General features: G+C 69.0%; 904 protein-coding genes, 14 tRNA genes, 1 pseudogene and 4 riboswitches (1 of these 923 running past the window's edge). Of the genes and pseudogenes, 485 read left to right on the top strand and 434 right to left on the bottom strand.

Annotated features, from left to right (window positions below; genetic code table 11):
• From ESP70_RS17635 to ESP70_RS17620, 4 genes are all read right to left on the bottom strand, one after another.
• On the bottom strand, positions 1-596 hold the beginning of the coding sequence (locus ESP70_RS17635; RefSeq protein WP_188110681.1) for an LCP family protein. The gene continues 790 nt to the left of window position 1, outside the view; 596 of the gene's 1,386 nt are visible here — the first part of the coding sequence; it begins with the start codon at positions 594-596; its stop codon lies off the left edge, out of view.
• A 110-nt stretch (positions 597-706) separates the two neighbouring features.
• The gene (locus ESP70_RS17630; RefSeq protein WP_149690596.1) at positions 707-1,177 is read right to left on the bottom strand and encodes a nitroreductase family deazaflavin-dependent oxidoreductase; all 471 of its coding nucleotides are present in this window, start codon (positions 1,175-1,177) and stop codon (positions 707-709) included.
• A gap of 9 nt (positions 1,178-1,186) precedes the next feature.
• On the bottom strand, positions 1,187-2,071 hold the full coding sequence (locus ESP70_RS17625; RefSeq protein ID WP_149690595.1) for an SDR family oxidoreductase: 885 nt from the start codon (positions 2,069-2,071) through the stop codon (positions 1,187-1,189).
• Positions 2,068-2,835, bottom strand: a complete 768-nt coding sequence (locus ESP70_RS17620; protein ID WP_149690594.1) for an SDR family oxidoreductase — start codon at positions 2,833-2,835, stop codon at positions 2,068-2,070. Before ESP70_RS17620 ends, ESP70_RS17625 begins: the two co-directional genes overlap by 4 nt.
• A gap of 37 nt (positions 2,836-2,872) precedes the next feature.
• Between ESP70_RS17620 and ESP70_RS17615 the strand changes: the two genes are divergently transcribed.
• The 4 genes from ESP70_RS17615 to ESP70_RS17600 are packed head-to-tail and all read left to right on the top strand — an operon-like array spanning position 2,873 to position 6,325.
• On the top strand, positions 2,873-3,634 hold the full coding sequence (locus ESP70_RS17615) for an enoyl-CoA hydratase family protein (protein ID WP_149690593.1): 762 nt from the start codon (positions 2,873-2,875) through the stop codon (positions 3,632-3,634).
• Entirely contained in the window at positions 3,631-4,503 is an 873-nt protein-coding gene (locus tag ESP70_RS17610) for a CoA transferase subunit A (RefSeq protein ID WP_149690592.1), read from the top strand. Before ESP70_RS17615 ends, ESP70_RS17610 begins: the two co-directional genes overlap by 4 nt.
• Positions 4,500-5,261, top strand: coding sequence for a CoA-transferase subunit beta (locus ESP70_RS17605; RefSeq protein WP_149690591.1), 762 nt, complete (start codon positions 4,500-4,502; stop codon positions 5,259-5,261). Before ESP70_RS17610 ends, ESP70_RS17605 begins: the two co-directional genes overlap by 4 nt.
• Entirely contained in the window at positions 5,258-6,325 is a 1,068-nt protein-coding gene (locus ESP70_RS17600) for an NAD(P)H-dependent flavin oxidoreductase (protein WP_149690590.1), read from the top strand. Before ESP70_RS17605 ends, ESP70_RS17600 begins: the two co-directional genes overlap by 4 nt.
• Positions 6,326-6,349: 24 nt before the next feature.
• Here ESP70_RS17600 and ESP70_RS17595 read toward each other — a convergent pair whose 3' ends face one another.
• From ESP70_RS17595 to cysD, 3 genes are read right to left on the bottom strand one after another with little or no spacing between them, the layout of a single operon-like run.
• Positions 6,350-7,102 (bottom strand): 3'(2'),5'-bisphosphate nucleotidase CysQ, encoded by a 753-nt coding sequence (locus tag ESP70_RS17595; protein WP_149690589.1) that lies wholly within the window; start codon positions 7,100-7,102, stop codon positions 6,350-6,352.
• On the bottom strand, positions 7,099-8,937 hold the full coding sequence (gene cysC, locus ESP70_RS17590) for an adenylyl-sulfate kinase (RefSeq protein WP_149690588.1): 1,839 nt from the start codon (positions 8,935-8,937) through the stop codon (positions 7,099-7,101). The genes ESP70_RS17595 and cysC overlap by 4 nt, the downstream gene beginning before the upstream one ends.
• Positions 8,937-9,848 (bottom strand): sulfate adenylyltransferase subunit CysD, encoded by a 912-nt coding sequence (cysD, locus tag ESP70_RS17585; RefSeq protein ID WP_149690587.1) that lies wholly within the window; start codon positions 9,846-9,848, stop codon positions 8,937-8,939. The genes cysC and cysD overlap by 1 nt, the downstream gene beginning before the upstream one ends.
• Positions 9,849-9,965: 117 nt before the next feature.
• Here cysD and ESP70_RS17580 point away from each other — a divergent pair, with 117 nt between their 5' ends.
• Positions 9,966-10,736 carry an SDR family oxidoreductase gene (locus ESP70_RS17580; protein ID WP_149690586.1) on the top strand — a complete coding sequence of 257 codons (771 nt, stop codon included), beginning with the start codon at positions 9,966-9,968 and terminating at the stop codon, positions 10,734-10,736.
• On the opposite strand, the gene ESP70_RS17575 is transcribed toward ESP70_RS17580, so the two are convergent.
• The gene (locus ESP70_RS17575; protein ID WP_149690585.1) at positions 10,737-11,504 is read right to left on the bottom strand and encodes a hypothetical protein; all 768 of its coding nucleotides are present in this window, start codon (positions 11,502-11,504) and stop codon (positions 10,737-10,739) included.
• The gene (locus ESP70_RS17570; RefSeq protein WP_149690584.1) at positions 11,501-12,034 is read right to left on the bottom strand and encodes an RNA polymerase sigma factor; all 534 of its coding nucleotides are present in this window, start codon (positions 12,032-12,034) and stop codon (positions 11,501-11,503) included. Before ESP70_RS17570 ends, ESP70_RS17575 begins: the two co-directional genes overlap by 4 nt.
• A gap of 95 nt (positions 12,035-12,129) precedes the next feature.
• Between ESP70_RS17570 and ESP70_RS17565 the strand changes: the two genes are divergently transcribed.
• Positions 12,130-12,516: an SHOCT domain-containing protein gene (locus ESP70_RS17565; protein WP_223148766.1), complete on the top strand. Its 387-nt coding sequence runs from the start codon at positions 12,130-12,132 to the stop codon at positions 12,514-12,516.
• Here ESP70_RS17565 and ESP70_RS17560 read toward each other — a convergent pair.
• Positions 12,513-12,947, bottom strand: a complete 435-nt coding sequence (locus ESP70_RS17560) for an SRPBCC family protein (protein ID WP_149690583.1) — start codon at positions 12,945-12,947, stop codon at positions 12,513-12,515. The genes ESP70_RS17565 and ESP70_RS17560 overlap by 4 nt on opposite strands.
• A gap of 153 nt (positions 12,948-13,100) precedes the next feature.
• Between ESP70_RS17560 and ESP70_RS17555 the strand changes: the two genes are divergently transcribed.
• The 3 genes from ESP70_RS17555 (at position 13,101) to ESP70_RS17545 (ending at position 14,109) form a co-directional block, all read left to right on the top strand.
• The gene (locus ESP70_RS17555) at positions 13,101-13,433 is read left to right on the top strand and encodes a type II toxin-antitoxin system Phd/YefM family antitoxin (RefSeq protein ID WP_342780194.1); all 333 of its coding nucleotides are present in this window, start codon (positions 13,101-13,103) and stop codon (positions 13,431-13,433) included.
• On the top strand, positions 13,430-13,690 hold the full coding sequence (locus tag ESP70_RS17550) for a Txe/YoeB family addiction module toxin (RefSeq protein ID WP_149690581.1): 261 nt from the start codon (positions 13,430-13,432) through the stop codon (positions 13,688-13,690). The genes ESP70_RS17555 and ESP70_RS17550 overlap by 4 nt, the downstream gene beginning before the upstream one ends.
• Before the next feature lie 80 nt (positions 13,691-13,770).
• Positions 13,771-14,109 (top strand): YciI family protein, encoded by a 339-nt coding sequence (locus ESP70_RS17545; RefSeq protein WP_149690580.1) that lies wholly within the window; start codon positions 13,771-13,773, stop codon positions 14,107-14,109.
• Here the strand turns inward: ESP70_RS17545 and ESP70_RS17540 are convergent.
• The 4 genes from ESP70_RS17540 to ESP70_RS17525 are packed head-to-tail and all read right to left on the bottom strand — an operon-like array spanning position 14,106 to position 17,785.
• Positions 14,106-15,257, bottom strand: coding sequence for an acetyl-CoA C-acetyltransferase (locus ESP70_RS17540; protein ID WP_149690579.1), 1,152 nt, complete (start codon positions 15,255-15,257; stop codon positions 14,106-14,108). The genes ESP70_RS17545 and ESP70_RS17540 overlap by 4 nt on opposite strands.
• Positions 15,254-15,832, bottom strand: coding sequence for a TetR/AcrR family transcriptional regulator (locus ESP70_RS17535; RefSeq protein ID WP_149690578.1), 579 nt, complete (start codon positions 15,830-15,832; stop codon positions 15,254-15,256). The genes ESP70_RS17540 and ESP70_RS17535 overlap by 4 nt, the downstream gene beginning before the upstream one ends.
• Before the next feature lies 1 nt (position 15,833).
• A complete protein-coding gene (locus ESP70_RS17530; protein ID WP_149690577.1) occupies positions 15,834-16,637 on the bottom strand; it encodes an SDR family oxidoreductase in 804 nt (267 codons plus the stop codon).
• A complete protein-coding gene (locus ESP70_RS17525; protein WP_149690576.1) occupies positions 16,634-17,785 on the bottom strand; it encodes an acyl-CoA dehydrogenase family protein in 1,152 nt (383 codons plus the stop codon). The genes ESP70_RS17530 and ESP70_RS17525 overlap by 4 nt, the downstream gene beginning before the upstream one ends.
• 49 nt (positions 17,786-17,834) lie before the next feature.
• Between ESP70_RS17525 and ESP70_RS17520 the strand changes: the two genes are divergently transcribed.
• The 6 genes from ESP70_RS17520 to ESP70_RS17495 all read left to right on the top strand — a co-directional run bounded on the left by ESP70_RS17520 (position 17,835) and on the right by ESP70_RS17495 (position 24,208).
• Positions 17,835-19,349, top strand: coding sequence for a FadD3 family acyl-CoA ligase (locus tag ESP70_RS17520; RefSeq protein WP_149690575.1), 1,515 nt, complete (start codon positions 17,835-17,837; stop codon positions 19,347-19,349).
• Positions 19,346-20,212, top strand: a complete 867-nt coding sequence (locus ESP70_RS17515) for an enoyl-CoA hydratase (protein ID WP_149690574.1) — start codon at positions 19,346-19,348, stop codon at positions 20,210-20,212. Before ESP70_RS17520 ends, ESP70_RS17515 begins: the two co-directional genes overlap by 4 nt.
• Entirely contained in the window at positions 20,209-21,354 is a 1,146-nt protein-coding gene (locus ESP70_RS17510; RefSeq protein WP_149690573.1) for an acyl-CoA dehydrogenase family protein, read from the top strand. The genes ESP70_RS17515 and ESP70_RS17510 overlap by 4 nt, the downstream gene beginning before the upstream one ends.
• Positions 21,355-21,680: 326 nt before the next feature.
• Positions 21,681-22,373 carry an acyl-CoA dehydrogenase family protein gene (locus ESP70_RS17505; RefSeq protein WP_246162077.1) on the top strand — a complete coding sequence of 231 codons (693 nt, stop codon included), beginning with the start codon at positions 21,681-21,683 and terminating at the stop codon, positions 22,371-22,373.
• Positions 22,370-23,431: an acyl-CoA dehydrogenase family protein gene (locus tag ESP70_RS17500; protein ID WP_149690571.1), complete on the top strand. Its 1,062-nt coding sequence runs from the start codon at positions 22,370-22,372 to the stop codon at positions 23,429-23,431. The genes ESP70_RS17505 and ESP70_RS17500 overlap by 4 nt, the downstream gene beginning before the upstream one ends.
• Before the next feature lie 339 nt (positions 23,432-23,770).
• Entirely contained in the window at positions 23,771-24,208 is a 438-nt protein-coding gene (locus ESP70_RS17495) for a VOC family protein (RefSeq protein WP_149690570.1), read from the top strand.
• Between the two features lie 10 nt (positions 24,209-24,218).
• Here the strand turns inward: ESP70_RS17495 and ESP70_RS17490 are convergent, their stop codons facing one another.
• From ESP70_RS17490 to ESP70_RS17480, 3 genes are read right to left on the bottom strand one after another with little or no spacing between them, the layout of a single operon-like run.
• The gene (locus tag ESP70_RS17490; RefSeq protein WP_149690569.1) at positions 24,219-24,956 is read right to left on the bottom strand and encodes an NADP-dependent oxidoreductase; all 738 of its coding nucleotides are present in this window, start codon (positions 24,954-24,956) and stop codon (positions 24,219-24,221) included.
• Positions 24,953-25,597 carry an alpha/beta hydrolase family protein gene (locus ESP70_RS17485; protein WP_149690568.1) on the bottom strand — a complete coding sequence of 215 codons (645 nt, stop codon included), beginning with the start codon at positions 25,595-25,597 and terminating at the stop codon, positions 24,953-24,955. Before ESP70_RS17485 ends, ESP70_RS17490 begins: the two co-directional genes overlap by 4 nt.
• Before the next feature lie 27 nt (positions 25,598-25,624).
• Positions 25,625-26,875 (bottom strand): cytochrome P450, encoded by a 1,251-nt coding sequence (locus ESP70_RS17480; RefSeq protein WP_149690567.1) that lies wholly within the window; start codon positions 26,873-26,875, stop codon positions 25,625-25,627.
• A gap of 89 nt (positions 26,876-26,964) precedes the next feature.
• Between ESP70_RS17480 and ESP70_RS17475 the strand changes: the two genes are divergently transcribed.
• Both ESP70_RS17475 and ESP70_RS17470 read left to right on the top strand, forming a co-directional pair.
• A complete protein-coding gene (locus tag ESP70_RS17475; RefSeq protein WP_149690566.1) occupies positions 26,965-27,576 on the top strand; it encodes a TetR/AcrR family transcriptional regulator in 612 nt (203 codons plus the stop codon).
• The gene (locus ESP70_RS17470; RefSeq protein WP_223148765.1) at positions 27,573-28,052 is read left to right on the top strand and encodes a nuclear transport factor 2 family protein; all 480 of its coding nucleotides are present in this window, start codon (positions 27,573-27,575) and stop codon (positions 28,050-28,052) included. Before ESP70_RS17475 ends, ESP70_RS17470 begins: the two co-directional genes overlap by 4 nt.
• Before the next feature lies 1 nt (position 28,053).
• Here ESP70_RS17470 and ESP70_RS17465 read toward each other — a convergent pair whose 3' ends face one another.
• Complete coding sequence (locus ESP70_RS17465; RefSeq protein WP_223148764.1) at positions 28,054-28,719, bottom strand: PaaI family thioesterase; 666 nt, start codon at positions 28,717-28,719, stop codon at positions 28,054-28,056.
• Complete coding sequence (locus tag ESP70_RS17460; protein WP_149690564.1) at positions 28,716-29,564, bottom strand: LLM class F420-dependent oxidoreductase; 849 nt, start codon at positions 29,562-29,564, stop codon at positions 28,716-28,718. The genes ESP70_RS17465 and ESP70_RS17460 overlap by 4 nt, the downstream gene beginning before the upstream one ends.
• 57 nt (positions 29,565-29,621) lie before the next feature.
• Here ESP70_RS17460 and ESP70_RS17455 point away from each other — a divergent pair, with 57 nt between their 5' ends.
• Both ESP70_RS17455 and ESP70_RS17450 read left to right on the top strand, forming a co-directional pair.
• Positions 29,622-29,807 (top strand): hypothetical protein, encoded by a 186-nt coding sequence (locus ESP70_RS17455; protein ID WP_149690563.1) that lies wholly within the window; start codon positions 29,622-29,624, stop codon positions 29,805-29,807.
• Positions 29,807-30,988, top strand: coding sequence for an oxidoreductase (locus ESP70_RS17450; protein WP_149690562.1), 1,182 nt, complete (start codon positions 29,807-29,809; stop codon positions 30,986-30,988). Before ESP70_RS17455 ends, ESP70_RS17450 begins: the two co-directional genes overlap by 1 nt.
• A gap of 10 nt (positions 30,989-30,998) precedes the next feature.
• Here ESP70_RS17450 and ESP70_RS20595 read toward each other — a convergent pair whose 3' ends face one another.
• Positions 30,999-31,643 carry a hypothetical protein gene (locus ESP70_RS20595; RefSeq protein ID WP_188110680.1) on the bottom strand — a complete coding sequence of 215 codons (645 nt, stop codon included), beginning with the start codon at positions 31,641-31,643 and terminating at the stop codon, positions 30,999-31,001.
• Between the two features lie 117 nt (positions 31,644-31,760).
• Between ESP70_RS20595 and ESP70_RS20705 the strand changes: the two genes are divergently transcribed.
• The 3 genes from ESP70_RS20705 (at position 31,761) to ESP70_RS17435 (ending at position 33,488) form a co-directional block, all read left to right on the top strand.
• Entirely contained in the window at positions 31,761-31,856 is a 96-nt protein-coding gene (locus tag ESP70_RS20705; RefSeq protein ID WP_425458399.1) for a helix-turn-helix domain-containing protein, read from the top strand.
• 65 nt (positions 31,857-31,921) lie between these two features.
• Complete coding sequence (locus ESP70_RS17440) at positions 31,922-32,380, top strand: MerR family transcriptional regulator (RefSeq protein ID WP_149690561.1); 459 nt, start codon at positions 31,922-31,924, stop codon at positions 32,378-32,380.
• Between the two features lie 67 nt (positions 32,381-32,447).
• A complete protein-coding gene (locus ESP70_RS17435; protein ID WP_149690560.1) occupies positions 32,448-33,488 on the top strand; it encodes an NAD(P)-dependent alcohol dehydrogenase in 1,041 nt (346 codons plus the stop codon).
• Positions 33,489-33,592: 104 nt separating this feature from the next.
• Here the strand turns inward: ESP70_RS17435 and ESP70_RS17430 are convergent, their stop codons facing one another.
• The 8 genes from ESP70_RS17430 to hsaA form a co-directional block, all read right to left on the bottom strand.
• Positions 33,593-33,856, bottom strand: a complete 264-nt coding sequence (locus ESP70_RS17430; RefSeq protein ID WP_149690559.1) for a hypothetical protein — start codon at positions 33,854-33,856, stop codon at positions 33,593-33,595.
• The gene (locus tag ESP70_RS17425; RefSeq protein ID WP_149690558.1) at positions 33,829-34,032 is read right to left on the bottom strand and encodes a hypothetical protein; all 204 of its coding nucleotides are present in this window, start codon (positions 34,030-34,032) and stop codon (positions 33,829-33,831) included. Before ESP70_RS17425 ends, ESP70_RS17430 begins: the two co-directional genes overlap by 28 nt.
• Before the next feature lie 71 nt (positions 34,033-34,103).
• Positions 34,104-35,210 (bottom strand): heme-copper oxidase family protein, encoded by a 1,107-nt coding sequence (locus ESP70_RS17420; protein ID WP_149690557.1) that lies wholly within the window; start codon positions 35,208-35,210, stop codon positions 34,104-34,106.
• Positions 35,207-36,682 carry an FAD-dependent oxidoreductase gene (locus ESP70_RS17415; protein WP_149690556.1) on the bottom strand — a complete coding sequence of 492 codons (1,476 nt, stop codon included), beginning with the start codon at positions 36,680-36,682 and terminating at the stop codon, positions 35,207-35,209. The genes ESP70_RS17420 and ESP70_RS17415 overlap by 4 nt, the downstream gene beginning before the upstream one ends.
• Before the next feature lie 33 nt (positions 36,683-36,715).
• Entirely contained in the window at positions 36,716-37,348 is a 633-nt protein-coding gene (locus ESP70_RS17410; protein ID WP_246162076.1) for a flavin reductase family protein, read from the bottom strand.
• 20 nt (positions 37,349-37,368) lie between these two features.
• Positions 37,369-38,265 (bottom strand): iron-dependent extradiol dioxygenase HsaC, encoded by an 897-nt coding sequence (gene hsaC, locus ESP70_RS17405; RefSeq protein ID WP_149690555.1) that lies wholly within the window; start codon positions 38,263-38,265, stop codon positions 37,369-37,371.
• Entirely contained in the window at positions 38,262-39,149 is an 888-nt protein-coding gene (hsaD, locus tag ESP70_RS17400) for a 4,5:9,10-diseco-3-hydroxy-5,9,17-trioxoandrosta-1(10),2-diene-4-oate hydrolase (protein WP_149690554.1), read from the bottom strand. Before hsaD ends, hsaC begins: the two co-directional genes overlap by 4 nt.
• On the bottom strand, positions 39,149-40,315 hold the full coding sequence (gene hsaA / locus ESP70_RS17395) for a 3-hydroxy-9,10-secoandrosta-1,3,5(10)-triene-9,17-dione monooxygenase oxygenase subunit (protein WP_149690553.1): 1,167 nt from the start codon (positions 40,313-40,315) through the stop codon (positions 39,149-39,151). Before hsaA ends, hsaD begins: the two co-directional genes overlap by 1 nt.
• Positions 40,316-40,446: 131 nt before the next feature.
• Between hsaA and ESP70_RS17390 the strand changes: the two genes are divergently transcribed.
• The 3 genes from ESP70_RS17390 (at position 40,447) to ESP70_RS17380 (ending at position 43,413) form a co-directional block, all read left to right on the top strand.
• Entirely contained in the window at positions 40,447-41,343 is an 897-nt protein-coding gene (locus ESP70_RS17390) for a DUF1295 domain-containing protein (RefSeq protein WP_149690552.1), read from the top strand.
• Positions 41,340-42,449 carry an NAD(P)/FAD-dependent oxidoreductase gene (locus ESP70_RS17385; protein ID WP_149690551.1) on the top strand — a complete coding sequence of 370 codons (1,110 nt, stop codon included), beginning with the start codon at positions 41,340-41,342 and terminating at the stop codon, positions 42,447-42,449. Before ESP70_RS17390 ends, ESP70_RS17385 begins: the two co-directional genes overlap by 4 nt.
• Positions 42,450-42,609: 160 nt before the next feature.
• A complete protein-coding gene (locus ESP70_RS17380) occupies positions 42,610-43,413 on the top strand; it encodes an isocitrate lyase/PEP mutase family protein (RefSeq protein ID WP_149690550.1) in 804 nt (267 codons plus the stop codon).
• A gap of 7 nt (positions 43,414-43,420) precedes the next feature.
• On the opposite strand, the gene ESP70_RS17375 is transcribed toward ESP70_RS17380, so the two are convergent.
• From ESP70_RS17375 to ESP70_RS17345, 7 genes are all read right to left on the bottom strand, one after another.
• The gene (locus ESP70_RS17375; RefSeq protein WP_149690549.1) at positions 43,421-44,185 is read right to left on the bottom strand and encodes a MerR family transcriptional regulator; all 765 of its coding nucleotides are present in this window, start codon (positions 44,183-44,185) and stop codon (positions 43,421-43,423) included.
• A gap of 31 nt (positions 44,186-44,216) precedes the next feature.
• Positions 44,217-44,981, bottom strand: a complete 765-nt coding sequence (locus ESP70_RS17370; RefSeq protein ID WP_149690548.1) for an ABC transporter permease — start codon at positions 44,979-44,981, stop codon at positions 44,217-44,219.
• Between the two features lie 8 nt (positions 44,982-44,989).
• Positions 44,990-45,778 carry an ABC transporter ATP-binding protein gene (locus ESP70_RS17365; protein WP_149690547.1) on the bottom strand — a complete coding sequence of 263 codons (789 nt, stop codon included), beginning with the start codon at positions 45,776-45,778 and terminating at the stop codon, positions 44,990-44,992.
• Between the two features lie 4 nt (positions 45,779-45,782).
• Complete coding sequence (locus tag ESP70_RS17360; protein ID WP_149690546.1) at positions 45,783-46,121, bottom strand: DUF1048 domain-containing protein; 339 nt, start codon at positions 46,119-46,121, stop codon at positions 45,783-45,785.
• Between the two features lie 118 nt (positions 46,122-46,239).
• The gene (dmpG, locus tag ESP70_RS17355) at positions 46,240-47,340 is read right to left on the bottom strand and encodes a 4-hydroxy-2-oxovalerate aldolase (protein WP_149690545.1); all 1,101 of its coding nucleotides are present in this window, start codon (positions 47,338-47,340) and stop codon (positions 46,240-46,242) included.
• Positions 47,337-48,233 carry an acetaldehyde dehydrogenase (acetylating) gene (locus tag ESP70_RS17350; protein WP_149690544.1) on the bottom strand — a complete coding sequence of 299 codons (897 nt, stop codon included), beginning with the start codon at positions 48,231-48,233 and terminating at the stop codon, positions 47,337-47,339. Before ESP70_RS17350 ends, dmpG begins: the two co-directional genes overlap by 4 nt.
• Before the next feature lie 4 nt (positions 48,234-48,237).
• Positions 48,238-49,053, bottom strand: a complete 816-nt coding sequence (locus tag ESP70_RS17345; RefSeq protein ID WP_149690543.1) for a 2-keto-4-pentenoate hydratase — start codon at positions 49,051-49,053, stop codon at positions 48,238-48,240.
• A 56-nt stretch (positions 49,054-49,109) separates the two neighbouring features.
• On the opposite strand from ESP70_RS17345, the gene kstD reads away from it, so the two are divergent.
• The 4 genes from kstD to ESP70_RS17325 all read left to right on the top strand — a co-directional run bounded on the left by kstD (position 49,110) and on the right by ESP70_RS17325 (position 52,622).
• Positions 49,110-50,777: a 3-oxosteroid 1-dehydrogenase gene (gene kstD / locus ESP70_RS17340; RefSeq protein ID WP_149690542.1), complete on the top strand. Its 1,668-nt coding sequence runs from the start codon at positions 49,110-49,112 to the stop codon at positions 50,775-50,777.
• Positions 50,777-51,643 (top strand): MaoC/PaaZ C-terminal domain-containing protein, encoded by an 867-nt coding sequence (locus ESP70_RS17335; protein WP_149690541.1) that lies wholly within the window; start codon positions 50,777-50,779, stop codon positions 51,641-51,643. Before kstD ends, ESP70_RS17335 begins: the two co-directional genes overlap by 1 nt.
• A 104-nt stretch (positions 51,644-51,747) precedes the next feature.
• Entirely contained in the window at positions 51,748-52,035 is a 288-nt protein-coding gene (locus ESP70_RS17330; protein ID WP_149690540.1) for an EthD family reductase, read from the top strand.
• Between the two features lie 158 nt (positions 52,036-52,193).
• Positions 52,194-52,622, top strand: coding sequence for a hypothetical protein (locus tag ESP70_RS17325; RefSeq protein WP_149690539.1), 429 nt, complete (start codon positions 52,194-52,196; stop codon positions 52,620-52,622).
• Positions 52,623-52,649: 27 nt separating this feature from the next.
• Here the strand turns inward: ESP70_RS17325 and ESP70_RS17320 are convergent, their stop codons facing one another.
• The 3 genes from ESP70_RS17320 to ESP70_RS17310 all read right to left on the bottom strand — a co-directional run bounded on the left by ESP70_RS17320 (position 52,650) and on the right by ESP70_RS17310 (position 57,359).
• The gene (locus tag ESP70_RS17320) at positions 52,650-53,813 is read right to left on the bottom strand and encodes a lipid-transfer protein (RefSeq protein ID WP_149690538.1); all 1,164 of its coding nucleotides are present in this window, start codon (positions 53,811-53,813) and stop codon (positions 52,650-52,652) included.
• Positions 53,810-55,096 (bottom strand): OB-fold domain-containing protein, encoded by a 1,287-nt coding sequence (locus ESP70_RS20590; RefSeq protein ID WP_149690537.1) that lies wholly within the window; start codon positions 55,094-55,096, stop codon positions 53,810-53,812. The genes ESP70_RS17320 and ESP70_RS20590 overlap by 4 nt, the downstream gene beginning before the upstream one ends.
• 79 nt (positions 55,097-55,175) lie before the next feature.
• Complete coding sequence (locus ESP70_RS17310; RefSeq protein WP_246162075.1) at positions 55,176-57,359, bottom strand: acyl-CoA dehydrogenase family protein; 2,184 nt, start codon at positions 57,357-57,359, stop codon at positions 55,176-55,178.
• Positions 57,360-57,444: 85 nt separating this feature from the next.
• On the opposite strand from ESP70_RS17310, the gene ESP70_RS17305 reads away from it, so the two are divergent.
• Positions 57,445-58,389: an alpha/beta fold hydrolase gene (locus ESP70_RS17305; protein ID WP_246162074.1), complete on the top strand. Its 945-nt coding sequence runs from the start codon at positions 57,445-57,447 to the stop codon at positions 58,387-58,389.
• Positions 58,390-58,423: 34 nt separating this feature from the next.
• On the opposite strand, the gene ESP70_RS17300 is transcribed toward ESP70_RS17305, so the two are convergent.
• Positions 58,424-59,815, bottom strand: coding sequence for a WS/DGAT/MGAT family O-acyltransferase (locus tag ESP70_RS17300; RefSeq protein ID WP_149690535.1), 1,392 nt, complete (start codon positions 59,813-59,815; stop codon positions 58,424-58,426).
• Positions 59,816-59,872: 57 nt separating this feature from the next.
• Between ESP70_RS17300 and ESP70_RS17295 the strand changes: the two genes are divergently transcribed.
• Positions 59,873-61,108 carry an alpha/beta hydrolase gene (locus tag ESP70_RS17295; RefSeq protein ID WP_149690534.1) on the top strand — a complete coding sequence of 412 codons (1,236 nt, stop codon included), beginning with the start codon at positions 59,873-59,875 and terminating at the stop codon, positions 61,106-61,108.
• A gap of 1 nt (position 61,109) precedes the next feature.
• Here ESP70_RS17295 and ESP70_RS17290 read toward each other — a convergent pair whose 3' ends face one another.
• Complete coding sequence (locus tag ESP70_RS17290; protein ID WP_246162073.1) at positions 61,110-63,221, bottom strand: acyl-CoA dehydrogenase family protein; 2,112 nt, start codon at positions 63,219-63,221, stop codon at positions 61,110-61,112.
• 104 nt (positions 63,222-63,325) lie between these two features.
• Here ESP70_RS17290 and ESP70_RS17285 point away from each other — a divergent pair, with 104 nt between their 5' ends.
• The gene (locus ESP70_RS17285; protein ID WP_056210456.1) at positions 63,326-63,919 is read left to right on the top strand and encodes a TetR family transcriptional regulator; all 594 of its coding nucleotides are present in this window, start codon (positions 63,326-63,328) and stop codon (positions 63,917-63,919) included.
• Positions 63,920-63,924: 5 nt separating this feature from the next.
• Here ESP70_RS17285 and ESP70_RS17280 read toward each other — a convergent pair whose 3' ends face one another.
• The 4 genes from ESP70_RS17280 to ESP70_RS17265 are packed head-to-tail and all read right to left on the bottom strand — an operon-like array spanning position 63,925 to position 66,969.
• Positions 63,925-64,647: a nuclear transport factor 2 family protein gene (locus ESP70_RS17280; protein ID WP_149690532.1), complete on the bottom strand. Its 723-nt coding sequence runs from the start codon at positions 64,645-64,647 to the stop codon at positions 63,925-63,927.
• Positions 64,644-65,111: a DUF8021 domain-containing protein gene (locus tag ESP70_RS17275; protein ID WP_149690531.1), complete on the bottom strand. Its 468-nt coding sequence runs from the start codon at positions 65,109-65,111 to the stop codon at positions 64,644-64,646. Before ESP70_RS17275 ends, ESP70_RS17280 begins: the two co-directional genes overlap by 4 nt.
• Positions 65,108-66,172, bottom strand: a complete 1,065-nt coding sequence (locus tag ESP70_RS17270; RefSeq protein WP_149690530.1) for an NAD(P)H-dependent amine dehydrogenase family protein — start codon at positions 66,170-66,172, stop codon at positions 65,108-65,110. Before ESP70_RS17270 ends, ESP70_RS17275 begins: the two co-directional genes overlap by 4 nt.
• On the bottom strand, positions 66,169-66,969 hold the full coding sequence (locus ESP70_RS17265; protein ID WP_149690529.1) for an SDR family oxidoreductase: 801 nt from the start codon (positions 66,967-66,969) through the stop codon (positions 66,169-66,171). The genes ESP70_RS17270 and ESP70_RS17265 overlap by 4 nt, the downstream gene beginning before the upstream one ends.
• An 89-nt stretch (positions 66,970-67,058) precedes the next feature.
• Here ESP70_RS17265 and ESP70_RS17260 point away from each other — a divergent pair, with 89 nt between their 5' ends.
• Positions 67,059-67,898 (top strand): thioesterase family protein, encoded by an 840-nt coding sequence (locus ESP70_RS17260; protein ID WP_149690528.1) that lies wholly within the window; start codon positions 67,059-67,061, stop codon positions 67,896-67,898.
• Positions 67,899-67,954: 56 nt separating this feature from the next.
• Positions 67,955-68,743, top strand: coding sequence for a COG4705 family protein (locus ESP70_RS17255; RefSeq protein WP_149690527.1), 789 nt, complete (start codon positions 67,955-67,957; stop codon positions 68,741-68,743).
• A 123-nt stretch (positions 68,744-68,866) separates the two neighbouring features.
• Here ESP70_RS17255 and ESP70_RS20500 read toward each other — a convergent pair whose 3' ends face one another.
• Positions 68,867-69,586: a hypothetical protein gene (locus ESP70_RS20500; RefSeq protein WP_246162072.1), complete on the bottom strand. Its 720-nt coding sequence runs from the start codon at positions 69,584-69,586 to the stop codon at positions 68,867-68,869.
• On the opposite strand from ESP70_RS20500, the gene ESP70_RS20700 reads away from it, so the two are divergent.
• Positions 69,519-69,683 (top strand): hypothetical protein, encoded by a 165-nt coding sequence (locus ESP70_RS20700; RefSeq protein ID WP_425458398.1) that lies wholly within the window; start codon positions 69,519-69,521, stop codon positions 69,681-69,683. The genes ESP70_RS20500 and ESP70_RS20700 overlap by 68 nt on opposite strands.
• A gap of 40 nt (positions 69,684-69,723) precedes the next feature.
• On the opposite strand, the gene ESP70_RS17245 is transcribed toward ESP70_RS20700, so the two are convergent.
• From ESP70_RS17245 to ESP70_RS17220, 6 genes are all read right to left on the bottom strand, one after another.
• Positions 69,724-70,812, bottom strand: a complete 1,089-nt coding sequence (locus ESP70_RS17245) for a DUF3644 domain-containing protein (RefSeq protein ID WP_425458397.1) — start codon at positions 70,810-70,812, stop codon at positions 69,724-69,726.
• 147 nt (positions 70,813-70,959) lie between these two features.
• On the bottom strand, positions 70,960-72,126 hold the full coding sequence (locus ESP70_RS17240) for a hypothetical protein (protein WP_149690524.1): 1,167 nt from the start codon (positions 72,124-72,126) through the stop codon (positions 70,960-70,962).
• Complete coding sequence (locus ESP70_RS17235; protein ID WP_149690523.1) at positions 72,123-73,067, bottom strand: AbiTii domain-containing protein; 945 nt, start codon at positions 73,065-73,067, stop codon at positions 72,123-72,125. Before ESP70_RS17235 ends, ESP70_RS17240 begins: the two co-directional genes overlap by 4 nt.
• 284 nt (positions 73,068-73,351) lie before the next feature.
• Positions 73,352-73,438 (bottom strand) — tRNA-Ser (locus ESP70_RS17230).
• Positions 73,439-73,483: 45 nt separating this feature from the next.
• The gene (locus ESP70_RS17225) at positions 73,484-74,290 is read right to left on the bottom strand and encodes a serine hydrolase (RefSeq protein WP_149690522.1); all 807 of its coding nucleotides are present in this window, start codon (positions 74,288-74,290) and stop codon (positions 73,484-73,486) included.
• Positions 74,291-74,293: 3 nt separating this feature from the next.
• Positions 74,294-75,616 (bottom strand): M20/M25/M40 family metallo-hydrolase, encoded by a 1,323-nt coding sequence (locus ESP70_RS17220; RefSeq protein WP_149690521.1) that lies wholly within the window; start codon positions 75,614-75,616, stop codon positions 74,294-74,296.
• Positions 75,617-75,842: 226 nt separating this feature from the next.
• Between ESP70_RS17220 and ESP70_RS17215 the strand changes: the two genes are divergently transcribed.
• From ESP70_RS17215 to ESP70_RS17175, 9 genes are read left to right on the top strand one after another with little or no spacing between them, the layout of a single operon-like run.
• On the top strand, positions 75,843-77,657 hold the full coding sequence (locus ESP70_RS17215; protein ID WP_149690520.1) for an ABC transporter substrate-binding protein: 1,815 nt from the start codon (positions 75,843-75,845) through the stop codon (positions 77,655-77,657).
• A 3-nt stretch (positions 77,658-77,660) separates the two neighbouring features.
• Positions 77,661-78,680: an ABC transporter permease gene (locus ESP70_RS17210; RefSeq protein ID WP_149690519.1), complete on the top strand. Its 1,020-nt coding sequence runs from the start codon at positions 77,661-77,663 to the stop codon at positions 78,678-78,680.
• Entirely contained in the window at positions 78,677-79,570 is an 894-nt protein-coding gene (locus tag ESP70_RS17205) for an ABC transporter permease (RefSeq protein WP_149690518.1), read from the top strand. Before ESP70_RS17210 ends, ESP70_RS17205 begins: the two co-directional genes overlap by 4 nt.
• Positions 79,570-81,204 (top strand): ABC transporter ATP-binding protein, encoded by a 1,635-nt coding sequence (locus ESP70_RS17200; protein ID WP_149690517.1) that lies wholly within the window; start codon positions 79,570-79,572, stop codon positions 81,202-81,204. Before ESP70_RS17205 ends, ESP70_RS17200 begins: the two co-directional genes overlap by 1 nt.
• Entirely contained in the window at positions 81,201-82,148 is a 948-nt protein-coding gene (locus ESP70_RS17195; protein WP_149690516.1) for a S66 peptidase family protein, read from the top strand. The genes ESP70_RS17200 and ESP70_RS17195 overlap by 4 nt, the downstream gene beginning before the upstream one ends.
• Complete coding sequence (locus ESP70_RS20495; RefSeq protein WP_149690515.1) at positions 82,145-82,798, top strand: MurR/RpiR family transcriptional regulator; 654 nt, start codon at positions 82,145-82,147, stop codon at positions 82,796-82,798. The genes ESP70_RS17195 and ESP70_RS20495 overlap by 4 nt, the downstream gene beginning before the upstream one ends.
• Positions 82,791-83,858 carry a dipeptidase gene (locus ESP70_RS17185; RefSeq protein ID WP_246162071.1) on the top strand — a complete coding sequence of 356 codons (1,068 nt, stop codon included), beginning with the start codon at positions 82,791-82,793 and terminating at the stop codon, positions 83,856-83,858. The genes ESP70_RS20495 and ESP70_RS17185 overlap by 8 nt, the downstream gene beginning before the upstream one ends.
• The gene (locus tag ESP70_RS17180) at positions 83,855-84,505 is read left to right on the top strand and encodes a class I SAM-dependent methyltransferase (RefSeq protein ID WP_149690514.1); all 651 of its coding nucleotides are present in this window, start codon (positions 83,855-83,857) and stop codon (positions 84,503-84,505) included. The genes ESP70_RS17185 and ESP70_RS17180 overlap by 4 nt, the downstream gene beginning before the upstream one ends.
• Positions 84,505-85,143, top strand: a complete 639-nt coding sequence (locus tag ESP70_RS17175; RefSeq protein WP_149690513.1) for a nucleoside/nucleotide kinase family protein — start codon at positions 84,505-84,507, stop codon at positions 85,141-85,143. The genes ESP70_RS17180 and ESP70_RS17175 overlap by 1 nt, the downstream gene beginning before the upstream one ends.
• Before the next feature lie 78 nt (positions 85,144-85,221).
• Here ESP70_RS17175 and ESP70_RS17170 read toward each other — a convergent pair whose 3' ends face one another.
• The 5 genes from ESP70_RS17170 to ESP70_RS17150 form a co-directional block, all read right to left on the bottom strand.
• Positions 85,222-85,821 carry an FMN reductase gene (locus ESP70_RS17170; protein ID WP_149690512.1) on the bottom strand — a complete coding sequence of 200 codons (600 nt, stop codon included), beginning with the start codon at positions 85,819-85,821 and terminating at the stop codon, positions 85,222-85,224.
• Complete coding sequence (locus ESP70_RS17165) at positions 85,818-86,966, bottom strand: LLM class flavin-dependent oxidoreductase (RefSeq protein WP_149690803.1); 1,149 nt, start codon at positions 86,964-86,966, stop codon at positions 85,818-85,820. The genes ESP70_RS17170 and ESP70_RS17165 overlap by 4 nt, the downstream gene beginning before the upstream one ends.
• Before the next feature lie 85 nt (positions 86,967-87,051).
• Entirely contained in the window at positions 87,052-88,131 is a 1,080-nt protein-coding gene (locus ESP70_RS17160; RefSeq protein ID WP_149690511.1) for a GNAT family N-acetyltransferase, read from the bottom strand.
• Positions 88,128-88,565, bottom strand: a complete 438-nt coding sequence (locus ESP70_RS17155; protein ID WP_149690802.1) for a nucleoside deaminase — start codon at positions 88,563-88,565, stop codon at positions 88,128-88,130. The genes ESP70_RS17160 and ESP70_RS17155 overlap by 4 nt, the downstream gene beginning before the upstream one ends.
• Before the next feature lie 14 nt (positions 88,566-88,579).
• The gene (locus ESP70_RS17150; protein ID WP_149690510.1) at positions 88,580-89,047 is read right to left on the bottom strand and encodes a tRNA adenosine deaminase-associated protein; all 468 of its coding nucleotides are present in this window, start codon (positions 89,045-89,047) and stop codon (positions 88,580-88,582) included.
• 73 nt (positions 89,048-89,120) lie between these two features.
• On the opposite strand from ESP70_RS17150, the gene upp reads away from it, so the two are divergent.
• Positions 89,121-89,762, top strand: a complete 642-nt coding sequence (gene upp / locus ESP70_RS17145; protein WP_149690509.1) for a uracil phosphoribosyltransferase — start codon at positions 89,121-89,123, stop codon at positions 89,760-89,762.
• 380 nt (positions 89,763-90,142) lie between these two features.
• On the opposite strand, the gene pntB is transcribed toward upp, so the two are convergent.
• Genes pntB through ESP70_RS17130 form a run of 3 tightly spaced genes read right to left on the bottom strand, consistent with a single transcriptional unit; the run spans position 90,143 to position 93,851 of the window.
• The gene (gene pntB, locus ESP70_RS17140) at positions 90,143-91,528 is read right to left on the bottom strand and encodes a Re/Si-specific NAD(P)(+) transhydrogenase subunit beta (protein ID WP_149690508.1); all 1,386 of its coding nucleotides are present in this window, start codon (positions 91,526-91,528) and stop codon (positions 90,143-90,145) included.
• A gap of 6 nt (positions 91,529-91,534) precedes the next feature.
• Positions 91,535-93,100, bottom strand: a complete 1,566-nt coding sequence (locus tag ESP70_RS17135; RefSeq protein ID WP_149690507.1) for a Re/Si-specific NAD(P)(+) transhydrogenase subunit alpha — start codon at positions 93,098-93,100, stop codon at positions 91,535-91,537.
• A 55-nt stretch (positions 93,101-93,155) separates the two neighbouring features.
• Positions 93,156-93,851, bottom strand: coding sequence for a VC0807 family protein (locus tag ESP70_RS17130; protein WP_188110678.1), 696 nt, complete (start codon positions 93,849-93,851; stop codon positions 93,156-93,158).
• 215 nt (positions 93,852-94,066) lie between these two features.
• Here ESP70_RS17130 and ESP70_RS17125 point away from each other — a divergent pair, with 215 nt between their 5' ends.
• Positions 94,067-95,560 carry a hypothetical protein gene (locus ESP70_RS17125; RefSeq protein WP_149690505.1) on the top strand — a complete coding sequence of 498 codons (1,494 nt, stop codon included), beginning with the start codon at positions 94,067-94,069 and terminating at the stop codon, positions 95,558-95,560.
• Between the two features lie 21 nt (positions 95,561-95,581).
• Here the strand turns inward: ESP70_RS17125 and ESP70_RS17120 are convergent, their stop codons facing one another.
• Entirely contained in the window at positions 95,582-96,487 is a 906-nt protein-coding gene (locus ESP70_RS17120; RefSeq protein ID WP_149690504.1) for a 1,4-dihydroxy-2-naphthoyl-CoA synthase, read from the bottom strand.
• Between the two features lie 44 nt (positions 96,488-96,531).
• Here ESP70_RS17120 and ESP70_RS17115 point away from each other — a divergent pair, with 44 nt between their 5' ends.
• Complete coding sequence (locus ESP70_RS17115) at positions 96,532-96,900, top strand: DUF4180 domain-containing protein (RefSeq protein ID WP_149690503.1); 369 nt, start codon at positions 96,532-96,534, stop codon at positions 96,898-96,900.
• A gap of 54 nt (positions 96,901-96,954) precedes the next feature.
• Positions 96,955-97,836 (top strand): SDR family oxidoreductase, encoded by an 882-nt coding sequence (locus tag ESP70_RS17110; RefSeq protein ID WP_149690502.1) that lies wholly within the window; start codon positions 96,955-96,957, stop codon positions 97,834-97,836.
• Positions 97,837-97,957: 121 nt separating this feature from the next.
• Here ESP70_RS17110 and ESP70_RS17105 read toward each other — a convergent pair whose 3' ends face one another.
• Complete coding sequence (locus ESP70_RS17105) at positions 97,958-98,602, bottom strand: ACT domain-containing protein (RefSeq protein ID WP_149690501.1); 645 nt, start codon at positions 98,600-98,602, stop codon at positions 97,958-97,960.
• A 55-nt stretch (positions 98,603-98,657) separates the two neighbouring features.
• Here ESP70_RS17105 and ESP70_RS17100 point away from each other — a divergent pair, with 55 nt between their 5' ends.
• Positions 98,658-99,008 carry a DUF3817 domain-containing protein gene (locus ESP70_RS17100; protein WP_149690500.1) on the top strand — a complete coding sequence of 117 codons (351 nt, stop codon included), beginning with the start codon at positions 98,658-98,660 and terminating at the stop codon, positions 99,006-99,008.
• 211 nt (positions 99,009-99,219) lie between these two features.
• Here ESP70_RS17100 and ESP70_RS17095 read toward each other — a convergent pair whose 3' ends face one another.
• Entirely contained in the window at positions 99,220-100,113 is an 894-nt protein-coding gene (locus ESP70_RS17095) for a LysR family transcriptional regulator (protein ID WP_149690499.1), read from the bottom strand.
• Positions 100,114-100,184: 71 nt separating this feature from the next.
• On the opposite strand from ESP70_RS17095, the gene gabT reads away from it, so the two are divergent.
• From gabT to ESP70_RS17080, 3 genes are read left to right on the top strand one after another with little or no spacing between them, the layout of a single operon-like run.
• A complete protein-coding gene (gabT, locus tag ESP70_RS17090; RefSeq protein WP_149690498.1) occupies positions 100,185-101,516 on the top strand; it encodes a 4-aminobutyrate--2-oxoglutarate transaminase in 1,332 nt (443 codons plus the stop codon).
• Positions 101,513-102,934, top strand: a complete 1,422-nt coding sequence (locus tag ESP70_RS17085) for an NAD-dependent succinate-semialdehyde dehydrogenase (protein WP_149690497.1) — start codon at positions 101,513-101,515, stop codon at positions 102,932-102,934. The genes gabT and ESP70_RS17085 overlap by 4 nt, the downstream gene beginning before the upstream one ends.
• A gap of 24 nt (positions 102,935-102,958) precedes the next feature.
• The gene (locus tag ESP70_RS17080; protein ID WP_149690496.1) at positions 102,959-104,320 is read left to right on the top strand and encodes an NAD-dependent succinate-semialdehyde dehydrogenase; all 1,362 of its coding nucleotides are present in this window, start codon (positions 102,959-102,961) and stop codon (positions 104,318-104,320) included.
• A gap of 9 nt (positions 104,321-104,329) precedes the next feature.
• On the opposite strand, the gene ESP70_RS17075 is transcribed toward ESP70_RS17080, so the two are convergent.
• The 4 genes from ESP70_RS17075 to ESP70_RS17060 are packed head-to-tail and all read right to left on the bottom strand — an operon-like array spanning position 104,330 to position 108,160.
• The gene (locus tag ESP70_RS17075) at positions 104,330-105,682 is read right to left on the bottom strand and encodes a transaminase (RefSeq protein WP_149690495.1); all 1,353 of its coding nucleotides are present in this window, start codon (positions 105,680-105,682) and stop codon (positions 104,330-104,332) included.
• The gene (locus tag ESP70_RS17070) at positions 105,679-106,299 is read right to left on the bottom strand and encodes a Pr6Pr family membrane protein (protein WP_149690494.1); all 621 of its coding nucleotides are present in this window, start codon (positions 106,297-106,299) and stop codon (positions 105,679-105,681) included. Before ESP70_RS17070 ends, ESP70_RS17075 begins: the two co-directional genes overlap by 4 nt.
• Before the next feature lie 25 nt (positions 106,300-106,324).
• Positions 106,325-106,903 (bottom strand): LURP-one-related family protein, encoded by a 579-nt coding sequence (locus ESP70_RS17065; RefSeq protein ID WP_149690493.1) that lies wholly within the window; start codon positions 106,901-106,903, stop codon positions 106,325-106,327.
• A gap of 12 nt (positions 106,904-106,915) precedes the next feature.
• Complete coding sequence (locus ESP70_RS17060; RefSeq protein ID WP_149690492.1) at positions 106,916-108,160, bottom strand: NAD(P)/FAD-dependent oxidoreductase; 1,245 nt, start codon at positions 108,158-108,160, stop codon at positions 106,916-106,918.
• Positions 108,161-108,229: 69 nt separating this feature from the next.
• Here ESP70_RS17060 and ESP70_RS17055 point away from each other — a divergent pair, with 69 nt between their 5' ends.
• Positions 108,230-108,961, top strand: a complete 732-nt coding sequence (locus tag ESP70_RS17055) for a CatB-related O-acetyltransferase (protein WP_188110677.1) — start codon at positions 108,230-108,232, stop codon at positions 108,959-108,961.
• Here the strand turns inward: ESP70_RS17055 and ESP70_RS17050 are convergent.
• Complete coding sequence (locus ESP70_RS17050; RefSeq protein WP_223148761.1) at positions 108,958-110,052, bottom strand: glycosyltransferase family protein; 1,095 nt, start codon at positions 110,050-110,052, stop codon at positions 108,958-108,960. The genes ESP70_RS17055 and ESP70_RS17050 overlap by 4 nt on opposite strands.
• 243 nt (positions 110,053-110,295) lie before the next feature.
• Between ESP70_RS17050 and ESP70_RS17045 the strand changes: the two genes are divergently transcribed.
• Positions 110,296-111,102, top strand: coding sequence for an SDR family NAD(P)-dependent oxidoreductase (locus ESP70_RS17045; RefSeq protein WP_149690489.1), 807 nt, complete (start codon positions 110,296-110,298; stop codon positions 111,100-111,102).
• Positions 111,103-111,109: 7 nt separating this feature from the next.
• On the opposite strand, the gene ESP70_RS17040 is transcribed toward ESP70_RS17045, so the two are convergent.
• The 4 genes from ESP70_RS17040 to ESP70_RS17025 are packed head-to-tail and all read right to left on the bottom strand — an operon-like array spanning position 111,110 to position 113,413.
• Positions 111,110-111,754 carry a methyltransferase gene (locus tag ESP70_RS17040; RefSeq protein ID WP_149690488.1) on the bottom strand — a complete coding sequence of 215 codons (645 nt, stop codon included), beginning with the start codon at positions 111,752-111,754 and terminating at the stop codon, positions 111,110-111,112.
• 39 nt (positions 111,755-111,793) lie between these two features.
• The gene (locus ESP70_RS17035) at positions 111,794-112,246 is read right to left on the bottom strand and encodes a DUF6328 family protein (protein ID WP_149690487.1); all 453 of its coding nucleotides are present in this window, start codon (positions 112,244-112,246) and stop codon (positions 111,794-111,796) included.
• 1 nt (position 112,247) lies between these two features.
• Positions 112,248-112,520, bottom strand: coding sequence for a DUF7218 family protein (locus tag ESP70_RS17030; RefSeq protein ID WP_149690486.1), 273 nt, complete (start codon positions 112,518-112,520; stop codon positions 112,248-112,250).
• 23 nt (positions 112,521-112,543) lie between these two features.
• Positions 112,544-113,413, bottom strand: a complete 870-nt coding sequence (locus ESP70_RS17025; protein WP_149690485.1) for an SDR family oxidoreductase — start codon at positions 113,411-113,413, stop codon at positions 112,544-112,546.
• 78 nt (positions 113,414-113,491) lie between these two features.
• On the opposite strand from ESP70_RS17025, the gene ku reads away from it, so the two are divergent.
• Positions 113,492-114,340 (top strand): non-homologous end joining protein Ku, encoded by an 849-nt coding sequence (ku, locus tag ESP70_RS17020; RefSeq protein WP_149690484.1) that lies wholly within the window; start codon positions 113,492-113,494, stop codon positions 114,338-114,340.
• On the opposite strand, the gene ESP70_RS17015 is transcribed toward ku, so the two are convergent.
• Positions 114,337-115,056: a GAF and ANTAR domain-containing protein gene (locus ESP70_RS17015; protein WP_149690483.1), complete on the bottom strand. Its 720-nt coding sequence runs from the start codon at positions 115,054-115,056 to the stop codon at positions 114,337-114,339. The two genes, ku and ESP70_RS17015, sit on opposite strands and share 4 nt — an antisense overlap.
• Before the next feature lie 170 nt (positions 115,057-115,226).
• Between ESP70_RS17015 and ESP70_RS17010 the strand changes: the two genes are divergently transcribed.
• Complete coding sequence (locus ESP70_RS17010) at positions 115,227-115,715, top strand: hypothetical protein (RefSeq protein WP_149690482.1); 489 nt, start codon at positions 115,227-115,229, stop codon at positions 115,713-115,715.
• On the opposite strand, the gene ESP70_RS17005 is transcribed toward ESP70_RS17010, so the two are convergent.
• Together ESP70_RS17005 and ESP70_RS17000 are read right to left on the bottom strand one after the other, a co-directional pair.
• Positions 115,709-115,930, bottom strand: coding sequence for a hypothetical protein (locus ESP70_RS17005; protein WP_149690481.1), 222 nt, complete (start codon positions 115,928-115,930; stop codon positions 115,709-115,711). The two genes, ESP70_RS17010 and ESP70_RS17005, sit on opposite strands and share 7 nt — an antisense overlap.
• Before the next feature lie 108 nt (positions 115,931-116,038).
• Positions 116,039-116,806: a sigma-70 family RNA polymerase sigma factor gene (locus ESP70_RS17000; RefSeq protein ID WP_149690480.1), complete on the bottom strand. Its 768-nt coding sequence runs from the start codon at positions 116,804-116,806 to the stop codon at positions 116,039-116,041.
• Positions 116,807-117,020: 214 nt separating this feature from the next.
• Here ESP70_RS17000 and ESP70_RS16995 point away from each other — a divergent pair, with 214 nt between their 5' ends.
• From ESP70_RS16995 to ESP70_RS16980, 4 genes are all read left to right on the top strand, one after another.
• Entirely contained in the window at positions 117,021-119,399 is a 2,379-nt protein-coding gene (locus ESP70_RS16995) for an ATP-dependent DNA ligase (RefSeq protein WP_149690479.1), read from the top strand.
• Between the two features lie 41 nt (positions 119,400-119,440).
• Positions 119,441-119,866, top strand: a complete 426-nt coding sequence (locus ESP70_RS16990; protein WP_149690478.1) for a hypothetical protein — start codon at positions 119,441-119,443, stop codon at positions 119,864-119,866.
• A 118-nt stretch (positions 119,867-119,984) separates the two neighbouring features.
• Entirely contained in the window at positions 119,985-120,653 is a 669-nt protein-coding gene (gene lepB, locus ESP70_RS16985) for a signal peptidase I (RefSeq protein WP_056210512.1), read from the top strand.
• A 147-nt stretch (positions 120,654-120,800) separates the two neighbouring features.
• A complete protein-coding gene (locus ESP70_RS16980) occupies positions 120,801-121,211 on the top strand; it encodes a cyclic nucleotide-binding domain-containing protein (protein ID WP_246162070.1) in 411 nt (136 codons plus the stop codon).
• 35 nt (positions 121,212-121,246) lie between these two features.
• Here the strand turns inward: ESP70_RS16980 and ESP70_RS16975 are convergent, their stop codons facing one another.
• The 3 genes from ESP70_RS16975 to ESP70_RS16965 all read right to left on the bottom strand — a co-directional run bounded on the left by ESP70_RS16975 (position 121,247) and on the right by ESP70_RS16965 (position 123,425).
• A complete protein-coding gene (locus ESP70_RS16975) occupies positions 121,247-121,909 on the bottom strand; it encodes a Crp/Fnr family transcriptional regulator (protein ID WP_149690477.1) in 663 nt (220 codons plus the stop codon).
• A 38-nt stretch (positions 121,910-121,947) separates the two neighbouring features.
• Positions 121,948-123,261, bottom strand: a complete 1,314-nt coding sequence (locus tag ESP70_RS16970; protein WP_188110676.1) for an adenylate/guanylate cyclase domain-containing protein — start codon at positions 123,259-123,261, stop codon at positions 121,948-121,950.
• A gap of 88 nt (positions 123,262-123,349) precedes the next feature.
• Positions 123,350-123,425, bottom strand: a tRNA-Arg gene (locus tag ESP70_RS16965).
• Positions 123,426-123,566: 141 nt separating this feature from the next.
• On the opposite strand from ESP70_RS16965, the gene ESP70_RS16960 reads away from it, so the two are divergent.
• Positions 123,567-125,414, top strand: coding sequence for a hypothetical protein (locus ESP70_RS16960; protein ID WP_149690475.1), 1,848 nt, complete (start codon positions 123,567-123,569; stop codon positions 125,412-125,414).
• A 234-nt stretch (positions 125,415-125,648) separates the two neighbouring features.
• Positions 125,649-127,469, top strand: a complete 1,821-nt coding sequence (locus ESP70_RS16955; RefSeq protein ID WP_149690474.1) for a phosphoenolpyruvate carboxykinase (GTP) — start codon at positions 125,649-125,651, stop codon at positions 127,467-127,469.
• A gap of 75 nt (positions 127,470-127,544) precedes the next feature.
• Here ESP70_RS16955 and ESP70_RS16950 read toward each other — a convergent pair whose 3' ends face one another.
• Entirely contained in the window at positions 127,545-128,564 is a 1,020-nt protein-coding gene (locus tag ESP70_RS16950) for an LLM class flavin-dependent oxidoreductase (RefSeq protein ID WP_149690473.1), read from the bottom strand.
• A 61-nt stretch (positions 128,565-128,625) separates the two neighbouring features.
• On the opposite strand from ESP70_RS16950, the gene ESP70_RS16945 reads away from it, so the two are divergent.
• Positions 128,626-129,987: a CDP-glycerol glycerophosphotransferase family protein gene (locus ESP70_RS16945; protein WP_149690472.1), complete on the top strand. Its 1,362-nt coding sequence runs from the start codon at positions 128,626-128,628 to the stop codon at positions 129,985-129,987.
• On the opposite strand, the gene ESP70_RS16940 is transcribed toward ESP70_RS16945, so the two are convergent.
• From ESP70_RS16940 to ESP70_RS16870, 15 genes are all read right to left on the bottom strand, one after another.
• The gene (locus ESP70_RS16940) at positions 129,984-130,244 is read right to left on the bottom strand and encodes a hypothetical protein (protein ID WP_149690471.1); all 261 of its coding nucleotides are present in this window, start codon (positions 130,242-130,244) and stop codon (positions 129,984-129,986) included. The two genes, ESP70_RS16945 and ESP70_RS16940, sit on opposite strands and share 4 nt — an antisense overlap.
• Before the next feature lie 4 nt (positions 130,245-130,248).
• Positions 130,249-130,428 (bottom strand): hypothetical protein, encoded by a 180-nt coding sequence (locus ESP70_RS16935; protein WP_149690470.1) that lies wholly within the window; start codon positions 130,426-130,428, stop codon positions 130,249-130,251.
• Positions 130,429-130,520: 92 nt separating this feature from the next.
• Positions 130,521-131,969 carry an MFS transporter gene (locus ESP70_RS16930; protein WP_149690469.1) on the bottom strand — a complete coding sequence of 483 codons (1,449 nt, stop codon included), beginning with the start codon at positions 131,967-131,969 and terminating at the stop codon, positions 130,521-130,523.
• A 194-nt stretch (positions 131,970-132,163) separates the two neighbouring features.
• Positions 132,164-132,952 (bottom strand): MBL fold metallo-hydrolase, encoded by a 789-nt coding sequence (locus ESP70_RS16925; RefSeq protein WP_149690468.1) that lies wholly within the window; start codon positions 132,950-132,952, stop codon positions 132,164-132,166.
• Between the two features lie 54 nt (positions 132,953-133,006).
• Positions 133,007-134,134, bottom strand: a complete 1,128-nt coding sequence (locus tag ESP70_RS16920; RefSeq protein WP_149690467.1) for a glycosyltransferase — start codon at positions 134,132-134,134, stop codon at positions 133,007-133,009.
• 84 nt (positions 134,135-134,218) lie between these two features.
• Entirely contained in the window at positions 134,219-135,337 is a 1,119-nt protein-coding gene (locus tag ESP70_RS16915; RefSeq protein WP_149690466.1) for an acyltransferase family protein, read from the bottom strand.
• 49 nt (positions 135,338-135,386) lie between these two features.
• The gene (locus tag ESP70_RS16910; protein WP_149690465.1) at positions 135,387-136,604 is read right to left on the bottom strand and encodes an acyltransferase family protein; all 1,218 of its coding nucleotides are present in this window, start codon (positions 136,602-136,604) and stop codon (positions 135,387-135,389) included.
• Positions 136,601-137,965, bottom strand: a complete 1,365-nt coding sequence (locus ESP70_RS16905) for an O-antigen ligase family protein (protein WP_149690464.1) — start codon at positions 137,963-137,965, stop codon at positions 136,601-136,603. The genes ESP70_RS16910 and ESP70_RS16905 overlap by 4 nt, the downstream gene beginning before the upstream one ends.
• Complete coding sequence (locus ESP70_RS16900) at positions 137,962-139,059, bottom strand: glycosyltransferase (RefSeq protein ID WP_223148760.1); 1,098 nt, start codon at positions 139,057-139,059, stop codon at positions 137,962-137,964. Before ESP70_RS16900 ends, ESP70_RS16905 begins: the two co-directional genes overlap by 4 nt.
• Positions 139,056-140,216 carry a hypothetical protein gene (locus ESP70_RS16895; RefSeq protein WP_149690463.1) on the bottom strand — a complete coding sequence of 387 codons (1,161 nt, stop codon included), beginning with the start codon at positions 140,214-140,216 and terminating at the stop codon, positions 139,056-139,058. Before ESP70_RS16895 ends, ESP70_RS16900 begins: the two co-directional genes overlap by 4 nt.
• Positions 140,213-141,292, bottom strand: coding sequence for a glycosyltransferase family protein (locus ESP70_RS16890; protein ID WP_149690462.1), 1,080 nt, complete (start codon positions 141,290-141,292; stop codon positions 140,213-140,215). Before ESP70_RS16890 ends, ESP70_RS16895 begins: the two co-directional genes overlap by 4 nt.
• Positions 141,293-141,300: 8 nt before the next feature.
• Positions 141,301-141,840, bottom strand: a complete 540-nt coding sequence (locus ESP70_RS16885) for an acyltransferase (RefSeq protein ID WP_149690461.1) — start codon at positions 141,838-141,840, stop codon at positions 141,301-141,303.
• Positions 141,841-141,844: 4 nt separating this feature from the next.
• A complete protein-coding gene (locus ESP70_RS16880) occupies positions 141,845-142,474 on the bottom strand; it encodes a YveK family protein (RefSeq protein ID WP_188110675.1) in 630 nt (209 codons plus the stop codon).
• Between the two features lie 106 nt (positions 142,475-142,580).
• The gene (locus ESP70_RS16875) at positions 142,581-143,900 is read right to left on the bottom strand and encodes a UDP-glucose dehydrogenase family protein (RefSeq protein ID WP_149690459.1); all 1,320 of its coding nucleotides are present in this window, start codon (positions 143,898-143,900) and stop codon (positions 142,581-142,583) included.
• 217 nt (positions 143,901-144,117) lie between these two features.
• Positions 144,118-144,204: transfer RNA gene (locus ESP70_RS16870), tRNA-Ser, on the bottom strand.
• A gap of 156 nt (positions 144,205-144,360) precedes the next feature.
• Here ESP70_RS16870 and ESP70_RS16865 point away from each other — a divergent pair.
• A complete protein-coding gene (locus tag ESP70_RS16865) occupies positions 144,361-146,406 on the top strand; it encodes a carboxypeptidase-like regulatory domain-containing protein (protein WP_149690458.1) in 2,046 nt (681 codons plus the stop codon).
• Here the strand turns inward: ESP70_RS16865 and ESP70_RS16860 are convergent, their stop codons facing one another.
• From ESP70_RS16860 to ESP70_RS16840, 5 genes are all read right to left on the bottom strand, one after another.
• On the bottom strand, positions 146,407-146,838 hold the full coding sequence (locus tag ESP70_RS16860; RefSeq protein ID WP_149690457.1) for a hypothetical protein: 432 nt from the start codon (positions 146,836-146,838) through the stop codon (positions 146,407-146,409).
• Position 146,839: 1 nt separating this feature from the next.
• Positions 146,840-146,928, bottom strand: a tRNA-Ser gene (locus ESP70_RS16855).
• 42 nt (positions 146,929-146,970) lie between these two features.
• Complete coding sequence (locus ESP70_RS16850) at positions 146,971-148,026, bottom strand: hypothetical protein (protein ID WP_149690456.1); 1,056 nt, start codon at positions 148,024-148,026, stop codon at positions 146,971-146,973.
• Positions 148,023-148,808 (bottom strand): carbon-nitrogen hydrolase family protein, encoded by a 786-nt coding sequence (locus tag ESP70_RS16845; protein ID WP_149690455.1) that lies wholly within the window; start codon positions 148,806-148,808, stop codon positions 148,023-148,025. Before ESP70_RS16845 ends, ESP70_RS16850 begins: the two co-directional genes overlap by 4 nt.
• 115 nt (positions 148,809-148,923) lie before the next feature.
• Complete coding sequence (locus tag ESP70_RS16840) at positions 148,924-149,811, bottom strand: alpha/beta hydrolase (RefSeq protein WP_149690454.1); 888 nt, start codon at positions 149,809-149,811, stop codon at positions 148,924-148,926.
• 58 nt (positions 149,812-149,869) lie between these two features.
• On the opposite strand from ESP70_RS16840, the gene ESP70_RS16835 reads away from it, so the two are divergent.
• The gene (locus tag ESP70_RS16835; RefSeq protein WP_149690453.1) at positions 149,870-150,841 is read left to right on the top strand and encodes an NAD(P)H-quinone oxidoreductase; all 972 of its coding nucleotides are present in this window, start codon (positions 149,870-149,872) and stop codon (positions 150,839-150,841) included.
• Here ESP70_RS16835 and ESP70_RS16830 read toward each other — a convergent pair.
• Positions 150,831-151,880 (bottom strand): acyltransferase family protein, encoded by a 1,050-nt coding sequence (locus ESP70_RS16830; RefSeq protein ID WP_149690452.1) that lies wholly within the window; start codon positions 151,878-151,880, stop codon positions 150,831-150,833. The two genes, ESP70_RS16835 and ESP70_RS16830, sit on opposite strands and share 11 nt — an antisense overlap.
• Positions 151,881-151,952: 72 nt before the next feature.
• On the opposite strand from ESP70_RS16830, the gene ESP70_RS16825 reads away from it, so the two are divergent.
• From ESP70_RS16825 to ESP70_RS16815, 3 genes are all read left to right on the top strand, one after another.
• On the top strand, positions 151,953-152,456 hold the full coding sequence (locus ESP70_RS16825; protein WP_149690451.1) for a bacterial proteasome activator family protein: 504 nt from the start codon (positions 151,953-151,955) through the stop codon (positions 152,454-152,456).
• 73 nt (positions 152,457-152,529) lie between these two features.
• Entirely contained in the window at positions 152,530-153,090 is a 561-nt protein-coding gene (locus ESP70_RS16820) for a transcription factor WhiB (protein WP_149690450.1), read from the top strand.
• Positions 153,091-153,141: 51 nt separating this feature from the next.
• Complete coding sequence (locus tag ESP70_RS16815) at positions 153,142-153,546, top strand: secondary thiamine-phosphate synthase enzyme YjbQ (RefSeq protein WP_188110674.1); 405 nt, start codon at positions 153,142-153,144, stop codon at positions 153,544-153,546.
• On the opposite strand, the gene ESP70_RS16810 is transcribed toward ESP70_RS16815, so the two are convergent.
• Positions 153,543-154,331, bottom strand: a complete 789-nt coding sequence (locus ESP70_RS16810; RefSeq protein ID WP_149690448.1) for an HAD family hydrolase — start codon at positions 154,329-154,331, stop codon at positions 153,543-153,545. The two genes, ESP70_RS16815 and ESP70_RS16810, sit on opposite strands and share 4 nt — an antisense overlap.
• The gene (gene serS, locus ESP70_RS16805) at positions 154,328-155,596 is read right to left on the bottom strand and encodes a serine--tRNA ligase (protein ID WP_149690447.1); all 1,269 of its coding nucleotides are present in this window, start codon (positions 155,594-155,596) and stop codon (positions 154,328-154,330) included. Before serS ends, ESP70_RS16810 begins: the two co-directional genes overlap by 4 nt.
• A gap of 73 nt (positions 155,597-155,669) precedes the next feature.
• On the opposite strand from serS, the gene ESP70_RS16800 reads away from it, so the two are divergent.
• Together ESP70_RS16800 and ESP70_RS16795 are read left to right on the top strand one after the other, a co-directional pair.
• Complete coding sequence (locus ESP70_RS16800; RefSeq protein ID WP_149690446.1) at positions 155,670-157,286, top strand: bifunctional phosphatase PAP2/diacylglycerol kinase family protein; 1,617 nt, start codon at positions 155,670-155,672, stop codon at positions 157,284-157,286.
• A gap of 75 nt (positions 157,287-157,361) precedes the next feature.
• Positions 157,362-159,494, top strand: a complete 2,133-nt coding sequence (locus ESP70_RS16795; protein ID WP_149690445.1) for an InlB B-repeat-containing protein — start codon at positions 157,362-157,364, stop codon at positions 159,492-159,494.
• On the opposite strand, the gene ESP70_RS16790 is transcribed toward ESP70_RS16795, so the two are convergent.
• The 7 genes from ESP70_RS16790 to ESP70_RS16760 all read right to left on the bottom strand — a co-directional run bounded on the left by ESP70_RS16790 (position 159,481) and on the right by ESP70_RS16760 (position 166,570).
• Positions 159,481-159,966 (bottom strand): SRPBCC domain-containing protein, encoded by a 486-nt coding sequence (locus ESP70_RS16790; protein WP_149690444.1) that lies wholly within the window; start codon positions 159,964-159,966, stop codon positions 159,481-159,483. The genes ESP70_RS16795 and ESP70_RS16790 overlap by 14 nt on opposite strands.
• Positions 159,967-159,988: 22 nt before the next feature.
• Positions 159,989-160,309 carry an ArsR/SmtB family transcription factor gene (locus ESP70_RS16785; RefSeq protein WP_149690443.1) on the bottom strand — a complete coding sequence of 107 codons (321 nt, stop codon included), beginning with the start codon at positions 160,307-160,309 and terminating at the stop codon, positions 159,989-159,991.
• 166 nt (positions 160,310-160,475) lie between these two features.
• Complete coding sequence (locus tag ESP70_RS16780; protein WP_149690442.1) at positions 160,476-161,483, bottom strand: adenosine deaminase; 1,008 nt, start codon at positions 161,481-161,483, stop codon at positions 160,476-160,478.
• A 43-nt stretch (positions 161,484-161,526) separates the two neighbouring features.
• Positions 161,527-161,916: a hypothetical protein gene (locus ESP70_RS16775; RefSeq protein WP_149690441.1), complete on the bottom strand. Its 390-nt coding sequence runs from the start codon at positions 161,914-161,916 to the stop codon at positions 161,527-161,529.
• 117 nt (positions 161,917-162,033) lie between these two features.
• Positions 162,034-164,520: a glycoside hydrolase family 65 protein gene (locus ESP70_RS16770; protein ID WP_149690440.1), complete on the bottom strand. Its 2,487-nt coding sequence runs from the start codon at positions 164,518-164,520 to the stop codon at positions 162,034-162,036.
• Positions 164,517-165,227, bottom strand: a complete 711-nt coding sequence (locus ESP70_RS16765) for an HAD family hydrolase (protein WP_149690439.1) — start codon at positions 165,225-165,227, stop codon at positions 164,517-164,519. Before ESP70_RS16765 ends, ESP70_RS16770 begins: the two co-directional genes overlap by 4 nt.
• A 77-nt stretch (positions 165,228-165,304) precedes the next feature.
• On the bottom strand, positions 165,305-166,570 hold the full coding sequence (locus ESP70_RS16760) for a hypothetical protein (RefSeq protein ID WP_149690438.1): 1,266 nt from the start codon (positions 166,568-166,570) through the stop codon (positions 165,305-165,307).
• Between the two features lie 113 nt (positions 166,571-166,683).
• Here ESP70_RS16760 and ESP70_RS16755 point away from each other — a divergent pair, with 113 nt between their 5' ends.
• Both ESP70_RS16755 and ESP70_RS16750 read left to right on the top strand, forming a co-directional pair.
• Positions 166,684-167,865: an arginine deiminase gene (locus ESP70_RS16755; protein ID WP_149690437.1), complete on the top strand. Its 1,182-nt coding sequence runs from the start codon at positions 166,684-166,686 to the stop codon at positions 167,863-167,865.
• 3 nt (positions 167,866-167,868) lie between these two features.
• Entirely contained in the window at positions 167,869-168,810 is a 942-nt protein-coding gene (locus ESP70_RS16750) for a sigma-70 family RNA polymerase sigma factor (RefSeq protein WP_149690436.1), read from the top strand.
• On the opposite strand, the gene ESP70_RS16745 is transcribed toward ESP70_RS16750, so the two are convergent.
• The 5 genes from ESP70_RS16745 to ESP70_RS16725 form a co-directional block, all read right to left on the bottom strand.
• Positions 168,773-169,372 (bottom strand): carboxymuconolactone decarboxylase family protein, encoded by a 600-nt coding sequence (locus ESP70_RS16745; RefSeq protein WP_149690435.1) that lies wholly within the window; start codon positions 169,370-169,372, stop codon positions 168,773-168,775. The genes ESP70_RS16750 and ESP70_RS16745 overlap by 38 nt on opposite strands.
• A gap of 84 nt (positions 169,373-169,456) precedes the next feature.
• On the bottom strand, positions 169,457-170,857 hold the full coding sequence (lpdA, locus tag ESP70_RS16740; protein WP_149690434.1) for a dihydrolipoyl dehydrogenase: 1,401 nt from the start codon (positions 170,855-170,857) through the stop codon (positions 169,457-169,459).
• 110 nt (positions 170,858-170,967) lie between these two features.
• Positions 170,968-171,372 carry an Imm1 family immunity protein gene (locus ESP70_RS16735; protein WP_149690433.1) on the bottom strand — a complete coding sequence of 135 codons (405 nt, stop codon included), beginning with the start codon at positions 171,370-171,372 and terminating at the stop codon, positions 170,968-170,970.
• Positions 171,373-171,385: 13 nt separating this feature from the next.
• Positions 171,386-172,225 (bottom strand): DUF5926 family protein, encoded by an 840-nt coding sequence (locus ESP70_RS16730; RefSeq protein WP_149690432.1) that lies wholly within the window; start codon positions 172,223-172,225, stop codon positions 171,386-171,388.
• Positions 172,226-172,258: 33 nt separating this feature from the next.
• Positions 172,259-172,654: an ATP-binding protein gene (locus ESP70_RS16725; protein WP_149690431.1), complete on the bottom strand. Its 396-nt coding sequence runs from the start codon at positions 172,652-172,654 to the stop codon at positions 172,259-172,261.
• Positions 172,655-172,821: 167 nt separating this feature from the next.
• On the opposite strand from ESP70_RS16725, the gene ESP70_RS16720 reads away from it, so the two are divergent.
• Positions 172,822-173,139 carry a rhodanese-like domain-containing protein gene (locus ESP70_RS16720; RefSeq protein WP_149690430.1) on the top strand — a complete coding sequence of 106 codons (318 nt, stop codon included), beginning with the start codon at positions 172,822-172,824 and terminating at the stop codon, positions 173,137-173,139.
• Here the strand turns inward: ESP70_RS16720 and ESP70_RS20585 are convergent.
• From ESP70_RS20585 to aat, 3 genes are all read right to left on the bottom strand, one after another.
• Positions 173,136-174,245: a CPBP family intramembrane glutamic endopeptidase gene (locus ESP70_RS20585; RefSeq protein ID WP_149690429.1), complete on the bottom strand. Its 1,110-nt coding sequence runs from the start codon at positions 174,243-174,245 to the stop codon at positions 173,136-173,138. The genes ESP70_RS16720 and ESP70_RS20585 overlap by 4 nt on opposite strands.
• Before the next feature lie 73 nt (positions 174,246-174,318).
• Positions 174,319-174,597: an HU family DNA-binding protein gene (locus tag ESP70_RS16710; protein ID WP_056210560.1), complete on the bottom strand. Its 279-nt coding sequence runs from the start codon at positions 174,595-174,597 to the stop codon at positions 174,319-174,321.
• Between the two features lie 99 nt (positions 174,598-174,696).
• Positions 174,697-176,316 carry a leucyl/phenylalanyl-tRNA--protein transferase gene (aat, locus tag ESP70_RS16705; RefSeq protein ID WP_149690428.1) on the bottom strand — a complete coding sequence of 540 codons (1,620 nt, stop codon included), beginning with the start codon at positions 176,314-176,316 and terminating at the stop codon, positions 174,697-174,699.
• 64 nt (positions 176,317-176,380) lie between these two features.
• Between aat and ESP70_RS16700 the strand changes: the two genes are divergently transcribed.
• Complete coding sequence (locus tag ESP70_RS16700; protein ID WP_149690427.1) at positions 176,381-177,055, top strand: EcsC family protein; 675 nt, start codon at positions 176,381-176,383, stop codon at positions 177,053-177,055.
• 46 nt (positions 177,056-177,101) lie between these two features.
• Positions 177,102-177,524, top strand: a complete 423-nt coding sequence (locus ESP70_RS16695; protein ID WP_149690426.1) for a YunG family protein — start codon at positions 177,102-177,104, stop codon at positions 177,522-177,524.
• A gap of 11 nt (positions 177,525-177,535) precedes the next feature.
• On the opposite strand, the gene ESP70_RS16690 is transcribed toward ESP70_RS16695, so the two are convergent.
• From ESP70_RS16690 to ESP70_RS16680, 3 genes are read right to left on the bottom strand one after another with little or no spacing between them, the layout of a single operon-like run.
• Complete coding sequence (locus ESP70_RS16690) at positions 177,536-178,450, bottom strand: hydroxymethylglutaryl-CoA lyase (RefSeq protein WP_149690425.1); 915 nt, start codon at positions 178,448-178,450, stop codon at positions 177,536-177,538.
• Positions 178,447-180,300 carry an acetyl/propionyl/methylcrotonyl-CoA carboxylase subunit alpha gene (locus ESP70_RS16685; protein ID WP_149690424.1) on the bottom strand — a complete coding sequence of 618 codons (1,854 nt, stop codon included), beginning with the start codon at positions 180,298-180,300 and terminating at the stop codon, positions 178,447-178,449. Before ESP70_RS16685 ends, ESP70_RS16690 begins: the two co-directional genes overlap by 4 nt.
• 9 nt (positions 180,301-180,309) lie before the next feature.
• Positions 180,310-181,851, bottom strand: a complete 1,542-nt coding sequence (locus ESP70_RS16680; protein WP_149690423.1) for a carboxyl transferase domain-containing protein — start codon at positions 181,849-181,851, stop codon at positions 180,310-180,312.
• A gap of 56 nt (positions 181,852-181,907) precedes the next feature.
• Here ESP70_RS16680 and ESP70_RS16675 point away from each other — a divergent pair, with 56 nt between their 5' ends.
• Positions 181,908-182,459, top strand: coding sequence for a TetR/AcrR family transcriptional regulator (locus ESP70_RS16675; RefSeq protein WP_246162069.1), 552 nt, complete (start codon positions 181,908-181,910; stop codon positions 182,457-182,459).
• Here the strand turns inward: ESP70_RS16675 and ESP70_RS16670 are convergent.
• Positions 182,398-183,315, bottom strand: coding sequence for an EamA family transporter (locus ESP70_RS16670; protein WP_149690421.1), 918 nt, complete (start codon positions 183,313-183,315; stop codon positions 182,398-182,400). The genes ESP70_RS16675 and ESP70_RS16670 overlap by 62 nt on opposite strands.
• Positions 183,316-183,387: 72 nt before the next feature.
• Here ESP70_RS16670 and ESP70_RS16665 point away from each other — a divergent pair, with 72 nt between their 5' ends.
• Both ESP70_RS16665 and ESP70_RS16660 read left to right on the top strand, forming a co-directional pair.
• The gene (locus tag ESP70_RS16665) at positions 183,388-184,293 is read left to right on the top strand and encodes a LysR family transcriptional regulator (RefSeq protein ID WP_188110673.1); all 906 of its coding nucleotides are present in this window, start codon (positions 183,388-183,390) and stop codon (positions 184,291-184,293) included.
• 32 nt (positions 184,294-184,325) lie between these two features.
• Positions 184,326-184,856 (top strand): hypothetical protein, encoded by a 531-nt coding sequence (locus tag ESP70_RS16660; protein WP_149690419.1) that lies wholly within the window; start codon positions 184,326-184,328, stop codon positions 184,854-184,856.
• Here ESP70_RS16660 and ESP70_RS16655 read toward each other — a convergent pair.
• A complete protein-coding gene (locus ESP70_RS16655) occupies positions 184,853-185,716 on the bottom strand; it encodes a hypothetical protein (RefSeq protein WP_149690418.1) in 864 nt (287 codons plus the stop codon). The two genes, ESP70_RS16660 and ESP70_RS16655, sit on opposite strands and share 4 nt — an antisense overlap.
• Positions 185,717-185,745: 29 nt before the next feature.
• On the bottom strand, positions 185,746-187,272 hold the full coding sequence (locus tag ESP70_RS16650; RefSeq protein ID WP_149690417.1) for an MFS transporter: 1,527 nt from the start codon (positions 187,270-187,272) through the stop codon (positions 185,746-185,748).
• Between the two features lie 97 nt (positions 187,273-187,369).
• Between ESP70_RS16650 and ESP70_RS16645 the strand changes: the two genes are divergently transcribed.
• The 5 genes from ESP70_RS16645 to ESP70_RS16625 all read left to right on the top strand — a co-directional run bounded on the left by ESP70_RS16645 (position 187,370) and on the right by ESP70_RS16625 (position 193,383).
• Entirely contained in the window at positions 187,370-187,897 is a 528-nt protein-coding gene (locus ESP70_RS16645) for a TetR/AcrR family transcriptional regulator (RefSeq protein WP_149690416.1), read from the top strand.
• Positions 187,898-187,960: 63 nt separating this feature from the next.
• Complete coding sequence (locus ESP70_RS16640) at positions 187,961-189,085, top strand: glycerophosphodiester phosphodiesterase (protein WP_149690415.1); 1,125 nt, start codon at positions 187,961-187,963, stop codon at positions 189,083-189,085.
• A gap of 41 nt (positions 189,086-189,126) precedes the next feature.
• Positions 189,127-189,399, top strand: a complete 273-nt coding sequence (locus tag ESP70_RS16635; RefSeq protein ID WP_149690414.1) for a DUF2277 domain-containing protein — start codon at positions 189,127-189,129, stop codon at positions 189,397-189,399.
• Positions 189,400-189,508: 109 nt separating this feature from the next.
• Positions 189,509-192,691, top strand: coding sequence for a bifunctional lysylphosphatidylglycerol synthetase/lysine--tRNA ligase LysX (gene lysX, locus ESP70_RS16630; RefSeq protein WP_149690413.1), 3,183 nt, complete (start codon positions 189,509-189,511; stop codon positions 192,689-192,691).
• Positions 192,688-193,383, top strand: a complete 696-nt coding sequence (locus ESP70_RS16625; RefSeq protein ID WP_149690412.1) for a DUF998 domain-containing protein — start codon at positions 192,688-192,690, stop codon at positions 193,381-193,383. Before lysX ends, ESP70_RS16625 begins: the two co-directional genes overlap by 4 nt.
• 15 nt (positions 193,384-193,398) lie before the next feature.
• Here ESP70_RS16625 and ESP70_RS16620 read toward each other — a convergent pair whose 3' ends face one another.
• Complete coding sequence (locus ESP70_RS16620; protein ID WP_188110672.1) at positions 193,399-194,163, bottom strand: class I SAM-dependent methyltransferase; 765 nt, start codon at positions 194,161-194,163, stop codon at positions 193,399-193,401.
• A 34-nt stretch (positions 194,164-194,197) separates the two neighbouring features.
• Positions 194,198-194,998, bottom strand: a complete 801-nt coding sequence (locus ESP70_RS16615) for a crotonase/enoyl-CoA hydratase family protein (RefSeq protein ID WP_149690410.1) — start codon at positions 194,996-194,998, stop codon at positions 194,198-194,200.
• A 105-nt stretch (positions 194,999-195,103) separates the two neighbouring features.
• Between ESP70_RS16615 and ESP70_RS16610 the strand changes: the two genes are divergently transcribed.
• The 5 genes from ESP70_RS16610 (at position 195,104) to ESP70_RS16590 (ending at position 199,435) form a co-directional block, all read left to right on the top strand.
• Positions 195,104-195,388 (top strand): WhiB family transcriptional regulator, encoded by a 285-nt coding sequence (locus ESP70_RS16610; protein WP_149690409.1) that lies wholly within the window; start codon positions 195,104-195,106, stop codon positions 195,386-195,388.
• Positions 195,389-195,478: 90 nt separating this feature from the next.
• Complete coding sequence (locus tag ESP70_RS16605) at positions 195,479-195,775, top strand: DUF4235 domain-containing protein (RefSeq protein WP_149690408.1); 297 nt, start codon at positions 195,479-195,481, stop codon at positions 195,773-195,775.
• Between the two features lie 109 nt (positions 195,776-195,884).
• Positions 195,885-196,385, top strand: coding sequence for a mycothiol transferase (locus ESP70_RS16600; RefSeq protein WP_149690407.1), 501 nt, complete (start codon positions 195,885-195,887; stop codon positions 196,383-196,385).
• A gap of 20 nt (positions 196,386-196,405) precedes the next feature.
• Entirely contained in the window at positions 196,406-197,494 is a 1,089-nt protein-coding gene (locus tag ESP70_RS16595) for an alanine racemase (protein WP_149690406.1), read from the top strand.
• Positions 197,495-197,596: 102 nt separating this feature from the next.
• Positions 197,597-199,435 (top strand): phosphoenolpyruvate carboxykinase (GTP), encoded by a 1,839-nt coding sequence (locus ESP70_RS16590; RefSeq protein ID WP_149690405.1) that lies wholly within the window; start codon positions 197,597-197,599, stop codon positions 199,433-199,435.
• A gap of 304 nt (positions 199,436-199,739) precedes the next feature.
• Here the strand turns inward: ESP70_RS16590 and ESP70_RS16585 are convergent.
• Positions 199,740-199,822, bottom strand: a tRNA-Leu gene (locus tag ESP70_RS16585).
• Between the two features lie 144 nt (positions 199,823-199,966).
• On the opposite strand from ESP70_RS16585, the gene ESP70_RS16580 reads away from it, so the two are divergent.
• Genes ESP70_RS16580 through pknB form a run of 6 tightly spaced genes read left to right on the top strand, consistent with a single transcriptional unit; the run spans position 199,967 to position 207,135 of the window.
• Complete coding sequence (locus ESP70_RS16580) at positions 199,967-200,689, top strand: FHA domain-containing protein (RefSeq protein ID WP_149690404.1); 723 nt, start codon at positions 199,967-199,969, stop codon at positions 200,687-200,689.
• A complete protein-coding gene (locus tag ESP70_RS16575; RefSeq protein ID WP_149690403.1) occupies positions 200,690-201,166 on the top strand; it encodes an FHA domain-containing protein FhaB/FipA in 477 nt (158 codons plus the stop codon). It begins immediately after the preceding gene.
• Positions 201,167-201,169: 3 nt separating this feature from the next.
• Positions 201,170-202,465 (top strand): PP2C family protein-serine/threonine phosphatase, encoded by a 1,296-nt coding sequence (locus tag ESP70_RS16570; protein WP_149690402.1) that lies wholly within the window; start codon positions 201,170-201,172, stop codon positions 202,463-202,465.
• Positions 202,462-203,835, top strand: a complete 1,374-nt coding sequence (locus ESP70_RS16565) for an FtsW/RodA/SpoVE family cell cycle protein (RefSeq protein ID WP_425458396.1) — start codon at positions 202,462-202,464, stop codon at positions 203,833-203,835. Before ESP70_RS16570 ends, ESP70_RS16565 begins: the two co-directional genes overlap by 4 nt.
• Entirely contained in the window at positions 203,832-205,304 is a 1,473-nt protein-coding gene (locus ESP70_RS16560; protein ID WP_149690400.1) for a peptidoglycan D,D-transpeptidase FtsI family protein, read from the top strand. Before ESP70_RS16565 ends, ESP70_RS16560 begins: the two co-directional genes overlap by 4 nt.
• 43 nt (positions 205,305-205,347) lie before the next feature.
• Positions 205,348-207,135 (top strand): Stk1 family PASTA domain-containing Ser/Thr kinase, encoded by a 1,788-nt coding sequence (gene pknB, locus ESP70_RS16555; protein ID WP_149690399.1) that lies wholly within the window; start codon positions 205,348-205,350, stop codon positions 207,133-207,135.
• Here the strand turns inward: pknB and ESP70_RS16550 are convergent.
• A complete protein-coding gene (locus tag ESP70_RS16550; protein WP_149690398.1) occupies positions 207,132-207,869 on the bottom strand; it encodes a DUF881 domain-containing protein in 738 nt (245 codons plus the stop codon). The genes pknB and ESP70_RS16550 overlap by 4 nt on opposite strands.
• Before the next feature lie 85 nt (positions 207,870-207,954).
• Between ESP70_RS16550 and ESP70_RS16545 the strand changes: the two genes are divergently transcribed.
• Positions 207,955-208,200 carry a cell division protein CrgA gene (locus tag ESP70_RS16545; protein WP_056210594.1) on the top strand — a complete coding sequence of 82 codons (246 nt, stop codon included), beginning with the start codon at positions 207,955-207,957 and terminating at the stop codon, positions 208,198-208,200.
• 75 nt (positions 208,201-208,275) lie between these two features.
• On the opposite strand, the gene ESP70_RS16540 is transcribed toward ESP70_RS16545, so the two are convergent.
• Together ESP70_RS16540 and ESP70_RS16535 are read right to left on the bottom strand one after the other, a co-directional pair.
• The gene (locus ESP70_RS16540; RefSeq protein ID WP_149690396.1) at positions 208,276-209,106 is read right to left on the bottom strand and encodes a rhomboid family intramembrane serine protease; all 831 of its coding nucleotides are present in this window, start codon (positions 209,104-209,106) and stop codon (positions 208,276-208,278) included.
• On the bottom strand, positions 209,103-209,633 hold the full coding sequence (locus ESP70_RS16535; RefSeq protein ID WP_056400654.1) for a peptidylprolyl isomerase: 531 nt from the start codon (positions 209,631-209,633) through the stop codon (positions 209,103-209,105). The genes ESP70_RS16540 and ESP70_RS16535 overlap by 4 nt, the downstream gene beginning before the upstream one ends.
• A 106-nt stretch (positions 209,634-209,739) precedes the next feature.
• Between ESP70_RS16535 and ESP70_RS20215 the strand changes: the two genes are divergently transcribed.
• Positions 209,740-209,877: a hypothetical protein gene (locus tag ESP70_RS20215; protein ID WP_188110671.1), complete on the top strand. Its 138-nt coding sequence runs from the start codon at positions 209,740-209,742 to the stop codon at positions 209,875-209,877.
• Positions 209,877-210,653, top strand: a complete 777-nt coding sequence (locus ESP70_RS16530; RefSeq protein ID WP_149690395.1) for an enoyl-CoA hydratase/isomerase family protein — start codon at positions 209,877-209,879, stop codon at positions 210,651-210,653. Before ESP70_RS20215 ends, ESP70_RS16530 begins: the two co-directional genes overlap by 1 nt.
• On the opposite strand, the gene ESP70_RS16525 is transcribed toward ESP70_RS16530, so the two are convergent.
• The 4 genes from ESP70_RS16525 to ESP70_RS16510 form a co-directional block, all read right to left on the bottom strand.
• The gene (locus tag ESP70_RS16525) at positions 210,654-211,004 is read right to left on the bottom strand and encodes a DUF3817 domain-containing protein (RefSeq protein ID WP_246162067.1); all 351 of its coding nucleotides are present in this window, start codon (positions 211,002-211,004) and stop codon (positions 210,654-210,656) included. It lies immediately after the preceding gene.
• A gap of 4 nt (positions 211,005-211,008) precedes the next feature.
• Positions 211,009-211,752: an SURF1 family protein gene (locus tag ESP70_RS16520; protein WP_149690394.1), complete on the bottom strand. Its 744-nt coding sequence runs from the start codon at positions 211,750-211,752 to the stop codon at positions 211,009-211,011.
• 76 nt (positions 211,753-211,828) lie between these two features.
• Positions 211,829-213,106 (bottom strand): serine hydroxymethyltransferase, encoded by a 1,278-nt coding sequence (glyA, locus tag ESP70_RS16515; protein ID WP_149690393.1) that lies wholly within the window; start codon positions 213,104-213,106, stop codon positions 211,829-211,831.
• A 34-nt stretch (positions 213,107-213,140) separates the two neighbouring features.
• Entirely contained in the window at positions 213,141-213,773 is a 633-nt protein-coding gene (locus ESP70_RS16510; protein ID WP_149690392.1) for a response regulator, read from the bottom strand.
• A 616-nt stretch (positions 213,774-214,389) separates the two neighbouring features.
• Between ESP70_RS16510 and ESP70_RS16505 the strand changes: the two genes are divergently transcribed.
• The 4 genes from ESP70_RS16505 (at position 214,390) to ESP70_RS16490 (ending at position 220,764) form a co-directional block, all read left to right on the top strand.
• Positions 214,390-216,003 carry an ABC transporter substrate-binding protein gene (locus ESP70_RS16505; RefSeq protein ID WP_149690391.1) on the top strand — a complete coding sequence of 538 codons (1,614 nt, stop codon included), beginning with the start codon at positions 214,390-214,392 and terminating at the stop codon, positions 216,001-216,003.
• Positions 216,004-216,114: 111 nt separating this feature from the next.
• Positions 216,115-217,200 (top strand): ABC transporter permease, encoded by a 1,086-nt coding sequence (locus ESP70_RS16500; RefSeq protein WP_149690390.1) that lies wholly within the window; start codon positions 216,115-216,117, stop codon positions 217,198-217,200.
• On the top strand, positions 217,200-219,863 hold the full coding sequence (locus ESP70_RS20580; protein ID WP_149690389.1) for an ABC transporter ATP-binding protein/permease: 2,664 nt from the start codon (positions 217,200-217,202) through the stop codon (positions 219,861-219,863). Before ESP70_RS16500 ends, ESP70_RS20580 begins: the two co-directional genes overlap by 1 nt.
• A gap of 37 nt (positions 219,864-219,900) precedes the next feature.
• Positions 219,901-220,764 carry an oxygenase MpaB family protein gene (locus ESP70_RS16490; protein WP_149690388.1) on the top strand — a complete coding sequence of 288 codons (864 nt, stop codon included), beginning with the start codon at positions 219,901-219,903 and terminating at the stop codon, positions 220,762-220,764.
• Here ESP70_RS16490 and ESP70_RS16485 read toward each other — a convergent pair.
• Complete coding sequence (locus ESP70_RS16485; RefSeq protein ID WP_149690387.1) at positions 220,761-221,246, bottom strand: MarR family winged helix-turn-helix transcriptional regulator; 486 nt, start codon at positions 221,244-221,246, stop codon at positions 220,761-220,763. The two genes, ESP70_RS16490 and ESP70_RS16485, sit on opposite strands and share 4 nt — an antisense overlap.
• 104 nt (positions 221,247-221,350) lie before the next feature.
• Between ESP70_RS16485 and ESP70_RS16480 the strand changes: the two genes are divergently transcribed.
• The 4 genes from ESP70_RS16480 to ESP70_RS16465 all read left to right on the top strand — a co-directional run bounded on the left by ESP70_RS16480 (position 221,351) and on the right by ESP70_RS16465 (position 223,033).
• Positions 221,351-222,007: an FMN-dependent NADH-azoreductase gene (locus ESP70_RS16480; RefSeq protein ID WP_149690386.1), complete on the top strand. Its 657-nt coding sequence runs from the start codon at positions 221,351-221,353 to the stop codon at positions 222,005-222,007.
• 98 nt (positions 222,008-222,105) lie between these two features.
• Positions 222,106-222,471, top strand: a complete 366-nt coding sequence (locus ESP70_RS16475; protein ID WP_149690385.1) for a YtxH domain-containing protein — start codon at positions 222,106-222,108, stop codon at positions 222,469-222,471.
• The gene (locus ESP70_RS16470) at positions 222,468-222,872 is read left to right on the top strand and encodes a phage holin family protein (RefSeq protein WP_149690384.1); all 405 of its coding nucleotides are present in this window, start codon (positions 222,468-222,470) and stop codon (positions 222,870-222,872) included. Before ESP70_RS16475 ends, ESP70_RS16470 begins: the two co-directional genes overlap by 4 nt.
• Positions 222,869-223,033 (top strand): DUF3618 domain-containing protein, encoded by a 165-nt coding sequence (locus ESP70_RS16465; protein WP_149690383.1) that lies wholly within the window; start codon positions 222,869-222,871, stop codon positions 223,031-223,033. The genes ESP70_RS16470 and ESP70_RS16465 overlap by 4 nt, the downstream gene beginning before the upstream one ends.
• Positions 223,034-223,044: 11 nt before the next feature.
• Here the strand turns inward: ESP70_RS16465 and ESP70_RS16460 are convergent, their stop codons facing one another.
• The 7 genes from ESP70_RS16460 to gyrB form a co-directional block, all read right to left on the bottom strand.
• Entirely contained in the window at positions 223,045-223,671 is a 627-nt protein-coding gene (locus ESP70_RS16460; protein ID WP_149690382.1) for an MBL fold metallo-hydrolase, read from the bottom strand.
• 1 nt (position 223,672) lies between these two features.
• Positions 223,673-224,758 carry an S-(hydroxymethyl)mycothiol dehydrogenase gene (locus ESP70_RS16455; protein WP_149690381.1) on the bottom strand — a complete coding sequence of 362 codons (1,086 nt, stop codon included), beginning with the start codon at positions 224,756-224,758 and terminating at the stop codon, positions 223,673-223,675.
• A 176-nt stretch (positions 224,759-224,934) separates the two neighbouring features.
• A tRNA-Ala gene (locus tag ESP70_RS16450) sits at positions 224,935-225,007 on the bottom strand.
• Between the two features lie 148 nt (positions 225,008-225,155).
• A tRNA-Ile gene (locus tag ESP70_RS16445) sits at positions 225,156-225,230 on the bottom strand.
• 57 nt (positions 225,231-225,287) lie between these two features.
• Positions 225,288-226,061 carry a DUF3566 domain-containing protein gene (locus ESP70_RS16440; RefSeq protein ID WP_246162066.1) on the bottom strand — a complete coding sequence of 258 codons (774 nt, stop codon included), beginning with the start codon at positions 226,059-226,061 and terminating at the stop codon, positions 225,288-225,290.
• Positions 226,058-228,613, bottom strand: a complete 2,556-nt coding sequence (gene gyrA, locus ESP70_RS16435; RefSeq protein ID WP_149690380.1) for a DNA gyrase subunit A — start codon at positions 228,611-228,613, stop codon at positions 226,058-226,060. Before gyrA ends, ESP70_RS16440 begins: the two co-directional genes overlap by 4 nt.
• 17 nt (positions 228,614-228,630) lie before the next feature.
• On the bottom strand, positions 228,631-230,628 hold the full coding sequence (gyrB, locus tag ESP70_RS16430; protein ID WP_149690379.1) for a DNA topoisomerase (ATP-hydrolyzing) subunit B: 1,998 nt from the start codon (positions 230,626-230,628) through the stop codon (positions 228,631-228,633).
• Positions 230,629-230,855: 227 nt separating this feature from the next.
• On the opposite strand from gyrB, the gene ESP70_RS16425 reads away from it, so the two are divergent.
• Positions 230,856-231,650: a phosphatase PAP2 family protein gene (locus ESP70_RS16425; protein ID WP_149690378.1), complete on the top strand. Its 795-nt coding sequence runs from the start codon at positions 230,856-230,858 to the stop codon at positions 231,648-231,650.
• Positions 231,651-231,719: 69 nt separating this feature from the next.
• Here the strand turns inward: ESP70_RS16425 and ESP70_RS16420 are convergent, their stop codons facing one another.
• The 5 genes from ESP70_RS16420 to dnaA all read right to left on the bottom strand — a co-directional run bounded on the left by ESP70_RS16420 (position 231,720) and on the right by dnaA (position 237,293).
• The gene (locus ESP70_RS16420; protein ID WP_149690377.1) at positions 231,720-232,223 is read right to left on the bottom strand and encodes a DciA family protein; all 504 of its coding nucleotides are present in this window, start codon (positions 232,221-232,223) and stop codon (positions 231,720-231,722) included.
• Complete coding sequence (gene recF / locus ESP70_RS16415) at positions 232,216-233,340, bottom strand: DNA replication/repair protein RecF (RefSeq protein ID WP_149690376.1); 1,125 nt, start codon at positions 233,338-233,340, stop codon at positions 232,216-232,218. Before recF ends, ESP70_RS16420 begins: the two co-directional genes overlap by 8 nt.
• A 3-nt stretch (positions 233,341-233,343) precedes the next feature.
• Positions 233,344-234,267, bottom strand: coding sequence for a phosphogluconate dehydrogenase (NAD(+)-dependent, decarboxylating) (gnd, locus tag ESP70_RS16410; protein ID WP_149690375.1), 924 nt, complete (start codon positions 234,265-234,267; stop codon positions 233,344-233,346).
• Positions 234,268-234,286: 19 nt separating this feature from the next.
• Entirely contained in the window at positions 234,287-235,429 is a 1,143-nt protein-coding gene (dnaN, locus tag ESP70_RS16405; protein WP_056210617.1) for a DNA polymerase III subunit beta, read from the bottom strand.
• A gap of 400 nt (positions 235,430-235,829) precedes the next feature.
• Positions 235,830-237,293 (bottom strand): chromosomal replication initiator protein DnaA, encoded by a 1,464-nt coding sequence (dnaA, locus tag ESP70_RS16400; RefSeq protein WP_149690374.1) that lies wholly within the window; start codon positions 237,291-237,293, stop codon positions 235,830-235,832.
• Positions 237,294-237,637: 344 nt separating this feature from the next.
• Between dnaA and rpmH the strand changes: the two genes are divergently transcribed.
• From rpmH to ESP70_RS16360, 8 genes are all read left to right on the top strand, one after another.
• A complete protein-coding gene (gene rpmH, locus ESP70_RS16395) occupies positions 237,638-237,775 on the top strand; it encodes a 50S ribosomal protein L34 (RefSeq protein WP_056210619.1) in 138 nt (45 codons plus the stop codon).
• 4 nt (positions 237,776-237,779) lie between these two features.
• A complete protein-coding gene (rnpA, locus tag ESP70_RS16390; RefSeq protein ID WP_281287341.1) occupies positions 237,780-238,115 on the top strand; it encodes a ribonuclease P protein component in 336 nt (111 codons plus the stop codon).
• Positions 238,112-238,354, top strand: coding sequence for a membrane protein insertion efficiency factor YidD (yidD, locus tag ESP70_RS16385; protein WP_082530509.1), 243 nt, complete (start codon positions 238,112-238,114; stop codon positions 238,352-238,354). Before rnpA ends, yidD begins: the two co-directional genes overlap by 4 nt.
• Entirely contained in the window at positions 238,339-239,361 is a 1,023-nt protein-coding gene (yidC, locus tag ESP70_RS16380) for a membrane protein insertase YidC (RefSeq protein ID WP_149690372.1), read from the top strand. Before yidD ends, yidC (ESP70_RS16380) begins: the two co-directional genes overlap by 16 nt.
• Entirely contained in the window at positions 239,358-239,831 is a 474-nt protein-coding gene (locus ESP70_RS16375) for a Jag family protein (protein WP_246162065.1), read from the top strand. The genes yidC (ESP70_RS16380) and ESP70_RS16375 overlap by 4 nt, the downstream gene beginning before the upstream one ends.
• A gap of 110 nt (positions 239,832-239,941) precedes the next feature.
• Positions 239,942-240,496 (top strand): 16S rRNA (guanine(527)-N(7))-methyltransferase RsmG, encoded by a 555-nt coding sequence (rsmG, locus tag ESP70_RS16370; RefSeq protein ID WP_246162064.1) that lies wholly within the window; start codon positions 239,942-239,944, stop codon positions 240,494-240,496.
• A 61-nt stretch (positions 240,497-240,557) separates the two neighbouring features.
• Positions 240,558-241,523: a ParA family protein gene (locus ESP70_RS16365; protein ID WP_149690370.1), complete on the top strand. Its 966-nt coding sequence runs from the start codon at positions 240,558-240,560 to the stop codon at positions 241,521-241,523.
• Positions 241,520-242,410 carry a ParB/RepB/Spo0J family partition protein gene (locus tag ESP70_RS16360; protein WP_149690369.1) on the top strand — a complete coding sequence of 297 codons (891 nt, stop codon included), beginning with the start codon at positions 241,520-241,522 and terminating at the stop codon, positions 242,408-242,410. Before ESP70_RS16365 ends, ESP70_RS16360 begins: the two co-directional genes overlap by 4 nt.
• An 82-nt stretch (positions 242,411-242,492) precedes the next feature.
• Here the strand turns inward: ESP70_RS16360 and trxA are convergent, their stop codons facing one another.
• The 5 genes from trxA to ESP70_RS16335 form a co-directional block, all read right to left on the bottom strand.
• On the bottom strand, positions 242,493-242,819 hold the full coding sequence (trxA, locus tag ESP70_RS16355) for a thioredoxin (protein WP_056210625.1): 327 nt from the start codon (positions 242,817-242,819) through the stop codon (positions 242,493-242,495).
• A gap of 48 nt (positions 242,820-242,867) precedes the next feature.
• Positions 242,868-243,842, bottom strand: a complete 975-nt coding sequence (gene trxB / locus ESP70_RS16350) for a thioredoxin-disulfide reductase (protein WP_149690368.1) — start codon at positions 243,840-243,842, stop codon at positions 242,868-242,870.
• Positions 243,843-243,922: 80 nt separating this feature from the next.
• The gene (locus tag ESP70_RS16345) at positions 243,923-245,494 is read right to left on the bottom strand and encodes a protein kinase family protein (RefSeq protein ID WP_149690367.1); all 1,572 of its coding nucleotides are present in this window, start codon (positions 245,492-245,494) and stop codon (positions 243,923-243,925) included.
• A 60-nt stretch (positions 245,495-245,554) separates the two neighbouring features.
• Positions 245,555-247,189: a murein biosynthesis integral membrane protein MurJ gene (gene murJ, locus ESP70_RS16340; protein ID WP_149690366.1), complete on the bottom strand. Its 1,635-nt coding sequence runs from the start codon at positions 247,187-247,189 to the stop codon at positions 245,555-245,557.
• Positions 247,182-249,251, bottom strand: coding sequence for a DUF6049 family protein (locus ESP70_RS16335; protein WP_149690365.1), 2,070 nt, complete (start codon positions 249,249-249,251; stop codon positions 247,182-247,184). Before ESP70_RS16335 ends, murJ begins: the two co-directional genes overlap by 8 nt.
• 101 nt (positions 249,252-249,352) lie before the next feature.
• Between ESP70_RS16335 and ESP70_RS16330 the strand changes: the two genes are divergently transcribed.
• Both ESP70_RS16330 and ESP70_RS16325 read left to right on the top strand, forming a co-directional pair.
• Positions 249,353-250,786: a CCA tRNA nucleotidyltransferase gene (locus ESP70_RS16330; protein ID WP_149690364.1), complete on the top strand. Its 1,434-nt coding sequence runs from the start codon at positions 249,353-249,355 to the stop codon at positions 250,784-250,786.
• Positions 250,786-251,373, top strand: a complete 588-nt coding sequence (locus ESP70_RS16325) for a TetR/AcrR family transcriptional regulator (protein WP_149690363.1) — start codon at positions 250,786-250,788, stop codon at positions 251,371-251,373. Before ESP70_RS16330 ends, ESP70_RS16325 begins: the two co-directional genes overlap by 1 nt.
• Before the next feature lie 81 nt (positions 251,374-251,454).
• On the opposite strand, the gene ESP70_RS16320 is transcribed toward ESP70_RS16325, so the two are convergent.
• Both ESP70_RS16320 and ESP70_RS16315 read right to left on the bottom strand, forming a co-directional pair.
• Positions 251,455-252,534 (bottom strand): inositol-3-phosphate synthase, encoded by a 1,080-nt coding sequence (locus ESP70_RS16320; RefSeq protein ID WP_149690362.1) that lies wholly within the window; start codon positions 252,532-252,534, stop codon positions 251,455-251,457.
• A 22-nt stretch (positions 252,535-252,556) separates the two neighbouring features.
• Complete coding sequence (locus ESP70_RS16315; protein ID WP_149690361.1) at positions 252,557-253,153, bottom strand: PadR family transcriptional regulator; 597 nt, start codon at positions 253,151-253,153, stop codon at positions 252,557-252,559.
• Between the two features lie 193 nt (positions 253,154-253,346).
• Here ESP70_RS16315 and ESP70_RS16310 point away from each other — a divergent pair, with 193 nt between their 5' ends.
• Positions 253,347-255,734 carry a transglycosylase domain-containing protein gene (locus ESP70_RS16310; RefSeq protein WP_188110670.1) on the top strand — a complete coding sequence of 796 codons (2,388 nt, stop codon included), beginning with the start codon at positions 253,347-253,349 and terminating at the stop codon, positions 255,732-255,734.
• Between the two features lie 73 nt (positions 255,735-255,807).
• Here ESP70_RS16310 and ESP70_RS16305 read toward each other — a convergent pair whose 3' ends face one another.
• Both ESP70_RS16305 and ESP70_RS16300 read right to left on the bottom strand, forming a co-directional pair.
• Positions 255,808-256,842 carry an alanine racemase gene (locus ESP70_RS16305; RefSeq protein ID WP_149690359.1) on the bottom strand — a complete coding sequence of 345 codons (1,035 nt, stop codon included), beginning with the start codon at positions 256,840-256,842 and terminating at the stop codon, positions 255,808-255,810.
• A 1-nt stretch (position 256,843) separates the two neighbouring features.
• On the bottom strand, positions 256,844-257,977 hold the full coding sequence (locus ESP70_RS16300) for a lipid II:glycine glycyltransferase FemX (RefSeq protein WP_149690358.1): 1,134 nt from the start codon (positions 257,975-257,977) through the stop codon (positions 256,844-256,846).
• Positions 257,978-258,022: 45 nt separating this feature from the next.
• Here ESP70_RS16300 and ESP70_RS16295 point away from each other — a divergent pair, with 45 nt between their 5' ends.
• On the top strand, positions 258,023-258,925 hold the full coding sequence (locus ESP70_RS16295; RefSeq protein WP_149690357.1) for a siderophore-interacting protein: 903 nt from the start codon (positions 258,023-258,025) through the stop codon (positions 258,923-258,925).
• On the opposite strand, the gene ESP70_RS16290 is transcribed toward ESP70_RS16295, so the two are convergent.
• Positions 258,922-259,356, bottom strand: a complete 435-nt coding sequence (locus ESP70_RS16290) for an HNH endonuclease (RefSeq protein ID WP_149690356.1) — start codon at positions 259,354-259,356, stop codon at positions 258,922-258,924. The two genes, ESP70_RS16295 and ESP70_RS16290, sit on opposite strands and share 4 nt — an antisense overlap.
• Positions 259,357-259,592: 236 nt before the next feature.
• On the opposite strand from ESP70_RS16290, the gene ESP70_RS16285 reads away from it, so the two are divergent.
• The 4 genes from ESP70_RS16285 (at position 259,593) to ESP70_RS16270 (ending at position 264,536) form a co-directional block, all read left to right on the top strand.
• Positions 259,593-261,095 (top strand): MDR family MFS transporter, encoded by a 1,503-nt coding sequence (locus ESP70_RS16285; protein ID WP_149690355.1) that lies wholly within the window; start codon positions 259,593-259,595, stop codon positions 261,093-261,095.
• A gap of 69 nt (positions 261,096-261,164) precedes the next feature.
• Complete coding sequence (locus ESP70_RS16280) at positions 261,165-262,763, top strand: circularly permuted type 2 ATP-grasp protein (protein ID WP_246162063.1); 1,599 nt, start codon at positions 261,165-261,167, stop codon at positions 262,761-262,763.
• A complete protein-coding gene (locus ESP70_RS16275; RefSeq protein ID WP_056210640.1) occupies positions 262,757-263,683 on the top strand; it encodes an alpha-E domain-containing protein in 927 nt (308 codons plus the stop codon). The genes ESP70_RS16280 and ESP70_RS16275 overlap by 7 nt, the downstream gene beginning before the upstream one ends.
• A 13-nt stretch (positions 263,684-263,696) precedes the next feature.
• Complete coding sequence (locus ESP70_RS16270; protein ID WP_223148759.1) at positions 263,697-264,536, top strand: transglutaminase family protein; 840 nt, start codon at positions 263,697-263,699, stop codon at positions 264,534-264,536.
• On the opposite strand, the gene ESP70_RS16265 is transcribed toward ESP70_RS16270, so the two are convergent.
• A complete protein-coding gene (locus ESP70_RS16265; protein WP_149690354.1) occupies positions 264,533-265,468 on the bottom strand; it encodes a D-2-hydroxyacid dehydrogenase family protein in 936 nt (311 codons plus the stop codon). The two genes, ESP70_RS16270 and ESP70_RS16265, sit on opposite strands and share 4 nt — an antisense overlap.
• Before the next feature lie 38 nt (positions 265,469-265,506).
• Between ESP70_RS16265 and ESP70_RS16260 the strand changes: the two genes are divergently transcribed.
• The 3 genes from ESP70_RS16260 to ESP70_RS16250 all read left to right on the top strand — a co-directional run bounded on the left by ESP70_RS16260 (position 265,507) and on the right by ESP70_RS16250 (position 268,273).
• On the top strand, positions 265,507-266,082 hold the full coding sequence (locus ESP70_RS16260) for a CG0192-related protein (protein WP_149690353.1): 576 nt from the start codon (positions 265,507-265,509) through the stop codon (positions 266,080-266,082).
• Between the two features lie 63 nt (positions 266,083-266,145).
• Positions 266,146-266,808, top strand: coding sequence for a response regulator (locus ESP70_RS16255; protein WP_246162062.1), 663 nt, complete (start codon positions 266,146-266,148; stop codon positions 266,806-266,808).
• 94 nt (positions 266,809-266,902) lie between these two features.
• Entirely contained in the window at positions 266,903-268,273 is a 1,371-nt protein-coding gene (locus tag ESP70_RS16250; protein ID WP_149690352.1) for an MFS transporter, read from the top strand.
• An 83-nt stretch (positions 268,274-268,356) separates the two neighbouring features.
• Here the strand turns inward: ESP70_RS16250 and ESP70_RS16245 are convergent, their stop codons facing one another.
• Both ESP70_RS16245 and ESP70_RS16240 read right to left on the bottom strand, forming a co-directional pair.
• Positions 268,357-269,997, bottom strand: a complete 1,641-nt coding sequence (locus tag ESP70_RS16245; RefSeq protein ID WP_188110669.1) for an ATP-binding protein — start codon at positions 269,995-269,997, stop codon at positions 268,357-268,359.
• A gap of 8 nt (positions 269,998-270,005) precedes the next feature.
• Entirely contained in the window at positions 270,006-270,356 is a 351-nt protein-coding gene (locus ESP70_RS16240) for a response regulator (RefSeq protein ID WP_149690350.1), read from the bottom strand.
• 108 nt (positions 270,357-270,464) lie between these two features.
• Here ESP70_RS16240 and ESP70_RS16235 point away from each other — a divergent pair, with 108 nt between their 5' ends.
• Positions 270,465-273,686: an FG-GAP-like repeat-containing protein gene (locus tag ESP70_RS16235; protein WP_149690349.1), complete on the top strand. Its 3,222-nt coding sequence runs from the start codon at positions 270,465-270,467 to the stop codon at positions 273,684-273,686.
• A 14-nt stretch (positions 273,687-273,700) separates the two neighbouring features.
• Here ESP70_RS16235 and ESP70_RS16230 read toward each other — a convergent pair whose 3' ends face one another.
• Positions 273,701-274,270, bottom strand: coding sequence for an NIPSNAP family protein (locus ESP70_RS16230; protein ID WP_149690348.1), 570 nt, complete (start codon positions 274,268-274,270; stop codon positions 273,701-273,703).
• Positions 274,271-274,323: 53 nt separating this feature from the next.
• On the opposite strand from ESP70_RS16230, the gene ESP70_RS16225 reads away from it, so the two are divergent.
• On the top strand, positions 274,324-275,391 hold the full coding sequence (locus ESP70_RS16225) for an aldo/keto reductase (protein ID WP_149690347.1): 1,068 nt from the start codon (positions 274,324-274,326) through the stop codon (positions 275,389-275,391).
• Here ESP70_RS16225 and ESP70_RS16220 read toward each other — a convergent pair.
• Entirely contained in the window at positions 275,388-276,485 is a 1,098-nt protein-coding gene (locus ESP70_RS16220; protein WP_149690346.1) for a Gfo/Idh/MocA family protein, read from the bottom strand. The two genes, ESP70_RS16225 and ESP70_RS16220, sit on opposite strands and share 4 nt — an antisense overlap.
• A gap of 83 nt (positions 276,486-276,568) precedes the next feature.
• Between ESP70_RS16220 and ESP70_RS16215 the strand changes: the two genes are divergently transcribed.
• Both ESP70_RS16215 and hrpB read left to right on the top strand, forming a co-directional pair.
• On the top strand, positions 276,569-276,865 hold the full coding sequence (locus ESP70_RS16215) for an ArsR/SmtB family transcription factor (RefSeq protein WP_246162061.1): 297 nt from the start codon (positions 276,569-276,571) through the stop codon (positions 276,863-276,865).
• A gap of 173 nt (positions 276,866-277,038) precedes the next feature.
• Positions 277,039-279,540: an ATP-dependent helicase HrpB gene (gene hrpB, locus ESP70_RS16210; RefSeq protein WP_149690345.1), complete on the top strand. Its 2,502-nt coding sequence runs from the start codon at positions 277,039-277,041 to the stop codon at positions 279,538-279,540.
• Here hrpB and ESP70_RS16205 read toward each other — a convergent pair.
• Positions 279,518-280,093: a molybdenum cofactor biosysynthesis protein gene (locus ESP70_RS16205; RefSeq protein WP_149690344.1), complete on the bottom strand. Its 576-nt coding sequence runs from the start codon at positions 280,091-280,093 to the stop codon at positions 279,518-279,520. The genes hrpB and ESP70_RS16205 overlap by 23 nt on opposite strands.
• A gap of 42 nt (positions 280,094-280,135) precedes the next feature.
• On the opposite strand from ESP70_RS16205, the gene ESP70_RS16200 reads away from it, so the two are divergent.
• Complete coding sequence (locus tag ESP70_RS16200) at positions 280,136-281,143, top strand: TIGR03617 family F420-dependent LLM class oxidoreductase (protein ID WP_149690343.1); 1,008 nt, start codon at positions 280,136-280,138, stop codon at positions 281,141-281,143.
• Here the strand turns inward: ESP70_RS16200 and ESP70_RS16195 are convergent.
• The 3 genes from ESP70_RS16195 to ESP70_RS16185 form a co-directional block, all read right to left on the bottom strand.
• Positions 281,133-282,350, bottom strand: coding sequence for an RNA polymerase sigma factor (locus ESP70_RS16195; RefSeq protein ID WP_223148758.1), 1,218 nt, complete (start codon positions 282,348-282,350; stop codon positions 281,133-281,135). The two genes, ESP70_RS16200 and ESP70_RS16195, sit on opposite strands and share 11 nt — an antisense overlap.
• A 2-nt stretch (positions 282,351-282,352) precedes the next feature.
• A complete protein-coding gene (locus ESP70_RS16190; RefSeq protein WP_149690791.1) occupies positions 282,353-282,700 on the bottom strand; it encodes a YciI family protein in 348 nt (115 codons plus the stop codon).
• Between the two features lie 98 nt (positions 282,701-282,798).
• Positions 282,799-283,671 (bottom strand): TIGR03619 family F420-dependent LLM class oxidoreductase, encoded by an 873-nt coding sequence (locus tag ESP70_RS16185; RefSeq protein WP_149690342.1) that lies wholly within the window; start codon positions 283,669-283,671, stop codon positions 282,799-282,801.
• A gap of 70 nt (positions 283,672-283,741) precedes the next feature.
• Between ESP70_RS16185 and ESP70_RS16180 the strand changes: the two genes are divergently transcribed.
• The 6 genes from ESP70_RS16180 to ESP70_RS16155 all read left to right on the top strand — a co-directional run bounded on the left by ESP70_RS16180 (position 283,742) and on the right by ESP70_RS16155 (position 287,676).
• Positions 283,742-284,167 (top strand): nuclear transport factor 2 family protein, encoded by a 426-nt coding sequence (locus ESP70_RS16180; protein ID WP_149690341.1) that lies wholly within the window; start codon positions 283,742-283,744, stop codon positions 284,165-284,167.
• Between the two features lie 122 nt (positions 284,168-284,289).
• A complete protein-coding gene (rpsF, locus tag ESP70_RS16175) occupies positions 284,290-284,580 on the top strand; it encodes a 30S ribosomal protein S6 (protein WP_056215410.1) in 291 nt (96 codons plus the stop codon).
• A 107-nt stretch (positions 284,581-284,687) separates the two neighbouring features.
• On the top strand, positions 284,688-285,209 hold the full coding sequence (locus ESP70_RS16170) for a single-stranded DNA-binding protein (protein WP_149690340.1): 522 nt from the start codon (positions 284,688-284,690) through the stop codon (positions 285,207-285,209).
• A gap of 30 nt (positions 285,210-285,239) precedes the next feature.
• Positions 285,240-285,476: a 30S ribosomal protein S18 gene (gene rpsR, locus ESP70_RS16165; protein WP_056210650.1), complete on the top strand. Its 237-nt coding sequence runs from the start codon at positions 285,240-285,242 to the stop codon at positions 285,474-285,476.
• 10 nt (positions 285,477-285,486) lie between these two features.
• The gene (gene rplI / locus ESP70_RS16160; protein ID WP_149690339.1) at positions 285,487-285,933 is read left to right on the top strand and encodes a 50S ribosomal protein L9; all 447 of its coding nucleotides are present in this window, start codon (positions 285,487-285,489) and stop codon (positions 285,931-285,933) included.
• A 63-nt stretch (positions 285,934-285,996) separates the two neighbouring features.
• Positions 285,997-287,676 (top strand): ABC transporter family substrate-binding protein, encoded by a 1,680-nt coding sequence (locus ESP70_RS16155; RefSeq protein WP_149690338.1) that lies wholly within the window; start codon positions 285,997-285,999, stop codon positions 287,674-287,676.
• Here ESP70_RS16155 and ESP70_RS16150 read toward each other — a convergent pair.
• Both ESP70_RS16150 and ESP70_RS16145 read right to left on the bottom strand, forming a co-directional pair.
• Positions 287,660-288,010, bottom strand: a complete 351-nt coding sequence (locus ESP70_RS16150; RefSeq protein ID WP_149690337.1) for an alpha/beta hydrolase — start codon at positions 288,008-288,010, stop codon at positions 287,660-287,662. The two genes, ESP70_RS16155 and ESP70_RS16150, sit on opposite strands and share 17 nt — an antisense overlap.
• Before the next feature lie 273 nt (positions 288,011-288,283).
• Positions 288,284-289,606, bottom strand: a complete 1,323-nt coding sequence (locus ESP70_RS16145; protein WP_149690336.1) for an MATE family efflux transporter — start codon at positions 289,604-289,606, stop codon at positions 288,284-288,286.
• Between the two features lie 387 nt (positions 289,607-289,993).
• Between ESP70_RS16145 and dnaB the strand changes: the two genes are divergently transcribed.
• Positions 289,994-291,406: a replicative DNA helicase gene (gene dnaB / locus ESP70_RS16140; protein ID WP_056210655.1), complete on the top strand. Its 1,413-nt coding sequence runs from the start codon at positions 289,994-289,996 to the stop codon at positions 291,404-291,406.
• Between the two features lie 270 nt (positions 291,407-291,676).
• Complete coding sequence (locus tag ESP70_RS16135) at positions 291,677-292,429, top strand: ZIP family metal transporter (protein ID WP_149690335.1); 753 nt, start codon at positions 291,677-291,679, stop codon at positions 292,427-292,429.
• Positions 292,430-292,440: 11 nt separating this feature from the next.
• Here ESP70_RS16135 and ESP70_RS16130 read toward each other — a convergent pair whose 3' ends face one another.
• Positions 292,441-293,946, bottom strand: a complete 1,506-nt coding sequence (locus tag ESP70_RS16130; protein ID WP_149690334.1) for an apurinic/apyrimidinic endonuclease family protein — start codon at positions 293,944-293,946, stop codon at positions 292,441-292,443.
• Between the two features lie 4 nt (positions 293,947-293,950).
• Here ESP70_RS16130 and ESP70_RS16125 point away from each other — a divergent pair, with 4 nt between their 5' ends.
• From ESP70_RS16125 to ESP70_RS16115, 3 genes are read left to right on the top strand one after another with little or no spacing between them, the layout of a single operon-like run.
• Positions 293,951-294,607, top strand: coding sequence for a DedA family protein (locus tag ESP70_RS16125; RefSeq protein WP_223148757.1), 657 nt, complete (start codon positions 293,951-293,953; stop codon positions 294,605-294,607).
• A 37-nt stretch (positions 294,608-294,644) separates the two neighbouring features.
• Positions 294,645-296,108, top strand: a complete 1,464-nt coding sequence (locus ESP70_RS16120; protein WP_149690332.1) for an NAD-dependent succinate-semialdehyde dehydrogenase — start codon at positions 294,645-294,647, stop codon at positions 296,106-296,108.
• On the top strand, positions 296,105-296,782 hold the full coding sequence (locus ESP70_RS16115) for a hypothetical protein (RefSeq protein ID WP_149690331.1): 678 nt from the start codon (positions 296,105-296,107) through the stop codon (positions 296,780-296,782). Before ESP70_RS16120 ends, ESP70_RS16115 begins: the two co-directional genes overlap by 4 nt.
• A 123-nt stretch (positions 296,783-296,905) precedes the next feature.
• Here ESP70_RS16115 and ESP70_RS16110 read toward each other — a convergent pair whose 3' ends face one another.
• Together ESP70_RS16110 and ESP70_RS16105 are read right to left on the bottom strand one after the other, a co-directional pair.
• A complete protein-coding gene (locus tag ESP70_RS16110) occupies positions 296,906-298,915 on the bottom strand; it encodes an ABC transporter ATP-binding protein (RefSeq protein WP_149690330.1) in 2,010 nt (669 codons plus the stop codon).
• Entirely contained in the window at positions 298,912-299,223 is a 312-nt protein-coding gene (locus tag ESP70_RS16105) for a YbaY family lipoprotein (RefSeq protein ID WP_149690329.1), read from the bottom strand. The genes ESP70_RS16110 and ESP70_RS16105 overlap by 4 nt, the downstream gene beginning before the upstream one ends.
• Before the next feature lie 117 nt (positions 299,224-299,340).
• On the opposite strand from ESP70_RS16105, the gene ESP70_RS16100 reads away from it, so the two are divergent.
• The 8 genes from ESP70_RS16100 (at position 299,341) to ESP70_RS16065 (ending at position 305,872) form a co-directional block, all read left to right on the top strand.
• Complete coding sequence (locus ESP70_RS16100) at positions 299,341-300,321, top strand: NAD-dependent epimerase/dehydratase family protein (protein WP_149690328.1); 981 nt, start codon at positions 299,341-299,343, stop codon at positions 300,319-300,321.
• 113 nt (positions 300,322-300,434) lie between these two features.
• On the top strand, positions 300,435-301,052 hold the full coding sequence (locus tag ESP70_RS16095; RefSeq protein WP_149690327.1) for a TetR/AcrR family transcriptional regulator: 618 nt from the start codon (positions 300,435-300,437) through the stop codon (positions 301,050-301,052).
• Positions 301,053-301,199: 147 nt separating this feature from the next.
• Positions 301,200-301,499, top strand: coding sequence for a metal-sensitive transcriptional regulator (locus ESP70_RS16090; RefSeq protein ID WP_149690326.1), 300 nt, complete (start codon positions 301,200-301,202; stop codon positions 301,497-301,499).
• A 24-nt stretch (positions 301,500-301,523) separates the two neighbouring features.
• On the top strand, positions 301,524-301,730 hold the full coding sequence (locus tag ESP70_RS16085; protein ID WP_149690325.1) for a heavy-metal-associated domain-containing protein: 207 nt from the start codon (positions 301,524-301,526) through the stop codon (positions 301,728-301,730).
• A gap of 14 nt (positions 301,731-301,744) precedes the next feature.
• Positions 301,745-302,689, top strand: coding sequence for a hypothetical protein (locus tag ESP70_RS20475; protein ID WP_246162060.1), 945 nt, complete (start codon positions 301,745-301,747; stop codon positions 302,687-302,689).
• Positions 302,679-304,943 carry a heavy metal translocating P-type ATPase gene (locus tag ESP70_RS16075; RefSeq protein WP_246162059.1) on the top strand — a complete coding sequence of 755 codons (2,265 nt, stop codon included), beginning with the start codon at positions 302,679-302,681 and terminating at the stop codon, positions 304,941-304,943. The genes ESP70_RS20475 and ESP70_RS16075 overlap by 11 nt, the downstream gene beginning before the upstream one ends.
• Positions 304,940-305,419 (top strand): DUF4396 domain-containing protein, encoded by a 480-nt coding sequence (locus ESP70_RS16070; protein WP_149690322.1) that lies wholly within the window; start codon positions 304,940-304,942, stop codon positions 305,417-305,419. Before ESP70_RS16075 ends, ESP70_RS16070 begins: the two co-directional genes overlap by 4 nt.
• Positions 305,420-305,434: 15 nt before the next feature.
• A complete protein-coding gene (locus ESP70_RS16065) occupies positions 305,435-305,872 on the top strand; it encodes a PaaI family thioesterase (RefSeq protein WP_149690321.1) in 438 nt (145 codons plus the stop codon).
• Here ESP70_RS16065 and ESP70_RS16060 read toward each other — a convergent pair.
• Positions 305,869-306,273, bottom strand: a complete 405-nt coding sequence (locus tag ESP70_RS16060; RefSeq protein WP_149690320.1) for a DUF1801 domain-containing protein — start codon at positions 306,271-306,273, stop codon at positions 305,869-305,871. The genes ESP70_RS16065 and ESP70_RS16060 overlap by 4 nt on opposite strands.
• Before the next feature lie 48 nt (positions 306,274-306,321).
• Positions 306,322-306,410, top strand: a riboswitch (ZMP/ZTP riboswitch).
• A 44-nt stretch (positions 306,411-306,454) separates the two neighbouring features.
• Here ESP70_RS16060 and serA point away from each other — a divergent pair.
• Together serA and ESP70_RS16050 are read left to right on the top strand one after the other, a co-directional pair.
• The gene (gene serA / locus ESP70_RS16055) at positions 306,455-307,699 is read left to right on the top strand and encodes a phosphoglycerate dehydrogenase (RefSeq protein WP_246162058.1); all 1,245 of its coding nucleotides are present in this window, start codon (positions 306,455-306,457) and stop codon (positions 307,697-307,699) included.
• A 98-nt stretch (positions 307,700-307,797) separates the two neighbouring features.
• Entirely contained in the window at positions 307,798-308,244 is a 447-nt protein-coding gene (locus ESP70_RS16050; RefSeq protein WP_149690318.1) for an RDD family protein, read from the top strand.
• 57 nt (positions 308,245-308,301) lie between these two features.
• On the opposite strand, the gene ESP70_RS16045 is transcribed toward ESP70_RS16050, so the two are convergent.
• The 4 genes from ESP70_RS16045 to ESP70_RS16035 all read right to left on the bottom strand — a co-directional run bounded on the left by ESP70_RS16045 (position 308,302) and on the right by ESP70_RS16035 (position 311,286).
• Positions 308,302-308,904 (bottom strand): DUF4389 domain-containing protein, encoded by a 603-nt coding sequence (locus ESP70_RS16045; protein ID WP_149690317.1) that lies wholly within the window; start codon positions 308,902-308,904, stop codon positions 308,302-308,304.
• Between the two features lie 190 nt (positions 308,905-309,094).
• A complete protein-coding gene (locus ESP70_RS16040; protein ID WP_246162057.1) occupies positions 309,095-309,904 on the bottom strand; it encodes an NAD-dependent protein deacetylase in 810 nt (269 codons plus the stop codon).
• A gap of 40 nt (positions 309,905-309,944) precedes the next feature.
• A complete protein-coding gene (locus ESP70_RS20210) occupies positions 309,945-310,241 on the bottom strand; it encodes a hypothetical protein (protein WP_188110707.1) in 297 nt (98 codons plus the stop codon).
• Between the two features lie 478 nt (positions 310,242-310,719).
• On the bottom strand, positions 310,720-311,286 hold the full coding sequence (locus ESP70_RS16035) for a hypothetical protein (protein WP_149690315.1): 567 nt from the start codon (positions 311,284-311,286) through the stop codon (positions 310,720-310,722).
• A 160-nt stretch (positions 311,287-311,446) separates the two neighbouring features.
• Between ESP70_RS16035 and ESP70_RS20205 the strand changes: the two genes are divergently transcribed.
• Positions 311,447-311,602, top strand: coding sequence for a DUF6131 family protein (locus tag ESP70_RS20205; RefSeq protein WP_188110668.1), 156 nt, complete (start codon positions 311,447-311,449; stop codon positions 311,600-311,602).
• Between the two features lie 46 nt (positions 311,603-311,648).
• Here the strand turns inward: ESP70_RS20205 and ESP70_RS16030 are convergent, their stop codons facing one another.
• The 5 genes from ESP70_RS16030 to ESP70_RS16010 all read right to left on the bottom strand — a co-directional run bounded on the left by ESP70_RS16030 (position 311,649) and on the right by ESP70_RS16010 (position 316,605).
• Positions 311,649-312,173 (bottom strand): DUF1697 domain-containing protein, encoded by a 525-nt coding sequence (locus ESP70_RS16030; protein ID WP_149690314.1) that lies wholly within the window; start codon positions 312,171-312,173, stop codon positions 311,649-311,651.
• A gap of 16 nt (positions 312,174-312,189) precedes the next feature.
• Complete coding sequence (locus ESP70_RS16025; RefSeq protein WP_149690313.1) at positions 312,190-312,612, bottom strand: hypothetical protein; 423 nt, start codon at positions 312,610-312,612, stop codon at positions 312,190-312,192.
• 46 nt (positions 312,613-312,658) lie between these two features.
• Positions 312,659-314,098 carry an MDR family MFS transporter gene (locus ESP70_RS16020; RefSeq protein WP_246162056.1) on the bottom strand — a complete coding sequence of 480 codons (1,440 nt, stop codon included), beginning with the start codon at positions 314,096-314,098 and terminating at the stop codon, positions 312,659-312,661.
• Between the two features lie 84 nt (positions 314,099-314,182).
• Complete coding sequence (locus ESP70_RS16015; protein ID WP_149690312.1) at positions 314,183-316,210, bottom strand: NADPH-dependent 2,4-dienoyl-CoA reductase; 2,028 nt, start codon at positions 316,208-316,210, stop codon at positions 314,183-314,185.
• A complete protein-coding gene (locus ESP70_RS16010; RefSeq protein WP_149690311.1) occupies positions 316,207-316,605 on the bottom strand; it encodes a nuclear transport factor 2 family protein in 399 nt (132 codons plus the stop codon). The genes ESP70_RS16015 and ESP70_RS16010 overlap by 4 nt, the downstream gene beginning before the upstream one ends.
• A gap of 106 nt (positions 316,606-316,711) precedes the next feature.
• Between ESP70_RS16010 and ESP70_RS16005 the strand changes: the two genes are divergently transcribed.
• Positions 316,712-316,954 (top strand): SCO4848 family membrane protein, encoded by a 243-nt coding sequence (locus ESP70_RS16005; protein WP_149690310.1) that lies wholly within the window; start codon positions 316,712-316,714, stop codon positions 316,952-316,954.
• Here the strand turns inward: ESP70_RS16005 and ESP70_RS16000 are convergent.
• A complete protein-coding gene (locus ESP70_RS16000) occupies positions 316,927-317,469 on the bottom strand; it encodes a PadR family transcriptional regulator (protein ID WP_149690309.1) in 543 nt (180 codons plus the stop codon). The two genes, ESP70_RS16005 and ESP70_RS16000, sit on opposite strands and share 28 nt — an antisense overlap.
• A gap of 218 nt (positions 317,470-317,687) precedes the next feature.
• Here ESP70_RS16000 and ESP70_RS15995 point away from each other — a divergent pair, with 218 nt between their 5' ends.
• Positions 317,688-318,344: an outer membrane protein assembly factor BamD gene (locus ESP70_RS15995; RefSeq protein ID WP_149690308.1), complete on the top strand. Its 657-nt coding sequence runs from the start codon at positions 317,688-317,690 to the stop codon at positions 318,342-318,344.
• 49 nt (positions 318,345-318,393) lie between these two features.
• Here ESP70_RS15995 and ESP70_RS15990 read toward each other — a convergent pair whose 3' ends face one another.
• On the bottom strand, positions 318,394-318,984 hold the full coding sequence (locus tag ESP70_RS15990; RefSeq protein ID WP_149690307.1) for a hypothetical protein: 591 nt from the start codon (positions 318,982-318,984) through the stop codon (positions 318,394-318,396).
• A complete protein-coding gene (locus ESP70_RS20335; RefSeq protein WP_223148755.1) occupies positions 318,985-320,463 on the bottom strand; it encodes a hypothetical protein in 1,479 nt (492 codons plus the stop codon).
• Between the two features lie 67 nt (positions 320,464-320,530).
• On the opposite strand from ESP70_RS20335, the gene ESP70_RS15980 reads away from it, so the two are divergent.
• On the top strand, positions 320,531-320,824 hold the full coding sequence (locus ESP70_RS15980; RefSeq protein ID WP_149690306.1) for a YciI family protein: 294 nt from the start codon (positions 320,531-320,533) through the stop codon (positions 320,822-320,824).
• On the opposite strand, the gene ESP70_RS15975 is transcribed toward ESP70_RS15980, so the two are convergent.
• Positions 320,798-321,853 (bottom strand): NAD(P)-binding domain-containing protein, encoded by a 1,056-nt coding sequence (locus ESP70_RS15975; protein WP_149690305.1) that lies wholly within the window; start codon positions 321,851-321,853, stop codon positions 320,798-320,800. The two genes, ESP70_RS15980 and ESP70_RS15975, sit on opposite strands and share 27 nt — an antisense overlap.
• A 59-nt stretch (positions 321,854-321,912) precedes the next feature.
• Complete coding sequence (locus ESP70_RS15970; protein ID WP_149690304.1) at positions 321,913-322,725, bottom strand: alpha/beta fold hydrolase; 813 nt, start codon at positions 322,723-322,725, stop codon at positions 321,913-321,915.
• Between the two features lie 109 nt (positions 322,726-322,834).
• Here ESP70_RS15970 and ESP70_RS15965 point away from each other — a divergent pair, with 109 nt between their 5' ends.
• Together ESP70_RS15965 and ESP70_RS15960 are read left to right on the top strand one after the other, a co-directional pair.
• Complete coding sequence (locus tag ESP70_RS15965; RefSeq protein ID WP_246162055.1) at positions 322,835-323,983, top strand: CaiB/BaiF CoA transferase family protein; 1,149 nt, start codon at positions 322,835-322,837, stop codon at positions 323,981-323,983.
• 14 nt (positions 323,984-323,997) lie between these two features.
• Complete coding sequence (locus ESP70_RS15960; protein WP_149690302.1) at positions 323,998-325,140, top strand: acyl-CoA dehydrogenase family protein; 1,143 nt, start codon at positions 323,998-324,000, stop codon at positions 325,138-325,140.
• 72 nt (positions 325,141-325,212) lie between these two features.
• Here ESP70_RS15960 and ESP70_RS15955 read toward each other — a convergent pair whose 3' ends face one another.
• A complete protein-coding gene (locus ESP70_RS15955; RefSeq protein ID WP_149690301.1) occupies positions 325,213-325,938 on the bottom strand; it encodes a MerR family transcriptional regulator in 726 nt (241 codons plus the stop codon).
• A gap of 140 nt (positions 325,939-326,078) precedes the next feature.
• Between ESP70_RS15955 and ESP70_RS15950 the strand changes: the two genes are divergently transcribed.
• From ESP70_RS15950 to ESP70_RS15910, 9 genes are all read left to right on the top strand, one after another.
• Positions 326,079-327,290, top strand: a complete 1,212-nt coding sequence (locus tag ESP70_RS15950; RefSeq protein WP_056210691.1) for an acetyl-CoA C-acetyltransferase — start codon at positions 326,079-326,081, stop codon at positions 327,288-327,290.
• A gap of 19 nt (positions 327,291-327,309) precedes the next feature.
• Entirely contained in the window at positions 327,310-329,511 is a 2,202-nt protein-coding gene (locus ESP70_RS15945) for a 3-hydroxyacyl-CoA dehydrogenase NAD-binding domain-containing protein (RefSeq protein ID WP_149690300.1), read from the top strand.
• A gap of 222 nt (positions 329,512-329,733) precedes the next feature.
• A complete protein-coding gene (locus ESP70_RS15940; protein WP_149690299.1) occupies positions 329,734-330,579 on the top strand; it encodes a S1 family peptidase in 846 nt (281 codons plus the stop codon).
• Between the two features lie 143 nt (positions 330,580-330,722).
• Positions 330,723-331,712, top strand: a complete 990-nt coding sequence (locus ESP70_RS15935) for an ATP-binding cassette domain-containing protein (protein WP_149690298.1) — start codon at positions 330,723-330,725, stop codon at positions 331,710-331,712.
• Entirely contained in the window at positions 331,709-332,542 is an 834-nt protein-coding gene (locus ESP70_RS15930; RefSeq protein ID WP_246162054.1) for an ABC transporter permease, read from the top strand. Before ESP70_RS15935 ends, ESP70_RS15930 begins: the two co-directional genes overlap by 4 nt.
• An 84-nt stretch (positions 332,543-332,626) precedes the next feature.
• Positions 332,627-333,634 (top strand): ABC transporter substrate-binding protein, encoded by a 1,008-nt coding sequence (locus tag ESP70_RS15925; protein WP_188110667.1) that lies wholly within the window; start codon positions 332,627-332,629, stop codon positions 333,632-333,634.
• Positions 333,631-334,683 (top strand): FecCD family ABC transporter permease, encoded by a 1,053-nt coding sequence (locus ESP70_RS15920; RefSeq protein ID WP_149690296.1) that lies wholly within the window; start codon positions 333,631-333,633, stop codon positions 334,681-334,683. The genes ESP70_RS15925 and ESP70_RS15920 overlap by 4 nt, the downstream gene beginning before the upstream one ends.
• Entirely contained in the window at positions 334,680-335,705 is a 1,026-nt protein-coding gene (locus tag ESP70_RS15915; protein ID WP_149690295.1) for a FecCD family ABC transporter permease, read from the top strand. The genes ESP70_RS15920 and ESP70_RS15915 overlap by 4 nt, the downstream gene beginning before the upstream one ends.
• Positions 335,702-336,520 carry an ABC transporter ATP-binding protein gene (locus tag ESP70_RS15910; protein ID WP_149690294.1) on the top strand — a complete coding sequence of 273 codons (819 nt, stop codon included), beginning with the start codon at positions 335,702-335,704 and terminating at the stop codon, positions 336,518-336,520. Before ESP70_RS15915 ends, ESP70_RS15910 begins: the two co-directional genes overlap by 4 nt.
• On the opposite strand, the gene ESP70_RS15905 is transcribed toward ESP70_RS15910, so the two are convergent.
• The 5 genes from ESP70_RS15905 to ESP70_RS15885 form a co-directional block, all read right to left on the bottom strand.
• The gene (locus ESP70_RS15905) at positions 336,517-337,254 is read right to left on the bottom strand and encodes an MBL fold metallo-hydrolase (RefSeq protein WP_149690293.1); all 738 of its coding nucleotides are present in this window, start codon (positions 337,252-337,254) and stop codon (positions 336,517-336,519) included. The two genes, ESP70_RS15910 and ESP70_RS15905, sit on opposite strands and share 4 nt — an antisense overlap.
• Positions 337,251-338,741, bottom strand: coding sequence for an amino acid permease (locus ESP70_RS15900; protein ID WP_149690292.1), 1,491 nt, complete (start codon positions 338,739-338,741; stop codon positions 337,251-337,253). Before ESP70_RS15900 ends, ESP70_RS15905 begins: the two co-directional genes overlap by 4 nt.
• 52 nt (positions 338,742-338,793) lie before the next feature.
• The gene (locus ESP70_RS15895) at positions 338,794-339,612 is read right to left on the bottom strand and encodes a DUF1206 domain-containing protein (protein WP_149690291.1); all 819 of its coding nucleotides are present in this window, start codon (positions 339,610-339,612) and stop codon (positions 338,794-338,796) included.
• Positions 339,613-339,675: 63 nt separating this feature from the next.
• Complete coding sequence (locus ESP70_RS15890; protein WP_149690290.1) at positions 339,676-341,151, bottom strand: SDR family oxidoreductase; 1,476 nt, start codon at positions 341,149-341,151, stop codon at positions 339,676-339,678.
• Between the two features lie 45 nt (positions 341,152-341,196).
• Entirely contained in the window at positions 341,197-341,517 is a 321-nt protein-coding gene (locus tag ESP70_RS15885) for a 4-fold beta flower protein (protein ID WP_149690289.1), read from the bottom strand.
• 182 nt (positions 341,518-341,699) lie between these two features.
• Here ESP70_RS15885 and ESP70_RS15880 point away from each other — a divergent pair, with 182 nt between their 5' ends.
• Together ESP70_RS15880 and ESP70_RS15875 are read left to right on the top strand one after the other, a co-directional pair.
• Positions 341,700-343,298: an FMN-binding glutamate synthase family protein gene (locus ESP70_RS15880; protein WP_149690288.1), complete on the top strand. Its 1,599-nt coding sequence runs from the start codon at positions 341,700-341,702 to the stop codon at positions 343,296-343,298.
• Between the two features lie 115 nt (positions 343,299-343,413).
• Complete coding sequence (locus tag ESP70_RS15875) at positions 343,414-343,836, top strand: OsmC family protein (protein WP_149690287.1); 423 nt, start codon at positions 343,414-343,416, stop codon at positions 343,834-343,836.
• Here ESP70_RS15875 and ESP70_RS15870 read toward each other — a convergent pair.
• From ESP70_RS15870 to ESP70_RS15850, 5 genes are read right to left on the bottom strand one after another with little or no spacing between them, the layout of a single operon-like run.
• On the bottom strand, positions 343,829-344,194 hold the full coding sequence (locus ESP70_RS15870) for a VOC family protein (RefSeq protein WP_223148754.1): 366 nt from the start codon (positions 344,192-344,194) through the stop codon (positions 343,829-343,831). The two genes, ESP70_RS15875 and ESP70_RS15870, sit on opposite strands and share 8 nt — an antisense overlap.
• A 16-nt stretch (positions 344,195-344,210) precedes the next feature.
• Positions 344,211-344,669 (bottom strand): VOC family protein, encoded by a 459-nt coding sequence (locus tag ESP70_RS15865; RefSeq protein WP_149690285.1) that lies wholly within the window; start codon positions 344,667-344,669, stop codon positions 344,211-344,213.
• Positions 344,666-345,160, bottom strand: coding sequence for an SRPBCC family protein (locus tag ESP70_RS15860; protein WP_149690284.1), 495 nt, complete (start codon positions 345,158-345,160; stop codon positions 344,666-344,668). The genes ESP70_RS15865 and ESP70_RS15860 overlap by 4 nt, the downstream gene beginning before the upstream one ends.
• Complete coding sequence (locus tag ESP70_RS15855) at positions 345,153-345,524, bottom strand: ArsR/SmtB family transcription factor (protein WP_149690283.1); 372 nt, start codon at positions 345,522-345,524, stop codon at positions 345,153-345,155. The genes ESP70_RS15860 and ESP70_RS15855 overlap by 8 nt, the downstream gene beginning before the upstream one ends.
• Before the next feature lie 40 nt (positions 345,525-345,564).
• Positions 345,565-346,416: a helix-turn-helix transcriptional regulator gene (locus ESP70_RS15850; protein WP_149690282.1), complete on the bottom strand. Its 852-nt coding sequence runs from the start codon at positions 346,414-346,416 to the stop codon at positions 345,565-345,567.
• 100 nt (positions 346,417-346,516) lie between these two features.
• On the opposite strand from ESP70_RS15850, the gene ESP70_RS15845 reads away from it, so the two are divergent.
• Complete coding sequence (locus tag ESP70_RS15845) at positions 346,517-347,125, top strand: NADPH-dependent FMN reductase (protein WP_149690281.1); 609 nt, start codon at positions 346,517-346,519, stop codon at positions 347,123-347,125.
• Here the strand turns inward: ESP70_RS15845 and ESP70_RS15840 are convergent.
• From ESP70_RS15840 to ESP70_RS15830, 3 genes are all read right to left on the bottom strand, one after another.
• Positions 347,112-347,969: an SDR family oxidoreductase gene (locus ESP70_RS15840; protein WP_149690280.1), complete on the bottom strand. Its 858-nt coding sequence runs from the start codon at positions 347,967-347,969 to the stop codon at positions 347,112-347,114. The genes ESP70_RS15845 and ESP70_RS15840 overlap by 14 nt on opposite strands.
• Before the next feature lie 9 nt (positions 347,970-347,978).
• Positions 347,979-349,076: an FAD-dependent oxidoreductase gene (locus ESP70_RS15835; RefSeq protein WP_149690279.1), complete on the bottom strand. Its 1,098-nt coding sequence runs from the start codon at positions 349,074-349,076 to the stop codon at positions 347,979-347,981.
• Between the two features lie 61 nt (positions 349,077-349,137).
• Positions 349,138-350,409, bottom strand: coding sequence for a carboxypeptidase-like regulatory domain-containing protein (locus tag ESP70_RS15830; RefSeq protein ID WP_149690278.1), 1,272 nt, complete (start codon positions 350,407-350,409; stop codon positions 349,138-349,140).
• Positions 350,410-350,550: 141 nt separating this feature from the next.
• Between ESP70_RS15830 and ESP70_RS15825 the strand changes: the two genes are divergently transcribed.
• Positions 350,551-351,411 carry an alpha/beta fold hydrolase gene (locus tag ESP70_RS15825; protein WP_149690277.1) on the top strand — a complete coding sequence of 287 codons (861 nt, stop codon included), beginning with the start codon at positions 350,551-350,553 and terminating at the stop codon, positions 351,409-351,411.
• Positions 351,408-352,160 carry an enoyl-CoA hydratase-related protein gene (locus ESP70_RS15820; protein ID WP_149690276.1) on the top strand — a complete coding sequence of 251 codons (753 nt, stop codon included), beginning with the start codon at positions 351,408-351,410 and terminating at the stop codon, positions 352,158-352,160. Before ESP70_RS15825 ends, ESP70_RS15820 begins: the two co-directional genes overlap by 4 nt.
• A gap of 13 nt (positions 352,161-352,173) precedes the next feature.
• Here ESP70_RS15820 and ESP70_RS15815 read toward each other — a convergent pair whose 3' ends face one another.
• Together ESP70_RS15815 and ESP70_RS15810 are read right to left on the bottom strand one after the other, a co-directional pair.
• Positions 352,174-353,592: a hypothetical protein gene (locus tag ESP70_RS15815; protein WP_149690275.1), complete on the bottom strand. Its 1,419-nt coding sequence runs from the start codon at positions 353,590-353,592 to the stop codon at positions 352,174-352,176.
• Positions 353,593-353,673: 81 nt separating this feature from the next.
• Complete coding sequence (locus ESP70_RS15810) at positions 353,674-355,509, bottom strand: Ig-like domain repeat protein (protein WP_188110666.1); 1,836 nt, start codon at positions 355,507-355,509, stop codon at positions 353,674-353,676.
• A gap of 283 nt (positions 355,510-355,792) precedes the next feature.
• Here ESP70_RS15810 and ESP70_RS15805 point away from each other — a divergent pair, with 283 nt between their 5' ends.
• The 3 genes from ESP70_RS15805 to ESP70_RS15795 are packed head-to-tail and all read left to right on the top strand — an operon-like array spanning position 355,793 to position 358,020.
• Positions 355,793-356,434 carry a histidine phosphatase family protein gene (locus ESP70_RS15805; protein WP_149690273.1) on the top strand — a complete coding sequence of 214 codons (642 nt, stop codon included), beginning with the start codon at positions 355,793-355,795 and terminating at the stop codon, positions 356,432-356,434.
• A gap of 25 nt (positions 356,435-356,459) precedes the next feature.
• Entirely contained in the window at positions 356,460-357,260 is an 801-nt protein-coding gene (locus ESP70_RS15800) for an SDR family NAD(P)-dependent oxidoreductase (protein ID WP_149690272.1), read from the top strand.
• Position 357,261: 1 nt separating this feature from the next.
• Complete coding sequence (locus ESP70_RS15795; RefSeq protein ID WP_149690271.1) at positions 357,262-358,020, top strand: SDR family oxidoreductase; 759 nt, start codon at positions 357,262-357,264, stop codon at positions 358,018-358,020.
• Here the strand turns inward: ESP70_RS15795 and ESP70_RS15790 are convergent.
• Entirely contained in the window at positions 357,967-358,167 is a 201-nt protein-coding gene (locus tag ESP70_RS15790) for a hypothetical protein (RefSeq protein ID WP_149690270.1), read from the bottom strand. The genes ESP70_RS15795 and ESP70_RS15790 overlap by 54 nt on opposite strands.
• A gap of 319 nt (positions 358,168-358,486) precedes the next feature.
• On the opposite strand from ESP70_RS15790, the gene rpmG (ESP70_RS15785) reads away from it, so the two are divergent.
• Positions 358,487-358,654: a 50S ribosomal protein L33 gene (rpmG, locus tag ESP70_RS15785; protein WP_056215423.1), complete on the top strand. Its 168-nt coding sequence runs from the start codon at positions 358,487-358,489 to the stop codon at positions 358,652-358,654.
• Here rpmG (ESP70_RS15785) and ESP70_RS15780 read toward each other — a convergent pair.
• Genes ESP70_RS15780 through ESP70_RS15760 form a run of 5 tightly spaced genes read right to left on the bottom strand, consistent with a single transcriptional unit; the run spans position 358,651 to position 360,973 of the window.
• Complete coding sequence (locus ESP70_RS15780; RefSeq protein WP_149690269.1) at positions 358,651-359,289, bottom strand: SAM-dependent methyltransferase; 639 nt, start codon at positions 359,287-359,289, stop codon at positions 358,651-358,653. The two genes, rpmG (ESP70_RS15785) and ESP70_RS15780, sit on opposite strands and share 4 nt — an antisense overlap.
• 57 nt (positions 359,290-359,346) lie before the next feature.
• Positions 359,347-359,469, bottom strand: a complete 123-nt coding sequence (gene ykgO / locus ESP70_RS15775; protein ID WP_149690268.1) for a type B 50S ribosomal protein L36 — start codon at positions 359,467-359,469, stop codon at positions 359,347-359,349.
• On the bottom strand, positions 359,466-359,642 hold the full coding sequence (gene rpmF, locus ESP70_RS15770; RefSeq protein ID WP_149690267.1) for a 50S ribosomal protein L32: 177 nt from the start codon (positions 359,640-359,642) through the stop codon (positions 359,466-359,468). Before rpmF ends, ykgO begins: the two co-directional genes overlap by 4 nt.
• A gap of 15 nt (positions 359,643-359,657) precedes the next feature.
• Positions 359,658-360,731 carry a GTP-binding protein gene (locus tag ESP70_RS15765; protein WP_149690266.1) on the bottom strand — a complete coding sequence of 358 codons (1,074 nt, stop codon included), beginning with the start codon at positions 360,729-360,731 and terminating at the stop codon, positions 359,658-359,660.
• Entirely contained in the window at positions 360,728-360,973 is a 246-nt protein-coding gene (locus ESP70_RS15760; protein WP_149690265.1) for a type B 50S ribosomal protein L31, read from the bottom strand. Before ESP70_RS15760 ends, ESP70_RS15765 begins: the two co-directional genes overlap by 4 nt.
• A 62-nt stretch (positions 360,974-361,035) precedes the next feature.
• On the opposite strand from ESP70_RS15760, the gene rpmB reads away from it, so the two are divergent.
• Genes rpmB through rpsN form a run of 3 tightly spaced genes read left to right on the top strand, consistent with a single transcriptional unit; the run spans position 361,036 to position 361,744 of the window.
• On the top strand, positions 361,036-361,272 hold the full coding sequence (rpmB, locus tag ESP70_RS15755) for a 50S ribosomal protein L28 (RefSeq protein ID WP_149690264.1): 237 nt from the start codon (positions 361,036-361,038) through the stop codon (positions 361,270-361,272).
• Complete coding sequence (gene rpmG / locus ESP70_RS15750; protein WP_149690263.1) at positions 361,272-361,439, top strand: 50S ribosomal protein L33; 168 nt, start codon at positions 361,272-361,274, stop codon at positions 361,437-361,439. Before rpmB ends, rpmG (ESP70_RS15750) begins: the two co-directional genes overlap by 1 nt.
• Positions 361,439-361,744, top strand: coding sequence for a 30S ribosomal protein S14 (gene rpsN / locus ESP70_RS15745; protein ID WP_149690262.1), 306 nt, complete (start codon positions 361,439-361,441; stop codon positions 361,742-361,744). Before rpmG (ESP70_RS15750) ends, rpsN begins: the two co-directional genes overlap by 1 nt.
• Here the strand turns inward: rpsN and ESP70_RS15740 are convergent, their stop codons facing one another.
• Positions 361,745-362,329 (bottom strand): helix-turn-helix domain-containing protein, encoded by a 585-nt coding sequence (locus ESP70_RS15740; protein WP_149690261.1) that lies wholly within the window; start codon positions 362,327-362,329, stop codon positions 361,745-361,747.
• 66 nt (positions 362,330-362,395) lie between these two features.
• On the opposite strand from ESP70_RS15740, the gene ESP70_RS15735 reads away from it, so the two are divergent.
• Complete coding sequence (locus ESP70_RS15735) at positions 362,396-363,319, top strand: NAD(P)/FAD-dependent oxidoreductase (RefSeq protein WP_149690260.1); 924 nt, start codon at positions 362,396-362,398, stop codon at positions 363,317-363,319.
• Here the strand turns inward: ESP70_RS15735 and metX are convergent.
• From metX to ESP70_RS15715, 4 genes are all read right to left on the bottom strand, one after another.
• A complete protein-coding gene (gene metX / locus ESP70_RS15730) occupies positions 363,304-364,413 on the bottom strand; it encodes a homoserine O-acetyltransferase MetX (protein WP_246162053.1) in 1,110 nt (369 codons plus the stop codon). The two genes, ESP70_RS15735 and metX, sit on opposite strands and share 16 nt — an antisense overlap.
• Before the next feature lie 10 nt (positions 364,414-364,423).
• Positions 364,424-365,713: a bifunctional o-acetylhomoserine/o-acetylserine sulfhydrylase gene (locus ESP70_RS15725; RefSeq protein WP_188110665.1), complete on the bottom strand. Its 1,290-nt coding sequence runs from the start codon at positions 365,711-365,713 to the stop codon at positions 364,424-364,426.
• Positions 365,714-365,871: 158 nt separating this feature from the next.
• Complete coding sequence (locus ESP70_RS15720) at positions 365,872-367,191, bottom strand: ATP-dependent 6-phosphofructokinase (protein WP_056210721.1); 1,320 nt, start codon at positions 367,189-367,191, stop codon at positions 365,872-365,874.
• Between the two features lie 74 nt (positions 367,192-367,265).
• The gene (locus tag ESP70_RS15715; RefSeq protein WP_342780192.1) at positions 367,266-367,766 is read right to left on the bottom strand and encodes a PaaI family thioesterase; all 501 of its coding nucleotides are present in this window, start codon (positions 367,764-367,766) and stop codon (positions 367,266-367,268) included.
• A 45-nt stretch (positions 367,767-367,811) separates the two neighbouring features.
• On the opposite strand from ESP70_RS15715, the gene ESP70_RS20470 reads away from it, so the two are divergent.
• Positions 367,812-368,306, top strand: coding sequence for a winged helix-turn-helix transcriptional regulator (locus ESP70_RS20470; protein ID WP_246162052.1), 495 nt, complete (start codon positions 367,812-367,814; stop codon positions 368,304-368,306).
• Between the two features lies 1 nt (position 368,307).
• On the opposite strand, the gene ESP70_RS15705 is transcribed toward ESP70_RS20470, so the two are convergent.
• Positions 368,308-369,789: a flavin-containing monooxygenase gene (locus tag ESP70_RS15705; protein ID WP_149690257.1), complete on the bottom strand. Its 1,482-nt coding sequence runs from the start codon at positions 369,787-369,789 to the stop codon at positions 368,308-368,310.
• Between the two features lie 105 nt (positions 369,790-369,894).
• Here ESP70_RS15705 and ESP70_RS15700 point away from each other — a divergent pair, with 105 nt between their 5' ends.
• Positions 369,895-370,557, top strand: a complete 663-nt coding sequence (locus ESP70_RS15700; protein ID WP_188110664.1) for an SIMPL domain-containing protein — start codon at positions 369,895-369,897, stop codon at positions 370,555-370,557.
• Positions 370,558-370,566: 9 nt separating this feature from the next.
• Here ESP70_RS15700 and ESP70_RS15695 read toward each other — a convergent pair whose 3' ends face one another.
• Complete coding sequence (locus ESP70_RS15695) at positions 370,567-371,334, bottom strand: sulfite exporter TauE/SafE family protein (RefSeq protein WP_425458395.1); 768 nt, start codon at positions 371,332-371,334, stop codon at positions 370,567-370,569.
• Between the two features lie 140 nt (positions 371,335-371,474).
• On the opposite strand from ESP70_RS15695, the gene ESP70_RS15690 reads away from it, so the two are divergent.
• The gene (locus tag ESP70_RS15690; protein WP_149690254.1) at positions 371,475-372,620 is read left to right on the top strand and encodes an alpha/beta hydrolase; all 1,146 of its coding nucleotides are present in this window, start codon (positions 371,475-371,477) and stop codon (positions 372,618-372,620) included.
• A gap of 3 nt (positions 372,621-372,623) precedes the next feature.
• Here the strand turns inward: ESP70_RS15690 and ESP70_RS15685 are convergent, their stop codons facing one another.
• Together ESP70_RS15685 and ESP70_RS15680 are read right to left on the bottom strand one after the other, a co-directional pair.
• Entirely contained in the window at positions 372,624-374,249 is a 1,626-nt protein-coding gene (locus ESP70_RS15685; RefSeq protein ID WP_149690253.1) for a hypothetical protein, read from the bottom strand.
• 163 nt (positions 374,250-374,412) lie between these two features.
• Complete coding sequence (locus ESP70_RS15680; RefSeq protein WP_149690252.1) at positions 374,413-374,967, bottom strand: PepSY domain-containing protein; 555 nt, start codon at positions 374,965-374,967, stop codon at positions 374,413-374,415.
• 138 nt (positions 374,968-375,105) lie between these two features.
• On the opposite strand from ESP70_RS15680, the gene ESP70_RS15675 reads away from it, so the two are divergent.
• From ESP70_RS15675 to ESP70_RS15630, 10 genes are all read left to right on the top strand, one after another.
• Positions 375,106-375,720: a TetR/AcrR family transcriptional regulator gene (locus ESP70_RS15675; protein WP_246162051.1), complete on the top strand. Its 615-nt coding sequence runs from the start codon at positions 375,106-375,108 to the stop codon at positions 375,718-375,720.
• 76 nt (positions 375,721-375,796) lie between these two features.
• Complete coding sequence (locus tag ESP70_RS15670; protein ID WP_149690251.1) at positions 375,797-376,588, top strand: TIGR03084 family metal-binding protein; 792 nt, start codon at positions 375,797-375,799, stop codon at positions 376,586-376,588.
• Positions 376,585-378,363, top strand: a complete 1,779-nt coding sequence (locus ESP70_RS15665; RefSeq protein ID WP_149690250.1) for an acyclic terpene utilization AtuA family protein — start codon at positions 376,585-376,587, stop codon at positions 378,361-378,363. The genes ESP70_RS15670 and ESP70_RS15665 overlap by 4 nt, the downstream gene beginning before the upstream one ends.
• Complete coding sequence (locus ESP70_RS15660) at positions 378,360-379,532, top strand: acyl-CoA dehydrogenase family protein (RefSeq protein ID WP_149690249.1); 1,173 nt, start codon at positions 378,360-378,362, stop codon at positions 379,530-379,532. The genes ESP70_RS15665 and ESP70_RS15660 overlap by 4 nt, the downstream gene beginning before the upstream one ends.
• A gap of 2 nt (positions 379,533-379,534) precedes the next feature.
• Complete coding sequence (locus tag ESP70_RS15655) at positions 379,535-381,124, top strand: acyl-CoA carboxylase subunit beta (protein ID WP_149690248.1); 1,590 nt, start codon at positions 379,535-379,537, stop codon at positions 381,122-381,124.
• A 115-nt stretch (positions 381,125-381,239) separates the two neighbouring features.
• Positions 381,240-383,198 (top strand): acetyl/propionyl/methylcrotonyl-CoA carboxylase subunit alpha, encoded by a 1,959-nt coding sequence (locus ESP70_RS15650; protein ID WP_149690247.1) that lies wholly within the window; start codon positions 381,240-381,242, stop codon positions 383,196-383,198.
• The gene (locus ESP70_RS15645; protein WP_149690246.1) at positions 383,195-384,355 is read left to right on the top strand and encodes an acyl-CoA dehydrogenase family protein; all 1,161 of its coding nucleotides are present in this window, start codon (positions 383,195-383,197) and stop codon (positions 384,353-384,355) included. The genes ESP70_RS15650 and ESP70_RS15645 overlap by 4 nt, the downstream gene beginning before the upstream one ends.
• 135 nt (positions 384,356-384,490) lie before the next feature.
• Positions 384,491-385,237, top strand: coding sequence for an enoyl-CoA hydratase-related protein (locus tag ESP70_RS15640; protein ID WP_149690245.1), 747 nt, complete (start codon positions 384,491-384,493; stop codon positions 385,235-385,237).
• 93 nt (positions 385,238-385,330) lie between these two features.
• The gene (locus tag ESP70_RS15635; protein WP_149690244.1) at positions 385,331-386,839 is read left to right on the top strand and encodes an ABC transporter substrate-binding protein/permease; all 1,509 of its coding nucleotides are present in this window, start codon (positions 385,331-385,333) and stop codon (positions 386,837-386,839) included.
• Positions 386,836-387,636, top strand: coding sequence for an amino acid ABC transporter ATP-binding protein (locus ESP70_RS15630; protein ID WP_223148752.1), 801 nt, complete (start codon positions 386,836-386,838; stop codon positions 387,634-387,636). Before ESP70_RS15635 ends, ESP70_RS15630 begins: the two co-directional genes overlap by 4 nt.
• Position 387,637: 1 nt before the next feature.
• Here ESP70_RS15630 and ESP70_RS15625 read toward each other — a convergent pair whose 3' ends face one another.
• A complete protein-coding gene (locus ESP70_RS15625) occupies positions 387,638-388,585 on the bottom strand; it encodes a carboxypeptidase-like regulatory domain-containing protein (RefSeq protein ID WP_149690243.1) in 948 nt (315 codons plus the stop codon).
• Positions 388,586-388,715: 130 nt separating this feature from the next.
• Positions 388,716-390,026, bottom strand: a complete 1,311-nt coding sequence (locus tag ESP70_RS15620; RefSeq protein ID WP_149690242.1) for an Ig-like domain repeat protein — start codon at positions 390,024-390,026, stop codon at positions 388,716-388,718.
• A 169-nt stretch (positions 390,027-390,195) separates the two neighbouring features.
• Between ESP70_RS15620 and ESP70_RS15615 the strand changes: the two genes are divergently transcribed.
• Complete coding sequence (locus ESP70_RS15615; protein WP_149690241.1) at positions 390,196-392,304, top strand: HelD family protein; 2,109 nt, start codon at positions 390,196-390,198, stop codon at positions 392,302-392,304.
• Complete coding sequence (locus ESP70_RS15610; protein WP_149690240.1) at positions 392,304-393,824, top strand: metallophosphoesterase family protein; 1,521 nt, start codon at positions 392,304-392,306, stop codon at positions 393,822-393,824. Before ESP70_RS15615 ends, ESP70_RS15610 begins: the two co-directional genes overlap by 1 nt.
• Here ESP70_RS15610 and ESP70_RS15605 read toward each other — a convergent pair.
• On the bottom strand, positions 393,821-395,044 hold the full coding sequence (locus ESP70_RS15605) for an ArgE/DapE family deacylase (protein WP_149690239.1): 1,224 nt from the start codon (positions 395,042-395,044) through the stop codon (positions 393,821-393,823). The two genes, ESP70_RS15610 and ESP70_RS15605, sit on opposite strands and share 4 nt — an antisense overlap.
• Positions 395,045-395,235: 191 nt before the next feature.
• Between ESP70_RS15605 and ESP70_RS15600 the strand changes: the two genes are divergently transcribed.
• Positions 395,236-397,101 (top strand): anthranilate synthase family protein, encoded by a 1,866-nt coding sequence (locus ESP70_RS15600; protein ID WP_149690238.1) that lies wholly within the window; start codon positions 395,236-395,238, stop codon positions 397,099-397,101.
• 10 nt (positions 397,102-397,111) lie between these two features.
• Here ESP70_RS15600 and ESP70_RS15595 read toward each other — a convergent pair whose 3' ends face one another.
• The 12 genes from ESP70_RS15595 to ESP70_RS15540 all read right to left on the bottom strand — a co-directional run bounded on the left by ESP70_RS15595 (position 397,112) and on the right by ESP70_RS15540 (position 412,146).
• Positions 397,112-398,032 (bottom strand): DMT family transporter, encoded by a 921-nt coding sequence (locus tag ESP70_RS15595; RefSeq protein ID WP_246162050.1) that lies wholly within the window; start codon positions 398,030-398,032, stop codon positions 397,112-397,114.
• 140 nt (positions 398,033-398,172) lie between these two features.
• Positions 398,173-399,732 carry a S1C family serine protease gene (locus ESP70_RS15590; RefSeq protein WP_149690236.1) on the bottom strand — a complete coding sequence of 520 codons (1,560 nt, stop codon included), beginning with the start codon at positions 399,730-399,732 and terminating at the stop codon, positions 398,173-398,175.
• Positions 399,733-399,803: 71 nt separating this feature from the next.
• Positions 399,804-401,201 (bottom strand): sensor histidine kinase, encoded by a 1,398-nt coding sequence (locus tag ESP70_RS15585; RefSeq protein WP_246162049.1) that lies wholly within the window; start codon positions 401,199-401,201, stop codon positions 399,804-399,806.
• On the bottom strand, positions 401,198-401,890 hold the full coding sequence (locus ESP70_RS15580) for a response regulator transcription factor (protein WP_056210745.1): 693 nt from the start codon (positions 401,888-401,890) through the stop codon (positions 401,198-401,200). Before ESP70_RS15580 ends, ESP70_RS15585 begins: the two co-directional genes overlap by 4 nt.
• A gap of 117 nt (positions 401,891-402,007) precedes the next feature.
• Positions 402,008-402,883 carry a fructosamine kinase family protein gene (locus ESP70_RS15575; protein ID WP_149690235.1) on the bottom strand — a complete coding sequence of 292 codons (876 nt, stop codon included), beginning with the start codon at positions 402,881-402,883 and terminating at the stop codon, positions 402,008-402,010.
• Positions 402,884-402,916: 33 nt separating this feature from the next.
• The gene (locus tag ESP70_RS15570) at positions 402,917-403,405 is read right to left on the bottom strand and encodes a low molecular weight protein-tyrosine-phosphatase (protein WP_149690234.1); all 489 of its coding nucleotides are present in this window, start codon (positions 403,403-403,405) and stop codon (positions 402,917-402,919) included.
• Positions 403,402-403,791, bottom strand: coding sequence for a phage holin family protein (locus ESP70_RS15565; protein WP_246162048.1), 390 nt, complete (start codon positions 403,789-403,791; stop codon positions 403,402-403,404). The genes ESP70_RS15570 and ESP70_RS15565 overlap by 4 nt, the downstream gene beginning before the upstream one ends.
• Positions 403,792-403,826: 35 nt before the next feature.
• Positions 403,827-404,507: an ABC transporter ATP-binding protein gene (locus tag ESP70_RS15560; RefSeq protein WP_149690232.1), complete on the bottom strand. Its 681-nt coding sequence runs from the start codon at positions 404,505-404,507 to the stop codon at positions 403,827-403,829.
• A gap of 76 nt (positions 404,508-404,583) precedes the next feature.
• Positions 404,584-405,489 carry an ABC transporter ATP-binding protein gene (locus tag ESP70_RS15555; protein WP_149690231.1) on the bottom strand — a complete coding sequence of 302 codons (906 nt, stop codon included), beginning with the start codon at positions 405,487-405,489 and terminating at the stop codon, positions 404,584-404,586.
• A gap of 4 nt (positions 405,490-405,493) precedes the next feature.
• The gene (locus tag ESP70_RS15550; RefSeq protein ID WP_149690230.1) at positions 405,494-408,223 is read right to left on the bottom strand and encodes an FtsX-like permease family protein; all 2,730 of its coding nucleotides are present in this window, start codon (positions 408,221-408,223) and stop codon (positions 405,494-405,496) included.
• Entirely contained in the window at positions 408,220-411,138 is a 2,919-nt protein-coding gene (locus tag ESP70_RS15545) for an FtsX-like permease family protein (RefSeq protein ID WP_149690229.1), read from the bottom strand. Before ESP70_RS15545 ends, ESP70_RS15550 begins: the two co-directional genes overlap by 4 nt.
• Before the next feature lie 57 nt (positions 411,139-411,195).
• The gene (locus tag ESP70_RS15540; protein WP_149690228.1) at positions 411,196-412,146 is read right to left on the bottom strand and encodes an EamA family transporter; all 951 of its coding nucleotides are present in this window, start codon (positions 412,144-412,146) and stop codon (positions 411,196-411,198) included.
• A 94-nt stretch (positions 412,147-412,240) separates the two neighbouring features.
• Between ESP70_RS15540 and ESP70_RS15535 the strand changes: the two genes are divergently transcribed.
• The 5 genes from ESP70_RS15535 to ESP70_RS15515 all read left to right on the top strand — a co-directional run bounded on the left by ESP70_RS15535 (position 412,241) and on the right by ESP70_RS15515 (position 417,594).
• Entirely contained in the window at positions 412,241-413,299 is a 1,059-nt protein-coding gene (locus ESP70_RS15535; RefSeq protein WP_149690227.1) for a histidinol-phosphate transaminase, read from the top strand.
• Between the two features lie 294 nt (positions 413,300-413,593).
• Complete coding sequence (pdhA, locus tag ESP70_RS15530) at positions 413,594-414,724, top strand: pyruvate dehydrogenase (acetyl-transferring) E1 component subunit alpha (protein ID WP_149690226.1); 1,131 nt, start codon at positions 413,594-413,596, stop codon at positions 414,722-414,724.
• Complete coding sequence (locus ESP70_RS15525) at positions 414,721-415,698, top strand: alpha-ketoacid dehydrogenase subunit beta (protein WP_149690225.1); 978 nt, start codon at positions 414,721-414,723, stop codon at positions 415,696-415,698. The genes pdhA and ESP70_RS15525 overlap by 4 nt, the downstream gene beginning before the upstream one ends.
• Positions 415,699-415,707: 9 nt before the next feature.
• Complete coding sequence (locus tag ESP70_RS15520; RefSeq protein WP_149690224.1) at positions 415,708-417,039, top strand: dihydrolipoamide acetyltransferase family protein; 1,332 nt, start codon at positions 415,708-415,710, stop codon at positions 417,037-417,039.
• Positions 417,040-417,183: 144 nt separating this feature from the next.
• Positions 417,184-417,594, top strand: a complete 411-nt coding sequence (locus ESP70_RS15515; RefSeq protein WP_246162047.1) for an Hsp20/alpha crystallin family protein — start codon at positions 417,184-417,186, stop codon at positions 417,592-417,594.
• 52 nt (positions 417,595-417,646) lie between these two features.
• Here ESP70_RS15515 and ESP70_RS15510 read toward each other — a convergent pair whose 3' ends face one another.
• Positions 417,647-418,240 (bottom strand): DUF1684 domain-containing protein, encoded by a 594-nt coding sequence (locus tag ESP70_RS15510; protein ID WP_149690222.1) that lies wholly within the window; start codon positions 418,238-418,240, stop codon positions 417,647-417,649.
• Positions 418,241-418,290: 50 nt separating this feature from the next.
• On the opposite strand from ESP70_RS15510, the gene ESP70_RS15505 reads away from it, so the two are divergent.
• Complete coding sequence (locus ESP70_RS15505) at positions 418,291-419,586, top strand: MFS transporter (RefSeq protein ID WP_149690221.1); 1,296 nt, start codon at positions 418,291-418,293, stop codon at positions 419,584-419,586.
• A 16-nt stretch (positions 419,587-419,602) separates the two neighbouring features.
• Complete coding sequence (locus ESP70_RS15500; RefSeq protein ID WP_149690220.1) at positions 419,603-420,172, top strand: GNAT family N-acetyltransferase; 570 nt, start codon at positions 419,603-419,605, stop codon at positions 420,170-420,172.
• On the opposite strand, the gene ESP70_RS15495 is transcribed toward ESP70_RS15500, so the two are convergent.
• The 6 genes from ESP70_RS15495 to ESP70_RS15470 all read right to left on the bottom strand — a co-directional run bounded on the left by ESP70_RS15495 (position 420,160) and on the right by ESP70_RS15470 (position 424,456).
• Complete coding sequence (locus ESP70_RS15495) at positions 420,160-421,050, bottom strand: hypothetical protein (RefSeq protein WP_149690219.1); 891 nt, start codon at positions 421,048-421,050, stop codon at positions 420,160-420,162. The genes ESP70_RS15500 and ESP70_RS15495 overlap by 13 nt on opposite strands.
• Complete coding sequence (locus tag ESP70_RS15490) at positions 421,047-421,469, bottom strand: hypothetical protein (protein ID WP_149690218.1); 423 nt, start codon at positions 421,467-421,469, stop codon at positions 421,047-421,049. The genes ESP70_RS15495 and ESP70_RS15490 overlap by 4 nt, the downstream gene beginning before the upstream one ends.
• Before the next feature lie 121 nt (positions 421,470-421,590).
• Entirely contained in the window at positions 421,591-422,043 is a 453-nt protein-coding gene (locus ESP70_RS15485; RefSeq protein WP_188110662.1) for a GNAT family N-acetyltransferase, read from the bottom strand.
• Between the two features lie 140 nt (positions 422,044-422,183).
• Positions 422,184-423,119, bottom strand: coding sequence for an oxidoreductase (locus tag ESP70_RS15480; protein ID WP_149690216.1), 936 nt, complete (start codon positions 423,117-423,119; stop codon positions 422,184-422,186).
• Between the two features lie 28 nt (positions 423,120-423,147).
• On the bottom strand, positions 423,148-423,945 hold the full coding sequence (locus ESP70_RS15475) for a maleylpyruvate isomerase family mycothiol-dependent enzyme (protein WP_188110661.1): 798 nt from the start codon (positions 423,943-423,945) through the stop codon (positions 423,148-423,150).
• Complete coding sequence (locus ESP70_RS15470) at positions 423,932-424,456, bottom strand: hypothetical protein (protein ID WP_149690214.1); 525 nt, start codon at positions 424,454-424,456, stop codon at positions 423,932-423,934. Before ESP70_RS15470 ends, ESP70_RS15475 begins: the two co-directional genes overlap by 14 nt.
• Before the next feature lie 244 nt (positions 424,457-424,700).
• Here ESP70_RS15470 and adhP point away from each other — a divergent pair, with 244 nt between their 5' ends.
• Both adhP and ESP70_RS15460 read left to right on the top strand, forming a co-directional pair.
• Complete coding sequence (gene adhP / locus ESP70_RS15465) at positions 424,701-425,711, top strand: alcohol dehydrogenase AdhP (RefSeq protein WP_149690213.1); 1,011 nt, start codon at positions 424,701-424,703, stop codon at positions 425,709-425,711.
• A gap of 90 nt (positions 425,712-425,801) precedes the next feature.
• Positions 425,802-426,443 carry a response regulator gene (locus tag ESP70_RS15460; RefSeq protein WP_149690212.1) on the top strand — a complete coding sequence of 214 codons (642 nt, stop codon included), beginning with the start codon at positions 425,802-425,804 and terminating at the stop codon, positions 426,441-426,443.
• A 3-nt stretch (positions 426,444-426,446) separates the two neighbouring features.
• Here ESP70_RS15460 and ESP70_RS15455 read toward each other — a convergent pair whose 3' ends face one another.
• Complete coding sequence (locus tag ESP70_RS15455) at positions 426,447-428,129, bottom strand: sensor histidine kinase (RefSeq protein WP_149690211.1); 1,683 nt, start codon at positions 428,127-428,129, stop codon at positions 426,447-426,449.
• A 137-nt stretch (positions 428,130-428,266) separates the two neighbouring features.
• Between ESP70_RS15455 and ESP70_RS15450 the strand changes: the two genes are divergently transcribed.
• Together ESP70_RS15450 and ESP70_RS15445 are read left to right on the top strand one after the other, a co-directional pair.
• Positions 428,267-429,112 (top strand): universal stress protein, encoded by an 846-nt coding sequence (locus tag ESP70_RS15450; protein ID WP_188110660.1) that lies wholly within the window; start codon positions 428,267-428,269, stop codon positions 429,110-429,112.
• Position 429,113: 1 nt separating this feature from the next.
• Entirely contained in the window at positions 429,114-429,653 is a 540-nt protein-coding gene (locus ESP70_RS15445; protein WP_149690209.1) for a flavodoxin domain-containing protein, read from the top strand.
• Here ESP70_RS15445 and ESP70_RS15440 read toward each other — a convergent pair whose 3' ends face one another.
• A complete protein-coding gene (locus ESP70_RS15440) occupies positions 429,654-430,097 on the bottom strand; it encodes a pyridoxamine 5'-phosphate oxidase family protein (protein WP_149690208.1) in 444 nt (147 codons plus the stop codon).
• Between the two features lie 236 nt (positions 430,098-430,333).
• On the opposite strand from ESP70_RS15440, the gene ESP70_RS15435 reads away from it, so the two are divergent.
• The gene (locus ESP70_RS15435) at positions 430,334-430,876 is read left to right on the top strand and encodes a DoxX family membrane protein (RefSeq protein WP_149690207.1); all 543 of its coding nucleotides are present in this window, start codon (positions 430,334-430,336) and stop codon (positions 430,874-430,876) included.
• A gap of 129 nt (positions 430,877-431,005) precedes the next feature.
• Complete coding sequence (locus tag ESP70_RS15430; protein WP_149690206.1) at positions 431,006-431,416, top strand: DoxX family protein; 411 nt, start codon at positions 431,006-431,008, stop codon at positions 431,414-431,416.
• A gap of 57 nt (positions 431,417-431,473) precedes the next feature.
• Here the strand turns inward: ESP70_RS15430 and ESP70_RS15425 are convergent, their stop codons facing one another.
• From ESP70_RS15425 to eccCa, 10 genes are all read right to left on the bottom strand, one after another.
• The gene (locus ESP70_RS15425; protein ID WP_149690205.1) at positions 431,474-431,767 is read right to left on the bottom strand and encodes a hypothetical protein; all 294 of its coding nucleotides are present in this window, start codon (positions 431,765-431,767) and stop codon (positions 431,474-431,476) included.
• Positions 431,764-432,207 carry a MarR family winged helix-turn-helix transcriptional regulator gene (locus ESP70_RS15420; protein WP_149690204.1) on the bottom strand — a complete coding sequence of 148 codons (444 nt, stop codon included), beginning with the start codon at positions 432,205-432,207 and terminating at the stop codon, positions 431,764-431,766. Before ESP70_RS15420 ends, ESP70_RS15425 begins: the two co-directional genes overlap by 4 nt.
• Before the next feature lie 97 nt (positions 432,208-432,304).
• On the bottom strand, positions 432,305-434,167 hold the full coding sequence (locus ESP70_RS15415) for an acyl-CoA dehydrogenase (RefSeq protein ID WP_149690203.1): 1,863 nt from the start codon (positions 434,165-434,167) through the stop codon (positions 432,305-432,307).
• A gap of 139 nt (positions 434,168-434,306) precedes the next feature.
• The gene (locus ESP70_RS15410; RefSeq protein ID WP_246162046.1) at positions 434,307-434,897 is read right to left on the bottom strand and encodes an HAD family hydrolase; all 591 of its coding nucleotides are present in this window, start codon (positions 434,895-434,897) and stop codon (positions 434,307-434,309) included.
• A gap of 39 nt (positions 434,898-434,936) precedes the next feature.
• Complete coding sequence (locus tag ESP70_RS15405) at positions 434,937-435,533, bottom strand: hypothetical protein (RefSeq protein ID WP_149690202.1); 597 nt, start codon at positions 435,531-435,533, stop codon at positions 434,937-434,939.
• Positions 435,530-438,073, bottom strand: coding sequence for a hypothetical protein (locus ESP70_RS15400; protein WP_149690201.1), 2,544 nt, complete (start codon positions 438,071-438,073; stop codon positions 435,530-435,532). Before ESP70_RS15400 ends, ESP70_RS15405 begins: the two co-directional genes overlap by 4 nt.
• A 184-nt stretch (positions 438,074-438,257) precedes the next feature.
• Complete coding sequence (locus tag ESP70_RS15395; protein ID WP_149690200.1) at positions 438,258-438,614, bottom strand: hypothetical protein; 357 nt, start codon at positions 438,612-438,614, stop codon at positions 438,258-438,260.
• A gap of 8 nt (positions 438,615-438,622) precedes the next feature.
• Positions 438,623-438,928, bottom strand: coding sequence for a hypothetical protein (locus tag ESP70_RS15390; protein WP_149690199.1), 306 nt, complete (start codon positions 438,926-438,928; stop codon positions 438,623-438,625).
• A gap of 29 nt (positions 438,929-438,957) precedes the next feature.
• A complete protein-coding gene (locus tag ESP70_RS15385; protein WP_149690198.1) occupies positions 438,958-439,317 on the bottom strand; it encodes a hypothetical protein in 360 nt (119 codons plus the stop codon).
• A gap of 87 nt (positions 439,318-439,404) precedes the next feature.
• Complete coding sequence (eccCa, locus tag ESP70_RS15380; RefSeq protein WP_149690197.1) at positions 439,405-443,370, bottom strand: type VII secretion protein EccCa; 3,966 nt, start codon at positions 443,368-443,370, stop codon at positions 439,405-439,407.
• 120 nt (positions 443,371-443,490) lie between these two features.
• Here eccCa and eccD point away from each other — a divergent pair, with 120 nt between their 5' ends.
• The 15 genes from eccD to ESP70_RS15305 all read left to right on the top strand — a co-directional run bounded on the left by eccD (position 443,491) and on the right by ESP70_RS15305 (position 457,361).
• Positions 443,491-444,846, top strand: a complete 1,356-nt coding sequence (eccD, locus tag ESP70_RS15375) for a type VII secretion integral membrane protein EccD (protein WP_149690196.1) — start codon at positions 443,491-443,493, stop codon at positions 444,844-444,846.
• Positions 444,846-445,970: a CpaE/TadZ family protein gene (locus ESP70_RS15370; protein WP_149690195.1), complete on the top strand. Its 1,125-nt coding sequence runs from the start codon at positions 444,846-444,848 to the stop codon at positions 445,968-445,970. Before eccD ends, ESP70_RS15370 begins: the two co-directional genes overlap by 1 nt.
• Complete coding sequence (locus ESP70_RS20200; RefSeq protein WP_188110659.1) at positions 445,963-446,301, top strand: ABC transporter permease; 339 nt, start codon at positions 445,963-445,965, stop codon at positions 446,299-446,301. Before ESP70_RS15370 ends, ESP70_RS20200 begins: the two co-directional genes overlap by 8 nt.
• A 122-nt stretch (positions 446,302-446,423) precedes the next feature.
• On the top strand, positions 446,424-447,092 hold the full coding sequence (locus ESP70_RS15360; protein WP_188110658.1) for an SAF domain-containing protein: 669 nt from the start codon (positions 446,424-446,426) through the stop codon (positions 447,090-447,092).
• Between the two features lie 3 nt (positions 447,093-447,095).
• Complete coding sequence (locus tag ESP70_RS15355; RefSeq protein WP_149690193.1) at positions 447,096-447,890, top strand: CpaE/TadZ family protein; 795 nt, start codon at positions 447,096-447,098, stop codon at positions 447,888-447,890.
• The gene (locus ESP70_RS15350; RefSeq protein ID WP_149690192.1) at positions 447,887-449,194 is read left to right on the top strand and encodes a TadA family conjugal transfer-associated ATPase; all 1,308 of its coding nucleotides are present in this window, start codon (positions 447,887-447,889) and stop codon (positions 449,192-449,194) included. Before ESP70_RS15355 ends, ESP70_RS15350 begins: the two co-directional genes overlap by 4 nt.
• A gap of 3 nt (positions 449,195-449,197) precedes the next feature.
• The gene (locus tag ESP70_RS15345) at positions 449,198-450,082 is read left to right on the top strand and encodes a type II secretion system F family protein (protein ID WP_149690191.1); all 885 of its coding nucleotides are present in this window, start codon (positions 449,198-449,200) and stop codon (positions 450,080-450,082) included.
• A complete protein-coding gene (locus ESP70_RS15340) occupies positions 450,079-450,981 on the top strand; it encodes a type II secretion system F family protein (protein WP_149690190.1) in 903 nt (300 codons plus the stop codon). Before ESP70_RS15345 ends, ESP70_RS15340 begins: the two co-directional genes overlap by 4 nt.
• Before the next feature lie 32 nt (positions 450,982-451,013).
• Positions 451,014-451,232 carry a hypothetical protein gene (locus ESP70_RS15335; RefSeq protein ID WP_056210787.1) on the top strand — a complete coding sequence of 73 codons (219 nt, stop codon included), beginning with the start codon at positions 451,014-451,016 and terminating at the stop codon, positions 451,230-451,232.
• 1 nt (position 451,233) lies between these two features.
• Entirely contained in the window at positions 451,234-451,641 is a 408-nt protein-coding gene (locus ESP70_RS20465) for a TadE/TadG family type IV pilus assembly protein (RefSeq protein WP_246162086.1), read from the top strand.
• Positions 451,638-452,081 (top strand): TadE family protein, encoded by a 444-nt coding sequence (locus tag ESP70_RS15325; protein WP_149690188.1) that lies wholly within the window; start codon positions 451,638-451,640, stop codon positions 452,079-452,081. The genes ESP70_RS20465 and ESP70_RS15325 overlap by 4 nt, the downstream gene beginning before the upstream one ends.
• The gene (locus ESP70_RS15320) at positions 452,078-452,722 is read left to right on the top strand and encodes a Tad domain-containing protein (RefSeq protein WP_149690187.1); all 645 of its coding nucleotides are present in this window, start codon (positions 452,078-452,080) and stop codon (positions 452,720-452,722) included. Before ESP70_RS15325 ends, ESP70_RS15320 begins: the two co-directional genes overlap by 4 nt.
• A gap of 159 nt (positions 452,723-452,881) precedes the next feature.
• On the top strand, positions 452,882-453,475 hold the full coding sequence (locus ESP70_RS15315) for a hypothetical protein (RefSeq protein WP_149690186.1): 594 nt from the start codon (positions 452,882-452,884) through the stop codon (positions 453,473-453,475).
• A gap of 125 nt (positions 453,476-453,600) precedes the next feature.
• Entirely contained in the window at positions 453,601-454,539 is a 939-nt protein-coding gene (locus ESP70_RS15310) for a hypothetical protein (RefSeq protein WP_149690185.1), read from the top strand.
• 20 nt (positions 454,540-454,559) lie between these two features.
• Positions 454,560-457,361, top strand: a complete 2,802-nt coding sequence (locus ESP70_RS15305; protein ID WP_149690184.1) for a LysM peptidoglycan-binding domain-containing protein — start codon at positions 454,560-454,562, stop codon at positions 457,359-457,361.
• Between the two features lie 64 nt (positions 457,362-457,425).
• On the opposite strand, the gene ESP70_RS20575 is transcribed toward ESP70_RS15305, so the two are convergent.
• Positions 457,426-457,557 carry a hypothetical protein gene (locus tag ESP70_RS20575; protein ID WP_268750609.1) on the bottom strand — a complete coding sequence of 44 codons (132 nt, stop codon included), beginning with the start codon at positions 457,555-457,557 and terminating at the stop codon, positions 457,426-457,428.
• A gap of 104 nt (positions 457,558-457,661) precedes the next feature.
• On the opposite strand from ESP70_RS20575, the gene ESP70_RS15300 reads away from it, so the two are divergent.
• From ESP70_RS15300 to ESP70_RS15285, 4 genes are all read left to right on the top strand, one after another.
• The gene (locus tag ESP70_RS15300) at positions 457,662-458,579 is read left to right on the top strand and encodes a LysR family transcriptional regulator (RefSeq protein ID WP_149690183.1); all 918 of its coding nucleotides are present in this window, start codon (positions 457,662-457,664) and stop codon (positions 458,577-458,579) included.
• Positions 458,580-458,670: 91 nt separating this feature from the next.
• Positions 458,671-458,850, top strand: a complete 180-nt coding sequence (locus ESP70_RS15295; RefSeq protein ID WP_149690182.1) for a YegP family protein — start codon at positions 458,671-458,673, stop codon at positions 458,848-458,850.
• Positions 458,851-459,102: 252 nt separating this feature from the next.
• Positions 459,103-460,476: a ricin-type beta-trefoil lectin domain protein gene (locus tag ESP70_RS15290; RefSeq protein WP_246162045.1), complete on the top strand. Its 1,374-nt coding sequence runs from the start codon at positions 459,103-459,105 to the stop codon at positions 460,474-460,476.
• A 100-nt stretch (positions 460,477-460,576) separates the two neighbouring features.
• Positions 460,577-461,119 (top strand): sugar O-acetyltransferase, encoded by a 543-nt coding sequence (locus tag ESP70_RS15285; protein WP_188110657.1) that lies wholly within the window; start codon positions 460,577-460,579, stop codon positions 461,117-461,119.
• Positions 461,120-461,302: 183 nt separating this feature from the next.
• Here the strand turns inward: ESP70_RS15285 and ESP70_RS15280 are convergent.
• Positions 461,303-461,373 (bottom strand) — tRNA-Gly (locus ESP70_RS15280).
• Between the two features lie 58 nt (positions 461,374-461,431).
• Here ESP70_RS15280 and dcd point away from each other — a divergent pair.
• Positions 461,432-462,007, top strand: coding sequence for a dCTP deaminase (gene dcd, locus ESP70_RS15275; RefSeq protein WP_149690180.1), 576 nt, complete (start codon positions 461,432-461,434; stop codon positions 462,005-462,007).
• A gap of 52 nt (positions 462,008-462,059) precedes the next feature.
• Here dcd and ESP70_RS15270 read toward each other — a convergent pair whose 3' ends face one another.
• Positions 462,060-462,629, bottom strand: coding sequence for a hypothetical protein (locus tag ESP70_RS15270; protein ID WP_149690179.1), 570 nt, complete (start codon positions 462,627-462,629; stop codon positions 462,060-462,062).
• Between the two features lie 206 nt (positions 462,630-462,835).
• Between ESP70_RS15270 and ESP70_RS15265 the strand changes: the two genes are divergently transcribed.
• Entirely contained in the window at positions 462,836-463,744 is a 909-nt protein-coding gene (locus ESP70_RS15265; RefSeq protein ID WP_149690178.1) for a pseudouridine-5'-phosphate glycosidase, read from the top strand.
• Positions 463,741-464,562 carry a carbohydrate kinase family protein gene (locus ESP70_RS15260; protein WP_149690177.1) on the top strand — a complete coding sequence of 274 codons (822 nt, stop codon included), beginning with the start codon at positions 463,741-463,743 and terminating at the stop codon, positions 464,560-464,562. The genes ESP70_RS15265 and ESP70_RS15260 overlap by 4 nt, the downstream gene beginning before the upstream one ends.
• Here ESP70_RS15260 and ESP70_RS15255 read toward each other — a convergent pair.
• The 4 genes from ESP70_RS15255 to ESP70_RS15240 are packed head-to-tail and all read right to left on the bottom strand — an operon-like array spanning position 464,559 to position 468,634.
• Complete coding sequence (locus ESP70_RS15255; protein WP_149690176.1) at positions 464,559-465,170, bottom strand: hypothetical protein; 612 nt, start codon at positions 465,168-465,170, stop codon at positions 464,559-464,561. The two genes, ESP70_RS15260 and ESP70_RS15255, sit on opposite strands and share 4 nt — an antisense overlap.
• Complete coding sequence (locus tag ESP70_RS15250; protein ID WP_149690175.1) at positions 465,167-466,510, bottom strand: MFS transporter; 1,344 nt, start codon at positions 466,508-466,510, stop codon at positions 465,167-465,169. Before ESP70_RS15250 ends, ESP70_RS15255 begins: the two co-directional genes overlap by 4 nt.
• A 25-nt stretch (positions 466,511-466,535) precedes the next feature.
• Positions 466,536-467,426, bottom strand: a complete 891-nt coding sequence (locus ESP70_RS15245) for a carbohydrate kinase family protein (RefSeq protein WP_149690174.1) — start codon at positions 467,424-467,426, stop codon at positions 466,536-466,538.
• Positions 467,423-468,634, bottom strand: a complete 1,212-nt coding sequence (locus ESP70_RS15240) for an AGE family epimerase/isomerase (RefSeq protein ID WP_149690173.1) — start codon at positions 468,632-468,634, stop codon at positions 467,423-467,425. The genes ESP70_RS15245 and ESP70_RS15240 overlap by 4 nt, the downstream gene beginning before the upstream one ends.
• Positions 468,635-468,762: 128 nt before the next feature.
• Between ESP70_RS15240 and ESP70_RS15235 the strand changes: the two genes are divergently transcribed.
• Together ESP70_RS15235 and ESP70_RS15230 are read left to right on the top strand one after the other, a co-directional pair.
• A complete protein-coding gene (locus ESP70_RS15235; protein ID WP_149690172.1) occupies positions 468,763-469,677 on the top strand; it encodes an ABC transporter ATP-binding protein in 915 nt (304 codons plus the stop codon).
• Entirely contained in the window at positions 469,674-470,468 is a 795-nt protein-coding gene (locus tag ESP70_RS15230; RefSeq protein ID WP_149690171.1) for an ABC transporter permease, read from the top strand. The genes ESP70_RS15235 and ESP70_RS15230 overlap by 4 nt, the downstream gene beginning before the upstream one ends.
• Before the next feature lie 9 nt (positions 470,469-470,477).
• Here the strand turns inward: ESP70_RS15230 and ESP70_RS15225 are convergent, their stop codons facing one another.
• The gene (locus ESP70_RS15225; RefSeq protein WP_149690170.1) at positions 470,478-472,286 is read right to left on the bottom strand and encodes a CocE/NonD family hydrolase; all 1,809 of its coding nucleotides are present in this window, start codon (positions 472,284-472,286) and stop codon (positions 470,478-470,480) included.
• Positions 472,287-472,338: 52 nt separating this feature from the next.
• Entirely contained in the window at positions 472,339-473,082 is a 744-nt protein-coding gene (locus tag ESP70_RS15220; RefSeq protein WP_149690169.1) for an IclR family transcriptional regulator, read from the bottom strand.
• A 79-nt stretch (positions 473,083-473,161) separates the two neighbouring features.
• On the opposite strand from ESP70_RS15220, the gene hutH reads away from it, so the two are divergent.
• From hutH to ESP70_RS15190, 6 genes are read left to right on the top strand one after another with little or no spacing between them, the layout of a single operon-like run.
• Positions 473,162-474,745, top strand: coding sequence for a histidine ammonia-lyase (hutH, locus tag ESP70_RS15215; protein WP_149690168.1), 1,584 nt, complete (start codon positions 473,162-473,164; stop codon positions 474,743-474,745).
• Positions 474,742-476,403, top strand: a complete 1,662-nt coding sequence (gene hutU, locus ESP70_RS15210) for a urocanate hydratase (protein ID WP_149690167.1) — start codon at positions 474,742-474,744, stop codon at positions 476,401-476,403. The genes hutH and hutU overlap by 4 nt, the downstream gene beginning before the upstream one ends.
• The gene (locus ESP70_RS15205) at positions 476,403-477,572 is read left to right on the top strand and encodes an allantoate amidohydrolase (protein ID WP_149690166.1); all 1,170 of its coding nucleotides are present in this window, start codon (positions 476,403-476,405) and stop codon (positions 477,570-477,572) included. The genes hutU and ESP70_RS15205 overlap by 1 nt, the downstream gene beginning before the upstream one ends.
• The gene (locus tag ESP70_RS15200; protein ID WP_149690165.1) at positions 477,569-478,723 is read left to right on the top strand and encodes a formimidoylglutamate deiminase; all 1,155 of its coding nucleotides are present in this window, start codon (positions 477,569-477,571) and stop codon (positions 478,721-478,723) included. Before ESP70_RS15205 ends, ESP70_RS15200 begins: the two co-directional genes overlap by 4 nt.
• Positions 478,720-479,847 (top strand): imidazolonepropionase, encoded by a 1,128-nt coding sequence (gene hutI / locus ESP70_RS15195; protein WP_149690164.1) that lies wholly within the window; start codon positions 478,720-478,722, stop codon positions 479,845-479,847. Before ESP70_RS15200 ends, hutI begins: the two co-directional genes overlap by 4 nt.
• Before the next feature lie 58 nt (positions 479,848-479,905).
• Entirely contained in the window at positions 479,906-480,952 is a 1,047-nt protein-coding gene (locus ESP70_RS15190) for a matrixin family metalloprotease (protein ID WP_188110656.1), read from the top strand.
• Here the strand turns inward: ESP70_RS15190 and ESP70_RS15185 are convergent.
• Positions 480,946-481,470, bottom strand: a complete 525-nt coding sequence (locus ESP70_RS15185; RefSeq protein WP_149690162.1) for an anthrone oxygenase family protein — start codon at positions 481,468-481,470, stop codon at positions 480,946-480,948. The two genes, ESP70_RS15190 and ESP70_RS15185, sit on opposite strands and share 7 nt — an antisense overlap.
• Complete coding sequence (locus ESP70_RS15180) at positions 481,467-482,906, bottom strand: MFS transporter (protein ID WP_149690161.1); 1,440 nt, start codon at positions 482,904-482,906, stop codon at positions 481,467-481,469. The genes ESP70_RS15185 and ESP70_RS15180 overlap by 4 nt, the downstream gene beginning before the upstream one ends.
• A 102-nt stretch (positions 482,907-483,008) precedes the next feature.
• Here ESP70_RS15180 and ESP70_RS15175 point away from each other — a divergent pair, with 102 nt between their 5' ends.
• A complete protein-coding gene (locus tag ESP70_RS15175; protein WP_188110655.1) occupies positions 483,009-483,617 on the top strand; it encodes a TetR/AcrR family transcriptional regulator in 609 nt (202 codons plus the stop codon).
• Between the two features lie 9 nt (positions 483,618-483,626).
• Here ESP70_RS15175 and ESP70_RS15170 read toward each other — a convergent pair whose 3' ends face one another.
• The 4 genes from ESP70_RS15170 to ESP70_RS15155 form a co-directional block, all read right to left on the bottom strand.
• Positions 483,627-485,114, bottom strand: coding sequence for a DUF6297 family protein (locus tag ESP70_RS15170; protein WP_149690159.1), 1,488 nt, complete (start codon positions 485,112-485,114; stop codon positions 483,627-483,629).
• Positions 485,111-485,749, bottom strand: a complete 639-nt coding sequence (locus ESP70_RS15165) for an ABC transporter ATP-binding protein (protein ID WP_149690158.1) — start codon at positions 485,747-485,749, stop codon at positions 485,111-485,113. The genes ESP70_RS15170 and ESP70_RS15165 overlap by 4 nt, the downstream gene beginning before the upstream one ends.
• A 94-nt stretch (positions 485,750-485,843) precedes the next feature.
• Positions 485,844-486,128: a hypothetical protein gene (locus tag ESP70_RS15160; RefSeq protein ID WP_149690157.1), complete on the bottom strand. Its 285-nt coding sequence runs from the start codon at positions 486,126-486,128 to the stop codon at positions 485,844-485,846.
• An 80-nt stretch (positions 486,129-486,208) separates the two neighbouring features.
• On the bottom strand, positions 486,209-488,293 hold the full coding sequence (locus tag ESP70_RS15155) for a tetratricopeptide repeat protein (RefSeq protein WP_149690156.1): 2,085 nt from the start codon (positions 488,291-488,293) through the stop codon (positions 486,209-486,211).
• 127 nt (positions 488,294-488,420) lie between these two features.
• On the opposite strand from ESP70_RS15155, the gene ESP70_RS15150 reads away from it, so the two are divergent.
• On the top strand, positions 488,421-488,783 hold the full coding sequence (locus ESP70_RS15150; RefSeq protein ID WP_149690155.1) for a hypothetical protein: 363 nt from the start codon (positions 488,421-488,423) through the stop codon (positions 488,781-488,783).
• 2 nt (positions 488,784-488,785) lie between these two features.
• Here ESP70_RS15150 and ESP70_RS15145 read toward each other — a convergent pair whose 3' ends face one another.
• The 6 genes from ESP70_RS15145 to ESP70_RS15120 all read right to left on the bottom strand — a co-directional run bounded on the left by ESP70_RS15145 (position 488,786) and on the right by ESP70_RS15120 (position 495,277).
• Positions 488,786-489,160, bottom strand: coding sequence for a YchJ family protein (locus tag ESP70_RS15145; protein ID WP_149690154.1), 375 nt, complete (start codon positions 489,158-489,160; stop codon positions 488,786-488,788).
• Positions 489,161-489,164: 4 nt separating this feature from the next.
• Complete coding sequence (locus ESP70_RS15140) at positions 489,165-492,176, bottom strand: (Fe-S)-binding protein (protein WP_149690153.1); 3,012 nt, start codon at positions 492,174-492,176, stop codon at positions 489,165-489,167.
• 98 nt (positions 492,177-492,274) lie between these two features.
• Positions 492,275-493,462 carry an MFS transporter gene (locus ESP70_RS15135; protein ID WP_149690152.1) on the bottom strand — a complete coding sequence of 396 codons (1,188 nt, stop codon included), beginning with the start codon at positions 493,460-493,462 and terminating at the stop codon, positions 492,275-492,277.
• A 117-nt stretch (positions 493,463-493,579) separates the two neighbouring features.
• Positions 493,580-494,032 (bottom strand): GNAT family N-acetyltransferase, encoded by a 453-nt coding sequence (locus ESP70_RS15130; protein WP_188110654.1) that lies wholly within the window; start codon positions 494,030-494,032, stop codon positions 493,580-493,582.
• Positions 494,029-494,574 carry an NUDIX hydrolase family protein gene (locus tag ESP70_RS15125; RefSeq protein WP_056210825.1) on the bottom strand — a complete coding sequence of 182 codons (546 nt, stop codon included), beginning with the start codon at positions 494,572-494,574 and terminating at the stop codon, positions 494,029-494,031. The genes ESP70_RS15130 and ESP70_RS15125 overlap by 4 nt, the downstream gene beginning before the upstream one ends.
• 34 nt (positions 494,575-494,608) lie before the next feature.
• The gene (locus ESP70_RS15120; RefSeq protein ID WP_149690150.1) at positions 494,609-495,277 is read right to left on the bottom strand and encodes a GOLPH3/VPS74 family protein; all 669 of its coding nucleotides are present in this window, start codon (positions 495,275-495,277) and stop codon (positions 494,609-494,611) included.
• A gap of 150 nt (positions 495,278-495,427) precedes the next feature.
• Between ESP70_RS15120 and ESP70_RS15115 the strand changes: the two genes are divergently transcribed.
• From ESP70_RS15115 to ESP70_RS15095, 5 genes are all read left to right on the top strand, one after another.
• Positions 495,428-496,801 (top strand): NAD(P)/FAD-dependent oxidoreductase, encoded by a 1,374-nt coding sequence (locus tag ESP70_RS15115; RefSeq protein ID WP_149690149.1) that lies wholly within the window; start codon positions 495,428-495,430, stop codon positions 496,799-496,801.
• A gap of 13 nt (positions 496,802-496,814) precedes the next feature.
• Positions 496,815-496,924, top strand: a riboswitch (TPP riboswitch).
• Complete coding sequence (locus tag ESP70_RS15110) at positions 496,914-497,531, top strand: ECF transporter S component (protein ID WP_149690148.1); 618 nt, start codon at positions 496,914-496,916, stop codon at positions 497,529-497,531. Its footprint overlaps the riboswitch before it by 11 nt.
• A complete protein-coding gene (locus ESP70_RS15105; RefSeq protein WP_149690147.1) occupies positions 497,532-498,923 on the top strand; it encodes an ABC transporter ATP-binding protein in 1,392 nt (463 codons plus the stop codon).
• 40 nt (positions 498,924-498,963) lie between these two features.
• Positions 498,964-499,665 carry an energy-coupling factor transporter transmembrane component T family protein gene (locus ESP70_RS15100; protein WP_149690146.1) on the top strand — a complete coding sequence of 234 codons (702 nt, stop codon included), beginning with the start codon at positions 498,964-498,966 and terminating at the stop codon, positions 499,663-499,665.
• A 46-nt stretch (positions 499,666-499,711) separates the two neighbouring features.
• A complete protein-coding gene (locus ESP70_RS15095) occupies positions 499,712-500,083 on the top strand; it encodes a phosphopantetheine adenylyltransferase (RefSeq protein ID WP_149690145.1) in 372 nt (123 codons plus the stop codon).
• Here ESP70_RS15095 and ESP70_RS15090 read toward each other — a convergent pair.
• The gene (locus ESP70_RS15090; RefSeq protein WP_149690144.1) at positions 500,061-500,573 is read right to left on the bottom strand and encodes a hypothetical protein; all 513 of its coding nucleotides are present in this window, start codon (positions 500,571-500,573) and stop codon (positions 500,061-500,063) included. The genes ESP70_RS15095 and ESP70_RS15090 overlap by 23 nt on opposite strands.
• A gap of 108 nt (positions 500,574-500,681) precedes the next feature.
• On the opposite strand from ESP70_RS15090, the gene ESP70_RS15085 reads away from it, so the two are divergent.
• The 5 genes from ESP70_RS15085 (at position 500,682) to ESP70_RS20455 (ending at position 504,502) form a co-directional block, all read left to right on the top strand.
• Entirely contained in the window at positions 500,682-501,140 is a 459-nt protein-coding gene (locus tag ESP70_RS15085) for a MaoC family dehydratase (protein ID WP_149690143.1), read from the top strand.
• Position 501,141: 1 nt separating this feature from the next.
• The gene (locus ESP70_RS15080; protein WP_149690142.1) at positions 501,142-502,356 is read left to right on the top strand and encodes an acyl-CoA dehydrogenase family protein; all 1,215 of its coding nucleotides are present in this window, start codon (positions 501,142-501,144) and stop codon (positions 502,354-502,356) included.
• 2 nt (positions 502,357-502,358) lie between these two features.
• Entirely contained in the window at positions 502,359-503,150 is a 792-nt protein-coding gene (locus ESP70_RS15075) for an SDR family oxidoreductase (protein ID WP_149690141.1), read from the top strand.
• 108 nt (positions 503,151-503,258) lie between these two features.
• Entirely contained in the window at positions 503,259-503,951 is a 693-nt protein-coding gene (locus ESP70_RS20460) for a 13E12 repeat family protein (protein WP_149690140.1), read from the top strand.
• Positions 503,948-504,502, top strand: a complete 555-nt coding sequence (locus ESP70_RS20455; protein ID WP_149690139.1) for a hypothetical protein — start codon at positions 503,948-503,950, stop codon at positions 504,500-504,502. Before ESP70_RS20460 ends, ESP70_RS20455 begins: the two co-directional genes overlap by 4 nt.
• 82 nt (positions 504,503-504,584) lie before the next feature.
• On the opposite strand, the gene ESP70_RS15060 is transcribed toward ESP70_RS20455, so the two are convergent.
• Genes ESP70_RS15060 through ESP70_RS15045 form a run of 4 tightly spaced genes read right to left on the bottom strand, consistent with a single transcriptional unit; the run spans position 504,585 to position 508,169 of the window.
• Complete coding sequence (locus ESP70_RS15060; protein WP_149690138.1) at positions 504,585-505,217, bottom strand: response regulator; 633 nt, start codon at positions 505,215-505,217, stop codon at positions 504,585-504,587.
• Positions 505,210-506,487 (bottom strand): sensor histidine kinase, encoded by a 1,278-nt coding sequence (locus tag ESP70_RS15055; protein WP_223148749.1) that lies wholly within the window; start codon positions 506,485-506,487, stop codon positions 505,210-505,212. Before ESP70_RS15055 ends, ESP70_RS15060 begins: the two co-directional genes overlap by 8 nt.
• A gap of 19 nt (positions 506,488-506,506) precedes the next feature.
• On the bottom strand, positions 506,507-507,250 hold the full coding sequence (locus ESP70_RS15050; protein ID WP_149690136.1) for an ABC transporter permease: 744 nt from the start codon (positions 507,248-507,250) through the stop codon (positions 506,507-506,509).
• A 1-nt stretch (position 507,251) separates the two neighbouring features.
• Complete coding sequence (locus tag ESP70_RS15045; RefSeq protein ID WP_149690135.1) at positions 507,252-508,169, bottom strand: ABC transporter ATP-binding protein; 918 nt, start codon at positions 508,167-508,169, stop codon at positions 507,252-507,254.
• 129 nt (positions 508,170-508,298) lie between these two features.
• Between ESP70_RS15045 and ESP70_RS15040 the strand changes: the two genes are divergently transcribed.
• From ESP70_RS15040 to ESP70_RS15030, 3 genes are read left to right on the top strand one after another with little or no spacing between them, the layout of a single operon-like run.
• A complete protein-coding gene (locus ESP70_RS15040; protein ID WP_149690134.1) occupies positions 508,299-508,679 on the top strand; it encodes a hypothetical protein in 381 nt (126 codons plus the stop codon).
• The gene (map, locus tag ESP70_RS15035; RefSeq protein ID WP_149690133.1) at positions 508,676-509,443 is read left to right on the top strand and encodes a type I methionyl aminopeptidase; all 768 of its coding nucleotides are present in this window, start codon (positions 508,676-508,678) and stop codon (positions 509,441-509,443) included. Before ESP70_RS15040 ends, map begins: the two co-directional genes overlap by 4 nt.
• Before the next feature lie 52 nt (positions 509,444-509,495).
• Positions 509,496-511,502 (top strand): zinc metalloprotease, encoded by a 2,007-nt coding sequence (locus tag ESP70_RS15030; protein ID WP_149690132.1) that lies wholly within the window; start codon positions 509,496-509,498, stop codon positions 511,500-511,502.
• Here ESP70_RS15030 and ESP70_RS15025 read toward each other — a convergent pair.
• Together ESP70_RS15025 and ESP70_RS15020 are read right to left on the bottom strand one after the other, a co-directional pair.
• A complete protein-coding gene (locus tag ESP70_RS15025; RefSeq protein WP_149690131.1) occupies positions 511,499-512,911 on the bottom strand; it encodes an amidase in 1,413 nt (470 codons plus the stop codon). The two genes, ESP70_RS15030 and ESP70_RS15025, sit on opposite strands and share 4 nt — an antisense overlap.
• A complete protein-coding gene (locus ESP70_RS15020; protein WP_149690130.1) occupies positions 512,908-513,255 on the bottom strand; it encodes a cupin domain-containing protein in 348 nt (115 codons plus the stop codon). Before ESP70_RS15020 ends, ESP70_RS15025 begins: the two co-directional genes overlap by 4 nt.
• Before the next feature lie 91 nt (positions 513,256-513,346).
• Here ESP70_RS15020 and trhO point away from each other — a divergent pair, with 91 nt between their 5' ends.
• From trhO to ESP70_RS15005, 3 genes are read left to right on the top strand one after another with little or no spacing between them, the layout of a single operon-like run.
• Positions 513,347-514,243: an oxygen-dependent tRNA uridine(34) hydroxylase TrhO gene (trhO, locus tag ESP70_RS15015; RefSeq protein ID WP_149690129.1), complete on the top strand. Its 897-nt coding sequence runs from the start codon at positions 513,347-513,349 to the stop codon at positions 514,241-514,243.
• Positions 514,240-514,608, top strand: coding sequence for a YidH family protein (locus ESP70_RS15010; RefSeq protein ID WP_149690128.1), 369 nt, complete (start codon positions 514,240-514,242; stop codon positions 514,606-514,608). Before trhO ends, ESP70_RS15010 begins: the two co-directional genes overlap by 4 nt.
• A 21-nt stretch (positions 514,609-514,629) precedes the next feature.
• A complete protein-coding gene (locus tag ESP70_RS15005) occupies positions 514,630-514,857 on the top strand; it encodes a hypothetical protein (protein WP_149690127.1) in 228 nt (75 codons plus the stop codon).
• Here ESP70_RS15005 and ESP70_RS15000 read toward each other — a convergent pair.
• From ESP70_RS15000 to ESP70_RS14990, 3 genes are all read right to left on the bottom strand, one after another.
• Positions 514,854-515,528, bottom strand: a complete 675-nt coding sequence (locus tag ESP70_RS15000; protein WP_223148748.1) for a TetR family transcriptional regulator — start codon at positions 515,526-515,528, stop codon at positions 514,854-514,856. The two genes, ESP70_RS15005 and ESP70_RS15000, sit on opposite strands and share 4 nt — an antisense overlap.
• 28 nt (positions 515,529-515,556) lie before the next feature.
• Entirely contained in the window at positions 515,557-515,970 is a 414-nt protein-coding gene (locus ESP70_RS14995) for a hypothetical protein (protein ID WP_149690126.1), read from the bottom strand.
• 97 nt (positions 515,971-516,067) lie between these two features.
• Positions 516,068-516,832 (bottom strand): hypothetical protein, encoded by a 765-nt coding sequence (locus tag ESP70_RS14990; RefSeq protein WP_149690125.1) that lies wholly within the window; start codon positions 516,830-516,832, stop codon positions 516,068-516,070.
• Positions 516,833-517,055: 223 nt separating this feature from the next.
• On the opposite strand from ESP70_RS14990, the gene ESP70_RS14985 reads away from it, so the two are divergent.
• The 4 genes from ESP70_RS14985 to ESP70_RS14970 are packed head-to-tail and all read left to right on the top strand — an operon-like array spanning position 517,056 to position 520,600.
• On the top strand, positions 517,056-517,427 hold the full coding sequence (locus ESP70_RS14985; RefSeq protein ID WP_149690124.1) for a YciI family protein: 372 nt from the start codon (positions 517,056-517,058) through the stop codon (positions 517,425-517,427).
• 3 nt (positions 517,428-517,430) lie between these two features.
• Positions 517,431-517,796, top strand: a complete 366-nt coding sequence (locus ESP70_RS14980; protein ID WP_149690123.1) for a YciI family protein — start codon at positions 517,431-517,433, stop codon at positions 517,794-517,796.
• A 54-nt stretch (positions 517,797-517,850) separates the two neighbouring features.
• On the top strand, positions 517,851-519,098 hold the full coding sequence (locus tag ESP70_RS14975) for an RNA polymerase sigma factor (RefSeq protein WP_149690122.1): 1,248 nt from the start codon (positions 517,851-517,853) through the stop codon (positions 519,096-519,098).
• A 29-nt stretch (positions 519,099-519,127) separates the two neighbouring features.
• Positions 519,128-520,600, top strand: a complete 1,473-nt coding sequence (locus ESP70_RS14970; protein WP_149690121.1) for an MFS transporter — start codon at positions 519,128-519,130, stop codon at positions 520,598-520,600.
• A gap of 15 nt (positions 520,601-520,615) precedes the next feature.
• Here ESP70_RS14970 and ESP70_RS14965 read toward each other — a convergent pair whose 3' ends face one another.
• From ESP70_RS14965 to ESP70_RS14955, 3 genes are all read right to left on the bottom strand, one after another.
• Complete coding sequence (locus ESP70_RS14965; protein ID WP_149690120.1) at positions 520,616-521,980, bottom strand: neutral zinc metallopeptidase; 1,365 nt, start codon at positions 521,978-521,980, stop codon at positions 520,616-520,618.
• 64 nt (positions 521,981-522,044) lie between these two features.
• Positions 522,045-522,530 carry a hypothetical protein gene (locus tag ESP70_RS14960; RefSeq protein WP_149690119.1) on the bottom strand — a complete coding sequence of 162 codons (486 nt, stop codon included), beginning with the start codon at positions 522,528-522,530 and terminating at the stop codon, positions 522,045-522,047.
• 44 nt (positions 522,531-522,574) lie between these two features.
• Positions 522,575-523,174 carry a hypothetical protein gene (locus ESP70_RS14955; RefSeq protein WP_149690118.1) on the bottom strand — a complete coding sequence of 200 codons (600 nt, stop codon included), beginning with the start codon at positions 523,172-523,174 and terminating at the stop codon, positions 522,575-522,577.
• A gap of 135 nt (positions 523,175-523,309) precedes the next feature.
• Here ESP70_RS14955 and dnaK point away from each other — a divergent pair, with 135 nt between their 5' ends.
• The 7 genes from dnaK (at position 523,310) to ESP70_RS14925 (ending at position 528,648) form a co-directional block, all read left to right on the top strand.
• Positions 523,310-525,181: a molecular chaperone DnaK gene (gene dnaK / locus ESP70_RS14950; protein ID WP_149690117.1), complete on the top strand. Its 1,872-nt coding sequence runs from the start codon at positions 523,310-523,312 to the stop codon at positions 525,179-525,181.
• Entirely contained in the window at positions 525,178-525,777 is a 600-nt protein-coding gene (gene grpE / locus ESP70_RS14945) for a nucleotide exchange factor GrpE (RefSeq protein WP_149690116.1), read from the top strand. Before dnaK ends, grpE begins: the two co-directional genes overlap by 4 nt.
• 17 nt (positions 525,778-525,794) lie before the next feature.
• The gene (gene dnaJ, locus ESP70_RS14940) at positions 525,795-526,919 is read left to right on the top strand and encodes a molecular chaperone DnaJ (RefSeq protein ID WP_149690115.1); all 1,125 of its coding nucleotides are present in this window, start codon (positions 525,795-525,797) and stop codon (positions 526,917-526,919) included.
• Positions 526,919-527,302 (top strand): heat shock protein transcriptional repressor HspR, encoded by a 384-nt coding sequence (locus ESP70_RS14935; RefSeq protein ID WP_149690114.1) that lies wholly within the window; start codon positions 526,919-526,921, stop codon positions 527,300-527,302. Before dnaJ ends, ESP70_RS14935 begins: the two co-directional genes overlap by 1 nt.
• Before the next feature lie 90 nt (positions 527,303-527,392).
• Positions 527,393-527,872, top strand: a complete 480-nt coding sequence (locus tag ESP70_RS14930; protein ID WP_149690113.1) for an RDD family protein — start codon at positions 527,393-527,395, stop codon at positions 527,870-527,872.
• Between the two features lie 59 nt (positions 527,873-527,931).
• Positions 527,932-528,057: an RDD family protein gene (locus tag ESP70_RS20570; RefSeq protein WP_281287338.1), complete on the top strand. Its 126-nt coding sequence runs from the start codon at positions 527,932-527,934 to the stop codon at positions 528,055-528,057.
• Positions 528,058-528,117: 60 nt separating this feature from the next.
• Positions 528,118-528,648, top strand: coding sequence for a hypothetical protein (locus ESP70_RS14925; RefSeq protein ID WP_149690112.1), 531 nt, complete (start codon positions 528,118-528,120; stop codon positions 528,646-528,648).
• A 6-nt stretch (positions 528,649-528,654) separates the two neighbouring features.
• On the opposite strand, the gene ESP70_RS14920 is transcribed toward ESP70_RS14925, so the two are convergent.
• Complete coding sequence (locus tag ESP70_RS14920) at positions 528,655-529,302, bottom strand: N-acetyltransferase (protein ID WP_149690111.1); 648 nt, start codon at positions 529,300-529,302, stop codon at positions 528,655-528,657.
• Positions 529,286-530,512, bottom strand: a complete 1,227-nt coding sequence (locus ESP70_RS14915; RefSeq protein ID WP_149690110.1) for an Ig-like domain-containing protein — start codon at positions 530,510-530,512, stop codon at positions 529,286-529,288. The genes ESP70_RS14920 and ESP70_RS14915 overlap by 17 nt, the downstream gene beginning before the upstream one ends.
• 230 nt (positions 530,513-530,742) lie before the next feature.
• Here ESP70_RS14915 and ESP70_RS14910 point away from each other — a divergent pair, with 230 nt between their 5' ends.
• Complete coding sequence (locus tag ESP70_RS14910) at positions 530,743-534,123, top strand: pyruvate carboxylase (protein WP_149690109.1); 3,381 nt, start codon at positions 530,743-530,745, stop codon at positions 534,121-534,123.
• A 263-nt stretch (positions 534,124-534,386) separates the two neighbouring features.
• A complete protein-coding gene (locus ESP70_RS14905; RefSeq protein WP_149690108.1) occupies positions 534,387-535,472 on the top strand; it encodes a fatty acid desaturase family protein in 1,086 nt (361 codons plus the stop codon).
• On the opposite strand, the gene ESP70_RS14900 is transcribed toward ESP70_RS14905, so the two are convergent.
• Positions 535,469-537,001, bottom strand: coding sequence for an AMP-binding protein (locus tag ESP70_RS14900; RefSeq protein ID WP_149690107.1), 1,533 nt, complete (start codon positions 536,999-537,001; stop codon positions 535,469-535,471). The two genes, ESP70_RS14905 and ESP70_RS14900, sit on opposite strands and share 4 nt — an antisense overlap.
• Positions 537,002-537,134: 133 nt before the next feature.
• Here ESP70_RS14900 and ESP70_RS14895 point away from each other — a divergent pair, with 133 nt between their 5' ends.
• Positions 537,135-538,448 (top strand): MFS transporter, encoded by a 1,314-nt coding sequence (locus ESP70_RS14895; protein ID WP_149690106.1) that lies wholly within the window; start codon positions 537,135-537,137, stop codon positions 538,446-538,448.
• A 150-nt stretch (positions 538,449-538,598) separates the two neighbouring features.
• On the opposite strand, the gene ESP70_RS14890 is transcribed toward ESP70_RS14895, so the two are convergent.
• Positions 538,599-539,453: a 3-hydroxybutyryl-CoA dehydrogenase gene (locus tag ESP70_RS14890; protein ID WP_281287349.1), complete on the bottom strand. Its 855-nt coding sequence runs from the start codon at positions 539,451-539,453 to the stop codon at positions 538,599-538,601.
• Between the two features lie 320 nt (positions 539,454-539,773).
• Between ESP70_RS14890 and ESP70_RS14885 the strand changes: the two genes are divergently transcribed.
• Entirely contained in the window at positions 539,774-540,181 is a 408-nt protein-coding gene (locus ESP70_RS14885) for a hypothetical protein (RefSeq protein ID WP_149690104.1), read from the top strand.
• Between the two features lie 112 nt (positions 540,182-540,293).
• Entirely contained in the window at positions 540,294-540,704 is a 411-nt protein-coding gene (locus tag ESP70_RS14880) for a hypothetical protein (RefSeq protein ID WP_149690103.1), read from the top strand.
• Between the two features lie 70 nt (positions 540,705-540,774).
• On the opposite strand, the gene ESP70_RS14875 is transcribed toward ESP70_RS14880, so the two are convergent.
• Positions 540,775-542,277, bottom strand: a complete 1,503-nt coding sequence (locus tag ESP70_RS14875; RefSeq protein ID WP_149690102.1) for an MFS transporter — start codon at positions 542,275-542,277, stop codon at positions 540,775-540,777.
• Positions 542,278-542,412: 135 nt separating this feature from the next.
• Here ESP70_RS14875 and ESP70_RS14870 point away from each other — a divergent pair, with 135 nt between their 5' ends.
• A complete protein-coding gene (locus ESP70_RS14870; protein ID WP_149690101.1) occupies positions 542,413-543,078 on the top strand; it encodes a TetR/AcrR family transcriptional regulator in 666 nt (221 codons plus the stop codon).
• Here the strand turns inward: ESP70_RS14870 and ESP70_RS20695 are convergent.
• The 3 genes from ESP70_RS20695 to ESP70_RS14860 form a co-directional block, all read right to left on the bottom strand.
• Entirely contained in the window at positions 542,999-543,337 is a 339-nt protein-coding gene (locus ESP70_RS20695) for an MmyB family transcriptional regulator (protein WP_188110653.1), read from the bottom strand. The genes ESP70_RS14870 and ESP70_RS20695 overlap by 80 nt on opposite strands.
• 47 nt (positions 543,338-543,384) lie before the next feature.
• Positions 543,385-544,737: an FAD-dependent oxidoreductase gene (locus ESP70_RS14865; RefSeq protein WP_149690100.1), complete on the bottom strand. Its 1,353-nt coding sequence runs from the start codon at positions 544,735-544,737 to the stop codon at positions 543,385-543,387.
• Between the two features lie 184 nt (positions 544,738-544,921).
• On the bottom strand, positions 544,922-545,743 hold the full coding sequence (locus tag ESP70_RS14860; RefSeq protein WP_149690099.1) for an alpha/beta fold hydrolase: 822 nt from the start codon (positions 545,741-545,743) through the stop codon (positions 544,922-544,924).
• Between the two features lie 52 nt (positions 545,744-545,795).
• On the opposite strand from ESP70_RS14860, the gene ESP70_RS14855 reads away from it, so the two are divergent.
• The 8 genes from ESP70_RS14855 (at position 545,796) to ESP70_RS14825 (ending at position 555,510) form a co-directional block, all read left to right on the top strand.
• Entirely contained in the window at positions 545,796-547,196 is a 1,401-nt protein-coding gene (locus ESP70_RS14855) for a phytoene desaturase family protein (protein ID WP_149690098.1), read from the top strand.
• A 132-nt stretch (positions 547,197-547,328) separates the two neighbouring features.
• Positions 547,329-547,793, top strand: a complete 465-nt coding sequence (locus ESP70_RS14850) for a calcium-binding protein (protein ID WP_149690097.1) — start codon at positions 547,329-547,331, stop codon at positions 547,791-547,793.
• Entirely contained in the window at positions 547,780-548,652 is an 873-nt protein-coding gene (locus ESP70_RS14845; protein ID WP_149690096.1) for an FAD:protein FMN transferase, read from the top strand. Before ESP70_RS14850 ends, ESP70_RS14845 begins: the two co-directional genes overlap by 14 nt.
• A complete protein-coding gene (locus ESP70_RS14840) occupies positions 548,649-550,217 on the top strand; it encodes an FAD-dependent oxidoreductase (protein WP_149690095.1) in 1,569 nt (522 codons plus the stop codon). Before ESP70_RS14845 ends, ESP70_RS14840 begins: the two co-directional genes overlap by 4 nt.
• 75 nt (positions 550,218-550,292) lie before the next feature.
• Entirely contained in the window at positions 550,293-550,442 is a 150-nt protein-coding gene (locus ESP70_RS20185) for a hypothetical protein (protein ID WP_188110652.1), read from the top strand.
• Between the two features lie 115 nt (positions 550,443-550,557).
• Positions 550,558-553,146 (top strand): ATP-dependent chaperone ClpB, encoded by a 2,589-nt coding sequence (gene clpB, locus ESP70_RS14835; RefSeq protein ID WP_149690094.1) that lies wholly within the window; start codon positions 550,558-550,560, stop codon positions 553,144-553,146.
• 34 nt (positions 553,147-553,180) lie between these two features.
• A complete protein-coding gene (locus ESP70_RS14830) occupies positions 553,181-554,065 on the top strand; it encodes a hypothetical protein (protein WP_149690093.1) in 885 nt (294 codons plus the stop codon).
• Positions 554,066-554,151: 86 nt separating this feature from the next.
• Positions 554,152-555,510, top strand: a complete 1,359-nt coding sequence (locus ESP70_RS14825) for an NAD(P)/FAD-dependent oxidoreductase (RefSeq protein ID WP_149690092.1) — start codon at positions 554,152-554,154, stop codon at positions 555,508-555,510.
• A gap of 9 nt (positions 555,511-555,519) precedes the next feature.
• Here ESP70_RS14825 and ESP70_RS14820 read toward each other — a convergent pair whose 3' ends face one another.
• The 3 genes from ESP70_RS14820 to ESP70_RS14810 form a co-directional block, all read right to left on the bottom strand.
• Positions 555,520-556,278 (bottom strand): helical backbone metal receptor, encoded by a 759-nt coding sequence (locus tag ESP70_RS14820; RefSeq protein WP_149690091.1) that lies wholly within the window; start codon positions 556,276-556,278, stop codon positions 555,520-555,522.
• A 19-nt stretch (positions 556,279-556,297) separates the two neighbouring features.
• The gene (locus tag ESP70_RS14815) at positions 556,298-556,807 is read right to left on the bottom strand and encodes a hypothetical protein (RefSeq protein ID WP_149690090.1); all 510 of its coding nucleotides are present in this window, start codon (positions 556,805-556,807) and stop codon (positions 556,298-556,300) included.
• Between the two features lie 107 nt (positions 556,808-556,914).
• The gene (locus tag ESP70_RS14810; RefSeq protein WP_149690089.1) at positions 556,915-557,634 is read right to left on the bottom strand and encodes a hypothetical protein; all 720 of its coding nucleotides are present in this window, start codon (positions 557,632-557,634) and stop codon (positions 556,915-556,917) included.
• Between the two features lie 89 nt (positions 557,635-557,723).
• Here ESP70_RS14810 and ESP70_RS14805 point away from each other — a divergent pair, with 89 nt between their 5' ends.
• Positions 557,724-558,866 carry an acyl-CoA dehydrogenase family protein gene (locus ESP70_RS14805; RefSeq protein ID WP_149690088.1) on the top strand — a complete coding sequence of 381 codons (1,143 nt, stop codon included), beginning with the start codon at positions 557,724-557,726 and terminating at the stop codon, positions 558,864-558,866.
• Here ESP70_RS14805 and ESP70_RS14800 read toward each other — a convergent pair whose 3' ends face one another.
• Both ESP70_RS14800 and icmF read right to left on the bottom strand, forming a co-directional pair.
• Positions 558,867-560,945, bottom strand: coding sequence for an acyltransferase family protein (locus tag ESP70_RS14800; RefSeq protein ID WP_149690087.1), 2,079 nt, complete (start codon positions 560,943-560,945; stop codon positions 558,867-558,869).
• A gap of 74 nt (positions 560,946-561,019) precedes the next feature.
• Positions 561,020-564,253 carry a fused isobutyryl-CoA mutase/GTPase IcmF gene (gene icmF / locus ESP70_RS14795; RefSeq protein ID WP_149690086.1) on the bottom strand — a complete coding sequence of 1,078 codons (3,234 nt, stop codon included), beginning with the start codon at positions 564,251-564,253 and terminating at the stop codon, positions 561,020-561,022.
• Positions 564,254-564,357: 104 nt separating this feature from the next.
• Here icmF and ESP70_RS14790 point away from each other — a divergent pair, with 104 nt between their 5' ends.
• Positions 564,358-564,867, top strand: coding sequence for a MarR family winged helix-turn-helix transcriptional regulator (locus ESP70_RS14790; protein ID WP_149690085.1), 510 nt, complete (start codon positions 564,358-564,360; stop codon positions 564,865-564,867).
• A 55-nt stretch (positions 564,868-564,922) separates the two neighbouring features.
• Here the strand turns inward: ESP70_RS14790 and ESP70_RS14785 are convergent, their stop codons facing one another.
• Together ESP70_RS14785 and ESP70_RS14780 are read right to left on the bottom strand one after the other, a co-directional pair.
• Positions 564,923-565,846 (bottom strand): hypothetical protein, encoded by a 924-nt coding sequence (locus tag ESP70_RS14785; protein WP_149690084.1) that lies wholly within the window; start codon positions 565,844-565,846, stop codon positions 564,923-564,925.
• 91 nt (positions 565,847-565,937) lie between these two features.
• On the bottom strand, positions 565,938-567,845 hold the full coding sequence (locus ESP70_RS14780) for an acyl-CoA dehydrogenase family protein (protein ID WP_149690083.1): 1,908 nt from the start codon (positions 567,843-567,845) through the stop codon (positions 565,938-565,940).
• 146 nt (positions 567,846-567,991) lie between these two features.
• Here ESP70_RS14780 and ESP70_RS14775 point away from each other — a divergent pair, with 146 nt between their 5' ends.
• From ESP70_RS14775 to ESP70_RS14755, 5 genes are read left to right on the top strand one after another with little or no spacing between them, the layout of a single operon-like run.
• Complete coding sequence (locus ESP70_RS14775; protein WP_149690082.1) at positions 567,992-568,492, top strand: RNA polymerase sigma factor; 501 nt, start codon at positions 567,992-567,994, stop codon at positions 568,490-568,492.
• Positions 568,489-569,346: a hypothetical protein gene (locus tag ESP70_RS14770; protein WP_149690081.1), complete on the top strand. Its 858-nt coding sequence runs from the start codon at positions 568,489-568,491 to the stop codon at positions 569,344-569,346. The genes ESP70_RS14775 and ESP70_RS14770 overlap by 4 nt, the downstream gene beginning before the upstream one ends.
• A 57-nt stretch (positions 569,347-569,403) precedes the next feature.
• Positions 569,404-569,970, top strand: a complete 567-nt coding sequence (locus ESP70_RS14765) for an antibiotic biosynthesis monooxygenase (protein ID WP_149690080.1) — start codon at positions 569,404-569,406, stop codon at positions 569,968-569,970.
• Positions 569,967-571,451: a cobyric acid synthase gene (locus ESP70_RS14760; protein ID WP_149690079.1), complete on the top strand. Its 1,485-nt coding sequence runs from the start codon at positions 569,967-569,969 to the stop codon at positions 571,449-571,451. The genes ESP70_RS14765 and ESP70_RS14760 overlap by 4 nt, the downstream gene beginning before the upstream one ends.
• The gene (locus ESP70_RS14755; protein WP_149690078.1) at positions 571,448-572,182 is read left to right on the top strand and encodes a cobalt-precorrin-6A reductase; all 735 of its coding nucleotides are present in this window, start codon (positions 571,448-571,450) and stop codon (positions 572,180-572,182) included. Before ESP70_RS14760 ends, ESP70_RS14755 begins: the two co-directional genes overlap by 4 nt.
• A 9-nt stretch (positions 572,183-572,191) precedes the next feature.
• Here ESP70_RS14755 and ESP70_RS14750 read toward each other — a convergent pair whose 3' ends face one another.
• The gene (locus ESP70_RS14750; protein ID WP_149690077.1) at positions 572,192-573,124 is read right to left on the bottom strand and encodes a cobalamin biosynthesis protein; all 933 of its coding nucleotides are present in this window, start codon (positions 573,122-573,124) and stop codon (positions 572,192-572,194) included.
• 59 nt (positions 573,125-573,183) lie between these two features.
• Between ESP70_RS14750 and cobU the strand changes: the two genes are divergently transcribed.
• Positions 573,184-573,714 (top strand): bifunctional adenosylcobinamide kinase/adenosylcobinamide-phosphate guanylyltransferase, encoded by a 531-nt coding sequence (cobU, locus tag ESP70_RS14745; RefSeq protein ID WP_149690076.1) that lies wholly within the window; start codon positions 573,184-573,186, stop codon positions 573,712-573,714.
• A 109-nt stretch (positions 573,715-573,823) separates the two neighbouring features.
• Here the strand turns inward: cobU and ESP70_RS14740 are convergent, their stop codons facing one another.
• The 12 genes from ESP70_RS14740 to ESP70_RS14685 form a co-directional block, all read right to left on the bottom strand.
• The gene (locus tag ESP70_RS14740) at positions 573,824-574,270 is read right to left on the bottom strand and encodes a GNAT family N-acetyltransferase (RefSeq protein ID WP_223148747.1); all 447 of its coding nucleotides are present in this window, start codon (positions 574,268-574,270) and stop codon (positions 573,824-573,826) included.
• A 12-nt stretch (positions 574,271-574,282) separates the two neighbouring features.
• Positions 574,283-575,038 carry an adenosylcobinamide-GDP ribazoletransferase gene (locus ESP70_RS14735; protein ID WP_149690074.1) on the bottom strand — a complete coding sequence of 252 codons (756 nt, stop codon included), beginning with the start codon at positions 575,036-575,038 and terminating at the stop codon, positions 574,283-574,285.
• Positions 575,035-576,069, bottom strand: coding sequence for a nicotinate-nucleotide--dimethylbenzimidazole phosphoribosyltransferase (cobT, locus tag ESP70_RS14730; protein ID WP_149690073.1), 1,035 nt, complete (start codon positions 576,067-576,069; stop codon positions 575,035-575,037). Before cobT ends, ESP70_RS14735 begins: the two co-directional genes overlap by 4 nt.
• Positions 576,066-576,854, bottom strand: coding sequence for a CbtA family protein (locus tag ESP70_RS14725; RefSeq protein ID WP_149690072.1), 789 nt, complete (start codon positions 576,852-576,854; stop codon positions 576,066-576,068). Before ESP70_RS14725 ends, cobT begins: the two co-directional genes overlap by 4 nt.
• A gap of 67 nt (positions 576,855-576,921) precedes the next feature.
• Positions 576,922-577,134 (bottom strand): CbtB domain-containing protein, encoded by a 213-nt coding sequence (locus ESP70_RS14720; RefSeq protein WP_056210964.1) that lies wholly within the window; start codon positions 577,132-577,134, stop codon positions 576,922-576,924.
• A gap of 143 nt (positions 577,135-577,277) precedes the next feature.
• On the bottom strand, positions 577,278-577,733 hold the full coding sequence (locus tag ESP70_RS14715; RefSeq protein WP_149690071.1) for a histidine phosphatase family protein: 456 nt from the start codon (positions 577,731-577,733) through the stop codon (positions 577,278-577,280).
• The gene (cobA, locus tag ESP70_RS14710) at positions 577,730-578,707 is read right to left on the bottom strand and encodes a uroporphyrinogen-III C-methyltransferase (RefSeq protein WP_149690070.1); all 978 of its coding nucleotides are present in this window, start codon (positions 578,705-578,707) and stop codon (positions 577,730-577,732) included. The genes ESP70_RS14715 and cobA overlap by 4 nt, the downstream gene beginning before the upstream one ends.
• Entirely contained in the window at positions 578,698-581,133 is a 2,436-nt protein-coding gene (gene cobBC, locus ESP70_RS14705; protein ID WP_188110651.1) for a bifunctional hydrogenobyrinic acid a,c-diamide synthase/histidinol phosphate aminotransferase CobBC, read from the bottom strand. Before cobBC ends, cobA begins: the two co-directional genes overlap by 10 nt.
• Positions 581,127-581,741: a cob(I)yrinic acid a,c-diamide adenosyltransferase gene (cobO, locus tag ESP70_RS14700; protein WP_149690069.1), complete on the bottom strand. Its 615-nt coding sequence runs from the start codon at positions 581,739-581,741 to the stop codon at positions 581,127-581,129. Before cobO ends, cobBC begins: the two co-directional genes overlap by 7 nt.
• A complete protein-coding gene (locus ESP70_RS14695) occupies positions 581,741-583,777 on the bottom strand; it encodes a putative cobaltochelatase (RefSeq protein WP_149690068.1) in 2,037 nt (678 codons plus the stop codon). Before ESP70_RS14695 ends, cobO begins: the two co-directional genes overlap by 1 nt.
• Before the next feature lie 46 nt (positions 583,778-583,823).
• A riboswitch (cobalamin riboswitch) is annotated at positions 583,824-583,955 on the bottom strand.
• A 2-nt stretch (positions 583,956-583,957) separates the two neighbouring features.
• Positions 583,958-584,176, bottom strand: a complete 219-nt coding sequence (locus ESP70_RS14690) for a helix-turn-helix domain-containing protein (RefSeq protein WP_149690067.1) — start codon at positions 584,174-584,176, stop codon at positions 583,958-583,960.
• Positions 584,173-584,820, bottom strand: coding sequence for a DUF2975 domain-containing protein (locus tag ESP70_RS14685; RefSeq protein WP_149690066.1), 648 nt, complete (start codon positions 584,818-584,820; stop codon positions 584,173-584,175). Before ESP70_RS14685 ends, ESP70_RS14690 begins: the two co-directional genes overlap by 4 nt.
• Before the next feature lie 90 nt (positions 584,821-584,910).
• Here ESP70_RS14685 and cbiE point away from each other — a divergent pair, with 90 nt between their 5' ends.
• Together cbiE and cobM are read left to right on the top strand one after the other, a co-directional pair.
• Positions 584,911-586,161, top strand: coding sequence for a precorrin-6y C5,15-methyltransferase (decarboxylating) subunit CbiE (gene cbiE / locus ESP70_RS14680; protein WP_149690065.1), 1,251 nt, complete (start codon positions 584,911-584,913; stop codon positions 586,159-586,161).
• A complete protein-coding gene (gene cobM, locus ESP70_RS14675; RefSeq protein WP_149690064.1) occupies positions 586,158-586,916 on the top strand; it encodes a precorrin-4 C(11)-methyltransferase in 759 nt (252 codons plus the stop codon). The genes cbiE and cobM overlap by 4 nt, the downstream gene beginning before the upstream one ends.
• A 1-nt stretch (position 586,917) precedes the next feature.
• Here cobM and ESP70_RS14670 read toward each other — a convergent pair whose 3' ends face one another.
• From ESP70_RS14670 to ESP70_RS14640, 7 genes are read right to left on the bottom strand one after another with little or no spacing between them, the layout of a single operon-like run.
• Complete coding sequence (locus ESP70_RS14670; RefSeq protein WP_149690063.1) at positions 586,918-587,358, bottom strand: hypothetical protein; 441 nt, start codon at positions 587,356-587,358, stop codon at positions 586,918-586,920.
• Positions 587,359-587,393: 35 nt separating this feature from the next.
• Positions 587,394-588,902, bottom strand: a complete 1,509-nt coding sequence (locus tag ESP70_RS14665; protein WP_149690062.1) for a precorrin-2 C(20)-methyltransferase — start codon at positions 588,900-588,902, stop codon at positions 587,394-587,396.
• Positions 588,899-589,543 (bottom strand): precorrin-8X methylmutase, encoded by a 645-nt coding sequence (locus ESP70_RS14660; protein WP_149690061.1) that lies wholly within the window; start codon positions 589,541-589,543, stop codon positions 588,899-588,901. Before ESP70_RS14660 ends, ESP70_RS14665 begins: the two co-directional genes overlap by 4 nt.
• Positions 589,540-590,418, bottom strand: coding sequence for a sulfite reductase subunit beta (locus ESP70_RS14655; RefSeq protein ID WP_149690060.1), 879 nt, complete (start codon positions 590,416-590,418; stop codon positions 589,540-589,542). The genes ESP70_RS14660 and ESP70_RS14655 overlap by 4 nt, the downstream gene beginning before the upstream one ends.
• A gap of 12 nt (positions 590,419-590,430) precedes the next feature.
• Entirely contained in the window at positions 590,431-591,156 is a 726-nt protein-coding gene (locus ESP70_RS14650) for a (2Fe-2S)-binding protein (protein WP_149690059.1), read from the bottom strand.
• The gene (locus tag ESP70_RS14645; protein WP_149690058.1) at positions 591,153-591,695 is read right to left on the bottom strand and encodes a ribonuclease H family protein; all 543 of its coding nucleotides are present in this window, start codon (positions 591,693-591,695) and stop codon (positions 591,153-591,155) included. The genes ESP70_RS14650 and ESP70_RS14645 overlap by 4 nt, the downstream gene beginning before the upstream one ends.
• A 36-nt stretch (positions 591,696-591,731) precedes the next feature.
• Positions 591,732-592,211, bottom strand: a complete 480-nt coding sequence (locus ESP70_RS14640) for an SRPBCC family protein (protein WP_149690057.1) — start codon at positions 592,209-592,211, stop codon at positions 591,732-591,734.
• 62 nt (positions 592,212-592,273) lie between these two features.
• Positions 592,274-592,381, top strand: a riboswitch (cobalamin riboswitch).
• 27 nt (positions 592,382-592,408) lie between these two features.
• On the opposite strand from ESP70_RS14640, the gene ESP70_RS14635 reads away from it, so the two are divergent.
• Positions 592,409-596,074 carry a cobaltochelatase subunit CobN gene (locus ESP70_RS14635; protein ID WP_149690056.1) on the top strand — a complete coding sequence of 1,222 codons (3,666 nt, stop codon included), beginning with the start codon at positions 592,409-592,411 and terminating at the stop codon, positions 596,072-596,074.
• Entirely contained in the window at positions 596,071-596,805 is a 735-nt protein-coding gene (gene cobF, locus ESP70_RS14630) for a precorrin-6A synthase (deacetylating) (protein ID WP_149690055.1), read from the top strand. The genes ESP70_RS14635 and cobF overlap by 4 nt, the downstream gene beginning before the upstream one ends.
• Here the strand turns inward: cobF and ESP70_RS14625 are convergent, their stop codons facing one another.
• A complete protein-coding gene (locus ESP70_RS14625; protein WP_149690054.1) occupies positions 596,806-598,257 on the bottom strand; it encodes an MFS transporter in 1,452 nt (483 codons plus the stop codon). It abuts the gene before it with no gap.
• Positions 598,258-598,420: 163 nt separating this feature from the next.
• On the opposite strand from ESP70_RS14625, the gene ESP70_RS14620 reads away from it, so the two are divergent.
• A complete protein-coding gene (locus ESP70_RS14620) occupies positions 598,421-599,068 on the top strand; it encodes a TetR/AcrR family transcriptional regulator (protein ID WP_149690053.1) in 648 nt (215 codons plus the stop codon).
• Here the strand turns inward: ESP70_RS14620 and ESP70_RS14615 are convergent, their stop codons facing one another.
• Positions 599,069-599,785 carry an SDR family oxidoreductase gene (locus ESP70_RS14615; RefSeq protein ID WP_149690052.1) on the bottom strand — a complete coding sequence of 239 codons (717 nt, stop codon included), beginning with the start codon at positions 599,783-599,785 and terminating at the stop codon, positions 599,069-599,071.
• Positions 599,786-599,881: 96 nt separating this feature from the next.
• Here ESP70_RS14615 and ESP70_RS14610 point away from each other — a divergent pair, with 96 nt between their 5' ends.
• Positions 599,882-600,439, top strand: coding sequence for a TetR/AcrR family transcriptional regulator (locus ESP70_RS14610; RefSeq protein WP_149690051.1), 558 nt, complete (start codon positions 599,882-599,884; stop codon positions 600,437-600,439).
• 7 nt (positions 600,440-600,446) lie between these two features.
• Here ESP70_RS14610 and ESP70_RS14605 read toward each other — a convergent pair whose 3' ends face one another.
• Positions 600,447-601,010, bottom strand: coding sequence for a TetR/AcrR family transcriptional regulator (locus ESP70_RS14605; protein ID WP_188110650.1), 564 nt, complete (start codon positions 601,008-601,010; stop codon positions 600,447-600,449).
• Positions 601,011-601,102: 92 nt separating this feature from the next.
• Between ESP70_RS14605 and ESP70_RS14600 the strand changes: the two genes are divergently transcribed.
• A complete protein-coding gene (locus ESP70_RS14600) occupies positions 601,103-601,531 on the top strand; it encodes an organic hydroperoxide resistance protein (RefSeq protein ID WP_149690049.1) in 429 nt (142 codons plus the stop codon).
• 71 nt (positions 601,532-601,602) lie between these two features.
• Here ESP70_RS14600 and ligD read toward each other — a convergent pair whose 3' ends face one another.
• Both ligD and ESP70_RS14590 read right to left on the bottom strand, forming a co-directional pair.
• Complete coding sequence (gene ligD / locus ESP70_RS14595) at positions 601,603-602,568, bottom strand: non-homologous end-joining DNA ligase (RefSeq protein WP_149690048.1); 966 nt, start codon at positions 602,566-602,568, stop codon at positions 601,603-601,605.
• 16 nt (positions 602,569-602,584) lie between these two features.
• Entirely contained in the window at positions 602,585-603,421 is an 837-nt protein-coding gene (locus tag ESP70_RS14590) for an SCO6745 family protein (RefSeq protein ID WP_149690047.1), read from the bottom strand.
• Positions 603,422-603,470: 49 nt separating this feature from the next.
• Between ESP70_RS14590 and ESP70_RS14585 the strand changes: the two genes are divergently transcribed.
• Positions 603,471-604,508, top strand: a complete 1,038-nt coding sequence (locus tag ESP70_RS14585; RefSeq protein ID WP_149690046.1) for an NADP-dependent oxidoreductase — start codon at positions 603,471-603,473, stop codon at positions 604,506-604,508.
• Between the two features lie 72 nt (positions 604,509-604,580).
• On the opposite strand, the gene ESP70_RS14580 is transcribed toward ESP70_RS14585, so the two are convergent.
• Together ESP70_RS14580 and ESP70_RS14575 are read right to left on the bottom strand one after the other, a co-directional pair.
• Complete coding sequence (locus ESP70_RS14580; RefSeq protein WP_149690045.1) at positions 604,581-605,795, bottom strand: SGNH/GDSL hydrolase family protein; 1,215 nt, start codon at positions 605,793-605,795, stop codon at positions 604,581-604,583.
• A 106-nt stretch (positions 605,796-605,901) separates the two neighbouring features.
• Positions 605,902-606,249: a helix-turn-helix transcriptional regulator gene (locus ESP70_RS14575; protein WP_149690778.1), complete on the bottom strand. Its 348-nt coding sequence runs from the start codon at positions 606,247-606,249 to the stop codon at positions 605,902-605,904.
• 131 nt (positions 606,250-606,380) lie between these two features.
• Here ESP70_RS14575 and ESP70_RS14570 point away from each other — a divergent pair, with 131 nt between their 5' ends.
• Together ESP70_RS14570 and ESP70_RS14565 are read left to right on the top strand one after the other, a co-directional pair.
• Positions 606,381-606,767: a MerR family transcriptional regulator gene (locus ESP70_RS14570; protein WP_149690044.1), complete on the top strand. Its 387-nt coding sequence runs from the start codon at positions 606,381-606,383 to the stop codon at positions 606,765-606,767.
• Positions 606,764-607,750 carry an aldo/keto reductase gene (locus ESP70_RS14565; protein WP_149690043.1) on the top strand — a complete coding sequence of 329 codons (987 nt, stop codon included), beginning with the start codon at positions 606,764-606,766 and terminating at the stop codon, positions 607,748-607,750. Before ESP70_RS14570 ends, ESP70_RS14565 begins: the two co-directional genes overlap by 4 nt.
• Positions 607,751-607,774: 24 nt before the next feature.
• Here the strand turns inward: ESP70_RS14565 and ESP70_RS14560 are convergent, their stop codons facing one another.
• The gene (locus tag ESP70_RS14560; RefSeq protein WP_281287336.1) at positions 607,775-608,410 is read right to left on the bottom strand and encodes a DUF2461 domain-containing protein; all 636 of its coding nucleotides are present in this window, start codon (positions 608,408-608,410) and stop codon (positions 607,775-607,777) included.
• Positions 608,411-608,419: 9 nt separating this feature from the next.
• Positions 608,420-609,277: a helix-turn-helix transcriptional regulator gene (locus ESP70_RS14555; protein ID WP_149690042.1), complete on the bottom strand. Its 858-nt coding sequence runs from the start codon at positions 609,275-609,277 to the stop codon at positions 608,420-608,422.
• Positions 609,278-609,378: 101 nt separating this feature from the next.
• Between ESP70_RS14555 and ESP70_RS14550 the strand changes: the two genes are divergently transcribed.
• Positions 609,379-610,383 carry an aldo/keto reductase gene (locus ESP70_RS14550; protein ID WP_149690041.1) on the top strand — a complete coding sequence of 335 codons (1,005 nt, stop codon included), beginning with the start codon at positions 609,379-609,381 and terminating at the stop codon, positions 610,381-610,383.
• An 11-nt stretch (positions 610,384-610,394) separates the two neighbouring features.
• On the opposite strand, the gene ESP70_RS14545 is transcribed toward ESP70_RS14550, so the two are convergent.
• Together ESP70_RS14545 and hppD are read right to left on the bottom strand one after the other, a co-directional pair.
• Positions 610,395-610,862 (bottom strand): hypothetical protein, encoded by a 468-nt coding sequence (locus tag ESP70_RS14545; protein ID WP_149690040.1) that lies wholly within the window; start codon positions 610,860-610,862, stop codon positions 610,395-610,397.
• A 249-nt stretch (positions 610,863-611,111) separates the two neighbouring features.
• The gene (hppD, locus tag ESP70_RS14540) at positions 611,112-612,311 is read right to left on the bottom strand and encodes a 4-hydroxyphenylpyruvate dioxygenase (protein WP_149690039.1); all 1,200 of its coding nucleotides are present in this window, start codon (positions 612,309-612,311) and stop codon (positions 611,112-611,114) included.
• Positions 612,312-612,433: 122 nt separating this feature from the next.
• Here hppD and ESP70_RS14535 point away from each other — a divergent pair, with 122 nt between their 5' ends.
• Positions 612,434-612,922: an Lrp/AsnC family transcriptional regulator gene (locus tag ESP70_RS14535; protein ID WP_149690038.1), complete on the top strand. Its 489-nt coding sequence runs from the start codon at positions 612,434-612,436 to the stop codon at positions 612,920-612,922.
• Between the two features lie 21 nt (positions 612,923-612,943).
• Here the strand turns inward: ESP70_RS14535 and ESP70_RS14530 are convergent, their stop codons facing one another.
• The 4 genes from ESP70_RS14530 to ESP70_RS14515 form a co-directional block, all read right to left on the bottom strand.
• Positions 612,944-614,110, bottom strand: a complete 1,167-nt coding sequence (locus ESP70_RS14530; protein WP_149690037.1) for a pyridoxal phosphate-dependent aminotransferase — start codon at positions 614,108-614,110, stop codon at positions 612,944-612,946.
• Positions 614,111-614,128: 18 nt separating this feature from the next.
• On the bottom strand, positions 614,129-614,539 hold the full coding sequence (locus ESP70_RS14525) for an ABC transporter permease subunit (RefSeq protein ID WP_281287335.1): 411 nt from the start codon (positions 614,537-614,539) through the stop codon (positions 614,129-614,131).
• 52 nt (positions 614,540-614,591) lie between these two features.
• Complete coding sequence (locus ESP70_RS14520; protein WP_223148745.1) at positions 614,592-615,620, bottom strand: LacI family DNA-binding transcriptional regulator; 1,029 nt, start codon at positions 615,618-615,620, stop codon at positions 614,592-614,594.
• Positions 615,621-615,687: 67 nt separating this feature from the next.
• Positions 615,688-616,419: a DUF4328 domain-containing protein gene (locus tag ESP70_RS14515; RefSeq protein ID WP_149690036.1), complete on the bottom strand. Its 732-nt coding sequence runs from the start codon at positions 616,417-616,419 to the stop codon at positions 615,688-615,690.
• Between the two features lie 110 nt (positions 616,420-616,529).
• Between ESP70_RS14515 and ESP70_RS14510 the strand changes: the two genes are divergently transcribed.
• The 7 genes from ESP70_RS14510 (at position 616,530) to fbaA (ending at position 623,376) form a co-directional block, all read left to right on the top strand.
• Complete coding sequence (locus ESP70_RS14510; protein ID WP_188110649.1) at positions 616,530-617,693, top strand: MFS transporter; 1,164 nt, start codon at positions 616,530-616,532, stop codon at positions 617,691-617,693.
• A gap of 335 nt (positions 617,694-618,028) precedes the next feature.
• On the top strand, positions 618,029-618,703 hold the full coding sequence (locus ESP70_RS14505; RefSeq protein WP_149690034.1) for a sortase domain-containing protein: 675 nt from the start codon (positions 618,029-618,031) through the stop codon (positions 618,701-618,703).
• 21 nt (positions 618,704-618,724) lie between these two features.
• Positions 618,725-619,378 (top strand): orotate phosphoribosyltransferase, encoded by a 654-nt coding sequence (gene pyrE / locus ESP70_RS14500; RefSeq protein ID WP_149690033.1) that lies wholly within the window; start codon positions 618,725-618,727, stop codon positions 619,376-619,378.
• A complete protein-coding gene (locus ESP70_RS14495) occupies positions 619,375-619,995 on the top strand; it encodes a TrmH family RNA methyltransferase (protein WP_149690032.1) in 621 nt (206 codons plus the stop codon). Before pyrE ends, ESP70_RS14495 begins: the two co-directional genes overlap by 4 nt.
• Positions 619,996-620,027: 32 nt before the next feature.
• Entirely contained in the window at positions 620,028-620,906 is an 879-nt protein-coding gene (locus tag ESP70_RS14490; RefSeq protein ID WP_149690031.1) for a bifunctional helix-turn-helix transcriptional regulator/GNAT family N-acetyltransferase, read from the top strand.
• A gap of 9 nt (positions 620,907-620,915) precedes the next feature.
• Complete coding sequence (locus ESP70_RS14485) at positions 620,916-622,277, top strand: FAD-dependent oxidoreductase (protein ID WP_149690030.1); 1,362 nt, start codon at positions 620,916-620,918, stop codon at positions 622,275-622,277.
• A 64-nt stretch (positions 622,278-622,341) separates the two neighbouring features.
• The gene (gene fbaA, locus ESP70_RS14480) at positions 622,342-623,376 is read left to right on the top strand and encodes a class II fructose-bisphosphate aldolase (protein ID WP_281287348.1); all 1,035 of its coding nucleotides are present in this window, start codon (positions 622,342-622,344) and stop codon (positions 623,374-623,376) included.
• A gap of 7 nt (positions 623,377-623,383) precedes the next feature.
• Here the strand turns inward: fbaA and ESP70_RS14475 are convergent, their stop codons facing one another.
• Positions 623,384-623,803 (bottom strand): MarR family winged helix-turn-helix transcriptional regulator, encoded by a 420-nt coding sequence (locus ESP70_RS14475; RefSeq protein ID WP_223148744.1) that lies wholly within the window; start codon positions 623,801-623,803, stop codon positions 623,384-623,386.
• Positions 623,804-623,888: 85 nt separating this feature from the next.
• Here ESP70_RS14475 and ESP70_RS14470 point away from each other — a divergent pair, with 85 nt between their 5' ends.
• On the top strand, positions 623,889-625,385 hold the full coding sequence (locus ESP70_RS14470) for an MFS transporter (RefSeq protein ID WP_223148743.1): 1,497 nt from the start codon (positions 623,889-623,891) through the stop codon (positions 625,383-625,385).
• A 22-nt stretch (positions 625,386-625,407) separates the two neighbouring features.
• The gene (locus ESP70_RS14465) at positions 625,408-625,821 is read left to right on the top strand and encodes a DUF3151 domain-containing protein (protein WP_149690027.1); all 414 of its coding nucleotides are present in this window, start codon (positions 625,408-625,410) and stop codon (positions 625,819-625,821) included.
• Positions 625,822-625,849: 28 nt separating this feature from the next.
• Here ESP70_RS14465 and ESP70_RS14460 read toward each other — a convergent pair whose 3' ends face one another.
• Together ESP70_RS14460 and ESP70_RS14455 are read right to left on the bottom strand one after the other, a co-directional pair.
• Positions 625,850-626,737 (bottom strand): diacylglycerol/lipid kinase family protein, encoded by an 888-nt coding sequence (locus ESP70_RS14460; RefSeq protein ID WP_149690026.1) that lies wholly within the window; start codon positions 626,735-626,737, stop codon positions 625,850-625,852.
• Between the two features lie 12 nt (positions 626,738-626,749).
• A complete protein-coding gene (locus tag ESP70_RS14455) occupies positions 626,750-627,718 on the bottom strand; it encodes an EamA family transporter (RefSeq protein ID WP_149690025.1) in 969 nt (322 codons plus the stop codon).
• A gap of 38 nt (positions 627,719-627,756) precedes the next feature.
• Between ESP70_RS14455 and ESP70_RS14450 the strand changes: the two genes are divergently transcribed.
• From ESP70_RS14450 to ESP70_RS14425, 6 genes are all read left to right on the top strand, one after another.
• Complete coding sequence (locus tag ESP70_RS14450; RefSeq protein WP_149690024.1) at positions 627,757-628,290, top strand: CGNR zinc finger domain-containing protein; 534 nt, start codon at positions 627,757-627,759, stop codon at positions 628,288-628,290.
• 90 nt (positions 628,291-628,380) lie between these two features.
• On the top strand, positions 628,381-629,664 hold the full coding sequence (locus tag ESP70_RS14445) for an adenylosuccinate synthase (protein WP_149690023.1): 1,284 nt from the start codon (positions 628,381-628,383) through the stop codon (positions 629,662-629,664).
• Between the two features lie 26 nt (positions 629,665-629,690).
• Positions 629,691-630,947 carry a phosphoribosylamine--glycine ligase gene (purD, locus tag ESP70_RS14440; RefSeq protein ID WP_149690022.1) on the top strand — a complete coding sequence of 419 codons (1,257 nt, stop codon included), beginning with the start codon at positions 629,691-629,693 and terminating at the stop codon, positions 630,945-630,947.
• Complete coding sequence (gene purB, locus ESP70_RS14435) at positions 630,944-632,365, top strand: adenylosuccinate lyase (protein ID WP_149690021.1); 1,422 nt, start codon at positions 630,944-630,946, stop codon at positions 632,363-632,365. The genes purD and purB overlap by 4 nt, the downstream gene beginning before the upstream one ends.
• A gap of 18 nt (positions 632,366-632,383) precedes the next feature.
• Positions 632,384-633,160, top strand: a complete 777-nt coding sequence (gene yidC / locus ESP70_RS14430) for a membrane protein insertase YidC (protein ID WP_149690020.1) — start codon at positions 632,384-632,386, stop codon at positions 633,158-633,160.
• A gap of 65 nt (positions 633,161-633,225) precedes the next feature.
• The gene (locus ESP70_RS14425) at positions 633,226-634,089 is read left to right on the top strand and encodes a phosphoribosylaminoimidazolesuccinocarboxamide synthase (protein ID WP_149690019.1); all 864 of its coding nucleotides are present in this window, start codon (positions 633,226-633,228) and stop codon (positions 634,087-634,089) included.
• A 1-nt stretch (position 634,090) separates the two neighbouring features.
• Here the strand turns inward: ESP70_RS14425 and ESP70_RS14420 are convergent, their stop codons facing one another.
• Positions 634,091-634,999, bottom strand: coding sequence for a serine/threonine-protein kinase (locus ESP70_RS14420; RefSeq protein WP_223148742.1), 909 nt, complete (start codon positions 634,997-634,999; stop codon positions 634,091-634,093).
• A gap of 44 nt (positions 635,000-635,043) precedes the next feature.
• Between ESP70_RS14420 and ESP70_RS14415 the strand changes: the two genes are divergently transcribed.
• Positions 635,044-635,592 (top strand): RNA polymerase sigma factor, encoded by a 549-nt coding sequence (locus ESP70_RS14415; RefSeq protein WP_149690018.1) that lies wholly within the window; start codon positions 635,044-635,046, stop codon positions 635,590-635,592.
• 66 nt (positions 635,593-635,658) lie between these two features.
• The gene (locus ESP70_RS14410) at positions 635,659-636,354 is read left to right on the top strand and encodes a hypothetical protein (RefSeq protein ID WP_149690017.1); all 696 of its coding nucleotides are present in this window, start codon (positions 635,659-635,661) and stop codon (positions 636,352-636,354) included.
• Positions 636,355-636,385: 31 nt separating this feature from the next.
• Here ESP70_RS14410 and ESP70_RS14405 read toward each other — a convergent pair whose 3' ends face one another.
• Both ESP70_RS14405 and ESP70_RS14400 read right to left on the bottom strand, forming a co-directional pair.
• Positions 636,386-637,387 carry a carboxypeptidase-like regulatory domain-containing protein gene (locus ESP70_RS14405; RefSeq protein WP_149690016.1) on the bottom strand — a complete coding sequence of 334 codons (1,002 nt, stop codon included), beginning with the start codon at positions 637,385-637,387 and terminating at the stop codon, positions 636,386-636,388.
• Between the two features lie 82 nt (positions 637,388-637,469).
• Positions 637,470-638,063, bottom strand: a complete 594-nt coding sequence (locus tag ESP70_RS14400; protein WP_149690015.1) for a carboxypeptidase-like regulatory domain-containing protein — start codon at positions 638,061-638,063, stop codon at positions 637,470-637,472.
• A 120-nt stretch (positions 638,064-638,183) separates the two neighbouring features.
• Between ESP70_RS14400 and ESP70_RS14395 the strand changes: the two genes are divergently transcribed.
• The 3 genes from ESP70_RS14395 (at position 638,184) to purQ (ending at position 640,890) form a co-directional block, all read left to right on the top strand.
• Positions 638,184-639,740, top strand: coding sequence for a long-chain-fatty-acid--CoA ligase (locus ESP70_RS14395; RefSeq protein ID WP_149690014.1), 1,557 nt, complete (start codon positions 638,184-638,186; stop codon positions 639,738-639,740).
• A gap of 156 nt (positions 639,741-639,896) precedes the next feature.
• Positions 639,897-640,139, top strand: coding sequence for a phosphoribosylformylglycinamidine synthase subunit PurS (purS, locus tag ESP70_RS14390; protein WP_149690013.1), 243 nt, complete (start codon positions 639,897-639,899; stop codon positions 640,137-640,139).
• 79 nt (positions 640,140-640,218) lie between these two features.
• A complete protein-coding gene (gene purQ / locus ESP70_RS14385; RefSeq protein ID WP_149690012.1) occupies positions 640,219-640,890 on the top strand; it encodes a phosphoribosylformylglycinamidine synthase subunit PurQ in 672 nt (223 codons plus the stop codon).
• Between the two features lie 85 nt (positions 640,891-640,975).
• Here purQ and ESP70_RS14380 read toward each other — a convergent pair whose 3' ends face one another.
• Together ESP70_RS14380 and ESP70_RS14375 are read right to left on the bottom strand one after the other, a co-directional pair.
• Positions 640,976-642,886 (bottom strand): FtsX-like permease family protein, encoded by a 1,911-nt coding sequence (locus tag ESP70_RS14380; protein ID WP_188110648.1) that lies wholly within the window; start codon positions 642,884-642,886, stop codon positions 640,976-640,978.
• A complete protein-coding gene (locus ESP70_RS14375) occupies positions 642,883-643,650 on the bottom strand; it encodes an ABC transporter ATP-binding protein (protein WP_188110647.1) in 768 nt (255 codons plus the stop codon). Before ESP70_RS14375 ends, ESP70_RS14380 begins: the two co-directional genes overlap by 4 nt.
• A gap of 133 nt (positions 643,651-643,783) precedes the next feature.
• Here ESP70_RS14375 and ESP70_RS14370 point away from each other — a divergent pair, with 133 nt between their 5' ends.
• From ESP70_RS14370 to ESP70_RS14360, 3 genes are read left to right on the top strand one after another with little or no spacing between them, the layout of a single operon-like run.
• On the top strand, positions 643,784-645,049 hold the full coding sequence (locus tag ESP70_RS14370) for a sensor histidine kinase (RefSeq protein WP_149690010.1): 1,266 nt from the start codon (positions 643,784-643,786) through the stop codon (positions 645,047-645,049).
• Positions 645,031-645,690 carry a response regulator transcription factor gene (locus ESP70_RS14365; RefSeq protein WP_149690009.1) on the top strand — a complete coding sequence of 220 codons (660 nt, stop codon included), beginning with the start codon at positions 645,031-645,033 and terminating at the stop codon, positions 645,688-645,690. The genes ESP70_RS14370 and ESP70_RS14365 overlap by 19 nt, the downstream gene beginning before the upstream one ends.
• Positions 645,691-645,722: 32 nt before the next feature.
• Entirely contained in the window at positions 645,723-646,031 is a 309-nt protein-coding gene (locus ESP70_RS14360; RefSeq protein ID WP_149690008.1) for a nuclear transport factor 2 family protein, read from the top strand.
• 32 nt (positions 646,032-646,063) lie between these two features.
• Here the strand turns inward: ESP70_RS14360 and ESP70_RS14355 are convergent, their stop codons facing one another.
• Complete coding sequence (locus tag ESP70_RS14355; RefSeq protein WP_149690007.1) at positions 646,064-647,344, bottom strand: MFS transporter; 1,281 nt, start codon at positions 647,342-647,344, stop codon at positions 646,064-646,066.
• A gap of 95 nt (positions 647,345-647,439) precedes the next feature.
• On the opposite strand from ESP70_RS14355, the gene ESP70_RS14350 reads away from it, so the two are divergent.
• The 6 genes from ESP70_RS14350 (at position 647,440) to ESP70_RS14325 (ending at position 651,675) form a co-directional block, all read left to right on the top strand.
• Positions 647,440-647,925 (top strand): winged helix-turn-helix transcriptional regulator, encoded by a 486-nt coding sequence (locus ESP70_RS14350; RefSeq protein WP_149690006.1) that lies wholly within the window; start codon positions 647,440-647,442, stop codon positions 647,923-647,925.
• 50 nt (positions 647,926-647,975) lie between these two features.
• Entirely contained in the window at positions 647,976-648,578 is a 603-nt protein-coding gene (locus tag ESP70_RS14345; RefSeq protein WP_149690773.1) for a TOPRIM nucleotidyl transferase/hydrolase domain-containing protein, read from the top strand.
• Between the two features lie 42 nt (positions 648,579-648,620).
• Positions 648,621-648,839 carry an SCO4848 family membrane protein gene (locus tag ESP70_RS14340; protein ID WP_149690005.1) on the top strand — a complete coding sequence of 73 codons (219 nt, stop codon included), beginning with the start codon at positions 648,621-648,623 and terminating at the stop codon, positions 648,837-648,839.
• Between the two features lie 14 nt (positions 648,840-648,853).
• Complete coding sequence (locus tag ESP70_RS14335) at positions 648,854-649,132, top strand: GNAT family N-acetyltransferase (RefSeq protein ID WP_149690004.1); 279 nt, start codon at positions 648,854-648,856, stop codon at positions 649,130-649,132.
• Positions 649,133-649,311: 179 nt separating this feature from the next.
• Positions 649,312-650,688, top strand: coding sequence for a DEAD/DEAH box helicase (locus ESP70_RS14330; RefSeq protein ID WP_223148740.1), 1,377 nt, complete (start codon positions 649,312-649,314; stop codon positions 650,686-650,688).
• Positions 650,689-650,850: 162 nt separating this feature from the next.
• On the top strand, positions 650,851-651,675 hold the full coding sequence (locus tag ESP70_RS14325; RefSeq protein WP_149690002.1) for a sulfurtransferase: 825 nt from the start codon (positions 650,851-650,853) through the stop codon (positions 651,673-651,675).
• Here the strand turns inward: ESP70_RS14325 and ESP70_RS14320 are convergent.
• Positions 651,672-652,409: an SRPBCC domain-containing protein gene (locus ESP70_RS14320; RefSeq protein WP_149690001.1), complete on the bottom strand. Its 738-nt coding sequence runs from the start codon at positions 652,407-652,409 to the stop codon at positions 651,672-651,674. The two genes, ESP70_RS14325 and ESP70_RS14320, sit on opposite strands and share 4 nt — an antisense overlap.
• The gene (locus ESP70_RS14315; protein ID WP_149690000.1) at positions 652,406-652,726 is read right to left on the bottom strand and encodes an ArsR/SmtB family transcription factor; all 321 of its coding nucleotides are present in this window, start codon (positions 652,724-652,726) and stop codon (positions 652,406-652,408) included. The genes ESP70_RS14320 and ESP70_RS14315 overlap by 4 nt, the downstream gene beginning before the upstream one ends.
• Positions 652,727-652,806: 80 nt before the next feature.
• Here ESP70_RS14315 and ESP70_RS14310 point away from each other — a divergent pair, with 80 nt between their 5' ends.
• The 3 genes from ESP70_RS14310 to ESP70_RS14300 are packed head-to-tail and all read left to right on the top strand — an operon-like array spanning position 652,807 to position 655,421.
• Positions 652,807-654,024, top strand: coding sequence for an Nramp family divalent metal transporter (locus ESP70_RS14310; RefSeq protein WP_223148739.1), 1,218 nt, complete (start codon positions 652,807-652,809; stop codon positions 654,022-654,024).
• A 50-nt stretch (positions 654,025-654,074) separates the two neighbouring features.
• Positions 654,075-654,512 carry a VOC family protein gene (locus ESP70_RS14305; RefSeq protein WP_149689998.1) on the top strand — a complete coding sequence of 146 codons (438 nt, stop codon included), beginning with the start codon at positions 654,075-654,077 and terminating at the stop codon, positions 654,510-654,512.
• Between the two features lie 48 nt (positions 654,513-654,560).
• A complete protein-coding gene (locus tag ESP70_RS14300) occupies positions 654,561-655,421 on the top strand; it encodes an Fpg/Nei family DNA glycosylase (protein WP_149689997.1) in 861 nt (286 codons plus the stop codon).
• Between the two features lies 1 nt (position 655,422).
• Here ESP70_RS14300 and ESP70_RS14295 read toward each other — a convergent pair whose 3' ends face one another.
• Positions 655,423-656,259 (bottom strand): DMT family transporter, encoded by an 837-nt coding sequence (locus ESP70_RS14295; protein ID WP_149689996.1) that lies wholly within the window; start codon positions 656,257-656,259, stop codon positions 655,423-655,425.
• A gap of 65 nt (positions 656,260-656,324) precedes the next feature.
• Here ESP70_RS14295 and ESP70_RS14290 point away from each other — a divergent pair, with 65 nt between their 5' ends.
• Positions 656,325-656,951, top strand: coding sequence for a hypothetical protein (locus tag ESP70_RS14290; protein WP_149689995.1), 627 nt, complete (start codon positions 656,325-656,327; stop codon positions 656,949-656,951).
• A 6-nt stretch (positions 656,952-656,957) separates the two neighbouring features.
• Complete coding sequence (locus tag ESP70_RS14285; protein WP_149689994.1) at positions 656,958-657,803, top strand: DUF72 domain-containing protein; 846 nt, start codon at positions 656,958-656,960, stop codon at positions 657,801-657,803.
• A gap of 21 nt (positions 657,804-657,824) precedes the next feature.
• Here the strand turns inward: ESP70_RS14285 and ESP70_RS14280 are convergent, their stop codons facing one another.
• Genes ESP70_RS14280 through ESP70_RS14270 form a run of 3 tightly spaced genes read right to left on the bottom strand, consistent with a single transcriptional unit; the run spans position 657,825 to position 659,862 of the window.
• A complete protein-coding gene (locus tag ESP70_RS14280; protein WP_149689993.1) occupies positions 657,825-658,424 on the bottom strand; it encodes a TetR/AcrR family transcriptional regulator in 600 nt (199 codons plus the stop codon).
• Complete coding sequence (locus ESP70_RS14275) at positions 658,421-659,149, bottom strand: ABC transporter permease (RefSeq protein WP_149689992.1); 729 nt, start codon at positions 659,147-659,149, stop codon at positions 658,421-658,423. Before ESP70_RS14275 ends, ESP70_RS14280 begins: the two co-directional genes overlap by 4 nt.
• Positions 659,146-659,862: an ABC transporter ATP-binding protein gene (locus ESP70_RS14270; protein ID WP_149689991.1), complete on the bottom strand. Its 717-nt coding sequence runs from the start codon at positions 659,860-659,862 to the stop codon at positions 659,146-659,148. Before ESP70_RS14270 ends, ESP70_RS14275 begins: the two co-directional genes overlap by 4 nt.
• 80 nt (positions 659,863-659,942) lie before the next feature.
• Between ESP70_RS14270 and ESP70_RS14265 the strand changes: the two genes are divergently transcribed.
• From ESP70_RS14265 to ESP70_RS14240, 7 genes and pseudogenes are all read left to right on the top strand, one after another.
• Positions 659,943-660,659, top strand: coding sequence for an ABC transporter (locus ESP70_RS14265; protein WP_149689990.1), 717 nt, complete (start codon positions 659,943-659,945; stop codon positions 660,657-660,659).
• 59 nt (positions 660,660-660,718) lie between these two features.
• Complete coding sequence (locus ESP70_RS14260) at positions 660,719-661,939, top strand: NAD(P)/FAD-dependent oxidoreductase (protein WP_149689989.1); 1,221 nt, start codon at positions 660,719-660,721, stop codon at positions 661,937-661,939.
• Positions 661,936-662,091 (top strand): hypothetical protein, encoded by a 156-nt coding sequence (locus ESP70_RS20180; protein WP_188110645.1) that lies wholly within the window; start codon positions 661,936-661,938, stop codon positions 662,089-662,091. Before ESP70_RS14260 ends, ESP70_RS20180 begins: the two co-directional genes overlap by 4 nt.
• 16 nt (positions 662,092-662,107) lie before the next feature.
• A pseudogene (locus ESP70_RS14255) lies at positions 662,108-663,201 on the top strand (NADH:flavin oxidoreductase/NADH oxidase).
• A 152-nt stretch (positions 663,202-663,353) separates the two neighbouring features.
• Positions 663,354-665,624: a phosphoribosylformylglycinamidine synthase subunit PurL gene (gene purL / locus ESP70_RS14250; protein ID WP_188110644.1), complete on the top strand. Its 2,271-nt coding sequence runs from the start codon at positions 663,354-663,356 to the stop codon at positions 665,622-665,624.
• Positions 665,624-665,977 (top strand): sterol carrier family protein, encoded by a 354-nt coding sequence (locus tag ESP70_RS14245; RefSeq protein WP_149689988.1) that lies wholly within the window; start codon positions 665,624-665,626, stop codon positions 665,975-665,977. The genes purL and ESP70_RS14245 overlap by 1 nt, the downstream gene beginning before the upstream one ends.
• A gap of 101 nt (positions 665,978-666,078) precedes the next feature.
• Positions 666,079-666,552 carry an antitoxin VbhA family protein gene (locus ESP70_RS14240; RefSeq protein WP_149689987.1) on the top strand — a complete coding sequence of 158 codons (474 nt, stop codon included), beginning with the start codon at positions 666,079-666,081 and terminating at the stop codon, positions 666,550-666,552.
• On the opposite strand, the gene ESP70_RS14235 is transcribed toward ESP70_RS14240, so the two are convergent.
• The 3 genes from ESP70_RS14235 to ESP70_RS14225 all read right to left on the bottom strand — a co-directional run bounded on the left by ESP70_RS14235 (position 666,549) and on the right by ESP70_RS14225 (position 670,348).
• A complete protein-coding gene (locus ESP70_RS14235) occupies positions 666,549-667,274 on the bottom strand; it encodes a glycerophosphodiester phosphodiesterase (protein ID WP_149689986.1) in 726 nt (241 codons plus the stop codon). The genes ESP70_RS14240 and ESP70_RS14235 overlap by 4 nt on opposite strands.
• Before the next feature lie 8 nt (positions 667,275-667,282).
• A complete protein-coding gene (locus tag ESP70_RS14230) occupies positions 667,283-668,593 on the bottom strand; it encodes a glycoside hydrolase domain-containing protein (RefSeq protein WP_188110643.1) in 1,311 nt (436 codons plus the stop codon).
• A 189-nt stretch (positions 668,594-668,782) separates the two neighbouring features.
• Positions 668,783-670,348, bottom strand: coding sequence for a long-chain-fatty-acid--CoA ligase (locus ESP70_RS14225; protein WP_149689984.1), 1,566 nt, complete (start codon positions 670,346-670,348; stop codon positions 668,783-668,785).
• Between the two features lie 94 nt (positions 670,349-670,442).
• On the opposite strand from ESP70_RS14225, the gene purF reads away from it, so the two are divergent.
• From purF to ESP70_RS20175, 4 genes are all read left to right on the top strand, one after another.
• Positions 670,443-671,933, top strand: a complete 1,491-nt coding sequence (gene purF / locus ESP70_RS14220; protein ID WP_149689983.1) for an amidophosphoribosyltransferase — start codon at positions 670,443-670,445, stop codon at positions 671,931-671,933.
• Positions 671,933-672,997 carry a phosphoribosylformylglycinamidine cyclo-ligase gene (gene purM, locus ESP70_RS14215; protein ID WP_149689982.1) on the top strand — a complete coding sequence of 355 codons (1,065 nt, stop codon included), beginning with the start codon at positions 671,933-671,935 and terminating at the stop codon, positions 672,995-672,997. The genes purF and purM overlap by 1 nt, the downstream gene beginning before the upstream one ends.
• A gap of 99 nt (positions 672,998-673,096) precedes the next feature.
• On the top strand, positions 673,097-673,267 hold the full coding sequence (locus ESP70_RS14210) for a DUF3073 domain-containing protein (RefSeq protein ID WP_149689981.1): 171 nt from the start codon (positions 673,097-673,099) through the stop codon (positions 673,265-673,267).
• Between the two features lie 72 nt (positions 673,268-673,339).
• Positions 673,340-673,507 carry a hypothetical protein gene (locus ESP70_RS20175; protein ID WP_188110642.1) on the top strand — a complete coding sequence of 56 codons (168 nt, stop codon included), beginning with the start codon at positions 673,340-673,342 and terminating at the stop codon, positions 673,505-673,507.
• Here the strand turns inward: ESP70_RS20175 and ESP70_RS14205 are convergent, their stop codons facing one another.
• The 5 genes from ESP70_RS14205 to ESP70_RS14185 all read right to left on the bottom strand — a co-directional run bounded on the left by ESP70_RS14205 (position 673,508) and on the right by ESP70_RS14185 (position 677,170).
• Positions 673,508-674,599, bottom strand: coding sequence for a Glu/Leu/Phe/Val dehydrogenase dimerization domain-containing protein (locus ESP70_RS14205; protein ID WP_246162042.1), 1,092 nt, complete (start codon positions 674,597-674,599; stop codon positions 673,508-673,510).
• A 132-nt stretch (positions 674,600-674,731) separates the two neighbouring features.
• The gene (locus ESP70_RS14200; protein ID WP_149689979.1) at positions 674,732-675,127 is read right to left on the bottom strand and encodes a hypothetical protein; all 396 of its coding nucleotides are present in this window, start codon (positions 675,125-675,127) and stop codon (positions 674,732-674,734) included.
• Between the two features lie 80 nt (positions 675,128-675,207).
• Positions 675,208-675,702, bottom strand: coding sequence for a PGPGW domain-containing protein (locus tag ESP70_RS14195; protein ID WP_149689978.1), 495 nt, complete (start codon positions 675,700-675,702; stop codon positions 675,208-675,210).
• A 56-nt stretch (positions 675,703-675,758) separates the two neighbouring features.
• Positions 675,759-676,559, bottom strand: a complete 801-nt coding sequence (locus ESP70_RS14190) for an SDR family NAD(P)-dependent oxidoreductase (RefSeq protein ID WP_149689977.1) — start codon at positions 676,557-676,559, stop codon at positions 675,759-675,761.
• The gene (locus ESP70_RS14185; protein ID WP_149689976.1) at positions 676,556-677,170 is read right to left on the bottom strand and encodes a TetR/AcrR family transcriptional regulator; all 615 of its coding nucleotides are present in this window, start codon (positions 677,168-677,170) and stop codon (positions 676,556-676,558) included. The genes ESP70_RS14190 and ESP70_RS14185 overlap by 4 nt, the downstream gene beginning before the upstream one ends.
• Before the next feature lie 70 nt (positions 677,171-677,240).
• Between ESP70_RS14185 and ESP70_RS14180 the strand changes: the two genes are divergently transcribed.
• Both ESP70_RS14180 and ESP70_RS14175 read left to right on the top strand, forming a co-directional pair.
• Complete coding sequence (locus ESP70_RS14180) at positions 677,241-678,137, top strand: sterol desaturase family protein (protein ID WP_149689975.1); 897 nt, start codon at positions 677,241-677,243, stop codon at positions 678,135-678,137.
• On the top strand, positions 678,134-678,703 hold the full coding sequence (locus ESP70_RS14175) for a hypothetical protein (protein ID WP_149689974.1): 570 nt from the start codon (positions 678,134-678,136) through the stop codon (positions 678,701-678,703). The genes ESP70_RS14180 and ESP70_RS14175 overlap by 4 nt, the downstream gene beginning before the upstream one ends.
• Here ESP70_RS14175 and ESP70_RS14170 read toward each other — a convergent pair.
• From ESP70_RS14170 to ESP70_RS14140, 7 genes are all read right to left on the bottom strand, one after another.
• Positions 678,672-678,890, bottom strand: coding sequence for a hypothetical protein (locus tag ESP70_RS14170; RefSeq protein WP_149689973.1), 219 nt, complete (start codon positions 678,888-678,890; stop codon positions 678,672-678,674). The two genes, ESP70_RS14175 and ESP70_RS14170, sit on opposite strands and share 32 nt — an antisense overlap.
• Positions 678,887-679,669, bottom strand: coding sequence for a COG4280 domain-containing protein (locus tag ESP70_RS14165; RefSeq protein WP_149689972.1), 783 nt, complete (start codon positions 679,667-679,669; stop codon positions 678,887-678,889). Before ESP70_RS14165 ends, ESP70_RS14170 begins: the two co-directional genes overlap by 4 nt.
• Before the next feature lie 2 nt (positions 679,670-679,671).
• The gene (locus tag ESP70_RS14160; RefSeq protein ID WP_149689971.1) at positions 679,672-680,427 is read right to left on the bottom strand and encodes an SDR family oxidoreductase; all 756 of its coding nucleotides are present in this window, start codon (positions 680,425-680,427) and stop codon (positions 679,672-679,674) included.
• 20 nt (positions 680,428-680,447) lie between these two features.
• Entirely contained in the window at positions 680,448-680,825 is a 378-nt protein-coding gene (locus ESP70_RS14155; protein WP_149689970.1) for a VOC family protein, read from the bottom strand.
• Positions 680,826-680,985: 160 nt separating this feature from the next.
• Positions 680,986-681,062 (bottom strand) — tRNA-Phe (locus ESP70_RS14150).
• A 110-nt stretch (positions 681,063-681,172) separates the two neighbouring features.
• Positions 681,173-681,249: transfer RNA gene (locus ESP70_RS14145), tRNA-Asp, on the bottom strand.
• 65 nt (positions 681,250-681,314) lie between these two features.
• The gene (locus ESP70_RS14140; RefSeq protein WP_149689969.1) at positions 681,315-681,623 is read right to left on the bottom strand and encodes a hypothetical protein; all 309 of its coding nucleotides are present in this window, start codon (positions 681,621-681,623) and stop codon (positions 681,315-681,317) included.
• Between the two features lie 163 nt (positions 681,624-681,786).
• Between ESP70_RS14140 and ESP70_RS14135 the strand changes: the two genes are divergently transcribed.
• The 8 genes from ESP70_RS14135 (at position 681,787) to ESP70_RS14100 (ending at position 687,921) form a co-directional block, all read left to right on the top strand.
• A complete protein-coding gene (locus ESP70_RS14135; protein ID WP_149689968.1) occupies positions 681,787-682,299 on the top strand; it encodes a cysteine dioxygenase in 513 nt (170 codons plus the stop codon).
• On the top strand, positions 682,296-682,721 hold the full coding sequence (locus ESP70_RS14130; protein ID WP_149689967.1) for a rhodanese-like domain-containing protein: 426 nt from the start codon (positions 682,296-682,298) through the stop codon (positions 682,719-682,721). Before ESP70_RS14135 ends, ESP70_RS14130 begins: the two co-directional genes overlap by 4 nt.
• 105 nt (positions 682,722-682,826) lie before the next feature.
• Positions 682,827-683,639, top strand: a complete 813-nt coding sequence (locus ESP70_RS14125) for an ABC transporter ATP-binding protein (protein WP_149689966.1) — start codon at positions 682,827-682,829, stop codon at positions 683,637-683,639.
• A complete protein-coding gene (locus ESP70_RS14120; RefSeq protein ID WP_149689965.1) occupies positions 683,636-684,337 on the top strand; it encodes an ABC transporter permease in 702 nt (233 codons plus the stop codon). Before ESP70_RS14125 ends, ESP70_RS14120 begins: the two co-directional genes overlap by 4 nt.
• Positions 684,334-685,014 (top strand): ABC transporter permease, encoded by a 681-nt coding sequence (locus ESP70_RS14115; RefSeq protein WP_149689964.1) that lies wholly within the window; start codon positions 684,334-684,336, stop codon positions 685,012-685,014. Before ESP70_RS14120 ends, ESP70_RS14115 begins: the two co-directional genes overlap by 4 nt.
• Positions 685,015-685,034: 20 nt before the next feature.
• Positions 685,035-685,946, top strand: a complete 912-nt coding sequence (locus tag ESP70_RS14110) for an ABC transporter substrate-binding protein (protein ID WP_149689963.1) — start codon at positions 685,035-685,037, stop codon at positions 685,944-685,946.
• A gap of 242 nt (positions 685,947-686,188) precedes the next feature.
• The gene (locus ESP70_RS14105) at positions 686,189-687,010 is read left to right on the top strand and encodes a hypothetical protein (protein WP_149689962.1); all 822 of its coding nucleotides are present in this window, start codon (positions 686,189-686,191) and stop codon (positions 687,008-687,010) included.
• A gap of 20 nt (positions 687,011-687,030) precedes the next feature.
• Entirely contained in the window at positions 687,031-687,921 is an 891-nt protein-coding gene (locus tag ESP70_RS14100) for an Ig-like domain-containing protein (protein ID WP_188110641.1), read from the top strand.
• A 62-nt stretch (positions 687,922-687,983) separates the two neighbouring features.
• On the opposite strand, the gene ESP70_RS14095 is transcribed toward ESP70_RS14100, so the two are convergent.
• Positions 687,984-690,143, bottom strand: coding sequence for an MMPL family transporter (locus ESP70_RS14095; RefSeq protein ID WP_149689960.1), 2,160 nt, complete (start codon positions 690,141-690,143; stop codon positions 687,984-687,986).
• Between the two features lie 166 nt (positions 690,144-690,309).
• Here ESP70_RS14095 and ESP70_RS14090 point away from each other — a divergent pair, with 166 nt between their 5' ends.
• Both ESP70_RS14090 and ESP70_RS14085 read left to right on the top strand, forming a co-directional pair.
• A complete protein-coding gene (locus ESP70_RS14090) occupies positions 690,310-691,626 on the top strand; it encodes a sensor histidine kinase (protein ID WP_149689959.1) in 1,317 nt (438 codons plus the stop codon).
• A complete protein-coding gene (locus tag ESP70_RS14085) occupies positions 691,578-692,225 on the top strand; it encodes a response regulator (RefSeq protein WP_149689958.1) in 648 nt (215 codons plus the stop codon). The genes ESP70_RS14090 and ESP70_RS14085 overlap by 49 nt, the downstream gene beginning before the upstream one ends.
• Positions 692,226-692,351: 126 nt before the next feature.
• Here the strand turns inward: ESP70_RS14085 and ESP70_RS14080 are convergent, their stop codons facing one another.
• Positions 692,352-694,478 carry an MMPL family transporter gene (locus ESP70_RS14080; RefSeq protein ID WP_149689957.1) on the bottom strand — a complete coding sequence of 709 codons (2,127 nt, stop codon included), beginning with the start codon at positions 694,476-694,478 and terminating at the stop codon, positions 692,352-692,354.
• Positions 694,478-695,017: a TetR/AcrR family transcriptional regulator gene (locus ESP70_RS14075; protein WP_149689956.1), complete on the bottom strand. Its 540-nt coding sequence runs from the start codon at positions 695,015-695,017 to the stop codon at positions 694,478-694,480. Before ESP70_RS14075 ends, ESP70_RS14080 begins: the two co-directional genes overlap by 1 nt.
• Before the next feature lie 117 nt (positions 695,018-695,134).
• Here ESP70_RS14075 and ESP70_RS14070 point away from each other — a divergent pair, with 117 nt between their 5' ends.
• Positions 695,135-696,094: a carboxypeptidase-like regulatory domain-containing protein gene (locus ESP70_RS14070; RefSeq protein ID WP_149689955.1), complete on the top strand. Its 960-nt coding sequence runs from the start codon at positions 695,135-695,137 to the stop codon at positions 696,092-696,094.
• Positions 696,095-696,164: 70 nt separating this feature from the next.
• A complete protein-coding gene (locus ESP70_RS14065) occupies positions 696,165-696,980 on the top strand; it encodes an alpha/beta fold hydrolase (protein WP_149689954.1) in 816 nt (271 codons plus the stop codon).
• Here the strand turns inward: ESP70_RS14065 and gluQRS are convergent.
• Entirely contained in the window at positions 696,967-697,848 is an 882-nt protein-coding gene (gene gluQRS, locus ESP70_RS14060; protein WP_149689953.1) for a tRNA glutamyl-Q(34) synthetase GluQRS, read from the bottom strand. The two genes, ESP70_RS14065 and gluQRS, sit on opposite strands and share 14 nt — an antisense overlap.
• Before the next feature lie 95 nt (positions 697,849-697,943).
• On the opposite strand from gluQRS, the gene ESP70_RS14055 reads away from it, so the two are divergent.
• Complete coding sequence (locus ESP70_RS14055) at positions 697,944-698,264, top strand: hypothetical protein (RefSeq protein ID WP_149689952.1); 321 nt, start codon at positions 697,944-697,946, stop codon at positions 698,262-698,264.
• Positions 698,265-698,276: 12 nt separating this feature from the next.
• Here the strand turns inward: ESP70_RS14055 and ESP70_RS14050 are convergent, their stop codons facing one another.
• Positions 698,277-698,723, bottom strand: coding sequence for a GNAT family N-acetyltransferase (locus ESP70_RS14050; protein ID WP_188110640.1), 447 nt, complete (start codon positions 698,721-698,723; stop codon positions 698,277-698,279).
• Positions 698,724-698,821: 98 nt separating this feature from the next.
• Between ESP70_RS14050 and ESP70_RS14045 the strand changes: the two genes are divergently transcribed.
• Entirely contained in the window at positions 698,822-699,070 is a 249-nt protein-coding gene (locus ESP70_RS14045) for a hypothetical protein (RefSeq protein ID WP_149689950.1), read from the top strand.
• Between the two features lie 3 nt (positions 699,071-699,073).
• Here the strand turns inward: ESP70_RS14045 and ESP70_RS20690 are convergent, their stop codons facing one another.
• Positions 699,074-699,472 carry a YkvA family protein gene (locus ESP70_RS20690; RefSeq protein WP_425458394.1) on the bottom strand — a complete coding sequence of 133 codons (399 nt, stop codon included), beginning with the start codon at positions 699,470-699,472 and terminating at the stop codon, positions 699,074-699,076.
• Positions 699,473-699,574: 102 nt separating this feature from the next.
• Here ESP70_RS20690 and ESP70_RS14035 point away from each other — a divergent pair, with 102 nt between their 5' ends.
• Complete coding sequence (locus tag ESP70_RS14035; protein ID WP_149689948.1) at positions 699,575-699,865, top strand: ANTAR domain-containing protein; 291 nt, start codon at positions 699,575-699,577, stop codon at positions 699,863-699,865.
• A gap of 30 nt (positions 699,866-699,895) precedes the next feature.
• Here the strand turns inward: ESP70_RS14035 and ESP70_RS14030 are convergent, their stop codons facing one another.
• Positions 699,896-700,141, bottom strand: a complete 246-nt coding sequence (locus ESP70_RS14030) for a 2Fe-2S iron-sulfur cluster-binding protein (RefSeq protein ID WP_281287334.1) — start codon at positions 700,139-700,141, stop codon at positions 699,896-699,898.
• A 357-nt stretch (positions 700,142-700,498) separates the two neighbouring features.
• Here ESP70_RS14030 and ESP70_RS14025 point away from each other — a divergent pair, with 357 nt between their 5' ends.
• Complete coding sequence (locus tag ESP70_RS14025) at positions 700,499-700,903, top strand: hypothetical protein (RefSeq protein ID WP_149689946.1); 405 nt, start codon at positions 700,499-700,501, stop codon at positions 700,901-700,903.
• Between the two features lie 427 nt (positions 700,904-701,330).
• Positions 701,331-701,867 carry a hypothetical protein gene (locus ESP70_RS14020; protein ID WP_149689945.1) on the top strand — a complete coding sequence of 179 codons (537 nt, stop codon included), beginning with the start codon at positions 701,331-701,333 and terminating at the stop codon, positions 701,865-701,867.
• Positions 701,868-702,265: 398 nt separating this feature from the next.
• On the opposite strand, the gene ESP70_RS14015 is transcribed toward ESP70_RS14020, so the two are convergent.
• A tRNA-Glu gene (locus ESP70_RS14015) sits at positions 702,266-702,341 on the bottom strand.
• A 67-nt stretch (positions 702,342-702,408) separates the two neighbouring features.
• On the opposite strand from ESP70_RS14015, the gene ESP70_RS14010 reads away from it, so the two are divergent.
• The 8 genes from ESP70_RS14010 (at position 702,409) to ESP70_RS13975 (ending at position 711,459) form a co-directional block, all read left to right on the top strand.
• Positions 702,409-702,759, top strand: a complete 351-nt coding sequence (locus ESP70_RS14010; protein ID WP_149689944.1) for a metallopeptidase family protein — start codon at positions 702,409-702,411, stop codon at positions 702,757-702,759.
• Positions 702,752-703,411 (top strand): pirin family protein, encoded by a 660-nt coding sequence (locus ESP70_RS14005; protein WP_149689943.1) that lies wholly within the window; start codon positions 702,752-702,754, stop codon positions 703,409-703,411. The genes ESP70_RS14010 and ESP70_RS14005 overlap by 8 nt, the downstream gene beginning before the upstream one ends.
• Before the next feature lie 5 nt (positions 703,412-703,416).
• Positions 703,417-703,842 (top strand): type II 3-dehydroquinate dehydratase, encoded by a 426-nt coding sequence (gene aroQ / locus ESP70_RS14000; protein ID WP_149689942.1) that lies wholly within the window; start codon positions 703,417-703,419, stop codon positions 703,840-703,842.
• A gap of 48 nt (positions 703,843-703,890) precedes the next feature.
• The gene (locus ESP70_RS13995; RefSeq protein WP_149689941.1) at positions 703,891-705,249 is read left to right on the top strand and encodes an FAD-binding oxidoreductase; all 1,359 of its coding nucleotides are present in this window, start codon (positions 703,891-703,893) and stop codon (positions 705,247-705,249) included.
• Complete coding sequence (locus tag ESP70_RS13990; protein ID WP_149689940.1) at positions 705,246-706,535, top strand: SAM-dependent methyltransferase; 1,290 nt, start codon at positions 705,246-705,248, stop codon at positions 706,533-706,535. The genes ESP70_RS13995 and ESP70_RS13990 overlap by 4 nt, the downstream gene beginning before the upstream one ends.
• Positions 706,536-706,607: 72 nt before the next feature.
• Positions 706,608-709,088, top strand: a complete 2,481-nt coding sequence (locus ESP70_RS13985; RefSeq protein ID WP_149689939.1) for a glycosyltransferase family 2 protein — start codon at positions 706,608-706,610, stop codon at positions 709,086-709,088.
• Entirely contained in the window at positions 709,085-710,074 is a 990-nt protein-coding gene (locus ESP70_RS13980; protein WP_188110639.1) for a class I SAM-dependent methyltransferase, read from the top strand. The genes ESP70_RS13985 and ESP70_RS13980 overlap by 4 nt, the downstream gene beginning before the upstream one ends.
• Positions 710,071-711,459 (top strand): class I SAM-dependent methyltransferase, encoded by a 1,389-nt coding sequence (locus tag ESP70_RS13975; protein WP_149689937.1) that lies wholly within the window; start codon positions 710,071-710,073, stop codon positions 711,457-711,459. Before ESP70_RS13980 ends, ESP70_RS13975 begins: the two co-directional genes overlap by 4 nt.
• A 6-nt stretch (positions 711,460-711,465) precedes the next feature.
• Here ESP70_RS13975 and ESP70_RS13970 read toward each other — a convergent pair whose 3' ends face one another.
• Positions 711,466-712,725: a nucleotide sugar dehydrogenase gene (locus ESP70_RS13970; protein WP_149689936.1), complete on the bottom strand. Its 1,260-nt coding sequence runs from the start codon at positions 712,723-712,725 to the stop codon at positions 711,466-711,468.
• Between the two features lie 229 nt (positions 712,726-712,954).
• On the opposite strand from ESP70_RS13970, the gene ESP70_RS13965 reads away from it, so the two are divergent.
• Positions 712,955-715,075, top strand: coding sequence for an acyltransferase family protein (locus tag ESP70_RS13965; RefSeq protein WP_188110638.1), 2,121 nt, complete (start codon positions 712,955-712,957; stop codon positions 715,073-715,075).
• 3 nt (positions 715,076-715,078) lie between these two features.
• Here the strand turns inward: ESP70_RS13965 and ESP70_RS13960 are convergent, their stop codons facing one another.
• Complete coding sequence (locus ESP70_RS13960; RefSeq protein ID WP_149689934.1) at positions 715,079-717,190, bottom strand: CDP-glycerol glycerophosphotransferase family protein; 2,112 nt, start codon at positions 717,188-717,190, stop codon at positions 715,079-715,081.
• 11 nt (positions 717,191-717,201) lie between these two features.
• Positions 717,202-717,987, bottom strand: a complete 786-nt coding sequence (locus ESP70_RS13955; protein ID WP_149689933.1) for an exodeoxyribonuclease III — start codon at positions 717,985-717,987, stop codon at positions 717,202-717,204.
• 154 nt (positions 717,988-718,141) lie between these two features.
• On the opposite strand from ESP70_RS13955, the gene ESP70_RS13950 reads away from it, so the two are divergent.
• The 6 genes from ESP70_RS13950 to ESP70_RS13925 all read left to right on the top strand — a co-directional run bounded on the left by ESP70_RS13950 (position 718,142) and on the right by ESP70_RS13925 (position 725,946).
• Positions 718,142-719,284: a peptidoglycan-binding domain-containing protein gene (locus tag ESP70_RS13950; RefSeq protein WP_149689932.1), complete on the top strand. Its 1,143-nt coding sequence runs from the start codon at positions 718,142-718,144 to the stop codon at positions 719,282-719,284.
• 36 nt (positions 719,285-719,320) lie between these two features.
• A complete protein-coding gene (locus ESP70_RS13945; RefSeq protein WP_149689931.1) occupies positions 719,321-719,944 on the top strand; it encodes a hypothetical protein in 624 nt (207 codons plus the stop codon).
• Positions 719,945-720,070: 126 nt separating this feature from the next.
• A complete protein-coding gene (locus tag ESP70_RS13940; RefSeq protein ID WP_149689930.1) occupies positions 720,071-721,630 on the top strand; it encodes an amino acid permease in 1,560 nt (519 codons plus the stop codon).
• A gap of 24 nt (positions 721,631-721,654) precedes the next feature.
• A complete protein-coding gene (locus ESP70_RS13935; protein WP_149689929.1) occupies positions 721,655-722,470 on the top strand; it encodes a GntR family transcriptional regulator in 816 nt (271 codons plus the stop codon).
• Positions 722,471-722,599: 129 nt separating this feature from the next.
• On the top strand, positions 722,600-723,499 hold the full coding sequence (locus ESP70_RS13930) for a phosphotransferase (protein WP_149689928.1): 900 nt from the start codon (positions 722,600-722,602) through the stop codon (positions 723,497-723,499).
• Complete coding sequence (locus ESP70_RS13925; protein ID WP_149689927.1) at positions 723,496-725,946, top strand: GcvT family protein; 2,451 nt, start codon at positions 723,496-723,498, stop codon at positions 725,944-725,946. The genes ESP70_RS13930 and ESP70_RS13925 overlap by 4 nt, the downstream gene beginning before the upstream one ends.
• Here the strand turns inward: ESP70_RS13925 and ESP70_RS13920 are convergent.
• Entirely contained in the window at positions 725,900-728,233 is a 2,334-nt protein-coding gene (locus ESP70_RS13920) for a hypothetical protein (RefSeq protein WP_223148738.1), read from the bottom strand. The genes ESP70_RS13925 and ESP70_RS13920 overlap by 47 nt on opposite strands.
• A gap of 205 nt (positions 728,234-728,438) precedes the next feature.
• Between ESP70_RS13920 and ESP70_RS13915 the strand changes: the two genes are divergently transcribed.
• The 13 genes from ESP70_RS13915 (at position 728,439) to ESP70_RS13855 (ending at position 742,014) form a co-directional block, all read left to right on the top strand.
• Positions 728,439-729,470 (top strand): LacI family DNA-binding transcriptional regulator, encoded by a 1,032-nt coding sequence (locus ESP70_RS13915; protein WP_149689925.1) that lies wholly within the window; start codon positions 728,439-728,441, stop codon positions 729,468-729,470.
• Positions 729,467-731,071: an FAD-dependent oxidoreductase gene (locus ESP70_RS13910; RefSeq protein ID WP_149689924.1), complete on the top strand. Its 1,605-nt coding sequence runs from the start codon at positions 729,467-729,469 to the stop codon at positions 731,069-731,071. The genes ESP70_RS13915 and ESP70_RS13910 overlap by 4 nt, the downstream gene beginning before the upstream one ends.
• A gap of 11 nt (positions 731,072-731,082) precedes the next feature.
• Complete coding sequence (locus tag ESP70_RS13905; RefSeq protein ID WP_149689923.1) at positions 731,083-732,357, top strand: ABC transporter substrate-binding protein; 1,275 nt, start codon at positions 731,083-731,085, stop codon at positions 732,355-732,357.
• Entirely contained in the window at positions 732,354-733,316 is a 963-nt protein-coding gene (locus ESP70_RS13900; RefSeq protein WP_246162041.1) for a carbohydrate ABC transporter permease, read from the top strand. The genes ESP70_RS13905 and ESP70_RS13900 overlap by 4 nt, the downstream gene beginning before the upstream one ends.
• Positions 733,306-734,208 (top strand): carbohydrate ABC transporter permease, encoded by a 903-nt coding sequence (locus ESP70_RS13895; RefSeq protein ID WP_149689922.1) that lies wholly within the window; start codon positions 733,306-733,308, stop codon positions 734,206-734,208. Before ESP70_RS13900 ends, ESP70_RS13895 begins: the two co-directional genes overlap by 11 nt.
• Positions 734,205-735,821: a glycoside hydrolase family 13 protein gene (locus ESP70_RS13890; RefSeq protein WP_149689921.1), complete on the top strand. Its 1,617-nt coding sequence runs from the start codon at positions 734,205-734,207 to the stop codon at positions 735,819-735,821. The genes ESP70_RS13895 and ESP70_RS13890 overlap by 4 nt, the downstream gene beginning before the upstream one ends.
• A 40-nt stretch (positions 735,822-735,861) precedes the next feature.
• The gene (locus ESP70_RS13885) at positions 735,862-736,320 is read left to right on the top strand and encodes a MarR family winged helix-turn-helix transcriptional regulator (RefSeq protein WP_149689920.1); all 459 of its coding nucleotides are present in this window, start codon (positions 735,862-735,864) and stop codon (positions 736,318-736,320) included.
• Positions 736,321-736,388: 68 nt separating this feature from the next.
• A complete protein-coding gene (locus ESP70_RS13880) occupies positions 736,389-736,823 on the top strand; it encodes a MarR family transcriptional regulator (protein ID WP_149689919.1) in 435 nt (144 codons plus the stop codon).
• Between the two features lie 72 nt (positions 736,824-736,895).
• Positions 736,896-737,636 carry a FadR/GntR family transcriptional regulator gene (locus ESP70_RS13875; protein ID WP_149689918.1) on the top strand — a complete coding sequence of 247 codons (741 nt, stop codon included), beginning with the start codon at positions 736,896-736,898 and terminating at the stop codon, positions 737,634-737,636.
• Positions 737,637-737,664: 28 nt separating this feature from the next.
• Positions 737,665-739,026, top strand: coding sequence for a glutamine synthetase family protein (locus tag ESP70_RS13870; RefSeq protein ID WP_149689917.1), 1,362 nt, complete (start codon positions 737,665-737,667; stop codon positions 739,024-739,026).
• 80 nt (positions 739,027-739,106) lie between these two features.
• Complete coding sequence (locus ESP70_RS13865) at positions 739,107-740,468, top strand: aldehyde dehydrogenase family protein (RefSeq protein ID WP_149689916.1); 1,362 nt, start codon at positions 739,107-739,109, stop codon at positions 740,466-740,468.
• Between the two features lie 62 nt (positions 740,469-740,530).
• A complete protein-coding gene (locus ESP70_RS13860) occupies positions 740,531-741,298 on the top strand; it encodes a 3-oxoacyl-ACP reductase (protein ID WP_056402392.1) in 768 nt (255 codons plus the stop codon).
• Positions 741,299-741,300: 2 nt separating this feature from the next.
• The gene (locus tag ESP70_RS13855) at positions 741,301-742,014 is read left to right on the top strand and encodes a gamma-glutamyl-gamma-aminobutyrate hydrolase family protein (protein ID WP_149689915.1); all 714 of its coding nucleotides are present in this window, start codon (positions 741,301-741,303) and stop codon (positions 742,012-742,014) included.
• Here ESP70_RS13855 and ESP70_RS13850 read toward each other — a convergent pair.
• On the bottom strand, positions 741,983-742,849 hold the full coding sequence (locus tag ESP70_RS13850) for an SDR family oxidoreductase (protein ID WP_149689914.1): 867 nt from the start codon (positions 742,847-742,849) through the stop codon (positions 741,983-741,985). The two genes, ESP70_RS13855 and ESP70_RS13850, sit on opposite strands and share 32 nt — an antisense overlap.
• A gap of 88 nt (positions 742,850-742,937) precedes the next feature.
• Here ESP70_RS13850 and ESP70_RS13845 point away from each other — a divergent pair, with 88 nt between their 5' ends.
• Together ESP70_RS13845 and ESP70_RS13840 are read left to right on the top strand one after the other, a co-directional pair.
• Positions 742,938-743,780 carry an exonuclease domain-containing protein gene (locus tag ESP70_RS13845; RefSeq protein WP_188110637.1) on the top strand — a complete coding sequence of 281 codons (843 nt, stop codon included), beginning with the start codon at positions 742,938-742,940 and terminating at the stop codon, positions 743,778-743,780.
• A 139-nt stretch (positions 743,781-743,919) separates the two neighbouring features.
• Complete coding sequence (locus tag ESP70_RS13840) at positions 743,920-745,563, top strand: glycosyltransferase family 61 protein (protein WP_149689912.1); 1,644 nt, start codon at positions 743,920-743,922, stop codon at positions 745,561-745,563.
• Between the two features lies 1 nt (position 745,564).
• Here the strand turns inward: ESP70_RS13840 and ESP70_RS13835 are convergent, their stop codons facing one another.
• From ESP70_RS13835 to ESP70_RS13815, 5 genes are read right to left on the bottom strand one after another with little or no spacing between them, the layout of a single operon-like run.
• Positions 745,565-746,401 carry an alpha/beta fold hydrolase gene (locus ESP70_RS13835; protein ID WP_149689911.1) on the bottom strand — a complete coding sequence of 279 codons (837 nt, stop codon included), beginning with the start codon at positions 746,399-746,401 and terminating at the stop codon, positions 745,565-745,567.
• Positions 746,402-746,413: 12 nt separating this feature from the next.
• Complete coding sequence (locus tag ESP70_RS13830; RefSeq protein WP_246162040.1) at positions 746,414-747,175, bottom strand: lysophospholipid acyltransferase family protein; 762 nt, start codon at positions 747,173-747,175, stop codon at positions 746,414-746,416.
• 28 nt (positions 747,176-747,203) lie between these two features.
• The gene (locus tag ESP70_RS13825) at positions 747,204-748,265 is read right to left on the bottom strand and encodes a CU044_5270 family protein (RefSeq protein WP_149689910.1); all 1,062 of its coding nucleotides are present in this window, start codon (positions 748,263-748,265) and stop codon (positions 747,204-747,206) included.
• Positions 748,262-748,816, bottom strand: a complete 555-nt coding sequence (locus ESP70_RS13820; RefSeq protein ID WP_149689909.1) for an RNA polymerase sigma factor — start codon at positions 748,814-748,816, stop codon at positions 748,262-748,264. Before ESP70_RS13820 ends, ESP70_RS13825 begins: the two co-directional genes overlap by 4 nt.
• Before the next feature lie 30 nt (positions 748,817-748,846).
• Positions 748,847-749,554 carry a lysoplasmalogenase gene (locus ESP70_RS13815; RefSeq protein ID WP_149689908.1) on the bottom strand — a complete coding sequence of 236 codons (708 nt, stop codon included), beginning with the start codon at positions 749,552-749,554 and terminating at the stop codon, positions 748,847-748,849.
• Between the two features lie 82 nt (positions 749,555-749,636).
• On the opposite strand from ESP70_RS13815, the gene ESP70_RS13810 reads away from it, so the two are divergent.
• Positions 749,637-750,737, top strand: a complete 1,101-nt coding sequence (locus ESP70_RS13810; RefSeq protein ID WP_149689907.1) for a calcium:cation antiporter — start codon at positions 749,637-749,639, stop codon at positions 750,735-750,737.
• Positions 750,738-750,747: 10 nt separating this feature from the next.
• Here ESP70_RS13810 and ESP70_RS13805 read toward each other — a convergent pair whose 3' ends face one another.
• The 4 genes from ESP70_RS13805 to ESP70_RS13790 all read right to left on the bottom strand — a co-directional run bounded on the left by ESP70_RS13805 (position 750,748) and on the right by ESP70_RS13790 (position 754,670).
• Positions 750,748-752,049, bottom strand: coding sequence for a cation:proton antiporter domain-containing protein (locus tag ESP70_RS13805; RefSeq protein ID WP_149689906.1), 1,302 nt, complete (start codon positions 752,047-752,049; stop codon positions 750,748-750,750).
• Between the two features lie 12 nt (positions 752,050-752,061).
• Positions 752,062-752,442: a cupin domain-containing protein gene (locus ESP70_RS13800; protein WP_149689905.1), complete on the bottom strand. Its 381-nt coding sequence runs from the start codon at positions 752,440-752,442 to the stop codon at positions 752,062-752,064.
• A gap of 72 nt (positions 752,443-752,514) precedes the next feature.
• Positions 752,515-753,747, bottom strand: coding sequence for an NRAMP family divalent metal transporter (locus tag ESP70_RS13795; protein WP_149689904.1), 1,233 nt, complete (start codon positions 753,745-753,747; stop codon positions 752,515-752,517).
• Between the two features lie 50 nt (positions 753,748-753,797).
• Positions 753,798-754,670, bottom strand: coding sequence for a magnesium transporter (locus tag ESP70_RS13790; RefSeq protein ID WP_149689903.1), 873 nt, complete (start codon positions 754,668-754,670; stop codon positions 753,798-753,800).
• Between the two features lie 228 nt (positions 754,671-754,898).
• Between ESP70_RS13790 and ESP70_RS13785 the strand changes: the two genes are divergently transcribed.
• The 17 genes from ESP70_RS13785 to ESP70_RS13710 all read left to right on the top strand — a co-directional run bounded on the left by ESP70_RS13785 (position 754,899) and on the right by ESP70_RS13710 (position 785,528).
• Positions 754,899-757,097 (top strand): MMPL family transporter, encoded by a 2,199-nt coding sequence (locus ESP70_RS13785; RefSeq protein WP_149689902.1) that lies wholly within the window; start codon positions 754,899-754,901, stop codon positions 757,095-757,097.
• A gap of 12 nt (positions 757,098-757,109) precedes the next feature.
• Positions 757,110-758,270 (top strand): sensor histidine kinase, encoded by a 1,161-nt coding sequence (locus tag ESP70_RS13780; protein WP_149689901.1) that lies wholly within the window; start codon positions 757,110-757,112, stop codon positions 758,268-758,270.
• Positions 758,267-758,941: a response regulator gene (locus ESP70_RS20170; protein WP_188110636.1), complete on the top strand. Its 675-nt coding sequence runs from the start codon at positions 758,267-758,269 to the stop codon at positions 758,939-758,941. Before ESP70_RS13780 ends, ESP70_RS20170 begins: the two co-directional genes overlap by 4 nt.
• A 14-nt stretch (positions 758,942-758,955) precedes the next feature.
• Entirely contained in the window at positions 758,956-759,807 is an 852-nt protein-coding gene (gene mmuM, locus ESP70_RS20165; protein ID WP_188110635.1) for a homocysteine S-methyltransferase, read from the top strand.
• Positions 759,808-759,847: 40 nt separating this feature from the next.
• Complete coding sequence (locus ESP70_RS13770; RefSeq protein ID WP_149689900.1) at positions 759,848-760,255, top strand: VOC family protein; 408 nt, start codon at positions 759,848-759,850, stop codon at positions 760,253-760,255.
• Entirely contained in the window at positions 760,255-761,883 is a 1,629-nt protein-coding gene (locus ESP70_RS13765; RefSeq protein WP_149689899.1) for an amidohydrolase, read from the top strand. Before ESP70_RS13770 ends, ESP70_RS13765 begins: the two co-directional genes overlap by 1 nt.
• Before the next feature lie 353 nt (positions 761,884-762,236).
• Entirely contained in the window at positions 762,237-763,211 is a 975-nt protein-coding gene (locus ESP70_RS13760; RefSeq protein ID WP_246162039.1) for an ABC transporter substrate-binding protein, read from the top strand.
• Positions 763,212-763,280: 69 nt separating this feature from the next.
• Positions 763,281-764,837, top strand: coding sequence for a sugar ABC transporter ATP-binding protein (locus ESP70_RS13755; RefSeq protein ID WP_246162038.1), 1,557 nt, complete (start codon positions 763,281-763,283; stop codon positions 764,835-764,837).
• The gene (locus ESP70_RS13750; RefSeq protein ID WP_149689897.1) at positions 764,830-765,867 is read left to right on the top strand and encodes an ABC transporter permease; all 1,038 of its coding nucleotides are present in this window, start codon (positions 764,830-764,832) and stop codon (positions 765,865-765,867) included. The genes ESP70_RS13755 and ESP70_RS13750 overlap by 8 nt, the downstream gene beginning before the upstream one ends.
• Before the next feature lie 79 nt (positions 765,868-765,946).
• On the top strand, positions 765,947-766,960 hold the full coding sequence (gene yjfF, locus ESP70_RS13745; protein WP_149689896.1) for a galactofuranose ABC transporter, permease protein YjfF: 1,014 nt from the start codon (positions 765,947-765,949) through the stop codon (positions 766,958-766,960).
• Entirely contained in the window at positions 766,957-767,985 is a 1,029-nt protein-coding gene (locus tag ESP70_RS13740) for a LacI family DNA-binding transcriptional regulator (protein ID WP_246162037.1), read from the top strand. The genes yjfF and ESP70_RS13740 overlap by 4 nt, the downstream gene beginning before the upstream one ends.
• 79 nt (positions 767,986-768,064) lie before the next feature.
• Positions 768,065-769,735, top strand: coding sequence for a ribulokinase (gene araB, locus ESP70_RS13735; protein ID WP_149689895.1), 1,671 nt, complete (start codon positions 768,065-768,067; stop codon positions 769,733-769,735).
• Positions 769,732-770,406: an L-ribulose-5-phosphate 4-epimerase gene (locus ESP70_RS13730; RefSeq protein WP_149689894.1), complete on the top strand. Its 675-nt coding sequence runs from the start codon at positions 769,732-769,734 to the stop codon at positions 770,404-770,406. The genes araB and ESP70_RS13730 overlap by 4 nt, the downstream gene beginning before the upstream one ends.
• A gap of 29 nt (positions 770,407-770,435) precedes the next feature.
• Positions 770,436-771,938, top strand: a complete 1,503-nt coding sequence (gene araA / locus ESP70_RS13725) for an L-arabinose isomerase (protein ID WP_149689893.1) — start codon at positions 770,436-770,438, stop codon at positions 771,936-771,938.
• Between the two features lie 59 nt (positions 771,939-771,997).
• The gene (locus ESP70_RS13720) at positions 771,998-777,055 is read left to right on the top strand and encodes a family 43 glycosylhydrolase (RefSeq protein ID WP_223148737.1); all 5,058 of its coding nucleotides are present in this window, start codon (positions 771,998-772,000) and stop codon (positions 777,053-777,055) included.
• 168 nt (positions 777,056-777,223) lie between these two features.
• Positions 777,224-781,801, top strand: coding sequence for an alpha-L-arabinofuranosidase C-terminal domain-containing protein (locus ESP70_RS13715; protein WP_188110634.1), 4,578 nt, complete (start codon positions 777,224-777,226; stop codon positions 781,799-781,801).
• A 37-nt stretch (positions 781,802-781,838) separates the two neighbouring features.
• Positions 781,839-785,528, top strand: a complete 3,690-nt coding sequence (locus ESP70_RS13710) for an immunoglobulin-like domain-containing protein (protein ID WP_149689891.1) — start codon at positions 781,839-781,841, stop codon at positions 785,526-785,528.
• A gap of 342 nt (positions 785,529-785,870) precedes the next feature.
• On the opposite strand, the gene ESP70_RS20160 is transcribed toward ESP70_RS13710, so the two are convergent.
• The 5 genes from ESP70_RS20160 to ESP70_RS13690 all read right to left on the bottom strand — a co-directional run bounded on the left by ESP70_RS20160 (position 785,871) and on the right by ESP70_RS13690 (position 791,572).
• Positions 785,871-786,041: a hypothetical protein gene (locus ESP70_RS20160; RefSeq protein WP_188110633.1), complete on the bottom strand. Its 171-nt coding sequence runs from the start codon at positions 786,039-786,041 to the stop codon at positions 785,871-785,873.
• A gap of 28 nt (positions 786,042-786,069) precedes the next feature.
• Positions 786,070-787,479 (bottom strand): phytoene desaturase family protein, encoded by a 1,410-nt coding sequence (locus tag ESP70_RS13705; RefSeq protein WP_149689890.1) that lies wholly within the window; start codon positions 787,477-787,479, stop codon positions 786,070-786,072.
• A complete protein-coding gene (locus ESP70_RS13700; RefSeq protein ID WP_149689889.1) occupies positions 787,476-789,203 on the bottom strand; it encodes a DUF3556 domain-containing protein in 1,728 nt (575 codons plus the stop codon). The genes ESP70_RS13705 and ESP70_RS13700 overlap by 4 nt, the downstream gene beginning before the upstream one ends.
• 93 nt (positions 789,204-789,296) lie before the next feature.
• Entirely contained in the window at positions 789,297-790,547 is a 1,251-nt protein-coding gene (locus tag ESP70_RS13695; protein ID WP_223148736.1) for a PucR family transcriptional regulator, read from the bottom strand.
• Between the two features lie 23 nt (positions 790,548-790,570).
• Positions 790,571-791,572, bottom strand: a complete 1,002-nt coding sequence (locus ESP70_RS13690; RefSeq protein ID WP_149689888.1) for an AraC family transcriptional regulator — start codon at positions 791,570-791,572, stop codon at positions 790,571-790,573.
• 40 nt (positions 791,573-791,612) lie between these two features.
• Between ESP70_RS13690 and ESP70_RS13685 the strand changes: the two genes are divergently transcribed.
• Complete coding sequence (locus ESP70_RS13685) at positions 791,613-791,906, top strand: DUF2892 domain-containing protein (RefSeq protein WP_149689887.1); 294 nt, start codon at positions 791,613-791,615, stop codon at positions 791,904-791,906.
• On the opposite strand, the gene ESP70_RS13680 is transcribed toward ESP70_RS13685, so the two are convergent.
• Complete coding sequence (locus ESP70_RS13680) at positions 791,872-792,543, bottom strand: arsenate reductase/protein-tyrosine-phosphatase family protein (RefSeq protein WP_149689886.1); 672 nt, start codon at positions 792,541-792,543, stop codon at positions 791,872-791,874. The two genes, ESP70_RS13685 and ESP70_RS13680, sit on opposite strands and share 35 nt — an antisense overlap.
• A gap of 45 nt (positions 792,544-792,588) precedes the next feature.
• Here ESP70_RS13680 and ESP70_RS13675 point away from each other — a divergent pair, with 45 nt between their 5' ends.
• Both ESP70_RS13675 and ESP70_RS13670 read left to right on the top strand, forming a co-directional pair.
• Positions 792,589-793,335: an aquaporin gene (locus ESP70_RS13675; RefSeq protein WP_188110632.1), complete on the top strand. Its 747-nt coding sequence runs from the start codon at positions 792,589-792,591 to the stop codon at positions 793,333-793,335.
• Positions 793,328-793,726: an arsenate reductase ArsC gene (locus ESP70_RS13670; RefSeq protein ID WP_149689884.1), complete on the top strand. Its 399-nt coding sequence runs from the start codon at positions 793,328-793,330 to the stop codon at positions 793,724-793,726. Before ESP70_RS13675 ends, ESP70_RS13670 begins: the two co-directional genes overlap by 8 nt.
• 49 nt (positions 793,727-793,775) lie before the next feature.
• On the opposite strand, the gene ESP70_RS13665 is transcribed toward ESP70_RS13670, so the two are convergent.
• On the bottom strand, positions 793,776-795,029 hold the full coding sequence (locus ESP70_RS13665; protein ID WP_149689883.1) for an HNH endonuclease: 1,254 nt from the start codon (positions 795,027-795,029) through the stop codon (positions 793,776-793,778).
• A 113-nt stretch (positions 795,030-795,142) separates the two neighbouring features.
• A complete protein-coding gene (locus ESP70_RS13660) occupies positions 795,143-795,490 on the bottom strand; it encodes an ArsR/SmtB family transcription factor (protein ID WP_188110631.1) in 348 nt (115 codons plus the stop codon).
• A gap of 87 nt (positions 795,491-795,577) precedes the next feature.
• Here ESP70_RS13660 and ESP70_RS13655 point away from each other — a divergent pair, with 87 nt between their 5' ends.
• On the top strand, positions 795,578-796,915 hold the full coding sequence (locus tag ESP70_RS13655; protein ID WP_149689881.1) for an NAD(P)-binding domain-containing protein: 1,338 nt from the start codon (positions 795,578-795,580) through the stop codon (positions 796,913-796,915).
• Between the two features lie 11 nt (positions 796,916-796,926).
• Here the strand turns inward: ESP70_RS13655 and ESP70_RS13650 are convergent.
• The 3 genes from ESP70_RS13650 to ESP70_RS13640 form a co-directional block, all read right to left on the bottom strand.
• A tRNA-Lys gene (locus ESP70_RS13650) sits at positions 796,927-796,999 on the bottom strand.
• 62 nt (positions 797,000-797,061) lie between these two features.
• Entirely contained in the window at positions 797,062-797,985 is a 924-nt protein-coding gene (locus tag ESP70_RS13645; protein WP_149689880.1) for an RNA polymerase sigma-70 factor, read from the bottom strand.
• A complete protein-coding gene (locus tag ESP70_RS13640; RefSeq protein WP_149689879.1) occupies positions 797,982-798,896 on the bottom strand; it encodes an NAD-dependent epimerase/dehydratase family protein in 915 nt (304 codons plus the stop codon). The genes ESP70_RS13645 and ESP70_RS13640 overlap by 4 nt, the downstream gene beginning before the upstream one ends.
• Positions 798,897-799,106: 210 nt before the next feature.
• On the opposite strand from ESP70_RS13640, the gene ESP70_RS20155 reads away from it, so the two are divergent.
• From ESP70_RS20155 to ESP70_RS13630, 3 genes are all read left to right on the top strand, one after another.
• Positions 799,107-799,259 (top strand): hypothetical protein, encoded by a 153-nt coding sequence (locus ESP70_RS20155; protein WP_188110630.1) that lies wholly within the window; start codon positions 799,107-799,109, stop codon positions 799,257-799,259.
• Positions 799,260-799,345: 86 nt separating this feature from the next.
• Complete coding sequence (locus ESP70_RS13635) at positions 799,346-799,963, top strand: DUF47 domain-containing protein (RefSeq protein ID WP_149689878.1); 618 nt, start codon at positions 799,346-799,348, stop codon at positions 799,961-799,963.
• A 3-nt stretch (positions 799,964-799,966) separates the two neighbouring features.
• Positions 799,967-800,980, top strand: a complete 1,014-nt coding sequence (locus ESP70_RS13630; protein WP_149689877.1) for an inorganic phosphate transporter — start codon at positions 799,967-799,969, stop codon at positions 800,978-800,980.
• 59 nt (positions 800,981-801,039) lie between these two features.
• On the opposite strand, the gene pstB is transcribed toward ESP70_RS13630, so the two are convergent.
• The 5 genes from pstB to ESP70_RS13605 all read right to left on the bottom strand — a co-directional run bounded on the left by pstB (position 801,040) and on the right by ESP70_RS13605 (position 806,059).
• Entirely contained in the window at positions 801,040-801,819 is a 780-nt protein-coding gene (pstB, locus tag ESP70_RS13625; protein WP_149689876.1) for a phosphate ABC transporter ATP-binding protein PstB, read from the bottom strand.
• 19 nt (positions 801,820-801,838) lie between these two features.
• Positions 801,839-802,903, bottom strand: coding sequence for a phosphate ABC transporter permease PstA (gene pstA / locus ESP70_RS13620; protein ID WP_149689875.1), 1,065 nt, complete (start codon positions 802,901-802,903; stop codon positions 801,839-801,841).
• Positions 802,903-803,847 (bottom strand): phosphate ABC transporter permease subunit PstC, encoded by a 945-nt coding sequence (gene pstC, locus ESP70_RS13615; protein WP_149689874.1) that lies wholly within the window; start codon positions 803,845-803,847, stop codon positions 802,903-802,905. The genes pstA and pstC overlap by 1 nt, the downstream gene beginning before the upstream one ends.
• 93 nt (positions 803,848-803,940) lie before the next feature.
• Positions 803,941-805,032: a phosphate ABC transporter substrate-binding protein PstS gene (pstS, locus tag ESP70_RS13610; protein WP_149689873.1), complete on the bottom strand. Its 1,092-nt coding sequence runs from the start codon at positions 805,030-805,032 to the stop codon at positions 803,941-803,943.
• A 139-nt stretch (positions 805,033-805,171) separates the two neighbouring features.
• Positions 805,172-806,059 (bottom strand): NUDIX hydrolase, encoded by an 888-nt coding sequence (locus ESP70_RS13605; protein ID WP_149689872.1) that lies wholly within the window; start codon positions 806,057-806,059, stop codon positions 805,172-805,174.
• Positions 806,060-806,103: 44 nt separating this feature from the next.
• On the opposite strand from ESP70_RS13605, the gene ESP70_RS13600 reads away from it, so the two are divergent.
• Positions 806,104-807,186 carry a hypothetical protein gene (locus tag ESP70_RS13600; RefSeq protein WP_149689871.1) on the top strand — a complete coding sequence of 361 codons (1,083 nt, stop codon included), beginning with the start codon at positions 806,104-806,106 and terminating at the stop codon, positions 807,184-807,186.
• A 6-nt stretch (positions 807,187-807,192) separates the two neighbouring features.
• Here ESP70_RS13600 and ESP70_RS13595 read toward each other — a convergent pair whose 3' ends face one another.
• On the bottom strand, positions 807,193-809,316 hold the full coding sequence (locus tag ESP70_RS13595) for an RNA degradosome polyphosphate kinase (RefSeq protein ID WP_223148774.1): 2,124 nt from the start codon (positions 809,314-809,316) through the stop codon (positions 807,193-807,195).
• A gap of 82 nt (positions 809,317-809,398) precedes the next feature.
• On the opposite strand from ESP70_RS13595, the gene ESP70_RS13590 reads away from it, so the two are divergent.
• On the top strand, positions 809,399-810,442 hold the full coding sequence (locus tag ESP70_RS13590; RefSeq protein ID WP_149689869.1) for an alpha/beta hydrolase: 1,044 nt from the start codon (positions 809,399-809,401) through the stop codon (positions 810,440-810,442).
• A gap of 9 nt (positions 810,443-810,451) precedes the next feature.
• Here the strand turns inward: ESP70_RS13590 and mshD are convergent, their stop codons facing one another.
• Genes mshD through ESP70_RS13575 form a run of 3 tightly spaced genes read right to left on the bottom strand, consistent with a single transcriptional unit; the run spans position 810,452 to position 813,416 of the window.
• Positions 810,452-811,261, bottom strand: a complete 810-nt coding sequence (gene mshD, locus ESP70_RS13585) for a mycothiol synthase (protein ID WP_149689868.1) — start codon at positions 811,259-811,261, stop codon at positions 810,452-810,454.
• Positions 811,258-812,682 (bottom strand): carboxyl transferase domain-containing protein, encoded by a 1,425-nt coding sequence (locus ESP70_RS13580; RefSeq protein ID WP_149689867.1) that lies wholly within the window; start codon positions 812,680-812,682, stop codon positions 811,258-811,260. The genes mshD and ESP70_RS13580 overlap by 4 nt, the downstream gene beginning before the upstream one ends.
• Before the next feature lie 26 nt (positions 812,683-812,708).
• Positions 812,709-813,416, bottom strand: a complete 708-nt coding sequence (locus ESP70_RS13575; protein WP_056211454.1) for a winged helix-turn-helix transcriptional regulator — start codon at positions 813,414-813,416, stop codon at positions 812,709-812,711.
• A gap of 135 nt (positions 813,417-813,551) precedes the next feature.
• On the opposite strand from ESP70_RS13575, the gene ESP70_RS13570 reads away from it, so the two are divergent.
• Positions 813,552-813,818: a MoaD/ThiS family protein gene (locus ESP70_RS13570; protein WP_246162036.1), complete on the top strand. Its 267-nt coding sequence runs from the start codon at positions 813,552-813,554 to the stop codon at positions 813,816-813,818.
• Between the two features lie 37 nt (positions 813,819-813,855).
• On the top strand, positions 813,856-814,662 hold the full coding sequence (locus tag ESP70_RS13565; RefSeq protein WP_149689865.1) for a hypothetical protein: 807 nt from the start codon (positions 813,856-813,858) through the stop codon (positions 814,660-814,662).
• On the opposite strand, the gene ESP70_RS13560 is transcribed toward ESP70_RS13565, so the two are convergent.
• Positions 814,663-815,625 carry a nucleotidyltransferase family protein gene (locus ESP70_RS13560; protein ID WP_188110629.1) on the bottom strand — a complete coding sequence of 321 codons (963 nt, stop codon included), beginning with the start codon at positions 815,623-815,625 and terminating at the stop codon, positions 814,663-814,665.
• Between the two features lie 115 nt (positions 815,626-815,740).
• On the opposite strand from ESP70_RS13560, the gene ESP70_RS13555 reads away from it, so the two are divergent.
• From ESP70_RS13555 to ESP70_RS13505, 12 genes are all read left to right on the top strand, one after another.
• On the top strand, positions 815,741-816,031 hold the full coding sequence (locus ESP70_RS13555) for a PqqD family protein (RefSeq protein ID WP_149689863.1): 291 nt from the start codon (positions 815,741-815,743) through the stop codon (positions 816,029-816,031).
• Positions 816,032-816,046: 15 nt separating this feature from the next.
• Positions 816,047-817,906 carry an asparagine synthetase B family protein gene (locus ESP70_RS13550; protein WP_149689862.1) on the top strand — a complete coding sequence of 620 codons (1,860 nt, stop codon included), beginning with the start codon at positions 816,047-816,049 and terminating at the stop codon, positions 817,904-817,906.
• A gap of 74 nt (positions 817,907-817,980) precedes the next feature.
• Complete coding sequence (locus tag ESP70_RS20565) at positions 817,981-818,112, top strand: hypothetical protein (protein WP_281287332.1); 132 nt, start codon at positions 817,981-817,983, stop codon at positions 818,110-818,112.
• Positions 818,113-818,157: 45 nt separating this feature from the next.
• On the top strand, positions 818,158-819,048 hold the full coding sequence (locus tag ESP70_RS13545; RefSeq protein ID WP_149689861.1) for a phosphoenolpyruvate carboxykinase (ATP): 891 nt from the start codon (positions 818,158-818,160) through the stop codon (positions 819,046-819,048).
• Positions 819,045-820,859 (top strand): ABC transporter ATP-binding protein, encoded by a 1,815-nt coding sequence (locus ESP70_RS13540; RefSeq protein ID WP_149689860.1) that lies wholly within the window; start codon positions 819,045-819,047, stop codon positions 820,857-820,859. Before ESP70_RS13545 ends, ESP70_RS13540 begins: the two co-directional genes overlap by 4 nt.
• A gap of 13 nt (positions 820,860-820,872) precedes the next feature.
• A complete protein-coding gene (locus tag ESP70_RS13535; protein WP_188110628.1) occupies positions 820,873-821,322 on the top strand; it encodes a lasso peptide biosynthesis B2 protein in 450 nt (149 codons plus the stop codon).
• Between the two features lie 23 nt (positions 821,323-821,345).
• Positions 821,346-821,774 carry a TlpA family protein disulfide reductase gene (locus ESP70_RS13530; protein WP_149689858.1) on the top strand — a complete coding sequence of 143 codons (429 nt, stop codon included), beginning with the start codon at positions 821,346-821,348 and terminating at the stop codon, positions 821,772-821,774.
• A gap of 247 nt (positions 821,775-822,021) precedes the next feature.
• The gene (locus ESP70_RS13525; RefSeq protein WP_149689857.1) at positions 822,022-822,459 is read left to right on the top strand and encodes a DUF4395 domain-containing protein; all 438 of its coding nucleotides are present in this window, start codon (positions 822,022-822,024) and stop codon (positions 822,457-822,459) included.
• 76 nt (positions 822,460-822,535) lie between these two features.
• A complete protein-coding gene (locus ESP70_RS13520) occupies positions 822,536-823,384 on the top strand; it encodes a sulfurtransferase (protein WP_149689856.1) in 849 nt (282 codons plus the stop codon).
• A complete protein-coding gene (locus ESP70_RS13515; RefSeq protein ID WP_149689855.1) occupies positions 823,384-823,680 on the top strand; it encodes a DUF1416 domain-containing protein in 297 nt (98 codons plus the stop codon). Before ESP70_RS13520 ends, ESP70_RS13515 begins: the two co-directional genes overlap by 1 nt.
• A gap of 253 nt (positions 823,681-823,933) precedes the next feature.
• Positions 823,934-824,533 (top strand): LPXTG cell wall anchor domain-containing protein, encoded by a 600-nt coding sequence (locus tag ESP70_RS13510; protein ID WP_149689854.1) that lies wholly within the window; start codon positions 823,934-823,936, stop codon positions 824,531-824,533.
• A gap of 135 nt (positions 824,534-824,668) precedes the next feature.
• Positions 824,669-826,393 (top strand): DUF4012 domain-containing protein, encoded by a 1,725-nt coding sequence (locus ESP70_RS13505; RefSeq protein WP_188110627.1) that lies wholly within the window; start codon positions 824,669-824,671, stop codon positions 826,391-826,393.
• Positions 826,394-826,402: 9 nt separating this feature from the next.
• Here the strand turns inward: ESP70_RS13505 and ESP70_RS13500 are convergent, their stop codons facing one another.
• On the bottom strand, positions 826,403-827,524 hold the full coding sequence (locus ESP70_RS13500; protein WP_149689852.1) for an LCP family protein: 1,122 nt from the start codon (positions 827,522-827,524) through the stop codon (positions 826,403-826,405).
• Positions 827,525-827,594: 70 nt separating this feature from the next.
• Positions 827,595-828,017: a D-aminoacyl-tRNA deacylase gene (gene dtd / locus ESP70_RS13495; RefSeq protein WP_149689851.1), complete on the bottom strand. Its 423-nt coding sequence runs from the start codon at positions 828,015-828,017 to the stop codon at positions 827,595-827,597.
• Between the two features lie 36 nt (positions 828,018-828,053).
• Between dtd and ESP70_RS20435 the strand changes: the two genes are divergently transcribed.
• The 3 genes from ESP70_RS20435 to ESP70_RS13485 are packed head-to-tail and all read left to right on the top strand — an operon-like array spanning position 828,054 to position 830,015.
• Positions 828,054-828,548 (top strand): heme-binding beta-barrel domain-containing protein, encoded by a 495-nt coding sequence (locus tag ESP70_RS20435; protein ID WP_246162035.1) that lies wholly within the window; start codon positions 828,054-828,056, stop codon positions 828,546-828,548.
• The gene (ygfZ, locus tag ESP70_RS13490; RefSeq protein ID WP_246162034.1) at positions 828,541-829,473 is read left to right on the top strand and encodes a CAF17-like 4Fe-4S cluster assembly/insertion protein YgfZ; all 933 of its coding nucleotides are present in this window, start codon (positions 828,541-828,543) and stop codon (positions 829,471-829,473) included. Before ESP70_RS20435 ends, ygfZ begins: the two co-directional genes overlap by 8 nt.
• On the top strand, positions 829,473-830,015 hold the full coding sequence (locus ESP70_RS13485) for an arsenate reductase/protein-tyrosine-phosphatase family protein (protein WP_149689849.1): 543 nt from the start codon (positions 829,473-829,475) through the stop codon (positions 830,013-830,015). Before ygfZ ends, ESP70_RS13485 begins: the two co-directional genes overlap by 1 nt.
• A gap of 8 nt (positions 830,016-830,023) precedes the next feature.
• Here the strand turns inward: ESP70_RS13485 and ESP70_RS13480 are convergent, their stop codons facing one another.
• Together ESP70_RS13480 and ESP70_RS13475 are read right to left on the bottom strand one after the other, a co-directional pair.
• Complete coding sequence (locus ESP70_RS13480; RefSeq protein ID WP_149689848.1) at positions 830,024-830,923, bottom strand: SGNH/GDSL hydrolase family protein; 900 nt, start codon at positions 830,921-830,923, stop codon at positions 830,024-830,026.
• Positions 830,924-830,967: 44 nt separating this feature from the next.
• Entirely contained in the window at positions 830,968-832,278 is a 1,311-nt protein-coding gene (locus ESP70_RS13475; RefSeq protein WP_149689847.1) for a tyrosine-protein kinase domain-containing protein, read from the bottom strand.
• 257 nt (positions 832,279-832,535) lie between these two features.
• Between ESP70_RS13475 and ESP70_RS13470 the strand changes: the two genes are divergently transcribed.
• The 4 genes from ESP70_RS13470 (at position 832,536) to manA (ending at position 837,511) form a co-directional block, all read left to right on the top strand.
• A complete protein-coding gene (locus ESP70_RS13470; protein WP_149689846.1) occupies positions 832,536-832,796 on the top strand; it encodes a hypothetical protein in 261 nt (86 codons plus the stop codon).
• 53 nt (positions 832,797-832,849) lie between these two features.
• Positions 832,850-834,283 carry a sugar transferase gene (locus tag ESP70_RS13465; RefSeq protein WP_188110626.1) on the top strand — a complete coding sequence of 478 codons (1,434 nt, stop codon included), beginning with the start codon at positions 832,850-832,852 and terminating at the stop codon, positions 834,281-834,283.
• 160 nt (positions 834,284-834,443) lie between these two features.
• Positions 834,444-836,267: a DEAD/DEAH box helicase gene (locus ESP70_RS13460; protein ID WP_149689844.1), complete on the top strand. Its 1,824-nt coding sequence runs from the start codon at positions 834,444-834,446 to the stop codon at positions 836,265-836,267.
• The gene (gene manA / locus ESP70_RS13455) at positions 836,267-837,511 is read left to right on the top strand and encodes a mannose-6-phosphate isomerase, class I (protein WP_149689843.1); all 1,245 of its coding nucleotides are present in this window, start codon (positions 836,267-836,269) and stop codon (positions 837,509-837,511) included. The genes ESP70_RS13460 and manA overlap by 1 nt, the downstream gene beginning before the upstream one ends.
• Here the strand turns inward: manA and ESP70_RS13450 are convergent.
• The 4 genes from ESP70_RS13450 to ESP70_RS13435 all read right to left on the bottom strand — a co-directional run bounded on the left by ESP70_RS13450 (position 837,471) and on the right by ESP70_RS13435 (position 842,897).
• On the bottom strand, positions 837,471-838,541 hold the full coding sequence (locus ESP70_RS13450) for a mannose-1-phosphate guanylyltransferase (protein ID WP_223148735.1): 1,071 nt from the start codon (positions 838,539-838,541) through the stop codon (positions 837,471-837,473). The genes manA and ESP70_RS13450 overlap by 41 nt on opposite strands.
• A 9-nt stretch (positions 838,542-838,550) precedes the next feature.
• Complete coding sequence (locus ESP70_RS13445; RefSeq protein ID WP_149689842.1) at positions 838,551-840,005, bottom strand: endonuclease/exonuclease/phosphatase family protein; 1,455 nt, start codon at positions 840,003-840,005, stop codon at positions 838,551-838,553.
• 192 nt (positions 840,006-840,197) lie between these two features.
• Positions 840,198-841,412 (bottom strand): endonuclease/exonuclease/phosphatase family protein, encoded by a 1,215-nt coding sequence (locus ESP70_RS13440; RefSeq protein ID WP_149689841.1) that lies wholly within the window; start codon positions 841,410-841,412, stop codon positions 840,198-840,200.
• A 39-nt stretch (positions 841,413-841,451) separates the two neighbouring features.
• Entirely contained in the window at positions 841,452-842,897 is a 1,446-nt protein-coding gene (locus ESP70_RS13435) for an endonuclease/exonuclease/phosphatase family protein (protein ID WP_149689840.1), read from the bottom strand.
• A 128-nt stretch (positions 842,898-843,025) separates the two neighbouring features.
• Here ESP70_RS13435 and ESP70_RS13430 point away from each other — a divergent pair, with 128 nt between their 5' ends.
• The 5 genes from ESP70_RS13430 to ESP70_RS13410 all read left to right on the top strand — a co-directional run bounded on the left by ESP70_RS13430 (position 843,026) and on the right by ESP70_RS13410 (position 847,021).
• The gene (locus ESP70_RS13430; protein WP_246162033.1) at positions 843,026-843,955 is read left to right on the top strand and encodes an asparaginase; all 930 of its coding nucleotides are present in this window, start codon (positions 843,026-843,028) and stop codon (positions 843,953-843,955) included.
• 75 nt (positions 843,956-844,030) lie between these two features.
• Entirely contained in the window at positions 844,031-844,444 is a 414-nt protein-coding gene (locus tag ESP70_RS13425) for a helix-turn-helix domain-containing protein (protein WP_149689838.1), read from the top strand.
• Positions 844,441-844,953, top strand: coding sequence for a hypothetical protein (locus ESP70_RS13420; protein ID WP_149689837.1), 513 nt, complete (start codon positions 844,441-844,443; stop codon positions 844,951-844,953). Before ESP70_RS13425 ends, ESP70_RS13420 begins: the two co-directional genes overlap by 4 nt.
• Before the next feature lie 79 nt (positions 844,954-845,032).
• Positions 845,033-845,299, top strand: coding sequence for a DUF2516 family protein (locus tag ESP70_RS13415; protein ID WP_149689836.1), 267 nt, complete (start codon positions 845,033-845,035; stop codon positions 845,297-845,299).
• A 75-nt stretch (positions 845,300-845,374) separates the two neighbouring features.
• Positions 845,375-847,021: a BCCT family transporter gene (locus ESP70_RS13410; protein ID WP_149689835.1), complete on the top strand. Its 1,647-nt coding sequence runs from the start codon at positions 845,375-845,377 to the stop codon at positions 847,019-847,021.
• 2 nt (positions 847,022-847,023) lie between these two features.
• Here the strand turns inward: ESP70_RS13410 and ESP70_RS13405 are convergent, their stop codons facing one another.
• The gene (locus ESP70_RS13405) at positions 847,024-847,320 is read right to left on the bottom strand and encodes a hypothetical protein (protein WP_149689834.1); all 297 of its coding nucleotides are present in this window, start codon (positions 847,318-847,320) and stop codon (positions 847,024-847,026) included.
• Complete coding sequence (locus tag ESP70_RS13400) at positions 847,317-847,775, bottom strand: GbsR/MarR family transcriptional regulator (RefSeq protein ID WP_149689833.1); 459 nt, start codon at positions 847,773-847,775, stop codon at positions 847,317-847,319. Before ESP70_RS13400 ends, ESP70_RS13405 begins: the two co-directional genes overlap by 4 nt.
• A 72-nt stretch (positions 847,776-847,847) precedes the next feature.
• Here ESP70_RS13400 and ESP70_RS13395 point away from each other — a divergent pair, with 72 nt between their 5' ends.
• The 4 genes from ESP70_RS13395 to ESP70_RS13380 all read left to right on the top strand — a co-directional run bounded on the left by ESP70_RS13395 (position 847,848) and on the right by ESP70_RS13380 (position 852,078).
• Positions 847,848-848,741, top strand: coding sequence for an ABC transporter ATP-binding protein (locus ESP70_RS13395; protein ID WP_149689832.1), 894 nt, complete (start codon positions 847,848-847,850; stop codon positions 848,739-848,741).
• Positions 848,738-850,309, top strand: a complete 1,572-nt coding sequence (locus ESP70_RS13390) for an ABC transporter permease (protein WP_149689831.1) — start codon at positions 848,738-848,740, stop codon at positions 850,307-850,309. Before ESP70_RS13395 ends, ESP70_RS13390 begins: the two co-directional genes overlap by 4 nt.
• Positions 850,310-850,341: 32 nt before the next feature.
• Positions 850,342-850,965 carry an alpha-ketoglutarate-dependent dioxygenase AlkB gene (locus ESP70_RS13385; protein ID WP_149689830.1) on the top strand — a complete coding sequence of 208 codons (624 nt, stop codon included), beginning with the start codon at positions 850,342-850,344 and terminating at the stop codon, positions 850,963-850,965.
• A gap of 306 nt (positions 850,966-851,271) precedes the next feature.
• Positions 851,272-852,078, top strand: coding sequence for a hypothetical protein (locus tag ESP70_RS13380; protein WP_223148734.1), 807 nt, complete (start codon positions 851,272-851,274; stop codon positions 852,076-852,078).
• A gap of 60 nt (positions 852,079-852,138) precedes the next feature.
• Here ESP70_RS13380 and typA read toward each other — a convergent pair whose 3' ends face one another.
• Positions 852,139-854,004, bottom strand: a complete 1,866-nt coding sequence (gene typA, locus ESP70_RS13375) for a translational GTPase TypA (RefSeq protein ID WP_149689828.1) — start codon at positions 854,002-854,004, stop codon at positions 852,139-852,141.
• Between the two features lie 160 nt (positions 854,005-854,164).
• Here typA and ESP70_RS13370 point away from each other — a divergent pair, with 160 nt between their 5' ends.
• Together ESP70_RS13370 and ESP70_RS13365 are read left to right on the top strand one after the other, a co-directional pair.
• Positions 854,165-854,620 carry a MarR family winged helix-turn-helix transcriptional regulator gene (locus tag ESP70_RS13370; protein WP_223148733.1) on the top strand — a complete coding sequence of 152 codons (456 nt, stop codon included), beginning with the start codon at positions 854,165-854,167 and terminating at the stop codon, positions 854,618-854,620.
• A gap of 9 nt (positions 854,621-854,629) precedes the next feature.
• A complete protein-coding gene (locus tag ESP70_RS13365; RefSeq protein WP_149689827.1) occupies positions 854,630-856,240 on the top strand; it encodes a DHA2 family efflux MFS transporter permease subunit in 1,611 nt (536 codons plus the stop codon).
• 50 nt (positions 856,241-856,290) lie between these two features.
• On the opposite strand, the gene ESP70_RS13360 is transcribed toward ESP70_RS13365, so the two are convergent.
• A complete protein-coding gene (locus tag ESP70_RS13360) occupies positions 856,291-857,025 on the bottom strand; it encodes an SDR family NAD(P)-dependent oxidoreductase (RefSeq protein WP_149689826.1) in 735 nt (244 codons plus the stop codon).
• A gap of 78 nt (positions 857,026-857,103) precedes the next feature.
• On the opposite strand from ESP70_RS13360, the gene mshA reads away from it, so the two are divergent.
• Entirely contained in the window at positions 857,104-858,366 is a 1,263-nt protein-coding gene (mshA, locus tag ESP70_RS13355; protein WP_149689825.1) for a D-inositol-3-phosphate glycosyltransferase, read from the top strand.
• The gene (locus ESP70_RS13350; RefSeq protein ID WP_149689824.1) at positions 858,363-858,848 is read left to right on the top strand and encodes a type III secretion system chaperone family protein; all 486 of its coding nucleotides are present in this window, start codon (positions 858,363-858,365) and stop codon (positions 858,846-858,848) included. The genes mshA and ESP70_RS13350 overlap by 4 nt, the downstream gene beginning before the upstream one ends.
• Here the strand turns inward: ESP70_RS13350 and ESP70_RS13345 are convergent.
• A complete protein-coding gene (locus ESP70_RS13345) occupies positions 858,832-859,641 on the bottom strand; it encodes an alpha/beta fold hydrolase (RefSeq protein WP_149689823.1) in 810 nt (269 codons plus the stop codon). The genes ESP70_RS13350 and ESP70_RS13345 overlap by 17 nt on opposite strands.
• Positions 859,642-859,696: 55 nt before the next feature.
• Here ESP70_RS13345 and ESP70_RS13340 point away from each other — a divergent pair, with 55 nt between their 5' ends.
• Together ESP70_RS13340 and ESP70_RS13335 are read left to right on the top strand one after the other, a co-directional pair.
• Positions 859,697-860,395, top strand: coding sequence for a DsbA family oxidoreductase (locus ESP70_RS13340; protein WP_188110625.1), 699 nt, complete (start codon positions 859,697-859,699; stop codon positions 860,393-860,395).
• 28 nt (positions 860,396-860,423) lie between these two features.
• Positions 860,424-861,167, top strand: a complete 744-nt coding sequence (locus tag ESP70_RS13335) for a phosphoglyceromutase (protein ID WP_149689821.1) — start codon at positions 860,424-860,426, stop codon at positions 861,165-861,167.
• 116 nt (positions 861,168-861,283) lie between these two features.
• Here ESP70_RS13335 and ESP70_RS13330 read toward each other — a convergent pair whose 3' ends face one another.
• Positions 861,284-861,964 (bottom strand): response regulator transcription factor, encoded by a 681-nt coding sequence (locus ESP70_RS13330; protein WP_149689820.1) that lies wholly within the window; start codon positions 861,962-861,964, stop codon positions 861,284-861,286.
• Complete coding sequence (locus tag ESP70_RS13325) at positions 861,961-863,097, bottom strand: sensor histidine kinase (protein WP_149689819.1); 1,137 nt, start codon at positions 863,095-863,097, stop codon at positions 861,961-861,963. Before ESP70_RS13325 ends, ESP70_RS13330 begins: the two co-directional genes overlap by 4 nt.
• 134 nt (positions 863,098-863,231) lie before the next feature.
• Here ESP70_RS13325 and phoU point away from each other — a divergent pair, with 134 nt between their 5' ends.
• A complete protein-coding gene (gene phoU, locus ESP70_RS13320) occupies positions 863,232-863,873 on the top strand; it encodes a phosphate signaling complex protein PhoU (protein WP_056211548.1) in 642 nt (213 codons plus the stop codon).
• A 129-nt stretch (positions 863,874-864,002) separates the two neighbouring features.
• Here the strand turns inward: phoU and ESP70_RS13315 are convergent, their stop codons facing one another.
• Positions 864,003-864,437, bottom strand: a complete 435-nt coding sequence (locus ESP70_RS13315) for a hypothetical protein (protein ID WP_149689818.1) — start codon at positions 864,435-864,437, stop codon at positions 864,003-864,005.
• Between the two features lie 39 nt (positions 864,438-864,476).
• Complete coding sequence (locus tag ESP70_RS13310; protein ID WP_149689817.1) at positions 864,477-865,025, bottom strand: hypothetical protein; 549 nt, start codon at positions 865,023-865,025, stop codon at positions 864,477-864,479.
• A 185-nt stretch (positions 865,026-865,210) separates the two neighbouring features.
• On the opposite strand from ESP70_RS13310, the gene ESP70_RS13305 reads away from it, so the two are divergent.
• Positions 865,211-865,696, top strand: coding sequence for a CarD family transcriptional regulator (locus ESP70_RS13305; RefSeq protein WP_056211551.1), 486 nt, complete (start codon positions 865,211-865,213; stop codon positions 865,694-865,696).
• A 185-nt stretch (positions 865,697-865,881) separates the two neighbouring features.
• Here ESP70_RS13305 and ispF read toward each other — a convergent pair whose 3' ends face one another.
• Positions 865,882-866,358, bottom strand: coding sequence for a 2-C-methyl-D-erythritol 2,4-cyclodiphosphate synthase (gene ispF, locus ESP70_RS13300; protein WP_149689816.1), 477 nt, complete (start codon positions 866,356-866,358; stop codon positions 865,882-865,884).
• Positions 866,359-866,414: 56 nt separating this feature from the next.
• Here ispF and ESP70_RS13295 point away from each other — a divergent pair, with 56 nt between their 5' ends.
• Positions 866,415-867,917 carry a molybdopterin-dependent oxidoreductase gene (locus ESP70_RS13295; protein WP_246162032.1) on the top strand — a complete coding sequence of 501 codons (1,503 nt, stop codon included), beginning with the start codon at positions 866,415-866,417 and terminating at the stop codon, positions 867,915-867,917.
• 66 nt (positions 867,918-867,983) lie between these two features.
• On the opposite strand, the gene ESP70_RS13290 is transcribed toward ESP70_RS13295, so the two are convergent.
• A complete protein-coding gene (locus ESP70_RS13290) occupies positions 867,984-869,219 on the bottom strand; it encodes a peptidase C39 family protein (protein ID WP_149689814.1) in 1,236 nt (411 codons plus the stop codon).
• A gap of 102 nt (positions 869,220-869,321) precedes the next feature.
• On the opposite strand from ESP70_RS13290, the gene cysS reads away from it, so the two are divergent.
• The 20 genes from cysS (at position 869,322) to ESP70_RS13190 (ending at position 890,431) form a co-directional block, all read left to right on the top strand.
• Complete coding sequence (cysS, locus tag ESP70_RS13285; protein ID WP_149689813.1) at positions 869,322-870,734, top strand: cysteine--tRNA ligase; 1,413 nt, start codon at positions 869,322-869,324, stop codon at positions 870,732-870,734.
• Positions 870,735-870,736: 2 nt separating this feature from the next.
• The gene (rlmB, locus tag ESP70_RS13280) at positions 870,737-871,681 is read left to right on the top strand and encodes a 23S rRNA (guanosine(2251)-2'-O)-methyltransferase RlmB (RefSeq protein WP_149689812.1); all 945 of its coding nucleotides are present in this window, start codon (positions 870,737-870,739) and stop codon (positions 871,679-871,681) included.
• Between the two features lie 197 nt (positions 871,682-871,878).
• Positions 871,879-872,814, top strand: coding sequence for a LysR family transcriptional regulator (locus ESP70_RS13275; RefSeq protein ID WP_149689811.1), 936 nt, complete (start codon positions 871,879-871,881; stop codon positions 872,812-872,814).
• Between the two features lie 161 nt (positions 872,815-872,975).
• A complete protein-coding gene (locus tag ESP70_RS13270) occupies positions 872,976-873,809 on the top strand; it encodes a sulfurtransferase (protein ID WP_149689810.1) in 834 nt (277 codons plus the stop codon).
• Positions 873,806-874,972, top strand: a complete 1,167-nt coding sequence (locus ESP70_RS13265) for an LLM class flavin-dependent oxidoreductase (RefSeq protein WP_149689809.1) — start codon at positions 873,806-873,808, stop codon at positions 874,970-874,972. Before ESP70_RS13270 ends, ESP70_RS13265 begins: the two co-directional genes overlap by 4 nt.
• The gene (locus ESP70_RS13260; protein ID WP_149689808.1) at positions 874,969-876,147 is read left to right on the top strand and encodes an acyl-CoA dehydrogenase family protein; all 1,179 of its coding nucleotides are present in this window, start codon (positions 874,969-874,971) and stop codon (positions 876,145-876,147) included. Before ESP70_RS13265 ends, ESP70_RS13260 begins: the two co-directional genes overlap by 4 nt.
• A 43-nt stretch (positions 876,148-876,190) precedes the next feature.
• Positions 876,191-877,837: an ABC transporter substrate-binding protein gene (locus ESP70_RS13255; RefSeq protein ID WP_149689807.1), complete on the top strand. Its 1,647-nt coding sequence runs from the start codon at positions 876,191-876,193 to the stop codon at positions 877,835-877,837.
• A gap of 25 nt (positions 877,838-877,862) precedes the next feature.
• Complete coding sequence (locus ESP70_RS13250; RefSeq protein ID WP_149689806.1) at positions 877,863-878,837, top strand: ABC transporter permease; 975 nt, start codon at positions 877,863-877,865, stop codon at positions 878,835-878,837.
• Complete coding sequence (locus ESP70_RS13245; protein WP_149689805.1) at positions 878,834-879,736, top strand: ABC transporter permease; 903 nt, start codon at positions 878,834-878,836, stop codon at positions 879,734-879,736. The genes ESP70_RS13250 and ESP70_RS13245 overlap by 4 nt, the downstream gene beginning before the upstream one ends.
• Positions 879,727-881,388 carry a dipeptide ABC transporter ATP-binding protein gene (locus ESP70_RS13240; protein WP_149689804.1) on the top strand — a complete coding sequence of 554 codons (1,662 nt, stop codon included), beginning with the start codon at positions 879,727-879,729 and terminating at the stop codon, positions 881,386-881,388. The genes ESP70_RS13245 and ESP70_RS13240 overlap by 10 nt, the downstream gene beginning before the upstream one ends.
• Entirely contained in the window at positions 881,385-882,371 is a 987-nt protein-coding gene (locus ESP70_RS13235) for a ketopantoate reductase family protein (RefSeq protein ID WP_149689803.1), read from the top strand. Before ESP70_RS13240 ends, ESP70_RS13235 begins: the two co-directional genes overlap by 4 nt.
• Positions 882,372-882,391: 20 nt before the next feature.
• On the top strand, positions 882,392-882,775 hold the full coding sequence (locus ESP70_RS13230) for a rhodanese-like domain-containing protein (RefSeq protein ID WP_149689802.1): 384 nt from the start codon (positions 882,392-882,394) through the stop codon (positions 882,773-882,775).
• Complete coding sequence (locus ESP70_RS13225; RefSeq protein WP_149689801.1) at positions 882,772-884,127, top strand: FAD-binding oxidoreductase; 1,356 nt, start codon at positions 882,772-882,774, stop codon at positions 884,125-884,127. Before ESP70_RS13230 ends, ESP70_RS13225 begins: the two co-directional genes overlap by 4 nt.
• A gap of 27 nt (positions 884,128-884,154) precedes the next feature.
• Positions 884,155-884,652, top strand: coding sequence for an NADPH-dependent FMN reductase (locus ESP70_RS13220; RefSeq protein ID WP_149689800.1), 498 nt, complete (start codon positions 884,155-884,157; stop codon positions 884,650-884,652).
• Positions 884,649-885,140: a flavin reductase family protein gene (locus tag ESP70_RS13215; RefSeq protein WP_149689799.1), complete on the top strand. Its 492-nt coding sequence runs from the start codon at positions 884,649-884,651 to the stop codon at positions 885,138-885,140. The genes ESP70_RS13220 and ESP70_RS13215 overlap by 4 nt, the downstream gene beginning before the upstream one ends.
• A gap of 398 nt (positions 885,141-885,538) precedes the next feature.
• Positions 885,539-886,441, top strand: coding sequence for a TauD/TfdA dioxygenase family protein (locus tag ESP70_RS13210; RefSeq protein ID WP_149689798.1), 903 nt, complete (start codon positions 885,539-885,541; stop codon positions 886,439-886,441).
• Entirely contained in the window at positions 886,438-887,328 is an 891-nt protein-coding gene (locus ESP70_RS13205) for an ABC transporter permease (protein WP_149689797.1), read from the top strand. Before ESP70_RS13210 ends, ESP70_RS13205 begins: the two co-directional genes overlap by 4 nt.
• Positions 887,325-888,038, top strand: a complete 714-nt coding sequence (locus tag ESP70_RS13200) for an ABC transporter ATP-binding protein (RefSeq protein WP_149689796.1) — start codon at positions 887,325-887,327, stop codon at positions 888,036-888,038. Before ESP70_RS13205 ends, ESP70_RS13200 begins: the two co-directional genes overlap by 4 nt.
• Positions 888,039-888,083: 45 nt before the next feature.
• Positions 888,084-889,094 carry an aliphatic sulfonate ABC transporter substrate-binding protein gene (locus ESP70_RS13195; RefSeq protein WP_149689795.1) on the top strand — a complete coding sequence of 337 codons (1,011 nt, stop codon included), beginning with the start codon at positions 888,084-888,086 and terminating at the stop codon, positions 889,092-889,094.
• On the top strand, positions 889,091-890,431 hold the full coding sequence (locus tag ESP70_RS13190) for an LLM class flavin-dependent oxidoreductase (RefSeq protein ID WP_149689794.1): 1,341 nt from the start codon (positions 889,091-889,093) through the stop codon (positions 890,429-890,431). Before ESP70_RS13195 ends, ESP70_RS13190 begins: the two co-directional genes overlap by 4 nt.
• Before the next feature lie 76 nt (positions 890,432-890,507).
• On the opposite strand, the gene ESP70_RS13185 is transcribed toward ESP70_RS13190, so the two are convergent.
• On the bottom strand, positions 890,508-891,794 hold the full coding sequence (locus tag ESP70_RS13185; RefSeq protein ID WP_149689793.1) for a D-arabinono-1,4-lactone oxidase: 1,287 nt from the start codon (positions 891,792-891,794) through the stop codon (positions 890,508-890,510).
• Complete coding sequence (locus ESP70_RS13180) at positions 891,791-892,963, bottom strand: amino acid deaminase/aldolase (protein WP_246162031.1); 1,173 nt, start codon at positions 892,961-892,963, stop codon at positions 891,791-891,793. Before ESP70_RS13180 ends, ESP70_RS13185 begins: the two co-directional genes overlap by 4 nt.
• Positions 892,964-893,016: 53 nt before the next feature.
• Between ESP70_RS13180 and ESP70_RS13175 the strand changes: the two genes are divergently transcribed.
• Both ESP70_RS13175 and ESP70_RS13170 read left to right on the top strand, forming a co-directional pair.
• The gene (locus ESP70_RS13175) at positions 893,017-893,832 is read left to right on the top strand and encodes a hypothetical protein (protein WP_149689791.1); all 816 of its coding nucleotides are present in this window, start codon (positions 893,017-893,019) and stop codon (positions 893,830-893,832) included.
• Between the two features lie 39 nt (positions 893,833-893,871).
• Positions 893,872-893,944, top strand: a tRNA-Thr gene (locus ESP70_RS13170).
• A gap of 29 nt (positions 893,945-893,973) precedes the next feature.
• On the opposite strand, the gene ESP70_RS13165 is transcribed toward ESP70_RS13170, so the two are convergent.
• The 3 genes from ESP70_RS13165 to ESP70_RS13155 form a co-directional block, all read right to left on the bottom strand.
• Entirely contained in the window at positions 893,974-895,029 is a 1,056-nt protein-coding gene (locus ESP70_RS13165; protein WP_149689790.1) for a tyrosine-type recombinase/integrase, read from the bottom strand.
• Positions 895,029-895,208, bottom strand: a complete 180-nt coding sequence (locus ESP70_RS13160) for a helix-turn-helix transcriptional regulator (protein WP_056211580.1) — start codon at positions 895,206-895,208, stop codon at positions 895,029-895,031. The genes ESP70_RS13165 and ESP70_RS13160 overlap by 1 nt, the downstream gene beginning before the upstream one ends.
• Positions 895,209-895,515: 307 nt before the next feature.
• A complete protein-coding gene (locus tag ESP70_RS13155) occupies positions 895,516-896,223 on the bottom strand; it encodes a hypothetical protein (protein ID WP_149689789.1) in 708 nt (235 codons plus the stop codon).
• Between the two features lie 101 nt (positions 896,224-896,324).
• On the opposite strand from ESP70_RS13155, the gene ESP70_RS13150 reads away from it, so the two are divergent.
• Positions 896,325-896,397, top strand: a tRNA-Trp gene (locus ESP70_RS13150).
• A gap of 74 nt (positions 896,398-896,471) precedes the next feature.
• On the opposite strand, the gene ESP70_RS13145 is transcribed toward ESP70_RS13150, so the two are convergent.
• The 3 genes from ESP70_RS13145 to ESP70_RS13135 form a co-directional block, all read right to left on the bottom strand.
• Positions 896,472-897,851, bottom strand: coding sequence for a hypothetical protein (locus ESP70_RS13145; RefSeq protein WP_149689788.1), 1,380 nt, complete (start codon positions 897,849-897,851; stop codon positions 896,472-896,474).
• Between the two features lie 226 nt (positions 897,852-898,077).
• Positions 898,078-899,196, bottom strand: coding sequence for an ImmA/IrrE family metallo-endopeptidase (locus ESP70_RS13140; RefSeq protein ID WP_149689787.1), 1,119 nt, complete (start codon positions 899,194-899,196; stop codon positions 898,078-898,080).
• A gap of 21 nt (positions 899,197-899,217) precedes the next feature.
• The gene (locus ESP70_RS13135; RefSeq protein ID WP_149689786.1) at positions 899,218-899,553 is read right to left on the bottom strand and encodes a killer suppression protein; all 336 of its coding nucleotides are present in this window, start codon (positions 899,551-899,553) and stop codon (positions 899,218-899,220) included.
• 95 nt (positions 899,554-899,648) lie between these two features.
• On the opposite strand from ESP70_RS13135, the gene ESP70_RS13130 reads away from it, so the two are divergent.
• Entirely contained in the window at positions 899,649-900,698 is a 1,050-nt protein-coding gene (locus ESP70_RS13130; RefSeq protein ID WP_188110624.1) for a beta family protein, read from the top strand.
• Positions 900,699-900,703: 5 nt separating this feature from the next.
• Here ESP70_RS13130 and ESP70_RS13125 read toward each other — a convergent pair whose 3' ends face one another.
• Positions 900,704-901,282 carry a sce7726 family protein gene (locus ESP70_RS13125; protein WP_149689784.1) on the bottom strand — a complete coding sequence of 193 codons (579 nt, stop codon included), beginning with the start codon at positions 901,280-901,282 and terminating at the stop codon, positions 900,704-900,706.
• Positions 901,283-902,057 lie beyond the last annotated feature (775 nt).

Here is a 902,057-nt window from a genome sequence, read left to right as displayed (position 1 = left end):
TCGGGGTCGACCATGGGCTTGTCGAGACATACGTTGACGCCGCCGAGGGCGTTGACCATCGAGGCGAAGCCGTCGAAGTCCAGCTGCACGAAGTGGTCGATGTGGACGTTGCTCAGGGCCTCGACCGCGCGCACGGAGCACGCCGGGCCGCCGGCCAGCGCCGAGTTGATCATCAGGTTGGCGCCGCCGGGGAAGGCACCGCTCCCGGTGTTCTTGCAAGCGGGCAGCGTGGTGAGCGTGTCACGCGGGATCTGGACCGCCTCGACTCGCTTGTTGTCCTTGGCGAAGTGCACCAGCATCAGGGCGTCGCTGCGCTGACCGAGCTCGTTGCCGTAGCCCTTGGACTTGAGCTTGCGGGAATCCGAGCCGATGAACAGGATGTTGGTCGCACCCTTGGGGGTGTCGTCCTTGACGACGTGATCCTTCTTGTCCAGCGCCGCCGACGCGATGTTGCCGTTGAGCTTCCAGAACGCCGCGGCGCCGCCGATGCCGATCACCAGCGCGAACACGCCGATGCCGATCACCAGGCGTCGCCAGATCCGCTTCGGGCGGCGTACCGCTCGCCGGGGTGTGGGTGGCGTGGCAGTGCTCGTCACGGACGGATCTCCTGCAGGTCGAGGGCCGATCATGGATCGGCAGAACTACCTAGAATAGGAGGCAGACCTGAGAGAACCGTGTGAAAGCTACGTGACCCTCGGCACCTACGTCAGGGCTGGGCCGTCAGGCGGAACAGCTTGATCTGGCGGTCGGTGCGCTTCTCGTACATCAGGAAGTTGGGCCACGTCTCGACCAACAGCGACCAGGCAGCGGCGCGTTCGTCCCCCTCGAGCGGGCGTACGACCATGGGCGTCTCGCGCCGGCGGAAGAAGACCGTGACCTCGCGCGTCGCCTCGATGTTCTTGACCCAGATGGGTTCTTTGGCGCCGCCGAAGTTCGAGCCGGCGATCAGGATGTCCGGGCCGTCAGGGGCGCACAGCAACGGCGTGCTGCGCGGGATCCCGCTCTTGCGGCCGGGCACGGTCAGCACGAGGTTGGGCAGCCCGGCAAGGTCGAGCAGCGTCAGCCGGCCACGGGTCACCCGCCGGATCAGGTTGTCCACCCACATGATCTGCCGGAGGTAGCGAGGCAACCACGGGATCGAGCCGATCTTGACCGCGAGCGGAGTGAGCAGTCCCATGCCCGAAGACTACGGCGCCACTCCGTACACCGGCTCGGGATCGGCGCCCTCGGCGATGAGCTCGCGCAGCGCGGGCCCAACCTCCGTGGTCTCCCAGCGACGACCGGCATCGCGGCGCGGGCCGTGGGTCCAGCCCTGCTCGAGGCAGATCTGGCCGCCCTCGATCTCGATGACCCGGCCGGTGATGTCACCGGCCTCGACCGAGGCGAGCCAGGCCACGACCGGTGAGTTGTCCTCGGGCTCGGGCATCGCCGAGGTGTCGAACGCCCCTTCGGTCATCCGCGTGCGGGCGACCGGCGCGATGGCGTTGACAGTCACGCCGTACCGGCCCATCTCCGCGGCGGCCACCAAGGTCATGCCGGCGATGCCCGCTTTGGCGGCGGAATACGTCGTCTGGCCGATCGAGCCCTGGAGACCCGCACCCGACGACGTGTTGATGACGCGGGCCGCGCGCGTACGCCCTTCCTTGGACTCGGTCCGCCAGTACGCCCCCGCATGCCGCAGTGGCGCAAAGTGACCTTTGAGGTGCACCCGGATGACCGCGTCCCACTCCTCCTCGGACGTGTTGACGAGCATCCGGTCGCGGACGAAGCCGGCGTTGTTGACGAGGATGTCGAGGCCGCCGAACGTGTCGATCGCCTGCTGCACCATCGCCTCGGCCTGGCCGAAGTCGGCGACGTCCGCGCCGTTGACCACGGCCTCGCCGCCGAGCGTCTTGATCTCGGACACCACGGCCTCAGCGGGCGACTCGGCGTCGGCCTCCCCTGCCAGAGAGACGCCGAAGTCGTTGACCACGACCTTGGCGCCCTGCCGCGCCAGCTCGAGCGCGTGGGCCCGGCCGATGCCGCGGCCGGCTCCGGTGACGATCGCGATGCGACCTTCGAGAATGCTCACTGGTTCTCCTTGGTGACGACGTGCAGGAAGACGGGCGGCTCGCCACCGCCGTGGCAGGCGACGGTCGCGCCCGAGACGTACGACGCGAGGTCCGACGTCAGGAACGCGACGACCCGGCCCACCTCTTCGGGCTCGGCCATGCGGCCCAGCGGGATGGTGGCCTCGACCGCTGCGACCGTCGCATCGTCGCCGTAGTGGTCGGCGGTCAGCTCGGTCCGGCACAGACCGACGTCGATGCTGTTCACGCGTACGCGGGGACCCCACTCGACGGCGAGCGTCTTGGTCAGCGAGTCGACCCCAGCCTTGGCGGCGCCGTACGACGCGGTGCCGGGCGATGGCCGCAGGGCCGAGACCGACGAGATGTTGACGATGGCGCCACCGTCAGGCTGTTGCTGCATGACCGCGTTGGCGGCCTTGGACACCGTCAGCACGGCGGAGAGGTTGAGGCCGAGGATCTTGTCGTCGAGCCGTGAGCTCGAGTCGGCCGCCAGGGCGTACGGCGCACCGCCAGCGTTGTTGACCAGGACGTCGAGACGACCGTGGGTCTCGACGATGCCGGCGACCAGTGCCTGGACGGCGCCCGGATCGCGTACGTCGCAGGTCTGGTGCTCCGTGCCCGCGACCGGATCGTCGACCGGCGACCGCCCGCAGGTGACCACCGTGGCACCGGCCTCGACCAGCACGGCAGCGATGCCGCGGCCGATCCCGCGCGAGCCGCCGGTGACCAGGGCGACGCGTCCGGAGAGGTCCAGGGCCAGAGTCATGCTGACAGGCTACCAAGCAAATGTTAGGTTGGCAGCCATGACCATACGTTCTGAACTCCGCGACGACGGGGTCCGCGTCGTCACGATGGACCAGCCCCCGGTCAACGCGCTCACAGTCCAAGGCTGGTTCGACCTCGCGAGGGTCCTCGACGCGGCCGGTGCCGACCCCGCCACGAAGGTCGTCGTGCTCCGCGCCGACGGCAAGGGGTTCAACGCGGGCGTCGACATCAAGGAGATGCAGAACACCACGGGGTTCGACGCCCTGATCGGCGCCAACAAGGGCTGCTTCGCCGCGTTCAAGGCGGTGTACGAGTGCGCCGTCCCGGTGATTGCGGCGGTGCACGGGTTCTGCCTCGGCGGCGGCGTCGGCCTGGTCGGCAACTCCGACGTCATCGTCGCCAGCGACGATGCGTACTTCGGCGTGCCCGAGGTCAACCAGGGCGCGCTCGGCGCCGCGACGCACCTCGCCCGGCTCGTGCCGCAGCACCTGATGCGCACCCTCTACTTCACCGCCCGCACGATCCCGGCGGCCGATCTGGTGCAGCACGGCTCGGTGTATGCCGTCGTGCCACGCGACGAGCTCGACGCCCTGGCGCTCGGCCTCGCCGCCGAGATCGCCGCCAAGGACACCCGGGTCATCCGCGCCGCCAAGGAGGCGCTCAACGGCATCGACCCGGTCGACGTCAACACCAGCTATCGCTTCGAGCAAGGATTCACGATGGAGCTCAACCTGATGGGCGTGAGCGACGAGCTCCGCGATGACTTCGCCGGCACCGAGAAGGCGAAGGGTCAGCAGTGAGGGCACCGTCGAAGGAGCTGACGATCGACGAGGTCGTCGGCCGCATCGAGCGCGGGATGACCGTCGGGATCGGCGGCTGGGGCTCGCGGCGCAAGCCCATGGCACTGGTCCGGGCGATCCTGCGCAGCGACCTCACCGACCTGCACGTCGTGTCGTACGCCGGCCCCGACGTCGGCCTGCTGCTCGCCGCCGGCAAGGCCAGCCGGGTGACCTACGCGTTCGCGACCCTCGACTCGATTCCGCTCGAGCCGCTGTTCAGCAAGGCCCGCGTCGACGGCACCGCGGAGTTCCGCGAGTGGGACGAGGGCATGTTCCAGACGGGGCTCCGTGCCGCGGCCCAGCGCATCTCGTTCCTGCCGATGCGTGCGGGCCTCGGCTCGGCCGTGCTCGAGAACGACCCCGACCTGCACACCGTGCGCTCGCCGTACGACGACCAGGAGGAGCTCGTCGCGGTGCCGGCGCTCAACCTCGACGTCGCCCTGGTGCACATGAATCGCGCGGACGAGCTCGGCAACGGGCAGTACCTCGGGCCGGACCCCTACTTCGACGACCTGTTCTGCATGGCCGCCCGTGAGGCGTACGTGTCGACCGAGCAGATCATCGACACCGCCGGTCTGACGGTCGACGCGCCCCTGCAGAGCCTGCTGCTCAACCGCACCATGGTGACCGGAGTGGTCGAGACGCCGAACGGCGCACACTTCACCGACTGCACGCCGACGTACGGCCGCGACGAGAAGTTCCAGAAGGCGTACGCCACCGCGGCGAAGACCCCCGAGGACTGGGCCGCGTTCCACGAACGATTCCTGTCCGGCGACGAGGCGGCCTATCAAGCCGCAGTCACGGCGTTCCGCGAGGCGGCTTCCGCATGAACGACGTGACCCGCTCGGAGTACTGCGCCGTCGCCATTGCCGACTGCTTCGCCGACGACGGCGAGATCATGGGCAGCCCCATGGGACTGCTGCCGACGCTCGGCGCCAGACTGGCCAAGAACACGTCCAACCCGGCGCTGATGCTGACCGACGGCGAGGCCCGGATCCTGCGCGGCACCCCGCCGCTCGGCCAGTCCGGCGACGTCATCGAGGGCTGGATGCCGTTCCGGCTGGTGCTCGAGTCCGTAGTCCCGTACGGCAAGCGGCACGTCATGATGGGCGCGACCCAGATCGACCGACACGGCAACCAGAACATCTCGGCGATCGGCCCGTGGGAGCAGCCGACCCGCCAACTGCTGGGCGTACGCGGTGCGCCTGGCAACACCGTCAACAACCGGACGTCCTACTGGGTGCCCAAGCACTCGCCTCGGGTCGTGGTCGAACAGGTCGACATCGCGTCGGGCATCGGCCGTGCGCGGGCCGAGGCCGCGGGGCCTGCCGCGACGAAGTTCCATGACGTGCACCGGCTCGTCACGAACCTCGGGGTGTTCGACTTCGGCGGACCGGGGCACACGATGCGGTTCGTGTCCGTGCACCCCGGCGTGACCGTCGACGAGGTGCGCGCGGCCAGCGGCTGCGAGATCCATGCCGACAATGACGTGCCCGAGACGCGCACGCCGACCGACGGCGAGCTGGTCCTGATCCGCGAGCTGCTGGACCCCACGAAGCTCCGCGAGCGGGAAGTGCCGAGCGAATGATCGAGCAGCTGCTGTCCACCCCGCTGACCGATCTGACCGGCGTACGCCATCCGGTCGTGCAGACCGGCATGGGCTGGGTCGCCGGCCCTAGCCTGGTCAGTGGCACCGCGAACGCCGGAGGCCTCGGCATCCTCGCGTCGGCCACGATGACGCTGCCGGAGCTCGAGCAGGCGATCATCGAGGTCAAGGAGCGCACCGACGAGCCGTTCGGGGTCAACCTGCGCGCTGACGCGGCCGACGCCCCAGCCCGGTGCGAGCTGCTCATCTCATACGGCGTCAAGGTCGCGTCGTTCGCGCTCGCGCCCAAGCCCGAGCTGATCGCCAGGCTCAAGGAGCACGACATCGTCGTGATCCCGAGCGTCGGGCTGCCCAAGCATGCGGTCAAGGTCGCGTCGTGGGGCGCCGACGCGGTGATGATCCAGGGCGGCGAGGGCGGCGGGCACACCGGCTCGGTGCCGACGACGCTGCTGCTGCCGACGGTCCTCGACGCGGTCGACATCCCGGTGATCGCCGCCGGCGGGTTCTTCGACGGTCGCGGGCTCGCGGCTGCGCTCTCGTACGGCGCCGCCGGCGTGGGCATGGGCACCCGGTTCCTGCTGACGGCTGACAGCCGGGTGCCGGATGCGGTGAAGCAGCGCTACCTGATTGCCGGCCTCGACGACACCGTCGTCACCAAGAAGGTCGACGGCATGCCGCACCGCATGCTCCGCACCGAGCTCGTCGAGCAGGTCGAGGGCGGCGCAGGCATGCGCCGCCTCGTCCCGACGGCGCGGCGCACCCTGGAGTTCAAGCGCATGGCCGGGATGACCTGGAAACAGCTCGCCGTCGACGGCCGCGCGATGCGCAAGGAGCAGGGCCGTACGCTCGGTCAGCTCGCCCTCGCCGCCAACACCCCGATGATGCTCAAGGCCGGTCTCGTCGAGGGCGACGCGACCGTCGGCGTCCTCGCCTCGGGTCAGGTCGTCGGCGTCATCGACGACCTGCCCACGTGCGAGGAGCTCATCGACCGGGTCGTCACCGAGGCCGCGACCGCACTGAAGCGCGCCAGCGGCTACGTCGTCTGAGGCACTGCCGTTCGTCGGCGGGCTCTAGCCAGCTGCCGCGATCGCCGTGAGGATCTTGTCGGCCAGGTCGGCGCGACAGATCACAAGGTCCGGCAGGTAAGGGTGTGCGGCGTTGTAGGTCAGCGTCGAGCCGTCGACCCGTGACGCGTGCAGGCCGGCGGCGAGGGCCACGCCGACCGGCGCCGCTGAGTCCCACTCCCACTGGCCTCCGGCGTGCAGGTACGCGTCGGCGTCGCCTCGCAGCACGGCCATCGCCTTGGCCCCGGCCGAGCCCATGGGCTGCAGGTCGGCGTCGAGGTCCTTCGCCACGGCGGCGGCGAAATCCGGCGGCCGGCTGTCGCTGACCAGGAAGATCGGCCGCTCGTGCGGGCCACGCATGACCGTCGACCTGCCGGTCGAGTAGACCGTCGACAGCGCCGGCTGAGCCACGGCTGCCGCGGTGATCGCTGAGCCGGGCGCACCCCGCTCCCAGAGAGCGACGTGGACCGCCCAGTCCGGACGACCCGGCATGCCGTACTCCCGGGTGCCGTCGAGGGGATCGATGATCCAGACCCGGTCGGCGGAGAGCCGCGCCGGTGAGTCGGCCGACTCCTCTGAGAGCACCGCGTCGCCCGGTCGCCGTTCGGCGAGCAGCGCGAGGAGCAGCTCGTTGGCCTTGGCGTCGCCGGCCTTGCCGAGCTCCTTGCCGGTCAGCCCGGAGGCGCGCTGCAGGTCGAGCAGCAGTGCCCCCGCCCGCTCGGCGATCTCAGCCGCAAACGCCGCGTCCCGCTCGATCATGTCTGCTCCACTCGGTCGATCACGATTCCGGCGAGCGTACCGGCGTCACCGTCGCTGGGCCGCAGCAACAGGTCCGGCCGCATCGGCGCCTCGTACGGGGCGTTGATGCCGGTGAAGTCCTTGATCTCGCCGGCGCGCGCCTTGGCGTACAACCCCTTGGTGTCGCGCGCCTCGGCGACCTCGAGCGGGGTGTCCATGAAGATCTCGAGGAACGGCAGGCTGTCGTCCTCGTGGGCCGCGCGGGCCGCATCGCGGTCGGCGCGGTAGGGGCTGACGAGCGACACGATGGCGACGACACCGGCGTCGGCCAGCAGCCGCGCCACCTCGGTCACCCGGCGGACGTTCTCCTTGCGGTCCTCCGGGCTGAACCCGAGATCGGCGTTGAGGCCGTGCCGCAAGTTGTCGCCGTCGAGGATGTACGCGGGCCGGCCCGACGCGACGAGGCGCCGTTCGATCTCGACGGCGACGCTCGACTTGCCCGAGCCGGACAGCCCGGTCAGCCACAGCGTCATGCCCTTGGTCTTGCGGTGCTCGCGCGTCACGGCGCCGCTGTGCCAGACGATGTTGGGCTCGTTCTGGCTCGCACCCAACAGCATGCCGGCGGCGACGGTGTTGTTGGTCGCTTCGTCGATCAGGATGAAGCTGCCGGTGTCGCGGTTGCGGCGATAGGGGTCGAGGTGCAGCGGCTTCTGCGTCCGCAGCCGCACCCGGCCGATCTCGTTGAGCGCCAGCGTCGGGGCGTCCTCGACGCGGTGCAGCGTGTTGATGTCGAGGCGGTACTCGAGCTCCTTGACCGACACCCGGGTGTCGCGAGTCGTGTGGAGCATTGCGTACGTCGTGTCGGTGTCCAGCGTCAGGTCGCCGTCCATCCAGCAGATCATCGCGTCGACGTCCTGCGTGCTGGTCGGCCGGTTGTTGGGCCGGCACAGCATGTCGCCGCGGCTGATGTCGAGGTTGTCGGCGAGCTCGATCGTCACGGCCTGGCCGGTGAACGCCTCGTCGAGCTTCGACCCACCGGGGCCCCATACGTTCGTCACCATCGTCGAGAACCCCGACGGCAGGACGACGACCTCGTCGCCGGGCCGGAACACACCACCGGCGACCGTACCGGCGTAGCCACGGAAGTCGTGGAAGTCGGCCTGCTGCGGCCGGATGACGTACTGCACCGGCATACGCGCGTCGATGAGGTTGCGGTCGGACGCGACGTGCAGGTCCTCGAGGTAGCCCAGTAGGGCCGGCCCTTCGTACCAGGGCATCGCGGTGCTCGGGGTGACGACGTTGTCGCCGGTGAGCGCCGAGACCGGGATGAACGTCAGGTCCGGGACCTCGAGCTTGGACGCGAACGCCTCGAACTCTGCGCGGATCTCGTTGAACCGCTCCTGCGAGTAGTCGACGAGGTCCATCTTGTTGACGCACAGCACGAGGTGCGGGATGCCGAGCAGCGTCGCGAGGAACGCGTGCCGGCGGGACTGCTCCAGCACGCCGTGGCGGGCATCGATCAGGATCAGGGCGACGTCGGCGGTCGAGGCGCCGGTGACCATGTTGCGCGTGTACTGGATGTGGCCAGGGGTGTCGGCGATGATGAACTTGCGCCTGGGCGTCGCGAAGTAGCGGTACGCCACGTCGATCGTGATGCCCTGCTCCCGCTCGGCCCGCAGGCCGTCGGTGAACAGAGCGAGGTCGGGGCCGTCGAAGCCACGAGCGGCGCTCGCCGTCTCGATCGCGCCGAGCTGGTCCTCGAAGATCGCCTTGCCGTCGAACAGCAACCGGCCGATGAGGGTGGACTTGCCGTCGTCGACGCTGCCGGCCGTCGCGATGCGGAGAAGCTGCGACATCAGAAGTAGCCCTCCTTCTTGCGGTCTTCCATGCCGGCCTCGGAGATCGCGTCGTCCGCGCGGGTGGCACCTCGCTCGGTGATGCGGGCGGCGGCGACCTCGGTCACCACGTCCGCTGGGGTCGTCGCGTGCGACTCGACGCAGCCGGTGCACGTGGCGTCGCCGATCGTGCGGAACCGGACCATGACGTCGAACGGCTCCTCGTCGCCCTGGGGCTGGATGAAGCGGTTGACCGCGAGCAGCATGCCGTCGCGCGCGACGACGGTCCGCTCGTGCGCGTAGTAGAGCTCGGGGAGCTCGATCTCCTCGCGGAGGATGTAGTTCCAGATGTCGAGCTCGGTCCAGTTGGACAGCGGGAAGACGCGCATGTTCTCGCCCTTGTGGTGCCGCCCGTTGTAGAGGCTCCAGAGCTCAGGCCGCTGGTTCTTGGGATCCCACTGGCCGAACTCGTCGCGGAAGCTGAAGACGCGCTCCTTGGCGCGGGCCTTCTCCTCGTCGCGCCGAGCACCGCCGAACACGGCGCCGAACTGGTTCTCCTTGATGCCGCGCAGCAGCGAGACGGTCTGCAGCTTGTTGCGCGGACCCAGCGGGCCGCCGATCTCCTTGGCGCGGCCGGCGTCGATGTCGTCCTGGACACTGGCGATGATGAGCCGCAGCCCGAAGCGCTCGACCGTACGGTCACGGAACTCGATGACCTCGTCGAAGTTCTGCCCCGTGTCGATGTGCATCACGGGGAACGGCACGGGCGCGGGCCAGAACGCCTTGGCCGCAAGGTGCAGCATGACGACCGAGTCCTTGCCGCCGGAGAACAGCAGCGCGGGACGCTCGATCGTCGCGGCGACCTCGCGGAAGATGTGGACGGCCTCGGCCTCGAGCTTGTCGAGATCGGTCAGCACGTACGTCTGGGTCATGCCGAGCACTCGCGAGGGATGCCGAAATAGAACATGTTCTAGTTTTGCAGGCGGCGACGAGAACCGCAACCACTTCTCGCTCTCGACGCCTACAGTCGGCTCGCGAAGACGTACGTCGTGAGTGGGGCCGCGAGCGGGATCGGTGCGGCCACGGCGGCGCTGCTGCGTGAGCAGGGCGACCGGGTGATCACGGTCGACCAGCGCGATGCCGACGTCATGGCGGACCTGTCGACGCCTGCTGGTCGGGCCGACGCGGTCGCCGGCGTCCAGCAGCTGGCCGCCATCGTCCACGGCGTGGTGCCGTGCGCCGGGATCGCCGGCTCATCGGGCGTCGCGTCGTCGCTCGTCGTGTCGGTCAACTTCTTCGGCGCGGTCGCGTTGGTCGAGGGTCTCCGGCCGCAGCTTGCCGCCGCCGGCTCCGCAAGCGTCGTGCTGCTGGCCTCGAACTCGATCACCGGTATGCCGGGCTGGCGTGCGTCGGTCGCCGACCACTGCCTCGCCGGCGACGAGGCAGCCGCCCGCGCGGATGCCGACCTGGCCGAGTCCGTCATGGTCTATCCGGCGACCAAGGCTGCGCTGGCGTGGTGGGCTCGCCGGGAGGGCGTCACTGCCAACTGGATCGGTGCTGGCATCCGGCTCAACGCCGTCGCGCCGGGCATGATCGCCAGCCCCATGACGGACCGGCTGCTCGCCGACCCGGAGATCGGCCCGCTCGTCGAGGCGTACCCGACGGCGATCGGTCGCCTCGGGCAGCCTCAGGAGGTGGCGGCTCTAATCGCGTTCCTGCTGTCGGACGCCAGCAGCCTGATGGTGGGCTCCGTCGTGTATGCCGACGGCGGCACCGATGCGATGCTGCACCCGAGAGCCCCGGAGGGCTGGGACGTCTAGCTATCCGCCCTCGAACGCCGTGTGCACGACATGGCCGTCCTCGTCGAGGAACTCCACATGCACCCCGTCGAAGAGGTAGCCCGGCTTGAGGTGCGCCAGCCGATAGGGCAGCTCCGCCCCAAATCCGCCAGTCTCAGGATCAATCCTCAGGTTCTTGACGTAACCAGGGCCAACGACCCGCACGGCCTTCACCGCCGGCTGCACGACCTGGCCGAACACGACCGGCAAGCCCTTGCGCTCATCCTGACCGCAGAAGTCGAGCCTGACGAAGTCGCTCTCCTGTTCATGCAAATCCATGCGCTTCGTGCTGGAGGGGAGCCCCATCTTCCGCGCCTGATCCTCATCGGGCATCCAGGTGCAGCTTGGTGCCGTTGACCCGAAGATGTCGTGCGGATCGATGTCTCCCTTGTCGGGGTCGCCGACGGTCCAGCACGAACCGTCGTGGTCGTTGTATCCCCGCCAGACCTGCCAACGGGTGCCATCGCTGAGGTGGATGTCGGCGATCTTGACCGGCGCCGTGGTGGGACGCAGGCCCGTTTCCTTCTGGAGGCTCCCGATCGAATGGGTCACCTCGTCTGGAGCCAAGGCGGTCTGTGCCACCGCCACGCCCCCACCCAGCACCGCGCCCGCGATCACCCCGGTCACGATGAACCGGCGCCGACGCCGCCTCGGCACCTTCGAGGCCTTGATGCGCTGCAGAGTCGTCTGGGCCCACTGCTGTTTCGGATCTGCCGGGCCCGGCGCCAGCCGCTCGATGATGTTCGTCATCGCCCCTCCTCCGCTCCGATGACCAGGCCTGCCGTCTCGTGGGACTCCTCTGCGACGAGCACGGACTGGCGCGCTCGGCTCAACCGCTTGCGAAAGGTCGCCGGACTGATCCCCAACACCTCGGCGGCTGCATCGGACGTCAGCCCGTCCCACGCCGTGAGGAGCAGCGCTTCCCGCTCCACCTCACTGAGCATTGCCAGCCGGTGCAGGGCCTCCATGCGCGCGCTGCTCTCCTCCGAGGAGTCGGCGGTCACCTCTGAGTAGAGGGCGAGACGCGTGGCCAGTCGCCTCCGGCGCATCGTCGCACGTACGTGATTGCCGATGACCTTGCGAGCCGTACCGACGAGCCACGGGAACTTCTCCGCGGGGAGCTTGTCCCACTTGCGCCAGGCGATCTGGAAGGTCTCGGCGACGACGTCCTGTGCCAGCTCCCACCCCACGTGTCTCTGGGCATAGCGAAGGACCCGGGGCATCTCCTCCTCGAAGCAACGCGAGAACTCCGCATCGCGTCGATCGTCCGGCCCGGTCATACCCCATAGTGTCCGGCCGGTCGCTGATTGTGACGTCCAGCGGCCGATCCGCTCCGGCGACCACCGCAGACGGCGTGCCAGGCAAGGCCCACGTCGTGACGGTCTCGGTGAATCACGGCGACACGGTCAACCAGATCTGCGAGATGCACCTCGTGATCAGCGCTCCTGGTGTCGCGCCACTCGCGGTCGAGTTCTCCGGCCCCGTGAAGCGGAAGGTCTGGCCCGCACCGGGCGCCGTACTGCCGATCCTGGTCGACCCCGACAATCCGGCCGGCTATCGGATCCTGTGGGACCAGGTCACGCCAGCCAAGGAAGCCGCACGCGCCAAGGCGGAAAGCGTCGCCGCCCTACTTCGGGGGGAGCCGGTCGACGCGGCCGACGACGACGTCATCAGTCGACTGGAGCGCCTCGCCGCGCTGCGCGACAGCGGCGCGATCACTGAAGCCGAGTTCTCTGCGCAGAAAGCAAAGGTTCTGGGTTAGCGACCCTCGACGTACGCCTTGAAGCTCTTGCTGCCGGTGTCGAGGGCGCTCTTGAGGACGCGCTTGAGCACGAAGCCGGGCATCGGCACCTTGACACCGATCTCGAGGTCGAGCTTGACGTGGGTGCCACCGTCGGTCGGCGTGAGTGTGTAGGTAGCCACCTGCGTGGACTGCACCGAGCTCTCGGCCAAGGTCCACGTCACGGAGTGCGGCTCGTCCCATGTGTAGTCGGTGACTTCCTCGTCGGTGAACCCGGCTGCCGCGACCTTGGCGCGTACGCGTTTGGGCCGGCCGTCGTCGTGCCGGGACTCGACCGTGGCGGACTTGTGCGCGCTCGAGCGCTGGGGCAGATCCTCGATCGCGGCGACGGCATCGAAGACCTGCGCGGGCGTGGCGGCGACATCGAACTCGGTGGTGCCAGATACGGCCATGACCGGAACAGTATCGACCCTCGGCACGACCGTCGACCACTTCAGAACCCATGTCAGAGGCGGTCGCCCTGATCCGGCGGACGGCAGAGTGGTTTCCGGCTGGCACGGTCGTCGGCACCCGGCTGGGTCTCGTGTTCGAGCGGGGGCGAGCGAATGCGCCGCGTTGAGGGATCAGATCCTTGCTCCACCTCTCCGTCAAACGTACAATTTCCTGTACGTACGCGAGAGGACGCCATGAAGACCCTGAGCTATTCGCAGACCCGAGCCAACCTTGCAGCGACGTTGGACGCTGTCACTGATGATCGCGAAGAAGTCGTCGTGACCCGTGCAGGCCACGAGCCTGTCGTCATCGTGTCCTTGGACGACTACGAATCGCTCAAGGAGACCGCCTTCCTCCTGAAGAACCCGGTGAACGCGCGCCGACTTCTCGCCTCGATCGATCGACTCGAGAGTGGGGCCGGCGTCGAGCGAGAGCTCGCCGAGTGACGTTTGTCTGGGACGAGTCGGCATGGGACGACTACCTCTGGTGGCAGCAGCAGGACCGCAAGCTCGTCAGGAGAATCAACACGCTGTTGAAGGACATCGCCCGCAATGGCAACGAAGGCATCGGCAAGCCTGAGCCGTTGAAGCACGGGTTTCAGGGCTACTGGTCGCGCCGCATCACCGACGAGCATCGCCTCGTCTACAAGGTCGTCGAGGACGAGATTCGCATCGCTGCCTGTCGCTACCACTACGGCAGCTGAACCGGCAGGTTCGGCGTTGACAGTCACTCCTTGCCTGAGCAGGCTGGCGGGGCATCGACCGCAGAGCAGAGGAGTACGCCATGGGGGCAGCCATCACCGACGAGCAGATCCAGGAGCTGGCGGCGACGGCCAAGCCGTTCACACTGACCCTGCTGTGGTGGGGCGCGGACCGGCACCAGGACGGTGCCGCGGCGATCGAGCTGGAGCATCAGCGCCGCATGGTGTCACTGCATGCCGACGGGACGATCGCGGTGCTCTGCCCCGGAGGCGACGACACGCTGGCCGGCGTCGCAGTCATGACGGTGTCGCAGGAGGAAGCGGAACAGATCATGGCCGGTGACCCGTGCGTGCAGGCCGGGATGATCCGCGCCGAGGTGCACCCGGGGGCCGGGTTCCCGGGCGACTCGATTCCTGGCTAGAGGCGCTCGATGATCGTGACGTTGGCCTGGCCGCCGCCCTCACACATGACCTGCAGTCCGTAGCGGCCGTCGGTACGTTCGAGCTCGTTCAGCAGAGTCGTCATCAACCGGGTGCCGGTGGCGCCGATCGGGTGGCCGAGGGCGATGCCGCCGCCGTTGACGTTGACCTTGTCGTGCGGCACGTCGAGCTCCTGCATCCACGCCAGCACGACCGACGCGAACGCCTCGTTGCACTCGAACAGGTCGATGTCGGCGACCGTCATGCCGGCCTTGCCGAGCGCGTGCCGGGTCGCGGCGATCGGGCCGGTGAGCATCCAGATCGGGTCGTCGGCGCGTACGGACAGGTGGTGCACCCGGGCGCGCGGCGTGAGCTGGTGGTCCTTGACCGCCTGCTCCGACGCGATGAGCATCGCGCTCGCGGCATCGCTGATCTGCGAGGCGACGGCGGCAGTGATCCGGCCGCCGGGAGCCAGCGGCTGCAGCGCGGCCATCTTGTCCAGCGACGTCTCGCGCGGGCACTCGTCAGTGGTGAACTCGCCGACCGGCACCACCTGGCTGTCGAACCGACCCTCGGCGATCGCCGCGCGCGCCCGCTCGTGCGAGGCCAAAGCGAACTCCTCCATGGCCTCGCGGCTGAGGTCCCACTTCTCGGCGATCATCTCGGCCGACGTGAACTGGCTGACCTCCTGGTCGCCGTAGCGCTTGAGCCAACCGGGCGACTCCGCGAACGGCGTGGTGAAGCCGTACTGGTCGGCGACCAGCATCGCCGCCGAGATCGGGATCGCGCTCATGTTCTGCAACCCACCGGCGACGACGAGGTCCTGCGTCCCGGACATCACGCCCTGCGCGGCGAAGTGCACGGCCTGCTGCGACGAGCCGCACTGCCGGTCGATCGTCACGCCGGGCACGTGCTCGGGCAGTCCGGCGACGAGCCACGCCGTACGCGCGACGTCTCCGGCCTGGGAGCCGATCGTGTCGCAGCACCCCATGATGACGTCGTCGACCGCACCGGGGTCGACGCCCGTACGGTCCATCAGTGCCGACAGCACGTGACCGCCGAGGTCGGCCGAGTGCACGCTGGCGAGCGATCCGCCGCGCCGGCCGACGGGTGTCCGGACAGCATCGATGATGTACGCACTGGGGCTCATGTCGTGATCCCGTCGAGGAGGATGGTGAGGTACTGGTCGGCGACGTCGTGGTGACTCAGCTTGCCGCCGGGCTGGTACCACCGCACCGCGACCCAGACGGTGTCGCGGATGAAGCGATAGACGAGCTCGACGTCGAGGTCCTTGCGGAGAGCACCCGAGGACACGCCTTCGCGCAGCAGCGTCAGCCACACGTCGCGCGACTGCTGGTTGCGATCGGCGAGGTAGGCGAAGCGGTCGAACGTACCGAGGTAGTCCGCCTCGTTCTGGAAGATCGCCACCTCGTCGCGGTGATGGTCGATCGCCTCGAACGACACCCGCACGGCGGCCTCGAGCTTGGCCCGTGGGTCGTCGGTGCCGGCGAGGATGCCGGCATACGCGCCGAACAGCTCCTCCTGGAACGACGACAGGATCTCGTCGACCATCGACTCCTTGGAGTCGAAGTGGTGATAGAGCGAGCCGCTCAGGATGCCGGCCGCATCGGCGATGTCGCGGACCGTCGTGTTCTTGAAGCCCTTGGTCGCGAAGAGCTCGGCCGCGATCTGCAGCAGCTCCTCCCGGCGAGTCTGCTCGGCCATCTCAGGCTCGCTGACTCGACACGGAGATGACCTCGCCGGTCAGGTACGTCGAGTAGTCCGACGCCAGGAACACCATCACGTTCGCCACTTCCCACGGCTCGGCCGCGCGGCCGAACGCTTCTCGTTGCTTGAGCTCGGCCAGCAGCTCGTCGCTGGTGACCTTGGCGAGGAACGGGTGCATCGCCAGCGACGGAGCCACCGCGTTCACCCGGATACCGTACGGCGCGACGTCGAGCGCAGCACAGCGGGTCAGCGCCATCACTCCGGCCTTCGCAGCGGCGTAGTGCGCCTGCCCCTCCTGCGCGCGCCAGCCGATGACCGACGCATTGTTGACGATGACGCCGCGCTTGCCGGCGGCGCGCATGCGGTTGCCGGCAGCGCGTACGCACCGGAACGTGCCGGTCAGGGTGATGTCGAGGACCCGCGACCACTCGTCGTCCGTCATCTCGAGCACGTCAGCGGTGCCGCCGAGGCCGGCGTTGTTGACCATGACGTCGACCCCGCCGTGCTCGTCGGCGATGTCGAGGAGGGCTTGCACCTGCGCCTCGTCGGTGACGTCGACGGCGAGCGAACGTACGCGGTCCGCACCGAACTCCGCGCCCAGCGACTCGTGCGCTTCGGCCAGCCGCCGCTCGTGCGTGTCACTGATGATCACGACCGCGGCGGACTCCTCGAGCGCGCGCCTCGCCACGGCCGCTCCGATGCCGGCGCCGGCCGCCGCGGTCACCACGACGACCTTGTCGGTGAGCAGGCCGTGCCCCGGTACGTAGTCGGGCGTCGGCTGCTCGGGTCGCATCGTGGTCATCCGCGGGCCTCTTTCGGAAGGCCGAGCACACGCTCGGCGAGGATGTTGCGTTGGATCTCGTCGCTGCCGCCGTAGAGCGTGTCCGCGCGGGAGAACAGGAAGAGTCGCTGCCAGCGGTCGAGGTCGTACGCCTCACCGTCGGCGGTCAGCGAGCTCGCGCCACAGACCTCCATGGCGAGCTCGCCGAGCCGCCGGTGCCAGCCGGCCCAGACGAGCTTGGCGACGTTGTCGGCGCCGGGCGTCGCCTCGGTGAGCGACCTGACGGCGTTGACGCGCATGACCTCGAACTCCGCGCTCTGCTCCGCGAGCCGATCACGGAGCACCGGGTCGTCGAGGGCGCCGTTGGCGCGGGCCAGGTCGATGAGGTCGTTGAGCTCGCTCTCGAAGCCGACGTGCTGCCCCAGCACGGACACCCCGCGCTCGAAGCCCAGCAGCGCCATCGCGACCCGCCACCCGTCGCCGGGCTCCCCGACGATCATCGAGGCCGGCGTGCGGGCTCCGGTGAAGAACACCTCGTTGAACTCCGAGTCGCCGGTGATCTGCTCGATCGGCCGGATCTCGACACCGTCCTGGTCGAGCGGGACGAGCAGGAACGACAGGCCGCTGTGGCGTGACGAGCCGGGCTCGGTCCGCGCGATGACGAAGATCCAGTCCGCCTCGTGGGCCCACGAGGTCCACACCTTCTGGCCGTCAATGACCCACTCGTCCGCGGCCACGTCGAGCACGGCGCGGGTCTTGACGGCGGCCAGGTCGGAGCCGGCGCCGGGCTCGGAGTAGCCCTGGCACCACAGCTCGTCGACCGTCCGGATCACCGGCAGGAATCGCGCCTTCTGCTCGTCGGTGCCGAACTCGATCAGGGTCGGGCCGAGCAGCTGCTCGCCGAGGTGGTTGACCGTCTCGGGTGCGCCCGCACGGGCGTACTCCTCGTGGAAGATGGCCTGCTTGGTGAGGCTGAGCGCGCGGCCGCCGTGCTCCTTCGGCCAGCCGAGGCAGGTCCAGCCGTGATCGGCGAGGAGACGGTTCCACGCGCGCCGTTCCTCGTACGCCTCAGAGCCGCCGGCACCCTTGAGGGCTGCCCATTCACCGACGAGATGCTCGGCCAACCAGGCACGCACCTGCTCGCGGAAGGCATCGTCGTCGGAGTTCATATGAGGTAGCCTACCAAGCACTTGCTTGGCTAGCGACGAAGGAGGATTCGTGACCCACACCGTCCCGGGGCTCGTACGCCGCGCCGCCGAAGAGTTCGGCGACGCTCCGGCGTACGTGATGGACGGCCGCACCGTGACCTTTGCCGAGCTGCACGACCTCGTGCACCGCACCGCCGCGGGCTACCACCACAGGGGTCTCGAGCCCGGCGGCCGCGTCGTTCTGTGGGCGCCCAACAGCATCGACTGGGTCGTGGCCGGACTCGCCGTGACGTACGCCGGTGGCACGCTGGTGCCGGCCAACTCGCGCTACACCGCACACGAGGTCGCCGACCTCGTCGACCGTACGCACGCGGCGCTGGTGGTCATCGCCGACGGGTTCCTCGGGCGTACGCAGATCGCGGACCTGCGCGCGCTCTCCCCCGAAGCGCCAATCCTCGACCTCGCCGACCTCGCATCCCTCCCCGCCGACGACACCGACCTCGCCGCGGTCGAAGCCGCCGCCGACGCGGTCTCTCCCGACGACGTCGCCGACATCCTCTTCACGTCCGGCACGAGCGGCCGGCCCAAGGGCGTGCTCAGCGCGCACCGGCAGACCGTCGCCGCTGCCGCGGCGTGGAGCGCCGTCGGCGAGGTCAGCGCCGAGGACCGCTACCTCGTGATCAGCCCGTTCTTCCACTCGTACGGCTACAAGGTCGGCGTCCTCGTCGGGCTGCTGCACGGGTGCACGCTCCACCCGATGGCGACGTTCGACCCCGACGCGGCGCTCGCGCTGATCGCGACGGAGCGGATCACGATGGTGCCCGGTGCGCCCGCGATCTTCCTCGGCCTGCTGGAGTCGCCGGCGTTCGCGTCGACCGACACGTCGTCGCTGCGCTTCGCCAACACCGGCGCCGCGAACGTACCGGTCGCCCTCGTCGAGCGGCTGCAGAGCGAGCTGAGCTTCGACCTCGTCATCACGGCGTTCGGCATGACCGAGTGCGTCGTCGCCACGATGTGTCGGCGCGGCGACAGCAACGAGACTGTTGCCACGACGTGCGGCCGCGCGATCGACGGCATGGAGACGGCGATCGCCGACCCGGACACCGGCGAGCACCTGCCCCCGGGCAGCGAGGGCGAGCTGCTGTTGCGCGGCTCGCAGGTCATGCTGGGCTATCTCGACGACCCGGCCGCCACCGCCGAGGCGATCGACGCCGACGGCTGGCTGCACACCGGTGACGTCGGGGTCCTCGACGACAACGGCTACCTGCGCATCACCGACCGGCTCAAGGACATGTACATCTGCGGCGGCTTCAACGTCTATCCCGCCGAGGTCGAGCAGGCGCTCGCCCGGCTCGACGGCGTCGTCGAGACCGCCGTGATCGGCGTGCCCGACGAGCGGCTGGGCGAGGTGGGCAAGGCGTTCGTCGTACGTCGTGAGGGCGGCCCGGACGCCGACGCCGTCATCGCGTTCACCCGCGAACGGCTGGCCAACTTCAAGGTGCCGCGCGAGGTCGTCTTCGTCGACGCCCTGCCGCGGAACCTGGGCGGAAAAGTCTTGAAAACCGAGCTGAGGAGCACCCCATGACCGAAGAAGACGTCGTCACGTACGAGGTCGTCGACCAGGTCGCGCGCATCACGCTCAACCGGCCGGAGTATCGCAACGCGCAGAACTCCAAGATGACGTACGCGCTTGACGCCGCGTTCCAGCGCGCGACCGATGACGACGCGGTCAAGGTGATCGTGCTGGCCGGCAACGGCAAGCACTTCTGCGCCGGCCACGACATCGGCACACCGGGTCGGGACGTGGACCAGACGTTCGAGCGCAAGGCCGTGATCTGGTGGGACCACACCGACAAGGAGGGTGGCGACCAGCGCTTCGCCCGCGAGTCGGAGGTCTACCTCGGCATGTGCCGGCGCTGGCGCGAGATCCCGAAGCCGGTCATCGCGCAGGTGCACGGCGCCTGCATCGCCGGCGGGCTGATGCTCGCGTGGGCGTGCGACTTCATCATCGCGTCGGACGACGCATTCTTCTCCGACCCGGTCGTACGTATGGGGATCCCGGGGGTCGAGTACTTCGCGCACCCGTGGGTCATGAACCCCCGCGCCGCCAAGGAGTTCCTCTACTCCGGCGACCGGTTCACCGCCGATCGTGCACTGTCGCTCGGCATGGTCAACCAGGTCGTACCCGCCGAGGAGCTCGAGTCGACGGTGCTGGCGCTGGCCGGCCGCATCGCGCAGATGCCGCGCTTCGGCCTCGCGCTGACCAAGAAGGCGGTCAACCAGGCCGAGGACCTGCAGGGCATGCGCGCCGGCATGGACTCGGTGTTCGGGCTGCACCACTTCGCGCACGCCCACAACGCCGAGGTCGGTGAGAACGCGCTCGGCGGGCTCGACGCCAAGGCGATGGCGGCCAAGGCTCGCGACAACGAGACCAAGGAGCAGGGGTGAACCTCGACTTCTCCCCCGACGAGCTCGCGTTCCGCGACGAGGCCCGGGCCTGGCTGGCGGCGAACGTACCGGCTGAGCCGTTGCCGTCGATGGACACCGCTGACGGATTCGCCGCGCACCAGCAGTGGGAGCGCCGCCTCGCCGACGAGCGGTGGTCGGTCGTGTCGTGGCCCGAGGAGTTCGGCGGGCGCGGAGCGTCGCTCGTCGAGTGGGTCATCTTCGAGGAGGAGTACTACCGCGCCGGTGCCCCCGGTCGGGTCTCGCAGAACGGCATCTTCCTGCTGGCACCGATCATCTTCGACCACGGCACTGCCGACCAGCAGCAGCGCTGGCTGCCGTCGATGGCGACCGGCGAGACGATCTGGGCGCAGGCGTGGTCCGAGCCCGAGGCCGGCTCCGACCTCGCGTCGCTGCGCTCGACCGCCACGCAGGTGGCCGGTGGCTGGCTGCTCAACGGGCAGAAGACCTGGTCGTCCCGGGCGGCGTACGCACACCAGGGCTTCGGCCTGTTCCGCTCTGACCCGGCGGCCGAGCGGCATCGCGGGCTGACCTACTTCTGCTTCCCCCTCGACGCGGACGGCGTGACGGTACGCCCAATCGCGCAGCTCGACGGCGAGGCCGGCTTCGCCGAGCTGTTCTTCGACGACGTCTTCGTGCCGGACGCCGACGTGCTCGGTGATCCCGGTGACGGCTGGCGGGTCGCGATGAGCACCGCCGGCAACGAGCGTGGGCTGTCGCTGCGGTCGCCGGGGCGCTTCTGCGCCACGGCCGACCGCCTCCTCGACCTGTACGCCTCGGTCCTTGAACCTGTCGAAAGGACGTCATCGTCAGCTGCAGTCGTCGACGCCTGGCTGCGTGCCGAGGCGTACCGGCTCTACACCTGGGGCACCGTCACGCAGCTCGCCGGTGGCGGCGACATCGGCGCGGCTGGATCGGTCAACAAGGTGTGGTGGAGCGAGCTCGACGTCGCCCTCCACGAGACCGCGCTCGGCCTGCTCGGCGCCGAGGCCGAGGTCGCCTCGAGCTGGACCGACGGCTATCTCTTCTCACTGTCCGGCCCGATCTACGCCGGCACCAACGAGATCCAGCGCAACATCGTCGCCGAGCGCATCCTCGGCCTCCCTCGGGAGGTCAGGGGATGAAGTTCACGCTGACCGATGAGCAGTCCGGCTTCGCCCGGTCCCTCGACGACCTGCTGTCGCGGGCCGACTCCGTTGCGGCGAACCGGGCCTGGGCCGCCGGTGACCACGAACCCGGGCTCAAGCTCTGGTCCCGGCTCGCTGATCTGGGCGTGGGGGGGGGGGGCCGCGGGGCCCCCCCCCCCGGCAAGCGGACACCCGGGGGGGGGGGGCGCCCCCCCCGGGCCCACCTGCGGGGCCCGGGGTGGGTGTCGGGGGGGGGGCCCCCCGCCCCCCCCCCCCCCACGCCCGTCGAGATCGGCATCGCGTTCGAGGCGATCGGCCGCCATGTGGTGCCCGGTCCGTGGATCGAGTCGGCCGCGTACCTGCCTCTCGCACGCACCGACGTCGACCTCACTGAGTCGCGGACGACCGTCGCGATGCCGTACGCCGTGGACGCCGATGTCGCTGACGAGGTCTATGCCCTCGTCGACGGCGAGCTGCACACCGCAACCGCCGAACGTCGCGTCACGTCGATCGACCCCAGCCGCCATCTCTTCACCGTCACCGCCGGCGAGCCGGTCGCGCACGGTGACCTCGACGCGGCCTACGACCTCGCCGTCCTCGCCACCGCCGCGCAGCTGCTCGGTGCCGGCGAGCGCGTGCTGGCGGACTCCGTGGCGTACGTGAAGCAGCGCACCCAGTTCGGCCGGGCCATCGGCTCGTACCAGGCCATCAAGCACCAGCTGGCCGACGCACGCATTGCCCTCGACTTCGCGCGGCCCCTCGTCTTCGGTGCCGCGCTCGAGCTGACGCCACGATCCGTGTCAGCTGCGAAGCTCCAGGCTGCCGAGGCCGCCAACCTCGCCGCCCGCGTCGGCCTGCAGGTCCACGGGGCGATCGGCTACACCGAGGAGTACGACCTCAGTCGTTGGCTGCTCCGCATCCGTGCGCTGCAGTCAGCGTGGGGCACGGCGTCGTTTCACCGCGAGCGCCTGCTCGCCTCGCTCCTGGCGGACCAATCGTTGAGCCCGTCGAAATGACCGATCTCGTCCCCACGCGAGAGCACACCGAGCTCGCCGCCGCCGTGCGCAACCTGCTCGACCGGCGCTCCGACAGCCAGGCGGTACGCAGCGCGATCGAGCAGCCGGGCGGCTACGACGCGGACCTCTGGGCGACGCTGTGCGACCAGGTCGGCGTCGCAGCGCTCGCCATCCCGGAGGAGCACGGCGGCGCGGGGTTCAGCCTCGCCGAGACGTACGTCGTACTCGAGGAGCTGGGCCGTTCGCTGACCCCCTCCCCGCTCCTGGCCTCCGTCATCGCAAGCTCTGCACTTGGACCCAGGGATTATGAGTCCTCGGCTCGCATTGCCAGCGGAGCCGTCGCCACCCTCGCGTGGTCCGGCGTCACCGGCGACATCGCGGCACCGGTGGAGGTGAGGTGGGACGGCGCCCTGCACGGCACCGTCTCCCCCGTCCTCAACGGCGACACCGCCGAGATCCTCCTCGTCGTCGCCGAGCACGATGCCGGCACCGGACTCTTCCTCGTCGACCCGACCGCCGACGGCCTGCGTCGTACGCGCCTCGCCGGCATGGACCCGACGACCGGCTTCGCCCGTGTCGAGCTCGACGCGGTGGCCGCCGAGCCGATCAGCCTCGACGCCGCGGAGATCCTCGCGACGACTCACCGCGTCGGCACCCTCGCGACCGCCGCTCTGCAGGTCGGCTGCGCCCAGCGCGGCCTCGACATGACCGTCGCGTACGCCAAGCAGCGTGAACAGTTCGGCCGGCCGATCGGCTCGTTCCAGGCGCTCAAGCACCGCATGGCCGACATGCTCGTGCGCGTGCAGATGTCGCGTTCCGGGGCGTGGGCCGCCGTCCAGGCGCACGTCCACGACGCACCCGAGGCCGCGCGGCTCGCCGCAGCGGCGGGGTCGTACTGCTCCGAGGCCGCGATGGCCGTCGCCGCCGAGACGGTCCAGCTGCATGGCGGCATCGCGATCACCTGGGAGCACGACGCCCACCTCGTCCTCAAGCGGGCGCAAGCACTGCACCAGCTCTTCGGCCTCCCCCACCAGCAACGAGCCGCGCTGATCTCCTGAGCACCAAGACTGGGTGTGCGGTTCTGCGGCCTGGGCGTCGCGCGCCTGATTCTCTGCCCGGAACACCAGGAACTGGAACCCGACAGTGAACAAGACGGTCGGCAGCCCGAGAAGGTACGAGAATCGGTTGCGAACTCACGGGGTCTCGATACGCCGCTCGCTGAGCGAGCTTGCTACTCGTCCGGCGAGGGGTTGGGCAGCGAGGTTTCGCGCCAGGGTCGGGATCATCACCGCCGCTGCGACGAGATGCAGCCGAAAAAGTTCATCACCACGATGTCGAGAACCCGGAATCGGCTCCGTCCCAGCATCACATCGATCACACCGCAGAGGATGGACCACATGACACACGTTCAGCGTTTCGACCACATCGGCATCACCGTCGCGGACCTCGACACGGCGACCGCATTCTTCGTCAAGCTCGGCCTCGAGGTCGAGGGCACCGGCTCGGTCCAGGGCGAGTTCGCCGAGCTGGTGTGTGGCATTCCCGGCACGCACTGCGAGATCGTGATGCTGAAGTCGCCCGACGGCGCCCGCTTCGAGCTCGCCCGCTTCGTCACCCCTGACCACGTGCCCGGATCGCCCCACGCGATGGCGAACGAGCTCGGGCTGCGCAACGTGTCGTTCGAGGTCGGCGACCTCCAGGCCGCGGTCGATGAGCTGGCTGCGGACGGCTACGGACTCGTCGGCGGCATGGGCGACTACGAGGGAACGGTGCGGATGGCGTACGTCCGCGGTCCCGAAGGCATCGTCGTGTCGCTGTTCGAGTACTTCAGCTGAGAACCGTCCCTCAGGCGGAGTCGACGACGCTCAGGACCACCTTGCCGCGCTTGCCGCGCTGGGTGAGCCGGTCGAACGCCGCGTCGAAGTCCGCCAGCGCGAACACGCTGTCGACCTGGGGGCGCAGCTCGGGCAACGCCGCGAGCTGCGCCCCATCGGGTTCGACGATGAAGTAATGCGCACCGGGTGCCTCTGCGGCGATCGTGACGATGGATCCTGCACCGGCGGCGTTGCGGGTCAGCGGCTCGCCGCCGACGGTGTCGAACAGCAGATCGCACGTCTCGCCGACCTCCGCCACGACGGCATCAAGCTGCGCTGCGAGCTGCACGGCAAGATGCCCAACGCCTCCGCCCGCACCGGTCACCATGACCCGCTGACCAGCGGTGAGACCACCGTGGACGACGAGGCCCTGCCAAGCACTCAGCCCGGGCATCGGCAGCGCCGCCGCCTCCACATGACTCAGACCGCTCGGCTTGGGCGCGAGCACCGAACGCGGCACGCTCGCCCACTCGGCGGCCACCCCGTCGCGGTCGAACGGGGTCAGCGCCATCACTTCTTCGCCCGTGGACTCGACGACACCGGACAGCTCGTACGACGGCGTGGCCGGCAGCCGATCGGTCGGCCAGGTCAGCTCGTCACGCGTGATCGCCGCGGCATGGACGCGGACGAGGACGTCGTCCCCCTCCGGCTCGGGTCGCGGGATCTCCTCGAGCCGCAGTCCGTCTTCGTGCAGCCGTAGTGCTTTCATGAACCCTCCTCGTTGGGGACGGGCGGGAGTGCTCCCGCCAGCCAGTCGGTGATGGCGGCGCGGATCGCCGGTGCATCCTTCTTGAGCGAGTGGTCGCCGTCCACGACGACGAGCGTCACGGTGGACGGCAGCGTCTGAGGATCCGGCACGCCGAAGGGGTCACGCTCGCCCTGCACGACCAGGGCCGGGACGGTGACTGCCGTGAGCTCGGGCAGCCGCGACTTTTCGGGGCGGCCGGGAGGATCCAGCGGGAACGCGAGGCACAGCACCCCGCTGGCACCGACATCCGCGGACGTACGACAGGCCACCCGGCCGCCGAACGAGCGGCCACCGACGACCAGTGGCACGTCCGCGAGCTCGGCAACGCGTACGTGCTCGGCGACGGCGCACCAAGCCGCATCGACGTGAGCGGCTGGCGCCGGTGCCCGCCGGCCCGCCACGCGATACGGCTGCTCGACCAGCGCTACGGCCAGACCCAGTCCGAGGGCGACGTCAGTCGCCAGGCGCAGGTCGACAGCGTTCACGCCACCGCCGGCGCCGTGACCGAGCATCAGCAGTCCGCGCGGTGACGCGGGTCCGGTGAGGTGCACCCGCGCATCACCGTGCGGCGTGGCAACGAGTGACTCCCCGGGCTCGGCCATGGAAGAACCGTAGGCCGATTCGGCTCCTCAGCGATAGACGACCGGGAGCTCCTTGATGCCGTTGAGCCAGCCCGAACGCAGCCGGGACACCTCGCCGGTGCGGCGGATGTCGGGGGCGAGGTCGGCCAACGCCTCGAAGATCAGCTTGATCTCCATGCGCGCGAGGTTGGCGCCGATGCAGTAGTGGACGCCGTGGCCGCCGAACGACAGGTGCGGGTTGGGGTCGCGGGTGATGTCGAACGTGAACGGATCGGTGAAGACGTCCTCGTCGTGGTTGGCGCTGGCATAGAACAGGGCGACCCGCTGGCCGGCCTTGATCTGCACGCCGCTGAGCTCCACGTCCTCGAGGGCCGTGCGCTGGAACGAGGTCACCGGGGTGGCCCAGCGGATGACCTCGTCGACCATCGTGCTCGGGCGCTCCCGTACCCACAGGTCCCACTGGTCGGGGCGGTCGAAGAACGCGTTCATGCCGTGCGTCGTCGCGTTGCGGGTGGTCTCATTGCCCGCGACCGCCAGGGCGATCACGAAGAAGCCGAACTCGTCGTCGGTCAGGCCGCGGCCGCCGTCCTCACCGGACTGCACCAGCTTGGTGACGATGTCGTCGCGGGGGTTGGCCTTGCGCTCGGCGGCCAGGCCCATCGAGTACATCAGCACCTCGGCGGCCGCAGCCTCGGGATCGTTGTCCTCACGGGCGAGGTCAGCGTCCTCGGCGCCGGTCATCTGGTTGGTCCAGTCGAAGATCTTCTTGCGGTCCTCGGCCGGGATGCCCAGCATGTCGCCGATGACCTCGAGCGGGAACTGCGAGGCGACCTGGTCGACGAAGTTGCCGCTGCCGACCTCGACCGCCTCGGCGACGATGCGGCGGGCCCGCTCCTCGAGCACCTCGTCGAGGGCACCGATCGCCCGCGGGGTGAACCCTCGACTGATGATCTTGCGGAGCTGGGTGTGATCCGGCGCGTCCTGGTTGATGATCACGACCTGGGTCATCTCGAGAGACTCGCGCGTCGCGGTCTCCGGCAACCGGATGATCGCGCCGTTCTCCTTGCTCGAGAACACCTTGTTGTTCTTGGACACCTCGGAGATGTCGGCGTGCTTGGTCACCGCCCAGTAGCCGCTGCCGGCATCGACGGACATCCCGGCTCGCGCCGAGTCGACCTGCTCGACCCAATGGATCGGTGACGCCGTGCGCAGCGCGGTGAACTCGTCGTGCGGCACGCCCGCGAGGTTGAGGTCGGGGTCGGTGAAGTCGAAGCCCTCGGGCAGCAGCTGGGCGGTCATGGTTCTCCTCGTCATACACTCTTGGAAGTCTGTATGAACAGAAACACAGATGTGTATGATCGTCAAGGAATCGAGCGAGGAGGTGCGTGATGAGGTCACACGGCTGGAGCGGGCAACCGCCGGCTGACGCGACCGAGGCGCGGCGCCGCATCCTCGACGCCACGCGTGCGCGCTTGAGCTCGACCGGCACGACGAGCATCTCGGAGATCGCCGACGTCCTCGGCGTGACCCGGCAGACGGTCTACCGCCACTTCCCCACGACCGAGGACCTGCTCAACGCCGCGTCGCTCGACGCCGCCGGCGACCTCGAGAAGCAGCTCATCGCGCACGTCGTCAAGCACCTCGACGGATCCGGCGACGGTGCCGAGGCAGCGGTCGAAGCCGTCGCGTACGTCTACGAGCACCTCCGGGACGACCCCGCGCTCAACCGGCTGCTGGCACCGGGCCAGATCAGCACGACGCTCGCCGGGCTGACGGCACCTTCGTCGATCGCCCTCGGCGGCAAGCTGCTCGCCGGACTCGGCGTCGACTGGTCGACCGGCGGGCTCGCCGAGGACGATCAGCTCGAGCTCGTCGAGCACCTGCTGCGCACACTGCAGTCGCTCGTGCTCGATCCCGGCGACCCGGAGCGTACGGGCGAGGAGCTGCGGGCCTATCTCCGTCGCTGGGTCGCTCCCGCGCTGCGCGGCGGCCAACCGTGACGGACCTTCAGGCGGCGTTCGACCGCTACGCCGCGACGGTCGAGCAGATCGCGGCGAACGGCGACTGGTCGGCGTTCGCGGACATGTTCACCGAGGACGCGACCTACAGCGAGCACGCGTACGGCGACTTCACCGGACGCGAGGAGATCCGGGCGTGGGTCGTCCGCACCATGACGGCGTTCCCGGCCACCGAGATGATCGACTTCCCGGCGGCCTGGTCGGTCGTCGATGCTCCGACCAACCGGGTCATCTGCGAGATCCGCAACATCATGCGCGACCCGGGCGACGGTTCGGTCCACGAGGCCTCCAACCTCACGATCCTGACGTTCGACGACCAGGGCAACCTGATCCGCGAGGAGGACATCTACAACCCGCAGAAGTTCGCCGACATGACGCGCGACTGGTGCCGGGTGGCGACCGCACACGGCACGCTGAGCGACGCGGGGCAGAAGATGCTCGCCGCGCTCGGCGGCTGACTCAGTCCAGCGAACCCGACACCGATCCCTCGCGGGCCCAGCGCGGGACGATGAACAGTCCGGTCGCCTCGACGGCAGGTTCGCCACCGTCGGGCCCGAGGTGAGCGGTGACCGTGACCTTGCGGTCGTCCTCGTTCGTGACCTGCGCCTGCATGCGTACGCGTCCCAGCGGCAGCGGCTGCAGATAGCGCAGCGTCAACGTCCCGGTCACGATGAGCCGGGTGTGGGCGGCGCTGGCGGTCTCACCCATGAGGTGGTCGAGCAGCAGCGCCGAGACCCCGCCGTGCACGCAGCCGGGCGGACCCTCGTACGCGACACCGAGGTCGACCTCGGAGCGTACGGACCCGTCGTCGGACCACCGCAGGATCACCGGCGGGGCGATCGCGTTGCGGACCCCGACGACCGCATTGCCCCAGTTCCACGACCGGCCTTCGGTGTTGAACTGGATGCCCGCGGGCTCGGTCGACGCATCCTCGGCGAGGACCTGCTCCGCCTGCCGGACCAGGGCGCGGGCCGCGGCGACGCGATCGGCGTCGACGTTCGTCCGGATGGCGACGTCGACCAAGTGGCGTACGTCCTGGGCCAACCCGCCGTAGAGCAGCTCCGAGGCCTCGACCTCGGCCGTCGTCATCTCGGACGGGACGAACGACATCGACGACAGCGTCATGAGCCGAGCCCCATCCGCGACGCCAGCTTGTCGAGATAGCCGAGCACGGCGTCCTCCTCGAGGTCCGGCACGCCCCAGATCAGCTCCGAGGCGCCGGCGGCGGCCCAGTCCGCGAAGTCCTCGCCGGTCAGCTTCTTGGCGACGAGGATCCGCACGTCCGGCTCACCCTCGCGGCCGGCATCGGTCCACTCCTTGCGGAGCAGATCGGCCTTGGCCGCCGTGTCGGTCTCGATCGGCGTGGTCATCCATCCCTCGGCGTGCCGGGCGATCCACTTCATGGTCTTGGGCCCGCCGCCGGCGCCGATGATCACCGGGATCCGGCCCTGTGGCGGTTTCGGGTACGCCCAGCTGGGACCGAACGACACGAACTCTCCGTCGTACGACGCCTCGTCCTCGGTCCACAGGGCGCGCATCGCCTCGAGGTACTCCTTGAGCACGGTGCGGCGCTTGTTGGCCGGCACGTGGTGGTCGGTCAGCTCGTCGGTGTTCCAGCCGAAGCCGGCGCCGATCGTGAGCCGGCCGCCGGACAGGTGGTCGAGCGTGGCCAGCGTCTTGGCCAGCGTGATCGGGTCCGACTCGACCGGCAGGCACACGGCGGTCGACAGGCCGATCCGTTCGGTGACCGCCGCGCACGTGGCCAGCGTGGTCCACGGGTCGAGCGTGCGCATGTAGCGGTCGTCGGGCAGCTCCTCGCCGCCCGTCGGGTGCAGCGCCTCGCGCTTGACCGGGATGTGGGTGTGCTCGGGCACGTAGATCGTGTCGAAGCCGCGCTCCTCCGCAGCCTGGGCGAGGGCAGCCGGCTTGATGCCGCGGTCAGACGTGAAGAGCACGATTCCGTTACGCATACCACCAATGTAGAACGTGTTCTACCATCGTGTGGACGCTACTCCCGAGGAGCCTGCATGCCGGACGCCGAGCACGACGTACACGCCGAGACGAAGATGACCGTGCACGAGCGGGACATCGACGCACTCGCGGCGCCGATCGCGGAGTGGCTCGGGACGCTGCAGCTGACCGACGTACCGGTGACCATCTCCGACCTGCACGCACCGCAGGGCGCCGGGATGTCGAGGACCCGGCTGCGCTGATGGTGCCCAACGTCTTCGAGCCGGCGCAGCTCGGCCCGGTGCAGCTGCGCAACCGGACCGTCAAGGCGGCGACCTTCGAGGGACGTACGCCTGACGGGCTGGTCACCGACGAGCTGATCGACTATCACCTCGCGCCGGCTCGCGGTGGGGTCGGCCTGACGACGGTCGCCTATCTCGCGATCGCACCTGAAGGGCGTACGCAGAAGGAGGTCATCGTCGTCAACGCCGAGTCGGCGCCCGGCCTCGCGCGGCTCACCGATGCGATCCACGAGACCGGAGCCAAGGTCGCCGGCCAGCTCGGCCACGCCGGGCCGGTCGCCAACGGTCGGTCGAACGGCGTGCACGCCCTCGCCGCGTCGAAGATGCCGTCGCCGCTGAGCATGCAGATGATCCGCTCCGCGACCGCGGCCGACATCGCCCGGATCACGAAGGACTACATACGTACGGCGCGGATCATGGTCGACGCCGGCTTCGACGTGCTCGAGATCCACATGGCGCACGGCTACCTGCTCAGCTCGTTCCTCGCGCCGGGGCAGAACCGCCGCAAGGACGGCTGGGGCGGCTCCCTCGACAACCGCGCGAGGTTCGCCCGCGACATCGCCCGGGTCGTACGCGAGGAGGTCCGCGACGCGGTCGCGGTCACCGCGAAGATCGGCATGACCGAGGGCTCGTCACGCGGGTTCTCGATGCCCGAGAGCCTGGAGTTCGCGCAGATGCTGGAGGCCGACGGCCACCTCGACGCGCTCGAGCTCAGCGCCGGCAGCTCGCTGCTCAACCCGATGTACCTGTTCCGCGGCGACGTCCCGCTCAAGGAGTTCGCCGCGAACATGCCCCTGCCCGTACGCCTCGGGCTCCGGACGCCTGTGGGGAAGGCGTTCTTCAAGGCGTATCCGTTCGAGGAGGCCTATCTGCGCGAGAAGGCGCTCGCCTTCCGCTCCGCCCTGTCGATGCCGCTGATCATGCTCGGCGGCATCAACGACCGGGCCACGATGGACCGCGCGATGGCCGAGGGCTTCGAGTTCGTCGCGATGGGCCGCGCGCTGCTCCGCGAGCCCGACCTGGTCAACCGCATGCAGGCCGGCGAGACCACCCACGGCCTCTGCATCCACTGCAACCAGTGCATGCCGACGATCTACTCCGGCACGAGATGCACGGTCGTGGAGCAGCTGCAGCCCTCGTGAACTGCGGCAATCAGAACAGGGCAGACAGCACCGACTGACCGTCCTGGCCGAACAGCAGTCCACCGGAACCACCCGTGCCGCCCGCACCGGTGGAGCCTCCATAGCCGATCAGCCAGCCGGCCGCTCCGCCCTTGCCGGGTCCGCTGACGGATCCACCGTTGCCGATCAGGCCCGCGCTGCCCCCGGTGCCACCGGTGCCGGCCGCACCCCCGGCCCCGATCAGTCCGGCGCTGCCGCCCGAGCCGCCCGCGGTGCCAGTGCCACCGGAACCACCGCTGCCTGCCACGATGCCGCCGCTGCCACCCGTGCCGCCCTTGCCTGCTGTGCCGCCGGTGCCGATCAGCCCGGCGTTGCCACCCGTACCACCAGCACCCGCCGATCCGCCGTTGCCGATCAGTCCGCCGTTGCCACCCGTGCCACCGGCGCCGGCAGATCCGCCGTTGCCGATCAAGAGCCCGCCGTTGCCGCCTGTGCCGCCTGCGCCTGCCGGGGTGCCGTTGCCGATCAGCAGCTTGAGCAGGCCGGCAAGCGTGCTCGGTTTCGCCGGTTTCGCGGTGGGTGTCACCACCGGCTCAGCGGTGGCAGGGAGCGACGTCGACCACCCCGCCGCCAGCACCAGGACCACAACGGACAGAACTTTCGCCAGCGGCTTCATCGCAATTCCATTCGACTCATGTGGAGCATCCCCTGCTCGCACCTCGCCGAAAATAGCCGGGAGGCGGACAGCCTGTCAATGACCAATTGACACACGCGATCGGTCCCGGCGGTTCAGATAGCTCGCCACACCGGGCTCAGCTGGGCCGAGATCGGAACCCTCCTCGGGGTGACCCGACAGACGATTCACCGCACGTACCGGAAGCTGGGCTGACGAGGGTTGACCTGCTCCGCGCAGACCTTTGACTTCAAGTACTTGAAGTTCCTACCGTTGTGGGAGTGAGTCACCAAGCCACCCATCGGACATACACGATCAAGGAGGCAGCCGCGCTGACCGGGCTGCCGGCGAGCACGCTGCGCTACTACGAGACGGTCGGCGTGATCGCGCCGATCAGCCGCGGGGCGAGCAGCAAGCACCGCGTGTATGCCGAGGACGATCTCGACCAGCTGATGTGGATTGCGTGCCTCGCGGCCACCGGCATGTCGGTCAGCGACATGCGTCGATACATCGCCAACGGTCACCAAGGACCGGACGCCGCCTCCGGCCAGATCGAGCTGCTGTCGAACCAGGCAGAACGGCTTGCAGCAGAGGCCGAGCACCTCGCCGTGCGGCAACGCTATGTCGGTCTCAAGATCGACTACTGGCGCGCGGTCGAAGCCAGTGACACCGAGCGTGCCGCGCTCATCAGCGATGAGGCCGGCAAGCTCGCCGACGCCCTCAGGCGCGCGAAGAACTGACCCATCCGGACCGCGCCGCCGACCCGGCGGACGCCACCCCACGAGTTCCATCACCACAAGGAGATCCATGCACGTCAACGCCTATGCCGCCCCCGAGGCCGGCGCCCCACTCGCCCTCACCACGATCGACCGGCGAGCCGTCGGAGAGCACGACGTCCTCATCGCCATCGAGTACGCCGGCATCTGCCACTCCGACATCCACACCGTCAACGGCGACTGGGGCCCGCAGCCCTTCCCCGTCGTTCCGGGCCACGAGATCGTCGGCACCGTCGCGGAGATCGGGTCCGGGGTGACCCATCACCAGGTCGGCGACCGTGTCGGCGTCGGCTGCATGGTCAACGCGTGCCGCGAGTGCGTCAACTGCCTGCAGGGCGACGAGCAGTACTGCACCAACGGGATGGTCGGCACGTACGCCATGACCGACCGTGACGGCACCACGACGCAGGGCGGCTACTCCACCCACGTCGTCGTGGACGCCAACTTCGTGCTCTCGATCCCCGAGGGCCTCGACCCGGCCGCAGCAGCGCCGCTGCTCTGCGCGGGCATCACGACGTACACACCGCTCAAGCACTGGAACGCGGGCCCCGGCACCAAGGTCGCGGTTGTCGGTCTCGGCGGGCTCGGCCACATGGCGGTCAAGATCGCGCACGCCCTCGGTGCCGACGTCACCGTGCTCTCGCAGTCGTTGAAGAAGCAGGAGGACGGCCTCCGCCTGGGCGCCGACCACTACTACGCCACTTCCGACCCCGACACGTTCGCCGTCCTCGCCAATCAGTTCGACCTGATCGTCAACACGGTCAGCGCGTCGATCGACGTCAACGCCTACCTCGGCCTGCTCGCCGTCGACGGCACCCTGGTCAACGTCGGCGCTCCCCCGACGCCCTTCCAGGTCGACGCCATGTCGCTCATCGGCGCCCGCCGCTCGTTCGCCGGCTCCATGATCGGCGGCATCGCGGCGACCCAGGAGATGCTCAAGTTCTGCGCGGAACACGGCATCGCGTCCGAGATCGAGGTCATCGCCGCGGAGCAGATCAACGAGGCGTACGAGCGAGTGCTCGCCTCCGACGTGCGATACCGCTTCGTCATCGACGCCAGCACGCTGAACTGAGGGTCAGCGCCCGCTGGTCGCCGCGACCTTGACGCGGCGGCCGGCGTGCACCCAGTCCGGGATCCCGACGGCAACACCTTCGCGATCGAAGCGGACCTCTGGGGTCAGGCGAAGAACGCCACCGGGTTCGCACCGTCATTGGGCTCGAGCCACCACGTGTTCGACGAGCCCTGGTTTCGCGAATAGAACGACAACTTGTACTTGACGTCCTCGGCCAGGCTCGAGCAGTACTTGCGCACCGACCCGTATGTCGCGATCGACTGCGAGTCGATGGAGCACACTGCCGTCCCGCTCAGGTTTCGCACGACGACCTTGTACTCGCGGTACTTCGTGTAGTCCTTCACCACGATGTTGTTGGTGGAGTCCACGTACTGACTCGACCTGCCCAGTGCCAGTCGACCGGAGCAGGCGTGTAGTTCGCGTTGGTCTCGTAGACCGGCGAGGAGCTGTAGGCCGTCTTCGTGACGTTGGAGGCGTACGCCGGTGCGCTGAGCGCCATGAGCAGCGCCACGCTGCTGGTCGCGACGAAGAGTGCCTTCTGCATGTGATTCCCCTGAAAGTTGAACGGTGACCCCGCGTGCGGGGATCCGAAAGAGTGTCACCTTATCGTTCGGGTCAGCCCACGGTGAGGACGCTGCGCCGGCGGGTGGTGTGGAGCACTGCCAGGACCGCAGTTGCCCCGATGAAGCAGGCGATCGTGTAGAGGCCGCTGCCGATCGGGGTGCCGTCGGACGTGACGCCGTTGGTCGCGTCGAGGAACTCCGGGAGCGCCGTCAGCCAGAGCACCGCCATGACGACGAGGTAGAGCACGGGATAGATCCGCGCGAACGGCGTCATCGGCTCGAACTCGTCGCGGCGGCGCAGGTGCGTGACCAGGATCCATACCCCGGCCAGCCAGATCAGTCCGAGCTCGATGCCGAGGACCCAGGCCTGCGCCGTGACGTTGGGGGTGTCACCGCCGAAGATGCTCGACGGGATGCCGAACACGCTCATCGCGGGCGGCGCCAGGACGCCGGCGAGCACGATGCGCCAGGTCAGCGACCAGCCCCGGCGCGGCTGGCCACCCTCAGGCGTGCCGCACAGGCGTACGACGAGCCAGGTCATCACGCCGAACGACACGGACGCGAACAGCACCATGCTGTTCATCGGCACCGAGGCGAGCGCGGGATGGTTGACGTCCTGGTTGGCGTCGTTCCACGCCCACCACTTCAGCTGCGGGCCGAGCTGGTCGAAGACCTCGTAGAACACCTGGCAGACGAACGCCACGGCGACGGAACCGACGACGGCGCCGCGGCGGAAGACCCCGAGGACCCGCACCAGCTCGTACGACAGCTGGGTCAGCGCCGGGTAGATCGCGATGATGTAGAGCGGCAGGCGGTCCCACATGAACTGCACCGTGAAGATGTTGTGGGCGAAGATGAAGCCGAACTGCTTGTCGAGGCCGAACCACTCGGGGAAGTACAGCGGCGGCTCGGTGACGAAGAGATAGACGAGCGGCGCGAACCACAGCGCGAGGTTGATCGGATCGCCTTCACGGAAGCGGCGCAGGGCGTGCACGAGGGCGAAGACGGCGCCGCCGATGATCAGCAGCTCGAGGACCGGCATCGTCCAGCTGGCCAGCTCGAACGGGTTGTGCACCGAGACGACCGGGCTGACGTCGTGGCAGTCGAAGCCCAGCTGGCGGGTGACCTGCTCGGCCGCGTCGTCGCACGTGGCGCTCACGCGACAACTCCCTCACGCGCGGCGGCGCCGGGGGTCCAGTCAGTGCCGGGGGGCTCGAGCTGCGAGTCGAAGCCGTACGGGAAGGTCAGCCGGCCCAGCGTCGCCCGCACCTTGAAGCGCAGCAGCGCCCAGAGCACGCGCGGGTTGCGCATCATCGCGCCGATCGACTCGTCGAGGTTGAAGACACGGGCGAAGTGCTCGTCGACGACCGGGTACTCCCGCGAAGCGCCGGTGATGAGGTTGAACATCGGCCAGGTCATCGCGGCGAGGGCCTTGCGCTGCCACGCCGGTACGGTCTCGGTGCCCGTCGCGCACTCGTAGCCCCGGTCACGGGCCATCGCCATGCCCCAGGCGACCTTGAGGTTCTTGCGCTGCGCGGCCAGCAGCCGCTTGGCGAACGCCTGGTCCACCGCGGATGCCGACGCCAACGCGTCACGCAGCAGCACGGCGGACATCGCGGCAGCGCTCATGCCCTGGCCGTAGAACGGGTTGAACCCGCAGATCGCGTCGCCGACGAACGCGACGCCTTCGGGTGGTTTCGGGAGCAGGTCGTAGCGGCGCCACTTGTTGCCCGTCGACCGCGTCAGGTGCACCTCGGAGGTCGGCGTCGACGCGGCCATCGCAGCGGCGAACTGCGGGGTCCGCAGGCGCTCGGCCGACGCCGTGAAGTCCTCGACCGTGCGCGGCATGTCGATGCCCCACGACCCCATGCAGGCGATCGAGCGGTTGCCCTCCATCGGGAAGAAGTTGACCAGGAACTCGTGCTCGGGCGGGTGCTCACCCTTGTCCTGCGTCGGCATGATCACCATGTGCTGCCACCACCAGCTCGGCGAACGCTCCTCCGCCGACGGCAGGTCGTACCACCGCGACACGTACGTCACCTTGGCGTCGAGCGTCTTGACCGGCACCTCGGGCCAGCCGGCCGCGACGAGCCAGTCGGCGACCGACGAGCCGCGACCCATCGCGTCGACGACGAGGTCGGCGGCGACCTGCTCGTCCCCACCGGGAGCGCTGAAACGTACGCCGGTCACCCGGCCCTCGGCCGTGTCGATGCCGTTGACCGAGGTGCCCTCGCGGATCGTCACGTTGGGCAGCTGCCGCACGTGATCGCGCAGCACCCGCTCGATGAGGATGCGCGAGCCGTAGACCATGTCGAGCGCCCCCTGCTTGCGCGGCGTCCAGCCCGGACCTTCGAGGTACGCGGTGTCCATCGACGCCGTCAGGTGCAGGCCGCCGGCGGCGACGAGGTCCTCCTCGAAGCCGGGGAACAACGCGTTGACCGCACGACGCCCCGAGTTGAGCAGGAAGTGCGGGTGCTTGCTCTGCGGTACGCCGCGACGGTGGCGGGCGTCGGCCGGCAGCTCGTCACGCTCAAGGACGACGACGTCGTCGAAGTACAGCGCCACGGCGCCGGCGGCACACAGCCCGGCGACGCTGCCGCCCATCACGACGGCCGTACGCCCGAGGGTCATGCCCGATCCATAGTGTTCACTCGCTGCGCTCGCTCACTCCGAGGCCTCGCCTGCGGTGCGGTAGCGGCCGCGGTGGAACAGCAGAGGCTTCTCTCCGTCGCCGTGCCCGAGGTCCTCGACCCGGCCGATGACGAGGTAGTGGTCGCCGGCCTCGTGCACGTCGTGGACGACGCAGTCGACCCAGCCGACGATGCCGCCGAGCCGCGGCATGCCGGAGTCCGTTGGCTCCCAGTCGACGCCGGCGAACTTGTCCTCGGCCTGCGACGCGAAGCCGTTGGAGACCTCGGCCTGCTCGGCGGCGAGGAAGTTGACGCAGAACCGCCGGGTCTTGCGGATCGCCGCGAACGCCCGCGAGGTCTTCATCGGCAGGAACGCGACGAGCGGCGGGTCGAGCGACACGCTCGTGAACGACTGGCAGGTCATCCCGACCGGCACATCACCCATCAGTGTCGTGACGACCGTGACGCCGCTGGCGTACTGGCCGAGCACATCGCGATACGTACGAGCGGCGGCCTGCGCAGCCTCGCCGTCGATGTGGACGACCTCGCCGGGCCGCCACGCGAACATCTCGTCATGCCCGCCGAGGTAGGAGTCGATCAGCTCGCGGGACGGCCAGGACACCGCAGCGTCCGGGCTCATGCCCTCGGGTAGGTCCGCGTCGGTCATCGAGTCCACCGCCGTTCCACCTAGCCGGACTGACCGAAGGCGTGGCCCCAGTAGGACACCGCGGTCGACTCGCGAGCGACCCAGCGCTCGTCGTTGACCGTCAGGCCCTCGCAGCCGAACTCGATGTCGAAGCCGCCGGGCGACTTGACGTAGAACGACACCATCTCGTCGTTCATGTGCCGGCCGAGGGTCGCCGAGAGTGGAGCCTTGTGCTTGCGTACGCGCTCGAGGGCGCGGCCCACGTCGTCGAGCTTCTCGACCTCGAGCATGAGGTGGACGCAGCGGCTCGGATTGGGCATCGGCAGGAACGCCAGCGAGTGGTGCCGCGGGTTGACGCCGAGGAACCGGAGCCAGACCTTGGAGCCGGGCTCCTTGCCGACGAACTCGCCGGGCATCGACATCGAGTCGCGCAGCCGGAAGCCCAGCACGTCGCGGTAGAACCGCAGCGCCTCGGCGTCGTCGTCGACCGGGATCACGACGTGGCCCATGCCCTGCTCGCCCGTGACGAACTTGGCGGCGTACGGGGTGACGACGGGCCGCGACTCGTAGGTGATGCCGTGGAACAGCTCGAAGACGTTGTCGAACGGGTCGGCGAAGCGGATCAGCTCCTGGACCCGGCGCTCGGCCAGCTCCTCGGGGGTGCCTTCGACGAAGTCGACGCCGGCCTTGATCAGGTGCTCACGGGCGGACTGCAGCGCATCGTGGTCGGCGAGCTCCCAGCCGACGCAGTCGAGCCGGTCCTCGTCGGACGGGAAGACCACGAGTCGTGCGGAGACCTCGTCGATGCGGAAGTAGAGGTTGCCGTCAGTCGTACCGCGTCCCTCGGCGAGGCCCAGCACCTTGGAGCCGAAGTGCCGCCATGCGTCGAGGTCGGTCGAAGCGACCCGGGCGTAGCCCATGGACCGGATGTCGATCATGACTTCTGCCTTTCGACGTGCTGGGCGAGGTAGGCCGTGCAGACCTGGCGGAACTCCTCGGCCACCTCGATCTGTGCCCAGTGCCCGCAGTTGGGAAACACGTGCAGCGACGCCTTGGGGATCATCTTGAGCGCGACGAACGCGCCGTCGAGCGGGTTGACCCGGTCCTCGCGGCCCCAGGTCAGCAGCGTCGGCCGCTTCATCAGGTGGGCATCACGCCAGATGAGCCCGTCCTCGTACGTGTCGGCGTTCCAGAACGACATGCCCATCGACATCATCGCCTCCTGCGCGCCCGGCGCCGTGGCATCGGCGAGGCGCTCGGCGACCAGCTCGTCGGTGACGAGAGCCTGGTTGACGACCATCGTGGAGATGAACGCGCGCATCGACTCGGCGGTCGGCGCGGCACCGAACTCCATGAGCCGCTTGACCCCCTCGGTCGGATCGGCGTGGAACAGGCTGAGGTTGAGCCCGCCGGGGCCCATCAGCACGAGCCGGCCGACGCGCTCGGGATGGAGCAGCGCGAACCGTGCTGCGGTGCCACCACCGAGGCTGTTGCCGAGCAGGTGGATGCGCTCGATGCCCAGCTCGTCGAGCAGGTCCTTGACCGCCTCGGCGGCGAACCGGAAGTAGTTGCCGACGACGGGCGGCTTTTCGCTCTGGCCGAAGCCCGGCTGGTCGATGAGCAGCGTACGGAAGTCCGCGGCGAAGCCGGGCAGGGCCGAGCCGAAGTTGGACCACGCCGAGGCGCCGGGTCCGCCACCGTGCAGCATGACGAGCGGCAGCCCGCCACCGACGGCGGTGGGTTCACCGGCCTCGTAGTAGTTGAGGGTCAGGTCGCCGGCCTTGGCGGACCGCCGAGTCGACTCGCGATCAAGGCCCTGCATCAGTACATTCCCGGGTCGACCTTGTGACCGAACTCCGCCATGCCGTACATCTGCAGCGCGCGCTCGGGATCGTTCGCAGCGTGCACCCGGCCGGCATGCGCATCGCGCCAGGCCCGTTGGAGGTACGTACCCTGGGCCAGCGCGCGGCCGCCCGAGGCCTCGAAGAGGTCGTCGATCGCGTCGATCGCCCGCTGGGTGCCGAGCACCTGGTCGCGGCGGACCTTGAGCCGCAACGAGATCGGGATCTTCTCGCCCTTGGCAACCAGCGCCTGCTCCTCGCGGATGTTGGCCATGCACAGCGCCCACGCGGCGTCGATCTCACTGGACGCACGCGCCACGCGTACGGCAGCGAACGGATCGGACGACGCCTTCTCTCCGGCGTACGCAGCACGCACGCGGTTCTGCTGCATCTCGACGTGCTCGGCGTACGCCCCGCGGGCGATGCCGACGATCGGCGCCGTGATGGTCGTGGTGAACAGCGAGTGGAACGGCAGCTTGTAGAGGTCGCCGGGGTTCTGCTCCTGGCCCGGGCCGAGGCAGCGGCCGGTGTCGCCCATCGACAGCGTGAACTCGTCAGGGACGAACGTCTCCTCGACCACGATGTCGTTGGAGCCGGTGCCGGACAGGCCGACGACGTTCCAGACGTCGACGACCTCGTACTTCTCGCGCGGCACGAGGAATGTCTTGAAGTCGATGATCTGGCCCTCTTCGTTCGAGACCAGGCCACCGAGCAGGACCCACGTGGCGTGAGCGGAGCCCGAGGAGAAGCTCCAACGACCCTGCAGCAGGTAGCCGCCGTCGGTGACGGTCGCCTTGCCCGTCGGGGCGTACGACGAGCTGAGCCGGGTCGCGGTGTCCTCGCCCCAGACCGCCTGCTGCGCGTCGTCGTGGAACAGGGCGATCTGCCACGGGTGGACGCCGAGGACCGAGGAGATCCAGCCGGTCGAGCCGCACGCCGAGGCGATGAGGCTGACGGCGGTGTAGAAATCGATCGGATCGCTCTCGAGCCCGTCGAAGCGCTTGGGCTGCAGCAGCCGGAAGAACCCGGTCTCCTCCAGCTCCTTGACCGACGCGTCGGGCACCTGCCGCAAGCGCTCGGTCTCGTCCGCGCGCTCGCGGAACGCCGGCAGAAGGTCACGTACGGCGTCCAGCACAGCCTGGGTCATCACAGCTCCTTGGGAGTTCGATCTGACCCCAATACTAGAACACGTTCTAGTGCTACGTCCATCGCAGCGTGCGCAGACCGGATATGCCGAACGCTGGCGAACTGGAACGTGTTCTAGGTACGGTCTGCGGCATGACCACAACGCAGGCGAGCAGGACCGAGTCGATGGTGCGGGTCACCGTGGCGTACGCCGTGGCGATCGGCGCCGGCGCAGCCTGGTTCGCGTGGGGTCCGGAGACCGACTGGTTGTGGCTCGACGGGTGGATCGCGGACCTCATCGCGACGCTCGTGATCTTCGGCGCGAGCCGGATGCACCACAACTCCAGCTTCTACGACGCGTACTGGAGCGTCATCCCGCCGCTGCTGATGCTCGCCTGGTGGATCGAGTCGGGCACGCCGGCTGACGACGCTCGCAGCTGGGTCGCGATGGCGGTCATCCTGCTGTGGGCGGTGCGGCTCACCGCCAACTGGATCCAGACGTTCCCCGGACTGCACCACGAGGACTGGCGCTACCCGATGGTGCGCGAGCGGGCGGGCAGGGCCGAGGCCGTCGTCGACCTCATGGGCATCCACGTGTTCCCGACGCTGCAGGTGTTCCTCGGGACACTGCCGGCGTACGTCGTGGTGACGCGCCCGGGCCGGGACCTGGGTTGGGTCGACGCGCTCGCGGTCGTCGTGGGAGTCGGTGCGGTGGCGATCGAGCTCACGGCCGACATCCAGATGCACCGGTTCATCCGGACGCGCCAGCCCGGGCAGGTCATGGACCAGGGACTGTGGGCGTGGTCGCGGCATCCCAACTACTTCGGCGAGGTCAGCTTCTGGGTCTCCCTCGCGATCTTCGGCATCGCCGCCGACCCGGACGCGTGGTGGGTGTTCGCGGGAGCCGCGTGCATGTACGCGATGTTCCAGCTCGCGAGCATCCCGATGATGGAGCAGCGCAGCCTGGAGCGCCGTCCGGCGTACGCCTCGGTGATCGCGCGGGTGCCGCGATTCGTACCGCGTCCGCCTCGGCGTCTGCGTGGCGCATGACCCGACCACGGGTCGTCATCGCCGGGCTTGGCGACAGCGGACTCCTGACCGCGATCCACCTCTCTCGTCACGCCGACGTGGTCGGCATCTCGACCCGGCCGGGCCTGGTCAGCGGCAAGGAGCTCGGGACGCGGCTGACCCAGCCGGACGAGTGGGCGCGCGACAACTGGATCGCGTTCGACCGCTATCGCCGCCTCGATCGCGTGCGCACGATCCACGGCACGCTGGCCGGGGTCGACCTCGCTGGCCGCTGCGTTCAGGTGGTGGCCGCTGACGGTTCGGCGCTCGACGAGCCGTACGACGTGCTGGTGATCTCGACCGGTGTGACCAACGGGTTCTGGCGGCCGCCGGGGTTGGTCTCCGCCCATGAGGTTGCCGCCTCGTTGGCGTCGGACCACGCGCGGCTGGCGAGTGCGTCGTCGATCGCGGTGATCGGCGGCGGTCCGGCGGCGGTGAGCAGTGCGCTCAACGCGGCGGTCACCTGGCCGCGCTCGCGGGTCGACCTGTTCTTCCCCGGCGATCGCCTGCTCCCCCACCACCACCCGAGAGCAGCCCGTACGTTGCTGCGGCGGCTCACCGAGCTCGGCGTCGGCGTGCACCCGGGACACCGCGCCGTCGTGCCGCAAGGGTTCGACTGCGACCGGATCACCGGCGAGCCGGTCGCCTGGAGCACCGGTCAGTCGCCCCACTCCGCCGACGCCGTGTTGTGGACGATCGGCCGGGTGCGGCCCAACACGTCGTGGCTGCCTCCAGCACTGCTCGACGAACAGGGCTTCGTGGTCGTCGATCCGAGCTTGCGGGTGCCGGGGCATCCCGGCGTCTTCGCGGTCGGTGACGTCGCGGCGACCGATCCGCTGCGCACCTCGGCCCGCAACCGTGCTGACACGCTGCTGGCGCGCAACATCCGGGCCTCGCTCAAGGGCGGACGGCTGCGCGACTACAAGCCGCGGCGCGGGCAGTGGGGTTCGGTCGTCGGGGTCCAACCGAACGGCCTCGAGGTGTTCGCGCCCAACGGTCGGGCGTACCGGTTCCCGGCCTGGACGATCCGCGGCCTGCTGCAGGGCCTGATCGTCCGCCGCGGCATGTATCGCGGCGTGCGGGACTGAACGTCAGTCGCCGTTCACTTTGGGGGCGGTGCGTCAGTCGCCGTCCACCTTGGGGCGGTGCGTCAGTCGCCTATCCCTCGACCTGATGGGCGATCAGCTCACCGACACCGACGAGGAAAGGCGAGTGAGTCACCGCCCCCATGCTGCGAGACTGGCGGGTATGACCAATGACCGCGCCGCCACCTTCCTCGCCCTGCATCAACCCGGCGCTGGGTTCCTGCTGCCGAACGCGTGGGATGGGGGGTCGGCGCGGATCCTCGAGCAGGTCGGGTTCTCGGCGATCGCCACCACCAGTGCCGGCATCGCGTTCAGCCTCGGCCGCGCCGACGCACACATGGAGGGCGCCGAGATGCTCGACTGCATCGCCGTGATCGTCGACGCCGTCGAGTGCCCCGTGACTGCTGACCTCGAGTCCGGATACGGCGACACCGCCGAGGACGTCGCCGACACCATCACCCAAGCCGTCGCTGTCGGCGTGGTCGGTTGCAACCTCGAGGACGCGATCCAGCCCGGAGAGCTCATCCCGATCGCAGCCGGCCGCGAACGCGTCGAGGCCGCGCGGAGCAGCGCACCCAAGGGCACGTTCGTGCTCAACGCGCGCACCGACACGTACATGGCCAATCACCCTGACGCGTTCGCCGAGACGATCCGGCGGGCTGAGCAGTACGTTGCTGCCGGCGCCGACTGCATCTTCGTGCCCGGCGTGAGTGATGCCGACGAGATCCGACGGTTGACCGCCGAGATCGACGCGCCCGTGAATGTCGTGGCGGGCCTGGTCGAGCCGGTGCTCGACGCGGCCACCCTGCGCGAGCTCGGCGTCGCCAGGATCAGCATCGGCGGCACGCTGACCCGCGCGGCACTGACCCTCGTCGAGAACGCCGGCCGGGAGATGCTCGAGCACGGGACGTTCAGCTTCGCCGACGGCGCGATCTCGTACGGCGAGTTCCAGCAGCGATTCAGCTGACCGACGCTCAGGCGCGCTCGACCTTGGTCCAGCCGGTCCAGCCACGCTCGGCGAGGAGCTGCTGGAGCTCGACGACCACCGGATGCGCCTCAGCCATCGAGTCCAGCAGCTGCACGAACGTGCTGTCGTCCATCTTGAGGTCCTGCTGCTCGAGCTGGCCGCTGGCGGCCGCCTCCTCGAGCATCTCGATGAGCAGGTCGGCCATCTCCTGGACGACGTGCCCATGGTCCTCGTCGTCGGCCAGGATCTGGCTGATGAGCTGATAGAAGTGCACGACTCTGGGGTCCTCGAGCTGGCGAACCTTCTCTTCCATGTATGCGACGATCTCGTCCGGATAGCGAGCCGCGACCAGGATCCAGGCGTCGCGTTCGGCGGCGATCAGCTCCTCGGGCATGCCGATCACACGCAGCCGGTCGAGGTAGTCGGCCACTTCGTCCGGCACCGCAAGCGAGTCGCCCGAGGCCAGCTGGGCGATGCGCCGGCGGTGCTCCTGCAGCTCGCGGATCTTGGCGCGCAGGTCACGGTCGATCACGCCAGTGGCCTCCGTGAATGTCGGGGCGTCGGCGGCCAGGAGCTCCTGCACCTTGGCCAGCGGCACCCCGGCGTCGGCCAGCGTGCGGATCCGGATGAGCCGGACGACCTCGTCGGCGCCGTACGTCCGGTAGCCCGAGACGTCCCGCTCCGGCTCCGGCAGCAGGCCCACCTGGTGGTAGTGCCGCACGGTGCGGATGGTGACCCCGGCGTACGCCGCCAGTTGCCCGATCGTCAGCATGACTCCACCCTGCCCGGTCGCTCCACCCTCGTCACGCGATCTTGCTGCGGTAGACCGACATCGCGAAGACGTAGGCGACCGCCACGAGGCCCAGGCACCACGCGAGCGCGACCCACAGGTCGTTGCCGAGCGGTTGGTTCTCGAGCAGCCCGCGGATCGTGTTGACGACCGACGTGACGGGCTGGTGCTCCGCGAACGCCCGAACGGGGCCCGGCATCGAGTCGGTGGGCACGAACGCGGAGCTGATGAACGGCAGGAAGATCAGCGGGTACGAGAACGCGCTCGCACCCTCGACCGAGGACGCGGTCAGTCCCGGGATCACGGCGAGCCAGGTCAGGCCCAGCGTGAAGAGGAACAGGATGCCGGCGACCGCCAGCCAGTCCAGGACGTTCGCACCCGAGCGGAACCCCATGATCAGCGCGACCACGATCACCACGACCAGCGAGATCAGGTTCGCCACGACCGAGGTCAGCACGTGCGCCCACAGCACCGCCGAGCGCGCGATCGGCATCGACTGGAACCGCTCGAAGATGCCGCCCTTCATGTCGAGGAAGATGCGGTACGCCGTGTAGGCGATCCCCGACGCGATCGTGATGAGCAGGATGCCCGGCAGCAGGTAGTCGACGTACTTGCCCTGGCCGCCGGTCTCGATCGCGCCGCCCAGGACGTACACGAACAGCAGCATCATGGCGATCGGCGTGATCGCCGTCGTGATGATCGTGTCGGGGCTGCGGCCGATGTGGCGCAGGGACCGTCCGAGCAACGTGGTGACGTCGGTGAAGAAGTATCTGGTCATGGTGGTCCTCAGCTCTCTGCGCCGCTGGCGGCGGTCGGCTTGCCGGTGATGGCAAGGAAGATGTCCTCGAGGGACGGCTGCTTCTCGATGTACTCGACCTCGGCGGACGGGTGCAGCGCCTTGAGCTCGGCGAGCGTGCCGTCGACGATGATCGTGCCCTCGTGGAGGATCGCGATCCGGTCGGCGAGGTGCTCGGCCTCGTCGAGGTACTGCGTCGTGAGCAGCACCGTCGTGCCGTGATCAGCGAGGTCCTTGATCGTGCTCCACACTTCAAGGCGTGACTGCGGGTCGAGGCCGGTGGTCGGCTCGTCGAGGAAGATGACCGGCGGGTTGCCGATCAGGCTCATCGCGATGTCGAGCCGCCGCCGCATGCCGCCGGAGTAGTCAGCGACCTTGCGGCTGCCGGCGTCGGTGAGCGAGAAGCGCTCGAGCAGGTCGTCGGCGATGCGTGCAGGCTCCCGCTGGTGCCGGAGCCTGGCGATCAGGACGAGGTTCTCCCGACCGGTCAGGATCTCGTCGACGGCAGCGAACTGACCGGTCAGGCTGATCGACTCGCGCACCTCGGCGGCCTGGGTCGCCACGTCGTACCCGTTGATCGTCGCGGTTCCCGCGTCAGCCTTGAGGAGCGTCGACAGGATTCGCACGGTCGTCGTCTTGCCCGAGCCGTTGGCACCCAACAGGGCGAAGATGCTGCCGTGGGCGATCTCGAGATCGACGCCGCGCAGGACGTGGACGTCCTTGAACGACTTCTCGAGCCCCTGCACCCGGATGGTGGGGTCGTGCACGTGGTCGGTCATCTCGTCAGGCCTCCGATCGAGCCACGTGGTTGACGGTGTCGGCCAGGCGCTGCTGCTCCTTGGCGGCCCACGGGTTGGTCGGATAGCGCTTGAGGAGCTCGTCGGCGAACCGCACCGGGTCGTCGCCGACGATCTCGCGGACCGTGACGTTGTCCTTCTGGCCCTTCTCGATGATCTCGATGAGCTCCTCGAGCATCGCCACGACCGACTCACCCGTCGCCGGACCGAACCGCAGGGCGTACCTCTCGACGGCGTCGATCGTCTCGCCATAGCTCGCGGGGAGCTGCGCCTTGCGGGCCTTGTACTGCTTGTAACGCTTCTTCTCTTCACGCCACTTCGGCATGTCGTCCTGCCTCTCGTCAGGTGGCCGAAATGGGCCACCACGAGAGTGTGCAGGGTTGACGTTGCGTCAAGGTCAACCCTGATCTTCGGAAAGTTCCGAAGGGGCTGCCTGGCCGCCGTTACGCGTTGGCGTCGGCCTTCGCCTTGAGCATCAGGGCGATGTCGATGAGCTGGTCCTCCTGGCCGCCGATCAGCTTGCGCCGGCCGGCCTCGAGCAGGATCTTGGCGCCCGAGACGTCATAGCGTTCGGCGGCGTTGCCGGCGTGCTTGAGGAACGAGGAGTAGACCCCGGCATAGCCCATCATCAGCGTCATCCGGTTGAGCGTGCACTCCTCGGGCATCGCCGGGCGTACGACGTCCTCAGCGGCATCGACGATCTGGAGGAAGTCGACGCCGGTCTTCCAGCCGAGCTTGTCGGCGACGCCGATGAACGCCTCGAGCGGCGTGTTGCCGGCGCCGGCACCGAAGCGGCGAACGGACCCGTCGATCTGCGTGGCACCCGCACGGGCGGCGATGACGGTGTTGGCGACGCCGAGGCCGAGGTTCTCGTGACCGTGGAAGCCGATCGTCGCCTCGTTGCCGATCTCGGCGACGAGGGCGGACACCCGGTCGGCGACGCCCTCCATGACGAGTGCACCGGCGGAGTCGACGACATACACGCACTGGCAGCCGGCGTCGACCATGATGCGGGCCTGCTTGGCCAGCACCTCGGGCGACTGGGTGTGGCTCATCATGAGGAAGCCGACGGTCTCCAGGCTCAGCTCGCGGGCGAGGCCGAAGTGCTGTCCCGAGGTGTCCGCCTCGGTGCAGTGCGTGGCGATGCGGCAGATCTGCCCGCCGTTGTCCTGCGCGGCTCGGATGTCGTCCTTGGTGCCGACGCCCGGCAGCATGAGGAACGCGATGCGGGCGCGCTTCGCGGTCTCGGCGGCGAGCTTGATGAGCTCCTGCTCGGGCGTCGCGGAGAAGCCGTAGTTGAACGACGAGCCGCCCAGGCCGTCGCCGTGCGTCACCTCGATGACCGGGATGCCGGCCTCGTCGAGGGCGCCGACGATGTCGCGCACCTCCTGCGGCACGAACTGGTGGCGCTTGTGGTGCGAGCCGTCGCGCAGGCACGTGTCGGTCAGGCGGAGGTCGAGGTCACTCGACGGGTCGGTCTGCGACCACGTACGGGCGAGCGCGTCGACGGACGAGTCGACACCGGAGACGGGAGCGGCAGTCATCGAAGGATCTCCTTGGCGATCGATTCGCCGACGCGGGTCGCCGCGGCGGTCATGATGTCGAGGTTGCCGGCGTACGGCGGGAGGTAGTCGCCGGCACCCTCGACCTCGACGAAGATGCTGACCTTGGTCATCCCCTTGGTCGCCGGTGAGGCGTCGTCGAACTGCGGGTCCTGGAGCAGTCGATAGCCGGGTACGTACTCCTGCACCTGCCGCGCCATGCGTACGACGGACTCGGAGATCGCGTCGCGGTCGGCGTCGGCGCTGACCCCACAGAAGATCGTGTCGCGCATGATCATCGGCGGCTCGGCGGGGTTGAGGATGATGATCGCCTTGCCGCGCTCGGCGCCGCCGATCGTCTCGACGCCCGCACTGGTCGTCCGCGTGAACTCGTCGATGTTGGCGCGGGTGCCCGGGCCCGCCGACGCACTGGAGACCGACGCGACGATCTCGGCGTACGGCACGGGGGTCACTCGCGAGACGGCGTGGACCATCGGGATCGTGGCCTGCCCGCCGCACGTGATCATGTTGACGTTGTCGGCGTCGAGGTGCGCCTCGCCGTTGACCGGCGGGATGACGGCGGGTCCGACGGCGGCCGGGGTCAGGTCGATCGCCCGGATGCCGGCCTCGGCGTAGCGCGGGGCGTACTCGCGGTGCACGTACGCCGAGGTGGCCTCGAAGATCAGGTCGGGCAGCTCGTCCTGCTTGAGCAGCCAGTCGACCCCCTCGTGCGACGCCTCGACGCCGCGATCACTCGCGAGCTTCAGGCCCTCGGACGCCGGGTCGACGCCGATCATCCAGCGGGGCTCGATCGTGTCGCTGCGGAGCAGCTTGTAGAGCAGATCCGTGCCGATGTTGCCCGGCCCGACGATCGCGGCGGTGACCTTCTTGCTCATTCTCTTACTCCTCGAAGGAGACGGTCAGGGGTGCGAACCCACTGATGGAAGCCGTGACGCGGTCACCCGCGGCGAACGGTACGAAGGGCCCGAGGGCCCCGGACAGGATCAGGTTGCCCGCACGCAGCGGGTCGCCGAAGCGGGCGGCCTGGACCGCGAGCCAGCGCAGGGCCTCCAGCGGGTCGCCCAGGCAGGCGGCGCCGTTGCCGGACGAGCGCACGTCGCCGTTGATCGTCAGGCTCATCTCGACGTCGCGCGGCTCGATGTCGCTCAGCGGGAGCCCCGCATCGCCCACGACGTACAGGCCGCTGGAGGCGTTGTCGGCGACCGTGTCGGTGAACGTGATGTCCCAGCCCTCGATGCGCGAATCGACGATCTCCAGCGCCGGGATCGCCACGTCGACGGCCTCGCGGACCAGGTCGATCGTGATCTGCTCCTCGGGCACGTCGATGTCACGGCTGAGCCGAAACGCGACCTCCGCCTCGACTCTGGGCTGCAGGAGGGTGCGCATCGAGATCGGCGTGCCGTCCGTGCCGTGGCTGACGTCCATGTCGCTGAGCAGGTAGCCGAAGTCGGGCTGGTCGACACCGAGCTGGTCCTGCACCGCCTTCGAGGTGGCGCCGATCTTGCGGCCGACGACCGTCACGCCCCCGTCGAGCCGCTTCTGGACGAGTCCCTGTTGCACGGCGTACGCCGCAGGCAGGTCGTCGGTCCCGATCAGGTCGCGGACCGCGGCGCACGGCACTCGCGTCTCCAGAGCCTGCGCAAGCCGCTCGGTCGCCGCGGCGACGGCAGCGGGATCAGCCTTGGTGAAGGTCACCTCGCCATACTAGAACCTGTTACAGTTTTGCGGTAGTCAGCCCGACCGGAGGTCCGATGGAACAGACGTGTGACGTCATCGTCGTGGGTGCCGGAGGCGCCGGAATGACGGCGGCTCTTGCCGCCGCGAAGCACGGTTTGGACACCGTGGTGATCGAGAAGAGCGCCTACTTCGGCGGCTCGACGGCCCGCTCCGGCGGTGGCGTGTGGATCCCCGGCAACCGCGCGCTCCGCAAGGCCGGCCAGGTCGAGGCCGACGATGCCCAGCAGGCGCGGACGTACCTCGACTCGATCGTCGGCGACGTCGTCCCCAAGGAGCGCCGCGACACCTTCCTCGACCGCGGACCCGAGGTCATCGACTTCCTCCTCGACAACACCCCCGTGCAGCTGAAGTGGGTCCCGGAGTACGCCGACTACCTCCCCGAGCAGCCCGGCGGCCGGCCTCGCGGTCGCAGCGTCGAGCCCGTCCCGATGGACGGCCGCATCCTCGGCGCTGAGCTCGACCGGCTGCACCCGCCGTACGCCAAGGCGCCCGCCAACCTCATCGTCACGCAGGCCGACTTCCGCAAGATCAGCCTCGGCGTGCGCACGCTCCGCGGCCCGCTCACGATGATGCGCGTGATGCTCAAGCGCGTGCTGAGCTCGCTGCGCGGCCGCCGCATGTACGCCATGGGCAACGCGCTCACGATCAGCCTGCGCAAGGGCCTGATGGACGCCGGCGTGCCGGTGCACTACGAGACGCCGCTGACCGGACTCGTCATCGAGGGCGGCCGAGTCGTCGGCGTACGCGCCGAGCACGAGGGGGCCGAGGTCGTCATCCGCGCCCGCCGTGGCGTGATCCTCGGTTCCGGAGGGTTCGAGAAGAGCGACGCCCTGCGCGAGAAGTTCCTGCCGACCCCCACCGAAGCGGGCTGGAGCACCGGCGCGGCCACCAACACCGGTGCCGGCATCGAGGCCGGCGTCGCCGTCGGCGCCGCCACCGACCTGATGGACGACGCCTGGTGGGGCCCGACGATCCCGCTGCCGTCCGGCCCGTGGTTCTGCCTCGCCGAGCGCAACCTCCCCGGCTCGATCATCGTCAACTCCGCAGGTCAGCGGTTCATGAACGAGGCGCTGCCGTACGTCGAGGCGACGCATGCGATCTACGAGGGCGAGGCGACGGGTGTCCCGCACGTACCGGCGTGGCTCGTCATGGATCAGCGCTACCGCAACCGCTACCTGTTCGCCGGGCTCTCGCCGCGCCAGCCGTTCCCCGGCCGCTGGTACAAGTTCGGCACGGTCCGCAAGGCCGACTCACTGGCCAAGCTCGCGGCCGAGATCGAGGTGCCCGCCGACGCGCTGGAGGAGACGATCCGCCGGTTCAACGGCTTCGCCGAGTCCGGCATCGACGAGGACTTCCACCGCGGCGAGAGCGCGTACGACCGCTACTACGCCGACCCTCGCGTGAAGCCCAACCCGTCGCTGCACTCGATCGACCACGGCCCGTTCTATGCCGTCAAGATCGTCCCGGGCGACCTCGGCACCAAGGGCGGCATCGTCACCGATGAGCGCGCCCGCGCGCTGCGCCCCGACGGCTCGGTCATCGAAGGGCTCTATGCCGCCGGCAACTGCTCGTCGGCGGTCATGGGTCGTACGTACGCCGGTCCCGGCGCGACGATCGGCCCGGCGATGACGTTCGGCTACCTCGCCGCCGAGGACATCGCACGAGCCGGGGGCACCGACTGATGCCGATCGACCCCAGCGTCGCCATCGGCGCGGAGACCGGCACGCAGGAGTTCTCCTGGAAGGCCAGCGACGTACTGCTCTACCACCTCGCCGTCGGCGCCGGCTCCCGCGCGGGCGACAACGTCTCGGCCGACGCGCTGCGCTGGACGCTCGACGGCGACCGCCTGCAGGTGCTGCCGAGCTTCGGCGTCGTCGCGCCGTCGTTCCACGAGACCAACCCGCCATCGCTCGACCTGCCCGGCTGCGACATCAACCTGGCGCAGGTCGTGCACGGGGCCCAGGAGATGCGTGTCATCGGCCCGCTGCCGACGTCAGGCTCTGCCCGGCTGACGACGCGCATCACCGACATCTGGGACAAGGGCAAGGCGGCCGTGATCTGGCAGGAAGGCGTCGCCACGGCTCCCGGCGGCACCGAGCTGTGGCGCGTACGTTCGTCGATCTTCGTCAAGGGTGAGGGCGGCTGGGGCGGCAACCGCGGCGAGAGCACGGCGGTGGCGGTCCCCGACCGCTCGCCCGACGGCTCCACGACGTACACCGTGACGCCGCAGCAGGCGCTGCTCTACCGGCTCTGCGGCGACCGCAACCCGCTGCACGCCGACCCTGAGTTCGCGAAGGCGGCCGGTTTCCCGGCGCCGATCCTGCACGGCCGGTGCACGTACGGCATCGTGCTCCGCGAGGTCATCGACCTCATGCTCGGCGGCGACGCGCATGCCGTCAGCGGGTATGCCGCGAGGTTCGCCGGTGTCGTGTTCCCCGGCGAGACGCTGTCGATCGACGCGTGGGACGAGCCCGAGGGCATCGTCGTGTCCGCGACGGTCGGCGACCGGCCGGCCCTGGCCGGCTGCCTCGTCACCCGCCGCGGCTGACACTGCTGGCCCAGCGAGGACGCCTAGCGAATCGCCGCGGGGCATCCATCGTGGATCCTTGGACGGACAGACCTGTGTTCGACACCGAAGGGTGACGACTGCCGATGTACCGACTGACCGTGAGCTACGACGAGCCGGCCGACAAGGACGCCTTCGACGTCCGCTACACGGACGAGCACGTCCCCCTCGTCAAAGCCGTGCCCGGGCTGGCCGGGTTCCAGCTCAGTCACCCGCAAGGCGGCGCACCGTACCTCGTCGCCGAGCTGTTCTGGCCCAGCGAGGACGCCTACAAGGTCTCGGCCGCGACTCCCGAGATGGCCGCGACCCGCAAGCACGCCGAGGGTTGCGACACGACGTACACGGTCTACACCGGCAACGTCACCGAGGCCTGACCGCCCGCCCTGGCAAACCGACCTCGGCCGGGCCACAACTGCGCGATCATGGGAGCGTGAGCTCGTCCCCCACTCCGCCGGCACCTCAGTACTGGCACCCTGCCCCTGGCCCCTACAGGACTCCTCCAACGGGACCGTCCGTCGCCTGGGCTGTGTGCTTGTGGATCGTCGCCGGCGTCAGCCTGCTCGGCACGCTGGTGTGCGGAACCTTGGCCGGATACGGGTTCTGGGTCGACCATCACATGGACACCGAGGGGGTCAGTGCGAGAGCGGTGGTCACCGAGGTCGATGGCGACGACGTCACCCTGGACTTCACGACAGCGAGTGGCCGGCTGGTCACCGCAGACCTGCTGTGGATGCCTTTCGACGTCCCGGAAGTCCACGACGAGGTCATGATCACCTACGACCCCGATGACCTCACCGAGGTGCGCCCGGAGGGGAGCAACGAGGACCAGGTCTTGGCGACCGTGTTCCTCGTCTGTGCGTGCGTCGGACTTCTGGTCTCGATCGGCACCGCAGTCGGCGCGATCCTGGTCCACCGCGCCAGATCACGGAACGCCCGGGCGGCCTGGGCGGGCCCGCACTGATCGGCCGCTACATGCCCCAGCGAACGCCTATTGCCCGAGGATCAGGCCGGACGTCGGGACGCCCGTGCCGGCGGTGACCAGGACATGCTCGGCGCCGTCGACCTGGTTGACCGAGGTGCCGCGCAGCTGACGCACCGCCTCGGCGATGCCGTTCATGCCGTGGATGTACGCCTCGCCGAGCTGGCCGCCGTGCGTGTTGAGCGGCAGCCGACCGCCGAGCTCGATCGCGCCGTCGGCGATGAAGTCCTTGGCCTCCCCACGACCGCAGAAGCCCAGCTCCTCGAGCTGCATCAGCACGTATGGCGTGAAGTGGTCGTAGAGCACCGCGGTCTGGATGTCGTCGGGTGTCAGCCCGGACTGCCGCCACAGGTCGCGGCCGACGACGCCGATCTCGGGGATGCCGAGGTCGTCGCGGAAGTACGACGTCATGACGAACTGGTCGGCGCCGCTGCCTTGCGCGGCGGCGACGATCGGCACGGCGCCGGCTCGCAGGTCGCGGGCGCGCTCGGTCGACGTGACGACGATCGCGACGGCCCCGTCGCTCTCCTGGCAGCAGTCGAGCAGCCGCAACGGGTCGGCGATCATCCGGCTGTTCTGGTGGTCCTCGATCGTGATCGGCTTGCCGTGGAAGAACGCCGCGGGGTTGGTGGCTGCGTGCCTGCGGTCCGCCACGGCAACCGCGCCGAAGTCGGCCGACGTCGCACCGTACTCGCGCATGTAGCGCCGCGCCTGCATCGCCACGGTGGCTGCGGGCGTCGACAGCCCGTGCGGGTACGTCCATGCGTTGTCGAGCCCGTTGGTGTTGACCTGCGTGGCCGCACCCAGCGACACCTGGCCGAAGCGTTGGCCGGATCGCTCGTTGAACCCGCGATAAGCCACGACGACGTCGGCCATGCCGGTCGCCACCGCCATCGCCGCCTGCTGCACCGTCGCGCAGGCCGCGCCACCACCGTAGTTGATGCGGCTGAAGAAGCGCAGCTCGCCCATCCCGAGCTCTCGCGCCAGGGCGATCTCGGAGCTGGTGTCCATCGTGAACGTGACCAGGCCGTCGACGTCGGGCGCCGTCAGCCCGGCGTCGGCCAGCGCAGCGATCGTCGCCTCGGCTGACAGCTGGAGCTCGGAGCGGCCGGACTCCTTGGAGAACTCGGTCGCGCCGATCCCGGCGATCGACGCCGCGCCGGAAAAGGTCATCGGCGGATCTCCAGTCGGGCGTTGGCATGCGTGCCGATCGAGACGTCGGCCCTCACGTCGAGGGTCGTCACCCCGTCGGCCTCCGACACGATCGTGCCGGTGAACCGCAAGGTGTCGTACGGATGCGCGGGCGCGCCGAGCCTCAGCGCGCACGACAGGATCTGCGTCTGCGGGCCGGCCCAGTCGGTGACATACCGCTGCACCAGACCGGTCGTGCTGAGGATGTTGATGAAGATGTCCTTGCTGCCGTGGCCGATCGACCGGTCACGGTCGTGGTGGACGTCCTGGAAGTCGCGGGTGGCGAGCGCCGTCGACACGACGAGCGTCGGCGTGATCGGCAGCTCCCAGACCGGCAGGTCGGACTCCGGCTCCGACGCGACTGACGGCACCGGTGCCCCAACCGGGCGCCACTTCGCCAGCGTGAGGTCGTCGTCGATGCGGTCGAACCACACCTCGACGGCGTCGCCGATCGCCACGTCTCCGTCGACCTCGCCGACCATGCGGACGCCCTCGTCGAGCTCGACCAGCGCCAGCGTCAGCGGCAGCCGCTTGCCCGGCACAGCAGGCGCATGGTGCACGAGGAACGAGTGCACCTTGCCGCGACCCGACGCCACCACGTACCCGCGATCCATCGCGTGGCACACCGGGCACACCGGCCCCGGAGGGTGCCGCAGCTCGCCACACGCGTTGCACGTCTGGATGCGCAGCTCGCCGGCAGCGGTGCCCGCCCAGAAGAACTCGGTGTCGCGGTTGACCACCGGACGCAGCGTCTTCGTCGGGTCCACCGCGGGGCGGCCCGTGCCGGGCTTGAACTTGAGCACGCGGAACGTCATCGTCGCGACCTCTTCGTCGCCGACGGTCCACACGCTCTTGGTCGTGATGAACCAGCCCTCGCCGACACCGGTCTTCTTGGGGCCGACGACGTCTGCGAGGTACGTGCTGATGCTCGGCACCTCGCCGGGCCGCAACGTACGCGCGTAGGTCTGGTCGCAGTTGGTGCCCAGCACCGACGTGAAGCCGGCGTCGTCGAGGACCTGCATCGTGTCGGGCAGCGGGTCGCCGGGCATGCGCTCGGGGTTGAGCCCGTACATCGTCCACACCTGCGCCATCGCCGGCGGCGCCTCGGTGTCGGGGCCGGGCGCCCACCGCGGGTTGGTGTCGCCGATCGCCTCGGCCCAGTGCCGGATCATCGGCACGTTCACGGGATCCGGGGCCACGCGGGCCGGACTCTTGCCGCGCGCCTTGATCTCGTCGGTCCGCGCGATGATCTCGCTCTCGCTCATCGCGGCACCGCCGTAATGAAGGGCAAAGAGTACGGCGGCACCTCGATGGTGCGCCGATTGTTCGCTCGCTGGCGCTCGCTCATCGCGGCACCCGCGGCAGGTCCAGGCCGAACATCGCGATCAGCTCACGCTGCACCTCGTTGACCCCGCCGCCGAAGCTGAGCACGAGGTTGCGCTTGCTGGTCGCGTCGAGATACTCCACGAGCCGTCCCGTCGCCGGATCGGCCGGATCGCCGTACGTCGTGACGACGTCCATCAGCGCCAGCCCGAGCCGCTGCACCTCGTCGCTGGCGAACACCTTGGACGTCGACGCGTCAGCCACCGCAGCACGATCCGACGACGCACCCCGCGCGACCGCCCAGTTGATCAGCTCGTTGACCCGGAACGACGCCGTCGCCCGCGCCAGCACGTCGCGCACCTGGGGCACCTCGAGCAGCGGCACGCCGCCCGGACCCTCGCGACCTTCGGCCCAGGCTCGCACCAGGTCGCGCAGCCCCTCGACGCGACCGGCCGGCCCGAGCATGACCCGCTCGTGGTTGAGCTGCGTCGTGATGAGCTGCCAACCGCGGTTCTCCTCGCCGACCAGCATGTCGACCGGCACACGTACGTCGTTGTAGTACGTCGCGTTGGTGTGGTGCGAGCCGTCGCTCGTCGTGATCGGCGTCCACGAGAAGCCGGGGTCACGGGTGTCGACGATGAGCACCGAGATGCCGCGGTGCGGCGGCGCATCCGGATCGGTGCGGACGGCAAGCCACACGTAGTCCGCAGCATGGCCGCCGGTCGTCCACATCTTCTGCCCGTTGACGACGTAGTGGTCGCCGTCGCGCCGGGCGCTGGTGCGCATCGACGCGAGGTCGGTGCCGGCGTCGGGCTCGCTGTAGCCGATCGCGAAGTGCACGTCGCCGGTCACGATGTCGGCGAGGAACATGTCCTTCTGCTTCTGCGTCCCGTACGCCTGCAGGGTCGGCCCGACGGTCTGCAGGGTCACCGACGGCAGGTGCACGTCCGCACGCGCCGCCTCGTTGACGAACACCTGCTGCTCGATGACGCCGCGACCCTGGCCGCCGTACTCCTTGGGCCAGCCGACACCCATCCACCCGTCGGCGCCCATCTGCTTGATGACGCGGTGGTACGCCGGGCCGTGCCGGTCGTGACGCATCTCGTCGCGGTCGGCATCGGTCGCCAGGCCGGTGAGATAGGCGCGCACCTCCTCCTTGAACGCGCGCTCCTCAGCCGTCAGCTCGGCGTTCTTGCCGGCGGTCTCCGCGACCGGCACCTCGGCCAGCGCGGCCGGCCCACCGAGGTGACGGGCCACATCGCGTACGCCCGAGAAGTAGCCGTTGAGCGGATAGGTCACATCGACGCCCATGCCGCCGTGCAGGTGCTGGCAGGTCTGCAACACGGTCGACGCCCGATCGGCGAACCAGTGCGCAGCGACGGCCAGGTCGTCAGCGGCGGGGTCACCGGCATCGAGGCGGCGTACGGTCTCGGCTGCGGTCAGCGTGAACGTCCGCGAGGCGACGTAGACGTCGGCGATCTGCTGCGCCACCGCCTGGAACTCCGCCAGCGAGCGGCCGAACTGCCGGCGATCGCGGATGTAGCCCGCGGTCAGGTCACGCGCCCCCTCGACGAGACCGGCGCCGAGGGCGGCCAGCCCCGCGATCGCGTGGTTGCGGACGACGTCGGCGTCGAGCGTCCCAAGCGCGGGCGCCGAGGTGAAGGTGTACGTCGCCTCGGTGGTGCCGCGCGAGGTCGCGGTCTCGACCCGGGTCACGCCGGGTCCGTCGGGATCGACGATGACGACGCCGACTTCACCGCTCCCTGAGCTTGTCGAAGGGACCAGCAGCAAGGTCTTCCCGTCCAGCACCGGCACGCCGATCTTGGTGCCGGTCACGCCCTGTCCGTCGTACGTCGTGGCGGGCTCACGCGGCAGAGCGGAGCCGAGCTCACCGAGTGCCGGAGCGAGGAGCAGGTCACCCGAGAGCACCTGGGGGACGAGGTCGGCTTGCAACGCGTCGTCGCCCGTACGGACGAGGGGCAGCAGCCCGCAGGCCAGCGTCTCCCACACCGGCAGGTCCGAAGCGCGGCGACCGACCTCGTGCAACAGCACGGCGACCTCGGCCAGGCCGAGTCCCTCACCGCCGAGCTCCTTGGGAGCGGCCAGCGCCAGCAGCCCGGACTCCTGCAGCGCACCCCATGAGCCGTCGCCTCGGTCGAGCACATCAGCGATGACCGAGCACACCTCGTCGAGCAGCGAGTCCACGCAGATCGTCTCCTTCGGTGGGTGTCGTCCCGCTAAAACTATAACGTGTTCTATTCTCGTGGGAGGCCGACCTACAGGAGGAACCGTGCGGAACCCGGTCACGCTGCTGCCCCTGGGGGCGCTGCGGCACCTCCTGCCCGACCCGTCGACGTGGGACCTGTTCGACCTGCCGCCCGTCGACCTGCCGGAGGGCCGCTGGCTGGACCTCCCCCGGCGCGGTCGTACGTGGCTGACGGACGTACCCGGTCCGACCCCCGATGCACCCGCTATCGTCCTGCTCCACGCGGTGGGCTGCACGGGCCAGCTGACCTGGTTCCCGGCGATCCCCGTGCTGGCTCAGCACTACCGCGTCATCGCGTTCGACCAGCGGTGGCACGGGCGGGGCATCACGTCCGAGCGGTTCCTGATCTCCGACTGCGCCGATGACGTCGCTGCCGTGATCGACACGCTCGGGCTCGACCGGCCGATCATCGCCGGCTACTCGATGGGCTCGGTCATCGCGCAGCGCGTGTGGCGCCAGCATCCCGACGCCGTCGGTGGACTCGTCCTCGCCGCCACCACGGCGCACTTCCGTACGAATGGCCGGGAGCGCGTGTTCCACACCGGTATGGCTCTGGGCATGGGGCTGACCGCGACGCTGTCCCGCTCCCGCGTCGTACGCCGGGCCAGCACGGCCGCCGCTGAGGAGATCGAGACCGGCAGCTCCGACACCGCGGGTTGGGCGCTGAAGCAGTGGCGGTCGAGCAGCCCGTGGGCCGTCGGCCAGGCCGTGGCGTCGCTGGGGCGCCATCACTCGACACTGTGGCTGGAGCGGGTGGACGTACCGACCGCCGTCGTCGTCACCACCAACGACCACGTGATCCCGCCCGACCGCCAGCGCGACCTCGCCGCCCGCATCCCCGGCGCGACGATCCACGAGGCGGCCTGCGGCCACGCCGGCTGCGTGCTGGAGCACAAGGAGTTCGTCCCGGCCCTCCTCGACGCCGCCCTCACCACCTCAGCCAGGATGCGCAAACCGCAACCGGCCTGACGTCATTTCGACAAGCTCCGTGACCGAGGGCCGGCTAGCCCAGGACTGACTTCTTCATCGCCTCGAGCTCAATGGGGAACTGGTCGATCAGGTCCCACACGCCCGGCATCAGCTCGCTGCACGCGATGGCGCCGATGTGCATCTCGCCGTTGTTGCTCATGACCGTGATGTTGAGTCCCGCGCCGTGGAAGATCGGGCCGAGCGGATAGAGCGCGTCGATCCGCGAGCCGACGAAGTAGAGCGGCACGGGCGGGCCCGGCACGTTCGAGATGACGAGGTTGTGGATCACCGGGGCGCGCTCGGCCAGCCGCAGGTCCGAGACCATGCGGACCGCCAGCCCGAACGTCCTCGGCGCGGCGAACTCGGCCCACTCCTGCAGGGTGTCTGCGGGTACGGCCGAGTGGTGGTCCTTGGCGTGCGCGTTGGCCACCGCCATCTCGGTGATCCGTTCGAGCGGGTCCTCGACGTCGGTGCCGAGCCGGCAGAAGATCGACGAGACCTTGTTGCGACCACCCGTGCGCGTCGACTCGTTGCGCACCGACACCGGGACGCTCGCGAGCAGCGACGAGTCGGGCAGCTCGCCGCGATCCATCAGGTAGCGGCGCAGCGCCCCACCGCTGAGCGCCAGCACGACGTCGTTGACCGTCGCACCGGGCACGGCCTTCTTGATCGCCTTGATGTCGTCGAGCGCGACGTCGGTGTACGCGATCGACCGGTGTCCCGTGATCGTGCCGTTGAAGGACGTACGCGGTGCGGTCAGCGGCGCGGCCATCGCGGTCCCCTTGCGCGCACGACGCGAGGTCTCGACCAGCGTGCGCACGGTCGGGGCGGCGAGCCGGGCGAGCTGCCACGGCTTGGCCACGGTCGAGACGACGCCACGGCCGAACAGCTCGAGGTCCGACGGCGCGCGCAGGTGCTCGCCGGCGCTGGTGTCCAGTGGCGGCGCATCCGGCTCGAGGCTGCACAGGTACGAGATCATGTTGGAGCCCGAGACCCCGTCGACCGAGGCGTGGTGCATCTTGGAGAACACCGCGATCTTGCCGTTGGCCAGGCCTTCGAGCACGTGCATCTCCCAGAGCGGACGAGCGCGGTCGAGCGGTATGCCTGCGAGGTGGCCAGCGACCTCGGTGACCTCGCGCTCACCGCCGGGCGACGGCACGGCGAGCCGGTGCACGTGCCGGTCGATGTCGAACTCGTCGTCGGTGACCCACACCGGGAAGTCGATCTGACCCGGCACGAACTTGAGCTTGCGGTTGAACATCGCCACGTCGGAGACGCGTCCGGACAGCTGCTCCTTGAACGTCTGGAAGTCGTAGCCGCCGGGCATCGTCGCGGGATCGACGACGATCAACCCGCAGACGTGCATGAGCTGGGCGCCGCTCTCGAGGTAGAGGAAGCTCGCATCGAGCCCGCTGAGTCGATCCATGGCCGTATCCTAGTCCTGCATAGAACATGTTCTACCGGTCTGAGGGAGCTCATCCAGATGTCTGCGGGGTATGCCCGACGCCAGCTCGCGCTCGTCGCACTCGCCGTCAACGCCGTACGTCCGCTGACTCGCGGCTGGTCGGCGCTCCCGAGCTTCGCGCTCGGCTGGCCGACGAGCGAGCTCGCCCCGCACCTGCTGGGCGCCGCGGCGATCGACACGGCGGCCGAGCTCACGATCCGTCGGTCCAAGCCGTCCCGCATCGGGCTGCTCGCCGCCGCGGCCGCCGCGGGGCTCCTGGCACATACGATCGCGGGCGCTCGACGTACGGGCACCCAGCTCGACGAGGCGCTGCGTGAAGGCATCGGCGACGGCTACCTCGACGAGATCGACCTGCCCGGCCCCCTCGACCTGCGACTCCCTCGCGGATCGGTTGTCCGGCCGTTCAGCTTCCGCGCGCGTGACATCGAGGTGCTGCGCGACGTGCCCTACACCGAGGGCGGCCGCAAGGCGCACCTCGACATCCGCCGACCCAAGGACCCCGACCTGAGCAAGGCCCCGGTGCTGATCCAGGTCCACGGCGGCGGCTGGACGATCGGCAACAAGGAGCAGCAGGGCCTGCTGCTGATGAACCGCATGGCGCGCGAGGGCTGGGTGTGTGTGTCGGCCAACTATCGGCTCGCGCCGCGCTACCGCTTCCCGACCCAGATCGTCGACGTCAAGCGCGCGATCGCCTGGGTGCACGAGAACATCGCCGACTACGGCGGCGACCCCTCGTACGTCGTCGTCACCGGCGGATCGGCCGGCGGACACCTCGCCTCGTTGGCAGCGCTGACCCCGGGCCTGGCCGCGTATCAGCCCGGCTTCGAGAACTCGGACACGTCGGTGTCGGCATGCGTCCCGTTCTACGGCGTCTACGACCTCGGCGGCATCACCGAGCAGCGATCCGCGATCGACATGCGCGACAAGTTCCTCGGCCCACGCGTCTTCGGCAAGAGCCCGCGCACGCACCTCGACGAGTTCGTGCAGGCGTCGCCTTTGGCGCAGGTCACCGAGCACACGCCCGACTTCTTCGTGATCCACGGCAGCAACGACACCGTCGTCTCGGTCAAGCAGGCCCGGGCCTTCGTCACCGCGCTCCGGGAGAAGTCGGACGCCTCCGTCACGTACGCCGAGCTGCCCGGAGCGCAGCACGCGTTCGAGGTGTTCTCGTCGATCCGCAGCCAGCACACGATCGCCGCCGTCCAACGCTGGCTCCAATGGCACCGGGCAAGGAACCAGAAGCCGGCGAGCTGAGTCAGCGGGGCAGGCCGAGCACCCGTTCGGCGACGACGTTGCGCAGGATCTGCGTCGTCCCGCCCGCGATCGACAGGCAGCGCGTCAGCAGCATCTCGTGCACGTCGGGATCGTCGGGCGTGAACAGCGCCGCAGGACCCAGCAGGTCGACGACGAGCCCAGAGGCGTCCTGCCGATTGCGTACGCCCAACAGCTTCGCCACGCTCGACTCCGGGCCGGGACCACGCCCGGCGATCGACCGCAGCGTCGAACGTACGCCCAGCAGCTGGCACACCGAGGCCAGCGCGACCTGGTGGCCGACTCGCGCCGCGTCGGTCTCCGACTCGCGCCCGGCCAACAGCTCGACGGCCCGCTCCGTGCTCATGCCGAGCTTGCTGCCGGCCATCGCGACGCGCTCGTTGGCCAGCGTCGTGCGGGCGAGCTTCCAGCCCTCGTTGACCTCGCCCACGACGCACTCGTCGGGCACGAAGACCTCGTCGAGAAACACCTCGTTGAACATCGCGTCGCCGGTCAGCTCGCGCAGCGGCCGGATGTCGATGCCGGCGGAGGTCATGTCGACGAGGAAGTACGTGATGCCGCGATGGCGGGCGTCGCGGTCGGTGCGAGCCAGGCAGATGCCCCAGTCCGCCTCGCGCGCCCGCGAGGTCCACACCTTCTGGCCGGTCAGCAACCAGCCACCTTCGGCGCGTACGGCCCGGGTGGTGAGCGAGGCGAGGTCGGAGCCTGCGCCGGGCTCGCTGAACAGCTGGCACCACTTCAGCTCGCCGAGCAGCGTCGGCAGGACGAAGCGCTCAGCCTGCTCCGCGGTGCCGTGGTCGATGATCGTCGGCACGGCCCAGCCGCCGATCGCGATGTCAGGGCGTACGAGCGAGGCACGCGCCAGCTCCTCGTCGACCACGAGCTGCTCGACCGGGCCGGCGTCGAGCCCATGGGGCTGCGGCCAGTGCGGCATGAGGTAGCCGGACTCCACGAGCGCCGCACGCTGCTGGTCTTCGGGCAACGCAGCGATCCCCTCGATCGCCGTGCGCGTCGCGGCGCGGAACTCCTCGTCCGTGCCGCCGAAGTCGATCTCGGGCACCCGGCGCTGCCCGGTGCCGGCCCGGCGGGCCAGGCGAGCCGCCGACTGCTCCGAGCTGCCCGCGAACGCCTCCACGACGGCCCGCAGCGCGATCGCCCGCCGCAGGTAGAGGTGCGCATCGTGCTCGAACGTGAACCCGATGCCGCCGAGCACCTGGATGCAGTCCTGCGCAACCGACACCGCGCCGTCGAACGCCACCGTCGCGGCGACATCGGCGGCATATTGCGCCTCCCCCGCCGGTACGTCCGACCGTGCGGTCGTGGCGGCATCCCACGCGACGGCCGCGATCGACTCCGTCGTCTCCAGCATCTGCGAGCACAGCTGCTTGATCGCCTGGAATGACCCGATCGGTGCGCCGAACTGCTCGCGCACCTTGGCGTAGTCGACAGCGGTGTCCAGGCACCATTGCGCGACACCGGAAGCCTCCGCGGCGGCCAGCGCCACGAGAACCCGCAGCACCGCGTCGCGGTCGACGCCCGGCAGCGGCACGACTTGATCGGTCGTCGCCTCCACACGCACGCGCCCGCCCCGCCGCGACAGGTCGAGCCCGACCTCGGGCTCTGCGCGCCAGCCGTCGGCACCGATCAACACCCACGCGTCGTCGGTCGTACGGGCGAGCAGCCAGCGCGCCTCGACCACATCGAGCACGACGTCGAAGTCTGCTCGAGCGCCATCGGCGTCGACCGTGACCGCACCTGACAAGGCCACCGCTGCGCTCGCACCGCCGGCGATCCCGGCCAGCACGTCACCGTCCTCGGTGAGCTGGCCGACGAGCACCGTGCCGAGCAGCGGGCCGGGCACCAACGCGTACGCCGCAGCCTCCAGCGCGATCGCCTGATGGAGCAGCGAGCCCTCGCCCCCGCCGTGGTGCTCGTCGATGCCGATGGCGGGCAGCCCCGCCTCGACGACCGCCTGCCACGTCTTCGCGAATGCCGCCGACGGATCGGTCTCGACGTCTCGGAGGGCGACCGGGCCACTCAGTCCAGAGGCCCAGGCCCGTAAACTGGTACTCAGTTCTAGATCGTCACGTGTCACGCCGATGGGCATCTGTCGCCTCCGAATCTAGAACGTGTTTCAATCATAGCGACGGTCGGCGAGGTCACCTCGAGCAACGGACCGCGGACAGGAGACGATGCCGGATGACCAGCACGACGGAGACGCCCGGCTCCAACGCCCAGCGCGAACGCCGACGCCGCATCCTCGACGCCACGATCGCGCTGGCGGACTCCGGCGGCTACGACGCCGTGCAGATGCGCGCCGTCGCCGACAACGCCGATGTCGCCCTCGGCACGCTCTACCGCTACTTCCCGTCCAAGATCCATCTCCTGGTCACCGCTCTCGGTCGTGAGTTCGAGCGGGCCGAGGCCCAGTCGCGTACGCGCGTGGTGCCCGGCGACACCGCCCACCAGCGCGTCATGCACGTGCTCGGCGTCACCACGACGGCGCTGCAGAAGCAGCCCGAGCTCACCGAGGCCCTGACGCGCGCGTTCATGTTCGCCGACGCGTCGGTCGCCGAGGAGATCCACGTCGTCGGCGTCAAGCTGACCGCGATGATCACGCACGCGATCGACGGCACCGACGAGGCGCGTGAGCCCACCGACGAGGACATGGCGATCGTCCGGGTCATCGGCGACGTGTGGCTGTCGGCGCTCATGGGCTGGGTCACCGGCCGTACGTCCGCCGACGACGTCACCAAGTCGATGGACGTCGCGGTCAAGCTGCTGCTGCGCTGAGCCGGTCACGCCGGATCCCCGTACGTCTTCAGGCTGCGGAACGCCCGCGATCGCGGCGCGAAGTCGGCGATCACGGCGACCGGCGCACCGTCGAGCGTCCCTGACGCCGTGACGCTGTTGCCCGAGACGATGACCTTGGACACGTCACGGATGCCACTGACGGCGAGCTTGGTGAGCAGGGTGCGGCGACGATGCCGCCCGACGTATCGGGCTGCGCCGACGAACTGCAGCGCCGCCACGACGCCAAGCGTGCGGAACATGTGCGCGAACTGGCTGACGGCCGCCACCACGTACGCCCGCCGCGGCCGCATGAGCTGGAGGTAGACCGGGCGGGGCTCCCAGTACGCCGCCATGCGCCGCACCTTGAGCTCACCGTCCTCGTAGCCGGTCTGGTAGATCAGGTGCGCCGGCGTGCGCACCACGACACCTGGCGCGAGCGTCGTCACGATCGTCGCGTCGCGGACCACGTCGAAACCGTCGACCCAGTCCTGTGCCACCTCGAACACGATGTCGTTCGGCGCGATGAACGTGTCCCAGAACCGCTCCAGCGCGCACGAGTCCTGCGACCGTACGGGCCGCGCGCCGACGGGATCCTCGACCACGTGCTCCTGCCCGAAGATGCCGACCCAGCCGACCTTGTCGTGCACCGCGACGTACGCGGGCGACGAACGTACGAGGGCCAGCACCTCGGCTCGGTCCGGCGTCACGTGCACGGCGGACTCGGTCAAGCGGCCGGTTCGATCGTGAACGTCGCGTCGATCCGCTTGATCGTGCAGGCCGGGGTCAGCGTGAAGTCCTCGTCGACCGTCGAGCTCGCGAGCGACACACCACCCAGTCCGACCGGGATGTCGTAGTGCGCGTTGATGACGTCGGCGCGGCCGTCGGGCTGCCACGTCCACACGACGTTCTCGATCGACGTGAACACCGAGTACTGGATGTGCAGGAAGAGCTGCAGCTTGAGGTCGGCTGCCGACACCGAGGTGGGCAGCCCGTTCTCGATGCGCAGCACGAACGGGTCGAGCGGGATCGACCAGGCGGCGTTGCGGTCGACGAGGGCATCGAGATATTTCTGCGCCGCCGCCTGCGACCCGGCCTGCGAGCAACCGGTCGCGGCTTGGGCGGTCGCCGGGGCGGCGACCAGGGTCGCAGTCAGAGCGGCGGCGGCCAGCAGCCGGCCGAGTCGGGCGTTCACGTGACCACCAGTCCCCGCCCGGTGACGAGCGGCAGGTCGAGAGCGGTGACGAGTCCGGGCTTGGCGCCCACGACCGCCGGCACGGCGTTCACCAGGCGCATCGCCGTGGCCTTGAGACCGGCGGTGTTGTGGTCGCCGTCGGTGCCGAGCAGCTGCAGGTCGAGGGTGTAGTTGGGCTCGCCCTTGATCTCGACGCGATAGCAGCCATGGCCCGCAGGCTGCGGCCAGTCCGGGCCGATGTCGTCGTGGACGCGGGTGACGTGCTCCAGCACGACGACCGCCTTGTCGCCGACCTTGCCGCGTACCTCGAAGTGCAGGCCCGCGACGGTGCCCTCCTCGATGCGGCCGCTGTCGATGTCGAACGACTCGGTCGCCGGGAGCCGCTCGTAGAACTCCTCGACGTCGTCGAGCTCGACCCCGAGTCCGGCGGCGATCTGGTGCACGACACTGCCCCACGCCATCGTCAGGATGCCGGGCTGGAGCAGCATCGGGACGTGGTCCATCGGCTTGCCGAAGCCCATGACGTCGAAGACGATCATGCCCTGGTCGTACGTGTTGTAGTTGAGCACCTCCGAGCAGCGCACCTGGTCGATGCGCTCACTGATGCTCGTCAGCGACAGCGGCAGCCAGTCGTTGGCGAAGCCCGGGTCGATGCCGCTGACGTACAGGGAGACGCCGCCCTCCGCGGCCGCCTGCTTGACACCCTCGGCCATCTCGACGACCGGGCCCGACGGGAACTGCAGGAACACGGGGCCGCTCGAGACGACGTTGATGCCGGCGCGCAGCAGGCGCTCGAGGTCGGCCATCGCCTCGAACAGCCGGTCGTCGGCCATCGCCGAGTGCACGACGGCGTCGGGCTGGAGCGCGAGGATCTCCTCGACGTCGTTCGTCGCGAGGATGCCGAGGTCACGGTCGAGCCCCGCGAGCTGCCCGGCGTCCTTGCCGACCTTCTCGGGGTTGGACACCCAGAGCCCGACGAGCTCGAGGTCCGGCCGGGCGTCGATGCCGGCCAAGACGTGCCGCCCGACGTTGCCCGTGCTCCACGCGACGACTCTGATCATTCTGGGACTCCCAGGTCGGGTAGGGCCATGTCGAGGTTGGGCTGGTCGATGCCGCCGTCGACCTCGAGTACCTTGCCGGTGAGGTAGCCACCGGCGGGGCTGGCGAGGAACAGCACGGTGGCGGCGATGTCGTCCGGCTCGCCGATGCGGCGAAGCGGGGTGTTGGCCTCCATCTGCGCGGTGAGACCTTCGTCGCCGGTGACGATCTCGAGCGCGGAGGTCGCCACGGAGCCGACGGCGATCGCGTTGACGCGTACGCGGGGCGCGAGGTCGCGGGCGGCGAGGCGGGTCCAGTGCGCGAGCGCCGCCTTGGCCGTCCCGTACGCGAGGTAGCCGCGACCACTGACGCGGCCCATGACCGACGAGATGTTGACGACCGCTCCGCCCTCGCTCTTGAGCAGACGCGGCAGCGCGGCACGAGTCAGGGCGTGCGCCGTCGAGACGTTGAAGTGGAACGCCCCCTCGAGCGCGGCCACGTTCGTGCGTACGAACTCCTTGGGCATCGACCCGCCGACGTTGTTGACCACGACATCGAGCTGGCCGAACGCGTCGACCGTGGTCTGCGCGAGCGCGGCGACCTGGTCGAGGTCGGACAGGTCGGCAGCCACGACGAGCGCCTTGCGGCCGAGGGCCTCGACCTGAGCGGCGACCTCGCGGAGCTGGTCCTCCGTACGAGCAGCGAGGACGACGTCGGCACCGGCTTCGGCGAGCGCGAGGGCGCTGGCAGCGCCGATCCCTCGGCCGGCCCCGGTGACGACCGCAACCCGGTCGTCGAGGCGGAATCTTTCGAGCACCATGGCGGGGACAGTAGCGCAAAACTGGAACACGTTCTAGTCTTTGGCTACCAGGCGGACCGGTTGCCTGACGCACCTGACAGGCTTAACCCATGTCCCTGGCCATGTTCACCCTCGACGGCGACCGGCTCGTGCCCGCCGAGATCGCCCGCAGCATGTGGAAGCACGACCAGATGCATGGCGTCGCCGTCAGCGGTGCGCTCGCCCGGGCGCTGGAGCTCCGGCTCGTCGAGCTGGGCCGCACCGACCTGCACCCCGCGCGCTACACCGTCGACCTGTTCCAGCCCGCCACGATGGCGCCGTGCACGGTCGAGACCGAGGTCGTGCGCGAGGGCAAGCGCATCTGCCTGATCGATGCGTCGCTGATGCAGGAGGGCGTACGCGTGGCCCGGGCGAGCTGCATCTTCCTGCTGGCGACTGAGACACCCAAGGGTGATGTCTGGTCGCCGGTCGACCGGCCGAAGCCGCCGCCGGAAAACCTCGTGCCGCCGAGTGACGAGCCCCGCGTGCCGCACTTCATCAGCGACTCGCCATGGTCGCAGTCGTTCCCCGACCACCAGAACTCCGGCCGCAAGCAGACCTGGCAGGCCGGCCTGCCCGTCGTCGACGGCGAGGAGGGTACGCCGTTCCAGTCGGTCGCGAGCATCGCCGACGGCACCAGCATGGTCGTCAACTGGGGCACCGAGGGCGTCAAGTTCATCAACACCGACATCACGCTCGCCCTCGCCCGCCCTCCCGTCAGCCGCGAGATCGGCCTGTCGGTGACCGACCGCGTCGAGTACGACGGCATCGCCGTCGGCACCGTCGAGGTCTTCGACCGCGCCGGGCCGCTGGGCACCGCCATGGTCACCGCGTTGGCCAACGCCGCGCGGCCGATCGACTTCGGCGACGTCGAGTTCGAGGACGACGGCAGCCGCAAGCCCGCTGAGTGAGCTCCCGCAGCGGAGGTCAGGTGGCGGTCAGGTGATCGCGCCTAGCGTCTGATGGCATGCTCACCCGTACCTTCCGCGCGCCCAAGGTCCCTGAGGTCTTCCTGCTGTTCTGGGTCGTCAAGCTGCTCACGACCGGGATGGGCGAGGCGGGGTCGGACTTCCTCGGCGCCGTCAGCATCCCGTTGGCCGCTGCGATCGGCATCGGTGGCTTCTTCGTCGTCCTGTGGCTGCAGCTGCGGGCCGACAGCTATCACCCCGTCCGCTACTGGCTGACCGTGCTGAGCGTCGCGTTGTTCGGCACGATGATCGCTGATGGCCCGCACGTCGCGCTCGGCACGCCGTACGCCGTCGACTCCGCGGTCTACCTCGTCCTGCTGGGCGGGCTGCTCGTCTGGTGGCGGCAGAGCGAGGGCACGCTGTCGGTCCACTCGATCACCTCGAGCCGCCGAGAGCGGTTCTACTGGGGTGCGGTCCTGCTGACGTTCGGCCTCGGCACGGCACTCGGCGACACGACAGCGATCGAGGTGGGCCTCGGCTTCCGGTGGTCGATCGTGCTGTTCGGGGTCCTCATCCTCGTGCCGTACGCGCTGTGGCGAGTCGGGCTGAACGCCACCGCCGCGTTCTGGTCGGCGTACGTGCTGACCCGCCCGCTCGGTGCCTCGGTCGCCGACTGGCTCGGCAAGCCGCACGCGTCGGGCGGCCTCGGGTGGGGCGACGGCACGGTTACCGGCATCGCGTTGCTGATCTTCGCCGTCCTGGTCGCGTACCTCGCGGTGAGCCACGCCGACGTCGACTCACGGGAGGTCATCCCGGAACAGACGGCGCTCGACCCCGTCCCCGATTAGGGGAGGTCGACGAGCTCAAGCGCCCCGGTCCTTCCCAGGGGCGAAACCGGTGAGGGTGCGATGGATGCCGAACCACGCGTTCGCCTCCGTGACGCACGCGTCGGCCGCAGCGCGGTTGCGCGACTAAGCGGAGCCGCCGCGAGTTCGCGGACCAGCGATCGCGCTCGAGATCGGGTGGCGCGTCCACGTCGAGCCGCGCTGGCGTGACGTACGGGTCAGCGACATCAGCCGGACGACGATCCAGAACTGGGTCGCTGCGCTCGGTGCCGACCGGTCCGCCACGACGGTCAAGCGCGCCTTCGGCGTCCTGTCATCCATCCTCGACGACGCCGTCGACGACCGACGCATCATCGCCACCCGGCCAAGGGCGTGAAGACCAAGCGCAAGGGCATGCGCGGCCGCGTCTACTTCAACCACCGACAGGTCGATCGCCTCGCCCGCGAAGCCGGAGACGCAGCCGGCGTCGTCCTGGTTCTCGCGTACACCGGAATCCGCTGGGGCGAGATGATCGCGCTCCGCGTCCGCGACGTCGACACCTCCCGGCGCCGCCTCTCGATCGAACGCAACGCCGTCGAGGTCGGCACCGAGATCCACATGGGTACGCCGAAGAACCACGAACCTCGCTCGGTGCCGTACATCCAGATGCTCGACCCGCTCTTCGAGAAGGCGCGCGCCGGCAAGGCGCCCGAGGCACTCCTCTTCCCCGGTCCCGACGGCGAACTGCGCCGGCATCCCCCGTGTCACTCCGCACGACCTCCGCCACACCGCCGCGTCCCTGGCGATTTCGTCCGGCGCGAACGCCAAGGCCGTCCAGCGCATGCTCGGCCACAAGTCCGCCGCCATGACCCTCGACGTCTACGCCGACCTCTTCGAAGATGACCTCGACGCGGTCGCAGTGGCGATGAATGAAGCGGCGGTCCGCGCTCTCGCGACGCGCTGAGGCGTCTGCCTCAATGCGGGTCAATTGGGTCTACGCGGACTCAGCTTGGGTCCACAAGGAGTCCAGTCACTGCATCTCGGGGCGGTTTCCCCGTCAACCTTGTGTAGCCCTTGGCCGTTGAGCATTCTCGGACCAACTTCTCTACGTAGGCAGGTTTGTACCCGTAGTCCCCGTGGCGTTTGTCGTAGGTGCAGTATCTCTCGTCTGTACGTTCCGGCGTAGAAGAATTGGTCTCTGGCCGCACGTTGAGCTTCTTCCAAGCACGCTGAAAGTCGTCAGAGGTGAATCGATACGGAATTCTCGACTTGACTGCTTCGACCACATGGGTGGGACGGAGTTCATCCGCTCCTACAACATTCCTGACCCGCTCGCGAACGATCACCTTGCCTTTACGCCCGAGCGCTTCCACAGCAAGCCGATCCTTGTCACTCAAATCGTCGTAGCGGGTGTACTGGATCGCCAACGCCTCGGGATCCTTTGGCGCAAGTTCCTGAAAGACACGGAGTCGGAGCTCATAGCGTGGATCACCAGCGACGGACTCGTCGAGATGCGCCGCGTACTCTGCGATGAACTTACGGACGGACGACGGCAGTCGCCGACGCAGCCGGAGAAGGGCCTTCTCGCCCTCGTCCGTGAACGATCCGACGAAGATTGGAAATCTCAGCCTGGTCGCGAGCGTGGAGCTCACGCCGAATTGCGTGGTCAGTTCGTACTCGTAGTTCAATAGAAGCGCCTGCGCCTGACCGCTTACAGCGGCCGACAGAGCCTGCTGTTCGCTGGCAAACCGGTGCTCGACCTTGTTGCGGAGACCGATAAAGAACTCCAAGTTTGCTCGAACGGGATCTTGAGGGTTTGGCCACCTCTGCAGACCACTTCTCGCAAGCTCCCAGCGTTTTGGCTCGCCGTCAATCTTCTCCAGACGGCGGGGGTTTGCCTGTTGCCAGTAGCGGTAATCGACATCGTCTCTGGTGAACTCCGCATGGAGCAGGTAGAGCCACGCCATGTGCATGTGCACAACAAAACCTTCGAAAGACCGCACTTCAGCTGGGTCGTTGTATAGGCGAACCGCGAGGCAAGCTTCATCCCGGGAAGCCTGCACCATGGGCCAGTGTCGTCTCGGGCGCGCCACGGCAGCTCCTCGGGTTGATGCAACCCACCGTAACTGCTCCTGACCTATGGTTGGCCAGCTCCCGGCCCGTGCAGCGGCCTATCGGACCGTGCCATTCAGGGAGATGGGCGGGCCTTAACAGCACGCGAAGGCCGGGCCAAGCTCTGCTTAGAAGTCCATATTGACTGCTTGGTCGTGCAAGTAACCGTGGTACTCCAGGAAGTCATTGAACGCTTCGGGACTCTCGATCGCCAAGCGAATTTGAGCCCGGAAGCCCTCGTCGAAACGAACCGCCAGATCGCTTTCTATCCACTCGAACGCATAGTAGAGCGTGGACTTGAGCCAGAGGTCCAACTCATCGAACAGTGCGAAGACCTCAGCGATGTCGGTCTCGTTCGCGGGTATGAACGAGAAGTGTGGGCTGTTCGTGACTGAGGTCATTCCCACCGGGACTGCGCCTACCCCGGGGGCCTGCAAGTAGATGGTCGCCCCATGCCCCTTCTCGAATCCACCATGCGAGTAGGGGTTCCGCCATCGCTCGATAACGCTGCCAAGACGGTCGCGGAATCTTGATGCCTCCACCCCTCGAGTGCCAAGCACCCGGGCCCATTTTTCGCCCCACCTCGACCCAATCATCTTCGTCAGGTCATCACCGTCCGGGTCGAAGTCGGCAAACGCGAGGGCGAGCACAAGGTCGTGCTCTAAGAGGCTCAGGTATGCCGTGATCGCAGCAACGAGGTCATGAAAGGCGTTCATGTCCATCTGCATCTGGCCACTCTTGAATGACGTGCCGCCGAGGATGAACGGCGGAACGGGGTCGAGCTCAGTACGCTCGTCCTCGATAATCGCGGGGCTCTCGGCTCGTTCCCTGAAGTACTCATACGCTCGGCGGAGCTGGCGATGTTGATTGACCACCGTGGCGTTCCCCCGACCTAGGATCGCCGGCGCAGCCGCCAGTACTACCTTCTCGACTGTCCTCATCGCTGAGGTAATTTGCTTGTGAATCTGCCGAAGTGTCTTCTGCGCCTCGGCCTCGCCAGCCTCAGTACGTACATAGATTCTGACGCCAAACTTCTGATGGGCCACCTCGCATGGTTCACCCCGAAAGGTGCAGTCAACCCACCACGCGACCTTCTCTCCCGGGCCGCTCGCTTCAAGGCCTACGAGGCTTAATGCGTAGCGGATCAGTCGTGGAACTGGCGTCTCGCGGGCAGCGAGAGGCAACTTGTACGTCTTGCCCTTCCGATCTTCGAACGGGAGAGGCGGACCGAAGTTGCGGAGCGCCGTCTCGCGAAGCCGCGCGGCTGCTTCCTCTGCTCCGGGAAGCCCGCTCACCCGAACGCGCCCGAAAGCGCCAGGCTCGCGACTGCCTCCGCGATCCCCCCTGCCGCTGCAGTTAGCGCCGGAACGCCGAGCTTCGAGGCGAGAGCCCGCAACTTGCCTGCCTTCTTGACCACATCACCCGTGTCGGGCACGTCCTTCTCGACCGCCGATCGCAAGTCGCCCACCGCCTGCATCAACTCTTCTCGGTGGTCGGGTTCGAGATCCCCCGTCATCTCCTGCAACTTGTCGAGGAGGGCCAGCACATCTTCAACGGTCAAGCCCTCAAACGTGGCGCTTGCTTTAGTGCCGACGGCAATTGCACCCTTGGCTTCGTGGATCGTCGTGTTGTAGACGTCGCCAACTTGACCCACCCGCTGGTCGACGGCCGCATCGACCTTGTCCTTTCCCGGAAGCTCGGTCAATGGCGTGCCGGACGTAAGATCCGCAACGATCTCAACGAGGTTGGTCCGAACCTGGCCGAGGATCCCCGCGACGTGAGAACCAGACATGACGTACGAGAGGCTGCTGACGCTCTGGAAGGGACCAAGTTCGCGATTCCAGATTGACATCGCAGCCGCGAGGCCTGGTGAGCTAAATGACAGCTTCTTCTGCCCAGCGAGCTGCTCGAGTTCCTCGATTGGCTGTTTCATGGGGATCGTTTCGGAGACGTACTCTCGTGCCTTCGGAGGTATCTGGAGACGATCGAGAATTTGACCCTGCACCCACGTTGGGCCACTCTGCGAATCGGCTGAGATGGGCGGGCTGTGGAGTCGGCGGTACCTGGGCACCTCGTCTTCGTCTCCGTAGCCGTTCAGCTCGCGACGCGCCCAATCGCGCAGCGAGTCTGAGCCAGTCTCCGCGCCGAGCATCAAGCACTTACGGAGCAGACCAGATAGCGGCTCGGATTCATCCATCAGACGCTCACGCAGTGACTGAAGCAGGGTGTCGCTCATGTCACAAGACCCTACGATGTCGGGCGGCGCCTACGTCGCAGATCGGGGCCTAGGACATCTTCGGCGGCTTGGCGGTAAGGCCCATATCGATTCGCGCCTGTTCCGGCTCGATTGGGTGCAATGTCAAGCCTCGGATCAGGCCCTTCCGGCTCTCGTTTCGCGGCCCTGTCTCATCCGCATCGTGAGAAAAGTGTGCCCAAAATGTGCCCAAAGCGGACATTGTGAGAAAGTGAAGACCCCCGATATCACTGGGATTCCAGCGAAAATCGGGGGTCTTCATCGTGCGGTGGCGGTGGGATTTGAACCCACGGTGGGTTTGAGCCCACACATCATTTCGAGTGATGCACCTTCGGCCGCTCGGACACGCCACCGCGGACGAGGTTACCGGAAGCCGTGACGCCAGCCGAATCCGGCCCTCAGGCCCCGATGTGCGTACGGATGGTGGCGCCGATCGCTGCCATCTCGGCGAGGACGCGGTCTCGGGGATCCTCGGCCGCATCGTCGGGCCAGCTCGCCAGGACCGCGTACGCGACGGAACCCGCAGGGCCGGTGACGACGCCGACGTCACCGCGAACGGTGCTGATCGTGCCGGTCTTGTTGACCAGCGTGACACCGCGATCGGGCTCCGCGTGCGCCAGCGGGTCGAGGCCGAACGCGGCAGCGACCATCGAGAGGTCGGCGTTGGCGGCGACCCAGCGGAGCACGCGGGAGCTCACCGACGCAGAGCCGATGTCGCCGCGGTGCAGGCGGGCCATGAGGTCGGAGAGCTCGTCGGCGTTGCCGGCGGACAGGGTCCAGGGATCCTCCGGTGAGCGATCGTCACGCACCCGGTCGAGCAATGCCGAGCGTACGAAGCCCAGCGACGCAGAGGTCGCACCAACAGCGGAGATCCCGATGCGACGGGTGAGGACGTTGGTGGCGAGGTTGTCGCTGAACCCGCCGACCAGCCAGCAGAGGTCATCGATCGTGAACGCGTCGCGCCGCATCAGGTGCCACAGGCCGGAGTCGGCAACCGCATCGTCGGAGGTACGCCGCAGCTCCTCACCGAGGTCGAGCTCACCAGCAGCAGCGGCGCGGGCGATCTCGATCAGCAGGAACAGCTTGCCGATGCTGGCTGTACGCAGGACGCGATCAGGGGAAAGCGAAGCCAACACACGAGACGACGCCGCATCCCGTACGCACACCGACCACTCGACGTCGTCGGACAGCGGTGGCAGGCGCACGCGTCACACCGTAGCGAGGAAGTGCGCCAGGATCTCCAGGCCACCGCAGAGCGATGACACCGGCACCCGCTCATCGACCCCGTGCAGGCCCGACCGGCGGCGGCCTTCGGGGTCGGCGGTCGCCGGCACAAACCCGTAGCAGGCGATGCCGAGCAGGCTGAACGCCTTGGCATCGGTGCCACCGCCGAGGCAGCCCGGGACGACGACGGCAGACGGGTCGACGTGCTGGATCGAGGCGACCATCGCGTCGAACCACGGCCCGTCGATCGGCGCCTGCACCGACGGCTCGCGCACCGAGTGCTCGAACGTGACCCCGTCGCCGACGAGCTCCGGCAACGCGGCCAGCAGCTCGTCCTCGAACCCCGGCGGGCAGCGTACGTCGATCTCCGCCTCGGCGAGGCCGGGGATGACGTTGACCTTGTAGCCGGCGCGGACGACCGTCGGCGTCGTCGAGGCGCGCACCGTGAAGAGCGCGACATCGGCCGCATCGCCCAGGGCGTCGATCGTCCGCAGCACCCCGTCGTCGTCATCGAGGTCGGCGTCGACCCCCAACGCGGCAGCCGTCTGCTCGAGCTGCGCCCGCACCAACGGCGACATGTGCAGCGGCCAGTCGTGGTGCCCGATGCGATGGAGTGCGTCGACGAGAGCCAGGACCGCGCTGCCCTCGGTGGGCCGCGACGCATGCCCCGAGCTGCCGGTCGCGGTGAGCTTCAGGTGCAGCGTGCCGCGCTCGCCGGCCGCGATCCGGGCCAGGCGCACCGGCCCGCCGGCGCCAACGTGCGACTCGACGACACCGCCGGACTCGCCGATCCCGGCGGCCACGCCGGCGAACAGCTCGGGGTGCGCCTCGACGAGCCACTGTGCGCCGTACGCCCCGTCGGTCTCCTCGTCGGCGACGAACGCGACGACGACATCGCGCCGCGGCCGCTCCCCCGACGAAGCCCAGTCGAGCAGCACCGCCAAGGTCATCGCGGCCATGTCCTTCATGTCCATCGCGCCGCGACCGGTGACGTAGCCGTCCACGAGGTCGCCGCCGAACGGGTCGAAGCTCCACTGCTCGGGCTCCGCCGGTACGACGTCGAGGTGCGCGTGCACCAGCAGCCCTTCGAGCGACGGGTCGGTGCCCGGAACGCGTACGACCACGTTGGCCCGGTCCGGGGCGTCCTCGCGCGCCAGCAGGACCGGCTCGAGGCCAGCGCCCACCAGGAGGTCGTGGATCCACATCGCTGCCGCGAGCTCGCCCTCGGCATCCCCGGGCGCTCGGTTGGTGGTGTCGAACCTCAGCAGCGTCTGCAGCAGGGAGACGACGTCAGGGCGCTCGGCCACGGCAGTCTCCCTCCCCTAGCGATGTCCGCAGATTTGCGGAACACATCAGGCTGCCTACTGTGTACCACACCGGGCGGATCGGTCCAGTTCTACGCTCAGCAGCACTCGATGTGTGAAAGTTGTGTTACGTATCCCACGAAAATCATTGACATCGAGACAGGGCTGCTGAACAGTGCGAAGGGTGCCGCGACGACTCGGCACCCAGGCACACCAGGATCGGGGACCCATGATCACCACGTCTCGCCCACGCTTCCTCCGGGCACTCACCGGGGTCGCGGCGGCCGCACTCCTCACCCTCGCCGGGCTCGCCGTGACGACACCGGCGCACGCAGCCGACGACTCCAAGCCCATCAAGGTCGCGATGTTCAACGACATCGACACGTTCAACCCGTTCACCGCGGTCCTGCTGCAGAGCACCGGCATCAACCGCTACCAGTACGAGGCGCTCGTCGGCTACGGCCGCAACAGCGAGCCCGACGCCGGCATCGCCGACACGTGGGACACCAGCGACGACGGCATCACCTGGACGTTCCACATCCCCAAGGACCGCACGTGGTCCGACGGCAAGGCGATCACCGCCGACGACGTCGTCTACACCTACACGTCGATCATGAAGACCTCCGCGCTGCAGGCGGCCAACGGCGGACTCGTCACCAACATCGCCGACGTCAAGGCCACCGATCCGCAGACCGTCGTCATGACGCTCAAGTCCGCGCAGGCCCCCAACCCCGGCCAGGAGATCCCGATCGTCCCCAAGCACATCTGGGACAAGCAGGACCCGGCGAAGTTCGCCGCCGACAAGGACGTCGTCGGCTCCGGCCCGTTCACGATCACGACCTACAAGACCGGCCAGTCCGTCGAGCTCAAGGCCAACCCGCACTTCTGGCGCGGCAAGCCCCAGGTCTCCGGCGTGACGTACGTGGCCTACAAGAACTCCGACGCCGCGGTGCAAGGCCTCAAGTCCGGCGAGGTCGACATCGCCGACGGCCTGACGCCGGCGCAGTACGACTCGCTCAAGGGCGCCAAGAACATCACCCGCCACGCCGGCATCGGCCGCCGCTACCAGGCGCTGGCCATCAACCCCGGCGCGATCGACATCGACGGCAAGCCCATGGGCGACGGCAACCCCGCGCTCAAGGACCCCAAGCTCCGCGAGGCGATCTTCATGGCGGTCGACAAGAAGACGCTGCTCGACCGCGTGCTGCAGGGACTCGGCGACCTCGGGCAGACCGAGGTGCCCAAGTCGTACGAGAAGTACTTCGGCTTCGCCGAGGGGTACGAGGAGGTGCCCTTCGACCTCGACGGCGCCAACAAGCTGCTCGACGAGGCCGGCTACAAGAAGGGCGCCAACGGCATCCGCGAGGACAAGGACGGCAAGCCGCTCAAGCTCCGCCTCATGGGTCGCAACACCGAGCCGGCGCACGCGCAGATGGCCGACTTCCTGACGAGCTGGTTCAAGGACATCGGCATCGCGCTCGATGTCTCGATGGTCACGCCCGACAAGGTCAACGAGGACTCGACGCTCGGCAACTACGACCTCTACTTCACCGGCTGGAGCCTCGGTCCCGACCCCGACAATCAGCTGGCGATGAACACCTGTGCTTCGCGACCCAATGCCGATGGCTCGGGCAACACGAGCGAGAACAACTGGTGCTCGCCGGAGTTCGACGCGGCGTTCAAGGCCCAGCATGCCGAGCTCGACGAGGGCAAGCGCCAGGAGCTGGTCAAGAAGGCGTTCAGCATCCTCTACGACGCGTACGTCAGCGACCCGATCTGGTACATCAAGCCGCTCGAGGCCTACCGCAGCGACCACTTCACCGGCTTCGGCCTGCAGCCCGAGAAGGGTGGCGTGATCCTCAACCAGAACGGCTACTGGGGCCTCTACGGCGCCAAGCCCGTGAGCTCCGACAGCGCGTCGTCCGACGACGACGGCGGTCTGCCCGGCTGGGTCATCCCGGTGGGTGCCATCGTGGTGCTCGCGGCGGCCGGAGGCGCCATCGTCGCGTCGCGCCGGCGCAGCACGGGTGAAGACAGGGAGTGAGACATGACCGTCATCGAGACGGTCCCCGCGGACAGCGAGGACACGAGGGGGTCCTCGCTGCCGCGGTACCTCGCGCTCAAGGCCGGCGGCGCGCTCATCAGCCTCGCGCTGGTCGTGGTGCTCGGGTTCTTCATGTTCCGGATCATCCCCGGCGATCCCGCGATCAACATGACGCGCGGCCGCCAGGTCAGCCCCGGCGAGGTCGAGCGCCTGCGCCAGGAGATGGGCCTCGACCAGCCGCTGCTCGTCCAGTTCTGGCGCTTCGTCCGCGACCTGTTCACGGGTGACCTCGGCACCTCGTACGTCTATCGGCGCCCCGTGACCGAGCTGATCGGCGACTACATCGGCCCGACGCTGCTGCTCACCGGCACGGCGGCGATCATCTCGGTCGTCCTCGGCCTGTGGCTCGGGCAGAAGGCGGCCTGGCGGCGTGGCAGCTGGTTCGACAAGATCCACACCGGTGTCGCGCTGGTGTTCTGGTCCGTGCCGACGTTCTGGCTCGGCCTCCTGCTGCTCCTGGTGTTCGGCGGTGGCCTCGGCTGGTTCCCCACGGGCGGCATGAGCACGGCCGCATCGACCGACACCGGCATCGCGCACGTCCTCGATGTGGCCCACCACCTCGTGCTGCCGGTCGTCACGATGGTCGCGGTGATCTATGCGCAGTACCTCATGGTCATGCGCGCCTCGGTGCTCGAGGAGATGTCGGCCGACTACCTCACGACGGCCCGCGCCAAAGGCCTGCGCGAGGACCTCGTACGTACGCGGCACGCCGTGCCCAACGCGCTGCTGCCGACCGTCACGCTGATCTTCCTGACCCTCGGCCTCCTGATCGCCGGCACCGTGACGGTCGAGACGGTCTTCTCGTGGCCCGGCCTGGGCTACCTGACCTACAAGGGACTCAGCGCCCCTGACTTCCCGCTCGTGCAGGGCACCTTCGTGGTGTTCTCGGCCGCGGTGATCGTCATGAACTTCATCGCCGACCTGCTCTATCGCGTCCTCGACCCCCGGCTGAAGTCGTCATGACCACGTCAGGACAGGCGGCGATCCGCGCACGCCGCAGGGCACGGTTCACCGAGGTCGTGCGCGAGATCGCCTCACACCCGTCGGCCCTGATCGGCGCCGGGCTGCTGCTCCTCATCGTCGTGCTGGCGCTGTTGGCTCCGGTGCTGATGCCGATGGACCGGCTCGACGTCACCAAGATCACCGCCCATGGCAACGAGTCGCCGAGCGGCGGCCACTGGCTCGGCACCGACCCGTCTGGTCGGGACGTGCTCGGCCTGCTGCTCTGGGGTTCCCGCGCCTCGCTGCTCGTCGGGTTCTCGGCCACGGCGATCGCGATGGTCATCGGCACGGTGTTCGGCATGGCCGCCGGGCACTTCACCGGACTGACCCGTGCCGTCGTGCTACGGATCATCGACTTCTTCCTCGTCGTGCCGAGCCTCGTGCTGGCGATCGTCCTGTCGACCGTGCTGTCCCGCGGCCTGTCGACGATCGTCATCGCGATCGGCGTGACGTCGTGGGCGCAGACCGCCAGGGTCGTCCGCGCACAGACCCTGACGATCGAGACCCGCCCCTACATCGAACGGTCCCGCGCTCTCGGCGCCGGCGACCGGCACATCATCGGCAAGCACGTCCTGCCGGCCGTCATGCCGCTCGTCATGGCCAACACGACCCTGACGGTCGGCTCGGCGATCATCCTGGAGTCGACGCTGGCGTTCCTCGGCCTCGGCGACCCGACGACGTTCTCGTGGGGCTCGATGCTCAAGACCGCCCTCGACACCGGCGCGGCGACGGCCGGCTACTGGTGGTTCGTGCTGGCTCCCGGCGTCGCGATCGTCATCGTCGTGCTGTGCTTCACGCTCGTGGGCCGCGCCCTGGAAGCCGTGCTCAACCCGACGCTGAGGTCCCGCTGATGACCGAGCCGACACTCGTCTGGGACGACGTCCGCATCACGTACGCCGGCGGCAACGTCGCGGTCGACGGCGTCAGCCTCGAGGTCGAGCGCGGCGGCACCGTGGGCCTCGCCGGCGAGTCCGGCTGCGGCAAGTCGACGCTCGCGATGTCGGTGCTGCGCCTGCTGCCTCGCTCGGCGCGCATCGAAGGTCGCATCGTGCTGCAGGGCGAAGAAGTCGCCGGCATGACCTGGGGCCGGCTGCGGGCGGTCCGCTGGACCGAGGCGGCGATCGTGTTCCAGGGCGCGATGCACTCGCTCAACCCCGTCCGGCAGGTACGCCATCAGGTCGCCGAGGCGCTCGCGCTGCACAGCACCAAGGAGTTCCCCGACTCGGCGGCCCGGTTGCGGCGCGTGGACGAGCTGCTGGCGCTGGTCGACCTGACGCCGGCCAAGGGTCGCGCCTATCCGCACGAGCTCTCCGGCGGTCAACGCCAGCGCGTCATGATCGCGATGGCGCTGGCCTGCGACCCCGAGCTGATCATCGCCGACGAGCCGACGACCGCCCTCGACGTCGTCGTGCAGGCCCAGGTGCTCGATGTGCTCAACGGTCTCGTCCGCGACCGCGAGCTGACGCTCGTGATGATCAGCCACGACCTCGCGGTGCTCGCCGCGGTGTGCGACCGGATCGTCGTGATGCAGGACGGCCGCATCGTCGAGCAGGGCAAGGCACAGCAGATCCTCGCGGCTCCGACGCACGAGCACACCAAGGAGCTCGCGGCCGCGTTCCCGATCATCGGCGACCCGTCGTCCCGCCTCGTCGTGGGCCGCGACCCCGGTTCCTTGAGCGACCACAGCTCCTTGAGCGTTTCGACAAGCTCAACGGGCGGGGTCGTCCTCGAGGTCCGCGACCTCACGGTCGACTTCCGGTCGCGCGGCCAGCACGTACGCGCCGTGGACCACGTCGACCTGTCGTGCGGCGCCGGCGAGATCGTCGCGCTCGTCGGTCAGTCCGGCTCGGGCAAGACGACCCTCGCGCGTACGATCCTGGGCCTGCAGAAGCCGACGAGCGGACAGGTGCTCCACGAGGGCAAGCCGTTGCCGCATCGGCGCGCGGCCCTCAAGGCGTACCGGCGCCAGGTGCAGTACGTCCTGCAGGACCCGACGGCGTCGCTCAACCCCAAGCACACGGTCTATGAGGCGGTCGCCGAGGGCATTCGCATCCACGGGCTGGACGATGAGCGCGAGCGGGTCATCCGCGCGCTGACGCGTGCAGAGCTGACACCGCCCGAGCGCTTCTTCGCCGCGATCCCGCAGGAGCTGTCCGGCGGGCAGCGCCAGCGCGTCGTGATCGCCGGGGCTCTCGCGCTCGACCCGACCTATCTCGTCGCCGACGAGCCTGTCGCGAGCCTCGACGCGTCCGTACGCGGTGAGATCCTCGCGCTGCTCCTGCAGCTGCGCCGCGACCTGGGGCTCGGCGCACTCGTCATCACGCACGACCTCGGCCTGGCATGGAACATCGCCGACCGCGTCGTCGTGATGCACCGTGGCCAGATCGTCGAGAATGGTCCGGTGGAACAGGTCCTGCTCGACCCCCAGCACGACTACACCAAGTCGCTGCTCGCGGTCGTGCCGTCCAAGCTGGGCCTGCGATGAGGATCCAGCCCGGCGACCGGGTCGCACTCGTCGCTCCCGCAGGCCCGGCGCCCGGCGAGCACCTGGCCGTGGCCGTCGGCATGGTCGAGTCGTGGGGGCTGCGACCCGTGACCTATCCCAGTGCGACCGCCGCACACACCCGCGCCCACTACCTGTCGGGCGACGACCGCGTACGCGCCGACGACGTCCAGCAGGCGTGGTGCGATCCGGACATCGCCGGCATCTTCTGCATCCGCGGCGGCTACGGCGCCGTACGCATCCTCGACCTGCTCGACCGCGACGCGATGGCTGCCGCCGAGCCCAAGCCGCTGTACGGCAGCTCGGACGTCACGGCACTGCACGAATGGATGCGCGAGCAGCTCGGCGTGCCGACCTGGTTCACCCCGATGCTGAGCATCCCCAGCCTGGTCACGGATCAGGTGTCGCTCGACGCACTGCGCACCGCGGTGCTCGACCCCGACTCGGTCCGCGCGTGGACGTCGGACCACGCCGTCACCCTCGTCGAAGGTCGCGCCGAGGGCCGGCTGATCGGCGGCAACCTCTCGTTGCTCTCGATGACCACCGGCGCTCGCGGCCGGCCGCGGCTCGACAACACCGGCTGCATCGCGCTGCTCGAGGACTTCACCGAGTCGACCTACCGGATCGACGGCTATCTGCACACGCTGCTGCGCTCGGGCTGGTTCGACGGCGTCACCGGCGTCGCCCTGGGCAGCTGGGCCAGGTGCTCGCCGGTCGACGAGATCCACGCCCTGTGCGTCGAGCTGCTCGGCCCGCTCGGCATCCCGGTCGTCGGCGAGCTCGGCTTCGGCCACGGACCCGGTGCCCAGAGCATCCCGCTCGGCGTCCCCGGCGTCCTGCTCGCCGGAGATTCCCCGGCGTTGCAGCTCGTCCCTCGGGACCCGACCTCACATTCCCTCACGTCGTCAGGAAGGCTGAGCCCATGACCGTACGCCCAGACACGAGCCGAGCTCCTCGCTCTGCCACGATCCTCAAGTCGCGGCTGATCGACGCGCACCGCCAGGAGTTCGAAGCCGGCCTCGAGTGGGCGCTCACCGACCCCATGGTCGAGGCCGCCGCGGCCCGCATCACCGGCGCCCGGCGGCGGTTCGTGCTCGGCGCGGCCACCTCGTTCACGTACGCCTCGCTGCTCGCGGCCAAGCTCAGCAACTCGCTGGCCCAGGTGACCCTGGTCGACGGCACGATCGTCCGCCCGCTCGACATCCTCTCGGACGTACGCGCGAGCGACGTCATGATCGTGCTGTCGTTCCGGCGGTTCCGCGGCTACACGATCGACACCGCACTGCCGTTCGTCGACGCCGGCGGATTGCTCGTGCTGATCACCGACTCCGACACCAATCCGCTCGCCTCGCGGGCGACCGAGGTCATCGTCATCGGCCCTGATGACACCGCCGGCTACGCCCACGTCGACGAGGACCTCAGCATGCACCCCGAGACCCCCGAGGTCTCGCCGCCCGTCGTCGCGCTGGTCATCGACCTCCTCGCGACGCTGTCGACCGCCAGCGCCAAGGGCGCCAACCGACGGTTCGCCGAGCGCCAGCGCCTCGCATCGGAGCTCGGGCTCTACCGTGACTGACCACTCCTCCGTGCTGGTCGGACAGCCGGCGGCGATCGAGGCGCTCGGCCTCGCACCCCTGGTCGACGGCCACAACGACCTCGCCTGGGAGGCCCGCGACCAGCGCGCATACTCCGTCGAGGACCTCGACACCGACCTGACCGGCGTCTATCAGACCGACCTCCCCCGCCTGCGTCGCGGCGGAGTCGGCGCGCAGTTCTGGTCGGTCTATGCGCCGTGCGAGCGGCGTGGCGCGGACGCCGTCACCTACACGCTCGAGCAGATCGACTTCGTGCACCGCCTGATCGCTCGCTATCCCGCCGAGCTCTCATACGCCTGGAGCGGCGACGACGTACGGCGCGCCTGGCGGTCCGGCCGCATCGCGTCGCTGCTGGGCGCCGAGGGCGGGCACAGCATCGACGGCTCGCTCGCGGTGCTGCGCGACTTCGCCCGGCTCGGCGTGCGCTACATGACGCTGACCCACAACGACAACACGCCGTGGGCCGACTCGGCGACCGACGACGAGGTGCACGGCGGCCTGACCGACTTCGGGCGCGAGGTCGTCGCGGAGATGAACCGGCTCGGCATGCTCGTGGACCTGTCGCACGTGGCGGCGACGACGATGCGCGATGCGCTCGATGTGACGACCTCACCGGTGATCTTCAGCCACTCGTCGTGCCGGGCGGTCACCGATCATCCGCGCAACGTGTCGGACGACGTCCTCGCCCGGCTCTCCGTCAACGGCGGCGTCCTGATGGTCGCGTACGTGCCCTACTTCGTGAACCAGGACTCGGCCGACTGGTCGTTCGGCGATCGCTCGACCCCCGCACCGCGTACGACCGTCGATGACGTCGTCGCCCACGTCGAGCACGCGCGCGAGGTGGCGGGCATCGACCACATCGGGCTCGGCAGCGACTACGACGGCGTCGCGGCATTCCCCGAAGGGATGGGCGACGTCACGGGGCACGCGCTGCTGATCGACCGGCTCGCCGAGCGCGGCTGGTCGAGCCTCGACCTGGCCAAGCTCATGGGCGACAACATCCTGCGCGTCCTCGATGCGACAGCGGACGGATCGCGATGAGCGACCCCGACGCGCGCACCCGCGAGCTCGCTGCCGCCGGCGAACCGACGGCCTGGTTCGAGGAGCTGTATGCCGAGGCCGCCGACGGGTTGGCCACCGTCCCGTGGGACCGCGAAGCGCCCTCGCAGCTGGTGCAGGAGTGGGTCACTGCACGTCCCGACGGCAGTGACCGGTCAGCGGTCGTCGTGGGATGCGGCTACGGCCGCGACGCCGAGCTGATCGCGCGCCACGGCTATCGCACGACGGGCTTCGACATCTCGCCGACCGCGATCGGCGCGGCCCGGCAGCGGCATACCGGCTCGCCCGTCGACTATCAGGTCGCCGACCTGTTTGCGCTGCCCGAGGAGTGGCGTGGCGCCTTCGACCTGGTGGTCGAGAGCATGAACGTGCAGGCGTTGCCCGTCGCCCTCCGCCGGGCGGCGATCGCCGGCGTACGCAGTCTGGTCGCACCCGGCGGCACGCTGTTCGTCATGGCGGTGGCGCGGGACGACGGCGAGGAGACCGACGGCCCACCGTGGCCGCTCGATCGCGCGGAGGTCGAGACGTTCGGCACCGGGCTGGTCGTCCGTTCACTCGACCGCATCACCGACGCCGTGGACCCCACCATCAGCCGGTGGGCGGCGGAGTTCGTCCGCGAAGCCGGCTGATGGAGCCCGCCCTGCTCAACGACCTCGCCGCGCGTGCCCGAGGCCTGGTCACCGACGAACGCCGCGCGCTGCTCGGCATCACCGGGGCGCCCGGTGCGGGCAAGACCACGCTCGCGGTCGCCCTCGTCCAACGTCTGCGGGCCGACGGCGTCGCTGTCGCGCACGTGCCGATGGACGGCTTCCACCTGGCCGATGCGGCGCTGGTCGAGCGCGGCATCCTCGATCGCAAGGGGGCGATCGAGACGTTCGACGTGCACGGCTATCTCGCGCTGCTGCGGCGCCTGCGCACGGAGCTGGACCACGACGTCCTCGCGCCCGACTTCGAACGTACGTTGGAGCAGCCGATCGCGGGCGCCATCAGCGTGCGCCCGCAGGACCGGCTGGTCGTGACCGAGGGCAACTACCTGCTCGACGAGCGGGACGCATGGCCCGAGGTCCGCGCCGCGCTCGACGAGACGTGGTTCGTCGAGGTGCCGGATGACGTACGCGTCGAGCGTCTCGTGCGTCGCCACGTCGAGTTCGGCAAGCCGGACCCGGAGGCGCGGGCCTGGGTCGCACACGTCGACGAGCCGAACGCCCGCCGGATCGTGGCACGACGAAGCGCCGCCGACCTCGTGGTCGACGGCGCCCTCATCTGACAAGCCGCGTTCGCCGGTCTCAATACGCCGAACTCGCAGAGCTCGTCCGGCTCTCGACCCGCAGAGTCCGTCGGGGGCTCAGTGAGGCTGGGAGATCGACAGGAACGTGTCGCTGAACAGGTCGATGTCGTCTGACGGGCCGCGACCGGTGCCGGCGCCCTTGAGCAGGCTCACCAGCTCGCCGGCGGCGCGGTCGATGCGCTGGCCCAGCGCGTTGGTCCCGTCCGTGCCCCAGTCGTAGGGCGAGGCGAACACGCCAGTCGGCACGATCAGCGCCTGCAGATAGGCGAACAGCGGCCGCAGTGCGTGGTCGATCGCCAGCGAGTGACGGGCGGTGCCGCCGCTCGCGGCGAGCAGCACGGGCTTGCCGATCAGCGCGTCGGCCTCGAGCACGTCGACGAACGACTTGAACAGCCCGGGATAGGACGCCTTGAAGATCGGCGTGACCGCGATCAACCCGTCGGCCGCGACGACCTTGTCGATCGCGTCCTGCAGCCTCGGCGACGCGAACCCGGTCAGCGTGGCGTCGGTGATCTCGTGCGCCAGCTCGCGCAGCGACACGACCTCGACGGACACGTCGCCGGACTGCCGCTCGACGGACTCGACCAGCCGGTCCGCGAGCATGCGCGTCGTCGACGGGTCGCTCAGCCCGGCTGAGATCGCCACGATCCTGGTCATGCGTTCATCCTTTCGACAGGCTCAACGAGCGAGCCGTCGGTGGTCTCGACAGGCTCAACCAGCGAGGACGCCGCTGCATTCCGGGCCGCGACCCGAGCCGCGTGCGTCGGAGCATCCGGTACGTTCGCCGGCCTGCGCGCGTCGAACTCGGCGCGCAGGGTCGGCAGCACCTCGCCGAGCAGGTCGAGCTGCTCGAGGACGATCTTGAGCGGCAGCCCGGCGTGGTCCACGAGGAACAGCTGGCGCTGGTAGTCACCGAAGTAGTCGGCAAACGTCAGCGTCTTCTCCACGAACTCCTGCGGGCTCCCCACCGTCAACGGGGTCTGCGCGGTGAAGTCCTCGAGCGACGGACCGTGACCGTAGACCGGTGCGTTGTCGAAGTAGGGACGGAACTCGCGTACGGCGTCCTGGCTGTTCTTGCGGATGAAGAACTGGCCGCCGAGCCCGACGATCGCCTGCTCCGGCTCGCCGTGGCCGTAGTGCTGGTAGCGCTGCCGGTAGAAGTTGATCAGCCGGATGTAGTGCTCCTTGGGCCAGAAGATGTTGTTGGCGAAGTAGCCGTCGCCGTAGAACGCGGCCAGCTCGGCGACCTCGGGCGTACGGATGCTGCCGTGCCACACGAACGGCGGCACCCCGTCGAGCGGCCGCGGCGTCGCGGTGAAGCCCTGCAGCGGCGTACGGAACTGGCCCTCCCAGTCGACGACCTCCTCGTCCCACAGCCGGCGCAGCAGCTGGTAGTGCTCGATCGTCAGCTCGACGGCCTTGCTGCCGTCGTAGCCGAACCAGGGGTAGACCGGTGCGGTGTTGCCGCGGCCCAGCATGAGGTCCATGCGGCCGTCAGAGAGATGCTGCAGCGTCGCGTAGTCCTCGGCGAGCTTGACCGGGTCGTTGGTCGTGATCAGCGTCGTCGACGTCGAGAGGATCAGCTTCTCGGTCTGCGCGGCGATGTAGGCCAGCGTGGTCGTCGGCGATGACGGCACGAACGGCGGGTTGTGGTGCTCGCCAGTCGCGAACACGTCGAGGCCGATCTCCTCGGCCTTCTTGGCGATCGTGATCGTGTTCTTGATGCGCTCGTGCTCGGTCTGGATCGTCTTGTTCACGGGGTCGGGGGTGACATCACCGACCGTGAAGAGTCCGAACTGCATGCTGGTCATCTGCTTCTCCTTCGCCAAGACCGTTCCATGGACTTGTTGAATGTTCAACTAGATTAGCACAGTCGCTATTCCCCGCTCACACCCGCTTCTGCCAGCCACCCTCGTAGCCGATCGCACGGAACCCCAGCGCCTCGTTGACGTCGAGCATGGGCCGGTTCTCCTCGGCGTTCCACGTGACGATCGCCTCGCGCTCCGGCGCCTGCTCGAGCAGCAGGTCGGCCGCCGCGATCTTGACCAGCATGCCGAGCCGGTGACCACGGTGGTCGCGCAGCACCAGCGTGTCCTCCTGGGTGGCGAGCGGCTTGCCGTCTGACAGAACGAGCTCGGAGAACGCGACGAGTGACCCGGACGCCACGTGCTCCGCAGCCGAGGTCAGGATCGTGCGGCCGCTCTCCGCGATCCGGGCGTCGTGCTCGCGGACCCGCTCGACGTCCCACTCGTCGACCGTCATCACCAGTCCGGCGGACGGGGCGTCGGTGCTCATGCGCGTGCGCAGCTCGGCGAGGTCGCGGGTCCAGCGCTCAGGCGTGAGGCCGGTCCAGGTGACCACCCGATAGTCGTCGCCTGCAGCCTTGGCTGACGCCTCGCGCAACGGGTCCAGGCGCTCGGCCAGGCCAGCGGTCTCCAGCAGGCTGATGCGGCTGATCTGCTCGAGCGCGTAGCCGTGGGAGATCAGGAACCGCACGCCGTCGTCGTCGGCCGAGAGGTCACCGAAACCTGTCGGCGGCGCGACTCGCTCGCCGCCGGCCGTGGTGGTGTGCGGCAGGACGACCTTGAGGACCGGGGCTCCGGCTTCGATCGCGACCCGCTCGACGACCTCGAACAGGGCGTTGCCGATGCCCTGGCGGCGATGCTCGGGCAGGATGTCGGCCATCAGGTGCGAACCGATCTCGGGCTGGTGCGGTCGCAACGTGACGATGCCGCGCCCGATGATCCCGCCGTCCTGCCAGACCGCGAAGTGCCGTCGGGTGCGGTGCGGGTTGTCGCGGTACTCCGACCAGACGTCGGCCAGTGGCAGCTCCAGCAGGTCGGTGCCCATCGTGTGGGACTCGACCGCGTCGCGCACCGTCACGTACTCCTCGAACACCTCCCACCCTGCGCCCTCGATCGTCTCCGGGACCTGGATCTCCTCGATCGTGAAGCTGATGGTGTTCATTCCTTCCGGTGACTGGCGAAGAACCTCTGGAGCATCGCCGTGGACTGCTCGGCGAGCACCCCGCTGACGACCTGCGGGCGATGGTTGAGCCGGCGATCGCGCACGACGTCCCAGAGCGAGCCCACCGCTCCGGCCTTGTCGTCGAACGCGCCGAACACCAGTCTTTCAAGACGGGCCGACACCATCGCGCCCGCGCACATCGTGCAGGGCTCGAGGGTCACGACGAGCGTGCAGCCCTCGAGCCGCCACCCGCCGCGCGCGGCTGCGGCTTCACGGATCGCGACGATCTCGGCGTGCCCCATCGGATCGCCGTCACGCTCGCGGGTGTTGCGCCCCCGGCCGATGATCGTGCCGGTCGCATCCAGGACGATCGCACCGACGGGCACGTCATCGTCGGCGAGCGCCGACTCGGCGAGGAGCAGCGCCTCCGCCATCTCGTGTTCGTACGTCACCCGATGACGGCCTCGAAGGCATCGCCGAACCCGAGCCGGTCGGCGACATCGCGCAGGATGTCGTCGGGATAGAGGTCGTCGTCGTCGCACAGCACGCCCAGGTCCATCGCCGGCATGCCGAGGTCGCTCAGGAGCTCGAGGTCGCCGCCGGCCTGCGGTTCGTCCTCGTCGTCGGGGTTCGGCAGGTCGAGCAGGTCGGCGACGCCGACGGCGAGCGGCCAGTCCGTCACCGCCGTGATGTCCGACAGCATCGCCCGCACCTGGGTGCCCGAGCGGCGCAGGATCACGGAGAAGTCGTCGCTCATCGACACCAGACCCAGCACGCCGACATCGGAGGGGAATCGCGCGAGGGCGAGGCTGAGCTCCTCGACGTCCTCGCCGAGGCTCCGCTTGAGCTCGACCACCTGCCACTCGCCCTCGTCCCGATAGGCGGCGACAGCGAAGTCGACGTCGTCTTCAGCCATGTGCGCACCTCCTGTCGGACGGGCTCCACTGCGATGGTGACAGACGTCCCGTACGCACCGCTAGTCTGCTGACATGCAGGTACACGTCGCCGACCACCCGTTGATCTCGCACAAGCTGACGGTGCTTCGCGACGAACGGACCGACTCACCGACCTTCCGGCGGCTCGCCGACGAGCTCGTGACGCTGCTGGCCTACGAGGCCACCCGCGACGTGCGCGTCGAGGCAGTCGACGTCACGACCCCCGTGGCCGTGGCCCGGGGCGTACGCCTGTCGGACCCGCCGCCGCTCGTCGTGCCGATCCTCCGCGCCGGCCTGGGCATGCTCGAAGGCATGCAGCGACTGCTGCCGACGGCCGAGGTCGGGTTCCTCGGCATGGTCCGCAACGAGGAGACGCTCGAGGCCGTCACGTACGCCGAACGGCTCCCGGACGACCTGACGGGTCGCCAGTGCTACGTGCTCGACCCGATGCTCGCGACCGGCGGCACGCTCGCCGCGGCGATCGACTTCCTGGTCCAGCGCGGCGCCGACCACATCACGGCGATCACGCTGCTCGCAGCACCCGAGGGCATCGCCCGCCTCGAGTCCGAGCTCGCCACGATCGACGTGCCGGTGGCGTTGGTGACGGCCGGGCTCGACGAGAAGCTCAACGACCTCGGCTACATCGTCCCGGGCCTGGGCGACGCGGGCGACCGTCTCTACGGCGTCGTGGGCTGAGGGCGTTCAGGGCCCGAACGACCACGACAGGTCGAGTGGAGCGCGGCGAAGCCGCCAGCTGTGTCGAGACCCCGAGAGATGCCTCGAAAACGCGAGCATCTCGTCACACTTGGTCTCGATACGCCTGCTCGCAGAGCTCGGCCGGCTACTCGACCGGCGAGGTGCTGAGTCTGTACGCGCACCTCAACCAGCGGTGACCTTAGCGGTAGATGCCGAAGTAGAAGATCGCGACGACGACGATCGCCAGGACGAGGAACACGACGGCCTTGCTGCCCGCTGATTCCTTGTCGTCCGGCCGGTCGTACTCAGGCTTGTCCATCGGTCCTCCAAAGGATCGGTCGACATCAACAACGAATGGCGCCTGCAGGCGTCACGCCGGCTCAGAGCTCGCGGAGGATGTCCTCGACCCGTTCCTTGGCGTCGCCGAAGAGCATCTGGGCGTTGTCGCGGAAGAACAGCGGGTTCTGCACGCCGGCGTAGCCCGCAGCCATCGACCGCTTGAACACCACGACGTTGTCGGCCTCCCAGACCCGCAGCACCGGCATGCCGGCGATCGGGCTGGAGGGGTCCTCGGTCGCGGCCGGGTTGACCGTGTCATTGGCGCCGATGACAAGCACGACCGACGTGCCGTCGAAGTCGTCGTTGATCTCGTCCATCTCCAAGGCGATGTCGTACGGGACCTTGGCCTCGGCGAGCAGCACGTTCATGTGGCCCGGCAGGCGACCCGCGACGGGGTGGATGCCGAAGCGCACCTCGATGTCGCGCTCGCGGAGCTTCTTGACCAGGTCGGCGACGGGATACTGCGCCTGCGCGACGGCCATGCCGTAGCCGGGCGTGATGATCACCGACGAGGCGTTCTTGAGCAGCTCCGCGGTGTCGGCGGCGTTGATCTCGCGGTAGTCGCCGTAGTCGGTGTCATCGGCCACCGAGGCCTCCATGCCGAAGCCGCCGGCGATGACGGAGATGAACGAACGGTTCATCGCCTGGCACATGATGTAGGACAGGTAGGCACCCGAGGACCCGACGAGCGCGCCGGTGACGATCAGCGCGTTGTTGTTGAGCAGGAAGCCCGACGCCGCTGCGGCCCAGCCCGAGTACGAGTTGAGCATCGACACCACGACCGGCATGTCGCCGCCGCCGATCGACGCGACGAGGTGCCAGCCCAGCGCCAGCGCGACGACGGTGACCGCGATCAGCAGGGCGAGGTTGGGGGTGATGACGAACCAGATCGTCAGGGCGGCGAACGCCACCAGGGCGCCGATGTTGAGGTAGTTCTTGCCCGGCAGCATCAGCGGCGCCGACTTGATGCGGGCCGACAGCTTGAGGAACGCGACGATCGAGCCGGTGAACGTCACCGCGCCGATGAAGACGCCGACAAACACCTCGGCGTTGTGGATGTCCTCCAGCGAACCGGTGAGGTGGTTGTCCTCGAGGTGGCCGTTCCAGCCGACGAGCACGGCGGCGAGACCCACGAACGAGTGCAGCAGCGCGATCAGCTCGGGCATGCCGGTCATCTCGACGACGCGGGCGCGCCACAGGCCGATCGCCGCGCCGATCGCGACCGCGACCAGCAGCAGGACGATGCCGGTGGCGTCCGAGACGTCGGCCACGACGATGAACGTCGCGACGAGCGCGATCGCCATGCCGACGATGCCGTAGAGCACGCCCTGGCGGGACGACTCGTGCTTGGAGAGTCCGGCGAGGCTGAGGATGAACAGCAATGCCGCGACGAGGTATGCCGCGGTGGCGACGCTTTGCGAAGTCATCCGGGATCAGCCTTTCGAGAACATGCTGAGCATGCGTCGGGTCACGGCGAAGCCGCCGAAGACGTTGATGCTGGCGAGCAGGATCGCGATGAACGAGAGCGTACGGATCACGCCGTCATCGGCGGCGACCTGCTGCATCGCGCCGACGACGATGATGCCGGAGATCGCGTTGGTCACCGACATCAACGGAGTGTGCAGCGCGTGGTGCACCTTGCCGATGACGTAGTAGCCGATCACGATCGCCAGGACCAGGACCGTGAAGTGCTCCGGCAGCGGCTCGGGCGCGTACGCGTTGACGAGGAACAGGGCGAGCACGCCGATGCCGATCAACGTCAGCTTGCGAGTCGCCGACATCGGCTGCTTCTCGGGCTTGGGCTCGGCCTTGGGCTTGTCGACTGCCGCAGCCGGCGCGGCCGAGACCTGCACCGGTGGTGGTGGCCACAGCGTCTCCCGATCGCGTACGACCGTGATGGTGCGCTGCACGACGTCCTCGAGGTCCAGGACCAGCTGACCGTCCTTGCCGGGGGTCAGCAGCTTCATCAGGTTGACCAGGTTGGTGCCGTAGAGCTGCGACGCCTGCGTCGGGAGCCGGCCGGCCAGGTCGGTGTAACCGATGATCGTGACGCCGTTGTCGGTGACGATCGCCTCGCCGGCGACCGAGCCCTCGACGTTGCCGCCGTTGGACGCGGCCATGTCGACGATGACGCTGCCGGCCTTCATGCTCGCGACGTCCGCCGCGGTGATCAGCACCGGCGCCGCACGGCCCGGGATCAGCGCGGTCGTGATGATGATGTCGACGTCGGCGGCCTGCTCCGAATAGATCTCAGCGGCGCGCCGGTCGTAGTCCTCCGACGTCGCCTTGGCGTATCCGTCGGTGCTCTGCTCGGTCTCGACGTCGACCGGCAGGTACTCGCCACCGAGCGACGCGACCTGGTCGGCGACCTCGGCCCGCGGGTCCGTCGCACGGACGATCGCGCCCATGCTGTTCGCGGTGCCGATCGCGGCCAGGCCGGCAACGCCGACACCGGCGACCAGGACCTTGGCCGGCGGGACCTTGCCCGCCGCGGTGATCTGCCCGGTGAAGAACCGGCCGAACACGTGCGCCGCCTCGATCACCGCGCGGTAGCCCGCGATGTTGGCCATCGAGCTCAGCACGTCCATCGACTGCGCGCGGGAGATGCGGGGCACGGCGTCCATCGCCAGCACCGTGATCGGGCGCTGAGCCAGCGCCTCGACGAGGTCGGGGTTGAGGGCGGGACTGATGATGCTGATCAGCGTCGCACCGTCGGCGAGCTTGCCGATCTCCTCGGGCGAGGGTGCGTTGACCTTGAACACCACACCGCTGCGCCACACGTCGGCGGCGGGGGCGATCACCGCACCGGCCTCCGCGTACGCCTCGTCGGTGAAGCTCGCCTTCTCACCCGCGCCGGGCTCGACCGCCACGACATAGCCGAGGTCGACCAGCTGACGTACGGTCGCGGGCGTCGCGGCGACCCGGTTCTCACCTGGACTCGACTCGGCAACGACACCGATCACCGCAGCCGGCGGGCTCTCTTGCTGTCCGTCGCTCATTCGGCGAACGTTATCTGTTCGTAACCCACCCCGACCACCCGGTGAGACTCGCGTCTCACTGAATGGCGGAGCTCAGCACCGGTGCCAACCCGGACTTGTCGGGCCTCGGCACCCCGAGCAGGCCCTCCTTGCGACAGACGATGACCGACCACGCGATGGTGACGGCGGTGGTCACCATCGTCAGCGTCAGGATCGTGCCGCTCTTGACCAGGATGAAGTCAACGGTCGACAGCGAGAGCAACAGCCACAGCGTCACGCCGCCCTTGACCAGGATGACCAGTCCCCACATGAGGGTGAGTCCTCGGAACAGCCGGCAGATCCCCGGCCGCGCGGAGAGGGCGGCGTCCATGGGGCAGAAGTCCGGCGCAAGGCGTGCGACGAACGGCCGGTCCGTGCGCAACGAGCTGAGGAAGACGGCGGCGACCACGGCATCGACCAGGACCGGCTGCACGAAGTAGAGGAAGGTGTTGCCCGTCGCGAACGTGATCGTGGTCTTGACCGTCATGATCACGAGTGTCAGGACGAGAAGTCCCGAGACGGCTCGTCCCGTTGCGCCGCGCCACGAGATGGCCCCGACCACCCAGGCCAGCGCGACGATCATCGCGGTGGGGACGTTCACGAGCACCACGACCGCTGCGAACAGGACGGCCGGGCCGACGACAGCGGTCGACAGGCTCACCGCCACGCGCCCGACGATCGCGCTGATGCACGGCATCGCCGGTGGCTCGGCGAGCTCTCGATCGAGCACCACTTCTTGAACAGCCGACATGTTCGGCCCGCCCCCGGCCATGCGGCCAGATAGTGACGTCCACCGAAAACGACGGAGCAAAGAAACCTACGTACGACAAACCCTCGGCTCTTTCACGATACGCCCTTCCGCCACGCCCGCCCGTTGGGCGACGAACCTCCTCCGATCGATCGAGGAAAACGCCCGCAGCCCGAGCAGGCGGCGGGTACGGTCGCGGGATGAGTGACGACATGTCTGCGCGCTCGCTCGGGCTGCCGCCGATTCCCCCGGCACCGTCGCCGAGGCGACGCCGCTGGCTCGTGCCGGTCATCGCGCTCGTCGTGCTGGTCGCGGGCGCCGGGGCTGGTGCGTTCGTCGTGCTGCGCGACGACGACACGTCGTACCCGAAGGAGTGGGACTCACGCATCAAGCCATACGTCGACATCGTCGAGGAGCAGCGCGGGCTGACGTTCAAGCACCCCGTCAACGTGCGGTTCCTCGACGACAAGGCGTTCGAGAAGACCGTACGGACCGACGAGAAGGAGCTCGACAAGGACGATCGCCGGGAGATCCAGGAGACGACGTCGCTGTTCCGCGCGTTCGGCTTGATCTCGGGCGACGTCGACCTGTTCAAGGCGTTCAACGACGCCCGCGGGTCCGGCACGCTCGCCTACTACTCGTTCGACGACAAGAGCATCACGGTCCGTGGCAAGACGCTCGCCCTGGCCTCGCGCGCCACCTTGGTGCACGAGCTCACCCACGCGCTCCAGGACCAGCGATTCGACATCTCCAGCCGCAGCAAGAAGCTCGGCAAGAAGTCGTCCGACGGCGAACCCAGCACCGAGGGTGATGCCTTCAAGGCCATCGTGGAGGGCGATGCAGAACGCGTGGCCGATCTCTACCGAGCGACGTTGAGCAAGGAGGACCGCGCCGCGCTCGAGAAGGCGGAGAAGGGCGACTCGGACAAGGCCACCGAGGGCCTCAAGGGCGTACCCAAGGTCGTCGTGACGTTGATCAGCTCGCCGTACGCGCTCGGCCAAGCGGTCACCGAGGCCGTCGCGTCCGGCGGCAACGACGAGATCGACGAGCTGTTCGAGGACCCGCCACCCGACGACTCGGTCCTGCTCGATCCACTCAAGGCCCTCGGCGACCTGGGCGACGGCACCGACGTGAAGATCCCGAAGGCCGAGGACGGCGAGAAGAAGTTCGACTCCGGCCAGGTCGGTGCCCTCGTCACCTATCTGATGGTGGCTGAGCGGATCCCCTTGCGGGAGGCGCTGGCCGTCGCGGACTCGTGGAACGGCGACGCGTACCTCGGCTTCAAGCGCAAGGGCGTCCTGTGCGCCCGCGTGGACTACCAGATGAGGTCCGCCGCAGGTGCGACCCGGTTGGCGGCGGCGTTCGACGACTGGATCACTGCTGCGCCAGGATCTTCGGCGACGATCTCCCACGACGGCGCGCGAGCCCGCTTCGAGTCGTGCGATCCCGGCAAGAAGGCCAAGCTGACGAACGACGCGTCCGAGAAGGCACTCCAGCTCGTGGCAACCCGCGGCTACGCCGGTGCCAGCGTCGTCAAGGCCGGCGCCTCTCCCCACGTCGCCCGCTGCTTCGCGGACCGGCTCATCAAGGAGTTCTCGATCGCCGACCTGAGCAATCCAAAGTTCGGGGCGGACGACCCTGAGGTCGTACGGCAGGTCCAGGGGTACGCCGCGGAGTGCCGCGCCGCGGGCTGACTCAGTCGGCCGGGATGGCGCTCAGTAGTACCAGGGATACGGCGTGAAGTCGGGGTCGCGCTTCTCGAGGAACGCGTCTCGGCCCTCCTGGGCCTCGTCCGTCATGTAGGCCAACCGGGTCGTCTCGCCGAGCAGCACCTGCTGCCCGACGAGGCCGTCGTCGATCAGGTTGAAGGAGTACTTCAGCATCCGTTGCGCCGTCGGCGACTTCGCGTTGATCTTGCGGCCCCAGTCGAGCGCCTCGGCCTCGAGCTCGGCGTGCGGGACGACCTTGTTGACCATGCCCATGCGGTGCGCGTCGGCTGCGGAGTACTCGTCACCGAGCAGGAAGATCTCGCGGGCGAACTTCTGGCCGACCTGACGCGCGAGGTACGCCGAGCCGTAGCCGCCGTCGAACGAGCCGACGTCGGCGTCAGTCTGCTTGAACTTCGCGTGCTCCGCCGAGGCGAGCGTGAGGTCCGCGACGACGTGCAGGCTGTGCCCACCGCCGGCAGCCCAGCCGGGCACCACGGCGATGACGATCTTGGGCATGAAGCGGATCAGCCGCTGCACCTCGAGGATGTGCAGGCGCGCGAGCTTGGCCCGGTCGACCGTCTCGGCCGAGTCACCCTCGGCGTACTGGTAGCCGGCTTTGCCGCGGATGCGCTGGTCACCGCCGGAGCAGAACGCCCAGCCGCCGTCCTTGGGCGACGGGCCGTTGCCGGTCAGCAGCACGCAGCCGACGTCGGAGGACTGGCGGGCATGCTCCAGCACCGTCAGGAGCTCATCGACAGTGCCGGGCCGGAACGCGTTGCGCACCTCCGGGCGGTCGAACGCGATGCGTACCGTTCCGTGGTCGACGGCGCGGTGGTAGGTGATGTCCTCGAGCTGCTCGAAGCCGGGCACGTCGCGCCAGGCGCTGGGGTCGAAGATCTCGGAGACGGTCATGACGGCGAGGGTATCGCGCGCGTCGCCGTCGATATCGTCGTGCCATGACGGACCGCGAGCTGACCACGATCCACGGGACACCCGCGCTCGTCCTGTCCGCCGATGGGGCACCCCTCGACACCATCGAGGCGGCCACCGAGATGATCGGCGATGCGGCGTGGGGCGAGGCCGAGCTCGTCGTGATCCCGGTCGTACGCCTGACCGACGACTTCTTCGAGCTGCGGACCGGGTTCGCCGGCGAGGTCGCGCAGAAGTACGTCAACTACCGCCTGCGCCTCGCGATCGTCGGCGACATCTCCGCCCGCGTCGCCGAGAGCGTCTCGCTCAGCGCGTGGGTCGCCGAGTCCAACCGCGGCAGCCAGCTCTGGTTCGAGCCGAGCCTCGACGCGCTGGAGCAACGCCTGCGTCCTTGAACGTATGTGACATCGAGAGTGGCTTATTCCAGATACCGACGGTATGTTGATCTGATGACTGACAATTTCACCGGCAAGGTCGCCCTCGTCACCGGCGCTGCACGCGGCATCGGCGCCGGTGTGGCGCGCGGATTCGTCGAGCGCGGTGGCCAGGTCGCTCTCGTGGGCCTCGAGCCCGAGCTCCTGACCGAGCTGTCCGACGAGCTCGGCGACGCCGCTGCGTGGTGGGAGGCCGACGTACGCGACTCCGCCGCCGTCGCCACTGCGGTCGACGCAGCAGCCGCGCACTTCGGCCGCATCGACTTCGTGCTCGCCAACGCCGGCATCGCGTCGTACGGCACCGTGCGCCAGATCGACGACGCCGCGTTCGAGCGCGTCGTCGACATCAACATCAACGGCGTGTTCCGCACCCTGAAGCACTCGACGCCGCACCTCGCGGCGACCAACGGGTATGCCCTCGTGGTGGCGTCGCTCGCCTCGTTCACCGCGCTCGCGGGCCTCGCGTCGTACAACGCCAGCAAGGCCGGCGCCGAGTCACTCGCCCTGGCGTACAAGCAGGAGGTTGCGCACCTCGGCATCGGCGTCGGCATCTGCCACCCGTCGTGGATCGACACCGACATCGTGCGCAACGCCGAGCACGACCTGCCGTCGTTCCGCGCGATCCGCAAGAAGCTGCCCTACCCCGCCAACAGCACGACCAGCGTCGAGGAGTGCGTCGAGCTGATCCTGCAGGGCTTCGCCAAGCGCAAGAGCCGGGTGTACGTGCCCAAGGGCGTGCTGCTCGCCAACTGGACCAAGGCGCTGACTAACTCGCCGCTGGCGTGGCCCGTGCTCAAGCGGCTGGCCCGCAAGACCGTCCCGCAGATGGAGAAGGAGGTCGACGCGCTCGGCCGCTTCCACCACTCCCACGTGCCGGAGACCAAGCCGAAGGACTGATCCCGGGTGTGGCGGTTTACCAAGAGGTCAAGGCAAACCGCCACTCACCAAGGCGCGCGCACCCTGCGGAGTGGCGGCTTGCCGTGTGGGGTGAAGTTTGCCCTGACCTCTTGGTAAACCGTCAGCGGCTCTGGACTGACGCGGCGAGCGAGACCATGTGGCCGAGGCGGGCGAGCTCTGACGCCAGGAACTCCGGACCGCCGTGCCGCCCCACGACGACGACGAAGCCGTCGCCCCGACGATCGCGAGCGGGCGAGGCCGCGAGCACCGTCGAGTCCCACTCGGGGACCTCGCGCAGCACCTTGGACTTGCGGATGCCGAGCCATCCCGACGCCTCGGCGACGAGCTTGGGGGCCGTCGACGACTTGGCCATGATCGCCGCCTCACCGTCGACGCGGTGCAGGGCCATCGCCCAGTCCGTGCGGAATGTCGACGGGATGACCTCGACGAGGTTGTCGATCGCCTTGGTCGGGTCCTCGGTGAACCGCTCGACCGCCTCGAGGTCCATGCTCAGGTTGGCGCCGGCGTTGTAGCGGGAGATCCAGTCGACCTTGACACCCTCGAGCTGATGGCACGCCGTGATCAGCGCGTCGGGCATGACCCGCGCCGGCAGCTCGAGCAGCACGTCGTCCACGACCCGCCCGTCGGGACGTCGCTCGACGATCTCGATCGCCTCGATGTCGGCCCCGGCGCCACCGAGAGCCGTGGCGAGCGCACCCAGCGAACCGGGCACATCGGGCAGCTCGACGCGCAGCAGGAAGGCCATATGACCATTGTCACTGGCCCACATTGCCTTGGCGTTACGCGGGTAGCGTGGTGGCGTGAATCCCTCAACCGTCCGCACCATCTTCCGCACCGTTGCGATCGCCGAAGCCTTCTCGTGGGCCCTGCTGCTCGCCGCGATGTTCTGCAAGTGGATCCTCAAGTCCGAGCCGTTCGGCCTCCACGAAGGCGGCGTGCCCGTCGCCGGCCCGATCCACGGTGGCATCTTCCTCGTGTACGTCGTCGTCAGCCTGATCTCGGCGTACGTCTTCAAGTGGAACCGCAACACGACGCTGCTCGCCCTCGGCTCCAGCATCCCGCCGTTCTGCACCTACTGGTTCGAGAAGGTCGCCGACGGCAAGGGACTGCTCAGCAAGCCTGAGCCCGTCGGAGCGACGTCGGCTCCGTAGCGGACGCGAGGGTGCCCCCGGGCTCGGACCCGGGGGCACCACGTCGCACACAAACACGCAGCGTTGCACGCGACGCTACTGCGGATCAGCCGAAGGGGCGGCCCTGACGAGGGGAACCCGTCCTCCTGCATCTCCCGTGATTCGAAACTAGCTCGCGCTCAAGGCTTCGTCACCGCGTTGCGGGAAACCTTGCGGGAGTCCGCAAGGCGGATCAGCCCGTCGGTGCGACGTCCGCGCCGTAGCGCTCGACGCAGAACTCCCGCAGCCGGGCCGCCAGCTCGTCGAGCGTCGCCGCCGCATGGTGGCCCGGCTCCCACGCCGCGAACAGCTCGATCCGCAGCGGCCCGTCCCGCCCGACGATCTCCAGCGGGTGCAGCCCGAAACGGGGATCGTCCGACACCACCGCGGCGCCCCGGCCCGCGGCAGCCAGCGCCTGCGCGACCTGAGGGTTGCTGCAGTCCACGACCGACGGCGCTGACACCCGCGCCCGCTCCAGCGCCCGATCGAGGATCTGCCGCGGCTTGAACGCCGGTGTCAGGGCCAGCACCGTCTCGGTCGCGAGCTCCTTGAGGCGTACCGAGCCCTGGTCGTGCCACCGGTGGTCCGCCCGTACGTACGCCCAGACCGGCAGCACCGCGAGCGCCGCGCTCGCGAGCCGGGCCGGCGGCGGCTCGGTCGCGATCGCCAGGTCAGCGCCGTGCCGCAACGCGTCGTACGCCTCGCGGGGATCCGACTCGATGACCGTCGGCATCGGGTCGTCGGGGCCCAGCGTCGCCAGGAACGGCGCGATGACGTCGGTCAACGTCGTGGTCGGCGCGGCGATCGTGATGCGCTCGAGCCGCCCCGCGGCGTATGACCTCGCGGCGTTGCGTGCGCCGTCGGCGCGGCGCAGGACGTCCTGCGCGTGCGGCAGGAACTGCCGCCCGGCGGCGCTGAGCTGCAGCCGACCGGAGGACCGCACGAACAGCTCGACGCCCAGCTCGTTCTCGAGCTGCCGGATCTGCCGAGAGATCGCCGGCTGGGTCACGTGCACCGCGTCGGCGGCCGCGCTGACCGTGCCGGACTCGGCGACCGCGACGAAATAGCCAAGCGTGCGTAGCTCCATGCCTTGAGAGCATAGTCTCGATGAAAACTGAGTATTGGACGGCATAGCATCGTGGCGACGAGAATCGGGGCATGTCTGCCTCTCTCGAGCAACGCCGCAACCTCGTCACCGCGATCCCCGGGCCCCGCTCGCAGGAGCTGATGACCCGCAAGAAGTCCGCCGTCGCCCAAGGCGTCGGCACGACGATGCCGGTGTTCGCGATCGAGGCCGGCGGCGGCATCGTCAAGGACGTCGACGGCAACTCGTTCATCGATCTCGGCTCCGGCATCGCGGTCACGACGGTCGGCAACAGCGCGCCGCGCGTCGTGGATGCGGTCCGCGAGCAGGTCGAGGCGTTCACGCACACGTGCTTCATGATCACGCCGTACGAGGGCTATGTGGCCGTCGCCGAGGCGCTCAACCGGCTGACCCCGGGCGACCACGACAAGCGCTCCGCCCTGTTCAACTCCGGCGCCGAGGCGGTGGAGAACGCCGTCAAGATCGCCCGCGCGCACACCAAGAAGCAGGCCGTCGTGGCATTCGACCACGCGTATCACGGGCGCACGAACCTGACGATGGCGATGACCGCCAAGTCGATGCCCTACAAGAGCGGATTCGGGCCGTTCTCCCCTGAGGTCTACCGGGCGCCGCTGTCCTACCCGTACCGCGACGAGAAGAACGTCGACGGCGCCGCAGCCGCGCGTCGCGCGATCACCTACATCGAGAAGCAGGTCGGCGCCGCCAACCTCGCCGCGGTCGTGATCGAGCCGATCCAGGGAGAGGGCGGGTTCATCGTCCCCGCCGAGGGCTTCCTGGCCGGGATCGCCGAGTGGTGCACCGCCAACAATGTCGTGTTCATCGCCGACGAGGTGCAGAGCGGCTTCGCGCGTACGGGCGAGATGTTCGCCTGCGAGCATGACGGCGTCGTGCCCGACCTGATCGTCACCGCCAAGGGCATCGCCGGCGGGCTGCCGCTCTCGGCAGTGACCGGCCGGGCCGAGATGATGGACGCCGCGCATGTGTCGGGGCTCGGCGGCACGTACGGCGGCAACCCCATCGCCTGCGCCGCGGCGCTCGCCACGATCGAGACGATCGAGGCCGACGGGCTCGTCGAGCGCGCCCGCCAGATCGAGCGCCTCATGCTCGACCGGCTGCACCGCCTGCAGGCCGACGACGACCGCCTCGGCGACGTACGCGGTCGCGGCGCGATGATCGCCGTCGAGATCGTCAAGAGCGGCACCGACGAGCCCGACCCGCTGCTGACCAGTGCGATCGCCGCCGCCGCGCATCTCGCCGGCGTCATCGTGCTGACCTGCGGCACGTACGGCAATGTGCTTCGCTTCCTGCCGCCGCTGGCGATCAGCGACGAGCTGCTCAACGAGGGCCTCGACGTCGTCGCGGCCGCCTTCAAGGAGAACGCATGAACGGGCTGTTCATCGGCGGCGAGTGGCTGCCCGGATCCGCAGGTGAGTTCGACGTCGAGAACCCGGCCGACCGCACGGTCATCGGCCAGGTCGCCGACGGCGGACCGGCCGACGCGACCGCCGCGGTCGACGCCGCGGCCGCTGCGCTGCCCGGCTGGAGCGCCATGCCGCCGAGGCAGCGCTCGGAGATCCTCCGTCGCACGTACGAGCTGATGATCCGCGACATCGAGGAGCTCACCGCACTGATCAGCGCCGAGAACGGCAAGTCGCTGTCCGACGCACGCGGCGAGGTCACGTACGCCGCCGAGTTCTTCCGCTGGTTCGCCGAGGAGGGCGTACGCACCGGCGGCGACTACGGCGTGTCGCCCGCTGGCGGCACCCGCACGGTCGTGACGCACAAGCCCGTGGGCATCGCCGCCCTCGTGACGCCGTGGAACTTCCCGGCCGCGATGGCGACCCGCAAGATCGCCCCGGCGCTCGCCGCGGGCTGCACCGTCGTGCTCAAGCCGGCCTCCGAGACGCCCCTGACCGCGCTCGCCGTGACCCACCTGCTCGTCGAGGCTGGCGTGCCCGACGGCGTCGTCAACCTCGTGCCGACCACGGACGCCTCCGCAGTCGTGTCGACCTGGATGGCGGACGCGCGCGTCCGCAAGATCTCGTTCACCGGCTCGACCGGGATCGGCCGTGTGCTGCTCAAGCAGGCCGCCGACCGGGTCGTGAACTCGTCGATGGAGCTCGGCGGCAATGCCCCGCTCGTCGTGACCGAGGACGCCGACCTCGACGCCGCCGTCGCGGGCGCGATGATCGCGAAGTTCCGCGGCGGCGGGCAGGCCTGCACCGCAGCCAACCGGTTCTACGTGCACGCCGACGTCGCCGATGCGTTCACCGCCAAGCTCGGCGCCGAGGTCGAGAAGCTCACCGTCGGGCCCGCGACCGAGGGCTCGCAGATCGGACCCTTGATCTCCGCCAAGGCCGTCGACGGCGTTGCCGCCCTGGTCGACTCGGCGGTCGCCGCCGGTGCCCGCATCAGCCACCGTGCCGACATACCCGACAGCAAGGGCTACTACTTCCCGCCGACCGTGCTCGTCGACGTACCGGCCGATGCCGACCTCGTCACCACCGAGATCTTCGGCCCGGTCGCGCCGATCGTGACGTGGACCGACGAGGCCGAGATGCTGCGGCTCGTCAACGCGTCCGAGTTCGGCCTCGCCGCCTACGTGTTCGCGGGCGAGCTCCAGCGCGCGATGCGGATCGGCGAGGCGATCGACGCCGGCATGATCGGCATCAACCGCGGGCTAGTCTCGGATCCATCGGCACCATTCGGCGGGATGAAGCAGAGCGGCCTCGGACGTGAGGGCGCCCGCGCCGGACTCGACGAGTTCACCGAGACGCAGTACCTCAGCATCGACTGGCCCTGAGGGCCACCACCCGAGGAGAAGCACATGACCACGACATCCGGACCCGCCTACCAGGTCGTCAACCCGGCGACGGGTGACGTCGTCGAGACGTTCGACACCGCGACCGACGCCGACATCGAAGCGGCGATCGCGGGAGCCACCCAGGCGTACGCGTCGTGGAAGGACGTGCCGATCACCGAGCGCGGCGAGATCGTCAAGAAGGTCGCCGCCCTGTTCGCCGAGCGTGCGGACGGGCTCGCGGCGATCGCGAACGAGGAGATGGGCAAGCCACTGAGCGAGGGCGTCGAGGAGGCCGAGTTCTGCCAGTCGATCTTCGACTACTTCGCCACCGAGGGCCCGACGCTGGCTGCGGACCAGCCGATCAAGACGTTCTCCGGCGGCAAGGCCGTCGTGCAGAAGCTGCCGGTCGGCCCACTGCTCGGCATCATGCCGTGGAACTTCCCGTACTACCAGATCGCCCGGTTCGCGGCACCCAACCTGATGCTGGGCAACACGATCATCCTCAAGCACGCCGAGTCGGTGCCGAAGTCGGCGCTGGCCGTCGAGCAGATCATGAAGGACGCCGGCGTGCCCGAGGGCGCGTACGTCAACGTGTTCGCATCGCACGAGCAGATCGAGACGATCATCAGCGACCCCCGCATCCAAGGCGTCTCGCTGACCGGGTCCGAGCGCGCCGGCGCGATCGTCGCCGCCATCGCCGGCAAGAACCTCAAGAAGTGCGTCCTCGAGCTCGGCGGGTCCGACCCGATGATCGTGCTCGACAGCGACGACCTCGGCGAGGTCGTCGACAATGCGTGGGACTTCCGGATGTACAACACCGGCCAGGCCTGCAACTCCAACAAGCGCATGATCGTCATGGACGACCTCTTCGACGACTTCGTCGGCAAGCTGACCGAGAAGGCCCTGGCGATCGACTCGTTCTCGCCGCTGTCGTCCCGTCGCGCGGCCGAGGCGCTCGCCGAGCAGGTCGACGACGCCGTCAGCAAGGGCGCGACTCTGCACGCCGGCGGCGTCCTGAGCGACGGGCCCGACGCGCACTACACGCCCGCCGTGCTGAGCGGCATCACCAAGGACATGCGGGCGTACTCCGAGGAGCTGTTCGGGCCGGTCGCGGTGGTCTACAAGGTCGGCAGCGACGAGGAGGCGCTCGCGCTGGCCAACGACACGACGTACGGGCTGGGTGGTGCGGTGTTCTCGAAGGACCCGGCTCGTGCGGAGAAGATCGCCCAGCGGCTCGAGGTCGGCATGGCGAACGTCAACACGACGGCGGGCGAGGGCGCGGAGATCCCGTTCGGCGGCGTCAAGCGCTCCGGCTTCGGCCGCGAGCTCGGCCCGCTCGGCATGGACGAGTTCGTCAACAAGCGGATGTTCTTCATCGCCGACTGACGTACCCGGCTAGCCGAGCAGGTCGGTGAGCGCTTCCTCGAACACCTCGTGGTGGCGCTCCACGTCGTCGAGCGTCGTCGTCGGCGCCATCAACGCCATGTTGTGGAACGGCGTCAGCAGGATGCCGCGGTTGACGAGGAAGACGTGCAGGTAGTCCTCGAGGTCCTCGTCGGCGGCCGCGGCCGACTCGGTGCCGTTGCGCGGTGCGGGTGAGGCGAAGCGGTACTCGGTGCGGGCGCCGAGCTGGCTGACCGACCACGGCAGGCCGTGCCGGTCGATCGCGGCCTCGACGCCGGCCGTGAACGCCGACGCCGTGGCCACCATGTGCGCGAACGCGTCGTCGGTCAGCACGTGCTCGAGCGTCGCGCGCATCGCCGCCACTGACACGGGGTTGCCGGCCAGCGTGCCGCCGACGCCGCCCATGTCGACGAGGTCGAGGTCCGTACGCCCTTCAGCCGAGGCGGCGAGCTCCTCCGACAGTCCGTACGCACCGCAGGGCACGCCGCCGCCGATCGCCTTGCCGATCACGAGGACGTCGGGCTCGAGGCCCCACAACGCCGTCGCTCCACCGGGTCCGGCCGAGAACGTGTGCGTCTCGTCGATGATCAGCAGCGTCCCGTGGCGACGGGTGATCTCACGGACGCCGGCGAGGTAGCCGTCCTCGGGCAGCACGATGCCGATGTTGGTCAGGGCGGGCTCCATCAGCACCGCCGCGACATCGCCATGGGCGAGCTGGCGCTCGAGCCCGTCGAGGTCGTTGAACTCCGCGACCCGGCTCGTCTCGGTCACGTCAACGGGCGCGCCGACGTTGCCCGGTCGCATCATGCCCTCGCCGTCGGGACCGACCACGATCAGCGACTCGTCGACGCTCCCGTGATAGCAGTAGGCGTTGACCAGGATCTTGGGCCGGCCCGTCAGGGCGCGGACGAGCCGGATGGCCCACCGGTTGGCGTCCGTGGCGGTCAGCGCGAAGCTCCACCGTGAGAGCCCGAAGCGCCGGGTCAGCTCGGCGCCGACCCACTCGGCGTCGGGCGTGGGCAGCATCGTCGTGAGCCCGCCGAGGACAGACATGCGGTGCGCCACGGCATCGAGCGTCGGCTGCGGCGAGTGGCCGGCCATCGCTCCGGTGTCGCCGAGGGCGAAGTCGACGTACTCGTGCCCGTCGACGTCCCAGACCCGGTTGCCCCGGGCGCGATCGACGTACAAGGGGAACCCGGCCGCGTTCTTGTTCATCCACGTCATCGGCACCCGGCCGAACAGGTGCGTGGCCTCGGCATAGTGCCGCGCCGAGATCGGATGCAGGCCTGCGTACGTCGCGCGTTCCCGCTCCAGCAGCGCGGCCAGTCGGTCCCTGTCGATCATGCCTCGACCTCTCGTCGGCTCAGCTTGAGATAGCCCCACGCGAGGCCGAGCGCCAGGAGCAGCACGACGACGCACGCGACGGCCACGGCCAAGCCGCCGTGCCGGTCGACGTCCAGGAAGTCGTACGGGACCGGAGCCCGCCGATCACTCGTGACGGCATAGGACGGGTCCGACACCCCGGCCCTGATCAGCGTGTAGGCGAGCCAGGCGAGCGGCCAGATCAGGAACCACAGCGCACTGCGGTCGAGGCGCGTGCGGGGTCGGAACAGCAGGAATCCGAGCACGGAGAGCGCCGGGACGACGTAGTGGAAGATCTTGTCGTACCACCACTCGATGCCCGTGAAGGCGCCGTTGCCGGCGAGGACCGTGGCATAGACGATGCCGGTGATCGTGATCGCCACGAGGCTGCCGAGCCGCAGGATCCCGAATGCCGTCCCGCCGCGGTCGGGCCGGGCCGCGACCGACGCCGCGGCGACGAGCACGAGGATGTTGGACTCGATCGTGAAGTAGCTGAACAGGTTGATCAGCGGGCGGTCACGGTCGATCGTCAGGATCGTCTGTCCGACAAGGGCGAAGGCAGCCAAGGCGGCAATCGCGCCATGCCAGAGTCGGGTCACGCCCCGACGATAGCGCCGTACGACGTCAGCGGGCCTGCAACGCGTCGAGCGCGACGCCCATCGCTGCAGCGACCCGCCAGTCGAGCTGCCAGCCGTTGTCGAGCACCGGGACGGTCAGCTCGTAGCGGTCGCGCAACGAGCGCTGGCGCTCCGACGACAGGATGACCCGGCCGTCGGACGCCGTGAAGTCGAAGTGGAACAGCAGGAACGGGATGTCGACGAACCGGCGGATGATCGCGATCGCCGCGTTGCGCTCCTGGCCCATCGAGGTGAGGCCGTCGGGCGTCGAGAGGTGCCACGTCGAGCGCAGCAGCGACTTCTTGAAGTCCTTGCGGAACTCGCCGATCGGGTTGCCCTGGGCATCCGTCACGTCGTACGTCGCACCGAGGTCGAGGCGCTGACGGGCCTTGAAGCCGAAGACCGGCTGCGTCTTGGTCTCGTCGGTGAAGAACGTGACCTGCTCCTTGAACGCCATGCGCTTCTGCTCGGCGAACGCGACCAGCGCGCCCTCGGTGCCGTCGGGGCCGATCGGGCGCAGCTCGTAGCGGTTGACCATCAGGGTGATCTTCTGTCGCAGGGCAAACCGCTGCGTGGCGTCAGTCATGGCTACATCCTGTCAGCGCAGGGGGTCGAAGCTCGACAGCAGGCTCGACGTTTCGCCCCGAATCACCTGGGCGGCGAGCAGCTTGCCGCTGAGCGGACCCAGCGCGATGCCCCACATGCCGTGCCCGCCGGACACGAACACGCGCGACGACTTCGTACGCCCGATGAGCGGCAGCCCGTCGGCGGTGCACGGTCGCGAGCCGACCCACTCGTCGGTGCGGGCGGCCCAGTCGACGCCGGTCAGCATCGGCGTGGCCGCGTCGATGATCGCCTTGACGCGGCGCGGATCGAGGGGCGCACCGGGCTTGCGGAACTCCATCATCCCGGCGACGCGCAGGCCGTCGCCGAGCGGCGTGCAGGCGACCCGCTGTGCCGGGAAGTACATCGGCGCGACGGGCATGTGCTCGGGCTGCACCGTGAAGCTGTAGCCGCGGCCGGCCTGCACGATCGTCCTGACCCCGACGTCGCGCGCCAGCGAGCCGAGCCAGGTACCCGTCGCGATGACGACCGCATCGGCCGTCAGCGACTCACCACCGGCGACCTCGAGGCGTACGCCCGACGCTGTCTCGCGGACGTCACGGACGTCGACGTCGGTCCGGATCTCGGCGCCCCGCTCCCGCACCGCGTCGGCCAGCGCGTTGACGTAGCGGCCCGGGTTGATGAATCGCTGATCCCTCAGGCGTACGCCACACGTCACGGCGTCGCCGAGGGCCGGCACCAGCGCGTGCATGGCCTCGCGGTCGAGCAGCTCTGCCGGCGTCTCGACACCCAGCTCCCGGACGTGCTCGAACTCGTCGAGCAGCGTCTGCCGGTCGTCCTCGGAGGCGAACGCGGCGAGGAACGGCTCGGCGGCCTTGGTCGGCTCGGCGAGCCCGGCCGCGGCGATCTCGTCGAACGCGTCGAACGCCTGTCGGTTGGCCTCGGCGAACACCGTCATCGCGGCGCGCCACCTCGGCGCCGTGCAGTGGCGGGCGAAGTCGACGAGGAACTTCAGGAGTCGCGGGTTCGTGCTGAGCGGCACATAGACCGGCGACGACGGCTTGAGCGTCGCCTTGATGCCGCCGGCCAGGATCGCCGGGTCCGGCAGCGGAAGTGTCAGGGCCGGAGCGAGCCAGCCGGCGTTGCCCCACGACGAACCCGCCGCCACGCCGGCCCGGTCGACGACCGTCACACGTACGCCCTCGGCCTGCAGGAACCACGCCGCGGAGAGCCCGACCATGCCCGCGCCCACGACGACGACGTGCTGCGGGGATTCCATGGGTCCATTGTGCGGGTGCCGCGGCCCTGTCAGGCAGTCGATACCCTGACCCGGACCGGAGGAGGACACGTGGACGAGCACACCCGCGGCGCAGGGCATGTGCAGCACATCGGCTCATCACGGCTGTTCGTCGAGCCACCCGTACGCTTCCTCGGCCCGTTCGTCATCCGGTCCAAGACCCACATCGGCGCGTTCACCGAGCTCGGCCGCGAGGTCGAGGCGCAGGCCGCGACGATCGGCCGCTACTGCGAGATCGGCCCGGGCAGCCTGCTCGGCGCGACGGGCCACCCGACGACGTGGCTCAGCGTCTCGGCGTTCCAGTACCGCACGTCGACCTGGGGCTGGCATCCTTCGGCCGACGCCAACGAGGTCATCGACCCCGAGGCCGGCGGGCGACAGTCGTTCCGCAGCGTCGCGGGCGACCTGGCGGTGATCGGCAACGACGTGTGGATCGGCGCCAACGTCGTGGTGCTGCGTGGTGTCACGATCGGCGACGGCGCGATCATCGCCGCCAACGCGGTCGTGACCAAGGACATCCCGGCCTACTCGATCGCCGGCGGCATCCCGGCCAAGGTCATCCGCCCCCGCGTCGCAGACGACCTGCGCGACGAGCTGCAGGAGCTGGCGTGGTGGCGGTTCTCGCCCAACCAGCTCAGCGGCATCCCCTACGACGACCCCGTCGAGGCGGTGCGACAGCTGCGCCCCAAGGTCGAGGCCGGCCTCGAGCCGTACGACCCGGGCTTTGTCGAGGTGCACAAGCCGGTGCCGCAGAAGCGCAAGCGGCGCTGGTACGTCCGCTAGGGCTCCAGTCGGTCGCGGGCCGACTCACCGGCCAGCACGTCGAGGTAGATGCGGGCGTGCGCCGCGGCCAGCTGCTGGCGCTGCTCTACCCGCTCCTCGACCGGCACCGGCTCCACGGGCCACTGCTCGTACGCCCGACGGACGGCGTTGACCAGCGAGTCCTCGTCGAGACCATGGTCGTCCATGCCGAAGCGGAACACCGGCGCCTGGTCGGCGAAGTAGCCACAGCTCGGCGCCACGACCGCGGTCCCGACGTCCCGGCACGCCTCGAGCCATGACGAGTGCGTGCCGAACCGGTAGGGCAACACCGACGCGTCGAGGCCGGCGAGATAGTCCCAGAGCTGAGCATCGCTGAAGAACTCCCGCACCCTCACGCGTACGCGATGGTCCGCGCGCTGCATGTGCCGGGCGAGGTCGACGTCGAACCGCCCGCCTGACGGTCCAAGGACGTCGGGATGGGCATCGACCTGAAGGATCGCGCCCGGGAGAGACCGCACGGCGCGGATCAGTGCGGGCAACAGCGTGAACGGGTCGTCCCCCGGCCGCGGCTTCGAGACCCGGAGGCCGACCGTGAACGGGCGATGGCGATGGTCCGGCGTCTCCCGGCGACGGTGGATCCGCTCCATCGTCGCCAGGCTGACGACGTGCGGGTGCGGCAGGACCACGGCCCGACGACCCCAGCGCTCCTTGATCTCGTGGGCAGCTCCCGGCGTGAGCGTGATCAACGCGTCGGCCGCCGGGATCAGCACGTCGAGGCGAGCGTCGTGCTGCTCGCGCTCGACCTGGCGAGGACTGCGCAGGTCGTGCACCGTGTGGACCAGCGGTCTGCCCGCATGTCGCAGGATGTCGACGAGATCGGCGAGCTGGGCGGGCGCATGGCCGTCGAAGCCGAAGTGCAGGTGGAACACGTCGAAGTCAGCCTGGTGCCGACGCACCCACGACGGCTCGAGCATGACCGGCGGCCACCACTTCGAGAGCGTGACCCGGCTGGGGTTGCGCGGATCGGGGTCCGTGAGCCGCAGGACCCGTGGGGCGCCGGGGTCCTCGCGGACCGGCGACAGGTGCCGGACGTACGGGTGCGCGGCGGGCACCGAGGCCACCTTGATCCGGTCGCGCCGCCGCCGGGAGCGGGCAGGTCGCTCCGTGCGTACTGGTCGGCGCGCGGTCGGCATCGGGTCCCTTCTTCCCTCATGAGTCCGGGGTGGCGACCTGCTGCACCACCCGTGAACCTACCCAGAAGGCGGTCGGCCATGCGTCCACCGGGGCACCGACGCATGGCCGACGGCCCACCGGGTAGCAGTCATCCGAGGCTCAAGACAGAGGGAGAAACGGACATGGAGCGTGAAGACGAAGGGCGGGGCGGCAGGCCACTCGGGTTGGTGACCGGAGCGTCCAGCGGGATCGGCGCGGAGCTCGCACGCGAGATGGTGCGCAACGGATTCGACCTGATCGTGGTCGCCGAGGACGAGGGCGTCCTCGACATCGCGGCAGAGCTCAGCGACCAGGCCGAGGCCCAGCCGGTGCGCGCGGACCTCGCGACGCGGGCCGGCAACGAGATGGTCATCGACCTCGTCGCGCAGCAGGGCCGGCCGCTCGCCGCGGCGGCGATCAACGCCGGGATCGGCGTGCACGGGCGACTCATCGACACCGACCTCGAGGAGCACCTGCGACTCATCGCGCTCAACATCGTGTCGGCGGTGCACCTCGGCCGGTCGATCGCCAAGGGCATGGTCGACCGCGGCACCGGTCGGCTCCTGTTCACCTCGTCCGTCGCCTCGCAGATGCCCGGGCCGTTCTACACGACGTACGCCGCGTCGAAGTCGTTCATCCAGTCCTTCGCGCTCGGCCTCCGCGAGGAGCTCAACGACACCGGGGTCACCGTCACGTCGTTGATGCCAGGTCCGACCGACACCGAGTTCTTCGACCGCGCCGGGATGCACGGCACCAAGGTCGCCGAAGGGTCCAAGGACGATCCCGCGGACGTCGCCAAGGCCGGCTTCGCGGCCATGATGTCGGGAGACGACCACGTCGTGACCGGCTGGCGCAACAAGATGCAGTCCGCTGCCGTCGGCGTGCTGCCCGACGCGATGGCGGCCAAGGTACACCGGTCGATGACCGAACCGCCCGACGACGCCACCTGACAGCGGCTCACCTGACGAGGAGCACCAGCACTCCACGGTCGTCGTACGCACGATGCTCCACCAGTCGCAGGTCGAGCTCCGGGTGGTCCGTGAGGTGGTCGCTGACCGCCGCGACCTGGTCGAGCCCGCCGAGCTGCAGGAGCGCTGATCCGCCGTCCCCGAGGTGCCGGCCGATCAGCTCGAGACACGTACGCGCGAGGTCGAGGCCGTCCGCACCGCCGTCGATCGCATGGACCGGGTCGTCGACGTGCTCCCCGGTGTCCGCGCTCGGGACCCAGGGCGGGTCGGCGATGATCAGCGCGAACCGCTCCTCGTCGGCGATCAACCCGTCCATGAGCCCGCACCGGATGTCGACCGGTCCCGGCAGGTTCGCCCGCTCGACGTTCGCCGCCGCGTGGTCGCAGGCGACCTCCGAGGAGTCGACCAGGACGAGCGGGCGGTCCTGGCCGACCATCGTCAGCAGGCCGATGTGCCCGACGCCGGCGCACAGCTCGAGCACGGGGCCGGCCGGGGCGGTGCGCAGCAGCGCGGAGGCCCACGCGGACTGGGCTGTGGTCCACCTTCGAGGGCGCAGCACCCGTTGGTCGTACTGGATCGACAGCGATCCGAACTCGATCAGCTCGGTGCGCACCGGCTCGACATCAAGGGTCACCGTCGCCGGATACCCCGCGGCACCGCACGGCAAACCACGTCAGTCGATCTTGACCTCGCGGGCCGGAACCAGGACCCACGCCACGAGGACGAACAGCACGACGAGCGTCGCCACGAGCCAGGCGACCCAGGTCGTCGCCACGACGTCGAGGATCAGCCACACTGCGCCGACGTTCGCGAGCGCGAGGGTGCCGAGGCCCCAACGGGACGAATGATGCGCCGCCTCGACCAGCCAGGGCCGGGCGTGCCGGTGGAACAGGGCTCGGTGCAGAGCGACCGGCGTCATCAGCAGGAACGTCGCCGCGACGGCGCAGCACAGCACAGCGGCATAGACCGCGTGCCGTGACTCCTCGAGGTCCTCGAAGCGCGGCGTGAACGGCAGCGTCAGCAGGAATCCCGTCAGGATCTGCACCCCGGTCTGCGCGACCCGCAGCTCCTGCAGGAGCTCCTGCCAGTTGCGGTCGACCTTGCCCTGCTGCGAGGACGTGGCCACGTCAGTGGTTGCGGAGGGCCTTGACCAGCTCCGACTTGTTCTTCCCCGAGTAGTTCGTCAGCCCGAGCTCCTTGGCCCGCTTCCTGAGGTCGTCGACCTTCCAGTCCTCGTACGACCCGGACTCACCGCCCTTGCGGCCGACCGACGACTTCGACCTGCCCTTCTGAGCCGCCGCGTTCGAGATGCGCGCCGCCTTCTCCTTGGACGCGCCGTCCTCACGGAGGTCCTCATACATGTCAGGGTTCTTCAGACTCGCATTCTTCTTGGCCGGCATGACTGCTCCTTTCGTTCGATCGATCAGAAGACGGCCTTGCCGCCCGTGACGCCCAGCACCGTGCCGGACACATAGCTCGCATCGCGCTCGGACGCGAGGAACACGAACGACGGTGCGACCTCCGCCGGCTGCCCGGCACGCCCCAGCGGAGTGTCCTTGCCGAACTGCTCGACCTTCTCGACCGGCTGGGTCGCCGGCTGCAGCGGTGTCCAGATCGGACCCGGCGCCACGGCATTGACCCGTATGCCCTTGGGCCCCAGCTGGGCCGCGAGGTTGACCGTCGCGTTGTTGATCGCCGCCTTCGTCGCGGCATAGTCGAGCAGCGTGCTCGACGGGTCGTAGGCCTGGATCGACGAGTTGTTGATGATCGCCGATCCCGGCTTGAGATGCGCCACTGCGGCACGGGTCAGCCAGAACAACGCGTAGAGGTTCGTCGTGAAGACCCGGTCCATCCGCTCGTCCGTGATCTCCTCGATGCCCTCCTCGCGAGCCATCTGGAACCCGGCGTTGTTGACCAGCACGTCAAGCCCGCCGAGCTGCTGCACCGTGTCGGCGACGACCCGGTCGCACGTCCCACGGTCACGCAGGTCGGCCTCGATCGCGACGTGCTGGCGGCCGGCCTGCTCGAGCAGCGCGGACATCTCGTCGGCGTCGGCCTTCTCCTCGGGCAGATAGGTGAACGCCACGTCGGCGCCCTCACGCGCGTACGCGATGGCGACGGCGCGGCCGATGCCGGAGTCGCCGCCCGTGATCAGCGCCTTGCGACCCTCGAGACGGCCGCTTCCCCGGTACGAGTCCTCGCCGTGATCCGGCACCGGTTGCATCTCGCTCGTCAGTCCCGGCGGCTCCTGCTGTTGGGGTGGGAAGGTCCGCGATTCGTCGTCTTGACTCATGCGGAGGACGTGCCCACTCCCTCGACGCGTTAAACGTGAACGACTGGCGTCCGGGGATCAAGCACGATTCACTTAGGCATGCGATCCATCTGGAAGGGCGCCATCAGCTTCGGTCTGGTCAATGTGCCCGTCAAGGTCTACAGCGCGACCCAGAGCCACGACGTCCAGCTCCACCAGGTCCACAACAAGGACGGCGGGCGGATCCGCTATCAACGCAAGTGCGAGGTGTGCAACAAGGTCGTCGCCTACGAGGACATCGACAAGGCCTATGACGACGGCGAGAAGACCGTCGTGCTCACCGATGAGGACTTCTCCGCACTGCCGGCCGAGCGCAGCCACGAGATCGAGGTCGTCGAGTTCGTGCCCGCCGACCAGGTCGACGTGCTGATGCTCGACAAGGCCTACTTCCTGGAGCCCGAGGAGCGGGCCCTCAAGCCCTACACCCTGCTGCGCCGCGCGCTCGAGGACTCCGACCGCACGGCGATCGTCCAGTTCGCCCTGCGCCAGAAGACCCGGCTCGCGGCCCTGCGCGTACGCGACAACGTGCTGGTGCTCCAGACGATGCTGTGGGACGACGAGGTCCGCAAGCCCGAGTTCGACGTCCTCGACTCGACGCCGCGCATCAGCCAGAAGGAGCGGGACATGGCGGCGCAGCTCGTCGACTCCCTGTCGGAGGACTTCGACCCCTCGGCGTTCACCGATGATTACCAGGAGCAGCTCCGTACGTTGATCGAGGCCAAGATCGAGCAGGGCGCCTCGCTCGACACCGAGGCCACGTTCGGTGAGCAGCCGGAGGACGAGAGCGCCGACGTCGTCGACCTGATGGAGGCGCTCAAGCGCAGCGTCGACCGCAAGAACGCGTCCAAGAAACCGGCGAAGAAGAGCGCCGCCAAGAAGAAGCCGGCGGCCAAGAAGAAGGCCGGCTAGCGGGCCGGAGTCTGCTCCGGCGAGAGCTGCGGCGTCTGGAACGTCGCGTCCGGTGAGTTGCGGTGGTCGACGACCCACTCGGCGACGTAGCGCAGCTTGACGTTGTGCGCCTGCGACTGCCGGCGCAGGAAGTCGAACGCCCGGTCGGGGTCGAGGTCGAAGCGCTCCATGAGGATGCCCTGCGCCTGGCCGATCAGCTTGCGAGCGTCGATCGCGACCTGCAGGCCTTCCTCGTTGTGCGCGTTGGCCAGCGCGACGGCTGCATGGCGTACGAAGATCGTGGCGACTGCGACATCGTCATCGTCGAACGCGTTGACGTGGTCGGCGTAGAGGTTGAGCGAGCCGTAACGACGCGTCCGCGTCTCCAGCCGGACGCTCAACACGCTGCGGATGCCGAGCTCGGCGACGGCCGGGCCCCACTTGAGCCAGCGCGGATCGTTGCCGACGTCACCCGACTGATAGATCGCCTCGCCCTCGATCGCGTCGAGGCACGGGCCCTCGTCATGCACGATCTGCAGGTTGTGTGACTCCCCGACGCGCTGGGACGTGGCCGCCGCGGTCTCGATCTGGTTGCGGGCGTGGACCAGCATGATGCCGGAGTCGTCGCAGCTGGTGGCGACCCGCGCGTACTCGGCGATCAGCTCGACCGTGCGCTCCGCGGTGGGCTCGTCGTGCAGGTCGAGCGCCATCTGCGAGAAGAAGGTCGAGCTGTCCACGCGGGAACTCCTTACTGGGCGCTTCAAGAGAAGCACCCTCCGACCGAAATATATAGCGGCGGGGGGTCGGTGTTTGCTGCCAGAGGGGCTGGGTACGTCCGGCGCAACACGCGGACGCACTGAGGCGGCAACACCGTGCCGCTCCTCGAATCTCGGGAAGGGGATGCCCGATGACCTTCGATCCGGGCTCCACCGGAACCACCGTCACCATCTTCGGCGGGAGCGATCCGCTCGACCACGCCCTCAGCAACCAGCTCGACCGGCGCGGCTGCAAGACGCACTCGGTGACGGTCGCGACCGGGTGGTTGCAGTCGGTGACCCACGCGATCATGCGGCTGGACACCGTGGCCGGTGCCGAGGCATTCAAGCAGCTGGCCGACACCCCGGAGCCCCGTTCGCACGTCGTCGCCGTGTGTCCCGAGACCGAGGATGCTGCGGAGTCCGACCGGGTCCGCGACCTGTGCCGCGCCTGCGGCGTGCACCATGACGTCGCCCTGATCTGGCACCCGCCGCTCGGCGCCAGCACCACAGCAGCGTCGACTGCGAGCACGACGGCCGCCCTGGCGGCGACCGTTGCCGACGAGATGGCCGATCACCTCAGCGTGGGAGCGCCCGCGTTCGTCACCCGGCCGTTCACGTTCGAGTCCGAAGGTCATTGAGGCTCGAGCTCCTCGGCGGCGTCGTCGAACATGCCGACCGTCGCACGCACGTCCCACAGTGCGGCCGGCGCGTTGCTCGTCTGGACGGAGATCTTTGCCGTGCCGTCTCCGTCGAGCGCACACGCGATCACGTCGTGATGGAGGGCGAACTCATGGAGCAGATCGCGCTGGATGTCAGGGCCGCTCAGGCGAAAGGTGAGGGTAGTGCGTCGCACGGGACCGTTCCTCGGGTCAGCAAGATGGAGCGGCTGCTGCTGAACCGGCGACTGCACTCTACCCAACGCGCGCGGATGGGCGGTCACCGGATCGGTGACCGCCCATCGTCAGGCTGCGTCGGCTGCGAGCGCGGATTCTCGGAGCCTGGCCAGCAGCTTGGCGAGCCGACGAGAGATCTGCATCTGGCTCACCCCGACAATCTCCGCGATCTCCTGCTGGGTCTTGTCCTCCACGAACCTGAGCCGGAGCAACAGTCGCTCGTCGTCATCGAGCTCGCGGCACAGCGGCTCGATCGTCACCCAGTCGTCGATGAACTCGTAGTCGGACGCGTCGCTGGCGATCGTCTCGCCCAGCGGCCGGCCGCTCTCGCGAACGGGCTGGTCGAGCGACGTCGGTGAGAAGCAGCTGCGTGCCGCCATCGCCTCCCGGACGTCATCGACGCCGGCGTCGATCTCGTCGGCGATCGTCTCGATGTCCGGCTGCCGGGAGTCTGACTGCAAGCAGCGTTCGGTCGCGCTGGAGATGTCCGCCTGCATCTGCTGGATCCGGCGCGGTGGCCGGATGCCCCAGCAGTAGTCGCGGAAATACTTCTTGATCTCGCCGAGAATCGTGACCGTGGCAAAGGGTACGAACTCACCACGGTCGTGATCGAAGCCACGAATGGCCTTGACCAAGGCGAAGCAGGCGACCTGCGTCAGGTCGTCGCGGTCGGCTCCTCGGCCGGCATAACGCCCGGCCAGATGGTGCGCGAGACCGAGATGGCGACGAACCACCTCGTCCTCGAGGAGCTCTCGTTCGGCATCGTCTGCGTGACGCGCCGCTTCGAGCAGATCGTGCGTGTCATCGTGCTGCGCCATTGCGGGAGCAGTGTTCACGGTAAAACCCCCAGGGGTCTCGATCCGTCAACCGGCTTCTGCTCAACCGGTGCTCCAACCATGGCACTGTGGTGTCTGAAGCGCAAGAGCCTCGTGGTCGCAACTGACTAGTCGATATGGTTCCAACTAGCCATCTCAGCGTCTCGGTGCGGCGTGTCCCTCGCGTTTCGCCCGGTCCCCCCCGGGTACGAGCCGGTGAGCGAGAGGAGGCCCGATGGCGCGCAAGAACGACACCCAGACCGTGTCGGTCGCCGGCCAGCGCCTCCGCCTCACCAACCCCGACAAGGTCATCTATCCGTCCACCGGTACGACCAAGGCCGAGGTCATCTCCTACTACATGGAGATCGCGCCGTTCCTGCTGCCACACCTCGCCGGCCGCATCGTGACGCGCAAGCGCTGGGTCGACGGCGTCGGCACGGCGGACAAGCCGGGCGAGGTGTTCTTCGAGAAGAACCTGCCGTCGTCGGCGCCGGACTGGATCCGGCGTGTGGAGATCCAGCACAGCGATCACGTCAACACCTATCCGGTGTTCGACAGTGCCGCCGCGCTCGCGTGGGCCGGACAGGTCGGCGCGCTCGAGCTGCACGTCCCGCAGTGGAAGGTCGACAGTCGCGGCAAGAAGCTGAACCCCGACCACCTCGTGCTCGACCTCGACCCCGGACCGGGCGCGGGACTGCCCGAGTGCGTCGAGGTGGCCAAGCGGGCTCGCGCGCTGCTGCGCGAGCTCGACCTCGAGGCCTACCCGGTGACGAGCGGCAGCAAGGGCATCCACCTCTATGCCGGGCTCGACGGCGAGCACGACGCCGACTACGTCAACCAGTTCGCCAAGCAGTTCGCCCAGGTGCTGGAGGCCGACCTGCCCGACCTCGTGGTCAGCTCGATGAAGAAGAGCCTGCGCGGCGGCAAGGTCCTGGTCGACTGGAGCCAGAACAACGCCAACAAGACCACGATCGCGCCCTACTCGCTGCGCGGGCGGACCGAGCCCTACGTCGCGGTGCCCCGCACGTGGCGTGAGCTCAACGACGACCTGCAGCACCTCACGATGGACGAGGTGCTGCAGCGCATGAGGCGGCGCAAGGACCCCATGGCCGACCTGGCCGGGCCGCCGCCGGCAAGCGACAAGCTCGCGACCTATCGGTCGAAGCGTGATGCGAAGAAGACGCCCGAGCCGGTGCCGTCCTCGCCGGTTGAGCTTGTCGAAGCCCCGGGTGGCGGTGATGGAAACTCGTTCGTGATCCAGGAGCACCACGCCAGCAGCCTCCATTGGGACTTCCGGCTCGAGCACGACGGCGTCCTGGTCTCGTGGGCGCTGCCCAAGGGCCCGCCTACGGATCCCAAGAAGAACCACCTCGCGGTGCAGACCGAGGACCACCCGCTGGAGTACGGCACGTTCGAGGGCACGATCCCCAAGGGCGAGTACGGCGGCGGCGAGGTCACGATCTGGGACGCCGGGACGTTCGAGCTCGAGAAGTGGCGCGATGGCAAGGAAGTCATCGCGACGCTCACCGGCCGCAAGGGCGGCGGGCTCGGCGGACCCCGGAAGTTCGCCCTGATCAAGACCGGCAAGAACTGGCTGATCCACCTGATGGAGGCGCCGAAGCCACCCCGCAGGACAGCAGCGCCGCGCTCGATGAAGAAGGGCTTCGTGGCGCCGATGCTCGCCAAGCTCGGGTCGGCGGGCGACGTCCACGACGAGGACGAGTGGGCGTTCGAGATGAAGTGGGACGGCATCCGGGCGGTCGCGGTGATCGACGGCAAGGACGTCGGCCTGTTCACCCGCAACGAGAACGACGTCACCGCCGGCTATCCCGAGGTCGTGAACGCCCTGGCCGAGCTCGGGCTCGACGACACGGTGCTCGACGGCGAGATCGTCGCGCTCAACGCCGCCGGGGTCCCCGACTTCGGCCGGCTGCAGCAGCGCATGGGGCTGACCAAGGAAGCCGACGTCGAGGCCGCTCGCCGCGAGGTGCCGGTCACGTACCTCGTGTTCGACCTCATGCGTTCCGGCGGCGACTCGCTGGTCGAGGAGACGTACGTCGAACGGCGCAAGGCCCTGCAGACGCTCAAGATCGCGGCGGACGTCGTCGACGTGCCCAAGGCCCACGAGGGCTCGCTGGAGGACGCCGTCGAGTCGAGCAAGACGCTCGGGCTCGAGGGTGTGCTGGCCAAGCGGCGCGACAGCCGCTACCTCGGTGGCAAGCGCGCAACGGCGTGGACCAAGGTCAAGCACCAGCGCATGCAGGAGGTCGTCGTGGGCGGTTGGCGCGCAGGCCAAGGCGCCCGCAGCGGCACGATCGGCGCACTGCTGCTCGGCATCCCCACCGAGGACGGGCTCCGCTACGTCGGCAAGGTCGGCACGGGATTCGACGAGCGTACGTTGGCCGACCTCCAGCAGCGGTTGTCGAAGCTGACCCGCAAGACCAGCCCGTTCGGCGACATCCCCCGCGAGGTCACCCGTGATGCCCAGTGGGTGACGCCCCGCCTCGTCGGCGAGGTGTCGTTCGCGGAGTGGACGGCCGGCGGCCATCTTCGCCAGCCCAGCTGGCGCGGCCTGCGTCCCGACAAGAAGCCCCAGGAGGTCGCCTTGGAGTGAGGCTGCGACCGATCGAAACCACCACGACACGAGGAGAATCCATGCCGTTCAAGAAGAAGAAGTTCCGCAACCGACTCGAAGCACGCCTGGATGACCTGGCGAGCCAGACCGAAGAGCTCCGCCAGCAGGTCGTCGACCGGGCGCCGGGCGTACGCGACTCACTGGTCGACATGCTGCCCGACAAGGACCAGCTGCGTGACCTGCGCGACGACCTGTTCGACCGTCTCCCCGACGGTGTCGCGGACAAGGTGCCCGACAAGGTCAAGCCCAAGAAGCGCTCGAAGCTCAAGCGCGTCGCGTTCCTCGGCGTACTGACCGGCGCCGGTGCCGCGGCGTTCGCTGCGGTGAAGGGCAAGGGTCAGACCCCGCCGCCGCCCGAGCCGTTCCCGGCGCCACCCACGCCGGCGGCCTCGGCGGACGTGACGGCACCGAAGCCGGCCAAGAAGGCACCCGCCAAGAAGCCGTGAGCACGACACGAGATCCCCGGGCGATGCCCCGGGGATCTCGTGCGTCGCACGACTCCGCGGAATCGCCGGGAGGAATCCTGAGATCCGGCGTTTGGCAAGGTCCGGCTAGGCTCTGTGCGTGACGGATCAGAAGAAGACGCGCAAACAGCTGCCGGTCTGGCAGGAATCGATCCTTCTGGTCGCCACCGCCATGGTCATGGCCGTGGTCGTCAAGACGTTCTTCCTCCAGGCGTTCTACATCCCGTCGGAGTCGATGGAGCCGACGATGCTCGTCAACGACAAGATCCTCGTGCAGAAGGTGTCCTACTGGGGCGGCGACGTGAAGCGCGGCGACATCGTGGTGTTCGACGACCCGGGGGGCTGGCTGAGCGCCGAGGACTCCAAGCACGCGTCCAACCCGATCCAGAAGGCACTCGAGACCGTCGGCCTGTTCCCCACCGGCGGCCACCTCATCAAACGTGTCATCGGGGTCGGTGGCGACACCGTGGCGTGCTGCACCGACGGCAAGCTGACGGTCAACGGCAAGGAGCTCACCGAGCCCTACGTGCTCGACGAGACCGCCACCAAGGACAAGACGTTCGAGGTCAAGGTGCCCAAGGGACACCTGTGGGTCATGGGCGACAACCGCGGCAACTCCAGTGACTCCCGCGCTCACATGGGTGACCCGGGCGGCGGATTCATCTCCGAGAGCAGCGTGGTCGGCAAGGCCTGGCTGCGGGTGTGGCCGCTCGGCCGGGCCGGGTTCATCCACAAGCCCGACACGTTCGACGCCAACCTCAGTCCCTGACGGATCGCATACGACAGAAGTCCCGCCCGAGCATCAGCTCCGGCGGGACTTCTTGTGTCGGCCAGCGAACAGAACCCTCGGCCCAAGGTCGCGACGATGGGGCTCACGAGCGGCGACGTGTCCGCTCCAACCTGAAGGGACACACCCATGAGTCACAAGCACAGGCTCGACCGTCAGGTCGAGAACGACCTGACCCGTATGACCACCTTCGACGCCGCGCTGGTCAGGGCGCTCGCCACGGTCGGGACGTCGGTCCACATCCCGAAGGGCTGGGCGATCATGATGGAGATGACGCCGGCGGACTCGGCCTACATCCTGCTCAAAGGCAGCGTCGAGGTTCGCAAGTCTGGTGAGGTCCGCAGGACCCTCGGCCCCGGCGACGTGTTCGGTGAGATCGCCTTGGTCGACCATCGCCTGCGCAGCGCCTCGATCGTCGCGTCCACCGACGTCACGGCTCTGCGTCTTGAGGGCACCGCCCTTCAGGCCCTGGTCGACATGAACCCCGCGTTCGCCGACGCTCTACGATCCTCGGCGGACAGTCGACTCGCAGCGTTCTAGCGGCGCCGCGATCAGATCCGGAGGTCGGAGGGAGGTCATCGGCCGGCCTTGCGTGCCAGCGCCTGCTCGTCGACAACCGTCACCCTGCCGCGCGCGACCTGGACGATCCCCTCACGCGCGAGCTGCTGGAGCACCTGGTTGACCGACGGCCTGGTGCCGCCGACGAGGTCTGCCAGCTGTTCCTGCGTCAGGGGGATCGTGAATCCCGAGTCCCGCCCGCCGAACACGTCGCCCACGTCGAGGAGCGCGCGATACAGACGTTGGTCCAGGTCGACGTACCTCGCCTCCAGCAGGTCCGCGCTGAGCTTCCTGATACGAGCAGCCATCAAGCCCCCCACCAGACGCTCGATGCGGGGATGGCTCTCGCACAAGCGGTGAAAGGCCGGTTGCGTGAGCACGAGAGTCTCCGCGGCGTCGAGCGACACGATCGTGGCCGAACGCGGCGCCGGATCCTGCTCGCCCAGCATCGACAGCTCGCCGAACCAGTCACCCGAACCAAGCACGTTGAGTGTCGCCAGGTCCCCGTCCGGCGTGGAGACCATCACGGAGAAGTGCCCCGAGACGACCAGGTGCACCGAGTCCGAGCGGTCGCCCGCGTGGAAGACGATCTCCCCTTTGGCGAACGAGCGACGTCGCGCTGCCCCCAGGACGGCCTGTTGCTCGCCATCGTCGAGCGATGCCAGCGGTGACCAGTGCATGCCGAAGTCCTACCACAGCAACACCTGCAACGGCGGGCTCAAGCGGGCAGTGGCTCGTACATCGCGATGGGGAAGTGGACACCCTTGACCTGGACCTCGCCGCGTGGCTCGCAGGGGACACTGTCCGAGACAAGGTGCCAGCTCGTCTTCGAGAGGAGCACTGACCCGGGTCGGCACTCGGACTGGATGCGCGCGGCGATGTTGGTCTGCAGTCCGATGCCGGTGTACGTCGCGCGCACGGCAGAACCGAACGTACCGATGGACAGGACGCCCGTGTTGATGCCGATCCTGGCCTTGAGGTCCTGGTCGATCCCCAGCTCGTACCACCGCTGGCTCCAGACGGGCAACGAGCGCTGCAGCTCCTGAGCGGCGCCAAGGGCTGAGGTGACCTGTTCGTGTGCCTCCATCTCGTCCGGCGCACCGAAGATCGCCATCACCCCGTCACCGGCGAACTCGTTCAGCGTGCCGCCATGACTCTCGATGATCTGTGCGACCGAGCCCAGGTACTCGTTGACGATCTCGGCGAGGGCTTCCGGATCGAGCCGGTCCGCCAAGGTGGTGAACCCGACGACATCGGCGAAGAGCACCGTGACCCGCCGCCGCTGAGGGGAGTCGACCGTGGTGTCGCCGTGCTCAAGCCGGTCAGCGACCGCCGGCGGGGCGTAGCGACGAATCAGCGCCCGTGAGCTGAGCAGCTCTTCCTGCTGGCGCGCGATGATCTGCTCATCGACGAACCGGCCCCTCAACGTGTTCTCGATGACCAGGCTGATCCCGAGAACGATCAACGAGGTCGAGCTCAGCAGCCACAGCTGGTAGTTGAGGGTGCCGTTCCAGGTCCCGTCACGGTCGGCAAGGACGATCGCGACGACCACCGCCAAGGGCACGGTGAGAAGGAGGACAATCCCCGTGCTCCTGAACGGAAACTGCACGATCGGCGCGATGAACATGAAGAACCCGATCGTCGACACCATCAGGTTCGGCGTGTCGTCTGCATCCGTCAGGTAGACACCCAGCAGCCCACACATCGTGGTCAGCGTCAGTACCGCCGGCTGCACCCACATGCGCATGTGACGCTCGCCCAGCAGCACCGGAACGAGCACCGCAGGAAGACCGATTCCCCAGCACACAGCCGTGATCGTGAACGAGAGAATCGGCCCGTCGAGATCGAGAACGCGCGGCAGGACGAAAGGAGCGGTGGCCCAGACCAGGACCGAGATCCACAGGATGGCCCGGCTGGTGGGCCACGTGCGGCTGAGAAACCACTCGTTGTACTGCTCCTCGATCGAACCGTTGAACCTCCCGAGCATGCTCGCTCGCCCCAGGTCCGCAGGCACGATCCGCTCGATGTCCATGACCGGACGATACGGGTTCCTGCAGGGCCATCCGTCGACAACGAGAAATCCCGCCATCCCAGCTTCTGGCCGGAACGACGGGAACGTCTGGCGCGCCCGAAGGGATTCGAACCCCTAACCTTCTGATCCGTAGTCAGATGCTCTATCCGTTGAGCTACGGGCGCATGCCCCGAAGGGCCTCGCTGAGTCTAGCGTGGCGCTTCGCGGAGGGAAAATCTGGCCAGTTCCTCGGACTTGGCCCACATGGTCCGAGCGTCCCCTAGGGTGATGCACAACAACCTGTCACCGATCGGGGAGGACCCGTCATGTCGGCACGCCCGCTGCGCAGAATCGCCAGCGTCACCTCAACCTTCGCGCTGGTCGCGGCCGGCATCGCCGTGTCGACCAGCGCTGCCACTGCAGCGCCACCGGTCCCGGGATCCGACCCGTGTCCGGCCGCCCTGCCGATCGGCGACCTCGTCCCCGGAGTCACGACCGTCACGGGTCTCACGACGGTCAAGGGCACGACTCCGGAGGAGTTCCACGGCACGTACGTCGGGACCATCGAGAACGGCATCGCGCCGGGCCTCGACCTCCCGGTCTTCGACATGGAAGGCAGCCGCATCACGCACGGCGACGGCAGCGTCGACGCCGGCATCTGGGCCGGCATGTCCGGCTCGCCGGTCTACGACGACGCGACCGGCGAGCTGGTCGGCGCCGTCTCGTACGGTTTCAGCTCGGTCGCCAGCCCGCGTGCTGGTGTCACCCCGGCGACGTACATGTACGACCTCGCCAACCCGAAGTACTCAACCCTGTCGGCCGCCCGCGGCACGGTGCGCGCGACGGCCAAGGAAGCCGCCGCCATCGCCAAGGCCAGCGACGCGCCGGGCGCTCTCGGCACCGGGCACATCATCACGCCGAGCAAGCAGGTCAGCGGCATCCCCGCTGCCGCCGCCAACAAGATCGCCGCCAAGTCGCCGATGCTGCAGGCGAAGGCCCCGAACAAGTCAGGCGGGTTCCGCTCCGGTGGCGCATCCTTGGGCGCTGACGCCGACTACCCCATCCAGGTCGGCGGCAACATCGCCACGACGTTCTCCACCGGAGACGTCACGACCGCGGCGGTCGGCACCGTCACCGCGATCTGCGGCAACAAGGTCTTCGCCTTCGGCCACCCCGACGAGTTCACCGGCAAGTCCACCGAGACGTTCAACGGCGCCAGCGCGGTCGACGTCCAGGAGGACGGTGGCCTCGGATCGTCGTACAAGATCGCGAACGTCGGTGCCGTCAAGGGCGTCATCAACCAGGACCGGCTCGCCGGCATCCTCGGCACGCTCGGCCAGCAGCCCACCAACATCGAGGTCGTCACGCACGCGACCGGTCTCGGTGACACGCGCGACGCGACGACCGACGTCGCCGTTCCTGCCGCGCTGTCGTACGTCGTGTCCGCCCAGGTCTACAACGACGCCGTGACGTTGCTGAACCAGTACTCGTCGGGCGACGCCACGATCACGTGGAAGATCCACTACACCCGCACGATCGACGGCGTCCCGACGCCTGAGGTGTTCCAGCGGACGCAGCACGTCTCGGCGTTCGAGGCCTTCCCCGACGAGGCGTCCTACCTGGCGGCCAGCGACGTCGAGGCCCTGGTCTCGAACGGTTTCGAGAAGGTCACCGTCTCCAAGGTCGAGGTCAACTCGACGTTCCTGCCGGACTATCGCGCGTTCCGCACCGTCGGTGCGCAGGTCCTCAGCAACGGCGTGTGGAAGAACATCAGCTCGGACACGCCGATCAAGGCGAAGCCCGGCGCCACGCTGAGCCTGCGGGTCAAGCTCGCCGCGGCGAACTACCTGTCCGAGGTCGAGCCCACGACGGTCCCGTTCCAGGTCAAGACGTCGGCGAGCGCCAAGGGCACCGGCTCGATCCGGCTGACCGGCCAGTCGTACAGCTGGGACGACGAGGAGGAGTTCGGCTTCGACGACGAGGAAGAGGAGTACTACGAGCCTGAGAGCCTCGACGAGCTGCTCGACCTCATCAAGCAGGAGCCGCGCGCCGACAACATCCTGCGTCGCTACCACCGCCCGAACACCTACTCGGCGCAGGACCTGTACGCCAACCTGCGGGCCCCGGGAACCGTCACCGGTTCCTTCGGCTTCCGGGTGACGTTCGGCAGCTAGACCGTACGAACCATGGAGGGGCGGTGCCGCGAGGCGCCGCCCCTCCTGTCATACGTGTGACTATGTTCACCCCTTCCGACCAGCCCAAACGCCAGATATGGCACGTAAAGTCGGCAGAATCGTCATCGCCCGTCGGTGCCGATTCATCACACATCAGCTACCTGAGGCCCGCATGCCGAGGGAGTGCGAATCAATGCGCTTGGTTCGCGATGCGCGAGAAGGAAAAGTTCACACATGTCCGCAGACACCGTCATTTCCACCTACCGGACGACGCACCCCAGGCTCCAGGCCTGGGTTGACGAAGTCGCCGCCCTGACCAACCCCGCCGCCATCCACTGGGTCGAAGGCACTCCCGAGGAATGGGTCACGCTGACCGATGACCTCGTCGCCTCCGGCACCTTCGTACGACTCGACGAGTCCAAGAAGCCCAACTCGTTCTGGTGCGCGTCCGATCCGAGCGATGTCGCTCGCGTCGAGGACCGTACCTACATCTGCAGTGTTGACGAGGCCGACTGCGGCCCGACCAACAACTGGATGGAGCCTTCGGACATGAAGGCGATCATGACGAACCTCTACGACGGCTGCATGCAGGGCCGCACGATGTACGTCATCCCGTTCGTCATGGGTCACCTCGACTCGAGCAGCCCGATGTTCGGCGTCGAGATCACGGACTCCGCCTACGTCGTCGCGTCGATGACCGTGATGGCCCGCGTCGGCAAGAACGTGCTGGACAGGATCGAGGAGCTCGACGCCGACTACGTGCCCGCGTTGCACTCGATCGGTGCTCCACTCGCCGACGGCCAGCAGGACGTCCCGTGGCCGTGCAACGAGACCAAGTACATCGTCCAGTTCCCCGAGGAGCGGATGATCTGGTCGTTCGGCTCCGGCTACGGCGGCAACGCCCTGCTGGGCAAGAAGTGCTATTCGCTCCGTATCGCCTCGGTCATGGGCCGCGACGAGGGCTGGATGGCCGAGCACATGCTGATCCTCAAGCTCACGTCGCCCGAGAACGTCGTCAAGTACGTCGCGGCGGCGTTCCCGAGCGCGTGCGGCAAGACCAACCTCGCGATGGTCGAGCCGACCGTCCCCGGCTGGAAGGTCGAGACGATCGGCGACGACATCGCGTGGATCCGCGTCGGTGCCGACGGTCGTCTGTATGCCGTCAACCCCGAGTTCGGCCTGTTCGGCGTCGCCCCCGGCACGGGCTGGGACACCAACGCCAACGCGATGCGCACGATCGACCAGGGCAACTCGGTGTTCACCAACGTCGCGCTGACCGATGACGGTGACGTGTGGTGGGAAGGCATGACGGACGAGCCGCCGGCGCACCTGACGGACTGGAAGGGCCGCGACTGGACCCCTGCGTCCGACGAGGTCTCGTCGCACCCCAACAGCCGGTTCTGCACGCCGATCAAGCAGTGCCCGACCCTCGCGGCCGAGTACGACGACCCCAACGGCGTACCGCTCGACGCGATCCTGTTCGGCGGCCGTCGCAAGACGACGATCCCGCTCGTCACCGAGGCCCGCGACTGGACCCACGGCACGTTCATGGGCGCGACGCTGTCGTCGGAGACCACGGCTGCTGCGACCGGAGCGGTCGGTGTCGTCCGCCGCGACCCGATGGCGATGCTGCCGTTCATCGGCTACGACGCCGGTGACTACTTCAGCCACTGGATCAACATGGCCAAGAACAACGACGAGTCGAAGTTCCCCAAGATCTTCTACGTCAACTGGTTCCGTCGCGACGAGGACGGCGGCTTCCTGTGGCCGGGCTTCGGCGAGAACAGCCGCATCCTCAAGTACGTCATCGAGCGCGTCGAGGGCAAGGTCGAGGCGGTCGAGACGCCGATCGGCCTCGTGCCCGTCGCCGGCGCGATCGACACCGACGGGCTCGACGTCACGCCCGAGCAGCTCGAGCAGGCCCTGCGCGTCGACGTCGACGAGTGGAAGGCCGAGATCCCGCAGATCAACGAGTGGTTCGAGAAGTTCGGCGACAAGCTGCCGACCGTGCTCTGGACCGAGCTCGACGGCCTGAAGGCCCGCCTCGAGGGCTAGCGGTCTCCCGCTGAGCCTGACGTTTCTGCTGCGACATGCCGTGTCATACCAGCAGAAACGTCAGGCTCAGCGCGTTCAGGTGCGGGGTTTCCAGCCGATCGCGGGGAGGACGTGGTCGGCGAGGGCGCCGAGGAGGCGGGCGTTGTAGTCGACGCCGAGCTGGTTGGGCACCGTGAGCAGCAGCGAGTCCGCCTCGCGTACGGCGACATCTCGCGCGAGCTCCTCGGCCAGCGCGTCGGGCTCCCCGACGTACGACTTGCCGAACCTCGCGATGCCACCGTCGAGGTGACCGATCTGGTCCTCACCGCTGCGCTCGCCGAAGTAGGCGCGATCCTGCGCGTCGAGAATCGGGATGACGCTGCGGCTGACCGAGATCCTCGGCTCGCGCTCCCAGCCGGCCTCGGCCCACGTGGCGCGATAGCGCTGGATCTGCTCGAGCTGCAGCTCGTCGAACGGCACCCCGGTGTCCTCGGTGAGCAGCGTCGAGCTCATGAGGTTCATGCCCTGCTGGGCCGTCCACTCGGCCGTCGCCCGCGTGCCGGAGCCCCACCAGATGCGGTCGGCGAGGCCGGGCGACTGGGGCATGATCGGCAGCGGTGCCGACTGCCCGGTCATCCTCGGGTCGGACATCACGACACCGGCACCGGCGATCGTGTGCCGGAACAGCTCGGTGTGGGCGCGGGCCATGTCGGCGTCGCTCTGACCGTCCTCGGGCACGTGGCCGAACGACTCGTAGCCGCGGATCGCGGTCTCGGGTGATCCCCGACTGATGCCGAGCTGGAGCCGACCCTCGCTGATCAGGTCGGCGGCGGCGGCGTCCTCGGCCATGTAGAGCGGGTTCTCGTAGCGCATGTCGATCACGCCGGTGCCGATCTCGATGCGGCTCGTACGCGCACCGACCGCGGCCAGCAACGGGAACGGTGACGCCAGCTGGCGGGCGAAGTGGTGCACGCGGAAGAACGCGCCATCGAGGCCGAGCTCCTCGGCTGCGACCGCGAGGTCGATCGACTGCAGCAGGACATCACCGGCCGTACGCGTCTGCGAGCCGGGCACGGCCTGGTAGTGGCCGAAGGAGAGGAAGCCGACGTTCTTCATATCCGGGTCAACGTCGGGGAGCGTTGCGCTGTTCCGACTCGGCACGGCCTAGAGTCGGGGCGTGATCGTCGCCGCCCTGCTCGTGCTCGTCCTGGGCCTCGCGACCGGCGTCGTCGCCCGCCGCAGTGCGTCGGCCCGACCGCCGCGCGCGGCACACTTCCCCGGCCAGCCGGCCCACCTCGCTGACCGGCCACCGCTCCGCTTCCGGGTGTGGGCGCTGGTCGCCGCGTTGCTGACGGTCGTCGTGGTCATCGACGTCATGTTCCAGCCCGGCACGGCCCTGGTGATCGCGGTTGTCGGGGGTCTCGGGCTCGCCGTGATCGCCGGCACCATGCACCGGTACGCCCGGGAGTGTGGCGAGGCCGCCGCAGCCGTCCAGGCGTACGCGCCGACGATCGCGATCCCCTATGCAGGCAAGGTCGGCGTGCACATCGGCATGTGGTCGCCCTGGGTCGAGCGCACCGGTGTGCACTGGTGCATCGTCGCGCGTACGCCAGCGCTGTTCGGCCAGCTCGCCGAGATGTATCCGGACGTGCCGATCGTGCAGGGTCAGATCCCCGCGAGCGTACGCGGAGCGCTCTATCCACACGGCGCAGCGGCCAACACCGACTTCATGGCCGGCTCGTCCGCGACGCAGGTGTTCCTCGGGCACGGTGACAGCGACAAGCCGCTCAGCGCGTCCGAACGGGTGCTGCAGTACGACATCGTCACCGTCGCCGGGCAGGCGGCGATCGACCGGTTCGAGGCCGCCGGGCTGTCGATCCCGGCCGACAAGCTGCGCATCATCGGCCGCCCGCAGACCGAGGGCATCGCCCCGGCCACCGGGCCGGTGCCCAGCCCGGCGACCGTCCTCTATGCACCGACCTGGCGGCACGCCGACGACAGTCTCAACGTCTCGTCGCTGGCGGTCGCGGACCAGATCGTGCAGGCGCTGCTCGATCGTGGCTGCACCGTGGTGTTCCGCCGCCACTTCGCGGGCCAGAACCACGCCGAGGCCGAGGCGATGATCGTGCGGGTCAACCAGCTCCTCGAGGCCGACGTCGCAGCGACGGGACGACCACATCGCGGTGGCCCGTTCGCGATGGACGAGCCGCTGATCGACGCGTTCAACTCCGTCGACGCGATGGTGTCGGACGTGTCGGGCATCGTCGTGGACTTCATGGCGAGTGGCAAGCCCCTGGTCATGTACGCCGCGCAGTACGCCGACCCCGAGGCGTTCCGCGCAGCGCACCCGTCGGCCGCAGCGGCATACGTCATCGACCGCGACCTTGAAGGCCTGGGCGACGCGCTGGACGCAGCCCTCGGCGACGATCCGTTGGCGGCAGCACGGGCCGAGCGTGCTGACCACTACCTCGGCGGGCCGGATCGCACCGACCCGGCGCGACGGTTCATGGACCTGGTCCGAGAGCTGTCGAGCTCCTAGAAGACGTTCGCCAGCTGCCAGGCGAGCACCACGGCACCGAGCAGCCGGCGGAACGGCGAGGCCCCACGCACCAGCTCGTCCAACGCCCACACGATGAGTGCGCCGGCGCCGATCCAGCGCAGCTCGGTGTCCCGCGAGTCGTACGCGCTCCAGCGCAGGACCGTCGCCGCCAGCCAGACGACGAGGGCGGTGTTGGGGAGCTGGACGACGACGAGGCGTCCCGACGCGTCGCGGAAGAACCAGCCGAGACGCGTCACCCAGTCATGCTAGGTGCCGGTGCGACGAACCGCGCGTCGTCCCGACCCAGTGGGCCGCCTCCTCGCGGCGATGGCGCGCGTCAGCGGCGCGTTTGCCTTCAGCCCTGAACCGGAGCACCAGGAAGACGGCGAAGACGGCGTTCACGAAGACAACGCCGACAATCACCCACACCAAGACGACCATGTTCCCGGTCTACGCGGTCCGAGACCGCTGCGGGCAGTGAATCACCAGCGCTTGCGGCTTCCCGCACCAACCATGCGGGAAGGTGCGGGGGATCAGGCTGTTGCCGGCTCCATGAGTGACTCCGGAGACGGCTCCTGCACGAGCTGCTCCTCGAGCTTCTTGGCCGAGATCGTGGGGATCGCCAGGCCGGCGATCGCCGCGAGCAGCAGCGCGCCGCCGAGGACTGCGAAGCCGGCGGTGTAGCCGACCTCCTTGGGGAACCCACTGGGCAGGAAGTGCGCCGTGACGATGCTGGCCATGACCGCGGTGCCGACGGAGCCGCCGATCGTACGGATGTTGGCGTTCATGCCGCTCGCGACGCCGGTCTGCTCGGGCGGGACCGCGCCGACGATGAGCCCGGCGAGGCATGCGAACGCCAGGCCGATGCCGATGCCGGTGATGCCGTTGGCGACCGCGACCTGTGTCTTGGTGTCGTGCAGGTAGGCCAGCAGGAACATGCCGGCAGCGCCGAGTGCCGAGCCGAACACGACGACGGTCTTCGGGCCGATCCGGCGCGCGATCGATGCGGCAACGAGCCCGGTCAGGAACGTCGCGACCGCGGACGGCAGCATCAGCATGCCGGACTCGGTGACGCTCGACCCGAAGCCGTACCCGTTGGCGCTGGGCGTCTGGTTGAACTGCGGGATGAAGCCGAACGACGCGTACATGCCGATGCCGACGAGCAGCGCGACGAGGTTGGTCGTCCACACGCCGGGCAGGCGCATCATGCGCATGTCGATCAGCGGCACCGCAGCGCGCTGCTCGACCTGGATCCACGCGACCATCAGCACGACGGCGAGCACGAGGAGGCCGACCGTGCGGCCGGAGCCCCAGCCCCACTTCGGCGCCTCGCTGAGTGCGAGCAGGAGCGCGACGAGCCAGCTCGACAGCAGGACCGCGGGCAGCACCGAGATGCGGCCGGGCGTACGGACCGGCGACTCGGGGACGAAGACGATCGAGGCGACCGCCGCGATCGACGTCACGATGAACGGCAGCCAGAACAGCCAGTGGTAGCCGAGGCCCGACACGATCGGGCCGGCCAGCACGATGCCCGCGCCGAAGCCGACCGCCAGCAGCGACGAGACGACGCTGACGGCGCCGCCGACCTTGTGGGTGGGGAACTCATCGCGGATGATGCCGAATGCCAGCGGGAGGACGCCTCCGCCGACGCCCTGGATGATGCGGGCGACGATCAGGACGCCGATACTGCCGGCCAGTGCCGCGAGCAGCGAACCGGCGGCGAGGGCGACGAGCGACAGGACGAGCAGGCGCTCCTTGCCGAAGGCGTCACCGAGCCGGCCCATGATCGGCGTGAAGACCGAGGCGGACAGCAGGTAGGCGGTCAGGACCCAGGTCACGGTGTTCTGGTCGGTGTTCAGCTCGTGCTCGATCTCGGACAGCACCGGGATCGTGAGCGACTGCATGAGCGAGTAGGACGACACGGCCACCGCGAGCACGGCGAAGGTCAGCCAGTAGTGAGTGCGTCGGGTCGACGAAGGCACAGCAATTCTCCTGGAGGAGCGGGGTGGGTTGCGGAGCACGGTGATTGCTCCGCGCAACCAACTATACGGAGGTATTCTCCGTATCGCTACGTGCGCCTCGTCACCCTGTCGCTCGCTGGCGCGTCGGCCGCGGGCGCCTCCTTAGGGCATCGATGGCCACTGCTCGGCGAAGAGATCTTCGACCAGGATCTGGCTCAGCGGCCGATGAGGTCGTCGAGGATGCGCTTGTCGTGCGCGTTGAACACCGTCACACCCGCCTCGCCGTTGAGCCGGCGCAACGTGGCGTGGTTGTCGTCGAGCCGCTTGCGGTCGACTGCCATCAGCCGCTCGAACCCGCGCAGGATCCGGATCTTCGCCAGCGAGGCGCCGCTGGGCGAGCTCGGCGTGTAGAGACTGGCGTCGAACACGGCGTCACCGGCGTGGATCAGCAGACCGCGGTCCGAGGTCTCGACGGCCACGGCGGCGTGGCCCTTGGTGTGCCCCGGCATCGGGAGGTACGTGATGCCCGGCAGCACCTCGACGCCGTGCAGGTCATGCTTCCACAGCTCACCGGGTCCGGCATGCGTCCGGATGCGGGGCTCATGCGCCCATTGCCGCTGCGAGTAGCGCTGCCGCGAGGCGAAGTCGGGGTTGAGCACGGCCCGGTCGTACTCGTCGGCCGTCGTGTGGACCGTCGCCTCGGGGAAGTCGGCGATTCCGCCGATGTGGTCGAAGTCCATGTGCGTCAGCACGATGTGCTGCACGTCGGCGGCGGTGAACCCCCGTGCCTCGACCTGCCCGATCGCGGTTTTCGCGTCGTCGCGGTCGGGGCGCATCAGGAACCTGGCGACGCCCATACGTCGTGGATCGGCGAAGTCCTGCCGGCCGAGACCACTGTCGACGAGCACGAGCCCGTCCGGGGTCTCGCACAGGAGGACGTGGCAGACGACCTCCACCGTCGCCGGTGGATGCATGGAACCGCAGTTGAGGTGATGTACGCGCATGGGCTCGATCCTGTCGGAGTTGTCGCCGACACGTCACCCGAACGCCCATTTGGGTCAGCGCGGAGCCGGGCCGCCGAGGTGGGACTTGACCAGCTCGCGTATCGCCTCGACGAACACCTCTTCGTTGTGCCGTTCGGCGTGCTCCTTGATGCGCTCGACATCCCACTCGTGGACGTCGAGCTGCGCCAGCGCGTCGCGGACGTTGGCGGGCGTCGGCTCCTCGATGAACAGGGCCGTGACGTGCTCGATCATCGTCTCCATGTAGCCGCCCCAGCGCAGGACGATGCTGGGCTTGCCGAACGAGGCCGCCTCGAGCGGAGTCAGCCCGAAGTCCTCGTGACTGATCGCGATGAGCGCCCGGGACTGCCGATAGAGCCAGGCGATCTCGCCGTCGGTGATGTCCTCCATCAGGCGTACGTTGTCAGGCGCCGCGGCACGCAGGTCGTCGCCCATGGGTCCGCGGCCCACGATGATCAGGCGTCGGTGCGGCTCCTGGGCGTACGCCTCGATGGCCGCCCCGACGTTCTTGTAGGGCAGCAGCCGCGAGATGCACAGCTCGAACGGGTGCCCGTCGAGCCAGTCGACGATCTCGGGGATCGGAACCGACGGCCGGTCGACGGTGTTGGGCCGGGGCGCCGGCAGCACGACCGAGGTGCGGCCGTACTCGTTGAGCACCCGGTCCTGGACGATCGACGAGATCGTGATGTAGGCATCGGCCGACCTGGCCGCGCGGCGGTCCCACCAGACCAGGAACGGTCGCAGCAGCCGCAGCGCCAGCGACTCGGTCCAGGTCGCGTTGTCACCGAGGTAGCGCCGCGACTGGTAGAGCCAGCGCGCAGGCGAGTAGCAGTAGACGACCTTGTGGCTCGTCGACCGGAAACCGTGCGCCCAGCCACTGCTGCTGACGAGGACGAGGTCCGCGTCGATCTTGGTCATCGAGGCGGCCAACGGCAGCAACGGCAGGGCGAGCCGGTGATGGCGCCGGAAGAAGCGGATGCGGTTGAGCCAGGACGTCTTGATGCGCAGGTCGCGGAACTCCGGGAACGTCGCGTCGGGGTCGTAGACCGTCGTGTGGATCGTGGCCTCGGGGAACGCCGCCGCCATCGCCAGCACGACCCGCTCAGCGCCACCGCGCTGAGTCAGGTAGTCGTGGGCGATCGCCACGGTGGGGCGCCGCGTCACCGGTCATCCTCTGCAAGGCTCACGTCTCCATCGAACCAGACGAGGGGTCACGCCGCAGACACGTGGGGCCGCCGCGCGCGCCACTCAGGGGGCGACGCGGTGACGGCTGATGGATCGTCGCAGGCCACGCCGGGCCGGCTCCTCGACGAGGTGGAACACGGCTGCGGCGACCGCGATCACCGCCGCGTACACGAGGATCGGGATGACGGCTCGCACGACGCCCTCGCCGGGGCGCCCGCCCTGCCACACCCGGCCGATCAGCAGTGACGCCACGGCCAGCGTCAGGGTGTGGGTCATGTAGAGCGAGTACGAGACCCGGCCGAGCCACACGACGGGCCGCGCCCTGAACATACGCAGGAGTGGACCCGTGGCCCCGGCACAGGCGACCACGACGAGACCGAGGCACGGCACTGCGGCCAGGGGATAGAAGCCGACGTCGTGGACGTCCTGCGCCCGGCACGCGACGATGATGCCGATCGCCGCGACAATGCCGATGACGTCCCAGTGCCGGCCGTGGCGCCAGCGACCACTGCGCGTCCAGGCCACGCACAGGAAGCAGCCCGCGAGGAACTGCATGGCGAGGCGGGTCCAGCCGGTCCGGTACGAGAAGAAGCCGACGCCGTGGACGTCGAACCGCTGGAGGCACACGAGCCCGATGACCGTGACCGCCGCCGCCAGCGCCCCCGCGACCCACGCCGAGCGGATCCGGATCAGGACGAGGGCGAGGACGGGGAACGCGAGATAGGCACCCATCTCGAGGCACACGGTCCAGGCGACGGCGTCGATCGACGAGTTGGGCGGGACGTGGTTGAGCAGCACGAGGTTCATCGCCACGTTGCGGGCGCTGAGCAGCGAATCCGTCAGCACCGAGACGTCCGGCGCCCGCGCCATGAGGTAGAGCGCCCAGGCCACCAGCATCAGCAGGAACACCGGGTAGATCCGCGCCAGGCGCAGGCCGAGGAACCCGGCCGCGCCGCGCCATGTCCAGCGCCCCAGCACGTCGAGGTAGTTGAGCGTGATGATGAAGCCGCTGAGCACGAAGAACAGGTCGACACCGAGATAGCCACCTTGGGCGAAGCTGCGCGCATGCTCGGCGGACGGCCACATCGTGACCGTGAGGGTCAAGGAGTGGAGGGCGAGCACCCACACGGCGCCGACCGCCCGCAGCCCCGTCAGCTGCGGGACGTCCGCGACCCTGCTCACGCGACGCTCGTGACGGCAGACCCGGTGCGCGGACCGCGGAGGGCGGCGCTCACGGCACCCCCGCGCTCTCGACGCTCGCCCGGCGCGGGTTGCCGCGCATGGCCGGCGCCTCGACGAGGTAGAACGTGGCGCACGACAGGGCCGTCGTCAGCGCCAGGACGAGCGCGACACTCGCGACCATCCCGGATGCGGTGTCGGAACCCGCCCAGCCGTGCCTCGCGACGAGGAGGATCACGGGGTAGTGCCACAGGTAGACGCTCAGCGAGATCTTGCCGACGAACCGCAACGGCCGCAGATCCGCCAGCGTCGCGAACGCCGACGTACGACCCCGTGCCGCGGGCTCGGTGACGACCAGCAGGAAGATCCCCGCCGCGATGGCGAACGCCGTGCCGGCGAACCGGGATCCGCTCGAGGTCAGCATCAGCGCGACGAAGAACGTCAGGAACCACAGGGGGGCACCGACCAGCCAGAGTCGTCGAGCGGTCAGGCGCCGCAGGCCACCTCGCTCCATCCAGACGAAGAGAACGACGGCGACCATGCCGTACGCGAAGTTGTCCGCCAGGACGAACAGGCTGCGGGCGAGGACCGCGATGCCGTTGGAGCCGAAGTCGGCGTCGGCCACCGACATCGGCGCCCGGTCGGCCTGCAGGGCAGCCGTCACGATCTTGCCGACGGCGCCGAGGACCGCGAGGGCCACCGCCGGCATGAGCGCACGCCACAGGCGCGGTTCGCCGCCCCGGCCCGAGCGCAGGAACGCCACGGCGAGCACAGGCAGTGCGACGTAGAAGCACAGCTCCGTCGTGAGCGACCAGGACGGAGCGATGCCGGTCTGCAGCCCGTGCGGCGAGAAGTTCTGGACCAGCGTCAGGTGTGCCAGGATCTCCGGCACCGAGGTGATGCGGCCCGAGCCCGTGTCGGTGCCTGCCTTGGCGACGTCCGTCGCGTTGTGCACGTAGACCGCAGCCAGGACCAGGTTGGCGAACAGGAAGATCACGACGTAGCCCGGATAGACCCGACGCAGTCGTTGAGTCGTGTAGCGACGCAGGCTCGGTCGGGGTCGTCCGGCGGCGTACGCGCGCACGAACGGCAGGTAGATCAAGAAGCCCGACATCGCGAAGAAGTAGACGATCGCCTCACTGAGATAGGTCAGGTGGAAGCGGTCGAGCTGCAGCGGGGCGAAGAACGCGATCGTGTGCACGGCGAGGACGCAGAGGCACGCGATGCCGCGCGGCCCGTCCAGCCCGACGAGTCGGTTGCGGTCGGTCACGACGGGTCACCCCCGGTGACGCCGGTCCAGCGGTCGTGGGAGAGGAAGGCCAGCAGCACGGCGAACGACATCGTCGCCGGCGGCAGCAGGACGACGGGGAAGTCCAGCTGCAGGGCAACCAGCGCGACGGCGGCGAATCCGGCCGCCACGACCGCCTGCGCGAACGTGCCCCGCTGCACCAGCACGTACGACCGGAACAACCCCGCGATCAACAGCAGGACGAAGATGACGCCGACGAAGACGCCCGCCCGGTAGACCGTCAGCAGCGGGGCGTTGGCGACGTAGTTGGCCAGCAGCGCGGCCGAGGAGTCACGGAACTCCGGGATGCCCCAGCCCTTGCCGAACCACCAGTGCCCCTGCATCGCGTTGACGTAGTGGTGGAAGGCCTCCAGACGGGCCTGGGTGCCGGTGTCCGTCGGGCCGAACGAGTCCGCCAACCGATAGCGGACCACCGGACTGGCCAGTGCCCCCGCAGCCGACAGCACCGTGGCGACCAGCAGGGCGAGCCGGGCGCGGCCGCTGATGTTGGCAACCACGATCAGGATCAGGATCGCGGCCACGACGGTGGCGATCGACGTACGACTCAGGGTCAGCGCGATCGCCGCGCTGATGAGGCCCGCGGCCGCCACCCGCGACAGTCCGCGCAGCAGCGCCACCGCCAGGATGAGGCCCACGACGAGGATGAAGGCGCCCAGGTTGGGGTCGACGTAGGTCCCGGTCAACCTCAGGGCGACGGTCTGAGAGCCCCTCACGACGCGCGCATTGTTGCCGTCCGGGTCATAGCCCACGGCGCTGAGGCGGTCCAGGAGACGGCCCGTGCGATCGACGACCGCGAGCACCAGCCCGAAGCCCGCACCGAAGCAGCTGCCGAGCACGAACCACCGGCCGAACGAGGCCAGGTCCGCTGCGCTGAGCATGCGCAGCGGGATGACCAGCGAGAACGCGATGACCCAGCGGCCGTACTCGACGATCGAGACGGAATCCGCCGAGGTCATGATCATCGCCACGCCCGAGGCACCCACGGACAGCGCGGCGAGCACCTCGACCCAGCCGATCCGCAGCGGCGGGCCCTCGATCAGCGCGACCGCGACCCACACGCCCATCCCCAGCACCAGGATCAGCGGAGCGCCGAGGCCGGGCGCCGGCAGCAGGGGCGCGCCGGCGAGGACGAAGCCGGTCAGTCGGAACACCGAACGGGGATGGGCGGCGACCACGAACAGGACGACCGCGCCGAACAGGCCCAGCAGCACGAGGTGCCGGAGCGAGGTGTCCAGGAAGGCCGTGACACCCAGCACGCCGAGCCCACCGGCGACGACGGACCAGCCGGCGGTCGAGGACGTACGGAACTGCAGTGTGCTCATGACGCGAGCCAATCCAGGACCGCCCGCTGCGGGACCCCGGCCGTCCAGCGGTCGGCGTTGATCGCGTGGATCCGGGCCCCCTCCGCGGCCGCGGCATCACGATCGAGCAGCATCGCGCGAGCAGCGGCGACGAAGCTCTCGCGGTCGTCGTCGATCGGGATCTCGAAGACCGACGAGAGTGAGCCGACAGCTGCCGACGTCGCCACGACCGGCAGCCCGCGGCTGGCGGCGTCGAGGATCTTGACGCGTACGCCTCCACCGGTCGTCACAGGGGCGAGCACCGCCCGGCACGTCGCGAGGAACCCGTCGAGGTCCGGGACGAAGCCGAGATCCCGGACTCCGGGCGGGAGGGACAGAGCACGGGCCCGGTTGCCGACGACGCACAGCTCGGCGTCGTCGATGCCGTTGGAGATGTCGGGCCACCATCGGAGCAACGTCTCGAAGGCCTTGTGGTTGGGCGGCCACGCGCGTTCGCCCACGAACACCAGCCTGCGGCCGCTACCGGCGACGTCGACCGCCTGCTTGGGCGGGAGGGTGACGTCCAGCCACCGCGCGTGAGGGACGCCATGCGACCGATAGTAGGCCGCTTCGTCGGCGTCATAGGTGCCAACGCCACGAGCCGCGCGAGCCACCCGCAGCTCGTCGCGACGGATCCTGACGCTGTCGATCCGGCCCACGATGCCGCGGGTCTCGGACCAGACGAGCGACTCCGAGATCACGGTGTTGACCAGCAGCGGACGCACACCCGCCCACCGCGACCGGAGGAACGGCTCGGCCATGTAGCTGTGGTCGGCGACGTAGACGTCGGCCTCGAGGGTGTCGAGCGCAGCGACGTAGGCATCGTCGTCGAAGCGCGTGTGCACGAGGCTGCGCCCCCGCCGCAGGCTGCGCAGCGTGATCGTCGCGGGGGCGACGGCCGGCTTGGGCACCCGCCACGCCTGGCCGTCAGTCGTCGTCTCGGTCACGTCCGGGGACAGGAAGAGGCCGACGGTCTCGTGCTCCGATCGGCTGATCGCCATCAGCTCGCGCGAGATCGTCAGATCGCCGCCGTGCGTCGTCGCCGGGTCCTTGGACAGCAGGAACGCCACCTTCACGGCGTACCTCCGTCGACATCCGCGAGCAGGTGCACCGCGCGACTGTAGGCGTACGTCATCACGAGATCGGAGACGACGAAGGCGGCGGCAGCGGCCGGCCCACCGAACCTCGCCACCCCCAGCAGCAGCACGAACTTCACGGCGACCGAGACCCACGTGACCGCCGTCCGGAACTGGTCGCGGTGCTGCACCGCCAGGACCGTGGTGAAGATGCTGCTGAGCGTCCGCGGAACGGTCACCACAGCCATGATCGCGAACGTCCACACCAGCTCGGCCGGGGCGCCGGCGATCGCCATGATCACCGCCGTCAGCCCGACCGCGCCACCCAACGTGAGCGACAACGACATCGAGGATCGGAAGCTCGGCCCCGCAGTGTGGTGCCCGTCGGCAGCGCGCAAGCTCTCGGTGAACGTGTAGCTGTAGTTCTGGCCGACCGCCGCGAGGGACCAGATCAGCAGGCTCCCGTACGCGTAATAGCCGGCCGAGCTGTGGGAGGCCCAGGCCCCGACCGCCACGATGTCGCCCTGTGAGTAGACCGCGCCACCGACGGCTTCGGCGACGATCGCGGCGGTCCGCGAGGTGATCTCGGGACGGCGCGGACCGTGCTGCCTGGCCTCCCACAGGCCCCAGGCCAGGAACGGGACGAAGCTCACGAGGGTCCACGCCGCGATGCCGATCAGCGTCGGATGATCGGCCGAGAAGAAGTAGGCCGCCGTCGCAGCGAAGCCGATCACCTGCCGAACCGTGTCGACCCCCATGGCGCGGGCCGGATGGCCCCGACGGATGAACCCGCTCTTGACCGCGTTGAACGCGATCTCTCCGCCCGCCTTGCCGATCGCGAACCCGCTCAGGAAGTGGTCGCCTCGCAGCAGCAGCGCACCGACGACCAGCAGCAGCCCGCCGCCGATCACCCGCGTGGTCCGGTCGCCGAGGAACGTGTCCTCGTCGACCCGCAGGGTGCGTACGACGTAGTAGTGATCCAACGGCACGGTGATCAGCACCGACACCGCGATCGCGATCGCGTACGCCCCGTAGACCGCGATGCTCGTCTCGCGGGTCAGGAGCACCGCCCAGAAGAGGCCGATGAACCGGCCGAGATACATCCACCCCGACGAGAGCACCGTCTCGGCGACCTGCCGTGAGACGCGCCGGATCATCGGGACCACGCCTGCAGGTAGGGCGCGATGGCGGACTCGACGGTCTGCGTCGCCGCGAACCGGTCGAGGTCGTCGGTGGCGGCCTGCAGCGCCGCGGGATCGTCGACGAGGTGGCTGGCGGCAGCGGCGATGTCCGAGCCGTCACCGTCGAGGGCGATCGTCGCTCCGGCACGAGCGGCGCCGGTCAACGGTCCCACGGCCGACCCCAGCGACGGCGTCCGATAGGCGACTGCCCGCATCAGCACGCTCGACGCGGGGAACACCTCGCTGCCGTAGACGTAGCGGCGCTCGTACGGCAGCAGCAGCGCGCGCACGGAGGCAAAGAACGCATCCTCCGCCTCGCCCTCGACCTCGCCGAGGATCTCGACGCCCGGCGTGTGGGGAAGGTCCGCCGTGCCACGCCCGGCGACCCGCAGCGCGATGCCGGGATCGAGGGTCCGGCGGATCGCGAGGAGGTGCTCGAACCCCTTGCCGCGGTAGACGTGGCCGAACAGGCCGACCGCTCGTGGGCGCTCGGCAGCCGGCGGCAGCGCCGGGCGTTCCGGAACGATCAAGTGGCTCTCGGTCTGCGACGAGCCCACTCCCGCGGCTGCCATCACCTCGACGCCCTCGGCGCTGAGCGCGAACGTCTCGACGTGCCGCATCAGGCGGCGCTCCATGCGCGCCGTCAGTCGGTTGAGGGGCAGGTGCGCGCCGTGCACGGCATACCGGCTCCGAGCCAGGCCCTTGGTCAGGAACGGATACCAGACCGGACGCGGCGGGTCGTGCAGCGTCGCCGTGCGGACCGACGCCTCGACCCCGGCTGCGGCCCACAACCCGGCCAGCGAGCCCCCGCTCAGCTCAGCGTGGACGATGACGGGGCGGCCGCGACGCTCGTTGATGGCGGTCCGGAGGGCGCGCCTGATGCGCAGGACGTCGCGCACTCCGTCCTCGCGCGGCGGGCCGTGCCGGAGCTCGACGACCTCGCCGAGGTGCGGCGAGACGGCGGCGACGAAGTCGTCCGCGTGATCGCCGACGCCTGACGTCCCACCGCGGGGCGCAAGGTAGAGGAGCGTGGCGCTCGCCAGGTCGGGCACGCGGCGTCTCAGAAGAACAGCGGCCGGAAGACCGGGCGGTAGTCGAGGGTCGAGCGGCGGGTGCCGACCGAGACGGCGGGCACGCCCGCGACGATGTCCATCGCCGGTACGTCCTGACGGACGAGTGAGCACGCCGAGACGACAGCGCCCCGGCCGATCGTCACACCGCACAGCACGGTCGTACGCACCGCCAGCCACACGTAGTCCTCGACCACGATCGGCTGCAGGATCGCCGCGAAGTCCGGCGCATGGACGTCATGGAAGGCAGAGATGAAGTGGGTGTCGCTGGCGATCACGGTGTTCGAGCCGATCGTCAGGCCCCCGCGGGCGTCCAGGACGCAGCGGAAGCCGATCGAGACCGCCTCACCGACACGAAGGTTGCCGATGCCCAGCACGGTCGTGCCACGCAGCACGGAGCAGTCGCGGCCGACCGTCGCGCCCCACAGCCGGAGTGCGCCGATGCGCAGGCGATGGGACGGCACGTACGTGATGACGGTGTTGTAGAAGACGTCACCGAGATGTGCCCAGATGCGACGCGGCCTGGACATCGGATCACGTCCCCGCGCGGTCCGAGACGCGGGCTCTCGCGCTGAACTCTCTGGTCGCCACCACGCCGGACCCGATCATGGCGCCAATCACGAGGCCGGCGAGCAGGTTGACCGTCCAGTTGGGCGAGCTGGGCGCCGAGGGCACCTGCGCGGGACTCACGATGGTCCCGGTCATGGAAGCCGGCGAGTCCTTGGAGGGCCGTTCGAGCACGTCGACCTCCTTGATGAGGGACGTGCTCACTGCTTCGGAGAGTGTCGCGGCGCGCTTGGCTGAGGTGTCGGCGACCGACACGTCGACCATCGTCGTCGTCATGCTCGTGCTCACCGAGACCTGACCCGCGAGCTGCCCGGCGGAGACGGTGCCCCCGCTCTCGGCGGCGACCGGATCCAGGACCGTGCTCGAGCGGGCCAGTGCGTCGAAGCCCTGGACGCGCGCCAGCGCATACTGCGCTGCGTTGGAGAGGTCCTCACCCTTGGCGCCGCCCGACGCCGTGAAGTAGATCCTCGTCGTCGCGGTGTACTGCGTCGTGGTCAGGGCGGACAGCGCAATGGCAGCGAGGAGTCCACAGATCGTGGCGACCACCAGGATCGGCCAGCCACGCCGAAGGGCGTGGAAGTAGTCGTATGGGTGCACCTGTGACTCCTGTTGCTCTGTGACGATCCGGTCGTGCTGGACTACCTCACTCTATGAGGCTCGCGGTCCGGTGAGCCACGACCCGCAGGCCGGTGGAGCAGCGCTTTCAGTGCTTTCCGCGACCCAACGCACGATACGTCCACCCGGCGTCGCGCCACGCCGACGGATCGAGCGCATTGCGGCCGTCGAGCATACGAGGACTGTCGACCAGCTTGGCGAGCGCGACCGGGTCGAGCTGGACGAACTCGGGCCACTCGGTCAACAGCAGTACGAGCTCGGCATCGACGACGGCGTCCTCGGCCGACTCGACGAACACGAGCTGCGGCTGACGCGCCTTGGCGTTGGCGTTGGCCTCGGGATCGGTGACCACGACCTGGGCGCCCAGCTCGCGCAGCTTGGCCGCGACGTCGAGCGCGGGAGAGTCGCGGACGTCATCGCTGTTCGGCTTGAACGACGCGCCCAGCACGGCGATGCGGCGGCCCTCGAGGGTGCCATCCAGCTCTTCGCTGGCCAGGGTCACCATGCGGCTGCGGCGACGCAGGTTGATGGCGTCGACCTCGCGGAGGAAGCTCAGTGCCTGGTCGACGCCCAGCTCGTCGGCACGGGCCATGAAGGCGCGGATGTCCTTGGGCAGGCAGCCGCCACCGAAGCCCAGGCCGGCGTTGAGGAAGCGACGGCCGATGCGCTCGTCGTGACCGATCGCCTCGGCGAGGTGTGTCACGTCGGCGCCGGTCGCCTCGCACAGCTCGGCCATCGCGTTGATGAACGAGATCTTGGTGGCCAGGAAGGAGTTGGCCGCGACCTTGACGAGCTGCGCCGTCGCGTAGTCGCTGACGATCCGCGGCGTGCCCTCGGCGATCGGACCGGCGTAGACCTCGTCGAGGATCTCGACTGCGCGGGCGCCCGCGTCACCCTCGGGGACCCCGTAGACCAGACGGTCGGGGTGCAGGGTGTCCTTGACCGCGAAGCCCTCGCGGAGGAACTCCGGGTTCCACACCAGCGTCGCGCCGGGGCTGGTCGAGGCGATCTGCTCGGCCAGGCGCTCAGCACTGCCCACCGGCACGGTCGACTTGCCGACGACGAGGTCGCCGTCGGCCAGGTGCGGCAGCAATGACGTGACCGCAGCGTCGACGTACGTCATGTCGGCGGCGTTGCCGTCGGAGACCTGGGGGGTGCCGACGCAGACGAAGTGCACGTTGCTGCCGGCGACCGCGGCCGGGTCGTCCGAGAACGACAGTCGGCCCGTCGCCATGACCTCGGTCAGCAGGGCGGGAAGTCCCGGCTCGAAGAACGGCGCCTCGCCGCGCCGGAGCGCGTCGATCTTCTCCTTGTCGACGTCGAACCCTGTGACGACGTGACCGAGCTTTGCCATGCACGCCGCATGGACGGCGCCGAGGTAGCCGCAACCGATGACCGAAATGCGCACCACAGGAGGCTACCAATCGGTGAACGCGGGATTCCGGATACGGGTGGGGGAGGCGTGTGACCGCAGTCACATGGGGTGGTCGCGGGTTTGCTTGCGCCTTCCACTCGCGAGGTGGTCGTCTCGCCGGCGGCGGAGCGAGCTCCTCTGTTGTCACCACGCAAAGAGACCAGCCACGTTGCGTGGCTGGTCTCTTCGATTCGTGCTTGTCACGTTGCGGCGGAGGTGGCGAGATTTGAACTCGCGAGAGGTTTAAACCTCAACCCGCTTAGCAGGCGGGCGCACTAGGCCACTATGCGACACCTCCCCGCCGCCGATCGAAACCGGCAACCGGAACAGGATACCGACCGCGCCGCCCGTCCGACGAATCGGGCATTCTCCCTCGCGCTCCGCGATGGATCTATAGAGTTTCTCGGAGCCCGGACAGCCCGTCTCGGCCTCGGTCTCGGAAGGCCCCGCTGTCGTGCTCACCCATCCCCTTCGCCGCGCCCTCGCGGCCCTCTCCTCACTCCTGCTCGTCCTCGGGCTGGTCGTCCTGACGTCGTCGCCGTCGAGTGCGGAGGACCCCGCGGGGAAGTACAAGGTGACCGGCACCGTGAACGTCGCAAACATCGCCGTGCGCTTCTACCGGTCGACCACAGGAGACGAGTCCGGCCCGTGGGAGCTCAGCGAGACCACGACGACGAACGCCACCCAATCTCCGACTGCCTCCACCGGCGACTACTCCGCATGGCTCGAGCCGGGCACGTACCGCATCACCTTCAACGAGTTCGACGACGGAACCCTCAACTGGAAGGTCTACGCCCCGTACGACTGGGTCGACACCGCCTGGTACAACGCCGGAGACACGACGTTCACGATCACCGACAGCGGCCGCTACTTCGGCGCCACCGCCCTCCCCAAGCGGGCCGGCTACATCCACGGCGCGTACAGCGACATCTGCTCCAACTACACGGAACCCCCGACGGTCGAGGCGTACGCCGCCGACGACCCCGATCCGGCCCATGCCTCGGTGTGGCGCGGGTTCTGGGGGAACGAGTACACGGGGTGGGCGTTCGAGGGGCCGACCAAGTTCAAGATCGTGTCACCGGCCCACGCGAGCCAATGGGTGGGCGGCGACAGCTTCGACACGGCCACGGCCTTCACCATCCCCCAGGAGGGCAACACCGTCGGACCGGACATCTTCCTGCAGCAAGAGTTCGACGAGACCTCCAACGGACGGATTCGCGGTGGTGTCGACACCGAGTCAACTGGCCAAGACATCGCGGGACTCGTCGTGCGGTTCTACCGCTCGGAGTCAGGCGGCGACGACGGCCCGTGGGTGCTGACCGGGGAGACCACGACCTCAGACGGCACCAACTCCGCGAACGACGGGCTGTCGAAGGGCGACTACGAGAAGTCCCTGCCCAGCGGCGTCTATCGCGTCACGGTCAACGACAGCCCTGATGGTTCGGTGGCGTCGAGGTCGTACACGTCAGGCGCCTACCGCGGCACCGATCTGGCTACGGCTGGCAACGTCTGTGTCGACAGCCGGATCATTGGCAACATCGACGAGGCGCACGTGCGGCCCGCCGGTGGCACCATCACCGGCCGGGTGACTGACGGACGAGGCAACCCGATCGCCGACACGACGGTCGACCTCGTGGACGGGTCCGACACCGCTAGCGGCAACGATCCTGTGATCCGGACGGTGAACACGCGGTCGGACGGAACGTACTCGATCCACTCGATCGAAGGCCCGGTCAAGCTCCGCTTCACGCCCGAGAGCGTGACCGTGGCCGGCAAGGAGGTCCCGCAATTCGTCGGAGAGTGGTCAGGTGACGCTCCCGACTTCGAGCACGCAATCGCCACCGAGGCCACACTCGGCGAGACCACGTCTGGCGTCGACGCCACCCTGGCCGACGCCCCGATGGTCGCCGGCCTGGGGCCGTACATCCACGGCAAGCCGCTGGTCGGCACCCGCATGACCGCGACGGGCATCGCCACGAATCACTCCGACATCCCGCCGTCGTACCAATGGCTGCGCACCAAGAGCGGCAAGACGATCTCCATCAGCGGAGCGACGAAGTATTCCTACGTCCTCACTGCCAAGGACGCGGGCGCCCGTGTGTCCGTGCGGGTGACCATCAATCCACCCGCCACCTTCCCTGGCCTGACTCCGGTCTCCAACATCTCGGCGCGGTCCGACGTCGTCAAGAGCAAGTCCCATGTCGTGGCTCGAGCAAGAGCCCTCGGCGGTCGCAGGTTCAAGATCACGTTCTCGGTCTCGGTCGTCGGAGTCAGCAAGCCCGACGGTCGGGTGTATGTCAGCTGGGTGCGCCTCAAGCCGAGGGGCAACTATCTCTACCCCACCGGGACAACCACCTCGCGATGGGTCAGCTACCGGGATGGCTACGGCTCGTACACGGTCAAGGTCAGCAAGAAGGGCTACTGGGCCTACCGCGTCTACCAACCCACCACCTCGACGATCCTCACCCACCAGGCGTCGCACGCTCTCTACGTCAAGTAGTCAGCTCGGGTCGAAGCGGCGGTAGCCGTTGGCGGCGTTGAGCCGGTCGTAGATGTCGCGGAGCAGCTCCGTGGCGCGACCGCCGACGTACGCCAGCGGGACACCGAGCACCTCGCCGTTGCCGCGATCGACGAACAGGCGACCACGGTCGATCGTGACGTCCTCGACGTCGAGCCACTGCACGTCCACCGGCTTCACCGTCAGCGGTCCGCCGACGCGCAGCGCACTGGCATCCGTACGCGCGACGACGGGCGGGCGGGCGAACACCCGCGCGGCGTTCAGCAGCGCGGCGACGGCCAGGACGCCGAAGATCCAGGCCAGCGCCGTCACCGAGGACAGGAAGAACGCCAGCGCCGCGGCGACGCCGGCGACGATCACGTTGATGCCGACGGCGGGCAGCACGAATCTGCGGTCGAGTCGATAGTTCGTCAAGCAGAGGGGGCGGGATTCGAACCCGCGGCTGACATCGCTGCCAGCGAGCGCTTTCAAGGCGCTTCCGATCGGCCGCTCCGGCACCCCTCCTGGGTGGCAGCACCGAGGCGCTGCGCCGCGTCGATTATCGCACTACTTGAGCGCGGCGAAACGGGGAGGTTCCACGCGTACGACCGGGGCGATCGCTCGCGCGGCCCGTGACGACGGCTCCTTGAGGAGCTGGCGACGCAGCACGAGGCCCACGATCAGGCCGAGCACACCGGAGTAGAGCGTGGAGAGCGCGATGTATTTCGGGTAGGCACCCGGCGACACGAGCGAGGTCGTCAGGACCGCGGTGCCGATGACGGCGAACACCAGGATCCACCAGCCCTCGCGGCGCTTCGACCGCAGCGCGACACCGACGATGAGCGCCGGGAAGCCGATCAGCACCTCGATCGGGCGAGGCGCACCGTGGAACGTGCGGCGGGTCCAGAGGACCATGTCCGTGAAGGCGTGCACGAGCGACTGCGAGCCGTGGCTGCGGACGAAGCTGCTGTAGGCGATCACCACCATCACGAGGGCCGCGACGCCGAGGAGGATCGCGAGGTTCTGCCGGCCGAGGCCGTGGAGGCCGGCGCCGAGGTTCCACACGAGCGTGATCGCCAGACCCAGCGAGACCGTGAGCACGATGAGGTTGAAGCGCTGATAGTTGACCGGAGCGTTCCAGGCCGCGACGCCGACCGTGCCGCTCAGCGCGACCAGCAGTGCCAGCGAATACTCACGGATCGCACCGAACACCGTCGCGACGGGTCGCGTGACGAGCACGGCCCACACCGACGCCAGCACCGCGGTCACCGCAGCCGCCGACGCCAGCAGGACGTTGGTCTCGAGCGTCACCGCGAGTGCGCCCAGCAGCGCCGTCATCGGCAGCCATATGCGCATGTGACCGCCGCCCCGGTGGGTCAGTCCGATCGCGAACACCACCATCAGCAGCGCGGCCGACGGACGTACGATCCACGGCGGCGTGTCCACGGCGATGATCGAGGTGCCTGAACCGACGGTCCCAGCGACCCAGCCGATGAACACCAACGCCATGACGAACCGGGCCGCCCGCGGCGAGTCGAGGCGCGGCTCACGGGTCGGGAGGTCGTACTCCGGGGGTACGGAGGCGTCGAGGCGACGACGTCCACCCTTGGGGGCACGGCTCATGAGCTGGTACGGATCCTTCGATTGGCCAGGGACGGGTTGATCTCCCGTGCACGCGCCACGACCTCGGGCTCGAGGGTGGCGCGGATGATCTCGGGGGTCGAAACCGCCTCGCCCACGATAGAGCCCCACGGATCGACAACCAAGGAGTGCCCGGTGTAGCGGTCACCACCCTGGGCGGCAGCGGCGACGTACACGGTGTTCTCGATCGCCCGGGCCGCCAGGAGCGTACGCCAGTGGTCGAGCTTGCGATCGCCGGCGACCCACGCGGCCGGGAGCACGATCGCCTCGGCGCCGGCGTCAATCAGAGCGCGGGCGTGCTCGGGGAAGCGCAGGTCGTAGCACGTCATCAGGCCCACCGGCGTGCCCGCGATGTCGAGCACGACCGGCTCGATGTCGCCGGCGCGCAGCCGGTCGGACTCCTTGTAGCCGAACGAGTCGTAGAGATGGATCTTCCGGTACGTCTGACGCAGGGCACCGTCGGGCCCGACGACGACGAGCGTGTTGAACGGCAGGTCGTCCGTACGCTCGAACATGCCCGCCACGAGCGTCGCTCCGAGGCGCCGAGCCTCCTCGCCGAGGAACCCGACGAAGGGTCCGTCGAGCGGCTCGGCAACGGCGGCGAGGTCATGGTCGGCTGATCCGAAGTCATGCATCGACGCCTCGGGGAGCACCACGAGGTCGAGTCCGTCGGCGGGGCTGAGCGCTGCGGTCTGAGACCGGATGTCTTCAACGTTGGCCGCCGAGTCGGTCGCCGAAGCGAGCTGAACCAGTGCGACACGCATGGTTTCCATCTTCGCAGGTAGGGCCTGAGCATGGTGGTGGGTCGGGTCGACGCCCTTTCGACAGGCTCAAGGATCAAGACCGCTGCCCCGCGCCCCTTGAGCTGGTCGAAAGGAGTCAGACCGGGACGGTCTCGCGCAGGAACTCGATCTGGTCCGTGACGACCTCGTCGAACCACGGCTCGACGTAGAGATCGAAGTGGCCCGTGCGATAGCGCTTGATCCGGCCGTGCCGAGCCTTGCGGACGTGCCAGATCGTCGAGCGCGAGGGCGCGACGCTGTCCTTCATCGCGACACAGAACAGCGCCGGGCACTCCAACGAGGCAGCGGCACGTCCCGGGTAGTACAGCGGGATCCTCAGTGCAACGCGGGCCGCGACACGATCCGGCGGCGGCGGGCCGGGTGGGCTCAGAGCCAGATAGCCGGGCACCACGTCGGGCGCCGTCATCAGCGCCGCCTCACCACGCCGCCCCGCGACCGCGACACGTACGGGAGGCTTGCCGCGCAACCCGCGCAGCGCATCGCGTACGCCGAGAACCGTCAGCTTCAGGAGGCTGCGCAGCCCGACGGTGCGCGACGACGCGAACCCGTCGGTGAACGGGCACTGCGAGATGATCGCCGCGACCCCGCCGTCACGGCTCGCTGCCTCGATGACGTGCCCGCCGCCGAACGACGTGCCCCACAGCACGATGCGCCCTCGATCGACCTGGGGCACCGACCGCACGTGATGCATCGCGGCGGCCCAGTCGTCGAGCTGGCGCTGGATGTCGAGCAGCTCCCGCGGCTCGCCGTCGCTGGCGCCGAAGTGGCGGTAGTCGAACACCAGGACGCGGTAGCCCTCGGCGACGAACCGTTCGGCGTAAGCGTCGAGGCGCATCTCCTTCACGCCGCCGAGACCGTGGGCCATGATCACGACCGGGCCGGGGGCGTCGACCCCGTCAGGTTCGTACCACCATGCGGCACACCATCCCGGCCCCGAAGGGAAGCGCACGTCGACCCGGCTCATGGGAGAAATGCTAGGGCGTGGCTCGGCAGCCGCGGGGGAGGGCGGCTAGCCTGCGGACATGCGTGCCGTCATTGCTCCCAACCCCGGAGGCGTCGACGCCCTCGAGGTGGTCGACCTTCCGCAGCCCGAGCCGGGCCCCGGCGAGGTCCTCATCCGCGTGGCCGCGGCCGGCCTCAACCGCTCGGACCTCCTGCAGCGGCAGGGCTTCTACCCACCGCCTCCCGGGATCACGGACGTGCTCGGGCTCGAGTGCTCCGGCGACATCGTCGCCGTCGGCGAGGGCGTGACGGACCTGCCGCCAGGTACGCACGTGTGTGCGCTGCTGACCGGCGGCGGCTATGCCGAGTACGTCACGGTGCCTGCTGGCCAGGTGGCCACGGTCCCGCTCGGGATATCGCTGGTCGACGCAGGCGGGCTCATGGAGGTGGCCGCGACCGTCTGGTCGAACGTCTTCATGATGGGCAAGCTGCAGCACGGCGAGACGCTGCTCGTTCACGGAGGCGGCAGCGGGATCGGCACGATGGCGATCCAGCTGGCCAAGGCGTTCGGAGCCCGCGTGATCGTCACGGTCGGCTCGCCGGAGAAGGGCGACTTCTGCCGAGAGCTGGGCGCCGACGTCGTGATCGACTACAAGCAGCAGGACTTCGCCGCGGAGATGAAGTCCGCCGGCATGACCGCTGACGTCATCCTCGACATCATCGGCGCCAAGTACCTCGACGCCAACGTCTCGGTGCTGTCGACCGCGGGGCGCCTCGTCGTGATCGGCCTGCAGGGCGGGGTCAAGGCCGAGCTCAACCTCGGCGCACTGATGTCCAAGCGCGCCGCCGTCATGGCGACGACGCTCCGGGCCCGGCCGACGAGCGAGAAGGCGGCGATCGTGTCCGCGATGGTCGCGCAGGTGTGGCCGCTGATCTCCGACGGCACGGTGCGCCCGATCATCCACGCGACCTATGCGCTGGACGACGTTCGCCAGGCGCATCAGGTGCTCGAGGAGTCGAGCCACATCGGCAAGGTCCTGCTCACACCCTGACGCGTTCCGCATCTCGCACGTCGTGCACCAATGGCGGCGGAACCGCGACCTGCGCCATGGTCGAAGCGGTACGCCGGACGGCCCGGTCGAAGAACGGGTGCACCAGCACGCGCAGCACGACGACGGTCACCGCAGTGGCCAGCAGCGTCGCCTCGACCTGGCCGACGCCAGCGCCCTGGAAGGTGTCCTGCAGCACGAACACGACCGGGATGTGCAGCGCGTACACGGCGAGGCTGCGGCGGCCGAGGCCTTCAACCTGTCGCAGGCGAGACGGCACGATCGCGAGCACGCAGGCGCCGCACAGGGTCGCGAGGGCGAGGCACAGGACCCGGTATGCCACGGCGTCCACGCCCGTCACACCCATTGACGCAGCGGTGTCGGCGCCGCGGATCCAGCGCGGGTCGAGGCCGGATCGCACCACGACGGCCGTGACCGTCACCAGCGATGCCGCTGCAGTCGCCATGACGACGGTCGAGGTCTCGGCCGTACGCCTGAGGGCACCGCTGCCGTAAAGGTGTCCCGCGACGAAGAACGGCAGATAGCAGAGCGCCCGCGACCACGAGACGAGATCGCCGTCGGGATAGGGCAGCAGCACCGCGACGATCGAGACCGCCGTCGCGGCCGGCAGGGCGTACGGGCCGAGGCGCACGACGAACGGCAGGGCGACGAGCCACCACGCCATCGCGAGCAGGAACCACAACGCGTACGTCGGGTGGAGCAGGCGTTCCATGCTCAGGTCGCCGACGCCGAAGCGCAGCGCGACATACGTCGTCTGCAGCAGGACGTAGAGGCCGACCATCTCGACGATGCGGTGCGCCAGGCGGCGGGGACGCGCGGTGACACCGGCGAGGAACACGAACAGCGGCATGTGGAACAGGTAGAGGAACGTGAGGATCCAGCGCTGCGGGTCGTGCTGCCAGCCCGAGTAGAGGACGCCGGGGGCCTGGCCGCCCGATGTCTCCAGGAAGTGGCCCAGCACGACGCCGGCGATGAGGAGTCCCTTGAGCAGGTCGAGGCGACGATCGCGGGTTCGGGGCATCTCTTCCACCCTTGCAGCCCCGTTCAAGAGACGCGGATCACGCGGCGCGGGGCCGCTGGATAGTCTGGGCGGATGACTGAGCAATCCCCCGAGATCATCGGTCCCGACGGCAACGCCATCGCCCCGCCGACACCCGGCACCTCCCTCGGCGACCTCGTCGAGCAGCCTGCCAAGGTCATGCGGATCGGCGGGATGATCCGTCAGCTCCTCGACGAGGTCAAGGCCGCGCCACTCGACGAGGCCAGCCGAGCGCGGCTGCGCGACATCCATCTCCAGTCGATCAAGGAGCTCGAGGACGGCCTCGCACCCGAGCTGGTCGAGGAGCTCGAACGGCTCAGCCTGCCGTTCGACGGCGAGACCCCCAGCGAGGGTGAGCTCCGGATCGCGCAGGCCCAGCTCGTCGGCTGGCTCGAGGGTCTCTTTCACGGCATCCAGGCCGCGCTCTACGCGCAGCAGGTGCAGGCCCAGGCGCAGTTCCAGAACATGAGGCTGGCTCTACCGGGTCCAAACGACACCAAAGGTGAAGATTCGGAAACGTCTGGCGAAAACGGTGGCTCCGGGGGCATGTACCTCTAAAGTTGCCTGCAACGCGAGCCAAGGAAGACGCAGGAGTGTCGTCGTCCGGGGCCTCGTGGGGAAGAGGGAGCCCATGACCATCGTGGACGAGACAACGACACCTCCGTGCGCCTTCGAGCCGGAGGTCTACATGGATGAGCTGTTGGACTCACCGCCGGCGCGGACCGACATCACCGCGGCCGAGTGGGAGAGGCTGACGGTCAAACGCGCGACCGCTCACCGGCAGTGCGCAGGCTGCCCGCTGATGGTCGAGTGCCTCTACCGGGCGGTCGTCCAGATCGACGTCTCCGGCTATGTCGCGTGCACGACCGAGCACGACCGCTCGGTCATCCGCCGCCGCCTCGGCATCGAGGTCCAGCAGCAGACCACCACGGCGTACGGCGCTGCCCGCGTCGGCGGCGGACCGGTGAGCCACGACGCGGTCATGACCGCCCGCCAGGCGTACCCCAAGGACACGTGTCACCAGCTCGCCGAACGGCTCGACTGCTCGACCTCGACGATCAAGCGCCACTTGCGCCGGGCGCGGGAGCAGAAGCGCGACGAGGCGCTCTCACCCCCGGCCGGCCCGTGCCTGCCGACGGTCGACGCGGTCCTCGACGTCTTCGACGAGCTCGAGACCAGCAAGGTCGCCTGACACCGACTCGTCCTTTCGACAAGCTCAAGGACCGGTGGAACGATCGTCGGTATGCGTAGTGAGCTGGTTTCCGTACGGACGGGTGGGCGGTCGGTCGTCCACGACCTGACTTCAGAGTGCGCGGCGTTCGTCCGCGGCGAGCAGGACGGACTGTTGCACGTGTTCGTCCCGCACGCGACCGCCGGTGTGGCGATCATCGAGACCGGAGCCGGCAGCGACGGCGACCTGCTGACCGCACTCGACGACCTGCTGCCGCGCGACGATCGCTGGGTGCACCAGCACGGCACCCCGGGGCACGGCCGAGATCACGTCGTCCCGGCGTTCCTGGCGCCGTCGATGACCGTGCCGGTGCTGGGCGGCCGGCTGCAGCTCGGCACGTGGCAGTCGGTGTGCCTCGTCGACACCAACGTCGACAACCCCGACCGCGAGGTGCGGCTCAGCTTCCTGCAGGGCTAGACGTAGCGGCGGAGCTCGGCGGCCAGGCCGTCCTCGTCGATCGTGCCGAGGACCTCGTCTGCCGCGGCCTTGACGTCGTCGGGTGCCTGGCCCATCGCCACCCCGCGCCCGGCCCACTGGATCATCTCGAGGTCGTTGTTGCCGTCGCCGACCGCCAGCACCTCGGACCGGTCGATGCCGAGCTTGGTGCAGAGGAACTCCAGCCCCGACGCCTTGGAGACGCCCTCGGGCGCGAGGTCGAGCCAGGCGGAGTAGCCGATGTAGTAGTTGGTGCCGGTCAGCCCGAGGTCCTTGACGATCGCGGTGAACTCGTCGCGGCTGTGCTCGGCCGACCGGATCACGACACGGGCGACCGGTTCGGCGATGAGCGACTCGACGTCCTCGACGACGAACTGCCCGGAGATCTCGTTGTCCGGGAACGGCTTGTTGAGCCGAAACCCGACGCCGACCTCCTCGACCGCGACCAGCGCCTCAGGCATGTGCTCAAGGACCCGGCGGACCGCCTCGCTGGCGTCGAACGTGACGACGTCGAGCAGCTCGACCTCGGGGTCGTAGCGGAACGTCACGGCACCGTTGCTCGCCACGCCGTAGCCCTCGGTGAACCGCAGGTTGTCGACCGCGTCGATGACGCCGGGCACGCCACGGCCGGTGGCGATGACGGTCTCGATGCCGGCGTCACGCACCGCGTGGACCGCGGAGCGTACGGCCTCGGTCATCACGTTGTCGCCGTCGACGAGCGTGCCGTCGACATCGAGCGCAATCAGCCGGGGTCGGAACGATGTCACGCGATCGGCCTCAGGACCTCGCCCAGCAGCGGGTGCAGCGCAGCGGGGAGGCGTACGGAGCCGTCGGCCTGCTGACCGTTCTCGAGCAGCGCGATGATCGTGCGGGTCATGGCGCACAGCGTGCCGTTGAGCGTCGCGGCCGGAGTCGTGCCCTCGTCACCGCGTACGCGGATGTCGAGGCGGCGAGCCTGGAACTCGGTGCAGTTGGACGCCGACGAGACCTCGCGGTACTTGCCCTGCGTCGGGATCCACGCCTCGCAGTCGAACTTGCGGATCGCCGAGAGGCCGAGGTCGCCGGACGCGACGTCGATGACCCGATAGGGCAGCTCGAGGGCGTCGAGCCACGCGCGCTCCCAGCCGAGGATGCGCTGGTGCTCGGCGTAGGACTCCTCGAGCGTCGTGTAGACGAACATCTCGACCTTGTCGAACCAGTGCACCCGGAAGATGCCGCGGGTGTCCTTGCCGTACGACCCGGCCTCGCGGCGATAGCAGGGGCTGAACGCGGCATAGCGGCGCGGCAGCGAGCCCGCATCGAGGATCTCGTCGGAGTGGTAGGCCGCCATCGGCACCTCGGAGGTGCCGACGAGGTAGAGGCCGTCCTTCTCGAGGTGATAGACGTCATCGGCGGCCTGGCCGAGGAACCCGGTGCCCTCCATCGCGCGCTCGTTGACCAGCGCCGGCGGGATCATCGGCGTGAAGCCCCACTCGGCGGCCTTGCTCATCGCGAGCTGCGTCAGGGCGAGCTCGAGCTGCGCCCCGACGCCGGTGAGGAAGTAGAACCGCGCACCGCTGACCTTGGCGCCGCGCTCGGTGTCGATCGCACCGAGCAGCTGACCGAGCTCGAGGTGGTCGCGGGGCTCGAAGCCCTCGGCGGCGAAGTCACGCGGCGTGCCGACGGTGTCGAGCACGACGAAGTCGTCCTCGCCGCCTTCGGGGGCCTCGGGCGAGGCCAGGTTGGGCAACGACTTCATGAGCCGCTCGAACGTCTCGGCCGCCTCGACCTGGGCGGCCTCGGCGTCCTTGACCTGCTGGCTGAGCTCCTTGGCCCGCGTCAGCAGCTCCTGCTTCTCGTCGCCCTGTGCCTTGGGGATCAGCTTGCCGAGGCTCTTCTGCTCGCCGCGGACCGCCTCGTACGCCGAGATCGTGGAGCGCCGCTGCTCGTCCGCACCGATGAGCTCGTCGACCAGCTCCGTCGACTCCCCTCGACGCCTCTGTGCGGCGCGTACGGCGTCAGGGTCTTCTCGCAGGATCCGGGCTTCAATCACTGCCTCAGCCTATCGTCCGGCTGGCGCCCACTTTGCAGTCCACTAGGCTGGGTCGATCCCTGAGGAGGAAAGCTTGTCGTTCGATCTGCGCCGTGCCGCGCCTGCGCGCCGTGCCATCCTCTGGTGGGCTCTCGCCGCACCGACCGCGCTGTTCGCCGTCCTGGCCATCTGCGTCGGCGCCGGGGCCGACGCGATCATCGACCTCGACCACGACGTCGCGCAGGATGCGTATGACTATGCGTCGCGCCACGGCGGCCTGGTGGACTTCCTCGACGTCGTCGCGGTCGTCTTCAGCAACCTCGGCGCCGGCATCGTCCTGGTGCTTCTCGCGGCGTACGCGCTGTGGCGCCACGAGCGCCGAGTCGCGATCTGGATCGCCGTCAGTGGCATCGTCGCGATCGGCGGCAACGCCCTGATCAAGCTGGCGTACGAGCGCGAGCGACCGGTGTTCGACAAGCCACTGCACGAGATCGGCGGCTACTCGTTCCCGAGCGGACACTCCGCGGGCTCCGGCATGCTGGTCACCGTCGCGATCCTCATGACGATCGTGCTGACGGGCCGCGGCTGGAAGCGCCGCATCATCATCACATTGCTCGTCCTCATGGGCCTCGGAGTCGGCGCAAGCCGCATCTTCCTCGGCGTGCACTACCTCAGCGACGTCGTCGCCGGCCTGGCCTTCGGCACGGCGGTGGCCCTCGGATTCTGGATCGTGCTGGTCAGCGACGCCACCCGCGTGCCGCACGAGCTCGCGGCCCTGACCGGCACCGGCCGCAAGCGAGCGGCCGTCGTGCTCAATCCGTCGAAGATCGCCGACGTCGAGGCGTTCAAGGAGCGCGTACGCCTCGTCGCCCACCGTGACGGGTGGAAGGAACCGCTCTGGTTCGAGACCACGATCGAGGACCCCGGCCACGGCCAGGCCAGTGCCGCGCTTCGCGCCGACGTCGACCTGATCGTCGCGGCCGGCGGTGACGGCACCGTGCGCGCGGTCTGCGAGGAGGTCGCCCGCACCGGCGTGGCCGTCGGCATCCTCCCGCACGGCACCGGCAACCTGCTGGCCCGCAACCTGTCGATCCCGCTCAACACCCGCGACGCCCTCGACGTCGTGTTCGGCGGGCAGGACCGGGCGATCGACCTGTCGACCCTCAAGACCGACTCCGGCACCAACACGACGTTCCTCGTCATGGCCGGCCTCGGCATGGACGCCGCGATCATGACCGGCGTCAACGACCAGCTCAAGGCCAAGGTCGGCTGGCTGGCCTACTTCGTCAGCGGGGTCAAGGCGGCTCGCTTCCCCGCCATGAAGGTCCAGATCTCGGTCGACGACGGCGAGTTCAAGAAGTTCCGCGCCCGCACGGTCGTCGTCGGCAACGTCGGATTCCTCCAGGGCGGCATCCCGCTGCTGCCCGACGCCCAGATCGACGACGGCAAGCTCGACGTCGTGGTGCTCGCGCCCAAGCGGTTCATCGGCTGGCTCGCGATCATCGTCCGGGTCATCGGCCGCCAGAAGCGTACGAACGAGCGGCTCGACCGGCTCACGGGCCACAAGGTGCACATCAAGGCCGAGAAGAAGATGCCGATGCAGCTCGACGGCGACCCCGTCGGCGAGGGTCAGGAGATCACCGCCGAGGTCCAGCCGGGAGTCCTGCTCGTACGCGTGCCGCTCGCCCCGGCCCCGGCCGCCGCCGTCTGAGTCAGTTCTCGCGAATCCGCCCCGCTGGTCCGATGGTGGTGAGAGACTGTCGCCAGTCATCAACGGGGGGTTGACGTGTCACACCGCAGGCAGTTCCTCACCTTGCTCGCTTCCACGACGCTCGCCGGCGGCCTGCTCGTCGTCGCCGGCTCACCGGCATCGGCCGCGTCCGTCGACACCTTCGCCGAGCTGGCGACAGCCCTGTCGACGTGTTCAGGCACCCCTGCCGCGCCCACGGTCGTGACGCTGGCGGCCGACATCTCCCAACCAGAAGGTGAGCTGACAATCGGCTGCGCCGCGACCCTGAACCTCGGAGTCCACGACCTCGCCGTGGCCAGGATCGTCATCACCACGGGCAAGCAGCTGACGATCGACGCGGCGAGTCCTGCGTCCGAGCTGACCGTGATCACGCCGACGTACTTGCGAGCCGCCATCGGGACCACGGGTGCGACGCTGATCGTCAACCAGGGGACGGTGACGGCGGAGAACGAGGGCGGTGGCGCTGCCATCGGCGGCGACTACGAACGTGCGGCCGGCACCATCACGATCAACGACGGCGTCGTCAAGGCAACGTCCGGCTCTCATGGTGCAGCCATCGGCAGTGGCGAGGGGGGCGTAGGCGCCAGCACCATCACGATCAACGGCGGAACCGTCACGGCAACTTCCGACCACGGTGCGGCAGCCATCGGTGGTGGATATGCGAGCGCCGGCAGCACGATCACCATCAACGGCGGCACCATCGACGCAGTCGGCGGATCGGCCGGAATCGGTGACGGCGTCTACCTCAGCTCCGCTGGAACCGTCACGATCAATGGTGGAACCGTCACGGCGGAGGCATCGAATTTCGGCGGCATGGGCAACATCGAGGGCGTGGGGATCGGCGGGATGAACAGCGGGGTCGCCGGCGGGGTCGTCACGATCAATGGTGGGACGATCACGGCACGGGGCGGGACGTCGGGGATCGGGTACGTCAGCCCCGACGGAGGCGTCATCGCGATCAACGCCGGGGACGTCACGACCACTGCCCTGGGCGGCCCAGCGCTTGGGACGCTCGACTACGGCGATCCCAGAGGAGCCACCGGCACGATCTCGATCGGCAAGGACGCACTGGTGACGGTGCCCAACGCCTGGGACCGTGTGGTGGTCGGTGGCACCTACGGCGGCGTGCATGGCTCGCTGCTGGTCGACGGCACCCTTCGACTCCCGGACGCCGAAGTCCTGGTGCCGGCATACGAAGACGGGGCGAAGACGCCCAACCTCACGGTCGGGCCCACGGGGCGCATCCTCGGAGCGGTCGACGACCCCTCCTTCGGCGGGAACATTTCGGGTGACGGCTGGATCCAGAACGACGGCACCATCGCCCTGTCGCATGTCCAAACCCGAGTCGGCAATTCCGGAGTCGCGATCAGCCATCACCACTACGCCGTCTCGTTCGACTCCCGAGGCGGCTCGCCAGCTCCGGCGCCGGTCATCGTGTTCGCCGACTCGTTCACGCGCGGTGCCCGCACCTTCCCCGCCGCACCGACCAAAGCCGGCTCGGTGTTCGCCGGCTGGAACACTCACGCCGACGGCTCCGGCACCACGGTGACCGCCGACACGATCCTGCCCGGCTCCTCGAACGGTCTGGCCGCCGTGCCGATCGCGCTCCACGCCCAGTGGATCACCCACGAGATCACCGGTCTCAACCCGCAGATCACCGGGACCGCTCGCGAGGGCAAGACCCTCACCGCGCAGACCGGCTCCGTGGCACCACACGACGCCCACTTCTCCTATCGCTGGTACGAGGACGGTCATCCCATCCCCGGCGCGACCGACAAGACCCTGCGACTCGGCGGGTTCCAGGCCGCCCGCCGGATCAGCGTCCGCATCACCGCCAGCGTGCCGGACGGCCCGACCGTCTCCAAGATCTCGGCCAAGACCTCGTACGTCTCGTCAGCCCACAAGCACCTGGTGATCTCGGACCACACCATCAATCACCGCGCCACGTTCCACGTCGCCGCCACCGGTCTCAAGCCAGGCCAGCGCGCCAAGATCTGGCTCGGCGGCAAGCTGGCCTACACGGGACGCGCCGACAGCACCGGCACCGTGCACCGCACCGTGCGGTTCCCCACATCCGTCGAACCTGGCCATCGCCGGGTCCGCGTCTCCGGCTACAGCTCCAGCGGCGATCGCACCTACACGATCTTCACCGTCGTCACGTACCGCTGAGGTCGGCCAGGATCTCGTCGAGGCGTTCGTAGCCTTCGACGACGCCGGATGTCATGTTGGCCGCCATGCCGTCGCGGTCCTCGGTCGAGGTGAACACCGAGACGCTGTCGGCACGGGTGCGGCCGTCGCCGAGGTCGACGAGGCGCAGGGTCTCGAGCGAGACGTGACCGGGCATGCCGAGCCACTCGAACGTACGCATCGACAGCTCGGGCGTCGGCTCGCCGTGAATCACGCCGCGGAACGCGTACTCGTTGCCGTCCGGGTCCCGCTGGACGAGCGACCAGGTGCCGCCGTGACGCGGATCGTGGGTCATCTCGGTGTTGGTGAGGTACCTCGGACCCATCCAGCGCGCGATGAGCTCGGGCTCGGTCATGGCTCGGAAGACCTTGTCGACCGGGGCGTCGAACTCGCGCGAGATCGTGATCGCGTGGGTGCCCGGGGTCTCGATGACCAGCGTGTCGGTGACGTTCATGATGTTCTCCTTGGGTGCGTGGTCAGTCGAGTGACTCGAGCAGCTCGTCGAGTCGCGCGTAGCTCTCGGTCCAGTACTCCCGGTAGTCCGCGAGCCATCCGGTGGCGTCCTTCAGGGGCTCGGCCTCGAGGTGGCTGAGGCGCATGGTCCCCTGCCGGTTGCGCGAGATCAGTCCGGCCTGCTCGAGCACCTTGAGGTGCTTGGAGATGGCCGGCTGCGACATCGTGAACAACGCCGTGAGGTCACCCACGTTGGCGTCCTCCCGCGCGAGCCGGGCCAGGATGGCACGACGCGTGCGATCGGCCAGTGCACCGAACACGAGGTCGAGCTGATCGTCACTCATAACCATTCCTTTATGTAACTTGCTGGTTATAGATAACCAGGTGGTGATACACCCGTCAAGCCCTGCAACGCCCCCAGTTTGCGGGCGGTTGAGTACGGATCCGGATCGGCGATCAGTGCAGAACTGCCCAAAAACTGCGGCGAGGGGGCGGCGTGAGGCCGCAGGGTCAGGCGGTGGCGGTGTACGTGTCGATCTCGGCGAGGATCGCGGCCTTGGTCGCGTCGTCGGCGAACGACGAACGTACGGAGGCACGGGCGAGATCGGCGATGCCGGCGTTGTCGAGGCCGAGCAGCTCCGCAGCGACCTCGTACTCGTGGTTGAGTGTCGTGGAGAACATCGGCGGGTCGTCGGAGTTGATCGTGACCGGTACGCCCGCGGCGACGAGGGTGGGGAGCGGGTGCTCCTCCATCGACGGCACGGACCGCGTGCAGACGTTGGACGTCGGGCAGACCTCGAGCGTGATGTCGTGCTCGGCGAGGTGGGCCATGAGGACGGGGTCCTGTGCGGCGGCGATGCCGTGTCCGATGCGCTCGGCGCCGAGGTGGTTGATCGAGTCCCAGATCGTCTCCGGCCCGGTCGACTCGCCGGCGTGCGGGACGCTGTGCAGACCGGCGGCGATGGCCTGCTGGAAGTAGGGCCCGAACTGCTCGCGGGTCACCCCGATCTCGGGTCCACCGAGGCCGAAGCTGACCAGGCCGGCGGGCTGGAGGCGGAGTGCGGTGTCGAGCGTGACCTCAGCCGAGGGCAGTCCGGACTCGCCGGGGATGTCGAAGCACCAGCGCATCGTGAGGTCGAAGTCGGCCTCGGCCCGGCGGCGCGCATCCTCCAGCGCCTCGCAGTACGCCTCCGCGCTGATGCCGACCGCGATCGACGTGTAGGGCGTGCACGTCAGCTCGACGTAGCGGACGTTCTGCGCAGCCAGGTCGCGGGCGACGTCGTAGGTCAGCGTCCAGAGATCCTCGGGCGCACGCAGCAGGTCGACGACCGACAGATAGACCTCGATGAAGTGGGCGAAATCGGTGAACGTGAAGAACTTCGCGAGCGCCTCGGGATCCGTCGGCACCGTCGTGGTGCCGGCATGGCGCTCGGCCAGCTCGGCGACAGTGCGCATCGATGCGGAACCGACGTGGTGGACGTGGAGCTCTGCCTTGGGCAGCCCGGAGACGAACGACATGCGATCGAGCGTAGCGAGCGTCGTTGAGACCGGCTCAAGGGTGTCAGGCGTCGGTGGACTGCTGCCGCTCGATGACGCTGCCGCGCTGCTCGAACTCGACGTCGATCGTCAGCAGCACCTCGTCGTTGATCGAGAACTCGACCCGGTTCTCCTCGGCGGTCAGGTTGCCGGCGGTACCCTCGTCGAGCCACGTGATCGAGCCGATGACGCTCACGAGCGCGACCTTGGCGCCGTTGTCGATCTGTCCCCGGAACACGACCGGACCCGGACCCGCGTCGCGGATCACCAAGGCCGTACGACTGACGGCGGGGTTGTCGACCGCCACGGTCAGGTCCTCGACCCCACCGGTACGTCCGAACGTCCATTTGGCGTCGCCGTCGAGCATGACCTCACCGGTCTCGCCCTCGGCGGTCTTCCACATCACGGTGATCACTGCGTCTGCCTCTCGATACGCTTCGACTCCCGATTTCAGGGTAGGTCGTTTGCCCTCATGAGACGTTCGAACAGCGAATTTATGACTCGAAAGGACCAGACGACCTGATCCTCGCCGTCACGTCCCGGGGACGATCGCGGAGATGATCGTGCCATCGGCGCGCCGGCGACCGGGCACCGGCGACGGCTCGCCCTCGATGCGGGGGCCCTGACCGTCGAGCGGCACCGACACCGGATCGCCGGGCAGCACCGTGACCTCGTGCCCGCGGATCGCGACCGTTGCCTCCTTGCCCTCCTCGACGCAGAGGTCCACGCGGTCCGGCAGCACCGTGACTCGTACGCGGGTGCCGCGCAGCGTGACGCGGAAGATCAGCGAGTCCCACGACTCGGGCAACCGCGGGTCGAGGGTGAACACGCCCTGGTAGTCGCGGAAGCCGCCGAACCCGTTGACCAGCGCGCTCCACACACCGCCCGTCGACGCCACGTGCACGCCGTCGGAGGTGTTGTGGTGCCGGTCGGCGAGGTCGACGAACAGCGCTGACAGGAAGTAGCGCAGGGCCAGGTCGTGATAGCCGACCTCGGCCGCGATGATCGACTGCACGACCGCCGACAACGTCGAGTCGCCTGTCGTGATCGGGTCGTAGTACTCGAAGTCGGCGCGCTTCTCCTCGGGATCGAACTGGTCGCCCTGCAGGAACAGCGCCAGGACGACGTCCGCCTGCTTGAGCACCTGGAACCGGTAGATCACGAGTGGGTGATAGTGCAGCAGCAGCGGACGCTTGTCCATCGGCGTGTTGGCCAGGTCCCACACCTCACGCTCCAGGAAGTGCTGGTCCTGCGGGTGCACGCCGAGGTGCTCGTCGTACGGGATCGCCATGTCGCTGGCAGCCCGCTCCCAGTCGGCGACCTCGCGCTCGTCGAGCTCGAGTCGCTTGACGACGCGGTCGTACTGGCGACCGTCGCGGATCGCCAGCTCACGTACGGCTTCCGCGGCGCGGCGCAGGTTGAACCGCGCCATGACGTTCGTGAAGAGGTTGTCGTTGACGACCGTCGTGTACTCGTCGGGTCCGGTCACGCCATGGATGTGGAACGTGCCGTCCTCCTCGTTGCGCCAGAAGCCGAGGTCGACCCACATGCGGGCCGTCTCGACGAGCACGTCGATGCCCTCGCGAGTCAGGAAGTCGAGGTCACCGGTCGCCGCAAGATACTGGCTCAAGGCGTACGAGATGTCGGCGTCGATGTGATACTGCGCGGTGCCGGCGGCGTAGTAGGCCGAGGCCTCCTCGCCGTTGATCGTCCGCCACGGGAACAGCGCACCGTGCTGCGCGAGCTGCTTCGCCCGGTTGCGGGCCGCGTCGAGCAGCGTGTAGCGGAAACGCAGCGCGTTGCGGGCCGCGCGCGGTGTCGTGTAGGTCAGGAACGGCAGGACATAGACCTCGGTGTCCCAGAAGTAGTGTCCGCCGTAACCCGAACCCGTCACACCCTTGGCGGGGATGCCGGTGCCCTCGGCGCGGGCCGACGCCTGCGCGATCTGGAAGAGGTTCCAGCGCACGGCCTGCTGCACCTCGGGCTGGCCCGGGACCTCGACGTCCGAGCGCTCCCAGAAGTCGTCGAGCCACTGGCGCTGGTCGGCGAGCTGGTTGTCGAGACCCTCGTCCTGGGCGCGGTCGAGCGTGCGGGTGCAGCGATCGAGCAGCTCACGGGACGGCACACCACGGGACGTGTGATAGCTGACCATCTTGACCAGCGTGATCGGCTGGCCCGGCTCGGCATCGATGCGATACGTCATCTTGGCGAGGTCGTCGTCGGTCTGGATGCGCTTGGTGTAGTTGTTGGCGGTCTCGAGCCGGTGGTCCGCCGCGACGGCGATCGTCATGCCGCTCTCGGCGCACTGGTAACCCAGCGCGACGCGGCCGTCGGCGACGTTGCCCCAGTTGCTCTGCGGCAGCAGGACGCGGTGGCGCATGCTGCTGGCCTTGCGCGGGTCGACACCTTCGCCCATCGACTTGGCGCGCACGTGGTACTCGTCCTCGCCGTCCTGCCGGTTGAGGATCTGCGACGAGATCGCCACGGGGGCGTAGTCGTCGAGCATCGTGACCTCGAACGTCATGATCGCAAGGTGCCTCTGCGTGAACGACACCATGCGGCGCGAGCGGATCTGGACCCGCTTGCCGCCGGGCGTACGCCACAGGATCTCGCGCGACATCACGCCGGAGCGGAAGTCGAGGCGGCGCTCGTACTCCATGAGGTCGGCGATCTGCAGCAGCAGTGGCTCGTCGTCGACATACAGACGGATGACCTTGGCGTCGGGCGCGTTGACGATCGTCTGGCCCACGCGCGCGAAGCCGAAGGCCTCCTCGGCGTGCTGGATCGGCCACGTCTCGTGGAACCCGTTGATGTAGGTGCCGTGCGAGAACGAGTCGCGACCCTCGTCGACGTTGCCACGCAGGCCGAGGTAGCCGTTGCCGACCGAGAACAGCGTCTCGGTCGTGCCGAGGTCCTGGCTGTTGATGCTCTTCTCGATCAGCGCCCACTCGTCGACGGGATAGCGCGAGCGGTCGAGGAAGTCGTGGATCTGGGGCGCGACGTGCGAAGGTCCGGTCATGCGAGTTCCTTGAGATCCTTGACGACCACATCCGCGCCGTTCTCCAACAGCTTGTCGGCACCGACACCGCGGTCGACGCCGACCACGAGGCCGAAGTCACCGGCGTGCCCGGCCGCGACGCCGGACAGCGCGTCCTCGAACACGACGGCCCGCTCCTTGGGCACGCCGAGCTGCTCGGCGGCGTCGAGGAACGTGTCAGGCTGCGGCTTGCCGGCCAGCCCACGCTCACCCGCCACCGCACCGTCGACGATCACGGGGAAGAAGTCGATCATCTTGGCGGCGCGCAGCACGGGCTTGGCGTTGCGCGAGCTCGACACGATCGCCATCTTGGTGCCGCGCTCGACGAGGGCGTCCACGAGCGCCACCGAGCCGGGATAGGGCTCGACGCCGTCGGTCTCCAGGATCTGCTCGAAGTCGACGTTCTTGCGGTTGCCGAGACCGGCGACCGACAACGACGACGGCGCATCGCCGGGATCGCCCTCGGGCAGCTCGATCCCGCGGCTCGCGAGGAACGACCGGACGCCCTCGTAGCGCGGCTTGCCGTCGACGTACGTGTAGTAGTCGTCATCGGTGTACGGCTCCTCGATTCCTCGCTCCTTGAGGAAGTCGCCGAACATCTGGGCCCAGGCGCGCATGTGCACTTCGGCCGTCGGCGTGATCACGCCGTCGAGGTCGAAGAGCGCAGCGTCGTAGTCGTTCCAATCCACACGGACGAGCGTATGCCCGAGAGGGCCGCGATCGTTAAAAAACAGGGTGCGTCGCTCGACACAGAATCGGGCCGACGTCAGCCCGCCGCGACGACTCTCACCGTCGGCGCGCTCGTGGCGAACGTCGTGAGGTAGCCGGTCTTGGCTCCGGTGACGCGGACCTGGATCCGCTTGTTCAGGTCAGCCGCGGTCGGCACGTACGTCTTCGCGGTGGCTCCGGCGACAAGGACGCCCTCGGAGTACCACTGGTAGGTGAACGTGATGCCGTCCGGCGTCCAGGCGCCCTCGTTGGCGGTCAGCGTCTGGCCGACCTTCGCCGTGCCGGTGATCGTCGGCGTGGCGTAGCCCAGCTGGTCGAGCTGGGCGAGCGGAGCGGTCTGGGCGGTCGTGACCGTCGCCGACGCGTAGCCGGTCTTGGAGCCGGTCACCGCGACCGAGAGCTTCGTTCCGGCGCGCGACGTGCCCGGCGTGAACGACGTGCCCGTGGCACCCGTGATGGCAACGCCGTCAGCGAGCCACTGATAGGTGAACGTCACGCCGGTCGGCGTCCAGGTGCCGGGGCTGACCGTCAGTGTCTGCCCGACCTTGGGCGTACCGCTGATCGTCGGGGCCACCGTGTTGGCGACCGGCACAGCCACCGCCGGCACGACCGCTGCCGTGGCCTGGCTGGTGACGAACGTCGTGAGGTAGCCGGCCTTGGAGCCGGAGACCGTCACCTGGATGCGCTTGCCGACCTCGGCCGCCGTCGGGACGTACGTCTTGGCGGTCGCCCCGGCGATCGCGGTGCCCTCAGCAAGCCACTTGTAGGTGAACGTGATGCCGTCAGGAGTCCAGGCGCCTTCGTTGGCGGTCAGCGTCTGGCCGACCTTGGGCGTGCCGGTGATGGTCGGGACGGCGTAGCCGAGGTTGGTCAGCGCCGGCACGGCGACCGTCTGCGCGCTCGTGGCGGCACCCGGGTTCTTCATGCACTTGTACGCCGTCACCTTGACCGAGAGCTTCTTGCCGACGGCGCCACCCGGCACCACGTAGGTCGGCGAGGCCGTGGCCTCCGTGACGGGCGCCCCGTCGGCCAGCCACTGATACGTGTATGTCGCACCCGTCGGGGACCAGGTGCCCGGGCTCGCGGTCAGCGTCGAGGCGACCTTGACGGTGCCGGAGATCGTCGGCGGCGCCGTGTTGACCATCGAGCCGAGCCCGATGCGGCAGAGGAGGCTGCCCAGGTCGATGCCGGTCGGGTCCGGGTCGGCGGCCCTTGCGCTCGACGGCGCGACGCCGACGACGCACACGGCGGTCAGCAGCAGCGCGGCGGCGCGACGGAGTGAACGGGTGTGGAGGATGTTCATGGGAGTGTCTCCAGGTGTCGTAAGTCCCTCGCCGACGACACTAGAACAGGCTTTCCGCTAAAGCAGCCGAATCGGCAGACTTTCCTGCTGCCGTCGTCATCTAGGGTGACTGCATGGGTCTCGGAGCGGACAGCGAAGTCGGTCGCCTGCGTACGGTCATGCTGCACCGGCCCGGCCCTGAGCTCGGCCGCCTGACGCCCCGCAACAACGACCAGCTGCTGTTCGACGGCATCCCGTGGCTAGGCCGCGCGCAGGACGAGCACGACGCCTTCGCCCAGGCGCTGCGCGACCGCGACGTCGAGGTGCTCTATCTCGTCGAGCTGCTGGTCGAGGCGCTGGCCGTCGAGGAGGCGCGGGCGACGATCATCGAGAGCACGACCGCAAGCCTCCAGCTCGGCGACGGGCTGCGCCGGCACATCGCCCGGGTCATGACCGACCTCGCGCCCGAGGACCTCGCGCTGACGCTGACGGCAGGTCTGCGCAACGACGAGGTCACGAGCTTCCGCAGCATCGTCACGAGCCTGCTGCCACCCGAGGACTTCCTCATCGAGCCACTGCCCAACCTGCTGTTCACCCGCGACTCGTCCGTGTGGCTGCCGGGGCACGTCGCCGTGACGAGTCTGGCGATGCCGGCCCGCGTGCGGGAGACCCAGCTGACCGGGCTGATCTACGAGCACCATCCCCGGTTCGCCGGCGTGCCGCGCGTGCACGGTCCGCACCTCGAACACGTCGAGGGCGGCGACGTGCTGCTGCTGGCGCCCGGCGTGATCGCGGTCGGCGTCGGTGAGCGGACGACCCCGGCGGGCTTCGAGCGCTTCGCCCGGCAGGTGCTGACCGGAGGGCTCGCGCACACCGTGCTCGCCGTCCCGATCGCGCAGGAGCGCGCCACGATGCATCTCGACACGATCGTCACGATGGTCGACGTCGACACCGTCGTGATCTATCCCAACATGGCCGACAACCTGCGGGCCCACGCCGTGACGTTCGCGGGCGACGAGCTCGTGGTCGACGACGAGCAGTCGTTCTTCACCGCTGCCGCCAGGGCCATGGGCATCGACACGCTGCACCAGATCGACACCGGGCTCGACCCGGTCACCGCGGAGCGCGAGCAGTGGGACGACGGCAACAACACGTTGGCGATCGGCCCGCGGCTCGCCGTCGCATACGAACGCAACGAGCAGACCAACGCCCGGCTCGAGGAGCACGGCATCGAGGTCGTCGCGATCAGCGGCTCGGAGCTCGGCTCGGGTCGGGGTGGTCCGCGCTGCATGTCCTGTCCGATGGAGCGCGACTGAACCATGACCCTCGTCGACACCTTCGAGGCTGAACGCCCTCGTCTGATCAACGTCGCCTACCGCTTGACCGGCAGCGTCGCCGACGCCGAGGACGCGGTCCAGGAGGCCTGGCTCCGGCTCGACCGCGCTTCGACGCGCACGCCGATCGACAACCTGCAAGCCTGGCTCACGACGGTCGTCAGCCGCCTGTGCCTCGACCGGCTGACGTCAGCCGCCGCGCGGCGCGAGACGTACGTCGGACAGTGGCTGCCCGAGCCGATCGTCACGCCGATCACCTCGTCGACGAGCTCGGGCGACATCGCGCGCGATCCGCTCGAGACCGTCGTCAGCGATGAGGACAACCGGTTCGCCGCCCTCGTCGTGCTCGAGGTCCTGCCGCCCGACCAGCGCGTGGCCTTCGTGCTGCACGACGCGTTCGGCGTGCCGTTCGACGAGGTCGCCGAGGTGCTCGGGGTGCAGACGGCCAACGCGCGCCAGCTCGCCTCTCGCGCCCGCCGGACCGTGGCGGACCCCCCGCCACCCGTGCCCGACGAGGAGCACAACGCTGCGGTGGGCCGGTTCCTCGAGGCCATGGCGACTGGCGATCTCAACGCCGTCCTCGCGACGCTGCATCCCGACGCGCTGGTGATGGGCGACGCCAACGGCACCACCAACACCGCGGTCAACGTGATCCACGGTGCCGAGAAGTTCGCCCGGTTCTACCTCGGGCTGCTCCAGCGCTACGGCCCCAACGCACTGACCAACCTGCAGCTCGTGCTGGTCAACGGCCAGCTCGGCGTCGCGACCTCGGGCTGGCAGGGCGACACCACCCGCAACAGCTCGCCGCCGCGCGTCGCGGGCTTCGCGGTGCGCGACGGCCTGGTCTGTGCGACGTACGACGTCGCCAACCCCGAGAAGTGGTCGGGCGTCAGACTGCCTGACTGGCCGGCTCGGCCAGGTCAGTAGCCCACGGCACGCGGCAGGCGTCGCCGGAGCTGAAGCCCTGGTCGGTGATGCCGAGCGCGTGGTTCATCCGGGCGCGCTGGTTCTCGTGCGTGATCTGGTACGTCAGCTCGAGCACGCCGTCGTGGCCGTACTTCTCCACCAGCGCCGCGACCTGCTCGTCGGTCACCTCGGTCGGCGTCGCGGTGATCGCGTCGGAGTAGCGGATGACCTCGCGCTCGTCGTCGGTGAACTTGTCGGACGTCTCGAACTCGCCGATCTCCTTGAGCCGGTCGATGTTGAGGCCCTCGAGGCGTTGCAGCATCGCGCCGAAGTCGACGCACCACGAGCAGCCGACGGTCCACGCCGTGCGATAGACCGCGAGCTCGATGAGCGGCGCCGGCACGACGTGCATCGCCTTCTGCAGCGCGAGCTCGTGACGCGCGGCGAGCATGAAGATCTTGCGGTGGTGCGCCATGATCGCGAACGGTTCAGGCACCTCGCCCACCTGCTTGCGCGCCATGCGGTAGCCGATCTTGACGATCGGGCCGGCGTCCTCGGGGGCGAGGGCGGGGATGCGAGGCATGGGACTCTCCTGTCCTGCGGCGCCCCTTGCGCCGCTCACCCCCCAGACGACGCACCCCGAAGATGTGTGACAGCCCCGGCAGTGTCACAAATTGATCATGTGGCCGGCGAGGCCGTGGAAGCCCTCCTGCAGCGCCTCGCTGAGCGTCGGGTGCGTGTGCACGTTGCGGGCCAGCTCGAGCGCACCGAGGTCCCACTTCTGCGCCAGCGTCAGCTCGGGCAACAGCTCGGCGACGTCGGCGCCGATCAGGTGGCCGCCCAGCAGCTCGAGGTGCTCGCCATCGGCGATGAGCTTGATGAACCCGCCGGGCTCGCCGAGCCCCTGTGCCTTGCCGTTGGCGGTGAACGGGAACTTGGCGACCTTGACGTCATAGCCCTCGTCGCGCGCCTGCTGCTCGGTCAGCCCGAAGCTCGCCACCTGCGGCTGGCTGAACGTGGCCCGCGGCATCATCCGATAGTCGCCGAGCTCCTGCGTCTCGGCGTTGCCGATCGTCTCGGCCGCGACGACACCCTGCGCCTCCGCGACGTGCGCGAGCTGCAGCTTGGCGGTGACGTCGCCGATCGCGTAGATGTGCGGGACGTTCGTACGCATCCGGCCGTCGATCGCGATCGCACCGCGGTCGGTCAGCTCGACTCCTGTGGTCTCGAGCCCGAAGCCCTCGACACGAGGCGCGAAGCCCACCGACACGAGCACCCGGTCGGTCTCGATCGTGGTGCTGGCGCCGTCCTTGCCGGTGTAGGTCACGGTGACGCCGTCGCGGTGGTCGGTCACGTACTCGACCTTGGTCGACGTCAGGATCGGGATGCCGAGCTTGCGGTAGGCCTTGGTGATCTCCTTGGAGACCTCGACATCCTCGTTGGGCAGGGCGCGGTCGAGGAACTCCACGATCGTCACGTCGACGCCGTAGCTCTTGAGGACGTACGCGAACTCCATGCCGATCGCGCCGGCGCCGACGACCAGCATCGTGCGTGGCAGGTCGCGGTTGAGGATCTGCTCCTCGTACGTCACGACGTTGGTGCTGGGCTTCACGCCAGGCAGCATCCGCACGGTGGACCCCGTCGCGATGATCGCGTTGGCGAACTCGACGGTCTCGGTGCCGCCGGCGGACAGCGCGACCTCGAGGGAGTTGGGGCCGGTGAACGTGCCGCGGCCGTCGAGCTCCGTGATGCCGTTCTTCTTCATCAGGAAGTGGACGCCCTTGACCCGGCCGTCGGCGACCTCACGGCTGCGGTCGAACGCCACGCCGTAGTCGAAGCTGACGTCGCCGCGGATGCCGAACGTGTCGGCGTGGTGCGTGAAGATCTGCGCGAGCTCAGCATTGCGGAGCAGCGCCTTCGACGGGATGCACCCGACATTGAGGCACACACCGCCCCAGTACTTCTCCTCCACCACGGCCACGCTCAGGCCGAGCTGGGCGGCGCGAACCGCGGCGACATAACCACCGGGGCCGGCGCCGAGCACGACCACGTCAAAGGAACTCGTCATGCCTCATTCAACCGCGAAGCGGATCACCAGATTCCCCCGGGATCGTCGGTTGAGGCGAGCAGTCCACCCGCGGCCGAAGCCTCGAAACCGACGATCCTCAGGGGCGAATCTCAGTTCGAGGTCCCGTCATGTACGAATGAGACCCCAGCATCCGCGGGCGAACCCGTCGCCAGGAACGCGCTCAAGGCTGCGATCGCGTCAACGAATGGGATCAGCGACGCGGCGGGCGCCTCACTGTGGGACCCCATGTAATCGAACGCCAAGCCATTCTCGAAGTCCCCACCAACGGATGAATAGGCGTCCCCCCGTGGATCAATCCAGACGAGGAACGCCCGGCCATCATCGAATGACAACGACACGCTGGCGCCGTTCCCGTGCTGCAGCTCGACTGCCGACAAGCCGCGTTCGCTCCGCGATCCGGCAACTGACTGGCACAGCGCCACGAGGTCATCGACCGTGCCGACCTCAGACTCGAGTGGCTCATCCGTGAGCCCGTTCCAGTAGGTCGCTTTCATGGCTCGCTCGGTCTCAGCGGATCTGGACCTGGCCGCTCAGCAGTGCGGCCCGGGCCGAGCGTTGCTCGGACGTCAGCGGGGAGTCGTCGGCGAGGGCGGCGTCGAGGCGAGCACGGAACTCCAGCGCCGGCTTCTCGAGGTCGGCCGCGGATGCCTCGAACTCCCACACCGGTACGAGCCGGCCGTGCGCCCGGAAGTGGCCGATCAGCTTGGTGCCCTCACCCAGCGTCTCCTCGCCGCGCACCTTGAGGCGGGCGAGCGCGTCGAGCAGCGGGGTCTCGTCGTCGGTCATGACCCAGCGGAGGAAGCGCTGCGGCCCCATCTCGGTCCAATAGGCCGAGTCGACCGACTCGAGCCTGACCGTGGGGGCGATCGTCTCGTTGGCCTCGGCGAGCAGCTCGGCCGTCTCCGGCCGGTCGTCGGTGCCCTCGACCCAGTAGTCGAAGCCCTCGTGCACCGCGACGTCGAAGCTGCTCGACGGGTCGATCAGGTCCTGGAGCCGCGGGCCGACACCGGGCTCGGTCATGCGTACGGGCTGGCCCGGCTCTATCTCGAGCGCGGTCTCCACGACGTACGCGAGGTCGCGGCTGATGTCGCCGAAGTTGTGCGCGACCTGCAGCCCGACCCAGATCTCGCCGTCGGGGCGCACGATGCCCGCGCCATTGCCCGGCAGCAGCGAGCAGATGCGGACGGTCTGGCCGGAAGCCAGGGTGATCGTCGCCGTCGCGGAAGGGACGAACTCGCGCAGGGCGATCCAGTCAGCCTCGTTGGGGAGCCCCTCGAAGGTGCGCGCCACGAACGGCATGCGCTCCTTCTTGGCGGCCTTGTTCTTGAGTCGCGACTTCTTGCCCATGACGGGCGAGTCTAGGCGACCCGCGCCGGCCAACTAGCGGGGGCTGAGGCCGAGCTCCGCGTTGACCCGGGTGCCGGTCGACATGTCGACCCACCAGCGGTCGGCGACGCGGTTGATGATCGACAGCCCACGCCCACTGAGGGAGTCCTCGTCGAAGTCGATCGGCTTGAGCGATCCACCCTTGCCGGCGTCGTAGACGCTGAGCTCGAGCAGCGTGCCGTTGATCGCCCAGGAGATCTCGATCGTGCCGTCGGACGTGGGCACGCCGTGACAGACCGCGTTGGCGATCATCTCGCTGATGACGATGAGGGCGTTGTCGATGACCTCATTCGATGCCCGGTTGACCGTGAGGAACGCAGCCAGCCGGGTGCGCGCGACGCCCGGCGTCGAGGCGACGAAGGGTAGGCGGATGGTGTCATGAACCTTCATGACCACCACCCATCTAGCGCGGAACAGGAGTTGCCGCTGGTTTCGCAGGGGCGAAAGGCGACACGTGTATAGCTCAAAGTAACTACTCGGAGGGGTTCATCGCTACTCCCTGGGCAAAGAACACACCCGTATGTGTCCCATCACACGGGGCGAGAGACCATGGAGACATGAGCGAATCCGGCATTCCCAGCACCGACGTCAACGGCGTTCCGGAGGTGATCCCCGCCGATCTCGTCGTCCTCGACGTGCGCGAGCCGCACGAGTGGGCGGCCGGTCACATCGACGGCGCGATCCACATCCCGCTCCGCGAGCTGCCCAACCGGGTCGGGGAGCTCGACCCCTCGGCACGGACTCTCGTGGTGTGCCACATCGGCGGCCGCTCCGCCCAGGCGACCGCCTGGCTGCACGCGCAGGGGCACGACGTGGTCAACCTCGAGGGTGGCATGGACACCTGGGAGCAGGCCGGGCGACCGATCGCCGGCTAGCGAGAACCCGGGGTCCAGCTCGGCGGCAACTCGCCCGGGTAGTCGGGCGTGGCGGGATGGAGCGCTGGCGCAGGCGGAGGCACCGGCGCGGGCGGAGGCGCCGGCGCGGGCCAGGACTGCTGAGGCGGGTGCCACTGCGGCTGGACCTGAGGCCACCAGTACGCGTACGGAGGCGGCGGCCACATGGGCGCCTGCGGTGGCGGTGGCGGCGGGATCGGTGGACGAGTCCGTTGGAGGTCGTGGCGGCGAGCCGCCCACTCGACCAGCACCAGCAGCGCAACACTCGAGATGATCGTCGGGATGAGGTCGGTGGGTCCGGCGTCGCTGTCATCGGTCGCCGAGATCATGCCCAACGCGTCGAGCACGAACAGCACGACGTTGTTGGCGGTGTGCGCCGCGATGCCGGCTTCGAGCCCACCCGTGCGGATCGTCAGCACGGCAGCCGTGAGGCCGAAGATGCCGACGTCGACGAGGCCCCACAGCTCGTACGTGTGACCGGCGACGAACAGCGGCACCGAGACGATCACCGGGATGATCGCGAACCGGGTCCACGAGCCGACGAGCTGCAGGACGTAGCCACGGAAGACGTACTCCTCCGCAGCCGCCTGGAACGGCGTGAGCAGCAGGACCAGCCCGATCGCGACGATCGCCCGTGTGCTGACGTGAGGCGCGCTGACGTCGGCCGGATCGGTCAGCTCGCCGATCGCGACGGATCCGCCGATCGTCACGATGAACACGACGAACGAGATCAGCGTCATGCGCGCCAGCCATCCCGTGCGCAGCCGGCCGGCGACCGACGAGAGGTAGCCGATCGGCCGCGGACCCGTGATCAGGACCGCCAGCAGCAGGGCCGGGATCATGATCACGAGCGAGAGCATGTCGAGGGCGAAGAAGTCGAGGTTATGCAGGTCGAGGTCGCCCGCGGCCTCGGTCCAGGCGTCGAACTTGTCGGTCCCCGATTCGGCCGCGAACACGACCAACGCGACCAGGATCAGGACGATGCCGGCGCCGATCCAGATCACCCCGGCGAGGAGGCCGGCCACCGGCAGCTTCCACCACGCGTACGCGGGAGTCTCACGAGCGAGCCGGTGATAGCGCGTGGACATGGCGGTCATCCTCACATCAGACATGGAACAGCGCCACCGGGATGTCCCGATGGCGCTGCGATGTCGTGCTGGGTTACTTGGCGGCGGCCTTGAGGCGCGAGCCGACGCTCACCTTGACGCCGAAGCCGGCGGGGATGTCGATCGTCTCGCCGGTCGAGGGGTTACGACCCGTGCGTGCGGCACGCGGGACGCGCTCGACGGACAGGATGCCGGGGATCGAGACCTTCTCGCCATTGCTGACGGAGTCGAGCAGGATCTCGCTGAAGGACGAGAGGACGGCGTCGGCCTCGGCCTTGCTGGTGCCGGCCTTCGAAGCGAGGGCAGCGACGAGGTCGTTGCGTGAGATAGCCACAAAAGCTCCTTGTGAGTGAATGGGTGTATCGACAGTCTATGAACCCGCGGCGACGATTCAATCGCGCCCCCACAGGAGTCTCGCTCTCTGGCCCTGCTATCACTGCCAGACGGCGGGTGGTTCGGCGTCGACGAGCGGGGCGATCGCGAGCAGATAGCGCTCACGCGACCACTCCGTGACCCCCAGCGAGCCGAGGTGATCGGTGCGCCACTGGGTGTCGATCAGACCCTCGTCGCCGACCACCTCGACGAGCCCCATGAGTGCGACCTTCGAAGCGTCGGTCGCCCAGTGGAACATCGACTCGCCGGCGAACAGTCGCCCGATGCTCAGTCCGTACAGCCCACCGACCAGTCGACCGTCGGCGTCCCGGGTCTCGATCGAGTGTGCCCAGCCCAGGCGATGCATCCGCACGTACGCCTCGCGGATCGCCGAGTCGATCCACGCGCCGGTGCGCGACGGGTCGGCGCAGGCGTCGATGACCTCCTCGAACGACTCGTCGATCGTCACCTCGTACCGCCTCCGCGACCGGGCGAGCGAGCGGCTCACCCGCAGGTCAGACGCCAGGAGGACACCGCGCCGCATCGGCGACCACCAGAGCAGCTGGCCGTCGTGCGGCATCGGGAACGCGCCGCGCCGGTAGGCCTCGAGGAGCGTGCCGGGCTCGAGGTCGGCACCCGCCGCGACGCAGTCCTCGGGCGGCCACTCCGCGGGATCGAAGACCCACGGCGTCGGGTCCAACGGCATTCTCGTCATGTCATGAACCAGCACGCGCGACAGGTGGCGGAGCGGGCCCTCGCCCCAGTCCTGCCATTCCGCCGCACTGGCCTCGTCGAGGAACGCCGACCAGCTCGCCGCCCGGTTGACCGCCTGGGTCAGCTCGACCGTGGTGAACATGTCCGCCACGTCGCGGGGCTCGAGGTCCCAGGAGTCGGCGTACGCCTCGAGCACCGGTTCCCACGGGATCGACGCCAGCGAGGTGATCCACCCGTACGGCACGCAGAGCGCCTCGACCGCGTGCGCCCACTGCCCGTCGCCGAAGTCGAACACCCGCATCGACCCGTCCCCGAGCGCGAAGACGTTGTTGGGGTGCACGTCACCGTGCTGCCACGTCGACGGGAGCGCGCTGAGACTCAGGACCTCGACGGCATCCGCGATCGCCGGGCGCGCCTCGATGAGGCGGCGCTTGAGGTCGACGTCGACGTGCGCGGGGTGATCGGCCGGATGCCGCGAGAAGATCTCGACGACGCGGTCGAACCGGTCCAGCACGGTCGCGGGGGAGTAGTCGGGCAGGCCCACGGCGAGCAGTCGTTCGCGCTGCGGAGCAGCGGCCTGCTGGATCCTCGCGACCTCGACGACGACGCGCTGCCAGTCCTCGACGGTCGGCTCCCGCGTCTCGCGCAAGGTTGCCCCACGGTCCCGGGTCAGCATCCAGCCGCGGCCCGCGTCGATCGCGTACGGTGCGTCGACCGCATCGGGGGCCAGGTGCGCGAGCTCGAGCTGCACCGCCGGCTCGAACGCCAACGCCCGTGCGTTGGCCTTGAACCACAGCCGCCCGGCACCGGTCGGGACCGTGAGCTGCGTCGACCACGGGCGTACGCGTGGCTGCTCGATCGGCCCGGTGACGGCGTCGCCGTGCTGCTCAACCTGGTCGTGGATCCACGACTCGGCGTCCTGCCGCCAGTCGTCGCCGACGACGCGCTCGGAGAAGGGGCGAGCCATGTCCACAGCGTAGGGCCATCCCGCTCGGAGATGCCGCTCGTCAGTCCCGACCTATGCTGGACGGATGGGAGTTCGCCGCACTGTCGCCTTGACCGCGGGTGCCAAGCTCGCTCCGGCGGTCGCGTCCGGCTACGTCCGCACGGTCCTCGACCACGCGATCGACGGCATCGGTCCGTTGCGCTCCGCGGCGGCGTCGGCCGACACCAAGCTGGTCGACCACGGCGGTGACGTCGAGAAGGCGATCCGTGGCCTCATCCGGATGCACGCGAGTCTTGCCGGAGTGCAGGGATTCGTCACCAACCTCGGCGGCTTCTCGACACTCGCGGTGTCGGTCCCGGCCAACGTCGTCGGCGTGACCGTCGTGCAGTGCCACCTCGTCGCGGGCATCGCCCATCTACGCGGCTACGACCTCGAGGATCCGCGCGTACGCAACGCGATCCTCGCCTGCATGCTCGGCGAGGACGCCGTCTCCGCCCTCGTCAAGCGGCACAAGCTGCCGTCGTCGCCGATGGCGCTCGCCACGTCGCCGGTGCACGACCCGGTGCTCGACGAGACGCTGTCGCGTGAGGTGACCGCGGAGCTCGTCGCGCGTACGGCCGGACGGCGTGCGGTGACGTTGATCGGGCGCCGCATCCCGCTGCTTGGCGGCGCCGTCGGTGGGTCCAGCGACGCCCTGGCGACGTGGCACGTGGGCCAGTTCGCCGCCGACGAGCTCCGCGACCGCCGGCTCGCCGTCTGAGCTCTGCGAGCGAAGGATGTCACACCCCGCACCTACCGTCGTACGCATGACGCTCGAAGCCGTGATCCTCGCGCTGCGCGAGTCGTGGGGCCCCGACACCTGCGCACCCGAGGACGTCGCCGACTGGACGCCGGACAACCCCGCCCGAGGTCAGTGCGCCACGACGGCGCTGGTCCTGCACGACTTCTTCGGTGGCTCGCTGGTGACCGGCGAGGTCTTCGTCGACCCTTCGACAGGCTCAGGAGCCATGGAGCGGGTCGACTTCCACTGGTGGAATCGGCTGCCCGATGGCGAACAGGTCGACATCACCCTCGAGCAGTTCGGCCCGCACGAGCACGTCGTCGGCGGGATCGACGTCCTGCGGCCCACAGGCTCGACCCGGCTCGACCAGCAGTACGCCCTGCTGTCCGCACGCGTGTCGGCGCGGCTCGCCCAGTCATGGGGGTCCCCCCAACACACAAGGGCGTAGCCGTTGGGGGCCTAGCGCAGGGCGCGGACGACCGCGCTCGCCGGCTCCTTGCCCAGCACGCCCGACATCCACACACTCGTGCGCACCAGTGCGTCGAGGTCGACGCCGTGCTCGATGCCGAGGCCGGTCAGCAGCCACACGAGGTCCTCGGTCGCCAGGTTGCCGGTGGCACTCTCGGCGTACGGGCAACCGCCGAGGCCTCCGGCCGATGCGTCGAACGTCGTGATGCCGTGGCGCAGGGCAGCGTAGGCGTTGGCCAGCGCCTGCCCATAGGTGTCGTGGAGGTGCATCGCCAGCCGGTCGACGCCGACGCCCGCTGCATCGAACGCCTCGATCAACGCTCCGACGTGCCCCGCCGTGCCGACCCCGATCGTGTCGCCTATCGACAGCTGCGTCGCGCCGAGGTCGAGCAGCCGCGTGCCGGTGGTGACGACCTGCTCGATCGGCACGTCGCCCTCCCACGGGTCGCCGAAGCACATCGACACGTACGCCCGGACGTCCAGGCCGGCGTCGCGCGCCCGGCTGACGACGGGCTCGAACATCGCGAACTGCGAGTCGAGTGTCGAGTTGAGGTTCTTCCGGGCGAACGTCTCGGTCGCGCTGCCGAAGATCGCGATGTGGCTGCAGCCGGCCTCGAGCGCCCGGTCGAGGCCACGCTCGTTCGGCACCAGCACCGGCAGCGGCGTGGGCCCGTCGAGGGGCAGCCGTGTGACGAGGTCGGCCGCGTCGGCGAGCTGCGGGACCCATTTCGGGTGGACGAAGCTCGTCGCCTCGACGATCGGCAGTCCCGCCGCCACGAGGCGAGTGATGAACTCCACCTTGTCGTCGAGCGACACGATCGCCGACTCGTTCTGCAGCCCGTCACGCGGCCCGACCTCGTAGATCGTGACGGCGGGCGGCAAGGCCGGGTCGCGCACGACACTCATGCGGGGTCCACCGTGAAGAGCAGGTGCTTGATCGGCACCTGGTCACCGACCGCGACGCCGACGTGGGACACCACCCCGTCGTAGGGCGCCTGCAGAGCGAGCTCCATCTTCATCGCCTCGACGACGCCCAGCTGCTGGCCGAGCGTGACGGTGTCACCCTCGGCGACATCGACCTTGAGCACGGTCCCGGGCATCGGCGAGACCAGATCGGCGTCGGTCGAGGCGCCCAGATGGTGGCCGCCACGCATCGGGTCAGGAGTGTCGAGCCGCCAGTTGTGGCCCTGCCAGGCGATCGTCAGCCCGTCCCGATCGGCGATCGCCAGCAGGCCGGTGGCGGCCTCGTCGTCGTCCGCGAACGTGAACTCCCAGCGCTTGCCCGCCTCGTCGACCAGCACGACACGGGTCGGCGCCGGATCGGCCCCGGCGCGCCAGCCGTCGTTGGCCGACCACGGCGAGCCGCCTTCGGGATGGGTGAAGCTCGCCCACAGGAGCGCCGCCGCTCGGGCCGCCTCGGTCGACAGCTCCGGCGGCGTGAGCAGGTCGATCGACGCGTCGCTGTCGAGCCACGCGGTGTGCACCTCGCCGACGGCGAAGTCGCGGCTCGCGACCAAGCGGCGTACGAATCCGAGGTTGGTCGTCACGCCGAAGATGCCGGTGTCGTCGAGTGCCTCGACCATGCGGTGCCGGGCGTCCTCGCGATCGGTGCCGGCGACGACGATCTTGCCGAGCATCGGGTCGTACGCCGTGGACACCTCCTGCTCGGCGCCGAGGTCGGTCTCGACCCGCGCGTCCTCAGGCCAGGCGGCGTCGAGCACATGACCGGCCTGCGGGAGGAACCCGGCGTAGGGGTCCTCGGCATAGACCCGGACCTCCATCGCGTGCCCCGTCGCGGTGATCTGGTCCTGGGCGAGCGGCAACGGCTGCCCCGCGGCGACGAGCAGCTGCCACTGCACGAGGTCGAGCCCGGTGATCTCCTCGGTGACCGGGTGCTCGACCTGCAGGCGGGTGTTCATCTCGAGGAAGTAGGCCCGCCCGTCGGCGACGAGGAACTCGACCGTGCCGGCGCCTGTGTAGCCGACCTCGCGGCACAGGGCGACCGACGAGTCATGAAGCGTACGGCGCAGCTCGTCCGTCAGCCCGTAGGCCGGGGCTTCCTCGACGACCTTCTGGTGGCGCCGCTGCACCGAGCAGTCCCGCTCGAAGAGGTGCACGACGTTGCCCGCGGTGTCGCCGAAGACCTGCACCTCGACGTGGCGCCCGGCCTCGACGTACTTCTCGACCAGGAGGGTGTCGTCACCGAACGCCGACGCGGCTTCCCGGCGGGCCGCGTCGATCGCCGCGGCCAGGCCGGGGGCCTCGCGGACGATGCGCATGCCCTTGCCACCGCCACCGGCCGCGGCCTTGACGAGCACGGGATAGGCGTCAGAAGGCACGGCGTCGGCGTCGAACTGCGGAGTGACCGGTACGCCTGCCCGCTCGGCGATCGCCCGCGCCCGGTCCTTGCGGCCCATCGCGTCCATGACGTCGGCGGTCGGTCCGATGAACACCAGCCCGGCGTCGACCACCGCCCGGGCGAACTCGGCGCGCTCGGACAAGAAGCCGTAGCCGGGGTGGATCGCCTCGGCGCCGGACTCCTTGGCCGCAGCCAGCACTCGCTCGATCGACAGGTAGGACTCGGTCGCCGGCGTCGGGCCGAGGTGCACCGCGTCGTCGGCGAAGCGCACGTACGGAGCGTCCGCATCGGCATCGGAGTAGACGGCGATGCTGCGAAGCCCGGCCTCGCGGCAGGCGCGAATCACCCGCCGGGCGATCTCACCGCGGTTGGCAATCAAGACACTGTTGAAGGTCATCAGCTCGCCTTACATACGGAACAGGCCGAAGTTCGGCTCTGGAGTCGGAGTGGCGGCGGCGAGCTGGAGGCCCATGCCGAGGACGCGACGGGTGTCGACCGGGTCGATGATCCCGTCGTCCCACAGCCGCGCGGTGGAGTAGTAGGGCGAGCCCTTGCGCTCGAACTGCTCGCGGATCGGCTCACGGAACGCCGCCTCGTTCTCGGCCGACCACTCCTCGCCCCGCGCCTCGAGGCCGTCGCGCTTGACCGTCGCGAGCACTGCCGCGGCCTGCTCGCCACCCATGACCGAGATGCGCGCATTGGGCCACATCCACAGGAACCTCGGGTCGTACGCCCGACCGCACATGCCGTAGTTGCCGGCACCGTACGAGCCGCCGATCACGACCGTGAACTTCGGGACCACCGATGACGCGACAGCGGTGACGAGCTTGGCGCCATCCTTGGCGATGCCGCGGTTCTCGTACTCCTGGCCGACCATGAAGCCGGTGATGTTCTGCAGGAACACCAGGGGGATGCCGCGCTGGTTGGCGAGCTGGACGAAGTGCGCGCCCTTGAGTGCCGACTCGCTGAACAGGATGCCGTTGTTGGCCACGATCGCCACGGGATAGCCCCAGATGCGGGCGAAGCCGCACACCAGCGTCTCGCCGTAGAGCGGCTTGAACTCGTGCAGCCGCGACGCATCGACGATCCGCCGGATGACCTCGCGTACGTCGTACGGCGCGCGGGTGTCGACCGGAACCACGTCGTAGAGCGTCTCGGGATCCTCCGCCGGTGGCACCGGTTCGTGAGGCGGCTCGGGGCTCGGCGGCCGCTCCAGCGTGCCGACGATCGAACGTACGATCTGCAGCGCGTGCTCGTCGTCGTCGGCCAGGTGGTCCACGACGCCGGAGACCCGCGCGTGCACCTCGCCACCGCCGAGGTCTTCGGCCGTCACGACCTCACCGGTCGCGGCCTTCACGAGCGGCGGACCGGCCAGGAAGATCGTGCCCTGGTCCTTGACGATCACGGTCTCGTCGCTCATCGCCGGGACGTACGCGCCGCCGGCCGTGCACGAGCCCATCACGGCGGCGATCTGCGGGATCTGCTGCGCCGACATGCGCGCCTGGTTGAAGAAGATGCGGCCGAAGTGCTCGCGGTCGGGGAACACCTCGTCCTGCATCGGGATGAATGCGCCGCCGGACTCGACGAGATAGACGCACGGCAGGTTGTTCTGCTCCGCGATCGTCTGAGCCCGCAGGTGCTTCTTGACCGTCAGCGGGAAGTAGGTGCCGCCCTTGACCGTCGCGTCGTTGGCCACGATGACGCAGTCATGACCGCTGATCCGGCCGATCCCGACGACGATGCCGGCGCTCGGGACGTCGTCGTCGTACACGCCGTCGGCCGCGAGCGGTGCGATCTCGAGGAACGGCGACCCCGGGTCCAGGAGGTGATCGATGCGGTCGCGCGGCAACAGCTTGCCGCGTGCGACGTGGCGATCGCGGGCCGCCTGGCTTCCGCCCACGCGGGCAGCGGCGAGTCGCGATCGCAGCTCTTCGACAAGTTCACGCATGCCCAACAGGTTAACAGTCGTTAACCAACATGTGCCACTGGCCTAGAGTTGTGCGCGTGAGCACGCCACGTCGCCAGCAGATCCTCGACACCGCCGCGACGCTGTTCGCCGAACGTGGGTTCCACGGGGTCTCGGTGCACGACATCGGTGGCGCCTGCGGCATCTCGGGCCCGGCGCTCTACAAGCACTTCGCCGGCAAGGACGACATCCTCACGCAGGCACTCACGGCGATCAGCGAGCAGCTCCTCGCCGAGGGCCGGGCGCGCGCCGCGGCCGCCACCGCGCCGGCAGACGCGCTCGACGCGCTCATCGCGTGGCACATCGACTTCGCCCTCGGGCACCCGGCGCTCATCGTGATCCAGGAGCGGGAGTGGGCCAACCTCGACGCCGCAGGGCGCAAGGAGGTCAGGTCACTCCAGCTGGCCTATGTCGACATCTGGGTCGATGTCGTACGCCGCCTGCGCAGCGACCTCGAGGCCGCCGAGGCGCGAGCCGTCGTGCAGGCCACGTTCGGACTGCTCAACTCGACGCCACACAGTGCGCGCATCAGCGAGTCGGCGATGCGAGCTCGTCTCTCGACGATGGCGCACTCGGCTCTGCTCGCCTAGAGGACCGGCGGCTGATCGTCGCCGCCGCGACGCCGACGAGCATCACCGCACCTCCGACGAGCTCGAGGACACTCGGCACCTCGTCCTGCACGATCCACGCCGTGGCGATGCCGACGACCGGGACCAACAGGACGAACGGCACGACCGCGCTCGCCGGATAGCGGGCCAGCAGGCTGTTGAAGATCCCGTAGCCGATCAATGAGGCGCCGATCGCGGTGTAGGCCGTGCTGGCGATCGCGACCGTCGACAGATGCGTCAGCGCGTGCCCGACCTCCTGTCCACCGTCGACGACGAGCGACAGGCCGAGCGCCGGCAGGGGCACGACCAGCGCCGACCACACGACCAACGAGAACCCCGACGCCACTCCGGCCTGTCTCGCGATGACGTTGCCGATCGCCCAGGACGTCGCCGCTCCCAGCATCACGAGCACTGGCACGATCGGCGCCGTCGCACCGTGTGCCACCACGACGAGCACGAGACCCGCGGTGCCGAGCGAGGCGCCGACGACCTGCCTGCGGGACGGTGACTCCTTGAGGACGATCGCGGCAATGACGATCGTGAAGATCACCTGGGCCTGCAGGACGAGGGACGCGAGGCCGGCCGGCATGCCGAGCTCGAGCGCGATGTAGAGCAGGCTGAACTGGCCGAGGCTCATGAACGAGCCGACGGCCACGACGGTGCGCCAGTCCGCTTGGGGTCGCGGCACGAAGAACACGAGCGGCAGCGCCACGAACGTGAACCGCATGGCCAGGAACAACAGCGGCGGCACGTCGGCCAGGCCCTCGTCGATCACCACGAAGTTGGCGCCCCACAGCAGCATCACGAGGACGGCGAGCGTGCTGTGCTTGAGCGACATACGCCCAGTCTCTCCCGCTCAACGATGAAGCACCAGCGATGGTTTCTGAACACAACAGCGTACTGTTGCTTCATGATCGACCTGGGAGCGCTGCGCTCGCTGATCGCCGTACGCGACCATGGCAGCATCGTGTCGGCTGCGGCCGCGCTCGACTTCACCCCGTCGGCGGTCTCGCAGCAGATCAAGAAGCTCGAGCGCCAGAGCCGGTCGCCGATGCTCGAGCGGGTGGGCCGCAGCGTCATCCTGACCGAGCGCGGCCGGCTGCTGGCCGAGCGCGGATCGCTGCTGCTCGCCGACCTCGAGCAGGTCGAGAACCTCGCCGTCGGCGGAGCCGAGGAGCTGCGCGGTACGTTCCGCATCGCGTCGTTCTCGACGGCGTCGCGGGGCATCGTGGCGCCGCTCCTCGCGCGGCTGCGGAACACCGCGCCCGATCTCGACGTCACGGTGCTCGAGGTCGACCCCCGCGAGGCGGTCACCCTCGTCGAGCGAGGCGGCACCGACCTGTCGATCGTGCACGACTGGAGCACCATGCCGCTCGAGGTGCCCACGACCCTCGAGCAGCACGAGGTCCACGTCGACCGGGCCGACGTGCTGCTGCCGTGGGACCACCGGTTGTCGCTGCGCGACTCGGTCACCCCGATGGACCTGGTCGACGAGCGCTGGGTGACCACGCCCGCCGGCACGATCTGCCACGACTGGCTCGTGCACATGTTCGCGATGCACGGCGTACGCCCGGACATGCGCTACTTCGACGGGTCCTACTCGACCCACGCCGCGATGGTCGAGCACGGCGTCGCGATCGCCCTGGTCCCGCGCCTCGGCCGCGAGACGCTCTCGCCCCGGGTCCGGGCCGTTCCGGTCGTCGACCCCTCGCCGACCCGGCGGGTCAGCTCGCTCTGGCGGGCGTCCAGCCGGGAGAACCCGGCACGCCTGCACGTGCACCGCGAGCTCGAGGACCTGTTCCCGCAGGTGCCCTAGGATTTCGCGCAACCCGGATCCAGGAGCGCGACATGGTCAGTCTCGGCAAGCTGCTCGGCGGCAACCTCGACATCAAGAAGGTGCAGCAGGTCGTCGACCTGGTGTGGGACAACAAGGACGAGCTGGCCAACAGTGCCAAGCTCGCCAAGGAGATCCCCGACTTCATCCGTACGCTCGCCAGTGGCCTCTCCGAGGCCGGCGACCAGGCCCGCGCCGCCGGCCTCGCGCTGGTCGGCGCCGATGGCACATCAGGTGCCACGACCCGCCTCGGCAACAGCGCCACGACGCTTGGCTCGATCGCGGACAGCCTCACGAGCGTCGCGAAGTTCGTCGCCGACGCCGCCGACGACGTCGAGAAGGTCCCGATGATGGGCGGTCCGGCCAAGCAGCTCGGGGGAGCGGCCAAGACCATCCGCGACACGACGTCGGGCCTCGGCGGCCTCGCGGACGACTTGGTCGGGCTCGCTGAGATCCTCGGCACTGTCGGCGCCGCCCTCAGCAAGCTCGGCGACAGCCTCGACACCTCGGGCACCAAGGCGCAAGGTTTCGTCACCCAGGCCTAGGGGGCGTTGAGCGGATCCTCCTCGACGCCGAACCCGCAGTGCCGTGCGACGAAGTCGAAGATCTGCTTCTTCTGCGGCTCGGTGAACCGGAGGAAGAAGAACGCCTTGCCGGACCGCGTGCTGTCGACGTGCAACGGCATCGTGGCACCCGTCCGGTCCTCGGCGACGACGTGGATGTCACACCGGTTGGGGATGATCTCCAGGGTCGTGCGGTACGCCCCGCTGCCCGCCACGAGCTCGTGATCGATGTTCGACCCGGGCGCCGGCTTGAGCAGGGTCGTGCCGTCGACGGGTCCGAGCCGCACCGGTCCGCCGTCGTCCTTGGCGGTGAACGTCATGCCGATCTTGAGCACCGAGTCGCGGCCCCGGCCCTCGACCGTGAACGCGTCATCGACCCGCAGGTCACCGATCGTGCTCTCGGCGCAGTCGCGCTTCATGAACAGCGCGACGCTGCCGTAGTGGTCCTTGGGCTTCACGACCGACGTGCGCTCCTGGCCCTCGCCGACCCGGTACGTCACGCGCGCCGCGGCATCGATGCCGGAGCCGGACTTCTTCGTCGGGCAGCCCGCGGGCGCCATCGACATCGTCAGGTTGACCGTCGCCCCGGCCGGGATCGTCGCCGGCCCCTCGTACGTCGAGGCCTTCCCGAGGCGAGTCGACGTCAGGCGGGCCGCCGACACCGTGACCGGCTTGGCACCCTTGTTGACGACCTGGAGCTGGAAGTGACGATTCTGCAGGTCCTGGCGGGCCTGCTCGACGCGGAAGGTCACCCCCTTCGGCACGTCGCTCAGCCCGGCTCCGTCACTGCCGCCGCACGCGGTCAGCGGCAGCAGGAGGAGCAGGACGAGCGCGCGACGCATGCCCACGATCGTAGGACGATCAGGTCGGGTCAGGCATCCTTGAGCGTCCGCCACGACACCACGGCCGCGGCCAGCGCGACGATGATCGCCGTCGCCGAGGTGAGCTGCACGCCGAGGTCGAATGCCTCGTGCGCCGATCGGACCATCGCCTCGCCGACGCCGTTGGGATAGAACTTCGCGTACTCGACGGTGCCGCCGAGCGTCTCGAACGTCTGGTCGTTCTCACCCCACTTCGCCACCGCAGGCACGGTCAGGTGCGAGCGGTAGGTCGAGGTCAGGATGCTGCCGAGCACCGCGGTGCCCAGCACGGCACCGACCTCGTACGCCGTCTCGGAGATCGCCGACGCGGATCCGGCCTTGTAGGGCGGAACGCTCGACAGCATGAGGTCGTTCGTCAGCGTCTCGGCCAGGCCGATACCGAGTCCGAGCACCGAGAACGCGATGAGGATCGAGACCGTCGACGGTGTGCCGATGAACGCCGCGATGGCATAGCCCGCCGCGGACAGGCCGAAGCTGCCGGCCACCAGCGCCCGTGCCGGGAACACCCTCACGAGCCGGACCGCCGCGAACCCGGCGATGACCGTGACGAGCAGGCCCGGCAACAGCACCGTGGCCGCCGACAGCGGCGACAGGCCGACCACGAGCTGCAGGAACTGCGCCGCGAAGAACATGAACCCGGCGTAGCCCATCAGGCTCAGCAGGTTCGCCGTGATCGCGCCGCTGAAGACCCGGTCGGAGAACAGCGTCATGTCGATCATCGGGTCGACGAGGCGGTGCTGACGACGTACGAACAGCACGCCGCTGACGATGCCGACCCCGAAGCCGATCAGGGCAGCGTCGTTGAACCCGTGCTCGGCGACCTGCTTGATGCCGACGACGAACGGCAGCATCGCGGTCATCGACAGCACGATGCTGACGCCGTCGATGCGCCCGGGCCGCGGGTCACGCGACTCCGGCAGCAGGAAGACCGCCGCCACGAGGAAGATCGCGATGATCGGCACGTTGATGAAGAACACCGAGCCCCACCAGAAGTGCTGGAGCAGCCAGCCGCCCATGACCGGACCGAGGGCCGCACCACCGGCGAACATCGATGCCCACGTGGCGATCGCGAGCCGGCGGTCGTCGCTGTGCGCGAAGATGTTGCGGATCAGCGACAGCGTCGACGGCATCAGGGTCGCGCCAAACACGCCGAGCAAGGCACGCGAGGCCAGCAGCGCCTCGGCGTTGGGGCTGAACGCGGCGCACACCGAGGCGATGCCGAAGCCGAACGCGCCGATCAGCAGCAGCCGGCGCCGGCCGATCCGGTCGCCGAGGCTGCCCATCGCAACGAGCAGTCCGGCCAGCATCAGCGGGTAGATGTCGACGAGCCACAGCATCTGCTCGCCGGTCGGGCGCAGCGCGGTGCTGACCTGCGGCAGGGCGAAGCTCAGCACGGTGTTGTCGATCGAGGTCAGCAGCACAGGCAGCATGAGGACGCCCAGGGCCAGCCACTCACGCAGTCCCGCGCGGGGTACGTCGAGCTGGGGGGCGCGGTAGCGCGGGTCGATCGTGGTCATGGGGTCCTCCTTCCGGACAAGACGGTCAACTATACCGTCCAGACGGTACAGTCAACGAACCGGAGGCGGGTGATATTCCTCTCGGTAAGGTGAGCGCATGGCGGCCACTGAACGTTCAACGCGCGATCGATTGCTCGACGCGTTCGAGACACTTCTCGTGACTGCCGGAAGCCGGGCCGCGACGCTCGATGCCGTCGCCGCCGAGGCCGAGGTCTCCAAGGGCGGACTGCTGTATCACTTCCACAGCAAGGACGAGCTCGTCGAAGGCATGCTGACCCGGCTCCGCGAGCAGGGGGAGGCCGACGTCGCCAAGATGCGTACGGCCAAGAAGGGCCCCGTCGAGTTCTACCTCGCCACCTCGGTCAACACCGGCAGCAACTTCGACCGCGCACTCGTCGCCGCCGGCCGCATCGCCCAGGAGAACGACTCCCGCGCCTCGGCCGCGCTGGCCGACCTCCGCGAGGGCTGGTTCACGGTCCTGCGCGAGCACCTCGGCGACGAGTCGTTGGCCCGCACGATCCAGCTGATCGGCGACGGCCTCTACTTCGACGACACCACCGGGCTGACGGAGAAGAATGCCCTCAAGCACGTCCGCGCCGTGCTGAAACGCCTCGACGTCCTTTAGGAGTTCACCGGCCGTCGGGTCCGCGTGCACGCGCAGGTCATCCGGCGCCCCTGCACTCGAGGCATGACACTCCTTCATCCGTACGTCCGCCGCACGGCACTCGCCCTGAGCGGGGCCGCCATCGCCACCGGAGCCGTCGCAGTCCCTGCGACCGCTGAGAAGGCACCCGCCACGACGCAGCACCAGTCCATCACGGTGTTCGCGCACCGTGGCGCCTCGGGCTACCGGCCCGAACACACCCTCGCCGCGTACGCCCTGGCGATCAAGCTGGGCGCCGACTACATCGAGCCCGACCTCGTCAGCACCAAGGACGGGGTGCTCGTCGCCCGCCACGAGAACGAGATCAGTGGCACGACCGACGTCGCCGACCACCCCGAGTTCGCGCAGCGCAAGACCACCAAGACCGTCGACGGCGTCGCCGAGACCGGCTGGTTCACCGAGGACTTCACCCTCAAGGAGCTCAAGACGCTGCGGGCCAAGGAGCGGCTCCCGTCCGTGCGTCCGGGCAACACGCGCTACGACGGACGCTTCGAGATCCCGACGTTCGACGAGGTCCTCGCCCTGGCGAACGCCGAGAGTCGCAAGCGTGGCCGGGTCATCGGCGTGGCGCCGGAGACCAAGCACCCGACCTACTTCCGGTCGATCGGCCTGCCGCTGGAGAAGCCGCTGCTGCGGTCGCTGACGAAGGCTGGCCGCAACTCCAAGCACGGCAAGGTCGTCATCCAGTCGTTCGAGACCGGCAACCTGCGCAGCCTCGCCCGCCAGACCCGCGTCCCGCTGGTCCAGCTGACGTCGGCGACCGGCGCACCGTACGACGTGAAGGCCGCCGGCGACTCGCGCACGTACGCCGACATCATGACGCCGGCCGGGCTGCGCGACGTGGCCACGTACGCCGACTGGCTCGGACCGGAGAAGAACAGCATCATCCCGCGTGACGCCCAGGGCTTCCTGACGTCGCCGACCCCGCTGGTCAAGGACGCACATCGCGCCGGGCTCAAGGTCGTGGCCTACACGTTCCGCGACGAGAACCAGTTCCTGCCGGCCGACTACCGCGACGGCACCGACCCCAACGCGAAGGGCGACATCTTCGCCGAGCTCAACGCGTTCTTCGAGGCCGGCCTCGACGGCGTGTTCGCGGACTACACCGACAGCGCGGATGCCGCGCGCGACTGGTGGGAAGAGAGCTAGACCCCCTGTCGCGAGCGGGCTCGGAGTTCTAAGGTCGGAGCATGTGCCGCAACATTCGTACCCTCCACAACTTCGAGCCCGCCGCGACCAACGACGAGGTCCAGGCCGCCGCACTGCAGTACCTCCGCAAGATCAGTGGGGCGAGCAAGCCGTCGAAGGCCAATGAAGAGGCGTTCAACCGCGCTGTCGCGGAGATCGCCCACATCACGGGGCACCTCCTCGAGGACCTCGTGACGACCGCGCCGCCCAAGGACCGCGAGGTCGAGGCCGCCAAGGCCAAGGCCCGCTCAGCAGCCCGCTTCGCCTCGGCCTGACACTGTCCTGTCGGCGGCCCGGCCGGTTCGGTGCCCCGACGTATGGTGAACCTCGCCATTGCGCGGCCTGGGGACACCGCGCCCCCGTGTCACAGATTGGGCGATCACCATGTCGCGTCTCACGATTGCGCTGCCGCGCGTCTCCTGGGTGCCTCGCTGGGCGAGCGTCTTCCTCGCCGTCTGGGCCAGCGCGTGCGCGGTCCTGGCCCTGTTCGTCCCCCTGCGTCACCTGACGCGCCCCGTCTGGACGGCGCTCGACGACTACGTCCTGTTCCTGTCGCCCAACCTCGCCTGGGCCGCGTTCCTCGGACTGCTCGCCGCAGCCGTCGCCGCGCGCAAGCGCCCCGCGTGGTGGGCGCTCCTCGGCCTCCTGGTCGTCAACCTCTCGAGCTCCCGGCTGCTGGTCGACGGCGTCAGTCCGCGGTCGGTCGCGAGCACGGCTGTCGCGGCCGTCGGACTGGTCGTCGTCGCCGTGGCCCGCAGCCAGTTCACCACCGCGGTGAGGCGGGCGTCGTTCGGCAAGGCGCTCGTGGTGCTCGTGCTCGGCATCGCGGTGAGCACGCTCGCCGGCACGGCGCTCGTCATGCTCGTGCACGGCGACCTCCCCGCATCGGAGTGGCTGTCGTGGACGCTCAACAAGGTCGGTGGTGGCCTCGTGGAGAACGGGGTGTTCGACGGCCGTCCACCCGAATGGGTGGGTGACCTCCTCGGACTGCTCGGTGCCATGTCACTGCTCGGCGCGTTCGCCACGATCTTCCAGAGCCAGACCTTGAGGGCCGAGCTCGCGGACCCGGAGGAACGGGCACTACGGGCCCTGCTGGGGATCCACGGTGCTCAGGACTCCCTGGGCTATTTCGCCACCCGGCGCGACAAGGCTGTCGTGTTCGCCCCGAACGGTCGCGCCGCGGTGCTCTATCGCGTCGAGATCGGGGTCTGCCTCGCCAGCGGCGATCCCATCGGAGATCGTGAGTCGTGGCCGGCGGCGATCGCGGCATGGCAGCGCATCGCCGACGATCACGGCTGGGCACAGGCCGTCATGGGTTCCAGCGAGGCCGGCGCGCATGCGTACGAACGGGCCGGGCTCACCGCGATCCAGCTCGGCGACGAGGCGATCATCGAGACCCACGGCTTCAGCCTGCGTGGCCCCGACATGCATGTCGTACGCCAGGCAGTGCGTCGCGTCGAGCGTCTGGGCTACACCGCCCGCATCCGGCGTCACGGTTCGGTCGGGGCGGCCGACATGGCACGGGTGATCGACCGCGCCGACCAGTGGCGCGGTGACGAGACCGAACGCGGGTTCTCCATGGCGCTCGGCCGGCTCGGCGATCCAGCCGACGCCGCGTGTGTCCTGGTCGAGGCGTTGGACCGCGACGGCGAGCTGCGGGCCCTGCTGTCGTTCGTGCCGTGGGGCCCGACCGGGATGTCCCTCGACCTCATGCGCCGTGACCCGGCGGCGCCCAACGGAGTCATCGAGTTCATGGTGTCGGAGCTGACGCGCCAGGGTCCGGCGCTGTCCGTGATGCGCGTGTCGCTCAACTTCGCCGTGTTCCGCGCGGCTTTCGAGGAGGGCAACCGCATCGGCGCCGGACCGATCCTGCGGGCCTGGCGCCGGCTCCTCATCCTGCTGTCGCGGTGGTGGCAGCTCGAGGCGCTGTACCGCTCGAACGTGAAGTTCGCGCCGACCTGGAACCCGCGATTCCTCTGCTATGACGATGCCCGGATGCTGGCCCGGATCGGCGTGGCCTCGGGCATGGCGGAAGGATTCGTGACGGTCCCCACGTGGATGCGCAGCAGGAAGGGCATCGCGCCCCCCGGTCTCAGCGCAACACAGCTGGAGCAGATCACCGCCGATCTGCTCGCGGAGACCGCCCGGGCACACGCCGATCCACTTCCCCCCGCGCGGTGCAGGACGAGGTACGCCAAGCTCGACGCGTTGGAGACATACGGCCTGGCGCCTTATCCCGCCGCCGGCGCCCCTCGACCCGTCGCCGGCGCGCTCGAGGCGCCCGAGCGGGTGACCGTGTCGGGGCGAATCGTGCACCTCCGCGACCACGGCGGCGTGGTGTTCGTCGACCTCCGGGACTGGACCGGCGATGTCCAGGTGGTCCTGGCGCGTGACGAGATGCCGGCCGAGGCACTCGCCGCGTTCCGCCGGACCTGCGACACCGGCGACCTCGTCGACCTCACGTGCCGTCCGAGGACAACGGACACCGGGCACCGGTCGCTGTTCGCCTCGTCATGGCGGATGAGCGCCAAGTCCCTCCATCCGCCCGGCCCCGGCGACCGAGTGAGGGACGCCGATGCCTGCACCGTGCTCCGCACCCGGAGCGCGGTCGTCCGCAGCCTCCGGACCAGCATGGAGGGCCGGGACTTCACCGAGGTCGAGACGCCGATCCTCCAACCCGTCCACGGGGGTGCGAACGCCCGCCCGTTCGCCACACACCTCAACACGTACGACCTGGACCTCACGCTGCGGATCGCGCCAGAGCTCTATCTCAAACGGCTGTGCGTCGCCGGCCTGGAACGAGTCTTCGAGATCGGTCGGGTGTTCCGCAACGAGGGCATCGACCGGCGTCACCACCCGGAGTTCACCTCCCTCGAGGCGTACCAGGCGCACGCGGACTACGCCGACATGCGACGGCTGTGCCGCGCGCTGATCCTCGACGCCGCGACGGCCGCCCATGGCGTAGCCGTCGCCCTGCACCCCGTGCTCGGCCGCTGCGACCTGACCGGGGACTGGCCCGTCGTCACGGTGCACGAGGCGGTCTCCGCTGCCCTTCAGGAGACGGTCGACCTGGACACTCCGGTCTCGCTCCTGACGAAGCTCTGCCAGGTCCACGACGTCACCGTCCCCGACACCGATGACCCGGGCCGGCTCGTGGTCGAGCTCTACGAGGCACTGGTCGAGCCCCGCACCACGATGCCGACGTTCTACACCGACTTCCCGTCGACGGTCTGTCCCCTGACCCGCCCGAAGGACAGCGAGTCGGCCATCGCGGAGCGTTGGGACCTGGTGGCGTTCGGCATGGAGATCGCGACGGCGTACAGCGAGCTCACCGATCCCATCGAGCAGCGCCGACGCCTGCGGGCGCAGTCGCTGCTGGCCGCCGGGGGCGATGTCGAGGCCATGCAGCTCGACGAGGAGTTCCTGGCCTCGCTGGAGCGGGGGATGCCACCCACCGGCGGCCTCGGACTGGGGGTCGACCGGCTCCTCATGATGCTGACCGGCCGGCCGATCCGCGAGGTCGTCGCGTTCCCGTTGACCCGAGGACCATCAGGACGGCACCCGTGAACCGGCTCGTCAGGCTGCTGCTGCTCGCCGGCGGGCTGCTGTATGCCAACTGGGTCGTGCAGATGGTCCTGCCCGCGCACCTCAGCCTGCTGACCAGCTACGTCAGCGAGCTCTCGGCTCTCTCGCGTCCGTACCATCAGGTGTTCCGGTCACTGGACGTCCTCAGCGGAGTCCTCGTGATCGCCGGCGCGATGTACGGCCTGGCCGTGGGTCGTCGCGACCGTCCGGCCGCGACGGCGTGGGCTGCGCTCGCGCTGTTCGGCCTCTCCAACGTCGTTGACGCCTTGACGCCGCTCCCGTGCACCCTGACGGTCGGCGCCGCGTGCAACACGTCCACGCCACACGATGCCTGGGGATGGGTCGGTGATCCTCACCTCTATGCCAGCCTCGGCGAGGAGGTGTTCTTCGCCGTGGCCTTCGTGGCGGTGGTGGTCGCCCTCCGCTCAGGTGGGGCGACCATCGCCACCCGAGGTCGCGCCGAGGTGCTCGGCGCCGTCGCGATCTGCGCGAGCGTCGTCGCCGGGCTCTTGACCGCCCAGCTCAACTTCTTCGGTCACGACATGCTGCTGGGCCTCGCGCAACGCCTCGAGGTCCTGCTCATGGCGCTCTGGATCGCGTTCATCCCCGCGGAGCTCGTCACGCCACCCCGTCGATCGCTGCACGACAGCCGGCGGTTCCTCCGCGTGCGCTGACTCCTCAGTCGGAGGTCAGGGCTTGCGCAGCTTGAGGAAGATGCTCGGGCCGAAGTTGCTGCCCGCCAGACGACGCTGCGTGAGGCGTTCGGCCGTCAGCAGAACCTTGGTCGGCAGGGCCTTCTTGAGCGTTTGGCTGCGCAGGTTGGACACCGAGAGCTTGTCGTCGAGCGTCAGGCCGGCGGCACCGAGCTGACCGACGACGGTGTCGATGTTGTGGTTGACGAACGCGATCGCGTCGGGCTCGTCGGCCTGGGTCTTGCGGATGTTGACCGGCTCGGTCGGCAGCGGGGTGCCTTCCTTCTTGTGCCGGCGGCGGTTCTTGTAGTGGCCGTAGTTGGCAACCTCGATGATCGCGGTGCCGCCGGGCGCGAGCACGCGGGAGATCTCGGCGAACTCCGCCGTCGGGTCGGGCAGGTGGTGCATGACGCGGATCATCGTGATCAGGTCGAGCTCGCCGTCGGCGAACTTCAAGTCGTCGGCCTGCATCTGGACCTGCTTGATGTCGGTGCCCGCGAGCACCTTCTTGGCGGCCTCGAGCTGTGTCGCGGCCGGCTCTGCCAGCGTGACCTCATCGGCGAACGTACGCAGCAGGATGCAGAGGCGACCGAAGCCACCGCCGATGTCGGCAGCCTTGCCGTAGTGGTTGCCCTTCAGCAGCCGGCGGATCGCGATGTGCTCGGCGGCGTTCTCGTAGTCGCGGTTGTCCCAGTACTTGGTGTAGTCATAGTCGCGCTCGTACTGGTTGGCGACCTTCTTGGAGGGCTCTTGTTCAGTCACGCCGACCACAGTAACAACGACCGTCGTACTCCTCTTAATCGAACGTACGGGGCCCGAAGACCGGGGTCTCCTTGGCTGTGCCGGCCTTGCGGGCGATCGCCGTGTTCTTGGCCTTGAACATCGCCGACTGCAGCTTGCGCTCGAGCCGGTACGCCCCACGGAGGCTGCCATGGCGGTTGGCGTAGATCAGCTTCTTGGTCGCCGCGACCGAGTCCGGCGAGCGTTCGACGATCTGGTCGACCAGGGCGAGGGCAGCCTTGAGCGGCTCGTCATTGACCTCCGTCGCCAGGCCGAGCTCGGCAGCGCGGGTGCCGGTGATCGGCTCGCCCGTCATCGACAGCCGCATCACGACGTCGGCCGGCAGGAGCTCGCTGAACGGCACGGTGCCGGCCATGTCGGGGACCAGGCCCCACTTCGCCTCGAGGATCGACCAGGTCGCATCCGGCGTGGTGAACCGGAAGTCCGCGCCGACCGCGAGCTGCAGGCCCGCGCCGTAGCAGTGTCCGTGGACGACAGCGATGACCGGCACCGGCAGGCTCCGCCAGACCGCGGTGACCTTCTGGAACCGGTTGAGCGATCGCGGCCCGGCGAAGAAGAACCGTGCCACCCGCTTCTTGTCCTTGAACGCGGCACCGAAGTCGAGGCCAGCACAGAACGACCGGCCCTTGCCCTGCAGCACCACTGCGCGGATGTCCCGGTTGGCCTTGAGCGCCTCCGCGGCGGCGATCAGCTCGGTGATGAGCTCGAGGTCGACGCCGTTGAGCTTGTCGGGCCGGTTGAGCCACACGTACGCGATCGGGCCGTCGATCTCGGTGAGGACACGGGGTTCGGTCATGCCCGTCAGGCTATCCGGCCCCTGCGTTCGCAGGGTCCCTGACCAGTGCCGAACAGATGTGATCCACAGATGTTTGAAAGTGCAACCCGGGGGCAATACCCCCGCATGGTCAACGTCAAGAGACTCCCGCTCCCGCTCATCGAGACCTACGAGTGGCAGTACGAGGGCGCGTGCATGGGTGCCGACAGCGAGGTGTTCTTCTCCCCGGAGGCCGAGCGCGGTGCCAAACGCGCGCGCCGCGAGGAGAACGCCAAGAAGGTGTGCTTCACGTGCCCGGTCATCGACCGCTGCCGCCAGCACGCGTTGACCGTCCAGGAGCCCTACGGGGTGTGGGGCGGCATGACCGAGAGCGAACGCGCGGCACTCGTGCGCCAGCCGATCGCCAGCTGACCCGGCCGCTCCACGCTGAGGGCTGCAGCCTGCGGTGTACAAAGGAAATGACACGTCCATCCGTCATGTGACCGCGAAGGCCTGATGCGTATGCCCACCGCACAACAGCCCAGCACCTCTGCCAAGATCCTCTACCGCCCGGTCGGCATCGTCAGCTCGATTGCCGGCGGACTCCTCGCCTCGCTGATCTTCAAGCAGGTGTGGAAGCGCGTCAGCCGCGGCGACAACGCTGACCCGCCGACGCCGCTGCAGTCGGAGTACGCGTTCAAGGAGATCATGATCGCCGCGTTGCTGCAGGGCGCGATCTTCGCCGGCGTCAAGGCGCTCATCCAGCGCCAGGGCGCCAAGGGCTTCCAGCGCGTGACCGGCGAATGGCCGGGGTCATGAGCGAGCGCAGCTGGGGGTCCCCCCGCGAGCTCTGCGAGCAGGGGGCGCGAACCATCAGGAAGGTCATGGCGTCGCCTCACTGTCGTGTGCCTCTCAGTGAGGTGACGTCATGACGTCGGCCAAGGATCTGTTGGTCGACGCCTTCGGCCGGATCAACGAGGGCTCGAGGATGGTCGTCGACGGCCTCACGCCCGCCGACCTGAGCCAGCGCATCGCACCCGGCGCCAACACGATCGGCTGGCTCGTCTGGCACCTCATGCGCGTCCAGGACAACCACGTCGCCGATGCCGCCGGCAGCGACGAGGTCTGGGGCTCCGCCGGTTGGTACAAGCGGTTCGCCCTGCCGTTCGACGAGCGCGCCACCGGCTACGGGCACAGCCGCGACGACGTCGACACGGTGCACGTCCAGGCTGAGCTGCTGGTCGGCTACGCCCAGGCCGTCACCGACGTGACGCTCCGCTATGTCGAAGGGCTCTCCGACGCCGACCTCGACCGCGTGGTCGACGACTCGTGGGACCCGCCGGTGACCCTCGCCGTACGCCTCATCAGCGTGGTCGGCGACGACCTCAAGCACCTCGGGCAGGCCGAGTACGTACGCGGACTGCTCTGACACCGGGCCATGATGGCTGCATGCTGACAGCCGAATCGTTGACGAACGTCGAGACGCCTGCCGTGGTCATCGACCTGGACCAGGTCGAGCGCAACATCAAGGAGATGTTCACCGTCGCCGACGCGCACGGCGTACGACTCCGCCCGCACATCAAGTCGCACAAGATCCCCGAGCTCATGCGGCTCCAGCTCGCCGGCGGGGCGATCGGTGCCACGTGCGCGACGCTCCGCGAGGTCGAGGTCATGATCGACGCGGGTTGCCCGAGCGTGACACTGGCCTTCCCGCCGCTGTCGGCCGACAAGATCGCCCGACTGGTGGCACTCCGCGAGCATGCCGAGATCCGGGTGACGCTCGACTCGGTCGAAGCCGCGACGGTGCTGGGCCAGGCCGCCGGCTCGCAGCCGTTCGCCGTGCTGCTCGAGATCGACACCGGACAGGGTCGTCTGGGCCGACCACCCGGCGCACCGAGCGTCGAGCTCGGCCTGCAGATCGCGGCCATCCCTGGCGTACGCCTCATCGGTGTCTCGAGCCATGCCGGTCACGCGTACGCCGCGACGAGCCAGCAAGACCTCGCGCGCATCGCCTCGGACGAGGCCGACGACCTCGTGCGTACGGCCGAGGAGCTGCGGCGTAACAACGTCGACGTGCGGGAGATCAGTGTCGGTTCGACACCGTCGGCCCGCGCCGGCTTCGGCCTCGGCATGACCGAGTCGCGCCCCGGGACGTACGTGATGAACGACGCCAACATGGTGCGCCTCGGCGTCGCGACGCACGAGACCTGCGCGGCGTTCGTGCTGGCCACGGTGATCTCCCGGCCGGCGCCGGACCGGGTCGTCATCGACGCCGGCACCAAAATGCTCAGCAGCGACGGGTTCGGCGGCGACGACTGGGTCCACGTGCTGCACCGGCCCGATCTGCACCCGGCGTTCCTCAGCGAGGAGCACGGCGTCTTCCACGCCGACGACCCGGCGACCGCGCCGGCGATCGGTGACCGCGTTCTCGTGATCCCCCACCACGTCTGCACCATGATGAACCTCGCCGACGAGGTCCATCTCGTCAGTGACGGTGGCGTCACCGATACGGTTCCGGTCTCTGCCAGAGGCCACTGACGAACGCGCTGAATTTGCAGTCCGCAAAGACAAATTGCGAGACATATGCCACGTGTGAGTTAGACCCGTGCGTTCTGCCTGCCGAGAGGGCATGATCGTTCGATGGTTGATGTCGACGCAACACTGGATGAAGCAGGAATCAAGAACCCACACGTGCGCGAGTACGTGAAGCACTGGGCCGATCTGACCGGAGCGGAGCGGGTCGAGGTGGTCAGCGCCGCGGACGACTCGCGGCTCATCGCCGAGGCGCTCGAGGACGGTGAGCTCCTGCCGGCGGGCGACGGGCTCTACTACTCGCGCAGCTACGTGAAGGACACCGCGCGCTCCGAGGAGCGCACGATCGTCGCCACGAACGATCCCAAGGACAAGGGCGTCTACAACAACTGGCGGCCCGCCTCGGAGATGAAGCCCATGCTCGAGGACCGCATGCGCGGCGCCTCCAAGGGCAAGACGATGTACGTCATCCCCTACCTGATGGCCCCTCCCGGCAACGCCCTCGCTCCGTGGGCCGCCGGCGTGCAGGTCACTGACACCCGCACGGTCGTGCTCCACATGATCCGCATGGCCCGCGTCGGCGCAGAATTTCTCGAGGCCCTGGAGGACCCCGAGCAGTTCGTGCGCGCCGTCCACGTGACCGGCGACCTGGAGAACCTCGGCCAGGGCACCCCCGACGACCAGCGCTACTTCGTGACGGTCGCCGACGAACGGACGATCCTGCACTTCGGCTCGTCCTACGGCGGCAACGCGCTGCTGGGCAAGATCGCCCACGGCCTGCGCCAGGGTGCGTACGACGGCTGGGCGTCGCGCAAGTTCCTCGCCGAGCAGTACATGCTGATCGGCATCAAGGACAAGCAGACCGGCAAGACCTATCACATCTGCGGCGGCTTCCCGAGTGCCTCGGGCAAGACCAACCTCGCCATGATGCTGGCCCCCGACGTGCTGGGCGACCGCTATCACGTGTCGTTCTACGGCGACGACATCGCGTGGCTCTGGGTCGACGAGGAGAGCGGCAAGCTCTACGGCATGAACCCCGAGTACGGAGTCTTCGGCGTCGCCAAGGACACCAACGAGGGCACCAACCCGACGGCGCTCGCGTCGATCGCCGAGGGCACGCACGCGATCTTCACCAACATCGCCTACAACGTCGAGACGCACGAGGTGTGGTGGGAGGGACGTACGCCCCAGCCGCCGGCCGACACGCACGGCTGGCTCGACTGGACCGGCTCCCCGATCGCCGATCGCGAGAACGGCGACGACAGCCCGTGGGCGCACCCCAACAGCCGCTTCACGACGCAGCTCGACAACGTGCCCAACATCGCCGACGACTACAACGCCGCCGCCGGTGTGCCGATCGACGCGATCATCTTCGGTGGCCGCACCCGCGACCGTGAGCCGCTGATCCGCGCGATCACCGACCTGGCCGAAGGCGTCTACGACGGCCTGACGCTGGGTGCCGAGGCGACGTCCGCGGCCGAGGGCGTCGAGGGCATGCTCCGCTACGACCCCATGTCCAACCGCCCCTTCATGGCGTACGGCGAGGGCGACTATGCCGAGCACTACCTCAAGATCGTCGGTGCCGCCAAGGACCTGCCGATCTTCGCGCACGTCAACTGGTTCCAGAAGGATCCCGAGGACGGCCACTACCTGTGGCCCGGCTACCGCGACAACCTCCGCCCACTCCTGTGGCTGCTGCAGCTCAAGGCTGGCGAGGTCACGGGTCGCCAGACGCCGGTCGGCATCATCCCCACCGCCGAGGAGCTCAACCTCGACGGCGTCGACATCTCCGACAAGGACCTGGAGACGATCCTGTCGATCGACAACGCGCGCTGGCGTCAGGAGATGGGCTTCCGCGAGGAGCACCTCCAGCAGTTCGACAACATGCCCGAGGCGATCTGGGAGGCCCACCGCCGGGTGTCGGCCGCCCTCGACGCCGAGGCGTAGCCACGAGCACACGTCAGGACCCCCGGACCACGTCGTCCGGGGGTCTTGACGTTTGGGGCGAGCGTGTCGGTCATCGTTGCCATCCTTCGGTCTGGAGACACTCTGCCGTGACTCCGCGACCGACGGGCACCGAACGCCGGGATGAAAGAAGGCCGGTCGCCCTTCGGGGAAACCGGCCTTGCTATACATCTGTGCGCGAGGGGGACCCCGTCAGGCGCTGAGCGCCTTCCTCCTCAAATCCCCCACTTGCGACAGTTGCCGAGACCCCAAGGGATCTCGGCAACCTGCGTCTCGTATCAACTTGTGCGCGAGGGGGGATTTGAACCCCCACGCCCTTGCGGACACTGGCACCTGAAGCCAGCGCGTCTACCATTCCGCCACCCGCGCGTGGTCCCGTAGGACCGGTTCGCAAGTCTAACAGGCTGATTCAGGTGCGATTCCTCACGCCCACCCCCGCTGCAAACTCGCGGGGATGGCCGCTCCCGATACGATCGCTGGGTAGAACCACGACAACCGGAAAGGCGGAGGCTGATGGCGGGGGTGCTGCAGCGATTCGAACAACGCCTCGAGGGCGCGGTGACCAGCGCGTTCGCTCGCGCGTTCCGCAGCGCCGTGCAGCCCGTCGAGATCGCCGCCGCCCTGCAGCGCGAGGTCGACAACTCGGCCCACATCCTGTCGCGCGAGCGGATGCTGGTGCCCAACGTCTTCACCGTCGAGCTGTCCCCGCCCGACTTCGACCGGCTCAACCCGTTCAGCACGACGCTGGCCGACGAGCTGGCGACGCTGGTCAAGGAGCACGTCAGCGAGCAGCGCTACACGATGACCGGCCCGCTCGAGATCTCGTTCACCAAGACCGGTGAGCTGAGCACGGGTCGCTTCCGCGTACGCAGCAAGACCAACGCGTCCGTGACCCCGGTCGTCGGACAGCGCATGACCGAGACCGCGATCCGCAGCTCCGATGTGCTGCTCGAGGTCAACGGCATGAAGCACCCCATCAGCCCCCCGGGCGTCGTCATCGGCCGCGGCAACGAGGCCGACCTCAAGATCGACGACCCGGGCATCTCCCGCAGGCATGCGGAGATCAAGATCCACCAGAGCGGAGCCGAGACCACCGTGACGATCGTCGACCTCAACTCCACCAACGGGGTGGTGCTCAACGGTCACAAGGTCGCCACGGGCGTCGTCACCGACGGGTCCGAGATCCGTCTCGGCAACACCGTGATCGTGATCCGCATGACTGAGGTGGCCCACTAGATGTCAGAGCTCACCCTCACGCTGATCAAGCTCGGCTTCCTTGCCGTGCTGTGGCTCTTCGTGCTGTCCGCGGTCTCGGTCATCCGCTCGGACATCTTCGGCACCAAGGCGACGTCGGCCCCCAAGCCGGCCAAGAGCAAGCAGAAGGCGCCGGCCAAGGCCAAGAACCGCAAGGCACCCCGCGGCGTACCCACCAAGCTCCAGGTCGTCTCCGGACCCAACGCCGGGCAGAGCGTGCCGCTCGGCGACAAGCCGATCCTGCTGGGCCGCGGCACCGACGCGGCGATCCGGCTCGACGACGACTACGTGTCGACGCGGCACGCCAGGTTCGCGACCAACGGGGAGCAGTGGTTCGTTGAGGACCTCGGCTCGACCAACGGCACCTACCTCGGCAGCCAGCGCATCACGTCGCCCGTCCCGATCGGCATCGGCATCGCCGTGCGGCTCGGCAAGACCATCGTCGAGCTGCAGAAGTAGCCCATGACCGCACTGACCTTTCGCTACGTCGCGCACACCGACACCGGTCTGCGCCGATCCGGCAACCAGGACTCCGGCTACGCGAGCCCGCGGCTGCTGGTCATCGCCGACGGCATGGGCGGTGCCGCGGCCGGCGACCTCGCCTCGTCGGAGGTCATGCACATCATCCGCGAGCTCGACCGCGACGACCTCGACGGCGACGCGGTTGCTGCGCTGGAGGATGCCGTCGCTAAGGCCAACGCGCGGCTCGGTGACCTCATCGCCGAGGACCCCGCGGTCGAGGGCATGGGCACGACGCTCGATGCACTGCTCTGGGACGGCGAGAAGTTCGCGTTCGCGCACATCGGCGACTCCCGGGTCTATCGCCTGCGCGGGGGCGAGCTCGCCCAGATCAGCAAGGACCACACGTTCGTCCAGAGCCTGATCGACGAGGGCCGGATCTCACCGGCCGAGGCTCGCGTCCACCCGCACCGCTCGCTGATCCTGCGCGCGATGCTCGGCCGCGACGACAACGCCGCCGACCTCAGCTGGGTGCAGCCGATGCTCGGCGACCGCTACCTGCTGTGCAGCGACGGACTCACCGACATGGTGACCGACGAGGTCATCCGCAGCGCGCTGCAGTCCGAGACGATCGACATGGCTGCGACCGAGCTCGTACGCCTGGCGTTGGAGGCCGGCGGCTACGACAACGTGACCGTCGTGATCGGCGAGTTCGTCGAGGCCGGCACCGCTCCCGATGATCGACTGTCGTCCGCCGACGGCCGGCCCCAGCTCGTCGGGGCAGCCGCCGGTCAGGCGCGCCCTCGTACGGGCGAGGGCACGAGCGGCAGCGACACGGCCACCACGTCGACGTCCTCCTACGACCCCGAAGAGCTCCGTTACGCCCCGCAGCCGCCGAGTCGTATGCGCTGGGTCCGCTGGGCGGCTGCCCTCGTGGTCGTCGCGGTGATCCTCGCCGCCGCCGGCACGTGGGCCTACAGCTGGTCTCAGAAGCAGTACTTCGTGGCGGCCCAGGACGGCAAGGTCACGATCTTCAAGGGCGTCCAGGCCGACATCCCCGGCATCACGCTGCAACACGTCGAGCAGGTCACCGACGTCGAGCTCAGCACCCTCCCGGACTTCCGCCGCCAGCAGGTCGAGGCCGGCATCGAAGCCTCGAGCAAGGCCGACGCCGAGAAGACCGTGGCCGAGCTCGACCAGCTCGCGGTCGTGCCCACGCCCACGCCGACCCCCACGAAGAAGCCGACGCCGACCAAGACGACCACGTCGACGGCGTCCAACACGGCATGGCAGCGATGACCACAGCCGCCTGGGTTCCTCGCAAGCGGCGGGGAGCCGAGTTCTTCCTGACCGTGCTCGCGGTGTTCATCGGCATCGCGGCCTACGCGTCGGTGGGTCTCGGTGTCGAGGGCACGATCCCGGCCGACACCTACAAGCTCGGCGGCGCCCTCATCGTCGTGGCGATCGCGACGCACCTGATCGTCCGCAAGGTCGCGCCCTACGCCGACCCCGTGCTGCTGCCGCTGGTCATCGCGCTCAACGGCCTGGGCCTCGCGATGATCTATCGCCTCGACCTCGGTCGCCGGCAGATCGACCCCGAGCGCGCCGCATTCGCCAACTCCCAGCTCGTGTGGACCGCGGTCGGCATCGCCGCGTTCGCCGGCATTCTCATGCTCGTGCGCGACCACCGCCGCCTGCAGACCCTCACCTACACGTTCGGTCTCGCCGCGATCGGCCTGCTGATCCTCCCGCTGCTGCCGCACTTCGGACGTACGATCAACGGCGCCCGCATCTGGGTCAACTTCGGACCGTTCAGCTTCCAGCCCGGCGAGGCGGCCAAGGTGTGCCTCGCGATCTTCTTCGCGGGCTACCTCGTCGTCAAGCGTGACGCCCTGGCTCTCGCCGGCCGCCGCATCATGGGCATCGACCTGCCGCGCGGCCGCGACCTCGGCCCGATCCTCGCCGGCTGGCTGATCAGCGTCGGCATCCTCGTGCTGCAGCGCGACCTCGGCTCGTCGCTCCTGTTCTTCGGCCTGTTCGTCGTGATGCTCTACGTCGCCACGGAGCGCCCGGGCTGGCTCGTCGTCGGCGCGGTGCTGTTCGGGGCCGGCGCCTATTTCGGCTACCTCGGGTTCGGGCACGTTCGCGTACGCTTCGACGCCTGGCTCGACCCGTTCGGCGACCCCGACCGCAACGGACAGATCATCAACGGGCTGTTCGGCCTGGCGCACGGCGGCATCCTCGGACAAGGGTGGGGGCAGGGCAGCCCACAGCTGACGCCCTACTCGTTCTCGGACTTCATCGCCGCCTCGATGGGCGAGGAGCTCGGCCTGACGGGGCTCATGGCGATCATCGTGATCTACGGCCTCATCGTCGAGCGCGGTCTTCGCATCTCGCTGACCTGCCGCGACGCGTTCGGCAAGCTGCTGGCCGCGGGCCTCGCGTTCTCGTTCGCGCTGCAGGTCTTCGTCGTCGTCGGCGGCGTCACCCGGCTCATCCCGCTGACCGGCCTCACGACGCCGTTCATGGCGCAGGGCGGTTCGTCCGTCGTCATGAACTGGGCCATCATCGGCCTCCTGCTGCGCATCAGCGACCAGACCCGTCGACCCGCCCCCGAGATCTCCACGTTCGCGAGTGACGAGGAGACCCAGGTGGTGAAGCTGTCGTGAACCGCCCGATCCGCAACATCGCCATCGCGTGCCTCGTGCTGTTCGCGGCCCTGCTGCTCAACATCAACTACGTGCAGTTCGTCGAGGCCGACAGCCTCAACGCCAAGAACGGCAACAAGCGCGTCATCAACGAGGAGTTCTCCCGCGCCCGCGGTGCGATTCTCGTCGACGGCAAGCCGGTCGCCGAGAGCGTCAAGACCAAGGACGAGTACAAGTACCAGCGCCGCTACCCCGACGGGGGCCTCTACGCGCCGATCACGGGCTACTTCTCGTACGTCTTCGGGCGCGGCGGCCTCGAGCAGTCCGAGAACGACGTCCTCTCCGGCAGCGACAACCGGCTGTTCGTCAACCGGGTCGTCGACCTGGTCTCCAACAAGCAGCCCAAGGGTGGCAGCGTCGAGCTGACGATCGACCCGCTCGCGCAGAAGGCGGCGGCCGAGGGCCTCGAGCGGCTCGGCAAGAACACCAAGGGCGCCGTCGTCGCGCTCGACCCGCAGACCGGCGCCGTGCTCGCGATGGTCAACCAGCCGTCCTACGACCCCAACCGGCTCGCCAGCCACGACTTCACTGCCGTGCAGAAGTCGTGGAACTCGCTGACCAAGGACGAGGACCAGCCGATGATCAACCGGACGACGCAGCAGGCGCTGCCGCCCGGCTCGACGTTCAAGCTCGTCACCGCCGCCGCAGCACTCCAGGACGGCGTCGTCGACAACATCGACGATGAGATCAAGGCCGGCTCGCGGCTGACGTTCCCGGGCATCCAGTACTCGCTGCCCAACGAGAACGGCGGCAACTGCGGCGGCGACCGCATCACGTTCGAGCAGGCGCTCAACGTGTCGTGCAACGTCGCATTCGGCGCTCTCGCCGGCAAGATCGGCCAGGAGAAGCTCGCCGAGCAGGCCGCCAAGTTCGGATTCGGCACCGACCCGATCGAAGGCCTGGCCTCCAACGCCAGCCGGTTCACGGTCGGCGACAGCAAGCTCGAGGCGCCCCAGCTCGCGCAGTCCGGCATCGGCCAGTACGAGGTTGCCGCGACGCCGTTGCAGATGGCCATGGTCGCCGCCGGCATCGCCAACGGTGGTGACGTCATGAAGCCCTACGTCGTCAAGACCGTCCGCTCGCCCAACCTGCGCGTGCTCGAGCAGGCCAAGCCCGAACGCTTCAGCCAGGCGATGAGCGGCTCCAACGCCGCCAAGCTGCGCGAGATGATGGTCAGCACGGTCACCAGGGGCACGGCGACCTCGGCGCAGATCCCCGGGGAAGACGTCGGCGCCAAGACCGGCACCGCACAGTCGACGCCCGACCGGCCGCCCTACGCGTGGTTCGTGTCGTTCGCCGGCGGCGACAACCCCAAGGTCGCCGTCGCGGTGCTTGTCGAGTCCAGCGACACCGCCCGCGACGAGATCGCCGGAGGCCGGCTGGCCGGACCCATCGCGAAGTCCGTCATGGAAGCGGTGCTCGGAAAATGACATCTACGAATTGCGTGAAACGACCGTCTGGGAGACTGACACCATGACCGAATCCGGCGACGAGACCATACGCCTGGGCGACCGCTACGAGCTCGGCGGTCTGCTCGGACGCGGGGGCATGGCCGATGTACGCGTCGGCCGCGACCTGCGCCTCGGCCGTACCGTCGCGGTCAAGCAGCTCCGCGGCGACCTCGCCGCTGACGACACGTTCCAGGCGCGCTTCCGGCGCGAGGCCCAGTCATCGGCCGCCCTCAACCACCCGTCGATCGTCGCGGTGTACGACACCGGCGAGTCGATCGACAAGCACGGCAGCCACGTGCCCTACATCGTCATGGAGTACGTCGAGGGCCAGACCCTCCGCGACATCCTGCGCGGCGCCGAGAACGGCCGCAAGATCCTGCCCGAGCGCGCCCTCTCGATCACCGCCGACGTGCTGAGCGCCCTCGACTACAGCCACCGCTCCGGCATCATCCACCGCGACATCAAGCCCGCCAACGTCATGCTGACGCCGTCCGGGCAGGTCAAGGTCATGGACTTCGGCATCGCCCGCGCGATCGCCGACACCTCGTCGGCCATGACGCAGACCGCGGCCGTCATCGGCACGGCTCAGTACCTGTCGCCCGAGCAGGCGCGCGGCGAGACCGTCGACGCCCGCAGCGACATCTACTCCACCGGTTGCCTGCTCTACGAGCTGCTCACCGGCCGCCCCCCGTTCGTGGGCGACAGCCCGGTGTCGGTGGCCTACCAGCACGTACGCGAGGAGGCCCGGCCGCCGTCGCAGCTCAATCCCGACGTCAGCGCCGCGATCGACAACATCGTCGCCAAGTCGCTCGCCAAGCGCGTCGAGGACCGCTATCAAAGTGCCGCCGACATGCGCAAGGACATCGAGCGTGTGCTCGCCGGCCAGGCCGTCGAGGCGCCGACCGCCGCCACTGCCGTTGTCAGCGGAGCCACCGCCGTGGCGCCGGCCGCGCCGGTCCTGCCGGTCGCCGGTGGCGCCCGCCGCGCCGAGCCCGATCCCGACGACGACGAGCCCGAGAGCAGGGCCAAGTGGTGGATCATCGGCGCGATCGCCGTGTTGCTGCTGGCCGGCATCGCGTTCGCGATCTGGAAGGCCACCGACTCGCCCGCTGCGCCGATCCAGGTGACGGTCCCAGATGTCGCCGGCAAGGACGTCGACACCGCGACCCGAGCGCTCGAGAACAAGAAGTTCATCGTCAGCACCAAGACCGAGTCGCAGGCCAGCAGCGAGGTCGACAAGGGACTCGTCATCGAGACAGATCCGCCTGCGGGCGAGAGCATCGACGAGGGCAGCACCGTCACCCTCGTCGTGAGTGAGGGACCCAAGCAGGTCGCGATGCCCGACGTGCGGCAGCTGCAGTTCAAGGTCGCCAAGGAGCAGCTCGAGAACGGCGAGGGCAAGTTCAAGGTCAAGCGCGAGTGGGTCGACAACACGGCCGACCGCGGCGTCGTCATCAACAGCACGCCGCTGGTCAACGCCCCCGTCGACGTCGGCTCCGAGGTCACCTTGTTCGTCTCCAAGGGCGAGGTCACGATCCCCAACGTGGTCGGCCAGGACATCGACGCCGCGACCAAGGCGTTGGAGGACCTCGGGCTCAAGGTCACCACCAAGGACGACCCGGCCGCGCAGGCGCCGGACGGCCAGGTGACCGCACAGAACCCCGGACCCGACTCCAAGGTGCCTCCGGGCACGACCATCGTGCTGACGGTCTCGGCCAACCCTGGTCAGGACACCGACCCGACCGGCACCGACGGCGCCGCCGACGGAGCCGGCGTGATCGGCACCGAGGCCGACGGCACCGACGGCTAGTTCGTGGCCTTGGCGTAGCTGAGGCTGACGGTCCCCGCGTAGGCCGGGGCCTTCACGTTGTCGACGTCCTCGATGTCGAGGCCGAGCTGATAGCGCGGGTCGGCGGCGTACTGGGCGAACGAGATCGTGGCAGCCGACGTGTCGATCGCAGTGTTCATCGTGCCCACGTCACCGATCGCCTCGATGACGTAGGGCGGGAAGTAGGGCACGCCGTCCAGGACGACGGTCGCGCCGACGCACTTGATGCCGGTGGTCGAGATCAGCCGCTGGCCCTGGAGCGTGACGGCCTCGGCGCCACCGGCCCACAACGCGTTGACGTAGGCCTGGATGTCCTGCTGGTGGACCAACAGCACCTTGGGGTCAGTGCCGTCCGGCGGTTTGAGCCCCGGCGGCGCGTCGTTGAGGGTCACCCGGATGCCGGGACCCTCCAGCGCGGTCAGCCCCGTCGGCTCCTCGAGCGCCTTGGCGCGCGCCCTGAGCTTCTTGACGGTGGCACTGGAGACGCTGGCCGAGAGGTCCTCGATGTCGGCGCGCAGGTGGCGGGCATCGGAGCGGCGCTCGTCGATCCGCTTGGCGCGTTCCTGAGCCAGAGAGGCCGGGTCACCGCCGGCCGGACGGAGGTCTCCACCATCGGCACTGACCGACGCTGCGACGAAGAGATAGCCCGTGATCGCGAAGATCGCCAGCACGGCCACAGGCCAACGCTGGCGCGCGTGGGCCCCCACCTTCGCCATGCCGAACCCCTCTTCACTCGATGGCCTAGGCTATCCGAGAGCACCTACCGATGCGGCCCCGCCGCAGCAACCATCCGGAGACGTCGTGGCGAAAGACAAGGCCCCCAAGGCACCGAAAGCCCAGAAGATCGGCAACCGCTGGGCAGGTCCCGCGATGGTCACGTCGGCGCTCATCGGGCTCGTCTGGATCGTCGTCTTCTACACGTTGAGCAACCAGACGATCGACTACCCGTCCTGGCTGCAGTGGTACGACGACCTCAACAGCTGGAACCTGGTCATCGGCATGGGCTTCATCGTGGCGGCCTTCGGCTTCGCCATGAAGTGGGAGTGAATTACACCCTTGTAGTTATCCACACCTGTGTGCACAGCTGTTGATAATGACACTGGTGTGATTCACATCTGTGGACTAACCGGTGAGCTGATGCGTCCTCAGGACGACGGCGACGACGATGCCGACCCACATGGTGGTGGCCACGGCTGCTTGCACCAGCAGCTTGCGGTCACGCGGTGCAAAGGCGAACGCCAGGCCCAGGATGACCCCGGCGACGAATCCGCCCAGGTGGCCCTCCCAGCTGATGTTTCCCTGCGTGCTGATGACGGCATTGATCGCCAGCAGCACCAGCAGGGTGCGCACGTCCTGCTTGGCGCGCAGGAGGACGACCAGGGCGATGCCCAGGAGACCGAAGATCGCGCCCGAAGCGCCCACCGTCACCGTGAACGGGTTGTTGATCACGTAGACGAAGACCGACGAGAACACCGCCATCGTCAGATAGGCGGCGATGTATCGCCACGTGCCCAGGGCTCGTTCGACGAAGGGACCGAAGACGTACAACGCCATCATGTTGAAGAGGATGTGCGGGATGCTCGCGTGCAGGAAGGCCGCGGTCAACAGTCGCCAGTAGTCACCGTCGGCAACCACATATCCCTGCATGGCGCCGTGTTGGTAGATCCCGCTCGAACGATCGCCGGTCGCGATCTGGACCACGAACGCCAGGACGTTGATCGCGATCAGCACCATCGTCACGGAACCCGCGTTGGCGGAGACCAGGCCGCCGGCGATCGTCCGGGGAGCCCGTACGGACTTGGCTCCCTCGGCGATGCACGACGGGCACTGGAACCCCACCGACGCGTCGTTCATGCACTCCGGGCAGATCAGTCGCTCACAGCGCTGACACGAGATGTAGGCCTCGCGGTCAGGATGCCGGTAGCAGCGATAGTCCGAAGCGGGGAGGTTCACGCCTCGCGTCGCTCGATCGTCAGCTTCTCGATGACGACCGGCTCGATCGGACGGTCGAAACCGTCGGTCGGCGCCGCACCGATCGCGTCGACGACAGCCTTGCTGTCGGCGTCCACGACCTCACCGAAGATCGTGTGCTTGCGGTTGAGCCAGTCGGTCGGCACGAGCGTGATGAAGAACTGCGAGCCGTTGGTGCCGGGACCCGCGTTGGCCATCGCGAGCAGGTAGGGCTTGTTGAACTGCAGGTCCGGGTGGAACTCGTCCTCGAACTCGTAGCCGGGGCCGCCGGTGCCGGTGCCGAGCGGGTCGCCGCCCTGGAGCATGAAGTTGGGGATGATGCGGTGGAACCCGAGACCGTCGTAGAACGGCTTGTTCGAGATCTGGCCGGTGGCCGGGTCGATCCAGTCCTTGGTGCCCTCGGCGAGGCCGACGAAGTTGTCGACGGTCTTGGGAGCGTGGTTGGGGAAGAGCTCCACGACGATGGCGCCGTGGTTGGTCGTGAAGGTCGCGATGAGCTGCGAGGCCACAGGGAATTCCTTTCGGTTGCTGCGTCCATCTTTTCATGAGAGACCAAGACCGACAGGACGGCGGGCGGGTGGGATCGCCGCCGATGTGAGGGCTATCGTGACCCGCATGTCGAAGTCGGAGAAGAGACACCCCGTCCGCGCATTCTTCCTGTTCACCCTGATCGCCGGCGCCGTCGTGGCAGTCCGCAACGCGGTCGCCGACAAGGGCGGTTCGTACGACCCGAACGACTCCGCTCCCCGCTGATGCCGGCCACGGTCGAACGCACTGAGGACGGGATCGCCGTCCTCACCTTCAGCGCACCTCCGGTCAATCTCTACTCGCTCGAGCTGCACGACGAGCTCGACCGGGCACTCGACGAGGTCGAGGCGACGCCGCCCCGGGCGCTCCTGATCCGCGCCGAGGGCAAGATCGTCTCCGGCGGGGTCGACGTGTCGCAGTTCCACGCCCGCAAGACCAAGGCCGACACGCAGCAGTTGTACGACCGCATGCTCGAGCTGCCCAACCGCGTCGACGCGCTGCCCTTCCCGACGGTGTTCGCGGCGCATGCGCTGACGCTGACCTGGGCGTTCGAGGTCGCGCTCGCATGTGACCTCGTCCTCGCATCGGAGAAGGCGAAGTTCGGACTGGTCGAGCGCGTCATCGGGCTGACCCCGACGATGGGCGGCACCCAGCGCCTCGCCGCCCGGGCCGGAGTCGCTCGCGCCAAGGAACTCGTGTTCACCGGTGACCTCTACGACGCCGCAACGCTCGAACGGTGGAACGTCGTCAACCGGGTGTTGCCCGTTGACGGCTTCGACGACGCCGTGCTGGCGTTCGTCGCGCATCTCGCCGTCGGCCCGACTCGGGCATTCGGCGCCGCCAAGGACATCCTGCGGCACTTCGAGGCCGGAGGAGTTCCTCAGGCCAACGCACACGTCACGGCGATCGCCGCCGAGCTGTTCGACACGCAGGACCTGCAGGACGGGATGGAGTCGTTCCTCCGCGACGGCCCCGGCAAGGCGACCTTCACCGGCAGGTAGTCAGACTCCGCTGGCGGCGCTGGTCGAGCTGGGAGTCGCCGCGAGCACGAGTGCCGTGGCACGGCGCTCGGCCCAGAACGTCGCGACCGGTACGAGTCCGACCAACAGCGTCGTGATGGTGAACGGGATCGACCAGCGCGTACGACGGGCGAGGACCGCGACCAGCACGAGGTAGACCATGTAGAGCCAGCCGTGCGCGAGGCCCACCACCGACGTGACGTCGGAGCCGGTCCTCTGCAGGTCCGTGCCGTCGGTTGCGAGATATTTCACCGCCACCGCGACGTAAAGAATAATGATCAGGGTCCCGACGATCCACGCCATGGCCCGGTAGGCCTTCAGGGTCTTGTCCACCTCGTCAGGCTACCTTCGGCCTCGCAGCGGCCACGCTCTCGGTCGACATCCGCCACCACATGAACACGGCGAACGCGCCGAACACCCACCACTGGAACGCGTACGCCAGGTTGCGCAGGCCGACGGTCCACGACACGTCGCCCGGCTCCGGTGGCGGGACGAGGTCGAGCCCGGCAGCGGCGGAGGCGCTCGTGCTGACGGCATAGCCGGAGTAGAGGTCGTACGGCAGCTCGTTGGTCAGCGCGGGAATGCGCACCGAGCCGATCTCGCGCCGGTCCGGGTCGTACGACGCACCGCCGGCCTCGCCCGGCTGGAGGACGGCCTTGATCGTGACCTTCCCCTGCGGCACGGCGGGGAACTCGCCAGCCTTCGGCGCCCATCCGCGAACGACCAGGAGTGCGTGGTCGTCACCGTCGACGAGCAGAGGTGCGAGCAGCCATGCCCCCTCTCGGCCGTTCTGCTCCTTGTCGGTGACCCACACCTGCTGCGTGGCCGGGGCGAACGTGCCCTCGGCGGTCACCGGGCGGTGGTTGAGCGTGGACGTGAACGGCTGGTCGGGTCCCCACAGCCCGGACAGCGCGACGCGCGGCACGTGCTGCTTGTCGGCGCGCTCGTGCTCCTGGCGCGAGTCGTAGACCCCGAGCTGCCACAGCCCCATGAACACGCAGAACGCGACCGCGACGACGGCGAAGACATGCAGACCGACGAGGCCCGGCCGCAGCCAAAGCCTCGCCGTACCGAGATTCACGACAACGCCTTCGAGAAGAGCCAACGATACAGAGGCGTTGCCGGGAGTGTCCGACTGTTCACTCGCTAGCGCTCGCTCACGACATGAACGGCGCGATGTCTGGGTAGAGCGGGAAACGCTCGGCCAGCACGGTCACCCGCTTGCGCAGCCCCTCGATGTCGACGTCGCCGGGCAGCAGCGCGGCGGCGATGATGTCGGCGACCTCGGTGAACTCGTCAGCGCCGAAGCCACGCGTGGCGAGCGCCGGCGTACCGATGCGCAGCCCGGATGTCACCATCGGCGGCCGCGGGTCGTTGGGCACGGCGTTGCGGTTGACCGTGATGCCGACCTCGTGGAGCCGGTCCTCGGCCTGCTGGCCGTCGAGCTCGGACTCGCGCAGGTCGACCAGCACGAGGTGCACGTCGGTGCCACCGGTGAGGACGTTGACGCCCGCAGCACGGGTGTCGGCCGCGACCAGTCGCTCGGCGAGGATCTGGGCGCCCTCGATCGTGCGCTGCTGGCGCTCCGTGAACTCCGGCTCGAGGGCCATCTTGAACGCGACCGCCTTGGCGGCGATGACGTGCTCGAGCGGGCCACCCTGCTGTCCGGGGAACACCGCGGAACGCATCTTCTTGGCGATGTCCTCGTCGTTGGTCAGGATCGCGCCACCGCGCGGTCCGCCGAGGGTCTTGTGGGTCGTCGTCGTGACGATGTGCGCGTGCGGCAGCGGGCTGGGGTGCAGACCGGCGGCCACGAGCCCGGCGAAGTGCGCCATGTCGACCCAGAGCTTGGCACCGACCTCGTCGGCGATCTGGCGGAACAGCGCGAAGTCGAGCTGGCGCGGGTAGGCAGACCAGCCGGCGATGATGACGGTCGGCTGGTGCTCGTGCGCCAGGGTGCGGACCTCGTCCATGTCGACGAGCCCCGTCTCGGGCACCACGTGATAGGCGACGGGCTTGTAGAGCTTGCCGGAGAAGTTGAGCTTCATGCCGTGGGTCAGGTGACCGCCGTTGGCCAGGTCGAGACCCAGGATCGTGTCGCCGGCCGTGGCGATGGCGTGCAGTGCAGCAGCATTGGCGGTCGCTCCGGAGTGCGGCTGCACGTTGGCGTAGCCCGCGTCGAACAGCTGCTTGAGCCGGTCGATCGCGATGGTCTCGACCTGGTCGACGAACTCGCAGCCGCCGTAGTAGCGCTTGCCGGGGTAGCCCTCGGCGTACTTGTTGGTCAGGACGCTGCCCTGGGCCTCGAGCGATGCGACAGGGGCGAAGTTCTCCGACGCGATCATCTCGAGCGTCGACTGCTGACGGTGCAGCTCGGCGTCGAGGAGCGCGGCGATGTCAGGATCGAACTCGGAGAGATGCTGGTTGTGGCTCATGGCCCAAGGGTATCTGGCCGCCCGGGCCGCCGACCTACGACTGCTTGCGTCTCGCGGCGAGGACGGCGGCCTGGGTACGCCGCTTGAGCCCGAGCTTCGCCAGGAGCTGTGAGACGTAGTTCTTGACCGTCTTCTCCGCAAGGAACATCTCGGCCGCGATCTGCCGGTTCGTCATGCCCTCGCCGATGAGGTCGAGGATGCGACTCTCCTGCGGGGTCAGCAGGTCGAGTGGGTCGGCAGCCGGTTCGCCGTCCCTGATCCTTGCCAGCACCTTCTGCGTCGCGACCGGATCGAGGAGCGACTGCCCACCGGCCACCTGTCGCACCGCCTCGACGAGCTCGGCACCCCGCGCGCGCTTGAGCAGGTAGCCCGCCGCGCCGGCCGCGATCGCCGCGAACAGCATCTCGTCGTCGTCATGTGCGCTCAGGATCACGACAGCGATCTCGGGGTGCGCATCCCGGATGGTCCGGCACACGTCGACGCCCGAACCGTCCGGGAGGGTCGCGTCGAGCACCGCGACGTCAGGAGTGACAGCCGGGATGCGGAGCAACGCGTCTGCTGCCAGAGCGGCTTCACCGACGACCTCGATGTCGCCCTCGTCCTCCAGCAGGTCCTTCAGCCCACGGCGCACGACCTCGTGATCGTCGAGCACGAAGACCCTGATCACTGCGGATCCACTGCGGCCGTTGGCGTCGAGGCGCGTGGAAGTCGCCCCGAGGGTGCATCGGCAAGAGCCGCATGCCGAACGTGCATGGGATCCCCTTCCCGCTCGGCACACTAACGACTCGGAAGGGATGGTTGTCACGAATTCCTGACGCGATCCGCAGAATTCATCCGTTGGGACCAGGATTTCCTGCGAAATCAGTCGACATGACTACAAACGTCTAGTCATTTCGGGGCGGAGGGCTGCCGAACGGCAGCCGCATGCAGGACTTAGGTCCCTGACGGGGGATGGACGCATACGGAACGATAAGTACGTCAGGGCTGGGCCCTAACAGCCGCAGGGATCTCCCTCCCGCGGGCTGGCGCGGAGGAACTCCCAAATATCCCTCCCGATCCTCACGCGTCGACTGTTCACCACGTCGACTCGATCGCAGCCCGGGCCCGCCCTGGCTTTACTTTCGCCGGTGGTGCCGCCATGCCCGCCGCATAGGTAACCAAAATGCAATCTGACAGGTCGGCACAGCCACCACGGGCGCGTGTAGCGTGCGGAAAGGCTCGGTCCCATCATGTGGACAATCCCGCCGCGGCCACGGGTCGCGGCTCGACCGTAGGAGAGCAAGATGAACTTTCGTCGCGGAACCGCGATCATCGCGGTTACCGCACTGGCCGGCATGGCGCTGGCCGCGTGTGGACAAAGCAAGGACGACGACAACAAGGATGCCGGCGGCTCGAACCTCGTCGTCGGCACGACCGACAAGGTGGTCTCGATCGACCCGGCCGGCTCGTACGACAACGGGTCGCTGACGGTGCAGACGCAGGTCTACCAGTACCTCCTCAACTTCCCGGCCGGCAGCACGACGCTGACGCCGGACGCTGCGTCGAAGTGTGACTTCGCGCAGCCGACCGAGTACGTCTGCACGATCAAGCCCGGACTGAAGTTCGCCAACGGTCACGCCCTGACGGCGTCCGATGTCGCGTTCTCGTTCAAGCGCATCGTCAAGATCAACGACCCCAACGGTCCGGCCTCGCTGCTGGGCAACATGAAGTCGGTCGAGGCCAAGGACGACAAGACCGTCGTCTTCACCCTCAACTCGCCCAACGACCAGACGTTCGGCCAGGTGCTCGTCACCTCCGCCGGGCCGATCGTCGACGAGGAGACCTACCCCGCCGACAAGGTCCTGGACGATGACGCCGCGGTCAAGGCGCAGGGCTTCTCGGGTCCCTACACGATCGGCAAGTACACCAAGGGCCAGATCGCCGAGTTCAAGGCCAACCCCGACTACGACGGGGCCTACAACAAGCCGAAGACCAAGACGATCACGCTGACGACGTACGCCGACGCCAACAACCTCAAGCTCGACGTCCAGAACGGCAAGATCGACGTCGCCTGGCGTTCGCTGACCCCGACCGACATCGACAGCCTCGGCAAGGACGACAAGGTCAAGGTGCACAAGGGCGCCGGTGGCGAGCTGCGCTACATCGTGTTCAACATGAAGACGATGCCCGGCGACAACGCCGACCAGAAGCTCGCGATCCGCAAGGCGATGGCGTCCTCGCTCGACCGCGACGAGCTCTCGACGCAGGTCTACAAGGGCACCTACACGCCGGCCTACTCGGCCGTCCCGCAGGGCCAGGTCGGCGCCACCGAGCCGTTCAAGGACAAGTACGGCGACAAGCCCGACAAGGCCGAGGCCAAGAAGTTCCTCGACGACGCCGGCGTCAAGACCCCGGTCACGCTCAAGCTGCAGTACAACACCGACCACTACGGCTCCTCGTCGACCGAGGAGTACAACATGGTCAAGCGTCAGCTCGAGGACACCGGCCTGTTCAAGGTCGACCTGCAGTCCACGGAGTACGTCACGTACTCCGAGGAGCGCGTCAAGGATGCCTACCCGATGTTCCAGCTCGGCTGGTTCCCGGACTTCCCGGACGCTGACAACTATGTGACGCCGTTCTTCGCGCCGAACAACTTCCTGCAGTCGCACTACAACTTCTCGGACAAGGACAACCCCGTACCCGAGATGACGAAGCTGCTGAAGTCCGAGGCCACCGACCCCGACAAGACCTCGCGTGTCGCGACGCTCAAGCAGATCCAGGACCTGGTCGCCGACCAGGTGCCGATCCTGCCGCTGCTGACCGGCGCACAGGTCGCGGTGTCGGGCAAGGACGTCAAGGGCGTCGAGGAGACTCTCGACCCCGCGTTCAAGTTCCGCTTCACCTCGCTGTCGAAGTAACCACGTTGAAGGGGCGGGTCCATTGGACCCGCCCCTTCCGTATGTTGTCGTCTACGGTCCTTGAGCCTGTCGAAGGGACCCGACCCTCTCAGAACCGAAATTGAGGAACTCATGACCGCCGAAGTCCTCGCGCCACACGAGCCGACGCCCGCCGATCCCTCCCGCAGGAGGCGCGGCCCGCTCAACCCCCTGGCCCGCTACATGCTGGTGCGCGTCGCCCTGATCATCCCGATGCTCTGGGTGCTCGTCACGATGGTGTTCCTGCTGATGCGCGTCATCGGCGATCCCGTGACGGCCGCCCAGGGTGGCCGCCTCAACGCCGAGCAGATCGCCGAGCGCAAGCACGCCGCCGGCCTCGACCGTCCGATGCTGACCCAGTACTGGGAGTACATCACCGGCCTGCTCCACGGCGACTTCGGCACGACCCTGACCGATCACCGGCAGATCTCCGGCATCATCACCGAGTACGGCGCAGCGACGCTCGAGCTGTCGTTCTGGGCGCTCATCGTGGCCTTCGGCATCGGCATTCCGCTGGGCCGGCTCGCCGCGCGCTACCGCGACCGGCTGCCCGACGTCATCCTCCGCCTCTTTGCGATCCTCATCTACGCCGCGCCGGTGTTCTTCGTCGGCCTGCTGCTCAAGCTCGCGTTCACACCGTTCGGCTGGCCGTCGTCGGGGCGCGCCTCGACCCAGACCGAGCTGACGCTGGACAACGTCCACCCGCACACCAACATCATGATCGTCGACGCGCTGCTGTGGGGAGACCCGAAGATCATCCTCGAGGTCCTCCAGCACGCCGTCCTGCCTGCCACCGCGCTGGGCCTGCTGACCGGCGGCGTCTTCCTGCGGCTCGTGCGCATCAACCTCCTGCAGACGCTGCGCATGGACTACGTCACGGCGGCGAGAGCCCGCGGAGTCTCCGAGCGGAGAGTCGTGCGCAAGCACGCGTTCCGCAACGCGCTCGTCCCGGTCGTCACGGTCATGGGCATGCAGATCGCGCTGCTCCTGGCCGGCGCGGTGCTGACCGAGACGACGTTCGAGTGGAAGGGCATCGGCTACGAGCTGACCCAGTACCTCAAGGCTCGCGACTTCCTCGCGGTCCAGGGCATCGTCACCGCGATCGCCGTGATCGTCTGCGTGGCGAGCCTGCTGATCGATGCCATCGTCGCCCTCGTCGACCCCCGAGTGAGGTTCTGATGCCTACCCGCCGCTTGAGCTTGTCGAGAGCCGTCCCAGCTGTCGTACGCCAGTCCCATGGCCTGCAGCGGTTCATGCTGCTGCTCGGCTTCGCGATCATCGCCGCGTTCGTGATCATCGCGATCTTCGCGCCGCTGCTCGCCCCCTACGGCTTCAACGACGACCGTTCCGGCGGCGTCCTCTTCGGCACCCAGCAGGCCCCATCGGCCGACCACTGGTTCGGTACGACGGTGGGCGGCACCGACGTGCTGTCCCGCGTCATCTACGGCACCCGCACCGCGCTCGAGGTCATCATCCTCGCGGTCGTGCTGTCGAGCCTGGTCGGCGTTCCGCTCGGTCTGCTGTCCGGCTACCTCGGCGGCTGGCTCGACCGGGTGCTCGTCCTGATCATGGACGCCCTCTACGCGTTCCCGTCCCTGCTGCTCGCCATCGTCGTGTCGATCGTGCTGACCGGAGGTGCCAGCGGTGCCGTCGGCGGCATCCTCGCCGCCGCGATATCGATCACGGTGGTCTTCGTGCCCCAGTACTACCGCGTGATCCGCAGCGCCACCCTCGCGGTCAAGGTCGAGCCGTATGTCGACTCGGCCCGGGTCGTGGGCGTACGCACGCCGCGCATCCTCGGCAGGCACATCTTCTCCAACGTCGCGCAGAACCTGCCGGTCATCGGCACGCTCAACGCGTCCGAGGCGATCCTGACCCTCGCCGGCCTCGGCTTCCTCGGCTTCGGCATCGAGCCGTCCGCCGCGGCGGAGTGGGGCTTCGACCTCAACAAGGCGCTGCCCGACGCGTCCAACGGCATCTGGTGGACCAGCATCTTCCCCGGCAGCGCGATCGTCCTGATCGTGCTCGGCGTGACGCTCGTCGGCGAGAGCCTCAACGACATCCTCAACCCGCTGCTGCGCACCCGCGGCGCCGAGACGACGTCGGCGGACGAGAAGGAGATCACCGCTGAGTTCGAGGAGCTCACCGGTGACATCGAGCCGTCGGTGGAGGTCCGCGACACCGAGACCAGCGAGAAGCGGGTCGCGGCCCTGTCGCTGTCCGACCTGGCGGTCACGTTCCGCACGGACGCCGGCCAGATCCACGCGGTCAACGGCATCTCGTTCGACGTCGCCCCGGGCGAGGTCGTCGCCGTCGTCGGCGAGTCCGGCTCCGGCAAGTCCGTCAGCTCCCGCGCCGTCCTCGGCCTGCTGCCGTCGACCGCCGCGGTCACCGGCTCGGCCCGCCTCGGTGACCGCGAGCTCCTCGGCATGTCCAACAGTGACATCCGGCCGATCCGCGGCGACCAGGTCTCGATGGTGTTCCAGGAGCCGTCGACCGCGCTCAACCCGGTCTACTCGGTCGGCTGGCAGATCATCGAGGGCATCCAGGCGCACCGCGACATCTCCAAGAAGGACGCCCGCAAGCGAGCGATCGAGCTGCTCGACCTGGTCGGCATGCCCGATCCCGAGCACCGCGTCGACTACTACCCGCACCAGCTGTCCGGCGGACAGAAGCAGCGCGTCGTCATCGCGATGGCGATCGCCTGTGACCCCGACGTCATCATCGCCGACGAGCCGACGACGGCCCTCGACGTCACGGTCCAGGCCGCGATCCTCGAGCTGCTGCTGTCGCTGCGAGATCGGCTCGGCACCGCGATCGTGCTGATCACGCACAACATGGGCGTCGTCGCCGACATGGCCGACCGCGTCGTCGTGATGTATCGCGGCAACATCGTCGAGCAGGCACCGGCCGGGCAGCTGTTCGCCCAGCCCAAGCACCCCTACACGCGTGCCCTCCTCGACGCCGTCCCGCACCTCGGTCGCGAGAACGGCCCGGGCCTGGTCGACGAGAACGAGCTGGTGCTCAAGGTCGAGGACCTCGTCGTCGAGTTCCCCGGCGGCCTCGGTCAGCCGGCCTTCCGCGCCGTCGACCACGTGTCGCTCGAGATCCGCAAGGGCGAGGTCCTCGGCCTGGTCGGCGAGTCCGGCTCGGGCAAGTCGACCATCGGGCGTACGACCGTGGGCCTGCAGCAGCCGACGAGCGGAACGATCCACGTCTCGGGCAACCAGGTCTCGGGCCTCTCCGACCGTCAGCTCCGGCCACTGCGCTCCCGCTTCGGGTTCGTGTTCCAGGACCCGGCCTCGTCGCTCAACCCGCGCATGTCGATCGGCCAGTGCGTTGCCGAGCCACTGCACGTTCAGACCGAGATGACGCAGTCCGAGATCGACGCCAAGGTCAGGTCACTGCTCGACAGCGTCGAGCTCGGTGGCTCCTACGTCGGGCGGTTCCCGCACGAGCTCTCAGGTGGTCAGCGTCAGCGGGTGAGCCTGGCTCGTGCCCTGGCGCTCGACCCGGACCTGCTCATCGCGGACGAGCCGACCTCGGCCCTCGACGTGTCGGTTCAGGCACGCGTGCTCGAGCTGTTCACCGAGCTCCAGCAGCGGCTGCAGTTCGCCTGCCTGTTCATCAGCCACGACCTCGCCGTCGTGGACACGCTCGCCAACCGCGTCGCGGTGATGCAGAACGGAGCGCTCGTCGAGATCGGACCGCGCGAGCAGGTGCTCGGCAACCCGCAGGAGGACTACACCAAGCGGCTCATCGCTGCGGTGCCGGTTCCGGATCCCGAGGAGCAGCGTCGCCGCCGCGAAGCGCGCGGGCACTTGCTGACCGACATCTCCTGAGCGAGCCGGTTCACGCGTTCGCGCGTACGGTCGAGCCATGAACCCGCTCGAGTCCGTGCGCCGACGCGTGGGCGAGACGATCTTCTCCCGCGTCGCCGGCGACGAGGGCCCGGCGCGGCGTGACCGCATCCACTTCTCCGACGGGCCGCGTCGGTTCGAGCCGGGCTCGGCGATCTACCGCGTGCACTCCGACGCGTCGATGTTCGTCGGCGGGATCCGCGCGCTGCTGCTGCAGTCGATGCACCCCCTTGCGATGGCCGCGGTCGATGCGCACTCGGGATTCCGCGGCGATCCGTGGGGGCGTCTGCAACGCACGAGCACGTTCCTCGCCGAGACGACGTTCGGGACGATCGAGGATGCCGACCGGGCCGTGGCGATCGTCCGTGCAGTGCACGAGCGCGTGCGCGGCGTCGCGCCCGACGGCCGGGCGTACGCCGCCTCCGACCCGCACCTGGTCCGCTGGGTGCACGTGGCCGAGATCGACAGCTTCCTGCGCGCCCACGATCGCTACGGCGCAAAGCCGCTCGATGCCTCGGGCCGCGATGCGTACATCAGCCAGACGGCACACGTGGCTCGCGCCCTCGGTGCCGCTGACGTGCCAGAGACGGTGGCCGAGCTCGAGCAGGTGCTGGCCGACTACCGGCCCGAGCTCGAGGGCACTCCGGCCGCCCGCCGAGCGGCGCGATTCATCCTCGTCCATCCGCCCGTGCCGCTCACGTTGCGTGCGCCGTACGGACTGCTGTCGGCGGCTGCGGTCGGCATGATGCCGCGCTGGACGCGATGGCCACTGCGGCTGCCCTACCTGCCGATCGTCGAGGCCACTGCCGTGCGTACCAGCGGCGTCGCGATCACGGAGGCGATCCGCTGGGCGATGGGGTCAGGGCCGCCGAGGCGGGACTAGCACTCCGCGACGCCAGGGACGTCGCACGCGTCGACGACCGGCCCCGCGGCGGCAACGCGTACGAGGAGCTGGCGGAACAGGTCGGCGTCAGTGTCGGAGAGGTTGCCGAGCACGGTGCGTTCGACCTGGGCGATCCGCTCAGACGCTGCGGCCAGGGCCTTGGCGCCCTTGGCCGTCAGCACGACCTGGCGGGCGCGACGGTCAGCCGGGTCTGGGCGTCGCGTCACGAGTCCGGCCTTTTCAAGGTCGTCGACCAGGTAGGTCATGACCGTGCGATCGATGCCGAGACTGGTGGCGATCGTCGCCTGGTTGCTGCAGTCGTCACCGTTGGCGACCGACATGACCTGGAAGCCGCGAGGACCGCCCGGCAGGTCACTGATCGCGTCGCGCGCCTTGTCGAGGTAGTTCCGCAGGATGCTGCCGAGGGCCTGGCCGAAGTCGATGGAGTCCTGCTCCGTCGTCGTCTCAGCCGTCTCGGTCATGGCCCCAGTGTAGCGAGTGCGCTCTTGTGGCGATCATCATGTTGACCGATGATCGTCGTGTAATATGATCTGTAGAACAGACTATCTAGCCACAGGAGCTACCCATGAGCACGATCTTCCGACTCGACGCCAGCATCCGTCAGGACGGCTCGGTCACGCGGGCCGTCGCCGACACACTGGAGGAGACCATTGCCGAGGAGCTCGGCAGTCCGGCTGTCGTTCGCCGCGATCTCGGCAGCAACCCGATCGATCCGACACTGTGGCCGCTCGCCGCCTTCGCGGGCTACACCCCGGAGGAGCAGCGCACGCCTGAGCAGGTCGCCGCGATCCAGGACGCTGCAGCACTTGCGGACGAGGTTGTCTCGGCTGACGTGCTGGTCTTCGCTGTTCCGCTCTACAACTTCGGCGTCTCCCAGCATTTCAAGGCGTGGTACGACCTCGTCGCCACGGACCCGCGGCTGAGCGTCGGCCAGAGTACGGTCACCGGGAAGCCGGCCTTCCTCGTGACGGCTCGCGGGGGTGGCTACGGCGCCGGCACACCTCGCGAGGGCTGGGACCACGCGACAGGCTGGATGCGTCGGGTGCTCGAGGACGTCTGGGGCCTCGACCTCGACGTCATCGAGACCGAGCTGACCCTCGCCGAGGTCACGCCGCAGATGGCTGAGCTCCGCGACCTCGCCCGCGAGCAGCTCGCCGAGTCACACGAGACCGCCCGCCGGAGCGGACGATCCGTGACGATCAAGCTCCGTCCCGCCGCCTGAAACCACGGGCGCCGGGGAGGAAGGGCCTCCCCGGCGCCCCTTCCCTCATGTGTGACCACCGCCCAACGGGGTAAGCCCGCCCTGAAGGAGTGGTCAACGTGAAGAAGCTGACAGTGCTCGTGATCGGCGCCGCCGGGTACGTTCTCGGTGCTCGCGCCGGGCGTGAGCGTTATGAACAGATCAAGCGCCAGGCGACCAAGGCCTGGAACAACCCCACAGTCCAAAGCGCCGTCGACGACGTCCAGACCCAGGCGAAGCAGGCCGGGTCCGAGATGGGCAGCAAAGTCGGCTCGAAGGTCGCCGACGTCGCCGGTGAGGCGAAGTCCAAGATCGCCGACAAGATGCACGGGCACGACATCGATCCGGCGTCGGACAACTACCAGCCCGGCGACGAGGTCATCGGGCCGCCGCCGGTCCCCGGCGGATCGCGGATTGCCGATGCCAGCCGACAGGGCCAGTCGTGACGGCGTCGCGTACGCCCACGTCCGAGGCCTCCACCGGTGAGCTGATCGCCCAGGCGACCGACGACATCTCGACCCTCATTCGCAACGAGCTCCAGCTCGCCAAGCATGACCTGGCGACGAGCGGCAAGCGTCTCGGGGTCGGCGCCGGCATGTTCGGCATGGCCGGCACCATGGCCCTGTACGGCCTTGGCGCCCTCATCGCTGCGGGCATTCTCGGGATCGCCGAGGTGCTCGACGCGTGGCTCGCCGCCCTGATCGTCGGTGGCGGGTTGTTCGTCCTCGCCGGTCTCGCCGGCCTGGTCGGCAAGATGCGGGTCAGTCGGGTCGCGGAGCCTCCGAAGGAGCGCGTCGCGAGCGTCAAGGCCGATGTCGCCGCCGCGCGTCGCGGAGCCGCGTCATGACCGCGCTCGAGCACGACATCCAGGAGACCCGGGCGCACCTCGGAGAGACCGTGGATGCGCTCGCGGCCATGGCGGATGCCGGCAAGAAGCGCGCCGGCATCGTCGCTCTCATCGGGGTCGCCGCAGTCGCTGCGCTCGTGCTCTGGCGCCGACTCAGCTGAGGATGACCGGCTCAGCTACCTCGCGCGATCCATGCGTCGAGGTGCGGAGCCTCGGCGCCAATCGTGGTGTCGTCGCCGTGCCCGGTGTGCACGACCGTGGCTGCCGGCAGGGCCAGGAGCCGATCACGGATCGAGTCGATGATCGTGTCGAAGTCCGAGTAGGACCGGCCGGTCGCACCGGGTCCGCCGGCGAACAGCGTGTCGCCGGTGAAGACCGCGCCGAGCTCCTCGGCGTACAAGCAGGTGCTGCCGGGAGTGTGCCCCGGGGTCGGCACGGCCCGAAGGACCGTGCCGGCGACGGTGAAGGTCGCGCCGGTGTGCAGCTCGCGGTCGGGTGGGGTGTCGTGCTCGGCGTCCCACAACATGCGGTCGGCGGGCGGGAACCAGACCTCGGCGCCGGTGAGTCGCCCGAGCTCGACGGCCGCGTTGATGTGGTCGTTGTGCCCGTGGGTCAGGACGATGGCCAGCACCGTACGCCCATCAATCGCGCCGAGGATCGCGCCGGCATCGTGCGGGGCGTCGATCACGATGACCTCGGCGTCGTCCCCGACCAGCCAGACATTGTTGTCGACGTCCGAGCTGCCGCCGTCGAGCGTGAACTGGCCCGACGTGACGACCTTCTCGATCCTCGCGGTCATGTCAGAGCTCCACGACGGATCGCAGGACGCCACCCTCGTGCATCCTGGCGAACGCGGCCTCGACGTCATCGATGCCGATCGTCTCGGTCACGAACGCATCGAGGTCGAGTCGGCCCTGCTGATAGAGGTCGACGAGCATCGGGAAGTCGCGGCTCGGCAGGCAGTCGCCGTACCAGGACGACTTGAGCGAGCCGCCGCGGCCGAACACGTCGAGCAGCGGGATCTCCAGCTGCATCTCCGGAGTCGGGACGCCGACGAGGACGACCGTGCCGGCAAGGTCGCGTCCGTAGAACGCCTGCTTCCACGTCTCGGGGCGTCCCACCGCGTCGATCACGACGTCGGCGCCGTGGCCACCGGTGAGTGCCTGGATCGCCTCCACGACATCTCCGGCGCCGGCGTTGATCGTGTGGGTCGCCCCCATGCCCTTGGCCCATTCGAGCTTGCGGTCGTCGAGGTCGATCGCGATGATCGTGGCGGCATTGGCCAGGCGCGCTCCCGCGATGGCGGCGCTGCCGACGCCTCCGCAACCGATGACGGCGACGGAGTCGCCTCGTTGCACGTTGCCGGTGTTGATCGCCGCGCCGAGCCCGGCCATGACGCCGCACCCCAGCAGGCCGACCGCCGCCGGTGACGCGGTCGGGTCGACCTTGGTGCACTGCCCGGCTGCGACCAGCGTCTTGTCGGCGAACGCGCCGATGCCCAGCGCAGGCGAGAGCTCGGTGCCGTCCTCGAGAGTCATCTTCTGGCTCGCGTTGTGCGTGTCGAAGCAGTACCAAGGGCGACCTCGCAGACATGCGCGACACCGACCGCAGACGGCGCGCCAGTTGAGCACCACGAAGTCACCCGGAGCCACATCCGTCACGCCCTCGCCGACCGACTCGACCACCCCGGCCGCCTCGTGGCCCAGCAGGAACGGGAACTCGTCGTTGATGCCGCCCTCGCGATAGTGCAGATCGGTGTGGCACACCCCGCACGCAGCGATGTCGACGATCGCCTCCCCGGGTCCGGGGTCGGGGATCACGATGTTCTCGACGGTCACCGGCGCCCCTTTGGCGCGGGCTACTACTCCTCGTACGGTCTGCGGCATGCGAACTCCCTCGTATGGCCTGGCTCACACCGAACGTACCCGCTGCTGGTCCGGCGGTACGTCTGCGGGGTGATGGCGGAGGGGCGCTGATGGGGCAGACTCGAGTCGCTCGCTTGTTCACTGAATGACGAAGGCCCTCCCACCATGGTTACGGTGGAAGGGCCAATCTCATTCAGTGGAGCCGAGGGGACTCGAACCCCTAACCCCCTGCTTGCAAAGCAGGTGCGCTACCAATTGCGCCACGGCCCCGTGGTCGTGCTGGTCCGGGATCAGACCTTGTCGCTGGCAGCCGCCCACGTGTCGGCCGGCTTGCTCTTCGACTTCGACAGGGCCCAGAAGACACCGGCCGCAGCGAGCCCGAGGGCGATGATCTTCTTCATGGAACCTCCTGTGCGAGTGGGCGTACGAGGACTTGAACCTCGGACCTCATCCTTATCAGGGATGCGCTCTAACCAAGCTGAGCTATACGCCCGCAACAGCGGTGAACTTTACCGCACCGCCTGCCGGTCTCCCAAAACGGGGAGGGGTCTTAGTGCTCTTCGGCGAACGTGACCTCCACGCCACCCAGGAGCTGCGCCGCAAGGTTGTAGAGATGGGCACCGATCGTGGCCAAGGCCGTGGTCAGGATGACGTTGATCGCCGACAGCACGAGGGTCAGGCCCACCATGCGCCAGAAGCCGAGATAGTCGGTGATGTTGAAGCTCGTCGAGTCGTCGCTCAGCACCGAGGTGACGCTGCCATTGATCTGGTCCCAGACCCCCGTCGCCTCCATGACGACCCAGAAGATCGACACCGCGACGACCGCCACGATCATCATCGCGACCGAGATCGCAAACGCCATGCGGGTGACCGACCACGGCTCGATGTGCGTCAGTCGCAGGCTCGCGCGCCGCTCCTTCTTGGAGCCCGACTCCGGCGCCGGGCTGAGTGTCGCTCCCGAGGTGGTGGTGGTCCGCTCGGGCGGAGTCTCGACCTTGTCCTTGACCGCGGGGATGACCGCGGTGCTCGACGGTGACTGGTTGGTCGTACGGGCGTAGTCCGCCGCGGTCAACGGCCGACTGTCCGACGAGGTGTCGTCGTCCTCGTCGGAGGAGTCGGACACCGGTGCCGGCGGCGGGGTGGGACGAGGGCGGCCCTTGTCGGTCTGCGGTCCACTCGACGACCCGTTGCTCGTGGCCGCCGACTTCTTGGCCGGCGCCCGCTTGGCCGGTTTGGGGATCCGGGGGACCTCCTGCGTCGGCGCCGCGTCTGCCGCGCTGGAGCCCGGCGCGGAGGTCGGGTCCTGCTTGTCGTCTTCGGTCACTGATCCTGGTCCTCGTCGGTCGACGTCTCTTCGGCCTGCGCCTCGTCCTGCGGGAGCTCGGTGTTGCGCGCGATGGTCACGACCCGGTCATCCCCCTTGAACTTCACGAAGCTCACACCCATCGTGCCACGCCCTGTCGGATTGACCCCCGAGACGAGGCTCCGGGTGACCTGACCGGTGGCCGTCACGGAGATGACGTCGTCAGTGTCGACGAGGACGAGACCACCGACGAGCTCTCCACGGTTCTCGGTGATCTGCATGGCCTTGATGCCCAGACCGCCGCGACCCTGCAGGCGGTACTGCTCGACCGGGGTCTTCTTGGCGAAGCCCCCGTCCGTGACCGTGAAGACATAGAGCTGGTCCTCCTCGGGCACATCCTCGGACTCCAGCGCGCCGGCGGAGCGTCGGATGACCGACATCGAGAGCATCGAGTCGGCCTCGCGGAACTTCATGCCCGTGACGCCGGACGTCGCCCGACCCATGGGTCGCAGCTGCTCGTCGTCGGCGCGGAAGCGGATCGCCTGCGCCTTGCGCGAGATGAGGATCAGGTCGTCCTCGGGGGTGACCAGCTCGGCGCCGATCAGTTCGTCGTCCTCGTCGCGGAAGTTGATCGCGATGACGCCGGCCTGACGCGGGCTGTTGTAGTCACCCAGTCGGGTCTTCTTGACCAGGCCCTTCTTGGTCGCGAGGACCAGGTAGGGCGCCTGCTCGTAGTCGCGGATCGCCAGGACCTGCGCGATCTCCTCGTCGGGCTGGAACGACAGGAGCCCGGCGACGTGTCCACCCTTGGCGTCGCGCCCGGCCTCGGGCAGCTGGTAGGCCTTGGCGCGGTAGACCCGGCCGGCCGTCGTGAAGAACAGGATCCAGTGGTGGCTCGTCGTGGCGAACATGTGCTCGACGAGGTCGTCACCCCGCAGGGCCGCACCGCGTACGCCCTTGCCGCCGCGGTTCTGCACGCGGTAGAGGTCGGTCTTGGTGCGCTTGGCGTAGCCGCCCTTGGTGATCGTGACCACGACCTCCTCGTCGGGGATCAGGTCCTCGTCGGACAGGTCGCCGTCGGCCGGGATGATGTGCGACCGACGATCCTCGCCGTACTTGTCGACGATCTCGGAGAGCTCGTCGGACACGATCTGCCGCTGACGCTCCGGCTTGGCCAGAATGTCCTTGAAGTCGGCGATCTTGAGCTCGAGCTCGGCGAGGTTGTCGATGATCTTCTGGCGCTCGAGGGCAGCCAGGCGCCGCAGCTGCATGTCGAGGATCGCGCGGGCCTGGAGCTCGTCGATGTCGAGCAGGCTGATGAGGCCGTCGCGGGCCTCCTCGACCGTGGGGCTACGGCGGATCAGGGCGATGACCTCGTCGAGCGCGTCGAGCGCCTTGGCCAGACCGCGCAAGATGTGGGCGGACGCCTCGGCCTCGTCGAGGAGGTACTGGGTGCGGCGCTGAATGACTTCGATCTGGTGGTTGATCCAGTTGCTGACGAAGCCGTCGAGCGTCAGGGTGCGCGGCACCTCGTCGACCAGTGCCAGCATGTTGGCGCTGAAGTTGGTCTGCAGCTCGGTGTGCTTGTAAAGGTTGTTGAGCACGACCCGGGCGATCGCGTCCTTGCGGATCTCGATCACGATGCGGCGGCCGACGCGCGACGACGACTCGTCGCGCAGGTCGGAGATGCCCTGGATGCGACCGGCGTTGACCAGGTCGGCGATCTTGCGCATGAGGTTGTCGGGGTTGACCTGGTAGGGCAGGCCCGTCACGACGAGCTGGATGCGCCCCTTGGTGTCCTCCTCGATCGACACGATCGCGCGCATCATGATCGAGCCGCGGCCCGTGCGATACATGTCCTCGATGCCCTTGGTGCCGACGATCAGCGCGTCGGACGGGAAGTCCGGACCCTTGACCCGCTCGATGAGGGCCTCGAGCAGCTCTTCCTTGGTGGCGTCGGGGTTGGCCAGCGCCCACTGGGCGCCGTCGGCGACCTCACGCAGGTTGTGCGGCGGGATGTTGGTCGCCATGCCGACCGCGATGCCCGCCGAGCCGTTGACCAGCAGGTTGGGGATTCGGGACGGCAGGACCGTCGGCTCCTGCGAGCGGCCGTCGTAGTTGGGGCGGAAGTCGACGGTGTTCTTGTCGATGTCACGCACCATCTCCATGGCGATCGGCGCGAGCCGGCACTCGGTGTAGCGCATCGCGGCCGCGCCATCGTCGCCCGGCGAGCCGAAGTTGCCCTGCCCGTCGATCATCGGTGCGCGCATGACCCACGGCTGCGCCAGACGTACGAGGGTGTCGTAGATCGCGGTGTCGCCGTGCGGGTGGTACTGACCCATCACGTCACCGACGATGCGTGAGCACTTGGAGAAGCCGCGGTCGGGGCGGTAGCCGCCGTCGAACATCGCGTAGAGCACGCGGCGGTGCACCGGCTTGAGCCCATCGCGTACGTCCGGGAGTGCACGCGAGACGATGACGCTCATCGCGTAGTCGATGTAGGAGCGCTGCATCTCGTCCTGCAGCTCGACCGCTTCGATCCGGTCGTGCTCGGGAGGTGTCGTCTCAGTCACGGAAGTGTCCTGTCAGGTCAGATGTCGAGGAAGCGGACGTCTTTGGCGTTGCGCTGGATGAACGAGCGCCGCTGCTCGACGTCCTCGCCCATCAGGATCGTGAACATCTCGTCGGCCATCGCGGCGTCCTCGAGCGTCACCTGGCGCAGGATGCGGTTGGCCGGATCCATCGTGGTGTCCCACAGCTCGCTGTCGTTCATCTCGCCAAGACCCTTGTAGCGCTGGATCTGCTGGCCGACCTCCTTGGGCAGGCGCTTGCCGTCGGCCGCCCCGGCCTTGAGCATCGCGTCGCGCTCGGCGTCGGAGTAGGCCAGCTCGTCGGCCGAGTTGCTCCACTTGATCTTGTAGAGCGGCGGCTGCGCGAGGTAGACATGGCCACCGTCGATCAGCGGCTTCATGAACCGGAACAGCAGCGTCAGCAGGAGGGTCGAGATGTGCTGGCCGTCGACATCGGCATCCGCCATCAGCACGATCTTGTGATAGCGGAGCTTGTCGATGTCGAAGTCGTCGTGCACACCTGTGCCGAGCGCCGAGATGATCGCCTGGACCTCGGCGTTCTGCAGGATCTTGTCGATGCGGGCCTTCTCGACGTTGAGGATCTTGCCGCGCAGCGGGAGGATCGCCTGCGTGCGCGGATCGCGTCCGCCCTTGGCCGAGCCGCCGGCGGAGTTGCCCTCGACGATGAAGACCTCGCACTCCTCGGGGTTGCGCGACGAGCAGTCGGCGAGCTTGCCGGGCAGGCCGCCACCGCCGAGGAAGCCCTTGCGGTTGCGGGCCAGGTCACGGGCCTTGCGAGCCGCCATGCGGGCGGTCGCGGCGTCGATCGACTTGCGCACGATCGTCTTGCCCTCGGTCGGGTGCTGCTCGAACCAGGCGCCGAGCTCGTCGTTGAGGACTGACTGGACGTAGGACTTGGCCTCGCTGTTGCCGAGCTTGGTCTTGGTCTGGCCCTCGAACTGCGGCTCTTCGAGCTTGATCGAGACGATCGCGGTGAGACCCTCGCGGATGTCCTCACCGGAGAGGTTGTCGGCGGCCTTCTTGATGAGTCCTTGAGCCGTTGCGAACTTGTTGACCGTCGTGGTCAGTGCGGCGCGGAAGCCCTCTTCGTGCGTGCCGCCCTCATGGGTGTTGATCGTGTTGGCGAACGTGTGGACCGACTCGATGAAGCTGTCGTTCCACTGCATCGCGATCTCGAGGGAGAGCCCCTTGGTCTCGTCCTCGGACTCGATCGAGATGACCTCGCGGTGGATCGGCGACTTGCTGCCGACGTTGATGTGCTCGACGTAGTCGACCAGGCCCTTGTCGAAACGGAAGCGGCAGTCGCGCTCGATCGCGTCGACCGGGGTGTCTCCCTCGGTGGCTTCCTTCGCCTCGTCGCGGTCGTCGCGCAGCACGAGCTCGAGGCCCTTGTTGAGGAACGCCATCTCACGGAATCGCGTCTTGAGCGTCTCGTAGCTGTAGACGACCGTCTCGAAGATGTCCTCGCTGGCGTAGAACGTCGTCGTGGTGCCGGTCTCGTCGGTCTTCTCGTGGCGTTCGAGCGGGGCGTCGGGCACGCCGTAGGTGAACGACTGGGTCCAGCGGTAGCCGTCGCGCTTGATCTCGACGTGGAGCTTGGTCGACAGTGCGTTGACGACCGAGACACCGACGCCGTGCAGACCACCGGAGACCTTGTAGCCGCCACCGCCGAACTTGCCGCCGGCGTGCAGCGAGGTGAGGACCAGCGTGACGGCCGGCATCTTCTCGGTCGGGTGCTCGTCTACGGGGATGCCACGGCCGTCGTCGACGACGCGAACGCCGCCATCGGCCTGGAGGGTCACCGCGATGTGGGAGGCGTAGCCCGCGAGCGCTTCGTCGACCGAGTTGTCGACAACCTCGTAGACGAGGTGGTGGAGCCCGCGTTCACCGGTCGAGCCGATGTACATGCCGGGGCGCTTGCGAACCGCCTCCAGACCTTCGAGGACCTGAATGTTGCTGGCGTCGTACGAGGCTTCAGGATCTGGAGTTTGGCTCACTCGTCCAGTATACGGGCCGTTATGTGCGTCTCAGCGTTTACCCACAGTTCCCGGGTGGCGCGTCGCGACCGCCATGTGCCCCTGAGAGCGACAAAACGGCGGCTGTGACGTTGTGGCAGACCCTCCAACAACCTCGGGTATGGCTCCGGGCCCTCCGAGGCGCCCATGCGGCGACGTCGCTCACACGCGCCGACGGCGACTTGGGGGCCATCGGGCATCGTAGAGGAATGAGCACGACCGCCGTCCGCCGAGACACCGCGCTGCCCGCGCTCGCCACGGCACTTGCCGCGACGGTGACGCTGGTCGTCATGGTGCGCGTCGCGCTCCAGTCGTCCCGCGGACAGCAGTGGGACGACGAAGCGATGCGCACGGTCGTCGCCGGCCGTGACACCAAGCTCACGTTGTTGAGTGGGCTCGGATACGTGTCGATCGGCGCGATCGTGGCGGTCGCTGTGGTGTGCGCCGGGGTCGCCCTCCTGCGAGGCAAGGGCCGACTCGCGGTCGGCGCGGCGGTCATCATCGGCGGCGCCGACATCACGACGCAGGTCCTCAAGCACTCGTTCCTCGACCGGCCCGACTTCGGCCTCGGCGTGCTCAACAGCCTGCCGAGTGGTCACACCACGGTGGTCGCCAGCGGGGTCGGCGCCGCGTTGCTCGTCGCGCCCGGCGGCGTACGCCCTCTGGTGGCCGCCGCGGGCGGGTTCGCCACGACCCTCACGGGCGCCTCGACGATCGTCGCGGGCTGGCACCGCCCGGCGGATGTCGTCGCCGCGTTGGCCGTGAGCCTGATCTGGACCGGACTCGTCGCGTGGTGCTTCCACGGACCCCGCACGCCGGTGACCGGTACGTTCGTCAGCGCGCTCGTGGGCTGCGCCGCTGCGTTGGCCTTCCTCGTCGCGGTCGGGGTCCGTCCGGCCTACGGGTGGGTCGGCTTCACCCAGGCGTCGCTCGTGCTCGGCGCCGTCACCGCGATCACGGCGGCATTCGTCGTCCTGGCCGCCGCCGTGTCACCAGCGGAGTAGACCTCGCTGGTTGAGCCTGTCGAAACCACCGCGTCCTTTCGACAAGCTCAAGGGCCTGATTGATGACGCTCAGCCGTAGGTGTCCCGTGGGCCCCTCGCGCCACGGATCGAGCGCGGGCCCTTCTTCCACGACGGTGCCTGGGGTCCGCGGACGATGATCCGTAGCACCGATCCGTCGCCCATCAGCTCGTTGAGCTTCGCCACGATGCGCGGCGACAGCAGTCGGAGCTGGGTCGCCCAGGCCGTGGAGTCCGTACGGACCTCGACCTCGCCGTCGTCGAATGCGATGACCTCGGAGTGCTGCGCGACCTCGGGACCGACGATGCCGGCCCAATCGGTGAAGACCCGCTGCGCTGCGAGCCGCTCGTCCCAGCCCTGGTCGTTGACGACCTCGCCGAGCAGGTCGGCCAGTAGGCTCGGCTCGTCGCGAGCGCCCCGAGCCGGTTTGGCCGGACGTATACGCCGCTTCGCCGACGGCGGCACGGGAGACCCCTTGCCCCGGTAGGACTTGGCGATGTCGCGGGCGAGGCCGAGGCCGTCGTCGCGCGGAGCAGGTTCGTCGGGTTCAGTCACGGACGACCTCCCCTCCTGCGACGTTGAAACGGTGACCCTTGAGCGCCTCGGGCACGTCGTCCGCCACGGCGGCGGTCACCAGCACCTGCTCGGCGTCGCCGACGAGCTCGGCGAGCTGCTGGCGACGACCCTGGTCGAGCTCGGCGAACACGTCGTCGAGGATCAGCACGGGATCGTCATCATCCTCGCGCAGCAGCTCGAACGATGCGAGCCTCAGCGCCAGCGCGAACGACCACGCCTCGCCGTGACTCGCGTAGCCCTTGGCAGGGAGCTCGCCGATCGTCAGGGTCACGTCATCGCGGTGCGGGCCGACCAGGCTGATGCCGCGGTCCATCTCATCGCCGCGCCGCCGGGCGATCTCGTCGAGCAGCGCCTGGCGGATCGCCTCCTGGTCGCGTACGTCCGGGTCGAGGTCCAGCGACGGCTTGTAGATCGCGGTGACGTCGCGGCGGTCGGGCGCCGCAGCGGCGGCAACGCGTACGTACGCCTCGGCGAGGTGCGGCGCGAGTGCGTCGAGCAGCAGCAGCCGGGTCGAGACGAGCTCGGCTCCCGTACGTGCGAGGTTGTCGTCCCAGATGTCGAGCGTCGCGATCTCGACGATGCGGCGGCCGCGGGCCGACTTGAGCAGCGTGTTGCGCTGCTTGAGGACGCGGTCGTAGTCAGCGCGTACGCCCGCGAGTCGTGGCGTGCGGAGCACGAGGAGCGAGTCGAGGAACCGTCGACGGTCGGACGGGTCGCCCTTGACCAGTGCCAGGTCCTCGGGTGAGAACATCACCGTGCGCAGCACGCCGATGAGGTCACGGGTGCGCGGCAGCGCGCCGCGGTTGATGCGCGCCCGGTTGGCCTTGCCCGGCGTGATCTCCAGCTCGAGCAGCGCCGTGCGATCGCCCTTGACGACGTCGGCGCGGACGACCGCGCGTTCGGAGCCCGCGCGGATCAGCGGTGCGTCGCTCGACACGCGGTGCGAGTCGAGCCGGGACAGGTAGTCGATCGCCTCGACCAGGTTGGTCTTGCCCTGCCCGTTGGACCCGATGAACGCCGTGGCGCCGGGCTCCAGGTCGATCTCGACGGTGTCGTACGACCGGAAGTCGTGCAGGGTCAGGCGACTGACGTGCACGGGCTAGACAGGATCTGCGTGATCCGGTGCCGCGGGGTTGAGACCCTTCTCCTCGGCAGCCTTGACCGCGTGACCGCCGAACTGCTGGCGCATCGCGGCGACGGCCTGCATCGCCGGGGACTCCTCCTGGCGGGAGGTGAAGCGCGCGAACAGCGACGCGGCGATCGTGTGCATCGGCACGGCGTTGTCGATTGCGGCCTCGACGGTCCACCGACCCTCGCCGGAGTCCTCGGCGTAGCCACGCACCTTGGACAGGCCGGGATCCTCTTCGAGCGCCTTGACCAGCAGGTCGAGCAGCCAGGAGCGGACGACGGTGCCTTGGCGCCACGAGTCGAAGACCTCGGTGACGTTGTCGACCATGTCGACCTTCTCGAGCAGCTCGAAGCCCTCGGCATAGGCCTGCATCATGGCGTACTCGATGCCGTTGTGGACCATCTTGGAGAAGTGCCCGGCGCCCACACGGCCGGCGTGGACGAAGCCGGAGTCACCCTCGGGCCGGAGGGCGTCGAACGCGGGCTTGACCTTGGCGATGTCCTCCGCGGTGCCGCCGGCCATCAACGCGTAGCCGTTGTCGAGTCCCCAGACGCCACCGCTGACACCACAGTCGACGTAGCCGATGCCCTTGTCGGCGGCGAGCGCCGCGTGCTTCTCGTCGTCGGTCCAGCGCGAGTTGCCGCCGTCGACGATGACGTCGCCCTCACCCAGGAGCTCGATGAGCTGCTCGACGGTGGACCGGGTGATGTCGCCGGCCGGGACCATGACCCAGACGACCTTGGGCGACGGCAGGTTCTCGACGAGCTCCTCGAGGGACGCCACGTCGGACACGTCGGGGTTGCGGTCGTAGCCGACGACGGTGACGCCGCCGTTGCGCATGCGGGTGCGCATGTTGCCACCCATCTTGCCGAGTCCGACGAGTCCGATGTCCATGTGCGAGTCCCTCCGAGAGTCAGTTCTGCAGGCGTACGGGCATGATCAGGTAGCGGAAGGCGACGTCAGGGTCGGCCCCGATCTCCTGAACGCCCGAGATCGCTGCGGGCTTGGTGTGTTGCGTGAACGACAGGTGCACGACGGGATCCGACATCACGGCGAGCCCTTCGAGCAGGTAGGTCGGGTTGAAGCCGATCGAGATGTCAGCGCCCTCGATCGTCGCCTCGATCGACTCCGACGCCTGGGCCTCGTCGCCGCTGCCGGCCTCGAGCAGGAGCTGGCCGTCCGAGAACGTCAGGCGTACGGGCGTGTTGCGTTCGGCGACCAGGGCGACACGCTTGACCGAGTCGACGAACGCCTGCGTCTCGACGTAGGCGACGGTCTCGGCCTGCGCCTGGAACAGCTGGCGTACGCGAGGGAAGTCGCCCTCGAGCAGTCTGGTCGTGGTGCGCCGGGTGCCGTTGCCGACCGTGCCCTCGAAACCGATCAGCCCGTCGCCGGACTCACCGGACGACACCGCGATCGTGACGTCGCCGCCGGAGGTCAGCGATCGCGCCGTCTCGTTGAGGACCCGCGCCGGCACGAGTGCCTGGGCCGAGAGGTCGCTGGCCTCGGGATACCACTCGAGGTCGCGAAGACTCGCGCGGAAGCGGTCGGTCGCCATGAGCGAGATCGTCGAGCCCTCGAGCTCGAGGCGTACGCCCGTGAGCAGCGGCAGCATCTCGTCGCGGCCGGCGGCGGCGCTGGCCTGCGACACGGCGGTCGCGAAGTCGTCGGCCTTGATCGTGCCGGAAGCCGTGGGCATCTCAGGCAGCTGCGGGTATTCCTCGACCGGCATGGTCTGCAGGCTGAAGCGGGCGTTGCCGCAGATGACCTGCACCTTGGTGCCGTCGAGCGAGATGTCGACGGGCTTGGCCGGGAGCGCCTTGACGATCTCGGCGAGCAGCCGGCCGGAGACGAGCGCGCGGCCGTCGGCGCTGACCTCGGCGGGCAGGGTGGCGCGAGTCGAGGTCTCGTAGTCGAAACCGGACAGGGTGAGGCCGTCCGCGGCGGTCTCGATGAGCAGGCCGGCGAGCACGGGAACGCTCGGACGGTTGGGCAGGCTGCGGGCTGTCCAGGCGACGGCGTCGGCAAGCGTGTCGCGGTCGATGCGGAATTTCACGTGATGGGGCCTTTCCGAGGACGGGAGCCGTCGGGATGAATCCTGCCACGGTATCCGTGACCGGAGGTATTCAGGGGAAGCGCAAAAGATGTCATCCACACACACCTCGCAACATGACTTCCGCTGGGGTTGCTGAGATAAAGAAGAGTAGTAGTCGTAGTAGCGTCTGTGGATTCGGTGGACAACCCGGATATGGACTGCAAACCCGGCTGGAGTGCCGGTGGACAACCTGTGTCCGGCCGGACGGTGAAACTACACGATGCTGTGGATGTCGGTTCTGCGTTCACACGGTGTTCACACGGCGACGGATGATGTCCACGTGACTCGTGGGTTTTCCCACAGTGCCATCCCCAGCTGTGTATGTCCCAGGTGTGAATGGTCCTGATGGGCCATTCACACGTCATGACTGGCGGGCCTGCTGCTTGATGCGGGCCGTCAGCTCGGTGACCTGGTTGTAGACCGCGTGCTTCTCGGCCATGAGCTTGCGGATCTTGCGGTCAGCGTGCATCACCGTGGTGTGGTCACGGTTGCCGAACTCCTGGCCGATCTTGGGCAGCGACATGTCGGTCAGCTCGCGGCACAGATACATCGCGATCTGCCGGGCGAGCACGAGGTTGCGGCTCCGGTTGGTGCTGCAGAGGTCGTCGATGGAGAACTCGGAGTAGGCCGCGGTCTGCGCCATGATCATGCCGACCGTGATGTCGGGCTCCTCACCTTCGGCGATGAGATCCTTGAGCACGATCTGGGCCAGCTGCAGGTCGACTGTCGTGCCGTTGAGGTTGGCGAACGCAGTTGCGCGGATCAACGCACCTTCGAGCTCACGGATGTTGGTCTGCACCTTGCTCGCGATGAACTCGAGCACGTCGGCCGGCGCGGTCAGCTTCTCGTTGGCGGCCTTCTTGCGGAGGATCGCGATGCGCGTCTCGAGGTCGGGCGGCTGGACGTCAGTGGTCAGGCCCCACTCGAACCGGTTGCGCAGGCGGTCCTCGAGCGTCGTCAGGTTCTTGGGCGGCCGGTCCGACGTCATGACGATCTGCTTGTTCTCGTTGTGCAGCGCGTTGAACGTGTGGAAGAACTCGGTCTGCGTCGACTCCTTGCCCTCCAAGAACTGGATGTCGTCGACCAGGAGGACGTCGATCTCGCGGTACTTGCGCTTGAGCGCGGCCGTGCGGTTCTCACGAATCGCGTTGATGACGTCGTTCGTGAACTCCTCGCTGTTGACGTAGCGCACTCGCGAGGAGGGATAGAGGTTGAGGACGTAGTGGCCGATCGCGTGCAGCAGGTGGGTCTTGCCGAGTCCGGACTCGCCGTGGATCACGAGCGGGTTGTAGGCCTTGCCCGGCGCTTCGGCGACCGCCACTGCTGCGGCGTGGGCGAAGCGGTTGGACGAGCCGATGACGAAGTTCTCGAAGAGGTAGCGCGGATTGAGCCGTGCCTCAGCGACGCTGCCGATGCGGGGCGGGGTGGTCTTGCGCTCCGCCCACGTCGGGACGAACTCGTCCTGGTCGTCGTCGTCATCGTCATCGAGGTCGTTGTCCTGCCCGTACGCGTTGGGCTGGTTTGTCGATAAATCGTCTTGTCGATTCTGATGGGTGTCGATGAGGGTCGGCTCGATCGTGACGACGAGCCGGGTCTCCTGCTGCAGCGTCGTGCTGATCGCGTGCTCCAGAGCCGGCCGGACGCGGGACTCGAGCTGCGCGCGGGTCAGGTCGTCCTGGACCGCGACGATCATGATGTTGTTGTGGAGCGTCAAGGGCTTGGCGGAGTAGACCCACACCTTCGCTCCAGGGGACAACGTGTCGACGGCACCTTGCCAGACTCGGTTGAGATGCTCTTCCGGGCTGGTTTCCTGGCCGTCGTTCATCCAATGCCTCCCGACACGTCCACATGGTTTTCCACATGGTGTGAATGCGAACTCGAGAGTTGAGGTTGCCTTGTGGAAAACTCGATACCGCGGTGACGCTAGCAGCCATGAGGGGTGCTTACAAGCGGAATTCCCCAGCTCGTCCCCAGTGTTCGGCGTGTCGTGTGGACGACGGGACGTTCGAGGCGTATGGGTATCAGTTTGACCGGGCTCCGGGGCGCCCGTACCGTTGTCTAGTCGTCCTAGAACGACTTCCGCCGCATGCCCACGACAACTGCTCTTCTCGGTCGTGGGCGAGCGGTGGCCGTCGACCGGCCCAGACTGAGATCCGTGAGGAACACATCGTGAGCAAGCGTACTTTCCAGCCGAACAACCGTCGTCGTGCCAAGAAGCACGGCTTCCGCCTCCGCATGCGCACCCGCGCCGGCCGCGCGATCCTCGCGGACCGTCGCCGCAAGGGCCGCGCCAAGCTGTCTGCCTGAGCCGTTGCTCGCGCGCGTCCAACGCATGCGCAGCGGGGATGACTTCCGGCACACGATCCGTCGTGGAGCCAAAGGCGTTCAACCAACCCTCGTCACTCATGTCGTTCCGGGAACCGGCGGACCCACGTCCGTCGGTTTCGTCGTGAGCAAGGCCGTCGGATCGGCGGTCGACCGCAACCGGGTCAAGCGCCAGCTGCGACACCTGATGCGCGACCGGATCGACCGGCTCCCGGACGGGAGCCGGGTCGTGGTGCGCGCGCTTCCGGCCGCGCAGGGCGTACGTTCTGCCACACTCGCCGAGCACCTGGACGCCGCGCTGGTGCGGGCCGGTGCTCGATGAAGTACCCACTGATCTGGTTGCTGAAGGCGTATCGGTTCGCGATCAGCCCACTCTATGGTCAGGTCTGCCGCTACCACCCCACCTGCTCGGCCTACGCTCTGCAGGCCGTTGAGACTCATGGTGCGGTGCGCGGAACCTGGCTCGCCGGACGTCGTGTCCTGCGCTGCCACCCTTGGAGCGCCGGAGGCTACGACCCGGTGCCACAGTCACACAGAGGAGAACAATGTTCGGCTTCCTAGGCGACATCGGATCGGCGATCATGACGCCGCTCTACTACGCGGTGTCGGGGATCCTGCTGGTCTGGCACAAGATCTTTGCGACGGTGCTGCCGGAGAACAGCGGCTGGACATGGGCGCTGTCGATCGTGGGACTGACGGTCACGATCCGTACGCTCCTGATCCCGCTGTTCGTCAAGCAGATCAAGTCGAGCCGCAACATGCAGCTCCTGCAGCCGCAGATCAAGGCCCTCCAGCAGAAGTACAAGCACGACCGGGAGCGCCTGACGCAGGAGCAGATGAAGCTGTGGAAGGAGACCGGCACCAATCCGTTCGCCTCGTGCCTGCCGCTGATCCTGCAGATGCCGATCTTCTTCGCGCTGTTCCGGGTGATCGACCACGCGTCGAAGTACGAGGGCATCGCCAAGGACGGTGAGTTTCACAAGGGGTTCATGAACTCCGAGAACGCGACGTCGTTGCACAACGCCATGCTCCTGGGAGCGCGCATCGCCGACACGTTCGTGAACTCCACGGCTACCGAGACCAAGATCCTGACGATGTCGCTCGTCGTCATCATGTGCATCACGCAGTTCACGACCCAGCGTCAGCTGATGTCCAAGAACATGCCGGCCGATGCGATGACGGGTCAGTACGCCCAGCAGCAGAAGCTGCTCCTCTACATCCTCCCGATTGTGTTCGCGGTCGGCGGTGTGGCGTTCCCGCTCGGTGTCCTCTTCTACTGGACCACCTCGAACTTCTGGACCATGGGTCAGCAGTTCTACGTCATCCGCAACAACCCGGCTCCGGGCACTCCGGCGTTCAAGGCCAAGCAGGAGCGCGACGCCAAGCACGGCAAGACCGTGGCGGAGGATCCTCTCAAGCCGGTCGAGGACGAGGCGCCCAAACCCCCGCCACGACAGCAGCCCAAGAACCAGGCGCGTAGCCAGCGGAAGAAGAAGCCCGCTGCCCCGCCCAAGCGCAAGCCCGACATCACGAGCAAGAACGAGACGGACAAGGACGGCACCCCGTGAGTGACCTGGCCAAGAAGCTGGAGAAGGAAGGCGACATCGCCGCAGACTTCCTCGAAGGTCTGCTGGACATCGCCGATCTGGATGGCGACATCGACATGGACGTCGACGGTGACCGCGCTGCGGTCGAGATCGTGGGCGGCAACCTCGACCACCTCGTCGGCCGTGAGGGTGAGGTGCTCGACGCTCTGCAGGAGCTGACTCGCCTGGCCGTCTATCGCGAGACGGGTGAACGTAGCCGTCTGATGCTCGATGTCGCCGGCTTCCGCGCCGCGCGCCGCACCGAGCTGGTCGCGATCGCTCAGGCGGCGATCGAGAAGGTTCAGGCCGGTGAGACGTCGGTGGCGCTCGATGCCATGACTCCGTTCGAGCGCAAGGTCGTTCACGACGCCGTCGCCGATGCCGGACTGACGAGCTCCTCCGACGGTACTGAGCCGCACCGCTACGTCGTCGTGCACACCGCGGCCGAATAGGTGCGTCGATGACAGGGTCGACACCCGGTCCGGGCGACGAAGGCCGCCAGGATGTTTCACGTGAAACACCCCCGTCGCACGCGGCGGGGGTGTTCGCTTCCCGGCTCCCCTTGGCCGAGCAGTATGCGCATCTGCTGGCGACCGATGGTGTCGTCAAGGGCCTGATCGGCCCCCGGGAGGTCCCCCGCATCTGGGACCGCCACATCATGAACTCCGCTGTGGTGGTGCCCCGGGTCCCCCAGGGTGCGACGGTGGCGGACATCGGCACAGGCGCCGGGCTTCCCGGACTGGTCTGGGCCATCGCCAGGCCTGACCTCACCGTGACCCTGGTCGAGCCGTTGTTGCGTCGGACGCGCTTTCTCGACGACGTCGTCGCGGAGCTCGGCCTGGACAACGTCACGGTGCTCCGCGCCCGCGCCGAAGAGGTCCACGAGACGTACGACGTGGTGACCGCCCGTGCCGTCGCGGCGCTCGACAAGCTCGGCCGCTGGTGCCTTCCCCTGGTCCGCAAGGGTGGTGTGTTGCTGGCGCTCAAGGGCCGTACGGCACAGGAAGAGGTGACGGCTGCAACCGCGACCCTTCACCGGCTCGGCGCGACGACTATCGTGGTGGCGACGTACGCCAACGGCGATGTCCCGACGACTGTCGTCGAGGTCAGCACGTGAGTGCCGACGCGCACGATCACCAGCATGTTTCACGTGAAACCAATCCTTGGAAGGTGACGGCATGAGCGGAACGACACCACCTCCGCCGGGTCCGGCAACCGCATCCAACTACCGGGTGCCTGTGCCCTCGCACGACGACTCGACACCGCTCGCCTCGGAGGTCGAGGAGCACATCGCCCTGGTCCGGCGAGCGTCGGCGACGCCTCGGTTCGATGCTCCCGCGGAGACGCGGGTCTTCGTCGTCGCGAACCAGAAGGGTGGCGTCGGCAAGACGACGACCACCGTCAATGTCGCGGCGGCGCTCGCGATCAAGGGACTGCGCGTCCTGGTCATCGACCTCGACCCGCAGGGCAATGCCTCGACGGCACTCAACGTGCCGCACGCCGAGGGCACGCCCGGCGTCTACGAGGCCATCGTCGACGGCACGGATCTCGACGAGCTCATCAAGCCGTGCCCCGACATCGAAGGGCTGACGGTGCTGCCGGCGTCGATCGACCTGGCCGGCGCCGAGATCGAGCTGGTCTCGCTCGTCGCCCGCGAGTCACGACTCGACCGGGCCCTGCAGACCTATCTGCGTGACTGTGCCGATGCAGGGGACCGCATCGACTACGTGCTGATCGACTGCCCACCGTCGCTCGGCCTGCTGACAGTCAATGCGATGGTCGCCGGCCGCGAGGTCTTGATCCCGATCCAGTGCGAGTACTACGCACTGGAGGGACTGGGTCAGCTGGTCCGCAACATCGAGCTGATCCGGTCGCACCTCAATCCCAAGCTCGAGATCTCCACGATCCTGCTGACGATGTACGACGCCCGCACACGCCTGTCGGCGGGTGTCGCCGACGAGGTGCGCACGCACTTCAGCGACAAGGTCCTCAAGACGGCGATACCCCGATCCGTCCGGATCTCGGAGGCGCCGAGCTATCAACAGTCCGTCATCACGTACGACGGCTCGTCGTCAGGCGCGCTGTCGTATCTCGAGGCCGCGCGCGAGATCACCGTCGCCGGCCGGCAGGAGGCACAGGCATGAGCACACGACGCGGACTGGGTCGGGGACTCGAGTCGCTGATCCCGTCGAGTCCCGCCGAGGCGAAGGCTTCGGGGCTCCAGGAGATCGAGGGCGCCAGGTTCGCCGAGATCCCGCTCGAGCAGATCGTCGCCAACCCGCGGCAGCCCCGCCAGGTCTTCGACGAGGACCACATGGCAGAGCTGGTCCACTCCATCAAGGAGGTCGGACTGCTCCAGCCCATCGTGGTGCGCGAGGTCGCCAAGGACCGCTACGAGCTCATCATGGGGGAGCGGCGCTGGCGAGCCAGCGGCAAGGCCGGGCTCGAGTCGATCGGCGCGATCGTCCGGGACACCTCCGACGAGGACCTGCTCCGGGACGCGCTCTTGGAGAACCTCCACCGGTCCAACCTCAACCCGTTGGAAGAGGCGGCGGCCTATCAGCAGCTGCTCGAGGACTTCGGCTGCACACACGACGAGCTGGCCGAGCGCATCGGTCGGTCGCGTCCCCAGATCAGCAACACCCTCCGGCTGCTCAAGCTGTCGCCGGCGGTCCAGCGCCGGGTGGCGGCCGGGGTCCTCTCAGCGGGTCACGCCCGGGCTCTCGTGAGTGTCGCCAACCCGGAGATCCAGGACCGGCTCGCGACCCGCGTCGTAGCCGAGGGTCTGTCGGTGCGAGCCCTCGAGGAGATCGTGACGGTCGGCCCGGAGAGTGCCAAGCGGCCGGCCGTACGCCAGTCGCCCAAGATGTCGGCACCGCGTCTGGCGGACCTGGCAGCGCGGTTGTCGGAGCGCTACGACACGAGGGTCAAGGTCGACCTCGGTCGGTCGAAGGGCAAGGTCACGGTCGAGTTCGCGACGCTCGAGGACCTCGAGCGGATCGTCGATCTGATGGATCCAAAGAAGAGCTAAAGCAACAAGTCGACAAATCAATAAGGCAATAAGAAGCCCCGGTGATCGTCTCACCGGGGCTTCTGTCTGGAGCAGTCGCTGATTAGCTCGCGTGCTCCTCGAGCTCGCTCAAGATCGCGCTCTTGGGACGTACGCCCACGATGGACCGGACGACCTCGCCCTTGTAGTAGAGGTTCATGGTCGGGAGACCGGTGACCCGATACTGGGCCGGGGTGACGGGGTTGGCGTCGGCGTCCATCTTGACGATCGTGAGCTTCTCGCCCTTCTCCTTGGCGATCTCCTCGAGGATCGGCGCGAGCTGGCGGCACGGGCCACACCAGCTGGCCCAGAAGTCGACGAGCACGGGGCCGTCGGCCTTGAGCACCTTCTCGTCGAAGTCGGCGTCGGTGACGGCGGTGATGTCTGCCATGGGTTTCTCCTTCAGGTCTGTGGTGTGTTCAACGTCGGGGGGCGGTGGTTATTCCACCAGGGCAGCAGCCGGGGCGGGTGCGCCGGCGTGCTCGAGATCGGCGAGGTAGCGCTCGGCGTCGAGTGATGCGGCGCAGCCGGTGCCGGCCGCGGTGATCGCCTGGCGGTAGGTGTGGTCGACCAGGTCGCCGGCCGCGAAAACACCGGGCAGGTTGGTCGCGGTGCTGCCGTCCTTCACGAGGACGTAGCCCTCGTCGTCGAGCTCGACCTGGCCCTTGAGCAGCTCCGAGCGGGGGTCGTGACCGATCGCGATGAACAGGCCGGTGGCGTCGATGCGACGCAGCTCGCCGGTGACGGTGTCGCGCAGCGTGATGCCGTCGAGCTTGTCCTCACCGTGCAGCTCGGCAACCTCGGCGTTCCACTCGAACGCGATCTTGTCGTTGGCGAACGCGCGATCCTGCATGATCTTGGAGCCACGCAGCTGGTCGCGACGGTGGACCATCGTCACCTTGGACGCGAAGCGCGTCAGGAACGTGGCCTCCTCGAGTGCGGAGTCGCCGCCGCCGACCACGACGATGTTCTGCTCGCGGAAGAAGAAGCCGTCGCACGTCGCGCACCAGGAGACGCCGTGACCCGACAGCCGGTCCTCGCCCTCGACCTCGAGCTTGCGGTAGCCCGAGCCCATCGCCAGCACGACGGCGTGGGCGCTGTAGGTCGTACCGTCGGCCAGCGAGACGGTCTTGATGTCGCCGGTCAGGTCGACCGAGGTGACGTCGTCGGTGATGAGCTCGGCGCCGAACCGCTCGGCCTGGGCGCGCAGCTTGTCCATCAGCTCGGGGCCCATGATGCCGTCGGGGAAGCCCGGGAAGTTCTCGACGTCGGTCGTGTTCATCAACGCGCCGCCGGCCGTGACCGAGCCCTCGAAGACCAAGGGCTCGAGGTTGGCACGGGCGGCATAGACAGCCGCGGTGTAGCCGGAGGGGCCCGAACCGATGATGATGAGATTGCGGACTGAGTCGCTCATGAAAAGCCTTCTGATCGTGGTACGGGTATCAACGAATACTAGGTGTTGCGCATTCCCGCGATCGACTCCGTCCCGGCGCGTCAGGAGCGGCCGCGGATGACGACCTCGCGGATCTCGCCGCGGAACTCTCCGTCGCCGACCTCGGGGAGTGATCGCAGCCACACGACGACGTAGCGCGTCAGGATGCCGGACTCCAACGACACACTCGCGTCCGTGCCGGCGTCGTTGACCGCAGCGACGCGGCGTAGGCCGCGAAGCGACGACGGGACCTTGGTCGTGTTGGGCAAGGAGGCGAAGATCGAGAAGCTCGTCGGCTGCCCCTCGAGCTGGAGGCGCAGTGAGTCGACCTCGCGCGGACCACCGAGGTCGAGCACGACACCGACGCCGTCCTTGAGGCCGCCAAGGTCGGCCGAGCCGAAGTAGCGCGAGGTGTGCCACCCCGTCGAGAGCTTGTCGTCGATCGCGAGACGAGCCTCCTCCGGGTTCTCGCTGCCGTCCTCGCCTTGAGGGTCGAAGTCGCCGGCCCGCTGGATCGGCAGGACGCGCAGCGGGCTGTCGCGCTCGATCGGATCGGCCTTGCCGTTGTTGGAGGACCGGCCGACGAGGAACGCCAGGACCGTCACAATGACGAGGGCGCCGACGACGCCGAGCAGCACCAGACCACGATCTCCCTTGGCGGCCCGCTTGGCCCGCTCCTTGCCGCGCTCGAGCGTCGTCGGAGGCGCGGGCTCGTACGCCTTGGGGCGGCGACGGGGCGGCTCCAGGCCCGGAGGTGGTCCACCGGGGACGATCACGGGGTCGAGGCGCAGGAGATCAGGCGACGACATGCTGGCGAGGCTGGGCTGGTCGTCGTGCAGGTCGTCGTCCTCGCCCGACAGCCGGAGCGTACGGGCGATGTCGGCGGCCTTGCGCAACGGCGTCGCGTGGTTGCGCGGTGGCGTGCCGAGGATGCGGTCGCAGGTCGTGTCGACGTCGCGGGAGACCCCGGCGCGCACCTGACGCGGGCGGAGCAGCCGGCCATGCTCGGTCGGTGCCGCGTTGAGGCCGTCGACATGGGCGCCGGGCCAGCGGCTCGTCAGGCAGGCGTACAGCAGCTTGCCGAGTGCCTGGACGTCGAGCTGCTCGTAGCCCTGCAGGTCCTCGAGGGAGTCCTGCCGGCCGACGGGCGACAGCGCCGTGGTGACTCCGAGGCCGACGATGCGCACGGCCCCGGACTGCTTGAGCAGCACCTGGTGCGGCGTGAGGCGCCGGTGATAAACGCCGTGCTCGTGGGCGTTGGCCAGGGCCTCGGCCACCTCGGCGACCACCGTGGCGGCGCGCCGATTGGGCAGCGGCGACTGGGCGAGGAGCTGATCGAGCGGGAACGCGCGGGCCCACTCGCGCACCACCAGGTGGTGGTGCTGCTCCTCCTGGATCAGGTCGAGCACGCGGAGGAAGCGAGGGTCGGTGACCGAGGTCGACTCGCGGGCGGCCTGCAGGAAGTGGTCGGCGCGGGGATCGGCGCTCGACAGCATCTCGATGCCGACGTTGCGGTTGAGCACCTGGTCGTGCGCGCGCCACGTGGTGGACCCGAGCTTCTCGTTGACGAGGTCCTGGAGTTCGTAGCGGTGTGCGAGCACATCACCGGAGGCCAGCAGCCGCCTCTCGCTCATCAACACCCTTTCTCGGACTGATTTCCATGCTAGTCCGCGAGGCGAGCCGAGACAGGCGAATCAGCCTCGGCGGCGCAGGGTGTCGACGACGTACGTCAACTGGTCCATGCCGAGCACGCGGGCCGCGGTCACGTAGGTGACGACACCGGCGAACCCGGCGACGACCGTCGTGATCGCACCACCCACCGCGCGCGCCGGCTCGATGCCGGCAGTGTCGAGCCCGTGCGCGAAGCCCATCGTGACGAACGCAGCGAGGGCGCACGCCGCGATCAGGCGTACGAGGAAGACGAGCATCTCCCAGTCGAACACGTTGCCGACGGCGAACGCCAGCAGGGACGCGGAGAGGATCGAGCCGACGAGGTACGCGATGCCGTACGACAGCGCGAGCATCATCGCGACCCGGTCGGGCTCGACGCTGATCGCCAGCTTGTAGGCGAGACCGATGTTGACCGTCGCGATCACGACCTGGATGAAGAACGGCGTGCGGTTGTCCTCGTTGGCATAGAAGCCGCGCAGCATCAGGTAGTGGATCGTGAAGGTGACCATCGCGAGTGAGAACGCCTGGATCGTGTGCCCGATCGGGATCGTCTGGCCACCGAGCGAGCCGATGCCGCCGGCCACGGCCGTGGCGGGCTGGCCCAGGCAGAGCAGCGCCACGGCAACGGGCGCGACGATCGACAACGCGATACGGACGGTCCGGCCGAGCTCGATGCGGAACCGACGATAGTGCCGGTCGGTGGCCAGGGCGGCGAGCGTGGGGATGACCGCCGTGGCGAGCGACACCGTGATGACCCCGTGCGGGAACTGGCTGATGAGGAAGCCGAGGCCGTAGACCGTGGAGCCGGCGGCACCCTTGCCCTCGGCGGCGCCCTCGAGCGTGCCCTTGGTCGCGATCTTGTTGACCGTGATGAACGCGATCTGGTTGGCGATGATGAACGCGAGCGTCCAGGCACCGAGCTTGAGGGTCTTGCCGAGGCCGACGCCGCGGAAGTCGAACCTCGGGCGGAAGTGGAACCCGGCCCTGCGCAGATAGGGCACCAGCACGAGCGCCTGGAGGGCGATCGCGGCGGTGGAGCCGAGTCCGAGCAGCAGTGACTCGGAGGTCGAGAAGCCGTCGACACCGCTGCTGGCGCCGAACACGAAGACGTACGTGACGATCACGGTGCACGCGACGACGTTGTTGACGATCGGCGCCCACATCATGGGGCCGAACCGGCCGCGGGCGTTGAGCACCTGGCCCGTGAGCACGAACGCGCCGTAGAAGAACACCTGCGGCAGGCACAACAGCATCAGGAGACGAGCGGACTCGCGCTGAGGACCGAAGCCGGGCGCGAACAGGCTCGAGTCGTAGACCACGTGCAGCAGGTAGGGCACCAGCGCGATGAGGACGACCGTGCCGATGCCGAGCACGAGGAGACCGAGCGTGATGACCCGGTTGGCGTACGCGTTGCCGCCGTCCTCGTCGGTCTTCATCGCGCGCACGAGCTGGGGCACCAGCACGACGTTGAACACGCCGCCGGCGAGCAGGATGTAGAGCGAGTTGGGGATCGTGTTGGCGATGTCGAAGAGGTCGGCGTTGGCCTGCGTGCCGATCGCCGCGGCGAGGAGCACGGCCCGGAGCAACCCGGTGACCCGCGAGACGACCGTGCCGAGCGCCATCCAGGCGCTGGCCCTGGCGATCGTCTGGTCAGTCATCGTCGTCCGCCGGCCGCTCGGACGCGACGCGGGTGCGCCTGCGACGCCGGCTGAAGCGGCGTACGAGCGCGGCGAGCACCAGCAGCGCGGCGAGGCCCATGGCGACCCACAGCACGACGCCGATCTTGCTGGACCGGACGTTGAAGGGGTCCGCCGGCTGGCCGATCGTCTTGCCGTCGGTCGACTTCAGGTGCGCTGTGAGCGAGGTGGCGTTCTGGCGGCCGAGGTCGATGTCGACCGTGAGCGTGTGCCGCTCGCCGGCGCCGATGTCGATGGGCTTGACGTCGGGGACGGTCAGCGCCGGGTTGCTGGAGTCGAACGTGACCCCGACCCGGATCGCCTCGCCCGTGTCGTTGCGGATCGTGATGGGGAAGCCGCCCTTGGAGCTGGACAGCGTGACAGACGATGGCGCCTTGATCGTGATCTTGCGGAGCTCGGCTCCGGCCTCGCCGGCGAGCTTCTTGGCGATCGCAGTGCCGGTGCCGGGACTCTCGCGCCAGCGGATGCCGAGGACGCTGGCGACGTCCTGGGCCAACGCGTCGTCGACCTCGTCGCTCTGCGGGATGACCGAGCTGAGGGCGCTGCCACTGGCCACGATGCGCGCGGCCGCCTTGAGCTGGGCCCGGCTGAGTGGCCGATCGGTCGCGGCGGCGACCTTGCCGCTGTAGCTCGTCAACGGCCGGGTCAGCATCGACTCGAGGCTGGTCGGCGAGGTGAACGGCGCTTCGAAGGCCGCGGAGAGCCGGCCGGCGGCCCACTGCGGTCCCGGGTTCCACCGCGGATCGACCATCGTGATGGCGTCGGCGCGCGACTTGGGGTCGATCTCGCGCTGCAGCGTCGCCAGTGCCGCCTCGCTCAAGATGCGCTGGCGGAGCGTCACGACAGAGTCCTGGCCGGGCACGCCTGCGTCGAGGACGTCGGTGACGAGCAGGGGCATGGGGCCGTTGGGCGTCACGTACTGGACGACCGAGCCCAGACGCCGGTCCCAGCTCGGCAGCGCGTCGGACGTGACGATCACCGGACTGTCGCCGGAGCCGCGCAGGTCGCGGAGCAGGCTCGAGGTGACGCCGTGCATGCTCGGCCACGACACCTCGCGGCCGTACAGCTGGAACTTCGTGAGGGCCGCGTCGGTCGCCCGGTCGATCGCCGTCTTGAGCGGCGTCTCGAGGTCGGGGTTGTTCGACAGGGCGAGGACGTCGGGGCGGTCGAAGCCGAGCACCCACGAGCCTTGTCGTCGAGCAAACGCCAGCAGGTCGTCGAGGAAGCGTTGCGCCTCGGCCTTCTGCTCCGGCGTCAGCTTGACCCCCTCGGGCACCCGGTGTCCGCGGATCAGGTCGTCGACCCCGACGAGCAGGGCCGGGTCGATCAGGGCTGTCGACGCCTTGTCGCTGGTGCTGGACGCCAGGTCGAGCAGGTTGCGCAGCTGCCCGCCGGCCGACACGTCGCGGAGCAGGCCGGTCGTGTCGACGTAGTCGCCGTTGTAGCCGCGGCGGTTGGGCATGAGGAACGGCCAGACGACCGAGGCGGCGACGCGTTGATGGCCGCCGGACACGAGCGGCAGGAACGTCGTGGCCCGCGCGATCGCGTCGTTGCTGCGCTCGCCGCCGGTGTCGGTGCCGAGGATCTGCACGCCGACGGGGTAGACCCCCTCGGCGCCGCTGATGTGCAGCTGGTCGTACGGCACCTTGACCGAGAACCGCCGGGTCTGCTTGGGCGCGAGGTCACCGAGATCGTCGAACGTACCGGCGTCCACGACGCGTACGCCCGTGTAGGCGTCACCGTTGTCGATCGCGTCCTCGACCTGCGACCTGGTGGTGAACGGCACGGCGGGGATGACGAGATAGGCCTGCACGTTGGTCCATGCGTGCCCGTTGTGGTTGGTCACGGTGCCCGTCATCGTGACGGTCGATCCGGGTCCGAGCCGGCTGGGGCTGAGGGACTGGATGCTGACCGAGAGCTGGGGGTTCTTGTCGGCGGCGTGCGCGGGCAGGCCCGGAACCGTGAGCGTCGCGAGAATCGTCGCGAGCAGCGCGACGAGGACGCGACGACGGGGGCTGCTCACCCGAACATGCTAGACGTACGGGCTGCACTGCCCCGGCCCGTCGAAAGCATGTCCTTCGACAGGCTCAAGCACCAGATCGCAGGCCGATAGAGTATGTCCTCGTGCCCACGTCCACGCTGACCCCCGAACGCCGGGCCAGGATCGACGGCATCCTCGACGCCAATCCGTTCCTGGCCGAGGTCGGCGCGCTGTTCGAGGCGGCTGGTCACGAGCTCGCGATCGTCGGCGGCCCCGTGCGCGACGCGGTGCTGGGCCGGCCCGGCACCGACTGGGACTTCACCACCTCGGCCCGCCCCGACGACATCGAACGCATCGTCGGATCGTGGGCCGACGCGATGTGGGACGTCGGGCGCGAGTTCGGCACGATCGGGCTGCGCAAGGGCGGCCACGACCTGGAGATCACGACGTATCGCAGCGATGCGTACGACATCGCGTCCCGCAAGCCCGAGGTGCAGTTCGGCGACACGCTCGACGGCGACCTCTCGCGGCGCGACTTCGCGGTCAACGCCATGGCGATCCGGCTGCCGTCGGCGGAGTTCGTCGACCTGTTCGGCGGCCAGCGCGATCTCGACGACGAGCTGCTCCGCACCCCCGTCACGCCGGAGCAGTCGTTCAGCGACGACCCGCTGCGCATGATGCGGGCCGCCCGTTTCGTGTCGCAGCTCGGATTCACGGCGGCGCCGGAGGTCGTGGCGGCGATGACCGAGATGGCGTCGCGCCTCGAGATCGTGTCGGCCGAGCGCATCCGCGACGAGCTCAACAAGCTCCTCCTCGGCGCTCACCCCGTCGCCGGCCTGCGGCTGCTCGTCAAGACCGGGTTGGCCGCGCAGATGCTGCCCGAGCTGCCGGCGCTGATCCTCGAGCGCGACGAGCACCACCGCCACAAGGACGTCTACGAGCACTCGCTGACCGTGCTGGAGCAGGCCATCGCGCTCGAGGGCCGCCTCGAGGAGCAGCCCGACCTCGTGATCCGCCTTGCCGCGCTGCTGCACGACATCGGCAAGCCCAAGACCCGCCGCTTCGCCGCGGGCGGCACCGTGACGTTCCACCACCACGACGTCGTCGGCGCCAAGCTCGCCCGCAAGCGCATGCGGGCACTGCGCTACAGCAACGACGTCACGGATCAGGTCGCGACGCTTGTCGAGCTGCACCTGCGGTTCCACGGCTACGGCTCGGGCGAGTGGACCGACTCGGCCGTACGCCGTTACGTCCGCGACGCCGGCGACCAGCTCGAGCGCCTGCACATCCTGACCCGCGCGGACTCCACGACGCGCAACCAGAAGAAGGCGCTGCGCCTCCAGCGGACGTACGACGAATTGGAGCAGCGGATCGCGGTGCTGGCGGAGCAGGAGGAGCTCAGCTCGATCCGCCCCGACCTCGACGGCGCGCAGATCATGAAGATCCTCGACATCCCTCCGGGACCGGAGGTCGGAGAGGCCTACCGGTTCCTGCTCGACCTGCGCATGGATCGCGGACCGCTGAGCGAGGCCGACGCGACCGAGGCCCTCAAGGCGTTCTGGAACGCCCGAAGCTGATGACCGAGCGTCACACCGACGGGCGGATCGCACGCGGAGAGCGTACGCGTGACGCGATCGTCGAGGCGCACGCCGGACTCCTGCGCGAGGGCGTGCTGAAGCCGACCGCCAAGGTCATCGCCGAACGAGCCGGGGTCTCCCTGCGTACGCTCTGGCTCAACTTCAAGGATCTCGAGACGTTGCTCGAGGCGACGACGGCCTATTGGCTCGACGCCGATGCCGCGCTGCGCCAGCCGATCGACCCCGACGTGCCGCTGAGCGAACGGATCGACGCGTTCTGCCAGCAGCGCGCAGTCCGGCTCGAGCACCTCGCACCGGCGGCTCGGTCAGCGGTTCTGGGCGAGCCGTTCTCGTCGGCGCTGGCCGCGGCGCGGCGGGAGTTGATCGATCGCCTTCGTCGAGACCTCCTCGATACCTTTGGCGCCGAGCTGGCTGTCGAGGGTGGTGCAGACGGGGCACTGTGCCTGGGCCTCATGGCAGCGACAAGTGGCATGACGTGGTCGTTCGCTCGCGATGATCTCGGTCGCGACGTCGCAGACGCCCGCGCCATCATGCGCGACACAGTCACCCGGTTGCTCCGGGCATGACGAAGGGCCGGCCCCAACGGGACCGGCCCCAGTCGTTCCTTGAGCTTGTCGAAAGGATCCTTTCGACAAGCTCAAGAATCGTCAGCGCTCGACTTCACCACGGATGTACTTCTCGAGCATCTCGCGACCGAGGTCGTCGGGACGCTGCTCCGGGGGCGACTTCATCAGGTAGGACGAGGCCGACAGCAGGGCGCCGCCGATGCCACGGTCCTTGGCGATCTTCGCCGCACGGATGGCGTCGATGATGATGCCGGCCGAGTTGGGCGAGTCCCAGACCTCGAGCTTGTACTCGAGGTTGAGGGGGACGTCACCGAAGGCGCGACCCTCGAGGCGGACGTAGGCCCACTTGCGGTCGTCGAGCCACTGGACGTAGTCGCTCGGGCCGATGTGGACGTTCTTGGCGCCGAGGTCGTGGTCGAGGTTCGACGTCACGGCCTGCGTCTTGGAGATCTTCTTGGACTCCAGGCGATCACGCTCGAGCATGTTCTTGAAGTCCATGTTGCCGCCGACGTTGAGCTGGTACGTCCGGTCGAGGACGACGCCGCGATCCTGGAACAGCTTGGCCATGACGCGGTGCGTGATGGTCGCGCCGACCTGGCTCTTGATGTCGTCACCGATGATCGGGACGCCGGCGTCCTCGAACTTCTTGGCCCACTCGGGGTCAGAGGCGATGAACACGGGCAGCGCGTTGACGAACGCGACGTTGGCGTCGATCGCGCACTGGGCGTAGAACTTGTCGGCCTCTTCGGAGCCCACCGGGAGGTAGGAGACGAGGACGTCGGCCTGGGTGTCCTTGAGGACCTGGACGATGTCGACCGCCGGGGCGTCCGACTCCTCGATCGTCTCGCGGTAGTACTTGCCGAGACCGTCGAGCGTGTTGCCCTTCTGGACGATGACGCCGGTGGGCGCAACGTCGGCGATCTTGATCGTGTTGTTCTCGCTGGCCTGCGTCGCCTCGGAGAGGTCGAAGCCGACCTTCTTGGCGTCGACGTCGAACGCGGCGACGAACTCGATGTCCTTGACGTGGTACTCACCGAACTCGACGTGCATGAGCCCGGGGACGTTGCCGGCGGGGTCAGCGTCCTTGTAGTACTCGACGCCCTGGATCAGGGACGTGGCGCAGTTGCCCACACCCACAATTGCTACGCGTACCGAACCCATGGGTTCTCCTTCATTGATGTGTTCACTTCTCGGTCGTGTTGAGGTCTGTGCTGGTCGTGCTGTCTGCGTCGGGATAGCCGCCGGAGCGTTCGCGGTCGATGAGCTCGGTCAACCAGGTGACCTCGCGCTCGACCGACTCCAGGCCGTGCCGCTGCAGCTCCAACGTGTAGGCGTCGACCCGATCCCGTTTCCGCTGTCCTGCCTTGCGGACGTTGTCGAGTCGTTCCTCCAGTCGGCTTCGTCGTCCCTCGAGGATGCGAACCCTCGAGGCGGCATCGGTGCGCGCGAAGAACGCGAACCGTACGCCGAACGTCTCGTCGTCCCACGTCGACGGACCGGAGTCCTCGAGTGCCTGGGCGAAGTGTTCCTTGCCCTCGGCCGTGAGCTTGTAGACGATCTTGGCCCGCCGGCCCCGCGCCTCGGGCGTGACGGCTTCGTCGGCCACGATGTAGCCGTCCTTGCCGAGTGCCTTCAGTGCGGGATAGAGCGTGCCGTAGGACAGGATGCGACCCCAGCCGAGCAGGGCGTTGACCTGCTTGCGCAGCTCGTAGCCGTGCATCGGGGCATCGTGGAGCAGTCCAAGGACCGCCACCTCGAGTGCCGCGCCGCGTCGTGTCATCTACCCGTCCTGACAAAGTCCGTCATTTGTTTGTATATCGGAACGATACATCCAATCGGTGTATCGGCAACACCCCGGTTCAGGTGACCCAGCCCACGCGGACCCCCGTCGATTAACCATTCCTCAGGTAGGTTCGGCACACTTGGTCGTTGACGGATCCGATTCCGGGATCCCCATGGAGGTAGACGGACCCTTGCCAGCACAGCGAAAGAAAGTAGCGAGCCCTGACGCGGGCGGCGGAAGGCTCAAGGCCTTCACCCGCAAGATCGGTGGTCGCGGCCCGTGGTGGCTCAAGACGATCCGCTGGGTCTCTCTGCTGGGCGTGCTGGGTGTGGTGTTCCTCGCGGCGACGTTCTTCATCCTCTACCGCAGCATCAGCATCCCCAGCGAGAACGCGGCGTTCCAGACCCAGACGACCAAGGTCTACTACTCCGACGGCAAGCACGTGCTCGGCACGTTCGCGACGCAGGACCGCGAGAGCATCGGGATCGACGACATCCCGGCCTCGATGCAGGCCGCCGCGATCGCCGCGGAGGACCGGACGTTCTACACGAACCGCGGCATCGACATCAAGGGCATCATCCGCGCCGCGCGCAACAACGCGACCAGCGGTCAGATCCAGGGCGGCGGCTCGACGATCACGCAGCAGTACGTCAAGATCCTCTACCTGACGCAGGAGCAGTCCTACAAGCGCAAGGTCAAGGAAGCGATCCTCTCGATCAAGATCCACAACCAGCTGAGCAAGAAGCAGATCCTCGAGGGCTATCTCAACACGATCTACTTCGGCAACGGCGCCTATGGCGTCGAGGTGGCCTCGAGGACCTACTTCGACAAGCCCGCGTCTCAGCTCAACTACGCACAGTCGGCGTTCCTCGCGACGATCATCAACAGCCCGACCTACTACGACCCCTACGCCGAGGGTGCCAAGGATCGCATCCAGCCGCGCTTCAACTACGTGCTCGCCGGCATGGTCAAGGACGGCGCGATCACGCAGGAGCAGGCCTCGAAGTTCAGCGACCACCTGCCGAAGTTCGCCCCCAAGCGTGAGGTCAACCGGTTCAGCGGCTCCAAGGGCTATCTCCTCCAGCTCGTCAAGGAGAAGATGGACGATCTGGAGTTCACGCCGCAGGAGGTCGACGGCGCCGGTCTGCGGATCACCACGACGTTCAACTACCGCAAGCAGAAGGACGCGATCGCGGCCATCAAGGCATATCGCCCCTCCGGCCACAAGCAGCTGCACCAGTCCCTGGTCTCGATCAAGCCCGGCACGGGTGCGGTGCAGGCGATGTATGCCGGGCGTGACTACCTCAAGAACCAGTTCAACTGGGCGACCGAGAGGACCCAGCCGGGCTCGACGTTCAAGGCGTTCGCGGTGATCGCAGCGCTGGAGAACGGCTACAGCCTCAAGACCAAGCTCAATGGCGAGTCTCCGCTCATCATCAACGGCAAGGCCGTCACCGAGAACCAGGGCGACAGTGGCGGTGAGTCGTTCGGCAACGTGCCGCTGTCGTTCGCGACGCAGAAGTCGATCAACACCGCGTTCGTCGACCTCATGGACCAGATGACGGACGGGCCGGAGAAGACCTTGCAGGCGGCCGCGCAGGCCGGCATCCCGTCGGGACCGCTCGACCGGTTGAGGCAGGACGGGCCACCGCTCGTCACGCCGCTCGGCATCGAGCCGGTCGCGCCCGTCGACATGGCCAACGCCTACGCGACGATCGCGGCCCAGGGCAAGCGCGCCGAGTGGTACGTCATCGAGTCGGTCAAGGACGTCCACGGCAAGACTGAGTACAAGCACAAGGTCAAGACCGAGCAGACGATCCCCAAGGACGTCGCCGCCGACACCATCTCGGCGATGCAGAAGGTCGTCAACTCCGGACCCGCCGGCACCGGATCGAACGCCAAGACGATCTGCCCGACCGCCGGCAAGACCGGCACCGCGACCGCCGGGCCCACCAACAACCAGCACGTGTCGTCGTCGTGGTTCGCCGGCTACACGCCCAAACTCGCCACGGCCGTGATGTACAACCGGGGCCAACTCGGCAACGGTGACCTCGAGGGCTACATGATCCCGTTCTTCGGTGGTCAGATCCCGGCGAAGACCTTCCAGGCCTACATGAACTCGGCGCTGGAGGGCACGGACTGCGGGACGTTCCCCAAGGCGGCCAACATCAAGTCGACCAAGGGCACGACCTACAAGAAGCCGCCGCCCAAGTGCAGCAGCGACGAGCAGCTCAACTCCAACAAGACCGAGTGCGTCGCCAAGCCGAAGCCGACTCCCACGCAGGAGCGGTGTGGGCCCAACGAACAGCCCGACGGCAACCTGGGCTGTGAGCCGGTGACTCCGGTGACGTGCGACCCGCCGCAGGTGCTGGATCCCAAGACCAACACCTGTGTGACGCCCGAGCCGACAGATCCGCAGCAGAACAAGGCGGCGTGCGAGGCGGCCGGCGGCAGCTGGAACATCTTCGACGATCCCCGGTGCACGTTGCCGCAGAACAATGGCTGGGTGTTCCTGTTGCCGCTGGCCGGACTCCTCGGCCTGCGCCGGCCCGAGGACGACGAGCTGGAGGAAGGTTAGGCGGTTTCGTCACCTGTCGCCTTCGGCGTGATCGCTCAACCTGCCTTCGGGCCGCTCGCAGCGCTCGCTTGCCTCAGGCAAGGTTGATGGCGTCGAACGTGGCGGTGGTGAACCGCACCGCCACGTCGACGCGGTCGCCGACCTGAGGTGCGGTCGCCGAGGCGGGCAGGAAGACCATGCTCGCCTGCATGTGCGGAGGCTCGGCGAACCAGCGCTGCTTGCCGTCGATCGTGAACGGCGACAGCGAGAAGCCGGCCGCTTCGAGCCCGCCCTTGGCGAGGGACTTGCCGCGCTGCACGACGCCGGCCGAGGCCTTGGGCGCCTCGAGCCCGATGCCGTTGCTGGTGCCGCCGGAGATGATCAGCAGCGATCCGTCGCGAGGCATGGGCCGCTGACGGTAGCCAACCCGTTCGCCGCGCGCCACCAGGTGCGTGTCGAGGACGGTCGCGCGTACGTGCAGGGCGCCGAGGTCGCCGAGCCACAGCCCGGTGCCGATGCGGGGCCGGATGTCGAGCTGCGGCCGGCGCTCCCGCAGGATCGTCAGCTCGGCCGACGTCAGGTGCGAGGCGTAGAACGTCGTCGTCTCGACCTGGGAGGTCTCGAGCGCGGCGGCCCAGTTCTCGGCCTCGCGCAGGTTGGTGCCGGCCATCGGCAGGTGGATCGCGAAGCCCTCGACCCGCAGGTCGCCGAGGGCGGCCACGGCGGCCGCGAGCTCGTGGCGGTCGAGGCCGTGCCGCGCCATCGACGTCTCGCCCTCGAGGAGCACGCGCGCCGTCGGATCGGGCCCGGCGGCCAGCGCGGCGATGTCCTCGACACGGCCGACCGTGTGGATGATCCGCTCGTCGTGGATCACGTCGGTGAAGAACGGCCGCCACGGGGTGAGCACCATGACGTCGCCGCCGAAGGCGGCCAGCGCAGCGGGTACCTCGGCGTACGTGCCGACCGCGATGACGTCGAGCCCGAGCTCCTTGGCCTCGGTGGCCAGCAGGTCACGGCCGAGGCCGTAGCCATTGCCCTTGATGACCGGGACGATGCCGGGCGTGCTCTCGACGACGGCCCGCAGACCGCGGCGCCAGCGCTCGGCATCGATGTCCAGCTCGAAGGTCACGTCATCGCCTCTTCATGTATTGGGTGAAGCCGAGGTGCAGGGCACGGTTGAGCGGCAGGTCCCACTCGCCGAGGTACTCGACGGCCTCGCCACCGGTGCCGACCTTGAACTGGATCAGGCCGACGTGCGGGTCGTCGGGGTCGAGCGTCTCGGTGATGCCCCGCATGTCGTACGCCGTCGCGCCGGCAGCCATCGCGTCGCGCATCATCTGCCACTGGATCGCGTTGGAGCCGCGGACGTCGCGCTTGGCCGTGGTCGAGGCGCCGTAGGAGTACCAGGCATGCTGCCCGACGCGCACCATCGTGGTCGCCGCGACGAGGTCACCCTCGTGGCGCGCGAGGTAGAGCACGAGCCGGTCGGGCTCCTCGGCGGTCAGCGCATCCCACATCCGCTCGAAGTACGACAGGGGTCGCGGCGTGAAGTGATCGCGCTCGGCGGTCTCGGCGTACACCTGGTGGAACTCCGCCAGGTCGCCACGCGCACCGCGTACGACCTCGACCCCGGCCTTGGTCGCCTTCTTGATGTTGCGCCGCCACTGCTGGTTCATGCCGGCGAGGAGGTCGGCCTCCGAACGATCGGTCAGTGGGATCTGGAAATTGAACTTCGGCTGACCGGCGGAGAACCCGTTCTCGGTCGGGATCTCCTTCCAGCCGAGCCCGTTCAGCGCCGTGGCCACCGCGAGGGCGGCGTCGTCGCGTACGTCGGCGGGTACGTCCGACAGCGTCGTCAGGACGGGATCGGCGATGGCCTGCTTGATCGTCGCGGCGTGCCACCGTCGCGTGACGACCGGCGGACCCATGCGGATGCCGAACGCCCGCTGCTGCTTGAGGTGCGCGGCCAGCGGGGTCAGCCAGCGGCCGAGGTCCGGATCGGTCCAGTCGATGTCGGGACCCTCGGGCAGGTAGGCGAGGTAGCGCTTGACCCGCGGGAGCTGCCGGTGGAGCACGAGCGCTGCGCCGACCAGCGTGCTGCCGTCAAACCAGCCGATCGACTCACCCCGCCACTCGTTCTTGACCGTCGCCCACGCGGGGGTCTGCAGGAAGCTCACCGACGCCCGGCTCCGGATGTAGTCGAGGTGCTCCGAGGAGCTGATGGGCCGGACACTGAGGGGCCCTGGGCGGGGAGCTGACGTCACCCGGCCACGCTACCAACCGGCAGTAAGTTAGGCTGTCCTAAGTTTGTGTCGAACGAGGGGAACCTGACAGTGCAGACGTACGCCGCCACGGTGCTGGGCCGCCGCCGGCTCTCCGCCCACCTGGTCACCGTGACCCTCGCCGTCGAGGGCTTCGTGTCGACCGGTGTGCCTGACGAGTACGTGCGCGTGCTGATCCCGCCGGCGGGTGCCGAGCTGGCGATCCCGGAGATCGACGAGGACTGGAACATCACGCTGCCCGAGGGTGGCGTCGAGCCGGAGTCGCGGGTCTACACGGTCTCGGACCATCGGGTCGTCGACGGCGATACCCACATCGACCTCGACATCGCCCTGCACGAGGAGGGGGTCGGTGCCGACTGGGCGCGCACGTGCCGACCCGGCGACCGGGTCGGGCTGATCGAGCCGCACGGGCTGTACGCCGCTCCGGCCGGGGTGGGCTGGCAGCTGCTGGTCGCCGACATCACCGGGGTGCCTGCGGTCGCGCGGATCCTGCGTGGCCTCCAGCCGGACCAGAGGGCCGAGGTCGTCATCGTGCTGACCGATGCCGGCGACGAGATCCCGCTGCCGAGTCCCGCCAACGTCGACGTCACCTGGCAGGTCGTCGACCAGGACACCGACATCTGCGCCGCCCTTGCTGACGCGGTGACGACGCGCGACCTGCCGGCCGACGATCGCTACGTCTGGCTCGCCGGCGAGGCCCGGTCGAGCCGCGCCGTGCGCCGCCATCTGCGTCGTGAGCTGGGCTGGCCGCAGGCCGACTTCTACACGTGCGGCTACTGGCAGATCGAGGCGGAGAAGTGGAACGCCCGCTACGAGCAGGTCGCCGCCGAGGTGCAGGCCAAGGCCAAGGAGGTCGAGAAGAAGGTCGGCGCCGACCAAGGCGCGTACCTCGACGCCCTCGACGACATCTACGAATCCGTGGGGCTCTAGGCAACGAGGAATTGCGGTTGCTTCGGGGTGACCAGCAGGGTCATGCCAGCCTCGGCCGGGGTGCGGTCGGCCTTGCGGTGGTTGCAGCGCACGCACGCGGCGACCGCGTTGTCCCACGTCAGCGTCCCGCCGCGGCTGCGCGGCACGATGTGGTCGACCGTCTCAGCGCGGCCACCGCAATAGGCGCACATCTTGTCGCGCGCCTTGATGGCGCTCTTGGTGCACAGGTTGGATCGCCGATGCATCCACCGCGTGACGACGTAGCGGACGAGGCGCAGGACCTTGGGCACCGGGAACGGCCCGAACGAGCCACCGGCCTCTTCCTCGATGACCGCGACCTCGCGCACCAGCATCTTGATCGCGTGCCGCATCGAGACGCGCTGCAGGGGCTCGTAGCTCGCGTTGAGCACCAGGACGTATGCATCCGCCATCGGCCGGCCCCTTTCTGAGCGAAAGCGTAGCCGTCGGCACCCGTAAATGCTCCAAGGAAGGCGAATCTCCACTAGTGTCGCCTTTTCGGAGCACGTGCGGAACCACAGTGTTTGGACGCGCGTACACGTGTCGGTCAAGAATTGTCTGACCCGCATGTCGAAATGGTGACCAGCCGTTCGTCGTACAGATGAGGGTGGTCGACCGGCCCCCAGCACACCGAACCGAAGGACCAGCCATGACTGCGCACACCGAGGGCACCCCCGAGGCGTCGACAGAGCCCGAGCTCACGGAGTTCGAGGCCGACTTCACCTCGACTCCCGGCGAGGCCGTCGACGAGGAGAAGACCCCGCTCGTCATCAAGCTCCTGGTTGCCGCGACGTTCGTCGTGATCCTCAACGAGACGATCATGATCAACGCGATGCCACGCCTCATGGCGGACTTCGACGTGACAGCGCGCAGTGCGCAGTGGATCTCGTCGATCTTCATGCTGACGATGGCGGCCGTCATCCCGATCACGGGATGGTTCCTGCAGCGGGTGACCACCCGGACCGCGTACACGATCGCGATGACGACGTTCGGGATCGGCACGATCATCTGCGGCACCGCCCCGATCTTCGAGCTGCTGCTCGTCGGGCGCGCGGTCCAGGCCGCCGGCACCGCGGTGATGATGCCGCTGCTCATGACCACCGTCATGACGGTCGTGCCGGAGCAGGCCAGAGGCCGCGTGATGGGCAACATGATGCTGGCGATCTCGGTCGCCCCTGCGATGGGTCCGGCGGTTTCCGGGCTCATCCTCAACCTCGGCTCGTGGAGACTGATCTTCGCCTTCATGCTGCCCGTCGCCGTCATCGTCTCGGTGCTCAGCCTGCGCCACCTCAAGAACGTCGGCGAGACCAACAGCGCACCGGTCAGCTGGTTCAGCGTCGTCGTCGCCGCGCTCGGCTTCGGCGCGCTGGTCTACGGTCTCAGCGAGGTCGGCGCCCGCAGCACCGGCCAGCTGACGCTGCTGATCGGCGCCGGAGCGGCGCTGGTCGCACTGTTCACGTTCTGGCAGCTGCGGCTGCAGCGCGTCGGCAGCCCGCTGCTCGACCTGCGGGCGTTCCAGCACCGCACGTTCACCGTCACCCTGGTGCTGATGTCGACGGCGTTCATGGCGTTCCTCGGCTCCATGATCTTGTTGCCGCTCTACCTGCAGGACCTGCGCGGACTGTCGGCGATCCAGACCGGACTGCTCGTGATGCCGGGTGGACTGGCCATGGGACTGCTCGGACCGCGGGTCGGAGCGCTCTACGACAAGGTCGGCGCACGGCCGCTGGTGATCCCCGGTTCCGTCCTCATGGTCGTCGCGTTGTTCACGATGAGCCGTGTCATCGACGTCGACACCCCCTACGCGCTGCTCCTCGGCCTGCACATCCTGTTGATGATCAGCCTGGCGTCGATCTTCACCCCCGTGTTCACGCTGGGTCTGGGTGCTCTGCCACCTGAGCTCTACTCGCACGGCAGCTCGATCCTTGGCACCCTGCAGCAGGTTGCCGGCGCAGTCGGCACCGCGGCTCTGGTCGTCATCCTCGAGAACCGCTCGAAGAGCCTCGCGTCCGGCGGATCATCGGCACACGAGGCGTTTGTCGGAGGGCTGCAGTGGGCGTTCGTCGCCGGCGCGGTGTTCGGAGCGGTCGTCATCGCGCTCTCGTTGCTGCTGCCGGCCAAGGCGGACCAGCCCGCGGGTCCCGCGCACTAGCACGGCGCCGGCCGGGCGAGCGGCCGGCGCCGAAACACGCCGTTAGCAAATCTGTCCTACGGTGGACGCGTGGACATCCCTGAGCTCTTCGACGGCTACGGCCCGGTCGTCGGGTTCGATGAAATGTTTGCGGACGCCGAGGTGCGCTCCAACTACGCGCAGGTGCACGAATCCTTCGAGAAGATGGGCGCCGACGAGATTCGGCTGCGCGCCGACTCGCTCGCCTCGTCCTATCTCGAGCAGGGCGTCACGTTCGGGGTCGCGGGTGAGGAGCGGCCGTTCCCGCTCGACATCGTCCCGCGCCTGATCGAGGCGGCCGACTGGGAGCACGTGGAGCGTGGCGTACGCCAGCGGGTGCTCGCGCTCGAGGCGTTCCTCGCCGATGCCTACGGCCCGGGTGAGCTGTTCGCCGACGGCGTCGTGCCACGCGCGACCGTCATGACCTCGCCGCACTTCCATCGCGTCGTCGCCGGGCTCGAGCCGGCCAACGGCGTACGCGTGCACGTCGCCGGTGTCGACCTGATCCGTGACGGCAACGGTGACTTCCGTGTGCTCGAGGACAATGTCCGCGTGCCGTCCGGCGTCTCGTACGTCATGACCAATCGTCGAGCCCTGTCGGCCGCGCTGCCGGAGGTGTTCGCCGACCACCGCATCCGCCCGGTCTCGCAGTACTCCCAGCAGCTCCTTGCCGCGCTGCGCAAGGCCGCGCCGGCCGGCGTCAGCGATCCGACCGTCGTCGTGCTGACGCCCGGCGTCTACAACTCGGCCTACTTCGAGCACACGCTGCTGGCCCGCACGATGGGCGTCGAGCTCGTCGAGGGCCGCGACCTCGTGTGCCGGTCCGGCCGCGTCATGATGCGTACGACCAACGGTCTCGAGCCCGTCGACGTGATCTATCGGCGCATCGACGACGACTTCCTCGACCCCATGCAGTTCCGCGCAGACTCTGCGCTCGGCGTCCCCGGCATCATCAACGCCGCCCGCGCCGGCCACGTGACGATCGCCAATGCGGTGGGCAACGGCGTGGCCGACGACAAGCTGCTCTACACCTACGTCCCGGACCTCATCCGCTACTACCTGTCGGAGGAGCCGATCCTGCGCAACGTCGACACCTGGCGCATGGGCGAGCCGGAGCAGCGCGAAGAGGTGCTCGACCGGCTCGACGAGCTGGTGCTCAAGCCCGTCGACGGGTCGGGTGGCAAGGGCATCGTGATCGGCCCGGCCGCCTCCCGCGAGGAGCTCGACGAGCTGCGCGGCAAGATCCTGCTCGATCCCCGCGCGTGGATCGCGCAGCCGGTGATCTCGCTGTCGACCGTGCCGACGCTCGTGGAGGACGGCGTACGTCCGAGGCACGTCGACCTGCGGCCGTTCGCGGTGCACGACGGCGACGACGTGTTCGTGCTGCCGGGTGGCCTGACGCGCGTCGCGCTCCCCGAGGGTGAGCTGATCGTGAACTCGAGCCGCGGCGGCGGGTCCAAGGACACGTGGGTCCTGGCCAGCCCGACCGACCCGGAGGACGAGGGCGAGGGCGCACCCGCCGCGAGCCGGGTCGCCGGCACGCCCCAGTCCGCCGGACCCGCGATCGACGGCGGGACCACGGACGTCCACGTGCAAGAACAAGAACAGCAGCAACAGCAGGCACTCGGAGCCGAGGTCTCGCGATGCTGAGCCGCATCGCGCAGTCGCTGTTCTGGATCGGCCGCTACCTCGAGCGCGCCGATGACACCGCTCGCATCCTCGACGTGCAGATGCAGGTCCTGATCGAGGACCCCGGCATGGACGAGCGCACGTCGTGCGAGCAGCTGCTCTCGGTCATGGGCGTCGAGGAGTACGTCGGCAACCCCAACCGCTGGATGATCCTCGACCTGCTCGCCCACAACGCCGACTCACCCGTGTCGATCGCCGCTGCGATCGGCGCTGCCCGCGAGAGCGCACGGCGGGCGCGCGAGACGCTGTCGACCGACATCTGGGCGGCGATCAACACGACGTGGCGCGGCCTCCCCACCGCCCGTGCGATGCGTTCGCCCGACATGTTCGCCTGGGTCCGCAACCGCACCGCCATGATCTCCGGCATCGCCGACTCGACCATGACCCGCGACGAGGGCTGGCAGTTCTACATGCTCGGCCGCAGCATCGAGCGGGTCGACATGACCGCCCGCCTGCTGTCGACGGCGGCGCTGGCGTCCGGGCCGCAGGTCGCCTGGCCCACGACGTTGCGCGCCTGTGGAGCGTACGAGTCGTTCATCCGCGCCTATCGCGGCATCGAGGCCGACCGCCAGGCCGCCGAGTTCCTGCTGCTCGACCGCTGGTTCCCCCGCTCGATCGTGTCGTCGCTGGCGCAGGCCGAGAAGGCGCTGACCAAGCTCGAGCGCAGCGGCCAACGCACGGGCTTCAGCGACGAGGCCCAGCGACTGCTCGGCCGGGCCCGCACCGAGCTGGAGTACAGGCCGCTCGCCGACATCGTGTTCGACCTGCCGGTCGAGATGGAGCGGCTCCAGCGCAGCTGCGCCGCCGCGAGCGACGCGGTGACGGCGCGCTACTTCGCCGAGTACGAGGAGCACACCTGGAGCGGCGGGGTCGTCCTGTGAGGGAGCGCGAGCGATGAGCATGCAGATGCGGATCCGGCACACGACCGGCTATCACTACGAGCGCGGTGCCGCGGCGTCGTTCAACGAGGCGCGCATGACGCCGATGACGACGTCGGAGCAGTACGTCCTGCGGTCGCGGCTCGAGATCAGCCCGGCGCCGTGGAGCTATGAGTACCGCGACTACTGGGGCACGTCCGTGACGTCGTTCGAGGTGCACGACCCGCACACCGACCTCACCGTCGTCGCGACTTCGACCGTCGAGACCCAGGACGTGCCGGTCAAGCCGCACGCCGTCGCGTGGGACGACCTGCCGGCGGTGCAGGACGACTACTGCGAGTTCCTCGAGCTCTCGTCGTGGGTCGCACCGTCACCCGCGCTGCTCACCGCGCTCGCCGACATCCGCGCCTCCGCCGCGACGCCCGGTGAGTATGCCCTCGCCGCCGCGGGGTTCCTGCACGACCAGGTGGCGTACGTGCGCGGCAGCACCGAGGTCACGACGACCGCGGCCGATGCGTGGGACAGCAAGAACGGGGTGTGCCAGGACTTCGCGCACCTGACGCTCGGCGTGCTGCGCGAAGCGCGCATTCCCGCGCGCTATGTCTCGGGCTATCTGCACCCGTCGCCGGACCCGGTGATCGGCGAGGCGACCGCCGGGGAGTCGCACGCGTGGATCGAGTGGTGGGACGGCGAGTGGGTCGGCTGGGACCCCACCAACGCGATCGCACCCGGCCCGCGCCACGTCGTCGTCGCCAAGGGTCGCGACTACGGCGACAGCCCGCCCCTGCGCGGCATCTTCTCGACGTCGGGCGGATCTGAGCTGTTCGTCGCGGTCGAGATCACCCGTTTGCGCTAGAGCACCCGGATCGGCGCGCCGGCCCGCCAGGCGGCGATGTCCTCGACCGCTTCGCGGAAGAACAGGTCGTAGCCGTCGTCGGTGACGTAGCCGAGGTGCGGCGTCAGCACCGTGCGAGGCGCGGTGCGCAGGGGGTGGTCCGCAGGCAACGGCTCGGTGTCGTACACGTCGATCGCGGCGCCGGCGATGCGGCCTGCATGCAGCGCCTCGACCAGGGCAGCAGTGTCGACGATCGGTCCGCGTGAGGTGTTGACGAGGTACGCCGTCGGGCGCATCGCGGCGAGCTCGGCGGCGCCGACGAGGTGATGCGTGCGCGCGCTCGAGACGAGGTGGATCGTCACGACGTCGGACCCGGCGAGGAGCTCGTCCTTCGCCACGGGTCGTACGCCGAGGGAGCGCGCGTGCTCGGCATCGAGGTGCTGGGACCACGCGACGACGTCCATGCCGAACGCCTGCCCGATCGCCGCGACCTGCGAGCCCAGCCGGCCGAGACCGATGACGCCGAGCGTACGACCGGCGAGGCCCGTCCCGACGGTGGTCTGCCACCCGCCCTCGCGCACTGACCGGTCCTCGGCGGGGACGTGCCGCACCGCCGCGAGGATCAGCGCCCAGGTGTGCTCGACCGTCGACGCGGCCAGCCCGGCGGTGCCGCAGACGGGGATGCCGCGATCGCGGGCCGCGACCACGTCGATCGACGCGTTGCGCCGGCCAGTGGTCACGATCAGGCGCAGCTCCGGCAGACTCGCGATGAGGTCGCCGGTGATCGGCGTACGTTCGCGCATCGCGACGATGACCTGCGCCGGCCGGAGTGCGGCGACCAGCTCGTCGCCCTCGAGGTGGCGGTCGAGGTACGTGACGTCGGCGCCGAGCGAGGCCCAGTCGGCGTGCCGCGCCGCGACCTGCTGGTAGTCGTCGAGCACCACGATCTGCATGTGGACATGGTGTCAGGCCGCTGGGCTAGGTTCGGGGCATGGCCATCCTGCACGCCACTGCCGACATCACGCCGACCAAGCCCGAGCTGCTCGCGACCTGGCTGCCGACGCAGCCTTGGTTCGCCGGCGACGCGACGGTGCTGCAGCACCTCGGCGCCTATCGGTTCGACGATCCCGACGGCGAGGTGGGCATCGAGACGCACCTCGTCCGCGCCGGCGACGGGCCTGTCCTGCAGGTGCCGTGGACCTATCGCGGGGCACCGCTCGACGGGGCAGAGTCGTTCCTCGTCGGCACGATGGAGCACACCGTGCTCGGGCTGCGGTGGATCTACGACGCGATCGGCGACCCGGTCTACCAAGCCGTGCTGGCCGCCACGATCCTGACCGGCGGCACACAGGCCGAGCTGGTCCGCGAGTTCGCCGACGGCCGCACCGAGATCGCGGAGCCGAGCGTACGTGTCAAGGGCAGCGGCGGCGGGTCGGACGTCCCGCCGGTCGATCTCGAGGTCGTCCGTCTGCCCGGCGGTCCGACGCCCGAGGGCGACGAGGTGCTGACCGGCACGTGGGCCGGCGCCGACGAGCCCATCGTGCTCGCGGTCGCGCGCCTGCGCTGATCAGCTCCGATTGGTCGGATCGTTTCGCTGCGGCACCACTCGACCGCGAGTCATAATCGGCTGGTGGTCGCGCTCCGGGTGATGTTGGTCGACGACGCCACCGTCATCCGCGAAGGGCTTGCGCGGCTGCTACGTGACGAAGGGCTCGACGTGGTCGCCCAGCATGCCGATGCTCTCGGCATCGTCAGCGCGGTCGAGCAGTCCCGCCCGGACGTCGTGATCCTGGACGTCCGGATGCCGCCTAGCCACACGACCGAAGGCCTGGTCGCGGCGGTGGAGCTCAAAGCCTCACACTCCGACGTCGGGGTCCTGGTGCTGTCCCAGTACGTCGAGACACACCACGCCATCGACCTGCTCAGGGGCGCGCACAGCGGCTTCGGCTACCTGCTCAAGGAGCGCATCTCGGCGCACTCCGACCTGGTCGACGCCATCACCCGCATCGCCGACGGCGGGATTGTGATCGACCCCGAGGTGGTGCGGAGGGTCCTCGACACGCCGCGCCATGCCGACCCGCTCGACCGGTTGACCGCCCGCGAGCGCGAGGTCCTCGCGCTGGTGGCGGAGGGCCACTCGAACGCCTCGATCGCGGACCTGCTGGCGACCAGCGGGCGGACGATCGAGACCCACACGAGCCGGATCTTCACCAAGCTCGATCTGGAGGTGACCACCGCCACCCACCGCCGGGTGCTGGCCGTGCTCGCACACCTGCGAGCGAGCACCAGCTGAGGAGCTGAACGGCCGGTTGTCCGTGGCAGCACGGACGACCCCGGCTCGATGGGCTGGTTGGCTCCACGGGAAAGGGCCGACCCGAGGAGCCATCGTGACCGAGATCCCCACTGAGGGAGACCAGATGGGCAACCGACATCGGATCATGCGCGTGCTACGCAACCGCCGTGTGCGCCGCCTGCAGCTCGCGTTCCTGGGATCGACCCTGGGCGACTGGGCGTACGCCACGGCCATCGCGGTGTGGGCGTACGAGGACGGCGGAGCGAAGGCGGTCGGCGCATACCAAGCCGCGCGGTTCCTCACCATGACGGTGGCCGGACCGCTTGGCAGTGTCGTGGCCGATCGGATGTCTCGGCGGGCCTTCATGATCATCTCCGACTTGCTCCGCGCGGGCCTGATCACAGCGGCCGGGCTGATCGTCGTGACAGGCGGGCAGTCGATGGCCGTCTACACGTTGTCGATCCTCGCCGCGATCGTCGGCGCCCCTTTCCGCGCTGCCGAGGCCGGGCTGCTGACCGAGCTGGTCGACTCACCCTCGGAGCTCACCACCGCGAATGCACTGTCCTCGAACATCGAGAGCGTGCTGATCTTCGTCGGGCCTGCGCTGGCCGGCGTGATCATCGGGGTGTCCGGGGTCGAGGAGGTGTTCTGGCTCAACGCGGGAACGTACGTCTGGTCGACCGCGATGCTTCTCGGCGTACGGGTGAAGCGCGGCGAGACCGACCGTGCGTCGGCGGACGTCGAGGACGAGGCGACTAGGGCGAGGTTCTGGGCAGAGCTCTCCTCAGGGTTCGGACTCATCGGGCGAGACCGTGACCTGCGTAGCGTGGGGCTGCTCGCTGGTGCCAGCGGATTCGCGTGGGGGTCGATGAGCGTGTTCCTGGTGCTGCTCGCGTTCGACGTGCTGGACTCGGGACCGAAGGGAGTCGGCTACCTCAACTCGCTGCTCGGCGCGGCCACAGTGGCGGGCAGCCTGCTCATCCTCGGCCGACTCAGCAGTTCGCGTCTGGGCCAGGACCTGGTGCTCGGGGTCGTCTTCGGTTGGGGACTGCCTCTGCTCGCGATGGCGGCGTTCCCGACGTCGGTGACCGCCATCGTGGCGATCGTGGTGATCGGACTGTGCGAACCCGTGGGATCACTGGGGATCGACACGATCCCGCAGCGGCTCACGCCGCCGGCCATGATCTCCCGTGTGTACTCCGCGATCGACACCTGTGTTGTCGGCCCGATGGCCGTCGGTGCGTTCCTCGCGCCGACCTTGGTGGACTGGTTCGGCCTGCGTAGCGCCATGGCCATCACTGGCGCGATCCCGCTGCTGGTCGGCCTTTCGCGCCTGCCGCGGATGCGGAACCTCGACCGGCGGCTGACGACGCCGACGGAGCCGCAGCTGCTGGGCGATGACGCCGCCGCACAGGCCGAAAGCACCCGTGGCAGCACGGACGACGCGAGCCCTCGTGATTCCTAGCATCGCCGACAACGACCCTGAGCCCGATGCCACCGGACGTTCGGGTTCCCGGGAGCAGGCGAGATCGGCGACACGTTCCAGATCTATCGTGACTTCCCCGAGACGCCGCGCGGGAGGACGGGCGCCACGATGGTGTTGAACCGCCGCCGGCGCAGCTCAGCGTCGGCCTCGACGATGGCCCGCAGCTCGTCCAGGTCGTCGCGTGTGACTCCCAGCTCAGCGGCCGAGCGTTCGAGGTGGCCGAGCTCGTCGGGCGTGAGCGGCCCGTCGCTGAAGCACATCCGGATCGCGTCGTACAACATGCCCCGCACGGTCTCCGGGATCCCCGGCAGCTGTACCAAGTCCTCGAGAGTGTCGGAGTCGTCGTACGTGGCGACCGCCTCGATCACCCAGTCCGCGTCGCGCGCGGCCGTGAGGTAGCCGATCAGCCACTCGCGCTCGCGCTCGGTGATCCGGGCGTTCCCCCCGGCCGCCAGCAGCATGACCTTGCCCGCGATGAGGTTGTCCTCGTCACTGATCTGGTCCACGACCTCCCCTGGCATATCCCAGTTCTCGTGCACGAACCACCGCAGGGCCGTCATCCGCCGCTGCTCGTCATCGGTGAGCATGGTCTGGGCGAGCGGGATGTCGGCGGTCACGGTGGTGCCGGAGCCGAGCGGGCTGTCGATCTTGACCTCCCCGCCGAGTGCACCGATCCGGTCGGCCAGTCCCTGCAGCCCCGATCGAGGCGACGGTGCCGCTCCGCCGACCCCGTCGTCACTCACCGTCAGCCGGAGGACCCCGTCCCGCGTCCGTGCGTGCACGGCCACATGGGCGGCGTTCGCGTGCTTGTTGGCGTTGGTGAGCGCCTCCGCCACGAGGTAGTAGGCAGCGACCTCGACGACCTCCGGGAGGCTGACGGAGACGTCGACCTCGAGCTCGACCGGCAGGCCGGGGCGCTCGGCGAGCGACTCGAGGGCGCCGCGGAGGCCGGTGTCGTCGACGATGGCCGGGTGGATGCCGCGGGTCAGCTCGCGCAGCTCGGCGATCGCGTCGCTGAGCTCGCGGGCCGCGTCGTCGAGCAGGACCGTCAGCTCCAGGTCACCAGCGGCCCGTCGGCTTGCCAGGCGGAACATGAGGGCGAGCCCGACGAGTCGCTGCTGCGCGCCGTCGTGCAGGTTGCGCTCGACGCGCTGCAGCTCGCGATCACCGGCGTCGATGATGCGCGACCGCGAGGCACGCACCTCGCGCAGCTCGGCCCGAAGCTGAGCCTTGAGACGCTCGTTGTCGAGGGCGAGGGAGGCCGCGTCCATGGCGGCCTGCAGTCGCCGAGGGTGACGCAGCAGGCGGCGGTCGTGGACGAGCCCGGCGATCGGCTTCCCGTCGCGCTCGATCGGGGTGAACGCTCTCCGCATCGGGGGGACCGGTCGGGCCGTCTGCTCGCCGAGCCCGGTGATCCAGCCACCACCACTGCCGACCTGGGTGTAGACGATGTCGAGATCCGGATCGGCGAGCACCCGGCGGAGGGCGTCGCGGACCGTGGTGTCCGGTCCGCCCGTGCCGAGGCCCGCCAGCGCGAGCACGAGCCGCTCGTCGGCGGTCCGGGCGATGAAGTACCAGGCGAGCAGGACGAGCGGGGCGGCTCCGGCCACCAGCTCCAGCCAGAGGACGTACGGTCGGTCGAGGTCGAGCCCGACGAGAGCCACCACGGCGAGCAGCGCGACGAGCGCCACGCCGATCCTCACCCCTTGGCTCATCGCCCCAGGAGCTCGGTGATGGCGGCCAACGAGAGCTGGTCCTTGGGGATGTAGCCCGCGGCGAGACCCTCGGCCAGCAGGCGGCCATGCTCGGGGTCGAGCGTCGAGATCAGGATCGCGGTCGCACCGACCTTCCCTTGGAGTCGCCGAGCGACCTCCATGCCGTCGACCCCGGGCATCCGGACGTCGATGAGGACCACATCAGGGTAGCAATCCCGGACCGTCGCGAGGGCGTCCTTGCCGGATGCGATCTCGGCCACGACCTCGACGCCTTCGGCCTCCAGCGCCCGTCGAGCCGTCGTGCGGAACCGTCGATCGTCATCGACCAGCACGACGCGCAGCGACATTCGCCCACTCTGTCACCACGCAGCACGTGGGTGATCCGTGCTGGCACGGACGACACGCCCTCGTGTGGTCCCTAGCGTCGACAGCATCCCTCCCGAACGGAGACTCCCATGAGCACTGCCCGACGAACCACCTCTGCGCGTCGCCGGACAGCGCTCAACCTCGGACGTCTGCTGGCGCTATCGAGCATGGTGTCCGTGGTCGTGCTGACGCAGTCCGGTGCCGCCAGCGCCACCAGCACGACCAACTTTGCCCCCGGGGTCGACTACGAGACCGGGAACCGGCCGGTCAGTGTCGTGGTCGGCGACTTCAACGGCGACGGTGACCCGGATGTCGCTGCCGCCGGCAGCACAGTCTCGGTGAACCTCGGCGGCCCCGGTGGGTCGTTCGGCCCTGCGACCCACTACGAAGGCGGCTTCGAGCTCCGATCGATCGCGATCGGTGACTTCGATGTCGACGGCAACCCGGACCTCGTCGTCGCCGATGAGTACGGCGACACCGTGTCCGTCCTGCTCGGGAGGCCTGACGGGACGTTCGGGGACCCGACCTACTACCCGGTGGACGTGACTCCGACCGCGGTGGCAGTGGGCGACTTCAACGGCGACGATGACCCCGACCTCGCGGTCACCAGCGGCGTCAACGACACCATGTCGATCCTGCTCGGTGGACCTGGCGGCACCTTCGGCCCCAAGACGTCGTTCCAAGCCGGGTTCAGCAGCCCTCTGTCGGTCACGGTCGGTGACTTCAACGACGACTCCGACCCCGACCTTGCTGTCGGCGACAGCGCCGGCAAGGTCTTCGTCCTGCTCGGCGGACCGGCCGCGACATTCAGTCCCGCGACCGTCTACTCGATCGGGGAGGCGCAGGAATTCAACAGCATGAGGATCGCGCTCGGTGACTTCAACGGCGACTCCGACCCCGACATGGCGGTCGTCGAGACGGGCCGCGCTGTCTGGACCCTGCTCGGCGCGAGCGGCGGAACCTTCACGACGCCACTGGGTTACGTCGTCCCCCACGCGACAGACGTCACGGTCGGGGACTTCAACGACGACTCCCGCCCGGACCTCGCGATCTCCGAGAGCGTCGGCCAGCTCGACGTGCTCCATGGCAGAGGCGACGGCACGTTCGTCAATCTCACCCAGTTCCCGACCCGCGGCGGCTCAACGGCGGTGGCAGCAGAAGACTTCGACGCGGACGGCCGAACCGATGTCGTGCTGACGAATGAGCAGAGCCCCGGAAGGAGGAGTGGCATCTCGGTACTGCTGAACCCCCAGGACATCACTCCTCCGAACACCACCATCACCGGCGGCCCGACCGGGCCGATCAACCAGGCGCCGACCTTCACGTTCACGTCGTCCGAGCCCGGATCGACGTTCGCGTGCCGCGTCGACGACGCCGCCTTCAGCGCCTGCTCGTCTCCACGCTCGCCGGCGGGGTTGGCCGACGGTCTTCACACGTTCGACGTACGGGCGACCGACGCCGCGGGCAACGTCGACCCGACGCCCGCGAGTCGGACGTTCACGGTCGACACCGTCGCGCCGGACACCACCATCACCGGCGGTCCCGACGGTGCGACCAACGACAACACCCCCACCTTCACGTTCGTCTCCTCCGAGCCAGGATCCACGTTCGAGTGCGGCTTCAACGGCGCCTTCAGCGACTGCACATCCCCGTACACGAGCGACGGGATAGGCGACGGTGAGCACACGTTCGAGGTGCGCGCTAAGGATGCCGCCGGGAACGAGGATGCGAGCACGGCCAGTCGGACGTTCACGCTCGACCGGAATCCGCCAACCACGTCGATCACCTCCGGTCCGAGCGGCGTGACCGGCGACAGCACGCCGACGTTCGGGTTCACGTCACCTGAGCCCGGCGCGAGATACGAGTGCCGCGTCGACGACGCAGCGTTCGACGCCTGCACGACGCCGCACACGACCGCTGAGCTCTCCGACGGCGACCACGTCTTCCAGGCGCGATCCGTGGACGTCGTCGGCAACGTCGACCCGATCCCGGCTGCCATCGCGTTCACCGTCGACACCGTCGCCCCGGACACCGAGATCTCCTCCGGTCCGGGCGGCCTCATCTACGACCGGACGCCCAGCTTCAGCTTCTCGAACACGGACGGCGCGCTGACGCACGAGTGCCGCGTCGACGACGAGCCGTTCACCACCTGCACGTCGCCGACGACGACGGACCCGCTGAGCGATGGTGAGCACACGTTCGAGGTGAGAGGCATCGACGGCGGGGGGAACGTGGACCCAACTCCGGCGAAGCGCACCTTCACCATCGACACCGAGATCTTCAGGACCGGGATCACCGCCGGTCCGAGCGGTCTGACCGCGGACAGCACCCCGACGTTCGCCTTCGCGACCCCGGACCCGAACAGCACCTTCGAGTGCCGGATCGCACCCGCGCCCTTCGAGGAGTGCACGTCGCCCTACACCGCCCCGGAGCAGTCCGATGGGGAGCACACCTTGGAGGTCCGCGCGACCGACTCGTACGGCAACATCGAGCGGTCGCCGGCCAAGCGCACCTTCACGGTCGACACGGTGGCACCGGACACCACCCTGGACTCAGGCCCCACCGGCACGATCAACGACCGGACGCCGTCGTTCGGCTTCAGCTCCGCTGACACCGGTGCAACGCTGGAGTGCCGCGTCGACGGGACGGCCTTCGGACCGTGCGCGTCGCCGTACACGACGGCGCCGCTCGGCAACGGCAGCCACACGTTCCAGGCGCGCGCCACCGACGCTGCGGGCAACACCGACGCGACCCCCGCCAGCCGGACCTTCACGGTCGACGCTGACGACACGGCGCCGAAGACCCGGATCGACTCCGGGCCCGCGAACATCACCAACCAGACGAGCGCGACGTTCACGTTCTCGGCCGACGAGCCGGCGACCTTCGAGTGCAGCCTGGACGCCGGTGCCTACTCCGCGTGCCACTCCGGTGACACCTTCGGCTCGCTCGACAGCGGCACCCACACGTTCGCCGTGCGAGCGACAGACCTTGCCGGCAACGTCGACCCCACCCCCGCCACGAGGTCGTGGATCGTCGACACCACGCCGCCCCAGACGACGATCACCGGTGGACCGTCCGCTTTGAGTCTGTCGAGCATCGCGAGGTTCGCCTTCACGTCCTCCGAGGGCAGCTCAAGCTTTCAGTGTCGGCTCGACGGCGGCACCTGGCAGGCGTGCACGAGCCCGCGGACCTACACCGGCGTCCACCTCGGCAACCACACCTTCTCAGTGCGCGCGATCGATCCGGCGGGTAACACCGATCCGACACCTGCGGTGGTGACCTGGTTGGCGCTCGGGCTGCTGCCGTTCTGAGTCAGACCTGGTCATCAGCGCAGAGCGGAACGCGCCGTCGGCGCGAGCCGCAGGCGTTGCAGCTCCTCGTCGGGCAGGCCGTCGCCTCCGAGCGCCACGACCACGCGCTCCTCGCGTACGGGAAGTGCGAAGTTGTTGGGTCCCGGATGGGTCAGCAGCACGTCACCACCTGCGGCATCGATCGCCGCGACGAGTGAGGACTCCTCGGCGTCGCCACTGGCTGACCACACCCGGACGGCCAGCTCACCGAAGACGGACACCGGCAGGCCCGGCTTGCCCGGACGAGGCTTCAGCATGAGCACGTCGTCGGAGTCGATCAGGTCGGCGTTGGCGTCCTTGCCCCACGCGGCCCAGGCCGGCCCCGTGTAGAACGCCGTCAGCGAGGTGGTGCGTTGGTCGAGCGACGGGAAGCCGCGGAACCACACGAACCTGTCGGGATCGTCGAGGTCGACGAACGTGCCGATCACCCTGATGCCCACAGCCTCCTGGGTGTCCTGAAACTCCCGCTCGAAGCGCTCGATGAAGCCGTCGCGGGTGCCGGGCTTGAGGGTGTACTGGCGGAGCTCGATGATCTCGATGTCCATGCGCCGAACGTACGACCTGGTCGCGACATTTCCGAGCGGACTAGCGTGGAGCCATGACCGACAGCGCTTCGTACGCCGACTCCGTTCCCGAGATCCACCGCCCCTATGTCGCCGCGGAGGATCGCTACACCCATTGGGACTATCGCCGAGTCGGCCGGTCGGGCCTGTTCCTGCCGCCGCTGTCGCTCGGGCTGTGGTGGAACTTCGGCGACAACTTCCCGTTCGACAACCAGCGCGCCGTGCTGCGGCATGCGTTCGACAACGGCATCACGCACTTCGACCTCGCCAACAACTACGGTCCGCCCTACGGCTCGGCCGAGGAGAACTTCGGCCGCATGATGCGCACCGACTTCAAGGCGTACCGCAATGAGCTGATCCTCTCGACCAAGGCCGGCTACGACATGTGGCCCGGGCCCTACGGCAACTTCGGCTCGCGGAAGTACCTCTTCGCGAGCCTCGACGAGTCGCTCCAGCGGATGTCGGTCGACCACGTCGACATCTTCTACTCCCACCGCGCCGACCCCGGCACGCCGCTCGAGGAGACGATCGGCGCGCTCGACGCGATCGTCCGCCAGGGCAAGGCGCGTTACGCGGGCATCTCGTCCTACTCGCCGGAGCGCACGTCCGAGGCGGTCGCGATCGCCAACGACCTCGGCACGCCGATCGTGATCCACCAGCCGTCCTACTCGATGATCAACCGCTGGATCGAGCAGGGCCTGACGACGGTCCTCGACGAGCACGGTGTCGGCTCGATCGGCTTCGGCTCGCTGGCGCAGGGCCTGCTGTCCGACCGCTATGTCGAGAGCGCCGACCCCGAACGCTCGCAGAAGCGGGGTTCGTTCGACGCGTCGATGGCCAACGACGACAACCGCAAGCGCCTCAAGGGACTCGCCGTCATCGCGAAGAAGCGCGGCCAGACGCTCGCCCAGATGGCGATCTCCTGGACGCTGCGGCCCGGCGGGGTGACGTCGGCGCTGATCGGGGTCTCGTCGGTCGAGCAGCTCGACGAGAACCTCAACGCCGCCCAGCGCATCGACTTCACCGACGAGGAGCTTGCCGAGATCGACTCGTTCGCGGGTGAGGCCGGCATCAACATCTGGGCCGCCAGCTCCAAGGTCTAGCCGACAGGTTCCGGCTTCAGGGCATGGCCGCGGATGGTGTCAAGCGCCTCGTGCAGTCGCACCCCGTCGTCGAACCTCGGGGCGCGCCGTCCGCCATCATTCAGGTCATCGAGCACCCGGCGATAGGTCTCCATGACGTTCTGGGACTCCGCGGCGAGCCGATCGGCCGGGCCCTGCAACGTACGCCGTCCGGCCGGGGTCACGACGTCGGCCGTGTAGGGCGCCATTTGGGGCTGCTGGGGGTACGCGGTGAGCGTGCGCTCGGTCCGCAGGACGACCTTGCCCTCGGTGCCGACGACGACGATCTCAGTTCCTGGATCGGGGTCTGCGTACCACGCCTGGATGCTGCCGATTCCCCGCTCGCCGACCTCCAGCCCGGCCCGGAAGACATCGGGGGCCGTGGCGTGATGCAGCTCGTCGCTGTCCACCACGGGGTATGTCGGCCGGGTGACCGCCGCCATGCTGTCGACGACCCGAATCCCGCCGACCCCGGACAACAGGTGGTCGACGGCGTCGACCAGGTGGCCGCCGTGGATCTCGATGATGCCCGCACGGCTCCCCGCGTCGATCGTGTAGAGCCATGCCGGGCTGATCGCTTGACCGAGACCTTTGGACGTCGACGTCCGCGCGGTCACGGAAGTGATCGTCCCGATCTCCCCACCGGTCACGATGTCGCGGGCCGTGCTGAGCACGGCGTCCGTGCGGGCCTGCAGACCGACGAAGCCACTGACGCCCGCCCGGTCGGCCAGCGCCGTCACGGCGCGCGCCTCCTCGGTTGTCTGCGTGAGGGGCCACTCGCAGTAGACGTGCTTGCCGGCAGCGACGGCGGTCTGGATGAGCTCGACGTGGTGGGGAACTTTGACCGCGATGACGACGAGATCGACGTCCGGATCTGCGGCCAGGGCGGCCGGGTCGGTGTACCAGTGGGCCGCTCCGACGAGCTCAGCCGCCTTGCGCGCCGACTCCTCGCGAGTCGTTGCGACAGCCGAGATGGCCAGATTGGGGAGGTGCGCGATCGCGGGCACGTGCGACCGGAACGCCCAACCTTGATCTGGGTTCGCGCCGATGATCCCGACGCGCACTTGCTGCGACATGACCCACTCCTTGTTCGATCTACATGGAACAAGATTCACGCTAGCATAGGTTCGACATAAGTCGAACAAGGAGGGACGCGGACGTGAACGAGGCGGCAACCGTGACGCTGGAGGGCGTCCTCCAGGCGCTGGCGGACCCGGTCCGGCTGGAGATGGTGCGGCGTTTGGCTGCCGCCGAGCTCGCTCTGCCGTGCGGTGGCCTGTACGACGACGTCGCAAAGTCCACCGCGTCCTATCACTTCGCGATGCTGCGTGAGTCGGGACTCATCGAGCAGTACGTTGAGGGCAATCGCAAGATGAACCGCCTGCGCGTGGCCGAGGTCGAGACGGCACTTCCGGGCGTTCTGACGAGCATTCTGGCCGCCACGCCGCGCCATTAGTTCGTCGGTCGAGCAGCTCGACGAGAACCTCAAGGCCGCCCAGCGCATCGACTTCACCGACGAGGAGCTTGTCGAGATCGACTCGTTCGCGGGTGAGGCCGGCATCAACATCTGGGCCGCCAGCTCCAAGGTCTAGTGCCGCACGGGGTCACTGCGGGCGAGACACTGGGAGCGTGCCCCCCGATCCGATCCAGCGCCTGCTGGACAGCCCACCCGATCTGCCGGTCCTGGGCGGGCTGCCGGCGCTGACCGCCGCGCTGCGCGATCGCGCGGTCGCGGTCGTGCAAGCACCTCCGGGCACTGGCAAGACCACGTTGGTGCCGCCGGCGGTGGCTGCGATGGTCGCCGGCGACGGTCTGGTCGTGGTGACCCAGCCGCGCCGCATCGCTGCCCGGGCGGCTGCGCGGAGGCTCGCGGGCCTGTTGGGTGAACGGGTCGGACAAACCGTGGGCCACACGGTACGTGGCGACCGGGCTGTCGGGCCCGGTACGCGGATCGAGTTCGTGACGACCGGTGTCCTGCTGCGGCGGCTCCAACGCGATCCGGAGCTGCCGGGGGTCGCCGCGGTCATCCTCGACGAGGTGCACGAGCGCCAGCTCGACGCCGATCTGACGCTCGCCTTCCTGGCGGACGTACGCGCCACCGTGCGCGAGGACCTGTTGCTGGTCGCGATGTCGGCGACGATCGAGGCCGAGCGCACCGCCGCGATGATCGACGAGGAGCCCGCCCCGATCATCGACGTCCCGGGCGCCCTCCACTCAGTGACCGAGCACTGGACGCCCCCGCCTCCGGGCGTGCTGCCGACCGACGAGCGCGGGGTCCCGCCACGCTTCCTCGACCATGTCGCCGCCACGGTCCGCCACGCCTTGTCGGTCGACCCCGGCGACGTGCTGGTGTTCGTGCCCGGCGTCGGCGAGGTGGACGGGGTCATGCGCCGGCTGTCCGGTCTTCCGGACGTCGACGTGCTGGCGCTCCACGGCCGACTTCCTGCCCGCGAGCAGGACGTCGCCCTCGCGCTGGGCCCTCGTCGACGTGTCGTGGTGTCGACCGCAGTGGCTGAGTCGTCCCTGACGGTCCCGGGCGTACGCGTTGTGGTCGACGCCGGACTGTCCCGCGAGCCCCGCACCGATCAGGCGCGCGGGCTCCCCGCGCTCGTGACGGTGCGGGTCAGCCGGTCCGCGGCCGAGCAACGGGCCGGTCGCGCGGGGCGCGAGGCTCCCGGCGCCGTGCACCGGTGCTGGTCCCGCGCCGATCACGGTCATCTGGACCCGCACCCAGCCCCGGAGATCGCGGTCGCCGACCTCACCGGATTCTGCCTCGAGCTCGCGGCTTGGGGAGACGTCGAAGGTGGGAGCCTGGCGTTGCTCGACCGGCCACCCGCGGCGGCGGTCGAGGCGGCTCGACACACCTTGGGCGAGCTCGGTGCGATCGACGAGGCCGGCGCGATCACCGACCGGGGCCGCGCGATGACACAGGTACCGGCCGACCCACGGTTGGCCCGCGCGTTGCTCGACGGCGCTGAAACGGTGGGCGCTCGCCGTGCCGCAGAGGTCGTCGCCCTGCTCGCAGACGACGTACGCGTCCCCGGCGGCGACCTGGTGGCGGCGCTGCGCACGCTGCGGCGGGGCGGCCCGACCACGCGGTCGTGGTCGGACACCGCGAAGCGGCTTGAGTCGCTGCTGCCCGAGCGGCCACCCCGGACCGAGCTGACCGACGACCTCGCGGTGGGTACGGTCGTGGCTCTCGCGCACCCCGGACGCATCGCGCGGCGGCGGGCGGGCGGCACGTCCTACCTCATGGTGTCGGGGACCGGCGCATCGTTCCGCGCCGCCGACCCGGCCCTTGCGGGCGTCCGGTGGATCGCGATCGCCGACGCCGAGCGACGGCCAGGCGCGCGTGATGCCACGATCCGCTCGGCCGCGCCTGTCGACGAAGACATCGCACTCGATGCGGCGTCCGGCTCCTGGCACGAGGCCGACGAGGTCACGTGGAGGGACGGTCGGATCGTGGCCCGCCGGGTCGTCCGTCTCGGTGCGATCGAGCTGTCCGCCGTCCCGCTGTCCGATCCCTCCGCGGAGGCTGTCGCGGCAGCAGTCGCCCAAGGACTCGCCCGTGAAGGCCTCGCGCTGCTGCCGTGGAACGAAGCGGCCGTGGCGCTGCGCCGCCGGCTGGCCTTCCTCCACCACGCCCTGGGCGACCCGTGGCCCGACGTCGGCGACGACGCGTTGGTGGCCGGCATCAATGCCTGGCTCGGATCCGACCTTGCCCGCGTCCGCGGCAGCCGGGACCTCGCCCGCCTCGACGTCCTGGGAGCGCTGCGCCGGCTTCTCCCCTGGCCTGCCGCAGGTCGCCTCGACGAGCTGGCACCAGAGCGGGTGACAGTGCCGGGCGGCGCGACGGCGCGGGTCGAGTACGGGACGTCCGGCACGGAGCAGCCCGTCCTCGCGCTGCGGCTCCAGGATGCGTTCGGCTGGACCGCGACGCCACGGATCGCCGACGGCCGGGTGCCGTTGCTGCTGCACCTGCTGACCCCGGCCCGCCGGCCGGCTGCCGTCACCGCCGACCTCGAGTCGTTCTGGGCCGGCCCTTATCGCCAGGTGCGCGCCGAGCTGCGCGGCCGCTATCCCAAGCACGCATGGCCCGAGGACCCGACTAGCTCGTCGGCGCGGCCTTGATGCGGCGGGTCAGCTCCTCGGGCGGGATCGGCGTGATGTCGTCGATCGTCGCCGGACCGACCGACAGCTCGCCGTCGTCGAGCGGCTCGCACCGGATGCCCCCGTGCCCGCGCAGGGCCTGGTGGGCTCCGGGCGCGTAGACCGTGTTCATCCACGCGCACGGATTGGCCGGCGTCATCGACCGGAACCGGATCGGCCCGTGTCCGGCGTCGAGCGTGAAGGTCGTACGCGCGAGGGCGTCGACATCGAGGCCACGAGTCACCAGATTGCGCCGGGCCAGGGTCGGGTCGTACGGCGTGTTGGCCGCGGCGAAGAGTCCGTCGCCGGCGATGTCGCGCTCGAGCTGCTCGATGCTCTCGGCCGCGATCATCGTCATCGTGGCGAACGTGAATCGAGTGCCGAAGTAGCGGTCGCCGACGAGGCCATTGTGAGCCCGCACGCGCACGGAGTCGACCAGCTCGTCGGCGATGTCGTAGGGCTTGGTGCCATCGGCAGGCCGGCCCTCGTAGCGGCGCACCCGCGACACCAGCAGCGAGACGATCTCGAAGTCCACGACATCGACCGTACCGGCAGATCGTCACCGTATGCTCGGGCCGTGACCGAGCCGATTCTCGACATCGCGTTCCATGGCGATGCTGCCGAGATCGCCGGCGTCGCCGCCGAGGCGGAGGCACGCGGGGTCGGTGGACTGTTCGTCGCCGAGGCGGCCCACGACCCCTACATCGCGCTCGCCCTGGCCGGTACGGCGACGAGCCGGATCCGGATCGGCAGCTCGGTCGCGATCGCGTTCGCCCGGACCCCGATGTCGACCGCCTACTCGGCGTGGGACGTGCACCGGCTCAGTGGTGGGCGGCTCATCCTGGGTCTCGGTACGCAGATCAAGCCGCACATCACCCGTCGGTTCGCGATGCCGTGGTCGAGCCCGGCGCCGCGGATGTCGGAGTACGTCGAGGCGCTCAGGGCGATCTTCGAGAGCTGGCAGAACGGGTCGAAGCTCGACTTCCAGGGCGACTTCTACGCACACACCCTGATGCCGCCGCTGTTCAACCCCGGGCCGATCGAGGGCGGACTCCCGCCGATCTGGCTGGCCGCCGTCGGGCCGCGGATGCTGGCCGCCGCAGGCTCGGTCGCCGACGGACTGATCTGTCACCCGCTGCTGTCGCGCAGCTACCTCGACGAGGTCGTCAGGCCGGCCGTGGCTGCGGGTCGTACCGCCGGACAGCACGCAGACGAGCCGTTCACCACCTCGGTGATGTGCATGGTCGCGACCGGTCGTACGGACGAGGAGCTGGCGGCGGCGATCGCCGGCACCAAGCGGCAGATCGGGTTCTACTCCTCGACGCCGGCCTACCTGCCGGTGCTCGAGCACCACGGCTGGGGCGACCTGCACACCGAGGCGCACGCGCTCACCAAGAGCAACCGCTGGGCCGAGCTCGGCGACCTGGTCGATGACGAGGTGCTCGCGACGTTCGCCGTGGTCGGCGACCTGCCCTCCGCGCGTACGGAATTCAGGTCCCGGTTCGCCGGCTCGGCCCAGCGGGTCATCACCTCGATCCCCTACGACGCCGACAACCTGCTCGCGCTGGACCTCGTCAGCGACTAGCCGCGATCCTCCGCTCGAGGTGACGCCGGTCCGCAGGCGGCGGATCGCAGGCGAGCGCGGACCCATAGGCCGCCGCCGCCTCGTCGAAGCGGCCGACACGGACCAGCAGCTCGGCCCTGCAGGCGTGCCACAGGTGGAACCGGTCGAGCCCGGCCAGCTGGTCGAGCTCGTGGAGCCCGGCCGCAGCTCCGTCGCGCTCGCCGACGGCGACGGCGCGGTTGAGCCGCACGACATCGGTCGGCGTCAGCCGGAGCAGCGCGTCGTAGAGCGCGATGATGTCGCCCCAGTCGGTCTCGTCGTACGCCTTCGCGGTGGCGTGGCACGCGGCGATCGCCGCCTCGAGCTCGAACCGGCCGGCCTGATGGCGTGACCGTCGCAGTGCACCCTCGACGAGCTCTGCACCCTCAGCGATGCGAGCCGCATCCCACTGCGACCGGTCCTGGTCGGCGAGCAGCACGAGCTCGCCGTCGGCGTCCGTGCGCGTCTCGCGCCGGGCGTCGTTCAGCAGCATCAGCGCGAGCAGGCCCTGCAAGGACGATTCGTCGGGCATCAGCTCTACCAGCAGCCGGCCGAGCCGGATCGCCTCGTCGCACAGCTGCGGTCGTACGGGCTCGTCGCCACCGGCAACGCCCGCCGTGAAGAGGAGGTAGACCGTCGTCGCCACGGCGGCGAGCCGCTCGGGCAGCTCGGCGTCGGGCGGGATCCGGTAGGGGATGCCGGCGACGGCGATCTTGTGCTTGGCCCGGGTGAGCCGGCGGGCCATCGCCCCTTCGGTCGTCAGCATGAGGCGAGCGGTGTCGGCCACGCTGAGCCCGCACAGCGTCGTGAGGCTGAGCGTCGTCTGGGTCCCCAGCGACAGGGCGGGATGGCAGCACGTGAACACCAGCCGGAGCTCGTCGTCGCGCACCACCGACTCGGGCTCGTCGCCCGGATCGCTCGTCAGATCCATCGCCCGCACCTCCTTGTCACCGCGTGCCGCCTCGCGCCGGATGGCGTCGACGGCCTTGCGCCGGGCGACCGTGGTCAGCCAGGCCCGGGGGTGGTCAGGGATGCCGTCACGCGGCCAGTGCTCCAGTGCGGAGATGGCCGCCTCCTGCACCGCGTCCTCGGCGATCGTCATGCTGCCGGTCGTACGGATGAGGGTCGCCAGGACACGGCGACCCTCATCGCGTACGAGATCGGCCAGGACCGACGACGCCTCGGGCACGCTCAGCCGAACTGGATGACGGGCCGCAGCTCGACCGCGCCGTCCCAGGCGCCGGGGATCTGGGCGGCGATCGCCACCGCGCTGTCGAGATCGTCGGCCTCGATCAGGTAGAACCCGGACAGGACCTCGCGCGCCTCGACGAACGGGCCGTCGGTCGTCAGGACGTCTCCTCCGCGGCCGCCCGCGACCTTGACGACGGTCGCGGTGGAGGTCGGGTGGAGTGCGGCTCCGCCGCGGATCACGGCGGCCTGGTTCTCGCTGAACTCGGCGTACGCCTTGGTCGTCTCGGCCTCTTCGGGTGAGGTCCAGTCGCCGTCGTGGCTGTAGATGATGGCTGCGTACTGGGTCATGGCAGAGCCTTTCGGGGGTGTCGTACGTTCCTGGTGAACGTCTCACCCAGGGGACGACCGAAACAGCCCTGATCGGACAACCTTGGATGTGATCTGGGTCACACCTTGTGGATGATGTTCTCCGCGTACTGCTCGAGGTGCTTGATCTTCGTCTCGAGCGGCTCGGTGTCGGGGCCCTTGATGTAAGGGATCCGGAAGCCGACGATGCAGTCCGTGACGCCCTTGTCCTCGAGCCGCTTGATCCCGTCGAGGTCATAGGCGTCGTACGAGATGACGTGCACCTCGAAGTCGTCGCGGGTGTCGCCCTCGGCCTTGCGGATCTCGGCGAGCCGGCTCAGCAGCCGGTCGAGCTCCTCGCCGTCGCCACCGGCGTGCATCCAGCCGTCGCCCTTGAGCACGGCGCGCTGCAACGCCTTGTCGACGTGACCGCCGACGAGCAACGGGATCTTCTCGGTCGGCGCGGGGCACAGCTTGAGCTCGTCGATGTCGTAGAACTCGCCCTGGTAGCCGAAGAACTCGCCCGTCGTCAGGCCACGCAGGATGTCCATGCACTCGTCCATCCGCTTGCCGCGGCGGGCCCAGTCGACCTGCAGGTTGGCGAAGTCCTCGGGCCACGGCGAGATGCCGACGCCGAGGCCGAGCCGGTTGCCGGACAGGAACGCGAGCGACGAGGCCTGCTTCGCGACCAGCACCGGCGGACGTACGGGCAGCTTGAGCACGAACGGCGTCAGGCGCAGCGTCGAGGTGACCGCGAACAGGTGGGCGCACAGGATCATCGCCTCGATGAACTCCTTGCCCTCGAGGAACTCCCGATCGCCGGTGTCGGTGTAGGGATACTTCGAGTCGGACTCCTTGGGATAGATCAAGGAGTCCGCGACGGTCATCGAGGTGTAGCCGGCGGCCTCTGCGGCCTGGGCCAACGGGGCGTAGTAGTCCGCCTGGGTCATGGCCTCGGCATAGGTGAAACGCATCAGCACTCTTTTCGGTTGTTGAGCTGGTCGAAATATAGAACGTGTTCTTGTTTTGTGCCAGAGTGCCGTCATGGACCTGCAGGAGATGAGCGACCGAATCGAGATCACCGACGTGCTGATCCGCTACACGAGGGCGATCGACACGTTCGACTGGGACCGGCTCGACACGGTGTTCGTGCCCGACGCCCGGATCGACTACACCGAGTCGGGGGGCATCGACGGGGCCTACCCGCAGGTCAAGCCCTGGCTTGCGGAGGTGCTCCCCGCGTTCTTCCGCAAGCTCATGCACACGCTCGGACAGGTCGCGGTGGACCTGCAGGGTGACGAAGCACGCGTGACGGCGTACTTCCACAACCCGATGACGATGGACGACGGCGCGGGCGGCGAGAAGGTCGTCGAGCTCGGCGGGCTCTACCACCACACGATGATCCGTACGCCCGACGGCTGGCGCAGCCGCGAGCTGCGCGAGGAAGTCGTCTGGCGCCGCAACATCTGAGCCTGCAGGGACGATTCGCCTCGCGTGGCGGTGTTCCCGTAGACTTCTGCGGTTGCCAGTTGGCAGCCCACTCCTGCTACGGAGGCCCCGTAGCCGTTTAGTCCGAAGGAGACTGAATGTCATTGCGCCCGTACGAAGTCATGATCATCCTTGATCCTGATCTCGAAGAACGTACCGTCGCCCCCAGCCTGGACACGTACCTCAACGTCGTGCGCCAGGACGGCGGCTCAGTCGACAACGTCGACGTGTGGGGCAAGCGTCGCCTCGCCTACGAGATCAACAAGAAGAACGAGGGCATCTACGCCGTCGTCCAGCTCCAGGCGGAGCCGGCCACGGTCAAGGAGCTCGATCGTCAGCTCACGCTCAACGAGTCCGTTGTGCGTACGAAGGTCACACGTCCCGACGTGAAGTAGGCCCGACCCAGGACAGAGATGTCCACAAGGACCGCAGACGACCCCTCGCGGGTGTCGCACCGCTGCGGTTCACTGGAGTCAGACACCCCAATCCGAAAGGCTGCGCCATGGCAGGCGAAACCGTCATCACCGTCATCGGCAACCTCACCGACGACCCGGAGCTCAAGTTCACTCCTTCGGGCGCCGCAGTTGCCAACTTCACCGTCGCGTCGACGCCTCGTACGTTCGACCGTCAGACGAATGAGTGGAAGGACGGCGATGCGCTGTTCATCCGTTGCGCCGCATGGCGTCAGCTGGCCGAGAACGTCGCGGAGTCACTGCAGAAGGGTCAGCGCGTCATCGTGACGGGCGCCCTCCGCATCCGCAACTTCGAGCGCCAGGACGGATCGAAGGGCACGAGCGTCGAGATCAACGTCGACGAGATCGGCCCCTCGCTGCGTTACGCCACGGCCAAGGTCACCAAGGCCAACCGCTCCGGCGGTGGCGACTTCGGTGGCGGCCAGGGCGGCGGCAACGCCGGTGGCGGCGGAGCTGCGCAGAGCAACCCGTGGTCCACGCAGCCCGCGGCACAGGGTGGGTCTGACGCCTGGGGCGGCAACGCCGGCACGACCGACGAGCCTCCCTTCTAACCACACGTCAGCATCAAGTTCAGGAGCAACATGGCAAAGCCAGTAGTCCGGAAGCCGAAGAAGAAGAGCAACCCGCTCACTGCGGCCAAGGTCACCGAAATCAACTACAAGGACACCGCGCTGCTGCGCAAGTTCATCTCGGACCGCGGCAAGATCCGCGCGCGCCGGGTGACGGGTGTCTCCGTCCAGGAGCAGCGTCTCATCGCCAAGGCCATCAAGAACGCCCGCGAGATGGCTCTGCTGCCCTACACCTCGACCAGCCGCTAAGGAGGTTCTGATGAAGCTCATCCTCACCCACGAGGTCACCAACCTCGGAGCCCCCGGCGACATCGTCGAGGTCAAGGACGGCTACGGCCGCAACTTCCTGCTGCCGCGCAACTTCGCCATCCGTTGGTCGAAGGGCGCTGCCAAGCAGGTCGAGTCGATCCGCGCGGCACGCGAAGCGCACGCCGTGCACGATCTCGAGGAGGCCCAGAGCATCAAGGGCAACCTCGAGGCCAACCCGATCAACGTCCCGGTTCGCGCCGGCGTCGGCGGCCGCCTCTTCGGGGCCGTCACGGTCTCCGACATCGCCGACGCGCTCGCTGCGGCCGGCGCCAAGGTCGACAAGCGTCGCATCGAGGTCGGCAACCCGATCAAGTCGCTCGGGGCCCACACGGTCTCCGTTCGCGTCCACCCCGACGTGAGCGCGCAGGTCAAGCTCAACGTGGTCGCTTCCAAGTAGTCCACCTCAGGCGGGTCAGGGTCGGGGGTCCCTGGCTCGCCTCGGGTGGTCGGCGACCCGATCATGCGAATCCCAGCGGCTCCCACCGCCCTCCTCCTTGCCGGAAGCCTCGTGCTGTCCGGCTGCTCGTTGCTGTCCGGCGACGACAAGCCGTCGGCCTCGAGCTCCAGCGCCAACCTCACGTTGAAGAACACCGCGTGGAAGGTGGCCGGCCGCGATGCCGTCGCCAACGGTGGCACCCTTCGGCTCGGCACGACGGCCGTGCCGCGCAACTTCAATCCCCAGCATCCCGACGCGGTCAACACCGACGCGGCCCGCATACTCGCGCCCACCGTGGGCTCGGCCATCCGGATCACCCCGGCGGGCAGCTGGCAGGTCGATCACGACTATGCCGAGTCGGTCGAGGTCGCCGACACCGATCCGCTCACGATCAAGGTCCGGCTCAACCCGCGCGCGGTCTGGCAGGGCGGCACGTCGATCACCGCGGCCGACATGAAGGCCTATTGGAAGGCCCTCAACGGTTCCGACGACGACTATCAGGTCGCCTCGACCGAGGGCTTCGACGACATCAAGTCGGTCGAACAGGGCGACACGAAGTTCGACTACACCGTGACGTTCAAGACGCCCAACGCGGAGTGGCCGCTCTACATCTACCCGCACCTGGCCGCCAACGTCTCGTCCTCGCCCAAGCTGTTCAACACGGCGTTTCGCACCCGGGCGATCTCCTCGAACGGGCCGTTCGTCGTGGCGTCGATCGACACCACCAAGGGCACGATCGTCGAGAAGCCCAACCCGCGCTGGTGGGGCCAGCGGCCCAAGCTCTCGCAGATCACGTTCCAGGTCGCCAGCCCGGCCCTCCTGGCCAAGGCGTTCGCCGCCGGAGGGCTCGACGCGGTCGATCTCGACGCCAACACCCACGCCACCGCCAAGAAGACCAAGGACACCACGATCGAACGCGCCGCGGGCATCGAGTGGTCCCAGATCACCCTCAACGCCGGCCGTGGCCCGCTCAAGGATCCCGACGTACGCCGGGCCGTGGCCCACGCCATCAACCGCGAGAGCATCGCCCGACAGGCATCGTCACCGCTGGCCGCGCCACCGAGCCCGCTCGGCAGCGTCATCCTCGTGCCGGGTCAGCAGGGCTACGTCGACTCGTCGAAGAGCATCGCCTACAGCACCGCCAAGGCCGAGTCGCTGCTCTCCAAGGCCGGCTGGGTCAAGGGCTCGGACGGCGTACGGGTCCGCGACGGCAAGCGGCTCACCCTGGTGATGCCGGTGCCCGCCCAAACCCCGACCAACAGTCGCCGGGCATCGCGGATCGCCCAGGACCTGAGCAAGGTCGGCATCGAGGTCAAGGTCAAGAACGTCCCGGCCGCGCAGTTCTACACCCGCTCCGTCATCCCGCTCGACTTCGACCTCGTGACGTTCGTCCGTCGTGGCTCGCCGTTCCCGATCGGCGCCGCCGAGCCGCTGTTCTACCCCGCCGACTCGGCGCAGAACTACACCGGCGTCACGGAGCAGCGGTTCGCCACCGGCTGGGACACCGTCAAGAGCACGCTCGACGACGACCTGCGGCTCAAGCGTGTGGCCAAGCTCGACGAGTGGGTGTTCGACAACCCCACGGTCATCCCGCTCGCGACGACCCCGATCGCGGTGGCGGTGCGCAACGGCCTCGTCAACTACGGCGCCGCGCAGTTCGAACAGCCCGACTGGACTCTCGTCGGCTTCACCAAGAAGCGCTAGCGACGAGCTCGGCGACGCGTCGGCCCGCCGCGACGGCGTCGTCGTCGGCCGGCTCGAAGCGGTCGAGCTCGGCGTCGTAGCGCGTCATCGCGATCGAGCCGTGGTCCGCATCGACCTCGGTCCAGGTGGTCGGCCAGCCCGCCGCTCGAAGGCGGGCTTCGAGGCCGCGTACGAGCTCGGGTGTGGCGATGTCGTCGTGCATGGCGCTGACGACGTGGACCGGCCCGGCGTGCGGTGCCTCGGGGAAGGGGTCGGGCAGGGGTGCTCCCGTGAAGGGATCCAGCGCTCGTGGGCCGTCGCCCGGCGACAGCAGGACGGTGGCCGCGATGCGCATGCCGAGCGCCGGGGCTCGAGGCCGGCATCGCGTGCGACGCCGCGGGCGTGCTCGAGCGAGGCCAGCAGATCCGACTGCCCGCCGTCGGGTGCTGAGGAGTTCCAGTCGGGCACGACGACGCGCACCCCGTGGCCGGCGATCTCGTCGGCCAGGTCGGCGACGACCGCGCGGGAGTCCGCACCACGGCCGTGCCACAGCAGCACGACGCCGGCCGCACCGTCGCCGTGCACCTCGAGCCGTCGGCCCGGAGCGTACTCACGGGTGTCCATGACGTCAGTCTGCCGAACGGGTCGCGCCGAGGACCAGCCAGGCGGCTCCCCGCTGTCGCCGCCACAGCGTGACCAGCCGGGCCGCGATGAACCCGCCGTAGGCGACCCACAGCCAGGTGAAGCCGGCGCCGGACCACCCCACGGCGAGCACCAAGGGGGCGTACGCGGCGAGAACGACCAGGCCGGCCCACGCGAGATAGGGTCCGTCGCCCGCGCCGATCAGGACGCCGTCCAGCACGAACACCACGCCCGACAGTGGCTGGATCAGCGCGACCACGAGAAGGGCGGGCACGAGCGCGTCCTGCACTGCGTGATCGGACGTGAAGAGGCGCGGCAGCCACGGTGCTGTCACGGCGAGCAGGATCCCCGCCAGCACACCGGTCGCCACGCCCCAGCCGACCATGCGAGTCGTCAGCGCCCGCGTGCCCTCAGCGTCCCCAGCGCCCAGGGTGCGGCCGGTCAGCGTCTGCCCAGCGATGGCGATCGCGTCGAGGCCGAACGCCAGGAACGTGACGACGGCCCCGGCAACCTGGTTGGCGGCGAGCGGGACGTCGCCGAGCCCGGCCGCCACGAGCGTCGCGAGCACGAGCGAGGCGCGCAGGGTGACGGTGCGGATCAGGAGCGGGACACCCACCCGCGCGGCGCCGACGATCTCGGACGTACGGGGACGCGTCGGCGCGCGTGCTGCGCGGGCCCGGCGCACGACGACCGAGACCAGCCAGGCGGCGGCGAACCACTGGGCCAGCACCGTGCCGAACGCGGCGCCACGAATGCCCCAGTCGAAGCCGTAGACGAAGGTCACGTTGAGCACGACGTTGAGGACGTTGGCGACGATCGTCGCGACCAACGGCGTGCGGAGGTCGAGGACACCGCGCATCGCACCGGTCGCCGCCAGGATCAGCAGCATGGCCGGCACCGCAAGCGCCGAGACGACGAGGTAGTCCTGCGCGAAGCCGGACACCCGTGCGGAGCTCGAGAGCGCGTCCGCCAACGGTCCGCTGGTGATCGCAGTGGCCGAACCGAGGACGACACCGAGCCCGGCGGCCAACCACAGGCTGCTCACGGCGAGGCCCAGAGCGGTGCGTTCGTCACCTGCGCCGTGGTGGCGAGCGACGATCGCGGTGCTCCCGTACGCCAGGAAGATGCAGAGGCCCACGACGGTGCCGAGCACGACCGACGCGGCGGCGAGTCCGCCGAGCTCAGCGGTGCCGAGATGGCCGATGACCGCGGTGTCGGCCAGCAGCATGAGCGGCTCGGTGATGAGGGCGAAGAACGCCGGCACCGCGACCCGGAAGATCCGCCGGTCGACGTCACGGATCAGGCGCATCGCGGGCCTTCCTGAACGTGACGGGAGGGTGTCGTGGGGTCAACTGGACGGGTTTTGTCGACAAGTGTATGAACAGGCACCCGTGGATGACGAACCGACCAGAAGTATTTTGTCTCCACACGGGTGCACAGGCGTTTCCGCAGGTCAGCGCGTTGCGGACAGAGCGACTCGCCTGGTTGTCCACACCTTCGTCCACGGACTGTGCACATGGTTTCCGGCGTTTTCCACAGGTTGTCGGAGGTTGCGCACACCCCCTGTGTGGCGCTGCCTGTGATTGCTCCCCGTACGGGCCTACTGTGACGGGTCGGCACCATCCTCCAGGGCGTCTTCCGGAGTTATGGCAGTACCGACCGTTAACGTGAAGCACGAACGAAAGGGGACAGTTCTGTGAGCGTCACGGACCTCTATGAGGCTGCGCCAGGGCCGAGCGAGGACCCCGGCTCCGGACGCGTTCCGCCACAGGACCTGGCCGCCGAGCAGAGCGTGCTCGGGGCCATGCTCATGAGCAAGCAGGCCATCGACCCGGCCTCCGACATCCTCCAGGGCCGTGACTTCTACCGTCCCGCCCACGAGCTGATCTTCGACACGATCGTCGACCTCGCCAACCGCGGCGAGCCGGCCGACGCGATCACGGTCGCCGCCGAGCTGCAGCGCCGCGGCGACGTCGGTCGCATCGGCGGGGCGCCCTATCTGCACACCTTGGTCGCCGGTGTCCCCATCGCGTCCAACGTCGACTTCTATGCCGACATCGTCCGTGAGAAGGCCGTGCTCCGCCGCCTCGTCGAGGTTGGGCAGCGCATCGCCCAGCTCGGCCAGGCCGGCCAGGGCGACGTCGCTGAGATCGTCGACCGCGCACAGGCCGAGGTCCTCGACGTCGACGGCACGAGCCAGGCCGAGGACTACCAGTCGGTCGCCGAGCTGATGAGCCTCACGATCGACGAGATCGAGGAGATCCAGGGCCGCGACGGCCAGATGACCGGTGTGCCGTCGGGCTTCCCCGACCTCGACAAGCTCACGACCGGCTTCCGGTCCGGCCAGATGATCGTCGTCGCCGCCCGGCCCGGTGTCGGCAAGTCGACGCTCGGTCTCGACTTCTGCCGGTCCGCCTCGATCCGCCACGGCATCCCCACGGCGATCTTCTCGTTGGAAATGACCGGCGCCGAGATCGCGATGCGCATGCTCTCGGCCGAGGCCCGCGTCAGCATCTCCCACATGCGCGGCGGCGGCATGCACCAGCGCGACTGGGACGCGATCAGCAAGGCGATGCCGCGCGTGCAGAGCGCGCCCATCGTGATCGACGACAGCCCCAACATGACGATGCCCGAGATCCGGTCCAAGGCGCGCCGCATCAAGAAGCAGTACGGCCTCGGCATGATCGTGATCGACTACCTCCAGCTCATGACGTCGGGCAAGCGGGTCGAGAACCGCCAGGTCGAGGTCTCGGAGTTCTCCCGTCACATCAAGCTGCTGGCCAAGGAGCTCGAGCTCCCGGTCGTCGCGATCAGTCAGCTCAACCGTGGTTCGGAGCAGCGCACCGACAAGACGCCGCAGCTGTCCGACCTGCGTGAGTCCGGCTCGATCGAGCAGGACGCCGACATCGTGCTGCTCCTCAACCGGCCCGACGCTCACGGAGCCGGCGAGTCCGAGCGGCCGGGCGAGGCCGACATCATCATCGCCAAGAACCGTTCGGGCCCGGTCAACAAGGTCGCGGTCAGCTTCCAGGGCCACTACTCACGCTTCACCCCGATGGCCCGCGACGCCGAACCCCCCGGCGCTGCCGCCGGCGACTTCTTTGGTTGAGCGAGCGAGCGCAGCGAACGCGCGCGAAACCAGGTTGAGCCGGAGCACGCCGCAGGTGCCGGCTTGTCGAAACCACGTGCGCTCATCACCCAACGCGAGCCACTGACCGCTCGGCCAGACCTGCTCCACCCGCTCCTGCGGTCCCACGCGTGCAACAGGCCGAGCTCTCCCGATGAGTCGCGAGCAGTGGCCGCGCGCGGGTTCCGGGGATAGCGTCGGCAGAAGGGCTCACCCGGCAGCTGTGGGCCGACGGACGGAGGGGAGCCGCGCGTGCCGATCTGGTTGCAGGCCGGACTCTGGGGGACGTTCGCGGGCGGAGCTCTCGTGATCGGTGCCGCCCTTGCCTGGAACCTCCGCATCCCGCGCCTCGTGGTCGCCAGTGTCATGGCGTTCGGATCCGGTGTCCTGATTTCCGCCCTGGCCTTCGATCTCGTCGACGAGGCGGAGTCGACCGGCGGTCTCACGCCGACGGTGATCGGGTTCCTGGGCGGTGCCGTCGTCTACGTCCTGGCCAACGTCGCACTGGCGCGCCGGGGTGCGCGTCACCGCAAGCGTTCGGAGGACCAGCAGCCGTCGGAGGCCGATCAGCAGGGAAGTGGCGCCGCGATCGCGGTCGGCGCGCTGTTGGACGGCATTCCGGAGTCCATCGTGCTGGGACTGTCGCTCCTCGGCGGCAAGGGTGTGGGAGTTCCGGTGCTGGTCGCGATCTTCATCTCCAACCTCCCGGAAGGCCTGTCGAGCGCGGCCGGGATGAAGCGGAGCGGCCGGAGCGCGACGTACGTCTTCGGTGTGTGGGGCGGGATCGCGCTCGCGAGCGGGATCGCAGGACTGCTGGGCTGCCTCCTGCTGCAGGACGCCGGGTCCGCGAGCATCGCCGCGATCACGGCGGTGGCGGCCGGGGCGATCCTGGCCATGATCGCCGACACCATGATTCCCGAGGCGTTCGAGCGCACGCACATCTACACGGGTCTCATCGCCACGATCGGTTTCATGGTCTCGTTCGCGATCGAGCGCGCAGGCTGATCGCTCGCAACTCATTGATACGAGATCAATGACGGGTGCGGTTTGACCCGACGCCAGGTCTCCTGGGCGGTCAGCATGTGCGGGTCCTCGTCGATGAAGTTCTTCCACCCCCAGAACACCCCGGCCGGCGCCGTACGACGCAGCGTCTTCCACGTGCCCTGCTTGGCTCCTTGCGGCCCGGAGCCGTCGACGTGGATCACGGTCGCGAGCTCCGCGTGACGGGTCTCGAGCCGGCTGCGGTGCTTGATCATCGAGAGCGAGAACTGGTGCAGGACGAAGATCTTCTGCGGCAGGGCATTGCGGCGAGTGAGCTTCGCCAGCCAGTCGCTGACCCGGTTGATCTCGGCGACCTGGACGGAGCCGATCTGGCGCAGGTGCTTCTGCTTCTTCTTGAGCCGCCACTCCGGGTCCAGGGCCAGGCCGACGTTGGGGCGCTCGAGCAGCGACCGGTAGCGCTTGGCCTGCTTGAGGAAGTTCGTACGCCCCGGCTGCAGGTCGAGGATGACGTAGACGCCGGCCTTCTCAGCCGCGTCGATCAGCGGCGTGAGGGTCTTGATCGACGCCTCCTGCGAGTAGTCCTTGTCCTTGCCGGCACTGCCCGAGGCCACGGTGGCGATGACCTCGAACGTGGGGACGAACTCGGCCGTGCTGACGCGGCGATACTTCCGGGCCAGGTGCTGCACCCGCTTGATCGACGCCTTGGCCCCCTGCTCGCCCAGCACGCCGAGCGAGGGCGCACCGGGATAGCCGTACATCGCGGTGTAGTGCTTGCCGGGCAGGGCGAGGTAGCCACCGGTCGGCTGGACGACGTGCGAACGTACGACCTTGAGCGTGTAGGCGAAGTTGCGGACGAACGGTGTGCCGAGCGCGATGACCGGGGTGCCGGGCCGGGCCGCCAGCGCCTTGGCGACCGCGGGCGTGCGCCGTGGGTCCGTGCTGCGGATCTGCAGCACGTCGGCGCCGGCGTTGCGGGCGGTCGCGACGGCTGCGGCGTTGGCCGCACGCGACCGGGTCACGACGATCGCGTCGAGCCGGCGAGGGCTGTGCGGAGCAGTCGCGCCGCGCAGGTCAGCAACCGTCTCGGCCGCCTTGGCGGGGTCGAGCGACACCGCCTGCGCACCCTCGACGTCGAGGGTCTTGCCGAAGGTCAGGACCCGTCGGGCGCCGAGCCGCTTGAGTTCGACGGGCGCCGTGGCGTCATTGATGAGCACGGGTACGCCCAGGGTCGTCGCCGACGCGATCGCGACCTTCTGGGCCCGGCGGTCGTGCCGGTCGGCCAGCACCGCGACGGGCGACGAGTCGTAGAGCCGCCGGGAGACGCCGACCGCTGACCGTGCCGGAGTCGAGGAGCGGACGATGTCGAGTGCCTTGGTCGGCGTGTGGATCCGCGTCGTCGACGGAGCGTCGGCGAGCTCGCTCGTGTCGCCTTCGGCGTACGCGAAGAAGCCGGCGACGAGAGCCACAGCCACCACACAGCCGATCACGACGAGAGGGTTGAGCCTGACGGATACGCTCATGCCCGTGACCTTACTGACCGCGCTGGTGACCGAGGCGTCGAGCGTCCCCGATTCCGGACTGGCCGGCCTGGTCGCCGACATCATGGGCTCGATCGGCCTGGTGGGTGTCGGGCTGGTCCTCGCGATCGAGACGATCCTGCCGTTCCTGCCCAGCGAGGTGGCCCTCCCGCTCGCGGGGTTCAGCGCCAAGCGCGGCGACTTCGGGCTGGTCGCGGTCATCATCGCCGCCACGATCGGCTCGGTCGGCGGAGCCATGATCCTCTATTGGATCTCGCGCGTCTTCGGCCTCGAACGTACGCGCCACGTGCTGGCCAAGATCCCGCTCGTCACGGCCAAGGACATCGACAAGGGCGTCGCCTGGTTCGCCCGCAACGACGCCGCGGCGGTGTTCTTCGGCCGGATGGTGCCGGCGATCCGCAGCCTCGTGTCGATCCCCGCGGGCGTCGAGAAGATGTCGGTCTCGCGGTTCCTGATCTACACGACCGCCGGCAGCCTGATCTGGAACACGATCTGGATCAGCGCCGGCTACCAGCTCGGCAACAACTGGGAGAGCGTCGAGAAGTACGGCAACTACCTCAAGTACGCCCTGGTGGTCGCGGTCGCCGTGGCCCTCGCGTGGTTCGTCATCTACAAGGTGCGCGCCCGCCGTACTCCCGCCTGAGCGGCGAGGGCTGGATCACCGTCCTACGCTGGGCTCCATGAGCGATTCACGCGAGAAGGAAGTCGTCGGCGCCGTACACCCGCAGCTGTTCATCGGTGGGCAGTGGCGCGACGCCGAGGGCGGCAGGACGTTCGCCGTCGAGGACCCCTCGAACGGCGCGACCCTCGTCGAGGTCGCCGACGCGAGCGTCGCCGACGGCAAGGCGGCGCTCGACGCGGCCGTGGCGGCGCAGACCGACTGGGCCGCGACCCCACCGCGCGATCGCGGCGAGATCCTCCGCAAGGCGTTCGAGATCATCACCGAGCGCGCCGACGAGCTGGCCCTCCTGATGACGCTCGAGATGGGCAAGCCGATCAAGGAGGCCAAGGCCGAGATCGCGTACGGCTCGGAGTTCTTCCGCTGGTTCTCCGAGGAGGCCGTGCGCATCTCGGGCCGCTACTCCGTCGCCCCCAACGGCGCGACCCGGCTGCTGACGCTCAAGCAGCCGGTGGGCCCGTGCCTCATGATCACGCCGTGGAACTTCCCGCTGGCGATGGGCACCCGCAAGATCGGCCCGGCGATCGCCGCGGGCTGCACCATGGTGGTCAAGCCGGCCGCCCTCACGCCCCTGTCGATGCTGCGCCTCGCGGACATCCTCACCGAGGCGGGACTGCCTGACGGCGTGCTCAACATCGTCACGACCACGAGCACGGGCAAGGTCATGGAGCCGCTGATCCGCGACCCGCGGCTGCGCAAGCTGACGTTCACCGGCTCGACCGAGGTCGGTCGCACCCTCGTCGAGCAGAGCGCCGAGGGACTGTTGCGGGTGTCGATGGAGCTGGGCGGCAACGCGCCGTTCCTGGTGTTCGACGACGCCGACATCGACAGGGCGGTCGAGGGCGCGATGCTCGCCAAGATGCGCAACATCGGTGAAGCCTGCACCGCCGCCAACCGGTTCATCGTGCACGAGGCCGTCGCCGAGGAGTTCGGCACCAAGCTCACCGAGAAGATGCAGGCACTGTCGGTCGGCCGCGGCACCGAGGACGACATCGACGTCGGTCCGCTCGTCGAGGCCAAGCAGCGCGACAAGGTCGCCGAGCTCGTCGACGACGCGGTCGGCAAGGGCGCCACGGTGCTGACGGGCGGTTCCGCCCCCGAGGGCGAGGGCTACTACTACTCGCCGACCGTGCTGTCGGACGTACCGCTCGAGGCGCGGCTCGCCAAGGAGGAGATCTTCGGGCCGGTCGCCCCGATCTTCACGTTCACGGAGGAGGCCGACGCGCTGCGGATGGCCAACGACACCGAGTTCGGCCTCGTCGCGTACGCCTTCACGTCCGACCTGTCGCGTGCGGTGCGGATCTACGAGGGGCTCGAGACCGGGATGGTCGGCCTCAACCAGGGCATCGTCTCCAACCCGGCGGCCCCGTTCGGCGGGGTCAAGGCGTCGGGCTTCGGGCGCGAGGGTGGCGCGGAGGGCATCGAGGAGTACCTCGAGACCAAGTACGTCGGCATCGCCCTGTGAGGCTGCGCGCGGCGGCGCTCACGTTGGCGGCCGGCCTGACCCTGGCGGCGTGCGGCGGTGGCAACGGCGGCAGCGATGCGAAGGCCGCGAAGCCCTCCGGCCCCACGCCGTCGGCGACGGCACAGGCAACGGTCGACCCGAAGGAGCCGTCCTGCCGGTTCCTCACGTCGTCGGAGCGCACGAAGCTCGCGGGCTCTCCGGTCGACACGGTGGTGGCGACCAGCGGGACGGCCGCCAGCAGCCAGTGCCGCTGGCAGTCCGCCACCGCACTGATCCAGGTGACGACGCTGCCGGCCCAGGCCTGGGCCAAGACGCTGCCCGATGCCGTCAAGCAGCTGGAGTCGTCGGGTGACGTCAAGACCGGGACGGACAAGAAGGAGCTCGCTCGCGCCAAGAAGCTGCTGTCGGGCGCCACGTCGTTCACCGGCAAGCAGGCCTGCGACGCGTTCACGACGCTGGCCGAGATCGGTGGCGCCAAGCCGGGCGCCACGACGACGATCACGCTCGTGCCGATCAGCGAGGCCGAGTCGGGCGTCTCCGCCCAGATGTGCACATCGGGCGAGATGACATCGTTGATCTACTCGGTGCCGGACCTCAAGAAGACCAAGGCCGTCGAGGCGGCCGTGACCTCCGCCCTGGCCTCGGCCCAGAAGCGAGCCCTCGCCCTTCGGTGACGGTTTACCAAGAGGTCACGGCATTCTGCGCCACCCCTCAAGGCAAAACGCCACTGCTCAGGGCGCGCGCACCTTGCTGAGTGGCAGCCTGCCCTGACCTCTTGGTAAACCGCCACGCGACCCCTAGAACGAGACGTCGGCGCGGCGGTCGTCGGTGCCGGGCTTGTCGCAGTACGTCTCGCCGCTGGTGAACCGCACGCCGTCGGTGAACCGGGCCTCGATCTGCCCCGAGCCGAACTGCTCGACGTACAGCCGTGAATAGAGCCCGCCCAGCGCGAGGAGCTCGTCGTGCGTGCCCTGCTCGACGAGCTTGCCCTCCTCGAGTCCGAAGATGACGTCGGCGTTGTGGATCGTGGACAGCCGGTGCGCGATCGCGATCGTCGTACGGTTGTGGGTCGCACGTTCCAGCGCGTCCTGCACGAGCCGCTCGGTCTCGGTGTCCAGCGCCGACGTGGCCTCGTCGAGGATCAGGATGCGCGGGTCCATCAGCAGCACCCTTGCGATCGCCAATCGCTGCTTCTCGCCGCCGCTCAGCCTGTAGCCGCGCTCACCCGTGATGGTCTCGTAGCCGTCGGCGAACGACAGGATGCGGTCGTGGATGTTGGCGTCGCGAGCCGCCTGCTCGATCTCGTCGGCCGTGGCGTCGGGCTTGGCGTACGCGATGTTGTCACGGATCGTGCCGTGGAAGAGGTAGGGCTCCTGCGTCACCATGCCGACCGCCTCGGCGACCGAGCCCATCGTCAGGTCGCGCACGTCGGTCCCGTCGATCAGGACCGCTCCGGTGCTGACGTCGTAGAACCGCGGGATCAGGTACGTCATCGTGGTCTTGCCCGAGCCTGAGGGCCCGACGATCGCGGCGAGCTGACCGGGCGCGACCCGCAGCGACACCCCGTCGAGCGCCCAACCCTGCTCCGGCGCGGGCTCCGTGCGGTCGATGCGGACGCCGCTCTCACCGAACCGGTCGCCGGCCGGATCGCCGGACAGCCGGCGTGGCTCGGGATAGCGGAAGTGCACGTCGCGGAACTCGATTTCGCCGCGCAGGTCCTTGGGGTTGAGCGCGACGGCATCCGCCCGCTCGGTGATCGCCGGCTCGAGGTCGAGGTACTCGAACAGCCGCCGGAACAAGGCCAGGGACGTCTGCACGTCGAGCGACACCCGCATGAGCTGCAGCAGCGGCATCTGCAGCCGGGCCTGCAGCGTCGTGAACGCGACGAGTGTGCCGGCGGTCAGCGCGGTGCCACTGTTGAGCATGTAGCCGGACACGAGATAGATGAGTGCCGGCGTGATCGCGAAGAACGTCTGCACCGTGGCGAAGAACGTACGACCCGTCATGGCCTGCTCGACCTGGAGGCGCGTCTGGTTGCGATTGGCCTCGCGGTAGCGCTCGACCTCGGAGTCGGCGCGGTTGAACACCTTGGACAGCAGGATGCCCGAGACGCTGAGCGCCTCCTCGGTGATCGCGGTCATCTCCGACAGCGACTCCTGCGTGCGGCGGGCGAGCCTCTGCCGGCGCTTGCCCACCTGCAGCTGGATCCAGACGAACAGCGGCATCACGACCAACGTCAACAAGGTCAGCTGCCACGACAGGATGATCATCGAGATGAACGCGGCGGTGACGGTGACGCTGTTCTGCAGGATCGAGGTCGCCGTGTCGGTCAGCACCGTACGTACGCCGGCGACGTCGTTGGCGAGCCGCGACTGGATCGCACCGGTCTTGGTCGCGGTGAAGAACGCGAGCTCCATCTTCTGCAGGTGCGCGAACAGGTCGCTGCGCAGGTCGGCCATCGCCGAGTTGCCGATCGTCGAGGTCAGCCAGTTCTGGCCGATGCCGATCAGCGCCGTCACGACCGGGATCGCGCACAGCCCGCCGACGAGCCAGGCCAGCAGGCTGAGGTCGACACCGCTCCCGTCGGTCGGGAACAGTGCGTGGTCGAACACCGCCTTGGTGAAGAAGGGAGCGACCGAGGCGAGCGCGGCCGACGTCACGACGGCCACCGCGACGTACGCCATCTTGGTCCGGTAGGGCCGCAGCATCTGCGCGATGCGACCGAGGATCGGCGACCCTGAACCGAGCTCCTCGTCGGGGATGTGGCTGATGACTGGCCCTCCGGGCCGGCCGCCTCCGATCGTCATTCGTCGATCTTGGTGAGCAGCACCTCGGCGGCGTCACCCTCGACCGGGACGAGTTCGGTCGTGCCCCAGACACCGACCTCCGTGCGCAGCATGGCCCAGATCAGCAGCTTGTCGGGTGCGGCGACGAGGGTGGGGTCGACGGTGAGGGAGAACTCGGCGGGCACGCCCGGGGCATCGATCGCTGAGGCGGCCAGCACCTCTCCCTCGGTGTCGACGAGCTTGACCGTCGCCACGGCGCCGGGCGGCACGGCGATGCGTTCGCGGAACAAGACAGTGCCGGTGACGGTGAGAACGTGTTCGGAAGCCATGCCTTGAATGCTACGGCTCGCCGACAGATGTGCTGGTTCTCCGGCGTCTGCTCAGAGCTGTTCTGCCGGCAGTGAACAGCTCTGTCGTGGCCCCGATCGGCGTGGTTGATTGGCGGTATGAGCTCGGTACTCGTCCTTGGCGGCACCTCCTGGGTCGGCGGCCAGATCGCGCAGGACGCGATCGCCCGCGGCCATGACGTCACGTGCCTGGCGCGTGGCGAGTCCGGCGCAGTCCCCGAAGGCGCGGCGTTCGTGCGGGCCGACCGTTCGGACCCCCAGGCGTACGACGAGGTCCGCGGCCGGCGCTGGGACTGCGTGATCGACGTGTCCCGACAGCCCGGCCAGGTGCGCTCGGCGATCAGCGCGCTGGCCACGGACGCCACGCACTGGACGCTCGTCTCGACGGGATCGGTGTACGCCGACCAGAGCGGCCCGTTGAGCGAGGAGTCGCCGGTGCTCGACCCGCTCGACGGTGAGGCCGCCGAGCCGGAGCAGTACGGCGAGGGCAAGGTCGCGTGCGAGGACGCCGTGCGACACCTGCCCCGCCACCTGATCGTGCGAGCGGGACTGATCGGCGGTCCGGGTGACCGCTCGGACCGACTCGGCCACTACGTCGCGCGGTTCGCGCATGCCCTCGACGAGCCGGTGCTGGTGCCGGCGGTGGCGGACCAGCCGATGCAGGTCATCGACGTCCGCGACCTCGCGAGCTGGATCGTGACCTGCGCCGAGGCGGGCGCGACCGGCACAGTGCACGGCGTGGGTGGGCGTACGACCGTCGGTGAGCTGGTGGCACTGTCGGCGGAGGTCGCCGGATTCAGGGGCGACCAGGTCGTCGCGAGCGAGGCGTGGCTGCGTGAGCACGACGTCGAGGAGTGGATGGGCCCGCGATCGCTGCCGCTCTGGTTGCCGGCGAGTCACCACGGCATGGGTCTGATGGACGACACCCGCGCGGTGGCGTACGGGCTGGAGCGCCGTTCGCTGACCGACACGCTCCGCGCCACCCTCGACGACGAAGGAGCACGAGGTCTCGATCGCGAACGCCGGGCAGGCCTCAGCCGCCGCGACGAGCTCGCGCTGATCGCCGCGTTGCGCGCCTGAGTCATCCATTCGGGTGATTCCTGTGGTTCGGGTGGTTCCAGTGTTTCGGGACGTTCGGCTCTATTCATTGCCATTCGTCATGCGACATTGGTCCTGGCGCGTAGCCTGCAAGGATGAACGCAAAGCCCGGAAGGCCACGGACCCTGACGGTCGATCAGATCATCGACGCGGTCCTGGCCGAGGGTCTCGACACGTTCAGCATGCCGTCGATCGCAGGCCGGCTCGGCGTCGTCCACTCGGGCCTCTATCGCTACTTCACCGATCGTGAGGACCTGGTCGTCCAGGTCATGGACCGCATCGCCCGCAATGCGCCGTGGCCGTCGACGGACCTGCCGTGGCGGGAGCACCTCGAGCAGCTCGGGGAGATGTTCTGGACGCTCTGCGGGCAGTATCCCGGCTACGACCTCACCGCCCTGCGGTCCCGCAACGTGTCACCGGGCTTCCTCGAGATGGTCATGCCGCACATCGAGTCGCTGCAGCGTGAGGGCCTAGACGTCGTCGACGCCACGGCGGCCGTCGAGTTCGTCCGGGGTCTGGTGCTCATGTCGTCGATCGACGCTGCGCGCCTGAGCTACGTCGAGAGCCGCGGCGATCTACCCGAGCACGAGGTTCCGGGATTCGCCGACCCCGAGAAGTGGGCGGGTCGCGGCTGGTATCGCCGCCACCTCAACACCTGGTTCGACGGGCTCGCCCAGCGCGTCGTCGCGCTCCAGCCGAGCACGGCTGTCTGACCCGAGCCGCTCCAGAGCGAAACGCCCCACCCCGACTGACTCGGGTGGGGTGTCTTGTTGTCGACCCATACTTGCGAGGTACCCCCTAGGGGTATATGGTCGGGCTCAGAACACATACCCCCCAGGGGTACGGACGAGGAGCTCACGATGGCACACGATCACGAGACACGCGGCTACGACGACAAGAAGGCCGACTACCTCAAGCGGCTGCGCCGCATCGAGGGCCAGGCCCGCGGCCTGCAGCGGATGGTCGAGGAGGACCAGTACTGCATCGACATCCTCACCCAGGTCTCGGCGATGACCAAGGCGCTCCAGTCCGTCTCGCTCGGCCTGCTCGACGACCACCTGAGCCACTGCGTCGTCGATGCCGCCCGCGCAGGTGGCGCCGAGTCGGACGCGAAGATCCGCGAAGCGTCCGACGCGATCGCCCGCCTCGTCCGTAGCTGACCGACCACCACGAGAGGAACCACCATGACCACCAGCACCTACACCGTCGTCGGCATGACCTGCGAGCACTGCGTCCGTTCGGTCAGCGAAGAGGTCGGCGCGATCCCCGGCGTCAGCGACCTCAGCGTCGACCTGGCGACCGGAGCCCTGTCCGTCACGACCGAGGCCGAGCCCGTGGCCGACGATGCCGTACGTGAGGCAGTCGCCGAGGCCGGCTACTCACTGTCATGAGCGAGCGTCGGCGAGTGAACGTCAACACGGGGGTCAAGGTCGGCGTCTTCGTCGCGGGGCTGTGCGTCGTGTTCGGCGCCGCGGCCGCGATCGGCAACGTCGTCGGCCCGGTCGACTCCGAACCCGCCGCGATGGACCACGCTGACGACGACGCGATGACGGACATGCCGGGCATGTCCGAGGGTGGCGACGAGCCGCCCGGCGGACTCCAGGTCGCCCAGAACGGCTACCGGTTCGTGCTCGACGAGCCCGACCAGGAGGCGGCCGACCCGGCCCTCGTGTCGTTCACGATCCTCGCGCCCAACGGCAGGCCGCTGACCGACTACGCCACGCTGCACGACAAGAAGCTGCACTTCATCGTCGCCAAGCGTGACCTGTCCGGGTTCCAGCACGTGCACCCGACGCTCGACGAGCACGGCACGTGGACGGCGCGCATCGCGCTCACCCCGGGGCCTTGGCGCGCGTTCGCCGACTTCGACCCGGCCGGCAAGGACCCACAGCTCACGCTCGGCGCCGACCTCTCGGTGGCCGGTGACTTCGCTGCCACGCCACTGCCGGAGCCGTCGCGGACCGCCACGGTCGGCGACTACACCGTGACCCTCGACGGCGACGCCGAAGCCGGTGCGCAGTCGAAGCTGACGCTGACGGTCACCAAGGACGGCAAGCCGGTGACCGACCTGCAGCCCTACCTGGCGGCGTACGGCCACCTCGTCGCCCTGCGTGACGGCGACCTCGCGTACCTCCACGTCCACCCGGACGGTGAGCCCGGCGACGGCACGACGAAGCCCGGCCCGCGCATCACCTTCCATGCCGCGTTCCCGTCCGAGGGCAGCTACCGGCTCTACCTCGACTTCAAGCACGGCGGCGTCGTCCGTACGGCCGAGTTCACCGTCGAGGCCGGCACGTCCGCGTCCACGGGCGAGGCCGACGCGCACGACGACTCCGAGCATGGACACTGACATGGCACTCACCGAACCCACCGCCACCGACCGCATCGACCTGACGATCGGCGGCATGACCTGCGCGTCGTGCGCGATGCGCATCGAGAAGCGGTTGAACAAGCTCGATGGTGTGACGGCCTCGGTCAACTACGCGACCGAGAAGGCACGGGTCGACGCCTCGGGTCCGATCGACCCGGCGCTGCTGATCGCCGAGGTCGAGAAGGCCGGCTACACCGCGCAGCTGCCCCAACCGGCCCAGGTCGACGTGCCGGAAGTCGACGACGATCCGTCCCGGCCCCTGCTCACCCGGCTGCTGGTCGCGATCGTCCTGACGGTCCCGGTCATCGCGATGGCGATGGTCCCGGCGCTGCAGTTCACCAATTGGCAGTGGCTGTCGCTGACGCTCGCGGCGCCCGTCGTCGTGTGGGGCGCCCTGCCGTTCCACATCGCGGCCTGGACCAACCTGCGCCACGGCGCGGCGACGATGGACACGCTGATCTCCGTCGGCACGCTCGCCGCGTTCGGCTGGTCGCTCTACGCCCTGTTCTGGGGCACGGCCGGCGAGCCCGGCATGAAGCACCCGTTCGAGCTGACGATCTCCCGCATGGACGGCAGCGGCAACATCTACTTCGAGGCGGCCGCTGGTGTCACGACGTTCATCCTGGCCGGGCGCTACTTCGAGGCGCGCTCCAAGCGGCGGGCCGGGTCCGCGCTCCGGGCGCTGCTCGCGCTCGGCGCCAAGGAGGTGTCGGTCGTACGTGACGGCGTCGAGGTGCGCATCCCGACCGAGGACCTGCGTGTCGGCGACACCTTCGTCGTACGTCCTGGGGAGAAGATCGCCACCGACGGCGTGATCGAGGACGGCACGTCGGCGGTCGACGCGTCGATGGTGACCGGCGAGTCGGTGCCCGCCGAGGTCGTCGCCGGTGATGACGTCGTCGGCGGCACGGTCAACACAAGTGGACGGCTGACCGTGCGCGCCACCCGCGTCGGCGCCGAGACCCAGCTGGCGCAGATGGCGCGGATGGTCGAGGACGCGCAGAGCGGCAAGGCCCAGGCGCAGCGGCTCGCCGACTCGATCTCGGGCATCTTCGTCCCGATCGTGATCGCGCTGTCGGTCGGCACGCTCGGCTTCTGGCTCGGCACCGGCGAGGGCGCATCGGCGGCGTTCACGGCCGCCGTCGCGGTGCTCATCATCGCCTGCCCGTGCGCACTGGGCCTGGCCACGCCGACGGCGCTGATGGTCGGCACGGGTCGCGGTGCGCAGCTCGGCATCCTGATCAAGGGACCCGAGGTCCTGGAGTCGACCCGCACGATCGACACGGTCGTGCTCGACAAGACCGGCACCGTCACGAGCGGCCGGATGACGCTCCACGACGTGATCGTCGCCGCGGGCGAGGACCGCGCCGAGGTGCTCCGCATCGCGGGTGCGCTGGAGGACGCGTCGGAGCACCCCATCGCCCGGGCGATCGCCGACGCCGCTCGCAAGTCGGGTTCGTTGCCGGCGGTCGAAGGCTTCAGCAACACCGAAGGTCTCGGGGTGCAGGGCGTGGTCGAGGGTCGCGCAGTGGTCGTCGGCCGCGAGGCGTTCCTCGCCGACTGGTCGCAGCACCTGACCACCGACCTCGTCGGCCCCAAGGCTGACGCGGAGGCTCAAGGACGTACGCCCGTCGTCATCGGCTGGGACGGCGCGGTCCGCGGCGTGCTGGTCGTCGCCGACACGATCAAGGACTCGAGCGCCGAAGCCGTGCGCCAGATCCGTCAGCTTGGGCTGCGTCCCGTGCTGCTGACCGGCGACAACGAGCGCGCCGCCCGCAGCGTGGCCGCCGCGGTCGGGATCGACGAGGTCCACGCCGAGGTGCGACCGGGCGACAAGGTCGACGTCATCCGCAGGCTCCAGGCCGAGGGCCGCACCGTCGCGATGGTCGGCGACGGCGTCAACGACGCGGCCGCGCTGGCGCAGTCCGACCTCGGCCTGGCGATGGGCACCGGCACCGATGCCGCGATGGAGGCGGCCGACCTGACGCTCGTACGCGGTGACCTGCTGGCCGTGCCCGACGCGATCCGGCTGTCCCGCCGGACGCTCGGCACGATCAAGGGCAACCTGTTCTGGGCGTTCGCCTACAACGTCGTCGGCATCCCGTTGGCTGCGGCCGGGCTGCTCAACCCCATGCTGGCCGGAGCCGCGATGGCGTTCTCGTCGGTGTTCGTCGTCTCCAACAGCCTGCGGCTGCGCCGCTTCACGACCCTCAACTCCGCGGGAGCGTCATGACCGAGCACGAGCACCACCACCACGACATGGCGATGACGGGTCGCGAGCTGACCCGCAGCGCGATCTCCGCGACGATCCACTGCCTCACCGGCTGTGCGATCGGTGAGGTCCTGGGCATGGTCATCGGCACGGCACTCGGGTTGCACAACGTCGCCACGATCATCCTGTCGATCGTCCTGGCGTTCTTCTTCGGCTACTCGCTGACGATCCGCCCGGTGCTCGCCGCGGGCATCCCGTTCGCCGGCGCGATCAAGGTCGCCCTTGCCGCCGACACGCTGTCGATCCTGACGATGGAGCTCATCGACAACACCGTGATCGTCGCGGTGCCCGGCGCGATGGACGCCGGTCTGGCGAGCGTCCTGTTCTGGGGCAGCCTCGCGTTCTCCCTCGTCGTCGCGTTCCTCGTGACGGTGCCGGTCAACCGCTGGCTGATCGGTCGCGGCAAGGGCCACGCGGTGATGCACGACTACCACTGACCTAGGCTCCTGATCATGACTCAGATTCCCGGCCTGGACGGCGTGCTCGGCGTCGAGCACGTCGAAGCGACTGCCGACAAGGTCGTCGTACGTCTCACGCTCGGCGAGCACCACCTGCAACCGTTCGGCATCCCGCACGGCGGCACCTACTGCGCGGTGCACGAGTCGACTGCCAGCATCGCCGGCCAGATCTGGCTCGGCGACAAGGGCATTGTGGTCGGCACCAACAACTCGACGGACTTCCTCCGGCAGGCCAAGGTCGGCGACACCATCACGACGACGGCGACCCCGATCCACCGCGGCCGCAGCCAGCAGCTGTGGCACCTCGACTCGGTCGACCAGGACGGCCGGCTCATCGCGCAGGGCCAGGTGCGACTGGCCAACCTCGACCAGCAGCTGCCGCCCGAGGCCATGGCCCGATTCGTCGGGTCGTTCCCGCAGAGCAGTCGTTAAGCCAGCCCGCGTTCCTTCTTGATCGCGCGCCAGCCGCCGGCTCGGTTGTTGGCGATGATCGCCCGGAACATCTCGGTCAGCGCCGGCGCGTTGATCGGCTCGCCCTCGCGGAAGCCGACCGTGCGCGCGGTCTGGTTGTCGTGGCCCGCCGTGATGATGCCGTGCGGATCGGGCACGATCGCGCCGTCGTAGACGAACACGTTGACGTGGTCCTTGGCGGCGAGCAGCGCGCACACGTTGCCCTGCAGGACGAAGTACGGCTGCACGGTCCGTTTGATCGTCTCCTGCACCTCGGGATCGGCGGCGTGCACGAGGTCGCGCACCTCGTGGCAGATCTCCTGCTGCCAGTCCGGCAGCGCGTCGATGTAGTCGTCGACGCGCGGGTCCTTCTCGTAGTCCATGGAATGTCCTCGTTGGCAAAGGGGTGTTTCCCACACGGTAGACTCGTCGCAGTCGGTCGCGACTGGCGTTGAGGTGGGTACCACCGGGGAGCGACTGCAGAAACCGGACATCGGGACCGTTCGCCTGGGCCCCACGTCAGCCGTGCATTGCTGACTGGAGGCAACCGAGATGATGATGACCATGACGACCACTGACCCCTTCCCCACGTCGCTGCTGGGCGACGAGGACGTACGCGTCCTGCTGCTGGAGAACATCCACGTCGACGGGGCGGACTTCCTGCGTGGCAAGGGCTACCAGGTCGAGACCCGCGACGGCGCCCTCAGCGAGGACGAGCTGATCGAGGCGATCCAGGGCGTGCACCTGCTCGGGATCCGCTCGACGACCTACATCACCGAGAAGGTCCTTGACGCCGCTCCCGACCTGATCGCGATCGGCGCGTTCTGCATCGGCACCAACCAGATCGACCTCGCGGCGACGACCGAGCGGGGCATCGCGGTGTTCAACGCCCCCTACTCCAACACCCGCAGCGTCGTGGAGCTCGCGATCGCCGAGATCATCTCGCTGGCCCGCCGGCTGCACGAGAAGTCGACCGACATGCACAACGGGGTATGGAACAAGTCGGCTGCCGGCAGCCACGAGGTCCGCGGCCGTACGCTCGGCATCGTCGGCTACGGAAACATCGGCAGCCAGCTGTCGGTCATCGCCGAGGCGCTGGGCTTCAAGGTCGTGTTCTACGACATCGACGACAAGCTCGCCCTCGGCAACGCCAAGCGCTGCTCGACGATCGAGGAGCTGCTGCAGACCTCGGACGTCGTGACGCTGCACGTTGACGGCCGTCCCGGCAACGCCGGCCTGTTCGGCGCCGAGGAGATGGCGCAGATGAAGCCGCGCTCGCTGTTCCTCAACCTGTCGCGCGGCATCGCGGTCGACACCGCGGCGCTCCGTCAGCACATCGAGTCGGGCCACATCGCCGGCGCCGCGCTCGACGTCTTCCCGGTCGAGCCCAAGCGCCAGGGCGATGCGTTCGAGTCTGACCTGCGGGGCCTGCCCAACGTGATCCTCACGCCGCACGTCGGCGGATCGACCGAGGAGGCGCAGCAGGACATCGGCCGCTTCGTCGCCTCCAAGCTGCGGTCCTACGCGTCGGCGGGCAGCACGTCGCTCAGCGTCAACCTGCCGGAGATCAACCTGCCGTCGGACGCCACGAAGCACCGCCTCGCTCTGGTGCACCGCAATCACCCGGGTGTGCTGGCGACGATCAACGGCCTGCTCGGCGAGCACGAGGTCAACATCGAAGCCCAGTCGCTGTCGACGCGCGGCGAGCTCGGCTACGTCCTGACCGACGTCGCGGCCGAGGTCGGCCCCGACGTCCTCAAGGAGCTCGCGAGCCTGCCCGAGACCGTACGGCTCCGCCAGCTCAGCTGATCCAGACGCGGTGTCATTTTCGGGGGGGAAATCGCCCGGTGCGGTCTCGATATCGGTAGGTTGGGCTCGGCCTGCCCACCAAACCGCTAAGGACACCCATGACCGACCCCAACATCCCGCCCGGAGCACAGCCTGTCGGCGCCGGATTCCACTTCGACCAGGCCAGTGGCCTGGTGCTGCCCGACGGGGTCGAGCTGGCCTCGCACGGCCGGCGCATCGGTGCGTACTTCCTCGCGATCCCGCTCATGCTCGTCACCCTCGTCATCGGCTACCTGATCTGGGGGCTGATCGCCTGGGGCAAAGGCACCTCGCCCGCCCTGCAGGTGCTGGGCATGAAGGTCTACCGTCCCGACCAGCGCCAGGTGGCCACGTTCGGCCCGATGGCGCTGCGCAACATCGTGGGTGGCATCGCTCAGGGAATCCTCTCGGTCATCACGCTCCTGGTGTCGTTCATCCTGTTCCTGACACGTCCCGACCGTCGCTCGCTGCCCGACCTCATCGCGAGCACCGTCGTGGTGCACGACCCCAACAAGGTCCTCGGCTGACGCACGCACCGAAACGCCCCGATCCGCATGGCGGATCGGGGCGTTCGTGTGCTCGGGCTACTCGAAGCTGAACGGCGGGTACGCGTCGGTCAACAGATACATGTAGGCGTTGAGCCGGGTGGTCCAGCGTGTGAGGCCGATGACGAAGTTGCGGAGGCCGGTCGGCCACTTGCCGGTGAACAGGACCGCGAACCAGGCAATGAGGTAGACGACGAACGCCGCGAGCCCCAGGAAGACGAGTACGACGAAGTGCGGGATCGCGAGCAGGAGGCGGAAGAAAATCGTCAGACGGTTCCGGCCCTCGGTCTCCGACTGGTAGTCGACCCGGACCCGTGGATCGTCGCCAGGATCGGCCAGGGTCGTGGCGAACGAGAACGGCGGGTACTCCTCCTTGAGGAAGGAGGCATAGACCTGCGTGCGCGTGTTGTAGCGAAGACACATCGCGATGACTCCGAGGATGCCCTCGGGAACCTTCGCCGTGAAGACGCCCAGGATCCAGGCGACGAAGGCCAGGATCTCGGCGACGATGCCCAGCACGTAGGCGATGATCAAGTGAGGGATGGCGAGGACGATGTTGCCGATGACCCGCCAACGAGCGATCGTGTCGGGCGGATCGAAGGTGAAGGTCGCGGGATAGCCGCCGGCAGTGGGAGTGGTCATGAGTCCTCCGATTGCGAGATGGACCGATCGTTGTCAGAGTAGGGCACCGACGCGACAGCCGCTCGCATTTGAGGCCTGCAGTGCGATCGCCATTTCGACCCGCCGTTCCAAGGGCAATGACCTCGCCGCATGGCTGTTGCGCTGGCGGTGATGGCCGACGTCAGTCGACTCGCGAAGTACGGAAGCAGCGTCAGGCCGGGGCAGCCGTCCCGGTGAGCGCGGCGAGTGTCTCGGCGCAGCCGGCCTCGAGCTTGACCGTCGCGAGGTCGTCGCCGCGTGTCGTGCCGCGGTTGATGATCGCGATGGGGATGCCCCGCTTGTGTGCCGCGCGTACGAACCGCAGTCCCGACATGACCTGCAGCGACGAGCCGAGCACGACGAGCGCCTCGGCCTCGGCGACCAGGGCGTACGACCGCTCGACCCGGTCCTTGGGCACGTTCTCGCCGAAGAACACGACATCGGGCTTGAGGTCGCCGCCGCACGCACGACACTCGGCGACGCGGAAGTCCGCGGTGTCGTCGAGCACGACGTCGCCGTCGGGCGCCACCTCGCCGACGCGCGACTCGTAGCCGGGGTTGAGCAGCGACAGCCGCGCATGCAGGTCCGATCGCGGGGTCAGCTCGCGGCACTGCAGGCAGATGACCCGGTCGATGCGGCCGTGCAGGTCGATGAGGTCGCGGTGGCCGGCGCGCTCGTGCAGCCCGTCGACGTTCTGCGTGACGAGGCCGGTGAGCCTGCCCAGCTGCTCGAGGTCGACCAGCGCGTGATGCGTGGCGTTGGGCTGCGCTCCGCGCATCCGGCTCCAGCCGACGTGGGCGCGGGCCCAGTAGCGCTGCCGACCCTCAGGCGTACGCACGAAGTCCTGGTAGGTCATCGGGGTCCGCACCGGCGAGCCCGGGCCGCGGTAGTCGGGGATGCCCGAGTCGGTCGACACCCCGGCGCCCGTGAGCACGAGCCACCGGCGATCGCCGAGGACCTCCTGGACCGACTGATGACTCACATGCTCAAGCGTACGTTCCGTTGGCTGGTGCGTGCTGTGATCATCCAGCCGTGAGCGCGTTGGCGATCTGGAACTCGTGGCGACACGCGGGACACGTGGTCTTGCCGAACAAATAGAGCATCCGAGCTGCTGCATCCGGTTGGTCGTGCTCGATCGCGAGGCGATGCATCCGAACGGTGTCGCCCGCGAGGTCGTCCGGTTCTGCGGGCTGCACAGGCGTCGGCTCAAGGGGAGTGCGCCACGTGTCGATCCTGGTGCGGAAGTCTGGGTCCCCCAGCCCGATGTAGAGATACTCCCCGCAGCTGGGGCAGTCCAACGGCAGTTCTTCGTCAGCCACGTGGCTGAGATGGTTTGCCAGACTGCGACGCCTTCGAACGCCAGGAGCGCTTCAAGCGCGTAGACAGACTCGCCGAATTCGCCTGTATGCGCGAGGTTGCGTTCGGCCATGTCCCGCATGGCGCTCACTTCGTCGGCGTACTGCGCCCTGACGTCATCGAGTCCTGCCGGGCGGTCGTTTGAAGCAAGGATCGAGGCCGCGAGATGCAACGGCTCTACGTACCCTGCTGGGACCCGACGCGCGGCCATCGCGGCGAGCGACGGCAGAGCAGCGAAGCTGGCGGTATTGACCGTGCCTTGGTGGCAGAGTCGACTCCACAGCTCCTGAAACGCCTCCTGATCGTCGCCTTCTGCTCCAGCGAGAAGGCCCGGTATGGCGTCGGCCGGGCCATAAGCGTCTCGAAGCTCCGCCCAGTTGGTCATGACTTGGATTGAAGCAGACTTCGATTCGAAATCGGGGTCATGAGAGCGTGCCGGGCTCAGCGGGCGGCAGTCTCCAGGTCGTCGCCCGACCAGTACATACGCGCCCGGATGACCAGGAAGCCGACCGCCCCGACCGCCATCACGAGCCCAAAGGCGCCGCGCACCGCTTCGGACCAGTCGGGTGGACTGTGCGGGTAGGCGTACTCCATGACACGCATGCCGATGTAGCCAGTGACGCCGACGGCGACGAATCGGTACGACTTCGCGGCGCGCTGCTTGTATCGATCTGCGCGCTCCTGCTTCCCGCGGTCGCCGATCAGCCGCAGCAGTCGTTGATGGTGGAGCTGGACGCTGAAGACCCCCAGCGCGTACGCCGCCGCGACGCCGTACCAGGCCCACCCGATCGTGTGGCCGCGGGCGACGGCGAAGGTTGCGCCGACGGCGGCGAGGAGGGACCACACCCCGAGCAGATACGCGGTCCATCGAGACTCGGCGAAGCGCCGGAGATCCCTGAACCGCGACTCGTCCGCTCCTTGCAGGTGGCGTTCGAAGCGCTTCGCCGGCAACAACGGCGGGATGACGAAGAGTGCCGCGAGGCAGTACGCGAAGATCAACTGACCCATGCGCTCTCCTGTTCGCCGGCCCTCAGGCGCACATACCCAGTGAGACAGGTTGCAATCTCAGGGATTGTTGACCCGCGCAGGTGTGCGGCCGCCGATTCAGGGTAATCCCCGGAGTGAAACAGGGTCGGCGTCCGCCGGCCGGGGGGAGATAGGAACTGCTGTGATCATTCTCGGAGTCATCCTCTTGATCCTGGGAGCAGTGCTCAACGTGTCCATCCTGTACACGATCGGCATCATCTTGATCGTGGTCGGGGCGGTCCTGTGGCTGCTGGGTTCGATGGACCGCGGCATCGGCGGTCGAAGACACTTCTACTGACAAAGACGGGGTCGTCGCCTTCGGGCGGCGGCCCCGCCCCTTTGGGTCAGCTAACCAGCTCGATGAGCTTCTTGACGGTGTTGAGGTTGCGGGCGGTGCCGGGCACCTTGAGCGCGCGGCCGATTGAGTCGGCCTTCATCTCGGGGCGTCCCGCCCCGTTGGCGTAGCGGATGTGCATCTCGGTGCCGATGACCTTCCACTGGTCGTCGCCGGTCGCGTACGTCTCGGCCTTCGCGATCGCCTCGGCGGTGGGCTTGCCGGCGAGGAAGGAGACGTACGAGTACTTCGGCTCGGTCACCTCGAACGGGTGTGCCTCGAGCGCCTTGCGGACCTGCGCCGGCGTGCGCGAGATGACGTCACGGAACCAGCCGTGGCGCTTCTCGATCGCCTTCTCCAGCGCGCGATCGAAGTCGGCACCCGTGCCCGGCACGTCGGCGATGAGATTGCCCGACGCGATGTAGGTCTGGACGTCGGTGGCGCCGAGCTCGGTCGCGATCTCGCGCAGCTCGGCCATGGGCAGCTGGGTGCCCCCGACGTTGACGGCGCGCAGCAGGACGATGCGAGTGCTCACCGAGCCAGTATGTCGTTCAGCGCCCCATCAGCACGAAGAACACGATCGTCGCGACGCCCGTGAGGACGATCCCGCCGACGGTCCACGGCCACACGATCGTGGCGCGCGCGGTGGCCACGACCATCGCGATCAGCGTTGCGACGACGAGCACCAGGAGCGCGATCCAGTAGCCGATGAGCACGCCCCCGAAGTAGTCGGAGTCGCACACCGCGGGAACCGTGTCGCTCGCAGTGCTGCCGCACGAGTCGGTGGCGAAGATGGCGAAGATCGAGAAGACCCCGAGGACGAGCGTGCCCAGCAGCTGCAGCACGAACAGGACCCACGAGAGCGCCCGATCGACCGTGCGCGCGGAGTTGTCCGGTCGCGGTGGCTGGTACGCCTGAGGGTGCGGCGGAGGCGTGCCAAACGGGGGAAGCGGGGGATCCGGCGGCATGCTCACGCCGGAACGCTAGCGCGTACGGGCCGGTGGTCGTGGGGTTTTGGCGTCAGTCGACGGTCGCGACGCGGCGAGGCAGCAGGGCGATCGCGCCGATCATGACGATCGCGGCCACCCCGGCGCCGAGGAAGACCTCGTGGATCGACGGCTCGAGGATGCGCGCGGGCAGGTGCTCGAGGTCGGGGTGCGAGCCGCCGACCCGGCGGGCGACCGCGGCGTTGGCGATCGCGCCGAACACCGCGATGCCGAGTGCGCTGCCCACCGAACGGGCGAACATCGTGGTGCCGGTGACGACGCCTCGGGTCGCCCAGTCGACGGAGGACTGCGCGGCGACCAGGATCGGTGAGGCGATGAAGCCGAGGCCGACGCCGATCACGAAGCACGCTGCGCCGAGGAAGTAGATCGAGCTGTCACCGGTCACCAGGACCAGCAACGCGGCACCGGCGACGACGAACGCCGAACCCATGAAGGCGGTGTCGCGGAATCCGACGCGCAGGTAGAAGCGCCCGGCGATCGCCGCCGAGATCGGCCAACCGATCGTCATCGCGGCGACGACGAAACCGCCGACCAACGCATCGGTGCCGAGCACGCCCTGGGCATACAGCGGGACGTACGAGGTCAGGCCGATGAGGAGCACGCCGACGACGAGGCTCGAGGCGTTGGCGCCGACCAGGACGCGGCGCGTGAAGACCCACAGCGGCAGGATCGGTTCGGCGGCACGGCGCTCGATCAGCACGAATGCGATGAGCAGCACGGCCGCTGCGGCCAGCACCGAGATGCTGGCGGTCGAGTCCCACGCCCACTCGACCCCGCCCTCGAGCAGGCCGAGGATCAGCAGCGATCCCCCGATCGCGAGCGTTCCGGCGCCGGCGTAGTCGATGCGGTGGTGCGTACGCGTGACGTCCTCGCGGAACCGGCGATGCAGCATCAGTGCAGCGGCGATCGCGACCGGGACATTGACGAAGAAGATCCAGCGCCACGACAGGTAGTCGGAGAACACGCCGCCGAGGGTCGGGCCGACGACGGAGGACACGCCCCACACGCTGGCGACGTAGCCCTGCACCTTCGACCGCTCGGCGATCGAGTAGAGGTCGCCGATGATCGTCATGCTCATCGGCAGGACTGCTCCGGCGCCGAGACCTTGGACGGCGCGGAAGACGATCAGCGACGGCATGCTCCACGCGACTCCACACAGGACCGAGCCGAGGAGGAAGAGCGCAATGCCGAGCAGCATGACGGGCTTGCGGCCGATGATGTCGGAGAACTTGCCGTAGAGCGGCACCGAGATCGCCTGGGCGAGCAGATAGATCGAGAACAGCCACGGGAACTGCGAGAACCCGCCGAGGTCCTCGACGACCGACGGCACGGCGGTCGCCAGGATCGTTGCGTCGATCGCGACGAGCGCCACCGACAACATGACGCCCAGGAGCACCGGTCCGCGCTCGGACCGGAGCCCGACCGAGGCGCGTGTGGGTGCAGGAGACGTCACGTCAAGGGTTCAACCCGATGCACCCAGCAACCATTCCCAGGGCGGTGGCCGGCCTCCCCTGCTCGACCGTCGAGGGGTCGACGATCACAACCTCGCGGCGAGCTCCGTGGCCTGCTTGATGGCGCGCTTGGCGTCGAGCTCGGCGGCGACATCGGCGCCGCCGATGACGTGCACCGGCTTGCCAAGAGCTTCGAGCGGCTCGATGAGATCGCGTACGGACTCCTGTCCCGTGCACAGGACGATCGTGTCGACATCGAGGACGCGCGACTCCGACGTGTCCTTGCCGGTCGCGACCGTGATGTGCAGGCCGTCGTCGTCGACCCGGTCGTACGTGACGCCCTTGACCATCTCGACGGCGGAGTCCTTGAGGGTCTGCCGGTGCACCCATCCGGTCGTCTTGCCGAGCCCCTTGCCGAGCTCGGTGGTCTTGCGCTGCAGCAGCACGACCTCACGTCGCGGCGGGGCCTTGAGCTTGGTGGCCAGTCCGCCGCGCTCGACCTCGGGATCCGTGACGCCCCAGCGTGCCATCCAGTGCTCGATCGACTCGTCGGGATCGTGCAGCAGGAACTCCGACACGTCGAACCCGATGCCGCCGGCGCCCATCACGGCGACGCGACGACCGACGGGAGCCCGGTGGCGGATGACGTCCTGGTAGTTGACGACCTTGGGGTGGTCGACGCCGGGGATCGACGGGATGCGTGGCTCGACGCCCGTGGCCACGACGACCTCGTCGAAGCTCGCCAGGTCGTCGACCGTGGCCTTGGTGCCGAGGTGGACCTTGACCCCGCCGAGCTCGAGGCGCCGCGAGTAGTAGCGGATCGTCTCCTTGAACTCCTCCTTGCCCGGGATCTGCATCGCGAGTCGGAACTGGCCGCCGACCTCGGGCAACGCCTCGAACAGCTCGACCGTGTGACCGCGGCCCGACAGCTCGGTCGCCGCGGCCAGACCGGCCGGCCCGGCACCGACGACCGCGATGCGCTTGGACGTACGCGTGGGGGACAGGACGAGCGAGGTCTCGTGACCGGCCCGGGGGTTGATCATGCAGCTCGCGCGCTTGTTCTTGAACGTGTGGTCGAGGCACGCCTGGTTGCACGCGATGCACGTGTTGATCTCGTCGGCGCGGTTCTCCGCAGCCTTGGCGACGAAGTACGGATCCGACAGCAGCGGCCGCGCCATCGAAACCAGGTCGGCCTGGCCCGACGCGAGGATCTCCTCGGCGATCTCGGGGGTGTTGATGCGGTTGGAGGCCACGACCGGCACCGAGACCTCGGGCCGCAGCTTGCCGGTGACCCACGAGAACGCGCCTCGGGGCACCGACGTGACGATCGTGGGGATGCGCGCCTCGTGCCAGCCGATGCCGGTGTTGATGATCGAGACGCCGGCCGCCTCGACCTGCTTGGCCAGCGCGACGGTCTCGTCCCAGCTCTGCGCATCGTCGACGAGGTCGAGCAGCGACATGCGGTACATCACGATGAAGTCCTCGCCGACCGCCTCGCGCACGCGTTCGACGATCTCGACGGGGAAGCGCATGCGGTTCTCGGCGCTGCCGCCCCAGCGGTCCGTACGGTTGTTGGTGCGCGCCGTCAGGAACTGGTTGATCAGGTAGCCCTCGGAGCCCATGATCTCGACACCGTCGTATCCGGCGCGGCGGGCGAGCGTGGCCGAGGTGGCGAAGTCCGTGATCGTCTGGTCGACCTCCTTGGTCGACATCGCCTTGGGCTTGCCGAACGGGGTGATCGGCGACGGCTTGCCCGATGCGGCGCGCTTGAACGGGTGGTAGCCGTATCGGCCCGCGTGCAGCAGCTGCATGACGATCTTGCCGTCGTGCTCGTGCACCGCGTCGGTGACGATCCGGTGCTTGTCGGCGAGCTTCTTCGACGTCATCAGGGAGCCGAGCGGCGACAGCCAGCCGTGCCAGTTGGGCGCGTAGCCGCCGGTGACCGAGAGCGCGACGCCGCCCTTGGCGCGCTCGGCGAAGTAGGCCGCGAGCTCGGGCAGGTGCTTGGCCCGGTCCTCCATGCCGGTGTGCATCGAGCCCATGATCACGCGGTTGCGCAGGGTCGTGTGGCCGAGGTCGAGCGGCTCGAGCAGGTGGGGATAGGGACTGGTCATGAAGTGGCTCCTGAGGCCTCGGCGACGATCTGGTCGAACTGTGCCGCCATCGCGGTGGCGAGGGCGTTGGAGGCTGAGAGCGGGCGCACCATCACGGTGAGCTCACTGATCAAGCCGGTGTCATTGGTACGGATGAGGTCGATCCCGTTGACGCTGACCCCGTCGACGACGGTCTCGAAGACCAGCGCCGACCCGCGTCCGTCGTCGTCGGCGAGCTCTCGTACGTACCGGAAATCGGTGAAGACGCGACCCACGCCTCGGAGGATCGCCGCCACGATGGGGCGGCCCTCGTACGGCTTGAAGGCGACGGGGCTGCGGAACACGACGTCGTCGGCCAGCAGGTCACCGAGCGCGGCGAAGTCACCCGCCTCGACGGCAGCACGAAACGCCTTCATGACGCCACATCCGTCAAAAGCAAACGATACGGAAATGGCGTCATGAACTGTGTCCGATCTTTTCGCTGCCGCTCGGGCATCAGGTCTCCTGTGATGGGATGGTCACGTGATCTCCAAGGTGGCTGCCCGGTTCCTCATCGTCGCGGGCGTGTTCAACGTCGTGATCTGGCCGCGGTTCGCCAAGGCGATCGTCGACGACGACCGGGCGTGGGACAGCGAGCACTGGCACAGCGCCCCGACGGCGTTCTTCTGGGTGCACGCGGTGCTCATCACGACGGCGGTCGTGATCGGCCTGGGTGTGCTGCTGGTCGGCGTACGGGCTCATCGCTCGTCCGCCCCGAAGGCCTGAAGGATCTCGTCGCACCACGCGATACCGGTCTGCTCCTGCATGAATCCGGCGCGCAGCACGAGGTACGCCCCGAGCTCGTCCTCGCCGATCGCCGACGGGTCGGGATAGTGCTTCGCGGCGCTGGCCTCGTAGTACGCCAGCTGCGCCACGTGCGCCTCGCGCCGAGTGCGTACGTCCGACAGCACCGCCTCGCGGTCGCCGAAGGGGAGCCCGCGGACCTTGACCGCGATCTCGCTGCGGGTCGGCTCGATCGGCGTGGGCGTCGACGACCAGCGCAGGAGCTCGTCGCGGCCTTCGCCGGTGATGGCGTAGACCTTCTTGTCCGGCCGCCCCGACTGCTCGACGAGGTGGGCCTCGACCCACTTGTCTGACTCCATGCGGCCGAGCACCTTGTAGATCTGCTGGTGGCTCGCCTTCCAGAAGTGCCCGATCGATGCATCGAATCGGCGCGCCAGGTCATAGCCCGACGCGGTCTTCTCCGCGAGGGACACCAGGATCGCGTGCTCGAGCGCCATGTCGGATACCGTACTATGCAACGAGTTGCAATGCAACAGGATGCGTAGGAGGCGGGTATCGTCGCCTTCTGCCGCTGGTCGAACGGGACCCCCACGATCGATTGGCGTCGCCGGGTGATTCACGAGAGGGTGTGACCATTCGAGAGCCGGTGACCAGCAGGGGGCGCCGGTGTCCCAGGAGATGACCCATGAACCACCGCGTACGTACTCTCACTCTCTTGGTCGCATCCGCGCTCGTCCTGGTCGGCTGCGGCTCGGGCAGTGACGACGGTGTCGCCGACCAGTCGGCGACCAAGCTCCTCACGACGGCCAAGAAGCAGCTCGCCGACCAGGACTTCGTCACGGTCAAGGGCAAGGGCAGCGACAAGGAAGCCGGCCAGGAGATCGAGGTCGACCTCGCGTTCGCCAACAAGACCGCCGACGGCTCGGTCAAGGTCAGCGGCATGGAGCTCCAGCTGCTCAAGGCCGACGCCAAGACCTACTTCAAGGCCGACAAGGAGTTCTTCCAGTCCAGTGGCGCGCCGGCCGAGGTCATGGACCTGATCGGCGACAAGTGGGTCCTCATCGATCCCGCCAACCAGAGCTTCGCCGAGCTCGGCAACTTCGTCTCGAAGGACAAGTTCTTCGACGGGCTCCTCGACCCGGAGGGCAAGGTCTCCAAGGGCAAGGAGAAGAAGGTCAACGGCGTCGACTGCATCGCGCTGACGACCAAGGACGGCACGCTCTACCTCGACAAGTCGGACGGCAAGCCGGTCAGCCTCGTCACGACCGACGACGGCGAGGGCACGCTCGACTTCACGTACGACAAGGTCGACGACGCCGAGGCGCCCTCCTCGGACGAGGTCGTCGACCTGTCCAAGCTCGGCACTTCCTAGCGGGCACCGGCTGGGGCTCCTGCGTGCGAAGCAGCCCCAGCCGTACGCCTCACGGGTTGATGCTGCTGCAGAGCGCCTTGAACCCGTCGCCGTCGGCCTCGGCGAACGCCGCCTTGTCGAACCAGCCCTGGTCCTGGACGTAGAACTCGCCGGGATGGTCAGCGGACTCCTCGGTGAGCCTCTTCGTGCTGAGGTAGGTCGCGGCTTGACCCCCTGAGGTCTTCACGAGCAGGCGTACGGTCTCGTAGTCGCGCCAGTCGAACCCCTTGGGCAGCGCCGATGTCGCCCGCAGGCCGTCCGGCGTGGTACCGAGTGTCAGCGTCTCGAGTGACGGTATGCCCGTCCCTGGAGCCGGCGCCTTCGCGGGCAGCTCGACCGAGGGCGTGAACCCCGGCGCACGCAGCACCTGCTTCAAGGCGTCCTTGTCGTCATCGTCCTTGACGAATCCCAGCTCGACCTCGACGACGTCGCGGCAGGGACCGCCGAACCAGATGTCGAGCCCGTGGTCCGCGGTCTGCTGGAACCCGGCGCCCCGCGGGGTGATCGGGTCACTTCGGGGATCACACGCGGTCAGGCCAGCGAGAGCGACGACCACGACGGCGACTGCCGCGACGCGCCGTGACCGGGCGAACCTCGGCACTCAGTAGCCGCCGTCGGTCAGGCCGGCATCCGCCTCGTACGAGTTGTCCTTGCCGTCGACCGTGTGCGGGATCGGCGCCTGGAACGGTCCCCAGCCCTCCATGTCCCAGTCGACGGACTCGTTGAGGTAGCTGGCGATGAAACCGGCATATCCCTCGCGGGCCCACTGCTGCGAGTGCCGTTCCTCGTGGTGCAGCAGCCGGTCGAGGTCGAGGCTCGAGTCGGGGCGCGGCTCACCGTCGTTGTCGGCGTAGTTGGCGACGCCGGACTGGATGACCGACCGGATGGCCTCGTGGCTGTCGTCGGGGTCGTCGATGTTGAGCATGAAGATGTCGCCGAACGTCGTGCCACCGTTGGAGCTGTAGACGTCCTGGAGGCCGTTGCCGCCGAGCCCCATCAGCATGCCGTTGGGAGTCGTGGCGAGCCGTCCGCCGTTGCCGTTGACGAAGCCGACGTCCTGGCCATAGCTGAACCAGTTGTTCTCACCCTGCCGGTCCTTGATGCGCTGGATCTCGTCGGATGAGTACGGCGTCTCGGAGAAGTCGCGGGAGCTGTCAGCCGTGCCGTAGTCGGTGCCGGCGTTGAGGATGTAGGTCATCAGCACGGCCTTGCGGGCGTCGTCGCCGCTGATGTCGGTCGGCAGGATGAAGAACGACTTGCCGTCGCGATCCTTGACCTCCTCGAGCCCGTCGAGCACCTCGAAGTCATCGGGCCTGATGTCGTGCTCGCGGGCGATCTCGACGATGTCGTCGATCGAGATGCCGCGTCGTGCGGCGTTCTGGAGCCACTGCAGGTAGTAGCCGTCGGGGTCGGGACCGGTCAGCAGGCCTTCGTCGCGCAGCCGGGCGATCGTGTCCTTGACGATGAGCTTGTAGGCCTCGATCTTGTCCGACTCGGTCAGCACGAGCGTCGGGAAGAACGACGCGGCGGCCAGTGGCATCAGGCCCTGCCGGATGAACTGGCGGACCTCCTCGTCGGTCGGCCCCTTCTTGAGCTTGGCCGCGACGTCATCGGCCGCGGTGTCGAGGGCTTCCTCGGCGGCGGCGTAGCGCGGCTGCAGGTTGGCCTTGAACGCCGACTGCAGGTCGGCAAGGTTGAGGTCGCCACCGCGGACGTCGGGGTCGTGCTGGGCCGCGAAGACCTGGGACCGGTAGGACTCGTTGATCGCGTTGACCTCGGTGTCGAACGCGTCGACCTTGAGCGCGAACTCACGCGTGCAGGCGGCGGCGAACTGGGCCTTGCCGCCCAGCCGGATCGCCACGTCGTAAGGCACGTGCGGGTTGGCCGCGACCGACGTCGTGATGTCGCCCTCGGTCGTCTCGAGGATGCGCTGCTCGTCGCCCTTGAGCTCGTCGGCGAGGGTCCCGAGGTCCGCGGCATGCGTGTCGACCGGGTCGACCGCTGCCCTGATCGAGTCTCCCGTGACCCCGGTGTAGGTGTCGCTGTAGTACGCGAACGGTCCCGGCGTGCGTGCCACCATGTCTTCGCCCCCTCAGACGTGCGGTGACGCCACTATAGGCGCGATCGGCCGTGCGTACGCTTGACTCATGGCCTACTTCGCGACGATCTATCGCTACACCGACGACGATGCCCGCCGCGACGAGGTGCGGCCGACGCATCGCGACTACCTGCAGCAGCTGACCCAGCAGGGTCGGCTCGCGGTGTCGGGCCCGTACGTCGGCGGTGATCGTGGTGGCGCGCTGCTGATCTTCGTCGCCGACGACGAGGCCGGGGCGCTCGAGCTCTCCGCCAACGACCCCTTCATGCTCGAAGGACTGGTCGAGGAGCGGACCGTGCGCGAGTGGCAGCCGGTGTCAGGCCAGCTCGCCGACGGCTTCTGACGCGAGCCACGTCGCGACGCCGCGCGCCGCGGTCCGGCCGGCACGGTTGGCGCCGATCGTGCTCGCCGAGGGTCCATAGCCGACCATCTGCACACGTGGATCGGCGACCGCGGTCGTACCGTCGAGCTGGATGCCGCCGCGCGGGCTGCGCAGGTGCAGCGGTCCGAGATGCTCGATCGCCGGCCGGAACCCGGTGGCCCAGAGGATGACGTCGGCGGGCTCGAACGTGCCGTCAGGCCACCGCACGCCGTCGGGCTCGATCCGGCTGAACATGGGCCGTCGCTCGTACGCTCCAAGGCGCTCGGCCTCGCGCTCCTGCGGCCGCAGCGTCAGGCCGGTCACGCTGACGACGCTGCGCGGCGGGAGGCCCTGGCGGACACGCTCCTCGACCCGCGCCACGACCTCGCGGCCGATCTCGGCCGTGAACTCGTCGTTGCGCCACACCGGTTCGCGGCGGGTGACCCAGAGCGTGTCCGTGAGTGGTCGCAGCGCGCCGAGGAACTGGACCGCCGAGGCGCCGCCGCCGACGACCACGACGCGCTTGCCGCGGAAGTGCTCGGGCCCGGGGTAGTCGACCGTGTGCAGCTGCTCACCGGCGAACGTCTCGGCGCCGGGGTAGTACGGGATGAAGGGGCGCGTCCAGGTGCCGGTCGCATTGATGAGCGTACGACTGAGCCACGTGCCCTGATCGGTCTCGATCCGCAGCACCCCGTCGACGTCGCTCACGGAGCGCACCTGGACCGGGCGGATCACCGGCAGCTCGTGCGCACGTTCGTAGTCCGCGAAGTAGGCCGGCACGAACGCATTGGCCCGCTCGGTGTCGGCCGCGTCGGGGATCGGGTCGTCCGGCAGGTCCGACACGCGGTGCACGTCACTCATCGTGAGGGCATCCCAGCGGTGCTGCCACGCGCCACCCGGGCTCGCGTTGGAGTCGAGCAGCACGTGCGAGATCCCGCGCTTCGCCAGGTGGTACGACGACGACAGGCCGGCCTGCCCGCCGCCGATCACCACCGAGTCATGGATCTCCACACCGTGAAGAACGCTCCGAGCCCGGTGGCTATTTCGAAAGGAGATCTCGAGAAGCCGTCCTACGCGGCTTGCTCCTCGGACTCCGACGCTTCGGCGACCGTGGTGTCGATGACGCGCACGATCAGCTCCGGGTCGTCGACCATCGGCACGTGACCGCAGTGCGGCAGCGCGACGTGCCGCGCATCGGGCAGCACCTCCTGCGCGAGACCCGACTGGCCGTAGACCAGCACCTGGTCGCGCGTGGCCCACGCGATCGTCGTCGGCACGTCGACCTTGCTCGTGAACCGGTAGGTGAAGCCGGCCCTGAACGTCGGGAAGAACGCCGAGCCGTTGCGCAGCGCCAGCGCATCGCCGACGAAGTCCTCCACCGGGATCCGGTCACCGTTGACGTACAAGGTCCGTCCGATGAGGCGCCGGCCGGCCGCGCTGCGGAGCGCCGGCCGTACGACCGCGAGCGGTAGGTACGACGACAGCTTGAGCAGGATCAGGGCGAAGAGCGCGACGAGGCGGTCGCCGACGTTGCGGAAGAACCCCGCAGGGCTGAGCGCGGTCACCGACCGGGCCATGCCGCGCGCACCCATCTCGAGCGCGATCGCGCCGCCGAGCGAGTTGCCGACGACGTGCGGCTGGGAGACGCCCCACTCCTCCAGGTTCTCGCCGATGATGCGGCACGCGTTGTCCATGGTGTAGGCGGTGCCGGCCGGATAGGGCTCGGACTCGCCGAACCCGGCGAGGTCGATCGCGATGACGTCGTACGACTCGGCGAGGCGATCGAGCACCGGGTCCCAGGCCTGTCGCCGGTGCCCGATGCCATGGATCAGCAGGAGGGGTTCACCGGAGCCCTTGCGGGTGTGCGCGAGGCGAGTCGTCATGCAACAGTCCTTTCACGAACGTGACATTGATGATGACACATACCCATACCTCCGGTATGTAACGGGGGTCACTTGCAACCGTGACAGTGCCACTGTCACAATCGGCGTCGTGACCACCTCTCGCTCCGGACCCCTGCACGGCGTGCGCGTCGTCGAGCTCGTCGGCATCGGTCCGGGACCGTTCGCCGGCATGCTGCTCGCCGATCTCGGCGCCGACGTCATTCGCATCGACCGGCCCGGCGGTGCCGGCCTGGTGGTGCCGACGGCCCAGGACGTGCTCAGCCGGGGCCGGCCGTCCGTCGCGCTCAACCTCAAGGACTCGCGTGCCGTTGAGGTCGTGCTGGACCTCGTCGAGCAGGCCGACATCCTGATCGAGGGCTTCCGGCCCGGTGTCACCGAGCGCCTCGGGATCGGTCCGGAGGCGTGCCACGCCCGCAACCCGCAGCTCGTCTACGGCCGCATCACGGGTTGGGGCCAGGACGGTCCGCTGTCGCAGACTGCCGGCCACGACGTCAACTACATCTCCGTCGCCGGGGCGCTCGACCCGATCGGCCGCGCCGGCGGGCCCCCGCAGATCCCGCTCAACCTGCTGGGCGACTTCGCCGGCGGATCGATGTATCTCGTCACCGGAGTCCTTGCCGCGCTGACCCACGCGCGTACGACGGGCGAGGGGCAGGTCGTCGACGCGGCGATCACTGACGGCGCTGCGCACCTGCTGGCGATGCAGCTGTCGATGCAGGCCGCCGGACTGTGGACCACCGAGCGCGGCACCAACCTGCTCGACACGGGCGCGCCCTACTACGACGTCTACGAGACCTCGGACGGGCGGTGGATGTCGGTGGGCGCCCTCGAGCCCAGGTTCTACGAAGTGCTCGTCAGCGTGCTCGGGCTCGAGGACCCACCGGACCGCAACGACCTCGCGCAGTGGCCCGAGCTGCGCAAGGTCCTGGCCGAGACGTTCGCGTCGAAGACCCAGTCCGAGTGGGCCGAGCTGTTCGATGGCACCGACGCCTGCGTCGCTCCCGTCATCCCCATGCACGAGGCCGCGCAGCACCCGCACAACGCCGCCCGCGGGACGTACGTCGACGAGGGCGGCGTGACGCAGCCGGCTCCGGCGCCGCGGTTCTCCGGGACGCCCACCACCCTGACCACCCCGCCGGCCAAGCCGGGGGCCAACACCGCCGAGGCCCTGGCCGCCTGGGGCATCACCGACGTCGACCAGCTGCTCGCCGACGGCGTCGCCATCCAAGCCGACTGAGACAGAGGAAGACCATGAAGCGAGACATTTTCGAGGCCGACCACGACGCGTTCCGCGAGACGGTCCGGACGTTCTGCGAGAAGGAGATCGCGCCGCACCACGACCAGTGGGAGAAGGACGGCATCGTCCCGCGCGAGCTCTGGACCAAGGCCGGCGAGCTGGGACTGCTCGGCTTCATGATGCCCGAGGAGTACGGCGGTGGCGGCATGAACGACTTCCGCTTCAACACCGTGCTCGACGAGGAGATGATCCGCATCGGCGCGAGCGGGGTCGGCTTCGTGCTGCACACCGACCTGGTCTCGGGCTACCTGCTGTCGTACGCGACCGAGGAGCAGAAGCAGCGCTGGCTGCCGAAGTTCTGCACCGGCGAGATGATCACCGCGATCGCGATGACCGAGCCGGGCACGGGCTCGGACCTGCAGAACATCCAGACGACTGCGGTGCGCGACGGCGACCACTACGTCGTCAACGGCGCCAAGACGTTCATCTCCAACGGCATCCTGTCCGACCTGGTCATCGTCGCGGTCAAGACCGATCCCGAGGCCGGCGCGATGGGCGTCTCGCTGATCGTCCTCGAGCGCGGCATGGAGGGATTCGAGCGAGGTCGCAACCTCGACAAGATGGGGCTCAAGGCGCAGGACACCGCCGAGCTGTTCTTCGACAACGTCCGCGTCCCGGTCGGCAACCTGCTGGGCGAGGAGGGCAAGGGCTTCATCTACCTGATGGAGAAGCTGCCACAGGAGCGCCTCGCGATCTCGGTCGGTGCGATGGCGGCGACCCGCGCGATCCTCGACATGACGCTCGACTACGTCAAGGAGCGCAAGGCGTTCGGCAAGCCCATCGGCTCGTTCCAGAACTCGCGCTTCGTGCTCGCTGAGCTCGAGACCGAGATGCAGATCGGCCAGGCGTTCGTCGACAAGAGCATCGTCGCGCTCAGCAAGGGAGAGCTGACGATCGAGGAAGCCGCGATGGGCAAGTGGTGGACCACGGAGCTGCAGAACAAGGCGGCGGCCAAGTGCCTGCAGCTGCACGGTGGTTACGGCTACATGACCGAGTACCCGATCTCCAAGGCGTACACGGACAGCCGGATCCAGACGATCTACGGCGGCACGACCGAGATCATGAAGGAGATCATCGGCCGCACGATGGGGCTGTGATCTTCGGTCGTCGAGCTTGTCGAAAGGACGTTTCGACAAGCTCAGCGGGCGCGCCTGGCTCAGTGTGCGGGGTCAGCTGCCTTCGGTACGTCGGCGGATCGTCTCGCGCTTGGCCTCGTCGACCGCCGTCTCGTAGGCCGTGACGAGCGCCTGGATCGTCAGCGGCTTGAAGCGTTCGACGAGTGCCGTGATGTCCTCGGCCGTACGTCCTGAGGATCGCAGCTGCGGCCACCAGAGCGTGCGGAACACCTCGGTGATCTCCTCGGCCACGGCCTTGCCGGCGGCGTCGAAGATGCGGCGGGAGGCGTGCGCGACCTCGATCGGCATGTCGGTCTCGATGAACTGGATGCCGACGGCGAGGTGGGCTGGTGCGACCCGGAAGACATCCTCGGTCGGCGTCGGCTCCAGCACGCCGAGCGCGATCAGCATCTCGAGGGCGTGGTCGTCGAGCTCACGGCCGGCCCGCAGCTCGAGCGCCTCGCGGCTGAGCTCCTCGGGGCGGTCGGCCATCCACGGGGCGAGCAGTGTGCGGTGCAGGGCGACCTGCTCGGGCGTCGCGCCGGCCGGGATGTTCTCGAGGTAGCCCTCGATCGCCGAGAGGGTGAAGCCGTGGGCCTGCAGCTCGCGGACGAGCTCGAGCCGGGCGAGGTGGTCGGGGCCGTAATAGCCGTTGCGTCCCTCGCGCCGTGGCGGCGGGATCAGACCACGGCCGGCATAGAAACGTACGGTCCGCACCGTCATGCCGACACGCGATGCGAGCTGCTCGACGCTCATCGTCTCGGCGGGTGCGGCGCTCATGGTGGAGAGACTATGCCACGTCGGCCGCACGTGACGCGGCCCACAGAGGCGCGTCTGGAACTTTGACAGTGCTGGTGTCACAATCGAGGTTGTCGCTTCTGCCGACACGTCTTTCACCTGAATTCTGCGAGGACCCAGTTATGACCGAGGCCTACGTCTACGACGCCATCCGCACCCCGCGAGGGCGCGGCAAGAAGACCGGATCACTGCACGAGGTCAAGCCGATCTCGCTGATCACCGGGCTGATCGAGGAGATCCAGAAGCGCAACCCGTCGCTGGACCCCAACGGCGTCGACGACGTCGTGCTCGGCGTCGTGTCGCCGGTCGGCGACCAGGGCGGCGACATCGCCAAGACCGCAGCGCTCAACGCCGGACTGCCCGACACGGTCGCCGGCGTGCAGCTGAACCGCTTCTGCGCCTCGGGCCTCGAGGCCGTCAACCAGGCCGCGGGTCGCATCCGCTCCGGCTGGGAGGACCTGATCCTCGCCGGTGGCGTCGAGTCGATGAGCCGCGTGCCCATGGGCTCCGACGGTGGCGCCTGGGCCATGGACCCGCGCACCGCGTTCGACACCGACTTCGTGCCCCAGGGCATCGGAGCCGACCTCATCGCGACGATCGAGGGCTACAGCCGTACGGACGTCGACACGTTCGCCGCCGAGTCGCAGGCGCGCGCCGCCAAGGCGATCGCCAACGGCTACTTCGCCAAGTCGGTCATCCCGGTCAAGGACCCGAACGGCCTGACGATCCTCGACCACGACGAGTTCGTCCGCGAGGGCACGACGGCCGAGAGCCTCGCCGGCCTGCCCGCCTCGTTCGCCGGCATCGGCGACATGGGCGGCTTCGACTCCGTCGCCCTGGAGAAGTACCACGGCATCGAGCGGATCAACCACGTCCACCACGCCGGCAACTCGTCGGGCATCGTCGACGGCGCCGCGCTCGTTGCGATCGGCAGCGAAGCCGCCGGTCAGCGCCACGGCCTCACCCCCCGCGCCCGCATCGTGTCGGCCGCCGTCTCCGGCGCCGACCCGACGATCATGCTCACGGGTCCTGCACCGGCGTGCCGCAAGGCGCTCGACAAGGCCGGCCTCACGGTCGACGACATCGACCTGCTCGAGATCAACGAGGCGTTCGCCGCCGTCGCGATGCGCCTCATGAAGGACCTCGACTTCCCGCACGAGCGCACCAACGTCAACGGCGGCTCGATCGCGATGGGCCACCCCCTCGGCGCCACCGGCGCCATGATCCTCGGCACGCTCATCGACGAGCTCGAGCGCCGCGACCTGCGCTACGGCCTCGCCACGCTCTGCGTCGGCGGCGGCATGGGCATCGCGACCATCGTCGAACGCATCTGAAACGGACTAGGACCCACACATGACCAGCACCACTGAAGCCGTCCGCTACGAGCTCGTCGACGGGATCGCCCACCTGATCCTCGACGACCCGAGCCAGAGCGCCAACACGATGAACCAGGCGTACGCCGACTCGATGGCCGCGGCCGTCGACCAGCTCGCCGCGGACATCGCCGCCGACCCCGAGCAGGTCAAGGGCGCCATCGTGTCCTCGGCGAAGAAGACCTTCTTCGCCGGCGGAGACCTGAAGCTCATGACGCAGGCCAAGCCCGAGGACGCGCAGCAGCTGTTCGACCACGTCGAGAGCATCAAGGCCACGCTGCGCAAGCTCGAGACGATCGGCAGGCCCGTCGTCGCGGCGATCAACGGCGCCGCACTCGGCGGTGGACTCGAGATCACGCTGGCGACGCATCACCGCATCGCGGTCGACGGCGGCTACGAGCTCGGCCTCCCCGAGGTCACGCTCGGCCTGCTGCCCGGTGGCGGCGGTGTCACGCGTACGGTCCGCATGTTCGGCATCCAGGACGCGCTGATGGGCGTCCTGCTCCAGGGCCCGCGCATGAAGCCGGCCCAGGCCAAGGACAAGGGCCTGATCGACGAGGTCGTCGCGACCCAGGACGAGCTGATCCCTGCCGCCACGGCGTGGATCGAGGCCAACGCCGGCAACGAAGAGGCCGCGACGCAGCCGTGGGACCGCAAGGGCTACCGCATGCCCGGTGGCGTGCCGTCGAGCCCCAAGCTCGCCGCGTTCCTGCCGGCGTTCCCCGCGACGCTGCGCAAGCAGATCAAGGGTGCGGCCTACAAGGCGCCGCGCAACATCATGAGCGCCGCGATCGAGGGTGCGCAGGTCGACTTCGACACTGCGTCGCGCATCGAGTCGCGCTATCTCGTCGAGCTCCTGATCGGCCAGCAGTTCAAGAACATGACGCAGGCGTTCTTCTTCGACCTCAACGCGATCAACGCCGGCGGCTCCCGTCCGGCGGGCATCGAGCGCAAGAAGTTCACCAAGGTCGCCGTGCTCGGGGCCGGCATGATGGGCGCCGGCATCGCGTACGTGTCGGCCAAGGCCGGCATCGAGGTCGTCCTCAAGGACGTCAGCCTCGAGGCCGCCGAGAAGGGCAAGTCCTACAGCGAGAAGCTCCTCGACAAGCAGCTCGAGAAGGGCCGCATCACGCAGGAGAAGAAGGACGCGTTCCTCGCCCTCATCACGCCGACCGCTGATTACGCCGACCTCAAGGGCTGCGACCTGGTCGTCGAGGCGGTGTTCGAGTCGGTCGAGCTCAAGCACTCGGTCTTCGCCGAGCTCGAGCCGGTCGTCAACGCCGACGCGCTGCTCGGCTCCAACACCTCGACGCTGCCGATCACGGGCCTCGCCGAGGGCGTCACGCGTCCCGAGGACTTCATCGGCATCCACTTCTTCTCGCCGGTCGACAAGATGCCGCTCGTCGAGATCATCGCCGGTGCCAAGACCAACGACGAGACGATCGCCCACGCGCTCGACTACGTCCAGGCGATCAAGAAGACGCCGATCGTCGTCAACGACAGCCGCGGGTTCTTCACGAGCCGGGTCATCGGGCACTACATCAACGAGGGCCTGGGCATGCTCGCCGAGGGCGTCAACCCGGTCTCGATCGACCGCGCCGCGACGCAGTCGGGCTTCCCGACCGGCCCGATCCAGATCAGCGACGAGCTCAACCTCGAGCTGATGAAGAAGATCCGCGTCGCCTCGCAGAAGGCCGTCGAGGACGAGGGCGGCACCTGGGTCCGCACGGGCTCCGAGGACGTCATCGACACGATGATCGAGCTCGGCCGCACCAGCAAGCTGGTCGGCAAGGGCTTCTTCGACTACGACGAGAACGGCAAGCGCACGGGCCTGTGGCCCGGCCTCGCCGAGCACTTCCCGGTCGCCGCGGAGCAGCCGGGCTTCCAGGACCTCAAGGACCGCCTGGTGTTCGTCATGTCGCTCGACACGGTGCGTTGTCTCGAGGAGGGCGTGCTGCGTACGGTCGCCGACGCCAACATCGGCTCGATCTTCGGCATCGGCTTCCCGCCCGTCCTGGGCGGCGCGCTGCAGTACATCAACGGCTACGAGGCGCCGGACGGCCGCATCGGCGTCGAGGCGTTCACCGAGCGTGCACAGGAGCTGGCTGCGACGTACGGCGAGCGCTTCGAGCCCCCGGCGCTGCTGCTCGACAAGGCTAAGAACGGCGAGCTGTTTGCCTGAGGTCGAGGCCGCCCGCGGCCGAGCGCCGAAGGCAGGTTGAGCGATCGCGGCGCCGCCAGATGACGAAACCGCGCAAGACAGCGTCGCCACGTTGGTGAACACGAAAGCCCTGGTCGGCTGACCGGGGCTTTCGTGCGTCCGGGGTGGTGCGAGACAGTCGGTCTGCGGATAGCCTGACGCAACCGCTCATTCGGCGCGGAATTCGAGGGTAAAGGAAACTTCATGTTCCGAATCCGTACTGCCCTGGCGGCGCTCGCCGTCACAGTCCTGGCCGGCGTCACCTCCGCCGGCCCGGCAGCTGCGATCACGGGAGGCGAGCCGGACGGCAACGACCATCCGAACGTGGCGCTCATCCTGTTCTACGATGCGACCGGCCGCTATCGCTGCACCGCGACGCTGATCAGCCCGACGGTGCTCATCACCGCGGCTCACTGCACGAGTGGCGACATCGGCAAGGTCCTGGTCGACTTCGACTCCGTCATCACTGAGACGGGTCCCAGCCCGTATCCGGCGGCGGCCGATCCGACCGCCGGCTACACCGCCGCCGAGATCGCCTCGATGGGCGAGCTGTCCGGCACGGCGTACGCGCACCCGGACTACTCCGACTTCACGGACGTGAGGAACTGGAACGACGTCGGCGTCATCGTGCTCGACAAGCCGGTCGACATCGCGCCGGCGACGCTCGCTCCGCAGGACTACCTCGACCAGTTCACGCCCAAGGTGCTCAACAAGACCGCGTTCGACGTGGTCGGCTACGGCACCGAGGTGCGGCAGGCCGAATCGGGCCCGCAGAAGCCGGAGCCGATGAGCTATCCGATGATCCGTCGCCAGACGTCGGTGATCGGGCAGAAGCTCACGCCGCAGATCCTGCAGGTCAACGGCAACGTGAACGATCCGCGGGCCGGTGGCGGCACGTGCTTCGGTGACTCCGGTGGGCCGATCCTCCACGACGGCGTGATCGTGGGCGTCACGAGCTACGGCTACACCAAGAACTGCCGCTACCTCGCCGGCTTCCAGCGGGTCGACATCGAAGGCGTGCAGAGCTGGGTGAGCTCGTTCATCTCCTGATCAGCTGCTCGACGAAAGGCCCGCGGACGATGTCCGCGGGCCTTTCCGTTTCCTCCCGCAACCGGAGGTGACATGTTGACGTTTTTGTCAGTAGTCTCTGGTATTCCTTTTAGGAAGAGATTCGCTCGAGAAAGAGGATCATCATGAGCCGCCCCCTGGCCGTGGAAGCCATCGACCTGGTCAAGCGCTTCGGCGACAACACCGCCGTCGACGGCGTGAGCTTCGTCGTGCCCGAGGGCACCGTCCTCGGCCTGCTGGGCCCCAACGGTGCCGGCAAGACGACGACGGTCCGCATGCTGACGACCCTCAGCGTCCCGACGAGCGGCACCGGGCGCGTCGCCGGTCACGACATCCTCAAGGAACCCGACGCAGTGCGCCGCAGCATGGGTCTCACGGGCCAGGCCGCGACGGTCGACGAGCTGCTGACAGCCCGCGAGAACCTCAAGCTGATCGGCCGGCTCTACGGCCTGCCCAAGGCGTACGTCGCCACGACCTCCGACGAGCTGCTCGAGCGGTTCTCGCTGACCGAGGCGGCCAACCGGACGGCCAAGACGTACTCGGGCGGCATGCGCCGGCGACTCGACCTGGCGGTGAGCCTGATCGCCGCCCCGCCGGTGCTGTTCCTCGACGAGCCCACGACCGGCCTCGACCCGCGCAGCCGCACCGAGCTGTGGGAGGTCCTCCGCGGACTGGTCCGCGACGGCACGACGCTGCTGCTCACGACCCAATACCTCGAAGAGGCCGATCACCTGGCCGACGACATCGTCGTCATCGACAAGGGCAAGGTCATCGCGTCGGGCACCCCGACCCAGCTCAAGGACCAGGCCGGCGCCGCGAGCGTCGTCGTGACGGTCACCCACGCGGACGACCTCGAGCGTGCCGCCGACCTGACCCGCACGGTCTCCACCGAGGTCCACGTCGACGAGACCTCGCGCCGCATCACCGCCAAGGCCTCGGGCCTCAGCGACATGACCCGCATGGCCCACGTGTTCGAGGACAGCGAGATCCCGGTCGACGACCTGGGCCTCAAGCGCCCCAGCCTCGACGACGTGTTCCTGCACCTCACCGGCCACAAGGCCGAAGAGGTCGACGACCTCGAGGCCCAGTTCGAAGAAGAGGAGGTGCTGTCATGACCACGATGACGTCCAACACCCGCCCGCCCATCAGCCCGCCCTCGATGCTCCGCGCCTCCGCGACTGTCGTGTGGCGCAACCTGATCCACATCAAGCGCATGCCCGAGATGCTGATGGACGTCACGGTCCAGTCCGTCATGTTCGTGCTGCTGTTCGCCTACGTCTTCGGTGGCTCGATCAACCCGCCCGGACCGATCCCCTACAAGGAGTTCCTGCTCCCCGGCATCATGGTGCAGACGATGGTCTTCTCGTCGGCGGTGGTGGCCATGGGTCTGACCAACGACCTGCAGAAGGGCATCGTCGACCGGCTCAAGTCGTTGCCGATCTCGCGCTCGTCGGTGCTCGTCGGTCGCAGCATGTCCAGCCTGATCCACTCCAGCATCGGCATCGCCGTGATGGGCGTGACCGGGCTCCTGATCGGGTGGCGCATCCGTGACGGGTTCGTCGACGGCATTCTCGCGTTCGTCCTGCTGCTGCTCTTCGGCTTCGCGATGATCTGGCTCGGCATCTGGGTCGGGTCGCTGATGCGGACGGTCGAGGCCGTACAGGGCTTCATGTTCACCGTGATGTTCCCGCTGACCTTCGTGGCCAACACATTCGCGCCGACCGAGAACATGCCGTCCTGGCTCCGCTTCGTGGCGGAGTGGAACCCGGTGTCGGGCCTGACGCAGGCGTGCCGCGAGCTCTGGGGCAACGCCCCGGCGGCGCCGTCGGATGCCGCGTGGCCGCTGCAGAACGCGGTGCTCGTCTCGGTGCTGTGGCCGATCGTGCTCACGGCGATCTTCGCTCCGCTGGCCCTGCGCGCGTTCAAGCAGCGGTCCAAGGACTGACGCCACGGAGTGACATGACCCACGTGGCGAGGTTAGCCATACCTAAGTTAGGGTGCACTGAGTCCCCTGACGAAAGGCCTGTCCGTGTCCTACGTACGTCGTGTCGCGGGTGGAGCGATCGCTGCTCTGCTCGCTGCCACCGTTCTTGCCGGTTGCGGCACCAGCGCATCCTCTGATGACGGTGCCAAGAGCAGCGGGCCGTGGTCCTTCGTCTCCGGCAACGGCAAGACCGTCAAGCTCGACACGACGCCCAAGCGGATCATCGCGAGCGGTGCCGAGGCCGCGGCGCTGATCTCGTTCGGCATCAAGCCGGTCGGGATCTACACGAACACCAAGATCAAGGACGACCCCAACCTCAAGGGCCTCGACCTGACGGGCATCACGATCCTCGGCGAGACCTGGGGCGAGATCGACGTCGAGAAGGCCGCGGCACTCAAGCCGGACCTGATCGTCGCCGACTGGTGGCCGGCCGAGAAGGCCTACAGCGGCCTGGAGTCGGGTGTGAAGGCGTCGAGCAAGAAGCTCGCCGACCTCGCCCCGATCGTCGGCGTCGCCCAGGGCGACTCGATCGAGACCCTCGCCCAGGGCTACGAGAAGCTCGCCATGTCCCTTGGCGCCGATGTCGACGATCCCAAGATCGCCGCCGACAAGAAGGCGTTCGAGACGGCCAAGGCCGCCTTCAAGAAGGCCGTCGCCGCCAAGCCCGGCCTCTCAGTGCTGGCGGTCTCGCCCGCCGACGACGTGCTCTACCTCGCCAACCCCACGTACGCCCCCGAGCTGCTCGACTTCCAGCGCTGGGGCCTCGACGTCATCAACCCCGACAAGCCGGACAAGGGCTTCCCCTACTGGGAGAACCTGAGCTGGGAGAACGCCGACAAGTACCAGCCCGACCTGCTGCTGATCGACGACCGTTCGTACGCGTCGACCCTGAAGCAGGGCGAGAAGCAGCCCACGTGGAACAACATCAAGGCGGCCAAGGCCAAGGCGTACGCGCCGTGGCCGGCGTACTGGATGCACACCTACGGTGAGTACGCCAAGCAGCTGACCCAGCTGACGGCGGCGATCGAGAAGGCTGACGCCAACCTCGCATGACGATGCTCGAGACGCCGACGCCCAGTCGTGAGACCGCTCCCCGGCATCGTCCGGGAGCCGGTCTCGCGGCGGGGCTCGTCCTCCTGATCGGCGTGCTCCTCGTCGTCTGCTTCTTCAGCATCACCCTGGGGTCGCGCGGTGTGGGGGTGCCGACGATCTGGAAGGCGTTCACCGACTTCAATCCCGGCTCAGCGTCCGAGACCGTGATCCGCGAGATGCGGGTGCCGAGGACACTGATCGGCGTCCTGGCCGGCGCCGCCCTGGGGCTCAGCGGCACGATCCTGCAGGGCGTCACCCGCAACCCGCTGGCCGACCCCGGGATCATGGGCATCAACGCCGGCGCCGCGGCATTCATCGTCTTCGGCATCATGATCCTCGGCGTGCAGGACGTCATCGGCTACGTCTGGCTGGCCTTCGCCGGTGCTGGAGTGGCGACCGTCGTGGTCTACGGCGTCGCGTCGTTCGGCCGCGAGGGCGCGACGCCGGTCAAGCTCGCCCTGGCCGGAGCCGCCGTCACGGCGGTGCTGTCGTCGCTGACCTCGGCGATCGTCATGACCAACGTCGACGCGCTCAACGAGCTGCGGTTCTGGCAGGTCGGCTCGCTGGCCGGCCGCTACATGCCGGTGTTCTGGCAGACCGCGCCGTTCATCGTCGTGGGGCTCGTCGTCGCGATGGTCACGGGTCGCGCGCTCAACGGCCTGGCGCTCGGCGAGGACCTGGCGCTGGCGCTCGGCCAGCGTCTCCGGCTGACCCGCTTCGTCATGTTCGCGACCGTCGCGGTGCTCTGCGGCGCGGCGACGGCGGCCTGCGGCCCCATCGTCTTCGTGGGGCTGGTCGTCCCGCACCTGGCGCGCTTCATCTGCGGCCCCGACTATCGCTGGATCCTTCCGTACGCCCTCGTGCTGACCCCCATCGTGCTGCTCGTCGCCGACATCATCGGCCGAGTCGTGGTCTCGCCCGGCGAGCTGCAGGTCGGCGTCGTCCTCGGTGTGTTCGGCGCACCCGCGTTCATCGCCCTGGTCCGCTACCGGAACCTGGCCGAGCTGTGATCGACGTCGTCGTCTCGGACCGGCGTACGCGCCGCACGCGCGCAGGTGCGGTCACCGGTGCGCTGGCGCTCGTCGCGTTCGCACTGTTCATCCTGACGATGATGGTCGGCAGCTACTACGTACCGGCGTGGGACGTCATCACCTCGGCGTTCCACCTGCGGGACGATCCCTCGGTCGACTTCATCGTGCGCGACCTGCGGCTGCCCACGGCGACGGCGGCGCTCGCGGTCGGCTTCGCGCTGGGTGTCTCGGGCCTGCTGTTCCAGAAGCTGCTCGGCAACCCGCTCGCCTCGCCCGACTTCGTGGGCATCTCGTCGGGCGCCAGCCTGTTCGCGGTGTCCGCGATCATCCTGTTCGGCGCCGGCAGCACGATGATCTCCGCCTCGGCCCTCGCCGGTGCGCTGATCAGTGCGATCCTCATCTACCTGCTTGCGTGGCGCGACGGCATCTCGGGCTACCGGTTCATCCTGATCGGCATCGGACTGTCGGAGTTCATGCTCTCGATCATCGGCTACATCGTGGCGCACGCCGAGCTCTACGAGGCTCGGCAGGCCATGACCTGGCTGGTCGGCACGGTGGGCCAGGCCGGCTCGACGGAGCTGCGGACGCTCCTCGTTGCGCTCGTGGTCCTGGTGCCCGCCGCCCTCGTGCTGCAGCGACCGCTGCGCGTCCTCGAGCTCGGCGACGACACGGCTAAGGCGCTCGGAGCTCGCGTGGAGGTCAGCCGGCTGGCGCTGATCGCCGTCTCGATCGTGCTGATCGGCTTCGCAACCGCGGTCGCCGGACCGATCATGTTCGTCGCCCTCATCGCCGGCCCGATCGCCCATCGCATCGTGGGGCACAGCGGCGGCGGCATCATCGCGGCCGGTCTGGTCGGCTCCATCATCGTGCTGGGCGCCGACCTCGTCGCGCACCACCTCCTGCCGGTCGCCCTGCCGACCGGTGTCATCACGGGCATCATCGGTGCCCCCTACCTGATCTGGCTCCTCGCCACGGTCAACCGGGAAGGACGCGGCGGATGATCCACGACCTGCGTGCCAAGAACCTCATCCTCGGCTATGCCGGGACCGACATCGTCCGCGACCTCGACGTCGTGATCCCCGACGGCCGGATCACGGTGATCGTCGGCGCCAACGCGTGCGGCAAGTCGACGCTGCTGCGCGGCCTGGCGCGGCTGCTGAAGCCTCGTGGGGGCGAGGTGCTGCTCGACGGCACCTCGGTGCAGGACCTCAGGAGCATCGACGTCGCCAAGGTGCTCGGCCTGCTGCCGCAGTCGCCCGTCGCTCCCGACGGCATCACGGTCGCCGACCTGGTCGGCCGCGGTCGCTATCCGCACCAAGGCTGGTTCCGCCAGTGGAGCACGGAGGACGAGCGTGCCGTCGCCGAGGCCCTCGAGGCCACCGGCACGGCCGACCTCGCCGACCGCAACATCGCGGAGCTGTCGGGCGGCCAGCGCCAACGGGTCTGGGTCGCGATGGCCCTCGCGCAGGACACCGACCTGCTGCTCCTCGACGAACCGACGACGTTCCTCGACATCAACCACCAGGTCGAGCTGCTCGACCTGCTGACCGACCTCAACCGTGAGTCCGGCAAGACGATCGTCATCGTGCTGCACGACCTCAACCTGGCCTGCCGCTACGCCGACCACATCATCGCGATGAAGCAGGGCGCGATCCTCGCCGAGGGCTCGCCGATCGACGTGATCGACGCAGCGGTCGTCACGGAGGTGTTCGGGCTGGAGTGCGAGGTCGTGCCCGACCCGGTCAGCGGCACGCCGATGATCGTGCCGCGCGGACGCCACCACGCGGCGCGCCAGCGCGTCACCGCGGCCTCCTAGGCGAGCGCCTGCTCGACCGCGTCGGCGTACGATCCGTGCCACGCCTCGCCGTGGCCGGGCAGCAGGACGTCGCCGCTCAGCGACCCGAGCTGCAGGAGGGATCGACGGTTCTCGGCGGCGTCGTGGTGGAACATCCCGGCCAGCAGCTGCGGTCCGGTACGCGCGACGGTGGCGTGCCCCGTGACCAGGGCGTCGCCGGTGATGAGCACGCCGGCGTCCGGCAGGTGATAGCAGGTGTGGCCGCTGGTGTGTCCCGGCGTCACGATCGGCACGGGGCGTCCCGGCACGTCGAGCGGTGTCTCGGCGAACGCCGTGGCCTGCGGGACCCCGGCCTTGGTGGTGCCGCCGGCCGAGACGACGTGCAGCGACCAGCGGAGCACACGCGGTCGCCACGACGCGGCGGCGACCTGCAGCGGCGTCGCCTGCTCGAGGAACTCCCGCCGGGCGTGCCGCGCCTCGGTCGCCGACGTCAGCACCGGGACGTCGCGACCGTCGAGCAGCGTGGGCAGCGAGCCGATGTGGTCGACGTGCGCGTGCGTGACGAGGACCGCAGCGAGCTGGTCGAGCGTACGGCCGACCTGCGCGATCGACGACAGCACAGCGTCGTGGTCACCCGGATAGCCGCCGTCGACGAGCGTGAACGCGTCGCCATCAGTGATCAACGTCCAGTTGACGGCCTTGCCCTGCACGAAGTGGACGCCGTCGGCGACCTCGGTGACGGTGGGGGTGCTCACTCGACGGAGGGTACTGCGTCCCCCTCGGCCGGCGCCTGCTTGAGGCCGCGACCCAGGCGCGAGCTGCGGTAGCCGTACGCGAAGTAGAGGACGAACCCGATCGCGAGCCACACCAGGAATCGGACCCACGTCTCGATCGAGAGATTCACCATGAGCCACACGCACGCCAGGATCGACAGCGCCGGGATCCACGGCACCGCCGGCACGCGGAACGGCCGGTGCAGGTCGCCGCGAGTGCGGCGCAGGATCACGACACCGGCAGACACGAGCACGAACGCGAACAGGGTGCCGATGCTCACGAGCTTGGACAGCTCCGACAGCGGCACGACGCCCGCGAGCACCGCGACGAACAGGCCGGTCAGGATCGTGATGCGGTACGGCGTGCCGAACCTCGGATGGACCTTGGCGAGCCCGATCGGCAGCAGGCCGTCGCGCGACATCGCGAACAGCACCCGCGCCTGACCCAGCATCAGCACGAGGACGACGGTCGTGAGCCCGGCCACCGCGCCGGTCGAGATGATCTTGGACGCCCAGCCCGCGCCGTTGGCGTCGAACGCCTCGGCCAGCGGCGCCGCGGTGTTCATCCGGTCGTCGCTGTACTTCAGCATTCCGGTGATCACGAACGACACCGCGACATACAACGCGGTGCAGATCGCGAGCGAGCCGAGGATGCCGCGCGGGACGTCGCGCTGCGGGTTCTTGGTCTCCTCCGCCGACGTCGCGACGATGTCGAAGCCAATGTAGGCGAAGAACACGACCGACGCCGCAGCGACGATGCCGTATGCCCCGAAGGCCGTCGGGTCGACGCCGAAGATGCCCTGCAGCAGCGTCTGGTCGGCGCCCTTGCCGCCGGGTGCGGGCTCGGAGTCAGGCACGAACGGCTGGTAGTTGGACCACTTGATGAAGAACAGCCCGGCGATCACGACGAACGACACGACGGCGACCTTGATGATGACGAGCACCCCGGTGAACCGGCCGGAGAGCTTGGTGCCGAGCACGCCGATCACGGTCAACGCCAGCACGATCGCGATGGTACCGATGTCCGGCTTCGCCGCGTCGCCGGCGAGCCACGTCGGCAGGCCGAACAGGTCCTGCAGGTACGCCGACCAGCCTCGCGCCACGACCGCCGCACCGAGGGCGAGCTCGAGCACGAGGTCCCAGCCGATGATCCACGCGATGAGCTCACCGAGCGTGGCGTACGAGAAGGTGTACGCGCTCCCGGCCACCGGGACGGTCGAGGCGAACTCGGCGTAGCAGAGCCCGGCGAGCCCGCACGCGATCCCGGCGACGATGAACGAGATGACGATCGCGGGCCCGGCGTTGGCATGTGCCTGCTGGCCGGTCAGCACGAAGATGCCGGTGCCGATCACCACGCCGACGCCGAAGAACGTCAGGTCCCAGGCTGAGAGCTCCTTGCGAAGCTTGTGCTCCGGCTCGTCGGTCTCCTCGATCGAGCGTTCCACGGACTTGGTGCGGAAGAGATCCATGGCCACCATCCTCTGGTTGGTGGTTCGCGGCCGCAACCGCAGGAAGCGGGCGTCAGCGCGTGCGCACGTAGCGCGCCCACGCGAAGCAGAACAGCCCGAATGCCGCCAGGCCGATCGCGACGAGACTCAGCAGATAGGGCCCGAACGGCTGGTCCCGCACGGTCTTGAGCGCGTCGTCGAGACCGCCGGCCTTCTCCGCGTCGTACGAGAGCGCCGCCCAGCCGAACAGCACCCCGACGATCCCGATCGCCGCGCCCTTGCCGACATATCCGGTGCGGCCCACCGCCATCACGGCCGACCTGGAGGAGCCGCTCGTGGCCTCGCCCTCGAGGTCGTGCGTGAAGTTGCCGCTCAGGCCCCGGCGCACGTGCGCGGCGGCGACCGCGAGGATGCCGAGGCCGATCGAGGCGACGAAGACGCGACCTGCCGGCTCCGACAGCAGGTCGGCGGTGAGGCCCTCGCCCTTCGCGTCCTCGCTCTTGCCGCCGGACCCTGAAGCCGTACGCGCTGCGGTCAGGCCGACTGCCGTGTAGACGATCGCGCGGCCGAGGGCGGAGAGCCGCTTGATCGTGCGGTGCTTGTCGTCGAACACCGCCTGGTGACCCCAGAGCGCGGTCATGACCTGCCAGACGGCGAGCGCCCAGAGGCCGAACGCGCACACCCAGAGGATGGCCTCTCCGAACGGTTGCTGTGCCACGGTGTGCAGGGCGCCCTTGCTGCTGGCATCGCCGCCGTCACCCCATGCGACCTGCAACGCGATCCAGGCGATCAGCAGGTGCACGATGCCGAACGCCACGAGACCCACCCGCGCGGCAGCGCGCATCGTCGTGCTGTGCCGGGCACCTTCGCCGGCTGCCTTCACGTCTCCCATGACGGCTCCCTCTCCCCCCAAGGGATCGTCTCAGGAGTCCGGCGGTTCCGCCTGTCGAGCGACTCAGCCCTGCTCGAGCGCCTCCGCGGCCTTGGCGATGTTCTTCTGCATCGAGCCGAAGATGATGCCGTGGAACGGATAGATCGACCACCAGTAGAGGTGGCCGAGCAGCCCCTTCGGATGGAACAGCGCCCGGTGGTGGAACGTCGTCGTCCCGCCGTCGGTCGAGCCGACCTGCAGCTCGAGCCAGGCCAGCCCCGGCAGCTTCATCTCGGCGCGCAGACGCAGGAACGTACGGTCGTCGGTCTCCTCGACGCGCCAGAAGTCGAGGGCGTCGCCGACCACGAGATCGCGGTCGTTGCGCCGGCCGCGCCGCAGTCCGGGGCCGCCGACCACCCGGTCGAGCAGCCCGCGGACCCACCAGGCCAGCGCCCACGAGTACCACCCGTTGCGCCCACCGATGCCCTCGATGATCGTCCAGAGATGCTCCGGGCTGGCGTGCACCTCGCGCGTACGTTCGTCGGTGTAGAGCGAGCCTCCTGCCCAGTCCGGATCAGTCGGCAGGCCCTCGGCGGGCACGCCGGCGGTCGAGGCAGAGGACCAGCGGGTCGGCACGTCGAGGTCCTGGATCTTGGTGAGGGCGAGCTGCACCGACCGGTCGAAGCCGATCAGCCCTTCAGGCGGGTCCGGCACGTATGCCTTGATGTCGGTCTCGGCCGCGACCACGGTGTTGCGGAGCGACTCGACGAGCGGCCGGGCGAGGCTCGCCGGCACCGGGGTGATCAGCCCGACCCAGTGGCTCGACAGTCCCGGCGACAGCACGGGCACCGGGAGCACCCGTCGTTTCGGCAGGCCGGCCACCGCGGCATAGCGCTGCATCATGTCGAAGTACGTCAGCACATCCGGCCCGCCGATGTCGAAGCGCCGGTTGACCTCCGGCGGCAACGAGGCGCAGGCGACGAGGTAGCGCAGGACGTCACGGATCGCGATGGGCTGGATGCGGGTGTGGACCCACTTCGGCGTGACCATGACGGGCAGTCGCTCGGTCAGGTAGCGCAGCATCTCGAACGACGCGGAGCCCGAGCCGATGATGACGCCGGCCTGCAGGACCGCGGTCGGCACGCCCGAGCCGAGCAGGATCTCGCCGACCTCCTCCCGGGAGCGGAGGTGCTCGGACAGCTCCTCACCCTCTGGCGACATGCCACCGAGGTAGACGATGCGGCGCACGCCGGCAGTCTTGGCGGCTGCGGCGAACGTCTCGGCGATCCCGCGCTCGGTCTCGGCGAAGTCGCTGCCGCTGCCGATCGAGTGCAGCAGGAAAAAAGCGACTTCCACGCCTTCCATGGCTGATCGAACTTGTTGTTCTTGCGATGCGTCGGCCTTGGCGATCTCGACGTCGTCGGCCCAGTCGTGGGCGCGGGCCTTGCGCTCGTCGCGGACCATGACGCGTACGTCGTGACCGGCGTCGACGAGCTGGGGCACGAGGCGGCCACCGACGTAGCCGGTCGCTCCGGTGACGAGACTGCGGGTGGCGGGCATCCCACCAGTCTTCGTGCTGCGGCTCGATGCCGCATGCCGAAAGGGCTAGGTGAGGTGGTGGACGCCGGCGTCCTCGTAGGCGAACCGGTTGGGGAACGCGTGCGGAGCCGAGGGGCGGCCGGTCGGCATTGCGTCCCCCGGGCCGTCCGGGGTCGCGGGGCAGGGTCGCTCGTACCAGTCGTTGCGGCGCACGAGCCGGTCGTCCACGACGGTGCCGAGGTAGTGGCCGTCGCGGTCGACGGCGTCGTGGTCGTCCCACGGGAACCAGCCGATCCACTGACCGTGCAGGTCGAAGACGTAGGGGTCGGTCCAGGTCCGCCTGAACGCGATGGGTTCGCCGTCCATGTCGAACAGGTAGACGCTCATCCGAGACAATTCCTTCCAGCGCTTCCCTTCGACCGTACGACTGTGGGCCCGCGATTGCGGGCATTTGTTGCGTGCCAAGCGAAAATGGCTCAAAAGGACTAGTCCTTTCCAGAGGCGAGGATCACGGCGGCGGACGGCGCGGCCAGATGGACAAGCCTTGGGCCGCGGAGTAGGACTTGGACATGAAGCTCAGCCGTGTCATCGGTGGGGTCGGCGTCGCTCTCGGTGCCGTCGCAGTGCGTGACCTGACGCAGAAGCGGCACGCCCTGCTGCGCAACTACCCGGTCATCGCGCACGCGCGCTACCTGCTCGAGACGATCGGCCCGGAGCTGCGGCAGTACATCGTCACGGGCAACGACGAGGAGCGGCCGTTCAGCCGCGACCAGCGCTCGTGGATCTACGCGTCGTCGAAGCAGGAGAACAATTACTCCGGGTTCGGCACCGACAACGACGTCGAGCACACGCCGGGCTACGCGATCATCAAGCACCGCACGTTCGCCGACTCCCTGCCCCACGACCATGCCGAGAAGGTCGGGCTGCCGAGCGCCAAGGTGCTCGGCGGGCCACGTGGACGCGCCAAGGCGTTCCGGCCGGACTCACTGATCAACGTCTCGGGCATGAGCTTCGGCTCGATGTCGGGCAACGCGATCCAGGCGCTCAATGGGGGCGCCAAGCTCGCCGGCTGCATGCACAACACCGGCGAGGGTGGCCTGTCGCCGCACCACCGGCAGGGCGGCGACATCGTGCTGCAGATCGGCACGGCCTACTTCGGCTGCCGCAACGAGGACGGCACGTTCTCGCTCGACAAGCTCAAGGCGGTCGTGGAGTCGGCGCCGGTCCGGGCGATCGAGATCAAGCTTTCGCAGGGCGCCAAGCCAGGGCTCGGCGGCCTGCTGCCCGCCGCCAAGGTGACCAAGGAGATCAGCGAGATCCGCGGCATCCCGATGGGCAAGGACTGCGCGAGCCCGTCGCGGCACACCGCATTCACCGACGTCGACAGCCTCCTCGACTTCGTCGAGCTGATCGCGAGCGAGACCGGGATGCCGGTCGGCGTCAAGAGCGCCGTCGGCGAGATGGAGTTCTGGTACGAGCTCACCCGGCTCATGTCGAAGCGCGATCGCGGCGTCGACTTCGTGACGGTCGACGGTGGTGAGGGTGGCACCGGTGCGTCGCCGCCGATCTTCTCCGACTCGGTCGCGCTGCCGTTCCGGATGGGTTTCTCGCGGGTCTACGGCACGTTCGCCGAGGCCGACCTCACGGACGACGTGACGTTCATCGGCTCAGGCAAGCTCGGCCTGGTCGACAACGCCGTCGTGGCGTTCGCGCTGGGCGCCGACATGATGAACGTCGCCCGCGAGGCCATGATGTCGATCGGCTGCATCCAGTCGCAGAAGTGCCACACGGATCGCTGCCCCACCGGCGTCGCGACCCAGGACCCGTGGCTGTCCCACGGCCTGGACCCGACGTCCAAGGCGGAACGCTGCGCGCAATACATCCGGACGTTCCGCAAGGAGATCGTCAAGGTCTCCGAGGCGGTCGGTGTCGCGCACCCCAGCCTGATCACCGCCGATGACGTCGACATCATGTGCGGCGACTACGAGGCCCGGTCGCTGCGGACGGTCTACGGCTACAAGGACGGCTGGGGTGAGCTCGGCACCTCGCTCGCGGCCGGGATCACGGAGCTGATGGCGCCCGGCGGCTCGCGGCCGGAGTCGCGGTCGATCGAGGAGGGCGAGGGCGAGAAGCCCCAGGGCAAGGACCTGACGACCGGGATCACCTGACCCCGCCGGACGGTGGAATTTCCACCGTCTGCCTTGGGCGGTGGAAGTTCCACGCAAAGCGGCCCCATTGAGTGGAGAACTCACCGCCGAGGGTGGCCCGAGATAACGTCGCGGTATGACGACTGACACCGAGCGATCCGTTGAGCTGACCCGCACCGGCAAGGCCCGGTTCCGGGCGACGAACGTGCGTGGCAAGACGCTGGACTTCGGCGAGGGCAACGACGACGACTTCACGCCGATCGAGCTGCTGCTCGCCGCGATCGCGGGGTGCAGCGCGATCGACGTCGACTACCTCGTCGGCAAGCGCGTCGACCCCGAGTCGTTCGACGTCTCGATCCGTGCCGACAAGATCCGCGACGACCTCGGCAACCGGCTGACCGACATCAAGGTGACGTTCGACGTGTCGTTCCCCGAGGGCGACGACGGTGACCGCGCCAAGGAGAGCCTGCCGCGTGCGGTGGCGCAGTCACATGACCGGCTGTGCACGGTCACGCGTACGGTCATCGTCGGTACGCCCGTCGAGTCGGTCGTCAGCTGAGCGGCGACATCCACTCCGGCCGGCGGATCAGGCAGAACGGATGGCCCGCGGGATCCGCGTAGACGTCGTCCGCCAGGTGCCGGGCGCCCAGCGCCACGACCTGCGGCCCCGCGGCCGCCGGGTCGTCCACAGCGACGTCGACGTGCACCTGCTGACCGACGATCGGATCAGGCCAGGTCGGCTCGACGTGGCCAGGCGCCCGCTGGAACGCGATGCCGGAGGTCTGTTGGTCGACCGACACCACGACGAAGTCGCCGTCGTCGTACGTGATGGGCTGACCCAGCAGCGCAGACCAGAACGCCGCCGAACCCTGGGGGTCGGCGGCGTCCAGGATGATGTGGTGCAGCCGGCCGATCACGCGGCCAGCGTACGACTCACCTGCCGTCGAACGCATCCTGAAGGGCCTGGAGGTCGAGCCGCTTCATCTGCATCATGGCGGCCTGGGCGCGGCCGGCCTTCTCGCGGTCGGGATCGCTCAGGAGCCGCATCAGCAGCGTCGGGACGATCTGCCACGAGAGGCCGAACGCGTCGACGAGCCAGCCGCACGGCCCCTGCTCGCCGCCACCGTCGATCAGTGCGTCGGAGATCTTGTCGACCTCGTCCTGCGTCTCGACGCTGACCGACAGCGAGAACGCATCCGTGAGCTTGTGGTCGGGCCCGCCGTTCATGAGCGTCAGCGTCGTGCCCTGCAGGCGGATCGTGGCGATGAAGAGCTTGCCGTCGTGCAGACGGTTCTCCTCGACGAGCTCGGCGTCGTCGAACACCCTGAGGTAGCGCTCGATGGCCTGCTCCGCGTTGTCGTCGAACCAGAGGAACGGGGTGATCGTGGTCATGACGCGTCCTCAGCGGGTGTGTTGCGGAAGTGCGCCGGCGTCGCGAGGAGGGCGTCGAGCTTGTAGAACGACTGGCTCCAGCCGAGCTCGCTCATCTCGCGCATCTGCTCGGGGAACGGGCCCTGGCGGAGCTCGAGACGGGTGCCGTCACCCTCGGGGATGAACTCGATCGACAGCGACATCTGGGTGCCGTCCTCGATGCCGGGGATCGACTCGGCGGTCTCGTAGCCGACGATGAGCTGGTTCTCGACGACCTCGGTGAACGTCGCGTTGATCGGCGCGCGCCACTCGGGGTTGTCCTTGCCGACCATCGTGAGCTTCCAGTGGCCGCCTGGCCGGACGTCGACGTCGACGGTGTCGATGGGGACGACGAACATCAGCGGGCCGAACCACTGGGCGAGCTGCTCGGGATCGGTGAACGCCCGATAGACGAGCTCGGGGGCGGCGTCGAAGTAGCGCGAGATGTTGACCTCGTACGTGGTCTCAGTCATCGTTCGGTTCCTCTTCCTTGTCGGTGTCTGTGGTGCCCTGGAGTGCTTTCATGGCGGCGAGATGCGCGTCGAGCCGGTCGAAGCGGTCATCCCACACGTGGCTGAGATGCTCCATCCACGTCGTCGCCTCCTTGAGTGGCGCAGCCTCGAGGCTGTTCGTCCGCCACTGCGCCCGCTTGTCCCGGCTGATCAGGCCGGCGGTCTCGAGCACCTTGAGGTGTCGCGAGATCGCCGGAAGGCTGATCGGGAACGGGTCGGCGAGCTCGCTGACGGTGGCATCGCCCTGACCCAGCCGCGTGAGGATGTCACGCCGCGTCGGGTCGGCGAGTGCCGAGAACACCTTGCTGAGCTGATCGGTGGCCATGCATTTAACGTATTGGTTAATTAACCGATCTGTCAAGTAGCTAGCCGGCGTCGACGGCCTTCAGCCCGCCGGGCCGTCGGCCGACGAGCCGGTCGAGGGCCGCGGCACTGTCAGCGTCAGCAGGGAGGTGCACCAACAGTCGCTGGCCGTCGTCGGCGAGCTGCATCGCCTCGAAGGCGAGCCACACGTCTCCGACGTCGGGGTGCCGCAGACCGGTGGTGCCGGTGCGCCGGCTGCCGACGGGCTTGCGCTCCCACCGCGACGCGAACTCCGGGTACTCGGTGACGAGGTAGTCGGCCAGGTCGCTCGCTTCGCCGGGCCCACGCCTCGCCTCGTGCAGCGATGCCACGAGATCCTCCGCGACGGCATCCCAGTCGGCGTACGCCTCTCGCGCTCGCGGGTCGCCGAAGACATAGAGGAGGACGTTGGGCTGGGAGTCGTCGAGCAAGCCGAGCGGGCGGACGACCCGTTCGTAGGCGTCGTTCCACGCCAGCACGTCACTGAGGTGATTGAGCACCACGGCCGGTGACGGGTCGAGGCTGTCGAGCATCGCCCGGACGGTCGGTCGTACTGTGCGAGGGACCGATCGGGAGCGCTGGCACACCAGCTCCGTGCCATTGCTGATCACCGCCAGCTGCTGCAGGTGGTCGATGTCGGCCGGGCTCAGCTGGAGCACCCGGGCGAGCGCCCCGAGCACCTGCGGAGACGGTCGCGAGTCGCGGCCCTGCTCGATGCGGATCAGGTAGTCGACACTGATGCCGGCCAACGTGGCCACCTCAGCCCTGCGCAATCCGGGTGTACGACGCCGGTCGCCGGTGGGCAGTCCGACATCGGCCGGACGCAACGCCTCGCGTCGCGTCCGGAGGAACGATCCGAGCTCACCTTCGATCACTCGTCCAGTCTGTCAAAGATCGAGGAGTCGAGAGTAGCCCTGTCAGGGCTTGCCTCAGCTCGGTCTCCCTGTCGTCGTCGGGCGGCCACACGCTGAGTTCATGACTACTCACACAGAACCCCTGAAGATCGCCGTCATCGTCGGCAGCACACGGCCGGGCCGCAACAGCGAGGCCGTCGCCCGCTGGGCGTACGACCAGGCAACCACCCGCAGCGACGCGACCGTCGATGTCGTCGACCTCGCAGATCACCCGCTGCCGTACCTCGACGAGGCAGTGCCGCCCATCATGGGGATGTACGCACACGAGCACACCAAGGCGTGGTCGGCGTTGATCGACTCGTACGACGCGTTCGTCTTCGTCACGCCGGAGTACAACCACTCGATCCCCGCCGTCCTCAAGAACGCGATCGACTTCTTGTACGCGGAGTGGAACGACAAGGCCGCGGGTCTCGTCACCTACAGCGCACAGGGTGGTGGCGTACGAGCCGCGGAGCACCTGCGCTCGGTGCTGGCAGAGCTCAAGGTGGCGACCGTACGCTCGCAGGTCGTGCTGACGCTGGGTGATGACTTCCGCGACTACACGAAGTTCGCGCCGAGGCAGCACCAGGAGCAGGCGCTCGCCAGCCTGCTCGACGATCTCGTGGCGTGGGGTGGCGCCCTCCGCCAGCTGCGCGCGCCGGCGGAGGAGCTGCCGGTCAGTGCAGCGTGAGCTCGGGGTTGTGCGGGCCCTTGGGCTCGACCCAGAAGTCGAGCGCGAGCTCGTCCTCGGTGCCGCCGTTGAGGTAGATCGAGAAGTCGGTGACCCCGGCATCCTCGAGCACGTCGTCGTCGATCAGGAACTGGCCGGTGTATTCGCGGCTCGGCTTCGTGATGATCTCGTACGCCGCATCCGCCATGATCGCCGGCGTGCGGGAGTGACTGACGAGCCCGGCGCCGACGACGTTGCGGACCGCCGCGGTGTCGATCGCGGTGCGGGGCCACAGCGAGTTGGCGGCGATGCCGAACGGACGCAGCTCCTCGCTGAGGCCGAGCGTCACGAGGCTCATGCCGTACTTGGCGATCGTGTAGGCCGTGTGCTTCGTGAACCACTTGGGGTCGAGGCTGATGGGCGGCGACAGCGTCAGGATGTGCGCGTTGTCGGACTGCTTGAGCCACTCGATCGAGGACTTGGCGAGCAGGAAGGAGCCGCGCGTGTTGATGTCGTTCATCAGGTCGTACTTCTTCATCGAGACCTCGGCCGTGTCGGTCAGGTCGATCGCGCTCGCGTTGTTGACCACGATGTCGATGCCGCCGAACGCCTCTGCGGTCTTCGCGACGGCGTCGATGACGAACTCGTCGTCGCGGATGTCACCGACGAGCGGCAGCGCCTTGCCGCCGGCCTCCTCGATCGCGGCTGCAGCGGTGTAGATCGTGCCGGGCAGCTTGGGGTGCGGCTCGGTCGTCTTGGCGAGCAGGGCGACGTTGGCGCCGTCCCGGGCCGCCCGGAGAGCGATGGCCTCGCCGATCCCTCGGGATCCGCCGGACATGATGATGGTCTTTCCTGCAAGTGACATGGTCACACCTTAGATAGTCGTGCGGTGGGCTGAGACGGTGAAGCGGTGTTGGGGCTCGGCGGTGCCGGCTACGAGATCGGCGACCATGCGGCCGACGAGCGGGACGAACTTGAAGCCGTGCCCCGAGAACCCGGCGGCGACGGTGAGTCGCCCGGTGCGGTCGATGATGAAGTCGTCCTCGGCGAGCCCGCCATGGAGGCACGTGCCCGAGTCGAGGGTCGCCGCGTCGACACCCGGCACCCACTGTCCGACGTACGTCCGCAGGTCGGCGACCTCGTCGGCGACAACGGCGAAGTCGCGGTCGTCGGGATCGACGATCTTGCCGCCGCCGTGGAAGCCGACCTTGATGCCGTCGGGCGACGGCAGTCCGTACGCCTCGGGCATCGGGTCGCCGCGCTCGTCGGCGCGGCGATGAATGAACGTCGGCCACGGTGTCGCGGGGTCGACGGGCATGAAGTGCGCCGGCTGCACCTGGGTAGCGGTGTCGGAGGGCAGGTCGGCGAGGCGGTGGCTCCAGATGCCGGCGGTCAGCACGACCTGGTCGGCGCTGAACGTACGCTCGCCGACCGTCACGCGTACGCCGTCGGTGGTCTCGTCGATCGCGTCGACGCGGGTGTGTGGGTGCCACGCGGCGCCGTGGGCGATGGCATCGCGCTGCAGCATCGTCAGGGTGTGGTCGGGGTGGGCGACCCCGGCGTCGGGCTGGAACAGCACGGTCTGGTCGAAGCGCAGTCCCGGCCAGCGCAGCGACGCCTCCCCAGCCGTGAGCCACTCGAACGCCACGCCGGCCTCGTCGAGCGCGGCCGCGAACGGCTCGAGCAGCTCGCGCGGGCCGTGGTCGACCCCACCGGTCCGGCGGAACACCTCGACGTCGCTCTGCTCCTGCAGCTCGTCCCACAGCGGCCGCGCCGCCACGGCCAGACGTACGTAGAACGGGTCGTCGTAGACCAGGCGCACGATGCGGGACGAGCCGTGGGAGCTGCCGTGCGCGTGCAGCATGCCGTGCTGCTCGAGCACCGTGACCGGGTGCCCGCGGCGGGCCAGCTCGCACGCGACGCTCGAGCCCATCGCACCACCGCCGACCACGATGACGCTGGGCTGGTGCATCGTCCGATCCTGCCGCCCACCTCACTTACCGTCAATACTGACGGTAAGTGAGGTGTGTCGCTCAGTACGTCTTGATCACGCGCGACGGGTCCGAGCACGACCGACCCGAGGCCCATGCCGTGCGGGATGCCGTGACGCACACCTTGATCCGGTGCCCGACGTCGGCTCGCGTGGGGTTGTACCAGTAGGCCGCGGTCTGCTTGCGGACGATCGTGCCGTCCCGCAGCCAGTCGTAGCGGTAGCTCGACGCGCTGGGTGTCCAGGTGCCCTTCGACGCCGTGAGCTCGTACGTCTCGAAGTGGATCTTGGGTCGTGACGTCGCCTTGAGCGTCCCGTAGTGGAACGTCATGGTCTTGGTCGTCGTGGCCTCGGCCTTCACCGTGATCGGGTTCGCCGTGGCGAACGTGCGCTTCCAGGTGAACCACTCGCGATAGCCGGCGACATTGAGCGGCGACGCCCGCACCTTGTAGGTGCCGGGGAAGAGGCCGTGGATGGTCTGTCGGCTCGTGTAGTTGGACTCGGCGTTGTAGAGCAGTCGCCCGTCGGTGTCGTAGAAGTCGATCCATCCGCCGACCGATGAGCCCGTAGGCTTCAGGAGCTGGATCGTGATGCTCCCGGGGACCGTCAGCTGAGCGTCCTGACCGGTGATGCGCTGGCCGGCCGTGACCGTGAAGAGCGTGCCGCCTGAAGCGGTCCCGGAGGCGGGATACCACTGCTCCGCCCACGCGTACGTGCCACTGTTGTCGCTGATCTTCAAGCGGTAGCGACCGGGCGGGATCTTGGAGACCTCGAAGTAACCGCTCGTGCCGACGTTCGAGAAGACATTGGCGTATCCGCGCGTCACGCCGGTGGAGTCGACACGGTAGGCCTCCACGGCCATGACGTCGTGGCCAGGTCCCCCACCGCCCGGCGCCTTCAGATATCCCGAGATCTTGGCGCCACGGACCAGGGAGAAGTTGAACGTCCGGCTGGTGGTGGCGCCGAACGAGTACGCCTTGCGCGCGTTGTAGTCCTGCGGCAGCCAGTCGCCGTAGAGGTAGCGCTGCTCAGCGGTGAAGGAGTAGAGGCTCGCGGTGACGTCGATCCTGTAGGTCCCGTCCGCCGCAGTCTCCGTGCAGCGCTCTCCGCCGTAGTCGCCGCTGGTGTTGCGGTGCGTCGCGCACACGGTGATGCCGGCAATCGGACCGGACCCGTCGGCTGCCGTGACGGTGCCATGGGCGTACGGCGACGTGGCTGCCTGTGCGGGACCTGCGGCCAGCGCTCCGAGCGTGATCGCGATGACGATGAGAAGGACGCTGATCGGCGCTCCGCGGCGCATACCCCGAGTGTTCACCGGGACATCTTGCCCCATTCGAGGCATTGTGGTGGGCGAATCCGAGACATCCTGCCGCAATGCCGCACCGACCTGAACGCGGTTCGGCTGAGTGCCTCGCCTAGAGTCGGCGTGTACTGACGGCACGTGAGGAGGGCCGCGATGAGCCCAGAGATTCCTGCGTGGTTCACCGATGCCCTCGGGCAGACGCACGACTCGGCCGAGATCGACGCCGATGGCGCTCGCATCGCGTATCGCGCCTGGGGCAAGAGCGGCGATCCGGTGGCAATCCTGGTGCACGGTGGCGCGGCGCACGCCGGCTGGTGGGACCACGTCGCGCCGCACCTCGCGGCGGGACACCGCGTCATCGCGGTCGACCTGAGCGGTCACGGCGACAGCGGCCGGCGCGAGCGCTACTCGTTGGACGCGTGGGCCGATGAGCTCATGGCCGTCGCCCGTGCCGAGTCCGACGAGCCGCCGGTCCTGCTGGGGCACAGCATGGGCGGATTCGTCGTGCTGACCGCAGCGCAGCGCCATGGCCATGCGATCCGTGGCGCCGCGGCGATCGACTCGCCAGTGCGCGAGATGTCGCCCGAGGCGCGGGAGTGGGTCGCCAAGGAGCACGTGCCGGGCAACAAGATCTATCCCGACAGCGAGTCCATCCTGGCTCGGTTCCGTACGCTTCCGGCCGACACCGCGACGCTGCCCTACATCCATCAGCACATCGCCGAGGGTTCGATCCGCGAGGTCGAGGGCGGCTGGACATGGAAGTTCGACCCGCAGATCTTCCTGCGGGCGCGGATGGAGCCCGAGGACCTGGCCGAGGCCACCTGCGACATCGCGCTGATCCGCGGCGAGCGCGGCATGGCGACGACCGACATCACCGACGTCGTCGCCGAGCGCCTGGGTCGCAACGTGCCGGTCACCGTGATCCGCGACGCCGGCCACCACATCATGCTCGACCAGCCCATCGCGCTCATCGCGGTGCTGCAGACCCTGCTCGGCCAATGGAGGAACCCATGAGTGACTCGGTCTTGTTCGACACCACTGACGGGGTCCTGACGATCACGTGGAACGAGCCCGAACGGCTCAACGCCCTCACGGCCGACATGCTCGATGACGCCGCAGCTGCGATCGAGGAGGCGACGGACGTACGCCTCATCGTCATCACGGGCAGCGGGCGCGCCTTCAGCTCCGGGGCCGCGCTCGGCCCGGACTTCGACGGCGCCGCGACGCTCGACGGTGCGAACCGGCTGGTCCGGGCCATCACCCGCACGCCCGTCCCGGTGGTCAGCGCCATCAACGGCATCGCCGCAGGGGTCGGTGTCTCGATCGCGATCGCCGCCGACATCACGTTGGCCAAGAGCTCGAGCTACTTCCTGCTCGCGTTCGTCAACATCGGCCTCATGCCCGACGGCGGAGCGACCGAGCTCGTCGCGGCGTCGATCGGCCGGGCGCGCGCCAACCGCATGGCGATGCTCGGCGAGCGGCTCTCCGCCGACGACGCGGCGGAGATCGGGTTGATCCACACGTCGCTCGACGACGAGGCGTACGACGCGGAGCTCGCGATGCTCGTCGACAAGCTCGGCACCGGGCCGACCGTGGCCCTCGGCGCCATGAAGGCCGCAATCACCGCGACGACGTTGAGCCACCTCGACGAGGCACTCGACCGCGAGCGAGAAGGTCAGATCGCCCTGTTCTCGACCGCGGACTTCGCCGAGGGCGGCCAGGCGTTCGTCGACAAGCGCAAGGCCACCTTCACCGGTCACTGACCAGCGAAGGGGGTCAGCCTCGCAGGGCGCCGATGCCGAGCACCGCAGCGAGGCCGAGCGCGCTGCGCGGGTGGTAGGCCGTGGTCCACAGCCCACCGTGCGCCGCGTTGACCGCCTCGTCCTGCCACGGCTCGGGCTGCGACGCGGCGCCTGACTTCAGGTCGTACGCCATGAGGGCCGCCATCAGCGTGTTGCTCGTGGCCGGCTCGAAGACCTCGACGCCGAACCGGTGCGCTCCGGCATATGCCGCGGCGAGCGCCTTGTTCTTGACGACCGATCGCGTGCGCGTCGCGGGTGCGACGTTGAGCGAGACCGTCGTGCCCTGCGTACGTGCTGCGGTCGCGCGCCAGCGCTGGAGTCGCTTGGCGAGGGCGTAGTTGGGACCCTGCTGCGGCACGAGCGCGTCGCACACGCCGGGGTCGGCGCCGGGCGGGTAGTTGCGCTGCAGCAGCCGGCCGCCGCTGATCATCCGCAACGGCGCGCGGAGCATCGTGGACGACTCGGCGTAGGCCCGGTTGGCGTACGCGACCTCGGCCGCCGGCACCGCGAACGTGTCGGTCGGCGTCGCGAGGAACGCGAGTGCGGTGTCGGGCCGCTGCTGGACCAGGTGGGCCGCGAGGGCATCGGCGGCCATCGACACGCGTACGTGAGAGGCGCCGTCGGCGTAGCAGTAGTTGCCGAGCACGAGCCGGCCCTTGAACCCGTCGAGCCAATGGGCGACGGCTGAGAGCTCGGTGACGAGGTCGGCACCGGAGTCGTCGTCGCCGTTCGTGACGATGCGGGCCGGCACGTGCACACGGCTGGCTGACTGCTCGGCGTGCGTGCGTACGCGCTCCTGCACGTCGGGCCGCGGCAGGTCGATCGCCACGACCTCCGCACCCCAGCGCAGCAGTGCGCGGTAGGGCGCCATCTCCGCGCCGGCGCCCAGCACGACGATCGTGTCGCCCTCGAGCCGCAGCCACTCAGGATGCTCCTGCACGGTCTGGACCGCCTCGGAGCACGACTGCGTGATGACGCCGCGCTCCACCCACGCGTCCAGCTGCGCCAGCAGCGTCTTGCCGCGGAGCCGTTCGCCGCGATAGGGGATCGAGAGCTCGGTCTCCGGGTCGGCCCCGCCGGTGACCGTGCGGGTGTGGAACACCTGCGACAACGCCGTGCCAGTGATCGCGTCGTCGAGCGCGACGTCGCCGAACCGCATCAGCTCGTGGGCGCTGCGCAGCCCCTCGATGGCGATCGACTGCGCGGCGGTCGCCTCACCGATGCCGGCCTCGAGGGCGCGGCGGAAGTGGTTGAGGTAGTTGCGGCGCCAGTTGGTCTCGTTCTCGACCGCGCGGGCCCCGACGGGGTCGGCCTTGCGCAAGGCATCGGACAGGATCGTCCGGGCGGCTGCTGACGTGCTCTCAGTCGGAAACGACACTCCCTCAAGTCCCATCCGCTCAGACTAGGAGCGAATTTCGGTTACTGACGAGTCATGTGACGGGAAATGTGAGCGACCGGACCAACCTGCGCCGGGTCAGGAGACCTTCACGGTCCTCGGCGTGCTGTAGTGGGGATAGAACGTCGATGAGCCGCCGTACTTCACGGTGACCTTGAACGTTCCCCTCTTGGTGAAGCGCGGCATGGTGACCGTGATCCGGCCCTGCCTGGCCGCGCCGACCGTCGCCGTCCGCACCGTCCGGCCGTTGACTCGGACGTACACGGTCCCGGCGGGCTTGATCGCCGAACCCGGCAGGGTCATGGTCACACTGACCTTGACCTGCGTCTTCCTGACCTTGGCGTATGCGGTGCTCAGCCTGATCGTGACGGTCGGCGTGGCCTTCTTGACGATCACGGTCTTGGCCGCGGAGACACCGGGCTTGGTGGCGATGTCACCTGCATAGCTCGCCGTGAGCTGGCGCGTGCCGGGACTCAGGGTGGCCAGTGAGATCGCAGCGCTACCGCCCGACAGCGTGGTCGACGCGATGGTCCGGGCGCCGTCCTTGATCGTGACAGTCCCGGTCGGTGCCGGCCGTCCGGCAGGGGCCGCGACCGTGACCGTCGCGGTGTTGGTCTTGCCATAGGTCAGGCCCGATCCCACGGCGAGGCCGACGGTGGAGTCGGCAGGCTCCTCCGCGGAGAACGTGAAGTCGTCGACCGTCAGCTGGCCGTTGCCGATCAGGTTCAGCCCGAAGCTGATCCCGGTCGAGCCGGCCGGGACCGGCGGAGTCGTCCACGTCGCCGGAGCGTACGTCGGCGAGGCCGCGAAGAACGGGCTGGACGTCCAGTAGGACCAGCCGCCTGCCGTGTTCCGCAGGTACACGTCGTACTGGGTTCGAGCGGTCGCCGTGTACCAACCTTCCAACACGTACGTCCTGCCCGGCGTCACCGCCGGTGCGCACGTGCCGAGGTCCCGCGCCGTGATGAGCTTGGCGTCGCCGTCCGCGAAGTCGGTGACCGTCATCCGTCCGGCGATCTGGCCCGTGCGTCCGGGTGTGACGGTGTCGACGACCGCGGTGTTGGTGCCGTAGCCACCTGCCTGCCAGCACTGGGGCATGTTCGTGCCGGCCGGGACGGTCTCGAGACCTGGATTGTTGAGGCCACTCTCGTCCTGGGTCGGCACGGGATCGTCGACCGCCACGACGGGTTGTACGGCGCCGCCGATGACATCGCCGACCGTCTTGACGACGGTGTTGTTCGACGCCGCTCGGGGCCCGAGCCAGTCGAGGAACTGCGTGAAGACCTCCTCGCCGATCGACAGCTCACCGCAGCTCGTTCCGCAGAAGTTGTGGAACGTGAGCTGCACCCAGCCGCCTCCGGACGACTCGACGTTCGTCACGGCGTCCTGAAAGTCCTCGAGGGTCCAGGCGCCCTCGACGTCGTGCGACCGGGTCGCATACGGCTGGATGGGCGGCACGGGCTCAGCGAAGCTGCAGCCCTCGCATCCGAAGCGCGACCGGAGGCTTCCGACGTTGCGCCCGCTGTTGTAGCCGCAGTCCCGCACCAGGTCACCGACCGCAGGGGTGGCCTCCGCGAACGGGTACGCGAAGCTCCGCACGCTGAAGCCCCACGCGGTCAGGTTGGCTCTGTCGAGGCAGATCTGTCTCTTGGCCTCGTCGAGGGGCAGAGCCGGGAGGTTCACGTGATTGACCGTGTGGCCGCCGATCTCGTGGCCGTCCTCCGCCAGCTGCGTGAGCTGAGCTCTGGTGGCGTAGCCGGCCTTGCCGACCGAGCCTGAGTTGACATAGAACGTCCCGGCCATGCCGCGATCGTCCATGAGCCCGGCGGCCGCCAGCTGGCTGGCGCTGCCGTCATCGAACGTCAGGCTCACGATGGTCAGCGGGTCGTTTGCGGCGTGTCCGGGGGACGTCACGAACGCGCCTGAAACACCGCCGAGGATCATCGCGAGGCACAGCACGACGCGCGATCGACCGCCTCTCGGACGTTGGTGGTGTTCGGTGGGCGTTGCTGTCTGCGTGTTCATGTCGCACTCCTGATGGACATCTGGTCGTGAGGCGGATTGCTGAGTCCACACTCGGGTCCTGCATCCGGGGGTGTTCGACGAATGACCGTGGAATGCGGAGAGTCGCACCGATGCTGCGGGATCCCACAACGGCTCGCACGACCCGCCACGAGGGAGTCGATAGGCTCCGGGCATGGGATCCGTCCACCTCATCCGCCACGGCCAGGCGTCGTTCGGGTCCGACGACTACGACCAGCTCTCGCCGATCGGCATGCAGCAGTCGACCGCCCTCGGTACGTCGTGGGAGGCGTCCGGCTGGGCACCCGCGGCCGCCGTCGCAGGGTCGATGAAACGTCATGCCCAGACCGCGATCGCGGCGATCGACGCGTGCGGGCAGGGCGACGGCTACGACATCGACGACGGGTGGAACGAGTACGACCACCTCGCGATCGCCCGCGCGCACGACCCGGCGTCGCTGACGCTCGACGCGAAAGCGTTCCAACAGCACCTCAACGCCGCACTCGACGGCTGGATCGCCGGCGAGGGCGATCACGCCGAGACCTATCAGGACTTCGTCGGTCGGGTCATGACGTCGTTCGGCAAGGCCGCAGCTGATGCCGGGCCCGGACGATCGATTGCGGTCTTCACCTCGGGCGGGCCGATCGCGATGGTCGCCTCGCACCTGCTGACGGGCGACGACTCGGCGTTCCAGCGGATCAACGACGTCATGATCAATGCCGCCGTCACGACGGTCATCGTCGGTTCGACCGGCCCACGGTTGCTGGCCCTCAACGAGAGCACCCACCTCCCGCGAGACCTGATCACCTATCGCTGATTTGGGATACCGCTAGTATCTGAACATGTCGATCGCACCTGAGTCCCGCATCCTCGTCACCGGAGCGGCGTCCGGTCTCGGGCTCGCGCTCGTACGCCAGCTGGCCGACCGTGGCTGCCGCGTGCTCGCCACCGACGTGCACACCGAGCTCCCCGACCCGTTGCGCGGCCTCGATCGCGTCGCCTACCTCAGCCTCGACGTCACGCAGGACGTCGACTGGGCCAAGGCGCGCGACTGGGTCGTCGAGGAGTGGGACGGCCTCGACTATCTGTTCAACAATGCCGGCGTCGCCGCGGGTGGGCGCATCGAGCTGTCCGAGATGGATCAGTGGCAGTGGATCGTCGACATCAACCTGCTCGGCGTCGCGCGCGGCTGCCGTACGTTCGCGCCGATGCTCAAGGCGCAGGGCAGCGGCCACATCGTCAACACCGCGTCGGCAGCCGGACTGGTGCACCCGCCGCGGATGAGCGAGTACAACGCGGTGAAGGCCGGCGTCGTGGCGCTGAGCGAGACGTTGTTCCACGAGCTCAAGCCGTACGGCGTCAAGGTGTCGGTCATCTGCCCGACGTTCTTCAAGACCAACCTCACCGAGTCGTTGCGCGGCAAGGACGAGTCGGCCAACAAGTCGGCGGCCAAGCTGATCGACAACGCCAAGCTCAGCGCCGACGTCATCGCGGCACGGGTCATCAACGGCGTCGAGAAGGGCCGGCACATCATCCTCACCGATCGCGACGGCAAGATCGCGTACGCCGCCAAGCGGTTCGCCCGACCGCTGTACTACTCGATGATGGCCAAGGCCTCCGTCCAGATGTCGAAGAAGGACTGACATGCGCAAGAACGTTCTCATCACCGGCGCGAGCTCCGGGCTTGGCGCCGGCATGGCCCGCATCCTCGCCGCCAAGGGCCACCACCTCGCCCTCACCGCCCGGCGGCTCGACCGACTCGAGGCGCTGCGGGACGAGCTGCTGGCGGCGCACCCCGGCATCGAGGTCGTGGTGCACGAGCTCGACGTCAACGACCACGACCGGGTCTTCGCGGTGTTCAAGCAGGCGATCAAGGACCTCGGCGGGCTCGACCGGGTCATCGTCAATGCTGGCCTGGGCAAGGGCGGACGCATCGGCACGGGCAAGTTCCACGCCAACAAGCAGACCGCCGAGACCAACTTCATCGCGGCGATCGCGCAGTGCGAGGCGGCGATGGAGCACTTCTACGAGCGCAAGTCGGGGCACCTCGTCGTCATCTCGTCGATGTCGGCGATGCGCGGCATGCCGTCATCCATGACGACGTACGCGGCGACCAAGGCCGGCATCGCCGCGATCGCGGAGGGCATCCGCTCGGACCTGATCGGCCGCAAGGGGCTCGACATCAAGGTGACGACGCTCTACCCCGGCTACATCGCGTCAGAGATGAACGAGGGCGTTCAGCAGGAGGCCAAGATGATGGTCGACACCGAGACCGGCTGCCGGGCCCTCGTGAAGAACATCGAGAAGGAAGTCGTCGACGCTGCGGTGCCGGCCTGGCCCTGGGCTCCGCTAGGGCAGGTCATGAAGCACGCGCCGCTCAGCATCGTGCGGCGGATGGTCTGACGCGTCGGAGTTCTTCGGGCTCCACTGCTTCTGCTTGGGCCGGCCCGAGAACACGATCCTGCTGACGACGAACGCGACCGCCGCGGTATGCGTCGCCAGGAGCACCGCCGCGAGGGCGACGAGCCCGATCAGGATCCACTCGGTCATGGGCGCCATTTTACGTGGGCCGTGCACGGATGACGCCGGGTTCAGACATACGTCACACTGTCGGGACGCGAGACAGGTTGTGCACGCGTGTGCAGGATCCAGACGCCGATCGGAGACCGTTCCCATGAGCACGACACCGCCGCCGGGCTCGCTGCGCCTGGCTGTGAGCCTCATGTGGGCGGGCGCTGCCCTGACTCTTCTCTGGCCGGGGTGCTTCTCCTGTTGTCGATCGCGCCCCCAGTACGGCTGACGACTCCACGGAATGCCGCAGGCCTGAACGTTGTTGACAATGGTTGTCAATCAACGAGAGGTGGCCACCATGGCTCGTCATGCCGATCTCAGGCCCATCATCAAGCTGCGGTCGACCGCCGGCACGGGATACACGTACGTGACCCGCAAGAGCCGCCGGAACGACCCCGACCGCATGGGGCTGCGCAAGTACGACCCCATCGCCCAGCGCCATGTGGAGTTCCGCGAGGAGCGTTAACCCACGCGCACGGCACGCAGCACGGCATCGACCGCGACGGCAGCATGTCCGTCGCGGTCGATCCATTCCCGCTCGGGCCGCAGGGCATCGATCGTCGCCCACTCAGCCGGGTCCAACGTCGAGGCGACCTCGTCACCGGTGAAGCGGATGTCCTCGAACGCCGTGCCTTCGGGAGCATGACCGAGGTCGTCGGGGTGGTGCCCGACGATCAGCAGCGTGCCGCCCGGAGCGACGGATGCTGCCAGCTCCTGGTGGAGCCGGGTGAACGCCGGCCGCGGCAGGTGCATGAACTGCGCTGACACCAGGTCGTACGTCGGGCCGGCCGACCACTCGAACGCATCGGCCTGCTGGCCGGTCAGGTCGAGGCCCAACTGCGCAGCGCGGGCCGAGACGCCCTCGAGCGCCACCGGCGAGATGTCGATCGCGGTGACCCGCCAGCCCTGCTGCGCCAGCCAGATCGCGTCGGCACCCTCGCCGCTGCCGAAGTCGAGGGCGGTTCCCGGCCGCAGCTGCGAGGCGTACGTGACGAGGTGAGGGTTGGGGTTGCCGCTCCAGACCTGCTCGCCGGAGTAGCGCTCGTCCCAGAACTCGCGGGTGAAGTGATCCTCTGGCCGTTCGGTGTGCTGATGTGTCATGACACCAAGCGTGCGTGACAGCGCTGGACGGCGCAAACATTCTTGCCAGTCCAGCAACTAGCCCTGACGACCCTTGAACCGCGGGTTCTGCTTGTTGATCACGAACGTACGACCGCGGCGGCGTACGACCTGGGCGCCGGGCTGCTGCTTGAGCGACCGGAGAGAGTTGCGGACCTTCATGCGTGCTCCTTGGGAACGTATAGCCCGCGCTGGACGGCGCGGACGAGGCGACGGGGGACTCGGTGCTCGACGCCGTCGACGACGACCGGGACGAGTTGGACCGGGTGGGCCTTCCAGCTCGACCGGCGGTGACGGGTGTTGCTACGGGAGAGCTTGCGTTTGGGTACGGCCATGGAGTTCCTTTCGGGTCAGGCGGCGAGACGGGCGGGGCCCAGCCAGGGCTCGAAGCCGTCGTGGTCGGACTCCCAGATGACGCCCCGCGTGGCGAGCTCGTCATCTGTGAGCAGGCACTGCTCGAACAGGGCCTGCAGCGAGTCCCGGCCATCGTCGATGCCCGTGACGAGGATGCGGGTGTGCGGCTCGAGCGTGTCGTGCTCGCACGGGCCGACGCTGAGCTGACCGCCCGCGCCGTCCCACTGCGACATCGTGCCGGGCCTCGTCGGCAGCCAGAAGCAGCCGCGCGACCGACGGGCCCCGCCGCCGAGACCCTCGATGTTGGCCATCAAGCGGTCGGGATGGAACGGCCGGTCGGACCTCAGCTCGACGGTCCACACCTCGCCGATCTCGACCAGGCCGACGGGTTCGGCGTGCGCCGGGTCGACCCAGGCCTCGGCCTCCTCGTGCTGCCGGCGCCCGTCGATCAGCGCCGCGACGTCGATCGCGAGGTGATCGGTGACGACCGCAGCGCCGGGCCGGGCCATCGCCGCCGCCAGGGCGCGGTCGGTCTCGTCGATGTCGCCGACGACCACGACGGTGTCGGCGTACTCGATCATCGCGGCGTGCACCTCGGCGACGCCCCGGCTGTCCTCCGCGGACGTGTGCAGGTGGCGCTCGCGCAGCAGGTCGTCGCCCAACAGGTCGTTGCGTGCGGTCGGGCCGTTGACGACGGCCAGGACCGCAGCAACGTGCAGAACCGAGCCGATCGCGTGATCGCTGGAGAGGATGCGGCACACTTGGGTGGCCTCGGCCGCGACCGGGAGGTGCGCGATGATCGATCCCCAGCGCCCGTCGCGGGCCAGGCGCTCGAGCGTCGGCATGACGTCCTCGCGTAGCGCGCAGCCGACGCACGCGTGGTCGAGATCCACGTGCGTACGCTCGACGACTCCCGCGACGTCGCTGACGATGCGGGTCAGGACCTGCCGCTCGACGTCGATCGTGTGGCGCACGGTCACGGCATGCGGGGCATCCCACTGCAGCCCGATCATCGTGCTGGCCATGGCATCGGCGTCGATGCCCGTGATGAGCACGAGCGGTGTCGTCATGCCGTCGCCCCGTAGCGCCGGTTGAACTTCTCGACGCGTCCCTCGGTGTCGAGCACGCGGCCCTTGCCGGTCCAGTACGGGTGGCTCGCCGTGGAGATCTCGACATCGATGACGGGATAGGTTACGCCGTCGATCTCGACGGTCTCTGCGCTCGTGAGCGTCGACGACGAGACGAACAGGAGATCGCCCGACCTGTCACGGAACGCGACAGGCGCGTAGGGCGGGTGGATGCCGTGCTTCATGGTGCCGAATCCTTCAGGTAGGCTTAATGGGAATGATTGTCAGTCTACATAAGGAGTTGGAAATGTCGCGCGTGTGTCAGGTCACTGGGGCCGAGGTGGGGTTCGGCCGCAATGTCTCGTTCTCCCACCGGAGGACCAATCGGCGGTTCGACGCCAACATCCAGCGCAAGCGCTACTGGGTCCCCAGCCTCGGCCGGCATGTCACGCTGCGGGTCAGCGCGCGCGGCATCAAGACGATCGACGTGCGTGGCATCGAGGCCGTCATCGCCTCGATCCTCGCCCGCGGCGGGCGGGTCTGATGCGCAAGGGGAGCGAGCTGCGCCCGATCGTCAAGCTGCGGTCGACGGCAGGCACCGGCTACACGTACGTGACCCGCAAGAACCGGCGCAACGACCCGGAGCGCATGACGATCCGGAAGTTCGACCCCGTCGTCCGGCGGCACGTCGAGTTCCGCGAGGAGCGCTGATGGCCAAGGAGAGCAAGGTCGTCGCCGACGAACGGCGCCGGCGTCTGGTCGAGCGTCATGCCGAGCGGCGATCCACCCTGCGCGCCGCGAGCCGGGACACGGGTCTGAGCCTTGAGGCGCGGATGGCTGCGAGTCGCGCGCTCTCGCGGCTGCCGCGCGACTCGTCGCCCGTACGCGTGCGCAACCGCGACCAGGTCGACGGCCGGCCGCGAGGCTACCTCCGCAAGGTCGGACTGTCGCGCATCCGGTTCCGGGCCGCTGCGCATCGCGGCGAGCTGCCGGGGATCACCAAGTCGAGCTGGTAGTCACTCCTTCGAGCGGGGCTTCGCGCGTACGTGCATGCGTTCGCCCTGGGTGCCGAACAGGGTGAGCAGCTCGACCGGGCGCTTGCCGGGGTTGCTCAGCCCGTGCGGCAGCCGGGTGTCGAACTCAGCGGCCTCGCCGGGACCGAGCACGAGGTCGTGCTCGCCGATCCTCAGACGCAGGCGCCCCGAAAGGACGTAGAGCCACTCGTAGCCCTCATGGGTCTTGAGGTCGTCGTCCGGCTCGGTGGTGGGCGGGATGACGACCTTGTAGGCCTGCAAGCCACCGGCCTGCCGGGTCAGCGGCACGAAGGTGCGGCCGTGCCGGTGGATCGGGTCGGCCTGGATGCGCGGGTCATCCGTCGGCTGCGCCTCCACGAGCTCGTCGAGCGTCACGCCGTGGGCCTTGGCCAGCGGCAGCAGGAGCTCGAGGGTCGGCTTGCGCTGGCCCGACTCGAGCCGCGACAGGGTGCTGACGGAGATGCCGGTCGTGGCGGACAGCTGCGCGAGTGTCGCCTCCCCGAGCTGGCGCAGGGCGCGCAGGCGTGGGCCGACCGAGGTGAGGGCGGTGGCGAGGTCGTCAGTCATGCGGCCCATCTTGCCACAACGGCAACGACATTTGCTCTCCGCGCGTCGGCGACGAACACTGAGGACATGAACTCCTACGACACCATCGTCATCGGGGCCGGCGCGGCCGGCCTGTCCGCCGCCCTCGTCCTGGGACGTGCACGCCGACGCATCCTCGTGCTTGACGGCGGCCCACCGCGCAACGCCCCTGCTGCGCACGTCAACGGCTACCTCGGCATCGACGGGCTGAGTCCGCTCGAGCTGCTCGACGTCGGCCGTACGCAGGTCGAGAAGCTCGGCATCGAGATCCGCGCCGAGGCTGCGACGCTCGTCGAGACCGTTGACGATGGCTTCGTCGTCGATGCGGGAGACGAGCGGCTGCACGCCAAGCGGCTCGTGCTGGCCGCCGGCATCACCGACGCGCTGCCCGACATCCCCGGTGTCGCGGAAGGCTTCGGCGTGGACATCTTCCACTGCCCCTACTGCCACGGCTACGAGGTCGCCGGTCAGCGCCTCGCCGTCGTGGCGACGCAGCCGATGTCGGCTCACCAGGTGCGGATGGTGCGGCAGTGGACCGACGACCTCGTGTTCTTCACCAACGACACGATCGAGCTGGATGCGGCGGAGCGCCGGCTGTTCGCCGCTCGTGGCGTGGACGTCGTTGACGGGCCGGTCAGCCAGATCGTCCGTCGGGACGGCGCACTGCAGGGCGTACGGGCGGGCGGCGCGATGCACGAGGTCGCCGCGGTGTTCGTCGCGCCGACGATGGTGCTGAACCTCGAGGCGTTCGCCGGGCTGGACCTGGGGATGACCGACACCCCGATGGGTCCGGTCGTCGCGACCGACCCGATGGGGGCGACGAACGTGCCCGGCCTGTGGGCGGCGGGCAACGTCGCCGATGCCGGATCGCAGGTCATCGCGGCGGCGGCGCAAGGCGCACGAGTCGGCGCGATGATCAATGGGTCGCTCGTCGAGGAAGACTGGGCTGCGGCGGCTCAGCCCAGCAGCTGACGCGCCAGCTCGCCGACCTGCTCGGACTCGACGAGGAACCCGTCGTGACCGTGATCGGACTTCACCACCTCGAGCGACCCGGAGCCGGGTATGCCGTCGGCGAGCTCCTGCTGCTGATGCAGCGGGTACAACCGGTCGGAGTCGATGCCGGCGACGATCGTACGAGCTGTGATCCGCGACAGCGCAGCGGCGATGCCACCGCGATCGCGGCCCACGTCGTGGCTGTTCATCGCCGCGCTCAGCACGACGTACGAGTTGGCGTCGAACCGGCGCACGAGCTTGGCGCCGTGGTGCTGCAGGTAGGACTCGACGGCGAAGCGGCCGTCGTCCTGCACCGTGCGGCCGAACCGCTCGGCGAGCTCGTACTCGCTGCGATAGCTGATGTGCGCGATGCGCCGGGCCAGGTCGAGGCCTTGCAGCGGACCCTGCGGGCCGTCGTAGTAGTCGCCGTCGAAATAGGCCGGGTCGGCGCGGATCGCGTCGATCTGCGTTGCAGAGAGCGCGACCTGCTCGGCCGATGCGGCGGCGCTGGTCGCGAGCAGGAACAGGCGCTCGACGCGCTCCGGCCGCTCGATCGCCCACTCGAGGGCGCGCATGCCGCCGGCGGAGCCGCCGACGACGGCTCGCCAGCGATCGATCCCCAGCACGTCGGCGAGGGCGACCTCGGCGCGTACCTGGTCGCGGACCGTCAGCGCGGGGAACGAGCCGCCCCACGGCAGGCCGTCGGGATCTCGCGAGGCGGGCCCGGTCGAGCCCTGGCAACCCCCGAGAATGTTGGCCGCCACGACGTACAGCCGATCGGTGTCGATGGCCTTGCCCGGTCCGACCAAGGCGTCCCACCACCCCGCGGTGGGATGGCCGGCACGGGCGCGGCCGGCGACGTGGCTGTCACCGGTCAGGGCGTGCAGCACCAGCACCGCGTTCGCCCCGTCGAAGCGACCCCACGTCTCGTACGCCAGGCGTACGTCCGGGAGCGTCGCACCCGAGTCGAGCGTGATGTCGCCGATGTCCGCGAACTTCCTGGCGCCCAGCGGATCCCCCTCCCGCCACGCACCGGTGACGAGAGAGGAATCGATGCTGGGGCTGATCGTCACGCTCTGTCGATCACTTCGCCGCGCGGAAGCCGGCGTCGAGGTCGGCGAGGATGTCGTCGATGCCCTCGAGGCCGACCGCCAGGCGTACGAGTCCGGGGGTCACGCCGGTCGCGGCCTGCTCCTCCGCCGACAGCTGCGAGTGGGTCGTGCTCGCCGGGTGGATCGCCAGGCTGCGTACGTCGCCGATGTTGGCGACGTGGCTGAACAGCTCGAGCGAGTCGATGAACGCCTTGCCGGCTTCCAGACCCCCGGGCAGCTCGAAGGTCAGCACGGCGCCCGCTCCCTGCGGGACGTACGTGTCGGCCAGCGACTTGTACGGGCTGGAGTCGAGGCTCGCCCAGGTCACCGTGCTGACGTCTTCGCGTGCCTCGAGCCACTCGGCGACCCGGCGGGTGTTGGCGATGTGTCGCTCGACCCGCAGGCTCAGCGTCTCGAGGCCCTGCGCCAGCAGGAATGCGCTGAACGGGCTGATGGCGGCGCCGATGTTGCGCAGGTACTGCACGCGCAGCTTGGCGATGTAGGCCGCCGGGCCGAGCGCCGCGGCGTACTGGAGACCGTGATAGCTCGCGTCGGGCTCGGTGAACCCGGGGAACTTGTCGCCGTGCGCGCCGTAGTCGAACGTCCCGCCGTCGATCACGACGCCGGCGATCGTGGTGCCGTGGCCGCCGATGTACTTGGTCGCCGAGTGCACGACGGTGTCGGCGCCGTGCTTGAGCGGGTTGAGCAGGTAGGGCGTCGCGATCGTGTTGTCGACGATGAACGGCACGCCGACCTCCTTGGCGACCGCCGAGACGGCCGCGAGGTCAAGGATGTCGCCCTTGGGGTTGCCGATCGTCTCGCCGAAGTACGCCTTCGTGTTGGCCTTGGTGGCGGCACGCCACTGCTCGGGATCATTGGGGTCGGCGACGAAGCTGACCGCGATGCCGAGCTTGGGGAAGCTGTGGCGCAGCAGGCTGTCGGTGCCGCCGTAGAGGCTTGACGACGCGACGATGTGGTCGCCGGCCTCGGCGACGTTGGTCAGCGCGCCGGTCGTGGCGGCCTGGCCGGACGCGAACAGCAGCGCGCCGACACCGCCTTCGAGCGCGGCGAGCCGCTCCTCGACGACGCCCTGGGTCGGGTTGATGATGCGGGTGTAGATGTTGCCCGGCTCGGCGAGCGAGAACAACGCGGCGGCGTGGTCCGTGTCGCGGAACTGGAACGACGTCGTCTGATAGATCGGCAGCGCGCGGGCTCCGGTCGTCGGGTCAGGGGTCTGACCTGCGTGGATCTGCTTGGTCTCGAAGGACCACTGGTCGCTCATGATGGTGTCTCCCGTCGAAGGTCTGTGACCTCGACAGTGCCACCGGGATCGCGCGCCGAGACGCCATCTCACGATGCGACGAACGCGCGTACAGGAAGCGAAGAGTGCTACGCCGCAGCTCGCGTGGTGAGCCGCAGGGCTCGCTCAGCCTCGGGAGCTCAGCACATCGAGAACGGCTGCGCGGTGCTTTCGAGGACTGACAGCCAGAGGTCGCCGTCGGGCGAGACGCTGTGCGAGCCGGAGGTGACGAACGGGATCGGCACGTGCACGAACCGGTGGCGCCGGCGCCCGACGACCATGTCCGTACGTCCGGCCATCGCGGCGTGGACCGCGGTCTGGGCCAGACGCGCGCAGTAGACCGAGTCGGACGCATCAGCCGGCACGGAGCGGATCGCGTAGCCGGGGTTGAAGTAGCGCATCGTCAGCGGCTGGTTGCGGTTGGCGAAGTCCTTGCTGATCTGCTCGCGCAGGAACCCGGCGATGTCGCCGAGCACCGCGTTGCCGCTGGCATCACGGCGGTCGCTGGCCGGGATGAGGTCCTGGCCAGCACCTTCGGCGAGCACGATGACCGCGCTGCCGCGCTCGGCGACCCGTCGCTCGAGCAGAGCCAGCAGGCCGTTGTCACCGTCGAGCGAGAAGCCGACCTCGGGGATCAGGACGAAGTCGGCGTCGTGGTTGGCCAGCGCCGCGTAGCACGCGATGAACCCCGCGTGGCGACCCATGACCTTGACGATGCCGACACCGCCGACGGCCGCCTCGACCTCGACGCGGGCCGCCTTGATCGACTCGGCAGCCTTGGCGAACGCCGTGGAGAAGCCGAAGCTCTGGCCGATGTGCGGGATGTCGTTGTCGATCGTCTTGGGCACGCCGACGACACCGATCGACAGTCCGCGCGCAGCGATCTCGGCGCCGATGTTGTGGGCTCCGCGCATCGAGCCGTCGCCGCCGATGACCATGAGGATGTCGATGTCGAGCTCGACGAGCCGGTCGACGATCGCGGACGGGTCCTGGGCGCCGCGCGACGAGCCGAGGATCGTGCCGCCGCGCTCGCTGATGCGCGACACGAAGTCGGGCGTCAGCTCGACGACGTCGTGGCCGTTGGACTCGATGAGGCCGGCGTAGCCGTGCTGGAAGCCGACCACGTCGCGTACGCCGTAGTGGGTGTTGAGCTCGAGGACGATCGCCCGGATGACGTCGTTGAGGCCGGGACACAGGCCGCCACAGGTGACGACGCCGACCTTGGTCGTGGCCGGGTCGAAGAAGATCTTCTGGCGTGGCCCGCCGGACTCGAACGTCGGCAGCTCGGCGAGCGGCACGCCGCGCGACGCGATCAGCTCGAGCGTGTCGTCGTAGAGGATGCGATCGGTCTCGCCGACGTAGTACTCGTTGGTCGTGCGCCCCTCGACGTAGAGCGCGAGAGGCGAGTCGACGGTGCACGCACCGAGCGAACGGACCTGGAGATCGGAGAGGGAAACCACCCGACAATGGTATCCGAGGAGAACCTCACGTTTGACCGCAATTCCACGCCTTGGCCGTTGAGCCTGTCGAACCGTCAGGGAGTGAACACGAGACAGGTTGACGTCGCCGTGGCGAGCAGGCGGCCCGCCGCATCCTTGATGTCGGCCTCGACGAAGGCGGCACGCGAACCAGGTTTGGTGACCCGGCCCTCGCCCGTCACGAGCCCGGTCTCGGTGGTCATGCCGCGGAGGTAGTTGATGCTGAGGTCGAGCGTCGTGTACGCCATGCCGGCCGGCAGCGTCGACTGCACGGCGCAGCCGCACACCGAGTCGAGCAGCGTCGCCGCGAACCCGCCGTGGACCGAGCCGATCGGGTTGTAGTGCGACTCGTCGGGCGTCGCCGTCATGACCGCGACACCGGGCGAGACGCTGACCAGGTCGAGGTTGATGTGGCTTGCTATCGGCGGTGCGGGGAAGCGGCCGTCGATCATCGCCTGCAGGTAGTCGAGCCCTGACATCGTGAGCGCCTCCAGGGCCTGGGGCCGGGGATCGACCCAGGTGATGGTCTTCTGCTGGGCTGCCTGGTCGAGCGTCATGTCGCGCCTCTTCTCGTACGGGTCCCAGCAGCGTACCATCTGGGTATGGAATCCAAACCCAGCACTTCCGGGCCCGCGATGGCCGACTACGACTCCGGCACGTGCTCGATCGCGAGGACGGCGCAGATCCTGGGCGACCGCTGGTCCGTGCTGGTGGTCCGTGACCTGTTCAACGGTGTTCGTCGGTTCGACGCACTGCAGAAGCACCTCGGCGTTGCGCGGGACGTGCTCACCAAGCGGCTCGCGCTCCTGGTCGACGAGGGCCTCGTGGCGAAGCGCCCCTATCGGCCCGAGGGTGAGCGCGCCCGCCATGAGTACGTCCTCACGCCGGCCGGTCGTGACCTGCGCACCGTGATGGTGGCGCTGATGGACTGGGGCGACGCCCACCGTCCGGGCCAGGACGGCCCGCCGATGTCGCTACGGCATCGCGACTGCGGCGCCGAGATCCATGCGCACCTGACGTGCTCGGCGGGTCATGAGATCGACCCGACGACCCGCGCCGAGCTCGTCGCGCTCCCCGGCGCCAAGCTCGCGGGGTGACTCAGGCGTATGAATAGTCGTCGAGGGGGAAGCTGCCGGCCTCGCGGAACGCGTTGATCGTCGAGGTCGGCCGCAGCAGCGTCGCCATGCCGTGCTGGTTGAAGTAGTACGAGCGTGACGTGGCGCAGCTTCCGTTGACGAACACCGAGTCCTCGAGCCGATCCGTCATCCGGTCGAGGAACTCCGCGTTGGCGCGCTCGGTGATCTCGAACGTCGCCGCGCCGCGCCGGTCGACCTCGCGGAGCAGGCGCTTGAGGTGCTTCATCTGCGACTCGATCGTCGTGAAGTACGACAGTCCCGAGTACGAGTAAGGGCTGTTGAGCGACACGAAGTTGGGGAAGCCCGGCACGGCGACGCCCTCGTACGCCTGGAACTGCTGCTCGCGCCAGAACTTGCCGAGGTCCTTGCCGCCGCGCCCGATGACCTCGAACGCCGGGAAGTTGGTGTCCCACAGGTTGAAGCCGGTCGCGAGCACGAGCGTGTCGATCTCGGTCTTGGTGCCGTCCTCGGTGACGATCCCGTCGGGCTCGATGCGTGCGATCGGCGTGGTCTCCAGGTGCACGTTGGCGCGGTTGAACGTCGGGAAGTACGTGTTGGAGAACGTCGGCCGCTTGCAGCCGAACGTGTAGTCGGGCGTGAGCTTGCGACGCGTCTCTGGGTCCTTGACCTGCCGCGCGAGATGGCGCAGCGCCAGCTTCTCGACGCTGCGGTTGAGCAGCTTGGCGCGGCGATACTTGAGCACCCCGGCGACCATGATGAGCTCGAGGATGCCGCTGCCGATCGTCCGCACGGCGCGCTGGGCGAGCGGCACCCGGGCGTAGAGCTTCTGCACACCCTGGGGGATCGCGCGATCGCCCTTGGGTGTCACCCAGATGGCGGTGCGTTGATAGACCGTGAGCTCCGCGAGCCTGGGCGCGATCTCTGGGATCAGCTGCACCGCGGTCGCCCCGGTGCCGATCACCGCCGCGCGCCGGCCGTCCAGGTCGATCGAGTCGTCCCAGCGCGTCGTGTGGATCACGGTCCCGGCGAACGTGTCGATGCCCTCGATCGCGGGGAACGCCGGCTGCGACAGGAAGCCCGTGGCGGTCAGCAGCAGGCGGGCGTGCAGTCGCTCGCCGCCGGCGATGTTGACGGTCCAGTGCTTGCCGTCGTCCCAGACCGCGCCGTCGACGACGGTGTCGAACCGCATGTGCCGGCGCACGTCGTACTTCTCGGCGACATGTGTCGCGTACGCCTTGAGCTCGGCGCCGGGTGCGTAGAGCCGCGACCAATAGGGGTTGGGCTCGAACGAGTAGGAGTAGGTCGACGACGGGATGTCGACCGCGAGACCGGGATAGCGGTTGACGTGCCAGGTGCCGCCCAGGTCGCTCTCGCGCTCGAGGACGACGAGATCGTCGTGGCCGAGCCTCCGCAGCTGGATCGCCGCGCCGATGCCGCCGAAGCCTGCGCCGACGATCACGGCGTCGTGGATGGTCTCCGTCATGGTCTCCCGATCGATTCAGATAATCAGAATATCTGAATCCAGTGAACCACCTTCGTCGGCGCGTGACAACCCGCGTGGCGGCCGGCGATGCGGCAAGATGACCGCATGACGCTCGACATCACCGTGCGCGGCTCAGCCGAGCAGCACTACCCCGCCGAACGTGCGATCGTGTCGATGGCCGCGGCCGTCGAGGGGTCCGACCGGCAGCAGGTCTTCCAGGACGCCGTCGCGATCCACGATCCGCTGGTCTCGCAGCTGCGCGAGCTCGTCGAGCTCCGCGCGGTCGGCCCGTGGTCGAGCGACCAGGTGCGGGTCTTCAGCCACCGGCCGTGGGACGCCGAGGGCAAGCGCGGCGAGACCGTGCACGTCGCTCGGGTCCAGGTCGGCGCCGAGTTCACCGACTTCGAACGGCTCAGCGGATTCCTCGACTTCTGGTCGGGCAAGAACGGCGTCGAGATCGCCGGCATCGGGTGGGACGTGGGCGTCAAGAACCGGCGATCGTATGAGGCCGAGGTCCGCAAGGCGGCCGTCGACGATGCCGTCAACAAGGCCCAGTCGTACGCCAACGCCGTCCGGCGCGGCAAGGTCGTGGCGGTCCAGCTCGCCGACCCCGGCATGCTGACGCACCACATCGAGAGCCCGGCCGCCTTCCCGATGCTGGCCAAGTCGGGCTTCGCCGACACCTCCGACGGTGGTCCGCAGCTGGACCTGACGCCGGCCGAGATCGTCATCCACGTCGACGTCGACGCCCGCTTCGTCGCGGAGTGATCGGGCCGGTCAGTCGAAGAACACGATCTTGACCAGCGCCACGACGCCGATCACCAGGATCACCGCGCGGAGCACGGGCGGCGGGAGACGGCGGCCGATCTTCGCGCCCAGCTGACCACCCAGCAGGCTGCCGGCGGCGATCAGGCCGACGACCTCCCAGTCGATCTTGTCCCATGCCACGATCATGAAGGCGATGGCCGCGACCGCGTTGACGATCGTCGCCAGGACGTTCTTGATGCCGTTGATGTCCTGCAGCCCGATCGTGAGCAGGACACCAAGGAGGCCCACGAGCAGGATGCCCTGGGCGGCGCCGAAGTAGCCACCGTAGATCCCGGCCGCGTACACGCCGAGCGGCAGGACCCAGCGGGGCGTACGCGGCGCGGTGCCGGGCTCGGCCCGCCGGCGAGCCGTGCGGCGTTGCACCGCCGGTCCGGCGACGACCATGACGAGCCCGATCGAGATCAGGACCGGGACGATCGCGCGGAACGAGTCGGCGGGCAGGACCAGCAGCAGGATCGCGCCGGTCAGGGCGCCGAGCACCGAGGCTGGCGCAAGGCGCAGCAGGAGTGCGCGGTGGCGGAGCGCCTCGGCCCGATAGCCGTGGACGCCGGACAGCCCGCCGGCGACGAGGCCGATGTTGTTGGACACGTTGGCGGTGAGCGCCGGATAGCCGAACAGCAGCAGTGTCGGGAACGTGATGAGGGTGCCGGAGCCGACGATGACGTTGATCATGCCGGCCCACACCCCGGCCGCGAAGATCACGGTCGCCTCGATCACGCGCACACCTCCCGTAGCCCGCTCCGAGTCTCGCGCAGTCACATCTCGCGACCGGTGTCGGGCCCCACGAAGGGCCTCTGACCTGCGCAAACGTGGCCCGCTGATTTGGGCCGAGAACATACCGAGCGTACGCTCGAGGTATGTGGTCCTCGCTGTACGACCGGTTCGCGACGCTCCTCGGCGTCGCGAAGCTGCCGCGCCGACGGGTCCGCCTGAGCCTCCCTGGTCGCGGCCCGATGCGCGTCGTCTACGACAAGGCCGTGGTCCACGAGAGCTACAGCGTCAGGGCTCGCGTGCTCCAGCGGACGATCCGCATCGTCTTCAAGCCGGTGCTCCGCTTCACGCCGATCAGCGAGCGCACGTTCGCCGCGATCCGGGCGATCGACGGCCTCCAGTCGCATCGCAAGCGGTCGCCCCACATCACGTTCGAGGTCTACGAGCTCGGCGGGGTGCGGGTCGAGCAGATGCGCCACCGCTACGGCCCCGAGAGCAACATGACGCTGCTCTACCTGCATGGCGGTGGCTTCTTCTCCGGCAGCATCACGACGCATCGCCGCATCTGCGAGCGGCTCGCGCTCAAGACTGGCGCGACCGTCATCTCGGTCGACTACGTCCAGCTGCCCGAGGGCACCGTGGCCGACTCGGTGCAGGACGCCATCTCCGCGTACGCCGCACTGGTCGATACGACCGATCATCCGGACAAGATCGTGGTCGCCGGCGACTCGGCGGGCGGCTATCTCACGATGAAGGTCGCCGAGCTCGCGAGCCGTCGCGGGTTGCCGGCGCCGGCTGCCCTGATCGGGTTCTCACCCCTGCTGAGCGTCGACCCCGACCGCGAGGACAAGGCGGTCGAGCGCGTCTCCAGAGCCCGCGACGCCTACCTGCCGATCACCCGCATCGCCCACATCCGGGAGCGCTGGCTGCCCGAGGACGGCGCCGCGATCGAGGGCTATGCCTCACCCCTGCACGCGTCGGCCTACATCACCTCGCCGACGTTCTTCGTCGCGGTCGAGGACGAATTGCTGCGTCCCGAGGTCGAGGCCATGGCCCTGCTGCTGTCCGAGCGCGGGGTCGAGGTCGAGACGCATCTGTGGCGCAAGCAGGTGCACGCGTTCCCCGTGCTCGTCGACGTCCTGCCCGAGAGCGAGATGGCGATCCAGCTCGCCGCTGACTTCGCACGTCGCGCCGTCGGCGAGCTCGACCGGGCCCCGATCAAGGACCCGGACAGCCACGAAGAGGTCCTCACCGGCGAGATCGTGCCGGACGAGGACGACTCCGCGGCCTGACGGCTACTTCGCGAAGGCGACCCGCAGGCTGAACGTCGTGTGCGTGCCGTCCTTGCCGTACGACACCCCGACCGCCTTGACGGCCTTGGCCTGATCGATGTCCTCCGCGACGTCCTTCGGCGGATCCGCCTTGCTGATCTCGTCGAGGATCGTGTTGACGTCGACGAAGATGCCGTAGAGCGTCTTGTCGCCGTAGGGCATGACCGACGTGAAGGTCGGGTCCGAGCCGAGTGCACCCTTGCTCCCGAGTGCGTCGGCCGCGTCGGAGTTGGTGGCGATGATCGCTCCGGTGTCCGTCTGCTTCGTCGCCAGGTCGATCCCGACCGGGGTCGCCAGCCTGGCCAGGCGCGTTGCCAGGTCCATCGCCTTGTCGGGGTCGGTCGTCATGCGCAGCGCGACGTCGAGCGACGCGATGTCGCCGGGGCCGGAGAGGGTCGGGAGCGTCGAGAGGTTCTTCCGGCCGACCGCGACGGTGAGCTCGTCGCCGAACAGCGTCTCGAGGTCCTCGGGGACGTTGAGTCCGGTCGACCGCTCGAACTCTGCGATGAACTTCTCCGGGTCAGGCGCATTCTCCTTGAGGTATTGGTCGTAGGCGTCCTTCTGCTCCGGTGTCATGTCCTCCGTGATCGAGGGATCGTTGATGCCGCTCTCGAACTCGCGGGTGAACTGCTGCAGGAACGTGTCGTACTGGGTCTTGATCTGGCTGCCGAACCCACCGAACGAGAGTGCCGCGACAGTGTCCTTGGGCAGCGAGCCCATGTCGGCCGGCTTCATCGCGCCGACCGAGTCCGTCAGGCCGGCGAGTCCGGCGACCTCGAGGGTCGAGCCGTCCGTGCGTACGGTCATGGCCGCCGTGCCGAGCTGCTCGATCTCCTTGATGTCGGTCGCCGCGGCGCTGGCCATGGCGTCCTTGAACTCGGGGAACGCCTTGATGACCTTGCCGGTGTCGACCCACGCGGAGGCGACGCCCTGCTCGCCGAGGTCGTCGACGTCCTTGGCGAACGCCTTGTTGTCGGCGAGCGGCTTCTTCTTGGCGGCCGTGACGGCTGCGTCCGCCTGCTTCTGGGTCTCGGCGACGATCGCGTAGCCGTCGAGGAAGGCGATGGATGCCTTCTCGTCATCGCAGGCGAAGAGGGCCTTGATGCCCTTCTCGGCCTTCTTCTCGTCCGAGACCTGGATCGCGACGAGCGGGGTCACCTTCGAGTCGACGCCGACGCCGATGCGACTGCCGAGCCATGGCTTGACGTCCTTGTCGTAGGACAGGTCGCAGTCGCCTTCCTTGAGGATCTCGTCGAACAGCAGCTTGCGGACGTCCTGGTTCGCGCTCTTGATGCCGATCTCGTCGGCGGCCTTGGGGAACTTGCGGATGAGCTTGAAGAGCGCGATCTTCTGGCTCGCCGACGGGTCGACGTCGACCCGGGCGTAGGCGATGACCGAGGCCGGGAGGACGTCGGCTGGCTGGGGGCCACCGCCGTCGAGCTTCTTGACGACGGCGAAGGCGCCGCCGGCCAGGGCGAGGACGACGATCACGGCGATCGCGCCGATCACGAGCCCCTTGACGCTGCGACCACCCTCGGGGGGGTCGGTCGGAGTCGAAAGCTCGTAGGTGATCGGGGGCTGCTCGGTCATGCGTGTCCTTCGGAAAATTCGCGGGGAGTCAGAGGACTCTATCGGAATCACCGGTGTCCCGAGACCGAATCCGAACGGATTGGCACGCCCTGTCTCGTGGTCGGTGCAGGCGAGCGCGGCGACGGCCTGCTACGCAAGTCGGGCAGCGGGCCGTCCCCGGTGCTCAGCGGTCGATCTTGGTGACCGCGAACGCCTTGTCGAGCTCGACCGTCACGTCCTCGCCGCTCGGGAGCAGGACGTCGACCTCGTACTCGTGGTCGGCATCGTCGCTGCCGCTGGTCTCGGTGATCCTGCCGCCGTCGGTGGCCTTGAGGGCCGCGGCGGAGGCCTTCTTCAGCGTGGAACCGGTGAGCGGTCGGTCATCGTCGGCCGTGGCCTTCGGCGACGGCGCGGCCGCCGTAGCATCGGCCGAGGGCGCCGCGGGCTCGAGGTCCGACGCCTTGGCGGGGCTGTTGGTGACCGCGAACGCCTTGTCGAGCTCGACGTCGATGTCGGTGCCACCGGGCAGGGTGACCTCGACGCCGTACGCGTAGCCGTCATCGCCGTCGCCCCGCTCGGCGTCGGTCACGGCGCCACCGCCGACGTACTTCAGAGCGGCGGCGGAAGCCTTGGTGCGATTGCTGCTGCTGAGCTTCTCGTCGTTGTCGCCACCTCCGCAGGCGCTGAGTCCGAGGGCGGCGACGAGGGTCAGTCCGATGATGGCGCGAGGGGGTCGCATGTCACTCCTATGAGTCGATGATCAGGTGCTCACAGCACACCGCCCGGGCGTGAGGTGGGAGTGAGGGCGTCGTGAGAGAACTCTTACCCACAAACAATCAGGCTTGACTGTTTGTGAGAATGTCCGCATGCTGGGGACGTGACGACGGATTCGGGCACCTCGGTGCGTACGCCCCAGGGTGAGCGCACCCGGGCCATGCGGCTGCGGCTCATGGAGGCAACGGTCGACTGCCTCGTGGAGCTCGGCTGGGCCGGCACGACCACCACGGTCGTGAGCAAGCGAGCAGGCGTGAGTCGCGGGGCGCAGCTGCACCACTTCCCCAGCAAGCAGGACCTCGTGGTCGCTGCGGTCGGCCACCTGACCGAGCGCCGCCGTGAGGACATGCGACGGGCGGCCGCCGACCTGCCGGAGACCGGTCGCACCAGGGCGGTCCTCGAGATCCTCAGCCAGCAGTTTGTTTCTCCCATCTTCTTCGCGGCGCTCGAGCTGTGGGTCGCCGCGCGTACGGACGCCGGCCTCCGCGCCGAGGTCGCGCCGCTGGAGCGCCGGGTCGGCCGTGAGACACATGCGTACGCGGTCGAGCTGCTGGCGATCGACGAGTCGCGCGGCGACAACCGGCGCCTGGTCCAGGCGACCCTCGACCTGCTGCGCGGCCTCGGCCTCGCTGCCTCCCTCAGTGACGACACCAAGCGCCGGGCCGCCGTGCTCGACTCGTGGGCTGTCGTCCTCGACGACGAGCTGGAGGTCTCATGAGCGAGCGCCAGCGAGCGAATCATCAATACCCCATGCCACGGCCTCCTTGCCCTGGCTTCTTCGAGGAGGCTGTGGCATGACGATTCTCGATGGACTGCTGTCGGACCTTGCTGACGAGAGCCTGCAGCTCGACACGTGGGTCGCCGGCCTGCCGGCCGACGGGTGGGCGACGGTGACGACGCCCGAGGGCTGGACCGTCGCGCACCAGATCGGTCATCTGCACTGGACCGACGCCGCCTCGCTCGCGGCGATCACCGACCAGGACGAGTTCGGTCGCGGCATGAAGCGTGCCGCCGCCAACCCCGAGGGATATGTCGACGAGGGCGCCGAGGAGATGGCGTTGCTGCCGCCCGAAGAGCTGCTCGCCACGTGGCGCGAAGGACGAGTCGCCCTCGACGCGGCGCTGCGTGCGGTGCCTGACGGCGACAAGATCCCGTGGTTCGGCCCTCCGATGAGCCCGGCCTCGATGGCGACCGCGCGGATCATGGAGACCTGGGCGCACAGCCACGACGTCGGCGAGGCGCTGGGCCTGACGATCCCGCAGACCTCGCGGGCCAAGCACGTGTGCCACATCGGCGTGCGCGCCCGCGGCTATGCCTATCTCGTGCGCGGCGAACCGGTGCCGGAGGTCGACGTACGCGTCGAGCTGACCGGGCCCGACGGCGACCTGTGGACGTGGGGGCCGGAGGACGCCGCCGAGCGGGTGACGGGCTCGGGCTACGACTTCGCTCTGCTCGCGACCCGTCGCCGGCACCTCGACGACGTCGACGTACGTGCTGAAGGTGAGCACGCCGCGCACTGGCTGACGATCGTCCAGGCGTTCGCCGGGCTGCCCGGCAACGACCCAGCCAGGCTGGCTGACCGATGATGGCTTCGACGGGCTCAACCATCAGGGTCGGCAACTGCTCGGGCTACTATGGCGACCGGCTCTCGGCGATGCGCGAGATGCTTGAGGGTGGCGACCTGGACTACCTGACCGGCGACTACCTCGCCGAGCTCACGATGCTGATCCTCGGCCGTGACCGGATGAAGGACGAGTCGCTCGGCTACGCCAAGACGTTCGTCAGGCAGATGACCGAGTCGATGGTGCTGGCCAAGGAACGCGGCGTCAGGATCGTCGCGAACGCCGGCGGGCTCAACCCCGCGGGCCTGGCCGCGAAGCTGCGAGAGATCGCCGCGTCGCAGGACCTCGACATCACGATCGCCCACGTCGAGGGCGACGACCTGTTGGGCCGCGCCGACGAGCTCGTGTTCGGCAAGGTCATGACCGCCAACGCCTATCTCGGCGCCTTCGGCATCGCCGCGGCGCTGCAGGCCGGGGCCGACGTCGTTGTCACCGGTCGGGTCACGGACGCCTCCGTGGTCGTCGGCCCGGCGATCGCCGAGTTCGGCTGGGGCCGCGACGATCTCGACCAGCTTGCCGGTGCGGTCGTCGCCGGACACGTCATCGAGTGCGGGACGCAGGCGACGGGCGGCAACTTTTCCGGGTTCGCGAATGTCGACATGTCGACACCTTTGGGTTTCCCTGTCGCCGAGATCTCCGAGGACGGCTCGGTCGTCATCACGAAGCACGAGGGCACGGGTGGCGCGGTCACGATCGACACCGTCACGGCACAGCTCGTCTACGAGGTCGGCGGTCCGTCGTACCTGGGTCCGGATGTCTCGACCCGGCTCGACACCATGACGTTGACGCAGGAGGGCCCGGACCGGGTGGCGATCACCGGTGTGCTCGGTGAGGCTCCGCCGGCGACCACGAAGGTGTGTCTCAATGCGCTGGGCGGATTCCGCAACAGCGTCGAGTTCCTGCTCACGGGCCTCGACATCCCGGAGAAGGCCGAGCTGATCCAGCGGCAGATGGAGTCGGCGCTGGCCGCCGGCACGGTCCCGGAGAGCGTCGAGTGGCAGCTCGATCGCACGGACACGCCAGATCCTGCGACCCAGGCGCAGGCCACCTCGTTGCTGCGGTGTCACGTCAAGAGCGCGTCGCCCGATCCGGTCGGCCGGGCGTTCAGCGACGCCGCGATCCAGCTGGCCCTCGCGTCGTACCCCGGGTTCAGCGTCACGCGGCCGCCGTCCGCCGGTACGCCCTACGGTGTCTACCGCCCCGCGTACGTCCCACAGTCCGAGGTCCCGCACGTCGTCGTGCAAGCCGACGGAAGGCGCGAGGAGATCGAGCCGCCGTCGGTCGTCAGCAGCCCCGAGGACGACACCGCGTGGCCCGAGGCTGCGGTGCAGGAGTCGACTCCGCCGACCGGCGACTGGGTCGGCGACACCGTGCGGGCTCCGCTGGGGCGACTGGCGTATGCGCGCTCCGGCGACAAGGGCGGCGACGCCAACATCGGTGTCTGGATCCCCGCCGACCACCCGGCGCGCGACGATGCGTACGCCTGGCTCGCCGGCTTCCTCGACCAGTCGACGGTCCGCGAGCTGATTCGCGAAGCGGCGATGCTCGACGTCGAGATCCACCCGCTGCCCAACCTCGCCGCGGTCAACATCGTGATCCACGGACTGCTCGGCGAGGGCGTGGCCTCGTCCACCCGACTCGACCCCCAGGCCAAGGGCGTCGGCGAGTGGCTGCGGGCCCGCGACTGCGCGATCCCGGCGTCCTTGCTGCCCGACTCGATCGCTGAGGCCGCACTGTGAGCGCCTGGGACACCCCGGAGCGCCGGGCGCTGCGCGAGATGGTCACGGCCTTCACCGAGAAGGAGGTCGTCCCGCACCTCCCGGCCTGGGAGAACGCGTGCGAGGTGCCGCGCGACCTGCACCGGAAGGCGGCCGAGGCCGGGCTGCTCGGCGTCGCGTTCCCCGAAGAGGTCGGCGGCCAGGGCGGCGACCTGATCGACTCGGCGATCGTCAGTGAGGCCGTGCTCGAGGCGGGCGGCTCGACGGGTCTCATCGCCGCGCTGTTCACGCACGGCATCGCGCTGCCGCACATCGTCGCGTCCGGCAACGCCGACCTGATCGACCGCTACGTACGCCCGACGCTGGCCGGCGAGCTGATCGGCTCGCTGGGCATCACCGAGCCCGGAGGGGGCTCGGACGTCGCCAACATCCGTACGAAGGCGGTGCGCGACCCTTCGACAGGCTCAGGGACCGAAGGGGAGCTCGTCGTCAACGGCGCCAAGACGTTCATCACCTCGGGCGTGCGCGCCGACTTCGTGACGACGGCCGTGCGTACGGGCGGCGAGGGCTACGGCGGCATCAGCCTGGTGGTCATCGACAAGGGCGCGCCCGGCTTCACCGTCGCCCGCCCCCTCAAGAAGATGGGGTGGCACTGCTCCGACACCGCCGAGCTGAGCTTCGCCGACGTACGTGTGCCGGCCGGCAACGTCGTGGGCGAGATCGACGGCGGATTCGTCCTGGTGATGCAGCAGTTCGTCAGCGAGCGGCTGAGCCTCGCGGTGCAGGCCTACTCGACGGCCCAGCGCTCCCTCGACCTCGCCGTCGCGTACGCCCGGCAGCGGGAGACGTTCGGCAAGCCCTTGATCACCCGCCAGGTCATCCGGCACAAGCTTGTCGACATGCACCGCCGCACGGCCGCAGCCCGGGCGCTGACCCGGCAGGCCGTCGAGCGCGCGGTGGCGGGCGATGCCACGGATCCGGCCGTCATCCTCGACGCCGTCCTCGCCAAGAACCAGTCGGTCGAGGCGTGCGAGTGGGTCGTCTCCGAAGCCGTGCAGATCTTCGGCGGCATGGGCTACATGCGCGAGTCCGAGATCGACCGGCACTATCGCGATGCCCGCATCCTCGGCATCGGCGGCGGTGCCACCGAAGTCCTGAACGACCTGGCCGCCAAGCTGTTGGGATTCTGAAAATGCACACGACTGTCGACCCGACCACCGAGACGTACGAGACCAACCGGGCACTGATGCTCGAGCGGCTCGCCGACCTCGCCGAGCAGCACGCGCAGGCGCTGGCCGGCGGAGGTGAGCGCTACGTCCAGCGTCACCACGAGCGCGGCAAGCTCACCGCGCGTGAGCGCATCGAGCTGCTGATCGACCCCGACTCGCCGTTCCTCGAGCTGTCGACCCTGGCGGCGTGGGGCACCGACTTCGCGGTCGGCGCCTCGATCGTGACGGGCATCGGCGTGGTCGAGGGCGTCGAGTGCATGATCGTCGCCAACGACCCGACCGTGAAGGGCGGCTCGTCCAACCCCAGCACGCTCAAGAAGGGGCACCGGGCGGCGCAGATCGCCCACGAGTGTGGGCTGCCGACGATCAACCTCGTCGAGTCCGGTGGCGCCGACCTGCCGACGCAGAAGGACATCTTCATCCCCGGCGGCGGCTCGTTCCGCAGCATCACCCAGGCCAGCGCAGACCGCCGGCCCACCGTCGCGCTGGTGTTCGGCAACTCCACGGCCGGCGGAGCCTACATCCCGGGCATGAGCGACTACGTCGTCATGGTCAAGGGTGGCGCCAAGGTGTTCCTCGGCGGCCCGCCGCTGGTCAAGATGGCGACGGGTGAGGAGTCCGACGACGAGTCGCTCGGCGGCGCGGAGATGCACGCGCGTACATCCGGCCTCGCCGACTACCTCGCGGTCGACGAGCTCGACGCGATCCGCATCGGCCGCTCGATCGTGCGCCGGCTCAACTGGCGCAAGCACGGGTCGACGCCGGAGCCCATGTACGCCGAGCCGGTGCTCGACCCCGAGGAGCTGCTCGGCATCGTGCCGACCGATCTCAAGATCCCGTTCGACCCCCGCGAGGTCATCGCCCGGATCGTCGACGGCTCGGAGTTCGACGAGTTCAAGCCGCTCTACGGATCGTCGCTCGTGACCGGCTTCGCGCAACTGCACGGCTACCCGATCGGCATCCTCGCCAACGCCCAGGGCGTGCTGTTCAGCGAGGAGGCGCAGAAGGCCACGCAGTTCATCCAGCTCGCCAACCAGACCGACACGCCGCTGCTGTTCCTGCACAACACGACCGGCTACATGGTCGGCGCGGAGTACGAGCAGGGCGGCATCATCAAGCACGGCGCGCAGATGATCAACGCGGTGTCCAACTCGACCGTCCCGCACCTCTCGGTCGTGATCGGTGCGTCGTACGGCGCCGGGCACTACGGCATGAGCGGTCGGGCGTACGACCCGCGGTTCATGTTCAGCTGGCCCAACGCGAAGTCCGCCGTCATGGGTCCGGCCCAGCTCGCCGGCGTCATCTCGATCGTCGCGCGCGGGGCTGCGGAGGCGAAGGGCCAGCCCTACGACGAGGAGGGCGACCGGGCCATGCGGGCGTACGTCGAGGAGCAGATCGAGAAGGAGTCCCTTGCCTACTTCACGTCGGGGATGCTCTACGACGACGGGGTGATCGACCCGCGGGACACCCGCACGATCCTCGGCATCTGCCTGTCCGCGATCAACACGCGCCCCGTCGAAGGCGCCAAGGGATACGGAGTGTTCCGCACATGAGTGGACGTTACGGGGTCTCGATACTCTCGCTCGTTCCTCGCTCCAACTCGACCAGCGATGGTCGCGCGAGCATTCGACGGCCGAGCCGTATCGAGACCATGCAAGGAGCCCTCGCATGATCGCCAGCATCCTCGTGGCCAATCGGGGGGAGATTGCCCGGCGCGTCTTCCGGACGTGCCGGGAGCTCGGCATCCGCACCGTCGCCGTGCACTCCGACGCTGATGCGGGAGCGCCGTTCGTCGGTGAGGCCGATGTCGCCGTACGCCTGCCGGGCAGCTCGCCGACCGACACCTACCTGCGCGGAGACCTCGTCATCGCCGCGGCGCTCAAGGCCGGCGCCGGCGCGATCCACCCCGGCTACGGCTTCCTGTCCGAGAACGCCGAGTTCGCGCGCGCCGTCGCCGAGGCGGGCCTGACGTGGATCGGCCCCGCGCCGGAGACGATCGACGCGATGGGCTCCAAGATCCGGGCCAAGGAGCTCATGGCGGCCGGCGGCGTGCCGATCCTGTCGGTCGACGCCGCAACCGCGAAGGCAGGCGACTTCCCGCTGCTGGTCAAGGCGTCCGCGGGAGGCGGTGGTCGCGGCATGCGCATCGTCACCGACCCGGCCGACCTCGATGGCGAGCTGGCGGCTGCGGGTGCCGAGGCGCTGTCGGCGTTCGGCGACCCCACGGTGTTCGTCGAGCCCTACCTGCCGACCGCGCGCCACATCGAGGTGCAGGTCATGGCCGACACCCACGGCACGTGCTGGATCGTCGGCGACCGTGACTGCTCGATCCAGCGCCGGCACCAGAAGGTCGTCGAGGAAGCGCCGGCCCCGTCCGTGAGTGATCCCGTACGCACGACGCTCCACGACGCCGCGCGCGCCGCGGTCAAGGCCGTGGACTATGTCGGCGCCGGGACCGTCGAGTTCCTCGTCGCCGACGCGCACCTCGACACCGGCAAGGCGTACTTCCTCGAGATGAACACCCGCCTCCAGGTCGAGCACCCGGTGACCGAGGAGGTGTTCGGCGTCGACCTCGTCGCCGAGCAGATCCGGGTCGCCGAGGGCGCGCAGCTCGGCGAGGAGCCGACGGGTCCGAGCGGGCATGCGGTCGAGGTGCGGGTCTACGCCGAGGACCCCGCCGACGATTGGCAGCCCCAGACCGGCACCGTCCGTACGTTCGAGGTGCCGGCGGGTGTACGGGTCGACTCCGGCGTCGAGTCGGGCTCGGTCGTCGGCATCCACTACGACGCGATGATCGCCAAGGTCGTGGCGCATGGTGCCGATCGGACCACGGCGATCCGCAAGCTCGGCGACGCGCTGAGGCGCACGCGGGTGCACGGTGTGCGGACCAACCTCGACTTCCTGCGGTCGATCCTCGCCGACGAGGAGTTCGTCTCGGCGCGGGTCCACACGGCACTGCTCGACGAGCGGCTTGCTGACTGGACGAAGCCGTCGCTCGACGAGCCGGCCGTCCGCCGCTCGGCGGTCGCCGCCGCGCTCGCCGAGGCCACGACCGCCACGGCACACGCGAAGGTGCTCGGCCGCATCCCGACGGCGTTCCGCAACGTCCCGAGCCAGCCGCGCACCCGGGCGTACGTCGTTTCGACAAGCTCAAGGAACCACGACCTGACGGTCTCGTACTCGGCCGGGTTCGTGCAGCACGACCTCGACGGCGTCACGGTCATCGAGGCCGGCCCGACGCGCGTCGTGCTCGACGTCGAGGGGCTCACCGAGACGTACGATGTCGCGGTCGGTGACGGATGGGTCGATGTCGACGGGCCGTACGGCTCGATCACGCTCACGCCCGTGCCGACGTTCGTCGACCCGGCCGATGTCGTCGCCGAGGGCTCGCTCCTCGCGCCGATGCCAGCCGCCGTCATCAGCGTCGCGGTCGAGGACGGCCAGCACGTCAGCAAGGGTGACGTCGTCGTCGTCCTCGAGGCCATGAAGATGCAGCACACCATCACCGCACCGACCGACGGTGTCGTGTCCGGGCTGTCCGTCACGCCCGGCGCCCAGGTCGAGTCCGGCGCCGTACTCGCCATCATCGACATTTCGACAAGCTCAACGAGCGAAGGATCATCATGAACAACTTCACCGAGTCCGACGAGCGCCTCGCGCTGCGCAAGGCCGTGGCCGACCTGGGCGCGAAGTACGGCCGCGACTACTTCGAGAAGGCCGCGCAGGAGGGTCGCAAGACCACCGAGCTGTGGGAGGAGGCCGGCAAGCTCGGCTACCTCGGCGTCGCGGTGCCGGAGGAGTTCGGTGGCGGTGGCGGTGACATCGGCGACCTCGCGGCGGTGTGTGAGGAGCTGGCGACGGCCGGCAGTCCGCTGCTGCTCATGGTCGTCTCGCCGGCGATCGTCGGGACGATCATCACGCAGTACGGCACGCAGGCGCAGAAGGAGCGCTGGCTGCCCGGACTCGCCGACGGCACCTCGACGTTCGCGTTCTCGATCACCGAGCCCGACGCCGGGTCCAACTCGCACAAGATCATCACCACGGCCTACCGGGAGGACGACGGCTGGCGGCTCAAGGGCACCAAGACGTACATCTCCGGCGTCGACGAGGCGAGCCACGTGCTCGTCGTCGCGCGCACCGAGGACGCCAAGACCGGCAACCTCAAGCCTGCGCTGTTCCTCGTGCCGACCGACGCCGAGGGGTTCACCTACCAGCAGATCGACATGGGCATCACCTCGCCGGAGAAGCAGTTCACCCTGTTCTTCGACGACGTACGCGTGCCGGCCGACACCCTGATCGGCAGCGAGGACGCCGGCATCGACCAGCTGTTCGCCGGGCTCAACCCCGAGCGCATCATGGGCGCCGCGTTCGCCACCGGCACCGCCCGGCTCGCGCTGGCCAAGGCGTGCGAGTACGCCAACCAGCGCCAGGTCTGGAAGGCACCGATCGGCTCGCACCAGGCGATCGCCCACCCGCTCGCGCAGACGTTCATCGAGATCGAGATGGCGCGGCTCATGACGCAGAAGGCGGCCGCGCTCTACGTCGCTGGTGACTTCATGGCGGCGGGCGAGGCGGCCAACATGGCGAAGTACGCCGCCGGAGAGGCCGTGTGCAACGCGGTCGACCGGGCGATCCAGACGCATGGCGGCAATGGCCTGGCCAACGAGTACGGTCTGGTGCAGATGCTGGCCGGCTCGCGGCTGTCCCGCATCGCACCGGTCAGCAAGGAGATGGTGCTCAACTTCATCGCCCAGTTCTCCCTGGGCCTCCCCAAGTCGTACTAAGGACTCAACCCTTTGCCGGTCGAGTAGCCAGCGAGCTCTGCGAGCAGGCGTATCGAGACCCGGTGACGTGATCTCGATACACCGCCTCGTTCCTCGGCGGCACTCGATCACCGAGTACTCGCGAAAGGACCACACATGACTGAGCTGGTGCACCTCGAGGTGGCCGACCAGGTCGCGACGATCACGCTCGACAGCGAGCGCAACCGCAACGCGCTGAGCAAGCAGCTCGTCACCGAGCTCGCGGCGCACCTGACCACGGCCGATGCCGACGCGAGCGTCAAGGCGATCCTGATCCGCTCGGCCGGCACGGTGTTCTGCTCCGGCGCCGACATGACCGAGGCGGTCAGCGGTGGCATGGCCGAAGGCGCCAAGGCGATCGTCGCGCTGCAGCGCCAGATCGCGACCGCGGCCAAGCCCGTCGTCGTCGAGCTCGGTGGGCCCGTACGCGCCGGCGGCCTCGGCATCGTCGGCGCGGCCGACATCGTCATCGCGGCGGAGTCGGTGTCCTTCCAGCTGACCGAGGTGCGCCTGGGACTGGCGGCGGCGATCATCTCGTTGAGCCTGATCCCGCGGTTCAGCGACCGCGCCGCGGCTGACCTGTTCCTCACGGCCCGGAAGTTCGATGCCGCCGAGGCAGCCGACGTCGGCCTGATCACCCGGGCGGTCGCCGATGCCGAGCTCGGGGCCGAGGTCGCCCGGGTCCTCGCCGATCTCTGCAAGGCGTACCCGCAAGGCCTTCGCGAGAGCAAGCGGATCCTCAACCGGGACCTCGTGGCGCGCATCGACGAGCGGGGCGGCGAGGTCGCCGCGCTGTCGGCCGAGCTGTTCGCGAGCGACGAGGCGCGCGAGGCGATGACGGCGTTCCTCGCCAAGAAGGCGTAGTCCGGCAAACGAGACATCGGCAGGACCCGGGATTCAGGACTACTGTCACGTCTATCGGGGAAACCCTCGGTGGTTCACCACAGAGGAGACGCAATGCGCCATGCCGTGAGGCTGCTCGTGCTGGCGTTCGTGGGGTTGATCGTGCTGCCCGCTGGCAGTGCCACCGCGACCACGACGCACCTGGCCCAGGCCGACGACCGGCCCGTCGTACGCGTCGGCACCGAGGGCGTCTATCCGCCGTTCTCGTTCCATGACGCCAAGACCAACAAGCTCACAGGCTTCGACATCGACGTGATCAAGGCTGTCGCCAAGAAGGCCGGCTGGAAGCTCACGTTCGTCGAGACCACGTTCGACGGCATCTTCACGGCGCTCGACGCCAAGCGCATCGACGTCATCGCCAACCAGGTGACCCGCAACCCCGAGCGTGAGGCGAAGTACGGCCTCGGCACGACGTACACCTACTCGCGCGGCGTCATCGTGGTCAAGAAGGGCACCACGGGCATCAAGACGCTTGCGGACATCAAGAAGCGGAGCGATGACGATGATCCCGTGACCGCCGCCGAGTCGGTCACGACGAGCTGGGCCGATGTGGCCCGCAAGGCCGGGGCCAAGATCAAGGCGGTCGACGGCTTCTCGGAAGCCGCGGCGCTGGTCGTCCGGGGCGACGCGGACCTGCTGATCAACGACAACATCGCAGCCCTCGACTACCTCAACACCACCGGCAAGGATGACATCGAGATCGCCGGGGACGCCGGGGACGAGGTCAGCGAGCAGGTGCTGGCGTTCCGCAAGGACGACCCGCGCCTGGAGGAGTCCAACAAGGCGCTGGCCGAGCTGAAGGCCGATGGGACGCTCGCCAAGATCTCCGAGAAGTACTTCAAGACTGACGTCACGGTCGAGAACTCCGGCGACGTCGACGTCTCCGGCGGCCGCGCGGCGCGGAGCGACACCGAGGTCGCCAAGGACGCGGCATGGCCGATGCTCAAGAAGCTCCTGATCGCGACGATCCCGATCACGATCATCAGCTTCGCATTCGGGCTCATGGTCGCGGTCGCGGCCGCACTGGCTCGGATCTCCGGCAGTCGGGTGCTCAGTGCGATCGCGAAGGCGTACATCTCGATCATCCGCGGCACCCCGCTACTCGTGCAGCTCTTCATCGTCTTCTACGGCCTGCCCGAGATCGGGATCAAGCTCTCGCCATGGACCTCGGCAATCCTCGCGTTGAGTCTCAACGTGGGTGGCTATGCCGCGGAGGTCGTACGTGCGGCGATCCTCTCGGTGCCCAGGGGGCAGTTCGAGGCGGCATCCACCGTCGGCATGGGCTACTGGCAGTCGTTGCGGCGGATCGTGTTCCCGCAGGCTGCGCGCATTGCCGTGCCCCCGTTGTCCAACACGGCGATCTCCTTGCTCAAGGACACGTCTCTGCTGGCCGTGGTCACGGTCACGGAGCTGACCCAGGAAGCCCGATTCGCAGCAGCCAACAGTGGCGCTTACCTGGTGCTGTACGGAGTGGCAGCTGTCTACTACTGGGTCGTGTGCGTGGGCATGTCGGCCGTCCAAGGCAGACTCGAGACCCGACTGAACAGGTTCGTGGCCAGATGACCGACATCCCGCAGATCACCAACGACATGGGCGACCTCCGCGTACGCGCGAGGGGGCTGCAGAAGTCGTTCGGCGACAACCACGTCCTCCACGGCATCGATCTCGACGTCGCGGCCGGCACGACGTCGGTCCTGATCGGGCCCTCCGGCTCGGGCAAGACCACGATCCTGCGCTCGCTCAACGTGCTCGAACGCCCCGACTCCGGCACGATCCGCATCGACGACGTCGAGGTCGACTTCGCGACGTTGCCGGACAAGGGCGGCTCGGCCCGCCAACAGATCGCTGCCCTGAGAGCGCAGAGCGGCATGGTGTTCCAGGCCCACAACCTGTTCCCTCACAAGACCGTCATCCAGAACGTCATCGAGGGCCCCGTGCAGGTGCAGAAGCGTCCACTCGAGCAGGCCGTCGACGAGGCCAAGGCGCTCCTCGACCAGGTCGGACTGAGTGACAAGGCGGACCAGTACCCGTTCCAGCTGTCCGGTGGCCAGCAGCAGCGCGTCGGCATCGCCCGCGCACTCGCGCTCAAGCCGCGGGTCATGCTGTTCGACGAGCCGACCTCGGCGCTCGACCCCGAGCTCGTCGGCGAGGTGCTGTCGGTCATCAAGGAGCTCGCGGCCGAGGGCTGGACGACCGTGCTGGTGACACACGAGATCCGCTTCGCCGAGCACGTCGCCGATCAGGTGCTGTTCCTCGACGAGGGTGTCGTGGTCGAGCGCGGCCCCAGTGCGCAGGTCATCGGCGACCCACGCGAGGAACGTACGCAGCAGTTCCTCAAGCGGATCCTCGACCCGGCCTGAGTCAGCGCAGCGTGGCGGACGCCGAGCCCGGTTGCACGTGCTTGGTGCCGAGGTAGTCGACCCTGACCTTCTTGCTCAGCCTCGGCGACCCGTCGGCAGAGCCCAGCAGCGTGATGGCTGTGCGCCCCTTCGCGAGCGGCAGCTCGACGCCGAACTGCTTGGTCGTCACCCGCACGGAGCCGTTGGCGCGTACGCCCGTGGCGCGCTCGGTGACCCGGATGCCGACGATTGCCTTCTTCCTGCGGACCTCGACGTCGAGGTCAACGGCAGCGGCGGACGCCAGCGTGATGTCGATGTTGCGGCGCGTCCTGCCTTCCTTGACCTCGATGAACCCGGCCCTGGCGTGCGCGGAGCTGTCGTGCCACCCCGCACCGAAGTCACCGTCGAGCTCGTCGGTCGCCATCACGCGATAGGTGCCAGGGGGTACGTCCTCCGCGACGAACACCCCGTCGGTGCCCGTGACCGACGTGGCGATGACCTGCCAGTGCTCGTCCAGCACGACGACCTGCATGTCGCGAAGCCCACGGTCACGGGTGCTGCGGACCGTGCCACTGATGGCGCTGTGCTGGCGCCGATGCTTCCCGTGACCGGCGGCGCGGGGCGCGGGCTCCGCCGCGTCGGCGACCGGCCGCGCCTTGACGGGCGAGGCGGGATGCAGGACGCGTACGTTCGCGGCATCGGGCGTGCGGGCGTGCCTGGGCACGTACTCCTCCGGCACTGCATCCACGACCGGCGAGTCCGGCTCCGGCTCAAGCGCGACGGCCGCGACCTGGTCCCCGGCGTCCCCCGGTGGCTCGTCCGCGCCCTCGGCGGACCGGCCCTTGGAACGGAACCCGAGGCCGCGCGAGGGCGGGACTATCGGGACCGGACCGAACGTGTGCCGCGGGCCTGACGGAGTGACGACGACGGGAACATCGTCCGGGGTCTCGCGGTCGTCACCTGTCACCACGACCTCGCCTCGTCCACCACGCGCCATCGACATCCCTCACACCAGAATCCCCACCCCAGTATGGGCGGTCATTGCAGGCGCGCGGTGCCGCTTCGACCGTGTCGTACGTCCTACGGAAGCTGCTCCCCGATCAGCCGACCGTCGTGACGAACTGCCGGGTGACGGGAGCGGTGCTGCCCGATCCGCCGTAGGAGACGGTGAACGTGTGCTTGCCGGCCGCGATGTTGGTGAGCTTGATGGTCGCCTGGCCGTTGACCAGCGTCGCCGACGTGGTGTCGCCACCGAGCGCGGCGGTCACCTCGCCGGAGACCCGGCTGCCGGACACCTTGCGGGTGACCGTGATGGCGAACGTCACCGAGCCCCTGCCCGGCGTCACGGTGGCCTGCAGGACTCCCCGTGACTTGAGCTTGATCGCGACGTCGTCGAGCTTCTCGCCCGGGCTGAGGTCGAACAGCTGCGCCGTGGCGGCGCTGGTGCCGCCGACGTGCTGGGATGCCCAGATGCCGGCGGGATCCTTGGCATACAGTCGCCACTGCCCGGCGGGGAGCGGGCCACGGTTGAAGACGCCCGCAACCGTGGTGGCCTGGCCGTAGTCGCCCCACGGGCCGGAGTCCCCACTCACGGGGTACGGCGTGACGACGATGCCCTGGAGCGGGGCGTTGGCGCCGTTGGTGACCGTGCCGCCGAGGTAGGCAGCAGCGTGGTGAAGCACCTGGCCGTCGAGGGTCTTGGTCGCATTCGCCGTCACGGTGACGACCTCGGCAGCCGGGGCCTCGTCGCTGTCGCAGGTCGGTTCGATGCTCAGCGCCGCGACGGTGTCGTCGTAGCACTGGTCGAGGTAGGTGCCCTTGGTGTCGGTGTAGCGCACCGTGTACTCGCCGGCCGGCAGGCCGATGAACGTGTAGGTGCCGTCAGCGGCGACGCCACGATCGTCGTCGTACGCCGAGATGGGCTTGTCAGGGGTGCCGATGTCGAGCTTGGGACCGATGAGGTGGACGCGGGTCGTCGTCGGCGTGGCGCCGTCCTCGCGGAGGACCTTGCCGGTCAGCGCGCCGGCAGGGTAGAGCGTCGCGTCACGAGTCACGGTCTTGCCGGGCACGACCGTGAAGTTGCGCACCGTCGTCACGAACTTGCCCTTGGGGTCGCTGACCTTGATGCGGTAGCTGTACCAGTCACCCCACTGATCGGTCTGGGACAGTCCGGTGAACGAGTAGCCACCCGAGGCGTTGGTCGTCTTGGTCTCGATGGTGTCGAAATGGTCGCTGTCGTAGTCGGCTCGGGTCAGATCGACCTTGAGGCCCTGCAGCAGCACGCCTTGCGAGGAGATCGTGCCCTTGACGGCGCCGGTCGTCGCGGCCGAAGCCGGGGCGGTCAGTGCCGGCAGCAACAGGCTCAGGCCGGCCAGGAGCAGCGTGAGCAACGTCGTGACGGTCCGACGCACAGGCATGGATCCTTCGGGGCGGCGAGCTCGAGGTGAAGGCATGTCTCGAACGTACGTGCTCCCGTGGCGCGGATCAACCGCGCGGATGTCCGCAGACCGGGCAACTGCCTGCGGAATATTTCCCGCACGCAATAGACTTGTGAGTTCTCTAGGACGGAAAAGGAGTCGGGTGAGCTCGAACAACGCGGAACAGCGCGAGATCGACGCGGAGCAGGCGTACGTCGACGCTGTCTATGAGCGCCTCGACGCCTCCGCCAAGGTCGCTCAGTCCCTCGTCGTCGAGGGCATGGCGCGCGGTCACGTGGGCAACGAGGGTGGGCTCGTCGAGCGCGACGCGATGGTCTACCAGGCGTCGCTGCGGCTCTCCGCGCTCAACGCCGCCCACGACGGGCTGGTCTTCGGCCGGCTCAACATGCTCGACGGCGACTCGCGCTACATCGGCCGCATCGGCGTACGCGATGCCGATCGCGAGATCCTGCTGATCGACTGGCGCGCCCCGGCCGCCGCGATCTTCTACCAGGCGACCGCGCAGGAGCCGGCCGGTGTCATCCGCCGCCGCGTGCTGCGTTGCGCCAACGACAAGGTCATCGGCATCGAGGACGATCTGCTCGACGCCGACAACGCGCCTGACGACCTGGTCGTCATCGGCGAAGGCGCGCTGCTGGCGAGCCTGACCCGTGCACGCGACAGCTCGATGCACTCGGTCGTCGCGACGATCCAGAAGGAGCAGGACGAGGCGATCCGCGCTCCGAGCCGCGGCGCCACGACGATCGGCGGTGGCCCGGGCACCGGCAAGACCGTCGTCGCCCTGCACCGTGCCGCCTACCTGCTCTACACCGATCGCCGGCGCTTCGAGTCCGGCGGCGTGCTGGTCGTCGGCCCGTCGACGGTGTTCATGAACTACATCGAGCGGGTGCTCCCGAGCCTCGGCGAGACCAGCGTGACGCTGCGGTCGCTCGGCGAGGTCGTCGACGGGCTGCGTGCCATGCGCCACGACGAGCCGATCGCCGCCGCGGCCAAGGGCTCGTCGCGCATGCCGGCGTTCCTCAACCGCGCCGCAGCGGCGCCGATGCCGGGATCGCCGACAGAGTTCCGCTACTTCTACAAGGACGACGTCCTGCGGCTCGACGCCGACCAGCTCGCCCGCATCCGGCGCAACCTGCTCTCGGGCGGTAAGCGCAACCGGGCCTACCTCAAGGCGCCAGCCGCTCTGGTCGACGCGTTGTGGGCCCAGGTCGCCGGCGATCGTGCCCTCGAGAAGGGCGAGGAGGAGTTCGTCGAGACCGTCACGACCGACGACCGCTTCGTCGACTTCGTCGAGGACTGGTGGCCGCCGGTCGAGCCGATCGACGTGTGGCGCACGCTGCCCGACGTCATCGACGAGCTGGCCCGCGGCGCGTTCGACGCCGAGGAGCTGGCCGCGCTCAAGGCGTCGTGGCAGATCGGCGAGCCCAGCATCGAGGACGTCCCACTGATCGACGAGCTCCGCTACGTCATCGGCGAGGTGCCGTCGACCGGCGGCGACGAGGACGACGTGCCCAAGCAGCTCATGAGCTTCGAGCGACGTGAGCGCGAGGACCGCAACGACCGCTTCCGCTCGACCCAGAGCATCGAGGACGACGGCTTCGCCCACGTGCTGGTCGACGAGGCGCAGGACCTGTCGCCGATGCAGTGGCGCATGCTCGGTCGCCGTGGTCGTTACGCCAGCTGGACGATTGTCGGCGACGAGGCCCAGTCGTCGTGGCCGCACCCCAAGGAGTCCGCGGCAGCGCGCAAGGCCGCCCTCGAGGGCAAGCCCGAGCACGCGTTCCGGCTGTCGACCAACTACCGCAACTCCGCCGAGATCTACGACCTCGCGGCTCAGGTCGCCGCCGTCGCGGTCCCGCATCCTGACCTGGCCGACGCCGTACGCCGCACCGGTGAGCTGCCCGTGCACCTCACGGTCGGTGCCACCGAGCTCGTCGACACGGCCCGCCGCAGCGCCCGAGAGATCCTCGACCGCGTCGAGGGCACCGTCGCGATCGTCGCGGCGACGGATCGCCAGGCCGAGCTGGCTGAGCAGCTCGCCGACCTGCTCGAGCAGCACCCCGAGCGCCTCCGGCTGCTCGACGGCCTCGCCACCAAGGGCCTGGAGTTCGACGGTGTCGTCGTCATCGAGCCCGACGCGATCACGGCCGAGTCCAGTGCCGGCTGGCGCACCCTCTACGTCGTCCTGACCCGCGCGACGCAGCTGCTGACGACCGTCGGCACGACAGACGGCTGGTTGTCGCGGATCTGATGAACCGGGCTCTCAAGGTCCTGCTGCTCGTCCTCCTCGCGGTGGGCGTCGCACTGCCGACCGCGTACTCGACGTTCATCCACAGTGAGCGCAGCGTCGTCATCGGTGCCCACGAGGCCACGGTGCAGCCGACGTTCAGCGGCTACGCCCGCATCGACTTCGGCACGCTGATCCCGCAGATCCGGCTGCCGGCCGAAGCGCCGCTCGGCCTCGGGGTCGACGTACGCCTCGGCGACAGCGAGACCACCAACCTCGACCAGCTCGTCGCCCGCGACGCGGTGATCGCGTCGCAGCCGCAGGGCGAGATCGCGTCCGTACGCTCGACGATCATCTCGATGCTCGTTGACGCGGCGATGCGAGGCGCCGGCTCTGCACTGCTCGCCGTGATCATCGCGATGCTGGCCTGGCTTGCGATCGGCCAGGCGAGGCGCCGCACCATCTGGGCCGCAGCGCGTCATCCCGGCCGCAGCCAGGTCCTCGGTGCCGCTGGCGTGGCGATCGTCACGATCGCCGCCCTGGTTCTCGTCGCAGCGCCCGAGCGCCCGCGGCCCTCCGACGAGGCATGGGTCCCGATCGACACAGTGTTCCCGGAGCTGCCGTCGGACGACGTGCTCGACAACGTCGAGATCGCCCAGGGCGCTTCGACCAGCGGCAGCAAGGCCATCGTCGAGGGAGCCCTCGCGACCTATCGGACCTCGGTGGCGTTCTATGGCAAGCTCGCAGTCAGCGCCGCGACGACCCAGGTGCGTAAGCCGTTGGAGGGGGAGATGACGGCCCTCGTCGTGACCGACCGGCACGACAACATCGGCATGGATCCCGTCGCGCGGGCGATCGCCGACCGGGCCGGCGCTCGCCTGCTGATCGACCTCGGCGACGACACGTCCAACGGGGCGAGCTGGGAGACGTTCAGCATCAACTCGCTGGCCCGCGAGTTCCGCGACTTCGACATCGTGTCGGTCGCCGGCAACCACGACACCGGGCCCACGGTGCGCCAGCAGATGAAGGACAAGGGCTTCACGGTGCTCGACGGCAAGCCGGTCACGGTCGCTGGTGTCCGGTTCCTCGGCAGCAGCGATCCGCGCAGCTCCGGCCTCACCGCCGGCTACAACGGCGACCCGTCCGACAACACGCACTCGCTGCGCCAGCAGGACGACGAGCTCGAGAAGGCCGCCTGCGACGCCGGCGACGTCAGCGTCATCGCCGTCCACTCGCCATCGTCGGCCACGCGGACGGCAGCCTCAGGATGCGCCGACCTCGTGCTCTCCGGACACCTGCACCGGCAGGTCGGGCCCACGACGATCAACGGCACCAACGGGCGTACGACCACGACCCTGACGACCGGCACGACGGGCGGCGCCGTGTATGCGTTCGCCCTGGGTAGCAAGCTCCGCCGTGAGGCACAGGTGACGATCGTGACGTTTGCCGACGGCAAGCCGGTGGGGCTGCAGCCGGTCAGCTTCGAGCCCGGCGGGATCATCCAGGTCGCGGACTACACGCCGATCACGACGTCACCGCGCTAGCGGCAGCGGGCCACGATCAGCTCGGCGTACGCGCGGGCACACGTGACGACCTCGGCGATGGCAACGCGCTCGTCGACGGCATGCGCGTTGGCGATCTCGCCGGGTCCGTACTGCACGGTCGGGATCCCGAGCGCGGCGTACTGCCGCAGGTCCGAGCCGTACGGTGCGCCCGTCAGGCGCGGCCGTGGCTCACCGGTCGCCACGACCGCCTCGACGACCTCGTCGCCGAACGGATCGCCCTCGGGCAGCCGTCCCGCGGCGAAGTGACCGCCGGGCCACGTGACGGTCGGTGGGTTGTCGGCCAGCCACGCATCGGCCGCCGCTGCTGCAGCGAGGGCGTTCTCGAACGCCGCCTTGGCGTCGGCGAACGACTCGCCGGGCATGACGCCGTAGCGTCCCTCGGCCACCAGCAGGTCGGGCACCGTGCTGGCCCAGTCGCCAGCGTGCACGATGCCGACGCTGATGGGCCACGGCAGCTCGCCGAACGGGTGGGGCGGCGCCGCATTGCGTACGCTCTCGAGCTCGGCGAGTGCGCGATGCAGCCGCTCGAACGCCGTGATCGCACTGTGACCGGTGGCCCGCATCGAGCCGTGCGTTGCCCGGCCGACGACCTCGATACGGAACGTCAACGAGCCCGCGTTGGCCGCCACGACCTGCCCGTCGGTCGGCTCGGCGATGACACACGCGTCGCCGACGTGCCCGCGACGCAGCGTCGCGTACGTCCCGATGCCGCCGTCCTCCTCGCCGATCACGGTGTGCACGGCGAACGGGCGGGCGAGCTCGATGCCGCTGAGCGCGCGCGCCGCCGCAATGATCGCGACGACGCCACCCTTCATGTCGCAGACGCCTCGACCGAACCAGTGACCGTCCGCCTCGCGGAGGAGCCATGGGTCGGAGTTGGTCCAGGTCTCGGGCTCGCCGGATGGCACGACGTCAACGTGGCCGTTGAGGACCAGCGCCGGGGTGCCGGGCCCGGAGACCCCGACACAGCCCAGCGCCTCGTCGCGCTCGACCTCCTCGCCGGGATAGTCGTCGGTGGCGCGTACGTCATCGAGGTCGATCGTCCACTGGTCGACGTCCATGCCGAGACCGGTCAGGGTCGCGGCGCACCAGCGCTGCACGGCTACCTCGGCGTCTGCGCCGCCGGTGCTCGGAATGTTGACGATCTGCGCCAGGTCGCGCCGGATCAGGTCGACATCGATGTCCAGGTCCGGGCTCATGGTCAGACGGTATCCCCGAGCCATGACGTACGACGGCACGAGGTGCTGCGCTAGGCTCGGGCCATGACAGTTCAGCCCTCCAGCTGGTGGCTCCACCTGTAGGTGGACTGTCGACTCGTGCCCAGACCGCCTCACGGCCGGCTCTGGGCATTTCTTGTCTCGGCCGGTCGAGACTTCTCCAAGGAATCCTCATGACCCAGCTCGACGAACTCCTCGCCCAACCGGCCTTCGCGCTGATCCGCGTCCGCGACTCCGACACCGTCACGCTCATCGGCGGTCCGCGCACCGACCTCGACCAGCTCGCGGACATCCCCCTGGTGCCGGGCAGCGATCGCGCGTGGAACCACGTGGTGCTGGTGCCCTACGCCCAGGTCCGTGAGCGCGGCTTCGAGGCGCACCAGGACGGTACGCCGCTGACCGCCATCGAGGCGGCGTACACCGCCGAGGTGCCGATCGCCGAGCTGCTCGACCTGCTGCCCGATGCGCCGATCGAGTTCGCCGATCGTGGCGGCTTCGAGTCGACCGACGAGGCGTACGCCGGCATGGTGCGCACGATCATCGACGAGGAGATCGGGCAGGGCGAGGGCGCCAACCTCGTGATCGGCCGGCACTACCGCGCCCAGGTCGCCGACTGGGGGCATGACGGCGCCCTGACGGTGTTCCGCCGGCTGCTCGAGCGCGAGCGGGGCGCGTTCTGGACGTTCTGCATCTTCACCGGCGACCGCTACCTGATCGGCGCGAGCCCCGAGCGGCACGTCAGCGTCGAGGACGGCCAGGTGCGGATGAACCCCATCAGCGGGACGTTCCGCATGCGCGGTCTCGAGACGCACGCTGACCGCAAGCGCGAGCTGCTGCGCTTCCTCAAGGACGAGAAGGAGATCTACGAGCTCTTCATGGTCGTCGACGAGGAGCTCAAGATGATGTGCGACATCTGCCACGAGGGTGGACTCGTGCTCGGGCCCTACCTCAAGCCGATGACGCACCTCGTGCACACCGAGTACCTACTCGCGGGCCGCACCAACCGCGACGTGCGTGAGGTGCTGCGCGACTCGATGTTCGCCGCCACCGTCACCGGCAGTCCCGTCGAGAACGCGTGCCGGCTGATCAAGAAGTACGAGCCCGAGGGTCGCGGCTACTACGCCGCTGTCGCCGCACTGATCGGCCGCGACGACGAGGGCAACCCGCTCGCCGACGCGCCGATCCTCATCCGTACGGCGGACGTCGACCTCGACGGCAACCTCAAGGTCACCGCCGGCGCGACGCTGGTCCGCGACTCCGACGCGATGTACGAGACCAAGGAGACGTGGGCCAAGGCGTCCGGCATCCTCAGCGCGTTCGGGCTCGTCGATGCCGCGCCCGAGCCGGTCGAGGGGTTCGACGCGTTCACCCGCGAGGACGAGGTGCTGATCGCCCTCGGGTCACGCAACCAGAGGCTCAGCCAGTTCTGGCTGACCGACCAGTCCGGCGCCGCGCCCGTCACGTCGTTGACCGGCAAGCGCGTCGTGATCGTCGACGGCGAGGACGACTTCGTCAACATGCTGTCCCACGTGTTCGGCGTGCTCGGCATGACGACCGACATCGTGCGGCACGACGCGTATGCCGACGGTGACCTCGACGGCTACGACCTCGTCGTGGTCGGACCCGGACCCGGCGACCCTCGCGACCTCGCCGACACCAAGATGGCCACGATGCATGGCGTCGTCACGGGACTCCTCGAGACGCAGAGGCCGTTCCTCGCGGTGTGCCTCGGGCACCAGGTGCTGAGCCACAACATCGGGCTCGACATCGTGTTCAAGGACATCGTGTTCCAGGGCACGCAGAGCCGGCTCCCGGTGCTGGGCCGCCCGGAGACCGTCGGCTTCTACAACACGTTCGTCGCCCGGGTGCCGGAGTCCGGCCTGCCGGACGGTGTGACGGTCGAGACCGACCCGGAGACCGGCGACATCCACCTCGTTGCCGGTCCGCACTACCGCGGCGTCCAGTTCCACGCCGAGTCGATCCTCACCCAGAACGGCTTCGGCATCCTCCGCGACCTGGTGACCGACCTCATCGGCTGAGGACCTCGGGTCAGCTGGCGGGGGCCTGCTCGTCGACCGGTGCGTCCTTGGGGGTCGACTTGAGGCGCGTGATCGCCACGCCGACGAGGCACAGCGCGCCGCCGACGAAGGCGAGCGCGGCCGGGACCTCGTCGAGGACCGCCCACGAGATCAGCGTCGCAACGGCGGGCACGAGGTAGGTCGTCGAGGCGGCTTTGCCGGTCGAGATGCGCTTGAGCGCGTAGGACCACGTGCTGAAGCCGATCGCCGTGGGAAACACCCCGAGATAGGCCAGCCAGAGGATGTCGTGCAGCGAGGCGCCGCTGAGCTCGTCGATCAGGGCGGGCGCGAACGGCAGGCACACCACGACGCCCACGAGGCAGCCGAGCCACACCGACATGATCGGCTGCATGTGCTTGAGGGCGGGCTTCTGCGCCAGCGCGCCGAATGCGTAGAACGCGGCGGCGGCGATGCACAGGACAACACCGGTCGTGCTCGCGGTGTCGACGGCGGACGAGTCGCTGTCGGCGCTGAGGGCGATCAGTGCGACGCCACCGAACGCGATGCCCATGCCGATCATCAGAGGCTTGGGGAAACCCTCCTTGTAGAGCACACCGGCGATGACCGCCGCGAAGATCGGCCCGACATTGACGATCAGCGCCGTGGTGCCGGCATCGAGGTCGCGCTCGGCGGCGTTGAGGGCGAGGTTGTAGGCGCCGAACCAGACGACGCCGTAGAGCACCACGAGCAGGAGCGGGCGGCCGGTCGGCAGCGCGGTGGTGCGGGGCCGGGCGAAGAACGTCAGTGCGATCGCGCCGACGACGAGCCGGCCCAACGTCAGGGAGCCGGGCGAGAACGTGTCGCCGACAGCGCGGATGCCGACGAACGCCGAGGCCCAGAGGACGACGGTGACGAGCATCGCCGGCAGGGACAGGTCGCGTTCGGTCTTCACCCCTCCACGGTAGTGAGGGTGACTGACAGTCACGAGCGAAATTCGGTCATCCTGGCGCACGATCCAGCCGAAAGTGGTGGGCGCCATCCCGTCCGCGTGTGGTTGACGAGATGGCGCCCGGTCTCAGGGCTGCGGGTGGGTCAGCTGCTGGCGCCGCCGTCCGAGCCGAGGGTCACCTGGACCTCGTTCTTCTTGCCGTCGCGGGTGTAGGTCAGCGTGACCTTCTGGCCGGGCTGGAAGCCGCGCACCGAGGCGACGAGCGCTTCGGAGCTGGCGACGAGGTCGCCGTTGACAGCCGTGATGATGTCGCCCTTCTTGAGCCCCGCCTTGTCGCCGGCACCACCGCCGGTGACGTCGTCGATCTCGGCACCCGTGCCGGTGATGCCGTCGTCGGAGACGGCCGGGCGTACGGTCACACCGATCTGCGCGTGCTGCACCTTCTCGCCCTTGACCAGGTGCTTGGAGACGTTCTTGGCCAGGTCGATCGGGATCGCGAAGCCGAGGCCGATCGAACCGCCCTCGCCGGAGCTCGACGCCTTGATCGCCGAGTTGATGCCGATGACGTTGCCGTCGATGTCGACCAGCGGGCCGCCGGAGTTGCCGGGGTTGATCGCCGCGTCGGTCTGGATCGCGGGGAACGTGTTGGAGCTGCTCGAGTTGTCGCCGTCGGACGAGGTCACGGGACGATTGAGGGCCGAGATGATGCCCTGCGTCACGGTGCTCTCGAGCCCGAACGGCGAGCCGATCGCGACGACCTCCTGACCGACCTCGAGGTCGGCAGAGCTGCCGAGCGTCGCCGGGGTGAGGCCCGACTTGCCGCTGGCCTTGATCACGGCGAGGTCGGTCTTGGGGTCGGCGCCGACGACCGTGGCCTTGGTGTAGGTGCCGTCGCTGAACGCCACCGTGATGATGCCGTCCTTGCCGGCGACCGCCGTGACGTGGTTGTTGGTCAGGATCTCGCCGTCGCTGCTGATGATGATGCCGGTGCCGGAGCCGGCCTCGTCGGCGCCCTTGACGTTGATCTGGACCACCGAGGGCAGGACCTTCTTGGCGACCTGCTCGACCGCGCCGGCCGGCACGTTGGTGTTGGTCGCGTCGTCGCTCGTGTCGAGCGAGCTGACCGTCGGGCCGCCGTTGTCGTCGTCGGAGAGCTTGTCCTGCAGCGCGGCGCCGCCGAAGCCCGCACCGCCCGCGAGCACCAGGAGCGCCACGGCGCCGACCAGGGTGCGGCCGCGCCGCCTCTTCTTGGCCGGCGGCTCGTCGTTGCCGCCACCCTCAGTGGGGAAGCCGACGGCCGGCGCGGCGAACGGCGGGAACGCGTCGGTCTGGGTCACGGCAGGTGCCGGCTCGGATGCCGCGGCGTCGGCATAGCGGTGCGTGTAGGCCTCGGCGGGCGGCGTCGGAGCTGCCGCCGGCGGTTCGGACGTCGTGGCGGCCGGCTGCTCGACCGTGGGCGGGTCGGCGGGGGGCGCAGGCGTGACCGGGATGGTCGGCTCGGCGTCTGAGCTGGCGTCCGGGCTGGACTGTGCTGCGGGCACGTCGACCGTGGGCTCCTCGGGGGCAGGCGGGGGAGCCTGCTCCGCCGGCGTCGCGTCGGCGGCTGTCGGCTCGGAGGAAGCGGGAATGGCCTCACCGGTGTCGCTGCGCTCCGTCGGGGGGACGTAGGGACGCTCGGAGAACGGGTCGTTCGTATCGGTCATGGAAGTAGATTCTCGCGCATCGCTGAGACGGGTCTAAGAGCGGCGTGTGAGCGATCGAAGAAACCCGCTGGTCAGGGCAGGTCCGAGCTCGGCAACGTGAGCGTGAACGTGGTGCCGCCGCCCGGCGCCGACTCGACGTCGACCGTGCCGCCATGGCGCTCGGCGGCGCGCTTGACGATCGAGAGGCCGAGGCCCGACCCGGGCAGTGTGCGGGCTTCGCTCGAGCGATAGAACCGGTCGAAGATGTGCGGCAGGTCGGCGGGGTCAATGCCCGGGCCCTCGTCGGTCACCGTCAACGTGCCGTCGGCGAGTCGTACGTGGACCGTGCCGTCGGCCGGGCTCCACTTGGCGGCATTGTCGAGCAGGTTGGTGACGGCGCGCTCGAGGAGCTGGGGCTCGCCGAACACCATCCACGACTCGACGTCGACGTCGAACGTCATGTCGTGGGCCCGCAGGCGTACGCGGTCGACCGCCTGGTTGATGACGTCGGCGAAGTCGAGCGGCTCGGGGTCGCGGGTCATCGGTTCGTCGCGGGCCAGCTCGACGAGGTCGCCGACCAGCGTCGTGAGCTCCTCGAGCTGCGACCGGACGTCGCCCATGATCTCGTGACGCTGCTCGTCGCTCAGGGAACGCTCGGCGTTGTCCGCGGCCTGCCCGATGAGCTCGATGTTGGTGCGCAGGCTGGTCAACGGGGTGCGCAGCTCGTGGCCGGCGTCCGCGACCAGCTGCCGCTGCCGCGTCTGCGAGGCGTCGAGCGCCTGGAGCATCGCGTTGAACGATGTCGTCAGCCGGGCCAGCTCGTCATGACCGGTGACCTCGATGGGGGTGAGCTCGGCGGTACGCGCGACGCGCTCGGTCGCGGCGGTCAGGCGTCTGACCGGGCGCAGGCCGTTGGCGGCGACGGCCCAACCGGCCATTCCGGCGAACGCCACACCAGCGGCGCTGCACAGCAGCAGGATGACCTTGAGGCGCTTGAGCGCGAAGTCGATCGACTCCATCGACTGCGTCATGACGAGAGCTGTGCCACCGTCGGCCTGCACCGCGACGACGCGGTAGGGCGTGCCCTGGATGCGTACGGTGCGCATCGACTGGGATTCCTCGCCGAGCGACACCTCGACCTCGCGAAAGCTCTTGAACGCCTTGGTGGCCTCATTCACGTCGCCGGTGGGCGAGAACAGCTCTCCGCCAGTGACGACGAAGATCTGCACGTCGGCGATGCGTTGCAGCGTGGTGTTCAGCTGCACGAAGTTCTGATACTCCGCGAGGTTGGCATCCACTGCCGCGTGAGCCCTGCGCAGCATCGAGTCGTCGAGCGACCGCTCGAACTCCGCGCGCACGACGACGAAGACGATCGCGCTGACGACGCCGAGCGTCGCCGCAACGGCCATCGTGGTGAGCACCGCGACCCGCAGCGCCAGCGACATCCGCTGGGTGAACGGCTGCAGCGAGCGGTGCAGGAGATCGATCACGGAGGCGTCTCGCGCAGGACGTACCCGACGCCCCGCACGGTGTGGAGCAGCCGGTCCTCGCCCTCGGCCTCGAGCTTGCGCCGGACGTAGCCGACGTAGACCTCGAGGGAGTTCGCGGTCGTGGGGAAGTCGAAGCCCCAGACCTCCTCGAGGATGAACGAACGCTCGAGGACCCGCTTGGGTCGCTGGAGGAACAGCTCGAGCAGGGCGAACTCCGTGCGGGTGAGGGACAGTGACCGCTCGCCGCGCTTGACCTCGCGGGTCACCGGGTCGAGCGACAGGTCCGCGAACACCAGCGGGGCCTCGTCCGGCTCGACCGCCGCGGCGCGGCTCGACCGGCGAAGCAGTGAACGTACGCGGGCGAGCAGCTCCTCGAGGGCGAACGGCTTGGTGAGGTAGTCGTCGGCACCGGCGTCGAGCCCGTCGACCCGGTCCGAGACGGCGTCGCGCGCGGTGAGGACGAGGATCGGTACGTCGTTGCCGGCGCCGCGGAGGGCTCGCGTGGCCTCGAGCCCGTCGAGCCGCGGCATCATGACGTCCATGATGATCGCGTCGGGGTTGATCTGGGGGACCCGCGCCAGCGCCTCGGCACCGTCGGACGCGAGGTCGACGGAATAGCCGTTGAACTCGAGGGACCGTCGCAGTGAGTCGCGCACAGCACGGTCATCGTCGACGACAAGGATGCGCATGGCCATCAGTCTGCCCCGGATCCCTGAGACTTGGCTGAACTAGTGAGATACCGGCCCGCTCGTCAGCGTTGGTGACGGTGTCGCAACTGGCGAGCCGGCGACGCGAACGCGGTGGCGCTACGAGGTCTTCCCATCCAACAGCGACTGCGCTGCCGCGGCAGCGCGTGCCCCATAGGTCCCGCCGAACAGCGTCGCGTGCACCAGCAAGGGGTGCAGCTGGTGCAGCCCGACCCGGTCGCGCCACCCCGCCGCCAGCGGCGTGGCCTCGTCGTACGCATCGATGACACGCTGCAGGTGTGGGATGCCGAACAGCGCCAGCATCGCCAGATCGGTCTCGCGGTGGCCGCCGTGCGCGGCGGGATCGATGAGCCAGACGTTGCCGTCGGATCCCCACACGAGGTTGCCCGACCACAGGTCGCCGTGGATGCGGGCCGGCGGCTCCTCAGGCCCGGCGAAGTCGTGGATGCGTCGCATCGCTGCCTCGATCGTGGCGGCCTCCTCACCCGTGAGCGCCTGCCGGTCGACGGCCGCGCGTACGTAGGGCATGACCCTTCGTGACGCGAAGAACTCCGGCCAGGTCGGCAGGGGCCGGTTGGGCAGCGGGGCGAGGCCGACGAATCCGTCCTGGTCGCCGCCGAACACGTCGGCACCGGCCTGGTGCGTCGCCGCCAGCGCGCGCCCGAACCGCTCGGCGACGTCGGTCGTCGGCTTGCCCGGCTCGATCCAGTCGAGGACGAGGCAGTCGTCGGCGACCGCAAGCACGTGGGGCACGTGTGCACCGTCGGCATCGGCGAGCCAGCGGAGCCCTTCGGCCTCCCGCTCGAAGAAGCCTTCGGGCGGGTGCGGGCGGGTCTTGATGATGGCGCCGCGGCCGTCGGTCAGCCGGAGCCGGGTCGACGTGCAGATGTCACCGCCGGCGACCGGGGTGGTGGAGACGACACCGAGGCCAAGGAGTGCCTCCGCCCGGGCGGCGGTTCCTGCCATACGTGCCATGACCACGACGTTACCCCGTGGAGGACCGTACGTTCAGCGGTCCATGAGGTCGGGCAGCCGCGCGACGAGCTCGTCGGTCGTTCGCTCGATCATCGCGAGCACCTCGGCGAATCCGTCGTCGCCGCCGTAGTAGGGGTCCGGCACGTCGAGGTCATCGCCCGGCGCCTCGGGGTCGAACTCCCGGAACATGCGGACCTGCTCGACCTGCTGCACGGTCGGCGCGTGGTCGACGACGTCGGCGTAGTTGCTCGCATCCATCGTGAGGAGCAGGTCGTTCTCGGCGTACCAGTCGGGCGAGAACGTACGCGCGCGGTGCCGCGACGGGTCGTATCCCGCAGCCGTCAGCGTGGCCGCCGCGCGCGGGTCCATGGGGTGCCCGACGTGCCAGTCACCCGTGCCGGACGACGCGACCTCGACGCGGTCGTCGAGCCCGGCTGCGGCGAGCCGGTCCTCGAGGACGACGTGCGCCATCGGCGACCGGCAGATGTTGCCGAGGCAGATCAAGGCGACGCGGTAGGTCACCGTGCGGGGTGCGGGTGGTTCTTGTTGGTGAAGCCGCCGAGCACCGCGTTGACGATCGAGATGACGATCGAGCCGAGCACCGCCCACCAGAACCCGTCGACGTGGAACTCGACGCCGAACTTGTCGGTGACCCACTCGGTCAGGAGGAGCAGCAGCGCGTTGATCACGAGGAGCGCGAAGCCGAGCGTGACGATGATGAACGGCAGCGACAGGGTCTTGATGACCGGAGCCACGAACGCGTTGATCGCCGTGAAGACCAGCGCCACCAAGGCGATTGCCACGACGCGCTCGCCGGTCGAGTCGCCTGACACGCCGATGTTCATGTGGTCGCCGAGCAGGCCGGCGGCCGCCGCGAGGGCGAGTCCGCTGAGGATCCAAGCAGTCACAAATCTGGGCATGCCCGATTGTTGCACTGATCCCCTCAGGTGCTCTCGACGACGCGTCCGTCGTGCAGCGTCAGCACCGCGTCCGCCCGCTCGACGAGCAGCGGGTCGTGGGTCGCGACGACCGCGGCGACTCCCGACCGGTGCACCAGGCCGACGATCAGGTCCATGACACCGCCGGCCGTACGGCTGTCGAGCTGGCCGGTCGGCTCGTCCGCCAGCAGGACCTGAGGCGTGACGGCGAGGGCTCGAGCGATGCCGACCCGCTGCTGCTGCCCGCCCGACAGCTCGTCGGGTCGTTGGGCGCCGTGCTCGGCCAGCCCGACCATGTCCAGCAGCTCCAGCACCCTCGCGTCACGATCGGCCGGCGCCATGCGACGGATGCGGAGGGGCACCTCGATGTTCTCCGCAGCGGTGAGGACCGGGAGCAGGCCGAACGCCTGGAACACGAAGCCGATCGAGCGCTGACGCAGCCCGGCGAGATCGTCCTCGTCGAGCGACCCGAGGTCGTGTCCGTCGATGACGACAGAACCGGCAGTGGGCCGGTCGAGACCGCCGAGCAGGTTGAGTAGCGTCGTCTTGCCGGAGCCGGACGGACCGCGCACGACGAGCAGCTTGCCGGGCTCGAGCTCCAGCGAGACGTCCTCGCACGCGGGCACCTCGCCTGCGGGCGTGCTGAACGTGCGGGTCAGCCCGTCGGCCTGCAGCACCGGGCTCATGCCGCAGCCTCCCAGAAAAGCCCACGACAGGCAGGCAGCGGCGTGAGGTGCCTGTCGTTTCGCTCGCTCCGCTCGCTCATGACGGCTCCTCGTCGTCGCGACGGGCGTCGGGCCAGACGCCGACGTGGTCGGTCTCCAGCGCAAGGCGCACGCGGTCGCGCATGTCGAGGCGCGAGGTGAACTCGTCGGGCAGCTGGAGCCGGCCGACGCGATCCAGCACCGCGAACTCCTCGGCGATGCTGTGCTCCTGTCCGTGCTGGTCGACGCGCGTACGTCGGAGGGTCTCGGCTGCAGTGCGGCCGTCACGGATCTGGACCGTGCGTTGCACGTGGCTCGACACCGTCGAGTCGTGGGTCACGATGAGCACCGTCGTCCCGTGCTCGCTGTTGACCCGCTGCATCGCCTCGAGGACGTCGGCGCTCGCGGCGTCGTCGAGCTCACCCGTCGGCTCGTCGGCGAGCAGGACCCGTGGTGAGTTGGCGATCGCGACGGCGATCGCGACGCGCTGCTGCTGGCCGCCGGACAGCTCGGCGGGCAGCCGCTGCGCCACGTCGGCGACGCCCAGCAGGTCGAGCAGCTCGAGCGCGCGCCGCGGTCGATCGCGCCGGGGGTGGCTGCGGCCGATCGTCATCGCGAGCTCGACGTTGTCGACCGCGGTCAGGTAGGGCAAGAGGTTGCGTACGGTCTGTTGCCACACGAAGCCGACGCTGCGCCGCCGGAACTCGATGCGCTCCTGGCGGTCCATCGTCAGCAGGTCGTGGCCGGCGACGTGGGCCAGACCGGCGGTCGGGGTGTCGAGCCCGGACAGGATCGTCAACAGTGTCGACTTCCCTGAGCCGGAGGCGCCCACGAGTGCGACCATCGATCCGGGCTCGACCGTGAGGTTGAGGCCTTGGAGGGCCTGCACCTCGACACCGACCGCGGTGAAGATGCGGACCAGGTCGTTGCACCGGATGTCGGCTTCGGTCTCGATGAGTGTCATCTGGTCAATCCTCCGTCATCCGCAGGAGCCGGGACAGCTCCTGGCGTCGAGTGGCCGCTGCGGCCAGGAACGTGCCGGCCGCGACGGCGACGAGCACGCCGGCCGCGATCAGGATCGTCGGCACCGGGTCGAGGTGAACCGGCGGCTGCACCGTGCCGGTCGTGAAGGCCCGCAGGTCGATGGCCGCCAGCACGATCCTGGGGAGCAGGAGCCCGAACAGGACGCCCGACGTGATCGCGAGGACCGCGAGCGGCCCCACCTCCCAGGCGACGAGCCAGCGGGACCGTCGACGCGGTTCACCCATCGCGTCGAGCAGGGCTGCCTGACGCGACCTGCTGGCCTCACCGCGTACGAGGGTCAGGGCGATGACCGAGAGACACAGGGCGAGCAGTGTGCCGAGGGCGATCTGCGCCGCATGGCGTACACCGGGCACGAGCGGCGAGTACTCGAGCCGGTTGGCAAGGTCCTGGGGCGTCTCGGCCTGCGCATCCCCCGGAAGGGCGCGCACCGCATCGCGCGCGGCACTGGCGGGTCCCGCGGTGCTCACGAGGAGACGGCCCGGTGGGCCGGGGTCGAGGCCGAGGCGCTTCGCCACCGAGCGGTCAATCAGGACCCACGAGCTCAGCGTGGTGAGCGGTGACGGCACGGATGCGGTGCCGACCACGTCCACCGGGGTGTCGCCGAGCCTCAGGTCGGCGTCGTCCTTGGCGAAGCCTTTCGACACCAGGATCGAGGCCCGGTCGCCGCTGGTCTCCTCGAGTGCCGGCGGCAGTCGCACGGCGCCCGGCACGTCCTTCTGGACCCGGCGGAGCGCGGCGACGTCGACGAACAGCACTCGCGCGAAGACCGGCTTGTTGTCGGCGAAGAGCGGCACGCCGGTCTGCTCGGTGATGCCGGCGGTCGCACGTACGTCCGCGCGCTCGGACAGCGTCGTCAGGATCCGCGGATTGAGCGGCCGGCCGTCGACAACGAGGTCGGCGCCCACGGCTTCCCTCGAAGCATCCACGACGCCGTGCTGCAGGGTCGTCGTGGCGACAGCCGAGAAGACTGCGATGCCGACGCTCGTGACCAGCGCGAGGGCGGCGGCGAGACCGGCGGCCGGATCGCGCAGAGCCCGCGCCGTGCCGATCAACGCCGTGGGTCCACGCCACCGTGCGGTGCGGGCCAGGAGGCGGTTGAGCACCCAGGGGTAGGCCCGCATCACGACGAGACAGGCCGCGAGGCTGAGCAGCAGTGGCGTGGCGGCGAGCAACGGGTCGACACCGCCGTCGGGCGTGGCCAACCCACGACCGTGCAGTGCGACGATCGCGGCTGCCGCCCCGAGCAGGACGAGCACGTCGAGGATCCAGCGCTGTGAGCCGGCACCGCTCGACGTCAGATCGGCACGTTCGGCGCGCGCCGAGACCGGAGGGCTCAGCGCCATCAGAAGTCCCGGTGTGATGCCCACCAGGGCTGGCCACCACCCTGCCGCGGCGCTTCCGTCGTGGGGCAGGATCACCGCTCCGATGACCGCGCCGACCAGAGCCATGGGCACGCCGGCCGCCAGCCCTTCCACCCCCACCAAGGTGCGTAGCTGGCTCGCCGACATGCCGCGAGCCGCGACGAGGGCCAGTGAACGGCGCTGCTGGCGGAGCGCGAGGCCCGCCGCCAGCATGAGCACGATCGCGGCGACGCCCAGCGGCCCGGAGGCGAACAGGGCGATCATGGCGAGCGCCGAGGTGCTGGCGGCGTTCGCCTCGTCGATGGCGCGGGGCACGTCGGAGGTGAACGCCAGCTCCGTCGCGCCCACGATCGTCGGCTCGCCCTCGGCGTCGTTGAGGTAGCCGTCGCCGGGCAGCAGGTGGCTGCGACGAACGAACTCGCGCAGCTGACCGGCGTACGCCTGTGCGTTGCCAGACGTCAGGGCCGAGGAGTCGAGCGGGAACCAGGCGCTCAGGATCGCGTTGGAGCTCAGCTGGACGAGCTGGGGCAGGGATCCGGGCTCGGCCCACCCGACCGCCGTCACGATGGGCTTGCCGCCATCGGGCTCGAAGACCGACGGGACCAGCGTGCCCGGCACCTGAGCCCAGACGGGATCGGCGCGATCCTTGGGCGCGTACGTGCCCGACAGCCTGGTCTCGATCGGCGGCCCTCCGCTGCCCCGGGTCACGCGCAGCTGACCGACGGGCCAGTGCATGGTCTTGGCCGCGGCGTCCGACAGCACGATGTCGACCGGATGACCGGCAGCGGGCAGGTCGGCGGTGACCTCGGCGGGCGCCCGGCCCTTGGTGATCCTGACGTGGTCGGCCAGGAACGGGTCGAAGCCGATGCTGAGGACGGCGTTGGCCTTGGTGCGCACGGTCGGGTCCGCCGGCGACGCCGGAGCGGTCGGGAGCGTCATGGCGAACTGGCCGGGGCCGAACAGCGACCGCAGCAGCGGCGGCATCTCCGCGCGGATCTCGCGCATCGTGTCGTCGAGTCCGCCCCACACGGGGTCCGAGGCGCTCGGCAGGTCGTTGGCGGCCGGGTCGGCGGCCGCGGTCGGCGTCGGCGTGCCCTGCTCGTGCGCGGAGAGGTCGCGCTGGTTGACCGTCAGGCTGTCGACCTGGTCGCGCAGGGCGTCGGTCAACAGGTGATTGGTCGCACGCGGGAGCAGCGCGGTGAGCGTCGACATCACGAGCACGATCGTGGCGAGGACGAACAGTGAGCGGGAGTGGTGGACCAGGTGGATCCGGAAGAGGCGCAGAGTCGTCATGGTCCGCCCTCCCGTCCGGTGCGCACCGCGTCGTGGCGTGTACGTCGCGCCTGTCGGATCGCGACGGCCAGGACCGCGGCAGCGAGGGCCGCCACGAGAGCCAGCAGACCCGCAACGGCGAACGAAAGCTCCGGCTCGACGGACGCGGGACGGTCAGGGGTGGCGCTGCGCGCGAGGTCGGCCACGGTCAGGAGGACCGCGATCGCGCCGGCCATGAGACCGACGGCCCCGCCGGTGGCCACCGCACCGCCCAGCTCCGTGGTCCGGATGCGGGCTTGACTGCCTGGGGTGACCCCCAGGGCGCGGAGCACGCGCAGCTCGTCGCGTCGGCGCCGGCCGAGGCTGGTCGACATCGCGGCCGTGGCGAGCGCCGCGAACACGATCACCGAGCCGGCCGCCCACCACCACGTGTCCAGGGCGGAGGCGACGACGTGGGCGCCGGCGCCGGGCGTGCCGGTCGTGGCGGCGGTCCTCACGACACTGGCCGACGTGGCGGCACGGATCACCCGATCAGGATGAGCGGAGGCAATCCACACCGCGTCGGGCGCCGGGATGGCGGCGTCGGCGCCGAGTGCGTACGACACGAGGGTCGGCAGGTCGGCCGCGATGCCGCGGGCGCCAGTCACTCCGGGGAGCGTGTCGACCACCGCAACGACCCGTGCGACGCCCTTGAAGCCCGAGTCCGGCAGGAGGAGGTCGAACGTGTCGCCGGTCCGCGCCTGGAGGAGTGCGGCGGCTTCGGAGGTGATGACGACCGGCAGCCGCTTGGGCCTGGGCCCCACGAGGGTGCTGCCACTGCTCTTGTCGTTGATGAGCTCGATGTCGTATCGATCTGCGCCGGGCAGTCCACGGACCGTGATCGTGGCGTCCCCGTCGACGCCGGTCGCATCGGTGTGGACGCCCAGCAGGCGCCAGTCGCGACCGTTGCGGGGGACGGTGACGGCGCGGGTCACCGGATCGGGTCCGGGGCCGGTGATCCGTCCCATCGGTCGTACGGCGATCTGTCCGGCGCTGTCGACGAGCCAGGCCGTGGTGTTGACGTCGCCCGTGATCGGGGCGCCGCTCACCGTGATCGTGACGCTGGTCGTCCCCGGGCTGATCGGCACCCCGTGCTGCCCGGCGTGGAGGGCCGACACCATGCGGGCGCTGTCGCCGGCGACCCGCGTCCCACGGGCGATGCCAGCGACCGTTGGTCCGGCGGCCAGGAACGAGACCTCGTCCTGGTCCTGGTCGACGCGTCCTGGCACCGAGACCACCGCAGCAGCGTCGTCACCGAGCCTCATGAGCGGAGCCGTTGCCGCCTCGACGCCGACGTCGGCTGCGGGGTCGACCGTCAGGTCGAGGCGTACGTCGGCGCCGGTGCGCACGCTGGCCGAGGTGGCGTCGAGCGAGGTCTGGGTGCCGTCGAGCGTCGCGACCACGATCGCGAACCCGAGGGCCAGCGAGGTGAGCGCGATCGTGACCCCGAACGTCGACAGCCGTCGAGCGAGCTGGCGTGCCGGGAGGGCCGGCCTGATGCCCGGGCGACCGGCCGCGTGGCGCTCGAGTCGCTGGAGCACCGGGCGTACGCCCGCCATGCCCAGAAGCGTCGCCGCGGCGAGGGCAGCCGCCGGCGCGAGCGACGTGATCGGGTCGACCTGCGTGCTGCCGCCGACCCCCACGCTCAGCGGTCCGCCGTACGACGTGAACTGGCCGACCGACAGTGCAGCCGCCCCGAGCACCAGGATCAGGAGGGCTCTCCGGGCACCCGGCAGGTCCCGCGATCCGGTGCGCTGCGACGCGGCGTGCCGGACCGCAGACGCGGTGGCGGCGGCCGTCAGCACGACAGCCACAAGGACGCAGGCGACGGCCGCCAGGACGGCGAGGCCGGTGTCAGGTGCTCGATCGAGTCGGGTGAACACCGCGACTGCGCCAGCTGTGCCGATCGCCGCTCCGGCGATCGCAGCGACCGCCGCCTCGGCAGCCGCGGCGGCGGTCATTGCGGACGTGCTCGAGCCGCGCGACCGCAGCAGTGCCGACTCGGTGCGTCGGGCCTCGGTCAGGAGCACCACGACCTGCCGGCAGGCCACGATCGCGGCCACGGCGAGCAGCGCGTAGGCGACGGCGAGCAGTCCGTCGGCCGCGGCCCGGGTGGCTTCGAGATCTGCCAGCCGTTGAGGGAGTCCGCCCGTCACGGTGGCCGAGACGTCGCTGTCGTTCACCGCCGTCATCAGCGTGCTGAGGTCTCGCCGGGTCTGCGACACGTCCGCAGAGGAGGGGGGCGCAAGGACGTACGCCGCCGTGGTCGGTGCGGGCAGCCGGCCGAGGTCGCGGCGAGAGACGACAAGTGGTCCCACCCCGTCAGGCCCACGACCTGACGCGGAGGCAGGGTCGCCGAACCACGCCGCGGCGTCGGGATCCTTGGGGCGCCACGTGCCGTCGACGACGATCTCGACGCGGTCGGCGCCGGTGCCTGCACCGAGCCGATCGCCGACACGGATCCCGAGCGATGACGCGGCCCGGTCCTGGAGGGCCGCGTGGATCACCGGCCCCGGCGCCGTCGCGGGCCAGTGTCCGTCGACCAGGACCGAACGGTCCCGCAGCCCGCCGTCGGCTCGAGCGGTGAACGTCGAGACCGCGCCGTCGTGGCTCGCCGGGAATCCTTCGGTGTGAGCGCTGCGCGTGATCGCGAACCGCGCAGAGCCGAGCAGCTTGTCGAGAGCCGGGGCGCGGTCCGCCGAGACCTCGAGCTGCAGAGCCGCCGACGTGGCGGGGCCCGCCCTGAGGGCGTCCTGCTGGGCGGTTCGGTCAGCCGTACGGTGCAGCGCATCGATCCCGACGATCGAGAACGTCGCCGCCAGCACGATGCCGGCGAGGGCGAGGAGGAGGCCTGGTTGCGCCCGTGCGCGCGCATACGCCAGAGCTCCAGGTCGCACCGCGCATCCCCCTGTCCCTGACGGACAGGCCGTCACCATGCCGTGAGTTGCTACACCCTACGGCTGCGGGAGGACCGTTTCCACCCTCCGCGACGTCTGTGCGAGGACGATGCCGGCCAGCACCGCGACCGCGCCGAGCGCCTGGACCGGCGTGAGCGACTCGCGGAACCAGGCCCAGCCGAGGACGTTGGCCAGCACGGGCTCGAGCATCGCGATCACCGTGACGATCGTCGCCGGGAGGTGGCGCAGGGCGAGCATCTCGAGGAAGAACGGCACGACGGTGCCCAGCACGACGATGACCGCGATGACGAGCCACGGGTTGACCGAGTGCTCCTCGAGCCGGCCCAGCATCGAGGTCGACCCCTTCAGAGTCGGCAGGTTCCACAGCGGCTCGACCACGTTCATCACGACGGTCGCCACGACGAACGCCCAGAGGATGACGCGGAGCGGGTCGTCGAGCCCGACGTTGTGCTCGCCGAGCAGGAAGTAGGTCGCGAAGCTCACGGCCGCGAGCAGGGCCATGACCACGCCGAGGCCGTCGAACGTCAGGCCGTTCCATACCCGGCTGACGACCGCGAGCCCGACGACGGCGAGACCCACCGCGAGCCACATCTGGCCGTGCACCGGCTCCTTGCGGACGAACCGGACCCAGAGCACCACGAGCACCGGCGCGAGGTACTCGATCAGCAGCGCGATGCCGAGCGGCAGCCGGTCGATCGCGACGTTGTAGGTCAGCTGCAGCGCCGCGACGCCGACCAGGCCGAGCGCGATGACGAGGAGCATCGCCGTGCCCTTGGGTCGACGCAGTGCCGATTGGCGGAAGCACGCGGCGTACGCGATGAAGACCAGCGTCGCGCCGGTGACGCGCACGGTCGTGAACGACTCGGGGCTGAGGCCGGAACCCATGGCGACGCGGGACAGGCCGCCGTTGATGCCGAACAGCACGGCAGCGGTGATGACCAGCACGTAGCCGAGTCGGGCATTGCGGGCGGTCACACGGTCGATCATGTCAGCGCCGTACGGTCTGGCCGCCCGCGGGCACGCCGCCGGGCCCTCGAGGAGCAGCTCGGCTGACCGAACGGTCAGGTATTACGCTCGGGGCATGACTTCTCCGCGCGCCCGCCGAGCACTCGACGAGATCCCGGTCTATCGCCCGGGCAAGGCTGCCGCGAGCGAGGACCACAAGCTCTCGAGCAACGAGAACCCGTACGACCCGCTGCCGGGCGTCATGGAGCGGGCGGCCGTCGAGCTCGGCCGGATCAACCGCTATCCCGACGCCGGCACCACGGCGCTCTACGCCGCACTGTCCGCCAAGCTCGGGCTCTCGCCGGACCACTTCGCCGCGAGCACCGGATCGGTCGCCGTCCTGTACGCCCTGCTCAACGCCCACCTCGAGGCCGGCGACGAGGTCGTCTATGCCTGGCGCTCGTTCGAGGCCTATCCGATCGCCGCCGACCTGACCGGAGCGACGACCGTGCGTGTGCCGCTGCGGACGGACGCGACCCACGACCTCGACGCCATGGCGGCCGCGGTCACCGACCGGACGCGCGTCGTCCTCGTCTGCACGCCCAACAACCCCACCGGGCCGGTGGTGAAGGCCGCAGACCTTGACCGCTTCCTCGCCACCGTCCCGGAGCGGGTGCTCGTCGTGGTCGACGAGGCCTACGTCGAGTTCGTCCGCGATGCCGACGCCGCCGACGGGCTCGCGGCGCTGGCCGCCCACGACAACGTCGTCGTGCTCCGCACGTTCTCCAAGGCGTACGGGCTGGCAGGTCTCCGGGTCGGCTACGCGATCGCCCGGCCCCCGGTCGCCGAAGCCATCCGCAAGGCGACTCCGCCGTTCGCCATCACCGATCTCTCGCAGGCGGCCGCTGTGGCGTCGCTCGAAGCGGAGGCCGAGCTGGCCGAGCGGGTCGAGGCGATCGTGCAGGAGCGTCACGCGATGGTGGCGGCGCTGCGCGACCAGGGCTGGGAGCTGCCCGAGACGCAGGCCAACTTCGTGTGGCTGCCGCTCGGCGACGATGCGATGGACTTCGCGGCGTGGTGCGACCCGGTCTCCGTGCGGCCGTTCGCGGGTGACGGCGTGCGCGTCAGCGTCGGCAGCCCGGCGGTCAACGCGGTCTTCCTCGACCGGGCCGCCGCGTGGCGCAAGGAACACTGACGCACCCAGAACGCCTCGAATCTTCACGACTTCGACCGTCATCGCAAGGTTTGATGCAACAGGTCGTCTGAAAATCGGCCGCCAGGGCAGCTCGAACGTGACCATCGGCCGTTCGGAGCGTTGTTTGGTCAGGCGGTCGTTGCCGGGATACGGTGTGTTCAGATGTGATGCCAGTCACGTCCATGTGAGCCCACCAACGTCCACCACCCCTGTGACACTGGTGTCTCGCATCTTCGACATCGGAGCGGCAATCCCGCGAACCGATCGATTGAGGGAGTCGCATTGAGCGCCACCATGCCCGACGCATACGTAGCCGACGATCCTGCTGGAGCCTTTCCACTGGTCCAGCTCCTGACCCCAGAGGGACAACGCGTCTCCCACGCGGACTACGCGTACGACGGGGACGACGACGCCATCCGCGGACTGTTCCGCGACCTCGTCCTGAGCCGTCGCATCGACTTCGAGGCGCACGCGCTGCAGCGTCACGGCGAGCTCGGACTCTGGGCGCCGGCCCTCGGCCAGGAGGCCGCGCAGATCGGCTCCGGCCGCGCGTTGCTCCAGCAGGACTTCGCGTTCCCGACCTACCGCGAACACGGCGTCGCGTTGTGCCGCGGCATTGACCCGGCGCTGCTCCTCGGCCTGTTCCGTGGCGTCGAGCTCGGGGGCTGGGACCCGGCCGAGCACGGCTTCGCGCTCTACAGCATCGTCATCGGCGCCCAGACCCTCCACGCGACCGGCTACGCGATGGGGCTGACGCTCGACGGCGAGGTCGGCCGCAACGATCCCGAGCGCGACGCGGCCGTCATCGCCTACTTCGGCGACGGCGCCACGAGCCAGGGCGACGTCAACGAGGCGTTCGACTGGGCCGCGGTCTTCAACGCGCCCGTCGTGTTCTTCTGCCAGAACAACCAGTACGCGATCTCGGCCTCGACCGAGCGCAACACCCGCGGCCCGATCGCCCAGCGCGCCGGCGGCTTCGGCTTCGACGGCATCCGGGTCGACGGCAACGACGTCCTCGCGTGCCACGCCGTCACGACGGCCGCGATGCAGAAGGCGCGCAACGGCGAGGGTCCGACGCTCATCGAGGCCTACACCTACCGCATGGGCGCGCACACGACGTCCGACGACCCGAGTCGATACCGCGACAGCGCCGAGGTCGAGACCTGGAAGCTCAAGGACCCCATCGAGCGGGTCAAGCGCTACCTCCTGACCCAGGGCACGCCTCAGGAGTTCTTCGACGAGCTCGACGTCGAGGCCGACGAGCTGGGCAAGCACCTGCGCGAGACCTGCAAGGCGCTGCCCGATCCCGATCTCGCCGCCCTGTTCGACCGCGTCTACGTCGACGGCTCGACTGAGCTCGAGGAGCAGAAGGCCCAGTACGTCGCGTTCAGAGACAGCCTCGAGCCGGAGGGGAGTGAGTCATGACCAACAAGATGCCGCTCGGCAAGGGCCTCAACGCGGGCCTGCGGGCCGCGATGGAGGCCGACGACAAGGTCCTGATCATGGGTGAGGACGTCGGCAAGCTCGGCGGTGTCTTCCGCATCACCGACGGCCTGCAGAAGGACTTCGGCGAGAGCCGGGTCATCGATGCGCCGCTCGCCGAGAGCGGCATCGTCGGCACCGCCGTCGGCCTCGCGTTCCGGGGCTACCGCCCGGTCCTCGAGATCCAGTTCGACGGCTTCGTCTACCCGGCCTACGACCAGATCGTCAGCCAGGTCGCCAAGCTGCACTTCCGCAGCCATGGCCGGGTCAAGATGCCGATCGTCATCCGCATCCCGTTCGGTGGTGGCATCGGCGCCGTCGAGCACCACTCCGAGAGCCCCGAGGCGCAGTTCGCGCTGACGGCCGGCCTCAAGGTCGTGTCGTGCTCCAACGCCAACGACGCCTACTGGATGATCCAGCAGGCGATCGCGAGCGACGACCCCGTCGTGTTCATGGAGCCCAAGCGGCGCTACTGGGACCAGGGCGAGGTCGACACCGACTCCGAGCCCCTCCCGCTGCACGCCTCCAAGGTCGTCCGCGACGGCACGGATGCGACTCTCATCGCGTACGGGCCGATGGTCAAGACGTGCCTGGAGTCCGCCGAAGCCGCCGCCGAGGAGGGCACGAGCCTCGAGGTCATCGACCTCCGAACGCTCTCGCCGCTCGACCTCGCGCCGGTCTTCGAGTCCGTACGCCGCACCGGCCACGCGATCGTCGTGCACGAGGCGTCGCAGACCCTTGGGCTGGGCGCCGAGATCTCGTCGCGCATCACCGAGAACTGCTTCTACTCCCTCGAGGCGCCGGTCATCCGGGTCACCGGCTACGACCTGCCCTATCCGCCGAGCCGCGTCGAGGAAGAGTTCCTTCCCGGGCTCGACCGCGTGCTCGAAGCGGTCGACCGTTCGCTGGCGTACTAGGAGTCGTTGATGAGTGAGTTCAAGCTGCCCGACGTGGGCGAGGGCCTGACCGAGGCCGAGATCGTGACCTGGAAGGTCTCCGTCGGCGACCAGATCAAGGTCAACGACATCATCGTCGACATCGAGACCGCCAAGTCGATCGTCGAGCTGCCGAGCCCGTATGAGGGCACCGTCGAGGCGTTGCTCGTCGACGAGGGCCAGACCGTCGACGTCGGCACCCCGATCATCCGCATCGCCTCCGGCGACGAGCCGGTGACCGACGGCCCGCACCTTCCCGAGGCGATGACCGCGGGCGAGTTCGCCGCCGCCGGCGACCTGGTTCCGGAGCCCGTGGCGACCCCGGCCATCAAGGCCAAGGAGGAGCGGCAGTCCGTCCTCGTCGGCTACGGCCCGCGCACCACGTCGACCAAGCGCCGTGCCCGCAAGGGTGCCGTGGCCTCGGTCGACACCGAGAAGGTGCCGCAGCGCTCGATCCGTGCGCTCGCCAAGCCGCCGGTCCGCAAGCTCGCCAAGGATCTCGGCATCGACCTCGACTCGGTGCCGGCGCAGGGCGACATCATCACCCGCGCCGACGTCGAGGCGTTCGCGGGTCTGCGCAGTGTGCAGCCCACGACCCCCGCGACCACCACGTCGACCTCGCTCGAGGACCAGCGCATCCCGATCAAGGGCGTTCGCAAGATGACCGCCGAGGCCATGGTGTCGTCGGCATTCACCGCGCCGCACGTCACCGAGTGGGTCACCGTCGATGTCTCCAGGACCATGGAGCTCGTCACGCAGCTCAAGACCGACGACCGGTTCACCGGCGTCCGCGTCTCGCCGCTGCTGATCGTCGCGCGCGCGGTGTGCCTGGCGATGCGCCGTACGCCCGAGCTCAACGCCACGTGGGACGACGCCGCACAGGAGATCGTGCTCAAGGGGGCGGTCAACCTCGGCATCGCGGCGGCGACGCCCCGGGGACTCGTCGTGCCCAACATCGTCGGCGCCGACTCGATGACGATGCCCGAGCTCGCTCAGGCGTTCGCCGAGCTCATCGCGACGGCGCGTGACGGCAAGACGCAGCCGGCGCAGATGAGCGGCGGATCGTTCACGATCACCAACATCGGAGTGTTCGGCATCGACGCCGGCACGCCGATCCTCAACCCCGGTGAGTCCGGGATCCTGGCGGTCGGCGCGATCAACAAGCGGCCGTGGGTCGGTGACGACGACGAGATCGTGGCTCGCTGGGTCACGACCCTGGCGCTGAGCTTCGACCACCGCGTCGTCGACGGCGAGCAGGGCTCGCGGTTCCTCGCCGATGTCGCCGCGATCCTGCGCGACCCGGCGCTCGCACTGACGTTCTGACGAATCGGCTGCAACCGCAGCAGATTTTTCAGGAATTTTTCAGATCCGGGACTTGATCGCGGCGATGCGTCGATCTATTTTTCTCTCGTACAGAGTTGAGTCCGGTGGACTCAAGTTTCGAGAGGAGATCTTGCGATGATGACCATGTCCTTTGATCCTTTCAGCGACCTCGATCGCCTGACCTCTCAGCTCGGCTCGCGGTCGACTCGCCTGATGCCGGTCGACCTGTTCCGGGAGGGTGATCGTTACGTCCTCGCTGCGGACCTGCCGGGAATCGACCCGGGATCGGTCGACGTCGACCTCGATGGCCACGTGTTGACCATCCGGGCCGAGCGCACGGCGGCGTCGCACGAGAGCGCCAAGTGGCTCGCGAGAGAACGCCCGTACGGCAGCTATGTCCGTCAGTTCAGCCTGGGTGACGGCATCGACACCGAGGGAATCTCGGCGCACTACGACAACGGTGTCCTCAGCGTCGTGATCCCGGTGAGTGAGCGCGCCAGGCCGCGCAAGATCGACATTCTCGGCAAGTCCGAGCAGAGCTCGATCTCGGCCTGACGCATCGAGCGGGTGTCGGACCAGCTGGCGTCCGGCACCCGCCGTCGCGTCCTCAGAGCCGTTCGCCGGCCTCGACCCGGGACGTGATGGTGTTGCCGGGCGGAGCCAGCGGGCACTGCCAGCGCGGGTTGTAGCGGCACGACGGGTGGTACGCGTAGTTGAGGTCGAGCGTCAGTGACTCGGCGTCGCCGCCGAGCCACGAGCCTTTGGCGGTGTCGAGCAGATAGCGCCCGCCGCCGTAGCTGCCGTCGCCCGACGTGCCGTCGCGCAGCGGGATGAAGATGCCGCCGCCGTACTGGTGGAGCCACCACACGTCGAGGCTGCCGATCGAGAGCTCGACCCGGCCGATGAGCTTCATCGTGATGGTGCCGTCACCGCCGGCGTCGACGAGTCGATCGTCGGTGGGCTCGACCGGCAGCAGCGCCACGTCGAAGCGCAGCTCCGGGTCGTACGGCCAGTACGGCAGACCCGTCTCGCGCAACGGGTCGTCGTCGAGCAACGGGCTCTGCGGGTGCGTACGGAAGAGCTCGTCCCGGGCCGCCCGCCAGCGCGCGTGACCGGTTGCGCGGTCGGGCTCGGCGCGCACGTCGGCGTACATCTCGTTGACGCGTCGGCGCCAGTCGACGAGGGTCAGGGAGTCGGCCATGGATCCACCGTGGCACATGGGCGGTGACGACGCCGCACTAAACTGGGTCGGTGAGCCAGCCTGCCGAGACCCGCCATCCCGGCGCGTACGCGGTCTGGGTCGTCGCCCTCCTGGTCTATCTGCTCGCGGTGTTCCACCGCTCGTCCCTGGCTGTCGCCGGGCTCGCCGCGACGGAGCGGTTCGACATCTCGGCGGCCCAGCTGGCGACGTTCACGATGCTGCAGCTGCTGGTCTACGCCGGCATGCAGATCCCGGTCGGCCTGCTGGTCGACCGTTTCGGACCCCGACGGGTGCTGCTGACCGGCGCCATCACGCTGACCGTGGCGCAGGCCGGCTTCGCGTTCGCCGACACGTACGCCTGGGCACTGGTGGCGCGCGTCTTCGTCGGCGTCGGCGACGCCATGACGTTCATCTGTGTGCTCCGGCTCGTCAACACGTGGTTCGCGCCGCGCCGGGTGCCGCTCGTGACCCAGCTGACCGGCGTCACGGGCCAGCTCGGCGCGATCATCGCGGCGGTGCCGATGACCGTGGCCCTGCGGGAGCTCGGCTGGACCAAGTCCTACCTCATCGCGGCGTCGCTCGGCGTCATCCTGACGTTCGCCCTCGTGGTCTTCGTCCGCGATGCACCGGCCGCGCGTTCCGTGAGCGGAGCGGCACTGTCCCGGAGCGGCATCCAGCGCAGCCTCGGCGCCTCATGGGCCCAGCCCGGCACGCGGCTCGGCTTCTGGATGCACTTCACGACCCAGTTCAGCGCCACGACGTTCGGGCTGTTGTGGGGCTACCCCTTCTTCGTACGCGGTGAGGGCCGGTCCGACCACGTGGCCGGTCTGCTGCTGACGCTGATGGTCGTCGCGGTCATGAGTGCCGGACCCGTGCTCGGCTGGGCGATCACGCATCACCCGTGGCAGCGCTCGACGATCGTGATCGGGATCGTCGCCACGATCGTCGTGGTCTGGACCGTCGTCCTGGCCTGGCGCGGTCCCGCTCCGCTGGGGCTGCTCGTGGTGCTCGTCATCGTGATGGGTGTCGGCGGCCCGGCGTCGATGATCGGCTTCGACCTCGCCCGCACGTCCAACCCGGCCGACCGGCTCGGCAGCGCCACGGCGATCGTCAACCAGGCGGGCTTCGTCGCGAGCCTCGTGCTGGTCGTCGCGATCGGCGTGATCCTCGACTGGCGTACGCCCGGCTCGTCGACGGCCTACACGCCGTCGGCCTTCCGGTGGGCGATGTCGTTCCAGTACGTCCTGTGGTTCCTCGGTCTGGTCCAGATCTGGCGCTACCGGGTCAAGGCGCGAGCCAAGGTCATGGCCGAGGAGCCCGAGGCCTACGGCCGCACGCGCGGCTAGCTGAGATCATGGGGCCATGGGTTCACGACTTGATGACGCCGACTGGCCCGTACGCACCGAGCGACTGGTGCTCCGCCGCTTCGCAGACGGCGACGTGCCACGGATCTTCGCCTTCCGATCGCGGGCTGACGTCGCCGAGTGGATCGGCGGACTCGCCACCGACATCGACTCCCTCGCCGAGCGCTTCGGCGACGGCGCGACGGCCGTGATCGTCGAGCACGACGGCCAGCTGATCGGCGACCTGATGGTCAAGGTCCAGGACGCCTACGCGCAGCGAGAAGTGACTGAGCACGCCGAGGCCACCGAGGCCGAGCTCGGGTGGGTGTTCGATCCCGCACACCACGGCCAGGGTCTCGCGACCGAGGCGATCCGGGCGCTGTTGCGGATCTGCTTCGAGGACCTCGGGCTGCGCCGGGTCGTGGCCATGTGCTTCACGGCCAACGAGCCGTCGTGGCGCCTGATGGAGCGGCTCGGGATGCGCCGCGAGGCTCACAACGTCAAGGACTCGCTGCACCGCGACCACGGCTGGCAGGACGGCTATGTCTACGCGCTCCTCGCCGAGGAGTGGCGCGCTCAGGCGTTGTAGACGACGATCTCCCGGCGCGCTCGCTCGATCGCGCCGGTCATGCCGGCGTACGTGATCGTCGCGAGGACCCACCAGTGGATCGAGTTGTGCACCGCCTCGACGGTTGGTGAGGCATCGGCGGGCAGCGTGAGCTCGAAAGGGATCTCAGTCGTGACGCCCTGCGCCAGCATGAGGTCCTTGGCCACCGTGACGTGCGGCCGGCTGAACCACTCGATGACGGGCGACGGCGGCTTCTCGAGCGGGTGCGAGACCTGCGGGCGGTAGAAACGTACGTCGGCAGTCGCCGACTTCGTGACCGGCTCGGTCGGCGTCACCGAGATCGTGCCGCGTACGACCGACCCGGCGCGGTACGCGAGTGCATCCGTGACGATCTCGAACCGGATGCTGTTGGCCATCGCCCGCTCGCCCTGCACGAGCCGCGTCTCGGTCGGGAGCGGGTCCGGTGCCGGCACGACCACCGTGAACGGTGCCTCGGCCTCGGGTGACTTGCCCTTGCGCTCGACCTTGAGCCGGGCCCGCCAGGCGATGGCGGGGTCGGAGGTGCCGGGCGACCACGACGGCAGCCGTACGGTCGCGGTGTGCGTCCCGGCCGCAAGGGTGCCGCCGGCGAACACGATCGGTGCGTCGCCCGCAGAGACCCAGTCCTTGGCGTCGCTGCGGCCGCCGGCGCTCGTCGGGCCGACCAGGTCGGTGGTGCTGTTGCGCGCCCATTCGTACGTGTACGTGTTGACGTAGCCGATCTCGATCTGCGCATCGGTGACGTCGTCGAGCGGCTCGTCGAGGGTCACGGTTGCCGTGATCGACTCTGTCGGCAGGAACGGACGGTCAGGTGTGACCGACAGCGTCGCCCCGGAGCGACGCCTCGGCAGCAGTCTCATTCGTACTGCTGGGCGTTGCTGTCCGCGAGCTTGGCCGCGCGCTCCTGGTCGATCTCGGCGCGGCGTTCCTTGGACGGCTTCTCGCCACCAAGACGCTTCCAGAACCACCCGGTGCAGAACCACCAGATCTGGAACAGGACCCATCCGACGGCCTTCAGGACGATGATGACCGGCCAGGCGATCACAACGCCGAGGAGCCAGAACGGGTAGAGGATGCCGAGGCACAGCCAGAGGAACTGCTTGATCCCGGCCGGGTACTCCTTGACCATGCCGAAGTAGTTCTTCGGGTTGGCGGCCGCGAGCAGCTTCTGCGGCACGGAACGGGCGTCGGCGACCTGGTGCTCGAGGTCCGTGAGGTCGGGGCCGCGCTCGGCGCCGGTGAGCCCGCGCTGGGGCGGGGGAGGCTCGTTGATGGACATGCCGATCACAGTAGGGCTCGCACCCGGTGCGCCGCCGAGAATTGGCGGAAGATCAACCACAAAGCGGGCCACCAACCGGCTTCCGGTTGATGGCCCGCCACGTCGTGGGGATATCGGTGAATCAGGCCCCGTCGGGCTCGCGGACCAGCATGAGGTTGGTCTTGCCGTCGTGCGTCAACGCGCCGACCTCTTCGAAGCCGCGGCTCTCGTGGAATGCGAGAGACACGTCGTTGGTCTCGTAGACCTCGAGCGCGACCGGGGTGTCACCCTCGATCTCTTCGTAGAGCTTGGAGGCCACGCCCTTGCGGCGGTGGTCGCCGGAGACCACGATGCGGTCCAGGTAGACGTAGTCGTCGACGAGCTTGTCCTCGAACCAGCGATAGCGGCTCGAGTCGTACTCGGCGCCCGGGGGCAACGTGATGACGAAGCCGGCGATGTCGCCGGAGTCCTCGGCGACGAGGGCCTGGTCGGACATCTTGACGAGGAGCGAGAGGCTCTCGTTGTCGAGTGGACCGACGCCCTCGAGGGCGTTCTGGTTGAGGTGGACGATGCTGTCAAAGTCGCTGTGCGTCATATCTCGGATCATCAGGCATTCGACGTTACGTCAACCTGGCGCGGAAGGCACGCGGGGACGGGGTGCATGTGGGCGATCCCACATCGCCTTGATTCCAGGGAGATCCGCGATTTCGCCCGGCATCGCAGAGCGGTTCGGCGTCAGACCTCGAACGTCGCTCCGATGGCCGACTCGGACGCCGACCACAGGTCGCTGGCGAGCTCCGCGTCCCGCGCCGCCCGGCTCGGCGTCACGACCTTGGGCCGGCCGCGCAGCCCGCGGATCCCGGACGGTCCGACGTACTCGCCACCGCTGAGGCCCGGATCCGTCGCCGCCATCAACAGCGGCATGGCGCCCGCCGCGGCGGACTGCGCGAGGATCCGGCTGACCTGGTGCATGCCCATGCCGGGCAACGACAGACCACTGCTCGCCGGCCCGGTCTTCGTGATGTTGGTGGCGGCATAGCCGGGGTGGGCGCCGACGCTCACCACGTCGATGCCGGCGGCCTTGGCGCGCCGGTCCAGCTCGAGGGCGAAGAGCAGGTTGGCGAGCTTGGACTGCCCGTACGACTGCCAGCGGCGATAAGGCTGGGGCGAACCCTCCGGCGTGAGCGAGGTCAGGTCGATGCTGCCGACCGCCGTGTGCGCCAGTGAGGCGACCGAGACGATGCGGGCGGCGCTGTCGCGCAGCACCGGCCACAGGGCGGCGGTCCAGGCGAAGTGACCGATGTGGTTGGTGCCGATCTGCAGCTCGAACCCGTCTGCCGTGGTCGAGTAGCGCGGCGGCACCATGATCCCGGCGTTGTTGACGAGGATGTCGACCCGCTCGTACGTCTTCGCGATCTCGGCGGCTGCTCGGCGTATGTCGGCGAGGTCCGCGAGGTCGAGCGAGACGACCTCGACGAGGGCACCCGGTGCCTTGTCGGCGATCCGGGCCAGGGCGGTCTCGGCCTTGCGCTCGTCGCGAGCCGTCACGACGAGCTCGGCGCCGGCGCGGCCCAGGCCGATCGCGGTGTGCAGGCCCAGCCCGCCGGTCACTCCCGTGATCACGGCTCGTTTGCCGGTGAGGTCAGGGATGTCGTGCGTGCTCCAGCTCATCGCGCCAGCGTAGAGGACGGTTCCCCAGTCAGGACATGATTGCCATGGCACCGAGGGTCGCCCGGGCGAGCTCCTCGTCGCCCTCGACCGCGACGTCGACCTGGTCGGGTGCGCGGCGTCCCGCGGTCAGCACCGTGAAGGTCTCGGTCGACATCGTCAGCGTCGCCGAGGGCTCGTCGAGCGTCTCGATCGCACTGGCCCTGCCGTCCTCGCCGATCCGCACGACGAGCTCGAGCGGCGTCTCACCGGTCACGTTCCAGCGCACGGTCGACGTTGCCGGCGGCCTGACCTTCTTGCCCAGGACGAACGGCATCGCGAACGAGAACGTCATGACGGCGACGTGTGCCCCGGTGCTGTCGAGGCCTCCCGGACGTCCGGTCGCGCGGCGGATGTCCTGCTCGTGGACCCAGACGTCGACCGAGCGGTTGCGCAGCAGCGTGTCCCAGCTCCAGGCGACCCCGCCGGGGGTCACCGGCGCGGGGGCAGCAGGGTCGTCGGGCAGGTCGGCGAGCCGGGCCGCGCGCAGGTCGACGGCCGCGGCGAACTCCTCGACGAGCTCGGCGGGCGTGCGGTCGCGGCGCGCCTCGACGCCGAGCGCGGTGTAGGCCGACACGACGTCCGACCCGCCAGTGCTGTCGTACGTGCTCTGCTCAGAGCGGCACAGCTCCGACTCGAGATGAGCGAGGTGCGCCAGCACGTCCTTGACGGTCCACTCGGTGCAGTCGGTCTGGCGCGCCCAGTCGGCGGCGTCGAGCTCGGCCGCCAGCGCCACGATCGACTCAGCGGACTCGTGCCACCCGCGGACGTAGGTGTCAAGCAGGTTCACGGGCGGTCTCCTGACGCTGTTGGCGACGACACCAGAAGACATACCCCGCGAACACCACGGCCACCGTGAGTCCGAGGATGCCGATGCCCTTGGCGTTGTTGGCGCGGGTCTCGAAACCGGTCACCGTGGCCCAGGCGTACGACGCGTTGTCGACCCGCCGGTCGCGCGGGGTGCACTGCACGCGCACGCCGTTCGCACCCGCGTCGAGCAGGCCGATCAGGTGCCACTGGTTGCCCTCGTTGTCGACCTTGATGTCGAGCGCGGCGCGGGGGATGCCGACCGGCTTCTTGTCGCGGCCGGTGGCGCGGCACGTGACGTTGCGCTCGGGCTGCAGGATGTCGGTGAACACCACGAGGGTCTTGCCCTGGGCATCGGCACGAACCGTTGTCGGCGTGACGGTGACCTCGCGAACGGGGTCCCATGCGCCGGCCGCAACGACGGTCGCGATCATCACGCTGCCCAGTGCGAAGAGGAACGCCGCCAGGTACCAGAGCGGATTGACCGGTTTCACGCAGCCACCTTGCCACACGGCGCCGCCCTGACCGCGCCTTGACGAGCGTTGCATCGTCACGGCTTGTCCCAGGTCACCGGGCACGCGGACCCTGTCGCTGCCACGAGCCCGGGCCAACACTCAGAACATGTGGACTGACGCGCGAGGGACCTAGGTCCCGCACTTCGGGGCGAACGTGCCCTACGGCCGGCGGGTCCTGTCGGCTGAGGTGGGAGCATCCCCTTCCACTTCACGAGGAGTCGTCATGAGAGCCGCCGTCGTCACCGCCCTGGGTCAGCCCCTCGAGATCCAGGAACGCCCCGTACCTCAACCGGGAGTCGGTGAGGTTCTCGTACGCATCGAGGCGTGCGGGCTGTGCCACACCGACATCCACGCCGCGCAGGGCGACTGGCCGGTCAAGCCGACGCCGCCGTTCGTCCCGGGCCACGAGGGTGTGGGCATCGTCGAGAAGGTCGGCGCGCAGGTCACGGCTCACGTGGTCGGCGATCGCGTCTCGATCGCCTGGCTCGGCCACGCCTGCGGGCACTGCCGCTACTGCATCGACGGTCGCGAGACGCTGTGCGAGAGCCAGCTCAACAGCGGCTACTCGATCGACGGCGCGTTCGCCGAGTACGCCATCGTCGACGCCAACTTCGCCGTGTCGGTGCCGGACGGCGTCGAGCCCTTCGACGCCGCGCCGCTCAGCTGCGCGGGGGTCACGGCGTTCAAGTCGATCAAGGTCGCCCACGTGCAGCCCGGCGAGATCATCGCGGTCTTCGGCATCGGCGGCCTCGGCCACCTGGCTGTCCAGTACGCGCGCCTGGTCGGCGCGGTCGTGATCGCGGTCGACATCGACGACGAGAAGCTCGAGCTGGCCACGGCACTCGGTGCCGACCACGTCGTCAACGCGGCGAAGGAGGATCCCGCGGCGGCCATCGCCGCTCTGGGTGGCGCCGATGTCGCCCTCGCGTACGCCGTGTCGCCGTCGGCCTTCGAGCAGGCCTTCGCGTCGCTCAATCGCGGCGGCCGGCTGGTCTGCGTGGCCCTCCCTGCTGACGGCACGATGAGCATCCCCATCTTCGACACGGTGCTCAAGGGCATCGAGATCATCGGTTCGATCGTGGGCACGCGCCAGGACCTGACGGAGGTCTTCGCGCTGCACGCGCGCGGTCGCACGCGGGTCATCGCCGAGGGCCGCAAGCTCGACCAGGTCAACGAGGCGATCGCCGAGCTGCTGTCCGGCAGCGTCGCGGCTCGCCTGGTCTTCGAGGTCTGAGCAAGCTCATTGGGACGCGGGACCTTGGGCCCTCGACACCCACTCACGGCACGTCAATACTGAGGTGACCGCCACCCACGAGGAGACCCGATGACGATCCGCGTCTTCTTGCTGGATGATCACGAGGTCGTACGCACGGGGCTGCGGCAGCTGCTCGAGAGCAGTGGCGACATCGAGGTGATCGGTGAAGCCGGGACGGCCGCTGCCGCGCTGGCCCGCATTCCGGCACTCTCGCCTGACGTCGCCGTGCTCGACGCGCGGCTGCCGGATGGCAGTGGCATCGAGGTGTGCCGCCAGATCAGCTCGGCGCATCCTGAGGTCCGGGCGATCATCCTCACGTCGTTCGACGACGATGAGGCGCTCTTCGCCGCGATCATGGCCGGCGCCGCCGGATACGTCCTCAAGCAGGTCACGGGCCAGGACCTGATCGCCGCAGTCCGCCACGTGGCAGCTGGGGGATCGCTGCTCGACCCGAGCGTCACGGCCAAGGTCATGGAGCGACTCCGTGACGGAGCTCCGCAAGAGCCCGATGAGCTCAAGAGCCTGACCGCCCAGGAGCGGCGCATCCTCGAGCTCGTGGCCGAAGGCCTCACCAACCGGCAGATCGGCGAGCGGTTGTTCCTCGCCGAGAAGACGATCAAGAACTACATGTCCAACGTGTTGTCGAAGCTGGGTCTGGAGCGGCGTACGCAGGCAGCGGTGTTCGCCAGCAAGCTGCTCGACGACCGCTGAGGCTCAGGTCGGGACGATCCACGACACCCGGGTGCCGCCGCCGGTGGCCTCGTGGATCTCGAACTCACCGCCGCGGGCCTCGGCCCGCTGCCGGAGGTTGGACAGGCCGCTGAGCCGTGGGGACGACCCCGGCCCCACGCCGTCATCGACGACCTCGATGCTGATCTCGCCCGACACCGCGGCGATGGTGACCGCGACCTGAGCCGTGCCGGCATGGCGTACGGCGTTGGCGAGTGACTCGGTCACCACGGCGGCCACGTCGTCGGTGAGGTCGCCAGAGACCATCAGGTCGACCGGGCCGAGGAACGTGACGCGGGGCCGGCTCGTGAGCTGGTCGGACACCCGATCGACGATCTCGAGGATCCGGGCGCGAAGGCTCACCGTGGTCGTCTCGGGGTCGCGTTGCATCGCGAAGATGCTCTGCCGGATCTGGGCGATGGCATTGTCGATCTCGGTGATCTGGGCCGTGATGCGCGCAGCGGTCTCGGGATCGGCCGCGGCAGCCGCGGCCTGGAGGCTGAGGCCGGTCCCGAAGAGCCGTTGGATCACGTGGTCGTGGAGGTCGCGGGCGATGCGGCTGCGGTCCTCCAGCAGCTCGACGCGGCGGCGTCCGCGCCGCGACTCGGCCCGGTCGATCGCGACGCTGATGTGGCTGGCGAACGACGAACCCATGTCGAGGTCGCGGGCACTGAACGGAGGGCGGCCGACTGACCGCGAGAGCGTGAGCACGCCCGCCGCGACGTCACCATGGGCGAACGGGATGACCACCGAGTTGCCGAGCAGGGCGTGCTGGGCGAAGCCGTGGGGCGCGAACTCGTTCGACTCGCTGACCAGGATCGGCTCGCCAGAAGCGATGGCATCGCCGGCGAACGTCCCTGCGACCGGGAAGGACATCGCCGCCAGGTCGTCCGCGCCGATCCCCGACGCGCGATCGACGAAGATCTCATCACCGGACTGGGTGATCCGGCCGATGCTGACCAGATCCGCCTCGGCGAGCTTCCGGACCTGCTCGACGATGACGCCGAGGTGTTCTTCTTCCTCCTCGTCGCGCATGAGCCGGCGGGCGGTGTCCGCCAGAGCCGACGACCACCGCTCGCGATAGGCCGAGTCGTCGAACAGGCGGGCGTTCTCGATCGCTATGCCCGCGGTCGCAGCCAGCGCCTGCGCGAGCTCCTCGTCCTCGGCCGAGAAGGCGCCGTTGAGGCTGTCCGTCAGGTAGAGGTTGCCGTAGACCTCGTCGCGTACGCGGATCGGCACGCCTAGGAAGTTCTCCATTGGCGGGTGATGCGCGGGGAAGCCACTCGATCGACCGTCGTCGCTGATCTTCAGCAGTCGCACGGGGTGCGGGTCGTCGATCAGCGCGCCCAGGAGGCCCTTTCCCTCGGGGAGGTGGTCGATCTGGGTGACCACGTCGGGGTCCATCCCGATGTGGATGAACTGCTCGAGGCGCCGTTCGTCGCCGATGACGCCCATCGCGGCGTAGCGGGCGTTCAGCAGCTCCATGCCGATCTCGACGATGCGGTGCAGGACCGTCGGCAGGTCGAGCTTGCTGGTCAGGTCGTTGTTGACCCTGATCAGGTCGCGCATGCGTGCCTGGGAGGCGATGAGCTTCTCCGCGCGCTCGACGAACTGGGCGAGAACGGCCTCGAAATCGAGTGTCGGCCCGGTCGCGCGTTCGTCGGTCATGACCCTCCCGGTCGATGTCTCGTCACACTACGCCCGAAGGGGGCGAGGACCTAGGTCCTCCGGACCGTGGACGGTGGCCCATGCCGCTGAGCGGCCCGAGAAGCGATCGTGGAAGGACAAGCCGAGCGGGAGTCGCCATGAACAGTGTGAAAAGCCCAGTCATCATCGGGCTCGCCGACAAGCAGCCGACCGCCTTGCGGTTCGCGCTCCGGGAAGCGCTCCGTAGCGGCGCAAAGATGCGAGTCGTGCACGCAGCCAGCATCCCCGTCCAAGCCGTGTATCCCTACCTGGGTCCGGTCGAGCTCGACGGCATCAAGGCGGCGGGCCAGAAGGTCCTCGACGACGCGCGGGAGTTCCTCGACCAGGAGGTCGCGCTGCCGCCGGTGACCTTCGTGCTGTCGATCGCCAGCGCCGTCGACGCGCTCCAGGAGGCGGCGTCGGGTGCGCAGCTCCTCGTCATCGGAGCCGACGACATCCCCTGGTACGACCGCATGCTCGGTGGCGGAGTCGCCCGACACATGGCCAGCCACGCTCCATGTCCCGTCGTGGTCGTGCCCGAGGTCGCCTACCCGGCCACGCCGAACGGTGGTGTCGTCGTGACCCTCGACGGTGGCACGTCCGCGGCCGGGCCACTGACGTACGCGTTCGAGCAGGCCAGCGCCCGAAGGCACGAGCTGCACGTCCTTCACGCGACGCCTCCTGCGACGTTGGCGGCCGACGCCGAGGCGATCAGGGCCAACATCGCGGAGGTCCTTGCAGGATGGTCCGAGACCTATCCGCACGTGCGCGTGATCCGAGCGTTCGTGGTCGACGGGACCGAGTCGGCGATCGTCGCCGCGAGCGCGCACGCGGAGCTCATCGTCGTGGGCCGGCCGCACTCCAAGAATGTCTCGTTCGCCCTGACGCGCCCCCTCGCGATGCAGGTGCTGCGGCGGGCCGGCTGCCCGGTCGCGATCGTTCCATCCGACTATCAGGGAGCCTGACATGCAGGCCTGTCGCTCACTCGTCGTTGCCGCCGCCAGCCGCCATGGCGGCACCTGCGAGATCGCCGATCGTCTCGCGACCACGCTCGCCGAGGTACTTCCCGAAGGCTGGACTGTCGTCCGGTCGGACCTCAGCGACCTGCGGACGCTCGACGGCGCAGACGCCGTCGTCCTCGGCAGCGCGATCTACTTCGGCCATTGGATGCACTCCGCGGCGCGAGCCCTCTCGTACGTCAAGGATGCCGCGTTGTTCGACCTCTGGCTCTTCAGTACCGGGCCGATATCCGAGATCGAGAGCGAGAACGCCCAGATCATCTCGGCGAATGCGATGGTCACGTCCGGGCAGGCCATCGAGCACAAGGTGTTCGGCGGCCGGCTCGACACGTCCCGGCTCAACTGGATCGAGCGTGCCGCGGCCACGGCTGTCCATGCCCTGCCTGGCGACCATCGTGACTGGGACCAGGTCGACGAGTGGGCGCGACACATCGCCGAACAGCTGGGTGTCGTGCCGGCCCGACCTGGAGGAGCCGCGGCGTCGTGATCAGGCGGTGTTGCCGCTGACACGCCTGCCGGCCATCGAGCTCGGCGTGACCCGGATGATGAGTGGCCGGACGCCGCCGGCCCACGGCCGGAGCCGCTTGTGGCCGAGGACCACGTTGATCGTGGCGCGATCCTCGACCCCCACCGCGGTGCCGCGCACCGTGACGTTCCACCCGGTGCGGAACACATCGTGGTGGTTGATGCCGAATGCCACGTCCGGGTGACCGCTGGCGAGCTGCGAAAGAATGCTCCCAGGGGCGGTTCGGAGGTAGATCACGCCGTCGAGGACGGCGAAGTTCGCCGGTATGAGTTGCTGCCCGTCCCGATCGACGAACGCGATGTGTCCGACCGTCGTCGTCCCGAGCAGCTCACGGCACTCCTTCTCCGACAGTGTGGACAGTGTGGACAGTGAGCCGGTCGTGGGGTCGTCGTTCCGTGTCGTCATGAGAGCTCCCTCTCGTTCGGTCTGGGTCGAACCTGTGCGGTCCTGCTCCCACGCTCTCACTTGCAGGCATCCGCGCCCATGGGCGAGCTGCCCTGGCACTCGGGACCTTGGTCCTCGCGTGCGGGACGGCCGGAGGGATGGACCTAGGGCCCATCCCTTGCGGACGCATGGCCCTGACCCGCACGGCAACCGCCCGGGATGCTGAAGGCAATGCACCACCCAACCGAGGAGTCAGCATGACCGCGACCTTTGCCGCCAATCACGCACGAACCATCCCCGTCACCGCGGAGCGGACGGCACCGATGTCGCTGCTGCTCGGCGTGATCCGACTCGCCATGGGCTGGACGTTCCTGTGGCCCTTCCTCGACAAGACGTTCGGACTCGGCCACGAGACGGCTTCTGCGGATGCCTGGGTCAACGGGGGCAGCCCCACGAGCGGCTTCCTGGGCCACGCCACCAAGGGCCCGTTCTCTGACATGTACCAGGGCTTCGCCGGACAGGCTTGGGCCGATTGGCTCTTCATGCTCGGCCTGCTCGGCATCGGCGCCGCGCTGATCCTGGGTGTGGCCGTCCGGGCTGCCGCTGCCGCCGGCGCGCTGCTCCTGGTCCTGATGTGGACCGCCGTCCTGCCGCCCGACAACAACATCTTCCTCGATGACCACCTGATCTACGCGATGGTTCTCGGCGTGCTTGCCCTCGCCGGCGCGGGTCGTACGCTCGGCTTCGGCAAGATCTGGGAGAAGCTCCCGATCGTCAAGAAGCACGCAGTCCTCCGCTGACACGGGAGCTCAGCGGTGGCAGGGTCCGGCGCCTGGAGGGACGTCGGGCCCGTGCTGCGTTGCTTGACGCGTCGCACGAGGGAGGGCCAGACTGCCCGATTGACGACTCAATCACCTGAGAGGCACCTCATGGACGAAATCTTCCTCATCGGACGCATCTTGTTCGCGTACCTGGTCATCGGATCCGGAATCGGCCACCTGACGCAGACAGCGGCGATGGCCGGCTACGCGGAGTCACGTGGCGTGTCGAACGCCAAGCTCATGGTCCAGATCAGTGGCGTCACCTTCATCCTCGGCGGCGTGTCGATCGCGCTCGGCATCTGGGGTGACATCGGTGCGCTGGGTCTCGCCATCCAGCTGCTCATCACGGCCGTCATGATGCACGCGTTCTGGAAGGAGACGGACGCGACCAACAAGATGATGGAGATGGTCCAGTTCAACAAGGACGTCGCCCTCGCCGGCGGCGCGCTGGTCATGTTCACGATTCTTTCGAGCGACTTCGCGCCCTACACGATGGTTGACTCGCTCTTCAACTGGTAGCCGTACGCACGAGGCCCCCGCGACCGACTGGTCACGGGGGCCTCGTCGTGTCACAGGTCAGAACAGCAGCACGTACGCCGCGGCCGTCGGGACCAGCGCGACGGCCGACCACACGAGCGAGAACGGCCGGGCGCCGAGGATCGCGCGGGTCGCGGCACAGACGATGAGGGCGACGACGCCCGACATGAAGGTCAGCAGACCGGCATCGGATCGCCGGCCCTGGTCCAGCAGGACGTACGAGACGCCGATCAGTCCCAGGACGCCGTGGATCGTGACGGCGAGGAACCCGATCGCCGCGACCCTTCGGCGTACGCGGTCGAGGGCGACGGCCTCGGTGGTGCGGGCGGTCATGCCGGCACCGCCTCTGCCGCGTCGATGATGCGGTGGAGCACGGCGTTGGTGGCCCGCAGGTCGTCGACGGTCATGCCGAAGCGCGCCAGCATCGTCGTCGGCACCTTCAGGGCGTTGCGGCGCAAGGCACGACCCGTCGCCGTCAGGGCGACCTCGATCTGCCGCTCGTCGGTGCTGGAGCGCGTACGCGTCACGAGCTCGGCCTGCTCGAGGCGCTTGACGAGCGGCGAGACGGTCGCGGGCTCGAGGTGCAGCAGCTCGCCGAGCGCCTTGACGCTGAGCGTCCCGTGCTCCCAGAGCGCCAGCATCGTGAGGTACTGCGGATGCGTGAGGCCCAGCGGCTCGAGCACGGTGCGATAGCTCGCGATGACGCTGCGGGAGGCCACGGCCAGCGCGAAGCAGACCTGCTCCTCGAGCGCGAGCGGATTGGTGTCGTCCATGCGCCAAGTGTACGAATGATTAGTGCACTAATCAAATGGTCAGACGAAGGGCCCCCACCGTGACGGTGAGGGCCCTTCGCTTGGTCTCAACGCAGAATCAGAACGCGGACTCGTCGAGCTCCATGAGCGAACCGTCGATGTTCTCGGCGATCGCGCGCTCGCCGGCGAGCTGCGGCAGCACGTTGCGGGCGAAGAACTGCGCCGCGGCGACCTTGCCCTCGTAGAAGCTCTTGTCCGAGGCCGAGACCTCGCCGCCCAGCTTCTCGAGCGCAACCTCGGCGCCACGCAGCAGCAGCCACGCGACCGTCAGGTCACCGAGGACGTAGACGAGACGCGTCGTGTTGAGGCCGACCTTGTAGATGTTCTTGAGGTCACCCTTCTCGTCCGCGGGGTTCGACGACATGAGATCGGTGAACACCGCGCCGATGATCGCCGTCGCGTCGTCGAGGCCCTGCTTGAGCAGCTCGCGCTCGACCTTGAGGCGGCCGTTGCCGGCGTCGCCCTCGGCGAACGCGTTGACCTGCTCGGACAGGTAGCCCAGTGCGACACCCTTGTCCTTCACGATCTTGCGGAAGAACAGGTCCTGGCCCTGGATCGCCGTCGTGCCCTCGTAGAGCGTGTCGATCTTGGCGTCACGGACGTACTGCTCGACGGGGTAGTCCTGGAGGAAGCCCGATCCGCCGAACGTCTGCAGCGACTCCGTGCCGAGCAGCACCCAGGAGCGCTCCGAGCCGTAGCCCTTGACGAGCGGCAGCAGCAGGTCGTTGATCGACTCGGACAGCGAGGCGTCCTCGCCGGCGGCCTGCTTGATGATGACGTCGTCCTGCCACGTCGACGTGTACATCGCGAGCGAGCGGAGGCCCTCGGCGTACGCCTTCTGGGTCATCAGCGAACGGCGGACGTCGGGGTGGTGCGTGATCGTGACGCGAGGCGCGGCCTTGTCGGAGGCCTGCGTGAGATCGGCGCCCTGGACGCGCTCCTTGGCGTACTCGAGCGCGTTGAGGTAGCCGCTCGACAGCGTGGAAGCGGCCTTGAGGCCCACGAACATGCGGGCGTTCTCGATGACGCGGAACATCTGGTTGATGCCGTCGTGCACCTCGCCGAGCAGCCAGCCCTGCGCCGGTGCGCCGTCGCCGAACGTCACCTCGCACGTCGTGGAGACCTTGAGGCCCATCTTCTTCTCGACGTTCGTGACGTAGGCGCCGTTGCGCTCGCCCGTGAGCTCGCCGGTCTCGTGGTCGAAGTGGAACTTGGGCACGAGGAACAGGCTGAGCCCCTTGGTGCCGGGGCCACCGACGCCCTCGACGCCCACGGGGCGGGCGAGGACCAGGTGCATGATGTTCTCGGCCATGTCGTGCTCGCCCGAGGTGATGAAGCGCTTGACGCCCTCGATGTTCCACGAGCCGTCCTCGTTGGGGAACGCCTTGGTGCGGCCGGCGCCGACGTCGGAGCCCGCGTCAGGCTCGGTCAGCACCATCGTGGCGCCCCAGCTGCGATCGACCATGTGACGCGCGATCGTCTTGTCGCGGTCGATGCCGTTCTCGAACACGATGCGTGCGAACGCGGGACCGCAGGCGTACATCCAGATGGCGGGGTTGGCACCCAGCACGAACTCGGCGCTGCCCCAGATCAGGGAGGCCGGTGCGACCTGTCCGCCGAGCTCCTCGGGGATCTGCAGGCGCCACCACTCGGCGTCCATCCAGGCCTTGTAGGACTTGGCGAAGGCCGGGTTCATCGTCACGGTCTTGGCGGCCGGGTCGTAGACCGGCGGGTTGCGGTCGGCGTCCTCGAACGATGCGGCGAGGTCCTCGCGCGCGATGCGGTCGATCTCGGTCAGGATGCTCTTCGCGGTGTCGGCGTCGACTTCCTCGAAGGGTCCGGTGCCGAGGACGTCCTGCCGGTTGAAGAGCTCGAACATGTTGAACTCGACGTCACGGAGGTTGCTCTTGTAGTGGCTCATGCCAGCAATCCTTTGGGGGTACGCGCTGCACATGGTCAGCTTGCTACTGGGTAGTAACTTAAGTATCCGTCCGCAGGCGGGTTAAAACAAGTCAAACTCCGAATGCGCGACTGTCTGCCCTGTCACACATTGCCGCAGGTCAGCGGCGGTCGAGCCAGCCCGGGAAGTCCTCGAGCGACGTCAGGACGGTGTCGGCGCCGGCGTCGCGCAGGTCGTCGGCGGTGCTGGGCCCGGTCGTGACCCCGACGCCGACGACGCCGGCGAAGCGCGCCGCGTCCATGTCGTGCACGTGGTCGCCGACGTACGTCGTGGCGCCCTGCTCACGCAGCACGACGCCCTTGGCCTCGCGCCACGCGCCGCCGTAGACCTCGCCGACGGGCAGTCCGAGGCGGTCGACGTGCATTCGGGCGTTGGGCGCGTGCTTGGCGGTGAGCAGGAGCGTCCGGCCGACCTTGTTGGCGGCCTCGACCGCGTCGTGCGCACCCGGCAGCGCCTCGACGAGGTCCAGCGCGATCAGAGGGTAGAGCTCGCGGTAGCGGTCGGCCCAGTGCTTGACCTCGGGCTCGGGCAGCCAGTGCTCGAGCTCCCACTCGACAGGCGGGCCGAGCCGCGACACGACGAGGTCGGTGTCGATGTGGGCGCCGGACTCGACGACGAGCTGGTCGTACACCGCCTTGATGCCCGGTCGGGAGTCGATGAGCGTCATGTCGAGGTCGAAGCCGGTGATCACACCGTCGACCCTATCGACCTCCGCGAACGGCGGCCGACGTCAGCCAGCGTGCTTCTTGTCGTACGCGTCGATGTTGGCGTCGACGTCCTTGACCAGCTTGACCGCGGTCGCGGTGGCGTCGCCCTTGGCATCGGGGCCGGGCTGATAGGAGAGCCGCACCAGCCGCTTGGGGAGCAGGACGTTCAGCTGGACCTGGCCGTCCTCCCGTGTGCAGACGTAGCCCGGACCGAGCTCGGTGATGCTGGCGGGCTGCGAGCAGTCGGTCTTGCCCGCCAGCTCGTTCGTGAGCATCGTCTCGGTCGACGCGTGATCGCTCGCGTCAGGTTGCTCTGCGACGATCACCTGGATCGTGGACGCGACTCGTCGGTCATCGACGACGTCGCAGTCGATCGTGTCGTCCGTCCGTTTGGTGACGTCCCCGATGCCGGTGCCGCGAACCTTGATCTCGTCGTGCCCGATGACGGACTTCACGAGATCCGGGTCGAACAGGCCACAGACCTTGCCGTCGACGAGCGTCGAGTCGATCGGCGGCTTGGGGCCGTCCGAGCCACCGTCGCAGGCGGCGAGACCCGTGCCGATGACCAGCACGACTGCAGCGGTCCGCAGGCTGTGGATCAGGCGGGGGTGCAGGGTCACTCGCGGACCGCGCGATCGAATCCGTTGAGGACCGAGGCGCTGAGCGTCTCGGAGAACGCGCGAGGATCGCTCTCCTGCCAGGTGCGCCAGTCCTCCTTGATCTGTGCCACCTGCGCGGCGGTGAGGCCCTTGGTGTCGAACTTCTCGATGCCGTCGGCATCGTAGAGATCGGGGCGGATGGTCTGGTGCCCCTCGGGCCCGGTCAGCAACGAGTCGGGTATGCCCGCGTAGTCGCCCTGCTTGCCGAGGTAGCCACTCTGGTGCAGCTGGTTGACCAGCCCGTACTCGATCTGGTTGGGCAGTGCCTTGGTCTGGTCCTCGGTGTACTTCGTCGAGAGGGCGTCCGGCGCCGCACTGACCTTGTCGCCGAGCAGGCTGAGCGCCTCGCCGCTGAGCGTGTCGTAGGTGGTCTTGCTGACCTCGCTCGCGGTCGCGCTCAAGACCTTGTCCGCGCCGGGAGCGAAGCTCGTGGCGATGTCGAACGCCTTGGCAACATAGGCCGCGCGGGTCTCGGCCAGCTTCTCGTCGTCGACGTCGACGAGCACGGACTTGTCGAGCAGGTGCTTGAGGATCTCGCCGTTGGTCGAGCCCCGGCCCTCGAGCAGGCTGCCCAGGCCAGACTTGGACAACGCCTCCATCGTGAGCGGCTCGCCGGGGTGGTCCTCCTGCCAGTCGCGGATGTGCTCGCCGATGCGGTTGTTGCCCTCCATGACGGCCGCCGCGGTGAGCGTCTCGATGCCGCTCTTGTCCTCGCCGCGCCCGATCTCGCCGAGCAGCTTGTCGAGGTTCTCCTGCGAGATCTGCAGGTGCGGGCCGTCGCCGGGCGGGTTGTTGTCGATCGTGTCGTAGATGTCGCCGACGTAGCCCGCAGCGATCGTGCCGAGGCTGTCGGTCAGGCCCGGCCAGGTGTGCCACTTGCCGTCGACCGGGCTCCAGCCCGAGTCGCCGCTGCCGCTCTTCTCGGCGATGATCGTGAACGCGTCGGAGGCGAGGTCGGCGCCGAGCTGGTTGCGCGTGTCGTGGCCGATCGTCGCCGCCTCGAGCGCCAGGCCCAGCCCGTCGCCCTCGTCGCCGGACTTCCAGTCGGCCAGGTCCTTGCTGAACGACCGCTCGGTGAGGAGGTACTCGAGGCGGCTGTTGTCCTTGGAGGTGTCGCCGTCCGGGTAGCCGTCGGCGAAGAACATCTGTGCCGCGTCGGGGCTCTCCTTCATCGCGCCGAGGACGTTCGCCATGGCGTCGAAACTGCGGACGCCCCAGATGTTGTCGTCGTTGTTGCCGATCTTGGCGTCGGGGTCGATGACCTGCGAGCCGCGCGAGCCCCACGGCTGGTCGTCCTCGTGGTCGCGTTCGTACGTGTAGACGGTGTCGGCGACGTCGGACAGGAACTTGCCGTCGAACTCGTGGTTCTCGCCACCCTCGCGCAGCAGCAGGCTGAGCGCGCCGGCGTTCTGGGGGTGGTCCTCGTCGGTGATCGCCTTGCCCCACGTGATCCCGGCGTCGGCGGGCGGTGCGTACTCGCCGGTGCCCTTGGAGTACGTCGCGAGGGTTCCGCCGGCCGCGGAGAGGAAGTTCTTGTAGAGGTCGATCTTGCCCTTGTCGAGCGGATCGGCGCCCGTGCTGCCGACGCCGGCGTGGAACGGGCCGTTGGGGTAGGCCTCGCTCGAGAGCTTCTCGATCGCGCCGGTCATCTGATCGGGTGTGACCTGGCTGTAGAACGCGTGCGCAAACGGCGCCGAGTTCTGCATCAGGCCCAGGATGCGTACGGACTCGGCGTCGATCGTCTTGTTCTTGATGTCGTCGGCGACGTCGCTGGCGAGGATCTTCTGGGCCTCGGGGGAGATGACCTCAGCGGTCTTGGCGTCGATCTCCTTGTGGTCCTTGACGTACTGCGCCTGTTGCTCCGGCGTCATGCCCTTGATCGTGTTGGCGAGCGCCTGCTGCTTCTCGGAGTCCGTCAGCGTGACGCCCGGGAACACGCTCGCAGCGCTGAGCGGGATCAGCCCGGCGATCATGAGCTCCTTGACGTTGGCGTCAGTGGGGCCCTGCTTGAACATCGACGCGATGGTGTCGGCGGCGTCGTCGATGACGCCTTCGGCCTTGTGGTAGCGCGCCATCAGGTCGGCCTTGATCGAGGCGGCGACGGCGGCGTAGTCGATCGTCTCCTCGCCGGTGCGGTACTCCGGCTGGTGGTGCATGCCGAAGATCGTGTTGTCGTAGCGCGTCTTGTAGTCGATGTTGATCTGGTTGACCGTGGTGTCGAACGTGTCGACGTCGGCGCCGAACTGCTTGAGCAGGCCGACGGCGTACTGACCCTTGGCGGCGAGGTTCTGAGCAGTCGTCTTGGCGGCCGTGGTGTTGGCGGTGACCCCCGCCTCGATGTCGCCCTCGATCGCGTTGGCGGCGCGGGTCTCGTCGCCCTCGAGCTCGCCGGCCAGCGACTGGATCACGTCGGCGTTGGAACCGGGCGCCTCCGCCGCAGAACGCACGGCATCGCCCGTGACTTCCCAGTACTCGAACGGTCCATCAGTCCGCGCGACCATGTCTATACCCCCGTGTTCGGCATGTCTGTCGATCAGTCTAGTAGTAGCCCTCGGCCCCGTCGGCCCGGCATGCGACAGGGTGACTCGTTGCCACTTCTCCAGTGAATGACTGACGCCAACGAGACGTGCGTCCCGTTGGCGTCAGTGTCGTACTTTGCGGTCCGCGGACCGGCCGGAGCCGGTGTCAGACCTGGCGGTTGATGCGGTCGCCGACCTCAGAGGTCGTGCTGATCGGCGCCGCGAGGTTGGCGCCGCCCTGCTCGTCGCTGTTGCGCGCGGTCGACGCGACGTTGGACACGTTGTGGCCACCGTCGGTGAGCAGGTTGCCCAGCTTGCCCGAGTCGTCGAGCACGTGGTCGTTCACGAAGCTCGTGAGAGCCGTGCCGACGATGGGGTGCCCAAGGCCGCCCGACGCGCTGTCGAGGCCTTCCTTGAGTCCCTTCGCCGCGGCATGACCCGACGTCGAGCGTCCCGAGACCGTGGTCCCGACCTTGTGCAGCTGACCGACTTCGACGCCGGTGACGTCGCTGGATCCACCCATGGCGAGCCTCAGTTGATCGTGTTGAGCGACTTGTTGGCCGCGCTGCGGACGTTGGCGATGAACTCGTCGGTGTTCTCCGAGGTCTTGCCGGCGAGCTTGTTGACGTTGGTGTCGATCTCTTCGCCGTGGTGGCGGCTGACCGAGCGCGTCTGGGCCTGCAGGTCGGAGCCGACGCCACCTTCCATCTGGTTCTGGAGGTGGGCCTGCTGGCGATCGGCACCTTCACCGGTCTCGCGGAAGTTGGCCATGTTGGAGCGGGTGTCGTCGACGTGCTGCTGGACGGACCCACGGTCTACGCGAAGCTGATCACTCATGATGTCTCCTTGAAGTCGGAAAGGGGCTGTCAGGCCCGGTTGATCTTGGCGGTGAGGTCGGACGCGGAGTTCTCGACGTTGCGGGACTCGCCGGCCTGGTCGTGCGACGCCGTGTCCTCGTGGCCGGCGGTGCGGCGCAGGTAGTCGGCGCCACCAGCAGCGTTGTTGGTGTGCATCAGCGCACCGGCCGAGAGGCTGTTGGCCGCGGCGGTCGAGCCGTTGCCGGCCTGCGTCGCGAGCGCACCCTTGTTCTGACCCAGCAGGTCAGCCGTGTGGTTGTGCTGCTTCTTGGAGAGGCCGTGCGCGTTCTCGCCTTCAGTGGCGAGGTTCTTGTTCTGCTGGAGGGCGCCCTCATAGCCCTCGGACAGTGATACGCGATCTGAAGTCATCGTGAATTACCCCCTGTTTGAGTCAGTCAGTTTTCTCAGGATATGGCATGGACCAGATTTGCGACATCCTTGCTCATAGTGGACGGTTCAACTGCCCTGCTGGTCATCGTCGACCCGCGCGGTCTGGACCAACGACGTGGCGCCGTCCCGGGTGACGTACATGGCCCGTCCCTTGGGCAGCCTGCGTGATGGGTGGCCGCCCACGAGTCGGCCCTCCAGGCGGTCGCCGGAGAACATGAATCCCGGTGCGCTGAGGTCGATGAGGCGCTGGATCATCGGCTCGAACACGGCGCGCGACATGCCGCCCGTGCGTCGGGCGAGCACGAGGTGGAAGCCGAGGTCGCGGCCCTGCGGCAGGAGGTCGACGAGTGCCGCCAGCGGATCGCCCTGGGACGTGGCGACGAGGTCGTAGTCGTCGACGATGACAAACACCTCGAGGCCGGACCACCACGTACGGTTGCGCAGCTGCTCGGACGTGACATCGGGGCCGGGTACGCGGGCGCGGATGGCGCCGGCGACGTCGGCCGCCATCGCAGCCGCCTGCTCCATGCCGGTCGCGTACGTCAGGAGGTAGTCCTCCGGGACGACGTCGAGCAGCGAGCGGCGGTAGTCGACCACGACGATGCCGATCTCGTCCGCCGTGTGGCTGGAGACCAGGTTGTGGATCAGCAGCTTGAGCAGGTTGGACTTGCCGGTCTCGCCGTCGCCGTAGACCTGCAGGTGCGGGTCGGCGCCGAAGATGTCGATCTCGGCCGGTCCGAGGTTGAGCTCGGAGATGCCGACCAGGACGCCCTTGTCGCCGAGCTCGACCGGGGGCAGGTCTGCCAGCGTGACGAGGCGTGGCAGCACCTCGACCTTGGTGACGCTGCGGTCGCCCCACTTGGCGAGCACGGCGTCGATCAGGGTCTGCTGGGCCGTGTCGTCGGCCGATGCGTCCGGCACCTCGAGCACCGGCAGCGCGGCCTGGAACAGCAGCGCCGAGTTGCGGGTGCCGGTGATGCCCCGGCCGTTGGCATCCTTGGGGATCTGCTCCATGACCTTGCGGTCGAACTCCGAGTCGTACGCGTCGTTGATGCGGAGCTCGAGCCGGCCGCCCATGGAGCCCTGCATGCGCATGCGGACCTGCATGTTCTGGGTGACCGTGACGATGACGTGCACGCCGAAGTTGGTGCCACGGGCGGCGATGTCGGCGATCGCGTAGTCGAGGTCGTCGAACTCGTCGCGGAACGTGCCCCAGCCGTCGACGATCAGGAAGACGTCACCGGGCTCGTCGTCAGGCACGGTGCCGGCGGCGCGAGCGCGGCGGAACGCGGCCATCGACTCGAGGCCGTGCTCGCGGAACATTGCCTCGCGGTGGTTGAGGGCTGCGCGTACGTCGTTGACGGTGCGGCTGATGCGCTCGGGATCGACCCGGGCCGCGACCGAAGCGACATGAGGGACGCGCTGCAACGCGCTGAGCGACCCTCCGCCGTAGTCGATGCAGTAGAAGATGACGTCGCCCGGCGCGTACGACATCGACATCGACAGGATCAACGTACGGATGAGGGTCGACTTGCCGGTCTGGGGCGATCCGGAGATCACGAGGTTGGCGCCGCCGCCCGTGAAGTCCCATGCGAGGGGGAACTGGCTCTGGTGGCCGGGGTCGTCGACCTGGCCGAGCACCGCGACGCAGGTCGTGGGGTCGGATGTGTCGTCGAGCGAGAGCAGCTCACCGAGGGCGAGCTTGGCGGGCAGCGGCTCGAGCCAGACCGGCCGGACCTGCGCCGAGCCCGACGCCGTGATCTGGTCGCACAGCACGTCGAGGACCGTCGCGTTGGAGGTGGCCTTGTCGACGCGCATCTCGCCGTCGAGATCGTCGAGCGCGGCCTGTTGGGCGGCGATCCAGGCACCGAGGCCGTTGACCGCGACGTAGGGGACGACCGGCACCGACGTCTTGGGCCCGTCGCTCGGCGGCACGTACGGCGACGACACGAGTGCGGCCTTGAAGCGGTCGAACACCGTCGTGTCGACCTTGAGGTAGCCCGACCCCGGCTCCGGCGGCAGGTGGAATGCATCGGGTACGCCGATCGCGTCGCGGCTCTCGCCCTCGGAGAACGTCCGCAGGCTGATCCGGTAGGACAGGTGCGACTCGAGGCCGCGGATCTTGCCCATCTCGAGCTTCTGGGTCGCGAGCAGCAGGTGCACGCCGATCGATCGGCCGATGCGCCCGATCGCCACGAACAGCTCGGCGAAGTCGGGCTTGGCGGTCAGCAGCTCGGAGAACTCGTCGACGATCACCAGCAGGTGCGGCAGCGGCTCGAGGTCCTCGCCGGCGTCGACGCTGTCCTGGTAGACCGTGACGTTGGGCAGGTTGCCGGCATCCTTGAGGATCTCCTGGCGGCGCTGCATCTCGCCGTAGAGCGCGTCGCGCATGCGGTCGACGAGGGTGAGATCGTCCTGGAGGTTGGTGATCATGCCCGCGATGTGCGGGATGTGCTCCATAGCGGCGAACGTCGCACCGCCCTTGAAGTCGACGAGCATCAGGGCGAGCCGGTCAGGACCATGGCCGATGACGAGGGAGCTGACGAGCGTACGGAGCATCTCGGACTTGCCCGAACCCGTGGCGCCGACGACCAGTCCGTGTGGCCCCATGCCGCCGTGCGCGGACTCCTTGAGGTCGAGCACGACGGTGTTGCCGGTCGCGCCGACACCGATCGGGACCCGCAGGAGGTCGCGGAGCGCTCGCGGCCGCCAGGAGCGTACGAGGTCGAGCCTGGCGGGGTCGGCGACACCGAGGATGTCGGGCAGGCCCACCGTGTCGGTCAGCCCGTCGTCGCTCGCGTCCTCGATCGTGAGGCGGAGGGCCGACAGGACCCGGGCGACGGAGGAGGCGACGCCCTCGGGCGCGATGTCGAGGGTGAACGGCGCTTCGCGGGAGTCGAGGACGACCGAGCCGTCGTCACCGAGCTCGATGCGCTCGTTGACCGACTCGGGCTCGTGCCGAGCGGAGTCGAGCAGCGACACGACGTGCACGCCGAGGGCTGCGAGCGACACCTGCGGGTCGGGCGACGTGAGGTGCTGCCCGGGCTGCAGGCCCTCGCCGTCGACGATCACGACGAGGTGTGAGGACGGTGCCGACGAGCCACCACGCGATCGCTGGGCCCGGTCGAGGCGGGCCTCGAGGTCGGGGGCCAGCAGCTCGGCCATCGCCGGCACGTCCGACGTCACGCGTCGCGCCGGCAGGTCGCCGTCGAGGGCGCTGCCCGACTGCGTGTGGGGCAACCACTTGATCCAGTCCCAGGCGGCGGCGGTGTCGTCAGAACGTACGAGCGCGATCTCGACGTCGTTGGGGCTCTGCAGCGTCGCGAGCTGGAGGACCAGGTTGGTCGCCAGGGCTCGGCGCTGGAACGGCCGGCCGATGACGCTGGTCTGGCCGATGTCGCGCAGGTTCAGCGTGATGGGCTGGGCGCGCAGGGACGAGTAGCGCTGGGTCAGCTCCTGAGCCGCCTGCAGGCACACGGGGTCGAAGTCGTTGAGGGGGCCGGTGTCGGCATCGAGGGTCAGGCCCGAGGCGAGCGGGACCTCGCCCGTGCCGAGCCGTACAGAGAGGAAGTCAAGGTGCGACGGGCGACGCTCCCAGCGGCGGGTGTCGTCGCGGCAGATGTCGAGGAGCTCGTCGGTGCGGGGGTAGCGCCACGCCTGCTCGGCGCGCTGGCTCGCGATCTGGTCGCGGGCCGTGTGACGGAGCGCCTCGATGTAGTCGAGGTAGCGCTCCCGGCCCTCGCGCACCTGGCGCTTGGTGCCGCTGCGCTGGCTGATCATCATCATGACGCCGATCGCGATCGACCCGATCAGTGCCAGCAGCGCCGCGACCGCCACGATGGGCCGACCGCGCTGTGTGATCGCGACCGTGACCGAGCCGGTGCCGCTCATGATCGGCATCATCATCATGCTGGCGCCGGCCATCGCCGGCGCGGCCTGGCCCTTCATGGGCGGAGCCTCGATCGACAGCGGCGCGGACTGCGTGCTGGGTGGCTCGATGCGGGCCGGACGTTTCACCAGTGCAGTCGTCATGAGTCCCCGGGTTCGATGAGCGGATGTGTGGTGGCGTGGGTCAACGATATGCTCGCTAGCGCCATCTCGAGCCCGCAAGGTGCGGCCACTGGCATACCGTGACGTCAAGGGGGTTGACCGTTGCTGACTGCATACAGCCGGGTCACGGTCGTCACGACCGATCGTACGATCGACCTCGCGCTCCCCAATGCCTTGCCGCTGGCCGACGTGTTGCCGCAGGTCATGCGCTACGCCGCACCCGACAACACCAACGGCTCGCCGACGAGCTGGACCCTCGCCCACCTGGGTGGCGCCTCGCTGTCCTTGGCGCAGACGCTGGGTGACGCCGGCGTGCTCGACGGCGACATCCTCGAGCTGCGGGCGCAGGACGACGACGTCCGCCCGGTGGCGGTCGAGGACGTACGCGACACCGTCGAGGACAGCGTCGACGCGTCGGGCGGCGTCTGGTCGACGCTGACGACGCGCTCCTTCACGGTGATCCTCGGCGTCGCGGTGCTGACTGCGCTCGGCGTGATCGCCTGGGCTGCTGGACAGCTCGACGAGGGTGGCCGCCTCGATGACGTCGTCACCCCGACCGCGACGCTGCTCACGACTGCGATCCTGCTGTTCGTCACCTGGTGGTCCTCCCGGTTCGCGCGCGTCGTCGACGCCCAGGTCGCGGCCGCCGGCGCCATGGTGTTCGCCGCCCTTGCGGGGGCGGTGCTGGGTGACCGCGCCGACGTCGACAGCTGGGAGGTCCTCGCGATCACCGTCGTGTCGGTCGCCCTGGTCGCCGGAATCGCCCGCCTCCTGACTCCCGCAGCGACCGGCCACCTCGCGGTCGGCGCCGTCGTCCTGGTCGCGGGGCTCAGCTATGCGATCGTCGGCTGGACCGACGTCCCGGTCGACCACTACCGCCGCATCCTCCCGGTCGTCGTCCTCATGGTCGTCGGCGTCATCCCACTGGTGTCGCTGTCGGTCGGCGGTCTGGCCAGCGCGGACTACCGCGTACGCCACGTCGGACGGCTCGACCTCGTCACGCTGCGGGCCCGCTATCGCGCGAGCAACGCGGTCCTGATCGGCTCGCTCGTCGGCATCTCGTTGGTCGTCGCGTGGGGCGGCATCGCCCTCGACCTGGCCGGCAGCTCGTGGGACCGCACGCTGGCCCTGACGCTGGCTGCCGCAGCCATCCTCCGGTCACGGCTGTTCTCCCGTACGCCGCACATGCTGCCGCTGCGCGTTGCCGGCATCGCGGTCGTCGTGTTCGCGGCGGTCCGCTTCGCCGTCGAGGAGGAGTCCACGACGCCGTGGCTCGTCGTCGCCATCGCCCTGGTGTTGCTGGCGGCGGTTGCGCTGTCGACGCTGCAGATGTCCGAGATCACGCGGGCCCGGGTCAAGCGCTGGCTCAACGTCGTCGAGTTCCTCGTCGTGGTCGACCTCCTCGTCGTGCTGTTCGGTGCCCTCGGCATCTACGAGAAGATGGGAGGGGTCTTCTGATGTCCGACGACGACCAGGACCAGCCCGACCAGTCGCTGCGTGATCGCCGTCAGGCGCAGTCTGCAGCCAGCGATCTCAGCCGCATGGGCATCGACCCTCGCAGTCTCGGCCTCGGCGATCCCGAGCCGCGCACGCCGCCACGCGCGGAGCCGGATGACGTCGACGAGCCGCGAGCACGGGTCGTGCCGATCCGTCCCGAGTTCGACGCGCCGCCTCCTGAGCCGGAGCCGGTGCCGGACGATTCCGTACGTTCGCCGTCGGCCGCCGAGCAGCTGCTGTCGCGCACCGGCACGCCCGAACCCGCGCCCCGGCAGACCGGTCGCCTGCTGCGCACCGTCGCCAAGGGACTCACGACGCCCGACGCAGCGCTGGCCGTCCAGGGTGAGCGCCAGGCCGTCGACGCGATCCGCCAGCGACAGACCGATCGCCGCATCATCGCCTTCGTCGCCGGCAAGGGCGGTGTGGGCTGCACCACGATCGCCGTTGGCGTCGGCACAGCGTTCATGGCGATGCGTGAGGACCACAGCGTCGTCGTCGATGTCCAACAGGGCTCGCCGTCCCTCGGGCGTACGTTCGGCGCTGCGGAGCCGCGCACGGTGACCTCGATGCTGTCGGAGGTCGAGGCGACCACGCCGCCGGCCGCGGCCACCGGCCTGGGACTCGTCGACGGATCGGGCTGGGACCAGGGCCTGACCCGCGCCGACGTCGCCGGGGTCCTCGACCGGTTGCGGTCCGACCACACGTTCAACCTGCTCGATGTCGGCGACGAAGCGGGCGAGGGTGGCCACTCGGCTCTCGCCAGGGCCGACCAGGTGGTCGTCGTGACGAGCCCGGGCGAGCTCGGCGTCCACGCCCTGCGGGCGGCGCTCGACCGCATCAAGGTCGTCAACCCCCAGGCCGCCGCATCGGCGATCAATGTCGTCGTCTGCTCCCACGAGCAGTCCCACCGCGACGCCCAGCGCGAGTTCGGCGGAGCACCCGGCGCTGCAGTCGTCGTCGTCCCACCCGATCCGCACCTGCAGAGCGGTCACGCGTACGACCCGGCACATGTCAGCCCGGCCACCCGCGAGGCGATGCTGCGCGTCGCCGGGCTCGTGGCCGGTCGCAGGTCGAGGCATGACTGAGCAGGACGGCCACCGGCCGCCTCCCGTCGGGCCGCGGTCGGCGATGCAGAACACGCCCAACGCCGAGCGCTACGTCCTCGAGGCCGACGCGATGCGGCGTCGGCAGCTGCGGTCGGCCTTGCTGCACGGCAGCCGTCGCACTTGGCGCGAGCACCGCCGGGTCTGGCCGGCGCTGGTCGTCGGGTTGATCGTCGTCGCGGTCATCGTCGCAGCCCTCGCCGTGACCGAGGCGTTCCGCAAGACCGAGGCGAACGAGAAGAAGGAACAGCAGCAACAGGACCGCACGCCGTCCTCAGCTCCTGCAACGCCCGGCCCCAAGAGCTCTCGCTGACGGTGCCGTCCGCCGTCAAGCGGCATACGTGAGTCCGTGTACCGTTTGTCCCGAGATCCACGTCGGGGGACGGATCCTGCTGTCCCTCGAGGATGACCAGATACCCCCGAGAGGTGCACCACATGGCACGACCGAGCGCGAACCAGGCCACCGTCTCGCGGCTCCCCTCGACCCGGGAGTCCCGTCCGGCCCTGATCGGCCTCGCCGTCCTGCTGATCTTCGGCGGCGCGCTGGCCTCGGCCTGGCTGGCGATCCAGTCGGGCAACCGCTCGTACTTCGTCCAGGTCGACCAGGAGGTCGCCCAGGGCGCGACGATCTCCAAGGACGACCTGACCCGCGTCAGCCTGCCCGAAGGGTTCAAGGGCGGCGTCCCGTCGTCGGACTCCGACAGCATCGTGGGCAAGTCCGCCGCGGCCCGGCTGCTGCCCGGCACGGTGCTGATGCGCTCGATGGTCTCGGACAAGTCCGGCCTCAGCGAGAACCAGACCCGCCTCACGGTCACGGTCGACGCGTCGCCGTTCATCAGCGGCCTGCAGTCGGGTGACCAGCTCGCGCTCGACATCGGTACGTCCGACGGCGGCAAGCGGCAGACCGTGCGCGCCGAGCTGATCTCGGTCGGCGACGAGCAGGGCGGAGCGATCGCCGGCTCGGGTGGCGACGAGGTCGCGATCGTCGTGTCGATCGACCTTTCGTGCCTATCGGTCGTGTCGCAGGGCATCGAGGACAGGTCCATCACGCCGGCGTTGATCGGCGGCGAGAGCACCCTCGTCAAGCAGACCTGCGAGGCCTGACGCATGGGAATGGTTGCCGTTGCCTCGGCGAAGGGATCGCCCGGCGTGACCACGGCGGCGTTGTTGTTCGCCGCCCTGTGGCCGCGGCCCAGCGTCATGGTCGAGTGCGACCCGTCGGGGGGTGACGTCGCGCTGCGCATGCCCGGCATCGACGGCGAGCCGCTCGATCCCAACCCGGGCCTGCTCAACCTCGTGGCCGCCGGCCGCAAGTCGCTCTATCCCGAGCTGGTCTCCCAGCACGTCGAGCAGATCGTCGGCGGGCTCGACGTCGTCACCGGCATGACGGCGCCGGAGCAGGCGTCGGGGTTGGGCCAGTGGGGCCAGCTCGGCCTGCTGTTCGCGCACCTCCCCGGCACCGACACGGTCGTCGACCTCGGCCGCATCGGAGCCGAGACGCCGCAGAACGCCCTGCTGGCCTCGGCATCGGCAGTGGTGATGCTCGTCGACACCGTGCCGAGCAGCGTCGTGCATCTGCGCGAGCGCCTGCGCAAGGTCAGCGACACGCTCGGCGGGGCCGCCGGTGCGCCGATCTATGTCGTCGTGGTCGCGCCTCCCAAGCGTTCGCGCACCGTCAACGAGATCCGTGACGCCATCGAGCGTTCAGCGACGCCGGTCGCGGCGGTCCACCACCTGGCGACCGACGAGACCGGGGCCGGCTTCTTCCTGGGCCAGGTCGTCGGCAATCCCGCCCGCACGCAGCTCGTACGCTCGGCGCAGCCGATCGTCGACGAGCTCGCGGCTCGCACGATGGGCGCGTTCCGGCCGGTCGAGCAGTCCAGCCCGGAGGTTGCCTCATGATCGACCACGACCTCGTCCGTGCGCTCCGCGGCCAGGTTGCCGACAGGCTCAACGAGCAGCGTCGCCGCGACCAGATCAGCGGCGTCGCACCGATGAACGTCGACGACGAGCGCGAGTACGCCCGGTCGTTGATCATCCAGGTCCTCGAGGACCACGCCCGCTACGAGGTCGCCGAAGGCCGTTCGCCGATCCCGGCCGACATCGAGGGCCAGGTCGCCTCCGCGATCCACTCGGCACTGTTCGGCGTCGGCCGGCTCGAGCCGCTGCTGTCCGACCCCGACGTCGAGAACATCGACATCAACGGCTGTGACCACGTGTTCGTCCAGTACGCCGACGGGCGTGAAGAGCGTCACCCGCCCGTCGCGGAGACCGACGACGAGCTCGTCGAGCTGGTCCAGGTCCTGGCCGCCCACACCGGCCTGTCGAGCCGGCCGTTCGACTCGGCCAACCCGCAGCTCGACCTCCGGCTGCCCGACGGGTCGCGTCTGTCCGCCGTCATGAACGTGTGCGCGCGACCGTCGATCTCGGTGCGCAAGGCGCGCCTCGGCCGGGTGTTCCTGCACGAGCTCGTCGCCAACGGCACGATGTCGCCCGAGATCGGCTCGTTCCTGACCGCCGCGGTCAAGGCGCGCAAGAACATCATGATCGCCGGAGCGACCAACGCCGGCAAGACCACGATGCTCCGCGCTTTGGCCAACGTGATCCCGGCGTCGGAGCGCCTCATCACCGTCGAGCGGGCCCTCGAGGTCGGCCTCGGCGAGTACGAGGACCTGCACCCCAACGTCGTCTCGTTCGAGGAGCGGCTCGGCAACTCCGAAGGCCTCGGCCACGTCTCGATGGCCGAGCTCGTACGCCGCTCGCTGCGCATGAACCCCTCGCGGGTCATCGTCGGTGAGGTGCTGGGCGACGAGATCGTCACGATGCTCAACGCCATGAGCCAAGGCAACGACGGCTCGCTGTCGACGATCCACGCCAACTCCTCGCTCGAGGTGTTCAACCGCATCGGCACCTACGCGATCCAGAGCCGCGAGCGGCTGCCGCTCGAGGCCACGACGATGCTGATCGCCGGCGCCCTCGACTTCGTCGTGTTCATCCGCAAGCACAACGACCACGCGACCGGCGGCGGACAGGTCCGTGTCGTCGAGAGCATCCGCGAGGTCGTCGGTCACGACGGCCAGGTGCTGTCCAACGAGGTGTTCGCGCCGGACGGCGACGGCCGGGCCGTGCCGCACTCGCCGATCGGCTGCATCGCCGACCTCCAGGACCACGGCTACCAGCCCATGGTCCACGGCAGGTGGACCTAGACCATGTTGGAGGACTACCGGATACCCCTCGCGGTCACGACGGGAGCACTGCTCGGCCTCGGCTGCGTGCTCCTGGTCTTCGCGCTCCGGGGCGGGGAGTCCGGCACGGTCGAGGGCGCGACGCCGCAGCGCCGCAGGGTGTCCTCGCGTACGACCCGGCGCCGCGGGCAGCAGCTGCTCGCCGGAGCGCTCGTGGGCGTCGTGATCCTCGCGCTGACCCGCTGGGTCGTCCTCGCCGTGGTGCTCGGCGCGCTGGTCGCCTTCTGGGACCGCGTGTTCGGCGGCGCCCGCCACGAACGAGCGGCGATCGCCCGCATCGAAGGGCTCGCAGGCTGGATCGAGGCTCTTCGTGACACGATCGCCGGTGCCGTCGGCCTGGAGCAGGCGATCCCGGCGACCGCGGTCAACGCCGCCCCGTCGATCCGCCCCGCGCTCAACCTCCTGGTCGACCGCCTGCGCGTACGCGAACCTCTGCCCGACGCGCTCATGAAGTTCTCCGAGGATCTCGACGACCCGTCCGCAGACCTCGTCGTCGCGGCCCTGATCCTCAACGCCCGCCTCCGCGGTCCGGGCCTGCGTGACGTCCTCACGGCGCTGGCCAGCTCGGCCCGCGACGAGCTCGACGTACGTCGCCGGGTGGAGTCGAGCCGGCGCAGCACCCGCCGCAGCGTCCAGGTCGTCGTGGGCGTCATCGCCGGCGTCGCGACCCTGCTCGTGCTCTTCAACCGCGAGTACGTCAAGCCCTACGGCACCGTCGAAGGTCAGACGGTCCTGGCCGTGGTGCTCGCGGTCTTCGGCCTCAGCGTGTTCTGGCTCCGCAGCCTGTCCGGTGTGAGCGAGCCCGAACGCTTCCTCATCACCCCCACGACGAAGGTGCCGGAAGCATGATCCTCGAGCTGCTCGCAGGCGCCAGCGTCGGCGCCGGCATCCTCATCATCGTGGTGCTGCTCAGCCGTCCTGTGCCCGGTGTCGCCGCGACCCTCAGCAGGCTCGACCGCACGCGCCATTCACGTCGGTCGCTCACGGCGAGCGCTGCCGGGGCGGGCGCCGACGGCCGACTCGAGCGCATCCGCGAGACCGTCGGCGAGCGCATCGAGGCCGAGGTCTCGGCTCGCGGCTGGCAGCTCATGCGTACGCGTGAGGATCTCGCGGTCATGAACCGGCCGATGACCACGCACCTCGGTACCAAGGCACTGCTGGGCCTGACCGCGTTCATCTGGTTCCCCGCCGTGGTCTTCCTGTTCGGGTTCGGCGGCAACGGTGGGCTCCCGATCGTGTTCGCACTCATTGCGGGCATCTTCGCCTTCTTCCTGCCCGACCTGACCCTGCACCGCGAGGCCGAGTCGCGTCGCCGCGACTTCCGTCACGTGACCGGCGCATTCCTCGATCTCGTGGCGATGAACCTCGCCGGTGGACGAGGCCTCCCCGAGGCGCTCATGGCGGCGTCGTCGTTCGGCGACCACTGGGCGATGGTGCGCATGCGCCAGGCGCTGTCCAACGCCCGCATCATGGGCTGGACCCCGTGGGAGGGCATCGCGAGGCTCGGCCGTGACCTCGGCGTCGACGAGCTGCGCGACCTGGCGTCGGCCCTCGCCCTGGCCGGTGACGAGGGCGCGAGGATCCGCCTGTCCCTCATGGCACGGGCCGAGAGCATGCGTCGCAAGGAGATGGTCGACATCGAGGGAGCGGCTGGCGAGAGCTCGCAGTCGATGTTGATGGCACAGCTGCTGATGTGCATAGCGTTCTTGGTATTCTTGGCCTATCCAGCCGTCAGCCAGCTCAGGTAGGCGACGGTTTCCATGCGTCGGGGGAAGATTTCGTGTCAGCAGAACTGTTCTACGCCAGGGCAATCATCGCGTACGTCCACGCCCGCGCAGACCGGGCACGACGTGCAGGCTTCAACGAGCGCGGCGCCTCCGCGATCGAGTGGGCCATCATCTCGGCGGTCGTCGTCGTCCTCGCGCTCGTGGTCGCCAAGGTCATCCAGGGCGTCGTCGAGGACAACTCCAACAAGATCCAGCAAGGTTCCAACACCTGAGCTGCGCGTTCGTCGTGAGCGCGGCACCAGCGCGGTCGAGTTCTCGATCATCGCGCCGGTCTTCCTGCTCCTGATCTTCACGATCATCCAGGCGGGTCTCTATCTCTATGCGCGCAACACCGCGCAGTCGGCGTCGCGCGAGGGCGTCTCCTACCTGCGGCTGGCCGGCAACAACTCCGACCCGCGCGCGTTCGTCAACGCTGCCGAGGACGTCACCGAGGGCTATGCCACCAAGATCGGCCGGCTCAAGAACGTCACCGCGGTCGGCTCGATCGACACCAAGACCGGGCGCGTGACGATGCTCGTGATCGGTGACGCCGTGCTTCCGCTGGGCGGTTCCGTCGAGATCCAGCAGTCCTCCGAGGCGACGCTCGAGCAGTTCAGGGGCGACACGAGGGACTCGCCGTGAGGCGCGAGGACCGCGGCTCGGCCAGCCTCGAGCTGGTCATCGTCGCCCCGTTCCTGCTGGCGCTGATGATGCTGATCATCGCGTTCGGCCGCTACGCCCAGACCGAGAACCTCGTCGACCAGGCAGCCCGCGACGCGGCCCGCGCGGCGACGGCCCAGAACGTACGCGCCGACGTCCCCAAGACCGTCAACGAGGTCATCGCCGACGCCATGGCCGATGCGCCGTCGTCGTGCCGCGACACTGCGGTGGCCGACCCGCCGGTGTTGAGCAAGACCGCGTTCGACCTGCCCGATCCCAACAACCCCTTGGCGATCGACACCGTCTCGGTGACGGTGCACTGCACGCTCGACCTCAGCGATCTCGCCGCCCTGCCGCTCAAGTCGGTCCACATCACGCGTACGTTCACGAGTCCGCTCGACCGCTACCGGGGCTACCGATGAAGCGCCGCGACGAGACCGGCTCGATCACACCGTTCGTCGTGATCGTGTCGCTCGCGATCATCCTGCTGGCAGCGCTGGTCGTCGACGGCGGGCGGCAGCTCAACGCCAAGGGCCGCGCCGTCGCCTACGCGCAGGAGGCGGCCCGGGCGGGGGCGCAGGCGATCGACGTCGCCGACCCGCGCCTCGACCTCGTGCCCGAGGACGCGCTCAGGGCGGCCCAGCAGTACTGCCAGCAGGCGATGGCGGCCGATTCGCAGCTCGTGAAGTGTCGCGCCGAGATCACCCGGATCGACGATCCCGGGGGTGCGTTCAATGCCGTCACGGTGTCCACCCAGATCAGGATCAAGGCGATCCTCCTCGGCATGATCCGCAAGTCCGTGCTCAACGCCTCCGGCGCTGCGCTGGCGCGCCCGGTCAGCGGCATCTCCGAGCCCGACAGCGGCAAGGTGCCCACCGTCGGACCGCCCTCGGTCGCGCCCCCGGCAACCGGCAACCCGACCGCCACGGCGCCGCCCACGCCACCCGAGGTCGAGGTGACGCCGTGCACCCCCAAGCCGACGGACAAGCCGACGCCGACGGACAAGCCCGACGACGACAAGGACGACAAGGACAAGCCCGACGAGTGCAAGAAGCCGGACTGAACCTGCTCCTTCACCCACCCCTGCTTGCACCGCCGACCGAGGCCTTGCCGAGGTCCCGGCGATATGGCGGTTCGGGGGCGACTGGTTCGTTTACCGGCCCTGTTCATTTCTCGGTATGCTGATGGGGTTCTGCAACAGGATGTCCGGGGGGAATCTTTCGTGAGTCGGCAATCGTTGGTGGCCAGCGTCGCAGTGCTGGCGCTGCTCTTGGGCGTGTCTGCCTGCGGCAGCGACGACGACAAGGCCGACCCGAAGCCGACCAGGACAACGGCGTCACCCACGCCGACCACACCGACGCAGCCCAAGGGTGCCGACGGCGTGACGGTCGAGATCCAGAACTGGGACGCCCATGCCGATGATCCCGCTGTGCTCGCGTGGAAGCAGGCGACCGAGGCATTCAGTGCGTCGAGCAACAACCGCAAGGTCCTGCCCGGCATGCGCACCGCATACAGCAAGCCCATCTTTCGCCAGTACGTCCGCAATCTCCAGACGTACGTCTGGAAGAACGATTGGCACGTGACCCCGAGGATCCCGGCCAAGGTTCAGCAGTCCCGAATCTCAGGATCCAAGGCCACGCTGGTGACGTGCTTGTGGGCGCCGGCCTACGCGCTCCGCAAGGAGAACGGCTCGCTCGTCGCCAAGACAGCCGAGAAGTGGAGTCGTGAGAACGTCGAGCTGAAGTCGGTCGACGGTCGATGGGTCATCACGAAGGACACATTCAAGGGCTATTGCTCAGGAGGCGCACCCGCATGATGACGATTCGGCGAGCGATGGCGGCCGTCCTGCTTGCAAGTGGGCTGGGCGCCGCCGGTCTGATGACCTCCCCCGCGAACGCTGGTGAATGCTCGCAGGCCACGCCTCAGTTCTGCGATCCGGTCGTGACCGACCCAGATCCCGAGCAGGATGACCTCAGCACCCGCACGCAGGTCGACGACTTCAAGACCGACACGACGTCGTGCTCGGTGTATGCCAACGGCACCGGCATGGGGATGTACTGCAACACGTTCGGCGGCGGCGACACCAAGACCCTGCGGGAGAAGTACGGCGACCAGAAGTTCCAGCAGTGCCGCTACAGCGAGCTGCCGCCGACGGTCAAGGAGCCCTACAACGCCAACCCCGACAAGGGCCGGTTCATGTTGATGACCTGCCTGGACAACATCGACTTCGACACTTACAACGGCGGCCCCAACCGCACACTTTCGCTGTCGATCGTGTTCGTCCCGTTCGGCACCGACACGAGCGACCATCACAACGGCATCACGGACTTCCTGTGGAACCAGATCGACCGCAACAAGCCCATGCCGGTGCCGTTCCTCGTGGCGCGGCCCAACTCCACGCCGTTGGTCGGCATTCCGACGTTCTTCACGTTCCAGTGGATGGATCCGGCCACGCAGACTCCGATGGAGGAGACGAGGAACGGCGGAGCCTACCGCGAGGTCACGGCCGGTGACGTCGTCATGCGGGCCCGCGCGACCAAGGTCGTCATCAATCCGCAGCAGCAGGGCATCAAGGCGACGACGTGCTTGGCGGACGCTCCCTACCGGGAGGGCGAGCTGCCCCGCAACCAGCCTGCTGACGCCTGCTCGATCATCTTCCCGCGGTCGTCGGCGTCGGCCCGCAAGTACGCCACCAAGCCGATCCCGGCCAACATCAAGGACGCCTTCTACGCTGACGTCACCGTCACGTGGGAGGTCACCTACGGCGAGGTCGGCGGCGAGAGCCACACGCTCGGCAACGGATTCTCGATGCGTATGCGTCAGGTCCTGCCGGTCCAAGAGGTCCAGGCGCCCAACCAGCCCCCCACCGTCATCTACTGAGTCGACAACAGGAGAGAACGATGACATCCACCATCGAACGATCTCCGCACAACCGGCTGCCCGCGATCACCGAGGAGCCCAGCCGGTTCCGGCAGGTCGCGACCGGCATCCTCGCGCTGCTCGGCACGCTCGCCATCGTGTTCGGCGTGCCCGTCGCACTGCTCGCGGCGTTCGGCACCCCGTGGCCCGACCAGAAGCCGAGCGTCGAGTGGCTCAGCACGCCGACCACTGGTGAGACGGTCCTGAGCGTGCTCGCTGTCGTCGTCTGGCTCGCCTGGGCGCACTTCGTCGTGTGCCTGGTGGTCGAGGCGGTCGCGGAGCGTCGCAAGAGTGGCCTGGCGCCCCGCATCCCCGGTGGCGGCATCGGCACGCAAGGCCTGGCTCGCCGGCTGGTCAGCTCGATCGTCCTGCTCGCCGCAGCGACCTCGGTGGGCATGTCGTCGGCCTCGGCCGTCGAGGCGTCGGCACCCACGCAAGCGTCGCAGAGTCACCTCGTCAGCGCCGCGCTGGAGTCGCCGGCCGTCCCGCAGGCCGATCGAGCCGAGCTGGCCGACGGCACGCTGCCGGCGGTCAAGACGCTCGACGACGCCACCCCGGTCGACCTCGCAGAGGGCGTCACGACCTACTACGACGTCAAGCCGCCGGACGGCCGTCACTACGACACGTTGTGGGACATCGCCGACCGCTACCTCGGCGACGGCTTCCGCTACAAGGAGATCTGGGACCTCAACAAGGGCGTCACCCAGCCTGATGGCCGGGTGCTCCAGAAGGCCGACCTGATCTATCCCGGCTGGGTCATGAAGCTGCCCAACGATGCCAAGGGCCCCGGCCTCAAGGTGATCGACCATGCGGCCGACGCCAAGGTCGACGAGCCGGCTGCTGACGTCGATCAGGCCGCGCCGATCGACGAGGTCGACACCGCCGCCGTCGCCGACCAGGCTGACGTCGCCACGGCCGACGACGCGGGTGGCGGCATTCACCTCGGTTCCTGGTCGCCGCTGTTCGGCGTCGCGGGCGGCCTGGTCGTCGCCGGCGCATCGCTTGCGCTGCGGCGTCGTCGCAACGCGGCACCGGCTGCCGCCTGGTGGTCGGCGCGTACGCCCACGGACCCCGACCCGCACCACCCCGATCCGGGCTCGCCGCCCCCTGGCGCCAAGCTCCGCGACGAGGCCGACCTCGAGACTGCGAGCTGGCTCAACCGCGCCCTGCGCTCGCTCGGCGGTGCACCGGGCATGCCGGCGCCGTTGCGTGCCTCGGTCAGCGGTGGCGGCATGGCGATCGCGTTCGACGTGGTCCCTGACGTCGCGCCACCGGCTGGCTGGTCGGCGCGAGCCAAGGTGTGGACGCTCGACCGCGATCACGACCCGGAGTCCCCGGGCCTGTCCGCGCTGCCGGGCATGGCGAGCGTCGGTCGCCGCGACGACGGCAGCATCCTCATGCTCGATCCCGAGTCGATCAGCGGCGTCCTGTCGCTCGACGGCGACAGCGAGACCGCTCGAGGAGTGGCGCTCAGCATGGCGATCGACACCGCGACGCACGCGTGGGCCGATGATCGCCTGGTCACCCTCGTCGGTTTCGCCGGCGACGTCTCGACCATCGGCGAGGGTGCGATCCGCCGCACCGACGACCTCGAGCGGGTGCTCGAGAGCCTCGACAACGTCGCGCGGTTCCAGCGGGCCGCCTGCCGTGAGGCCGAGTCCCGCACGATCCGCGAGGCCCGCGCGACGGCGCCGACCGCGGACTGGACCTATCACCTGGTGGTCTGCTCGGGCGTTCCCAACGCCGACGAGCTGGCGCGTCTCGAGGCGCTGGCGTCCGACCCGCAGGTCGCGCTGGGTGTCGTCATCGTGGGCGGCGTCCGCGACGCGGCCGTACGCCTGACCGCTCGTCCCGACGGCCGCATCTCGTCACCCCTGCACAGCGTCGACGTGGCCGCGCAGGTCATCACGCCGGCGGCGGCCGACGCGCTCGCGAGCCTCTACGAACCCGTCCAGGCCGCCCGCCGCGTCAGCATCGACCAGCTGGTCGACACTCTCGAGGCCGAGCAGCAGATCACCGCAGCCCACGAGGCCGTCGCGAGCATCCGGGTCCTCGGACCGGTGCAGGTCGAGGCGTCCGGCGAGGTCGAGCCCGAGCGGGTCGCGTTCCTCACCGAGCTCGCCTGCTTCCTCGCGTTGCATCCGGCCGGCGTCCACGCCAACCGGATCAGTGCCGCGCTGTGGCCGCGCGGTGTCGATCCGCAGGTGCGCGACGGCGCCCTCCGTCAGGTCGCCGACTGGCTCGGCACGACCGCCGCAGGCACCGCCGCGCTGGAGCAGGAGTCGGGCGTCTGGCGCCTGGCACCCGGCGCCGTCGACCTCGACTGGGACAGGTTCCGCGAGGCGCTCAACCGCGCCGCCGAGGACGGCACCCGTCGCGAGACGCACATGCGTACGGCCCTTGCGCTCGTCGCCGGCCTCGCGTTCAGTGGCGTGCCGGTCGGTCGCTACGGCTGGCTCGAGTCCATGCCGGTCGAGGGCGACATCGCGATGGCGGTCAGCCTGACGGTGCAGGCCTGCGCTGAGGCGGCCGCCGCCCGCGACGACGAACCCGCGGCCCGCGCCGTGCTCGCCCAGGGACTCACGCTCCTGCCCGCGAGCGAGGAGCTGTGGCGCTCCAGGCTGCGTCTCGCTGCGCACTTCGGTGAGCGCGATGACCTGCGGAGCGTCGTCGACGAGATGTACGCCGCGATCGCCGAGCACGGTTCGGTCGTCGGCTCGTCCGCCGAGACCGACGTGCTGGTCGACGAGCTCGTGCCGGGCTATCGCACGCACGTCGCCTGACAGCCACCCCACACGACGAAGCCCCCGCGAGATCCTCGCGGGGGCTTCGTGGTGGCGCTTGGTGTCAGCGCAGGTTGAACGCGTGCGGGTGGACGCGGGTGGGCACGCGACCCTGGCCGTCGGTGAGGACGGTCCGGATGGTGCGGCCGACCCCGATCACGGTGATGGCGGCAATGGAGATTCCGAGGGCGATCATGGTGGCCTCCTTCAAGGCTTTGGGCGAGTTCGTACCTCAAGTATGGAACCGGCGATCGTCAAGCACAAGCGAATAGATCTACACCTAACGTGTAGCATTGCTACATGGACGTCTATCGACTCACTCTGCTGCGGGAACTCGCCGAACGAGGCACGGTGGGGGCGGTCGCCGACGCGATGAAGGTCACACCCTCGGCGGTCTCGCAGCAGCTCAAGGTGCTCGAGAAGGAGGCCGGCTACACCCTCGTCGAGCCCGCCGGCCGCGGTGTCGCGTTGACCGTGGCGGGTCGCGCTCTGGCCCAGACCGCGACGGAGATCGCCGTGGCGATCGAGCGCGCCGAGGGGCAGTGGCGCGAGTTCATGCGGCAGCCAGCCGGGCAGGTCACCCTCGCGACGTTTCCGACCGGCGGCGAGATGTTGCTGTCGGGCGTGCTGACCCGGCTGGCGGACGTACCGGAGGTCGAGCTGCTCTGCTCCGACGAGGACGGCATCACGACGGACTTCGCCGACCTCACCCCGGACCACGACATCGTCCTCGCGGACTCGCCGACGACGGCGGCGACGTGGCTCGAGCGAGGGCTCCAGGTCGTACCGCTGATGAGCGAGCCGCTCGACGTGGCGCTGCCCGAGGGGCATCCACTCGCGCGCAAGGCGAGCCTGTCGCCCAAGGACGTCGTGGCCGAGACGTGGATCGGCGTGCCACATGACTATCCGTTCGACCGTGTGCTGAGCCAGGTGGTGGCCGCGACCGGAGAGCCCGTGCGTGTGGCCCAGCGCATCTCTGACAACGGCATCGTGGAGTCGCTGGTCGCCGGGGGGCACGGCATCGCGATCCTGCCGCGCTTCACGACGCGTGAGCACGGCAACGGCCTCGTCACTCGGCCGCTGGTCGGCATCCGTGCCAAGCGGGAGATCTCGGCCCTGCTGCGGCCGGACCGGTTCGAGCGGCCGTCCGTGCGCCTCGTCGTGCAGGCGCTGCGGGACGAGGCGCGGGCCGTCGCCGACGCGCACGAAGCGGTCTGAGCCGCACGAGGTTGCAGACCCATTGTCTCGCGGGTCGTCACGCCATACGCTCACGTGTGTCGGGGGGTTCCGACGACACCAGGAGCACCTCATGGCGGGCACGTTCGAGCTCAAGACAGCGAAATCAGGCCAGTTCCACTTCAACCTCAAGGCTGGGAACGGGCAGATCATCGCCACCAGTGAGATGTACGAGAGCAAGGCATCGGCACTCAACGGCATCGAGTCGGTCAAGGCCAACGCGCCGGGTGCCGCGATCGACGACCAGACCTGACGGCCCGCTGCCATCAGGGCGGCTGCGCTGACCTTGGGCAACTCTTAGGTCCCCTGCGTTGCGCGGGGGTTGACGGATGATCATGGCGAGTGAGACCGTCGTCACACCCCAATGTTTACGCAAACAGGAAGGCTCTTCCCGACGATGTTTACGCAACCATCACTCCAATCGCAGCGTGCCCACCGATGGAGAAGGGCCTGTCACCGCATCGCCTCGGGGGCGATCGCGGCGACCGTCCTGGCAGCTGGTGCCGTGGTGGCGAGCGCGGTCGTGGCTCCGGCCGATGCAACGCCGGCGACCCACGGGCGCGGGACCACGAGCGACTTCCGCGGCGTCAACTGGGCGGATCCTCGTGACAACTACGCCTCCGACGAGGTCGTCCCGTCCGGGCTCAGCACCACCGACAGCTACGCCACGACCTACCGCAAGTCCACGGCGATCGTCTCGCAGTTCCGGCACAAGCTGAAGGCCAACACGATCCGGCTGCCGATCAACCCGTCCAGCGTCGGGACGAAGTGGTGGAAGTCGTACCAGGCCGCGATCGATGCGTCGACAGACCGCGGCTTCAAGGTGATCCTCAGCTACTGGGAGGCCAACGACGCCAAGGACGGACGGGTCGACAACACGGCGGCGTTCAACGCCATGTGGGACACCGTCGTACGGAAGTACCGCAACAACCCGCACGTGTACTTCGAGCCGATGAACGAGCCGTTCGGCTACTCCCTCGACGAGTGGGTCTCGCTGACCTCGTCGTGGCTGGCCCGGCACGGCGACGTCCCGCGCAAGCGCGTCGTCATCTCCGGCACGGGCTACAACGACAACGTCACCGGCGTCGGTGCGGCGCCGGAGCTCAAGGGCACGCTGCTGTCGCTGCACTTCTACGGTTTCTGGGCCTCCGACACGACCGAGGCTGCCTGGCTGGCGAACCTCAAGCCTCGCATCGGCTCGTACGGATGGCGCACGATCATCGATGAAGCCGGCTCGCCGATGACGACCGGGCTCAACTACGGCAACCACGAGGGCAACGTCTACACGTCATACCTCGGCGCGCTCACCCAGACCGCGCGCGAGCAGGGCATGGGGTTGGTCTACTGGCCCGGCCTGCGCGACGGCGATGCGTACTCGATGACGACGCGAGTCGGCGACCAGCTCGAGGTCAACAGTGAGAGCGGCTTGGCGCAGGTGCAGTGGGGCTGGGGCCTGCTGAAGACCGAGCCGACGAACGCTCTGCCGCCCGCGCCTCCGGGTGAGGTGCTGCGTGGTGTGGAGAGCAACCGCTGCGCCGATGTCCCCGGCTTCTCGACGACGAACGGCACGGCCCTCGATCTGTGGGACTGCAACGCAGGTGGCAACCAGCTGTGGAACTGGACCGCCGAGAAGCAGCTCACGGTGTACGCCAACAAGTGCCTCGCGATCGGTGGCGACGGGGCGAGCGCCGGCAGCCCGGTCGTCATCGCGGACTGCACGGGCGCGGCCGACCAGCAGTGGGAGCTGAACGCGAACCTGTCGGTCAGCAGCGTCAGCCACCCCGGACTGTGCCTCGAGGCTGCCGGCACCGGGAACGGCTCGGCGGTCACCGTCGAGTCCTGCAGCGGCGGGTCCAACCAGCAGTGGGCTCGTACGTAGCACCAGATCGTGGCCGCCCCCGAGTTCCTCCACTCGGGGGCGGCCGCACGTCCGGGCGAGCCTCCGGCGCCGCAGGATCGCGCCGGGAGATCATCGGGGGATGCCCGACGACTTCCTCATGCGGATCGACAGTCCCGAGTTCTCGGCGATGTCCGAGCGAGTCCTCGAGGTCACGGCACTGACGTCGCGCCTCAACGCGTTGCCGTTCGAGGACGAGGTCGGCAAGGCGGAGCTGTTCGAGCAGATCCTGGGGCGACCGCTGGCGCCGAGGGTGACGATCTATCCGCCGTTCTACACCGATCACGGCCTCAACCTGGACATCGCCGAGCGGGTGTTCATCAACCAGGGCTGCACGTTCCTGGACTACGCCGGCATCCGACTCGCCACGCGCGTGATGATCGCCCCGAAGGTCACGTTCATCACCGGTGGCCACCCGGTCGACCCCGCGGATCGGCGGGTGTGGCTGACCGGTGAGCCGATCGACGTGGAGGAGAACGTGTGGATCGGTGCGGGGGCCACGATCCTGCCCGGGGTCACGATCGGCCGGGACTCGGTGATCGCGGCGGGGGCCGTCGTTGCTGACGACGTACCGGCGCAGTCGCTGGTGACGGGTGGCAAGGCGACGGTGCAACGTACGTGGTGAGGTAGGCGCTCGACGCCGGAGCAGAGAGCCGATGACGGGATCCCTTCATGGGAGCCACTGACGGGATCCCTTTGAGGGAGGGGCTGGTGGGGCGGCTTCGCCGGGGGCAACCCCTCGACGGAGGGGCCCACTCGATTCCGCGGGATCGGCTCTCTGGCGTAGGCGCTCCGCGCCGGAGCAGAGAGCCGATGACGGGAATCGAACCCGCGTGTCTTGCTTGGGAAGCAAGCGCTCTGCCATTGAGCTACATCGGCGAGGCCGCAGAAGCGACCGAGACCAGACTACCGAAGCGGGATGCGTTAGTTTCGACTCGTGCTCCTCTCCGACCGCGACATCCTCGCCGAGATCGACGCCGGGCGGGTCGCCCTCGACCCCTTCGACCGCGAGATGATCCAGCCGTCCAGCATCGACGTACGGCTCGACAAGTTCTTCCGGGTGTTCGACAACCACAAGTACCCGCACATCGACCCCGCTGCCGACCAGTCCGACCTGACGCGTGAGGTCGAGGTGGGCAGCGACGAGGCGTTCATCCTGCACCCCGGCGAGTTCGTGCTCGGTTCGACGTACGAGCTGGTGACGCTGCCCGACGACATCGCTGCGCGCCTCGAGGGCAAGTCGTCGCTCGGCCGGCTCGGGCTGATGACGCACTCGACGGCCGGATTCATCGACCCCGGATTCTCCGGGCACGTGACCCTCGAGCTCGCCAACGTGGCGACGCTGCCGATCAAGCTCTACCCCGGCATGAAGATCGGCCAGGTCTGCTACTTCCGCCTGACCTCGCCGGCCGAGAACCCGTACGGATCGGCGAAGTACGGCTCCCGCTACCAGGGCCAGCGCGGACCGACGGCGTCGCGTTCGCACGCCAACTTCCACCGCACCGAGATCTGACGTACGCGAAAGGGCCCCGCACCGAGTGGTGCGGGGCCCTTCGTCGTACGGATCAGGCGCTGTGGCTCTTGCGAGCACGGAGCGCGATTGCTGCGCCCGACGCGGTCACGAGGGCGCCACCGGCGAGCAGCCAGACGAGCTCGAGGCCGCCTTCGGTCTGCTCGTCCGCCAGCCCGGCGTCGATCCGGGTGGGCAGCTTGACGGTGTCGGTCGACGGGACCTCGGCGACATCGGCGACCGGCTCGGTCTCGTCGGAGCTGTCGTCCTTGCCGCCGCCGTTGTTGGGGCCGTCCTTGTCGTCGTTGCCGCAGGTGCCGTGCGTGGGGCAGGGCTCCGGGTTGGTGATGACGTCCGGTCCGTCGGGGTGCGTGGGCTTCGGCTTCGGGGCGACCTTGTCCTCGGGGTCGACCGGCGGCTTCGGCTCGGGGAGCGCGACCTTGTCCTTCGGGTCGACCGGCTTGGGCTCGGGGATCGCGATGTCGTCGATCGGCGGCTGCGGGTCGGTGTGCGGCTGCGCGATGATGACGGGTCCGTCGGTGGCCATGGCGCTGGTCGACACCATCGTCAGGGCGGCGGTGGCCAGCGGTGCGGCGACGATCAGGTTGCGGATGATGCGGTTCATGTCGTTCTCCTGGTGGTGTGATGCTGCTGTTGGAAGTTGGTGGTGTTGCTTGCTCAGAGGTAGGAGCATCGGCGCCACCAGGTCTTGCAACTTTTCGAGAACCTTTTTTCGGAGCAGCGTTGTGAGCGGTGACCTGGTCGCCTTTCGGCAGGGCGGATGGGCGAGCAAGTCACCGCCCGGCGAGAGGGCGTGGCTAGGCTGGCGCGGTGAGTCTTCCCCTGAGCGTCTCCCCCGCTGTCGCCGCTGCTCTGGAGGCCGGTACGCCGGTCGTCGCGCTCGAGTCGACGATCATCTCTCACGGACTGCCGCGCCCCGACAACCTCGAGGCGGCGCGCGGGTTCGAGTCGATCCTGAGCGGGATGGGTGTCGTGCCCGCGACGATCGCGGTGCTCGACGGTCAGCTCAAGGCCGGACTCACGGACGACGAGCTCGTACGCATCGCCGGCGAGGACATCCCCAAGCTCAGCGTGAGGGACCTGCCGATCGTGCTGGCGCGTGGCGGCAGCGGCGCGACCACGGTCGCCGCGACGTCGTACATCGCCGACCTCGCGGGCATCCGGGTGTTCGCGACCGGCGGGCTTGGCGGGGTGCACCGCGGCGCGGCCGAGACGTTCGACGAGTCCGCCGACCTCAAGGTGTTGTCCGAGGTGCCGATCACGGTGGTCTCGGCCGGCGTGAAGTCGATCCTCGACATCCCCGCGACGCTGGAGCGGCTGGAGTCGCTTGGCGTGATCGTGCTGGGGTTCGGGACGGACACGTTCCCGAGCTTCTGGCTCACCGACTCAGGCTTCGAGCTCGACTGGGCGGTGCCGGATGCAGCGGCGGTGGCCGAGGTCATGGCGTCCCGCGACGAGCTGGGGCAGCCCGCTGCGATCCTCGTCGCCAACCCGCTTCCGGTCACCGAGCAGCTCGACCCCGCGGTGCACGACCGGGCTCTCGCCGATGCCCTGCGCATGGCTGACGAGCAGGGCCTGTCCGGCAAGGAGGTCACGCCGTTCCTCCTGCAGACGATCGTCGGGCTGACCGGCGGCGAGAGCCTCGCGGTCAACCTCAAGATCGCTGCGAACAACATCCGTGTCGCCGGTGAGATCGCCCGGTCCTGGGCGTCGCGATGATCCTCGTCGTCGGTGACCTCGTCGACGACATCGGCGTACGCCCGCTCGGCACGGTCAACCCGGCGAGCGACACGGTCTCCGAGATCCGCATGACGGCCGGCGGTTCGGCGGCCAATGTCGCAGCGTGGCTCGGGCATCTCGGCGCCGACGTACGTTTTGTCGGTCGGTGCGGTGCCGACGGCGTCGAACGGCACACCGCGGCCCTCGAGGCGTACGGCGTGGACGCCCGCATCAGCGGCGACCCCGACCTGCCGACGGCGACGATCGTCCTGACCCTCGACGACGATGCCGACCGGACGATGTACGTCGACCGGGCTGCCAACACGACCCTGACCGCCGCTGACCTTCCCTCCGACGTCTGGGACGCCGTGAGCTGGCTGCACCTCACGGGCTATTCGTTCTTCGACGACGGCGTACGCCCTGTGGTGCAGGAACTCGTCGCCGAGGCCAGGAGTCGAGGTGCCGGGGTCAGCATCGACCCCAGCTCCCTCGGGTTCCTGGAGGCGGCCGGCCGCGACACCGTGCTCGACTGGCTCGAGGGCGCCGACCTGGTGTTCCCGAACGGCGACGAGCAGGGCTTTCTCGCGCTCGACGGTGACCGCGTGGTGCTGACCCGCGGTGCCAAGGGTGCGGTGTTCCGCGGACATGACGTGCCGGCGTTGCCGACCGACGTCGTCGACACCACGGGGGCGGGTGATGCGTTCTGCGCCGGATTCCTCGCCACATGGGTCGTCAACGCCGATCCCGAACGAGCCTTGACCACCGGTGCTCGTGCCGCCGCGGCATGCGTGGCCGTACGCGGGGCGCGTCCGGTCTAGACGAGGTCGCGGATGCGGGCCTCGAGCGAGGCCTTGACCGCGCCGGTGACGGCGACCTCGATCTGCTGCTCGAGCGCGTCCTGGTCGTCGAGGTTCGCCAGCACCGTGCGCAGGTCGAGGTCGTCGACCGCGCGGGTGAGGACGTCGTCGGTCTTGAGGGCGGCGTCGATCGACGAGTCCGGCAGTGCTCTGATCAGGCGCTTGACCAGGTCGTTGAGATCTGTCGAGTCGAGTGACTCATCGACCAGCGCCGAGGCCGGGGGCAGCGTGCCGTCGGCCTTCATGCGCATGACGGCGGACTTCAGTCCTCCGCGCAGCGCGTCGATCTGGGCGTCGGTGGGGTCGTCGGTCTGCGCTAGCTCGAGGGTGAACGCCTCGCGGCTGACGTGCAGGCGGCAGGCCGCACCGTCGATGCCGAGCAGCACGAGCCGTTCGGTGAGTGCGTCGATGCCCTGGGCCTGCGACGTGACCGTCCGGGCGGCGCACGGGTCCGCCGGCCGGAGCGGTTCGTACTCGCCGCCGCCGTTGGCGAGCTGCACCCCGACGACGCCGCAGACCAGGAGCACGGCGGCCACGGGCAGCCCGACCCAGCGATGCAGCCCGGTCATTGGGGCCTCCTGCGGCCGACCGGGATCAGCGTCACGAGCGCCAACAGCGCGAGGCCGGCGCCGATGAGGAACGAGTCCCGGAACGCTCTGGTGGCCGCGCGCTCCACCTGTGCGTTCAGGTCGCGCTCGAGCTGTGCGGCGGCGGGTCGCTCCGCAGGATCGAGGTCGAGCTTGGCGAACGCCCGGTGCAGGTCGGGCACCTGCTGGGCCTGCGCCGACAGCTCGCTGCCCAGTGCTTCGGCGACCGCGATCTTGTCCTGAGGCGGGAGTGGAGCATCGAGCACCAGCGAGGTGATGGCCTGCTGAGCCGGCACCTGGGCGTCCCTCAGGTCAGCGGTGAACACCGGCGTGAGGATCGCCAGGCCGATCACGACGCCGAGGTGCCGCGCGCCGATCGTCCAGCCGGCGTGATGCGCTCGGGGCAGGCGCATCTCCATCGCCCGCGTGGTGAGCTGGTCGACGGTCAGCCCGAGACCGAGGCCGACCAGCGCTTGAGGCGCGATCGTCCAGGCCAGCGACGCCGACGGCGGGATCGCCAGCCCGACGAGACCGCCGGCGACGAGGAAGCAGCCGACAGCGACCTCGACCTCCGGCGGTGGCCGCAGGAGCCGTGCGAGGGGCCGAGCCGCGATGGCCGCGAGGGGCACGACGGAGACGGTCACCGCGGCGGTCGCCGGCGAGCGGCCCCAGCCCTGGACCAGCAGCAGCACCAGCAGGAACAGCGCCGCCGTGAGCGCCGCTGACATCAGCGCGAGGGTGATGTTGGCGCGTACGGCGGGGCGATGCCGGTCCGGCACGCCGACCGGGACAGCGCGTACGGCGAGGGCAGCCGGCACAGCCAGCACCGCGAACGGCACCTGCACCACGAAGATCGCCTGCCACGAGATCGCCTGGGTCAGCAACCCGCCGACGACCGGTCCGAACGCGGTGCCGACCACCCCGGCCGTGACCCACGAGGCGACGCCGCGCCGTTCGCCGTACGCCGCGACGAGCAGCTCGAGGCAGCCGATCAACGCCAACGCACCCCCGACCGCCTGGAAGCAGCGCGCGGCGATCAGGACGTCGATCGAGTCCGCGACGGCGCACACCGCTGACGAGCCGGCGAACACCGCGATGCCCGCCGCGCTGAAGACGCGTGGCTGCGCGCGCGAGAAGCCCATCGCCGCGGGCACGGCAGCGAGGCCCAGCACCAGGTTGTACGCGATCAGGACCCACGCGACCTGACCGACGGATGCGTCGAGGTGCACGAGGATGTCGGGCAGTGCGAGTGTCACCACCGCGGAGTCGGCGAGCACGAGCGCCACCGTCACAATGAGCAGGGGAGCCACGGCGCGACGCATCACCCCATCGTGGCAGGGCGCGACGTCAGGGCGTGAGGTCGGCGGTGCGCGGCGGGTCGGCCCCGGGCCGGGAGCAGGTGATCGCCGCTGCGCTCGAGGCGTACATCCCGAGGTCGGTGAGCTCCGTGAGGTCGAGCTCGCCAGCCGCCGGCCACGAGTACGCCGAGCACCACGCGAGCATCGCCGCCATGAACGAGTCACCGGCGCCGATCGTGTCGACGACCGAGACTGTTGCCGGCTCGATCGTCGCGACGACCTGCGCGTTGGCGACGACCGCGCCGTCGCCACCGAGCGTGATCGCCACGAGTGCCCCGTCGGCGGCGAGCCGCTGGGCGAGTGCTCCGGGCGCCTCGCCGGGGAACAGCGCGGCGGCGTCCTCATCACTCATCTTGATGATGCCGGCGTGCGGCGCGATGGCCTCGAACGCACGCCGCCACGCCTCGGGATCCGGCTCGACCGTGAGCCGGACGTTGGGGTCGTACGACACCGGCACGCCGAGGGCGTCGGCCATCACGACGAGGTCGGCGACCAGCGCGGCACCAGGCTCGAGGGACGTGCCGAGCGAGCCGACGTGGACGACCTCGAACTCGCCCGGATCCGGCAGGGCTGCGGGATCCCACGTGAGGTCGAACTCGTACGACGCACTGCCGTCCTCCGCGAGCGTCGCCCGTGCGCTGGACGTACGGGCGGGAACGGGCTCGAGCACGTCGAGGGCGACGTCGGACTCATGGAGCCGGTTCCGCAGCAGGTCACCGTACGCGTCGTCGGCGAGCTGGGCAGCGAGCCGGGTCGGCACGTCGAGGCGCGAAAGCCCGACCGCGACGTTGAACGGTGATCCGCCGGCGTGCGGTTCGGGCTCCGCACCGGGGCGCTGCACGACGTCGACGAGCGCCTCGCCGACGATCAGCGCGGTCATGCGCCGGCCCCGAGAGTGAGGGCGGCCGACGGCGCGAGCGGCAGGTCAGGGAGGGTCAGCGCGTTGAACGCGTGATAGGCGTCGGGCTTGCCCCGCCACGTGCGTGTCGTCTGGTGCATCGCGGGGGAGAGCTCGTGGTGCCACGCCCCGGTCTCGTGGTCGATGTAGTGCTCGTCGATCTCCGACCACCAGCGCTCGGCGAGACCGGCGTAGATCTGCTTGCCGGTCCACGTGTGCAGCGCCTCCGCAGCCAGCACCGCCTCGGCGATGACCCAGTGGAACCGCTCCTCGACGATCGGCTCGCCGTGCCAGTTGGTCGTGTAGGGCAGCCCGGGCTCCTCGTCGCTGACCGCGTCGTCGACGGCCTGGGCGAAGAGCGCCTCGGCGGCCTCCTCGATCCACGGCCGCGGCGACTCGAGTCCGGCGGCGAGCTGGAGCAGCAGGCGGGCCCATTCGAACGCGTGACCCGGCGTCGAGCCGAAGGGCCGGAACGGGTCGGCCGGCTGGTCCTCGTTGTACGACGGCAGCGGCGTCCAGTCGTGGTCGTAGTGCTCGGGGATGCGCCACTCGTGCGCACGGGCATGGATGCCGATGATGCGCTCGCAGATCGACAGGGCCCGACGCCGCCAGACGTCGTCACCCGTGACGTCGGCGGCAACGAGGTAGGCCTCGACGGAGTGCATGTTGCTGTTGGCGCCGCGATAGCCGTCGACCGTGGACCAGTCCTCGCTGACCTCCTCGACGCAGCGACCCTCGTCGGGATCCCAGAACTTCTGCCCGTGGATGCGCGCCGCCTCGGTCAACAGGTCGTCGGCCCCGTCGGCGCCGGCGGCCTTGGCGCTTGCCGCTGCGAGGAGGACGAACGCATGCCCGTAGCAACCCTTCGTACGCTCTGGCACGTCACCGTCGAACTCGACCCGGTCGTACCAGCCACCGTTGACCTCGTCGTGGAACACCGTCGACAGCGCGCGTACGCCGTGGCCGGCCAGCCGCTGGGCGTCGTCGTCCCCTGCGAGGTGCGCGAGCGAGAAGACGTACGTCATCCGGGCGTTGATCCAGAGCTCGAGGACCTTGTCGCGATCAGGTGTTCCGGAGTCGTCGAGCCAGAAGAAGCCGCCCTCCTGGCGCCAGGACTGGCGGGAGAACGCGAGCAGCTTGGCCCGTGCTTCATGTCGCCACGCTGGACTGCCGGGATCGCTCTGGGTCATGGGCCCAACCTATCGACCTTCAGGGTGCGATCAGGGGTCGGCGGGGGTCGGTCCCTGATGTCCGCAAGGGGTCAACGCCAGCAGGCTGGCGTCATGACATCGACAGCAGACTCGGGGCGGCGATCCGCATGATCCGCGCCCAAGGACTCACCAAGACGTACGACGGCAAGAACGCGGTCAACGGCATCGACTTCACGGTCGAGCCCGGCCGGGTCACCGGCTTCCTCGGCCCCAACGGCGCCGGCAAGTCGACGACGATGCGGATGATCCTCGGCCTCGACGCCCCGACCAAGGGCAGCGTCACGGTCAACGATCACCGGTACGTCTCGTCGCCCGCACCGCTCCGCGAGGTCGGTGCACTCCTCGAGGCGCACGCCGTCCACCCCGGGCGCTCAGCCCGCAACCACCTCCGCTGGCTCGCCGCGAGCAACGGCATCCCCACGACGCGCGTCGGCGAGGTGCTGGAGCTCGTCGGCCTCGACTCGGTCGCCGCGCAGCGCGCCGGCCGCTTCTCGCTCGGCATGGGCCAGCGCCTCGGCATCGCCGCCGCGCTGATCGGCGATCCGCCGGTCGTCATGCTCGACGAGCCGGTCAACGGTCTCGACCCCGAAGGTGTGCGCTGGGTCCGCTCCCTGGCCCGGCAGCTCGCCGACGACGGCAAGACGGTCTTCGTGTCGAGCCACCTCATGTCCGAGATGGCACTGATGGCCGATCACCTGATCGTCATCGGCCGCGGCACGATCCTCGCCGACAGCCCACTCCAGGACTTCATGGCCGAGCACGCATCGGCGTACGTACGCGTGAAAGCTCCGCAGTCGACCGACGTCGAGGCACTTCTCGTCGGTCGCGGCCTGGACGTCACCCGCGTCGACGACGAGCTCCGCGTGCAGGGGCTCGACGCCCCGGCGATCGGCGAGCTGATCGGCGGCCACGGCCTGTTCCTGCACGAGCTGACCCTCGTACGCTCCTCGCTCGAGGATGCGTTCATGGAGCTCACCGCCGACAGCGTCGAGTACCACGCGCGCACGGAGGTGGCGGCATGACCGAGCTGATGGCGGCCCCGACGAGCCCGTCGCTCGGGCGCGCGGTCAAGGCCGAGTGGATCAAGCTCGCCAGCATCCGGTCGACGTGGTGGACGACGCTGGCGATGATCGTCCTCGGCGCCGGCTTCACCACGATCATCTCCGGCGTGGTCGCCGGTGACATCGCGAGCGGCAAGAGCCATGACTCACCCGGCGAGTACATCACCCAGGGCCTGATCTTCAGCCAGATCTCGGCTGTCGTCATCGGCGCGTTGGTCGTGACCTCGGAGTACGGCACCGGCCTGATCCGCGCGACCCTGGCGGCGACCCCGGTACGTTCGAGGGTCCTCGCGGCGAAGGCGATCGTGGTGAGCGGATTCCTGTTCGTGGTCGGCACCGTCACTGCGTTCCTCGGCTACTTCGGCGGCAACGGATTCTTCCGCAGCGAGGGGGTCGGCATCTCCCTCGGTGACGAGCACATCCTGCGGTCGATGTTCGGCGCCGGGCTCTACATGGCCGGCCTCGGTCTGCTGGCCGCCGCCATCGGACTGCTCGTCCGTCACACTGCTGCGGCGATCTCGATCGTCCTCGCACTGGTGTTCATCATCGGCCAGGTCGTGCAGCTGATCCCCGGGACGTTCGGCGAGTGGGTCATGAAGCTCATGCCCGGCAACGCCGGCCCCGGCATCGTCGTGCCGGTCCCGTTCGGTGACCACATGCTGACGCCGTGGACCGGCTTCGCGGTGTTCGTCGGCGAGATCGCCCTGCTGGGCCTCGCCGGACTCGCGCTGTTCCAGAAGCGCGACGCCTGACGGTGACGCCTACTTCACGACGGGCAGGGTCAGCGCCTGGCTCGCGCTCCCGGTCGTGATGCTGACGGCGTTGGGGGTCAGGCCGCCGCGGTAGTTGGTCGACCCGCCGGCGACCATGAGGCGCAACTGGTGACCCGTGGCGAACCGGTGGGAGATGGCTGGCAGGGTCACCGTGAACGGCTTGGTGACATCCGGCACGCGCACCGGCGCGATGAGGTTGTGGATCAGCGTCGCCTTGCCGGCCGGGTCCACGTCGAGCACCTTGACGAAGACCACGAGCTGGCCGGTCGACCCGAGCGCCTGTGTCAGGGCCGCGGTCGGCGACTTCACCTGGAGTCGCAGGCTCGGCGAGCCGACGACGTCGACGTTCGCGGTCAGTGCAGCGGTCGTCCACGTCGCCGTCGTGCCGGGCAGGTCGATCTCGGGCAGCGGCAACGCGCTGCCGATGACGTCGAGCGGATCGGTCGAGGTCGGCACGCCGGCGACCGGGGTCAGGAAGTTCTGCGTCGCGGCCTTGAGGCCCAGCGGATTCGTCGTGAGTGCCGAACCGGACAGGTAGTACTTGGTGGCCGTGCCGACGGGATAGCTCGACGCCGAGCCGTACGCGGGGGTGGCGATGCCGGTGTAGGGCACCCAGTCGCGGAAGTAGGCGAACTCCGGGCCGGTGCCGACCGACGAGCCCTTGAGGTAGTGGTCGAGCCAGTCGGAGACCCGGCGTGTCACGTGCTCGGTTGCGGAGTTGGGCGAGCTGAAGCTGAACTCGCCCGGAGCATTGGGTCCGGAGTGGCCACCGCTGAACCAGATCATCTTGGTCGGTGTGCCCTGGGCCTGGAGCGCGCGATAGTTGGCGATGCCTTCGTTGAGGTTGAACAGCGTGTCGTTCTGGCCCTGGATCACCAGGGTCGGGACCGTGACCTTGGAGACGTAGCTGCTGACCGAGGCGTGCCGCAGCGACGCCGTGGTCGTCGCGTCGACCGTGCCGGTGACGCCGGCGACGACGAGCGCAGGGCACACGAAGAACGCGAAGTTGGGGCAGCCGATGAGACGCCCGGGATCGCCGGCGGCGTTGGCCACACCGTCGGCGATCCCGATCCCCGAGAATCCGAGGGCCCATACGAGCTTCGCCGCACCGGGGGTCGACGTCTGGACGCCCACGGTCTGTGAGGTGTTGTTGGGCGAGAGCGAGTACGAGAGGTCGCTCCAGGTGATGACCGGGACAATCGTGTCGACGCGCTTGTCGACGGCCGCTGCGGCGTACTGCACCTGCCCGCCGTACGAGCCACCGACCATGCCGACGCGAGGGTCGTTGGCGACGGCATGCCCCGCGTGGTCCTTGGCGTCGCGCTGCACGACGTCCAGGACGGGAGCTGCGACGGTGTGCTTGGCGTCGGTGAAGGCGATGCCGCTCTTGCCGCCGAGGTAGCTGACGAGCTGGCTGGCCGCCTTGCCGTCCCAGTCGGGGTCGTCGAGCGTGATCTTGCAGCCCGAGCCGCCGAAGCCGAGACCGGAGTAGCTCAGCACGGCGTAGCCGCGGCCGGCGAACTCCGTGCCGATGCCGGCCTGGTCGTCCTTGGAGCCGCCGAAGCCGTTCGTCGTGAGGATCGCCGGTACGCGGTTGGTGCTGCTCGCACTCGCGGGGAGGTAGAGGTCGCCGACGATGTCGCACACCTCGGAACCGGTCGGGCCGATGTCGACCTTGAAGTGCAGGGGCGTGACCGTCACCGTCTCGGCCGCCTGCGCCGTGGTCGGTGCCGCGACGAGGGCGGCGGCGGTCAATGCTGCTGCCGCGAGGGCGAGGACGGAACGGCTCGTACGCATGGGACTCCTTGAGGTACCGGTGAGTAACCCAACGAGCCAGGTGTGGTCCAGGTCACGTATGGCGCAGGCGCCGGGCGATCTCCGCAGCGGTCGCGCGTACGTCGTCGACGAGGTCGCCGACCGCTGTCCGGCTCTCCCACGTCACCGCGACGGATGCGTGGATCGTGCCGGCGTGGATGGGCGCGGCGATCGACGCGAACCCCTCGGTGACCTCGCCGTCCTCGGTCGCGTAGCCGCGCTGGCGGGTCGTGACCAGCAGCCGGCGCAGCTCGGTTGGCGACTGCGGACCGGCGCCCGTGCGGGACGTGAAGGCGCCCTTGCCCGGATAGAGCGCGGTGACCTGCGGCCCCGGCAACGCCGCGAGGATCGCGCGACCCGACGCGGTGAGGTGGGCCGGCAGGCGTACGCCGACATCCGTGACGAGCGGCGGCCGGCCGGGCGCCCGCTCCTCGATGACGTAGAGCACGTCGGCGCCGTGCAGCACCACGAGGTGCGCCGACTGGCCGACCCGGTCGACGAGCCGGGCCAGCGGCACGCGGGCGAGCCGGGCGAGGGGTTCCTGCCGGGCGAAGCCGTGGCCGACCTCCCATGCCGCGATCCCCATGCCCCAGGTGCGGTCGTCGGGGTAGTGCACGACGAAGTCCTCGTCGGCCATCGCGGCCAGCAGGTGGTACGCCGAGGAGCGCGGCAGTCCGAGCTCGCCGGCGATGCGCGTCGCCGAGACCGGGACGGGCTGCCCTGACAGGAACCGCAGCACACGGAGGGCGGCGGTGGCAGCGGGGACGGAGCGGGGCATGGACCCATTGTCTCGCATGCGAGACAGGATGGGGCGGAAGAGTGTGGCGCCGGGGTGCGTGGAGGCGTGGAATGGAGTCATGGCTTCGGTGACCGTGGGAGTGGGCGCGCTCGCGCCGGAGGATGTAGTGCGCGTCGCCCGCGAAGGTGCCTCGGTCGAGCTGAGCCCCGAGGCGCGGGACGCGATCAAGCGTGCCCGGGCGTACGTCGACGAGCTGGCTGCGTCGGACGTGCCGGTCTACGGCATCTCGACGGGCTTCGGTGCCCTTGCCACGCGACACATCGAGCCAGGCCTGCGCACGCAGCTGCAGAAGAGCCTGATCCGGTCGCACGCCGCAGGCACCGGTCCCCGCGTCGAGGACGAGGTCGTGCGCGCGTTGATGCTCCTGCGCCTCTCGACCCTCGCGAGTGGCCACACCGGCGTGAGGCTGGAGACCGCCGAGGCGTACGCGTCGATGCTCAACGCCGGGCTGACGCCGGTCGTGCGGGAGTACGGCAGCCTGGGCTGCTCCGGTGACCTGGCGCCGCTGTCCCACTGCGCGCTCGCGGTGATGGGCGAGGGTGACGTCGACGACCACGGAGTCGTACGCCCTGCGGCCGAGGCGCTCGCCGCGCACGGTCTGCAGCCGGTCGAGCTCGCCGAGAAGGAGGGCCTCGCGCTGATCAACGGCACCGACGGGATGCTCGGCATGCTGGTGCTGGCGCTGCACGATCTGCGCAGGCTGCTCGACACCGCGGACCTCGCTGCCGCGATGAGCATCGAGGGCCTGATGGCGACCGATCGCGTGCTCGCGGCCGACCTGCAGGCGCTGCGCCCGCACCCCGGCCAGGCCGAGTCGGCGGCCCACATGGCCGCGCTGCTCGCGGGCTCGCCGATCGTGTCGAGCCATCGTCACGGCGACGGACGGGTGCAGGATGCGTACTCGCTGCGTTGCGCCCCGCAGGTGCACGGCGCTGCGCGGGACACCCTCGAGCACGCCGCGACGGTCGCCGGGCGTGAGCTCGCATCGGCGATCGACAACCCGTCGGTGCTCGACGACGGCCGCATCGAGTCGCACGGCAACTTCCACGGCGCGCCGCTGGCGTACGTGCTGGACTTCCTCGCGATCCCGGTCGCTGACGTCGCGAGCATGAGCGAACGACGTACGGACCGATTCCTCGACGTGACGCGGAGCCAGGGGCTGCCGCCGTTCCTCGCCGACGATCCCGGCGTCGACTCGGGTCACATGATCGCGCAGTACACGCAAGCCGCGATGGTCGCCGAGCTCAAGCGGCTCGCGGCGCCGGCGAGCGTCGACTCGATCCCGTCGAGCGCGATGCAGGAGGACCACGTGTCGCTCGGCTGGTCGGCGGCGCGCAAGCTGCGCACGTCCGTGGACCTGCTGACCCGCGTGCTGGCGATCGAGATCCTCACCGCTGCTCGCGGCATCGACCTGCGGGCCCCGCTCGAGCCGTCCGCCGCGACGGGTGCCGCGATAGCCGTGTTGCGTACGCGGGTCGCCGGTCCCGGACCCGACCGCCACCTCTCACCCGACCTCGAAGCCGCCACGGAGCTCGTCCGCGACGGTTCCCTGCTGGAAGCTGCCCATTCGTCGCTGGTTGAGCTTGTCGAAGCCACGGATGTCCTTTCGACAAGCTCAAGGACCGAAGGAGATCACTCATGACCCGTCCCACTGTTCGTGCTGCACACGGCTCGACCCTGACCGCGAAGTCGTGGCAGACCGAGGCGCCGATGCGCATGCTGATGAACAACCTCGACCCCGAGGTCGCCGAGCGCCCTGAGGACCTCGTCGTCTACGGCGGCACCGGCAAGGCGGCGCGGAGCTGGGAGGCGTACGACGCGATCGTCCGCACCCTCGAGACGCTCGAGGACGACGAGACGCTGCTGGTGCAGTCCGGCAAGCCGGTCGGCGTCTTCCGTACCCACGAGTGGGCCCCGCGGGTGCTGATCGCCAACTCCAACCTGGTCGGCGACTGGGCGACGTGGCCGGAGTTCCGCAAGCTCGAGGCCGAAGGCCTGACGATGTACGGCCAGATGACCGCCGGGTCGTGGATCTACATCGGCACGCAGGGCATCCTGCAGGGCACCTACGAGACGTTCGGCGCCGTGGCGCGCAAGAGGTTCGGTGGCACGCTGGCCGGCACCCTGACGCTGACCGGTGGCGCCGGCGGCATGGGTGGTGCGCAGCCACTGGCGGTGACGATGAACGAGGGCGTTGCGCTGGTCGTCGACGTGGACGAGACCCGGCTGGAGCGGCGGGTCAAGCACGGCTATCTCGACGAGTACTGGACCGACCTCGACGAGGCGGTCGACCGTGCGGTGGCCGCCAAGAACGAGGGCCGGGCGCTGTCGGTCGGCATCGTCGGCAACGCGGCGACGGTGTTCACCGAGCTGCTCGAGCGTGGCACGCCGATCGACATCGTGACCGACCAGACCAGCGCCCACGACCCGTTGAGCTACCTGCCCGAGGGCATCTCGGTCGCCGACTGGCACGCCGAGGCCGAGCGCGACGCCGCCGGGTTCACCGACAAGGCTCGCGCGTCGATGGCCAAGCAGGTACGCGCGATGGTCGGCTTCATGGACGCCGGCGCCGAGGTGTTCGACTACGGCAATTCGATCCGCGAAGAGTCCCGGCTCGGTGGGTTCGAGCGCGCCTTCGAGTTCCCCGGCTTCGTGCCGGCCTACATCCGGCCGCTGTTCTGTGAAGGCAAGGGTCCGTTCCGCTGGGCCGCGCTGTCGGGCGATCCCGCCGACATCGCCGTGACCGACCGGGCGATCCTCGAATTGTTCCCCGAGGACGAGCACCTGGCCCGCTGGATCACCAAGGCGCAGGAGAAGGTGCACTTCGAGGGCCTGCCGGCTCGCATCTGCTGGCTCGGCTACCAGGAGCGGCACCTCGCGGGGCTGCGGTTCAACGAGATGGTGGCGTCGGGTGAGCTGAGCGCCCCCGTCGTGATCGGCCGTGACCACCTCGACTCCGGGTCGGTCGCCTCGCCCTATCGCGAGACCGAGTCGATGGCTGATGGCTCGGACGCGATCGCCGACTGGCCGCTGCTCAACGCGCTGCTCAACACCGCGTCAGGTGCCACGTGGGTCTCGATTCACCACGGTGGCGGCGTCGGCATCGGCCGGTCGATCCACGCCGGTCAGGTCATCGTCGCCGACGGTACGGAGCTGGCGGCGCAGAAGATCGAACGCGTGCTGGTCAACGATCCGGGCACGGGCGTCATGCGGCACGTCGACGCCGGCTACGACCGCGCCGCCGAGGTCGCGAAGGAACGTGGCCTCCGAGTCCCGATGCTGGAGGGCAAGGCCACCTGATGCTCGACGACATCGCCGTCATCGGGCGAGACTCGCGGACCGGGGGATATCGGCGATTCGCATGGAGCGACGCCGACATGGAGCTGCGCGAGTGGTTCGCCGGCGAGGCAGCAGGGCGTGGCATGGAGCTCGTCGAGGACGGCAACGGCAACCAGTTCGCCTGGTGGGGCGCCGGCGACGACGCCCTGCTGATCGGCTCGCACCTCGACTCGGTACCTGATGGTGGAGCGTACGACGGCCCACTCGGCGTCGTCTCGTCGTTCGCGGCGATCGACCAGCTCCGCGCCGAGGGCTTCGCACCGAGCCGGCCGGTCGTCGTCGGCAACTTCGCCGACGAGGAGGGTGCCCGGTTCGGCATCGCCTGCGCCGGCTCGCAGCTCATCACCGGCGCGCTTGACCCCGCCAAGGCGCTCGGCCTCAAGGACCGTGACGGGCTGACCCTCGCCGAGGTCCTGACCGCCCGGGGGCGCGACCCGCGGGCTGTCGGGCGTACGGACCTCCTCGACAGCATCGGGACGTTCGTCGAGCTGCACGTCGAGCAGGGCCGGTCGCTGATCCACTCCGACGCGGCCGTCGGCGTCGCGACCGCGATCTGGCCCCATGGGCGCTGGCGCCTCGACTTCTGCGGCGAGGCCAACCACGCCGGGGCAACGCTGATGGAGGATCGTCACGACCCGATGCAGGCGTACGCGGCGACGGTCCTGGCATCCCGCCGGCTCGCCACCGACGCGGGTGCGCGGGCGACCTTCGGCCGGCTCGAGGTCGAGCCCGGTGGCACCAACGCGATCCCCTCGCGCGTACGGGCCTGGCTCGACGCGCGCGCCGCGGACGAGGGACAGCTCGACGACCTGGTCGACGCGCTGGTCCACCAGGCCCGCGCGGCCGCTGACCCCGACGGCACCACGGTGACGCTGACGACGGAGTCGGTGAGCCCTGCGGTCGAGTTCGACGCGCCGTTGCGCGACCGCCTGGCGGCGCTGCTGGATGCACCGGTGCTGCCCACGGGCGCCGGGCACGATGCCGGCGTGCTCAGCCCGCACGTGCCGACCGCGATGCTGTTCGTCCGCAACCCGACCGGCGTCTCGCACTCGCCGGAGGAGTTCGCCGAGGACGCCGACTGCGCGGCCGGCGTCGATGCCCTCGCCTCGGTCGTGCGAGGCATGGCATGACCACGGTCCCGGCGTTCGCCAACTGTCACAGCCACGTCTTCCACCGGGCACTGCGCGGGCGGATCACGGGCGCCGACTCGTTCTGGACCTGGCGCGACCAGATGTACGCCCTCGCGGGGGTCCTCGACCCTGACCTGCTGTTCGACCTGGCGCGGGCGACGTACGCCGAGATGCACGCCGCAGGCATCCGCAGCGTCGGTGAGTTCCATTATCTGCACCACCGACCCGACGGCCGAGCGTACGACGACCCGAATGCGATGGGCGAGGCGCTGATCGCCGCTGCCCGCGAGGCCGGCGTACGCATCGCGCTGCTCGACACGTGCTACCTGGCGGCGGGCTTCGGCCTTTCGACAGGCTCAAGGAGCAGAGCAGTCGAAGGTGTCCAGCAGCGGTTCACCGACGGCGACGCCGACGCGTGGGCGGCGCGAGTCGATGATCTGGCGCGCAAGCACGCCGGTGAGTACGACGTCGTCATCGGTGCCGCCATCCACTCCGTCCGCGCCGTGCCGCGCGACCAGCTGGCGACCGTTGCCGGCGCGTTCCCGGACGCGCCGCTGCACGTGCACGTCTCCGAGCAACCGGCTGAGAACGAGGAGTGCCTCGCTGCCACGGGACTGACGCCGGTCGCGCTGCTCGCCGAGGCCGGCGCCTGGACGCCCCGCACGACCGCGGTCCACGCGACGCATCTGACCCCCGACGACGTCGCGACGCTGGGCGACGCCCGGTCGTACGTGTGCTTCTGCCCGACGACCGAGGCCGAGCTCGCGGACGGCATCGGGCCGAGCGTCGCGCTCCGTGACGCGGGGGCGCGGCTGACACTGGGCTCGGACAGCAATACCGTCATCGACATGTTCGCCGAAGCTCGCGCTGTCGAGATGCATCAGCGGCTGGCCTCTGGCGTACGCGGTGCGTGGAGCGCCGGGCAGCTCTGGCAGGCGGCGAGCTCGACCGGTCACGAGTCGCTGGGCTTCGCCGGGGGTGACCTGATCGAGATCGAGGAGTCCGTACGTACCGCAGGCGCCGACGAGGTGCTCTGGGCGGCGAGCGCGGAGGATGTCCTTTCTACAGGCTCGAGGAGCGGGGCGGGCTCTCGGACCGACGCCGCCCGTGACCTCCAGGCCGCGATCGATGCCTGTTGGAGCCGCACATGACCGCGCACCTGGTGACCAACATCGGCGAGCTCGTGACGTGGGACGCCGACCGGCCGATCCTGCACGACGCGGCCTTCGTCGTCGAGGGCGGCCGCGTGGCATGGTTCGGGCACCGGACGGACGCGCCTGCAGCCGACTCGTCGAGCGACGTGGGCGGTGCCGCCGTGATCCCGGGCTTCGTCGACTCGCACACGCACCTCGTGTTCGCCGGCGACCGCTCGGCCGAGTTCGAGGCGCGGATGACCGGTGAGCCCTACGCCGCAGGTGGCATCCGTACGACCGTCGCCGCGACGAGGGCCGCGCCGGACGAGCAGCTCCGCGCCAACGTGGCCCGCCACCTCGCGGAGATGCGGGCCCAGGGCACGACGACGGCCGAGATCAAGAGCGGCTACGGCCTCACGGTGCTTGACGAGGCGAGGTCGCTCGCGATCGCCGGGGAGTTCACCGACGAGACCACGTTCCTCGGCGCCCACGTCGTCCCCGAGGGGAGCGACATCGCGGCATACGTCGACCTGGTCACCGGGCCGATGCTCGAGAAGAGTGCCCCGTACGCCCGATGGATCGACGCGTTCTGCGAGGACGGCGCCTTCGGCGAGGACGAGGCGCGCACGGTCCTGACGGCCGGCATCGCCGCCGGCCTGCTCCCGCGGATTCACGCCAACCAGCTGGGTCACGGGCCCGGCGTGCAGCTCGCCGTCGAGCTCGGCGCTGCGGCAGCGGACCACTGCACCTACCTGAGCGACGCCGACGTCGATGCCCTGGCGGGTTCCGACACGGTCGCCGGACTGCTCCCGGGCGTCGAGTTCTCGACCCGTCAGCCCTATCCCGACGCACGCCGCCTGCTCGATGCCGGCGTCACGGTGTCCCTCGCGACGGACTGCAACCCCGGCAGCTCCTACACCTCGTCGATGCCGTTCTGCATCGCCGTCGCCGTGCGCGACATGGGCATGAGTCCCCGCGAGGCCCTGTGGGCGGCGACCCGGGGCGGGGCGCAGTCGCTGCGCCGCGACGACGTCGGTCATCTGTCGGTCGGCGCCAGGGCCGACCATGCCGTGCTCAGTGCCCCCTCGTTCGTCCATCTCGCCTATCGCCCCGGTGTGCCGCTCGTGGCGAGCGTGGGCTGACCCGGGCAATCTGGCCAATCGCGAGCGCCACCCTGTCTCCGTGGTTCATCCTGTCGGGGTGAAGGGACGATCCGGTCGAGGCGCCGACGACGGTGACGAGCGTATGCAGCGCCGCCTGCGCGAGATCGCCGAGCGTGCGGAGCGGGAGGAGCGTGCACTTCCGCCGATGACTCCCCGGGCGCCCGACCCGACTCCGCCGACGTACGCTTCACAGCCGTCGCGCGCGTACGCTCCCTCAACGCCGCCACCGCCACCGTCCTATCCGGCGATGCCGTTCCCCGTGGTGACGACGAAGCGACGGATCCATCGCGGGTGGCTGTTCACCCTCCCGGTCCTGGTGATCTTCTTGTTCAGCCGGATCGTGTCGGGCATGGGCGGAATCGGCGGCGACGGGCCACAGGGTTGGACCTCCACGACCGATCGCGACACGAAGTTCTCGAATCTCGTTGCTCCGGTCGGCACCGCCTCGAGCCCCTTGGGGCGGCCGCCGACCAACGTGCCCGATGCCGACACCTACATCTTCATGCACAAGCAGCCCGGCACCGGGGAGCCCGTGACGTACGATCCGTGCGCCCCCATCCACTACGTCGTCAACGACCGGACAGCTTTCGCAGGTGTTCGCGACGAGCTCGACGCCGCGATCGACCAGGTGGAGAAGGCGACCGGTCTCGTCTTCGTCGACGACGGCGAGACTGACGAGGCGCCGATCGACGATCGGGGCCCGCGGAACGAGGAGCACTACGGCAAGTCGTGGAGCCCGGTGCTCGTGAGCTTCAGCGACGCCAAGGAGTACCCCGGGCTGGACGGCAGGATCGTGGGCCGCGGCGGGAGTGTCGTCATGAGCCGGGGTTCCCAGTTGTGGAACGTCTCCGGCCAGGCGGTGTTCGACGGGCCGGAGCTGCGCAGGATCTACCGGGGCCTCGACGGTCCGGCGCAGGTGCGGGCGATCCTCATGCACGAGCTGGGGCACGTCGTGGGTCTCGGCCACGTGAGCGACCGCCGCGAGATCATGAAGCCGGTCATCTCGCGCAAGATCACGACGTGGGGTCCCGGCGACCGAGCCGGCCTGGCCCGGCTCGGCCTCGGCAACTGCATGACCTACTGACTCAGCTCCCTCTGGCGCCCGTCGGCCAGTCTCGGTTCGAGCGCGGGCTGGCGGTGCACACGCGACGCGAGGAGCAGGCAGGCGTACGCCAGCAAGGTCGCGCCAGTGCGTACGGCGTGGGCGACCTGCCAGCGGTCGCGGTCGGTGGCCCAGTCGTTCGGCGGGCTGCCGATCGACCAGTCCCGCTGATCGGCGTTGATCGGCAGGTTGACCACGATCGTCGTGATGAACACGACGAGCAGCAGGACCAGTGCGACCGACATCAGCCCGAGGCCCGGACTGCCCCGTCGCAGGCCGAGACCGACCAGCACGATCGTGGCCACCGCGGTCGGCAGCAACGTCACGGTCGCCAGGGTGTCGAGGCGGTCGAGCTCGACGTGCCGCACCTGGGTGTAGGCCGAGGCGCCCAGGTCGCGCATCGACAGCTCGAGCACCATGACGGTCACCAGGAATCCCGCGAACACCCCGCCGAACGCCACCGCGACGATCCGCCCGACACCTTCGACCTTGTTCGTCATGCCGCAGCCTCCTGGAGCTCGTGGGTGTTGGTCGTCCGCAGGCCGATCACGGCGCCGGCGGCCAGGAAGATCGCGCCGACCAGCAGGCCGCGCTGGAACCCCTCGACCATCGCCTCGGGCGCCGCGGCGTGTGCCTCCAACAGGCTGTTGGTGCGCGACGTGGCGATCGCGGACAGCACCGCGAGCCCGAGTGCGCCGCCGACCTGCTGCGACGAGTTCAGCAGCGCCGCGGCGAGCCCTGCCTGGTGGCTCGGCACGCCGGCGTTGGCGGCGTTGATCACCGCGACGAACACGGCTCCGATGCCCAGCGACATGATGATCATGCCGGGCAGCAGGTCCGCGACGTACGAGCCGTCGACCGGGATGCGGGCGAACAGGCCGACTCCGACGGCGGTGACCAGGGCGCCACCGACGACCAGCGGCCGGGTGCCGACCTTGGTGATGAGCTGCGACGAGACGCCGGCGGAGATGCCGATCACGAAGCACACCGGCAGGTACGCCAGCCCGGTCTCGATCGAGGAGTAGCCGAGCACGCTCTGCATGTAGAGCGTCAGGAAGAAGAACATCGCCAGGAATCCTGCGAACGCGATCAGCTGCGTGGCATTCGCGGCAGCGAGGCCCCGGACCCGGAAGATCGACAGCGGCATCAGTGGGCTGCGGTGGCGCGTCTCGTTGACGATGAACGCCACGAGCAGCGCAGCGGCACCGATGAGGCTGCCGATCGTACGGACGGAGCCCCATCCCTCGTCAGGTGCTTCGACCAGGGCGAACACCAGAAGCAGCATCCCGCTCGTCGCGAGGAAGGCGCCGGGGAGGTCGAAGCCCGTACGCTTAGCGGCCGGCTCGTCGTTGTCGATCAGGCGCAGGATCGCGGGCAGCAGGACGGCGCAGATGACGGGGTTGATGAACATGACCCAGCGCCAGCCCGGGCCCTCGGTGAGGGCGCCACCGGCCAGCACGCCGACGGCGGAGGCGAGGCCGCCGACTCCGGCCCAGACGCCGAGCGCCTTGTGGCGGTCGGGACCGTCGGTGAACGTCGTCGTGAGGATCGAGAGCGTCGCCGGCAGCGTCATGGCGCCGCCGATGCCCTGCACGAGGCGGGAGCCGACGAGCACCTCGGAGCTGTCGGCAAAACCGCCGATCAGCGATGCGATCGCGAACACCACGATGCCGGCGACCAGAAGCCGCTTGCGGCCGAGCAGGTCGGCCGCGCGACCGCCCAGCAGCATGAAGCCGCCATACGTCAGCAGGTAGCCGCTCGGCACCCACTGCAGCTCCTGCACGGAGAAGCCGAGGTCGTCGCGGATGGCCGGCAGCGCGATGTTGACGATCGTCGCGTCGACGAAGTCGAGGAAGCCGACGGAGCACAGCAGGAAGAGGATGAGCTTGCCCCGCGGTGTGGCGAGGACTGAGGGTTCAGCGGTGACTGCAGACATGTTTACCCCTTTATTGAGTCGTTACTCAGATAAAGATGACACATCCTGAGTAAAAACTCAATAAAGATGGTCAAGGCTGACGCGGACGCTAGGGTGATGGGGATGACCGAGACCGGGAAGCGCCGCGGCCGACCGCCCTCCGGAGGGCGCGAGGAGATCCTGCGTGCCACCAAGGACCTGCTCCGCGAGAAGGGCATGGCCAAGGTGACGACGCGTGAGGTCGCCGCGCGCGCCAAGGTCTCCGAGGGCAGCGTGTTCTATCACTTCGAGGACCGGTTCGGCCTGCTCAAGGCCGTCTTCGAGCACACGCTCGAGCCGATGCACCTCGACGGGATCGACCCGGAGGATGACGACCTCCGGAGCACCGTGACGGCGATGTCCGAGGGCATCGAGGCGTTCCTCAACGGCAGCCTCGACGTCATGATGGCGGCGCAGTCCGATGCGGGTCTGCGCGACTCGCTGCACGCCTACATGCACGAGAGTGACTACGGACCTCATCGCGGCATCGCCTACATCGCGCTCTACCTCACGGCCAAGCAGCAGGCCGGCGTCGTACGCGCCGACGTCGATCCCAAGGTCGTTGCCGCGATGATCGTCAACGACGCCTTGCAGCGCGCCGCGGTGCCCAAGCTGATCGGCAGCCGCAAGGGCATCCAGCCGCGCCCCGCGTTCGTCGACACCCTGATGGCGATGCTGACGCCTCCGGCCTGACGCTCCGCTTCAGTCCCGGCCGACGACGATGCCCAGGACGCCGGCGGAGAGCAGCAGCGAGACGAGCGCGCCGGTGGACGTGGGGGAGATCAGGATCGGAGCGGTGGACAGGATCAGCACGTCGAAGCCGCGGAGCAGGCTGAAGGCGAGTCCGGGCGGGATGCCGCCGGCGGGCGACGACAGCAGGCCCTGGGAGTAGTTCGGCGGCGGCGCCAGGAGCCAACGCGCCATCGCAGCGAGCGCCGCCATCGCCATGGCCACGGCGATCGAGATGCTCGCGCCCCAGGTGGCGGACGTCCCGGCGTGCACGGGCGGGAGCGCGGCGAGCGACCAGAGCACGGTCGCTGCCGCCGGCACGACGAGGCAGGCGCCCCGGACCGTCGACGCCGGCATCGGGAAGCACCGCACGAGTCCGGGATTGCGGCTCGTCGTACGCAGGGCGGAGCACAGCGGCACGCCGGTGACGAACAGCGTCAGCGCGCCGGCGAGCACCACGAGGGTGCCGAGGTCGACGGCATCGACGAGATAGGGCACGACGACCGCCGATGCCAGGATCAGCAACGAGGGGACGGATCGCCGAAGCCGGATGACGTCGCGCCACACCAGCGCCCACGGGCCCTTCGGGCCGCTGCGCACGGGCCGGACCGTGGCGCGCACGAGCCACTTCTGGGCGACGAGGATGTCGTACATCATCGTCAGGTCGAGGCCGGCGAGGGCGCCGGACAGGTTGGCCAGGAGCGCGCCGCCCGGCACGAGCCGGTTGCGATGGATCCGCGACAGGGCGCGGGCCCCGGCGATCACCAGGGCCAGTGCGCCGATCCAGAGTGCGCCGGTGACCGCGGCTCCGGCTGCGGTCGTCCAGGGGGCCGACGTCGGTGCCGACGGCATGACGTCAGCGGCGATGAGCACCAGGGCCGCCCACGTGACGCCGCCCAGGACCCAGGTGAGGATGCGGGTCAGCCAGCCGTTGCGGGGCTGGGCCAGTGCGGCGAGCATCGCTGCCCCGAGCCCGCTCGCCATCGCGCCGGCCGCGACGAGTCCGATGGCCGGCGGACCGAAGCCGGCAAGCGTCGAGGCGATCGCGCCGACCCCGCCGGAGGCGAGCGCACCCACGACGGCGACGAGCGCCAACCGGGGGCGCAGCACGGCGGCGCGGTCGATCGGCGTCGAGAGCAGCCACGATCCCTCGGCGGGCGACACCTGGACCGGCCCCACGACGCGGCCGACGGCCAGCGTCACCGCGAGCATGGCCGCGATGCACACCCATGCCGAGGAGAAGCGGGCGTCCGAGCACTCCGCCGTCGTGCAGCTGTCGGTGATGCTGAGACGGGTCTGGTGGATCGCGCTGATCGCCATCGCCGACAGCATCGTGGTCGCGAAGAGCGCGATGTAGGCATCCGACAGGACCTCCATCAGTGTCGTGTCAGCACGTCCGCGTCGCCACTCCCGCGCCTGGCGGCGCAGCTCGAGGACCTCGCGCCGGGAGGCTCGCGTCACCGACCCTCCAGCGCCAGCACGTCGTCGGCGACGGCTTCGACCAGCGACGTGTCGTGGCTGACCAGCAGGATGCCGAGGCCCTGCCTCTTCTCGGCGTTGAGCCGGTCGGCGAGCCACGCGAGGCCGCCGGCGTCGAGGCGCTGCTCCGGCTCGTCGAGGATCAGCAGGCGCCGTGGGCGTACGAATGCGGTGGCGAGCGCGAGGCGGCGGCGTTGGCCCGACGACAAGGTCCCGGGCAGCTGACCGGCCTGGGCCAGCAGGCCGACATCGGTCAGCACGGCGTCGACGACGCTCTCGACGTCCTCGATGCTGTGGGCCCGCGCCAGCAGGTCGAGGTGCTCGACGACGCTGAGGTCGGGAAAGAAGCTCATGTCGTCCATCACGACGGCGAGGTCACGGCGTACGACCGCCGAGCGTTCGTCGAGCGCCGCGCCGTCGAGCTCGATCGTGCCGTCGGTCGGCTCGTCGGCGCCGGCGATGCACCGCAGCGCCGTCGACTTGCCGGAGCCGTTCGGGCCGGTGATCGCCAGGGCACGGCCCGCTTCGACCTCCAGGTCGAGACCGGTGATGACGTCGAGGTCGCCGAACCGGCGGTGCAGGCCGCGGACGCGCAGCAGCGGAGGCGTCTTGGACATGCCGCCACGCTATCCCCAGACCCGCAGCGCAGAGCTCCCCAGGACGTACGAAGAGCGCCGATCCCCTGCGTCGGCGCTCTTCGTGTGGTGCTGCTCAACGAACGTCGAACAGCTCCGCGTCCGCCGCGTGGTCGGCCGCCCCGAGGCTCGCGATCGACAGCACGGCGAGGACGATGATCGAGCCCATGACGCTGAGGGCGGTCCAGTCGGGCAGCACCCCGGCGAGCGGGCCCTGGTCGACGAGTCCGGCGGCGGCAGCAGCGGCGAGGGCGATGGCGGCGATCGCGACGAGCCGGGTGAAGACGGCCCAGGCGACGCGCCCGGCGGTGTGGACGGCGTGTCCGGTGACGGAGGTGAGCGGGTAGTGGATGGTGGCCATGATGATCTCCTGGTGTCGGGGTGATGTGGACACCATTCGGGACGGCCCTTGAGACAACGTTGCGAAAGGTTTGAGACGCCCTACGCGGCCATGTCCTCCCAGCTCATCGACGGCACACCGATCTCCCGCATCCGCAGCACGTACGCGTGATGGTGCCGCCGCGCCTCCCCGTGCCGGCCCGCTGTCGAGAGCACCCGCATCAGCGCGGCGTAGATCGACTCGTCGAACGGGTCGTACGTCAGCAGGCGGGCGAGCCACGGCACGGCGCGCTCCGGCTCGGGGCCGTCCTGGAGGGCGAAGGCCAGCACCCGGATGACCTCGTTGCCCAGGGTCTCGACCTCGTCGCGCATCTCGGCGGGCCAGTCCTCCGCGAGGTCCTCCTCGAGGAACTCCCCGGTGTGCATCGCGGCTGCGGCTTCGAGCATGCCGATCGCGTCGGCATCACCCGTGCGAGCGGCGGAGAGCGACTCCTGCGCCGCGACGACGAAGTCCGCGACATCGACCGACACGTTGGCCATGTCGAGGCGGACGCTGACCCGGTCCGTGTGCACGAAGTGCTCCGTCCCGTACGCCTTGTCGGGATCCAGCACGCGTCGCAGCTGGGACAGCGCGACGGAGAGCTTGCTGCCGGGATCGGCGTCGTCGGGCCACAGCAGGTCGGCCAGCGCCTCGCGCCGGATGCCGCGAGAGCCGCGGCCGGCGAGCACCTTGAGGATGTCGCGGGCCTTGCGCGACGGCCACTCCGAGCTCGTGACGGGACGACCGTGCAGCGACAGCACGAACGTACCCAGCACGTGGACGTGCACGGGATGATCGCCGGTGCGCGGGCTGATCGCGTGGAGCGGCCCCGCGATGCCGTACGCATCCTCCTGCACGCCGAGCGACCGCAGCCCCGAGCGGGCCAGCTGCTCCGTGAACGGGCTGCCGAACAGGTGCGCCTGCACGATGCGGTTGACCTGCAGGCGGATGGGGTTGCCGATCTCGGACCAGATCGTCGCCGCCTCGCGCAGCTGCGCCTCCCGGTTGTCGCTCGTCGACAGGGCCGACAGCTCGAGCGCCTCGGCGAGCCACGCACGAGCGTGCCGCTGGGAGGCCTCGGCGAGCGCCTCCTTGGCGTACGCCGCAGCAGCCTCCGCATCGCCGGCGGCCAGCACGACCCAGCCGACCGTGAGGTTGCCGGGCAACAGCCCGACCGCTGACGGCAGCGAGAGCAGGCGCCGCGCGGTCTGCTCGGCGCCGGCCGGATCGGTCGCAACCTGGATCAACGCCGACCCGGTGAGCGCCGGCACGAGCGTCTGGGTGTCATCGGACTCCTCGGCGACGGTCACGGCCTCCCGGTACGCCATGGCGGCCTGTGCTGCGTTGCCGCGCGCCCGCTGGATGTCGGCGAGGAGCTGCCAGGCGGCTCCCACCATCGGCGACTCGAGCCCGGCCCAGATCGCCCGCGCCGCCTCGACCTCGACGAGCGCCTCGTCGATGCGCCCGAGGTTGAGCATGACGTCCGCGACGTTGTGGCGGATGAGGGCGATCGACGACAGGTGCCCGACACCGTTGGCCAGCCGCAGGGCGTGCTCGAACTGCTCGAGCGACTCCGCGTACCGTGCCTGGTCGAACAGCACAGAGCCGAGGTTGTTGCGGATGCGCGACTCCATCAGGTCGTCGCGCGCCGCCAGGGCGTGGTCGAGGGCGCGTTGGTGGGCGTGCAGGTTCTCCCGCGGCTCGCCGTGGATCGACGCGAGCATGGCCCGGCTCTCCCACGCCCACGTCAGAGCCGAGTCGTCCCCGCAGCGCTCGGCCGCCTCGAACGCCTCCAGGCCCAGCGCCTCGCTCCGTTCCGCGTCGCCGGAGCCCCACGCACTCGACGCCCACGCGGCGCAGAACTGCGCGCGTTCCGCGTCGTCCAGCTCGTCGCGGTCGGCGTTCTCGAAGAAGTGCTCGGCCCGCTCGGTGTGGCCCAGGTGATACAGCGTGTAGCCGGCGCGCCATGCGATCGCGGCGGGGTAGCGGTCGCCGGTCCGTACGACGGTCGCGACAGACTCCCAGTCGTCCAGCGTGCTCGTCGCAATCGCATGCGGGCCCAGCTCGATGACCGCGAGGACGAGCGGATCACGGTCCCGGTGCAGGTCGAGGAGATCGCGCACGGTCGGCCGCTGCACGTCCGGCATGGGCACCTCCTGCGCTGCCCTCCCGAAATCAGGGTAGGGCGCTCCGACGGTGTCTTGCCGTGAATCAGCCTGTCTTCTCAACGAATTTCGCTAGCCTGCACGCAAGAGGGACGAAGAAAGGTGCGTCATGAGCTCGTCGCCGTTCTCCCGCTTCCTCCAAGGCCTGGCCACGTCCCCCATCATCGGGAACCTGTTCTCCGCCCGTCGCCTGTCCGTCTCGGCCCCGGATGTCGTGGTTCCTGACTCCGAGGTGCCGGTCACCGTCACCGGGGTGCCGTCCGGCGCGCAGTGCGTTGTCGCGATCGGCACCGTGGCGACCAAGACCGTGACAGCGCCGGCCTCGGGCCCGATCGACGTGAGTCTCACGCTGGCGGCACTGGTCGCGCCTGGCGAGTACACCGTCACGGCCACGTTGCCGGCGTCGAACCGTACCGCCAGCTGCGACCTCACGGTCGTCCGCAACCAGCAGACGTACACGAAGCAGAAATAGCGTCAGCCGACTCCGTCGACGTACAGCCAGCGGCCGTCCTCGCGGGCGAATCTGCTGACCTCGTGCTGGCTGCCGTTGCCGCCGGGCGAGCGGTGGTACGCCCGGAACTCCACGATGCCCTCGGTGTCGAACGGGCCGCCGCGCTCGGTGCGGAGGACGTCGAGCCGGTACCACCGCCGGTCCTCGTCGAGTGTCAGCTCAGCGGGTCGGGTGCTGGGGTGCCACGTCGCAGACAGGTAGCCGGCGTCACCCACCGCGAACGCGCTGTAGCGCGAACGCATGAGCTGTTCGGCGGTCTGCGCGACAGACGTGCCGGCGTGCAGCGGGCCGCAGCACCCCTCGTACGTCAGCCCGCTCAGGCAGGGGCAACGGATCATGGTGCTACGACTTGGGCTGCTCGTCCTCGTCGTCTGCCGTGTCGCCCGCTCCGGCCGCCTTGCTGAGGTCGGCGCCGCTGGGGTTGGCGTCGCTCAGGGGAGCGGCGTCCTCGGACACCGGATCGGCGGTGGACTCGACGTCCTCGACCGCGATGATGCCGGCCTCCTCCTCGCGGGCGTCCTCCTCGACCGGCTCGGTCTCGTCGGGCGCACCCGTGACCGTCTCGGCCGGCATCTCGTCGGGGTCCTTCGTCGCCGGCAGCTCCGGCTCGTCGTCGGACTCCTCGGGGACGAGCTCGGTCTCCGGGTCGGTCGTGTCGCCGGGATCCTTGTCGCCGGATGCCTTTGCGGACGCCGAGCTGCTCTCCTCGGACGTTGAGCCTGTCGAAGCGTCGTCGCTCGGGGTCAGGTCGGCGTTGACCGGGCCGACGTTGGCCCAGGCCGCCTGCTCCTTCTCGCTGGCGTCGCGGTCGTCCGCCGGCTCGTCAGGCGTTGCGGTGGCTTCGACAGGCTCAGCCGGCGTTTCGTCGGTGGTTGCGGTGGCTTCGACGGGCTCAGCCGGCGTTTCGTCGGTGGCCGATTGATCGGACGTTGCGGTGGCTTCGACAGGCTCAGCCGGCGTTTCCTCGGTGGCCGAGTCGTCGGGCGTTGCGTCAGCAGCCGGCGCGTTGTCATCGGAGCGAGCCTCGGGTGCGTCGCCCGTACGCGATCCGGCGTCGTCGACGTCGATGTTGCTCGCGGCCGCAGCGGCCTTGTCGATGTCGGTGACCTCGTCAGGTCCACCCGAGCCGGAGGACGCACCGGCGACGGATGACGTCGCGGCCTCGGCCTCGGCGACGACCGCAGCGGTCTCCTCGGCGGACGGCGCACGCTTGACGCCGGCGAGCAGCATCTGCGCGACGTCGAGCACCTCGACCTCCTCGCGGGCGGCGCCCTCGGACTGCTTGAGGGTCAAGCCGTCCGACAGCATGACGCGGCAGAACGGGCAGCCGACGGCGATCTGGTCGGCGCCGGTCGCGATCGCCTCTTCGGTGCGGTTGACGTTGATGCGCGAGCCGAGGGTCTCCTCCATCCACATGCGGGCACCGCCGGCGCCGCAGCAGAACGACTTCTCGGAGTTGCGGGGCATCTCGGTGAACTCGGCACCGGGGATGACGCTGAGCAGCTCACGCGGCGGCTCGTAGACCTGGTTGTGGCGGCCCAGGAAGCACGGGTCGTGATAGGTGATCTTCTTGGTCTCGGTCTCCGCTGTCGGTGCGACCGGGGTCAGCTTGCCCTCGCGGACGAGCCGGTTGAGCAGCTGCGTGTGGTGCACGACCTCGAGCTCGACGCCGAACTCGGCGTACTCGTTCTTGAGCGTGTTGAAGCAGTGGGCGCAGGTGGAGACGACCTTCTTGACCTTGGTCTCCTTGAACACCTCGGCGTTCTGCATCGCGAGCTGCTGGAAGACGATCTCGTTGCCGGCGCGGCGAGCCGGGTCGCCGGTGCAGGTCTCGCCATCGCCCAGCACCGCGAACGTCACGCCCGCCATGTCGAGCAGCTCGGCGACGGCCTGCGTCGTCTTCTTGGCCCGGTCCTCGAACGCGCCGGCGCAGCCGACCCAGAACAGCCACTCGACCTCGTCGAGGTCCTCGACGTCGACGCCGACCTGCTTGACCTCGAAGTCGAGCTTCTTGGCCCAGTCCATGCGCCCCTTGGGGTCCATGCCCCACGGGTTGCCCTTGCGCTCCAGGCCCTTGAAGATGTTGTTGAGCTCGGCCGGGAAGTTGGACTCGACGAGCACCTGGAAGCGGCGCATGTCGTCGATGTGGTCGACGTGCTCGATGTCGACGGGGCACTGCTGCACGCAGGCGCCGCAGTTGGTGCAGGACCAGAGCACGTCGGGGTCGATCACGCCGTACGCCTCGGCGTTGCCGATCAGCGGGCGCTCCAGCTCGGTCTTCTGCTCGTCGGTCAGCGTGTCCTCGTCCTGGCCGAGGATCGGCAGCTTGGCGTACGCGTGGTCGCGCAGCCCCATCATCAGGAGCTTGGGCGACAGCGGCTTCTCGGTGTTCCAGGCGGGGCACTGGCTCTGGCAGCGGCCGCACTCGGTGCACGTCGTGAAGTCGAGGATGCCCTTCCACGTGAAGTCCTCGACCTTGCCGACGCCGAGCTTGGCGAAGTCCTCCTCCTCGAGGTCGTCCATGTCCTCGAGGTCGAGCGCCTTGCCCTTGATGTAGATCGGCTCGAGGCCGCCCAGAGCGGTGGAGCCGTCGGACTCGCGCTTGAACCAGATGTTGAACCACGCGGTGAAGCGGTGCCAGGCGACGCCCATCGTGATGTTGCGGGCGATCGTGATGAGCCACGTCATCGACACGACGATCTTGATCATCGCGATCGTGTAGACGAGCGTCTCCATCGTGTCGACCGAGAGGCCGTCCCACAGGTCGCCGAGGAAGAACGTCATCGGGTAGTGGAACGTCAGGTCGTCGGCGCCATGCGCCTTCTCCATGGCGTACTCGAGCGTGCGGAGCGTGAAGCCGCACAGCACGACGAGGAAGATGATGGTCTCGACGAAATAGGCCTGCCAGAACGTCGAGCCGAAGAATCGTGACTTGCGGCCGAGGCTGCGCGGGTGGTTCTTCTGGCGTACGGCGATGAGGTAGACGATGCCGATCAGGGTCAGCCACGACAGGAGCTCGGCCGGCCATTCCCAGATGACCCAGTGCCCGATGATCGGCAGCGCCTGGTGCGCGTCGAAGATCTGGAAGTAGGCCCCGAGCACCATCGAGCTCAGGAAGATGAAGCCGGCGAACACGAACCAGTGCATGACGCCGATCCACGTCCACTGGAGCATGCGGGTGTGGCCCAGCGTCTCCTTGAACATGTTGGCCCAGCGCGCGCCCTTGTTGTCCGTGCGGCCGATGGCGGGCTGACCCTTGCGGATCACGGCGACCATGTCCTTGACGGCCTTCACTGCCAGAGCCACCGCGACCGCGGTGATGGCAAGTGACACGACTATGGCGACGACACGCATGGGAGCCCCTTCGAACCGTGACAGTACGGCTGACATTAACCCGTCGGTAACCATGATGCTCAGTTAGGCCAACCAAAGCGAGGTCCGTGCGGCATACGTCACAGAGGCTGTCGGGTGTGCTCCCCGCGCACCGGGACCAGCGGAATTGCCAGCAACGGGAACACCGAGACCAGCGCGAACGCGAAGCCGTACCCGCGACCCGAGACCAGCGCGCCGACGACGGGCGGGACGAGAGCGGAGGCGATGTACTGCCCGGTGTTCTGCACGCCCATGGCGCGTCCCGACCAGTACGGCCCGCCGATCTCGGCGACCGCCGTGAAGGCCAGGCCGTTGTCCGCGACGGTCACGGCTGTCGCGATGACGATGAGGGCGATCGCCAGCGGCGTGCCGGACAGCAGGCCCAGCGAGAGCATCGTGGCGGCCGCCGCGATCGCGACGGTGCGCATGGGACCGAGACGGCTGCCGACGCGGTCGGACCACCAGCCGGCGCCGATCCGGCCGGCCGCGCCGAGCAGCTGCGTCGACGCGACCAAGGCGCTGGCGGCGAACGTCGACCAGCCCTTGTCGTCGATGAGCCACACCAGCATGTAGGTCCACACCGTGAACTGCGGGACGACCAGCAGCGCCGAGGCGAGGTGGATCCGCCAGAGCCGGGAGTCGCGTGTGTACGGGTTGTCGAGGTGCCCGAGGTCGGCTGCCTCGCTGCGGGTGGGCCGCGGCGGGTCGACGATCAGCACGGCGGACAGGACCGTGGCGACGGCGCAGATCGCGGTGATGAGCAGCAGGGTCGCGAACAGGTCGTGCGCCTTGACGACGTTGGGGACCAGCAGGGCGGCGAGCCCGACGCCGAGGGGCAGCCCGGTCTGGCGGATGCCCATCGCGGTGCCGCGGCGATGCGCCGGGAACCAGCCGACGACGACGCGGCCGCTCGCGGAGTTGGTGCTGCCCGCACCGATGCCGCCGACCGCGAACCACAGGCCGAGGCCGAGCAGCGAGTCGCTCTGGCTCGCGCCGAGCGCCCCGATCGTGACGATCGCCAGGCCGGCGGTCATCGATGCCCGCTCGCCGATGCGGTCGACGATGACGCCCCAGAGGACGAGGGTGAACATCGTCCCGGTGAGCGGTGCAGCGGCGATCGTGCCGGCCTCGACGAGGCTCAGGCCGCGCTCCAGGTGCAGGTAGGGGATCAGGAACGGCGCGCCGTTGACGAAGATCGTGCCGGCGATCTGGCCCACCATCGAGACGCCGAGCATGAGCCAGCGGTTGGGTACGCGCTGTTCGGCCATGTCCACATCCTGATACGAATCGTCTCAGTATGCAGACTACCGTATCCGGTCCTTGAGCTTGTCGAAAAGACCTTTCGACAAGCTCAAGGTGCGGTGGCAGGGCTCACGATGCGTGGGTCAGAGGTACTTCTTCATGCCGATGTGGCTGCCGAGGAAGCCGAGCCGCTCGTAGAACGCATGTGCCCGTACGCGTTTGCGGTTGGTCGTCAGCTGCATCCGCGCGGCTCCGCGGCGGCGCGCCTCGTCCTCGATGTACGCCATGAGGGTCGCGCCGATGCCGTGACCGCGGCGGGACGCCGAGGTGCGTACGGCCTCGACCTGGCAGTAGAGCCCGCTGTCGGCGGCGAGCATCCGCATCCAGGTGATCTGCGCGGTGCACACGACGGCTCCGTCGAGCTCGCCGACGAGCAGGTCCTGGTGCTGATCGGCGATGATCTCCTCGATCGCCGCGCGCTGGTTGGCGGTGACCTCGGCCGGCTCGTCGTAGTAGTGCATCGAGTCCTCGGCCGTCAGCGCGAGGATCGCCTCGAGGTCATCCGGCGTGGCCGGCCGGATCCTCAGGTCGGTCACTGTGGCAGGGCGCCGACCGACGCCAGGGCTTCCTTGAGCAGCGCGCCGCGGCCGCCCTCCATGTCGGCGAGCACCTCGGGGTTCGCCGCCTCCTCGGGCGTCAGCCAGGTCAGCTCGAGGGCGTCCTGGCGCGGGTTGCACTCACCGCTGACCGGCACGACGTACGCGAGCGACACCGCGTGCTGCCTCGGGTCGTAGAGCGTCGAGACGCCGGGCAGCGGGAAGTACTCGGCGACCGAGAACGGCACGGTCGACGCCGGCAGCTGCGGGAACGCCGTCGGGCCGAGGTCCTTGGCGAGGTTGCGCAGCAGCGCCTCGCGTACGGACTCGCCGTGCATGACCCGGCCGGACACGAGCGTGCGGGTCATGACGCCGGTCGTCGACGAGCCCCGCAGCAGGATGCCGATCGACTCGACCTGGCCGAGTGCGTTGATGCGGACCGGGACGGCCTCGACGTAGAGGATCGGGACGCGAGCCCGGGTCTCGTCCAGGGCGAAGTCCGGGAGCCAGCCCGGATTGGGATCAGGTGTGCGCACGGACATGCGCACATTGTGTCGTACGCGTCGAAGTCGCGGGTCAGCTCGACCCGGCTGCGCCGGCCGTGGCGGCGACCATGATGCCCGCAGTGACGGCCGATTGCGCCGCCTGGATCGCCTTGCGCACGCCCTCGCTGGCCCAGTCGCCCTCGGCGATGACCTTGGCGCGTTGCTTGGCCAGCTTGCGCTCGGACTTGTCCACCAGCAGCTTCGTCAGGTCGGCCGCCGACAGCAGACCGATCAGCGGCCCGGTCTCGGCATCGGCAGGCTGATCGTGGAGCAGGCTCGCGCGGACGCGGTTGATGAGGTCGTTGCGCCGCGCGCTGTCGACCACGTCGTGGCGGCTGAGCGGGAAGATCCCGAGCGCCTTCGCCGGCCGCTGCTGCATCTGCCGCTTGGCGACCAAGGCGGCGTAGACGTGCTTGCGGCCCTGCTTGCCGAGCCGGGTGACCGCATTCTGTGGCGTCTGACGACCGCGGTTGCGGATGCGGGAGAAGGCCTGGGCGAGGACCGGATCGTCGACCGGTGCGTGGCTGGCCACGACGACCCGCGCCCTGCGCCCTTGGCCGTCGAGTGTGAGCCGGCCGGCGGCGACCAGGTCGAGCAGGTGGGCGCCGCCGATCACGGGGTCGGCCTTCATCGAGTCGAGCTGAGCCTTGCCGCTCACGGGGTCCGTCACGATCAGCAGCAGGTCCTCCGCAGTGGTCATGCCATCACCTCCGTGGAAGAGCAAAGATACGCAGGCGATGGCATGAGTGCCCCATGATTCCCGCCCCTACTCGTAGGACTCGTGGGGGGACCCCCAGCTGGCGCTCGGTCATGCAGCCACGCTAGCCACGGATGGTGTCAGCATGGAAGCGTGATCAACGGCGGCGTCTCGTTCTGGTGGCAGCAGGTCGGCATCCCGGAGCCGCGCCCTGGCCTCGACGGTGACCTCGACTGTGACGTCTGCATCGTGGGCGCCGGACTCACCGGACTCTGGACGGCGTACTACCTGTCGGCGCTCGACCCTGACCTCGACATCGTCGTGCTGGAGGCCGAGTTCGCGGGGTTCGGTGCGTCCGGGCGCAACGGCGGCTGGCTGTCGGCCGAGCTCTCGGGCAGCAAGGAGCGGTATGCCGCCACGCACGGCCGCGAGGGCGTGCAGGCGCTGGTCTCGTCGATGGAGTCGGCGGTCGACGAGGTCATCGAGGTCTGCCGCTCCGAGGAGATCGTCGCCGACATCGTGAAGCGCGGCGTCCTGTACGTCGCCCGGTCGGCAGCGCAGCTGAAGCGCATGCACGAGGGCCTCCTGAGCGATCGCGCCTGGGGCATCGGTGAGGGTCACCAGCGCGAGCTGACCGCGGCCGAGGTGGGCGACCGGCTGCGGGTCGAGGGCGCGCTCGGTGCGACGTTCAGCCCGCACTGCGCGCGCGTGCAGCCCGCCAAGCTCGTGGCCGGGGTCGCAGCAGCGGTCGAGCGTCGAGGCGTACGCATCCTCGAGCAGACCCGTGCGACCAGCATCGAGCCGGGAGTCGTGACGACCGAACGGGGTCGCGTACGCGCCGGGCGAATCCTGCGTTGCCTCGAGGGCTACACCGCGGGCATCCGTGGGCAGAGGCGTACGTGGCTGCCGATGAACTCCGCGATGATCGTGACCGAGCCGCTGAGCGATGCGGTGTGGGACGAGATCGGCTGGCGCGGCGCCGAGCTGCTCGGGGACCACGCGAATGCGTACTGCTACGCCCAGCAGACCGCCGACGGCCGCATCGCGCTGGGCGGCCGCGGCATCCCCTATCGGTTCGGCTCGGCGACAGATGTCGACGGACGTACGCAGGACTGGACCGTCGAGTCGCTGACCGGCATCCTGCACGGGATGTTCCCGGCCGTGCGCGAGGCCCGCATCGATCATGCGTGGTGCGGCGTCCTGGGGGTGCCCCGCGACTGGTGCGCGAGCGTCACGTTCGATGCCTCGACGGGGCTCGGCTGGGCGGGTGGCTACGTCGGCAGCGGGCTCACGACGACCAACCTCGCGGGCCAGACGCTCGCCGACCTCGTGCTGGGTCGCGACTCGGACCTCGTGCGCCTGCCGTGGGTCAACCGCGACGTGCGCCGTTGGGAGCCCGAGCCGTTGCGCTGGCTGGGCGTGCGCGCGATGTACGGGCTCTACCGCGAGGCGGACCGCCGTGAGAGCAACGGCCTGGCCCGCCCGAGCCGCCTGGCAAGGATCGGCGACAAGCTCACGGGGAGATAGCGGTACAGTCGACTCACCAAGACAGGGGAGCGCCACGCAGAGGGCGCTGAGAGTGCGGATCAGCCGCAGACCCTTGAACCTGCACCGGTTAGTACCGGCGAAGGGAGTCACGATGAGTTCTGCAACCACGTCCAAGACCGGGTTCAACGTGCATTACCGCACGATCGACCTGGTCACCATCACCACGCTCGCAGTCGCGTTCGGCGTCATCTTCTGGGGCTGGGGGAAGCTCTACGAGCCGCTCAGCGGTCTCGCGGTGTTCTCCTATCCCCCGAGCTCGGGCCTGCTCGCCGGCCCCTGGCTCATCGCCGGGGTCGTCGGCGGTCTGATCGTCCGCAAGCCCGGGGCGGCGTTCGCCACGGAGTTCCTCGCCGCCGCCGTCTCGACGTTCATCGTCGGCGGTACGCAGTGGGGCTTCAGCGTCTTCGCCTCCGGCTTCTGGCAGGGGCTCGGCGCCGAGGTCATCTTCCTGTTGATCTTCTACGGGCGCTTCGGCGTCGTCATCGCGGCGGCGGCCGGCGCGCTCGCCGCGACGTTCGAGTCGGTCTACGAGTGGAACTCGTACTGGACCGACTGGGACATGGGCTACAAGCTCGCCTACCTCGGCTTCTTCGCCGTGTCTGGTGCGGTCATCGCCGGTGTCGGTGGCTTCTACCTCGTGAAGGCTCTGGCCAAGGCGGGTGTCCTCGACGCCTTCCCGGCGGGCCGCGAACAGGTCGCCGAGGTCTAGATGAGTCTCGGTGGGGCCCGGTTCACGGGCTTCACGTGGCGCCCTCTCGGCCGACGCAACCCTGTCGTCGCCGGGCTCGATCTCGTGATTGAGCCCGGCGAGCGGGTGCTGCTGGTCGGGCCGAGCGGTGCCGGCAAGTCGACTCTGTTGTACGGCCTGGCGGGCGCCCTCGGCACGACGATCGCGGGTGAGCTGAGCGGCACGGCCGAGGTCGAGGGGCGGCTTGGGCTGCTCCTGCAGAACCCTGCCGACGCGATCGTCGCCGAGCGCATGGGTCGCGACGTGGCCTTCGGACCCGAGAACGCCGGTATGTCCCGTGCCGAGATCTGGTCGCGGGTCGACGAGGCCTTGGCGTCGGTGGGTCTGACGTATGGGCGCGACCACTTCAGTGCTGCCCTGTCCGGCGGCGAGCAGCAACGCCTTGCCCTGGCCGGTGTGCTGGCGATGCGGCCCGACGTGCTGCTGCTGGACGAGCCGACCTCGATGCTGGACTCCGACACGTCGGCCAGCGTGCGCGACGCGATCCTGTCGGCCGCCGAGGGCCGGACATTGCTGATCGTCGAGCACCGCATCGAGCCGTGGCTCGACCACGTCGACCGGGTCGTCGTGCTGTCGGCCGACGGCTCGATCGTGAGCGACGGCACGGTGCAGGCGTTCCTCGACGGGCCACCTCCGGCCGGCGTCTGGATGCCGGGCATGGCGACGCCGACACCGCTGGACCTACCGGCCGACCTCGTCGCCCCCGACGTCGACGCGCTGTCGATTGCGGCCACCGACGTGTCGGTCGAGCTCGTCACCCGTACGCTCCGCGGCATGCAGCGCACCCAGGCACTCACGGGCCTGACCGCCGCGATCACCCCCGGACGTACGACGGCATTCACCGGGCCGAGCGGCGCCGGGAAGTCGACCGCACTGGCTGTGCTCGGCGGTCTGCTCAAGCCGAACGGTGGCACCGTCACCCCCGAGCTGCGCCGGTGGCGCTCGCCGCGTCTCGCCGGAGCGGTCGGCTGGGTGCCGCAGAATCCTGAGCACGGCTTCCTGACCTCGACGGTCGGCGACGAGGTGCGCCACAGTGCGCGCAAGCTCGGCCGCGAGGTCGACGTGGATCGGGTGCTCGAGGTGTTCGGACTGGGCCGCTTCGCGACCTCCAACCCCTACCGGCTCTCAGGCGGCGAGCAGCGTCGGCTGGCCCTCGCGTCAGCGTTGGCGCACCGGCCCGGTGTCGTGCTGCTCGACGAGCCGACGGTCGGCCAGGACCCCTCGACGTGGGCGGCGGTCGTCGGCTGGATCACCGCGGCGCGCTCCACCGACGCGACTGTCGCGCTGTCGACGCACGACGCCGACCTGCCAATCGACGCCGAGCATCGGATGCGCGACGGAGTGGTGGCATGAGCGAGCGCCAGCGAGTGAATCATGAGGCAGGGTTCATCGCATGAGAACTCTGGTGCTGCGGGCCAACCCGCTCGTACAGCTCTCGGTCGGGCTGTTCTCGCTGCTCGGCTCGTTCTGGATCCGCAGCCTGCCGGTCGCGCTGATCGCCCTCGGTGCGTACGTGCTGGTGGGGCTGCTGCTCCTGCCGGGCTGGCGCTATCCGCTGGTGTGCCTCGGCTTCACGGCGATCGCGGCGGTGACGATCGTGTACTCGACGTGGCGCCTCGGGGGTCGCGACACGGAGGAGGCGATCACCGCCGGACTGCGGATCGTCGTGCTCGCCGGTCCGGGATCGGTGATGGCAGGGTACGTCGACCCGTCGCGGCTCGCCGACTACCTCGCCCAGACTCTGCACCTGCCGGCCCGTCTGATCGCCGCCTTCGCCGGCGCGCTGCAGAAGTTCACCGGGTTCGGGCTCGCCTGGCAGCAGCTCGAGCGCGTACGCCGGGTGCGCGGTTTCGGCCCGTCCCGCAACCCGCTGGCCAACGGTGGCTATGCCGCCAACATGTCGTTCGCGCTGCTCGTCCAGGCCCTGCGCGGCGCATCGGCGACGTCGATCGCGATGGATGCGCGGGGGTTCGCGACGGCGCACGAACGTACGTGGGCCGAGCCCGCACCGTGGACCCGACTCGACCGTTGGGCCGTGGTCGTCGCTGCTGTGCTGGGCTGCGCGCCGATCATCGCCCGCCTCGCCGGGGCTTGACCTCGGAGGTCATGGACACGTGTCGGCGTACGCGCGAGCCTGAGGCATGACCGTTGTCATCGCCGTCGCACTGGTGCTGTCCGGGGCGATCCACCTGCTGCCGCTGATCGGCGTCGCCGGCCCTTCACGGGTTGCCCGTATGTATGACGTACGCGTCGACGGCCCCGACCTCGCCGTCCTGCTGGTGCACCGGGCGGTCCTGTTCGGGCTGCTCGGGGCGCTGCTGATCGCGGCAGCGTTCGTCGACGACCTGCAGCCGTACGCGATCGGCGCCGGACTGGTCAGCGATGTGGCGTTCGTGGCCGTCGCCAGGGCTAATCCGGGGATCAACGCCGCCATGCAGCGGGTCGTGCGCGCAGACGTCGTGTCGATCGTGCTGCTGGTGGTTGCCGCGGTCAGCTGGACTGCTGCTCGCTGAGCAGTCGGATCTGGGTGATGACGTCCTGACCGGCGTGGAACAGCGGCGACAGCGGATGGCGCCCGTTGCCGAGATCGTCCTCGGCGGCCTCGGCCGTACGACCGCCGCCGACCGTGAGCAGCTGGAACCGCACGCGCCCGACGCCGGGCAGGTCGAAGGCCGTGGTCGGTGCGGTCTGCCCGACGAGGACCTGCGCCATGGCGACGAACGCCCGCGTGGCCTCGGCGACCGGCTCGTGCTCACCGGCGCCGATCGTGCCACCGCCCGTGCTGATGTACATGCTCGTCGTGCCGTCGATCAGCGAGACGATCGTGACGACCGCGGCGACGTACCCGGTCTCCATGAGCACGCCGTAGACCCGGTCCGGATCGCCGTCGACCGTGAGGCCGAGGTCCTCGGGGGAGATGGAGAGCGCGAGCCGCCGGAGACCTGCGCTGCCTTCGCTGTCGTCGTCGGGTGTCGGTGGCGTGTCCCGCTTGCGTCCCCACATGCGGCAGGAGCCTAGCCCGGACAGGGGAGGCGGCCCCTCTGGCGCGCGGGCTGTCGGACGTACTAGGGTGCCAACTAAGCAAGCGCTTAGTGACCCCGGAGGTACTTCATGCCACGCGTGTTCGACAGTCTCGACGACTTCAAGGCAGCCGCCGGGGAGGTGCTCGGCACCAGCGGCTGGATGACCATCACGCAGGAACAGGTCGACACGTTCGCGGATGCGACCCACGACCACCAGTGGATCCACGTCGACCCGGAGCGTGCCGCCACCGGCCCGTTCGGCGGGACGATCGCGCACGGCTACCTGACCCTCGCGCTGCTGCCGGCGTTCGCCGAGGAGATCTACACGATCAACGGCCTGGCGTTCGGGATGAACTACGGCGCCAACAAGCTGCGCTTCCCCAACCCCGTTCCGGTCGGCGCCAAGCTGCGCGCCACCGCGACGCTCAAGGAGACGTCCGACATCGCGATCGGCACGCAGGGTGTCGTCAGCTTCGTGATCGAGATCGACGGTGCGGACAAGCCCGCGTGCGTCGCCGAGGTCGTCTACGTCATGGCAGGTGCGTGAGATGGACTTCGCCTACGACGCCAAGACGCAGGACCTCATCGGTCAGATGGAAGCGTTCATGGACGAGGTCATCTATCCGGCCGAGCCCACCGCGCACGAGCAGATCCAGGCCGCCATCAAGGACGACACCTGGTCGCCGCCCGCGATCCTCAAGGACCTGCAGGCCGAGGCCAAGAAGCGTGGGTTGTGGAACTTCTTCCTCCCCGGTGACCAGGGCGCCGGGCTGACCAACCTCCAGTACGCCCCGCTGGCCGAGATCACGGGCCGCAGCATCCAGCTCGCCCCGGCCGCGGTCAACTGCGCCGCCCCCGACACCGGCAACATGGAAGTGCTGCACATGTTCGGCACGCCGGAGCAGAAGAAGCAGTGGCTCGAGCCGCTGCTTGCCGGCGAGATCCGGTCGTCGTTCGCGATGACCGAGCCCAAGGTCGCCTCGTCGGACGCCACCAACATCGAGACGGCGATCGTCAAGGACGGCGACGACTACGTCATCAACGGCCGCAAGTGGTGGATCACCGGCGCGATGAACCCCGACGCCAAGATCTTCATCGTGATGGGCAAGACCGACCCGTCCGCCGACCGCCACCGCCAGCAGTCGATGATCCTCGTGGAGCGCGACACCCCGGGCTTCGACATCGAGCGCGGCATGCACGTGTTCGGCTACAACGACCGTGACCACGGCGGCCACGCCGAGATCTCGTTCACGGACGTACGTGTGCCCGCCAGCAACCTGATCGGCGCCGAGGGCGAGGGCTTCGCGATCGCGCAGGCCCGCCTCGGGCCGGGACGCATCCACCACTGCATGCGTTCGCTGGGCATCGCCGAGCGGGCCGTCGAGATGATGAGCAAGCGGGCGCTCGACCGGGTCGCGTTCGGCAAGCCGATCGCCGATCAGGGCGTCGTCCGCGACTGGATCGCCGAGTCGCGCGTACGCATCGAGCAGCTGCGCCTGCTGGTGCTCAAGACCGCGTGGCTGATGGACACCGCCGGCAACCGCGGCGCCCACACCGAGATCCAGGCCATCAAGATCGCGACCCCGCAGACCGTGGAGTGGATCCTCGACAAGGCGATCCAGGTGCACGGCGCCGGTGGCCTGAGCCAGGACTTCCCTCTCGCCGAGTGGTTCGCGGGCATCCGCACCTTGCGGTTCGCCGACGGGCCCGACGAGGTGCACAAGAACTCGCTGGCTCGCGCCGAGCTCAAGAAGCACGCCTGACGATGGAGCTCTCCGGAGCGAGCACGATCGTCACCGGTGCGGCGAGCGGCATCGGTGAGGCCGTTGCCCAGCGCCTGCTCGAGCAGGGTGCTTCGGTGGTCATCGGCGACCTCGACGGTGGGCGGCTCGCGGAGACGGCGGCGCGGCTCGCTGGTCTGGGGCGCGTGTCGTACGTCGCGGGCGATGCGTCGGATGCTTCGCATGTGGCGGCGCTGATCGAGGCTGCTGGAGACGTCGATGCGTACTTCGCCAACGCGGGCGTCTTCAAGGGCTTCGGGCTGGAGGCGACGGACGACGAGTGGGCACTGTCGTGGGACGTCAACGTCAAGGCGCATGTCGTCGCGGCTCGTGCGCTGGTGCCGGGCTGGGTCTCGCGGGGCAGTGGCTGCTTCGTCAGCACGGCGTCGGCCGCCGGCCTGCTGACGCAGCTGGGCTCGCCGACGTACTCGACGACCAAGCACGCTGCCGTCGGCTTCGCCGAGTGGCTCGCCGCGACCTACGGCGACCGGGGCGTGCAGGTCTGCTGCCTGTGCCCCATGGGCGTACGCACCGACATGCTCGTCGAGGGCGAGACCAGCGCGGTCGGCGATGCCCGGCTCGGCATGAAGTCGGTCGTCACCGCGGGCGAGACGCTGTCGCCGCTGGCCGTGGCGGACGCGCTGCTGGAGGCGGTGGTGGCGGGTACGTTCTTCGCCCTTCCACACGCCGAGGTCGGCGCCATGTATGCCCGCAAGGCCGCCGACACGGATCACTGGATCGCCGGCATGCAGCGGTTCCGCTCCAGCCTGGAGTGAGTCCGGAGTGCCTGCCTGACCCGCTCCTTGAGCTTGTCGAAAGGGAGTTGTCCACAGCTGGGATTGCAGCCGAAAAGACGTGTCAGTGGTGGCGTCTAGGTTGGAAGTATGTTCACCGGAACCGCTCCCGAGGCCGTTCTGGCCGACGTGCGCGGACATGATTTCGGTGCCGACCCGGGCCCGAAGCTCGGGGCCAACCGGATCGACGCGATCGTGGCTCTGGACCGGGCGATCAGCGCCGCCCAGGCCGAGCGGATGGCCCAGATCGCCGCACTGCATGCCGAACGAGCCGACCTGACCGGTGTCGGCAGGCCAGACCCCACCATCTCGGTCATCGGTGAGATCTCCATGGCCCGCAAGGTGGGTTTGGCTGCCGCCGGCACCCAGGTTGGAACCGCCCTGGGTCTGGAACACCTCCCCGAGATCCAAGCGTTGTTCCTGGCCGGCCGACTCACCGAACCCGTCATCCGGGCCGTGGTCAACGAATCGGTGACGCTGTGCGCAGATGACCTGATCGTGCTCGAGGGTGAGATCGCCGCCCAACTGATCGGGTTGACCCGCCACGAAGCCGCCCGCCTCACCGCACGCGCCGTCATCAGGATCGATGCAGAAGCCGCCGCCGACCGCGCCGAACGCAACCGCGCCGACCAGAGGGTGTCCCTGTTCCCCGACTCCGACGGAGTCGCACACCTGCATGCTCGTGGGCCTGCTGAACAGATCGTCGCCGCCCACACCGCGCTGGACCAGCACGCCCGCGCCCTGCGCGCGGCCGGCGACCCCGCACACTCGGCCAGATCATGACCCAAACGTTGGTCGAGAGGGTCACCGGCCAACAGTTCGCCGAGGACACCAACGTCGAAGTCCACCTGGTCATGGACGCCGAGACGTTCACCGGACAAGACACCGGCGAACCTGTCGACCTCACCGGCTACGGACCCATCTCCCCCTCAGTCGCCGACGACATCATCGCCGGCGCACCCAACGCCTGGATCCGCAGACTTCTTGTCGACCCCGTCGACGGCACCCTCATCGTCCGCGAACCCCGCCGCCGCCACTTCGACACCACCACCGCCAGCCACATCCGAGCCCGCGATCAAAGGTGCCGCCAGCCCGGTTGCGACCTGAAGATCCGCCACCACGACCACATTCACGCCCACATCGACGGCGGGGAATCCACCGTCGCCAACGGTCAAGGCCTCTGCACCAGATCCCACACGTTGAAACATGTGCCCGGCTGGACGGTCACCGCCCAAGGCCGAGACACCATCTGGCAAACCCCCACCGGCCACACCTACATCTCCAAACCACCACCACTCCTCCCCAAAGACCAACCCCACCACCTCCGCCAATAGGGCCGGAGAAGCAGCGGTATGGACACACGTGGGCGGTGACTGACCCACCGCCAGTTGGCGGGGCGCTTAGCCACGTCCCGACTCAACCACCCAGCAGGCCCCGGTCGTACGCCGTGGCCACCGCAGAGGCTCGATCGTTGACGCCGAGCTTGGTGTAGATGTGCCCGAGGTGGGTCTTGACGGTTGCCTCGCTGACGAACAACGCCCGGGCGATCTCGCGGTTGGACCGCCCCTTGGCCACCAGCGCGAGGACGTCCGTCTCACGACCGCTCAGCGCCTCCGAACCCGTAGTCCGTACGCGCGAGACGACTCGGGTCGCGACGGCGGGTGAGAGCACCGACTCCCCGGCAGCGGCGGCGCGGATCGCGGCAAACAGGTCCTCGCGCGGGGCGTCCTTGAGCAGGTATCCAGTCGCTCCGGCATCCAGCGCGGCCATGATGTCGCGGTCGGTGTCGTACGTCGTGAGGACCAGCACGTGGGCCCGACTGCCGCCCGACGCCAGCGCGGCGATGGCGTCGAGCCCGCTGCCGCCCGGCATCCGCAGGTCCATGAGCACGACATCGGGATCGAGGTCCGCAGCCAGCGCGACGGCCTCGACGCCGTCACCAGCCTCACCGACGACCAGGAAGTCGGGGGACGACTCGCACATGCCTCGCAGGCCGTCACGTACGACCGGGTGATCGTCGACCAGCAGCAGCCGGATCGCGTCAGCCATGTGGCACCACCGACGGCACCCGCAACGAGATCGCCGTGCCGGCTCCGGTCTCGGACTCCACCACCAGCTCCCCGGCGACTCGCGCCGCGCGCTGCTGCATGCCGTGCAGCCCGACGCCGTGGCCCGCGGGGGCCGGCGCCGCATGGGGATCGAAGCCGATGCCGTCATCGCGTACGTCGAGGACGAGCTCGTCGCCGGTGTACGACAGCGTGACCCCGACCCGCTGCGCGCACGCGTGCTTGCCGACATTCGTCAGCGCCTCCTGCGCGACGCGGAGCACCGTCGCCTCGATGTCCGGGTGCTGCGGCTCGACATCGCCGGTCACCACGACCTCACCCGGGATGCTGGTCGCCGCCGACCAGTCGCGGGTCAGGTGGGTCAGCGCCTCGACGACATCCGTGCTGTCGAGCCGCAGCGGCAGCAACCCCTGCACCGAGCGGCGGGCCTCGCCCAGCGCCTCACGAGCCAGCGCCGCGGCGCGCTCGACGTGGACCCGGCCCGCTGCGTCATCCGTCGTGTCGGTGACGGCCTGCAGCTGGGTCACGATGCCGGTCAGGTTCTGCGCGATCGTGTCGTGGATCTCGAGGGCGAGCCGTTCGCGCTCGTCGTGCACGCCGGACTCCCTCGCCTGCTGGACGAGCTGCGCCTGCAGCCCGGCGTTCTCCGCGAGCGCCTGCTCGAGGCGTACGTTCGCCCGCTCCAGCATCGCGATCGTCGTGTTGCGCTCGGCGGCGAGCTCGGCCTCGTGCACGTCGGCGTTGGTCATCACCACCGTCAGGACACCGTTGAGCACCAGCAGCCCGAGGAACAGCGCGAGCTGGAGTGCACCGTCGGGTGGCAGGCCGCCCGACTGCGCCCCGGCCATCGTCACCGCCGTCGTCAGCAGGACGACCACGGCCCAGCGCCGCGGGACGTAGAGCTGATTGTCGAAGTAGCCGATCAGCGCGAAGATCGAGAAGAACGGGTTGAGCCACGTCATGACGAACGCCACGACGGTCCGCGTCGTGGCGTAGAACGCGCCGATCGTGTCCTGCAGGTCGCCGTCCCACCTCCGGTCGGCGCAGATCCAGTGCAGCGCGGCCAGGGTCGGCACGAGCAACGTCATCACGACGATCCCGGTCTCGCTCGTGCCGATGCTCTTCACGCTCAGGGCGGCGGCGATCGAGCTCAGGCCCAGGAGCGCGTACGGCCCGCGCCGCAGGAACAGCGCGAGCTGCACGTTGGTCGGCCGGCCGTTGGGGAGCGCCGGAACGGCAGGATCGTTCGACACTCGCATCACACCCCGTCCCTCACTCCCACCTGAAGTATCGCGCGGCCGCCCCAGCCGCGACGAGGGCCCACACGACGAGCACGAGCACGAAGTGCGCCGACGGCCAGTGACCCAGCGCCGCCTGGTCCAGCCCGCGGGCCGCCGCCCCACCGGGCGTGAGCTCGACGACGGTGCGCAGCCCGTGCGGCATCGTCTGCACCGGCGCCCAGAGCCCGGCCGTGAACATCATCGGGAAGAAGACCAGCGTGCCGATCGCCGTCGAGATGCGCGCGGTCGGCGCGACGCCACCGATGACCCCACCGATCGCCAGGCAGGCCGCCAGGGCGAGCGTCAACACCAGGACGTACGCCCCGGCAGATCCTGGTGACTTCACGTCGAACGCGATGCGGCCGACCAGCAGCACCAGGACCGCCGAGACGACGACGGCGGCGCCGTGCAGGACGTACTGCGCGGCGAGCAGGTCGAACGGCCGCGCCGGCGTCGTGGCCACCCGGCGCAGGACCCGCTGCTCGCGGTATCCCGCCATCACGCCGGGCATCGACTGGATCGACGCCATGATCGCCGAGAGCAGGATCGAGATCGGGACGTAGAGGTCGATCACGCGCGCCCCGTCGAGGCCCTTCGAGGGGTCGCGGAACGACGGGATGCTGCCGAGAATCACCACGAGCAGCGTCGGGAACGCCATGATCCAGAACATCGCGCCGGGCTCGCGCAGGAACAGCTTGGACTCGGTACGCAGGATCGTGCGTGCGGGGCTGGACATGTCAGTTCTCCTCCGTCAGGACCGGATCTCCGGTGAGGTCGAGGTAAGCGTCGTCGAGGGTCGACTCCGTGACCCGAAGGCGGCCGACACGTACGTCGTGGCGGGCGAGCCAGCCGAGTGCCGCCGTCACCGAGTCGTCGTCGCCGGCCAGCTCGATGCGTTCACCGTGCTGGCGTACGTCGGTCACCCCGGTGAGGTCCCACAGCGCGCCGGTGTCGACCGGTTGCGACGGCGTGAACGCCATGATCGTCGGCGCGGCCGAGCGGGCGACCAATCCTTCAGGGGAGTCGATCGCCGTGATCCGGCCGTGGTCGATCAGCGCGAGCCGGTCGCACAGCCGGTGGGCCTCCTCCATCAGGTGCGTCACGAGGATCACGGTGGCGCCGCCTTCGCGAGCCTCCTCGACGAGTCCCCACACGTCGCGTCGGGAGCGGGGATCGAGGCCCGTGCTCAGCTCGTCGAGCAGGGCGATGCGCGGCCGGCCGATCAGCGCGAGGGCGATTGCGAGCCGCTGCTGCTGGCCGCCCGACAGCTTGGCGTACCGGACGTCGATCGACTCGCTCAGCCCCAGCCGCTCCGCCAGCTCGAGCCCGTCGCGAGGATGGTCGTAGAACGAGGCATACAGCTCGAGCGCCTCACGCACCGTCAGCTTGGCCTGCAGCCCGGCCTGCTGCAGCTGCACTCCCATCAGGGGCGTGATCGCCGTGCGGTCGACGTACGGATCGAGGCTCGCGACCTGCACGCTCCCCTCGCCAGGCCGCCGCAGGCCGGCGATGCACTCGACCGTCGTGGTCTTGCCGGCGCCGTTCGGGCCGAGGATGCCGAGGATCTCGCCCTCGGCGACGTCGAGGTCGAGACCGTCGACGGCGACCTTGGTGCCGTACGTCATGCGGAGTCCACGGATCTGGATGATGCTCATGGCTCCACCCTCGTCGAGCCGCTGTGCGCGGCGCATCGACCGATCGGCCGTGATCGGCTCCACCGAATGGCTGGCCGGGACCCCCGGCGTACGCTTGGCGCCGATGAGCCGACACCAGGAGCAGGACGTATGACGGGCAGTCGCGCCGTGGGCGCAGCGACGATCGCGGGAGCCGTCGTGCTCGTGGCGTACGTCGTCGACCTCGTGGCCGGAGGCGACCTGAGCAAGGGTGCCGCCGGTGCCGGTCGCGCGCTCGCCATCGTGGGCGCCGTCGTCTGCGCCGGCATCGTCTACCAGTCGTGGAGCACCCGCCGCGACCACACGCCGCGGGAGCACGCCGCTGTCGCCGCTGCGCTGCTGGGCGGTGCCCTTGCGGCGTCGTCGGCGTTCAGCGCCCCGTCCGGCCAGATCTTCGGCGGCTCGGTGACCGCTGCAGCCGGGGTCGCCGGCCTGGTCCTCGCGCTCGTCGGCTCCCGTCCCACCCCGATCCGCACCGAAGGCCCACGATGATCGAGCTCCTCACGCCCACCCAGATCGACGAGATGCGCCCGGCTGGGAAGTTCGTCGCCTCCGTCCTGACCGCGGTCTCCGAGGCCGCCGACGTCGGGGTCGACCTGCTCGACCTGGATGCCCTCGCCCACCAGATGATCCGCGAACGTGGCGCCGAGTCGTGCTACATCGACTACCACCCGTCGTTCGGCGCGATGCCGTTCGGCAAGGTGCTCTGCACGTCGGTCAACGATGCCGTGCTGCACGGCCTGCCGCACTCCTACAAGCTGCGCGACGGTGACCTCGTGAGCTTCGACTTCGCCGCGTCGGTCGACGGCTGGGTGTGCGACTCGGCGGTGAGCGTCGTCGTCGGCACGCCGCGCGAGGAGGACGTACGCCTCATCGCCCACGCCCAGGAGGCCCTCGACGCCGCCATCGCGGTGGCGCACGCAGGCAACAAGGTCGGCGACATCTCCGCCGCGATCGGCGAGGTCGGCCGCTCGCACGGGCTCAAGATCAACACCCAGTTCGGCGGCCACGGCGTCGGCCGGACGATGCACGGCGACCCGCATGTCGCGAACGACGGTCGGGCCGGGCGCGGGTTCCCGCTCAAGCCGGGCCTCGTGATCGCGATCGAGCCGTGGTTCCTGCACACGACCGACGAGATCGTCATGGACGAGGACGGTTGGACGATTCGCAGCGCCGACGGCTCCCGCGGAGCGCACGTCGAGCACACGATCGCCATCACCGAAGGCGATCCGATCGTCATGACCGCACGAGGCTGAGCCGCCCGGAAACGCCTCCGATACACCCTGTTTCGGCCGTACGCTGACGCTCATGCGTACCCGCCTGGCGCTCGCCGCCGTGTTGTCCTGGTTCGTCGCGGCGACGCTCGTCGGCCCGGGACCGGCCATGGCAGCGCCCACCGCAGCGGCACCAGCAGGCCGGCACTACGAGGATCCGCGCTACGCCGACCACGCCGCCGTTGCAGTCGACGGCACGCTGATCCAGACGGAGATCGACCAGTTCGGGACCAGCCCGGCATCGTCCACGGCGTACGCGGTGCGGATCGACGACGGGACGCTCGTCCCGGTCTCGGTGACCTCGGAGCTCCCGGCCAACAGCCGGTTCCGTGGCGAGCTCGCGATCACCGGCCACGCATCGAAGGCGCTCAAGGCCAAGGGACTCATGCCGGCTGCGGGCCGCACGATCGACGAGGACACGTCGGCCGGCAGCATCGCCCTGACTGCCGCGGCACAGGGCGCGGCCCTGCCGGTCGCCGAGGCCACCGTGACCGCACCCGCAGTGGCGGCTGCACCGACGCCGCAGACCCACCGGGCGTACGTCGCGAAGCTGACCGACCAAGGCTCGGTCGACGGCAGCGACGCGGAGATCGGCGCCAAGGTCGACGACATGCTGGCCTATTGGACGACCGAGTCCGACGGCGCGATCACGTCGTTCAGCCGCGTCGGCACCATCAAGGCGTTCGACTCGACGGCCGACATCCCGGCATCGCAGGGGTGCGGCATCAGGACCCCGGACACCCTCTGGAACCAGGCGCGGCTGCTGTTTCCCGGCGTGGACTTCTCCACGCCCGGCAACCACCTGATCGTGCTGCTGGGCGACGAGTGCGGCAACGCCGGGCCTGTTGGCCAGGCACAGGTCGGCACGTCGATCGCGAACGGCGGCATGAGCATGGTGACTGTCGACGACACCTTCAAGCAGGTCGGAGTGCACGAGCTCGGGCACAACTTCGGCCTGGAGCACGCCAACCTCGACACCTGCCCGACGCCGTCGGTCTGCGAGTACTACGACCTCTACAGCCCGATGTCTCTCGCCGTCAGCGGCGGCGCCTTCGAGCCTCCGGCGCTGGGGACGCTCTTCCGCTCCGAGCTGGGACTCACGGACACCGTCACCACGGTATCGCTGCCTGCCGACAGCCTGTTGCACACCCAGGCCGTCGCCCTGTCGCCTCGATCGTCGGCCGACGGGACTCGCGGCCTTCTGGTCACGGACCCGGTCACCGGCACGACCTACTCGGTCGACCTGCGCTCTCGCACCCTGCGCGACGCCGATACCTTCTATGGCTCGGGCTTCACGATTTCCGACGACCTGCGATATCCCCTCGGCGTCGTCATCGAGCGGCAGACCACGATCGCCGGCACGCCGAACGCCACCTACCTGATGACGCACTCGTTCGGTGGGCGTGACATCGGCGCCTTCGCGGCGGGAGAGGCATTCGAACCCTCGGCTGGGCTCAAGGTCGCGGTCAACGCCCTGAGCTCGACGTCAGCCAGCGTGACGGTCACGGTGAAGCGGCCGACCGTCGCCAGCTCCGCCCCGACACTCAGCAGCACGCCGAAGGTCGGCGTGCTGGTCACGGCGATCGAAGGCACGTGGGACAGTCAGGCGTTCAACTACCAGTGGCGGTTGGATGGGGTAGCGATTCCAGGCGCCACCCAACGGACGTACAAGCCAACCGTCGCGGGCAAGACCCTCGCGGTCGAGGTGACGGGCACACGCACGGGTTACCTGTCGGCAACCCGGACCTCGTCCGGGACGGTGGTTGCCCGCGGCACGTTCACGACCGTGCTGCCCACGATCACCGGCACGCCCAAGGTCGGCTACACCTTGCGCGCGCACCACGGGATCTGGTCACCGACGCCGACGTGGCGCTATCGCTGGTACTCCAACGGGTCACCGATCAGTGGCGCCACGAGCTCGTACTACGTCGTCACCAAGCCGCGCGTCGGCCAGCGCATCACGGTCAAGGTCACCGGCAGCAAGGCTTACTACGTGACGGCGTCGCGTACGTCCGCCAGGACCTCGACCGTCACGCGCTAGGCGAAGCCCGGCGGCCGTCGGTCATGCCACGGCGCGGCCGCCTCGACCTGCGCGCACAGGCTGAACAGCGGCCCGTCCTGCCCCGGCAGTGCCGCGAGCATGACGCCCATCGGGAGACCGTCGGCGGTCCAGTGCAGCGGCAGGCTCGCGGCCGGCTGCCCACTCATGTTGTAGAGCGCGGTGTACGGCGTGAACAGCAGCTCGCGGTGGTGGTCCTCGACGGGATCGCCCGACTCGTTGAACCACTCCACAGGTTGCGGCGGCAACGCCAGCGTCGGGGTCAGGAACGCGTCGTACGCCTGGAGGTCCGTGACGACCTGGCGGGTCGTCAGCTCGAGGAACTGCAGGGCCTGGGTCAGCTCGATCGCCGTCGACGCGCGACCGCGGTCGCGCCAGTAGCGGGTGTTGGGCCGCAGCACCGCCTCTGCCTCCGGCGGGATCGCCGCCGATGCAATGCCGCTCGACCAGATGACGTTGAACTGCGGCTCCAGCTCGGCCGGGAACGGGTTGTCGATGTCGACGATCTCGTGCCCCAGTGACTCCAGCAGCCGGCTCGCCGACTCCCACGCGTCGACCGCGTCCGCGCTCGGCCGGATGCCCTCGAGGTGCGTGCGCGACCACCGCGCGATGCGCATCCGTCGAGGCGGCCGGCGCGCCCAGTCGGCGTATGGGACGGATGGTTCGGGCAAGGGGCGCACGTCACCGGGCTCGGGGTGCGCCATCGCGTCGAGCAGCGTCGCGGCGTCGCGGACCGTTCGGGTCAGCGGGCCGTCACCCGCCAGGCCGCTCCAGTCCGAGCCGACCGGCCCCGCACTGACCCGGCCACGGCTGGGCTTGAACCCGAAGATGCCGCAGGCGCTCGCGGGTATGCGGATCGAGCCGCCGCCGTCGCTGCCCTGCGCCACCGGCACGAGTCCCGCGGCGACGGCGGCCGCCGCCCCGCCGCTCGACCCGCCGGCGTTGCGGGCCGGGTCCCACGGCGTACGGGCCGGGCCGATGACGTCGTTGTCGGTGTAGGACGACAAGCCGAACTCCGGCGTGTTGGTCTTGCCCAGGCTGATGAAGCCGGCCGCCTCCACCAGGTCCACGACGTACGCGTTGACGCCCGGCACGAAGTCGCGCATCGCCGCCGAGCCCATCGAGGTCGGGGTGCCGCGGGTGAACGTCAGGTCCTTGAACGCCGTCGGCACCCCGGCGAACGGGGGAGCGTCGCCGGAGGCGATCTGTGCGTCTGAATCCGCGGCCCGTGCGAGTGCCTGCTCGGCCGTGACGGTGACGAACGCGCCGAGCTCCGATGCGTACGAGGCGATGCGATCGAGGTGATGCTGCACCAGCTCGACCGACGACACCTCGCCGGAACGGAGTGCAGCCGCCTGCGCCGTGGCATCGAGCTCGTGGAGCTCGCTCACGCGGTGAGGCCGGACCGGCGCTTCACCGAAGTGAGCAAGACCGTCGCATCGCTCTTGGCCAGCAGGTGGTGCCTGGCATCGGGCACGTCGAGCAGATCGCCCTCGGACCCCAACCACGCGGAGTCGCCCGAGCCGAGCTCGACCTCGCCGGACAGCACCAGCACCGTCGCCTCGCCAGGGTTCTCGTGCTCGTCGAGCTGGAAGCCGCCCACCAGCGCGATGATCGTCTGGGTCATCTCGGTGCCGGGGCCACCCACGGGCATGTAGGCCGCGCGTCCGGCGGTGCTGTCCCGCGCTGTCTCGAGGAGCTCGGCTGCCTGGGTGCGCACGTTGAAGGGGTCCATGGCCTCATCTAACTCCCCCAGGGCCCGAACGGCCACGCACCGTCAGCCGGCTCGGCCGTGGACGCCGTCCCGGCCCACTAGAATCGAGCCCGTGGCCACCCCGAAAGTCCTGCTGTTCTACGCCTTCACCCCGCTGGCCGACCCCGAGGCGATCCGCCTGTGGCAGCACACCCTGTGCGACTCGCTCGACGTACGTGGCCGCATCATCGTCACCAAGGACGGCATCAACGCGACGCTCGGCGGCGACGTCGTCCAGCTGAAGAAGTATGTCCGAGGCACCCGCGCCTATGCGCCGTTCAAGGACATCGACTTCAAGTGGAGTGAGGGCCGCTCTCGGGGGGACGGAACGACGGCGGACTTCCCGAGGCTCAGCGTCCGGGTGCGTGACGAGCTCGTGACGTTCGGCGCCGCCGATGAGCTCGAGCTCGATGAGCACGGCGTCGTCGACGGCGGCACCCACCTGACTCCGGCCGAGCTGCACGCGCTCGTCGAGTCCAAGGAGGTCGTCTTCTTCGACGGCCGCAACCAGATCGAGTCGGCGATCGGCCACTTCGCCGGAGCGGTGCGCCCGCCGGTCGAGACGACGCGCGAGTTCGTCGCGGCGCTCGACAGCGGGGCGTACGACCACCTCAAGGACAAACCGGTCGTCACCTACTGCACCGGCGGGATCCGCTGCGAGGTCCTCACGCCGCTCATGAAGCATCGCGGGTTCCAGGAGGTCTACCAGCTCGACGGCGGCATCGCGACGTACGGCGAGGCGTACGGCGACGACGGTCTCTGGGAGGGCTCGCTCTACGTCTTCGACGACCGCATCACGATGGACTTCTCCGACCACACCGCACTCGTCGGCAGCTGCGACACCTGCGAGGCGCCGACCAACCACGTGGCCGACTGCGGCGACGTCTCTTGCGTACGCCAAATGGTCCGCTGCGACGGCTGCCTGCAGGGCGACCGGATGTGCGACGCCCACGCGAGCGCAAGCGCATGACCGACCGTTTCCCCAAGCACGTGTTCGCCGAGGGCGAGGAGCCCGATGCCCGCCTGACGCTGGCCAACGAACGTACGTTCCTCGCGTGGATCCGCACGTCGCTCGCGCTGCTCGCCGGGGCGGTCGCGGTCCACACCCCCGCCCTGGATCTCGACGGGTGGGTCAAGACCACCGCGTCGCTGTGCCTGCTGGCCGCGGCCGGACTGGCGATCACGCAGTCCTGGACCCGCTGGCGAGCCACCGAGCGCGCGATCCGCACGGGCGGGCCGCTCCCGGGGTTCGGCGGTCCCGTGATGCTGGCGTCGGTGGTCGGCGTCCTGATCGTCGGCGTGGCCGTCGGGGTCATCGTCGTCGCCGTCCGCTGACGCTCGCCCTACTGTGAGGGCATGCGGATGCCGCGCACCTCACGGGAGCTCGTGAGGTCGACCCTCGACCTCGCGATCGTCGGCACGTGCCTGTCGGTCGTCGCCGCGCTCGTGGCGCGCTTCCTCGGCTCCGCAGGCGGAGCGCACGAGACCTTCGTCATCGCGTTCTCGGTCACGATGCTGTGCTGCGTCATCGCCCTGGTGCTGGCCGTCGTCGCCAAGCTGATCGAGGTCGCCGACCCGTCCTAGGGACGGATCATGTGGATCAGGCCGACGATGTCGTCGACCACACCGCGTACGCCCGGCAGGCGCGTCAGCCGCAGCATCCGGTCGATGATCGGCACCGACTGTTCGACCAGGTCCCGCGTGCGCTTCTGGCCCGCGCTGGTGTCGTGCACCCAGAACAGCACGATGCCCATCTGCAGCAGCCACAACAGCTCGGGCAGCTCGTCTCGCAACCCCTTGGCGAGCTTGAGGTCGGAGTCGTCGATGACCCGGCGGTGCAGGTCGATCGCCGCCTCGCGCGCCGCCGCGGAGTCCTCGCTGAACGGCGACAGCGGGCTGCTGGGCTCCGCGGCGTTCTTGAAGAACTTGCCGGCGAACTCGTGATAGGGCTCGGCGACGTCGACCCAGGCGAGGAGCACGCCGCGCAGCCGGCCGCTGAAGTCGGTCTCACTCGCGAGCGGCTGCTCCGACGCCTCGGCGTGCGCGTCCTGGATCTGGTCGTAGTACGCCTGGACCAGGTGCTCCTTGGACGAGAAGTAGTAGTACGCGTTGCCGACCGAGACCCCGGCCTCCTCGGCGATCGCCCGCATCGTCGTCTGGTCGTAGCCTCCCGACCGGAACAGCCGCATCGCCGCGTCGATGATCGACTGCCGGGTCTGCTCGGCCTTGCTGGAGCGGGGGGCGGTGTCGGTCACGGTCGCCAATCTAGTCGCCCGCCCCCGCTCAGCGTTGCGGTGCCGTCGGTGCGTACGGCTGCGGGGTCTGCTGCATCCACTGTGTGCGAGCGGCGTCGTGGCGGCTGCGGCGGCGCATCGACGAGAACACCATGACGTTGACGAAATGGATCACGCCGAGCACCAGCATCACGACGCCGATCTTGACGCTCAGCGCCTCGAACAGCTCCGTCAGGTCCGCGACCTCGCCGCCACCGCGTACGTAAAGGATCACGAAGCCGAGATTGAGCAGGTAGAAGCCGACGACCAGCAGCTGGTTGACCGCGTCCGCGAGCTCGGGACTGCTCTCGAAGACATCGGCGAGGAAGACCCGCCCGTTGCGCGACAGGGTCGAGGCGACCCACACCGTGATCGGGACGGCGATGAGGAGATAGGCGACGTACGTGCCGACGGTCCAGGTCATGGGGCAACTCCATCTTTGAACGTGTTCAACTATGACTGATGCCGACTGTAGTCACATTTCTGAACATGTTCAACTATGGGCCCCCACGGCTCGCCGCTCAGGAGGAGCAGTGAACCTGCGGGCTGCCATAGCCCATCCACGACCCGGTGAGGCTCGACGAGTTGAGGCCGGGCAGGAACCTGATCGTGGCGGTCGCGAGCGAGACCAGGACGTAGCGCGCGCTCTGGCCCTTCTCCAGGTTGTACTCGGAGTTGATGACGTCGAGGCCCTGGTCGGTGATGAAGGACGTGCCCGTCGTCCCGCTGATCGAGTCGTCGTCGATCCCGATGTAGACCTTGAGCCGGTTGCACCCCTTGCCGGCGAGGTTCCAGTCGGCGTACTCACCCTGCTTGATCGACAACGAGTTCGGGAAGTACGTGCCCTTGACGTAGAGGTAGCCCTGGAAGATGGTCGGCGGCGTGTACGTGCCGGGCAGGTCCACCAGGTTGCGCCAGCGGTAGATCGTGACGGTGCGCGTCGCGCTGATGCCCAGGGCGCGCGTGCTGCTCGCGGTCTTGACGGCGCGGTACTTCGTCGGTCCCGCGCGGGTCGGCTTGATCGTGGCCGAGTACTTGCTCGTCGAGGACAGCGTCTTGGTCAGGATCGTGGTCCACGACCCGCCGGCGTACTGCCGCTGGATCTTGACGGTCTTGCCCTTGGCGTTCGGCGAGACCGTGCCCGACAGCACGAACGTCTTGCCGAGGTCGATCGTGCTGGTCGACACCGCGGACGTGACGCCGTACTTGGGGAGAGCGGCCTCGGCGGCCTGCATGGGTAGGAGGATCGCCGCGGCCGCGACGAGGATGACGAAGAGTTTGCGCATGACGGGGCCCCTGTGACGGTCGTGGCGATGGACGTACGTCGTCACCGTAGGGCGGCCTGACCGCGCCCAGACCCGGATTCGAGCGATGTGAGACCAGCGTGAGACTGGCCGATCCTGGACGCCCCCAAAGTTTTTTCGGGGTCGTGTCGAAATCGGGGTTCGTCGTGCGACGTACAGGTGAAAGGCTGGCCCGGACGGGCCGCCACCGACACAAGGAGACGTCATGCGATTCCTCAGCTACATCGAGTCCGATCCCGCCCAGCCGTGGGGCCCGCCACCGCCTGAGCTGTTCGAGGCGATCGGTGCTTTCGGCGTCGAGGCTGTCGCCGCCGGGGTCGTCGTCGACCAGGGCGGCCTCGCCGCGATCGAGACCAGCCCGCACATCCGCATCTCGGGCGGCAAGCTGACGATCACCGACGGCCCGTTCACCGAGGCCAAGGAGGTCATCGGCGGCTACGGCATGTACGAGGTGCGCTCCGTCGAGGAGGCGATCGAGTGGTCGCGGCGCTTCATGCAGATCCATCTCGACACGTGGCCGGGCTTCGAGGGCACCAGCGTCGTGCGCCAGGTCTTCGGCCCGGACATGGAGGGCTGAGTCATGCGTTATCTCGTGCTGATCCACGTCGACGAGAACGTCGCGGAGCCGCCCCCGGAGGGCTTGATCGACGCCATGTTCGCCCACGTGGCGGACGAGTCGCACGCCAAGGTCGTCACCGATGCCGGCCTCGCGCCGACCTCGGCCGCGATCCGTGTCGCGTCGCAGGGCGGCGAGGTCATGATGACCGACGGGCCGTTCGCTGAGACCAAGGAGGTCGTCGGCGGATTCATGCTGATCGAGGCGGCGACCCCCGAGGACGCCCTGGCGTGGACGCGTGGCTTCGTCGACCTGCATGCCGAGCACTGGCCCGAGCTCGCGGTCGTCACCGAGCTGCGCCAGGTGGCCGGCAGCCTGACCGACAGCTGACGGAGCCCCGCAGAGCAGTACCCGCCGCCGGGCGGTGATGGTTGGATCGGTGTCATGACCGCTGACGACCTCCACCGCTCGGTCGAGGCGGTCTGGCGCGTCGAGTCGACCAGGCTCATCGCCGCGCTCGTACGCATCACCCGTGACGTGGGCCTGGCGGAAGACCTCGCGCAGGACGCCCTCGAGGCGGCGCTCGCCCAGTGGCCCGAGTCCGGTGTGCCGGACAACCCGGGAGCCTGGCTGATGTCGGTCGCCAAACGCCGGGCGATCGACATGTTCCGGCGCCGCGAGCGGCAGGACCGGGCCTACGGGGAGATCGGGGAGCGGAAGGAGGACGTCGTGGCCGGCATCGAGTCGTCGATCGACCACGTCGAGGACGACGTCCTGCGGCTGATGTTCATCTGCTGCCACCCGGTGCTCTCGTCCGACGTGCAGATCACGTTGACGCTGCGGCTCCTCGCCGGGCTGACGACCAAGGAGATCGCCCGCTCGTTCCTGACGTCGGAGGCCACGATCGGAGCCCGGATCACCCGGGCCAAGAAGGCGCTGGCCGAGGTCGGGGCCCCGATGGAGGAGCCTGCTGAGGACGAGCGGGGGACCCGGCTCGCCGCGGTGCTCGGCGTCCTCTACCTCCTGTTCAACGAGGGCTACTCCGCGACCGCCGGCGACGACTGGCTTCGGCCGGCGCTGTGCGACGAGGCCGTACGCCTGGGCCGCATCCTCGCGACGTTGGCGCCTCGCGAGCCCGAGGCGCACGGCCTGCTCGCGCTGATGGAGATCCAGTCGTCGCGAGCCGCAGCGCGTACCGACAGCGATGGTGCCCCGGTCCTGCTGCTCGAGCAGGACCGGTCGCGGTGGGACCAGCTGTTGATCCGCCGCGGCCTCGCCGCCCTCGAGCGCGCCGAGTCGCTCGGGCGCCCACCCGGCCCGTACGTCCTGCAGGCCGGCATCGCCGCGTGTCATGCCCGCGCCCACACCGCCGAGGAGACCGACTGGGCACGCATCGCGCAGCTCTACGAGTCGCTCGCGATCCTCTCCGGCTCGGCGGTCGTCGAGCTCAACCGTGCCGTCGCCCTGGCGATGTCCGAGGGCCCCGCCGTCGGCCTCGCCCTCGCCGACCAGCTGATGGGCATACCTGCGCTCGAGGGCTACCACCTGCTGCCGAGCGTGCGTGGCGACCTGCTGGCCAGGCTAGGCCGGACCGACGAGGCCCGGGTCGAGTTCGAGCGGGCAGCGGGCCTGACGCAGAACCAGCGGGAGAAGGCGCTGCTGCTCGAACGCGCTGCAGCGATGCCTGATTGACGCTGCCATGACGGGGGTAACGACGACCCATGTCCACCGCCGAGAAGTCGTCGAAGAGCCCTGAGATCGGTCGCATCACCACCGACATCCCCGCCCGGATGGACCGGTTGCCGTGGGCCAGGTGGCACTGGCTGATCGTCATCGGGCTCGGCACGGTGTGGATCCTCGACGGGCTCGAGGTCACGATCGTCGGCAACCTCTCCGACGTGCTCAAGGATGGCGACAACGGCCTGGGCCTCAGCAGCTCCGACATCGGCATGGCCGGCGCGATCTACGTCGCCGGCGCCTGCCTCGGCGCGTTGTTCTTCGGTCAGCTGACCGATCGGTTCGGCCGCAAGAAGCTGTTCATGCTGACGCTGCTGGTCTATCTCGCCGGCACGGTCCTCACGGCGTTCTCGATGAACCCGCTCTGGTACTTCGTGTGCCGCTTCATCACCGGCACGGGCATCGGCGGCGAGTACGCCGCGATCAACTCCGCGATCGACGAGCTCATCCCGGCGAAGTATCGCGGCCGCATCGACATCGCGATCAACGGCTCGTTCTGGGTCGGCGCGATGGGTGGTGCCCTGCTCACGATCCCGTTGACCGACCCCACCGTCATCGATCAGGGCATCGGCTGGCGCTTCGCGTTCGGCCTCGGCGCGATCCTCGGGTTCGCCGTGCTGTGGGTGCGCCGCCACGTTCCTGAGAGCCCGCGCTGGCTCTTCATCCACGGCCGTGAGGAGGAGGGCGAGCGCATCGTCAAGGAGATCGAGCGGACCGTCGAGGAGGAGGACCACCTCGAGCTCGAGCCGGTCGACGAGACCATCACGATCCGCCAGCGCAAGACGATCCCGTTCACGACGATCGCGCACACGGTCTTCGCGCTCTATCCCCGCCGGACGATCCTCTGCCTGGCGCTGTTCGCCGGTCAGGCGTTCCTCTACAACGCGTTCTTCTTCACGTACGGCGACACGCTCTCGACGTTCCTCGACGTCAAGCAGACCGGGTGGTACGTCGCGGTGTTCGCGTTCAGCAACTTCGTCGGCGCCCTCGTGCTCGGCCCCTTCTTCGACAAGGTCGGCCGGGTGCCGATGATCGCCGGGACCTACATCGTGTCGGGCGCTCTGCTGGCGATCGCCGGGATGTCGCTCGGCCACCTCACCGCCACGACCCTGACGATCTTCGGCGCTGCCGTGTTCTTCATCGCGTCGGCCGGGGCCAGCGCGGCCTACCTGACCGCCAGCGAGGTGTTCCCGATGGAGACCCGTGCGCTGTGCATCGCGTTCTTCTACGCCGTCGGCACCGCGGTCGGCGGCATCGCCGGGCCGCTGCTGTTCGGCCGGCTGATCGACGACGCGACCGAGTCCAAGGACATCACGCAGATAGCGATCGGCTACTTCATCGGCGCCGGGCTGATGATCGGCGCCGGCGTCGTGGCGATCTTCCTGGGCGTCAAGGCCGAGGGCCAGTCGCTCGAGAACATCGCCCGGCCCCTCACCGCCGAGGAGAGCCGGAGCTGACCTCAGCGGCGGGACTCAGCCCTTGTAGGTGACGCAGGGGGCGACGCCCTCCATGACACCCGTACGGAACGCCTCGACCCGGCCGTAGCCGGCGCCCTGACGGTCCACATCGCCGTCGCCGCGGAAGACCAGCAGCGACTTGATGCCTTCGTCGAGGTCACCGGGCGAGAGGCTGAACGAGCTGGTCTCCGAGCGGTCCTGCAGGGCCACGCTGGCCGTGTAGGCGCCGGCGAAGCAGTCACCCTTGAGCGTCGCGACCTTGGCGTCGGACTCGTCACCGAGCCTGGCCAATGCCGCCAGGCCCCATTGAGTCGCGAGCAGTGTGGTGACCGCGTAATCGCCGCCCTGCCGGTAGACCTCGGGCATCGTCGTCACGTTGTCGAAGCCGATGTAGTCCTCGGGCACGCAGTAGAACAACGAGAAGTCGGCCGTCGACTCGCCATTGCAGGTCGGCGCCTTCGTGGGGTCGAACGGCTCATAGCCCTTCAACGGGGTCCACGCCTTGCCGTTCGAGATCTTGGGGAAGACCTGGGTCCAGTAGTCCTCGATGTCGTAGGGCACCTTGTTGACGATCGTGTCGTACGGAGCGTCCCCACCTCTGGCAGCGTCCTCGGCGTCGGTGAACGGCAGCTCCAGCACGACCGGAGTGCCGTCCTGGTACGACTTGCACTTCGTGAGTCCGCTGTCGAAGCCGTCCTGGAACGCGGTGACGCGGTCGAAGCCGCTGCCGTGCGCCGAGGCGTCCGTGGCGCTGGTGCCGGGGGTGTCGCGCAGGTCCAGGAAACCGGCGAGCGCGTTGTCCAGGTCTGCCGCGGTGACCTTGAACTCGTTGGTCTTCTGGGCGTGCTTGGAGAAGGCGCCGGCGAAGCAGTCCGCCTGGAGCTCTGACGAGACGGTCAGCTTGTTCGCGCTGAAGAATCCGGATCGCTGCTGCATCGCGTGGCCCCACTCGTGGGCGAGGATCACGGGGATGACGAAGTCGCCGTACTTCTTCTGCAGATCAGGCAGCAGCTCCTGTGCGTCCCAGGCGACCGAGTCGTCGAGCTTGCAGTAGAACGCATTGCCCTGGACGTCCGAGTAGCTGTTGGCGCACTCGGGGCCCGCTGTCGAGTCCGGGGTCGAGGCGTACAGCCCGCCCTTGACCGGCTTGTACTTCTTGCCGTAGAGCTTCGGGTACTCGTCGGTCCAGTACGCCTGGAGGTCGGCGATCGACTGGATGGCGAGCTTGTTGACCGGAGCTGACGCATCGCCGTCGATCTTGACCTTGCTGATGTCGGGCTTGGTGGCCTTGGGCTCGTCCTTGTCGGACGAACCGCCACTGCCGCCGCAGGCCGCCACGAGCGCAATCGTTGTGACAGCGGTCCACCGTCTCAGATTCATGCGCAAAACCTAGCGACCCCGCACCGAATTGGTGCGGGGTTTCAGCAAATGTGATGAACCAGGTTCAGCTCTCGCCGTACTCCGGCTCGCCGACCTCGGACTCGTGGCCGTAGGTGCGCTGCATCGCGGCGTTGAGCGCCGACACCATGTGGGCGATCACGACGGCGACGTAGTCGTTGACCTGCCCGCGGGCCTGGGCGGTCGGCTCGGGCTCGAGGTCGGAGGCGGAGAGCTCGAGCACCCGGTCGCTGCCGACGCGGGTCAGCAGCACGGCCGGCTCGTTGGACTCCTTGGCGACCCAGACGGCGACGCGGGTCTCGACCGCGGCCTCGGGCACGTCGCGTGAGCGGGCGAGCACGTGCGTCGTGATCACGCCTGATGCCGGCGCCTGGTAGCCCGGAGGCGGCGAGACGGCGTGTACCCCGTGGCTGTCGACCTCGATCTCGGCAAGGTGCGCGATGTCGCGGGAGATCTGCCTGGATGCGGTCTCCGTGACGAGCTCGTGGGCCGTACGCGCCCAGGCGTCGCTGCGGTCGTCGGCCTCGCTCATGCGGTCACAGTAGACCCACGGAGGGGCACAACCGACGGCGGAGGCTACGAGTCCCACTTCCAGCTGGCCAGGATCGACTCGGCGGTGTCGACGCGTTCGGCGGTGGAGGTGTTGGTGCCGTAGGAGAACGTGACGACGAATATCTGGTCGTCGTGGAAGACGTAGTACTGCTCGCCCACGCTCTTGTTCGCGTCGACTGTCTGGTCGAACGAGATGTGCATCGCCTGCTCGCCGTCGATCGTTGACCGGTCGCGGACGTCGACCGAGGTGAACTGGGTCTTGGGCAGCTGGTCGGGCAGCTGTTCCTCCAGCACGTCGAGGTCGGGGGTACCCACACCCGCCTTGCGGACGACGTTGAAGTTGCTGCTGAATCCGTCATGGTCGCCCAGGTCTGCGGCGAACAAGTCGGTCTGCTCGGTGCCCGGGATCTGCTGCGAGGGATTGCCCCAGCCCTTTGGCACGGCGACCGAGTAGCCCGTGCCGCTCATCCGCTTGCCGTCCGCCGGCTTGACGCTCGGCGCCGTTGCCTTCGAGGCCGCCGTCGCCTTCGGCGAAGCCTTGCCGTCGCTGCTGCCCCCGCCGCAGCCGGCGAGCGTGAGCCCGATCATGACGAGGACTACGACCGAGCGCGGCAGTGACTTCATGTCCGAAACGTACCGGAATCTCTTGCCCGTACCCGGAATGATTCGGCCTTGGGCAAAGTTGATAACATCAGACTCAAGTCAGTTGACACACATTCTTGAAGTCACCACAGGCACTCAACAGCAGGAGGAAACATCATGGCCAGAGCGGTCGGAATTGACCTCGGCACGACCAACTCGGTCGTCGCCGTACTCGAAGGCGGCGAGCCCACCGTTATCGCCAACGCCGAAGGCGCCCGTACGACCCCGTCGGTCGTCGCGTTCGCCAAGGACGGCGAGGTGCTGGCCGGCGAGGTCGCCAAGCGCCAGGGCGTGACCAACGTCGATCGCACGATCCGTTCGGTCAAGCGCCACATCGGCACGGACTGGAAGACCGAGATCGACGGCAAGACGTTCACGCCGCAGCAGATCTCGGCATTCATCCTGCAGAAGCTCAAGCGGGACGCCGAGGCCTACCTCGGTGAGCCTGTCACCGACGCGGTCATCACCGTGCCGGCCTACTTCAACGATCACCAGCGTCAGGCGACCAAGGAGGCCGGCGAGATCGCGGGCCTCAACGTCAGCCGCATCATCAACGAGCCCACCGCGGCGGCGCTGGCCTATGGCCTGGACAAGGCCGACGACCAGACGATCCTGGTGTTCGACCTCGGCGGCGGCACGTTCGACGTGTCCCTGCTCGAGATCGGCGACGGCGTCATCGAGGTCAAGGCCACCAGCGGTGACAACCACCTCGGTGGTGACGACTGGGACGAGAAGATCGTCGACTGGATCGTCACGAAGTTCAAGAGCAGCACGGGCCTCGACCTGACCAAGGACAAGATGGCGATGCCGCGCGTCCGCGAGGCCGCCGAGCGCGCCAAGATCGAGCTCTCGAGCTCGTCCTCGACGTCGATCAACCTGCCCTACATCACGGTCGACGCCGAGAAGAACCCCGTGTTCCTCGACGAGACCCTGACGCGTGCGGAGTTCGAGAAGATCACGCACGACCTGCTCGAGCGCACCAAGGCGCCGTTCAACAGCGTCATCAAGGACGCCGGCATCGCGCTGAGCGCGATCGACCACGTCGTGCTGGTCGGCGGCTCGACCCGCATGCCCGCCGTCACCGCGCTCGTCAAGGAGCTCACCGGCGGCAAGGAGCCCAACAAGGGCGTCAACCCCGACGAGGTCGTCGCGATCGGCGCCAGCCTTCAGGCCGGCGTGCTCAAGGGCGAGGTCAAGGACGTGCTCCTGCTCGACGTCACCCCGCTGAGCCTCGGCATCGAGACCAAGGGCGGCGTCATGACCAAGCTCATCGAGCGCAACACGACGATCCCGACCAAGCGGTCCGAGGTCTTCACGACGGCCGACGACAACCAGCCGTCCGTCGCGATCCAGGTCTACCAGGGCGAGCGCGAGATGGCCTCCGGCAACCAGCTGCTGGCCACGTTCGAGCTCACCGGCCTGCCCCCCGCGCCGCGTGGCGTGCCGCAGATCGAGGTCACGTTCGACATCGACGCCAACGGCATCGTCAACGTGTCCGCCAAGGACCGGGGCACCGGCAAGGAGCAGTCGATGACGATCACGGGCGGCTCGGCGCTGTCCAAGGACGACATCGACAAGATGGTCAAGGACGCCGAGCAGTACGCCGAGGAGGACCGCAAGCGCCGCGAGGCGGTCGAGGTCCGCAACCAGGCCGAGTCGCTGTCGCACTCCACCGAGAAGTTCCTCGCGGAGAACGGTGACAAGGTCGGCGACGACGTCAAGGCCGAGGTGCAGGCTGACCTCGACACGCTCAACGAGGCGCTCAAGGGCGAGGACGCGGACGCCATCCAGGCGGCCGTGACCAAGCTCGGCGAGTCGAGCTCCAAGATGGGCGAGGCGATGTACGCCGCAGCCGCTGCGGAGGCCCAGGCCGCCGGAGCCGACGCCCCCACCGCCGACGACTCGGCCGACGACGACGGTGACGTCGTCGAGGCCGAGATCGTCGACGACGAGGATGACGCCGCCAAGAACGATGGCGACGCGAAGTGACCCAGCCCGACGAGGGCTCGGTCCCCGAGCAGGAGGCTTCGGCAGGCTCAGCCGGCGATGCGCCGGTTGAGCCTGTCGAGACCCCGACCGAGCCCAAGGAGCCGACCCTGGAGGAGCAGCTTGCCGAGCGCACGGCTGACCTCCAGCGGCTCCAGGCGGAGTACGTCAACTACAAGCGCCGCGTCGACCGCGACCGTGAGCTCGTACGCGCCCAAGGCGAGGCCGCCGTCCTGCAGTCGCTGCTGACGGTGCTCGACGACATCTCCCGTGCCGCCGATCATGGCGAGCTCGAGGGTGGCTTCAAGGCCGTCGCCGACGCTCTGCAGCAGGCCGTGGCCAAGCACAAGCTCGAGGCGTTCGGCGCCGAGGGCGAGCCGTTCGACCCGGCTCACCACGAGGCCGTGTTCCACGCCGGCGAGTCGGCCGAGGTGGACACCACGACGGTGCACAGCGTCATGCGTACGGGCTACAAGCACGGAGACCGCGTGCTCAGGCCGGCGACCGTCGGCGTGGTCGACCCCGCAGCGGCCGTGGTACCGGAAGAATCAGAAGCAGCACAGGACGACGTCCTCACGGACGAAGCGCCTGACGAATAACCAGGAAGGAGGACGGGATGGCAGCCAGTGACTGGGCGACCAAGGACTTCTACAAGGTCCTCGGCGTCAAGAAGGATGCGTCGCAGGACGACATCAAGAAGGCCTATCGCAAGCTCGCGCGCGACAACCATCCCGACTCCAACCCGGGCAACAAGGCGGCCGAGGAGCGCTTCAAGGAGGTCTCCGAGGCCTATGCCGTGCTCTCGTCCAAGGACAAGCGCAAGGAGTACGACGAGCAGCGCACGCTGTTCGGGCAGTTCCGTGGCGGCAACGCCGGGTTCCGTCCCCCGGGCGGACCTGGCCAGCCTGACTTCGACGTCAGCGACCTCCTCGGCGGCCTGTTCGGTGGCCGCTCCCGCGGACGTCAGCGCCAGCCGCAGCCGCGCAAGGGCGACGACCTCGAGACCGAGGCGACGATCACGTTCGAGCAGGCCGTCGAGGGCGCGACCCTGCCGTTGCGGATGACGAGCGACGAACCGTGCGCCAACTGTCACGGCACCGGCGCCAAGCCCGGCACGGTGCCCAAGGTGTGCTCCAAGTGCCAGGGCAGCGGCATGCAGACCGGCACGGCCGGCGGCCTGTTCGCGATGACCGAGCCGTGCGACCAGTGCCGCGGGCGCGGACTCATCGTCGAGCACCCGTGCGACGTGTGCCGCGGCTCGGGCCGGGCCCCGTCGAGCCGCACCCTCAACGTCAAGGTGCCGGCCGGCGTCAAGGACGGCCAGCGCATCCGGCTCAAGGGCAAGGGTGGCAAGGGTGACGCCGGCGGTCCGGCAGGCGACCTGTTCCTCGTGGTCCACGTCGAGCCGCACAAGCTGTTCGGCCGCAAGGGCGACCACCTGACGATCACGGTGCCGGTGGCGTTCGACGAGGCGGCCCTGGGCGCGCAGATCCAGGTGCCGACGCTCGACGGCCCGCCCGTACGCATCAAGATTCCGGCCGGCACGCCCAACGGGCGTACGTTCCGGGCCACCGGCAAGGGCGCCATGAAGAAGGCCGGCGGACGCGGCGACCTGCTCGTCACCGTCGAGGTGCAGGTGCCGACCGAGCTTCCCGACGAGGCCAAGGCCGCGATCGAGACGTTGCGAGACCTGCGCGGAGCATCCACGCCCCGCGATGGATTGTTCGAGGCGGTGACCTGATGAGCTCCACTCCGTTCAGCCCTCCGGGGCCTGAGGCCAAGGTCTTCGTGATCAGCGTGGCGGCCGAGCTGTCCGGGCTGCACCCGCAGACCCTGCGCACCTACGACCGCCTCGGCCTCGTCGAGGCCGGCCGCACGGGCGGTGGCGGCCGGCGCTACTCGCTCCGTGACATCGAGCTGCTGCGCACCGTGGCCCGGCTCACCGCCGAGGGACTCGGGCTCGAGGGCGTCAAGCGCGTCATCGAGCTGGAGAACCAGGTGCTGGCCCTGCAGGAGAAGGTCGCCGAGCTGCAGGCCGCGCTTGCCCAGACCAAGCTCCCGCAGAACCTGCCCGCCCTGATCGCCGACCAGCACGTCGTGATCTGGCACAAGAAGCGCCGCTGAGACATCCATCGCCGGGATTCGCGATTTCCCCGACGCCGCCCGCACTTTGGGGCTAGTTTGACGGCTCCGGGAAATGACAGGAGTTCACGAATGTCTCAGCAGTACTACCCGACCTGGCCGTCCAGCCCGAAGTTCGCCGGATGGGGCGCACGTGTCGGCGCGTCGATCCTGGACTCGGTTCCGACGCTCATCGTGTTCGTCATCTGCATCGCGACGTTCGGCACGACCGACACCGCAGACGGCAGCTTCTCGTTCCAGCTGTCGGGTGCGGGGGCGGCGGTCTACTACCTGTTCGGAGCCGCCTGGTTCTTCTACAACACGGTCTATCGCCAGGGCACCACCGGCGCGTCGCTCGGCAAGTCGATCCTCGGCATCACGCTGGGTCGTGCCGGCAGTGGCGAGCCGATCGGGGCCGGAATGTCGTTCGTCCGCCAGATCGTCCACATCCTCGATGCTCTCCCTTGCGGCCTGGGATACCTGTGGCCGCTCTGGGACAGCGAGAAGCGCACGTTCGCGGACATGATCCTCTCGACGCGGGTCTATCAGTCCTCCTCGCTGAGCAAGCGCTAGCCACCAACGGGGGAGACGATGGCCGAGCACCAGGACTTCCACGTCAGGCGGTACGCCGCGTGGCACTGGACTTCCTGCCGTGCTTCCTCGGCTACCTGTGGCCGGCGTGGGACTCCGAGAAGCGGACCTTCGCCGACATGATCATGGGCTCGCGCGTGCACCAGGTCGGGTCAAGGCGGCTCTGAGCAGCAGCTCCGCGCCCGGTTAATCTGGCACGACATGTTCGGGTGGGACGACGATCGGGGATGCATGTGAGCCAGATGCGCGTACGACTGGGAGTGGCGGCCGTCGCAGCCACGCTGCTGGCGGGCTGTGGAGGAGGATCGGACGACTCGCCCGCCGACACGACCAAGGCATCGTCATCCGCACCGGCGGCCACGAGCGACGCCCCGGCGGAGCCGAGCACGAGCGGCACGTTCAGGGTCAGTGGCTCGCTGGAGGGCCAGGGCAACCTGTCGGAAGTCGTCTGCGTGCCGGTCGAGGGCGGCATCCAGGTGACCGCGAAGTTCGCGGCGTCGGGCAAGACCGGGTCGTTGAGCGTGATCTCCGGGCCCGCACCCAGCGACCACGAGCGGGGCGACTCGTTCACGGTCAAGGGAGACAAGATCCTGATGTTCACGAGGATCTCCGCGGACACCCTGCCGTACGACATCAAGGACGACGGTTCGAAGGTCACTGGATCGGTCACGCTCGCCGAGATGGGGGACATCGCCAAGCCCGACGTCAACGACCGCAAGCAGGTCAAGCTCACGGTCGACATCGACTGCGGGACGTAGCGGCGCTCAGCGTTCGTCGAACGGGGTCATCGGCGGGTGGATGTGGGTCAGGTCCGCTGCGCGGTGCGCCCAGGTCTCGGCGTTGCGGAGGCGCTCGCCCATCGCCGTGCGCTGGCCGTCGGCCCACAGCCGCGACCCGTGGCGCGCGACGCTGAGTGTTCCCGCAGCCACCAGCATCGCGGTGGCGATCGTGCGCCGGCGCCAGGTCGGGGAGACGTAGATCTGGTCGACCTCGCCCGTGTTCGGGTACCACCGCAAGGCGCCGAGCTGCTCATCGCTCGTGGCGCCGAGCTCGCGCAGTCGTAAGCGGTCGACCAAGGTGCCAGCCGGAACGTCGTAGCCGGTGAAGGCGATGACGGTCGCGGTCGGCGGCGTGGCGGTCGGGTCCGGCAGGTCGGCGAACCACAGGGGCGGTGCCTTGGGCGCGACGTCTGGTGACACGACCAGCTCGGCGACCTGCCCGTCGGCGTAGCGGGCGACGCACATCACGTGCGGGTCGAGCGCCTCGGACGCCTGGGGTTCGGGCAGCTCGACGAGCACGCCGTCACCGTGCTCGGCCGTCGCCGGCATGATCGCCAGCCAGGCGGGGGTGCCGTCGCCGTTCAGCGCGAGGCACCGCCACCAGCCGTCGAGCCCCTCAGTCGGTAGGGGCATGGGCGCCCGGGCGCCGTCCTCGAGCCGTCAGCCAGCCACCGGCGACCAGGAGCAGCGCGCCGAAGCCGAAGAGCCGTGGGTCCGCGCCGCCGGTGTCGGGCAGCGCCTGGTCGGCGTCGGCCACCTCCTGCGGCCGAACCGTGACGGTCACCGTCGCCGTGGCGGAGCCGTTGGGCGTGTTGTAGCGGTAGTCGAACGTGTCCGTGCCGGTGAAGCCGTCGTCGGGCGTGTAGGTGATCTCGCCGCTGCTGACCTTCGCGGTCCCGTCACTCGGGTCCGACGTGACGGCCAGACCGCTGACGGGCGCCCCGTTGACCGGGTCGTCGTTGTCGAGGACGTCGATGTCGACGGCGCGTCCCTCACGGGTCGTGGCCTTGTCGTCGACCGCGATCGGCGGCAGCCCGGGATCGTTGAACAGCGCCGACAACCCGCCGACCTGCGGGCAGGCATCGCCGTCTCCCGAGAACACGCAGGGGTTGATCGTCGCCGTCGTCGTGTCACGGAGCAGGTTGGGCATCACGGTCGTCTGCTGGATCGTGACGGTGCTCCCGGGGGCCGCGATGAACATCTGGTCCGTCGGGATGATCGCGGGGGTGACCGTGACGCCGCTGGCCTTCGCCTTGGCGAGGGTGGGTGCGCCCACATCGCCATGACAGTAGGTCGCCGTGCTGCCCGGCTGCTGCGTGTCAGCGGCCGTCGTGCACGTGAAGGTTCGGCTGCCACCGTCGACGTTGGGTCCCGTCTCCGTGATCGTGATCGTCGTACCAGCCGTGGTCGTGCCCGCCGGAACGTACGACCCGTCGGCGACCTGGACGCCGACGCGGTACTTCTGGGTGCCGAAGTTCGGCTCGACATCGACCTGTACGGCTGCGTCCGAGCCGGACTTGAGCGCGCCCGACGTCGTCGCGCCGCCGCGGATGTCCGCGTGAGGCGTACGCGTCGGCGGTGCCTCCTCGGTCGGCTGGGTTGGCTGGGTCGGTTCGGTCGGCTCGGTGGTCTCGCCACCGGGCGTACCGGGATCCTCATCGGTCGTCGGTGGCGTGGGGGTGGTCGGCGTGGGATCGGTCGTCTCGGTCGGATCGGGGGTCGGCGCGTCCTCGGCGAGGGCCGCCGGCGCGACGACGAGCAGCGACGCGAGCCCGGCTGCGCCACCGATGGCGAGCCTGGCGGTGGTCGCCCGGAAACCGGACGGACGAGTGGAACGAGACATCGGAACTCCCCTGGTGCTGTGGCGATCCGCCTGTCCGCGAATCTCCCTGATCATCGCCGGGCCCGGGGGTTTCGGCAACCAGAATGGGAAATTGCGTGGTTCGTACGCGAGAAGTTGTCCGTGGATGGCCGCCATCTCACGGACTGAACATGAGGGAACCCTCGCAATGTGCTCGTGACATCCGAGCGATAGGTTGACCCCGACGCTTCCGCCGAGCAAGGACGATCCCGTTGTTCCAGAAGATTCTCGTCGCCAACCGTGGTGAGATCGCGATTCGCGCGATCCGTGCTGCCCACGAGCTGGGCGCCCAGACCGTTGCGGTCTTCCCCCACGAGGACCGTGGCTCCGAGCACCGCGTACGCGCGGACGAGGCGTACGAGATCGGGGAGCGGGGGCACCCCGTGCGGGCCTACCTCGACCCCGAGGCGATCGTCGAGGTCGCGGTCAACGCCGGTGCCGACGCGATCTATCCCGGCTACGGCTTCCTGTCGGAGAATCCCGACCTCGCCGAGGCGTGCGAGCGGGCCGGCATCACGTTCATCGGCCCGTCCAAGCAGGTCCTGGAGCTGACCGGCAACAAGGCGTCGGCGATCGCCGCGGCCAAGGCGGCCGGAGTCCCGACGCTCAAGTCCGTCGAGCCCTCGGCCGATGTCGACGAGCTGATGTCGGCGTCGGACGTGCTGACCTATCCCTTGTTCGTCAAGGCCGTCGCCGGTGGTGGCGGCCGTGGCATGCGCCGGGTCGACGACCCGGCCAAGCTGCGGGAGTCGATCGAGGCGGCGATGCGCGAGGCCGACGGTGCGTTCGGCGACCCGACCTGCTTCATCGAGGAGGCCGTGGTCGACGCCCGGCACATCGAGGTCCAGATCCTGGCCGACCAGCAGGGCAACGTCGTGCACCTGAGGGAGCGCGACTGCTCGGTGCAGCGGCGGCACCAGAAGGTCGTCGAGATCGCCCCGGCGCCCAACCTGGACCGGGCGACCCGCAAGGCCATGTGCGCCGACGCCGTGAAGTTCGCGCAGTCGATCAGCTACTCGTGCGCCGGCACGGTCGAGTTCCTGCTCGGTGCTGACGGCCGCTACGTGTTCATCGAGATGAACCCGCGCATCCAGGTCGAGCACACCGTGACCGAAGAGGTCACCAACGTCGACCTGGTGCAGGCGCAGATGCGCATCGCGGCAGGCGACTCGTTGGCTGAGCTCGACCTGGCGGACCAGTCGACGATCAAGGCGCGAGGCTTCGCGCTGCAGTGCCGCATCACGACCGAGGACCCGGCCAACGGCTTCCGCCCCGACACCGGCACGATCACGTCCTACCGCTCGCCCGGCGGCCCGGGCGTACGCCTCGACGGCGGCACCACGTTCACCGGCGCCGTCGTCAGCGCGCACTTCGACTCGATGCTGTCCAAGCTGACCTGCCGCGGCCGCGACTTCGAGGCGGCGGTGACCCGGGCCGAGCGCGCACTCGGAGAGTTCCACGTCGGCGGCGTCTCGACCAACATCCCGTTCCTCAAGGGGCTGCTCGCCAACCCCGACTTCCGCGCCGGGCACGTCACGACGACGTTCATCGAGGGCCACCCCGAGCTGCTCGAGGCGCATGGTGCCTCGGACCCCGCGGGCAAGATCCTGTCGTGGCTGGCCGACGTCACGGTCAACAAGCCCAACGGTGCCGCCCCGACGGTGATCGACCCGCGCTCCAAGCTGCCCGACGTCGACCTGTCGATCGCGCCGCCTGACGGTTCGCGGCAGCTGCTCGTCCAGCTCGGGCCTGAGGGCTTCGCCGCGGCACTGCGCCAGCGCGACACTGTCGGGGTCACCGACACGACGTTCCGCGACGCGCACCAGTCGCTCCTGGCGACTCGCGTACGTACACGCGACCTCGTGACGGTCGCGCCCTATGTCGCGCGGACGATTCCGCAGCTCCTGAGCATCGAGGCATGGGGCGGTGCGACGTACGACGTGGCGCTGCGGTTCCTCAAGGAGGACCCGTGGGACCGGCTCGCGGCGATGCGCGAGGCGGCGCCCAACATCTGCCTGCAGATGCTGCTGCGCGGCCGCAACACCGTGGGCTACACGCCCTATCCGACGGAGGTCACCGACGCGTTCGTGGCCGAGGCGGCGGCGACCGGCATCGACATCTTCCGCATCTTCGACGCGCTCAACGACGTCGACCAGATGCGCCCGGCGATCGAGGCCGTACGCGCGACCGGCACGGCTGCCGCAGAGGTCGCGCTCTGCTACACCGCCGACCTGTCGGACCCCGACGAGAAGCTCTACACGCTCGACTACTACCTGCAGCTCGCCGACCGGATCGTCGAGGCCGGCGCGCACGTGCTGGCGATCAAGGACATGGCCGGACTCCTGCGGGCCCCCGCTGCTCGTACGCTCGTCCGAGCGTTGCGTGAGCGGTTCGACCTGCCGGTGCACCTGCACACCCACGACACACCGGGCGGGCAGCTCGCCACGCTGGTCGCGGCGATCGAGGCCGGGGTCGACGCGGTTGACGCCGCGTCCGCCGCGCTGGCCGGCACCACGTCCCAGCCGCCGATGTCGGCGCTGGTCGCGGCCACGAACCACTCCGAACGTACGACCGGCCTCGACATCGACGCGGTCAACGCGCTCGAGCCCTACTGGGAAGCCACCCGTCGGCTCTACGCACCGTTCGAGTCCGGCCTGCCCGCGCCGACGGGTCGCGTCTACCGCCACGAGATCCCCGGCGGCCAGCTGTCCAACCTGCGCCAACAGGCGATCGCGCTGGGGCTCGGCGAGAAGTTCGAGCAGATCGAGGACATGTACGCCGCGGCCAACGACATCCTCGGCAACGTCGTCAAGGTGACCCCGTCGTCCAAGGTCGTCGGCGACCTCGCCCTCCACCTCGTCGCGGTCGGCGCCGACCCCCAGGCGTTCGCCGAGGACCCCGCCTCGTTCGACATTCCCGAGTCCGTCATCGGTTTCCTGTCCGGCGAGCTGGGTGACCCGCCCGGCGGCTGGCCCGAGCCGTTCCGCACCAAGGCGCTGCAGGGCCGCAACGCCAAGCCCAAGGTCACCGAGCTGACCGACGACGACCGCGCGGGCCTGGTCGGCGACCGGCGACACACCCTCAACCGGCTGCTGTTCCCCGGCCCGACGCAGGACTTCGACAGGGCGCATGCGGAGTTCGGCGACCTGTCGGCCGTACCGACCGGCGCCTTCCTCTACGGCCTGCGCAACGACGACGAGACCGAGGTCGAGGTCTCCGAGGGCAACCTGCTGCTGTTCGGTGTCGAGGCCATCGGCGACGCGGACGAACGCGGCATGCGCAACGTGCTGGGCACGATCAACGGGCAGCTCCGGCCGACGGAGGTCCGTGACCGCTCGGTCGACTCGAAGGTCGCCGCCTCCGAGAAGGCCGACACCGCCAACCCGCAGCACGTCGCCGTCCCGTTCGCCGGCGTCGTGCACGCGATCGTCGCCGAGGGTGACACCATCGAGGCCGGCCAGACCGTCGCCACGATCGAAGCCATGAAGATGGAGGCCTCGATCACCAGCCCCAACGCCGGCACAGTCTCCCGCCTCGTCATCCCCGACACCCGCCAGGCCGAGGGCGGAGACCTGCTTCTGGTCCTGGGCTGACCCTCAGGTCCGGGGCGATGGATGAGTCGCCCTTCTGACGTCGCAACGGTGCGTGGGTCGCCTATCCGGGTCCCGAATGGGCGACCACGTCACCGCTCAATCGTGCGGGGCACCCCTCCGACCTGCGGCGATGACGTTCTCGCAAAGTTCACAGGTTCTGGAGGGGCCGATGGCGCGTGTGCGTGGGACGATGGAAGTGCGTAGACAGTTTGCGGCGGTAGGCCCGATGATGCGTGCACGGTCCTCAATGGAAGGGGCCGCACATGACGCAAGAAGCCCAGACAGACTCTGCCCCCAGTGAGCAATACGTCAGTCACTTCACCGAGTTGATGCAGGACGTCAAGGCGTCCGGGCTGCTGGAGCGGGCCCACATCTACTACTGGCTCCAGATCGGTGCCCACGTCGGCGCGTTCTTCGCCATCTGGGCCGGCTTCTTCTGGCTCGGCAACTCGTGGTTCCAGCTGATCCTGGCGGCGGCACTCGGCGTCATCGTGACGCAGTTCGGCTTCCTCGGCCACGACGCGGCGCACCGCCAGATGTTCACGTCCGCGGCGTGGAACGCCTGGACCGCCCGCATCCTCGCCGGCGCCTTCGCCGGCCTGAGCTTCGCGTGGTGGCGGGCCAAGCACAACATGCACCACAAGGGCCCCAACCTCGAGGGCTACGACCCCGACATCGGACCCGGCGCGATCGCGTTCACGCCCAGCATCGTGGAGCAGCGCACCGAGGGGTTCGCCGGCTGGTTCGTCAAGCGGCAGGGCTGGCTGTTCTTCCCCTTGCTGACGCTCGAGGGTCTCAACCTGCATGCCGAGTCGATCCGCGCCGCCCGCGACAAGGACTCCGGCCAGCCGTGGCGCCGGGTCGAGCTGTTCCTGGTCGTCACGCGCCTCACCGCGTACGTCGCGGTGCTCCTGACCTTCCTGCCGCTCGGCAAGGCGTTGTCGTTCTTCGCGATCCAGATGGCGGTCTTCGGCTTCTGCCTCGGTGCGTCCTTCGCGCCGGCCCACAAGGGCATGCCGATCATCCCGCCGGAGATGAAGCTCGACTTCCTCCGCCGCCAGGTCATGGTGTCGCGCAACGTCCGCGGCAACCCCGTGGTCGACTGGGCGATGGGCGGCCTCAACTACCAGATCGAGCACCACCTGTTCCCCAACATGCCGCGCTGCAACCTCAAGAAGGCGCAGCCGCTCGTACGCGCGCACTGCGAGCGCGAGGGCATCGACTACATGGAGGTCGGGCTCTTCCACTCGTACGCGATCGTGGTCGACTACCTCAACAACGTCGGCCTGCGCGCCCGAGACCCGTTCGACTGCCCGTTGTCAGCCCAGCTCCGCGCGCCCAGCCTTTAGTTGACCTGGCGGTCCCGACCCTCCCAGTAGGGCTGACGGAGCTTGAACTTCTGCAGCTTGCCGGTCGCCGTGCGGGCCAGCTCGTCGCGGAACTCGATCTTCTTGGGGCACTTGTAGCCGGCGAGGTGCTGGCGGCAGTGTGCGATGAGGCCGGCCTCGTCGACCGGCTCGGCATCGGGATCCAGCACGACCAGCGCGGTGACGAGCTCGCCCCACTTCTCGTCGGGGATGCCGATCACGGCGACCTCGCGGACCGATGGGTGTGAGCTCAGGGCGTCCTCGACCTCGATCGACGAGACGTTCTCGCCGCCGGTGATGATGACGTCCTTCTTGCGGTCGGCGATCGCGATGTAGCCGTCCTCGAACGTGCCGCCGTCGCCCGTGTGGAACCAGTTGTCGGCCTGCGCCTCGGCGGTGGCCTCCGGGTTGTCCCAGTACGCCTCGAGGTTGTGGTTGGACTGCGCCAGCACCTCACCCTCGTCGTCGATCTTCATGCGTACGCCGATGACCGGCGCACCGGCCCGGCCGAGGTTGACTGCCTGCTGGTGCGGGTCGAGGTCGTCCCACTCGGCGCGCATGCGGGCCATCGTCAGCAGGGGTGCGGTCTCGGTGAGGCCGTAGATCTGGATGAACTCCCAGCCCAGCTCCTCGCGGACGCGCTCGATCGTGCGTGTCGGCGGCGGCGCACCCGCGACGATGATGCGTACGCGGTCGCGGCCGGGGATCTCGCCGTCCCACGTCTTCGCGCCGTCGAGAGCGGCGGTCACGACTGCCGGGGCGGCGCACAGGTAGGTGACGCCGTGCTGCTCGATGCGCTTGAGGATCTCGGTGCCGTCGACCTGGCGCAGCACCACGTGCGTGGCGCCCATGCCGGTCGCCGCGAACGGGTGACCCCAGCCGTTGGCATGGAACATCGGCAGCGTGTGGAGGTAGACGTCGCGGTCCGACACCGACGCCTGCCAGCCGAACACCGTCGCGTTGAGCCAGTTGTTGCGATGGGTGAGCTGGACGCCCTTGGGTCGCGCGGTCGTCCCGGACGTGTAGTTGATCGTCGCCGTCGCGCCCTCGTCACCCGCCCACGGCTGCGGCTCGGCAGTGGAGCCCCAGATCGCGTCGTCGTCCTCGCCCAGCACGAACGTCCGCTTGCAGTCGACCTCGTCGACGAGGTGCCGCAGGGCGGGGTCGACCATCAGCACCTCGGCACCCGAGTGCTCGACGATGTAGCGGATCTCGGCGGTCGCCAACCGGAAGTTGACCGGGACCAGCACGCGGCCCCAGCCGGAGACGCCGAAGAACGACGTCAGCAGCCGCGCGGAGTTCTGCGACACGACCGCGACCCGGCCACCGACCGGCACGCCCATCTCGTCGAGCGACGCGGCCTGCGCGCGCGCTCGCCGGCCCAGCTCGGCATACGTGATCTCGCCCCACGACTCGGCCGGCTGGTCGGGCTCGTCGATCACGGCGACGCGATCGGGATAGACCGTGACGGCACGATCGAGGAAGTCCATGACGGTCAACGGGTAGAACACGAGTGCCTCCTGGGCGTGGCGTGGGTCATGTCTATCGTGCACCCCGCTGCGAGGAGGTTGCACCCCCAAAGGGAGATGTCAGACGTATGGGCGAGAGTGGGTCAGTGCCCACGACCTCCCTTCGCGCGTACGCATGAGCACCGCCGACGCCGAGCCCCATCGCCCGCCCTTGAGCAGCTTCTGGCGGGACCTGCCCCGCGAGGGCCGGCTGCTGCTGTCCGTCGTCGCCTTCCAGTTCATCGGCACGGGGCTCGTCCTCCCGTTCTGGGTCGTCTACCTCCACGAGATCCGCGGCTTCAGCCTCGACACCGTCGGCCTGCTGATGGCGCTGCTGTCCCTGGCGGGGTTCCTGGTGCTGGGCCCCGGCGGAGTCGTCATCGATCGCATCGGCGCGCGCAAGACCATGATCGCCGCGCTCCTGTCGGCGTTCACGGGGCAGCTGATCATGGCCTTCGCGACGACGGTGCCGGTGGCTGCGTTCGGCCTCACGCTGGTCGGCGCGTCGTTCGGCCTCGCCTGGCCCGCGTCACAGTCGATGGTGGCGACGATCGTCCCCTCCAGGATCCGGCCGCGCTACTTCGGCATGAACTTCGCCCTGCTCAACCTCGGTGTCGGTGTCGGCGGCATCATCGGTGGCTTCGTCGCCGACGTGTCACGACCGGTGACGTTCCAGGTCATGTACCTCGTCGAGGCTGCCAGCTATCTGCCCGCCCTGGTCCTCCTCCTCGGGCCCTTGCGCCACGTCGGAGGTCCGCATCGCGGCGAGGTGCACGAGCACGCGCATGCCGACGCGGCCGGGGTCAGCTATCTCGCCTTGCTTCGTCGCCCTGCCGTGCTGTCGTTGACCCTGCTCTCGTTCGCCGCGGCATTCGTCGGTTACGCCCAGCTCAATGCCGGCATGCCGGCCTACGCGCGGGCGGTGAGCGAGGTGTCGACCAGGGCGCTGGGCTGGGCCTTCGCCGCCAACACCTTGGTCATCGTGCTGCTGCAGCTGTTGGTGCTGCGCCACATGGAAGGCCGGCGGCGCACTCGCGTCGTCGTGGCGATGGCGCTCATGTGGGCGGTCTCGTGGCTGCTCCTCAGCGCCTCGTCGTGGATTCCGGGCACCCTCGGGGCATCGCTCCTGGTCGCCGCCTGTGCGTCGGTGTTCGCGCTCGGCGAGACGCTGCTCCAGCCGACGGTGCCCGCCATGGTCAACGACCTGGCCCCCGACCACCTGCGTGGTCGCTACAACGCCATCAGCTCGGCGGGCTTCCAGGCGGCTTCCGTCACGGGGCCGCCCGTCGCCGGCCTGCTGATCGACCGCGGACTGGGTGCGGCCTGGATCGGGATGCTGCTGGTCGGGGTGCTGGTGGTGATCGTGGTCTCGGTCCTCTGGGTCGAGCCGCAGCTACCGGCTGCGGCCAACGGGCTCGAGCCATCGGCTGATGTCGGCGACAACGTCTGACGCATGCTGATCGAGCATGGCGGAGCCAGCGCGAGTTCGACTTCGGCACGGTCTACGGCGTGCCCAAAGGTTCGGGCATGCGCGACATCATGCGCCAGCAAGCCGAGTTCTTCGCCGCGCACCGCGACGACCGCGTGATCGAGTGAGCGGCTACTTCTCGTAGCCGTAGAACCCTTGCCCGGTCTTCTTGCCGAGCAGGCCGGCGTCGACCATGCGGTCGAGCAGCGGCGGCGGCGAGTAGAGCGGCTCCTTGAACTCGTCGTACATCGACTTGCCGATGGCCTTGAGGGTGTCGAGGCCGATGAGGTCGGACAGGGCGAGGGGGCCCATGGGGTGGCCACAGCCCAGCACCATGCCGCGGTCGATGTCGGCGGCTGAGGCATAGCCGGCTTCGTACATCCGAATTGCCGAGAGCAGGTAGGGCACAAGGAGGCTGTTGACGACGAACCCGGCGCGGTCGGTGGCGTCGATCGGCTTCTTACCAAGGGTGTCGGTGACCCAGGAGCGCATACGTTCGAGCGTCTCGGGGGACGTCGTGAGCGAGGGGATGAGCTCGACGAGCTGCATGACGGGTGCGGGATTGAAGAAGTGCACGCCCATGACGTGGTGGGCGCGTCCCGACACGGCACCGAGCTTCACGATCGGGATCGAGGAGGTGTTGGACGCCAGGATCGCGTCGTCCTTGGTCAGGATCTGCCCGATGCGGCGGAACAGGTCAAGCTTGGTCTGCTCGTCCTCCGAGGCGGCCTCGACGACCAGGTCACGATCGGCGAGCTGCTCCAGGTCGTCGGTGAACGTGATGCGGTCGAGCACCGCGGTGACCTCGGCGGCGTCGATCTTGCCGCGGGACTCGGCCCGCCGCAGCGACCCCTCGACCCGTCCTGATGCTGCCTTGACCGCGTCGGCGTTGATCTCGATGACCACGACGTCCAGGCCGGCGCGTGCGGCGACCTCGGTGATGCCCGATCCCATCAGCCCGCCGCCGATAACGCCAACGCGTTCGATCCCGCTCATGGTGCTCCCTCAAAGTTAGTAGGACGTCATAGTAATTGGTCGCGAGCTGCGGGACGACATGGCCCTCCTGGACCAGTCATTTCGAGTCAAGTAGAGACGAGATGTCCCGGCGTAGCGTCCGCGGTGGGGCACGTGTGGAACGCGCTCCTGATGTGGATCTCCTGGAGCCGGAGTTCCTGGCGCATGGCGCTGGGGGGCGAGAGAGCGCACGCGCATACCCGCACGATCGCTCACCTCTCCAAGGAAGACCCACCATGATTTCACGGCGAATTTTCTCTGTGATTGCCGCTGCAAGTGCGGCTCTCCTCTTCATGTCCACGGCCGCACAGGCCGGCAATGCCCACTTCATCGCCAGCCAGACCTCGGCCTCGCAGTCGGGGACCACGTTGACGGTCAAGTTCAAGGAAGCCGGGCTCGAGTCCGGCTCCCAGGAAACGGTCCAGGTCAGCGGCCACCTCGACGCCACGTACTCCTGCGTCAACGGCGGCAACAAGGTGCCGTCCGACCCGAAGAAGACGACGGTCAGCGGTGACTTCCAGCAGAGCGGCACGTTCACGGCAGGGAAGAACGGCAACCTCGTCGGCTCGCTCAGCGTCACGGGACCAGCGGCATCGACCGTGCTCGACTGCCCGCCGGGGCAGAAGGCCACCTTGGTCGCCGCGGTGTGGTCGAGCATCTCGATCGATGACCTCACCAGTGGAGCGCACCTGGACCTCTGATGGCCTGAGTCCAGTGCGACAGGAGATGGTTCGGAGCCCCTGTGCCGGGCCATCTCCTCGTCGAGGAGCGCGCCTCCGACCCGGCACGGCCGACGCGTGATGGGATGACCCCATGCGTACGCTCGCGGTGGCCCTGCTCCTGGTGCTCGCGGGCTGCGGCGGTGGCTCGGACGATCCGCCGGCCACGAAGGCCACGACCTCCGCGCCGACCCAGGCCGTGACCACGCCGACCGTCGCGCCGCCCAAGGGAACGCCGGCGCCCGAGGCGTTGTCGAAGTTCCGCTGCGCCAAGACGCCCAAGGGCGTCTGGAACTCGTCGGGCTTCATTGCCAACGCCGGCAAGAGCAAGGTGACCTATCAGGTCACGGTGTACGTCGGCGAGGCCGCCGGCGGCGCGGAGAAGGCCAAGACGCGTCAGCTGGCCAACGTCTCGGCTGGTGGGTCCACGCGCTTCGTGATCAACAACCTCCCGGCGCCCGAGAACGGTGGCAGCTGCCACGTCCAGGTGCTGGCCCAGCGCTGAATCCGCGTCCGGACAGCCCACGACCCGCCCGGCTCATGCCGTGACGGGTCGCGGGCAACGGATGGCGCGGTCAGTGCGCCAGGACGGGTGCCGCGTCGGGGTCGACCGCGATCGGTCCGGGGCGGAGCAGCAGGCCACAGATGACGGCTCCGACGGCGAAGATCCCGGCGCCCCACCAGAACACGGTGGTGTAGCTCTCCATCGCGGCGAGCGCCTGGTTGTGCGGGTTGGGGGTCTTGCCGGCGAGGTAGTTCGACGCAGCGGTCGCGGCGAACGCGCTCAGCACGGCCGTGCCGATCGAGCCACCGATCTGCTGGAACGTGTTGACGGCTGCCGACGCGACACCGGCATGCTCGGCGTCGACGCCTGACGTCGCCGCGCTGAACGCGGGCGCCATCGCCAGGCCGACACCCAGTCCGGTGATGATCAGCCCCGGCAGGATGTTCGCGGCGTACGTGCTGTCGAGGTCGAGCTGGGCGAACAGCACCAGGCCGAACGAGGCGAGCAGCATTCCGGCAAAGACCGGGATCTTCGGGCCGATGCGAGCGACCACGCCGGAGAACCCGGTTGCCGTGGCCATGATGCCGAGGATCATCGGGATGAATGCGAAGCCGGTCTTGAGCGGGGTGTAGCCGAGCGTCAGCGAGACGTAGTAGGTCAGGAACAGGAACACCGCGAACAGGCCGATGCCGATGATCGCGACCGTCAGGAACGAGCCGCCGCGGGTGCGGTCCCAGATGATGTGCAGCGGGAGCAAGGGGTTGTGCACGCGGTTCTCGATCACGGCGAACAGTGCGAGCAGGGCGAGACCGACAGCGACGCAGACGAGCGTGACGGTGCTGGACCAGCCGTCGGACTCGGCGTTGGCCAGGCCGTAGACGAACGAGACCAGGCCGGCGACGACGACGGCGGTGCCGGGGATGTCGAGCTTGGGCGGGTTCTCCTCGCGGGCCTGCTTCTTGAGCAGGAGCGTGCCACCGATCACGGCGAGCGCGGCGAGTGGCACGTTGACGTACAGGCACCAGCGCCAGGAGAGGTACTCGGTGAGCGCTCCGCCGAGCATGAGGCCGATGGCACCGCCGCCACCGGAGATCGCGCCGAAGATCGCGAACGCCTTGGCGCGCTCAGCGGCGTCGGTGAACGTGACGGTCAGCAGCGAGAGAGCGGCGGGCGCCAGCAGTGCGCCGAAGATGCCTTGCGCCACGCGGGCGGAGACGAGCATCTCGAAGTTCTGGGCGGCGCCGCCGATCGCGGAGGCGGCGGCGAAGCCGATCAGGCCGACGATGAACATCGGCTTGCGGCCGACCAGGTCGCTCAGCCGGCCGCCGAGCAGGAGGAGCGAGCCGAACGCCAGCGCGTACCCGGTCACGATCCACTGACGGTTGTCGTTGGAGAAGCCGAGTGACTCCTGGGCGGTCGGCAGCGCGATGTTCACGATCGTCGCGTCGAGGACGACGATGAGCTGCGCCAGGGCGATGACGCCGAGGATCAGCCAGCGTGTCGCGTGGTGCGGGTTGTCTGCGTGATCAGGCGGCGTGGCCTGTGGGCGGTCGACGACCAAGGTGTCAGTCATGGGAAGCTCCGAAAATCAGTAAGTGGAAAGTCTCTTCCGTTTCACTGTAGACCATAACCGGAAAGAACTCTCCATTTGCTCGTGTGACATGTCCCACGAAACGGAAACTTGTCTCCGGTCCGCTAGTATGGCTGCATGACCACTGCCAGCACCCCCATGCAGGAAGCCGAACGGCCGCTGCGCAAGGACGCTGCGCGCAACCGTGAGCTGATCCTCGAGACCGCCGCGGAAGTCTTCGCCGAGCAGGGGCTGGAGGCCGGCTACGACGAGATCGCCCGCCGCGCCGGCATCGGCGTCGGCACGGTCTATCGCCGGTTCCCGGAGCGCTCGGAGCTCGTCCAGGCCTTGTTCGAGACGCGCATCGACGAGATGGTCGCGGTCGGTGAAGAGGCCGCAGCCATCCCCGATGCCTGGGACGGCTTGACCTGGTTCTTCGAGAAGTCGGTCGAGAAGCAGGTCGCCGACCGCGGGCTCAAGGAGGTCATGGTGCAGACGCTCAGCGAGAGCGGGCACATGACCGTGGGTCGCGAACGCATCGGTCCGATCGTCGAGAGCCTCATGCAGCGCGCGCAGGCCGACGGGGCGCTCAGGAAGGATGTCGAGGTCACGGACCTCGGCATGCAGCTCATGCTGATCGGATCGCTGTCGACGCCCGAGCAGCCCGATCTCTGGCGGCGCTACCTGGCGCTGCTGTTCGACGCGCTGCGGGCGCGCCCGGGCATCACGCCGCTGCCGCTCGAGGCGCCGCCTGACGAGGCGATGCACATGCTGATGTGCAACCTTCAGGGCCGCCGCACCTGATCACCCCGCCAGGCTGAGCTGCGAGGCGGGCCGGGCCACCAGGACGTTCAGGCGCGGCCTCGCTGCGGAACACCTTGGCGGCGATCGCCTGAGCGGTGACGTCGTGATGACTCCAGAGCTCGTCGAACTCGGCGGACGCCTCACGCAGGCCCGTGACGAAACCCGTCCACACCGGGTCCTCGAGGTGAGGGGTCATGGCGCCGCGCAGCGAGTTGACCAGATGGTGCGCGGCCGACTCGCGATCGACGCACAGCCGCACCCAGGGCTCCTGATCGCCGGCCTGACCCGCAGGCTCGAGGCGCGTCGCTAGCTGCGGGAGATGCGCACCATCTCGTCGCGCGGGACGACCTTGATGCGCGTACGTCCAGCTGCTTCGCCGAGCGCGAGCTCGTGCTCGTCGAGCTGCTCCCAGCCCTCCCACGTCGTGAACTCGATGCCGCGTCCCGCGAGGTAGCGGTCGACCGCCTCGCGCTCGGGCTCCGGCGGTGCGACGAGGGCGTCGACGTCGGAGAGCAGCAGCTCGATGGTCTGGGCGGCATCGGACTTGGTGTGGCCGATCAGGCCGACGGGGCCGCGCTTGATCCAGCCCGTGACGTATGCGCCGGGCAGCGGCTCGCCCTCGATGTCGATCACACGCCCGCCGTCGTTGGGGACGGTGGCGCTGTTGTTGTCGAACGGGATGCCGGCGAGGTTCTCCGAGCGGTAGCCGACGGCGCGGTAGACCGCCTGGACCGGCCAGTCCCTGAACTCGCCGGTGCCACGCACGTTGCCGGTGCCGTCGAGCTCGGTGACCTCGGTTCGCAGACCGACGACCCGGCCGTCGTCACCGAGGATCTCGACGGGGTTCTGGCAGAAGTGGATGTGGATCCGGTGCGCGGCACCGGTCGGCTCCTTGGCGAGATAGTTCTGCAGCACGTCGACGACCAGCTTGACCGACTTGGAGGCCCGGATCGCGTCCATGGATCCTTCGTCGAGCTCGAAGCCCTCCGGGTGGATGATGACGTCGATGTTGGGCGAGTGCGAGAGCTCGCGCAGCTCCATCGGGGTGAACTTGACCTGTGCCGGGCCGCGACGGGCGAAGACGTGCACGTCCTTGGTGGCGTTCGCCTTGAGGCCGGCGTGGACGTTGTCGGGGATCTCGGTGACGAGCTGCTCGTCGGCGGTCTTGGCGAGCATGCGGGCGACGTCGAGGCCGACGTTGCCGACGCCCAGGACGGCGACGGTCTCGGCGTCGGGATCGAAGGCCCAGTCGCGCGGGGCGTCGGGGTGGCCGTCGTACCAGGAGACGAAGTCGGCGGCGCCGAACGAGCCCTTGAGCTCGATGCCCGGGATCTCGAGGTCGCGGTCGGCGCGGGCGCCGGTCGCGAAGATGACGGCGTCGTAGAACTGCTGGAGGTGGTCGAGCTTGAGGTCGGCGCCGTAGTTGACGTTGCCGAAGAACCGGATGTCGTCGTTGGACAGCACCCGCTTGAGTGCCTTGACGATCTCCTTGATGCGCGGATGGTCGGGGGCGACGCCGTAGCGGATCAGGCCGAACGGCGTGGGATCGCGGTCGAGGATGTCGATCGTGACATCAACCTCGGACTTGGTGAGGATGTCGGCCGCGTAGATGCCCGCTGGTCCGGCGCCGATCACGGCGACACGCAATTGCCTGCTCATACACAACTCCTGGGGGAAGATCGCCACGATGTCTTAGGCAAGGCTAAGGACGCTGATCAAGGCCACTTCGGGCGTCTTGCGATGCGAACGGCAATCGTGTGGGGTGGGTCACACCTGAACTGAGTTCAGGTGTGACGGAAGTGTATGCGGGACAGGGCTCGGGGTGCCGGGGTTGTGGCGCGGCTCACATGTCGAGCGGGTGTCTCACAACGTAGTCGTCGACCAGCGCATTGACCTGGTCGGGCACCTCCAGCGCAGCGAGGTGGGCGGCGCCGTCGATCACGACGAAGTCTGCGCCGGGGATCGACTCGGCCATCGCGCGGTTCTCCGCGACCGGGAACGTGGCGTCCTCGTCGCCGGCGATCACGAGCACCGGAGTGCTGATGCGCGCGAACAGCTCGCGTTGGTCGGGCCGCTCGGGGACCACGCTGCGTACGGCCCAGGTCGCCGATGTCATGTCGACCTTTGACAGCGACGTCCGGACGGCGCGTACGACGTCGCTGCGTGTGCGCAGGCTCGTCGGTCCCAGGAAGGCCTTGAGCACCGAGCGGGTCAACGGCGGCTTGATGCCGTGCAGGAGGCGGGCAGTCTGCAGCATCGCCGCGTACTCGATCCGCTGATAGCGGCCGGCGGTCGTCGCGGTGGCGTTCATCAGCACCGAGGCGCCGACGCGGTCGGGGTGCAGAGCCGCGAATGTGCCGCCGATCATGCCGCCCCAGGAGTTGCCGAGGACGTGCGCACGCGTCACCCCGACGTGGTCGAGCACCTGCTCGATGACCGTGGCGCACTCGTCGAAGCTGAACCCGCGAGTGAGCGGCTCGCTGTCGCCATGCCCGGGCGGATCGACGACGAGCACGGTGAACCGGTCGGCGAAGTGGGCGGCCTGTGCGGCCCACAGGCTGCCGTCCATCAGGAGGCTCGGCCACATCAGCATCGCCGGCCCGTCGCCGTCGGTGCGTACGCGGATCCGGCCCAGGATCGTCGGTACATCGTGATCGACCAGCATCCAGTCACCCTAGGGCCGTACGGCCTCGGACGATGGCGACTACGTTGAACACATGACCACTGCCGTTGTCGTGGGTTCCGGGCCCAACGGGCTGGCCGCCGCTGTCGTGCTGGCGCGTGCCGGGATCGACGTGACGGTGCTGGAGGCCGAGGACGAGATCGGCGGCGGCACCCGGTCGGCGGAGCTCAACGTGCCGGGCGTGCTGCACGACATCTGCAGCGCGACCCATCCGACAGGGGTCGCGTCACCGTTCTTCCGGTCGCTCGACCTCGAACGCCACGGCCTCGAGTGGCTCTGGCCGGAGGTCGACGCGGTGCATCCGCTCGACGGCGGCCGGGCCGGCGTGCTGTTCCGCGATCTCGACCGCACGGTCGAGGGTCTCGGCGTCGACGGCAAGGCGTGGCGCAAGCTGTACGCCCCCTTGGCCGCGGCGAGCGACGAGCTGATCGGCGAGCTGTTCCGGCCGATCGTGCACGTCCCGAAGCATCCGATCATGATGGCCAAGTTCGGCATGCGTGCCCTGCAGCCGGCCTCGTGGATCGCCAAACGTTGGCAGACCGACGAGGCGCGCGGGCTGTTCGCCGGGTTGGCGGCGCACGCGATCTATCCCTTGAACCGGCCGACGACTGGCGGCCTCGGTCTGATGTTCGGCCTGACCAGTCATGCGTACGGCTGGCCGGTGGCCAAGGGTGGCTCTGCGGCGATCGCCCGCGCTCTGGCGGCCGACGTCGTCGAGCACGGCGGACGCATCGAGACGGGTCACGAAGTCAGCGAGCTGCCCCAGGCCGACATCGTCATCTTCGACACCTCGCCGGCAGGAGCGCTGCGGATCGCGGGCGACGCGCTGCCCGGTCGCGTACGCCGGCCGCTCAAACGGTGGCGGTCGGGCCCGGGAGTCTTCAAGGTCGACTTCGCGGTCGAGGGCGGTGTCCCGTGGACCAACGAGTGGGCGCGCAAGGCCGGCACCCTGCACCTCGCCGGCACCCTCGAGGAGCTCAACGCCGCCGAGCGCGAGGTCCATGCCGGCCGGATGCCTGACCGCCCGTTCGTCCTGGTCTGCCAGCAGTACCTCGCCGACCCCGGCCGCTCGGCCGGCGACGTGCACCCCGTGTGGTCGTACGCGCACGTCCCGAACGGCTACACGGGCGACGCCACCGAGGCGATCACCGACCAGATCGAGCGCTTCGCCCCCGGCTTCCGCGACCGCATCGTCGCGACGACCACGGCGGGTCCGGCGCAGCTCGAGGCGCACAACGCGAACTATGCCGGAGGCGACATCGGCGGCGGCGCCAACGATGCGTGGCAGCTCGTCATGCGACCGCGGTTCTCGCCCAATCCCTACTCGCTCGGGGCCAAGGGGCTCTACATCTGCTCGGCCTCGACACCTCCCGGCGGTGGCGTCCACGGCATGGGCGGGTTCCATGCGGCCACCGCGGCTGTGCGGAACCTGTGAGTCTGTAACAAGACTCACAGGGTGGAACTCCCCCTGCGAGGGTCCCGTTCATACGGTTGAACGTTCAGCCAATCTGATCCGTTCTACCCATTGCACGCTGATTCCATACCCTCGAGCCCAGGAGCCCGACCGATGAAACTCCCAGCGCACAAGAAGATGCTCTCCGCGGCAGCAGCCGCCTCAGTCATGCTGCTCACCGCGGCCTGCGGCAGTGGCGGCAGCGACGACGCGTCCAGCACGCCCAGCTCGTCCGCGGCGCCGTCCGCCACCACCGACGACTCGTCGGACGCGGCAGCATCCACCTACAAGAACGGCGACTACGAGGCCGAGGCGAGCTACGTCAACCCCGGTGGCGAGTCGAAGGTCAAGGTTGAGCTCACGCTCGCCGACAACGCGATCAGCAAGGTCGAGGTGATTCCCGAGGCCACGGACGGCACGTCCAAGAGCTTCCAGGAGAAGTTCGCCAGCGGCATCTCGGCCGAGGTCGTCGGCAAGAGCCTCGACGACGTGAAGGTCGACAAGGTCGCGGGCTCGTCCCTGACGCACCTCGGTTTCGACAAGGCGATCGACGAGATCAAAGCCGATGCCAAGGCCTGAGCCGGCCGCCTGGCGTTTCGCGGCGATCGGCACGGCGTGGCAGATCGACACCGCCGAGCCGATCGCCCGGGACGTCGCCGCGGCCGTGACCGCCCGCATCGATGACTTCGACGCGGTGTGGTCACGGTTCCGGAGCGACTCGGTGGTCTCCCGGATCGCCGTCGAGGGCGGCACCTGGGTGCTGGACCCCGATTCGCGGGCCCTGCTCGACCTCTACGTCGCCCTGCACGAGGTCACGGACGGTGCGGTGACACCGTTGGTCGGGCGTACGCTCGCCGATCTCGGCTATGACGAGACGTACTCGCTGCGCCCCGTCGCCGTGCCTGCCGCGGTGCCGGCGTGGGACTCGATCGAGTGGAGCTATCCCTCTCTTGTCACTCGAGAGCCGGTGCTGCTCGACGTCGGCGCCGCCGGCAAGGGACACCTCGTCGACCTCGTCGCGGGTGTGCTGATGTCGCACGGCGCCGAGGACTTCACGATCGACGCGAGCGGCGACCTGCTGCACCGTCTCGGTGACCCGTTGCGGGTCGCCCTGGAGCATCCCGGCGACGTGACCCGCGCGATCGGGATCGCCGAGCTGTCGCACGGGCAAGCCCTGTGCGCCTCGGCCACCAACCGGCGCGCGTGGGGCGACGGGCTGCACCATGTGCTCGACGGGCGTACGGGCCGGCCAACCCGCGACATCGTCGCGACCTGGGTCGTCGCGGACTCGTGCCTGCTCGCCGACGGTCTTGCCACCGCCCATTTCCTCGCCGATCCGGCCCGCCTCGTGTCACGCTTCGACCACGAGTTCGTACGCATGCACGCTGATGGCCGGGTCGAGCAATCCCCCAACTTTCCTGGAGAGGTGTTCTCATGACCGCCGCGAAGCTTGACCCGCGCGACCTGCTCGACCGCCAGCTCGGCCGGGTGACGATGTATCGCCTCGTCACGATCGTGCTCCTCGCGCTGGCCGCCGTGATGATCGCCTACACCGCAGGCGGGACGTTCACCGATCCGTTCACGGTCAAGGCCGAGCTCGTCACGCTGGCCGTGCTGCTCGTCGCCTCCTACGTCAGCAACCGCGCGTGCGGGCTCATCTGGCACATCAGGCCGCACGGGGAGTCGTCGATCATCACGGCGCTGCTCCTGTGGTTCCTGTTCTGGCCGACGACCGACGGGGTGACCTTGCTGTGGCTCGCCGGCGGCGCCGTCCTGGCGAACCTGTCGAAATACGCCCTCGCGTGGCGCGGGCGGCACATGTTCAACCCCGCCGCGGCCGGGGCGTTCCTCATCGTGGTGCTCCAGCACGTCGTGAACCGCGAGACCACGGTCGACCCGACCTGGTGGGCCGCCTCCAAGACGCTGCTGCCGTACGTCGCGGTCGGCGCCTTCCTCATCCTGTGGCGGACCCGTCGCCTGGACCTCGGTGCGGTCTTCATCGTCATCGCCGGTGCGTTGACCGTGTGGGGCTTCGCGTCCGGCTACGACCAGCCGTTCGACGCGGCCCTCAAGACCACGGCCTACTCCGTCGCCCTCGTCTTCATCGCCGGGTTCATGCTGAGCGAGCCGCTGACGCTCCCGCCGCGCCGCCGCCAGCAGCTGATCGTCGCGGCCGTCGTCGCCGTGGTGATCTCGTACCCCCAATGGATCGCGCTGCTCGACAAGACGCCCGTCAACGTGGACGGAATCGGGGTGAGCCAGCAGCTGGCGCTGCTGATCGGCAACCTGCTGGCGTTCGCCTTCGCCCGCCGGCACGGCGTCACGTTCGTGCTCGAGGGGAGCCGGGTGCTCACGCCCGAGACGCGCGAGCTGACATTCCGGGCCAAGCGGCCGGTGTCGTTCGAGCCCGGCCAGTTCGCCGAGCTCACCGTGCCGCACTCCGGGGTCGACGGGCGCGGCAGTCGTCGCTCGTTCAGCATCAGCTCGCCGCCGAACGCCGAAGGGCGGGTCTCGTTCGCGCTGCGCGTCCCGGAGGATTCGTCGAGCTTCAAGAAGGCGCTGCTGGCCCTCGAGCCCGGCGACACGGTCCACGCGACGGGCATCGGCGGCGACTTCCTGCTGCCGTCGGACTCGTCGGAGCCGCTGTTGATGGTCGCGGGTGGCATCGGCATCACGCCGTTCCTCAGCCAGCTGCGGCACGAGTCGTCGCGTGACGCGGTGCTGGTCTACGGCGTCTCGTCGCCCGACGAGGTGCCGTTCGTCGAGGAGCTCGCAGGCGTCCGGGTCGTGCTCGTCGGACCCGCCGCGCCGAGCGGACTGCCGGACAGCTGGACGTACGTCGAGGCGCCGTTCCTCTCGCCCGAGCTGATCGCCGAGGCCGTGCCGGACCTGGCCGACCGCACGGCGTACGTCTCGGGGCCGCCGGCGATGGTCAACGCCGTGCGCCCGGGTCTGGCGAAGCGGTGCAAGAGCGTCAAGACGGACTACTTCACCGGCTACTGACCGGGCGGTCCTTGCTGGCAGCCCCGCGCCGACCTAGTGTGATGCAGGACACATCCTTGCGTCCCAAGGAGGGGCATGTCCGAGATGCCAGCCGAGTTCCTCGAGCCCGAACGGCAAGAGGCGCACGACGCGCCCAGCGTGCGCGACCGCGGGGGTGACGAACCGGTCCGCGATCCGCGGACCTCGAGCCAGCCCGAGACCGATCTGCCGTACGGCGACGGCTGAGCCGGAAACCCGAGACCAAGGTCCCTTGGCGCCGCTTCGGTGAAGTTGATAGGAATGGACTCAACTTTGCGGGTGTTGAGATGAGTGACATTCGTTCCATTCCAGGAGAACCACCATGGACCTTGCCACGTTCACGACGCGCAGCCAGCAAGCGCTGGGCAGCGCGATCTCTGCTGCCGCCGCCGCGGGCAACCCCGCGGTCGAGCCGGCCCACCTTCTGTCCGCCCTCCTGACGCAGGACGGCGGCACCGCTGGTCCGCTCATCCAGGCGGCCGGCGTCGACGCCCAGGCCGTACGTGCCGGGCTCAAGTCGGCGCTCGACACGCTGCCGTCGGCCAGCGGCGCCAGCGTGCAGAACCCCGGCCTGTCGCGCGCGAGCCACGAGGTGCTGCAGCGCGCCAAGGACCTCGCCGACCAGCTCGGTGACGACTTCGTCTCGACTGAGCACCTGGTCGTCGGCATCGCAACCGTCGAGTCGGCGGCGAAGGCCCTGCTGACGGATGCCGGCGCGACCGCCGAGTCGCTGCAGGCCGCGTTCGACGCCGTCCGCGGTGGCGCCCGCGTGACCAGCGCCGATGCGGAGGACACCTACCAGTCCCTCGAGAAGTACGGCGTCGACCTCACCGCGGTCGCGCGCGAGGGCAAGCTCGACCCGGTCATCGGCCGCGACAGCGAGATCCGTCGCGTCGTGCAGGTGCTGTCCCGGCGTACCAAGAACAACCCCGTCCTGATCGGCGAGCCTGGCGTCGGCAAGACCGCCGTCGTCGAGGGCCTGGCGCAGCGCATCGTCGCGGGCGACGTGCCGGAGTCGCTGCGCGGCCGCCGGCTCATCTCGCTCGACCTGGCCGCGATGGTGGCCGGCGCGAAGTATCGCGGCGAGTTCGAGGAACGCCTCAAGGCCGTGCTGACCGAGATCAAGGAGTCCGAAGGCCAGGTCATCACGTTCATCGACGAGCTGCACACCGTCGTCGGCGCGGGTGCCGGCGGCGACAGCGCGATGGATGCCGGCAACATGCTCAAGCCGATGCTGGCTCGCGGCGAGCTGCGCATGATCGGCGCGACGACGCTCGACGAGTATCGCGAGCGCATCGAGAAGGACCCCGCCCTCGAGCGCCGCTTCCAGCAGGTGTTCGTCGGCGAGCCGAGCCCCGAGGACACGATCGCGATCCTGCGTGGCCTCAAGGAGCGCTACGAGGCGCACCACAAGGTGTCGATCTCCGATGCCGCCCTGGTCGCCGCCGCGACGCTGTCGGACCGCTACATCCCGGGCCGCCAGCTGCCCGACAAGGCGATCGACCTGATCGACGAGGCCAGCAGCCGGCTCCGCATGGAGATCGACTCGAGCCCGATCGAGATCGACGAGCTCCGCCGTGCCGTTGACCGGCTCCGCATGGAGGAGCTGCACCTCGACAAGGAGGCCGACGCCGCCAGTCGCGAACGCCTCGACAAGCTCCGCGTCGAGCTCGCCGACAAGCAGGAGGCGCTGCGGGCGCTCGAGACCAGGTGGGAGCGCGAGAAGCAGGCCCTCAACGCGGTCGGCGAGATCAAGGAGCGGATCGACGAGGTCCGCAGCCAGGCCGAGCGCGCCCAGCGCGAAGGTGACATGGACACCGCGAGCCGCCTGATCTACAGCGAGATCCCCGCCATGGAACGGCAGCTCGAGGACGCCCAGGCCGCCGAGGCGGCTCAAGAGGGCGACTCGATGGTGCACGAAGAGGTCGGTGCCGACGACGTCGCCGAGGTCGTCGCGGCGTGGACCGGCATCCCCACCGGGCGTCTGCTCGAGGGCGAGACCGGCAAGCTGCTGCGCATGGAGGACGAGCTCGGCAAGCGGCTCGTCGGCCAGCGGACCGCGGTCGTGGCGGTCTCCGATGCCGTACGCCGTTCGCGTGCCGGCATCTCCGACCCCGACCGGCCGACCGGCTCGTTCCTGTTCCTCGGCCCGACCGGCGTGGGCAAGACCGAGCTGGCCAAGACACTGGCGGAGTTCCTGTTCGACGACGAGCGCGCGATCATCCGCATCGACATGAGCGAGTACTCCGAGAAGCACTCGGTCAGCCGACTCGTCGGTGCGCCTCCGGGTTATGTCGGCTACGACGAGGGCGGCCAGCTGACCGAGGCCGTGCGCCGCCGGCCCTACTCGGTCGTCCTGCTCGACGAGGTCGAGAAGGCGCATCCCGAGGTGTTCGACATCCTCTTGCAGGTGCTCGACGACGGGCGCCTGACGGACGGCCAGGGTCGTACGGTCGACTTCCGCAACGTGATCCTGATCCTGACGTCCAACCTCGGTTCGGCGTTCTTGAGCGATCCTGCGCTGGACGATGCCGCCAAGCGTTCGGCGGTCATGGACGTGGTCAAGGCGTCGTTCAAGCCGGAGTTCCTCAACCGGCTCGACGAGATCGTGATGTTCGACGCCCTCGGCACCGACGAGCTGGCCCACATCGTGGACCTGCAGGTGTCGGCGCTGGCCAAGCGGCTGGCGGCCCGGCGGATCACGCTGGACGTCACGGCGGCGGCGCGGGAGTGGCTCGCCCTCACCGGGTGGGATCCCGCGTACGGCGCCCGGCCGCTGCGCCGGCTCGTGCAGCAGGCGATCGGCGACCGGCTCGCGCGGTCGCTGCTGGCCGGCGACGTGCGGGACGGCGACACCGTCGTGGTCGACCGCGCTCCCGACGCGGACGAGCTGACGGTCAAGGCCGCCTGAGGCGCGTCACCACCGTGATGGTGGGATGGAGGGCATGACCGAGGACCGTCCCGCGCGCCCGCACCGGCTGGTGTCGACCTGCCTCTATCTCGGTGCCATCGGGGTCTTCCAGGTCGTGCAGGCCCTGCTGGTCCTGACCGACTGGTACTCCACCGAGGGCCAGGAGCGGGTCGCGAGGTTCACCGACCCGTTGGTCAAGGACGGGGTCGACCGCGGCGACGCCGAGCTGATCTTCCGGATCTTCCTCGGCGTCTTCGCGTTCCTGGGCGCCGTGGTGCTCGTGTTCGCGATCTACACCGCGATGGGTCACGCCGTCAGTCGCATCATGTTGACGATCGTGACGCCGATTCTCGCGGTGGTCGGGATGCTGCAGGACTCGATCGCCTCAGTCGTCGTGAGCCTCCTCGCGCTGTTCTGCGTGTTCCAGCTCTGGCACCCCGACGTCCGTCGGTGGTTCGACCTGCTGAGCGGCAAGGAGCCGGCGCCGGCGCGCTCGACCGAGTGGCCGCCCCCGCTCCCACCGACGCCTCCCGCAGGACCTCCCGCAGCGCAGGACCCTGGCGCGCCACAGCAGTGGCCGGCTCAGCAACCGCCGCAGTGGGCGCCGCATCCACAGGCGTACGCGTCACGTCCGCCGGCCCCCACCGACCCGATCAAGGTCCTCTCGATCATCGCGCTGATCATCTCGTCGATCGTCGCCGCTGGCTGTGCGTTCTTCCTCGTCATGTACGGCGTCGCGCGCGAGGAGCTCGTCCAGCAGCAGCTCGACTCCGGCATGAACTGGATGAATCTCTCGGAGGCCGAGGTCCGCGACAGCTACCACGATCTCGCCGTGCTCTCATGGGTCGTGCTGCCGCTCTGCCTCGTCGCGATCCTGGTCTCGACGGTGCTTCTCGTACGCCGCCGTCGCCGTGACTGACCCTGCCACTTTGTCCAGACATGAGAGTGGTCACAGAGCCCGCCCGCGATGTGCGTCGCCCACCTCCGGGTCGATAGACTGAAGGCATGCCAGACAGCACCGCTCCCGGTCAGAAACGCCCCCACGTCGTCGTGGTCGGAGGCGGATTCGGCGGCATCGCTGCGGTCCGCAAGCTCAAGCGCGCCGACGTCGACGTGACACTGATCGACCGTCACACCTACAACACGTTCCAGCCGCTGCTCTACCAAGTGGCGACCGCGAGCCTCAACCCCGGCGACATCACGTGGTTCCTCCGCGCGATCCGGTCCAAGCAGAGCAACGTGCGCTTCCTCAAGGGCCTCGTCGAGTCGATGGACCACGAGGCCAAGACGCTCAAGCTCGACGGCGGGGTCGAGGTCAAGTACGACTACCTGGTCATCGCCGTGGGCGTGACCGCCAACTTCTTCGGCATCCCCGGCGCCGCCGAGCTCGCGATGCCGCTCTACCGCCGCTCGCAGGCACTCGCGGTGCGCGACAAGATGTTCGCCGCCCTCGAGGACGCCGCGGTCAACGGCCAGGACCGCGACCTGCGCATCATCGTCGTGGGTGGCGGCGCCACCGGTGTCGAGACCGCCGGCGCGTTCGCCGAGCTGCGCAACAACGACATGCCGGTCACCTACCCCGAGCTCGACCGCAAGCGCGTGCACATCACGTTGATCGAGATGATGCCGCACGTGCTGGGCCCGTTCCACCCCAAGCTGCGTGACTACGCCAAGAAGTCGCTCAACAAGCGTGACGTCGACCTGCGCCTCGAGACCGCCGTCAAGGAGGTCCGCGAGGACGGTGTGCTCGTGGAGCACAACGGCGAGCAGGAGTTCCTCCCCGCCGGCATCGTCGTGTGGGCCAGTGGCATCACGGCGCACCCGACGGTCCAGGACTGGGCCGTGCCGCAGGGTCGCGGTGGCCGCATCGAGACCGACGAGCACCTCCGGGTCAAGGGCATGCAGGACGTCTTCGCGATCGGCGACGTCTCGATCAGTCCCGACGAGCCGCTCCCGCAGCTCGCGCAGCCGGCGATCCAGGGCGGCAAGCACGTCGCCAAGGTCATCAAGGCCGAGCTCGCCGGCAAGACGGTCAAGCCTTTCAAGTACAAGGACAAGGGCACGATGGCGACGATCGGGCGGTCGTCCGCTGTCGCCGAGATCAAGTTCCTGCCGCGACTGACGGGCTTCCCGGCCTGGGTCATCTGGGTCGGCCTGCACGTCGCGACGCTGCTCGGCAACCGCAACCGGTTCGCCACGATGATCAACCTGACGGCCAAGTACCTCGTCTGGGGCAGCCACAACGCGATCGTCGGCGAGACGCCCCCGGTCGTTGCGCTCAAGCCCGTGACGGTCGAGGCGCGCGAGCCCCGCAAGGCCGTGTCGCGCGCGGCCGCCCGCAAGGCGACGGCCAAGAGGCCCTAGTCCAGCGCCCTAGTCCAGCGTCGACTCGAGCTCGGCGCGGGCGGTCAGCATCGACGGCCCGTACCAGGTGAGCGATCGCCCGGACACGAGCCGGGTCGGCGTGTGGCTGAACGCCTCGGGCCCGTCGTCGGCGGTGAAGACGTACGGCTCGTCGGGCAGCAGCACGAGGTCGACGTCGGGAGAGTCGATGTCGGCGAGCTCGACCTTGGGATAGCGCTCGTCACCGTCGCTGAACGCGTTGACGAGCCCGAGCCGGCCGACCAGGTCGCCGGTGAACGTACGACCGCCCACGACCATCCACGGGTCGCGCCAGATCGGGATCGCCACCCGTCGGCCGGAGTCGGGCGCGGGCTCGGCCCACACCGCCCGGGCCTCGTCGAGCCAGTCCGGGGTGCCCCAGCCGAGCGCCTCGGTGAACATCCGCTCCATCGACGCGAATGCCTCGTCGACCGTCTCGATGACCGTGACCCACACGGCGATGCCCGCGTCGCGGAGCCGTCGTACGTCGAGCTCGCGGTTCTCCTCGCGGTTGGCCAGCACGAGGTCCGGCTCGAGGGCCACGATCGCGGCGCGGTCGGGGTTCTTGGTGCCGCGGACGCGGGTGACGTCGAGCTCGGCGGGATGCGTGCACCAGTCGGTGGCGCCGACCAGCGCTTCGGGCCGGGTCGCCGCGACGGCCTCGGTGAGCGACGGGACGAGTGAGACCACGCGCCGCGCCGGACGGACGACCTCGACCACGTGGCCGAGGTCGTCCGTCGCGCTCGTCATGGCTTCACTCTAGGCAGCCCTACGGGACGTCGCGGTGGGTGTCGCGCACGTGGTCGCCGGCGGGCCGGTCGTCGGTGAGCTGGTCGCCGGCGGCCTGATCGTCGTTGAGCCGGTCGTCGGTGAACCGGTCATCCGCCAGGTCGTTCGTCCTGGCGCCGGCCGGGTCGCGGTCCGCGAGGCCGTCGTCGTCGATGTCAGGGTCGATCTGGTCCGCCTCGGCGAGCCGTTCGCCGGCCTCGGCGCGCACCTGTCCGGCGTCGCGCTCGTGCCCCTGCGCCTGGCGTTCGAGCTGCTCGGCGGCGATCCGGGCCTGCTCCGCCTCGGCACGCGCCGCGGCGGCATCGGCCTCACGACGGCTGGCCTCGACGGCGCTGACCTCGGCTTCTTCGCGGAGCTGACCCGCGCGGAAGCGGTCGCGCTGCACCGCCTTGACGTTGGCGCGGTTGCGCAGCGTGACGCCGATGATCGCGATCAGTGCGATGACGGCGATGGCGATGAGTACCCACACCCACCAGTTGATGTCGTCCATGTCGGTCTCCCTCTCTCGAGCGGCGCGCGTCCTGAAGGCGTACGTGCCGCTATCCCCAGGGGAATACCCGGTTCTGGGTCGATCACACGTCGAGCCCGGCCGCGAGGTCAGCCCTCGAGCGAGCCGACCGCTCGTGCGATGACCAGCAGCGAGGTGAGCAGGGCGGCGGTCGCCTCGGCGCCCATCAGCACCTTGGCCCGCGAGCTGAGTGGCATCGTGTCGGTCGGGCTGAACGCGCTGGAGTTGGTCAGCGAGACGTAGAGGTAGTCGACGAACGTCGGGATCCAACCAGAGTTGCGGCTCGCGGTCGCGGCGACCTCTTCGACGGCATCGTGGTTCTCGTCCTGCGAGAATCGCCAGTCGGCCGCGGCCATCTCGTGATGAGTCTTGACGCGTCGGGCGACCGGACCACCTCGATCCAGCTCCCAGAACAGCAGCCCGAAGCCGATGACGTTGGTCACCCACACCTGCATCGCGGCCAACAGGAGCGGCTCACCGGACGAGCTCTTCTCGGTCATGGAGTGGACCAGCATGCCGAGCGCGACCATGTTCGCGAGGATCATCAGACACGCAAGGGTGATCGAGGCCGCCCGGGACCACCGGGTCTCGCGGGTCATCCGGCGCGGATTCGTCGCGATGAGGGCGACGAGGAGCGCGACCTCGATGCCGGGGATGACGAACCGCGGTGCCACGAGCAAGGACGCCGGCAGCAAGGCGTACGTCAGGACAGCCGTGATGATGGCCGCTGCGGGCGGCAGGCGGTTCTCGCCGTTCGCGTTGCGCCGCGCCTCGAGCTCCTTCTCCGCGGCTGACTTGGGGCTGGCCATACCCGAACGCTAGACCTCCGTGGGAGGGTTCGCTCGTCAACGAGGCAGCCGTAGTCTGGACTCGCCCGCTGACCTGATCAAGGAGCCACATGCCCGCCACTCGTCTGATGCCGTCCGAGGAGTCCGCTGACCTGATCGCGTTGACGCGGGACATCGTGGCCAAGGAGCTCGCGCCCAAGGTGGCGCAGATCGAGGCGTCGGGGGAGTTCCCACGTGAGGTCTTCCGGACGTTGGGTCGTGCCGGGTTGTTGTCGTTGCCGTATCCCGAGGAGTTCGGCGGCGGCGGTCAGTCGTACGAGGTCTATCTGCAGGCGCTGGAGGAGATCGCGACGGTCTCGGCGTCGGTCGGCGTCGGGGTCAGCGTGCACGCGTTGTCGTGCTTCGGCCTGTTCACCGCGGGCACCGATGAGCAGCGGGAGACGTGGCTGCCGCAGATGCTGTCGGGCGAGCTGCTCGGGGCGTACTGCCTGTCCGAGGCGCACGCAGGGTCGGATCCGGCGGCGATGCGGACCCGCGCGGTGCGGGACGGTGACTCGTACGTCCTCAATGGTGCGAAGGCGTGGACGACACACGGCGGCAAGGCCGACTTCTACAAGGTCATGGCCCGTACGTCCGACGACGGCGGCCGCGGGATCTCCTGCTTCCTGGTGCCCGCGGACACCCCCGGGCTGACCGCGGACCACCCCGAGCAGAAGATGGGCCTGATGGGCTCGACCACCGCGACGATGCTGTTCGAGGACGTATGCATCCCGGTCGAGCGGCGACTCGGCGACGAGGGCCAGGGCCTGCCGATCGCGTTGGCCGGCCTGGACTCCGGACGCCTGGGCATCGCCGCCGTCGCGACGGGCCTGGCGCAGGGCGCACTGGATGCCGCGATCGCGTACGCCAAGGACCGCCAGACGTTCGGCAAGGCGATCATCGACCACCAGGGACTCGGCTTCGTGCTGGCCGACATGGCCGCAGCGGTCGAGTCGGCACGCGCGACCTATCTGGCGGCGGCGCGGATGAAGGATGCCGGGCAGAAGTTCTCCCGGCAGGCGTCGATCGCCAAGCTCGTGTGCACCGACAACGCCATGAAGGTCACCACCGACGCCGTCCAGGTCTTCGGCGGTGCCGGCTACACCCGCGACTTCCCGGTCGAGCGCTACATGCGCGAGGCCAAGGTCATGCAGATCTTCGAGGGCACCAACCAGATCCAGCGCCTCGTCATCGCCCGCGACCTCGCCCGCTGATCATCGGCCCCGAGCCAGCTCCGACTCGATGCCGGCGGCGAAGCGGCCCGCGAGGGTCAGCGCGAACGTTCGCGTGAAGTGCAGCTTGTCGCGGTAGACGACGACGTTGCCGACCACCGGCAGGCACCTGCTGCCGGGGCACGCCGTGGCGTTCGCCTCGACGAGGTCGACCTCGCCGGGCATCGCCTGGGCCGCGGCAGCCATGACCGACGGCTGACGGTCGAGCGGGAACGTGCACCGGGCGGCGTCGCGGGTCTTGGCCAGGCAGCTCGTGGGGAAGAACGGTGCCCGGTTGGGCGAGTCCGACAGCACGACGCCGATGTCCGCGGCGCGGAGCCGTTCGATGGTGCGCTCGAGGCCCCGCGTCGCGAGGTCCACCGCATCGCGGCCGTCGGCCACGCCGTCGTCGGTCGCCAGCTCGCCGGTCGAGAGCCGGCTCATCGCCAGCACGACGACATCGGGATGCCGCTGCTCGATCGCCTGCAGCGCGGCAGCGCGGAACGTGTCGCACGCGGTGTAGGCGCCGCCGAGCTCGGGGTCGTACTTCGTGACGTCGGCCATCGGGCAGCGACTCTTGGCCCATACGGTCACCGCCCAGCCGTGCTGCCTGCCGGCCTCGACGACGGCGGGAGCGATGGCGCCACCGATGGAGTCGCCCAGCACCAGCACGCTCGTGCGGGCCTCCGGGTCGCCGAACGTGCAGGTGCCCCAGTCCGGGAGCGTGACCTGCTTGAACCCGACGTGACAGCCCAGATCCTTGTACGGACCAGCGTCGGTGGCGGCCGCCTCGAGCGATGGCGTGACGTGTCGCGAGACGAGCGGCGTGCTTGCGGATGCGCGCTCGGGCGCCACGAGGACGTGATCGATCGTTTCGGTCTGTGATGCGTACGCGACCACCGGCACGGTCGCGGCAACGAGCGCAGCACCGATCGCGATGCTGAGCCGCGGCCGGCGTGCGAGGACACGCGCGCGGCGGACGGGTTCCTCGAGGAGCCGGTGACTCGCGACGCTGAGACCGAGCGCGAGCGCGATGAGCCCGAGGCGTACGGGCAGGGCGCGCGAGTCCAGCGCCACCATGCCGATGACCAGCACCGGCCAGTGCCACAGGTAGATCGAGAACGGCAGGTCACCCACGTACGTCAGTGGCCGGATCGAGAGCAGTCGGTTGAGGCGGGAGTACGGACCCGTGCCCGAGACGACAAGCAGGACACCGGCGAGGGTCGGGGCGACCGCGAGCCACGACGGATAGCCGAGGCCGCCCGTGCCGGACTCGTCGAGCAGCCACACGCTCAGGGCGAAGAGCGCGACGCCCGTGGTGCCGAGGACCGCGCGGACCCGGCCGGACAGTCGCAGGAGCGCCGGCACCGCGACCGCGACGAGCGCACCCGCTGCGAGCTGCCAGGCCCGAGCGGGCGTGCCGAAGAACGCATACGGCTGATTCGTCGCCGTCGTGTGCACGCAGTACGCCAGCGACGCGACGATCAATGCGGCGAACGCGCCACCGAACATCACCGCGTACGCCCTGCGGCTGCGGCCCGCGAGCCGCCAGACGACCGCGATGGTGACCAGCAGGAGGGGCCAGACGAGGTAGAACTGCTCCTCGACGCCGAGGGACCAGTAGTGCAGCACCGGCGACGGGTCGCGGTCGCTCGCGAGATAGTCGGTCTGTTGCTGTGCGAACCGCCAGTTGCCGGAGAACAGCGCCGACCACAGCACATCCGTGCCGATCGCCTTGCGGTCGAGCGGGCTCATGAACGCCCGCACCGCGAGCATCGTCGTGACCAGCACGAGGGCCGACACCGGGATGATGCGGCGGGCCCGGCGCGCCCAGAACTGGCGCAGGCTGACGGTGCCGGTCGTGGTGACCTCGTGCAGCAGCAGCTGCGTGATGAGGAACCCCGACAGCACGAAGAACAGGTCGACGCCGACGAATCCACCGGGCACGAACGGCATCCCCGCGTGGTAGGCCACGACCGTCGTCACGGCGACTGCCCGCAGCCCTTGGATGTCGTCCCGCCGCCACGGCCTCGCCGTGGGCGTCCGCGCGGGGATCGCCCGCCGCTCCGCCACCACCGTCATGCTGCAACCTCCCGAGATCGACGTCGTCACCTCGAGAGATGCGCGCCGACCCCGAAAGGTTGTGGCGGGTGGAGCTAGACGTTGCGGCGGTACTGGCCCCCGACCTCGAAGAACGCCTCGGTGACCTGCTGCAGGGAGCAGACCCGCGCCGCGTCCATCAGCACCGCGAACACGTTCTCGTGGTGGATCGCCGCCTGCTTGAGCCGTTCGATCGCCTCGGCGGCCTCATCGCGGTGGGTCTGCTGGAACGTCTGGACGCGTTCGAGCTGCGAGGACTTCTCGGTCTCGGTCGCCCGGGCGAGCTCGACCGTCGGCGGCTCGAGCTCGTCGGCGTGCGGGTTGCGGAACGTGTTGACGCCGACGATCGGCAGCGAGCCGTCGTGCTTGCGCTGCTCGTAGAGCATCGACTCGTCCTGGATGCGGCCGCGCTGGTAGCCGGTCTCCATCGCACCGAGCACGCCACCGCGTTCGTTGATGCGGTCGAACTCGGCGAGCACGGCCTCCTCGAGCAGGTCGGTCAGCTCGTCGATGACATAGGCGCCCTGCGTCGGGTTCTCGTTCATCGCCAGGCCCCACTCGCGGTTGATGACGAGCTGGATCGCCAGCGCCCGGCGTACGGACTCCTCCGACGGGGTCGTGACGGCCTCGTCGTACGCGTTGGTGTGCAGGCTGTTGGCGTTGTCGTAGATCGCGATGAGCGCCTGCAGCGTCGTGCGGATGTCGTTGAAGCTCATCTCCTGCGCGTGCAGCGAGCGCCCCGAGGTCTGCACGTGGTACTTCAGCTTCTGCGAACGTTCGTTGGCGCCGTACTTGTCGCGCATCGTGATGGCCCAGATGCGGCGGGCGACCCGGCCCAGCACGGAGTACTCGACGTCCATGCCGTTGGAGAAGAAGAACGACAGGTTGGGTGCGAAGTCGTCGATGTCCATGCCGCGCGCGAGATAGGCCTCGACGTACGTGAACCCGTTGGCGAGCGTGAACGCCAGCTGGCTGATGGGGTTCGCCCCGGCCTCGGCGATGTGATAGCCGGAGATGCTGACGGAGTAGAAGTTGCGCACCTGGTGCTCGATGAACCACTCCTGGATGTCGGCCATCATCCGCAGGCTGAACTCGGTGGAGAACAGGCACGTGTTCTGCCCCTGGTCCTCCTTGAGGATGTCGGCCTGCACCGTGCCGCGCACGTTCTGCAGCGCGTAGGACCGCAGGACGTCGTACTCCTCGGCGTCGGGCTCGCGGTCGTGCTCGGCGCGGAACACCTCGACCTGCTGGTCGATCGCGGTGTTGAGGAAGAACGCGAGGACCGTCGGCGCCGGGCCGTTGATCGTCATCGACACCGAGGTCGACGGCGCGATCAGGTCGAAGCCGTCGTAGAGCGCCTTCATGTCGTCGAGCGTTGCGACCGAGACACCGGACGTGCCGACCTTGCCGTAGATGTCGGGACGCAGGTCGGGGTCGCGACCGTAGAGCGTGACGGAGTCGAATGCCGTGGAGAGCCGGGTCGCATCGCCGTCCTCGGACAGCAGCTTGAAGCGGCGGTTGGTGCGGAACGGGTCGCCCTCACCGGCGAACATACGGGCCGGGTCCTCGCCGTCGCGCTTGAACGGGAACACGCCGGCGGTGAACGGGAAGTGGCCCGGCAGGTTCTCGGTGCGCCAGTAGCGGACCAGGTCGCCGTGGTCGGTGTGCTTGGGCAGGCTGACCCGGCGCACCTTGGTGCCCGACAGCGACTCGCGGGTCAGCGCCGTGCGGTTGTCGGTCTCGCGGATGCGCACGACGAGCTCGTCACCGGCGTACGTCTCGACGACCGCGGGCCAGCCCACGATCTGGTCCTTGACCTCGTGCGGGAGCTGCTTGCGGGCGTCGTCGACCAGAGCCGCCAGCTCGTCCCTCGAGCTTGTCGAAAGGTCTTCGGATGCGACGGCCTCGAGCCGCTGCAGCCGACGCGCCTTGGCGACGAGGTCGTCGGTCGTGGCGTGATAGGCGCGTACGGCCTCGGTGATCTCGGCCAGGTAGCGCGTGCGCTCGGGCGGCACGACCTGGTCGATGCCGCTGGAGAACTTCACGTCGGCGCGCGGGAGGATGCCCTCGGAGACCGCGAGTCCTTGGGGCTCGAGCACCGAGACGAGGTGCTGGAACAGCGCGGTCACGCCGTCGTCGTTGAACGTCGCGGCCGACGTGCCGAACACCGGCATGTCCTCGGGCTTCTTGCCGAATGCCTCACGGTTGCGCACGAGCTGGCGGCCGACGTCACGCAGGGCGTCCTTGGCGCCGCGGCGCTCGAACTTGTTGATCGCGACGACGTCGGCGAAGTCGAGCATGTCGATCTTCTCGAGCTGCGAGGCGGCGCCGAACTCCGGCGTCATGACGTACATCGACGTGTCGACGTAGGGGACGATCGCCGCGTCGCCCTGGCCGATGCCCGGGGTCTCGACGATCACGAGGTCGTGGCCGGCGGCCTTGAGCAGGTCGATGACGACCGGCAGGCAGTCGGGCAGCTCGTGGCTCCCACGCGTCGCGAGCGAACGGAAGTAGATGCGGTCGCCGTCCAGCGAGTTCATCCGGATACGGTCGCCCAGGAGCGCACCACCGCCGCGGCGCCGGGTCGGGTCGACGGCGATGACGCCGATGCGCAGCTTGTCCTGCTGGTCGAGGCGGAACCGGCGCACGAGCTCGTCGGTCAACGAGGACTTGCCGGAGCCGCCGGTGCCGGTGATGCCGAGCACCGGCGTCCCGGAGGCGTCGGATGCGGCGCGGATCGTGTCGATGAAGTGGGCGTCGAGCTGGCCGAGCTCAGCACCCGTGACGGCGCGGGCGAGGGCGCCGCGGTCGCCCGACAGCACCGCGTCGGCGCCGATCTGGCGGTCCTCCCAGAGGTCGACGTCGCACGCCTCGATCATCGTGTTGATCATGCCGGCGAGGCCGAGTCGCTGGCCGTCCTCGGGCGAGAAGATCGTGACGCCGGCCTCGCGGAGGCGGGTGATCTCCTCGGGGACGATGACCCCGCCACCGCCGCCGTACACCTTGACGTGTCCGGCGCCGCGCTCACGCAGCGACTCGACGAGGTACTCGAAGTACTCGACGTGGCCGCCCTGGTAGGAACTGACCGCGACACCTTGGACGTCCTCGTCGATCGCGGCGTCGACGACTTCCTGCACCGACCGGTTGTGCCCGAGGTGAATGACCTCGGCGCCCTGCGACTGCAGGATGCGGCGCATGATGTTGATCGATGCGTCGTGGCCGTCGAACAGGGCTGATGCGGTGACGAAACGTACGGGATGCTTCGGCGTGTGCATGTCGTGCGCGCTCATGGTCCTCGATCTCGGTGCAGCGGTGAATATTCCTAGGTCTTAAAATAGTCGGGCATCCAACTAATTGCCACTCGGTGTGATGCATTCCGCTTACGATGGTGCCCATGCCAGGGGATCCCAAGCTGCCATTCGATCCGATCGAGCGCGCGTCCGAGCTGTGGACGAAGCACATCGGCGACCCGACCTCGATGCGTCTCGCGACCTCCATCATGCGTGTGCAGCAGCTCATCATCGCCGAGCTCGATGCGGCCCTGAAACCGTACGGCATCACGTTCGCGCGCTACGAGGTCCTGGTGCTGCTGTCGTTCAGCTCGACCGGGCGGCTGCCGTTGAGCAAGATCGGCGAGCGCCTCATGGTGCACCCGACGTCGGTGACCAACGCGATGGACCGGCTCGAGGCGCAGGGCCTGGTCAAGCGTGTCGCCGACATCGAGGACCGTCGCCGGACGTTCGCCGAGCTCACGCCCGAGGGTGAGGCCGTGCTGGCCAAGGCGACGAAGCAGATCATGTCGATCGACTTCGCGATCAACGGTCTCAACGCCGAGCAGCAGGACGAGACCTACGACCTGCTCCGCAACCTCAGGTCCTCTGCCGGAGACTTCTCCGAAGGCTGAGTGGCATGACAAGACCCCGTCCCTGTTGGGACGGGGTCTTGTCAGTGCTGATGAATCAGATGCTCGGGCTGGTCTCGCTGTAGGAGCCCTGGGCCGTGTCGGTCGTCGAGATCAGCAGGCGGTAGCGACGCTTGGTCGAGTCCGTCCGCCAGTAGTAGCCGGTGCCGTACGAGTTGAGCGACATCGTCTTGAGCGTCGAGTACGTGCCGTTGGAGTGGCGGTACTGCAGCTTGATCGAGCCCAGGCCGACGTACTTGCCGGTCGACGGCTGGAAGATCTTCCAGTTGTTGGCGGTGAACTTGATCTTGCCGCCGACACGGTAGATCTCGAACGGGTACTTCGTCGACGGTGCGGTCGAGCCGGTCGCGCGGCGGATGTAGAACGTGCCACCGATCGTGTCGTCGGTCTGCGGCGCCAACCCGTCCCATGTGCCGGGAGTCGTCTGGGTGTAGATGTCCGTCGGACCCAGGTTGGCCTTGCCGAGCGGGATCGTGAACGTGTTGACCAAGAGTCCGGCCAGGGGATCTCCGGTTTCAGAGTCCACGTAGGGCGGGAGGGCGCCGAAGAACGCGACCTCGTGAGGACCGCGGTTCACGCCGCGCACGGTGAGGTCCGACATGAGGGAGTACACCGTCCCAGGATTGGTGACGATCGGATTGCCTTCATAGATGAAGTCTTCGCCCGGCTCGCTGAGCACGATGTGCTTCTGACCGAACGCGGTCAGGTCGTGCTCCGCCTCGGTCACGGAGGGAGCAGCGGCCCTCGATGAACGGCCGATGGGCGTCTTGGCGAGCTGGCGGGCGTCCGAGAGCTTGATCTTGGGTGCGCCGGTGTCGGTCTTGACCATGCCGAGCTTGGCGGTCTGCGTGGGCGTGCTGGTGCTGCTGTCCTCAGCAGTGGCGCTGCCGACGCCGAGCGACAGGGCGAGAGCTGAGGCAGTGAACGCGGCGCCGAGTCGGACCGCTGTGGTTGTGCGCATAAGAGTTTCCCCGGGAGGTTGAGACAACGTGGAGCCTCAGTGTTCCAGACGACTGGCGCTTGCGGACACGGTTTCGCGTATGTTGCGCCGGTCAGTCGTCGAGCATCGCCGCGTTGAGCGTGCCCACCGGGACGCCGAAGCCTTCGATCAGGGTCAAGGTGTGGGGGCGCAGCTTCTCCAGGAGCTCGTTGACCAGCGAGGTGACGGTCTTGGCGCGGGTGTCGGCGAGCCGGTTGTGGCCCATGAACCACGCGAGATCCTCCTCGATCGAGGTCAGCGCGTAGAGCGAGCACACGTCGCGCAGCAGCTCCTGTGCCTCCGGGCTCTCGGTGCGGGCAATGCCGGCCGTGAACGCCTCGAGCACGACCCGCTCGATGTGGACCCGGCCGGCGCGGATGACGTGGTCCTGCGCGGCGTTGAACACCGCGAACGCCTCGGCCTTGTCGCCGCTGTTGGCCCGCCGCAGCCGCCGCGCGGCGGTCTCGAGCACGTGCTCCTCGCGGTCCTCGAACAGGCTCAGCTGGGTGCCGCGGTCGAGCAGGTCGTGGTTGTCGTCGCTGCGCCCGGGCCGGGCGTCGATCAGCCGCTGGATGAGCTGGGACGCTGCGGTGCGCTCCTTGACGACATCGGCGACGGTGCCGGCCGCGAAGCGTACGAGACCGACGGGGTCGAGGCCGCCGACCTCCTGGGCGTACGAGGTGAGCAGCTCCTTGGCGACGAGCTGGAACAGGACGTGGTTGTCGCCCTCGAACGTCGTGAAGACATCGGTGTCGCCCTTGAGCGTCGTGAGCCGGTTCTCGGCGAGGTAGCCGGCGCCGCCGCAGGCTTCGCGGGCCTCCTGGATCGCCCGGGTCGCGTGCCAGGTCTGGGCGGCCTTGAGCCCGGCGGCGCGGCTCTCGAGCTCGCGCTGCTGGTGCGGGGGCGGCGGCTCCTCGGCGCTCTGGACCGTGTCCATGCGGGCGACGAGCTGGTTCTGGGCGAACCGATAGGCGTACGACCGGGCGATCAGTGGCAGCAGGCGGCGCTGGTGCATGCGGTAGTCCATGAGCAGGATCTCGTTGCCCGGCTCGGGGCCGAACTGGCGGCGCTTGAGGGCGTAGCGGCCGGCGATGCTGAGCGCCACCTCGGTCGCTGCGCTGGCCGATCCGCCGACGCTGATGCGGCCGCGGATCAGCGTGCCGAGCATCGTGAAGAACCGTGCGTTGCTGCTCTCGATCGGCGAGGAGTAGGTGCCGCCCTGGTCGACCTGGCCGTACCTGTTGAGCAGGTTCTCGCGGGGGACGCGGACGTGGTCGAACACGATGCGGCCGTTGTCGACGGCGCCGAGCCCGCCTTTGTGGAAGTCGTCGGACGTCGTGATGCCGGGCAGGTCGTTGCCCTGGTCGTCGCGCAGCGGCACGACGAAGCAGTGCACGCCGTGGTTCTCGCCCTTGGTGATGAGCTGCGCGAAGACCGCCGCGACCTGGGCGTGCGCGGCGGCGCCACCGATGTAGTCCTTGCGCGACGACGGCGTCGGCGAGTTGATCACGAACTCCTCGGTCGCCAGGTCGTACGTCGCGGTGGTCTCGAGGCTCTGCACGTCGCTGCCGTGGCCGGTCTCGGTCATCGCGAAGCAGCCGAGGATGTCGAGGTTGATGAGGCCGGGGATGTACGCCTTGTGGTGCCGCTCGGTGCCGAGGTTCTCGATCGCGCCGCCGAACAGCCCCCACTGCACGCCGGCCTTCACCATCAGCGAGAGGTCGAACTGGGCGAGCATCTCGATGCCGGTGACCGCCATGCCCGGATCGCCGGTGCCGCCGCTCTCGACGCGGAACCCCGCCGCCGGGATGCCGGTCGGCACCAGCTTCTTCATCTGCTCGAGCACCCGGGCGCGAGCCTCGTCGAGCGTCAGGTCGTGGTCGTACGCGAGGTCGAGGTCGGCGAGCTCCTTGCGCGACTGTTCCCTGACGTGGCGCCACTTGCCGTCGAGGGCGATGCGGACGTCGTCGCTGAGAGCCATGGTGATCAAGGTACTCGCGTCAGGCGTGGTCGGCACGGGTCGCGCAGCCACCCTCGGCGGCCGGCTGAGCACATACATTGGCGGCGGGATGTCACGATTCGCGATTGCGGGACATTACTGGGCATGGCTGGTGGAAGGAGCGCGCGATGACGGCGGTCATACGCGACGAACGCGCGTTCGAAGAGTTCTACGATCTGCACGCTCCTGCGGTCGCGCGGTTCGCCTGGACGCTCTCGCCCACGGCTGAAGGGGCGCAGGACATCCTGCAGGAGACGTTCCTGACGGCGTGGAAACGCCGCGGATCGATACGCCTCGTGGCGGGCTCGGCGCTGCCGTGGCTCCTGACCACGTGCCGCAACCACGCGCGCAATCATGCACGCCGCGAGCGGCGATGGAATCAGCTGCTCGAGCTCCGCGAGGAGTCGATCGCCGCAGATGCGAGCGAAGGTGCCGCGGCGGCTGATCTCCGATGGGCTCTCGAGGCGATCGCCGGTCTCCCGGAGGGTGAGCGACACGTGTGCGAGCTCTGCCTGCTGCAGGGGCTGACCTACGCGGAGGCCGCCGAGGTGCTGGGCCTCACGGGGGCCGCGGTGGGCAAACGCTTGCAGCGGGCACGGACACGACTGCGAGAGGAGGCCGGGGAATGACCGAGCAACGTCTACGACCTGACGACGCCGAGATCGCCGCGATGGTGGCCGGCGTACGTCCGGTGGTGCTGCGCCATGCCGCGTCGCGGCGTTGGTGGCGCCGGCTCAGTCGGCCCGCTGTGCTGGCCTCGGTCGCCGGTGCGGTCGCGGTCGGCGGGATGGCCTACGCGGCTGTCGAGCGTACGACCGGGTCGGCACCGGAGACCCACACCGGAGACTCGGTGCTGTCGATCGGCAAGCCCGGCCCGAAGGACAATTGGCTGAACGTGTCAGTGACGTACAGGTGCGCACCGGGGGAGTCGTTCGAGCTGCGGGACGCGAAGAAGGAGATCTTCTCGCGCGACTGCGGCACCGAGTCGAGCTCCGAGGGTGACGACGGGCGCCGGGGCATGCTCAAGAGCATCCCGGTCGACGAGGTCAACGGGACGAGGCTGGTGATGACCTCCGACTTCTCCCACGACTATCGGCTCACTGCCACCTTCGGGCCGCGAGCGGCGATGGCGCAGGCCAACGTCCTGCCGCCGACGGGCCCTGACGGCAAGCCGGCGTGGGACATCCCGGACTACACGGTCAACGAGTACGGCCTGACCGTCGGTGCGCCGCGCGTCAGCACTCCAGAGTCGGCCTATCCGGACCTCTATCCGGTGCAGTTCGAGGGCCGCGAGGCCTACATCCTCAAGAAGGACATGCTCGGGGAGGTCGCCGGCAATCCGACCGAGGCGGTCCGGCAAATGAAGGAGCGGCGGCGGCTGGGTCTGATCGATGCCAAGGGCAACGTGTACCAGTTCGTATATGCCGCTGACGGCAAGACCAGGTTGGGCAAGGTGCTCATCGGCACGGTGCATGAGGGGTAACGCCCCCGACGCAACGGCGCGTCGAGGCCGGAGGCCGGCCAGTCCTAGGCTGGTGGCATGTCCGGGCCCGTCACCGTCTCCATCACGCGACAGGTGGATCCGTCGCAGGAGGACCAGATGCTCGCGTGGCTGCGCGCCGGCACGGAGCTGGCTGAGCGGTTCGACGGGTTCCTGGGCTCGGGTTGGGTGCGCCCTGAGGAGTCGTCGTCCGAGTGGCACATGCTCTACCGGTTCTCGTCGCAGGAGTCGCTCGAGGCGTGGGAGCTCTCGGCGCAGCGCCGCTGGTGGCTCGACTCGGCGCAGGGCTTCGTCGACGAGTCGTCGCGTGAGCACCGCACCGGCATCGAGGGCTGGTTCGACGAGCCGTCGAGCGTCGACGTGCAGGACCTGCGCAGCACCGCGCCCCCGCCGCCGCGGTGGAAGCAGATGTGCGCGATCTTCATCGTGTTCTACCCGCTGAGCCTGGCGGCCAACTACGTCGCCAAGGACTTCGCCGCCGACTGGTGGCTGCCGCTGCGGGTCCTGGCGATCGTGGCGGTCATGACGCCGCTCATGACCTATGTCGCCCTGCCATGGATCACCCGGCTGTTGCACGGCTGGCTCAACGCGGCGCGTACGCCATGAGCGGTTCGCTGCTGGTCGCCGGCACGACCTCGGACGCCGGCAAGAGCATCGTCACGACGGGCCTCTGTCGCGCGTTCGCCCGTCGTGGGCTCAAGGTCGCGCCCTACAAGGCGCAGAACATGTCCAACAACTCGATGGTGTGCGCCGACGGCGCCGAGATCGGCCGCGCCCAGTGGATCCAGGCGCTCGCCGCCGGTGCCGTCCCGGAGGCCGCGATGAACCCCGTGCTGCTCAAGCCGGGCGGCGACCGCAAGAGCCACGTCGTCGTCATGGGCCGGCCGGCGGGCGAGATCTCGTCGGCGGAGTTCATCGGCGGGCGTACCCACCTGGCCGCCGCGGCCCACCAGGCGTACGACGAGCTGGCCTCGCGGTATGACCTCGTGGTGAGCGAGGGCGCCGGCAGCCCGGCGGAGATCAACCTGCGGGCCGGCGACTACGTCAACATGGGCCTCGCCCGGCATGCCGACATCCCGACCGTCGTGGTCGGTGACATCGATCGCGGTGGGGTGTTCGCCGCGATGTACGGCACGGTGGCGCTGCTCGAGCCCGACGACCAGAGGCTCATCGCGGGGTTCGTGGTCAACAAGTTCCGTGGCGACGAGACCCTGCTCAGGCCCGGGCTCGACCGGCTCGAAGCGCTGACCGGGCGGCGGGTGTTCGGCGTGCTGCCGTGGAGCCCCGACGTGTGGCTCGACTCCGAGGACGCACTCGACCTCGAGGGTCGGCGCTCGACGGATCGCGATGCTGCGATCCGGGTCGCGGTGGTGCGCATGCCGCGCATCAGCAACTTCACCGATGTCGACGCGCTCGGCCTCGAGCCGGGGCTCGACGTCGTGTTCGCCGGCAAGCCGCAGGATCTCAGCGGTGCCGACGTCATCGTGCTGCCCGGCACGCGCGCCACGATCTCCGACCTCGCCTGGCTGCGGTCGCGGGGGCTGGACCGGGCCGTGCTCGATCACGCGGCGGCGGGCCTGCCGGTGCTCGGCATCTGCGGCGGCTTCCAGATGCTCGGCCGCGCGGTGAGCGATCCCGACGGGGTCGAGGGCGAAGCGGGTGCGTCGGTCGACGGGCTCGGCCTGCTCGACGTCACCACGACGTTCCACGCCGACAAGGTGCTGAGGTTGCCGACGGGTTCGGCACTCGGCACCGACGTGACGGGCTACGAGATCCACCACGGCCGCATCGCGCGCGGCGGTGACGAGGAGTTCCTCGGCGGTGCCCGGTCGGCGAACGTGTTCGGCACGATGTGGCACGGCAGCCTAGAGTCCGACGGCTTCCGCCGCGCGTTCCTCGGCGAGGCCGCGAGCCTGAGCGGTCAGGCGTACGAGCCGTCGGACGTCAGCTTCGCTGCTCGCCGCGAACAGCGGCTCGACCTGCTCGGAGATCTGGTCGAGCGGCACCTGGATGTCGACGCGTTGCTCGCGATCGCGACCGGCGGTGCACCGCCGGTGCCGATCCTGCCGCCAGGGGCCCTCGCATGACGGTGCTGGTGCTCGGCGGTACGGCCGAGGCGCGCGAGCTCGCGGTGCTGCTGCAGGACGCCGGCGTACGTTTCGTGTCGTCGCTGGCCGGCCGCGTCGCCCGCCCGCGGCTGCCGGTCGGTGCGGTGCAGATCGGCGGGTTCGGCGGCGTGCCGGGTCTGCGGGCGTACCTCATGGAGATGCGGATCTCGGCGGTCGTCGACGCGACGCACCCGTTCGCGGAAGGCATGAGCGCCAACGCCGCGGCGGCCTGTCATGCCGACGGCGTGCCGCTGCTGAGGCTCGAGCGGCCGGGCTGGTCCGACGCGCCGGGGTCGGATCACTGGCACTGGGTCGACGACCATGACGAGGCGGCCGGGCTGACCGCGACCCTCGGCGACCGGCCGTTCCTCACCGTCGGGCGCCAGTCGCTCCACCGGTTCGTCGATGCGCTGGCCGGCAAGGCCGCCCTCGTCAGGGTCGTCGACGAGCCGGACTTCGAGCTGCCCGAGGCTTGGTCGCTGCTGCTGAGCCGTGGCCCCTACGCGCTGGAGGACGAGCGCCGGGTCATGGCCGAGGTCGACGTGCTGGTCACGAAGGACTCCGGCGGCGCCCACACGTGGTCCAAGATGCAGGTCGCCAACGAGCGCGGCCTCGAGGTCGTGGTCGTCCGGCGCTCGGCGGTGCCGGCCGAGGTCGAGCTGGTCAGCGATCCCGCGGCTGCCGCTGCGTGGGTCACAGCCCGCCGGTGACCACCACCGTCATCGGCGGCGTTTGAGGGCGACGACGACGCTGACGGCGAGAGCGCCGAGGCCGACCGCGTCTGCGAGTCGTACCGAACGATCGATGTCGGTCGGCAGGGCGACCGGGCCGTCGCCGAGAGTCGGGCGGTGCTCGACGCGCTCGCCGTAGACGTTGGTGCCGCCGAGCTGCACGCCGAGGGCACCGGCGAATGCCGCCTCGACGGGTCCGGCGTTGGGGCTTGGGTGGCGGCGCGCGTCGCGGGTCCATGTGCGCAGTGCCGCTTCTGGTCTGCCGCCGACCACCGGGGCGAGGACAGCGGCGAGGAGAGCCGAGACGCGGGCCGGCACGAGGTTGAGCACGTCGTCGAGCCGGGCCGATGCCCAGCCGAACTCGCGGTAGCGCGGGCTGCGGTGGCCGACCATCGCGTCGAGGGTGTTGGCCGCCCGGTAGGCCGCGATGCCGGCGACCCCGCCGACCGCACCGGCGAGCAGGGGGGCGACGACGGCGTCGGAGGTGTTCTCGGCGACGGACTCGACGACGGCTCGCGAGATCTCCTGCTGGTCGAGGTTCGACGGGTCGCGGCCGACGAGGTGCGTCAGCTGTTGGCGAGCCTCTGGCAGGTTGTCGGCGTCGAGCCACGCACGCACGTACGTCGCCTCCTGCGACAGCGAGCGGCCACCGAGCGCGGTCCACGTCGTTGCGGCCGTGAGGAGCGTACGCATGACGGGTCGTCCGGCCACCACGCGCTCGGCGAGCAGGCCTGCCGTTGCCACGCCGCCGACGAGCACCGAGGTGTAGGCGAGGCCCATCGTGCGGTGGTTGCGGTAGACCTGTCGCTCGACATCACGGGCCATCAGGCCGAAACCTGCGACGGGGTGGAAGCGGGCCGGGTCGCCGAACATCCGGTCGGCGGCGAATCCCAGGGCGAGGCCAGCGGCACGTGCGCGCATTCGGGCTCCTCAGGGAGCGGTCGGGGTCGGTAAGGTGATGTCGACAGTAGCGAGGTGCGATGAAGGTCCTGATCACGGGCGGCGTGCGCTCCGGCAAGTCGTTCCACGCCGAGTCGTTGCTGCTGGCCGAGCCGACCGTCACGTATGTGGCGCCGGGGCCTCCGGCCGATCCGGTGTCGGACCCTGAGTGGGCGGCGCGGGTGGCGCGGCACCAGAGCCGGCGTCCGGCGTACTGGACGACCGTCGAGACGAGCGATCTCGGTGCGGCGGTGCGGTCCGCCGACGGTGCGGTGCTGATCGACTGTCTCGGCACGTGGGTCACGTCGATCATCGACGAGCTCGACGGCTGGGACGCGGTGCTCGAGGACTGGGAGCCCGTGCTGTTCGAGCGGCTGGATGACGCGCTGGCTGCGATCGCCGAGCACGAGGGCACCGTCGTGGCGGTGACCAACGAGGTCGGCATGAGCGTCGTGCCCGAGCACCGGTCGGGCCGGGTGTTCCGTGACCTGCTCGGCACGGTCAACCAGCGCGTCGCCGAGGAGTGCGACGACGTCATGCTCGTCGTCGCCGGCCGGGTCCTGCGCCTCTGACCTGTGGTGGCGGTTTACCAAGAGGTCACGGCAAACAGCCACTCCTCACGGTGCGCGCGCCTTGAGGAGTGGCACAACACCCTGACCTCTTGGTAAACCGACGACGCGGTCAGAGGTCCTTCGCGAAGCAGAGGGAGATGTCGCTGTCGGCGTAGTGGCCGAAGTTGGGGATGGCACGGTAGCCGGCGGAGGTGTACAGGCCGACGGCCTCGGGCTGGCGGTCACCGGTCTCGAGCAGCAGGCGGCTCCAGCCGAGTGACCGGGCGTGCTTCTCCAGCCCGTTGAGGACGATCCGGGAGAACCCGCGACCGCGGTGCTCGGCGGGCACGAACATTCGCTTGATCTCGCCGCTCACCGCGTCGATCGCGCGCAGGCCGCCGCAGGCCACGGCCTCATCGCCGTCACGCAGCAGGAAGAACGCCGTGATGTCGTCGGCGGTCGGCGCCGGCCCGGGCTCGCTGTCGGGCGTGCCATAGCGCGCCTCGATGTCGATCCGCTGGGCGGCGCGCAGGGCCACGGCGTCGGGGTCTGACCAGTCGCAGGGGGTGAGCTTCACGCCGAGAATTGTTCAGGACGCGGCGACCAGCATGGCCGCCAGGGTGACCTCGATCGCCGCCCCGAACACGTCGCCGGTGACGCCGCCGAACCGGCGGACGCAGCGATACGTCAGCACGGCGCCGATGAGCAGCCCCGCACCCGCGACGACGAGCCCGCGCCACCACGGCCAGTCGGCCCAGTCGAGCACGCCGGCGCACAGCAGGGCGACCGCGAGCCACGTCGCCACGGTCCACGTACGCCCGACGGTCCCGGCGTACGTCACGGCGAGACCGTCCGGTCGCGCGGCCGGGACCCCACGGGCGCAGCACACCGACAGGATCGCCCGCGAGCAGCAGACGAGCAGGCCCGCGACGACGGGACCGCGGTCTGCGCACAACAACGCCGAGAGTGACGCGACCTGGCTGCCGAGCACGATGACCAGCGCGGCGGCACCGGCGGGCCCGGCCGTGCCGCCCTTCATGACCTCGAGCGAGCGCTCGCGGTCGTACGACGCGGTGAGCCCGTCGGCGACGTCCGACAGACCGTCGAGGTGCAGCGCCCGGCTGCCGAGGGCCAGCGCGCCGACCGCGATGAACGCGACGGCGAGGGGCGCCAGGTCAAGCTCCCGGCCGCCCCAACAGATCACCCCGACGAGCAGGCCGAGCGGTACGACCGCGAGTGGTGCGAGCAGCATCGCCCGGCCGGCGACGTTCCGGTCGACGACCGTCGGGTGCCGCCACCGCAGGGCGGTCAGCGTACCGACGGCCAGCCGCCAGGAGTCGGTCACATCAGGTCGGCGAGCAACGCCACGTCGGAGAGCAGCAGGGCTGCCGAGCGTACGAGCGGCACCGCCGCGACCGCGCCGCTGCCCTCGCCGAGCCGCATGCCGACGTCGAGGATCGGCTCGAGGCCGAGCTTGTCGAGCGCCAGCGTCTGCGCGGGCTCGGTCGAGCGGTGGCCGGCCGCGAACCACGCGGCCGCACCCGGCGCCAGCCGGTCGGCCATGACCGCCGCGGCGACCGAGATGACGCCGTCGAGCAGCACGGGTACGCCCGCGCGTGCGGCGGCGGCCATGAAGCCGGCCGCTGCGGCGAGGTCGGCACTGCCGAGCGCCGTGAGGGTGTCGATCGGGTCGCCCGTACGTTCGCGGGTCCGGTCGAGGGCCTGCTGGACGACCGCCATCTTGTGCGCGAGGGCAGACTCGTCGATGCCGGTGCCGCGGCCGGTGACCTCCATGGCCGGCAGGCTGAGCGATGCGGCGATCAGGGCGGCCGCGGGCGTGGTGTTGCCGATGCCCATGTCGCCGCTGATCAGCAGCTGTGCGCCGGCGGCGATCTCCTCGGCCGCGATGGTCTCGCCGGCCGCGATGGCCTGGAGCGTCTCGTCCGTCGTGAGCGCGTCCTCGAGGTGGATCGCGCCGCTGCCGCGCCGGACCTTGAACCGCGTGACCTCTGGAGCCACGCCCTCGAGGTCGTCGTCGACGCCGAGGTCGAGCACGCGCACGGAGACGCCGTGCTGGGCGGCGAGCACCGAGACACCGGCCTTGCCCATGAGGAACGTGCGGACCATGGCCGGGGTGATGGCTTTGGGGAACGCCGAGACGCCGTGGTCGGAGACCCCGTGGTCGCCGGCGAAGATCACCGTGCGCACGTGGGTGACGGGCGCCGGCGGGACCATGCTCTGCGTCGCGGCGATCCAGACAGCCAGGTCGCCGAGCCGTCCGAGCGCGCCGGGCGGGGTCGCAAGACCCGCGAGGCGTTCAGCAGCGGCGGCACGGACGACCTCGGACGGTGCCGAGACCGCCTCGTAGCGGCTCACAGGCTCGCCGCCAGATCGCGGCGGGCCTGCGTCGCCGACTCCTGGACGTAAAGCTTGCCGATCAGGCCGGTGAGCGCGATGCCGATGACACCCCAGAGGGTGGCGAGGGTCATGAGGGAGCCACGGCGGAAGTACCAGAGCGTGTCGCCCGGGAAGTCGCCGATCTCGTTGACGGTCGGCATCAGCGCGCCGGCGAGGATCACGACGGCGAGGTAGGCCGCGGCGCTCGTGAGGACCGCGGTGTAGGTGCCGAACCGGTCGAGGAGCTTGCGGAACAGCAGGACGGCGGCGATCATCGCGAGCACCGAGATCGCGAGCATCACGAAGTACTGCGTCGTGCGGGAGCCGATCGTGTCGGCGTTGCCGACCGCCGGTGGGGTCGCCGGGTACTTGATGAACGGCACTAGGGCGACCGACACGAAGCCGAGAGCCGCGACGAGGGCGGTCGACTGGCTGGGGCGGAGCCGGCCGATCCGGCCGAGGGCGAACGCAGCGGCCAGCGCGACGATGCCACCGAACGCGACGCCGGTCGAGATGGTCGCGGTGGCGAGGCCCCACGTCGACTGGTTCTGACGCGACACGACGGTGCCGTTCTCGTCGTGGTGATCGCCGCCATGCGTGGCGGGAGCTGACTGGCCGTGTGCGTGCGGTGTTTCGCCGGCCGACTCGACCTTGATGGCGGCGTCGACCGAGGGCTCGCCGGCGATGTAGGCCACGGCGAACGTCAGGATGCCGGCGATCAGGCCGGCGAGGAGTCCTCGTACGAGGAAGTTGCGGGGGGTCATGTCAATCCGTTCGGGTATGCCGAGAAAGCCGGACCGCTAGGAGCGGATCCGGCTGGGTCGGGGCAGGTCAGTGGCAGGGGAATCCGAGCAGGTGGCGTCCATCGTGGACCCACTCGTGGATGGCCGTGCCGGCCGGGATCGACACCGCGCCCTGGTCAGCGCTGATGAAGAAGAGGATGAAGGCCCCGATGAGGCCGAAGAACAGCGCCCAAGGGGCGAGCTCGCGGAGCGGGATCGACGGGATCTCGATCTCGGGTGTGGCGGTGGTGACCTGTGACATGAATTCTCCTGACGGGATGATTGCGTCCCTTGAATGGATGAAATTCCGAGGGTTTGGGTCTGGCTCCACTCGCTGGTGCGGGTGTCACAGTAGCGCTACTGCGCCGGAGTCTCACCGGCTTCCTCGACCTCGGTGAAGTCATCCTAGGGCATCGAGATGGCGACCTGTCGAGTGTCGGGATCGACGTGGGTGATGGAGCCGTTGGCTGGCAGCTCTGGCCGCTGGCCGCTGAGCAGTCCGACCGCCAGACCGATGGTGTCGCCGTGGCTGACCGCGACGGTGTGGCGGGGCAGGTCCTGCTCCAGGAGCTGCTGCACGCGGACCAGCACCGAGGCGTAGTCCTCGTCGAGACCCTTCTCCAGCAGCAGCGGATCCTCGACGACCTGGAGGCCGAGGCGCTCGGCGATGATGTCGGCGGTCTGCCGCGCACGGACGGCGGGGGAGCTGAGGATGCGCACGACCTCGCGGTCGGCGAGCAGCTCCGCCGTCTGGGTGGCCTGCTGGCGGCCGAGCTCGGTCAACGGCGGGCTGAGCTCATGGCCCTGCATGCGATCGATGACATTCCATGTCGACTGCCCGTGGCGCACCCAGAGGATCACGCGAGGCCCTCGATGTCCGCGACCTCGCCGATGACCGCGACCGCGGGGGCGCCGAGATCCGCGGCCGCCTCGGCGATCGTCGCGAGTGTCGCGCGTACGACCTGCTGGCTCGGCAGCGTGCCGTCGGCGATCACCGCAGCCGGGGTTTCCGGGTCGAGGCCGCCGTCGACGAGAGCAGCGCAGATCGCGCTGAGCGTGCGTACGCCCATCAGCACCACGATGGTCGTGCCGGAGGTGGCGAGGGCTTGGTGGTCGAGCGTGGACTCGGGGTGCCCCGGCGGGACGTGGCCCGAGATCACGGTGAATCCCTGCGTCAGGCCGCGATGCGTGACCGGGATGCCCGCGAGGGCTGGGGCGGCGATCGCGGAGCTGACCCCGGGAATGACGCGGGCTTCTATGCCGGCGTCGAGGCAGGCGAGCAGCTCCTCGCTGCCGCGGCCGAACACGAAGTTGTCGCCGCCCTTGAACCGGACGACGTTCTTGCCGGCCTTGGCGTGCTCGACGAGGAGCTGGTTGATCTCGTCCTGGCTCGTCGACCGGCCGCCGGGGATCTTGGCGACGTCGATGATCTCGGCGTCGGGACGCGCCCAGGCCAGCGCTGCCAGTGGGGCGAGCCGGTCGGTGACGATGACGTCGGCGCGCTCGATCGCGGCGCGGCCGGCGACGGTGACGAGACCGGGATCGCCCGGGCCGCCGCCGACGAGCGTGACGCTGCCGACGTCGAGGATCTGGTCGGGAGCGCCGCGGTCGGCATGGCCGGTGAGGACGATGCCGGCGCTCTGCACGTCGGCGATGTGGGCCTCACGGGCGTGCCAGGTGATGAGTCCGCGCTCGGCGAGGTCCTCGATCGACGCGGTGGCGATCGGGGCGACGACAGTGACGACGGCGTCGGCCTCGAGCAGGGCGGCGACCTGGGCGGCGGCGCGGGCATCGCCGCCGATCACGAGGGCAGCGGTGCCAGGGGTCAGGTCCATGGCCCCTCGATCTGCAGCGTGGCGAGGAGCTTGCGGGTCGTGTCGGGCCTGCGCACGGCGATGCGTACCCACGTGTCGTCGAGGCCCGGGAACGTGTCGGCCCGGCGTACGGCATAGCCCGCGGCCCGGAGCCGGTCGTGCGCGCCGGTGCCGACCTTGGCGAGGACGTACGGCGCAGCGGCGGGCACGTGATGGATGCCGAGCTCGGTCAGCCCGTCGGTGAGGACCCGGCGGTGCTGGCCGATCCGGGTCGTACGCTTCGCGGCCTCGGCGAGTGCCTCGGGCGTCGCCGTCGCGATCATCGCGGCGATCGCGACGGATGACACCGACCACGGCGCCTGATGGGCCTTGAGCTCGGTGAGCAGCTGCGGCGACCCCAGGACGTACCCGGCGCGGATGCCGGGGATCGACCAGAGCTTGGTGAGGCTGCGGACGACGAGGAGGCCGGGGTCGGTGATCGCAGCGAGGGAGTGGCGCTCGTCGGGGACGGAATCCATGAACGCCTCGTCGACCACGACGACCCGGCCGGGCCGCACGATGCGGCGCAGCGACTGCTCGGGGTGCAGGACGCTCGTGGGGTTGGTCGGGTTGCCGATCATGACGAGGTCGGCGTCGTCGGGGATCTGCGCCGGGTCGAGGACGAAGCCGTTGGCGGGGTCGGTGAGGACGTGCTCGGGGTGGTGGCCCGCGGCCGTGAGGGCGACGTCGGGCTCGGTGAACTGCGGGTGCACGACGACCGGGCGACGCCAGGGCCGGGCTCGCGCGATGAGCCCGAACGCCTCGGCGGCGCCGGCGGTCGGGAGGACCTCGTCGATGCGGCGGCCGTGGCGCTGGGCGATGGCGTGCTGCGCCGCGTCGGCGTTGGGGTAGGCGCCGATGTCGTCGAGGCTCGCGCGGAGCGCTGCGTCGAGCCACTCCGGGCGTACGTCGTCGTGGATGTTGACCGCAAAGTCGATGAGTCCCTCGGACAGCTCCCGATCGCCGTGCCAGGTGAGATCCGGGACCCGCTGGGCCTGACGTTTCTGCACGTTCTCGCGCCGTGTCGCAACAGAAACGTCAGTCTCAGCGGGAAGGTGAGTCGGCACGTACGCGTGAACTGCATCGGCGAAGCGTTGGGCCATCTGCGGGTGGCCGGCCCAGTGGGTGTGGAGGTACGACGCGTGCAGCGTCGGCGAGCCGAAGCCGTGCGGCTGGCCGTCGACGAGCCAGGCAGGGGTGGTTTCGACAGGCTCAACCAACCCGGTCCGGTGGAACTCGTGGCCCGTGACCCGCGTGCCCGCGACCCCGGTCAGCTGGTCGGCCGGGACGATCGCGGTGCGATACGACAGCGTGAGCCTGGGCGTCATCACCGCCTCGGCCTCGAGCGCGCCGACCATCGGCAGTCCGTCGACGGACCGGCAGAGGTAGAGCAGCCCGGCGCACTCGGCGTACGTCGGCATGCCGGAGTCGACCGCCGCACGCAGCGCCGCACGCAGCGGCGCGTTCGCCGACAGCCCGGCGGCGTGGACCTCGGGGAACCCACCGCCGAGGTAGAGCCCTGCCGTGCCCTCGGGCAGGGCCACGTCGGTGAGCGGGTCGAAGGTCACGACGTCACAGCCGGCTGCGCGGAGCAACTCCTCGGTCTCGGCATAGCGGAACGTGAACGCCCGACCCCCAGCCATCGCAACGACGGGTCGTTCTTCGCTCGGCACGCTGATCTGCTCGCTCGCCTCCCACGGCTCGGCCTCGAGGTCCGGCGCCGATCGGGCCAGCGCCAGGAGGTGCTCGAGGTCGATCTTCTCGGCGATCTGCGCGGCCAACCGGTCCAACGCATGGGCGGCGTCGTCGCGCTCGGCAGCCGGCACGAGCCCGAGGTGCCGCGACGGCGCGACGATCCCGTCGTCGCGCTGCAACACACCGAGCACCGGCAGACCGGTCGACTCGAGCGCGCTGACGACCTCGCCGGCATGCCGCGGCGAGCCCGCCTTGTTGAGGATCACGCCGACGATACGTACCGAAGGATCGAACGCGACCATGCCCTGCACCAGCGCGGCGATCGAGCGCGACGCGTGCGAGATGTCGACGACGAGGACGACGGGCGTACGCGTGACGGTGGCGACATGTGCGGTCGACGCGAATCCTTCGCCGCCGATCTGCCCGTCGTACAGGCCCATGACGCCCTCGACGATCGCGAGGTCTGCGCCGCGGGCACCGTGCAGCAGCAGCGGGACGAGGCGCTCCTCGCCGACGAGGTGCGGGTCGAGGTTGCGGCCGGGCTTGCCGGTGGCGAGCGCGTGATAGCCGGGGTCGATGTAGTCGGGGCCGACCTTGTGGCCCGAGACGTCGTGGCCGGCGCGGGACAATGCCGCCATCAGCCCGGTCGCGACGGTCGTCTTGCCGTGGCCAGAAGCCGGGGCGGCGATGACGAGTCGGGGGAGGCTCACCATTCGATGCCCCGCTGACCCTTCTGGCCGTTGTCGAACGGGTGCTTGACGTGCTTCATCTCGGTCACGAGGTCGGCGATCTCGACGAGCTTGGGGTCGGCGCCCCGGCCGGTGATGACGACGTACTGTCGGCCCGGCCGGTTGGCGAGGGTCTCGACGACGTCGTCGACATCGACCCAGCCCCACTTCATGGGATAGGTGAACTCGTCGAGCACGTAGAGGTCGTGCGTCTCGGCGGCGATGCGGCGCTTGACCTCGGCCCAGCCCTCGGCGGCGTCGGCGGCGTGGTCCTCGTCGGAGCCCTCCTTGCGCGACCATGACCAGCCCGAGCCCATCTTGTGCCACTCGACCGGCCCGCCCTCGCCGGTCTCGGCGTGCAGCTCACCGAGCCGCTCGAGGACGGTCTGCTCGCCGATGCGCCACTTGGCGGACTTGACGAACTGGAAGACTCCGACGTTCCAGCCCTGGTTCCACGAGCGGATCGCGAGGCCGAACGCGGCGGTCGACTTGCCCTTGCCGTCGCCCGTGTGGACCATCAGCAGCGGCCGGTTGCGGCGCTGCCTGGTGGTGAGGCCGTCGTCGGGGACGGCGACCGGCTGACCCTTGGGCATCAGGCGGCTCCCGTCTCGTGGAGGCCGGAGCGTACGACGTCGGTGAGCGCCGAGGCGCTGACCTCGCCGAGCGGGACGTACTCGGCCATCAGGTGATCCGCGAGCTGCGACGCGAGGCCCATGCGGAACTTCCCGGTCTCGCAGTCGATGACGAGACTCGCAAGGCCGGTGGCGCCGAGGTGCTTGGCGACGTGGTGCGCCCGGGCGAGGGCGTTGTCGCCGTACGTCGCCCGGCCGTCGGTGATCACCACGAGCAACGGTCGGCGGCGCGGATCGCGTACGCGCTCCAGGCGCAGCACGTCGGCGGTCTTGAGCAGCGCCTCGGCCAATGGCGTACGTCCACCGGCCGGCAGCTCGGCGAGGCGGGTCGCGGCGATGTCGATCGAGCCGGTCGGCGGCAGCGCCAGCTCGGCACCGTCCTGGCGGAACGTGATGAGGCCGACCTTGTCGCGGCGCTGATAGGCGTCCATCAGCAGTGACAGGATCGCGGTCTTGACCTGCTCCATGCGCTTGCGGGCGGCCATCGAGCCGGACGCGTCGACGCAGAACAGGATGAGGTTGGACTCGTGCCCCTCCTTGACCGCGAGCCGCAGGTCGTCGGCGCGGAACTCGAGGCTGCCCGTGCGGCCGCGGGCGTGCTGGTGCGGTGCCGCGGCGCGGATCGTCTCCATGAGGTGGATCGAGCCGCCCTGGCTCGTACGCCTCTGGGCGCCGATGCGCCGGCCGGTCTCGGTGATCGCCCGCGAACGCTTGCCGGACTCGCCGGCACCCGTGCCGCCGACGGTGAACAGCTTGGGCCGATAGGGCTGCTGCGGAGCCGCGACGGTGACCTCGGACGTGCCGCCCTGCTGCTGCTCGGCTTCCCGTTGAGACTGACGTTCTTGCTGTGACTCGCCGCGATCCTGCGCAGAAACGTCAGGCTCAGCGGGATCGGAGCCGGGCTCGGAGGGGGAGTCGGACTCGGAAGGCTCGGACTCCTGGGTCTCGACGTCGTCGGTGCCGTCACCTTCGGGCTCCGGCGGCGGCTCGTCGTCGCCGAGGATCTGGTCGAGCAGGTCCTCGTCGATGCCGGGTGCGTCGAACGGGTTGCGCCGGCGGCGGTGCGGCAGCGCGAGCCGGGCGGCGGCGCGGATGTCCTCGCGCAGCACGCTCGTACGTCCGTTCCACGCGGCATGAGCAGCGGCGGCACGAGCGGTGACGATGTCGGCGCGCATGCCGTCGACCTCGAACGCGGCGCACACCTCGGCGATCTTGAGCAGCGCCCATTCACTGAGGTCGACCTGGTCGACGAGCTTCTGTGCAGCCTGGATGCGGTCGGTCAGCGTCGCCTCGTCCTCGGCGTACGTCGCCGCGAACGCGTCGGGATCTGCCTCGTACGCGAGCCGGCGGCGTACGACTTCGACGCGAGTCTCCGGATCACGCGGCGCCGCGACCTCGACCGTCAGGCCGAACCGGTCGAGTAGCTGGGGACGGAGCTCGCCCTCCTCAGGGTTCATCGTGCCGACGAGGACGAAGCGCGCAGCATGCTCGACCGAGACCCCGTCGCGCTCGACCGTCGACCGGCCCATCGCGGCGGCGTCGAGCAGCAGGTCGACGAGGTGGTCGTGCAGCAGGTTGACCTCGTCGACGTAGAGGATGCCGCGGTGCGCGCGGGCCAGCAGCCCGGGCTCGTACTCGGTGACGCCGTCCGACAGCGCCTTCTCCAGGTGCAGCGAACCCAGCACGCGGTCCTCCGTGGCGCCGACCGGCAGCTCCACGAGGCGTACGGGCCGGGTCTCGACGTCGACGTCCGCGGCGAACGGGCCGTCGGGCGACAGAGGGTTGGACTCGCGGGGGTCGGTCGAGAACCTGTCGCCGGCGATGACGTCGATCGGCGGCAGCACCGAGGCCAGCGCGCGGACCATGGTCGACTTCGCGGTGCCCTTCTCGCCGCGCACGAGCACGCCGCCGATAGCGGGCGAGATCGTCGAGAGGGTGAGGGCGAGCGCCATGTCGTCGGATCCGACGACGGCGCTGAACGGATAGTGCTGTGGCATATGGGGCTCCCGCTCGATCTGCCATCGATGACGGGCACGGTTGCGTCCGCCAGTCAGCCTCGAGGCCGGTCTTCGGACTTCCCAGGTCGGGCCTGGGTCACCGCAGCGGGCCCTGTGCCGGATTTTCACCGGCTTCCCGATTCTCCCCGTGAGGGGCACCTCGAGACTGTGATCGCAAGACTAACGGTTGTCGTCGTATGCCAGTAGGTCGCCGGGTTGGCAGTCGAGCACCTCGCAGATGCGGGTCAGCGTGCTGAAGCGGATGGCCTTGGCCTTGCCGGTCTTGAGGATCGACAGGTTGACCAGCGAGATGTCGACCGCGGCGGACAGCTCGGTGAGGGTCATGCCGCGGCTCTCGAGCATCTCGTCGAGCGTGATGCGGATGCGGTGGTCGCTCATATCGTTGCGTCGGAGTCCGCCTGCAGCGCCGCCGCGTGGCTCATGATGCGGCCGATGCTGACCAGACCGTACGCCCCGATGATGCCGGGGACCGAGACGCTAAACGAGCCGCTCGACCAGCCGGAGTCGCGCAGCATGGCTGAGAGCAGCTGCCCTTCGGCGAGCCACTCGATCAGTGCGGCGCCGAACAGGCCGAACAGGAGAAGCCAGCCCAGCCGCTCGATCCGCTCGGCGAGCGCCACGGAGAACAATCCGTGCTGCCTGGCATGACGGATGGTGCGGCGGGTGAGCAGGAGGAACCCGAGGAACACGACGTAGGTCGGGAGCGCAGTCAGGACGCTGAACGTGTGTGCCTTCGTGCCGGGCTCCTGGTCGCACATCAATGTGCCGCTGGAGACGACACTCACGTGCTTGCGGATGCCCAGGCCCTGACGCTCGAGCTTGTCCACGCCCACCGGCTCGCCGCCTGACACTCTGTTCGTCGTGACGCAGACCTCGTCGCTGCCGATGTCCATGACGCTGACGTCGTCGCCGATGATGGTGAACGCCACCCCGAAGACCAGCAAGGTCAGCAGGAGGCCGGCGAACATTCTCGTGATCGTGTCGAGGGGGCCCAGCGGATCGCGCACTTGGGGCTGCTTCACGGCGAGTCCTTATCGATAGTCGTTATTAACGACAAACGATAAGCCCATCGGCCGACTCGTGTCACGCGTTCGGCAGATATCGTCAGCCGCATGAGCACACAGGTCACGGTCGTCGGGATCGGCGCGGACGGCTGGACCGGTCTGAGCGCGCGAGCGCGGGAGCTGGTCGAGGCTGCTGACGTCGTGCTCGGCGGTGAGCGGCACCTCGCGATGCTCCCTCCGACAGGCTCAGCGGGCGGGGGTGCAGGCTCAGGGGCGGACGCGGACCAAACGCGTGAGCCCTGGCCGTCGCCGCTCCGTGAGGGCCTGCCCGCGCTGCTCGAGCAGCACCAGGGCAAGAACGTCGTCGCGCTGGCCTCCGGCGACCCGCTCGTCTCCGGCATCGCCACAACCCTCGTCGACCTGCTCGGCAAGGACTCCGTCGAGGTCGTGCCCGCCCTCTCCTCCGTCGCCCTCGCCCGGGCCCGTATGCGCTGGTCCGCCGAGTCGACGGAGGTCGTGACGCTCGTCGGCCGCGATCCGCACCTCGTGGCCCGGTCCCTCGCGCCCGGCCTGCGGCTGCTCGTGCTCTCCTCCGACGGGTCGACCCCCGCCGAGGTGGCCGGACTCCTCACGGCAGCCGGATACGGCGCCAGCCCGCTGACAGTGCTCGCCGATCTCGGGTCGGAGACCGAGTCACGCACGGACGGCGTCGCGGCGTCGTGGGGTGACCAGTCGGCGCCCGACCTCAACGTCGTCGCGGTCGAGCTGGTGAGCTCCGGCGCAACGGTCCTCGGGTTCACCGCCGGACTGCCCGAGGGCGCCTTCGACCACGACGGCCAGATCACCAAGCGGGATGTACGCGCTTCGGCCCTCGCCCGCCTCGCACCGCTGCCGGGGCAGCTCCTCTGGGACGTCGGCGCCGGCGCAGGCTCCGTCGCGATCGAGTGGATGCGTGCTCACCCGACCTGCCGTGCGATCGCGATCGAGGCCCGCGAGGACCGCTCGTCACGCATCGCCCGCAACGCCGACGCGCTCGGCGTCCCTGCCCTGCAGGTGCTGACCGGCCACGCCCCTGAAGCGCTGACGGACCTCGAGGCTCCCCACGCGATCTTCATCGGTGGCGGCGCGACCGAGGAGGGTGTGCTCGATGCCTGCTGGTCAGCGCTCCGCCCCGGCGGACGCCTCGTGGTGCACGGCGTGACGCTCGAGACCGAGGCCGTGCTCGCGGTCCGCTACGCACAGCTCGGCGGCGAGCTGACCCGCCTCCACGTCGAGCACGCGGCGCCGATCGGCTCGTTCACCGGCTGGACCCCGGCCCGCGCCATCACACAACTGGCCGTCACGAAGGCCGACGTATGACAGTGCACTTCGTGGGTGCCGGGCCGGGTGCCGCCGACCTCCTGACCCTGCGCGCGGTGGCGCTGCTCAACGCCGCCGACGTCTGCGTCTATGCCGGCACCTACATCGACCACGCCGTGCTCGACCACTGCCCCGACGGCGCTCAGCTGGTCGACACCCAGGACCTCGACCTCGACCAGATCACCGCGCACATCGTCGACGCCCATGCCGCCGGACTCGAAGTCGTACGCCTGTGCTCCGGCGACCCCTCGATCTACTCCGCCCTCCACGAGCAGGCCAAACGGCTCGACGCGCACGGCGTGCCGTGGGACGTGACACCCGGTGTTCCGGCATACGCCGCAGCGGCCGCGCTGCTCGGTGCTGAGCTGACCGTGCCGGAGGTCGTGCAGTCCGTCGTGCTCACCCGTACGCAGGCGCGGTCCACCGCGATGCCGTCGGGCGAGGCGCTGGCCGGGTTCGCCGCGACGGGCTCGACCCTCGTCCTGCACCTGGCGATCACCCGTACCCGTACGCTCGCCGCCGAGCTCGCCGAGTCGTACGGCGCCGACTGCCCCGTCGCCGTCGTCGCCAATGCGAGCCAGCCGACCCAGGTGGTGCTGCGAGGCACTCTCGGCGACATCGCCGACCACGTCGAGGCGGCCGGGCTCCGGCAGGCCGCGGTCATCCTCGTCGGCAAGGCGCTGGCCGAGGACGTACGCGGCGGCGAGTCGTACCTCTACGACCCGGCCCGCGACCGTTCGGCCAAGCGGCGCTGAACTAGACGACGGCGTACAGGCGACCGTCGGGATCGACCACGGCACCGAGGGTGGTGCCCACCTCCAGGCGCGAGCCGCCGTCGCGGGTGTGGCTCGCCTCGAACGGCTCGACGCCCGGTGCGTTGATCCAGAGCCTGAGCTCGACGCGGGTGTTGCTGTCGTACGTCGTGGGCCTGACCGCGATGACCTCGGCCGTGGCGGGTACGCCGGCGGCGGTCAGTCGGCGCATACGGCGTGCTGTGCTGCGGACGTCGCTCCACATCGCGACGCCGAGCGGGACGAGGATCAGGGTCAGCAAGGCGCCGATGAGCAAGCCCGCCCAGAGATCGGCGTGCAGCAGCAGGCTGAGGGCCAGGAAGCCGGGGCCGCTCGACGCCATCACGACGCACAAGGCGTACATCGCCAGGCGTGCCACGCGCCCTGCCGGTGTGACCTCAGTCATGAGTGACATCCTGTCAGACGGCCCCCGGGTCTCGTTCAGTCGGTGAAGCGCGGGGTCCAGACCTGCCCTGCACTCGTCGCCATTGTGCCTGAGGCGCCGATGATCAGGAGGCACTTCATGTCGATCGAGGCCGGGTCGAGGTCGGCCAGAGTGGTCACCGTCAGCGACTCCTCGTCGCGGCCGACATCGCGCCCGATGACGACGACGGTGCCGGGCGCGCGGTGCTCGAGCAGGATCGCCTGGGCGTCGGCCACCTGCGTCGTGCGCGAGCGGGACGCCGGGTTGTAGAGCGCGAGCACGAGGTCGGCGTCGGCGACGGCACGGAGCCGCTTCTCGATCAGCGCCCACGGCTTGAGCCGGTCGGACAGGCTCATGACCGCGAAGTCTCCGCCGATCGGCGCACCGGCCCGCGCTGCGACGACCTGCACCGCGGAGAGCCCCGGCAGCACGTGGATCGGCACGTCGGCGTACGCCTCGTCGCCGGCCGCCTCGAACACAGCGGCGGCCATGCCGAAGATGCCCGCGTCACCCCCGGACACCACGGCGACCCGCTCGCCCTTGAGCGCCAGGTCGAGGGCGAGGCGGGCACGGTCGACCTCAACGGTGTTGCCGGAGGCGTGGCGGGTGAGGCCCTCACGCTGCGGGACGCGGTTGACGTACGGCGCATAGCCGACGACGTGGTCGACCTCGGCGAGCGCCTCGCTGACCTCGGGGGTGATCCAGCGATCGGGGCCGGGCCCGAGCCCGATGACGAGGAGGGTTGCTGCGGTGTTCTCGCTGGTCTCGATACGGGGCTCGTTCCTCGCCCCACTCGACCGGCGAGAATCACTCGTGTCGCCGGGGACGACGATCAGGGAGAAGTAGGGCACCGTCGCCGGGTCGACATCGGCGACCGGCAGCCAGCGCTCTTCGGGCATCGAGGCGCGTTCGACGTAGAGCGCACCGTCGAGCCGCCCGGCCTGACGCAGTGCCGAGACGACTTTGGAGAAGGTGCGGCCGAGCTTCATGATGATCGCGCCGTCGGTGTCCGCGAGGCGGCGCGCCAGCTCGGGCTCGTCGAGGGTGCCGGGCAGGATCGTGAGGACGTCGGTCTGACGTACGAGCGGCGATGCGGTGGTCGCGGTGGCTGCCGCGAACGACGTCACGCCGGGCACGACCTCGGTCTCGAAGCGGTCCGAGAGTCGGTCGTGCATGTACATGTAGGAGCCGTAGAACAGCGGATCGCCCTCGGCGAGGACCACGACCGTACGCCCGGCCTCGAGGTGCACCGCGAGCCGCGCCGCCGACTGCTCGTAGAACTCCGCCATTGCTCCGGCGTAGCCACCGGTGTGGGCGGTCTCGCCGGTGGTCACCGGGTAGCGGAGCTCCTCCTCGACGACTCCGTCGGGGATGAGCGAGGCGGCGATCCGTCGTGCGTTCGACTGCTTGCCGACGCCGGCGTGATAGGCGATGACGTCCGCGTCGGCGATCAGCCGGGCGGCCTTGAGCGTGATGAGCTCGGGGTCGCCGGGGCCGAGCCCGACACCGTAGAGGCGGCCGGTCACTCGCGCTCCTGGGCCAGCGCGTTGAGCGCCGAGGCGGCCATCGCCGAGCCGCCGCGACGGCCGTGCACCGTGAGATAGGGGATGCCCAACGAGAACGCCGCCAGCGCCTCCTTGGACTCGGCGGCGCCGATGAACCCCACCGGCGTGCCGATGATCGCGGCCGGTCGGGGTGCGCCGTCGAGCAGCATCTCGAGCAGGTGGAACAGCGCCGTCGGGGCGTTGCCGAACGCGACAACCGCCCCTTCGAGCCGGTCCTCCCACAGCGACACCGCGGCGGCGGAGCGGGTCGTCGCCCACTCCCTGGCCAGCGTCGGCACCCGCTCGTCACGCAGCAGGCACAGCACCTCGTTGTCCTTCGGCAGCCGGGCGCGGGTGACGCCCGACGCGACCATGGTGGCGTCGGTCAGGATCGGGGCGCCTGACTCGAGCGCGTCGCGCGCTGCCGAGACGAGGCCGGGATGGATGTCGAGGTCGCGCGTCAGGTCGACCTGTCCACAGGCGTGCACCATGCGTACGGCGACCTTCTCGGCGTCGGCCGGGATGTGCGACAGCTCGGCCTCGGCGCGGATCGTTGCGAACGAGTCGACGTAGATCGCCGGTCCGTCGGCGACGTAGTCGTAGTGGCGCGTTGGTCGTTTCATACCTTCTCCAGGTCGGGGATGACGATGCTGCGCCACGGCGTCACGATCACTTCGGTGCCGGCGCGATCCAGGATCGTCGCCGCGAGCTCAGGGGTGAGCAGGCCGTCGGGCACCGCGAGATGTTCGGCGCTGCGGCCGTCGTCCTGCGCGATGATGCCGTACGGCGGCGGGAGCGCGCTGACCTGGGTCCGGAGATCGCGGGCGTAGTGCGTGCCGAGCAGCTCGGCGCCGCCTTCGGGCAGCTCGTCGAGGTGCCACAGGGCGGTCTCGCCCTCGCCGCGATGCCGCAGGAACCCCTCGGCGTACGACAGCAGGGCCTCAGGTGCCTCGTCGAGCGACGCCAGGGGACCCCAATGCTTCGAGCCGACACGCAGCTGCACGGTCTCGGCGTCGACGGCCATCAGGCCGAGGTCGAGCGACCGTGAGGCGATGTCGCCGCGGCCGTCGTCGAGGACGAACAGGAAGCGCCCGGCCAGCCCCGCGAAGTCCGGCTCGGCGCACAGCTGTCGGTCGAGCTCGTGCGCCAGATGACGCAGGGCGGCTCGGCCACCGACGCGTCCGGTCAGCGGCGACACCATGACGTTGCGCACCAGCTCGTGGCTCGGCGAGGGCAGCAGTCCGGACTCGGCGATCGCATCGACCAGCACCGCCGGCACACAGCCATCGGCGTGCTCGATGCCGCGGAGCTGCAGGTTCGTACGCTTGGTCAGCAGCAGCGTGCCGTCGGCATAATCCGCTGCGATGCCGATCAGGTCTCGCAGCGCCGAGGTCGGCAGCACGCCGCCGATGAGACGCAGTCGTACGATCGCGCCGTCGTCCGCGATCCAGGGTCGCAGGACGCCGGGACAGCGGTCGGGATGGGAGCGGTTCGTCACCCCGTCATGGTGTCACGCGGGCTTCGGAGCCTCGTCGAGCACGCAGTCGCCGCAGATCCCGGCGCCGGGCACGCGGTAGAACAGGCAGCACGAGCGGCGTACGAATGACGGCCCCGCCGGGTCGAGGTCGCCCGTCCCGGCGAGCGTGCCGTGGTCGAGGAGCTGTCCGACCAGTTGCGTGGCGGCTTCCGCGCGATCGGGCCGCGCGGCGCGGAGCATCGTCAGCGCGCCCGCAAGGCTCGAGGCGACGTTGCCCCACAGCACCTGCGGCGAGACCGCGTACGTGCGACCGAACGCATCGAGCACCGGCGCGACGATCGGCTGCAGGATGCGGGCGTCGAGGTCCTCGGCGAGCTCGCCGGCGGTCGACTCGCCGACCGAGCTGCGAGCCAGGGGCCACGGGCCGCCGACGACCGGCCGCCACCAGAGCTCATCGAGCAGCAGATGCGGGACCCGTTCGGCGAGCACCGCCGAGGCGAAGGCGGGCGACACGAGTCGGGCGGCAAGGCCGAGGAACACGATCGACGCGGTCGCGCGTTCCTCGATCTCGGCGACGGCGACGCGTGACCGCTCGGCGAGCATCTCCCGGGCCGCCGCCACGCGGCCGGCGATGACATCGGACTCGGTGAGCTCACGCAGCGGCCGCCACCCCGCGTCAGGCGCCCAGCGATCCAGGACGAAGAACGGCCCGACCTCGGCAGCGAGGTCGAGCGCCGCGTCATCCGGGCCGGTGGTCATCCATTCGTGCCGCTGAGCAGCCCTGTCGTACGAACTTCAGAGACGTCGCCCCGCGCAGCCCGGGCCGAGGCCTGGCCCGCGAGCGCATCGGCGGCGACGTTGAGCGGCCAGACCGTGAGGTCCGTGAGGTGTGCCTTGACCTTCTGGAAGAACACCGGTGCACCGGAGTCGCGGCGGGCCTGCATCAGCGCGTAGATCGCCTGCACGATCTCGACGTTGGCGACGATCTCCTTCTTGGAGTTGCGCCAGCCGTTGCGGGCCCAGCCGCTGGCCCACGTCGTGGAGCAGCCGATCGTGTAGGACGAGTCGGCCTGGATCACGAGCGGCCGGTCGGCGAAGTCGCGGAGCGCGTTCTCGACCGCCAGCAGCTCACCGATGTTGTTGGTGCCCTGCAGCAGCCCGCCGCACGCCGAGGCGCCGTCGTCCGCGACGTACGCCCAGCCGGTCGGCCCGGGATTGGTGACGCACGAGCCGTCGGTGCCGACGACGATCGCGCTGCCGAGCTCGAGCACGTCGGTGTGGGTCCTGGCGAGTGTCACTGGGTGCTCCTGGGTGGTGTCGGGGGGAGTGTCACATCATCCTCGCGGATAGCCGCGGCGCACGGTCCGGTCGAGGATGCCGAGCGTGCCGCTCAGGTTGGTCACCGAGACGACCGGGAAGATGCCGGAGTCCTTCCAGTCCTGGCTGACGTCGGACCAGTCGTAGAACGAGGTGACGAGGGTGCCGCCGTCGGCCGGCTCGAGGCGATAGCCGTAGGTGTGTCCCATGCCGGGACGGACCTTGCCGAGGATCGACCACGAGATCAGGCGATCGCGCTGGAACTCCTCGATCGTGACCGTGACGTCGTACTTCCCGTAGTCGGGGATGTCGTTGAGCGACTCCCGGTCCATGTGGACGACGAACGTGTCGCCGGCTGCCTCGACCACGTCACCGTCGGCGTCCTGCAGCATGCCGGAGGCGTCGATCGCGACGTGACCTTGCGGGTCGCACAGGACTGCGAAGACCTCGGCGGCGGAGGCCGGGATGAAGCGCTCGGCCTCGATGCGCTCAGTCATGCACCGACCCTACCGACCGGGCGGTCTGCCGGGTCGAGCCCGGGCGGTGGGCCGGTAGGCTGAGCCCATCCGTTTGCCGCGGATGCAGGAACTCCGGTGCAAGCCCGGGGCGGTTCCGCCACTGTGAGTCTTCGGACGAGCCAGACACTGACCGCGGCGACTCCCACCACAACGGGGCGAGAACCCCGAGGAGGAACATGACGCGCATCGCGTTGCTGTCCACGTCCGACACCGACCTGCTGTCGGCCCGCGCGAGCGGTGCGGACTACACCTACGCCAACCCGGCTCGCCCCGGGCACCAGGAGATGGCTGCGGCGATCGAGTCGGCCGATCTGGTGGTCGCCCGCATCCTCGGCTCCCCGCAGGACCTGTGCGAGGGCTTCGAACGCATTCGGGCCACAGGCAAGCCGATGGTCGTGCTGGGCGGCGAGCAGAGCCCGAACGCCGAGCTCATGGAGCAGTCGACCGTGCCGATCGGCGTCTGCGCCGACGCGCACGTCTACCTCGCGGAGGGTGGTCCGGCCAATCTCGCCCAGCTGCACGCGTTCCTCTCCGACACGATCCTGCTGACCGGTGAGGGCTTCGAGCCCCCGGCCGTGCTGCCGGAGTTCGGACTCGCGGAACGTCCGGACGTTGCGCCTGTCGAAGCGTCCTTTCGCGCCCCCGACGGCTACGCCCCTTCTGTCGGGGGGACCCCCAGGGCTCAAGGAGCGAAGAGCAGGATCGGCATCCTGTACTACCGAGCCCACGAGGCCTCCGGCAACAGCGCGTTCGCACACCAGCTCGCCGACGCGATCGACGCGACAGGTGAGGCGTACGGCGTGCCGATCTTCTCCTCGTCGCTGCGTGCGGCACCCGACGAGCTGTTCGCCGAGCTCGGCAAGCTCGACGCCCTGATCGTCACGGTGCTGGCGGCCGGCGGCACCAAGCCCGGCACCGTGAGCGCCGGCGGCGACGACGAGGCCTGGGACGTCGAGCGCATGAAGGCCCTCGACATCCCGATCCTGCAAGGGCTCTGCCTGACCTCGAGCCGCGAGGACTGGGCGGCGTCCGACGACGGCGTCACCCCGCTCGACTCGGCCAACCAGATCGCGATCCCCGAGTTCGACGGCCGCATCATCACGGCACCGTTCTCGTTCAAGGAGATCGACGAGGACGGCCTGCCGCGCTACGTCGCCGACCCTGAGCGCTCCGCCCGCGTCGCCGGCATCGCCGTCGCGCACGCCCGCCTCCGCCACACGCCGCCGTCAGAGCGCAAGATCGTGTTGATGCTGTCCGCATACCCGACCAAGCACAGCCGGGTCGGCAACGCCGTGGGCCTCGACACCCCTGTGTCGACGATCCGCCTGCTGCGCGAGATGCGCGACGCGGGCTATGACCTCGGTGCGCCTGGCGAGATTCCCGGTCTGGAGCTCGACGACCTCACCGAGGCCGGTGACGCGCTGATCCACGCGCTCATCGCGGCCGGTGGCCAGGACGAGGAATGGCTCACCCAGGTGCAACTGACCGAGAGCCACGTGCGCATCCCCGCCGCGCAGTACGCCGAGTGGTTCGAGGGCTTCCACCCCGACCTGCGCGACGCGATGCTCGAGGCGTGGGGTCCGGCCCCGGGCAAGCTCTTCGTCAACGACACTGCGTCTGATTCCGGGGGCGAGATCGTGCTCGCCACGATCCGCGCCGGCAACATCGTGCTGATGATCCAGCCGCCTCGCGGGTACGGCGAGAACCCCGTCGCGATCTACCACGATCCCGACATGGCACCGTCGCACCACTACCTGGCCGCCTACCGGTGGGTGGAGCAGGCATTCGGCGCCCACGCCGTCGTCCACCTCGGCAAGCACGGCTCGATGGAGTGGCTGCCGGGCAAGAACGCGGCCCTTTCGGCGTCGTGCGGCACGGACGCCGCGATCGGCAACCTGCCCCTGATCTATCCGTTCCTCGTCAACGACCCGGGCGAGGGCGCGCAGGCCAAGCGCCGTGCGCACGCCACGATCGTCGACCACCTGATCCCGCCGATGGCGCGCGCGGAGTCGTACGGCGACATCGCCAAGCTCGAGCAGCTGCTCGACGAGTACGCCAACATCGCCGCGATGGACCCGGCCAAGCTCCCGGCGATCCGGTCGCAGATCTGGACCCACATGCGGGCCGCAGAGATGCACCGCGACCTGGGCCTCGACGACATCCCCGACGAGGACGACTTCGACGACTTCATCTTCAACGTCGACGGCTGGCTCTGCGAGATCAAGGACGCCCAGATCCGGGACGGTCTGCACGTGCTCGGCCAGGCCCCCCACGGCGATGCGCGGGTCAACCTCGTGCTGTCGATCCTGCGGGCGAGCCAGATCTGGGGCGGCGAGACCGGAGCGGTCCCCGGGCTCCGTGCTGCGCTCGGTCTCAAGGAAGGCTCGCAGCTCGGCGACATCGACCAGATCGAGGAGCAGGCGCGCGCCCTCGTGCAGGGCATGGAGGACGCGGACTGGGACGCCGCGGCCGCGCGAGACCTCACCGACGTGCCCGACGTCGTGCGGGTCCTCGAGTTCGCCGCCACGGAGGTCGTGCCGCGTCTGACGAAGACCACCGACGAGCTCGACCACGTGCTGCACGCCCTCGAGGGCGGCTTCATCCCCGCCGGGCCCTCGGGCTCACCGCTGCGTGGACTCGTCAACGTCCTGCCGACCGGTCGCAACTTCTACACCGTCGACCCCAAGGCCGTGCCGTCCCGCCTCGCGTGGGAGACCGGTCGGGCCATGGCCGACTCGCTGATCGAGCGTCACCTCGCCGACACCGGCGAGTACCCACCCTCGGTCGGTCTCTCCGTCTGGGGCACGTCCGCGATGCGTACGTCCGGCGACGACATCGCCGAGGTCCTCGCGCTGATCGGCGTCGAGCCCGAGTGGGATCCCGCATCACGCCGGGTCAACGGCCTGCGGGTCATCCCGCTCGACGAGCTCGGCCGTCCCCGCATCGACGTGACGGTGCGCATCTCCGGCTTCTTCCGAGACGCGTTCCCGCACGTCATCGGCATCCTCGACGACGCGATCCGCCAGGTCGCCGAGCTCGACGAGCCCGACGACCAGAACTACGTGCGTGCACACGCGCAGCGCGACCTCGCCGACCACGGCGACCAGCGCCGGGCCACGACTCGCATCTTCGGCTCGAAGCCCGGGTCGTACGGCGCGGGCATCCTGCAGGTCATCGAGGCCGGCAACTGGCGGGACGACAAGGACCTCGCCGAGGTCTACACCGCGTGGGGCGGCTTCGCGTACGGCCGCGACCTCGACGGTGCTCCGGCCGCCGACGACATGCGCGCCAACTACAAGCGCATAGCGGTCGCGGCCAAGAACATCGACACCCGCGAGCACGACATCGCCGACTCGGACGACTACTTCCAGTACCACGGCGGCATGGTCGCCACCGTCCGCGCGCTGACCGGCACCGACCCCAAGGCGTACGTCGGAGACTCCACGACCCCCGACGCCGTACGCACGCGGACCCTGCAGGAGGAGACGACGAGGGTCTTCCGCGCCCGCGTCGTCAACCCGCGGTGGATCGGCGCGATGCAGCAGCACGGCTACAAGGGCGCGTTCGAGCTCGCCGCCACAGTCGACTACCTCTACGGCTTCGACGCGACGACCGGAGTCGTCCACGACTGGATGTACGAGACCCTCGCCAAGGAGTACGTGCTCGACGAGGTCAACCAGGAGTTCATGAAGAAGTCGAACCCCTGGGCGCTGCGCGGCATCATCGAGCGGCTCAACGAGGCCGCCGACCGTGACCTCTGGGCCGATCCCGATCCCGAGGTGCTGGCCGCGATGCAGCAGGTCTACCTCGACATCGAGGGCGACCTGGAGGACCGGGGATGAGGCGCATCCGGGTCATCGGGATCGGACCCGGCGACCCGGACCAGGTGACCCTCGAGGCGGTCGCCGCGATGCACTCGGTGGCCTACTTCGTCGTCGCCGACAAGGGTCCCGACGACCCGTTGCTGGAGGCGCGCCGCGAGCTGCTGAAGCGGCACGTCGGCTCGGCCGCCCAGGTCGTGGCCGTACGTGACCCGGAGCGCGACCGCGCTGACCCCGCTGACTATCGCGGCGCCGTGAGCGACTGGCACGAGGCGCGCGCCGAGGCGTACGAGCGCGTGATCCTCCAACAGCCCGGCGACGTCGGCTTCCTGGTGTGGGGCGATCCGGCGTTCTACGACTCGACGATCAGGATCGTCGAGCGGGTCCTGGCGCGGGGCAACGTCGAGGCCGAGTGGGACGTCATCCCCGGCATCTCGAGCCTGCAGCTGCTCGCCGCCCGGCACCGCATCGTCCTGCACGAGATCGGCCAGCCGATCACCGTCACGACGGCCCGCAAGCTGCGCGAGGCAGTCGATGCCGGCGCCGACAACATCCTTGTGATGCTCAGCGCCCGGATCGACCTCGACGGGTTCGACGAGTGGCACATCTGGTGGGGCGCCAACCTCGGCACGGAGCACGAGCGGCTCGTCGCGGGCCCGGTGGCCGACGTGGCCGCCGAAATCGACGAAGCCCGCGCCGCCACCAAGGCTGACGCGGGCTGGGTCATGGACGCCTACCTGCTGCGCCGCTGATCAGGCGAGTTCGTCGACCACGCGCGAGTTGCTCAGCGTCAGTGCGCCGAGGGCGCCGATCAGGCCGACGACGACCGCCAGCACGGCGTACGTGATTCGCTCTCCGTGGAAGAACGACGCCACCAGGTCGCTGCCCCACGTGCCGGCCGGGAGCCGCGTGGTCACGAGCAACGCAATCATCGTGCCGACCACGGCGGTGCCGACGCTGGTGCCGACCTCCTGAGCGGTGTCGTTGAGCGCTGTGCCGATCGATGTACGGTTCTCCGGCATGGCGCTGACCAGCGCGACGGCGCAGATCGTCATGACCGTGCGCAGGCCGACGGTCATGACGACCATCGAGACGGCGATGGCGAGATAACCGTGCTCGACGCCCCAGGCGAGACCGCCGAGTGCACCTGCGAGCAGGCCGGCGCCGACGAGGCACGCGATGCGGTGACCGAACCGCCCGGCGAGCCACTCCGACACCGGCGTCGCGACGATCATCGTGACGATCAGCGGCAGGTTGGCCAGTCCGGACCGCACAGGGCTCCACCCGTACGCGTACTGGAAGTGCAGGATCAGGCCGAACATCACGCTGGCCATCGCGATCGACGTGCCGATCTGCGCGATCGCGGCGCCGCGGACCGTGCCGTTCGAGAACAGGCCGAGGTCGAGCATCGGCGACGCGGTGCGACGCTCGTGCCGTACGAACGCGGTGCCCGCGGCGAGGGCACCGAGTATCGACCCCAGGGTGATGGCCGACAGCCAGCCGTGCTCGACGCCGCTCGTGAGCGAGAAGCAGGCGAGGCCGATCGCGGCGATGCTCAGCACCGCACCGGGCAGGTCGAGCGCATCGTCGGTCAGGTCCTCCGGGCGGTCAGCCGGTACGCCCCGGCGTACGCCGACGAATGCGATCACGGCGATCGGGGCGTTGACGGCGAGCAGCCATTCCCACCGCACGTGGGCCAGCGCCGTGCCGCCGAGCAACGGTCCGAGGATGAACCCGGACATGCCGACGACGATCATCACGGTCATGGCGCGCATCCGAAGCGCCTGGTCGTCGAAGAGCCGGAACACCAGCGAGTTCGTGATGGGTGCCATCGCAGCGGCGGTGATGCCGAGTGCGGCGCGCAGGCCGATGAGCTCACCGGCGGTGCTGACGGCGACGACGCACAGGCTGATCAAGCCGAACGCGGCCAGCCCGACCAGCAGGACGCGGCGACGGCCGAGCCGGTCGGCAGCGGACCCGGCGGTCAGCAGCAGCCCGCCGAACGTCAGTGAGTACGCGCCCGTCACCCACTGGAGGGCTGTGGTGCCACTGCCGAGGTCGCGGCCGATGGTCGGCAGGGCGATCGTCAGCAGTGTGTTGTCGACCATCTCGACGAAGAATGCGAGGCAGAGGGCCGAGAGCGGGATCCAAGCGGCGCGCAGTGACGTGTAGGTCCGCGGCGGGGAAGTCGTGGTGGGGGTCATGGCGACACCTCCTATCGAACGCTGTTCGACTATCGAACAACGTTCCACAGAATAGAACAACGTTCGATAATCCACAACATCTGGTTGGATGGGAGTCATGGCACCTTCGCGAGAGCGCCCGGCAGCACGTCGGTCCGGCGGACGGCAACGTGCCTCGCACTCCATGGAAGCCGTCCTGACGGAGGCCGTCGCACTGCTCGACGAGGCCGGGGACAGTGCACTGACCTTCCGCGCCCTCGCGGCCAGGCTGGGCGGCGGCGTCGGCAGCATCTACTGGTACGTCGCCAGCAAGGACGAGCTGCTCGACCGCGCCACCGACCACGTGGTCGGCCAGCTCCTCAGCGATGTCCAGGAGCGCACGAACGGTGACGACCCGGTCGACGACCTGAGGGTCCTCGCCCTCATGATGTTCGACGCGATCGTTGCTCGGCCGTGGCTGGGTGCCTACTTCATGCGCAACTCGCTGCTCCAGCCCAACACACTGCGCCTCTACGACCTGCTGGGTCAGCAGGTGTTGCGGCTCGAGCTCACGCCACGCCAGAGCTTCCACGCCGTCTCGGCGGTCGTCGGATTCACGGTCGGCACCGCCGCCGACCTGGGCCAGGAGCCGCCACAGGAGATCCTCGACGGCCGTGTGGGCCGCGAGGAGTACCTCGCCCGGTTCGCCGACATGTGGCGGGCACTCGACCCAGACGAGTACCCGTACGTCCACCAGATCGCGGACGAGTTCGCGCACCACGACGACGCCGACCAGTTCCGCGCGGGCCTCGACCTGCTGCTGGCCGGACTCCGGCAGCAGGCCGGTCGCTGATCAGGCGGGCTGTGCCGCCAGCTGCGCGTAGACCGCCTCGATCGGCAGGCCCGGCGCAGCCTTGGCCTGGTGGCTGACCTCGTCGGCGAGCACCTCGAAGTCGCCGGCCTCGATGCCGTCGAGTGCGGACTTGACGACGTCCGCGGGGTCGGACTTCGGCGCGTCGACGCCGGCGACCATGTCGGTGTCGACATAGCCGACGTGCAGCCCGACGACCTGGACGCCGCGAGGCGCGAGCGCCAGGCGCAAGCCGTTCGTCGCGCTCCAGAGCGCCGCCTTGGTCGGCTCGTACGTGCCGCCGAACGAGATCCAGGACAGGGCCGAGTGCACGTTGAGGATGACGCCGTTGCCGTTGTCGGCAATGCGGTCAGCCAGGAGTGAGGCAAGGCGGAGCGGGCCGAAGTAGTTGGTCTCGAACTCCTGGCGGATCGCCGTCTGGTCTGCGGTCAGCAGCGGTCCACCGGCCACGATCCCGGCGTTGTTGATCAGGACGTTCACGTCGGGCGTCGCGGCAACCACGGCATCGACGGAGTCGGCGTCGGTCACGTCGAGCTGGAGCGCGACGACCCTCGGGTCGCTCGTGTCGATCGTCGAGGCATCGCGGGCACCCGCGTAGACCTTCTTCGCACCGCGCTCGAGCAGCTGGCTGACGTACTCCTTGCCCATGCCGCGATTGGCTCCGGTGACGAGAACGGTCTGGTCGGCGAGTGAAGTCATGATGAGTCCTATGGGGAGAAGTAAACAGATTGGTGTACTTCCCGCAGGGTACACAGATCAGTTTACTTTTCGCAAGCGGGCCTCTATTCTGGTGTCGTGACGACGACCACGAAGGCCAAGCCCCGCGAGCGGCTGCTGGCTGCCGCCGAGGAGCTGTTCTATCGCGAGGGCGTCCACATCGGCGTCGACCGGTTGTGCGAGGTGGCCCAGGTGTCGAAGCGGTCGATGTACCAGCACTTCGGCAGCAAGGACGAGGTTCTCGTCGAGATGCTCAAGTCGCGCGCGTCGCACGTCATGGCCGGGCTCGACACCGCGCCGGACGCCCTGCCGCGCGATCGGATCCTGACGGTGTTCGACTCGCTCCACGCGCAGGCGCTGACGCCGGACTTCTTCGGCTGCCCGTTCGTGAGCGTCGCCACGGAGCTCAAGGATCGCGAGCACCCGGCGAGCGTCGCCGCGAGGCGCTACAAGCTCGAGCTCACAGCATTCTTCGAGGAGCAGGCCAAGCTCGCCGGCGCGGCTGATCCCGAAGTGCTGGCGGTCCAGCTCACGATGATGTTCGACGGTGCGGGCGCCTTTAGCGTGGTCCGCGGCGGTGCGTCGCCGGCGGCTCGCACGGCAGTCGAGGCGCTGCTCGCCTCGCAGGGGATCTAGACACGCCCTAGCGGCCGATGACGGCGCGGCTCGCCGTGACCAGCGTCGCGGCGACGGCTTTGGGTGAGCCCCCGACGTAGCCGGCGACCATGGCACCGTCGCGCAGCATCATGAGGTGCTCGGCCTTGCCGGCCGGATCGTCGACGCCGAGCTGGTCGAGCAGCTCGCGGAACTGGCCGATCAGCCAGGTGCGATGATCCCGCACCACGCGACTGCCCGGGTGGTCGTGGGGCAGCTCGGCAGCGGCGTTGATGAAGGCGCAGCCCCGGAAGCCGGTCGCGCACATCACCGAGCCGACGGCTTCGGCGTACCACTCGAGGACGCCGGCCGGATCGTCCGGGAGCTCGGCTCGCTTGGCGGTGAGGCTGTCCTCGACGGCTGCCACCTGCTGGGCGAGATAGGTCGTGACGAGCTCGTCCTTGGTGGGGAAGTGCCGGTAGAACGTGACCTTGGAGACGCCGGCCTCGGCGATGAGCCGGTCGGCGCTGACCGCGCGGATGCCGTCGGCGTAGTAGCGACGGCTGGCGGCGTCCAGGATGCGCTCGCGCACGGGGGCTGCGGTGGTCGACATCGTCACCCTCCTTCGGGTTGTCATCGTCCCATGATCGTGGTTTGATTCATGTAGACGTACTAGTTAGTCTACCTCAACCTCCAGGAGTTCACATGCCCGAGCAGATCCTCTACACCGCAGTCGCCACCTCGACCGGAGACGGCCGCAACGGTCACGTACGTTCGACCGACGGACTCGTCGACACCGACGTCCGCATCCCGGTCGAGATGGGTGGAGCCGGCGGCGCGACCAACCCCGAGCAGCTGTTCGCCGCCGGCTACGCCGCGTGCTTCCACTCCGCGCTCAAGGCGAGCAAGTCGCAGCACGGTGTCGACCTGACCGACTCGGCCGTCACGGCCGAGGTCGGCATCGGCCCCAACGGTCTCGGCGGATTCGGCCTCGCCGTGACGCTGCGCGTCGAGCTGTCGGGCGTCTCGCAGGAAGACGCTGAGAAGGCTGTCGCGGTGGCACACGAGGTGTGCCCCTACTCCAACGCGACCCGCGGCAACATCGACGTCGTCCTCGACGTCGAGGTCGCCTGACCTCTCGCAAGACGAGCGAATCGGGTCTTGTCCGGCTATAGGCGGACAAGACCCGATTCTTTCGTCCCAGCTCAGTCCTCCGGGTCGACCGGCGGCGCGGCACCCTCGTGCTCGTCCCGGTCGGCCCACTCCAGCAGCGGAGTGAAGTCGAAGGCGGCTTGGTCGATGCCCCCGTGCAGGTCGCCGAGGTCGGCGAAGCGTGCCGGCACCGTGGCGATCGTGAAGTCGTGCGGGTCGACGTCGTCGACCTCGTCCCAGCGGATCGGCGTCGACACGCGGCCGTCGGGGAAGCCACGCACCGAGTAGGCCGCCGCGATGGTGTGGTCGCGGGCGTTCTGGTTGTAGTCGACGAACAGCTGCGCCGGGTCGCGGTCCTTGCGCCACCACGTCGTCGTGACGTCGTCGGGCGCCCGACGCTCGACCTCCCGCGCGAACGCGAGCGCCCCACGGCGTACGTCCTTGAACTCGTGCTCGGGCTTGATGCGGACGTAGATGTGCAGGCCGTTGCCGCCTGAGGTCTTCGGGAAGCCGGTGGCACCCAGATCGTCGAGCACCTCCTCGGCGACCCGGGCGACGCGCTTGACCGTGGCGAAGTCGCACTCCGGCCCAGGGTCGAGGTCGATGCGCCACTCGTCGGGCCTCTCGACGTCGGCCTTGCGACTGTTCCACGGGTGGAACTCGACGGTCGACATCTGCACAGCCCAGACCACCGAGGCGAGCTCGGTGACGCAGAGCTCGTGCACGTCGCGGTTGTAGCGCGGGAAGTGGACGCTGACGGTCTTGACCCACGGCGGGGCGCCCGACGGCAGCTTCTTCTGGTGCACCTTGTCGCCGGCAAGACCCTTGGGGAAGCGGTGCAGCATGCACGGTCGTTCGTACAGCGCGTTGACGATGCCGTCGCCGACCGCGAGGTAGTAGTCGACGAGGTCGAGCTTGGTCCAGCCGCGCTCCGGGAAGTAGACCCGATCGGGGTTGCTGACCCGCACGACCTTGTCGTCCACCTCGATCTCCACCGCGGGCGACGATGCCTTGGCCATGCCCCCACGTTAGGGGCTACGGCCGACGTACGCCTGTGGGATTGGGGTACGTGACGGCGCCGGACGCCTCGACGGCGCGGGCCAGGGCGAGCAAGGGCTTCTCGATCGTGATCATCCGACCGGTGGCCTCGCGGTCGATGCCGGCGGCGCACACGCGATCCGTCGTGTCCTCGATCTGCTGGCGGGCCGAGCGGCCGGTCTCGGTGATCGCGCCGTCGGCGTCGACCCAGCCGCGCGTCGCCAACCGGCTGATCGCCGCTGCCCACTCGTCCTCGGTCCAGCCGCGCATGCTGCGCTGCTGGTCGCCGGCGAGACCTGCGGCGACGGCCAGGGCATTCGCCGCGGCGCCGTCGAGCCCGGCGGAGGTCAGCACCGCGACGTGGCAGTCGCCCCGATACTCGCGCAGCGCCGTGGCGGCGTGCCAGAGGCGGCCGAGGTCGTCGGCGGGCTCCGGCAGGGAGTGGTGCGCCGCGGCGAGCGGCTTGCCGGCGAAGTCGATGCCGCGGGTGATCGCCGCGAGCTCCTTGGCCAGTCGCCCGGTGTCGACGCCGTCGACGGCCCGGGCGAGTGCGTCGCGCGCCAGGGCGTACCTCGTCGACAGCACGTCGTCGCGCGATGCCATCGACCAGGCGTCCGGCAGCGCGCGGGTCACCATGCGCGGGGCGAAGCCGTGGAACAGCGCCACGACCAGCTCCGGCGCGGGGGTCCCGACGGCGGCCGAGCGCGAAGCCATGTAGCCCATCCAGTAGCCCTTGAGGCCGATCGCCTCGTAGCGCTGCTTGGTGTCGGGGGCGAAGTAGACGACGTCGTGGACCGCCTCGGTCGAGCGCCAGAAGGTCGTGCCGTGGGTCATGCCCCCATCCTGTCAGCACCGCTGGGAGTCGCCGGTACGGTCGACCGTGATGACTGACATTGCGCCGAACACCCGCGTCCTCCTGGCCTCCCGCCCGCACGGGGAACCCACCTCGGACAACTTCACGATCGAGTCCGGCCCGATCCCCACGCCCGGTGAGGGTGAGGTACTGCTCCGCACGATCTATCTGTCGCTCGACCCCTACATGCGCGGCCGCATGAGCGCCGCGAAGTCGTACGCCGCACCGTTTGAGGTCGGCGAGCCGATGCAGGGTGGGATCGTCGCCGAGGTCGTCGAGTCGCGGGCCGACTCACTCCGGCCCGGTGACGTCGTGCTGGCCTACGGCGGCTGGCAGACCTACGGCGTGGCGGTGGCCTCGCACGTGCGCAAGCTCGACCCCGCCCAGGCGCCGGTCTCGACCGCGCTGGGCGTGCTCGGGATGCCGGGCTTCACGGCGTACGCCGGACTGCTCGAGATCGGCAAGCCGCAGCCGGGCGAGACCGTCGTGGTGGCCGCCGCGGCCGGGCCAGTCGGTTCGGCGGTCGGCCAGATCGCGCGCATCAAGGGCGCTCGCGCGGTCGGCATCGCCGGCGGTGCCGCCAAGGTGGCGTGGCTCGAGGAGCTCGGGTTCGACGTCGCCCTCGACCACCGCTCGCCGACGTTCGCCGACGACCTCAAGGCCGCGGTGCCCGACGGCATCGACGTGTACTTCGAGAACGTCGGCGGCCACGTCTGGGATGCGGTCCTGCCGCGCCTCAACACGTACGCCCGGGTGCCGGTGTGCGGGCTGGTCGCGCACTACAACGAGACCGAGCCGCCGGCCGGCCCGGATCGATCGGTGCGGCTGATGACCTCGATCCTGACCAAGGGCCTCACGGTACGCGGCTTCATCCAGACCGAGTTCGTCAAGACGCACCAGGCCGCGTTCCAGGCTGATGCCGCCGGCTGGCTGCGCGACGGCTCGCTGCGCCATCGCGAGGATGTCGTCGAGGGGCTTGAGCACGCACCCGCGGCGCTGATCGGCCTGCTCAAGGGCAAGAACTTCGGCAAGCTGCTCGTGCAGGTCGGCCCCGACCCGACCCGCTGACCCGCTGAGCCTGACGTTTCTGCTGGGAAACGCCGTGGCGACCCGACCGAAACGTCAGGCTCAGCGTGCTCGCTACTGCAGGGTCATCTTGGGCTCGCCGGCCGAGGTGAGGCCGGTGCCCGTACGCACGCAGGAGCCGCTCTTGGGCGTACCGGCGTTGTAGGCCTGGCGGACGCACGAGCGGGTCGCGAGCTGGCCCCAGTAGTTGGGGTGCAGCGACTCCTGGATGTAGTAGGGGCTGCTGCCGGCCGTTGTCACCGTGCGGATCTGGTTGACCCATTCCGTACGGTCGACCGCCGTCGGCGCCGTCCAGCTGGCCAGCCCGACCTCCTCGTACAGGCCGACACCGCCCTCGCACAGCCGCCGGCCGTTGAACGTCGACGACAGGTTGAGCGTCTTGGCGTTCGTGATGCCGGCCTGGCTGATCGCGCCGGTCACGGTGTTGTTGATCGTCGGGAGTGCGGTGTTGTTGGCCCAGTCGGCGTCAGCGTTCCAGAAGCCACAGCCGCCGGTGTTCTGCCGCGTGTAGCCGCTCTCGCTGTAGCGGAAGCCCGAGCCGCCCGGCACCGGCGACGGGTAGTTCTGCACGAGCAGCGTCCACGAGCTGTCGGCATAGCCGGCGTTGCGCATCGCGGTCCGGATGTTGGTGTACGCGTTGGCGATGCGCGTCTTGACCGCAGCGACGTTGCTGGTCGTGAAGTTGGCGACGACGCTGCTGTCGTCCTTGCAGTAGTCCTTCCACCAGCTCGGCGACGTGAGGAAGTCCGTGACGCACGACTGCACGACGCTGGCGAAGTTGAAGTCGTTGCCGCCGATCGACACGGCGACCATCTTGACGTTGTGGGTCGCGGCGAACTGCTGCAGCATCTTGGCCTGGCCCTGCTTGCCCGCCCCGTTGTCGTAGAAGTCGAGGCCGGGCTTGAAGTCGGTGCCGTCCGATGTCGCCGTCTTGGCGCCTGAGCACGCGAGGTTGAGGCCCTGCACGCCGCCGCCGATGTAGATCTCGGCGCTCTTGCTGCGGTGGCACCGATTGATCTGCTCGGCGGTGTTCGTGGCGTTGTCGAAGTACGCCGTGTCGCCGCCCGCGTCGGCCCGCGCGGAGCTGTCGTTGGACGAGCCGGCCCAACGTCCGGCCTCGCCGGAGATGTAGGAGTCGCCGACCGACACGACGTACGGCGTGCCGCTGCCGGGACCGTCGGCATGGGCCGGCGCGGCCACGACGGTGAGTGTGGCGAACGCGAGACTCAGTGCTGCGACGAGTGGACGTGCTCGGGTGACCAGCGACATACGGTGCCTCCTAGGTGGACGTGCTCCCTCCGACCCAGCGGGCCCGGACTGAACCTAGTGGCGCACGTCACACTTTGGGAAGACCTAAATTACTTTCGGGTAGCCGTCAGCGGCGCAGCGGCCGGGTCAGCACCTTGGCGATGCACGCAGGTACGCCCTCGTCGTCCCCGTGATCGCGGGCCCGATAGGCGCTCGGGCTCTCGCCGACGAGCTCGGAGAACCGGGTGCTGAACGTGCCGAGCGAGGCGCAGCCGACCTCGAAGCAGACCTCCGTGACCGACAGGTCGCCGCGCCGCAGCAAGGCCATGGCGCGCTCGATGCGCCGGGTCATGAGGTAGCCATAGGGCGTCTCGCCGAACGCGGCGCGGAAGCTGCGGGAGAAGTGGCCGGGCGACATCAGGGCGACCCGGGCGAGGGCCTCGACGTCGAGCGGCCTGGCGTACTCACGGTCCATCGTGTCGCGTGCCCTGCGGAGCAGGACGAGGTCCTCGTTCGCCACCGCACCATGATCGCATCCCGCTGCCGCTCCTTGAGCCTGTCGAAAGGATTTGACCTGGAGTGCGCTCCAGGGTTCATGCTGAAGGCATGACTGTGACAGAGGTTCCCGCTGGTGGCGTGACGATCAGCGCGGCCGCCGAGCTGAGCGGGCTGAGCGTCGACACCCTGCGCTACTACGAGAAGGAGGGGCTGTCCCTCCATCGTCCCGAACGCTCCGCGTCCGGGCAGCGCCGCTACACCGAGGAGGACGTGCGCTGGCTCGGCACGCTCGTCATGCTGCGCCGCACCGGGATGCCGATCCGTGACATCCGGCGCTTCGTCGACCTCTACCGGATCGAGGGCAGCGAGCCGCAACGGCTGGCGATCCTCGAGGCGCACCGCGAGCACGTGCTCGAGGAGCTCAACGAGGTGCAGACCCACCTGGACGCGATCAACCGCAAGATCAACCACTACAAGGAGATGGTGAACGAATGAGGACCACCGCATGGGGGACCCAGGGCCTGGAGGCCAGTGTCGAGGGACTCGGCGCGATGGGGATGTCGGCGTTCTACGGCGACCGCGACGACACGGAGTCGACCGCGACGCTCAACCGCGCTCTCGACCTCGGTGTCACGATGATCGACACCGCCGAGATCTACGGCCCGTTCCTCAACGAGCGGCTCATCGGCCAGGCGATCGGCAGCCGCCGTGACGAGTTCGCGCTCGCGACGAAGTTCGCCACTCACATCGAGGACGACGGCACCATGGGCCCACCCGACGGCAGCCCCGCCTATGCCCGCAGGGCGCTCGAGCGTTCGCTGAAGAACCTCGGCATGGAGACGATCGACCTCTACTACCTGCACCGCGTCGACCCGACCATCCCGATCGAGGAGACCGTCGGCGCGATGGCGGAGTTCGTCGCCGAGGGCAAGGTTCGCCACCTCGGGCTGTCCGAGGCGGCGCCCGAGACGATCCGGCGCGCGCACGCGACGCACCCGATCACCGCGATCCAGACGGAGTACTCCCTCTTCGAGCGCAGCCCCGAGGTCAACGGTGTCCTCGACACGACGCGCGAGCTCGGCATCGAGTTCGTGGCGTACTCCCCGCTGGGTCGTGGCGTGCTGACCGGCGCGATCTCATCGCCGGCGGACCTGCCGGAGGGTGACTGGCGCCGCAACATGCCGCGGTTCGGTGACGAGAACATGACGCACAACCTGACGGTCGTCGACAAGGTTCGGGCGCTCGCCGGCGCCAAGGGCGTCACGCCGGGACAGCTCGCGCTGGCCTGGGTGCTGCACCAGGACGGCGTCGTCGCGATCCCGGGCACGAAGCGTCGGACGTACTTGGAGGAGAACGTCGCCGCGGTCGATGTCGAGCTCACCGACGAGGACCTGGCCGCACTCGCCGATGCGGCCCCCGTGGGCGTGACCCTCGGGGACCGCTATGACGAAGCGGGCATGCGGGCGGTCCACGTCTGACCCCGCCCAATGTGGGCGGGGCGGCTAGGCCTTGGCGTAGCGCAGGACCCACTCGACGAACGGCGTCGCCTCGCGCCAGTCGGTGCGGACGTGCTCCAGCAGCTCGGGCGTGTGGATGAACGGCTCGAAGCCGTAGCTCTTGCCCAGCGTCATCGACTTGTGGCGCAACAGCTCGATGCGCGGGTGGTCGACGTCGAAGCCGCGCGGCGCGGTCTTGAGCCGGTCGCCGCCGAGCTCCCAGCCCGACGCCTGCATCGTCGCGAGGATCTCCTCGAGCTCGCCGCCGCGCCGCGTGTCGACGATCGCGTCGCGAATACTGGCGAGCCGGGGCGACGACGCCTCGTAGAAGCCGACGCCGACACGTACGCCCGGTGCGCCGACCTGCACGTAGTAGCCGGTCGCCGGGCCTCTGGGCACGAACGCACCCTGGTGCGTCTTGTAGGGCGTCTTGTCCTTGGCGAACCGCACGTCGCGGTAGGGCCTGAAGATCTTGGCGTCGCCGAACTCGTCGGCGAGCGACGCGACGAGCGCCTTCATCGGCGCGGCGACCGCCGTGTCGTACGTCTGCCGGTGGGCTTCCCAGTACGTCTTGGTGTTGTCCATCTCGAGGTCGTCGTAGAAGTCGAGGGCCGCGACGGGAAATCCGGTGAACTCAGGCACCCTGCGAGGTTACTTCGTGGCTGCGGGAGCCGGCTCGCCGAGCGGCTGCTCACCCAGGACGTGCAGCAGCTGCAGCTTGCCGTAGGTCTCGGTGCCCGGCGCGGCACCGAGGATCACGAGGGTCTGGCCCACCTCGGCCGTCGCCATCGTCTCGCAGTCGACCTCGAGCAGCCCGACCCTCGGGTGCACGAGCCGCTTCGAGGTGGGGTGGCGCAGGCCGACCTCGTGGCGCGCCCAGATCTCGGCGAACTCGTCGCCGGTCGCCATCAAGGCGTCGATCATGGCCGTGACGTCCGCATCGTGAGGACGCCGGGACCAGGTCGCACGGAGGTCGGCAGCTCGGATGCGACTCTGCTCGGGCTGGTCCTCGACGGGCGCAGGACGGGACTCCGGGTGGGCGAACCAGCGCCACGTCATACTCGCCTCGACTCCCGTGAGTCCGCCGCGGTCGCCCTGCAGGAGCTTGGACAGCCGGTTCTGCGCGAGCACGACCCCGAGGTCGGACACCACGAACGCGGCACAGTCCTCGAGCTGGTCGATGACGCGGAGCAGGACCGGTCGTACGTACGGCGACGAGCCCGTGCGATCGGGCGCGGCGTGACCGGCGAGCCGATGGAGGTGGTCGGTCTCGTCGTCGGACAGGCGGAGCGTACGCGCGAGGGCGCGCAGCATCTGGACCGACGGTTGCGGGCTGCGAGCCTGTTCGAGCCGGGCGTAGTAGTCGACCGACATCCCGGTGAGGTGGGCCACCTCCTCGCGGCGCAGCCCGGTCGCGCGCCGGCGCGGTCCGACCGAGAGCCCGACGTCGGCGGGCTGCAGGGCCTCACGCCGGCGGCGGAGGAAGTCGGCGAGAGAGCTGCGATCCATGCCTCCATCATCGCGCGCGCTCGCAACCCCAAACAGGGATCGGCAGTCCGTGGCTGAACGCTCCTCTTTTGCCGCCGCAGAGCCCGACGCAGGCTGGACGCATGACGACTTCGACACTGACCACCAAGACACTCGGCACGCTCGGCTCGACTCCCGCGATCGGTCTCGGCCTCATGGGGATGTCGGCGCTGTACGGGCCCACCGACCGCGACGAGAGCATCGCGACGATCCACGCGGCGCTCGATGCCGGGGTGACGCTGCTGGACACGGGCGACTTCTACGGCATGGGGCACAACGAGCTGCTGCTGGCCGAGGCGCTGAAGGGCCGCGACCGTGACGCCGTCGACATCAGCGTGAAGTTCGGTGCACTCCGTGGGCCGGACGGCGCATGGTTCGGCTTCGACGCGCGCCCGGCTGCGGTGAAGACCTGGCTCGCGTACTCGCTCGTGCGGCTCGGCACCGACCACGTCGACATCTACCGGCCCGCGCGGCTCGACCCGAGCGTGCCGATCGAGGAGACCGTCGGCGCGATCGCCGAGCTGGTCGAGGCCGGGTTCGTCCGGCACGTCGGTCTCTCGGAGGTCGGCGCCGACACCATCCGCCGGGCCCACGCGGTGCACCCGATCAGCGACCTGCAGATCGAGTACTCCCTCATCTCGCGCGGCATCGAGGACGAGATCCTCGAGACCTGCCGCGAGCTCGGCATCGGCATCACGGCATACGGGGTGCTGTCGCGCGGACTGATCAGCGGGCACTACGACCCGTCGAAGACGGGTGCGGGGGACTTCCGTTCGCACACGCCGCGCTTCCAAGGGGACAATCTGGACCGCAACCTGCAGCTCGTCGACGCCCTGCGTGGCATCGCGGAAGAGGCCGGAGTCTCGGTCGCCCAAGCGGCGATCGCATGGGTCGCGTCGCGCGGTGATGACATCGTCCCCGTCGTCGGTGCGCGCACGCGCGAACGTCTCGCCGAGACGCTCGGTGCGGCCGAGGTGACCCTCAGCGCCGCGCAGCTCGCGGCGATCGAAGCCGCGATGCCCGTCGACCAGGTCGCCGGCACGCGCTACGCCGAGGAGCAGATGGCGATGCTCGACAGCGAAAAGTAGTGGGCGCTGCCTCAGGCCCCGGCGGCGTGGCCGCCGGGCAGGCGCAGGTCACGGGCGCGGTGGTTGAGCACGAGGGTCTGCGCCACGAGCGACAGACCGAAGAACAACGACAGCGTCGCCGCGCCCACGCCCGGCGGCAGCAGCTCGTCGACGCCGATGTGTTGCGCCAGAGCGGCCAGCCACAGCACCACGGTCAGCGCACCGCCCTGGCGTACGACCTGGCCCGCGTCGTCGCGCCCGAGCCGCATGATGCGCCCGCGCGCGACGGCGAGCGCTGTTGTGGCGATCGCGCTCGCGACGAGCAGGGAGTCGTCGGCGAGGCTCGTGACGTGCTTGACGACCAGGATCGTGCTCGCGGCGACGCCGAGGGCGGTGAGGAACATGCCGAGGTGGGGCCACCTCCGCAACCGGCGGAGCCGGACCTGCCGACGCAGGATCAACACCACGACGACGGCCGCGACGACCTGATCCGTCGTCACGCGTCGATCCCGCCAGCCCCACGCAACGGCTAGTTGCGGCGTGACTGCCGGCGCTCGGCGACGAAGGGATAGATCGCCCACGCGATGAGGAGCGCGAGCACCTCGACGAGCGCTCCGACCAGCATCTCCAGATTCGACATTGTTTCCATGGCTCTGCCCTTCCCCCGATCCGCATGACACACGCGTCTCACCTTCGAGTGTGTCGCGGCAGGCCAAATCCACAAGGGCGCCGCCTGGAAGTCTCCCGGCTCAGAAGTTGCCGCGCAGTGCCTGCTCCCGCTCGATGGCCTCGAACAGCGCCTGGAAGTTGCCCTTGCCGAAGCCGAGCGAGCCGTGCCGCTCGATGAGCTCGAAGAACACCGTCGGCCGGTCACCGATCGGCTTGGTGAAGATCTGCAGGAGGTAGCCGTCCTCGTCGCGGTCGACCAGGATCCCGCGCTTCTGGAGCTCCTCGATCGGCACGCGTACGTTGCCGATGCGCTCACGCAGCTCGGGGTCGGTGTAGTACGACTCCGGGGTGTCGAGGAACTGGATCCCGGCGGCGCGGAGCCGGTCGACGGTGTCGAGGATGTCGTTGGTCGCCAGCGCGAGGTGCTGCGCGCCGGGACCGCGGTAGAACTCCAGGTACTCGTCGATCTGCGACTTGCGCTTGCCGACGGCCGGCTCGTTGAGCGGGAACTTCACCCGGTGATTGCCGCTGGCCACGACCTTGCTCATCAGTGCGCTGTACTCGGTCGCGATGTCGTCACCGATGAACTCGGCCATGTTGGTGAAGCCCATGATGCGGTTGTAGAAGTCGACCCACTCGTCCATGTGGCCGATCTCGACGTTGCCCACGACGTGGTCGAGCGCCTGGAAGATCCGCTTCGGCGCATCGGCGGGACGTACGTACGTCGACCGCCGCTCGACGTAGCCGGGCAGGTAGGCGCCGGTGTACGCACTGCGGTCGACGAGCGTGTGGCGGGTCTCGCCGTACGCCGCGATCGCTGCGATGCGCACGGTGCCGTGCTCGTCGGTCAGGTCGTGCGGCTCCTCGAGGATCGTCGCGCCCTGGGTGCGGGCGTGGTCGATGCACGTGTCGACGTCGGGCACCTCGAGGGCGATGTCGATGACGCCGTCGCCGTGCGCACGGTGGTGGTCGAGGATCGGGCTGTCGGGGTCGACGCCACCCTTGAGGACGAACCGCACGGCACCGCTCTCCATGACGTACGCGTGGTGGTCGCGGTTGCCGGTCTCGGGGCCGGAGTAGGCGACGAGATCCATGCCGAAGGCGGACTGGTAGAAGTGCGCGGCCTGCGTGGCGTTGCCGACGGCCCAGACGACGGCGTCCCAACCGGTGACCGGGAACGGGTCGGTCGCGGTGTCGTACTCGACCAGGCCGACGAGCTGCTTGAGCTGGTCGAGATCGAGGTGGGCGAGGCGTTCTGCGTCAGTCAGGTCGAGGGTCATGGACCCACATCAACGCATCGTGGCGAGATGGGCAAGCGGCGCAGTCACCGGTGGTCACATGTGCTACATGAGGCCGGTAGGATGAGACATGTCTTGGCAATCTGCATACTTCGGAGGCGGCAATGGATCAGCTCGACATCGCACTGGTGGAGGCGATGCGTGAACATCCTCGCGTCGGCGACCTCGAGCTGTCCCGCATCACTCAGGTCGCCCGCGCGACGGTGCAGTCCCGGCTCGCCAAGCTGGAGCGCGCCGGGGTCATCACGGGCTACGGACCCGACATCGACCTCGTCGCGGCCGGACATCCGGTGCTGGCGTTCGTGACGCTCGAGATCGCGCAGGGATCGCTCGACGCAGTGACCGACGAGCTCGACTCGCTGCCCAACGTGCTCGAGGCCTACGTCACGAGCGGCACGGCTGACGTGGTGTGCAAGATCGCCGCGACCTCGCACGAGGACCTGCAGGCGACGCTGCTGCACATCAGCCGGTCGGGCTCGGTCGTGCGGTCGACGAGCGTCATCGTGCTGTCGGAACTGGTACGCCCGAGGGTCCTGCCGATGCTGAAGAAGGGCGCCGAAGGCAGCACCTCCAGAGCCCCCGCGTACAGGTGATTCGAGATCCTTTCGACAAGCTCAAGGAGTGGTGGTGGCGAGGACCTGCAACCTCTCGAGGGCTTGTTCGATGACTGCTGGTTGCTTGCAGAACGCCCAGCGGACCAGAGGGCGACCGGCGGCGACGTCGTCGTAGAACACCTGGTGCGGGATAGCGACGACGCCGGCGAGCCCGGGCAGTGTGCGGCAGAACTCGACGCCGTCGTCGAAGCCCAGCGGTCTGATGTCGGTCGTCGCGAAGTAGGTGCCCTCAGGCACGTACACCTCGAACCCGATCTCGGCGAGCCCGTCGCACAGTTGGTCGCGCTGCGCCTGCAGCCGGCTGTGGAACGTGTCGAAGTACGCGTCGTCGGCACCGAGCGCGTGCGCGATGGCCGGCTGCAGCGGTGAGCCCGAGGTGTAGGTCAGGAACTGCTTCGCCCCGATCATGGCCTGGACGAGCGACGCCGGACCGGTGGCCCAGCCGATCTTCCACCCGGTGAACGAGAAGCTCTTGCCGCCGCTGGAGATCGTCAGCGTACGTTCGGCCATGCCCGGCAGCGTCGTGATCGGGATGTGCGGGATGCCGTCGAACGTCAGGTGCTCGTAGACCTCGTCACTGATCACCACGAGGTCGTGCTCGACCGCCACGGCGGCGATCGCGTCGAGCTCCTCGCGTCGCAGCACCGTCCCGGTCGGGTTGTGCGGTGAGTTGAGCAGGATCGCGGTCGTCTGCGGCGACACCGCGGCGCGCAGCTCGTCGATCGGCAGCCGGAAGTCCGGCGCGCGCAGCGTCACCGGCCGGCGCACGCCGCCGGCCATCTGGATGACCGCGACGTACGAGTCGTAATAGGGCTCGAGGACGATGACCTCGTCTCCCGGGTCGATCAGCCCGAGCAGAGCCGAGGCGATGGCCTCGGTCGCTCCGGTGGTGACGCCGACCTCGGTGTCGGGGTCGACGTCCACACCGTAGAAGCGCTTCTGGTGGGCCGCGATCGCGTGCCGCAGCTCCGGCACTCCGGTGCCCGGGGCGTACTGGTTGCGCCCGCCTCGCAGCGCGTCGACCGCGACCTCGATCACCTCGGCCGGGCCGTCCGTGTCCGGAAAGCCCTGGCCGAGGTTGACCGCGCCGGTCCGCAGCGCGAGCGCGCTCATCTCGGCGAAGATCGTGGTGCCGAGACCTGACAGGCGGGCGCTGGAGGTCTTCATGCGGTCGATCCTAGGTGGCTAGGTACGGACCTCTTCCGTGCCCGGGACGTCGGCGTGCTGGATCTCGTCGACGAGGTCGTCCGGTGGTGGCGCCGTGGTCGACGCGTCCTCGGACCCTGCACCACCGCCGACCGACGTGCGCTTCTTGTTCCAGACGTCGAACGCGACCGCGGCGAGCAGCACGAGGCCCTTGACGACCTGCTGCCAGTCGATCGAGATGCCCCGGAGCGACATGCCGTTGTTGAGGACACCCATGACGAAGCCACCGATGATCGCGCCGACCACGGTGCCGACACCGCCCGTGACCGCGGCGCCACCGATGAACGCGGCGGCGATCGCGTCGAGCTCGAAGTTGGTGCCGGCCTTGGGGTTGGCGGCGGTGAGGCGGGCCGCGGTGACCATGCCGGCCAGGGCGGCGAGCAGTCCCATGGAGGGACCTCATCTGAGAATTCGCTGAGTGACATCCTGTGCCGACGCGGGGTCAGCGCGCAGCGGGCGGTGCGGTCGAGCTGCGGACCACGAGGGTCGTCGGGACGAGGTCGACCGTGGGCTCGTCCTCGCCGTCGAGGACGCGGGAGAGGACCTCCATGACCCGCTGCCCGAGCGCGGGAAAGTCCTGGCGCATCGTGGTCAAAGGAGGCAGGAAGTAGCCCGCCTCGGGCAGGTCGTCGAAGCCGACGACGCTGACGTCTTCGGGCACCCGGCGGCCGGTCTCGCGGAGCGCTCGCAGCAGGCCCAGCGCCATCTGGTCGTTACCGACGAAGATCGCCGTGACATCGCGTTCGCGGGCCAGGGACAGGCCGGTGCGGTAGCCGCTCGCGGCGCTCCAGTCGCCGCCCCAGCGCAGCGGCGGGATGCGGCGCTTCTGGCTCTCCAGCTCGGCGCGCCAACCGTCGCGGCGGGCGTGCGCCTCGGCCCAGCCGTTGGGGCCCGACAGGTGGATCACCGTCTCGTGCCCGAGGTCGAGCAGGTGCCGTGTCGCGAGCCGGCCACCTTCGAAGTTGTCGAAGCCGGCGGTCAACGGCGTGCGCGACATGTCGCCCTCGACGACGACCGTGGGGATGTCGAGGTCGAGGGAGTGCGCCTCTCGCAGGATCGTCTCGTGGGGCACGATGACGACCATCGCCTCGACGATCCGCTCCTGCAGGTCGGTCACGGCTGCGCGGAACGCCTCGCGCGACATCGACTCGACGTTGACCGTCGCAAGCCGGTACTCGGACTCGCGCGCCGCGGCCTCGAGCGCCAGCAGGACGTTGGCCGGGCCGAACTGCTCGGTGCCCCAGGTCACGACGCCGACGGTGCGCGACCGGCTGGAGGCCAGCAGCCGGGCGGCCAGGTTGCGGCGGTAGCGGAGCTCCTCGGCCGCCTTGAGCACCCGGTCGCGGGTCTCCGGGCGTACGCCGGGCATGCCGTTGATGACCCTGGAGACGGTCTGGTGCGAGACCCCAGCGCGCTGCGCGACGTCCGCCATGCGCGGAACCCTTGGGCCGTCAGGGGACGTCGGGGTCATGCGCAGATGCTAGTCGGTGGACAGTGCAGGCATTTCCGATGTTGCGAACAACCGCGTGTTTCCGTCGTCAGCGGGCGAAGCCCATGAGCTGGTCCTGCAGCCGGCCGATGCGTCGAACCGCTGCCAACCAGAGCACGAAGGCACCGACGAGGATCGACGCGTCGATCGTCTCCATGATCCCCAGCGCCGAGACAGCACCCGTGTCGATCTCTGAGCCGGTGACGAGGGCAGGGCCGATCTGGTCGGTGATGCGGGTGATCAGCCACAGGGCCCACCACCAGCCGAGCACAGCGCTGCCGCTGAACTGCCGCGGGTCACGAGATATGTCGCGGACGATCTGGAAGGGGAACCAGAGATTCACCACGGGGCAGACCCAGCTGCCCCAGACCCAGCCCTTGCTGCGGGCCAGGTGGGCCCCTGGGAAGAACGCCTCGTAGTTCGTCCGGACCTTGTAGAGCCACAGGCACGTGACGACGTATGCCGCGATGAGCAGCGGGAACTGGGGGAGTGCTGCCAGGTCGTACGGGGTCCATACGTCGTACGCCCTGGTCCCGTTGTCCGCAGCCTCGAGGTAGGTGTGCTGAGCCGGCCACGCCAGTCCGGCCTCGATGACCTGGACGGCAGTGACGAGTGAGGCCATGACGATCGCCGCGATCATCAGGCCGTGCGCGGGTTCCGGCTGCGGAGGGTAGTAGTACCCCGGCGGAAGTGGCGGGCGCTCACCCTGGGCGGCGGTCGGACCGTATCGCGGGAAGCCCTCAGCCGCTTGCGGATCGCCGGGGTACGGCGGGTAGGACATGGTTCCCCCAGATGGTCGAGCGGTCGGCGCAACATAGCACCGGCGCAAGGCCTGTCGTGGCGGTTTGCCGATCTGCGTCGGCGACCCCCGTGCGGCCCTACGATGTCGACGTGACGAGCCTCAGTCGTACGCGCATCGCGGTGGCTGCGGGCTTCTCTCTGCAGGGGCTCGTGTTCGCGGCGATCGTCACTCAGGCGCCGCGGATCAAGGACAAGTTCGACATCGGCGACGGCGGCCTCACCGGCATCCTCGTGCTCGTCGCCGTGGTGTCCGGCGTCGGCAGCGTCATCGCCGGGCTGGTCGCGGAGCGCCGGACCAGCGCCGCCGCCTACCGGCTCGCGCTCCTGACGATCGGCCTCGGTGCCCTGCTCGTCGGGATCGCGCCGACGCTGCCGTTGGTCATCGCCGCGTTCGTCGTCTACGGCCTCGGCGTCGGGGCGGTCGACGCCGGCATGAACATGCAGGGCGTCCGCGTGCAGCAGGCGTACGGGCGCAGCATCATGGCGAACTTCCACGGCATGTGGTCGATCGCCGGCATCGCGGGTGCACTGTTCGCCGCCGGAGCTGCTGAGGTCGACCTGCCGCTGGCGGTCTCGCTCGTCATCATCGCGGTCGTCACGTGGATCACGGTTGCCGTCGCGGCGCCCCACTTCATCGAGGCCCAGGAGCACGACCCCGGCCTGTCGGCGAAGGGTCTCGACCTGCCGTGGCGCCCGATCCTGGTGTTCGGCCTTGTCATCTTGCTGTTCTACGCCGCCGACACCGGGATCCTCACGTGGAGCAGCGTCTACCTCGAGGACGCACTCGACTCGACCAAGAGCGTGGCGCCGCTGGCCTACGGAGCGTACGAAGCCGGTGCGCTGATCTCGCGGTTCGGCGGTGACTTCCTGGTCCGCAGGGTCGGTGCCACCAAGGTCGTCGTGACGGGTACGACCGTCGGCGTCGTGGGACTCGCGGTCGTGGTGACGGCGGCCGTGCCCGCGATGGCGATCGCCGGGTTCTTCGTGACGGGGCTCGGGCTGGCGATCCTGGCGCCGCTGTCGTTCGCGGCGCTGGCCGGCGCGGTGCCGGCGAAGTCGCTCGACGTGGCGATCGCGCGGATGAACATCGCGAACTACCTCGGCGCGATCCTCGGTGGCGGACTGATTGGGGCGGCCGCCTCCGCGGACCACTTGCGCTGGGCCTTCGTCATCCCGCTCGTGCTGATCCCGTTGGTGCTGCTGTTCGCCCGGTCGTTCCGCACGGCGGATGCGGCGACGTTGGATGCGGTGTGACGCGAACCGCGCCGGGCAACTGACTGAAGACATAAGTCGCCCCACCGTTCTCGGGGGGTGAAACGGTGGGGCGACAACAGGCGCCAACAGCATGAACGCGCATTGACCCTGCAGTCATAATGTTACGCCAGCAAGACAAGCGTGTGGAGGTTTTGGTCGAATAATCAACAATTCTTTCCGGCGCCGTGTCTCGGTGTCTTGGTGAGTCGGCCCCGGATCCAGCCCGTCGCCCTGCAATCACGGTGCCGGATCCCGGCCAGGTCTTCGGCTGACGGTTTGCTGAGTTTTCCGCAGTAGCGCAATCGGCATACCGGTGGGATGACACAATCTCCTGCATGACTGCCACGATCGCACCGGCGCGCCCGCCGGGCCGGCCGCGTCGCCGCATCGCGACCGCGATCGGCGTGCTCCTGTTGCTCGGCGGTCTCGCGGTCATGGGCTACTTCGCCTGGCAGTACATCGGCACCAATGTCGTCGCCAAGCACAAGCAGGCCCAGATCAAGGCGGAGACCCTGCGCCAGTGGGACAAGGGTGTCGAGGGCGATGCCATCGCGATGCTGCGGGTCAAGCGGTTCGGCAAGGACTACGAGGTGCCGATCGTCAAGGGCTTCGACAAGGGTGCCCTCGCGCGCGGCGTCGGCTGGGACACCAAGAGCGCGAAGCCGGGTGAGATCGGCAACTTCGCCATTGCGGGCCACCGGGTCACGCACGGCGAGCCGTTCAGCAAGTTCCCCAAGCTCAAGAAGGGCGACCTCGTCGTCGTCGAGACGCGGCGCAACATCTACACCTACCGGCTGCGCAACTCCGGCACCTCGATCACGGTGTCGTTCACGACACCGTGGCCGCTCTGGCGCGTCCCGGACCCGGCCGCCCGCAACAGGAAGCCGACCGAACGGCTCATCACGATGCTCACGTGCTCCGAGCTGTTCCACACCAACAACCGCAGCGTCGTGATCGGCGAGCTCGTGAAGACGTACGACAAGAAGCAGCGGACGACCGCGACCAACTGACCGCGCCCTAGGCTTGCTGCCATGCATGACTACCAGCGTGAGTTCATCGAGTTCTCCCTCGAGCACGAGGTGCTCCGGTTCGGTGAGTTCACGCTGAAGTCGGGGCGCACGTCGCCGTACTTCTTCAACGCCGGGCTGTTCAACACCGGCGCCCGGCTCGCCGCGCTGGGTCGGTTCTATGCCGCGGCGATCGATCGCAGCGACATCGATTTCGACGTGCTGCTCGGCCCGGCCTACAAGGGCATCCCGATAGCCTCGGCCACCGCGGTCCAGCTCTTCGAGCAGCTCGGCCGCGACGTGCCGTGGTGCTTCAACCGCAAGGAGCCGAAGGATCACGGCGAGGGCGGCCTGATCGTGGGCTCGCCGCTGCAGGGCCGGGCGCTGATCGTCGACGACGTCATCACGGCTGGCACCGCGATCCGCGAGGTCATGGACATCGTCGACGCGGAGGGTGCCCAAGTGGCCGGCGTCATGGTCGCGGTCGACCGCCAGGAGCGCGGCACCGGCGAGCTGTCGGCGATCCAGGAGGTCGAGCGTGACTTCGGCGTCCCGGTCGTCTCGATCATCGACTTCGGCCAGATCGTCACGTACGTCGAGGAGTCCGGCCGGCACGCGGAGCACCTGCCGGCGATCCGCGCCTATCGTGACGAGTTCGGGATCGCGTCGCCCTCGTGACCGAGCCGGAGGCCGACGTGGGGGTCGGCCCGTGGGAGGGCGAGTGGCCCGTCGGTGACCACTACGACGAGGAGCTGCTGCGCGAGGGCGATCGGCGCAACGTCGTCGACCGCTACCGCTACTGGACGCTCGACGCGATCGTCGCCGACCTCGACCTGCACCGCCATCCGTTCCACGTCGCGATCGAGAACTGGCAGCACGACTTCAACATCGGCTCGATCGTGCGCACCGCCAACGCGTTCGCGGCCGCCGAGGTCCACATCGTCGGCAAGAAGCGCTGGAACCGTCGCGGCGCGATGGTCACCGACCGCTACCAGCACGTACGTCATCACGCCTCGGTCGCCGAGCTCGCCGCATGGGCGGCCGCTGCCGGACTCGTCGTGATCGGGATCGACAACGTGCACGACTCGGTGCCGATCGAGACCGCCGAGCTGCCGAGGGACTGCGTCCTGGTGTTCGGTCAGGAGGGGCCCGGGCTCTCCGACGAGGCGCGGGCGGCCTGCGAACGTACGCTCTCGATCGCACAGTTCGGCTCGACCCGGTCGATCAACGCCGGCGCGGCCGCCGCGATCGCGATGCACACGTGGATCCGCCAGCACGCCGACCTCGAGTCTTGACCGCCCCAATAACCTCTGACTAAGGTCAGACAATGGTCGACGATCCTGTGGCAACACTCCGCCGGTTCAACCGTTCGTGGTCGCAGCGCGTGGGGGTGCTCGACGAGTCCTTCCTCGGCTCCGGCCGTCCGCTGGGGCCGTCCCGGCTCCTGTTCGAGCTCCGGGGTGGTGGCAGCAGCGTGCGTGAGCTGCGGGAGCGGATGGACCTCGACTCCGGCTACCTGAGCCGACTGTTGCGGCAGCTCGAGTCCGAAGGGCTCATCGCGGTCACCCCCGACCCGGCCGATGCCCGTCGACGGATCGCGACCCTGACCAAGCGCGGCGTCGCGGCGCAGCAGGACCTCGACGACCGGTCCGACTCCCTCGCACACGGCCTCGTCGATGCGCTGTCGGACCGTCAGCGCGTACGCCTCGCCGAGAGCCTGGACCAGGCCGATCGCCTGATCCGCGCCGCCACCGTCTCCCTCGACCTCGTCGATCCGGGTTCGGAGCACGCGCGGACCGCTGTCGCCGCGTACTTCCAGGAGCTGGACGAGACGTTCGAGGGGGGCTTCGACGTGGCGGCCGGCGCTGCCGATGAGCAGACCCTCGGCGGTGCGACCGGTCGGTTCCTCGTGGCGGTCAGTGGGGGAGTCGTGGTCGGCTGCGGCGGCCTGCAGTCACTGTCGGACGACGTCGGCGAGATCAAGCGCATGTGGGTGCACCACGACTGGCGCGGCCTCGGCCTCGCGGGCCGGCTCCTGCGCCGGCTCGAGGAGGAGTCCCTCGCTCTCGGCCATCGCGTCGTCCGGCTCGACACCAACAGCTCGCTGGCCGAGGCGCTGGCGATGTACCGCGCGGCCGGCTACGTCGAGATCCCGCGCTACAACGACAACCCCTACCCGGACCACTGGTTCGAGAAGAGGTTCTAGGCTCGCGGCATGAGTCAACGCGTGGTGGTCATCGGGGGAGACGCGGCCGGCATGACCGTCGCGTCGGCGCTGCGCCGCACGCTGCCCCAGGACCACGAGGTCGTCGTCCTGGAGCGTGGGAGCTGGACGTCGTACTCGGCGTGCGGCATCCCCTACTGGATCTCCGGTGAGGTCGGATCGCCCGAGGCGCTCGTCGCGCGCAGCGTGCAGGCGCACCTCGACAACGGGATCGACGTACGGATGGGTGCCGAGGCGACCGCGATCGACCCGGTGGCTCGCACGGTGTCGATCCGCGACGCGGACGACCTGGCGTACGACCGGCTCGTCATCGCCACAGGTGCTGAGCCCGTACGTCCTGACCTCCCCGGCATCGACGGGTCGGGCATCTACGGCGTCCAGACCCTCGACGACGGGCAGGCGCTGATCGACGGTTTGGCGAAGCGGCCGGACAAGGTCGTGGTCGTCGGCTCCGGCTACGTCGGCCTCGAGATCGCTGAGGCCTGCGTGGCTCGCGGGTTCGACACGACCGTCGTCGACCGGTCGCCCACGCCGTTGTCGATCATCGAGCCGCAGCTCGGCGAGCAGGTCGCCGCCGCCATGCGCAAGCACGGCATCCGGCTGCTCGCCGACACGGCGGTCACCGGGTTCGGGCTCGACGACGACGGCCACGTCGGCGCGGTGGACACCGAGGACGAGTCGATCGAGGCGGACCTCGTGGTCCTCGGGCTCGGCGTCACGGCCCGGTCGACGCTGGCGGCGGCCGCCGGCCTGCCGCTCGGCGCCAAGGGCGGGATCGTCGTCGACGAGCACCAGAGGGTGACCGGCTTCGACGACATCTGGGCGGCGGGTGACTGCGTCGTCACCCAGGACCGGTTGACCGGCGACCTGATCCACGTGCCGCTCGGCACGCACGCCAACAAGCAGGGGCTGGTCGCCGCCGACAGCATCCTCGCCGACGTGACGGGCCAGCAGCCCCGGATCGACTTCCCTGGCGTCGTGCGTACGGCGATCACGAAGTTCTGCGCGCTCGAGGTGTCCCGTACGGGGCTGGGAGCACGGCAGGCACGCGACGCCGGGTTCGATCCCGTGACCGTGAGCATCGAGACGACGAACTTCGCCGGCTACATGCCCGACCCCGAGACGATGACGGTCGTGATGATCGCCGACCGCTCGACGCGTCGCCTGCTCGGCGCGCAGATCGTCGGCGGCGAGGACTCGGCCCTGCGGATCGACGTCGCTGCGACGGCGCTCGCCGTGGGGATGTCGGTCGACGACATCGTGATGCTCGACCTGGCGTACGCCCCGCCGTTCTCCTCGGTGTGGAGCCCGATCCAGGTCGCCGCCCGGGCCGCCGTCAAGGCTCTCGGCTGACGTTGGGGTGACTCGCCAGTAGTAGGACGGACTGGGATACTGGTCTCCGCACCCCTCGCCAGCCATCCAGGAGATTCGCATGCCCGTCGCCACACCCGAGGTCTACGCCGAGATGCTCGACAAGGCCAAGCGCGAGTCCTTCGCGTTCCCGGCCATCAACGTCTCGTCCTCGCAGACGCTCAACGCGGCACTCGCAGGCTTCGCCGAGGCGGAGAGCGACGGCATCGTCCAGGTGTCGACCGGCGGCGCGGAGTACTGGTCCGGCCCGACCGTCAAGAACATGGTCACCGGTTCGCTGGCGTTCGCCGCGTACGCCGCAGAGGTCGCCAAGAACTACCCCGTCAACGTCGCCCTGCACACGGACCACTGCCCCAAGGACAAGCTCGACGGCTTCGTGCGCCCGCTCGTCGCGGCGTCCGAGGAGCGGGTCAAGTCCGGCGGCCTGCCCTACTTCCAGTCGCACATGTGGGACGGCTCGGCGGTGCCGCTCGAGGAGAACCTCGAGATCGCCAAGGAGCTGCTGGCCCGCTGCCACGCCGCCGGCATCATCCTCGAGGTCGAGATCGGTGTCGTCGGTGGCGAGGAGGACGGTGTCGTCGGCGCGATCGACGACAAGCTCTACTCCACGCCCGAGGACGCGCTGGCCACGGCCGAGGCGCTGGGCCTCGGCGAGAACGGTCGCTATCTGACCGCGCTGACGTTCGGCAACGTGCACGGCGTCTACAAGCCCGGCGGCGTCAAGCTGCGTCCCGAGGTGCTCGAGACGGCGCAGCAGGTCGTCGGTGAGAAGTACGGCAAGGACCACCCGTTCGACCTCGTGTTCCACGGTGGCTCCGGCTCGCTGCCCGAGGAGATCTCGGCGGCGGTCGACTACGGCGTCGTCAAGATGAACGTCGACACCGACACGCAGTACGCCTTCACGCGCCCCGTCGCCGGGCACATGTTCACCAACTACGACGGCGTCCTCAAGGTCGACGGCGAGGTCGGCAACAAGAAGGCGTACGACCCGCGCGCCTGGGGCAAGGCTGCCGAGGCCGGCATGGCGTCGCGCGTCGCCGAGGCGTGCGCCAACCTCCGCAGCGCCGGCACCAAGCTCTGACGCAGGCTCAGCGGTCGGCGGGCAGCAGCACGCCGGCCGCGAGCTGCGTGCAGTCGCCGGCCTCCTCGCGGAGGATCTTGCGATGCGTCGGTCGGGCCGCTTCGTAGCGCTTGCGGCCGGCCGGGGTGATCTCGGTCCACTGGGCGCGACGGTCGTCGGTGCACGTGTTGCGGCACACCAGCCCGTCGTTCTCCAGCCGGCTCACGAGGCGTGACAACGCGCTCTGGCTGAGATGCACCTGCTCGGCGAGGAACGCCATGCGCACCTTCTCGGCGGCGTTGTGCAGCAGCTGCAGGACCTCGAACTCGCTCGAGGTCAGTTCGTGCTGCGCGCCGAGCTCACGGTCGAGTCGGCAGGTCAGCTGGTTGTAGCGACCCATCAGCTCGTGCCACGACTGGGCGAGCTTCTCATCGGACACCTTGGACACGTGTGAAGCATATCACCGCGTGTGCATAAGATGTTCTTGCATTAGTTGCTTGCGCATTAGATGCACGTGCATGAGACTGGTGGACATGACCTCAGTCCTGACAGGCACCAAGCCTGACTCCACCAACCTCCATGTCACCGAGGGCACCGGGTGGTCGAGCCGCACCTGGGTGCTGCTCGTCGTCCTCGCCGGTGCGCTCTTCCTCGACGGCCTCGACATCTCGATGGTCGGCGTCGCCCTCCCGTCGATCGGCGAGGACCTCCACATGTCGCCGTCGGCGCTGCAGTGGATCGTCTCCGGGTACGTTCTCGGCTACGGCGGATTGCTCCTCCTCGGCGGCCGCTCGGCCGACCTGCTCGGCCGTCGTTCGGTGTTCCTCTTCGCTGTCGGCGCGTTCGGCATCGCCTCGGTCGTCAGCGCCTTCCTCAGCAACGACCTGGCGTTGATCGCCCTGCGCTTCGTCAAGGGCGTCGCCGCCGCGTTCACCGTGCCGGCAGGTCTGTCGATCATCACGACGACATTTGCCGAGGGCCCGGCCCGCAACCGTGCCTTGAGCATCTACACCGTCTGCGGGGCCAGCGGCTTCTCGATGGGTCTCGTTTTCGGCGGACTGCTCACCGAGCTCGGCTGGCGCATGACGTTCCTGCTGCCTGGTCCGGCGGCACTGCTGCTGTTGTTCGCTGGCCTCAAGGTCGTCCCGCGCGCCGAGCGTCAGGCCTCGTCGCTCAAGCACTTCGACCTCGTCGGCGCGTTCACCAGCACGGCATCGCTGCTGATCCTCGTGTACGCCGTGGTCGAGGCGCCGGCCCGTGGCTGGACGAGCGCCGCGACGCTCGGTCTGCTCGCTGCGGCCATCGCGTTGGCCGCGCTGTTCGTCGCCGTTGAGCTGCGGCACGACCACCCGCTCGTACGCCTGGGGATCCTGCGCTCGGCTCGCGTCGTGCACGCCAACCTCGCCGGTGCCGTGATGTTCGGCGCGTACGTGTCGTTCCAGTTCGTCGTGACGCTCTACCTGCAGAACGCGCTCGGCTGGTCGCCACTGGCCATGGCCCTCGGCTTCCTGCCGGCCGGCATCCTGGTCGTCGCGAGCGTCGTCAAGATGGGCTCGGTGCTGCAGCGCTTCGACACGCGTCTGGTGATCGCCGCCGGGCTGACGTCGTTCGCCCTCGGGTACGCGCTGTTCCTCCGGGTGTCGCCCGGCATGGCGTACGTCAACTTCCTGCTCCCGACGATGCTGCTGCTGGGGCTCGGCTTCGCGCTGTGCTTCCCGTCGATCAACTCGCAGGCCACGGCCGGCGTCGCCGATCACGAGCAGGGGCTGGCCTCGGGGTTGGTCAACACCAGCCTGCAGATCGGTGGTGCCGTGATGCTCGCGGTGATCTCGGCCGTGATCGGCGCCGGTGACGGCGTCGCCAAGCCCGACGCGCTGCTGCCGGGCATGACAACCGCGATCCAGGTCATCGTCGGGCTGACCGTGGTCGGTGTGATCAGCACCCTCGCCGTGGTCGGTTTCCGCCGCCCGGCGCCGCAGCTCGCGCCGGTCGCGGTCAGCCGCGAGCTCGAGGACTGCGTGGCCTGTTGAGCCGAGGCCGTAGGGTGCGGGCATGACCAACTTGTTCGGTGAACCGCCCGCAACCCTGCTGCCCGAAGACCCGGGCGCAGCGTCCCTGGCCGAGGGTGACGACCCCAAGAATGTGGCCGCCACCCACCCGGACTCGGCGCTCGCCTGGGTCACGCTCGCGGAGCTGGCCCTGGCCGACGGACTCGACCTCGAGGGCTACGCGTTCGCGCGTACGGGTTACCACCGCTCGCTCGACCTGCTGCGTCGCAACGGCTGGAAGGGCCACGGCCCGCTGCCGTGGAACCACGAGCCCAACCGCGCGTTCCTCCGCTCGCTCGTGGCTCTCGCGGACGCGTCCGAGCGGTTCGGCGACGACGGCGAGGCGCACCGCTGCCGCGAGTTCCTGCACGAGTCGAGCCCCGAGGCGTACGCGGAGCTCGTCAGCCCGAAGGGCTGAGCGACGGCACGAGTTGCCCCAAGACGGACTAAGGCACGTACATCGTCAGCGCGGCGGGCTCGAGGCGCCAGGAGTGCTCAGCACGCGGGCCGCTGAGCTCGCCGTCGCTGGTGCAGGCCAGCGCGTCGCCGCGCACCGAGACCGTGGTCCCGCGGAGATAGACGACGTCATCGCGCCGATGGTGGTCGCCGCGGCGGACGTGCCAGGCGTACGCGATGCGGCGCCTCGGTGACTCGGTGTAGGACACCGCGATGTCGAGCTCGCCGTCTGAGGGATCAGCCTCGGGCAGCAGTGCCGTGCCGCCGCCGACGTAGCCACCGTTGCCGACGGCCACCTGGATCACCGGTTCCTTGCGCGGCAGGGTCTCGCCGTCGACCGTGATCTGCAGGTGGGCGCCAGGCTGGGTCAGCCCGCGTACGCCGGTGAGCACCGCGCCGACGACGTAGCCGACGGGTCCGAGGGCCTTCTTCCACGGCCGAGCCGCCTTGGCCGCCTCGGCGCCGATGCCGATGTGCGCGGCGTTGACCACGACCTCGTCCCGGTCGTCGATGATCAGGTCGATGCCGCGGGTGCGCCCGGCGGCGATGACCTGGGCGGCCTCGACCGGGTCGTCCGGCAGGCCGAGCGTCGCGGCGAAGTCGTTGCCGGTGCCCAGCGGCACGAGACCGATGACGACGTCGGTGAGGCGGCCGGCCGATCGCAGGGCGTCGACGACGGCGTGCAGGCTGCCGTCGCCGCCGAGCACCACCACCCCGTCGACGGCCGGGTGATCGGCGAAAGCTTTGGCGAGATCCTCGGGCGACGACGTGGTCACCAGGTCGACGTCGAGCCCGTGCAGCGCATCGATGACATCCGTGATCGTCTGCGCGTCGGCGGTGCCGGCATCGGCGTTGGCGATCGCGAGGAGTGAGGTCATGAGACCGCAAGCCTAGGGTGCGGTGGCCTCCGGGGCATGCTCAGTCGCTGGCTCGCCCAGGCGTACGGCGATGACGCCGAGCAGGATCAACAGGCCGCCGGCGAACTGGATCGCCCGGGGCGCCTCGTCCAGCAGCAGCCAGGCGAACAGCACGCTGGCGACGGCCTCGGTGAGCCCGACGAACGACGCCAGCCGTGAGCCGAGCCGCCGGGTCGCGGCGATGCCCAGCACGTACGCGAGGCCGGCCGTGACGATGCCGAGCGTCGCCACCGGGAGCCACCACGGCCACTCCGAGCCCGCGAGCGTGACGTCCGCCCGCGAGGTGGCGAGCGGCACGATGCCGACGAGCCCAGCCAGCAGGAGCGCCACTCCGCCGAACAGCAAGCCTCCGGCAGCGAGCACGATGCCCGGCAGTCCGTTGTCCTCGTCGGCGGAGATGACCCAGTAGAACGCCGCGCCGGCCATCGCGCCGAGCGCCCAGAGCATGCCGATCGGGTCGATGTCGGCGCCGGAGACCAGGTCGAGCACCAGCATGAGCCCGCCGATCGCGAGCACGGCCCCGGTGATCGTCAGGCGGCTCGGCCGCTGCCCGTGGCGGAACCACATCCAGCCGATCACCGCGACCGGGGCGGTGAACTCGATGAGGATCGCGACGCCGACCTGCATGTGGTCGACCGCGTTGAAGTAGGCCAGCTGGCAGCCCGCGACGGCGATCAGGCCGTACGCGACGATCAGCCCGGCGTTGCGGCGTACGAGGGACCAGCGGCCACGCAGCACGATGACGGCCGGGACGACCAGCACGCCGCCGGCGATGAGGATGCGGACCGTGACGGCCGAGCCGGCGGTCCAGCCCGAGTCGATCATGGCCTTGGCCAACGGACCGGACAGCGCGAAGAAGGCTGCAGCCAGGACGGCGAGGCCGATCCCGGACGTACGACGGGAGAGCGGCGTCCGGGCGGTGTCATCAGCCAAAGCGGTCATGACACATGACACTACGATCAACGATGTAAGGTGTTAACATGGTCTTTGCCTATGACACGGAGGCGGCGCTCGTCGCTGCGGTGGCCCTCGTCAACTCGGCCGAGCCGCCCGTCACGATGACCACGACCGAGGAGCTGGCCGCGTTCTTCGCGCAGCACAACTACACCGGCAAGCTCGACGGCGGCCAGGCCGAGCTCGACGCCGTGCACGGGATCCTCCCTCGACTCCGAGAGCTGCTCACGAGTACGCGCGATGAGACCGTGGACCAGGTCAACGAGATCCTCGCCGAGGCGAAGGCGCTGCCGCGCCTCGTACGCCATGGCGACACCGACTGGCACCTGCATCTTGTCGAGGACGACCGGCCGCTGCACGTGCGCATCCTGGTCGAGACCGCGATGGCGATGGTCGATGTGATCCGCGCGGACGAGCTGTCACGTCTCGACATCTGCGCCGACGGCGACTGCGAAGCGCTCGTGCTCGACCTCTCACGCAACAGGTCGCGCCGGTTCTGCAGCACGACGTGCGGCAACCGCGCGGCCGTCGCGGCCTACCGCGCCCGCCAGGCCAACTGAGCCGCGCCCGCACCGCTGATTTCGGCTAGACTGCCTCGGTAAGAGCCCCGCGAGAACGGGGCTTGTCGCATGTGTGAGGGGTGCATTCCCATGCCCGCAGTCGTGATCGTCGGTGCCCAGTGGGGCGACGAAGGCAAAGGCAAGGCCACGGACATCCTCGGCAGTCGCGTCGACTATGTCGTGAAGTTCAACGGTGGCAACAACGCCGGCCACACGGTCGTGATCGGTGACCAGAAGTACGCCCTGCACCTGCTGCCCAGTGGCATCCTCAGCCCCGGCTGCGTCCCGGTCATCGGCAACGGCGTCGTGGTCGACCTCAAGGTGCTGTTCGAGGAGATCGACGGGCTCAACGAGCGCGGCATCGACACCTCGAAGCTCGTCATCAGCTCCAACGCCCACGTCATCGCGGACTACAACCGCACGATGGACAAGGTCGCCGAGCGCTTCCTCGGCAGCCGCAAGATCGGCACGACGGGTCGCGGCATCGGCCCGACGTATGCCGACAAGATGAACCGCCTCGGCATCCGCGTCCAGGACCTGTTCGACGAGAAGATCCTGCGCCAGAAGGTCGAGGGTGCCCTCGAGCTCAAGAACCAGATCCTCACCAAGATCTACAACCGTCGCGCCGTCGAGGTCGACGAGATCGTCGAGGAGCTGCTGACGTACGTCGACCGGCTCCGCCCGATGATGGCCGACACCCCGCTGCTGCTGCACGAGGCGCTCGCCGCCGACAAGACCGTGCTGCTCGAGGCCGGCCAGGCCACGCTGCTCGACGTCGATCACGGCACTTATCCGTTCGTGACCTCGTCCTCGGCGACGACTGGCGGCGCCTGCACGGGCTCGGGCATCGCGCCGACCGAGATCACCCGCGTGATCGGCATCGTCAAGGCGTACGCCACGCGCGTCGGCGAGGGTCCGTTCCCCACCGAGCTGTTCGACGACGACGGCGAGCAGCTGCGCAAGAACGGTGCCGAGTTCGGCACGACCACCGGCCGGCCGCGCCGGTGTGGCTGGTACGACGCACCGATCGCGCGCTACGCCGCCCGCATCAACGGTGTCACCGACTTCGTGCTCACCAAGCTCGACGTGCTGACCGGCTGGGACCGCATCCCGGTGTGCGTCGCGTACGACGTCGACGGTGAGCGGGTCGACGAGATGCCGATGACGCAGACCGGGTTCCACCACGCCAAGCCGGTCTACGAGTACTTCGAGGGCTGGCACGAGGACATCTCCGGTGCGCGGACGTTCGAGGACCTGCCGCAGGCCGCCCAGGCGTACGTGCTGGAGCTCGAGAAGATCTCCGGCGCCCGGATCTCGACGATCGGTGTCGGCCCGGATCGCGAGCAGACCATCGTCCGGCACGACCTGCTCTGAGCAGCCCGAACAGTGAGGCATCACCCGTGAAGACGCTTGTCATCGGCACCGGCGGCCGCGAGCACGCCCTGGCCCTCGCGCTGTCCCGCGACCCGCAGGTCACCGAGGTGCACGCCGCCCCGGGCAACCCCGGCATCGCCGCCGTCGCGACCCTGCACGACGTCGACCCGATGAGTGGCGCGGAGGTCGCTGCGCTCGCGACCGAGCTCGGCGCTGACCTCGTCGTGATCGGCCCCGAGGCGCCCCTGGTAGCTGGTGTCGCCGACGCCGTACGCGGGGTGGGCATCGCCTGCTTCGGTCCGTCGAAGGCCGCGGCACAGCTCGAGGGCTCCAAGGCGTTCGCCAAGCAGGTCATGGCCGCCGCCGAGGTGCCGACGGCGCTGGCGCACGTGTGCGAGACCGCCGAGCAGGTCGAGGCGGCGCTCGACTCGTTCGGTCCGCCGTACGTCGTCAAGGACGACGCGCTCGCAGCCGGCAAGGGCGTCGTGGTGACGACCGACCGACAGGCCGCGATCGACCACGCCGCCGCGTGCGACCGGGTCGTCATCGAGGAGTTTCTCGACGGCCCCGAGGTGTCGCTGTTCGCCATCACCGATGGCGAGACCGTGCTGCCGTTGCAGCCGGCGCAGGACTTCAAGCGGGCACTGGACGGCGACGAGGGACCCAACACCGGCGGCATGGGCGCCTACACGCCGCTGCCGTGGGCGCCCGACGACCTGGTCGCGGAGGTGTCGCGGCGGGTCCTCGTGCCGACGGTGCAGGAGATGGCCCGTCGTGGCACCCCGTTCCAAGGCCTGCTCTACGCCGGCCTCGCGCTGACCAGCCGCGGCGTGCGGGTCATCGAGTTCAACGCCCGGTTCGGCGATCCCGAGACCCAGTCGATCCTCGCGCTGCTCCGCACTCCACTGTCGGCGCTGCTGCACGGCGCGGCGACCGGTGGTCTCGCCGAGGTCGGCCTGCCGCAATGGTCGAGCGACTCGTCCGTGACGGTCGTCGTAGCCTCCGAGGGCTACCCCGAGTCGCCCAACACGGGCGACCCGATCGAAGGGCTCGACCGCGTCGCCGAGCTCGACGGCGTCGACGTCATCCACGCGGGCACGGCGCTTCGCGACGGCACGATCGTGACGGCGGGCGGGCGCGTCCTGTCCGTCACCGCTGTCGGCGCCGATCTCGCCGAGGCCCGCCGCAAGGCGTACGAGGGCGTCGATCTCATCAGCATCCGCGGCGCCCACCACCGGACCGACATCGCCCTCGCGGCGGAGCAAGGGACAATAGAGCTGTGAGCACACCGAACGTCCTGGCCAGCCGCTACGCCTCGCCCGAGGTGGCGCGCATCTGGTCGCCGGAGCACAAGATCGTGCTCGAACGCCGGCTCTGGATCGCGGTGCTCAAGGCCCAGAAGGACCTCGGGGTCGAGACGCCCGACGGCGTCATCGAGTCGTACGAGTCGGTCATCGACCGCGTTGACCTCGCCTCGATCGCCGCGCGCGAGAAGGTCACCCGTCACGACGTCAAGGCTCGCATCGAGGAGTTCGCGGCGCTGGCGGGCACCGAGCACATCCACAAGGGCATGACGTCGCGCGACCTGACCGAGAACGTCGAGCAGCTGCAGATCAAGGCGTCGCTCGAGCTGATGCGCGACCGTACGGTCGCCACGCTCGGCCGCCTCGGCCGGCTCGCGACCGAGCACGCCGAGCTGGTGATGGCCGGTCGCAGTCACAACGTCGCAGCCCAGGCCACGACGCTCGGCAAGCGGTTCGCCACGGTCGCAGACGAGCTCCTGGTCGCGATCGACCGGCTCGACGACCTCATCGCCCGCTACCCGCTGCGCGGGATCAAGGGGCCGGTCGGCACGAGCCAGGACCAGCTCGACCTGCTCGGCGGCGACGAGGCCAAGCTCGCCGAGCTCGAGGTGCGCGTCGCCCGCCACCTCGGCTTCGACAAGGTGCTGACGAGCGTCGGCCAGGTCTACCCGCGCTCGCTCGACTACGACGTCGTCACGGCACTCGTCCAGCTCGTCGCTGCCCCCTCCAACCTCGCCACCACGATCCGCCTGATGGCCGGCAACGAGACGGTCACCGAGGGCTTCCGCCCCGGCCAGGTCGGCTCGAGCGCGATGCCGCACAAGATGAACACCCGCTCGTGCGAGCGGGTCAACGGCCTGGCGGTCGTCCTGCGCGGCTACGCCTCGATGGTCGGCGAGCTCGCCGGCGACCAGTGGAACGAGGGCGACGTGTCGTGCTCGGTCGTCCGCCGGGTCGCGCTGCCCGACGCGTTCTATGCCGCTGACGGACTGTTCGAGACGTTCCTGACGGTGCTCGACGAGTTCGGCGTCTTCCCGGCCGTCATCCAGCGCGAGCTCGACCGCTACCTCCCGTTCCTCTCCACGACCAAGGTGCTCATGGCGTCGGTCCGCAGCGGCCACGGTCGCGAGACGGCGTACGACGCGGTCAAGCAGCACGCCGTCGCGGTCGCCCTCGAGATGCGCGAGAAGGGTGCCGCCGAGAACGACCTGTTCGCCCGCCTCGCCGCTGACGAGCGGCTCGGGCTGTCCGAGGCCGACCTCGCCAGCCTCGTCGCCTCGCCGATCGATTTCACGGGTGCCGCGGTGAGCCAGGTGCAGGCGGTCGTCAGCCGCATCGAGCAGATTCTGGCCGCAAACCCCGAAGCCGCGGCCTACACTCCAGGTTCGATCCTGTAGTTCTCGCGGAGGGGCGCCATGTCCGACTTCCTGGGTGCCGTCCTGACGCCGTTCGACTACGTCGTCTCCGCCCCATTGCTGGCCTGGCACGAGATCTTCGGTGCGCTCGATCCCGGCTGGGCCTGGGCCCTGGCCATCGTTGGCACGGCCGTCACGGTCCGCGTGCTGCTCATGCCGTTGTACGTCTCACAGCTCCGCATGCGTCGGGAGCTGCGGAAGCTCGAGCCGCAGATCAAGGCGTTGGAGCAGACGTACGGGCACGACCGAGAGCTGCTCGCGCAGGAGCAGATGAAGCTCGTCAAGGCAGTGGGGTTCAGGCCGGTGCTCTCGCTGCTGCCGTTGGCCTTGCTGGGCCTGGTCCTGGTCGTGCTGGCCCGGATGATCGACGCGGTGGACAAGCATGCGGCGGCGGGTGAGTCCTTCCGGCGAGGCTTCCTGACCGACGGCGACGCGTCGTCCCTGTCGCGGGCCAAGGTCGCCGGAGGGAGGATCGCGGACTCATTGATCGGCAGCGCGGAAGACGGGACGACGGTCGTGGCCGCGGTGCTGATCGCCGTCATGTGCGTCACCCACGTCATCGCCCAGCGGCAGGAGGCTGTCCAGCTGCCGACACCTGTGACGCCGACGGGTCTGGTCGAGCAGAAACGGCAGGTCACGCTCTGGGTGCTGCTCGTCGGCATGGCCGCGGTCAGCCTCGTGCTGTCGGTCGGCGTCCTGATCTTCTGGGCGACGTCGAAGCTGTGGACCGTGGGGCAACAGCGGCTCCTGCGCGACGACCCCGGCCCGACGCCGTAGCCGGTCGTCTGCCCATCATGCGACGGGTCGGCGCGACCCCGTCAGTGCGCCACTAGTCTGACCTTGTGCCACTCGACATCCCCGGAGCCCGCCACCTGCACTCAGGCAAGGTGCGTGACCTCTACGAGGTGCAGGACGGCCATCTGCTGATGGTCGCGTCCGACCGCATCTCGGCCTACGACTTCCTGCTGACCCCGGGCATCCCCGACAAGGGCGAGATCCTCACCCGGATGTCGCTGTGGTGGTTCGACCAGCTCAGCGACATCGTGCCCAACCACGTCGTGTCGACCGTGGTGCCTGAGCGCGTACGTGGCCGCGCCCTGATCGTCGAGAAGCTCGAGATGTTCCCCGTCGAGTGCGTGGCCCGCGGCTACCTCACCGGCTCCGGCCTCAGCGACTACAACGCGACCGGCCAGACGTGCGGCGTGCCGCTGCCGCCCGGGCTCGTCGACGCCTCGCGGCTGCCCGAGCCGATCTTCACGCCGGCGACCAAGGCCGAGCTCGGCGAGCACGACGAGAACGTGTCGTTCGAGCAGATCACCGAGACGATCGGCAGCGAGAGCGCCGAGGCACTGCGCGAGCTGACGCTTGCCGTCTACGCCCGGGCCGAGCAGATCGCTCGCGAGCGCGGCATCATCCTGGCCGACACCAAGCTCGAGTTCGGCGCGCGCCCCGACGGCACGGTCGTCCTCGCCGACGAGGTGCTGACCCCCGACTCCTCCCGCTTCTGGCCCGCCGACTCGTGGCAGCCGGGCCGGCCGCAGCCGTCGTACGACAAGCAGTTCGTCCGCGACTGGATGACGTCGCCGGAGAGCGGCTGGGACCGCGCGAGCAACCGGCAGCCCCCCGCACTGCCGGCCGAGATCGTCGAGAAGACCCGTGAGCGCTACGTCCAGGCCTACGAGCAGCTGACCGGCGAGACGTTCTGACTCAGCCGATCAGGTACCACGTGGCCGCGGCCGACGCCGCGAACACCAGGATGGCCAGGGTGATGGCGAGACCCGGCGACACTTCGCGACGTACGCGTCGCACGTGACGCACCTTGGTGCCGCCGGCGATCTGCTCGAGCGCATCCGCGAACGCAGCGGCCGACTCGGGCCGGTCGTCCGGTCGGGTCGCGAGCGACGATGCCAGCAGGTGATCGAGGTTGCGCGGCACCTTGCCCGAGCTGGCGAGTGGGGTCGGCCGGCTGTCGTTGGACCGGTGCAGCAGGGTGCCGGGATCGGACACGTCGTAGGGCGGCCGACCCGACAGCAGCTCGTACGTGACGGCGCCCAGCGAGTAGACGTCCGACCGCGGGCCCACCGGTGCGCCGCGGGCCTGCTCGGGCGCCATGTAGGCCGGCGTGCCGGTGGTCACCGTGACGCCGCTGGCCTCCGCGAGGCGCTTGGCGCTGCCGAGATCAGCGACCAGCACCCGGCCGTCCTCGGCTATGAGGAGGTTGCTCGGCTTGACGTCGCGGTGCAGCATCCCCTCGTCGTGCAGCACTTGGACGGCGCGCGCACACTCGATCGCGAGCCGCAGGGCGTCCTCGGTCGAACCGGGCGGCTCCACCCGGTCGGCGACGGTGCCACCCGACACGTAGTCCATGACGAAGAACGGTCGGTCCTCGTGCGTCCCGATGTCGTGCACGCGGACGACGCGCGGGTCGTGGATCTGCCGGAGCAGGCGAGCCTCGGCGAGGAACCGTTCGCGGACGTCGGCATGGTGGGCCCAGTTCTCGGCGAGCACCTTGACCGCGACGGGAGTCTCGAGCTCGACGTCGAATCCCCGCCAGACCGTGGCGAACGCGCCGAAACCCTCAACCTCGTCGAGGCGGTAGCGACCGATCTGTTTCATCACGCACAGTATGCGCGACAACCCGTTCAGTATCGTCTGGGGGCATGGACGTCGACGAGGAGCTGATCGCCCGGGCACGTGCCGGTGACGCGTCAGCGATGGAGGAGCTCCTCGCTGCGATCCGCCCTCGCGTCGTGAGTCGCTGCGCCCGCTTGCTGCCGCACACTCTCGACGCCGAAGAGGCCGCCCAAGACGCATTGCTGTCGATCGCCACGCACCTGCGCGACTACGCCGGCACGGGCTCGTTCATGGGCTGGGTCACGGTCATCGCGTCGAACTCGGCGCGCCAGACCTATCGCACGCTGAAGGGCCGGTTCGCCGAGCGCTCGGTCGACGAGCTCCCGGTCAGCCCCGACCCGCGCACCACGAGCGTCATCGCCGGCAGCCGGATCGACCTGCTCGACGCGATCGAGGCGCTCGAGCAGGCGCACCCGGCCACGGCCGAAGCGTTCGTCCTGCGCGATGTCGGCGGGCTGCCGTACGACGAGATCGCCGTGCTCACCCAGACGCCGCTCGGCACGGTCAAGGCCCGCATCCACACCGCGCGCGGTTTTGTGCGGGAGAGGCTGGGAGTCCATGAAGGCAACTTCTGACGGCTCCCCGGCATCTCTGTCTCCGAGGTGTGTCCCGTCCGGGACACCAGCAGCGCGGAGGCACGCATGAAGCAACAGATCGCAGCCGGCATCCTGGCGATCAGCATGGTCGGGGGCGTGGGCACGGGTGTCGTGGCGCACCAGCTCAAGCCGGACCCCAAGGCGGATCCGCGGACCACGCCGTCGGCGACCGCGACGACCAAGAAGACCGACAAGCCGAAATCGACCAAGACGGCGAACCCGCCGCCGGGCACGGGTGGCCGCACCAAGACGTCGGAGCCGCCGAAGCTGCCGCTCGCCCCTGTCGGCGCATTGAGGATCATCCCCGGTGCCGTCGGGCCGGTGCGCGTCGGGATGAGCAAGCAGGACGCCTACGCGACGGGCTACTTCGACGCGGACGTGTCGGTCCCTGCCTGCAACCGCACGGACGACCTGGCGTGGAAGGCCGGCTACAGCGACCAGCTCGACGTACACACCAACGACGACGGCTCGGTGTCGGCGATCGGCATTCGCGGCGCCGGCCCGCGTACGCGCTCAGGGCTCGGTGTCGGCAGCACCTACGAGAGTGTCCAAGGGGTTCTCGGTCAGGTCGCGCCCGAGGCGGCAGGGTTCGACCAGACCGGCCTGTTCGTCAGCGAGGGTGCCGGCTGGATCGGGTTCTTGTTCAACGCGACGCCCGATGCCGTGGCGCCGACCGACACCGTGACGTTCGTCGAGGTCACGAGCGGCGAGCGGCCCGGCCTGACGCGCAGCGGCTGCTGAGAGCCGCCGGGTCAGACCGGGCCGGGTCAGCTCACTTCGTCGGCAGCGCCATGTTGATGCCGGTGATGGTCGATCCGTCCTTCACGGCGATCGCCGTGCCGTGCGCGAAGTCGACCGCGTTCTTGTACCAGGTCGTGCGGTAGGGCTGGCCGGAGTAGGTCCGGGCCACGACCTTGATCCTGCCGACCCAGTCGACGCTGTTCACGGCCCACGTGCCGTCCGCCTTGGTGGTCGAGTCGTTGATCTGGCGATTCGTGTCGGTGTAGACCGCGACCTGGATGCCGCTCAAGGGCGCGCCGCTGGTGTCGGTCACCTTGCCACTGACCTTGCTGTTGGGGTGATCGAGCACCTGGGGGTTGATCGTCGTCGTGCGGCCGGCGATCACGGTGACCTTGGTCGAGCGTGAGCAGCTCCCGTGGAACGGTGCGCGGAGGTTGTCGTAGCACTGGTAGGCGAAGGCGCTGTCCAGGAACGTCAGGGTGTACGTCCCCGGCGGGAGCTCGCCGATGCGGAACGTGCCCTTGGACGAGACATGGGCGCCCTCGGCGGCGTCCTCGGACTCGGCGGAGACGAACGCCTTGGTGGCTCGTTGGGCCGGAGCAGTCCCGATCTTGGTGGAGACCTTGCCCTGGATGAAGCCGGCGAGCCGCATCGTCGCGTTGCGTGTCGTCGTGGTGCCGGTCAGGTCGAACGTCGAGTCCACGAAGACGTGACCGCCGGACTCGTCGGTGCCCTCGACCCGGTACGAGTCGCCCGTCGTGCCCTCGACGCCGTTGAAGCGATAGCGGCCGGCGTCGTTCGTCCTCGTCGTGTCGACCAGGGTGCCTTCGTCGGGGCCGTCCCGGAAGAGCCGGACCGTGATGCCGGTGAGCGGGTAGCCGCTCGGGTCGAAGATCGTGCCGGTGACGACGGCGCCGGCGGGAGCGGCCGATGCCGTCGCGATCGCGGCCGTGGTGCCGCCGGCGACGAGGACCACCATGGCGCAGATGGCGGCCACGGTGGTCCTGGTCAGTCGTGCGAGTCGTGCGGTCATGCTTCCCCCTCGGGTTCGGTGATGTCGTGAGGGGAGATGCCCGGTCGGCCCAAAAGGTTGTCTCGTTCTGTGACGGGTCTGATCACCGTGTCGGCAGGGCTCGGTCCTCGATCGTCGTCGTACGGCCAGCCGTGACCGTGACCAGGGTCGGCGGGAGGTCGGCGAGCTTGGGGTTGCTGGCGTGGAACGTCACGGCGTACTCCCCGGCCGGGAGTCCGCCGATGCGGAACCTGCCCCTGGCCGACACGTTCACCGCCTGGACGGCGTGCTCGCCGGTCGCGGTCACGCACACCTCCGTGCCGGACTGCACACGCGCACTGTCGTCCTGGGCCCTGACGATGCCCTGGATGTGGCCGGCAACCTGGATCGTCCGGTGATGCGTCGTCATCGGGCCGGAGGTGATCGTGACGATCGATTGCGAGAAGACGTGGGCGCCCGAGGGATCGGTGGTCTCGACCCGGTAGTCGTCGCCCACCGTGGCGTGCATCCGGGTGAATCGGTATCCGCCGACGTCGTCCGTGGTCGTGGTGTCCACGCGGACGCCTTCGTCGCGGCCGTTGGCGAACAGGGCGACCGTGATCCCGGCGAGCGGAAAGCCCTCGGGGTCGGAGATCGTGCCCGTGACGGCAACGGTGGATGATGCGAGTGTCATGGTCAGTCCTACGGGAGCGGTCATGCTTTTCCCCTCAGCTCGATGTGGTGTCGAGGGTTAGATGCCAGGAGCGGCCGGAAGGTTGTCCCCGGCGTCCAGATACTGCGGGTATGGTGAGAGCCCCGTCACACCTGGAGGAGACCCGTGGCCAATCTTGCCGCCTTGTTGGAGCAGTCGACCGAGAAGTACGCCGACCGTACGGCGATCGTGTTCGGTGACACCCGGTTGACGTATGCGCAGGTCAACGGTGCTGCGAACCAGGTGGCGAACCTGCTGGTGTCGCGCGGCATCGAGCCTGGCGACAAGGTCGCGCTGTCGTGCCCCAACCTGCCGTACTTCACGATCATCTACTTCGGGATCCTCAAGGCCGGCGCGACGGTCGTACCGCTCAACGTGTTGCTCAAGGGCCGCGAGGTGGCCTATCACCTGGCCGATTCGGACGCCAAGGCGTACTTCGCGTTCGAGGGCACGCCGGACCTGCCGATCGGCGACGCGGCGTGGGAGGGCTTTCAGGCGACGGAGTCGTGCACGGAGTTCTTCCTGATCAAGCTGGACTCCCAGCAGCCTGAGCCGATGGAGCCGCCGGAGTTCTACGGCCCCCTCGTGGCGCAGCAGCCGCCGACGTTCGACACGGTCGCGCGCGATGACGACGACACCGCGGTGATCCTCTACACGTCGGGCACGACGGGTCAGCCCAAGGGTGCGGAGCTGCGGCACCGCAACATGCGCGACAACGCGCTGGCCGGCGCGGACCTGTTCGGCGCGGACGCGGCGCGCCCCGACACCTACCTGTGCGTGCTGCCGTTGTTCCACTCGTTCGGGCAGACCGTGATCCAGAACGGCTCGATGGCGTACGGCGGCACGGTCGTGATGCTGCCGCGGTTCGAGGCGCAGTCTGCGTTGAAGCTCATGCTGGCCAACGGCGTGACGTTCTTTGCCGGCGTCCCGACGATGTACTGGGGCCTGCTCGGCGCCCTCGACGAGACGGTCGACGTGGAGACGTTGGCGGCCAACCTGCGGGTCGCCGCGGCCGGCGGCTCGGCGTTGCCGGTCGACATCCACCGCCAGTTCAAGGAGCGGTTCGGGGTCACGATCCTGGAGGGCTACGGGTTGTCGGAGACCTCGCCGGTGGCGTCGTTCTCGCGGTTCGGGGAGGAGCCGCGGGTCGGCTCGATCGGCGTACCGATCCCAGGTGTGGAGATGAAGCTGATCAACGACGACTGGTCGGACGTACCGGACAGCCCGGACGCGGTCGGCGAGATCGCGATCAAGGGCCACAACGTCATGAAGGGCTACTACGGCCGGCCCGAGGCGACGGCCGAGGCGATCCGCGACGGCTGGTTCAGGTCCGGCGACCTGGCCAAGAAGGACGAGGACGGCTTCTACTACATCGTCGACCGGTCCAAGGACATGATCATCCGTGGCGGCTTCAACGTCTATCCGCGTGAGCTCGAGGAAGTGCTCATGGAGCACCCGGCGGTGTCGCTGGTCGCCGTGATCGGGGTGCCGCACGAGTCGCACGGTGAGGAGATCAAGGCTGTCGTGGTCAAGAACAAGGACCATGACGACGTGTCCGAGGCTGACCTGGTGGCCTGGGGCAAGGAGCAGTTCGCGGCCTACAAGTACCCGCGCGTCGTGCAGTTCCTCGACGAGCTGCCGATGACCAGCACCGGCAAGATCCTCAAGCGCGAGCTGTCGTAGGGCGCAGCCCGGGACAGCGACGCTGAGGAGAGACTTACGGCTGGCCTGCGAGGCTGAGCTTGTGGGTTGTCGCGCTTGTCCGAGGCTTGCGGGTCGGCCGTAAGTCTCCCGTCAGCGCGATTAGAATGAAGCCACACCCCCGAAATAGGAGCGTCCGTGGCCCGCGTCATCGTCGATGTCATGCCCAAACCCGAGATCCTCGACCCGCAGGGCAAGGCCGTCCACGGCGCACTGCCGCGCCTCGGCTATCACGCCGTGACGGACGTACGTCAGGGCAAGCGGTTCGAGCTCGAGGTCGAGGTCGCCGACGAGGCCACCCTCGCCGAGGTCCACGCTCTGGCCGGCACGCTGTTGTCCAACCCAGTCATCGAGGACTACTCGGTCAGGGTCGATCAGTGAGCGAGCGGCAGCGAGTGAACCGACAAGGACAATTCATGCGGGATCTCCTGCGTGCCGCACTTTCCGCAGGGGAGCCCGCATGAAGGTTGGCGTCGTCACGTTCCCGGGGTCGCTCGACGATGTCGACGCCCAGCGCGCCGTACGCATCGCCGGTGGTGAGCCCGTCGCGCTGTGGCACGGCGACCACGACCTCAAGGGTGTCGACGCGGTCATCCTGCCCGGCGGCTTCTCCTACGGCGACTACCTGCGCGCCGGCGCGATCGCCCGGTTCGCACCCGTCATGACCGAGGTCATCGCGGCGGCCCAGGGTGGCATGCCGGTGCTCGGCATCTGCAACGGCTTCCAGATCCTGTGCGAGTCGCACCTGCTGCCCGGCGCCCTGATCCGCAACGACCACCGCACGTTCATCTGCCGCGACCAGACCCTCAAGGTCGAGAGCTCCTCGACCGCGTGGACGTCGGACCTCTCGGTCGGCGACGAGATCGTCATCCCGCTCAAGAACGGCGAGGGTGGCTTCGTCGCTGACGAGGACACGCTCGACCGGCTCGAGGGTGAGGGTCAGGTCGTGTTCCGCTACGTCGACTTCAACCCCAACGGATCGCTGCGCGACATCGCCGGCATCACCAACGAGTGCGGCAACGTCGTCGGGCTCATGCCGCACCCCGAGCACGCGGTCGAGGACCTCACCGGCCCCGGCACCGACGGTCTCGCGCTCTTCACCTCGGCCCTGGCCACCCTCACCTCCGCCTGAAGCCAAGCACCCGCTGAGACTGACGTTTCTGCTGCGACACGCCGCATGACCACGACAGAAACGTCATGCTCAGCGGGTTCCCGAACTACTCCGCGGCTTGGGAAGGGTGCACCCGGCGCAGCATGAAGCTCGTCGGAGCCACCGCGGCGACCGTGGCGATGACGAGACACGTCGCGCCGATCGCGCCGAGGCCGAGCCACGGCACGTCGACCGGCATGCTCTCCAGACCGCTGCCGAGCGACCGGCCGACCAGCACCGCGACCGTCGCGCTGATGATCGCGCCCATCGTCAGCGACGTGGCGGTCACGAGGGCGGACTCCCAGAGGACGACCTTGCGGACCTGTCGCTCCGTCGCGCCGATCAGCCGCGTCGCGACGAACTCGCGGTGCCGCTGCAGGCTGCCCATCAGCAACGTGTTGGCGATCGCCAAGGCCGCGTAGAACCCCGACGGGCCGAGCAGCACCCACAGCGCGAACGTGTTGTTCCTGCGCAGGTCGGCATCGGTCGCGGCGAGCCACGCATCGGCGGACTCGGCGTGTCCCGAGGTCCCACGCAGCTCGGCGTTGATCGTCGACACCGGGTCGGCGACACCGGACTGGGGGACGACGAACCAACGGTCGGGCTTCGCCTTCACCAGACCCGGTGGCAGCAGCAGGTCGCCGTACAGCGACGGCGCCGACTCGACGATGGCCACGACCTTGAGGTCGATCGGCTTGCCGCTGCCGAACGCGACCCGCATCGTGCTGCCGAGGTGATAACCGCTGTCGAAGGCGTACGACGTCGACATCGCGATGGTGCGGCCGTGGAGCTCACTGAGTGATCCCTTGTGGGCGGTCAGTCCGCGGGCGGCGACCGCATCGGGGACGTTGATCGTCTGCGCATCCTCGAGCTCCCGCTCGCCCTCGCGGTCGATCAGCGTGATGCTGGTCGCCGCTCCGGCGTCGGCAACCTTGACGGCGGGCGAGCTCGCGAGCGCCTCGCCCGTACGTTCATCGCCCTGCACGACGACCGGTGCCTTGAGGTACTCCTGGTTGATCGCGTGGTCCCAGTCCGCGGCGATGCCGAGGGTCAGGAGCAGCGATCCGCCGATCGCCGAGATCGCGAGGGTCGGTGCCGCTAGCGATGCGGTGCGCTTCGCCGAGGCAGCGACGTTGTCGCGCGCCAGCCGGATCGTCACGTCGCCCCGGCGTACCAGCGGCCAGGCGATGAGCCGCGCGAGCGCCGGGAACAGCCACGGGCCGAAGCACACGGCGGAGATCACGAGCATCTCCGGCGCGAAGATGCCGAGGACGAGGGACAGCTCGCCGGTGACGGCGCCCATCGTGACGAGCATCGTGAGCGATCCGGCGAGGCAGACGAGCCCGACGACGAATCGCCAGAAACCCATCCGCCGACGCTCGACGGCGGCCTCCCGCATCGCATCGACGGGCGGGATCCTCGACGCCCGGCGCGCGGCGGAGCGGACACCGACGAGGGCGACGACGGCGCCGATCGGAAACGCGATGGCAAGCGTGGGCCAGAAGGTCGGCGGGTCCAGCTTCATCGGCGTCAGGCCGCGCTCGTGCGCGAGCCAGAGCGTCATCGGGGTGATCAGATGGGCGAACGCGCAGCCCGCGAGCGAGGCGGCGGCCGCGACGATCAGCGACTCCCCGAGGATCATCCGGCGGACCTGACGCGGGGTCGAGCCGATCAGGCGCAGCAGTCCGAGCTCACGGCGACGCGACGAGACGACGAACGAGAACGTGCTCGCGACCACGAAGATCGCGATGAACCCGGAGAAGCCGGACATCACCCCGAACATCGAGGCCAGGTCATCGAGCTGCAGGCGGGTCTTGGCGTCACCGGGCTCGAGCCGCGACGTGGCCTCGGCGACGGCGGTGATCATCTCCACCGTCAGTCCGATCAGCGTGACGCCGAGGAACAACGCGACGAACGATCCGACGTACGGCGCGACGTTGCGCCGGACGGTGTGCCGGCTGAGGTCGAGGAGCATCATCGTTCGAGCTCGCTCATCATCGCGGCGATCTGGGACGCGGTGCCGTGCTGAAGCTGCCCGACGAGCCGGCCGTCCTCGAGGAAGATCACCGCGTGGGCGTACGACGCCGCGACCGGATCGTGCGTGACCATCGCGATCGTGTGGCCCTGCTCGTCGACGGACCGTCGCAGCAGCTCGAGCACCTGGTGGCTGCTCGTACGGTCGAGGGCACCGGTCGGCTCGTCGGCGAACACGACCTGCGGCCGCGCGATGAGCGCGCGGGCGATCGAGACCCGCTGCTGCTGGCCGCCGGAGAGCTCGGCGGGCCGGCGTCCCTGGTGCCCTTCGAGGCCGACCTCTGCGAGCGCCGTGAGGATGTCGCGGCGACCGGGTCGTACGCCTGCGAGCCTCAGCGGCAGCGCGACGTTGTCGAACACCGTGAGGGCCGGCAGCAGGTTGTAGGACTGGAAGACGAAGCCCATCGTCGAGCGGCGCATCGTGGTCAGCTCGACCTCGTTGAGCTTCGCCAGGTCCGTGCCGGCGACCAGGACCGTGCCCTTCGTCGGGCGGTCGAGGCCGGCCGCGCACTGCAGCAGCGTCGACTTGCCGGACCCCGAAGGCCCCATGACGGCGGTGAACGTCGACGCAGCGAAGGTGTGGGTGATGCCGCGCAGCGCGTCGACCTTGCCGGCCTTGGACGCGTACGTCTTGGTGACGCCGTCCAGGACCACGGCGTCGGTACGGGTGGTGGTTCGACCGGGATCGGAAGCGGTGAGAGTTGTCATGACTCCATGACATCGTCGGCGAGCCCGCGCCGTCTCTGGCCTGCGAGCGACTCTTGGGGTAGCGCACGCGCTACCCCCAGAGTGGACCTGAGGTCACTGTCATCGCCGGTCCGCGCCCCTACGCTGGGTCATCATGACCTCCGCGACGCGTACCTCCCCGGTGTGGTCGGTCGTCGGCGGCAATCCCGTACGCCTCGTGCTCTCGCCGTGGCCATGGCGCTCGCTCGCCTACCTGCTGACCGGTGCCGTGATCGGCCTGGTCTCGCTCGTCGGATTCTTCGTGACGATCGGCGTGGGTGTCGTGACGACCCCGCTCATCATCGGCTTGTTCATCCTCGGCGCGCTGCCCAAGCTCGGCGCCATGATCGCCGTCGTGGAGCGCCGACGGCTGCCGCTGATGCTGGGGGAGGCCGCGGCGCCGGGGCCCTCGGAGACACCGTGGTGGCGGACCCCGCGCGACGCCGCGTCGTGGCGTGCCCTCGGCTACGCCGTCCTGCTCGCGCTGATCCTCTGGGCCGTCGACGCCCTCGTCGTCGTGGTCGTGGTGACGACCGTCGTGGTGTCGCTGCTCTCGCCGCTGCTCGCCCACTACGACACGGTCGGCATGCTCTGGTGGCAGCTCGACTCGACCCGCGAGGCGCTGCCGTTCGCGATCATCGCGACGCCGGTCGGCCTGGTCCTGGGCTCGTACGTCCTGACGGTGCTCGCTGCAGCCCAGTCGTCGCTGGCGCGCATCCTGCTGAGCCCGCGCGAGGAGGAGCTCGAGGCCCGCGTCACCGAGCTGCGCCGGTCGCGGATCGACCTCGTCGACGCGTTCGAGACCGAGCGCAAGCGCATCGAGCGCGACCTGCACGACGGGGTGCAGCAGCGCATGGTCGCGCTGACGATGCTGCTCGGTCGCGCCGAGCTCGACGTGCCCGAGGGCGAGGGGCTGGCCCTCGTACGCCAGGCGCACAGTGAGGCCGAGGCGGCACTCGCCGACCTGCGCGAGGTCGTACGCGGCGTGCATCCCCGCGTCCTCACCGACCTCGGGCTCGGCGCCGCGATCCGCGAGGTCGCCGACCGCATGCCGATACCCGTACGCGTCGACGTGTCGCTCGACGAGCGGCCGCCGGCGCAGGTCGAGGCCGCGGCCTACTTCGTGGTCAGCGAGGGGCTGGCCAACGTCGCCAAGCACGCCGAGGCCCGCAGCGCCGCGATCCAGGCCCGCCGAGCAGGCGACTCGTTGGTGCTGGTCGTCAGCGACGACGGCCACGGCGGCGCGGTCGTCGGGGAGGGGACCGGCCTGTCCGGGCTCGTCACCAGGCTCGACGCGCTGGGTGGCACGCTGACCGTCACGAGTCCCGCCGGAGGACCGACCGAGTTGCGGATGGAGAGCCCATGGCACGTCGACCGCTGAGGATCGTCCTGGCTGAGGACTCGGCGCTGCTCCGTGAGGGACTGATCGGCATCCTCGAGCGTGCCGGTCACGAGGTCGTGGCGAGCGCGACGGACCCCGACGAGCTGGTGGCCGCGGTGCGCGCCGATCGGCCCGACGTGGTGATCACGGACGTACGCATGCCGCCGGGCCACTCCGACGAGGGGCTCCGTGCCGCCGCCGCGATCCGCGAGGAGCAGCCGGCGCTGCCGATCCTGGTGCTGTCGCAGTATGTCGCCGACGCCTATCTCCCGGTGCTCATGGACTCCACCGGGACGGCTGGAATCGGCTATCTGCTCAAGGACCGGGTCGGCCGGGTCGCCGACTTCCTGGTGAGCCTCGACCAGGTCGTCGAGGGGCAGACCGTCGTCGACCCCGAGGTCGTACGCCAGCTGCTGGCCCGCCGCAGCGACGACGGTCCGCTCGCCGCACTGACCGCCCGCGAGCGCGAGGTGCTCGCATTGATGGCTGAGGGACGCACCAACGGGTCGATCGCGGCGGCGCTGTTCGTCAGCGACGCCGCCGTGCGCAAGCACGTCGGCAGCATCTTCGCCAAGCTCGACCTCGGCGACGACCACGACCGCCGCGTCTCTGCCGTCCTCACCTACCTGCGGGGACAGTGAGGATTGTCTGACCTGGCGGCGAGGATGGGTCCATGACCGATCTGATCCAGCGCTACTTCGACCTTGCCGTGTCCGATCTGGAGGCGTGGTTCGAGCTGTTCGCCGACGACGTCGTCGTCGAGGACGACGGACGTACGCACCGCGGCATCGCCGAGGTCAGGGCATGGCGCTCGGACGTGCCTTCCGTGTCGTACACCGTCATCGACGTGTCGACCGATGACGGCTACCCGATCGCGACGGCCGACATCGCCGGTGACTTTCCCGGCAGTCCCATCGCCCTGCGCTACCACTTCATCGACATCGACGACGACCAGATTCGACACCTCGCGATCCGCCCCTGACCCCCGACTGCTCCACTCCCAGCGAGGGCTGCTCACATCGGGACGGGGGTGAGGGACTCTCGTACGGCGGCGCGCTTGCGGGACGAGCCGAGGATCCACGACAGCACGGCCGCGACGGCGCACAGCCCCGCACCGCCGAACCACGCCAGCGAGTAGCTCCCGGTCTGGTCGCGGATGACACCGGCGACCAAGGCGGCCGCAGCAGCGCCGAACTGGTGCGCGGCGAACACCCAGCCGAACACGATCGTGCCCTGCTCGCCGAAGATCTCCCGGCACAGCGCCACGGTGGGCGGCACCGTCGCGACCCAGTCGAGCCCGTAGATCACGACGAACGCCACGATGCTCGGCCGTACGCTCGACGACAGCAGCGACGGCAGCAGCACGAGTCCGACGCCACGGAACGCGTAATAGCCGACGAGCAGCATCCGGGGGTCGTAGCGGTCGGTGAACCAGCCCGACGCCACCGTGCCGGCGATGTCGAAGATGCCGACCACCGCCAACAAGCCCGCCGCCGTGGTCTGGGCCATCCCGTGGTCGTGCGCCGACGGGATGAAGTGGATGCCGACCAGGCCGTTCGTCGTCGCACCGCAGATCGCGAACGCGGCCGCGAGAGCCCAGAACGCCGGGACTCGGGCGGCGGCACGCAGGGCATCGGTCGCCCGCTTGGCTGCCCCGCCGGTCTCACGTACGGGCGGCCGCCAGTCGGCCGGTGCGCCGTAGGGCGCGAGGCTCCGATCCTCGGGGAAGTCGCCGATGAACCGGATGACCAGTGGTACGACCAGCAGTGCGGCGCCGGCGATCGTCAGCGACGCCGTGCGCCAGCCGACGTTGTCGGCGAGGGCGGCGACGATCGGCAGGAACACCAGCTGGCCCGTCGCACCGCCGGCGGTGAGGATGCCCATGACGAGGCCGCGCCGCTCGATGAACCAGCGGTTGGCGATCGTCGCGGCGAACACCATCGCCATCGATCCGGTGCCGAGGCCGATCAGCACGCCCCACGTGATGAGCAGCTGGAACGACTCGGTCATGAACACCGTGAGCCCGCTGCCCAGCGACACCATCAGCAGCGCCACCGTGGTGACCTTGCGGATGCCGAACTTGTCCATCAACGCCGCGGCGAACGGAGCGGTGAGGCCGTAGAGCAGCAGGTTGATGCTGACCGCGAGCGACATGATGCTCGTCGACCAGCCGAACTCGTCGTGCAGCGGCACGAACAGCGCACCCGGCGCGGCGCGGAAGCCGGCAGCGCCGACCAGCGCGACGAACGCCGTCACGGCGACGAACCAAGCCGGGTGGACGCGCGTACGAGTCATGGGACCTGACTTTCTTGAGGAAAGTTGACCAGTCGACCATACTGGTGCTGGCTTTCCTGGAGCAAGGCGATATCCAGCCACAATCGAGGTGCATCATGCCATTGCGATCCGACTGGTCCGAGGATCTGTGTCCCGTACGCCGCGGGCTCGACGTGCTCGGCGATCCGTGGATCATGCTGATCATGCGCGAGGTCCTGCACGGGCGTCGCCGGTTCGACGAGATCCGCGAGAGCATCGGCATCTCCGACGCGGTCCTGAGCCGGCGTCTGCGGCTGCTGGTCGACGAGGAGCTGCTGCGCAAGGTCGAGTACCGCGCCGACCGGCGTACGCACTTCGAGTACGTCGCGACGGAGGCCGGCGCCGACCTGCTGCCGATCATGCACGCTGTGTCGATCTGGGCCGAGAAGCACACCCGGATGCCCGAAGGCGGTGCGCACATGGCCGTCATCCATGAGACGTGCGGCGCCGAGACGACGACGGCGGACGCCTGCAGCGAGTGCGGCGAGGCGCTCCGGCCCGGAGACGTCAGCTGGGACAAGCCCTGGAAGGCGACACGCGAGCGCCTGGTCGGCGCTCCCTAGGACTCGGTCCGCAGGCCGACTCGACCGGGCAGACTGGCTCTGTGCCTGACATGACCCGCCTTCGCGAGTCCCTCGTCGCATGGGCTGCCAGTGGTGAGGATGCCGCCGTGCACGAGCTGGCCACCGGGCTGCGCACGGTCGCGCTGGTCGAGGGTGTGAGCGACCAGGCGGCGGTCGAACGCCTCGCCGTACGTCGCGGCCGGGACCTCGATGCCGAGGGTGTGTGCGTCGTGCCGATGGGCGGGGCGACCAACATCCGCCGGTTCGTCGACGTCCTCGGTCCGCACGGACTCGGCACCGCGATCGTGGGCCTGTGCGACCGTGCGGAGCTGGGGTTCTTCGAGCGAGCCCTCGCGCGCGCCGGACTCGGGCTCGACGGCTTCTTCGTGTGCGATCCCGACCTCGAGGGGGAGTTCATCCGCGCCCTCGGGCCGGAAGCGGTGGAGCAGGTCATCGCACTCGAGGGCGAGACGCGGGCGTACGACATCTTCCGCCAGCAGCCGGCGCAGCGGGAACGCAGCGCCGAGCAACGCCTGCACCGGTTCATGGGTACGCACAGCGGGCGCAAGGAGCAGTACGGCCGGGCGCTCGTCGACGCCCTGGACCTCGACCGCGTACCCCAACCCCTCGACAACCTGCTCGCGGAGCTCTGACCTTTCGACTGGCTCAAGGAGCACGGCTGAGAGAATGGCCGCATGGATCTCCCCGTCGCCTGGTCGCTCGTGCTCATCGTCACCGCGATCTGGAACTTCGTCATCTGGCCGCCGTTCCTCAAGCGCGTACGCAAGGACGAGCGGTCGCGTGACGCCGCGGGCAACGCCACGACGTTCCTGCGCGTCCACACGATCCTCATCGCGATCTCGCTGGCCCTGGCCGTCGCGGTCGGCGTGCTCGGAATCGTCACGCTGTTCTGAGCGTTGACCCACGCATGAGCAACCTCGTCACCCACAATGCCGACAAAGACCGCTACGAGATCCACGTGGACAACATCCTCGCCGGCTTCACGCAAGCGTTCGAGGACGGTGACGTCGTGACGTTCCCGCACACCGTCGTGTTCGACCAGTTCGAGGGTCAGGGCCTTGCATCGCAGCTGGTCACCGGCGCTCTCGACGACATCCGCGTGCGCGGCAAGAAGATCATCGCGACCTGCCCGTATGTCGCACGGTTCGTCGAGAAGCACCCGGACTACCAGGACCTCCTGGCGTGACCACGCGCACACCGCTCGATTCGTTGGGCGCGGCAACGGACTGCTAGAATGTGAATACGTGAACGCGCCAGTCCGGTGCTGTTCCGGCCCGACGAAGTAGCGCATCTTGCGTGAAATGGATATCGGGCATTCATCCCGAATCGTCTGTGAGTTCCTTGAATCAGCCTGAAGGCAGCTCTGTGCTGCCCACCTTTTCCACCCTCGACCTCCCCGCCTCGCTGGTATCCGCGTTGGCACGCCAGGAGATCGTCAACCCCAGTCCCGTCCAGCAGGCGGTGATCCCCGATGCGCTCGCGGGACGCCACGTGCTGGGCCGCGCGCGCACCGGCTCCGGAAAGACCCTGGCCTTCGGCCTCCCGGTCCTCGTCCGGCTCGCCGGTCGCACGAGCCGCCCCAAGGCCCCTCGTGGCCTGATCCTGCTCCCGACCCGTGAGCTGGCGACCCAGGTGCGTACGGCCATGGAGCCGCTCGCGCAGAAGATGGGCCTTCGCCTGACCACGGTCTACGGTGGCGTGCCGATCAACAAGCAGATCAGCACGCTCCGCAGCGGCGTCGACATCGTCATCGCCACCCCGGGCCGTCTGACCGACCTGCTCGACCGTCGCTGCATGACGCTCGACGACATCGAGATCACGGTCCTCGACGAGGCCGACCACCTGTGCGACCTCGGCTTCTACAAGCCGATCGACGCACTGTTGACCAAGACCCCCGAGTCGAGCCAGCGGCTGCTGCTGTCGGCGACGCTCGACGGCGACGTCAACAAGCTCGTCAAGCGCCACCTGCCCAAGCACGTCCTCCACGAGGTCGACTCGGGCGAGAGCGCGGTCGACACGATGGAGCACCACGTGCTCGTCAGCGCCGCGACCGAGAAGTCCAAGACCGCGTTCGACCTGCTGCGCGCCAACCCGCGCAGCATCGTCTTCACCCGCACGCGTCGCGGAGCCATGCGTCTCGCGCGCCAGCTGACGCAGAACGGCATCGAGGCCGTCGACATGCACGGTGACCTCTCGCAGCGTCACCGTGAGCGCAACCTCGAGGCGTTCAGCAGCGGTCGCGCCAGCGTCATCGTTGCCACGGACGTCGCCGCGCGCGGCATCCACGTCGACCGCATCGGTCTCGTCGTGCACTACGACGCACCGGCCGAGCACAAGGCCTACCAGCACCGTTCGGGCCGCACGGCTCGCGCCGGAGAGTCCGGGTCCGTCGTCACGATGACGACGCCCGAGGCGCTGCGCGACGTCATGCAGCTGCAGAACAAGGCCGGTGTCACGGCGCGTCATCACGACGCCCGCACGGCACCGTCGCCCATGACCGCAGAGGCACTGTCCGGCGCCGGCACCGAGGCTCCGCACATGTCGTCCGTACGCCAGGGTGCTCGCACTCCGGGCAACGGCGGCGGCCGCGGAGGCAACAGCGGCGGAGGGCGTCCCCAGGGCGGCTTCCGTGGCAACGGTGGCGGACGCCCGCAAGGGGGCGGCGGCAACCGTGGCGGTGGCGGCGGACGCCGTCGCAGCGGTGGGTCCGGCGGATCCACTCGGGTCTACTCCTCCTCCTGACGGCCAGCACGACACTGGAGCGGCGTCATCCCCGGTACGCCCGGGGGTGGCGCCGCCAGTCGTTTCGGCCCTCTCGGCGGTGGATTCTCCACCGTACGATCCCGCATCAGGTGGAACATCCACCGCCCACGAGCATGAGGCGAGCCTGCATACGCTGTGGATGTGAGCATCCTGATCCAGGCGCCGGAGCTGATCTCCTCGACCGGTCGCATCGTCCTGCTCGACGTCCGATGGAAGCTGGGCGGCCCTCCAGGTCGTGACGACTACCTCGCCGGCCACCTGCCCGGTGCCGTGTTCGTCGGGCTCGACACCGAGCTGGCGGCGCACGGCGAGCCCCAGGACGGCCGGCACCCGCTGCCCTCGGTCGAGTCGCTGCAGGCCGCGGCCCGACGCTGGGGCATCGGCGACGGCGACGCCGTGGTCGCGTACGACGACAGCGGCAACCTCGCCGCTGCACGCGCGTGGTGGCTGCTCCGCTGGGCCGGATTCGACGACGTACGCCTCCTCGACGGCGGGCTCAGCGCCTGGGTGGCTTCCGGTGGAGCGCTCGAGACCGACGATGTCGTGCCGGAGCCGGGTGACGTGACCCTCGACGGTGGACACCTGCCGACGATCGACATCGACGGCGCTGCGTCGTACGCCGGCGTGCTCCTCGATGCCCGTGCCGGCGAGCGGTATACCGGCGAGACCGAGCCGATCGATCCCCAGGCGGGTCACATTCCCGGCGCCGTCAGTGCCCCGACGACCGACAACCTCGACGACACCGGCCACTTCCGAACCGTCACCGAGCTGCGCCGCCGGTTCGAGGCACTCGGAGTCCGCGACGGAGTTGACGTCGCGGCCTACTGCGGCTCCGGTGTCACCGCCGCGCACGAGGTCGCAGCGCTCGCGATCGCCGGTTTCGACGCGGCGCTCTATCCCGGCTCGTGGTCACAGTGGAGCAACCATGACGACCGCCCGGTCGCGACGGGGACGACGCCGCGCTAGACGCCCGGCACCATGACGTGCCACGGGCGTACGCGCAGCACGAGCAGGTCGCCGGCGACGGCCGGGTCGTCGTGGGCGGCGTCGATGTAGCCGGCCGCCTCTGACGCCGGTACGCGGATGATCGTCTGGCCATGGCCCGGCTCGTCGGGCAACGGTCCAGCCGCCACGAGCACGCCGTCGGCCTTGAGCTTGTCGATGAACACGAGGTGCTCGGCGAACAGCGGATGCGCGAAGACCGATCCGGTGGCGGCCAGACCGGGCGCTGCTTCGAGGATCAGCCACACGTCCTCGGCGCCGCCCGACGATGGCGGCAGGGCGGCGCGGAGGTTCGCGAGCACGCCGACCCAGCCACCGCGGTACTCCTCACGTGCGTCGAGGGGCTCGGCGAACACCTCCCAGCCCGTGTGTGTCAGGCGTACGAGGGTGCGGTCGGCGCCGATCGGCACGAAGTCGACCGTGACCGTGCTCGCCCGCTCCGCGCCGTGACCCGGGTGCCACGTGAAGGTCAGGCTGCTGGGCGGCTCGGCGCTGATCACCGTGCCCCAGGTCGCGGTCTCGCCGGTCGACGAGGTCTCGACGATCTGGTCGTCGACGAACGCCACCGAGGTGTCCTGCTTGTAGACCGAATGGCGCTGGAGCGGCCACCACGTGCCGATCTGCCGGGTCCACGCGGCATAGGCATCCGACGCCGACGCGCCCACCACGACCTGGCGCACGATGGGAGGAATCGTCATGATGCTGCTCCGTTCTCGACGTGCCTGGCGAACGACGACAACGCGTCGTCCCACGTCTCGGTGAGCCACACCTGTACGGCCGCGAGACCATCGGGCGCGAGCGCGTAGAGGTTGCGGGTGCCGACGCTCGTGTGCTGGACGACACCGGCGTCCTCCAGGACCCGCAGGTGCTTGCTCACGGCCGGCCGGCCGATCGGCAGCCGATCAGCCAGCTCGCCGACGGGCAGGGCGCCCCTGCCGAGCGTCTCGGTGATGCTGCGTCGCATCGGGTCACCGAGTGCGTCGAGGATGGCGTGGGCTGATGAATGGTTGCTCATGGGTAACCGTTACTGTAGAGCAACCATAGGGCTGTGGTCCAGTGCGCGATCGACTGCACCCATACGAGATGCTGGGCACCATGCTCGTGAAGGGGAGGCTGCCGCGGATCGGCCTGCTTGGCCCTGCGTTCATCGCCGCCGTGGCGTACGTCGATCCGGGCAACGTCGCGACCAACGTGACCGCCGGCTCGAAGTTCGGCTACACCCTGGTCTGGGTCGTCGTGATGGCCAACGTCATGGCCGTGCTGGTGCAGTACCTTTCGGCCAAGCTCGGCATGGTGACCGGCATGTCGCTCGCCGGCCACATGGGTCAGCGGCTTCCCACCGGGCCGCGCATCGCGTACTGGCTGCAGGCCGAGGCCATCGCGATCGCGACCGATCTCGCCGAGGTGGTCGGCGGCGCGATCGCGCTCTACCTGCTGTTCGACCTGCCGCTCGAGCTCGGCGCCGTCATCACCGCTGCGGTCGCGATGGTCGTCCTGCGCATCGGTGACCTGCGCGGTCAGCAGACGCTCGAGCGGGTCATCGTGGGATTCCTCGCCCTGATCGCCGTAGGGTTCATGGCGGGCCTGTTCGTCGACCCGCCAGAGGCCGGGCCCCTGGCGACGGGTCTGCTGCCGACGTTCGACGGCACCGACAGCGTCCTGCTCGCCTCAGGCATCATCGGCGCGACGGTCATGCCGCACGTCATCTACCTGCACTCCAGTCTCACGATCACCCGCCTCGACCGCCGCGGTGAAGGACTCACGGTTCGCGAGCTCCTGTCGGCGACGCGCACGGACGTCGTGCTCGCCCTGATCCTCGCCGGCATCCTCAACCTGTCGCTGCTCGTCGTCGCCGCCTCGAGCCTCGACGGCCTGCCGGGCACTGACACCTTGCAAGGGGTTCACGCCGTGGTGACCTCGGAGCTGGGCGCCGGCATCGCCCTCCTGTTCGCGGTCGCGCTGCTCGGGTCCGGGCTCGCCTCGACCTCGGTCGGCAGCGCGGCAGGCGCCGAGGTCATGAAGGGTCTGCTGGGCGTACGCCTGCCGATCCTCGTCCGCCGGGTCGTGACGCTGATCCCGGCGCTGGTCGTGCTGGCTCTCGGCGCCGAGCCCAGCCGGGCGCTCGTGATCTCGCAGGTCGTGCTCTCGATCGGCATCCCGTTCGCGCTGGTCCCGCTCGTGGTGCTGACCGCCCGCAAGGACGTGATGGGTGAGTACGCCAACGCGCGCCGCACCACCGCCGCCGCGTGTCTCGTGGCCGCGATCGTCGTCGCGCTCAACGTCTCGCTGCTCTGGCTGACCTTCACCGGCTGACCCGCATCGACCGACGTGCGAGCGGCGGCCACCGGTGCGACGCTGGCGGCATGAGTCCAGGCCCCCTCGCCGTCCGATCCATCGTGCTCGACAGCACCGACATTCGTACGCTGGCCGAGTTCTATCGCCACCTCCTCGACCTGACGTACCGCTCCGGTGACGAGCCTCCGCCGCCTGGCGAGCCGGACCCGCAGGGCACCGACTGGCTCGTCCTGCGCGGCGGCGACGGCGGCGCGCAGCTCGCGTTCCAGCGCGTCGACGTCCTGCCCGCAGCGACTTGGCCCGAGGGACGGGTGCCGCAGCAGCTGCACCTCGACCTCACCGTCGCGACGATCGCCGACCTCGATGCGCACCACGATCGGGCGCTGGCGCTGGGCGCCCGACTGCTCCTCGATCGCCACGACGATCCCGATGAGCCGCTCTACGTGTACGCCGACCCGGCGGGCCATCCGTTCTGCATCTTCGTGGCCGATCCGCTGACGACCTGAACACCCACGGCTCTGGAGAACTGACTCGCGAACCCCGATCATGGACTCATGCCTGAGCTTCCCGAGGTCAATGCGCTGGTCGAGTTCCTCGACAAGGAGACCGCCGGCGCCGTCGTGGTCGGCATCGAGCTGGCGTCGTTCGCGGTGCTGAAGACGTTCGACCCGCCGGTCTCCGCGCTGTCCGGGCTCGCGGTCACCGGGGCCAGTCGGCACGGCAAGTTCATCGACATCGACGTCGACGGCATCCACATCATCGTGCACCTGGCCAAGGCCGGCTGGCTGCGCTGGTCGGAGCAGCTGCCGGACACCAAGCTCAAGCTCGGCGCCAGCAACATCGCCGCCCGCGTACGCCTCGACCGCGGCGACGGTCCGCACATCGGCTTCGACGTCACCGAGGCCGGCACCCGCAAGGGCCTGGCGATGTATGTCGTCCGCGACCCGTCCGAGGTGCCCGGCATCGCCGCGCTCGGACCCGAGCCGCTCGAGCCGGGCTTCGAGCTGCGCCCGCTGCTGGCTCGACGCATGCAGGTCAAGCGGCTGCTGCGTGACCAGAAGATCATCGCCGGCGTCGGCAACGCCTACAGCGACGAGATCCTGCACGCAGCGAAGCTGTCGCCGTTCGCGATCGCCGAGAACCTCAGGGAGGACGAGATCGTACGCCTCGAGGCCGCGGTGCAGGACATCCTCCGGGAGGCCGTCGAGGAGGCCCGCGGCAAGCCGGCCGAGGAGCTCAAGGACGACAAGCGCACGCGGATGCGGGTCCATGGGCGTGCGGGCGAGAAGTGTCCCGTGTGCGGCGACACCGTGCTCGAGGTGACGTATTCGCAGTCGGCGCTGCAGTACTGCCCGACCTGTCAGACCGGCGGCAAGCCGCTCAAGGACCGGACCACGAGCAAGTTCCTCAAGTAGGTCAACCCGCTGCGACGAGGCCCACGGCCAGCGCGGCGAAGACCAGGCCGACGGCCTGCCAGCGCAGGATCCTCTCGCGCAGCAGCACCGACGCGAGCAACACCGTGCTCGCCGGATAGAGCGACGAGATCACCGAGACGATCGACAGCAGCCCGTGGTGCGTCGCATAGAGGAACGCCCCCTGAGCCGTCGCGCCGAGCGGACCCATCACCACCGCGCCCCAGACCCGGCGACCCCGCGGCACCCAGGCGTGTCCGAGCACCGTGGCCGTGACGACGACCCCGAGCACCGAGGTGAGCTGTGACAGCGCGAGCGGGTAGAGCCCGGCGTCGTCGCCGACCTGTCCGAGGAACGTGAACAGCAGGCCGAACCCGACACCGGCCAGGATGCCGTCGATCACGCCGCCGCGGTGCACGCCGTCGTCATGGCCGCCGTCGTCGACCCGTGAGATGAGCGCGATCGCCGGGAACGCGAACACCACCCCCAGCATCGCCATCCACGACGGTCGGTCGCCCGTCGCCAGCCCGACGATCACGGGGATCAGCGCCGTGCCGATGGCGGACAGTGGGGCGACGACCCCCATGCGGGCGGTCGAGAGTCCGCGATAGAGGAATGCCACGCCGAACCCGCCGCCGAGCCCGGCCAGCGCGCCGTACGTCAGGTCGGTGCTCGTCGGCGACCCGGCGATGATGAGCGCGGCGAGCAGGCTGAGCACGCCGGACGAGGTCTGGCCCACGATCGCGACCTGCCACGGCGACGACCGCTTGGCGAAGATCCCGCCGAGGAAGTCCGAGACGCCGTACGACAACGCGGACAGGAGGGACAGAGCGATGGCCACCTGCGCAGCCTAAGCGCGGTCGCCGACAACGGGCGACCGCTGGCCCCGCTACGTACGATTGAGGTATGAGGTTCGCCAAGTCGTTCGGGTCGCAGGCCAACTCCGCCGTCGGCGGGTTCGCCTCGCGCGTCGACGGCCAGACCGGAGAGGTCGCGCACCGCGTCGCCGGCGTCATCACCGTCGCGGTCCGCGTGCTCCGGGTGCCCACGGCGATCCTGCAGGCCGTCCCCGTGCCGTTCATCGCCGCGACGCTGGCGCTCGGTCTGGTCGCCGACGGTGGCGTACGCATCGTGGTGCTCGTCGCGGGTGCCGTGATGGCGGCCGTCAGCGGCGCGTTCTGGGCTCGTCGACGGGCGATCCTGCGGGCCGTCGAGGAGCCGAACAAGCTGGCGACCGAGCTCGGCATCGCGATCAGCCTCAGCGACAAGGTCGACGAGACCCGCGGAGCGCTGGAGCGGGTCGCGGGCGGCGGTGGCTGGCGGCTGTTCGACCGGCTCAAGGGTGCCTGGGGCGGCATGTCGATGACCGGCCGTTGGATCGACGGCATCGGCGACCTGCCCCGCGCGCGCTACTTCGTGCCACCGAGGATCGGCACGACCGTCACGATCACGATCGCCGCGCTCTGGCTGGTGCCGATCTCGGTCGTCGTGGCGCTGTTCGCCCTGATCGGGACGATCGCCGGATCCCTCTGACCTGTCGTGCCCGGCACCGTCAGGATCGGCATCTCCGGGTGGACGTACGCGCCATGGCGCACGGTGTTCTATCCCGAGGGCCTGCGCCAGAAGGACGAGCTCGCGTATGCCGCGAGCAAGATGACCAGCATCGAGATCAACGGGTCGTTCTACTCCCTGCAGCGGCCCGAGAGCTATCAGGCGTGGCGTGAACGTACGCCCGAAGGTTTCGTGTTCGCGGTCAAGGGCGGCCGGTTCATCACGCACATGAAGAAGCTCGCCGACGTCGAGACGCCGTTGGCCAACTTCTTCGCATCAGGCCCGCTGGCGCTCGCCGAGAAGCTCGGTCCCGTGCTTTGGCAGCTGCCGCCGACGCTCGGCTTCGACGCCGAGCGACTTGAGAGCTTCTTCGGCCTGCTGCCCCGCACGACGGCGGCGGCCGCAGAGCTCGGGTCGCGCCACGACGAGCGGGTCGCCGGGCGGTCCCACCTCGACGTCCCCGTGGTGCAGGCGATCCGGCACGCGGTCGAGGTCCGCCACGAGTCGTTCCTCGCCCCGGAGTTTCTCAGCCTGCTCCGCGAGCACGGCATCGGGCTGGTCGTCGCCGACACCGCCGGCAAGTGGCCGCTGATCCGCGAGGTGACGGCCGACTTCGCGTACGTACGCCTGCACGGCGACACCGAGCTCTACGCGAGCGGCTACTCCGACGCGGCTCTCGACGAGTGGGCAGCTCTGATGCGCGGCTGGGCCGAGTCCGGCACCGACGTCTACGCGTACTTCGACAACGACATGAAGGTCCGCGCCCCCTTCGACGCGATGGGCCTGATCGAGCGGCTCGCCGATCTCGGCCCGTGGCGTCCGGAGGCTGGGTGATGTGGCAGCGCAGGCCCTAGGTCACCGATCTGCCGCAGCGTCGATCAGCACCTGCATGGCGGGGCCGTAGAGCCGTACGACATCCTCGATCGCGGCGTCGGCGACCGGCGGCATCTGCACGACGTAGCGCAGCGTCGCCATGCCGATCAGCTGGCTGGCGATGAGCGTGGCACGCAGCTCGCGGTCGTCGCCCTCGAGCACCTCCATCAGGGTGCTGACCAGCACCTCGCGGGCGAGCTGCAGCATCGGTGCCTGGGAGTCCTGGGCGCTCATCGTGGTCCGGTACATCGAGCTGAAGACGTCCCGATGGGGATCCCAGGCGGTGAGGAACGTGCGCAGCAGCCGCTCGGCCATGCCGTCGGGGCCGTCCTCGATCACCCCGGCGATCTTCTCGATCGGGTTGACCGGCAGCTCCATCGTCGCGACGAGCAGGCCTGCCTTGTCGCCGAAGTAGTGGCTGATCAGGCTCACGTCGACACCGGCTTCGCGGGCGATCGCCCGCATCGACGTGCCGCTGAATCCTTGCGCTGCGAACTTGGCGCGGGCGGCGTCGAGGATCGCGGCGCGGCGGTCTGCGGCGTCCCCGGCCGGCGGGCGCCCCCGCGTACGTTTGACGGTCATGGCGTGCGGCGCCGGAGAGTCAGTGACGCGCCGATCAGGGCCAGCGCGCAGCAGCCGAGGAGAATCACGAGGTCCTTGCCCAGGCTCGAGGTGGAGTCGCTCGTCGATCCCAGCTCGCTGAAGGCATCGGCCGCGTAGCTCATCGGCAGGGCGTCGGACAGCCAGCGCAGGATGTCGGGCATCGAGTCGCGTGGGGCGAGCAGGCCGCACAGCAGCAGCTGGGGCACCACCACGAGCGGCATGAACTGGACCGCCTGGAACTCCGTGACCGCGAACGCCGACATCAACAGGCCGAGGGCGGTGCCCAGTACGGCGTCGACGACCGCGAACAGCACGACGGCCCACGGGGTGTTGACGTCCATGTCGAGCAGCCAGATCGCGACGGCCGACGTGACGAGCGCCTGGCCGAGGGCCGCTGCGCCGAACGCGACGCCGTAGCCGCCGATGAGCTCGCCGCGTCGCAACGGGGTCGTCAGCAAGCGTTCGAGCGTCCCGGACGTCCGCTCGCGCACCATCGTCACCGACGTCACGAGGAACATGACGACGAACGGGAAGATGCCGAGCATCTGGGGGCCGACGCGGTTGAAGATCGCCGGGTTGCCGTCGTAGACGTACTTGAACAGGAGCAGCAGGACCGAGGGCAGGACGACGATCATCCCGATGCTGCGCGGATCGTGGGCCAGCTGCTGCAGCACCCTGCGCGCGGTGGCGATGGTCCTCGTCATGCTGCCCCCTCGGCCAGGGTGAGGAAGGCCTGCTCGAGGTCGTCCTGGCCGGTGTCGGCGCGGAGCTCGTCGGGTGTCGAGTCGGCGATGATCCGGCCCTCACGCATCAGGAGCACGCGGTCGCAGCGGCCGGCCTCGTCCATGACGTGGCTCGACACCAACAGCGTCTTGCCATCGGACGCGAGACGCTTGAAGAGCTGCCACAGGTCGCGGCGGAGCACGGGATCGAGGCCCACGGTGGGCTCGTCGAGCAGGTAGAGCTCGGGGTCCGCCAACAGCGCCGCCGCCAGCGAGACCCTCGTGCGCTGCCCGCCGGAGAGGTCGGCCACCAAGGCGTCGGCCTTGTCGGCGAGGCCGACGTTGTCGACCGCCTCGAGCGCCGCCGCCTCGTCGCTCCCGGTGAGGGCGGCGAAGTAGCGCAGGTTCTGCATGACGGTCAGGTCCGGATAGACCGAGCTGGCCTGGGTGACGTAACCGACCCGCCGTCGGGCTTCGGGGCGACCGGCTGGACCGTCGAGCACCGTGACGGTGCCGGCCTTGACGACCTGGATGCCGGCGATGGCACGGATCAGCGTGGACTTGCCGCAACCGCTCGGACCCAGCAGTCCGGTGACGGAGCCGCGTGGCACCGTCACCGTGAGGTCGGGGAGCACGGTGGTCTTCCCGCGGATCACGGTGAGGCGGTGGATCTCGACCGCTGAACTATTCAACATGTGTTGAATATAAGACCGTGCCCTCCGTTCGGTCAAGCCACTACGTGACATCGCCGATGTCATGGTCCTACTGTTCACGCATGGACATCCGAGGACTGGCCCTGCTCCCCGTACGCGTGACGGTCGCCGCGACCCAGGCGACGTTGGGGCTCGGCCAGCTCGCGTCGCCACAGGGGCCGATCCTGCGTGAGGGCGGCTACGGCACCCGGCTGGCACAGATCTTCGGCGAGGGCGGCCTGCTCGACCAGCTCAACCGGATCCTCGCCGACGAGCGCGGACCCATCGGCCTCGCCAACACCCTCGCCGACCTGACCGCCGACGACCGGCCCGTAGGCAAGGCGCTGGCCCGGGACGGCCTGCTCGACCGGATGGCGGATGAGAACGGCCCGTTCGTACGACTGCTCGAGGCCGACGGCCCGCTCGACCGGGCCTTGAGCGAGGACGGCCCGCTCTATCGGCTGCTCGCACCCGGAGGGCCCCTCGACCGCTTGCTCGCCGAAGAAGGCGCGATCGACCGCATCCTCGCGGAGGGCGGCCTGATCGACCAGCTGCTCGCCGAGCAGGGGATCCTCGAGAAGCTGCTGGCGCCCGGCGGCACGCTGGACCAGCTCATCGAGCTCGGCGCCACGTTCGACGCGATCGTCCCGCGGCTCGAGGCGCTGGGCAACGCGATCCCCAACCTCAACTCCGCCGTCAACATCCTGAGCGGCGCCGTCGAGCCCTTGGGTGCGCTCGCGGGCCGGCTGCCCGGCGGCCGGCGGCGGCCGGCGGTGCTCGACCCCACTGTCAGCGACTAGCAACCTCGGCTTGAGTCCCGGAGCATGATCGAAGCAGGACCACTCCGGAGGAGAGCCACATGAGCAGCACGCCAGGGATCGTCGTCGTCGGGGCCGGGCTGGCCGCGGCCAAAGCTGTCGAGTCCATGCGGGAGGCCGGGCACGCGGGCACCATCACGTTGATCGGCGAGGAGCCGGAGCGTCCGTACGAACGGCCGGCACTGTCCAAGGACTACCTCCAGGGCAACGGGTCCAAGGACGACCTGTTCGTCCACCCGGAGGAGTGGTACGCCGAGCACGACGTCGTGACCCGGTTCGGCGAGACCGCGACGTCGATCGACCGGGACGCGCGCACGGTGTCGCTCGCGTCGGGAGACACCGTGCCGTACGAGCGCCTGCTGATCACGACGGGTTCGCGGCCGCGAACGCTCGAGCTCCCCGGTGCGGACCTCGACGGCGTGGTCTCGTTGCGTCGCATCGGCGACAGCGACCGCATCCGCGAGGCGTACGCGCGGGCTTCGAGCGTCGTGATCATCGGCGCCGGCTGGATCGGCCTCGAGACCGCGGCCGCAGCGCGTGCCGCCGGTCTGCCGGTCACGGTCCTGGAGTACGCCCCGCTGCCGCTCGGCCGGGTGCTGGGTGACGAGCTGGCGACCTACTTCGCCGACCTGCATCGCCGCAACGGTGTCGACCTCCGCACGTCGGTCGAGGTCACCGCGATCACCGGCACCGACGGACGGGTCAGTGGCGTGCGGGTGGGTGAGGAGGAGATCGCGGCGGACCTCGTGATCGTCGGTGTCGGCATCAGCCCCAACGCCGAGCTCGCTGCCGAGGCCGGTCTCGAGGTCGACAACGGCATCCTCGTCGACGAGCACCTGCGTACGTCGGACCCGGCGATCTATGCCGCCGGCGACGTGGCCAACGCCTACAACTCCACGCTCGGCGACCGGCTGCGGGTCGAGCACTGGGACAACGCGATCCGCCAGGGCCAGCTCGCCGGGCGCACCGTGCTGGGCCGGGACGACACGTACGACTGGCAGCCCTACTTCTACACCGACCAGTTCGACCTCGGGATGGAGTACGTCGGGCGCGGCGGCGCCGCCGACGACGTCGTGATCCGCGGCGACAAGGCCGGCGGCGAGTTCATCGCGTTCTGGCTCGACGGCGACCGCGTCACCGCGGGCATGAATGTCAACGTCTGGGACGTCAACGACGACCTGCGCGCGCTCGTCGGGAGTAGCGTGGATCGCTCAAGGCTCGCCGAACCCGACGTGCCGCTCACCGAGGTGGTGACGACATGACGCCCGACCAGGACCGCTTCAAGCAGCTGCCCAAGCGCGTACGCCTCGAGGACACCATCACGACGGCCGAGACCGACCCGGTGCCCGACCCTGACGGTGACCGGGATCCCGACCGCGACTTCCTGATCCGCTACGGCCTCGGCGGCGTCTGACGGAGCGCGTGACCGGCTGCCTAATGTTGTCGGTGTGCCTCAACTCTTCGAGCCCCTGACGCTGCGCGGCGTCACCGCCCGCAACCGCATCTGGCTCGCGCCGATGTGCCAGTACTCCTGCTTCGACCGCGACGGGATGCCGAACGACTGGCACCTCGTCAACCTCGGCCAGCACGCGACCGGAGGCTTCGGCCTCGTCATGACCGAGGCGACCGCCGTGGTGCCCGAGGGCCGGATCAGCCCCGAGGACACCGGCATCTGGTCCGACGCGCACATCGAGCCGTGGCGGCGCATCGCGGAGTTCGTACGCGGTCAGGGTGCGGTCGCCGGGATCCAGCTGGCGCATGCGGGTCGCAAGGGCTCGACGTGGGCGCCGTTCGCTGACGGCGACGGGACCGTGCCGGCAGCCGATGGTGGCTGGCCGGCGATCGGGCCGTCGGCGCTGGCGTTCGAGGGCTACGACGTGCCGCGGGCCATGACGACCGACGAGGTGGCCGCGCTGCCGCAGGCGTTCGCCGACGCTGCGGTGCGTGCCGACCGGGCCGGGTTCGACGTCGTCGAGGTCCACGGCGCGCACGGCTACCTCCTCCACGAGTTCCTCTCGCCGCTCGCCAACCAGCGCACGGACCGTTACGGGGGTTCGTTCGACAACCGCACGAGGCTGGTCGTCGAGATCGTCGACGCCGTCCGCCAGGTCTGGGACAAGCCGTTGTTCGTACGTCTGTCGGCCTCGGACTGGGCCGACGGCGGCTGGAACGTCGAGGAGACCGCCCGGCTCGGTGCCGTGCTCGAGCAGCACGACGTCGACCTGCTCGACGTGTCGTCGGGCGGCGCCGTGGCGCACCAGAAGATCGACATCGGACCGGGCTACCAGGTGCCGTTCGCCCGTGAGGTGCGCGAGGTCAGCGGCCTCCCGGTCTCCGCGGTGGCCTGATCACCGACCCTGCGCAGGCCGAGCAGGTGCTCCGGGACGGTTCGGCCGACGTCGTGATGCTCGGCCGGGTCGCGATCCGCGAACCCGCGTGGCCGCTGCGTGCCGCCCATGAGCTCGGCGTCGCCCCGAAGGACGCGCCCTATCCACCGCAGCACGCTCGCGGCGCCTGGCGGTGACCTGGCGTCCACCCCCACGTGTGAGCGGTGACCTGGCGTCCACCCAAGAGGCGTACGTGGACGCCAACCCACCGCCCCGCCTGCCGGCTGGACGCTGTTCCACCGCTCAACGGGCGGTACGGGGACGCCGGTACGACCGATAGGATCAGGGTGTGAGCGAAGCCCCCCGCCTGGACACTGTCGCCGTAGCCGAAGCCACCCCGGACAAGCCGCAGCCGTGGTCCGAGCTGGGTCTCCGTGAGGAGGAGTACGACAGCATCCGCGAGATCCTCGGCCGCCGCCCGACCGGCGCCGAGCTGGCGATGTACTCCGTGATGTGGAGCGAGCACTGCTCCTACAAGTCGTCCAAGGTGCACCTCAAGAAGTTCGGCGACCTGCCGCAGGAGACGCCGCTCGGCAAGACCCTCGCCGGCATCGGCGAGAACGCCGGCGTCATCGACATCGGCCAGGGCTACGCCGTCACGTTCAAGGTCGAGTCGCACAACCACCCGTCCTACGTCGAGCCCTACCAGGGCGCCGCGACCGGCGTCGGCGGCATCGTCCGCGACATCCTCGCGATGGGCGCGCGCCCGATCGCGGTGATGGACCCGCTGCGCTTCGGCCCCCTCGACGCTCTCGACACCCGCCGCGTCATGCCCGGCATCGTCGCCGGCGTCGGCGGCTACGGCAACTGCCTCGGCCTGCCCAACATCGGCGGCGAGGTCGTGTTCGACGACACCTACGTCGGCAACCCCCTGGTCAACGCGCTGTGCGTCGGCGTGCTCCGCCACGAGGACCTGCACCTCGCATTCGCCAGCGGTGTCGGCAACAAGGTCGTCCTCTACGGCGCCCGCACCGGCGGCGACGGCATCGGCGGCGTCTCGGTCCTCGCGTCCGAGACGTTCGACGCCGACGGCCCGGCCAAGCGCCCCAGCGTCCAGGTCGGTGACCCGTTCATGGAGAAGCTCCTGATCGAGTGCACGCTCGAGCTGTTCCGCGCGCAGGTCGTCAACGGCATCCAGGACCTCGGCGGCGCCGGCCTCTCGTGCGCCACCAGCGAGCTCGCCTCGGCCGGTGACGGCGGTATGCACGTCGAGCTCGACACCGTCCCGCTGCGCGACTCGACGCTCTCGCCCGAGGAGATCCTCATGAGCGAGTCGCAGGAACGCATGATGGCCGTCGTCGAGCCGCACCACCTCGACGCGTTCATGGCGATCTGCGCCAAGTGGGACGTCGAGGCGGTCGTCGTCGGCGAGGTCACCGACGGCGACAACCTGGTGATCGACTGGCACGGCCAGACCGTCGTCGACGTGCCGCCCCGGTCGGTCGCCCACGACGGTCCGACGTACGACCGGCCCTATGCACGCCCTGAGTGGCAGGACGCCCTGCAGGCCGACGGCGCCGAGCAGCTCGCCCGCCCGGCCTCCGGCGACGAGCTCCGCGACCAGGTCGTCGCGGTCGTCACGTCGCCCAACCTGGCCGACAAGTCATGGGTCACCGACCAGTACGACCGCTACGTCCAGGGCAACACGGTCCTGGCCCAGCCCGAGGACGCCGGCGTCATCCGCATCGACGACGAGACCAACCTCGGCGTCGCGGTGTCAACCGACTGCAACGGTCGCTTCGCCAAGCTCGACCCCTACGTCGGCGCGCAGCTCGCCCTGGCCGAGTCCTACCGCAACGTCGGCGTGACGGGCGCCCTGCCGCTCGCCGTCACCGACTGCCTCAACTTCGGCTCGCCCGAGAACCCCGACGTCATGTGGCAGTTCGAGCAGGCGACGCACGGCCTCAAGGACGCGTGCGAGGTGCTGGGCATCCCGGTCACCGGCGGCAACGTGTCGTTCTACAACCAGACCGGCGAGACGCCGATCCTGCCCACGCCGGTCGTCGGCATCCTGGGCGTCATCGACGACGTACGCACGCGCATCACACAGGGCTTCGTCGCCGAGGGCAGCCACGTGCTGGTGCTCGGCGAGACGCGTGACGAGCTCTCCGGGTCGTCGTGGGCCGACGTCGTCCACGGCCACCTCGGCGGCCGGCCGCCGATCGTCGACCTCGAGGCCGAGCGTGCCCTGGCCAACCTCATGGTCGAGGCAGCCAAGACCGGTGTCGTCGAGGCGGCGCACGATCTCTCGGACGGCGGCCTGGCGGTCGCCCTCGCCGAAGCCACGTTCCGCCACGGCGTCGGCGTCACGGTCGACCTCGACGACCCGTTCCTCGACCTCTTCAGCGAGTCGGCGGCCCGCGCGATGGTCGTCGTCGCCGAGGGCCGCCACGACGAGTTCGTGTCGCTGGCCGAGAAGCATGGCGTCGAGCTGGCCTCCGTCGGACGTACGGGCGGCGACGTCATCGAGGTCGCCGGCCAGTTCAGCGTGCCGGTGGCCGAGCTCAAGGCGGCCTGGCAGGCGACGATCCCCGCGGTCCTGGGCGCGCACGTCGCCTGATGGCACGCAGGCCGTCGCCGCTGTCGCACGAGGAGTTCGTTGCGATCTGCCGCCGGCTCGACGAGGGTGACCCGGCGCGGGCCGACCTCAAGGCGGCGACGATGCACCTCGTCGCGCTGCTCGTCGCCAGGGCGCCGGGCGCCAGCGTCGAGGTGCGCATCCCGCCGTTCGCGGCGGTCCAGTGCATCGCGGGCGCCCGCCACACCCGCGGCACTCCGCCCGCGGTGGTCGAGATGGACGCGCCGACCTGGATCGCCCTGGGCCGCGGCCGGCTGCAGTGGACGGACGCCAAGGTGCGTGCCTCGGGCGAGCGGTCCGACCTCTCGCCACTGCTGCCGCTCGACGAAGCCTGAGATTTCACCCAGTTCCGGCGAAACCGGCGCAACAAGACACACCGTCCCGTTATGATCTTGCGGTCAGGGAGGGAACCCGACATTCACCATCAGGCGCACTCATGACGAATGGCAACACCGATCCTGCACAGCAGTGGTCCGACCTGCTCTCGAGCCTCACGGGGCAGCGACGGGAAGCCGTCGTCGCGGCGCTGCGGTCATCAGCCGAGCAGGGCTGGCCGGCCGACCGCGAGGCCGTACGCCTCCTCGTCGCCTACGCCAACGGTGAGATCGACGCGCAGGACTACGCCGTCGGGATCGTGGTGTCCCTCGGCGGCCACGAGAACGCCGTACAGCCGCAGAGCCCGCCACCGTTCGAGCGCCCGTGGGCGCAGCAGCTCGCCGAGCAGTCATGGGCAGCCCCGCAGCAGGCCGCGCCCCAACCCGCCGCGCCGGCCGCGCCCGCACCGGCTCCGCCGGTTGCCTCGTTGACGCCTGAGAACCGGCTGACCCGCGAGGAAGCCGTCGCCGCCTACGTCTCGGGGCGCATCCCCGTCGAGGAGTTCCTCCGCATCACCCGCGGCGTCTCCGCCTAGCGCCGCGCCGCCATGGCGCGAGCCGGATAGTTCGTCGTCACCATCCAGACGTCCGGGTCGTTCATCCAGCGCTCGAGCTCGTCCTGACGGTCCACGGTCCACACCAGCAACGGCAGCCCGCGCTTGCGTGCGTACGTCTTGAGGGTCAGCCGCGCCACGACCTTGTGCGACACCACGAGGTTGGCGCCGCTCAGCAGGACCCGCAGCCGTGGGAACGCCGACTCGATCCGCACGAGCTTCCTGACGAGCCAGTTGCTCGTGCCGGCCCGGGCACTCGAGGACAGGCCGACCAGCAGGTCGGGCGCGTGTACCTTCGACCACCGGCGTATGCGCCTGACGGAGGAGTCCTCGGCCGTCGTGATGATCGCCTGGTCCGTGCCGAGCGCGTCGACGATCTGCTCGACCAGCGCGATCTCGTCACCGCGCACCTTGAGGTCGACGTGGGCCCTGATCCGGCCGCGGATCAGGGCGAGCACCGCGTCGAGGTCGACGAGCCGCGACGGTGAGAACTCGTCGTGGCGGTGCTTGGCGATCGAACGGCGCACCGAGTCGTCGTCGATCTCGTCGTCATGGAAGATGACCGGCCGGCCGTCGGCGGTCAGGCGTACGTCGAACTCCACGAAGTCGCAGCCGAGGGCGATCGCGGACTCGAACGCCGCCAGGGTGTTCTGCGCCGGGTGGTCGTCCGCGGCCCCACCGCGGTGCGCCGACACGAGAGCCATGCGAACGGCTAGCCGAGCTTGCCGCGCTGGAGCAGCGACCAGACCGACTCCTCGGCCGTCGAGTACTGCGTCAGCCCGTTGGCCTTCCGGTACTCCTTGACCGCGGTGATCGTGCTGGAGTCGAAGATGCCGGTCAGTCGCGGGTGCAGGCCGGCGGCGATCAGGGCCCGCTGGATGCGCCACACCGACAGGCCGACGGTGCCCTGCTTGAGCACGTGCGGAATCGGTCCGGCCGCGTGCAAGGCGGTCCAGGTCGGCCGCGTGGTGTGGCCGGCGGGCGCCCAGCCCTTGGTCTTGCGGAACGCGTCGATGGCCTTGGCCGTCGCGGAGCCGAACGTCTCGTTGACCGTGGTCAGGAAGCCCTGCTCGTGCAGGAGGCACTCCAGCGCCGCGACCTCCGGGCCCTGGCTGCCGACCGAGAGCGCCGGATAGGACGTGAACGACATGGCCACGCCGCACGGCCGCACATCCTTGACCGCAACCGATCCCTTGCCGACGTCGAGGAAGTCCTTGTCGATGTTGATCGACTTGCCGCCGTACGTCATCGTCACGCCGTTGTGGTACTGGTGGATGCGCTGGTGGTTGGCCCAGCCGTCGTCGGCGAGATAGGGCCCGCCGTCGGTGTTCGCGATCTTGTTGGTCCACGCGATCCAGAGCTGGTCCGGCTTGGTGAAGTTCGGGCGCCCGGCGATGCGGGCGGCATCGATCGCCGCGATGGCCGCCGAGCCGCTGGAGTAGACGCCGGACTTGTAGCCGTGGTTGTGCAGGTACTCGGTCCACGCGTCGACGAACTCCAGCACGACGTTGTCGCACTTGGCCGTACGGGCGTACCACTCGAGGTCGAGGTAGGAGTAGCTGCCGGTCCCGAAGCCGTACTTGACCAGCGCCGCGATCGTCTCGGCAGCATCTTGGCGGGCCTGCGAGCGGGCCAGCGAGACGGTGTAGGACATCCGCTTCTTCTGGACCCGGCTGTCGGGGTTGTTGACGAAGCACGGTGCCTGCCGGCCCACGTGGATCGGCATGAAGCGCCAGCCGTTGGCGGCGTTGGTGGCGACCCATGCCTTGCTGAGGTTGGGCTGGTAGGCGTCGCCGCAGTAGCGGGAGCTGCCCGAGACGTAGATGCCGATCGCCGTGAAGGGCGAGCGGAGGTTCCACGCGTCCATCGTCGACTGGTTGGGGGCGACGCACGCGTCGAAGCCGTGGCCGGTGAAGTCACCGGGGGCTCGCGGGGCCGCCACAGCGGGTGAGGACAGCAGAAAGGTCGCGGCCAGGCCGGTCAGGATGCCGGTGATCGTGAGCCGCGAGGTGGGGGAAGGCACCAGGCGCATCCTTAGAGGGTACGGCCACGGGCCTGCCAAGTCAGGGATATCTGGCTCGGGGGTTGCCGCGGTGCGCGCGACCGGGGCTAGGCTTGGGCCGGGCGTGGTCCCGGTCCCTCCCCTGGATGATCGGGGCCACGTTCACCTCACACCTGCCGGGCACATCCGCCGGTTGAGCCTGTCGAAACCTCACACCTGCCGGGCGCGATCGCCCCAGTACGGCTTGCGCAGGTCCCGCTTGAGGACCTTGCCCGAAGGATTGCGCGGCAGCGCATCGACGATGTCGATCGAGCTCGGCGTCTTGTAGCCGGCGAGTCGCTCCCGGGCGAACGCGATGAGCTCCTCGGCCGGCACGGCCTGATCGGGCTTGAACGCCACGACCGCCTTGACCGACTCGCCCCACCTGTCGTCCGGGACTCCGATGACGGCGAGCTCCTGGACCGAGGGGTGCTCGGCGAGGACCCGCTCGACCTCGGGGGAGTACACGTTCTCCCCGCCGGTGATGATCATGTCCTTGATGCGGTCCTCGATGAACAGGAAGCCGTCCTCGTCGGCCCGGCCGAGATCGCCCGTACGGACCCAGCCGTCAGGCGTGATGAGCTCGGCGGTGGCTTCGGGCTTGCCCAGATAGCCGATCGTGGCCTGCGGCGTACGGAACCAGACCTCGCCGGACTCGCCCTGCGGCACGTCCTCGAGCGTGACGGGGTCGACGATCCGCATCTCGGTGTGCGGGACCGGGCGCCCGGCCGACACCAGCCGCTCGGGGTGGGCCGCGTCGCGGTGCGCCGCGTCGTTGAGCACCGTGACGACGCCGCCGAACTCGGTCATGCCGTACACCTGCTGGAACTCGGTGTCGGGCCAGGCCTCCATCGCCGCGCGGAGCACCGGCAGCGGCATCGGCGCCGCGCCGTAGCCGAGCGACTTCAGCTTGCTGAACAGACCCATCACCTGGGGACCTGCAGCGATCAGGGCGGTGACGACGGCGGGCACGAGGAACGCATGCGTGCAGCCGGCCATCACGCCACCCGCCAGCAGCGCCCCGTCGACCTCGGGCACGATGTAGGCCGTCGCGCCGATGACCGGAGCCTGCAAGGCGTACGAGGTGCCGCCGACGTGGAACATCGGCATCGCGACGAGCAGCATGTCGCCCTCGCCGTACGTCGCGTCGCCGAGGCCGTTGACGCTGTGCTCGACCATGGCGTGCTGGCTGAGCTGTACGCCCTTGGGTCGTCCGGTCGTGCCGGAGCTGTACATCACGACGCAGATGTCGTCGGGCTCGACGGCCGGATCCCGGTCGGTCGGGGTCGCCGCAGACTGCCAGGCCTCGAGCTCGTCGTGGTCGCCGCCGATCACGATGACCTTCCTGACGTGTTGGAGTCGGTCACGCACCTGGGCGAACTGCTCCAGGAGGTGGTGCCCGACGAGGACCACCTCGGCTCCGCAGTCGTTGAGCACGTAGTCGAGCTCGTCGCCGGCCAGACGCCAGTTGACGACGGTTGTCGCGGCGCCGAGCTGGCAGCCGCCGAGGATCACCTGGAGGACGGCGGGATCGTTCTTGGCGAGGATCGCGACCCGGTCGCCGCGGCCCACACCGTCGGCCCGGAGCGCGCCGGCGGTCCGGCGTACGGACTCCCACGCCTCGGCCCACGACCACGTGCGTTCGCCGAAGATCCAGCACGGCTTGTCGGGCCGCTCCTCGGCACGATGGGCGAGGAAGTCCGGCAGATAGGTGGCGGGCGGGATGGCGATCGACATGGCGCTCCTCGACGACGTGACGTGGATCACGACAGCGTAGGCGACCCTGCAAACGTATTGGGTGCGGAAGGGCTGCGGCCCCTACACTTGGAGCGTGCCCCGCGGAGATGGACGCCTGACCCACGACCTCGATCCCCAGGACGCCGGACCCCAGGACGCGTGTGGCGTCTTCGGAGTCTGGGCGCCCGGCGAAGAGGTCGCCAAGCTGACCTACTTCGGCCTGTATGCGTTGCAACACCGGGGGCAGGAATCTGCCGGCATCGCGGTCAGCAACGGCCGGCAGATCCTCGTCTACAAGGACATGGGACTCGTCTCCCAGGTGTTCGACGAGGCCACGCTCGAGTCGCTCAAGGGCGAGATCGCGATCGGGCACGCCCGCTACTCCACGACCGGCTCCAGCGTGTGGCACAACGCCCAGCCGACGTTCCGCCCGACGGCGGCCGGCTCGGTCGCCCTCGGCCACAACGGCAACCTGACCAACACCGCCGAGCTCATCGAGCTGCTGCGCGAGCGTGACCTCGAGCTGGGCCGGTCGGCCGGCAAGGGCGAGACCGCGACGTCCGACACCTCGGTCATGGCCACGCTGCTGTCGTCCTATCCCGACCGCTCCGTCGAGGAGGCCGCCCTCGAGGTGCTCCCCAAGCTGCGCGGCGCGTTCTCGCTGGTCTTCATGGACGAGAACACGCTCTACGCCGCGCGCGACGCCCAGGGCATCCGCCCGCTCGTGCTCGGCCGGCTCGAGCGCGGCTGGGTCGTCGCCAGCGAGACCGCGGCGCTCGACATCGTCGGCGCATCGTTCATCCGCGAGGTCCAGCCCGGCGAGTTCATCGCGATCGACGAGAAGGGCCTGCGCACCGAGCACTTCGCCAAGCCCGAGCCCAAGGGCTGCGTGTTCGAGTACGTCTACCTCGCCCGCCCCGACACCACGATCTCCGACCAGCGGGTCTTCTCCGTCCGCGCCGAGATCGGCCGTCGCCTGGCGCGCGAGTTCCCCGTCGACGCCGACCTCGTCATCCCCGTGCCGGAGTCGGGCACGCCCGCGGCGATCGGCTACGCCGAGGAGAGCGGCATCCCGTTCGGCCACGGCCTGGTCAAGAACTCCTACGTCGGCCGCACGTTCATCCAGCCCTCGCAGACGCTGCGCCAGCTCGGCATCCGGCTCAAGCTCAACCCGCTCCGCGACGTCATCGCCGGCAAGCGGCTCGTCGTCGTCGACGACTCGATCGTCCGCGGCAACACGCAGCGTGCCCTTGTTCGTATGCTCCGCGAGTTCGGCGCCGCCGAGGTCCACGTCCGCATCTCGTCGCCACCGGTCAAGTGGCCCTGCTTCTACGGCATCGACTTCGCCTCGCGCGCCGAGCTGATCGCCAACGGCATCTCGGTCGACGAGATCTGCCGCTCGATTGGCGCCGACTCCCTGGCCTACGTCACGCTCGACCAGCTCGTCGAGGCGACCAACGTGCCCAAGGACAACCTCTGCCGGGCCTGCTTCGACGGCATCTATCCGGTGGCGCTGCCCGAGGACGATCTCATCGGCAAGCACCTGCTCGAGGTCCAGGACACCCTGCCCCTCGAGGTCATCTGATGGGTGAGCCCACGTCCTACGCCAGCGCCGGGGTCTCGATCGAGGAGGGCGACCGCGCGGTCGAGCTGATGAAGGAATGGGTCGAGAAGGCCCGCCGCCCTGAGGTCGTCGGTGGCATCGGCGGCTTCGCCGGACTGTTCGACGCGACGGCCCTCAAGTCGTACGCGCGACCGCTGCTGGCCACCTCCGCGGATGGCGTGGGCACCAAGGTGCAGATCGCGCAGCGCATGGACAAGCACGACACGATCGGCTTCGACCTCGTCGGCATGCTGGTCGACGACCTCGTGGTGTGCGGCGCCGAGCCGCTGTTCATGACCGACTACATCGCGTGCGGCAAGGTCGTCCCTGAGCGCATCGCCGACATCGTCAAGGGCGTCGCCCAGGCGTGCGCCGAGAGCGGCACGGCCCTGCTCGGCGGCGAGACCGCGGAGCACCCGGGCCTGCTGGCGCCCGACGAGTACGACATCGCCGGCTCGACCACGGGCGTCGTCGAGGCCGACAAGCTGCTGGGCGCCGAGCTCGTACGTCCTGGAGACGTCGTCATCGCGATGGCCTCCAGTGGCCTGCACTCCAACGGCTACTCGCTGGTGCGTCACGTGTTCTTCGAGCAAGCCGGCTGGGAGCTCGACCGCCATGTCCCCGACTTCGGCCGCACGCTCGGCGAGGAGCTGCTGACGCCGACGCGCCTCTACACCCTGCCGTGCCTCGCGCTCGCCGATGCCGTCGAGGTGCACGCGATGTCGCACATCACCGGCGGCGGTCTTGCCGCCAACCTCGCCCGCGTCCTCCCCGACACCGTCTCCGTGCTTGTCGACCGCACGACCTGGTCGCCGCACCCGGTGTTCGGGCTCGTCGGATCGCTGGGCGGCGTCGCCCAGGCCGACCTCGACCAAGCGCTCAACATGGGCGTCGGCATGGTCGCCCTCGTCGCCCCCGACGCGGCTGATGCCGCCATCCGCCTGCTCGCTGAGCGCGGCATCGACGCGTGGATCGCCGGCGATGTCGCCGCTGCAGGCGTCCACGGCGAGGGCGGCAGCGTCACCCTGAGCGGGGCGCACAACTGAGACACGCCGTCTCTGGGGGGTCGATGACGGATTTGTTGTCACCTTTGGGTACGCTTGTCGCACGACATACTGACTACTTTTCTGCGAGGGGGTCGACCCATGGGGCGCGGCCGTGCGAAAGCCAAACAGACCAAAGTCGCGCGCGACTTGAAGTACCGGACACCTGATACGGACTTCAACACTCTGCAGCGCGAGCTCCACGGTGAGTCGGGCGAACCGATTCCCGCTCAGTATCGTGACCTGGATCGAGAAGACCCGGCCGCCTCCTAGGCGACCGGACCCTCACTCTCGTTCCATCTGACCTGACAGGTCCATGCCCCCGTTGGCGGATAACCTGTCTGGATGTGCCGTCGATCCCGCGCGCGCTCCAGGCTGCGCCAGCGCGGCACGCTGACGATGCCGAACGGCCGACGACTCCCGCAGGATGCGGTCGTCGTCGGCCGTGGCGCGGAACTGCACGCGCTGGTGGGCTCCGAGTGGCTCAGTCGGTCCGTGGCGGACCTGGCCTGATCAGCTGGTCGGCAGCCAGACCGAGCGCAGCCGGCCGACTTCGCGCATGCGCTGCTCGGCCATGCGGTCGGCGGCGATCGACGGCGGCACGCCCTCGGACTTCGCGCGCTCGAGCACGCCCAGCGTCGTGTCGAAGATCGTGGTGGCCCGCATCTTGGCGCGGTCGAACTCGAAGCCCTCGAGCTCGTCGGCGACCTGGATGACGCCGCCGGAGTTGACGCAGTAGTCGGGCGCGTACGTGATGCCTCGCTCGTCGAGCCGCTTCTCGATGCCCTCGTGAGCCAGCTGGTTGTTGGCCGCCCCGCAGACGATCGTCGCGGTCAGAGCCTCGATCGACTCATCGTTGAGGGCGCCGCCGAGGGCGCAGGGTGCGTAGATGTCGAGCGGCTCGCGGATCAGCGCGTCCGTGTCGACGACCGAGGTGATCGAGGGGTACGTCTGCCTGAGCGCGGCGACGGCGTCGGCGTTGACGTCGGTGACGACGACCTGGGCGTCCTCCTCGACGAGGTGGCCGACGAGGTGCTTGCCGACCTTGCCGACGCCGGCCACGCCGACGCGCTTGCCGGCGAGTGAGGTGTCGCCCCAGAGGTGCTGCGCCGAGGCGCGCATGCCCTGGTAGACGCCGAACGCGGTGAGCACCGAGGAGTCGCCGGCGCCGCCGTGCTCGACCGTGCGGCCGGTCACGAAGTCGGACTCGCGGGCGATGATGTCCATGTCGGGGCTGAACGTGCCGACGTCGCACGCGGTGTAGTAGCGACCGCCGAGCGTCTGGACGAAGCGGCCGTACGCGCGCAGGAGGGCCTCGGTCTTGATCTTCGTCGGATCACCGATGATGACGGCCTTGCCGCCGCCGAGGTCGAGACCAGCGAGCGCGTTCTTGTAGGCCATGCCCTGTGACAGGTTGAGGACGTCGGTCAGGGCGTCCTGCTCTGAGGCGTACGGGTAGAAGCGCGTGCCGCCCAGCGCTGGGCCGAGGGCGGTGGAGTAGATCGCGATGATGGCCTTGAGGCCGGAGGCCTCGTCGTGGCAGAAGACGACTTGTTCATGTCGGCTGCCGAAGGCGGAGGGCGCGTTGCTGCTGGAGTCGGTCACGGTAGTGCTCTCTGTCGTGGATGGCGGAGGTGCGTTGGTGGGCACTTCCATCGGCGAAGCCGCGGGGTGGTGCGGCTTGGCAGAGACTCTACCGCTCAGCGGGATGTCGCGAGGACGTACGCGACGAGGTCGTCATGTCGGGTCGTTGTCGCCGTTCGACTGGTCGTCGCTGCCGGACTCGGGGCCCTGGCCGGGCCGGCCACCGCGCTGACCGCCCTCGTGGTTGCGGTCGCGGAAGTCCGGCCGGCCGTCGCCCGGCGCGAACCGACTCATCCGTCCGTCCCGGCCACCGTCATCCCCGCTCGCGGTGGCGTGCCCGATGCCGAAGCCGAGCACGCCGCCGGCCAGCGCGAGCCCGGCACCGCTCGTCAGCAGGATGTTGCGCGTGCGCGGGCTGGAGAACACCTTGGCCTTGGCATCCTCACTCGGAGTGGCTTCGGGTGCCGGTGGCGCCGCGGCCGGCTGCTCGATCGTCGCCTGCTCGGCAGTGGGCTGCTCGTCCTCGGGGGTCTTCTGCTCGTCGTTCATGGGTGCTCCTCCGTGCTTGGGAGTGCCCAGCATGCGCGGCTGACCTGAGGTCCGCCGCAGGACGACCTGTGTGCCTGCTGTCAGTCGTCCTCGCGGGCCGCTCGTTCGGCGGCCGCCTCGGGATCGGGGACGCCGCGGAACGTACGGAAGCTGTAGACGATGAAGACCAGGGCGATGACCGCCGACAGGATCAGCGTCGCGCCGGTGCCCCACCCGCCGATCAGCCACCAGCTCTCGCGCAACGGCCACCAGTCCGGAGCGTCGGGGCGGATGCCCCAGTAGATGCCGACCGCGGCGATCGCGAGCGCGCCGGAGCAGCTGGCGATGATGCGCGGCCAGGTCTGCACGCCGTCGGCCGCAGCCTTGTAGGCCATGACCTTGACCGGCTCGAGGCGACGCTCGGCCCATTCGTACTGCTCGGACAGGATCGCCAGGCCGCCCACGACCATCAGCAGCCCGGGTCCGGGCAGGAGGAGGGCGGCGATGCCGCCGACCACGAGGATCCACCCGATGATCTCGAGGACCAGCCGGCGTACGGCCTTGGCGGACTTGCGGCCTGCGGGCTTGTCGGTCATGGGGCGTCGATCCAGGAGGCGGCCATGCCCCATCCTTGCAGCCGGGTGGTCGACGACTAGTCCCTGACCCGCTTGGCGAGCGACTTGTCCATGCGCCGGAACAGCGGCTGCGAGACCTTCGTGACGACGCCGGGCAGTGCGGCCATGCTCAGCTCGCCCATGGCACCCGGCAGGCTCGTGACCCGTGTCGGTTTGTCGACAATTGCCTTGACGAGCCAGTTGGCCGCCTTGTCGGCGCTCAGCATCGGCATCGCCTGGTAGATCGGCGTCGCGCCGGACATCTCCGTGCGCACCATGGGGAAGTAGACGGTCGTCGAGGTGATGCCGTCGTGCCCGAGCTCGGCGGTCAGGGATCGGGTGAACGACTCGAGGGCGGCCTTGCTGGCGAGATAGGCCGAGAACAGCGGGATCGGCACCTGCGTCGACATGCTCGACGAGATCACGACGTGTCCGTGACCCTGCTGGAGGAATCGCGGGACCAACGCCAGCGTCAGGCGTACGGCGCCGAAGTAGTTGATCGCCATCGTGCGCTCGTAGTCGTGGACCCGGTCGAGCGACTCCTTGATGGGCCGTCGGATGGATCGGCCGGCGTTGTTGACCAGTGCGTCGATCCACGGGTGCTCGGCCAGCAGCTGCGCCGCGACGGCGTCGGCCGCCACGGTGTCGGAGAGATCGACGGGATAGGCGTACGCGCTCCCGCCCGTGGCCTCGATGCCGGCGCGTACGTCCTCGAGCTCGTCGGCGCGCCGCGCCAGCAGGCACACGGTGCCTCCGAGGCGGGCCACCTTGCGGGCCGCCTCGGCACCGATGCCGCTGGAGGCGCCGGTGATGACGATGGTCTGGCCCTCGAGCTTCACTCCGCGTCACCGCCGAAGAGCGCGGTCAGCAGGCGCATGCAGCGCTGCATCATCTGCTCCGCGCTCTCCTCGGGGTGCTCCATCCACCAGTTCATCAGTGAGTCGACGATGCCGAGCCAGACCGCGGTCATGGCGGAGATGTCGAGCGGGTCGTCGTTGCCGGCGAGCCGCATGAGCTCCGTGACGCCTTCGTCGGCGAGCTTGCCGATGCGCTCGGCGTAGCCCGCGATCGAGTCGGCGATCGCGCCGGTCGAGGGCGCGGTGGGGTCGAAGAACAGGCGCCAGAGGTAGGGCTGGGGTTCCAGCAGCGTGAACATCCCGGCCAGCGTCGCCATGCCGCGCTCGATGCCGACGGCTTCACCGCGGGCGATGCGCTCGATCTCGTCGGCGAGCAGGGACCCGCCGCGGTCGAGGCACGCCTCGTAGAGCCCTTCCTTGGAGCCGAAGTAGTTGTAGATCAGCGGCTTGGAGATGCCGGCCTTGTCGGCGACCGTCGCGACCGACGTCGCGGCGAACCCGTGGGTGCCGAACTGCTCCGACGCGATGTCGAGGATCTGCGTCTCCCGGTCCAGGCGGGGGACGCCCTTGGTGCCTGCGTTGGGTCTGACCACGGCAGCAGTCTAGCGACGTGATGTGATCTCGTGGTAACTTACCCAAAGGTCATATAGGTCTGGAGGATCCATGCACGAGTTTTTCGACCCGCTGAAGAACCCGACCCTGGTCGCGGCACCGTTCTTCATCCTGTCGCTGCTGATCGAGCTCGCGGCGTTCCGGTTCCTCGAGACCGACGAGGAGATGCGCGGATACGAGCGCAAGGACGCGCGGACCAGCCTGATCATGGGGCTCGGCTCCGTCGTGTCCAGTGCGGTGTTCAAGCTCGGCACGCTCGTGGCGTTCGTCGCGATCAGCGTGCACCTCGCACCGTGGCACCTGCCGGATGACACGTGGTGGTCGTGGACCGCGCTGATCCTGGGCCTCGACCTGGCGTTCTACCTGCAGCACCGCTTCGTGCACCGGGTCCGCATCGGCTGGGCCGCGCACCAGGCGCACCACTCGAGCGAGTACTTCAACTACTCCACCGCACTGCGCCAGAAGTGGAACCCGTGGGCCGAGGCGCTGTTCTGGCTGCCGTTCCCGTTCCTGGGCTTCGAGCCGTGGACACTCTACGTCGCGTTCTCGATCAACCTGATCTACCAGTTCTTCGTGCACACCGAGCGGATCGGCACGATGTGGCGACCGATCGAGTTCGTCTTCAACACCCCGTCGCACCACCGGGTGCACCACGGCAGCGACCCGGAGTACCTCGACAAGAACTACGCCGGGATGCTGATCATCTGGGACCGCATGTTCGGCACGTTCCAGAAGGAGCTGTTCCGTCCGACGTACGGGCTCACGGTGCCGGTCGACACCTACAACGTCCTGCGGCTGCAGTACGGCGCGTTCGGCGAGCTGTTCCGTGACGTCCACAACGCGAAGAGCTGGCGCGAGAAGCTCGGCTACGTCTTCATGCCGCCGGGCTGGCACCCGGGCGAGAAGCGCGCAGAGGCCGAGCAGCCGCGCGAGACGCAGTCGGTGTGACCGACCGGCAGCTGGTCGCCGTTGCCGGGGTGTTCGCGGTCTTCCTCACGGCGTGCGACCAGCTGTTCCACGTCCGCACCGGCACGCTGGTCTATCACTGGGGTCCGCAGGTCTGGGGCCAGACGGTCATCGTCCCGGTGACGTTCTTCGTGGCCGGCGTCGCGATGCTCTCGGTCAGCAGGCGGGTCCAGCCGCTGGAGCCGCACCTCCGCCGGGTCGCCCCCGGTCTCGGCCTGGTGACCGGGGCCTATCTCGTCTCGGGGCTGCTGGACCCGGAGCTCGCCGCGCCCTACGCCATCGTGCTGCTCGCGCTGTGGGGCGTACGCCTCGGGCTGCGGCACGAGCGCGGTATCGCGGTCGCGGCCGGTCTGCTCATCGCCGTCGGTGGCGTGCTGGGCGAGTCGGTGCTGTCGGCGCTCGGCGAGTTCGACTACACGGCGCCGAACGTGATCGGCGTGCCGTGGTGGCTGTTCCCGCTCTACCTCCATGGCGCGTTCGTGGCGGCCGATGTCGTCGCGCTCGTACGTTGGCAGGCTAGGGTCGCGTCCTTCGCGCGTCGTACCTGACGCCGAGGGCGAAGCACACCATCATCAGGACGGTGCCGATGATGACGGTGGCACCGTCGCTGAGCACGTCGTTGACCGCGAGGACGGCGACGACCACGAGCGCCGCCACGACGTACGCCGCGATCTTCCAGTCGTCGCCGATGATGAAGTCGTACCAGAACAGGCCGAAGGCCTTGAGGAGCTTCATGCGGCTGCCTCCGTCGGAGCGGACGTCCGTGGGCGGCTGAGGCCGGCGATCACGAGTCGGGTCACCGCGAACCACGCGGCGATCAGGACGATGAGGGCGACCTTGCCGCCGGGCCAGTGCAGGCTCTCCTCGCCGTCGCGGAACCAGCCGACACCTTCGACTGCCCAGTAGGTGCCGAACGACGCGAGCATGACGCCGACGCCGTACTTGAGGGTGTTCTCGGGGATGCGCGAGAGCGGCTTGCGCAGCGCGACACCGAGGGCGATCACGATGATGCCGGCGACGACCGCTCCGGCGATGGCCATGCCGAGCGCATCCGCGGACAGGCCGAACGTGACGACGATGAAGACCACCTCGACGCCCTCGAGGAACACGCCCTTGAACGACACCATGAAGCCGAAGAGGTCGATGCCGGCGTATGTCGTGCGGTCCGCCTCGCGGGCGGCCTGGGTCTGCTCGGCGAACTCCTCGTCCTCATCGTGCAGCGCCTTGAGGCCCGACGCGCGCAGGCACGCCTTGCGCAGCCATTGCAGGCCGAAGATCAGCAGGAGCGTACCGATCGTGAGCTGGAGCAGGGACTCGGACAGCCACGTGCTGATCGCGACACCGAGGACGGCGGTGAATGCGGTCAGGGCGATGAGTGCTGCGACGGTGCCGGCGATCGCGGACCGCCAGCCTCGGGTGACGCCCATCGCGAGGACGATCGTGAACGCCTCGACGAACTCCACGAGGGACGCGACGAAGACCGCGCTGACGAGCGCCGTCGTCGTGCCGTCCATGGCTAGATGCTCCTCGTCATCCCGCCGTCGACCGGCAGCATGACGCCGGTCAGGAAGCCGGCGGCGGGTGACAACAGGAAAGCCGCGGTGCGGCCAAACTCCTCGGGCTTGCCGTAGCGACGCAGAGGAATCGTCTGCTCGGTCGCGGCCCGTGCCGCCTCGGGATCGTCCGCCATGGAGTCGAGCTGGCGTACGCGCTCGGTGTCGACCCGGCCGGGCAGCAGCCCGTTGACGCGGATGCCGCGCGGCCCGAGCTCGTCGGCGAGGTTCTTGGCCGCCATCGCGAGGCCCGGACGCAGGCCGTTGGAGATGCCGAGGTTGGGGATCGGCGCCTTGGCGGAGGTCGAGAGCACGAACGCGATCGATCCGCCGTCGCCGAGCTCCCCGGCGATCGTCACTGCGAGGCGGATCGCGCCGAGGAAGACGGTCTCGAACGACGTGCGCCACTCGTCCTCCGTACGGTCGAGGATCGCGCCGGCGGGCGGCCCGCCGACGCTGATCAGGGCGCCGTCGAGTCGTCCGAACGCGTTGCGGGCCGCCCGGATGAGCTGGTCGGGCGCCGTCGGGTCGGCATTGTCGACCGCGACGCCGATCGCGAGCTCACCCAGCTCGCCGACCGCGCGATCGACCGACTCCTGGGAGCGGGACGAGATCACGACTCGTGCGCCGTCGTCGACCAGCGCATGTGCGGTGGCGAGTCCCAGGCCGCTGGCGGCCCCGGTGAGCAGGTAGACACGATCGCGAAGCCCGAGGTCCATGCCCTCAGCGTAGGCGGGTCTCAGTGTTCGGACGGGGAGTGGCTCACGAGACCGACGAGATTGCCCTCCGAGTCGCGGATGAACGCCATCCACTCGTCGGTGCCGGCCGGGCCCAGCGAGTCGTCGGTGTGCTGGAAGATCACGTGCGGTTCGCCTTCCACCGTGACTCCGCGGGTGCGCAGCGCTTCGATCGACGCGCGTACGTCCTCGACCTCGAGGTAGATCGTGGCCGACGCTGCACCCTGCTCGAGCAGCAGCCGAGTGCCGTCGAGCGTGAAGAAGAGCAGGCCCGGCGGGTCGAACCGTGCTGCCGGCGGGTGGCCGAGGAGCTGCTCGTAGAACGCCGCGGCGCGGTCGAGATCGTCGGCGTGCTGGGCGACCTGGACGATCCGGCTCATGCGTGAAGCGTAGGCCCGAAGTGGGCCCGCTCACGAGTCACTCCGTGAGTGCCGAGGAGTCGCTCCCCACGCGCTGAGGAGTCACTGCGAGAGCGCTCACGAGTCACTGCGCTTGACGGGAGTGACTCGTCACCGGGACGGGAGTGACTCGTCACCGAAATGGTGGCCAGGGCCGGGGTCGAACCGGCGACCCTCCGCTTTTCAGGCGGATGCTCGTACCAACTGAGCTACCTGGCCGTGCCCGCGAACGAGCGACGATCACCTTATCGCACCGCCCCGGCGCGGCCGAAATCGGCAGCAACGAAAAACCCACGCACCTGGACTCAGGTGCGTGGGTTTCGTTCAGCTGGCGACCCCGACCGGACTCGAACCGGCGACCTCCGCCGTGACAGGGCGGCGCGCTAACCAACTGCGCCACGGGGCCTTGCTGTTCGCGGGTGAACCGCGCACGCAACTGTAACGTACGGGCACCCCCGCGAACAAAACGGGTCAGGCGTTCGGACGGGTCTCCGAGGGCGGCAGATCCTCACCCGGTCCGGGCTCGGTCGGTCCGGCCTCCTCGCTCGCCCGGGTGGCGCTCGAGGGTGCGTCGATCGGAGGGCCGCCGGTCGCTCCGCCGGCGACGGCCTGGCCGCCCGGTGGCAACGGGTTGTCGGCGTCCCCGGTCGGCGTGACTGAGTCGTCGAGCCGGTGCGACTGTCGCGAGTCGACGGTGTCCGGGCCCATCCTGACGGTGCGCAGCCACAGGATGCCGATCACGACGATGGCGATGATGGCGATGATGACGAGCCACTTCATGAGGTGTCCTCCCTGTCGGCGCCGGGTGGCACGCGACGTGCCCCCGAGGCACTCTCTCCAGCCTAGCCGCGGCGCGGCATAGCGCATTTCAGAGCGATCGGCTCCCGTGGTCCACTGTGTGAACACGGCGTTCTCGACTGCCGAACCGCGCTTGTATGACGTCATGACTGCTCGCCCCACGACCGACGCACCCCTGTCGCTGGCCGAGCTCGCCGCATTGACGAGCACGGTCGCCGAGGACGTACGCGCTGGCCTCTACGAGGTCCACGCCGACGCGGAGAGCCGGTGGCACGTGAGGCTGCGATGCGATGACCAGGTCGACGTGTGGCTCATCAGCTGGACCACCGACCAAGGCACGCAGCTGCACGATCACGGCGGCTCGTCGGGCTCGTTCACGGTCGTCAGCGGTGAGCTCAGCGAGGCCGTGTGGACGCCCGGTGCCGAGGTGCTCGCCGAGACCGTGCGCGGTGAGGGTGACTCGGTGATCTTCGGCGAGCACTACGTGCACGACGTGCGCAACGTACGGACCGACACGGCCGTGAGCGTGCACGCGTACTCGCCGCCGCTGTCGCTGATGAACTACTACGACGTCGACGGCCACCAGCTCACCAAGCTCGCCTCGATGTGGACCGACGACCCTGAGGCCCCGGCCCCGACCCTGAGGAAGGCGTCATGACGACGTACGCCTCGGTGGACGACTTGCTGGCGTCGGCGCGGCACTCACTGGAGCGCCTCGAACCGCTCGACGCGTACGCCCGGGTGGCCGCCGGTGCGCTGATCGTCGACATCCGTCCTGCGTGGCAACGGGAATCAGATGGCGAGATTCCCGGTTCTGTCATAGTCGAGCGCAATCATCTGGAGTGGCGTCTGCACCCGGCTTCGGGTGCGAGCCTGCCCCAAGCGCGAGACGGACAGGAGTGGATCGTGGTCTGCACCGAGGGTTACACCTCATCGCTCGCGGCTTCCGCGCTCGTCTCGCTCGGCCTGCCGGCCAGCGACATCGTGGGTGGCATCCATGGGTGGCGTGCGGCGGGCCTGCCGGTCGCGGCCGGTCCCACTCCGGTCGAGACGGTGGTCGGTGTCACCACCTCGTCATGAGTTGAGCGGGTCCTCCGATTGCCGCCTAGGGTGGATTCACGCCAGACTGTCCGAAGCCTGTTTGCCCAGTTCAATGCCTACCTATCGCGAAACGCGGAGGACCGCATGATCGAGTACCGCTCCATCGGCAAGACATTCGCAGATGGCACCGAGGCGGTCGGGGACTTCAGCCTCCAGCTCCCTTCGCGGACGACGACGGTGTTCGTCGGGTCGTCCGGCTGCGGTAAGACGACACTGCTGCGCATGGTCAACCGCATGGTCGATCCCTCGCACGGCCAGGTGCTGATCGACGACGTCGACATCGCGACCCGCAACAAGGTCGAGCTGCGCCGCAGCATCGGCTACGTCATGCAGGAGGCCGGCCTGCTCCCGCACCGCAGGGTCATCGACAACGTCGCGCTGATGATGCGGCTCAAGGGGGCGAGCAAGAAGGAAGCCCGCGATCGGGCTCACGAGGTGCTGGAGACGGTCGGCCTCGACTCGTCGCTGGCCAACCGCTACCCCGCGCAGCTCTCCGGCGGCCAGCAGCAGCGCGTCGGGGTCGCCCGCGGACTCGTGACGGACCCCAACATCCTGCTGATGGACGAGCCGTTCGGCGCGGTCGACCCGATCGTGCGCGACGAGCTGCAGCAGGAGCTGCTCCGCCTGCAGCGTGAGCTCGACAAGACCATCGTGTTCGTCACCCACGACATCGACGAGGCGTTCCTGCTCGGCGATCAAGTCGTGATCCTCAAGAAGGGCGGCGAGATCGCCCAGGTCGGATCGCCGGCCGACATCCTGGCCGAGCCCGCCGGCGACTTCGTCCGCAGCTTCATCGGCCTCGACAAGGGACATCGCAAGCTGCACGTCGAGGAGCGCAACGGCAGCCGGATCGTTGTCGACGAGACGGGCAAGGCCACGGGAGTCCTGTCCGAATGACCTGGTTCAACGCCAACACCGACAAGGTGTGGGACCTGCTGCTGAGTCACCTGTGGCTCAGCGGCCTGCCGATCCTGCTGGGATTCGTGATCGCGGTCCCGATCGGCTGGTTCGCCAACCGTCACCGCAGGATCAGGGGCACGATCCTGAGCCTCGGTGGCATCCTCTACACGATCCCCTCGCTCGCGTTCTTCCTCGTCCTGCCCAGCATCATCGGCACCGGCTTCCTCGATCCGGTCAACGTCGTGGTGGCGCTGACGGTCTACGCCGTCGCGATCATGGTCCGGTCCGCCGCCGACGCGTTCGAGTCGGTCTCGCCGGCAGTGCTCGACGCTGCCACGGCGACCGGGTTCGCGCCCGCCGGGCGAGCCTTCCTGGTCGAGCTGCCGCTCGCCGGTCCGGTGCTGCTCGCCGGCCTGCGGGTCGTGGCGGTCAGCACCGTGAGCCTCGTCAGTGTCGGCGCGCTGATCGGGGTCAGCAACCTGGGCTCGTTGTTCACCGAGGGCTATCGCACCGACAACGACGCGGAGATCCTGATCGGGGTCATCGGCATCGTGGGTCTTGCCCTGCTGTTCGACCTCGTCCTGGTGATGGCGGGCCGTCTGCTGATGCCCTGGGCGCGTACGCCACGGCGGGGCCGCAGTCCGGTCTCGCCGATCATGTCGTTCGCCCAGCATCTCCGGGGTGGCCGGGTATGAGCGTCCTCAACGACACCGTCGACTGGCTCAGCGACTCGGCCAACTGGTCGGGCGATGACGGCATCCCGCACCGGCTGACCCAGCACCTGGAGTACACCGCCTTGACCGTCGCGATCGCTGCCGCGATCGCGATCCCGATCGGCCTGTGGGTCGGCCACACGGGACGGCTCAGGGGCCTCGCCGTGGTCAGCACCGGGGCTCTACGGGCGCTCCCGACCCTCGGCGTGCTGACGTACGCCTCGCTGTTTTCGGGCATCGGCATCAAGCCGGCGATCTTCACACTCGTCCTGCTGGCCATCCCGCCGTTGCTGGCCGGAGCCTACGCAGGTCTCGAGTCGGTCAACCGCCAGACGATCGACGCCGCCCGTGCGATCGGCATGACGGAGTGGCAGGTCCTTCGCAAGGTCGAGGTGCCGCTCGCTCTGCCGCTCATCATCGGGGGGTTCCGCTCCGCGACGCTGCAGGTCGTGGCCACCGCCACGGTCGCCGCCTACATCCCCGGCCCGGGCGGCCTCGGCCGCTACTTGATCGACGGCCTCGCCGTCAGCGACTACGCCCGCATCGTGGGCGGCTCAGTGGTCGTGATCGCGCTTGCCCTTGTCCTCGACGGGCTCTTCGTCATCCTTCAGCGAGTCGCCCTCGGCTCGCGTCCCTCCCGCACGCCCACCGCGGCGTGAGCAACCCATCAAGGAGAAACATGTCCATCACCAAGCTCACCGCCGGCCTCGCCGTCGCCGCCCTGGGGCTGTCCCTGTCGGCATGTGGCAGCGACCCGACCGACACGGGTGGCAAGAAGTCTGCCAGTGACACCATCACCGTCGGCTCGGCCGCCTTCCCCGAGAACGAGATCATCGCCGAGATCTACGCCCAGGCACTGGAGGCCAAGGGTGTCAAGGTCAAGAAGAAGCTCAACATCGGTGCTCGTGAGGTCTACATCCCGGCGCTCAAGAAGGGCGAGATCGACCTGCTGCCGGAGTACTCGGGCAACCTGTTGTCCTACCTCGACCCCAAGGCGACGGCCACCTCCGAGGCTGACATCGAGGAAGCCCTCGACAACGCGTTGCCTGACAACCTCGAGGTGCTCGACGCCGCCAAGGCCGAGGACAAGGACTCGCTCAACGTCACGCCGGACTTCGCCGCCAAGAACAACCTCAAGACGATCGCAGACCTCAAGAACGTCAAGGGTCTGACGCTGGGCGCAAACCCCGAGTTCAAGGAGCGGGCCTACGGCATCCCGGGACTCGAGAAGGTCTACGGCATCACGGGCATCAAGTTTGTCCCGATCGGTGACGGCGGTGGGCCCAAGACCCTCAAGTCGCTGCTCGACGGCGACATCGACGTCGCGGACATCTACTCCACGACGCCGTCGATCCTGGCCAACAAGCTCGTGACGCTCGAGGATCCCCAGAACCTCATCGCTGCGCAGCAGGTCATCCCGCTGATCAACGACGAGAAGGCGTCCGACAAGGTCGAGAAGATCCTTGACGACATCTCGGCGCAGCTGACGACGGCCGACCTGCTCGACCTCAACAGCAAGAACCAGGGCGCCGACAAGACTGCCCCGGCGGTGCTGGCCAAGGAATGGCTGACCAGCAAGGGCCTGATCTAGTCACCTGCAGCACACGGACGGCCCGGCCACCGCGAGGTGACCGGGCCGTTCGTTGCGGTTTGCCCAATTGCCCTGTGAACGCGTTGTCACGCGGCTAAGGTGGCGATTCCGCCTCTGAAGGAGACTTCGTGTCACGTCCTGGTCAATGGGCCATCACCGCATCAGCCATCATCGCCATCGCCCTTGGTTCCCTCGCCTCGCCCGCAGTCGCCGTGACGACTCCGACGACCGTGTCTGGATCCGTGCTGGACGAGAACGGCCAACCGCTGAGGGGGGTACAGGTCTATGTCACTAAGACCGGGCCGAAGCTCACGTTCGTCGGCACCACGTTGTCCGACGGAACGTTCACGACCGATCGGCACTCCACACTGACGGCCGGAACCCAGAACATCGTCTACATCGACGGAGCCGAGCAGTACGTCTCGGTCACCCAACCGGTGGCGCTGCAGGTCGGAGCGAATGTCCGTCCTGCTGTGCAGCTGGCCAGGGGTGCGACGGTCGAAGGCACCATCACGACGCCTTCAGGCGTCCCGCTTCAAGGCGTCAACGTCGTGGTCGCGCGGAACAACACCGATCCTCTGGACTTCGACTACATCCAGAAGACCACTCGTCTGAACGGCACCTTCGACGGGGGTGCAATCGGGTCCGGCACGTTCCACGCCTACGTGGGCACTGACGGTCACCACGCGAGCCGCGCAACTGTTGAGGTGCCGGCGTACCCAGGCCCTGACGAGCCGTGGCCACCAGTCCAAGTTGCCGTGACCAATGTCCGGGTGCCCGCCAAGCCGGTGTTGACCGGGGTGTTCACGGGTCGTCGTTCGGTGAAGCTGTACGCGAAGGTGTCGCCGACCTACAACATCGCGAAGCTGGGTACGGGTGCCAAGGTGACGTTCTACGACGGTTCGAGGATCATCCGCAAGAACTTCACACTGGGCTCGAGCGGGCAGACGGCCATTCCGGTGACCGGGCTGGCATACGGCACCCACTTGTTCAAGATCAAGTTCCTCGGCACGCAGGACGTCGCGCCGACGTGGAGCCCGATCCTGAAGGCGCGTGTCCGATGAGAGCCGCGATCACAGCGTGCGTGACCGCGCTCATTCTGGGAGTCGTGGCTCCGAGTGCCGCGATGGCCACAGATCCTGTGTACACGGCGTACGGCCGGGTCTTCCTCGAAGGTACGCCGAGCGGGCGTGGAATCGATGTCTACTTGCAGGAGGACGACTACACGGCTCCGGTCTATGTCGATACCACCGACTCCCAGGGCATGTGGTCGGTCACGGGTGGTCATGAGGTGATGAGCGGCGAGGTCATCTACGTCGACAGCGCGCACCAATACTTGTCTACGGGGACCTTCAGGTGGAGCACCTATGGCAACAGTCGCGAGGCCGAGACGGTCACCATGCAGCTCGGCGCCGCGATCACGGGCCGTGTGTTGGCGCCATCGGGGCGGCCGTTGAAGAACGTCAAGGTGGCCTATCAGCCCCAGTTCGGAGACGGTGCAACGTGGCAGGACCGCACGACGTCGGACGGCGGCTATCTCGTGGCCCCCGTCGCACAAGGCCCGGTGATCGCCAACCTGACGCTCGGGACAACAGTCCACGAGTACGAGCCCGCCTATCTGCCGTTTTCTGAACCCGGTCCCGACGGGGTCGCGCGAGCGGTCGACCAGGACTTCACGGGCATCAAGGCACCCGTCACGATCTCGTTGACCGGCACCTCGCCATCCAAGGGCAGGGCCATCTTGAATGTCTCGGTCAGCGCCGCGACCTACGGGCTCCCCGGTCCGGGCGGCAAGGTCACGATCTACGACAGCACGAGGGTGGTCAAGCGGAATCTGCCGCTGTCCTCGACCGGCAAGGCGACCGTCAGCCTCACCGGCCTCGGACGGCGGTCCCACTCCTTCTGGCTCAAGTTCTCGGGCGCCACCGACACGTTGCCCAAGACCTCGTACAAGCGCAACGTCGCGGTCAAGTAGCCCACGCACGAATCGAGGTTCGTCCGGCCGGAGCCGGACGAACCTCGATTCGTTGAACCCGCCTAGACGAGCGCGGGCTTCGGCGCGTACGCGTCCTCGGCGCTCTTGACGTCACCGAGCTTCTCGAGCCGGCCGCGCAGCTTGAGCAGCAGGGCCGGTAGGAGCACCAGGCGTACGAGCGTCGCATCGAGCAGGATGGCGACCGAGAGGCCGATGCCCATCTGCTTCATCTCGAGCATGCTCAGCGTCGCGAAGACCGCGAACACGGAGACCATCACGGCTGCCGCGCTGGTGACGACGCTGGCCGTCTCGCGGATGCCGAACTCGACTGCGCGGTCGTACGGCAGACCCTGCCGCAGACCCTCACGGACCCGGCTCAGGACGAACACGTGGTAGTCCATCGACAGGCCGACCAGGACGACGAAGCAGAACAGCGGGATCCAGTCGACGACGAATCCGGAGGACTCGTAGTTGAGCAGGCCGTTGAACCAGTCGTGCTGGAACACGAGGGTCAGGACGCCGAACGCAGCACCGACCGACAGCAGGTTGAGCACCGTCGTCAGCATCGCGATCGTGACGCTGCGGAACGTCCAGCCCATCATGACGAGCGTCAGGACCAGCACGAACGCGATGACCCAGGGGAGGGTCGACGACTGGTTCTCGTAGTCGAAGTTCTCCGCAACGGTGCCGCCGACTGCCGTCGTGGTGGCCTGGAGCGCGTCCGTGGCACGCGGGACGATCGAGTCGCGCAGCTGCTTGATCGCGGTGTCGTTGCGGACATCGCCCTCGGGGTGTGCCGCGTACATCGACAGTTCCACGGTGCGGCCGTCCTTCGACACTGTGATGGCGTCGGCGGGGGCCGTCGCGATGCCTGCGTCCGTGGCGTTGGCCTGGACGGCTTCGAGCGCCGAGCGTGCGGCATCGGTGCTGCCCTTGCCGGTGTGCACCAGCACGTCGATGCTGGGCCGCTCCGACGGGAAGCTCTGCTGCATCCGCTGGTACGCCTGCACCGCCGGGATGTCCTGCGGCAGGGTGTCGATCGTGCCCTGGTGCATCTTCATGCCGAACGCGGGGACCGCGAGGGCGAGCAGCACGCCGCCAGAGATCACGGCTGCCGCCACGGGCTTGCGGATGACCGGACGGATCAGGCGACCGCTGATGCCACCCGCGCCGATGCGGCGGTTGAGGCGCCACAGCAGGGGGATGCGGGGACGGTCGACCCAGCGGCCGAGCTTGGCCAGCAGCGCCGGCAGCACGGTCAGCGAGCCGGTCACGGCGACGACGACCACGAGGATCGAGCCGACAGCAAGGGCACTGAAGACCGGTTCCCGGGTGATGAACAGACCCGACATCGAGACGACCACGGCGAAGCCGGAGACCACGACCGCACGGCCCGAGGTCGCTGCGGCGATCTCGATGGCGTCGACGGTGGACCGCCCGCGCATACGTTCCTCGCGTTCACGCTTGAGGTAGAAGAGCGAGTAGTCGACGCCGACCGCCATGCCGATCAGCAGCACGACGTTGGCGACGGTGCCCGAGTCGGGTACGAGGTACGACACCGGGGCGTACAGGCCGAGCCCGGTGAACACCGACGTGATCGCCAGCAGTACCGGGATGCCGGCCGCGATGAACGCACCGAACGCGACGAGCAGGATCAGGAACGTGATCGGGAGGCTCATCGACTCGGCGGAGCCCAGGTCTTCGGCGACCTTGTCGTTGATGCCCGCGTCGAGAGACGCGTCACCGGCCTGCTCGACGTCGAGGGCCGGGTTGGCCTTCTGCACCGCGGCGGTTGCGTCGATCAGTGCCCCGACATGGTCCGCCGCGGCGTCCTCGTCACCGGACATCGTGATCGGCACGAGCAGGGCATCGTGTTTCTCCGACCAGATGGGCGGCCCGACGTCGGAGACGCCCTTGACGTCGGCTGCCGCCTTGGAGACCTGGGTCGCGGCGGCCTCGGCCTTCGCGGTGTCGAGTGAGCCCTTGGGGGCGGTGATGAGGACCGACTCGGTCGGGCTCGCGGCCAGGCCTGCGTCGTCGATCATGGCGGCGGCACGACCCGACTCGCCGACGCGGAAGTCCTCGTCGGCGACCTGCTTGGTCTGGACCGTCATCATGAGGGCGATCGCTGATGCGACGAACGCGACCCAGAGGCCGATCGCGCGCCACGGGTGGGTCGCGCTCCAGCGGGCGACTCGTACGGTGGGGGAGTTCGAAGACATGGTGTGTCCTTCTCTCGTGGTTGACGTTGGCCTCCAGCCTCGTGAATCGCGAGTCGCGTCGACATGGTGCTGGAACCCCGATCGGAAGTAGGCCTGAGTCCACTGTCAGGCGCGGGCCGATGCGCGAGGATTGGGTTGTTCACCCCCACGATTCGGAGCCCCTGTCATGAGCACCACCGCCCCCGCCACCTCGCCGTTCGAGGGGGAGTCGTTCTTCGCCGGCCTGTCGCGCCGGCTGAAGCTGAGCGTCTTGTCGGTCGCGTACGTCCTGCTGGCCGTGCCCGCGCTCGTGCTCCTCTGCGTCCTCACGACGGCCCTCGGCGTCGCGATCGTGGGCGTCGGCATGGCGCTGCTCCTGATCTTCGTGCCGCTCAACCAGCAGCTCGCCAACGTGCACCGCCGGCTCGCCGGTCGCATCCTCGGCATCCGCATCGAGCGGCCCTACCTGCCGACCAAGTCGGTGTCGGGCTTCGGCCTGCTCAAGCGCTGGGTCGCCGATCCGGCTCGCTGGCGGGACTTCGCCTGGACCTACATGTCGGTCACCGTCGGGTGGGCCCTCGCGTGGATCTCGTTCGGGCTGGCTCTCGGCGTGCTCTGGTACCTCGTCTTCCCGTTCGTCTACTGGGTCACCCCCAGCAACGTCTTCAACCAGAACTACGGGATCTACACCCTCGACACGCAGCACGAAGCGTTCTACGAGTGGGGGTTCCTCCTCGTCGCGTTCAGCCTCTGGTGGTGGCTCCTCCCCGTGCTGATGCGCTGGCGTGCTGAGCTCGACCGGGCGATGCTGTCGCCGACGCGGGAGTTCCTGGAGCAGCGTGTCGCCGAGGTGTCGCAGTCGCGTGCCGAGACGATCGACCACTCCGCCGCCGAGCTGCGCCGCATCGAGCGCGACCTGCACGACGGTGCCCAGGCCCGGCTCGTCGCGCTCGGCATGAACCTCGGCATGGCCGAGGAGATGCTGGCCAAGAACCCCGAGGGCGCCGCCGCGATGCTGGCGGAGGCGCGAGCCGTGACGACCTCTGCGCTGGGCGACCTGCGCTCGGTGGTACGCGGGATCCACCCTCCGGTGCTGGCCGATCGCGGTCTGGCCGGTGCGATCCAGGCCCTGGCGCTCGACATGTCGTTGCCCGTGTCGGTCATGATCAACCTCGCCGGCCGGCCGGCAGCGCCGGTCGAGTCGGCCCTCTACTTCGCCACGAGTGAGCTGCTCGCCAACATCGGCAAGCACTCCGGCGCGACGCGGGCGGTCATCGAGGTCACGCACGACGGTGAGGCCCTCAAGGTCCTCGTCGAGGACGACGGCACCGGCGGCGCCTCGGTCAATGCCGGTACGGGTCTTGCGGGGGTCGCGCGACGGCTGGCGGCTTTTGACGGCACGATGGACGTGGTCAGTCCCGTCGGGGGGCCGACGGTCGTCACCCTGGAGGTTCCGTGCGCGTTGTCATCGCCGAAGATCTCGCCCTCCTCCGGGACGGCCTGACCCGGCTCCTGGAGGCGTACGACTTCGAGGTCGTCGCGGCGGTCGAGGATGCGGAGAAGCTCGCCGAGGTGCTTCGGTCCCACGACGCCGACATCGCAGTCGTCGACGTCCGCATGCCGCCGACCTTCACGGACGAGGGCCTGCGGGCGGCGATCGCCGCCCGGGCGGAGCGCCCGGGATTCCCCGTGCTGGTGCTGTCGCAGTACGTCGAGCAGCTCTACGCCCGCGAGCTGCTGGGCAGCGGCGACGGTGCGGTCGGCTACCTGCTCAAGGATCGCGTCGCCGACGTCACGACATTCGTCGACGCCGTGCGTACGGTCGCCGGTGGCGGCACGGTGCTCGACCCCGAGGTCGTCTCGACGCTGATCGCCCGTGCGCAGCCCGACAGCCCGATCGCGCGCCTGACGGATCGCGAGCGAGAGGTGCTCGGCCTCATGGCGGAGGGTCGCTCCAACGCCGCGATCGCCGCCGCGCTGTTCGTGACCGAGAAGGCCATCAGCAAGCACACCAGCAACATCTTCATGAAGCTCGACCTCGACGCCGACGACGACAGCAACAACCGCCGTGTCCTCGCCGTGATCGCCTACCTCCAGGGTTGAGCGAGGGGCGGTGACCTGGTCGCCCATCCCGCCTACGGGCGGTGACATAGTCGCCTCAAGAGGTCGTCGAAAGGCGACCAGGTCACCGCCGACGCGGCCGAAGGGCGACCAAGCCACCGCCCAGGGTCAGGCGTCGATGCGTTCGAGCTCGGCGGGGCCGCCCTCGCTGATGCCGATCCGGTCGTGCAGCTTGCGCAGCGGCTTCGGCGCCCACCAGTTGCGCCGCCCGAGCAGCGCCATCAGCGACGGCACGAGCATGGCCCGGACGATCGTCGCGTCGATCAGCACCGCCAGCGCCGTGCCGATGCCGAGCTCCTTGATGAAGATGATCTGCGACGTCGCGAACGCGCCGAGGGCGATCGCGAACAGCAGCGCAGCGGCCGTGACGATGCGTCCCGTACGTTGCAGGCCCAGGGCGACCGACTCGCGCTCGCCCGCCCCGTTGTCGCGGGCCTCCTTGATCCGGGTCAGCAGGAACACCGCATAGTCCGTCGACAACCCGAACACGACCGCGAACAGGAACACCGGCTGCGACGACTCGAGCGCGCCCTGGCTCGTGTAGTCCAGGAACCCCTCGAACCGGCCGTCCTGGAAGATCAGCACCAGCACGCCGAACGTGGCACTGATCGTCAGCACGTTCATCAGCAGCGCCTTGATCGGCAGGACGACGGACCCGGTCATCAGGAACAGCGTGATGAACGTGAGCAGCGCGAGGATCGCCAGGGCAAGCGGGATGTTGGCGGCGATCGACTTGACCTGGTCGACCTGCTCAGCGCTGGCGCCGCCGACGAGCACCTTGCCCGGCGCGTCGGTGTCGCGGATCTCGCCGACCAGGTCGAGCGTCTTGTCGTCGAGCGTCGTGCCGCTGGGTACGACGTCGAGCTGCCAGGTGTCATCGCCCAGGAACCGCGGCGGCGCGACCTGCGCGACCCCGTCGAGCGAACCGAGCGTCGACGCGTACGTCTCGAGCTCGGACTGGTCCGACTCCGGGGCGGTGACCGCGACGATGACGGGGGAGGACTCGGCGCCGACGAAGTCCTGGCGCAGCACGGTGTCGACGGTCTTCGCCGGACTGCCGTCGGGCAGCACCGTGGCGTCGACGCCCGTGAACTTCACGCCGAGGAACGGGGTGCCGAGCGCCAGCAGGATTGCGGCACCGGCGATCGCGGTGCCGACTGGGAAGCGCATGACGAACTTCGACACGCGATACCAGAAGCCCTGCACCTCGGCCCGCGACTCGGCGATCTGAGCCTCACGCCAGCGGCGAGGCGCGAGCGCGTTGACCCGGTGCTGCAGCACGGCGAACAGCGCCGGCAGCACGATCAACGACACCGCCGCGGCGGCGAGGGCGACGACCGTCACGCCGATGCCCATCGAGTAGAGGAAGCGCAGCGGGAAGACCAGCAGCGCGAGCCCGGCGCCGGCGACGGTCACCGCCGAGAAGGCGACGGTACGTCCGGCCGTGGCGACGGTACGGCGTACGGCCTCGGCGCCCGGCCCCACCCGCTCGAGCTCCTCGCGATAGCGCGAGACGAGGAACAGCGAGTAGTCGATCGCGAGACCGAGGCCGAGGCCCGTGATGAGGTTGAGCGCGAAGATCGAGATGTCGACGAACTCGTTGATGCCGCGCACGATCAGCAACGACGTGACGATCGTCAGCCCACCGACCAGCAGCGGCAGCAGCGCGGCGACAGCGGACCGGAACACCCACAGCGACACCAGGAACAGCAACGGGAACGCGATGAGCTCGGCCGTCACGAGGTCGCTCTCGACGTGCTCGTTGACCTCTTGGTACGCCGGGCCGAAGCCGCCGACGCGCACGCCGTCGACCCGGCCGAGCTCGTCGCGCAGGTGCTCCGTGGTCTTGTCGGCGTCGACGCCAGACTTGTAGATCGCCGCGAAGTACGTCTGTGTGCCGTCCTTCGAGACGAACTGCTTGCCCATCTCCGGCCCACCGACGACCTGCTTGACGGACGGGTCGGAGAGGATCTCCTGGGTCTTCTCGATCGCCGCCTTGTCGTCGACGTCGACGAGCGCGATCAGGCTGGGCGAGGCGTCCTGGCCGGCTGCCTTCTCGATCTGGTCGATCGCCTTCGCACTGCTGGCGCCGGTGTCGGAGAACGAGTCGTTGTCGCTGTTGAGCAGCCCGGCGACGGGCCCGCCGAGCACGCCGGCGAGGACGAAGAACAGGACGGTCCCGCCGAGGACGCGGCGCGGGTGGGTGTTGGCCAGGCGGCCGAGGGCGTTGAACATCAGAACTCCTTTGCGACGGCGAGCGGGTCGCCGTACAGCTCGGTGAGGTCGAGGGCGGCCACCACGGTGAGCAGCATCCCTTGGGCCATGAAGTCGCGGACCTCGTCCGCTGTCGCGCCGCTCAGGGCGGCGATGTCCTGCCAGATCTCGCGGTAGGTCCGCTGGGCGACGTCCTTGATCGCGGGGTCGGAGCCGGCCGCCCAGGTGTGCAGCTGGCACCGCATCGAGTTGACGTCGTCGTTCATGAAGCCGATGTAGGCCATCGCCATTGCCTCGAGCGGTGACGTACCGGGATCGCGGTTCTCGGCCGCCTCGCGGAAGGTCTTGCGGAGCTTGAGCGTGTGGTGCTCGATCGCCGCACCGATGAGTCCGGCCTTGGTGCCGAACAGGCGGAACAGGTAGGGCTGGGACACCCCGGCGCGCTCGGCGATGACCTCGGTGGAGGTCGCGTGCATGCCGGAGCGGCCGTACTCCTCGATCGCTGCCTCGAGGATCAGGACCTTGCGATCCTCGGACTTCATACGCGTTGCGGGTGCCATGCGGATTAAGTTAGTGATGACTCACAAACTTGTCAATCATCTGTTTTGTGAAACCTTGTGCCGGCCGACGAATCCGTCGATACGCTGACGCACTGTCGCAACCATCGGAGGATTCGCATGTCCCGTCATCTTCGCCTGCTCGCTGCCCTGGTGGCGGCGTTCGCGCTGGCCACCGCCGGCCTCGTCACCACGTCGGCACAGGCGGTCACCACGGTGTCGGTCTCAGGCCGGGTCGTCGACGCCAACGGCGTGGGCGTACGCGGACTGAGCATCAGCGCAGAACGTGGCGATGAGGACGATGAGGACTATGCCGACCTGGGCCTCACCCGGACGGGCGGCACGTTCAGCTCCACGGGATACGGCGGCCTCGCACCCGGCACCTGGACGCTCGTGGTGTCGGACGACGACGCGAACCCCGAGTACGCGACGACGTTCAAGAGCGTGACGCTCGTCGCCGGAGCCAACGCGCTGGGCGACATCGTGGTCCCGCTGTCCTCGAACGCCGAGGGATCCGTCACGGCTCCGTCCGGTCGCAAGCTGACGAACGTTCAGGTCCTCGCACTGCCCGGAGACGGCACCTTCCCTGACGAGCCCGACTCGTCGTTCTTCTACAGCCTCGGCTTCGCGGAGACAGACACCGCAGGCGACTTCCGCATGCCGGGACTCTCGGTGGGGCCGTACACGGCGTTCGCGGTGTTCGAGGAGGACGAGGAGCTCCCGACGCACCACGTCGCGTTCGACGTGGCGACTCCGGGTCAGACGGTCACCGGCGTCAACCTGACGGGCATCAAGGTCCCGCCGTCCGTACGCATCAAGGGCACGTCGCCGGCCAAGGGCAAGGCCACGCTCACGTTGACGGTGAGCGCCGCGCGCTACGGAATCGCCAACCCGGGTGGTCGGTTCGACCTCTACCTCGGTTCGAAGAAGATCCGTTCCGCCGTCGGATTCACCAACGGCAGCCGCACGGTCCACCTGATCGGACTCGCCAAGGGCAAGCGCACCTTCAAGTTCAAGTACCTCGGCTCGACCGACACGCGACCCAAGTGGTCCAACAAGATCACCGTGACAGTCAGGTAGCCGACAGGCCTGCGCTCTGGCGGTGCGTGGCTCTCGCTGCCATGCTCAGGGACGGAAACAGGAGGTCTGCATGGCACTCGTCGAGGTCAACGGCGCACAGATCAACATCGAGGACACCGAGGCACCTGTCGGCCGGCCCGATGCGGCGACGGTCGTGTTCGGCCACGGGCTGCTGTTCAGCGGGCGAATGTTCGACGACCAGGTCGACCGGCTGGCTCCGCGCTATCGCTGCGTGACGATCGACTGGCGCGGCCAGGGCCGGTCGCCGGCGGCCGACGGTGGCTACGACATGGACACGCTGGCCGACGATGCCGCCGCGATCATCCAGGAGCTCGCGCTCGGCAAGGTGCACTGGGTGGGACTGTCGATGGGCGGATTCGTCGGCATGCGGCTGGCCGCCCGGCGCCCCGAGCTGATCCGGTCGCTGAGCCTGCTCGACACGAGCGCCGGCCCCGAGGATCCGGAGAAGGTCGGCCAGTACCGCCTGCTCGCCAAGATCTACGGCCTGTTCGGCCTCGGGCCCGTGCAGTCGCGGGTCAAGCCGCTGCTGTTCGGACGGACCTACCTCAACAGCCCGGAGTCCGAGCCCCAGATCGAGGCGTGGCTCAACGAGGTCAAGGCCGCCAAGCGGTCCGGCATGAAGCGGGCGATCTACGGTGTCACCGACCGTGAGCCGATCGCCGACGAGCTGGGCAACATCACCGCGCCGACCCTCGTGGCGACCGGTGCCGACGACGTCGCCACCCCGGTCGCCAAGGCCGAGGACATCCACAAGCTGATCCCGGGCTCGCAGCTCGAGATCGTGCCGAACGCCGGTCACTCCAGCACGATCGAGCAGCCTGACGCAGTCAGCGATCTGCTCGAGGCGTTCATCAACCGGAACTGACCGGCGGCTCGAAGACCCACGGCTGCTTCGGCAGCTGTGCAGGATCGAACGACTCGAGCAGCTCGCGCGGGCTCGCGCCCGTGAGGCCGAGCGAGTCAGTGATGAGTGCGAACACGTCGACGCCGGCCTCCCGGAGCTCCGCGTACGTCACCGCGCCGTCGCGCTTCGCGAGTCGTTGGCCGGCCCCGTTGAGCGCCAGCGGCACGTGGACGTACGTCGGCGGGGTCGCCCCGAGCAGGGTGGCGAGGTAGGCCTGGCGCGGTGCCGAGGCCAGCAGGTCATCGCCGCGGACGACCTGGCCTATGCCCTGGCCTGCGTCGTCGACGACGACCGCGAGGTTGTAGGCCGGGACGCCGTCGCCGCGCCGCAGCACGAAGTCGTCGACCGCTCCCTCGTATGTCCCGTGGATCGCGTCCTGGACCGTGAAGGTCGCGATCTCGCTGCGGAGCCGGAGTGCCGCTGGCCTCTCGGCCCGCCTCTCCGCGCGCTGGGCCTCGGTCAGGTCACGGCAGGTTCCGGGATAGGCGCCAGGCGGGTGATGCGGTGCGGTCGGCGCGTCGAGGATCTCCCGGCGCGTGCAGAAGCATTCATATACCCGGCCCTCGTCCCGGAGGCGGGCGATCGCTGCCTCGTACAGACCGAGGCGCTCGGACTGGCGCACGGGCGAGCCGTCCCAGTCGAGGCCGAGCGCGCGCAGGTCGTCGAGCTGGCGCTGCTCGGCTCCGGCGCGTACGCGGTCGAGGTCCTCGATCCGGATGAGGAAGTCGCGCCCGGAGTGCCGCGCCCACAGCCATGCCAGGAGCGCCGTGCGGAGATTGCCGACGTGCAGGTCGCCCGACGGCGAAGGGGCATAACGGCCGGCGCTCATCCCTCCAGTATGTCGGCGAGTCCGCGGGTGACGGAGAGGTGCAGGTCCCACTCGCACGGCGCGCGCGGGCCGAGTTGCGCGACTAGGCTCGATTCATGGCCGAGATCCACACGCCGGATGAGCCCGATTCGGTCGCGGACCGCCCGATCGGCACGCGATCGTTCATCTACGGCACCAAGACGCTGGCGACCGCGGTGGTCGCGCTGATCCTGACGATCGCGAACGGTGGTGACACCGAGCCGGCGTTCTGGGTGCTGGTGTCGGCCGGCGTGCTCGGGGTGATGTTCAGCCTGATCGAGCGCACCACGACCCGCGGCGCCGAGGTGGTCAGCCATCGCCGGGTCAACCTCGACGTGCTCGGCACGGTCGGGCTCGCGGTCGTTGTGAACCTCGTCATCCACGTCGCCCAGCGCTGAGCCGAAGGAGGGTCAGGGCAGGGGCTTCTCGTAGTGCTTGTAGACCGTGTCGGCCTCGTAGCCGCTGCGGTCGTACACGGCCTGGGCGCGCAGGTTGGTGTGTGCGGTCGACAGCTCGATCGCGACGGCTCCGGCGTCGACGGCCAGGGTCGCTGCGGTGTCGAGCAACGCGTCGACGGCGCCCGTACCCCGTGCCTCCTCTGACACGTAGAGGTCGTTGAGGATCCAGATCGGCGCCAGACGGGTCGACGAGAACGCCGGGTAGATCTGGCTGAAGCCGACCGCCACGCCGTCGTCATTGCGCGCGATCAGCACGATCGACTCGTCGCGCGCCAACCTGCTGGCCAGGAACGACGCCGAGACGTCCAGGTCGTACGGCTCGCCGTAGAACTCGCGGTACGCCGCGAAGAGCGGAGCGGCCTGGGAGACGTCGGAGAGCTGGGCGCGGATGACCTTCACGGGAACAGCGTCCCACGCCCGGGCGTCGGCCGGATAACACCCGAGGGCCCAGATCGTTGATCGCGGTAGAAGCCGGGGGGCCCGACGAGGAGGCACTCATGGACGAAGCGATCCGCGACTACGCACGTGGCTTGGCGATCATCGCCGCCCTGGTCCTCGTCGCCCTGGCCTTCGTCGCCAACCCGATGCCGTGGTCGCCCCTCGGTCAGACGACGAATCAGGGTCAGCAAGGCGGCGGCAACGGAGCCCCGTCGATCGACCTGTCGCGCTTCGACATCCCGGATGGCTGGGCGCCCGGCGAGGGCACCCGGCTCGTCGTGCCGACTGCGCCCGGCACGCGCACCTGAGCGCTATCCGCAGAGCGTCCGTACGAGCTGCAGGCCCTCGGGCGTACCCGGCCAATGTCGCTCGAGTGCTTCGGGACCCGCAGCGCGTACGACCGAGCGGAGCACCAGCGCGACGATCACGACGTCGTCGGCATAGCCGATCACCGGGATGAAGTCGGGCACGAGGTCGATCGGCATCGCGAGATAGCCGAGCAGCACCACGAGGCGCACGCGGACTCCACGCGGCAAGGTCGTGTCGCCGGCAAGCCGCTTGATGAGTCGCAGCAGGTCGGGCACGAGCCGGACAGCGTTCCGCACCGTCATGTCGTCGGGCTTGGCTCGCCAGAGGATGACCAGCAGTGCCACCCAGACGAGCATGAGGCTGCCGGCGCAGGTCCCCGCGATCGCGACCCAGTTCGGCACGTCTCGCATCCTGTCATCCCGAAGGGCCTTGTGGAGTGGTGAAGCGTCGTTCTAGGTTGCTGGTGGGGCTCAGTTCACGGCGGCAACGTGAGGGATCGAACGATGGCGAAGAAGCGCCGCAAGCTCAGGTACGAGGACCCGGTGACCAAGCTCGAGCGGAGCGCTCGGCTGGGTGGGATCGCCGGCCGCCGCCTGCTCGGGCGCGTGGGCCGGCCGACCCGGTCTGCGCACGACGTCGAGTCCGACGCGCTGGTCGAGCAGGCGATCGGGCTCCTTGTCGATGCGCGGGGGTTGTCCGTCGACGATGCTCGCAACCTGCTCATCCAGGACGCTGCCGATCACGGCCTCACGATGCGCGAGGCCGCCGAGCGAGCTCTCGGGCACGAGAGCTGAGCCGCCTCGTGGTGCGGACCGGCCGGGAACTCAGGCGTCGTAGTCGAGCCGGAGCTCCTCGCTGACCGGGTGCGCCTGGCAGGTGAGGATGTATCCGGTGCCGATCTCCTCGTCGCTGAGGACGTGGTTCTGGTCCATGACAGCTTGGCCGAGAAGGACCTTGGCGCGGCACGTGCCGCAGGCGCCGCCGGCGCAGGAGTAGGGCGGGTCGATGCCTTGCTGCATCGCTGCGTCCAGGATCGTGTCGCCGTATATGTAAAGCGAACGGGTCGGCAAGAGGGCACGACGATGCGACTATTCGCGAAGGGCGATCAGCGTGAGCCGCAATGGCTGCGCCGGGCGCAGCAGTCGTCGGCGGTTTCTAGGCTGCGGCTGCGGGCGGCCCGCGCACTTCAACCAGCGGATGGAGCTCGAGGTCCAACCATCAGATGCCGTTTGAGACTGGCACCCCCAACGGGATTCGAACCCGTGCTACCGCCGTGAAAGGACCTCTCGACCAACCAGGAGCTCCACAACAAGTGGACCAAAGCCTGGGGGCCAGACAGGCATCATTGATTACGGCAAGTCTGTAGACGTAGTGGTGAGGACGGTTGAGTTCGATTGAGCAAAGTGGTAGCGGTATATCTACGTAAGTTGGAGTTCATTGTCTGCTCCTCGAGTATGTCGCCAGCGGGCTTCTGGGTAATGAACGGGCATTTCAGTCGACTACCCGAGGACGCCGAAGCGACCCGGCTCGGTGAATCTGTTCTTCAAGCTTTGGAAGCGTCAGCAGGAACTGTGGCCTACGACAGGTCGACGAGCCCCTTTAAGCCAGTTCTAAATGCGCTGGAGTTGAAGAATTACGGAACCTTCATGAAGGGGACTCGTTCGGTCGATGTGAGTATTGATGATGATGACGTTCTGAAGGTCGCACCGATGCGCAATATGGGCGCGCGGGAAGGATTTCATTTCATGCAGGATGAGGTCCGCGTCGTTGAGGACCGAACAACAGCTGCCGTGGGTCAGGCGGTCAAGGAAGCGGTGGCGCGTTCCTGCTGAATGGCTTATGAGACGACATCACCGTGGTTGTCGGGGTACCCGGGCGTTCGCGAAGCGACCTACGGAAGTGTCTCCGTAGCTAAAGAGGATGTAGGCGTCATTTTGTCTGACAAGGGTTTGCTTTATCACGAAGGCGTGCACGTCAGGCAGTGGCGCAGGTTCGGAATCGCCTTCCCGGTCGATTACTTCAGCGAAGAACTGGTTGAGGGTGGACCCGAGCACAACGGCTACGAGATCGAAGCGAACCGCGATTGCGGTCACTATGACGGGGGTGACGGAATATGCAACCACTAGATTGGGCAAGGATTGGAGACGACAAAATGAGTCGCCTCAGAATGCTGCAGTCAGTCGAAAAAGTGGCGCGACCCGGGCGCGGTTCGTATTCGGCCCCGGTCGAGGCGAGTCGACGGCTCCGACAGGCTTGACAGTGATCATCCCGAAACGGCTTATTCTGACGCGAGTAGCGGTCGGCGCCTTCGCGTTACAGCTCTTGGCCGGATGCTTCCTTGGTCCGACGGAGCCTGCTAGGCATGGCCGGGCCGGAGTTATGGCGGGCGAGAGCGGGCAGGTCATCGGCGTAGTCTCGATGTGCGGCGACTTCAAAGCAGATCGTTTCACTCTAAACGTCAGTGCCCCTGGTGGGCACTCCGACGAAGTCGCTCGCGAGTGGACGCCGAAGGAACCATTGAAGGACGTTTCCAGCGTCGACTTGCTAGGCGACTCTGACAAGGGCGTCTGGAAATCCGTCAAAGGTCAGCTGTCCGCTCTCGACTCAACCAAGGAGTATCGATTCCAGGGTCGGGAAGATGGGTCACGAACGGTGGCCGGCCGGGTCTATTTCACTGCGACTGACGTTCAAGAACTAGGCCCTTCCGAAGTGTGGCTCGGCAGTTTTGAGGACGACGACGGTCGCCACGTCCGAGTTGTTGATCAGAAGGAGTTCGCCGAAGATTCCTGCGATTGAGTTGGTGTCCGCGTCCGGACTTCTCTCGATTCTTGCGCTGGCCGGCCGCACGAGCAAGTGGCTGCACGAGTTCCGCTACATGTCCCAGTCGCCCAGAAGTGCGTGCCTGACTACGCCGTCGCCTTTGCGGTGCTGGTACATGCTCCGTCGCTCGATTCGCAGGGTGGCCCCAAATCCAGTCGGCGAGATCCCGGCCAGTCAGGACTGGTCGAACTCCTCGCCGCCATCGAGGCGTCGCGCTCTCCACCCTGGGAGTCAGTTCCCTTGTCGAACCTTGGAAAGTGGCCCGCGCTGCCTGCTGAACGTCCTGTTGCCAAACTGTTGCCAATTGGGCACTCAAATGAGCAGTTGTCCAGGTTGCTGGAAGGCATCGCTGCAGGTCAGATGCCATTTGAGACTGGCACCCCCAACGGGATTCGAACCCGTGCTACCGCCGTGAAAGGGCGGCGTCCTAGGCCGCTAGACGATGGGGGCCGGAAAACCCGTTCAGCATAGTGGGTGAGGGATGTGCCGCCCAAACCGCATCAGGCAGGATGGAAGCATGATCGAGGTCAGCGAGGACCGCTTCGCCGAGCTCGTCGAGGCTGCGTTCGACGCGGTGCCCGCCGAGCTCGCGGCGCTGCTCGACAACGTCGTGCTGTTCATCGAGGACGACGCCCCTGCTGACGACCCGACGCTGCTGGGCTTCTACGACGGCATACCGCTGACCGAGCGCGACACCTCCTACGGCGGGGTCATGCCCGACCGCATCTACGTCTACCGGAATCCGACGCTGGCGATCTGCGACACCGAAGAGGACGTCGTCGAGGAGGTCGGCATCACCGTCGTCCACGAGATCGCCCACCACTTCGGCATCGAGGACGACCGACTCCACGAGCTGGGCTATGCCTGAGATCCGCCGCGCCGACGACCGTTTCCGCACCGACGGCGACGGGGTCACGACGTGGCACAGCTTCTCGTACGGCCAGCACTACGACCCCGACAACGTCGGCTTCGGCCCGCTCATCGCGATCAACACCGAACGCATCGACGCGGGGCGAGGCTACGAGCTGCACCACCACGCTGATGTCGAGATCGTGACGTGGGTGCTCGAGGGCGCTCTCCAGCACCAGGACGGCACGGGACACCGCGGCATCATCGAGCCGGGCACGGCGCAACGGTTGAGCGCCGGCACCGGCGTCCAGCACTCCGAGCAGAACGCGTCGGACGACGTGCCGCTGGTGTTCGTGCAGATGATGCTGCGCTCGGACCACGACGCTGAGCCGGAGTACGCCCAGGTCGACGTCGATCTTCGTCCCGGCGAGCTGACCCCGACCGTCGACGTGCACACCGGAGCCGAGCTGTTCGTCGTACGCCTGACAGCCGGTCAGTCCGTCGCGGTTCCCGCCGCCCGCCGCAGCCTCGTCCACGTCACCGACGGATCGCTCAGCCTCGGCGACGCGACCCTCACCGCGGGCGATGAGGCGCGGCTGACGGACGAGGGTGAGTACGATCTGAGGGCGTCCAGCGCCGCAACCGCGCTGATCTGGCAACTGCAGAGGTGACACGGATGACGGTCCTCGTCCTCAACGGCCCCAACCTCGGCCGTCTCGGCGTGCGCGAGCCCGACGTCTACGGCACCGCGACCTACGCCGACCTGGTCGCGCGCTGCGAAGAGGTCGCCAAGGAGTCCGGGGTCGAGGTCGACGTACGCCAGACCGACACCGAGTCCGAGATGATCGGCTGGCTGCACGACGCCGCCGACGCCGGCTCGCCGGTCATCCTCAACGCCGGTGCCTGGACCCACACGTCGGTCGCGGTGCGCGACGCGGCGAGCCAGCTCAGTGCCCCGCTCGTCGAGGTGCACCTCAGCAACGTGCACGCGCGGGAGTCGTTCCGCCACACGTCCTACCTCAGCGACATCGCCGCAGCCGTCGTCGTCGGCATGGGTCTCGAGGGCTACGCCGCCGCCATTCGGTTCCTGGCTGTCTCTTAGGCCGACCTACGAAGCGTAGTGTCGTCGCGCAGGTCTAACCTGAAACACGTGAAAGGTTGGCAGGCCCACGGGGAAGCCGTTGATCGGTTGCTGGCGTCCTACGGACGGATAGCGCCGGAAGATCGCATACGCCTCGCCAAGAAGACGTCCAACCTGTTCCGTCCGCGCCAGGGCAACGACTCGCCCGGCCTCGACGTGAGCGGCCTCGACGGCGTCATCGCGATCGACACCGAGGCGCAGACCGCCGATGTGCAGGGCATCTGCACCTACGAGCAGCTCGTCGCCGAGACCCTCGCGCACGGGTTCATCCCCTACGTCGTGCCGCAGCTGCGCACCATCACGCTCGGGGGCGCCGTGACGGGCCTCGGCATCGAGTCGACCTCGTTCCGCAGCGGGCTGCCCCACGAGTCGGTGCTCGAGATGGACATCCTCACCGGCTCCGGCGAGGTCGTGACCGCCGCACCTGAGGGCGATCATGCCGACCTGTTCGAGGCGTTCCCCAACTCATACGGCAGCCTCGGCTACGCCACGCGACTGCGGATCAAGCTTGAGAAGGTCCCGCCGTTCGTCACCCTGCGCCACGTCCAGGTCGCCGACGCCGCCGCAGCGGTCAAGGCGATCGAGGTCATCGCCGAGACCGGCGAGTGGCACGGCGAACGCGTCGACGGCCTCGACGGCACGGCGTTCAGCCCCGACGAGATCTACCTGACGCTGGCCCATTTCACGGACATTCCCCAGACCGTCAGCGACTACACGGGCCAGCAGATCTACTACCGGTCGATCCAGACGCGCGAGACCGACGCCCTCACGATGAACGACTACATCTGGCGCTGGGACACCGACTGGTTCTGGTGCTCGGGCGCGTTCGGTGCGCAGAACCCATGGGTCCGCAAGGTGTGGCCGACCAAGTGGCGCCGCAGCGACGTCTACCACCGCCTGGTGGGGCTCGACGAGAAGATCGGCCTCAGCAAGGTCCTCGACAAGGTCAAGAAGGTGCCAGGCCGCGAGCGGGTCATTCAAGACGTCGAGGTCCCGGTCGACCGGCTGCCGGAGTTCCTCGAATGGTTCGACGCCGAGGTCGGCATGCGCCCGGTGTGGCTGTGCCCGCTGCGCACGACGCGGCCGTGGCCGGTCTACCCGCTGACGCCCGGCGAGACCTACGTCAACGTCGGCTTCTGGGGCACCGTCGAGGTGCCGGCCGGCTCCCCTGAGGGCATGGTCAACCGCAAGATCGAGGACTTCGTGCACAGCCTCGGCGGGCACAAGTCCCTCTACTCCGAGGCGTTCTACGACCAGGAGACGTTCGAGCAGATGTATGGCGGCGAGGTGCTCGCCGCCGCCCGAGGGCGATACGACCCCGAGGGCAGACTGAGCACCCTGTACGAGAAAGCGGTGAGGAACTCATGACCACAGACGTGGGAGTACGACTGTCGATCGCGGATGCACTCGGCCGGCTCATGAAGGACGGCCTGCCGTTCCGCTTCGAGGCCTTCGACGGCAGCGTGGCGGGGCCCGAGGACGCCCCCATCAAGCTGCGGCTCGTCAACGAGCGCGGACTGTCCTACCTGATGACCGCCCCCGGCGACCTAGGCTTCGCCCGAGCCTACGTCTCGGGTGACCTCGAGCTCGAGGGCGTACACCCGGGCAACCCCTACGACGCCATGGTCCTGGTCATGAGCCAGCTCAAGTTCAAGGTGCCGTCGGCCGCCGAGATGGTGCAGATCGTGCGCAGCCTCGGCTTCGGCAACCTCAAGCCCCCGCCGCCGCCGCCGGAGGAGCACCTCCCCAAGTGGCGCCGGGCGATGGAGGGCCTGCGGCACAACAAGAAGCGCGACGCCGAGGCGATCCACCACCACTACGACGTCTCCAACCGCTTCTATGAGCTCGTGCTCGGCCCGTCGATGACCTACACGTGCGCGGTCTACCCGACGCTCGAGTCCACGCTCGAGGAAGCCCAGTTCGAGAAGTACGACCTCGTCGCCCGCAAGCTCGACCTCAAGCCGGGCCAGCGCCTGCTCGACATCGGCTGCGGCTGGGGTGGCATGGTCCGCCACGCCGCGAAGCACTACGGCGTCAAGGTCATCGGCGTGACGCTCTCGCGCGAGCAGGCGACATGGGCGCAGGAGGAGATCAAGCGCCAGGGCCTCGACGACCTCGCCGAGGTCCGCTTCATGGACTATCGCGATGTCACCGAGACCGACTTTGACGCGATCAGCTCGATCGGCCTCACCGAGCACATCGGCGTGCGCAACTACCCGGCCTACTTCGGCTTCCTCAACGACCACCTCAAGGTCGGCGGCCGACTGCTCAACCACTGCATCACCCGACCGCACAACAAGACGATGTCGACCGGTGCGTTCATCGACCGCTACGTCTTCCCCGACGGTGAGCTCACCGGCGTCGGCCGCATCACGGTGGCGGCGCAGGATGCCGGCCTCGAGGTGCGCCACGTCGAGAACCTCCGCGAGCACTACGCGCTGACGCTCAAGGGCTGGTGCGACAACCTCGTCGACAACTGGGACGAGGCACTCGGCGAGGTCAGCCTCGGCCGCGCCAAGGTGTGGGGCATCTACATGGCCGGGTCGCGGCTCGCGTTCGAGCGCAACGAGATCGAGCTGCACCACGTGCTCGCGGTCAAGACCGACGCCCACGGCAACGCCGACTGGCCGCTCCGCCCGACGTGGGGCAGCTGAGCGCGTCCTCGTTAGAGTGGCGTGCGGACCCCGGGCACGGGGTCGGCTCAGCGTCCGGAAGGCAGGTTGCAGGTGAGCGGCGATCCGCCCGAGTTCCTCACGACGTACGCCCGCCTGTCGTCGCTGGATCCGCGCACCGTCGCAGCGGTGGCGCTGCGCTATCGCGCCGACGAGTCCGTGACGCTGCTGTCGCTCATGGCGTCCGGCGGCACCCTGACCTATGACGGGGTGCTGGCCGCAGCCCGCCGGGTGATCAGCGGCGAGACCGACGCCAAGGGCAGCGGCCTCACCGACCTCGACGCGCTCGCCGCTTTGGCCCGTACGATCGCGGGTCGCCCCGGACCGGGGCCCGACTACACCGAGTCGGCCGACCTCCACCAGGCGCTGCGGATCCTGGGTCACCGGCCACGTCGCAAGGACGACACGCACCGGCTCGAGGCGCAGACCAACCTCGCCGCCGGCCGGCACGACCACGTCGCCACGATCCTGCCGCAGATCAAGCTCGACAACGACAGCCGTTGGATGTTCGAGACCGACCTCGTCAGCCCCGAGGTCGGCCGGCCCGGTTCGACCGAGGACGAGTGGCTGCGGTCGTTCAATCGTCTGTTCACGTCGCGTGGGCTGTCGCCGATCGGCCTGCTCGACGGCGACGGAGCGAGGTTCGACCGCCTCCGGCCGGCCGACCCGCCGGCCAAGGTCGCCGGTGACGGTCCCACGGTCACGATCATCATGTCGGTCTTCAAGCCCGACCAGAGCCTGTTCACGGCCCTGCGATCGCTGATCGACCAGACCTGGCCGCACCTCGAGATCCTCATGGTGGACGACTGCTCAGGCCCGGAGTTCACTCCGTTGCTGACCGAGGCGGCGGCGATGGACGACCGCATCGAGCTGGTCGTGATGCCGCAGAACGGTGGGACCTACAAGATCCGCAACACCGCGATCGCCCGCGCTCGCGGTGAGTTCATCGGCTTCCAGGACTCCGACGACTGGTCCCACCCCGAACGCATCCAGCGCCAGCTCCAGCCGCTGCTGGACGACCCCGCGCTCGTCGCGTCGGCGAGCCGCGCGGTCCGCGTGACGGGCGACATCGTCACCAGCAAGGTCGGCTATCCGACCGTGCGGCCCAACGCGTCGTCGCTGGTGTTCCGCCGCGACATCGTGATGGAGACCCTCGGTGCGTTCGACGAGGTCCGCAAGAGCGCCGACATGGAGTTCGGCGAACGGATCAAGACCGTGTTCGGCCGCGAACGGATCGCCGCGATCAAGGACCCGCTGGCCCTGATCCAGCTGTCGCACGCGTCGCTGTCGCTCGAGGACTTCCGGTTCGGCTGGCAGGACGCCGACCGAGTGTTCTACCGCGACGCGATCAACCACTGGCACGCTCAGATCGCCGCCGGCACCGAATCGCCCCTCCTCGACCCGGCCGCGCCGCGGCGCTTCGCCGCTCCGGAGCGGTTCTTCGGCAAGGGCGCACCCGTGACCGACGCAGCGGACGTGCTCCTGGTGTCGGACTGGCGGCCCGGCACTCCGCGCTATCACGGCAATGTCCAGGAGCTGACGACCTTGGCCGACGCCGGCCTCGTCACGGCCGTCGTTCATGCCGAGGCGATGCGCTACGCCGACGACAAGCGCCTCCCGCCGTCGGCCGCCGTGCTCGACCTGCGCAACCAGGGCCGCATCGTGACCCCCGCCTGGCGTGACGACCTGCGGACCCGTCTGGTGCTGGTCCATGACCCGGAGCTGCTGAGCTACCCGCGACCTGCGGTGGATGTCGGCTTGCGCGCCGACAGGGTCGTCATCCGCGCTGCATACCCACCTCGTGCTCCCGGCGACGACGCCCTCGTCTACGAGCCGCGGCACGTCCAGCAACGCGTCCAGGACCTCTTCGGGGCGCCGGCCGAATGGCTGCCAACCAATGACTCGATCGCCAAGGCGCTCGTGGCCGACGGCGCCGACACCGTGCTCGAGCCTCAGCACCTCGGCGTGCTCAACGTCCGGCACATACGCCGTCGCGGCCAGCGTGGTGGACCCCGGCCCATCATCGGCACGACCGGCATCGAGCCGCTGGCCGAGGATCGGCCCGACTGGGCGACGCTGCTGGGTTGCTTCCCCGACGACGACCGCCTCGACGTCCGCATCCGCGACGTGCGCGGCGCCCTCGCCACGATCAAGCGACCGGCCCTGCTGCCGCCCAACTGGCTGCTCGACTCGGCACCACTGGCCCTCTTCCTGCGACAGCTCGACGTGTTCGTCGGGCTTCCCCGCCGCACATGGGGACCGGAGCCGATGTTCGCGGCACTGACGGCCATGTCACAGGGCTGCGTCGTGGTGCTCGACCCGGCATACGAGCCGCAGTTCGGCGAGGCCGCCCACTACTGGGGCGAGGAGCCGACGGTCGCGACGATCAGGGCGCTGCTCAAGGATCGGCCGGCCTACAGGGCCCAGCAGGAGCGCGGCTACGAGTTCGTGGCCACGGAGCTGTCGCCCGAGATCTTCACCACCAGGATCGGCGCGTTGGTCGGCGCCCACAACGAGGAGAACGAGGCGTCATGAGGCTCCCCAGTCACAAGCTGCTGCTGGCAGCCGGAGTCGTCGGTGTCGTCCTTGCCGTCGGCCTGGTCGCTGCGATCGCCGACAACACAGGCCTCGCGCTCGTGTGCGTGCTCCTGATCCAGTCGGCCGCGCTGCTCGCGGTGGTCGACACGCGGCGCCGCCAAGGGGGGCTCGCCGACAAGGTGACGAACCACGCGGCAGCGCTCAAGCGCGTCGACCGTACGATCGCCAACGTGTCACAGCGGGTCGTCACCGAGGCCCGAGCCAGCGAGAAGGCGCTGCGCACCGAGTTCGCCGGGAACCGTGCCGACCTGCGAGACCGCCTCGGCCGCACCCGCAAGGGCATCGAGCGGACGCTGGACCTCCGGGTGCAGGACATCGAGGCAATGATCCAGCTCTCCGACCGCTTCGAGCTGCGCGCCGCGATGCCGCCGTCGGGGCGCTGGGCCCTCAACGCCGGCGGGCTGCTCAAGCTCGTCGACCTCGTCGAGCGCCACCCCATCCGCACGATCGTGGAGCTCGGCAGCGGCACGTCGACGCTGTGGCTGTCGTACGCCCTCGAGCGCCGCGGCACCGGTGGGCGCATCATCTCGCTCGACCACGATCAGCACTTTGCCGGCATCACCCGCGCGGAGCTGGTCGCGCACGGCTTCGCCGAAGGTCCGGCCGAGGTGCGCGACGCCCCACTGGTCGAAGGCGTCATCGACGGCCACGACACCCCTTGGTACGACCCCGCATCGTTCCAGGACGTCGAGGGCATCGACCTGCTCATCGTGGACGGGCCGCCGATGGCCTCGGGTGGGCTCGCCCGCTACCCGGCGCTGCCGATGCTGCTGTCGCGTCTGGCCCCCGGAGCGATCGTCGTGGTCGACGACGCCCCGCGGCCCGACGAGCAGGAGATGATGCGGCGCTGGCTCGCCGACGTGCCCGGCCTTGGCCGGGTCGACCAGACGGAGCGCCAGGTGTTCCTCGCGCTCGGGGAGTGAGCTCGCCGGTGCCGTCGAGCGTACGCATCGAGGTCCTCGGGCCGTCAGGGGTCGGCAAGTCCACGATCCTGGCGGCGGCCGAACGGCTTCGGCCCGCGTCCGGCACGTGGTGGGGCCCCGGGCAGGTGGAGGCCGGCATGTCCGCCTCCGGCCCGATCGGTGTGGCCCTCGACGACCCGGCCCTGCGTGAGTTCGTCGACGCGTGCCTGGACATCGTGCACGGCCTGCCCGTCTCGCCCGCGTCGAAGGTCGCGATGCTGACGATGTTGCGGCGCTCGGCGCGCGACCAACGAGCCGCCGACCTGCTCGACGTCGGGGTCCCAGTGGTGCACGACGAGCTGCTGCTGCACCGGGCGTTCAGCATCCTGCCGCAGTCGCCCGACGTGGAGCGCGACGCTGCGACGTTCTTCGAGCTCGCACCGACGCCCACGGCGGCCGTCGTGGTCAGCGGTGACGTCGACACGATCCTCGCCCGCATCACCGCGCGCGGCACCCAACCCAACTGCTACGCGGGCCTCGACGAGGCGGGTCTGCGCACCGCCGTCGAAGCCGGACTGCGGGCCTGCGAGATCGCCGTGCAACGCCTGCGCGCCCGCGGTGTCGACGTGCTCGAGCTCGACGCCGGACCTGACGTCGACCATGCAGCGCGGCAGCTCCACACGTTCATCACGTCCTATCTGGAGGAATCCACCATGACCGAGTCGACCGATCCCGACGACGTACGCGCCAGGCTGCTCGCCGCCTCCGGGAGCTTCCGCAAGAAGGCCGGGCGGCACGAGCTGCGTACGCGCGACGTCATGTACTGCGCGTTCTCGACGCCCAACTTCACCGTCACGGCGGACGAGGCGCAGCGCGACGCCGCCCGGCGGCTCGAGCGGTTCGGCATCACCGCCGACCTCGCCCGTGGCAAGACCGCGCTCGACCTCGGGTCGAACGCCGGCGCGATGCTGTTCGAGCTCAACAACCTCGGTGTCGCCTCGGGGCTCGGCGTCGAGTTCGACCAGGACAAGGTCGACCTCGCCACCGAGATCGCTGCCCTGTCCGACCTCGACCGGCTGACGTTCCGGCAGGGTGACATCGACGAGCTCGACGCCGCCGAGCTGGGCACGTTCGACATCGTGCTGGCGCTCGCGATCGAGGGCCATGTGCAGCAGCCCGACCGGCTCTACCGCCTGCTGGGTGAGGTGTCGGCCTCGACCCTCTACTTCGAGGGCAACGGCAACTGCGACATCGAGGCCGCGACGGCACAGCTCAAGGCTGCCGGGTTCGCCGACGTCGAGTCGATCGGCTTCTGCGACGACGACCGCGACCCGCGCAACAACAACCGGCCGATGCTGGTGGCCCGCAAGAAGGTCAGCCGCGGCCTGTTCGGCCGCCGCAAGTAGCTCAGCTCAGAGCCGGGTGACCTTGGGGTCGTCCGTCGCGCCCTTGGTGTCGAACAGGCACCGGGCGACCGAGGCGATGGCCGCGAGGTCGTAGTCCTTGTGGTTCTGCAGCAGCACCGACACGTCGGCGGTCGCCAGTGCGCCGTCGAGGTCCTCGGCCCGCTGGACGGCGACACCGCCCGGTGTCCACTCCTGCACGTGCGGGTCGTGGAACACGAGCTTGGCGCCCTTGTCGAGCAGCAGCTGCGCCAGCGGGGTCGCGGGCGACTCGCGCTGGTCGGCGATGTTGGGCTTGTAGGTCACGCCGAGCAGCAGGATCGTCGATCCGCGCAGGGCCTTGCCCTCGTCGTTGAGCAGGTCGGTGACGCGCTCCACGACGTACGCCGGCATCTGCAGGTTGATCGACTGCGCGAGCTCGACGAACTGGAACGGCCGGCCGAGGGTCGAGCGCACCTTGTAGGACAGGTAGTTGGGGTCGATCGGGATGCAATGACCGCCGACGCCGGGGCCGGGGAAGAACGCCTGGAAGCCGAACGGCTTGGTCGCCGCGTTGCGGATGACCTCCCAGAGGTCGATGTCCATCTCGTGGCAGAACTGCGCCATCTCGTTGACCAGCGCGATGTTGATGTGCCGGTAGGTGTTCTCCAGCAGCTTGGTCATCTCGGCCTCGCGGGTGCCCTTGGACGGCACGACGGTCTCGATGAAGCGGCCGTAGAACTCCGTGGCGACCTTGGTCGACTCGGGCGTGTGACCGCCGACGACCTTGGGGGTGTTGGCGATGCCGTACGTCGGGTTGCCCGGGTCGACGCGCTCGGGGCTGAAGGCGAGGTGGAAGTCGGTGCCGGCCTCGAGGCCGGCCTTCTCCAGGATCGGGCGGACGACCTCGTCGGTCGTGCCGGGGTAGGTCGTGGACTCCAGCACGACGAGGTGCTGCTTGCGCAGCTGGCGCGAGATCGTGGTCGTCGCGGCGATGACGGCGCCGAGATCGGGCTCGCCCTCGACCGACAGCGGGGTCGGCACGCAGATGACGATCGCGTCGGCATCGGCCAGGACCGCCTCGTCGGTGGTCGCGGTGAAGCCGAGCGAGATCATCTCGGCGATGTCGGCGTCGGTCAGGTCGTCGATGTGGCTCGTGCCGCTGTTGAGCGAGTCCACCATCGCGCTGTTGACGTCGAAACCGACGACGCTGAGGCCCGAGCGGGAGGCCTGCTGGGCGAGCGGGAGGCCGACGTAGCCGAGGCCGATGATTGCCATGTCGATGGACAACGGAGTTCCTTCAGATGGGGTGCGTCGTGCCTGCGAAGATTACCTCAGGTGCCCGACCACCTGGAAACTCGCGGCCTTCGCCCGGGTCGTGAGCACGGTCACGGGCCACGCACGCGGCGGCGGGGCGGTTGCGTCGCATCCGGTAGCCTGACCGCGGTTGTTTTCCCGGTGTCGCAGCGCCTCGCGCGGTTGACGCCCCGCCCCTGAGATCGAGATTGGACCGTTGCGCATGCCCGTCGTCGCCCAGCACCGCTCCGACGACTCGACGCTCACCAAGCCCGATCACGGCCGTACGCTCCGCCTCGACATCGAGGGCATGCGCACGATCGCCGTCGGCTCGGTCCTGGTGGCACATGCGGGGGTCTCGTGGTTCGCCGGCGGATTCGTGGGCGTCGACGTGTTCTTCGTGCTCTCGGGCTTCCTGATCACCGGTCTGCTCGCCCGCGAGGTGTCGCGGACCGGACGCGTGCGGATCGCCAACTTCTGGGCCCGGCGCATGAAGCGTCTGCTGCCGGCCTCGGCGACGGTGCTGCTGTTCTCGGCCATCGTCACGTACGTCTACCTGCCGATCACCCAGCGCGAGGACTTCGGCGGCGACATCAAGGCAGCGGCGCTCTACGTCGTCAACTGGCGGCTCGCGGCGCGCGGGGTGGACTACCTCGCCGAGGACATCGGTCAGTCGCCCGTTCAGCACTACTGGTCGCTCGCGGTCGAGGAGCAGTTCTACCTCGTCTGGCCGCTCCTGATGCTCGCGATCGGCGTCATCGCGGCCAAGCGCTGGAAGCTGGGTGCCTTCGTCGCCCTCGGCGGGATCACGGTGGCCTCGTTCGTCTGGTCGGTCATGCAGACCGAGAGCAGCCCGGCCACGGCCTACTTCGTGTCGACGACCCGGGTCTGGGAGCTCGGCCTCGGCGCCCTGCTCGCCCTGTCCGCCGCGCGGGTCGCGCGGCTCCCGTCCGTCCTTCTGGCGGCCGGCGGCTGGCTCGGCATCGCCCTGATCGCGTACGCCGTGCTGTTCTTCGACGACAACACGACCTGGCCCGGCGCCAACGCCCTCGTGCCGACGGTCGGTGCGGCGCTGATGATCGCGAGCGGCATCACCCGCACCCCGGGGTCGCCGCAGCGACTGCTGAGCCTCCCCCCGATGGTGTGGATCGGCGGCCTGTCCTACTCGATCTACCTGTGGCACTGGCCGATCCTGGTCGCGGCCCAGGCGGAGTACCCCGACCTGCGCGTGCGCTGGACCGTGCTGCTGATGATCCTGTCGATCATCCCGGCCTGGCTGTGCCACCGCTACATCGAGAACCCGGTCCGCTTCGGCACGTTCTTCAAGCCCACGGGCCGGGCGCTGGCGATGGGCACGACCCTGACGGCGCTCGGCGTGTGCACGGGACTGCTGCTCAACGCCTCGGTCGGGCTCAACAGCGACGTCAAGGAGGCGTCCGTCAAGGGCAGCCCCGGTGCTGCGGCCCTGCTCGACCCGGCCAACAAGGGCGTCGTGTGGTCCGACATCAAGTCGGTCGAGTCGATGCGCCCGTTGCCCGTGGACGCGCCCAAGGACCGGCCGCCGCTGTACGACAAGCAGCCCGGGTGCCAGGTCGCCCCCGGTGACCCGAAGCCCAAGCTCTGCGAGTTCGGCGACACCTCGTCGGACCGCGTCGTCGTGATCGTGGGCGACTCCAAGATCGTGCAGTGGGAGACCGCGCTGTCCGACCTGGGCAAGCGCGAGGGCTGGAAGCTCGTCCAGATCACCAAGTCGGCGTGCCCGTTCACCGATGCGAGCCTGCGCACGGGCAACCGTCAGAAGGTCTGGACCGACTGCCGCCAGTGGGGTCAGCAGGCGCTCAAGGACATCCTCGACCTGCACCCCGAGCTGGTCATCGCGTCGCACCGCAAGGGCACGGCCCTGCCGGCGGGCAAGACCGCACAGGGCGACCTCGACCAGGCCGCGATGGTCAAGGGCATGGCGAGCTACTGGCGGACCATCACCGACGCCGGCATCCCCATGGCGGTCCTGCTCGACAACCCGGAGCCCAAGACTGAAGGCGTCTACGAGTGCGTCGCGCAGCACGAGAAGGACCTCAGCGCCTGCGCGTTCGACAAGTCCGACGCGGAGCGTCGCTCCGGTGCGGCGGCACAGCTCAAGGCCGCTGCCGAGGTGCCGGCGGTCAAGATCATCGACATGTCGAACGTCATCTGCCCCGACGCCGACCGCTGCGCGCCCGTGATCGGCAACGTCCTGGTCTATCGCCAGGGCACACACCTCACGCGGACGTTCGTCGACAGCGCCGAGCCGCAGCTCGCAGCCGCACTGGCCAAGGCGACCGACGGCCGGTTCGGCAAGGGCTGAGCCCTACGGGCGCAGCGCTTCGATCGCCGCGACGTTGCGTCGGGCGTTGTCGCGGTCGCGGTAGGTGAACGCCTCGGCGGCCCGCCCCTCGTAGACGGCTTCTCGTCGGCAGCCACCCACGAGATAGGCCTCGATCGCGTCGATCGTGGACTCGAGGTCGTCGACGACGGGCCCGAAGCCGTCGCGCTCGTGGTCGAACCACGACGGCGTCGCGTGGAACGCGCGGTACTCGGCGTTGTCGAAGTGCGAGTAGATCAGCGGGGTGCCGAGATAGGCGATGTCGAAGTGCACCGACGAGTGGTCGGTGATGAACAGGTCGGCCTCCAACATGACCTCCTGGATGTCGGCCGACGCGCCACTCAGCACCGTGATGCGCTCGCTGCCGACCGGTACGTCCGCGAGCTCGTTGCGCAGGTTGTAGTGCGGCATGAACCGCAGCTGGTAGTCGTGGCGCTCCAGCACCGCGGCCAGTCGCTCACTCGTGAGGAAGCCCAGGATGAACCGCTGGTAGGCAGAGCCCTCGAAAAGCGTGGCACCGTCGTCGCTCGTGCTGAACAGCTTGGCGACGAGGTACTGGCGCCAGGTCGGCATGAACAGGATCGTGCGGCTCTCCGGCGTCGGGACCAGGGCGTCGTAACGCGCCAGTCCGGCCTGCACGACCTGCTGGTCGTAGCCCGAGGTGGCGCGGGCGGCGGCGGCCTCGCGCGCCATCGTCGTGATGTAGGTGTCGTAGCCGCCGACCCGGCGCCGCAGGGCGTTGGTGTCGACGTCGACGCCGTGATTGAGGTAGGCGCGATAGGCACCGACCCGCCAGGCGAACTGGCGCATGTAGGTGTTGCCGTCCCACTGGCGGGGCACCATGTGCTTGATCGAGTACGCATTGGCGAGCACCTCGGCGTGCAGCATCAGCAGCCGGTGGCGCCATGACGAGTGCGCGACGACGTGGCCGAATCCGGCGACCCGCTCCCGCTGCTCGCAGTCACGGTCGATCACGTAGTAGGACCTGATGTCGTGGCGCTCGCGTCGCAGGTGGCTGAACAGGTGATAGCCGTTGTCGCGCGCGGTGTCGGCGCGTTCACCGACGAGCCAGATCGGCTTGCGGACGAACGGACGGGTGAGGAGGCGCGCCAGGCGTACCCAGGCGAACGGCTGACGGCGCACCGCGGCCTTGAGGTCGTGCATCGCCATCGTCCGCGACCAGCCGAGCCGAGCTGCCAGGCCGCCGGCCTCGCGAACGACAAGTTCCAGCAGATGGGCGGCGCCCGAGGCGACCGGCACCGGCTGCAGGCGCCGGCCGCCGACGATCAGCGGGCGCGAGGCTGCCGACAGGCCGATCGAGGCCGTGACCCGCTTGCGCGGAGGGTCGAATCCGGCCGGCCCCTCGGCCTCGACCTCGAGCTTGGTGCGGCCGATCGGGAGCTGATCGGCGGGGATGGTCGCGGTGAACCCGGTCCAACGGCGTACGCCGGAGTCGACCCGGAGCTGCGGCGTCGTGGGGACGGTGAGGAGGGTGTTGCTGTCGAGGTCGGACACGATCAGCGTGACGGCCTCAGGCGGTGGCGTCGGGCCCTCGCTGGCTCCGCGCCGGCACGTGCCGGTGAGCAGGAGAGTGTTGTCGTCCGTGATGTCGATGCCGTCGAGGCTCGCCGCGAAGCTGCGATAGGGCAGCAGCTGGAGGTAGGCGTCGAGCGCCGGCTGCAGCGCGATGAGCGCGTCGGCATGCCGCTCGCGGACCCAGTCGGCGTAGATCTCGAGGACCCGTAGGTCGGTCCAGCCGGTCAGCACCGGCAGCGGGAACGACGCATCCGCCAGGCCGCAGCGCTCCGCGAGCTTGGTGCCGTTCTTGAGCCGGGGCGTCATCTCCGTGACGCTCAGGATGCGGCCGGAGAAGCCGACCAGCCGGGTGTGGGTCTCGTCGAGGCTGCGACGGACCGCGTCGACCTCCGCCGCCTCGTCCGGGGCGGCGACGTCGACGACAGTGGGCCACGGCTCGCTGGCGGGTTTGCGCGATGTCGAGGCAGCGCGCGCAGCGTCGGGAGACGCGGCGATGAGGACCAGCCGGAGGTCATCGGGGGTCGCGGTCAGCTGGGTGGTGGTGCTGGAGGGGTCGGTCATGTCGTGCGGTCTCAGGTGATCTCGATGACGACGGGTGCGTGGTCGCTGGCGCCCTTGCCCTTGCGCTCCTCGCGGTCGATCCAGGCCCGGTCGACGCGGGACGCCAGGGCCTCCGAGGCAAGGATGAAGTCGATGCGCAGACCGCGCTTCTTGGGGAACGCCAGCTGCTGGTAGTCCCAGTAGGTGAACTCGCCGGGGGTGTGCGGGCGTACGACATCGGCGTAGCCGGCGTCGAGGATCGCCTGGAACGCGTCACGCTCGGGCTTGGAGACGTGCGTGTGACCCTCGAAGACCGACATGTCCCAGACGTCTTCGTCCTGGGGTGCGACGTTCCAGTCGCCGGTCAGCGCGATCTCGCCCCGGGGGTTCTCGGCGAGCCACTCGATCGACGCGAGCCGCAGCCGTTCGAGCCACGCGAGCTTGTAGACGTAGTGCGGATCCTCGAGCGTACGGCCGTTGGGCACGTAGAAGCTCCACACGCGTACGCCGCCACAGGTCGCGCCGATCGAGCGCGCCTCGACGATCTCGGGGTCGCCGAACATCGGCTGGTCGTCGGCGAACGAGGTCGCGATGTCGTCGAGCCCGACGCGTGAGATCAGCGCGACACCGTTCCACTGGTTGAGCCCGAAGTGGGCGTAGTCGTAGCCCATCGCCGACAGCTCGAGGCCGGGGAACTGGTCCTCGCGGCACTTGGTCTCCTGGATGGCGAGCACGTCGACGTCGTTGCGCTCGAGCCAACCGGTGACCCGGTCGATGCGGCTGCGGATGGAGTTGACGTTCCAGGTCGCGATACGCACACGACGAACCTACTCGGTCATCCGGCACGGGTCGAAACGACGATCGCGGTCGTCGCGTTCCACGTGCCCGCCGGGACAGGATTCCGGCTTTCGAGTGACACACGAGACGGATGCGACGCATGATGGAGGAGTTGTCTCGGGGAAGGGGGCGCGTATGTGGCGCCGATTCATGCTCGTGCTCGTCCCGCTCGTGGTGGGAGCTGCGCTGCTGGCATCGCCTGCTGCGGCCGGCGATCCGCCGATCACCCTGCCCTCGAGCCCCAAGGGCCTGCCCGCACCGGTGACCCTGCCGGCCGGCGTCGATCCCGCATCGCCCTACCTGCCTCAGGTGTCGTGCAGCCCGGTCGACATGCCCGGCGTCGTCAAGCTGCGGGCACTGGTCCTCAAGACCTACGGCGAGGGCGGCGCCGGTGCGATCAGCCACGACTGCACCGAAGGCGTCTCGGAGCACAGCGAGGGCCGGGCGTGGGACTGGATGGTCGATGTCAGCGACACCAGCGAGCGCACGGCGGCGGCCAACTTCATCGGCTGGGCCACGGCCAACAGCGGTCGCAACGCCCGACGCCTCGGCATCATGTACATCATCTACAACAAGAAGATCTGGGCGGTCTACCGCGCCGCCGACGGCTGGCGGACGAGCTCGGGTCACACCGACCACGTGCACATCTCGTTCAGCTGGAACGGGGCTCGCGGCAACACGTCGTTCTGGACCGGTGAGGTCGGCACGATCGACCTGGGTCCGTGCGTTCGGTTCGCCGGCACGTACGGCGCCCGGACCAGCACCCCGCGAGCCGGGGCGTGCCCGCGCACCGCGTCGCTGCTCAAGAAGACGTCGCGGGCCGATCGGGCCTACGGGCACACCGGCGCCACCGTCACGAAGGCGCAGGGTCTGCTCGGGGTCGCCAGGACCGGGAAGTTCGACATGGCCACGTGGAAGGCGGTCAACGCGTACCAGCGAGCTCACGACATCCCCTACACGGCTGCGCTGGACCAGCCGACCTGGGCGTCGCTGAGCCCGTCGAGCGTCACGAGCAACGCCGTCGCCGGCTACACGCAGCGCGAGGCCGTCGAGTACGGCGTCGCCACGTACTCCGGCAGCACGATCGCGCGCGGGTACGTCGGCCGGGCGGCGCTGTTCCTCCAGACCGCGCTGGGCATGCCGGCCGCCGACCGCAACGGCTACTTCAGCACCGTGACGCTCGCCGCGGTCAAGCGGCTGCAGGCATCGGCGGGGCTGACGCAGGACGGGATCGTCCGCGCCGAGGAGTGGCGGGCCATGGCGGACGCCCTCGGATGACGGGCGTCGGGACCCTCGTCCTGCCATGATGTGGCCATGACCCAGGACGAGTCGGCCGCGACCAACGAGCCCCACGAGGACGACGCGCTCGAGCGCAAGATCCGGGACCAGCCCAGCATCGCTCCGGGTGCGTGGGTCACGCGGATCGTCGTGGCGCTCGTGCTTCTCGCCGTCGCGTACGTCGGCTTCCGCATCTCGGCGGCGTTCTTCCCGCGCTGGTGGGCGCACCGGGTCGGCGACCAGGTCGGCGACAGCCTCACCAAGGGCACGCTCTGGGGGCTGTTCTACGGATTCGTGTTCACGTTCGTCCCACTCCTGCTGCTCTTCCAGATCCGCCGCCGCTTCTTCAACTGGACCTGGCGCATCGTCGTCGTGGTCGTCGCGCTGCTGCTGGCGGCGCCCAACTGGCTGACGCTCTCGGTCGTGGCCGGCAACAGCAAGGCGGCACACGCGGGGGAGCGGATCTTCGACGTCGAGGCGCCGGGCTTCCGCGCCGGGACGCTGAGCGGCGTCATCGCGGGTGCGGTGCTGGCGCTCATCATCACCGGCACGAGCATGCAGATGCGCCACCGCAAGAAGGAGGTCAAGCGCCTCCGCGGGGAGCGCGACGAGCTCAAGCGCGCTCAAGCCGATCAGGCGCGCGACGACGAATCGAGTTGACGTCGGCGGAGTCGCCTTCGATTTCCGTCGTGTGAACTCCTTGGATCGTATGCATCAAAGGTCTAGATTCATACCTCTGACCCGCGCTAGCATGCACCAACTTCTTATGAGAGTTGGGTGCATCACATGACAGATCAACTCAGCGCGGACGAAAAACGTCTCGCGGAGCTGGGCTACAAGCAGGAGCTCGACCGCTCGTGGTCCAGCTTCTCGAACTTCGCGATCTCGTTCTCGATCATCTCGATCCTCGCTGGCTGCTTCACGACGTTCGGCCAGGCCTGGAACAACGGTGGTCCGATCGCCATCTCCTGGGGCTGGCCGGTCATCTCGATCTTCATCCTCATCATCGGTTTCACGATGTCCGAGCTGGTCTCGGCCTACCCGACCTCAGGCGGGATCTACTGGTGGGCGTCCAAGATGGGTGGGCCTGCCGCAGGCTTCTTCACCGGCTGGCTCAACCTGATCGGCCTGCTGGCCGTGACGGCGTCGGTCGCCTACGGATGCGCAACGTTCCTCGACCTGACACTCAACACACTGAGCAGCAGCTGGGCCGACGGATACAGCCTGACCCGGGTGTTCATCCTGTTCGTCGTCATCCTGGCCGTCGCCGCGACGCTCAACATCTTCAGCGGTCACCTGCTGGCAGTGATCAACAACATCTCGGTCTGGTGGCACGTGGCTGGCGTCGCTATCGTCGTCCTGATCCTCGCCATCGTGCCCAAGACGCACATGGCGATCAGCGAGGTGTTCGGCGGCAAGGTCAACAACTCGGGGTACGCCGATGCGGCGTCCCACGGTGGGACGTACTGGTTCCTGGTCCTGCCGCTTGGCTTCTTGCTGACGCAGTACACGATCACCGGATTCGATGCCTCTGCACACCTCTCGGAAGAGACCCAGGGCGCTTCGGAGGCCGCGGCCAAGGGCATCTGGCGCTCCATCGCGTACTCGGCGATCGGCGGGTGGATCCTGCTCCTCGCCTTCTTGTTCGCGGTCCAGGACAAGGATGCGGTCACCAAGGGTGGCGGTGGCGTCGACTTGATCTTCGGCCAGGCGCTGGGCCAAGGCTGGCACGTCATCGTGCTGGCGATATCCGTCGCGGGTCAGTTCTTCTGCACGATCGCCTGCCTCACGAGCGCGTCGCGGATGACCTTCGCGTTCAGCCGTGACGGTGCGATCCCCGGCTCGAAGATCTGGTCCAAGGTGTCGGCATCGAAGGTTCCGGCCAACGCTGTCGTGTTCGTCGCCGTGATCGGCGCCATCATCACGCTGCCGGCCCTCATCGAGGTCGACATCAACGGTGCCCCGGTGCCGGTCGCGTTCTATGCCGTGGTCTCGGTCGCGGTCATCGGGCTCTACCTCGCGTTCCTCATTCCGATCTGGTTGCGCTGGAAGATGGGCGCCTCGTTCGTGCCCGGCAGCTGGAACAACGGGAGCAAGTACAAGTGGATGAATCTCGTTGCGGTGGCGGAGATCGCGATCATCTCGGTCTACTTCATCCTGCCGTTCACCCCGGCTGCGGTCCCGTGGAACGACGACTTCTCGTGGAAGTTCGTCAACTACGCGCCGATCCTGACGTTCGGCACGCTGCTCGCGCTGACGATCTGGTGGCACGTCTCGGCCAAGAAGTGGTTCACGGGTCCGAAGCACACGATCGACACCGCGGTCGTGGAGGCGTTCGACGACTAGCCGCGAGGCGATACGGTCGGGCGTGTGAGGACGTTGCATGTCGATGACGAGGCGCTGGGCGGCAAGCCCGATCTCTCGACGACGGCGGACGACGGTCCCTCACACGCCCGCATCGCGTCGTGGCTCCTCGGCCGCATCGGGGCGGGCAAGGTGCGCGCCGACGACAAGCTCCCGCCCGAGGAGGAGCTCGCTGCCGGCCTGGGCGTGAGCCGGATGACACTGCGGCAGGCGCTCGGGTCGCTCGAGGCCCGTGGCTACATCGAGCGCCGGCGGGGTCGCTCCGGCGGCAACTTCGTCCGCGAGCCACGCATCGAGGTCGACCTCAGCGGGTTGCCCGGTTTCACCGAGCTGATGCGGCGGGCCAACGTACGCGCAGGAGCCCGGATCGTGCGGGCCGGGATCATCACGGCATCCGCGGAGATCACGACGGCACTTGAGCTGGGTCGCCAGCGCGACGTCATCGAGGTGGTCCGCGTGCGCTCTGCGCGACGAGTGCCGCTCGCGCTCGAGGAGACGTACCTCCCGGCGCACCTGTTCCCCGGATTCCTCGATCGCAGCCTCACCGGATCGCTCTACGGTCTGATGCGCGAGCACTATGGCCTGGCGCCCCACAGCGCCAAGGAGTGGCTCGAGCCCGAGATCTCGTCGCCGGAGCACGCGCAGCTGCTCGAGGTCGAGCCCGGCTCAGCCCTGATGCTCGTGACCCGCAAGGCGTCGACCGTGGCGGGGGTGCCGGTCGAGTTCGCCCGCGACCGCTATCGCCCTGATCGCACCCGGATCAGCCTCCACACCGGCATCGACCCCGGCTCGTCCCCCGAGCTCACGGTCGAACCGACCTAGTCCTCACCTCCTCACTGCGAGCGGTGGATTCTCCACCAAATGAGCCGCCAGACGGTGGAGAATCCACCGCCACGCCGCAGGAGCGCCATCGTCTAGACCTTTTGGTTCGGGCGCGGGTAGGGTGCGTGAATGGTCGACATCGAGGGGGTGCTGGACCAGGTGCCGGTGCTCGCGGCCTCGCCGCGGACCGTCGAGGAGCTCTCGGGTGGACTGACCAACCAGAACCTCAAGGTCACGACGCCGACGGGTGAGTACGTCGTACGCCTCGCCCGCAGCGACAGCTCGCTGCTCGGGATCGACCGTGCCGCCGAGTCCTACAACACCAAGGCGGCCGAGGCGTCGGGTGCCGGAGCGCCGTTCGTCGACTATCGCCCCGACCTCGGAGTGCTCGTCATCGGCTACGTCGGTGGCCGCAGCTACGTCAACGCGGACCTCCGCACACCCGGGACGATCCAGCGCGTCGCCGACGCGGTCAGGATGCTGCACTCCGGGCCGCGGTTCTCGACCGACTTCGACATGTTCATCCGCCAGCCGACCTACCTGCGCACGTGCGTCACCAAGGGCTTCCCGATCCCCGCCGACTACGTCTCGTACGGCGCGGACTTCCTGAGCATCCAAGGCGCGCTCGGCGCACGCCCGATGCCGACGGTGCCGTGCAACAACGACCTGCTCGCCGGCAACATCGTCGACGACGGCGAGCGCATCTGGCTGATCGACTACGACTACGCCGGCAACAACGACGCCTACTTCGAGCTCGGCAACTCGTGGACCGAGTGCGACCTCGACGACGAGCACCTCGCCGAGCTCGTCACGGCGTACGCCGGCCGTGAGGACCCGGCGCTGATCGCGCGGGCGCGGCTGCAGGCGACGGTGTCGCGCTACGGCTGGTCGCTCTGGGGCTTCATCCAGGCCGCGACCAACGACGACGACTTCGACTTCCACGGCTGGGGCCAGGAGCGGTTCGACAAGGCGGTCGCGGACTTCCGCAGCCCGGAGTTCGGCACCTGGCTCGAAGCGGTCACCGCATGATCCCCAGCCGGGCTCGGATCGTCATCATCGGCGGTGGTGTCATCGGTACGAGCGTCGCCTACCACCTGACGAAGTCCGGCGAGAGCGACGTCGTGCTGCTCGAGCAGGGCGAGCTGTCCTCGGGCACGACGTGGCATGCGGCCGGGCTCGTCGGCCAGCTTCGCGCGACTCAAGCCGGCACGACACTGGTGCAGTACAGCGCCTCGCTCTACGAGCAGCTCGAGGCCGAGGTGGGCCTGAGCTCGGGGTTCAAGCGGTGCGGCGGGGTCACCGTCGCCCGCACCGAGGACCGCATGGAGCAACTGCGCCGTACGGTCGCGACGGCCGCGGCGTACGACCTGGAGTGCGAGCTGCTCACGCCCGAGCAGGCCGGCGAGCGCTACCCGTTGCTCGAGACCGGCGACCTCGTCGGCGGCATCTGGCTGCCCGGTGACGGCACCGCCAACCCGACCGATCTCACCCAGGCGCTCGCCAGAGGTGCTCGACAGCGAGGCGCCACGGTCGTCGAGCACGTCCGTGTGACCGAGATCCTGGTCGACGGCGGCGCGGTCACCGGCGTGCGTACGGATCAGGGCGACATCGAGGCCGACATCGTCGTCAACTGCGCAGGCCAGTGGGCGCACCACCTCGCGGCGCAGATCGGCGTCACGGTGCCGCTGCACTCCGCTGAGCACTTCTACGTCGTGACGGACCAGATCGAGGGTGTCCGTCCCGACCTGCCGATCCTGCGCGACCCCGACGGCTACACGTACTTCAAGGAGGAGGTCGGCGGGCTCGTCGTCGGCGGCTTCGAGCCCGAGGCCAAGCCGTGGGTCGCGCCCGACCAGATCCCCTATCCGTTCGAGTTCCAGCTGCTCGACGAGGACTGGGACCACTTCCAGATCCTCATGGACAGCGCGCTGGAACGCATACCCGTGCTGCACGACACCGGCATCCGCAAGTTCTACAACGGGCCCGAGAGCTTCACGCCCGACAACCAGTTCATCCTCGGCGAGGCTCCGTCGGTCCGCGGGTTCTTCGTCGGTGCGGGCTTCAACTCCGTCGGCATCGCGTCGGCCGGTGGTGCCGGGCGCGCCCTCGCCGAGTGGATCCTCGAGGGTGAGCCGACGGTCGACCTGCTGGCGGTCGACATCCGCCGGTTCGCTCCGTTCCAGAACGACAAGGCCTACCTCCGTGCCCGGGTCACCGAGGTGCTGGGCCTGCACTACGCCGTGCCGTGGCCCAACCGCGAGTACGACACCGCTCGCCCGCTGCGGACCTCGCCGGTCTACGAGCGCCTCGCCGCCGCCAACGCCGGCTTCGGCAGCAAGATGGGCTGGGAGCGCGCCAACTTCTTCGCGCCGCCCGCGGTCGACCCCGCGATCCACTACGCCTGGGGCAAGCAGAACTGGTTGCCCTGGTCGGCGGCCGAGCAGCAGGCGTGCCGTGAGGACGTCGCGATCTTCGACCAGTCGTCGTTCTCCAAGTACGTCGTGCACGGCGCCGACGCCGAAGCAGCCTTGCAGTGGATCTGCAGCAACGACGTCGCGGTCGCCACTGACCAGACCGTCTACACCGCGCTGCTCAACGAGCGCGGCGGCTACGAGTCCGACCTCACCGTGACCCGCGTGCTCGACGACGAGTTCTTCCTCGTCGCGAGCTCAGCGACGACCGAGCGCGACCAGGACTGGATCCGGCGCAACATCCCGGCCGGGCTCGACGCGCAGGTCCACGACGTGACCGACAAGCTCGCCGTGTTCGGCCTCATGGGCCCGCGATCACGCGAGCTGCTGACCGGGCTCACCGAGGCCGACCTGGCCGAAGACGCGTTCCCGTTCGGCGCCAGCCGCGAGATCCAGCTCGCCGGGCTCACGGTGCGGGCCACCCGGATCACGTACGTCGGAGAGCTCGGCTGGGAGCTGTACGTCCGCACACCCGACGCGCTGCAGCTCTACGACGCGCTCAAGGAGGCCGGCGCCGACCTCGGGCTGGTCGACGCCGGCTACTACGCGATCGAGTCGATGCGCCTCGAGAAGGGCTATCGAGCGTACGGCCGAGAGCTCACGCCCGAGGTCGATCCCGTCGAGGCCGGGCTGAGCTTCACCTGCAAGCTCGGCACCGACATCGACTTCCTCGGCCGCGCCGCCGTCGAGAAGGCCAAGGCCGCCGGGCCGTCGCGCCGCCTCGTCTCGTTCGCTCTCGAGGATCCAGAGGTCATGGTCTGGGGTGGCGAGCTGCTCGTACGCGAGGGCGTCGCCGCAGGTCAGGCCACCTCCGGCGCGTGGGGCGCAACCCTCCGCACCGGCGTGGGCCTCGCCTGGCTCCACGCGCCCGACGGAGCCACCGTCGACGCGGCCTACGTACGAGCCGGCGACTACCAGCTCGACGTCGGCGGTCGCCGCGTCCCCGTCACCGTCAGCCTCAAGCCCCTCTTCGATCCTTCAGGCGAAAAGCTCCGCCCTTCGTGACCGCGCCGTTGCCCGCCAACGCCAGGCCGTAGAAGACCCGCGGTGCGCCGTCGAGCGTGAGCGTCGTGCGTCGGTTGGTCACCGCAAGCGAGGTGCGCTGGCCGATCGCGTCGACCTGGCTCGCACTCGTGCCCGACGTCGCGACCGTCAGGCTGGTCTTGGTGGGCCACGGATCGACCCAGACCTCCGGGGCCGGGAAGTTGCGCTCGGGCGAGGGCGCGTGGTCCTGGTTGAGGATGTAGCCGTCCGCCCGGTTCCACAGCACGGCAGCGTGCCCGTCGGGGGTGTCGAACAGCAGGCCCTTGGTCTTCGGGTCGTCGAACGCCAGCGGCCCGAGGTAGGTCGCCTGGTCGAACGTCCGTGCGGCCGTGGCGTACGCCAGCAGCGAGGGCTTGGCGCTGACATCGCGGTTCATCAGGCCGAAGTGGTACTCGACGTTGTCGGGATCGGCGGCCTGCGCATTGCCCAGCACGCTGTCGTGGAACTGGTACCAGCACACGGTGCGGATGCCCTCGGCCTTGGCCATGGCGAGGGTCAGGAAGACGTTCTCGGCGGCGTGCCGGTAGGTGTCGTTCCACCAGCCGTTGGGCCGCGTGCAGGCGTACGCCTCGGTCAGCCAGATCTCCTTGTCGCCGTAGTCGGCCATGAGCGCCTTGAGCTGGCGCAGGCCGCCGGCGAAGTTCCAGTAGCGGCCCTCGCTCGTGGCCTCGTAGGGCTCGGGCGGGTCGTAGTCGGGCGTGAAGTTGCCGCGGCCCGGGTGATAGGCGAAGCCGTCGATGAGGTCCCAACCACCGGCGGCGTGGAAGTTCTCGAGCCACGGCTTGTCCATGCCGGCCAGCCCGTTGTTGAGGATCTTGATGTCGGCCCCGATCGCGGCGCGCCGGTCGACGACCGGCCGCAGGGCCTTGTCGATGTAGGCCTGCGCGGCCACGCCGGTGTTGAAGGGCCGGTTGAGCTCGTTGCCGACCTCGAAGTAGGTCGCACCGGCGGCGACCGCGACCGCGAGCTTGTCCGCCGCCCACTGGGTCGCGACGGTGTCGGTGACGTCGAGGCTCGGCTGCAGCTCGACGTTGTGGAACATGCCGCGTTGGTCGAACGCCGAGGGCGGCAGGCCGGGTCCTCCGGCGTACGAGATGCGCACCCAGTTGATGCCGACCTTCTGCCACAGGTCGAGCAGCGCGGTCGCCGACGGCACCTGCAGCCACGGGTAGTTGGCGATGCCGAACATGCTCTGCTCGCCGGCGGCGTAGTCGGCCGGCGGGAGCACCGTCAGCGTCGTGCGCGCGAACGCCTCGTCGTCGCCGCTGGTGGCGGTGACCTCGGCCAGCGAGATGCCGTACGCCGGCGCGGGCAGGGTGAACGTGTGCTCCCAGGTCGAGGCGGCGGAGACCGGTGCCGTCACCGACTCGGTCGTCAGCGTCTCGCCGTTGAAGTCCTTGACCCACCACGAGAGCTCGACGTTGCGGGCGCTCGAGCTGCCGTTGGCGACGAGGGCCGTGACCGACATCGTCTGGCCGGCGGCGTCCCAGATGTTGAAGTCGCGGTCGGTCCACAGCTCGATGCCGAGCTCGCGGCTCGTGCCGATGACGGCGGTGGCCGACGGCCTCGTCTCGCTGAAGAAGAAGTCCGCCTGGCTGAGGAGGCTGCCGTCGGCCTGCGGCGTCGCCGAGCAGTGGATCCACGTCGTGTTGGTCCAGTCCTGCTTGGACCGCTCGAGCAGGAACATGCCGTGCAGTGCGCCCCACGTCGATGCGTGCGCGATGCCGGCGGTCTCCTCGTACGGGATGCCACCCCCTGCGTCGCGGACCCACTCGGTGATCGGGACGAATCGGTCGGGCTCGGTCGAGCCGACGATGGCCCGGCTGAACAGGAACCCGTCGGGGACCAGCGTCGAAGGACCCGTGGTGTGCCACTCGAGGTGCACGTGGTTGGTCGACACCCAGAACAGGCCGTACACCGTCGTGGCTCCTGCGGCGGCCGGCATGACGTAGTCCATGCGGATCGCCTGGGTGCCGTCCGGCAGCGTGACGAGGCTCGGTGTGCCGCCGGTCGAGATCTGGATGCCCGCGACGCTGTCCTTGACCTGGAACTTGGACCCCTGCGAGCGGATCACGCCGGCGGCGTCGCGGATCGCGAGGCGGCCTCCGGGGCTCGCGAGGATGCTGACGCCGCTCGCGCTCAGTGTCACGTCGCCGGCCGCCGCGGTGGCCGCGACGACCCGACTCGGCTCGGCGACGAGGAGCACCCCGGCGGCGAACGTCGCGCCGAGGAAACCGCGTCGGGACAAGGGGGATCGTTGGGGCTCGGACGTCATGATCATCTCCTGAGAGGCAGGAAGGCCTGCCGTTCCACGCCCATTTGATAATCCCTATTAGCGATGAGCGTGGGTGTCATGCTGCGCGGGGTTACGGGAATGTGTCAAGGGGGTTGCGTGATCTGAAAATACGTATTAGCGTCTCGCCCTATTCGTACGGACGAGGGACGGGATCGGCATGGCACCCAAGGCGCGCAATGTGACGCAGCGTGAGATCGCCCGCATCGCGGGGGTCAGTCAGACGACCGTCTCGATGGTCCTCAACGACCGCGACGGCTCCAACGTGCGCATCCCCGAAGCCACCCGCGAGCGGGTCAAGCGGGCGATCGAGCAGTCGACCTACGTCGCCGATCCGGCCGCGCGCCGCCTGGCCGGCCTCGACAACCAGATCATGGGCGTCTTCACGTACGAGGCGGCGCTGTCCCCCGAGAGCATGGACTTCTACGGCCCCCTGCTCAACGGCCTCGAGCGGGCTGCCGAACAGGTCGGCTGCGACCTGTTGTTCTTCACCAGCTCACCGGTCGAGGACGGCACGCGCAGTCTCTTCCACCGCAAGACCCGGCTCCGCCTCGCTGACGGCTGCATCCTGTTGGGCCAGCAGATGGACGGCGACGACCTCAAGCGGCTCGTCGACGAGGAGTTCCCGTTCGTCGCCGTCGGCCGTCGCGACGAGACGACCGCCAAGGTGCCGTACGTCGGCATCGACTACGTCAGCCTCACCGCGGAGCTGATCGCCCGGGCTGCTGAACTCGGCCACCGCGAGGCGCTCTACGTCCACCGCGGCCGCAACAGCCCCACGGCTCGTGACCGGCTCCAGGAGATCCACACGTCGAATGCGTCGGGCGGCCCGCGCTTCACGCTGGTGGACGGCGTCGACACGATCGTCGAGGACCTCGCCCGGACCGGCGCCACCTTGGTGTTCGCCGAGGACGCGTTCCTCGCCGAGGACGTGGCCCTCGCACTCGGCAAGGCCGGCACGGTCGTGCCCGAGCAGGTCTCTCTGACGGCTCTCGGCGAGGTCAGGGGTCATCGCGTCAACGGTCACCCGCTGTCGGGCTTCCAGGTGCCGCGCCAGCAGGTCGCCGCCGAGGCGCTCAACCTGCTGCAGCAGCTCATCACGACGCCGTCGGACGAGTGGGCCGGGCTCGACACCCAGCTCCTGCTCGCAGGGCAGCTCGAGCTCGGCGAGACGTTGGTCGGACGGGCATGACTCACCTCAACACCGACGTCGCCGTCATCGGCGGCGGGCTCGGCGGCGTCGCGGCCGCCCTCGCCGTCCTGCGTCGCGGCCAGCGCGTCGTGCTGACCGAGCAGTACGCCTGGCTCGGCGGCCAGCTCACCTCCCAGGGCGTGCCGCCCGACGAGCACATCTGGGTCGAGCAGTTCGGCGTCACCGCCGGCTATCGCGCGCTGCGCGAGGGCATCCGTCGCTACTACCGCGACCACTATCCGCTGACCGACCTCGCCCGGCGAGACCTCCAGCTCAACCCCGGGCGGGGTCGCGTCAGCAGGCTCTGTCACGAGCCGCGGGTCGCGCTCGCGGTGATCACGCAGCTCCTGGCGCCGCACCTCTCGAGCGGCCGGCTCACGATCCTGCAGCCGTACGTCCCGGTGGCCGTCGAGGTCGCCGACGACGTGGTCGGCTCGGTGACGCTGGCGCACCTCCACACCGGTGACGAGGTCGTGGTCGAGGCCGCGATGGTGCTCGACGCGACCGAGACCGGCGACCTGCTCCCGCTGACCGGCACGGCGTACGTCATCGGCACCGAGTCGCGCGCCGAGACCGGCGAGCCGAGCGCACCCGAGACCGCGGATCCCGGCAACGTGCAGTCGATCGCCTGGTGCTTCGCGTTCGACCACGAGGAGGGCGCCGACCACACGATCGAGCGTCCCGCGACGTACGACTACTGGCGGACCTACCAGCCTTCGTTCTGGGGCGACACGATGCTGTCGTTCACGGCGCCGCACCCGCGCACCCTGACGCCCGAGGTGCGTACGCTCCACGTCAACCCCAAGCTGACCGCGGGTGCGCCGGAGGATCCGCGCTACGACGCGGGTGACAGCGACCTGTGGGAGTTCCGGCGGATCGCCGCCCGCGCGACGTTCCAGCGCGGAGCGTACGAGAGCGACATCGTGCTCGCCAACTGGCCACAGTTGGACTACCTCGGCGGCTCGATCGTCGACAACGCCGACCGTGAGACGCACCTGGCCGCGGCCAAGGAGCAGTCGAGGTCGTTCTTCTACTGGCTGCAGACCGAGGCGCCGCGCCCCGACGGTGGCACCGGCTGGCCCGGCCTGCGGCTGCGCGGCGACGTGCTCGGCAGCGCCGACGGCTTCGCCCAGGCCCCCTACATCCGGGAGTCGCGCCGCATCCGGGCGATGAAGACCGTCGTGGAGCAGGACGTCTCGGTCCGCGTCCGCGGTCACGCCGGCCCGGCGACGTTCGACGACTCGGTCGGGATCGGGATGTATCGCATCGACCTGCACCCCTCGACCGGCGGCGACAACTACATCGACGTCGAGTGCGCGCCGTTCGAGATCCCGCTGGGCGCTCTCGTGCCGGTCGCGACCAAGAACCTGCTGCCGGCCGCCAAGAACATCGGCACGACGCACATCACGAACGGCGCCTACCGGCTGCACCCCGTCGAGTGGAACATCGGCGAGTCCGCCGGTGAGCTCGCGACGTTCTGCCTGGAGCGATCGATTCTTCCGAGAGATGTCGTCTCGGTACCCGAGCTGGTCCGCCAGTTCCAAACCCGCCTCGTCGAGGCGGGGGTTGAAATCCATTGGCCCGAGATCCTCGGCTACTGAAGGAAGAACCCATGAAGACAACGAAGAAGCTGGTCAGGGTCGCTGCCCTGGCTGCTGCCGTCGCGATGGTGGTGTCCGCGTGCAGCGGCTCCGACTCCGGTGGCGGCGAGTCCGGACCGGGCAGCGTGAAGCTCCGCATGACGGTCTGGACCGCCGACGAGGCGCAGCTCGCGCTGTTCAACAAGATCGCCGACGCCTACAAGGCCGACCACAAGGAGATCACGTCGATCACGTTCGACAGCCTCCCGTTCCCGGAGTACAACACGACGCTGACGACGCAGATCGCCGGTGGCAACTCGCCCGACCTGGCGTGGATGGGCGACCTGTCGAAGGACCTCATCGCGTCGGACGCCCTCGTGCCGCTGACCGACAAGCTGAAGGACACGGCCGGCTGGAACTACGACGACCTGCTCGGCAGCGTCACGTCGGAGTACACCGAGGACGGCAAGCTCTACGCCTACCCGTTCTCCAACTCGCCGTTCGGCCTCTACGTCAACAAGGACCTGCTCGCCAAGGCCAAGCAGACCGTCGACCCCGCGAACCTCACGTGGGACGAGGTCTCCAAGATCGGCTCGGCGGTCAACAAGGCCACCGGCAAGGGTGGCTTCGTGATCCGCGACTTCGACTATGCCAACTGGCAGACCCTGGCGACGGTCTGGACCGGGTTCGGCGCCTCGGCGTGGAGCAAGGACGGCAAGACGTGCGAGTTCGACAGCGACAAGATGGTCGATGCGTTCCAGTTCCTGCACGACGCGATCTACGTGGACAAGTCGATGCCCGGACCCGGCACGACGGCCGACTTCTTCGCCGGTGACTCGGCGTTCACGGTCGCCCAGGTGTCGCGCGCCTCGCTGCTCGACGGCTCGTTCAAGTACGACGTCCTCCCGCTGCCTGCGGGTCCGGCCGGCAAGGCCTCGGTGCTCGGCCAGGCTGGCGTCGGTGTGCTCAAGTCCAGCAAGCACGTGGACGAGGCGACCGACTTCCTCGCGTACCTGACCAACCCCGAGAACGCCGCCAAGCTGGCGCAGTTCTTCCCGCCGCCGCGCAAGTCCCTGCTGTCGGGCAAGGCGCTCGCCACGAACAACCCGAAGCTCAACGCCGCACAGCTGCAGAGCGTCGTCGTGGACCAGCTGGCTGACGCAGTGACCCTGCCGAACCACACGAGCCCGGCCGAGATCGCCCAAAAGGGCAAGACGGCGCTCGACGCGATGTGGAAGCCCGATGCCGACGTCAAGCAGGTGCTGACCTCGGTCTGCTCCGCGATCGATCCGCTGCTCGCGAAGTGACGACGTTGACCACGCGCTCGGGGGCCAGGGGGGCATCGGTCGATGCCCCCCTGGGGGCGCCGGCGCGCAGGAAGCGGTTCTGGACGCTGTCGCGCCGCGACGCGCTGACGGGCTACCTCTTCGTCGCGCCACAGCTCCTCGGCGTGCTGGTCTTCGTGATCTTCCCGGTCGGGCTGGCGATCTACTACAGCCTCAACGACTGGAACGTCTTCACCGGCGACCTCGACTTCGTCGGCGGCAAGAACTACGCGCAGCTGCTCGACGACCCGCAGCTGCCCAAGGTCCTCGGCGCGACGGCGATCTTCTCGATCGGCGTCGTGGTGCTCAACATCGCCCTCGGCCTCGGCCTGGCGGTGATGCTCAACCGGAGGTTCCGCGGCGTGACGTTCTTCCGCACGTTGTTCTTCTCCCCCGTCGTGGTCTCGGTCGTCGCGTGGACGCTGGTGTGGGGCTTCCTCCTGCAGGACAACGGCGGCATCAACGGCGTGCTCGAGCAGGTGGGCATCTCGGGGCCCAACTGGCTGCAGAGCGGCGACACCGCGATGATCGCGGTCGTCGTGACCCAGGTGGTGCGCAGCGTCGGCGTCAACATGGTGCTGTTCCTGTCAGCGCTGCAGGGCGTGCCCAGCGAGCTCCACGAAGCCGCCCGCATCGACGGGGCGAGCAACCGCAAGATCTTCACGAGCATCACCCTCCCGCTGATCTCGCCGACCCTGTTGCTGACGGCGATCATCACGATCGTCGGAGCGCTCCAGGCGTTCGCCCAGATCGCGGTGCTGACCAAGGGCGGACCGGAGCTGTCGACGACGGTGCTCGTCTACTACGTCTTCCAGCAGGCGTTCTCGTTCAATGACATCGGCTACGGCTCGACGCTGGCGCTGATGCTGCTGACGTTCGTCATGATCCTGACGGTGCTGCAGTGGCAGCTCCGCAGAAAGTGGGTCTTCTATGAGGACTGAGACCGCGTTGCGGGTCGACCTGCCCCGCGTCATCGAGCCCCGCGTACGCCCGCGGGACCGCGCCGCGATCGGCCGGCGGATCGCGCTCTACGTCGCCCTGATCGTCATGGCCCTGCCGTTCGCGGTGCCGACGATCTGGATGATCGCGTCGTCGTTCAAGCCGCTCAGCGAGATCTTCGCGTCGCCGCCGACGATCTTCACCGACTCGCCGACGCTCGCCGGCTACCGCGAGGCGTTCGACTTCCAGCCGTTCGCCCGGCAGTACTTCAACAGCGTCTACATCGCGGTGCTCGTCACGATGATCACGATGTTCGTCTCGAGCCTCGCCGGCTACGCGTTCGCGCGGATCAAGTTCCCCGGCCAGAACCTGCTGTTCCTCGTCGTCCTGATCGGGCTGCTGGTGCCGAGCGAGGTCACGATCGTGCCGCTGTTCCAGATGTTCAAGAACCTCGGCATGATCAACACGCACTGGCCGCTGATCCTGGTCACCTCGCTCGCGGCGCCGTGCGTCCTGGCGACGTTCATCATGCGGCAGTTCTTCATCGCGCTCCCCGGTGAGCTCGAGGAGGCGGCTCGGCTCGACGGCCTCGGCCAGGTCGGCATCTGGTGGCAGATCTTCCTGCCGCTGGCCAAGCCCGCGCTGTCGGCCGTCGCGATCCTGACGTTCCTCGCGTCGTGGAACCTCTACCTCGAGCCGACGGTCTACATCACGTCGCCCGACCTGTTCACGCTGCCGCAGGCGCTGACCCGCTACACCGATGCGTACGGTGGCGAGATGTGGAACACCCAGCTCGCCGCGGCGACGATGACGGTGGCCCCGGTGCTGGCGGTCTTCCTCATCGCGCAGAAGCAGTTCGTCGAAGGGTTGGCGCACTCTGGGCTCAAGGGATGACGCCGCCGGACTGGTGGCGCACGGCGGTGGTCTACGAGGTCTATCCGCGCAGCTTCCGTGACGCCGACGGCGACGGGGCGGGTGACCTCGAAGGCGTACGCGCCGGCCTGCCCTACCTGGAGAGCCTCGGCGTCGACGCGATCTGGTTCACGCCCTGGTACGTGTCGCCGTTGGCTGATGGCGGCTACGACGTGCAGGACTATCGACGGATCGACCCGGTCTTCGGGACGTTGGAGCAGGCCGAGGCGTTGATCGCCGAGGCGCGCGAGCGCGGGATCCGCACGATCATCGACGTCGTGCCCAACCACGTGTCGGACCGGCACCCGTGGTTCGTCGAGGCGTTGGCGTCACCGCCGGGCTCGGAGGCGCGCCAGCGGTTCTGGTTCCACCCCGGCAAGGGGCCCGGCGGCGCCGAGCCGCCGACGCACTGGAAGAACAACTTTGGCGGTGACGTGTGGACCCGCACCACGAACGCGGACGGTTCGCCGGGGGAGTGGTACCTGCACCTGTTCGCCGCCGAGCAGCCCGATCTCAACTGGACGCACCCCGATGTCGTACGGGAGCACGAGGACATCCTGAGGTTCTGGTTCGACCGCGGGGTTGCCGGCATACGCATCGACTCCGCGGCGCACATCATGAAGGACCCCGCGCTGCCGGAGGACGACGGCACACACGCGCCGGGAGCGCACCCCAACCTCGACCGCGACGAGGTGCACGACATCTACCGCCGGTGGAGGGCGGTCGCCGACTCGTACGACGAACCGCGAATCCTGGTCGGCGAGGTGTGGCTGCCCGATGCCGAGCGGTTCGCTCGCTACCTCGCCGCCGACGAGATGCACACGGCATTCAACTTCGACCTCATGACGCGGGCGTGGGATGCCGCGGAGCTGCGGGCGTCGATCGACCTGATGATCGCGGCGCACGAGCCGGTCGGTGCGCCGTGCACGTGGGTGCTGTCCAACCACGACGTGACCCGGCCGGTGACCCGCTATGGCCGTGTGGACACCTCGTTCGACTTCGACACCAAGGCGTGGGGCGTGCCGACCGACGAGGTGCTGGGCCTGCGCCGGGCCCGCGCGGCGGCGCTGCTGATCGCGGCGCTGCCGGGGTCGTTGTACGTCTATCAGGGCGACGAGCTGGGGCTGCCGGAGGTCGAGGACCTTGACCGCAGCGAGCTGCAGGACCCGATGTACTTCCGTACGGGCGGCGCAAGTCCGGGGCGGGACGGCTGCCGGGTGCCGTTGCCGTGGAGCGGAGACGAGCAGCCGTTCGGGTTCTCGCCGTCCGGCACGAAGACCTGGCTGACGCAGCCCGACGGCTGGCGCGCGCTCTCGGTCGAGGCCCAGGAAGCCGACCCCGACTCGACGCTCAACCTCTATCGCGCGTGCCTCGGCATCCGCCGGAACGAGCCGGACCTGCACACCGCCGCGATGTCGTGGCTGGACCGTGGCCCGTCGGTGCTCGCGTTCCGACGGGGCCCGGTCGTGTCGCTGACCAACTTCGGCGCGGAGCCCGTCGAGCTGGACCCGGCGTGGTCCGTCTTCCTCGCCAGCGACCCGCTCGTCGACGGGCTCGTGCCGGCCGACACGACGGTCTGGGCCCGCCCCGCCTGAGCTCGTTAGAGCGGCTAACGCTGGCGCGTAGGGTGGCGCCATGGATGAACGCGACATGCCCGTTGCCCCGGTAGGCGCGACTCGGTTGCAGGGACTGCCGAGCCGGTTGCTCTCCCAGGCAGCGACTCGCGCCGACCGGATCGTCAGCGAGGGGCTGGCGACTCGTGGCGCACGCAAATGGCACTACGCAGTGCTCGCGTCGCTGGACGAGCACGGACCGGCGAGCCAGGCGACGCTCAGCGATCGGGCCGGGCTCTACCGCAGTGACCTGGTCGCAGTGCTCAACGAGCTCGAGGAAGCCGCGCAGGTTCAGCGCGCGTCCGACCCCGATGACCGGCGCCGCAACGTCATCACCATCACCCGGAAGGGCCGGACCCAATTGGGCCGGCTGGACGGGCTGGTCCAGCGGACCCAGGACGAGATCCTCAACCCGCTCTCGGCCGCCGAGCGCAAGGAGCTCGTCCGGTTGTTGCGCTTGCTCGTGGAACCGCCTCCTTGAGCAAGGCTGCGGCTTGGTCTATCGTTAGTGACACAAACGTTTATACTACTAACGAGTTGGAGTTCCCGATGCCCGACATGGTTTCCTTCACCCCACAGCTCCTCGGCCGGACCGAGAAGGCGCTCAACGCGATCCTGGATCGGCTCCTGGCCGACTCCGGTGTCACGGAACCCCAGTGGGTCGCGCTCAGTATCGCGGTCGCCGGAGGCGAGTCGTTCGGACGCGACCAGCTCACGGGCCTGGTGGCCGGGGCGCTCAAGGTTGCCGACGACGAGGCGTACGCACACATCGCCGCATTGGTCGGGCACGGGTTCCTGGCCAGCGAGGGCGAGGAAGTCGTCGTGACCGAAGAGGGGCGTGCCTTCCGCAGCTCGATCGGCGTCACGACCGGTGAGATTGCCGAACGGCTCTGGGGCGACCTGCCGGCCGAGGACCTCGACGCCACCGTCCGCGTCCTCAGCACGGCGCTCTCGAGGGCCGACGAAGAGCTGGCACGCCACTGACGCCCGTAGACATACGCTTGGCCGTGCCGATAAGGTTCGATACCAGACCTTAAGGCGGCGACGGGAGGCGGCATGGCGGAGACCGACGATGCCGTCGTTGACGCGCAGGACGACCTCGCGGCTGCCGTGCTCCGGCCCCTCCGGGCGCATCACGCGTTCGAGTCGTGCGTCGAGATGCTCGCCACCTCCATCCGTCTCGGCATCTATCCCGACGGCAGCACGTTGCCACCCGAGCGCGAGCTCGCCGAGCGCATGGGCGTGTCCCGCTCGACGCTCCGCGAGGCGATCGGCGCCTTGCGTGACGCCGGCCTGCTGACGACCCGGCGTGGTCGCGGCGGCGGCAGCGTCGTCGAGTTCCACCCCGTGGAGCCCGGCGCCTCGACCACGCTCGAGCGGCCGCGCGAGGAGCTGCTCGACGCGCTCGAGTTTCGCCGCATCGTCGAGCCGGGGGCCGCGCACGCGGCTGCCACGCGTACGTTGAGCGCCTCGCAGATCGAGCTGCTGCAGGCGTCCCTCGAGCGGGTCAGCTCCGCGGCCGGCAAGGCCGTGCACCGCCAGGCCGACGCCCAGTTCCACCTTGCGATCGCGTCCTTGAGCGAGTCGCCGCTGCTGATCGACGCCGTGACGAACGTCCAGGTCAGGCTGCACGAGATGCTCGGCGCGATCCCGGTGCTGGACCGCAACATCGACCACTCGCGCCAGCAGCACGCCGCGATCGTGGAAGCCATCCTCGCCGGCGACGCCACCAAGGCGCGGCGAGTCATGGAGAGTCACTGCGACGACACCGCAGCCCTGCTCCGGGGGCTCATGTGAACCTGCCCAAGATGAGAGGTACGAGTCGATGACCCAGCGACACCCCCACCTGCTGAGCCTCGAGCAGCTGCGCGTGCGAATCGAGGAGGGCGAGATCGACACGATCATCGTCGCCTTCACCGACATGCAGGGCCGGCTGCAGGGCAAGCGGCTGCACGGTCAGTACTTCCTCGACTTCGTCGTCGAGCAGGGCACCGAGGGCTGCAACTACCTGCTGAGCGTCGACGTCGACATGAACACGGTCGACGGCTACGAGATGTCGTCGTGGGACAAGGGCTACGGCGACATGGAGTTCGCCCTCGACTTCGACACGATCCGGCTGCTGACGCACCTGCCGGCGACCGCGATGATCCAGTGTGACCTCGTGTGGCTAGACCACCAGCCGGTCGTCCAGTCGCCGCGCACGATCCTCAAGGCGCAGCTCGCCAAGGCTGCCGATGCCGGGTTCACGGCGCTGGCCGGCACTGAGCTCGAGTTCATCCTGTTCGACACGACGTACGAGGCGGCGTGGTCGAGCGGCTACCAGGACCTGACGCCGGCCAACCAGTACAACATCGACTACTCGATCGTCGGCACGACGCGGGTCGAGCCGCTGCTGCGCGACATCCGCAACACGATGTACGCCGCGGGGATGAACGTCGAGGGCGCCAAGGGTGAGTGCAACTTCGGCCAGCACGAGATCGGCTTCCTCTACGACGAGGCGCTCGTGACCGCCGACAACCACGCGGTCTACAAGACCGCCGCCAAGGAGATCGCCTCGGCGCACGGCAAGGCGCTGACGTTCATGGCGAAGTACAACGAGCGCGAGGGCAACTCCTGCCACATCCACCTGTCGCTGCGGAACACGGACGGCGGCATCGCGTTCTGGGACGGCGACGCACGCACCCCGACGTACGACCGGTTCATCGCGGGCATCCTCGCGACGATGCGCGACTTCACGCTGCTCTACGCGCCGAACATCAACTCCTACAAGCGCTTCGCCGGCGGCTCGTTCGCGCCGACGACGGTCGCGTGGGGCCTGGACAACCGCACCTGCGCCGTACGCCTCGTGGGCAAGGGGCCGTCGGCGCGGCTGGAGAACCGGGTGCCCGGCGGCGACACCAACCCCTACCTCGCCCTGGCGGCGATGATGGCCGGTGGCCTGTACGGCATCGACCACGAGCTGGAGCTCGAGCCCGAGCAGACCGGCAACGCGTACGCATCTGACAAGCCCAAGGTGCCGACGACGTTGCGCGAGGCGCGGGACGCCTGGCACGGCTCGGCGATCGCCCGCGAGGTGTTCGGCGACGAGGTCGTGGACCACTACACCAACATGGCCGACGTCGAGCTCGCCGCATTCGACGCCGCCGTGACCGACTGGGAGCTGCGCCGCACGTTTGAACGTATGTGACGCACCAACCGCTCCTCGAGCTTGTCGAAAGCAACCAACGCCCTTTCGACAAGCCCAAGGACCGAGACTAAGGAACTGCATTGAGCAACACGTACACCGTGGTCAACCCGGCCACGGAGCAAGCGGTCGTCGAGGTCGAGATGGCTGACCTCGCGGCGACCGATGCCGCGATCGAGCGGGCCGCCGAGGCGTTCCCGGGCTGGCGTGACGTCGCGCCCGGCGAGAAGGCCCGGCTCCTGCGCCGCTTCGCGCAGCTCGTCGACGAGCACGTCGAGGAGCTGGCCGAGCTCGAGGTCCGCAACTCCGGGCACACCTGGGGCAACGCGACCTGGGAGGCCGGCAACGTCCGCGACGTCCTCAACTACTACTCCGCCGCGCCCGAACGCCTGACCGGGCACCAGATCCCGGTCGCCGGCGGTATCGACGTGACGTTCCATGAGCCGCTCGGCGTCGTCGGGATCATCGTGCCGTGGAACTTCCCGATGCCGATCGCCGGCTGGGGCTTCGCGCCGGCGCTCGCTGCGGGCAACACCGTCGTGCTCAAGCCCGCGGAGCTGACTCCGCTGACCGCGATCCGGCTCGGCGAGCTGGGCCTCGAGGCCGGGCTCCCGGAGGGTGTCTTCACGGTGATCCCCGGCAAGGGGTCGGTCGTCGGTGAGCGGTTCGTGACCCACCCGGCCGTACGCAAGGTGTGCTTCACGGGATCGACGCAGGTCGGCAAGAAGATCATGGCCGGCTGCGCCGATCAGGTGAAGCGGGTGACCCTGGAGCTGGGCGGCAAGAGCGCCAACATCGTGTTCGCGGACGCCGACCTCGCCAAGGCTGCGGCGTCGGCGCCGTCGGCGGTGTTCGACAACGCCGGGCAGGACTGCTGTGCGCGCTCGCGGATCCTCGTGGAGCGGTCGGCGTACGACGAGTTCGTCTCGCTGCTGGAGCCGGCCGTCCGGGGCATCAAGGTGCTCGACCCGTCGGACCGTACGAGCGAGATGGGGCCGCTGATCTCGGCGGGCCAACAGGCGACGGTCAAGGGCTTCGTCGACGAGGTCGACGTGGCGTTCGCCGGGTCGGCACCGGAGGGGGCCGGCTACTGGTTCGCGCCGACCGTCGTGCTGGCGGACGACCCGCAGCAGCGGATCTGGCGCGAGGAGGTCTTCGGCCCGGTCGTCGCGGTGATGCCGTTCGACGACGAGGCGCAGGCCGTGCAGCTCGCCAACGACACCGAGTTCGGGCTGTCGGGGTCGATCTTCACCCGCGACGTCGGGCGGGCGCTGCGCGTCTCTCGCGCCGTCGAGTCCGGTGCGCTGAGCGTCAACTCGCACTCGTCGGTCCGCTACTGGACGCCGTTCGGCGGCTTCAAGCAGTCCGGCATCGGCCGCGAGCTCGGCCCCGACGCCCCGCACTCCTTCACCGACGTCAAGAACGTCTTCATCTCCAACGACTGACCGCACCTTGAGCCTGTCGAACGATCCTTTCGACAGGCTCAAGCACCGAAAGGAACACAGACATGACAGGACGCATCGCAGGCCGGACCGCCGTCGTGACGGGCGGCTGCTCAGGCATCGGCCTGGCGACCGTACGCCGCTTCGCCGAGGAGGGCGCCAACGTCGTCATCGGCGACGTCGATGACGCCAAGGGGCCCGGCATCGCCGAGGAGGTCGGCGGGACGTATGTGCACGTCGACGTCACCGACAAGGAGCAGGTCGACGCGCTGTTCAAGACCGCGAAGGACACGTATGGCTCGGTCGACATCGCGTTCAACAACGCCGGCATCTCGCCTCCGGACGACGACTCGATCCTCGACACCGACCTCGAGGCGTGGAAGCGCGTGCAGGACGTCAACCTCACGAGCGTCTACCTGTGCTGCAAGGCCGCGCTGCCCTACATGCTCGAGCAGGGCAAGGGCTCGATCATCAACACCGCGTCGTTCGTCGCGGTGATGGGTGCCGCGACGTCGCAGATCTCGTACTCGGCGTCCAAGGGCGGTGTGCTGTCGATGTCGCGCGAGCTCGGCGTGCAGTTCGCGCGCGAGGGCGTACGCGTCAACGCCTTGTGCCCCGGCCCGGTCAACACGCCGCTGCTGCGGGAGCTGTTCGCCAGCGATCCGGAGCGGGCTGAGCGCCGGCTGGTGCACGTGCCGCTGGGCCGGTTCGCCGAGCCCGAGGAGATGGCCAACGCCGTGCTGTTCCTGGCCTCGGACGAGTCGAGCTTCATGACGGCGTCGACGTTCCTCGTGGACGGCGGCATCTCCGGGGCGTACGTCACCCCGGTGTGACCATGCGACCGCTGATCGGAGTCACGACCTACCGCGAGCAGGCGCGGTGGGGCATCTGGCACGAGCAGGCCGACGTGCTGCACGCGGTCTACTCGCGGTCGATCGAGGCCGCCGGGGGTGTCGCGGTGCTGCTGCCGCCGGGCGACCCCGAGGGTGCCTCGTCGGTGGCGGCGCGGATCGACGGGCTGATCATCGCCGGTGGCGCCGATGTCGATCCGTCCCGCTACGACGCGGAGCCCCACGAGCGTACGGTCGGCTGGCGCGAGGACCGCGACGACTGGGAGCTTGCGATGCTCGACGCGGCGGCCGCGGCCCGTCTTCCGGTGCTCGGCATCTGTCGTGGCATGCAGGTCATGGCGGTGCACGGGGGCGGGACGCTCGACCAGCACGTCCCGGAGATCGCCGGCCACGAGGACCACTCGCCCGGCGGTGACGAGTTCGGCGTGATCGACGTCGACGTCGTGCCCGGCACGTTGCTGGGTCGTGCGGTGGGCGACAAGGGCTCGGTGCACTGCCACCACCACCAGGCCGTACGCGAGCACCCCGGCTTCGTCGCGTCGGCGCACGCGGCCGACGGCGTGCTCGAGGCCATGGAGGACCCGTCGCGGCCGTTCTGGCTTGCGGTGCAGTGGCACCCCGAACGCATCGAGGACGCCGGACTGTTCCGGGCGTTGGTGGAGGCGGCTAGGCGTCCTGCGTCGCCTGCGCCTTCGTGAGGATTGCGGAGAACCGGCGGTTGAGCCGGCGCATGATCGTGTTGTAGATCCACGGCGCGTACCTCTGGGCGTACCAGCCGGCGCGGATGTCGCTCGAGGTGAAGACGAGGTACTTGCCCTTCTCCACGCCGCGAATCATCGAGGCGGCAGCGCTCCCGGGGCTGACGGCGCGCTTCTGGAAGCGGCCGATGTTCGTCCGGAGGACCGGATTGTCCCGGTCGACGCCGACGATGTCGACCGTGGCGACGAGGGGCGTGTCGACGGCGCCGGGACAGACGAGGGTGACCCCGATGCCGTACTGCTCGAGGTCGAACCGCAGCACCTCGCTGACGCCGCGCAGGCCGAACTTCGCGGCGCTGTAGGGCGCGTGCACGGGCAGCCCGAAGAGGCCGGCGGCGGACGACACGTTGACGACGTGGCCGCCGTTGCCGGCCTCGATCATGGCCGGCACGAACGCCGACATGACGTGGATCGGTCCCATCAGGTCGACCTCGACGCAGTCGCGCCAGTGCAGGGTGTCGAGATCCTGGATGCGGCCCCACGTCGAGATGCCGGCGACGTTCATGACGATGTCGATCGCTCCGGCTGCGCTGAGCGAACGGTGGGCGAACGCGGCGACGGCGTCCACATCGGCGATGTCGAGTGCCTCGTGGTGCACGACAGTGCCGCCGGCTCTCGTGACGAGGGCGACCGTCTCGCCGAGCCCTCCGGCGTTGACGTCGGTGAGCAGCAGGCGGGCGCTCTTGTCGGCGGCCTTGAGGGCGGCGGCGCGGCCGATGCCGCTGCCGGCGCCGGTGATGACGACGGTCTTGCCGTCGAAGGACGTCTTCGGCATCGGAACCCCTCCCGCAACAAGTGGGACGATCGTACTGCTTTCGTGTCGTGAAGTCCCGTTGTCCGCCCCGACACCTACCGTGATCCTCATGAGAGCCAACAAGTACGCCGGACGGTGTGCCGAGTGCGACGTGACCGTCGAGATCGCGGCCGGGCAGCTCATCGGTCTCCCCGGCAGCTGGCGCACGATCTGCGTGGCGTGCTCGCCGACGCCACCGCCACGGGGCGATCATCCGGGCTGGCACCTGACGCCGTTGGCCTCGCTCGACTTCGAGACGACGGGCGTCGACCCATTGATCGACCGGGTGCTCAGCTATGCCCTGCTCGACGATCGGGGTCACGACTTCTCCGGGCTCGTCAACCCCGGCGTCCCGATTCCGCCGGCGTCGGCCGCGGTCCACGGTCTCACCGCAGAGGCGCTGGCCGGAGCCCCGGCGCCCGTCGATGCACTGGCCGAGGTCATCGCCTGGGTGCAGGACCTGATCGAGCGCGGGGTCGGACTCGTCGTCTTCAACGCCGCCTACGACCTCACGATGCTGCGCGCTGAGGCGACACGCTGGGGCCTGGCGCAGCCCGACTGGGATCGGCTGTTCGTCGTCGATCCCTACGTCATCGACTGGGGCATCGAGCGCGGCGGCCTCGGACCTCGGCGGCTCACCGACGTCGCTGCCTACTACGGTGTCGCGCTCGACAACGCCCACGATGCGACGGCAGACGCGCGAGCGGCCCGCGAGATCGCCTATGAGATCGGCCGCCGTCATCCGACTGTCGCTGCGGGCGACCTCGAGAGCCTCATGCTCCGACAGGTCATCTGGTTCGCCGGCCGGGCCGAGGACTGGAACCACTACGCCCGCAGAGTCGGCCGTCCCCTCGACGATCCGGCCGGCTGGCCGCTGGCCGCGCAGGACCTCACTGACGTACGCATCGCCTGACGCGTACGTCCGACATCGCCGGGTCTTGCTGGTTGGCGGTGGGTCAGTCGCCTTTCAGGCACGCTGAAAGGCGACTAGGTCACCGCCGACTCGAGTCCACACTGCTTCTCCTGCAAGGCAGCCACCCTAGACTTCCTGCGTGACCTTGAGGAGCAGGCTTGCTCGCGCTGTCCGACGACGCCGCCTCGCCCGCGCGCTGAAGGACCTCGACGCCATCGCGGAGGCCCTCACCCCCGCCGAGGGCTTCCTCGTGGTCTACCTCGACGAGCCCAAGCAGCATCTGGTCGACGACCTCGCCAGACGCCTCGCCGTCGAGGTCCGCATGATCCGGGTCGACGGCTCGGTCGAGGCCGCCCTCACCGCACTACGCTCCATGCCCCGGCCCGCCGCAATCCTCGACGCGACCTCCACCGGCAACCGGGTCAATCTGCTCCGGCAGACGGTCTTCGCCCTGCCCGCCGGAGCCGCGTACGTGGCCGCCGGAGTCACGCCGCAGTGGACATCAGACGTACGCGCCTCAGCACAACCCCGCGAGGGCGAAGGCGCGGCAGCCGCCCGACGCAGGCAGGAGCTCGCCGACTCGATCGACGTCCAAACCAGCACCCAGAGCCTCGGCGTCGTGCGCAAGCGCGGCACCCATCACTTCACCCTCCGCCACCATGCCGTCGAGGAAGTCCTCACCGACCAGTTCGGCGCCGACTGGGGCGAGGTCATCGCGCAGCGCGAGGCGTACGAGTACGAGTCGCGCGCGACGCTCCACATGCACGGCGAACCGCCGCACCGCGACAAGCCGGCGACGATATCCGTCCCCGCGCTGTCGTTGCGCCGCTATCGCGACGTCACCTGTCACCTCCGCGAAGTCACCACCAAAGGCAACCTCGTGCTGCCCGACACGTTCCGCCACTGGCAGGGCGGCCGGCTCTTCCACAAGCGCATCATTCCGGCGACGGCGTGGTTCGGCCGGTTGGAGGACCGGATGCAGCAGGCGAACGTACGCCATGAGGCCGGCGAATTCTTCTCGTTCGACTCGGCGTTCCCGACCCACTACGGACACCTGACGACCGAGACGCTGTCGAAGCACTGGGGCTGGCGGATCGCCCACGAGCGCAACCCCGACCTCCGCGTCGTCATGACCCACCAGCCCAACCAGGAGCGCCTCCCGTCGTGGAAGGCCGACATCCTCGGCGCCCTCGGCGTACCCCTCGACGACATCCTCTGGGTGACGCAGGACGAATCCGTCAGGGTCGACTCGCTGGTGGCCGCGATGCCACAGCTCGAGAACCCGCACTACGCCGACCGCGACCTCGTCGACACGTGGGAGGCGCTCTACGCCGGTCTCGGCCCGGATCCGGCGCCGCACAACCGGGCCGCCAAGATCTTCCTGTCGCGGCGCACCCGCACCCAGCGCTGGTGCACCAACACGCCTGAGGTCGAGGCGTTCATGGCCGAGCAGGGCTTCACCGTGATCCACGCGGAGGACACCTCGTACGCCGAACAGGCCCACATCTTCCGAGCCGCAAAGGTCATCGCGGGGTTCGCCGGCAGCGCCCTGTTCAACATGATGCTCAACCCCGAGGCGCGGGTCGTCGTGCTCTCGAGTCGCGGCTACGTCGCCGCCAACGAGTACCTCTTCGCCTCGGCCGCGGGCCACGAGATCCACTACTTCTGGGCGCCGCCGCTCGTCGACCAGCCCGCTGACGGGTTCACCGTCGACGCCTATCGCTCCGACTTCACGTTCAACCTCGACGAGCACCGCGCCGAGCTCATCCAGGCTCTGGCCTAGCTCAGCCCACCCGCGCCAGGATCGCCTCGGCCAGCGCCTCGGGATCCTGCTCCGGGATCCAGTGGCTCGTGGCGGCGAGCTCGACGAACCGGAAGTCGGCGTCGACGAACTCGCCACACCGCTCCGCGCCCGCCCGGCCGATCGCCTGGTCCTCGTCGCTCCACACGTACGTCGTGGGCACCGTCACCGCAGGCAGTGAGCCGAGGTCGGCCCGCATCGCGCGGTACCAGTTGAGCGCCGCCGTCAGCGCATCCGGCTCCGACAGCAGCGCGACATAGCTGTCGACCTGTGCCGGCCGCACGGGACCGCCGTACATCGCGCGCAACCGCTGCGCCTCGTCCTCGAGCAGCACGTGCTCGGCCTTGCCGGGCTGGCGCAGCAGGCCGATGTAGGACGCGCGCTGCTGCTGGTCGGGGTCGCCCTGCAACGCCGCCCCGTACGCCGCGAGGTGCGGCACCGACACCGCGGTCAGCGTGCGCAGCCGGTCCCGGTGCCGCACGGCGGTGACCCACGCGACCGCGGCGCCCCAGTCGTGCCCGACGAGGTGGAACGACCCGATGCCGAGCGCATCCGCGATCCCGACGACGTCATCGGCGAGCAGATCCGTCGTGTACGACTCGACGCCCGACGGCCGCGCTCCGGGGGAGTAGCCGCGCTGGTCGGGAGCGATGACCCGCAAGCCCGCACCCGCGAGCAGCGGAGCGACCCCGGACCACGACAGCGAGCTCTCCGGGAACCCGTGCAGCAGGATCACCGGCTCGCCGTCCGCAGGACCCGTCATCCGGACGTCGAAGGTCAGGTCGCCGACCTGCACAGGTGTGGTCTCGTCGTACGTCATGGGGCTCCTCGGTCAGTCGAACGTGTCGCCGATGCGGGCGACGGCCTCGCGGTCGAGCACCGCCGCCGTCTCGGGGTCGGGTGCGCTGCCACCGCGATCGTAGGGGAGCCACCAGCGGTCCTCGTCGTTGCGCGGCATCGCGGGGTAGGTGTCGATCGCCTCGGCGAGCAGTGCGTCCATCGCCACGTGGAGCCGCAGCGAGAGCTCGTCGACCGACTCGCCCTCGGCCGGTCGCAGCGGCGAGCCGACCATGATCGTGACCGGCATGCGCCGGCGCAGCGAGCGGTGCCCGTCGACGGTGTAGATGCGGTGGCCGCCCCACACGACGACCGGGACCAGCGGCACCTGCCGGTTGACCGCGAGGCCGGCGGCGCCGCGCTTGAACGGCTTGAGCAGCCACGATCGGCTGATCGTCGCCTCAGGGAAGACGCCGACGAGCTGGCCGTCGTCGAGCAGCCGCAGCGCCTGCCGGTAGGCCCGGGCGCCGGACTTCCGGTCGACCGGGATGTGGTGCATCGCCCGCATCAGCCGCCCCACGACCGGCAGCTCGAACACCGAGCGCTTGGCCATGAACCGGATGCGACGCTTGCGGGGCCGTGCGGCGTACCCGATGAACGTGAAGTCGAGGAAGCCGATGTGGTTGCCGGCCACCACGCCGGCACCGGAGGTCGGGAGGTGCTCGACACCGCGGACGTCGAACCGGTAGCCCATCAACCGGAACAGCGTGCCGAAGATCCGGACCACCACCCGGTAGGTGAGGTCGGATCCAGGCACGCTGCTCAGGCTACGCCGAACGGCGGCGTCAGTCCTGTCCCGGCGCGGAGTCCACGACGTCGATGGTCACCGTCGTGATCGACGTCGGGTCGTCGGCAGCGACGCCGGGGATGACCGGGAACCCGGGGTTGCGCGACTGGTGGCCGATGTACTGACCGGTCTCCTGGTCGAACAGCAGCTCCTGCGCGTAGCCCATGCGGAGCGCGATCGCAGCCTTGCCGTCGACGTGGGTGACTCCTCCGACGATGCGCACCTGCGGTTCCTTGGCGAGCGCCCGGAACAGGGCCGCCCGGATGTCCGCCGGCGCCAATCCGCTGGTCAGCACGGGTGTGACGGCCTCGTCCAGCGCGGCATAGTGCTCGACCGGGTCGTACGAGTGTGCGTCCTTCAGCAGCGTCTCGAGCAGCCGCTCGGGATCGCGCGGCAGAGAGGCGTACCAGCTGGCGTCCTGGTACTTGGAGTACGAGTGCCAGTTCGTCGAGGCGCCGCCCTTGGAGGTCCAGACGTGGTGGTCCTCGCCCCGGCCGTACTTCTCGCCGTCGACGCTGATGCTGCGCAGCTGGTGCGACTCCTCGTCGAACACCCACGTGCCGGCCCGGTCGTAGGGGACCCACATGTGCTGCGCGCGGAGCGTTTGGAACACGATCGGCTTGCCGTCGCTGCCGATCGGCGGGCCCTCGTCGATGTGCTCCGGCGGCGGGGCGTCGGGATCGGAGGTGACGATCTCGGGGCTGCCCCAGCCCTTCTCGATCGTCGTGATGCGGAGGTACTGGCCCGGCCCGACGACCGGGTCCGACGTCGTGATCGTGACGTCGGCGGCGCGCTCCAGCACCGCGGCGGCGGGGGAGCCGCCCACCTCGTGCCCGCCGAGGTCGATGCGCGTCAGGCCGAGCGCGATCGTGGCGGCGACGGCACCCGCGACGATGAGGGTGCGGCGGACGTGGGTTCGCTGCTTGCGCGCCGGGGTCGGTTCAGCGACCGACGGTGTGGCCATGATGGCGCGGAGCAGGTCCTCGTCCTGGGCACTGATCTCGGTGGTCGTCCCGGCTTCGGGGTCGAGCTCGGCGAGCGTACGGGTGATGGCGTTCATGAGGGCACCTCTGCGGTGTGGGTCGTGGGACGGGCGGGTGAGCGCTGGGGACCGGGTGGGTCCGAGAGCGCGTCGCGGAGCTTGCGGCGGGCGCGGTGCAGGCGTACTGCCGCGGTCCCGGGCCGGCAGTCGAGGACGACCGCGACCGCCTTGACGGTCAGGTGCTCCCAGTAGACGAGCAGCAGGATCTCCCGCTCGTCGTCACTGAGACGCTCGATCGCCTCGAGCACGAGCGACCGGTCGTCGGCTGCTGCTGTGCCGTCGGCCTCGACGAGCTCCGTGGTGTCGGTGACGCGTTGGGCCACGCGGAGCTGGCGCCGTTCGGTGCGCTGGTGGTTGGCGAGGGTGAAGCGGGCCGTGCGATAGAGCCACGGCAACCCGCCGGCGACGGCGTCGTCGCAGCGCCGCCAGGCCGTCAGGTAGGTCTGGGCGACGACGTCCTCGGCCAGGTCGTCGGGCGCCCGTCGTCGGGCGTACGAACGGATCGAGGGGAGGGTGATCCGGTAGAGCGTCTCGAAAGCGCGGCGGCGCTCGTCCTCATCGGCAGTCATGACCGTTTATGTCCACGTCGCCGCCACGCATTACATCTGTTGCGGCAGCCGGGGCCAGCAGTCGGTACGGATCGTGGGGTCGAACCCGGCTCCTGCGGCGATCGTCCGCTTCTCCCGGCTCAGGATGCCGGTGGTCAGCAGCAGGATCGCGACGATGTAGAGCCCCATGATCGCGAGTCCCGTGCCGGTGGCGTCCTTGTCGATCCGGTCTGCCTCGCCGAGCGCGATGATGCCGTCGGAGACCAGGAAGCACGCCCCGCCGATCCCGGCCCGCAGGTCGGTGGCGAGCGACGTCGACGCGGTGCCGAGGAGCAGCGCGGCATACACCGGGACGATCGGCCGGAGCCCGACCTCGAGGCCGCTCCAGGCCCAGACCACGAGGCCGATCGCGGCGGCGACGTAGACCACGAGGATCCAGGGCTTGGCTCGCAGTTGAGCGAGGGCGCCGCGGAGGACGAAGAACCGGATGAAGCAGACATGCGCTGCAGCGAACGCCGCCATGCCGACGACGAACAGGTCGTCGCCGAGCTCGAGGAACAGGTCGCCGAGGAAGCAGAAGCCGAGCGCCGCGACGAGCAACCTCGGTCCGTGCTGCTCCAGCACCCAGGCTGCGAGCAGGGGAGCGATGAAGCACTTCGTGATGCTGTCCCAGGGGGTCGCGTCGGCGGCGTTGAGCGCGAGGTGCACGACGGACACGACACCGAAGGCGATGAGCCACGGGCTCTTGACGGCCACCATGCCCGTCACCGTACCGGTTTCCGGGCCTGTCAAGGGCTGACCGGCCCAGGCACGGCAACCACGAACCTGAAAGGGTGGACGTATGACTTCCCGGCTCGCCGTCCTGACCAGCCGATGGACCGGGATCGTCCCGGTCGCCGCCCTGATCGTGTTCGGCCTCGCGTGGCACCGCGACCTGCCGTGGATCGCTGTGGCCGTCGTTTCAGTGTTTCTGGGCGGTGCCGTGCTTGCCGCGGTCCACCACGCGGAGGTCATCGCCCACCGGGTCGGCGAACCGTACGGCTCGCTGGTCCTGGCGGTCGCTGTCACCGTCATCGAGGTCGCCCTGATCGTCACGTTGGTGACGACCGGCTCCAAGGGCAGCGAGAGCCTCGCCCGCGACACGGTCTTCGCCGCGATCATGATCACCTGCAACGGCATCGTCGGCGTCTCGCTGCTCGCCGCGACGCGCAAGGGCCAGGTCGCGCACTTCAACGCCGAGGGCACCGGGGCAGCCCTGGCCACGGTCGGCACCGTCGCGACGCTGTGCCTCGTGCTCCCGACCTTCACGACCGGCCGCACCGGGCCGGAGTTCACGCCCGGCCAGCTCGGCTTCGCCGCCGTCGCATCGCTGGGCCTCTACCTGCTGTTCGTCGGCATGCAGACCGTGCGCCACCGCGACTACTTCCTGCCGACCCGCAGCGACGGCTCCGTCGCCTCAGACGACGATCACGCCTCGCCGCCGTCGGCCCGCGCTGCGTGGCTGAGCCTCGGCTTCCTGCTCGTCGCCCTCGTCGCGGTCGTCGGCAACGCCAAGAACGTGTCGCCGTCGATCGAGGACGCCGTCGACGCCGCCGGTATGCCGCAGGCCGTGGTCGGCGTCATCATCGCGCTGCTGATCCTGCTGCCCGAGACGATCGCCGCCGTCCGCGCGGCTCGGCGCAAGCGCGTGCAGATCAGCCTCAACCTCGCGTACGGATCGGCGATGGCCAGCATCGGTCTCACGATCCCGGTCATCGCGATCTCGCAGATCTGGCTCGACGGCCCGCTCGTCCTGGGTCTGGGCTCGACCGAGCTCGTGCTGCTCTCGTTGACGATGGTCACGAGCGTGCTCACCGTCGTGCCGGGCCGGGCGACGCTGCTGCAGGGCGGCATCCACATCGCGATCCTCGGCTCGTTCCTGTTCCTCGCCGCCAGCCCCTGAGCGCCGTCCCTTAAGCCCCGTCTCGCCTGGCGTCCAGCCAGCGCATGGCCGGCGTCGCCGTGACGCCGTGGAGGATCACCGAGAGCGTGATTGCCAGCGCAACGGTCGACCACAGCAGCGGTACGTCCCGGAAGTCGGCGTGCCCGGTGGCGTACGCCAGGTAGTAGATCGAGCCGACTCCGCGCACCCCGAAGAACGCCGTCGCGGCGCGTTCCCGCGGACCCATCCTCCTGTCGCCGACCCGTAGGTCGGAGCGGCCCGCGAACAGCGCGAGCATCCCGCTCGCCGGGCGTACGACCAGGAGCAGCAGCACTGCGACGAGCACCGCCGGCCAGGTCAGCGCCGACAGCAAGCCATTCGTGAGCGCGACACCGAGCAGCAGCAGGATGATCAGCGTCAGCAACCGCTCGAGCCGCTCGATGACGTCATGCATCAGTGCGTGATAGTCGTGGCCTCGCTCCGCCGATCGCAGCGTCATGGCGCACGCGAACACCGCGAGGAAGCCGTAGCCGCCGGCCACCTCGGTCAGCCCGTACGCGAGCAGCACGGCGGCCAGCGCCAGCAGCGGCTCGCCGGAGTCGGCCGTGCGAAGCGAGCGCTGGCTCGATCGGAACGCGACCTTGGTCAGCGCCCAGCCGACCACGATCCCGATCACAGCGCCGACGACGACCTTGCCGGCCAGGTCCCAGGCCACCCACCGTGCTCCCCAGTCGGCGAATGATCCGCTCGCCGCGAGGAGGATCGCCGCCTGCACGAACGGGAACGCCAGCCCGTCGTTGAGGCCGGCCTCCGAGGTGAGGGCGAACCGCACCTCGTCGTCCTCGTCGATCTCGTCCTGGTCGGCCTCGGTCGTGGTCGGTCCCTCGACCTGCACGTCCGAGGCCAGCACGGGATCCGTCGGCGCCAGCGCGGCGCCCAGCAGCAGGGCCGCCGACGGCGCGAGGCCCATGACCCACCAGCCCAGCAGGGCGATGCCGGCGATCGACAGCGGCATCGCGATCGCCAGCAGCCGCCACGTCGCGCTCCACCGCCGCCACGACTCGAACGATCGCAGGCTCAGTGGCCGGTCCAGCGCGAGGCCGACGCCCATCAGCGCGATGAGCACCGTGAACTCGGCCAGGTGCTCGACGAACCCGCGATGCGCGATCGGCGAGAACGCGGAGGCGCCGGTGCCGGGCAGCAGCCCGATCAGCGCTCCGAGGCCGAGCAGCACGACCGGCGGCGACAGCGCAGCGGTCCGCAGCGCGTTCGGCAGGACGACGGCCAGCAGGAGGGCCGCGCCGCCGAGGAGGTAGACCAGATGGGTCGCCATGACCCCTCGAGGCTACGGTGACGAGCCGGTGCCCGCCCCTTGGGCCCGAGGCCCTTCGAGCCATTCGGTGATGAAGGTCTCGCTCGCGTGGATGTGGGTCGCGATGTAGCGCTCGGGTCCCACGACCTCGAACTTGTGCGGCGTGAGCTTCGGCACGACGAGGACCTGTCCGGCGACGCCCATGAGCTGCTCGCCGGCCACCGTGAACAGCGCCCGGCCGCCGCGGATCACGAACGTCTCGGCGTACGGGTGCTGGTGCAGGTCGGGCCCATCGCCGTCGATATCGCTGTCCTCGAAGATCAACGAGACCCCGGCGCCGTAGGCCGCGCCCTCGATGTTGTCGAGGAGGCGCCCGTCGGGCCGGGTGGTTCCAGTGGTGTGGATCACATGCATACGGCTCACGGTATGCCGGGACTGCGCGGCCGTGAAGGCCGACGGCCGGACGCGGGCGGCTCCTGCGGCGGGTCAGCCGGCTCGGAGCGAGACCACGAGCAGGGCGGCGACGCACGAGCCGACCAGGACGATGGTGCCGCCGTAGACGATCGATGACGCCGCGCTGACGACGTGATCTCCCATCAGCCGCCTGTCGCGCGCGAGGCGGTGCATGAGCACCATCAGGGGCAGCAGCAGGATGGCGTTGAGCACTTGCGTGAGCACGAGGACCGGGACGAGCGAGACGCCCGGCAGCAGGACGACGACAGCCGCGAGGCCGATCACGACCACGTACGTCCCGTAGAAGAAGGGCGCTCGCCGGAACCCGTCGTCGAGGGCGCCCTCGTGCCCGGCGAACTCGCAGACGGAGTAGGCCGTGGACAGCGGGAGGATCGCGGCCGCGAGCACTGCTGCACCGAGGATGCCCACGCCGAACAGCAGTCGTGCGGAGGTCCCGGCCAGCGGCTCCAGGGCTGATGCGGCGTCAGCGGCCGATTCCACCGAGATGTGTTGGACGTGCAGCGTCGCCGCGCAGACCACGACGACGAAGAAGCCGATGATGCCGGTGAGGACCGACCCCACGACGACATCGATCCTCTCGTAGCGCAGGTCGGCGACCCGGAGCTTCTTGTCGACGGCGTACGACTGGATGAAGCTGAGCCCCCACGGCGCCAGCGTGGTGCCGACCGTCGCCGTGACGATCACGACGGCATCCTTGGTCATGGGCATCGACGGGGTCACGAGCCCCTGGGCGGCCTCTGCCCAATGGGGATGGACGACGCAACCGGCGACGACGTACGACACGAAGACCGCGGCGAGCACCATCAGGACATGTTCGACGCGGTGGAACGCGCCCCTGAGCACGAGCACGGTGACGCCGAGCGCGACCACCGGGACTGACACGTAGCGGCTCACTCCGAAGAGCTCGGATCCGGCCGCCACCCCGGCCAGCTCGGCGCAGGTCGTCCCCAGGTTCGCGACGAGGAGCAGCAGCAGGGCGGCCCCGCCCACGCGCGGACCGTACCGGTCGCGAACCAGGCCGATGAGTCCCTGACTCGTGACGACGCCCAACCGCACGGCGAGCGTGTGGAAGGCGATCAGGGCGAACGTCGACAGGAGCAGGACCCACAACAACTCGTACCCGTACTCGGCACCGAGCGTCGAGTAGGTCGTGATGCCGGGAGGATCGTCGTCGGAGAGCCCCGCGAGCAGCCCCGGCCCGACGACCGCGGCGATCGCCAGGAGTCGTGTCTTCCGCCGCGTCATGGTCGTGGCCTCGGCCCGCCCAGCGATCCCTGGGGACATCTGCCCGGACCTCACGGACCGGATGCCTTGGGGGTGGGCGGGCGATGGACCCGCCAGCCGGCCGTGCGGCGGAATCGCCGCCCGTTCGCGGGTGGTTGCTCGCTGGCCTGCGCGAGTACGGGAGCCACGGCCGGCGGTGCGGCCTCGATGAGTCGGTGCGCCTCCTCCGGAGGCAGTGCGCGCAGCAATCGGCGCCGGTGCACGCCGTGGCTGGCTTGGAGTGCGGCTGCCGAACGGGTCGGGCCCACGACACGCATGACCTCGGTGGCCGGCTCGGTGGCGAGCCGCGCCAGCACCTCGGCAAGGGCGTCGGGGTCGAGACGGCGCATCCCGTCGGTCGAAGTGGCGAGCTGCACGCTGTGGCCGCGCGCGGACGCCAGGTGCAGATCCTTCCAGTCGACGAGCGCGGGCTGCATCCGATCGCCCAGTCGCGACAGTCCCAGTCGACGCAGCAACGCGCCGAGCCCCACGTCGACACCCACCACCACGAGGGCATCCCCGTCGTCGGCCAGGAGCACGTCCGCAACCCTCGAGAGGCGGCGACCCGACAGGTCGACCACCTGTGAGTCGAGGACGTCCCGGCCGAGCAGGACCTCCTCGGCGTCCAGCGCGATGTCGCCAGGCCCCGATCCGCGGGCGACGTGGAACTGCTCGAGTTCATCCGAGTCGACAGCGAGGCGGATGCGCAGGTCGTCACGCGAAGCGACGAGCGACCACGGCACGAGGTGGGTGAGCCGACGTCGGGTGCCGATCGCCAGGTGGTGCAAGCGCGGCGTCTCGGCCGACAGGATCGCGCTGACGTCGACCACTCTCCCCAGCGGTCGCTGGTCCGCCGAGACGACGGCGAGCTTCGTCATGCGGCTGAGGTGGATGCGGGTCGGCATGAGTACATGCTGGGGCGGGCAGTTAGACAGCGCAAAGGGCGAAGGTCCTCCCGGGACCCGGTTCATGGTCACCTGTGCTGCTGCCGAAGGTGTAGTGCCGCTCCCACGTACTGCCCCCGTGGTAGTCGAGAGTCACGGCGTACGGAGGACGCGCTCCACCCGTCGGATTCGGGAGGGTGATGACACTGCCGCGACCCTCTTCCGCGGCCCCACTCTCGGAGGATCCCCATGGCTGCATTCGCTCGATGGTGCTTCAACCATCGCCTCTCCGTCATCGGCTTCTGGGTCGCCCTGCTGATCGCGGTCAGCGGCGCGTCGATGGCCGCCGGCACGAGCTATTCCGACGCGTTCGACCTGCCGGGCACGGAGTCGACCAAGGCGCTCGACCTGTTGCAGAAGTCGCTGCCGGAGTCCGCCGGCGACGCCGACCAGATCGTGCTGCACGTCGACGAGGGCAAGATCACCGACCCGGCGGTGCAGACGCGGGTCGACGCGATGCTCAAGCAGGTCGGCTCGGTCAACTCCGTCGTCGGCATCACCAGCCCGTACGACGAGGCCGGAGCGAGCCAGGTCAGCCAGGACGGCCGGACGGCGTACGCGACGGTGCAGTTCGACAAGCAGGCCGAGGAGCTCGCGGTCAAGGACATCGAAGCGGTCATCGACACGGCGCAGGACGCGCGCGGCGACGGCCTGCAGGTCGAGCTGAGCGGCCAGGCGATCGACTCCGCGACGCAGGCCGGTCCGGGCAGCACCGAGCTGTTCGGCATCGCCGCGGCGGCCGTGATCCTGTTCGTCGCGTTCGGCTCGCTCCTGGGCATGGTCCTGCCGTTGATCGTCGCGATCGCCGGAGTCGGCGGCGGGATGATGTCGATCGCCCTGCTGTCGCACACCCTGAGCCTCAGCGACGTGACCCCGACCCTGGCGGCTCTCATCGGCCTGGGCGTCGGCATCGACTACGCGCTGTTCATCGTCACGCGCTACCGATCCGGCCTCAAGATGGGGCTGCAACCGGAGGAATCCGCGATCAAGGCGCTCAACACCTCGGGTCGCTCGGTGCTGTTCGCCGGTGGCACCGTCGTGATCGCCCTGCTCGGCCTGCTCGTGCTCAACGTCGACTTCCTGGCCGGCATGGGCATCGGGGCCGCGGTCACCGTGCTCTGGACGGTCGCGGCGGCGTTGACGCTGACCCCGGCCTTCCTCGGCCTGTTCGGCATGCGGCTGCTGTCCCGCCGCGAGCGCCGGACCCTCGCCACCGAGGGCCCGCAGCTCGAGGCGGTTGGCATCTGGGCCCGGTGGGCGCGCTTCGTCGCGCGGCGCAAGGCGTTCGTCTCGGTCGTTGCACTCGGCCTCATCGCGGTCCTGGCCATCCCGTTCTTCTCGCTGCGACTCGGGTCGGCCGACGCCGGCAACAACCCGGCCGACACGACGACCCGCAAGGCGTACGACCTGCTGGCTGACGGTTTCGGCCCGGGCTTCAACGGACCGCTGCAGCTCGTCGCCGAGCTCAAGTCGCCCGGTGACCAGCAGGCGCTGACGACCCTGGTGTCCGACGTCAAGGCGACCCCGGGCGTCGCGGCCGCCACGGCGCTGCCCATGAAGGCCGACGCCACGGTCGGCATCGTCCAGGTCGTGCCCACGAGCGCGCCGCAGGACGAGGCGACGACCAAGCTGATCGACACCTTGCGCGACGACGTCATACCGGCGGCCGAGAAGGGCAGCACCCTTCAGGTGTACGTCGGCGGCAGCACCGCGACGTTCGGCGACTTCGCCGATGTGCTGACCGGCAAGCTGCCACTGTTCCTCGGCGTCATCGTGGCCCTCGGCTGTGTCCTGCTGATGGTCGCGTTCCGCAGCATCGTCGTGCCGTTGACCGCGGCGCTGATGAACCTGTTGGCGGCCGGCGCGGCATTCGGTGTGCTCGTGGCGGTGTTCCAGTGGGGCTGGCTGGGCGACCTCGTGAGCATCGGCAAGGAGGGCCCGGTCGAGGCGTTCCTGCCGGTCATCATGTTGGCGATCCTGTTCGGCCTGTCGATGGACTACCAGGTCTTCCTCGTCAGCCGTATGCACGAGGAGTGGACCCACACCAAGGACAACCGGCGGGCCGTGGTCGTCGGCCAGAGCGAGACCGGCCGGGTCATCACCGCTGCGGCGCTGATCATGATCAGTGTGTTCATCGCGTTCGTGTTCGAGGGTCAACGCGTGATCGCCGAGTTCGGCATAGGCCTGGCGGCAGCGGTCGCGGTCGACGCGTTCATCCTCCGCATGCTGCTGGTGCCGGCGTTGATGCACTGGTTCGGTGCCGCCAACTGGTGGCTGCCGGCGTGGATCGACCGCCGCATGCCGCACCTGTCGGTCGAGCCGATGGAGGACGCCCCCGTTGCTGAGATCGCGGAGCTCGACACCGTCGACCAACCTGCGAGGGCGTGACAGGCTGAGCACGTGAAGCTGAAGGAAGAGCTCGTCGAGCAGGCACGGTGTCATCCCCTCGCGGCTGACGCCGTGCTGGCTCTCGCGCTCTTCCTGCTCGCGGTGTTCGTCCCCAATGATCACGTGCAGCCGTCGAGCGGTCCGGGGATCGTCTACGCCTTCGAGGCGATCGTGTTCGGCGCCCTCGTGTTCAGGCGACGGCGGCCGATCCCCGTGTTCGCGATCGTGGTCGTCGGATCAGCCGTCGTGATCTCGATGCAAGAAGGCAAGTCGCTGGTGCTCACCGCGGCGTTCATCGCGATCAGCACGGTGTCCTACTACGCCGCCGACCGCAGGATGTCGATCATGGCGTGGTTGGTCAGCGGCTTCGCCCTCGGCGCCGGATCGGCCATCGGCATCGGCTCCGTGGTGAGGTTCGAGAACGTCTCGGCGTTCGCGTGGAGCGGGTTCGCGGCAGCGATGGGTGCCGCCATCCGCTCGCGCCAGGAGTGGTTCGCGGAGGTCGAGCAGCGGGCGATCGACGCCGAGGAGACCCGCGAGGAGGAGGCCCGCCGCCGGGTCGTCGCCGAGCGCCTGCGCATCGCCCGCGAGCTGCACGACGTCGTGGCACACCACATCGCCGTCGTGCACGTGCAGGCCGGCGTCGCCGACCACCTCCTCGACACCAAGCCGGCCGAGGCGCACGAAGCCATCGCGCACATCCGCCGGGCCAGCGGCTCGGTGCTCGACGAGCTGGGTGGCCTGCTCGACGTGCTCCGCCAGCCCGACGAGCCCATCACCCCCACGGCGCCCGCGCCGGGCCTCGGTGGGCTCACCTCGCTGATCGACTCGTTCTCCGCGTCCGGCCTCTCGGTCGACGTACGGGCGGACGGCGTGCCCGAGGCGATGCCGCCGGCGGTCGAGCTCGTCGCCTACAGGCTCGTGCAGGAAGGGCTCACCAACGCCCACAAGCACGGACTCGGCACCGCAACACTCGACTTCACGTTCGAGCCGGGCGCCCTGGCGATCGACATCGCCAACCCGTGCCCTGAAGGCGCCTCGCCCGGCCGCTCGGGCCACGGTCTCGAGGGCATGCATGAGCGAGCCAAGGCGGTCGGCGGCACGGTCTCCACCTCGATCGACGGCGACGCCTGGCTCGTCGCCGCCCGGCTGCCCTTCGAGCCCGCCGTATGACGATCCGCGTGCTGCTCGCCGACGACCAGGCGCTGATCCGCAGCGGCTTCCGTGTCCTCATCGAGTCCGACCCCGAGCTCGAGGTGGTGGGCGAGGCGGCCACCGGCAAGGAGGCCGTCGAGCTGGCGCGCAGCACCCGGGCCGACGTCATCGTGATGGACGTACGCATGCCGGAGATGGACGGCCTGGAGGCGACCCGCGCGATCTGCGCCGACGACGACCTCGCCGGCGTCAAGGTGCTCGTGGTGACGACGTTCGAGACCGACGACTACCTGATCGAGGCGTTGCGGGCCGGCGCGAGCGGGTTCGTCGGCAAGGGCGTCGAGACCGAGGAGCTCCTCGCCGCGATCCGTACGGTCGCCGTCGGCGACGCCCTGCTGTCCGCGCGTGCGACCCGGAGCCTCATCACCACGTTTCTGGCCCAGCCCTCCGGCCGCCCGGCGGCGACGCCGGCGGAGCTCGAGGTGCTGACGCGGCGCGAGCGCGAGGTCGTCGGGCTCGTCGCCCAGGGGCTGTCCAACGACGAGATCGCCGAGCAGCTGTTCGTCAGCCCGCTGACCGCCAAGACGCACGTCAACCGGGCCATGATCAAGCTCGACGCCCGCGACCGGGCCCAGCTCGTCGTGGTGGCCTACCAGTCCGGCCTGGTCAGTGCGGATCCGCCGGGCTGAGCCAGACTGGACGCATGATCATCGACGGCGGGCTGTCCAACGCGCTCGAGCAACGCGGGCACGACCTGTCGTCGGACCTCTGGACCGCCGAGCTCCTGCGCGACGCGCCGCACGAGATCGCCGCCGTCCATCGCGCCTACTTCGAGGCCGGTGCCGGGGTCGCCACGACCGCGAGCTACCAGGCGAGCGTGCCCGGATTCGTCCGCGCCGGCATGACGATCCCCGAGGCCGAGGCACTGATCTGCCTCAGCGTTGCGATTGCCCGTGACGTACGCGATGAGGGTCCCGGCCGTCTGGTCGCGGCCTCCGTGGGGCCCTACGGCGCCGTGCTCGCGGACGGGTCGGAGTACACCGGGCGCTACGGTCTCAGCCCCATTGAGCTCTACGACTTCCACGGACCGCGGCTCGAGCTGCTCGCGACGGCCGAGCCCGACCTGTTCGCGGTCGAGACGATCCCCGACCTCGAGGAGGCGACCGTGCTCGCGGGCCTGCTCGACCAGATCGGCATACCCACGTGGCTGTCGTTCACGATCGACGGCGAGGCCACCCGCGCGGGCCAGCCGCTGGCCGACGCCTTCGCCGTCGTGGCGGACACGGACTCGGTGATCGCCACCGGCGTCAACTGCTGCGCGCCGGCAGACGTCCTCGCCGCCGTCCGGATCGCCGGCGCCGTCACCGGCAAGCCCGGCGTCGCCTACCCCAACAGCGGCCAGACCTGGGACAGCGCCGCCCACACGTGGCACGGTGACTCGTCCTACGACCTGGCGCTCGTGCCGGGCTGGCTCGACGCGGGTGTCGCGTACGTCGGAGGGTGCTGCCGCATCGGCCCGGCCGACATCGCCGCGCTCGCCGAGAGCCTCACATGACGGATCGCCGTGGTCCCCGGCGTGTGGTCAGATGGAAACCATGACGAGCCGGATCTCGCACACGACGATCGACTGCCGTGACGCTCACGCGCAGTCCGTGTGGTGGGCCCAGGTGCTCGACATGCAGCAGGACCCGCGCGACCCCAACGAGCCCGGCCACGAGGAGTGCATGATCTTCTCGCGCGACGGCCGGACCCGGCTGCTGTTCGTCGAGGTGCCCGACGACAAGCAGGTCAAGAACCGCATCCACCTCGACCTGCGACCGACCGACGTCACCCAGAAGGACGAGATCGAGCGCGTGCTGGCGCTCGGCGCGGCCGTCGTGTCCGACCTCCGCACGCCGCAGGGCCTCGGCTGGATGGTGCTCGCCGACCCCGAAGGCAACGAGTTCTGCATCCTGCGGAGCGACCTCGAGATCCCCGACTACCACTCGCACCTCATCACCTGATGGCGGAGCTGCTGCTGACCAACGCCCACGTTTACGGCGACGGGGCGTGGCAGACCGGCGTCGACGCGATCGCCATACGTGATGGCGTCATCGTGGGCCTCGGCTCGTCCGCCGAGCTCGCCGGGCTCGTGCCGGCCGCGGAGGTGGTCGACCTCGATGGCGGCTGGGTGCTCCCGGGATTCCAGGACGCGCACGTGCATCCTGTTCAGGCCGGCCTCGAGATGAACGCCTGCAACCTCGCCGACGGACAGAACCTCGACGACTACGTCGACACCGTCGCGGCGTACGCCCTGGCTCATCCCGAGCCCGGGTGGATCGTCGGTGGCGGCTGGTCGATGGACGCGTTCCCCGGCGGTGTTCCCACAGCGGAGGTGCTCGACCGGATCGTGCCGGACCGGCCGGTCTTCCTGCCCAACCGCGACCACCACAGCGCCTGGGTCAACACCGCGGCGCTCGAGCTGGCCGGCATCACGGCCGGCACGCCGGATCCCACCGACGGCCGCATCGAGCGCAACGATCGCGGCGAGCCGACCGGCGCCCTCCACGAGGGTGCGATGGAGCTCGTACGCCGGCACGTCCCGCGACCGTCCGACGACGACATCGCCCGGGCGCTGCAGACCGCGCAAGCCCATCTGCACTCCCTCGGCATCACGGGGTGGCAGGACGCGCTGGTCGGCGAGGGACTCGGCATGCCGGACGTGCTCGACGCCTATCTCGCAGCGCAGCGCGCCGGCACGCTGACCGCCGCGGTGGTGGGCGCGCTGTGGTGGGACCGCGAGCGCGGTGACGACCAGATCGCGGACCTCATCGAGCGCCGCGAGCGGGCGGCTGCGGCGGGATTCGACGCGAGCACCGTCAAGATCATGCAGGACGGCGTGTGCGAGACGTTCACGGCCGCGGTGGTCGAGCCCTATCTCGACCGACACGGGCAGCCGACCGACAACCACGGCCTGTCGTTCATCGAGGCCGCGGACCTCGCGCGCTACGTCCAGCTGCTCGACGCCGCGGACTTCCAGGTCCACATCCATGCCCTCGGCGACCGGGCCGTCGCCGACAGCCTCGACGCGATCGAGCACGCGGTGTCGGTCAACGGCCGCCGGGGCAACCGGCATCATCTCGCGCACGTCCAGATCGTCCGGCCCGAGGACGTGCCCCGCTTCGCCGAGCTCGACGTCACGGCCAACGCCCAACCCCTGTGGGCCTGCCTCGACGACCAGATGGCCGACCTGACGCTGCCGTTCCTCAGCGCCGCCGCGCGCGAGCAGCAGTACGTCTTCAGGTCCTTGGCCGACGCCGGGACCCGCGTCGCGTTCGGCAGCGACTGGCCCGTCTCGTCAGCCGACCCGTTGCTCGGCATGCATGTCGCGGTCAACCGTGTGGCGGCCGGGTCCGACGCCGAGCCGTTGCTGGCCGGGCAGAACCTGACGGTGGTCGAGGCGATCGAGGCCTACACCCGGGGCAGCGCCTTCGTCAGCCGGCGTGACGAGTCGACCGGAATCCTCGCGGTTGGCATGGCGGCGGACCTCGCCGTCCTCGACGCCGACATCGTCTCGATCGATTCTCACGAGATCGGCGCGGTCCGGGTCACCCGCACCTACGCGGCCGGCCGACCGGTCCACACGTTGTGACACGTCACAATTCTCGCTGAAATGCCGGTAAATCAGTGAATTTTGCTAGGTGAGACGACAAATTGTTCACGCTCACATTGTGCTGGGGCTGTCACCAACCGACATGAAAATTTGTTGAGAGATTTACTTGACGGCCGAGTTGTTAGCGTTAACAATTCAACGCAGGGTTCGCGTGGTCCACGTCACAGAGTGGTTCAGGTGAACGCTAACAACGGGGCCGCACCTCAATCCGAGGCAAGGCTTCAAGGACCCAAGCGGATGTCCGCCCGCGAGTGTCCTGGCTCTCCCGAAGTCGAGTGACTTGGGGTGTCGCATCCCAGATGGAGGAAACAGTGTTCAAGAAACTCATCACCGTGAGCGCGGGCGTAGTCCTGGCCAGCGGACTGGCTGCCTGTGGCAGCAGCAGTGACAGCGGTTCCGGCGGCTCGGGAGGCTCCGGCGACATCACCATGGGCTTCGCCCAGGTCGGCGCCGAGAGCGGTTGGCGGACAGCAAACACCAAGTCGATCCAGGCTTCGGCCAAGGATGCCGGCATCAAGCTCAAGTTCTCCGATGCGCAGCAGAAGCAGGAGAACCAGATCAAGGCGATCCGTTCGTACATCCAGCAGAAGGTCGACGTCATCGCGTTCAGCCCCGTCGTCGAGACCGGCTGGGACACGGTCCTGCAGGAGGCCAAGCGCGCCAAGATCCCCGTGATCCTGACCGACCGCGCCGTCGACTCCAGCGACAAGTCGCTCTACAAGACGTTCCTCGGCTCCGACTTCGTGCTCGAGGGCAACAAGGCCGGCCAGTGGGTCGTCGACAACGCCGCGACCAACGACGTCAACAAGGACGGCAAGATCAACGTCGTCGAGATCCAGGGCACGACCGGCGCCGCCCCGGCGATCGACCGCAAGAAGGGCTTCGAGGACAAGATCTCGGCCGACCCGAAGATCAAGGTCGTCGCGTCGCAGACGGGTGACTTCACCCGTGACGGCGGCAAGAAGGTCATGGAGGCGTTCCTGAAGTCGCAGAAGGACATCGACGTCGTCTTCGCCCACAACGATGACGAGGGACTCGGCGCGATTGAGGCCATCGAGGCGGCCGGCCTGAAGCCGGGCACCGACATCAAGATCGTCACGATCGACGCGGTCAAGGACGGCATGACTGCCCTGTCCGAAGGCAAGATCAACTACATCGTCGAGTGCAACCCGCTCCTCGGCCCGCAGCTGATGGACCTCGCCAAGAAGGTCGTCGCAGGCGAGGACGTGCCGGCGCGCGTCGAGACGAAGGAAGGCGAGTTCGACCAGGAGCAGGCCAAGGCCGTCCTGGCAGACCGTCAGTACTGAGCACAGCAGGAATCGGGGCCCTGCGCCGCAGGGCGCAGGGCCCCACCCCAACCTTCCAGGAATGAAGAGATGATCCAGATGACAGCCGAAGCCGCCGAGGCCACACGCACCGAGCCGGTCGTGCAGATGAGCGGCGTCTCGGTGAGCTTCCCCGGTGTCAAGGCACTCCAGTCGGTCGGCCTCACGCTGCGGGCCGGCGAGGTGCACGCTCTCATGGGCGAGAACGGCGCCGGCAAGTCCACGCTGATCAAGGCGCTGACCGGCGTCTACTCGATCGACGAGGGCACGATCATCGTCGGCGGCGAGCCGCGTACGTTCCACAGCCCGGCCGAGTCGCAGGCCGCCGGCATCAGCACGGTCTATCAAGAGGTCAACCTCTGCACCAACCTCACGGTCGCCGAGAACATGCTGCTGGGCCGCGAGCCCCGTTCGTTCGGCCGCATCGACACCCGCGCCATGAACCGCCGCGCCGGGGAGACCCTGACGCGCCTGGGCCTCGACATCGACCCGAAGTCGCAGCTCGGCACCCACCCCATCGCGATCCAGCAGCTCGTCGCGATCGCCCGCGCCGTCGACATCGACGCCGAGCTCCTGATCCTCGACGAGCCCACCTCCAGCCTGGACGCCGACGAGGTCGCCAAGCTGTTCGAGGTCATGCGCACGCTCCGCGCCGAGGGCGTGGCGATCGTCTTCGTGTCGCACTTCCTCGAGCAGGTCTTCGCGATCTCCGACCGCATGACGGTCCTGCGCAACGGCCAGTTCGTCGGCGAGTACCTGACCGCCGAGACGACACAGCTCCAGCTCGTCCAGGCCATGATCGGCCGCGAGCTCGAGACGCTCGACAAGATCGAGCAGGCCGCCGAGGAGCACACCGTCAAGACCCAGGGCGCGCCGCTCCTGGAGGTGCTCGACCTCGGGCGCAAGGGCAGTGTCGAGTCGGTCGACCTGCAGGTGTTCGAGGGAGAGGTCATCGGGATTGCGGGCCTCCTCGGCTCGGGTCGCACCGAGCTGGCCCGCCTGCTGTTCGGCGCCGACACCCCCGACCGCGGCGACATGCGGATGCGCTCCAAGGGCACCAAGCTCCGCACGCCTCGTCAGGCGATCGACCACAAGATCGCGTTCTCGAGCGAGAACCGCCGGTCCGAGGGCGTGATCGCCGACCTGTCGATCGCCGACAACATGGTCCTCGCGATGCAGGCGTCGCGCGGCTGGCTGCGGCCGATCCCCGCCAGGACCAAGGACCGCCTCGTCAAGAAGTACATCGAGGCCCTCGACATCCGCCCGACGGACCCCAACGCGCTGATGCGCAACCTCAGTGGCGGCAACCAGCAGAAGGTCCTGCTCGCCCGCTGGCTCATCACCGAGCCCGAGCTCCTGATCCTCGACGAGCCGACGCGTGGCATCGACATCGGCGCCAAGGCGCAGATCCAGCAGCTCGTCGCCGACCTCGCCAAGGACGGCATGTCGGTCGTGTTCATCTCCGCCGAGCTCGAAGAGGTGCTGCGCCTCAGCGACCGCCTCGTCGTGATGCGCGATCGGCGCAAGATCGACGAGCGCGCCAACGAGGACGTGACCGTCTCGGATGTCCTCGAGATCATTGCGGGGGAGGTGCGCAACGATGCGTGACCTCGGTCTGCGGTTCGTCCGCCACAACCTGTTCTGGCCCACCCTGGCGCTGGTGCTCCTGCTGCTGCTCAACCTCACGAAGACGCCAGACTTCTTCTCGCTCCGTGTCCAGGACGGCCACCTCTACGGCAGCCTGATCGACATCCTCCGCAACAGCGCCCCGACGCTGCTGATCGCCCTCGGCATGACGCTCGTGATCGCGACGCGCGGCATCGACCTCTCGGTCGGCGCGGTCGCCGCGATCTCCGGTGCGGTCGCGTGCACGTACATGGCCGGCTCGCCCGACGAGTCGACCGCCGGTCGCGCGATCATCGCGATGACCATGGCCGTCGGAGTCGCAGTCCTGCTGGGCGTCTGGAACGGCTTCCTGGTCTCGGTCCTGGGGATCCAACCCATCATCGCGACACTCGTGCTCATGACCGCGGGCCGCGGCCTGGCGATGCTGATCACCGACGGTCAGATCACCACGGTCAACAACTCGCTGTTCGGGAAGGTCAGCACGGGGTTCGTGGTCGGGCTGCCGATCGCGATCCTGATCGCCCTGGCCGTCTTCGCGATCACCGCGGTGCTGACCCGGCGCACCGCGCTCGGCATGCTGATCGAGGCCGTCGGCATCAACCCCGAGGCCAGCCGGCTGGCCGGCGTGCGGGCGCGCACGATCACCTGGACCGTCTACGTCTTCGTGGCGTTCTGCTCCGGCATCGCGGGCCTGATGATCGCCTCCAACACCAGTGCGGCCGACGCCAACGCAGCGGGCCTGTTCATCGAGCTCGACGCGATCCTCGCGGTCGTCATCGGCGGCACGTCGCTGGCCGGCGGGCGGTTCTCGCTGACCGGCACGCTGATCGGTGCGATGTTCATCCAGACGCTCGCGACGACGATCCCCACGATGGGCATCCCGGCCGAGACCAACTACCTCTTCAAGGCCGTCGTCGTCATCGTGGTCTGCCTGCTGCAGTCGCCCAAGGCGCGCGCAGCCCTCTCCGTACGACGACCGTCGTCCCTGCTCGCGAAAGGTGCCACGTCATGAGCGAGCGCCAGCGAGCGAATCATGAGGCAGCAATCTTCGCGTTGCCTTCATACCGTGCCTTTTCTCTGGAGGTAACGCGATGAGCGCCCAGGCACCCACGATCAAGGACCTCGGCAGCTCGCTGCCTGACGCGATCCGTCGGTTCACCCCGCCGCCGCGGTTCTATCCCGTGCTCGCGACGATCGCGCTGTTCATCGGGATGTTCGGCGCCGGCAGCATCCGCTACGAAGGGTTCTCGTCGCCGCAGACGATCCTCAGCGTGCTGGTCGACAACTCGTTCCTCATCGTCCTCGCGGTCGGCATGACGTTCGTGATCCTCACGGGCGGGATCGACCTGTCGGTGGGCTCGGTCGTCGCCCTGTCGACCATGATCGCGGCCTCGACGCTGCGCTCCGGCTGGTCGGCGCCGCTCGTGATCGTCACGGTCCTGCTGACCGGCTCGGTGCTCGGTCTGTTGATGGGACTCGTGATCCACTACTTCGAGATCCAGCCGTTCATCGTGACGCTCGCGGGCATGTTCCTGGCCCGTGGCCTCTGCTACGTCATCAGCCTCGAGTCGATCCCGATCAAGAACGGGACGTTCACGTCGTTCGCGAGCGGCACGATCGAGATCGGCGACTACTTCATCACCCCGTCGGTCGTCGTCGCCCTCGTCGTGCTGGTGATCGCCGCGGTGGTGCTGCACATGACCCGCTTCGGCCGCACGGTGTACGCCGTGGGCGGCAGCGAGCAGTCCGCCCTTCTGATGGGCCTGGCCGTCGCCGGCACCAAGGTCGGCGTCTACGTCATCAGCGGCTTCTGCTCCGCACTCGCGGGGCTGCTGTTCTCGATCTACACCCTGTCGGGCTACAACCTCGGCGCGGTCGGCATGGAGCTCGACGCCATCGCGGCCGTCGTCATCGGCGGAACGCTGCTGACCGGCGGCTCGGGCCTCGTGCTCGGATCGGCGGTCGGCGTCCTGGTGCTCGGCCTGATCCAGTCGTTCATCTCGTTCGACGGCACGTTGAGCTCGTGGTGGACCAAGATCACGATCGGCGTGCTGCTGCTGGCCTTCGTCCTGATCCAGCGGCTCTTCACGCGGCGGACCACATGACGGCGAGCCAGCAGCACGCGCCGGTCATGGCGGACGTCGCCAAGGTCGCCGGCGTCTCCCACCAGACGGTCTCGCGGGTCATCAACGGCATGCCCAACATCAAGGACTCGACGCGCAAGCGGGTCGAGGCCGCGATCAAGGAGCTCGGCTACCGGCCCAACACCGCCGCCCGTGCGCTCGTGACCCGCAAGTCGTCGACGATCGGCATCATCAGCACCGAGTCGGGCCTCTACGGCCCCAACAGCATTCATCGCACGGTCGAGGACGCCGCCCGCCAGGCCGGCTACTTCGCCGGATCGGTGAGCCTGCCGACGGTCACGGCGCAGTCGCTGACCGACGCGATCGACCACCTGCTCCGGCAGTCGGTCGAGGGCATCGTCATGATCGCCGCGCAGTACGAGGCGCTCGACGCGATCCGCCGCCAGGACCCGGGCGTGCCGCTCGTCGTCGTCGAGGGCGACCTGTCCAAGGCCAGGTCGGCCGTGGGCGTCGACCAGCACCGTGGAGCGTACGAGGCGACGACCCACCTGATCGAGCTGGGCCACACGACGATCGCGCACGTGCGCGGACCGCTCGAGTGGACCGAGGCCGAGGCCCGCCGTCAGGGCTGGGAGGACGCGCTGCGCGCCGCCGGGCTCGAGCTCGGCCCGCTCTACCTCGGCGACTGGACCCCCCGCAGCGGCTACATCACGGGACGCCAGCTCGCGGCCGAGGACCGACCGTCCGCGGTCTTCGTCGCCAACGACCAGATGGCGATCGGCCTCATGCACGCCCTGCACGAGACCGGCATCGCGGTGCCGGACGACATCAGCGTCGTGGGCTTCGACGACACCCCCGAGACCGAGTTCCTCAACCCGCCGCTGACGACCGTGCGGCAGAACTTCCAGGAGGTCGGCCGCCGCGCGATCGACGTGCTGCACGCCGCGATCAGCGGCGAGAACGAAGACCTTCCACGACTCATCGCCCCCGAGCTGATCATCCGCTCGAGCACGGCGGCTCCGACCACCCGAAAGGCCCAGAAGTGAGCGAGCGCCAGCGAGGTCATCTTGAGACTGTGTTCATGCCGCGGTCTCCGTACCGTGGTTTTCTGACGGGGATCGCGGCATGAGCGAACAGTACGTCGTCGGAGTCGACTACGGCACCCTCTCGGGGCGCGCCCTGGTCGTCTCGGTCAAGGATGGCCGTGAGCTCGCGAGCGCCGTGCACCCGTACGCGCACGCCGTGATCAGCGACGCGCTGCCCACGACACCGGGCTCGCCCCTGCCGCCCGACTGGGCGCTGCAGGTGCCGTCGGACTACGTCGACGTGCTGCGCACCGCAGTGCCAGAGGCCGTGCGCGCGTCGGGCATCGACCCGGCCGACGTCATCGGCATCGCGACCGACTTCACCGCCTGCACGATGGTGCCGACGCTCGCCGACGGCACGCCGCTCAACGAGCTGCCGCAGTTCGCCGACCGGCCGCACGCCTACGTCAAGCTCTGGAAGCACCATGCCGCGCAGGGCCAGGCCGACCGCATCAACGAGCTCGCCGAGCAGCGGAGCGAGGCCTGGCTGCCGCGCTACGGCGGGCTGATCTCGTCGGAGTGGGAGTTCGCCAAGGGGCTGCAGGTCCTCGAGGAGGACCCCGAGGTCTACGCCGCGATGGAGCGGTGGGTCGAGGCCGCCGACTGGATCGTCTGGCAGCTCTGCGGGACGTACGTCCGCAACGCCTGCGCCGCAGGCTACAAGGGCATCCTGCAGGACGGCGCCTATCCGGGGGATGACTTCCTCGCCGGGCTCAACCCTGCGTTTGCCGATTTTGTTAACGCTAAACTCGACCAGCCGATCGGCCAGCTCGGCCGTCCCGCCGGCACGCTGACCGCCGAGGCCGCAGGCTGGACCGGACTGCCCGAGGGCATCGCCGTGGCAGTCGGCAACGTCGACGCGCACGTCACCGCGCCAGCCGCGCAGGCCGTCGACGCCGGCCAGATGGTCGCGATCATGGGCACCTCGACGTGCCATGTCATGAGCGGCAGCGTCCTGCGCGAGGTGCCCGGCATGTGTGGCGTCGTGGACGGCGGCATCGTGTCCGGCACATGGGGCTACGAGGCCGGCCAGAGCGGCGTCGGGGACATCTTCGGCTGGTTCGTCGACCACGGCGTTCCTGCCTACGTCCGCGAGGCGGCTGACGCCGCGGGCATCGGCGTTCACGAGCACCTCACGGAGCTCGCGTCCAAGCAGCCTGTCGGGGCGCACGGTCTGGTCGCGCTCGACTGGCACAGCGGCAACCGCTCGGTGCTGGTCGACCACGAGCTGACCGGGCTGATCGTCGGCCAGACGCTGGCGACCCGGCCCGAGGACGTCTACCGCGCGCTGATCGAGGCGACGGCGTTCGGCACCCGCACGATCATCGAGACGTTCAACGCCAGCGGGGTGCCCGTCGAGGAGCTCATCATCGCCGGTGGTCTCTCCAAGAACCCGCTCCTCATGCAGATCTACTCCGACGTGACCCGCTTGCCGCTCTCGGTGATCGGGTCCGAGCAGGGCCCGGCTCTGGGCTCTGCCCTCCATGCTGCCGTCGCGGCTGGCGCGTACGCGGACATACGCGCCGCCGCGAAGGCTATGGGCTCCCTCAATCGGGCAGTCGTACTGCCCGATGAGGGACGCTCCAAGGTCTACGACCGGCTGTTCGCCGAGTACACCGCGTTGCACGACCACTTCGGTCGGGGCGGCAACGACGTCATGCACCGGCTCCACGCCCTGCGCCGCGAAGCGCTGGCGGGGGGCGCGGCATGACGCTCACCCAGGACGTCCAGGCCACGATCCTCCGGCTTCGCCGAGAGGTCTCCGCCCTGCACGCGGAGCTGACCCGCTACGAGCTCGTGGTCTGGACAGCGGGCAACGTCTCGGCGCGGGTGCCCGGCGCCGACATGATGGTCATCAAGCCCAGTGGGGTCAGCTACGACGACCTCACGCCGGAGAACATGGTCGTCACGGACCTCGACGGCGCGGTGCTGGAGGGAGACCTCGCCCCGTCGTCGGACACCGCCGCCCAGGCGTACGTCTACCGGCACCTGCCCGAGGTCGGCGGCGTCGTGCACACCCACTCGACCTACGCGACGGCGTGGGCGGCCCGCGCCGAGCCCATCCCCTGCGTCCTGACCATGATGGCCGACGAGTTCGGCGGGGAGATCCCCGTCGGGCCGTTCGCCCTGATCGGTGACGACTCGATCGGCCGCGGCATCGTCGACACGCTGCGCGACAGCAACTCGCCGGCCGTCCTGATGCAGAACCACGGCGTCTTCGCGATCGGCAAGGACGCGCGCTCGGCAGTCAAGGCCGCCGTGATGTGCGAGGAAGTCGCGCGTACGACCCACATCGCCCGACAGCTCGGCGAACCGGTGCCCATCCCGCCGGACCAGATCGCCAGCCTCTTCGACCGCTACCAGAACGCGTACGGCCAGTGAGCCCCGCGACCCATCAGAAGGAGACGTCCATGAGCACCGCCGACCGCGAGATCTGGTTCCTGACCGGAAGCCAGGGCCTCTACGGCGAGGAGACGCTCCAGCAGGTCGCCGACCAGTCGCGCGAGGTCGCCGACACGCTGGCCGCTCACCCGGACCTCACGATCCGCATCGTGTGGAAGCCGGTCCTGACCTCGTCCGACGCGATCCGCCGGACGATCCTCGAGGCGAACGCCGACGACACCTGCATCGGCCTGATCGGCTGGATGCACACGTTCTCGCCGGCCAAGATGTGGATCAACGGGCTGGACGCGCTGCGCAAGCCGTTCCTGCACCTGCACACGCAGGCGCACCGGGAGATCCCGTGGTCCACGATCGACATGGACTTCATGAACCTCAACCAGGCCGCCCATGGCGACCGGGAGTTCGGCTACATCCAGACCCGCCTCGGGGTCGCCCGCAAGACCGTCGTCGGCCACGTCAGCAACGCTGACGTCGGCCGGCGCGTCGGCGTCTGGGTGCGTGCTGCTGCGGGCGCCTCGGAGATGCGATCGCTCAAGCTCGCCCGCTTCGGCGACAACATGCGCGACGTCGCGGTGACCGAGGGCGACAAGGTCGAGGCTCAGCTGCGGTTCGGCGTCTCGGTCAACACCTACGGCGTCAACGATCTCGTCGAGGTCGTCGACGCGGTCGACGAGACCGTGATCGACAAGCTCGTCAGCGAGTACCAGGACCTCTACGACGTCGCGGCCGAGCTGCGCGTCGGCGGGTCGCGGCACGACTCACTGCGTTACGGCGCGCGGGTCGAGGCCGGCATGCGGCAGTTCCTCGAGGAGGGCGGCTTCGGCGCGTTCACCACGAACTTCGAAGACCTCGGCGGGCTGCGCCAGCTGCCCGGGCTCGCGGTCCAGCGCCTGATGGCCGACGGCTACGGCTTCGGCGGTGAGGGTGACTGGAAGACGTCGGTCCTGGTGCGTACGACCAAGGCCATGGCGGCGGGCCGTCCCGGCGGGACGTCGTTCATGGAGGACTACACGTACCACCTGGAGCCGGGCAACGAGAAGTCCCTCGGCGCCCACATGCTCGAGGTCTGCCCCACGATCTCGACCACCAAGCCGACGATCGAGGTGCACCCGCTCGGCATCGGTGGCCGCGAGGATCCCGTACGCATGCGGTTCATCGCCGACCAGGGCGAAGGCATCGTCGTGGGGCTCTCGGACCTCGGTGACCGGTTCCGCCTGACCGCCAACGACATCACGCTGGTCGAGCCCGACGAGCCGTTGCCCCAGCTGCCCGTGGCGTGCGCGGTCTGGCAGGCGCATCCGTCGCTCGCGACGGCGGCTGAGGCCTGGATCATGGCCGGCGGCCCGCACCACACGGTGCTCTCGACGGCGGTCGGGATCGAGGAGTTCGACGACCTCGCCGAGATCCTCAGCACCGAGCTGTTGCACATCAACGCGGACACGACGCCCAAGAACTTCCTCAGAGAGCTGCGCTGGAACCAGGCGTATCACCGGCTCGCCGCCGGTCTCTGACCTTCACCCACACCAACCCATCGGGAGACATCATGAGCAGCCCTACCCATTTTCGGTCTGTGACCCAGGTCACATCGGCCTGTGTCGCGGTGTTCGCGCTCCTCGCGGGGCTGGTCGTGGGCCTGCCCATGACGGCTCACGCGGCCGACGTGACGGACGGGCTCGTGCTCAAGTACGACCTGACGCAGAGCTCGGGCACGACGGTCACCGACTCGTCGGGCAACGGCAGGGACGGCACGCTCAACGGCGGCGCCACGTGGGGTGGGGCGAGCGGGCTGACGCTCGACGGCACCGACGACTACGTCAAGCTGCCCAACAACATCATGGCGGGGCTCTCGTCGATCACGGTCTCGACCGAGGTGTACATCGAGCAGGCGCAAGCGACGCCATACTTCATCTGGGGGTTCGGCAACTCCGCCACCTCGTCGTCCGGCACGGGCTACTTCTTCGCGAGCGGCGACGCGTTCCGTACCGGCCTGACCCTCACCAACTGGTCCGGCGAGAAGGTCACGAGCAAGAACGCCGCCCTGGCCCGCGGCGTCTGGAAGACCGTCACCTACACGCAGACCGGCACGACCGGCACGCTGTACGAGGACGGTGTCCAGGTCGCGCAGAACACCGCGGTGACGGTCAAGCCGAGCGACATCGGCGGCGGCACGACGGTCAACAACAACATCGGCAAGTCCAACTACGCCGCGGACAAGTTCCTCAAGGGCAAGGTCCGCAACTTCCGCATCTACAACCGCGCGCTCACCGCGGCCGAGGTCACCTCGCTCGCCCCGAGCGACGCCGACATCGTGGCGTCCGACAAGGCCGTCCTGTCTCTCGGCGATCTCTCGGCCGTCACCGACGACCTGAACCTGCCGGCCACCGGCCAGCGCGGCTCGGCGGTGACGTGGTCCTCCAGCAACCCCGCGATCATCGCCAACGACGGCACCGTGACCCGCCCGGGACCGACGGACGATCCCGCGACGGTCACGCTGACCGCGACGCTGACCCGCGGCACGGCGAGCGACACCAAGACGTTCCAGGCCACGGTGCTGCCGGCCGAGGGTGACCAGCAGCGGGCCGACGCCGACGCGGCAGCCATCAGCATCCCCGACGTCGACGACGTGCGAGGCAACATCACGCTGCCCACCAGCGGCAGCCACGGCTCGACGATCGCCTGGGCGTCCGACGACACCTCCGTCATCGACACCGACGGCATCGTGCACCGCCCGGCCCACGGCGCCGACCCGGCGACGGTCCACCTGACCGCGACGGTCACGGTCGGCTCGGCCACGGCCACCCGCCAGATCACCGCGACCGTGACGCCGAAGCCCGACCTCGGCCCCTACGCCGGCTACGCGTTCAGCTACTTCACGGGCGCCGAGGAGAGCATCTTCTTCGCCGCCAGCCGTGGCAACAACGCCCTGCAGTGGGACGAGCTCAACGGCGGCAAGGCCACGCTCAAGTCCACGATGGGCACGACCGGCCTCCGCGATCCGTTCCTGATCCGCTCTCCCGAGGGCGACAAGTTCTACCTCATCGCGACCGACCTCGACATCGACGCGACCAACTGGGACGCGTCGCAGCGCACGGGCAGCAAGTACCTCGAGGTCTGGGAGTCCACCGACCTCGTGAACTGGTCCGAGCAGCGCCACGTCAAGGTCTCGCCCGACACCGCGGGCAACACCTGGGCCCCCGAGGCCTACTGGTCCGACGAGCTCGGCTCGTACGTCGTGTTCTGGGCTTCGAAGCTGTACGCCGAGAGCGACACGACGCACTCCGGCTCGACGTACCAGAAGATGCTGTACGCGACGACGCGCGACTTCCGGACGTTCAGCAAGCCCAAGGTCTGGCAGGACTTCGGCGCCTCGCGCATCGACTCGACGGTCCTCAAGGACGGCAGCACGTACCACCGCTTCACCAAGGACGAGGGCGGCGTGACCGGCTGCTCCGACATCATCCAGGAGAAGAGCGACGATCTCCTCGCGGTCGACGACGCGAGCCAGCCCGGCTGGGACATCAACAACCCCGCGTGGAAGATCGAGGACTCCTGCATCGGCAAGAAGGCCGGCACGTCCGCGGTCGAGGGACCGACGGCGTTCAAGGCCAATGCGGGCGACACGTCCGGCTCGAAGTACTACCTCTTCACCGACGAGTACGGCGGACGCGGCTACATCCCGCTCGGCACCGACACGATCGACGCCCCGGACTGGAAGGTCCCGGCCAGCTACAAGCTCCCCGGCAGCCCGCGCCACGGCACGGTCATCCCGGTCACGGCCGACGAGCTCAAGCGCCTGCGCAACGATCCCGACCCGGTCAAGGCGAACGCCGACGGCGAGGTCGTGCACTACGCGCTCGACGACACCTCCGGCACGACCGTCAAGGACTCGTCCGGCAACGGCTACGACGGGACGTTGAGCGGGGACGCCAGCTGGGCGGACGGCTCGCTGACCCTCGGCGGCACCAACGGCCACGTCAAGCTCCCGGACAACATCCTGACCGGGATCGACCAGATCACGGTCTCGACCAAGGTCTGGATCGACCCGAACCAGGCCACGCCCTACTTCATCTGGGGTCTCGGCAACACCGACTCCGGTGGGGCCGGCAGCGGCTACCTGTTCACGGGCGGCAACGACAAGTACCGGACCTCGATCGCGAGCGGCAACTGGACGACCGAGCAGACCGCGACGGACGACGCGGCCGCGCCGCGCGGTGCCTGGAAGACGCTGACCTACACGCTCAAGGACGGGACCGCCACGATCTATCTCGACGGCGTCAAGGTCGGCGAGAAGACCGGCGTCACGATCGTGCCGGGCGACATCGGTGGCGGTCGTACGACCGCCAACTACATCGGCCGCTCGGTCTACAACGCCGACAAGTACCTCAAGGGCAAGGTCGCGGACTTCCGCATCTACAACCGTGCGCTGTCGGCGACCGAGGTCAGGGATCTCGGCTCCGATCCGACCGCGATCACAGGCGTCGAGCTCGACAGCCTCAAGGTCGACCCGATCATCGACGGGGCGACGAGCACCGTCACGCTGCCCGTCGCCAAGGGCACCGACCTCACGGCGCTGCAGCCGGCGTTCGACATCGCGTCGACGTCGACCATCACGCCCGAGGTCACCGGGCCGATCGACCTGAGCGCCGCGAAGACGTTCACCGTCACGGCCGCCAACGGGGACACCCGGGACTGGAAGGTCCGGGCGGTCGAGATGAAGTCGCCGATCCTGCCGGGCTACAACGCCGACCCCAACATCGTGCGATTCGGCGACACCTACTACATCTATGCGACCACCGACGGCATCGCCGGCTGGGGCAGCTCGAAGTTCAAGGTGTGGTCGTCCAAGAACCTCGTCGACTGGACCGAGCACGGCACGATCCTCGACCTGGGCCCGGACATCTCCTGGGCCGACAGCAACGCCTGGGCGCCGACCGCGACGGAGAAGGACGGCAAGTACTACTTCTACTTCTCGGCGCAGCAGAACATCGGCGTCGCGGTCTCCGACTCGCCGCTGGGACCGTTCACGGATCCGATCGGCAAGCCGCTGGTCAGCAAGGCCGACTACAACAACGCCCAGCAGATCGACCCGGCGGTGTTCACGGACGACGACGGCACGTCCTACCTCTACTGGGGCAACGGCAAGTCGTACGTCGTGCCGCTCAACCCGGACATGACGTCGTACGACGTCTCCAAGCGGGTCGAGCTCACGGGGCTCACGGGCTTCCGCGAGGGCATGTTCATGAACAAGCGCGGCGGCAAGTACTACGCCTCGTGGTCGATCGACGACACCGGCAGCGAGAACTACCGGGTCGGCTATGCCATCGGCGACAGCCCCACCGGGCCGTTCACCAACAAGGGCGAGATCCTCACCAAGGACTCGAGCCTCGGCATCCTCGGCACGGGGCACCACTCGATCATCCAGGTGCCCGGGACCGACGACTGGTACATCGCCTACCACCGGTTCGCGATCCCCGGCGGCGACGGCACGCACCGGGAGACCACGATCGACCGGCTCTACTTCAACGCCGACGGCACGATCAAGAAGGTCGTCCCGACCCTCGAGAGCGTCGACCCTCTGGCGTACGAAGGACCCGCGCCGCAGGCCGAGGTCTCGCACCCCGGCACGGGTGGCTGGTACGGCACGGGTGCCGCGCTGACCCTCACGGGCGGCAGCGGGGTCAAGAAGCTCCAGTACCGCATCGCTGAAGGTGAGTGGACGACGTACGACGCACCGGTCGCGCTCGACGCCGGTACGTACGGCATCGACTACCGCGCCCAGGGCGACAACCTGATGTGGAGCGGCGTCTCCTCGCTCGCCGTCAAGGTCGACCTCACGGATCCGGCGACGTCGGCGAAGCTCGACGACCGCACCGTGACGCTGACCGCGACGGACGAGGACTCGGGCGTCGCGTCGGTGCAGTACCAGCTCGACGGCGGCGACTGGCTGGCCTACACGGCACCGGTCGTGGTCGACGGGGCGGCGCACACGCTGACGTACCGGGCCACCGACAACGCCGGCAACCAGGGTGCGACGGGATCGCTCGAGATCGCCAAGGCGGTTGACCCCGGTCCCGGCCCGGCTCCGGTCGCAACGACCGCGCCGGTCGTGCTCGGCATCCCGCGGGTCGGTTCGCTCCTGACGGCGTTCGACGGCGAGTGGGACCAGGCCGGACTGACGTTCACCCGGCGCTGGCTGCGTGACGGCACGCCGATCACCGGCGCGACGGGACGTACGTACCGGTTGACCGGCAAGGACGCCGGGCACCGCATCGCGGTACAGGTCACCGTCACGAAGGCCGGCGTCACGCCCGGCACGGCGGTGTCGCAGCCGACCGCCAAGGTCGTCAAGGCGGTCAGCCGTACGAACGCCTCGCTCAACGACACCTCGGTGCGCAGCGGCACGACCGTCAAGCTGCGCGCGACGATCACCGCCAGCGGCGTCACGCCGGACGGCAAGGTCGACATCTCGTATCGCGGCCGGCACATCAAGACACTGACGGTGCGTGGCGGCAAGGTCTCGTCGAGCTATCGCGTCGTCAAGCGAGGCCTGCACACCTTCACGTTCTCCTATCGGGGATCTGCGGGTGTGCTCTCCAGCTCGGACACGGTCAGGATCCGCGTCCGCTAAGACCCGGGCGGCACCACCTCCTCTCCTCCAGTGAGGTGGTGCCGGCCGGTTTCCATCCATCTTCAGTTGTCGGCACCACCCTCCGAGAGCAGGCACATCGTGAGAATCTCCACCCCGACCACCGGACGGCGCTCGCTGCGACGCAGCACGCTGTTTGCCATCGCAGGATTGTTAACGCTCACAACGCTGTCGCCGCAGGTTGCGAGCGCCGCGGACCCCACGACGACGGGGTGGCGCGACGACTTCAGCGGCAGCAGCCTCTCGGCCGACTGGAACATCACGAACGAGGACTCCGACAACTACTCGGTGACCGACGGCAAGCTCGCGGTCACGGGCCAGGTCGGCGACACCTACCAAGGCACCAACACGGCCAAGAACATCTTCATGGTCGACGTCCCGGCCGGTGACTTCACGGCAGTCACCAAGCTCTCCGCGCCGGTCGGCAAGGTCTACCAGGGTGCCGGTCTGATCGCCTGGAAGGACATCGACAACTACGTACGTTCGGGGCTGACGTTCGTCGGCAGCCTCTCGCCGTCCGGCATCGCGGTCGAGAACGACGTCGAGACCGGAGCCTCGTTCCGGGCCGCCTCGTTCGCGGACCTGCCCGGCGCGAGCTCGGCGACGCTGCGGCTGCAGCGCGTCGGCGACACGATCACGACGAGCTACTGGAACGACGAGACCAACGCGTGGGTCGCTGCCGGATCCGTCGACGTCGCGTTCGACACGACGCAGGTCGGGCTCTACGCGCTGGGCGCCCAGGACGGCACGCCGCTGCCGACCACGTTCGACTACTTCTCCGTCGACGCCGCGCAGGGCGACGACATCGTGCCGGGCACGACGTTCGCGCTCAAGAGCACCGGCGACAAGCCGTATCTCGTCAGTGACGGCACGGACCTGAAGCTGACCGCCACGCCGCCCACGGCGAGCCTGCGGCTGACCGCGGAGGCGGCCGGCGAGGGCACCGTGAACGTCCGGACCAAGGATGACGGCAAGCCGGTCGCGGTCGTCGACGGGCGACTGACCCTCGGCGCAGATCCCACCGCGCTGCGCCTGACGGATGCGGGCGGCGGCAAGCTCTTCATCCGCGAGGCTGCCGACGGCGACTCGTACGCGACCGAGGGCGACAACGGTGCGATCGTCATGGGCGACCGGCAGGACGCCGCACGCTTCACCCTGACCGAGGTCGACGACGACATCGCGTCGCTGCAGATCGACGGCGACGGCAAGGGCGCGTCGATCAGCGACACGATGTTCGGCATCTTCTTCGAGGACATCAACTACGCGGCCGACGGCGGGCTCTACGCCGAGCTCGTCCGCAACCGCTCGTTCGAGTTCAACTCCTCCGACAACGGCTCGTTCAACGGCCTCACCGGATGGCAGACGCTCGACCGCAGCGGCAACGGCACGACGGCGTCGGTGGTCAACGACGGCGAGCGGCTCAACGCGATGAACCGCAACTACCTCGAGCTCGACGCGGCGGCGGCCGGTGACGGCGTGCGCAACACGAGCTTCAACAACGGCGTCGCGGTCAAGGCCGGGGCGACCTACACCGCCTCGATCTGGGCCCGCAGCACCACGGCCCAGGACCTGACGCTGCGCGTCGAGAACAACGCCAACACTGCAGTCGTGGCCACCGCGAAGGTCGCGGTCGACGGCAGCGACACCTGGAAGAAGTACGACGTCGAGGTGACCGCGACCGACACGACCGACGCCGGCCGCTACGCCGTGCTCGCGGGCGCTGCGTCGACGATCCGGGTCGACATGGTCTCGTTCATGCCCGAGGACCGCTGGGTCGGTCCGGTCAACGGCAAGTCGGTGCTCCGCAAGGACCTCGCTGAGAAGGTCGCCGACATGAAGCCCTCGTTCGTCCGCTTCCCTGGTGGCTGCGTCACGAACGTCGGCACGTTCAAGTCGTACGAGGAGAGCAACTACACAGACCGCAAGCGGACGTACCAGTGGAAGGAGACGATCGGGCCGGTCGAGCAGCGCCCGACGAACTGGAACTTCTGGGGCTACAACCAGTCGTACGGCATCGGCTACCTGGAGTACTTCGAGCTGGCCGAGGACCTCGGCGCACAGCCGCTCCCGGTGCTGTCCGTCGGCGCCAACGGCTGCGGTGGCGCCGGGCTGGCGGAGATGCACGACCCAACGCAGATCGCGCGCTGGGTCGACGACACGGTCGACCTGATCGAGTTCGCCAACGGCGGCACCGACACCGAGTGGGGCGCCAAGCGCGCCGCGCTGGGCCACCCCAAGCCGTTCGGGCTGAAGATGATCGGGCTCGGCAACGAGGAGAACACCACGACGTTCGAGGCCAACTTCCCGCAGTTCCGCGACGCCATCAAGGCGAAGTACCCGGACATCAAGATCATCTCGAACTCCGGGCCGGACTCGTCGGGTGCGCGCTTCGACACGCTGTGGAACTTCAACCGGGCGCAGAAGGTCGACCTCGTCGACGAGCACTACTACCGCGACCCGAGCTGGTTCCTGGCCAACAACCACCGTTACGACACGTACGACCGCAGCGGACCCAAGGTCTTCCTCGGTGAGTACGCGTCGCGCGGCAACACGTTTGGCAACGCCCTGTCGGAGGCGTCCTACATGACGGCCCTGCAGCGCAACGCCGACGTCGTGAGGCTCGCGTCGTACGCACCGCTGCTCGCCAACGAGTCCAACGTGCAATGGACGCCGGACGCGATCTGGTTCGACAACGACGAGTCGTGGTCGTCGCCGAACTGGGAGGTCCAGAAGATGTTCGGCAACAACGTCGGCGACGAGGTCGTGCCGAGCACGTTCGACGGCGCGGTCAACCAGCCGGAGGACATCTCGGGCGGCGTGTTCCTGTCGACCTGGAGCACCGCTGCGGCGTACGACAACCTCACGGTGAAGTCCAACGACACCGGCGACACGCTGTTCTCCGACCAGTTCGACGACGCGTCGAAGTGGTCGCCGCAGTCGGGCACCTGGGCCGCGACGGGCGGCACGTACGTCCAGTCGTCGACCTCGGTCAACGACGCCCGCAGCATCGTCACCGGTGCGTACGCGAAGGACTGGAGCAACTACACGCTCGAGCTCGACGCCACGAAGCAGTCGGGGGCCGAAGGTTTCCTGGTCGGCTTCGGCGCCAAGGACACCAACGACTTCTACTGGTGGAACATCGGCGGCTGGGGCAACACCCGGTCGGTGCTGCAGAAGGCGTCCGGCGGCGCGGCGAGCGAGGTCAAGGCGCTGGAGAACACGAGCCTCGTGACCGGTCAGACGTACCACATCAAGGTCGTGGTCGAGGGGCACACGATCAAGCTCTACCTCGACGGTGAGCTGCAGATGTCGTACGACGAGGCAGGGTCGACCGAGAAGCTGTTCCAGGTCGTGACGCGCGACAAGAAGTCCGGCGACCTCGTCGCCAAGGTCGTCAACACCGCGACCAAGCCGGTCCGCACGGCGGTCGACGTCTCCGACGTGGGGATCAAGGGCGCCGGCAAGGTCACGCAGCTGACCGCGTCGTCGCTGACCGACACCAACTCCAAGTCGAGCCCGACCAAGGTCGTGCCGGTCACGAGCTCGGTCGACGGGCTCTCGGACTCGTTCACATACGAGTTCCCGGCCTCGTCGGTCACGTTCCTGCGGATGGAGACGGTCGACGCCGAGGCGCCGGTCGTGTCGAGCCTCGAGCTCGAGGGTGACAGCTCGCGCGGCACCTACGCCGACCCGGTGACGGTCAAGGTCGAGGCCACGGACGACCGCAAGGTCGACCACCTCGAGGTCTCGGTCGACGGCGGCGCGTTCACGACCAAGGACGGCGCGAACGCGTCGTTCGAGGTCGCCGGCAACGGCACCCACACCGTCGCGGTCCGGGCGGTCGACTCGTCGGGCAACGTCGGTGAGACGCGCCCGGTGACGTTCACGATCGATGCGACACCGCCGGTCTCCAAGGCCGTCGTCGACGCCGAGGCGCGCACCGTGACGCTCTCGGCGGCGGACTCCGGTGCCGGCCTCGACCGGATCGAGTACCGCGCCGGCGCGGGGGACTGGACGACGTACGCGCAGCCCGTGACGGTCGGTGACGAGGAGACGACCGTCGAGTTCCGCGCGATCGACAAGCTCGGCAACGTCGAGGGGACCAACACGACTGTCGTGCCGGCCAAGGGCCAGCCGCTCACCACGACCGCGACAGCGCTGACGCTGTCGAGCTCGACGGTCAAGATCGGCGGCAAGGTCACCGCGACCGTACGGGTCAAGGCCACGGCCGGGACCCCGGCAGGAGAGGTGTCGATCCGCTCGGGCGCGACCCTGATCGCGTCCGGCGTGCTGGCCAACGGTCAGGCCGTGCTCAGCCTCAAGGCATCGACCATCGGCGTCGGCACCAAGACGCTGGTCGCCCGGTATGCCGGCAGTGCCGAGTTCGCGGCTTCCGAGGACTCGGCCGGCCTCACGGTGGCGAAGGCGTCGTCGCGCACCAAGGCGACGCTCTCGTCGACGACCATCACGAGGTCGCAGCACGCCAAGGTGTCGGCCCTGGTCACCACCAGTCCGACGACGGCGGCCGGCGGCACGGTGACCGTCAGGGTCTACCGCGACGGGAAGCTCATCACCGAGCGCACCGGCCAGGTCGGCGCGACGGGCCGGGCCAACATCACCCTGCCGCGGCTGTCGAAGCGCGACACGTACGTGCTCCGGGTGAAGTACTCCGGGTCGCCGACCGTCCTCGGCTCGTCCGCCGCCTCGGCCTACCTGCGAGTGAAGTAGGCCGGCCGTGTCCATCACCATCAGCAAGGGGCGTTCCATGAAGATCACCACCAAGGTCTCGCGCGGACTCATCGCCGCCGCCATGAGCGTGGCCGTCACGGCGACGGGGCTGGCGACGATGCCGGCCTCGGCCAGTGACGTGTCCACGGGCCTCGTCGCCTGGTACAAGCTCGACGAGACCAGCGGCACCACCGCAGTGGACTCGTCGGGCCACGGCCGCAACGGCACCGTGGCCGGCACCGCGTCGTGGAACGCCGGCGACGGCTTCACGTTCGGCGGAGGGTCCAACAGCAGCGGCAACGCGATCACGCTGCCGAACAACCTGCTGGCGGGCCTGGACGACGTCAGCGTCGACTTCGACGTCAAGGTCGACCCGACGCTGAGCGGCAACTGGTTCATGTTCAACCTCGGCAACCTCGCGACGTACCCCAACGGCACGGGCTACCTGTTCGTGACCGGCAAGGACGCTGGGGGGTTCTACCGCGGCACGATGGCGGCCGGCGGCTACGCGACCGAACAGAGTGCCTCACGGGCCGGTGGCCTGAGCACCGGCGTGTGGAAGCACGTGACCCTGACAGTCGACGGCGGCACGCCGGGAGCCCCGGGCACCAGCAAGCTGTACGAGGACGGCGTGCTCGTCGCGACGAACTCCAACGTCACCGCCAAGCCGTCGCAGCTCGGTGAACCGGACGGCACGACGACGCGCAACGTCATCGGCCGATCGGCCTATGCCGGCGACCTGTCGTTCAAGGGCACGATCCGCGACTTCCGCATCTACGACCGGGCGCTCGACGCCGGTGACGCGGCGACGCTGTCGGCCGCGACGTCGACCGACGTGACCACGGCTGACAAGGCTGCCCTGGCGCTGGGCGACACCTCGGCGATCACCGCCGACCTGACGCTGCCGACCAAGGGCTCCGCAGGGTCGACGATCACGTGGGCCTCGTCGGCCCCGTCGACCATCAGCAGCGCAGGCGCCGTGACCCGGCCCGCGCACGGTGCCGGCGACGCCATCGTCACCCTCACGGCGACCATCACCCACGGCGCCGTGAGCACGACGAAGGACTTCCAGGTCACGGTGCTCGAGGACGAGCTCGACGACGCCGGCAAGGTGCAGGCGGCGCTCGACGCGATCGAGCTCGTGCACCCCGATGACGTGCGCGGCAACCTCACGCTGCCCACCAAGGGCTCGTCGGGCACGACCGTCAGCTGGGCGTCGTCCAAGCCCACCGTCGTGACGCCGACCGGTGAGGTCACCCGCCCGGCGCACGGCGCCGACCCCGTCGACGTCACGCTGACCGCCACGGGCACGCTCAACTCGACGACCGACACCCGCGACATCGTCGTGACGGTCAAGCCGGCCCCGGCCGCGCTCGACTTCGAGGCGTACGCATTCGCCTACTTCGCCGGCGAGAGCACGGACGACGGCGAGAAGATCTACATGGGCGCGAGCAAGGGCGACGACCCGCTCGACTACGACGAGCTCAACGACGGCAAGCCCGTCCTCGCTTCGCAGTTCGGCACCAAGGGGCTGCGCGACCCGTTCATCATCCGCTCGCACGAGGGCGACCGCTTCTACCTGCTTGCGACCGACCTCAAGGCGTACCCGGCGGTCGACTTCGGCGAGGCGCAGGAGACCGGCAGCAAGTATCTCGAGGTCTGGGAGTCCACTGACCTCGTGCACTGGGGCAACCAGCGGCACGTCAAGGTGTCGTCGGACTTCGCCGGCAACACGTGGGCGCCGGAGTCGTACTACGACGAGAACACCGGCGAGTACGTCGTCTACTGGGCGTCGGCGCTCTACCCGACGACCGACACCGCGGGCCGCGACATCAACACGTCGTACCAGCGCATGATGTACGCCACGACGCGCGACTTCGTGACGTTCAGCGACCCCAAGCCGTGGATCGACGTCAAGCGCGGCACCGGAAAGGGCATGATCGACGCGACCGTCGTCAAGGACGGCGACACGTTCTATCGCGTCGTCAAGGACGAGGCCTACATGATCCCGCGCCAGGAGAAGTCGACCGACCTCCTCGCCACGGTCACCGGCTCGCTGCCGACCACGACGTCGACGCCGGGCTGGCAGCTCGTCAAGGAGAAGCTCGGCCTCGGCCAGCCCAACCCGTGGGGCGGCACGTTCACCGGCGGCGAGGGGCCGACGGTGTTCCGCGACAACGACGACCCGGACCACTGGATCATGTTCATCGACCAGCCGAGCTATCACGGCGGTCAGGGCTACATGGCGTTCGAGACGCACGACATCGCGTCAGCTGACTGGACGGCGGTGCCCGACGCCGACTTGCCGAGCAGCCCGCGGCACGGCACGGTCCTTCCGGTCACCCAGGAGGAGCTCGACCGGATGCGCCTCAACCTGCAGCCGGACCTGCTCGTCGAGTCGGTCGACCCGGTGACCGTGACGACCAAGGCCGGCACTGCTCCGGTGCTGCCCGAGAAGGCGACGGTGCACCTCGCCGACGGCTCGACGGCCGACAGGACCGTCGACTGGGACGCGATCGATCCCGCGACGTACGCAGACGTCGGCACGTTCGAGGTCGAGGGTGACGTCGCTCCCGGCTCCACGGTGCGCGCCACGGCGACGGTGACGGTCACCGATGCGCTCGATCCCAGTGTCACGCTGACCACCGATCCGGTCGCACCTGACGGCCAGGCCAGCTGGTGGAGGACCGCGCCGGTCAAGGTCACCGCCACAGGCTTCGACGACCGCGAGGTCGCCGGGGTCGAGACCTCGGTCGACCAGGGCCCCTGGGTCGCCGTCGACACCGACGAGGTCACGGTGCCGGTCACCGGTGAGGGCGCTCACTCCGTACGTGCCAGGGCCACCGACGCGAGCGGCAACGTCTCACCGGTGCAGACGCTCGACCTCAAGGTCGACACCGCGGCGCCGATCAGCAAGGCCGCGGTCGACACCTCTGGGCGTACGGTCACCGTCGTCGCCGCCGACGAGACCTCCGGCGTGGCCCGGGTCGAGTCGAGGCTCGGCACGTCGGGCGACTGGACCACCGGCAGCTCCGTGCCGGTCGGCTCCGCCGAGACGGTCGTGCAGTTCCGCGCGGTCGACCAGGCCGGCAACGCCGAGGAGCCCAACTCGGTGACCGTGCCGGCCGTCGGTCAGGGCCTGCACGACTCGGTGACGGTGGCGACGCTGTCGACGACCAAGGTCCGCTACGGCTCCAACGTCACGGTGACGGCCCGGGTCAACGGCGCCGGACCGACGCCGACCGGTGTGGTCCGCGTGCTCGACGGCGACACGCTCGTCGGCACCGGGACGCTCGTCGGCGGCCGCGCCACCGTGACGGTCAGGACGAAGGACCTCGGCGCGGTCGGAGCGAACCAGCTGACGGTTCGCTACGACGGCGACGCCGAGTACCGCGCGTCGGACGACGTCGTCACCCTCACGGTGCTCAAGGCGTCGTCGAAGGTGTCGCTCAGCATCCCGTCAAAGATCAGGGCGGGCTCGAAGGCGACGATCAAGCTGACCGTGCTGGCCAGCCCGACGACGCCCGTCGCGGGTCGTGCCACGATCCGGGTCCGGGCCGGTGGCAAGGACTACGTGCAGCGCACCGTGACGCTCGACTCCAAGGGCCGGGCGACGGTGACGCTGCCCAAGCTCGGCCCCCGGTCGTACAGCCTGCGGGTCTCGTACGGCGGCAGCCCCACGGTCGACGTGGTCGTCCGTACCGTCACCCTGCGGGTCCTCCGATAGGCATGGCCGTGCTGCGCGAGCTCGATCGCACGGACGCCGTCGTCCGGGGTCGTCACCACAGCGGCTGGGTGGCGACCCTGGACCGGCTGCGCGCGCGTGGCATGGACGACGTGGGCCTGGAGCTGCTGCTCGAGTGCATGGCGGCGGCCGAGCGCGAGGCCTGGGCCAGCGAGGGCGTACCGACCGCGGAGTACGCGCATCGGGCGGCCGTGATCCATCGCCGCCGCCGGGACCACGCCGCCGAGGTCGAGGTGCTGGAGCGTTGGATCGCCGCGTGCCCCGAGCCCCGCGACCCGTACAGCCGACTGGCGGTGCGGCTCGTGAAGGCGCGACGGCTGCTGGCTACTCCACCTCGAGACGCTGCTCGGTCAGGCGCCGGCGGGTCTGCGTGTCGAGGCTCTCGCGCTTGACCTTCAGCTGGTCGTAGATCCCACCGACCGCCCAGCCGATGACCGGTGGCATGACCGGCCCGACGAAGCAGATGAACAGGATCAAGGCACCGGTGGGCGTCATGGGCTTTCCTTCGGGTCGGAACGGATGGTCAGGCGCGCCGGAGCGCGTAACGGGCGGCGTTGTAGCCACACATGCCGTGGGCGCCGGCGCCCGGTGGTGTGGCTGCGGAGCAGAGATGGACGCCGGGGGCGCCGGTCGCGTACGGGTGCAGGGTCGTGCGTGGCCGGAACACCAGCTGCCGGGCCGTGTTGGCGCCGGCGATGATGTCGCCCCCGACGAGATTGGGGTTGCCGGCCTCGAAGTCGCCGGTGGTCCGGACGTGGGTCGCCCGGATGCGGTCGCGGAATCCCGGTGCGAACCGCTCGATCTGGCTCGTGATCGCCTCCGTGGCGTCGCCCGTGTAGCCCGACGGCACGTGCGCATAGGCGTACAGCGGATCCACCCCGTCGCGCGATCGCGTGGGGTCGGCGACGTACTGCTGGCCGATCAGCACGAACGGTCGCTCCGGCATCTGCCCCTTCGACACCGCCAGCTCCGCCGCGGCGATCTCGTCGAACCCTCCGCCGAGGTGGACCGTGCCGGCGGAGCGGGACGGCTCGTGCGTCCACGGCACGCCGCCCTCGACGGCGTAGTCGACCTTGAAGGCGGCTGCAGCGTGGCGATAGCGCCGGTACGCTCGCGCGACGCGAGCCGGCATGCGCTCGCCGACGATGTCGGCCGCTGCACGCGGCGAGGTGTCGAGCATGACGATGTCAGGGCCGCCCAGCTGGTCGAGGGACGTCACGGTGATGCCGGTCTCGAACCTCACCCCGCGGGCCGTTGCGAGCTCGATGATCGCGCGGCTGATCTCGCCGGTACCGCCCTCGGCGACGGGCCAGCCCAGCGCGTGGGCCGATGCGCCGAGCGCCACCGGGATCGACGACGACAGGATTCCGGAGAACGGCCGGAACGTGTGCGCCGCCGCTCCCGCGAACAGGCCTCTGGCCTCGGGCGTCTCCCACCGCCGCCCGAGGGCCGGCACGGTCAGCGCCGCGTACGCGCCGAACCGCGCCAGGTGGACCGGGTGCTTCGGGACGTGCAGGACCGGCTGGAGGATGTCGGCCGAGAGCCCCTCGAACCGCTCAGCCAGCGGGCCGAAGAGCCGTCTCCACGAGCGACCGTCGGCGCCGAGCTCGTCGGCAGTCGTCTCGACCGAGCGCCACACCGCGCCGCCCCGGCCACCGTCGAGCGGGTGACTGAACTGCACCTCCGGCCAGCGCCAGGTCAGGCCCGCCGCCGTGAGGTCGAACTGCTTCGCGAACGCCGAGCCGATCGCCAGCGGATGGATCGCCGAGCAGTCGTCGTGCACGAGTCCCGGCAGCGTGAGCTCGCTGGAGCTCGCGCCGCCGCCCAACCGGTCCTGGGCCTCCAGCACCGTGACCTCGACCCCTGCGTCGGCAAGCGTCAATGCGGCGGCGAGTCCGTTCGGTCCGCTGCCGACGACGGTGGCAGTCGTCATCGCGCACCCGTCATACGTCGCTCCGTCAGGTGCACCGGATAGTCGGGCCCGTCCTCGGGCCACGGCTGCCGCTCGAGCATGTCGGCGACCAGGACCTGGCCCTCCTCGAGGAGTCCGGCCGCAGCGTCATGGATGCGGTACGCCTGCCGCTGGACGTGGAACGGCTGGGACTCGAGCACGATGACGCGGAGCTCGCCCTCGGCGAAGCCGCAGCGCGACTGGATTGCCTCGAGCAACTGCTCGTCGTGCAGATGCCCCTCGCCGAAGTTCCAGCCGAGCGCTACGCCGGCGACGAACTCGCCGTCCCGGATCGTGTGGCCCGACTCGGCGCCGACGACCCGGTCGATCAGGCCGTTGAGCGCTCGCCCGTGGGTGTGCATCGACCGCCAGGCCATGCCCTTCTGCATCATCAGGTCGGCGACCTCGGGACCGTACAGCGTGGCGAGCTGGTTGATCGGCAAGCGGCTCGACGTCGTGAGCCCCGACTCGAGCCGCGCCTCGGTGGCGTCGTCCTGGAAGATCCACACGCTGGTCGCCCAGTTGCCCGCGTAGTAGCGCATCGACAGCAGGAACGACACGAGGTGCGGCTTGAGGTTGCCGAGGACCGGCAGCCCGACGAGCGCCGGCACCAGGATGAACAGGATGCCCGGCGACGTCAGGTCGTAGATGCCGGTCTCGGAGTGGGCGCCGAACAGGTAGAACAGCGAGAAGATGAAGAAGAGGTTCCACTCCAGCGGCACGCCCATCGGCACGGTCGACAGGATGTGGAGGTGGAAGATCGCCATGAAGATGATGGCTGCCCACGTCAGCGGACCACCGCCGCCGACGAACACGAGATAGGCCGGCACGCCGAACTCGACGGCGGTGCCGCCGTGCGCGAGCAGTCGCGGGATCCAGGACGGGCGCAGGTCGTGCGTCGCGTCGCGATACATCAGTCGTTTGATCGCCTCGGACCGGATCAGCGGGCTGTTGCTCATCATGACCGCGACGACGTACGGGAAATGGTGGTTGAGCTTCGACGTCGCTGCACCCCACCACAGCGCGAGCATCACGAGCTTGAACCCGACGACCATGTCGACGTACGGGAAGAAGAACAGGAACAGCGTCAGCCAGTACTGCTCGCCGCGGGCGGCCAGGAAGATCGTCTTGTCCCGCAGCCCCAGCACCGCGAGCAGCACGATCAAGGGGATGGCGGCCTTCTCGTCGAGCAGCCCGAGGTCACCCGTGCCCGGGCGGGTCAGCAGCCAGACCGCCGAGCCGAGCGCCCCGGCGTACAGGACGACGTCGGCGACGGTGCGGGTGTCACCGCGGGTCAGCGGGACCTTGCCCGGCCACGGTGGCAGCCGGATCGTGCCGGGTCGCAGCCACCAGAGGAAGCCGCCGATCGGCGGGACGAAGCGCAGCGTCAACGGGCCGAAGCCGCAACCGAGGCCGAGGACCTCGTAGAGCAGTGTCCAGACGACGAGCTTCTGGTAGACGATCGGCTCGTCCCACCACGTGCTGATGTCGCCGAGCCCGCCGATGCCCGGGGTCAGCGAGATGACGTACGCGGCGCCGCCGCAGTAGAACGCGCACTTGACCAGATAGAGGAGGTAGACCGCGTACGGCGTCCCGAAGCCATGCTCGACCCAGTGGCGAGAGAGCACCTTGAGCCGTTCCGCCCGCGGCAGGCCGGGCCACGTCTTGTGGTCGACCTCGGGGAGCTCCGGCGACATGAAACCCATGGCTGGGACGCTACGGACTCGCCGCTGCCCGGCACCATATGTCGGCGCGACGAACCTGTCGCATCGCTTTGTGCGGTGCGCACGAAGCGGCGTTCAGGGCTTCGCGAGGACTGCGCCGCCGAGCCAGTGTGCCGCCTCGAGCGCAGCCTGCAGCTCGAACACCACGCCGGGCTCGTCGAGGTGCCGGCCGCACGAGGCGAGGGCTTGTTGGACGCGGTACTGGATCGAGTTGCGGTGCAGCGTCATCGCCTCCGCGGCGCCGGCGTAGCTGCGGTTGTGGTCGAGGAAGACCCGCAAGGTCTCACGCAGCGTCGCGGACCGCTCGTCGTCGACCGCCAGCCCGCCCAGGGCCGCCAGGACGTACGCCCGTAGCTGCGGCAGGTCGGCTGCCATGAGGGCGACCGGTGCGACCTCGCGATAGGTCACGACCTGTGGCGCCCGCCCGGCTCCGGCGAGCTTGATCTCCTTGACCCGCTCGGCCTGGTGGAGGCTGCGGCGGAACCCGGCGACGCCGTCCTCCGGGCTGCCGACGGCGAGGTGCACCTGCAGCTGGGCGGCCTCGAGCGCGCGGCCCAGCTCTGTCGACGCCACCACGCTCGCGGGCGGTACGCGGAACCACATGCGTACCTCGCGCTCGTCGTTGGGCACGATCAGAGGCGGGCCGACCGCCTTGAGGGTCCGCGCCACGACCTTGCTGGCGTCGTCGAACAGCTTGACGACGTCGAAGCCCGAGACGTCGATGTGCGGCCACGCCTCGAGCGCGACGTGCGTGCCGTCCAGGGCGTACGCGAGGGTCTGCTCGGCCTGCCGGATGTCGTTGCTCGTGCCGCTCAGGATCTCGTTGACGGACTGCTGCCGGAGGCCGCTGCGGCTGCTGACCCAACGATCGCGCTCGGCCTCGTACGAACGGCCGACCTGCTCGCAGACCTTGTCGATGTAAGCCGCGGCCCGGCTGACGAAGTGCAGGACGACGTCCATCTGGTCCGCCGTCGGGTTGATGAGCCCGAGGGCGACGTCGAGGAACCGGGCATGACCGATCCGGTAGGCCCGGATGAGCGCCGACAGCGGCACGTCGCGCTGGGCGAGCGTGCGGGCGTACGTCAGGGCTGCGGTCGGGGCGTCGAGCTCCTCGACCGGCGTGCCGTGCTCGAGGAAGTTGACGGCGGCGACGATGTTCTCGCTGATGCTGGCCTCGAGCAGCGCCCGCAGCCGGCTGTCGTGGTCGAGGTCGCTGACCTCCTGCAACGTGACCTCGAAGAGCGCCGCGGCGAACGCGTCGCGCTGCGTCAGCATCTGCCGCGCGACGCTCGAGACCTGCTCCTCGACCGAAGCGGTGACGTCCATCGGGTCAGTATGCCGCCGAATCGTCAGCCGGTGACCCGCCAGACGCTGGGCGCCGTGCCGTGGTCGCGCTTGAACGCCCGGCTGAACGCCTCCTCCGACTCGTACCCGACCCTGCGTGCAACCACGGTGACCGGCAGGGTCGTCGAGCGCAGCAGGTCCTCCGCGACGTGCATACGCCAGCCCGTCAGATAGCGGATCGGGGCGAGGCCGAGCACCGAGCGGAACCGTTCGTCGAGGACCGTCGAGGAGACCGTGGCCTCGCGCGCGAGATCGGCGAGGGTCCACTTGCGCGCCGGGTCGCCGTGGATCGCCGCGAGGGCGGGCGCGACGACAGGGTCGTGCAGGGCGCCCAGCCAGCCGGTGTCGGTCGCGGGTGCGCCGGCCAGGTGGAGCTTGAGCACCTCGCGGAGGAGGAGCTGCGGCACGTCGGTCGGTGCCGCGAGCCGGTCGTCGCCGACCTGGCTCGTCTGCTGGAGCACGAGGTCGCTGCTGGCCCTGACCCACGAGCGGGCGGGGCCCTCGGGCGGGCTCACGACGAACACCGGCGGGAAGACGCGCATGCGCGGATCGAACAGTCGGTCGTCGCACACCAGGTAGCCGCACACCAGCTCGCTGCGGGCACCGCCGAGCCCGTGGACGATGTGCGGCAGCGAGTCCCACGGCGGCGGGGCGACGAGCTGCGTGATCGGCACCAGCTCGGCGTCCTCGTGACCGCCCATGCGGTGCTGGTCGTTGTAGGGCATGACGATGACGTCACCCTCGTGGGCCCAGACCTTGTGCGATCCGGCCTCGACCCAGCAGCTGCCCGACACGACGACGTGGAAGATGACGATGCGCGTGGCGCCGGGCGCCAGCACCGCCGTGGCGTCCTGCGTCGGCAGTGACTCGTACGCCCACGGCTCGGTGTACTCACCGTGCAGGAACATCGCGCCCGAGAGCTGCACCTGGGCGATGGCCTCGGCAAGCGCGGCGGATCGGTCAGGGGCTGCGGCATCCCGGTCATGGTCGGCGCCGACGCTCGTCATGAGACTGAGTGTGACACCACTTTTTCTAGGGAGACAGCACATGTCGCACGACTCCACCGCCGCACGGTTCAACGCCACGGGCTTCTCCCGCTGGGTCAACGGCACGCACGGTCGCGCCTTCCGGCTCGTCGCCGGTCTCGCCTGGCTCACGTTCGGGCTGCTCTTTCGCGATCACTGGTGGGGCGTCGCCGCGATGACGTGGAGCTTCTTCCCGCTGAGCGCCGGCCTCTTCGACCTGTGCTGGATCAGCGCTGCGCTGGGCGGCCCGCTCTCGAGCCGGAAGATCCGCGACGGTCAGGTCACGACGCGGTCAGCAGCGGGGCGAGTCTCCTGACGCGGCGGTCGAGTTCCGCGTACGCCGAGTCGAAGGCGGCGTCACTCCCGTTCGGCACGGGATCGGGGATCGACCAGTGCAGGGCGACCCGGGAGCCAAGCTCTTCATAGGCGTTGTCGCACACCGCGACGATGTAGTCGTCTGCCGAGGCGATGTCGGCGAGCCGTTGTGGCTTCGTACGCGTGAGCTTGAGTGCGTGTCTCTTAGCTGCAGCCTTGGCGCCCTCGGAGACGCGTTCAGCAGGATGGGTCCCCGCGGATGCGACGGAGATCGTGCTGGACCTGCGCCACAATGCGGCCGCCAGCTGAGAGCGTGCGGAGTTCGCTGAGCAGACGAACACCACACGTCCCACACGCAGCCCCGGAGCTGGGGCCGGTTCCTCGGGGGCGTCGGCGACCAGCGTCAAGTAGGTGCGGCGCCGATCACCCTCGGATCGCCTCCGGAGGATCAACCCCGCGTCCTCCAGCACCTTGAGGTGGTGGGCCATCAAGTTTGAAGGCAGGTCGAGCATCGCTTGGAGCTCGCTGGGAGACCGGTCGCCGAGCGTGAGCTCATCCATCACGGCGAGGCGTGCGGCGTCGGCGAGCGCTGCGTGGTGTGCCGCCCGTGCCTCAAGGGCAGTTCGCTCAGTAGTCATTGAGTCGAGTTTGACTGAGTGACTGTGAGACGTCAAGATGAGCTCGTGACGAACAGTGACGCGCCGACTGCGACCGCTCCCCAACCGCTCGGCCGTCGGCTTCTCGCCGAGCTGCTCGGCACCGGCCTGCTGGTCACCGTCGTTGTGGGCTCGGGCATCGCGGCGGCTGACCTCTCACCGCGCGACACGGGTCTCCAACTTCTCGAGAACAGCACCGCGACTGTCCTCGGCCTCGCGGTCCTCATCCTGATGCTCGGCCCGGTCTCGGGCGCGCACTTCAATCCCGTGGTCACGGTCGCCGACTGGTTCCTGTCCCGACGCGATCTCGAAGGCTTCTCGGCGCGCCACATCGTGCCGTACGTCGCCGCGCAATCGGCGGGAGCGGTCGCGGGCGCCCTGCTGGCCAACGCGATGTTCGACGTCGGCACGACGTTCTCGGAACACGAACGAGCCAGCGGCAGCCACCTTCTCGGTGAGGTGGTCGCAACGGCAGGCCTGGTGCTGCTGATCTTCGCGCTCGTGCGGACGGACCGGACGGCGGTGGTGGCGCCGGCAGTGGGTGCCTACATCGGCGCGGCCTATTGGTTCACGAGCTCGACGTCGTTCGCCAATCCCGCGGTGGCGCTCGGCCGGATGTTCTCGGACACCTTCGCGGGCATCGCGCCGACCTCGGTCCCGTCGTTCGTCCTGGCGCAGATCGTCGGCGCAGCGATCGGCATCGTGCTGGTCCTCGCGCTCTATCCGTCGCAGGCGGTCACGCCGCACACCCATCAAGGAGAACCCCATGCCTGATCGCCCCAGTGTCCTGTTCGTCTGCGTGCACAACGCCGGTCGTTCGCAGATGGCTGCGGGTTTCCTGCAGTCGCTCGGCCAGGGACGGATCGACGTACGCTCTGCCGGGTCCATGCCCGGCAACCAGATCAACCCCGTCGCGGTCGAGGCCATGGCCGAGGTCGGCATCGACATTGCCGGCGAGCAGCCCAAGAAGCTGACCGATGACGCGGTGGTCGCGTCGGACGTCGTCATCACGATGGGCTGCGGTGACGAGTGCCCGTACTTCCCCGGCAAGCGCTACGAGGACTGGGTCCTCGACGACCCGGCCGGCCAGGGCATCGACGCGGTCCGCCCGATCCGCGATGAGATCAGGGCCCGCGTCGAGCAGCTGATCGCCTCTCTCGACTGATCCTTGGTTGCCCGCACTCGGGCGCGCCGGTGGGCCGCCGGACGTGTGGTCAGGCGGCTTGGCGGTGGGTGGTTTGTCGTCGGCGGCGGAGGGTGCGGCCGGTGTGGTTGGTGAACTCGAACCCGGTGACGGCGTTGCCGGTGATGGCCAGTCGGCCTCGGTGGAGGAGGTGGTGGCACCTGACGCAGAGGCCGATGAGGAGGTCGAGGTCGGTGGGTCCGCCGTGGGGCCACCAGATGGTGTGGTGGATCTCCAGATGTGTGTGCTTGCAACCCGGGGTGGCGCACACGCCCTTCTGGCGGGCGAGGACGGCGCGGCGTTGCAGGAGGGTGGGTTGGTACTTGATGGTCCCGGCATTCATGATCTGGGCTTGTTGGCCGTCGCGGTGTTGGGTGAGGAACGCGGTGGTGTCGCCGATGCACGCCAGGTACATCAGCAGGTGGGGTCCGATCGCACCGTGCCCTGCGAGTTTCGCGGGTTCGGTTTCGGGCATCGGGTCGGGTGTCGTGAACGGCTTCTCGGTGGCCTGCTGGACGTGTTCGGCGGCTGCGGCGACGGTGTCGGCGTCGACGAACACGGACACGTGGGGTCGGACGCCCTTGTCCGAGGGGAGCCCGCCAGCCAGGATGCTGTCGAGCAGGTCGTCGAGGCCTTGGACCCGGCGTTGCGATCCGGTGCGGTCGTCGTCCTTGTCCCGCGGTGCTGACACCGAGTCGAGGACGGCTTTGAGCTTGGCGCCGGTGATCGTGTTGAGGAAACCGTTGACGTGCCAGCCGTCGGGGACTGCTTCGACGTTGAAGTCTTCGCGATCCATGCCGCGTTCCCAGGCGTCGTCGAGGTCTTCGGGGTGCACGAGGGCTTTGAGGTGCTTGACGGCTTCGAACAGGTCGGATGGTGCGTGCTCCAACGCCACGGCGAGCAGGACTTGTTCGTGCTGGCGCATCGGTTCGAGCCCGACGTGGCGCAACCCGTAGACGAACGCCCGCACGTGCTGAGTGCTGATCCGACCATCGAAGGCAGCTTCGGCAACTGAGGGCAAGTCGCGGGAGATGATCGCGCCGCGGACCAGGGTGTTGGCTTCACCAGAGTTCATCCGCAGCTGGTTTCGGACCCACGTGTTCAGGGTCGACGCGCCGTCGAGCTCGTAGTCCTTCGACGCCTCCAGCTCCACCAACAGGACGGCTTGTGCCGCGTCGATCGCGTGCTGCGCCTCTTGCAGGGCATGCAGCTGTTCGCGCACATCGCCCCCACGGAGCGTCTGCGCGGCGGTGCGCATCGCGTCGATCGTGGGCTGCGGGTTCATACTCCAACTCTAGTCGAACACCTGTTCGATGACAAGAGGTTATTCACTGAAATGGCGGACCAAATCACGTGTCGTACCCATGTGAAAGGATGGTCGTCAGACCGCGAATTGACTCAGACTTGCAGGGTCTCCGCAAGCATCGGGAGGGCGCCCGGGACCAGCGCGTAGTAGGACCACGTGCCGCGCTTCGTACGGGTCAGCAACCCGGCGTCGACCAGGATCTTGAGGTGGTGCGACACCGTGGGCTGCGACAGGTCGAGGGGCTCGTTGAGGTCGCAGACGCACGCCTCGCCACCTTCATTCGCCGCGACGAGCGACAGCAAACGCAGGCGCGTCGGGTCACCGATCGCCTTGAAGCGAGCCGCAAGCTCACTCGCCTCCTCGGCGCTCAGGGCTCCGCGTGTGATGGGGGAGCAGCACGCGGTGGCGGCGGACTCGAGCACGGTCAGCGAGGTCGGCATGGATCCAGCATACCCTTTCATTGACATTCGTCGATGAAAGGGTACAGTCGCATTCATCGAAACTTTTGGATGAATCAGGAGCGCCCCATGCCGGACCTGCAGAACCCCGAGCTTCCCGTCGCCGTGATCGGTGCCGGCCCCGCAGGCCTCGCGGCCGCCGCGCAGCTGCGCAGTCGTGGGTTGCCGTTCCTCGTGCTCGAAGCCGGCCAGGTTGCCGGAGCGGCCGTGCGGGAGTGGTCGCACGTACGCCTGTTCTCGCCGTGGTCGGAGCTCGTCGACCCGGCCGCCGCCGAGCTGCTCGACGAGAACGGCTGGACGAGCCCTGACCAGGCTGCGTACCCGACCGGCGGCACGTGGGCCGACGACTACCTGCAGCCGCTCGCGGACGCACTCGGCGAGACCGTCCGATATGGCACGAAGGTCGTCGGCGTCGCCAAGAGTGGGCGCGACCGGCTCGTCGACTCCGGACGTGAGGACCAGGCGTTCACGGTGCACGTCGAGTCGGCAGCAGGCGCTGAGCGGATCTCCGCGCGAGCCGTGATCGACGCGTCCGGTACATGGACCGGCCCCAATCCGCTCGGCGGCGACGGGCTGCCGGCCCTCGGCGAACAGGCCGCCGCGGACCGCATCACGTACCGGATCCCCGACCTCGCCGACCCCGCGACGAGAGAGCGCTATGCCGGCAAGCACGTCGTCGTCGCCGGCACCGGTGCGTCGGCCAAGGGCGCGCTCATCGGGCTCGTGGCCCTCGCCGAGCAGGACCCCTCGACGCGGGTCTCCTGGCTCGTCCGCCGGGCCAGCGTCGGAGCCGCGTTCGAGGGCAGCGACGACGACGAGCTCGCCGAGCGCGGAGCCCTGGGGCGCCGGGCCGCCGAAGCCGTGTCGTCCGGGCCCGTCCGTACGCTCAACAGCTTCCGCACGGCCTCGGTCGTACGCGCGGACAACGGCACGCTCACGCTCACCTCGATGGACGGGCAGGAGCTCGAAGGGGTCGACGAGGTCATCGCGTTGACCGGGTTCCGCCCCGACCTGTCGATGCTGTCCGAGATCCGGCTCGACCTCGACCCTGTGCTCCAGGCACCGCGCCAACTCGCACCCCTCATCGATCCCAACGTGCACTCGTGTGGCACGGTCTATCCGCACGGCGCCAAAGAGCTCGCGCAGCCCGAGGTCGGCTTCTACCTCGTCGGCATGAAGTCGTACGGGCGTGCGACCTCGTTCCTCACGCTCACCGGTTTCGAGCAGACCCGGTCGGTCGTGGCCGAGATCGCCGGCGACCACGAGTCCGCGGCACGCGTCGAGCTGACGCTGCCCGAGACCGGCGTATGTGGCGGTGCCGGCGGGTTCGACGCCGAGCCCTCCGGCGGTGGTTGCTGCGGCACGACCTCCGGCCCCGAGCTGATCACCCTCAGCACCACGCGGTGAACCAAGCTGAGTGGGCCCCGTGGGACTCGAACCCACAACCCGCGGATTAAAAGTCCGCTGCTCTGCCAATTGAGCTAGAGGCCCGCGCCGTATGACGCGCGTACACAGTCTGCCAGTGGCCGGTCCGGTTCGTTGAACCGGAAAGGTCAGCTGCCCGACCGGCGGGCCTGCTTGATCGCCTCGGCCAGCGCCCAGCCGTCGCCGACGGGGCCGACGTGCCCGAGCTTGTCGGGGTTCACGACCGATCGGATCGTCTGGATCCGGCCGTCGAGCACCTCCAGCGTCATGGTGCCGACCACCCGGTCGTCGCGATCCCGCAGGACGACCCCGGGGTCACCGTTCAGCAGGCGCGGCTGGAGGTGGACGTCGATCTCGGCGAGCAGCGGGAAGTTGCCGGCCAGTACCCGCGCGACGTTGGCCGCGCCGTGCACGATCCTGGCGAACGCGGGGGCCTTGCCGCCACCGTCGCCGACCATCTGGACGTCGGCGGCGAGCAGGTCCTGCAGTCCGTCGACGTCGCCGCCCAGCAGTGCATCGAAGAACCGGGCCGCGAGCACGTCCCGCTCCTTGCGGTCGGCCTCGAACCGGGCCTGCCCGCCATCCATGTGGCGCCGGGCCCGCGTGGCGAGCTGACGGCACGCCACCTCGGAGCGGCCGACCGCGGTGGCGACCTCGGGGAAGCCGAAGCCGAACACCTCCCGCAGCACGAACACCGCGCGCTCGAGCGGACTCAGCCGCTCGAGCAGCAGGAGGGCCGCCATCGACACCGAGTCGGCCAGCTCGGCCGCCCGCTCGGGGTCCTCGTAGGGGTCGTCCAGCAGCGGCTCGGGCAGCCACTGTCCGACGTACGCCTCCCGGCGCACGCGGGCCGAGCGCAGCACGTCGATCGAGATACGGGTCACGACCGCCGACAGGAACGCCTTCGTCGAGGTCGGCTCCGTCGGCGTGGCCTCGTAGCGCAGCCAGGTCTCCTGAACGGCGTCCTCGGCCTCGGCGACGCTGCCGAGGATCCGGTACGCGATGGAGAACAGCAGCCCCCGCAGGTCCTCGAACTCCTCGGTGCGGGTCATGCCAGCTCCTTCGCGAACCCCTGCCGCCAGCTGGGGTAGCGCAGCTCCCAGCCGAGCTCGCGCTTGGCCTTGGCGTTGGAGAAGCCGCGCCCCTCGGTCATCATGCCCACCATCATGTCTCCGATCAGCAGTCGCGCGAGCCACGCGGGCACCCGTCGCGGGGGCTTGGCGCCGGCGCACTTCGCATAGAAGGGCAGCCACTCGTTGAACGGGGCGGGCTCGTCGTCGACGATGTTGAACACGCCTCGTACGCGCTGCTCCACCGCCAGGACGGTCGCGCTCGCGGCATCGTCGATGTGGACGAACGAGGAGTGGCCCGCACCGCCGCCGAGGATCGGGACCAGCCTCTTGCGTACGAACTTCAGTTGCTCCTCGTCGGCGCCGTTGCCGTAGAACCCGCCATAGCGCAGGACCGCGCCACCGGCCTTGAGCACCACGTCCTCGAGGTGGTTGACCGCCTTGGTGCCTTCGACCACCTCCAGTGGGTCCTCCTCGGTCTTGACCCAGCCACCCTCGCGCAGCCCGTTGAAGCTGGCGTGGCTCTGGGAGACCACGTGGGAGACGCCGGTCGCCTCGGCGGCCGCCAACAGGTGGTCGATGCCTTCGCTGCGGAGACGGTTGGTGGCTTCGAAGTAGCGGTCCGCCTTCCGCGGGTTCAGCTTGCCGCCGTGGGTCGGCGACAGGCCGGTCATCTGGTTGACGATGGTGTCCGGCTCCGCCGCAGCCACTGCCTCGCCGACGGCTGCCGCGTCGAGTCCGTCCATCACGACCGCCTCGGCTCCCAGCCGGCTCAGCACGTCCAGCTTGCCGACGTTGGTCGTCGTCGCCGTCACGTGATGGCCCTGGGCCACCAGCTGGGGGATCAGACTCTGGCCGATCACTCCGGTCCCGCCTGCCACGAACACTCGCATGATGGTCACCTTCCAGGTTCGACTTCGCTGTCGTACCTGGGACGAGACAGTCCTGGATCCTGTGACATACGGGTCGTAAACCGGAAATCGCGTGCGCGGCGAGGGGTGACCCGATAACCTCGTCCGAAGGGGAGGACAACCCTGACACGGCTTGCCGTGATCGGGCTGACCGTGTGTTGTGCAGACCGAAAGCAAGAGGGAGCGCCCCTGATGCCGGAGCCCTTGGACAGTCGCCTCCGCGACGACCAGGCACTCGATGAGATCGAGCTGACGAGTCGGCTCATCATCGCGGCCTCATCCAAGGACGGCCACCTCTCCCAGCGTGAGGTCGACGAGATCCTCGGGATCGCGAAAGCGGGATGACCGCCTGAGTGGCACCGCGATTGACACTCTGGAGCGCCCTGCCTCTAGCATGGGCGTGGCCTACCCAGCATTGACAGGAGCTAGTCGTGCGTTTTCGCATTCGACCGGTTGAGACGACGTTCTACGAACTCTTCACCGAAATGGCGAACCACCTCGTACTCGGCGCCGATCTGCTGGCGCAGATGTTGGACACCGGAACCGACAAGAAGTCGATCGGCGAGCAGATGCGCGAGGCCGAGCACCAGGCCGACGAGACGACGCACAAGATCATCAAGCGCGCCAACTCCACGTTCATCACCCCGTTCGACCGCGAGGACATCTACCGGCTCGCGAGCAGCCTCGACGACGTCATGGACTTCATGGAGGAGACGGTCGACCTGGTCGGCCTCTACGAGCTCGGCGACCTGCCGGCCGACTTCGCGCCCCAGGTCGAGGTGCTGCAGCGTGCGACCCAGCTGACCGCCGAGGCGATGCCCCGGCTTCGCACCATGAAGGACCTCGACGAGTACTGGATCGAGATCAACCGCCTCGAGAACCAGGGCGACCGTTCCTACCGCCGCATCGTGGCCAACCTGTTCAGCGGCAACTACAAGTCGCTCGAAGTGCTCAAGCGCAAGGATGTCGTCGACTCCCTCGAGCACGCCATCGACGCCCTCGAGTCGGTCGCGAACACGGTGGAGCAGATCGCCGTCAAGGAGTCCTGAGTCGTGGACCTCACCCTGGCGCTGGTGATCGCCACTGTCGCCATCGCCCTGTTCTTCGACTACACCAACGGCTTCCACGACGCTGCGAACGCCATCGCCACCTCAGTGTCGACGCGGGCTCTGACGCCACGCCTGGCCCTGACGATGGCGGCGATCCTCAACTTCGTCGGAGCGCTGCTGGGCGTCGGTGTCGCCAAGACCATCAAGGACATCCTCACCGGGTTCGACGACATGTCGTCCAACCACGCCCTGACCGTGGTGCTCAGCGCACTGGTCGGGGCGATCGTCTGGAACCTCATCACGTGGTACTTCGGCATCCCGTCGTCCTCGTCGCACGCCCTGATCGGCGGTCTGATCGGGGTCGGCCTCGCAGCCGGCGTCTCGGTCGACTGGGACAAGGTCGTCGACAAGGTCGCCATTCCGATGGTGGTCAGCCCGGCGATCGGCTTCGGCGGCGCGTTCCTCGTCATGCTGACGATCATGTGGGTGTTCCGCCGCGCCAACCCGCACACGCTCAACCGCGGCTTCCGCCTCGCGCAGACCGTCTCGGCTGCGGCGCTGTCCCTGGGTCACGGCCTGCAGGACGCGCAGAAGACCATGGGCGTCATCGTCCTCGCGTTGATCGCCGGCGGGGAGCACAGCGGTGACGACATCCCGCTGTGGGTCATCATCGCGGCGGCCAGTGCGATCTCGCTCGGCACGATGTCCGGCGGCATGCGCATCATGCGCACGATGGGCCGCCGCATCATCGCGCTCGACCCGCCGCGCGGATTCGCCGCCGAGTCGACGGCAGCGCTCGTCCTCTACGGCATGGCGATCGGCGCGCACGCCCCGGTCTCGACGACGCACACCATGACATCGGCCGTGATGGGCGCCGGAGCGACGAAGCGGTTCAGCGCCGTACGGTGGGGAGTGGCTCGGGGGATCATCACCGCATGGATCATCACGATCCCCGCCGCGGCCGCCGTCGGCGCGATCACCTACGTGATCCTCCACCTGGTCATCCCGGGCAACTAAGGTCCTGAACACGAATGCCCCCACGCTCGGCGTGGGGGCATTCGTGCGTGATGGAGCTGTTATCCAAACCGTCCCTGGATGTAGGCCTCGGTGGCCGGGTCGGTGGGGTTGGAGAAGATCGCCTCGGTACGCCCGTGCTCGATGAGCCGGCCGGGCTTGCCGACACCCGACAGGTTGAAGAACGCGGTCTCGTCGGAGACGCGCGCCGCCTGCTGCATGTTGTGGGTGACGATGACGATCGTGTACTGCGTCTTGAGCTCGTGGATCAGGTCCTCGATGACGCTCGTCGAGATCGGGTCGAGGGCCGAGCACGGCTCGTCCATCAGGAGGATCTCCGGCTCGACCGAGATCGCGCGGGCGATGCACAGGCGCTGCTGCTGGCCGCCTGACAGGCCCGAGCCCGGACGGTCGAGGCGCTCCTTGACCTCCGCCCACAGGCCGGCGCTGCGCAGCGACCGCTCGACGATGTCGTCGGCCTCGGTCTTCTTCATGCGCTTGCTGTTGAGCTTCTGCCCGGCGAGCACGTTGTCGTAGATCGACATCGTGGGGAACGGGTTGGGCCGCTGGAACACCATGCCGATCATCCGGCGGACGTTCACGGGGTCCATGTCGGCGCCGTAGAGGTCCTGGCCGTCGATCAGCACCTTGCCCTCGACGCGGGCGCCGCGGATGACCTCGTGCATGCGGTTGAGCGACCGGAGGAAGGTCGACTTGCCGCAGCCCGAGGGGCCGATGAACGCCGTGACGGACTTCGCGGCGATCGGGATGGTGACGTCCTCCACGGCGAGGAAGTCGCCGTAGAAGATGTTCAGGTCAGAGACATCGATGCTCTTGGCCATGACAGAGTCCTTTCTGAACTCAGCGCTCGCCCTTGGGCGAGAAGAAGTAGGAGACGAGGCGGGCGATGAGGTTGAGCAGCATCACGATGATCAGCAGCACGAGCGCGGCTCCCCACGCACGGTCGATGCTGAACTCCGGCGGGATGCCGGGGTTGCGCTGCGACGCGAAGGCGAAGACCGGCAGCGATGCCATACGCCCGTCGAAGAGGTTGAAGTTCACCGAGTCGGTCGTGCCGACGATGATCAGCAGGGGAGCGGTCTCGCCGATGACGCGGGCGATCGACAACGTGACACCGGTGACGATGCCGGCGAGCGACGTCGGCAGGACGATCTTGGACACGGTGCGCCACTTGGGCACTCCGAGCGCGTACGACGCCTCCCGCAGCTCGTTGGGCACGAGCTTGAGCATCTCTTCGGTCGAGCGGACGAGGATCGGGATCATCAGCACGGACAACGCGACCGAGCCGCCGATGCCCATGCGGACACCCTCACCGAAGAACAGGACGAACAGCGCGTAGGCGAACAGGCCCGCGACGATCGACGGGATGCCGGTCATGACGTCGACCAGGAACCGGATCCAGCGGGACAGCCGGTTGCCCTCGGCGTACTCGACGAGGTAGATCGCTGCGAAGATGCCGATCGGGATCGAGATGACTGCGGCCGCCCCGGTGATCAGGAGCGTCCCGACCAGTGCGTGGTAGATGCCGCCGCCCTCGCCGACGACGTTGCGCATCGAGTTGGTGAAGAACTCTGCCGACAAGACCTTGGTGCCCTTGCTGATGACAGTCCACAGGATGCTGAACAAGGGGAACATCGCGAGCACGAACGCGGACGACACCAGAGTCGTGACGAGCCGGTCGGTCGCCTTGCGGCGACCTTCGACGGCGGCGGACCACAGTGGCAGGACCATGCAGATGACCCAGGCGAGGAGGGCGGCCTGCAGGAGATTCACCCCGACGGCGTACGCGGCCGCAGCCGCGGCAACGGCCGCGGTGATGACGGCGCGCGGGCCCCAGGTCGGCAGCCGTGCGCCGTAGAGCTCGCGGGAGACGTCGACGGGCGGCGGAGTGAGAGTGGTCGTCATCAGTTGGCTCCGGAGAATTCCTTGCGGCGGTCCACGATGGACCGGGCGGCGAAGTTGACGAGGAAGGTGATCACGAACAGCACCAGGCCGCTGGCGATCAGGGCGTTGACGCTCTTGCCGGTCGCCTCGGCGAAGCCGAGGGCGATGTTCGCGGCGATCGTGCTGGGGTTGTCACTGCCGATGAGGTTGGCAGTGACCGTGCCGACTCCGACCGAGAGCACCATCGCGACGGCGAGCGTCTCGCCGAGGGCACGGCCGAGGCCCAGCATCGCGGCCGACACGATGCCCGAGCGGGCGTAGGGGAAGATCGCCAGCCGGGCCATCTCCCAGCGCGTGGCGCCGAGGGCCAGGGCGGCCTCCTCGTGCAGGCGAGGGGTCTGCAGGAAGATCTCGCGGCAGATCGCGGTCATGATCGGCAGGATCATGACCGCAAGCACGATGCTCGCGGTCAAGATGGTGCGGCCGGTTGCCGACGCCGGGCCGAAGAACGGCAGGAACCCGAGGTGCTCGTCGAGCCAGGCGTAGAACGGGACCAGGTGCGGTGCGAGGAAGCCGATGCCCCACAGGCCGTAGACAACACTCGGCACGGCGGCGAGGAGATCGATCAGGTAGCCCAGGGTCTGGCCCAGCCTGCGAGGCGCGTAGTGCGAGATGAAGAGGGCGACGCCGATCGCGACCGGCACCGCGATGAGCATCGCGACGGTCGCGGCGATCAGCGTCCCGTAGACGAGCGGCCAGACGTACGGGAGGAAGCTCTTGCCGCTCTTGACCTCGTCGGGCGAGGCGGTGATCCCGGGGATGCCCTGGACCGTGAGGAAGATCGCCACGCCGGCAAGGATCGCGAGGATGAGCAGTCCAGCGCCCAAGGAGACGCCGGAGAAGATGCGGTCACCGGGACGGCGGATCGGAGCCCGGCCGGGAGCGGGAGCCTGCGTGCTGGTCACAGGTGGTGCCTTTCAGGAAATGAGGGGACCGGAACCCGGCCCATGAGCCTGACGGAAGGACGTGCGCCCTTCCGACAAGCTCAAGGGTCGGGGTCAGCTGACCTTGATCGTCTCGATCGCGGCCTGGACCTTCTTGCCGAACTCCGCGGTGAGCGGGGCCGAACCGGCACCGGCGGCGGCAGCAGCCTGACCGTCGCTGCTGGCCACGTACGTCAGCCACGCCTTGATGAGTGCAGCGTCCTTCGCGGGCGCCTGGCAGGCGATCTGGTACGACGCCAGGACGATCGGGTAGACACCGGCCTCGGTGGAGGTGCGGTCGACGTCGATCGCGATGTCGGTGGCCGAGCGACCGGCGACGGGCTTGGAGGTGTCGAGCACCTTGGCAGCAGCCTCAGGCGTGGCGGCGTTGAACGTGTCGCCCACCTTGACCTTGGCCTGGCCGAGGTCGCCGGCCTGGCTCTCGTCGGCGTAGCCGATCGTGCCCTTGCCACCCGTGACCGCGGCCACGACGCCGGAGGTGCCTTCGGCAGCCTCGCCGCCCTTGATGGGCCAGGTCTGACCGGGCTCGGCCGTCCAGGCGCCTTCAGCAGCCTTCGACAGGTAGTCGGTGAAGTTCTGCGTGGTGCCCGAGTCGTCGGAGCGGTGCACCGGCGTGATCTTCTCGCTGGGCAGCTTGGCGTCGGGGTTGTCGGCCTTGATGGCCGCGTCGTCCCACGTCGTGATCTTGCCGGCGAAGATGTCGGCGATCGTCTTGGGCGACAGGTTCAGGTCCTTGACGCCGTCGAGGTTGAAGATGACGGCGATGGGGCTGACGTAGACGGGGACCTCGACGACGTCGCCCTTGCACAGCTCCTTGGCCTTGGCGAGCTCGTCGTCGTCCAGGTAGGCGTCGGAGCCGGCGATCGCCAGGCCACCGGCGAGGAACTGCTCACGGCCGCCACCGGAGCCGACCGGGTCGTAGTTGACCGTGGTGTCGGGGTTCGTGGTCTGGAAGGCCTTCTTCCAGGCGTTCACGGCGGCCTCCTGGGCGCTGGATCCGCCGGCGTTGAGCGTTCCGGACACCTTGGTGTCGGTGCCCTTCGATCCCGAGTCATCGGATTCATTCGCTGCACCGCAGGCGCTGAGGCCGAAGGCGAGTGCGAGCAAGGCCGCGGGGGCGGCGATGCGCAGTGAGTTGCGGTTCACGGGGGGTCCCTCTCTGGGATTCTCTAGATGCTTACGTCCCGTGACGCTATGAGGGGCAGGTGTATCGATGTCCGACCGCGGGTGAACGAGAGGTGAACGCTGATCTAACGGTCGAGTCGTGGTGCGGTGGTTCTGCCCGTCAAGGCAGCTTCTCGGTCGCGATGATCGTGCCCTTGCGGTGGTGGACGACGATTGCCTCGCCAGTCGCGAGCTGGTGCACGTCGCTGCCGATCGCGTCGAACACCCACGGCAGCGTGGGGCGGTGCGAGCACAGCACGACGGGCTTCTTGCGATCGAGCAGTGCGGCGACGGAGCGCTCGACCTGGGCCGCCCGGGTGTCCTCCGCGAGCCGGTCGTCGATCTCGAGGAACGTGCTGATCGAGTGCGCGTACGGTTCGACGGTCTGGGCGCAGCGCACCGCCGGGCTGCTGACCACTCGGCGTACGCCGTAGGCAGCGAGCAGCGGGACCAGCGCCTGCGCCTGCTCGACCCCGACGGCGGTGAGAGGTCGCTCGAGGTCGTCCTCGTAGTCGTCTCGGGAGGCCGCCTTGCCGTGGCGGGCGACGATCAGGGTGCGGGCTCGGTGGCCCTGGCGCTCGCGGAGGCTGCGGAAGTCCTCCAGCACCTCGATGTCGTGGGCGTACGTCAGCAGCTCGCGTGCCTCACGCACGCCGACCCAGCGGAGCTCGTCGACCTCCTTGTTGGGCTCGAACGCCTCGTTCGCGCCCTCGCCGATCGCCCGCGCGGACCAGTAGTCGACGACCTTGGTGCCCGCCGCGATCGGATAGCGGACCTGCACCAGCGGGGGCCCCAGGCGTACGCGGAGACCGGTCTCCTCGAAGATCTCGCGGACCGCCGTGGCCTGCAGGGCCTCGCCCGGATCGACCTTGCCCTTGGGGAACGACCAGTCGTCGTACGACGGCCGGTGCACCACGAGCACGTCGACGCGCGGTTCGGCCCGGCTCGCGGTGGTTCGCTTCCGCCAGACCACTCCACCCGCTGCGTTGATGATCCGTTCACTTGGCATACGCGTATTCTCCCCTGAGGACGTGGCCGGCGGATGAAGGAGACATGGACGGGATGCGACTGCGGCTCGTGCTGATCGCCGTCGTGGTCCCCCTGCTCGTCATCGCCGGGGCGATCGCGGGCGGCCGCTGGGCCGGCAGCACGGTCTCCGCCGACGCCCGGTCAGCCCTGACGTCGGCGCTCGACACGCTGCCCGCCGACACCCAGGTCGCGGGGTTCACGGACTGGTCGCGGATCCGCACCGTGCTCGGGGTCGGCTCGACGACCGCCGCGGACCGCGCCGCCCTGACCGACGACGCGTCGCTGCGTGACCTCTCGACCCGTTCGGTCCTCGGGCAGTACACCGAGCAGCTGCACGACGCCTACGGCTGGTCGCCGGCGGACCTCGAGTGGGAGGTTTACGGGCAGGCGGGCGACGGCTCGGTGATGGTCGCGCGGCTCGACGGCTCGATCTCGTTCGGCTCGGTCCGCTCTCACCTGAAGGAGCTCGGCTACTCGCGCAACGGCGACGTCTGGACGATCGACAAGGACAGTCCCGCCGTGCGCTCTGAGTTCGCCTCGACGCTTGCGGCGGTGACCCTCGTGGCCGGTCAGCGGCTGATCGTCGCTGCGGACCGGCCGGCGTACGCCACGGCGGTGCTCAAGACGATCCACCGCGGCGCGCCGTCGCTGTTGAGCGTACGCAGTGCTGCTGACGTCGCGGGCAGCCTCGGCGGCGCCGACACGGCGCTGCTGCAGACCGGCGGGTTCGCGTGCCAGTCGACCTCGCTCCGCGACGCGGGTGCCGACGTGCGGGCGCAGGCGCGTGCCGCGATCGACCGGTCCGGTGCGCTGGCCAAGCCGACGTTCGCTGGCCGCGCCCTCGACGCGGGCTCGAAGCGCAGCGAGACCATGCGGTTCGCGCTCGCGTTCAGGTCACCGACCGCCGCCGCCAACCAGATCGAGGTACGTCGGGCACTGGCGACCGGCCCGTTCATCGGGCGTTCCGGCCGGGTCGAGGAGTCGCTCGTGCTGCGGTCGGCCGCCGTGCGCGGCAGCACCGCCGTGCTGCGGTTCCGCCACGACCCGGACAGCACGGCCTACATGACCGGCGACGGACCCTTGCTCTTCGCCGCCTGCCCGCTCTGAACCGTGCTAGCGGCTGCGGCGGGCCTTGGCGCGATCGATCAGCACCGACTGCAGGTCCGACGAGCCGACGTGGCGGTCCCACTGGCCGTCAGGGCCGAGGTGCCATGACGTGGTCTCGGGGTCGACGGAGCGCGCGAGCAGGTCACCGAGCTGCTCGGTGTGCGCCGCCGACGGCACGCGGACGAGCACCTCGACGCGACGATCGAGGTTGCGGTGCATCAGGTCGGCCGAGCCCATCCATGCCTCGGGCTCGCCGCCACCGGCGAACCAGTAGACCCGGCTGTGCTCGAGGAACCGGCCGAGGATGCTGTGCACGCGGATGTTCTCGCTGAGCCCCGGCACGCCGGGCCGCAGCGTGCAGATGCCGCGGATGATGAGGTCGACCTGGACCCCGGCGCGGGACGCCTCGTAGAGCTTGTCGATCACGGCCTCGTCGACGAGGGAGTTGACCTTGAGGCGTATGCCCGAGGGGCGGCCGGCCGCGTGGTGTGCGATCTCGGTGTCGATGCGCTCCAGGATCCCGTCGCGAAGACCCGCCGGCGCGACCATGAGCCGGCGGTAGGAGAAGTCCTGCGCGAAGCCCGAGAGGTTGTTGAACAGGTCAGTGAGGTCGTGGCTGATGTCGGGGTCGGCCGTGAGCAGGCCGAAGTCCTCGTAGAGGCGGGCCGTCTTGGGGTTGTAGTTGCCCGTGCCGATGTGTGCGTAGCGACGCAGCCCGTCGGGCTCGTCGCGCACGACGAGCGCGAGCTTGCAGTGCGTCTTGAGGCCGACGAGGCCATAGACGACGTGGCAGCCGGCTCGCTCGAGCTTGCGGGCCCAGCGGATGTTGGCCTGCTCGTCGAAGCGCGCCTTGATCTCGACCAGCACCAGGACCTGCTTGCCGGCGCGTGCGGCGTCGACCAGCGAGTCGATGATGGGGGAGTCGCCCGAGGTCCGGTAGAGCGTCTGCTTGATCGCGAGCACGTGTGGGTCGGCGGCGGCCTGCTCGATGAAGCGCTGCACGCTCGTGGCGAACGAGTCGTAGGGGTGGTGCACCAGCACGTCGCGCTTGCGCAGTGCGCTGAACAGGTCGGCGGGCTTGGAGGTCTCGACCTCGGCGAGGTGCTCGTGGGTGCCGGGGACGAACCGGTCGTAGCTGAGCTCGGGCCGGTCGAGGTCAGCGATCTCGTTGAGGCTGCGCAGGTCGAGTGGGCCCCTCAGGCGTACGACCTCGTCGACCCTGATGCCCAGCTCGGAGACCAGCAGGTCGAGCACACCGGGATCGATCGACTCCTCGACCTCAAGACGTACGGGCGGTCCGAACTTGCGTCGCAGCAGCTCCTTCTCGAGCGCCTTGAGCAGGTTCTCCGCGTCGTCCTCCTCGACCTCGAGGTCCTCGTTGCGGGTGACCCGGAACGCGTGGTGGGCGATGAGCTCCATGCCGGGGAAGAGCAGGTCGAGGTGTGCGGCGATGACTTCCTCGAGCGGCACGAACCGGCCTGGGTCGGCCTGCATCCAGCGGTTGATGATCGGCGGCACCTTGACCCGGGCGAAGTGGTCCTTGCCGGTGTCGGGGTTGCGCATGACCAATGCGAGGTTGAGGGACAGTCCCGAGATGTAGGGGAACGGGTGCGCGGGGTCGACGGCCAGAGGCGTCAGGATCGGGAAGACCCGGTCGCGGTAGAGCGCGCTGATCTGCTCCTGCTCGGTCGGTCGCAACGAGTCCCAGTGCAGCAGCTCGATGCCCTCGGCGGCCAGCGCCGGCACGAGCTCTCCGTGGTACGTCTCGGCGTGCGCGACCATGAGCTCCTGGCTCGCCGCGAGGCTGCGGGAGAGCACGTCGCGGGGGTTGAGGCCGCTGGCGGACGGCACCGCGACACCGGCCGCGATGCGGCGCTTGAGCCCAGCGATGCGGACCATGAAGAACTCGTCGAGGTTGCTCGCGAAGATCGCCGCGAAGCGTACGCGCTCGAGCAGCGGGAGCGTGTCGTCCTGCGCCAGCTCGAGGACCCGCGCGTTGAACGCGATCCAGGACAGCTCGCGGTCGAGGAACCGGTCGTGCGGCAGGGCAGGACTCTCTGCGGGGTCGAACGGGGGGTCGACGTCGAACTCGTCGGGGGACGCCGGGGCCTCGAGGTCGGCAACGGCCATGTCATGGGTCTCCACATGTCTACTTTGACAGGCGAAGATGAACGCTGATTGAACGAAATCCCGATGCGCTACCTTGACCACCATGTCGCTCGTGGCCCAGCTCGCCGGTACCGCTCGCGGGGTCACCGCCCGCTCGCTCCTCCAGCTGCCGCGCCCGGTCCTCAGGCGCCTCGCCGGTTCGCCGGTCGTGATCGACGGCCGGACGCTCGACCCGGAGATGCAGCTGCTGCTGCGGATCCAGAAGATCGAGGGCCCCGCCACCGAGACGTTGCCGATGCGCAAGGGCCGCGCCAAGGTCGTCGCCGACGCCAAGGTCGTGGGTGGCAACCTGCCCATCGGCGCCGTCACCGACCGGACGATCGATGGCCCCGGCGGCCCGCTGACGCTGCGCTTCTACACGCCGCGCGGGCTCACCGGCGATGCGCCGGCGCTCGTGTTCTTCCACGGCGGCGCCTGGATCTATGGCGACCTCGCCAGCCACGACGCGACCTGCCGGTTCCTCGCCGAGGAGGCCCAGGTCCGGGTCGTCGCGGTCGACTACCGGCTCGCCCCCGAGGCGCCCTTCCCGGCCGCGTTCGAGGACGTGTCGGCCGCATGGCAGTGGATCACCGAGCACGCCAAGGGCATCGGGATCGACCCGACGCGCATCGCGGTCGGTGGTGACAGCGCCGGAGGTTGCATGGCGGCGCTCGTCGCGCAGCATGCGGTCGCGGGCCCGGGGATCCAGCCGGCGTTCCAGCTGCTCCTCTATCCGGTGACCGACTTCCTCGACACGACGCCGAGCCGCAAGACGTACGCCGAAGGGTTCTACCTCACCGAGGCCTTCATGGCGCTCGGCGAGGAGAGCTATCTCCTCGGCGACGAGGACAGGGCCGATCCGCGCCTCTCGCCGCTGCGCCACGACGTCGCGGGCGTCGCTCCGGCGTACGTCGTGACGGCGGGCTTCGACCTGTTGCTCGACGAGGGCAAGGCGTACGCCGACAAGCTCAAGGCGGCCGGCGTCCCCGTCGAGTACGTCTGTGAGGAGGGGCTCATCCACACGTTCGCCAACATGGTCGGCGTCGGCAGGGCAGCACCCCGGGCGATGCGCCGAGCTGCCAGCGCCCTCCAACGCGGCCTTTCCTGAACCCTCTCGTCAGCGTGAGTAGAGGACGTCCTTCTTCCAGTCCGTGAAGCCGAGGTTGCGATAGACCTTGAGGGCCGGGGCGTTGTCGCCCTCGACATAGAGGTCGACGATCGGCAGGCCCAGCTCGTGGAGGTGCCGCAGCCCACGGGCCGTGAGCGCGGTGCCCAGGCCGCCGCCCTGAGCCTCGGGGTCGATCCCGACGACATAGACCTCCCCGATGCCCTCCTCGACCTTGGTCCAGTGGAACCCGACGATGCGCCCGTCCCGTTCGGCGACGAACAGTCCTGCAGGGTCGAACCAGTCCGACGACGTACGCCGGGCGAAGTCAGCGGCATCCATCGCACCCTGCTCCGGGTGGTGCGCGAACGCTCGTGCGTTGACCGCGATCAGCTGCTCGGCGTCCTCCGGAACGTACGACCGCAGGGTGATGCCGTCGGGTACGCGCTCAGGTGCCGGCGGCCTGTCGAACGTCAGGCGCAGCACCAACAGGATGCGTTCCGGCGTGAGACCCGCCGATGCCGCGAGAGCCTGGGCCGCCGGCAGGTCACCGTGCGCCCAGTAGCGGTCCTCGCCGTCGGCCAGGAGCTCGTCGAGGATGCGACGACCCTTGCCGGCCCGGCGATGCGCCGGGTCGACGACGATCTCGACGGGTGCGTCGCCGACCGCGTACGCCGCCGCCGTGATCGTGCCGTCCGTCTCGGTTAGCTGCACCAGGACCCGCGCGGGCGAGCCGTCCCGGAGGGCGAACAGGCTCGCCTCGTTGAACGGCTCGGCACCGTCGACGGCAGCAGCGCGCTCCGCCAGCTCGAGGATGCTCATCGTGCCCTCAGCGCCACGAGCTGCGATCCGACCTCGGCGGCGATCGCGCGAGCGAGCAGCTCCGGGGTGTCGCCCTCGGGCTCGGCGACGAGGTGGTGCACCGTGCCGTTCTCGTAGAGGTCGATCGCGCTGACTCGCTGCGCCTCGGCCATCTCCGCGGCGTGGTCCAGGTCGCCGTGCACGATCGCGCTCGCGCCCTCAGGCGGCAGGGGCGACAGCCAGGCGTTCTCGGCGGCGATGACGACGTCCGCCGGCAGCAGAGCCAACGCCCCGCCGCCGCACCCTTGGCCGAGGATGACCGAGACCGTCGGCACCCGCATCGTCGACATCCACGAGATGCACCGCGCGATCTCGCCGGCGATCGCGCCCTGCTCGGCCTCGGGCGACAGCTCTGCGCCGGGGGTGTCGATGAACGACACCAGCGGCAGTCGCAGCTCGTTGGCCAGACGCATCCCGCGACGCGCCTCGCGGAGCGCGGCCGGGCCCATGGGCTTGAAGCGGGTCTGGGTCGTCCGGTCCTGGCCGATCACGATGCACGGCTGACCGTCGATGCGGGCCATCGCGACGATCATCGCGCTGTCGCGCTCGCCCTTCTCGGTGCCCTGCAGGCGCAGCGTCTCGTCGCTGCCGTAGCGCAGCACCTCGCGTACGCCGGCGCGATGACGCCCGCGCGTGATCTGGATCGACTCCCACGCCGACCGCTTGCGGGTGACCTCGCCCTTGCGCAGCTCGCGCGTCTGCGGCTTGGGCGGATCGATCAGCAGGCTCAACGCCCGGTCGACGAGCAGCGGCAGCTCGTCGGGCAGCACCACCGCGTCGATGATGCCGCGATCGGCGAGGTTCTCCGCGGTCTGCACGTTGGGCGGGAACGGCCGGCCCTCCATGAGCTCGTAGACCTTGGGCCCGAGGAAACCGATGAGCGCCCCGGGCTCGGCGACCGTGACGTGCGCCAGCGAGCCCCACGAGGCGAACACCCCGCCGGTCGTGGGGTGTCGCAGATAGATGAGATAGGGCAGGCCTGCCGCGCGGTGGTCCATGATCGCCCGCGAGATGTCGACCATGTGCACGAACGCCGGCGTGCCCTCCTGCATACGGGTGCCGCCGGAGGCCGTCGTCGCCAGCAACGGGATGCCCTCAGCGGTCGCCCGACGTACAGCCGAGACGATCCGCTTCGCCGCAGCCTGGCCGATCGACCCGGCCAGGAACCGGAACTCGTTGACCAGCACCGCGACCGGCCGGCCGTGCATCAGGCCGCGTCCGGTCAGCACCGACTCGTCGGTGCCCGCGCGCTCCGCGGCCGCGGCGAGCTCCTGCCGATAGGTCGGGTCGAGGCCGGAGTGGTCGACCGGCTCGTCCCACGACTCGAACGAACCCTCGTCGAGGACCAGGTCGAGCAGCTCCTGTGCAGTCAGATGAGCCATGCGCTCATCGTCTCAGGTCTGAGCAGCTACGCGTCAGCCGTGTCGCGGGCCGGCTCGGTCTTGGTCGCGACGAAGCGGTAGCCGACGTTGCGCACGGTGCCGATCAGCGTCTCGTTGTCGGTGCCGAGCTTGGCGCGCAGCCGGCGTACGTGGACGTCGACGGTGCGAGTGCCGCCGAAGTAGTCGTAGCCCCACACCTCCTGCAGCAGCTGCTGGCGGGTGAAGACCCGGCCAGGGTGCTGGGCGAGGAACTTGAGGAGCTCGAACTCCTTGAACGTGAGGTCGAGCGTGCGGTTCTCGAGCTTCGCGGTGTAGGTCGCGTCGTCGACCACGAGGCCGCTCGACGAGATCACGTGGCTCTCGTTGTCGCCGTCGAGCGTCGCGGCGATGCGGCCGATGCCGAGCCGCAGGCGGGCCTCGAGCTCGGCGGGTCCGGCAGTCGTGAGGATGACGTCGTCCATGCCCCAGTCGGACGCGGCGACGGCGAGCCCGCCCTCGGTCAGGATCAGGATGAGGGGGCACTCGATGCCGGTCGTACGGATGACCCGCGTGAGGCTGCGCACCTGCGCGAGGTCGTGGCGACCGTCGACGAGGACGGCGTCACACGGTGGCGCGTCGAGCAGGGCACTCGCCTCGGCGGGCAGGATCTTGACGTGGTGCGGCAACAGGGCGAGCGCCGGCAGCACCTCGACCGACGACTGCGTGCTCTTGGTGAGGAGAAGCAGGTGGGACATGGTGAGCCTTCCGGTGCCGCGTGAGTTAGCCGGGTCGTTCGGGTCCAGATATGCGAAAAGGCCATGGTGGAACACCGTGGCCTCGTTGCATGGTCAACAATACTTCATGTGTCGGAACAATTGCCACGCGGTGACGTGAATGAGAACGACGTCACAGTGCACTACTGGGCCTCCGCGCGGGCGGCCGCAGGCGTGGCCGAGGAGCACGTGCCCGCCGGCACCTTGGCCGAGCTGCTGACCGAGATCAGCACGCGACACCGTGCCCGGGACCGCTTCGACGACGTCATCGCCACGTGCTCGATCCTCGTCGGCGACACCCCGGTCGGCGCCCGTGAACCCGCCACGATCGCGCTGCACGCCGGCGACACCGTCGAGTTCCTCCCGCCCTTCGCAGGCGGTTAGCGCCCGCCGGCCTGACGCCTACTGGCATCATGCGGGGGTGCCACGCCTCGGTTCGACCTTGCTCTCGCTCGCGCTGGCCGGCGCGATCACGCTCGCGGCCTACGCCGATCCGGTGTTCGTCGGCGCAGCGGTCGTCCTCGTCCAGGTGCTGATCGCGCTGGCGCCCAGCGCGGTCGACGCGACGGGCCACTCGATCCGTTCGCCGCACTTCGTGGCGGCCTTGAGTGGCGGCCTCGTCGCGACGGCGATCACGTTGGCGCCGGACCTGTTGAACGGCGCCGCAGGCACGTCGCCCGATGTCGTCGGTGCGACCGACAGCGGGATGCTGGCCGGTATCCTTCCGGCGATCGCGGTGTCGGTCTTCGTGGCGTTGATCGCGCAGATGCTCCGCACCGACGGCCGCCCCAACCTCGTACCGTCCACCGCGTACGCCGTGACGCTCGGTGCGTTTGCCGCAATGTCGACGGGATGGATCGGCGCCGCGCAGTCCCTCGGTGACGCGGAGGCGGTCGCCGTCGGTGCAGCAGGCCTCGCCGCCGGGCTCTTGGTCTGGCTCGTCCCGATCGACCGGTTCGTCTGCGCCGTGCTCGCAGTCGTCGCCGGAGCGGGTGCCGGCGCAGCCGTGACGCTGGCCCTCGACTCGACCCTCACGTGGGCCTTCGGCATCACGGTCGGCTCGGCCACGGCGCTGTTCGGCGTGCTGGGCCAGGTGCTCGGGCGGGCCTGGTCCCGCGGACACACGCATGCGTCCGCCGGCTGGGGCTTTCCCGGAGCGATGTCGATCGCCCTTGCAGCGCCCCTCGTGTACGTCGGCGGCCAGCTCGTGGGTGCGCCCGGCCTCTGATCAGCCGGCCGACGAATGGTCGGCAGTCGTGCGTCGCGCGCGTCGAACGAGCCGCAGCACCCGTGGTGCGCGAGCGATCAACGAGAAGGGCCAGGTCAGCCGTACGACCGCCAGGCCGAGCCACCCGCGGCGTGCCAAGGGGCGATGCGCGCGGAGGTGGTCCGCCGAGGGGAAGACGATGTTGAGCACGATCCGCGCGCGTTCTGGCCAGCGTGGGGCGTCCTCGAAGCGCTCCAGCAGCAGGGCGGCGGCTGCCGCGGGTGCGGGGTCGTCACCGGGCGCAGCCAGATCGCGAGCGACGACGCTGGCCGACAGCTGGACGGGCAGGTCGAGCCGAGCCGCGAGCTCACGACCTGCGGGGTGGTGGGACAGCCCGAGCGCGAACGACTCCGCGGCTCCGCACGCCTCGGCCCGCCGAGCGGCTTCCGCCCAGGTCGCGTCGTCGAACCGCGCGAACGCCCGCATGAGGTCTTCAATCGCCTTGGCGGTGCGGGCCACCGCCGTGTCGTGCAGCGTCACGATGAGGGCGCAGCCGGCCGCGTCGGGGACTCGCACGGCGCGGCGCTGCACCGCCAGCTCGTCGGTGTGGGCGGTCATCACCGACCAGAACGCCTGGAAGTCACGTATGCCGTGGAACCCGCGATGCAGATCCACCTGGGCCGGTGCCGACCCCTCGCGTTCCCACGGGGTCACGGGCATCCACTCGCGCTCGACCGCACGCAACCGGCCGAGGCCGGGCCGGAAGCCGCACGACTCCAGCACGTTCTCCGCAGACCCGAATGCGTCGGGCGCGACCAGCAGGTCGATGTCGACATAGGTCCGACGGTCCGGGTCGTCGGCATAGAGCCAGCGCACCGTCGCGGGCCCCTTCAACAGCACCGAGTCGATGCCTTCACGAGCCAGTGCTGCGGTGACCTCCGCGGTGGCCAGGTCGAGGCTGATCGCCTGGACGGCGGCCCTCACATGAGACGGCACACGTTGACTCATTCGGGGCAGATCTCCACCGGATCAATGCTACATTCGCTCGCGTTCGGGGCCCGCCTTCAAGCGATCGTTCGATCGTCACGAGGAGTATGCGATGGCTCCGCCCCGAGTGTCCGCCACCACCGTCCTGCACGCCTCGGACAGCGTTCTGCTGAGGCAGGCCGGCACCGAGACCGTCCTCCTCGACCTGACGAGCGAGGAGTTCTTCGGCCTCGACGGAGCTGGTGCTCGCATGTACGAGCTGCTCGCCGAGCCCCGCACGATCGATGCCGTGGCCGACGTCATCGTCGACGAGTACGACGTCGATCGCGACCAGCTCGTGGCCGATCTTGTGGACCTGGCAGCGGAGCTCGTCGAGCGTGGCCTGGTCGTCGCCGATGAGTGAGCGGGTTCGTCGCGGGTGAGCGGGTTCGCGGTCCTGCTGGCGGACGGCGAGCCGTTCCCGCCCGGCGACGTTGGGCAGGTCGCCGCGGCCATCGCGCCTCGCGGCCGGGATCGCGAGTCGAGTCGTACGGTCGGCCGCTGCACGCTCCTCCACTCGGCCTTGTGGACGACGCCGGAGGCTGCTCGTGAGCAACAGCCGCAGCGACATCCCGGCCGTGACCTGTGGCTGACGGCAGATGCGAGGATCGACAACCGGGCCGAGCTGCGGGCCCGGCTGGAACGCGGGGTCGAGCAGGCGCTGGACACCGACGCCGACCTGATCCTTGCTGCGTACGAGCACTGGGGTGCCGGCTGTTTCGAACACCTGGTCGGCGACTTCGCGCTCGCGCTGTGGGACGCAGAGCGGGACGAGCTCATCCTGGCGAGGGACGCGTTCGGGCTGCGGCCGCTGTATTGGGCCGACACCGGTTCTGGGCTCGTCGCGGCGTCCGCATTGTCAGCTGTGCTGAAGGTCGCGACGATCGCCGAGGTCGACGAGGACTATCTCGCCGGCTTCCTCATCGACGAGCCACCGGTCGACGGGACGATCTGGTGCGGGATCCACCGGCTGCCGCCCGGGCACCTGCTGCGTCTTGGAGCTGCCGGACCAGTCGTCGAGCGCTGGTGGAACCCGTCGATCGAGCCGCTCGCGCTGTCGATCGATGAGGCGGTGACCCGGGTCCGTGACTGCTTCGACGAGGCTGTGCGATCCCGGCTGCGCTGCCGCGACGGCATCGCGGTCGAGCTGAGCGGCGGCCTCGACTCGTCGACCGTCGCAGCGACCGCGGTCGGTCTCGGCGCGACGATGTCGGCCCTCACCTGTGCCTTCGACGACGCCGAGGCTGACGAGCTGGACCATGCGGCGGCGGTGGCCGCCCATCTGGGCCTCGACGTCGAGGTTCTCCCGGTCGAGGCGATCCCCCCGTTCGACGTGGCGACGGACGTGGCAGCGCAACAGCAGCCCCTCTACTCCATCGACGCGGCCGACACCGCCTCGCGCCATGCCGCTGCTCGCGCGCTCGGGTGCTCCGTCGTGCTGAGTGGTGTCGGCGGTGACGAGGCGTTGTACGGCTCGAGCCTCGCCCCCCTCGACCTCGCCCTGTCCGGGCACCTTGGTGGTGGCTTTCGATGGCTGCGCCGGGACGGCCTCACACGACCTGCGGCGCTGTGGCGCCTCGTCCGCGGTTTCGCGCGTCAGGCGGCGCTCGGTCGCGTCCGTCGTCATCCCGAAGGGATGGTCGCGCGCCGGATGGCGGCACGCTGGGAGCGAAGGCGAGCGGGTGACCACCCCTGGCTCCGGTCACCGCTTCCGGCGCTCGCCGAGCGGCCGGACCGTACGGGCCCGCTGGCGAAGCAGGAGCAGCGCGACTACTACGTCGCGACGCCCTACAACCCCATCGCGTACGAGCAGACCGACCGCCTCGCGGCCGAGCGGCACGTCGAGGTCCGCTATCCGTTCCTCGACCGCCGACTGGTCGAGCTGGTGCTGCGGCTCCCGGAGGACCTGATCCGGCTCGGCGGCGAGCGCCGCGGCCTGCACCGCCGCGCCTTCGGCGATCGCCTGCCGCAGTCCGTGGCGACGAGGACCGACAAGGCAGAGCTGACCCGACCGTTCATCCGCAAGATGTTCGCCGCCTTCGACCGGTCCGCAGCTGAGCGCGCCCTGTCCGCCCTGGACGACCGGATCGATGCGGCTGCCTTCCTGCGGACGTACGACGCAGGGGAGCGGTCGTTCGACCGGGCGCCGGGCGAGCCGCAGGGATTCCAGCTCTGGCTGGCCCTCAGCGCCGGGCTCACCGTGAAGACATGTCTGATTGACCGTTCACGTAACGCTTGAGCAGAGTTGCCGTTATTCTGGGAGAACTCCCCATCATTCTGGTGTTACTCCCACTCGCAGAATTGAAGACTCCCATGAACAACAGCAAGCAGACCTCTGTCTACGTCCGCCCTCAGCTGCGCAGCTACGGCGCCATCACCCAGGTCGTCCAGGGCAAGTCAGGCCTCGGCCTCGACGGCTCATCTGGCAAGGTCGGCAAGAAGTAGCCCGGTCGAAAACGTCTGGAACGCCCACGCGCGGGCGATCTTGTCATGTACGAGGCCTACGGCCTGTGCGTCGATTCCGCGATCCCGCTTCCGCTTCAGCCGTCTGTCGGCCTGACCGCAGACCTCGAGATCCGCTGCGGGACGGTGGGCTGCTCGGACGTACGTTTCGCCGATCTCGACGCCGGTGACGACGCCTGGCTCGAGAAGGGCTGGGCCGCATCGCGCGTCGTCCTGAGGTTCGCGGAGATGACGGTCGAGCTGTCGACACGTCGGCCCCTCATCACCGTGGACGTCACCGGCACCGACGACGCCGACCACGTCGCGCATCTCGTGATCGACCACGTCGTCCCGCAATGGCTGGCGATGCGGGGCGATCTCGTGCTGCACGCCAGCGCCGTCCAGGCACCCGGTGGCGGTGCCGTGGCGTTCGTCGGGGAGAGCGGGCGCGGCAAGTCGACGACCACGACCGGACTCGGCCAGCTCGGTTGGCGATTCGTCGCAGACGATGCGTGCCGCGTGGTGCAGTCCGGGTCCATGCACGAGATCGTGCCGAGCTATCCGGGCGTACGACTCCTGGCGCCGAGTCGTACGGCCCTCGTGCCCGAGCTCCCGTCCCGTCCGATGGCCGACGGTGCCCCCAAGCATCGCGTCACCCCCGACATCCGCCCGGTCACCGGTCCGGTGCCGGTGTCGCTCGTCGTCGAGCTCGGGCATGACGCGGAACTCGCCGTCCACCGCATGTCGTTGTCGGAGTCGACGGCGTGCCTCGCTCGCCACTCGTTCTACCTGGCTGCGTCGCAGGACGCCGTCGCCTCGCAGACCTTCCTGCTCGCCAGTGCGTTGGCCATGGATGTCCCGTGCGTGCGCGTCGACTTCCCGCGCCGCTGGGACGTGTTCCCCGAGTTGGCGGCGCTCATCGAGACGACGATGGCGTGAGCGGCTCCGGCCGGGCTCCGGGCGCGTCCCTGGTGAGCAACACCGTCGAGGCGATCCGTCTCATCCGCCGCACCGCGCCGCGCGAGTACGTTCTCCTGCTCGTCTGCACGATCGTGTCCGGCATCGGACTGGTGCTGCTGCTCGTGGCCGGACGCGAGCTCATCCGCGACCTGACTGTGGCTGACCGACCCGACGACATCGGTCCGCTCGTGCCGAGCCTGGTCGGCGTCGCCGTGGGCACTGGTCTCACGACGCTGGCGTCCGCGGTGCAGGCGGAGGTCAGGTGGCTCATGGCCCATCTCGTGGAGCGCCAGTCCGTCACGACTGTCGTGGACGTCGCGTCGGCCGTCTCGTTGGCCGAGCTCGAGTCGCCGGACTTCCAGGACCACCTCCAGCGGACCCTGCGTCAAGCCGCGCAGCGGCCGTGGGACCTCGTGCAGGCCGTCTCGCAGCTGGCCGGCGCCGCGGTCGGTGGCCTGGTGGGCGCAGTCGTCCTGGCGACGGTCGAACCATGGCTCGTCCCGGCCGCCCTGCTCGTCGGGCTGCCGGTGTTGCTGGTGGCGGGGCGCAACAGCCGGGCGATGTTCGTGGCGGTCTCGGCGATCACGCCCATCAATCGGGAGCGCGAATACCTGCAGGAGCTGCTCACGGGTCGCGACGAGGCCAAGGAGATCCGGGCGTTCGAGTCCGTGGAGCACCTGCGGCAGCGCTACGAGCAGCGCTACGACGACGAGATCGAGGGGTTCCGGGCCGTCTCCCGCCTGCGATCGCGTCGCCTGCTCCTGGCCGGGGTCGGAGCGACGGTCATCACCGTTGCGACCCTCGCGGTGCTCGTCGGACTCAGCATCGATGGTCGCGTGCCGCTGGCCGACGCGGCGATCGGCGCGGTGGCCGTCCAGCAGCTGACGACGCGCGTACGCGGCATCGGTGGCTCGATCAGCTCGATCCAGGAGTCGTCGTTGTTCCTCGACGACCATGCCGCGTTCGTGGACCGGGCTCACCGGGCCCGGGCTGGCAGCACGTCGCCAGCTCCCGCCCGGACGGCCGCCCCGGACGGCGCTGCGGTCGCTCTCGACGACGTGTCGTTCACGTATCCGGGCGCCACCGTGCCAGCACTCCGCGGGGTCAGCCTGGCGCTCCGTCCCGGCCGGGTCACGGCCCTGGTCGGTGCCAACGGGTCCGGCAAGACGACGATCGCCAAGCTCATCTGCCGTCTCTACGATCCGGATGGCGGAGCCATCACCTGGGACGCAGCCCTGACCGGATCCGGCGGGCTGCCGCGGGTCGGCGTCATCTTCCAGGACTTCCTGCGTTACCAGCTGTCGGCGCACGACAACATCGCCCTGGGCGACAGTCGACGCCATGTGGACCGCGCGGGCGTCGAGGCCAGCGCGCGTGCGTCGGGGGCCGACACGTTCCTGACCCGGCTCGCCCGCGGGTTGGACACCTGGCTCAGTCCTGCCTTCGAGGGCGGGACCGACTTGTCGGTCGGCCAGTGGCAACGCGTCGCGATGGCTCGTGCCGTGTTCCGCGACGCCCCCGTCGTCGTCCTCGACGAACCCACGGCGGCGCTCGACCCGCTCGCCGAGCGCGAGATGATCGACGGGACAACCGCCCTGTTCGGCGACCGCGCCGTCCTGGTCATCTCGCACCGGTTCGCCAACGTCGTGAACGCCGACGACATCGTGGTGCTGTCCGAGGGCGAGATCGTCGAGCGCGGCACCCACGAGACGCTCATGGCGCGCGGGGGCACGTACGCCGAGATGTACACGACCCAGGCGGCGGCGTTCGGGGCCGAGCGCCATGCCTGACCGGGCTCGCCGGATGCGCTCCCGCCCGGCGTTCTGGTTCGCGCTCGCGGAGTCGATCGCCGTCATGCCATGGGTCGTGCTGTCGCTGCGGACCCGCGGGTTCGCCGGCACGATGCGGTCGGCGGCCGGCAGCTCGACCGGCGCGCAGGCCGCGCCGCGGCTCGGCGCGCCGGTGCCGGTGCCGGTCCTGGTCGTGACGGCGGCCGTCACGGCGGTCGCCGGCCGCCGACGCACGGGCTGGACCTGCCTGCCCCGAGCCGTCACGATCGTCCGGCTGGCGCGTCGTCGAGGCCACGAGGTCGAGCTGTGTCTCGGCGTGGCGTCGCCGGCCGCAGGTGTCCTGCCGGCCCACGCATGGGTCGAGTACGGCGGCCGGCCACTGAACGACACGGCAGACGTACGCGATCGCTACCACGTCATCCCCGTCCCGGTGCCCACGGAGCGGAACCTCAGCGCCCGCTGAAATCCGCCACGTACGCTGGAAGCATGGCTGGCATCGTGGCGCTCCTCGCCGCCCTCGTTCTCACGGGGTTCGCGGCGTGGGCGGTCAAGGCGAAGAACGGCCGGTTCAAGGATCGGCCGCCCCACTCCGACGCGGAGATCCTGACCGCCACCGACATCGGGGCCGAGCTCGGCGAGCGGGCGACGCTGGTCCAGTTCTCCAGCGCGTTCTGCAGCCCGTGCCGCGCGACCCGCGTCCTGCTCACCGACATCGCGGCCAAGGTCGACGGCGTGACGACGGTCGACATCGACGCCGAGGAGCATCTCGACATGGTCCGCAGGCTCGGGATCCTGCGGACGCCCACGGTGCTGGTGCTCGACGGCGCAGGCACCGTGTCGACCCGCGCCTCAGGCCTGCCGAGACGCGAACAGGTGCTCGCCGCCCTCGGACAGGCCGTCGGAGAGCGACGATAACGGACTGCAATGCCAGCCGTCGCGCCACGATGTGGGACAACCGTCCACATGGTGAGACTCGGGAGTGAACAACCCGGGAAGTGTCCCTACTCTTGAACACATGCTTGAGACGACACACCTGACGAGGCGGCGCGCAGTCGACAACTGCCGCACCCGCTCCTCGCTGTGTCGCATGCGCTGACACCTTTCGTCCGTCAGTTCCCGCACGCCCAGGCCACGCCGGGTCGTGCCCCAGCGCAGGAGCACCATGTCCCAACCCGCACAGGTCGACCCGCGAGGTCTGCGAGTCAACGCCGGCATCACCGCCGTCGTGCTGGCCCTCGTGCTGATCACGCCGGAGCCCCTCAACGTCGTCCTGCTGGCGGTTCAGGTCGCGGTCTTCGCGGTCTCGGCCCTGGTCAACCTGCAGGCCTCTCCCTATGCCGTCTTCTTCGCCAAGGTCGTACGTCCGCGCATCGGACGTCCGGCCGAGCTGGAGGACGCCCGCCCGCCACGGTTCGCACAGCTCGTCGGACTTGGCTTCACCGCTGCCGCCCTGATCGCCTTCCTCGCGGGAGCGACGACGGTCGGCTACGTCGCCACGGTGTTCGCACTCGTGGCCGCCCTGCTCAACGCTTCCGTCGGCCTGTGCCTCGGATGCGAGCTCTACCTGGTGCTGCGCCGGTTCACGCCGGCTCGCGCCTGACAACTTCATCCGCCGCACCGAACACGCACTGTCTCATCAACCAACGCCCATCCCGGGCACACAACGGAGGTACAGCATGAGCCGCGAATCCGCGCTCGTCACCGCAGACTGGGTCGAGGAACACCTCAACGACTCGTCGATCGTTCTCGTCGAGGTCGACGAGGACGCCGAGGCCTACGACAAGGGGCACATCCCCGGCGCCGTCAAGCTCGACTGGAAGAAGGATCTCCAGGACGGCGTCCGCCACGACTTCGTCACCAAGGAGAAGCTCGAGGCGCTGCTTTCGGCCAAGGGCATCGGCAACGACGACACCGTCGTGTTCTACGGCGGCAACAACAACTGGTTCGCCGCGTACGCCTACTGGTACCTCAAGTACTACGGCCACGACAACCTGCGCCTCCTCGACGGTGGCCGCAAGAAGTGGGAGCTCGACTCGCGCGAGCTGACGACCGAGGTCGTCGAGCGTCCCGCGACAACCTACGTCGCCAAGGACGCTGACGAGTCGATCCGCGCGTTCCGCGACGAGGTCATCGGTGCCATCGGCACGAAGAACTTCATCGACGTGCGCAGCCCCGACGAGTACGCCGGGCGCCTCCTCGCTCCGGCGCACCTGCCGCAGGAGCAGGCCCAGATCGGCGGTCACATCCCGACCGCCGGCAACGTGCCGTGGAGCAAGGCCGCCAACGACGACGGCACGTTCCGCAGCGACGAGGAGCTGAAGGCCCTCTACGCCGAAGCCGGTCTCGACGACGCCAAGGACACGATTGCGTACTGCCGCATCGGTGAGCGCAGCTCGCACACGTGGTTCGTGCTCAAGGAGATCCTGGGCCACGAGAACGTCAAGAACTATGACGGTTCGTGGACCGAGTACGGCGCTCTGCGCGCCGTGCCGGTCGCCCTCGGCGACGAGCCGGGTGTCGCCTGATGTGCGGCGCGATCAAGGGCGGCCCGAGCCTCGACGGCGTCGACGTCGCCAATGAAGCCGTGATCCAGGGCATCGTCACGCGAGACGGCCAGCCGGTCGGCAACGCGTACGTCCGCCTGCTCGACCGCACGGGCGAGTTCACCGCTGAGGTGCCCACCTCGGCGACCGGGCAGTTCCGGTTCTTCGCCGGTCCCGGCGAGTGGACGCTGCGCACCCTCGCACCGAAGTCGATCTCGGTCGACAACGCCGTGACCGCCGCCAAGGGCGTCGTGGCCGAGGTCGCCGTCGCGGTCTGACCGCAACCTGCCTCCTGACGGGGTGCATCCGGCTCGCCGGGTGCACCCCGTCGTCAGGCGGCGGGCGCACGTGACGTGTTGCGCGTATCACGTGGTGGAGAAGTGGTCACAAATGACCAGTGGCTACGCTACGCTGGGACCGTAACGGTCTGTCATCGACACTCGTTACGTGACACGTCGTCGAAAAACCCCGTACCATCAGCAACACAGCAGTACTGCACCATTGAGACTCGGAGCCCACTGGGAGTGCGTCATGATCAAACTTCGGCTTGTAGCCGCGGCAGCCATAGCGGCGGCAGCGACCCTGCTGTCCTCGGGAGCTGCTCAGGCATACCCTGACATCCCCAACGTGACGCTGACCATCTCTGATGCGACGATCGTCGGCGGCAACACCTTCAACTACAAGGCCAGCGCCGACGTCGAGTGCGAGTGGACCGTCACCTACTCCGAAGCCGTCAACGGCAGCGCCACGCAGACCGGCAACGGCAAGTCGCTCTCCGGCTCCTACGACACCAAGGTCGTCGAGAGCACGTTCAAGTCGCCCATCAAGGCGACCTGCAAGTACGACGACAACGTGCCGGCCGTCAGCGCCAAGATCCAGACCTCCAACGAGGTCAGCCCGGCGTTCTTCTCCACGAGCGACGCAGCCAAGGTGCTGCCCGCCGCGATCCAGACCGCCGACGCCTCCGCCACCATCACGCTGCTGCCCAAGAAGGGCGTCGATGACAACAACAGCGGTTCGGACCTGCCCGACACCGGCGGCTCCAACCTCTGGATCCTCGTCCTCGGTGGCGCGCTGGTCGTGGCTGGTGGTGGCGTCACGTATGCCGCACGTCGCCGCCACACGCACTGAAGTCCTCGGCGATCAGCACTGTGCACGTTCCTCTGAAGGGACGTGCATAGTGCCGTCTGTGGCCGCGTCATGAGCTCCGGGCGCACCTGGGGTCGTCGGCACGTCCCGTGGTACCGCAGGATCACTCGCGGCCATGTGGGCCTTGCAGCAGTCGTCGTCCTGCTGTTCCTGCTCCTGTTCTTCGTGATCCAGGCCTCTCGGGCCAACTCCTCGCTGCGACTGGCGGCCAACCAGGCCGAGGTGCTTCAGAGCCAGATCGTGGCCGGCGACGACGCCTCCGCCAGGATCACGCTGCGACAGCTCCAGCAGTCGACGGCCCGAGCGGCTGACACGACCGACGGGCCGATGTGGAAGGTCGGCTCCAAGCTCCCCTTCATCGGCAAGAACATCGATGCTGTGCAGACCGTGTCGCAGGTGACCCACGACATCGCCACCGACGCCCTGCCGCCCGTCGTCGCGTTGTCCAACCAGATCAACCTCAACACGTTCAGTCCCAAGAACGGCAAGATCAACATCGCGGAGATCCGCAAGATCGCACCGTCGGTCAAGACCGCCACGGCCGCGCTCACCGCGGCGCAGAAGGATCTGTCCGGCATCGACGCCACCTCTCTGCTGGCACCGTTGCGGGGCCCCGTCGAGACGATCCAGGACAAGGTCGACAACGCGCAGTCCGCCGCCAAGTCGAGCAACCTGGCTGCGGAGCTGCTCCCGACGATGCTCGGCGGCAAGGGCACCCGGCGCTACATGCTGCTGATCCAGAACAACGCCGAGATCCGCTCGACGGGCGGCATCCCCGGGTCGTTCGCGATCCTGAAGGCCAAGAACGGCAAGCTCTCGATGGGCGAGCAGGGCGCGCTCAAGGACCTCCCGCCGTTCGACGAGCCGGTCCTGAAGATGACCAAGAACGAGTCCACGGTCTTCACGCCGACGCTGGTCACCAACCTGCTGGACACCACCGTGACCCCCGACTTCCCCCGCACCGGCGAGATCGTGCGGGCCATGGTCGAGAAGGGGCTCGACCTCAATGTCGACGGTGTGATCTCGGTCGATCCCGTGGCCTTGAGCTATGTGCTGGCCGGGACGGGTCCCGTGCCGGTCGCCAACGGCACGCTCAACCAGTACAACGCGGTGCCGCTGCTGCTCAACCAGACGTACGCGCTGCAGCCGGACCGCGACAAGCAGGACGACATCTTCAAGGTCTCCGCGAGGGCGATCTTCGACGTCATGAAGTCCGGCCGCGGTGAGCCACGACTGGTCATCGACGGCCTGGTCCAGGCGGCGTCGGAGAACCGGCTCATGGTGTGGTCGTCGCACAAGGACGAGCAGCGCCGGCTGCTCGACTCCCCGCTGTCGGGGGAGCTCAGCGGCAACGGCGGCAAGACGCCGCACGTCGGGATGTACATCGGTGACGCGGCGTCGACCAAGATGGAGTACTACCTCGAGTACTCGACGACCTTGCGGTCCGACCGCTGCCTCCAGGGCGGTGTCCAGCAGCTCAGCACGTCGACCGAGCTGACCTCGACCGCACCGCTGAAGGCGGCGTCGCTGCCGGTCGCCGTGACTGGCGACGGGGCCTACACGCCGCGCGGCACGATGCGCCTCATCATCCGCTTCTACTCCCCGTACGCCGGTGGCTTCACCGACGTACGGCTGGACGGCAAGCCACAGACCGTCTACGCGGACTCGCATCGCGGCCGCAATGTCACGAAGGTGCTGCTGACCCTCAAGCCGGGCCGCACCTACACGATCACGACGTCGATGATCTCGGGTCGCAACGAGCCGAACGACCCGGTGTTCTCGACCACGCCCGGCGTGCAGCGGACTCCCAACGACGTCGTCGTCAAGTCCGCCTGTTCCTGACCCGTCAGGTCAGTCGACGTCCTTCTTGAGCACGTCGTCGGGGTACTTCTTGAGGTAGGCCCGCAGGTTGTCCTTGCGGAATGCGGTGAACAGCTCGTCGGACTTGGCCTCGTTGAGCCGCACGATGCTGCCGTAGACCGGGATCGTCTCGGTGCCGGCGACAGGGGCGGACAGGAAGTAGACGTCCTTGGTGTGCATGCCGCGCAACGAGAGGGCGAGGCCGCGCATGTCGCTGCCCGACCACTCGGCATCGACCGTGAGGTTCTTGGTCAGGGCCTTGACGGTGTTGATGAGCTTGACCGGGTTGCGGGTGACGCCCTTGCTGAGGATCTTGCCCATGAGGGCGCGCAGGAAGTTCTGCTGACGGGCGATGCGGTCGAAGTCGCCCCGCAGCAGACCGTGGCGCTGGCGAACGTACTGGAGGGCCTTCTTGCCCTTGAGGTTGTAGTCGCCGGCCTTCCACTGCACGTGCTGCATCTCGTCGTAGGTGTCGTCGGGGATGTGGACCGGGACTCCGCCGACAGCCGTCGAGAGGTCCTTGAAGCCCTCCCAGTCGATGATCGCGACGTGCTTCATGCGCAGGTTGGTCAGGTGCTCGACGGTCGACACCGCGCCGACGGGGCCGTACTCGGAGAACGCGGCGTTGATCTTCTGCTGCCCGTGCGCATTGCCCTCGGCGTCGTAGATCGTCGTGAACGTGTCGCGGGGGATCGAGGCGAGGAACGCGTACTTCCGGTTGGCCGTGATGTGGACGATCATCAACGTGTCGCTGCGGTACTTGCCGACGGGCCACTTCTCGGCCTTGGCGTCCTCGGACAGTGACGTGTTCTCGGACTCGCCGGGGATCTTCTTGCCCTTGTCGGAGCCCAGCAACAAGATGTTGAGCGCATTGCCCTTGTCGGGATCCGGGCGCTCCTCGTCCTTGAGCTTGTCGTCGACCTTGACCTTGTCGACGTTGCCGAGCTGCTTGTTGAGCATGTAGGCGTACGCGCCGGTGATGCCGACACCGAGGCTGACGACGACACCGAGGGTCACGAGGGCGAGAAAGGTCTTGCGGTGGCGCCGGCGGAACTTGTCAGCGTCCGCACGCCGCTTGCCGGCGTCGCGGTAGCTGCTGAACCTGCCTGCCATCGTGCTCCGTCCTCAGGGAATCCCGTCCATTCTGCCGGGTTGCGCCAAGGCGGCCAACTCGTGCCGGGGCTCAGACCTCGAGCAGCAGCGTCGTCGGTCCGTCGTTCGTGAGGGAGATCGCCATGTCGGCGCCGAACACCCCTTCGGCGACCGTGGCTCCGAGCGCGCGCAGCGAGGCGCAGAAGTGGTCGTACAACGGCTCGGCAACGGGACCCGGTGCCGCGGCGGTCCAGGTCGGCCGGCGACCTTTGCGGGCATCGCCGTAGAGCGTGAACTGGCTGACGACGAGGATGCCGGCGCCGAGGTCCGCGGCGGACTTCTCGTCGCGCAGGATGCGCAAGGTCCAGATCTTGGCGGCGAGCCGATCGGCGGCCTCGGTGGTGTCGTCGTGCGTCACGCCCAGCAGGACGACCAGGCCCGTCCCGATCTCGCCGACCGTCTCGCCGGCCACGTCGACCTTGGCCTCGGTGACCCTCTGCACGACCGCTCTCATGCGGGTCACCCTAACTGCCCCCCGTAGACTGGAATCATGCCGTTCGAGATCCCGTCTGACCTGCACCCCGACCTGATGCCGGTCGTGTGGCTGCTGGGCAATTGGCACGGTGACGGGCACGGCGACTATCCGACGATCGATCCGTTCACGTTCGAGCAGGATGTCGTCTTCGCCCACGACACCCGGCCGTTCCTGCACTACTTCAGCCGCACCTGGATCACCGACGACAAGGGCGAGCGCGTACGCCCGGGCGCCCTCGAGACCGGATTCCTCCGGCCTGTGGGCGACGGCGACCTGGAGCTCGTCCTCGCGCACCCCACCGGCTATGCCGAGGTCTGGTACGGCAAGGTCGACGGGCCTCGTGTCACCCTCGCGACCGACATCGTCGCGCGTACGTCGTCGGCCAAGGAGTACACCGCCGGCCAGCGCATGTACGGCCTCGTCGAGGGCGACCTCATGTACGCCTACGACATGGCCGCAGAGGGCCAGGAGATGCAGTCGCACCTGTGGGGGAGGCTGGCCCGTGTCTAGCCCGCTGCTGGACCTGCCGGGGGCCGTGGGCGGCGACGCGCCGGACCACGCCGTCGCAGCCCACTACGGCGCCATCTCGGCCGAGCAGCGCCGGCTCGCCGAGGGTGGCACGTTCGTCGACCTGTCCCATCGGGACGTCGTCACGATCACGGGACCCGACCGCCTGACCTGGTTGCACTCGCTCACGACGCAGTTCCTCGAGAACCTGGCGCCCGGCGTGCCGACCGAGGTCCTGCTGCTGTCGCCGCAGGGCCGCATCGAGCACGGGTTCGCAGGCATCGACGACGGCGAGACGTTCTGGGCGCACACCGAGCCCGGTGCAGGTGCGGCGCTCGTCGAGTTCCTCGACCGCATGCGCTTCATGCTTCGCGTCGAGGTCGCGCTCGCGACCGACGAGTGGGCGGTCATCGGCCGGCCCGGCCTGCGCTGGGAGATCCGCCCTCGGGCATCCCTCATGGCCCTGCCGGCCGAGCTCGGCGACCCCGTCGGGATGTGGGCGTGGGAGGCCGAGCGCATCGAGGCGGGCCTCGTGCGCGTCGGGCTGGATACCGACGACCGGACGATCCCCAACGAGGTCGGGCTGCTCGGCATCGCGGTTCACCTCGACAAGGGTTGCTACCGGGGCCAGGAGACCGTGGCGCGGGTGCACACCCTCGGCCGCCCCCCGCGCCGACTCGTACGCCTCCTGCTCGACGGCTCGGTCGACCATCTGCCGGCACACGGGACCGACGTCACCCTGGACGGCGTGCGCGTGGGATTCGTCGGTTCGTCTGCTCGCCATCACGAGCTGGGCCCGATCGCTCTCGCGGTCGTCAAGCGCAACGTCGATCCTGCGGCGACGCTGCTGGCGGACGGAGTCGCGGCCAACCAAGAGGTGCTCGTGGACCCGGAGGCCGGGCTCCACGTACGTCCGGTCCTCGGCTGATGTCCTCACAGCGCTTCGCGATCCTCGCGGTCTGCACCGCCAACATCTGCCGCTCGCCCATCATGGAGGCCCTGCTGCGCGTGCAGCTGGACGACCAGCGGTTCGAGGTGGCGAGCGCCGGCACCCAGGGCTGGGAACGCCAGCCGATGGACGGCATGGCGGCGATGGAGCTCATGCGGCTGGGCTTCTCCAACACCGGGTTCCGGTCACACGCGATCGACACCTACCTCGTCGACTCCGCCGACCTGATCCTCACGGCGACCCGCTCGCACCGGTCCGCGGTGCTCGAGATCACGCCTTCGGCCCTGCGGCGTACGTTCACGCTGTTGGAGTTCGCGGCGCTGTGCGAGGTCGTCGAGGGCGACGATCCGCGCGCCCTGGTGGCCGATGCGTCACGACAGCGCAGCAAGGCACCGTCGACGATCGACATCGGCGATCCCTATCGCCGCAGTCCTGAGGTGCACCGGCACACCGCCGACCAGATCGACACCGCGGTCCGCACGATCAGCAACCGGCTCAACGCCCTCGTCGGCGCGCGCTGACCCTCAGGTCACCCGTTCTTCAGGCGCTCGGCGATCGCGCCGGCCGCCCCCCGCATTCCGTCGGCGTTGGGGTGCAGAGGCGCTCCGGTGCCCTTGGCCGGCTTGAGCCCGTTGATCCAGGCCTCGTCGCCGGCGCAGACGTCATGCCCCTTGGAGACCTTGCGCAGGGACAGGTAGCCCACGCCGGAGACCTTGGCGGCTGAGGCGAGGGTCTGGTCGAGGCGTTGCTCCGCGCGGGCCTCGAGCGTGGTCCGCGAGCCGGTGGTGCCGAGCTCGGCGCACCCGTCCTTGTCTGGGGAGACGCGCAGGTAGCCCACCATGAGGATCGTGGCCCGGGGCGCCTTGCGCCGGATGTCGGTCAGGCCACGCTCGACGCTGTCCTTCACCTCGTCGAGCATGCCCGGGAGGCGACTCTTGACGAACCCCGAGCACACGTCGTCCGACGCGTTGTAGAAGTCGGTGCACACCGTGAGGATCCCCGGGAACGTGCCGGCGTCGTTGCCGCCCATCGTGACCGTGATGAGCTGGGTGTGCTCGTCGATCGCGTCGAGCTGCGCGCGGGTCGAGGTGCCCCCCCGCGGTGTGAACGGCTCGGTCAGGTGGCTCGTCGGCGCGCCGGTGCAGGTGACGTCCGCGAAGGTCTTGGCCTTGAGCTCGTCGGCGACCAGGTGCGGCCAGTTGTCGTTCGACCGCCGGCAGGCGCCCGAGGACGTCGAGACGGGGTCGATGTCCGGACCGGCCGCGAACGAGTCACCGAGCGCCACGTACGAGCTCACCGACGTCAGCGCCCGAGGCGAGGGGCTCGGGAGTGCGGCTCCATCGTCGTCGGATCCCGACTTCGTCGTGCACGATGCCATCAGCATCGCCACGGCAGCGAGGACGACCAGCCGGCGAGTTGAGTGCCTCATGCCGTCACCCTAAAGGGCGCGTTCCAACCGGGTGACCGGGCCCGCTACCTACGCGACCGCCGGCTGGGCTTGCTGTCCGTCGCGCCGGCGAAGTACTCGGGCCCGTAGCCATAGCCGTAGCCGTATCCATAGCGGGACAGCTCCTTGACCGGCGACATGCTGAGCACCGTGCCGAGCAGGCGGGCGCCGACGGAGTGCAGGCGCTCGGTCGCGGTGCGCACCTCGTCGAGACCGGTCTCGCCGTGCTTGACGACGAGGATCGCGCCGTCGGAGATCGACGCGAGGAGCGACGCGTCGGTGACCGGGAGCAGGGGCGGGGCGTCGATCAGCACGACGTCGTAGCGGTGACGCAGCTCGGAGACCAGCGACCGCATCGCGTTGGTCTGCAGGATCTCCGACGGGTTGGGCGGGAGCGCGCCGCTCGCCAGCACGTCGAGTCCCGGCGTCGCCGCCTGCTGGAGCGCCGCATCGAGCGCGACGCGACCGACCAGGACAGTCGTGAGACCGACGGACTTCTCGATGCCGAGATACTCGCTGACTCGCGGACGACGCAGGTCACCCTCGACCAACGCGACCTGGGAACCGGCCTGCGCCAGTGCGATCGCGAGGTTGCACGCCGTGGTGGACTTGCCCTCCCCGGCCAGCGAGCTCGTGATCGTGATGACCTTGTTGTCGCGGTCGATGTCGAGGAACTGCAGGTTGGTGCGCAGGATGCGTACGGCCTCGAACCGGGGATGGTGGGTGCCGAGCGACGTGATGAGGGGCGTCTGGACGGCTGCCCGGTCGTACGCGATGGCGCCGAGCACGGGCGCCCCCGAGGCCTCCTCGAGCTCCGCAGGGCTGTGGATGCTGCGGTCGGCGGCGTTGCGCGCGGCGGCGATCGCGAGGCCGGCCAGCAGACCGAGCAGACCACCGAGCACCAGCCACGGCACGCGCGCCGGGCTCGACGGGTCGGAGGGTGGTGTGGCGTCCTCGACGACGGACGCCTTGAGCTCGGTGTCCTGGCCGCCGAGCCAGGCGACGAACGCCTCGGCGGCGGACTGGCTCAGGTCGACGGCCCGTTGCCGGCTCTCGTCATCTGCTGTCACCCGGAGCACGGATGTGCCGTGCAGGACCGTGGCGCGAAGGTGCCGGTCGACGGAACCGGTGCTGCCCGAGAGCCCGAGGTCCTCGACCACACGTGCGGCGGTGCTCCGGCCGCCGAGAACGTGCGCGTAGGACTCGACCGTCCGCTCGGCCACCGCGCCGGTGCTCTGACTGGCCGGCGGCGCAATGAGCACGTCGGCGTGCGCGGAGTAGCGTGGCGTCGCCAGATTGAGGTAGAGCACGGCCAGGCCGACACCCACGAGTGCCATCAGGATGAGGGTCGGCCATCGCCGGAGGACTGGCCTGACGACAGGGCGTTGACTCACCGGTCACTCCTCGTTCAGTCTGGGGGTTCAGGGGAAGATTACGACACCCGGTCGCGATCTCGTGGCTCATCGGCCGCTATGAGTTCACCCACATGTCTTGCGATTTGGCTGCGAACGTAACTCGTTGCATGCAGAATCGTTCTCAGTAGAGACAACCAGCCGCACATTCTGTCGCCGAGCATCCCCGAGGCCGAGAATCCATGGACTACACCCCCATCAGCACCAGACGCGTGATCCTCGCGTTTGCTGTGACCGGGTTCGTCGCCCTGGCCCCGGCGCTCTTCCTCGTGCTCCAGTCGCGACACCCCGGACCCCTGTCGCTGTTCGCTGACGACGATGGCGGCTACCGTGGGCTAGTGCTCGGTGCAGGGAGCGTCGTCGTCACGGCCTCGCTGGTCGGAGCACTCATGTTGCTGGCTGCCATTGGCCGGCGCGTGTTGCGGCGGCCGTCGCGCGCGTGAGCCTGCGCGTCGATCCGCCGGCCCTACGAGGACCAGGCGGAACGGGAGTGGATGTGGAGGCTTCGGTCGACCACCGGGGCACCGACTGGGAGCGTCGTTACGGACGCATCCTCGTCGTGTCCGACCTCGTCGTCCTCGCGTGGGTGTTTGCCACCGCGCACACCGTCTGGGCGGCCAACCTGCCCGATGACCAAGGGCTGCGCCCCTTCAGCTTCGGCCCCGTGGCGGCGTCGTTCGTCATCCTGCTGATGTGGCACGCGGTGCTGACCCTGGCCGGCACGCGCGACCTTCGCGTCTTCGGCGGCGGTCCTGAGGAGTACAAGCGCGTCCTCAACTCGACCCTCGTGGTCTTCGCCGTCATCGCCTTCGTCGGCTACATGATCGGCGCGCAGGTCCCGCGGACGTACGTCGCGGTGCTGCTGCCGTTCGGCTTGCTGCTGTTGTCGCTGAGTCGTTGGTCCTGGCGCCAGTGGCTCCTGGTGCGGCGCCAGCACGGACAGATGATCCACGACGCGGTCGTCGTGGGCAGCAGCGAGGCGGTCGATCACCTGGCGGCCGTCATCCTGCGCAACGCGGTCTTCGGCTATCGCCTCACCGCCGCCTGCGTCACCAGCGCCGACCCGCCCGACCACATCGCGGGCATCCCGGTGCTGGGCGGGGTGGACAGCCTGGCGGCCAAGGTCATGGGCGCCAACGTGGATGCCGTCATCATCACGTCGTCGGACGCCACGCACCCGGAGATGGTGCGACGCCTCGGCTGGGACCTCGAGGGCTACGACATCGAGATCATCGTCGCGCCGTCGCTGGCCAACATCGCGGGCCCTCGCGTCCACATCCGGCCGGTCGCCGGGTTGCCGCTCCTGCACGTGGAGCAGCCGTCCTACCGCGGTGCCCAGCGCTGGGCCAAGGACCTGGTCGATCGGGTGGGCGGCCTGCTCCTGTTGCTGCTGTTCTCACCCGTGATGCTGGCGCTCGCGATCGCGATCAAGGTGTCGAGCTCCGGCGGGGTCTTCTTCGTCCAGGAACGCGTCGGCCGAGACGGCAAGACGTTCGGCATGATCAAGTTCCGCAGCATGGTCGAGGGCGCTGACGAGATGCTGGGCGACCTGCAGCCCGACACCAGCAACGTCGTGATGTTCAAGATGCGCGACGATCCGCGAGTCACCCGGGTGGGCCGCTTCATCCGTCGCTACTCGCTCGACGAGCTGCCCCAGCTGTTCAACGTCCTCAAGGGCGACATGAGCCTCGTCGGCCCGCGGCCCCCGCTCGTCTCGGAGGTCTCCGGCTACGCCGCCGAGGCCCGCCGGCGGCTGCTCGTACGCCCGGGGATGACGGGTCCGTGGCAGATCTCCGGCCGGTCGGACCTCGACTGGGAGGAGACCATGCGGCTCGACCTCTACTACGTCGAGAACTGGTCCCTGGTCGGCGACATGCTGATCCTCTGGAAGACGTTCCGGGCTGTCGTGTCGTCGGCCGGCGCCTACTGAGTCGCATCACACGCCTCGTGAGTTTCACCGAACGCGTCGCCGACCGATACCGTGGAGCCCGGGCGCGTACGTTCTCACACGACCCCGGCATGCATGTGGCTGCCGGCGGGTTGCACGGGACTTGACCATCCGGTCCCGCGCCACCTATCCAGGAGCACCCATGACCACCACCGAAACCCCGCCCGAGTCGCCGACGTTCGCCGACCTCGGCCTCGTCGACACCCTCGTCGACCGGCTTGCCACGCTCGGCTACGAGACGCCGACCCCGATCCAGGCCCGCGCGATCCCGACGCTGCTCGAGGGCAAGGACGTCGTCGGGCTGGCGCAGACCGGCACCGGCAAGACCGCCGCCTTCGCGCTGCCGATCCTGCAGAAGATCGACCCGGCCAACACCAAGACCCAGGCGATCGTCCTGGCGCCGACCCGTGAGCTGGCACTCCAGGTCTGCGAGGCCATCACGGCGTACGCGACCAACATCCCCGGCATCCGTGTGCTGCCGGTCTACGGCGGCCAGGGCTACGGCTTCCAGCTGTCGGGCCTTCAGAAGGGTGCGCACATCGTCGTCGGCACGCCCGGCCGCGTCATCGACCACCTCGAGCGCGGCAGCCTCGACCTGACGTCGCTGGAGTACCTCGTGCTCGACGAGGCCGACGAGATGCTCAACATGGGCTTCGCCGAGGACGTCGAGCGCATCCTCGCGGACACGCCCGAGTACAAGCAGGTCGCACTGTTCTCGGCCACGATGCCCAAGCAGATCCGCTCGCTCGCCAAGAAGTACCTCCACGATCCGGTCGACATCGCGACGCCCAAGGCCACCACGTCGACCGCGACGGTCCGCCAGCGCTGGATCCAGGTCTCGCACCACCACAAGCTCGACGCCCTCACGCGCCTGCTCGAGGTCGAGACCGGCGACGGCATGCTGGTGTTCGTCCGCACCAAGTCCGCGACCGAGGAGCTCGCCGACAAGCTGCGCGGTCGGGGCTACGCCGCCGCCGCGCTCAACGGTGACCTCGTCCAGGCCCAGCGTGAGCGCACCGTCGCCCAGCTCAAGTCCGGTGCGATCGACCTGATCGTCGCGACCGACGTCGCCGCCCGCGGCCTCGACGTCGACCGCATCACGCACGTCGTCAACTACGACATCCCGCACGACACCGAGGCGTACGTCCACCGCATCGGTCGCACGGGTCGCGCCGGCCGCACCGGCGAGGCGATCCTGTTCGTCACGCCGCGCGAGCGCCGGATGCTGTCGGCGATCGAGAAGGTCTCCGGCCGCCCGGTCGAGGAGATGTCGGTTCCCACGGCCGAAGAGGTCAACGAGCGACGGGCCGGCCGGTTCGCCCAGGCCATCACGTCGAGCATGGGCTCGCCGTCGTTCCATGCGTTCCGCTCGCTCGTCGAGGAGTACGCCAGCGAGAACGACGTCTCGATGACGGACGTCGCCGCGGCGCTGGCGGTCATGAGCCAGTCGGACAAGGAGTTCTTCCTGCGTCCCGACCCGCCCAAGGCGCCGCCGCGGGCCCGTGACTTCGAGCCCCGCGCCAAGCCTGCGGGCTTCGGCCGGTCCGACCGGCTGCCCGCCGAGGGCGCTGCGGTCTACCGCGTCTCGGTCGGCAAGCGGCACAAGATCGGGCCGTCGGCGATCGTCGGCGCCCTGGCCAACGAGGGCAGCCTCAAGCGCTCCGACTTCGGCAAGATCACGATCGGCCAGGACCACTCGCTCGTCGAGCTCCCGGCCGACCTGCCGCCCGCGGTGTTCGAGGCACTCGCCAACACCCGCATCTCCGGCAAGCTCATCGACCTGCAGCCCGACTCCGGCCCGCCGATCCGGCGCACCCGCGAGGACCGCAAACCGTACAAGAAGAGTCACGAGAACCGGGCCTACCCGTCGAAGGCTCCGGACACCAAGAAGCCCTACAAGAAGAAGGCATCCGCCACCGACACGTCGGCGAGCGCTCCCGGCGGGCGGAAGCCGCGGCACAAGTGATGCACAGGCTCGACAACGCCTCGAGGGCGTACGACTGGGGCTCTCGCACCGACATCCCGCAGTTCATCGGCGGCGAGCCGGGTGAGCTGCCGCTCGCCGAGATCTGGATGGGCACGCACCCGCTCGGATCGTCGACGGTCGAGGGTCCCGACCGCACGATGCCGCTGGCCGAGGTCGCCGGCGAGCTGCCGTTCATGTTCAAGATCCTTGCCGCCGACCGTCCGCTGTCGCTCCAGGTGCACCCCAACGAGGCGATGGCCCAGGCGGGGTTCGCCGCCGAGGAGGCGGCCGGGGTGCCGCTCGACGCACCGCACCGCACCTACAAGGATCCGCACCACAAGCCGGAGATGGCGTACGCCCTGACGACGTTCGACACGCTCGTCGGATTCCGGCCGACGGCGGAGATCCTGCGGGTGCTCAACGGCATCGACACCCCGCTGGCGCAGAGCCTCGCGGAGGACCTGCATGCCGCTCCGGGCTTCCGGGGCATCGTCCGCCTCATCGAGCGCCTGCTGACCGAGGAGATCTCGGCGGCCGAGATCGAGCAGATCGTGGTGTGCTGCCGCGAGCTCGTCGACCAGGGCATCGACGTCAAGCGGGCCTACATCACGGCCGCCGAGATCGCCGACCACTACCCGGACGACGTCGGCGTCGTGATCTCCCTGACGCTCAACCGGCTGACCCTGCAGCCCGGCGAGGCGGCGTTCCTCGGCACCGGCATCATCCATGCGCACCTGCGGGGCATGTGCCTCGAGATCATGGCGGCGTCCGACAACGTGCTGCGTGCCGGACTGACCAGCAAGGCGCTCGACCCCGAGGGCCTCGTCAAGTGCCTCGACCGGGGCATGTCCCGGCTGGCCCGCGTGACGCCGGAGCCGTTCGGCTTCTCCACCGACGTGTTCAGCCCCGACGTCCGTGAGTTCGCCCTGGCGGTGAGCCAGTGCTCACGCGCCGAGCCCGGTGGCACGCTGCTGCCTTCGGCCGGCCAGCGCATCGTGGTGTGCACGGGCGGCGAGGTCGAGCTGGTCAACGCCGCAGGCGAGCGGCTCAAGCTCAGCCGCGGCGACTCGGTCTATGCCGGACCGGACGACGGTGACATCCATGTCGTCGGCACCGGCGAGGTTGCCCAGGCCTACATGCCGACGCCCGAGACGGTCGCCGGCGAGCTGATCGACCTGGTTCCGCCGTTCACCGAGCGCGAGCTCAGACGACGTCAGCGCGGCCGCGGTCCTTCAGCTGGCTGACGACGTCCTTGACCTGCTGCGCGTGCGCGCGGGTCGTGACGAGAAGCGCGTCGGACGTACGCACGACGACGACGTCGCGCAGCCCGACCACGGCGATCGTGGTGCCGTCATCGGCGATCGCCAGGCCGTCGGCGTCGACCCACACGGTGTCGGACGACGAGACGCCGCCCACGTCCTGGAGTGCTGCGTAGTCACCCACGTCGTTCCAGTCGAACGCGCCTGGCACGACCGCCATGCCGCCCTCGAGCGATACCGGCTCGGCGATTGCGTGGTCGATCGCGATCTTGGTCAGCGTCGGCCACACCTCGTCGAGCACCTGCTGCCGATCGTCGGTGGCCCAGGCGGTCGCGATCGCCGCGAGGCCGTCGTGGAGACGGGGCTGCAGGCGAGCGAGGTGCCCCAGCAGGACGTCCGTGCGGGTCACGAACATGCCGCCGTTCCAGCTGTGCACGCCACTGGCGACGTATGTGGCCGCGGTCGCGGCGTCGGGCTTCTCGACGAAGCGGGACACGGCACGCGCTGATCCGGCGTCGTCGATCGTGAGGTGCTCGCCGGACTCGATGTAGCCGAACGCCGTGGACGGGCCCACTGGCGTGATGCCGATCGTCGTGATGAGGCCGGTCGCCGCGACCGCGACGGCCTGGCCGATCGCCTCGGCGAACGACACCTGGTCGTCGATCACATGGTCGGCGGCGAACGAGCCGATGATCGCGTCGGGATCGGTGGCGCCGATGATCGCCGCCGCGAGGCCGATGGCCGGCATCGAGTCGCGGGGTGACGGTTCGACCAGGAGGTTCGTCAGGTCGGGCAGCTGCGCCCGGATCGCGTCGGCGTGCGCGGCGCCGGTGACGACATGGATGCGCTCGGGCGGGATCAGGTCGACCAGACGGTCCCAGGTCTGCTGGATCAGCGATCGGCCTGAGCCGTCGAGATCGAGGAGGAACTTGGGCCGGGACGCGCGCGACAGGGGCCAGAGGCGGGTGCCTGCGCCGCCCGCGGGGATCACGGCATGGAAATGGGCGAGGCTCACCGGCTCATCCTATGGGCCGGGGGTGTTGAGGCCGCCGACGGTCGTGATCGCCGTGGGCTCGCCGAGTGGCTGGGTCTCGGCGTCGAGCGCGACGACCGCCGTGAGCGCGTTGTGGTCGGAGACGGCGGGCCGGGCGTAGCTGCTGCCGGACAGGCGTACGAGCTGCTTCCAACCCAGCACCGTGAACTGCTTGGAGACGAAGATGTGGTCGACGTGGGCGCCCGATCGCGGTGTCCCGCCGTCGGGATAGCTGGTGTTGAACTCGGCGTTGATCGGGTTCTTCACGAGGTCGACGCTGTCCGTCATGCCGGCGGCGCGCATCTTGACCCCGGGGGAGTCGGCGCGGCGGTGCTTGCCGGAGTTGAAGTCGCCGGCGTAGATCACCGGCAGGCCCTTGTCGTTGATGCTCGCCATGCGCGCCAGCACGACGTTCATCTCGCGGGACCGGTGCGAGTCGTTGCCCTTGCCGTTGTCGAGGTGGATGTCGACGTAGTAGAAGATGCGGCCGGTCGCCTTGACCCGGAACTTCGCCCACGTCGTGTGGCGGCCGTCGCCGATCGCGAAGTAGCTGCCGCTGAGCTGGGTGAACAGCTTCGGCCGGTAGAAGATGTAGCGCGCCTCGGCGCCACCGCTCGCGCGGACGAACTTCTGCGAGCCACCGCTCCAGATCGCTTTCGTCGTCGCGCCGACCCGCTGCCCGCCGGACTCCTGCAGGCCGAAGATGTCGACCTTGTTGGCGTTGAAGAACGCCGCGCCGATGCGGGCTCGCCCGGCATAGCCGGAGCACTTCTCGGAGCACACGTTCCACGTGCCGATCTTGAACGAGGTCTTCCGCGGCATCGTGCGGAACGCGACGGGCTTGGCGAGCACACCGACCTGGTCGCCGTTGACCGGGCGCACGCGGAACCAGTAGGTCGTGCCGGCGGCGAGTCCCCGGCTCACGAACGTGTTGGCGCCGCGCAGCGTCCGGACCGTGATGACCTTCTTGGTGAACGCCTTGTCGCGGGCGATCGTGACGTCGAACTGCCTGGCGTTGGCGACCTTCTTCCAGCTCGCGCGTACGCCGTCGGCGGTGGTCTGCCTGATCCGGACGCCCGTGAGCGCCCCCGGCTTGAGGGTGAACCGCGCGGTGCGGGACGACCTGACCTTGCCGTCGCGGATCGCGTCGATGCGGTAGAACTGGTCGACGCCGGGCGTCGCGGAGCCGAGGTCGGCCAGCGTCACGCTCGTGCCCTGGGCCGGGACCTTGGTCGTCCTGGCCTTGGTCAGCGCCCGGTCGGCGCCGACCTTGACGACGTACGAGTCGACGTCGGTCGAGCCGTGCCATGCGAGCTTGACGCTCGTGGGTGACAACGGGGTCGCCGACAGCTTGCTCGGAGCGTCGAGCGAGTCGGGTTTCGCGACGGTGAGCACGAGCCCGGTCGCGAGGCCGCCCGCCACGAGCAGCGCGACCAGGCCGATCACGAGGCGGCGAGGATCACGTCTCCTGCGTCGGCCGGCGACGCGCGCGGTGCGGGAGGATCGCCCGGGCGGGTCGGCACGCCGACGCGGGGCGATCTTTCTTCGGGTGACGACGGGAGGCTCCAGGACGTACGAGGGTGTGCAGGTGGCTGAATTCTACGGGGTGGGCGGCGACCGTCGCTCGGACTCCAGGGATCAGCGGTTGAGCCGCACGTCCGTGATGATCGGACTGTGGTCCGAGGGAATCGGCCGGACCATCCGGTTGCCGCTGATCAGCGCGCCGTTGTCCCACGACAGCACCCGTCCTTCGTCGGGCCTGATCCAGACGTGGTCGACGTGGTCGCCCCACTTGTAGCTGATCCGTGGCACGACCTGGAAGTCGTTGTAGCTGTTGTGGTGCTGGCGCCGCAGCCGCATCGCCAGGTCGTACGCGTCGTAGTAGCCCTGGTGGTGGAACACGATCCGCAGGTCGTCGTTGGTCCGGTTCTTGTGCGAGTTGAAGTCACCGGCGTAGACGACCGGCAGGTTGCCGGGGTTGATCTCCTTCATGTGCTGCGTGAGGGTCGTGATCTCGGCGGTGCGCAGGACCGCCCGTGCCTCGCTGTCGCCCGAGACGGTGTGCACGTCGACGAACACGGTGGGGTCGCCGGTCTGCTTGTCGACCAGGACGGCCCACACGGCATAGCGGCAGCCCTGGCCGTGATAGCCGAGGTAGACGTATCCCTTGGTGCTCTGGGGCCAGGTGCGGTCGCAGCCTGCGGGGCTCGTGGCCGGTTTCGGGGGGATCGGCGTGGTCGGCGCCGCAAGGTCGAACCTCGAGGTCTTGTAGAGCAGTCGCTTCGAGCTCTTCTCGATCGCCTCGGTGTAGCCCATCTCGGCCGGCACGTTGAGGAAGATCGCCTCCTGTGCCGCGATCACGTCAGGCGAGTACGCCGTGATCCGGGCCAGGGCAGCGGGCTGGCGGGTGTCCCAGCCGGCGCACTTCTGCGAGCACACGTTGTAGGTCATGACGCGGTAGGTCGGTCCGTTGCCGGGCTCCATGCGCAGGATCGTGGCGTGGCCAACCCGTTTGGACCTCGCGCCGACCGCGTTGCCGTTGACCGCCCGGACCTGCACGAAGTAGGGCACCCCGCGCACCAGGCCGGTGAACGTCTTGCTCCGGCCGGTGACCGAGTAGCGCCGGGCGTTGGACATCGAGTAGCTGCGCGACAGATAGACCTGGTACGACCTCGCGTAGCGCGCGGCCGGCCAGTCGACCCGGAGGCCAGCTGTGCCGCTGCTGCGGGAGTAGCTCGCTGCGGTGAACGACACCAGGCCCACCTGGGCCGGCGTCGTCGATGCCGTCGCCGGTGGAGCGGCGAGGATGGTGAGCAGGAGAACGGCCGCGAGGCCCCCGAGAGCAGAACGCATGTCGCATCGTAGATCGCCGCGGGGCCATCCGTCCCGCGATCAGCGTCCGGGGATCGTCAGCTTCGCGCGGACGGGATTGTGGTCCGAGGCGAACGGCGTCGCGTACCAACGCCTGTCGTCGAGTGACACGATGACCCGCCAGTCGTTCACGATGATCGGCGCGTCGGCGAAGATGTGGTCGACATGGTCGCTGTGCCGCAGCGGCGGGTTGATCGCCTGGTTGGCACTGTTCCACGTCGCGCCGACCGGTGCGGTGGCCTCGACGAACGTGTCGGGGACGCCGGCCGCGGTGAACACCTTGAGCGGTGCGTCGTAGCCGCCGGGGTAACGGTCCTGGTCGGCGTTGCTCTTGTTGGAGTTGAAGTCGCCGGCGTAGACGACGAGCAGCTTGTCGGGGTTGATCGCCGCGACCTTGCTCAGCAGCACCTTGGTCTGCGCGGAGCGGAGGTCGTCGTTGGCCTTGCCCTTGTAGGGCTGGAGGTGCGCGTCGACCACGATGAAGTCGTTGCGGGTCGCCTCGTCACGCAGCTCGGCCCAGACGGCGTACTTCTTGTAGGTGCTGCTGAGGGTGATCGTGCCCGAGCGCAGCTTGTTGTACTTCGAGGTGTTGTAGAACAGCGACTTGGCGCTCTTGTAGGCCGCCAGGGCGAATCCCGGCAGCTCGGTGCCGAACCGGGTGTCCTCGTCGTGCGACTCCTGCGTCGCGATGATGTCGGCTCCGGTGCCACGCGCGATGCGCCCCGCGTACGCCTTGCGCGTCGTCCAGCGCTTCATGCCGTTGGCCCTCGTCACGCACTTGTCCTGGCCGCACAGGTTGTAGGTCAGGACGGAGATCTGGGCGGGCAGTGACGGCACCCGGATGCTCTTGACCGAGGTGAACCGGCCGTTGACGCCGTTGTTGGTGCCCCGCACGCGGTAGTAGTAGCGGGTGCCGAGCGTGAGCCCGCCCGGTGCGGCGTTCGTACGCTCGACGATGCGCGGCCGGAGCTGGTGCTGCATCGCGGAGTCGGTCGCGAGCTGCAGCTCGTACGCCTTGGCGTCGGTCGCCGCGCTCCATCGCACCTTGATCGACGTGTCCCCGTTGCGTACGGCCGAGATCGACCCGATCGGGCCGACGACGAGCGGCGGGAGGTCGAAGCCCTGCGGGGTCGTCGCCGACCTCGCCGTCCCGTTGTAGCTGTAGATCACGTAGTAGTAGTCGGTGTCGGTCACGGGGGTGAGGTTGCGGAACGTCAGCGTCCTCGCGGTCGTGCGCTGGCTCGTCCGGACACACGGGTCGGCCGCCACCCGCTTGAGGCACACGGCGTACTCGGTCGCGCCGGACGCCGCGCCCCAGCTGATCGTCGCGGTCGACCACGTGGCGGTGACCTTGGCGCCGGTGGGCAGGCCCGGAGCGGTGGCCGCGGAGCTGGGTGACAGGAGAGCCGTCGACAGGAGCGCGGCCACGACGGGCAGCATCAGCGTACGGCGGAGCAGGACGAGCATGAAGACAACCTCGCTGGTGGGGAAGGGGCCCGGCTGAGCCGACCAGTCCTACGAGAATAGGTGAAAACGCGCCGGAATTCGGGACCACGGCCGCTCGGCGCTCCGCGTGGTCTCCTAGAGTGGCCGACGTGGAAGTCCTTGCGGAGGTCGTACGTTCAGGGCTCGTGGAGAGCCGGCACCGGGGAATCGCAGTCGGAGTCGATCCGGCCGGCGAGGTGATCTGGTCGATCGGCGACCCGGGCACGGTCGTCTTCCCCCGGTCGTCCAACAAGCCGATCCAGGCGCTCGGCATGCTGCGCGCCGGGCTGCCGCTCGACGGCCGGCTGCTGGCGCTGGCGTCGGCGAGCCACTCCGGCGAGCCGTTCCACCTCGACGGCGTGCGCGAGATCCTGGCGTTGGCCGGGCTCGGCGAGTCGGCGCTGCAGACGCCTCCGTCGTACCCCTTGGACCCGCACGTGCACGCCGACTACCTGCGCAACGGCGGCGCGCGGGACCCCATCTGCATGGACTGCTCGGGCAAGCACGCCGCGATGCTGCTGACGTGCGTGACGAACGAGTGGACGATCGACGACTACCTCGATCCCGAGCACCCGTTGCAGGTGCAGATCACCCAGACGTTCACCGAGCTCACGGACGGGCCACCGGCCGTGGTCGGCGTCGACGGCTGCGGCGCCCCTTTGCTCGCGACGCCGCTCCAGCAGCTGGCTCGCGCCGTCGGCCGCATCGTGCAGAGCCCGACGGGCAGCCTCGGGGCACGACTCGTCGAGGCCATGACCGCGCACCCGGAGTACGTCAGCGGCACGACGCGTGACGAGCGCGACCTGATGCTGGCGTTCCCCGGGCTGGTCGCCAAGTCCGGCGCGGAGAGCGTCTACGTCGTGGGGCTGCCGGACGGCTCGGCGTACGCGATCAAGATCGAGGACGGGGGCGAGCGGCCCCTCTACGCCGTGATGGGCCGGGCGCTCGAGCTCGCGGGTCTCGACGCGGCGGTGCTGCACGAGCGGCCGACGATCCTGGGTGGCGGCAAGCCCGTCGGCGAGGTCCGAACCACGTTCTGACCTGCGGCGATGCTGTGATCGAGGTCGCAAGCAGCTCTGCTTGCATTTGCTAACTTTTGCAAGCACACTGGAGTCATGGCCAAGTTGAGCATGCAGAAGACCGTCGAAGGACTCGGCGACTACCTGCGTGAGCAGCGGGGTCAGGCACAGATGTCTCTCCGGCAGCTGGCCGAGCTCACGGATGTCTCCAATCCGTACCTCAGCCAGATCGAGAGGGGTCTGCGCCGACCTTCGGCAGAAGTCCTGCAGCAGATCGCCAAGGCGCTCAGGATCTCCGCCGAGTCGCTCTACGTTCGAGCCGGCATCCTCGATGCCGACGAGAGCGGAGCGCGGATGGTCGAGGACGCCATCGCCCTCGATCCCCGTCTCACGGAGCGTCAGAAGACTGCGCTGCTCGATATCTATCGCTCCTTCGTCGGCACTGACGAAGCGTCGGACACCGAGCTGGCCGCAACAGTGACCGAAGCCAATCAGGAGGAAACCACATGAGCACCATCACCGAGACCATCAACGCCCAGGTGAAGTCCATCGTCGACGACGTCAAGGCGCTGCCCGAGACGCTCAAGAAGGTCGACATCGCCGACCTGCAGAAGCAGGCTCAGGGCTACGCCCAGACCGCCGTCGTGACCGCCTCGAGCGCGTACGCCGACCTCGCCAAGAAGGGTGAGGAGCTCGTCGCCAAGGCCAAGAGCCTCAAGGTCGACGACATCAAGAAGACCGTCGACAGCAGCGTCGAGGACGTCACCAAGACGGCCAAGGGCTTCGCCGACGACGCCCAGAAGCGCGCCGAGCAGCTCGTGACCGACGCCAAGACGCAGGTCACCAAGGTGACCTCGAAGGCGCCGACCACGGCCCGCAAGGCTGCCGAGAAGGTCGACACGACCGTCAAGAAGACGCCCGAGCCGGCCAAGAAGGCCCCGGCCAAGAAGGCCCCGGCCGCCAAGAAGGCTCCGGCCAAGAAGGCGCCCGCGAAGAAGGCTCCGGCCAAGAAGGCCTGATCTCTTCGCACACACCTGACAGCGGCGGGTCCCCACATGGGGGCCCGCCGCTTCTGTGTCGCCCGATAGCCTTCGGGGCATGTTCGAGATCCAGAACGGCCTGACGTTCGTCATCTCCATCGCGCTGTTCGCCGCGAAGGGGTTCGCCCTCGTCGACTGTGTGGCTCGGCCGTCAGCCAAGTTCACCTACATCGAGACGCTGCCCAAGCAGACGTGGCTCATCATCCTGGCTCTGGCTGTGCTGCTGCACGTGCTGACCTGGAATCCGCTGTCGCTCTTGAACCTCGTGGGAACCGTCGCGGCCCTCGTCTACCTCGCCCAGGTTCGCGGCTCGGACTCCCGCTAGCTCGATTGGCCTGCGCGCTGCCCCTCGCGTACGGTCGAAAGGTTGCCATTAGCACCTACCTCTCGGGGGAACTGCATGAATCAGACAACAACCTCATGGCGCGAACGCATCGATCCGGTGGTCTTCTGGGTCACCAGCATCGTCGCCGTCGCCTTCGTCGTGTGGGGCGTGCTCAGCACGAGCAGCCTGAGCTCCGCATCTGCCGATGCGCAGGACTGGGTCATCACCAACACGGGGTGGTTCTTCGTCCTGAGCACGACGTTCTTCGTGATCTTCGTGATCTGTCTGGCGGCGAGCAAGTACGGCCGCATCCCGCTCGGGGACGATGACGAGGAGCCGGAGTTCAGCACCGTCTCGTGGATCGCGATGATGTTCAGCGCCGGCATGGGGATCGGCCTGATGTTCTGGGGCGTCGCCGAGCCGCTCACGCACTATGCGAGCCCGCCGCCCGGCACGTCCAAGGCCGAGTCCGAGGACGCCATGCAGACCGCGATGGCGACCACGATGTTCCACTGGGCCCTTCATCCCTGGGCGATCTACGCCGTGGTCGGCATCGCCATCGCGTACGGCACCTTCCGCAAGGGGCGGTCCCACCTGATCTCCTCGGCGTTCCGGCCGCTGATCGGTGCTCGCGCCGACGGGCCCATCGGCCGGGCCATCGACATGCTCGCCATCTTCGCGACACTGTTCGGCTCTGCTGCGTCTCTCGGCCTCGGCGCCCTGCAGATCGGCAGCGGCATCGAGTACAACGGCTGGGTCGACAGTGCGGGCAAGGCCTTGCTCGTGGCCGTGATCGCGATCCTGACGGTCGCCTTCATCGCCTCTGCGGTGTCGGGCGTCGCCAAGGGCATCCAGTGGCTGTCCAACATCAACATGGTCCTGGCCCTGGTGCTCGCCCTGTTCGTGTTCGTCGCGGGGCCGACCCTGCTGATCCTCAACCTGGTGCCGACGGCGCTGGGTGACTATGCCAACCAGATGACCGGCATGGCGTCGCGCACGGCGGCCAGCGGTGACGACGAGATGAAGACCTGGCTCGCGAGCTGGACGATCTTCTACTGGGCGTGGTGGGTCTCGTGGACCCCGTTCGTCGGCATGTTCATCGCCCGCATCAGCCGCGGACGTACGATCCGTCAGTTCGTGACCGGGGTGCTGATCGTGCCCTCGCTCGTGAGCCTGGTGTGGTTCGCGGTGTTCGGCGGCACTGCCATCGACGTCCAGCGCAAGACCGGAGACCTTGTCGGCCAGGCCGGGTCGGTGGATCCGAACTCGGCCCTGTTCGCGATGCTCGACCACTTGCCCCTGGCGTCGGTGTCCACGATCCTCGTGATGGTCCTGGTCGGGATCTTCTTCGTCTCAGGCGCCGACGCGGCGTCGATCGTGATGGGCACGCTCAGCGAGAAGGGCTCGATCGAGCCGTCCAAGCGGACCGTCGTCTTCTGGGGAGTCGTGATGGGAAGCGTCGCGGCGATCATGCTCGCGACCGGTGGCAAGGACGGTTCCCAGGCGCTGACCGGGCTGCAGCAGATCACGATCGTCGCCGCCGTCCCGTTCGTGCTGGTCATGGCTGCGTTGTGCCTGTCCCTCTACAAGGACCTGCAGAGCGATCCGGTCATCGTCCGTCACCACCGTGGCGTCGAGCTCGTCGCCGACGCCGTCGTCACTGGCGCCGAGGAGCACGACGGCGACTTCGTGCTGGTCGTCGAGCCGGCATCCGACGACTGACCTCAGCGGGGTCGGGCGGGGTGCAGCCAGCGGGTGACGACGACCCGGAGCACGCCGAGGTCGGCGTCTGCCGGCACGTCCGGATGCGTGTCGCGTACGGCCCGGTGGGCCACGACGAGCCCGGTCAGCCAGCGGGCGGTGTCGTCGACGTGCAGCTCGCGGTCGACCGAGCCGTCCTCGATCGCCTGGGCGCACAGGGTGGCGAACGTACGCTCGACGTCGGGGCTCAACGGCAGCTCGGGGTTGGCGGCGAAGTGGTCGAGCAGGTCGAGCAGCCGGTCCCAAGCGGTGTCGGTCATGGCTGCCTCGACTCGTGCCACCGGTCGACCAGCTTGGGCATCTCGACGGCCATGTAGCTGAAGAAGTCGCGCGTCGCGGTGAGGCGCTCGTGCGCAGCGCTGCCGGCGTCGACCTGCGTCATGCCTTCCTCGAGCAGAGCAGACAGACTCGTGATGGTCTTGGTCTCCGCGGCCATCACCTCGGCCCACGTCGTGCCCAGCACGTTGTAGCGGTCGACGCGCTCGCCGGTCACCCGCCGGCGTACGGCCAGCCCCATGCGGGTCAGATAGGCGGTGGCTCCGCTCACCGCCGCTGCGCTGACGCCGAGGACATCGCCGATCTCCCTGGCGGTGTAACCGTTCTCTGGGGCGACGAGCAGGGCGGCGAACACGCGCGCGGCCATGCGTTGCATGCCCGACTGGTTGAGCTCGAGCGCGAAGCCCTCGACGAACTCGCTCGCAGCACCAGTGGTCATGCGAGTGAGCATACAGGAATTCACATCTTTCAAGGATTTCACAAATCTATGAAAGGGGGTACGGTCGGCCTCATGGACATCGTCATCGACATCGCCGGACTCGTGAAGCGGTTCGGCCACGCGACCGCCCTCGACAGCCTCGACCTCCAGGTCGAGCGCGGCGAGGTGCACGGCTTCCTGGGACCCAATGGCTCCGGCAAGTCGACCACCATCCGCGTGCTGCTGGGGCTGCTGCGCGCCGACGAGGGCAGCGTCACGCTGTTCGGCCAGGACCCGTGGCGCGATGCCGCCGAGCTGCACCGGCGCTTGGCGTACGTGCCTGGCGACGTCAACCTCTGGCCCAACCTGTCCGGCGGCGAGGTCATCGACCTGCTCGGCCGGTTACGCGGGGGACTCGACGAGAAGCGCCGCGCCCTGCTCATCGACCGTTTCGAGCTCGACCCGACCAAGAAGGCGCGTACGTATTCCAAGGGCAACCGCCAGAAGGTCGCGCTCGTCGCCGCACTGGCGAGCGACGTCGAGCTGCTGATCCTCGACGAACCGACCTCCGGCCTGGACCCGCTGATGGAGGCGGTGTTCACGGACTGCGTCGACGAGTTCAAGGACGACGGCCGCTCGGTGCTGCTCTCGAGCCACATCCTCGCCGAGGTCGAGCGCCTGTGCGACCGGGTCAGCATCATCCGCGCCGGTCGCACGGTCGAGTCGGGCACGCTCGCGGACCTGCGTCACCTGACGCGTACGTCGGTGTCGGCCGAGCTGTCGCAGGCGCCCACGGGGCTCGACGGCCTGACCGGTGTGCACGACCTCGCCGTCGAGGGGATGCGGGCGACGTTCGAGGTCGACACCGTCCACCTCGGTGCTGCGCTGCAGGCGCTGGGCCGGTTCGGCGTGCGTACGCTCACCAGCCAGCCGCCGACGCTCGAGGAGCTGTTCCTGCGCCACTACGGCGAGGAGGTCGCGTCGTGACCGGCGCCATGACGGTGCTGCGGTTCCACCTGCGCCGCGACCGGATGATGCTGTTCTGGTGGATCGCGGGCAACGTGCTCCTCTACTACTCGCAGGCCGTCAGCACCGACGGCCTCTATCCGACGCAGGCCGACCTTGACAAGGCCGCGGCAGGCATGGCGGACAACGCGGCGTTCATCGCGATGGCCGGACCGGCGCGCGCGCTCGACACGCTCGGCGGCCAGGTCGCGTGGCAGGCCTCCGCGTTCGGCGCGATCGTCGCAGCGCTGATGAGCATGTTCCTCGTCGGCCGGCACACCCGCGCAGAGGAGGAGACCGGGCGCGACGAGCTCATACGGGCCGCCGCGATCGGCCGGCACGCACCGCTGGCCGCGACCGCCCTGCTCGTCGTGATCGCCGATGCGCTCATGGGCGCGCTGATCTCGGTCAGCCTGATCTCGTACGGTCTACCGGTCGGCGGATCGTTGGCGCTCGGGCTGGCCGCGGGGCTGACGGGTCTGGTGTTCGGCGGCGTCGCGCTGGTCGCTGCACAGCTCGTCGAGAGCACCCGCGCGGCGTACGGGATCACCGGCGCGGTGCTCGGTGTGGCGTACGCGCTGCGTGCCGTCGGTGATGTCGGCAACGGTGCGCTGTCGTGGCTGTCGCCGATCGGGTGGGGGCAGTACCTGCGCCCGTACGCCGATGAGCAGTGGTGGCCGCTGGTGCTGCCGGTGGTCGCCGTGGTGCTCCTCGGCTGCGGTGCGGTCGCGTTGTTCGATCGCCGCGACATCGGCTCCGGCGTGTGGCCCGCGCGCCCGGGACCCGCGCGCGGGTCCCTCGGTTCGGCGTCCGCGCTGGCCTGGCGGCTGCAGCGCGGCAGCGTCATCGGCTGGGGTGTCGGCCTGCTGCTCGGCGGCATCGCATACGGCTCGATCGGCGACGACGTGGCAGACCTGGTCGGTGACTCCCAGTTCTCGAAGGACGTGTTCGCGTCGGCCGGGGGCTCGATCGTCGACTCGTTCTATGCGACGGCGGCGGTGATGCTGTCTCTGATCGGCGCCGGGTTCGCGATCTCGTCGGTGCAGAGGTTGCGCGGTGAGGAGAGCTCCGGCTTCGCCGAGACCCTGCTGGCGACGGCGCTGCCCCGCTGGCGGTGGGCGGTCGCGCACCTCGTCGTGACGGTCGCCGGCACGCTGGTCGTCGTCCTTGCGGCAGGGCTCGGCATGGGGCTGGGGTTCGCGATGGTCACGGGGGACGGGTCGGCGGTACTGCGGCTGACCGGAGCGACGGCGCCGTACGCCGTGCCAGTGCTGCTCCTCGCGACGATCGCCTGGCTGGCGTACGGGATCCGCTCGCGGTGGGCAGCGGTCGGCTGGCTGGGCCTCGGCTTCTGCTTCGTCGTGATGATGTTCGGCGAGGTGCTGCAGCTGCCCGGCTGGCTGATGGACGTGTCGCCGTTCCGGCATCTCGCGCAGACCCCGGCGGAGGACTTCCGGGTCTGGCCTCTGCTCGTGCTGCTCGTTGTCACCGCGGCTGCTGCTGCGGCCGGCATGGTGGCGATGCGGCGACGCGACGTCGTCTCCGCCTAGAACATGTGTTCGATGCGGCGTACGATGTCGGGATGGAGGAGTTCTTCCAGGGATCGTTGCTCGACATGGGCCAGCCCACGGGTCTCGGATCGCTGGCGCCGGAGCGCACGGTCCTGACGCAGGGTGCGTGGGTCGACGTGCAGCCGGGCTGGGTCACGGGGTCCGACGACCTGTTCCTCCGCCTGCAGGCCGAGGTGCCGTGGCGTGCGGAGAACCGCGAGATGTACGACCGCATGGTCGACGTGCCGCGGTTGCTGTGCCACTACGGCGTCGATGCCGCCCTGCCCGACCCGCTTCTCCTCGAGGCGCGCGAGGCGCTGGGCGATCACTACGAGTCCGAGCTCGGTGAGCGGTTCGTGACGGCGGGGCTCTGCTACTACCGCGACGGTCGTGACAGCGTGGCGTGGCACGGCGACCGCATCGGCCGTGGCCGCACCGATAACACGATGGTCGCGATCGTCTCGCTCGGCGCTGCTCGCCGGCTGTCGCTGCGTCCCCGTGGCGGTGGACCGCAGATCGGCTTCTCGCTGGGCCACGGCGACCTCGTCGTGATGGGCGGATCGTGCCAACGCACGTGGGAGCACGCGATCCTCAAGACCGCCAGGCCCGTCGGTCCTCGCATCAGCGTCCAGTTCCGCCCCCGCAACGTCCTCTGACCCTGACGGGAGCGGTGAGTTAGCGTCCACCTGCGCGTTCTTCCTGGACGCAGGGCCACCGCTCAATGTCCACATTGCTGTGGCGGTGTCGGAGCGTCCACAGTCGAAGATCGAACGGGTCGCGCGAACCGTATGGACAGCCTGAACGTGTGGGGTATGCCCTCTCCGATCGACATCCCTCACGTTCTCCTTGCCGGTCCATTCACGCCAGCGGCAGCGCGATCAGTTGGAGTTTCGGAGAAAGTGCTCCGTGGCAAGCGCTTCCGCCGGCTCTTCCCGAGAGTCTGGGTGCACATCGATCATGTGATGACGGGCCTCGACTGGATCGCTGCCGCGACGCTCGCCATGCCGGCGAGGGCGCAGCTGAGCCACATCACGCGCATCCAGGCGCTCGGCCTCGACTTCGGGGCCACCAAGCCGCTCCGTTTCACGGTCGCGGGCGATCTACATCTCGACCTCGACGACATCTTCCTGCACCGCACCGAGGTGCTCCCGCCGCTCGACGACGTGGGGGTGACGCCCGCAGCGGCGTTCATCCAGTACTGCGCTGATGCCCGGATGATCGACGCGATCAAGGTTGGCGACTGGCTCCTGCATGGCCGCCACATGACTCTGCTCGAGGTCGCGGAATTGGCGCGCAGAGATCATTGGCGACCAGGAGCCCGCCAGGTGCGACGGGTTCTGCACCATCTCGATGGAGGATCGCGTTCGCTCAAGGAGTCGGAGACGCGAGCGGTGCTGGTGTTCTCCGGTCTGCCGAAGCCTGACGTCAACAGGGACGTCCGCAATGGGCGGGGGGAACTCCTTGGCTACGGAGACCTCGTCTATCTGCTGTGGAAATTGCTGGTTGAGTACGAAGGCCGCCAGCACCTGACCGACCTCAGTCAGTGGAACAGCGACATCGACCGCTATCAGGATTTTCGTGATGATGGCTGGCGCTACGTCCAGGTCACGAATGAGAAGCTCGACACTCCGAAGAAGCTCGTCGCAGAGGTCTACCGGCAACTGGTCAGTGGAGGCTACGACGGCCCCGCACCGGTCTTCGGAGATCGTTGGGCTGCGCTGTTCGCGCCGATCCGGTCGAGCGGTGAGCTGGCGTCCAAGATCGCATGACGACTGGACGCTAACTCACCGCTCCTTGGATCGACTGGACGCTGACCCACCGCTCAGGGGTTACTTCTTGCCGCGGTTGGCGCGGTTGCGCTCGGTGGCGTCGAGGATGATCTTGCGGATGCGCACGGCGGTCGGGGTGACCTCGACGCACTCGTCCTCGCGGCAGAACTCCAGCGACTGCTCGAGCGACAGCTTGCGCGGCGGCACGAGCTTCTCGAACTCGTCGGCGTTCGAGCGTACGTTGGTCTGCTTCTTCTCACGGACGATGTTGATGTCCATGTCGTCGGAGCGGGAGTTCTCGCCGACGATCATGCCTTCGTAGACCTCGGTCGCCGGCTCGATGAACAGCGTGCCGCGCTCCTGGATGTTGGTCATGGCGTACGACGTCGCAGCCCCGGCGCGGTCCGACACGAGCGAGCCCGAGGGGCGGGTCGAGATCTCGCCGGCCCACGGCTCGTACTTCTCGAACGTCTGGTGCGCGATGCCGGTGCCGCGGGTGTCGGTGAGGAACTCGGTGCGGAAGCCGATGAGGCCACGCGCCGGGACGATGAACTCCATGCGGACCCAGCCGGTGCCGTGATTGATCATCTGCTCCATGCGGCCCTTGCGGACGGCCAGCAGCTGCGTGATCGCGCCGAGGTACTCCTCGGGGGCGTCGATCGTCAGGCGCTCCATCGGCTCGTGGATCTTGCCGTCGACCTCGCGCGTCACGACCTGCGGCTTGCCGACCGTGAGCTCATAGCCCTCACGACGCATCTGCTCGACCAGGATCGCCAGGGCGAGCTCGCCACGGCCCTGGACCTCCCAGGCGTCGGGGCGCTCGGTGTCGAGCACCTTGAGCGACACGTTGCCGATGAGCTCGCGGTCGAGGCGGTCCTTGACGAGTCGAGCGGTGACCTTGGTGCCCTTCTCGCGACCGGCGAGCGGCGACGTGTTGGTGCCGATCGTCATCGAGATGGCCGGCTGGTCGACCGTGATGAGCGGCAGCGCGACAGGGTTCTCGGGATCGGCCAGCGTCTCGCCGATCGTGATGTCGGGGATGCCCGCGATGGCGACAATGTCGCCGGGGCCGGCGCTCTCACCGGGTACGCGCTCGAGCTCCTTGGTGACGAGCAGCTCGGTGATCTTGACCCGCTCGGTCGTGCCGTCATGCTTCATCCACGCGACCTGGGCGCCCTTCTTGAGGGTGCCCTCGAAGACGCGGACCAGCGCGAGGCGGCCGAGGAACGGCGAGGCGTCGAGGTTGGTGACGTGCGCCTGGAGCGGCGCTCCCTCGGTGTATTCGGGAGCCGGTACGGCGTCCATGATCGTCTGGAACAGCGGGATGAGGTTGTCGCTGTCGGGCATGCCGCCGTCGGCAGGCTGCTCGAGAGAGGCCCGGCCGGCGCGCGCTGAGGCGTAGACGACGGGGAAGTCGAGGGCGTCCTCGCTGGCGCCGTCCTCGAGCAGGTCGAGGAACAGCTCGTACGTCTCGTCGACGACCTCGGCGATGCGGGAGTCAGGACGGTCGACCTTGTTGACTACCAGGACGACCGGCATGTGAGCGGCGAGTGCCTTGCGCAGCACGAAGCGGGTCTGGGGGAGCGGGCCCTCGGAGGCGTCGACCAGCAGGATGACGGCGTCGACCATCGAGAGTCCGCGCTCGACCTCGCCACCGAAGTCGGCGTGGCCGGGGGTGTCGATGATGTTGATCGTCACGCCGCCGTCGGGCGCACCGGGACCGTTGTAGCGGACCGCGGTGTTCTTGGCGAGGATCGTGATGCCCTTCTCGCGCTCGAGGTCGCCGGAGTCCATGGCGCGCTCGGCCAGCTGGTGGTGCTCGTCGTACTGGCCCTGCTGCTGAAGCATGGCGTCGACCAGCGTGGTCTTTCCGTGGTCGACGTGGGCGACGATTGCGACGTTGCGCAGGTCGGAGCGTGTGGGCATGCGAAAAAAGTCCTATGCGTGGGGAATGCTCGAACACCTCGGAGCCTTGCCATTCTACGGGGGATGACCTCTCGGAGACGAATCGCGGCTACACCCCGGTAATTGACCGTTCACAAACACTTCATTTGATCAAAGGTTGCATCTTAGTTATGGTTTTTCGGTGGCCATCTCACCGGACGATCTCTATGTCGCGCTCGAGGACTTCGTGATGCGCCTGATGACGCTGGCCGAGGCCGACGGCATGGACGCGATGGTCGAGCTCGACCTGTCGTTCTCGCAGGCACGCATGTTGTTCCTGCTCGCCCACCAGGGTGAGCCCATGCCGATCCACGCGATCGCCACCAAGCTGGGCCTCTCCGACGCAGCCACCGGCCGCAACGTCGAGCAGCTGCTCAAGCTCGAGGTCGTCGAACGCCGCGAGAGCCCCGCCGACCGGCGGGTCAAGCTCGTCTCGCTCACTCCGATCGGCGAGAAGCTCAGCACGCAACACATCGACTGCAAGCGTGAGTCGATCAAGGCCTTCACGGCTGACCTGCCCGAAGACCAGCGCGACAACCTGCACCGCGCGCTCAGTGACATCCTCGCCGGCGACACCCTGCGTCGGCAGACCCACTAGGAGATACGTATGACTTCCCAGACGGGACAGATCGACGACAGTGACAAGATCACACCCGAGCTCCTGAAGATCGCCGGCGTCGTCGTGATCGGCGCGATCATGTCGATCCTCGACGTCACGGTCGTCAACGTCGCGCTGCCGACGTTCCAGACCGAGCTCTCCAACAACGGCGAACCGCTGGCCTACTCAACGGTCGCCTGGACCGCCACGGCCTACATGCTCGCCCTCGCGGCAGTCATCCCGCTGACCGGCTGGGCAGCCGACCGGTTCGGCACCAAGCGCCTCTACCTCACGGCGATCGCGCTGTTCACGATCGGTTCGTTGCTGTGCGCCACGGCCTGGAACATCGAGGCCCTCATCGGCTTCCGTGTCCTGCAGGGTCTCGGCGGCGGCATGCTGATGCCGCTGGGCATGACGATCATGACCAAGGCCGCGGGTCCGCACCGCATGGGGCGGCTCATGGCGATCCTCGGCATCCCGATGCTGCTCGGCCCGATCATGGGTCCGATCCTCGGTGGCGTCCTGATCGATGCCGCGTCGTGGCACTGGGTCTTCCTGATCAACCTGCCGATCGGCCTGATCGGCCTGGTCTATGCCTTCATGGTGCTCCCCAAGGACGCCCCGGAGCCGAGCGAGGCCCTCGACGTGGTCGGCATGATCCTGCTCTCGCCGGGTCTGGCCTCGCTGCTCTACGGCGTCTCGGCCATCCCGGGTGAGGGCACGGTCGCCGCCACCAAGGTGCTGCTGCCCATGATCATCGGCGTGCTGTTGATCGGCGCGTTCGTGTTCTGGTCGTTCAAGCCCAAGCACCCGTTGCTCGACCTGCGGCTGTTCAAGAACGTCAACCTGACGATCTCGATCATCACGATGTTCCTGTTCGCCGCCGCGTTCTTCGGTGCTCTGCTGTTGGTGCCGACCTACTTCCAGCAGGTCGATGGCGACTCGGTCAGGCGGGCCGGAGTGCTCCTGGCGCCTCAGGGCATCGGCGCGATGTTGACGATGCCCGTTGCCGGTGCGCTCACCGACAAGATCCCGGTCGGCCGCATCGTGCCGTTCGGCTTCATCGGCATCCTGATCGGACTGTTCGGTCTGATCAACAGCACCGACCCGGGCACATCCGACTGGACGATCAGGGGCTGGCTGTTCGTCACGGGCCTCGGCATGGGCGCGACGATGATGCCGCTGTTCACCTCGGCACTCAAGACGCTCAAGGCGGCTGACGTGGCACGTGGGTCGACGTTGCTCAACGTGACGCAGCAGGTCGCGAGTGCGACCGGCATCGCGACGATCTCGGTGGTCCTCACGAACGCCATGAAGAGCGGCGACGTCATCGCGGGGTCGGAGAACCTCAAGGGCCTCGACGGCGGCGTCACGCCGGCCCAGCTGGCCGCCGCTTCGCACACGCCCGACGGCGCCAAACTGGTCGACACGCTGAACGCAGGTGGCGCAGTCCTGCACCAGGGCTTCCAGGACCTGGCGGACGCGTTCCAGCAGTCGTACTGGGTTGCCTTCGCAGTCCTGCTCGTCACGCTGATCCCGGTCGCGTTCCTGCCGCGCAAGCGTGAGGTCGTGCACCTGCTCGACGACGAGGACAACGCCGCGCCGGTCATCATGCACTGACGCAGCGCGTACGTACGAACGGCCTCACCGGCACCCGGTGGGGCCGTTCGTCATTCCCGGTGCACCTTGTGGGCCGCCGCCTGCGCGATCGGCTTGAGCACCATGAGGTCGACGTTGACGTGCTGCGGCCGGGTCGCGACCCAGACGATCGCGTCGGCGATGTCCTCGGCGACCAGCGGCTCGCGCACACCGGCGTAGATCGCGTCGGCCTTGGCCTGGTCGCCGCCGAACCGGTTGAGCGAGAACTCGTCGGTGCGCACCATGCCCGGCGCGATCTCGGTGACGCGCACGGGCTGGCCGTTGAGCTCGAGCCGCAGCGTCTCGGTCATCGCGGTCACGCCGTGCTTCGCCGCGGTGTAGCCGCCTCCGCCCTCGTACGTGATGTGGCCCGCGGTCGAGCCGAGGTTGATCAGCGTGCCGGCGCCGCTGGCGACGAGCGCGGGCAGCAGCGCGCGGGTCACGAGCAACGTGCCGATGACGTTGACCTCGTACATGTGCCGCCAGTCGTCGGGACTGCTGACGGCGACGTGGTCGGTGCCGACAGCCCCGCCCGCGTTGTTGAGCAGCAGGTCGAGCGAGGGGCCGACGGCGTCGGCGAGGGCGGCCACCTGGGCCTCGTCGGTGACGTCGCACGTGATCGCCGTGCCGCCGATCTCGCCGGCAAGGGCTTCGATGCGGTCGGTGCGGCGGGCGACGCAGAAGACGTGGAATCCGGCCAGGGCGAGGGCTCGGGCGGTGGCAGCGCCGATGCCGCTGCTGGCCCCGGTGACGACGGCGTTGGGCATGCCGCCATGGTGACAGACGGCCGTCCGGCTGCGGGCTGGGCACCGGGTGAGACGATGGAGCCGAAAGGCGGCTGATCGATGCTCAAGCGGATCGCGATGCTCTCGGCGCACACGTCGCCGCTCGAGCAGCCCGGCGACGGCGATGCCGGCGGCATGAACGTGTACGTCCTCGAGCTGTCGCGCCAGCTCGCGTCGCGGGGCATCGAGGTGGAGATCTTCACCCGTGCCACCTCGCGCCACCAGCCGCAGCTGGTCGAGGCGGCGCCGGGAATCCTCGTGCACCACGTGCCAGCCGGACCGTTCGAGGGGCTGCAGAAGAACGACCTGCCGTCGCAGCTGTGCTCGTTCGTCCGCGACGTGCTGCGCGCCGAGGTCGAGCGGGAGCCCGGGCACTTCGACCTCGTCCACTCGCACTACTGGCTGTCGGGTCAGGTCGGCACGGTCGCGCGCGAGCGCTGGAACGTGCCCCTGGTCCACACGATGCACACGATGGCCAAGGTCAAGAACGCGATGCTCGCCGACGGTGACGACGCCGAGCCGATCGGCCGCATCTACGGCGAGGAGGAGATCGTGCGGCTCGCCGACCGGCTCATCGCCAACACGATGGAGGAGCGCCGCGAGCTGATCGAGCTCTACGACGCTGAGCCCGAGCACGTCGCCGTGGTGCATCCCGGCGTCGACCTCGAGGTCTTCCGCGCGGGGCGGCAAGCCGCGGCGCGGTCGCTCCTCGGCATCCCCGAAGACGCTGCGCTGCTGCTGTTCGCCGGCCGCATCCAGCCGCTCAAGGCGCCCGATGTCGTCATCGAGGCCGCGGCGCGGATGCTGCACGACGACCCCGCGCTGCGCGAGCGACTCGTCGTGGCCATCGTCGGCGGGGCGTCCGGCTCTGGCCTCGACCGGCCGACGGCGCTCACCGACCTGAGTGAACGGCTGGGCATCCAGGATGTCGTGCGATTCGTCCCGACGGTCGCGCAGTCCGACCTCGCCGACTGGTATGCCGCAGCGTCCGTGGTCTGCGTGCCGTCGCACAACGAGTCGTTCGGTCTCGTGGCGATCGAGGCGCAGGCGTGCGGCACTCCGGTCGTGGCGGCCCGCGTGGGCGGGCTGTCGACCGCTGTGTCCGACGGCGTGTCCGGCATCCTGGTCGACGGGCACGATCCGCGTGACTACGCCGCGGCGCTGCACCCCCTGCTGACCGATCCCGAGCTGCGTGAGGCGATGAGCCACAAGGCCGTACGCCACGCGGAGAGCTTCGGGTGGGACGTGACCGCCGACCGTACCCTCAAGGTCTACGCCGAGGCCATCGAGTGGCACCGCACGCATGTGGAGAAGAACGCATGACGGAGACTCGCCAGATCATCGTGGAGGCGCTCGAGGCGGCCGAGCTGGAGTTCACCGAGCACCGGCCGGGGGTCTTCGAGATCACCCTGCCGGGGGAGCGCAAGCTGCAGACGACGTGCCGCCTCGAGATCGGCAAGCACGCGCTGGGCATCCACGCGTTCGTGTGCCGCAACCCCGACGAGAACCACGAGACGGTCTACCGCTGGCTGCTGGAGCGCAACCTCAAGATGTTCGGTGTGGCATTCGCGGTCGACTCGGCCGGCGACATCTACCTCGACGGCCGGCTGCCGCTGCACGCGGTGACGGCCGACGAGGTCGACCGGCTGCTCGGCGCCGTCCTGACGTACGCCGACGAGTCGTTCAACACGATCCTCGAGCTCGGCTTCGCGTCGTCGATCCGCAAGGAGTGGGAGTGGCGCGAGTCGCGGGGCGAGTCGACCCGCAACCTCGACGCGTTCAAGCACCTCAAGCCGTCGAGCTGATCACCGCGTCGATCCAGGCGCCCAACGCCGCGGCGCACAGCTCGGGCTGCTCGTGGTGCGGGTTGTGGCCCGCCCCGTCCGCGACGAGATAGGTCGCACGCGGGTATGACGAAGCGATCGCCAGTGCATCGGTGAAGCCGACGACGGGATCCTGCCGGCCGAGGATGAACGTCACCGGCCGCTCGTACGTCGTGAACTGCGACTCCGGGCTGACACTGAACTCGTAGGCCGCGGAGATCCGGCCGATGGCGGCGGAGTCGCCGAGCCGCGTGCCGGGGGCGACCTCTTCGAGGTAGAGCTCCCAGTGCTGCCGCGTCTGGCGGAACGTGAACTCGGCGAAGTCGCGCCGGTCGTCGTCGGTGCCCCCGTCGAGCGGCTCGACGTCGATGGGTGCACATGTCGGGACGTCGCGACGGCCGTGGTCGGCGATGATCAATGGCGCGATGAGGGCCATGCCGGCCACCCGCGACGGCTCGCGACCGGTCAGCGCACGGGCGATGCCACCGCCGAACGAGTTGCCCACCACGGCGTACGGCTCGTCGCCGAGCACGTCGTCGAGGAACGCGGCGACCCGATCGACGACGTCATCGGAGGACGAGATCCCCTCGCCGCTGCTCAGCCCGTGACCCGGCAGGTCGAGGTGGAGCCGTCGGAGGCCGGGTCGCTCCGCGAGGACCGACTCGGTGAAGCGGCTGATCAGGCGGCGATCGCCCATGAGTCCGTGCAGCATGACGACCGGCAGGCCGTCGCCGCGTTCGGTCCAGTCGATCCCGGTGGGTGTGTGACGAGGCATGCGTCGAATCTAGACGGGCTGAACGTTGCTTTCGGGATCGCGTAGCGTGGCGGTCGTGAAGGTCTTGGTCTTCGCCGACATCACGGACCCGTGGTCCTACATCGGCGCCACTCGCTTCGAGCGGGCTGCGGCGATGTTCTCGATCCTGACCGGCGAGCCCGTCGAGCTGACGTACCGGGCGTTCCAGCTCGACCCGGACGCGCCCAACGACGGCCGGCGGCTGATGGACGTCAACGCCGACGAGCTCGGTGGTGCCGACAAGGCCGAGCTCATCAACGTCCAGGTCACCGCTGCCGCCAAGATCACCGGCATCGACCTCAACTTCGACGAAGCCGTGCGCGCCAACTCCTTCGATGCGTGGCGGCTGCTGACGTGGGCCGACGAGGCCGGCCCCGGGTTCCAGCGCGACCTGTTGCACCAGCTGTGGCGGGCGCACTTCCTCGAAGGTGCCGACATCGGCGACCCGTTCGCGCTGGCCACCCGGGCTGCGCTGGTCGGCCTCGAGCTCGAGACCGCCGAGGCGCTGCTCGCCAGCACCGAGTACGCCGACGAGGTACGCACGCAGGTGGCGACCGGCGAGGCGATCGGGATCACCCAGCTGCCGTACGTCGTGATCGAGCAGCAGTGGACGCTGTCGGGCATCCACTCGCAGAACGACTACGTGCAGGCGCTCCACCAGATCTACGGCGAGTGGCAGGCTGCGCCCCCCACCACCGAGCCACCCACCACCGACGAGCCCCCTCCCGCCGGTTGAGCTTGTCGAAGCCAATAGGCTCGATGCCATGAGCACCCTGATCCTCCTGCGCCACGGTCACAGCGAGTGGAACGCCAAGAACCTGTTCACCGGCTGGGTCGACGTCGACCTCAACGAGCAGGGCCTCGCCGAGGCCTCGCGCGGCGCCGAGCTGCTGGCCGAGGCCGGCCTCGCGCCCGACGTCCTGCACACCTCGCTGCTGCGTCGCGCGATCCGTACCGCCGAGATCGTGCTCAACGGCATCGACCGCCACTGGATCCCCGTACGCCGGTCGTGGCGCCTCAACGAGCGTCACTACGGCGCGCTGCAGGGCAAGGACAAGAAGGAGACGCTCGAGGAGTTCGGCGAGGAGCAGTTCATGCTGTGGCGCCGCTCCTACGACGTGCCGCCGCCGGCGATCGAGGACGACTCGGAGTTCAGCCAGACCTCCGACGCGCGCTACGCCGGCCTGCCCGACGAGCTGCTGCCGCGCACCGAGGCGCTGGCCAATGTCATCGACCGACTCCTGCCCTACTGGTACGACTCGATCGTCCCCGACCTGCTCGCCGACCGCGTCGTCCTGGTGACGGCGCACGGCAACTCGCTGCGTGCGCTGGTCAAGCACCTCGACGGGCTCAGCGAGGAAGCCGTCGTCGGCCTCAACATCCCGACCGGCATCCCGCTGGTCTACGAGCTCGACGACAACCTCAGGCCGAAGGTCGCCGGCGGCATGTATCTGGACCCCGACGCCGCAGCGGACGCCATCGCAGCAGTCGCGAATCAAGGTCGCTGAACCGGAGGCCGCCCGCGGCCGGAGCGTTCAGCGAGGTTGAGCGATCACGCCGAAGGCGTCAGGTGACGAAACCTGGTGAGATGACGTCGCGACGTGCCCACCTCAACCACCGAGTCTCAGGTCTCGTACTTGTACCCGAGTCCTCTTACTGTTGTCAGGGTGATGGGGTTCGCCGGGTCCTTCTCGATCTTGGCCCGTAGCCGCTTGACGTGGACGTCGAGGGTCTTGGTGTCGCCCACGTAGTCGGCGCCCCAGACCCGGTCGATCAGCTGTCCGCGGGTCAGCACGCGGCCCGGGTTGCGCAGGAAGTACTCGAGCAGCTCGAACTCCTTGAGCGGGAACTTCGTCTCGAGCCCGTCGATCGTGACGAGGTGCCGGTCGACGTCCATGCGTACGCGGCCCTGCTCGAGCGACGCGTTGTCGTCGATCTCGTCGGTGAACCCCCGGCGCAGCACGGCGCGGATGCGGGCGACTAGCTCGCGGGGTGAGTAGGGCTTGGTGACGTAGTCGTCGGCGCCCAGCTCGAGTCCCACGACCTTGTCGACCTCGGTGTCCTTGGCGCTGACCATGATGATCGGGACCGACGAGATCTGCCGCAGGGCGCGGCACACCTCGGTGCCGGACAGCCCGGGCAGCATCAGGTCGAGCAGCACGATGTCTGCCCCGCCGCGGTCGAACTCGGTCAGCGCGTCAGGGCCGGTCTCGGCGATCGCGACCTCGAACCCTTCCTTGCGCAGGACGTACGACAGCGCCTCGCTGTAGCTCGTCTCGTCCTCGACGACCAGTACCTTGGTCACGCGTTCTCCTCATCGATGTCATGGCTGTGTGCCGGCAGGACCAGCGTGAAGGACGACCCGAGTCCGGGCTCGCTCCACACCTCGACCGTGCCGCCGTTGCTCGCGGCGACGTGCTTGACGATCGACAGGCCGAGGCCCGTGCCGCCGGTGGTGCGGGCGCGCGCCGGGTCGACGCGGTAGAACCGCTCGAAGATCCGGTCGAGCTCGTCGCCCGGGATGCCGATGCCGTTGTCGGCGACGGTCAGGCGTACGTCTTCGCCGTCGAGCTGTGCGGTCACCGTGACCCGCGAGCCGTCGGGGCTGTAGGTCACGGCGTTCTCGACCAGGTTGCTGACTGCGGCGTGCAGCTGCGCGCGGTCGCCATGGACGTAGAGGTCGGGCTCGACCGCGGTGACGATCTCGATGCCCTTGTGCTCGGCGTCGGTCGCGGAGTGCTCGGTGGCCTCGGAGACGAGCTCGCCGATCTTGATCGTGGTCGCGTCGTCGCTCAGCATGTCGTTCTGCAGCCGCGACAGGTCGATGATCTGTTGCACCAACCGCGTGAGCCGCTCGCTCTCGAGGTGCATGCGGCTGGAGAACCGGACGACGGCCTCGGGATCGTCCTTGGCCTCGCCGACCGCCTCGGCCAGCAGGTTGAGCGCGCCGACCGGCGTCTTGAGCTCATGGCTGACGTTGGCGACGAAGTCGCGGCGGATCGACTCGACCCGCTGCTCGCGCGTACGGTCGTCGGCCAGCACCAGGATCAACCGTGAGGTCAGCGGTGCGACGCGGGCATGCACGTACGACGTGGTGCCGCGGCGCGGCTGCAAGGAGAAGTCCGCCTCCCGGACCTGGCCGTCGCGGCGTACCTGCCTGACCAGCGTCATGAGCTCCTCAGGCTCGAGCCGGTCCTCGTGCACGATGCCCATGGCGAATGCCGGGGCCGAGGCCTTCACGACGGTGTCGGAGGAGTCGATCAGGACGGCCGAGGAGGAGATGACCGAGAGCACCTGGTCGGCGCCGGGCGGGATGAGCGGGGTCGGCTCGGGCACAGCGGCCTCGCGGCGCTCGCTGTAGCGCCACAAGTAGGTGATCATCGCGCCGACGGCGGCGCCGATCGCCCCCGCGATCAACAATCCTGCACTGGTGTCCACAGGATCGATCGTAGAGGGCATTTCCGTCCCGACCGGCACTCTGACCCCTGCAGCGACAGGCCTTTCGGTTGCTGTTCACACCGCGTTCACCGGAGGTCGCCGTCCGTTCATCCCGCCTGCCTACGGTCAATGTCATGCGCGATCAGTATTACGAACAGCTCGATGCCATCGTCGACGACCTGGTGAACCTGACCGGGACCGTACGCCGTGCCGTCGCCGACGCGACCAAGGCCCTGCTTGAGGCAGACGCCCAGATCGCGGAGTCCGTCATCGCCGGCGACAAGGACATCGACGAGGCGACCGAGATCATCGAGGAGCGCGCACTGCTGCTGCTCGCCACGCAGCAGCCGGTCGCGACCGACCTCCGGCAGCTCGTCGCGACGCTGCGGATGCTGACGGACCTCCAGCGCATGGGCGACCTGTCGGTGCACGTGGCCAAGGTGGCCCGGCGCCGGATGCCCGACTCCGCCGTGCCGGAGCACCTGCACCCCACGATCACCGCCATGGCGGCGGTCGCCGACTCGATGATCGACTCGGCCTCGCGCATCGTCGCGGACCGCAACGTCGACGCCGCCGGTCAGCTCGAGAACGAGGACGACGAGATGGACCGGCTCCGCAAGGACCTGCTCCGCTCGTTGCTCGGCGACTCCTGGACGTACGGCGTCGAGCCGGCCGTGGACCTGGCGCTGCTGGGCCGCTACTACGAGCGCATCGGCGACCACGCGGTCTCGATGGCGCGCCGCGTCGTCTACCTCGTCACCGGCCAGCTGAGCTGACGTTCAGCCGGCGACGACCGTGAACGGCACGATCACGTCGCCGGACGCGTCTGTCTGACTGGCATGATGCAGGGCGTGAGTGATCAGTCGGCTCCCTGGGACGCGATCCACGCACGCGCTAGGGCGTTGTCACCAGAGCGCCGTTCGTGCTTCGCGCTTGCGTGCGCTGAGCACCTCGTCGCAACCGAGGGATCCGCCCGAGAACCTGCGCTGCGTGAAACGCTGTCCGAGGGCTGGGCCGCATGGTCTGGACAGCCGCGCGACGTCGCTGCCCGGTTGCGCGCGTTTGAGTCGCGGGAAGACCTCGATGAGGACGAAGTCGCTGGTGTCTACTACGCGCTCGATGCGGTTGTACGCGCTGGTCCGACTGATGCCACGATCTGGGCTTCTCAACGTGCGCTCGACGCGGCCTATGCGCGGGTCCCAAGTCCGGATGCAGCGGTGGCGTTCCAGCCCTTGGCAGCAGACACCGCGACGGCTGACGTCCAGACAGAATTTCGTTGGCAAGAGCGCGCCCTGTTCGTTCTCGAGACCAACGCTGACCTCGCCCAGGCGGGCCGGCACGTTCGATCGTGACGTAGCCGCAACGCAGGTTTGCGCGAACTACTGGCTGTCGGTCGACTCGGTGTCGGTAGGCGTCGGCGTGGGCTCCGGGGCGGGAGCCGTGGCGACCTTGTCGTACTCGGCCGTGCGGGTGACGACTGGCGCCTCGATCGTGACGGGCGCCGCGCCATCGAACGTGAGCGTCAGTCGGACGTAGTGGCCGGCCTCTGCGCCCTTGGCGATCCAGAAGCCGCTCGGCGAATCCACGGCGCCGACGATCGTGCCGACGTCGGGCAGGAGGGCGAGTGAGTTCCCGCTCTTGGTGACCGTCAGCTCCTCGCCGCCCAGCGTCGTCGCGGTGACCGACTCCAGCTTCTGCTCGGTCTTGGTGTTGTTGACGATGGACGTCGAGAGCGTGGCGGAGCCGTCGTCGTTGGCGACGAGCTGGGTGTTCATGACGTCGAGCTCGCCGCGATGGTCGGCACCGACGGCCGCTTGGTAGACCTTGCTGGTCTGGGCGTTGAAGCTGGTGCCGCACGCTCCGAGGGTCAGAAGGGCCGTCGTGGCAAGGGCGGTGGCCGCGAGGCGGCGACGTCGTACGGTGCTCACGCGATCACTGCTTTCAGTCCGTCGTTGGTGCGTCGAAGAGTCGCCACGATCGTATCGGAGGCCACTTCGAACTCTCCCTTTGACCTGCTGCGATGTCATCTGGTATGGGCGGGATGGCCTGAAACGGCAGGGATCGGTATCCGTTACGCATGTTAGACTGGTCACCTAGGAAAGGTGTTTTCTCTATGACTTTTGTTGTCGGCGAAACCGTTGTCTATCCCAATCACGGCGCTGCAGTCATCGAGGACATCGAGACCCGGACGATCAAGGGCGAGGAGCGTGAATACCTCGTGCTGCGCATCGTCTCGCAGAACGACCTGGTCGTTCGTGTCCCCGCTTGCAACCTTGATCTCGTCGGAGTTCGCGACGTCGTCGACGAAGCAGGGCTTGAGCGGGTTTTCGGAGTCCTCCGTGCCGAGCACGTGGAGGAGCCGACCAACTGGTCGCGGCGCTACAAGGCCAACCTCGAGAAGCTGCACTCGGGTGATGTGCTGAAGGTCGCCGAGGTCGTACGCGACCTGTGGCGCCGGGATCACGAGCGCGGACTGTCCGCCGGTGAGAAGCGGATGCTGGCCAAGGCTCGCCAGATCCTGGTCTCCGAGCTCGCGCTCGCCGAGAAGACCAACGAGGACAAGGCCGAGACCCGTCTCGACGAGGTCCTCGCGTCCTGATCTGATCCACGTACGAAGCCCCCGACTCATCGAGTCGGGGGCTTCGTCGTTTCAGAGGTGTGGGGCGGTGGGCCAGTCGCCTTTTGCTCCATCGGGCGGTGGCTGGGTCGTCTGACGGAGAGTCGGATGGGCGACCAGGTCACCGCCCCGGGTCCGGGATGGGCGACCAAGTCACCGCCCCGGGGTCAGAGGGGGATGACGAGTGCGGTGGCGATCGCGGCGATGCCTTCGCCGCGACCGGTGAGCCCGAGGCCGTCGGTCGTCGTCGCGGAGACACTGACGGGACCGCCGATGGCATCGGACAGCACGCGCTGCGCCTGGACGCGACGGGGCCCGATCTTGGGACGGTTGCCGATGACCTGCACCGACACGTTGCCGACCCGCCAACCGTGATCGCGCAGGCGCTGCTCGACGTCGGTGAGGAAGTCGACGCCCGACGCAGCGGCCCACTCGGGCTCGCCGGTGCCGAAGATGCTGCCGATGTCGCCCAGCCCGGCCGCGCCGAGGGTCGCATCGACGATCGCGTGGGCGACGCAGTCCCCGTCGGAGTGACCTTCGAGGCCCTGGCCCTCGTCGGGCCACAACAGTCCGGCGAGCCACATCGGGCGACCGGGCACGAGTCGATGGACGTCGGTGCCGATGCCGATGCGCGCAGATGTCACAGGTTGATCATGCCGTACGCCCGGCAGTGTTGGGATTCGCGCGGGACCATGAAGGGGTGACCTCCCGGCGATCGATCCTCAGTGGACTCCTAGCGGCGGCGGCCGCGATCGCTGCCAGCGAGGGCCTGTCGGCGTTGCTCAACCTGCGGGAGTCGCCGATCCTCGCGGTCGGCCAGTCGGTCATCAAGCTGACGCCGGGCCCGATCGCTGAGGCGATCATCGGTGTCGTCGGGCACGCCGACAAGCCGCTCGCTGTCACGAGCGTCGTCGTCGCGATCCTGCTGCTCGGCGCGCTGGCGGGGGCCTGGTGGACCTGGCACCGCCTGCGGGCGTACGCCCTCGTGGTCGGCCTCGTCGCGTTGGCCTCGGCCGCGGTGCTGGGCCGGCCCCACGGTGGTGGTGGCGGGGTGCTCGCCAGCGTCGCCGCGGGCGCTGTCGTGGTCGGCGTGCTCCACCTGCTGCACCGCGACGAGGCACACCTGACCGTCGACGAGTCACGGCGGACGTTCCTGCGTACGTCTGCCGTCATCGCGGTCGCCGCGATCATCGTCGGATCGGCCGGCGAGGTGCTCGCCTCGCGGCATCGCCGCCGACAGGCGCTGGAGCGCGTACGGTCGGCGCTCACGCTGCCGTCCCGCCGGGTCGCGGTGCCGACCGGCGCCGACCTCGCCGTCGACGGGCAGGGGTCGTGGCTGACGAGCAACCGCGACTTCTACCGCATCGACACGGCGCTCTCGCCGCCGCTCGTCGACCCCGAGGACTGGACGCTGCGCATCCACGGGATGGTCGACAAGGAGCTGACGCTGACCTACCAGGACCTGATCGACCGTGGCCTCGAGCACGAGTGGATCACGATCTGCTGCGTCTCCAACCCCGTCGGCGGCGACCTGATCGGCAACACGATCTGGGGCGGGGTGCCGATCAAGGGCATCCTCGACGAGGTCGGGATCAGGCCCGGCGCCGACGCACTGCTGTCCACGTCCGACGACGGCTGGACCTGCGGCACCCCGCTGGCGGCGCTGACGGACGGGCGCAACGCGCTGTTGGCGCTGACGATGAACGGCGAGCCGCTCCCGATCGCCCACGGCTTTCCCGTGCGCCAGGTCGTCCCGGGTCTCTATGGCTACGTGTCGGCGACGAAGTGGGTCGTGGACTGGGAGGTCACCCGGTTCGCGGACTTCGAGGCGTACTGGACGCAGCGCGGTTGGGGCGAGCAGGGTCCGGTCAAGACCGAGTCACGCATCGACGTGCCGGGCAACGGGGACACGATCGACGCCGGTACGACTGCCATCGCCGGCGTCGCGTGGGCGCAGCACGTCGGCATCGACGGCGTCGAGGTGCGGATCGACGACGGGGAGTGGCAGCGGGCGACGCTCGGCACCGTGCCCAACGTCGACACGTGGGTGCAGTGGCGGCTGGACTGGACGGCGACGCCGGGCGACCACTCGATCGAGGCTCGGGCGACCAACACCAAGGGCGAGCCGCAGACCGACGAGCGGGCCGGCGTGCTGCCGGACGGCGCGACGGGTTACCCCGGCATCAATGTGAAGGTGACGTGATTGTTCCACGAGCTCGTCGATCGGACGTCATGTCGAGAGGCTCAATGAACCGGAGCTCTTCAGCAGTCACCAGCGCGGGGTGTCTGGCGGTAGGGCGCGGGTCGTGGGGCGCATGACGTAGACGACGCCGCCGCTGCCTTCGAGCCACGCGCGCTCGAACTGCGCGCGGGAGTAGATCCGTCGCACCGTCGAGTTGCTCGCCGCTGCGGGATCATTGGCGATGACCCGGCCACCGGCGGTGAACCCCCGGATCACCAGCAGGTGCCCGGGCGTCGACGAGATCGGGGCGCCGTCGAGCTCGCCCTTGCCGAACGCGATCGATGCGACGAGCGGGATGCCGGCCTTGATGAACGCCTCGGCGTCGCGGAGGTTGTGCAGCCGGGTGACGAACGAGTCGAGGGCATAGCGGGAGGAGTACGCCGTGTTGAACGGCCAGTTGCCGGTGCCGTCGTACGCATGGTCGAACGTGTCGCGGGCGGCATGGTCGACGAACCCGTCGGCATACGGCGACCAGGCGTACGCCGCAGGGGTCGGGCCCTTGCCGAAGTAGCGCATGACCATCGAGGTCGAGGTCGGCGAGCACCAGGCCTCACCGCCTCCGCCCCACTGCGGGTACTCGCCGATGTGGATCATCTGCGACGACCGGGGGACGGCGAGGTCCTTGGTCTCGGTCATCGTGGTGGTGCTGACGCCGGCCGTGCGGGTCGTGTAGCTCGCCGCGATCCCGCCGACGGCCTTGAGTGTCGGGCTCTCGTGGGCCGCGACGTGGCGCATCAGCTGGACGCGCACCTGCCAGCCGCTGAACGACTTGCCACTGTTGGCGATGACGGTGTCGGTGGCGACCTTGGCGAGGTCGTCGGACTGGCTCGAGTAGGACGAGCGCTTGATGTACGTCGTGCCGGAGGCGTAGCGCGCGATGCCGTCCCAGCTGCCGATCGTCGAGCCGCTGCGCACCCGCACCTCGACCTTGGCCCAGGTGCCGGTGGGAGTGTCGATGCTCCACGACGGGATCAGGCTCTTGGCGGCGAAGCCCGTCGTCTGCCACGGCGACGTCCAGTGGCCGCGGTCGTAGTGCAGTGCACCGCCCGACACGGCCGGATCGTCGTACGCGATGACCGAGGTGCCCTTGCCGAGGGTCACTTCGCCGGTCAGGGCGGCGAGTCCGACGGACGTGCCCTTGGTGAAGTCGGTCGTGGTGTTCCACCGGGCGAAGGCAGCGGTGTCGGTGGCGGCGGACGCGGGGACCGGCACGGCGGCGAGGGCGAGCACGGCGACGGCGACCAGGCGGGGAAGAGGGCGCATCGATCCATGGTAGGTGACGATGGGGCTTGTGGGGCTGATGTGACTGAGCGACCGCAGCGCGGAGCGTCCAGTGGATGCCGCCCGAGCCGATAAGGTTGGCGCGTGGCATTCCAGCTCTATGACACTGCGTCCCGGCAGATCCAGCCCCTCGTCCCGGTCCAGCCGGGACGAGTCTCGATCTACCACTGTGGGCTCACGGTGCAGGGCCCGCCGCACATCGGGCACATCCGCAAGGAGGTCGTGTTCGACGTCCTGCGGCGCTGGCTCGAGCGCTCCGGCTTCACCGTCACGATCGTCGCCAACGTCACCGACATCGATGACAAGATCCTAGTCAAGGGCGTCGAGCAGGGCCGGCCGTGGTTCGCCGTCGCCTACGAGAACGAGCGCGCGCTGCACGCCGCCTACGAGGTGCTCGGCTGCATCCCGCCGACCTACGAGCCGCGGGCGACCGGCGTCGTGCCCGAGATGATCGAGATGATGCAGACGCTGATCGAGCGCGGTCATGCGTACGCCGCGGAGGACGGCTCGGGTGACGTCTACTTCGACGTACGTTCGTGGCCGTCGTACGGCGAGCTGTCCAACCAGAGGATCGACGACATGCAGGCCGCCGAGGACGCGCCGCCGGAGGGCAAGCGCGACGCCCGCGACTTCGCGCTCTGGAAGGGCCACAAGGCCGGCGATCCAGAGTCGGCATCGTGGCCGACGCCGTGGGGTCGCGGTCGTCCCGGCTGGCACCTGGAGTGCTCGGCGATGGCGTCGAAGTTCCTCGGCGAGGAGTTCGACATCCACGGCGGCGGCCTCGACCTGCGCTTCCCGCACCACGAGAACGAGCTCGCGCAGTCGCGTGCCGCGGGGCAGCAGTTCGCCCGGCTCTGGATGCACAACGCGATGCTCAACCTCGCGGGCTCCAAGATGTCCAAGTCGGTCGGCAACACGCTGCTGGTGAGCGAGGTCGTCAAGCGCGTACGCCCGATCGACCTGCGCTACTACCTCGCCGCGTCGCACTACCGGTCGATCGTCGAGTTCTCCGAGGAGTCGCTCGCCGAGGCCGCGACCGCGTTCCAGCGCATCGAGGGATTCGTCCGCCGGGCGGCCGAGCTGAGTGGGCCGGGAGATCTCGGCGAGGTGTCGGCGGCATTCGCCGAGGCCATGGACGACGACCTGTCGGTGCCGGCCGCTCTTGCGACGTTGCAGGCGACGATCGGCGAGGGCAACAAGCTGCTGGGCGACGGTGACAGCGAGGCGCTGCGAGGCGTGCTGGCGAGCGTACGTTCGATGCTCGACGTGCTCGGTTTGGACCCACTGTCCCCGACGTGGGACCGTGGAGGTGACGATGCGGCGTACGCGCAGGTGATCGACTCCCTCGTGGGCGGCCTGCTGGAGCAGCGCCAGGAGGCGCGAGCCACCAAGGACTTCGCCACGGCGGACCGAGTGCGCGACCAGCTCACGGCCGCCGGCATCGAGATCGAGGACACTCCGCAGGGCGCGAGATGGTCCGTGAAGGGCGACAACTAGACATGCCAGGCAACAGCAAGCGCAGGGGCGCGATCAAGAAGACCGGCAAGGGCAACCCCACTGCCGGCTCGGGTGGCCGCCGCCGCCAGGGGCTGGAGGGCAAGGGCCCGACCCCGCGCGCGGAGGACCGCCCCAACCACAAGCTCTACAAGATGAAGAACGCCGCGCAGAAGCGTGAGCAGGCGCGGCCCAAGCGCAAGCAGGGCGACGCCGCCGAGTGGGTCGCCGGGCGCAACTCGGTGCTCGAGCTGCTCAGGGCCACCGTGCCGGTGCACGCGCTCTACGTCGCCGAGGGCACCGACCGCGACGAGAAGGTCCGCGAGATCTTCAAGCTCGCCGCCGAGCAGCACGTCAGCCTGCTCGAGATCGGCCGCATCGAGCTCGATAAGCTCACGGGTGGTGCCGTGCACCAGGGCATCGCGGCCAAGCTCAACGCGTACGACTACGCCAACCCGCAGGACCTGCTCGACCTCGCTGACGAGCGCGACGAGCCGGCGCTGATCGTCATGCTCGACGGCGTCACGGATCCCCGCAATCTCGGCGCGATCATCAGGTCCGCGTCTGGCTTCGGAGCCCACGGCGTCGTCATCCCCGAGCGCCGGGCCGCCCAGATCACCGCCGCGGCGTGGAAGACCTCGGCCGGCGCGGCAGCTCGCGTGCCGGTCGCCCGGGTCACCAACCTGACCCGCACGCTCAAGGACTTCCAGGACGCCGGCTGCATGGTCGTCGGCCTCGCCGCCGACGGCACGGTCGACATCGCCCAGTCGCGGATGGTCGACGGTCCCGTCGTCGTCGTGATCGGCAGCGAGGGCAAGGGCCTGTCCCGACTCGTCGGCGAGACGTGCGACGAGATCGTCTCGATCCCGATGTCGACCGGCCTCGAGTCGCTCAACGCCGGCGTCGCCGCAGGCATCGCGCTCTACGCCATCGCCCAGGTCCGCGCCTAGCACTGGATCTCACGGGTCTCGATACGCCGCTTGCAGAGCAAGCTTGCTACTCGACCGGCGGTTACTCGCTGATCGAGTGATCCCAAGGGACGAGGGATCGTATCGAGATCACGTACACCGGATGGATGACGCGAAAGGACATCGTCCGGTATCTGGGCATGTCATGACGTGCTGCTGAGGGCACCTACCGTCGAGGTATGGCTGCCACCCTGGACATCATCCACCTGCGTACGTTCGTCGCCATCGCCGAGTGCGGTGGCTTCGGACGCGCGGCCATCGCGCTGCACATGAGCCAGCCGACGGTGAGCCAGCACGTACGCGCGCTGGAGAAGCGGCTCGGCCAGCCCCTCGTCGAGAAGTCCGGGCGGGGCGTGAAGTTCACCCCGTCCGGCGAGAAGCTCCTGCTCGAGGCCCGTCGCATCCTCGGGGTGCACGACCAGGCGCTCGAACGCCTCGACGCCAGCCTCCCCCGGTCGATCGTGATCGGCTCTACCGAGACCGCGGCCGACTCGATCCTGCCGGAGCTGCTGACGTCGATCCGCGGCGCGTACCCCGACCACACCGTGCAGTTCCACATCGACCGCTCCACGCAGATGGAGGAGGCCGTCGTCAAGGGCACGATCGACCTCGCTGTCACGATGGGCCTCGGCGCCGACCTGCCGGGCAACGAGGTCGGCCTGCTCCCGCTCAACTGGTACGCCTCCCCGACGTTCAGTGCCCCGGCCGATGGCGATCCGTGGCCGCTCGTCGCGTACGTCGAGCCGTGCGGCATGCGGCAGCGCGCCCTCGACGAGCTCGGCGCCCGCGGCCACCATGTCGAGGTCGTCGCCGAGTCGACCAGCCTCGAAGGCGTCATCGCCGCTGCACGCGCCGGCCTCGGCGTCGCGGTGCTGCCGACCGCAGGATCGGTGCCGTCGGGCCTTGAGGTGCGCCGCGACCTGCCGGACCTCGGCCAGATCAGCCTGCGGCTCGTCACCCGCAAGGGCCTCGACCGCGACATCGAGCAGACCGCGTTCACGGCGCTCCAGGAGTTCTACGCCGTCAAGCGCTACGTGCATCCCGTACGTTCTGATGCCCGATTCATCGGCTCCGCCGATGGGTTCCCATCCACAAACGTTGTTGGACTGGGCTGAGGAACCCCGGGAGAATGGACACCATGAACAGCACTGTGCGCACCCCCTCCGGGCGGTGTCGCTGTCGCCCCTAGCCGGCGACCCGACGCACCTGCTGCACCCACACCCATCGCGCGAGAGCGCACCTTCCGTACTACCCCCATGTCTGAAACAGGAGAGTCATGTCCATCCTCATCACCGCCGACGAGCTCGCGGCCACCCCGGCCGTGCTGCTCGACGTCCGCTGGCGGCTCGACCGCCCGGACGGCAGCGGGGAGTTCCGCGCCGGCCACGTGCCGGGTGCCGTCTACGTCGACCTCGACCACCAGCTCGCCAGCCACGGGGAGCCGGCGGACGGTCGGCACCCGTTGCCGACCGTCGAGGCGCTGCAGGCGGCGGCTCGCTCGTGGGGCATCGACGACGACAGCACCGTCGTGGTCTACGACGACCAGGGCAACCTCGCCGCGGCCCGCGCGTGGTGGCTGCTGACGTACGCCGGTGTCTCCGACGTACGCGTGCTCGACGGCGGACTGCAGGCGTGGACTGCATCCGACCGGCCGCTCGAGACCGGCGATGCCGCGCCGGCACCCGGCTCGGTGACGCTCGCGTATGGGCACCTGCCGGTCGTCGACATCGATGACGTCCTCGACGCAGCCGCGACCGGCTCACTGCTCGACGCACGTGCCCCGGAGCGCTACCGCGGCGAGACCGAGCCGATCGATCCCGTCGCAGGCCACATCCCGGGCGCGATCAACACACCGACCGGGCAGAACCTCGCCGACGACGGCCGGTTCCTCGACCCGGCGACGCTCCGCGGCCGCTTCATCGCCGCCGGCGTCGACCCCGATCGCCCGGTCGCGACCTACTGCGGGTCGGGCGTCACCGCGGCCCACAACATCGTCGCCCTGACCCTCGCCGGCTTCGAGCCGGCCCTCTATCCCGGCTCGTGGAGCCAATGGTCCAACCAGCCCGACCGCCCCGTCGCGACGGGCACCTCACAAGGAGTACCAGCATGACCGTCGAATTCATCAGCGCGATCAACGTCAACCCGGGCAACGAGCTCAACGGGCTGCGCGATCCCCGCATCGACCCGAAGTACGTCACCCGGTACGCCCGGGTGCTCGAGGACGGTGGCTTCGACTACACCCTCGTGCCCTACCACTCCGGTGGACACGACCCGTTCACGTTGGCGGCGGCGATCGCCTCGGTCACCGAGCGGCTCAAGCCGATCATCGCGCTGCGACCCAACACGCTCTACCCGACGGTCGCGGCCAAGGCGTTGGCGACGCTCGACCAGCTCTCCAACGGCCGTGCGGTCGTCCACTTCATCGCCGGTGGCAGCGACGTCGAGCAGGCTCGCGAGGGCGACCGGCTGTCCAAGTCCGAGCGCTACGCCCGCCAGGAGGAGTACATCCAGATCCTCAAGCGGGTCTGGACCGAGCGCACGCCGTTCGACCACGCAGGTACGTACTACTCGTTCGAGAACTTCGTGTCCTTGGTCGAGCCGGTCAACGGCACGATCCCGATCTCGGTCGGCGGCTCGTCCGACGACGCGTACCGGATCGGCGGCGCGCTCGGCGACATCTTCGGGCTGTGGGGTGAGCCGCTCGCGGACACGCAGCAGCAGATCGACCGGGTCGCCGAGGCTGCTCGTGCCGCCGGTCGCACCGACACCCCGCGGACCTGGGTGACGTTCCGCCCGATCGTCGCGGCGACCGAGGAGCTGGCGTGGGAGAAGGCCCACCGCACGCTCGAGATCCTGCAGGACGGCTCGAAGGCGTCGGCGCTCTGGAGCCGCAACATCCTGAGGACCACCAACACGGACGGCCCGGCCAATGTCGGCTCGCAGCGGCTGCTCGAGATCGCGTCGCGCGGCGACCTGCACGACCGGGCGCTGTGGACACCGACGGCGTCCGCGACGGGTGCCCAGGGTGCCTCGACCGCGCTCGTCGGCACGCCGGAGACCGTCGCCGCCGCGATCCTCGACTACGTCGACCTCGGTGCCGACCTGATCTCGATCCGCGGCTACGACAACTTCAACGACGCCGTCGACTACGGCCGCTACGTCATCCCGCTCGTGCGCCAGGAGCTCGCCCACCGCGAGGCCACCGGTCAGCGCGGCGGGGTCGTCGCCCAGCCGCCGCTCGACGAGGTGCTCCGAGAGCGCGCCGCGTCATGACGGTCACCGATGCTGCCGTGGTCCTGCCCGTGGTCGACGTCTCGGACGCCCGGCTCGCCCGGCTGACTGCCGAGCTCGCCGAGCACGCCGAGGACGTCGACCGTGCGGCGCGGTTTCCGTGGGAGGGGCTGCAGGCCGTGCACGACGCCGGCATCCTGACCGCTGGTGTGTCCACCGAGCTCGGCGGACACGGCGGACTCAGTGCCGTCGACACGGTCCGGGTGTTCCGGGCGATCGGCAAGGGCGATCCGTCGACGGCCCTCATCGCAGCGATGACGTACTTCGCGCACCGCAGCTTTGCCACGCTGTGGCCCGCTGAGCTCTATGCCCGGGTGCTGAGGGAGTCGGCCCAGGGTCCGACGCCGATCAACGCGATCCGTGCTGAGCCCGAGCTCGGCGCGCCGGCCCGCGGTGGGCTGCCGGCCACGACGGTGCGTCGAACAGAGGACGGCTGGGTGCTCAACGGCCACAAGGGGTTCGCAACCGGCTCGGAAGGACTGGCCTACCACCTGGTGTGGGCCGTGTCGGAGGACGAGGAGCCCCTGATCGGGCACGTCGTCGTACCGTCGACTGACGCTGACGGTGTCGCCGACCCCGGCATTCGCATCGAGAAGACCTGGGACCACCTCGGCATGCGCGGCACCAGCACGCACGACGTGATCTACACCGATGTTGTCGTGCCGACGGACCACTTCGTCGGAGTCCCGGTCGGCTCCGTCGCCAACAACGCCGGCCTGGCCGACGGTGCGCTGCTCAGCGTGTTCGCGCTGTACGTGGGTGTCGCCGAAGCCGCCGGCGACTTCTTCGGTGAGTTCGCCCGCACGCGCGTGCCGACCGCGCTCGGCCGCCCGATCGCCACGACCGAGCGGATCCAGTCGGTCGCCGGCGAGATCGAGGCGCACCTCACCACCGCACAAGAGGTGCTGCACAGCCTCGCCGTTCGCATCGACCACGGCGACACGACCGCGTTCGCGCGCCTCGGCCTCGCCAAGGTCGTCGCCTCGCGGTCGTCGATTGCGGCGGTCGAGACCGCCGTCGCGGCGCTCGGAAACCCGGCCCTGACCCGCCACCACCCGCTCGAGCGGCATCTTCGCGACGTGTTGTGTTCGCGGATCCATCCGCCCCAAGACGACACCGCGCTGATCGGCGCGGGTCGTCTCGCCCTCCAAGCCTGATCCCTCCAACCCCCTGAAATCCCCCCGAAAAGAAGGAACCACCATGTCCCGCCAGCATCGCCCGGCCTTCCGCCGCGGCGCCCTCGCCACGCTTGCCGCTGCCGCCCTGATCGCGCTCAGCGCGTGCGGCGGCAGCGACGGGTCCTCCGCCAAGAGCGACGGCCCGGTCCAGGAGGGCGGCACGCTCAAGCTTGCCTTCAACCAGGACCTGTTCGGCAACCTCGACCCCAACCAGAACTTCTGGATCGAGTCGCGGTCGATCGACCGCAACCTCGTCGACTCCCTGACCGACCAGGACCCCAAGACCGGCAAGATCGTGCCTTGGCTCGCGACGAAGTGGACCGTGTCGCCGGACGCCAAGACGTACACGTTCACGTTGCGTGACGGCGTGACGTTCAGCGACGGCACACCGCTCGACGCCAAGGCGGTCAAGACCGCGTACGACGGCATCGTCAAGCTCGGGCCGCTGGCCTCGCTCGGTGCGACCTACCTGTCGGGCTACAAGGAGACCAAGGTCCTGGCCCCCAACAAGATCGAGGTCGACTTCACGACCGCCAACGCAGCGTTCCTGCAGGCGACCTCGACGACGACGCTCGGCATCCTGTCACCGAAGTCGTACGACATCGACCCCAAGAAGCGGGCACTCGGTGACTTCGTCGGCAGCGGCCCGTTCACGCTCACGAGCTACAAGGTCGCGCAGTCGGTCAAGCTTGCCAAGCGCAAGGACTACGCCTGGGGCTCGGAGATCAACAAGAACCGCAAGGCGGCGCACATCGACGCGCTCGACGTCACGTTCGTGCCCGAGGAGAGTGTCCTGGTCGGCAGCCTGACGTCCAAGCAGATCGACGTCGCCTGGCCGCGCAACCCGTTGTCGGAGCAGAGCCAGCAGACCATCACGAGCGGCGGCGGCACGGTCGACAGCACGGTGCTGCCCGGCCTGACGTACAACCTGATCCCCAACGTCAAGGGCATCCTGGGCGACGCCAAGGTGCGCGAGGCCCTGCAGAAGTCGATCGACCGCACCGAGTGGGCGCACACGTTGTTCGGCGACGACTACCCGGTGACCAAGAGCGTCATCGACTCGTCGACGCCGCAGTGGAGCGACCAGTCGGCTCTCCTGGCATACGACCCCGACGGTGCGGCGAAGCTGCTCGACGAGGCCGGCTGGAAGAAGGGCTCCGGAGCCTATCGGACCAAGGACGGCAAGCCGCTCGAGATCTCCTTCCTCACCGTCGCGCCGTGGCCCGGCTGGGACCTGCTGCAGGACCAGCTCAAGAAGGTCGGGATCAAGCTGACCCAGAAGGTCGTGACTCCGGCCGAGAACACCGCGAAGGCCAACAACGGTGACTTCGACCTGACCGCGTCCTACTTCACCCGGGCCGATGCCGACGTGCTGCGCACGTTCTACGACACGAACGTCGTGAAGCCGGGCACGGGCCCGGGTGCGTACACCCAGGACCCCGCGACGGCCAAGGCACTGAGCGCGCTGTACGCCCAGGAGATCAGCGAGGCCGACCCGGTCAAGCGCAAGGCGATCTTCGCGGAGATCCAGAAGCAGATCATCACCGCGGGCGTCCTGTTCCCGCTGCAGGACCGCGCGCAGATCGTGGCCACGACCGATCAGGTCCACGACCTTGACTACACCGCTGAGACGTTCCTGCGCCTCAACGACGTGTGGCTGTCGAAGTAGCCCGACGGACGAAGGAGGAGACGACATGGTGCAGTACACGGCCAGGCGCGTCGCGCAGGCGATCGCGGTCCTCTGGGCGGCCTACACCGTGACGTTCGTCGTCCTCTATGCGCTGCCGAGCGACCCGGTCTCGATCCTGCTCAACCAAGCAGGCGGGACCGGGCGCCCGTCGGCGGACCAGGTCGCCAAGATCCAGGCGGCGTACGGGTTCGACGACCCGATCGTCGTGCAGTACTGGCACCACCTCGTCGACGCGTTCCAGCTCGACTTCGGCCAGTCGGTGTCGCGTGGCCAGTCGGTCACGTCGTTGCTGGCCGAGAACCTGCCGCCGACGATCGCCCTCACGGCGGTGGCACTGGTGCTGACGACCCTCATCGGCGGCGGGCTCGCGTTCCTCGCGACGTACGTCGGCTGGCGGCCGCTCCGGTCGTTCCTGCACCGGTTGCCCGCCGTCGGGGTGTCGTTCCCGACGTTCTGGGTCGGGCTGCTGCTGATCCAGCTGTTCTCGTTCTCGCTCGGCTGGTTCCCGGCCACGGGCTCCGGTGGCGTGTCGTCACTCGTGCTGCCGGCGCTCACGATGTCGTTGCCGACGTCCGGGATCCTCGCCCAGGTGCTGATCCGTGGTCTCGACGACACCCTCGACCAGGCGCACATCGCCACAGCCCGGGCCAAGGGGCTGTCGCGGCTCACGATCCACACCAAGCACGCGCTCAAGAACGCAAGCCTCCCGGCGCTGACGATCCTCGGCGTGCTGGTCGGTGCGACCGTCACGAACGCCGTCGTCGCCGAGACGGTGTTTTCCCGCCTCGGCATCGGCCGGCTCGCCCAGCAGGCGGTGCTCGCGCAGGACATCCCGCTGGTGCAGGGGATCGTCGTGCTCGCCGCCGGTGTCTTCGTCGTCGTCAACCTCGTCGTCGACCTGATCTATCCGCTGCTGGATCCCCGTGTCCTGCAGCCCACCTCGTCCCGTTCGCTCGCACCCCTGGAGGTGGCGGCATGACGCTCGCCGATGCCGAGCTCGTCCGGCCTATCACGCCCGCACCGCCGACGGCGGATCGCGACGAGACGTCGAGTCGTACGCGCCAGACCGCCCACGCGCTGCTGCGCCGACCCGGATTCCTGATCGCCGTCGCGTACGTCGTGCTGGTCATCCTGAGCGCGATCGCCCCGCGACTGTTCGCGTCCGGTGACCCGACGCAGACCGAGCCGAAGGACAAGTTCCTCGCGCCGAGCCTGCATCACCTGTTCGGCACCGACGAGCTCGGCCGCGACCTGTTCACCCGCATGGTGCACGGCAGCGCGCTCTCGGTCGAGGCCACCGCGATCTCCGTCGGCCTCGCGGTCGTCGCCGGCCTGACCATCGGCGTGGTCTCGGGGTACGCCGGCGGTTGGGCCGACAGCCTGCTGATGCGGTTCGTGGACGTGCTACTGGCGATCCCGGCGCTGCTGCTGGCGCTGGCGATCGTCACGGCACTCGGCTTCGGCACCGTCAACGTGGCGATCGCCGTCGGCGTGGGCCTGACTCCCGGATTCGCCCGGGTCACCCGCGCCGAGGTGCTGCGGGTCAAGACGCTCCCGTACGTCGAGGCCGCCCGCTCCAGCGGTGCCGGCCCGTTGCGCGTCCTGCGTCGCCACATCCTGCCCAACTCATGGGGGCCCGTCGCGGTGCTCGCGGTCCTCGACTTCGGCACCGCGATCCTGGCGGTCTCGTCGCTGTCGTTCCTGGGCTTCGGTGCGCCGCCGCCCGAGGCCGAGTGGGGCTCGCTCGTCGCGGCCGGTCGTACGTACCTCGTGACCTCACCGTGGCTGACCTTGCTGCCCGGCCTCGCGGTCGGTGCGGCCGTGTACGCCCTCAACCACATCGGCAAGACGTTCGAGGAGCTCCAGAGATGGCACTGACCTTCACCCCGGCGCCGGTGGTCGCGACGCCGACCGACCACCCCGTCCTCGAGATCGACGACCTCTCGGTCGGCTTCGGGCCCAAGGGCCGCGAGCGCCGAGTCGTCGAGAACCTCACGCTCTCGGTCCGCCCCGGTCAGGTCGTCGCCCTCGTCGGCGAGTCCGGCTCCGGCAAGTCGACGACGGCTCACGCCGCGCTCGGCCTGCTCCCCGCCGGCGGCCGGATCGTCGGCGGCCGGATCACGCTCGGCGGCCATGACGTCACGCACGCCGACGACAAGGCGTTCCGGCATCACCGCGGCCCGGTCGTCGGGCTCGTGCCGCAGGACCCGATGGTCGCGCTCAACCCGACGATGCGGGTCGGTGAGCAGGTCGCCGAGGCCGTACGCCGTCGGGGTGTGCCCAAGCGTTCCGTCGAGGTCGAGGTCGTCGAGGTGCTCGAACGCGCCGGCGTCGACAATCCGGTGGTCAAGGCGCGCCAGTATCCGCACGAGCTCTCCGGCGGCCAGCGCCAGCGCGTCCTGATCGCGATCGCCCTGGCCGGCAAGCCCAAGCTGCTCGTCGCCGATGAGCCCACCAGCGCCCTCGACGCCACGGTGCAGCGGCGCATCCTCGACCACCTCGACCGTCTCGTGGCCGACAACGGCACCTCGCTGCTGCTCATCACCCACGACCTCGGCGTCGCGGTCGATCGCGCGGACCACCTCGTCGTGATGTCGCAGGGCCGCATCGTCGAGCAGGGCAAGCCGGCACAGATCGCCGAGTCGCCCCAGCACGAGTACACCCAGCGGCTGCTCGACGCGGCGCCCGGCCTGGGCCGGGTCCGTCGGCCGGCTCCCGTGCCACCAGTCGACGACGTCGTGCTGCGCTTCGACGGCGTCAGCAAGGAGTTCACGTCACGCAGCGGGCTCGGGTCACGCAGCCGCGCCCGGGTGCTCGACGACGTCACGCTCGACGTGCACCGCGGACGTACGCTCGCGCTGGTCGGCGAGTCCGGCTCGGGCAAGACGACCGCACTGCGCATCGCGATGGGCCTCGAACGGCCCACCTCCGGGCGGGTCCTGTTCGACGGTGTCGACGTCGCGTCGTCGGACCGGCGCTCGCTGCGGGCGCTGCGCCGGCGGTTCCAGTTCGTCCACCAGAACCCGTTCGCGGCGCTCGACCCGAAGTTCAGTGTCCGTGACCTCGTCGCCGAGCCGCTCGAATCGTTCCGGATCGGCGACCGGGCGTCGCGCACGACCACCGTCAGCAAGCTGCTCGACCAGGTCGCCCTGCCGGCGAGCTATCTGGGCCGCCGCCCCGCCGAGCTGTCGGGCGGCCAGCGGCAGCGCGTCGCGATCGCACGCGCCCTCGCGCTCGAGCCCGAGCTGCTGCTGCTCGACGAACCGGTGTCGGCGCTCGACGTCTCGGTGCAGGCGCAGATCCTGGATCTCCTGGTCGACCTGCAGAGCGAGCTCGGCCTGACGTACGTGCTGGTGTCGCACGACCTCGCGGTCGTCGCCGAGGTGTCGCACCAGCTCGCGGTGCTCGACGGCGGGCGGATCGTCGAGAGCGGTCCCACACAGCAGGTGTTCGACCATCCCGAGCACGCCCTGACCCGCGCCCTGCTGGCCGCGGTGCCCGGACTCTCACTCAAGGAGGCTGGCGCATGACGAGGTATGTCGTGATCGGCGCAGGCGCGCTCGGCGGGCTGCTCGCGGCCGAGCTGCACACCAGCGGCATCGAGTCGTTGCTCGTGGCCAGAGGCGCCAACGGCGAGGCCATCCGCGCCGGAGGCCTGCGGATCCGCCGGCCCGAGGGCACCGATGTCGTACGTGTGCCCGTCGCGTCGGGTCCGGACGAGGCCAGCCTGCGGCCCGACGACCTGCTGGTCCTGGGGGTCAAGACGCAAGACGTCGAAGCCGTCCTCCAGACCTGGTCGTGGCTGCCTGTCGAGGGCGGGGGAGTCGCCGCCGACCTGCCGGTCGTCACGCTGCAGAACGGGCTGGCGACCGAGGAGGCCGTGCTGCGCCGGTTCGGCGAGGTCTACGCCGCGACGGCATGGATCGCCGCGAGCCACCTCAGCCCCGGCGAGGTCGTGAGTCCGAGCTGGCCGACGGTCGGGATCATCTGGCTGGGCCGGCACCACTCCGGCACCGACGAGCGCGCCGAGCAGATCGCCGCGGACCTGCGCGCGGCCCGGTTCGCGGCGACCGCCGTCGACGACATCGCCGGCTGGAAGGCGCACAAGCTGCGCGGCAACATCACGAACGGCCTCGACCTGTTCGCCGGGTCCGCCGACGACGTCGCGCAGGCGGCGGCGCTGCTGGTCGCCGAGCTCGACAGCGTCTTCCTCGCCGCCTCGATCGACGTGGTCGACCCGGCGACGGCGGTGGCGACCGTGCCGGCCCTCGACATCGGCACGGTGCCGGGCCATGAGCATCGCCGCTCGACGTGGCAGAGCTTTGCCCGCGGCGCCGGCTCGGAGGTCGACTACCTCAACGGCGAGATCGTGCTGCTCGGCCGGCTCCACGGCGTACCGACACCCGTCAACGAGACCCTCCAGCGAGCGCTCGGGGCGCGAGCCGCCGCCGGTGGCTCGACCGAACCGATCGACGTACGCCTCCTGCTCGACCCCGCCCTGCAACCCATCTGACCACCGGAAGGACCACCATCATGACCGAGACCACGACCGCCTGCGACCTGCCCGCCGCACCCCGGACCACGCATTCCGCCGTGCTCGTCAGCCCCGCCATCGCCGCTGCGGCGGTCGACGGTGGCGCGCGATTCATCGACGTACGCAGTGAGGGCTTCCGCGCACGCACCGGCGGGCTTCCGCAGGCCGAGATCGTCGACAAGCCGGCGCTCGCCGAGGCGTTCGCCGACCGTGAGGATGCCCGCCCGGTCGTCGTGATCTGCGGCTCGATCAACGGCTCGGGCCCCGTTGCCGACCAGCTCGTCGAGTGGGGCTTCAGCAACGTCGTGCATGTCGACGGCGGCTTCGCGGCCTGGAAGGACGCCGGCCTCGCCACGACGCCGGCGACGGATCCCGACGCATGAGCGTTGCCACCTTCTCTCTCGACGACCTCGTCGCGGACCTGGACGACTGGTCGGTCGTGCCGGCCGACGTCGAGTCGGCGAGCCGGGACCGCTCGGGCTCACCGATTGGTCCCGCGGCGATCGTCGTGCGCGCCGGCTCGGTCGAGCAGGTGCAGGCGACACTGCGGTTCGCCCACCAGCACGGCATCGCCGTCGTGCCACGTGGTGCCGGCAGCGGCGTCGCGGGCGGTGCCGTCGCGGGCAGCGGCAGCATCGTGCTCGACCTCTCTCGGCTCGACCGGATCGTCGAGGTCCGGGCCGACGACCAGGTCGCGGTCGTCGAGCCCGGCGTCATCACGGCCGATCTCGACGCAGCGGCCGGAGCCCATGGCCTGTTCTACGCCCCCGATCCCGGCAGCGTCGGCATCTCGACGATCGGCGGCAACATCGCGACCAACGCCGGCGGGTTGCGGGGCGCCAAGTACGGCGTGACGCGCGACGCCGTGCTGTCGCTCGACGTCGTGCTGGCCGACGGCCGGCTCGTCACGGTCGGCCGCGAGACGCTCAAACGCGTGACCGGCTACGACCTGCTCGGCCTGCTCGTCGGCTCGGAGGGCACGCTCGGCGTCGTCGTCCGCGCCACGCTGCGGCTCCTGCCCCGCCCGGTCGCCACCAGCACCGTCGCGGCCTACTTCGCCGGCATCGACGAGGCCGCAGCGGCCGCGATCGCGGTCCGTTCATCGGGCGTACGCCCGGTGGTCCTGGAGATAGTCGACGGCCCCACCTTGGCGGCGATCGACGCGCTCGAGGACACCCGGCTGCGGGCCAACGGCGCGGCATTCCTGCTCGCACAGACCGACGGCCACGCCGCCGCGATCGAGGCCGACGTCATCGCCGAGGTGCTGGCGCCGCTGGCGACATACGTCGAGACGTCCGATGATCCCGTCGAGAGCGCCCGGCTCATGACCGCTCGCCGGCAGGCGCTGCCGGCGCTCGAGCGCATCGGCCGAGTCGTCATCGAGGACATCGCGGTGCCGCCGTCGCGGCTCGCCGAGGCGATCCGCGGCATCCACGCGATCGCCGACGAGACCGGCGCGCGCATCTTCGTGTTCGCGCACGCGGGCGACGGCAACGTCCACCCGATCCTCGTCGTCGACGGCGATGAGCTGCCGGCGTACGCGATCGAGGCGGTCGACCGGATCTTCGCGCTCGCGCTGAGCCTCGGCGGAACGCTGACCGGCGAGCACGGTGTCGGCCTGCTCAAGCGCGACTGGGTCGCCCAGGAAGTCGGCGGTGTGGTCGACGGGCTGCAGCGCGCCATCAAGTCATTGTTCGACCCGGCCGGGATCCTCAACCCCGGCAAGGCCATCTGAACCATCCACCGAGGAGCTGAATCCTTCATGCACGTGTCGATCGTCGTGGGCAACCCGAAAGCCCGATCGCGGACCTGGGACGCCGCCCAGCGTCTCGCCGCGGGTCTCGATGCGACCGAGGTGACGGCGTGCGACCTCGTCGACCTGGGTCCCGGCCTGCTGGGCTGGGGTGATCCCGAGGTGTCGGCCGCGGTCAAGGCGGTGGCCTCGAGCGACGTGGCGATCTTCGCGTCGCCGACGTTCAAGGCCACGTACACCGGGCTGCTCAAGCTGTTCCTCGACCAGCTCCCCGGCGGCACGGGCCTCGAGGGTGTCGTCGGCATACCGCTGATGCTGGGGGCCGGTCCCGCCCACCACCTGGCGGCGGAGCTGCACCTCAAGCCCGTGCTGGTCGAGGTCGGCGCCACCGTCCCGGCGCCGGCGCTCTACTTGATCGACAGTGCACCGCAGCCCGATGACGTCGAGCAGGCGTGGTTGGCGCGGTGGGCGCCGGTCGTCCGCGCTGCGGTGGGGGTGAGGGCATGAGCGCCGAGATCGACGACGAGGTCCTGCAGAAGTCGTTCCGGTCCGCGATGGGCAATGTCGCTGCGGCGGTGTCGGTCGTGACGACGTTCGGTGATGGCGAACCCATGGGCTCGACGGTCAGCGCGTTCGCGTCACTGTCGATGGAGCCGCCGATGCTGCTGGTGTCGCTCGACAATCGCTCGTCGCTGTTGGCGGCGTTGCGCATCGAGTCGGTCGTCGGCGTCAACGTGCTGGCCGCGCACCAGGACCAGATCGCGCTGCGCTTTGCCCGCTCGGGCCCCGACAAGTTCGCGGACATCCCGTGGCGGCCCGAGGACGGTGCCCCGGCGCTCGTGGACCGGCACGCGTGGGTGGCGATGGCGGTGACGCAGCTGATCGAGGCCGGCGACCACACGCTGGTGCTGGGCCGGGTCGAGGCGGCCGACACGTACGCCCACGCTCCGCTGACGTACTGGCAGCGAGCGTTCGGAACCCACAAGACCTTCTGAGCTCACCTTGCGTCGTACCTTCTGAGACCCACGGGTCGCAGAAGGTGCGACGCACGTCTGTTGGTCCATGGGGACGGCAGACCCCCGCCCACTGTTACGTGGTTTGGAGACAGTTCTCGACGTCGCTCACGTCCTGAGACCCGGCCGGGAAGGGCGGAAACTGTGCTTCGCGCGGGTGGGCGCGAGTAGCACACGGCGGCCGTCGGCGCGGAGGCATTCCAAGGCTCGAAATGGCCCATGACCTGCGCTTTCGCGGCCCTAGCGTCATCGGCATGAACTCGATGACTCGGCTCGTCGCCCGCCTTGCGGTCGACCTGATGCGGACCCACAGCGCGACCTGTCGCTGACCAGCGCTCCGCCAAGTCCCGCACGTCCGTACGTCCATCGAAGGAACTCGCATGACCATCTCCGTACGCAAGCTCACCAGCCGCATCGGTGCCCAGATCACCGGCGTCGACCTGTCCGCCCCGCTCGACCGGGAGACGGTCGCGACGATCCGCCAGGCGCTCAACGCGCACAAGGCGATCGTGTTCGACGGCGCCGACCTCGACCAACAGGGCCAGGAGCGCATCGCCGGCTACTTCGGCGATCTCACCGCCGCGCACCCGACGGTGCCCGCGGCCGAGGGCAGCGCCGCCGTGCTCGCGGTCGACAGCGCCCAGAGCAAGGCCAACCAGTGGCACACCGACGTCACGTTCGTGATCAATCCGCCGGCGATCTCGACGCTGCGGAGCATCACGGTGCCTCCGTACGGCGGCGAGACGCTGATCGCTGACGCGGCCGGCGCCTACCACGACCTCCCGCCCGGGCTGCGCGAGCTCGCCGACGGGCTGTGGGCGGTGCACTCCAACGACTACGACTACGCCGTGCCGCCCGAGACGCTGACGGATCACCAGAAGGCGTACAACGACACGTTCACGTCGACGGTCTACGAGACGGCCCATCCGGTCGTGCGCGTGCACCCGGAGACGGGAGAACGCGGCCTGTTCATCGGCGGCTTCGTCCGCCGGCTCGTGGGGCTGTCCGCCACCGAGTCGCGTGACCTGCTGCGCCTCCTGCAGGCGTACGTCACGCGGCCCGAGAACATCCTGCGCTGGTCGTGGTCGCCGGGCCAGCTGCTGATCTTCGACAACCGGATCACGCAGCACTACGCGATCGACAACTACGACGACCAGCCGCGCCGCCTCGAGCGCATCACGATCGCCGGCGACGTGCCGGTGTCGGTCGGCGGCACGCAGTCGTACGTCATCACGGGCGATTCGAGCCACTACTCGAGCATCGCCGAGAGCCGGGCCGCATGAGCACCGGCTTCGCACCTGCACGCGTACGTTCGCCACGTGCCGTGTCGGCCCCGCGCGAGCGGGCGACCGAGACGTTCACCGCACCGGCCGGGCGCGACGGCAGCCGGCTGACCCGCCTGCGCCGCCGCGTGCGCTGGCCGCTCGGGATCTACACGACGCCCGTCGCGATCCTGGTGCTCTGGCAGGTGACCAGCGAGCTCGGCTGGCTGCCCGAGAAGATCGCGCCGGCGCCGACGGCGATCGTCCAGGCTGGAATCGACCTCTGGAAGATCGGCGAGCTCGGCACCGACCTCACGACGTCGCTGCGACGGGTCGGGATCGGGCTGGCGATAGGCCTGACGATCGGCATCACGACGGGCATCATCGCCGGTCTGCTGCGGTCGGGGGAGTACCTGTTCAACGGCGTCGTGCAGATCGTTCACACGATCCCGCTGCTGGCGGTGCTGCCGCTGATGATCGTCTGGTTCGGCATCGACGAGCTGACCAAGGTGCTGCTGATCTCGTTCGGTGCCGGCGTGCCGATGTACCTCAACCTGTTCGCGGCGATCCGCGGCGTCGACCAACGCCTGATCGAGATGGCCAGGGCTGCGGGCGTCGGTCGAGCGCGACTGATCAGCCGGGTGCTGCTGCCCGGTGCGCTGCCCGGATTCCTCGTCGGGTTGCGGTTCTCGCTGGCGTACAGCGTGCTGGGGCTCGTGGCGGCGGAGACCGTCAACGCCAACGCCGGGATCGGCTACCTGATCAACCGCGCGCAGACCTACCTGCGCACCGACCAGGTCTTCCTCGGGCTCGTGATCTATGCCGTGATCGGGCTCTTGGCCGACCAGTTCGTCCGCATTCTCGAGCGGGTGCTGCTGCAGTGGCGCCCGAGTTATGAGGCGCAATGAGCGACGTGACCACGACCTCCGTCGACGTACGCGACGTCCGCCGCAAGTTCGGCGACCGGGTCGTCCTCGACGACCTGAGCCTGACGATCGGCGAGTCCGAGTTCGTCGTCCTGCTGGGCCCGTCCGGCTGCGGCAAGAGCACGTTGCTGCGTCTGCTGGGCGGCCTCGACCGGCCGGATGCCGGCACGGTCACCGTGCCCAGGGAACGGGCGATCGTCTTCCAGAACGATCGCCTGCTCCCGTGGCAGCGGGTGCTGCGCAACGTCACGATCGGCCTGTACGAGGCCGGCGCCGACGAGCGCGCACTGGCCGTGCTCGACGAGGTCGGGCTCAAGGATCACGCCCGCGCCTGGCCCAAGACGCTGTCGGGCGGCGAGGCGCAGCGTGTGTCCCTGGCCCGCGCACTCGTCACCGAGCCCGACCTGGTGCTGCTCGACGAACCGTTCGCCGCGCTCGACGCCATCACCCGGCTGCGGATGCACGACCTCGTCCGTGAGCTGCGCCGCAAGCACAACGCCGCGATGCTGCTCGTCACCCACGACGTCGACGAGGCCATCGCGCTCGCCGACCGGATCCTCGTGATGAGCGACGGCCGGATCGGCAGCTCGTACGACGTCCGGCTCGACCAGGACGAGCGCGCCATCGGCACAGCGCGTGAGGACCTCCGGGCCTCGCTGCTCGGTGACCTCGGGCTCGCTGCCGTCCACTGATCCATCACCCACCCCCTTCCGCACCACCTCTCAAGGAGCACCACCATGAACCGCACCCTGCCCAAAATCGCCGCCGCCCTCGGTGCGCTCGCGCTCGCGAGCACGCTGACCGCGTGCGGCGGGGCCGCCGACTCGTCGACCGTGAAGAAGGTCGATCCCCAGTGGAAGAAGTACACGTTCACGATCGGTGAGCAGAGCGACGGCATCGTCGAGCTGGCCAAGGAGTCCGGCGCGTTCGACTCCGCGTCGTACAAGATCAAGTTCGCCAAGTTCGAGTACGGTCCGCCGCTCGTCCAGGCCGCCGCGTCCGGCGACATCGACCTCGGCAGCGTCGGCGCCGTCCCGCCGATCACCGGGGCCGCCAAGACGCTCGGCTTCCGGATCGTCGCGATCCAGACGCCGACGGATCCCAACCGTGCACTGGAGAACATCCTCGTGCCGAAGGGGTCGCCCATCAAGACGCTCGCGGACCTCAAGGGCAAGCGCATCGCGATCCCGCAGGGCAGCTCGGCCCACGGTCTGGCGCTCAACGCGATCCAGAGCGTCGGCCTGACGCCGAAGGACGTCAAGTTCGTGTTCCTGCCTCCAGCCGACGGCCAAAGTGCGTTCGCTGCGGGCAAGGTCGACGCTTGGGCGATCTGGGACCCGCAGTCCTCGCTCGCGGTGTCGCAGGGTGCGCAGGTCATCGCCAAGGGGGTGCCGCCGCTCGACTACGGCAGCCAGTTCTACGTCGCCTCCAAGAAGACGCTCGACGACCCGGTCAAGCGCAAGGCCCTCGCCGACGTGCTCAAGCGGCTCGCCACGGCGTACGGGTACGCCCACAAGAACCCCGACAAGCACGTCGAGGCGCTCGTCAAGGAGACCGGCCTCGACCCCAAGGTCATCGAGAAGAACATCGCGGCGTGGAGCTTCAAGATCGGTGCCGTCACTCCGGCTCAAGCCAAGGGTGAGCAGAAGCTGGCCGACAACTTCTTCGACGCCGGCGAGATCACCACGAAGGTCGACGTCGACCAGGTCATCGACAACGTCCTGCCTGCAGGGTTCGGTGCCTCATGACCGCGCGGCAGCTCCACTTCAACGCGTTCCTGATGGAGGCCGGTCACCACGAGGCGGCCTGGCGCCTGCCGGAGAGCAACGTCGACGCCGACTTCGACCTGCAGCACTGGGTACGCCTGGCGAAGCTCGCCGAGGATGCGAAGTTCGACTCGCTGTTCCTTGCCGACGGACCGGCGCTGCAGGGCTCCGGGGAGTTCCGTCCGCCGGGACAGCTCGAGCCGCTGACCCTGCTGACCGCGCTGGTGGCGGCGACGAGCCGCATCGGGCTCATCGCGACGGTCTCCACGACGTACAACTCGCCCTACAACCTCGCGCGGCGGCTGGCCTCGGTCGACCACGTCAGCGGCGGACGTGCGGGCTGGAACATCGTGACCTCCGCGACCCAGCGCGAGGCCGACAACTTCGGCCTCGACTTCACCCTGGGTCACGGGGCGCGCTACGAGCGGGCGGCGGAGTTCCTCGATGTCGCGCTCAAGCTCTGGGACAGCTGGGAGGACGAGGCGCGCGTCGGTGACAAGGCCGCCGGTCGGTTCGCCGATCCCGAGCGGATCCACCCGATCCGGCACCGTGGTCAGTACTTCCGGGTCGAGGGTGCCTTGAACGTACGGCGCCCGCCTCAGGGCTATCCGCTGCTGGTGCAGGCCGGCTCGTCCGACGACGGCAAGCAGTTCGCCGCGGCGTACGCGGAGGCGATCTTCACGGCGCACCAGACGATCGAGCGCGCGCAGGACTTCTACGCCGACATCAAGGACCGGGCCCGCAGGATCGGCCGTGATCCCGGGGGGATCAAGGTGCTTCCGGGGATCGTGCCGGTCATCGGCTCGACCGAGGCGGAGGCCCAGCAGCTCGCGCAGCAGCTGGACGACCTGCGGGTCCCCGAGTACGGCCTGCTGCAGCTGTCGACGATCCTCGAGGTGCCGGCCGACTCGCTGGCGCTCGACGAGAGCCTGCCGCGATCGGTGGTGAATCGGCCGACGGTCGAGGGCTTCCAGAGCCGGGCCGACCTGATAGTCGAGCTCGCCACGCGGGAGGACCTCACGGTTCGTCAGGTGCTGTCGAAGCTCGGCGGCGGCCGGGGTCACCACACCGTCGCGGGCACGCCCGAGCAGATCGCCGACACGATCACGACATGGTTCGAGAACGGTGCGGCCGACGGGTTCAACGTCATGGGTCCGGCGCTGCCGTCAGGGCTGGAGGCGTTCATCGAGCACGTGCTGCCGATCCTGCGTTCGCGCGGGCTGTTCCGCGAGGACTACACCGGCACGACGCTGCGGGAGCACTACGGCCTGGAGAAGCCGGCCAACCAGTTCCACGTGAGGGAGCTGACCCGCGTCTAGGGAGCCCCCGAGATGTGGATCGTGCTGCACCACGTGATCAGCGTTTCTGGTGCACCAGCATCCACATCTCGGGGAATCAGCCCAGGACTTTGTCGAGGTAGTCGTTGCTGAAGGTGCGGTTCGGGTCGAGCTCGTCGCGTACGCGCACGAAGTCGCCGAACCTGGCGTAGCGTTCGGCGAAGTAGGACGCGTCGAGGGTGTGGATCTTGCCCCAGTGCGGGCGGCCCTCGTGCGCCGTGAAGATGTCCTGCGCTGCCGCGAAGTACGCCTGGTAGTCGCTGCGCCAGTACTGGTGCACCGCGACATAGCAGTTGGCGCGCTCGTGACCGGTCGACAGCCACACGTCGTCGGCGGCCGTGAAACGTACCTCGATCGGGAACGAGATGTTCTCGTGTCCGGCGCCGAACCACGCCTTGAGCTCGGCGAGTACGGATGGCAGTGCCTCGCGAGGCATCGCGAACTCCGACTCGCGGAACCGCACGGTGCGCGACGACACGAACACGTTGAACGAGTCGTCGACATACTCACGAGCGCTGAGCACCGAGGCGGCGACCGAGTTGACCCGGGGGATCCACGAGCGCTTGCGGGCGACGATGCGGTTGAGCCCCTCGAACACCGTGTTGCTGAGGAACTCGTCGTCGAGCCAGTGCTTGAACCGGCCGACGGGCTGGCGCTCGGTGCCCTCGGCGACCCGGTTGTTGCGCTTGGTCAGCGACTTCTCGGTGTGCGGGAACCAGTAGAACTCGAAGTGGTCGTTGTCGTTGACCAGCGCGTCGACCTGGTCGAGCACGTCCGGCAGGGCCATCGGCTCCTCGCGGGCGTGCAGCAGGAACGCGGGCACGCACTGCAGCGTCACCTCGGTCACGATGCCGAGCGCGCCGAGCGTGACCCGGGCAGCGCCGAACCAGGCGTGGCTCTCGTCGATCTCCAGCACCTCGCCGTCGGCCGTCACGAGCTGCACGCCGACGACGGCAGCGGAGATGCCGAACAGCTTGCCGCCCGTGCCGTGCGTTCCGGTCGACACTGCGCCGGCGACGGACTGCGGGTCGACGTCGCCGAGGTTGGGCAGCGCCAGGCCGAGCGCCTTGAGCCGCGGGTTGAGGTCGTGCAGCGAGATCCCGGCCTGCACGCGGACGCGGCCGGTCGCGGGGTCGTGCGCGAGGATCGCGTTCATCCGGTCGAGCCGCAGCAGCACCCCGTCGGTTGCGGCGATCGGGGTGAACGAGTGGCTGGCGCCGACGGCCTTGACCTTGAGGCCACCGGCCTCACGCACGATCCGCTGGACGTCTGCGGTCGACGCCGGATGCTCAACGCGTACGGGATGCGTCTCGACGCTGCGGCTCCAGTTGGTCCAGGTCGTCATCCGAAGTTCTTGCCCTCTCCGCGATAGGTCGGGACGCGCCTGGTCGTGCCGTCGGCGGCGACCAGCGCGACCTCGTTGAACCGTTCGCACATCTCGCCCGCCTTGGCATGGCGCATGACGACGCGGTCGCCGATGTTCAGGTCGCGCGCCGCCTCGCCCTTGACCGGGCTCTGGACCTCGCCGGCGCCCTCCGTGCCGATCGCCTTGAGTCCCTCGGGCCACGTCGGTGTCGGCTGCCGGTTCTTGTTGGTCGGCCCCGACGCGATGTAGCCGCCGGCGAACAACGTCGCGATGTCAGGAGCCGGCTTGCGGACGACCGAGAGCACGAAGTACGCCGCAGGGTGGGCGTCGAACGCGTCGTAGCCGTCGAACAGCGTCGGCGCGAACAGCCCGGACCCGGCGGTGAGCTCGGTGATCGCGGGGTCCTGTCCGGTGACCTCGAGGCTGCCGGTGCCGCCGGCGTTGACGATCTCGAGCTTCGCGTGCTGGGACACCGCGTCGACGACCTTCGAGCGGCGTTCCAGCAGGTCGGCCGCGGAGCGCCTCTTGACCAGGCGTACGGCCGGCGACGAGTCGGGGAGCCCGGCGATCTGCGCGTCGTAGAACATGACGCCGACGAGGTCGAAGCCCGGCCGCGCGGCGATGGCCGCCGCCAACGTGCCGGCCTGCTCGGCGGTGTGCACGGGGGAGCGGCGGACGCCGAGGTGCACCGGTCCGAGCTTGAGCGAGGAGTCGACGTCGATGCAGACGCGGATCGACGGGTGGCTCGCTCCGAGCAGGCTGTCGATGTGGTCGAGCGACTCGGTGCTGTCGACCATCACCGTGATCTGCGCGCGGCGGCGCTCGTCGGCGACGAGGTAGTCGAGCGAGCGGCGGCTCGTCGTCGGATAGGCGAGCAGGATGTCGTCGATCCCGTTGTCGACGAGCCAGTTGGACTCGGCGAGCGAGTACGACATGACGCCGGCGAATCCGTCGCGAGCCAGCGTGCCCTCGAGGATCGACCGCACGCGCACGGACTTGCTGGCGACGCGGATCGGCACGCCACCTGCCCGGCGCACGAGATCGTCGGCGTTGGCCCACAGCGCCGGCGCGTCGATCACCGCGAACGGGGTGTCCAGGTCCTGCGTCGCGGCGAGCAGTCGGGCGTACGGGCTGGACGTTTGTGGCACGCCGTCAGTATGTCGCACCGCTGGTGCAGGAACCGGTCACGGATACTGGACCGATGCGCAGGCTCACCCCACTTCTCCTGGCTGTGGCGTTCGTGGTGTCGGGCTGCACCTCCGGGTCATCGGACCCCGAGCCGACGCCGACCACGACGACGGCTGCGCCTATGACGTTCGAGTCGCTCAAGCTCGACTGGCCGACCGCGCAGGGCCGCCTCGTCGTGCCCAAGGTTCCTGCCGCGCCGGCCGGCTTCGACGACAAGACACTCGGCCGCATGGCGACGGTGCTCGAGAAATGGGCCCGGCTCAGCACCGTCGACGACGGCATGTGGCACAGCGGCGACCCGCTCAGCGACGTTCGGACGATCCTGCCCAAGGCCACCGCCAACACGTACGAGGAGCAGCTCAGGGGCGTGGTCTCGCCGCACCTGGCCGTGGCGAACGTGTTCGGCAAGGACGTCACGGTCGTCGGAACGCCCATGGTCACCGCGGCCTGGCGGGTCGCGACCGACAAGGACCAGGCCAACGAGCCGTTCGTACGCCTCGAGCTGCAGACCCGCGCCGCGTACGAGGTGCGGATCGGCAACGGGCCGAGCCGGGTCATCGGGGTGCTGCGAGTGCACAGCCTCAGCGCGTACAAGGACACCACCGACGACTTCGGCATCGGTGGCGGGTGGCAGGAGTTCGGCGCGAGTGATTGTGCGCTCGCGCTCGACGACGCGCTGGTGCCTGACAGCGACCGCAAGCACGCACTGAAGGACCTCACGACATTCATCCGGGTCGGCAAGGGTTCGAGGGTCGAGATGCCCGAGCTGCCTGCGGAGGACCGGGTTGATCCGGAGTACCTCAAGCGCTGCCGCGACGGCCAGGTCTGACGCCACCCACTACGATGGTCCCCGGGCTTCGGCCCGTACGCCTCTGTAGCTCAGTTGGTAGAGCGCCTCACTTGTAATGAGGATGTCGCGGGTTCGAATCCTGTCGGAGGCTCAGGGAATTTCAGGGTTGTGCTTCCGAGGTCATGTGCCCCCGATGTGCCCCCGCCGGTTCAGGAAGTCCAAACCGGCCTTGTCGGCGGAGTCGCCGAGGTAGTGCACATAGATCTGGGTGGTCTGCAGCGACGAGTGACCGAGCCACGCCTGGACGGTCGAGGCAGGCACGCCGGCGGCCAACCAAAGGCAAGCTGCGGTGTGCCGAAGGTCGTGCAGCCGACGGCCTCGTCCTGTGACCGGCCAACGGGTGGTGCGCTTGAACGCCGCGGCGTGCAGTCGGGCTCCCCCGGAGGAGGTGATGAGGAGGTCGTCAGGTCCCTTGTCCTTAGCCATGGAACGTACCAGCGGCAGCAGCTCCTCCGATAGCGGGATGTGACGCGTCCGACCACTCTTGGTCGACTTGGCCTCCACCGACTCGGGTGCGGATCGGCGGACGACCAGCCTCGGCATCGGCACCTCGATGAAGTCGGCGATCCGCAGCTCGCGGGCTTCGGACCAACGCAGGCCGGTCCACGCCAACAGCCAGACGACGTCGGCCAGGTGCCGGTCGTATTCAGCGATGTCCGCGCGGACTTCATCGAGCTCGGGCTCGGTGAACGGCTGCATACCTTGGGTGGGCACCAGCTGGCGCGCGACCCGGGTGCGCGCGACTGGGTTGTCGATGCGCAGCCTCTCCCGGACCGACCAAGAGAAGAAGCCGGACAGCACCGCGCGAAACCTCCTTACCGACGATTCCGCGTATCGGCGAGACCAGGCGTCGAGCACGCGCTGGACCTCACGATCGGTGACCCGTCCTACGTGGAGGTTCCCGAGATTCGGCGGCATCAGCTTCACCATCTCCATGTCGGAGCGGTAGGTCTTCACCGCGACGGTGTGCCGTCTCGATTCCATGTAGGTGGCGAAGGCCTTGCGAACGATGATCTGTCCGGCACGTGGATCGACCCCGCCAGCCAGCGCCGCTCGCTCTCGGGCCAGCCAGGCCTCAGCCTCACGTCGGGTGTCGAAGTTCTTGCTCTGGACGTAGGTACGGCCGTTCTTCAGCACCGCACGCCATCGTCCGGAGGTGTGCTTGCTGACGCCCATCAGGAAGCTCGTTCCTCGATGTACGCGAGCAGCTCGTCCTCTCGGTAGCGCGGCGTGTGGTCGGTGACCCACACGAAACGCGGCCCCTTGCCGGTCTGGCGCAACCGGCACAGCGTCGAAGGCGTGACCCCGAGGATCTTCCCAACCTGAGCCGGCGTCAGCAGCTGAATCTCTGTCATGGCACTCGTCCGTCCTCCCACCCCGATAGTGGATAGCCATCTCGACCCTCCAGTCTGAGCCGGTGAGGTGGGGGAACGTTCCAGCTCGAGTGACATCTGTGGAGAACCGGTTGCATGGCCTGCGCCCTGTGGAATACGGGCACAACCCCAAAGGCCCGATTCCATGTGTCCTAGGGCCAGGGAACGTCGAACTTTCGGGGGAACGTTCGAGGGGAACGTTCCTTTCGCCGCTCTCGACAGTCTTTAGCCGCGGATTTGCAGCATGACGGTCACTCATCTGATCCCAAGGCAAGGGAAGAGCGCACTCTCAGTTGCCGGCGGGGTTCCAGCGGTCGCGGTTCCAAACGCTCGATGTTTCGTGCGCTCCGATGGAAATCGCGATCCGAATCATGTGTTCTGTCAGGTCGTGAAGGCGGTCGCACATCCCCGCCAAATAGGTAGACGCGTCCGTCCGCTGCCCCTGGATCACTAAGCCGGTGACCTTGCCTGCTTCGTGGTGTCTCGAAAGACTGTCCTGGTGTGCGGCGCGGTTCCTAAGGCGCCGCAGTTGAGCTAGCCACCCGGCCGGTTCCAGATGGGTCTCGCCTTCGATTGCGGCGTCAATCTCGAGGATCAAGCGCCACACACTGTCGTTCGCGATGTCCGACTGCTTAAGCATGTCGCGACACCGCTCCCATCTGTATCGAAACACTGGAAGTCGGTTATCGACGCTGACGTCGCGAGCCTCCTCGACGGCGCGGATGAGAAGAGTAATGCCGGCGTCAAACGCGCTCGAGAGACTATTCAACGCACCGTCTAGGGCCATCTCAATTCCGACCATCCGGTCGAATGAGCCTTCAGTGCCGCCGAGTTCAATTAGCGCTCGGGTATGCCAATCTGCCGACCAAACCCGGTATCGAATCCATGCGACGCCGCCGTCGCTATCAGTCAGGTCAAAGTAGTGGGGCCCAGCTGGCCATCGCACGTCGCTGGAAGTTTGCCCAGTTCCCGGCGCTGCCGCTTCGGACGGATACACGCCAGCATCCAACCATGGTTCGGTTAGAACCGGCGATCATTCTGTCGGACCGAACCTGATCCCGAGACGCGACTTCTAAGTCGTGGTTGAATCACGGTGTTGGGCCCATAGCTCAGGGGTTAGAGCCGCCGCCTCCAAAGCGGATGGTCGCGGGTTCGAATCCCGCTGGGTTTTCCGGCCCCTCGCTGCGTATCGCGCGAGGGGCCGATTTCTATTTACTTACACGGTCCTGTGACGGACCGGAGGTTTCAGATTGGCTCTACTCGATGAGGATCCAGGTTGTTGCCGTTCACGATGTTCACGACCGCTGTCCTGCTAGCGGATAGATGACCTTCTGGCACAAGCGACTCAAATCGTCCTGCGATGCATCGATGGTGCGCAGCCCCAGGGAGCCACATGGGGTCGAGCGGATGCAAAGCGGTCGGGTTGTGATACACCTCCATACCGTCAATCCACTCCTCCGGATACCCTTCGCTCACCTCCTCGCTGAACGGGGTCGCGATCAAACTCTCCCCGTCGCCGACTTGGCGCAGGCCGACGTGAATGATTCGAGCATTTGCCGAACCGAGCCCGACCTTGGTGCCGATGCGGCCAAATTTCGAGAGAGTGCCGCTGGCGTTGAAAATGACTGCCGCGATGTTCTGTGCACCCGGGAGATCAAAGAACCCGGACTGCACTGTCTTGCCGCGCCATGTGTGACTACTGACTTTTTCGTGCGGCACCTCGACGTCATCGACTTGCACTGAGCCAACAAGGTCAATCCCATACAGATATGACGGGAGCGCGGCACCGCTGAATGTCATCGAAAAGTCGGCGTGGAAGTCTTGGATGGCCAGGGCAAATGGCAACCCGACGACCGAGTCACGCTCCCAGTAGCGTTTCCCCAGCTTGGCCGTCAGTGGGCCGGCGAATCGGATCGGCAGATAGTTGCGCAAATAGTCGGCCACCTCATCTTCACTCTTGGGTGTAGGTGTGGGAATCGCTCTACCCTTGTGCACGCTCGGGTTCACCGTCGTGGCTTCAATCGCGAACGTGGCGCCGACACCATGTGCAAGTAGGTCGGGCGAAGGGGCTGGAAATTCTGCCGCATAGTCGAGGCTCACCAAAGTTGCCCACAGATAAAGTTCCCACACTCGAGCATCGAAGCCGTCCGTCTGAAATTGCTGAATGAAGTTGCCGTCCCGGTCCTCGTACCAGCGCATCATGGCCTGAATCAGGTTCTTTGCCGCTTCTTGGCCAGAATCCTCCGCGAGACGCCTAAAGTTCGGATGCAATCGCTCGTTTGGAACTGTTGGGGCGAAGAAGTCGACGGAGCCGCCGCGCTCGTCGCCCTGGACTCTTCTGGTTTCCAGGTCGCTGCTGATCTCCTCGACTAAAGGACCAAGAGCTTCAACCGCGGCGTCCGCCGTCAGGAAGAACGATGTCTGGCCGACCCACCGGAAGCGATCGCGAAGGTCACGCGCGAAAACGATCCCTGAAAACTCTTCGTCAGTGTCGATTATTAAGGTCGCGAGGACGTTTCCATCAGCTGATTCGAACCATTCCAGCTCATGCGCCAATTGGCTGACCAGCGGCGATCGGCAGTAGCCGGCGAATGCATCAAATCTGGCTCGAGCTATTCGTCGCATGAATCGGGTCTCCTCCTCACCAGCACCGGGCGGGTGTTGGTCATCGCGGAACGTCTCAACGAAAGCGAATGGATGTGATCACGAAGTCTGCAGCATTCAACGGTGTGCCGAGCCAACTCGCTAGCCCGAGATGCGTGACCGCGAAATACTTCAAGAACGCGGAGGAGCCTCGCGAAGGGGCCTTATTGGTCAGGGGCAGGCTGGCGAACACCTGCGTGGCGGCCAACTACGGCTCCAAGTCCTCGATCTTGAAGGACTCGAAAACTGTAGACGCAAAGCGAAAGTCTGACCTATCTCGCTGCAGGCGACCAGCGATCACTGACGGGGCGACCCCCAATTGGCGAGCGATACTTCTGACATCGCTAGCCGACTTTGCAGATTCGAGCAGCGTTTCAAACTCGCGCGGTACGAGCAGTGTCCGTGCGTACTCGTTCGCCTCTACCTCCTTAGCGTCTGTCGAGTCTTCCCCAATCTCCTCGTCGAAAAAGTAGTCACGCTTTCCATGCAGGAGCACGTGTGCAAGTTCGTGGAAGAAGGCGAACCAGATCTTGTCCGATCGCTTTCCTCTGTCGCTCAACTGGACGACGGCCTTTGAGGGGCTCGCCCAACGCGTGGCGCCACTCGCGCGGGCGCCGGGCACCTCTGGGATGAGGACAACGGCAACACCGCACGCGGCTGCTAGCTCGACTGCTTGAGGAATCGCAATTGCAGTGGGTAGGGGTGTGAGTGCTCTTAGAGCCGGGAGCGCCGCCTTCAGCCTGTCTCGGTCGTAGGGTTCACATTCGGCCCTTTGCGCTTCAATCTCACCCAAGCGCAGCCACGCCGCTGCCGCACCAGAAATTGATTCGAGGGATGGCGATTTCAGGTAGGCAACCTCCGGGTTCGCCCAGAGCGCCCGCCATGCCGCGATGCTCGCCACACCGAAGAACTCCAGCAGCTGTTCGACTAGTGCCTCGGGCTCTCGCATCGTCGCGTTGATCACTCCGAGTGCGCGAAGGTGGGGAAGAGGAAACGACTTGAGCCACTCGTTCGCGACAGATGGAACCTCCGCTGTGGCGCTTCTCGCCAATGAGTCGCGAAACTCAGATTCCAGAGCATTCCAGAATCTGGCACCTATTCCCGTTACCCGCTCAAGCAGAACGGCGGTCTCGTGGGTAAGCGGCGCATCACCCTTGACGATCTGGTTGATGTGCTTGGCGGACAGTCCTGTCCGGGTGGCGAGTTCCTTCTGCGTAAGGCCGATCGCTTCAATCGTTTCGAGCAGGGTGTCTCCTGGCGGAAGTACGACGTCGGGCTTGTAGGGAAGCCATTCGACGGTTGCAGCGCCTTCCGATGTGAAGTTCATGATCGATTCTCCTCTCTGTCGCTAGTGCGTATCTGTGACTTCGGTGACCAGCAAGTCGGTCACCTCGGATAGGTCAATTCCGCCGTCTGTCTTGCGGGGTATCGGCTGATTCGCGACCCTCACAATCAGGCGGAACGGTCCGTCGAGGTCGAGCGAAAAGTCTTCATCTCGCTCGCGACGAAGTTGGTGACAACGCGCTTGCGGAAGTTGCATCACCTCCGCAAGGTTCGCCGCGGCCACGAGTTGCTGCAGGCGCAGCTGGATCTTCTTGGCCCGTTCTGGCCCGTACCTGCGCACGCAACGCCGAGAATCGTTGATGTCGCGCTGAAGTTGCCCAGTCGCGAAGCCGATGCGCATGCCCACGAGAATACGATACACCTGGTAGGTGTGTACAATTCGGATATACCTACTAGGTAAATGTGTCGAAAGGAGGGCGTGTGAGGTATTCACCCGTGCTGAAAGCCAAGGCTGCCGAGCTCAGTGTGATCACCACCGAGTCGCTCAAGTCGTCGATCGAGCCGGTTTTTGAATTGCTGCCGGGGCAGGCCCCTTCACCGCCCCGCCCTGGGCAGCCCACGGCAATCGCAAAGAGCACGCTTACTGAGACCCGACACTTTCTAGACGCGATCGACCAACTCTGGGGAGGGCGCTACTACGCCGACGTGCGACATCTCGTTTCCTCTGAACACGGCCTAGAGGCGTGGTGGGCATTTATCAACGCGGGATTCGCACTATCTCGACCAGTAGCGTGGCCTGTTCCCGTTGTCGCGCTGGACGATGTCGTGGACATCGGGCAGGCCTTTGCGCTTGCCGCCACTTGCGCTGACGGGCTTGCCATTCGGATCAAGATGCCAGTGGCCCCATCAAGCAACTTGCCGGACACGTTGATGGGCGTCTCCGCCCGAACTGGCCTCGCAGTCGACCGGATCGACTTGATATTGGACTGGTCGAACGAAGTTGAGAATTACCCGCTCGACCTCTTGGAACACCAAACTGCGCAACTGATCGCCCGCCTGGTGGAGAAGGTCCGTCGCATATCGGTGATTGGAACACTCGACGACTCTGACGTGGCGGGCGCCGGTAGTTGGACTCGTGACAGGCGCGAGTGGTGGACGTGGCTGCGGCTTCGTGACGCAGGTTGGGACGTTGACTTCGGAGACTACGCGCTCTTTGCCCCTAAGCCGCCGGGGTTCGGGCGACCGACCTACGGACACCTGAGGTACTCGTACGGGGACAAGGTTCGGATTGATCGGTTCGACTCGCGGTCGGCGGGCAGTCTCAAGGCAGCATTTACGGAGTGCTGTCGGAACCTGCACGCCTCGGGCGCATTCTGCGGCGGTGATCATTGTGACAGCGATCGCCGGATCGCCTCGATCGTGGGTGGAGAGAGTTCAACGGGTGGTGCAGGACAATGGCGAGAGATCTCGTTCAGACATCACATTCGGCTAGTTGACGATCAGTTGTCGACTCCGCAGGCATCACCGGTGCCCGGCACCCCCTAGTCGGATCACCAACTCTGAACGAGGGCGCGGCTTGACCAGTCCTGCCTCTGCACCATCCGACTACGTGCGATGCGCAACAACTCTCGCGGCCCCACCTTTTCAACTAGCAGCGCGCGCAATTCGCGCACTTCTAGGTGGGACAGCCCGCGCTCACCGCGGGCGTTTAGCTCTTGCGTAACCTCCCAGCGGCTCAGAAATCGAGCAACAGCTAACGGATCGATGGTCGGGTTGAGCCGACCTGCGCGACGACAGGTGATCTTGAAGCCTGGCCCGGCCGGCCGGGCCAGCCACAGGGCCCACCAATCTGGGATGAGGTCACCTGCAACTTCGAGGTGCTTGGTGCCGACGACTAGATTTGCGTACTCCAACACCGAGTTGTAGCCAGTGACTTGTCTCGGCAGGCGAATGAGGCGATCGAAGTCGCTCTTGATTTCCCATCCGGACAGGGTGCGTCCGATCATCAGGAGGTCTATCCGCACGTTGGAGGGCTCGATTCTGACCTCGGGAACCAGTATCGATGGATGGTTCGCGTCGCTGGCACGAACGTGCGCCGCGACCGCTCCAGTGATTTCGCCAGCCCGCATGAGTCTGAGCGTAGATGGTGCCCAGGACGCATCGGTCGCGACTCGTGCAGTCGGAGCACTGGCCGTCCACGGAAGCGCGAGATAGGGATGTTGATTGCAGCTGTCCACATGCTGCTCTTAACTGCCGTACATGCCACGGGCCCCAGTGCCGCAACTGCGAATTCGTCTATTTGGCGAATGTTCGCCCCACCAGACGCAATCGCGATTCATCGGCGCGCGCCTATGCGCATATAGAGGGCATCCACGAGTCCGTTGCGTATGGCGTTGAAGGTCGACTCCCATTTGGGATCTGACTGCAGAGTCCCTTCCCGAGCGAGCCGGGCCAACTCGTAGATCACGCGTCGGCACCCAGCGGGAGAAGCCAGGGTCCGGTCGACGCAGGTGGCGATTGAGTGCTCGCGAGTCTCAATCCGGTCGACTACCTCAACTGCGATCGCACCTACAGCGGCCGCACGGCGTTCCTCATACGCCGCCCTTCGACAGGCCTGCGAGCACCAGATCGGAGGCCGACCGGTGGCCTTCCTTTGCACCTTTTCGCCGCATCTAGGGCATGTTCCCCCCGCGACTTTTCGGCCACTCGCCTGGCGCATTTCGCGATTCTTGTCTGTACTCATCACCCCTAAGGCCTTTCGTACGGACGCAAGTGGCCACCGAGAATGGGCCTCTATGTAAAGGGGAGTGCTCGAACTATGGTGCTGGGTGGTGGGTGCGGCTTGATCGCTTCAGCGAAGAGCAGGGTTGAGGCTGGGAGCCTTGTCACGCAGCTTGCCTCTGG

The organism is Aeromicrobium ginsengisoli (assembly GCF_004134905.2).
GTDB lineage: Bacteria > Actinomycetota > Actinomycetes > Propionibacteriales > Nocardioidaceae > Aeromicrobium > Aeromicrobium ginsengisoli.
The sequence above is the reverse complement of the archived record's forward strand: the minus strand, read 5'-3'. Positions and strand labels throughout refer to the sequence as shown.

Bases quoted from the DNA above. Each gene is read 5' to 3' on its own strand.
- ESP70_RS17630 (WP_149690596.1), bottom strand. From the start codon at position 1,177: ATGGGACTGCTCACTCCGCTCGCGGTCAAGATCGGCTCGATCCCGTGG.
- ESP70_RS17620 (WP_149690594.1), bottom strand. From the start codon at position 2,835: ATGACTCTGGCCCTGGACCTCTCCGGACGCGTCGCCCTGGTCACCGGC.
- ESP70_RS17615 (WP_149690593.1), top strand. From the start codon at position 2,873: ATGACCATACGTTCTGAACTCCGCGACGACGGGGTCCGCGTCGTCACG.
- ESP70_RS17605 (WP_149690591.1), top strand. From the start codon at position 4,500: ATGAACGACGTGACCCGCTCGGAGTACTGCGCCGTCGCCATTGCCGAC.
- ESP70_RS17600 (WP_149690590.1), top strand. From the start codon at position 5,258: ATGATCGAGCAGCTGCTGTCCACCCCGCTGACCGATCTGACCGGCGTA.
- ESP70_RS17595 (WP_149690589.1), bottom strand. From the start codon at position 7,102: ATGATCGAGCGGGACGCGGCGTTTGCGGCTGAGATCGCCGAGCGGGCG.
- cysC (WP_149690588.1), bottom strand. From the start codon at position 8,937: ATGTCGCAGCTTCTCCGCATCGCGACGGCCGGCAGCGTCGACGACGGC.
- cysD (WP_149690587.1), bottom strand. From the start codon at position 9,848: ATGACCCAGACGTACGTGCTGACCGATCTCGACAAGCTCGAGGCCGAG.
- ESP70_RS17575 (WP_149690585.1), bottom strand. From the start codon at position 11,504: ATGACGAACATCATCGAGCGGCTGGCGCCGGGCCCGGCAGATCCGAAA.
- ESP70_RS17570 (WP_149690584.1), bottom strand. From the start codon at position 12,034: ATGACCGGGCCGGACGATCGACGCGATGCGGAGTTCTCGCGTTGCTTC.
- ESP70_RS17560 (WP_149690583.1), bottom strand. From the start codon at position 12,947: ATGGCCGTATCTGGCACCACCGAGTTCGATGTCGCCGCCACGCCCGCG.
- ESP70_RS17555 (WP_342780194.1), top strand. From the start codon at position 13,101: ATGCGCCGCGTTGAGGGATCAGATCCTTGCTCCACCTCTCCGTCAAAC.
- ESP70_RS17545 (WP_149690580.1), top strand. From the start codon at position 13,771: ATGGGGGCAGCCATCACCGACGAGCAGATCCAGGAGCTGGCGGCGACG.
- ESP70_RS17540 (WP_149690579.1), bottom strand. From the start codon at position 15,257: ATGAGCCCCAGTGCGTACATCATCGATGCTGTCCGGACACCCGTCGGC.
- ESP70_RS17535 (WP_149690578.1), bottom strand. From the start codon at position 15,832: ATGGCCGAGCAGACTCGCCGGGAGGAGCTGCTGCAGATCGCGGCCGAG.
- ESP70_RS17530 (WP_149690577.1), bottom strand. From the start codon at position 16,637: ATGACCACGATGCGACCCGAGCAGCCGACGCCCGACTACGTACCGGGG.
- ESP70_RS17525 (WP_149690576.1), bottom strand. From the start codon at position 17,785: ATGAACTCCGACGACGATGCCTTCCGCGAGCAGGTGCGTGCCTGGTTG.
- ESP70_RS17515 (WP_149690574.1), top strand. From the start codon at position 19,346: ATGACCGAAGAAGACGTCGTCACGTACGAGGTCGTCGACCAGGTCGCG.
- ESP70_RS17500 (WP_149690571.1), top strand. From the start codon at position 22,370: ATGACCGATCTCGTCCCCACGCGAGAGCACACCGAGCTCGCCGCCGCC.
- ESP70_RS17495 (WP_149690570.1), top strand. From the start codon at position 23,771: ATGACACACGTTCAGCGTTTCGACCACATCGGCATCACCGTCGCGGAC.
- ESP70_RS17490 (WP_149690569.1), bottom strand. From the start codon at position 24,956: ATGAAAGCACTACGGCTGCACGAAGACGGACTGCGGCTCGAGGAGATC.
- ESP70_RS17485 (WP_149690568.1), bottom strand. From the start codon at position 25,597: ATGGCCGAGCCCGGGGAGTCACTCGTTGCCACGCCGCACGGTGATGCG.
- ESP70_RS17480 (WP_149690567.1), bottom strand. From the start codon at position 26,875: ATGACCGCCCAGCTGCTGCCCGAGGGCTTCGACTTCACCGACCCCGAC.
- ESP70_RS17475 (WP_149690566.1), top strand. From the start codon at position 26,965: ATGAGGTCACACGGCTGGAGCGGGCAACCGCCGGCTGACGCGACCGAG.
- ESP70_RS17465 (WP_223148764.1), bottom strand. From the start codon at position 28,719: ATGACGCTGTCGTCGATGTCGTTCGTCCCGTCCGAGATGACGACGGCC.
- ESP70_RS17460 (WP_149690564.1), bottom strand. From the start codon at position 29,564: ATGCGTAACGGAATCGTGCTCTTCACGTCTGACCGCGGCATCAAGCCG.
- ESP70_RS17455 (WP_149690563.1), top strand. From the start codon at position 29,622: ATGCCGGACGCCGAGCACGACGTACACGCCGAGACGAAGATGACCGTG.
- ESP70_RS17450 (WP_149690562.1), top strand. From the start codon at position 29,807: ATGGTGCCCAACGTCTTCGAGCCGGCGCAGCTCGGCCCGGTGCAGCTG.
- ESP70_RS20595 (WP_188110680.1), bottom strand. From the start codon at position 31,643: ATGAAGCCGCTGGCGAAAGTTCTGTCCGTTGTGGTCCTGGTGCTGGCG.
- ESP70_RS17435 (WP_149690560.1), top strand. From the start codon at position 32,448: ATGCACGTCAACGCCTATGCCGCCCCCGAGGCCGGCGCCCCACTCGCC.
- ESP70_RS17425 (WP_149690558.1), bottom strand. From the start codon at position 34,032: ATGCAGAAGGCACTCTTCGTCGCGACCAGCAGCGTGGCGCTGCTCATG.
- ESP70_RS17415 (WP_149690556.1), bottom strand. From the start codon at position 36,682: ATGACCCTCGGGCGTACGGCCGTCGTGATGGGCGGCAGCGTCGCCGGG.
- ESP70_RS17410 (WP_246162076.1), bottom strand. From the start codon at position 37,348: ATGACCGACGCGGACCTACCCGAGGGCATGAGCCCGGACGCTGCGGTG.
- hsaC (WP_149690555.1), bottom strand. From the start codon at position 38,265: ATGATCGACATCCGGTCCATGGGCTACGCCCGGGTCGCTTCGACCGAC.
- hsaD (WP_149690554.1), bottom strand. From the start codon at position 39,149: ATGCAGGGCCTTGATCGCGAGTCGACTCGGCGGTCCGCCAAGGCCGGC.
- hsaA (WP_149690553.1), bottom strand. From the start codon at position 40,315: ATGACCCAGGCTGTGCTGGACGCCGTACGTGACCTTCTGCCGGCGTTC.
- ESP70_RS17390 (WP_149690552.1), top strand. From the start codon at position 40,447: ATGACCACAACGCAGGCGAGCAGGACCGAGTCGATGGTGCGGGTCACC.
- ESP70_RS17385 (WP_149690551.1), top strand. From the start codon at position 41,340: ATGACCCGACCACGGGTCGTCATCGCCGGGCTTGGCGACAGCGGACTC.
- ESP70_RS17380 (WP_149690550.1), top strand. From the start codon at position 42,610: ATGACCAATGACCGCGCCGCCACCTTCCTCGCCCTGCATCAACCCGGC.
- ESP70_RS17375 (WP_149690549.1), bottom strand. From the start codon at position 44,185: ATGCTGACGATCGGGCAACTGGCGGCGTACGCCGGGGTCACCATCCGC.
- ESP70_RS17370 (WP_149690548.1), bottom strand. From the start codon at position 44,981: ATGACCAGATACTTCTTCACCGACGTCACCACGTTGCTCGGACGGTCC.
- ESP70_RS17365 (WP_149690547.1), bottom strand. From the start codon at position 45,778: ATGACCGACCACGTGCACGACCCCACCATCCGGGTGCAGGGGCTCGAG.
- ESP70_RS17360 (WP_149690546.1), bottom strand. From the start codon at position 46,121: ATGCCGAAGTGGCGTGAAGAGAAGAAGCGTTACAAGCAGTACAAGGCC.
- dmpG (WP_149690545.1), bottom strand. From the start codon at position 47,340: ATGACTGCCGCTCCCGTCTCCGGTGTCGACTCGTCCGTCGACGCGCTC.
- ESP70_RS17350 (WP_149690544.1), bottom strand. From the start codon at position 48,233: ATGAGCAAGAAGGTCACCGCCGCGATCGTCGGGCCGGGCAACATCGGC.
- kstD (WP_149690542.1), top strand. From the start codon at position 49,110: ATGGAACAGACGTGTGACGTCATCGTCGTGGGTGCCGGAGGCGCCGGA.
- ESP70_RS17335 (WP_149690541.1), top strand. From the start codon at position 50,777: ATGCCGATCGACCCCAGCGTCGCCATCGGCGCGGAGACCGGCACGCAG.
- ESP70_RS17330 (WP_149690540.1), top strand. From the start codon at position 51,748: ATGTACCGACTGACCGTGAGCTACGACGAGCCGGCCGACAAGGACGCC.
- ESP70_RS17320 (WP_149690538.1), bottom strand. From the start codon at position 53,813: ATGACCTTTTCCGGCGCGGCGTCGATCGCCGGGATCGGCGCGACCGAG.
- ESP70_RS20590 (WP_149690537.1), bottom strand. From the start codon at position 55,096: ATGAGCGAGAGCGAGATCATCGCGCGGACCGACGAGATCAAGGCGCGC.
- ESP70_RS17300 (WP_149690535.1), bottom strand. From the start codon at position 59,815: ATGGATCGACTCAGCGGGCTCGATGCGAGCTTCCTCTACCTCGAGAGC.
- ESP70_RS17295 (WP_149690534.1), top strand. From the start codon at position 59,873: ATGTCTGCGGGGTATGCCCGACGCCAGCTCGCGCTCGTCGCACTCGCC.
- ESP70_RS17285 (WP_056210456.1), top strand. From the start codon at position 63,326: ATGACCAGCACGACGGAGACGCCCGGCTCCAACGCCCAGCGCGAACGC.
- ESP70_RS17270 (WP_149690530.1), bottom strand. From the start codon at position 66,172: ATGATCAGAGTCGTCGCGTGGAGCACGGGCAACGTCGGGCGGCACGTC.
- ESP70_RS17265 (WP_149690529.1), bottom strand. From the start codon at position 66,969: ATGGTGCTCGAAAGATTCCGCCTCGACGACCGGGTTGCGGTCGTCACC.
- ESP70_RS17260 (WP_149690528.1), top strand. From the start codon at position 67,059: ATGTCCCTGGCCATGTTCACCCTCGACGGCGACCGGCTCGTGCCCGCC.
- ESP70_RS17255 (WP_149690527.1), top strand. From the start codon at position 67,955: ATGCTCACCCGTACCTTCCGCGCGCCCAAGGTCCCTGAGGTCTTCCTG.
- ESP70_RS20500 (WP_246162072.1), bottom strand. From the start codon at position 69,586: ATGGCGGCGGACTTGTGGCCGAGCATGCGCTGGACGGCCTTGGCGTTC.
- ESP70_RS17235 (WP_149690523.1), bottom strand. From the start codon at position 73,067: ATGAGCGACACCCTGCTTCAGTCACTGCGTGAGCGTCTGATGGATGAA.
- ESP70_RS17215 (WP_149690520.1), top strand. From the start codon at position 75,843: ATGATCACCACGTCTCGCCCACGCTTCCTCCGGGCACTCACCGGGGTC.
- ESP70_RS17210 (WP_149690519.1), top strand. From the start codon at position 77,661: ATGACCGTCATCGAGACGGTCCCCGCGGACAGCGAGGACACGAGGGGG.
- ESP70_RS17205 (WP_149690518.1), top strand. From the start codon at position 78,677: ATGACCACGTCAGGACAGGCGGCGATCCGCGCACGCCGCAGGGCACGG.
- ESP70_RS17200 (WP_149690517.1), top strand. From the start codon at position 79,570: ATGACCGAGCCGACACTCGTCTGGGACGACGTCCGCATCACGTACGCC.
- ESP70_RS17195 (WP_149690516.1), top strand. From the start codon at position 81,201: ATGAGGATCCAGCCCGGCGACCGGGTCGCACTCGTCGCTCCCGCAGGC.
- ESP70_RS20495 (WP_149690515.1), top strand. From the start codon at position 82,145: ATGACCGTACGCCCAGACACGAGCCGAGCTCCTCGCTCTGCCACGATC.
- ESP70_RS17180 (WP_149690514.1), top strand. From the start codon at position 83,855: ATGAGCGACCCCGACGCGCGCACCCGCGAGCTCGCTGCCGCCGGCGAA.
- ESP70_RS17175 (WP_149690513.1), top strand. From the start codon at position 84,505: ATGGAGCCCGCCCTGCTCAACGACCTCGCCGCGCGTGCCCGAGGCCTG.
- ESP70_RS17170 (WP_149690512.1), bottom strand. From the start codon at position 85,821: ATGACCAGGATCGTGGCGATCTCAGCCGGGCTGAGCGACCCGTCGACG.
- ESP70_RS17165 (WP_149690803.1), bottom strand. From the start codon at position 86,966: ATGCAGTTCGGACTCTTCACGGTCGGTGATGTCACCCCCGACCCCGTG.
- ESP70_RS17160 (WP_149690511.1), bottom strand. From the start codon at position 88,131: ATGAACACCATCAGCTTCACGATCGAGGAGATCCAGGTCCCGGAGACG.
- ESP70_RS17155 (WP_149690802.1), bottom strand. From the start codon at position 88,565: ATGGCGGAGGCGCTGCTCCTCGCCGAGTCGGCGCTCGCCGACGATGAC.
- ESP70_RS17150 (WP_149690510.1), bottom strand. From the start codon at position 89,047: ATGGCTGAAGACGACGTCGACTTCGCTGTCGCCGCCTATCGGGACGAG.
- upp (WP_149690509.1), top strand. From the start codon at position 89,121: ATGCAGGTACACGTCGCCGACCACCCGTTGATCTCGCACAAGCTGACG.
- pntB (WP_149690508.1), bottom strand. From the start codon at position 91,528: ATGACTTCGCAAAGCGTCGCCACCGCGGCATACCTCGTCGCGGCATTG.
- ESP70_RS17135 (WP_149690507.1), bottom strand. From the start codon at position 93,100: ATGAGCGACGGACAGCAAGAGAGCCCGCCGGCTGCGGTGATCGGTGTC.
- ESP70_RS17125 (WP_149690505.1), top strand. From the start codon at position 94,067: ATGAGTGACGACATGTCTGCGCGCTCGCTCGGGCTGCCGCCGATTCCC.
- ESP70_RS17120 (WP_149690504.1), bottom strand. From the start codon at position 96,487: ATGACCGTCTCCGAGATCTTCGACCCCAGCGCCTGGCGCGACGTGCCC.
- ESP70_RS17115 (WP_149690503.1), top strand. From the start codon at position 96,532: ATGACGGACCGCGAGCTGACCACGATCCACGGGACACCCGCGCTCGTC.
- ESP70_RS17110 (WP_149690502.1), top strand. From the start codon at position 96,955: ATGACTGACAATTTCACCGGCAAGGTCGCCCTCGTCACCGGCGCTGCA.
- ESP70_RS17105 (WP_149690501.1), bottom strand. From the start codon at position 98,602: ATGGCCTTCCTGCTGCGCGTCGAGCTGCCCGATGTGCCCGGTTCGCTG.
- ESP70_RS17095 (WP_149690499.1), bottom strand. From the start codon at position 100,113: ATGGAGCTACGCACGCTTGGCTATTTCGTCGCGGTCGCCGAGTCCGGC.
- gabT (WP_149690498.1), top strand. From the start codon at position 100,185: ATGTCTGCCTCTCTCGAGCAACGCCGCAACCTCGTCACCGCGATCCCC.
- ESP70_RS17085 (WP_149690497.1), top strand. From the start codon at position 101,513: ATGAACGGGCTGTTCATCGGCGGCGAGTGGCTGCCCGGATCCGCAGGT.
- ESP70_RS17080 (WP_149690496.1), top strand. From the start codon at position 102,959: ATGACCACGACATCCGGACCCGCCTACCAGGTCGTCAACCCGGCGACG.
- ESP70_RS17075 (WP_149690495.1), bottom strand. From the start codon at position 105,682: ATGATCGACAGGGACCGACTGGCCGCGCTGCTGGAGCGGGAACGCGCG.
- ESP70_RS17065 (WP_149690493.1), bottom strand. From the start codon at position 106,903: ATGACTGACGCCACGCAGCGGTTTGCCCTGCGACAGAAGATCACCCTG.
- ESP70_RS17060 (WP_149690492.1), bottom strand. From the start codon at position 108,160: ATGGAATCCCCGCAGCACGTCGTCGTCGTGGGCGCGGGCATGGTCGGG.
- ESP70_RS17045 (WP_149690489.1), top strand. From the start codon at position 110,296: ATGGAGCGTGAAGACGAAGGGCGGGGCGGCAGGCCACTCGGGTTGGTG.
- ESP70_RS17030 (WP_149690486.1), bottom strand. From the start codon at position 112,520: ATGCCGGCCAAGAAGAATGCGAGTCTGAAGAACCCTGACATGTATGAG.
- ESP70_RS17025 (WP_149690485.1), bottom strand. From the start codon at position 113,413: ATGAGTCAAGACGACGAATCGCGGACCTTCCCACCCCAACAGCAGGAG.
- ku (WP_149690484.1), top strand. From the start codon at position 113,492: ATGCGATCCATCTGGAAGGGCGCCATCAGCTTCGGTCTGGTCAATGTG.
- ESP70_RS17010 (WP_149690482.1), top strand. From the start codon at position 115,227: ATGACCTTCGATCCGGGCTCCACCGGAACCACCGTCACCATCTTCGGC.
- ESP70_RS16995 (WP_149690479.1), top strand. From the start codon at position 117,021: ATGGCGCGCAAGAACGACACCCAGACCGTGTCGGTCGCCGGCCAGCGC.
- ESP70_RS16990 (WP_149690478.1), top strand. From the start codon at position 119,441: ATGCCGTTCAAGAAGAAGAAGTTCCGCAACCGACTCGAAGCACGCCTG.
- ESP70_RS16980 (WP_246162070.1), top strand. From the start codon at position 120,801: ATGAGTCACAAGCACAGGCTCGACCGTCAGGTCGAGAACGACCTGACC.
- ESP70_RS16975 (WP_149690477.1), bottom strand. From the start codon at position 121,909: ATGCACTGGTCACCGCTGGCATCGCTCGACGATGGCGAGCAACAGGCC.
- ESP70_RS16970 (WP_188110676.1), bottom strand. From the start codon at position 123,261: ATGGACATCGAGCGGATCGTGCCTGCGGACCTGGGGCGAGCGAGCATG.
- ESP70_RS16960 (WP_149690475.1), top strand. From the start codon at position 123,567: ATGTCGGCACGCCCGCTGCGCAGAATCGCCAGCGTCACCTCAACCTTC.
- ESP70_RS16955 (WP_149690474.1), top strand. From the start codon at position 125,649: ATGTCCGCAGACACCGTCATTTCCACCTACCGGACGACGCACCCCAGG.
- ESP70_RS16950 (WP_149690473.1), bottom strand. From the start codon at position 128,564: ATGAAGAACGTCGGCTTCCTCTCCTTCGGCCACTACCAGGCCGTGCCC.
- ESP70_RS16935 (WP_149690470.1), bottom strand. From the start codon at position 130,428: ATGGTCGTCTTGGTGTGGGTGATTGTCGGCGTTGTCTTCGTGAACGCC.
- ESP70_RS16925 (WP_149690468.1), bottom strand. From the start codon at position 132,952: ATGCGCGTACATCACCTCAACTGCGGTTCCATGCATCCACCGGCGACG.
- ESP70_RS16905 (WP_149690464.1), bottom strand. From the start codon at position 137,965: ATGAGCACACTGCAGTTCCGTACGTCCTCGACCGCCGGCTGGTCCGTC.
- ESP70_RS16895 (WP_149690463.1), bottom strand. From the start codon at position 140,216: ATGATCCGGCGCGTCTCACGGCAGGTCGCCGAGACGGTGCTCTCGTCG.
- ESP70_RS16885 (WP_149690461.1), bottom strand. From the start codon at position 141,840: ATGTCCAGGCCGCGTCGCATCTGGGCACATCTCGGTGACGTCTTCTAC.
- ESP70_RS16850 (WP_149690456.1), bottom strand. From the start codon at position 148,026: ATGAGCCGTGCCCCCAAGGGTGGACGTCGTCGCCTCGACGCCTCCGTA.
- ESP70_RS16845 (WP_149690455.1), bottom strand. From the start codon at position 148,808: ATGCGTGTCGCACTGGTTCAGCTCGCTTCGGCGACCGACTCGGCGGCC.
- ESP70_RS16840 (WP_149690454.1), bottom strand. From the start codon at position 149,811: ATGAGCCGGGTCGACGTGCGCTTCCCTTCGGGGCCGGGATGGTGTGCC.
- ESP70_RS16835 (WP_149690453.1), top strand. From the start codon at position 149,870: ATGCGTGCCGTCATTGCTCCCAACCCCGGAGGCGTCGACGCCCTCGAG.
- ESP70_RS16830 (WP_149690452.1), bottom strand. From the start codon at position 151,880: ATGCCCCGAACCCGCGATCGTCGCCTCGACCTGCTCAAGGGACTCCTC.
- ESP70_RS16825 (WP_149690451.1), top strand. From the start codon at position 151,953: ATGACTGAGCAATCCCCCGAGATCATCGGTCCCGACGGCAACGCCATC.
- ESP70_RS16820 (WP_149690450.1), top strand. From the start codon at position 152,530: ATGACCATCGTGGACGAGACAACGACACCTCCGTGCGCCTTCGAGCCG.
- ESP70_RS16815 (WP_188110674.1), top strand. From the start codon at position 153,142: ATGCGTAGTGAGCTGGTTTCCGTACGGACGGGTGGGCGGTCGGTCGTC.
- ESP70_RS16790 (WP_149690444.1), bottom strand. From the start codon at position 159,966: ATGAACGTCACCGACACGCTGGTCATCGAGACCCCGGGCACCCACGCG.
- ESP70_RS16785 (WP_149690443.1), bottom strand. From the start codon at position 160,309: ATGAGTGACGATCAGCTCGACCTCGTGTTCGGTGCACTGGCCGATCGC.
- ESP70_RS16780 (WP_149690442.1), bottom strand. From the start codon at position 161,483: ATGTCGTTCGTCTCCGGGCTGCCCAAGGCAGAGCTCCACGTCCACCAC.
- ESP70_RS16770 (WP_149690440.1), bottom strand. From the start codon at position 164,520: ATGACCGGACCTTCGCACGTCGCGCCCCAGATCCACGACTTCCTCGAC.
- ESP70_RS16760 (WP_149690438.1), bottom strand. From the start codon at position 166,570: ATGAACATCCTCCACACCCGTTCACTCCGTCGCGCCGCCGCGCTGCTG.
- ESP70_RS16755 (WP_149690437.1), top strand. From the start codon at position 166,684: ATGGGTCTCGGAGCGGACAGCGAAGTCGGTCGCCTGCGTACGGTCATG.
- ESP70_RS16750 (WP_149690436.1), top strand. From the start codon at position 167,869: ATGACCCTCGTCGACACCTTCGAGGCTGAACGCCCTCGTCTGATCAAC.
- ESP70_RS16745 (WP_149690435.1), bottom strand. From the start codon at position 169,372: ATGCCTCGCATCCCCGCCCTCGCCCCCGAGGACGCCGGCCCGATCGTC.
- lpdA (WP_149690434.1), bottom strand. From the start codon at position 170,857: ATGACGAGTTCCTTTGACGTGGTCGTGCTCGGCGCCGGCCCCGGTGGT.
- ESP70_RS16735 (WP_149690433.1), bottom strand. From the start codon at position 171,372: ATGAAAGCGACCTACTGGAACGGGCTCACGGATGAGCCACTCGAGTCT.
- ESP70_RS16730 (WP_149690432.1), bottom strand. From the start codon at position 172,225: ATGGGCAAGAAGTCGCGACTCAAGAACAAGGCCGCCAAGAAGGAGCGC.
- ESP70_RS16725 (WP_149690431.1), bottom strand. From the start codon at position 172,654: ATGAAGGTTCATGACACCATCCGCCTACCCTTCGTCGCCTCGACGCCG.
- ESP70_RS16720 (WP_149690430.1), top strand. From the start codon at position 172,822: ATGAGCGAATCCGGCATTCCCAGCACCGACGTCAACGGCGTTCCGGAG.
- ESP70_RS20585 (WP_149690429.1), bottom strand. From the start codon at position 174,245: ATGTCCACGCGCTATCACCGGCTCGCTCGTGAGACTCCCGCGTACGCG.
- aat (WP_149690428.1), bottom strand. From the start codon at position 176,316: ATGGCTCGCCCCTTCTCCGAGCGCGTCGTCGGCGACGACTGGCGGCAG.
- ESP70_RS16700 (WP_149690427.1), top strand. From the start codon at position 176,381: ATGGGAGTTCGCCGCACTGTCGCCTTGACCGCGGGTGCCAAGCTCGCT.
- ESP70_RS16695 (WP_149690426.1), top strand. From the start codon at position 177,102: ATGACGCTCGAAGCCGTGATCCTCGCGCTGCGCGAGTCGTGGGGCCCC.
- ESP70_RS16690 (WP_149690425.1), bottom strand. From the start codon at position 178,450: ATGAGTGTCGTGCGCGACCCGGCCTTGCCGCCCGCCGTCACGATCTAC.
- ESP70_RS16685 (WP_149690424.1), bottom strand. From the start codon at position 180,300: ATGACCTTCAACAGTGTCTTGATTGCCAACCGCGGTGAGATCGCCCGG.
- ESP70_RS16680 (WP_149690423.1), bottom strand. From the start codon at position 181,851: ATGCGTGAACTTGTCGAAGAGCTGCGATCGCGACTCGCCGCTGCCCGC.
- ESP70_RS16670 (WP_149690421.1), bottom strand. From the start codon at position 183,315: ATGTCGCTCAAGCACAGCACGCTCGCCGTCCTCGTGATGCTGCTGTGG.
- ESP70_RS16665 (WP_188110673.1), top strand. From the start codon at position 183,388: ATGATCGACCTGGGAGCGCTGCGCTCGCTGATCGCCGTACGCGACCAT.
- ESP70_RS16660 (WP_149690419.1), top strand. From the start codon at position 184,326: ATGGTCAGTCTCGGCAAGCTGCTCGGCGGCAACCTCGACATCAAGAAG.
- ESP70_RS16655 (WP_149690418.1), bottom strand. From the start codon at position 185,716: ATGCGTCGCGCGCTCGTCCTGCTCCTCCTGCTGCCGCTGACCGCGTGC.
- ESP70_RS16650 (WP_149690417.1), bottom strand. From the start codon at position 187,272: ATGACCACGATCGACCCGCGCTACCGCGCCCCCCAGCTCGACGTACCC.
- ESP70_RS16645 (WP_149690416.1), top strand. From the start codon at position 187,370: ATGGCGGCCACTGAACGTTCAACGCGCGATCGATTGCTCGACGCGTTC.
- ESP70_RS16640 (WP_149690415.1), top strand. From the start codon at position 187,961: ATGACACTCCTTCATCCGTACGTCCGCCGCACGGCACTCGCCCTGAGC.
- ESP70_RS16635 (WP_149690414.1), top strand. From the start codon at position 189,127: ATGTGCCGCAACATTCGTACCCTCCACAACTTCGAGCCCGCCGCGACC.
- lysX (WP_149690413.1), top strand. From the start codon at position 189,509: ATGTCGCGTCTCACGATTGCGCTGCCGCGCGTCTCCTGGGTGCCTCGC.
- ESP70_RS16615 (WP_149690410.1), bottom strand. From the start codon at position 194,998: ATGACCGAACCCCGTGTCCTCACCGAGATCGACGGCCCGATCGCGTAC.
- ESP70_RS16610 (WP_149690409.1), top strand. From the start codon at position 195,104: ATGGTCAACGTCAAGAGACTCCCGCTCCCGCTCATCGAGACCTACGAG.
- ESP70_RS16605 (WP_149690408.1), top strand. From the start codon at position 195,479: ATGCCCACCGCACAACAGCCCAGCACCTCTGCCAAGATCCTCTACCGC.
- ESP70_RS16600 (WP_149690407.1), top strand. From the start codon at position 195,885: ATGACGTCGGCCAAGGATCTGTTGGTCGACGCCTTCGGCCGGATCAAC.
- ESP70_RS16595 (WP_149690406.1), top strand. From the start codon at position 196,406: ATGCTGACAGCCGAATCGTTGACGAACGTCGAGACGCCTGCCGTGGTC.
- ESP70_RS16590 (WP_149690405.1), top strand. From the start codon at position 197,597: ATGGTTGATGTCGACGCAACACTGGATGAAGCAGGAATCAAGAACCCA.
- ESP70_RS16580 (WP_149690404.1), top strand. From the start codon at position 199,967: ATGGCGGGGGTGCTGCAGCGATTCGAACAACGCCTCGAGGGCGCGGTG.
- ESP70_RS16575 (WP_149690403.1), top strand. From the start codon at position 200,690: ATGTCAGAGCTCACCCTCACGCTGATCAAGCTCGGCTTCCTTGCCGTG.
- ESP70_RS16570 (WP_149690402.1), top strand. From the start codon at position 201,170: ATGACCGCACTGACCTTTCGCTACGTCGCGCACACCGACACCGGTCTG.
- ESP70_RS16565 (WP_425458396.1), top strand. From the start codon at position 202,462: ATGACCACAGCCGCCTGGGTTCCTCGCAAGCGGCGGGGAGCCGAGTTC.
- pknB (WP_149690399.1), top strand. From the start codon at position 205,348: ATGACCGAATCCGGCGACGAGACCATACGCCTGGGCGACCGCTACGAG.
- ESP70_RS16550 (WP_149690398.1), bottom strand. From the start codon at position 207,869: ATGGCGAAGGTGGGGGCCCACGCGCGCCAGCGTTGGCCTGTGGCCGTG.
- ESP70_RS20215 (WP_188110671.1), top strand. From the start codon at position 209,740: ATGTCGAAGTCGGAGAAGAGACACCCCGTCCGCGCATTCTTCCTGTTC.
- ESP70_RS16530 (WP_149690395.1), top strand. From the start codon at position 209,877: ATGCCGGCCACGGTCGAACGCACTGAGGACGGGATCGCCGTCCTCACC.
- glyA (WP_149690393.1), bottom strand. From the start codon at position 213,106: ATGAGCCACAACCAGCATCTCTCCGAGTTCGATCCTGACATCGCCGCG.
- ESP70_RS16505 (WP_149690391.1), top strand. From the start codon at position 214,390: ATGAACTTTCGTCGCGGAACCGCGATCATCGCGGTTACCGCACTGGCC.
- ESP70_RS16500 (WP_149690390.1), top strand. From the start codon at position 216,115: ATGACCGCCGAAGTCCTCGCGCCACACGAGCCGACGCCCGCCGATCCC.
- ESP70_RS20580 (WP_149690389.1), top strand. From the start codon at position 217,200: ATGCCTACCCGCCGCTTGAGCTTGTCGAGAGCCGTCCCAGCTGTCGTA.
- ESP70_RS16490 (WP_149690388.1), top strand. From the start codon at position 219,901: ATGAACCCGCTCGAGTCCGTGCGCCGACGCGTGGGCGAGACGATCTTC.
- ESP70_RS16485 (WP_149690387.1), bottom strand. From the start codon at position 221,246: ATGACCGAGACGGCTGAGACGACGACGGAGCAGGACTCCATCGACTTC.
- ESP70_RS16480 (WP_149690386.1), top strand. From the start codon at position 221,351: ATGAGCACGATCTTCCGACTCGACGCCAGCATCCGTCAGGACGGCTCG.
- ESP70_RS16465 (WP_149690383.1), top strand. From the start codon at position 222,869: ATGACCGCGCTCGAGCACGACATCCAGGAGACCCGGGCGCACCTCGGA.
- ESP70_RS16460 (WP_149690382.1), bottom strand. From the start codon at position 223,671: ATGACCGCGAGGATCGAGAAGGTCGTCACGTCGGGCCAGTTCACGCTC.
- ESP70_RS16455 (WP_149690381.1), bottom strand. From the start codon at position 224,758: ATGCCGCAGACCGTACGAGGAGTAGTAGCCCGCGCCAAAGGGGCGCCG.
- ESP70_RS16425 (WP_149690378.1), top strand. From the start codon at position 230,856: ATGAGCACGACCGCCGTCCGCCGAGACACCGCGCTGCCCGCGCTCGCC.
- gnd (WP_149690375.1), bottom strand. From the start codon at position 234,267: ATGGACATCGGACTCGTCGGACTCGGCAAGATGGGTGGCAACATGCGC.
- dnaA (WP_149690374.1), bottom strand. From the start codon at position 237,293: ATGAACGACGGCCAGGAAACCAGCCCGGAAGAGCATCTCAACCGAGTC.
- yidD (WP_082530509.1), top strand. From the start codon at position 238,112: ATGAAGTACCCACTGATCTGGTTGCTGAAGGCGTATCGGTTCGCGATC.
- yidC (WP_149690372.1), top strand. From the start codon at position 238,339: ATGTTCGGCTTCCTAGGCGACATCGGATCGGCGATCATGACGCCGCTC.
- ESP70_RS16365 (WP_149690370.1), top strand. From the start codon at position 240,558: ATGAGCGGAACGACACCACCTCCGCCGGGTCCGGCAACCGCATCCAAC.
- ESP70_RS16360 (WP_149690369.1), top strand. From the start codon at position 241,520: ATGAGCACACGACGCGGACTGGGTCGGGGACTCGAGTCGCTGATCCCG.
- trxA (WP_056210625.1), bottom strand. From the start codon at position 242,819: ATGGCAGACATCACCGCCGTCACCGACGCCGACTTCGACGAGAAGGTG.
- trxB (WP_149690368.1), bottom strand. From the start codon at position 243,842: ATGAGCGACTCAGTCCGCAATCTCATCATCATCGGTTCGGGCCCCTCC.
- ESP70_RS16345 (WP_149690367.1), bottom strand. From the start codon at position 245,494: ATGAGCGAGAGGCGGCTGCTGGCCTCCGGTGATGTGCTCGCACACCGC.
- murJ (WP_149690366.1), bottom strand. From the start codon at position 247,189: ATGACTGACCAGACGATCGCCAGGGCCAGCGCCTGGATGGCGCTCGGC.
- ESP70_RS16325 (WP_149690363.1), top strand. From the start codon at position 250,786: ATGACCGAGCGTCACACCGACGGGCGGATCGCACGCGGAGAGCGTACG.
- ESP70_RS16320 (WP_149690362.1), bottom strand. From the start codon at position 252,534: ATGGGTTCGGTACGCGTAGCAATTGTGGGTGTGGGCAACTGCGCCACG.
- ESP70_RS16315 (WP_149690361.1), bottom strand. From the start codon at position 253,153: ATGACACGACGCGGCGCGGCACTCGAGGTGGCGGTCCTTGGACTGCTC.
- ESP70_RS16290 (WP_149690356.1), bottom strand. From the start codon at position 259,356: ATGGCGGATGCATACGTCCTGGTGCTCAACGCGAGCTACGAGCCCCTG.
- ESP70_RS16285 (WP_149690355.1), top strand. From the start codon at position 259,593: ATGACTGCGCACACCGAGGGCACCCCCGAGGCGTCGACAGAGCCCGAG.
- ESP70_RS16275 (WP_056210640.1), top strand. From the start codon at position 262,757: ATGCTGAGCCGCATCGCGCAGTCGCTGTTCTGGATCGGCCGCTACCTC.
- ESP70_RS16270 (WP_223148759.1), top strand. From the start codon at position 263,697: ATGAGCATGCAGATGCGGATCCGGCACACGACCGGCTATCACTACGAG.
- ESP70_RS16265 (WP_149690354.1), bottom strand. From the start codon at position 265,468: ATGCAGATCGTGGTGCTCGACGACTACCAGCAGGTCGCGGCGCGGCAC.
- ESP70_RS16260 (WP_149690353.1), top strand. From the start codon at position 265,507: ATGGCCATCCTGCACGCCACTGCCGACATCACGCCGACCAAGCCCGAG.
- ESP70_RS16240 (WP_149690350.1), bottom strand. From the start codon at position 270,356: ATGTCGCTGCGCGTCGTGCTGGTCGATGACGATCGACGGTTCCGCACG.
- ESP70_RS16235 (WP_149690349.1), top strand. From the start codon at position 270,465: ATGAGCACTGCCCGACGAACCACCTCTGCGCGTCGCCGGACAGCGCTC.
- ESP70_RS16230 (WP_149690348.1), bottom strand. From the start codon at position 274,270: ATGGACATCGAGATCATCGAGCTCCGCCAGTACACCCTCAAGCCCGGC.
- ESP70_RS16225 (WP_149690347.1), top strand. From the start codon at position 274,324: ATGACCGACAGCGCTTCGTACGCCGACTCCGTTCCCGAGATCCACCGC.
- ESP70_RS16220 (WP_149690346.1), bottom strand. From the start codon at position 276,485: ATGTCGCAGCAAGTGCGCGTCGGGATCATCGGCGCGAACCCAGATCAA.
- ESP70_RS16190 (WP_149690791.1), bottom strand. From the start codon at position 282,700: ATGACCCAGTACGCAGCCATCATCTACAGCCACGACGGCGACTGGACC.
- ESP70_RS16185 (WP_149690342.1), bottom strand. From the start codon at position 283,671: ATGCGTTTCACCTATGCCGAGGCCATGACCCAGGCGGACTACTACGCC.
- ESP70_RS16180 (WP_149690341.1), top strand. From the start codon at position 283,742: ATGGACCTGCAGGAGATGAGCGACCGAATCGAGATCACCGACGTGCTG.
- ESP70_RS16170 (WP_149690340.1), top strand. From the start codon at position 284,688: ATGGCAGGCGAAACCGTCATCACCGTCATCGGCAACCTCACCGACGAC.
- rpsR (WP_056210650.1), top strand. From the start codon at position 285,240: ATGGCAAAGCCAGTAGTCCGGAAGCCGAAGAAGAAGAGCAACCCGCTC.
- rplI (WP_149690339.1), top strand. From the start codon at position 285,487: ATGAAGCTCATCCTCACCCACGAGGTCACCAACCTCGGAGCCCCCGGC.
- ESP70_RS16155 (WP_149690338.1), top strand. From the start codon at position 285,997: ATGCGAATCCCAGCGGCTCCCACCGCCCTCCTCCTTGCCGGAAGCCTC.
- ESP70_RS16150 (WP_149690337.1), bottom strand. From the start codon at position 288,010: ATGCGCATCGCGGCCACCGTCCTGCTGTCGCCGGGCGACGGCCCACGA.
- ESP70_RS16145 (WP_149690336.1), bottom strand. From the start codon at position 289,606: ATGCGCCTGATCCGTGACGTCGACCGGCGGATCTTCCGGGTCGCGGTG.
- ESP70_RS16130 (WP_149690334.1), bottom strand. From the start codon at position 293,946: ATGAGCGTATCCGTCAGGCTCAACCCTCTCGTCGTGATCGGCTGTGTG.
- ESP70_RS16120 (WP_149690332.1), top strand. From the start codon at position 294,645: ATGAGCGATTCACGCGAGAAGGAAGTCGTCGGCGCCGTACACCCGCAG.
- ESP70_RS16110 (WP_149690330.1), bottom strand. From the start codon at position 298,915: ATGACGATCGGAGGCGGCCGGCCCGGAGGGCCAGTCATCAGCCACATC.
- ESP70_RS16105 (WP_149690329.1), bottom strand. From the start codon at position 299,223: ATGGCTTCCGAACACGTTCTCACCGTCACCGGCACTGTCTTGTTCCGC.
- ESP70_RS16100 (WP_149690328.1), top strand. From the start codon at position 299,341: ATGAGCTCGGTACTCGTCCTTGGCGGCACCTCCTGGGTCGGCGGCCAG.
- ESP70_RS16095 (WP_149690327.1), top strand. From the start codon at position 300,435: ATGAACGCAAAGCCCGGAAGGCCACGGACCCTGACGGTCGATCAGATC.
- ESP70_RS16090 (WP_149690326.1), top strand. From the start codon at position 301,200: ATGGCACACGATCACGAGACACGCGGCTACGACGACAAGAAGGCCGAC.
- ESP70_RS16085 (WP_149690325.1), top strand. From the start codon at position 301,524: ATGACCACCAGCACCTACACCGTCGTCGGCATGACCTGCGAGCACTGC.
- ESP70_RS16075 (WP_246162059.1), top strand. From the start codon at position 302,679: ATGGACACTGACATGGCACTCACCGAACCCACCGCCACCGACCGCATC.
- ESP70_RS16070 (WP_149690322.1), top strand. From the start codon at position 304,940: ATGACCGAGCACGAGCACCACCACCACGACATGGCGATGACGGGTCGC.
- ESP70_RS16065 (WP_149690321.1), top strand. From the start codon at position 305,435: ATGACTCAGATTCCCGGCCTGGACGGCGTGCTCGGCGTCGAGCACGTC.
- ESP70_RS16060 (WP_149690320.1), bottom strand. From the start codon at position 306,273: ATGGACTACGAGAAGGACCCGCGCGTCGACGACTACATCGACGCGCTG.
- serA (WP_246162058.1), top strand. From the start codon at position 306,455: ATGACGACCACTGACCCCTTCCCCACGTCGCTGCTGGGCGACGAGGAC.
- ESP70_RS16050 (WP_149690318.1), top strand. From the start codon at position 307,798: ATGACCGACCCCAACATCCCGCCCGGAGCACAGCCTGTCGGCGCCGGA.
- ESP70_RS16045 (WP_149690317.1), bottom strand. From the start codon at position 308,904: ATGACCACTCCCACTGCCGGCGGCTATCCCGCGACCTTCACCTTCGAT.
- ESP70_RS16035 (WP_149690315.1), bottom strand. From the start codon at position 311,286: ATGGGTCAGTTGATCTTCGCGTACTGCCTCGCGGCACTCTTCGTCATC.
- ESP70_RS16015 (WP_149690312.1), bottom strand. From the start codon at position 316,210: ATGACCAGTCCCTATCCCCACCTGCTCGAGCCGCTCGACCTCGGCCAC.
- ESP70_RS16010 (WP_149690311.1), bottom strand. From the start codon at position 316,605: ATGAAGGCGTTTCGTGCTGCCGTCGAGGCGGGTGACTTCGCCGCGCTC.
- ESP70_RS16000 (WP_149690309.1), bottom strand. From the start codon at position 317,469: ATGGCGCTCGAGCACGCGATCCTGGTGTCCCTCGCGGAGAAGACCGCG.
- ESP70_RS20335 (WP_223148755.1), bottom strand. From the start codon at position 320,463: ATGGTGGCACGCACGCCGGGACCGTTCGCGTACTACAGCGACACCTAC.
- ESP70_RS15980 (WP_149690306.1), top strand. From the start codon at position 320,531: ATGGCCTACTTCGCGACGATCTATCGCTACACCGACGACGATGCCCGC.
- ESP70_RS15970 (WP_149690304.1), bottom strand. From the start codon at position 322,725: ATGACGACTCGCCTCGCGCACACCCGCAAGGGCTCCGGTGAACCCCTC.
- ESP70_RS15960 (WP_149690302.1), top strand. From the start codon at position 323,998: ATGAAGCGAGACATTTTCGAGGCCGACCACGACGCGTTCCGCGAGACG.
- ESP70_RS15955 (WP_149690301.1), bottom strand. From the start codon at position 325,938: ATGAGCGCCGCACCCGCCGAGACGATGAGCGTCGAGCAGCTCGCATCG.
- ESP70_RS15950 (WP_056210691.1), top strand. From the start codon at position 326,079: ATGACCGAGGCCTACGTCTACGACGCCATCCGCACCCCGCGAGGGCGC.
- ESP70_RS15945 (WP_149690300.1), top strand. From the start codon at position 327,310: ATGACCAGCACCACTGAAGCCGTCCGCTACGAGCTCGTCGACGGGATC.
- ESP70_RS15940 (WP_149690299.1), top strand. From the start codon at position 329,734: ATGTTCCGAATCCGTACTGCCCTGGCGGCGCTCGCCGTCACAGTCCTG.
- ESP70_RS15935 (WP_149690298.1), top strand. From the start codon at position 330,723: ATGAGCCGCCCCCTGGCCGTGGAAGCCATCGACCTGGTCAAGCGCTTC.
- ESP70_RS15930 (WP_246162054.1), top strand. From the start codon at position 331,709: ATGACCACGATGACGTCCAACACCCGCCCGCCCATCAGCCCGCCCTCG.
- ESP70_RS15920 (WP_149690296.1), top strand. From the start codon at position 333,631: ATGACGATGCTCGAGACGCCGACGCCCAGTCGTGAGACCGCTCCCCGG.
- ESP70_RS15910 (WP_149690294.1), top strand. From the start codon at position 335,702: ATGATCCACGACCTGCGTGCCAAGAACCTCATCCTCGGCTATGCCGGG.
- ESP70_RS15900 (WP_149690292.1), bottom strand. From the start codon at position 338,741: ATGGATCTCTTCCGCACCAAGTCCGTGGAACGCTCGATCGAGGAGACC.
- ESP70_RS15895 (WP_149690291.1), bottom strand. From the start codon at position 339,612: ATGGGAGACGTGAAGGCAGCCGGCGAAGGTGCCCGGCACAGCACGACG.
- ESP70_RS15890 (WP_149690290.1), bottom strand. From the start codon at position 341,151: ATGCCCGCCACCCGCAGTCTCGTCACCGGAGCGACCGGCTACGTCGGT.
- ESP70_RS15885 (WP_149690289.1), bottom strand. From the start codon at position 341,517: ATGAGCGTCTACCTGTTCGACATGGACGGCGAACCCATCGCGTTCAGG.
- ESP70_RS15880 (WP_149690288.1), top strand. From the start codon at position 341,700: ATGAAGCTCAGCCGTGTCATCGGTGGGGTCGGCGTCGCTCTCGGTGCC.
- ESP70_RS15875 (WP_149690287.1), top strand. From the start codon at position 343,414: ATGACGACTGACACCGAGCGATCCGTTGAGCTGACCCGCACCGGCAAG.
- ESP70_RS15865 (WP_149690285.1), bottom strand. From the start codon at position 344,669: ATGACCACGATCACCCCGTTCCTCTGGTTCGACGACAACGCGGAGCAG.
- ESP70_RS15860 (WP_149690284.1), bottom strand. From the start codon at position 345,160: ATGACTGAGACCACGTACGAGGTCAACATCTCGCGCTACTTCGACGCC.
- ESP70_RS15855 (WP_149690283.1), bottom strand. From the start codon at position 345,524: ATGGCCACCGATCAGCTCAGCAAGGTGTTCTCGGCACTCGCCGACCCG.
- ESP70_RS15845 (WP_149690281.1), top strand. From the start codon at position 346,517: ATGACTACTCACACAGAACCCCTGAAGATCGCCGTCATCGTCGGCAGC.
- ESP70_RS15840 (WP_149690280.1), bottom strand. From the start codon at position 347,969: ATGTCACTTGCAGGAAAGACCATCATCATGTCCGGCGGATCCCGAGGG.
- ESP70_RS15835 (WP_149690279.1), bottom strand. From the start codon at position 349,076: ATGCACCAGCCCAGCGTCATCGTGGTCGGCGGTGGTGCGATGGGCTCG.
- ESP70_RS15825 (WP_149690277.1), top strand. From the start codon at position 350,551: ATGAGCCCAGAGATTCCTGCGTGGTTCACCGATGCCCTCGGGCAGACG.
- ESP70_RS15820 (WP_149690276.1), top strand. From the start codon at position 351,408: ATGAGTGACTCGGTCTTGTTCGACACCACTGACGGGGTCCTGACGATC.
- ESP70_RS15815 (WP_149690275.1), bottom strand. From the start codon at position 353,592: ATGGGACTTGAGGGAGTGTCGTTTCCGACTGAGAGCACGTCAGCAGCC.
- ESP70_RS15805 (WP_149690273.1), top strand. From the start codon at position 355,793: ATGGGATCCGTCCACCTCATCCGCCACGGCCAGGCGTCGTTCGGGTCC.
- ESP70_RS15800 (WP_149690272.1), top strand. From the start codon at position 356,460: ATGTCGATCGCACCTGAGTCCCGCATCCTCGTCACCGGAGCGGCGTCC.
- ESP70_RS15795 (WP_149690271.1), top strand. From the start codon at position 357,262: ATGCGCAAGAACGTTCTCATCACCGGCGCGAGCTCCGGGCTTGGCGCC.
- ESP70_RS15790 (WP_149690270.1), bottom strand. From the start codon at position 358,167: ATGACCGAGTGGATCCTGATCGGGCTCGTCGCCCTCGCGGCGGTGCTC.
- rpmG (WP_056215423.1), top strand. From the start codon at position 358,487: ATGGCTCGTCATGCCGATCTCAGGCCCATCATCAAGCTGCGGTCGACC.
- ESP70_RS15780 (WP_149690269.1), bottom strand. From the start codon at position 359,289: ATGACACATCAGCACACCGAACGGCCAGAGGATCACTTCACCCGCGAG.
- ykgO (WP_149690268.1), bottom strand. From the start codon at position 359,469: ATGAAGGTCCGCAACTCTCTCCGGTCGCTCAAGCAGCAGCCCGGCGCC.
- rpmF (WP_149690267.1), bottom strand. From the start codon at position 359,642: ATGGCCGTACCCAAACGCAAGCTCTCCCGTAGCAACACCCGTCACCGC.
- ESP70_RS15765 (WP_149690266.1), bottom strand. From the start codon at position 360,731: ATGACGACACCGCTCGTGCTCATCACGGGCATCGACGCCGATGCCATG.
- ESP70_RS15760 (WP_149690265.1), bottom strand. From the start codon at position 360,973: ATGAAGCACGGCATCCACCCGCCCTACGCGCCTGTCGCGTTCCGTGAC.
- rpmB (WP_149690264.1), top strand. From the start codon at position 361,036: ATGTCGCGCGTGTGTCAGGTCACTGGGGCCGAGGTGGGGTTCGGCCGC.
- rpmG (WP_149690263.1), top strand. From the start codon at position 361,272: ATGCGCAAGGGGAGCGAGCTGCGCCCGATCGTCAAGCTGCGGTCGACG.
- rpsN (WP_149690262.1), top strand. From the start codon at position 361,439: ATGGCCAAGGAGAGCAAGGTCGTCGCCGACGAACGGCGCCGGCGTCTG.
- ESP70_RS15740 (WP_149690261.1), bottom strand. From the start codon at position 362,329: ATGACTGACGACCTCGCCACCGCCCTCACCTCGGTCGGCCCACGCCTG.
- ESP70_RS15735 (WP_149690260.1), top strand. From the start codon at position 362,396: ATGAACTCCTACGACACCATCGTCATCGGGGCCGGCGCGGCCGGCCTG.
- ESP70_RS15725 (WP_188110665.1), bottom strand. From the start codon at position 365,713: ATGAGCGACCAGTGGTCCTTCGAGACCAAGCAGATCCACGCAGGTCAG.
- ESP70_RS15715 (WP_342780192.1), bottom strand. From the start codon at position 367,766: ATGACGCTCGACCAGGCAGCCCAGCAGAAGACCATCACCTGGGTCGAT.
- ESP70_RS20470 (WP_246162052.1), top strand. From the start codon at position 367,812: ATGGAATCCAAACCCAGCACTTCCGGGCCCGCGATGGCCGACTACGAC.
- ESP70_RS15705 (WP_149690257.1), bottom strand. From the start codon at position 369,789: ATGACGGAGACCATCCACGACGCCGTGATCGTCGGCGCAGGCTTCGGC.
- ESP70_RS15700 (WP_188110664.1), top strand. From the start codon at position 369,895: ATGACGCTCGACATCACCGTGCGCGGCTCAGCCGAGCAGCACTACCCC.
- ESP70_RS15690 (WP_149690254.1), top strand. From the start codon at position 371,475: ATGTGGTCCTCGCTGTACGACCGGTTCGCGACGCTCCTCGGCGTCGCG.
- ESP70_RS15685 (WP_149690253.1), bottom strand. From the start codon at position 374,249: ATGACCGAGCAGCCCCCGATCACCTACGAGCTTTCGACTCCGACCGAC.
- ESP70_RS15680 (WP_149690252.1), bottom strand. From the start codon at position 374,967: ATGCGACCCCCTCGCGCCATCATCGGACTGACCCTCGTCGCCGCCCTC.
- ESP70_RS15670 (WP_149690251.1), top strand. From the start codon at position 375,797: ATGACGATTCTCGATGGACTGCTGTCGGACCTTGCTGACGAGAGCCTG.
- ESP70_RS15665 (WP_149690250.1), top strand. From the start codon at position 376,585: ATGATGGCTTCGACGGGCTCAACCATCAGGGTCGGCAACTGCTCGGGC.
- ESP70_RS15655 (WP_149690248.1), top strand. From the start codon at position 379,535: ATGCACACGACTGTCGACCCGACCACCGAGACGTACGAGACCAACCGG.
- ESP70_RS15650 (WP_149690247.1), top strand. From the start codon at position 381,240: ATGATCGCCAGCATCCTCGTGGCCAATCGGGGGGAGATTGCCCGGCGC.
- ESP70_RS15645 (WP_149690246.1), top strand. From the start codon at position 383,195: ATGAACAACTTCACCGAGTCCGACGAGCGCCTCGCGCTGCGCAAGGCC.
- ESP70_RS15640 (WP_149690245.1), top strand. From the start codon at position 384,491: ATGACTGAGCTGGTGCACCTCGAGGTGGCCGACCAGGTCGCGACGATC.
- ESP70_RS15635 (WP_149690244.1), top strand. From the start codon at position 385,331: ATGCGCCATGCCGTGAGGCTGCTCGTGCTGGCGTTCGTGGGGTTGATC.
- ESP70_RS15630 (WP_223148752.1), top strand. From the start codon at position 386,836: ATGACCGACATCCCGCAGATCACCAACGACATGGGCGACCTCCGCGTA.
- ESP70_RS15610 (WP_149690240.1), top strand. From the start codon at position 392,304: ATGAACCGGGCTCTCAAGGTCCTGCTGCTCGTCCTCCTCGCGGTGGGC.
- ESP70_RS15605 (WP_149690239.1), bottom strand. From the start codon at position 395,044: ATGAGCCCGGACCTGGACATCGATGTCGACCTGATCCGGCGCGACCTG.
- ESP70_RS15600 (WP_149690238.1), top strand. From the start codon at position 395,236: ATGACCCAGCTCGACGAACTCCTCGCCCAACCGGCCTTCGCGCTGATC.
- ESP70_RS15590 (WP_149690236.1), bottom strand. From the start codon at position 399,732: ATGACCGATACGAACGACCCGTTCTCCGAGCGTCCCTACGTCCCCCCG.
- ESP70_RS15580 (WP_056210745.1), bottom strand. From the start codon at position 401,890: ATGCGCATCCTTGTCGTCGACGATGACCGTGCTGTGCGCGACTCACTG.
- ESP70_RS15575 (WP_149690235.1), bottom strand. From the start codon at position 402,883: ATGGCACGTATGGCAGGAACCGCCGCCCGGGCGGAGGCACTCCTTGGC.
- ESP70_RS15560 (WP_149690232.1), bottom strand. From the start codon at position 404,507: ATGAGCCCGGTGCTGCAGGCCGACGGGCTGACCCGCACGTTCAGCACG.
- ESP70_RS15555 (WP_149690231.1), bottom strand. From the start codon at position 405,489: ATGACACTCATCGAGACCGAAGCCGACATCCGGTGCAACGACCTGGTC.
- ESP70_RS15550 (WP_149690230.1), bottom strand. From the start codon at position 408,223: ATGACGACTCTGCGCCTCTTCCGGATCCACCTGGTCCACCACTCCCGC.
- ESP70_RS15540 (WP_149690228.1), bottom strand. From the start codon at position 412,146: ATGATCGACCGTGTGACCGCCCGCAATGCCCGACTCGGCTACGTGCTG.
- ESP70_RS15535 (WP_149690227.1), top strand. From the start codon at position 412,241: ATGACTTCTCCGCGCGCCCGCCGAGCACTCGACGAGATCCCGGTCTAT.
- pdhA (WP_149690226.1), top strand. From the start codon at position 413,594: ATGCCCGACGCATACGTAGCCGACGATCCTGCTGGAGCCTTTCCACTG.
- ESP70_RS15525 (WP_149690225.1), top strand. From the start codon at position 414,721: ATGACCAACAAGATGCCGCTCGGCAAGGGCCTCAACGCGGGCCTGCGG.
- ESP70_RS15520 (WP_149690224.1), top strand. From the start codon at position 415,708: ATGAGTGAGTTCAAGCTGCCCGACGTGGGCGAGGGCCTGACCGAGGCC.
- ESP70_RS15515 (WP_246162047.1), top strand. From the start codon at position 417,184: ATGTCCTTTGATCCTTTCAGCGACCTCGATCGCCTGACCTCTCAGCTC.
- ESP70_RS15510 (WP_149690222.1), bottom strand. From the start codon at position 418,240: ATGGCCGACTCCCTGACCCTCGTCGACTGGCGCCGACGCGTCAACGAG.
- ESP70_RS15500 (WP_149690220.1), top strand. From the start codon at position 419,603: ATGGGTTCACGACTTGATGACGCCGACTGGCCCGTACGCACCGAGCGA.
- ESP70_RS15495 (WP_149690219.1), bottom strand. From the start codon at position 421,050: ATGAGACTGCTGCCGAGGCGTCGCTCCGGGGCGACGCTGTCGGTCACA.
- ESP70_RS15490 (WP_149690218.1), bottom strand. From the start codon at position 421,469: ATGTCCATCAACGAGCCTCCCCCGCCCCAGCGCGGGCTCACCGGCGCC.
- ESP70_RS15485 (WP_188110662.1), bottom strand. From the start codon at position 422,043: ATGACGCACAGCGACTTTGACAGCATCGTCCACCTCAACCAGAACGCC.
- ESP70_RS15480 (WP_149690216.1), bottom strand. From the start codon at position 423,119: ATGAGCTGGAGCACGCACGACATCCCTGACCTCACCGGCAAACGAGCC.
- adhP (WP_149690213.1), top strand. From the start codon at position 424,701: ATGAGAGCCGCCGTCGTCACCGCCCTGGGTCAGCCCCTCGAGATCCAG.
- ESP70_RS15460 (WP_149690212.1), top strand. From the start codon at position 425,802: ATGACGATCCGCGTCTTCTTGCTGGATGATCACGAGGTCGTACGCACG.
- ESP70_RS15455 (WP_149690211.1), bottom strand. From the start codon at position 428,129: ATGACCGACGAACGCGCGACCGGGCCGACACTCGATTTCGAGGCCGTT.
- ESP70_RS15450 (WP_188110660.1), top strand. From the start codon at position 428,267: ATGAACAGTGTGAAAAGCCCAGTCATCATCGGGCTCGCCGACAAGCAG.
- ESP70_RS15445 (WP_149690209.1), top strand. From the start codon at position 429,114: ATGCAGGCCTGTCGCTCACTCGTCGTTGCCGCCGCCAGCCGCCATGGC.
- ESP70_RS15440 (WP_149690208.1), bottom strand. From the start codon at position 430,097: ATGACGACACGGAACGACGACCCCACGACCGGCTCACTGTCCACACTG.
- ESP70_RS15435 (WP_149690207.1), top strand. From the start codon at position 430,334: ATGACCGCGACCTTTGCCGCCAATCACGCACGAACCATCCCCGTCACC.
- ESP70_RS15430 (WP_149690206.1), top strand. From the start codon at position 431,006: ATGGACGAAATCTTCCTCATCGGACGCATCTTGTTCGCGTACCTGGTC.
- ESP70_RS15425 (WP_149690205.1), bottom strand. From the start codon at position 431,767: ATGACCGCCCGCACCACCGAGGCCGTCGCCCTCGACCGCGTACGCCGA.
- ESP70_RS15420 (WP_149690204.1), bottom strand. From the start codon at position 432,207: ATGGACGACACCAATCCGCTCGCGCTCGAGGAGCAGGTCTGCTTCGCG.
- ESP70_RS15415 (WP_149690203.1), bottom strand. From the start codon at position 434,167: ATGAGCCACTACAAGAGCAACCTCCGTGACGTCGAGTTCAACATGTTC.
- ESP70_RS15400 (WP_149690201.1), bottom strand. From the start codon at position 438,073: ATGGTCGCGCGGACTGATGGACCGTTCGAGTACTGGGAAGTCACGGGC.
- ESP70_RS15395 (WP_149690200.1), bottom strand. From the start codon at position 438,614: ATGGGTGGATCCAGCGACGTCACCGGCGTCGAAGTCGGTCAGCTGCAC.
- ESP70_RS15390 (WP_149690199.1), bottom strand. From the start codon at position 438,928: ATGAGTGATCAGCTTCGCGTAGACCGTGGGTCCGTCCAGCAGCACGTC.
- ESP70_RS15385 (WP_149690198.1), bottom strand. From the start codon at position 439,317: ATGACTTCAGATCGCGTATCACTGTCCGAGGGCTATGAGGGCGCCCTC.
- eccCa (WP_149690197.1), bottom strand. From the start codon at position 443,370: ATGACGACTGCACTGGTGAAACGTCCGGCCCGCATCGAGCCACCCAGC.
- ESP70_RS15370 (WP_149690195.1), top strand. From the start codon at position 444,846: ATGTCCGACGACGACCAGGACCAGCCCGACCAGTCGCTGCGTGATCGC.
- ESP70_RS20200 (WP_188110659.1), top strand. From the start codon at position 445,963: ATGACTGAGCAGGACGGCCACCGGCCGCCTCCCGTCGGGCCGCGGTCG.
- ESP70_RS15360 (WP_188110658.1), top strand. From the start codon at position 446,424: ATGGCACGACCGAGCGCGAACCAGGCCACCGTCTCGCGGCTCCCCTCG.
- ESP70_RS15355 (WP_149690193.1), top strand. From the start codon at position 447,096: ATGGGAATGGTTGCCGTTGCCTCGGCGAAGGGATCGCCCGGCGTGACC.
- ESP70_RS15350 (WP_149690192.1), top strand. From the start codon at position 447,887: ATGATCGACCACGACCTCGTCCGTGCGCTCCGCGGCCAGGTTGCCGAC.
- ESP70_RS15345 (WP_149690191.1), top strand. From the start codon at position 449,198: ATGTTGGAGGACTACCGGATACCCCTCGCGGTCACGACGGGAGCACTG.
- ESP70_RS15340 (WP_149690190.1), top strand. From the start codon at position 450,079: ATGATCCTCGAGCTGCTCGCAGGCGCCAGCGTCGGCGCCGGCATCCTC.
- ESP70_RS15320 (WP_149690187.1), top strand. From the start codon at position 452,078: ATGAAGCGCCGCGACGAGACCGGCTCGATCACACCGTTCGTCGTGATC.
- ESP70_RS15305 (WP_149690184.1), top strand. From the start codon at position 454,560: ATGACATCCACCATCGAACGATCTCCGCACAACCGGCTGCCCGCGATC.
- ESP70_RS20575 (WP_268750609.1), bottom strand. From the start codon at position 457,557: ATGATCGCCCTCGGAATCTCCATTGCCGCCATCACCGTGATCGGGGTC.
- ESP70_RS15300 (WP_149690183.1), top strand. From the start codon at position 457,662: ATGGACGTCTATCGACTCACTCTGCTGCGGGAACTCGCCGAACGAGGC.
- ESP70_RS15295 (WP_149690182.1), top strand. From the start codon at position 458,671: ATGGCGGGCACGTTCGAGCTCAAGACAGCGAAATCAGGCCAGTTCCAC.
- ESP70_RS15285 (WP_188110657.1), top strand. From the start codon at position 460,577: ATGCCCGACGACTTCCTCATGCGGATCGACAGTCCCGAGTTCTCGGCG.
- ESP70_RS15270 (WP_149690179.1), bottom strand. From the start codon at position 462,629: ATGAACCGCATCATCCGCAACCTGATCGTCGCCGCACCGCTGGCCACC.
- ESP70_RS15260 (WP_149690177.1), top strand. From the start codon at position 463,741: ATGATCCTCGTCGTCGGTGACCTCGTCGACGACATCGGCGTACGCCCG.
- ESP70_RS15255 (WP_149690176.1), bottom strand. From the start codon at position 465,170: ATGACCGGGCTGCATCGCTGGGTCGGGCTGCCCGTGGCCGCCGTGCTC.
- ESP70_RS15250 (WP_149690175.1), bottom strand. From the start codon at position 466,510: ATGCGTCGCGCCGTGGCTCCCCTGCTCATTGTGACGGTGGCGCTCGTG.
- ESP70_RS15245 (WP_149690174.1), bottom strand. From the start codon at position 467,426: ATGACCGCGCTGATCGTCGGCGAGGCGCTCGTCGACGTCGTGCAGCGC.
- ESP70_RS15240 (WP_149690173.1), bottom strand. From the start codon at position 468,634: ATGACCCAGAGCGATCCCGGCAGTCCAGCGTGGCGACATGAAGCACGG.
- ESP70_RS15235 (WP_149690172.1), top strand. From the start codon at position 468,763: ATGATCCGCGCCCAAGGACTCACCAAGACGTACGACGGCAAGAACGCG.
- ESP70_RS15230 (WP_149690171.1), top strand. From the start codon at position 469,674: ATGACCGAGCTGATGGCGGCCCCGACGAGCCCGTCGCTCGGGCGCGCG.
- ESP70_RS15225 (WP_149690170.1), bottom strand. From the start codon at position 472,286: ATGCGTACGAGCCGTTCCGTCCTCGCCCTCGCGGCAGCAGCATTGACC.
- ESP70_RS15220 (WP_149690169.1), bottom strand. From the start codon at position 473,082: ATGCCCCGCTCCGTCCCCGCTGCCACCGCCGCCCTCCGTGTGCTGCGG.
- hutH (WP_149690168.1), top strand. From the start codon at position 473,162: ATGGCTTCGGTGACCGTGGGAGTGGGCGCGCTCGCGCCGGAGGATGTA.
- hutU (WP_149690167.1), top strand. From the start codon at position 474,742: ATGACCCGTCCCACTGTTCGTGCTGCACACGGCTCGACCCTGACCGCG.
- ESP70_RS15205 (WP_149690166.1), top strand. From the start codon at position 476,403: ATGCTCGACGACATCGCCGTCATCGGGCGAGACTCGCGGACCGGGGGA.
- ESP70_RS15200 (WP_149690165.1), top strand. From the start codon at position 477,569: ATGACCACGGTCCCGGCGTTCGCCAACTGTCACAGCCACGTCTTCCAC.
- hutI (WP_149690164.1), top strand. From the start codon at position 478,720: ATGACCGCGCACCTGGTGACCAACATCGGCGAGCTCGTGACGTGGGAC.
- ESP70_RS15185 (WP_149690162.1), bottom strand. From the start codon at position 481,470: ATGACGAACAAGGTCGAAGGTGTCGGGCGGATCGTCGCGGTGGCGTTC.
- ESP70_RS15180 (WP_149690161.1), bottom strand. From the start codon at position 482,906: ATGTCTGCAGTCACCGCTGAACCCTCAGTCCTCGCCACACCGCGGGGC.
- ESP70_RS15175 (WP_188110655.1), top strand. From the start codon at position 483,009: ATGACCGAGACCGGGAAGCGCCGCGGCCGACCGCCCTCCGGAGGGCGC.
- ESP70_RS15165 (WP_149690158.1), bottom strand. From the start codon at position 485,749: ATGTCCAAGACGCCTCCGCTGCTGCGCGTCCGCGGCCTGCACCGCCGG.
- ESP70_RS15160 (WP_149690157.1), bottom strand. From the start codon at position 486,128: ATGGCCACCATCCACTACCCGCTCACCTCCGTCACCGGACACGCCGTC.
- ESP70_RS15155 (WP_149690156.1), bottom strand. From the start codon at position 488,293: ATGCCGGACGTGCAGCGGCCGACCGTGCGCGATCTCCTCGACCTGCAC.
- ESP70_RS15150 (WP_149690155.1), top strand. From the start codon at position 488,421: ATGAGCTCGTCGCCGTTCTCCCGCTTCCTCCAAGGCCTGGCCACGTCC.
- ESP70_RS15145 (WP_149690154.1), bottom strand. From the start codon at position 489,160: ATGATCCGTTGCCCCTGCCTGAGCGGGCTGACGTACGAGGGGTGCTGC.
- ESP70_RS15140 (WP_149690153.1), bottom strand. From the start codon at position 492,176: ATGCGTGTCGTCGCCATAGTCGTGTCACTTGCCATCACCGCGGTCGCG.
- ESP70_RS15135 (WP_149690152.1), bottom strand. From the start codon at position 493,462: ATGGCCGAACAGCGCGTACCCAACCGCTGGCTCATGCTCGGCGTCTCG.
- ESP70_RS15125 (WP_056210825.1), bottom strand. From the start codon at position 494,574: ATGTCCGTGCGCACACCTGATCCCAATCCGGGCTGGCTCCCGGACTTC.
- ESP70_RS15120 (WP_149690150.1), bottom strand. From the start codon at position 495,277: ATGACCACTGCGGAGGACCTGCTGCTGATCGTGACGGACCCCGTGAGC.
- ESP70_RS15110 (WP_149690148.1), top strand. From the start codon at position 496,914: ATGAGTTCTGCAACCACGTCCAAGACCGGGTTCAACGTGCATTACCGC.
- ESP70_RS15105 (WP_149690147.1), top strand. From the start codon at position 497,532: ATGAGTCTCGGTGGGGCCCGGTTCACGGGCTTCACGTGGCGCCCTCTC.
- ESP70_RS15100 (WP_149690146.1), top strand. From the start codon at position 498,964: ATGAGAACTCTGGTGCTGCGGGCCAACCCGCTCGTACAGCTCTCGGTC.
- ESP70_RS15095 (WP_149690145.1), top strand. From the start codon at position 499,712: ATGACCGTTGTCATCGCCGTCGCACTGGTGCTGTCCGGGGCGATCCAC.
- ESP70_RS15090 (WP_149690144.1), bottom strand. From the start codon at position 500,573: ATGTGGGGACGCAAGCGGGACACGCCACCGACACCCGACGACGACAGC.
- ESP70_RS15085 (WP_149690143.1), top strand. From the start codon at position 500,682: ATGCCACGCGTGTTCGACAGTCTCGACGACTTCAAGGCAGCCGCCGGG.
- ESP70_RS15080 (WP_149690142.1), top strand. From the start codon at position 501,142: ATGGACTTCGCCTACGACGCCAAGACGCAGGACCTCATCGGTCAGATG.
- ESP70_RS15075 (WP_149690141.1), top strand. From the start codon at position 502,359: ATGGAGCTCTCCGGAGCGAGCACGATCGTCACCGGTGCGGCGAGCGGC.
- ESP70_RS20460 (WP_149690140.1), top strand. From the start codon at position 503,259: ATGTTCACCGGAACCGCTCCCGAGGCCGTTCTGGCCGACGTGCGCGGA.
- ESP70_RS20455 (WP_149690139.1), top strand. From the start codon at position 503,948: ATGACCCAAACGTTGGTCGAGAGGGTCACCGGCCAACAGTTCGCCGAG.
- ESP70_RS15060 (WP_149690138.1), bottom strand. From the start codon at position 505,217: ATGGCTGACGCGATCCGGCTGCTGCTGGTCGACGATCACCCGGTCGTA.
- ESP70_RS15050 (WP_149690136.1), bottom strand. From the start codon at position 507,250: ATGTCCAGCCCCGCACGCACGATCCTGCGTACCGAGTCCAAGCTGTTC.
- ESP70_RS15045 (WP_149690135.1), bottom strand. From the start codon at position 508,169: ATGAGCATCATCCAGATCCGTGGACTCCGCATGACGTACGGCACCAAG.
- ESP70_RS15040 (WP_149690134.1), top strand. From the start codon at position 508,299: ATGACGGGCAGTCGCGCCGTGGGCGCAGCGACGATCGCGGGAGCCGTC.
- map (WP_149690133.1), top strand. From the start codon at position 508,676: ATGATCGAGCTCCTCACGCCCACCCAGATCGACGAGATGCGCCCGGCT.
- ESP70_RS15030 (WP_149690132.1), top strand. From the start codon at position 509,496: ATGCGTACCCGCCTGGCGCTCGCCGCCGTGTTGTCCTGGTTCGTCGCG.
- ESP70_RS15020 (WP_149690130.1), bottom strand. From the start codon at position 513,255: ATGGACCCCTTCAACGTGCGCACCCAGGCAGCCGAGCTCCTCGAGACA.
- ESP70_RS15010 (WP_149690128.1), top strand. From the start codon at position 514,240: ATGACCGACCGTTTCCCCAAGCACGTGTTCGCCGAGGGCGAGGAGCCC.
- ESP70_RS15005 (WP_149690127.1), top strand. From the start codon at position 514,630: ATGCGGATGCCGCGCACCTCACGGGAGCTCGTGAGGTCGACCCTCGAC.
- ESP70_RS14995 (WP_149690126.1), bottom strand. From the start codon at position 515,970: ATGACCTGGACCGTCGGCACGTACGTCGCCTATCTCCTCATCGCCGTC.
- ESP70_RS14990 (WP_149690125.1), bottom strand. From the start codon at position 516,832: ATGCGCAAACTCTTCGTCATCCTCGTCGCGGCCGCGGCGATCCTCCTA.
- ESP70_RS14985 (WP_149690124.1), top strand. From the start codon at position 517,056: ATGCGATTCCTCAGCTACATCGAGTCCGATCCCGCCCAGCCGTGGGGC.
- ESP70_RS14980 (WP_149690123.1), top strand. From the start codon at position 517,431: ATGCGTTATCTCGTGCTGATCCACGTCGACGAGAACGTCGCGGAGCCG.
- ESP70_RS14975 (WP_149690122.1), top strand. From the start codon at position 517,851: ATGACCGCTGACGACCTCCACCGCTCGGTCGAGGCGGTCTGGCGCGTC.
- ESP70_RS14970 (WP_149690121.1), top strand. From the start codon at position 519,128: ATGTCCACCGCCGAGAAGTCGTCGAAGAGCCCTGAGATCGGTCGCATC.
- ESP70_RS14965 (WP_149690120.1), bottom strand. From the start codon at position 521,980: ATGAATCTGAGACGGTGGACCGCTGTCACAACGATTGCGCTCGTGGCG.
- ESP70_RS14960 (WP_149690119.1), bottom strand. From the start codon at position 522,530: ATGAGCGAGGCCGACGACCGCAGCGACGCCTGGGCGCGTACGGCCCAC.
- ESP70_RS14955 (WP_149690118.1), bottom strand. From the start codon at position 523,174: ATGAAGTCACTGCCGCGCTCGGTCGTAGTCCTCGTCATGATCGGGCTC.
- dnaK (WP_149690117.1), top strand. From the start codon at position 523,310: ATGGCCAGAGCGGTCGGAATTGACCTCGGCACGACCAACTCGGTCGTC.
- dnaJ (WP_149690115.1), top strand. From the start codon at position 525,795: ATGGCAGCCAGTGACTGGGCGACCAAGGACTTCTACAAGGTCCTCGGC.
- ESP70_RS14935 (WP_149690114.1), top strand. From the start codon at position 526,919: ATGAGCTCCACTCCGTTCAGCCCTCCGGGGCCTGAGGCCAAGGTCTTC.
- ESP70_RS14930 (WP_149690113.1), top strand. From the start codon at position 527,393: ATGTCTCAGCAGTACTACCCGACCTGGCCGTCCAGCCCGAAGTTCGCC.
- ESP70_RS14925 (WP_149690112.1), top strand. From the start codon at position 528,118: ATGCATGTGAGCCAGATGCGCGTACGACTGGGAGTGGCGGCCGTCGCA.
- ESP70_RS14920 (WP_149690111.1), bottom strand. From the start codon at position 529,302: ATGCCCCTACCGACTGAGGGGCTCGACGGCTGGTGGCGGTGCCTCGCG.
- ESP70_RS14915 (WP_149690110.1), bottom strand. From the start codon at position 530,512: ATGTCTCGTTCCACTCGTCCGTCCGGTTTCCGGGCGACCACCGCCAGG.
- ESP70_RS14905 (WP_149690108.1), top strand. From the start codon at position 534,387: ATGACGCAAGAAGCCCAGACAGACTCTGCCCCCAGTGAGCAATACGTC.
- ESP70_RS14895 (WP_149690106.1), top strand. From the start codon at position 537,135: ATGAGCACCGCCGACGCCGAGCCCCATCGCCCGCCCTTGAGCAGCTTC.
- ESP70_RS14885 (WP_149690104.1), top strand. From the start codon at position 539,774: ATGTCCACGGCCGCACAGGCCGGCAATGCCCACTTCATCGCCAGCCAG.
- ESP70_RS14880 (WP_149690103.1), top strand. From the start codon at position 540,294: ATGCGTACGCTCGCGGTGGCCCTGCTCCTGGTGCTCGCGGGCTGCGGC.
- ESP70_RS14875 (WP_149690102.1), bottom strand. From the start codon at position 542,277: ATGACTGACACCTTGGTCGTCGACCGCCCACAGGCCACGCCGCCTGAT.
- ESP70_RS14870 (WP_149690101.1), top strand. From the start codon at position 542,413: ATGACCACTGCCAGCACCCCCATGCAGGAAGCCGAACGGCCGCTGCGC.
- ESP70_RS14865 (WP_149690100.1), bottom strand. From the start codon at position 544,737: ATGAGCAGGCAATTGCGTGTCGCCGTGATCGGCGCCGGACCAGCGGGC.
- ESP70_RS14860 (WP_149690099.1), bottom strand. From the start codon at position 545,743: ATGCTGGTCGATCACGATGTACCGACGATCCTGGGCCGGATCCGCGTA.
- ESP70_RS14855 (WP_149690098.1), top strand. From the start codon at position 545,796: ATGACCACTGCCGTTGTCGTGGGTTCCGGGCCCAACGGGCTGGCCGCC.
- ESP70_RS14850 (WP_149690097.1), top strand. From the start codon at position 547,329: ATGAAACTCCCAGCGCACAAGAAGATGCTCTCCGCGGCAGCAGCCGCC.
- ESP70_RS14845 (WP_149690096.1), top strand. From the start codon at position 547,780: ATGCCAAGGCCTGAGCCGGCCGCCTGGCGTTTCGCGGCGATCGGCACG.
- ESP70_RS14840 (WP_149690095.1), top strand. From the start codon at position 548,649: ATGACCGCCGCGAAGCTTGACCCGCGCGACCTGCTCGACCGCCAGCTC.
- ESP70_RS20185 (WP_188110652.1), top strand. From the start codon at position 550,293: ATGTCCGAGATGCCAGCCGAGTTCCTCGAGCCCGAACGGCAAGAGGCG.
- clpB (WP_149690094.1), top strand. From the start codon at position 550,558: ATGGACCTTGCCACGTTCACGACGCGCAGCCAGCAAGCGCTGGGCAGC.
- ESP70_RS14830 (WP_149690093.1), top strand. From the start codon at position 553,181: ATGACCGAGGACCGTCCCGCGCGCCCGCACCGGCTGGTGTCGACCTGC.
- ESP70_RS14825 (WP_149690092.1), top strand. From the start codon at position 554,152: ATGCCAGACAGCACCGCTCCCGGTCAGAAACGCCCCCACGTCGTCGTG.
- ESP70_RS14820 (WP_149690091.1), bottom strand. From the start codon at position 556,278: ATGACGAGCGCGACGGACGACCTCGGCCACGTGGTCGAGGTCGTCCGT.
- ESP70_RS14815 (WP_149690090.1), bottom strand. From the start codon at position 556,807: ATGGACGACATCAACTGGTGGGTGTGGGTACTCATCGCCATCGCCGTC.
- ESP70_RS14810 (WP_149690089.1), bottom strand. From the start codon at position 557,634: ATGGCCAGCCCCAAGTCAGCCGCGGAGAAGGAGCTCGAGGCGCGGCGC.
- ESP70_RS14805 (WP_149690088.1), top strand. From the start codon at position 557,724: ATGCCCGCCACTCGTCTGATGCCGTCCGAGGAGTCCGCTGACCTGATC.
- ESP70_RS14800 (WP_149690087.1), bottom strand. From the start codon at position 560,945: ATGACGGTGGTGGCGGAGCGGCGGGCGATCCCCGCGCGGACGCCCACG.
- icmF (WP_149690086.1), bottom strand. From the start codon at position 564,253: ATGAGCGCGCACGACATGCACACGCCGAAGCATCCCGTACGTTTCGTC.
- ESP70_RS14790 (WP_149690085.1), top strand. From the start codon at position 564,358: ATGCCAGGGGATCCCAAGCTGCCATTCGATCCGATCGAGCGCGCGTCC.
- ESP70_RS14785 (WP_149690084.1), bottom strand. From the start codon at position 565,846: ATGCGCACAACCACAGCGGTCCGACTCGGCGCCGCGTTCACTGCCTCA.
- ESP70_RS14780 (WP_149690083.1), bottom strand. From the start codon at position 567,845: ATGGCTCTCAGCGACGACGTCCGCATCGCCCTCGACGGCAAGTGGCGC.
- ESP70_RS14775 (WP_149690082.1), top strand. From the start codon at position 567,992: ATGACGGCGGTCATACGCGACGAACGCGCGTTCGAAGAGTTCTACGAT.
- ESP70_RS14770 (WP_149690081.1), top strand. From the start codon at position 568,489: ATGACCGAGCAACGTCTACGACCTGACGACGCCGAGATCGCCGCGATG.
- ESP70_RS14765 (WP_149690080.1), top strand. From the start codon at position 569,404: ATGTCCGGGCCCGTCACCGTCTCCATCACGCGACAGGTGGATCCGTCG.
- ESP70_RS14760 (WP_149690079.1), top strand. From the start codon at position 569,967: ATGAGCGGTTCGCTGCTGGTCGCCGGCACGACCTCGGACGCCGGCAAG.
- ESP70_RS14755 (WP_149690078.1), top strand. From the start codon at position 571,448: ATGACGGTGCTGGTGCTCGGCGGTACGGCCGAGGCGCGCGAGCTCGCG.
- ESP70_RS14750 (WP_149690077.1), bottom strand. From the start codon at position 573,124: ATGCGCGCACGTGCCGCTGGCCTCGCCCTGGGATTCGCCGCCGACCGG.
- cobU (WP_149690076.1), top strand. From the start codon at position 573,184: ATGAAGGTCCTGATCACGGGCGGCGTGCGCTCCGGCAAGTCGTTCCAC.
- ESP70_RS14725 (WP_149690072.1), bottom strand. From the start codon at position 576,854: ATGACCCCCCGCAACTTCCTCGTACGAGGACTCCTCGCCGGCCTGATC.
- ESP70_RS14720 (WP_056210964.1), bottom strand. From the start codon at position 577,134: ATGTCACAGGTCACCACCGCCACACCCGAGATCGAGATCCCGTCGATC.
- cobA (WP_149690070.1), bottom strand. From the start codon at position 578,707: ATGGACCTGACCCCTGGCACCGCTGCCCTCGTGATCGGCGGCGATGCC.
- cobBC (WP_188110651.1), bottom strand. From the start codon at position 581,133: ATGGTGAGCCTCCCCCGACTCGTCATCGCCGCCCCGGCTTCTGGCCAC.
- cobO (WP_149690069.1), bottom strand. From the start codon at position 581,741: ATGCCCAAGGGTCAGCCGGTCGCCGTCCCCGACGACGGCCTCACCACC.
- ESP70_RS14695 (WP_149690068.1), bottom strand. From the start codon at position 583,777: ATGCCACAGCACTATCCGTTCAGCGCCGTCGTCGGATCCGACGACATG.
- ESP70_RS14690 (WP_149690067.1), bottom strand. From the start codon at position 584,176: ATGAGCGACCACCGCATCCGCATCACGCTCGACGAGATGCTCGAGAGC.
- cbiE (WP_149690065.1), top strand. From the start codon at position 584,911: ATGAGCACACAGGTCACGGTCGTCGGGATCGGCGCGGACGGCTGGACC.
- cobM (WP_149690064.1), top strand. From the start codon at position 586,158: ATGACAGTGCACTTCGTGGGTGCCGGGCCGGGTGCCGCCGACCTCCTG.
- ESP70_RS14670 (WP_149690063.1), bottom strand. From the start codon at position 587,358: ATGACTGAGGTCACACCGGCAGGGCGCGTGGCACGCCTGGCGATGTAC.
- ESP70_RS14660 (WP_149690061.1), bottom strand. From the start codon at position 589,543: ATGAAACGACCAACGCGCCACTACGACTACGTCGCCGACGGACCGGCG.
- ESP70_RS14650 (WP_149690059.1), bottom strand. From the start codon at position 591,156: ATGACCACCGGCCCGGATGACGCGGCGCTCGACCTCGCTGCCGAGGTC.
- ESP70_RS14640 (WP_149690057.1), bottom strand. From the start codon at position 592,211: ATGACTGAGCGCATCGAGGCCGAGCGCTTCATCCCGGCCTCCGCCGCC.
- ESP70_RS14635 (WP_149690056.1), top strand. From the start codon at position 592,409: ATGACGCGCATCGCGTTGCTGTCCACGTCCGACACCGACCTGCTGTCG.
- cobF (WP_149690055.1), top strand. From the start codon at position 596,071: ATGAGGCGCATCCGGGTCATCGGGATCGGACCCGGCGACCCGGACCAG.
- ESP70_RS14625 (WP_149690054.1), bottom strand. From the start codon at position 598,257: ATGACCCCCACCACGACTTCCCCGCCGCGGACCTACACGTCACTGCGC.
- ESP70_RS14620 (WP_149690053.1), top strand. From the start codon at position 598,421: ATGGAAGCCGTCCTGACGGAGGCCGTCGCACTGCTCGACGAGGCCGGG.
- ESP70_RS14615 (WP_149690052.1), bottom strand. From the start codon at position 599,785: ATGACTTCACTCGCCGACCAGACCGTTCTCGTCACCGGAGCCAATCGC.
- ESP70_RS14605 (WP_188110650.1), bottom strand. From the start codon at position 601,010: ATGTCGACCACCGCAGCCCCCGTGCGCGAGCGCATCCTGGACGCCGCC.
- ESP70_RS14600 (WP_149690049.1), top strand. From the start codon at position 601,103: ATGCCCGAGCAGATCCTCTACACCGCAGTCGCCACCTCGACCGGAGAC.
- ligD (WP_149690048.1), bottom strand. From the start codon at position 602,568: ATGGCCAAGGCATCGTCGCCCGCGGTGGAGATCGAGGTGGACGACAAG.
- ESP70_RS14590 (WP_149690047.1), bottom strand. From the start codon at position 603,421: ATGACCCACGGCACGACCTTCTGGCGCTCGACCGAGGCGGTCCACGAC.
- ESP70_RS14585 (WP_149690046.1), top strand. From the start codon at position 603,471: ATGACTGACATTGCGCCGAACACCCGCGTCCTCCTGGCCTCCCGCCCG.
- ESP70_RS14580 (WP_149690045.1), bottom strand. From the start codon at position 605,795: ATGTCGCTGGTCACCCGAGCACGTCCACTCGTCGCAGCACTGAGTCTC.
- ESP70_RS14575 (WP_149690778.1), bottom strand. From the start codon at position 606,249: ATGGACCGTGAGTACGCCAGGCCGCTCGACGTCGAGGCCCTCGCCCGG.
- ESP70_RS14570 (WP_149690044.1), top strand. From the start codon at position 606,381: ATGACTGTGACAGAGGTTCCCGCTGGTGGCGTGACGATCAGCGCGGCC.
- ESP70_RS14565 (WP_149690043.1), top strand. From the start codon at position 606,764: ATGAGGACCACCGCATGGGGGACCCAGGGCCTGGAGGCCAGTGTCGAG.
- ESP70_RS14555 (WP_149690042.1), bottom strand. From the start codon at position 609,277: ATGGATCGCAGCTCTCTCGCCGACTTCCTCCGCCGCCGGCGTGAGGCC.
- ESP70_RS14550 (WP_149690041.1), top strand. From the start codon at position 609,379: ATGACGACTTCGACACTGACCACCAAGACACTCGGCACGCTCGGCTCG.
- hppD (WP_149690039.1), bottom strand. From the start codon at position 612,311: ATGACCCTCGACCTGACTGACGCAGAACGCCTCGCCCACCTCGATCTC.
- ESP70_RS14535 (WP_149690038.1), top strand. From the start codon at position 612,434: ATGGATCAGCTCGACATCGCACTGGTGGAGGCGATGCGTGAACATCCT.
- ESP70_RS14530 (WP_149690037.1), bottom strand. From the start codon at position 614,110: ATGAAGACCTCCAGCGCCCGCCTGTCAGGTCTCGGCACCACGATCTTC.
- ESP70_RS14525 (WP_281287335.1), bottom strand. From the start codon at position 614,539: ATGGGACTGCTCGCCGCCCTGGCCGGCATGGTCACCGCGGCCCGCCTC.
- ESP70_RS14520 (WP_223148745.1), bottom strand. From the start codon at position 615,620: ATGACCCCGACGTCCCCTGACGGCCCAAGGGTTCCGCGCATGGCGGAC.
- ESP70_RS14515 (WP_149690036.1), bottom strand. From the start codon at position 616,419: ATGTCCTACCCGCCGTACCCCGGCGATCCGCAAGCGGCTGAGGGCTTC.
- ESP70_RS14505 (WP_149690034.1), top strand. From the start codon at position 618,029: ATGACTGCCACGATCGCACCGGCGCGCCCGCCGGGCCGGCCGCGTCGC.
- pyrE (WP_149690033.1), top strand. From the start codon at position 618,725: ATGCATGACTACCAGCGTGAGTTCATCGAGTTCTCCCTCGAGCACGAG.
- ESP70_RS14490 (WP_149690031.1), top strand. From the start codon at position 620,028: ATGGTCGACGATCCTGTGGCAACACTCCGCCGGTTCAACCGTTCGTGG.
- ESP70_RS14485 (WP_149690030.1), top strand. From the start codon at position 620,916: ATGAGTCAACGCGTGGTGGTCATCGGGGGAGACGCGGCCGGCATGACC.
- ESP70_RS14470 (WP_223148743.1), top strand. From the start codon at position 623,889: ATGACCTCAGTCCTGACAGGCACCAAGCCTGACTCCACCAACCTCCAT.
- ESP70_RS14465 (WP_149690027.1), top strand. From the start codon at position 625,408: ATGACCAACTTGTTCGGTGAACCGCCCGCAACCCTGCTGCCCGAAGAC.
- ESP70_RS14460 (WP_149690026.1), bottom strand. From the start codon at position 626,737: ATGACCTCACTCCTCGCGATCGCCAACGCCGATGCCGGCACCGCCGAC.
- ESP70_RS14455 (WP_149690025.1), bottom strand. From the start codon at position 627,718: ATGACCGCTTTGGCTGATGACACCGCCCGGACGCCGCTCTCCCGTCGT.
- ESP70_RS14450 (WP_149690024.1), top strand. From the start codon at position 627,757: ATGGTCTTTGCCTATGACACGGAGGCGGCGCTCGTCGCTGCGGTGGCC.
- ESP70_RS14445 (WP_149690023.1), top strand. From the start codon at position 628,381: ATGCCCGCAGTCGTGATCGTCGGTGCCCAGTGGGGCGACGAAGGCAAA.
- yidC (WP_149690020.1), top strand. From the start codon at position 632,384: ATGTCCGACTTCCTGGGTGCCGTCCTGACGCCGTTCGACTACGTCGTC.
- ESP70_RS14420 (WP_223148742.1), bottom strand. From the start codon at position 634,999: ATGAAACAGATCGGTCGCTACCGCCTCGACGAGGTTGAGGGTTTCGGC.
- ESP70_RS14415 (WP_149690018.1), top strand. From the start codon at position 635,044: ATGGACGTCGACGAGGAGCTGATCGCCCGGGCACGTGCCGGTGACGCG.
- ESP70_RS14410 (WP_149690017.1), top strand. From the start codon at position 635,659: ATGAAGCAACAGATCGCAGCCGGCATCCTGGCGATCAGCATGGTCGGG.
- ESP70_RS14405 (WP_149690016.1), bottom strand. From the start codon at position 637,387: ATGACCGCACGACTCGCACGACTGACCAGGACCACCGTGGCCGCCATC.
- ESP70_RS14400 (WP_149690015.1), bottom strand. From the start codon at position 638,063: ATGACCGCTCCCGTAGGACTGACCATGACACTCGCATCATCCACCGTT.
- purQ (WP_149690012.1), top strand. From the start codon at position 640,219: ATGAAGGTTGGCGTCGTCACGTTCCCGGGGTCGCTCGACGATGTCGAC.
- ESP70_RS14380 (WP_188110648.1), bottom strand. From the start codon at position 642,886: ATGATGCTCCTCGACCTCAGCCGGCACACCGTCCGGCGCAACGTCGCG.
- ESP70_RS14375 (WP_188110647.1), bottom strand. From the start codon at position 643,650: ATGACAACTCTCACCGCTTCCGATCCCGGTCGAACCACCACCCGTACC.
- ESP70_RS14370 (WP_149690010.1), top strand. From the start codon at position 643,784: ATGACCTCCGCGACGCGTACCTCCCCGGTGTGGTCGGTCGTCGGCGGC.
- ESP70_RS14365 (WP_149690009.1), top strand. From the start codon at position 645,031: ATGGCACGTCGACCGCTGAGGATCGTCCTGGCTGAGGACTCGGCGCTG.
- ESP70_RS14360 (WP_149690008.1), top strand. From the start codon at position 645,723: ATGACCGATCTGATCCAGCGCTACTTCGACCTTGCCGTGTCCGATCTG.
- ESP70_RS14355 (WP_149690007.1), bottom strand. From the start codon at position 647,344: ATGACTCGTACGCGCGTCCACCCGGCTTGGTTCGTCGCCGTGACGGCG.
- ESP70_RS14350 (WP_149690006.1), top strand. From the start codon at position 647,440: ATGCCATTGCGATCCGACTGGTCCGAGGATCTGTGTCCCGTACGCCGC.
- ESP70_RS14345 (WP_149690773.1), top strand. From the start codon at position 647,976: ATGACCCGCCTTCGCGAGTCCCTCGTCGCATGGGCTGCCAGTGGTGAG.
- ESP70_RS14340 (WP_149690005.1), top strand. From the start codon at position 648,621: ATGGATCTCCCCGTCGCCTGGTCGCTCGTGCTCATCGTCACCGCGATC.
- ESP70_RS14335 (WP_149690004.1), top strand. From the start codon at position 648,854: ATGAGCAACCTCGTCACCCACAATGCCGACAAAGACCGCTACGAGATC.
- ESP70_RS14320 (WP_149690001.1), bottom strand. From the start codon at position 652,409: ATGACGATTCCTCCCATCGTGCGCCAGGTCGTGGTGGGCGCGTCGGCG.
- ESP70_RS14315 (WP_149690000.1), bottom strand. From the start codon at position 652,726: ATGAGCAACCATTCATCAGCCCACGCCATCCTCGACGCACTCGGTGAC.
- ESP70_RS14310 (WP_223148739.1), top strand. From the start codon at position 652,807: ATGCTCGTGAAGGGGAGGCTGCCGCGGATCGGCCTGCTTGGCCCTGCG.
- ESP70_RS14305 (WP_149689998.1), top strand. From the start codon at position 654,075: ATGAGTCCAGGCCCCCTCGCCGTCCGATCCATCGTGCTCGACAGCACC.
- ESP70_RS14300 (WP_149689997.1), top strand. From the start codon at position 654,561: ATGCCTGAGCTTCCCGAGGTCAATGCGCTGGTCGAGTTCCTCGACAAG.
- ESP70_RS14290 (WP_149689995.1), top strand. From the start codon at position 656,325: ATGAGGTTCGCCAAGTCGTTCGGGTCGCAGGCCAACTCCGCCGTCGGC.
- ESP70_RS14280 (WP_149689993.1), bottom strand. From the start codon at position 658,424: ATGACCGTCAAACGTACGCGGGGGCGCCCGCCGGCCGGGGACGCCGCA.
- ESP70_RS14275 (WP_149689992.1), bottom strand. From the start codon at position 659,149: ATGACGAGGACCATCGCCACCGCGCGCAGGGTGCTGCAGCAGCTGGCC.
- ESP70_RS14270 (WP_149689991.1), bottom strand. From the start codon at position 659,862: ATGTTGAATAGTTCAGCGGTCGAGATCCACCGCCTCACCGTGATCCGC.
- ESP70_RS14265 (WP_149689990.1), top strand. From the start codon at position 659,943: ATGGACATCCGAGGACTGGCCCTGCTCCCCGTACGCGTGACGGTCGCC.
- ESP70_RS14260 (WP_149689989.1), top strand. From the start codon at position 660,719: ATGAGCAGCACGCCAGGGATCGTCGTCGTCGGGGCCGGGCTGGCCGCG.
- ESP70_RS20180 (WP_188110645.1), top strand. From the start codon at position 661,936: ATGACGCCCGACCAGGACCGCTTCAAGCAGCTGCCCAAGCGCGTACGC.
- ESP70_RS14245 (WP_149689988.1), top strand. From the start codon at position 665,624: ATGGCACGCAGGCCGTCGCCGCTGTCGCACGAGGAGTTCGTTGCGATC.
- ESP70_RS14240 (WP_149689987.1), top strand. From the start codon at position 666,079: ATGACGAATGGCAACACCGATCCTGCACAGCAGTGGTCCGACCTGCTC.
- ESP70_RS14235 (WP_149689986.1), bottom strand. From the start codon at position 667,274: ATGGCTCTCGTGTCGGCGCACCGCGGTGGGGCCGCGGACGACCACCCG.
- ESP70_RS14225 (WP_149689984.1), bottom strand. From the start codon at position 670,348: ATGTCGATCGCCATCCCGCCCGCCACCTATCTGCCGGACTTCCTCGCC.
- purM (WP_149689982.1), top strand. From the start codon at position 671,933: ATGGGTGAGCCCACGTCCTACGCCAGCGCCGGGGTCTCGATCGAGGAG.
- ESP70_RS14210 (WP_149689981.1), top strand. From the start codon at position 673,097: ATGGGGCGCGGCCGTGCGAAAGCCAAACAGACCAAAGTCGCGCGCGAC.
- ESP70_RS20175 (WP_188110642.1), top strand. From the start codon at position 673,340: ATGTGCCGTCGATCCCGCGCGCGCTCCAGGCTGCGCCAGCGCGGCACG.
- ESP70_RS14200 (WP_149689979.1), bottom strand. From the start codon at position 675,127: ATGAACGACGAGCAGAAGACCCCCGAGGACGAGCAGCCCACTGCCGAG.
- ESP70_RS14195 (WP_149689978.1), bottom strand. From the start codon at position 675,702: ATGACCGACAAGCCCGCAGGCCGCAAGTCCGCCAAGGCCGTACGCCGG.
- ESP70_RS14180 (WP_149689975.1), top strand. From the start codon at position 677,241: ATGCACGAGTTTTTCGACCCGCTGAAGAACCCGACCCTGGTCGCGGCA.
- ESP70_RS14170 (WP_149689973.1), bottom strand. From the start codon at position 678,890: ATGAAGCTCCTCAAGGCCTTCGGCCTGTTCTGGTACGACTTCATCATC.
- ESP70_RS14165 (WP_149689972.1), bottom strand. From the start codon at position 679,669: ATGGACGGCACGACGACGGCGCTCGTCAGCGCGGTCTTCGTCGCGTCC.
- ESP70_RS14160 (WP_149689971.1), bottom strand. From the start codon at position 680,427: ATGGACCTCGGGCTTCGCGATCGTGTCTACCTGCTCACCGGGGCCGCC.
- ESP70_RS14155 (WP_149689970.1), bottom strand. From the start codon at position 680,825: ATGAGCCGGATCGTCCAGGTCGCCCAGCACGCCGACGATCTCGACCGC.
- ESP70_RS14140 (WP_149689969.1), bottom strand. From the start codon at position 681,623: ATGAAGTGGCTCGTCATCATCGCCATCATCGCCATCGTCGTGATCGGC.
- ESP70_RS14135 (WP_149689968.1), top strand. From the start codon at position 681,787: ATGACTGCTCGCCCCACGACCGACGCACCCCTGTCGCTGGCCGAGCTC.
- ESP70_RS14130 (WP_149689967.1), top strand. From the start codon at position 682,296: ATGACGACGTACGCCTCGGTGGACGACTTGCTGGCGTCGGCGCGGCAC.
- ESP70_RS14125 (WP_149689966.1), top strand. From the start codon at position 682,827: ATGATCGAGTACCGCTCCATCGGCAAGACATTCGCAGATGGCACCGAG.
- ESP70_RS14120 (WP_149689965.1), top strand. From the start codon at position 683,636: ATGACCTGGTTCAACGCCAACACCGACAAGGTGTGGGACCTGCTGCTG.
- ESP70_RS14115 (WP_149689964.1), top strand. From the start codon at position 684,334: ATGAGCGTCCTCAACGACACCGTCGACTGGCTCAGCGACTCGGCCAAC.
- ESP70_RS14110 (WP_149689963.1), top strand. From the start codon at position 685,035: ATGTCCATCACCAAGCTCACCGCCGGCCTCGCCGTCGCCGCCCTGGGG.
- ESP70_RS14095 (WP_149689960.1), bottom strand. From the start codon at position 690,143: ATGTCTTCGAACTCCCCCACCGTACGAGTCGCCCGCTGGAGCGCGACC.
- ESP70_RS14090 (WP_149689959.1), top strand. From the start codon at position 690,310: ATGAGCACCACCGCCCCCGCCACCTCGCCGTTCGAGGGGGAGTCGTTC.
- ESP70_RS14080 (WP_149689957.1), bottom strand. From the start codon at position 694,478: ATGTTCAACGCCCTCGGCCGCCTGGCCAACACCCACCCGCGCCGCGTC.
- ESP70_RS14075 (WP_149689956.1), bottom strand. From the start codon at position 695,017: ATGGCACCCGCAACGCGTATGAAGTCCGAGGATCGCAAGGTCCTGATC.
- ESP70_RS14070 (WP_149689955.1), top strand. From the start codon at position 695,135: ATGTCCCGTCATCTTCGCCTGCTCGCTGCCCTGGTGGCGGCGTTCGCG.
- ESP70_RS14065 (WP_149689954.1), top strand. From the start codon at position 696,165: ATGGCACTCGTCGAGGTCAACGGCGCACAGATCAACATCGAGGACACC.
- gluQRS (WP_149689953.1), bottom strand. From the start codon at position 697,848: ATGAGCGCCGGCCGTTATGCCCCTTCGCCGTCGGGCGACCTGCACGTC.
- ESP70_RS14055 (WP_149689952.1), top strand. From the start codon at position 697,944: ATGGCCGAGATCCACACGCCGGATGAGCCCGATTCGGTCGCGGACCGC.
- ESP70_RS14045 (WP_149689950.1), top strand. From the start codon at position 698,822: ATGGACGAAGCGATCCGCGACTACGCACGTGGCTTGGCGATCATCGCC.
- ESP70_RS14035 (WP_149689948.1), top strand. From the start codon at position 699,575: ATGGCGAAGAAGCGCCGCAAGCTCAGGTACGAGGACCCGGTGACCAAG.
- ESP70_RS14010 (WP_149689944.1), top strand. From the start codon at position 702,409: ATGATCGAGGTCAGCGAGGACCGCTTCGCCGAGCTCGTCGAGGCTGCG.
- ESP70_RS14005 (WP_149689943.1), top strand. From the start codon at position 702,752: ATGCCTGAGATCCGCCGCGCCGACGACCGTTTCCGCACCGACGGCGAC.
- aroQ (WP_149689942.1), top strand. From the start codon at position 703,417: ATGACGGTCCTCGTCCTCAACGGCCCCAACCTCGGCCGTCTCGGCGTG.
- ESP70_RS13990 (WP_149689940.1), top strand. From the start codon at position 705,246: ATGACCACAGACGTGGGAGTACGACTGTCGATCGCGGATGCACTCGGC.
- ESP70_RS13980 (WP_188110639.1), top strand. From the start codon at position 709,085: ATGAGGCTCCCCAGTCACAAGCTGCTGCTGGCAGCCGGAGTCGTCGGT.
- ESP70_RS13965 (WP_188110638.1), top strand. From the start codon at position 712,955: ATGCCCGTCGTCGCCCAGCACCGCTCCGACGACTCGACGCTCACCAAG.
- ESP70_RS13960 (WP_149689934.1), bottom strand. From the start codon at position 717,190: ATGACCGACCCCTCCAGCACCACCACCCAGCTGACCGCGACCCCCGAT.
- ESP70_RS13950 (WP_149689932.1), top strand. From the start codon at position 718,142: ATGTGGCGCCGATTCATGCTCGTGCTCGTCCCGCTCGTGGTGGGAGCT.
- ESP70_RS13945 (WP_149689931.1), top strand. From the start codon at position 719,321: ATGACCCAGGACGAGTCGGCCGCGACCAACGAGCCCCACGAGGACGAC.
- ESP70_RS13940 (WP_149689930.1), top strand. From the start codon at position 720,071: ATGACAGATCAACTCAGCGCGGACGAAAAACGTCTCGCGGAGCTGGGC.
- ESP70_RS13930 (WP_149689928.1), top strand. From the start codon at position 722,600: ATGGTCGACATCGAGGGGGTGCTGGACCAGGTGCCGGTGCTCGCGGCC.
- ESP70_RS13925 (WP_149689927.1), top strand. From the start codon at position 723,496: ATGATCCCCAGCCGGGCTCGGATCGTCATCATCGGCGGTGGTGTCATC.
- ESP70_RS13915 (WP_149689925.1), top strand. From the start codon at position 728,439: ATGGCACCCAAGGCGCGCAATGTGACGCAGCGTGAGATCGCCCGCATC.
- ESP70_RS13910 (WP_149689924.1), top strand. From the start codon at position 729,467: ATGACTCACCTCAACACCGACGTCGCCGTCATCGGCGGCGGGCTCGGC.
- ESP70_RS13905 (WP_149689923.1), top strand. From the start codon at position 731,083: ATGAAGACAACGAAGAAGCTGGTCAGGGTCGCTGCCCTGGCTGCTGCC.
- ESP70_RS13895 (WP_149689922.1), top strand. From the start codon at position 733,306: ATGAGGACTGAGACCGCGTTGCGGGTCGACCTGCCCCGCGTCATCGAG.
- ESP70_RS13890 (WP_149689921.1), top strand. From the start codon at position 734,205: ATGACGCCGCCGGACTGGTGGCGCACGGCGGTGGTCTACGAGGTCTAT.
- ESP70_RS13885 (WP_149689920.1), top strand. From the start codon at position 735,862: ATGGATGAACGCGACATGCCCGTTGCCCCGGTAGGCGCGACTCGGTTG.
- ESP70_RS13880 (WP_149689919.1), top strand. From the start codon at position 736,389: ATGCCCGACATGGTTTCCTTCACCCCACAGCTCCTCGGCCGGACCGAG.
- ESP70_RS13875 (WP_149689918.1), top strand. From the start codon at position 736,896: ATGGCGGAGACCGACGATGCCGTCGTTGACGCGCAGGACGACCTCGCG.
- ESP70_RS13870 (WP_149689917.1), top strand. From the start codon at position 737,665: ATGACCCAGCGACACCCCCACCTGCTGAGCCTCGAGCAGCTGCGCGTG.
- ESP70_RS13860 (WP_056402392.1), top strand. From the start codon at position 740,531: ATGACAGGACGCATCGCAGGCCGGACCGCCGTCGTGACGGGCGGCTGC.
- ESP70_RS13855 (WP_149689915.1), top strand. From the start codon at position 741,301: ATGCGACCGCTGATCGGAGTCACGACCTACCGCGAGCAGGCGCGGTGG.
- ESP70_RS13850 (WP_149689914.1), bottom strand. From the start codon at position 742,849: ATGCCGAAGACGTCCTTCGACGGCAAGACCGTCGTCATCACCGGCGCC.
- ESP70_RS13845 (WP_188110637.1), top strand. From the start codon at position 742,938: ATGAGAGCCAACAAGTACGCCGGACGGTGTGCCGAGTGCGACGTGACC.
- ESP70_RS13835 (WP_149689911.1), bottom strand. From the start codon at position 746,401: ATGACGTACGACGAGACCACACCTGTGCAGGTCGGCGACCTGACCTTC.
- ESP70_RS13825 (WP_149689910.1), bottom strand. From the start codon at position 748,265: ATGAACGCCATCACCCGTACGCTCGCCGAGCTCGACCCCGAAGCCGGG.
- ESP70_RS13820 (WP_149689909.1), bottom strand. From the start codon at position 748,816: ATGACTGCCGATGAGGACGAGCGCCGCCGCGCTTTCGAGACGCTCTAC.
- ESP70_RS13815 (WP_149689908.1), bottom strand. From the start codon at position 749,554: ATGGTGGCCGTCAAGAGCCCGTGGCTCATCGCCTTCGGTGTCGTGTCC.
- ESP70_RS13810 (WP_149689907.1), top strand. From the start codon at position 749,637: ATGACTTCCCGGCTCGCCGTCCTGACCAGCCGATGGACCGGGATCGTC.
- ESP70_RS13805 (WP_149689906.1), bottom strand. From the start codon at position 752,049: ATGGCGACCCATCTGGTCTACCTCCTCGGCGGCGCGGCCCTCCTGCTG.
- ESP70_RS13800 (WP_149689905.1), bottom strand. From the start codon at position 752,442: ATGCATGTGATCCACACCACTGGAACCACCCGGCCCGACGGGCGCCTC.
- ESP70_RS13795 (WP_149689904.1), bottom strand. From the start codon at position 753,747: ATGACGCGGCGGAAGACACGACTCCTGGCGATCGCCGCGGTCGTCGGG.
- ESP70_RS13790 (WP_149689903.1), bottom strand. From the start codon at position 754,670: ATGCCGACCCGCATCCACCTCAGCCGCATGACGAAGCTCGCCGTCGTC.
- ESP70_RS13785 (WP_149689902.1), top strand. From the start codon at position 754,899: ATGGCTGCATTCGCTCGATGGTGCTTCAACCATCGCCTCTCCGTCATC.
- ESP70_RS20170 (WP_188110636.1), top strand. From the start codon at position 758,267: ATGACGATCCGCGTGCTGCTCGCCGACGACCAGGCGCTGATCCGCAGC.
- mmuM (WP_188110635.1), top strand. From the start codon at position 758,956: ATGATCATCGACGGCGGGCTGTCCAACGCGCTCGAGCAACGCGGGCAC.
- ESP70_RS13770 (WP_149689900.1), top strand. From the start codon at position 759,848: ATGACGAGCCGGATCTCGCACACGACGATCGACTGCCGTGACGCTCAC.
- ESP70_RS13765 (WP_149689899.1), top strand. From the start codon at position 760,255: ATGGCGGAGCTGCTGCTGACCAACGCCCACGTTTACGGCGACGGGGCG.
- ESP70_RS13755 (WP_246162038.1), top strand. From the start codon at position 763,281: ATGATCCAGATGACAGCCGAAGCCGCCGAGGCCACACGCACCGAGCCG.
- ESP70_RS13750 (WP_149689897.1), top strand. From the start codon at position 764,830: ATGCGTGACCTCGGTCTGCGGTTCGTCCGCCACAACCTGTTCTGGCCC.
- yjfF (WP_149689896.1), top strand. From the start codon at position 765,947: ATGAGCGCCCAGGCACCCACGATCAAGGACCTCGGCAGCTCGCTGCCT.
- ESP70_RS13740 (WP_246162037.1), top strand. From the start codon at position 766,957: ATGACGGCGAGCCAGCAGCACGCGCCGGTCATGGCGGACGTCGCCAAG.
- araB (WP_149689895.1), top strand. From the start codon at position 768,065: ATGAGCGAACAGTACGTCGTCGGAGTCGACTACGGCACCCTCTCGGGG.
- ESP70_RS13730 (WP_149689894.1), top strand. From the start codon at position 769,732: ATGACGCTCACCCAGGACGTCCAGGCCACGATCCTCCGGCTTCGCCGA.
- araA (WP_149689893.1), top strand. From the start codon at position 770,436: ATGAGCACCGCCGACCGCGAGATCTGGTTCCTGACCGGAAGCCAGGGC.
- ESP70_RS13710 (WP_149689891.1), top strand. From the start codon at position 781,839: ATGAAGATCACCACCAAGGTCTCGCGCGGACTCATCGCCGCCGCCATG.
- ESP70_RS20160 (WP_188110633.1), bottom strand. From the start codon at position 786,041: ATGACGCCCACCGGTGCCTTGATCCTGTTCATCTGCTTCGTCGGGCCG.
- ESP70_RS13705 (WP_149689890.1), bottom strand. From the start codon at position 787,479: ATGACGACTGCCACCGTCGTCGGCAGCGGACCGAACGGACTCGCCGCC.
- ESP70_RS13700 (WP_149689889.1), bottom strand. From the start codon at position 789,203: ATGGGTTTCATGTCGCCGGAGCTCCCCGAGGTCGACCACAAGACGTGG.
- ESP70_RS13695 (WP_223148736.1), bottom strand. From the start codon at position 790,547: ATGGACGTCACCGCTTCGGTCGAGGAGCAGGTCTCGAGCGTCGCGCGG.
- ESP70_RS13690 (WP_149689888.1), bottom strand. From the start codon at position 791,572: ATGACGAGCGTCGGCGCCGACCATGACCGGGATGCCGCAGCCCCTGAC.
- ESP70_RS13685 (WP_149689887.1), top strand. From the start codon at position 791,613: ATGTCGCACGACTCCACCGCCGCACGGTTCAACGCCACGGGCTTCTCC.
- ESP70_RS13680 (WP_149689886.1), bottom strand. From the start codon at position 792,543: ATGACTACTGAGCGAACTGCCCTTGAGGCACGGGCGGCACACCACGCA.
- ESP70_RS13670 (WP_149689884.1), top strand. From the start codon at position 793,328: ATGCCTGATCGCCCCAGTGTCCTGTTCGTCTGCGTGCACAACGCCGGT.
- ESP70_RS13665 (WP_149689883.1), bottom strand. From the start codon at position 795,029: ATGAACCCGCAGCCCACGATCGACGCGATGCGCACCGCCGCGCAGACG.
- ESP70_RS13660 (WP_188110631.1), bottom strand. From the start codon at position 795,490: ATGCCGACCTCGCTGACCGTGCTCGAGTCCGCCGCCACCGCGTGCTGC.
- ESP70_RS13655 (WP_149689881.1), top strand. From the start codon at position 795,578: ATGCCGGACCTGCAGAACCCCGAGCTTCCCGTCGCCGTGATCGGTGCC.
- ESP70_RS13645 (WP_149689880.1), bottom strand. From the start codon at position 797,985: ATGACCCGCACCGAGGAGTTCGAGGACCTGCGGGGGCTGCTGTTCTCC.
- ESP70_RS13640 (WP_149689879.1), bottom strand. From the start codon at position 798,896: ATGCGAGTGTTCGTGGCAGGCGGGACCGGAGTGATCGGCCAGAGTCTG.
- ESP70_RS20155 (WP_188110630.1), top strand. From the start codon at position 799,107: ATGCCGGAGCCCTTGGACAGTCGCCTCCGCGACGACCAGGCACTCGAT.
- pstB (WP_149689876.1), bottom strand. From the start codon at position 801,819: ATGGCCAAGAGCATCGATGTCTCTGACCTGAACATCTTCTACGGCGAC.
- pstA (WP_149689875.1), bottom strand. From the start codon at position 802,903: ATGACGACCACTCTCACTCCGCCGCCCGTCGACGTCTCCCGCGAGCTC.
- ESP70_RS13605 (WP_149689872.1), bottom strand. From the start codon at position 806,059: ATGCCAAGTGAACGGATCATCAACGCAGCGGGTGGAGTGGTCTGGCGG.
- ESP70_RS13600 (WP_149689871.1), top strand. From the start codon at position 806,104: ATGGACGGGATGCGACTGCGGCTCGTGCTGATCGCCGTCGTGGTCCCC.
- ESP70_RS13595 (WP_223148774.1), bottom strand. From the start codon at position 809,316: ATGGCCGTTGCCGACCTCGAGGCCCCGGCGTCCCCCGACGAGTTCGAC.
- ESP70_RS13590 (WP_149689869.1), top strand. From the start codon at position 809,399: ATGTCGCTCGTGGCCCAGCTCGCCGGTACCGCTCGCGGGGTCACCGCC.
- mshD (WP_149689868.1), bottom strand. From the start codon at position 811,261: ATGAGCATCCTCGAGCTGGCGGAGCGCGCTGCTGCCGTCGACGGTGCC.
- ESP70_RS13580 (WP_149689867.1), bottom strand. From the start codon at position 812,682: ATGGCTCATCTGACTGCACAGGAGCTGCTCGACCTGGTCCTCGACGAG.
- ESP70_RS13575 (WP_056211454.1), bottom strand. From the start codon at position 813,416: ATGTCCCACCTGCTTCTCCTCACCAAGAGCACGCAGTCGTCGGTCGAG.
- ESP70_RS13555 (WP_149689863.1), top strand. From the start codon at position 815,741: ATGGCTCCGCCCCGAGTGTCCGCCACCACCGTCCTGCACGCCTCGGAC.
- ESP70_RS20565 (WP_281287332.1), top strand. From the start codon at position 817,981: ATGAACAACAGCAAGCAGACCTCTGTCTACGTCCGCCCTCAGCTGCGC.
- ESP70_RS13545 (WP_149689861.1), top strand. From the start codon at position 818,158: ATGTACGAGGCCTACGGCCTGTGCGTCGATTCCGCGATCCCGCTTCCG.
- ESP70_RS13535 (WP_188110628.1), top strand. From the start codon at position 820,873: ATGCGCTCCCGCCCGGCGTTCTGGTTCGCGCTCGCGGAGTCGATCGCC.
- ESP70_RS13530 (WP_149689858.1), top strand. From the start codon at position 821,346: ATGGCTGGCATCGTGGCGCTCCTCGCCGCCCTCGTTCTCACGGGGTTC.
- ESP70_RS13525 (WP_149689857.1), top strand. From the start codon at position 822,022: ATGTCCCAACCCGCACAGGTCGACCCGCGAGGTCTGCGAGTCAACGCC.
- ESP70_RS13520 (WP_149689856.1), top strand. From the start codon at position 822,536: ATGAGCCGCGAATCCGCGCTCGTCACCGCAGACTGGGTCGAGGAACAC.
- ESP70_RS13515 (WP_149689855.1), top strand. From the start codon at position 823,384: ATGTGCGGCGCGATCAAGGGCGGCCCGAGCCTCGACGGCGTCGACGTC.
- ESP70_RS13510 (WP_149689854.1), top strand. From the start codon at position 823,934: ATGATCAAACTTCGGCTTGTAGCCGCGGCAGCCATAGCGGCGGCAGCG.
- ESP70_RS13500 (WP_149689852.1), bottom strand. From the start codon at position 827,524: ATGGCAGGCAGGTTCAGCAGCTACCGCGACGCCGGCAAGCGGCGTGCG.
- dtd (WP_149689851.1), bottom strand. From the start codon at position 828,017: ATGAGAGCGGTCGTGCAGAGGGTCACCGAGGCCAAGGTCGACGTGGCC.
- ESP70_RS20435 (WP_246162035.1), top strand. From the start codon at position 828,054: ATGCCGTTCGAGATCCCGTCTGACCTGCACCCCGACCTGATGCCGGTC.
- ESP70_RS13485 (WP_149689849.1), top strand. From the start codon at position 829,473: ATGTCCTCACAGCGCTTCGCGATCCTCGCGGTCTGCACCGCCAACATC.
- ESP70_RS13480 (WP_149689848.1), bottom strand. From the start codon at position 830,923: ATGAGGCACTCAACTCGCCGGCTGGTCGTCCTCGCTGCCGTGGCGATG.
- ESP70_RS13475 (WP_149689847.1), bottom strand. From the start codon at position 832,278: ATGGCACTCGTGGGTGTCGGCCTGGCCGTGCTCTACCTCAATCTGGCG.
- ESP70_RS13470 (WP_149689846.1), top strand. From the start codon at position 832,536: ATGGACTACACCCCCATCAGCACCAGACGCGTGATCCTCGCGTTTGCT.
- ESP70_RS13460 (WP_149689844.1), top strand. From the start codon at position 834,444: ATGACCACCACCGAAACCCCGCCCGAGTCGCCGACGTTCGCCGACCTC.
- manA (WP_149689843.1), top strand. From the start codon at position 836,267: ATGCACAGGCTCGACAACGCCTCGAGGGCGTACGACTGGGGCTCTCGC.
- ESP70_RS13440 (WP_149689841.1), bottom strand. From the start codon at position 841,412: ATGCGTTCTGCTCTCGGGGGCCTCGCGGCCGTTCTCCTGCTCACCATC.
- ESP70_RS13435 (WP_149689840.1), bottom strand. From the start codon at position 842,897: ATGCTCGTCCTGCTCCGCCGTACGCTGATGCTGCCCGTCGTGGCCGCG.
- ESP70_RS13425 (WP_149689838.1), top strand. From the start codon at position 844,031: ATGGCCAAGTTGAGCATGCAGAAGACCGTCGAAGGACTCGGCGACTAC.
- ESP70_RS13420 (WP_149689837.1), top strand. From the start codon at position 844,441: ATGAGCACCATCACCGAGACCATCAACGCCCAGGTGAAGTCCATCGTC.
- ESP70_RS13415 (WP_149689836.1), top strand. From the start codon at position 845,033: ATGTTCGAGATCCAGAACGGCCTGACGTTCGTCATCTCCATCGCGCTG.
- ESP70_RS13410 (WP_149689835.1), top strand. From the start codon at position 845,375: ATGAATCAGACAACAACCTCATGGCGCGAACGCATCGATCCGGTGGTC.
- ESP70_RS13405 (WP_149689834.1), bottom strand. From the start codon at position 847,320: ATGACCGACACCGCTTGGGACCGGCTGCTCGACCTGCTCGACCACTTC.
- ESP70_RS13400 (WP_149689833.1), bottom strand. From the start codon at position 847,775: ATGACCACTGGTGCTGCGAGCGAGTTCGTCGAGGGCTTCGCGCTCGAG.
- ESP70_RS13395 (WP_149689832.1), top strand. From the start codon at position 847,848: ATGGACATCGTCATCGACATCGCCGGACTCGTGAAGCGGTTCGGCCAC.
- ESP70_RS13385 (WP_149689830.1), top strand. From the start codon at position 850,342: ATGGAGGAGTTCTTCCAGGGATCGTTGCTCGACATGGGCCAGCCCACG.
- ESP70_RS13380 (WP_223148734.1), top strand. From the start codon at position 851,272: ATGACGGGCCTCGACTGGATCGCTGCCGCGACGCTCGCCATGCCGGCG.
- typA (WP_149689828.1), bottom strand. From the start codon at position 854,004: ATGCCCACACGCTCCGACCTGCGCAACGTCGCAATCGTCGCCCACGTC.
- ESP70_RS13365 (WP_149689827.1), top strand. From the start codon at position 854,630: ATGACTTCCCAGACGGGACAGATCGACGACAGTGACAAGATCACACCC.
- ESP70_RS13360 (WP_149689826.1), bottom strand. From the start codon at position 857,025: ATGCCCAACGCCGTCGTCACCGGGGCCAGCAGCGGCATCGGCGCTGCC.
- mshA (WP_149689825.1), top strand. From the start codon at position 857,104: ATGCTCAAGCGGATCGCGATGCTCTCGGCGCACACGTCGCCGCTCGAG.
- ESP70_RS13350 (WP_149689824.1), top strand. From the start codon at position 858,363: ATGACGGAGACTCGCCAGATCATCGTGGAGGCGCTCGAGGCGGCCGAG.
- ESP70_RS13345 (WP_149689823.1), bottom strand. From the start codon at position 859,641: ATGCCTCGTCACACACCCACCGGGATCGACTGGACCGAACGCGGCGAC.
- ESP70_RS13335 (WP_149689821.1), top strand. From the start codon at position 860,424: ATGAGCACCCTGATCCTCCTGCGCCACGGTCACAGCGAGTGGAACGCC.
- phoU (WP_056211548.1), top strand. From the start codon at position 863,232: ATGCGCGATCAGTATTACGAACAGCTCGATGCCATCGTCGACGACCTG.
- ESP70_RS13305 (WP_056211551.1), top strand. From the start codon at position 865,211: ATGACTTTTGTTGTCGGCGAAACCGTTGTCTATCCCAATCACGGCGCT.
- ESP70_RS13290 (WP_149689814.1), bottom strand. From the start codon at position 869,219: ATGCGCCCTCTTCCCCGCCTGGTCGCCGTCGCCGTGCTCGCCCTCGCC.
- rlmB (WP_149689812.1), top strand. From the start codon at position 870,737: ATGCCAGGCAACAGCAAGCGCAGGGGCGCGATCAAGAAGACCGGCAAG.
- ESP70_RS13275 (WP_149689811.1), top strand. From the start codon at position 871,879: ATGGCTGCCACCCTGGACATCATCCACCTGCGTACGTTCGTCGCCATC.
- ESP70_RS13270 (WP_149689810.1), top strand. From the start codon at position 872,976: ATGTCCATCCTCATCACCGCCGACGAGCTCGCGGCCACCCCGGCCGTG.
- ESP70_RS13265 (WP_149689809.1), top strand. From the start codon at position 873,806: ATGACCGTCGAATTCATCAGCGCGATCAACGTCAACCCGGGCAACGAG.
- ESP70_RS13260 (WP_149689808.1), top strand. From the start codon at position 874,969: ATGACGGTCACCGATGCTGCCGTGGTCCTGCCCGTGGTCGACGTCTCG.
- ESP70_RS13255 (WP_149689807.1), top strand. From the start codon at position 876,191: ATGTCCCGCCAGCATCGCCCGGCCTTCCGCCGCGGCGCCCTCGCCACG.
- ESP70_RS13250 (WP_149689806.1), top strand. From the start codon at position 877,863: ATGGTGCAGTACACGGCCAGGCGCGTCGCGCAGGCGATCGCGGTCCTC.
- ESP70_RS13245 (WP_149689805.1), top strand. From the start codon at position 878,834: ATGACGCTCGCCGATGCCGAGCTCGTCCGGCCTATCACGCCCGCACCG.
- ESP70_RS13240 (WP_149689804.1), top strand. From the start codon at position 879,727: ATGGCACTGACCTTCACCCCGGCGCCGGTGGTCGCGACGCCGACCGAC.
- ESP70_RS13235 (WP_149689803.1), top strand. From the start codon at position 881,385: ATGACGAGGTATGTCGTGATCGGCGCAGGCGCGCTCGGCGGGCTGCTC.
- ESP70_RS13230 (WP_149689802.1), top strand. From the start codon at position 882,392: ATGACCGAGACCACGACCGCCTGCGACCTGCCCGCCGCACCCCGGACC.
- ESP70_RS13225 (WP_149689801.1), top strand. From the start codon at position 882,772: ATGAGCGTTGCCACCTTCTCTCTCGACGACCTCGTCGCGGACCTGGAC.
- ESP70_RS13220 (WP_149689800.1), top strand. From the start codon at position 884,155: ATGCACGTGTCGATCGTCGTGGGCAACCCGAAAGCCCGATCGCGGACC.
- ESP70_RS13215 (WP_149689799.1), top strand. From the start codon at position 884,649: ATGAGCGCCGAGATCGACGACGAGGTCCTGCAGAAGTCGTTCCGGTCC.
- ESP70_RS13210 (WP_149689798.1), top strand. From the start codon at position 885,539: ATGACCATCTCCGTACGCAAGCTCACCAGCCGCATCGGTGCCCAGATC.
- ESP70_RS13205 (WP_149689797.1), top strand. From the start codon at position 886,438: ATGAGCACCGGCTTCGCACCTGCACGCGTACGTTCGCCACGTGCCGTG.
- ESP70_RS13200 (WP_149689796.1), top strand. From the start codon at position 887,325: ATGAGCGACGTGACCACGACCTCCGTCGACGTACGCGACGTCCGCCGC.
- ESP70_RS13195 (WP_149689795.1), top strand. From the start codon at position 888,084: ATGAACCGCACCCTGCCCAAAATCGCCGCCGCCCTCGGTGCGCTCGCG.
- ESP70_RS13190 (WP_149689794.1), top strand. From the start codon at position 889,091: ATGACCGCGCGGCAGCTCCACTTCAACGCGTTCCTGATGGAGGCCGGT.
- ESP70_RS13185 (WP_149689793.1), bottom strand. From the start codon at position 891,794: ATGACGACCTGGACCAACTGGAGCCGCAGCGTCGAGACGCATCCCGTA.
- ESP70_RS13175 (WP_149689791.1), top strand. From the start codon at position 893,017: ATGCGCAGGCTCACCCCACTTCTCCTGGCTGTGGCGTTCGTGGTGTCG.
- ESP70_RS13165 (WP_149689790.1), bottom strand. From the start codon at position 895,029: ATGGGCGTCAGCAAGCACACCTCCGGACGATGGCGTGCGGTGCTGAAG.
- ESP70_RS13160 (WP_056211580.1), bottom strand. From the start codon at position 895,208: ATGACAGAGATTCAGCTGCTGACGCCGGCTCAGGTTGGGAAGATCCTC.
- ESP70_RS13145 (WP_149689788.1), bottom strand. From the start codon at position 897,851: ATGCGACGAATAGCTCGAGCCAGATTTGATGCATTCGCCGGCTACTGC.
- ESP70_RS13140 (WP_149689787.1), bottom strand. From the start codon at position 899,196: ATGAACTTCACATCGGAAGGCGCTGCAACCGTCGAATGGCTTCCCTAC.
- ESP70_RS13135 (WP_149689786.1), bottom strand. From the start codon at position 899,553: ATGCGCATCGGCTTCGCGACTGGGCAACTTCAGCGCGACATCAACGAT.
- ESP70_RS13125 (WP_149689784.1), bottom strand. From the start codon at position 901,282: ATGCGGGCTGGCGAAATCACTGGAGCGGTCGCGGCGCACGTTCGTGCC.